798 protein-coding genes, 12 tRNA genes, 1 other RNA gene, 29 pseudogenes and 3 riboswitches (1 of these 843 only partly in view) are annotated in these 922746 nt (G+C 48.2%); of the genes and pseudogenes, 392 read left to right on the top strand and 448 right to left on the bottom strand.

What is annotated here, in order from left to right:
- Positions 1–37: 37 nt before the first annotated feature.
- Together ACV7NC_RS02040 and ACV7NC_RS02045 are read left to right on the top strand one after the other, a co-directional pair.
- Positions 38–787: an ankyrin repeat domain-containing protein gene (locus ACV7NC_RS02040; protein ID WP_458153780.1), complete on the top strand. Its 750-nt coding sequence runs from the start codon at positions 38–40 to the stop codon at positions 785–787.
- A gap of 47 nt (positions 788–834) precedes the next feature.
- Positions 835–1551 (top strand): tetratricopeptide repeat protein, encoded by a 717-nt coding sequence (locus tag ACV7NC_RS02045; RefSeq protein ID WP_458153781.1) that lies wholly within the window; start codon positions 835–837, stop codon positions 1549–1551.
- Positions 1552–1612: 61 nt separating this feature from the next.
- Here the strand turns inward: ACV7NC_RS02045 and ACV7NC_RS02050 are convergent, their stop codons facing one another.
- On the bottom strand, positions 1613–2662 hold the full coding sequence (locus ACV7NC_RS02050; protein ID WP_458153782.1) for a class I fructose-bisphosphate aldolase: 1050 nt from the start codon (positions 2660–2662) through the stop codon (positions 1613–1615).
- Positions 2663–2918: 256 nt separating this feature from the next.
- Between ACV7NC_RS02050 and ACV7NC_RS02055 the strand changes: the two genes are divergently transcribed.
- Positions 2919–5333 (top strand): DNA internalization-related competence protein ComEC/Rec2, encoded by a 2415-nt coding sequence (locus tag ACV7NC_RS02055; protein ID WP_458153783.1) that lies wholly within the window; start codon positions 2919–2921, stop codon positions 5331–5333.
- 34 nt (positions 5334–5367) lie between these two features.
- Complete coding sequence (locus ACV7NC_RS02060; RefSeq protein WP_458153784.1) at positions 5368–5595, top strand: hypothetical protein; 228 nt, start codon at positions 5368–5370, stop codon at positions 5593–5595.
- Positions 5596–5872: 277 nt separating this feature from the next.
- On the opposite strand, the gene ACV7NC_RS02065 is transcribed toward ACV7NC_RS02060, so the two are convergent.
- Both ACV7NC_RS02065 and ACV7NC_RS02070 read right to left on the bottom strand, forming a co-directional pair.
- Entirely contained in the window at positions 5873–6304 is a 432-nt protein-coding gene (locus tag ACV7NC_RS02065; protein ID WP_458153785.1) for a glycine zipper family protein, read from the bottom strand.
- A gap of 113 nt (positions 6305–6417) precedes the next feature.
- The gene (locus tag ACV7NC_RS02070) at positions 6418–9096 is read right to left on the bottom strand and encodes a bifunctional acetate--CoA ligase family protein/GNAT family N-acetyltransferase (RefSeq protein WP_458153787.1); all 2679 of its coding nucleotides are present in this window, start codon (positions 9094–9096) and stop codon (positions 6418–6420) included.
- A 281-nt stretch (positions 9097–9377) separates the two neighbouring features.
- On the opposite strand from ACV7NC_RS02070, the gene ACV7NC_RS02075 reads away from it, so the two are divergent.
- Positions 9378–9929, top strand: coding sequence for a cytochrome c oxidase assembly protein (locus ACV7NC_RS02075; RefSeq protein WP_458153788.1), 552 nt, complete (start codon positions 9378–9380; stop codon positions 9927–9929).
- 62 nt (positions 9930–9991) lie between these two features.
- Here the strand turns inward: ACV7NC_RS02075 and ACV7NC_RS02080 are convergent, their stop codons facing one another.
- The gene (locus ACV7NC_RS02080) at positions 9992–11065 is read right to left on the bottom strand and encodes a cytochrome-c peroxidase (protein ID WP_458153789.1); all 1074 of its coding nucleotides are present in this window, start codon (positions 11063–11065) and stop codon (positions 9992–9994) included.
- 407 nt (positions 11066–11472) lie between these two features.
- Between ACV7NC_RS02080 and ACV7NC_RS02085 the strand changes: the two genes are divergently transcribed.
- From ACV7NC_RS02085 to ACV7NC_RS02095, 3 genes are all read left to right on the top strand, one after another.
- The gene (locus ACV7NC_RS02085; RefSeq protein ID WP_458153790.1) at positions 11473–12186 is read left to right on the top strand and encodes a Spy/CpxP family protein refolding chaperone; all 714 of its coding nucleotides are present in this window, start codon (positions 11473–11475) and stop codon (positions 12184–12186) included.
- Positions 12187–12288: 102 nt separating this feature from the next.
- On the top strand, positions 12289–13026 hold the full coding sequence (locus tag ACV7NC_RS02090) for a ZIP family metal transporter (RefSeq protein WP_458153791.1): 738 nt from the start codon (positions 12289–12291) through the stop codon (positions 13024–13026).
- Between the two features lie 2 nt (positions 13027–13028).
- Positions 13029–13502: a ferritin-like domain-containing protein gene (locus ACV7NC_RS02095; protein WP_458153792.1), complete on the top strand. Its 474-nt coding sequence runs from the start codon at positions 13029–13031 to the stop codon at positions 13500–13502.
- 348 nt (positions 13503–13850) lie between these two features.
- On the opposite strand, the gene ACV7NC_RS02100 is transcribed toward ACV7NC_RS02095, so the two are convergent.
- On the bottom strand, positions 13851–14717 hold the full coding sequence (locus ACV7NC_RS02100; RefSeq protein ID WP_458153793.1) for an MBL fold metallo-hydrolase: 867 nt from the start codon (positions 14715–14717) through the stop codon (positions 13851–13853).
- A 307-nt stretch (positions 14718–15024) separates the two neighbouring features.
- Here ACV7NC_RS02100 and ACV7NC_RS02105 point away from each other — a divergent pair, with 307 nt between their 5' ends.
- The 5 genes from ACV7NC_RS02105 (at position 15025) to ACV7NC_RS02125 (ending at position 20655) form a co-directional block, all read left to right on the top strand.
- Entirely contained in the window at positions 15025–16713 is a 1689-nt protein-coding gene (locus tag ACV7NC_RS02105; RefSeq protein WP_458153794.1) for a TIGR01244 family sulfur transferase, read from the top strand.
- Between the two features lie 8 nt (positions 16714–16721).
- Complete coding sequence (locus tag ACV7NC_RS02110; protein ID WP_458153795.1) at positions 16722–17543, top strand: sulfite exporter TauE/SafE family protein; 822 nt, start codon at positions 16722–16724, stop codon at positions 17541–17543.
- A 203-nt stretch (positions 17544–17746) separates the two neighbouring features.
- Positions 17747–18256: a DUF1269 domain-containing protein gene (locus tag ACV7NC_RS02115; protein ID WP_458153796.1), complete on the top strand. Its 510-nt coding sequence runs from the start codon at positions 17747–17749 to the stop codon at positions 18254–18256.
- Between the two features lie 119 nt (positions 18257–18375).
- A complete protein-coding gene (locus tag ACV7NC_RS02120; RefSeq protein ID WP_458153797.1) occupies positions 18376–19551 on the top strand; it encodes a glutaredoxin family protein in 1176 nt (391 codons plus the stop codon).
- A gap of 87 nt (positions 19552–19638) precedes the next feature.
- Positions 19639–20655, top strand: a complete 1017-nt coding sequence (locus tag ACV7NC_RS02125) for an IS110 family RNA-guided transposase (protein ID WP_458153798.1) — start codon at positions 19639–19641, stop codon at positions 20653–20655.
- An 87-nt stretch (positions 20656–20742) separates the two neighbouring features.
- Here the strand turns inward: ACV7NC_RS02125 and ACV7NC_RS02130 are convergent, their stop codons facing one another.
- The 4 genes from ACV7NC_RS02130 to ACV7NC_RS02145 form a co-directional block, all read right to left on the bottom strand.
- A complete protein-coding gene (locus ACV7NC_RS02130) occupies positions 20743–21111 on the bottom strand; it encodes a hypothetical protein (protein WP_458153799.1) in 369 nt (122 codons plus the stop codon).
- Entirely contained in the window at positions 21108–22496 is a 1389-nt protein-coding gene (locus tag ACV7NC_RS02135; protein ID WP_458153800.1) for a hypothetical protein, read from the bottom strand. Before ACV7NC_RS02135 ends, ACV7NC_RS02130 begins: the two co-directional genes overlap by 4 nt.
- A 37-nt stretch (positions 22497–22533) precedes the next feature.
- Positions 22534–24789 (bottom strand): bifunctional diguanylate cyclase/phosphodiesterase, encoded by a 2256-nt coding sequence (locus ACV7NC_RS02140; protein WP_458153801.1) that lies wholly within the window; start codon positions 24787–24789, stop codon positions 22534–22536.
- A 262-nt stretch (positions 24790–25051) separates the two neighbouring features.
- Positions 25052–25423: a DUF4156 domain-containing protein gene (locus tag ACV7NC_RS02145; RefSeq protein WP_458153802.1), complete on the bottom strand. Its 372-nt coding sequence runs from the start codon at positions 25421–25423 to the stop codon at positions 25052–25054.
- Positions 25424–25616: 193 nt separating this feature from the next.
- On the opposite strand from ACV7NC_RS02145, the gene ACV7NC_RS02150 reads away from it, so the two are divergent.
- Together ACV7NC_RS02150 and ACV7NC_RS02155 are read left to right on the top strand one after the other, a co-directional pair.
- Positions 25617–26189, top strand: coding sequence for a LemA family protein (locus ACV7NC_RS02150; RefSeq protein ID WP_458153803.1), 573 nt, complete (start codon positions 25617–25619; stop codon positions 26187–26189).
- A complete protein-coding gene (locus tag ACV7NC_RS02155; RefSeq protein WP_458153804.1) occupies positions 26189–27133 on the top strand; it encodes a GIDE domain-containing protein in 945 nt (314 codons plus the stop codon). The genes ACV7NC_RS02150 and ACV7NC_RS02155 overlap by 1 nt, the downstream gene beginning before the upstream one ends.
- A gap of 47 nt (positions 27134–27180) precedes the next feature.
- Here the strand turns inward: ACV7NC_RS02155 and ACV7NC_RS02160 are convergent, their stop codons facing one another.
- The 9 genes from ACV7NC_RS02160 to ACV7NC_RS02200 form a co-directional block, all read right to left on the bottom strand.
- A complete protein-coding gene (locus tag ACV7NC_RS02160; RefSeq protein WP_458153805.1) occupies positions 27181–28674 on the bottom strand; it encodes a CYTH and CHAD domain-containing protein in 1494 nt (497 codons plus the stop codon).
- Between the two features lie 38 nt (positions 28675–28712).
- The gene (locus ACV7NC_RS02165; protein WP_458153806.1) at positions 28713–29525 is read right to left on the bottom strand and encodes a polyphosphate kinase 2 family protein; all 813 of its coding nucleotides are present in this window, start codon (positions 29523–29525) and stop codon (positions 28713–28715) included.
- A gap of 303 nt (positions 29526–29828) precedes the next feature.
- Positions 29829–30455, bottom strand: coding sequence for an FxDxF family PEP-CTERM protein (locus tag ACV7NC_RS02170; RefSeq protein ID WP_458153807.1), 627 nt, complete (start codon positions 30453–30455; stop codon positions 29829–29831).
- Positions 30456–30806: 351 nt separating this feature from the next.
- Positions 30807–31661 carry an Hsp33 family molecular chaperone HslO gene (gene hslO / locus ACV7NC_RS02175; RefSeq protein ID WP_458153808.1) on the bottom strand — a complete coding sequence of 285 codons (855 nt, stop codon included), beginning with the start codon at positions 31659–31661 and terminating at the stop codon, positions 30807–30809.
- Positions 31662–31694: 33 nt separating this feature from the next.
- On the bottom strand, positions 31695–32816 hold the full coding sequence (locus ACV7NC_RS02180) for a Kae1-like domain-containing protein (RefSeq protein ID WP_458153809.1): 1122 nt from the start codon (positions 32814–32816) through the stop codon (positions 31695–31697).
- A complete protein-coding gene (hypB, locus tag ACV7NC_RS02185) occupies positions 32803–33717 on the bottom strand; it encodes a hydrogenase nickel incorporation protein HypB (RefSeq protein WP_458153810.1) in 915 nt (304 codons plus the stop codon). The genes ACV7NC_RS02180 and hypB overlap by 14 nt, the downstream gene beginning before the upstream one ends.
- 10 nt (positions 33718–33727) lie before the next feature.
- Positions 33728–34069 carry a hydrogenase maturation nickel metallochaperone HypA gene (gene hypA, locus ACV7NC_RS02190; protein WP_458153811.1) on the bottom strand — a complete coding sequence of 114 codons (342 nt, stop codon included), beginning with the start codon at positions 34067–34069 and terminating at the stop codon, positions 33728–33730.
- A gap of 6 nt (positions 34070–34075) precedes the next feature.
- The gene (locus tag ACV7NC_RS02195) at positions 34076–34678 is read right to left on the bottom strand and encodes a HupE/UreJ family protein (RefSeq protein ID WP_458153812.1); all 603 of its coding nucleotides are present in this window, start codon (positions 34676–34678) and stop codon (positions 34076–34078) included.
- Positions 34666–35115, bottom strand: coding sequence for a hydrogenase maturation protease (locus ACV7NC_RS02200; protein ID WP_458153813.1), 450 nt, complete (start codon positions 35113–35115; stop codon positions 34666–34668). Before ACV7NC_RS02200 ends, ACV7NC_RS02195 begins: the two co-directional genes overlap by 13 nt.
- A 461-nt stretch (positions 35116–35576) precedes the next feature.
- Here ACV7NC_RS02200 and ACV7NC_RS02205 point away from each other — a divergent pair, with 461 nt between their 5' ends.
- Complete coding sequence (locus ACV7NC_RS02205) at positions 35577–35732, top strand: hypothetical protein (RefSeq protein ID WP_458153814.1); 156 nt, start codon at positions 35577–35579, stop codon at positions 35730–35732.
- 55 nt (positions 35733–35787) lie between these two features.
- Here ACV7NC_RS02205 and ACV7NC_RS02210 read toward each other — a convergent pair whose 3' ends face one another.
- Entirely contained in the window at positions 35788–36825 is a 1038-nt protein-coding gene (locus ACV7NC_RS02210) for an IS630 family transposase (protein ID WP_458153815.1), read from the bottom strand.
- A 150-nt stretch (positions 36826–36975) separates the two neighbouring features.
- Here ACV7NC_RS02210 and ACV7NC_RS02215 point away from each other — a divergent pair, with 150 nt between their 5' ends.
- Entirely contained in the window at positions 36976–40182 is a 3207-nt protein-coding gene (locus ACV7NC_RS02215; RefSeq protein WP_458153816.1) for a PEP-CTERM sorting domain-containing protein, read from the top strand.
- Between the two features lie 156 nt (positions 40183–40338).
- Here the strand turns inward: ACV7NC_RS02215 and ACV7NC_RS02220 are convergent, their stop codons facing one another.
- The 3 genes from ACV7NC_RS02220 to ACV7NC_RS02230 all read right to left on the bottom strand — a co-directional run bounded on the left by ACV7NC_RS02220 (position 40339) and on the right by ACV7NC_RS02230 (position 42394).
- Positions 40339–40839, bottom strand: coding sequence for a TPM domain-containing protein (locus tag ACV7NC_RS02220; RefSeq protein ID WP_458153817.1), 501 nt, complete (start codon positions 40837–40839; stop codon positions 40339–40341).
- Positions 40840–41676: a TPM domain-containing protein gene (locus tag ACV7NC_RS02225; protein WP_458153818.1), complete on the bottom strand. Its 837-nt coding sequence runs from the start codon at positions 41674–41676 to the stop codon at positions 40840–40842.
- A gap of 106 nt (positions 41677–41782) precedes the next feature.
- The gene (locus tag ACV7NC_RS02230) at positions 41783–42394 is read right to left on the bottom strand and encodes a LemA family protein (RefSeq protein WP_458153819.1); all 612 of its coding nucleotides are present in this window, start codon (positions 42392–42394) and stop codon (positions 41783–41785) included.
- 385 nt (positions 42395–42779) lie between these two features.
- Between ACV7NC_RS02230 and ACV7NC_RS02235 the strand changes: the two genes are divergently transcribed.
- Positions 42780–43172, top strand: coding sequence for a hypothetical protein (locus ACV7NC_RS02235; protein ID WP_458153820.1), 393 nt, complete (start codon positions 42780–42782; stop codon positions 43170–43172).
- A 111-nt stretch (positions 43173–43283) separates the two neighbouring features.
- Here ACV7NC_RS02235 and ACV7NC_RS02240 read toward each other — a convergent pair whose 3' ends face one another.
- Positions 43284–44747, bottom strand: a complete 1464-nt coding sequence (locus ACV7NC_RS02240; protein WP_458153821.1) for a dynamin family protein — start codon at positions 44745–44747, stop codon at positions 43284–43286.
- A gap of 336 nt (positions 44748–45083) precedes the next feature.
- Here ACV7NC_RS02240 and ACV7NC_RS02245 point away from each other — a divergent pair, with 336 nt between their 5' ends.
- Positions 45084–45788 (top strand): DUF502 domain-containing protein, encoded by a 705-nt coding sequence (locus ACV7NC_RS02245; protein WP_458153822.1) that lies wholly within the window; start codon positions 45084–45086, stop codon positions 45786–45788.
- A 27-nt stretch (positions 45789–45815) separates the two neighbouring features.
- Here ACV7NC_RS02245 and ygfZ read toward each other — a convergent pair whose 3' ends face one another.
- Positions 45816–46829 carry a CAF17-like 4Fe-4S cluster assembly/insertion protein YgfZ gene (gene ygfZ / locus ACV7NC_RS02250; protein WP_458153823.1) on the bottom strand — a complete coding sequence of 338 codons (1014 nt, stop codon included), beginning with the start codon at positions 46827–46829 and terminating at the stop codon, positions 45816–45818.
- Positions 46830–46967: 138 nt separating this feature from the next.
- On the opposite strand from ygfZ, the gene ACV7NC_RS02255 reads away from it, so the two are divergent.
- The gene (locus ACV7NC_RS02255; RefSeq protein ID WP_458153824.1) at positions 46968–47402 is read left to right on the top strand and encodes a protein YgfX; all 435 of its coding nucleotides are present in this window, start codon (positions 46968–46970) and stop codon (positions 47400–47402) included.
- Between the two features lie 146 nt (positions 47403–47548).
- The gene (locus ACV7NC_RS02260; protein WP_458153825.1) at positions 47549–48013 is read left to right on the top strand and encodes a hypothetical protein; all 465 of its coding nucleotides are present in this window, start codon (positions 47549–47551) and stop codon (positions 48011–48013) included.
- Positions 48014–48257: 244 nt separating this feature from the next.
- Here ACV7NC_RS02260 and ACV7NC_RS02265 read toward each other — a convergent pair whose 3' ends face one another.
- The 3 genes from ACV7NC_RS02265 to ACV7NC_RS02275 form a co-directional block, all read right to left on the bottom strand.
- Positions 48258–48620 carry an exosortase system-associated protein, TIGR04073 family gene (locus tag ACV7NC_RS02265; protein WP_458153826.1) on the bottom strand — a complete coding sequence of 121 codons (363 nt, stop codon included), beginning with the start codon at positions 48618–48620 and terminating at the stop codon, positions 48258–48260.
- Positions 48621–48707: 87 nt separating this feature from the next.
- The gene (locus ACV7NC_RS02270) at positions 48708–49232 is read right to left on the bottom strand and encodes a hypothetical protein (protein ID WP_458153827.1); all 525 of its coding nucleotides are present in this window, start codon (positions 49230–49232) and stop codon (positions 48708–48710) included.
- A 213-nt stretch (positions 49233–49445) separates the two neighbouring features.
- Positions 49446–49985, bottom strand: a complete 540-nt coding sequence (locus ACV7NC_RS02275; RefSeq protein WP_458153828.1) for a hypothetical protein — start codon at positions 49983–49985, stop codon at positions 49446–49448.
- Positions 49986–50424: 439 nt separating this feature from the next.
- Here ACV7NC_RS02275 and ACV7NC_RS02280 point away from each other — a divergent pair, with 439 nt between their 5' ends.
- From ACV7NC_RS02280 to ACV7NC_RS02320, 9 genes are all read left to right on the top strand, one after another.
- The gene (locus ACV7NC_RS02280; protein WP_458153829.1) at positions 50425–51294 is read left to right on the top strand and encodes a phosphoribulokinase; all 870 of its coding nucleotides are present in this window, start codon (positions 50425–50427) and stop codon (positions 51292–51294) included.
- Positions 51295–51439: 145 nt separating this feature from the next.
- Positions 51440–53644, top strand: coding sequence for a UvrD-helicase domain-containing protein (locus tag ACV7NC_RS02285; protein WP_458153830.1), 2205 nt, complete (start codon positions 51440–51442; stop codon positions 53642–53644).
- 94 nt (positions 53645–53738) lie between these two features.
- Entirely contained in the window at positions 53739–55001 is a 1263-nt protein-coding gene (locus ACV7NC_RS02290) for an ABC transporter substrate-binding protein (protein ID WP_458153831.1), read from the top strand.
- Positions 55002–55010: 9 nt separating this feature from the next.
- Positions 55011–56879: a sensor histidine kinase gene (locus ACV7NC_RS02295; protein WP_458153832.1), complete on the top strand. Its 1869-nt coding sequence runs from the start codon at positions 55011–55013 to the stop codon at positions 56877–56879.
- Complete coding sequence (locus tag ACV7NC_RS02300; protein WP_458153833.1) at positions 56879–57319, top strand: response regulator; 441 nt, start codon at positions 56879–56881, stop codon at positions 57317–57319. The genes ACV7NC_RS02295 and ACV7NC_RS02300 overlap by 1 nt, the downstream gene beginning before the upstream one ends.
- Before the next feature lie 77 nt (positions 57320–57396).
- Positions 57397–57735 (top strand): cupin domain-containing protein, encoded by a 339-nt coding sequence (locus ACV7NC_RS02305; RefSeq protein WP_458153834.1) that lies wholly within the window; start codon positions 57397–57399, stop codon positions 57733–57735.
- 29 nt (positions 57736–57764) lie between these two features.
- Complete coding sequence (locus tag ACV7NC_RS02310) at positions 57765–58118, top strand: arsenate reductase family protein (RefSeq protein ID WP_458153835.1); 354 nt, start codon at positions 57765–57767, stop codon at positions 58116–58118.
- Positions 58119–58275: 157 nt separating this feature from the next.
- The gene (locus tag ACV7NC_RS02315; RefSeq protein ID WP_458153836.1) at positions 58276–60810 is read left to right on the top strand and encodes a 3-hydroxyacyl-CoA dehydrogenase/enoyl-CoA hydratase family protein; all 2535 of its coding nucleotides are present in this window, start codon (positions 58276–58278) and stop codon (positions 60808–60810) included.
- 22 nt (positions 60811–60832) lie between these two features.
- Complete coding sequence (locus tag ACV7NC_RS02320) at positions 60833–62032, top strand: acetyl-CoA C-acyltransferase (RefSeq protein WP_458153837.1); 1200 nt, start codon at positions 60833–60835, stop codon at positions 62030–62032.
- Here the strand turns inward: ACV7NC_RS02320 and ACV7NC_RS02325 are convergent.
- The 4 genes from ACV7NC_RS02325 to ACV7NC_RS02340 all read right to left on the bottom strand — a co-directional run bounded on the left by ACV7NC_RS02325 (position 61957) and on the right by ACV7NC_RS02340 (position 65290).
- Positions 61957–63039 (bottom strand): BPSS1780 family membrane protein, encoded by a 1083-nt coding sequence (locus ACV7NC_RS02325; RefSeq protein ID WP_458153839.1) that lies wholly within the window; start codon positions 63037–63039, stop codon positions 61957–61959. The genes ACV7NC_RS02320 and ACV7NC_RS02325 overlap by 76 nt on opposite strands.
- Before the next feature lie 47 nt (positions 63040–63086).
- Positions 63087–64037, bottom strand: coding sequence for a homoserine kinase (locus tag ACV7NC_RS02330; protein ID WP_458153840.1), 951 nt, complete (start codon positions 64035–64037; stop codon positions 63087–63089).
- Positions 64038–64110: 73 nt separating this feature from the next.
- The gene (locus ACV7NC_RS02335) at positions 64111–64458 is read right to left on the bottom strand and encodes a DUF2782 domain-containing protein (RefSeq protein ID WP_458153841.1); all 348 of its coding nucleotides are present in this window, start codon (positions 64456–64458) and stop codon (positions 64111–64113) included.
- A gap of 112 nt (positions 64459–64570) precedes the next feature.
- A complete protein-coding gene (locus ACV7NC_RS02340; protein ID WP_458153842.1) occupies positions 64571–65290 on the bottom strand; it encodes an LOG family protein in 720 nt (239 codons plus the stop codon).
- A gap of 15 nt (positions 65291–65305) precedes the next feature.
- Between ACV7NC_RS02340 and polA the strand changes: the two genes are divergently transcribed.
- Positions 65306–68053 carry a DNA polymerase I gene (polA, locus tag ACV7NC_RS02345; protein ID WP_458153843.1) on the top strand — a complete coding sequence of 916 codons (2748 nt, stop codon included), beginning with the start codon at positions 65306–65308 and terminating at the stop codon, positions 68051–68053.
- Between the two features lie 186 nt (positions 68054–68239).
- Here the strand turns inward: polA and ACV7NC_RS02350 are convergent, their stop codons facing one another.
- Positions 68240–70750 carry an Rne/Rng family ribonuclease gene (locus ACV7NC_RS02350; RefSeq protein ID WP_458153844.1) on the bottom strand — a complete coding sequence of 837 codons (2511 nt, stop codon included), beginning with the start codon at positions 70748–70750 and terminating at the stop codon, positions 68240–68242.
- Between the two features lie 457 nt (positions 70751–71207).
- Between ACV7NC_RS02350 and ACV7NC_RS02355 the strand changes: the two genes are divergently transcribed.
- The gene (locus ACV7NC_RS02355; protein WP_458153845.1) at positions 71208–72230 is read left to right on the top strand and encodes an RluA family pseudouridine synthase; all 1023 of its coding nucleotides are present in this window, start codon (positions 71208–71210) and stop codon (positions 72228–72230) included.
- Between the two features lie 38 nt (positions 72231–72268).
- Here ACV7NC_RS02355 and ACV7NC_RS02360 read toward each other — a convergent pair whose 3' ends face one another.
- Positions 72269–72910, bottom strand: coding sequence for an arylesterase (locus tag ACV7NC_RS02360; protein ID WP_458153846.1), 642 nt, complete (start codon positions 72908–72910; stop codon positions 72269–72271).
- Between ACV7NC_RS02360 and ACV7NC_RS02365 the strand changes: the two genes are divergently transcribed.
- The 6 genes and pseudogenes from ACV7NC_RS02365 to ACV7NC_RS02390 all read left to right on the top strand — a co-directional run.
- Entirely contained in the window at positions 72909–73598 is a 690-nt protein-coding gene (locus tag ACV7NC_RS02365) for an ABC transporter ATP-binding protein (RefSeq protein WP_458153847.1), read from the top strand. The genes ACV7NC_RS02360 and ACV7NC_RS02365 overlap by 2 nt on opposite strands.
- 48 nt (positions 73599–73646) lie before the next feature.
- Positions 73647–76157 carry an ABC transporter permease gene (locus ACV7NC_RS02370; protein ID WP_458153848.1) on the top strand — a complete coding sequence of 837 codons (2511 nt, stop codon included), beginning with the start codon at positions 73647–73649 and terminating at the stop codon, positions 76155–76157.
- A 3-nt stretch (positions 76158–76160) separates the two neighbouring features.
- Positions 76161–77354, top strand: coding sequence for a radical SAM family heme chaperone HemW (hemW, locus tag ACV7NC_RS02375; protein WP_458153849.1), 1194 nt, complete (start codon positions 76161–76163; stop codon positions 77352–77354).
- Between the two features lie 45 nt (positions 77355–77399).
- Positions 77400–78197, top strand: a complete 798-nt coding sequence (locus ACV7NC_RS02380) for a formate/nitrite transporter family protein (RefSeq protein ID WP_458153850.1) — start codon at positions 77400–77402, stop codon at positions 78195–78197.
- A gap of 135 nt (positions 78198–78332) precedes the next feature.
- Entirely contained in the window at positions 78333–78611 is a 279-nt protein-coding gene (locus ACV7NC_RS02385) for a transposase (protein WP_458153851.1), read from the top strand.
- Between the two features lie 353 nt (positions 78612–78964).
- A pseudogene (locus ACV7NC_RS02390) lies at positions 78965–79166 on the top strand (transposase); the annotation flags it as partial.
- Between the two features lie 460 nt (positions 79167–79626).
- Here the strand turns inward: ACV7NC_RS02390 and ACV7NC_RS02395 are convergent.
- The 4 genes from ACV7NC_RS02395 to ACV7NC_RS02410 all read right to left on the bottom strand — a co-directional run bounded on the left by ACV7NC_RS02395 (position 79627) and on the right by ACV7NC_RS02410 (position 82885).
- Positions 79627–81075, bottom strand: coding sequence for a sensor histidine kinase (locus tag ACV7NC_RS02395; RefSeq protein ID WP_458153852.1), 1449 nt, complete (start codon positions 81073–81075; stop codon positions 79627–79629).
- Positions 81076–81090: 15 nt separating this feature from the next.
- Positions 81091–81480 carry a response regulator transcription factor gene (locus ACV7NC_RS02400; protein ID WP_458153854.1) on the bottom strand — a complete coding sequence of 130 codons (390 nt, stop codon included), beginning with the start codon at positions 81478–81480 and terminating at the stop codon, positions 81091–81093.
- 208 nt (positions 81481–81688) lie between these two features.
- Complete coding sequence (gene ubiE, locus ACV7NC_RS02405; RefSeq protein WP_458153855.1) at positions 81689–82423, bottom strand: bifunctional demethylmenaquinone methyltransferase/2-methoxy-6-polyprenyl-1,4-benzoquinol methylase UbiE; 735 nt, start codon at positions 82421–82423, stop codon at positions 81689–81691.
- Between the two features lie 66 nt (positions 82424–82489).
- Positions 82490–82885, bottom strand: a complete 396-nt coding sequence (locus tag ACV7NC_RS02410; protein WP_458153856.1) for a gamma-butyrobetaine hydroxylase-like domain-containing protein — start codon at positions 82883–82885, stop codon at positions 82490–82492.
- 90 nt (positions 82886–82975) lie between these two features.
- Between ACV7NC_RS02410 and phoB the strand changes: the two genes are divergently transcribed.
- The 3 genes and pseudogenes from phoB (at position 82976) to ACV7NC_RS02425 (ending at position 86693) form a co-directional block, all read left to right on the top strand.
- Positions 82976–83698 carry a phosphate regulon transcriptional regulator PhoB gene (phoB, locus tag ACV7NC_RS02415; protein ID WP_458153857.1) on the top strand — a complete coding sequence of 241 codons (723 nt, stop codon included), beginning with the start codon at positions 82976–82978 and terminating at the stop codon, positions 83696–83698.
- A gap of 91 nt (positions 83699–83789) precedes the next feature.
- Entirely contained in the window at positions 83790–85106 is a 1317-nt protein-coding gene (gene phoR, locus ACV7NC_RS02420; RefSeq protein ID WP_458153858.1) for a phosphate regulon sensor histidine kinase PhoR, read from the top strand.
- Positions 85107–85551: 445 nt separating this feature from the next.
- Positions 85552–86693: pseudogene (locus ACV7NC_RS02425) on the top strand (IS3 family transposase).
- A 111-nt stretch (positions 86694–86804) separates the two neighbouring features.
- Here ACV7NC_RS02425 and ACV7NC_RS02430 read toward each other — a convergent pair.
- The 4 genes from ACV7NC_RS02430 to ACV7NC_RS02445 all read right to left on the bottom strand — a co-directional run bounded on the left by ACV7NC_RS02430 (position 86805) and on the right by ACV7NC_RS02445 (position 89034).
- The gene (locus tag ACV7NC_RS02430) at positions 86805–87848 is read right to left on the bottom strand and encodes an IS481 family transposase (protein WP_458152119.1); all 1044 of its coding nucleotides are present in this window, start codon (positions 87846–87848) and stop codon (positions 86805–86807) included.
- A 255-nt stretch (positions 87849–88103) separates the two neighbouring features.
- Positions 88104–88256, bottom strand: coding sequence for a hypothetical protein (locus ACV7NC_RS02435; protein WP_458153859.1), 153 nt, complete (start codon positions 88254–88256; stop codon positions 88104–88106).
- Positions 88257–88446: 190 nt separating this feature from the next.
- Positions 88447–88668 carry a hypothetical protein gene (locus ACV7NC_RS02440; protein ID WP_458153860.1) on the bottom strand — a complete coding sequence of 74 codons (222 nt, stop codon included), beginning with the start codon at positions 88666–88668 and terminating at the stop codon, positions 88447–88449.
- 210 nt (positions 88669–88878) lie between these two features.
- On the bottom strand, positions 88879–89034 hold the full coding sequence (locus ACV7NC_RS02445) for a hypothetical protein (RefSeq protein ID WP_458153861.1): 156 nt from the start codon (positions 89032–89034) through the stop codon (positions 88879–88881).
- Between the two features lie 704 nt (positions 89035–89738).
- Here ACV7NC_RS02445 and ACV7NC_RS02450 point away from each other — a divergent pair.
- On the top strand, positions 89739–90932 hold the full coding sequence (locus ACV7NC_RS02450) for a response regulator transcription factor (RefSeq protein ID WP_458153862.1): 1194 nt from the start codon (positions 89739–89741) through the stop codon (positions 90930–90932).
- Positions 90933–91286: 354 nt separating this feature from the next.
- Here the strand turns inward: ACV7NC_RS02450 and ACV7NC_RS02455 are convergent, their stop codons facing one another.
- Positions 91287–92534 (bottom strand): IS256 family transposase, encoded by a 1248-nt coding sequence (locus ACV7NC_RS02455; protein ID WP_458153863.1) that lies wholly within the window; start codon positions 92532–92534, stop codon positions 91287–91289.
- Positions 92535–92609: 75 nt separating this feature from the next.
- A pseudogene (locus ACV7NC_RS02460) lies at positions 92610–93975 on the bottom strand (IS5 family transposase).
- Between the two features lie 296 nt (positions 93976–94271).
- Between ACV7NC_RS02460 and ACV7NC_RS02465 the strand changes: the two are divergent.
- A pseudogene (locus ACV7NC_RS02465) lies at positions 94272–95500 on the top strand (IS256 family transposase).
- A 330-nt stretch (positions 95501–95830) separates the two neighbouring features.
- Here the strand turns inward: ACV7NC_RS02465 and ACV7NC_RS02470 are convergent.
- A pseudogene (locus ACV7NC_RS02470) lies at positions 95831–96610 on the bottom strand (IS30 family transposase); the annotation flags it as partial.
- Between the two features lie 93 nt (positions 96611–96703).
- Between ACV7NC_RS02470 and ACV7NC_RS02475 the strand changes: the two are divergent.
- The 4 genes and pseudogenes from ACV7NC_RS02475 (at position 96704) to istB (ACV7NC_RS02490) (ending at position 99413) form a co-directional block, all read left to right on the top strand.
- Positions 96704–96985, top strand: coding sequence for a transposase (locus tag ACV7NC_RS02475; RefSeq protein WP_458153864.1), 282 nt, complete (start codon positions 96704–96706; stop codon positions 96983–96985).
- Between the two features lie 35 nt (positions 96986–97020).
- A pseudogene (locus ACV7NC_RS02480) lies at positions 97021–97743 on the top strand (IS3 family transposase); the annotation flags it as partial.
- A gap of 2 nt (positions 97744–97745) precedes the next feature.
- A pseudogene (locus ACV7NC_RS02485) lies at positions 97746–98691 on the top strand (Mu transposase domain-containing protein); the annotation flags it as partial.
- A pseudogene (gene istB, locus ACV7NC_RS02490) lies at positions 98603–99413 on the top strand (IS21-like element helper ATPase IstB). The pseudogenes ACV7NC_RS02485 and istB (ACV7NC_RS02490), both read left to right, overlap by 89 nt.
- Before the next feature lie 593 nt (positions 99414–100006).
- On the opposite strand, the gene ACV7NC_RS02495 reads toward istB (ACV7NC_RS02490), so the two are convergent.
- The 7 genes and pseudogenes from ACV7NC_RS02495 to ACV7NC_RS02525 form a co-directional block, all read right to left on the bottom strand.
- Positions 100007–100354: a hypothetical protein gene (locus ACV7NC_RS02495; RefSeq protein ID WP_458153865.1), complete on the bottom strand. Its 348-nt coding sequence runs from the start codon at positions 100352–100354 to the stop codon at positions 100007–100009.
- Complete coding sequence (locus tag ACV7NC_RS02500) at positions 100351–100590, bottom strand: hypothetical protein (protein ID WP_458153866.1); 240 nt, start codon at positions 100588–100590, stop codon at positions 100351–100353. The genes ACV7NC_RS02495 and ACV7NC_RS02500 overlap by 4 nt, the downstream gene beginning before the upstream one ends.
- Complete coding sequence (locus tag ACV7NC_RS02505; RefSeq protein ID WP_458153867.1) at positions 100587–100988, bottom strand: phage/plasmid replication domain-containing protein; 402 nt, start codon at positions 100986–100988, stop codon at positions 100587–100589. The genes ACV7NC_RS02500 and ACV7NC_RS02505 overlap by 4 nt, the downstream gene beginning before the upstream one ends.
- A 163-nt stretch (positions 100989–101151) precedes the next feature.
- Positions 101152–101595 (bottom strand): VC1465 family Xer recombination activation factor, encoded by a 444-nt coding sequence (locus ACV7NC_RS02510; RefSeq protein WP_458153868.1) that lies wholly within the window; start codon positions 101593–101595, stop codon positions 101152–101154.
- Positions 101592–101777 (bottom strand): hypothetical protein, encoded by a 186-nt coding sequence (locus ACV7NC_RS02515; protein WP_458153869.1) that lies wholly within the window; start codon positions 101775–101777, stop codon positions 101592–101594. Before ACV7NC_RS02515 ends, ACV7NC_RS02510 begins: the two co-directional genes overlap by 4 nt.
- A 407-nt stretch (positions 101778–102184) precedes the next feature.
- Complete coding sequence (locus ACV7NC_RS02520) at positions 102185–102814, bottom strand: hypothetical protein (protein ID WP_458153870.1); 630 nt, start codon at positions 102812–102814, stop codon at positions 102185–102187.
- Between the two features lie 918 nt (positions 102815–103732).
- Positions 103733–105103 (bottom strand): annotated as a pseudogene (locus ACV7NC_RS02525) (IS5 family transposase); the annotation flags it as partial.
- Between the two features lie 123 nt (positions 105104–105226).
- Between ACV7NC_RS02525 and ACV7NC_RS02530 the strand changes: the two are divergent.
- Positions 105227–105451 (top strand): annotated as a pseudogene (locus ACV7NC_RS02530) (IS5/IS1182 family transposase); the annotation flags it as partial.
- A 121-nt stretch (positions 105452–105572) separates the two neighbouring features.
- Positions 105573–105765: pseudogene (locus tag ACV7NC_RS02535) on the top strand (IS5/IS1182 family transposase); the annotation flags it as partial.
- A gap of 130 nt (positions 105766–105895) precedes the next feature.
- Here the strand turns inward: ACV7NC_RS02535 and ACV7NC_RS02540 are convergent.
- Complete coding sequence (locus ACV7NC_RS02540) at positions 105896–107086, bottom strand: DesA family fatty acid desaturase (RefSeq protein WP_458153872.1); 1191 nt, start codon at positions 107084–107086, stop codon at positions 105896–105898.
- Between the two features lie 496 nt (positions 107087–107582).
- Between ACV7NC_RS02540 and ACV7NC_RS02545 the strand changes: the two genes are divergently transcribed.
- A complete protein-coding gene (locus tag ACV7NC_RS02545; RefSeq protein ID WP_458153873.1) occupies positions 107583–107798 on the top strand; it encodes a C4-dicarboxylate ABC transporter in 216 nt (71 codons plus the stop codon).
- A 142-nt stretch (positions 107799–107940) separates the two neighbouring features.
- Here ACV7NC_RS02545 and ACV7NC_RS02550 read toward each other — a convergent pair whose 3' ends face one another.
- Together ACV7NC_RS02550 and ACV7NC_RS02555 are read right to left on the bottom strand one after the other, a co-directional pair.
- A complete protein-coding gene (locus ACV7NC_RS02550; protein WP_458153874.1) occupies positions 107941–108822 on the bottom strand; it encodes a DUF6279 family lipoprotein in 882 nt (293 codons plus the stop codon).
- Between the two features lie 147 nt (positions 108823–108969).
- Positions 108970–109404 (bottom strand): transposase, encoded by a 435-nt coding sequence (locus tag ACV7NC_RS02555; RefSeq protein WP_458153875.1) that lies wholly within the window; start codon positions 109402–109404, stop codon positions 108970–108972.
- A 56-nt stretch (positions 109405–109460) separates the two neighbouring features.
- Here ACV7NC_RS02555 and ACV7NC_RS02560 point away from each other — a divergent pair.
- Positions 109461–109579, top strand: a pseudogene (locus ACV7NC_RS02560) (IS30 family transposase); the annotation flags it as partial.
- Positions 109580–109590: 11 nt separating this feature from the next.
- Here ACV7NC_RS02560 and pgsA read toward each other — a convergent pair.
- From pgsA to ACV7NC_RS02640, 16 genes are all read right to left on the bottom strand, one after another.
- Complete coding sequence (gene pgsA, locus ACV7NC_RS02565; RefSeq protein ID WP_458153876.1) at positions 109591–110169, bottom strand: CDP-diacylglycerol--glycerol-3-phosphate 3-phosphatidyltransferase; 579 nt, start codon at positions 110167–110169, stop codon at positions 109591–109593.
- Between the two features lie 30 nt (positions 110170–110199).
- Positions 110200–112017, bottom strand: coding sequence for an excinuclease ABC subunit UvrC (gene uvrC, locus ACV7NC_RS02570; protein ID WP_458153877.1), 1818 nt, complete (start codon positions 112015–112017; stop codon positions 110200–110202).
- Between the two features lie 5 nt (positions 112018–112022).
- Positions 112023–112211, bottom strand: a complete 189-nt coding sequence (locus tag ACV7NC_RS02575) for a tautomerase family protein (RefSeq protein WP_458153878.1) — start codon at positions 112209–112211, stop codon at positions 112023–112025.
- Between the two features lie 28 nt (positions 112212–112239).
- Positions 112240–112884 (bottom strand): uracil-DNA glycosylase, encoded by a 645-nt coding sequence (locus ACV7NC_RS02580; RefSeq protein WP_458153879.1) that lies wholly within the window; start codon positions 112882–112884, stop codon positions 112240–112242.
- A gap of 316 nt (positions 112885–113200) precedes the next feature.
- On the bottom strand, positions 113201–114598 hold the full coding sequence (gene der / locus ACV7NC_RS02585) for a ribosome biogenesis GTPase Der (RefSeq protein WP_458153880.1): 1398 nt from the start codon (positions 114596–114598) through the stop codon (positions 113201–113203).
- A gap of 90 nt (positions 114599–114688) precedes the next feature.
- Positions 114689–115915 (bottom strand): outer membrane protein assembly factor BamB, encoded by a 1227-nt coding sequence (gene bamB, locus ACV7NC_RS02590; protein WP_458153881.1) that lies wholly within the window; start codon positions 115913–115915, stop codon positions 114689–114691.
- 8 nt (positions 115916–115923) lie between these two features.
- Entirely contained in the window at positions 115924–116559 is a 636-nt protein-coding gene (locus ACV7NC_RS02595; protein WP_458153882.1) for a YfgM family protein, read from the bottom strand.
- Positions 116560–116582: 23 nt separating this feature from the next.
- Positions 116583–117854 (bottom strand): histidine--tRNA ligase, encoded by a 1272-nt coding sequence (gene hisS, locus ACV7NC_RS02600; RefSeq protein WP_458153883.1) that lies wholly within the window; start codon positions 117852–117854, stop codon positions 116583–116585.
- The gene (gene ispG, locus ACV7NC_RS02605) at positions 117854–119092 is read right to left on the bottom strand and encodes a flavodoxin-dependent (E)-4-hydroxy-3-methylbut-2-enyl-diphosphate synthase (RefSeq protein WP_458153884.1); all 1239 of its coding nucleotides are present in this window, start codon (positions 119090–119092) and stop codon (positions 117854–117856) included. The genes hisS and ispG overlap by 1 nt, the downstream gene beginning before the upstream one ends.
- A 36-nt stretch (positions 119093–119128) precedes the next feature.
- A complete protein-coding gene (locus tag ACV7NC_RS02610; RefSeq protein ID WP_458153885.1) occupies positions 119129–120292 on the bottom strand; it encodes a helix-turn-helix domain-containing protein in 1164 nt (387 codons plus the stop codon).
- Positions 120289–121074: a type IV pilus biogenesis/stability protein PilW gene (gene pilW / locus ACV7NC_RS02615; RefSeq protein ID WP_458153886.1), complete on the bottom strand. Its 786-nt coding sequence runs from the start codon at positions 121072–121074 to the stop codon at positions 120289–120291. Before pilW ends, ACV7NC_RS02610 begins: the two co-directional genes overlap by 4 nt.
- On the bottom strand, positions 121071–122171 hold the full coding sequence (gene rlmN / locus ACV7NC_RS02620) for a 23S rRNA (adenine(2503)-C(2))-methyltransferase RlmN (RefSeq protein WP_458153887.1): 1101 nt from the start codon (positions 122169–122171) through the stop codon (positions 121071–121073). Before rlmN ends, pilW begins: the two co-directional genes overlap by 4 nt.
- Positions 122172–122199: 28 nt before the next feature.
- Positions 122200–122625, bottom strand: a complete 426-nt coding sequence (ndk, locus tag ACV7NC_RS02625; protein WP_458153888.1) for a nucleoside-diphosphate kinase — start codon at positions 122623–122625, stop codon at positions 122200–122202.
- A 151-nt stretch (positions 122626–122776) separates the two neighbouring features.
- Positions 122777–123217 (bottom strand): rhodanese-like domain-containing protein, encoded by a 441-nt coding sequence (locus ACV7NC_RS02630; protein ID WP_458153889.1) that lies wholly within the window; start codon positions 123215–123217, stop codon positions 122777–122779.
- Between the two features lie 33 nt (positions 123218–123250).
- On the bottom strand, positions 123251–124069 hold the full coding sequence (locus tag ACV7NC_RS02635; protein ID WP_458153890.1) for a DUF3025 domain-containing protein: 819 nt from the start codon (positions 124067–124069) through the stop codon (positions 123251–123253).
- A 20-nt stretch (positions 124070–124089) separates the two neighbouring features.
- Entirely contained in the window at positions 124090–124821 is a 732-nt protein-coding gene (locus tag ACV7NC_RS02640) for an EI24 domain-containing protein (RefSeq protein ID WP_458153891.1), read from the bottom strand.
- A 246-nt stretch (positions 124822–125067) separates the two neighbouring features.
- Between ACV7NC_RS02640 and flgM the strand changes: the two genes are divergently transcribed.
- The gene (gene flgM, locus ACV7NC_RS02645; protein ID WP_458153892.1) at positions 125068–125373 is read left to right on the top strand and encodes a flagellar biosynthesis anti-sigma factor FlgM; all 306 of its coding nucleotides are present in this window, start codon (positions 125068–125070) and stop codon (positions 125371–125373) included.
- Positions 125373–125831 carry a flagella synthesis protein FlgN gene (locus tag ACV7NC_RS02650; RefSeq protein WP_458153894.1) on the top strand — a complete coding sequence of 153 codons (459 nt, stop codon included), beginning with the start codon at positions 125373–125375 and terminating at the stop codon, positions 125829–125831. Before flgM ends, ACV7NC_RS02650 begins: the two co-directional genes overlap by 1 nt.
- A gap of 10 nt (positions 125832–125841) precedes the next feature.
- On the opposite strand, the gene motD is transcribed toward ACV7NC_RS02650, so the two are convergent.
- The 7 genes from motD to flhB are packed head-to-tail and all read right to left on the bottom strand — an operon-like array spanning position 125842 to position 133633.
- On the bottom strand, positions 125842–126639 hold the full coding sequence (gene motD / locus ACV7NC_RS02655; protein WP_458153895.1) for a flagellar motor protein MotD: 798 nt from the start codon (positions 126637–126639) through the stop codon (positions 125842–125844).
- A gap of 29 nt (positions 126640–126668) precedes the next feature.
- Positions 126669–127427, bottom strand: a complete 759-nt coding sequence (locus ACV7NC_RS02660) for a flagellar motor protein (RefSeq protein ID WP_458153896.1) — start codon at positions 127425–127427, stop codon at positions 126669–126671.
- Between the two features lie 46 nt (positions 127428–127473).
- Entirely contained in the window at positions 127474–128190 is a 717-nt protein-coding gene (locus tag ACV7NC_RS02665; RefSeq protein WP_458154818.1) for an RNA polymerase sigma factor FliA, read from the bottom strand.
- A gap of 6 nt (positions 128191–128196) precedes the next feature.
- Complete coding sequence (locus ACV7NC_RS02670; protein ID WP_458153897.1) at positions 128197–129093, bottom strand: MinD/ParA family ATP-binding protein; 897 nt, start codon at positions 129091–129093, stop codon at positions 128197–128199.
- Positions 129086–130372 carry a flagellar biosynthesis protein FlhF gene (gene flhF / locus ACV7NC_RS02675; RefSeq protein WP_458153898.1) on the bottom strand — a complete coding sequence of 429 codons (1287 nt, stop codon included), beginning with the start codon at positions 130370–130372 and terminating at the stop codon, positions 129086–129088. The genes ACV7NC_RS02670 and flhF overlap by 8 nt, the downstream gene beginning before the upstream one ends.
- A complete protein-coding gene (flhA, locus tag ACV7NC_RS02680) occupies positions 130369–132450 on the bottom strand; it encodes a flagellar biosynthesis protein FlhA (protein WP_458153899.1) in 2082 nt (693 codons plus the stop codon). The genes flhF and flhA overlap by 4 nt, the downstream gene beginning before the upstream one ends.
- A gap of 43 nt (positions 132451–132493) precedes the next feature.
- The gene (flhB, locus tag ACV7NC_RS02685; protein ID WP_458153900.1) at positions 132494–133633 is read right to left on the bottom strand and encodes a flagellar biosynthesis protein FlhB; all 1140 of its coding nucleotides are present in this window, start codon (positions 133631–133633) and stop codon (positions 132494–132496) included.
- A 193-nt stretch (positions 133634–133826) separates the two neighbouring features.
- On the opposite strand from flhB, the gene ACV7NC_RS02690 reads away from it, so the two are divergent.
- Positions 133827–136235, top strand: coding sequence for a penicillin acylase family protein (locus tag ACV7NC_RS02690; protein WP_458153901.1), 2409 nt, complete (start codon positions 133827–133829; stop codon positions 136233–136235).
- 89 nt (positions 136236–136324) lie between these two features.
- Here the strand turns inward: ACV7NC_RS02690 and galU are convergent, their stop codons facing one another.
- The gene (galU, locus tag ACV7NC_RS02695) at positions 136325–137221 is read right to left on the bottom strand and encodes a UTP--glucose-1-phosphate uridylyltransferase GalU (protein ID WP_458153902.1); all 897 of its coding nucleotides are present in this window, start codon (positions 137219–137221) and stop codon (positions 136325–136327) included.
- Between the two features lie 191 nt (positions 137222–137412).
- On the bottom strand, positions 137413–138453 hold the full coding sequence (gene galE / locus ACV7NC_RS02700) for a UDP-glucose 4-epimerase GalE (RefSeq protein WP_458153903.1): 1041 nt from the start codon (positions 138451–138453) through the stop codon (positions 137413–137415).
- 892 nt (positions 138454–139345) lie between these two features.
- On the opposite strand from galE, the gene ACV7NC_RS02705 reads away from it, so the two are divergent.
- Both ACV7NC_RS02705 and ACV7NC_RS02710 read left to right on the top strand, forming a co-directional pair.
- A tRNA-Lys gene (locus ACV7NC_RS02705) sits at positions 139346–139421 on the top strand.
- A 122-nt stretch (positions 139422–139543) separates the two neighbouring features.
- The gene (locus ACV7NC_RS02710) at positions 139544–139963 is read left to right on the top strand and encodes an allophanate hydrolase-related protein (RefSeq protein WP_458153904.1); all 420 of its coding nucleotides are present in this window, start codon (positions 139544–139546) and stop codon (positions 139961–139963) included.
- Positions 139964–140147: 184 nt separating this feature from the next.
- On the opposite strand, the gene ACV7NC_RS02715 is transcribed toward ACV7NC_RS02710, so the two are convergent.
- From ACV7NC_RS02715 to purL, 3 genes are read right to left on the bottom strand one after another with little or no spacing between them, the layout of a single operon-like run.
- Entirely contained in the window at positions 140148–142187 is a 2040-nt protein-coding gene (locus ACV7NC_RS02715) for a M1 family metallopeptidase (RefSeq protein ID WP_458153905.1), read from the bottom strand.
- 17 nt (positions 142188–142204) lie between these two features.
- Positions 142205–143434 carry a ChaN family lipoprotein gene (locus ACV7NC_RS02720; RefSeq protein WP_458153906.1) on the bottom strand — a complete coding sequence of 410 codons (1230 nt, stop codon included), beginning with the start codon at positions 143432–143434 and terminating at the stop codon, positions 142205–142207.
- Between the two features lie 42 nt (positions 143435–143476).
- Positions 143477–147466: a phosphoribosylformylglycinamidine synthase gene (gene purL / locus ACV7NC_RS02725; protein WP_458153907.1), complete on the bottom strand. Its 3990-nt coding sequence runs from the start codon at positions 147464–147466 to the stop codon at positions 143477–143479.
- Between the two features lie 89 nt (positions 147467–147555).
- Here purL and ACV7NC_RS02730 point away from each other — a divergent pair, with 89 nt between their 5' ends.
- The 6 genes from ACV7NC_RS02730 (at position 147556) to ACV7NC_RS02755 (ending at position 152276) form a co-directional block, all read left to right on the top strand.
- On the top strand, positions 147556–149091 hold the full coding sequence (locus tag ACV7NC_RS02730) for an NAD(P)H-hydrate dehydratase (protein ID WP_458153908.1): 1536 nt from the start codon (positions 147556–147558) through the stop codon (positions 149089–149091).
- 186 nt (positions 149092–149277) lie between these two features.
- Positions 149278–149688 carry a hypothetical protein gene (locus ACV7NC_RS02735; protein WP_458153909.1) on the top strand — a complete coding sequence of 137 codons (411 nt, stop codon included), beginning with the start codon at positions 149278–149280 and terminating at the stop codon, positions 149686–149688.
- A 215-nt stretch (positions 149689–149903) separates the two neighbouring features.
- Positions 149904–150107, top strand: a complete 204-nt coding sequence (gene thiS / locus ACV7NC_RS02740; protein WP_458153910.1) for a sulfur carrier protein ThiS — start codon at positions 149904–149906, stop codon at positions 150105–150107.
- Positions 150108–150148: 41 nt separating this feature from the next.
- Positions 150149–150964: a thiazole synthase gene (locus tag ACV7NC_RS02745; RefSeq protein WP_458153911.1), complete on the top strand. Its 816-nt coding sequence runs from the start codon at positions 150149–150151 to the stop codon at positions 150962–150964.
- Positions 150965–150998: 34 nt separating this feature from the next.
- A complete protein-coding gene (trmB, locus tag ACV7NC_RS02750; RefSeq protein ID WP_458153912.1) occupies positions 150999–151670 on the top strand; it encodes a tRNA (guanosine(46)-N7)-methyltransferase TrmB in 672 nt (223 codons plus the stop codon).
- A 69-nt stretch (positions 151671–151739) separates the two neighbouring features.
- Positions 151740–152276, top strand: coding sequence for a hypothetical protein (locus ACV7NC_RS02755; protein WP_458153913.1), 537 nt, complete (start codon positions 151740–151742; stop codon positions 152274–152276).
- A 63-nt stretch (positions 152277–152339) separates the two neighbouring features.
- Here ACV7NC_RS02755 and ACV7NC_RS02760 read toward each other — a convergent pair whose 3' ends face one another.
- The gene (locus ACV7NC_RS02760) at positions 152340–155030 is read right to left on the bottom strand and encodes a cation-transporting P-type ATPase (RefSeq protein WP_458153914.1); all 2691 of its coding nucleotides are present in this window, start codon (positions 155028–155030) and stop codon (positions 152340–152342) included.
- A gap of 139 nt (positions 155031–155169) precedes the next feature.
- Between ACV7NC_RS02760 and ACV7NC_RS02765 the strand changes: the two genes are divergently transcribed.
- Both ACV7NC_RS02765 and ACV7NC_RS02770 read left to right on the top strand, forming a co-directional pair.
- Positions 155170–155682 (top strand): beta-lactamase hydrolase domain-containing protein, encoded by a 513-nt coding sequence (locus ACV7NC_RS02765; RefSeq protein WP_458153916.1) that lies wholly within the window; start codon positions 155170–155172, stop codon positions 155680–155682.
- Positions 155683–155787: 105 nt separating this feature from the next.
- Positions 155788–156756: an isoaspartyl peptidase/L-asparaginase family protein gene (locus ACV7NC_RS02770; protein ID WP_458153917.1), complete on the top strand. Its 969-nt coding sequence runs from the start codon at positions 155788–155790 to the stop codon at positions 156754–156756.
- Between the two features lie 204 nt (positions 156757–156960).
- On the opposite strand, the gene ACV7NC_RS02775 is transcribed toward ACV7NC_RS02770, so the two are convergent.
- The 4 genes from ACV7NC_RS02775 to ACV7NC_RS02790 form a co-directional block, all read right to left on the bottom strand.
- Positions 156961–157746, bottom strand: a complete 786-nt coding sequence (locus ACV7NC_RS02775) for an aldolase (RefSeq protein ID WP_458153918.1) — start codon at positions 157744–157746, stop codon at positions 156961–156963.
- Positions 157747–157755: 9 nt separating this feature from the next.
- On the bottom strand, positions 157756–158157 hold the full coding sequence (locus ACV7NC_RS02780) for an RNA-binding S4 domain-containing protein (protein ID WP_458153919.1): 402 nt from the start codon (positions 158155–158157) through the stop codon (positions 157756–157758).
- Between the two features lie 7 nt (positions 158158–158164).
- Positions 158165–159379 carry a bifunctional alpha/beta hydrolase/OsmC family protein gene (locus tag ACV7NC_RS02785; protein WP_458153921.1) on the bottom strand — a complete coding sequence of 405 codons (1215 nt, stop codon included), beginning with the start codon at positions 159377–159379 and terminating at the stop codon, positions 158165–158167.
- Positions 159380–159748: 369 nt separating this feature from the next.
- On the bottom strand, positions 159749–160612 hold the full coding sequence (locus ACV7NC_RS02790) for a hypothetical protein (protein ID WP_458153922.1): 864 nt from the start codon (positions 160610–160612) through the stop codon (positions 159749–159751).
- A gap of 266 nt (positions 160613–160878) precedes the next feature.
- Between ACV7NC_RS02790 and ACV7NC_RS02795 the strand changes: the two genes are divergently transcribed.
- From ACV7NC_RS02795 to ACV7NC_RS02845, 11 genes and pseudogenes are all read left to right on the top strand, one after another.
- A complete protein-coding gene (locus tag ACV7NC_RS02795; protein ID WP_458153923.1) occupies positions 160879–161775 on the top strand; it encodes a hypothetical protein in 897 nt (298 codons plus the stop codon).
- Positions 161776–162235: 460 nt separating this feature from the next.
- On the top strand, positions 162236–163156 hold the full coding sequence (locus tag ACV7NC_RS02800; protein ID WP_458153924.1) for a branched-chain amino acid transaminase: 921 nt from the start codon (positions 162236–162238) through the stop codon (positions 163154–163156).
- A 24-nt stretch (positions 163157–163180) separates the two neighbouring features.
- The gene (locus tag ACV7NC_RS02805; RefSeq protein ID WP_458153925.1) at positions 163181–163384 is read left to right on the top strand and encodes a zinc-finger domain-containing protein; all 204 of its coding nucleotides are present in this window, start codon (positions 163181–163183) and stop codon (positions 163382–163384) included.
- A gap of 95 nt (positions 163385–163479) precedes the next feature.
- The gene (locus ACV7NC_RS02810; protein ID WP_458153926.1) at positions 163480–164856 is read left to right on the top strand and encodes a phosphomannomutase/phosphoglucomutase; all 1377 of its coding nucleotides are present in this window, start codon (positions 163480–163482) and stop codon (positions 164854–164856) included.
- Between the two features lie 106 nt (positions 164857–164962).
- Positions 164963–166474 (top strand): M48 family metalloprotease, encoded by a 1512-nt coding sequence (locus ACV7NC_RS02815; RefSeq protein ID WP_458153928.1) that lies wholly within the window; start codon positions 164963–164965, stop codon positions 166472–166474.
- 195 nt (positions 166475–166669) lie between these two features.
- Positions 166670–167956: a hypothetical protein gene (locus ACV7NC_RS02820; RefSeq protein WP_458153930.1), complete on the top strand. Its 1287-nt coding sequence runs from the start codon at positions 166670–166672 to the stop codon at positions 167954–167956.
- A gap of 460 nt (positions 167957–168416) precedes the next feature.
- On the top strand, positions 168417–169517 hold the full coding sequence (locus ACV7NC_RS02825; protein ID WP_458153931.1) for an efflux RND transporter periplasmic adaptor subunit: 1101 nt from the start codon (positions 168417–168419) through the stop codon (positions 169515–169517).
- Positions 169517–170278, top strand: coding sequence for an ABC transporter ATP-binding protein (locus ACV7NC_RS02830; protein ID WP_458153932.1), 762 nt, complete (start codon positions 169517–169519; stop codon positions 170276–170278). Before ACV7NC_RS02825 ends, ACV7NC_RS02830 begins: the two co-directional genes overlap by 1 nt.
- Positions 170279–170329: 51 nt before the next feature.
- Positions 170330–171553, top strand: a complete 1224-nt coding sequence (locus tag ACV7NC_RS02835) for an ABC transporter permease (protein ID WP_458153933.1) — start codon at positions 170330–170332, stop codon at positions 171551–171553.
- A gap of 46 nt (positions 171554–171599) precedes the next feature.
- The gene (locus ACV7NC_RS02840) at positions 171600–172211 is read left to right on the top strand and encodes an exopolysaccharide biosynthesis protein (RefSeq protein ID WP_458153934.1); all 612 of its coding nucleotides are present in this window, start codon (positions 171600–171602) and stop codon (positions 172209–172211) included.
- 166 nt (positions 172212–172377) lie between these two features.
- A pseudogene (locus ACV7NC_RS02845) lies at positions 172378–173782 on the top strand (IS5 family transposase).
- On the opposite strand, the gene ACV7NC_RS02850 reads toward ACV7NC_RS02845, so the two are convergent.
- Positions 173762–177502 (bottom strand): response regulator, encoded by a 3741-nt coding sequence (locus ACV7NC_RS02850; protein WP_458153935.1) that lies wholly within the window; start codon positions 177500–177502, stop codon positions 173762–173764. The pseudogene ACV7NC_RS02845 and the gene ACV7NC_RS02850 sit on opposite strands and share 21 nt — an antisense overlap.
- Before the next feature lie 458 nt (positions 177503–177960).
- On the opposite strand from ACV7NC_RS02850, the gene epsL reads away from it, so the two are divergent.
- Positions 177961–179232: an XrtB/PEP-CTERM-associated polysaccharide biosynthesis outer membrane protein EpsL gene (epsL, locus tag ACV7NC_RS02855; protein WP_458153936.1), complete on the top strand. Its 1272-nt coding sequence runs from the start codon at positions 177961–177963 to the stop codon at positions 179230–179232.
- A complete protein-coding gene (locus ACV7NC_RS02860) occupies positions 179229–180674 on the top strand; it encodes an undecaprenyl-phosphate glucose phosphotransferase (protein ID WP_458153937.1) in 1446 nt (481 codons plus the stop codon). Before epsL ends, ACV7NC_RS02860 begins: the two co-directional genes overlap by 4 nt.
- A 56-nt stretch (positions 180675–180730) precedes the next feature.
- Here ACV7NC_RS02860 and ACV7NC_RS02865 read toward each other — a convergent pair whose 3' ends face one another.
- Positions 180731–181417: an alpha/beta hydrolase gene (locus ACV7NC_RS02865; RefSeq protein WP_458153938.1), complete on the bottom strand. Its 687-nt coding sequence runs from the start codon at positions 181415–181417 to the stop codon at positions 180731–180733.
- A gap of 86 nt (positions 181418–181503) precedes the next feature.
- Between ACV7NC_RS02865 and ACV7NC_RS02870 the strand changes: the two genes are divergently transcribed.
- From ACV7NC_RS02870 to ACV7NC_RS02885, 4 genes are all read left to right on the top strand, one after another.
- Positions 181504–182613, top strand: a complete 1110-nt coding sequence (locus ACV7NC_RS02870; protein ID WP_458153939.1) for a transglutaminase-like domain-containing protein — start codon at positions 181504–181506, stop codon at positions 182611–182613.
- 166 nt (positions 182614–182779) lie between these two features.
- Entirely contained in the window at positions 182780–183463 is a 684-nt protein-coding gene (locus ACV7NC_RS02875; RefSeq protein ID WP_458153940.1) for a septal ring lytic transglycosylase RlpA family protein, read from the top strand.
- A gap of 41 nt (positions 183464–183504) precedes the next feature.
- Positions 183505–185844, top strand: coding sequence for a hypothetical protein (locus ACV7NC_RS02880; protein ID WP_458153941.1), 2340 nt, complete (start codon positions 183505–183507; stop codon positions 185842–185844).
- A 465-nt stretch (positions 185845–186309) separates the two neighbouring features.
- Entirely contained in the window at positions 186310–187590 is a 1281-nt protein-coding gene (locus ACV7NC_RS02885; protein WP_458153942.1) for a diguanylate cyclase, read from the top strand.
- A gap of 17 nt (positions 187591–187607) precedes the next feature.
- Here the strand turns inward: ACV7NC_RS02885 and ACV7NC_RS02890 are convergent, their stop codons facing one another.
- A complete protein-coding gene (locus tag ACV7NC_RS02890) occupies positions 187608–188969 on the bottom strand; it encodes an esterase (protein ID WP_458153943.1) in 1362 nt (453 codons plus the stop codon).
- A 240-nt stretch (positions 188970–189209) separates the two neighbouring features.
- On the opposite strand from ACV7NC_RS02890, the gene ACV7NC_RS02895 reads away from it, so the two are divergent.
- Genes ACV7NC_RS02895 through ACV7NC_RS02905 form a run of 3 tightly spaced genes read left to right on the top strand, consistent with a single transcriptional unit; the run spans position 189210 to position 193513 of the window.
- Positions 189210–190310, top strand: a complete 1101-nt coding sequence (locus ACV7NC_RS02895) for an ABC transporter substrate-binding protein (RefSeq protein WP_458153944.1) — start codon at positions 189210–189212, stop codon at positions 190308–190310.
- Positions 190307–192487: a cache domain-containing protein gene (locus ACV7NC_RS02900; RefSeq protein ID WP_458153945.1), complete on the top strand. Its 2181-nt coding sequence runs from the start codon at positions 190307–190309 to the stop codon at positions 192485–192487. The genes ACV7NC_RS02895 and ACV7NC_RS02900 overlap by 4 nt, the downstream gene beginning before the upstream one ends.
- A gap of 24 nt (positions 192488–192511) precedes the next feature.
- Positions 192512–193513 carry a hypothetical protein gene (locus tag ACV7NC_RS02905; protein ID WP_458153946.1) on the top strand — a complete coding sequence of 334 codons (1002 nt, stop codon included), beginning with the start codon at positions 192512–192514 and terminating at the stop codon, positions 193511–193513.
- A 19-nt stretch (positions 193514–193532) separates the two neighbouring features.
- On the opposite strand, the gene ftsH is transcribed toward ACV7NC_RS02905, so the two are convergent.
- Complete coding sequence (gene ftsH, locus ACV7NC_RS02910; protein WP_458153947.1) at positions 193533–195386, bottom strand: ATP-dependent zinc metalloprotease FtsH; 1854 nt, start codon at positions 195384–195386, stop codon at positions 193533–193535.
- A gap of 497 nt (positions 195387–195883) precedes the next feature.
- Between ftsH and ACV7NC_RS02915 the strand changes: the two genes are divergently transcribed.
- Positions 195884–198274, top strand: a complete 2391-nt coding sequence (locus ACV7NC_RS02915) for an EAL domain-containing protein (protein WP_458153948.1) — start codon at positions 195884–195886, stop codon at positions 198272–198274.
- Between the two features lie 137 nt (positions 198275–198411).
- Here ACV7NC_RS02915 and ACV7NC_RS02920 read toward each other — a convergent pair whose 3' ends face one another.
- From ACV7NC_RS02920 to ACV7NC_RS02955, 8 genes are all read right to left on the bottom strand, one after another.
- Positions 198412–199209: a carbonic anhydrase gene (locus ACV7NC_RS02920; RefSeq protein ID WP_458153949.1), complete on the bottom strand. Its 798-nt coding sequence runs from the start codon at positions 199207–199209 to the stop codon at positions 198412–198414.
- A gap of 393 nt (positions 199210–199602) precedes the next feature.
- Positions 199603–200127, bottom strand: a complete 525-nt coding sequence (locus tag ACV7NC_RS02925) for a GNAT family N-acetyltransferase (RefSeq protein WP_458153950.1) — start codon at positions 200125–200127, stop codon at positions 199603–199605.
- A 7-nt stretch (positions 200128–200134) separates the two neighbouring features.
- Positions 200135–200518, bottom strand: coding sequence for a SirB2 family protein (locus ACV7NC_RS02930; RefSeq protein ID WP_458153951.1), 384 nt, complete (start codon positions 200516–200518; stop codon positions 200135–200137).
- Positions 200519–200520: 2 nt separating this feature from the next.
- On the bottom strand, positions 200521–201012 hold the full coding sequence (locus tag ACV7NC_RS02935) for a hypothetical protein (RefSeq protein WP_458153952.1): 492 nt from the start codon (positions 201010–201012) through the stop codon (positions 200521–200523).
- A gap of 116 nt (positions 201013–201128) precedes the next feature.
- A complete protein-coding gene (locus tag ACV7NC_RS02940; RefSeq protein WP_458153953.1) occupies positions 201129–201479 on the bottom strand; it encodes an STAS/SEC14 domain-containing protein in 351 nt (116 codons plus the stop codon).
- Between the two features lie 84 nt (positions 201480–201563).
- Positions 201564–202409: a DMT family transporter gene (locus ACV7NC_RS02945; RefSeq protein ID WP_458154820.1), complete on the bottom strand. Its 846-nt coding sequence runs from the start codon at positions 202407–202409 to the stop codon at positions 201564–201566.
- Between the two features lie 54 nt (positions 202410–202463).
- Complete coding sequence (locus ACV7NC_RS02950) at positions 202464–203576, bottom strand: aromatic ring-hydroxylating oxygenase subunit alpha (RefSeq protein WP_458153954.1); 1113 nt, start codon at positions 203574–203576, stop codon at positions 202464–202466.
- 154 nt (positions 203577–203730) lie between these two features.
- The gene (locus tag ACV7NC_RS02955) at positions 203731–203946 is read right to left on the bottom strand and encodes a hypothetical protein (RefSeq protein WP_458153955.1); all 216 of its coding nucleotides are present in this window, start codon (positions 203944–203946) and stop codon (positions 203731–203733) included.
- On the opposite strand from ACV7NC_RS02955, the gene ACV7NC_RS02960 reads away from it, so the two are divergent.
- The 3 genes from ACV7NC_RS02960 to ACV7NC_RS02970 all read left to right on the top strand — a co-directional run bounded on the left by ACV7NC_RS02960 (position 203939) and on the right by ACV7NC_RS02970 (position 208537).
- Positions 203939–205204 (top strand): adhesin, encoded by a 1266-nt coding sequence (locus tag ACV7NC_RS02960; RefSeq protein ID WP_458153956.1) that lies wholly within the window; start codon positions 203939–203941, stop codon positions 205202–205204. The two genes, ACV7NC_RS02955 and ACV7NC_RS02960, sit on opposite strands and share 8 nt — an antisense overlap.
- An 89-nt stretch (positions 205205–205293) precedes the next feature.
- The gene (locus ACV7NC_RS02965) at positions 205294–207480 is read left to right on the top strand and encodes a primosomal protein N' (protein ID WP_458153957.1); all 2187 of its coding nucleotides are present in this window, start codon (positions 205294–205296) and stop codon (positions 207478–207480) included.
- Between the two features lie 61 nt (positions 207481–207541).
- Positions 207542–208537 carry a zinc-binding dehydrogenase gene (locus ACV7NC_RS02970; RefSeq protein ID WP_458153958.1) on the top strand — a complete coding sequence of 332 codons (996 nt, stop codon included), beginning with the start codon at positions 207542–207544 and terminating at the stop codon, positions 208535–208537.
- Between the two features lie 39 nt (positions 208538–208576).
- Here ACV7NC_RS02970 and ACV7NC_RS02975 read toward each other — a convergent pair whose 3' ends face one another.
- The 6 genes from ACV7NC_RS02975 to ACV7NC_RS03000 form a co-directional block, all read right to left on the bottom strand.
- Complete coding sequence (locus ACV7NC_RS02975; protein ID WP_458153959.1) at positions 208577–209647, bottom strand: HlyD family secretion protein; 1071 nt, start codon at positions 209645–209647, stop codon at positions 208577–208579.
- Positions 209631–211805: a TolC family protein gene (locus ACV7NC_RS02980; RefSeq protein WP_458153960.1), complete on the bottom strand. Its 2175-nt coding sequence runs from the start codon at positions 211803–211805 to the stop codon at positions 209631–209633. Before ACV7NC_RS02980 ends, ACV7NC_RS02975 begins: the two co-directional genes overlap by 17 nt.
- On the bottom strand, positions 211802–213127 hold the full coding sequence (locus tag ACV7NC_RS02985) for a glycosyltransferase family 2 protein (protein WP_458153961.1): 1326 nt from the start codon (positions 213125–213127) through the stop codon (positions 211802–211804). The genes ACV7NC_RS02980 and ACV7NC_RS02985 overlap by 4 nt, the downstream gene beginning before the upstream one ends.
- Before the next feature lie 3 nt (positions 213128–213130).
- Positions 213131–214513: a TackOD1 domain-containing metal-binding protein gene (locus ACV7NC_RS02990; protein ID WP_458153962.1), complete on the bottom strand. Its 1383-nt coding sequence runs from the start codon at positions 214511–214513 to the stop codon at positions 213131–213133.
- Between the two features lie 210 nt (positions 214514–214723).
- Positions 214724–214969 (bottom strand): hypothetical protein, encoded by a 246-nt coding sequence (locus ACV7NC_RS02995; protein WP_458153963.1) that lies wholly within the window; start codon positions 214967–214969, stop codon positions 214724–214726.
- Between the two features lie 21 nt (positions 214970–214990).
- On the bottom strand, positions 214991–215569 hold the full coding sequence (locus tag ACV7NC_RS03000) for a DUF2780 domain-containing protein (protein ID WP_458153964.1): 579 nt from the start codon (positions 215567–215569) through the stop codon (positions 214991–214993).
- A 147-nt stretch (positions 215570–215716) separates the two neighbouring features.
- Here ACV7NC_RS03000 and ACV7NC_RS03005 point away from each other — a divergent pair, with 147 nt between their 5' ends.
- Together ACV7NC_RS03005 and corA are read left to right on the top strand one after the other, a co-directional pair.
- Positions 215717–215893 carry a hypothetical protein gene (locus tag ACV7NC_RS03005; protein ID WP_458153965.1) on the top strand — a complete coding sequence of 59 codons (177 nt, stop codon included), beginning with the start codon at positions 215717–215719 and terminating at the stop codon, positions 215891–215893.
- Positions 215894–216048: 155 nt separating this feature from the next.
- Entirely contained in the window at positions 216049–217161 is a 1113-nt protein-coding gene (gene corA / locus ACV7NC_RS03010) for a magnesium/cobalt transporter CorA (RefSeq protein WP_458153966.1), read from the top strand.
- Positions 217162–217235: 74 nt separating this feature from the next.
- On the opposite strand, the gene ACV7NC_RS03015 is transcribed toward corA, so the two are convergent.
- The 7 genes from ACV7NC_RS03015 to ACV7NC_RS03045 all read right to left on the bottom strand — a co-directional run bounded on the left by ACV7NC_RS03015 (position 217236) and on the right by ACV7NC_RS03045 (position 224405).
- On the bottom strand, positions 217236–217811 hold the full coding sequence (locus ACV7NC_RS03015; protein ID WP_458153968.1) for an FxDxF family PEP-CTERM protein: 576 nt from the start codon (positions 217809–217811) through the stop codon (positions 217236–217238).
- A gap of 650 nt (positions 217812–218461) precedes the next feature.
- Positions 218462–219145, bottom strand: coding sequence for a PEP-CTERM sorting domain-containing protein (locus ACV7NC_RS03020; protein WP_458153969.1), 684 nt, complete (start codon positions 219143–219145; stop codon positions 218462–218464).
- A gap of 527 nt (positions 219146–219672) precedes the next feature.
- Complete coding sequence (locus ACV7NC_RS03025) at positions 219673–220302, bottom strand: dienelactone hydrolase family protein (RefSeq protein WP_458153970.1); 630 nt, start codon at positions 220300–220302, stop codon at positions 219673–219675.
- Positions 220299–221396, bottom strand: a complete 1098-nt coding sequence (gene amrS / locus ACV7NC_RS03030) for an AmmeMemoRadiSam system radical SAM enzyme (protein ID WP_458153971.1) — start codon at positions 221394–221396, stop codon at positions 220299–220301. Before amrS ends, ACV7NC_RS03025 begins: the two co-directional genes overlap by 4 nt.
- Positions 221389–221982, bottom strand: coding sequence for an AmmeMemoRadiSam system protein A (gene amrA / locus ACV7NC_RS03035; protein ID WP_458153972.1), 594 nt, complete (start codon positions 221980–221982; stop codon positions 221389–221391). The genes amrS and amrA overlap by 8 nt, the downstream gene beginning before the upstream one ends.
- 11 nt (positions 221983–221993) lie before the next feature.
- On the bottom strand, positions 221994–222770 hold the full coding sequence (gene amrB, locus ACV7NC_RS03040; RefSeq protein WP_458153973.1) for an AmmeMemoRadiSam system protein B: 777 nt from the start codon (positions 222768–222770) through the stop codon (positions 221994–221996).
- 300 nt (positions 222771–223070) lie between these two features.
- Positions 223071–224405 (bottom strand): lipase family protein, encoded by a 1335-nt coding sequence (locus tag ACV7NC_RS03045; protein ID WP_458153974.1) that lies wholly within the window; start codon positions 224403–224405, stop codon positions 223071–223073.
- Between the two features lie 349 nt (positions 224406–224754).
- Here ACV7NC_RS03045 and ACV7NC_RS03050 point away from each other — a divergent pair, with 349 nt between their 5' ends.
- Positions 224755–225201, top strand: a complete 447-nt coding sequence (locus ACV7NC_RS03050) for a hypothetical protein (RefSeq protein ID WP_458153975.1) — start codon at positions 224755–224757, stop codon at positions 225199–225201.
- Positions 225202–225405: 204 nt separating this feature from the next.
- Here the strand turns inward: ACV7NC_RS03050 and lpdA (ACV7NC_RS03055) are convergent, their stop codons facing one another.
- The 14 genes from lpdA (ACV7NC_RS03055) to rpoE form a co-directional block, all read right to left on the bottom strand.
- Positions 225406–226866 (bottom strand): dihydrolipoyl dehydrogenase, encoded by a 1461-nt coding sequence (gene lpdA, locus ACV7NC_RS03055; protein WP_458153976.1) that lies wholly within the window; start codon positions 226864–226866, stop codon positions 225406–225408.
- A gap of 100 nt (positions 226867–226966) precedes the next feature.
- Positions 226967–228016 (bottom strand): beta-N-acetylhexosaminidase, encoded by a 1050-nt coding sequence (nagZ, locus tag ACV7NC_RS03060; RefSeq protein WP_458153977.1) that lies wholly within the window; start codon positions 228014–228016, stop codon positions 226967–226969.
- 2 nt (positions 228017–228018) lie between these two features.
- Positions 228019–228396 carry a holo-ACP synthase gene (gene acpS / locus ACV7NC_RS03065; RefSeq protein ID WP_458153978.1) on the bottom strand — a complete coding sequence of 126 codons (378 nt, stop codon included), beginning with the start codon at positions 228394–228396 and terminating at the stop codon, positions 228019–228021.
- Positions 228393–229118, bottom strand: coding sequence for a pyridoxine 5'-phosphate synthase (gene pdxJ / locus ACV7NC_RS03070; protein WP_458153979.1), 726 nt, complete (start codon positions 229116–229118; stop codon positions 228393–228395). The genes acpS and pdxJ overlap by 4 nt, the downstream gene beginning before the upstream one ends.
- Before the next feature lie 44 nt (positions 229119–229162).
- On the bottom strand, positions 229163–230056 hold the full coding sequence (era, locus tag ACV7NC_RS03075; RefSeq protein ID WP_458153980.1) for a GTPase Era: 894 nt from the start codon (positions 230054–230056) through the stop codon (positions 229163–229165).
- Between the two features lie 46 nt (positions 230057–230102).
- Positions 230103–230804: a ribonuclease III gene (gene rnc / locus ACV7NC_RS03080; protein WP_458153981.1), complete on the bottom strand. Its 702-nt coding sequence runs from the start codon at positions 230802–230804 to the stop codon at positions 230103–230105.
- Between the two features lie 28 nt (positions 230805–230832).
- The gene (locus ACV7NC_RS03085; protein ID WP_458153983.1) at positions 230833–231204 is read right to left on the bottom strand and encodes a DUF4845 domain-containing protein; all 372 of its coding nucleotides are present in this window, start codon (positions 231202–231204) and stop codon (positions 230833–230835) included.
- A gap of 31 nt (positions 231205–231235) precedes the next feature.
- Positions 231236–232039 carry a signal peptidase I gene (lepB, locus tag ACV7NC_RS03090; protein WP_458153984.1) on the bottom strand — a complete coding sequence of 268 codons (804 nt, stop codon included), beginning with the start codon at positions 232037–232039 and terminating at the stop codon, positions 231236–231238.
- Between the two features lie 94 nt (positions 232040–232133).
- Positions 232134–233927, bottom strand: coding sequence for a translation elongation factor 4 (gene lepA, locus ACV7NC_RS03095; RefSeq protein ID WP_458153985.1), 1794 nt, complete (start codon positions 233925–233927; stop codon positions 232134–232136).
- Between the two features lie 99 nt (positions 233928–234026).
- Positions 234027–234296: a glutaredoxin family protein gene (locus tag ACV7NC_RS03100; RefSeq protein WP_458153986.1), complete on the bottom strand. Its 270-nt coding sequence runs from the start codon at positions 234294–234296 to the stop codon at positions 234027–234029.
- Positions 234280–235695 (bottom strand): DegQ family serine endoprotease, encoded by a 1416-nt coding sequence (locus ACV7NC_RS03105; protein WP_458153988.1) that lies wholly within the window; start codon positions 235693–235695, stop codon positions 234280–234282. The genes ACV7NC_RS03100 and ACV7NC_RS03105 overlap by 17 nt, the downstream gene beginning before the upstream one ends.
- Positions 235696–235826: 131 nt before the next feature.
- Entirely contained in the window at positions 235827–236816 is a 990-nt protein-coding gene (locus tag ACV7NC_RS03110) for a MucB/RseB C-terminal domain-containing protein (RefSeq protein WP_458153989.1), read from the bottom strand.
- Entirely contained in the window at positions 236813–237376 is a 564-nt protein-coding gene (locus tag ACV7NC_RS03115) for a sigma-E factor negative regulatory protein (RefSeq protein WP_458153990.1), read from the bottom strand. Before ACV7NC_RS03115 ends, ACV7NC_RS03110 begins: the two co-directional genes overlap by 4 nt.
- Before the next feature lies 1 nt (position 237377).
- A complete protein-coding gene (rpoE, locus tag ACV7NC_RS03120; protein ID WP_292924504.1) occupies positions 237378–237977 on the bottom strand; it encodes an RNA polymerase sigma factor RpoE in 600 nt (199 codons plus the stop codon).
- Positions 237978–238474: 497 nt separating this feature from the next.
- On the opposite strand from rpoE, the gene iscR reads away from it, so the two are divergent.
- From iscR to ACV7NC_RS03160, 8 genes are all read left to right on the top strand, one after another.
- Positions 238475–238927, top strand: coding sequence for a Fe-S cluster assembly transcriptional regulator IscR (gene iscR / locus ACV7NC_RS03125; protein ID WP_458153991.1), 453 nt, complete (start codon positions 238475–238477; stop codon positions 238925–238927).
- 145 nt (positions 238928–239072) lie between these two features.
- Positions 239073–239420, top strand: coding sequence for a HesB/IscA family protein (locus ACV7NC_RS03130; protein ID WP_458153992.1), 348 nt, complete (start codon positions 239073–239075; stop codon positions 239418–239420).
- Positions 239421–239523: 103 nt separating this feature from the next.
- Positions 239524–240960 (top strand): Fe-S cluster assembly protein SufB, encoded by a 1437-nt coding sequence (gene sufB, locus ACV7NC_RS03135; protein ID WP_458153993.1) that lies wholly within the window; start codon positions 239524–239526, stop codon positions 240958–240960.
- Complete coding sequence (sufC, locus tag ACV7NC_RS03140) at positions 240957–241751, top strand: Fe-S cluster assembly ATPase SufC (RefSeq protein ID WP_458153995.1); 795 nt, start codon at positions 240957–240959, stop codon at positions 241749–241751. Before sufB ends, sufC begins: the two co-directional genes overlap by 4 nt.
- Positions 241752–241753: 2 nt before the next feature.
- Positions 241754–243046 (top strand): Fe-S cluster assembly protein SufD, encoded by a 1293-nt coding sequence (gene sufD / locus ACV7NC_RS03145; protein ID WP_458153996.1) that lies wholly within the window; start codon positions 241754–241756, stop codon positions 243044–243046.
- A gap of 2 nt (positions 243047–243048) precedes the next feature.
- On the top strand, positions 243049–244308 hold the full coding sequence (locus ACV7NC_RS03150; protein ID WP_458153998.1) for a cysteine desulfurase: 1260 nt from the start codon (positions 243049–243051) through the stop codon (positions 244306–244308).
- Positions 244308–244790, top strand: coding sequence for a Fe-S cluster assembly sulfur transfer protein SufU (sufU, locus tag ACV7NC_RS03155; RefSeq protein WP_458153999.1), 483 nt, complete (start codon positions 244308–244310; stop codon positions 244788–244790). Before ACV7NC_RS03150 ends, sufU begins: the two co-directional genes overlap by 1 nt.
- A 78-nt stretch (positions 244791–244868) precedes the next feature.
- Positions 244869–245429 (top strand): NifU family protein, encoded by a 561-nt coding sequence (locus ACV7NC_RS03160; RefSeq protein ID WP_458154001.1) that lies wholly within the window; start codon positions 244869–244871, stop codon positions 245427–245429.
- 57 nt (positions 245430–245486) lie between these two features.
- Here the strand turns inward: ACV7NC_RS03160 and ACV7NC_RS03165 are convergent, their stop codons facing one another.
- The 4 genes from ACV7NC_RS03165 to ACV7NC_RS03180 form a co-directional block, all read right to left on the bottom strand.
- Positions 245487–246050, bottom strand: a complete 564-nt coding sequence (locus ACV7NC_RS03165) for an elongation factor P (RefSeq protein ID WP_458154002.1) — start codon at positions 246048–246050, stop codon at positions 245487–245489.
- Positions 246051–246132: 82 nt separating this feature from the next.
- Positions 246133–247269, bottom strand: coding sequence for an elongation factor P maturation arginine rhamnosyltransferase EarP (gene earP, locus ACV7NC_RS03170; RefSeq protein WP_458154003.1), 1137 nt, complete (start codon positions 247267–247269; stop codon positions 246133–246135).
- Positions 247270–247356: 87 nt separating this feature from the next.
- Positions 247357–248139 (bottom strand): DUF4126 family protein, encoded by a 783-nt coding sequence (locus tag ACV7NC_RS03175; RefSeq protein WP_458154004.1) that lies wholly within the window; start codon positions 248137–248139, stop codon positions 247357–247359.
- 90 nt (positions 248140–248229) lie between these two features.
- Entirely contained in the window at positions 248230–248670 is a 441-nt protein-coding gene (locus ACV7NC_RS03180; protein WP_458154005.1) for a universal stress protein, read from the bottom strand.
- Positions 248671–249031: 361 nt separating this feature from the next.
- Between ACV7NC_RS03180 and ACV7NC_RS03185 the strand changes: the two genes are divergently transcribed.
- Positions 249032–249820, top strand: coding sequence for an SH3 domain-containing protein (locus ACV7NC_RS03185; RefSeq protein ID WP_458154006.1), 789 nt, complete (start codon positions 249032–249034; stop codon positions 249818–249820).
- Positions 249821–249951: 131 nt separating this feature from the next.
- Here ACV7NC_RS03185 and ACV7NC_RS03190 read toward each other — a convergent pair whose 3' ends face one another.
- Positions 249952–251622: a sensor domain-containing diguanylate cyclase gene (locus ACV7NC_RS03190; protein ID WP_458154007.1), complete on the bottom strand. Its 1671-nt coding sequence runs from the start codon at positions 251620–251622 to the stop codon at positions 249952–249954.
- A 26-nt stretch (positions 251623–251648) separates the two neighbouring features.
- Entirely contained in the window at positions 251649–252077 is a 429-nt protein-coding gene (locus ACV7NC_RS03195) for a group III truncated hemoglobin (RefSeq protein ID WP_458154008.1), read from the bottom strand.
- A 231-nt stretch (positions 252078–252308) separates the two neighbouring features.
- Here ACV7NC_RS03195 and ACV7NC_RS03200 point away from each other — a divergent pair.
- Positions 252309–253922: pseudogene (locus ACV7NC_RS03200) on the top strand (NAD-dependent malic enzyme); the annotation flags it as partial.
- Positions 253923–253997: 75 nt separating this feature from the next.
- Here the strand turns inward: ACV7NC_RS03200 and serB are convergent.
- Both serB and ACV7NC_RS03210 read right to left on the bottom strand, forming a co-directional pair.
- Complete coding sequence (gene serB / locus ACV7NC_RS03205; RefSeq protein ID WP_458154009.1) at positions 253998–254834, bottom strand: phosphoserine phosphatase SerB; 837 nt, start codon at positions 254832–254834, stop codon at positions 253998–254000.
- A 46-nt stretch (positions 254835–254880) separates the two neighbouring features.
- On the bottom strand, positions 254881–256341 hold the full coding sequence (locus ACV7NC_RS03210) for a sensor domain-containing diguanylate cyclase (RefSeq protein ID WP_458154010.1): 1461 nt from the start codon (positions 256339–256341) through the stop codon (positions 254881–254883).
- Positions 256342–256632: 291 nt separating this feature from the next.
- Here ACV7NC_RS03210 and ACV7NC_RS03215 point away from each other — a divergent pair, with 291 nt between their 5' ends.
- The 4 genes from ACV7NC_RS03215 to ACV7NC_RS03230 all read left to right on the top strand — a co-directional run bounded on the left by ACV7NC_RS03215 (position 256633) and on the right by ACV7NC_RS03230 (position 261946).
- On the top strand, positions 256633–258129 hold the full coding sequence (locus tag ACV7NC_RS03215) for a leucyl aminopeptidase (RefSeq protein ID WP_458154011.1): 1497 nt from the start codon (positions 256633–256635) through the stop codon (positions 258127–258129).
- Between the two features lie 121 nt (positions 258130–258250).
- A complete protein-coding gene (locus ACV7NC_RS03220) occupies positions 258251–258676 on the top strand; it encodes a DNA polymerase III subunit chi (RefSeq protein ID WP_458154012.1) in 426 nt (141 codons plus the stop codon).
- Between the two features lie 11 nt (positions 258677–258687).
- The gene (locus tag ACV7NC_RS03225) at positions 258688–259047 is read left to right on the top strand and encodes a hypothetical protein (protein WP_458154013.1); all 360 of its coding nucleotides are present in this window, start codon (positions 258688–258690) and stop codon (positions 259045–259047) included.
- 139 nt (positions 259048–259186) lie between these two features.
- Positions 259187–261946, top strand: coding sequence for a valine--tRNA ligase (locus ACV7NC_RS03230; RefSeq protein ID WP_458154014.1), 2760 nt, complete (start codon positions 259187–259189; stop codon positions 261944–261946).
- 118 nt (positions 261947–262064) lie between these two features.
- On the opposite strand, the gene ACV7NC_RS03235 is transcribed toward ACV7NC_RS03230, so the two are convergent.
- A complete protein-coding gene (locus ACV7NC_RS03235) occupies positions 262065–262958 on the bottom strand; it encodes an SPFH domain-containing protein (RefSeq protein WP_458154015.1) in 894 nt (297 codons plus the stop codon).
- A 242-nt stretch (positions 262959–263200) separates the two neighbouring features.
- Between ACV7NC_RS03235 and ACV7NC_RS03240 the strand changes: the two are divergent.
- A pseudogene (locus tag ACV7NC_RS03240) lies at positions 263201–264243 on the top strand (IS110 family RNA-guided transposase).
- Positions 264244–264312: 69 nt separating this feature from the next.
- On the opposite strand, the gene ACV7NC_RS03245 reads toward ACV7NC_RS03240, so the two are convergent.
- Positions 264313–265797 (bottom strand): IS5 family transposase, encoded by a 1485-nt coding sequence (locus ACV7NC_RS03245; protein WP_458154016.1) that lies wholly within the window; start codon positions 265795–265797, stop codon positions 264313–264315.
- Between the two features lie 893 nt (positions 265798–266690).
- Here ACV7NC_RS03245 and ACV7NC_RS03250 point away from each other — a divergent pair.
- From ACV7NC_RS03250 to ACV7NC_RS03260, 3 genes are all read left to right on the top strand, one after another.
- Positions 266691–267395 carry an OmpA family protein gene (locus tag ACV7NC_RS03250; protein WP_458154017.1) on the top strand — a complete coding sequence of 235 codons (705 nt, stop codon included), beginning with the start codon at positions 266691–266693 and terminating at the stop codon, positions 267393–267395.
- Complete coding sequence (locus ACV7NC_RS03255; RefSeq protein WP_458154018.1) at positions 267395–268627, top strand: ExeA family protein; 1233 nt, start codon at positions 267395–267397, stop codon at positions 268625–268627. Before ACV7NC_RS03250 ends, ACV7NC_RS03255 begins: the two co-directional genes overlap by 1 nt.
- Before the next feature lie 422 nt (positions 268628–269049).
- Positions 269050–269244, top strand: coding sequence for a C4-dicarboxylate ABC transporter (locus tag ACV7NC_RS03260; protein ID WP_458154019.1), 195 nt, complete (start codon positions 269050–269052; stop codon positions 269242–269244).
- Between the two features lie 416 nt (positions 269245–269660).
- On the opposite strand, the gene ACV7NC_RS03265 is transcribed toward ACV7NC_RS03260, so the two are convergent.
- Together ACV7NC_RS03265 and acs are read right to left on the bottom strand one after the other, a co-directional pair.
- Entirely contained in the window at positions 269661–270626 is a 966-nt protein-coding gene (locus ACV7NC_RS03265) for an MBL fold metallo-hydrolase (protein WP_458154021.1), read from the bottom strand.
- 49 nt (positions 270627–270675) lie between these two features.
- Positions 270676–272646, bottom strand: a complete 1971-nt coding sequence (acs, locus tag ACV7NC_RS03270; protein WP_458154022.1) for an acetate--CoA ligase — start codon at positions 272644–272646, stop codon at positions 270676–270678.
- A 271-nt stretch (positions 272647–272917) separates the two neighbouring features.
- Between acs and rimP the strand changes: the two genes are divergently transcribed.
- From rimP to truB, 5 genes are all read left to right on the top strand, one after another.
- Positions 272918–273346, top strand: a complete 429-nt coding sequence (gene rimP, locus ACV7NC_RS03275; protein WP_458154822.1) for a ribosome maturation factor RimP — start codon at positions 272918–272920, stop codon at positions 273344–273346.
- Between the two features lie 25 nt (positions 273347–273371).
- Positions 273372–274844 carry a transcription termination factor NusA gene (gene nusA, locus ACV7NC_RS03280; RefSeq protein ID WP_458154023.1) on the top strand — a complete coding sequence of 491 codons (1473 nt, stop codon included), beginning with the start codon at positions 273372–273374 and terminating at the stop codon, positions 274842–274844.
- A gap of 78 nt (positions 274845–274922) precedes the next feature.
- Positions 274923–277571, top strand: coding sequence for a translation initiation factor IF-2 (infB, locus tag ACV7NC_RS03285; protein WP_458154024.1), 2649 nt, complete (start codon positions 274923–274925; stop codon positions 277569–277571).
- 27 nt (positions 277572–277598) lie between these two features.
- Positions 277599–277973 carry a 30S ribosome-binding factor RbfA gene (rbfA, locus tag ACV7NC_RS03290; RefSeq protein ID WP_458154025.1) on the top strand — a complete coding sequence of 125 codons (375 nt, stop codon included), beginning with the start codon at positions 277599–277601 and terminating at the stop codon, positions 277971–277973.
- 32 nt (positions 277974–278005) lie between these two features.
- Positions 278006–278926, top strand: coding sequence for a tRNA pseudouridine(55) synthase TruB (truB, locus tag ACV7NC_RS03295; RefSeq protein WP_458154026.1), 921 nt, complete (start codon positions 278006–278008; stop codon positions 278924–278926).
- A 75-nt stretch (positions 278927–279001) separates the two neighbouring features.
- Here truB and rimO read toward each other — a convergent pair whose 3' ends face one another.
- The 4 genes from rimO to ACV7NC_RS03315 all read right to left on the bottom strand — a co-directional run bounded on the left by rimO (position 279002) and on the right by ACV7NC_RS03315 (position 282545).
- The gene (rimO, locus tag ACV7NC_RS03300; RefSeq protein ID WP_458154027.1) at positions 279002–280336 is read right to left on the bottom strand and encodes a 30S ribosomal protein S12 methylthiotransferase RimO; all 1335 of its coding nucleotides are present in this window, start codon (positions 280334–280336) and stop codon (positions 279002–279004) included.
- Between the two features lie 241 nt (positions 280337–280577).
- The gene (locus ACV7NC_RS03305; protein WP_458154028.1) at positions 280578–280802 is read right to left on the bottom strand and encodes a hypothetical protein; all 225 of its coding nucleotides are present in this window, start codon (positions 280800–280802) and stop codon (positions 280578–280580) included.
- A 4-nt stretch (positions 280803–280806) separates the two neighbouring features.
- Positions 280807–281526 (bottom strand): hypothetical protein, encoded by a 720-nt coding sequence (locus tag ACV7NC_RS03310; protein ID WP_458154029.1) that lies wholly within the window; start codon positions 281524–281526, stop codon positions 280807–280809.
- A gap of 107 nt (positions 281527–281633) precedes the next feature.
- Positions 281634–282545, bottom strand: a complete 912-nt coding sequence (locus tag ACV7NC_RS03315; protein ID WP_458154030.1) for a LysR family transcriptional regulator — start codon at positions 282543–282545, stop codon at positions 281634–281636.
- Positions 282546–282780: 235 nt separating this feature from the next.
- Here ACV7NC_RS03315 and ACV7NC_RS03320 point away from each other — a divergent pair, with 235 nt between their 5' ends.
- The 4 genes from ACV7NC_RS03320 to ACV7NC_RS03335 all read left to right on the top strand — a co-directional run bounded on the left by ACV7NC_RS03320 (position 282781) and on the right by ACV7NC_RS03335 (position 287954).
- On the top strand, positions 282781–284202 hold the full coding sequence (locus tag ACV7NC_RS03320; protein WP_458154031.1) for a form I ribulose bisphosphate carboxylase large subunit: 1422 nt from the start codon (positions 282781–282783) through the stop codon (positions 284200–284202).
- Between the two features lie 77 nt (positions 284203–284279).
- Positions 284280–284636, top strand: a complete 357-nt coding sequence (locus tag ACV7NC_RS03325; protein ID WP_013965372.1) for a ribulose bisphosphate carboxylase small subunit — start codon at positions 284280–284282, stop codon at positions 284634–284636.
- 130 nt (positions 284637–284766) lie between these two features.
- Positions 284767–285573, top strand: coding sequence for a CbbQ/NirQ/NorQ domain-containing protein (locus tag ACV7NC_RS03330; protein WP_458154032.1), 807 nt, complete (start codon positions 284767–284769; stop codon positions 285571–285573).
- A 53-nt stretch (positions 285574–285626) separates the two neighbouring features.
- Positions 285627–287954 (top strand): VWA domain-containing protein, encoded by a 2328-nt coding sequence (locus tag ACV7NC_RS03335; protein ID WP_458154033.1) that lies wholly within the window; start codon positions 285627–285629, stop codon positions 287952–287954.
- A gap of 68 nt (positions 287955–288022) precedes the next feature.
- On the opposite strand, the gene ACV7NC_RS03340 is transcribed toward ACV7NC_RS03335, so the two are convergent.
- From ACV7NC_RS03340 to ACV7NC_RS03355, 4 genes are all read right to left on the bottom strand, one after another.
- A complete protein-coding gene (locus ACV7NC_RS03340; protein WP_458154034.1) occupies positions 288023–289222 on the bottom strand; it encodes a hypothetical protein in 1200 nt (399 codons plus the stop codon).
- Positions 289223–289303: 81 nt separating this feature from the next.
- Complete coding sequence (locus ACV7NC_RS03345; protein ID WP_458154035.1) at positions 289304–289645, bottom strand: type II toxin-antitoxin system PemK/MazF family toxin; 342 nt, start codon at positions 289643–289645, stop codon at positions 289304–289306.
- Positions 289638–289868 carry a type II toxin-antitoxin system MazE family antitoxin gene (gene mazE / locus ACV7NC_RS03350; protein WP_458154036.1) on the bottom strand — a complete coding sequence of 77 codons (231 nt, stop codon included), beginning with the start codon at positions 289866–289868 and terminating at the stop codon, positions 289638–289640. Before mazE ends, ACV7NC_RS03345 begins: the two co-directional genes overlap by 8 nt.
- 78 nt (positions 289869–289946) lie before the next feature.
- Positions 289947–291686 carry a dihydroxyacetone kinase family protein gene (locus ACV7NC_RS03355; RefSeq protein WP_458154037.1) on the bottom strand — a complete coding sequence of 580 codons (1740 nt, stop codon included), beginning with the start codon at positions 291684–291686 and terminating at the stop codon, positions 289947–289949.
- A gap of 266 nt (positions 291687–291952) precedes the next feature.
- Between ACV7NC_RS03355 and ACV7NC_RS03360 the strand changes: the two genes are divergently transcribed.
- The 3 genes from ACV7NC_RS03360 to ACV7NC_RS03370 all read left to right on the top strand — a co-directional run bounded on the left by ACV7NC_RS03360 (position 291953) and on the right by ACV7NC_RS03370 (position 296082).
- A complete protein-coding gene (locus ACV7NC_RS03360) occupies positions 291953–293854 on the top strand; it encodes a hypothetical protein (RefSeq protein WP_458154038.1) in 1902 nt (633 codons plus the stop codon).
- Between the two features lie 34 nt (positions 293855–293888).
- Positions 293889–295607 (top strand): YbaL family putative K(+) efflux transporter, encoded by a 1719-nt coding sequence (gene ybaL / locus ACV7NC_RS03365; protein WP_458154039.1) that lies wholly within the window; start codon positions 293889–293891, stop codon positions 295605–295607.
- A gap of 172 nt (positions 295608–295779) precedes the next feature.
- Positions 295780–296082 (top strand): hypothetical protein, encoded by a 303-nt coding sequence (locus tag ACV7NC_RS03370; RefSeq protein ID WP_458154040.1) that lies wholly within the window; start codon positions 295780–295782, stop codon positions 296080–296082.
- A gap of 5 nt (positions 296083–296087) precedes the next feature.
- Here ACV7NC_RS03370 and ACV7NC_RS03375 read toward each other — a convergent pair whose 3' ends face one another.
- Complete coding sequence (locus ACV7NC_RS03375) at positions 296088–296492, bottom strand: hypothetical protein (protein ID WP_458154041.1); 405 nt, start codon at positions 296490–296492, stop codon at positions 296088–296090.
- Positions 296493–296664: 172 nt separating this feature from the next.
- On the opposite strand from ACV7NC_RS03375, the gene ACV7NC_RS03380 reads away from it, so the two are divergent.
- The 5 genes from ACV7NC_RS03380 to ACV7NC_RS03400 all read left to right on the top strand — a co-directional run bounded on the left by ACV7NC_RS03380 (position 296665) and on the right by ACV7NC_RS03400 (position 302582).
- Complete coding sequence (locus tag ACV7NC_RS03380; RefSeq protein ID WP_458154042.1) at positions 296665–297933, top strand: NRAMP family divalent metal transporter; 1269 nt, start codon at positions 296665–296667, stop codon at positions 297931–297933.
- A gap of 22 nt (positions 297934–297955) precedes the next feature.
- Positions 297956–299767, top strand: a complete 1812-nt coding sequence (locus ACV7NC_RS03385; protein ID WP_458154043.1) for an ABCB family ABC transporter ATP-binding protein/permease — start codon at positions 297956–297958, stop codon at positions 299765–299767.
- Positions 299768–299998: 231 nt separating this feature from the next.
- Positions 299999–300859: a flagellar motor stator protein MotA gene (gene motA / locus ACV7NC_RS03390; RefSeq protein ID WP_458154044.1), complete on the top strand. Its 861-nt coding sequence runs from the start codon at positions 299999–300001 to the stop codon at positions 300857–300859.
- A gap of 38 nt (positions 300860–300897) precedes the next feature.
- A complete protein-coding gene (gene motB / locus ACV7NC_RS03395) occupies positions 300898–301812 on the top strand; it encodes a flagellar motor protein MotB (RefSeq protein WP_458154045.1) in 915 nt (304 codons plus the stop codon).
- A 23-nt stretch (positions 301813–301835) separates the two neighbouring features.
- Positions 301836–302582 carry a hypothetical protein gene (locus ACV7NC_RS03400; protein WP_458154047.1) on the top strand — a complete coding sequence of 249 codons (747 nt, stop codon included), beginning with the start codon at positions 301836–301838 and terminating at the stop codon, positions 302580–302582.
- A 160-nt stretch (positions 302583–302742) separates the two neighbouring features.
- On the opposite strand, the gene cysS is transcribed toward ACV7NC_RS03400, so the two are convergent.
- Positions 302743–304125, bottom strand: coding sequence for a cysteine--tRNA ligase (gene cysS, locus ACV7NC_RS03405; RefSeq protein WP_458154048.1), 1383 nt, complete (start codon positions 304123–304125; stop codon positions 302743–302745).
- A 148-nt stretch (positions 304126–304273) separates the two neighbouring features.
- Here cysS and ACV7NC_RS03410 point away from each other — a divergent pair, with 148 nt between their 5' ends.
- On the top strand, positions 304274–304843 hold the full coding sequence (locus tag ACV7NC_RS03410; RefSeq protein WP_458154049.1) for a peptidylprolyl isomerase: 570 nt from the start codon (positions 304274–304276) through the stop codon (positions 304841–304843).
- A gap of 54 nt (positions 304844–304897) precedes the next feature.
- Entirely contained in the window at positions 304898–305389 is a 492-nt protein-coding gene (locus ACV7NC_RS03415; RefSeq protein ID WP_458154050.1) for a peptidylprolyl isomerase, read from the top strand.
- 62 nt (positions 305390–305451) lie between these two features.
- On the opposite strand, the gene ACV7NC_RS03420 is transcribed toward ACV7NC_RS03415, so the two are convergent.
- From ACV7NC_RS03420 to ACV7NC_RS03495, 16 genes are all read right to left on the bottom strand, one after another.
- Entirely contained in the window at positions 305452–306627 is a 1176-nt protein-coding gene (locus ACV7NC_RS03420) for an O-succinylhomoserine sulfhydrylase (RefSeq protein WP_458154051.1), read from the bottom strand.
- Positions 306628–306707: 80 nt separating this feature from the next.
- Entirely contained in the window at positions 306708–308228 is a 1521-nt protein-coding gene (purF, locus tag ACV7NC_RS03425; protein WP_458154052.1) for an amidophosphoribosyltransferase, read from the bottom strand.
- Between the two features lie 121 nt (positions 308229–308349).
- On the bottom strand, positions 308350–308856 hold the full coding sequence (locus ACV7NC_RS03430) for a CvpA family protein (RefSeq protein ID WP_458154053.1): 507 nt from the start codon (positions 308854–308856) through the stop codon (positions 308350–308352).
- A gap of 56 nt (positions 308857–308912) precedes the next feature.
- The gene (locus ACV7NC_RS03435) at positions 308913–309647 is read right to left on the bottom strand and encodes an SPOR domain-containing protein (protein WP_458154054.1); all 735 of its coding nucleotides are present in this window, start codon (positions 309645–309647) and stop codon (positions 308913–308915) included.
- 16 nt (positions 309648–309663) lie between these two features.
- Positions 309664–310968 carry a bifunctional tetrahydrofolate synthase/dihydrofolate synthase gene (folC, locus tag ACV7NC_RS03440; protein ID WP_458154055.1) on the bottom strand — a complete coding sequence of 435 codons (1305 nt, stop codon included), beginning with the start codon at positions 310966–310968 and terminating at the stop codon, positions 309664–309666.
- Between the two features lie 20 nt (positions 310969–310988).
- On the bottom strand, positions 310989–311858 hold the full coding sequence (gene accD / locus ACV7NC_RS03445; RefSeq protein WP_458154057.1) for an acetyl-CoA carboxylase, carboxyltransferase subunit beta: 870 nt from the start codon (positions 311856–311858) through the stop codon (positions 310989–310991).
- Between the two features lie 36 nt (positions 311859–311894).
- Positions 311895–312752, bottom strand: coding sequence for a tryptophan synthase subunit alpha (gene trpA, locus ACV7NC_RS03450; RefSeq protein WP_458154058.1), 858 nt, complete (start codon positions 312750–312752; stop codon positions 311895–311897).
- A gap of 59 nt (positions 312753–312811) precedes the next feature.
- Positions 312812–314011, bottom strand: coding sequence for a tryptophan synthase subunit beta (gene trpB, locus ACV7NC_RS03455; protein WP_458154059.1), 1200 nt, complete (start codon positions 314009–314011; stop codon positions 312812–312814).
- Entirely contained in the window at positions 314008–314622 is a 615-nt protein-coding gene (locus tag ACV7NC_RS03460) for a phosphoribosylanthranilate isomerase (protein ID WP_458154060.1), read from the bottom strand. Before ACV7NC_RS03460 ends, trpB begins: the two co-directional genes overlap by 4 nt.
- A gap of 28 nt (positions 314623–314650) precedes the next feature.
- Complete coding sequence (truA, locus tag ACV7NC_RS03465; protein WP_458154062.1) at positions 314651–315445, bottom strand: tRNA pseudouridine(38-40) synthase TruA; 795 nt, start codon at positions 315443–315445, stop codon at positions 314651–314653.
- A 61-nt stretch (positions 315446–315506) separates the two neighbouring features.
- The gene (locus tag ACV7NC_RS03470) at positions 315507–317963 is read right to left on the bottom strand and encodes a FimV/HubP family polar landmark protein (protein ID WP_458154063.1); all 2457 of its coding nucleotides are present in this window, start codon (positions 317961–317963) and stop codon (positions 315507–315509) included.
- Between the two features lie 185 nt (positions 317964–318148).
- Positions 318149–319261, bottom strand: coding sequence for an aspartate-semialdehyde dehydrogenase (asd, locus tag ACV7NC_RS03475; protein WP_458154064.1), 1113 nt, complete (start codon positions 319259–319261; stop codon positions 318149–318151).
- 138 nt (positions 319262–319399) lie between these two features.
- Entirely contained in the window at positions 319400–320461 is a 1062-nt protein-coding gene (gene leuB / locus ACV7NC_RS03480) for a 3-isopropylmalate dehydrogenase (protein ID WP_458154824.1), read from the bottom strand.
- Between the two features lie 29 nt (positions 320462–320490).
- Positions 320491–321129 (bottom strand): 3-isopropylmalate dehydratase small subunit, encoded by a 639-nt coding sequence (leuD, locus tag ACV7NC_RS03485; RefSeq protein ID WP_458154066.1) that lies wholly within the window; start codon positions 321127–321129, stop codon positions 320491–320493.
- Between the two features lie 30 nt (positions 321130–321159).
- Complete coding sequence (leuC, locus tag ACV7NC_RS03490; protein ID WP_458154067.1) at positions 321160–322569, bottom strand: 3-isopropylmalate dehydratase large subunit; 1410 nt, start codon at positions 322567–322569, stop codon at positions 321160–321162.
- A 79-nt stretch (positions 322570–322648) separates the two neighbouring features.
- Positions 322649–323794 (bottom strand): MFS transporter, encoded by a 1146-nt coding sequence (locus tag ACV7NC_RS03495; RefSeq protein ID WP_458154069.1) that lies wholly within the window; start codon positions 323792–323794, stop codon positions 322649–322651.
- 339 nt (positions 323795–324133) lie between these two features.
- Between ACV7NC_RS03495 and ACV7NC_RS03500 the strand changes: the two genes are divergently transcribed.
- The 4 genes from ACV7NC_RS03500 (at position 324134) to ACV7NC_RS03515 (ending at position 328831) form a co-directional block, all read left to right on the top strand.
- Complete coding sequence (locus tag ACV7NC_RS03500; protein WP_292923753.1) at positions 324134–324553, top strand: rubrerythrin family protein; 420 nt, start codon at positions 324134–324136, stop codon at positions 324551–324553.
- 95 nt (positions 324554–324648) lie between these two features.
- Complete coding sequence (locus ACV7NC_RS03505; protein ID WP_458154070.1) at positions 324649–326634, top strand: DUF3501 family protein; 1986 nt, start codon at positions 324649–324651, stop codon at positions 326632–326634.
- On the top strand, positions 326631–327146 hold the full coding sequence (locus tag ACV7NC_RS03510) for a CNP1-like family protein (RefSeq protein ID WP_458154071.1): 516 nt from the start codon (positions 326631–326633) through the stop codon (positions 327144–327146). The genes ACV7NC_RS03505 and ACV7NC_RS03510 overlap by 4 nt, the downstream gene beginning before the upstream one ends.
- A gap of 314 nt (positions 327147–327460) precedes the next feature.
- Positions 327461–328831, top strand: coding sequence for an ammonium transporter (locus ACV7NC_RS03515; RefSeq protein ID WP_458154072.1), 1371 nt, complete (start codon positions 327461–327463; stop codon positions 328829–328831).
- Between the two features lie 64 nt (positions 328832–328895).
- Here ACV7NC_RS03515 and ACV7NC_RS03520 read toward each other — a convergent pair whose 3' ends face one another.
- Entirely contained in the window at positions 328896–329258 is a 363-nt protein-coding gene (locus tag ACV7NC_RS03520; RefSeq protein WP_458154073.1) for a winged helix-turn-helix transcriptional regulator, read from the bottom strand.
- A 118-nt stretch (positions 329259–329376) separates the two neighbouring features.
- Between ACV7NC_RS03520 and ACV7NC_RS03525 the strand changes: the two genes are divergently transcribed.
- Complete coding sequence (locus tag ACV7NC_RS03525; protein ID WP_458154074.1) at positions 329377–330114, top strand: glutathione S-transferase family protein; 738 nt, start codon at positions 329377–329379, stop codon at positions 330112–330114.
- A gap of 246 nt (positions 330115–330360) precedes the next feature.
- On the top strand, positions 330361–331716 hold the full coding sequence (gene hflX / locus ACV7NC_RS03530; protein ID WP_458154075.1) for a GTPase HflX: 1356 nt from the start codon (positions 330361–330363) through the stop codon (positions 331714–331716).
- 84 nt (positions 331717–331800) lie between these two features.
- On the opposite strand, the gene ACV7NC_RS03535 is transcribed toward hflX, so the two are convergent.
- From ACV7NC_RS03535 to ACV7NC_RS03550, 4 genes are all read right to left on the bottom strand, one after another.
- The gene (locus ACV7NC_RS03535; protein ID WP_458154828.1) at positions 331801–331887 is read right to left on the bottom strand and encodes a hypothetical protein; all 87 of its coding nucleotides are present in this window, start codon (positions 331885–331887) and stop codon (positions 331801–331803) included.
- Between the two features lie 3 nt (positions 331888–331890).
- Positions 331891–332055, bottom strand: coding sequence for a type II toxin-antitoxin system ParD family antitoxin (locus tag ACV7NC_RS03540; RefSeq protein ID WP_458154076.1), 165 nt, complete (start codon positions 332053–332055; stop codon positions 331891–331893).
- Entirely contained in the window at positions 332048–332176 is a 129-nt protein-coding gene (locus ACV7NC_RS03545) for a ribbon-helix-helix domain-containing protein (protein WP_458154077.1), read from the bottom strand. The genes ACV7NC_RS03540 and ACV7NC_RS03545 overlap by 8 nt, the downstream gene beginning before the upstream one ends.
- Before the next feature lie 187 nt (positions 332177–332363).
- On the bottom strand, positions 332364–333077 hold the full coding sequence (locus tag ACV7NC_RS03550) for a hypothetical protein (protein ID WP_458154078.1): 714 nt from the start codon (positions 333075–333077) through the stop codon (positions 332364–332366).
- Positions 333078–333214: 137 nt separating this feature from the next.
- On the opposite strand from ACV7NC_RS03550, the gene ACV7NC_RS03555 reads away from it, so the two are divergent.
- Positions 333215–333454: a hypothetical protein gene (locus ACV7NC_RS03555; protein ID WP_458154080.1), complete on the top strand. Its 240-nt coding sequence runs from the start codon at positions 333215–333217 to the stop codon at positions 333452–333454.
- A gap of 17 nt (positions 333455–333471) precedes the next feature.
- Here ACV7NC_RS03555 and ACV7NC_RS03560 read toward each other — a convergent pair whose 3' ends face one another.
- Positions 333472–334074 (bottom strand): DUF4202 domain-containing protein, encoded by a 603-nt coding sequence (locus tag ACV7NC_RS03560; RefSeq protein ID WP_458154081.1) that lies wholly within the window; start codon positions 334072–334074, stop codon positions 333472–333474.
- A 186-nt stretch (positions 334075–334260) separates the two neighbouring features.
- On the opposite strand from ACV7NC_RS03560, the gene msrB reads away from it, so the two are divergent.
- The gene (msrB, locus tag ACV7NC_RS03565) at positions 334261–334779 is read left to right on the top strand and encodes a peptide-methionine (R)-S-oxide reductase MsrB (RefSeq protein ID WP_458154082.1); all 519 of its coding nucleotides are present in this window, start codon (positions 334261–334263) and stop codon (positions 334777–334779) included.
- On the opposite strand, the gene ACV7NC_RS03570 is transcribed toward msrB, so the two are convergent.
- The 4 genes from ACV7NC_RS03570 to ACV7NC_RS03585 all read right to left on the bottom strand — a co-directional run bounded on the left by ACV7NC_RS03570 (position 334780) and on the right by ACV7NC_RS03585 (position 338362).
- Positions 334780–335748, bottom strand: coding sequence for a class I SAM-dependent methyltransferase (locus tag ACV7NC_RS03570; RefSeq protein ID WP_458154083.1), 969 nt, complete (start codon positions 335746–335748; stop codon positions 334780–334782).
- Between the two features lie 401 nt (positions 335749–336149).
- Entirely contained in the window at positions 336150–337424 is a 1275-nt protein-coding gene (locus tag ACV7NC_RS03575; RefSeq protein WP_458154084.1) for a M10 family metallopeptidase C-terminal domain-containing protein, read from the bottom strand.
- Between the two features lie 198 nt (positions 337425–337622).
- Positions 337623–338042: a hemerythrin domain-containing protein gene (locus ACV7NC_RS03580; protein ID WP_458154085.1), complete on the bottom strand. Its 420-nt coding sequence runs from the start codon at positions 338040–338042 to the stop codon at positions 337623–337625.
- An 11-nt stretch (positions 338043–338053) separates the two neighbouring features.
- Positions 338054–338362 carry a hypothetical protein gene (locus ACV7NC_RS03585; protein ID WP_458154086.1) on the bottom strand — a complete coding sequence of 103 codons (309 nt, stop codon included), beginning with the start codon at positions 338360–338362 and terminating at the stop codon, positions 338054–338056.
- Between the two features lie 243 nt (positions 338363–338605).
- On the opposite strand from ACV7NC_RS03585, the gene ACV7NC_RS03590 reads away from it, so the two are divergent.
- Positions 338606–339274, top strand: coding sequence for an FxDxF family PEP-CTERM protein (locus tag ACV7NC_RS03590; RefSeq protein WP_458154087.1), 669 nt, complete (start codon positions 338606–338608; stop codon positions 339272–339274).
- Between the two features lie 65 nt (positions 339275–339339).
- Here the strand turns inward: ACV7NC_RS03590 and ACV7NC_RS03595 are convergent, their stop codons facing one another.
- From ACV7NC_RS03595 to ACV7NC_RS03610, 4 genes are all read right to left on the bottom strand, one after another.
- A complete protein-coding gene (locus ACV7NC_RS03595; protein WP_458154088.1) occupies positions 339340–340497 on the bottom strand; it encodes an alpha/beta fold hydrolase in 1158 nt (385 codons plus the stop codon).
- A gap of 97 nt (positions 340498–340594) precedes the next feature.
- Positions 340595–341041: an SRPBCC family protein gene (locus ACV7NC_RS03600; RefSeq protein ID WP_458154089.1), complete on the bottom strand. Its 447-nt coding sequence runs from the start codon at positions 341039–341041 to the stop codon at positions 340595–340597.
- A gap of 39 nt (positions 341042–341080) precedes the next feature.
- The gene (locus tag ACV7NC_RS03605) at positions 341081–341404 is read right to left on the bottom strand and encodes a type II toxin-antitoxin system PemK/MazF family toxin (RefSeq protein ID WP_458154090.1); all 324 of its coding nucleotides are present in this window, start codon (positions 341402–341404) and stop codon (positions 341081–341083) included.
- Complete coding sequence (locus ACV7NC_RS03610; protein WP_458154091.1) at positions 341404–341658, bottom strand: AbrB/MazE/SpoVT family DNA-binding domain-containing protein; 255 nt, start codon at positions 341656–341658, stop codon at positions 341404–341406. Before ACV7NC_RS03610 ends, ACV7NC_RS03605 begins: the two co-directional genes overlap by 1 nt.
- 173 nt (positions 341659–341831) lie before the next feature.
- Here ACV7NC_RS03610 and ACV7NC_RS03615 point away from each other — a divergent pair, with 173 nt between their 5' ends.
- Positions 341832–342098, top strand: coding sequence for an AbrB/MazE/SpoVT family DNA-binding domain-containing protein (locus ACV7NC_RS03615; protein WP_458154092.1), 267 nt, complete (start codon positions 341832–341834; stop codon positions 342096–342098).
- Positions 342095–342475: a type II toxin-antitoxin system VapC family toxin gene (locus tag ACV7NC_RS03620; RefSeq protein WP_458154093.1), complete on the top strand. Its 381-nt coding sequence runs from the start codon at positions 342095–342097 to the stop codon at positions 342473–342475. Before ACV7NC_RS03615 ends, ACV7NC_RS03620 begins: the two co-directional genes overlap by 4 nt.
- 79 nt (positions 342476–342554) lie before the next feature.
- Here the strand turns inward: ACV7NC_RS03620 and ACV7NC_RS03625 are convergent, their stop codons facing one another.
- The 8 genes from ACV7NC_RS03625 to ACV7NC_RS03660 all read right to left on the bottom strand — a co-directional run bounded on the left by ACV7NC_RS03625 (position 342555) and on the right by ACV7NC_RS03660 (position 348526).
- Positions 342555–342953 (bottom strand): GFA family protein, encoded by a 399-nt coding sequence (locus tag ACV7NC_RS03625; RefSeq protein ID WP_458154094.1) that lies wholly within the window; start codon positions 342951–342953, stop codon positions 342555–342557.
- Between the two features lie 584 nt (positions 342954–343537).
- Positions 343538–343882 carry a hypothetical protein gene (locus ACV7NC_RS03630; protein WP_458154095.1) on the bottom strand — a complete coding sequence of 115 codons (345 nt, stop codon included), beginning with the start codon at positions 343880–343882 and terminating at the stop codon, positions 343538–343540.
- Positions 343883–344033: 151 nt separating this feature from the next.
- Positions 344034–344288, bottom strand: a complete 255-nt coding sequence (locus ACV7NC_RS03635) for an acyl carrier protein (protein ID WP_458154096.1) — start codon at positions 344286–344288, stop codon at positions 344034–344036.
- Positions 344289–344310: 22 nt separating this feature from the next.
- Positions 344311–345528 (bottom strand): beta-ketoacyl-ACP synthase II, encoded by a 1218-nt coding sequence (fabF, locus tag ACV7NC_RS03640; protein ID WP_458154097.1) that lies wholly within the window; start codon positions 345526–345528, stop codon positions 344311–344313.
- Positions 345529–345746: 218 nt separating this feature from the next.
- Positions 345747–346025 carry a hypothetical protein gene (locus tag ACV7NC_RS03645; protein WP_458154099.1) on the bottom strand — a complete coding sequence of 93 codons (279 nt, stop codon included), beginning with the start codon at positions 346023–346025 and terminating at the stop codon, positions 345747–345749.
- 57 nt (positions 346026–346082) lie between these two features.
- Positions 346083–346919 (bottom strand): diaminopimelate epimerase, encoded by an 837-nt coding sequence (gene dapF / locus ACV7NC_RS03650; RefSeq protein ID WP_458154100.1) that lies wholly within the window; start codon positions 346917–346919, stop codon positions 346083–346085.
- A gap of 55 nt (positions 346920–346974) precedes the next feature.
- Positions 346975–347421: a GNAT family N-acetyltransferase gene (locus ACV7NC_RS03655; protein WP_458154102.1), complete on the bottom strand. Its 447-nt coding sequence runs from the start codon at positions 347419–347421 to the stop codon at positions 346975–346977.
- A gap of 16 nt (positions 347422–347437) precedes the next feature.
- The gene (locus ACV7NC_RS03660; protein WP_458154103.1) at positions 347438–348526 is read right to left on the bottom strand and encodes a D-alanine--D-alanine ligase family protein; all 1089 of its coding nucleotides are present in this window, start codon (positions 348524–348526) and stop codon (positions 347438–347440) included.
- A 362-nt stretch (positions 348527–348888) separates the two neighbouring features.
- On the opposite strand from ACV7NC_RS03660, the gene ACV7NC_RS03665 reads away from it, so the two are divergent.
- Entirely contained in the window at positions 348889–349791 is a 903-nt protein-coding gene (locus ACV7NC_RS03665) for a hypothetical protein (protein WP_458154104.1), read from the top strand.
- A 71-nt stretch (positions 349792–349862) separates the two neighbouring features.
- Here the strand turns inward: ACV7NC_RS03665 and ACV7NC_RS03670 are convergent, their stop codons facing one another.
- A complete protein-coding gene (locus ACV7NC_RS03670) occupies positions 349863–350639 on the bottom strand; it encodes a hypothetical protein (protein WP_458154105.1) in 777 nt (258 codons plus the stop codon).
- Between the two features lie 601 nt (positions 350640–351240).
- Between ACV7NC_RS03670 and ACV7NC_RS03675 the strand changes: the two genes are divergently transcribed.
- From ACV7NC_RS03675 to ppk1, 3 genes are all read left to right on the top strand, one after another.
- Positions 351241–353361 carry a TonB-dependent receptor family protein gene (locus tag ACV7NC_RS03675; RefSeq protein ID WP_458154106.1) on the top strand — a complete coding sequence of 707 codons (2121 nt, stop codon included), beginning with the start codon at positions 351241–351243 and terminating at the stop codon, positions 353359–353361.
- A gap of 76 nt (positions 353362–353437) precedes the next feature.
- Positions 353438–354559 carry a PQQ-dependent sugar dehydrogenase gene (locus ACV7NC_RS03680; protein WP_458154107.1) on the top strand — a complete coding sequence of 374 codons (1122 nt, stop codon included), beginning with the start codon at positions 353438–353440 and terminating at the stop codon, positions 354557–354559.
- A 2-nt stretch (positions 354560–354561) separates the two neighbouring features.
- Positions 354562–356697, top strand: coding sequence for a polyphosphate kinase 1 (ppk1, locus tag ACV7NC_RS03685; RefSeq protein WP_458154829.1), 2136 nt, complete (start codon positions 354562–354564; stop codon positions 356695–356697).
- An 18-nt stretch (positions 356698–356715) separates the two neighbouring features.
- Here ppk1 and ACV7NC_RS03690 read toward each other — a convergent pair whose 3' ends face one another.
- Genes ACV7NC_RS03690 through tadA form a run of 4 tightly spaced genes read right to left on the bottom strand, consistent with a single transcriptional unit; the run spans position 356716 to position 362257 of the window.
- Positions 356716–359595 carry an EAL domain-containing protein gene (locus ACV7NC_RS03690; RefSeq protein ID WP_458154108.1) on the bottom strand — a complete coding sequence of 960 codons (2880 nt, stop codon included), beginning with the start codon at positions 359593–359595 and terminating at the stop codon, positions 356716–356718.
- Entirely contained in the window at positions 359592–361247 is a 1656-nt protein-coding gene (locus ACV7NC_RS03695; protein WP_458154109.1) for a FecR domain-containing protein, read from the bottom strand. Before ACV7NC_RS03695 ends, ACV7NC_RS03690 begins: the two co-directional genes overlap by 4 nt.
- A gap of 58 nt (positions 361248–361305) precedes the next feature.
- The gene (locus tag ACV7NC_RS03700) at positions 361306–361785 is read right to left on the bottom strand and encodes a L,D-transpeptidase family protein (protein ID WP_458154110.1); all 480 of its coding nucleotides are present in this window, start codon (positions 361783–361785) and stop codon (positions 361306–361308) included.
- Positions 361775–362257, bottom strand: a complete 483-nt coding sequence (gene tadA, locus ACV7NC_RS03705; RefSeq protein WP_458154831.1) for a tRNA adenosine(34) deaminase TadA — start codon at positions 362255–362257, stop codon at positions 361775–361777. The genes ACV7NC_RS03700 and tadA overlap by 11 nt, the downstream gene beginning before the upstream one ends.
- Positions 362258–362391: 134 nt before the next feature.
- On the opposite strand from tadA, the gene prmB reads away from it, so the two are divergent.
- The 6 genes from prmB to ACV7NC_RS03735 all read left to right on the top strand — a co-directional run bounded on the left by prmB (position 362392) and on the right by ACV7NC_RS03735 (position 367683).
- Entirely contained in the window at positions 362392–363288 is an 897-nt protein-coding gene (gene prmB, locus ACV7NC_RS03710) for a 50S ribosomal protein L3 N(5)-glutamine methyltransferase (RefSeq protein ID WP_458154112.1), read from the top strand.
- A 116-nt stretch (positions 363289–363404) separates the two neighbouring features.
- Positions 363405–364151, top strand: a complete 747-nt coding sequence (locus tag ACV7NC_RS03715; RefSeq protein ID WP_458154114.1) for a hypothetical protein — start codon at positions 363405–363407, stop codon at positions 364149–364151.
- Between the two features lie 339 nt (positions 364152–364490).
- Positions 364491–365603, top strand: a complete 1113-nt coding sequence (locus ACV7NC_RS03720) for a lytic transglycosylase domain-containing protein (RefSeq protein WP_458154115.1) — start codon at positions 364491–364493, stop codon at positions 365601–365603.
- A 96-nt stretch (positions 365604–365699) separates the two neighbouring features.
- Complete coding sequence (locus ACV7NC_RS03725) at positions 365700–365954, top strand: Rho-binding antiterminator (RefSeq protein ID WP_458154116.1); 255 nt, start codon at positions 365700–365702, stop codon at positions 365952–365954.
- An 18-nt stretch (positions 365955–365972) separates the two neighbouring features.
- The gene (gene mutY / locus ACV7NC_RS03730; protein WP_458154117.1) at positions 365973–367061 is read left to right on the top strand and encodes an A/G-specific adenine glycosylase; all 1089 of its coding nucleotides are present in this window, start codon (positions 365973–365975) and stop codon (positions 367059–367061) included.
- The gene (locus ACV7NC_RS03735) at positions 367054–367683 is read left to right on the top strand and encodes a 5-formyltetrahydrofolate cyclo-ligase (RefSeq protein WP_458154118.1); all 630 of its coding nucleotides are present in this window, start codon (positions 367054–367056) and stop codon (positions 367681–367683) included. The genes mutY and ACV7NC_RS03735 overlap by 8 nt, the downstream gene beginning before the upstream one ends.
- A 2-nt stretch (positions 367684–367685) precedes the next feature.
- Here the strand turns inward: ACV7NC_RS03735 and ACV7NC_RS03740 are convergent, their stop codons facing one another.
- From ACV7NC_RS03740 to lptC, 8 genes are all read right to left on the bottom strand, one after another.
- On the bottom strand, positions 367686–368312 hold the full coding sequence (locus tag ACV7NC_RS03740; RefSeq protein ID WP_458154119.1) for a flavin prenyltransferase UbiX: 627 nt from the start codon (positions 368310–368312) through the stop codon (positions 367686–367688).
- Between the two features lie 48 nt (positions 368313–368360).
- Positions 368361–369320: an HPr(Ser) kinase/phosphatase gene (gene hprK / locus ACV7NC_RS03745; protein ID WP_458154120.1), complete on the bottom strand. Its 960-nt coding sequence runs from the start codon at positions 369318–369320 to the stop codon at positions 368361–368363.
- The gene (locus ACV7NC_RS03750) at positions 369307–369777 is read right to left on the bottom strand and encodes a PTS sugar transporter subunit IIA (protein ID WP_458154121.1); all 471 of its coding nucleotides are present in this window, start codon (positions 369775–369777) and stop codon (positions 369307–369309) included. Before ACV7NC_RS03750 ends, hprK begins: the two co-directional genes overlap by 14 nt.
- Before the next feature lie 118 nt (positions 369778–369895).
- A complete protein-coding gene (gene hpf, locus ACV7NC_RS03755; RefSeq protein WP_292923844.1) occupies positions 369896–370219 on the bottom strand; it encodes a ribosome hibernation-promoting factor, HPF/YfiA family in 324 nt (107 codons plus the stop codon).
- An 18-nt stretch (positions 370220–370237) separates the two neighbouring features.
- Complete coding sequence (locus ACV7NC_RS03760; RefSeq protein WP_458154122.1) at positions 370238–371686, bottom strand: RNA polymerase factor sigma-54; 1449 nt, start codon at positions 371684–371686, stop codon at positions 370238–370240.
- Between the two features lie 54 nt (positions 371687–371740).
- A complete protein-coding gene (gene lptB, locus ACV7NC_RS03765) occupies positions 371741–372463 on the bottom strand; it encodes an LPS export ABC transporter ATP-binding protein (protein WP_458154124.1) in 723 nt (240 codons plus the stop codon).
- A gap of 38 nt (positions 372464–372501) precedes the next feature.
- Positions 372502–373005 carry a lipopolysaccharide transport periplasmic protein LptA gene (gene lptA, locus ACV7NC_RS03770; RefSeq protein ID WP_458154125.1) on the bottom strand — a complete coding sequence of 168 codons (504 nt, stop codon included), beginning with the start codon at positions 373003–373005 and terminating at the stop codon, positions 372502–372504.
- 39 nt (positions 373006–373044) lie between these two features.
- Positions 373045–373671: an LPS export ABC transporter periplasmic protein LptC gene (gene lptC, locus ACV7NC_RS03775; RefSeq protein WP_458154126.1), complete on the bottom strand. Its 627-nt coding sequence runs from the start codon at positions 373669–373671 to the stop codon at positions 373045–373047.
- Positions 373672–373827: 156 nt separating this feature from the next.
- Between lptC and nadA the strand changes: the two genes are divergently transcribed.
- The 5 genes from nadA to smbP (ACV7NC_RS03800) all read left to right on the top strand — a co-directional run bounded on the left by nadA (position 373828) and on the right by smbP (ACV7NC_RS03800) (position 378427).
- Positions 373828–374925 (top strand): quinolinate synthase NadA, encoded by a 1098-nt coding sequence (gene nadA / locus ACV7NC_RS03780; protein WP_458154127.1) that lies wholly within the window; start codon positions 373828–373830, stop codon positions 374923–374925.
- A gap of 65 nt (positions 374926–374990) precedes the next feature.
- Positions 374991–376163 (top strand): cardiolipin synthase ClsB, encoded by a 1173-nt coding sequence (gene clsB / locus ACV7NC_RS03785; RefSeq protein WP_458154128.1) that lies wholly within the window; start codon positions 374991–374993, stop codon positions 376161–376163.
- 54 nt (positions 376164–376217) lie between these two features.
- Complete coding sequence (locus ACV7NC_RS03790; RefSeq protein WP_458154129.1) at positions 376218–377258, top strand: L-threonylcarbamoyladenylate synthase; 1041 nt, start codon at positions 376218–376220, stop codon at positions 377256–377258.
- 3 nt (positions 377259–377261) lie between these two features.
- Positions 377262–378038, top strand: coding sequence for an HAD family hydrolase (locus ACV7NC_RS03795; protein WP_458154130.1), 777 nt, complete (start codon positions 377262–377264; stop codon positions 378036–378038).
- Positions 378039–378070: 32 nt separating this feature from the next.
- Complete coding sequence (smbP, locus tag ACV7NC_RS03800; RefSeq protein WP_458154131.1) at positions 378071–378427, top strand: small metal-binding protein SmbP; 357 nt, start codon at positions 378071–378073, stop codon at positions 378425–378427.
- Between the two features lie 151 nt (positions 378428–378578).
- Here the strand turns inward: smbP (ACV7NC_RS03800) and ACV7NC_RS03805 are convergent, their stop codons facing one another.
- The 23 genes from ACV7NC_RS03805 to ffs all read right to left on the bottom strand — a co-directional run bounded on the left by ACV7NC_RS03805 (position 378579) and on the right by ffs (position 403422).
- Complete coding sequence (locus ACV7NC_RS03805) at positions 378579–379637, bottom strand: peptidoglycan DD-metalloendopeptidase family protein (protein WP_458154132.1); 1059 nt, start codon at positions 379635–379637, stop codon at positions 378579–378581.
- A 32-nt stretch (positions 379638–379669) separates the two neighbouring features.
- The gene (locus tag ACV7NC_RS03810) at positions 379670–380332 is read right to left on the bottom strand and encodes a protein-L-isoaspartate(D-aspartate) O-methyltransferase (protein WP_458154133.1); all 663 of its coding nucleotides are present in this window, start codon (positions 380330–380332) and stop codon (positions 379670–379672) included.
- Positions 380333–380373: 41 nt separating this feature from the next.
- Positions 380374–381117 carry a 5'/3'-nucleotidase SurE gene (gene surE / locus ACV7NC_RS03815; RefSeq protein WP_458154134.1) on the bottom strand — a complete coding sequence of 248 codons (744 nt, stop codon included), beginning with the start codon at positions 381115–381117 and terminating at the stop codon, positions 380374–380376.
- A 91-nt stretch (positions 381118–381208) separates the two neighbouring features.
- Positions 381209–381285, bottom strand: a tRNA-Pro gene (locus tag ACV7NC_RS03820).
- Between the two features lie 72 nt (positions 381286–381357).
- On the bottom strand, positions 381358–381738 hold the full coding sequence (locus ACV7NC_RS03825; RefSeq protein ID WP_458154136.1) for a MerR family transcriptional regulator: 381 nt from the start codon (positions 381736–381738) through the stop codon (positions 381358–381360).
- Entirely contained in the window at positions 381716–382024 is a 309-nt protein-coding gene (locus tag ACV7NC_RS03830; RefSeq protein WP_458154137.1) for an integration host factor subunit alpha, read from the bottom strand. Before ACV7NC_RS03830 ends, ACV7NC_RS03825 begins: the two co-directional genes overlap by 23 nt.
- Before the next feature lie 173 nt (positions 382025–382197).
- Entirely contained in the window at positions 382198–384570 is a 2373-nt protein-coding gene (pheT, locus tag ACV7NC_RS03835; RefSeq protein ID WP_458154138.1) for a phenylalanine--tRNA ligase subunit beta, read from the bottom strand.
- 41 nt (positions 384571–384611) lie between these two features.
- Positions 384612–385631 carry a phenylalanine--tRNA ligase subunit alpha gene (gene pheS / locus ACV7NC_RS03840; RefSeq protein ID WP_458154139.1) on the bottom strand — a complete coding sequence of 340 codons (1020 nt, stop codon included), beginning with the start codon at positions 385629–385631 and terminating at the stop codon, positions 384612–384614.
- Between the two features lie 108 nt (positions 385632–385739).
- The gene (rplT, locus tag ACV7NC_RS03845) at positions 385740–386099 is read right to left on the bottom strand and encodes a 50S ribosomal protein L20 (RefSeq protein ID WP_458154140.1); all 360 of its coding nucleotides are present in this window, start codon (positions 386097–386099) and stop codon (positions 385740–385742) included.
- A 12-nt stretch (positions 386100–386111) separates the two neighbouring features.
- Entirely contained in the window at positions 386112–386309 is a 198-nt protein-coding gene (gene rpmI, locus ACV7NC_RS03850; protein WP_458154141.1) for a 50S ribosomal protein L35, read from the bottom strand.
- A gap of 113 nt (positions 386310–386422) precedes the next feature.
- Positions 386423–386977 carry a translation initiation factor IF-3 gene (infC, locus tag ACV7NC_RS03855; protein WP_458154142.1) on the bottom strand — a complete coding sequence of 185 codons (555 nt, stop codon included), beginning with the start codon at positions 386975–386977 and terminating at the stop codon, positions 386423–386425.
- Positions 386978–387028: 51 nt separating this feature from the next.
- On the bottom strand, positions 387029–388936 hold the full coding sequence (gene thrS / locus ACV7NC_RS03860; RefSeq protein WP_458154143.1) for a threonine--tRNA ligase: 1908 nt from the start codon (positions 388934–388936) through the stop codon (positions 387029–387031).
- A gap of 84 nt (positions 388937–389020) precedes the next feature.
- Positions 389021–389776, bottom strand: a complete 756-nt coding sequence (locus ACV7NC_RS03865) for a hypothetical protein (protein ID WP_458154145.1) — start codon at positions 389774–389776, stop codon at positions 389021–389023.
- 127 nt (positions 389777–389903) lie between these two features.
- Entirely contained in the window at positions 389904–390596 is a 693-nt protein-coding gene (locus ACV7NC_RS03870; RefSeq protein WP_458154146.1) for a NapC/NirT family cytochrome c, read from the bottom strand.
- Positions 390596–391309 (bottom strand): cytochrome c-550 CycA, encoded by a 714-nt coding sequence (gene cycA / locus ACV7NC_RS03875; protein ID WP_458154147.1) that lies wholly within the window; start codon positions 391307–391309, stop codon positions 390596–390598. The genes ACV7NC_RS03870 and cycA overlap by 1 nt, the downstream gene beginning before the upstream one ends.
- Positions 391310–391469: 160 nt before the next feature.
- The gene (gene haoB / locus ACV7NC_RS03880; RefSeq protein ID WP_458154148.1) at positions 391470–392507 is read right to left on the bottom strand and encodes a hydroxylamine oxidation protein HaoB; all 1038 of its coding nucleotides are present in this window, start codon (positions 392505–392507) and stop codon (positions 391470–391472) included.
- Entirely contained in the window at positions 392504–394219 is a 1716-nt protein-coding gene (locus tag ACV7NC_RS03885) for a multiheme c-type cytochrome (RefSeq protein WP_458154150.1), read from the bottom strand. Before ACV7NC_RS03885 ends, haoB begins: the two co-directional genes overlap by 4 nt.
- A gap of 107 nt (positions 394220–394326) precedes the next feature.
- Positions 394327–394590: a 30S ribosomal protein S20 gene (rpsT, locus tag ACV7NC_RS03890; RefSeq protein ID WP_458154151.1), complete on the bottom strand. Its 264-nt coding sequence runs from the start codon at positions 394588–394590 to the stop codon at positions 394327–394329.
- Between the two features lie 95 nt (positions 394591–394685).
- The gene (gene rluB, locus ACV7NC_RS03895; protein WP_458154152.1) at positions 394686–395561 is read right to left on the bottom strand and encodes a 23S rRNA pseudouridine(2605) synthase RluB; all 876 of its coding nucleotides are present in this window, start codon (positions 395559–395561) and stop codon (positions 394686–394688) included.
- Between the two features lie 123 nt (positions 395562–395684).
- Positions 395685–401177, bottom strand: a complete 5493-nt coding sequence (locus ACV7NC_RS03900) for a beta strand repeat-containing protein (RefSeq protein ID WP_458154153.1) — start codon at positions 401175–401177, stop codon at positions 395685–395687.
- Positions 401178–401304: 127 nt separating this feature from the next.
- Complete coding sequence (locus ACV7NC_RS03905; RefSeq protein WP_458154154.1) at positions 401305–401628, bottom strand: YbaB/EbfC family nucleoid-associated protein; 324 nt, start codon at positions 401626–401628, stop codon at positions 401305–401307.
- Positions 401629–401642: 14 nt separating this feature from the next.
- Positions 401643–403250: a DNA polymerase III subunit gamma/tau gene (dnaX, locus tag ACV7NC_RS03910; RefSeq protein ID WP_458154155.1), complete on the bottom strand. Its 1608-nt coding sequence runs from the start codon at positions 403248–403250 to the stop codon at positions 401643–401645.
- A gap of 73 nt (positions 403251–403323) precedes the next feature.
- Positions 403324–403422, bottom strand: an RNA gene (gene ffs, locus ACV7NC_RS03915) — signal recognition particle sRNA small type.
- Positions 403423–403567: 145 nt separating this feature from the next.
- Here ffs and ACV7NC_RS03920 point away from each other — a divergent pair.
- The 3 genes from ACV7NC_RS03920 to ACV7NC_RS03930 all read left to right on the top strand — a co-directional run bounded on the left by ACV7NC_RS03920 (position 403568) and on the right by ACV7NC_RS03930 (position 408407).
- On the top strand, positions 403568–404695 hold the full coding sequence (locus ACV7NC_RS03920) for an HD domain-containing phosphohydrolase (protein ID WP_458154156.1): 1128 nt from the start codon (positions 403568–403570) through the stop codon (positions 404693–404695).
- A gap of 166 nt (positions 404696–404861) precedes the next feature.
- Entirely contained in the window at positions 404862–406850 is a 1989-nt protein-coding gene (locus tag ACV7NC_RS03925; RefSeq protein ID WP_458154157.1) for an alkaline phosphatase D family protein, read from the top strand.
- A gap of 117 nt (positions 406851–406967) precedes the next feature.
- Entirely contained in the window at positions 406968–408407 is a 1440-nt protein-coding gene (locus ACV7NC_RS03930) for a TM0106 family RecB-like putative nuclease (protein ID WP_458154158.1), read from the top strand.
- A gap of 112 nt (positions 408408–408519) precedes the next feature.
- On the opposite strand, the gene ACV7NC_RS03935 is transcribed toward ACV7NC_RS03930, so the two are convergent.
- Positions 408520–408813 (bottom strand): hypothetical protein, encoded by a 294-nt coding sequence (locus tag ACV7NC_RS03935; RefSeq protein ID WP_458154159.1) that lies wholly within the window; start codon positions 408811–408813, stop codon positions 408520–408522.
- Positions 408814–409018: 205 nt separating this feature from the next.
- Between ACV7NC_RS03935 and dapE the strand changes: the two genes are divergently transcribed.
- Complete coding sequence (gene dapE / locus ACV7NC_RS03940; protein ID WP_458154160.1) at positions 409019–410221, top strand: succinyl-diaminopimelate desuccinylase; 1203 nt, start codon at positions 409019–409021, stop codon at positions 410219–410221.
- 22 nt (positions 410222–410243) lie between these two features.
- On the opposite strand, the gene ACV7NC_RS03945 is transcribed toward dapE, so the two are convergent.
- Positions 410244–410858, bottom strand: a complete 615-nt coding sequence (locus ACV7NC_RS03945; protein WP_458154162.1) for a DsbA family protein — start codon at positions 410856–410858, stop codon at positions 410244–410246.
- A gap of 233 nt (positions 410859–411091) precedes the next feature.
- On the opposite strand from ACV7NC_RS03945, the gene ACV7NC_RS03950 reads away from it, so the two are divergent.
- The 3 genes from ACV7NC_RS03950 to ACV7NC_RS03960 all read left to right on the top strand — a co-directional run bounded on the left by ACV7NC_RS03950 (position 411092) and on the right by ACV7NC_RS03960 (position 412844).
- Positions 411092–412321, top strand: coding sequence for an aspartate kinase (locus ACV7NC_RS03950; RefSeq protein WP_458154163.1), 1230 nt, complete (start codon positions 411092–411094; stop codon positions 412319–412321).
- A gap of 40 nt (positions 412322–412361) precedes the next feature.
- Positions 412362–412454, top strand: a tRNA-Ser gene (locus ACV7NC_RS03955).
- A 243-nt stretch (positions 412455–412697) separates the two neighbouring features.
- A complete protein-coding gene (locus tag ACV7NC_RS03960; protein WP_458154164.1) occupies positions 412698–412844 on the top strand; it encodes a hypothetical protein in 147 nt (48 codons plus the stop codon).
- A 191-nt stretch (positions 412845–413035) separates the two neighbouring features.
- Here the strand turns inward: ACV7NC_RS03960 and ACV7NC_RS03965 are convergent, their stop codons facing one another.
- From ACV7NC_RS03965 to ACV7NC_RS04010, 10 genes are all read right to left on the bottom strand, one after another.
- Entirely contained in the window at positions 413036–413398 is a 363-nt protein-coding gene (locus ACV7NC_RS03965) for a hypothetical protein (RefSeq protein ID WP_458154165.1), read from the bottom strand.
- A 137-nt stretch (positions 413399–413535) separates the two neighbouring features.
- Positions 413536–415743, bottom strand: coding sequence for a penicillin acylase family protein (locus tag ACV7NC_RS03970; protein WP_458154166.1), 2208 nt, complete (start codon positions 415741–415743; stop codon positions 413536–413538).
- A gap of 13 nt (positions 415744–415756) precedes the next feature.
- The gene (locus ACV7NC_RS03975; RefSeq protein WP_458154167.1) at positions 415757–417364 is read right to left on the bottom strand and encodes a fatty acid--CoA ligase; all 1608 of its coding nucleotides are present in this window, start codon (positions 417362–417364) and stop codon (positions 415757–415759) included.
- A 24-nt stretch (positions 417365–417388) separates the two neighbouring features.
- Positions 417389–420526: an efflux RND transporter permease subunit gene (locus ACV7NC_RS03980; RefSeq protein WP_458154169.1), complete on the bottom strand. Its 3138-nt coding sequence runs from the start codon at positions 420524–420526 to the stop codon at positions 417389–417391.
- Positions 420523–421695, bottom strand: a complete 1173-nt coding sequence (locus ACV7NC_RS03985) for an efflux RND transporter periplasmic adaptor subunit (protein WP_458154170.1) — start codon at positions 421693–421695, stop codon at positions 420523–420525. The genes ACV7NC_RS03980 and ACV7NC_RS03985 overlap by 4 nt, the downstream gene beginning before the upstream one ends.
- Before the next feature lie 48 nt (positions 421696–421743).
- The gene (locus tag ACV7NC_RS03990) at positions 421744–423111 is read right to left on the bottom strand and encodes an efflux transporter outer membrane subunit (protein WP_458154171.1); all 1368 of its coding nucleotides are present in this window, start codon (positions 423109–423111) and stop codon (positions 421744–421746) included.
- A gap of 39 nt (positions 423112–423150) precedes the next feature.
- Complete coding sequence (locus tag ACV7NC_RS03995) at positions 423151–424128, bottom strand: alpha/beta hydrolase fold domain-containing protein (protein ID WP_458154172.1); 978 nt, start codon at positions 424126–424128, stop codon at positions 423151–423153.
- 56 nt (positions 424129–424184) lie between these two features.
- Positions 424185–426464, bottom strand: coding sequence for a TonB-dependent siderophore receptor (locus ACV7NC_RS04000; protein WP_458154173.1), 2280 nt, complete (start codon positions 426462–426464; stop codon positions 424185–424187).
- Positions 426465–426514: 50 nt separating this feature from the next.
- Complete coding sequence (locus ACV7NC_RS04005; RefSeq protein WP_458154174.1) at positions 426515–427816, bottom strand: lysine N(6)-hydroxylase/L-ornithine N(5)-oxygenase family protein; 1302 nt, start codon at positions 427814–427816, stop codon at positions 426515–426517.
- A gap of 10 nt (positions 427817–427826) precedes the next feature.
- Positions 427827–428930 carry a GNAT family N-acetyltransferase gene (locus ACV7NC_RS04010; RefSeq protein WP_458154175.1) on the bottom strand — a complete coding sequence of 368 codons (1104 nt, stop codon included), beginning with the start codon at positions 428928–428930 and terminating at the stop codon, positions 427827–427829.
- 272 nt (positions 428931–429202) lie between these two features.
- Here ACV7NC_RS04010 and ACV7NC_RS04015 point away from each other — a divergent pair, with 272 nt between their 5' ends.
- Positions 429203–430873 (top strand): cyclic peptide export ABC transporter, encoded by a 1671-nt coding sequence (locus tag ACV7NC_RS04015; RefSeq protein ID WP_458154176.1) that lies wholly within the window; start codon positions 429203–429205, stop codon positions 430871–430873.
- 76 nt (positions 430874–430949) lie between these two features.
- Positions 430950–432140, top strand: a complete 1191-nt coding sequence (locus ACV7NC_RS04020) for a PepSY-associated TM helix domain-containing protein (RefSeq protein ID WP_458154177.1) — start codon at positions 430950–430952, stop codon at positions 432138–432140.
- A 239-nt stretch (positions 432141–432379) separates the two neighbouring features.
- Here the strand turns inward: ACV7NC_RS04020 and ACV7NC_RS04025 are convergent, their stop codons facing one another.
- The 15 genes from ACV7NC_RS04025 to ACV7NC_RS04095 form a co-directional block, all read right to left on the bottom strand.
- Positions 432380–444238 carry an amino acid adenylation domain-containing protein gene (locus ACV7NC_RS04025; protein ID WP_458154178.1) on the bottom strand — a complete coding sequence of 3953 codons (11859 nt, stop codon included), beginning with the start codon at positions 444236–444238 and terminating at the stop codon, positions 432380–432382.
- Positions 444239–447574 (bottom strand): amino acid adenylation domain-containing protein, encoded by a 3336-nt coding sequence (locus ACV7NC_RS04030; protein ID WP_458154180.1) that lies wholly within the window; start codon positions 447572–447574, stop codon positions 444239–444241.
- Complete coding sequence (locus ACV7NC_RS04035; protein WP_458154181.1) at positions 447574–452157, bottom strand: SDR family NAD(P)-dependent oxidoreductase; 4584 nt, start codon at positions 452155–452157, stop codon at positions 447574–447576. The genes ACV7NC_RS04030 and ACV7NC_RS04035 overlap by 1 nt, the downstream gene beginning before the upstream one ends.
- Positions 452157–457457 (bottom strand): amino acid adenylation domain-containing protein, encoded by a 5301-nt coding sequence (locus tag ACV7NC_RS04040; protein ID WP_458154183.1) that lies wholly within the window; start codon positions 457455–457457, stop codon positions 452157–452159. Before ACV7NC_RS04040 ends, ACV7NC_RS04035 begins: the two co-directional genes overlap by 1 nt.
- A gap of 96 nt (positions 457458–457553) precedes the next feature.
- On the bottom strand, positions 457554–458204 hold the full coding sequence (locus ACV7NC_RS04045) for a 4'-phosphopantetheinyl transferase family protein (RefSeq protein ID WP_458154184.1): 651 nt from the start codon (positions 458202–458204) through the stop codon (positions 457554–457556).
- The gene (locus tag ACV7NC_RS04050) at positions 458182–458919 is read right to left on the bottom strand and encodes a thioesterase II family protein (RefSeq protein ID WP_458154185.1); all 738 of its coding nucleotides are present in this window, start codon (positions 458917–458919) and stop codon (positions 458182–458184) included. Before ACV7NC_RS04050 ends, ACV7NC_RS04045 begins: the two co-directional genes overlap by 23 nt.
- A 12-nt stretch (positions 458920–458931) precedes the next feature.
- Entirely contained in the window at positions 458932–459147 is a 216-nt protein-coding gene (locus ACV7NC_RS04055) for an MbtH family protein (protein WP_458154186.1), read from the bottom strand.
- Between the two features lie 126 nt (positions 459148–459273).
- Positions 459274–459795 carry a sigma-70 family RNA polymerase sigma factor gene (locus tag ACV7NC_RS04060; protein ID WP_458154188.1) on the bottom strand — a complete coding sequence of 174 codons (522 nt, stop codon included), beginning with the start codon at positions 459793–459795 and terminating at the stop codon, positions 459274–459276.
- A gap of 518 nt (positions 459796–460313) precedes the next feature.
- Positions 460314–460832: a helix-turn-helix domain-containing protein gene (locus ACV7NC_RS04065; protein ID WP_350134550.1), complete on the bottom strand. Its 519-nt coding sequence runs from the start codon at positions 460830–460832 to the stop codon at positions 460314–460316.
- A 19-nt stretch (positions 460833–460851) separates the two neighbouring features.
- Positions 460852–461187 (bottom strand): hypothetical protein, encoded by a 336-nt coding sequence (locus ACV7NC_RS04070; protein ID WP_458154189.1) that lies wholly within the window; start codon positions 461185–461187, stop codon positions 460852–460854.
- Positions 461184–463112: a DUF927 domain-containing protein gene (locus ACV7NC_RS04075; RefSeq protein ID WP_458154190.1), complete on the bottom strand. Its 1929-nt coding sequence runs from the start codon at positions 463110–463112 to the stop codon at positions 461184–461186. The genes ACV7NC_RS04070 and ACV7NC_RS04075 overlap by 4 nt, the downstream gene beginning before the upstream one ends.
- Positions 463105–463572, bottom strand: coding sequence for a CHC2 zinc finger domain-containing protein (locus tag ACV7NC_RS04080; RefSeq protein ID WP_458154191.1), 468 nt, complete (start codon positions 463570–463572; stop codon positions 463105–463107). The genes ACV7NC_RS04075 and ACV7NC_RS04080 overlap by 8 nt, the downstream gene beginning before the upstream one ends.
- Complete coding sequence (locus tag ACV7NC_RS04085; RefSeq protein ID WP_458154193.1) at positions 463569–463832, bottom strand: helix-turn-helix transcriptional regulator; 264 nt, start codon at positions 463830–463832, stop codon at positions 463569–463571. The genes ACV7NC_RS04080 and ACV7NC_RS04085 overlap by 4 nt, the downstream gene beginning before the upstream one ends.
- Before the next feature lie 185 nt (positions 463833–464017).
- Complete coding sequence (locus ACV7NC_RS04090; RefSeq protein WP_458154195.1) at positions 464018–464320, bottom strand: hypothetical protein; 303 nt, start codon at positions 464318–464320, stop codon at positions 464018–464020.
- 140 nt (positions 464321–464460) lie between these two features.
- The gene (locus ACV7NC_RS04095) at positions 464461–465690 is read right to left on the bottom strand and encodes a tyrosine-type recombinase/integrase (protein WP_458154196.1); all 1230 of its coding nucleotides are present in this window, start codon (positions 465688–465690) and stop codon (positions 464461–464463) included.
- A gap of 407 nt (positions 465691–466097) precedes the next feature.
- Here ACV7NC_RS04095 and ACV7NC_RS04100 point away from each other — a divergent pair.
- The 4 genes and pseudogenes from ACV7NC_RS04100 to ACV7NC_RS04115 all read left to right on the top strand — a co-directional run.
- Positions 466098–467496, top strand: a pseudogene (locus tag ACV7NC_RS04100) (IS5 family transposase); the annotation flags it as partial.
- Positions 467497–468120: 624 nt separating this feature from the next.
- Complete coding sequence (locus tag ACV7NC_RS04105; protein ID WP_458154833.1) at positions 468121–469389, top strand: OmpP1/FadL family transporter; 1269 nt, start codon at positions 468121–468123, stop codon at positions 469387–469389.
- Positions 469390–469466: 77 nt separating this feature from the next.
- Positions 469467–470360 (top strand): ROK family protein, encoded by an 894-nt coding sequence (locus tag ACV7NC_RS04110; protein WP_458154198.1) that lies wholly within the window; start codon positions 469467–469469, stop codon positions 470358–470360.
- 130 nt (positions 470361–470490) lie between these two features.
- Positions 470491–471720, top strand: coding sequence for an ATP-binding protein (locus ACV7NC_RS04115; protein WP_458154200.1), 1230 nt, complete (start codon positions 470491–470493; stop codon positions 471718–471720).
- A gap of 126 nt (positions 471721–471846) precedes the next feature.
- On the opposite strand, the gene ACV7NC_RS04120 is transcribed toward ACV7NC_RS04115, so the two are convergent.
- From ACV7NC_RS04120 to glgB, 3 genes are all read right to left on the bottom strand, one after another.
- Positions 471847–472293: a hypothetical protein gene (locus ACV7NC_RS04120; RefSeq protein ID WP_458154201.1), complete on the bottom strand. Its 447-nt coding sequence runs from the start codon at positions 472291–472293 to the stop codon at positions 471847–471849.
- Between the two features lie 54 nt (positions 472294–472347).
- Positions 472348–472548, bottom strand: a complete 201-nt coding sequence (locus ACV7NC_RS04125) for a hypothetical protein (RefSeq protein WP_458154202.1) — start codon at positions 472546–472548, stop codon at positions 472348–472350.
- 73 nt (positions 472549–472621) lie between these two features.
- Positions 472622–474850: a 1,4-alpha-glucan branching protein GlgB gene (gene glgB, locus ACV7NC_RS04130; RefSeq protein ID WP_458154203.1), complete on the bottom strand. Its 2229-nt coding sequence runs from the start codon at positions 474848–474850 to the stop codon at positions 472622–472624.
- Between the two features lie 139 nt (positions 474851–474989).
- Here glgB and glgC point away from each other — a divergent pair, with 139 nt between their 5' ends.
- The 5 genes from glgC (at position 474990) to glgA (ending at position 483466) form a co-directional block, all read left to right on the top strand.
- Positions 474990–476300 (top strand): glucose-1-phosphate adenylyltransferase, encoded by a 1311-nt coding sequence (gene glgC / locus ACV7NC_RS04135; RefSeq protein ID WP_458154204.1) that lies wholly within the window; start codon positions 474990–474992, stop codon positions 476298–476300.
- Positions 476301–476434: 134 nt separating this feature from the next.
- Positions 476435–478153, top strand: a complete 1719-nt coding sequence (locus ACV7NC_RS04140; protein WP_458154205.1) for a glycoside hydrolase — start codon at positions 476435–476437, stop codon at positions 478151–478153.
- A 127-nt stretch (positions 478154–478280) separates the two neighbouring features.
- Positions 478281–480296, top strand: a complete 2016-nt coding sequence (locus ACV7NC_RS04145) for an alpha-amylase/4-alpha-glucanotransferase domain-containing protein (protein WP_458154206.1) — start codon at positions 478281–478283, stop codon at positions 480294–480296.
- A 54-nt stretch (positions 480297–480350) separates the two neighbouring features.
- Positions 480351–481985 carry a glucose-6-phosphate isomerase gene (gene pgi / locus ACV7NC_RS04150; protein WP_458154207.1) on the top strand — a complete coding sequence of 545 codons (1635 nt, stop codon included), beginning with the start codon at positions 480351–480353 and terminating at the stop codon, positions 481983–481985.
- Between the two features lie 8 nt (positions 481986–481993).
- Complete coding sequence (glgA, locus tag ACV7NC_RS04155; RefSeq protein ID WP_458154208.1) at positions 481994–483466, top strand: glycogen synthase GlgA; 1473 nt, start codon at positions 481994–481996, stop codon at positions 483464–483466.
- A 74-nt stretch (positions 483467–483540) separates the two neighbouring features.
- On the opposite strand, the gene ACV7NC_RS04160 is transcribed toward glgA, so the two are convergent.
- On the bottom strand, positions 483541–484389 hold the full coding sequence (locus tag ACV7NC_RS04160) for an FxDxF family PEP-CTERM protein (protein ID WP_458154209.1): 849 nt from the start codon (positions 484387–484389) through the stop codon (positions 483541–483543).
- A 251-nt stretch (positions 484390–484640) separates the two neighbouring features.
- Positions 484641–488351, bottom strand: a complete 3711-nt coding sequence (gene metH, locus ACV7NC_RS04165) for a methionine synthase (protein WP_458154211.1) — start codon at positions 488349–488351, stop codon at positions 484641–484643.
- Positions 488352–488662: 311 nt separating this feature from the next.
- Here metH and ACV7NC_RS04170 point away from each other — a divergent pair, with 311 nt between their 5' ends.
- The 4 genes from ACV7NC_RS04170 to ACV7NC_RS04185 all read left to right on the top strand — a co-directional run bounded on the left by ACV7NC_RS04170 (position 488663) and on the right by ACV7NC_RS04185 (position 491012).
- Entirely contained in the window at positions 488663–489397 is a 735-nt protein-coding gene (locus ACV7NC_RS04170; RefSeq protein WP_458154212.1) for a PEP-CTERM sorting domain-containing protein, read from the top strand.
- Between the two features lie 319 nt (positions 489398–489716).
- Entirely contained in the window at positions 489717–490247 is a 531-nt protein-coding gene (locus ACV7NC_RS04175; RefSeq protein ID WP_458154214.1) for a hypothetical protein, read from the top strand.
- A gap of 115 nt (positions 490248–490362) precedes the next feature.
- Positions 490363–490644 (top strand): type II toxin-antitoxin system RelE/ParE family toxin, encoded by a 282-nt coding sequence (locus tag ACV7NC_RS04180; RefSeq protein ID WP_458154215.1) that lies wholly within the window; start codon positions 490363–490365, stop codon positions 490642–490644.
- A gap of 14 nt (positions 490645–490658) precedes the next feature.
- Entirely contained in the window at positions 490659–491012 is a 354-nt protein-coding gene (locus ACV7NC_RS04185) for a HigA family addiction module antitoxin (protein ID WP_458154216.1), read from the top strand.
- A gap of 15 nt (positions 491013–491027) precedes the next feature.
- Here the strand turns inward: ACV7NC_RS04185 and ACV7NC_RS04190 are convergent, their stop codons facing one another.
- Complete coding sequence (locus ACV7NC_RS04190) at positions 491028–491741, bottom strand: dienelactone hydrolase family protein (RefSeq protein ID WP_458154217.1); 714 nt, start codon at positions 491739–491741, stop codon at positions 491028–491030.
- 82 nt (positions 491742–491823) lie between these two features.
- Here ACV7NC_RS04190 and ACV7NC_RS04195 point away from each other — a divergent pair, with 82 nt between their 5' ends.
- Positions 491824–492345, top strand: a complete 522-nt coding sequence (locus ACV7NC_RS04195; RefSeq protein ID WP_458154219.1) for a GlcG/HbpS family heme-binding protein — start codon at positions 491824–491826, stop codon at positions 492343–492345.
- On the opposite strand, the gene holB is transcribed toward ACV7NC_RS04195, so the two are convergent.
- Together holB and tmk are read right to left on the bottom strand one after the other, a co-directional pair.
- Entirely contained in the window at positions 492346–493386 is a 1041-nt protein-coding gene (holB, locus tag ACV7NC_RS04200; RefSeq protein WP_458154221.1) for a DNA polymerase III subunit delta', read from the bottom strand.
- Positions 493379–494005, bottom strand: coding sequence for a dTMP kinase (gene tmk, locus ACV7NC_RS04205; RefSeq protein WP_458154222.1), 627 nt, complete (start codon positions 494003–494005; stop codon positions 493379–493381). Before tmk ends, holB begins: the two co-directional genes overlap by 8 nt.
- 72 nt (positions 494006–494077) lie before the next feature.
- Here tmk and ampD point away from each other — a divergent pair, with 72 nt between their 5' ends.
- From ampD to ACV7NC_RS04235, 6 genes are all read left to right on the top strand, one after another.
- Positions 494078–494662, top strand: coding sequence for a 1,6-anhydro-N-acetylmuramyl-L-alanine amidase AmpD (ampD, locus tag ACV7NC_RS04210; RefSeq protein ID WP_458154223.1), 585 nt, complete (start codon positions 494078–494080; stop codon positions 494660–494662).
- A 3-nt stretch (positions 494663–494665) separates the two neighbouring features.
- Positions 494666–494965, top strand: a complete 300-nt coding sequence (locus ACV7NC_RS04215; RefSeq protein ID WP_458154224.1) for an addiction module antidote protein — start codon at positions 494666–494668, stop codon at positions 494963–494965.
- A gap of 33 nt (positions 494966–494998) precedes the next feature.
- A complete protein-coding gene (locus tag ACV7NC_RS04220; protein ID WP_458154225.1) occupies positions 494999–495283 on the top strand; it encodes a hypothetical protein in 285 nt (94 codons plus the stop codon).
- Entirely contained in the window at positions 495280–495534 is a 255-nt protein-coding gene (locus tag ACV7NC_RS04225; protein ID WP_458154226.1) for a hypothetical protein, read from the top strand. Before ACV7NC_RS04220 ends, ACV7NC_RS04225 begins: the two co-directional genes overlap by 4 nt.
- Before the next feature lie 167 nt (positions 495535–495701).
- Positions 495702–495986 carry a BrnA antitoxin family protein gene (locus ACV7NC_RS04230; protein WP_458154228.1) on the top strand — a complete coding sequence of 95 codons (285 nt, stop codon included), beginning with the start codon at positions 495702–495704 and terminating at the stop codon, positions 495984–495986.
- Between the two features lie 336 nt (positions 495987–496322).
- Positions 496323–496793 carry a hypothetical protein gene (locus tag ACV7NC_RS04235; RefSeq protein WP_458154229.1) on the top strand — a complete coding sequence of 157 codons (471 nt, stop codon included), beginning with the start codon at positions 496323–496325 and terminating at the stop codon, positions 496791–496793.
- A 25-nt stretch (positions 496794–496818) separates the two neighbouring features.
- Here ACV7NC_RS04235 and ACV7NC_RS04240 read toward each other — a convergent pair whose 3' ends face one another.
- A complete protein-coding gene (locus ACV7NC_RS04240) occupies positions 496819–497538 on the bottom strand; it encodes a transposase (RefSeq protein WP_458154230.1) in 720 nt (239 codons plus the stop codon).
- Positions 497539–497719: 181 nt separating this feature from the next.
- The gene (locus ACV7NC_RS04245) at positions 497720–498340 is read right to left on the bottom strand and encodes a hypothetical protein (protein ID WP_458154231.1); all 621 of its coding nucleotides are present in this window, start codon (positions 498338–498340) and stop codon (positions 497720–497722) included.
- 83 nt (positions 498341–498423) lie between these two features.
- Here ACV7NC_RS04245 and ACV7NC_RS04250 point away from each other — a divergent pair, with 83 nt between their 5' ends.
- A complete protein-coding gene (locus tag ACV7NC_RS04250; protein WP_458154232.1) occupies positions 498424–499395 on the top strand; it encodes an IS30 family transposase in 972 nt (323 codons plus the stop codon).
- 110 nt (positions 499396–499505) lie between these two features.
- Positions 499506–500549 carry an IS481 family transposase gene (locus ACV7NC_RS04255; protein ID WP_458154233.1) on the top strand — a complete coding sequence of 348 codons (1044 nt, stop codon included), beginning with the start codon at positions 499506–499508 and terminating at the stop codon, positions 500547–500549.
- 75 nt (positions 500550–500624) lie between these two features.
- Here the strand turns inward: ACV7NC_RS04255 and ACV7NC_RS04260 are convergent, their stop codons facing one another.
- The 5 genes from ACV7NC_RS04260 to queG all read right to left on the bottom strand — a co-directional run bounded on the left by ACV7NC_RS04260 (position 500625) and on the right by queG (position 505635).
- Positions 500625–500852, bottom strand: coding sequence for a hypothetical protein (locus tag ACV7NC_RS04260; protein WP_458154234.1), 228 nt, complete (start codon positions 500850–500852; stop codon positions 500625–500627).
- A 284-nt stretch (positions 500853–501136) separates the two neighbouring features.
- Positions 501137–502159, bottom strand: coding sequence for an IS110 family RNA-guided transposase (locus tag ACV7NC_RS04265; protein ID WP_458154235.1), 1023 nt, complete (start codon positions 502157–502159; stop codon positions 501137–501139).
- A 210-nt stretch (positions 502160–502369) separates the two neighbouring features.
- On the bottom strand, positions 502370–503278 hold the full coding sequence (locus ACV7NC_RS04270) for a D-hexose-6-phosphate mutarotase (protein WP_458154236.1): 909 nt from the start codon (positions 503276–503278) through the stop codon (positions 502370–502372).
- Between the two features lie 31 nt (positions 503279–503309).
- Positions 503310–504521: a formate-dependent phosphoribosylglycinamide formyltransferase gene (purT, locus tag ACV7NC_RS04275; RefSeq protein WP_458154237.1), complete on the bottom strand. Its 1212-nt coding sequence runs from the start codon at positions 504519–504521 to the stop codon at positions 503310–503312.
- Between the two features lie 4 nt (positions 504522–504525).
- Entirely contained in the window at positions 504526–505635 is a 1110-nt protein-coding gene (queG, locus tag ACV7NC_RS04280) for a tRNA epoxyqueuosine(34) reductase QueG (RefSeq protein WP_458154238.1), read from the bottom strand.
- Here queG and tsaE point away from each other — a divergent pair.
- The 10 genes from tsaE to hpnA all read left to right on the top strand — a co-directional run bounded on the left by tsaE (position 505630) and on the right by hpnA (position 514824).
- A complete protein-coding gene (gene tsaE, locus ACV7NC_RS04285; RefSeq protein ID WP_458154239.1) occupies positions 505630–506133 on the top strand; it encodes a tRNA (adenosine(37)-N6)-threonylcarbamoyltransferase complex ATPase subunit type 1 TsaE in 504 nt (167 codons plus the stop codon). The genes queG and tsaE overlap by 6 nt on opposite strands.
- Positions 506100–507554 carry an N-acetylmuramoyl-L-alanine amidase gene (locus ACV7NC_RS04290; protein WP_458154240.1) on the top strand — a complete coding sequence of 485 codons (1455 nt, stop codon included), beginning with the start codon at positions 506100–506102 and terminating at the stop codon, positions 507552–507554. The genes tsaE and ACV7NC_RS04290 overlap by 34 nt, the downstream gene beginning before the upstream one ends.
- A gap of 167 nt (positions 507555–507721) precedes the next feature.
- A complete protein-coding gene (locus ACV7NC_RS04295; protein ID WP_458154241.1) occupies positions 507722–508861 on the top strand; it encodes an MlaE family ABC transporter permease in 1140 nt (379 codons plus the stop codon).
- A gap of 4 nt (positions 508862–508865) precedes the next feature.
- Positions 508866–509675 (top strand): ABC transporter ATP-binding protein, encoded by an 810-nt coding sequence (locus tag ACV7NC_RS04300; protein ID WP_458154242.1) that lies wholly within the window; start codon positions 508866–508868, stop codon positions 509673–509675.
- Positions 509648–510547 (top strand): MlaD family protein, encoded by a 900-nt coding sequence (locus ACV7NC_RS04305; RefSeq protein ID WP_458154243.1) that lies wholly within the window; start codon positions 509648–509650, stop codon positions 510545–510547. Before ACV7NC_RS04300 ends, ACV7NC_RS04305 begins: the two co-directional genes overlap by 28 nt.
- Complete coding sequence (locus ACV7NC_RS04310; protein WP_458154244.1) at positions 510544–511179, top strand: ABC-type transport auxiliary lipoprotein family protein; 636 nt, start codon at positions 510544–510546, stop codon at positions 511177–511179. Before ACV7NC_RS04305 ends, ACV7NC_RS04310 begins: the two co-directional genes overlap by 4 nt.
- A 90-nt stretch (positions 511180–511269) precedes the next feature.
- The gene (lptM, locus tag ACV7NC_RS04315; RefSeq protein ID WP_458154245.1) at positions 511270–511398 is read left to right on the top strand and encodes an LPS translocon maturation chaperone LptM; all 129 of its coding nucleotides are present in this window, start codon (positions 511270–511272) and stop codon (positions 511396–511398) included.
- Complete coding sequence (gene lysA, locus ACV7NC_RS04320; RefSeq protein ID WP_458154246.1) at positions 511395–512651, top strand: diaminopimelate decarboxylase; 1257 nt, start codon at positions 511395–511397, stop codon at positions 512649–512651. Before lptM ends, lysA begins: the two co-directional genes overlap by 4 nt.
- A gap of 66 nt (positions 512652–512717) precedes the next feature.
- The gene (locus ACV7NC_RS04325) at positions 512718–513776 is read left to right on the top strand and encodes a phytoene/squalene synthase family protein (RefSeq protein ID WP_458154247.1); all 1059 of its coding nucleotides are present in this window, start codon (positions 512718–512720) and stop codon (positions 513774–513776) included.
- Between the two features lie 58 nt (positions 513777–513834).
- Positions 513835–514824, top strand: a complete 990-nt coding sequence (gene hpnA / locus ACV7NC_RS04330; RefSeq protein WP_458154248.1) for a hopanoid-associated sugar epimerase — start codon at positions 513835–513837, stop codon at positions 514822–514824.
- 75 nt (positions 514825–514899) lie between these two features.
- Here hpnA and ACV7NC_RS04335 read toward each other — a convergent pair whose 3' ends face one another.
- The 3 genes and pseudogenes from ACV7NC_RS04335 to istA form a co-directional block, all read right to left on the bottom strand.
- On the bottom strand, positions 514900–516540 hold the full coding sequence (locus ACV7NC_RS04335; protein WP_458154249.1) for an EAL domain-containing protein: 1641 nt from the start codon (positions 516538–516540) through the stop codon (positions 514900–514902).
- A gap of 505 nt (positions 516541–517045) precedes the next feature.
- Positions 517046–517811, bottom strand: a pseudogene (istB, locus tag ACV7NC_RS04340) (IS21-like element helper ATPase IstB).
- Between the two features lie 39 nt (positions 517812–517850).
- Positions 517851–519346, bottom strand: a pseudogene (gene istA / locus ACV7NC_RS04345) (IS21 family transposase).
- Between the two features lie 80 nt (positions 519347–519426).
- Between istA and ACV7NC_RS04350 the strand changes: the two are divergent.
- Positions 519427–519864, top strand: a pseudogene (locus tag ACV7NC_RS04350) (transposase); the annotation flags it as partial.
- Positions 519865–520055: 191 nt separating this feature from the next.
- Entirely contained in the window at positions 520056–520532 is a 477-nt protein-coding gene (locus ACV7NC_RS04355; protein ID WP_458154250.1) for a hypothetical protein, read from the top strand.
- 223 nt (positions 520533–520755) lie between these two features.
- Here the strand turns inward: ACV7NC_RS04355 and ACV7NC_RS04360 are convergent.
- Positions 520756–520832 (bottom strand) — tRNA-Met (locus ACV7NC_RS04360).
- A 79-nt stretch (positions 520833–520911) separates the two neighbouring features.
- Entirely contained in the window at positions 520912–521778 is an 867-nt protein-coding gene (locus ACV7NC_RS04365; protein WP_458154251.1) for a PA4780 family RIO1-like protein kinase, read from the bottom strand.
- A 344-nt stretch (positions 521779–522122) separates the two neighbouring features.
- On the opposite strand from ACV7NC_RS04365, the gene ACV7NC_RS04370 reads away from it, so the two are divergent.
- Positions 522123–523271 (top strand): HD domain-containing phosphohydrolase, encoded by a 1149-nt coding sequence (locus ACV7NC_RS04370; protein WP_458154252.1) that lies wholly within the window; start codon positions 522123–522125, stop codon positions 523269–523271.
- Positions 523272–523289: 18 nt separating this feature from the next.
- Here the strand turns inward: ACV7NC_RS04370 and ACV7NC_RS04375 are convergent, their stop codons facing one another.
- Positions 523290–524537, bottom strand: a complete 1248-nt coding sequence (locus ACV7NC_RS04375; RefSeq protein WP_458154253.1) for a dicarboxylate/amino acid:cation symporter — start codon at positions 524535–524537, stop codon at positions 523290–523292.
- Positions 524538–524544: 7 nt separating this feature from the next.
- Positions 524545–525441, bottom strand: coding sequence for an oxygen-dependent coproporphyrinogen oxidase (hemF, locus tag ACV7NC_RS04380; protein WP_458154254.1), 897 nt, complete (start codon positions 525439–525441; stop codon positions 524545–524547).
- 226 nt (positions 525442–525667) lie between these two features.
- Between hemF and aroC the strand changes: the two genes are divergently transcribed.
- From aroC to ACV7NC_RS04425, 9 genes and pseudogenes are all read left to right on the top strand, one after another.
- Positions 525668–526837, top strand: coding sequence for a chorismate synthase (aroC, locus tag ACV7NC_RS04385; RefSeq protein ID WP_458154255.1), 1170 nt, complete (start codon positions 525668–525670; stop codon positions 526835–526837).
- A gap of 369 nt (positions 526838–527206) precedes the next feature.
- Positions 527207–527283: transfer RNA gene (locus ACV7NC_RS04390), tRNA-Arg, on the top strand.
- Between the two features lie 62 nt (positions 527284–527345).
- A tRNA-Phe gene (locus ACV7NC_RS04395) sits at positions 527346–527421 on the top strand.
- Between the two features lie 307 nt (positions 527422–527728).
- Complete coding sequence (locus ACV7NC_RS04400; protein WP_458154256.1) at positions 527729–528433, top strand: FxDxF family PEP-CTERM protein; 705 nt, start codon at positions 527729–527731, stop codon at positions 528431–528433.
- A gap of 284 nt (positions 528434–528717) precedes the next feature.
- Positions 528718–528957 carry a hypothetical protein gene (locus ACV7NC_RS04405; RefSeq protein WP_458154257.1) on the top strand — a complete coding sequence of 80 codons (240 nt, stop codon included), beginning with the start codon at positions 528718–528720 and terminating at the stop codon, positions 528955–528957.
- A gap of 159 nt (positions 528958–529116) precedes the next feature.
- Positions 529117–529467, top strand: a pseudogene (locus tag ACV7NC_RS04410) (type I restriction enzyme HsdR N-terminal domain-containing protein); the annotation flags it as partial.
- A gap of 99 nt (positions 529468–529566) precedes the next feature.
- Positions 529567–531663: a DEAD/DEAH box helicase family protein gene (locus ACV7NC_RS04415; RefSeq protein ID WP_458154835.1), complete on the top strand. Its 2097-nt coding sequence runs from the start codon at positions 529567–529569 to the stop codon at positions 531661–531663.
- Between the two features lie 11 nt (positions 531664–531674).
- Positions 531675–534116 carry an N-6 DNA methylase gene (locus ACV7NC_RS04420; protein WP_458154258.1) on the top strand — a complete coding sequence of 814 codons (2442 nt, stop codon included), beginning with the start codon at positions 531675–531677 and terminating at the stop codon, positions 534114–534116.
- Positions 534117–534346: 230 nt separating this feature from the next.
- Positions 534347–535264, top strand: a complete 918-nt coding sequence (locus ACV7NC_RS04425) for a formylglycine-generating enzyme family protein (protein WP_458154259.1) — start codon at positions 534347–534349, stop codon at positions 535262–535264.
- Between the two features lie 157 nt (positions 535265–535421).
- On the opposite strand, the gene ACV7NC_RS04430 is transcribed toward ACV7NC_RS04425, so the two are convergent.
- The 3 genes from ACV7NC_RS04430 to gltX form a co-directional block, all read right to left on the bottom strand.
- Positions 535422–535497 (bottom strand) — tRNA-Glu (locus tag ACV7NC_RS04430).
- Positions 535498–535542: 45 nt separating this feature from the next.
- Positions 535543–535618, bottom strand: a tRNA-Ala gene (locus ACV7NC_RS04435).
- A gap of 53 nt (positions 535619–535671) precedes the next feature.
- Positions 535672–537066: a glutamate--tRNA ligase gene (gene gltX / locus ACV7NC_RS04440; protein ID WP_458154260.1), complete on the bottom strand. Its 1395-nt coding sequence runs from the start codon at positions 537064–537066 to the stop codon at positions 535672–535674.
- A 195-nt stretch (positions 537067–537261) separates the two neighbouring features.
- Between gltX and ACV7NC_RS04445 the strand changes: the two genes are divergently transcribed.
- From ACV7NC_RS04445 to ACV7NC_RS04470, 6 genes are all read left to right on the top strand, one after another.
- A complete protein-coding gene (locus ACV7NC_RS04445) occupies positions 537262–538836 on the top strand; it encodes an acyl-CoA ligase (AMP-forming), exosortase A system-associated (protein WP_458154261.1) in 1575 nt (524 codons plus the stop codon).
- Positions 538833–540071 carry a pyridoxal-dependent decarboxylase, exosortase A system-associated gene (locus tag ACV7NC_RS04450; protein ID WP_458154262.1) on the top strand — a complete coding sequence of 413 codons (1239 nt, stop codon included), beginning with the start codon at positions 538833–538835 and terminating at the stop codon, positions 540069–540071. Before ACV7NC_RS04445 ends, ACV7NC_RS04450 begins: the two co-directional genes overlap by 4 nt.
- 343 nt (positions 540072–540414) lie before the next feature.
- Positions 540415–541185 carry a PEP-CTERM/exosortase system-associated acyltransferase gene (locus ACV7NC_RS04455; RefSeq protein ID WP_458154263.1) on the top strand — a complete coding sequence of 257 codons (771 nt, stop codon included), beginning with the start codon at positions 540415–540417 and terminating at the stop codon, positions 541183–541185.
- A 35-nt stretch (positions 541186–541220) separates the two neighbouring features.
- Positions 541221–541706 (top strand): hypothetical protein, encoded by a 486-nt coding sequence (locus tag ACV7NC_RS04460; protein WP_458154264.1) that lies wholly within the window; start codon positions 541221–541223, stop codon positions 541704–541706.
- Positions 541707–541737: 31 nt separating this feature from the next.
- Positions 541738–543084, top strand: a complete 1347-nt coding sequence (locus ACV7NC_RS04465; RefSeq protein WP_458154265.1) for a hypothetical protein — start codon at positions 541738–541740, stop codon at positions 543082–543084.
- A 420-nt stretch (positions 543085–543504) separates the two neighbouring features.
- Positions 543505–546390 carry an EAL domain-containing protein gene (locus ACV7NC_RS04470; protein ID WP_458154267.1) on the top strand — a complete coding sequence of 962 codons (2886 nt, stop codon included), beginning with the start codon at positions 543505–543507 and terminating at the stop codon, positions 546388–546390.
- Here ACV7NC_RS04470 and ACV7NC_RS04475 read toward each other — a convergent pair.
- The 7 genes from ACV7NC_RS04475 to ACV7NC_RS04505 form a co-directional block, all read right to left on the bottom strand.
- Positions 546380–547774 (bottom strand): MBL fold metallo-hydrolase RNA specificity domain-containing protein, encoded by a 1395-nt coding sequence (locus ACV7NC_RS04475; RefSeq protein ID WP_458154268.1) that lies wholly within the window; start codon positions 547772–547774, stop codon positions 546380–546382. The two genes, ACV7NC_RS04470 and ACV7NC_RS04475, sit on opposite strands and share 11 nt — an antisense overlap.
- 23 nt (positions 547775–547797) lie before the next feature.
- Positions 547798–549135, bottom strand: coding sequence for an adenosylmethionine--8-amino-7-oxononanoate transaminase (gene bioA, locus ACV7NC_RS04480; RefSeq protein WP_458154269.1), 1338 nt, complete (start codon positions 549133–549135; stop codon positions 547798–547800).
- A 23-nt stretch (positions 549136–549158) separates the two neighbouring features.
- Complete coding sequence (locus ACV7NC_RS04485; RefSeq protein WP_458154271.1) at positions 549159–550004, bottom strand: cupin domain-containing protein; 846 nt, start codon at positions 550002–550004, stop codon at positions 549159–549161.
- Positions 550001–550606 (bottom strand): sigma-70 family RNA polymerase sigma factor, encoded by a 606-nt coding sequence (locus tag ACV7NC_RS04490; RefSeq protein ID WP_458154273.1) that lies wholly within the window; start codon positions 550604–550606, stop codon positions 550001–550003. Before ACV7NC_RS04490 ends, ACV7NC_RS04485 begins: the two co-directional genes overlap by 4 nt.
- A gap of 92 nt (positions 550607–550698) precedes the next feature.
- Positions 550699–552051 carry an FAD-binding oxidoreductase gene (locus tag ACV7NC_RS04495; RefSeq protein ID WP_458154275.1) on the bottom strand — a complete coding sequence of 451 codons (1353 nt, stop codon included), beginning with the start codon at positions 552049–552051 and terminating at the stop codon, positions 550699–550701.
- Between the two features lie 28 nt (positions 552052–552079).
- Positions 552080–552382 carry a putative quinol monooxygenase gene (locus tag ACV7NC_RS04500; protein ID WP_458154276.1) on the bottom strand — a complete coding sequence of 101 codons (303 nt, stop codon included), beginning with the start codon at positions 552380–552382 and terminating at the stop codon, positions 552080–552082.
- Between the two features lie 231 nt (positions 552383–552613).
- Positions 552614–553354, bottom strand: coding sequence for a pteridine reductase (locus ACV7NC_RS04505; RefSeq protein ID WP_458154278.1), 741 nt, complete (start codon positions 553352–553354; stop codon positions 552614–552616).
- Between the two features lie 97 nt (positions 553355–553451).
- On the opposite strand from ACV7NC_RS04505, the gene ACV7NC_RS04510 reads away from it, so the two are divergent.
- The 16 genes and pseudogenes from ACV7NC_RS04510 to ACV7NC_RS04585 all read left to right on the top strand — a co-directional run bounded on the left by ACV7NC_RS04510 (position 553452) and on the right by ACV7NC_RS04585 (position 565978).
- A complete protein-coding gene (locus ACV7NC_RS04510) occupies positions 553452–554621 on the top strand; it encodes a class I SAM-dependent methyltransferase (protein WP_458154279.1) in 1170 nt (389 codons plus the stop codon).
- Between the two features lie 163 nt (positions 554622–554784).
- Positions 554785–555669, top strand: a complete 885-nt coding sequence (locus tag ACV7NC_RS04515; RefSeq protein ID WP_458154280.1) for an HDOD domain-containing protein — start codon at positions 554785–554787, stop codon at positions 555667–555669.
- Between the two features lie 91 nt (positions 555670–555760).
- Positions 555761–556846 (top strand): histidinol-phosphate transaminase, encoded by a 1086-nt coding sequence (gene hisC, locus ACV7NC_RS04520; RefSeq protein WP_458154281.1) that lies wholly within the window; start codon positions 555761–555763, stop codon positions 556844–556846.
- A gap of 38 nt (positions 556847–556884) precedes the next feature.
- Positions 556885–557472, top strand: a complete 588-nt coding sequence (hisB, locus tag ACV7NC_RS04525) for an imidazoleglycerol-phosphate dehydratase HisB (RefSeq protein ID WP_458154282.1) — start codon at positions 556885–556887, stop codon at positions 557470–557472.
- Between the two features lie 28 nt (positions 557473–557500).
- The gene (gene hisH, locus ACV7NC_RS04530) at positions 557501–558145 is read left to right on the top strand and encodes an imidazole glycerol phosphate synthase subunit HisH (RefSeq protein ID WP_458154283.1); all 645 of its coding nucleotides are present in this window, start codon (positions 557501–557503) and stop codon (positions 558143–558145) included.
- Between the two features lie 63 nt (positions 558146–558208).
- Positions 558209–558964, top strand: coding sequence for a 1-(5-phosphoribosyl)-5-[(5-phosphoribosylamino)methylideneamino]imidazole-4-carboxamide isomerase (hisA, locus tag ACV7NC_RS04535; RefSeq protein WP_458154285.1), 756 nt, complete (start codon positions 558209–558211; stop codon positions 558962–558964).
- A 69-nt stretch (positions 558965–559033) separates the two neighbouring features.
- A complete protein-coding gene (hisF, locus tag ACV7NC_RS04540) occupies positions 559034–559807 on the top strand; it encodes an imidazole glycerol phosphate synthase subunit HisF (RefSeq protein WP_458154286.1) in 774 nt (257 codons plus the stop codon).
- A gap of 52 nt (positions 559808–559859) precedes the next feature.
- Positions 559860–560252: a phosphoribosyl-AMP cyclohydrolase gene (gene hisI, locus ACV7NC_RS04545; protein ID WP_458154287.1), complete on the top strand. Its 393-nt coding sequence runs from the start codon at positions 559860–559862 to the stop codon at positions 560250–560252.
- The gene (locus ACV7NC_RS04550; protein ID WP_458154288.1) at positions 560249–560575 is read left to right on the top strand and encodes a phosphoribosyl-ATP diphosphatase; all 327 of its coding nucleotides are present in this window, start codon (positions 560249–560251) and stop codon (positions 560573–560575) included. Before hisI ends, ACV7NC_RS04550 begins: the two co-directional genes overlap by 4 nt.
- 3 nt (positions 560576–560578) lie before the next feature.
- A complete protein-coding gene (locus ACV7NC_RS04555) occupies positions 560579–560929 on the top strand; it encodes a histidine triad nucleotide-binding protein (protein ID WP_458154289.1) in 351 nt (116 codons plus the stop codon).
- Positions 560930–560961: 32 nt separating this feature from the next.
- Positions 560962–561135 (top strand): annotated as a pseudogene (gene tatA, locus ACV7NC_RS04560) (Sec-independent protein translocase subunit TatA); the annotation flags it as partial.
- A gap of 226 nt (positions 561136–561361) precedes the next feature.
- Entirely contained in the window at positions 561362–561763 is a 402-nt protein-coding gene (gene tatB / locus ACV7NC_RS04565; RefSeq protein ID WP_458154290.1) for a Sec-independent protein translocase protein TatB, read from the top strand.
- Positions 561764–561784: 21 nt separating this feature from the next.
- On the top strand, positions 561785–562579 hold the full coding sequence (tatC, locus tag ACV7NC_RS04570; RefSeq protein WP_458154291.1) for a twin-arginine translocase subunit TatC: 795 nt from the start codon (positions 561785–561787) through the stop codon (positions 562577–562579).
- 115 nt (positions 562580–562694) lie between these two features.
- Entirely contained in the window at positions 562695–563312 is a 618-nt protein-coding gene (locus ACV7NC_RS04575; RefSeq protein ID WP_458154292.1) for a hypothetical protein, read from the top strand.
- A 40-nt stretch (positions 563313–563352) separates the two neighbouring features.
- Entirely contained in the window at positions 563353–565746 is a 2394-nt protein-coding gene (locus ACV7NC_RS04580) for a heavy metal translocating P-type ATPase (protein WP_458154293.1), read from the top strand.
- 22 nt (positions 565747–565768) lie between these two features.
- Positions 565769–565978, top strand: coding sequence for a heavy-metal-associated domain-containing protein (locus ACV7NC_RS04585; protein WP_458154295.1), 210 nt, complete (start codon positions 565769–565771; stop codon positions 565976–565978).
- Between the two features lie 844 nt (positions 565979–566822).
- Here the strand turns inward: ACV7NC_RS04585 and ACV7NC_RS04590 are convergent.
- The 4 genes from ACV7NC_RS04590 to ACV7NC_RS04605 all read right to left on the bottom strand — a co-directional run bounded on the left by ACV7NC_RS04590 (position 566823) and on the right by ACV7NC_RS04605 (position 571726).
- The gene (locus tag ACV7NC_RS04590) at positions 566823–567917 is read right to left on the bottom strand and encodes a lipocalin-like domain-containing protein (RefSeq protein WP_458154296.1); all 1095 of its coding nucleotides are present in this window, start codon (positions 567915–567917) and stop codon (positions 566823–566825) included.
- Positions 567917–570463, bottom strand: coding sequence for an FtsX-like permease family protein (locus ACV7NC_RS04595; RefSeq protein ID WP_458154297.1), 2547 nt, complete (start codon positions 570461–570463; stop codon positions 567917–567919). Before ACV7NC_RS04595 ends, ACV7NC_RS04590 begins: the two co-directional genes overlap by 1 nt.
- Positions 570460–571125 carry an ABC transporter ATP-binding protein gene (locus tag ACV7NC_RS04600; RefSeq protein ID WP_458154298.1) on the bottom strand — a complete coding sequence of 222 codons (666 nt, stop codon included), beginning with the start codon at positions 571123–571125 and terminating at the stop codon, positions 570460–570462. Before ACV7NC_RS04600 ends, ACV7NC_RS04595 begins: the two co-directional genes overlap by 4 nt.
- Before the next feature lie 295 nt (positions 571126–571420).
- On the bottom strand, positions 571421–571726 hold the full coding sequence (locus tag ACV7NC_RS04605) for a hypothetical protein (protein ID WP_458154299.1): 306 nt from the start codon (positions 571724–571726) through the stop codon (positions 571421–571423).
- Between the two features lie 472 nt (positions 571727–572198).
- Between ACV7NC_RS04605 and ACV7NC_RS04610 the strand changes: the two genes are divergently transcribed.
- The gene (locus ACV7NC_RS04610) at positions 572199–572624 is read left to right on the top strand and encodes a hypothetical protein (protein WP_458154300.1); all 426 of its coding nucleotides are present in this window, start codon (positions 572199–572201) and stop codon (positions 572622–572624) included.
- 145 nt (positions 572625–572769) lie between these two features.
- Here ACV7NC_RS04610 and ACV7NC_RS04615 read toward each other — a convergent pair whose 3' ends face one another.
- Positions 572770–573633 carry a hypothetical protein gene (locus ACV7NC_RS04615; protein ID WP_458154301.1) on the bottom strand — a complete coding sequence of 288 codons (864 nt, stop codon included), beginning with the start codon at positions 573631–573633 and terminating at the stop codon, positions 572770–572772.
- A gap of 373 nt (positions 573634–574006) precedes the next feature.
- Here ACV7NC_RS04615 and ACV7NC_RS04620 point away from each other — a divergent pair, with 373 nt between their 5' ends.
- Complete coding sequence (locus ACV7NC_RS04620) at positions 574007–574606, top strand: glutathione S-transferase family protein (RefSeq protein WP_458154837.1); 600 nt, start codon at positions 574007–574009, stop codon at positions 574604–574606.
- A 214-nt stretch (positions 574607–574820) separates the two neighbouring features.
- Positions 574821–575567 (top strand): hypothetical protein, encoded by a 747-nt coding sequence (locus ACV7NC_RS04625; RefSeq protein WP_458154302.1) that lies wholly within the window; start codon positions 574821–574823, stop codon positions 575565–575567.
- Positions 575568–575658: 91 nt separating this feature from the next.
- On the opposite strand, the gene ACV7NC_RS04630 is transcribed toward ACV7NC_RS04625, so the two are convergent.
- The 3 genes from ACV7NC_RS04630 to ACV7NC_RS04640 all read right to left on the bottom strand — a co-directional run bounded on the left by ACV7NC_RS04630 (position 575659) and on the right by ACV7NC_RS04640 (position 577278).
- Entirely contained in the window at positions 575659–575988 is a 330-nt protein-coding gene (locus ACV7NC_RS04630; protein ID WP_458154303.1) for a helix-turn-helix domain-containing protein, read from the bottom strand.
- A complete protein-coding gene (locus ACV7NC_RS04635; RefSeq protein WP_458154304.1) occupies positions 575972–576307 on the bottom strand; it encodes a type II toxin-antitoxin system RelE family toxin in 336 nt (111 codons plus the stop codon). The genes ACV7NC_RS04630 and ACV7NC_RS04635 overlap by 17 nt, the downstream gene beginning before the upstream one ends.
- A gap of 257 nt (positions 576308–576564) precedes the next feature.
- A complete protein-coding gene (locus tag ACV7NC_RS04640) occupies positions 576565–577278 on the bottom strand; it encodes a hypothetical protein (protein ID WP_458154305.1) in 714 nt (237 codons plus the stop codon).
- Between the two features lie 304 nt (positions 577279–577582).
- Between ACV7NC_RS04640 and ACV7NC_RS04645 the strand changes: the two genes are divergently transcribed.
- From ACV7NC_RS04645 to ACV7NC_RS04685, 9 genes are all read left to right on the top strand, one after another.
- Complete coding sequence (locus ACV7NC_RS04645; protein ID WP_458154306.1) at positions 577583–579187, top strand: ABC-F family ATPase; 1605 nt, start codon at positions 577583–577585, stop codon at positions 579185–579187.
- A 44-nt stretch (positions 579188–579231) separates the two neighbouring features.
- Positions 579232–579765: a YaeQ family protein gene (locus tag ACV7NC_RS04650; RefSeq protein ID WP_458154307.1), complete on the top strand. Its 534-nt coding sequence runs from the start codon at positions 579232–579234 to the stop codon at positions 579763–579765.
- Between the two features lie 382 nt (positions 579766–580147).
- Positions 580148–581743, top strand: coding sequence for an L-aspartate oxidase (gene nadB, locus ACV7NC_RS04655; RefSeq protein WP_458154308.1), 1596 nt, complete (start codon positions 580148–580150; stop codon positions 581741–581743).
- A 74-nt stretch (positions 581744–581817) separates the two neighbouring features.
- Positions 581818–582291 carry an MEKHLA domain-containing protein gene (locus ACV7NC_RS04660; RefSeq protein ID WP_458154309.1) on the top strand — a complete coding sequence of 158 codons (474 nt, stop codon included), beginning with the start codon at positions 581818–581820 and terminating at the stop codon, positions 582289–582291.
- Positions 582292–582371: 80 nt separating this feature from the next.
- Positions 582372–582463: transfer RNA gene (locus ACV7NC_RS04665), tRNA-Ser, on the top strand.
- A 127-nt stretch (positions 582464–582590) separates the two neighbouring features.
- The gene (locus ACV7NC_RS04670) at positions 582591–583157 is read left to right on the top strand and encodes an aminodeoxychorismate/anthranilate synthase component II (protein WP_458154310.1); all 567 of its coding nucleotides are present in this window, start codon (positions 582591–582593) and stop codon (positions 583155–583157) included.
- Positions 583158–583191: 34 nt separating this feature from the next.
- Positions 583192–584217: an anthranilate phosphoribosyltransferase gene (gene trpD / locus ACV7NC_RS04675; RefSeq protein ID WP_458154311.1), complete on the top strand. Its 1026-nt coding sequence runs from the start codon at positions 583192–583194 to the stop codon at positions 584215–584217.
- Between the two features lie 6 nt (positions 584218–584223).
- Positions 584224–585087, top strand: a complete 864-nt coding sequence (gene trpC, locus ACV7NC_RS04680) for an indole-3-glycerol phosphate synthase TrpC (protein ID WP_458154313.1) — start codon at positions 584224–584226, stop codon at positions 585085–585087.
- A 280-nt stretch (positions 585088–585367) separates the two neighbouring features.
- Positions 585368–586270, top strand: coding sequence for a methyltransferase domain-containing protein (locus ACV7NC_RS04685; protein WP_458154314.1), 903 nt, complete (start codon positions 585368–585370; stop codon positions 586268–586270).
- Positions 586271–586346: 76 nt separating this feature from the next.
- Here the strand turns inward: ACV7NC_RS04685 and ACV7NC_RS04690 are convergent, their stop codons facing one another.
- The 6 genes from ACV7NC_RS04690 to ACV7NC_RS04715 form a co-directional block, all read right to left on the bottom strand.
- Positions 586347–588722: a fatty acid cis/trans isomerase gene (locus ACV7NC_RS04690; protein WP_458154316.1), complete on the bottom strand. Its 2376-nt coding sequence runs from the start codon at positions 588720–588722 to the stop codon at positions 586347–586349.
- A 220-nt stretch (positions 588723–588942) separates the two neighbouring features.
- Positions 588943–590184, bottom strand: a complete 1242-nt coding sequence (gene odhB / locus ACV7NC_RS04695) for a 2-oxoglutarate dehydrogenase complex dihydrolipoyllysine-residue succinyltransferase (RefSeq protein ID WP_458154317.1) — start codon at positions 590182–590184, stop codon at positions 588943–588945.
- A gap of 12 nt (positions 590185–590196) precedes the next feature.
- Positions 590197–593037: a 2-oxoglutarate dehydrogenase E1 component gene (locus ACV7NC_RS04700; protein WP_458154318.1), complete on the bottom strand. Its 2841-nt coding sequence runs from the start codon at positions 593035–593037 to the stop codon at positions 590197–590199.
- 30 nt (positions 593038–593067) lie between these two features.
- The gene (gltA, locus tag ACV7NC_RS04705) at positions 593068–594369 is read right to left on the bottom strand and encodes a citrate synthase (protein WP_458154319.1); all 1302 of its coding nucleotides are present in this window, start codon (positions 594367–594369) and stop codon (positions 593068–593070) included.
- Positions 594370–594450: 81 nt separating this feature from the next.
- A complete protein-coding gene (locus tag ACV7NC_RS04710) occupies positions 594451–594684 on the bottom strand; it encodes an FAD assembly factor SdhE (RefSeq protein ID WP_458154320.1) in 234 nt (77 codons plus the stop codon).
- Complete coding sequence (locus ACV7NC_RS04715; RefSeq protein ID WP_458154322.1) at positions 594681–595376, bottom strand: succinate dehydrogenase iron-sulfur subunit; 696 nt, start codon at positions 595374–595376, stop codon at positions 594681–594683. The genes ACV7NC_RS04710 and ACV7NC_RS04715 overlap by 4 nt, the downstream gene beginning before the upstream one ends.
- Positions 595377–595698: 322 nt before the next feature.
- Between ACV7NC_RS04715 and ACV7NC_RS04720 the strand changes: the two genes are divergently transcribed.
- Together ACV7NC_RS04720 and ACV7NC_RS04725 are read left to right on the top strand one after the other, a co-directional pair.
- The gene (locus ACV7NC_RS04720) at positions 595699–596088 is read left to right on the top strand and encodes a hypothetical protein (protein ID WP_458154323.1); all 390 of its coding nucleotides are present in this window, start codon (positions 595699–595701) and stop codon (positions 596086–596088) included.
- Between the two features lie 306 nt (positions 596089–596394).
- Positions 596395–596895, top strand: a complete 501-nt coding sequence (locus ACV7NC_RS04725; protein WP_458154324.1) for a hypothetical protein — start codon at positions 596395–596397, stop codon at positions 596893–596895.
- Between the two features lie 34 nt (positions 596896–596929).
- Here the strand turns inward: ACV7NC_RS04725 and ACV7NC_RS04730 are convergent, their stop codons facing one another.
- Positions 596930–597847 (bottom strand): porin family protein, encoded by a 918-nt coding sequence (locus ACV7NC_RS04730; RefSeq protein ID WP_458154325.1) that lies wholly within the window; start codon positions 597845–597847, stop codon positions 596930–596932.
- A gap of 483 nt (positions 597848–598330) precedes the next feature.
- Between ACV7NC_RS04730 and ACV7NC_RS04735 the strand changes: the two genes are divergently transcribed.
- Positions 598331–600073 carry a peroxidase family protein gene (locus tag ACV7NC_RS04735; protein WP_458154326.1) on the top strand — a complete coding sequence of 581 codons (1743 nt, stop codon included), beginning with the start codon at positions 598331–598333 and terminating at the stop codon, positions 600071–600073.
- Between the two features lie 75 nt (positions 600074–600148).
- Here the strand turns inward: ACV7NC_RS04735 and ACV7NC_RS04740 are convergent, their stop codons facing one another.
- The 4 genes from ACV7NC_RS04740 to mfd all read right to left on the bottom strand — a co-directional run bounded on the left by ACV7NC_RS04740 (position 600149) and on the right by mfd (position 606052).
- The gene (locus tag ACV7NC_RS04740) at positions 600149–601150 is read right to left on the bottom strand and encodes an SRPBCC family protein (protein ID WP_458154327.1); all 1002 of its coding nucleotides are present in this window, start codon (positions 601148–601150) and stop codon (positions 600149–600151) included.
- Between the two features lie 104 nt (positions 601151–601254).
- Positions 601255–601791 (bottom strand): REP-associated tyrosine transposase, encoded by a 537-nt coding sequence (locus ACV7NC_RS04745; protein ID WP_458154328.1) that lies wholly within the window; start codon positions 601789–601791, stop codon positions 601255–601257.
- Between the two features lie 222 nt (positions 601792–602013).
- Positions 602014–602472 (bottom strand): hypothetical protein, encoded by a 459-nt coding sequence (locus ACV7NC_RS04750; protein ID WP_458154330.1) that lies wholly within the window; start codon positions 602470–602472, stop codon positions 602014–602016.
- Between the two features lie 121 nt (positions 602473–602593).
- Entirely contained in the window at positions 602594–606052 is a 3459-nt protein-coding gene (gene mfd, locus ACV7NC_RS04755) for a transcription-repair coupling factor (RefSeq protein WP_458154331.1), read from the bottom strand.
- Between the two features lie 347 nt (positions 606053–606399).
- On the opposite strand from mfd, the gene ACV7NC_RS04760 reads away from it, so the two are divergent.
- The 5 genes and pseudogenes from ACV7NC_RS04760 to ACV7NC_RS04780 all read left to right on the top strand — a co-directional run bounded on the left by ACV7NC_RS04760 (position 606400) and on the right by ACV7NC_RS04780 (position 612651).
- On the top strand, positions 606400–607152 hold the full coding sequence (locus ACV7NC_RS04760) for a TRAP transporter TatT component family protein (RefSeq protein ID WP_458154332.1): 753 nt from the start codon (positions 606400–606402) through the stop codon (positions 607150–607152).
- 116 nt (positions 607153–607268) lie between these two features.
- Positions 607269–607865, top strand: a complete 597-nt coding sequence (locus tag ACV7NC_RS04765; protein WP_458154333.1) for a histidine phosphatase family protein — start codon at positions 607269–607271, stop codon at positions 607863–607865.
- Between the two features lie 298 nt (positions 607866–608163).
- Complete coding sequence (locus tag ACV7NC_RS04770; RefSeq protein WP_458154334.1) at positions 608164–609561, top strand: hypothetical protein; 1398 nt, start codon at positions 608164–608166, stop codon at positions 609559–609561.
- Between the two features lie 119 nt (positions 609562–609680).
- A pseudogene (locus ACV7NC_RS04775) lies at positions 609681–611082 on the top strand (IS5 family transposase).
- A gap of 123 nt (positions 611083–611205) precedes the next feature.
- Complete coding sequence (locus tag ACV7NC_RS04780; protein ID WP_458152483.1) at positions 611206–612651, top strand: IS5 family transposase; 1446 nt, start codon at positions 611206–611208, stop codon at positions 612649–612651.
- A gap of 200 nt (positions 612652–612851) precedes the next feature.
- Here ACV7NC_RS04780 and ACV7NC_RS04785 read toward each other — a convergent pair whose 3' ends face one another.
- The 10 genes from ACV7NC_RS04785 to ccmA form a co-directional block, all read right to left on the bottom strand.
- Positions 612852–613307 carry a peroxiredoxin gene (locus tag ACV7NC_RS04785; protein ID WP_458154335.1) on the bottom strand — a complete coding sequence of 152 codons (456 nt, stop codon included), beginning with the start codon at positions 613305–613307 and terminating at the stop codon, positions 612852–612854.
- 5 nt (positions 613308–613312) lie between these two features.
- Positions 613313–614671 (bottom strand): c-type cytochrome biogenesis protein CcmI, encoded by a 1359-nt coding sequence (gene ccmI / locus ACV7NC_RS04790; protein ID WP_458154336.1) that lies wholly within the window; start codon positions 614669–614671, stop codon positions 613313–613315.
- Positions 614668–615177: a cytochrome c-type biogenesis protein gene (locus ACV7NC_RS04795; RefSeq protein ID WP_458154338.1), complete on the bottom strand. Its 510-nt coding sequence runs from the start codon at positions 615175–615177 to the stop codon at positions 614668–614670. Before ACV7NC_RS04795 ends, ccmI begins: the two co-directional genes overlap by 4 nt.
- A 27-nt stretch (positions 615178–615204) precedes the next feature.
- Positions 615205–615735 carry a DsbE family thiol:disulfide interchange protein gene (locus ACV7NC_RS04800; protein WP_458154339.1) on the bottom strand — a complete coding sequence of 177 codons (531 nt, stop codon included), beginning with the start codon at positions 615733–615735 and terminating at the stop codon, positions 615205–615207.
- Positions 615732–617786 (bottom strand): heme lyase CcmF/NrfE family subunit, encoded by a 2055-nt coding sequence (locus ACV7NC_RS04805; RefSeq protein ID WP_458154340.1) that lies wholly within the window; start codon positions 617784–617786, stop codon positions 615732–615734. Before ACV7NC_RS04805 ends, ACV7NC_RS04800 begins: the two co-directional genes overlap by 4 nt.
- Positions 617787–617857: 71 nt before the next feature.
- Positions 617858–618307 carry a cytochrome c maturation protein CcmE gene (gene ccmE / locus ACV7NC_RS04810; protein WP_458154341.1) on the bottom strand — a complete coding sequence of 150 codons (450 nt, stop codon included), beginning with the start codon at positions 618305–618307 and terminating at the stop codon, positions 617858–617860.
- Complete coding sequence (gene ccmD, locus ACV7NC_RS04815; protein WP_458154342.1) at positions 618291–618488, bottom strand: heme exporter protein CcmD; 198 nt, start codon at positions 618486–618488, stop codon at positions 618291–618293. The genes ccmE and ccmD overlap by 17 nt, the downstream gene beginning before the upstream one ends.
- Positions 618488–619231: a heme ABC transporter permease CcmC gene (ccmC, locus tag ACV7NC_RS04820; RefSeq protein ID WP_458154839.1), complete on the bottom strand. Its 744-nt coding sequence runs from the start codon at positions 619229–619231 to the stop codon at positions 618488–618490. The genes ccmD and ccmC overlap by 1 nt, the downstream gene beginning before the upstream one ends.
- Before the next feature lie 231 nt (positions 619232–619462).
- Positions 619463–620122 (bottom strand): heme exporter protein CcmB, encoded by a 660-nt coding sequence (gene ccmB / locus ACV7NC_RS04825; protein ID WP_458154343.1) that lies wholly within the window; start codon positions 620120–620122, stop codon positions 619463–619465.
- Positions 620123–620129: 7 nt separating this feature from the next.
- Positions 620130–620744: a cytochrome c biogenesis heme-transporting ATPase CcmA gene (gene ccmA, locus ACV7NC_RS04830; protein ID WP_458154841.1), complete on the bottom strand. Its 615-nt coding sequence runs from the start codon at positions 620742–620744 to the stop codon at positions 620130–620132.
- 165 nt (positions 620745–620909) lie between these two features.
- Between ccmA and ACV7NC_RS04835 the strand changes: the two genes are divergently transcribed.
- Both ACV7NC_RS04835 and ACV7NC_RS04840 read left to right on the top strand, forming a co-directional pair.
- Positions 620910–623357: a sensor histidine kinase gene (locus ACV7NC_RS04835; protein WP_458154344.1), complete on the top strand. Its 2448-nt coding sequence runs from the start codon at positions 620910–620912 to the stop codon at positions 623355–623357.
- Between the two features lie 12 nt (positions 623358–623369).
- Positions 623370–624017, top strand: coding sequence for a response regulator (locus ACV7NC_RS04840; protein ID WP_458154345.1), 648 nt, complete (start codon positions 623370–623372; stop codon positions 624015–624017).
- Between the two features lie 233 nt (positions 624018–624250).
- Here the strand turns inward: ACV7NC_RS04840 and ACV7NC_RS04845 are convergent, their stop codons facing one another.
- From ACV7NC_RS04845 to ACV7NC_RS04880, 8 genes are all read right to left on the bottom strand, one after another.
- Complete coding sequence (locus tag ACV7NC_RS04845; RefSeq protein WP_458154346.1) at positions 624251–625156, bottom strand: FAD:protein FMN transferase; 906 nt, start codon at positions 625154–625156, stop codon at positions 624251–624253.
- A gap of 50 nt (positions 625157–625206) precedes the next feature.
- Positions 625207–627930, bottom strand: a complete 2724-nt coding sequence (locus ACV7NC_RS04850; protein WP_458154347.1) for a DUF3570 domain-containing protein — start codon at positions 627928–627930, stop codon at positions 625207–625209.
- A gap of 38 nt (positions 627931–627968) precedes the next feature.
- The gene (locus tag ACV7NC_RS04855) at positions 627969–628214 is read right to left on the bottom strand and encodes a DUF4266 domain-containing protein (RefSeq protein WP_458154349.1); all 246 of its coding nucleotides are present in this window, start codon (positions 628212–628214) and stop codon (positions 627969–627971) included.
- A 7-nt stretch (positions 628215–628221) separates the two neighbouring features.
- Positions 628222–628722 (bottom strand): TlpA disulfide reductase family protein, encoded by a 501-nt coding sequence (locus ACV7NC_RS04860; RefSeq protein WP_458154351.1) that lies wholly within the window; start codon positions 628720–628722, stop codon positions 628222–628224.
- A 56-nt stretch (positions 628723–628778) separates the two neighbouring features.
- The gene (locus ACV7NC_RS04865; protein ID WP_458154352.1) at positions 628779–629237 is read right to left on the bottom strand and encodes a hypothetical protein; all 459 of its coding nucleotides are present in this window, start codon (positions 629235–629237) and stop codon (positions 628779–628781) included.
- Between the two features lie 20 nt (positions 629238–629257).
- A complete protein-coding gene (locus tag ACV7NC_RS04870; RefSeq protein ID WP_458154353.1) occupies positions 629258–629716 on the bottom strand; it encodes a hypothetical protein in 459 nt (152 codons plus the stop codon).
- Between the two features lie 147 nt (positions 629717–629863).
- Positions 629864–630649 carry a hypothetical protein gene (locus tag ACV7NC_RS04875; RefSeq protein ID WP_458154354.1) on the bottom strand — a complete coding sequence of 262 codons (786 nt, stop codon included), beginning with the start codon at positions 630647–630649 and terminating at the stop codon, positions 629864–629866.
- 297 nt (positions 630650–630946) lie between these two features.
- The gene (locus tag ACV7NC_RS04880; protein WP_458154355.1) at positions 630947–631123 is read right to left on the bottom strand and encodes a hypothetical protein; all 177 of its coding nucleotides are present in this window, start codon (positions 631121–631123) and stop codon (positions 630947–630949) included.
- Positions 631124–631217: 94 nt separating this feature from the next.
- Between ACV7NC_RS04880 and ACV7NC_RS04885 the strand changes: the two genes are divergently transcribed.
- Complete coding sequence (locus tag ACV7NC_RS04885) at positions 631218–632765, top strand: fused MFS/spermidine synthase (protein WP_458154356.1); 1548 nt, start codon at positions 631218–631220, stop codon at positions 632763–632765.
- Positions 632766–632780: 15 nt separating this feature from the next.
- Here ACV7NC_RS04885 and recN read toward each other — a convergent pair whose 3' ends face one another.
- Both recN and ACV7NC_RS04895 read right to left on the bottom strand, forming a co-directional pair.
- Positions 632781–634460, bottom strand: coding sequence for a DNA repair protein RecN (gene recN / locus ACV7NC_RS04890; protein WP_458154358.1), 1680 nt, complete (start codon positions 634458–634460; stop codon positions 632781–632783).
- A gap of 22 nt (positions 634461–634482) precedes the next feature.
- Positions 634483–635355, bottom strand: coding sequence for an NAD kinase (locus ACV7NC_RS04895; protein ID WP_458154360.1), 873 nt, complete (start codon positions 635353–635355; stop codon positions 634483–634485).
- 300 nt (positions 635356–635655) lie between these two features.
- On the opposite strand from ACV7NC_RS04895, the gene hrcA reads away from it, so the two are divergent.
- Together hrcA and hemH are read left to right on the top strand one after the other, a co-directional pair.
- On the top strand, positions 635656–636675 hold the full coding sequence (hrcA, locus tag ACV7NC_RS04900) for a heat-inducible transcriptional repressor HrcA (protein WP_458154362.1): 1020 nt from the start codon (positions 635656–635658) through the stop codon (positions 636673–636675).
- Positions 636676–636707: 32 nt separating this feature from the next.
- Entirely contained in the window at positions 636708–637790 is a 1083-nt protein-coding gene (gene hemH, locus ACV7NC_RS04905) for a ferrochelatase (RefSeq protein ID WP_458154364.1), read from the top strand.
- 44 nt (positions 637791–637834) lie between these two features.
- Here hemH and smbP (ACV7NC_RS04910) read toward each other — a convergent pair whose 3' ends face one another.
- Positions 637835–638179: a small metal-binding protein SmbP gene (smbP, locus tag ACV7NC_RS04910; RefSeq protein ID WP_458154366.1), complete on the bottom strand. Its 345-nt coding sequence runs from the start codon at positions 638177–638179 to the stop codon at positions 637835–637837.
- A gap of 514 nt (positions 638180–638693) precedes the next feature.
- Here smbP (ACV7NC_RS04910) and ACV7NC_RS04915 point away from each other — a divergent pair.
- Complete coding sequence (locus ACV7NC_RS04915) at positions 638694–640736, top strand: NAD(+) synthase (RefSeq protein WP_458154367.1); 2043 nt, start codon at positions 638694–638696, stop codon at positions 640734–640736.
- 824 nt (positions 640737–641560) lie between these two features.
- On the top strand, positions 641561–643921 hold the full coding sequence (locus ACV7NC_RS04920; RefSeq protein WP_458154368.1) for a TonB-dependent receptor domain-containing protein: 2361 nt from the start codon (positions 641561–641563) through the stop codon (positions 643919–643921).
- 319 nt (positions 643922–644240) lie between these two features.
- Here the strand turns inward: ACV7NC_RS04920 and ACV7NC_RS04925 are convergent, their stop codons facing one another.
- A complete protein-coding gene (locus ACV7NC_RS04925; RefSeq protein WP_458154369.1) occupies positions 644241–645524 on the bottom strand; it encodes a DUF2130 domain-containing protein in 1284 nt (427 codons plus the stop codon).
- A gap of 178 nt (positions 645525–645702) precedes the next feature.
- Positions 645703–649203 (bottom strand): SNF2-related protein, encoded by a 3501-nt coding sequence (locus ACV7NC_RS04930; RefSeq protein ID WP_458154370.1) that lies wholly within the window; start codon positions 649201–649203, stop codon positions 645703–645705.
- Positions 649204–649492: 289 nt separating this feature from the next.
- On the opposite strand from ACV7NC_RS04930, the gene ACV7NC_RS04935 reads away from it, so the two are divergent.
- The gene (locus ACV7NC_RS04935; protein ID WP_458154371.1) at positions 649493–650458 is read left to right on the top strand and encodes a methyltransferase domain-containing protein; all 966 of its coding nucleotides are present in this window, start codon (positions 649493–649495) and stop codon (positions 650456–650458) included.
- Positions 650459–650653: 195 nt separating this feature from the next.
- On the opposite strand, the gene ACV7NC_RS04940 is transcribed toward ACV7NC_RS04935, so the two are convergent.
- The 4 genes from ACV7NC_RS04940 to ACV7NC_RS04955 all read right to left on the bottom strand — a co-directional run bounded on the left by ACV7NC_RS04940 (position 650654) and on the right by ACV7NC_RS04955 (position 654692).
- Entirely contained in the window at positions 650654–651274 is a 621-nt protein-coding gene (locus tag ACV7NC_RS04940; protein WP_458154372.1) for a PEP-CTERM sorting domain-containing protein, read from the bottom strand.
- 628 nt (positions 651275–651902) lie between these two features.
- Complete coding sequence (locus ACV7NC_RS04945; RefSeq protein WP_458154374.1) at positions 651903–652295, bottom strand: hypothetical protein; 393 nt, start codon at positions 652293–652295, stop codon at positions 651903–651905.
- 172 nt (positions 652296–652467) lie between these two features.
- A complete protein-coding gene (locus ACV7NC_RS04950; RefSeq protein WP_458154375.1) occupies positions 652468–653244 on the bottom strand; it encodes a hypothetical protein in 777 nt (258 codons plus the stop codon).
- A gap of 206 nt (positions 653245–653450) precedes the next feature.
- Positions 653451–654692, bottom strand: coding sequence for a vanadium-dependent haloperoxidase (locus ACV7NC_RS04955; protein WP_458154376.1), 1242 nt, complete (start codon positions 654690–654692; stop codon positions 653451–653453).
- A 236-nt stretch (positions 654693–654928) separates the two neighbouring features.
- Here ACV7NC_RS04955 and ACV7NC_RS04960 point away from each other — a divergent pair, with 236 nt between their 5' ends.
- Positions 654929–655198, top strand: coding sequence for a SemiSWEET family sugar transporter (locus tag ACV7NC_RS04960; protein ID WP_458154377.1), 270 nt, complete (start codon positions 654929–654931; stop codon positions 655196–655198).
- 19 nt (positions 655199–655217) lie between these two features.
- Here the strand turns inward: ACV7NC_RS04960 and ACV7NC_RS04965 are convergent, their stop codons facing one another.
- Both ACV7NC_RS04965 and ACV7NC_RS04970 read right to left on the bottom strand, forming a co-directional pair.
- A complete protein-coding gene (locus tag ACV7NC_RS04965) occupies positions 655218–655520 on the bottom strand; it encodes an RnfH family protein (RefSeq protein WP_458154378.1) in 303 nt (100 codons plus the stop codon).
- Positions 655507–655944, bottom strand: a complete 438-nt coding sequence (locus tag ACV7NC_RS04970) for a type II toxin-antitoxin system RatA family toxin (protein WP_458154379.1) — start codon at positions 655942–655944, stop codon at positions 655507–655509. Before ACV7NC_RS04970 ends, ACV7NC_RS04965 begins: the two co-directional genes overlap by 14 nt.
- Positions 655945–656033: 89 nt before the next feature.
- On the opposite strand from ACV7NC_RS04970, the gene smpB reads away from it, so the two are divergent.
- Both smpB and ACV7NC_RS04980 read left to right on the top strand, forming a co-directional pair.
- Positions 656034–656477, top strand: coding sequence for an SsrA-binding protein SmpB (smpB, locus tag ACV7NC_RS04975; RefSeq protein ID WP_458154380.1), 444 nt, complete (start codon positions 656034–656036; stop codon positions 656475–656477).
- A 52-nt stretch (positions 656478–656529) separates the two neighbouring features.
- Complete coding sequence (locus tag ACV7NC_RS04980) at positions 656530–657549, top strand: COX15/CtaA family protein (RefSeq protein ID WP_458154381.1); 1020 nt, start codon at positions 656530–656532, stop codon at positions 657547–657549.
- Positions 657550–657613: 64 nt separating this feature from the next.
- Here ACV7NC_RS04980 and ACV7NC_RS04985 read toward each other — a convergent pair whose 3' ends face one another.
- The 4 genes from ACV7NC_RS04985 to ispB all read right to left on the bottom strand — a co-directional run bounded on the left by ACV7NC_RS04985 (position 657614) and on the right by ispB (position 662262).
- On the bottom strand, positions 657614–659044 hold the full coding sequence (locus ACV7NC_RS04985) for a sigma-54-dependent transcriptional regulator (protein WP_458154382.1): 1431 nt from the start codon (positions 659042–659044) through the stop codon (positions 657614–657616).
- The gene (locus ACV7NC_RS04990) at positions 659035–660654 is read right to left on the bottom strand and encodes a sensor histidine kinase (protein WP_458154384.1); all 1620 of its coding nucleotides are present in this window, start codon (positions 660652–660654) and stop codon (positions 659035–659037) included. The genes ACV7NC_RS04985 and ACV7NC_RS04990 overlap by 10 nt, the downstream gene beginning before the upstream one ends.
- A gap of 54 nt (positions 660655–660708) precedes the next feature.
- Positions 660709–660936 (bottom strand): PP0621 family protein, encoded by a 228-nt coding sequence (locus ACV7NC_RS04995; RefSeq protein WP_458154385.1) that lies wholly within the window; start codon positions 660934–660936, stop codon positions 660709–660711.
- Positions 660937–661293: 357 nt separating this feature from the next.
- Complete coding sequence (ispB, locus tag ACV7NC_RS05000) at positions 661294–662262, bottom strand: octaprenyl diphosphate synthase (RefSeq protein WP_458154386.1); 969 nt, start codon at positions 662260–662262, stop codon at positions 661294–661296.
- Between the two features lie 143 nt (positions 662263–662405).
- Between ispB and rplU the strand changes: the two genes are divergently transcribed.
- The 9 genes from rplU (at position 662406) to ACV7NC_RS05045 (ending at position 669338) form a co-directional block, all read left to right on the top strand.
- On the top strand, positions 662406–662717 hold the full coding sequence (gene rplU / locus ACV7NC_RS05005) for a 50S ribosomal protein L21 (RefSeq protein WP_458154387.1): 312 nt from the start codon (positions 662406–662408) through the stop codon (positions 662715–662717).
- Positions 662718–662728: 11 nt separating this feature from the next.
- Positions 662729–662986 (top strand): 50S ribosomal protein L27, encoded by a 258-nt coding sequence (gene rpmA / locus ACV7NC_RS05010; protein WP_458154388.1) that lies wholly within the window; start codon positions 662729–662731, stop codon positions 662984–662986.
- 99 nt (positions 662987–663085) lie between these two features.
- Positions 663086–664159 (top strand): Obg family GTPase CgtA, encoded by a 1074-nt coding sequence (cgtA, locus tag ACV7NC_RS05015; protein WP_458154389.1) that lies wholly within the window; start codon positions 663086–663088, stop codon positions 664157–664159.
- Entirely contained in the window at positions 664153–665262 is a 1110-nt protein-coding gene (gene proB, locus ACV7NC_RS05020; protein ID WP_458154390.1) for a glutamate 5-kinase, read from the top strand. Before cgtA ends, proB begins: the two co-directional genes overlap by 7 nt.
- Positions 665263–665294: 32 nt before the next feature.
- Positions 665295–666410 (top strand): DUF1624 domain-containing protein, encoded by a 1116-nt coding sequence (locus ACV7NC_RS05025; RefSeq protein WP_458154391.1) that lies wholly within the window; start codon positions 665295–665297, stop codon positions 666408–666410.
- A 146-nt stretch (positions 666411–666556) separates the two neighbouring features.
- The gene (locus ACV7NC_RS05030) at positions 666557–666877 is read left to right on the top strand and encodes a hypothetical protein (protein ID WP_458154392.1); all 321 of its coding nucleotides are present in this window, start codon (positions 666557–666559) and stop codon (positions 666875–666877) included.
- A 109-nt stretch (positions 666878–666986) separates the two neighbouring features.
- Positions 666987–667256: a PepSY domain-containing protein gene (locus ACV7NC_RS05035; protein ID WP_458154393.1), complete on the top strand. Its 270-nt coding sequence runs from the start codon at positions 666987–666989 to the stop codon at positions 667254–667256.
- Between the two features lie 58 nt (positions 667257–667314).
- Positions 667315–667998 carry a response regulator transcription factor gene (locus ACV7NC_RS05040; RefSeq protein WP_458154394.1) on the top strand — a complete coding sequence of 228 codons (684 nt, stop codon included), beginning with the start codon at positions 667315–667317 and terminating at the stop codon, positions 667996–667998.
- Positions 667998–669338: an ATP-binding protein gene (locus ACV7NC_RS05045; RefSeq protein ID WP_458154395.1), complete on the top strand. Its 1341-nt coding sequence runs from the start codon at positions 667998–668000 to the stop codon at positions 669336–669338. The genes ACV7NC_RS05040 and ACV7NC_RS05045 overlap by 1 nt, the downstream gene beginning before the upstream one ends.
- Positions 669339–669377: 39 nt before the next feature.
- On the opposite strand, the gene ACV7NC_RS05050 is transcribed toward ACV7NC_RS05045, so the two are convergent.
- Positions 669378–669650 (bottom strand): TMEM165/GDT1 family protein, encoded by a 273-nt coding sequence (locus ACV7NC_RS05050; RefSeq protein ID WP_458154396.1) that lies wholly within the window; start codon positions 669648–669650, stop codon positions 669378–669380.
- Positions 669651–669802: 152 nt separating this feature from the next.
- On the opposite strand from ACV7NC_RS05050, the gene ahr reads away from it, so the two are divergent.
- Both ahr and ACV7NC_RS05060 read left to right on the top strand, forming a co-directional pair.
- Positions 669803–670807: an NADPH-dependent aldehyde reductase Ahr gene (gene ahr / locus ACV7NC_RS05055; protein ID WP_458154397.1), complete on the top strand. Its 1005-nt coding sequence runs from the start codon at positions 669803–669805 to the stop codon at positions 670805–670807.
- A 123-nt stretch (positions 670808–670930) separates the two neighbouring features.
- On the top strand, positions 670931–672223 hold the full coding sequence (locus ACV7NC_RS05060; protein ID WP_458154398.1) for an IS5 family transposase: 1293 nt from the start codon (positions 670931–670933) through the stop codon (positions 672221–672223).
- Between the two features lie 489 nt (positions 672224–672712).
- On the opposite strand, the gene rdgB is transcribed toward ACV7NC_RS05060, so the two are convergent.
- The 4 genes from rdgB to ACV7NC_RS05080 all read right to left on the bottom strand — a co-directional run bounded on the left by rdgB (position 672713) and on the right by ACV7NC_RS05080 (position 675537).
- A complete protein-coding gene (gene rdgB, locus ACV7NC_RS05065; RefSeq protein WP_458154399.1) occupies positions 672713–673309 on the bottom strand; it encodes an RdgB/HAM1 family non-canonical purine NTP pyrophosphatase in 597 nt (198 codons plus the stop codon).
- A gap of 2 nt (positions 673310–673311) precedes the next feature.
- Positions 673312–674034 (bottom strand): ribonuclease PH, encoded by a 723-nt coding sequence (rph, locus tag ACV7NC_RS05070; protein WP_458154400.1) that lies wholly within the window; start codon positions 674032–674034, stop codon positions 673312–673314.
- A gap of 20 nt (positions 674035–674054) precedes the next feature.
- Entirely contained in the window at positions 674055–674861 is an 807-nt protein-coding gene (gene map, locus ACV7NC_RS05075) for a type I methionyl aminopeptidase (protein ID WP_458154402.1), read from the bottom strand.
- Positions 674862–674946: 85 nt separating this feature from the next.
- Entirely contained in the window at positions 674947–675537 is a 591-nt protein-coding gene (locus ACV7NC_RS05080; RefSeq protein ID WP_458154404.1) for an SPOR domain-containing protein, read from the bottom strand.
- Positions 675538–675671: 134 nt separating this feature from the next.
- On the opposite strand from ACV7NC_RS05080, the gene ACV7NC_RS05085 reads away from it, so the two are divergent.
- Positions 675672–676331, top strand: coding sequence for a c-type cytochrome (locus ACV7NC_RS05085; RefSeq protein ID WP_458154405.1), 660 nt, complete (start codon positions 675672–675674; stop codon positions 676329–676331).
- Positions 676332–676397: 66 nt separating this feature from the next.
- On the opposite strand, the gene hemL is transcribed toward ACV7NC_RS05085, so the two are convergent.
- The 3 genes from hemL to thiD form a co-directional block, all read right to left on the bottom strand.
- The gene (gene hemL / locus ACV7NC_RS05090; RefSeq protein WP_458154406.1) at positions 676398–677678 is read right to left on the bottom strand and encodes a glutamate-1-semialdehyde 2,1-aminomutase; all 1281 of its coding nucleotides are present in this window, start codon (positions 677676–677678) and stop codon (positions 676398–676400) included.
- A 29-nt stretch (positions 677679–677707) separates the two neighbouring features.
- Positions 677708–678367: a thiamine phosphate synthase gene (gene thiE / locus ACV7NC_RS05095; protein ID WP_458154408.1), complete on the bottom strand. Its 660-nt coding sequence runs from the start codon at positions 678365–678367 to the stop codon at positions 677708–677710.
- A gap of 85 nt (positions 678368–678452) precedes the next feature.
- Positions 678453–679310, bottom strand: coding sequence for a bifunctional hydroxymethylpyrimidine kinase/phosphomethylpyrimidine kinase (gene thiD / locus ACV7NC_RS05100; protein WP_458154410.1), 858 nt, complete (start codon positions 679308–679310; stop codon positions 678453–678455).
- A gap of 52 nt (positions 679311–679362) precedes the next feature.
- Here thiD and ACV7NC_RS05105 point away from each other — a divergent pair, with 52 nt between their 5' ends.
- A complete protein-coding gene (locus tag ACV7NC_RS05105; protein ID WP_292916819.1) occupies positions 679363–679551 on the top strand; it encodes a rubredoxin in 189 nt (62 codons plus the stop codon).
- Entirely contained in the window at positions 679552–679947 is a 396-nt protein-coding gene (gene gloA, locus ACV7NC_RS05110) for a lactoylglutathione lyase (protein WP_458154412.1), read from the top strand.
- A gap of 48 nt (positions 679948–679995) precedes the next feature.
- Here the strand turns inward: gloA and ACV7NC_RS05115 are convergent, their stop codons facing one another.
- Positions 679996–680700 carry an SAM-dependent methyltransferase gene (locus tag ACV7NC_RS05115; protein WP_458154413.1) on the bottom strand — a complete coding sequence of 235 codons (705 nt, stop codon included), beginning with the start codon at positions 680698–680700 and terminating at the stop codon, positions 679996–679998.
- A 58-nt stretch (positions 680701–680758) separates the two neighbouring features.
- Positions 680759–681142 carry a Co2+/Mg2+ efflux protein ApaG gene (apaG, locus tag ACV7NC_RS05120; protein WP_458154415.1) on the bottom strand — a complete coding sequence of 128 codons (384 nt, stop codon included), beginning with the start codon at positions 681140–681142 and terminating at the stop codon, positions 680759–680761.
- A 160-nt stretch (positions 681143–681302) separates the two neighbouring features.
- Between apaG and rpe the strand changes: the two genes are divergently transcribed.
- From rpe to trpE, 3 genes are read left to right on the top strand one after another with little or no spacing between them, the layout of a single operon-like run.
- The gene (rpe, locus tag ACV7NC_RS05125) at positions 681303–681986 is read left to right on the top strand and encodes a ribulose-phosphate 3-epimerase (protein ID WP_458154416.1); all 684 of its coding nucleotides are present in this window, start codon (positions 681303–681305) and stop codon (positions 681984–681986) included.
- Positions 681987–682021: 35 nt separating this feature from the next.
- Positions 682022–682750: a phosphoglycolate phosphatase gene (locus tag ACV7NC_RS05130; protein WP_458154418.1), complete on the top strand. Its 729-nt coding sequence runs from the start codon at positions 682022–682024 to the stop codon at positions 682748–682750.
- 2 nt (positions 682751–682752) lie between these two features.
- Complete coding sequence (gene trpE, locus ACV7NC_RS05135) at positions 682753–684225, top strand: anthranilate synthase component I (RefSeq protein WP_458154420.1); 1473 nt, start codon at positions 682753–682755, stop codon at positions 684223–684225.
- A 105-nt stretch (positions 684226–684330) separates the two neighbouring features.
- Here trpE and ACV7NC_RS05140 read toward each other — a convergent pair whose 3' ends face one another.
- The 7 genes from ACV7NC_RS05140 to ACV7NC_RS05170 form a co-directional block, all read right to left on the bottom strand.
- Complete coding sequence (locus ACV7NC_RS05140; protein WP_458154421.1) at positions 684331–684921, bottom strand: CBS domain-containing protein; 591 nt, start codon at positions 684919–684921, stop codon at positions 684331–684333.
- 124 nt (positions 684922–685045) lie between these two features.
- On the bottom strand, positions 685046–686488 hold the full coding sequence (dacB, locus tag ACV7NC_RS05145) for a D-alanyl-D-alanine carboxypeptidase/D-alanyl-D-alanine endopeptidase (RefSeq protein WP_458154422.1): 1443 nt from the start codon (positions 686486–686488) through the stop codon (positions 685046–685048).
- Positions 686489–686501: 13 nt separating this feature from the next.
- Positions 686502–686813, bottom strand: coding sequence for a hypothetical protein (locus ACV7NC_RS05150; protein WP_458154423.1), 312 nt, complete (start codon positions 686811–686813; stop codon positions 686502–686504).
- A gap of 28 nt (positions 686814–686841) precedes the next feature.
- Positions 686842–687717, bottom strand: coding sequence for a succinate--CoA ligase subunit alpha (sucD, locus tag ACV7NC_RS05155; RefSeq protein ID WP_458154424.1), 876 nt, complete (start codon positions 687715–687717; stop codon positions 686842–686844).
- A gap of 18 nt (positions 687718–687735) precedes the next feature.
- Complete coding sequence (gene sucC, locus ACV7NC_RS05160; protein WP_458154426.1) at positions 687736–688926, bottom strand: ADP-forming succinate--CoA ligase subunit beta; 1191 nt, start codon at positions 688924–688926, stop codon at positions 687736–687738.
- Positions 688923–689522 (bottom strand): hypothetical protein, encoded by a 600-nt coding sequence (locus tag ACV7NC_RS05165; protein WP_458154427.1) that lies wholly within the window; start codon positions 689520–689522, stop codon positions 688923–688925. Before ACV7NC_RS05165 ends, sucC begins: the two co-directional genes overlap by 4 nt.
- Positions 689523–689599: 77 nt before the next feature.
- Entirely contained in the window at positions 689600–690247 is a 648-nt protein-coding gene (locus tag ACV7NC_RS05170) for a SagB/ThcOx family dehydrogenase (protein ID WP_458154429.1), read from the bottom strand.
- 260 nt (positions 690248–690507) lie between these two features.
- Here ACV7NC_RS05170 and ACV7NC_RS05175 point away from each other — a divergent pair, with 260 nt between their 5' ends.
- Together ACV7NC_RS05175 and ACV7NC_RS05180 are read left to right on the top strand one after the other, a co-directional pair.
- Positions 690508–691335 (top strand): hypothetical protein, encoded by an 828-nt coding sequence (locus tag ACV7NC_RS05175; protein WP_458154430.1) that lies wholly within the window; start codon positions 690508–690510, stop codon positions 691333–691335.
- A 66-nt stretch (positions 691336–691401) separates the two neighbouring features.
- Complete coding sequence (locus ACV7NC_RS05180; RefSeq protein ID WP_458154431.1) at positions 691402–692493, top strand: hypothetical protein; 1092 nt, start codon at positions 691402–691404, stop codon at positions 692491–692493.
- Positions 692494–692654: 161 nt separating this feature from the next.
- Here ACV7NC_RS05180 and ACV7NC_RS05185 read toward each other — a convergent pair whose 3' ends face one another.
- Complete coding sequence (locus ACV7NC_RS05185) at positions 692655–694286, bottom strand: MutS-related protein (protein ID WP_458154432.1); 1632 nt, start codon at positions 694284–694286, stop codon at positions 692655–692657.
- Between the two features lie 129 nt (positions 694287–694415).
- Here ACV7NC_RS05185 and ACV7NC_RS05190 point away from each other — a divergent pair, with 129 nt between their 5' ends.
- Genes ACV7NC_RS05190 through ACV7NC_RS05200 form a run of 3 tightly spaced genes read left to right on the top strand, consistent with a single transcriptional unit; the run spans position 694416 to position 697436 of the window.
- Positions 694416–695567, top strand: a complete 1152-nt coding sequence (locus ACV7NC_RS05190) for an efflux RND transporter periplasmic adaptor subunit (RefSeq protein WP_458154433.1) — start codon at positions 694416–694418, stop codon at positions 695565–695567.
- Entirely contained in the window at positions 695564–696247 is a 684-nt protein-coding gene (locus ACV7NC_RS05195) for an ABC transporter ATP-binding protein (RefSeq protein ID WP_458154434.1), read from the top strand. Before ACV7NC_RS05190 ends, ACV7NC_RS05195 begins: the two co-directional genes overlap by 4 nt.
- Positions 696234–697436: an ABC transporter permease gene (locus ACV7NC_RS05200; RefSeq protein ID WP_458154436.1), complete on the top strand. Its 1203-nt coding sequence runs from the start codon at positions 696234–696236 to the stop codon at positions 697434–697436. The genes ACV7NC_RS05195 and ACV7NC_RS05200 overlap by 14 nt, the downstream gene beginning before the upstream one ends.
- 527 nt (positions 697437–697963) lie before the next feature.
- Here ACV7NC_RS05200 and ACV7NC_RS05205 read toward each other — a convergent pair.
- The 3 genes from ACV7NC_RS05205 to ACV7NC_RS05215 all read right to left on the bottom strand — a co-directional run bounded on the left by ACV7NC_RS05205 (position 697964) and on the right by ACV7NC_RS05215 (position 699264).
- On the bottom strand, positions 697964–698248 hold the full coding sequence (locus ACV7NC_RS05205; protein ID WP_458154437.1) for a DUF190 domain-containing protein: 285 nt from the start codon (positions 698246–698248) through the stop codon (positions 697964–697966).
- Positions 698249–698532: 284 nt separating this feature from the next.
- The gene (locus ACV7NC_RS05210; protein ID WP_458154438.1) at positions 698533–698883 is read right to left on the bottom strand and encodes a DUF488 domain-containing protein; all 351 of its coding nucleotides are present in this window, start codon (positions 698881–698883) and stop codon (positions 698533–698535) included.
- 174 nt (positions 698884–699057) lie between these two features.
- Positions 699058–699264 (bottom strand): hypothetical protein, encoded by a 207-nt coding sequence (locus ACV7NC_RS05215; protein ID WP_458154439.1) that lies wholly within the window; start codon positions 699262–699264, stop codon positions 699058–699060.
- Between the two features lie 331 nt (positions 699265–699595).
- Here ACV7NC_RS05215 and ACV7NC_RS05220 point away from each other — a divergent pair, with 331 nt between their 5' ends.
- From ACV7NC_RS05220 to rnk, 3 genes are all read left to right on the top strand, one after another.
- Positions 699596–700507 (top strand): LysR family transcriptional regulator, encoded by a 912-nt coding sequence (locus tag ACV7NC_RS05220; protein WP_458154440.1) that lies wholly within the window; start codon positions 699596–699598, stop codon positions 700505–700507.
- Positions 700508–700901: 394 nt separating this feature from the next.
- Positions 700902–701360 (top strand): hypothetical protein, encoded by a 459-nt coding sequence (locus ACV7NC_RS05225; protein ID WP_458154441.1) that lies wholly within the window; start codon positions 700902–700904, stop codon positions 701358–701360.
- 346 nt (positions 701361–701706) lie between these two features.
- Positions 701707–702120 carry a nucleoside diphosphate kinase regulator gene (rnk, locus tag ACV7NC_RS05230; protein ID WP_458154443.1) on the top strand — a complete coding sequence of 138 codons (414 nt, stop codon included), beginning with the start codon at positions 701707–701709 and terminating at the stop codon, positions 702118–702120.
- 100 nt (positions 702121–702220) lie between these two features.
- Here the strand turns inward: rnk and ACV7NC_RS05235 are convergent, their stop codons facing one another.
- Positions 702221–702415 carry a hypothetical protein gene (locus ACV7NC_RS05235; RefSeq protein WP_458154444.1) on the bottom strand — a complete coding sequence of 65 codons (195 nt, stop codon included), beginning with the start codon at positions 702413–702415 and terminating at the stop codon, positions 702221–702223.
- Between the two features lie 366 nt (positions 702416–702781).
- Here ACV7NC_RS05235 and ACV7NC_RS05240 point away from each other — a divergent pair, with 366 nt between their 5' ends.
- From ACV7NC_RS05240 to ACV7NC_RS05275, 8 genes are all read left to right on the top strand, one after another.
- Entirely contained in the window at positions 702782–704092 is a 1311-nt protein-coding gene (locus tag ACV7NC_RS05240; protein WP_458154446.1) for an OprO/OprP family phosphate-selective porin, read from the top strand.
- Positions 704093–704191: 99 nt separating this feature from the next.
- On the top strand, positions 704192–705391 hold the full coding sequence (locus ACV7NC_RS05245; protein ID WP_458154447.1) for an ABC transporter permease: 1200 nt from the start codon (positions 704192–704194) through the stop codon (positions 705389–705391).
- 384 nt (positions 705392–705775) lie between these two features.
- Positions 705776–707023 carry a hypothetical protein gene (locus tag ACV7NC_RS05250; protein ID WP_458154449.1) on the top strand — a complete coding sequence of 416 codons (1248 nt, stop codon included), beginning with the start codon at positions 705776–705778 and terminating at the stop codon, positions 707021–707023.
- On the top strand, positions 707020–707454 hold the full coding sequence (locus ACV7NC_RS05255; RefSeq protein WP_458154450.1) for a hypothetical protein: 435 nt from the start codon (positions 707020–707022) through the stop codon (positions 707452–707454). The genes ACV7NC_RS05250 and ACV7NC_RS05255 overlap by 4 nt, the downstream gene beginning before the upstream one ends.
- Positions 707444–709021, top strand: coding sequence for a diguanylate cyclase domain-containing protein (locus tag ACV7NC_RS05260; protein WP_458154451.1), 1578 nt, complete (start codon positions 707444–707446; stop codon positions 709019–709021). The genes ACV7NC_RS05255 and ACV7NC_RS05260 overlap by 11 nt, the downstream gene beginning before the upstream one ends.
- Positions 709022–709811: 790 nt before the next feature.
- Positions 709812–711158 (top strand): SulP family inorganic anion transporter, encoded by a 1347-nt coding sequence (locus ACV7NC_RS05265; protein WP_458154452.1) that lies wholly within the window; start codon positions 709812–709814, stop codon positions 711156–711158.
- 90 nt (positions 711159–711248) lie between these two features.
- A complete protein-coding gene (locus ACV7NC_RS05270; protein ID WP_458154453.1) occupies positions 711249–711653 on the top strand; it encodes a universal stress protein in 405 nt (134 codons plus the stop codon).
- A gap of 28 nt (positions 711654–711681) precedes the next feature.
- On the top strand, positions 711682–711906 hold the full coding sequence (locus ACV7NC_RS05275; protein WP_292925132.1) for a hypothetical protein: 225 nt from the start codon (positions 711682–711684) through the stop codon (positions 711904–711906).
- A 186-nt stretch (positions 711907–712092) separates the two neighbouring features.
- On the opposite strand, the gene ACV7NC_RS05280 is transcribed toward ACV7NC_RS05275, so the two are convergent.
- Entirely contained in the window at positions 712093–712743 is a 651-nt protein-coding gene (locus ACV7NC_RS05280; protein ID WP_458154455.1) for a response regulator, read from the bottom strand.
- On the bottom strand, positions 712736–714976 hold the full coding sequence (locus ACV7NC_RS05285) for a sensor histidine kinase (protein WP_458154456.1): 2241 nt from the start codon (positions 714974–714976) through the stop codon (positions 712736–712738). The genes ACV7NC_RS05280 and ACV7NC_RS05285 overlap by 8 nt, the downstream gene beginning before the upstream one ends.
- A gap of 257 nt (positions 714977–715233) precedes the next feature.
- On the opposite strand from ACV7NC_RS05285, the gene ACV7NC_RS05290 reads away from it, so the two are divergent.
- The 8 genes from ACV7NC_RS05290 (at position 715234) to ACV7NC_RS05325 (ending at position 721468) form a co-directional block, all read left to right on the top strand.
- Positions 715234–715776 carry a glutathione peroxidase gene (locus tag ACV7NC_RS05290; protein ID WP_458154457.1) on the top strand — a complete coding sequence of 181 codons (543 nt, stop codon included), beginning with the start codon at positions 715234–715236 and terminating at the stop codon, positions 715774–715776.
- A 4-nt stretch (positions 715777–715780) separates the two neighbouring features.
- A complete protein-coding gene (locus ACV7NC_RS05295; protein WP_458154458.1) occupies positions 715781–716416 on the top strand; it encodes a hypothetical protein in 636 nt (211 codons plus the stop codon).
- 117 nt (positions 716417–716533) lie between these two features.
- Positions 716534–717022 carry a macro domain-containing protein gene (locus ACV7NC_RS05300; RefSeq protein WP_458154459.1) on the top strand — a complete coding sequence of 163 codons (489 nt, stop codon included), beginning with the start codon at positions 716534–716536 and terminating at the stop codon, positions 717020–717022.
- Between the two features lie 18 nt (positions 717023–717040).
- Entirely contained in the window at positions 717041–718465 is a 1425-nt protein-coding gene (locus ACV7NC_RS05305; protein ID WP_458154461.1) for a glutamate--cysteine ligase, read from the top strand.
- Positions 718466–718467: 2 nt separating this feature from the next.
- Positions 718468–719481, top strand: coding sequence for a M14 family metallopeptidase (locus ACV7NC_RS05310; protein ID WP_458154462.1), 1014 nt, complete (start codon positions 718468–718470; stop codon positions 719479–719481).
- Between the two features lie 331 nt (positions 719482–719812).
- The gene (gene hemP / locus ACV7NC_RS05315; protein ID WP_458154463.1) at positions 719813–719998 is read left to right on the top strand and encodes a hemin uptake protein HemP; all 186 of its coding nucleotides are present in this window, start codon (positions 719813–719815) and stop codon (positions 719996–719998) included.
- Positions 719999–720228: 230 nt separating this feature from the next.
- Complete coding sequence (bfr, locus tag ACV7NC_RS05320; RefSeq protein WP_458154464.1) at positions 720229–720693, top strand: bacterioferritin; 465 nt, start codon at positions 720229–720231, stop codon at positions 720691–720693.
- Between the two features lie 124 nt (positions 720694–720817).
- Positions 720818–721468 (top strand): DUF2325 domain-containing protein, encoded by a 651-nt coding sequence (locus tag ACV7NC_RS05325; protein WP_458154465.1) that lies wholly within the window; start codon positions 720818–720820, stop codon positions 721466–721468.
- 106 nt (positions 721469–721574) lie between these two features.
- Here ACV7NC_RS05325 and ACV7NC_RS05330 read toward each other — a convergent pair whose 3' ends face one another.
- Positions 721575–722735 carry a DUF3466 family protein gene (locus tag ACV7NC_RS05330; protein WP_458154466.1) on the bottom strand — a complete coding sequence of 387 codons (1161 nt, stop codon included), beginning with the start codon at positions 722733–722735 and terminating at the stop codon, positions 721575–721577.
- 391 nt (positions 722736–723126) lie between these two features.
- On the opposite strand from ACV7NC_RS05330, the gene ACV7NC_RS05335 reads away from it, so the two are divergent.
- From ACV7NC_RS05335 to ACV7NC_RS05360, 6 genes are all read left to right on the top strand, one after another.
- Positions 723127–724392 (top strand): glutamate-5-semialdehyde dehydrogenase, encoded by a 1266-nt coding sequence (locus ACV7NC_RS05335; protein ID WP_458154467.1) that lies wholly within the window; start codon positions 723127–723129, stop codon positions 724390–724392.
- Between the two features lie 20 nt (positions 724393–724412).
- The gene (lpdA, locus tag ACV7NC_RS05340) at positions 724413–726167 is read left to right on the top strand and encodes a dihydrolipoyl dehydrogenase (RefSeq protein ID WP_458154468.1); all 1755 of its coding nucleotides are present in this window, start codon (positions 724413–724415) and stop codon (positions 726165–726167) included.
- Between the two features lie 65 nt (positions 726168–726232).
- A complete protein-coding gene (locus ACV7NC_RS05345) occupies positions 726233–726643 on the top strand; it encodes a hypothetical protein (protein WP_458154469.1) in 411 nt (136 codons plus the stop codon).
- A gap of 106 nt (positions 726644–726749) precedes the next feature.
- Positions 726750–727514: an ATP-dependent zinc protease family protein gene (locus ACV7NC_RS05350; RefSeq protein ID WP_458154470.1), complete on the top strand. Its 765-nt coding sequence runs from the start codon at positions 726750–726752 to the stop codon at positions 727512–727514.
- Positions 727514–729061, top strand: a complete 1548-nt coding sequence (locus tag ACV7NC_RS05355; protein WP_458154471.1) for an inactive transglutaminase family protein — start codon at positions 727514–727516, stop codon at positions 729059–729061. Before ACV7NC_RS05350 ends, ACV7NC_RS05355 begins: the two co-directional genes overlap by 1 nt.
- Positions 729042–730043, top strand: a complete 1002-nt coding sequence (locus ACV7NC_RS05360; RefSeq protein ID WP_458154472.1) for an alpha-L-glutamate ligase-like protein — start codon at positions 729042–729044, stop codon at positions 730041–730043. The genes ACV7NC_RS05355 and ACV7NC_RS05360 overlap by 20 nt, the downstream gene beginning before the upstream one ends.
- A 114-nt stretch (positions 730044–730157) precedes the next feature.
- On the opposite strand, the gene ACV7NC_RS05365 is transcribed toward ACV7NC_RS05360, so the two are convergent.
- Positions 730158–731819 carry a diguanylate cyclase gene (locus ACV7NC_RS05365; protein WP_458154473.1) on the bottom strand — a complete coding sequence of 554 codons (1662 nt, stop codon included), beginning with the start codon at positions 731817–731819 and terminating at the stop codon, positions 730158–730160.
- A gap of 596 nt (positions 731820–732415) precedes the next feature.
- Between ACV7NC_RS05365 and ACV7NC_RS05370 the strand changes: the two genes are divergently transcribed.
- Together ACV7NC_RS05370 and ACV7NC_RS05375 are read left to right on the top strand one after the other, a co-directional pair.
- The gene (locus ACV7NC_RS05370) at positions 732416–733330 is read left to right on the top strand and encodes an alpha/beta hydrolase (RefSeq protein WP_458154474.1); all 915 of its coding nucleotides are present in this window, start codon (positions 732416–732418) and stop codon (positions 733328–733330) included.
- A gap of 83 nt (positions 733331–733413) precedes the next feature.
- Positions 733414–733854 carry a universal stress protein gene (locus tag ACV7NC_RS05375; protein WP_458154475.1) on the top strand — a complete coding sequence of 147 codons (441 nt, stop codon included), beginning with the start codon at positions 733414–733416 and terminating at the stop codon, positions 733852–733854.
- Between the two features lie 18 nt (positions 733855–733872).
- Here the strand turns inward: ACV7NC_RS05375 and ACV7NC_RS05380 are convergent, their stop codons facing one another.
- Positions 733873–734679, bottom strand: coding sequence for an outer membrane protein assembly factor BamD (locus ACV7NC_RS05380; protein WP_458154476.1), 807 nt, complete (start codon positions 734677–734679; stop codon positions 733873–733875).
- Between ACV7NC_RS05380 and rluD the strand changes: the two genes are divergently transcribed.
- On the top strand, positions 734678–735697 hold the full coding sequence (gene rluD / locus ACV7NC_RS05385; protein ID WP_458154478.1) for a 23S rRNA pseudouridine(1911/1915/1917) synthase RluD: 1020 nt from the start codon (positions 734678–734680) through the stop codon (positions 735695–735697). The two genes, ACV7NC_RS05380 and rluD, sit on opposite strands and share 2 nt — an antisense overlap.
- Before the next feature lie 68 nt (positions 735698–735765).
- Here rluD and ACV7NC_RS05390 read toward each other — a convergent pair whose 3' ends face one another.
- Complete coding sequence (locus ACV7NC_RS05390; RefSeq protein WP_458154479.1) at positions 735766–737163, bottom strand: porin; 1398 nt, start codon at positions 737161–737163, stop codon at positions 735766–735768.
- 399 nt (positions 737164–737562) lie between these two features.
- Here ACV7NC_RS05390 and ACV7NC_RS05395 point away from each other — a divergent pair, with 399 nt between their 5' ends.
- The gene (locus ACV7NC_RS05395; RefSeq protein WP_458154480.1) at positions 737563–738447 is read left to right on the top strand and encodes a flagellar brake protein; all 885 of its coding nucleotides are present in this window, start codon (positions 737563–737565) and stop codon (positions 738445–738447) included.
- Positions 738448–738487: 40 nt separating this feature from the next.
- Here ACV7NC_RS05395 and ACV7NC_RS05400 read toward each other — a convergent pair whose 3' ends face one another.
- On the bottom strand, positions 738488–739153 hold the full coding sequence (locus tag ACV7NC_RS05400) for a CAAX prenyl protease-related protein (RefSeq protein WP_458154481.1): 666 nt from the start codon (positions 739151–739153) through the stop codon (positions 738488–738490).
- Positions 739154–739335: 182 nt separating this feature from the next.
- Complete coding sequence (locus tag ACV7NC_RS05405; RefSeq protein WP_458154482.1) at positions 739336–740517, bottom strand: Y-family DNA polymerase; 1182 nt, start codon at positions 740515–740517, stop codon at positions 739336–739338.
- A gap of 43 nt (positions 740518–740560) precedes the next feature.
- On the opposite strand from ACV7NC_RS05405, the gene ACV7NC_RS05410 reads away from it, so the two are divergent.
- Positions 740561–740968 (top strand): YchJ family protein, encoded by a 408-nt coding sequence (locus tag ACV7NC_RS05410; protein WP_458154843.1) that lies wholly within the window; start codon positions 740561–740563, stop codon positions 740966–740968.
- A 10-nt stretch (positions 740969–740978) separates the two neighbouring features.
- Here ACV7NC_RS05410 and greB read toward each other — a convergent pair whose 3' ends face one another.
- The gene (gene greB, locus ACV7NC_RS05415) at positions 740979–741527 is read right to left on the bottom strand and encodes a transcription elongation factor GreB (protein ID WP_458154483.1); all 549 of its coding nucleotides are present in this window, start codon (positions 741525–741527) and stop codon (positions 740979–740981) included.
- Positions 741528–741667: 140 nt separating this feature from the next.
- Between greB and ACV7NC_RS05420 the strand changes: the two genes are divergently transcribed.
- Positions 741668–742987, top strand: a complete 1320-nt coding sequence (locus ACV7NC_RS05420; RefSeq protein ID WP_458154484.1) for a pyridoxal-dependent decarboxylase — start codon at positions 741668–741670, stop codon at positions 742985–742987.
- A 79-nt stretch (positions 742988–743066) separates the two neighbouring features.
- Here ACV7NC_RS05420 and ACV7NC_RS05425 read toward each other — a convergent pair whose 3' ends face one another.
- The 3 genes from ACV7NC_RS05425 to ACV7NC_RS05435 all read right to left on the bottom strand — a co-directional run bounded on the left by ACV7NC_RS05425 (position 743067) and on the right by ACV7NC_RS05435 (position 745468).
- Complete coding sequence (locus ACV7NC_RS05425) at positions 743067–743402, bottom strand: DMT family transporter (RefSeq protein WP_458154485.1); 336 nt, start codon at positions 743400–743402, stop codon at positions 743067–743069.
- Between the two features lie 233 nt (positions 743403–743635).
- On the bottom strand, positions 743636–744274 hold the full coding sequence (locus ACV7NC_RS05430; RefSeq protein WP_458154486.1) for a PEP-CTERM sorting domain-containing protein: 639 nt from the start codon (positions 744272–744274) through the stop codon (positions 743636–743638).
- 228 nt (positions 744275–744502) lie between these two features.
- Positions 744503–745468: a 2-hydroxyacid dehydrogenase gene (locus ACV7NC_RS05435; protein WP_458154487.1), complete on the bottom strand. Its 966-nt coding sequence runs from the start codon at positions 745466–745468 to the stop codon at positions 744503–744505.
- Between the two features lie 139 nt (positions 745469–745607).
- Here ACV7NC_RS05435 and ACV7NC_RS05440 point away from each other — a divergent pair, with 139 nt between their 5' ends.
- From ACV7NC_RS05440 to ACV7NC_RS05460, 5 genes are all read left to right on the top strand, one after another.
- Positions 745608–746102, top strand: coding sequence for a YbhB/YbcL family Raf kinase inhibitor-like protein (locus ACV7NC_RS05440; protein ID WP_458154845.1), 495 nt, complete (start codon positions 745608–745610; stop codon positions 746100–746102).
- Positions 746103–746136: 34 nt separating this feature from the next.
- Positions 746137–748935 carry a DNA methyltransferase gene (locus tag ACV7NC_RS05445; protein ID WP_458154488.1) on the top strand — a complete coding sequence of 933 codons (2799 nt, stop codon included), beginning with the start codon at positions 746137–746139 and terminating at the stop codon, positions 748933–748935.
- Positions 748919–750001, top strand: a complete 1083-nt coding sequence (locus ACV7NC_RS05450) for a hypothetical protein (RefSeq protein ID WP_458154489.1) — start codon at positions 748919–748921, stop codon at positions 749999–750001. Before ACV7NC_RS05445 ends, ACV7NC_RS05450 begins: the two co-directional genes overlap by 17 nt.
- Positions 749988–750803 carry a nucleotidyltransferase domain-containing protein gene (locus ACV7NC_RS05455; RefSeq protein WP_458154490.1) on the top strand — a complete coding sequence of 272 codons (816 nt, stop codon included), beginning with the start codon at positions 749988–749990 and terminating at the stop codon, positions 750801–750803. Before ACV7NC_RS05450 ends, ACV7NC_RS05455 begins: the two co-directional genes overlap by 14 nt.
- A gap of 283 nt (positions 750804–751086) precedes the next feature.
- Positions 751087–752532, top strand: a complete 1446-nt coding sequence (locus ACV7NC_RS05460; RefSeq protein WP_458154491.1) for a hypothetical protein — start codon at positions 751087–751089, stop codon at positions 752530–752532.
- A 118-nt stretch (positions 752533–752650) separates the two neighbouring features.
- On the opposite strand, the gene ACV7NC_RS05465 is transcribed toward ACV7NC_RS05460, so the two are convergent.
- Together ACV7NC_RS05465 and ACV7NC_RS05470 are read right to left on the bottom strand one after the other, a co-directional pair.
- Positions 752651–754165 (bottom strand): peroxidase family protein, encoded by a 1515-nt coding sequence (locus tag ACV7NC_RS05465; RefSeq protein WP_458154492.1) that lies wholly within the window; start codon positions 754163–754165, stop codon positions 752651–752653.
- A 376-nt stretch (positions 754166–754541) separates the two neighbouring features.
- Complete coding sequence (locus tag ACV7NC_RS05470) at positions 754542–755846, bottom strand: M18 family aminopeptidase (protein WP_458154493.1); 1305 nt, start codon at positions 755844–755846, stop codon at positions 754542–754544.
- Between the two features lie 396 nt (positions 755847–756242).
- Between ACV7NC_RS05470 and ACV7NC_RS05475 the strand changes: the two genes are divergently transcribed.
- A complete protein-coding gene (locus ACV7NC_RS05475; protein WP_458154494.1) occupies positions 756243–757241 on the top strand; it encodes a trypsin-like serine protease in 999 nt (332 codons plus the stop codon).
- Positions 757242–757292: 51 nt separating this feature from the next.
- Positions 757293–757931 carry a PEP-CTERM sorting domain-containing protein gene (locus tag ACV7NC_RS05480; RefSeq protein WP_458154495.1) on the top strand — a complete coding sequence of 213 codons (639 nt, stop codon included), beginning with the start codon at positions 757293–757295 and terminating at the stop codon, positions 757929–757931.
- 137 nt (positions 757932–758068) lie between these two features.
- Here ACV7NC_RS05480 and ACV7NC_RS05485 read toward each other — a convergent pair whose 3' ends face one another.
- Genes ACV7NC_RS05485 through ACV7NC_RS05495 form a run of 3 tightly spaced genes read right to left on the bottom strand, consistent with a single transcriptional unit; the run spans position 758069 to position 760469 of the window.
- Positions 758069–759274, bottom strand: a complete 1206-nt coding sequence (locus ACV7NC_RS05485) for an HD-GYP domain-containing protein (protein ID WP_458154497.1) — start codon at positions 759272–759274, stop codon at positions 758069–758071.
- Between the two features lie 52 nt (positions 759275–759326).
- Complete coding sequence (locus ACV7NC_RS05490; RefSeq protein ID WP_458154498.1) at positions 759327–759923, bottom strand: CDP-alcohol phosphatidyltransferase family protein; 597 nt, start codon at positions 759921–759923, stop codon at positions 759327–759329.
- Positions 759924–759941: 18 nt separating this feature from the next.
- Positions 759942–760469: a CDP-archaeol synthase gene (locus tag ACV7NC_RS05495; RefSeq protein ID WP_458154500.1), complete on the bottom strand. Its 528-nt coding sequence runs from the start codon at positions 760467–760469 to the stop codon at positions 759942–759944.
- 36 nt (positions 760470–760505) lie between these two features.
- Here ACV7NC_RS05495 and ACV7NC_RS05500 point away from each other — a divergent pair, with 36 nt between their 5' ends.
- Entirely contained in the window at positions 760506–761261 is a 756-nt protein-coding gene (locus ACV7NC_RS05500) for an endonuclease/exonuclease/phosphatase family protein (RefSeq protein ID WP_458154501.1), read from the top strand.
- A gap of 25 nt (positions 761262–761286) precedes the next feature.
- Here the strand turns inward: ACV7NC_RS05500 and lon are convergent, their stop codons facing one another.
- The 11 genes from lon to ACV7NC_RS05555 form a co-directional block, all read right to left on the bottom strand.
- Positions 761287–763698 carry an endopeptidase La gene (lon, locus tag ACV7NC_RS05505; RefSeq protein WP_458154502.1) on the bottom strand — a complete coding sequence of 804 codons (2412 nt, stop codon included), beginning with the start codon at positions 763696–763698 and terminating at the stop codon, positions 761287–761289.
- Between the two features lie 182 nt (positions 763699–763880).
- Positions 763881–765155: an ATP-dependent Clp protease ATP-binding subunit ClpX gene (clpX, locus tag ACV7NC_RS05510; RefSeq protein WP_458154503.1), complete on the bottom strand. Its 1275-nt coding sequence runs from the start codon at positions 765153–765155 to the stop codon at positions 763881–763883.
- A 65-nt stretch (positions 765156–765220) separates the two neighbouring features.
- Positions 765221–765859 (bottom strand): ATP-dependent Clp endopeptidase proteolytic subunit ClpP, encoded by a 639-nt coding sequence (gene clpP, locus ACV7NC_RS05515; RefSeq protein ID WP_458154504.1) that lies wholly within the window; start codon positions 765857–765859, stop codon positions 765221–765223.
- Between the two features lies 1 nt (position 765860).
- Positions 765861–767168 carry a trigger factor gene (gene tig / locus ACV7NC_RS05520; protein WP_458154505.1) on the bottom strand — a complete coding sequence of 436 codons (1308 nt, stop codon included), beginning with the start codon at positions 767166–767168 and terminating at the stop codon, positions 765861–765863.
- A gap of 102 nt (positions 767169–767270) precedes the next feature.
- Positions 767271–767355, bottom strand: a tRNA-Leu gene (locus ACV7NC_RS05525).
- Between the two features lie 74 nt (positions 767356–767429).
- Entirely contained in the window at positions 767430–768176 is a 747-nt protein-coding gene (locus ACV7NC_RS05530; RefSeq protein ID WP_458154507.1) for a YciK family oxidoreductase, read from the bottom strand.
- 165 nt (positions 768177–768341) lie between these two features.
- Entirely contained in the window at positions 768342–769991 is a 1650-nt protein-coding gene (groL, locus tag ACV7NC_RS05535) for a chaperonin GroEL (RefSeq protein ID WP_458154508.1), read from the bottom strand.
- A gap of 62 nt (positions 769992–770053) precedes the next feature.
- The gene (gene groES / locus ACV7NC_RS05540) at positions 770054–770344 is read right to left on the bottom strand and encodes a co-chaperone GroES (RefSeq protein WP_458154509.1); all 291 of its coding nucleotides are present in this window, start codon (positions 770342–770344) and stop codon (positions 770054–770056) included.
- Between the two features lie 321 nt (positions 770345–770665).
- The gene (mnmA, locus tag ACV7NC_RS05545; RefSeq protein ID WP_458154510.1) at positions 770666–771760 is read right to left on the bottom strand and encodes a tRNA 2-thiouridine(34) synthase MnmA; all 1095 of its coding nucleotides are present in this window, start codon (positions 771758–771760) and stop codon (positions 770666–770668) included.
- On the bottom strand, positions 771750–772205 hold the full coding sequence (locus tag ACV7NC_RS05550; RefSeq protein ID WP_458154511.1) for an NUDIX hydrolase: 456 nt from the start codon (positions 772203–772205) through the stop codon (positions 771750–771752). Before ACV7NC_RS05550 ends, mnmA begins: the two co-directional genes overlap by 11 nt.
- A gap of 122 nt (positions 772206–772327) precedes the next feature.
- Complete coding sequence (locus tag ACV7NC_RS05555; RefSeq protein WP_458154512.1) at positions 772328–774139, bottom strand: ATP-binding protein; 1812 nt, start codon at positions 774137–774139, stop codon at positions 772328–772330.
- 206 nt (positions 774140–774345) lie between these two features.
- Between ACV7NC_RS05555 and ACV7NC_RS05560 the strand changes: the two genes are divergently transcribed.
- The 8 genes from ACV7NC_RS05560 (at position 774346) to ACV7NC_RS05595 (ending at position 783446) form a co-directional block, all read left to right on the top strand.
- Positions 774346–774436, top strand: a tRNA-Ser gene (locus ACV7NC_RS05560).
- A gap of 439 nt (positions 774437–774875) precedes the next feature.
- The gene (locus tag ACV7NC_RS05565; RefSeq protein WP_458154513.1) at positions 774876–776543 is read left to right on the top strand and encodes an N-6 DNA methylase; all 1668 of its coding nucleotides are present in this window, start codon (positions 774876–774878) and stop codon (positions 776541–776543) included.
- Positions 776536–777702 carry a restriction endonuclease subunit S gene (locus tag ACV7NC_RS05570; protein ID WP_458154514.1) on the top strand — a complete coding sequence of 389 codons (1167 nt, stop codon included), beginning with the start codon at positions 776536–776538 and terminating at the stop codon, positions 777700–777702. Before ACV7NC_RS05565 ends, ACV7NC_RS05570 begins: the two co-directional genes overlap by 8 nt.
- A gap of 66 nt (positions 777703–777768) precedes the next feature.
- Positions 777769–778521 (top strand): transposase, encoded by a 753-nt coding sequence (locus tag ACV7NC_RS05575; protein ID WP_458154515.1) that lies wholly within the window; start codon positions 777769–777771, stop codon positions 778519–778521.
- A 78-nt stretch (positions 778522–778599) separates the two neighbouring features.
- Complete coding sequence (locus tag ACV7NC_RS05580; RefSeq protein ID WP_458154516.1) at positions 778600–778794, top strand: type II toxin-antitoxin system VapB family antitoxin; 195 nt, start codon at positions 778600–778602, stop codon at positions 778792–778794.
- An 8-nt stretch (positions 778795–778802) separates the two neighbouring features.
- Positions 778803–779177: a type II toxin-antitoxin system VapC family toxin gene (locus ACV7NC_RS05585; RefSeq protein ID WP_458154517.1), complete on the top strand. Its 375-nt coding sequence runs from the start codon at positions 778803–778805 to the stop codon at positions 779175–779177.
- Positions 779170–782427, top strand: coding sequence for a type I restriction endonuclease subunit R (locus tag ACV7NC_RS05590; protein ID WP_458154518.1), 3258 nt, complete (start codon positions 779170–779172; stop codon positions 782425–782427). Before ACV7NC_RS05585 ends, ACV7NC_RS05590 begins: the two co-directional genes overlap by 8 nt.
- Positions 782428–782603: 176 nt before the next feature.
- Positions 782604–783446, top strand: a complete 843-nt coding sequence (locus ACV7NC_RS05595) for an HDOD domain-containing protein (RefSeq protein ID WP_458154519.1) — start codon at positions 782604–782606, stop codon at positions 783444–783446.
- Between the two features lie 70 nt (positions 783447–783516).
- Here ACV7NC_RS05595 and ACV7NC_RS05600 read toward each other — a convergent pair whose 3' ends face one another.
- The 13 genes and pseudogenes from ACV7NC_RS05600 to ACV7NC_RS05660 all read right to left on the bottom strand — a co-directional run bounded on the left by ACV7NC_RS05600 (position 783517) and on the right by ACV7NC_RS05660 (position 795240).
- Positions 783517–783717 carry a DUF2905 domain-containing protein gene (locus ACV7NC_RS05600; protein ID WP_458154520.1) on the bottom strand — a complete coding sequence of 67 codons (201 nt, stop codon included), beginning with the start codon at positions 783715–783717 and terminating at the stop codon, positions 783517–783519.
- Positions 783718–783758: 41 nt separating this feature from the next.
- Positions 783759–784274, bottom strand: a complete 516-nt coding sequence (locus ACV7NC_RS05605; RefSeq protein WP_458154521.1) for a lipocalin family protein — start codon at positions 784272–784274, stop codon at positions 783759–783761.
- Between the two features lie 7 nt (positions 784275–784281).
- Positions 784282–785352 (bottom strand): alkene reductase, encoded by a 1071-nt coding sequence (locus ACV7NC_RS05610; RefSeq protein WP_458154523.1) that lies wholly within the window; start codon positions 785350–785352, stop codon positions 784282–784284.
- Positions 785353–785522: 170 nt separating this feature from the next.
- A complete protein-coding gene (locus tag ACV7NC_RS05615; RefSeq protein WP_458154524.1) occupies positions 785523–785840 on the bottom strand; it encodes a DUF4389 domain-containing protein in 318 nt (105 codons plus the stop codon).
- An 80-nt stretch (positions 785841–785920) separates the two neighbouring features.
- Positions 785921–786427, bottom strand: coding sequence for an NlpC/P60 family protein (locus ACV7NC_RS05620; protein ID WP_458154525.1), 507 nt, complete (start codon positions 786425–786427; stop codon positions 785921–785923).
- Positions 786428–786456: 29 nt separating this feature from the next.
- The gene (locus tag ACV7NC_RS05625; protein ID WP_458154527.1) at positions 786457–787536 is read right to left on the bottom strand and encodes a protein-glutamate methylesterase/protein-glutamine glutaminase; all 1080 of its coding nucleotides are present in this window, start codon (positions 787534–787536) and stop codon (positions 786457–786459) included.
- A 37-nt stretch (positions 787537–787573) separates the two neighbouring features.
- A complete protein-coding gene (cheD, locus tag ACV7NC_RS05630) occupies positions 787574–788185 on the bottom strand; it encodes a chemoreceptor glutamine deamidase CheD (RefSeq protein WP_458154529.1) in 612 nt (203 codons plus the stop codon).
- Positions 788186–788192: 7 nt separating this feature from the next.
- Positions 788193–789056: a CheR family methyltransferase gene (locus tag ACV7NC_RS05635; protein ID WP_458154530.1), complete on the bottom strand. Its 864-nt coding sequence runs from the start codon at positions 789054–789056 to the stop codon at positions 788193–788195.
- A gap of 252 nt (positions 789057–789308) precedes the next feature.
- A pseudogene (gene cheA / locus ACV7NC_RS05640) lies at positions 789309–791503 on the bottom strand (chemotaxis protein CheA).
- Between the two features lie 142 nt (positions 791504–791645).
- The gene (locus tag ACV7NC_RS05645; RefSeq protein WP_458154531.1) at positions 791646–792011 is read right to left on the bottom strand and encodes a response regulator; all 366 of its coding nucleotides are present in this window, start codon (positions 792009–792011) and stop codon (positions 791646–791648) included.
- Between the two features lie 59 nt (positions 792012–792070).
- Entirely contained in the window at positions 792071–792655 is a 585-nt protein-coding gene (locus ACV7NC_RS05650) for a hypothetical protein (RefSeq protein WP_458154532.1), read from the bottom strand.
- A gap of 536 nt (positions 792656–793191) precedes the next feature.
- The gene (locus ACV7NC_RS05655; protein ID WP_458154533.1) at positions 793192–794598 is read right to left on the bottom strand and encodes an NAD-dependent succinate-semialdehyde dehydrogenase; all 1407 of its coding nucleotides are present in this window, start codon (positions 794596–794598) and stop codon (positions 793192–793194) included.
- Positions 794599–794760: 162 nt separating this feature from the next.
- Positions 794761–795240, bottom strand: coding sequence for a tautomerase family protein (locus tag ACV7NC_RS05660; protein ID WP_458154534.1), 480 nt, complete (start codon positions 795238–795240; stop codon positions 794761–794763).
- Positions 795241–795536: 296 nt separating this feature from the next.
- Between ACV7NC_RS05660 and ACV7NC_RS05665 the strand changes: the two genes are divergently transcribed.
- Positions 795537–795956 carry a YqaA family protein gene (locus tag ACV7NC_RS05665; RefSeq protein WP_458154535.1) on the top strand — a complete coding sequence of 140 codons (420 nt, stop codon included), beginning with the start codon at positions 795537–795539 and terminating at the stop codon, positions 795954–795956.
- A gap of 64 nt (positions 795957–796020) precedes the next feature.
- Here the strand turns inward: ACV7NC_RS05665 and grxD are convergent, their stop codons facing one another.
- The 6 genes from grxD to ACV7NC_RS05695 form a co-directional block, all read right to left on the bottom strand.
- On the bottom strand, positions 796021–796335 hold the full coding sequence (grxD, locus tag ACV7NC_RS05670; RefSeq protein WP_458154537.1) for a Grx4 family monothiol glutaredoxin: 315 nt from the start codon (positions 796333–796335) through the stop codon (positions 796021–796023).
- Positions 796336–796438: 103 nt separating this feature from the next.
- Positions 796439–797275 carry a peptide chain release factor N(5)-glutamine methyltransferase gene (gene prmC / locus ACV7NC_RS05675; RefSeq protein ID WP_458154538.1) on the bottom strand — a complete coding sequence of 279 codons (837 nt, stop codon included), beginning with the start codon at positions 797273–797275 and terminating at the stop codon, positions 796439–796441.
- Between the two features lie 34 nt (positions 797276–797309).
- The gene (gene prfA / locus ACV7NC_RS05680) at positions 797310–798389 is read right to left on the bottom strand and encodes a peptide chain release factor 1 (protein WP_458154539.1); all 1080 of its coding nucleotides are present in this window, start codon (positions 798387–798389) and stop codon (positions 797310–797312) included.
- On the bottom strand, positions 798386–799639 hold the full coding sequence (hemA, locus tag ACV7NC_RS05685) for a glutamyl-tRNA reductase (protein WP_458154540.1): 1254 nt from the start codon (positions 799637–799639) through the stop codon (positions 798386–798388). The genes prfA and hemA overlap by 4 nt, the downstream gene beginning before the upstream one ends.
- A gap of 117 nt (positions 799640–799756) precedes the next feature.
- A complete protein-coding gene (locus ACV7NC_RS05690) occupies positions 799757–800227 on the bottom strand; it encodes a CreA family protein (RefSeq protein WP_458154541.1) in 471 nt (156 codons plus the stop codon).
- Positions 800228–800580: 353 nt separating this feature from the next.
- Positions 800581–800657 (bottom strand) — tRNA-Val (locus ACV7NC_RS05695).
- A gap of 147 nt (positions 800658–800804) precedes the next feature.
- Positions 800805–801083, top strand: a riboswitch (cobalamin riboswitch).
- 133 nt (positions 801084–801216) lie between these two features.
- On the opposite strand from ACV7NC_RS05695, the gene btuB reads away from it, so the two are divergent.
- Genes btuB through cobC form a run of 10 tightly spaced genes read left to right on the top strand, consistent with a single transcriptional unit; the run spans position 801217 to position 810565 of the window.
- Positions 801217–803064 (top strand): TonB-dependent vitamin B12 receptor, encoded by a 1848-nt coding sequence (gene btuB / locus ACV7NC_RS05700; RefSeq protein WP_458154542.1) that lies wholly within the window; start codon positions 801217–801219, stop codon positions 803062–803064.
- Between the two features lie 14 nt (positions 803065–803078).
- Entirely contained in the window at positions 803079–803657 is a 579-nt protein-coding gene (locus ACV7NC_RS05705) for a hypothetical protein (RefSeq protein WP_458154543.1), read from the top strand.
- A 4-nt stretch (positions 803658–803661) separates the two neighbouring features.
- Positions 803662–804267 carry a cob(I)yrinic acid a,c-diamide adenosyltransferase gene (gene cobO / locus ACV7NC_RS05710; RefSeq protein WP_458154544.1) on the top strand — a complete coding sequence of 202 codons (606 nt, stop codon included), beginning with the start codon at positions 803662–803664 and terminating at the stop codon, positions 804265–804267.
- A gap of 4 nt (positions 804268–804271) precedes the next feature.
- Positions 804272–804937: a 5,6-dimethylbenzimidazole synthase gene (bluB, locus tag ACV7NC_RS05715; protein WP_458154846.1), complete on the top strand. Its 666-nt coding sequence runs from the start codon at positions 804272–804274 to the stop codon at positions 804935–804937.
- Positions 804934–805845: an adenosylcobinamide-phosphate synthase CbiB gene (cbiB, locus tag ACV7NC_RS05720; RefSeq protein WP_458154545.1), complete on the top strand. Its 912-nt coding sequence runs from the start codon at positions 804934–804936 to the stop codon at positions 805843–805845. The genes bluB and cbiB overlap by 4 nt, the downstream gene beginning before the upstream one ends.
- Positions 805823–806869 carry a threonine-phosphate decarboxylase CobD gene (gene cobD, locus ACV7NC_RS05725; RefSeq protein WP_458154546.1) on the top strand — a complete coding sequence of 349 codons (1047 nt, stop codon included), beginning with the start codon at positions 805823–805825 and terminating at the stop codon, positions 806867–806869. Before cbiB ends, cobD begins: the two co-directional genes overlap by 23 nt.
- Positions 806866–808347, top strand: coding sequence for a cobyric acid synthase (locus tag ACV7NC_RS05730; RefSeq protein WP_458154548.1), 1482 nt, complete (start codon positions 806866–806868; stop codon positions 808345–808347). Before cobD ends, ACV7NC_RS05730 begins: the two co-directional genes overlap by 4 nt.
- A complete protein-coding gene (cobU, locus tag ACV7NC_RS05735) occupies positions 808344–808874 on the top strand; it encodes a bifunctional adenosylcobinamide kinase/adenosylcobinamide-phosphate guanylyltransferase (RefSeq protein WP_458154549.1) in 531 nt (176 codons plus the stop codon). The genes ACV7NC_RS05730 and cobU overlap by 4 nt, the downstream gene beginning before the upstream one ends.
- Positions 808871–809944 (top strand): nicotinate-nucleotide--dimethylbenzimidazole phosphoribosyltransferase, encoded by a 1074-nt coding sequence (gene cobT / locus ACV7NC_RS05740; protein ID WP_458154550.1) that lies wholly within the window; start codon positions 808871–808873, stop codon positions 809942–809944. Before cobU ends, cobT begins: the two co-directional genes overlap by 4 nt.
- 3 nt (positions 809945–809947) lie before the next feature.
- Entirely contained in the window at positions 809948–810565 is a 618-nt protein-coding gene (gene cobC, locus ACV7NC_RS05745; protein ID WP_458154551.1) for an alpha-ribazole phosphatase, read from the top strand.
- Positions 810566–810687: 122 nt separating this feature from the next.
- Here the strand turns inward: cobC and ACV7NC_RS05750 are convergent, their stop codons facing one another.
- The 10 genes from ACV7NC_RS05750 to fdxA form a co-directional block, all read right to left on the bottom strand.
- Positions 810688–812712: a CopD family protein gene (locus tag ACV7NC_RS05750; RefSeq protein ID WP_458154552.1), complete on the bottom strand. Its 2025-nt coding sequence runs from the start codon at positions 812710–812712 to the stop codon at positions 810688–810690.
- Between the two features lie 12 nt (positions 812713–812724).
- A complete protein-coding gene (locus tag ACV7NC_RS05755; RefSeq protein WP_458154553.1) occupies positions 812725–813126 on the bottom strand; it encodes a copper resistance CopC family protein in 402 nt (133 codons plus the stop codon).
- Between the two features lie 107 nt (positions 813127–813233).
- Positions 813234–813752, bottom strand: coding sequence for a hypothetical protein (locus ACV7NC_RS05760; RefSeq protein ID WP_458154554.1), 519 nt, complete (start codon positions 813750–813752; stop codon positions 813234–813236).
- Between the two features lie 68 nt (positions 813753–813820).
- Positions 813821–814486: a hypothetical protein gene (locus ACV7NC_RS05765; protein ID WP_458152063.1), complete on the bottom strand. Its 666-nt coding sequence runs from the start codon at positions 814484–814486 to the stop codon at positions 813821–813823.
- 161 nt (positions 814487–814647) lie between these two features.
- Complete coding sequence (locus tag ACV7NC_RS05770) at positions 814648–815910, bottom strand: methane monooxygenase/ammonia monooxygenase subunit B (protein ID WP_458152064.1); 1263 nt, start codon at positions 815908–815910, stop codon at positions 814648–814650.
- Positions 815910–816734, bottom strand: a complete 825-nt coding sequence (locus ACV7NC_RS05775; protein WP_458152065.1) for a methane monooxygenase/ammonia monooxygenase subunit A — start codon at positions 816732–816734, stop codon at positions 815910–815912. Before ACV7NC_RS05775 ends, ACV7NC_RS05770 begins: the two co-directional genes overlap by 1 nt.
- A gap of 163 nt (positions 816735–816897) precedes the next feature.
- A complete protein-coding gene (locus tag ACV7NC_RS05780) occupies positions 816898–817707 on the bottom strand; it encodes a methane monooxygenase/ammonia monooxygenase subunit C (protein ID WP_458152066.1) in 810 nt (269 codons plus the stop codon).
- A 321-nt stretch (positions 817708–818028) separates the two neighbouring features.
- A complete protein-coding gene (locus ACV7NC_RS05785) occupies positions 818029–821508 on the bottom strand; it encodes a UvrD-helicase domain-containing protein (RefSeq protein WP_458154555.1) in 3480 nt (1159 codons plus the stop codon).
- Positions 821509–821510: 2 nt separating this feature from the next.
- Complete coding sequence (locus tag ACV7NC_RS05790; RefSeq protein ID WP_458154556.1) at positions 821511–824267, bottom strand: PD-(D/E)XK nuclease family protein; 2757 nt, start codon at positions 824265–824267, stop codon at positions 821511–821513.
- A 31-nt stretch (positions 824268–824298) separates the two neighbouring features.
- Entirely contained in the window at positions 824299–824622 is a 324-nt protein-coding gene (gene fdxA / locus ACV7NC_RS05795) for a ferredoxin FdxA (RefSeq protein WP_458154557.1), read from the bottom strand.
- A gap of 166 nt (positions 824623–824788) precedes the next feature.
- On the opposite strand from fdxA, the gene ACV7NC_RS05800 reads away from it, so the two are divergent.
- The 5 genes and pseudogenes from ACV7NC_RS05800 to ACV7NC_RS05820 all read left to right on the top strand — a co-directional run bounded on the left by ACV7NC_RS05800 (position 824789) and on the right by ACV7NC_RS05820 (position 830450).
- The gene (locus ACV7NC_RS05800) at positions 824789–825715 is read left to right on the top strand and encodes a peptidylprolyl isomerase (RefSeq protein ID WP_458154558.1); all 927 of its coding nucleotides are present in this window, start codon (positions 824789–824791) and stop codon (positions 825713–825715) included.
- Between the two features lie 710 nt (positions 825716–826425).
- A complete protein-coding gene (locus tag ACV7NC_RS05805) occupies positions 826426–827727 on the top strand; it encodes a hypothetical protein (RefSeq protein WP_458154559.1) in 1302 nt (433 codons plus the stop codon).
- Positions 827728–827826: 99 nt separating this feature from the next.
- A pseudogene (locus tag ACV7NC_RS05810) lies at positions 827827–828785 on the top strand (IS3 family transposase); the annotation flags it as partial.
- A 279-nt stretch (positions 828786–829064) separates the two neighbouring features.
- Positions 829065–830124, top strand: a pseudogene (locus ACV7NC_RS05815) (IS3 family transposase); the annotation flags it as partial.
- A 179-nt stretch (positions 830125–830303) separates the two neighbouring features.
- The gene (locus ACV7NC_RS05820) at positions 830304–830450 is read left to right on the top strand and encodes an integrase core domain-containing protein (protein WP_458154560.1); all 147 of its coding nucleotides are present in this window, start codon (positions 830304–830306) and stop codon (positions 830448–830450) included.
- A 136-nt stretch (positions 830451–830586) separates the two neighbouring features.
- On the opposite strand, the gene ACV7NC_RS05825 is transcribed toward ACV7NC_RS05820, so the two are convergent.
- Together ACV7NC_RS05825 and ACV7NC_RS05830 are read right to left on the bottom strand one after the other, a co-directional pair.
- A complete protein-coding gene (locus ACV7NC_RS05825; RefSeq protein WP_458154562.1) occupies positions 830587–831597 on the bottom strand; it encodes an acyltransferase in 1011 nt (336 codons plus the stop codon).
- Positions 831598–831899: 302 nt separating this feature from the next.
- Positions 831900–832574, bottom strand: a pseudogene (locus ACV7NC_RS05830) (transposase); the annotation flags it as partial.
- A 409-nt stretch (positions 832575–832983) separates the two neighbouring features.
- Positions 832984–833070: riboswitch (cyclic di-GMP riboswitch) on the top strand.
- Between the two features lie 124 nt (positions 833071–833194).
- On the opposite strand from ACV7NC_RS05830, the gene ACV7NC_RS05835 reads away from it, so the two are divergent.
- Positions 833195–834544 (top strand): hypothetical protein, encoded by a 1350-nt coding sequence (locus ACV7NC_RS05835; protein ID WP_458154563.1) that lies wholly within the window; start codon positions 833195–833197, stop codon positions 834542–834544.
- Between the two features lie 81 nt (positions 834545–834625).
- On the opposite strand, the gene ACV7NC_RS05840 is transcribed toward ACV7NC_RS05835, so the two are convergent.
- Positions 834626–834823, bottom strand: coding sequence for a hypothetical protein (locus ACV7NC_RS05840; RefSeq protein ID WP_458154564.1), 198 nt, complete (start codon positions 834821–834823; stop codon positions 834626–834628).
- 106 nt (positions 834824–834929) lie between these two features.
- Here ACV7NC_RS05840 and ACV7NC_RS05845 point away from each other — a divergent pair.
- The 3 genes and pseudogenes from ACV7NC_RS05845 to ACV7NC_RS05855 all read left to right on the top strand — a co-directional run.
- Positions 834930–835589 (top strand): annotated as a pseudogene (locus ACV7NC_RS05845) (transposase); the annotation flags it as partial.
- A 91-nt stretch (positions 835590–835680) separates the two neighbouring features.
- Positions 835681–835962 carry a transposase gene (locus tag ACV7NC_RS05850; RefSeq protein WP_458153864.1) on the top strand — a complete coding sequence of 94 codons (282 nt, stop codon included), beginning with the start codon at positions 835681–835683 and terminating at the stop codon, positions 835960–835962.
- Between the two features lie 112 nt (positions 835963–836074).
- A pseudogene (locus ACV7NC_RS05855) lies at positions 836075–836500 on the top strand (transposase); the annotation flags it as partial.
- A 250-nt stretch (positions 836501–836750) separates the two neighbouring features.
- Here ACV7NC_RS05855 and ACV7NC_RS05860 read toward each other — a convergent pair.
- Complete coding sequence (locus ACV7NC_RS05860; protein ID WP_458154566.1) at positions 836751–837896, bottom strand: aldehyde dehydrogenase family protein; 1146 nt, start codon at positions 837894–837896, stop codon at positions 836751–836753.
- A gap of 191 nt (positions 837897–838087) precedes the next feature.
- Here ACV7NC_RS05860 and ACV7NC_RS05865 point away from each other — a divergent pair, with 191 nt between their 5' ends.
- From ACV7NC_RS05865 to ACV7NC_RS05895, 7 genes are all read left to right on the top strand, one after another.
- Entirely contained in the window at positions 838088–839860 is a 1773-nt protein-coding gene (locus ACV7NC_RS05865) for a hypothetical protein (protein WP_458154567.1), read from the top strand.
- 271 nt (positions 839861–840131) lie between these two features.
- Entirely contained in the window at positions 840132–840422 is a 291-nt protein-coding gene (locus ACV7NC_RS05870; protein WP_458154568.1) for a sll1863 family stress response protein, read from the top strand.
- Positions 840423–840585: 163 nt separating this feature from the next.
- Complete coding sequence (locus ACV7NC_RS05875; protein WP_458154570.1) at positions 840586–841254, top strand: DUF1614 domain-containing protein; 669 nt, start codon at positions 840586–840588, stop codon at positions 841252–841254.
- Positions 841255–841323: 69 nt separating this feature from the next.
- The gene (locus ACV7NC_RS05880; RefSeq protein WP_458154571.1) at positions 841324–843081 is read left to right on the top strand and encodes an NAD(P)H-dependent oxidoreductase subunit E; all 1758 of its coding nucleotides are present in this window, start codon (positions 841324–841326) and stop codon (positions 843079–843081) included.
- Positions 843078–843809: a 2Fe-2S iron-sulfur cluster-binding protein gene (locus ACV7NC_RS05885; RefSeq protein WP_458154572.1), complete on the top strand. Its 732-nt coding sequence runs from the start codon at positions 843078–843080 to the stop codon at positions 843807–843809. Before ACV7NC_RS05880 ends, ACV7NC_RS05885 begins: the two co-directional genes overlap by 4 nt.
- A 72-nt stretch (positions 843810–843881) precedes the next feature.
- On the top strand, positions 843882–844637 hold the full coding sequence (locus ACV7NC_RS05890) for a fused MFS/spermidine synthase (RefSeq protein ID WP_458154573.1): 756 nt from the start codon (positions 843882–843884) through the stop codon (positions 844635–844637).
- Positions 844638–845062: 425 nt separating this feature from the next.
- The gene (locus ACV7NC_RS05895; RefSeq protein WP_458154575.1) at positions 845063–845221 is read left to right on the top strand and encodes a hypothetical protein; all 159 of its coding nucleotides are present in this window, start codon (positions 845063–845065) and stop codon (positions 845219–845221) included.
- 393 nt (positions 845222–845614) lie between these two features.
- Here the strand turns inward: ACV7NC_RS05895 and ACV7NC_RS05900 are convergent, their stop codons facing one another.
- From ACV7NC_RS05900 to purE, 6 genes are all read right to left on the bottom strand, one after another.
- Complete coding sequence (locus ACV7NC_RS05900; protein ID WP_458154576.1) at positions 845615–845881, bottom strand: hypothetical protein; 267 nt, start codon at positions 845879–845881, stop codon at positions 845615–845617.
- Complete coding sequence (locus tag ACV7NC_RS05905) at positions 845853–846143, bottom strand: BrnT family toxin (protein ID WP_458154577.1); 291 nt, start codon at positions 846141–846143, stop codon at positions 845853–845855. Before ACV7NC_RS05905 ends, ACV7NC_RS05900 begins: the two co-directional genes overlap by 29 nt.
- A gap of 313 nt (positions 846144–846456) precedes the next feature.
- On the bottom strand, positions 846457–847449 hold the full coding sequence (locus ACV7NC_RS05910) for a hypothetical protein (RefSeq protein ID WP_458154578.1): 993 nt from the start codon (positions 847447–847449) through the stop codon (positions 846457–846459).
- A 93-nt stretch (positions 847450–847542) separates the two neighbouring features.
- Positions 847543–848436: a phosphoribosylaminoimidazolesuccinocarboxamide synthase gene (locus ACV7NC_RS05915; protein ID WP_458154579.1), complete on the bottom strand. Its 894-nt coding sequence runs from the start codon at positions 848434–848436 to the stop codon at positions 847543–847545.
- Positions 848437–848445: 9 nt separating this feature from the next.
- Positions 848446–849579, bottom strand: coding sequence for a 5-(carboxyamino)imidazole ribonucleotide synthase (locus ACV7NC_RS05920; RefSeq protein ID WP_458154580.1), 1134 nt, complete (start codon positions 849577–849579; stop codon positions 848446–848448).
- Positions 849579–850067: a 5-(carboxyamino)imidazole ribonucleotide mutase gene (gene purE / locus ACV7NC_RS05925; RefSeq protein ID WP_458154581.1), complete on the bottom strand. Its 489-nt coding sequence runs from the start codon at positions 850065–850067 to the stop codon at positions 849579–849581. The genes ACV7NC_RS05920 and purE overlap by 1 nt, the downstream gene beginning before the upstream one ends.
- Before the next feature lie 240 nt (positions 850068–850307).
- On the opposite strand from purE, the gene ACV7NC_RS05930 reads away from it, so the two are divergent.
- The 6 genes from ACV7NC_RS05930 to ACV7NC_RS05955 all read left to right on the top strand — a co-directional run bounded on the left by ACV7NC_RS05930 (position 850308) and on the right by ACV7NC_RS05955 (position 854710).
- The gene (locus tag ACV7NC_RS05930) at positions 850308–850748 is read left to right on the top strand and encodes an ExbD/TolR family protein (RefSeq protein ID WP_458154582.1); all 441 of its coding nucleotides are present in this window, start codon (positions 850308–850310) and stop codon (positions 850746–850748) included.
- A gap of 63 nt (positions 850749–850811) precedes the next feature.
- The gene (locus tag ACV7NC_RS05935) at positions 850812–851453 is read left to right on the top strand and encodes a superoxide dismutase (RefSeq protein WP_458154583.1); all 642 of its coding nucleotides are present in this window, start codon (positions 850812–850814) and stop codon (positions 851451–851453) included.
- Between the two features lie 11 nt (positions 851454–851464).
- Positions 851465–852109, top strand: a complete 645-nt coding sequence (hisG, locus tag ACV7NC_RS05940) for an ATP phosphoribosyltransferase (RefSeq protein WP_458154584.1) — start codon at positions 851465–851467, stop codon at positions 852107–852109.
- A 35-nt stretch (positions 852110–852144) separates the two neighbouring features.
- Positions 852145–853452: a histidinol dehydrogenase gene (gene hisD / locus ACV7NC_RS05945; RefSeq protein WP_458154585.1), complete on the top strand. Its 1308-nt coding sequence runs from the start codon at positions 852145–852147 to the stop codon at positions 853450–853452.
- A gap of 41 nt (positions 853453–853493) precedes the next feature.
- Positions 853494–854330 (top strand): TrmH family RNA methyltransferase, encoded by an 837-nt coding sequence (locus tag ACV7NC_RS05950; RefSeq protein ID WP_458154586.1) that lies wholly within the window; start codon positions 853494–853496, stop codon positions 854328–854330.
- A 35-nt stretch (positions 854331–854365) separates the two neighbouring features.
- Complete coding sequence (locus tag ACV7NC_RS05955) at positions 854366–854710, top strand: hypothetical protein (RefSeq protein ID WP_458154587.1); 345 nt, start codon at positions 854366–854368, stop codon at positions 854708–854710.
- A 4-nt stretch (positions 854711–854714) separates the two neighbouring features.
- Here ACV7NC_RS05955 and uvrB read toward each other — a convergent pair whose 3' ends face one another.
- Entirely contained in the window at positions 854715–856745 is a 2031-nt protein-coding gene (gene uvrB / locus ACV7NC_RS05960) for an excinuclease ABC subunit UvrB (protein ID WP_458154588.1), read from the bottom strand.
- An 82-nt stretch (positions 856746–856827) separates the two neighbouring features.
- On the opposite strand from uvrB, the gene ACV7NC_RS05965 reads away from it, so the two are divergent.
- Positions 856828–858021 (top strand): pyridoxal phosphate-dependent aminotransferase, encoded by a 1194-nt coding sequence (locus ACV7NC_RS05965; protein WP_458154589.1) that lies wholly within the window; start codon positions 856828–856830, stop codon positions 858019–858021.
- A 32-nt stretch (positions 858022–858053) separates the two neighbouring features.
- Here ACV7NC_RS05965 and flhC read toward each other — a convergent pair whose 3' ends face one another.
- A complete protein-coding gene (flhC, locus tag ACV7NC_RS05970) occupies positions 858054–858590 on the bottom strand; it encodes a flagellar transcriptional regulator FlhC (RefSeq protein ID WP_458154590.1) in 537 nt (178 codons plus the stop codon).
- A gap of 28 nt (positions 858591–858618) precedes the next feature.
- On the bottom strand, positions 858619–858936 hold the full coding sequence (gene flhD, locus ACV7NC_RS05975; RefSeq protein WP_458154591.1) for a flagellar transcriptional regulator FlhD: 318 nt from the start codon (positions 858934–858936) through the stop codon (positions 858619–858621).
- Between the two features lie 208 nt (positions 858937–859144).
- Between flhD and ACV7NC_RS05980 the strand changes: the two are divergent.
- Positions 859145–860546: pseudogene (locus tag ACV7NC_RS05980) on the top strand (IS5 family transposase).
- Between the two features lie 114 nt (positions 860547–860660).
- Here ACV7NC_RS05980 and ACV7NC_RS05985 read toward each other — a convergent pair.
- Positions 860661–861992: a putative bifunctional diguanylate cyclase/phosphodiesterase gene (locus ACV7NC_RS05985; protein WP_458154592.1), complete on the bottom strand. Its 1332-nt coding sequence runs from the start codon at positions 861990–861992 to the stop codon at positions 860661–860663.
- A 211-nt stretch (positions 861993–862203) separates the two neighbouring features.
- Here ACV7NC_RS05985 and ACV7NC_RS05990 point away from each other — a divergent pair, with 211 nt between their 5' ends.
- From ACV7NC_RS05990 to ACV7NC_RS06020, 7 genes are all read left to right on the top strand, one after another.
- Positions 862204–862746 (top strand): hypothetical protein, encoded by a 543-nt coding sequence (locus ACV7NC_RS05990; protein WP_458154593.1) that lies wholly within the window; start codon positions 862204–862206, stop codon positions 862744–862746.
- Positions 862747–862920: 174 nt separating this feature from the next.
- A riboswitch (guanidine-I (ykkC/yxkD leader) is annotated at positions 862921–863023 on the top strand.
- Positions 863024–863083: 60 nt separating this feature from the next.
- On the top strand, positions 863084–864517 hold the full coding sequence (locus ACV7NC_RS05995) for an APC family permease (RefSeq protein WP_458154594.1): 1434 nt from the start codon (positions 863084–863086) through the stop codon (positions 864515–864517).
- A complete protein-coding gene (locus tag ACV7NC_RS06000) occupies positions 864514–865236 on the top strand; it encodes an urea amidolyase associated protein UAAP1 (protein WP_458154595.1) in 723 nt (240 codons plus the stop codon). Before ACV7NC_RS05995 ends, ACV7NC_RS06000 begins: the two co-directional genes overlap by 4 nt.
- On the top strand, positions 865233–865892 hold the full coding sequence (locus tag ACV7NC_RS06005) for an urea amidolyase associated protein UAAP2 (RefSeq protein ID WP_458154596.1): 660 nt from the start codon (positions 865233–865235) through the stop codon (positions 865890–865892). The genes ACV7NC_RS06000 and ACV7NC_RS06005 overlap by 4 nt, the downstream gene beginning before the upstream one ends.
- A gap of 169 nt (positions 865893–866061) precedes the next feature.
- On the top strand, positions 866062–869685 hold the full coding sequence (uca, locus tag ACV7NC_RS06010; RefSeq protein WP_458154597.1) for an urea carboxylase: 3624 nt from the start codon (positions 866062–866064) through the stop codon (positions 869683–869685).
- Positions 869686–870119: 434 nt separating this feature from the next.
- Entirely contained in the window at positions 870120–871034 is a 915-nt protein-coding gene (locus ACV7NC_RS06015; protein ID WP_458154599.1) for an HDOD domain-containing protein, read from the top strand.
- Positions 871035–871221: 187 nt separating this feature from the next.
- Complete coding sequence (locus ACV7NC_RS06020; protein ID WP_458154600.1) at positions 871222–871386, top strand: hypothetical protein; 165 nt, start codon at positions 871222–871224, stop codon at positions 871384–871386.
- An 88-nt stretch (positions 871387–871474) separates the two neighbouring features.
- On the opposite strand, the gene ACV7NC_RS06025 is transcribed toward ACV7NC_RS06020, so the two are convergent.
- The 4 genes from ACV7NC_RS06025 to ACV7NC_RS06040 all read right to left on the bottom strand — a co-directional run bounded on the left by ACV7NC_RS06025 (position 871475) and on the right by ACV7NC_RS06040 (position 875210).
- On the bottom strand, positions 871475–872401 hold the full coding sequence (locus tag ACV7NC_RS06025; RefSeq protein ID WP_458154601.1) for a DNA adenine methylase: 927 nt from the start codon (positions 872399–872401) through the stop codon (positions 871475–871477).
- Complete coding sequence (locus ACV7NC_RS06030) at positions 872388–873407, bottom strand: hypothetical protein (protein ID WP_458154602.1); 1020 nt, start codon at positions 873405–873407, stop codon at positions 872388–872390. The genes ACV7NC_RS06025 and ACV7NC_RS06030 overlap by 14 nt, the downstream gene beginning before the upstream one ends.
- Positions 873408–873424: 17 nt before the next feature.
- Positions 873425–874558: a ParB/Srx family N-terminal domain-containing protein gene (locus ACV7NC_RS06035; RefSeq protein WP_458154603.1), complete on the bottom strand. Its 1134-nt coding sequence runs from the start codon at positions 874556–874558 to the stop codon at positions 873425–873427.
- A 286-nt stretch (positions 874559–874844) separates the two neighbouring features.
- Positions 874845–875210, bottom strand: coding sequence for a multidrug ABC transporter permease (locus tag ACV7NC_RS06040; protein ID WP_458154604.1), 366 nt, complete (start codon positions 875208–875210; stop codon positions 874845–874847).
- A 77-nt stretch (positions 875211–875287) separates the two neighbouring features.
- On the opposite strand from ACV7NC_RS06040, the gene ACV7NC_RS06045 reads away from it, so the two are divergent.
- From ACV7NC_RS06045 to ACV7NC_RS06070, 6 genes are all read left to right on the top strand, one after another.
- Complete coding sequence (locus ACV7NC_RS06045; RefSeq protein WP_458154605.1) at positions 875288–876460, top strand: alkaline phosphatase PhoX; 1173 nt, start codon at positions 875288–875290, stop codon at positions 876458–876460.
- 150 nt (positions 876461–876610) lie between these two features.
- On the top strand, positions 876611–877555 hold the full coding sequence (locus ACV7NC_RS06050; RefSeq protein ID WP_458154607.1) for a DnaJ C-terminal domain-containing protein: 945 nt from the start codon (positions 876611–876613) through the stop codon (positions 877553–877555).
- Between the two features lie 3 nt (positions 877556–877558).
- Positions 877559–877876 carry a chaperone modulator CbpM gene (locus ACV7NC_RS06055; protein ID WP_458154608.1) on the top strand — a complete coding sequence of 106 codons (318 nt, stop codon included), beginning with the start codon at positions 877559–877561 and terminating at the stop codon, positions 877874–877876.
- 29 nt (positions 877877–877905) lie between these two features.
- A complete protein-coding gene (gene trxC / locus ACV7NC_RS06060) occupies positions 877906–878337 on the top strand; it encodes a thioredoxin TrxC (protein WP_458154609.1) in 432 nt (143 codons plus the stop codon).
- A gap of 180 nt (positions 878338–878517) precedes the next feature.
- Positions 878518–879675, top strand: coding sequence for a S1C family serine protease (locus ACV7NC_RS06065; RefSeq protein WP_458154611.1), 1158 nt, complete (start codon positions 878518–878520; stop codon positions 879673–879675).
- Positions 879676–879864: 189 nt separating this feature from the next.
- Positions 879865–880530, top strand: coding sequence for a PEP-CTERM sorting domain-containing protein (locus tag ACV7NC_RS06070; RefSeq protein ID WP_458154612.1), 666 nt, complete (start codon positions 879865–879867; stop codon positions 880528–880530).
- 140 nt (positions 880531–880670) lie between these two features.
- Here the strand turns inward: ACV7NC_RS06070 and ACV7NC_RS06075 are convergent, their stop codons facing one another.
- Positions 880671–882230, bottom strand: a complete 1560-nt coding sequence (locus tag ACV7NC_RS06075; RefSeq protein WP_458154613.1) for an adenylyltransferase/cytidyltransferase family protein — start codon at positions 882228–882230, stop codon at positions 880671–880673.
- Between the two features lie 196 nt (positions 882231–882426).
- Here ACV7NC_RS06075 and ACV7NC_RS06080 point away from each other — a divergent pair, with 196 nt between their 5' ends.
- Positions 882427–883047, top strand: coding sequence for a calcium-binding protein (locus ACV7NC_RS06080; RefSeq protein WP_458154614.1), 621 nt, complete (start codon positions 882427–882429; stop codon positions 883045–883047).
- 93 nt (positions 883048–883140) lie between these two features.
- Here ACV7NC_RS06080 and ACV7NC_RS06085 read toward each other — a convergent pair whose 3' ends face one another.
- The 7 genes from ACV7NC_RS06085 to ACV7NC_RS06115 form a co-directional block, all read right to left on the bottom strand.
- A complete protein-coding gene (locus tag ACV7NC_RS06085) occupies positions 883141–884217 on the bottom strand; it encodes a multicopper oxidase domain-containing protein (RefSeq protein ID WP_458154615.1) in 1077 nt (358 codons plus the stop codon).
- Positions 884218–884432: 215 nt separating this feature from the next.
- Positions 884433–886682 (bottom strand): hypothetical protein, encoded by a 2250-nt coding sequence (locus ACV7NC_RS06090; protein ID WP_458154616.1) that lies wholly within the window; start codon positions 886680–886682, stop codon positions 884433–884435.
- A gap of 100 nt (positions 886683–886782) precedes the next feature.
- Positions 886783–889110: a TonB-dependent siderophore receptor gene (locus ACV7NC_RS06095; protein WP_458154618.1), complete on the bottom strand. Its 2328-nt coding sequence runs from the start codon at positions 889108–889110 to the stop codon at positions 886783–886785.
- A gap of 234 nt (positions 889111–889344) precedes the next feature.
- Positions 889345–889572, bottom strand: coding sequence for a bacterioferritin-associated ferredoxin (locus tag ACV7NC_RS06100; RefSeq protein ID WP_458154619.1), 228 nt, complete (start codon positions 889570–889572; stop codon positions 889345–889347).
- Positions 889573–889692: 120 nt separating this feature from the next.
- Positions 889693–890112: an ExbD/TolR family protein gene (locus tag ACV7NC_RS06105; protein WP_458154620.1), complete on the bottom strand. Its 420-nt coding sequence runs from the start codon at positions 890110–890112 to the stop codon at positions 889693–889695.
- Positions 890112–890870: a MotA/TolQ/ExbB proton channel family protein gene (locus tag ACV7NC_RS06110; protein ID WP_458154621.1), complete on the bottom strand. Its 759-nt coding sequence runs from the start codon at positions 890868–890870 to the stop codon at positions 890112–890114. The genes ACV7NC_RS06105 and ACV7NC_RS06110 overlap by 1 nt, the downstream gene beginning before the upstream one ends.
- Positions 890871–890875: 5 nt before the next feature.
- Positions 890876–891583, bottom strand: a complete 708-nt coding sequence (locus ACV7NC_RS06115) for an energy transducer TonB (RefSeq protein WP_458154622.1) — start codon at positions 891581–891583, stop codon at positions 890876–890878.
- A 421-nt stretch (positions 891584–892004) separates the two neighbouring features.
- Here ACV7NC_RS06115 and ACV7NC_RS06120 point away from each other — a divergent pair, with 421 nt between their 5' ends.
- The 7 genes from ACV7NC_RS06120 to ACV7NC_RS06150 all read left to right on the top strand — a co-directional run bounded on the left by ACV7NC_RS06120 (position 892005) and on the right by ACV7NC_RS06150 (position 900166).
- Positions 892005–892421, top strand: coding sequence for an RDD family protein (locus tag ACV7NC_RS06120; RefSeq protein WP_458154624.1), 417 nt, complete (start codon positions 892005–892007; stop codon positions 892419–892421).
- A 182-nt stretch (positions 892422–892603) separates the two neighbouring features.
- Positions 892604–893536 carry a GGDEF domain-containing protein gene (locus tag ACV7NC_RS06125; RefSeq protein WP_458154626.1) on the top strand — a complete coding sequence of 311 codons (933 nt, stop codon included), beginning with the start codon at positions 892604–892606 and terminating at the stop codon, positions 893534–893536.
- A 294-nt stretch (positions 893537–893830) separates the two neighbouring features.
- Entirely contained in the window at positions 893831–896131 is a 2301-nt protein-coding gene (locus tag ACV7NC_RS06130) for a DNA translocase FtsK (RefSeq protein ID WP_458154627.1), read from the top strand.
- A gap of 53 nt (positions 896132–896184) precedes the next feature.
- Positions 896185–896811, top strand: coding sequence for an outer membrane lipoprotein chaperone LolA (gene lolA, locus ACV7NC_RS06135; protein ID WP_458154628.1), 627 nt, complete (start codon positions 896185–896187; stop codon positions 896809–896811).
- Positions 896795–898123: a replication-associated recombination protein A gene (locus tag ACV7NC_RS06140; RefSeq protein ID WP_458154629.1), complete on the top strand. Its 1329-nt coding sequence runs from the start codon at positions 896795–896797 to the stop codon at positions 898121–898123. The genes lolA and ACV7NC_RS06140 overlap by 17 nt, the downstream gene beginning before the upstream one ends.
- Positions 898124–898156: 33 nt before the next feature.
- Entirely contained in the window at positions 898157–899464 is a 1308-nt protein-coding gene (gene serS / locus ACV7NC_RS06145) for a serine--tRNA ligase (RefSeq protein WP_458154630.1), read from the top strand.
- Positions 899465–899503: 39 nt separating this feature from the next.
- Positions 899504–900166 carry a DUF6781 family protein gene (locus tag ACV7NC_RS06150; RefSeq protein WP_458154631.1) on the top strand — a complete coding sequence of 221 codons (663 nt, stop codon included), beginning with the start codon at positions 899504–899506 and terminating at the stop codon, positions 900164–900166.
- 24 nt (positions 900167–900190) lie between these two features.
- Here the strand turns inward: ACV7NC_RS06150 and ACV7NC_RS06155 are convergent, their stop codons facing one another.
- Positions 900191–901228 (bottom strand): IS630 family transposase, encoded by a 1038-nt coding sequence (locus tag ACV7NC_RS06155; protein ID WP_458151853.1) that lies wholly within the window; start codon positions 901226–901228, stop codon positions 900191–900193.
- Positions 901229–901392: 164 nt separating this feature from the next.
- Positions 901393–902280, bottom strand: a complete 888-nt coding sequence (locus ACV7NC_RS06160) for a recombination-associated protein RdgC (protein WP_458154632.1) — start codon at positions 902278–902280, stop codon at positions 901393–901395.
- A 46-nt stretch (positions 902281–902326) separates the two neighbouring features.
- Here ACV7NC_RS06160 and ACV7NC_RS06165 point away from each other — a divergent pair, with 46 nt between their 5' ends.
- Positions 902327–902650, top strand: a complete 324-nt coding sequence (locus ACV7NC_RS06165) for a putative signal transducing protein (RefSeq protein WP_458154633.1) — start codon at positions 902327–902329, stop codon at positions 902648–902650.
- A 140-nt stretch (positions 902651–902790) separates the two neighbouring features.
- On the opposite strand, the gene ACV7NC_RS06170 is transcribed toward ACV7NC_RS06165, so the two are convergent.
- The 4 genes from ACV7NC_RS06170 to ACV7NC_RS06185 all read right to left on the bottom strand — a co-directional run bounded on the left by ACV7NC_RS06170 (position 902791) and on the right by ACV7NC_RS06185 (position 906172).
- The gene (locus ACV7NC_RS06170; protein ID WP_458154634.1) at positions 902791–903147 is read right to left on the bottom strand and encodes a Fic family protein; all 357 of its coding nucleotides are present in this window, start codon (positions 903145–903147) and stop codon (positions 902791–902793) included.
- 12 nt (positions 903148–903159) lie between these two features.
- Positions 903160–904134 (bottom strand): AAA family ATPase, encoded by a 975-nt coding sequence (locus ACV7NC_RS06175; RefSeq protein WP_458154635.1) that lies wholly within the window; start codon positions 904132–904134, stop codon positions 903160–903162.
- Positions 904134–905612 (bottom strand): hypothetical protein, encoded by a 1479-nt coding sequence (locus tag ACV7NC_RS06180; protein WP_458154636.1) that lies wholly within the window; start codon positions 905610–905612, stop codon positions 904134–904136. Before ACV7NC_RS06180 ends, ACV7NC_RS06175 begins: the two co-directional genes overlap by 1 nt.
- Before the next feature lie 227 nt (positions 905613–905839).
- Positions 905840–906172, bottom strand: a complete 333-nt coding sequence (locus tag ACV7NC_RS06185; protein ID WP_458154637.1) for a hypothetical protein — start codon at positions 906170–906172, stop codon at positions 905840–905842.
- A gap of 98 nt (positions 906173–906270) precedes the next feature.
- Here ACV7NC_RS06185 and ACV7NC_RS06190 point away from each other — a divergent pair, with 98 nt between their 5' ends.
- The 6 genes from ACV7NC_RS06190 to ACV7NC_RS06215 all read left to right on the top strand — a co-directional run bounded on the left by ACV7NC_RS06190 (position 906271) and on the right by ACV7NC_RS06215 (position 916499).
- The gene (locus tag ACV7NC_RS06190; protein WP_458154639.1) at positions 906271–906639 is read left to right on the top strand and encodes a hypothetical protein; all 369 of its coding nucleotides are present in this window, start codon (positions 906271–906273) and stop codon (positions 906637–906639) included.
- 180 nt (positions 906640–906819) lie between these two features.
- Positions 906820–908598 (top strand): autotransporter assembly complex protein TamA, encoded by a 1779-nt coding sequence (locus ACV7NC_RS06195; protein ID WP_458154641.1) that lies wholly within the window; start codon positions 906820–906822, stop codon positions 908596–908598.
- A 16-nt stretch (positions 908599–908614) separates the two neighbouring features.
- Entirely contained in the window at positions 908615–912454 is a 3840-nt protein-coding gene (locus tag ACV7NC_RS06200) for a translocation/assembly module TamB domain-containing protein (protein ID WP_458154642.1), read from the top strand.
- A 207-nt stretch (positions 912455–912661) separates the two neighbouring features.
- Complete coding sequence (locus ACV7NC_RS06205) at positions 912662–914887, top strand: Tex family protein (RefSeq protein ID WP_458154643.1); 2226 nt, start codon at positions 912662–912664, stop codon at positions 914885–914887.
- A gap of 42 nt (positions 914888–914929) precedes the next feature.
- Positions 914930–915508, top strand: coding sequence for a YiiX/YebB-like N1pC/P60 family cysteine hydrolase (locus tag ACV7NC_RS06210; protein ID WP_458154644.1), 579 nt, complete (start codon positions 914930–914932; stop codon positions 915506–915508).
- A 265-nt stretch (positions 915509–915773) separates the two neighbouring features.
- Positions 915774–916499, top strand: coding sequence for a PEP-CTERM sorting domain-containing protein (locus tag ACV7NC_RS06215; RefSeq protein ID WP_458154645.1), 726 nt, complete (start codon positions 915774–915776; stop codon positions 916497–916499).
- A 102-nt stretch (positions 916500–916601) separates the two neighbouring features.
- Here the strand turns inward: ACV7NC_RS06215 and ACV7NC_RS06220 are convergent, their stop codons facing one another.
- The 4 genes in view from ACV7NC_RS06220 to ACV7NC_RS06235 are tightly spaced (at most 5 nt apart) and all read right to left on the bottom strand, a layout consistent with a single transcriptional unit that may run on beyond the window.
- A complete protein-coding gene (locus tag ACV7NC_RS06220; protein WP_458154646.1) occupies positions 916602–919793 on the bottom strand; it encodes an efflux RND transporter permease subunit in 3192 nt (1063 codons plus the stop codon).
- Positions 919786–920127, bottom strand: a complete 342-nt coding sequence (locus ACV7NC_RS06225) for a hypothetical protein (protein WP_458154647.1) — start codon at positions 920125–920127, stop codon at positions 919786–919788. The genes ACV7NC_RS06220 and ACV7NC_RS06225 overlap by 8 nt, the downstream gene beginning before the upstream one ends.
- On the bottom strand, positions 920117–921622 hold the full coding sequence (locus tag ACV7NC_RS06230) for an efflux RND transporter periplasmic adaptor subunit (protein ID WP_458154848.1): 1506 nt from the start codon (positions 921620–921622) through the stop codon (positions 920117–920119). The genes ACV7NC_RS06225 and ACV7NC_RS06230 overlap by 11 nt, the downstream gene beginning before the upstream one ends.
- 5 nt (positions 921623–921627) lie before the next feature.
- A protein-coding gene (locus ACV7NC_RS06235) for a TolC family protein (protein ID WP_458154648.1) crosses the window boundary here: on the bottom strand, positions 921628–922746 show its 3' portion. 309 nt of this gene lie beyond the right edge of the window; only the last 1119 of its 1428 coding nucleotides appear in the window; its start codon lies off the right edge, out of view; its stop codon occupies positions 921628–921630.

A 922746-nucleotide genomic window follows, 5' to 3' on the forward strand; every position in this document is an offset into this window, starting at 1 on the left:
GTCGTATATTGTTTCAAAGAGCTAAAAGGGTATTGGTATGTTGAGGTCGCTGAGTTACAAATTGCTGCGTTGTTTGGTCGCTATGATTCTCTTTGCTACAGAGAGTGCTTGGTCGCAAAATCAGGAAACTGAATTGATTAATGCGGTCGATAAATCTAATTTCTCTCGTGTAAAAACAATATTAGAATCTCAAAGTGTTGATAAAGATAAACTAAATCAAACACTTCAGATTGCTGTTAAGAGAGGGAATGCTGAAATTGTTGAGTATATTCTGCAACGGGAAGTGGATATCGAGCAGCAAAACGAGAATAGCTATACGGCTTTACTGCAAGCAGCGAGAGATGGCCGTGAACAAATTTTGCAACTATTGTTAGCCGCAGGGGCTGACGCACATGCCGTATCGGATGATGGCAGTACGGCTTTAATGTTGGCTGCAGAGAAAGACCGGAGAAAGGTGATCGATTTACTGCTGGCAGCAAAGGTTGATGTTAATGCCAGAAGAGATGATGGCATGACGGCGTTGTTGCTAGCAGCGCAAGAAGGACACAAACAAACAATACAAACTTTGGTTAACGCTAACGCGAATGTCAATTATCAACTGGAAAACGGAGCTACGGCGTTAATGATGGCGGCACAACATGGCAATCTAGGTGCTACTTATGCACTCGTGGCGGCGAAAGCGGATTTGAATCTTAAAGCTAACAACGGTGTAACGGCATTGTCACTCGCCAGTCGATATGGGCATCGGGAGATATCGGAACTATTGAAAAAAGCAGGCGCAAGATAATTAATTTAATTAATTCTTAAGATCAATTGGATTACGGGAATAGATAAGTGACACAAAATTTGTCTGAAATTATAAAGGAAAGAATACCCATGAGATTTTCGTTTGTAATAGGGTTGGTGGCAGTAACTACATTAATTGCAGGCTGTGGCGAATCACAGAAGAGTGATAAGCAGGATGCTAGTGAGACTTCGATGCCGCTCAGTGAAATTACCAAGCTTGGTGAAATTCCTTCATTCATGAGCGAAGGATTATCGGAAGAAGAAAAATCAGAATTAAAGCAACAAATCATGCCGCATGGTATTGATGATGTCAGCGTGGCTGAAGAAAAATTCAAAGCGCTTACGGAAAATGCAAAAGCCGGGGATCCGGTTGCGCAGAATAATTTAGGTGTTATGTATTACACCGGAGAAGCGGTATCGAAAACTGCGAGCGGTCAGATTTTGAATAATGATCCTGAGCTTGCTGCAGGATGGTTTTACCGTGCCGCCGAGCAAGGTTATGCCGACGCTCAATTCAATCTGGGATTGATGTATGTGAATGGGGAAGGTGTTTCACAAGATCTTGAACAAGCAGTAGAATTATTTCGTAAAGCTGCCGAACAAGGGCATGTCGATGCTCAAAATAATTTGGGAGCCATGTATTTTATCGGGGAAGGTGTAGAGCGAAATATCAATAAAGCCATTGAATGGTTTGAAAAAGCAGCAGCCCAGGGTAACGAAGAAGCCCGGGCTAATTTGGAAGCGATAAAAGCAGCAGAAAAATAATTTCTTTCTTTATTCTAAGAATCGAATGATATCAATCACCCTGAATCCCGATGTGGAGACTTCAAGCGATAGTTACCTCATCGGAAAGATATACGTCCTGGATGGCATGGAGCAGCTTGACACCTTCAGCAAACGGTTTCTGAAACGCTTTTCGTCCGGAAATCAATCCCATGCCGCCAGCGCGTTTATTTATTACCGCTGTTCTGATAGCCTGATGTAAATCGTCGCTTCCCGACTCACCGCCGGAATTGATCATGCCGATTCTGCCCATGAAGCAATTGGCAACTTGGTAACGGACAAGATCAATGGGGTGCTCCGTCGTAAGATCGGTGTAGACTTTCGGGTGGGTTTTTCCGAATTTGAGCGCGGTATAACCGCCGTTGTTAGTTGCCATTTTTTGCTTAACGATATCGGCGCCGATGGTGACAGCCAAGTGATTTGCTTGTCCTGTCAAATCAGCGCTGACATGAAAATCTTTATCGGCGGTTTTAAATGCGGAATTACGGGTATAAGCCCATAAAATCGTGACCATTCCTAAGTTGTGCGCATGCTCAAATGCTTCCGAAACCTCTAGTATCTGGCGCCGTGATTCATCGGATCCGAAAAAGACCGTAGCGCCAACAGCGCAAGCCCCCATATCAAAAGCTTGGTCGATGCTGGCGAAAAGTGTTTGGTCGAATTTATTCGGATAAGTGAGCAATTCGTTATGATTGATTTTCAGGATCATTGGAATTTTATGCGCGTATCGGCGCGCTATGATTCCTAATACACCCAGTGTCGATGCAACACCATTGCAACCGCCCTCGATAGCGAGTTCGGCAATATTCTTAGGGTCAAAAAACATCGGATTGGGCGCGAAGGAAGCGCCAGCCGAATGTTCTACACCTTGATCGACGGGTAGCAAGGATAAGTAACCGGTGCCCGCCAGCCTGCCGTGATTATAAAGTGCCTGAAGATTACGCAATACGCCGGGTTTCCGGTTGCTCAAGCTCATCACCCGGTCGACGAAATCCGCACCAGGCAGCTCCAAGTCATTTTTAGAGATAGTGTGACAAATATGATTCAGGAGCGTGTCACTTTCATTGCCAAGAATGTCCGTAATGTTTGCCATTGCAACTCCTTCGTTGTGATAAAAGCATGATAGCTGGAGATGAGAAGATATTACGCTAAGTCACTTTGCAAGAAAATAAGAATTTACCTTGATTCGTCAAGTGCCGCTAAGAAAACTGAAATAACCTGAGGCTTTAATTACTAAGTGTCGATATTTTTTTCTTTGAGAGAACTTTATCAATAGATTACCAGAAACCAAGCGGCTCGCATTTGTAATCGGTGTTTGATTCTGATTCAAACAGGGAAGAGGTGACAAGTTGTTTTGGCAATTAAATATTCTTGCATTTGTAGTTGGCACTTCTCTGTTACAGCAACAAGCTGATTTGCCTGCCGCCGATAAAGCTGGGTGGCTGTTACCGGTACTATTGTTACTTGCATTGCTCTGGCGTTCACAGTCTAAGATTGGAATTGCAGTTGTAAGAGCCTTGATCTGGATTCTCATCGGAATAGCCGGTTTTTTCTGGGCAGCCACAGTTGCTCACTGGCGCTTATCCGACCATTTGCCGGAAAGCTGGGAACGGCGTGATATCCAAGTAATTGGTGTAATCGCCAGTGTTCCCAGCCCGAACGAGTTAGGTACGCGCTTTTATCTTGATATTGAAAAAATTATTACAGAAGAGGCAGTCGTGCCTCAACGCGTGGCGCTGACTTGGTATAAGGAATCTTTACAAGCTAATCGACAAGCAGAACATCCAGTGCCTCAGGCCGGTGAAAGGTGGCAATTGACCGTGCGGCTTAAGCGACCCCATGGTAATGCTAATCCACATGGTTTTGATTACGAGGTATGGGCATTGGAACGAAACATCAGAGCCATGGGGTATGTTCGAAAATCCGATGAGAACCACCGTCTGGACAAGCTGGTTTTCAAGCCACGCTATTTGATAGAAAAAGTCCGTGAGACTATTCAGCAGAATCAGATCCATTATCTGGCTGACCGACCCTATGCGGGAATCTTGAGCACATTGGCGACAGGCGACCAGTATCGGATTCCACGTGAACAATGGCAAGTGTTGATACGAACTGGTACGAGTCACTTAATGGCTATTTCTGGTTTACATATCACAATGGTTTCCAGTTTGATTTTTGGATTGGTTTATTGGTTATGGCGCTGGAATTCTTACCTGACGCTGAGAATTCCCGCTAGGCGAGCAGCGGTTCTAGCGGGGTTGATCGCCGCTTTCGGGTATGCGCTGATATCTGGTTTCGCAATTCCGGCACAGCGTGCATTTTGTATGTTGACAGTGATAGCCATCGCTATCTGGAGGGGACGGCAAAATTCTGCAAGCGGGATTCTGGCGTGGGCGTTATTTTGGGTTGTATTACTGGATCCATGGGCGACTATTTCTCCTGGGTTTTGGTTATCATTCGGTGCAGTTGCCATAATTATGCTGGTAACAGTCGGACGACTCGGAAAATTTCATTGGTTGCAAGGGTGGTTACGGATACAGTGGGCGATTACACTCGGTCTGATACCAGTCCTTTTAGCACTGTTTCAGCAAATATCGCTGGTGTCGCCCATTGCGAATGCGATTGCCATACCGTTAATCAGCTTGGCAGTTGTCCCGCTCACGTTAGTTGCTATTATCTTGCCATTCGAGTTTCTGTTGCATGTGGCTCATAGCGCATTAGTTGTTGTGATGAGTTTTCTCAATTTTCTCAGTGAATTCCCGCAGGCGGTATGGTTGCAACACTCCCCTCCGTTTTGGACGATAGTAACTGGTTTTATCGGGGTTCTTTGGATACTGTTGCCAGGCGGCATTGGCGGTTTGGGATGGTTAAGAGGATTTCCTGCCCGTTGGTTAGGCTTCTTGGCCATGTTACCTATGTTCTTGGTGCAATTGCCGAAACCCAAAGCAGGCGAATTATGGCTCACAGTCTTAGATGTTGGACAGGGATTGGCAGTTGTTGCGCGTACCGAACAACATGCTTTACTGTTCGATACTGGCCCGAAACTGGGAGAAACTGATAGCGGCCGACGTATTATTGTGCCTTTTTTGTACAGCGAAGGGATACGGCGATTGGATGTTTTAATGGTATCTCATGCTGATTCAGATCACAGCGGCGGGGCGTTGTCGGTATTGGCAGGAATACCTGTAGAAAAGGTATATTCGTCGCTAGATCCTGATCATCCGATCCGGCAATCCGCCTCCAGCAACTTGTTGTGCCATGTTCCCCAAACTTGGCAGTGGGATGGCGTGCAATTTGAAGTGTTGCATCCATTAAAAAAGGATTATCTAACGTTAAAAGGTAGAAATAATAAAAATAATTGTGTATTAAAAATTACCACTGCACATGGCAGTGTGCTGCTGCCAGCTGATATTGAAAGCATAGACGAACAGGCTATTCTTGCAAGAAGCCCCGATAATTTGGCAGCAACGGCATTGATTGCGCCGCATCATGGCAGCATGACGTCATCGACCGATGCATTTGTTAAGAGCGTAAATCCTGTGGTGACAGTTTTCACAGTTGGCTATCTAAATCGCTACGGCCATCCAAACAACGCGGTTACACAACGTTATCGCCACTTAGGTAGCAAATTAATGAGAAGCGATCGAGATGGCGCTGTTATATTACGTTTTGCAGATCAACAATTAGTGATTGATAGTTGGAGAAATTTATATCGGCGATATTGGCATCAGCGCTTTCCTGAATATGACAAACCTGATATGTGAAAAAAACTATCGATGTTTTTAAGGAAGCGCTTACATGGACACCACCCGATTTGCAAGTGTGCAAAGTGTGCATTGTCCTTGTCTTGTTATTCAGTCCAGTGGGCAGAAAGTGACCGATCCGCAGCGGATAAAAGCCGCATCGAGTGTCATTGAGCATGTCGCATTTATCGAAGTGGAATCAGAGCATTGGATACCACCGGCTACCCAACCGGAGAAATTGTGTCAGTTAATTGATAACCGGGTTCTAAACAAACAAAGTTAAAGTAAGCTAACTATCTAAATGGATACAGGAAATAACTTTGGTTGCCAAAGAAAGTGAATTGCGCTTCACCGGTTATTAAGTGATACTATCGAAACGGTAGATACAAACGGACAAACGCTATGGACGAAGAAACGAAAGCATTGCTGCGCAATATTACGCATCATCTTAAATGGGTCATTGTTTTGCTGATAGGGATATTGGCATTACTGGTAACCGAGAGAGCTGGCGGTTTTTAGGAAAAACCTGCCGTGCTGGAAAAATAACCAGCGCATTTCAGCTATTGCCAGCCGGTTACTTCATATCCCTTTTCTTGCAAACAACGCGATACAAAGTTGATATACGCTTGATTGGGTTTTGAAGTTCTTGAGGAAAAAAATAAAGCTCTGAGGAGTCCTGCGGTGGCACCACTGGCTGCACCGATGAGCGAGCCTTGACCGGCTGCTCCATAAATTGCACCACCTACAGCACCGCTCGCCGCGCCAACACCAGCGCCCATCGCCGTGCCGGTCGCAACATTAGCCAATTGCCCGGTACCTTCCTTGGCTCCCGCCGATTCTGCTAATTCTTTGCAAGCTTCGATATCGCTTTCAGCTGCTTGTTTACCGACCGATAAAAAATGCGAATTCGGGTATATGACCGGACCGGTTGTGGAGCAAGCGGATAAACTCATTATTATCAATATAGGCATCGATATTGTCAGTATTTTCATCGCTGTAATCCTTGGTTTCTTTGAATATGCAGATAATTTTAAGTCAGTATAGCTGGATTTATGAAAATCTATCAAAAAGAATCATGTCATCAAGTGCAGTAACGTAAATTATTTCAAAGCTGTTTGACTATCTGCATGATCGATACATCTTCGGCGCTAACCGTTATTTCAAATCCCAATCGTCGAACGAGTTCCAGCATGGCGTGATTGGCTTCCAGCACTTCGCCTTCCATGACACCGATTCCTTTGGCGCGGGCGGCATCGAACAAGCAGTTCATGAGCTTGTTGCCAATCCCTTTATTCTGCCACTCATCAGCGACTACCAATGCGAACTCGCAAGACTGACCATCGGCGCTGGCAATATAGCGGCATACGCCGAGTTCTTTTTCCCGGCTATCTTGTTGCAACACGGCGATCAGTGCCAGTTCCCGGTCGTAATCGATTTGCGTGAAGCGTACCAGCATGGTCTGCGAGAGCTCCTGCAGTGTATCCATAAAACGGAAATATTTGGATTCCGCAGATAATCCGCGAACAAAATCCTGCTCCATCTCCGCGTCTTCCGGACGGATGGGGCGGATTGTCAGATCGGTGCCATCCGTTAATTGCCAGTGTGTGATCAGGTGGGTTGGATACGGATGGATGGCCATATGTGCATAGCGATCAGCCGATGGTGGCAAATAATCGACGATGGTGCGGGCATCGACTGCACATGCGCCATGCTCATCGACGATTAGCGGATTGATATCCATTTCCTTGATCCAAGGTAATTCACACACCATTTCCGCTACGCGCAGTAGCACATTTTCCAGTGCCGCCATTTCGATGGGCGGCATCTGGCGGAAGTGGCCAAGTAATTTCGCGATGCGCGTGCGTTGTATCATGTCTTTCACCAGAAAACTGTTCAATGGCGGCAGGGCGACAGCGCGATCACCGAGAACTTCCACCAGCACGCCACCGGCCCCGAACGTAATCACCGGACCGAAAACCGTATCGGTCGTAACACCCACCATCAGTTCCCGGCCATTGGGTTTAATCACCATTGGTTCGATGACAATTCCGTCAATGCGTGCGTTAGGGCTGTATCTTTGCACTGATTGAATGATTTCATGGTAAGCCGACCGTACCGCTTGTGCATTACCGACATTGAGGCGGATGCCGCCGGCATCGGATTTATGGGTAATATCGGGGGAATTGATTTTCATCACTACTGGAAAGCCCAACTCTTCAGCTATTATTAGTGCCTCGTTCGGTGATCGGGCGATCAGCGCTTTGGCAATCGGTATGCGAAATGCTGCCAAAATGGCTTTGGATTCGACTTCACTCAAGATTTTCCGATGATCTGCCAATGCGCTTTCAATCAGCAAGCGAGCACCTTCCTCGTCGGGTTCGCTATGATGAGCAAGCGGTCCCGGTGTCTGCAGCAGCAATTGCTGGTTTTGATAATAAGCAGAAATAAACGAGAACACTTCTACAGCAGGCTCAGGCGTTCGGAAATTGGGTATTTTTGCTAGATCAAACGCTTGCCTGCTTTCGGCGACTTGCGCTTCGCCCATCCAGCAAGCAATCAGCGGCTTGTTGAATTTCGCTGCGACATCGATAACTGTGTGAGCCACGGCAAGTGGCTGCGTCATCGCTTGGGGTGTCAGAATGACCAGCACACCGTCGACACCATCGTCTTGCATGCAACAGGTAATCGCATGCTGATAACGCTCAGCGGTCGCGTCGCCGATGATATCGAGCGGATTGGCGTGGGACCATGTATCTGGCAATTGGGTGTTAAGTTGCTTGATCGTTACATCGGAAAGCGTTGCGATTGTTACACCCAGGTCGGTTGCCCGATCCGCTGCCATGACGCCTGGTCCGCCGCCATTGGTTACGATTGCCAATCGATTACCACTAGGATGGAGATGGGTCGAGAGCGTTTTGGCTGCGGAAAATAGTTGTACGATGGTCTCTACCCGTACGACCCCCGCGCGTTGCAGTGCTGCGTCAAACACATCGTCCGATCCGACCAATGCACCGGTATGCGAGAATGCTGCGGCAGAACCGGTTGAGTGGCGCCCCGCTTTGACGATAAAAATCGGCTTAATCCTGGCAGCAGCGCGCAAGGCGCTCATAAAACTTCGGGCGCGCTGAATACCCTCGATATACAGCAAAATACTTTCGGTGTGCCGGTCAGTCGCCAGATAATCGAGTATTTCGCCAAAATCCAAGCTGGCAGCCGCGCCCATCGAAATGATGCAGGAGAAACCGACATCGTTCGGTTTTGCCCAATCCATAATTGCGGTGCAGAAAGCGCCCGATTGCGAAATCAATGCTAGATTTCCCGCTTGAACGCTACCTTTGCTGAACGTGGCATTTAAACCGGATGCCGGACATAAAATGCCGAGGCAATTGGGGCCGATCAGTCGCATGCCGTACCGCCTCGCGTTTTGAATCACCGCGCGCTCCAAAGCAGCTCCCTGCGGCCCGGTTTCGCGGAATCCGGCAGACAATATCAAGGCAAAGCGCACACCGTGTTTGCCGCATGACTCAACAATATCGGGTACTAGAGCGGCGCGGGTGATGATGACTGCCAGATCCACCGGCGTATCAATTTGCTCGATACTGGCATAAGCCCGCTGGCCTTGAATCTCATCGTGATTGGGGTTTACTGCGTAGAGTTTGCCTTGAAAACCATTATCCAACATATTGCGGAACACCACGCCACCGACCGAATTTTCGCGATTGCTGGCGCCGATTACCGCAACCGACTGAGGATGAAACATAGCGTGGAGGTAGTGTCTGTTCACCGGAAAGTCCTTAAGGCAACCCAATGTTTATTCATATAATTAATATGATTATTTCAGATAATTAATATTATTCTTAAATTTATTGGTTTTTATAGAAACTTTGATCATAGCGATTTATCAAATGGGCGTGTATTAGGATTCTAGGCTATTGATGGTTAAAGTGCTTTTCCAGAATGAAGAATCTAAAAATAACACAAAATAGCAGAGTTTCCGGATACAAAAAATGTGGTTGATTCAAATAAATTGTAAGAGTCGTCATAATTTCTGAAAAGGATAACGCAATGAACGCTTGGGATCGTGACACAACGACGGATCATTTCAGTGACGCCAATAGAACGATACGAAAAAAGTTAGTATTTTTTACGTTTGTAATGTTTGGTTTCGGTTATGCGCTTGTTCCGATGTATGAAAAATTTTGTGAAGTAGCGGGAATCAATAATCAGCGCATAACGGCAGTTGTTGAAAATGCGGCTAACATTGACACGTCACGGATAATTGCAATTGAACTGGATACCAATGTTCGCGGTATGCTATGGAAATTTAAGCCGCTACAAACCAAAATTAATACTCATCCTGGCGAACTGGTCGAAGTGATGTATGAAATAAAAAATGAATCCGATCATGAGATCACAGGAAAAGCTGTACCCAGTTACAGCCCACGAAACCTAGACCAATACTTAACAAAGATCGAATGCTTTTGCTTTACCATGCAAACCCTCAAACCGCATGAAGCAAAACAATTGCCGGTTAAGTTTTTTATAAACCCGCGATTACCTGCCGGGATTGATACGGTCACAATTTCTTATACGTTCTTCGCACAGGGTGAGAGCTGAGTGCAAAAAAATACCCCCGCAACAAAGTTTTGCGGGGGTATTTGGTTTTAAGCAAAAATAGCTTACTTAGCTTTGCTGGTTAATGAACCCAGGAAAGCTTTAACATCCTCGACAAATCCAGGGCCGACTTCGCGGCCTAGCTGATGTTCCGCCATCTCTTCAATGGCTTGTTCCAGCGTGGCGACGGAACCGTCATGGAAATAAGGGCCGGTTTTGGCGATGTTTCTCAGGCTTGGTACTTTAAACACCTTTTTATCGGTTTCCAGACCGGTTACCTCGTATCTGCCGAGATCTTTGGTTTCATACGGTTCTACCAGTCCGATTTTTTTGTACGAATTTCCGCCGATGGCTACACCGTTATGGCAATTAGCGCATCCCATGTGGATAAATTTTTGCAAACCGCGTTTCTCGGCGTCATTCAAGGCTTTTTCATCACCTTTGAGATAATCATCGAAGCGTGAAGGTGTTAAGAGCGTGCGCTCGAAAGCACCAATCGCTTTGCCGATATTCTTGTATTGAATCGGATCTTTTTCACCCTTGAAAGCTTCGGCAAACAGGGTTTTGTATTCGTCGATTTTTTTCAGCTTGTTGACCACAGCTTCTTCGCTGGGCATGCCCATTTCGATCGGATTCAGAATCGGACCGAGTGCCTGCTCTTCAACATCCTTGGCGCGCCCATCCCAGAATTGAGCGATATGCAGCGCGGCGTTGAAAGTAGTCGGAGAATTCCTGCCACCGCGTGTGCCGTCATGCCCGGGCGAGGTGGGTTGGCTATCGACGCCGAAGTTGGTCAACTGATGACAGGAATTGCAAGAAATCGTGTCATTGATTGAAAGCCGGGGATCGAGATACAGTTTTTTGCCGAGCGCGATTAAAGCGGCATGTTTCTTCTCATCGATGATCGACGCTGGCAGCGGTTCGAAAAAATGTTTCAGCGTGGCTTTGTCGAGTTTATGGTGCCCGCCATGCATCATCATTCCACCCATGCCACCCATGCCACCCATGCCGTGATGATCGCCGCCGTGCATATCGCCATGCTGATCGCTTTTTTTCTGCGTTTCACCTTCATGATTATGCCCGCCTTGTGCATAACTGTAGGAACTGACTATCAATGCTAAAAATAAGAATACTTTCATAGAGACCTCCAAAAGTTAAACGTTAACACTCCGGTCAACAAAAATGCTTCTTGGCCTAAAACCTTGGGCTGAAGAGAGTTGGCCGACTGTCCAGTATACCCAGATTGTATTTGGTTTAGGTGAAGAGTTACACAATTATGATTAAGTAAGATGAAGATTGAAGGAGCTCCGAGAAATTTGCTGCGTGATTCCCTGGTTACCCGGATAAATGGCTTATTTTCGATTTGACTGCACTTTGGTATAAATTTACAGTCTGATACTGGTGCTTTGTGCAAGCGGTTACGCTGAAAGCAGCAATCACGGCATGGTGGTTTTTGGTTTTATACGAAACTTCCCGACCATTGCCAGCACTTCATCTTCATGATCATCAATCATTGACAGTCTTAATTCTTTAAGGAGGTAACTGCATGTTCAATAAAAAACAATCTATCGTTACTGCGGCGATTTCAGCGCTCTTCATTGCAGGCTATGCGCCTGTTCTTCCAGCGAACGATATCGTTATTGCCCAAGCACATCAGCAAAGTCAAGAAAAAGCAAACGCTCAGCATGGCAGCGGCGAGCACGGGGAAGATCATCAACAAGGTGGCGGGCAGCACCGGCATGGTCGCGGTGGCCATGGTGATGATCACCAAGGAGATGAGAGCAAGGATAAAGGCAGTCACGGCAAAGATAAAAGCAAGAATGATCAACATGGTGATGGCGGGCATGGTCATTCGAAAAAAAGTGAGCATGATTATGCGCATGTGATTATTTCGCATACCGTTGTGCTGAAGTTAACCGACGAGCAATTAGGAAAGATTGTTCGGTTGCACTTAAAAAATAAAGATGCGCACGAAAAGCTCAAACACCGGTTGAAAGAAGGCATGCAAGCCTTTCAGCAAGAAAACATGAATCCGGGCGCGAGTGACGAGCAGTTGCGTAAGTTAGGAAAAAATCATATCAATGATTTCAATGCGATGATCGAACATCACATTAAAGTACGTCAGGCCATCCAAGCGGTTCTATCGGATCAGCAAAAAGCGCTATTGAAATCCATCAAAACAGATCACGATCATGATTCGCATGGTAATGATAAGGGCAAAAGTAAAAGCGGTCATGGCGGCAGCCATGGAAGTCATTAGATTTTAAAAAATTTCATAAAAATTCAACGCGTTAATGGTTGGATCGCTGGCAGTATCACTCAAGTCAAGTGATCAGATCGGCTTGGATTCTTCATTGATGAAATGCTGTCGTTAATCATAATATTCAGTATCATAGGCAGTATCGGGGCAGTCGCCGGTGCTGCCTTGATTCTGCTTCTTCCGGAACGCATACGAACGGTCCTTGTTCCATGTTTGATCAGTTACGCAACCGGCACACTTCTTGGCGCTGCTTTCCTTGGTATGATTCCAGCCAGTTTGAATCAGGCATCTGCTATTCCGGTTATGACGACGGTTTTGGCGGGTATTGTTTCATTTTTTGTATTCGAGAAATTCGCGCTATGGCATCACTGTCATGCAAACCAATGTGAAACGCATGGGCGTGCCGGTCCGCTTATTCTCATCGGTGACGCTTTTCATAACTTCGTGGATGGTATTGTTATTGCCACCGCCTTTCTCACGTCCATACCGCTCGGTATTGCGGCTGCGTTTGCTGTAATTGCGCATGAAGTTCCGCAGGAAATCGGGGATTTTGCGATCTTGCTTAACAACGGCTATGAACAGCGGCAAGCATTGCTGTTAAATAGCTTATCTGCCGCCACGACTGTGCCCGGTGCGTTGCTGGCTTATTTCTGGCACGCGGAAATGCTTGACATCGCACCGTATATCTTAGCGTTCTCAGCGGCTAGCTTTATCTACATCGCCATTGCTGATCTCATTCCGGGACTGCACCTGCAGGGAACGCCCGGTGCCGCGGTACGACAGCTGCTGCTACTGCTCGCAGGAATCGGCACCATTGTTTTTTTTCATTTTGGAGGTTGATCATGAACCAATTGACTCAAACAGACATCCGCGTACTGCACGAAGCACTTGATGATGAATACCGCTCATGGGTAACGTATGATGAAGTGATTGCCGATTTTGGTAATATTAAGCCATTCAGTAATATCCGGGATGCGGAAGCGCGTCATATTGAAGCTCTGTGCAGGCTATTCGTGCACTACGGATTATCCGTTCCAGAAAATCCTTGGCCTGGAAAAGTCGCGCACTATCCTGATCTTCAGGCAGCCTGCGAAGCGGCAGCCGCGGCTGAAATCACAAATGCTGCAATGTATGACCGGTTGCTTTTGGCAACGCAGCAGCCGAAGATATCCGCAGTTCTTCAAAATTTAAAGACTGCTTCGCAGAATCAGCACCTTCCGGCTTTTCAGCAATGCGCGCAATCTTATGGAAATAATCCACGGAGTTCATATGGAAACCGTTATGGCAAGGGCAATTGCCGGAGCGGAAATAAATAATTCCGAAGCTCATGACGTATCATTCATTCTGATAGTCAAAAGAAATAACGAGTTTCAAGAAATTAAATCCTGATCGGACAGAACCCGCATCGAATTTGCTTTGTATATGCTTTAGGGAAACGCTGATTAATTGACAGCACGAGCGAATCACTTCGTTACGCGGTACTCGCATCCTCGCCTATCTTGTTGATATGTCTCGGTTGTTGCGCTCCGTGCGCCTCGTGCTTCCTCTCGTTCGCCGAATTAATCAGCGTTTCCTTAGGTTATTGGCTTGTTTTATATCAGCTTTCCTTAATTGCAGTTTACTCTGACGGTCTTATCAGATTTGATAAGACCGCAGGTTTTACATTATCGTCCGATTACATTGACCGGTATTTTGAAATAAACAATCCCATTATCTTCCGGCGGCGGCATTTGACCTGCCCGGACATTCAATTGAATCGAAGGCAACAGCAGTACCGGCGCTTCCAGTGTCGCGTCTCGCGCGGTGCGCATTGCAAGAAATTCATCTTCGGTAACGCCATCATGTACATGAATATTATGCAATCGTTCTTCGGCGACCGTGCTTTGCCATTGAGCCGGACGATCTTTGGGAGGATAGTCATGGCACATGAATAATCTTGTTTCTGCCGGAAAATCAAGTATTTTACGAATGGATCGGTAAAGCTGGCGGGCATCGCCCCCCGGGAAATCGGCGCGCGCGGTACCGACATCCGGCATGAAAAGCGTGTCACCGATGAAGATCGCATCGTCGAATTGGTACGCCATGTCGGCGGGTGTGTGCCCCGGAGCGGCAATAGCTTTAGCATTGAGTTTACCGACATTGAATAGCTCGCCGTCTGCGAAAAGATGGTCGAATTGACTGCCGTCCGTTGCAAATCCGGTTTCCAGGTTGAATAGCTTCTTGAAAACCTTCTGTACCTCGGGAATATGGCCGCCAATGGCGGTTTTTCCGTCCAGCTTTTCCTTTAAATAGTGCGCTGCGGTAAGATGATCGGCATGTGCGTGTGTTTCCAGCAGCCAACTTACGGTTAAGTGCCGCTCGTTGATGAATGCCATCAATTTATCCGCCGATGTGGTTTTGGTTCTGCCCGATTTTGGATCATAATCAAGAACGGGATCGATAATTGCACAATGTCCCTTGGGTTCATCGTACACAACATAACTGACGGTCCATGTAGCTGGATCAAAAAATGCTTCGATATTGGGTCGCATGCTGATTTCCTTTTTAAAGTTAAATATTCTATTGCAATGATATATTTTATTATGTATTATTATTTTGTCAATAAAGTGGTTTGAATGAATCGCGCAATTTTGACGCGGGAAGATCATTAAGCTCTCGCTTATCGGGTTATGAGTTCGGGATATTGGTTGTTGTTTCTTGCATTACCTTCAAATAATAAAGATGAATGACTAATTTTTAGTATAACAATCAGCCACTGAATCAGTTTTTGTACAAACAGCCGTACCGGAAATACCGGGAGTTGATACGATCTGAATCGACGCATTCTGGAGGAAGAAAATGAATATTATCACTAAGGAACTGGATGGGAAATTGTCGGTGACCGGTCAAATCACGGTTGAAGATTTGGCGGAAATTGCTGCGGCCGGTTATCAATCGGTTATCTGCAACCGACCGGATTACGAGGAAGGAACCACACAACCCGCCAGTGCGGAATTGGAAAAAGCGGCGCAATCGCTCGGCATAAAATTTGTTTATCTACCGGTCGCCATGGGACCGGTTTCCCTGGAAAAGAGTGAAGCATTCAACCGGCTGGTCGCGGAATTGCCGGGACCCGTCCTTGCGTATTGCAACTCCGGTAATCGTTCGCGGAAATTGTACGAATTGAGCAAGCAAATGCAAACCGCCGAAGGCGAAGATGAATCGGTCACGGCGGCTTGCAGTTGGACCGGTGAGGCGCTGGAAACGATTCATATTCCCCACTTGCCAAGCGATCAATCGGCTGCGGCGGCAGCCGCTTGCAACTGGGGTAATGCATTTGACATTGTCGTCATCGGCGGCGGCGCGGCGGGGATCGGTGTCGCAGCCAGCCTTTTGCATCGCCATTCCACGCTTCGCATCGCCATCGTCGAACCGAGCGATAAGCATTATTATCAACCAGCATGGACATTGGTGGGTGGCGGTGCTTACGATATCGAGGAAACGGTGCGGAACATGGCGGATGTCATTCCCCCGAAAGTGGAGTGGATACACGCGGCGGCAGCGGCATTCGATCCCGACAACAATTTGGTTAAACTGGCCGATGGCCGTTTCATCGGTTACCGGCATTTGATTGTTTGCCCGGGCATACGTTTGGCTTGGGAGAAGATCGAAGGTTTGCCGGAAACGCTCGGTAAAAATGGCGTAACTTCCAATTATCAATTCGAGTTAGCGCCTTATACCTGGTCGCTGACAAAAAATCTCAAAAGCGGCAAAGCCCTATTCACGCAGCCCCCGATGCCGATCAAATGCGCCGGCGCGCCGCAAAAAGCCATGTATTTGTCATGCGATTACTGGTTGCGTAACCGGGTGCTGGATAATATCGAGGTCGAGTTCAATACGGCGGGTGCGGTACTGTTTGGCGTCGCCGATTTCGTGCCGCCGCTGATGGAATATGTGAAACGCTATCATGCGCATCTGGTATTCAATTCCACGCTGGTGAAAGTCGACGGCGCCGCAAAAATTGCTTTTTTCGACATTAAGGATAGCGAGGGAAATGTGACGCGCATGGAAAAACCGTTCGATATGTTGCACGTGACGCCGCCTCAAGCAGCGCCGGATTTTATCCGGCAAAGCCCACTGGCCGATGCCGCCGGGTTTTGTGAAGTGAATCCCAAAACGTTGCAGCACGTGCGCTATGCGAATGTTTTTTCTTTAGGGGATGCGTGTTCCTCTCCCAATGCCAAAACCGCAGCGGCGGCCAGAAAGCAGGTCGTCATCGTGGCGGAAAACATTTTGGCTGCGCGAGAAGGGCGGGAATTGCCGGATGTATATGATGGCTACGGCGCTTGCCCTCTGACAGTGGAGAATGGCAAGGTGATCTTGGCCGAATTTGGTTTTGGCGGCAAATTAATGCCGACTTTTCCACTGAATCCGGTAGTGCCCAGGCGATTCGCCTGGTTGCTCAAAACCAAATTGTTTCCCTGGCTGTACTGGAACGGCATGCTGAAAGGCCGTGAATGGCTCACCCGATCAGCCGGCGTCAGCTGAGAAATCTTATGGAAACCTATTTAATCAGCGTACTGCCGGGTTTTCTGACGGGTATCGTGCTGGCATTGACGGGGGCGGGTGGTACCATTATCGCAGTGCCGCTGCTCATGTTCAGTTTGCATCTGACGATCGCGGAAGCCGCTCCCGTCGGATTGCTGGCTGTGAGTTTATCGGCCGGAATTGGCGCAGTGATCGCATTCCGGCAAAAGAAAGTGCGGTACCGCGCTGCCAGCTTGATTGCATTAACGGGCGCGCTGGCTGCCCCGGCAGGACTATGGGCCGCACAACATGTGCCCAATACGCCGTTGACTTTGTTATTCGCCGGCGTATTGATTTATGTTGCGATTCACATGTTCCGTCACAACCGGCTCGACGATGACGGTGATGTCAAAACCTCTGCCGGGCCGCCTTGCCGGATCAACGATATCGACGGGCGTTTGGCTTGGAATTTTCCATGCTTTAGAGTACTGGCCCTGTCAGGTACGATGGCAGGATTCTTATCAGGTTTGCTGGGAGTGGGAGGCGGCTTTGTCGTGGTGCCCGCGCTCAGAAAAGCCACGAATCTCGATATGCCATCAATCATGGCGACATCGCTGGCGATTATCGCCCTGATTTCTTCCGTTGGGGTAATTTCGTCGATATTGATTCATACCCTGCAATGGCCGGTCGCCATTCCGTTTTGCATTGGAACGGTTGCCGGCATGCTGCTGGGTAGAATGTTTGCCGCGCGCTTTGCCGGTCAGCGATTGCAACAAGGTTTTGCGATTTTGGCGATCGTTGTTGCGATTGCCCTGACGATCAAAGTAGCTTGGAATGTTTTTTCTTTTTAGCGCTGCGCGTTATAGCGGCAATTGGTTTTTTTATCAGTTTGTTTCTATGAGGAAATATCCGGGATGGCAACAATTTCCCGGGTTTTGGCAATGATTTAGGCGTAATATTGATCGGCATCAAGTTTTTACATAGGTTTGATTCTGATAATCTGAAAACGTGTAAGGCCTTTGTTGGAAAATTTTTAATCGAATAGGAGGGAATCATGCGTCGTATTTATTTCCTAGTCCCAGACATTACTATCACCAAGAAAATCGTTGATGATGTATTGCTGGCGAAAGTTGAAGAAAAACATATTCATGTGATTGCAAAACGTGGTACCCCGCTGGAAGATTTGCCGGAAGCGAATTTGCTGCAGAAATCCGATTTTATTCCGGCGGTAGAACAGGGATTGGCATTGGGGGGCGCGACCGGTTTGCTTGCCGGTCTGGTTGCGATTGCATTGCCGCCTGCTTCGACGGTAATCGCAGGCGGTGTGCTGCTGGCAACTACATTAGTCGGTGCCGGCGTGGGTTCTTGGCTGGGTGGCATGGTTGGCATGAATGTCGGCAACCGGCGAACCAAAGAATTCGAGGATGCAATCGAAGCCGGCGAACTATTGGTATTAGTCGATGTGCCTGCCGACCGGGTGACGGAGATTGAGACCCGCGTCAAACAGCATTTGCCACAAGTCGAAGTCGAGCAAACAGAACCGCGCGTTCCTGCGTTTCCATAATAATCTATCGAAGCGGAAGCCGGCTAGTAAAGCAGTTGCTGGCTTCCCGAAGCATCCCAAGTATTTTTCTTGAGTTATCCGAGAATGCTATTAGTAAAAATAGTGAATTAATGTTCAACATGCTTAACCAATTCCGGAATTTCCGGTTCCATTGGTCATTCTCGCCGGTTTTTTGCTTCTTCCTGATTTTTGGGGTACTGGCGCAACCGTCCCAAGCTGGTAACAATGATACATTGCCGGTTTTACAGTCATTCGATATTCATTCCAATACGCTTGAAGTTTTTGTCCGGGAAGGTTGTCCGCATTGCGCCAAGGCTAAGGAATTTCTGGCGGTATTGAGCAGCGAACGGCCGCAATTACGCATTGTGTATTTTTATGTCGACCGTGATCCCGGTGCACTGGACAAATTGTCGCGCTATTCACAAGCAGCCGACGTCTGGCCGCCCGGTGTGCCGACTTTCCGATTTAACGATCGTTTGATCGTTGGATTCGATACCGCTGAACGTACCGGTTCCGCTTTATTTTCCATGGTGGATGGAATGGCAACGGGCGTCAACAGGGTGGAATCAGCGCTGTTAGGAACGCTCGACGTGGATGATTTAGGATTGCCGTTGTTTACCTTGGCGATCGGTTTGCTTGATGGTTTCAATCCATGCGCGATGTGGGTATTGTTATTTTTACTGTCTTTATTGATTCATTTGCAAGACCGCAAAAAAATGGCAATGATCGCCGGTACTTTCGTACTGGCCAGCGGAATTGTTTATTACGCATTCATGGCCGCATGGCTCAATATTTTTTTATTGATCGGCTTTACCACGGCGTTGAGATGGGTTTTGGGCGGGGTTGCGCTAATGGTCGGTGGATTGAATGTCAAAGACTTTTTTGCGTGGAAGCAAGGTTTTTCTTTGTCTATTCCGGATTCCGCCAAGCCGGGATTGTATGCGCGGATGCGCGCGGTACTTGCTGCCGACCGCTTATTGCCTGCGGTGACCGCAGTTGCTGCGTTGGCTGTTCTGGTTAATTTTATCGAGCTGTTGTGCACTGCCGGTTTTCCGGCGATTTATACCGCGATTCTGGCACAGCAAGGATTGGATGCTACGGCTTATTATGCGTTTCTCGGTCTTTACATTCTCGGTTATATCGCTGACGATGCGCTGATGGTTTCAATCGCGGTCGTTGCGTTAAGTCATCGCAAACTGACCGAGCGTACCGGGCAATGGTTGAAACTTCTAAGTGGAGCGGTGATGCTGGGATTGGGATTTGCATTGATTCTAAAGCCGGAATGGCTGATTTAGCAGGCCAATGGAATGGACTCCTCCCACTCGACGGCATCGCAATGTGCCAAGCTAAAGATTTTAGCAATCAAAGAGAGGGAGGAGATTATGAATATAGCACGTATCGGAATTGATTTGGCGAAGCAGGTATTCCAGATTCATGGTGTGGATAGAACGGAGAAGGTACTGGTACGCAGGCAATTGCGCCGAACGCAGATGCTGGATTATTTCAGCAAACTGACGCCATGCCTGATTGGCATGGAAGCATGCGGGAGTGGGCATTACTGGGCGCGCGAACTGGGCAAGTTGGGTCATGAAGTTCGATTGATGGCACCGCAGTTTGTGAAACCTTACGTCAAGAGCGGCAAGAACGACGCCAATGATGCAGAGGCAATCTGTGAAGCTGTTGGCCGGCCGAACATGCGTTTTGTTGCGATCAAGACGGCCGAGCAGCAGGTTGTTCAGGCGGAACACCGCATCCGTGCCCGGCTGATCAAATCACGCACGGCGTTAAGCAATGAGATACGGGGTTTACTGGCCGAGTTTGGTATTGTGGTCGAAACATCGATTGGGAGATTGCGAAAGGCGTTGCCTGAGTTATTGGAAGGTAGTGAGAATGGGTTGCCGGGGAGTTTTCGTGTGTTGCTGGCCGGGCTTGGCGAGGAGTTGCGTGCACTGGATGATAGCATTATAGCCTTTGACGCCGGAATTGCCCAGAGAGCCCGTGAGGATGACCGCATCAGGCGGCTGCTTGAAGTAGAAGGGATTGGTCCGATTACTGCCAGTGCGCTGGTCGCGGCAGTGGGCAACGGCACACAGTTTAATAGTGGGCGGGACATGTCCGCATGGCTTGGTTTGACGCCGAGACAATATTCCAGCGGCGGCAAGAACAGGCTCGGCGGAATCAGTAAACGCGGCGACAAATATATGCGCATGCTGCTGATACACGGCGCCCGTGCTGCGCTTAATGCCGCAAAAAATAAAGAGGATGGACGAAGCCGCTGGGTAAAAAGTCTGGCTACGCGGCGCAACAAAAACATTGCAACAGTGGCGTTAGCCAATAAGAACGCACGTATTGCATGGTCGATATTGAGTCGTGGCGAGTCTTATAGGAAGGCAGCGTAGCGTCTTTCATGTAGTACAGCAAGTTTTGTTTAGTAGAGGGGAAAATCACTGGTAATTGCGTAGCAAAATGAAATGATGGCAAACAGGTCAGACCGGCGTAAGTAATTCAGTCTTTTCAACAGGCTCCCTGCCCGACGCATGACAAGGCAAAGCCGCCAGGCCGATTTGAATCTTACGCGCGAAATCCATCATGGCTCGGATAGTAAAGCTATCTAACAAGAAGCCGGATATACGGAAGCAGTTGCACCTTAAAATCATCACAAATTTTGCTTGCAAAACGGGAGGAGTCCATATACGTTGAAAAACTATCTGCGTTGCCGCTACGGTGTTAAAAACAAGCTCAAAATGCTCATTTATACCGTATAAACTGCGCTTTTTCGCCTGTTTTTGCTTTGTATCGGCTGCTTCGAAAACATTTTTCAACGGCCTGTTAGACGGTTCCTGGTGAATCGTCACTTCGAAATAGTAATCGGTAAACCAAGTGACTTCGCATCGGTTACCGTCAAGCGGAACAGAATATACAGTAACTGGAATGCATTGCGATTCCAGTGTGCATTTTCACCGGTGCTATCGACGGCATAGTATTTTCCGTGAGAATAGCTATAGAGCTCGGTGCCATTGCTTAATTGATCGTCGACGATGAGACCTAACGTATGGCTTGGATTTACATTTCGGGTGAGGGGCGGTGTGCGCGGATCCTTTTCGACGGGATATTCCGCTTGTTCACCGAGCGCGTGTCCGAGAAAATTCAAGATGGTGTGAAAGCTCCTTAACCGGAAAGTGCCCCGGATAGGCCACTCGCCGCCTGGATAACCAGGCCTGATGTCAAAGGCAACGTCGTTTTCTATCCAAGGGTTGATCAAGTCATACAATGCCGCCCGTTCCTCGCAACAGAGAATATCCGGATCATAGTTGGTAATCAGAATAGGGCCGGGCAGTTGCTTGCTCAAAGTGTAGTTATTCTTTTCCTCGTCATGGCTTACGATGAAGTCCTTTTCGATGGCTTGAAACAGTCCTTCCGGTGAGATCGCGCTTGCCGGAATTGTCCAGTTTCGTTCGAAAGTCAGCGGTTCCGCATACAGTTGCCTTTGGTTCTGAATGGCCGCAAGGTGCAGTACGATACGCCGGAACATTTCGTAACCCAGTTTATCCGCTGGATTATTGTCATAAACGGATTGATGCAAATGGATCCGCTGGCGGTTACGAAGCCGATGTTCTTGCTCTTTTGTCAATAAAATATCGGGAAGAAACTTGTGATTATTTTTTTGTGCATCAGAATCTATTTCTTGTGAAAGTTCTTTTGATGTTATAGGGTTATGATGCTGTTGGTGCTTATGCTTGTGCTTTTCCTGCGATCTATCGGCGATAGGCTGCCTTACTTCATGCCGGTGTAAGTGTACTTCTTGTGCCATCATCCGCAACAGTAAGTCAATATCGAAATGCTGGCGGAGTAACAGTGTTAACTTGTGCTGACTAAAGGGTGTAAGAATACGTTTGGTAAACTCGTCGCCTGCGATCGGGTCGATGCTGAATGTCGGATTTTCCGCAACACCTGCGCCGAATACCGGTGCCAGTAAACCACCGCTTTCCCCCGTTAATGCGGGAGTTGCGCCTGCATTGGCGCTGAAGTTGAAAGTCGCAGCGATGCTAGAAACGCGGGTAAAATGCAAGGGTTCATGGTGTTGCGCGCGAGCAATATTAGTCAATAGCTGCCGCGATTCGGCGTGGATTGCAGCCTTGTCATAAACTTCAATTGCCCGGTTCAAGGCAATAGGTGAAACACAACCGGTGAGCGTAGCTATAATGAAAAAAATGAAATAACAGCGCGTACAAAGAGTCATTCGGTATCGCCGTTTATTCCGGAAGCCATTGTGAAGCTTATTCACCGCCCTTGCTTTGCAAGAGGGTTTCAAATTTATCGGCTGTCAACGGCTTACTGAAATAATAACCTTGACCGTAGTCGCACCCCATATCCGTTAGTAGTTGTTTCTGCAATTCCGTCTCCACACCTTCAGCAACGACTTTCATGCCAAGCCGATGCGCCATTGTGATAACCGCTTCGCATAAAATGCGGTCATATGATTCACTGTCCAAATTCGCGATGAACGATTGGTCGATTTTAAGATAATCGATATCAAATTTCTTCAAATAAGACAGGGACGAATAGCCGGTCCCGAAATCGTCGATCGCCACTTGCACGCCGGCATCCCGATAGTTCAACAGTTGTTTTACTACCAATTCATGTACATCGAGCAATAAATTTTCGGTAATTTCAACAATGATACTTTTACCGCTGATTTTGCGCTCATACAGATGATTGACCCAATCACTCAGTTTGCTGATAAATTGCTTGGGCGACTTATTGATGCTGATTTGAAAATCCTTGTTGAAATTTGCTTGCCAGTGTGCGACCTGATTCGCCGCTTGCTTAAAAACCCAATCGCCAATGTCGGTGATCAAGTTGATTTCTTCAGCGATGGTAATAAATTCAGTAGGATATACGATGCCTCGTTCGGGGTGCTGCCAGCGGATAAGTGCCTCAGCTTTGTATACCCGGCCCGTCGCGAGCTCGACGATCGGCTGATAGGTCAAGAAGAATTGTTCAGATCGCAACGCATGGCGGAGTTCGTAAGCGGTCCGCGAACGGATTTCAGTCGCAGTGCGCATATTGGATGTAAAGCAACTCCAGCAATTGCGTCCGCTATTCTTGGCTGCGTACATCGCCTGATCGGCGTTTTTCATCAATGATTCGGCATCACTGGCATCATCCGGAAAAAATGTAACACCGATACTTGCAGATACGTAGGCTTGCTTGGAATTTAGATGAAAGGGTTTGGCCAATTCGACAAGGATCATCTGAATAATCATCTCTGCACAACGTTGGTCGCTGATTCCATTCAAGATAATGGTGAATTCATCGCCGCCGAGACGTGCAACGGTATCGGTTTCGCGTACGCAACGATTAAGCCGTTTTGCGGCTTCGGCCAATAAGGCATCGCCAACGCTGTGGCCGAATGAATCGTTGACTTCTTTGAAGCGGTCTAGATCAATGAAGAGAACAGCCAACTTGATACCGGTACGGGAGGCGTTTTTAATTTCATGATCCAGCCGGTCGTGGAACATGTTGCGATTGGGTAATCCGGTTAAAGAATCATAATTGGCTTGCCGCCAAATGATTTCATACGATTTCTTTTTGTCGGTGATATCGGAAAAGTTGATCAGATAGTAGTTGATAACATTGTCCTTACCAAGCACCGGCGTAATGCTGAACCAGGCCGGGTATTCGAGTCCTCGCTTATTTCTTCCCCAGACTTCGCCTTGCCAGTGATTAAACTGCTTTACACTCGACCAGATTGTCTGGAAAAACTTTGTGCCGTGACGTATCGAAGTCACAATCGATACCGGCTTGCCAATCACTTCCTCGGGCGAATATCCGGTAATTTTGCTCAATGCCCGGTTAATGGAGATGATCAACTTGTCGGCATCGGCGATCATAATCGCTTCGGGGCTATTCTCAAAAACTTTACTGGAGAGATTTAATTGCTCATTGATTTTCTGTTGTTCAAGCGCGATGCCGATAATGAATGATCCAATTTCCAACAGCTTGCGGTGAAACGGGCTGGGCAACCGGCGTTCGAAACTGGAAAGCGCAAAAGAACCGATACATTCGCCGCCTTTACTTCGTATCGGCATTGACCAGCACGAGAGAATGTTAAAATCAATGGCTAACTGTCGGATGCTTTGCCAGCGCGGATCGTCGATCGTGCTTTCAATATATACCGGTTCTTGACGGAATACTGCATTGCCGCAGGATCCGGCTTCCGGCCCCGGACGTAAGCCATTCAGTTGTATGATGCATGCTTCTGGAACGCTCGGAGCTGCAAAAACATTCATGCATTGCTTTTCTTTATCCAACAGCATGACAGTTGCAACTGCATTATCCAGCAGCTGTTCCAGCAATAAACAAACGGTTTCGCAGACTTCTTTGCAATCATCCCCTAATACGACCAGCTGGAGAATTTCCTGTTGAAATTGAAGAATTCTTGCTTGTTCGGCTTTAGTCAGATCGAAATAATCAGTCGCAGTGAAATTTTTCTGAAACAGCTCACTGGCAATAGGGATATTGGTATTCATCACTTGTTAGTTAATTATTCTTATGATGTGAATTTCTTAAATAAAGCTGTTAACTTACTGAAATTATCATAATAAATCAATCTGATCTTGTTACCGGCCGTTATTGTCTGTTTTGTATGCCATACTAGCCAGCACAATTTGTGTGTGACTCAATAAAGCTGCAGCTCTGGATTTTTTGTAGCAATAAGTAAAGTTTTGTTTTTGTGCATTAACGGGCAAAGCGAATTACCTGCGCAGATGATTTATTTGCATCTTCCTGATGTTATTTGCATCGATAGGCATTGCCGATATGGATAATTTCTTTTTCCCCGCCGGGAATTTCATATTTTCCGGAGTTATTGGATTGAATGATATGTACGGTATCTCCACCCAGTTTCTGGGTCGCTTCGACCAAGTGATTCCTTGCTTTCATCAAGCGCTCAGTATACGGAACATTCTCAGCTTGAACTTCTCCCTCTTTTGAGGAGCCAACGACTTTACCAAGCAATTCGCAACCGCTTGGGCCTTCAGCACCGACCATGATGATAACGGACTTGCTTTGTTCCGCTAGAGCGAAGCCATTTGCGAAACAAACAAAAGAAAAAATCAATAGAATCTTATAGATCAGTTTTGAATGTGATATTAACACGCCCATGAATGGTTCTCCTGAAAAATTGTATGATGAATTCCAAGGTAGCATAGATAAACACGATATCAGCCGTCAATATACGGGCGACTTCTGACTCTTTAAATTTGAGAAATAAAGCCACTAGCCATATCTTTTTAACCCTGCAGTCAGCAGGTGGTTAAGATATATTTGCTGGGGGTATTTAACAGGAGACAAGACATTGGATATTCTCATTTATAGCACTCTCGCAGGATTGGTGATTGTTTGTGTTTACGGTGTCATGTTGTATAACAGCTTGGTTGATATCAAGCATTCGGTTTCCCAGGCCTGGTCAAATATCGATGTTCTGTTAAAACAGCGTCATGATGAACTGCCTAAACTTGTTGAAACATGCAAGCAGTATATGGGATTTGAGCAGGAAACTTTGAAGCAAATCATATCAGCCCGTTCGCAGGTCGCGGCTGCACGCGAAACCGGTAATATCAGCGCACTTGGCTCAGCAGAAAATATGCTGCGTACTGGATTGGGTAATTTATTTGCCGTTGTGGAAGATTATCCTGAATTAAAAGCCAGTGAGAAGTTTCAGCATCTTCAAGCGCGCATCAGCGGGTTGGAAAATAGTATTGCAGACCGGCGCGAGTACTATAACGAAGCGGTTAAAATCAACAATGTCCGGATTGAACAGTTTCCGGATGTCATCATTGCCAGCTGGTTTAAATTTCAACCGAGGGATTTACTGGTATTTGATGATCACGAAAAGCATGACGTCAATATTGGGAAATTGTTCGGTTAATGCTGGATCTTGTTACGATTATGGCGGCGTTCGAGCTGTCCCCGGAGGAATATCATTTCACCCTGAGTATGTTATTAATGCTTGCAGTATGCAGTTTTTATTTTTTCGCACACAACTGGAAGCGGTTCCGGCTCATCGAAGACACACCGACGGCAAAAATCCGTTCGGCGCATCAAGGTTACATCGAACTCGCCGGTAAAGGCCTATCGATAAGCGATCAACCGATCTATGCACCGCTGTCCAATCACCCCTGCCTTTGGTATCAAAGTCAAATTGAACAACAGGAAACCTATACCGATAACGGCCGCACCCACACACGCTGGAATGTCGTATACAAAATGGTCAGTGACCAACGGTTTAAACTGACCGATGGGGTGTCGACATGCTGGGTCGATCCGCGCGATGCGGAAGTGAATGGACACGAGAAGTTGGTATGGTATGGCAATACCGAGTGGCCGAGCCGGACATTGATATTGGAGAGCCAGTCGATCATAAATGCCATGGCAAACCAATATCGCTACAGCGAATGGCTGATTTTGCCGGGTCAGCCGCTGTATGTGCTTGGGCAATACAAAACCTGGTCTGCGGCGTCGCAACGAAGCGTTCGCGATGTGATGATTCATTTGATCAATGACTGGAAACAGAATCAGCAACAACTGCATGAACGTTTCGATACCAATAAGGACGGTAACATTGACCAAGAGGAATGGGAAGTTGCGCGCGCGGAAGCCCGGTTAGAAGCGCAGAAACGCCACGATCAATTGGCGTTCGAACCGGATGAGAACATCATTGCCAAGCCGGATCGTTCCGATCGTCCGTTTATTATTTCAGTATTTTCGCAAGCGTTGTTGGCGCGGCGATATCGCCGCCAAGCAGCGATTGCCGGGGTTGCTTGGATCGTGATCGTTGGGTATGCGATATGGCTGGTGCATTCACATGGGTAACGCAGCTATTGCGCAACACATAATCGAAATGATGGCTGGATAGCGTATTAACGCCAAAATAATTTGGATGCGGTTAATTCATTCCAGATTGCATGAGATGACCGAACCGTCTGCTTGGTTTGGCATTTCAGTACGCCGGACATTTGTCCAATTGCAAAACCAATCGAAACGGTTCGCTTCGGTAGTTTTAACAACAACTGCTGCGCAATCACGCGATCATTCATAGCCCCCAGCTCATCTTGCAATGCAGTTAAAGCAGCGATGAGCGGATCAGTGTTTTTGGGAGAATATAACGAGGCAAAAATGTCGATGGCATAGCGAAGCTTTTTAGCCGCTATCCGGGTTTTATGGCGATCGGCATCACTCAATTTTGTAAAATTCCGCCCACGCTCGAGTAATTTCTGCCAGCGTGAATCCAGAACTGCTTGCGCCCAAGATTTTGCCTCACGTTGCTGGTTATCGGCGGGATTCGCTAAAAGACTGCGACCCAGTTCCAGCATGAGTTGCGTAAATACCGGTTTCAATAATACTGCTTGCGCCTGTTGACGGGCGTGCGCCGCGGCATGATACAGTCGATCCAGGACGATCTCATCCAACCCGGAATCGCCCGAAGGTGTTTCAAGCGCCGCTAGAATCATTGGTAAAACTTCGTGCTGAAATACATCCCAATCACGCGCCGGATTCAGCGAGTGCATCAGTTGGCGCAGCGGTTGATTAAATTCCGTAAAGGCTTTGCCGAATGGTTTTGCCACAACGCTACCGGTCAGCAGCCGCCGGATGGCAACACGCAATTGGTGTAAATATTCGGAGTCATGCGGCTGTTCCAGAAACCCGGACACATTCGCTGTGAGATGGATCAATGCGGCTTGCATGGTGGCATGCCAGACAGCGCTGGCAGTTGCATTTTTCCCAAAGGCAGGGCGGCTGAATTTGACGGGTGCAGGAGTCAAAGCGCCGCATAAAATATAACCGCGTTCGGCTTTGCTGCGCGGTTCAATCAGCAACGGACTATGACGCAATAATCGCTGTGCTGTTTCAAACAGAAATTCCGGTGCCCCTGACTTGAGCTCGATTTCGACCTCGCTGATAGCCCGGCGGGATTCTCCGGCTCTTATTTCTCCGGCATCGAGCGCGACTTCCGCTTGCGCATGATTATTCCCGATCAGCCAACTGGTTCGTTGAAATTCCGTGATAAATACAGGGGTGATTTGACGAAGTTCGATACCATCGAGTTGCTCCAAAGCTTCTGCCGGCAACGCTGTGAAATCAGGACGGTGACCGTCGGTAACGGTCATTTCCCATTCCGGGCGGCTGGTTAACGCGCCAACCGAGCGTGTTTCGGCTTTTAACGTTTGTATCCAGTTTTCATCCACGCGGCGTAGACGCAAAGCGATACGATGGCGGAATAAAGCAAAATCTGGAGTGTCGAAATAAATGCTATGTAGCATGCGTTGTTGCTGTTGCGTGCTGCGAAGTAGCGGATGCCGCAGGATGCGATCATGATGATCGGGATCAATTGCCAGTTTCAGTTCGATTTCCATAACCGCTATCCCTATTCAGTTTGCCATTGGTGGTCGCATCAATCAATTTGCAATGTGTCGAAATTAATATCAGCAGCGGGGGAAGGCGTGGAAAGTTTCATACGCTCCAGCGCGTGAACGATGCGATCGGCGATGATCAGATTGCGAAACCATTTGCGGTTGGCCGGAACGATATGCCAAGGTGCATGGGAAGTACTGGTTGCACTCAGCATGGTTTCAAACGCGCTTAAGTATTGATTCCAGAATTTACGTTCTTCCAAATCGGCAGCGCTGAATTTCCAGCGCTTTTCCGGATTATTAATGCGCTCTTCCAGGCGCTTCTTCTGTTCATCTTTGGAAATATGTAAAAAGAATTTCAGTATTGTGGTGCCGTTTTCCACTAATAATTCTTCAAATTCGTTGATCTGATTAAAACGCTGCTTGACTACCTTATCCGAGATTAAACCGTGCACCCGGGTAATCAATACATCTTCATAGTGCGAACGGTTGAAAATACCAATTTGACCCTTAGCGGGTGCTTTCTGATGAACGCGCCATAAAAAATCGTGACCGAGTTCTTCCGCCGAAGGGGTTTTGAAAGTAACGACTTTGCAGCCTTGCGGATTGACTCCGGACATTACATGCTTAATCGTGCTGTCCTTGCCGCTGGTGTCCATGCCTTGCAGCACAATCAGCAATGCCCGGCTGTTATTGGCGTAAAGCCGTTCTTGCAACGCACCCAGTTTTTTTACCAGTTTCTTCGTGACTGTCTTGGCTTTATTCTTACTGTTTTTTTGATAATCGCCGGTATTGTCCGGGTCGATTGTTGTTAAGTTCAGCCGGATTCCTGGAGATACAAGATGATCGTGCATTGCTAGTTAACGCTCCGGTGATTACGATAGTCCGGGGATATTAAAGCACGAAAACGCGAATAGGATGCGCGATACCTATCAAAAATAAACCCCGTCGCAGCGGGCGGGGTTTATGGTTATTGCATTAACAGGTCGTTGAAAAACTATCTGCGTTGCCGCTACGGTGTTAAAAACAAGCTCAAAATGCTCATTTATACTGCATAAACTGCGCTTTTCGCCTGTTTTTCCTTGTATCGGCTGCCTCGAAAACGTTTTTCAACGGCCTGTTAAATTGGAACTAAGGAAGCGCTTTTCCCTAATTATTTAGGCAGCTTTATTTTTGCGGCGCATGGTAAAGCCGAGTAAACCAAGTCCCGCTAACAACATCGCGTAGGTTTCAGGCTCCGGAACAGGGGAGATTTCTAATGTAGGCGCGAAAAATTGACCGCCGTAATATCCGGATAAAATACTGGGCGGTAATGTCGCTTCCAAGCGCGCTGCAAAATACTGACCGCTGCCCAGCGATGAATTGACGAGCGCAGTGACGTCCAGACTCCAAGTTTCTCCACCCGAAAAGCTATTAACAGCAACGAAGGAGCCATTAAAACGGTCGTTTACGGAAATGATTCCGTCCGCGTCATTACCGCCATAGAGCGAAATAAATGCTGGACTGGAGCCGCCATATAATGAATTGAAATTCCAAGTGAGCACCGCGCTTCCTACAGAAGACGTTGAACCAAGGTCGAAAATCGCGTAAGGAATATCGATGAATCCGGGGTGGTTTAACGCGTAATTGCCGCCACCTAACGTATCTTCCGCGCCGATGCTGTAGAAAGGATTATAATCGATGATAACTCGGTTATCGATGAGCGGCACCGAAGCAGCCGTCGCGGTGACAGGCAGCAGCGCCGATAACGCAGCGATACCAATCAATTTGTGAATGGTTTTCATGCAAATCTCCTATTTCGTAATAGTTAAAGCAACGAGAAAAATTCGGAATTATCGGAGAAAATTTTTATTAACAATCAATTGAATGTGATGTCACTCAATTGCTCCTGATCCGATTATTATGTTGATACCACGGTTAGTTACTTAGTTGCGAACCTGTGCCGCTTGAAAAGCGTAACCAATTTTTTCTCCCTACCGCAAGTTGGTATTTTTTAAAGCTTTCCAGCGCGCGATCATACCATAATGTTTCATTTCTAACAGTATGATAAATAAACTTCTTTTTATAGTACATTTGTCCTGGTTTTTGGGTGCTTGGATTTTAGAAACAAACGATTGATCAACCACGCACGCCGATTAATGAATCGTAGGTCCGGCATCTTTAAAAACCGCATCGATTGCCAGTGCGTCCAGCCGGTATTCGCGATTGCAAATGTCGTCGTTAATCACAACTTCACCGAATTCCTGCAAAATAGAATCGACTTCCTTACGCCCCAATGAGCGCAGCATTGCGTAAATTTTAGCCGGATTGGCTTGGCAGCCATATTGCACGTTTCTGGCATCAAAGACCCGAACGGTTTCTTGATAAAATAGGCGCATCAAAATTTCCTCAACAGGCAAATCGGACAATTGAAATTCATGGATCGTTGCGGCCAAGGCTTCAGCGCGGGCCCAGCCGTCTGGATCAAGCAAATCGGCGTTAGGAAGTTTTTGCAGTAATAATCCGAAAATCGCGTTGTTGGTGGCGATCAGAAACATGCGAGTTTGTAATTGCTCGGATTGATTGAAATAGTGCTCGAAGATTTCGGCAATGGTGCCGCCGTTAAGGGGTACGATACTTTGATAGGTTTCACGCATGGATACCATATCCAGGGTAAGAATCAGTTGTCCGTGTCCCAGTAATTCCGGTACTGAACGTGTTTCAATGTGATGAGCGCATTTTGCCATGCCCCGCAGTTGTAAATTTTCCGTGCAATCCAGAACCAGCATCGAAACCGGACCATTACCGGTTAATTGAATGGTCAAACGGCCCGTTTGTTTGAGATTCTCACTCAACAGCAGGGTCACTGCGCTCATTTCTCCCAGTAAATGCGTAACAGGATCAGGATAGTTGCGGCCCGATAAAATATCTTGCCAAACCGAATCCAAATGAACGATAGCGCCGCGTATGTCGAGATTTTCCAGCAGAAAGCGCTGTACGTAGTTGCTCATTTCAAAACCTTTGCGTATGTGATTGAGCTGTTATTATAACCCTTTGCTTTGCAGAGCGACCCAAGCTTGCCCCAACGAGATCGCACGATCGTCAGGGGGTAATCGTTGCGGCAATAACACTTCAAGGCCGGTAACGGAGAGTTTCCGTTCAAGACCTTGCCGCAGCACAGCATTATGAAAACAGCCGCCGCCAAGCGCGACGCTGGAAATTTGATAATGTTCCGCCGCTTTCATTACCCACTCGCTCAAGCCATCGACCAAGGTGGCATGAAAAAGAGCGGCTGCAAAAGCTACATCGTCCTGGTTATCACGGCAATCGATCAATGCCGAAAGGGTCGGCGAGAAATCCAATTCGTTATCCGCAGTGAATCGATAGCCCTGAGTCAAGGGGGGAGTGGGCCCAAAGCACTCTGCAAGTTGTTGTAGCTGAACGGCTGCTTGTGCTTCATGGGTTTGAATCAAGTTGATGCCAAGCAAACCCACTGCGGCGTCGAATAACCTGCCCATACTCGAAGTTTGAGAACAATTGAAGTTTTTCAGCAACATGGATGTAACTGTTGCGGCTGCGGGTTGGCCGGCGTAACGCCGCATAATTTCATCGTGCCGGTTCAGCCGGGCAAGGGCGGCGGCTGCCATGCGCCATGGTTCGAGCGCTGCACGATCGCCACCCGGCAGCGCCAAGGTTGAGAGATGACCGAAGCGCTTGAATTGCGCGCCATCGACCCATAGTAATTCACCACCCCAAGGCAGATTATCGGTGCCAAGCCCCACGCCATCTAAAGCTAATCCGAGCACTGGCCGGGTCACCTGATGCTCGGCGCAAATTGCGGCAATATGCGCATGATGGTGCTGCACCGGCAAAATAGGGATCTGCCGTTGCTCGCTAAATGCCTGTGCAAACTGCGTGCTGTAAAAATCCGGGTGAAGATCGTGTGTTATCACATCCGGCAACTCAGGATTGATACGGAGCATGCGTTGCACGGTGTTATCGAATTGCGCCCGGGCTTCGGCTGTGCCTAGATCGCCGATTAGCGATGATACGAAAGCGGTACTGCGGTGCGTCAGGCAAACAGTATTTTTCAGCCAGGCGCCACATGCCAGCACGCTGAGATCGGCGTTCATGAGCGGAATAACGATGTCTTCAGACTGATTCAAGCGGCTTAGAATGGTTGTTAAGAGTTCCGGATACGATAGCCGTGCGGCGGCAATTGGTTTCTATCCATTCACACCATGCTTGCATGCCGCTTCCTTGTGTTGCCGAAATTTGAATCACCGGCAATCCGGGATGAACGCGATGTGCATAGTCAATGGCCAATCCGGTATCGAAACTCAGATAGGGCAATAGATCGCATTTATTCAGCAACATTAGATCGGCCGCATGGAACATATCGGGATATTTCAGCGGTTTATCTTCGCCTTCGGTAACCGATAAGATCACGATTTTGTGCGCTTCGCCAAGATCGAAGCTGGAAGGGCAGACCAGATTGCCGACGTTCTCAATGAACAGCAAGCTGTTATTTTGCAGCGATAACTGCTGGATCGCTTGCGTCACCATGTGCGCATCCAAATGACAGCCTTTACCGGTATTGATTTGAATTGCCGGAACACCCGTGGCGCGGATCCGCGCAGCATCGTGATCGGTTTGCTGGTCGCCTTCAATCACAGCGATTGGAAATTTATCTCGCAACTCTTCAATGGTTTTAACCAGCAGGCTGGTTTTTCCCGAACCGGGACTGGAAACCAGATTCAGCGCAAAAATCCCGCATTCCGCAAATTGCCGGCGGATGTCCGCAGCGTATTGATTATTTTTGTCCAATATATCGCGCTCGATTTTGACCATGCGCGCTTGACTCATTCCGGGAGCATGCATCCCCGCAATACCGGCACCAAAATCAATTTTTTGGGAATTATCGGCAGTTGCCGGTACCGGAGTATCGAGGTGATCATTATGCGCTATGGGACGAAACCGGAGCGGTTTGCCGGAATGCTGCCGCGCTTCAATCGTTTTGCCATTAATGCGTGTTTGACCAATACCGCATCCGCATGTTGTACACATAATTAACTCCTTACTCGACTTCCAGTTCTATAATGCGCATCCCCTCGCCCTGGGTGATTTCATGTGCGTGACTGCCGCAATGCGAACAGGCTTGGTGATACGATGCGATGGGAAAGCATTGCTGGCATTGTGTGCACAGTGCCTGTCCTGCAATTTCAATTATTTCCAGTTTAGCCTGCCGGGCCACGCTATCTTGCGAGACGACTTCAAAATAAAACCGCAACGGTTCCAGTTCGACGCAGGCCAGTTCCCCGATTTCCAGAAAAACCGTTTTGACCTGTGTAAATTGTTGTTCATGCGCGGCATCTTCAATGATCTGTAGCAAATTCTCGGCGAGAGAGAGTTCATGCATCGACTGTTACTGCAACCACAAAAAACCGCCATAGCAAGCGATCATGAGTCCGCTCAATCGCAGCCAGTTGGTATGCGCCAGTTTTTTAAACAATAAACCCAAGGCAATTCCGCACAGATGCAATCCTGACGTGGCCAGCATGAAACCCGCTGCATAGGACCAGAGAGGCATGCCGGGCGGCATCTCGCTGCCATGCGCATAACCATGGCTGAGTGCAAACAAACCGATCAGCATAATACTGATGCTGACCGGCAATTGCATCATGCTGGCAAGCAACAAACCCAGGATCAGCAAAGACAACACGATGCCATGCTCCGCGACGTTAACCGGCATCACGATCATACCCAGTAAACCGCCTAATCCCATTATCGCGACGAAACTCAATGGAATCAACCAAATCATCCGGTCGTGCCGTTGTGCGGCCCATAATCCGACAGCGACCATCGCAAGCACATGATCCAATCCGCTCAGGGGGTGGACGAATCCATGCGTGAAGCCGTTGTGAGGACCATCGCCGGTGTGGCCGAAAGCCAGCGAGGACAGTAGCCAACATATCCCCCCTAAAATCAGCATCAACTGGATTTTGATTGGCAGTATCAAAGCTCGCATTTGCTTCGTACCCATTCCCGGATTGACGCCAAAGCGGCTTGCAGGTTGCTATCGGCCTGGGCGCTTAATCGATCGCCCAACTCGAAAGAATACCCTCGGATGCGCAGTAAAAATGACTGAGGCGGCGGTTGCCGGTAGATTTGCTGAAAAGTGTAGAGCAAAGCTGCCGGTGTCAGCGCATGACTGGTGTAGCTTTCGTCTTTACTGGCAATCACTTCAGAAATTTCAAACGGGTTATCGCATGTCACATCGGCATCGATAAATACCACTTGGTCATACCCGATCAAATCGGCAGTATGTTCGATCATCAGTTGCATATCGACAAGACTTGAGAGATCAGCGAGTTTCAATTGATTGATCCGCTCAATCAATAATGGACCCAGCGCATCGTCTCCGCGACCAGGGTTGCCGTAGCCGATGAATAGAATTTTTTGCATAACATTATTCATTATCCGACAAGATAAATTTCTAGGGAAGCGCTCAATAATTTAAAAAGCAAAAACAGATGTAAAGCGGGTAGTCCGCGAGAAATGATGCAGCTCATCATAAATGAATTTGAACACTACCATTGCAACTGATTGCTTGAAAAGGCAATTATTTATGTGAATAAGCTTAGAAAATAAACACCTAATTTTTTGATCTATATCAATTAATGACAATTATATAGGGAGTATTTTTTTAATATGTAATTTATGAATTTATGGTAAACATCGACAAGTAGATTGCTATAATTTGATTATTAAAATCATATCATTATCGTTAAATTCTAAAAAATTTTCTCGCGATGTTACTTTCATAAATTCGAAGGATAAAAATGCAGGGCTAGCGTCCAGAAAATCCGGGGGATTGATTGGATTTGTTAACCCAATAAGGTTGTAACGAAATGGATTGGAGCACTATGAGTTCAGAAATTTTGTTTAAACGACCTAAGGAAACGCTGATTAATTCGGCGAACGAGATGAAGCACGAGGCGCACGGAACACAGCAACCGACACGTATCAATAAGATAGGCGAGGGAGCGAGTACCACGCAACGAAGTGATTCGCTCGTATAGTCAATTAATCAGCATTTCCCTAAGCTATTGATCCGGTCAGATTAAGTTTGAAGTTTCAAGCGGCATATTTGACCCTCGGATCTTGAAAGAAGCTTTTGACCCGTTCGAGTGATTGTTCAAGTTTAACCATGTGTTCGGTGGCAGCGAGTTTGAGTTTGGCCTTGGTGCGCACCGGCACTTTCGTCCCGATGGCATGCTTGAGGTCGGCATTGAGGCGTTCCTCCGGATTCAGTTCCGGGCTATAGCTGGGCAGGTAGAACAGCTCGATTTTGTCTTGTCGTTCAGCGACCCATGCCTTGACCTGTTTGCTGTGATGAACCCGCAGATTGTCGAGAATCAAGAATACCTTCTTCCCGGCATCCTTGATCAGCGCTTCGAGGAATTCGATCAGCCTGTCGGCGTTGAAGGCCTCGTCGATGATCATCCAGCGTGTTTTGCCCTGATTCGTCACTGCGGCAATCATCGATAGCTTCTGTCGCGCACCACCAGTCGCGTAGGTGACTGGCGTCTTGCCTGCCGGAGCATAGCAACGACCGCGCACATCGGTATTGACCAAGGCAGTTTCATCGCCCCAGTGAATCTCGCCGCCTTCCGCCTTGGCGCGCTTCTCAATTTCCGGGTATTGCTCGTTGAGCCAGGCTTGTACGGCTTCAGGCCGCTGCTCATAGGCCTTCTTGATCGGCTTCTGGGGAGTGAAACCCCAACGTGACAGATAGTTGCCTACGCCGCGCACCGACAGCTTGATGCTGTACTCCCGCTCTATCAGTTGCATGACCGCCGCCCGATTCCACAGCGCAAATTCCATCTTCAGTTGCTCCGGGCGCTTGTCACAAATGATCTTGCGGATGGCTTGTTCCTGTTCCTCTGTCAGTGCCCGCCCTTGACCAGCACGCTTGCCTCGCATCCCTGGCTTCAGGGCGGAAAATCCGCCTTCTTCATACCGATCTATCGCAAACCGAACTGTCGGATACGAAAGCCCACTGAGCTCAACAATTTGCATCACGCCGTAGCCCTTGCGATGCAACCGCACCACTTGCTTGCGCCGTTCATGCAGTTGCTCCAGCGTCGAATATCTTGCGTCGTCTTTTTCCATTTCAACAAGATGGGGGGCGATTCATAAATTTCAAGTATTATTGTGCCGAGTCAATAAGAAGAGAATCTCAATTTATGTTTTAGGTCATTCGCTCCACCTTTTGAAGTATTACAACAGTTGATTTGTTTCATTACTTTTATGGAGGTCCTCGTGAAAAAAAAGATATACGCATTAACACTCTTCATTTTAGTAGTTTCATTAATACAAGCCAGTCCTTCTGTTTTAGCGGCTACCAAAAATTGGGGAAGTAGTGATGGTTTTTGGAACAATCCCAACAATTGGTTTCCATTTGGTATTCCGGGTATTGGTGACGACGTGATCGTCAACCCTTATGGTGGGATGAATACGTATTTGAGGTTCGACAGCTCTACCGGTTCGGCTCGTTCGCTGGTGATCAATTCAGACACGGTAAACACCATCGACTTCTTGCAGACCGGTGGTAGCCTGACAATTACCACCGAGATAGTCGGCTCCACTGGATCCGGCAGTTATACGCTCAGCGGCGGTAGCCATACGGTTGGAAGGCTGATTCTAGGTCAATTGCCAGGAGCGAACGGCAGGTATACCCTGAGTGCAGGCAGCCTATCGGCAGATAGAGAAGCCGTTGGCATTACAGGAGGAACCGGTACTTTTGTCCAAAGTGGCGGTACAAATGCCGCGGTCAGACTCACTATTGGCGAGAATCGGGGGAAAGGCAGTTATGAGCTTAGCGCAGGCAGCCTATTGGCAGATAGTGAAGCCATTGGTACTGGAGGATTCGGTACCTTTGTCCAAAGCGGCGGCATGCATATAGTGAAAGGCGCTCTCATTCTTGGGGATCGGGATGATTTGGGGGTTACCGGTGTCGGTATCTATAATCTGAGCGCCGGAAGTTTATCAACAGGGCAATTGTTCCTTGGCCGATCTTTTGGCGCTGGTAATTTCATTCAGAGCGGCGGTACCAATACGGTGAGAGGTGATTTTGATAACAGCGGCTATTATTATATGAGTGGTGGAAGTTTGCTGGTAACGAATGAGACAATAGGAAGTTACTTTAGAAGTGGTTATTTTGAGCAAAATGGCGGCACGCATATGGTGAAAGGCAATCTTACGCTTGGCTTTTTTGGGGGAGGCGAAGGCATTTATATTTTAAGCGACGGCGACTTGTTTGCTACTGGTGAGACCCTTATTAGCGACTGGGGGAGGAGCATTTTTGATCAGAGCGGCGGTACGAATACGGTGAGCGATGTTCTCATCGTAGGCACTGGAACAGAAGGCCTTTTCGATGAAGGGTCCGCTACATATTATCTTAGTGGCGGCAGCCTATCGGCAGGTAGTGAAGTCATTGGCACTAAAGCCGGTGGGGTCGGTACCTTCATCCAATTCAATGGTGCAAATACCGTGAGTGGCAGGCTCACTATTGGCGAAAACTATGGGAGCGGTAGTTATTATCTCAGTGGCGGCAGCCTGTCGGCAGGTAGTGAAGTCATTGGCACTGGAGGAGGAGGGGGCGGTACCTTTGTCCAAAGCGGCGGCATGCATACAGTGACTGACGCTCTCAATGTTGGGGTTTTTGATGGTCACGGTAGATATAGTCTGAGCGCCGGAAGTTTATCAACAGAGCAATTGAACGTTGCCATCTTTCATGGCGATGGTGAGTTCAGTCAGAGCGGCGGTACCAATACGGTGAGAGGTGATCTTTCCGTTGGTGGTGTTGATGGCTTGGGCAGTTATGACCTGAGTGGCGGAAGTTTGTTGGCAACGAATGTGGCAATCGGCAATGTCAATGGCCATGGTTCATTTACCCAAAGCGGCGGCACGCATACGGTGAAAGGCGAACTTACGCTTGGCGTTTTGGGGTACCTAAATGGTGGCGGTTATTATAGTTTAAGCAACGGCGACTTGTTTGCTACTAGTGAGACCCTTATTAGCGATTGGGCGGGTAGCACTTTTGCTCAGAGCGGCGGTACGAATACGGTGAGCGATGTTCTCATCGTAGGCGCTAGAACACCATTCCCTGAGTTTGTAAAATACGCTACATATAATCTTAGTGGCGGCAGACTGTCGGCAGGTAGTGAAATCATTGGCACTGGAGGAGGAACCGGTATCTTTGTTCAAAGCAATGGTACAAATGCCGTGAGCGGCAGTCTCACTATTGGCACACATGGGAGTAGGGGCAGTTATGAGCTCAGCGGCGGCAGCCTGTCGGCAGATAGTGAAGTCATTGGCACTAAAGGAGGAACCGGTACTTTTGTCCAAAGCGGCGGCACGCATATAGTGAATGGCAATCTCGTCCTTGGCAATGACGCTGGTAGTGGCAGTTATGCGCTAAGTGGCGGCAGCCTGTCGGCAGATAGTGAAGTTATTGGCACTAAAGGAGGAGCCGGTACTTTTGTCCAAAGCGGCGGCACGCATATAGTGAATGGCAATCTCGTCCTTGGCAATGACACTGGTAGTGGCAGTTATGCGCTAAGTGGCGGCAATTTGTCGGCAGGTAATGTGATTATCAGCTCTAACAGTACATTCACTCAGAGCGGCGGTACATACACTTTATCTAACCAGATGATAAACAACGGTATCTACAGCCTTTCGGGTGGCATTCTTGTGATGAACGGCGGTTTGGACAACAGCGGCCAAATATCGTTGGCCGGCGGTACGGCGACGGTTAATGGTAACGTCACCAACGCCGCTAGCGGTAAGATCGAAGTGGCCTATGGCTCGGCACTTTTCACCGGTGATGTTATCAACAATGGCCAGTTCAAGACTACCCAGACCACAGTTACCTTTACCGGCTCTTACACGGAAAACGGCGCGTACATCAGCGATCCGTCGGTTAATAATTTCACTGATCTCATCATCGGTAGCAGCGGTTATCTGGTCGGTGGTGGAGGGGATGAGTGGCGCATCACGAGCAGCTTTATCAATCATAGTTTGCAGAACACATTATGGAAAACTGGGGATGCTGACTTGTTCTTCGATGGAAGCGGCATAAAAGATTTTTATCTGGCAAGCACTGATTATGGTTTAACACCGCTTGGTTTCAATAATAACTTTGCTTTCGGATCGTTGCATCTTGCGGCGGGTGCGGAACTCAATATTTTGGATGGCAATGCGACCCCAGGTGCTGCTTTGTATGTGGAATTGCTGGTCTTAGGAGGTGGATTGAGTCAGCTAAGCGATATTCATAGCGATTACAACATTTACTACGATCCGTATTTACCAGGCAACGCATATTTACAGGGCAATAGGTATGCGCTGGATGGCGGCGGTATTCTCGCACCGGCCATCCCAGAACCTAAAGTCTATGGCATGTTACTTGCCGGGTTGGGAGTATTGGGTTTTGCTATCCGGCGCAGAAAGCAGCTGTATCGTATTTAAGCTGATTTAGTAAGTCAGAAAAACTGTTATTTCGAACATTGAGCAGGAAGTTTCAAAGAGACTTCTTGCCGCGTTCGAATGCTGAATGATAATTTCATAACCCACGTTTTCTATATTCCAAGGTGCTCTGAGTAGTTTGACAGGCTTTACAGAACACTAAAGTAATACCGGTTTATTCGGTAGTTCATTGTTTTCTTTTTTGCAATCCGGCGGAAAGTGTTTTTGCAAATGCGCGCCAATGGCTTGAATACCTTCGATGACGCCACTTTTAAATTGCTGTTGCCGGAATGAGGATTCCATCAATTGACAGATGGATTCCCATGCTTGGCTGGATACTTTTGCATGGATACCGCGATCGGCGATGATTTCAACGTCGCGATCCGCAAGTAGCAGGTAGATCAGCACGCCGTTATTTTTTTCGGTATCCCAGACACGGAGCTGAGAAAAAACCTCGATTGCCCGCTCGCGGGCCGTTTGATTTTTTAGCAAAGCGGCGGTACTCAGCGATGCTTCTACGGCAAAACATATTTCACCGCCATGCTGCTTTTCTGATTGTTGAATGGATTGTTCGATTGCAGCAAGCGTAGCTTCCGGGAATAAGCGCTGTACTGCCAACTGTCCGGTCAGAAAATGTTCAAGAATACGCTGCAAGTTCATCTACCACCTTCCTGATGCACCGCCACCGCCAAAACCGCCGCCGCCTCCACGAAAGCCGCCGCCACCGCCAAATCCACCAGATCCCCAATCATGATTCTGCCAATAACCGCGGCGATTTCGATATATTCCTCCAGCCGGGGTTAGGAAAAGTGTTATTAAAAAACCAAATGCTGCGATCAGCAGGGCAGTCGCCAGTGAGGAAAAAGCGATCCAACTGATGAAACCCAGCCCGATTCCGGTTGCCGCAGCACCAGCTAGCCGCCCTAACATGACTTGTAAAACTCGTCCAAACACAAAAGGCAGAATCAGGAGAAAAGCGATCGTATCGAAAACGGATTCCTGATTTTTCGCAGTGTGATGATCTTTCGGCGGCGGTAATGGTTCGCCTTTGAGGATTCCCATTAGTGCGTCGATACCCGCATTGATGCCTTCGGCAAAGTGACCTTGTTTAAAATGCGGCGTGATGATTTCGGCAATAATGCGCTTAGCGATTGCATCCGGTAATGCGCCTTCGAGACCGTAACCGACTTCCAGGCGAAGTGTCCGGTCGTTCTTCGCAATCAATAACAATACACCGTCATCAATGCCTTTTCGTCCGAGTTTCCAGGTTTCCACAACACGCATGGAATATTGCTCGATGGATTCAGGCTGTGTCGTGGGCAGCATCAAAACTGCAATTTGACTGCCCTTATCTTTCTCGAAAGCTGTTAATTTTTGTTCCAATTGCTTCGCTTCTGCGGCGGTGAGCGTCGCAGTCAAATCGGTAACGCGTGATTTGAGGTCCGGGATTGTAATTTCTGCGGTGCTATGCGCTGAAAAAATGAGCAGAGCAGTCATTATCAGAACATAACGCCAATACCGGATTGCGCAAAAGAATGTCATTTTTTATGAAGATCCGCAGCAGTTATGTCGCACCAAGCGTTGACGTTCAATCATCCGCATTTCATTTTTCCTGTATTTGAGGCGCGTGAAACTCAACACGGGGTGGCGCCGAAATTTCTTGCTCATTTTCCACTGTGAAACTGGGTTTTGTTTGAAAACCAAATACCATGGCAGTGAGATTACTCGGAAAAGACCGAACCACCGTATTATATTCTTGTACCGCTTTAATATATCGATTACGAGCAACCGCGATACGATTTTCCGTTCCTTCCAATTGCGCTTGTAAGTCACGGAAATTTTCATCGGATTTTAATTCCGGATAGTTCTCAACAACCACGAGCAGCTTAGACAGTGCACTCGTTAGATCACCTTGCGCTTGCTGAAACTTAGCAAAAGCATCGGTATCATTGATCAGATCCGGCGATGCTTGAATACTTCCGACTTTAGAACGCGCATTGGTGACGTTTATCAATACTTCTCTTTCTTGGGAAGCGAATCCCTGGACGGTACTCACCAAATTGGGAATCAAGTCGGCGCGGCGCTTATATTGATTCAATACTTCGGCCCAACTGGCTTTAATTTGTTCATCCGTGGATTGCAGCGTATTGTAGCCACAGCCACTCAGCAATAGTGCGCTTAGAATGACCATCCTAAACAGTAGCGTGCGTATCATTATTCCCTCGATAAAATTGAAATTGATCGGTCAATTGCAGTAATGATCTTGCATGTGATAATTGCATATAAATAGGGTTGAATTAATGAAAATCAATGTTTGCATTGCGTGTAGTGATCTGGATGGCGCTAGGGTTAACTGAGTATCTCGTGATAGTCCGTGTATTTTTATAGGAGTTCTGTAAAATAATCAGCCTGAATGCAATGGCTATTATCATATCGGATTTGATTCGATTAACCATGCATTTTGCTGAGTCAGACTATCAGAAACAATGTGTTACATGCTGCGCTATGGGTAATCGAGATATCAGTTCTTCAAAGAGTTTATGAATATGCGTATCGGTCGGTTATTTTATTTTTACTATTTTTTATAAGGGGAAAGATTTATGAGTATGGAAAGTGAGATGAGAATGAGATTTGGAGGATTCTGGAACTCCCTCATTTTACTCATTGTGATTGTTATCTGTTTGCGTTTCTCAAGCCTTGAATATGCGGACGAAAGTTTAATAAAACGGATTTTTTCCGCATTGCACCTATTTTTAGGATGCGTCGCCGCAGGCTTCTTGCTCGGAATTTTTAAAATATTTCTCGCATTTTCCAATCAAACGTATACACGGGCACCCGCATCAGCAAATTTTGTTTTAGGCCTCAAATATGGCATTGTGGCCGGTGGTGTGTTAATTCTGATTGTCGGGATGTTGCAACTGGATAATTTTCTGGGGGTATTCCAACCGATTGTGACCGGTTTAATTGCAAAATTGACCGCGCTTTTTGTATAACCAAATCGGGGCCAGTCGAATACCGGCTGACCCCGATGATTCATAAATTTATGCTTCCGGATCTGCCAAGACTTAACCGTCAGTAAAAATTTCCTTATTCATAGATTTTGCTCAAACCTGAGAATTCTCGCCGTCATTTCCGGAAGGGTTAGTAAATTGATCGTTCAAGGCTTGGATGTAATCGTTGGCTTCATTGATCACTTCATCGATCGTTTGTTGCGTGGTTTCATTCCATCCGGACGGACCTTTCAGACACATCGGACGCACTGCGGCGGTACTTTTATTGAAAGCCTGCATATATTGCTTATAAGTGTCGTGATCGTTCCCTAACTCGTTAGCGAGTTTTTTCAGCAGACTATTAGCAACCCCGCGCCGGATAGAAAAATGTATATACAGTATCGACAGTACCATCAGGGCAGCAATAACGACAGAGGTGGTATCGTGTTGTTGCAGATTTTCCTGAAAGGCTGGCAATAAGCTCCAGGAATCCGTCAAGTGCAAACCGGTTCCAGCTAACACTGCCAATGAACTGAATGCCAAACCATCAAAAAGCATCACTTTGCTTTTCCATTTGTTGAGCATATCGGAAAGTTTGACGACAAAGTGATGCTTGATGCTCTTAGCTGTTTGTTCGAGTTTGCCGACAATACGGTATGACCGTTCAACTTCAATTTGACGAATGCGCGCATTGATATCAGCCATATCCTCTTCGCGTTTTTTCTCGAAACGTTGCCGGATGTTCGGATTGGCGATTGGGACAGCGGCTTTGGGATTATAAATGCGATAAAAACGGCCACTAATCAAACCGACTTCCGCTAAGGAGCGCTGCCATGCTGATACGACTTCTTCGGGATTGTCTTCTTGCGCGGTGACATCGATCTGATTGAGAATATATAAAAATTTATTGGCATCGGCACGGTTCACGCTGGCTGAAACCAAATAAGCCAATGTATCCTGCATAGCCTTCGGTTCCGGGTGGCGAGCGTCGAAAAATACCAGAACCAGATCGGATAAATTGATAATGTGTTGTGTTAAACGCAATGTCGATGCGCGTTGATTATCAGCATCGAAGCCTGGAGAATCGATCAATATTTTTCCGCGGAGGGTTTCCGAAGGACAGGTTTTTAGCTGCAGGTAAGCATCAATCCGTTCTTGTCCGGCTTCTGAAATTTCTTCGATGCTGCGGCTAATCTGAAAAAAAGGAAAACGGGGGTCAGCATCCAAGGCAATGCCCGGAAGAGTTTTCGCTTCATTGTGACGGCTGTAGCAGATCACTGTAAATTTATCATCGACTGCCTGGTTGCCAGTGCGCTGCAACGAAACGTCCAAATACGAATTGATAAAAGTGGATTTGCCGGCGGAAAATGTTCCCAGAACTGCAATCATGGGCCACCATGTCACAAAAGTCGCATAAGATTCATCCCTGCTCAGCAATCCCATGCTATGACCCACATAATCCATTTTCCGGAAGCTTTTGACAGCATTCGCCAGTGTCGGATTATCCGGATGCTCGTCAGTCAGGTGTTTTTGTAAGCTTTTTAAGTACTTGCTAATTTGTGATGAGCTTTGTGACATAACGATCCCTTATTTATCTATATATTTCGTGAACATTTATTAAGTAATGCGGTACGCGTATATATTGTTAAAACCGCTCGGCTGATTTTACTCATAATTAAATATAACGCGCATAGTGGCAAGTCATTGGATAAACAGACACTCAAAAAACCCACGGATTTTATCAAGAACCCAGTTGGGTTGCCAGTCAATGACATTGCAAAGATTTATGATAGCTCGGTGCTTAAAGATATTATCATAGCCAATTTGGGAAGAGCCAGGTTTTGGATAGATGTGCGCGGAAAAAATAAAGCATCAATGTGCGACTAATTCAAAGGATTGCGAAATAGCAGGGCCATGACTGCAACTAATCACCAAGAACGAAATACGGCACGCGCCGCTCACGTTGGGCGGTATATCCTTATTGGTTTCCTGACGGTTGCGCCGCTGTGGGTTACGTGGCTGGTGTTTGATTTTTTATTAAATCTATTGGCGAGAATCGGCGATCCATTGTTGAAAGCGATGGCGCGTGCATTGCGTCCATTTTCCGATACGACTGCAAGCTGGTTGCTGGATTCGAATTTTCAGCATGCTGTTGCGGCATTGCTGACGATCGCGAGCCTCTATGGCATCGGTTTGCTGGCATCTTTTGTCATTGGGAAAAAAGTAATCAGCGTTTACGAATATATCTTGGCAAGATTGCCATTGGTTCAAACAATTTACGGTGCGACCAAACGTTTTTTGCATACCATCAGCCAGCCGCCGGTGTCCGGTCAGCGCGTGGTATTGATCAGTTTCCCGTCGTCGGATATGAAAGCCGTCGGCTTTATTACCAAAGTCATGCTGGATAAAGACACAGGGAAACAACTGGCCGCAGTTTATGTACCGACTTCGCCGAATCCGACATCCGGTTATATTGAAATTCTGCCGATGGAAAGCGTGATAATGACCGATTGGACCACCGAAGAGGCGATGACCTTTGTCGTGACCGGAGGCACCAACGCGCCTGAAAGTTTGCGTTTCTCGCAAAAACCAAAACAGCAAGAACCAGCAGATTCTTAGTGACAGTGTTACCAAAATGACTTTGGCTCAAGCTGGCAGCGGGTAAGGTAACGACCGAAATTCCAGAATCGGTCCTTGCAGTGAATGGCAATGGATGTCATCGGTATTATCGCTGTTGTGTTGCACGACGGCTAAAGCATCTAATCCACCCTGTGGCGATGGCGCCACATTGACGATATTTCCACATGATTGATCGCCTGTTTCTTGGCTATAAAGCGCATCACCGGCTGTGATCGCCGCGTTGGTAGCTATGTGGGCTAATTGCATGCGCCGCTTAAGTTTTCCAAGATATTGCGTACGCGCAACAATTTCCTGCCCCGGATAACATCCTTTCTTGAAGCTGACACCACCGGTTACATCGAGGTTAATCATTTGCGGTAAAAATAATTCTTGGGTTTGCGGCAAGATCGTCGGAATTCCAGCTTGCATCTCCAGCCAATCCCAGCAACGAGCGCCAACCGGCTTGGCATGTTGAATGAGGTGATTCCATAATACTTGTGCATGCGCAAAGGTCGCTATAACCTCTGCGCGGTTTCTCGAATAGTGAATGATGCTGAATTTTTCGGTATGCTGCGTGCGCATCGGACCGGCGAAATCTTCAATCGCATCACCGGTATTTCGTAAAAGCGCGGCCGCATCGGAACCCGCAACGCCAAAACGTATCCATTCGTTACTGCAGTCGGTGACTGTTACCTTGGATCGCAACACATAAAGCGATAACCGTTTTTGAATAGCACTTAACAAGCTAACGGGTAATTGCATAAACAGATCGCCATTGCGTTGCCAGATGACAAAGTTTGCTAGCACTCTACCTTTGGGGGAACAGTAACTGCCATATTTCGCCGAGGTCAGATCAATCTCACGGATATCGCAACTGAGTTGACTTTGCAGGAAAGATTTTGCATCGTCCCCGGAAAACCGGATCAATCCTTGATGAGAAAGATCGCAAATAACAGCGGTTGTAGCTGTTGCTAACAGCTCCGCAGAGCAATTGCCGAAATGCACAATAGAGTTATCGTTGACAACTGCATGATAGTTCATTAAAAAGTTTTGCCATTCGGTATTCATAATCTTGTTGGTTTTCAAATGAACGAAATTATACGACAAGCGCTTTGACTAAAATCAAGCGCTGGCTCTAAAAGAATCCGTTCTATAGCAAATCACGATAGCGATCTCTCCATGATGAATTTGATAATCCGCCGCAAGCCTTCCCATTTGCTAGCAGCGATATTGATAGCCGCACATATGGCTGCTGCTATTTTGATTGGGGTACTGTCACTATCCTTGTTGATTACGAGCGTGATCATCGTCCTGATATTCATCAGCCTCGTTTACTATTTGCGCAAGGATGCCTTCCTGGTTGCTAATGATGCGGTGACTGAATTGGTTTTAACAGATAATAATCAATGCGTGGTAACAACGCGTTCAAATAAGGGGATTGCCTGCAATATTCTAAGCAACAGTTTTGTGTCGCCTTATCTGACCGTATTGATATTGCAACCGGAAGGAAATCTTTTAATCGACAGCATAACCATCTTACCGGATGGGATTGATGCGGAAACATTCAGACAACTGCGTGTGTGGTTGCGGTGGAAATGGAAACCGGATGAATGAGGAATTATTTCATTGATAATTGCAAGCGATACTCCGAATCATTGAACGCCGGTCAAAGGGTTGATGGCGTTACCATCGCGACGATTTAAGGATATTGATTAAAGGTCTCTAAAGGTATTTTAATAATCTGAATACATATTTCGATTATGAGCAAGCTCGTTAAAAGATTTTCTGCAGTGATTTTACTGCTTTGCACTCTGAGTGGCTGCGTTTCGCAAATAACCACCGACCAGAAGCCATTTATCGATGTCAAGTTGGTTGGTGTCTGGACCGGCGAATTCCTGGAGGAAGGAGGGGTACTTAAGCGTTGGACGCAAACACGTAACGCCGATGGTTCTTATACCATTGATTTTAGTTTTACCGATGCAAAAGGTGAGAGCACGTATTTTACCGAATCGGGCCGATGGTGGATCGAAAAAGGGTTGTTTCATGAAATTTCCTTACCGGACATGAAAATCCCCGATAAATATCAATACGCATTTAAACAAAAGGATTGTGTCCGCTTTGACTTAATAGAAAGTGACGGATTGGCCGAAGAACCCGGAAGTTACGTGTTTTCAGAGTGTTTGATTGCTGACTCGCCACCGGCAGTCATTAATAATACTATCTGACCGATCAGCCAACAATTCTGAAAAGCTACTAAAAAGTCTGGAGATATCCCACCACCGGATTTTCTAAGGAAACACTGATTAATTCGCCTGAGCAAGATGATATGCAAGGCGGATGGAGTGCAAGAAACGAGACATATCAATCGGATAGGCGAGTTTATGAGCACCACCCAACGCAGCAAATCGCTTGCGCAAGCAATTAATCAGCGTTTCCCTAACAATAATCGAATGGCGAGAGCAATCTCTATCAGCGCATATGCGATTCAACAAATGCGGTTTCGCGGTTGAAGTCATCCCATATATAGGCGGGTTTAACGAAAGGTGTCGTGGGAATTAAAAAAGTAGCGATATCAAAAGCACCGCTCAGTGAGCGCCCAACAGCGTTCGCAATTCCGGTTAGAAAACCTACCGTCATACCATGGACAACACCATCCCGGTTGCCCACAATAGTAATTGTTTTGGGAATTTCAGCAACACCTGTTACTGCATTGGCAAGACCGTTACCGAGCTTTTCCATAACTTTGTCGGGGTACTGCTCGGCAAGCGCAATTTGCGGCATCGTTAATGAAAGCACGGTTATAGCGATCAGGGTTTGTAGCAATTTAACCATAGTGAGTCCTTATATTTTATAGAGTTAGTAATATTAAATCTTAGCCGGGTGGAAATTTGTTTAATAGTACATGGCTAGTGATGCCGATTATTTTGTATTACCTTGTTGCGCAGTCTGTTTCAAGATCCCAACAATTCGTTCGACCTCGCGCTCAATTTGGTTTTCAGGATAATCCTGCTTTTGTAAATCAGTGCGGATTCGAAAAGCTATTTCGAGCACGAGCAAATCTGCGACATTTTTATCACCACGCTTCATCGCATCGTGAAATTCCACTTGGAAACGGCTGATTGCATCCATCATCGGACCATTATTGATTTTCAGGCTGGATAGAACCGAATCCAATTCGTATTTTAAATTTCCGGAAATAACGGGTTGAACCGTCTGAGTTGCTGATTCAGGCTGATACGATATGTATTTTGGTATCAAAACCGAGATGATGATCAATGCGACGCCCGAGCCAACTGTAGTTACGACGAATTGCCATAGCTTATATTCTTTGCCACGCAGTTGTATGGTTTTGATTCGTTTCGAACCAAGTCGTGTTTGGACAATTATTCCTACGAAAAACAAAATGGCGCCTAATGCCATAATGACGGGTACAATCGGATGCACAGTTCACTCCTAAGTTATTATTTTAGATATATTTATTTAATGTATAGACAATATTTCATTGAATCGCAAATTTTTATATTGGATTCAATGGGGTTATTTTTTTGATTATTTTAGCGCATTATCATACTGTGTTATGCGTTAGTTCAGTACAGGAAGTTATACTCCGCTATGCCTGTGCATGCCTGAATCATTTATGATTGACACGCGGAAGATTTATCGCAACGGCGGCGGTGGAGGGCTTCCAGGCGGCGGTGGCGGCGGAATAAATTCAGCAGGCGGTGACGCCGGGCTTCTGGCACGATTCAATGGCGGTTCTTCAGTGATTCTTCCTGCGATCGGTACGCGATGGCCTTTGGCGTACATGCATTGAATATAACCGATATCATAACGCTGCTGATTAACATACGCAGAACTGCTAGCAGTACCGGAACCGACCAATCCTCCGGCCAATAATCCAGCGCCGGCGCCCACGGCGGCTCCACCCCCCCCAGCAATAGCTGCTCCCGCCGCAGCACCCAGACCAGCGCCAATGGCTGCGCTTTCCAATCCGCTTGATTGCGCTGATTGCCGTGGTGAAGTACCGCCTACTTGCTCGAAAGCATAGCTGCGGCACTCGTAGTCATCCATACGAAACTGTTCAAAGCTTTTTCCGGTTCCCGGCAACGCCATGACACTTGGTCCCGATGGCAAGTGAACACAGGCAGCCAAAAAACACGGGATACAAACGATATAAAACGATTTGACTGCTTTCATAGAAAATTCCCTCTAAATATCATGGTGCAATAGGCTGAGGTGCGATCTATCGCCAGCCACCAGGACATTCGTTGATGGCGGGATAATAGCCTTTTGGATTTTGACAATAATACCAGCAGTGCGTTTTCGGTTCCGCTTTTCGCGATTTCATTTTGCTGTATGTATCACAATCAATGCTACAGGTAATTGATGCCTGGACACCGTCTTGGTATACAATACACACGAAATTTTAGGTAAAGTTTCTGACTGGTATTATTTTTGTAAGTTTCAGTACTTGCATTTTCAATTTTGACGGCTTGATGCCCCGGTTCTGATGGCGCACAAAGCAGGTCATGGCTGCTAACTGTCAACGGAAACAGTATCATAGCGATGCAAAATTTCCATCGAAGGCTAATATGGTCCGGTGATTTTATTATTATATTTTTAGGAGAAAATCAGAATGTCGCAAAAACACCCGGTTATCGCCGTTACCGGATCTTCAGGTGCAGGCACCTCAACGGTAAAAACCAGCTTTGAACACATTTTCCGTCGCGAGAAACTGAATGCGGTGGTGATTGAAGGCGATAGCTTTCATCGCTACGACCGTGAAGCGATGAAGCAAGCTGTAGCAGAATCAGAAAAAGATGGCGGGCGCCCGATCAGCCACTTTGGCCCGGAAGCCAACGAATTTGAAAAACTGGAAGCATTGTTTAAGGAATACGGTGAGAAAGGAACGGGTCAAAAGCGTTTGTACCTTCATAACGAAGAAGAAGCCGCTCCCTGGCAACAAAAACCAGGCACATTTACACCATGGTCATCCATACCACCCGGTTCCGATTTACTGTTTTACGAAGGTCTGCATGGCGGCGCCAAAAGCGATACCGCTGATGTTGCAAAATATGTCGATTTGCTCGTTGGTGTAGTGCCTATCGTCAATTTGGAGTGGATTCAAAAAATTTACCGTGATACCAATGCCCGCGGATACTCTGCTGAAGCGGTGACTCATACTATCTTGCGCCGCATGCATGATTATGTGCATTACATTACCCCGCAATTCTCCCGCACGCATATCAATTTTCAGCGGGTACCGACGGTCGACACGTCTAATCCATTTATAGCTAGAGAAATCCCGACATTGGATGAAAGCTTGGTGGTCATTCGTTTCAGATATCCTGAAATGGCCGATTTCCCTTACTTGTTAAGAATGATTCACGATTCTTTTATGTCTCGTCCGAACACAATTGTTGTTCCAGGCGGAAAAATGGGCATGGCGATTGAATTGATATTGACGCCGCTGATCATGGATATTGTAGCTAAAAGCAGAGCTTAATCGTCTTGACAACCACCCGGTTAATTCACGAATCGCGGGAAGTTGCGGTTTCAATGGAACGCGATTCTGAATTAATCAATGCGGCACAATACAGCATATTTATTTTTCAGATTAATCCTGAGATCAATCGAAATATCCGAGCTGCATGAGTTCCTTACTCGCGGATCTTAATCCACAACAATTGGAAGCGATTACCCTGCCATACCAGTCGGTCTTGGTATTGGCCGGTGCGGGTAGTGGAAAAACACGCGTGCTAACGACGCGAATTGCATATTTGATTCAATCCGGCCAGATCAGCCCTCACGGCATTCTGGCGGTGACTTTTACCAATAAAGCCGCCAAGGAAATGCTGGCGCGTATTTCCGCAATGTTGCCTATTAATCCGCGCGGGATGTGGATTGGAACGTTTCACGGCCTCTGTCACCGCATGTTGCGGACACATTTCCAGGATGCCGGACTGCCGCAAACATTCCAGATCCTTGATTCCGCCGATCAACTGGCGCTGATCAAAAGAATTCTGAGAGATTTGCAAGCTGACGATAAAAAATTCCCGCCACGGCAGGTGCAATGGTTTATCAATAATGCCAAGGAGTCCGGGCTACGGGCAGCGTATGTAACCGTTGAGGATGCTTTTTCCCGGCGCATGCTGGAATTTTATCAAGCTTACGAGCAGCAATGCCAGCGGGAGGGCGCGGTTGATTTTGCGGAATTACTGTTACGCAGCTATGAATTGCTCACGCGCCACGAACCGCTGTGCCAGCATTACCGTGCGCGGTTCCGGCATATACTGATCGATGAGTTCCAAGATACCAATCAATTGCAATACAAGTGGCTGAGACTGCTTGCCGGCGCGGAAACGGATCACGCGGCCGCGGTTTTTGCTGTCGGGGATGACGATCAAAGCATCTATGCTTTTCGCGGCGCATATAGCGGGAATATGAAAGACTTCGAACGCGATTTCGGCATTTCCACCGTAATCAAACTCGAACAAAATTACCGCTCACATGGCTACATTCTCGATGCCGCTAATGCCTTAATTGAACACAACAATGACCGTCTCGGTAAAAATCTCTGGACTAACGAAGGAAAAGGCGAACCCTTAAGGGTATACAACGCACCGAACGATTATGACGAAGCTGCTTTTATCGTCGAAGAAATCAAAGCGTTGCAAGCAGACGGCGTTGCATTATCAGAAATCGCCTTGTTGTATCGTTCCAATGCGCAATCCCGGGTGTTGGAACATAGCTTGTTCAATGCCGGAGTACCCTATCGGGTATATGGCGGGATGCGATTTTTCGATCGCCAGGAAATCAAACACGCACTGGCTTATTTACGCTTAATTGCCAATCCGGATGACGATAGCGCGTTACTGCGGGTGATCAATTTTCCGGCGCGCGGGATTGGCGCCAGGAGTTTAGAGCAGCTGCTGGATGACGCCAAAGTGCAAGGCATCAGCTTATGGCAGGCAGCTCTCAAAAAAGGTGGCGGCGAAGCGTCGATATTACAAAAACCTGCAGAAGCCTTAAAAGGCACGACGAGTTTTGTGCAAAAGATGTTATTGATGCGCCGGGACTGCGCGGCATTGCCGTTGCCGCAGATTATTGAGCACATGCTGACGCATAGCGAATTATCTGCCTATTATGCTAAAGAGCGGGAAAGTGTCGAACGATTGGAAAACTTGCACGAACTGATCAATGCCGCCGCCAGTTTTGTGCACGAAGCGGAAAATGATAGTCTCGCGGAATTTCTGGCGCATGCATCGCTGGAAGCTGGCGAGCATCAAGCGGGTAACGGTCAGAATGCTTTGCAGTTGATGACCATTCACGCCGCCAAAGGGCTGGAATTTCACAGTGTTTTTCTGAGCGGTTTGGAGGAAGGATTATTTCCTCACGAAAATAGTCTTAATGAAATCAATGGCCTTTCCGAAGAAAGGCGTCTGATGTATGTTGCCATGACCCGCGCACGCCGCCGCTTGTATTTGAGTTTTGCACAAAGCCGTTTGTTACATGGTCAAACACGCTACAACATCGCGTCGCGGTTTCTGGATGAAATACCGCAAGCGTTTTTGAAATGGCTAAAACCTCCATTGCAGCAAAATTTCAGCGCTGCTTTGAATACCGCTGGAAATTCTTCAAGAATGCCGTTTTTTCCCGGATCTCCGCGTCAATCTCCAAATAATGTAACCGGTTTGCCTTGGAAAATCGGTCAAAGTGTGCTGCACGATAAATTCGGTTCCGGCGTGATTATCAATTACGAAGGTAGCGGCAGTGATACCCGCGTACAAGTTAAATTTACACAAGTGGGTACAAAATGGCTGCTGATGTCGCTCGCAAAATTGACGGCGCTATGAATTGATTGGATGATCAGTCATTTTCTGGCAGACTGCGCGGTATGCATGCTTAATTTATCGGTCATTATTTGATTAACTGCCTGAGAATTTATCGATGGATCGCCGGACTTTTTTACGACAAAGCGGCGCAATTGCTTCCGCAGCAGTATCCACCCTGGCTTTTCCTAGCATTGCCAAAGCCTATAACCGGAAACCGACGATCAAGGTGCTTGGCACCCATGTGACATTACAGGAAACCATCCGGGTTCAGGCAGAGAAAGATCTTGGCATCAATATTCAGTTCTTCCCAGGCGGTGATGCTGAAGTATTGCTGAAAGCTGCAACCGATCCCCGCGGGTTTGATATCTATGAACAATGGTCCGACAGTATCAAAGTACTCTGGATGGCGGATGCTATTCGCCCCATCCAGATTAACAAGTTGAAATACTGGAACGAAATCAATGAACTCAGTAAAACAGGCCGGTTAACGTCATCCGCATCTATCGGGCTGGGTGATGCGCCGCATAAGATATTGTATTTTCAAGCTGACGGCAGCTTGGGATCAACACCGACGGATTCGATTAGCTTCTTGCCGTATGTGCATAATACCGATTCTTTTGGGTACAACGCCGCGATCATACCCAAAGGCATTCCCTATGAGACCGAAAGCTGGGGGTGGTTACTGGACAATCGTTATGCCGGCAAAGTCGCCATCGTGAATGCGCCCACCATCGGTATTTTCGATCTTGCGCTGGCAGTGCAGGCACAAGGGTTAATGACATTCAACGATATGGGAAATATGAGCCGCTCGGAAATCGATGCGCTTTTTGAGATTGTGATCGCAAAGAAACGGCATGGGCATTTCCGCGGTTTTTGGTCGTCCGTACCCCATTCCGTAGATTGGATGGCAAACGGCGAGGTCGTTATTGCCAGTATGTTCTCACCGGCGGTCAGCGCATTGAACGGTAGAGGCATACCCTGTATTTATGCGGCGCCCAAGGAGGGATACCGGGCTTGGCATGGGGTTATGTGCTTGTCGAGCGAAACACAGGGGGAGCGTGAAGAGGCTGCCTACGCATTTATGAATTGGTGGTTATCCGGGTGGGCAGGAGCTTTCATCGCGAGGCAAGGCTATTACATTTCCAATCCGCAACGTTCCAGAGCTTTCATGTCACGATCGGAATGGGATTATTGGTATGACGGCAAGCCTGCGGCGGAACCGTTGTTAGGGCCGGATAACAAGATTGCCGTCAGGACCGGCGACATACGAACCGGCGGCTCCTACATAAAACGATTCGAAAATGTGGCGATCTGGAACACCGTAATGGCTAACTATGAATATAGCCTGATGAAATGGAACGAATTTCTCTTGGCATGAGTTAATACTTTGATTAAATATCTCATTGACCATTTCAAGTTACGCCAACGCATTAATGCCGGTTATATTTTTGCGGGTATTCTGATTTTTTCTGTAATCTGCATCACTAATTTTACGTTTCATAAAACCACTGAAGATTTCCGCGATTTTGTTTCATTCAGCACAAAAACCCGGATTGATTTGCTACTCACTGCGCAAGTTGCTGAAATGCAGCGTCAAGCGATCATTTATGCGCATTACGGACATCTTTCCGCGGCTGATGAGGTTATCCGTCTTTACGAAATCCTGCTCGATCAGATTGATCAGGATATAGAAACTGATTTACCGGTTAGCAGACCGATTTTAAGTGAAATCAAAGTTCATTTGAAAAATTACCATGCGGCTTTTTTACAAGTGAAGCAACAACGGAACCAGCAACAACAACTGCTCAATGTGGATTTCCGTAGTGATGCGACAAAAGCCGAACGCCTGATTCAAGGACTGATCGCCCTGGAGGAAGAAAACCCGGGATTGCAATTGATATTGAAAAGTGTACTCAATCGCGTATTGCTGATTGAAAAGAATTTATTTCGCTATCTGGATTCTCTCGATTCCAGTTATGTCATAGCGGGGAAACAGAATTTTATCGATGCGCTGAGCTTTTTAAATGCGCTCGATCATGCTGAACTTACTCATTCCAAAATCGATCAGGTAAGAGATCGGCTGGATCGATATCAGCATCGCTACAATGAATCCGTGCAATTGACGCGAAGCTATCTCTACTTGATCAATGTGGTCATGGCAGCAGAAGCCTATGAAATCCTCTATCAATCAAAAAAACTGTCGGTGCTGCTGACAGATGAAATAACATTCATGGAACATGAATTCTTGGCCAATGTGAACAACTCGCTCCATATGTTGTTGATATTGGGAGTTGTTTTATTGCTATTTTTGCTATTGTTCTCTCATGTGATCAGGCAAAGCATCATCCGTCCGATCTCGCGCATCGCGATGACTTTCCGGAATTTGGCGCAGGGCGTTAACAATGCGCCCATTCCAGATTATGTCGTGCGCGACGAGATCGGCGAACTGACTGAAGCTGCTAACGCTTACCGGAATATGAATATACGGACCGAGCAATTGCTGCACGAATCGATGGAATTAACGCGTGCGCTGGAACAAAGCAACAACGATCTGGAACGCTCGAATGACGAACTGGAACAGTTTGTTCATACCGTATCACATGATTTGAAGTCGCCCCTGGTAACCAGCATGGGTTTTATCAGCATCATGCGAAAGCTTGCCGATCAGGGAAACTATCAGTCAGCCATTGAAAAGCTGGAAAAAGTGATCGCTTCGATCACACGCATGGAACAACTGATTAATGATTTATTGGATTTGAGCCGCGTAGGCCGGATCGAAACCGAGATGAATCCGATTGATTTGAATGTTTTGCTGCAGCAGTTTGCCGAGCATCAAAGCGAGGAATTAAAGAAAGCAAATTTTGATTTAATCATCCATCCGGGACTGCCGGTGATCAATGGCAATGAAAGCCGCATACTGCAGGTATTTGAAAATATACTTTCGAATGCAATTAAATATGCGCATAATGCGGAACAGAAGACACGGCTTGAAATTGGCGCGATACTGCAGGATCAGCACTGGTTAATTTTTTGCAGGGATAATGGCGAAGGAATTGACCCGGCATTTCATCAAAAAATTTTTGGCTTGTTTTACCGATTGAGTTCGCAACCGGGTGGCTCGGGAATCGGATTGGCGATTGTTAAAAAAGTCATGAGGTTGCACGGCGGTGACAGTTGGATTGAGTCCTCTCCCGGGAGCGGTGCAACATTCTGGTTGAAATTTCCAGCAGCAAAAGAATCGAGCGGGAGTCCATAATGAAAACCGAACATCGTGGCTTATTGTTGATTGAAGACAGCGATGAACATGCGGAGTTGACCAGTTTTTATATTTCCGAGCATCGTCCTGACATTACCGTGACCCGTGTTGCGGATGGCGGTGCGGCAATGGCTTATTTAGATTCGGTTCGCAATCAGCAACAACCGATGCCGTGGCTTTGCATATTGGATTTGCAGTTACCGAAATACGATGGCCATGAGATCCTTGCTGCAATTAAGACCGATGCGTTGTTGAAAATCCTCCCTGTAGTTGTTTTTACCACTTCGGCGGCTGCCAAAGATATTCGCCGTGCGCTTGAAAATCATGCCAACAGTGTGATTACAAAACCGATGGGCGCAGATCGTTATGAACACGCGATTGAATCGATTTTGAGTTATTGGGAACTCAATCAACATCATTTGGCAATTCCGCGATCGTGATACAGAGAAATATCGATACTAAGATATAAAAATAAATGACTTATAAATGATACTTAAACTGATAAATGAGGTGAATCATGCTGAAAGCGGTATTAACGGATTTGATGCAACGAATTCCTGGAAAAGCCAGCCCCGAATGGCCTGCAGGCGAACCTTTCACGCTGGCTTTTGCGCATGGCACTATGTCGGTTGAAGTTTACGCTCCGAAAGAGACCGATATCCAGACGCCGCATGATCAAGATGAATTGTATTTTATTCATTCCGGTCATGGTGAAATCGTGGTTGCCGGTGAACGTCAGGCATTTGAACCGGGAATGGTTTTTTTTGTGGCGGCGCATGTAGAACATCGCTTTGAGAATTTCTCAGCGGATTTTGTCACTTGGGTTGTGTTTTGGGGCTCCAAAGGTGGTGAATAACTTTAAGAATATATTATAAGTAGATATTTATGTTGAAGTTATATGGTTATAAAAAGTGCGATACTTGCCGCAGAGCCGAACAATTTCTGCAGCAGGCCGGTGTTAAGTACCAATTTATCGATATCACGGAAAATCCCCCGGATGCCGCTGAGCTTGCTGCGATAGCCCGGCATGCGAATGTCGGCATTAACAAACTTTTCAATACCAGCGGAATACAGTATCGTGAGTTAAACATCAAGGACCGATTGCCTGCACTATCCGATCAGCAAAAGATCGATTTGCTGGCAAGTAATGGCCGCTTGATCAAAAGACCGCTAATAACGGATGGGTGCCGTGCCACTGTGGGTTTTTCAACAGAACTGTTTACTGAGATCTGGCGGTGAGGTGGTGATGCAATCTTTGTTGCTTTCTCACCGACTTGAAGCTCACGCATAAGCATCGCTTTCACTGCGGTTACTCATCACGCTTGCGCTTTGGTCTTCATGCTTGTACTCTTCTAGCAAAGCAGGCTAATCAGTAATCAACCGGATTCGGCAGGAGGTGAAATTGAATGATCAGCGTTTCTTAGTGCGGAAAGCCGCGGTACTTGGAGCTGGCGTAATGGGTGCGCAAATCGCAGCACACTTGGTGAATGCGAATATCGAAACACTATTGTTCGAGTTGCCAGGCGAGGCGGACAACCCTAACAGCAATGTGATCAAGGCCGTCGATAAACTCAGAAAGCAAGAGCCTGCGCCATTATCCGTTAAATCTAAAGCATCCTGTATTCAACCGGCGAACTATGATCAGCATCTCGAATTGCTGAGAGATTGCGATCTGGTCATTGAAGCGATTGCAGAACGCATGGACTGGAAACGCGATTTGTATGTGAAAATTGCACCTTTTCTGGGTGAACGCACCGTGTTCGCCAGCAACACTTCGGGATTGTCGATCAATCAACTCGCTGAAGCATTTCCGGAAGCTTTGCGTCACCGGTTTTGCGGCATTCATTTTTTCAATCCGCCGCGCTACATGCATTTGGTTGAGTTGATACCTTGTCAAACCAGCGATACAGCGATGCTGGATCATTTGGAAGAATTTCTTGTAACTTTTCTCGGTAAGGGAGTAATTCGGGCAAAAGATACACCGAATTTCATCGCGAACCGCATTGGCGTATTTTCATTACTGGCGACGATGCATCACGGTCGCTCATTCAATCTCGGCTTTGATCAGGTTGACGCCCTGACCGGCACATTGATCGGCCGACCCAAAAGCGCGACTTTCCGTACCGCGGACGTCGTGGGGTTGGATACTTTGGCGCATGTCATCAACACCATGCGCGATACCTTGCCGGATGATCCTTGGCATCGCTATTTCGAGGTTCCGGATTGGCTGCAAGGATTGATTGAAGTAGGGGCGCTTGGGGAAAAAGTGAAGCACGGCGTCTATCAAAAAATCAAAAATGAAATTCATGTTTTGGATCGGCACACTCGAGAATACCGGTTGTCGGGCGTTGAGGTCGACGAAGATCTCAAACGTTTGCTGAAATATAGTTCTCCTGTTGAAAAATTTGCTGCATTACGCAACAGTTCCCAACCGCAAGCGCAATTTTTGTGGTCGATATTCCGCGATTTATTTCATTACTGTGCGATACAACTCGAAACAATCGCCGACAATGCGCGTGATCTCGATCTAGCGATGCGCTGGGGTTTTGGCTGGAACCAGGGGCCCTTTGAAATTTGGCAGACTGCGGGATGGAAACAAATAGCCGATTGGATACAGGAAGATATTGATGCTGGCAAAAGCATGGCACAAACGCCATTACCTTCCTGGGTGCTGACAATCGCCAATGATACCCCGCCAGCAGTGCATTCCCCAATAGGATCATTCGCCCCCGCCGCCGGTCAATTCCATGCACGGTCACAATTACCCGTTTACCGGCGCCAGCTTTTCCCTGATCGATTAACCGGTGAAGCTGCAACGTATGGCGAAACCATATTTGAAACCGGCGCGGTGAGGTTATGGCACACCGGCGATAAAATCGCCGTGCTTAGCTTTAAAAGTAAAATGCATACGATCGGCATTGATGTACTGGAAGGTATTCAACAGGCGATCAAAGAAGCCGAGCAAAACTGGCAAGCCTTGGTGATTTGGCAGACGGAGCCGCCTTTTTCCGCCGGTGCGAATTTGCAAAAAGCCACGGAAAAACCTAAACCTGAGGTGCAGCAAGGCAATGCTCAGCCAACGCCGCCTCAACCGCCAACAGCATTCCAAATGCTATTGAAAAAATTAAGAAAAACAACGCAAGCCGCGGTGCTTCAGGTTGCTCGCGAATTGGATCTTGCTGATGCCTTAATGGCCAAGAAATTGGCGGAAGTGGAATCGATGATTCAGCAATTTCAACGAACTTCGCAAAGGTTACGTTATTCGATGATTCCGACGGTCGCGGCTGTCGATGGTTTGGCGCTGGGTGGTGGCTGCGAATTTGTCATGCATTGTGATCGCACAGTCGCCACCATGGAAAGCTATATTGGATTGGTGGAAACCGGTGTCGGGTTGTTACCGGCAGGCGGCGGTTGCAAAGAACTAGCCATGCGGGCTGCGCAAAGCGCCAGGGATGGCGATCCATTCCCTCATTTGAAATACTATTTCCAAACGGTTGCAATGGCGGAACTGGCAAAAAGCGCGGAGCAAGCCAAAGAACTCGGTTACTTACGGCAGGCTGATACTGTGGTGATGCACCGATTCGAGTTGCTGCATGCCGCTAAGGCGCAGGCATTAGCCTTGGTGGAAGCCGGTTATCGCCCCACATTGCCGATGCGCGAAATACCGGTTGCTGGCAATACCGGCATTGCAACCATTCAAAGTCAATTGATTAACATGCGCGAAGGCGGATTTATTTCCGAGCATGACAATCTGATTGCAAATAAAGTCGCTTACGTAATGTGCGGCGGCGATCTGACACCCGGCAGCCTGGTTGATGAAGACTGGTTCCTGGAGCTGGAGCGTACCGCTTTCATGGAATTGCTGGCTACTGAAAAAACCCAAGCACGAATCGAATACACGCTTAAAACCGGCAAACCGCTGAGAAACTGATATTACGATTCACGGAGATCCTATGACAAAGCAAACTCAAGAAGCTTACATTGTAGCTGCCGCGCGTACGCCGGTTGGCAAAGCCCCGCGCGGTATGTTTAAAAACGTGCGGCCTGACGACATGCTGGTGCATGTATTGCGGACAGTAATGAAACAATGCGAAGGACTGGATCCCGCCGCGATTGATGATGTGATAGTCGGTTGCGCCATGCCGGAAGCGGAGCAGGGTATCAATGTCGCCCGTGTGGCTTTGCTGCTGGCAGGTTTACCGAATAGCGTCGCCGGCATGACAGTCAATCGTTTCTGCGCGTCCGGCTTGCAATCCGTAGCGTTGGCAGCTGATCGTATCCGCCTGGGCGAAGCAGATGTCATGATTGCCGGAGGAACCGAAAGTATGAGTATGGTACCGATGATGGGTAATAAAGTCGCGATGAATCCAGTGATGTTTCAACACGAAGAAAATGTCGCGATTGCCTATGGCATGGGAATGACGGCTGAAAAAGTCGCTGAGCAGTGGAAAGTATCACGGGAAGATCAGGACGAATTTGCGTTAACCAGTCATCAACGAGCGATCAAGGCAACCGCAAATGGAGAATTCAACGATGAAATTGCACCGTATACCGTCGATGAAAAGCGCCCTGATCTGATGACACATACTATACGGGAAGAAATCGCTGTCAAAGATACTGACGAAGGGCCACGAGCGGATACCAGTTTGGAGGCGCTTGCAAAATTGCGCCCGGTTTTTGCCGCGAAAGGTTCTGTAACTGCTGGAAATAGCTCACAAATGTCGGATGGCGCGGGTGCAGTGGTGCTAATGAGCGAAGCAGCTTTGAAACGTTTCAACCTAGCACCGCTTGGACGCTTCGTGGGGTTCTCGGTGGCCGGCGTGCCGCCGGAAATTATGGGCGTTGGTCCTATTAAAGCGATTCCAAAGGTATTGCAACAAACTGGTATCAAGCAGGATGACTTGGATTGGATTGAATTAAACGAAGCGTTTGCTGCGCAAAGTCTTGCCGTCATCCGCGATTTGAATTTGGATCGCAATAAAGTGAATCCGCTCGGTGGCGCCATTGCACTCGGTCATCCGTTGGGAGCTACCGGTTCTATCCGGGTGGCAACCTTATTGCACGGTCTCCGGCGTCATCACAAAAAGTACGGTATGGTTACCATGTGCATCGGCAGCGGTATGGGAGCTGCCGGTATTTTTGAAGCTTTATAATCGGCTATATACTGCAAGTGTGTATTGAATTCAGTTGATTGTTGTGTTGCTTGATGTTGCTCACGGTGTTTATTGCTGCAATAAAAATGTTCTTTGTCAGTAATCGCTTCGTGGCGTGGGATGCGCAGATGGCACTGCGCGCATTCCACTAGTTCATCCAATTCGTTTAGCGTAGTCTCAACGGAAGCTGCTGTTTCCGTTTTTTTGTGATTGTCATTCGAGCTTGATTCGTCATCGCTGTTACTCCAATTGGCTTTTTGAAAATCCGGTTGATTATTCGTATTTTTAAAGCGAATAGGTTCTTTTAGAAAAATATCTTTGTAACTCACATAAATCGATGCAAAAATTGTAGGAATCAATACAACCAGCCCAACCCCATACGGCATGACGCTGATAATGGTCAAAATGATAAGAACGATGCCATAAATTTGAAATGGAATAATATTTTTCAAACAGGCAAAAAAACTCTTTTGCATTGCAGGAATCGGTTCAATATCATGAAAAACCACCAACAACGGGGAAAACCAGGAAGCCATCATTAATGGAATGGAGAGCGTCAAGGCTAGCAGTATTGATGTCAGGAAACTACTCATAACTCCCATCAATTGGGTTTCGTCAACTCTTTTGCCATATAGCATCATGTCGGTCATCTGAGATCCGCCGATGAGCATGACCAAACCGAGAATCAATACTTGTCCAATGAGATAGATACCCCCGATGGTAATTAATGGCGCTGCATTACGCTTAAATGCCGCAAACAGGTGCGCAATTTCAAGCGTCTTACCTTGTTCCATGTCTTTGCAACCCATCATGATTCCGGCAAGAAAAACTGGTGAAATCAACGTGAAAATGAATTGCCCCAGCATCGGTATCAGCGCAATCGTCATGGCAACCAGCATGAGCGTAAAGCACACAAATACCCAAGCAAGCGGTGCTTTAGCAAAAAGATAGAAGCCGCTTAAAATCCATTGCAGCCCTTGTTTTGCGTTGACTTGGTGAATTTCCATGGATGTGTCTCCAGTTAAATTGCAATGATCAGAATGAATATGAGCAGCTACACCCAAAGCTGCTGTAGTTTCTCGGTATTAGCGATATGGTTTTGTAAGATATCGCGGAAATGTGTTGGATCTTTGGCGTGCGTTAATTCCCCCGCGCGTGGCAAATAATAATCATAAAGCCGTGAAATCCAGAACCGCAACGCACCCGCGCGCAGCATTGCGGGCCAGGATGTGTGCTCTGATGCTGTGAGCGGACGGATAGCGTGATAGGCTTTCATCAGCGGCAGCGTGCGTTGCTCATCCAACACTTTGTCTTCGGTCATGCACCAATCGTTGACGGTAATCGCTAAGTCGTACAAGAAAATATCGTTACAGGCAAAGTAGAAATCAATCACTCCACCGATATGATGATCGATAAACAAGATATTATCGCGAAACAGATCCGCATGAATGACACCGCCCGGTAACAGATTGACTGGCATTTTGCGGTGAAAATCCAACTCACTGGCTAACAAAGATTGATCGGTAGCGGATAAGAACGGCGCAACTTCCGGCGCTCTTGCTTGCCGCCAGCTGGGTCCGCGCGGGTTGTTCATGTGGCCGGTATATGATTGCCCCGTGATATGCATGTTTGCCAGCATGGCGCCAACTTCGGCGCATTGTGCATCGGTTGGCGATAGCACGGATTGTCCGGGTAAACACGTAACAATCGTAGCGGGTTTGCCATTCAATTCACCGAGCAATCTCTGATCCAATCTGGGAATCGGAGCAGGGCACGGGATACCGTGTCGCGCTAAATGTGCCATTAAATTCAGATAATAAGGTAATTCTGCACTGGTTAATTTTTCAAAAAGCGTTAATACGTATTTACCCTCCGTTGTCGTCACGAAGTAGTTGGTATTTTCGATACCGGATGATATGCCTTGTAAATGCACCAGCTGACCGAGCGAGTAATCTTTTAACCAGACTGCAAGTTGGCTATCCGTGACAGGGGTAAAAACAGACATGAATTAGTCGAGTAAAAAAGCGAAGCGATAGAATGAAATCATTTAATACAATTGATTGCTGAATTGTTCTCAACTAGAACTTTAATATCTGCCACATCGGTGGGCTGACATCAATACCCGCCTCGCCGGGATGATTGTGATAGTCTCGCGCGGTATTTTTTTTCAGGTAATACGGTGGGCCTATGCGCGGTATGACTTTAATCATTAGCAACTCTCCATTGACACGATGCTCTTCAATAATATCCTCTCCGCGCTTAATGATGGTCACTTGTGTTTCCAGTTCGGGATCCGCTTGAATATCCGGTAGATGCGGTGGCGGATCTGCCAATTCCGCCGGCAATTCCGGCGGTTCGGGTAAGGGAATTAAGTTTTCCGGATGTGACGGTTTTTTTGCTTGCTTGGGCTGTTCAGACTGCGCCATGACGGGCGTTACAATGCTAAGCAGCAGGATTAGAGTAAGTCGATGCAGGTGCATGTCGGTTGCCGGTAAGTCCAGATATACCGGGTATTTTACCTAAAATTGTTCACCTAAGTTATAAATTGAGCTGAATTTCTTTTTCTGCGGCTGTCAGTTCGAATCCGCTGGTTTCGTAATACTGAAAGATTGCTTTGACTACTTGTTTGGGTTCATCAATCACTTGAATTAAATTCATATCGTCGACCGAAATGAAGCCTTCAGCAATCAATGCTTTTTTAAACCAATCCAGCAATCCGTGCCAAAAATCCGAATATACGAGGATAATCGGCATTTTGCGGGTTTTTCCGGTTTGAACAAGCGTCAATGCTTCCATTAATTCGTCCAAGGTGCCAAAGCCTCCGGGAAGAACAACATAGGCAGTCGCAAATTTGACAAACATATATTTACGCGCAAAAAAGTGCCGGAAAGTTTGACTGATATCTTGGTAGGGATTGCGGTGCTGTTCGTGCGGTAACTGGATATTGAGACCAATACTGGGAGATTTTCCATAAAATGCGCCTTTATTGGCAGCTTCCATGATTCCGGGACCACCGCCTGAAATCACCGCAAATCCGGCATCGGAAAGTTGCTTTGCAATTTGCTCGGCTAATTGATAGTGCGGGTTGTCGGGTCGAGTCCGGGCGCTGCCGAAAATGCTAACTGCCGGTTGAATCGTATCGAGACGCTCTGTGCCTTCGACAAATTCTGCCATAATCCCGAACAATCGCCAGGATTCTTTGGCCGACCAGGGTTTCTCAACGGACATTTGGGTATTCAATTTATCTTGTAGGCTCATAGGAAATTTAGAAGAATGAAAACATTGCTGTTGGTAGACGGTTCATCGTATCTGTATCGCGCATTTCATGCGTTGCCGGATTTGCGTAATCGTCATAATGAACCGACCGGGGCCATTCATGGCGTGCTCAATATGCTGCGGCGCTTGCACAAAGACTATCATGCGGATTATAGCGCGTGTGTATTTGATGCAAAAGGCAAAACCTTCCGCGACGAGCTTTATCCCGAATATAAAGCGCATCGGCCAACCATGCCACATGATTTAGCGGTTCAGATCGAACCGTTGCACGCGTGCATTCGTGCAATGGGTTGGCCGATACTGATCATTGATGGCGTGGAGGCAGATGACGTCATTGGCACCTTGGCACGGCACGCGGTGGAAGCAAACATGCGTTGCATTATTTCAACCGGGGACAAAGATATCGCGCAATTGGTCAATCCCCAGGTTACATTAGTAAATACGATGAACAATGAAGTTCTGGACGAGGCCAACGTGCTGGCAAAATTCGGCGTCCCTCCCGAGCGTATTCTGGATTATTTGATGCTGGTAGGCGATGCCTCCGATAATGTTCCTGGTGTACCAAAAGTGGGGCCTAAAACGGCGGTTAAGTGGCTGGTGCAATATGGGTCGTTAGCGAATTTAATTGCACATGCTGATGAGATCAAAGGAGTGATCGGGGAGAATTTACGCAAAACACTGGATTGGTTTGACACGGCTCGCCAATTAATCACCATCAAATGCGACGTGGAATTGCCGGTTAAAATATCCGAGCTTGCGCCGCAACCCCCAGATACCGAAGCGTTGATCCGGTTATATGAAAAATTGGATATGAAAGCTTCGTTGCGGGAATTGCAACAACAAAGCGGCTCTCATCAAACAAATTCGATTGATTCCAACCATCATTCCAGCGCATTAATAGTCAATGCTAATGGTGATCCTGCGTCGGCGAATTCGAGTAACTGTAACTATCAAACAATTTTATCGGAAACGGACTTTGAAACGTGGCTTAAGCGGCTGGAAGCCGCTTCTCTGGTTGCTCTGGATACCGAAACAACCAGCCTTGATCCGATGCAGGCAAAGCTTGTCGGCATTTCGTTTTCGACGGAAACACACCATGCAGGATATCTGCCGCTAATGCATAACTATGCGGGTGTGCCGGTACAAATACCATTGGATTTTGCGTTGCAGAAACTGAAACCTTGGCTGGAAAGCGATTCTCAGGCCAAACTAGGACAGAATATCAAATATGATAAGCATATTTTTGCAAATCATGGCATCGAATTGAAAGGAATTGCGCACGATACGTTATTGCAATCGTATGTCCTGGAGTCGCACCAACCACATAATATGGATAACCTGGCTATGCGACATCTTGATCTTAAAACAATCAGTTACGATGATGTGACAGGAAAAGGTGTCAATCGCATCGGATTCGATCAAGTCGCTATCGAAAATGCGACACAATATGCCGGCGAAGACGCGGATATTACGCTGCGATTACACCAAACGTTATACCCCACTATCGCACAGGATGATCGACTAAGCGGTATCTATCACAACATCGAAATGCCCATACTGGAGGTGTTGTTTGAGATTGAACGTAATGGCGTATTACTTGATTACCGGTTATTGCAAAAGCAAAGTCATGAATTAGGCGAGAAACTCCATGCATTGGAAATACAAGCGCATGCGTTGACCGAATTGCCTTTTAACCTGAATTCTCCAAAGCAAATTCAGGATGTTTTATTTAACCGGTTGAAGTTGCCGGTTATCAAAAAAACGCCGACCGGCGTACCTTCTACTGATGAAGATGTGCTGCAACAACTGGCGCTCGACTATCCATTGCCAAAATTGCTGCTTAACTATCGCAGTCTTGCCAAATTGAAATCCACTTATACCGATAAATTGCCATTAATGAAAAATCCGGTCACTGGCCGGGTGCATACCAATTATGCACAGGCCGTCGCGGTGACGGGTCGCTTGGCAAGCTCGGATCCGAATTTGCAGAATATTCCGGTTAGGACAGCGGAAGGTCGCAGGATTCGTGAAGCGTTTATAGCTCCAGTTGGTTACAAAATCATTTCCGCTGACTATTCCCAAATCGAATTGCGGATAATGGCGCATATTTCGCAAGACAAAGGCTTACTGAAAGCATTTGCTGCAGGCGAAGACATACACAAAGCAACCGCTGCTGAAGTATTGGGAATATTGCCGGAACAAGTCGATCAGGAGCAACGCCGATATGCGAAAGTCATTAACTTTGGCCTCATTTACGGCATGTCGGAATTTGGATTGGCCGCGCAACTCGGAGTTGAACGTGGTGTGGCTCGAGCTTACATGGAACGTTACTTTGCCCGGTATCCTGCCGTAGAACAATACATGCAACAAACCCGGGAAAAGGCAAGAAAATATGGTTATGTTGAGACGGTATTAGGTCGCCGGTTGTGGTTACCGGAAATCAATCATGCTAACGGAAATCGCCGGCAAAGCGCGGAACGGGCCGCTATCAATGCGCCGATGCAAGGAACAGCGGCTGATATTATCAAGCTTGCAATGATCGCAGTGCACAACTGGCTAGCTCAGCATAATCTGCGTAGTAAGCTTATCATGCAAGTTCATGATGAATTGGTATTCGAGGTACCCGACGAAGAAGTCGAGTTGATACAAAAGATGCTACCGGAGCTGATGGGCGATGTATTGACCCTGACTGTGCCTTTACGCATCGAAGTAGGGGTAGGCGACAACTGGGAACAGGCACATTGATGTGACAATCAGGTTGTGCCTAGTTCTAAGGAAATGCTGATTAATTGACGATACGAGCGAATCACTTCGTTGCGCGGTACTCGCTCCCTCGCCTATCTTGTTGATATGTCTCGGTTGCTGTGTGCCGTGCGCCTCGCACTTCATCTCGTTCGCCGAATTAATCAGTGCTTCCCTAACATTCCCAGATTATTCGCGCGTCTCAATTTGAATCAGCGGCTCTGCTGCTGTTTCGAGGGTGGGCTTGGCTTTTTTTCTCGGTCGTTTAGGAACTACGATTTCTTCAGAAATAATCTCTACTTTTTCAGGTGGAGTTTCGATCATGACAAGCCCGGTTCCAGAAAGGTCCGGCAGCGTTTTACGAGCAACCGGAGCCGCTATAGCTTCTTCAATCGCTTTTGGGACAAGCCGAACCGGAGTAGCGGCAGAAGCTTCAGCGTTTGATTCTTTTCGAACTTTGAAGGATTGAGCTTCTTTTGTCTCAATGGGCAGTGTTTCTTCATTGTCAATGCGCGCAATTTCGATTACAGAATCGACAGCAGGAATTCGGTTACTGGCTAAATTAACCAAATCGTCATTCTCGGAAGTCTTGTTGGTATTTTCCAATTGATCGCGGGGTTTTGCATTCCGGTGCCGTCGTCCGCGTTTGCGATCACCAGATTTAACATTGATATTGTCTGTATCTTCAACTGGTTTTTCAGTTATCAAGTTATCTGCTGGGATATCCTCGGTGCGAGCTCCGTTTCGTTGCCGAGCTGATCTGCGCTGTCCTTTCTGCAGTTCCATGGTATCGTCAGCATTTTCATGCGCTATCACTGTGACATCCGCATTAATCGGATTAGCTTCAGGGTCGGTCGATTCATTTTGCTTGGATTGCCTCGCCCCCGAAGCATCTTTATTGCGATCATTGCGCATGCGCCCGCCGCGGCGGCCTCGTGAACGTCCGCGTTCTGATGAGGCTCTCGGTTTGTCAATTTCAGTCGCTGGTTTTTCTTCTAAATTAACCCTTGTTTCTTCAATATTTGCGGGTTTGAACCAGCTAAAGAATTTATCTAAAAGCGATGTGTCACGCGACCTTTCTTCTCTAATGGGGGCGGGTTGTGCAGGTGTTATACCCTGAACAGCTGCTTGCGGCCGTGCAGGTTTGGTTTTCTGTTCAATTGCAATTGTTTGATTTTCATCCGCATTCCTCTCTACCATCCTGTAGCTGGCAACGGATTCGGTTGCTTTAACATCTTCGTGACGAATACGGGTTACTGTGTAATTGGGAGTCTCAATATGAATATTGGGTATCAAGACAATATTGATTTTTTGTCTTACTTCAATATCGTATATTTCCGGACGCTTTTCATTGAGCAGATAGGTAGCTACATCAACCGGTAACTGTACATGCAGCGCATAGGTGTTCTCTTTCATCGCTTCTTCTTGAATGATTCTGAGTACATGCAATGCGGATGAGTCGGTGCCACGAATAAAACCGGTTCCTTGGCAGCGTGGACACGGAATATAATTGCTTTCTCCTAACGACGGGCGAAGCCGCTGGCGAGAAAGTTCCAGCAACCCGAAACGGGAGATCTTGCCCACCTGGATGCGCGCACGGTCTTGACGTAACGCTTCATGTAATCGAGCTTCAACTTCCCTTTGATTTCGTTGTACATCCATATCAATGAAGTCGATTACGATCAACCCGCCTAAATCGCGTAACCGCAATTGCCGGGCAATTTCATCGGCTGCTTCTAGATTGGTGTTAAGTGCGGTGTGTTCAATGTCTAAACCGCGAATTGCGCGCGCTGAATTAACGTCAACGGATACCAACGCTTCAGTATGATCGATAACGATTGACCCGCCTGACGGAAGCGGCACTTGCCTGGAATAAGCGGTTTCAATCTGATGTTCGATCTGAAAACGTGAGAACAACGGCACATCATCATGATAGAACTTCAACCGATCAACATTTGCCGGCATCACATGTGCCATGAATTGACTAGCTTGTTCGAAAATATCGCGGCTATCAATCAAGATTTCACCGATTTCCTGATTGAAGTAATCACGAATGGCGCGGATTACCAAGCTGCTTTCCTGATAAATCAGGAAAACGCCATCCTGACTATTGGCTGCTTCTTCAATCGCATACCAAAGTTGTGTCAAATAATTCAGATCCCATTGAAGCTCTTCTGTGCTCCGGCCAATACCTGCGGTTCGCGCGATGATACTCATGCCATCTGGTACTTCAAGCTGAGCAATCACTTCGCGCAGGTCATTACGCTCGTCGCCGGTAATGCGCCGGGATACACCACCGCTATTCGGATTATTCGGGATCAACACCAGATAACGGCCAGCAAGTGAGATATACGTGGTGAGCGCCGCACCTTTATTGCCACGCTCATCTTTATCAACTTGAACGATTAATTCTTGCCCTTCTTTCAAAAGATCTTGCATACGACCGGTTGCAGTGCCATTTTCAGCAAAACAGGAGTTAGCAATTTCCTTGAAAGGTAAGAAGCCATGACGTTCACAGCCATAATCTACAAACGCAGCTTCCAGACTTGGTTCGATTCGCGTAATTACAGCTTTGTAAATATTGCTCTTGCGTTGTTCCTTACTGACAGATTCTATATCTAAGTCAACGAGTTGCTGACCATTCACAATTGCAACCCGCAATTCTTCCGGCTGAGTTGCATTAAATAACATTCTTTTCATTTCCAAACCTTACGTGTTCATTTTATTAATTTCCTGATCCCAATTGGATGGGATAGATTTTTTGGTGTACGCGGTTGTGATGACGAGGTCTGGTCTTAATATTTTTATAATAACTTATATTTATCAATTATGTATTTCTTTTTATTAATGTATTTTAGTATCTAAGAGGCGTGCTGCAATTTTAATTAGCTCTGGACATCGGCTATCTTTTCTGATCTTACCGAAAGGTCACGATTAAGGTAACAGATTTTACATAAAGTTCCAAATACAACCTGGTTTTTCTGTAATATTTATGGATTTATTGCTATGTATCTATAAAAAACCAAATTAATCTAGATAAAATTAGTAAAATCTTCAGTAGATAGATTTTTACTCCAGTGTGCTAATTTTCACAGAAAGGAGGCTAAAAAGAAATAAAAAATTTGTCCCGACTTTGCTAATTAATTTTCTAATCATTTTGAACAATCATCGTACGGCAATATTGAATCACAGTCATTCATTCACATCGGTCTGCAAAGAATATATTGAAGAATCAGGAAATGATCAGCGGATTGACAATTTCCTGTTCAAACGGTTAAAAAATATTCCGAAGAGTCATGTTTATCAACTGCTTAGAAGCGGTCAAATTCGCGTCAACGGAAAAAGAATCACCGCCAAATATCGCCTGCAACTGGGCGATCTCTTGCGCATTCCGCCAATAAGCATTGCTGCCAATCAGAGTGTTCTAGCGCCTGCGACTATCAAGCCTGTCAAAAAATTTTCATTTTCCATTTTGTACGAAGATGATGTAATGATGGCTATTAATAAACCCAGCGGTATGGCAGTTCACGGTGGAAGCGGTGTCAGTTCAGGTGTAATCGAGCAGTTAAGAATGCAAAATCCATCCTGGAAATTTTTGGAACTCGTGCATCGGTTGGATCGAGAAACTTCCGGTGTGTTATTGGTCGCAAAAAAAAGAATTGCACTGGTCGAACTTCATCGGCAAATCCGCGAAGGATTGATGAATAAGCATTATTTGGCGATGGTCAAAGGCCAATGGCGCAATAGCAAGCAGCATGTCAAGCTGGCACTCACCAAATATGTGACCGCGAATGGCGAACGGCGCGTGTCCATAGCGTCACTGGGGCAATCAGACAGTAAGCCGGCGCATACGATATTCACGTTGCATGACCGATGGGAATCGTTCAGTTTAGTGAATGCTGAAATTAAAACCGGGCGCACCCATCAAATACGGGTACATTTGGCGCATCTCGGTTTTCCCATTCTTGGTGATGATAAATATGGAGATTTTGAGATTAATAAACAACTGAGCAAAGCAAGTGGGCCGCATAAACTTGCGCGCATGTTTCTGCATGCAATCTTACTGCAAATAACGCACCCGGTTACAGGAATTACTATGAGATTACAGGCACCGTTGCCTGAAGATTTGCAAAAATTTGTCGAGTGCCTAGGTTCGCCGGAGACTACCAGTTGCAAGTAATCAACACGAGAATCAACAATTTTGATAGATCATTCGGATCAATCCGGCTTAACAGCAACTTTTTCGGCATTGAGCATGGTTTGTAATACCTCCCAGACATTTTCTACAATCTTGGCTTGCGCCATTTCATTTGGATGAATTCCATCCGGTTGAAAAAAATCGTGTTTTTCACCAAAACCGGCTAGCATGAACGGTATTAATTTAATTTGATAGTTTTCAGCTAATTGCTGGAAAATAGCTTGGAACTTTTGTGCATAGGTGACACCATAGTTGGGTGGCAACTGCATACCGACAAGCAATACCGAAGCATTGGCTTGTAAACATTTCTCAATGATAGTTGCCAGATTGCCATAAATAGATTTAATGGTTGCGCCGCGCAATCCATCGTTGGCTCCCAACTCGAGGATCACAATCTCGGGTCGATGAGTCTCAAGCGCCTTCACAATCCGATTGCGACCACCCAACGATGTTTCGCCGCTGACACTGGCATTGATAATTTGATAATTTGCATGTTGCGATTGCAGCCGTTGCGATAATAGATTAACCCAACCGGCTTCTACCGGTATACCATAACCGGTTGACAGGCTATCGCCAAAAACCATGACTGTTTTGTTGGCTGCCGCTGCAGGTGCGGCAATCAAGATAACGATAAATAGAATCAACAGGAAATTTTTTTTCATGTTAGTGGATGATAAAAATAAACAATATGTTATTCGTACAGATGCGCTTACTAAACAAGTAACAACCGGTGAACAGCAACTGACCATTTTGCACGATATCAATCTGCAAATCGCAGCCGGTGAAGCCGTAGCCATTATAGGCGCATCCGGATCCGGCAAATCGACTTTGTTAGGTTTGCTGGCGGGATTGGATTTGCCGACATCCGGGAAAGTTCATCTGGACTCGGTCGATATCTTCACACTGGATGAAGACGACCGGGCCGCTCTGCGCGGTAAAGTGATGGGGTTTGTGTTTCAATCGTTTCAACTGTTACCGGCGTTAACCGCATTGGAAAATGTCATGTTACCGCTGGAATTGGCGCGCATCCGTGATGCCGAGACACCGGCAAAACGCTTGCTGGAACGCGTTGGACTGGGACAGCGCTTAACTCATTATCCTAAGCAATTATCCGGAGGGGAACAACAACGAGTGGCGATTGCAAGGGCTTTTGCTACCAGCCCCCGATTATTGTTGGCAGACGAGCCGACTGGCAATCTGGATTCGGCGACGGGTACTCAAATCATTGAATTAATGTTCGAACTCAATCGTGAACATGGCACGACTTTAGTTTTAGTCACTCACGATGAAGCTTTGTCACGACGATGCTCGCGTCAGATCCGGTTAGCCGATGGTCGGGTGATTCACTGATGAACAATCGGCACTGCCATCATCACTACTCAAGTAATCAGCATAGCCATGTTTCAATTTAAATTACCACTACAAATGATGCGCCGGGATTGGCGTGCGGGCGAACTGAATGTGCTGTTATTGGCGTTGATCATCGCGGTAAGCGGTATGGTTACCGTCGGTTTTTTCGCGGAACGGGTTGAATTGGCTCTTGCCCGTGAAAGTAATCAGCTTTTGGGAGCGGATTTACTGCTTATTTCCAGTCAACCGATACCCGAACATTTCACCGAGGAAGCCGATCGATTGGGGCTTCAGGTTTCCTCGCTCATCAAATTTCCGAGCATGATATCCAATGGTGAAGGTAATTTACTGACGCAAATAAAGGCAGTCAATAATGGATATCCATTGCGCGGGCGCGTCTATTTATCCAGTCGATTACCCAGCGGCTCCACGTCACATCCGCAATTGCAAGCTGCTGATGGAATTCCGCCGCGGGGTACGATTTGGATCGATGAAAAAGTCATGACGCAACTTGAGCTGCGGGGCGGAGATGTAGTCGATGTCGGTGATGTGCAGTTGATCGTAACCGAATTGATTGTGCGAGAGCCGGATCATTCGGTTGGGTTTATCAATATGGGTGCGCGTGCCATGATTAACGCCGGTGATCTGGAAGCGACCGGCTTGATCCAGGAAGGCAGCCGTGTTTCTTACCAATTGCTGGTGGCTGGTGATATTGATTCTGTTCAGCAATTTCGGGATTTGGCAAAAAAACGGTTGACCAATTTCCAGCGATTGGAAGGTATTCGCGATGCACGCCCTGAAATTAAAGCGGCCTTGCAGCGTGCAGAAAAATTTCTTAATTTGACCGCGCTTGCCAGTGTAGTACTGGCTGCTGCAGCGATTGCATTGGCGGTACGCCGTTTTACCCAGCGGCATCTCGATGGTTGTGCCGTAATGCGCAGCTTGGGTGCCAGTCAAAATCAATTGCTTTTCTTATATCTGGTTTACTTCATCGGATTGGGTCTAATCGCCAGTACTATCGGTTGCTTCATCGGTTTTGCCGGGCAACAAGCACTCACGCTGTGGTTAACTGGAATTGTCGAAACCGATTTGCCCTGGGCAGGCATGATGCCGGTGCTGCAAGGTCTGCTGATCGGATTGGTCTTGCTGTTAGGTTTCGCCCTGCCTCCGGTGCTGAATTTGCGTAGTGTTCCGGCATTGCGGGTGTTGCGTCGCGATGTCGGTTTATCCAATTTTCATAGTATCGCAGGTTACTTATTAGGTTTGGCGGCTTTGTCGCTGTTGTTTATTTGGAAAGCGCAAGACTTGAAATTGGGTCTTTATGCCGTAGCCGGTTTTGCTGGTGCCATTGCCATATTCGGTTGCCTCGGTTGGATGCTGATCGGTATTCTGGCAAGCGTCAGACACCAAGCCGGCGGTGCCTGGCGTTACGGTTTAGCAAGTATCCGCCGCCGTTCGATCTCCAGTATTTTGCAAGCTGTTGCACTCGGATTAGGATTAATGGCACTGCTGATTTTAACCCTGATTCAAGATGACTTGGTTAAAGATTGGCATGCCAGCTTGCCACCGGAAGCACCAAACCATTTCCTGGTAAATATCCAGGCTGATCAGCTACAACCACTGGAAGAATTCTTTCAGCACCATGCCTTGCAGCAGCCAGCAATGGCACCCATGGTTCGTGGTCGCTTGGTGCAGATAAATGGTAAAAAAGTATCTGTAAAAAATTATGCCGATGATTTACACGCCGAACGCCATATCCGGCGCGAGTTTAATCTATCATGGACGAACGAACTGACACTCGATAACCAGATTGTGCATGGGCTCTGGTGGCAGGATGGCAGCACTGAATCTGAATTATCGATTGAGGAGGGTATCGCCGCGACCATACGTGTCAAATTAGGCGATGTCTTGACATTTGATATCGCAGGCAGCCATTTCACCGCAAAAATCACCAGTATCCGGAAAGTCGACTGGGATACTTTCCGGGTCAATTTCTTTATGTTGGTGCCGCCTGGGCAATTGGAAAATTATCCAGTGAGTTATATCACCAGTTTTTATGTGCCGCCAGCTGATCTTGCGATCATTCATGATCTGGTTAAAACTTTTCCGAATATACTGGTTGTCGATGTTGCGTTAGTAATCCGGCAAGTACAGCAAATGATTCAGCAAGTTTCTCAAGCAATTGAATTTGTTTTCTTGTTTACTGTCCTGGCAGGCTTTGCAGTGTTATATGCTGCGATTGCCGCAACACAGGATGAACGCATTCAAGAAGCAGCTATTTTCCGGGCATTAGGCGCCAAACGTGAACAATTATCGCGGGCCTGGGCAGCGGAATTCGCGATACTCGGTGGCTTGGCGGGATTATTCGCATCCGCCGGCGCGAGCGTAATGGGTTTTGCCATCGGCAAACATATTTTACATCTCGAATATACGTTCAATCCTTGGATCTGGGTGGTAGGTGTTTCAACCGGCATTTTCGGTGTTTTAATCGCTGGCATGCTGGGTACACGCTCCGCGCTGTCAACTCCGCCGTTATTGACGCTTCGAAAACTTGGATAACTCATGACGGCTTTGCCTGCTCCGAAATTCAAGGCGCTTCCACCGCTGAGTCTCTATGTTCACATACCATGGTGTTTAAAAAAATGTCCATACTGCGATTTTAATTCCCATGAAATCCGAGGGCAGGGCAGCCATACGCTCGAAGATGATTATGTGAAGGCGCTGATCAGAGACCTTGAAGCGGCTCTACCCGATATTTGGGGTAGGCGATTAAGTACCATTTTCTTCGGAGGTGGCACTCCCAGCCTTTTCAGCGCTGAGGCAATTGATACTCTGTTAACAACCATACGCACGTTGTTGCCGCTGGAACATTTTGCAGAAATCACGTTGGAAGCCAACCCGAGTACTTTTGAAGCGCAAAAATTCACCGATTTTCGTAAAACTGGCATAAACCGTTTGTCCATCGGCATCCAAAGTTTTAACCGGCAGCATCTGCAAGTGCTCGGGCGCGTGCATGACGATCTGGAAGCGCATCGCGCCGTCGAGATTGCCATGAGCAATTTCGACAACATCAATCTCGATCTGATGTATGCATTACCTCATCAATCTCTGCAGGAAGCGCAACAAGATATTGAAACGGCTTGCAAGTATGGTGTCACGCATATTTCCGCCTATCATCTGACCTTGGAGCCCAATACGCTATTTTACCGCTACCCGCCGAAACTCCCGGATGACGAACAAGCCGCGCAAATGCAAGAAATCGTCGAATTAACTGCTGCCAATCATCATTACCGTCATTATGAAACTTCGGCATTTGCGCAGAACGGCAAGGAATCGCGGCATAATTTGAATTACTGGTTGTTCGGTGATTATCTGGGTATCGGTGCTGGCGCACACAGTAAAATCAGCTTTGCCGGTAAAATCGTGCGCCAGATGCGCTATAAACAGCCCAAAGAATACTTAACCAAAATACATGCCGGTGAATCGCCGGTGCAGTCGCAGCGTGAATTGTCGATTGATGATCGGGGTTTTGAATTCATGATGAATGCGCTCCGGCTATCCAGCGGCTTCGATACAACATTATTTCAAGAACGAACCGGATTACCGGTCACCGTTGTGCAACAGCAGCTTGATGAAGCTGAGCGACGCGGTTTGCTCGTGCACGATCACCTTCGCATCAAGCCGACTGTGCTTGGGCGTCGTTTTCTCAATGACTTGCTGCAGCTTTTTCTGCCTGAAAAAAATCCCGCTGGATAATGCGCTAAAATCGCAACTTCGACTTTTTCTCTGAGGGTAATCATTATGGCGTATATCAAACCCGATGAAATCATTGAAAACATGCTGCAAGCGGGCGCCAAAAAAGCTGGTTTACCGGTCAAGCAATTGTTGATCCGTGGATTTCTGGCCGGCGCTTTCCTGGGCTATGCAACGACCTTGGCGATTCTGGCAGCCACTCAAACCGGCTGGGGAATGGCAGGTGCGATGGTGTTTCCGGTCGGGTTTGTGATGATTGTGCTACTCGGTTTAGAGCTGGCGACCGGTAATTTTGCGTTGATTCCCATCGCTGTCGCAGATCGGCGGACAAGCTTTTCACTGTTGCTCAAAAACTGGTTCTGGGTTTTGATCGGTAATCTTGCCGGCAGCGTTGCTTATGCCTATTTGTATTGCATCGTGGTCACTAAAATGGGTACCATTGATCCGGATACCCTGCCGGCTTTGCAACGAACCATCAGCATTGCTGAAACCAAAACGCTCGAATACGCAAAACTTGGCTTAGACGGAACCATTACCGCGTTTGTCAGCGCCATGCTGTGTAATTGGATGGTCACACTGGGCGCTGTCATGTCTTTCACCTCAACCGCCACCATCGGCAAAATCACCGCTATGTGGCTGCCGATCATGACTTTCTTCGGCCTAGGTTATGAACACGCAATCGTCAACATGTTCGTAATTCCCACCGGTATTCTGCTCGGAGCGGATATTACCATCGCCGATTGGTGGCTATGGAACGGCATCCCGGTAATTGCCGGTAATCTTTTTGGCGGCATGTTATTCACTGGTTTTTTGTTATATTGGAGTTATGGTAAAAGTAGCGGTTAAGCTTATCAATAACGCTTCCAGTGTCAGATTTTATAACTACTTCCACCAGTTTCACTGATTCGTCTGACTGAAGCGGTACTCAAAAACTGGACAGGTTGTTAAGCTCTGGTAAAACAGAAAAGGATTGAAATAACCATGAGTAAGAAACGAATACAATATTCCAGTGAATTCAAAGCAAAAGTTGCATTGACAGCCAATCGAGGAGAAGAAACCGTACCGCAATTGGCATCCCGGTATGGAATCCATCCGACGCAGATTAATAGCTGGAAGCGGCATTTGGTTGAGCAAGCGGCGGAGTTATTTGCCCGTAGTGATGGCGCTAGCAAAGACAAGAGTAGCGTCGATGATTTGCGTCGCGTGATCGAGCAAGTGACGGTAGGACGCGATTTTTTGGCCAGAAAGCTCAATCATTGAGTTCGCAGGAACGTTGAGCGCAATATTCATAGCTCAACCCGATACCAGCATTCCACAAAAGCAGCATGAGGTCTATCTATCCCATCTACTCAAAGGTACTGGTACAATCAAGAACGCTTTCATCAGAGACTCAACAATCAGACACCCGATGAAGTTTATTATCCGAAACTATCGCGTCAGCAAGCCGCCTGGGTTGATAACATCACATGACAGAGCTTAATTTTCTCTCAGGTTGTTCAGTTCAAGGGGCCACTTCACAGTATCGATACTCGATGAGCGGATTGCGGTACTGGAAAGCAGGATCCAGCAATGGCACGTCAGCAATGAGGCGTGTCAGCGTTTATCCTGGTCTGGGGGTTATGACCGCTACCGCGATTACTGCGGCGATAGGTGACGCAAAGGCATTTACCAATGGCCGCCAGCTTGCTGCCTGGCTAGGGCTGGTGCCTCGGCAGTCATCAAGCGGCGGACGGCAACGCTTATTGGGAATCAGTAAACAAGGCGATCGCTATCTGTGCACTTTGATGATCCACGGCGCGCGTGCTGTGATCCGGCATTTACGTACGCGACAGCAAGCCGGTAAACCGCCTGGCAACTCTTGAACAGTTGTCATCCAAACGTTGCGACTGTGGTGCTTGCCAATCACAATGCCCGGGTAGCGTGGGCGTTGCTGGCTAAAAATGAAACATACCATGCTGGATACGTTACCGTAGCATGATATGAGCGAATCATAAAAAACCGGAAGTATCGTTAACAGAAGGATATTCACTCACGATTGCTTGCATTCATGAGATGGGAAAATAGGTCGGACCGCGGCGGCCAAACCCGGGGAAACTCTCGAAGCAAACAGACTTCGCTATTCAGATTAGGACCCGCCGGCGAATACACCATAGGGGCTTCGGGCAAAATGCTCCGATCAAAAGCCGGATGTAAGTGTGCAATCAAACCTCGTATCTCTATACATCAATGCTTGCAAATCGGGTGGTGTTCATGTAAGCGCTTCCTTAGATCTATACTAGACTGGCAAAGAAACAGTATGTATCTCGGGCATTTCAATGTCATTGAAAATGATGGAGAATGATGTTCCCACGCCTGGTTCGCTGGCAACTTTGATTTTCAATTTATTATTTTCAGCAGCAATTTTGACAATCGATAATCCTATACCACTGGTCGCTTTATTATGCATGGCTGCACGTGGGGAATAAAAATACTCATTGAATATATTGGGTAAGTCTTTGCCTTCGATGCCGATGCCATGATCAGTGATGGTGATGTTAGCGATATGATTTGATTCGTCAATATTGGAAGTAATTTCAACACTTGTATTTTCATGAGAATAGGTAATTGCATTGGAAATGATATTTTCCAGCAAAATGGCCAGTTGGTCCGGGATAACATTGCATATAAAATTATTGACTGATAGATTCATTGTCACTTGTTTGGCATTGGCAACAGGCGTTAATTTCTCAATGCATTTTTGCAATACAGTTTGAATTTCAACAGGTTCAAAAACCGCAGTATCAAGACAAGTATCTTTCAATCGCTCTAAACGCAACAGATCGAGAATCAAGCCCGACATATTTTTTGCCCGGACATCCATCTGTTCAAGAGCGGTACTGATCTCTGCTGACGTTTCACCCAAATAACCATCTTTGATCAAATTGATTTTGCTGCGAATCGCATCCAGCGGAGATTTTAATTGATGTGTAATCAACAATGCATATTGATCTTTTTCCACTTGCGCTTGATTGATTTGTTTGTATGCATCTAAAAGATGACGTTCATGGGCGCGCACAATCAATGAAAGCCTAGAGACGACATACCAAACTATAATGAACAGCGTATCAAGAAAAAACATCCACAGCAGCGCACTTTCTGCTCGCTCGGTTTCGAAAGAGAGGTGGCTGCTTATTAACGTAGAAAGGGGAGTTTGAGTAATAAAAAAATTATCAACGAGGATTACGATAGTGTCCATAAAACAGACCAGTATCGTTACATACAAACTTTCCCTTGTTGAGAAGAAAATACACGCAAGCGCGATATGTAGCACATAGAAAAAAGAAATGGGTGTAGTGGTGCTTCCTATATAATGAACCACTACCGACAGGCAGAGCAGATCAACAATAATCTGAAGCCATAAATTGATTGAAGGTGAGTTGTATTTACTGGGGCGGCAATGATCTAAAGCGAACAAATAAAAAATATTAGCAATAATCAACACCACGATAATGGCGATGGGCCATTTTTTTTGTTCACTGATGCCAAACTGCGCCAAAGTGTCGGACGCAGATAGCATCAAGATTTCAAAAAAGACAAGTGTAACAATCAAAATCCAGCGGAATGTAATAAACCAACGAATATTGCTGATTAAAACATCATCACTAAGCTTAAGTTTGTCACCTTTAATTTCTAATAGAATATTCTGATTACTTGGCTTATTCCAGGAAAACTCGGTAATTGCCATTAACTGTGAACCCGTTTATGCAGCATTTTCCGGTTGTTTTAAGCGATCATTGATTGTTGCAAGTAAGCTCGTCGGCTCAACGGGCTTTTCCATAATGCAAACCCATTCATGCGATCCATTTTCAAAATATGGTCTGATCATATCACCCAAAGAGGTCAGGAAAATCGCTTGAATTTTTGGAAATCGCTTGTGGATTGCCGCATAAGTTGTCAAACCCGAGTCCATCGACTCAACCATGACATCTAGGATGGCTAAGTCGGGTCTTTTATTCTCATCTTCCAAGGAGTCGATAAACTCTTGCATGGATAGATAGCTGTCAACATCGTAACCGTTTTTTGTTAATATTCGTTGAACCGATTCTCGGATATCCGCATCGTCATCAACATGTGCAATTCTCGGTGCCATAATTATGAATCTCCTTCGTTTTTGCTTTGCCCCGATTTGAGCGATCTCAATAAACCCCTTATTAATCGGGGTTATTGTACCCAATCATATCGCAGCGTGTGTGAAAAATATGTGAAAAATCGATATCGGCGTTTGATTGGAAAAAAATAGTTGTTTGTAAGGTTCGAGTCATTGCTATTTACAACAAATCAAAGTAAACAACGCACAATTAAAATTTGTATCCACGGTGTAATGCTACGATACCTACTGTTAAGTTGAAAAATTCAACACGATCAAAACCGGATTGTTGCATGAGATCCTGTAATTCGAGTTGGGCTGGATGCATGCGGATAGATTCGGCCAGATAGCGATAACTTTCGGCATCATTGGCGATAACTTTTCCCATCACTGGAAGTATTTTGAAAGAATATGCATCATAAGCGGATTGCAAAGGCTTCCATACTTTTGAGAATTCCAACACGATAACGGCTCCACCCGGTTTGAGAACGCGTAACATTTCTTTCAATGCTACTTCCTTTCGTGTCATATTCCTAAGACCGAAAGCAACGCTGACACAGTTAAAATAATTATCTGGGAAAGGTAATTTTTCCGCATCGCACTGTGCGACAGGAGTTGGTGTGCCGCTGTCAATCATGCGATCTCGGCCGATAGACAGCATGGAATTGTTGATATCGGTTAACCAAACTTCCCCGGAGCTTCCAACTTTCTGCAAAAATAATGAACTTAAGTCACCTGTGCCTCCGGCAATATCCAGTACTTTATCGCCTTTTCTGACGCCACTTGCTTCAATTGCAAATCGTTTCCATAAGCGATGAAGTCCCATTGACATTAGATCATTCATTAAATTATAGCGCTCGGCGACGGAATGAAATACTTCCGCGACTCTACCGGCCTTTTCTTCTTCAGCCACGGTGTTAAAACCAAAATGGGTTGTTTTGCTCATAATTAATTGAATTAAGATATTAAGTGTTGTTGTTTGTTCGAACGACTGATCAACTGATATGGTCGTTTACTCGGAATATTCGCCATTTCCAGGCTCACGACTGGCGCCTATATCCTCTAAGCGCTGCAGATAGCGCTGCCACATTGTATCTTGATTTAATCCGTAGCTATAAAGTAAATCCCAGGAATACAATCCGGTATTATGGCCATCGGTAAAATCAAGCTGTATGGCATAATTGCCAACGGGCGCAATTTTTCTGATACCGATCATTTTTTTACCGGTTTGAAGTACTTCCTGACCGGGGCTATGGCCGCTCACTTCGGCAGAAGGCGAGTGGACACGCAAGAATTCACAGGAGTAGTGAAAAGTTTTTCCATCGGAGAAAGTAATATCCAATATTCTTGATTTTTGATGCAGTTTTATTTCTATAGGGATAGGAGTGTTCTTTGTTAAACCTGCCATATTGAAGTCTTTAAGGATGATCTGATGACTAATGTTCTTTTTATTGTAACAAACTGAGTCAATAATAATGGTTAAAAATCGGAATCTCTCATGGCAGCAAGAATACTGATCGTAGAAGATGAAACGGCTATTCTGGAATTAGTTGTTTTTAATCTGCAGCAAGCGGGTTTTGAAACAATTCGAGCAGAAAATGCCGAACGAGCAATGACTGTAATTAATGATTCGCTTCCGGATTTGATTTTACTGGATTGGATGCTTCCTGGTATGAGCGGAATTGAATTCGCGCGGATGTTGCGGCGTAATGAGCGTACACGTTTGATTCCAATCATCATGTTGACAGCTCGTGTTCAAGAAGGAGACAAAGTTTCCGGATTGGAAATTGGTGCGGATGATTACATTACTAAGCCCTTTTCTCCGCGCGAATTGATTGCGCGAATTAATGCGGTGCTTCGCCGAATGGTTCCGGAAGCATCCGAGGAAGTAATCGAAATAAAAGGACTTCGACTTGATCCGTCGAATCATCGGGTCACTGTAAATAGCCGCGAAATAGAATTGGGCCCGACTGAGTATCGTTTATTGCACTATCTAATGACACATACCGATCGTGTCTATTCCCGCAGTCAATTGTTAGATCGGGTATGGGGTGACCACGTGTTTATTGAGGAGCGAACGGTTGATGTGCATATTCGGCGATTACGTAAAGCACTTCAGTTTACTGGAATGGATAATTGGATACAGACAGTTAGAAGCGCTGGTTATCGATTCTCGACTGTACCCGACATATCGAGCAAAGATTCTGATGAGAGAAGTTAGTTGCCGCACTATGGTCTTGTTAAAATTACTTTTCAAACATTTGATAGGTCTCTTATCTAACCTGTCAGTATCGTTATCTTGGAATAATTAAGTGTCAGATATTTGGCAACGCTCCTCCAATATTCTTTTTATAGTCTTTGTCACCGCGATCATTTGGATGATTTTTGGAGCAGTTAAAGCTTTAGCGTTTTCCAGTTTAATTCTCTTGTGGATGGTGTTTCACCATATCCGGCATCTTGTTATTTTGGAGCGATGGCTGCAACTATCTGATCATACGCCAGGCAGCATTCCTGCCGGCTCTGGCGCTTGGGACGACGTGTTCGCGCATTTAGCTCGCTACGTTCGACAGCATAGCCAAAGTCAGGAATTACTGAGTCATGCCTTGAAGCGTATGCAAAGCGTAACTTCTGCGATGCCGGATGGGATTGTAATTCTGGATGAAAACGATCGAATCGAATGGTGCAATCCGATCGCCGAGCAGCATTTGGGAATCGACTTGTCATTGGATGTGGGCCAACAGATTACTTATCTGGTGAGACAAATACCGTTTGTAGAATATTTAGCGGCACGTCAATATAGTAATCCACTGATTCTGAAACTGACGCGCATGCAAAATTTAATTATTTCATTGCAATTGGTGCCCTACGGTTTTAATCAAAAGCTATTGATTAGCAGGGATATTACGCGATTCGAGAAAATTGAAACCATGCGTCGTGATTTTATCGCCAATGTTTCACATGAGTTACGTACACCACTAACCGTCATTAGCGGTTTTCTTGAAACACTGTCGTCTCATGAGAATATGGATCCGGCATTCAATCAACGTGCATTGGCATTAATGACGGAACAAACTGCGCGAATGCAGCATTTGATCGAGGATTTATTAATCTTGTCGCGACTAGAAAATGAACAAAATAAAATCAAAGATAAAGCTGTGGATGTTGTTCGGTTGCTGCAAGGCATTTTGCAGGATGCTGAATCCATCAGCGCGGGTTGTCATCGTATCAAATTAAATATTGCTACTGAAGATCAACTGCTCGGGAGCGAAGAAGAATTGCGCAGTGCTTTTAGTAATTTAATTAGCAACGCGATTCGTTACACACCGAATGATGGTGAAATTAGCATTAACTGGGAGAAACGTGATGGTCAGGGATTGTTTTTTGTGCAAGACAGCGGTATTGGCATCGAACCAGAACATATCCCGCGATTGACAGAGCGTTTTTATCGAGTAGACAACAGCCGTTCGCGAGAAACCGGTGGCACTGGACTGGGACTCGCGATTGTGAAACATGTATTAAACCGACATGACGCTCATTTGGAGATTACTAGCCAAGTCGGCAAAGGAAGTCGTTTTGCGATCTTGTTTCCTGCAAAACGCTTGATAGTTAGTGATAATGATCCAACTTGATTGTCGACAACTGATGGCAATTGTTTTGGAATAAAGCACCCCGCCGCAAGCAGCGAGGTATTAAAAGCGCTCTTCAGACTGCTGGTTTTCAACCAGCCTTCGCTCCAAGGGGCGAGGAATTAAACCCGGAAGAGATTAAAAAGACAATCACTGATTACCCAGTGGTTGTTTACTTGCTACTTAGTCGCCCCTGAAAAAGTATCAGACAACAGTTGTTGTTCTGGAAAAGCCGCCCGAGGAAACGGCTACCTATCAAAATGCATACCCTTGTAGTTTAAATTTCCATCAAGGAATCCGATAAATTTGCAGTTTTCGCCACGGGAAAAAGAGCCAAAAATGATCAACAGCCACTGAGAAGTGGATCCAGTTAGCTGGACACCAGAGGGTCAAAGTTAAGGAGTTATTTTCTGTATGATTATTTTTATAAATAAGAGGAGTACAGAAAATGAGCAAGAAACGCAGAAATCATTCACCGGAGTTTAAATCAAAAGTTGCACTGGGGGCAATCAAGGGCGACAAGACGCTAATCGAGTTAGCCCAGCAGTATGGCATCAACAGCAATCTGATTGTGAAGTGGAAGAAGCAGCTGATTGATAACAGCAATGAAATATTTGCGTCGGGTAAGGGGCTGGCACCGGATCGGGAGTCAGAGATTCAATCACTGCAAGCCAAGATTGGTCAATTGACCATGGAGAATGATTTTTTGTCCAAAGCGCTCGGTCGCTAGATCGGGCGCGGAGGAAAGATAAGGTTCAGACGGCACATCAGCTCCCCAGGGTGCGGCGTTGCGAATTGTTGGATATACCAAGATCGAGCAGTTATTATCAACCGCAACCGGTAGCAAAAGAAGATCTGTTGCTAATGCAATTGATTGACCGAATTCACATGGATAAACCTTTTCTTGGTTAGTGGCGAATTGTAGATGCGCTGGTAGAACAAGGCCATAAAGCAGATAGAAAACATGTGCGGCGTTTAATGCGACTCATGGGTATACAGGCGATTCATCCTGGTCCGAAGACCTCGAAGCCACATCTGCGGCACAAGGTATACCCATACTTGTTACGAAATCCGGAGATCAACCGGGCCAATCAGGTGTGGTGCAGCGATGTGACCTATCTGCCGATGGCATCCGGTTTTCTTTATCTGACAGTCATTATGGATTGGTATAGCCGCAAGGTGCTGAGTTGGCGTGTATCTAACAGCCTGGATGCCAGCTTCTGTATCGACGCACTTGAGGAAGCGGTTTACCATTATGGAACACCGGATATATTCAACACAGACCGGGGATCACAGTACACCAGCGAAGCTTTCACCAGCGTATTGAAAAACCACGGCATTGATATCAGCATGGATGGCAAGGGTGCTTGGAAAGATAATGTATTTGTCGAACGCCTATGGCGTAGCGTCAAATATGAGGAAGTTTATCTCAATGCTTATGAATCAGCGTCTGAGGCCAAGCAATCATTGGCGAAGTATTTTCACTTTTACAATGAAAACCGGAAGCACCAGACCTTAATGGCTACGCTAGATCAGGTTTATTATGAGTCGGCCAGGCTGCAAAAAGCAGGTTGGTATGTCGGAAAATAACTCCTTAGGAATCTGTCCGAAAAATGGGGTTCACTTCTCTGTTTCAGATGTAGTAATCGCGACCTGATCTGACAGCCCCCCCGATTTGACGATGTGCCTGTTAGATCAAATTCAGTTATTCAATGCGGTGATTTTATCGTTCCATACCTCCTTTGCGTCAATTAAAGTTTGCATTGGCGTGCGTCCGCAGCACATCTTTCCTTGGTGAGTACGCGAACTGTTGTAATACGCCATCCATTCATCCAGATCGTGTTGTAACTCCTCGATCGAGTGGTAGATCTTGCGCCGGAATGCCACTTGGTAGAATTCCTGCAAGATGGTTTTGTGGAAACGCTCGCAAATACCGTTGGTCTGAGGATGATTGGCTTTCGTTTTGGTATGCTCAATCTCGCTCAGTGCCAGATAGAGCTGGTAATCGTGACTCTCCGGTCTGCCGCAATATTCGGTGCCACGGTCGGTCAGGATGCGGATGACGCCCATACCTTGCTCAGCGAAGAACGGCAGTACCCGGTCATTGAGCAAATCAGCCGCTGTGATTGGTGTCTTGGTGGTATACAACTTGGCGGCCGCCCATTTGGAATAGGTGTCGACGAAGGTTTGCTGGTATATCCGCCCCACACCCTTGAGGGTGCCGACATAAAACGTGTCCTGGCTACCGAGATAGCCAGGATGAGCGGTCTCGATCTCACCATGGGCCACATCATCGTCCTGTTTTTTCTCTAGCGCCTGCACCTGCGCCTCAGTCAGCACCGTTCCGGTCTCGGCGACATGCTTTTCCAAAGCCGACAAACGCTTTTTGAACGACTCCAGATTCTGGCGCAGCCACACCGAACGAACACCAGACGGAGAAACAAAGATTCCGCGTTTGCGCAGTTCATTGGAAACTCGGACTTGACCAAAAGCCGGTTGCTCCAGGGCGAAAGCAGTGACCGCCACCTCCGTCGCTTCTTCTACACGGTTCTTGATGTTGGGCTTGCGTCGATTCGCATCGATCAGCGCTTCAACGCCCCCTGCTTCTACCGCTGCTTGATAGCGATAGAAAGTATCGCGGGAAAAACCCATCACCTTACAGGCGCGGGATACATTGCCAAGTTCGGCTGCCAAATTAAGCAGACCAATCTTGTGTTTGATGACTTTCTGTTGAACACTACTCATGGGATTACTCCTTTTCGCTTTCGCGTTTGGTTGATAAAGTTTCGCACCTCTATCAAACCGGGTAATCCCACCTCTTGGCAAGACCCTGCTGTCAGATCAAGTCTGAATTACTACATTTCAGATTCCAGGCTGCAGTAGCCATCAGCAGGTTGATGCGATCACCGGCAACGCCTTTCAGATAGTCCCTGCCATTCGATAATCCGACTTCAGGTGGCCGATAATGGATTCAATCGCGGCAAGCCTCCTGCATTGTTGTCAATTCTTGTCTTTCTGGTACCAGGTATCTTTCTTGGACACCTTTCCGGGCAAAATGATATGGGTTCCATTGACTTCACGTTTGCCGCGGTAGCCGCGATCGCATACGGCTTGCTTGGCTGCTTTCCCGCGCGAAATCTCAACATGATACACAATATCTCCGGCACGTATGAGCGTATGACTGTCATGCAGATTCTGTTCGTGACTGATTCATAAAGCAGAAGGTCCCTTTGATGGCATTCAATCAAACAGTATTGCGGAAGTTCTCTTCTGAGCTCCCGCATCAAAACACCTGCAATGGTTCTGAGTCACTTCAACGCTCGTTTAGTCTTCGCTCTTTTCTTCACGTACCGGTAGTGCCAAGTATCCAAGCCCAATCACTGCACTTCTTTGACAAAAGTACGCCGCTGTGAATACCGTGGGCAGGGCCAATCTTGTTGGGGCGATTTATGATCTTGATCGCCAGTTTGCTATCCGTTGGGTACGTGATGTTCTTCTCATCCACGGTCGTGTCAATATGAACGACATCTTCCATCGCCGATTCCCCATGCAAACCAACGCTCATCTGGAAAATCCGCTCTACGCCTTACGCACCTATATGCTTACGAAAATGCGCCAGCTCCGTGCTATGACAAGGCAACTTCTGCTGGATCTCTCTTATGACGCAAAAAGCCTAGTAATAAGGATTCCACTTCCACTGCAATACTATCGATTCGTCACTCAAATTCTCTAACTGTTTCAGTATCAATATAACCCGGCGATCAAACGGATCGGCTTACTCGGTGCTTCTATCGCCGCTGTGTAATAAACGAAAAGATTCCTCAAATTCTTGCCACGGTATCGTGATGCAAGGATGACCGGGATCAAGCTGCACCAGCAAATCTGTTCCAAACAGATTCGGTTGATGAATCGTACTGCTATTTCTTAGCATTTTTAATCACCATCTCGACCATATCTACGCCGCCATTTTAACATTCTTGGTCATTATGATTGTTAACAAAAAACTAATCTATAAATAATATCAATTGCTTAATGGAATTTGAGGGCCGACTATTTATAGAAGATTACAGATCCGATCGTGATTTTATTGGATATGTGCGTTTTGTCATACCTTCATCACATCTTTCTTGTTAGCATAATTATGAATGAGTGCTTGAATTTATATAAAGCGATATCACTTTGATGGAGAGAAACTTATCAAACTTATTGAACAAAGCCCGCGTGATTCTGAATTTTACTGCGGAAGGTATATCGTCTGAAATTAGATACTTATAGATTCAAAACCCTATTGACCATAAGTCATTTTTTTAATGCGTTTGATACAAGCTTATTTTTATCAAAAAGCAAAAAACTAATAAAAATAATATAGAAAACTGAATAAACGTGAATTTTACTAAAGTTTTACGCATTTATAACCGCAATAAAACTGGAAATACATTAATTAGCAATTATACGGGTAGTATTTAAACCATCAAGTGGTTTAAAACTCTAGATCTCAAATCGAATATGTGCGAAAACATAGATAAAACATAAACTGTAATTTTAAATAAATTATATTTTTCATTGGTTTATTTATCTGATCACAAATAAGATTGTGATAAAATTCAATTGGAAACTGTTTAAAGGTAAAGCTAGATGGCCAACAAAACAGAGCGGATAGTTACTAGAATCTCCCATAATAGTAGATTTGGCGAAACCAAGGTGTTAATTGTCGTTGAAAAATTTATATCTGGGAAAACCTTAATCGATATGCTGGAAGAATGGGAATACAATATTTTAGGGATATGTACCTCTAGTCAAGAAGCTTTAATGAGAGTCAAAAAAGATAAACCCGATCTCATATTGACAGATATGGAATTAAATGATTGCGATGGAATTCATTTAGTTCAACAATTGGATCTACAATCTGATCATTCGCATATTTGCATTTATTTCACTGCTTACGCATCGGATTTGATAATTCAGCGAACTATGACTATCGCAACAGCTTTAGGGCACAACATTTGTAAAACTAAAAGAAAAGATCATTCTGATTTTGAATCTTGCTTCTGCCAATATCATGGCATCGATAGATCTAATAATATAAGCTCACAATTTGCTGTGCAACAGATTAAAGTGCTTATTGTCGATGATCAACAAATAGTTCTCTGGGGATTGGAGAAATTAATAAATAATGAAAAACCGAAGATGGAAGTAATTGGTATTGCAACCAGTATTATTGATGCAAAGAAAATTATTATTGAGAAACAACCCGATATTGTCGTATTAAATATTTTCCTCAATAACGTCGATTGTGTAAGTCATATCCCAGAGTTTGCAAACAACGGAAATACCCGGGTCGTAGTTTTTACTGAAACGCAAGATAAAGAAGTAATTGATAGAGCAGTCCTTAATGGTGCAAGAGGGATATTACATAGAAAAGAATCAATGCAAACGATTCTTCGTGCGATTGAGAAAGTTCACGAGGGTGAACTGTGGTTAGATCGAATAACTACAGGTCGCATTTTGTTACAAAACTCGCGAATACGAGGAAAAATTCCATCAGATTCCAGTAGTGAAAAAATAACCATGCTAACCCGCAAAGAATGTATGATTCTTAGAGCATTTTCTGATGGCACTGGTGGAGAGCAAAATAAGCAAATTGCTGCAAAATTATGTATGAGTGAACATACTTTACGCAATCATTTAACTTCGATTTTTAGTAAGCTTGGAATAAAGAATCGATTTAGTCTTTTTGCTTATGCAAAGCAACATTATCATCAACTAGAATCAACTGTGGGAGATTCATACAAAGGAAGTGGTGGTTTTACAGTAGAAGCACAAAAATAGCATTCATTGATAATCGGGGGGGATTATTATCTTGAAATAATAAAAAAGAAAAAAGTAAGCCAATAAACATTATCAGCATTAGGTTTCAGAGAAATTGACCGGGAATTTGGGTTTGACATTTTGCGAAAAAACGAGACAAAAGACAGAAGAAATGAAACAGAAATGAGACTAGATAGTCGGCCCTGCAAAATTCACATGACCGTGGTGGTAGCTTTGTATACAAGAAAGCTTCGCCCATATATGGTTGTTTTGCGCGGAAGCGGTTGATCAACTGCAGCAAGGCAAAGGGCAACAAAATACCTTTTAGCCCCAAGCGGAGTACTGGAGCTATAGTCAAATCTGGTGTATGGAGAATCAAGCGGCTTGCTGTTTTTGATCTCCTTTTTGTTTAACGCCGTTAACGAACTTGATGCCCTGCACAACGTCCGCTAACAGTTTATAGCCTCTCAGCCGGAACCATTTCTTCTGCGCCGTTTCCATCAGTTTAAACGCCATCGTCAAGGTTGTTGTCCGGCTTCCACAGTTTTTGGTTCTGGCTGTTCTCAGCCGGACAGTTGCAAAAACTGATTCGACTGGATTGGTTGTTCTAATGTGCTGCCAGTTTTCTGCAGGATAATCATAGAAAGCCAGCATGGAATCTTTATCCTTTGCCAGGCATTCCATCGCTTTTGGATATTTCGGACTGAACCGTTCAACACAGTGATCAAACGCTTTATAAGCCTTTTCCCGTGTTTCCGCCTGCCAGATGTTATGCAATGCTTCCTTGACCTTGGGTTGCATGGCTTTGGGCAGCTTTTCCATTACATTTACGGTTTTATGCACCCAGCAGCGCTGTTGACCGGTATCCGGCCAGCATTGAGCTACAGCTTTCCAGAATCCCAATGCGCCGTCACCGACAGCCAATCTGGGAGCGTCTTTGAGGCCACGTTGTTTCAAGTCCATCAATACTTCAGTCCAGCTTGCTTCAGACTCACGATAACCGTCAGACAACGCCAGCAATTCTTTACGTCCCGTTTCATCAGAGCCGATAATCACCAGAAAACATAACCGGTCATCCATTCTCACCGTACTGTAGATACCATCAGCCCAGACGTAAACATACCGTTTGCCAGTCAGATCACGGCGAATCCAGTTTTGATAATCCTGTTCCCAGTTCTGCTTTAAACGGCCAATCGTTGCAGACGACAATCCGGGCGCATCTGCTCCCAGCAGGTGCTTTAACGTCTCTGTGAAATCTCCTGTTGAAACACCTCTCAGATACAACCAGGGCAAAAATTCCTCAATACTGCGCGTTCGTTTCAAGTAGGGAGGAATCAGATTGCTGTTAAATTTGATGCCGGAACCGCTGCGATCGCGTACTTTCGGCACTTTGATCCCAATATCACCAAGACCGGTTTGAATCGAGCGCTCCGGTAGATAACCATTTCTGACTACTACCGATTTTCCTTCGTCAGTTTTTAAACCGCCATGTTGCTTGAGAAAAACAGCCACTTCCGCTTCAATAGCGGTGGCCAGCATCTTACGCGCGCCTTCTCGCAGCACTTCCTGTAACGGATCATTTTGTTCTGGTTTATTCAGATTAAAAACATTACTATCTGTCATGCGGTGTTTTCCTCGTTTTGTTGATTGATCTGCCGAGATCCTCTACAACAGGTTACACCGCTTCCTTCTCCCTTGTCATACACCAGAAATAATCATAGCTCGGAGTACTGCCCTCATCAGCCAGCACAGGTTGTATCCCGCCGCACACAACACAGCATGGAGCGCATCTCCCAACTTGCCCTGCAACCAGCAGCGGTCCATTCGGTGATCCGACTTTAAATGCCCAATCGCAGGTTCCACGGCCTGACGACGTTTGAGCCAGCGCCGCTGCGGCATTGTGAGTGACTTGTACTTGCCACGATGGATGATGTTCACGTCCGGGTTGTCGGTATCCACGCCTCGAAATCCGAGATCGACAATGACCTGCTTCGGTGTTGATCCTGCGTTTTCGAGTAACGTCTGTCTGTGTGAGTTGCTTATGAAGGATATGGCCATCGTAGGGATTGCCGGGGAAGGTTTTTGCACCGACCATCAGGCCGTTCTTGTGCGTGATCGCAATGCTGGCTTTAACGCCGAACTCGTAAGGCTTGCGCGCCTTGCCCTTGCCGATACATTCGACTTCCGGGGCATGCAGTGCGTAGAGTTTGTTTTTGTCTTTCGGTTGCTGCTGGTGAATCCGCTGTACTCGCTCCAGCAGCGTGTTCAGATGTTGGAACGATGCGGAGCACTCCAGTTCTGCCGTCGCCAGTTTCCGATTGATCTCTCGCAGCACGATACCAAGGATCGTGCGTTGGCGTTTAACGGCTTTGCGCATGCGGCGAAATTGCTTGGCATGGGCATAACCACCGGCTTTGCGGCGCAATTCCTTGCCTTCCTTGGCGTAACTCTGCTTCAAGGTGATGCCGCTTCGTTTGGCCGCCTGTACGATTTTGCTGCGCGCAATTTCCAGCAAGCGACTATCCACCGGATGCGCAATCGCTTTTTCCTGTACTGTCGTATCGACGATGACACGTTCGAATTCAGCCGGTTTGACCACCTTCGCTCGCACAGCTGCGTCAATGGTTGCTTGCAGCAGCTTTTCGACACCGGACTCACCAATCGCGGTGCGAAAGCGGCCTATCTGAGTAGCATCACAGGGCAGCTTCGGTGTGTAGTACGCCTGCCCGCTGAAATACTGCCAGACCACATTCTCGGACCAGCGAATCACCAGTTCTTCATCACTCAGATTGAATGCGTGCTTCAGATACAGCAAGGAAGCCATCAACCGGATGGGCAAACGAGGCCGGCCCGCAGCACTCACTCCTGTGCCCGCAGTCGCTAACGTTGTACCGAAAATATCGCTGAACTCTACCATGCGGCCTTGACGATTCTTGCGCTCGAAAGCTGGTGCAAGGGCTGCTTCAATAGCGGGCCACGGTAGTCGATTTGCCAATACCGCCAAGGGATGGTGCAGATCGATCATCTGGTCGAGACGGGCACGAAAAAAATCATCAGTCGGCATTTAAATTTCCCCTAATTCCCACAGGTTTTGATGCCTATATTATAATTTCCCAGGGATTTCAGCGTTTGCTAATTCGCATGAATTCCAATATTTATAGGGTCTCCAAGTGTTTTGCAGGACTGACTAGATAGGGACGATTCTGAGAAAAATGTTTTTTTAAAACTGTCGTAAATTTTTGTTAAGAGAAATAATCGTAATCAATTTGCGATGCGATAGAAAATTTCGGGAGGGAGTGTAAATAATTTTGTGTAAATGGTCATATTGCAGGAAACTGCTTCTATATTTTTGGAGTAAAAATGACCACACCCAAACCCTTGCCGAGCGGCTTAATTGATAACCTGCTGGCCGATTACAAAAAGCCAGAAGATTTAATCGGTGAGCATGGTCTTCTCAAGCAACTCACCAAAGCGTTGATTGAACGCGCCTTGCAAGCAGAAATGGCCGAGCATCTTGGTCACGATAAGCACGAAACGGTAAACAATGCCACTGGCAATACCAGAAATGGTAAAAGCCGTAAGACCCTGAAAGGTGAATTCGGTGAGTTACCCATCGAGATTCCCCGTGACCGTGAAGGCAGTTTCGAGCCTCTGATCATTCCCAAGCATCAGACCCGCTGGGCGGGTTTTGATGACAAGATCCTCTCGCTGTATGCCCGTGGCATGACGACGCGTGAATCCAGCAGCACCTCACTGAAATGTATGGCACAGAAGTATCGCCTACGCTCATTTCTACGGTCACTGACGGCGTACTGGATGAAGTAAAACAGTGGCAATCGCGGCCTCTCGATGCGGTGTATCCTGTGATCTATCTCGATTGTATCCATGCCAAAGTCCGTGACGCTGGTAGCGTTCGTACCAAAGCGATTTACCTGGCAATCGGCATTAACATGGAGGGCCATAAAGAAATACTGGGCTTATGGATTGCTCAGACCGAGGGTGCCAAGTTCTGGCTCAGCGTTGTCACTGAACTCAAGAATCGTGGCGTGCAAGATATCTTTATCGCCTGTGTTGATGGCTTAAAGGGCTTTCCCGAAGCGATTGAAACCGTCTATCCACATGCCATTGTACAACTCTGTATCGTGCACATGGTTCGTAACAGTCTCAACTACGTCGGCTGGAATAAACGCAAGGAAGTGGCTGCTGATTTACGTTTGGTCTACAGCGCCGCCACGATTGACGGGGCTGAGCAAGCGCTAGCAGACTTTGAAGATAAATGGAACAATGCTTATCCACCAATCGCCCGATCTTGGCGCAACAATTGGCAACGCATCATTCCATTCTTCGACTACCCGCATGAGATACGGCGCATTATTTACACCACCAATGCGATTGAGTCAGTCAATATGAGCCTGCGTAAAGTCAGCAAAAACCGCGGATCGTTTCCCAACGATGAGGCCGTGATCAAATTGTTCAATTTGGCTCTCAGCAATATCGCCAAAAAATGGTCTATGCCACTAAGAGATTGGAAACCGGCACTAAACAGGTTTACCATTCAATTTAACGAAAGAATGCCTCGACATTATTAAACACCGTTTACACAAAATCTAGGACACCCCCGAGGTACGTTAAATTTTCGCGTTATTTGGTACTATGTAATGCATCGTTATGTTATTGGATGAATAATGATGCATGGCTTCGATTTGCTGAATATAGCTGAAACCTGAGAGTATCCACTTTGTATATATTGGGCAGGTACCGGGCATCCTTCAAAACTTCATGTTTTTTTATCACTATTCTGACTGGAATCAATTTATTTCGGGATTCCCGCTAAATAACAAAATTCCCCCAGTAATAGCAGCAGGTATGGCAGAGCACAAGCTTTATATTTAATGGGTTGGATTTATGATGAGGCAGATTCAATTTCGAAGTGCAACACCTAATGGTAATTTAGTGTAGCGCACCGTCTTCCCGAAGAATATCTCAAACGGGGTTCTGAATCCAAGCACTTTGCGTGGCCGGTGGTTGAGTCTATCCACCGCCCATTGCACTTGTTCCTGGGTAACCTCAATCAGCTCCATTGCCTTGGGGAAATACTGGCGCAGCAACCCGTTGCTGTTCTCGTTCAAGCCACGCTCCCATGAACGATAGGGACGGGCGAAATAGACATCCGCATCGAGTTTCGCCGAGATGGTTTCATGCTCTGCAAACTCTTTCCCGTTGTCGAACGTCATGGTGTAGCACTTGTCTTTATGGGGACGCAGCAGCCGCGTTATCGCCGCCGTCACACCCGATGCCTGTTTGCCGGGTACTTGGGCTGCCAGCAGGTAACGCGACTTCCGCTCAGCCAATGTGACCAAGGCGCCTCGATGGTTCTTGCCGATCACGGTGTCGCCTTCCCAGTCGCCTATGCGGCTCTTCTGATCGACAATCCCCGGGCGTTCGTCAATACCGATCCGGTTCTTGATCGTGCCCCGGCGCTCTTGACCGCTCGCGTAACGCTTTCTGCGTGGTTTCTGGCAGCGCAAGTGTTGCCACAGGTCGCCACCACGGCGTTTGTCTTCATAAATGTGCACGTAAATCGTCTCATGGCTGATTCTCAACCCGCATTCCAGTGTAAGTCGGCAAGATGCTTGTTCCGGGCTCATGTCCAACCGGATCAACCGTTCAATCTCCGCCCATTCCGGCAATGAGAAACGCAGAAGTGGATCCAGTTAGCTGGACACCAGAGGGTCAAAGTTAAGGAGTTATTTTCTGTATGATTATTTTTATAAATAAGAGGGGTACAGAAAATGAGCAAGAAACGCAGAAATCATTCACCGGAGTTTAAATCAAAAGTTGCACTGGCGGCAATCAAGGGCGACAAGACGCTAATCGAGTTAGCCCAGCAGTATGGCATCAACAGCAATCTGATTGTGAAGTGGAAGAAGCAGCTGATTGATAACAGCAATGAAATATTTGCGTCGGGTAAGGGGCTGGCACCGGATCGGGAGTCAGAGATTCAATCACTGCAAGCCAAGATTGGTCAATTGACCATGGAGAATGATTTTTTGTCCAAAGCGCTCGGTCGCTAGATCGGGCGCGGAGGAAAGATAAGGCTCAGACGGCACATCAGCTCCCCAGGGTGCGGCGTTGCGAATTGTTGGATATACCAAGATCGAGCAGTTATTATCAACCGCAACCGGTAGCTAAAGAAGATCTGTTGCTAATGCAATTGATTGACCGAATTCACATGGATAAACCTTTTCTTGGTTCGCGGCGAATCGTAGATGCGCTGGTAGAACAAGGCCATAAAGCAGATAGAAAACATGTGCGGCGTTTAATGCGACTCATGGGTATACAGGCGATTCATCCTGGTCCGAAGACCTCGAAGCCACATCTGCGGCACAAGGTATACCCATACTTGTTACGAAATCTGGAGATCAACCGGGCCAATCAGGTGTGGTGCAGCGATGTGACCTATCTGCCGATGGCATCCGGTTTTCTTTATCTGACAGTCATTATGGATTGGTATAGCCGCAAGGTGCTGAATTGGCGTGTATCTAACAGCCTGGATGCCAGCTTCTGTCTCGACGCACTTGAGGAAGCGGTTTACCATTATGGAACACCGGATATATTCAACACAGACCAGGGATCACAGTACACCAGCGAAGCTTTCACCAACATATTGAAAAACCACGGCATTGATATCAGCATGGATGGCAAGGGTGCTTGGAAAGATAATGTATTTGTCGAACGCCTATGGCGTAGCGTCAAATATGAGGAAGTTTATCTCAATGCTTATGAATCAGCGTCTGAGGCCAAGCAATCATTGGCAAAGTATGTTATTTGATATTCACTGCCTTTGGCGGTGTGCCGAAACGCGGCATTTACGACAACATGAAGACGGCCGTGGACAAGGTATCCAAAGGTAACGGGCGTGTGGTGAATACGCGTTTCTTTACGATGACGGCGCATTACCTGTTCGATCCTGATTTCTGCAATGTGGCTTCCGGCTGGGAAAAAGGTGTGGTCGAGAAGAATGTTCAGGACATGCGCCGCCGCATATGGAATGAAGCCAAGCAACAACAGTTTGGTTCATTCGATGATTTAAACAGATGGCTTGAAACGCGCTGTCGCGGACTGTGGTCTGAAATCGAGCATCCTGATTATGCGGGCATTACCCTTGCCGATGCACTGGAACAAGAACAACTGTACCTGATGCCGATGCCAGCACCGTTCGATGGCTATATCGAAGTATTGGCGCGCGTATCCAGCACGTGTCTGGTCACATTGCAGCGCAACCGATATTCCGCACCCTGTCGTTTGGCCAATCAGATGGTAGCCGTTCACCAGTATGCCGGTCATCGAGAAGAAACCGGGCGCATTGCGTAACGGCGCACCGTTTTCGGAACTGCCGGCGTCCCTGTTGAAATTACAGACAGCACTGCGGCGTAGAGAACGCCAGCAAGCCGATCGAACCATGTCCAAAGTGCTGAGTCTGGTGCCGATGCATGGATTGGAAGCGGTATTGGTTGCCGTTGATCTGGTACTCGAATCCGACGTGATAAGCGCTGAGCATGTTGCCAATGTATTGGCGCGGCTGAAACACACCGACATGCCGGCGCCTGTGGAAACGACACTTAAACTCAAGGAAGAACCGCAAGCCAATACCGCGCGCTATGACCGCCTGAACCGGCAGGAGGTGTCGCATGTCTGCCATACTGGCGCAACTCAAGGCACTGAAATTACATGGCATGGCTGGCTGTTATGCCGATCTTCAACAACAGATTACGCCTGATATTGCTGCTGAATTCGAGTCATCCGGCAAAATGCTGCGGCAATTACTTCAAGCCGAAGCAATCGAGCGCAACATCCGTTCCATCCGCTATCAGACACAAGCTGCCAGGTTCCCTGTGCGGCGTCATTTACAGGGATTCGACTTCAGTCAATCCAAAGTCGATCAACAATTGATTCGTCAATTGGCCACGCAGGAATTTACTGCTGCCGCACAGAATCTGGTGCTGGTTGGCGGCACCGGTACCGGCAAAACGCATCTGACCATCGCCATCGGTACTTCAGGCATACAGCATCACGATAAGAAGGTGCGATTTGGAAGCCGCCATCGATCTAGCCAATAGCCTGGAACGGGAAAAATCAACCGGCAAGCAAGGCAGGTTTGCCCTAAGCTTGTTGCAGGTTGATCTGGTCATTCTCGACGAACTGGGCTATCTGCCATTCTCACAAGCCGGCGGTGCGTTGCTGTTCCACTTGCTCTCCAGGCTTTATGAACGAACCAGCGTAATCATTACCACCAACCTCGCATTCGCAGAATGGAGCAACATATTCATCGACGCCAAAATGACCACCGCGTTACTGGATAGACTCACGCACCATTGTCACATCATCGAAACCGGTAACGTGTCTTTTCGTTACATACAAAGCGCTGCAAGTGCAAAGATCAGAATACAGCAACGGGAAAAAGAAAAATGTGCATCAGAAGAAAATTCGGTCAATTTGTAGTGATTCACGATTGAATCAAAAACACCAACTGGAGGAAAAACACCAACTCAGTCTGGTCGACTTATCCACAGATGCGTAGTATCCTGCGCTCTGTTCCTCCCTGGTCAAATTTCAACCGCAATGGGGGGTCAATTTTAAACCGGTATCAACAAAAACATTTTTAACTCCCAAAAAGAGCAAAACTGTTCCGCTTTAAATCACAATGCGTATAATTTGTAGGGGGTAAAGCTCAAAAAAGCGGAAAATTTCGCCAAAATTAATTAGATTTTTCTACACAAAACCGGACGCTGAGAAGCGCGGAAACATTTTCACCTCCTTGTTATTACAAAAAACACTTTTATTCCCTGCAAAACAGCTTTTCTGTTCTCTCGCTGTTCCAACGCTCCCGCCCTCGATGCGGCCTTGCGGTAACCTCCCGGTTATGCGCTTGGTTTGGCAAAGGGGCGGGGTTGGTACCGGCAGCGGCCAGCAAGCGGCCGCAGCGCAGGGAACAAACCTTGTAAAACCCATTTAAACCCCTAACCCTTCACGTTCGCCACTGGGGCAGGGGTGCGGAAGGAAACCCGCACCCCAAACCCCAGATGCTCGAACGGTCAAGCTGTCAAGGGTTCGCAAGCCGCTACGCGCCCTTGACAGGGGTTGCTTTTGCGGTAATTGAATGCCCCGGGGTTTATGCCTTCGGCATCCGCTAAAGCTTCGCTTTGAGCGGCTAAAGCGGGCGTGAGCCGCTCCGTCTCCTCCTGCGTCGTCGCCGTTGCGGCCACGCCTTCCAATTCCGCAAGTATGCTAAATGTGCGCGGTGCCGAAACATCTACCCCTAAAACCGATTTAATCGCTTCACAGTGCTTTTTGAATGCTCGGGAAGGGTAAAGGGTGGATAAATCATTTCCACGCAACCAGAGACCGTATGCAATGAAATGATAGGGTTCCAATTGATTCATGATTCACCCTTAATAACTTTCAATTGCCGGGGTTGCAGTTTTCTGACGGCATAGCCGCGAAGATCCGGCCCGCGCTTGCCCGGTTTAATGTTCAAAGGGCAAGTTATGCGCCAGATATTGGAATCGTCTTTGAAACCATCGATGCGCCCCTGAGCGAGCAAAGCACGAACCCGGCGCTCGGAGACTTCAAGAAAGTCCGCGACATCGGAAATAGCCAGGGTTTGAGAAGTATTCATGAACACTCCAAACCGGTAAATCTGCTATAACCGCGAACAGGCGGGGCAACTTTGAGAGGTAAATTAAAAATCAGGTTATTACGGGAATCCCTTGAAAACGGGATGCGGCCACAATATGCCCAACGCTGAATTAAACGAAGCGAAACGCCCAAGCGAGCCGCCAGCTCATGAGATGTCAGATAATCAACAAGCCTAAAAAGGTTGGTTGATTTGTCGTAAGGCTTTGTAATATCGACACCATAGGCCCGGACAATTTTAGCTTGACGGGCAAGGGTGGATTTAGGCACGAAGGCGCTTAAATCCTCCCCAGCAATCCAAGCCGCAACATAAACGCGGGTTTTAGAAGGCAGGCTATCAAGAAACGTTTGCGTGTCCTTGATCTTAAAGTCAGAATCCATTTTTACTCCTATAAAAAAACAAACCATAAAAAAGCATTAAAAAGTATCAAAAAGTCGCAATTTGCGACTGAACGGCGTACTGTTAGTAGCCGATTCAATGAAACTTAAAATTGATCACAATTTATTAATTACTGCCAAAGTGGCAGTAAACGGCGTAGTGTTACTAGCCGATTGATGAATTTTCTTTCCTCCCGTTTTTTGGCCGGACAAAGGGAAGCAAATTCGATCTCTCAGGATGCAATCCGGAATTGCGTTTTTCCTCCCGTTCAAGACGCCATTGTTTGGCCATTGCAAAAGTCAGTGAAAGGTAATTTAAATCGGCTGCAGTGAATTTTTTGCCCTCGGGTGACCATAAGACCTCACCCGAGAACTTCCAGCCCCTCCAAGCGTCGCTAGGAAGCTCGTAACCTGTTAGAATGTGCAGAAGCTTAAAAGCCGCATAAGGCACTTGAACCCGCCCGGATTCCCAATTGTGCAATGTGCGGTAAGTCACTCGAAGCATTTCAGCCGCTTCCTCCTTGCTAAGCCCTGACAAAATGCGGGTTTCGCGTAGCTTTTCATGACTGACGGGTTTGAAGGGTTTGCGCCGATTCCTGCATTTTTTCACCTGATCAACAATTTAACGGGTGGATAAACAACCCATTGCCATAACTCCCGATCAAAGCGAGCACCGGGAATTCTTCCTGATTCACAGTAGCGGATGACTTGGCCAATGCGTAAGCCATGACTTACAGCAAAGCTACGAGCAAGAACAGGGCTACCGGATCGTATTTCATGCGATTTCTTCATTTTGCCGGTTCCTTTGCTCGTCGCAGTGTTCAAGATAATTTTCTAAAGACCCGTGCTTGAATTTCAATTCAAGCAATGCCAGCTTGACCGGAAGCCACAAAAACACATTGACCCAAAAACGATTGAATCCAAGAAATTCGAGCAATTTCACAAAGTGAAACGAATATCGATTTACAAAATAACAAAACATTTTTAACCCCCAAAAAGAGCAAAACTGTTCCGCTTTAAATCACAAAACTATTCCGCAAAAAGTATAAAGCAATTGCGTATAATTTGTATTATGTTAAATACTCTAATCGCAGAAAAAAATACAGAAGAAAATACGATAAATGACAGCGGACAATTACTTTGAAACATCGGGACAAATAATTTGAAACGCAAAAACAATTAATGCAGACGTGAATGCGTTAGTGATTCCGATACATATATTCAATCAAATCACGTATTATTTCTAACAAGCTGCCAATTGGTAAACCATCGAACGGATCACCATGAGCTAGTGAATTTCTAAAGCTCACAAGAGTATCACTTCGTTTTGCACCGTTTTGTTCTTTGTCATCCGAAAAGAGATTAGCAATTACCACACCTTTCGATTTGTTATAAACTGGAAGCACTTCATCGCGAAGACCGTCATATTCAACCATAAATCGTAGGCCGGGCAAGAAGAATGAATTAATTCGCTTCCCTTTCATGTATTCAGGAGCATTTTCTTTAAGTTCTACCTTCTTTTCTTTAAACTCGCACCAATAACGATCTCTAAGTGCCAATTCCAGTGCCGCGAACGCCGCTAATTCACCGGCCTTGATTACATCATCACGAATCCAACCCATTAAGTATAAAGCTTGTGCTCTGCCATACTTTGCGGCTATTACTGAGGGGATTTTATTATTTAGCGGGATTCCCGAAATAAATCGATTCCAGTCAGAATAGTGATGAAAAACATGAAGTTCTGAAGGACATCCGGCACTTGCCCAGTATATGCAAAGTGGATACTCTCGGGTTTCAGCTATATTCAGCAAATCTAAGCCGTGCATCATTATTCATCCAATAACATAGCGATGCATTACATAGTACAAATAACGCGAAAATTTAACGCTAGACACAAATAAAAAAGGAACCGATGCAGCCATTTTTCCCTGATGGCGGTGGACGGTTCCATTTATGGATACGCAATCTGTAACTCTACGACAAAGCACAAATTGCTTCCATAAACCCATGACAAACCATAGAACATTGATCGATAGTAAATGCCGATAAGGAGGCATCTACTATCCCTATCATAAGCTTTTTCTATATCTATGGTTTGTCTATCTCGATATAGAATTTTGCAAATGATAGGAACCAACAAAGCTTCGCTTTGAAGACTTAAAATCTCATTGACTCAATGCATGCAGTTTCTGAACATTTTCGCCTTTTTTATGTTCAAGCTCTTGTATTTTTGCTTTAATCAATTGAATCATTTCACGGCGTTCTTTTAAGCCCGGCCCGATTTCACTTGGCATGATTCTGCTATAGCCAAACTCTTCCGGTGTCATTTTTTCCATGATGCTGCGTATAGTCGGCTCTATCGTCTTGAAAAGCAGCGCAAGGAAAACCCGATCATCGATTTGTGTTTTGTTAGGGGTAAAGATTTGGCAAGCAGGAAAGACTGATAATCCACCAGCAAGAACGTTTTCGACGGTCTTGAATCGCAATGGATTACCATATTCTTGCATCATACCGCCCCAAGGTGTATTGGTAGCCACTCCAGCCAGTGCGGGGCGGATGGCTTCCGCTTCGTAATCTTGAGAACCACGAAATAATATTTCGACGATGCTTTCTTTTAAGTCATCAAGCGGTAAGTAGTCGACCCTGCAAAATTCACATGACCGTAGCGGAGGCTTTGTATACAAGAAAGTTTCGCCAATATATGGTTGTTTTGCGCGGAAGCGGTTGATCAACTGCAGCAAGGCAAAGGGCAACAAAATACCTTTTAGCCCCAAGCGGAGTACTGCCCTCATCAGCCAGCGCAGGTTGTATCCCGCCGCACACAACACAGCATGGAGCGCATCTCCCAACTTGCCCTGCAACCAGCAGCGGTCCATTCGGTGATCCGACTTTAAATGCCCAATCGCAGGTTTCACGGCCTGACGACGTTTGAGCCAGCGCCGCTGCGGCATTGTGAGTGACTTGTACTTGCCACGATGGATGATGTTCACGTCCGGGTTGTCGGTATCCACGCCTCGAAATCCGAGATCGACAATGACCTTCTTCGGCGTTGATCCTGCGTTTTCGAGTAACGTCTGTGTCTGTGTGAGTTGCTTATGAAGGATATGGCCATCGTAGGGATTGCCGGGGAAGGTTTTTGCACCGACCATCAGGCCGTTCTTGTGCGTGATCGCAATGCTGGCTTTAACGCCGAACTCGTAAGGCTTGCGCGCCTTGCCCTTGCCGATACATTCGACTTCCGGGGCATGCAGTGCGTAGAGTTTGTTTTTGTCTTTCGGTTGCTGCTGGTGAATCCGCTGTACTCGCTCCAGCAGCGTGTTCAGATGTTGGAACGATGCGGAGCACTCCAGTTCTGCCGTCGCCAGTTTCCGATTGATCTCTCGCAGCACGATACCAAGGATCGTGCGTTGGCGTTTAACGGCTTTGCGCATGCGGCGAAATTGCTTGGCATGGGCATAACCACCGGCTTTGCGGCGCAATTCCTTGCCTTCCTTGGCGTAACTCTGCTTCAAGGTGATGCCGCTTCGTTTGGCCGCCTGTACGATTTTGCTGCGCGCAATTTCCAGCAAGCGACTATCCACCGGATGCGCAATCGCTTTTTCCTGTACTGTCGTATCGACGATGACACGTTCGAATTCAGCCGGTTTGACCACCTTCGCTCGCACAGCTGCGTCAATGGTTGCTTGCAGCAGCTTTTCGACACCGGACTCACCAATCGCGGTGCGAAAGCGGCCTATCTGAGTAGCATCACAGGGCAGCTTCGGTGTGTAGTACGCCTGCCCGCTGAAATACTGCCAGACCACATTCTCGGACCAGCGAATCACCAGTTCTTCATCACTCAGATTGAATGCGTGCTTCAGATACAGCAAGGAAGCCATCAACCGGATGGGCAAACGAGGCCGGCCCGCAGCACTCACTCCTGTGCCCGCAGTCGCTAACGTTGTACCGAAAATATCGCTGAACTCTACCATGCGGCCTTGACGATTCTTGCGCTCGAAAGCTGGTGCAAGGGCTGCTTCAATAGCGGGCCACGGTAGTCGATTTGCCAATACCGCCAAGGGATGGTGCAGATCGATCATCTGGTCGAGACGGGCACGAAAAAAATCATCAGTCGGCATTTAAATTTCCCCTAATTCCCACAGGTTTTGATGCCTATATTATAATTTCCCAGGGATTTCAGCGTTTGCTAATTCGCATGAATTCCAATATTTATAGGGTCTCCAAGTGTTTTGCAGGACTGACTAGATAGTCGCTTGCTGGAAATTGCGCGCAGCAAAATCGTACAGGCGGCTAAACGAAGTGGCCATCACCTTGAAGCAGAGTTACGACGCCAAGGAAGGTAAGGAATTGCGCCGCAAAGCCGGTGGTTATACCCATGCCAAGCAATACCGGCGCATGAAGGGTGCACTGAAATCCTTGCGTACCCTGGTTGTGGGAGAGTCTGGCGTGACATTGATCGCAAACTGGATCATATCAGGAGGATGAAAAATTCAGGCCGCCAAGGCGGGCCAGTATCTTCGAATGCGCCAAACGGTTGCTGGAGCGGTGTCAATGTTGAGTGAGGTGACGATCTTGTGCAGTGGCCAGAAACGTGGTGTCACACAATCGATCGGGAAAGCCATCCGCCGACGAGTGCCATTGCACCAGCAATTAGTCACATGAAAAACGAAGGTAAATTGCGGCGAAACTGGCTCAAGGGCAATATCGGCGATGCCCTCAATGCTGTCCTATGCGGCGCCGGCACAATCTGCGGATGATCTTGAGAGCCATCCGGCTTTTGCCAAATTGAATCGCCGTGCCCACGCAATAATGATCAGGAGCATATACGCACCATCAAATACGAAATTTCTGATCAACTCAGCTAGACTGGCAGAAGTGCTTTCTACCAGTCCATTGTTTATCAATTAGCACTAGGCATAACAACGAAGCCTTTGAGAGAATGTTTGCAGAACATCAATTCCGCTCTCTTCCGCACGGCAGCACCAGTCTTCCAATTTTTTGACCAGTTCTTCAGTTGAGGCTGACGAACGTTGCCAAATCTCAGCCAGCTCTTCGCGCATGGTATAGACTTTATCGAGGGTTTTGGTATTACTCAGAACTTGATTCAGTTTTTCGCGTTCATGATCTTGCAGCGTTCTAGAATCAGCCAAAATCCAACGTTTCAAAGTGGAATTATCAATTCCATATTGAACAGTCGCTTCTCTTAAATGAATGATTTCTTGTGCAAACGTTGTTTTAAGTGACTTGGTATATTTTGCCAGAACCTCATATCGATGAGATATTACTGCGTGCAAGGTATTCGAGTCACATTCTGTTTTTGCAATATCTATGCGTAGTTTAGGTGCAACTTTCTTGACTTTTGCAAGACCTGCCATTTCCAAGATTCTTATGTAGAGCCAGCCGATATCGAATTCGTACCATTTATTAGACAACCTTGCAGACGTTGCATACGCATGGTGATTGTTATGCAATTCTTCACCGCCAATTAAAATGCCCCAAGGCACAATATTTTTACTAGCATCTTCTGCTTGAAAGTTGCGATAACCCCAATAATGACCGACGCCATTGATGACACCTGCTGCGAATATTGGCGCCCATAACATTTGTACCGCCCAAATCGTAATACCGATAGGTCCGAACAATATAACGTTAATAATCAACATTAATGCCACACCTTTAGCACTATGCTTGCTATATACATTACGTTCTATCCAATCATCCGGCGTTCCGTATCCATAGCGTTTGAGCGTTTCGTTATTCTTCGCTTCCTTGCGATAGAGTTCGGAACCTTCAGCCAGAACCTTTCCAATGCCATAAATAATAGGGCTATGTGGATCATCGTTTGTTTCACATTTCGCATGATGCTTGCGATGTATCGCCGTCCATTCTTTTGTAACCATCCCTGTTGTAAGCCAAAGCCAAAAACGGAAAAAATGACTTGGCAGCGGATGCAATTCCAGAGCACGATGCGCTGAGTGGCGATGTAGATAAATCGTGATAGAAGCAATTGTGATATGAGTTAAAACAAGTGTTACGACCACATATCCCCACCATGGCATATCAATCACACCTGAGATCAATGTGAGAAAATCAGAAATCATATAATTATCATCCTTTAAAGATCTGTAACGAACAGATCAGACAAATAAAAGCAAATTAAATTGCCACCCCTGCGCTATAAAATTCTTAAAACTATATACTTGTTTAATATATCTGGATTTTTTGGCTTAATATTTTCTAACAAAATTCTATACCACACGGCGTGGAAAAGAAATATTAAATCTGACTTAATTACTATTTTGCGCTTAAGAAGTATAAATCCTACTTTTTATTAACTCACAGTGATCATTGCTGAGTTAATTAACAGAAAATTGACCCATGCAAATCATTGATCAATGTGATAGCAAGAACCTATTTCATCATCCTAAGTTATCTTCAATTATTATGATCGCGTATCTAAATAAATTATTTCGATAGTCTTTAATTGTTGATTTGTAACACTCCTCGGAGGATTGTGAATTTATTGTGAAAAAAACATAAATATTTTGTGAACTATGCCGTAAAAAAACAACTATAAACAACATTCAGGAGATGTTCATGAAAAAAACTCAGTTTTTCGTCATTTCGACATTGATTATGTCAGCAATCCTCATTGGTACATTATTCTTCTTCGATTTACAAAGCTCAATTGAAGGTTGGTTTATCTCCGACATCGCATTTGGAGTACTACTTTATCTTAGTTATTTGGCGATTGCGATGAATCATGCCAACTCACAAGTAGTCGACTCCACCGAATTAGCAATTTATTGCTGATATTGCTCGTTTTAGTCAGTTTCTCAGGTTCCTCCAGTCATCTATACTGGAGGAATTTCTCAACTCATAATCATTCTTCTCATGAGATTTTAGTTTGGATTTACTAATCCCGCATCAAATCAGGCAGAGACATAATATTTAATCATTTCGTTTCTACCACAACACTTCGAGTGCGCTCATGAAATAATACGCGCAAATCATCTTCCCAATTTTTTAACTTTTTATGCATGTGCTGACGTTGAGCCAGGTCAGTGCTATTGTGCATTCTAGCAACAAAATCACAAGTAAATGTAGTCACTTCCAATTGATAAGCTCGATAAGTGGGATCGTCCGAACGAATAGTATGTTCGACCGCGTTGCGAAGAACGATAGTAGCATGTTCAATCGAAATCCGCTCTTCAACCAATTGAGTGAATATCCCCAGGATTACTTTTTGCCGACGTTGACGTTCAGCTAACCAGCGATCTGGATTGAATGGTGAAACCTCAACACTGGTCTCGATTAATTTACGCTGAGCTTCGGAAATATACCCGTAAAGATTTTTGATGCGCTTAACAGTTCGCTTAACCGAAGTTTTGTGACGATCACTCAGATCAGGCTCCAGAAAGTCGCTTCGCAACTCATCGTTACTTTTGGCAAAACGCCGTTCGATATGACGCCACTGATCTTTATTAAAATCTAGAACCATCGGCGCACTGAGCTGTACGGCGTAGTCAATGGCTGGGGCAATCAAGTTTTGAAACTCATCAGACCATTGACAAACCTGTGCTGGAGTGACGATTCCATCAGCCTGTTCTCGAACTACGGCTAACCAATCAGCATAACGCAGCAATTGTGTATCACGGTGCCAATCAAACCATTCATGAATTGCTTGTTTGGCAAGCACTGTGTGCTCCCTGCTGAAGCCGACATAATTATCAATCCACCACCACGTCAATTGAGGCCCATTGTTATAACTTAAGCGCAATAGGCTGCAACCACTCAGCAGAGCCAATAAACATAAAAAAAGAATTCTTTTAACCATCAGTTATGCAATACGTTTACCTCGGATCGAAACATCACTTTCATAATCCCTTAAATAAATCGCGAATTTATTCAAAAATGAACAACAGGTTGATGCGATCACCGGCAACGCCTTTCAGATAGTTCCTTACCATTCGATAATCCGACTTCAGGTGGCCGATAATGGGTTCAATCGCGGCACGCCTCCTGCATTGTTTTCGCTTCTTGCCTTTCTGGTACCGGGTATCTTTCTTGGATACCTTTCCGGGCAAAATGATCTGAGTTCCATTGACTTCACGTTTGCCGCGGTAGCCGCGATCGCATACGGCTTGCTTGGCTGCTTTCCCGCGCGAAATCTCAACATGATACACAATATCTCCGGCAGCTCCAGCGCCGATTCCTCATGCAAACCAACGCTCATCCGGAAAATCCGCTCTACGCCTTCCGCATCTATGTGCTTACGAAAATGCACCAGCTCCGTGCTATGACAAGGCAACTTCTGCTGGATCTCTCTTATGCCGCAAAAAGCCTGGTAATAAGGATTCCGCTTCCACTGCAATACTATCGATTCGCCACTCAAATTCTCTAACTGTTTCAGTATCAATATAACCCAGCCATCAAACGGATCGGCTTACTCGGTGCTTTTGTCGCTGCTGAGTGGTGGACAGATTTAACCATCGACCACGCAAAGTGCTTGGATTCAGAACCCCGTTTGAGATATTCTTCGGGAGGACGGTCGTTACACTAAATTACCGTTAGGCGTTGCACTTCGAAATTGAATCCGCGTTCTTTATTTTTCGTGATTCTTGAATACTTGCGGCATTGCGGCTTTTAGGTAATAAAACATTGACCAGAGCGTTAACAACGCCGCAATATAGATCAACCATGTGCCGATTTCTTGCGGATTAAAATGCTCTCCGATATTTTCATGATATAGCAGCAATGGTATCGCAATCATTTGCGATGTGGTTTTGATTTTTCCAAGGAATGAAACAGCAACGCTCTTGGATTGTCCAATTTGTGCCATCCATTCTCGTAATGCTGAAACGGTTATCTCGCGCCCGATAATAATTAAAGCAATCGGTGCATCCAGTCTACCCAGATAAACCAACACGATGAGTGCAGCGGATACCATTAATTTATCCGCAACCGGGTCAAGAAAAGCCCCGAATGCAGAAGTTTGATTCAAAACGCGTGCGAGGTATCCGTCAAGCCAGTCGGTAACTGCTGCCCCAGCAAAAATCAAGGTTGCGACAAGATTTTGTTGGCTGGGTGTTAACCAAGTGTGTGGTACATAATAGATACCGACAAATAATGGAATAGCGAGAATCCTTAACCAAGTCAGCAAATTCGGTAAATTATAAGGCATGAGTTGGAACTTGAAATTGAGTGGATGAAGTCAGTGCAATTCTCGATAGATTTTTTCTGCCAATTTGCGGCTAATGCCATCCGTTTTTTGTAATTCTTCAATACTTGCTGTCAGTACGCCTTTCAATCCTCCGAAACGTCCTAGCAATTTTTGTCGGCGTTTGGCACCAATGCCTTCGATATTTTCCAAACTGGAGTTGGTCCTGGCTTTAGCCCGTCGACCGCGGTGTCCCTGGATCGCGAAGCGGTGCGCTTCATCGCGGATTTGTTGAATCAGATGTAAAGCAGCATGTTCATTCGGTAATTGTAACGGCTTTTCAAATGATGGAGAAATCAATTGTTCCAGACCAGGTTTACGTTCTTCACCTTTGGCGACCCCGACCAGGTTGGCATCGGATACGCCAAGTTCATGTAACGCTTCGAACGCCGCTGAAACCTGGCCTTTACCGCCATCAATCAAAATCAGATCCGGCAATTGCCCTTCACCGTTGACAATCTTTTGATATCGCCTTGTCAACGCTTCGCGCATCGCAGCATAATCGTCACCAGGAGTAATGTTCTCGATATTGTAACGCCGATATTCATTATTGCGCATCGAACAATTGTCATAAACAACACATGAAGCCACTGTCGCTTCTCCCAGCGTGTGGCTGATATCAAAGCACTCGATGCGCTGGATTCCAGGCATTTGCAAAACTTGCTGCAGCGCTTGCAAACGTTTTTCCTGGCTGGCCTGACGGCTTATCGCTTGCTTTAATGCCAATTGTGCATTTTCGGTTGCCATATCGAGCCATGCACGTTTTTCACCGACAGGATTGAACTGTATGACGATTTTATGTCCGCATTGTTCGGTGAGTAACTGCTGCAGCGTATTACGCTCAATATTTTCACTCAGAATAATTACTGGCGGTGCAGTACGATTTAAATAATGTTGCGCGAGGAAAGCTTCAACGACATGACTCGCGGGGTAGTCGTCTGCATTTTGCGGAAAGAAACTCTTATCGCCTAAATGCCGCCCTCCCCGGATCATCGCTAGATTGACACAAACTTTCGCGGATCCATCGGACGATACTGCGCAAGCAACGACATCCGCATCCAGCGCTTTACCATTATCAACAAATTGCTTTTCGCGAATCCGGCGTAACGCTTGAATTTGATCTCTCAGAATCGCCGCTTGCTCAAATTCCATCCGTTCGGACGCTTGTAGCATTTTGTCGTGGATTACTTCCATTACTTCGGTCTGCTTGCCTTGTAAAAATAAAGCGGCGTTTTTGACATCGACTTCATAAGATTGTTGATCAATTTGACCGATGCACGGACCGCTGCAGCGCTTGATTTGAAACAGTAAGCAAGGCCGTGTCCGATTACTGAATACGCTGTCTTCGCAGGTACGCAACCGAAAAATTTTTTGCAATAACTGGATACTTTCACGAACGATCCCAGCATTGGGATAAGGTCCGTAATGCTGATGCGCTTTATCCAGTGCGCCGCGGTAAAAACCAAGGCGAGGAAATTCATGTCCGCTTAGAATGACATACGGGTAAGTTTTATCATCTCGAAAAAGAATGTTGTAACGTGGTTTAAGGCTTTTAATTAGGTTATTTTCTAATAGCAGTGCTTCAGCTTCCGAACGAGTTACGGTCGTTTCAATTGCAGCGACGTTTGATACCATCAACTGCGTTCGAGGTGCGAGGTTGGTTTTTTGAAAATATGAGGAAACGCGCTTTTTGAGACTGATTGCTTTGCCAACGTAAATAACTTCCCCTTTGGCGTTAATCATGCGATAGACGCCTGGCTGCAACGGCAAATTTGCGCAAAATTCTTTGGCGTTAAAGCCAATGCTACTCAAGCTATTTAATCTCCGTTATCCAGCAATTTTCCAGCGACGGCCCAATTTTCATCTGGAAGCTCGTCAAAGCAGATATACGTATAAGACTTCGGTTTTTTTGCGATGCGTTCCAGTGTATCGGTAATTTCTGTCGCAATTTGCTGTTTTTGTTCACGTGTTAACGTTCCAGCCACGCGAATATTGACGTACGGCATCGATAATTCTCCTTCAGATGATGGTAATTTAAAAATCAGCGATAATTCGTGTAAACACTTGCTCAAACATTTCGGTGGTCAAGCGTTTGGTTTGCGTATTGTAGCGGCTGCAGTGATAACTGTCATAAAGACGTAACCCTTTCCCGTTTTGACTGTTTTGACTTAACTGATGCACTGCGCCGTGTGCGAATGGATAATCTTTGGCTTTCAACTGCACCCCCATCAACACCGCTTGATGCGCAATGGTACCCAAAGCCAATACGGCTGTACCGCCGTTGTGCACAAATTGATCTAGCTCGGTTGCGAGATAACGATTGCAACGTTTTATTTCTTCAGGAATTGGTTTATTATCAGGAGGTAAGCATTTGACTGCATTGGTAATTCTGCACCCTATCAATTGCAAATCATCTGTTGCTGCAACTGATTCGGGACGCGTTGCAAATCCGTATTGGTGCAGGGTTTTATATAATAAAATGCCTGCATAATCTCCAGTAAACGGCCGCCCCGTACGATTTGCTCCATGCATCCCGGGCGCCAAGCCGACAATTAACAATTTTGCCGCCGCATCACCGAAAGCGCCAACAGGAAGTGCATGATAATCCGGATATTGGGATTTAACCGATTGCAAAAAATAGGATAGACGTGTGCATTGTTTGCAGTCGCTAATATTCATCGGATAGTGACAACACGGAATTTGTCTGTGTTTCTCTTAACTGAAAATCTGTTGATCTTGCAAAGGAAGCGCTGATTAATTGCCTGCGCAAGCGATTTGCGGCGTTGGCTGGTGCTTAGATGCGCGCCTATCCTGTTGATAGGTCGCGTTTCTTGCGCTCCACCCGCCTTGAATCTCATCTTGTTTGGCAAATTAATCAGCGCTTCACTCAGTTTTTATTAATCCTTGGGCGGTGTTTTTATAGATTAAGAACTCAATCGATATATCTAATAATAAACATTAAATTAATCATTCAATGATATATTTATAAAAGAATTTATCCATATTTTTTGCGGTTACGCCGACGTCGATTGTGCGCACGGCGCAGTTCTTCCGGTGTTGGCGGTGGCGCTTTTTTGTCGGCGTAAGGATTAGCCCCGACTTTGAAATCAACGCGCAATGGGGTTCCATGTAGCTGAAATACCTCGCGGAAAGTGTTCTCCAAATAGCGCCGGTAACTTTCCGGAACATGATTGAGCATACTGCCATGCACAATCACTAAGGGTGGATTGGAACCACCTTGGTGCGCATAGCGCAGTTTTGGCCTCGACATTCCTCCGCGTGGCGGCGGATGCTTTTCAACCGCCGCGATCAATGTACGTGTCAGTTTAGGCGTTGATAAATCTGCCATTGCAGCCGCGTATGCTTTATCAATCGCGGGCATCAATTTTTTGATACCGGTACCATGCAATGCGGAAATATAGTGTAGCTCTGCGAAACTCAAAAATGCCAGTTTACGGTTGATCTCACGCTTAATATTGTCGCGCTGATAATCATCGAGTCCATCCCATTTATTCGCAGCGATAACCAAGGCGCGACCTGTTTCCAGAATAAACCCTGCAATATTGGCATCTTGATCGGAGATTTCCTGACGTGCATCTAGGACCAAAACCACAACATTAGCATCTTCAATCGTTTGCAACGTCTTAATGACTGAGAATTTCTCGACGACTTCATGAACTTGGCCGCGGCGGCGTATTCCGGCCGTATCAATCAGCGTGTATTGCTTGTCTTGATGTGTAAAATCAATATAAATGCTATCGCGCGTTGTGCCGGGCTGATCGAATGCGATAACACGCTCTTCCCCCAGCAAAGAATTGATCAGCGTTGATTTACCGACATTCGGGCGGCCAACAATGGCGATTTTTGGATGTTTATCGTTCGAATGTTCTTCAGTAACATCGGGAAAATCACTCAGCGCAAAATCCGCTAGCTCTTGGATGTGATCCCCATGCATTGCCGATACGGCGCAGGGATCTCCCAACCCTAATTCATAAAACTCGGCAGTCACAACGGCGGTAGCCATGCCTTCAGTTTTATTAACCACCAGCAGTATTTTTTGGCCGGATTTACGTAGTTGCTCGGCAATCATTCGATCATGCGCCGTTACTCCTTGGCGTCCATCGACGATGAACAAGACCTTATCAGCTTCGTCAATTGCTTGCAGTGTTTGCTTCGCCATCGCATGCATAATGCCATCTCTGGCAACAGGCTCCAAACCGCCGGTATCCATGACTAAATACGGCTTGTCGCCTACCCGACCGGTGCCATAATGCCGATCTCGGGTTAAACCTGGAATATCGGCCACAATGGCATCTCGGGTGCGCGTCAGGCGATTGAAAAGTGTTGATTTTCCAACATTGGGACGGCCAACTAAAACAAGTGTAGGTTTCATTATTTATTGCTGTGCGTAAGTTATACGCAACACGGCATAGATTTCATAATTCACAGTGGTGCTGTGAATCAAATTTTTAGCGTTGTTTTCCTAGAATTGCGTACTAAATGCGTGAACGCCGCCTTTAGCTGTCTGAACCACCACACCATCGGGTAACATACCGGCAGCATTATGAATGATGCTGCCATCAGTCGCGGAGCGTGCCACAAGAGCACCGTCATAATTGCGCAAGACATTTACAAAACCTTGGTCATCACTTACTACAATATATTGATCTTTGATGGTTGGTTTGGTCAGTTTTTTACTGCCTAAGCGACTTTGTTTCCACATGCTGGCGCCGCTCAGCAGATCATATGCAGCAACGATCCCTTTATCTTCCGTGACATAGACATAATCATTATCCATGGCCAAGCCGGCACTGCTGGATGATTCCCGTGACCAGATCTGTGTTCCGTCATTAATGGCAAAACATGCTAAGCGGCCTTGATACGCAACCGCACAAACGAGACGATTGTTGACAACAGGGGAACTGGTAATATCCGTCATGCGCTCAAGCTCGGTAACCCCCCGTGGCTGGGAAACGGTTACTTCCCATCCGATATTACCGTTGAACAAGCTCATTGCAATCATTTTTCCGCCGGGAAATCCCGCAAATACGGCACCATGCGCCAGAGTAATCCCCGCTGTACTGCGCACCGTCAGTGGCGGAGTTGCGCCCTGATAGATCCATTTCCGCTTGCCGTCTATCGCATCAAGCCCGAATATGCGGCCATCGACGGTACGGACTACGACAACGTTATTTTGCGCCTGCGGCGGGCTTAAAATCTCACTGGTAACTGCTGACTGCCATAACATATGGCCAGAATCATTATACGCAAGCACCTCGCCTTTGTAGGTTCCTATGAGTATTAATCCTTCACCGATACCAACACCTGCAGAAAATTTATTTTTGGTTTTAATTTGCCAGAGCTGTTTGCCGGTAGCCGCATCATATTTGGTTAACTTGCCATCTTCATCCGCGGTATAAACAGCGCCATTTTCGTAAACCGGATAAAAAGAAGCGATTTCATTTTCACTGACTTTATTTTTCCATTTAGCCGGTATCTTTTCGGTTGCTTTTAAGGCAGCGAGCTCTTCTTTGTCATAAACAATTACCTCATCGGAGACGAACATATCCGATATCCCTGTGCTCATGTCTTCGATAAGTCGGGTATTGAACGGATTGATCATGCTGCTACAACCAGGGAATAATACCGCCAATAATGACCAAAAGATAAATCGTCGCCAGCGTTTAGTGAAATTCAAAGAAGCAGTCACTGTTCTGATTATTCGGAGTCACCCAATTCATCCAGTTTCATTTGCACGATGTTGTAGTAATTATTACTTTTTGCGAGTTTGTCGATCGCAGCTTGATAACTGAGCCGGGCTTCGGAAATTTTCTGAGCGGCCACCTGAATATCGCCCTTTCGATCCAAATAGAGTCCGGCAAATGCTTCACCGTGTCCTGCATTTAGAACTCGCAAGGCTTCGTCATATTTTCCTTCATCCAGTAAAATTCCCGACATTCTGAGGCGCGCCAAGTCATGAAGTTCGGTTTCTTTGGCGTGATCAATCACCCATTGCAGGTTTTTGATGGCGCGCGGATAATTTCCGGCCTGAACATCGGCAAGCGCGGCAATAAGTGCAGCACGGGAAGCATACCCGCTGGAAGAATATCCTTCCATTAGCAATTGAGCGGCATCGTTAATTTTTGTAGCATCTTGTGTTTCCTGCACTTGTTTCAATAATACATATAAATCAGCAGCTTGCTGAGATTGCTGCAGTTTGTAGTAATTCCAAGCTTTGTTGGCACCGGCTGATGCAAGCGCAACAGCTAGGACTATGGTAACTAAGGTGCCGTATTGCCCCCACCATGCTTTAAGTCCTTCGATTCGCTCCTGATCCTCGTGATAAGTTGCCATCTGATTTTCCTGATTATAGGTCGTTAAATTAAATGTTCTTTTCTAATAATTTCGCTAACAACGCCCAATTTGACGCTTGCTTGTTCAATCGGTTCGCGTAATGGCTTGAGAGTCACTTCTTCAGCTTTCAATTCCTCATCACCGATGATGACAGCATAAGATGCACCGGATGAATCCGCTTTTTTCATCTGGGTTTTAAAGCTACCCCCTCCACAGTGCAAGATCACACTAAAGCCTTCATCCCGAAGAAATTCGGCGCATTTCCAAACATAGTTTGTGACTTGTTCACCTTGGTGAACAAGGTATATATCGGGAACAGGCTGATCGATTGGATGATCCGTATCTTGCATTAAAGCAAGCAACCGCTCTACTCCCATGGCGAATCCGCAGGCCGGCGCCGGTTTACCGCCCACTTGCGCAAAAAGCCCATCATAACGTCCACCGGCGCAAACTGTGCCTTGGGCGCCCAACTTGTCGGTAACCCATTCAAATACCGTACGATTATAATAATCAAGTCCTCTCACCAACCGCAAATTGATCTCAAAATTGATACCTTGCTCTCGAAGGATATTTTGTAGAGATTCAAAATGCTCGCAAGACTCAACGTCCAAATCGTCGATCAGCTTCGGTGCACTCTCGATTAACCCTTGCATCATAGGGTTTTTACTGTCTAAAATGCGCAGCGGATTGGTGTGTAAGCGTCTTTTTGAATCCTCATCCAATGCATCATGATGCTGCTCAAAATATTTGATCAGCCGGGAACGGTGCAATGCACGTGTTTCAGCATTTCCCAATGTGCTGATTTCCAGACGCAATCCAGAAATTCCCAGCATCTTCCACAGTCGCGAACACATCACAATTAATTCGGCATCGATATCAGGTCCCGCGAACCCCAGCGCTTCGACACCCACTTGGTGAAATTGCCGGTAGCGTCCTTTTTGCGGGCGTTCATGCCGAAACATTGGTCCCGAGTAATAGAGTCGCTGCGGTCCCGAATATAGCAAATTGTGTTCAATGACAGCCCGCACACAGGAAGCAGTTCCTTCCGGCCGCAGTGTTAAGCTGTCGTTATTAAGTTGATCGACGAACGTATACATTTCCTTTTCGACGATATCGGTGACTTCACCGATTGAACGGATAAACAAATCAGTTTGTTCGACGATCGGGGTGCGGATATTTCGATAGCCGTATGCAGCCAACCATTGCTGCACCTTCAGTTCAAAATGTGACCAAAGATAGGATTCATGCGGCAGGATGTCATTCATCCCGCGGATTGCTTTGATACCATTAGCCATTAGACAGCTTTTCTTGGATATTTCTCGCTGACATATTTATCGACAATTGCGCGGAATTCGTTGGCAATATTGTCGCCTTTTAACGTCACCGTTTTTTGCCCGTCGACAAAAACTGGAGCCACCGGATTCTCACCGGACCCCGGCAGGCTGATACCAATATTCGCGTGTTTGCTTTCTCCGGGACCATTTACTACACATCCCATTACCGCCAATGTCATATTTTCTACGCCATCGTATTGCTCGCGCCAAGTAACCATCTCATCTCGCACGTAAGCTTGAATACTCTCAGCCAATTCCTGAAAGTAGGTACTTGTGGTACGACCACAGCCGGGACATGCCGCGACCAAAGGTACAAATGCACGCAACCCCATTGTTTGCAAAATTTCCTGTGCAACAATCACTTCCCGCGAACGAGTACCGCCGGGTTCCGGCGTCAATGAGATACGAATAGTATCGCCGATCCCCTCCTGTAACAGCACTGCCAATGCTGCTGTCGATGCCACAATGCCTTTGGAGCCCATGCCGGCCTCGGTCAGACCTAAATGCAATGCATAGTCGCAACGCGCAGCCAATTCGCGGTAAACCATGATCAGATCCTGCACACCGCTTACTTTGCAAGAAAGTATGATTTTATTTCGCGCCAAACCGATTTCTTCTGCCTTTGCGGCACTTTCAAGTGCGGATGTGATCAACGCCTCACGCATGACATATTTTGCATCTTGCGGATCGTCCGAAGCAGCATTTTCATCCATGATTCTCGCCAGCATTTCGGGGTCGAGGCTCCCCCAATTGACGCCAATGCGCACCGGTTTTTCATATTTGCACGCTGTTTCAATCAGCGTAGCAAATTGTTCGTCACGCTTCTTACCATGACCGACATTTCCCGGGTTAATGCGGAATTTTGCCAATGCCTTTGCGCATTCCGGATAGCTGGTCAGCAATTTATGGCCATTAAAATGAAAATCACCGACCAATGGCACATGACAGCCCATGTCGTCGAGGCGCATGCGTATTCCCGCGACTGCTTTGGCCGCTTCCATTGAGTTTACGGTAATCCGAACCAACTCGGATCCAGCTCGTGCTAATTGCGCAACTTGCTCGGTAGTTGCAATTTCATCCACGGTATCCGTATTGGTCATGGATTGCACTACGATTGGGGCCCTACCGCCCACCATTATATTACCAACACGCACACCCACACTGGAACGGCGTGTTATTGAAGAACTATTTTCAGGCATATTGGAAAAATGTAATCAGTTTATTATCAACAAGATTTATTCGAGTTTAAACCGCGCTGTGCCATCTTGTTTTTTATATGTCGACATATCAATCGGTTTATCATTATAGGTTAGATTCACACCAGATGCATTGCCAATCACGATAGAGAAAGGTTTTTTACCGCTAACGATTTGCTCGCTCCCCGCTTTCTTGAGTTGCTCCAATAACAACCTGCCCGATCCATCAACCACTTTAACCCACGAATCAGCAGCAAATGTAAAGAGTAAATGGTCTTTGTCACTGGAAAGTAAAGGTTTTTCAGAAACTGGAACCTGAACTGCTGGTTTTGCTTCTGAAATATTGATTGAGGGTGATTTATCCGATTCGATAATAGTTTCCGGTGGATTCACTTGTTCGGTGCTGCTACTATTTGATTCCGCGTTTTGTTTAACTGGAAATGCAGTTGTATTTTTATTGATGGTCGGCAACGAAAGCGGAATCTCAACCGAAGCCGTTTTTGCATCAATTTTAATGTCGCTAGCAACCTCTTTATTACTAGTTTCTTGATTTAGGAAATTGTTCCCAAATAAGAAATAAATACCTGCGATCACTATAAATACAATGCTGATAATTGCTAAGGAATTATTCTTGGAATTTTTTCGCTGGGAAGAAAATGAAATTTGTTTACTTTTGAAAGGAGTATTTTCATGCGTTGAAATGATGCGGGCTGATTCCGGTAGCATTTTCAACAACGGTGCCGGATCGAGTTGAACCAGATTCGCATAGTTCCGGATAAAACCACGCAAGAATGTCCGTCCTGGCAGTTTTTCAAAATCTTCTCTTTCGATAGCATCAATCTGCGGAACAGAAAGCCGTAATTGCCGCGCCACATCTTCAACGCTCAATCTTTTTGCTAACCGGGCATTGCGTAGCATGTGTCCAACGCTATTCAGCGAATTTGAGGGCAAAGTATTTTCATAGCCGGCAGAGGGTGATCGCTGATGATCGGAATCACTGTGCGTTTCCGGCTGATAATGACTAATTTCTAATGGCTTGTTAGGTTCTATTGCTTTGTTCGAATCGGATGATAATGAGTTAACAGTCATTGCTGGTTCTTCCATAAAATTGGCAGATTCATTTCTCTCAGAAGCGAATTGATTTTTTCCGGCTTCAGAAGCATAACTTGATGCATTGAATGTCTCATCTCTAACGCTGGTCATTGTAGCTTACCCTCTCGAATGGCTGCAGCTTCCTTGGATTCTGGAAAATGCTTTTGTAATTGGTAAGAATAGCTATCCGCCGCCAGTTGATTTCCCATTGCGTGTTCAATTTTTATTGCCATTAGCAATATTTCAGGCGTTGGTGCATTACTTTGTAACATCAGCAAAAGCTTCGTTTTTGCTTCATCTAAAAAACCGGATTGTAAATCCAGATCAATTAATCCGATCGCCGCGGGCAGATAACCAGGTTGAAGGGACAATGCCTTATTAAAATAGGATCTTGCCTCATGATAGTTTTGGCGTTTAAGCTCGCAGATTCCCGCATTGCTATAAGACATTTCGGGTGTCAAGTAAAGCGGATCCTTTGCCGCGATCAAGAAATGATTAATGGCTCCGTCCATGCGTGCAGGTATACGCTGACACAGAAACCAACCGAAATTATTATGGATTTCGGAGTTCTTCGGTGAAATCCGTAAGCCTCGTTCAAAACTATCAAGCGCTTTTTTGTCGTCGTTGAGCGTCATATTGATCAAGCCGAGGACATTGTAAGCAGGCGCATAATTTGATTGCGCTTTGAGTGCCTCAGTGATTTCTTCAATCGCAACATCCACTTGACCTCGATAAAAGTATTCAGCTGCAAGCTCTGTATGTATTTTTGCACTTTGAAAAGCTCTGGCTGAGTTATCCTGTACCAGTAAACCGCCTTCAATCGGTTGTTGCACACAACCGCCAAACCAAACAACCAGTAACAGTGAATAAACCCAAGTTGATATATTCCTCACTGAGCTGCCTCAATCATTGATTGAACAGTGCGTTTGGTTTTGTCTTTTACTTGGCCAGCAAGCTGTCCGCAAGCCGCAGCGATATCATCACCACGTGTTTTTCTTATTGTGACTACATAGCCGGCTTGCATCAACACATCCCGGAAACTATTCACCGTTTCTGACGATGAACGTGTGAAACCAGAGCGAGAAAATGAATTAAAGGGGATCAAATTAAACTTGCAGGGTACATCACGCACCAATTTTACCAACTCACGCGCATGAGCAATCGTGTCATTCACGCCATTCAGCATGACATATTCGAAAGTTATAAAATCCCTCGGCGCAGCAGGCAAATAACGCAGACACGCTGCTAGCAACGCTTGTAATGGATATTTTTTGTTGATAGGCACCAACTGATCTCGCAAGGCATCATTCGGTGCATGAAGAGAAATCGCCAGCGCTACCGGGCATCGTTCACGCAATCTGTCTATCGCGGGTACCAATCCCGACGTGCTGACTGTTACCCGGCGTCGCGAAAGTCCGTATGCATGATCATCCAACATCAAATCAAGCGCAGTCACAACATTTTCGAAGTTAGCCAAAGGCTCGCCCATACCCATCATCACTACATTAGTGACAGCTTTATTTTTTGGGGATAAAAAACTGTCATTAGCCGTAGCGAGGGTTTTATTCGCAATCCATAGTTGCCCGATGATCTCGGCTACCGTCAAATTGCGGTTAAAACCTTGCTTGCCAGTCGAGCAAAACGTACAGGCCAGTGCGCATCCTACCTGACTGGAAACGCATAAAGTACCGCGATTTGCTTCCGGAATGAAAACTGTCTCAATGCCATTTTCCGCTCCCACTGACAACAGCCATTTTCGGGTTCCATCTTCTGCGACATGATCCGCAATGATTTGAGGTAATTCAATCGTTGCGATTGTTGACAACTTTTCTCGAAAATTTTTAGCTAAATCGCTCATTACAGCAAAATCGTCCACCCCGAATTGGTGGATCCATCGGAGTAGCTGTTTTGCACGAAACGGTTTCTCACCGATTTTCATACAAAAATCGGCTAAACCATGATTGTTATAGTCTAATAAATTAATTGCCACTACTGACTGATGAATGCAAGAGCAATTCTTAGCGGGAATAAATATTTAAAGCCGGAAAAAAGCACGCAATTTCTACCGCTGCAGTTTCCGGAGCATCCGAACCGTGAACTGCATTGGCATCAATACTATCGGCAAAATCTGCACGGATTGTCCCTTTTTCAGCTTTTTGGGGATCCGTAGCTCCCATCAGATCACGGTTTTTTTTAATGGCATCATCGCCTTCAAGCACCTGCACCATGATTGGTCCGGATATCATGAAGTTGACAAGATCACGAAAAAACGGGCGCTCTTTATGCACTGCATAAAACTGTTCGGCATCGGATTGGGATAAATGTACCATACGAGCAGCTATGATCTTTAAGCCATTGGATTCAAAGCGTGAATATATTTGACCGATAACATTCTTCGCGACTGCATCGGGTTTAATTATCGATAGCGTTCTTTCAATTGCCATTAAATTCTCCAGAAAATTAGTAAATTAAAAGCGCTATTTTAACAAAATCCGCTCCCAATCCGCAAAAACGTGATATTCCTTAGAAATTCTATTCAGTCATTCTTCCACTGAGGCTTGGAGTTAAACTGAAAAACACTGCTCTGGAAATGAACTAAGGTCGTGTTGTATAAATTGGATAACCTTTCTGCCGCCATGCAGGCAGACCTTCCCGGTAATAGAAAATATTGTTCCATCCCCATTCTACAGTTTTTTTTGCCGCTGCTGAGCTACCAAGACACGCAATTCCATTGCAATAAATGACAAGTGGTTGATCCTTTTTCGTAATAGTCAGTAAATTCTGCTCAGAAAAATCACTTTTGACTGAAAGATGGAATGCGCCGGGTATATGCCCAGCGTTAAAGTCTTCCTGCCCTCTCACATCAAGAAAAGAATAGCCTTTATCAAATAACAGTTTTGCTGTAGCAGTGTTGATCGTGCGGGTACCGGCAACGAATTCCGGTGCTTCAGTATTTGCTCGCACAAAATCAGGTTGAATGAGTAGCAGCAGTAATAGGTAAAAAATAAATGGTTCGATTATTGTTTTTTCGCGCATTGATCTGAGAATTGTGCAGTAAATATTGTTTTGCTAAATCGGGATTTTTCGCCGATCGCGAAAATACCTCTTATCATCGTAGTATAACTCGCTTTCATTTTCACGAACCCAACCTGGATAGCCTAATAGCGGGATTGGTGTTAAGTAAGCGCTAGGAAAAGTTTGCGATAAAAAAGATTCGAGCATTATGTCGGCCAGAAGTAGTTGATCAGATAATGTTTTTGAGAAGTAATTGTGTTCAACCTTAAAAACAATTCCTTTCCCTGTCATTCCAGTATAAGGGTTTAAAGCTTTTTCGTATAATCCATGGCCATATACAACAAAAAGCATTGATGACAAAACATTTTCACGATGTTTCCAAAACAATTCTTTCCATTCAAAACTCTCCAGTAACTGAATCAAAGCCTTATTACTGCTGAAAACAATTATCCCCGATTCATCAAATAAAGTAGCAGCGTCTCTTATCGCACTACGATTGTTAATACTGTTTTCTAATTCCGTTAATTGTGTTTGGTAATGAATTTCATTGAGCTTAGATTTTGATCGCGGAAACACTTGCCACACAATGGCATTAAAAAAATCGTGCCAATTATGAGTTCTTGTTTGTATATGTCCAGATAAGTAAATCCTTGATTCATATTTTTCTTCCTGGTTTTTTTTGCCGAGTTGCTGAGGAATGAAATGTACAGATTTTCCGGATCGTGTCACAATGACCTGATTTCTGCGCGTACCTAAGTCATTCAGATCGTTTACTGAAGGCCAATTTGGAGAGTCAATAAAGAATTTATTTAAACAGGAAAAAGGCTCAAATATCGGGGATCGGTTATAAAAATTTGGATCCCAACACTGCATAGCCATTCCTCAATGAGAGCTCAATTAAGCGCTTTATTTCTTTCTGCTCGTAGTAGCCTCAAATGATCTAATCCAAAATGGATAAATGCCAAAGCGGTAAAAATTGGCGCGAGTAAATTTAGAAATGGTATGAATTGTATTAAACCGGTACACAATCCCAAACTCCATAAAGAATATCGATTCTCAGTGCAGAATCTCTTGAATTCCATTTTATTGGCATGTTCAGACAATGCATCATAACGAAATAATTGTTGATTCATAAACGAAGCAGCTAAAAAGGGAACAATAATTCCTGCACCTACCGTCCACAATGGTAATGTTATCAGCCATATAAGAACGAAACCCACACTTGCAATCATAGCATTGACGATACTTCCGCTGATTGTTCCTCCATGTTCACGTTCAAGTTCGGGATAGTAATGTTTACCGACAATTTTAATTAAGGCCGGCATAACAAAAATAGCTGTAATGATTAATGTAGTAATGACAACAAGTGGAATAAATATCAATATGTCGATTACTACCAGAATGAAAGATTCGAGCCAATCTGATTCCAAATTTTTAATCCATTCAAAAATTTTTGTTTCATTCAGAACGACATGAATCCATCCGGAGAAAATATCGTAAAAAAAATATCCGACAAGAAGCCAGAAGAGAATTGAAGTTATAATTGGCCACAAAATGATCCAAGCGATTCTAAATCGCATCAAATCACGAAATGCGCTTACGATTGCTTTTGTTACGAAGGTCATTTCAAATTAATTGAGATTGTTGATGATTTTAATAGTTATGACAATAATATTAAATCAATAACTTACAAAAACTTTGTTAAAGATTCTTAAATTGCTAAATTTAATCGTAATTTTATCGTAAACAACATTATCACGAAAATGATCTCTCTAATTTATCAAAACACATATGGAATTACATTGAATACTAAAGTTCTACATAAAAATGTCGATACAAAATGCAGAAAAAATCGTTATGAGGGTTAAAAAATGAAAATTGATAAATCATTACAGCCAGTTTCAACTGTATCTGTCAGTGATGGAAAAAGACGCACGGACCTCACTCCTAATACTACAGCTGAGCAAGAAAATAATGTGCACTTGAGCCCAAATGTCGCAAAATTGCAAAATATCGATAGCAATTCTGCTTCAGGCTCAATCGTGAATTCTGCACGTGTTCAAGAGATTAAACAAGCAATCAGTGAAGGAAGCTTTCAAATTAATCCTGAAGTTGTTGCTGACCGATTACTTGAAACCGTGAAAGAACTGATTCATTCGAAAAAAGGCGCAGCGTAATGCCTTCGTATCAGGATTCATTTATCTCAGTATCAACTACTTTGTTAGAAGAAATGAAGGCGTTGCGCTCATTCATTGAAATACTCAAAAAAGAAGAGCAAGTGCTAATTGAAGGAAAAATTGAAGAAATTGATTTCTATTCCTCTGAGAAATCTCGATTAATTGAAATACTAACTCAATTTAACGATCAACGCGAAAAATACTTGAAAACGCAAGACATTGATTTAGACAAAAACTGTATGAATAATTTGCTGATTAAACAAAATTCTGATCAGAACAGAATTATAGATATTTGGAACGAACTTTTAGATCTAGCTTGGATTGCTAAAAAACTTAATCAATCCAACGGCCTAATTATTATTGCTCGATATCAGCATCACCAAAGAGCCTTAGCTGCTATTCACAGTGCAGCGGGCAATGTCTCTTGTTATGGACCTAAAGGCCAACCCTGTATTTAATCTTAACGAGTTAATCTTCAACAATCGGAATTTCAATGATTTTATCGGGGTCAGCCGATAAAATCATTATAGCTACTCGTCGATTTCTTTTTCTACCTTCCGGTGTTTCATTACTCTCTAGCGGTCTATTCTCGCCATATCCAATTGCAGTCAATCTATGCGCTTCAACACCATTCTCGATAAATAGTCGGATTACGCTACTGGCACGAGCCGATGACAATTCCCAATTTGAAGGAAAACTTTCGGTATTGATCGGCACATTGTCGGTATGTCCTTCAACATGAATATCGTGTTCGTGTCCTTTGATGACATTCGCAACCGCCTGAAGGGTAAGGCTGGAACTCTCCGCAAGTTTAGCTTGTCCAGGAGAAAACAGAACACTTGCATTAATTTCAACAGTAATTCCCAAGGCACTTTGAGTTACCCTTACTTGACCATCTTCCACTAATGGCTCTAGAGCATTAAGAATGTTTTTAGCCATCCCCTTCATTTTTTCCTGTTTTTTTTCCCTATTGACTCCAGGATGATCGATCAATTTGATTGGAGCGCCGCTATTCGGGTGCTGATTTTGCAAAGCAGAAAATTCATTTGGTTGCGTAGATGTTACTGATGCAGGTGAATTGTTACTTTTAAACGCATTTACGATAGAAGAGCTGAGTACCCGATATTTACCTTCGTTAACTGATGAAACAGCATACATCACTACGAAGAAAGCAAATAAAAGTGTAATAAAATCCGAGTACGACACGAGCCATCGCTCATGATTCTCTTGTGATTCTTCAATTCTGCCGGCTCTTTTTTTTAACATACAATTTTTAACGCTCGAAATTATTCGATTTACACAAAATATCCTTTTAAGCGATTCTCGATAAATCGAGGGTTCTCACCATTGGCAATCGCGACGAAGCCGTCTACCAATAATTCGTGCATGGTTACATGGTCGTTGATGATGCTTTTAAGTTTATTAGCAATTGGCAGGAAAATCAGATTGGCCAGTCCTACGCCATATATCGTCGCCACAAAGGCAACCGCAATGCCTGTTCCTAAAATACTGGGATCAGATAAATTCTCCATCACGTGAATCAGACCCAATACGGCTCCCAATATCCCGATAGTTGGAGCGTAACCGCCTGCAGCTTCCCAAATCTTGGCGGATTGCCGTTGATATGTTTCTAGAGTCAAAATGTCGATTTCCAGAATTTCTCTTAATTTTTCCGGAGTGCTCCCGTCGGCTAATAACTGTAGCCCTTTTTTTGTGAACGGATCTTTGACTGTAGAAACATAGGATTCCAACGCCAACAATCCTTCTTTTCTTGAAATATGCGACCAGTTAACAATCTGCTTTATTAAATTTTGTGGGGAATATTCTGGAGGGTAAATGACCCAAACACTCATTCTGATTCCATTCACAAATACTTTCATCGGGCTTTGCAGCAACACTGCGCCTGCCGTGCCCCCGGCAACGATACAAAAAGCTGCTAGCTGCAGCAGTGAGCCGACATGCCCTCCTTCGAGAATTTGCCCGCCAATGATTGCAATAAACGCTAACGCAATACCGCCGACACTGTTGAAATCCATCTTCGCTTTTTTATTCATTGCGAAATCCAATTAATTCACTGGATAATCGAATCGGCTCAACGACTCAAATATTTCTTAAGCGGCTGCGTAACCTTGCAACAGCCTGAGTATGCAATTGACAAACCCGTGATTCACTCACGCCGAGTACTTCGCCGATTTCCCGTAAATTCATCTCCTGCTCGTAATGCATACCCATAACCTGTTTTTCTCTTGGGGGCAGATTATCAATCGCAGTAATCAAAAGGCTACGAAAATTATCATCCAGCAAAGCGTTGAGGGGATCGCCCTCGGAGTTCACGAATAGCCGATCCAAGAACGGCTCTTCGTCCTCTTGCTGAAAATCCTCATAATAAATTAGTTGAGCGCCGCGGGCACTTTGCAGGGTTTCGTGGTATTCATCCAAAGACATTTCGAGCTCGTTCGCCAGATCTTGCTCGCTGGGTGCGCATCCGTTGCGTTGCTCTAATAAATTCACGGCTGCCTCGATACGCCGCATTTTCTTGCGTATACTTCGAGGTAACCAATCCGCCTCGCGTAATTCATCCAGGATTGATCCACGGATGCGCTGCGCCGCGTAACTTTCAAATTGGCGTCCGTAAGAACCTTCATAGCGGTTAATCGCATCGAGTAATCCGATCATTCCGGCTTGAATAAGGTCGTCGACTTGCACACTTGCAGGAAGTCGAGTCATCATATGATAAGCAATCCGCTTCACCAGAGGTGTAAATTCAACGATAAATTGCTCTTTATCAATCGTTTTGGTTCCAGTCGCAGTATACATAGTCATTCACACCGTAAAATTGTCCATACTTAATAGGCTTGTTCGAATTAACCGTTGCATAAAACCATCAACTCCTCCGTCATACCGATCCGGACACGCCGAACGCAGAATGTTTTGAGCAAGATGTCTAAAACACTCGGCAGCCTGAGAATTTGGGTAAGTTGACAAGATTGATTTGCATAACTGCGTCGAGTAATGCAGCTTGTCATCATTCGGTATGTAACCGACATATTCGAGTGAAGCGGAAAGATATTGCCGGGCGACTTTGTATAAATTCTGGTATATCGCTAAAGACTCGGTTTCGGAATCAACCCGGTTAACTAAGATAAGAAAATGTTGTCTGGAATATTCCTGGCTCATGATTTTGATGAGCGCATAAGCGCCTGTCAGAGACGCAACAGATCCTGAAATCACAATCAGAATCTGTTCCGATGCCAGGCTTAGTGGTAAAACATGCGTTGTTCCTGTCATTGCAGTATCAATTAATACAATGTCAACTGTATCGGCAAGCTCTGAAAAACTCTTGACAAGCCAATTCTGTTCAAGAGGATTCAGTTTGTTTAAAGCCTGAATACCACGCATCGCGGATAGAATGGAGATATTGTCCGGGCCGCGCAAAATCACTTGTTCCAAACGCTTATCGCGATGAATCACATGCAACAAATCAAATCGCGCTTTGATGCCAAAACTCGTGCAAATATTGTTGTGACAGGGATTTTCATCGATTAGGAGCACGCGTTGTCCGTTCTGGGCCAACGCGGAGGCCAGATTCACGATAACGCTGGTTTTACCCACCCGTGCTTTGCCCCCAGCGATAGTAAATACTCGCCCGGATTCCAGCGCTCGAAGAGCGGTAAGCTGACGTAATCCCGCAGCTTGATCTTGAAGAATAAATCTAGTCATATGCCAATCCTGCAACCGATTTATCCACGGATGGCAACGTCTCCGCATCGCCTTTGGTAGCCATAATTAAGGCAAATTCCGCATCTTGCAAAGTGAAAGCGGAATCCTTAGCAGTCGATTTGAATGCGCGATGTACCAAATAGCGTGAATGTGCAGCGTGAATATCTTCCGGAACCTTTTGTCCGTTGGCGACGTAATGCAAGACCAGTTTTCGGCGTATTGCCGCGTCCAATACCACACCCAGGCTTGCGGCTTCATCAACCTTGGTGATAATGCAGCCGGATAACCCTTCCTCTTGGTAAGCAGAAATAATTTCATCCAATGTCTTGCCATTACAAGTAGCGCTCAATATCAGAATGCGCTTTACTTCACTGCCGCAATTCTTGAACATAGACATTTGTTGCACCACCATGCGATCGCGTTGACTCATACCGACGGTATCAATCAATACCATATGCTTGTTTCGCAATTCGGAGAGCGTTAATTGCAAATCCTCTGTATCTTTGATATTGCGAACAGGAATTCCAAGCAGTTGCCCATAAATTCTGAGTTGTTCATGACCACCGATCCGGTAACTGTCGGTAGTGAGAAGCGCGACTTTATCGGCGCCATGCCGGATCACGCAACGGGCTGCGAGTTTTGCGGTAGTCGTGGTTTTACCGACACCGGTCGGTCCGACCAGCGCATAAATGCCGCCCTGTTCAATCATGTCGTCACTCGCTGCTGTTCGAAGATTTGCCGACAAAATTGACATTGCTTGTTTAAGGCTCTGCTCATAATCAAAATTTTCGGACAATTTACCCATCAAATGGCGCGCTAATAATGGACTAAAACCGCAATCCAGAAGTGTTCGTAGCAGTTTTATTTTATCCGGCCGGCGCTGTGTTAAATTCCCCCAAGCGACTGTTGCCATTTGATCTTCCAAAGTACTGCGCATCGCTTGAATCTCGGCAATAATGTCGCGAGCAAATGTTGCGGAAATCGTGTCATTATCATACAGTGATGGTTGCTGCACAGGGCTGTCAGGCACCGGCTTTGAGAAACTCTCTGTGTCGGCGAAATCATTTTGTGATTCATAATATCGGTTCAGAGCAGACAAACCGGGGGGCGGCGCGTCCTGTTGCACTAAATGAGTCATCTCCGCATCGGCTAATGCCATGATTTCCACCCCGTTCCGGATTTTCCGGTTGGATAAAATAACGGCGTCTTCGCCCAACTCTTCCTTAACTTGCCGTAACGCTTCACGCGAAGTCGATGCAATATACCGTTTTACTTTCATTGATTACCTCCAACCAGGGAAGTGATTTTAATTTTCTTGGAATCAGGAATTTCAGAATGCGACAGCACGCGTAACTGCGGGAAAGCGCGGCGTAAAAATTTTGCCATTAGAAAGCGAATACTTCCGGGCACCAGCAAAACCATTGGTAACCCCAGTTTTTCTTGCTGTTGCGCGGCAACGCGAGTCTCATTCAACAGGGTATCCGCTAATCCTGGTTCCATTCCAGGACCTTGGGTGCCATTGCCTTGCATGACTTGAATCAGCAAATTTTCCAATTCATGATGCAAGCTCATGACTTGCACTTCAGACTCCGCTGGGAAGAATTGATCGACAATGGCGCGGCCCAGCGCGGATCTGACTAAGGCAGTCAACTCAATGGAATCCTGGGTTTTTGCCGCATGCTCGGTCAACACATCAATAATGGTGCGCATATCCCGGATATGAACATCCTCTTCGAGTAAGTGATGCAAAACCTTTTGCACCGTCGATAGTGGCAGTAACTTGGGTACCAAATCTTCAATAAGCTTGGGAAACTGCACATTCAAATGATCGAACAGCTTCTGCAATTCCTGCCGTCCTAACAGTTCGGCTGCATGCGCATGGATCAAGTGATTGATATGAGTGGTAACGACCGTACTTGCATCGACAACGGTATAACCATTGAGCTGTGCTTGTTCACGTAATGAAGATTCGATCCACACGGCCGGTAACCCAAAAGCGGGATCGCTTGTAACGGTACCGGGTAATTGCATGGTTACTCTGCCCGGATTTATCGCCAAGAACATGCCGGAGTATGACTCTCCTTGACCAATGACTGAACCTTTCAGGGTGATACGGTAGGCATTGGGCCGCAATTCCAAGTTATCGCGAATATGGATGACTGGTGGCAGAAAACCGATTTCTTGCGCAAATTTTCTACGTATTCCATTAATTCTCTTGAGTAATTCGCCTTGCTGATTTTTGTCGACCAAAGGAATCAAGCGGTAGCCTACCTCAAGCCCTAGCGTATCAATCGGGGTCACATCTTCCCAGCTGGCATCCGAGCGTTCCAATGAAGGAATTTCCGCGGGCACAGGAACAACCGGCTGTACTTCGGTATTTCTTTGTTTTAAGTAAGCCAATGCCCCTAAAATGGCGGCAATAAACAGGAAAACAAAATTCGGCATTCCGGGAATTAACCCCATGATGCCTAGAATTGCAGCGGTAATGATTAAAATGTGAGGTTGATTGAACAGTTGGCTTAAAACTTGTTCGCCCAAATCTTCATCGGTTGTGACGCGGCTTACTACTAAACCCGCAGCGGTTGAAATAACCAGCGATGGGATTTGACCAACCAACCCGTCGCCGATCGTTAATAACGTATAATTTTTTGCAGCGACGCTTAAATCCAGATCATGCTGTAATACTCCGACTATCAGCCCTCCGACGATAGTGATCAGCATAATCAGGACACCAGCGATGGCATCGCCGCGCACAAATTTACTGGCACCATCCATGGAGCCGTAAAAGTCGGCTTCCTTGGAAATGGTTTCTCTGCGTTTTCGTGCTTCGTCTTCACCGATCAGCCCAGCGTTCAAATCAGCATCGATCGCCATTTGCTTTCCGGGCATTGCATCCAAGGTAAAGCGGGCACTAACCTCGGCAATACGACCTGCACCCTTGGTAATCACAACGAAGTTGATAACTACCAGGATAATGAAGACTACCAACCCAACCGCATAATTACCGCCGACCAAGAAATGACCGAATGCTTCAATAACTTTTCCAGCGGCATCCGGGCCGGTATGGCCATCAAGCAATACAACACGTGTCGATGCGATATTCAGCGACAGTCTCAACAATGTGGTAATTAGCAGAATCGTCGGGAAAACTGCAAAATCAAGCGGATTCCGAGTATAGAGACTTACCATCAACACGATAATCGACACTGCAATATTGAACGTGAATAGCAAATCCAGCACGAAAGGCGGCAACGGCAATACCATCATGGCCAGAATCATGATGATCAAGACCGGTCCGGCTAGGGTCTTGAAATTATTAACATTCGCCAACGATGATAATGACACTGCAGCATTCATAATGATTTAAACCAACAAAATAAAATGATCCGAAAAAATACGATTAAACAGTTTGTTGCATTTGATCCAATTCCGGTGGCACGGGCACATCAACCGGCGGATTTGGAGCTTTACCGCCATATTCTTGATAACGCCGCAACTGAAATACATATGCCAGAACCTCAGCGACCGCCGTGTACAGTTTCTCCGGAATTTCACTCTCTAGCTCGGCGTGATGGTATAAAGCCCGCGCCAACGGCGGTGCTTCCAGAATCGGAATGCGATTCTCCTGGGCGATTTCGCGGATCCGTGCGGCCAGCAAATGCACGCCTTTTGCAACCACTTTAGGCGCGCGCATGTTGCTTTGATAACGCAATGCCACGGCATAATGCGTCGGATTGGTCACAATGACATCTGCTTTCGGCACTTCCGCCATCATGCGGCGGCGCGCAGCTTCCCGTTGAATGCTCCGGATGCGAGCCTTAACAAATGGATCCCCTTCGCTTTCTTTGAATTCTTTACGGACTTCCTCTTTGGTCATCCGCAATTGTTTGGCATGTTCCCAAATTTTGTAGGGGATATCGATTGCAACAACCAGAATCATCGCGCCGACGATCACAAGAAAACTCATTGCCAGAAAATCACCGGTGCGGCTGACACCGAGATCGACCGGAAGGGTCATCAAAGCCATCACCGTGTCTTTGTTCGACCAAATGACTAATGCCGCGACGCCACCAATAATCAGTGTCTTAAGAATCGCCTTGATCAGCTCGACCAGGCTATGGACCGAGAAAATCCGGCCAAAGCCTTTGATGGGATCAATGCGGTCAAATTTCGGTATCAATGCCTTAGTGCTGAACATCCAGCCGCTTAACAGCATCGGCGCAAAAAAGGCGACAACCAGCAGCAAAAACAATAGGGGGGCCATCGAAATCAATCCCTCGATGGTAAGGTGATAGAGCCGTACGAGCATCAACTCCGACTGAAATGCCAGCTCTCGCTCAACGACCATGCCCGATTTCATGATTTTCAGCAACTTGTCCATTAATCCGGCGCCCAAAAACAAAATCCCGGCAGCCGCGGCTAATAACACAGTGAATGTCGTCAATTCAAGAGAACGTGCAACCTGGCCCTCCTCACGCGCTTTCTCCAAGCGCCTCGGCGTGGCCTCTTCGGTACGTTCTAAATCACTTTCTTCCGACATGACAAGCTCCAAAATTCTACCAATGCATTATCATTGGGCTGCGTATGATTCAATGGCTGGAATAAAGAAGGAATCATGCCTTTAATTACTAATAGCTTCGAATTCACTCAGTAATTCTTTTAATATCAGATCACTACCGGTTAAATTCACTCGCTTTCATTACCTCAAACTGTATTCTTCACTCAAAATCTCTATGCCTTCCGCTACGCATTCATTGATACGAAAATTTACTGCAAATCCGATTCGCTCCATCTTATTAATAAGCCTGATAATTTCAGCGTTATTCATCATCGTCGCTGGTTTATTGCTGCGCGGCAGTCTGCCGCAATACGATGGCAACGTGATGCTTCCGGGATTGGTTTCACCGGTGGCTGTAGAACGGGATACGCTAGGCAGCACTACTTTAACTGGCCACAGCCGCCTTGATCTTGCAATGGCGATGGGCTTTGTGCATGCGCAAGAACGCTTTTTTGAAATGGATCTGATGAGAAGACAGTCCGCCGGAGAATTAGCCGAATTGTTTGGAATCAAAGCAATCGCGCATGACCGGAAAAACCGTTTGTTGCGGCTGCGCACACGTGCAATTGCAGTTTTGCAGCAACTGCCCGTTGAGCATTTGCAATTGCTTGATGCCTACCGGATGGGTGTCAATCATGGTTTACAGGCGTTGGCAGTGCGTCCATTTCCTTATGTATTCACCCAATCAAGTCCCGTTCCATGGCGTAACGAAGACAGCATATTGGTCATTCTGGCCATGTTTTTGACATTGAATGAAGAAAATTTCAATCGAGAACTGGCGCTTTCCAGCATGCGCGCAGTGCTACCCAAACCATTTTATGAATTTCTTACATCATCGGCTGGAAATTGGGATGCTCCCCTACTTGATGAGCTCGTGCAATTTCCGCAGTTGCCATCGCCGGAAGTAATTGATTTACGAGTAATCAATGGGCAAACGCCTTCGAATGATTTTTTCCTGCTTGAACAATCACCCGGCAGCAACAGCTTTGCTGTGTCGGGAAAACTAACGGGCGGCGCTGCAATTGTTGCAAATGACATGCACTTAAAGTTACGTGTCCCCAATATTTGGTTCCGGCTGCGCCTGGTTTATCCGAATGCGACATCCGATCGATTTCACGATATTACGGGCATCAGTTTGCCAGGTGTTCCGTCCATCGTGATCGGGTCCAACCGGCATATTGCCTGGAGTTTCACCAATAGCCACGGCGATTTCTCTGACTGGGTGCGAGTTAAAATCAACGATACCGATCGCACACAGTATCGCAATTCAGAGGGTTGGCAACCGCTCCAAACGTTTACCGAAACGATTCGGATCAGAGGTGCACCGGATGAGCAGCTCAAAATTTCCGAAACAGAGTGGGGACCGATCATTACACAAGATTATGATCAAACACCGCTTGCATTGAGATGGACAGCATTGCAGCCGGATGCAATCAACTTCAAATTGCTCGAGCTGGAGCAAATCACAACGGCGGCTGAGGCTGCAGATCTTGCACGTCAATTCGGCATTCCGGTGCAAAATTTCATTGTTGGAGATCGTGCGGGCAATATCAGTTGGACACTGGCTGGCCGCATCCCCGACAGATTAACCGATTATGATCCGCAGACACCTGCCGATTGGTCGCTACCTGGTGCCGGATGGCGCGGTTGGCTGGATTATGATTTGTATCCGCTACTCCATAACCCTGACTCAGGACGCTTATGGTCAGCCAATTCCCGTACCGTTTCTGGAGAACAACTCAAATTAATAGGTAACGGTGGTTACGACTTGGGTGCAAGAGCAACGCAAATTCGTAATCGCTTATTCGAGCACGATCAATTTTCCATTGCAGACTTACAGGCTATTCAGTTAGATGATCAAGCATTACTGTTAACCCGATGGTTCGAGTTGTTGCGAAAAACCGTTGAATCACCTGATAACAGTGAAGAGTGGCTGCAACCAATCCAAACCGCATTAGCGGATTGGACCGGTAAGGCATCCATCGATTCCGCCGCATACCATCTTGTCCGTGCATTCCGTTATGAAGTCATAGATACGTTGATGAACGGTTTTGTGTCGCCGATTCGGCAAAACGATGCGGAATTCCGCTTTCCTCGTCTGAGCCAAACAGAATGGGTGGTGTGGCAATTACTCGAGCAACAACCGCCACATTTGCTTCCTGCACCGCACAAAAACAGGAATGATCTCTTGCTGCATTGTCTGCAGGCAATCGCAAAACAAATGAATACTGACGGTCGTGTGACCATCAAAAAGTGGGGCAGCGTCAATTCCGCACGGATCCGGCACCCAATCAGCCAGCAACTCCCAGATTGGGTGACGCGGTGGCTGGATATGCCGAACGATCCTTTGCCCGGCGATCACAATATGCCGAGAGTGCAATCCCCAAACTTTGGCGCTTCGCAACGTTCAGTCATTGCACCCGGCCAGGAAGAATTGAGTTTCTTTGATATGCCCGGAGGACAAAGCGGTCACCCGCTTTCACCCTATTACGGCAAAGGACACACTAACTGGGTTCAAGGAAAACCAACGCCGCTTTTACCCGGCGCAGCTGATAGACAAATGAGACTGCTACCATTCGATTAATTTGTATTGGGCGGATTCACCGCTAAAATGCACAATTCATTTATTGCCGGGTTTTTCCTGCATAGTAGTAATGGCCTTGTTTTGGTGCACTATTGAACTGGATTCTGCACCGTTTTACACATGAGCTCGCGCAAATACCTTTCAAAACCCTCCTTAAGCTCGGGATGTTGCAAGGCAAATTCCACTGTTGCTTGCAGATAGCCGGATTTACTGCCGCAATCGTAACGTTTTCCGGTAAATTCATATCCTAATACCGTTTCATCCTTCAGCAATTTTGCGATTGCATCGGTTAATTGGATTTCATTGCCAGCACCACGCTCAGTTTGTTCCAATAGCTTAAAAATTCTCGGCGTCAGGATGTATCGACCCACAACCGCCTGATTAGATGGTGCCAAGTCAATTGCGGGTTTTTCAACAATGGCGTTCACTTTTGAAAGATTCTTTGCCATCATCGAGCTGTCGATAATTCCATATCGATGAACGGTATCGTGTGGCACTCGCTCGATTCCTAAAATCGAACAATGATGCTGACTATAAACATCGACCATTTGACTTAAACAGCAACGCTCACCAGCTTTAATCAAATCGTCCGCCAGTAACACCGCAAATGGCTCATCGCCGACTACTGATTGCGCGCACAAAACTGCATGACCGAGACCCAAAGCTTCCGCCTGACGGATGTAGATGCAGTCTATGCGGGATGGCAGGATATCTCGAACCACATTCAGCATCTCCCATTTACTGCCTGCTTCCAGCTTGGCTTCCAGTTCGAATGCTTTATCGAAGTGATCCGGAATTGAATTTTTATTTCTACCGATAATAAAAATTAACACATCAATACCAGCAGCAACAGCTTCTTCGGCAGCAAACTGAATCAATGGCTTATCGACAATCGGCAGCATCTCCTTGGGATTTGCTTTAGTAGCGGGCAAGAAACGTGTTCCCAATCCGGCCACAGGAAATACCGCTTTTTTAATCGCTTTCATTGATTGTTCTCCTTAAAAATCAATAAATAGAATATAAAAAATATTTGAACTCACGTTTGGGAAGCGCTGATTAATTCGACGAACGTGATGAAGTGCGAGGCGCACGGAACGCAGTAACCGAGGCATATCAATTAGATAGGCGAAGGAATGAGTACCGCGCAACGAAGCAATTCGCTCGTGCAGTCAATTAATCAGCGCTTCCTTTGATAACCGTTTGGGTTCGCGCTTTGCCAGCGCCAACTATCCTTGCACATGGCTTCTAATCCAAATCTCGCTTTCCAATCAAGAACTTGGTATGCAAACCGAGGATCCGCATAACATGAAGCAATATCACCGGAACGGCGAGGAGCCATCTGGTACGGGATCCGGCATCCACTGACCTTTTCATAAGTACGCAGTACATCCAGTACACTATAACCCTCCCCCGTTCCAAGATTTACGGTCATACAACCGGAAGATTGATCATTTTGTACACTATGCATGCTATTCAATGCCACCAGTGCACGGATATGACCTACAGCCAAATCGACCACGTGAATATAGTCACGTACTCCTGTACCATCGGGCGTTGGGTAATCGTTACCCCAAATATTCAAATGCTCCCTTCGACCCACGGCGACTTGCGCAATGAAAGGCATCAGGTTGTTCGGTATACCTTGCGGGTCTTCGCCGATTAAACCGCTGGCATGGGCTCCCACCGGATTAAAATACCGCAATATACAAATCTTCATTGATGGATCGCTGCGGGAAAGATCGCGCAGAATCTCCTCTATCATCCATTTGCTGCGACCATAAGGATTGGTGGGTGACAACGAATGATCTTCAGTAATGGGCAAACAAACCGGATCGCCATACACTGTAGCGGAAGAGCTAAAAACGATCGTTTGAAGCTGGCATGCCTGCATCGCTTCCAATAAGCGCAATGTACCGGCTACATTATGGTCATAATAAGTGAGCGGTTTAGACACTGACTCGGCGACTGCCTTCAAACCTGCGAAATGAATCACGGCAGTGGCCTGGCTCTGCTGAAGCGCAGCGATCAAGGCATCCCGATCCCGGCAATCGCCATGGATCACTTGTAACTTCCTTCCAGTAATCTGCTGCACCCGAACAAGCGCTTCCGGACTGCTGTTACTGAAATTATCGAAAACAGTTACGTCATAACCCGCATTTAACAATTCAACGCAGGTATGTGATCCGATATATCCTGCTCCGCCTGTGACAAAAATCATAAAAACCCTAATGAAAATGATCAATTATTGCAACCTTAACCGGTCTCGTCGACAAGATTACAGTATGGTAATAATTGCTAAAATGATGCTTAATTATTGTGACAATGCGATGTAATGAACGAAGGAAGATAACCGACCGCCGTAGCAGGTTGTTTTAACGCGCTGCCATCAGCTTTTTAGCTAATAATTTATTTATGAGAGACCTTTTCACGGTGTCATGAGCGGTACGAGAACAAGGCAAAAATTTGCGAAAAAGCGGAGTTTACAACGGGGTAAATGAGCATTTTTCGCGAATTTTTAACGCAATTATCGCGCCGCGTAGTAACCGTGCAAAGGTCTCTATGAATTACAATAAATTATCATTTGCTTGATTATCTCATAAAGTTCCACAAGGCAAAATGCGTAACTGATGCACTTTCTAAGCAGTTATTGTCATTTGACTAACACCTGCCGGGCAGCATCCGCTCATTTTGCTTCATCATCTCTAACCGAAATGTTTTTTCAAGTAAATCATCAGAAATATTCCGTGACGTCGCGACAAATTCATGCGATGCGTGGCGACGATTCAGAACCCTATGGGAACTTAAAATAATCGAGGTTAGTTGTAAATTGGCATGATTATAAAAGACAATGAATAGCGTGATGACACATACACAACACCATTCGATCCAGAAGTATTGCTCGATAAACATAATTCCATTTTATAAACAATGCGATACCTATTTTCGCAATTCTCAATCATGTGTGTTGTTAACATGACTCTATATATTAAAACAATACGTTAGGTTTCATAACTGAGGTATTCACCGTTATAATTTTCTACTTACAATTAATAATTCCCAAGATTAGGTCTTTTATTACCGCAACCGAATCAGGTATAATGCCGCGCTTTGGGTCGTTAGCTCAGCCGGTAGAGCAGCGGACTTTTAATCCGTTGGTCGGCAGTTCGAATCTGCCACGACCTACCAGACAAAACAAGCACTTAGATAGAATTTCCTATGTGCTTGTTTTCACCTTCGCAGTACCCTTGGCAGTCATCAGTAATTACTATCAACATCCACAATGTGAATAGTCTAAGAATCAATTAATTATGCAAATCCAACTGGCTGTTAACGGTACGCTGATGCGAGGCTTAGAGTTAAACCACAATCTGCTTGAATTAGGTGGTGTGTTTGTGAAAGAAACTCATACTGCTCCCAGTTATCGGCTCTGGTCGATTGACGATCGCTATCCGGCAATGCAGCGCTGCTCGAGTGGCGGATCAATTTCTCTAGAGATTTGGAGTTTAGAATCATCTCAATTGGGTGAATTATTGAATCGGGAGCCCGCCGGACTATCACTCGGAAAAATTCTCTTAACTGATAATCATGAGGTATTAGGAATCTTAGGGGAATCTTATCTCTGCGAGGGCAAACAAGAAATAACTCAGTTTGGAGGTTGGCGGGAGTACACAAAATTTCGTCAAGTGCGTGCAGAAAAGCACCTCAAAAGGAGTGCTAGCAGTAATTAGAAATATCCTGCTTTGTAACAAATAAACTGTTCACATTAAAGCGAATGAATTATTGTTTTAATCCATTGTGGCATCGATGACGATCTACCGGGATTCGTAGCTTTAAGTTTTCGATATTAACACAGTTATCGTAACCTACTACTCGTTCATGGCGTTCACTCAGTAACATAAGATCCATGCAGAATTATTCGACAATTTTTCGTTGCGCCTGCATTGGCCAGATGCCTTTCTCGATCATTTGCCGGCCATCAAATGCGAGGTAGCTTTGCCGTCCGTAGTGCGGCAACGGCCGTTGCAGAGCTTCAAGCGCAGCAGTGTCTGTTACGGAGACAATCGCCAGAGTTGCGCCATCTGGTTTTGCGACAGTCCATACTTTTGCGTTGCCTTTTGCCGCGATTGCTTGCGGAATGCCGGGTAACGACAGCGCATCCAGCCAGCGTTCAACATCTGCGTGCAAACCGATGACCAGCCCCGGAGCATCGGTAAGCAACTGGTCATTCGTGAGCAACTTCGGCGTCCGGCGTTGCAGTTTTTCCGCAAGCGCTGCGGCGAGCTGCCGGATATCGTCTTGATCCGACAAAATTAGCGTTTCCGTTGCCGGATGCACCATCACATCGCGCAGGATCGGTGGCGCTTCCTGCGGTGCTAATTTCCGGAACAGACGCAGGTCCGGATCGAGCAACACGGCTTGCGGTTTTCCGGAAAGTTTTAAGGTAAATGTCTGTTGCGTTTGCTGCAAATCGAGCCGATGCGAGACCGGTCCTTGATCGGTTTCAACCACGACCGGCACTGGCAGATGATAAGCCGGTTCCGATTGTGTCAATCTCAGCGTCAATTCATGACCGTTGTCCGTTGCGCTGTTTGCCGCCGCAGCGATTGCGATAGCCGGTGCGCCGGCGCGTTCGAGCCACTGCGAAAAGAATGGCTGTAACGATTGACCGGACACGATTTCGAACATTTTTTGCAGATCGCTCCATGGCGTGATTTTAAACCGGTGCGTAGTCCATAGTCCTTGCAACCCGCGCTGGAACATAGCCGGTCCCAATTGATCGCGAAGCATGAAAAAAACCATTGCCGCCTTGTTATAGCCGACGATTTTTGAAGCATCGTGCGTACGTGAAGTAAATGCGGTGAGCGGTTGATCCTGTCCAAGCTGCAGCGAGGCAAAATCCCGCAGCCACCCCAAGCGCATTTCCCGCGCGGCTTCTTCGCTTTGATCCTCCTGATAAGCGTAATCAGCCATGAACGTGGTCAGACCTTCCGACCAGTTACCGCTGCGATAATCCGGATAGATCCCGTTACCCCACCAATTGTGCAGCACCTCATGACCCAGGGAGGTATGACGGATAAACGGCAGTTTCAATACGTCAATGCCCAGGTAAGTCAAGGTCGGCATACCGAACCCGGTTGGCGTCGGACTCGAAACCACGCTGAATTCTGAGTAAGCATACTCACCGATTTGCGCTTCATAACGCGCCAGATAGTGTTTCACGGCTTCCAGATAATCGGCGCTCAGTTCGCGGATTTCAGGATGGAAATAGGTGCGCAATTGCACCGGTTTTTGTTTGATGTTGTGATAAATTTGTGTCTCGATCACATACGGCCCGGCCATCAAGTCGATGCCTTCGGCAGGTTGTGTAAATTCAAACGATGCACGGTAACCTTGTTCGGTATCGGATTCCTCGACCAAACGGCCGGGCACCAAGCCCTTGTATCCAGGCGGCAGTTCGATTTTAATTTTATACTTGGCCAATTCGCCTGCTATGCGCGGATACCAGTTCGATCCATCCGGCAGAAAAGTACCATCCGCACCGCTGACCGCAAGCGGTTTTCCCAGCGTCTGATGATGATCCAGCGATGTATCAAGTGTATCCAAAGCGCCTTGCCAGCGGATTAGAAACTGGATCTGCTGGCGGAAATGAAAAGGAATATGCCAGATGTGCGGCTGACCGGCCTGCTCGCGGCCTTGTCCTAACGGACCGTCGTTGAATTCCGCCTGCGTGACCTCATACGCCCCGCCCAGCAGCAATTGCAATTCCCGCGGCCGCTCGACGGTAATCATGCTGACGCCTTCAATCGTACGTTTAACGGGATCGATGGTCACCGTCATGTCGTATTCGATCTGATTGAATTGAAACGGCGCCGGGCGCGCCAATACATCGATGCTGACAGCACCCAACAAAATCAGCAACAGACCGGCTCTGAGCAAAAACAATAGTGACATAGAACTAAACTAAAAAATCAGGATTTAATCGGTGGAAATTTTGCAATAACTTCGATGACTTGGTTTTCGCGCTTGAGTCTAATCGGCAACCAAGTTCCCGGCGCTTGCCGTCTGACGATGTTGATCACGTCTTCAGTCGTTTGCAGGGACAGTCCGGCCATCTCCACAATTACGTCGGATTCCATCAACTTGGCAGCTTCGGCAATGCTGTTTTTCTCAACCTGCAAAACGATTGCGCCGCCTCGCCCCATTTCATAGCGGATTCCAAGCCGCTGAAACTGCGGGCGGATCAATTCCGGAACATGCGGTAAAACGCCGAATACCGCATCCGCAACACCGGCCACCAGTTGCTTGCAAGATTTATCGCTATCCCAAGGCAATAGTGCCGAAACGTTTCTGACCCCTAAGTCTTGCAATTGGTGCGGCACACCGAAACCGTGCAGCACGTGGCCGGAACCCATCACACCGACCACCAGCGGTTTGCCCAGCGTGACGGAGCCATTGACAGCTTGCTGCAATACATGCGCCATGGCTCGGTCCCATAGTAATTGACCATCGATAAATTTGCGGAAATCGGGATCATGCTGGGATATTTCCCCTGCCTGTTTGTTTTTCCGGTCATGCTGTTTGTAAATCGGCAATAAATATTCCATATACGCCTGGCTCGGCTCGGCCGGGCGTGTCAAACCTTCGCGATCTTCCACCGGCACACCGTAAAACCCTTTTTCCGCGACCTGTCGGCGCAATTTGGTTTCAATATTCAGCGCCAGCATCGGAATCCGGTTCATGCGGGCAAAATGAAACAGCGGTAAATACAAATTCGGATCGGTATTCCACACATGATTCCAATCGGATGCGCGTAAAAACTCCTGCTCCGTCAATTCGCCCGCAATCCATCGATCCAGCGCCGCTTGCACCCGGCGTGGAAACATCTCAAAGCCGATAACCATATCCGGACGTTGTGCGTGTAACGCCGCCAATGTCTGTAATTGCCAGCGATGATGATCGGCGTTGACATGCGTTTCGCCAAGCAATACCACTTCCGCTTGTGCTGCGCGTGCAATCACTTGCTGCTGCTGGATCTTGCCGGAACCCGGCACCACCCAATCGCCCAACGGCACACACTGATTAGAAACCGGTTTTTTCAATGGGGTCACCACGGCATGCGCCGGATTCAATGTCAGCCCGAATACCAGAACCGCGAGACCTAAAAAACGATTACCATGATGGTCGAGAAAATTTGCCATTTGAATTGTTCTTTTATTTAGTAAGTTAAAAGGTATTACCAATTATCCGATCCATTTGCGCGCATTACGGAACAAGCGCACCCACGGACCGTCCTCAGCGCTGTCGTCGCGCGCATCGGGATGCCAGGAATGCTGCGTAACCCGGAACACTCTTTCCGGATGCGGCATCAATACATTAAAACGGCCATCCGGTGTGGTCAAACCGGTGATTCCTAACATCGACCCATTCGGATTGTACGGATAAATTTCCGTGGTTTGACCGCGATGATCAATGTAGCGCAGTGTCACCAGATTGGTCGTCTGCCGAGAATGTTCTACAGAAGAAAATTCCGCTTTCCCTTCACCATGCGCAACCGTGATCGGCATCCGGCTTCCAGTCATGCCATCGAAAAACAGCGATGGACTCCGCTGCACCTCTACCATGACAAAACGCGCTTCAAATTGTTCCGACACATTGCGTTTAAATCGAGGCCAAACGGCTGCACCCGGGATAATTTCCTGCAAATTGCTCATCATCTGGCAGCCGTTGCACACGCCTAATGCAAAAGTGTCAGTGCGTTGAAAAAATGCTTCGAACTCATCGCGTGCACGCGAATTGAACAAAATCGACTTGGCCCAACCCTCTCCAGCGCCCAGCACATCGCCATACGAAAATCCACCGCACGCGACAAAACCAAGAAAATCCTTCAATGAAACGCGCCCCGCAATAATGTCGCTCATATGCACATCGATCGCATTAAAACCAGCACGGTCGAATGCTGCCGCCATTTCGACATGGCCGTTGACACCTTGTTCGCGCAGGATCGCAACCGGAGGACGCAAACCGGTTTGAATAAACGGCGCTGCGATGTCATCGCTTGCCTCGTAGCTCAGCGCAATTCTCAAGCCAGGATCGGTCGTATCGAGAATACGATCGAACTCCTGCTGCACGCAAACCGGATTGTCGCGCAATTTCTGCATCTGATAACTGGTTTCCGACCAGGCGCGCTGCAAATCCACGCGTTTTTCCGCGAAAACCGGTTTGTTGTTGCGCATCAGGCGGATTTCATCGGATTGATTCAAGTGACCGATGACGAAACTATGATCACGCAAACCGGCATCCTGCAACGCTTGCATGACTTCCGGGCGTCGCGATGCGGCAATTTGTATGACTGCGCCCAATTCTTCATTGAACAATACCGCCAGCAGACGCTCCCGGAAACGTCCGCTCCATTGCTCGGGGCGCATTTCCGAGCCGTCTATGTCGTTGCTATGCGGATCGAAACACAATTGATCCAGATTGACTGTCAATCCGACATGACCGGCAAATGCCATTTCACACAACGTGACCAATAAGCCACCATCGGAACGATCGTGGTACGCCAATAGCATGCCAGCCCGATTCAGACGCTGGATTGCGGAGAAAAAAGCTTTTAACCGGGTAGCGCCGGATTCGCCGTCGATCGTCGGCGCCAGGTTGCCAACTTGCTTGTAAACTTGCGCTAATGCAGAACCGCCAAGGCGGTTCAATCCTTGCCCCAAATCGATCAAGATCAACTCGGACTCGCCGCTGCCGGTGTGCAGTTGCGGCGTCAGCGTCTTACGCACATTGGAAACTGGCGCAAACGCCGAAATAATCAGCGATAACGGAGCAGTTACTTCCTTGCGCCCCCCCGGCTCTTCCCATGCGGTTTTCATCGACATCGAATCTTTTCCGACCGGAATGCTGATACCGAGTTGCGGACATAATTCCATGCCCACGGAATGAACCGCATCGTACAATCCGGCGTCTTCTCCGCGATGACCGGCGGCTGCCATCCAGTTAGCCGATAATTTGATAGCTTCGATACGTTCGATTGCCGCTGCGGCGATATTGGTTATCGCTTCACCAATTGCCATACGCGCCGCCGCTTTCGGGTCGATCAGCGCCAATGGCGTGCGCTCGCCGATCGCAAAAGCTTCACCCAGAACTGTCCGGTACCCCATGCTGGTGACTGCAACGTCAGCGACTGGAACCTGCCAAGGTCCCACCATTTGATCGCGCGCCGACAATCCGCCGACACTGCGATCGCCAATGGTGATTAAAAAAGTTTTGTCGGCAACCGCTGGCAATCGTAAAACACGATAAACCGCCTCGGACAAATTGATACCGGAGCTATCGAACGCCGGCAGCACAAAGCAATCATGCGTCACGTCGCGCGTCATTTTCGGCGGCTTGCCGAGCAAAACCGGCAGCGGCATATCAACTGGCGCCGCCGGTGATTGCGGATCGGTCACTTGCAACAATTCATCGGCAGTGGCTTCTCCCACCACTGCAAACGGACAGCGCTCACGTTCGCAAATGCGTTGAAACAACCCAAGCGATTCCGGTTTGATCGCCAAAACGTAGCGTTCTTGCGCTTCATTGCTCCAGATTTGCATCGGTGACATGCTGGTTTCTTCCGAAGGCACGGCGCGCAAATCGAAACGCCCGCCACGACCGGAGTCATGCACCAGCTCGGGAAATGCATTGGAAAGACCGCCTGCGCCGACGTCATGAATGAACAAAATCGGGTTTTCCACCCCACACCGTTGCAATTGCCAGCAACGATCGATCACTTCTTGCGCGCGCCGCTGCATTTCCGGGTTGCCGCGCTGCACTGAATCGTAATCCAACGCTTCAGTATTTGCACCGGTATCCATGCTGGATGCCGCTCCGCCGCCCAATCCGATGAGCATGCCGGGTCCACCCAATTGAATCAGCAATGCGCCCGGTGGAAATTTTTCCTTGCGCACATGCGCATCCGCGATTTGGCCAATGCCGCCAGCCAGCATGATCGGTTTGTGATAACCGCGCATTTCGCCGCCAACGCGCTCTTCAAAAGTACGGAAATAGCCTGCCAGATTGGGGCGGCCAAATTCATTATTAAAAGCCGCACCGCCGATCGGGCCTTCCAGCATGATTTGCAGCGCCGATGCAATTCTCCCCGGCTTACCGTAGGATCCTTGACCATCAAACTGATCAACTTCCCATGGTTGCACAAAACCTGGAATGTTTAAGTTGGATACCGAGAAACCGCACAAACCGGCTTTCGGTTTTGCGCCCCGCCCGGTTGCGCCTTCGTCGCGAATCTCACCGCCGACACCGGTTGCAGCACCGGGAAACGGGGAAATAGCGGTTGGATGATTATGCGTTTCCACTTTCATCAATAGATGCGTTTTTTCTCGGGAATAACCGTAGACTTGTCCGTTTCCCGGATAAAACCGGTCGATGTCCGCGCCTTCGATGACGCTGGCATTGTCGGCATACGCCACCAAAGTGCCTTGAGGATGCAATTGATGGGTGTTGCGAATCATCGCAAACAACGAGTGATTACGTGGTTTACCGTCGATGATCCAGTCTGCGTTGAAAATTTTGTGCCGGCAATGTTCCGAATTGGCTTGCGCAAACATCATCAATTCGACATCGGTCGGATTGCGTTGCATTTGCTGGAAATGATGCAGCAAATAATCGATTTCATCCGCCGACAACGCCAATCCCATCGTTTGATTCGCTTGCCGCAGCGCATCGATGCCACCGCCGATCACATCAATGGTATTGAGCGGGTTTGGCGGAAAGTGTTGAAACAAGTGTGCTGCATCTTCCAGCGACGCCAGCACAGTCTCAGTCATGCGGTCATGTAGCAATGGCTTTAACCGGGATAACGCGTCAGGGGATATCGGAGATTTGCAACGAATGTAATAGGCGATGCCGCGTTCGATGCGCTCTACTGCCGTCAGCCCGCAATGATGCGCAATATCGGTGGCTTTGCTCGACCACGGCGAAATCGTGCCGGGGCGCGGGACAACTAGAAAAAAATCGCCATTCTGCGGTGTAGCGTTCAGAGATTGTTGATGATTTAACAGCTTGCGCAATGCTGTCACCTCATCGTCTCGTAAATCATGGGTTACCGAGCAAAAATGCCAGTATTCGGTATCAATCTCAGCGACCGGAATATTTAATGCACTGAATTGTTGTCGTAATTTATCCAGCCGGAATGGCGACAACGCACGCCCACCACAAAATTGAAGCATCAAAAGCAATTGTTTAAAGATTAAAAGATTGCAATTTTACACGAGAAGATGTACTTATCGCTGATCATCATCCCATTGGCACGGTCATTATGTTAGCTAACGATCCTGTTTTCTTGACTGCAGAAATCCGCGATATCGAGCAGCAGGCGATGAAAATGCCCAATCCGCCACCGCTGATGGAAAAAGCCGGCCTGGCGGCAGCACAAGCGATTCGCGACCGGTTGCTGAAACGCCCCAACCATTCAATCCTGGTTCTCGCCGGTCCTGGCAATAATGGCGGTGATGCATTTGTCGTAGCGCGTTACCTCAAGGAATGGGGCAATGCCGTGACTGTGGTATTCCAAGGTGACCGCAATCGTGTTCCAATCGATGCGAAACAAGCGCTGCAGGCTTGGCTGGCATGCGGTGGCGATATTCATCACGACATACCGGATGGTGATCGTCACTGGGATATTTTGGTGGATGGTTTATTCGGCATCGGGCTGGATCAATCGAATAATCGGCCCATCGAAGGTCAATACCGGCATTGGATCGAAACCGCCAACCGCATGACAGTGCCGATTGTCGCACTGGATATCCCATCCGGCCTGGGGAGTGATGACGGTTGCATTTACGGTGTTGCCATTCGCGCAACGCTGACAGTTACTTTCATAGGACGCAAACCTGGTTTGTACACTAATTTCGGACCGGAATGCTGCGGCAAGGTGATACTGTGCGATCTGGGCATTCATTTATCAACAGAACCGGAACCGCAAGCTTGGCTGTTGAACCGCTCTTTCATCTCAACGCTGCTGCCACCGCCCCGTTCTGCCAATAGCCATAAAGGTTCATTCGGCAATGTCGCCGTCCTCGGCGGCTCGACCGGTATGACAGGGGCCGCATTACTGGCGGGGCGGGCGGCACTGCACTTGGGCGCCGGCCGGGTATATATCGGATTGCTGGCGGATAATGCACCCGCCGTTGATTTCTCCCAACCGGAACTGATGCTACGCACGCCGTCTGCGTTAGCCGAATTGGAATCGTTGAATTGTCTGATCGTTGGACCCGGCCTAGGTCAATCGGCCCAAGCCTTGGTGTGGCTAGAAACTGTGCTTGACAGCAAACATCCGTTGATTTTCGATGCCGATGCGTTGAATTTGATTGCCCAACATTCGAATTTAGCCAATCAACTCAGCCAACGTACCGCCATCAGCATTCTGACTCCACACCCGGCGGAAGCCTCGCGTCTGCTGAACACCGACAGCACTGCAATACAAAACAATCGCATGAATGCCGCGTTGCAAATCGCACAGAAATTCAACAGCTATGTCGTACTAAAAGGCGCCGGCAGCATCTGCTGTTTTCCGGACGGCAAACGTTATCTCAATACCAGCGGCAATCCTGCGCTCAGTACCGCAGGAACAGGCGATGTGCTGGCGGGCATCATCGGTGCGCTCCTTGCCCAAGGCTTGGATTCCGGCCAAGCATTGCTGCTGGCGGTTTATCTGCATGGCGCTGCAGCGGATCGCTGGGCCCGACAACAGCAAGGAATGCTGGGAATGGTGGCGTCGGAAGTTATCGCGGAAGCGCGCTGGCTATTGAATGAGTGGATTTATCAGCGCGCGCCGCAACCGTTCGAGCGCTAATGCTCAAGGAAACATTGATTAATTCGCCGAGCAACGGCGGTTGGCGTGCAAGCAGCGCCGCTCAGCCCCCAGCAATAATCGGCTCCTGACCGGAAATCATTTCAACGAAAAATCCGCGCACCCCGGCAACAGGATTTATAATTCCGCATTATTTAAAATCTTAATCGATACTTTAAAGGACATCGAATGATCGCTCCATCTAAATTTATTCAATGGGCTTGCTTGCAAACATTGTTAGCATGGCTGATATTGCCACTCCATGCAGTAGCCAACGAGGTGGTTGAATTGCCGCAGGACGCCATTCACAAGCTGCAAATTGACGCCGGTTTCGGCTGGGGAATTTTCAGCGGCACGATCTACAACGGCAACGACAATTACCATATCACCCAGCTCGTCGTCAGCATGACGCCGATTCACGACCATCATCACATGCACATGCATCCGAACATGTCGCATGATCCAAAAGTTCATCAAATCAATCTTGATCTACCGCCGTCGACCAAAGGCGCATTATCGATGGCATTGCCGGACGATGTTGCCGATGTTCATGACTTTAAATGGGAAATTCTCAAGGTAACTGGCTATGCCACGCGATGACAGGCACAGGTTTCAAAGACACCAAACGTTGTACAGGCCAAACTTCTTTTTTCTAAATTTCTATGAAACCACTTCAGTTCATGCTTTGTAAAAATTTTTTATAAACCGATGCTTCAGTGAAATTAATATAATTCGAATCTTCCGCATGATAAAATTTGCAAACCCTTAGTAGATCGTGCTGTCATCTGATAACTACAATTCTAGTTTCATCACCCATGGTACAACTCTCAATTAACGGACAATTGCAGCAATTCGAATCGCCGATCAATGTGACTCAATTAATCGATCACCTTTCGTTAAGAGGTAAGCGTATTGCGATAGAGCGCAATGGTGAAATCGTTCCGCGTAGCCGATTTTCAGAAGAAATGTTGGTCGATGGCGATCACATCGAAGTTGTGGTCGCAGTGGGTGGCGGTTAATAATGGATTCTGCAAGATATTCCGATACACAATAACATGTTATGAACAACCTAGTCATTGCTGGCAAAACCTATTCATCCCGTTTACTTATTGGCACTGGTAAATATAAAGATTTCAGTGAAACCCGCATGGCAGTAGAAGCGAGTGGCGCTGAAATTGTCACTATTGCAATCCGCCGCACAAACATCGGTCAAACTCCAAACGAACCAAACCTGCTGGAAGTGTTACCGCCATCAAAATACACATTGCTACCAAACACTGCCGGTTGCTATACCGTCGATGACGCTGTCCGAACATTGCGTCTGGCGCGGGAATTACTCGATGGTCACAGTTTGGTAAAACTGGAAGTATTAGGTGACCCTAAAACGCTATATCCGAATGTGGTAGATACTGTTCAAGCTGCAAAAATCCTCGTCAAGGAAGGATTTCAGGTCATGGTTTATACCTCTGACGATCCGATCATCGCCAAGCAATTGGAGGAATTAGGGTGTGTCGCCGTGATGCCATTGGCATCGCTGATTGGATCAGGAATGGGCATTCTAAATCCTTGGAATCTGCAAATCATCATCGAGAACGCAAAAATTCCTGTATTGGTCGATGCCGGCGTTGGCACGGCTTCAGATGCTGCAATCGCGATGGAACTCGGTTGCGATGGTGTTTTGATGAATACCGCGATCGCCGCAGCCAACAATCCGATATTAATGGCATCGGCCATGCGCAAGGCGGTAGAAGCCGGACGCGAGGCTTATTTAGCCGGACGCATGGCAAAAAAACTTTATAGCGCCAGCCCAAGCTCACCCGTTGATGGAGTCATCATCAATACCAAAGATTTAGCAAAAAAATCGGCAAACAGCTAGGCTAACTCCTCAATAATAGCCGATTCTTCTTGTCATGCAACTGCAACAATCCATTCGTAGTTTTGTACTTCGCCAAGGCCGATTATCGGATGCGCAACGCCGCGCTTGTGAAAACTTATTTCCTCAATATGGCATCCCCTATCGCGAAAACCTGCTGGATTTAAACCAAATATTTGGCCGACAAGCACCCAAGATTCTTGAGATTGGCTTTGGAATGGGCGAGACCACTGCAATCATCGCCAAAATGCATCCCGCCAATGATTATCTCGGAATCGAAGTTCACACCCCTGGTGTCGGCAGCTTGCTTAAACTCATCCAGCAGAACGAATTGGAAAATATACGCATCATTCAATACGATGCAGTTTCGGTTCTTCAGCACATGCTGCCATCCGAGTGTCTGGATGGCGTCCACATCTTTTTCCCGGATCCTTGGCCGAAAGCCCGTCACCATAAACGCCGGCTCATCCAACCAGAATTTGTCTCGCATTTATGCGAGCGCCTCAAACCCGGAGGTTATATACATGCTGCTACCGATTGGGAAGAGTATGCCGTGCAAATTTTGCAGGTATTCAACGAAGAACAGCTGCTTCGCAATAGCACTAAAGATTTTGCTCCACGCCCTGATTGCCGGCCGATAACCAAGTTTGAACAACGAGGACTGAAAGCTGGTCATGGCGTTTGGGATATCATATTCCTAAAGAAATAACTCACATTTATCCAGTGGTTCAGGAAGTTAAGGACTTACAAAACACATCAACCATTCAGTCCTGTTGTGATGTCGCTCTATGACAGCTGGGCCAGCATTAAGCCGAACAAATCACCCAATAGCGCAAAAAATGCCCGCGCCGCCATCGCACGCGGTCAAACGCTCTTTAATACCAAGCCGATCATGATCAGTGGCGTCAAGGGAATTAACGATGACTTGAACATTAATGTGCTGCCGGGTACTTGCACAACTTGCCACAATACGCCTAATTCAGGGAATCATTCGACACCGATGCCATTGGATATCGGTATCGCAGACGAGTCGCGCCGCACACCCGATATGCCTTTGTATACGCTGAAAAATAAAACAACTAACGATATCATCAAAACAACCGATCCCGGTCGAGCTCTCATCACCGGTAAATGGAAAGATATCGGCCGTTTCAAGGGCCCCGTTCTGCGTTCCGTGGCTTCACGCCCACCCTACTTTCATGATGGTTCTGCGGCCGATCTGCGCGAGGTTGTCGAGTTTTACAATACGCGCTTCAGTATCGGGCTGACCGAAGGCGAAAAAGACGATCTGATCGCGTTTCTCGCAGCTTTATAGAGTCAACGTTTTATCACCCTGAAAAGAGGGGCAATCGCTCGATGGGATCCGGTCGATTGCCTCTCACAATGCTTTGATGCCACGGCAGCGCAATAGATATTTCTCAAGTTCAATAATAAAAAATAGCACCAAGCCGACAAAAATTATCCTTCCCCAAGCTTCGATATCCAGCGCAACTGTTCCAAAAATTAATTGGAAAGCAGGTAAATAAGTAAAAAGCAATTGAAGTAATACCAGTAAACCGGCAGACATTAATACATAGCGATTTCCTAGAAAACCCTCGAGTGACATCACCGAAGTCAGCAAATAGCGGCAGTTAAACAAGTACAGAATTTCGCAAAAGACAAACAAATTCACCAAAACCGTCCGGCTGAATTCTATACTCGAGCCTTGCATTGTTTCCCACATCGTGAGTCCAAGTCCGCCACTGATCATCAATAACGCAACAAAAACAACGCGCCAGACCAAGAAACCGGATAATAAGGGAGCTTCCGGATGGCGTGGAGGTCGCTGCATGACATCCGGTTCCGGCGGCTCAAAGGATAACGCAACAGCCAGTGTTACGGTCGTAACCATGTTGATCCATAAAATTTGCACCGGTGTAATGGGCAGCGTTATACCCAAAAAAATGGCCAGAATGATGAGACCGGCCTCACCGCCATTCGTAGGAAGCACATAGACCATCGTCTTTTTGATATTATCGTAGGCAGTACGCCCCTCCTTCACCGCGTGCACGATTGATACAAAGTTATCATCCGCAAGCACCATTTCTGCGGCTTCTTTGGCTACTTCAGTTCCTTTTTGTCCCATGGCAACACCCACATCAGCCCGTTTTAGAGCTGGCGCATCATTCACGCCGTCACCCGTCATCGCTACGATTTCTCCATTCGCCTGCAATGCAGCGACTAGACGCAGCTTATGCTCAGGATTGGTGCGCGCAAACACATCAATGTTCGTAACCGCTTGCCGCAATGCCTTGTCATTCATCGAATCCAGTGCAACACCGGTTAGCACTGTATGACCATTCCCTAGATTGAGTTTTACGCCAATCGCACTAGCTGTTGCTTGATGGTCTCCGGTAATCATCTTGACGCGAATACCGGCATGATGGCATTGATTCACAGCCGCAATTGCTTCTTCACGCGGTGGATCGGTCATGCCGACCATTCCCAGCAATGTAAAGTTTTCACGAACATCAGAAAACCGGAGCTTCTGCTGATTCCACTCCGCCGCACGCTGTGCGATCGCCAGCATCCGTAGCCCAGAGCAAGTGGCTTTCTGAATAATCTTGTTCCAGTACGGATGATCCAGTGCGCGATCGTTTCCCTGGCTTCGTTGCTGATTGCACAAAGCAAGTATCGTTTCGGGAGCGCCTTTGACAAAAATCACACCTGGGCTGTCATGATCATGGTGATGATGCAAGGTGGCCATTAAGCGGTGTTCGGATTCGAAAGGAATTACATCCTTGCGCGGTAATGTTTCGTTCACATGAGCGGGATTTAACGCTGCTTTCATCGCTGCCGCAATCACGGCGCCTTCCGTCGGATCGCCATCGACAATCCATTGATCATCCTGTAGCTGCAGATTTGCATCACTGCACAATAAACCGGCGCGCAATAGATCCATACAGCCCGGATGATCGGTAATCTGGATTTTCTGTCCGTCCGAACTGAAGCTGCCCTCCGGTACATAACCGGCTCCGCTTACCTGTAACCGTTCATCTGCGGTATAGATTTGCTGCACGGTCATCTCATTCCGCGTTAATGTTCCGGTCTTGTCGGTACATATGACCGTTACCGCTCCAAGCGTTTCGACTGCGGGTAAATGCCGGATAATGGCATTATGACGAGCCATGCGTTGTACACCCAGCGCAAGCGTAATGGTCATAATCGGCGGTAACTCTTCCGGAATAACTGCAACCGCAATACCTACCGCTGCCATAAACAATTCATCGATGCCATAATCGTGCGCCAGCAAACCGTACAGAATTACAACCAGAACCAGCACAAAGGTAACAGCAGCCAATCGAAATCCGAAATCCGCAATTTTTCTAAGCAACGGTGTCGATAGTTTATTGACTTGCTCCAGCATCGTGCTGATACGACCGATTTCGGTGTGATAACCGGTGGCGACCACAACCCCAGCAGCTTGTCCATAAACCACCAGCGTGCCGGAATACGCCATACAAAAACGATCACCGACTGTAACTGATTCCAAAACTGGTTCAATCCCCTTTTCAACGGCTTGTGATTCACCCGTCAAGATTGCTTCATCGACCCGCAAATTCTTACAACTGAGCAGCCGCATGTCGGCAGGCACCTTATCACCTGACTGCAGTAACACAATATCACCTGGCACCAATACTTCTGCTGAAACTTGTCTGCGGTGATTATCTCTCAGTACAGAAGCGTTGATTGACAGCATACTGCGAATACCAGCCAGCGCTTTCTCGGCCTTACCTTCCTGGATCACACCAATCACCGCATTAATAATGACAACTGCCAGAATCACGCAGCTATCAGGCCAGTGCCCGATAAGCGCGGTGACTGCTGAAGCAATTAACAGGATATAGATGAGAATATTATGGAACTGCAGCAGAAATCGAGTGAAAAAACCAGGAGAACTGGGTGATCGCAAGCGATTCACACCATATCGCTCAATGCGTTGCTCCGCTTCCGCTTGCGATAGGCCCGCCTCATTAGTGTCTAACGTCTGTAAAACTTGTTGCGCTGAAAGGCTATGCCAATTAGTCATTGATTAAATGATGTCTGCATTGACCTACAATTTTGTAATCGATTAACCAAGGATTCGAATAATTTGTACTCAGATATTGAGTGCAGCTACAATTCTGAGGAGTAGTGATTTTTTCCTTAACATCACAATGAGGTTTTTCATGAAATACTTTATCACGTTGATGACATTAATTGCCCTGTTGTTTGCCGAAACCACGCTAGCTTCCGGGCGCACGCCTTTTGGTCACCAAGTCAGCGCAGTACAGAATTACAGCCGCATTTCCGATCAAATCGCCATATCCGGACTCATTAGTGAGGGGGGTGTACCAGCATTGGCCGCTACTGGCTTTAAGACCATTATTGATATGCGTACCGCCAATGAAGGAACCGCCGAAGAAAAAGCCTTCGTTGATCGCGCCGGTATGGATTATATTAATATCCCGATGACAGTTGCCGGTATCAGCAAGGAACAACTGGTCGCTTTCACCAAAGCCATCGAAACTGCGCAACGGCCTGTACTCATTCACTGCGGATCCGGCAATCGTGCCAGCGCCATGTGGGCCAGATATCAAATCAGCAAAGGAATGGACCCGGAAGTCGCGATTGAAGCAGCTCGTAAATCGGGATTGCGGCCACCCATGGAGGAAAAGCTTAGAGAGTCCCTGAGTAACTAAAGCACATCGATAGCAACAAATCATTACAACTTTAATAGCAATTGTCCTGCTGCTATTAGCTACTCTATATCGTTGCTTTAACGCTGAATAGACACCGACCATTCCATGACTGCACCGGATAATGTTCCACTGCGACTCGTGATTCATGGCGGTGCTGGAGCCATCAATCGTCGCCGGTTGACTACCGAACGTGAAGTTGCTTACCGTGAGGTTCTAACACAATCGTTAACCGCCGGTTATGCGGTGCTTAGCAGTGGCGGTAGCAGTATCGACGCCGTGATCGCAGCCATTGTGGTTTTGGAAGACTCACCATTTTTTAATGCTGGCAAAGGTTCGGTTTTTAACCATGAAGGGCAAAATGAATTGGAAGCCTCGATCATGGAGGGGGCTACGCGATTAGCAGGCGCCGTCGCTGGCATCTCTAGGGTTCGCAATCCGATACGCGCTGCACATGCGATCATGTTGAAAAGCCCCCATGCTATGCTGATTGGCCCAGGCGCAGAAAAATTCGCGGCTGCACAAGGACTGGAGATTGTCGATCCGGAATATTTTTATACTTCGCATCGCTGGGAGCAATTAAAAAAAGCGCTCGCAAACGAACTAGTGCTGCGAGATCACGATGCCGACTCCAGTATTCCATTTGCTAACAATGATGAAAAGCATGGAACCGTGGGTGCAGTCGCACTGGATCGGCATGGTAATCTTGCCGCAGGCACATCGACCGGCGGTCTGACCAACAAACAACAAGGGCGTGTGGGCGACTCATCAATCATCGGCGCAGGCACGTACGCCGACAATCGCTCGGTTGCAGTATCAGCAACCGGTACCGGAGAAGTGTTCATCCGTGCTGCGGCAGCCTATCAAACAGCCGCACAAGTCAAATTGCTGCAAAAACCGATCAATGAAGCCGCCCACGGTACGCTGAAAGAAATATCGAGTCTCGGCGGTGACGGCGGCTTAATTGTACTGAATGCTAAAGGCGACTTTGTGATGCAATTTAATACCAGCGGCATGTTTCGAGGTACCATCGGTAATGATGGCATGGCATGGACCGGAATCTTCCCCGACGACTGACAGGCTGTGAACCATCAACATACTAACCCTTAGCAGGCCGTTGAAAAACTATCTGCGTTACCGCTACGGTGTTAAAAACAAGCTCAAAATGCGCATTTATACCTCATAAACTGCGCTTTTTCGCCTGTTTTTGCCTTGTATCGGCTGCCTCGAAAACGTTTTTCAACGGCCTGTTAGTGTATCAACGATTCGGTTTGATGCGAATTAATCCAAACACTCAGCGCCTTTGCGCAGAGTACGCCGCGCATAATAGGCAAATGCAACTGCGCTACGCTGACCACGCAAAATCCAGTCGCGTGCTTCCCGTCCAAGGTCAGGATCAATCGGTTGAATAGAGCCTGCGGAAGCCGCCAGCAAATGCATCCTTGCCGCCCGTTCGAATGCAAGCGCCAGAATGCAAGCTTCTTCAATGCTCGAACTGGCAATCAAAAGCCCATGATGAGCCAGCAATAACGCATGCTTATCGCCAATGGCCCTGGAAATCAATTCCCCTTCCTCGTTTCCGACCGGAACACCCGGCCATTTAGGCAAAAAAGCGATATCGTCGTACAGCACGCAATTATCCATATGCGAGATTTCCAAAGGCACCTCAAGCATGCTGAGTGCCGCAGTATGCACTGCATGTGTGTGGATAATGCACTGCACATCCGGTCTGGCACGATAGAGCCACGAGTGGAAGCGATTGGCTGGATTTGCCATGCCATCGCCTTGTAAAACTTCTAGGTCTTCATTTACAAGTAACAGATTACTCGCGCAAATTTCGTCAAAACCGAATCCCAAACGCTGCGTCAAGTAAGTTCCCGGTGTGTCGCCACGTGCAGTGATCTGTCCGGCTAATCCGGAATCGTGGCCATTATCGAACAAAATCCGGCAAGTCAATGCCAGTTTCTGGGCCTTCGAGTAGTGAGCGCTTTGCAAATGTTGATCCATTTGCACAAACGATTGTTGAATCAGCTGTTCTTTGCTTAAATTGAAAGTATCATTGGTCATAATTGTGGATTATTCATTGTGATTGGAAATAAAGCGCTCGATATTACGGCGATCACGCTTGGTCGGCCGGCCTTTGGTATAGAACGACTGCGACTGGGCTTTCAAGCGAGCCGCCTGCAATTCTCGTTGTTTCCGGCTTTCCTCGGTTTCACGATACAGTTGCTGCGCAACCGTTGCGGATCCTCTTATATTGGATAAATCCAACACTTCAATGTCATACTGAAAATTATTAATGCGAATTGTCAATCTATCCCCTATCGCGAGCACTTTCGCCGGCTTGATTCGCTGACCGTTTACGGTCACCCTTCCCCGGTCGATAGCTTCCGCAGCCAGTGAACGTGTTTTAAAAAAACGGGCCGCGAACAGCCATTTATCAACACGATATTTCTCTATAGTATCTGATAGTTGCATGATTTAATTAATCCGATAGATTAGTATTTATTCGGATTTTACCTTGCAGCGTTTTATGGACCGGACACTGATTAGCAATCTCCAGCAGCCGGTTACGTTGCAGATCGGTCAGATTGCCTGTCAGTTGGATCGTGCGTGCTATGACATCAATGAGTGTTTTTTGTTGTTCGCAATCTGCGCAATCATCCGCATGAATCCGGCTGTGATGTAATTCGACGCGAATGTCTTGAAGATCGATTTGCTTGTGATTGGCATACATGCGAAGTGTCATCGAAGTGCAACTGCCCAATGCGGCCAGTAAAAGTTCATATGGATTGAGGCCGAGATCGGAACCACCCAATGCAATGGGTTCGTCACTGATTAAGCGATGGTGATGTGTCTGAATCTCGCGAGCAAATTTTCTATCGCGCTCCCGCACAGCAACCGTGCCTTCAGCGATTGGCTGTTCCTTCAGTAATAAATCGTTTATGAGATAACGTTTAGCCCATGCAGCAATCACCTCAGCAACATAATGCGAGTCATCCGGATTGGACAAAAGATGATCGGCACGATCGAGAGACACAAAACTTTTAGGATGTTTGGCGGCACCGTAAATTCTGGCGGCTTCATCAATTGATACCGTCGTATCGGCTGGTGAATGAAGAATCAGCAATGCTTTTTTTAACGCCCCAATATGTGCTACAGAATTATATTTCTCCAAATCATCAATAAATTGCCGCTTTATATTAAAGCTTCTTCCTGATAATTGAACTGATACAATTGATTTTTTGCTGAATTGTTCGTATGAATCTCCGAACAAATGTTTGATGTGAGCTGCGGTAGCTGGCGCACCGATGGTGATGACGACTTTAATCGAAGCAAGTTCATGTGCAACTGCTAAAGCAGCGGCACCTCCCAAACTATGGCCAATGAGTACTGAAGGCGCACCATAGTTTTTTTCCAGAAAATCTGCAGCCGCAGTTAAATCCTGTAAGTTTGAGGAAAAATTAGAATTAGCGAAATCCCCTTCACTCCCGCCTAAACCGGTAAAATCAAAGCGTAATACTGCAATCCCTTGATCAGCAAGTGCCAGGGCAATTCGTGTCGCAGCAAGATTGTTTTTGGAACAGGTAAAGCAGTGTGCAAACAATGCGTAACATTGCACCGGACCCGAGGGTAATTCCAATGACCCGGAAAGCAATTCGCCTTGTAAGTTTTGAAATTTCGCTTCGATACGCGGCATAGAATTCAGTCAGCAACCAAACACAAAATTAAGGAATATTGGGAATGGTATCAAAAATAATCGATAGCGTATGATTTTCTGGCCTTGCTAAGGAAACGCAGATTAATTGCTTGCGCAAGCGATTTGCTGTGTTGAGTGGTGCTCAAAAACTTGCCTACCGCATTGATATGTCTCGTTTCTTGCGCTCCCCATCCACCTTGCATCTCATCTTGCCCAGGTGAATTAATCAGTGCTTTCCTAACCGAATTGTGAAATATCCGCAGAAAACTGGAGTATGCATGCTTTTAAAAAAACTCTCGGTTAGATGGGCAACCTTTTTAGGTTAGATTCTCAAGAGTTGCGCCGCTGCGCATAACTGGAATCGTCGTCTCAGCCAGCCATTAATTCGGTTGGAGTTGCATTGGAATGCGGCATAGATAATGGATTGTCATCGAGCTTCTTAATCGTTTGATAGAGTTGGAAATCGATCAATGTGGCGGACGAAGTGTTGTTTTTCATTCTCGAGTCAATGATCGACTTGGCTATATCGACGGTATTCCGATCATCTGAAACTGCGGAAAGAATTTCTTGGGTTGTGATGAAATCGATCGAAGTACCCGTCATCTCAATCGAATAATATTTTGAAACCTCTAAACGATTATTGAATAACTTGCAGGCACCACCCCAGACAATGTTATCAGCATCGACATTCGCCACAGTATTGATCGCCCATACGATTGTCTCACCAAGGGTTTTACCACTTACGATTTGCATAATCATATGATCCTTTACGATCGTCCGGTTGTTGGTGGTGAAGGTATCGGCCAACAGGTGTTCCAAAATTTTATTAATGCCATTGATTTGATGTTGAATGACGGCTTGTCCCCAATTGTGATCAGATGTCGGAATTTCGGATAAAGCATGGGTCAATTCAGCAATTAATTGATCTTGCGCTACACCCGCAGCCATTTGATTTACAATAAAATCGCAAATAAACATTTTATTAACATTTGCGACTTGCGCCCCGAACAAATCATCGACGAACTGGCACGCAAACGCCTCAGAATCCAAATGAGCGTAATTCTTGCCAAAAAACAATGCGCTATTAGCTAATTTTTGCGCCAGGTTTGTCAGTGATGGATTACGATGCAAATGCGATGAAAGAATCTTCAAATTATCCGCACCGGGTGATGCTTTAAACATCGCCAGAATGAGCTGAAGAATCGAAATTTGATATCGAGCTAAATGCGGCATTGATTTTTTTCCTTCACGATAATCGGTTCGGCTGGTTCAATAACATTTTGCAGCATGCCTCTATGCACGTAGGTTATCATCATAATGGTAACGATTCTTATTTGCAATGTGGCAAATTGTCGCACATATCATGATCTCATATTTACAATTAGTTACAATTAATTCTTAAACCAGTTTGCTAATTATCTAACAACTGAGCGATAGAATTAAGCAAAATTTTCCATGTGAAAATGCGGTGTTGTCTCCATTTATGCCAATTATATAAAATGTCTATTAATATCTTTATCTTAGGGTATGGAGAAATCGGCCATGCCATGGAATTTCTACTCAAAAATCACCAATCGCTGGCTATTTGGGATAAATACCCGCCCGCTAATCTCGTGCCGATTAAGCTAGAAGACTCAATACCGCGAGCGGATGTCGTGATGTTCTGCTTACCCGTAAATCCTCACCGGGAGATCATTCATCGAATCGCACCGTATCTGCAGAAACATTGCCTATGCATCAGTGTTGCGAAGGGATTGGATGAAACTGGAAAGACCGCTGCGCAAATCTTTTCTGAAAGTTTACCGCCCAGTTGTCCTTATGCATTGTTGTACGGCCCCATGATTGCTGAAGAAATTCTTGCCGGTAATTATGCATTTGCGCAATTTGGATGCCGGGATCCCGAGATTTTTAAGACGATACAAGACTGTTTTGCTGGCGCCAAGTTATATTTGGAACATACGGATGACATCGAAGGAATCAGTTGGGCGGTCATTTTGAAAAATGTCTATGCAATGGTCTTTGGCATGGCGGATGAATTGAAATTGGGTGCAAATGTGCGCGGTTATCTGGTAACCGCAGCGTTGCAAGAATTGCAACAGATCGTCATGCGGATGGGTGGACATCCGGATAGCCCCTACCGATTGTCAGGCTTGGGTGATCTCATTACCACGGCGACCAGCGAGAACTCGCATCATCATGCATTAGGCCGAAAAATAGCCAGAGGAGAAATCAATGACATTTCCGGAGAAGGTCCGCATACATTAAAAATGATTGAGCAACACCAATTATTCCCTATCAAAGACTATGCATTATTAGCATTAATTCATGCAGTGCTGAATCGACCGGTGGATGTGCGGTCTCAGTTTGCGAATTACTTGCAATACCGGAACCGATAATCAGATAACAACCGCTTCCTATTGGATTCCGGTATAAAACCAACACCAAGGTCAATCAGTATCCAAATCACAGCCGCAGATTTCCTAGAAAAGTACTGACGCTATACTGGCAATCGTTTGTGCAGCTTTCAATTATTGGTCCTAAAATTTTGCAAAAAAATTGCCCAGATGACGTGTTAAGTTCGTCTGAGCAATTTGCAGGAGGGAAGCTTGTCGTTTTGTTAATGTCACGTCAATTGTCAGAGAATTTACGGCGATATGCAATGTGACAAATTGCCGCACTTAAGAAATATCCCGCTAGAGAGACATTGAAAGTTATTCAGCAGAAGGAATCTCCTGGTTCCGGATTCGCGGCGGCGACCGGGAAAATTTGCAACACAATCGCAGCCAGGGTAATTCAACGCCGCACAAAAAATAAGTTAGAATATGCGCTTTTAGAACTTTTATCAGGAGTACCTGGATGTCGATGGCCGACCGTGACGGAGTAATCTGGTATGACGGGAAAATGGTTCCCTGGCGGGATGCCAATACGCATGTTTTAACCCATACACTACACTATGGCTTAGGGGTTTTTGAAGGGCTGCGAGCCTACGAAACCGATCAAGGCCCGGCGATTTTCCGCTTGCAAGAGCATACCGACCGTTTGTTCAATTCAGCGCACATTTTCATGATGAAAATGCCTTACGATAAAGCGACGCTCATGCAAGCGCAGTGCGATGTGGTCCAGCAGAACAAACTGGCATCCGGTTATATTCGCCCAATCGCATTCTATGGCGCCGAAGCCATGGGACTCTCAGCAAGAACGCTATCGGTTCATGTAGCCATCGCTGCTTGGCCCTGGGGAACATACCTGGGAGCCGAAGCGCTGGAAAATGGCATACGCGTTAAAACTTCTTCATTCACTCGCCATCATGTCAACATTAATATGTGCCGCGCAAAATCCGTCACAACGTATGCGAATTCCATACTGGCAAATCAGGAAGTTGCGCTCAACGGCTACGACGAAGCGCTATTACTTGATGTAGAAGGTTATGTAGCGGAAGGCTCAGGGGAAAATATCTTCATCGTGAAGCAAGGCAAACTTTATACGCCCGATCTGACTTCCTGCTTGGAAGGCATCACTCGTGCATCCATTATGGAATTGGCAGCAGAATTAGGTATTCCAGTGATCGAAAAACGCATCACCCGCGACGAGATCTATTGTGCCGAAGAGGCATTTTTTACAGGCACGGCCGCCGAGGTAACACCGATTCGAGAGCTGGATAACCGTATGATTGGTGCAGGTAAGCGTGGTCCGATAACTGCAAAAATTCAAACTTTATTTTTCAATTGCGTCAAGGGTAAGGCCAAGAATCATGAAAATTGGCTTACTTTGGTCTAATCATTAAATATGGGAGTAGCAAAGATGAATCAACCAGCGAACCAAAAAACACCGATCATTGAAGTAACGGCAGAGGACTTGCCTTTACATTGCCCCACACCGGCAATGATGCTATGGAATTCGCATCCTCGGGTTTTTCTGCCGATTGAAGCGACCGGTGAGGCGCTGTGCCCGTATTGCGGCACCCAATATATTCTCAAAGGCGGAGCAACAGCTGGGCACCACTGAAGGTGATCAACGATAGTTGCAGCAGTGTACGTTAAGCGAATTTATATTAACAACGATAGAGAATTTATTCATCGTTCCATACCGGATTGCTGATAATGCCAATCATCCCTCACGAAATTTTCAAAGCCTATGATATTCGCGGTATCGTTGGTAAAACGGTTACCGCTGAGAATGTTGAAAAGATTGGCCATGCCATTGGCTCCGAGGCACGAGCTAGAAATCTGACAGCCATCGCCATTGGCCGCGATGGGCGTTTATCCGGACCTGAATTATCGCAAGCCTTGGCGCGAGGTATCCAGAAAAGTGGAATCAATGTCATTGATGTAGGCATGGTTGCGACCCCGATGCTCTACTTCGCAGCCCATGAATTATGCCAATACTCCGGTGTCATGGTGACCGGCAGTCATAACCCACCCGAATATAACGGTTTTAAGATTGTATTGGGCGGCCAAACTTTGGCTGCCGAGACCATTCAGGCATTGCGAATCCGTATCGAGACGAATGATTTAACCCAAGGCTCAGGATCGTACTCCGAGCACAATATCGTTGATGCCTACATAAAACGTATCAGCAGCGACATAAAACTGGCTCGCCCGCTTAAAATCGTTGTTGATTGCGGTAATGGTGTCGCAGGTGCTTTCGCACCTGCACTTTATCGAGGCCTAGGTTGTGAAGTAACCGAATTATTCTGCGATGTCGACGGATCTTTTCCCAACCATCATCCGGATCCATCGGTACCGGATAATTTGAACGATGTCATCCAAGCATTAAAAACTACCGATGCAGAAATCGGTTTGGCTTTTGACGGCGATGGCGACCGTCTTGGCATTGTCACTAAAACTGGCCATATCATCAATGCAGATCGCCAATTGATGCTGTTCGCCGCTGATGTGCTATCGCGCAATCCCGGCGCAAAAATCATTTTTGATGTGAAATGTACCCGGAATTTAGCACCGTGGATCACACAACATGGCGGCACACCGGTGATGTGGAAAACCGGTCATTCTTTCATCAAATCCAAGCTGATCGAAGAAAAGGCTTTATTAGCCGGAGAAATGAGCGGTCATCTATTCTTCAAGGAACGCTGGTACGGGTTTGACGATGGCTTGTATGCGGGTGCGAGGCTGCTTGAATTACTCAGCCGTGAAACCGATATGAACGCGGCGCTGAATAATTTACCCGATAGTCTCAACACTCCCGAACTGCAAGTCCGTACTGCGGAAGGAGAAAATCATACGTTGATCGCACAGTTACAAAAGAATGCAGTGTTTGACAGTCCGCAACAAATTATTACGACCGATGGTTTACGCGTGGAATACCGGGATGGTTTCGGTTTGGCGCGCGCTTCCAATACTACGCCGGTGGTGGTATTGCGATTTGAAGCGGATAATCCGGCTGCACTGAAACGCATTCAGGAGGATTTTCGCCGCAATATTTTGCAAGCGAAACCGGATGCGCACTTACCTTTCTAACTAACCAAGCAAGCAGTTTTATCAGCGCTAAAAAATATTCGAACTAATGAACCATGCCAGACAGGCCTGGCTCTGAATCGATAATTGCGTCAAAATTTGGTTTGTCATGAATTTGCTTCTCTTGATCATCGCGCTGTCGTTTTTATTTCAGAGCAAGCTCTCAGCCCACGAGCTTCCCGACTTGGGCGATGTATCGCAAGTGACCATCACACCTCACCAAGAGCGGCAACTCGGTCTAAAAATCATGCGCCAGATTCGTGCAGATCCGAGTTATATGGACGACCCTGAAATTGCCAGTTATCTCAGCAATCTCGGCCACAAACTCATTAGCAATTCCAATGAAGCCAGTATCGATCAGCTATTTGAGTTCTTTGCCATTCAGGATCCGTCGATTAACGCTTTTGCATTACCTGGCGGATTCATGGGTTTTAACAGCGGTTTGATGATTGCAGCGCAAAGCGAATCCGAATTGGCAGCGGTGATGTCGCACGAAATCGCGCATGTCACGCAAAAACACCTCGCACGCATGATTGCTGCGCAAAAATATGATTGGATTAAATCAATCGCAGCACTTGCGGTCGCAATTATCGCAGCACGCTCCAATCCTCAGGCGAGCCAAGCGGTTTTGGTGGCATCGCAGGCCAGCATGATCCAATCCAAACTGGACTTTACCCGCAATCATGAAAAAGAAGCCGACCGGATCGGCTTGAATATCTTGCTTGATGCGGGATTTGATCCCCAAGGAATGACAACTTTTTTTGAGCGCCTGCAAAAATCCGGCAGATTTCACGAAACCGGTGCGCCGTCGTACTTGCGGACACACCCCATCACGTACGAACGGATAGCCGATATACAGAATCGTATCCGTGACATGCCCTATCGCCAAGTTTCCGATAGCATCGATTTCCTGTTGGTTCGATCCAAGTTACGCGCACTGCAGGGAAAACCGCATGATGCGGTTGCACAATTTAAAACTCGCTTGGATGAGAAACGCTACAGCAACGAAATTGCTGAACGCTATGGTTATATTCAAGCATTGATGCGCAATAAAAAATACAAGCAAGCCAATTTGGAATTAGCTCACTTGTACCAACTCTTGCAGAACGATTCGGCAACGCCGGTGCTGAGCGGTCATCAATTGGGTATGACTGTTCGGATTGAATCAAAGAATGTCATTGCCGGCGCCATGATCGAAACACTCGCCGCCAGCGTAAAACTGGCCAATAAGGAAATTGATGCAGCATTCAAAATTTACCAAAGCGCTTTAAAAATTTATCCGCAACATCGCGCCTTGATGCATGGCTACGCGCAAGCTTTGATTCAGAATAAACAAATTAAAATTGCATTGGAATTTCTCACCCGGCAGTTGCAGCTGATCACAAATGATCCAAAACTGTATGAGCTGCAAGCCCAATGCTACTCCCTGCTGGGCGATAAAATGCTGGAACACCGTGCGCAAGCGGAAGTATATTTTTTGAAAGGTCATTACAAAGCAGCAGCCGATCAATTGAAAACCGCATTGCAAAACGACAATGGCAATTTTTATCAACTTTCAAGCATCGAAGCGCGGTTAAAGCAAGTTCAGACTCAGGTTGATGAAGAAGAAAAAGAAAAATAAATGTAACGCTGGGATTGCTGTTTGCTCACCCAATTAATCCAATCACAGAAAGTTTTCAGCAATAATGGATTAAATTCCATTATTCACATTTGACTTTAACTTGTGTTCGTTTTATATAGCTATGTCAGCTAGCAAAACCCGGCTGCGTACCCTAGCAATGCGAGTTTACCCTACAACCCAAAGGAGAATAACAGCATGTCAGCAACCTCAATTCCACTCTCACGTCTCTTCCGAGCCGATCGAAAAGTTCTCATGTTTCTTCCTGGATCGCTGTTTCTTTTAGCGATTCTAATCACAGGTTGCAGTATTGGTGACAAGATTGAAAAGGCGACTGAAAAAATAACCGATACCGTCAGCGATGTCACCGGCAATACGTTAGCTACCCTTGATGATGCCATTGACGCCTTGGACCGGAATTCCGCCTCCTGGCAATCGGTATTGCAGGACACCACTTCGAAGTTAACCAGCGACGCACAATCCACTGTTCGCAATGAAGTTTCGGACTTATTGAATCGTAGTGTCGCCGCAACCGGTGGTGAATTGCGTTGTAATATGGATTTTGTCGGCGCTCGCGTGCGCCAGGCTTTGGCTAGAATCCGCGCACGCTTGATGCATCAACCCGTGCCTGCTGTTGAACCAGCCTTGTGCCAAGTAACGCCAGCCGCTGTCGACATGGCGCTGGATCCAGGCCGCCGGACAAAATTGGAATTTTTCGGTTACGATTTCGATACCACACCGATCAAGGTCACGCTGCACGAGGGTACGCGCACACGCGACGTATCATCCGAGCTGGATCGCTTGACGCACTATCATATGACCCTTAACCTGGGCGGTAACGGTGTTCCTTTGTCTAAAACCAGTGACCGGCTTACTTTGGAATGGCAAAACCGCCAAATTTCCAGCATCGCAGTTATCCAACCGGCAACCCCGGTATGTAAAGAAGAAGACCATACCGTACTGCCTCAAGCTAAGTTAACTTATACACCGCCGCATACACGGGGCGACAGAGAATTTAACGGTAACGGTCCGGAAGTATGGGCCAATGCAAAATGGATTAATGAAGGGACGCATATTAATTTCCGGCTGTGGATGAAAGCGCAAGAAACTCGTAAAGACTGGACAACCGCAGAAGGCGAACGCATCATACAATATTATACCGCCCCTCCCGGAAAGCGCATTGACCGTATCGTCAGCGGCGCCGAAAGCACAGCACACTATGTAGATACCGATCATAATGACGACCGTCAAGGCGGCGGTCCCAACGGTCCGGTGAAAGAGTTTGTATTTCGGGGCGATCGAAACGGCGATGATGCAGGCAGCTATACCGGTGTGGATGTAACTTTTAACCCGCTGGTTGTCCGTTTGGTCGAAGTGACAAATTGCGCACCGGCCTCCGCCATTAAGTCGATTGAAAGAAAAGACTTAATTTCACCGGCCACGGTTAGACGCTTGCAGCCGATGATGAAAAAACTGCAACCTTAGCAGGCCGTTGAAAAACTATCTGCGTTGCCGCTACGGTGTTAAAAACAAGCTCAAAATGCTCATTTATACCGCATAAACTGCGCTTTTTCGCCTGTTTTTGCCTGGTATCGGCTGCCTCGATAACGTTTTTCAAAAGCCTGTTAGCACTATCAAGCAATCACCAGTTTCGTGCTGGTGATTGTTTTTCCCAGATCCGCAATAGATCCAGCCACTTACGTTTTTTCGAGCTTTACGCCAAACGTTACCACCCGAAAGCCCAATGTTTACCAACGTGCCATACTGGGTCTGGGCAAGCATATTCCGGTACTGCTCTTCCTCAATAAAGTTTAGAATATACCAAGCCTGATATTTTTCCAGGCATACGCGAAAGTAATCGACACAGGCATCACCTCATCATAATTAAAGATATCTCCAGATGTTTAATCAAAATGGCAAACAGATTGTATTAATATTCATATTGATGATTGCCATAATTGCTTATTGGTACAGCACCAATCACAAGGAATCCAGTACAAACCCTTATAAAACCCGGAAAATCGAGCAAGGCGATATTATTCAAACAATTTCGGCCAACGGCACGTTAACACCGCTCATTTTAGTCAATGTCGGCACTCAGATTTCAGGTACCGTGGCCAAGTTATACGCCGACTATAATGACCGCGTTGAAATCGGCCAGGTTTTGGCCGAGCTCGACCCAGCGTTATTGCGTGCACAATTACAACAATCGAAGGCCAATCTCTTAAACGCGCAAACCGCATTAAAAATTGCTGAAAATAAGCTGAAGCGTCATCGATTGTTAATAGAACAAGCATTTATCTCCCCAGAAGCTCTAGAAATCGTAATCCGTGAAACCGAAGCTGCACGTGCACAATTGGCCGTCAGCAAGGCGCAAGTGGAGCGAGATCAAACCAACCTCAATTACAGCGTTATCCGCTCTCCAATTTCGGGGGTTGTAATTGCCCGTGATGTCGATATCGGACAAACCGTGGCGGCTAACTTCCAAACACCGACTTTATTTAAAATCGCTCAAGATTTACGGCAGATGCAAATCAATATCAGCGTCGCTGAGGCTGATATTGGCTTATTGCATATCGGACAATCGATTAATTTTTCTGTCGACGCTTTCCAGAATCGCCAGTTTTCTGGTGCAGTCAAGCAAGTGCGACTGAATCCGACCATCCAGGAAAATGTCGTTACATATAATGTGGTAGCAATCGTTGACAATGATGATGAAAAGTTGCTGCCCGGCATGACCGCCAACATTCACTTTGTCGTAGCACAAAAAAACGATGTGCTGCGAGTTCCGAATGCGGCGCTACGATTCCAACCGAAAGATAATCAGTTGAATGAATCCGGCGGAGACGCATCCAAAACCGCGTCATCAAAACTCTATATCCTGAAGGATAATAAGCCCTCGCTTGTTTACGTGGTTACAGGGATTTCCGATGGAAATTTTACGGAAATTACTGAGGGAGCCATTAATCCTGGAGACCAGGTCATCATTAGTGAAGCGGTCGATAAAAAAGAATCCGAAAGTAAGTTTCGATTAAGGTTTTTTTAATGCACTTGGCACACAATAATCCCCCGGATAAAGCCATCGTTCGAATCGAGAATTTGTGTAAAAGCTATAGCTTACAAGGCGCCGACGGCAAAACCATCATTAATCAGGTGTTATTTGACATCAATATCACCGTGCATCAGGGTGAGTTTGTTGCCATCATGGGACACTCGGGATCTGGAAAATCCACATTAATGAATATCCTGGGTTGTCTGGATACCCCAACCAGCGGATCTTACTGGTTGTCCGGCAAAGATATCTCGACATTGTCTGAAAATGAACTGGCACGCATCCGCAACCAAAGTATTGGTTTCGTATTTCAGGGGTTCAATCTGCTAAAGCGCATGACAGCTTTGGATAACGTTGCGGTTCCATTGCTATATGCCGGAATCAGCCGCTCTAAAAGCCGCCAGCAAGCGCTTGCGTTGTTACGCAGCACTGGTCTGGAAAAATTTGCCATGCACCAACCGAACCAGTTATCGGGCGGACAACAACAACGCGTCGCGATCAGCCGCGCTTTAGTCAATCATCCTCCTCTCATTCTCGCCGATGAGCCCACCGGTAATCTGGATACGCAAACCAGCAAGGAGATTATGCGATTGTTTGAGCAGCTCAATCGCGACCAAGGGATAACCATCGTATTGGTAACGCATGAAGATGACATCGCATCGTATGCCAGACGTTTAATTCGGTTAAAAGACGGGTGTGTCATTTATGACGACAAAACACCCGCTTCAGTGATCACTAAGGCCGACTCCGTTTGATTCAATTCGGTTTAGTCATAACATGTAGCTGTTAAGAATGGGACGAATTCGATGAACATATTCACAATATTCGGTGAAGCATTCCGCGCCTTGCGGCAAAATCGTTTGCGCACGGGGCTTACAATGTTGGGTATGATTATCGGTGTGGCTGCGGTGGTACTGATGCTATCCATTGGACAGGGCGCGCGCACTAAAATCAATGAAACCATCGCGGCGATGGGTAGCAATTTATTCCTCGTGGTACCTGGCGCCACTTCCTCCGGTGGTTTCAGCTTCGGCAGCGGCAGCGTAAGAACGCTGACCATCAATGATGCCTATGCCATCGCAGACTTGGCATCGATTGCAGCAACTTCACCCGTTACATCAGGAACAGTACAACTTAATTATGCTTCTAAGAACTGGAGCACTATCATCACGGGAACCACGCCGGATTATTTCGTGGTCGGAAACTGGAAAATGGAATCCGGCACTGCTTTCACCGAATCCGACTTGCGTTCTGCCGCTCGGGTTGCAGTTTTAGGTTCGATTACCGCGAAGAATCTATTCGGCGATGAAGATCCGGTCGGCAAAACAATACGCATCACCAATCGCCCTTTCCAAGTAGTCGGCGTATTGATGGCTAAGGGGCAGAGTCTGACCGGGCGTGATCAGGACGACAATGTGTATATTCCTATTACCACCAGCGAACGGCAAATCACCGGCAATCAGTTTCCGGGCTCTATCCGCTATATGCTGGTGCAAGGAAAGTCCCCCGAAGATATGGATATTGCGGAAATAGAAATCACCCAGTTATTACGTCAGCGCCACCGAATTCAACAAGGTAAGGAAAACGACTTTACAGTACGCAACCTAACAGCGATCGCTGATGTGGCCACGGATGCGGCAAAAATTATGTCAATTGTGTTAGGCGCCATTGCATCGGTTTCCTTAATGGTGGGTGGCATTGGCATTATGAACATCATGTTGGTTTCGGTCACTGAACGCACGCGCGAAATCGGTATCCGGATGGCTTTGGGCGCTAATCAACGCGCTATCCTTACGCAATTTTTACTGGAAGCGATCATGATTTGTATCTTAGGCGGCAGTATCGGATTGCTGCTAGGAATTGCGGGTGCTTGGGTTGTAAGCCGGTTTGCAGATATGCTGATTGTGATCACGCTTGGAATGATCGGTTTGGCGTTTTTATTTTCGTCCGCCGTCGGGATTTTTTTTGGATTTTATCCAGCGAAAAAAGCCTCTTCGCTCAAACCAGTCGATGCGCTCCGCTATGAATAGGCCACTGTTGCGCCACTTGCCTCGCAATTAAATATAGGAGTTGACGATGACAACTAAAGAGCGCCCTACTTCAGACTTCCTGGCAATCGTTGTAATTGAAAACAAGAAAGAAGCGATGACCGTCGGTGAAATCAAGAATGCGCTGCATGAACGAGGTTTTGGCATTTTAATGGCGATCGGGGCGCTGCCGCTTTGCATACCGATCCCCGTTCCACCAGGATACACGACCCTTTTTTCAATTCCATTATTCATTTTCTCCATTCAGATGATTTTAGGTATGCGGGCTCCATGGCTTCCGGCTTGGATAGAGAAAAAAGTTATTAAAAGAGAAAGCCTGGAAAAAATAGTCACCAAAGCAAATCCTTGGCTGAAAAAAATAGAGAACAGGATGCAGCCCCGTATGACTTATATCAGCGTCCACACATGGGAACGGATAATCGGTATTTTTGCTTTTGTTTTTACCGTATCCATCGCGCTCCCTATCCCTTTGACAAATTTCCCACCCGGCTGGGGAATTCTGATGATGTCCTTAGGACTTCTCAATAGAGACGGCATTACGATTTTGATCGGAATGATCATTGGGACTATCGGAATTGGTATTACGATGATCGTACTCATGATGCTTTGGATGGGAATGTCCATGCCTTCTTTTTATTAAACTCCGCGGAAAATCAATTTTTACTACAGCTTAGTTTCGTTACTTAGTCGGTCCTGAAATATTCCTAAGCACTTGATATTAGTTATAAATACACTGTTCATTAGTGATCATAACGACCTGGAATGTTAAAATAGTGCTGTATTTCTGGTCGAAATGGTGATTAAAAATGCTAAGAAATAGCAGTACGATTCATCAACCGAATCTGTTTGGAACAGATTTACTGATGCAGCTTGATCCCGGTGATCCATTGCTGAAGCTTGCATCAGCGATACCGTGGCAAGGATTTGAGGAATCATTTTCGGTTCATTACACAGCAGCGACAGGAGCACCGAGTAAGCCGATCCGTTTGATGGTTGGGTTATTGATTCTAAAACAGTTAGAGAATTTGAGTGACGAATCGATAGTACTGCAGTGGAAGCGTAATCCTTATTACCAGGCTTTTTGCGGCATGAAAGAGTTCCAGCAGAAGTTGCCTTGTCATAGCACGGAGCTGGTACATTTTCGTAAGCGCATAGGCGCGGAAGGCGTAGAGCGGATTTTCCGGATGAGCGTTGGTTTGCATGGGGAATCGGCGCTGGAAGACGTCATTCATATTGACACGACCGTGCATGAGAAGAACATCACGTACCCAACGGATAGCAAACTGGCGATCAAGATTATCAATCGCCTCAACAAGATTGCCAAATCCCATGGTATTTTACAGCGGCGTACTTTTGTCAAAGAAGTGAAGTCACTGCGCCTGGATATCCGGCACTACCGGCATGTGAAGAAAAGAGCGAAAGCGAAACGAGCGTTGAAGCGACTCAGAACCATTGCAGGTATTCTGATGCGGGAGCTCAGGAGAGAACTGCCGCAATACTGTTTGTTTGAATGCTACCAAAAGGATTTTCTACGGTATGAGGGAGTATTACGGCAGCAACAAAACGATAAAAACAAGATCTACTCATTGCACGAACCGCAAGTGTACTGTGTCGCCAAGGGAAAAGACCACAAACAATATGAATACGGCAGCAAGGCATCGATAGCCAGTACCGCAAAAGGCAATCTGATTGTCGGGGTTGTCAGTCACGAACAGAATCTGCATGACAGCCATACATTACCGGAGATATTGCGACATGTTGAGATTTCGCGAGGGAAAGCTGCCAGGCAGGCCGTATGCGATCGCGGCTACCGCGGCAAACGTGAAGTCAATGGAACCCAGATCATTTTGCCCGGAAAGGCGCTCAAGAAGGATACCCGGTACCAGAAAGACAAGAAGCGAAAACAGTGCAGGAGGCGCGCCGCGATTGAACCCATTATCGGTCACCTGAAGTCGGATTATCGAATGGCAAGGAACTATCTGAAAGGCGCTGTCGGTGATCGCATCAACCTGCTGATGGCTGCTTGCGCCTGGAATCTGAAACAATGGCTGCTGGCCATTTTTTGGCTCTTTTTCCCGTGGCGAGAACGGATTCCTTGATGGAAATTTAAACTACAAGGGTATGCATTTTGATAGGTAGCCGTTTCCTCGGGCGGCTTTTCCAGATCAACAACTGTTGTCTGATACTTTTTCAGGGGCGACTACTTATTAAGTAAGATTTAACTGCCGCCAGATGCGCATTGAATTGCGGCATCAATTCTGACAGTGCTTTAATATCATTGTTTTTTCCGGCTTGTTCAATTTCCGCGCACACATTACCCAACGCTAACGCACCGACCGAGCGCGACGATGATTTGAGTTTATGCGCCAACGATCCAGCCTTAGCAAATTGCCCAGCTTGAAATGCATCTTGCATTTCTGATGCAATCTTATCAGCATCGCTTCGAAATTCCGAAAGTAATTCCTGAATTGTCACCGGATCATCACCGACCAGACTTCTTAATACTTCGAGATCCACAACCGATGCTGTTATGGATGCGCTATCGGCGGATTCAATCATTCCGGCATGCGCCGGTATTTCTGACTCAGACTTGGAAATCGGCAAATACTTTTCCAATAACACTCGTAGATCATCTAGTTGCACCGGTTTACTCAAGTAGTCATCCATGCCGACGCTCAAGCAATGCTCTTTTTCTCCTTTTAACGCATTGGCTGTCAATGCAACAATTGGCAGATGTTTCTTTCCGGCTTCCTCTATTCGAATCGTTTTCGTCAAATCGATTCCATCCATTTCAGGCATATGCAGATCTGTCAGTAGCAACCCGTAATCACATTGCTGCAAGCGCTTCAACGCTTCCACGCCATCGTTCGCAATATCAGCCGCGTAACCGAGCAAATTGAGTTGCTGCCGGATAACTTTCTGATTAATCTCATTGTCTTCCGCAACTAAAATCAACTTACCTTGGCGTAAGGCTTCTTCACGAGACATCGCGACCGGCATTTGCTTAAACGAATCGACTGACGGTGTTTTTTCCTCACGTGCGTCAATTCTTCCGGCAGCAATTGCCATAGCTCGCAGCAACGATTGGCGGTACATCACATCACCGTCAAGCGTAATAATATCGATATCTTCAATGCGCGCTTGCCGGCGGCGGCCGCGCTTGATTACCACGAACCGGGGTTCAATATAGGCGGTTGATGTATCCTCTGCGGTTCTCGCGGCTACTTTAATCTGTTCCGAGCGCTTATTGAATGCGGCTCGAAGTTCGTCAATCGATGGTCCTTGCTGCCCCGCATCGATCACAACAAGCCAAAGCCCTGGCGCCAAACGTTGCATTAACTGATGCAACTGCGAAAAATCAGTCAATTGCACAACTTCCGCGCCTGCGCTTTGTAAATAAGCCGCCAAATCGTTGGTTAAGCCTTCATTATCACCCAAAATCAAGCAATTAAGACCCTCAAGATCTTCAATGGCTTGTAGGGCGCTTGGCTCATCAGGCAAAGAAATAAAAGGCATTTGGATGATAAAAGAAGAACCATGTTGCGGTTCGCTGTGAACGGTGATTTCCGCATCCATCAATTCAGCAAGATGATGGGAAATCGCTAAACCAAGGCCGGTTCCGCCAAATCGCCGGGTTGTCGATGGATCTCCCTGCGAAAAAGATTTGAACAACTTCTCCTGCGTCACTTTATCCATACCGATTCCGTTGTCGGCAATCTGGAACGTCACTACAATTTTTTCCGAGTCGGATTCCGTCAATAGAACCCGTACCGAAACTTTGCCTTGCTTCTCCTGTTTGCTGGAAAATTTGATTGCATTATTGATGATATTAACCAGTACTTGACGCAATCGCAGAGGATCCCCCAACACATTTTTCGGAATGGCAGGATCAATGAACAATGTTAATTCGACTTTCTTGTTAAGAGCCAAATGCGCCAGCATACCGCAAGCATTCTCAACAATGCTGGCGATCGACATTGGAATTTTCTCGATTTCCAGCTTGCCCGCTTCAATCTTGGAAAAATCCAGGATATCCTCAATGATAGCAAGCAATGCATAAGCAGAATCCCTGATCAAATTCGCCATTTCCATTTGATAACCGCTGAGACTGGTTTGCCGCAACACGTCGATCATGCCGATTACGCCGTTCATAGGCGTTCTGATTTCATGGCTCATGGCTGCCAGGAATGCCGATTTGGCCTTATTGGCTTGATCGGCGTCAATCTGGGCTTGTCTTAAGTCTTGCATGATGCGAACGTGCTCGCGTATATCCCGCATCACGCCAGTGAAATGCCTTCTGCCGGACACGAAATATTCGCTAACCGCCAGATAGAGTTCTAACCGTTCTCCATTTTTATTGACGCCCGCTACTTCCCGCCCCAATCCGATCCCATGAGAACCTGAAAGATACGGACGTCCGACATACACCTGACCGTGTCCGGTTCTGCAATAATTTTCCATGTAGCTTTCATGTTTACTGCGGTCAGGTTCGGGCATGATGATCGCAATATTCTGTCCGATCATTTCATCGTGGCTATAACCGAACAATTTCTCCATCACCGGATTCGCAGAAAGAATTGTTCCTCGTTCATCGGTGGTCACAACGCAGTCGACCATATGCTCTACCACGGATCGCATTTCTTCTTCTTTGATCGCCAATGCAATATTGACACGCTGCAAATCGGCCGTCCGGGTCGTTACTCGCTCCTCCAATTCCTGATTCAACTGCAGCAAATTATCTTGGGCTTTGTCGCGTTCCACATTGCTGGCGTTTAACCGTTCCACCATGACATTGAAGGTTTCACCCAATTGCCGCATTTCATCCCAGCCTTCTACCGTAACGCGCTGATGAAAATTACCTGCCGAAATATCCAATGCGCTCTGGTTCAGGTGCTTCAATGGAATCACAACCCGGCGGTTGAATAACACCGCCCCTAACAGCGCAGCCAGCAATGTAATGGCTAACAGCATCAATCCCATATAATGAACCGAATAAACCGAAGCAAATGCTTCATCGACATCGATATGAACGACGATTCCCCATTTCATCCTTGGCAAATAGCGCCATGCCGCAACAACTTCTTTACCCCGGTAGTCTACGGTAATCGCACCGCCGGAATCACCATCCAATGCATGCTGTATCGCTGCTGATGATGGTAAATTGTTGAGAGGAATGGTGCGTTTCAAAGCCGCGGCAGCATCAAATTTCAGCGGCGCCATAATGAGCGCTGTATGCTTATCTTCCAAACGGGCAACCAGCGTTTCACCGCTGTCACCCAATCCCACATTATTGGCAATCACCGCAAAAACCCGCTCGCTGTATATTTGCAATGCCAATACTCCTTTTAATTCCCCGGATACAATGATCGGCATTCCAACAAAAGCGGCTATCGCCCCACGGGAAGGTTCATAATATTCAAAGTCGGAAATGCCGCTTTCTAAATTATCCAGCGCTTGTCGCGTAACTTTTGCAAGACCGGTATCGCGATATGGTCCCGTGAATAAATTCGTTGCAAAATCAGATTCATGCGCATCCGAATAAACAATATCGCCTTTTAACGAAATTAAAAAAAGATCGTAATATTTTGCTTCTTGCACAAAGCGCCGGAAGTTTTCACGGTAGCTGGCGTCCAATCGATGATATTCATCCGAATTAACCCCGCTTTCATAAAATATTCTTGAAAACTCTATCATGGCGTCATAAGTGGTACTTGCATCACGCAGCAAACTCGCGTCAAGCAAACGTTCCTGCAAATAACTATCAATCTGTTCGACTTTTTTGTCAGCAATGGCCGAAACACTACCGATTGCAGTTTTCTTGATTTCGGCCTCAAACGTATGCAACAAACTGTTGCCAATCAACAATATGGGCAATAAAGAAACAAGGGTAAACCAGACGGCGAAACGCTGAGTAAGCGAAGTGAATTTCATCGGTTTCTCCTTGCATCAGTTCAAATTGTTATTTGAAAACACTATCGACCTAGAATTCCAGTACGTCATGAAACAACGCATTATTTCAAAACGATCGTTATCGAAAATCTAACCCATTCCATCGTTTAAATACTGTGCGATATCCCTTCCTATTGCAAATTAAGATTTCATGCTTTCTGTCGTAAAATTTGCCTGAATTTCCCTAAGTGCATTTAAACATGCCAATTAACTCAAAAAGATCATGTTGACAAAGTAACGATGCGAATACAATGAAAAACTGTTGTAAGTAAGACGAAAGGGGTAGATAGAAGGTGCAAAAAGTAATTGTATAAAATAGTTTTATGAGAACATGCAAAGCAAAAGCGGTATTCTCTGTCGAGAATCACTGATATCCGATTACGGAAAGTTCTGAGATCCAATCCATGAGGTACTCATTTATAGAAACCCATTCCAGATTCATGCAACGGTATTTTAGGCGCAGCCCGGTTTGCGCTCTGCGATTCATTGGTTTATGCCTATTGTATTCATCTCTTGTGCTGCTCTCTAGTTCGATGGCCTCTGCTTCTGTGATAGGCCGGGTATTAAAACCTTATGGCAATTACACCTTTACTGCTGATGACAACATGTTGCGTATTCGCGACAGAGTTGATCCCGAGCCATTACTGGGGACGCGCAACCTGTTTGACATATCCCATCGCCTGACCGGCGGGATGATGTTTGAGAAGCAAATCAGCCGGCAGCGCTTAACCGCCAATGCGAATTTCACGCATACGCGCTTTGAACGATTCAGTCAAATAAACAATGATCTGAAAAGTATCAACGGCAACTGGAACTGGTATCTCGGCAACCGGCTGGAAGGTAATATGGGCGCCAGCTATGTGCAATCGTTAGCGCCATTTTTGTTTCAACCGGGGTTAAAAAATATTCGTACCGAACAAACAGCGTTTTTTAATGGCGCATGGCGCTTTCATCCCAGTTGGCGCTTGACTGCCGATTATTTACGCTATGATCTGAGTACGGGGAGCAATAATGCCAGTAACATATTCCGTTTTCTTAATCGGACTGAGGATCGGTTTGAAGGCGGTATCGATTACATAACCGCGCATCGCAATACCGTCGGTATCGACTTTCGTTACGCCATTGGTGATTTCCCGGTATTGGTAAGAGCACCGGACGGTTCCGCCAGAGATAACAGCTATCATCAGAAAGAGATAATGAGCCGGGTGGTCTGGGCGGTTACAGGAAAATCCAATTTCACCTGGCGCGGCGGATGGGTGGAGCGTACCAACGCCAGTTTCTCGGAACGGGATTTCAGCGGCTTTAACGCCCGGCTGGCTTATCAATGGCAGCCAACGGAAAAAATTGGACTGACAGTCAACGGCTGGCGCGAAACCGGCGCTTTGCAAGCACTGACTGCGAGTTATAGCCTTAATACCGGCGTCAGCGTTATCCCTTCGTGGAATATCTCGCGCAAAGTCAGGTTGGAAGGAGATTTCTCTTATGAGACACGGGATTTTAATAATTTTGTGCTTTTAACCGATAGCGCGTTGCCGCTCGGTATTAACAATACCATCCGCAATGCAACCATGCGGCTCACCTACGTGCCTTACCGCGGATTACAACTGACGGCCACGGCTTATCACATGGATTTAAAAACCGATCAGGCGCTGGGCGGGTTTAACGCCAATGGCGCCACCCTCGGTGTGCAATATACTTACGGAAGACAATGACAGTCAACGATTTACCCATCGTCGCTTTTTTCAAGCATTTGCTCGATCCTTTCATTATCTGGAGCATGCTGATATTAACCACCTGGATGTATCACGAAGACTTTACCAGTTACTACCTGGTGCTGGTGATCATCACCTTCTTCGTTTCCACCTATATTTACGAGCGTATTCTGATTTACCGCAATTGGCGCAAAGGGCGGCTGCTTGCGTATGTGCGCGATACCATCATGGGTTGGCTGGTGATTATCGCCATTTTGATATTTCTCGGTTACGCCACCAAGTTTCACAACCAGTTTTCCAAGCAGGTGTTATTGACCTGGTTTGCCGTTACGCCGTTGATGCTGATTATCAGCCATCTGATCGTGCGCAGCATCGTTGCCAATCTCTACAACAAAGGTGAATTACGATCGGCGGTCGTTATCGGCGCTAACGAAACCAGTCTGCAATTCATCAAGCACATCGCGGATCTGCCTTTCTTGCTGATCAGCTATCAAGGCTTCTTTGATGAGCGCAGCAGTTCACGGATCGCCGATATTGCAGGCCCTCAGGCCGATGAAGAAGCGGATTTGCAATCGACCGAGCCGGTTACCCGGCCGGACAGCTTCGGTTCGCGATTAGGCGGATTGACCGATGTCGTGCCCTACGTTCAAAAACACAATATCGAAATGGTGTTCATCAGCCTGCCGATGGCATCGCAACCGCGCATCCAGAAACTGATGGATGAACTGCCGGATACCACCACGTCGATCTATTTTCTGCCGGATATCTATATTTTCGATTTGATGCAAGCGCGCTTCGAATATATCGGCGATCTTCCGGTGGTCGCCATGAACGAGTCACCGTTCACCGGCATCGACGGCGTGGTGAAAAACGCCAGCGATTTCGTGCTGGCGCTGCTGATCCTGATTCTAATATCCCCGGTCATGCTGTGCATTGCCTTGGCGGTGAAATTCACCTCCCCCGGCCCGGTTATCTTTAAGCAACGCCGCTATGGTTTGAATGGCGAAGAAATCATCGTCTACAAATTCCGCTCCATGACCGTCACCGAAGACGGCGCCAACATCCAGCAAGCCAAGCAAAACGACCAGCGACTCACCAGAATCGGCGGTTTTTTGCGGCGCACTTCATTGGACGAATTGCCGCAATTCATTAACGTGCTCGAAGGCAAAATGAGCATCGTCGGTCCCCGCCCCCATGCCGTCGCGCATAACGAACTCTATCGCAAACTCATCAAAGGCTACATGTTGCGCCACAAAGCCAAACCCGGCATCACCGGATGGGCCCAAGTCAACGGCTGGCGCGGTGAAACCGAAACCCTCGAAAAAATGAAAGCCCGCATCGAACACGACCTCTACTACCTCAAAAACTGGTCCATCTGGCTCGACCTCTGGATCATCTTCAAAACCGTCCTCGTCGTCTTCAAAAAAGATAATGCTTATTAGGTATTTTCTATTACTGAAGTCGATTTTAGAACCGCGATCTACAACTTCACATACCCTCACTTAGTCAATCTTCCGTGCAGCCAGCGACTGATATCAGCGACTTCTTCGGCACATACTGAGTGAGCCATTGGATATTCATGCCATTGCAGTGAATATTTTGCGGATAACAATTTTTCCCTGGAAGAAATGGCGAGAGGAAGCGGTACGATTGGATCATAGGTACCATGCATCATCAAAATCGGAATTGTAGCGTTTGCATCGCTTGCTTCCGTATCAAGCATTCCAGCAAGGGGTAAATAACACGACAGCGCGATGATTCCCGCCAATGGAAGATTCTGACGCAATCCGACTTGCAAAGCCATTGCGCCTCCCTGAGAAAATCCCGCCACAATAATATTTTGCGAAGGTATTCCACGCTCGACCTCGCGTTGAATCAAACGATCAATGGCTTTTTGCGATGCACGAATTCCAATTTCATCTTGTTGCCGATCAATTGCGGCATGATAAATATCATACCAAGCACGCATCACATAGCCGTTATTAATGCTGACTGGTCGCTCCGGTGCATGCGGAAAAACAAATCGAATCGATACTTGAGGAGGCACATCCAATTCTCTGACTATTGGCACAAAATCGTTACCATCCGCACCCAATCCGTGCAACCAAATAATCGTATAAGCCGGTTGTGAAAAGCCGGTTTCAATTTCAATAGTCGGTAATAATTGAGTCGGATCAGAGATCATAAAATAAGGTGTTTCGCTTTACATTGACATAAAAAATTGATCGGATAGAATCAGCAGCATTTTAAAACTCAATTCTGAAGGAAGCTATGAAACGCAGGGAATTTATTAAACTCATTGGATCAAGTGCACTTTATTTCCCGGTTTCAACCTCAATGGCTTCGCAGTTGCTCTCATCGGATTTCAGCAACTGGACCAGCTATCGATTAACCTATCAAGTAGATCTCCCCGTTAAAGGAAAATCCGCTCACTTGTGGTTGCCGCTACCCGATACTAATGAATCCGTTTTTCAATTTACGCAAGGCAGCAATTGGCATGGTAATGCCACCAAAGCAACATTTGCAACAGTGGGTGCAAGCCGCTTCCCTGTCTTTAAAGCGGAATGGCACGGAAAACAAAAGGGTGATCAGCGTCACGTCACCGTCAGCTGCATCGTAAAAACATCGCATCACGCGATTGATCCGACTTATTATCACGCCGGTAAGCATGCGGCTTTGCCTGCCAGTATCAGAAATTATATTAATCCGACTCATTTGAAACCGACCAATGGCATTGTGAGAGAAGCTGTTCATGCCATTATCAGGGATAAAAAAGCAAATACACCGTTGGAACAAGCAAGAGCTATTTACGATTGGGTAATTAATAATGCGCAATACGATGAAAGCACGCGCGGTCGAGGTCAAGGCAACGTTAAATCCATGCTGGAAAAAAATGAACTAAGCGGAAAATGCGTGGATATCAATTCATTATTCGCCGCACTTGCAAAAGCTGCCAATATTCCTGCTCGCAACCAGTACGGTATTCGCATTAGCGAATCGAAATTGCACCCTAGTATCGGTGAATATGGCGACATCAGCCACTCGCAGCATTGCCGAGCTGAGTTTTTCTTGGCAGGTCGGGGTTGGATACCGGTTAATCCGGCCGATATTCTGCAAGTCTCAAAACTGGAAGGTATCGCGTTGGATGATCCAAAAATCGCACGATTAAAAGAGCAATTCTTTGGTAGTTGGGAAATGAACTGGCTAACCTACAACCATGCCGACGATTTGACTTTAAGTCCACCGAATGCCGGAAAAATACCTTTCTTTATGTACCCCTACGCCGAGATTGACGGTCAACCTATAGATAGTTTGGATCCCGAAAGTTTTTCATACAAAATTACCTCAGGGGAATTGATTGGAACAGGCGCCAAATTCTAACTAACACCCCTTGATCGACTTCTTTCCATCAGTTTGAATAAGCGCAATTAAGGGATCGTTCTTCTAGCAAATCATATGATTAATTATCAATCTTAATGTAATGTCTTATTGACATATTTCTTTCTGTAAAAACAACGGATTTTCGCTCGCTGCAATAGATGCTAAGATGCGTGTCAGAATTCAGGAAGACATAACGATTGATAAAATGCCGCATAAAAATACATTGCTAACTGCGCTAGCAGGCGGAGTGATGGTCACGACTGAATTAATGGCAGCATCAACCGGATTTAATACAAACGAGCACACGACTCAACCTGTTACAGTAAACATTGCACTGCCATCAGATAGTCAAATTCAAAACCTGAAAACAGCATCCTGGCTTGCAGAAAGCGGCACAGCAACGATATATGCCGCTGAAATGGAAGGACGTTACACTGCCAGCGGTGAACCCTATGATCCAGAGCTATTAACAGCGGCGCATAAAACCATCCCGCTTGGCAGTCTGGTGCGTGTTACAAACCTAAAATCGGACGCTCAAGTCGTTGTCAGAATTAACGATCGCTGGGGTAGCGGCGGCGTTCGAGTGATTAATTTATCCAAGCATGCTGCAATGGAACTTAATTTTGGTTCGGCCGGCACAGCGCCGGTGCGATTGGAAGTTGAGTCACTTACGCACAAGCAAGCTGTCACTGCAGTCAGTCGCGCTGAAACGTTACCGGCGCGTCTCGGAGGAACCGAGTTGAATTACTCAAAAATGCAACTTTGCCAGAACGAAGCGGAAATATTGGGACTCTCCGGTGATTTATTTCATAATCACATTAAGTTGTGCCTGGGGCGAACGCAGCCGTGATTATCAATCCATACTTTTATCAACTCATTGCGTAGATTTTTATGAATTTCTCACATAAATGGCGTTTCTTCCGCTCCGGCGGCTTTGATCAAGTACGGCTGGACACCGCAGCCGATTTGAAAGCACTCGGTGAATTGGATCCCAAGCTATGGGCGGCATTGAGTTGCCCAGTCAACAATCTCGAATTTGACGCCAGAACGCTGCAACTCATTGATACCGATGGTGACGGACACATCCGTGTGCCGGAAATTATCGCAGCCACAAACTGGGCAACCGCTTTGTTGAAAAACCCGGAAGATTTGCTATACGGCCACGCATCCTTGCCGCTCGATGCGATCAACGACGGCACAACTGAAGGTGCAACAATATTGGCGTCTGCCAGGCATATTTTGCAAAGCATCGGGAAAAATGGAGAATCGGTCATCACCATCGAAGACACCGCCGATCTCAGTAAAATTTATGCCAGCACTCAATTCAATGGTGACGGTATCATCCTGGCAAACTCTGCCGATAAAGCCGATGTGCAACAAGTCATTACAGAAATCATACAAAGTGCTGGTTCGGAAATAGATCGTTCTGGTCAGCCCGGCATTTCCGAGCAAAAAATCGAGCAATTTTTTACCGAAGCACGCGCCTACTCCGGTTGGTGGCAAATTGCTGAAAAGAATGCGCAAACCATTTTGCCATTAGGTGAGTCAACTGTAGCCGCAAAAAAACTATTGGATCACTTGCATGCGAAAATTGATGATTACTTTACCCGCTGCCAAATAGCCCAATACGACCAACGTGCCGCAGAATCGCTTAATCCGGCATTGATTGAATATCAGACACTGACAAAAATTGATTTATCGGCTCATTCCGAGCAAATTGCTACACTTCCACTGGCCACCATCGCTGCGAATAAATCACTGCCGCTTGAAAGCGGCATTAACCCCGCCTGGTTCGATGCCATCACGGAATTCAAGACAACGATTGTTGACCCTTTGCTTGGAAATCAAACCACACTTACCTTTGTGCAATGGCGGCAATTGTGCCAGCTATTTTCCGCGCACCAAGCTTGGCTGGAAACCAAGCAAGGCGGACTGGTTGATCCACTCGGCATCAAGCGCGTGCGTGAAATCCTTGGCGGCGGCTACCAGCAGAAGTTGTTGCAATTAATAGAGCAAGACAGATCGCTCGCAGCTACGGTCGATGCCATTTATTCGGTCGAGAAACTCATCCGCTTGCATCGCGATTTATTTCGATTGTTGAATAATTTTGTATCGTTCCGAGATTTTTATACCGCTCAAAATAAAGCCATTTTTCTCGCAGGTTCTTTGTATCTCGACGGCCGTACCTGCGATTTTTGCCTGCGCGTCAGCGACATCAACAAACATAGCAGCATGGCCAATCTCAGTGGCACATACCTCGCTTATTGTGAATGCCAGCGTAAAGGTGGCAGTGAGAAAATCAACATTGTCGCGGCTTTTACCGATGGTGATGCAGACAATCTGATGATCGGACGCAACGGTATTTTTTATGACCGCAATAACCAGGATTGGGATGCCACCATCGTTAAAATCATTGAACACCCGATCAGCGTAAGGCAATCATTCTGGTATCCATTTAAGCGCATCGGCAAAATGATCGGCGAACAATTGGAGAAATTCGCCAGCGCTCGTGAAAAAGCAGTGCAAGATCAAGCAACTGCCGGGATCAGCGGCACCGCACAAGCTGCCGATGCCGGTAAGCCGCCACCAGCGGCGCCATTCGATGTCGGCAAGTTTGCCGGGATTTTTGCCGCCATCGGATTGGCCATCGGCGCCATCGGTACCGCCATTGCATCAATCGTGACAGGTTTCATCAGCCTGACTTGGTGGCAAATGCCGTTGGCCATCCTGGGCATCATTTTAGTGATCTCCGGTCCTTCGATGCTATTGGCATATCTTAAGTTGCGCAAGCGCAATCTGGCGCCATTGCTTGATGGCAACGGCTGGGCGGTTAACACCCGTGCCATTATCAATATCCCATTCGGGGCATCATTAACCAAACTCGCTACCTTGCCACCCGGCGCACAAAGATCGCTGGCTGATCCTTATGCAGAAAAACAGCGTCCCTGGAAGCTCTATCTCATCTTATTGGCGTTGCTGGGAGCGATCACTCTGTTGTGGCAGCATGGCGTTTTCGATCGATTAACACAAGCATTCCCGAAAGGTGTTGATTCTGTCACCGGTCAACCGGCAGAAATGCAATCCAGCCCTGCAACCACAGCTTCGCAACAGGAAGCTATCAAAACTAACGGCACATCAGCCGCTCCAGTAACCGAATCACCTCTGCCACCAACCGAAGTTACATCAAAGCATTCCACACCTACACCTGCTTCCAAGCCGATGGCGCGTTAAAAGTAAAGATTATCGAATCATTGCGACCAATCTTCCGGGTGGAAGCCGTACATCAACACGCAGTGTGTGGCGATTAGCGCATTACTGATAGATATTATCGCCACACTGCCTGTATCTTTCTTAGGAATCGATTTCCATGGGTAGGCCCGGTAAACTCTCTTGGAAATTAGCAATGGATATGGGAAATGCTGATGCCATTGTTCATAAGCCGAGCAATAACTTCATTTCGATGCCATCAACGCAACAGCACCGATCTGCTGCTAAAACACGTACCACATCAAAAGCATGAGTATCGGAACTCATGGGGTTACCTTCATCAAAAAATTGAGACTTAGCAGCTGACTCCGTTTTTTCTAAGAATTTTCTAAAAAAAACAATCGATATGTCGCTATAACACTCCGCTTTACTGATGACATCCTCGATTCATTAACACCTTACCCATTCCAGCAAAAGGAGCGCCAGAATATGGAAGGATTGATTGTTGAGCCTTCAAGAACCTATCAAAAACTTCTAACTTCCGCAATTGAATCTGGGGGGCTCGGAACACAGCAAGTTTCAACCGGCAATGAAGCATTAACACTTCTTAAGCAACGATCCTTTGATCTGGTCTTCATCGCGACCCATCTGCAAGATATGGATGGCGCCATGTTCTCGTCACAGATGCGTGCGGATTCAAGAACCCGGCAAATACCGCTCGTCATGATTACCGCCAATGAAGATAAAAAACTTCTGGATGAAGCATACTCAGCCGGTGTAACGGAAATATTCGCAAAACATGAGCTGGATAAAATCACTAGCTATGCCGCCCAGTTCTCACGGAAGAAATATAACAAAACGATGAGTGGCCGCATTCTGTATCTGGAAGACAATCTTTCAACCGCTAACCCGACATCCAAGTTTCTCAACGATTGCGGCTATACCGTGGATCATTACACCAGCGGCGAAGAAGGATTACAAGCCTTCCAAGACCACTCATACGATTTGGTGCTGACTGATATATTGCTCAAAGGTAAGCTGAACGGTCATAGTGTTATCAAAACCATACGCAACCTGGAGAACGACAAAAAATTTGTACCATTGCTGGTATTTTCAGTGCTTAATGACGCAACGAGTAAAATTGAATTACTGCGCTGCGGTGTCAATGACTATGTTAGCAAGCCTGTCATTCATGAAGAATTATTAACACGAGTTAATAATCTAATTACCAGCAAGAAACTCCTTGATAAAACTATCGATCAGCAACATCAAATGCAGGAATTGGCGCTCAAAGACCAGCTCACCGGACTTTACAATCGCACATTTCTGCTTGAAACCGCGCCATCCAGACTCAGCGAAGCCACTCGACATGGCATCGCATTCAGTCTGATCGTAATCGATATCGATAAATTCAGAACAATCAATGAATTTCATGGTTATGCGCACGGTGATAGCGTGCTCAAGGAAATAGCAGCAACCATCTTGCGAACGATCCGCAAGGAAGATATCGCAGTGCGCTATGGCGAGGACGAATTCGTTCTGCTCCTGTCACATTGTGATATTTCGAATGCCCTGATCATCTCGGAGAAAATACGAAGTTATATTGAAAAAAAACAACCGGCGGGTCTCGATATTTCCACCAGTTTCGGCGTTACTGAATTACGCCAGAACCTTAAGGCGGAATTTTCAGAGTTATTGAATGCTGCTGCCGAAGCTGCTCGTCAAGCGAAATTACGAGGCGGTAATCTTGTAGTTTCGCATTATCTATAGATGACAACTGCTCCGGGCTAATCCGAGACCCTGCTAATGTCTTCTACCGGCAACCGCGCAGCTTCATCTAGCGCTTCATCATGCGCCGCCAGTACCACCAGCAAACGAATGAACTCCTGTACTTCATCTCGCCAGATATCGCCATGATCCGCAATCAGTTCGGTACTGACACGAATATTCAAATACGGATTTCTCGGTTCCGTGCGATTTAAATGTTTTAATGCAGTACGTCCGTAAATTGTCGTTGCGCCAGGAACCTGCAATCCCCACACATTATCAATATTGTCGTATGCCTCGATCGAGAGCGATTCGGCTTTTAGAACCGGTGTCAATTCATGACTGATCAGAGGATCAAAATGCCCCACCGTGGTCCGATCAGCATCGCCTTCATCCAATACCAGTCCGAGTTTGTGCTTTCCGCTGCAAAAAGTACGATCGATGGTGTCATACGATTCAAATAAGGTCGACATATATCGTCCGGCAGGGAAAGACAATTTCGTGGCGTAGTCGGTCTCCGAGGTCAGTATCGCCAATCGCGGACGCTGACTCTCAAAGTAGCTGCAGCGGCTATTGGAAAGATCGTACAACGGTAAATAACGCAATGCTTCAAAAGCCGGATTGAACAATACCACCAAATCGCCAAAACCTTTGGCATCGTCCTGAACGGCTTTGTGTTCGCGGCTATCGATAAAGCGGCTGGCGAGAATTTGAGCCGTTGCCCCATATACAGCCTGACCACCGAAGCTATGCCCCATGAGGATAAGGCGGCTTTTAACCGGCGGACTCCAACTGTTACGGACGTTGCTGATTTCTTCCAGCTTCAAAAACAATTCGGTAATTCCCAAATAGCCAACATCCAATGCGGTACTTTTGCGCTCCCAAAAAGTGAACAAATTGAATCCGGGGATCTCAATCGATTGACCGCGCCATCCGACATAAACCCCGGCGATCTTGCGCGGCGGCCGATTCTGCCGTTTAGCCAGATCCGCTTCCACCAGACCGAGTTTTTTCAAATATCCGGAAAAACTTGCGACGTTCAAATCATCGGGCGATGCATTATGCTGCCAACCATGCACATATACAGTAATCAGCAAACTATCTCGCGCCGCAACCGTGTAATAATGATCCAGAATCGCAGCCATTTGCGCGCGATCGCGCATTTGCCCTTGATCGTTGATTTCGACAAATCCAAGCAAATATTCGTCGTCGTTACCCTTGTTATGCCATTGCACGTTATGCTGATCGCAATGATTGCCGGTATCAACGATACATAATGAATATTCAGTGCGGTAAATTCCATCAGGCGCATGACCAATCACGAGAAGAATTGGTATTACCGCGGCGACGATCAATAAAAATCTGCAACTGGCTGTTCCCATATTTTCCTTTACAAACAGTTTACTTAATAGATCTCTATACTAAAGAACTATAATAAAACCATTTAACTAATTGATCAAAGCATATATCATCTGCTGCGAACGCAATTTCGATGATATCGAAAGACACGATAACAACACTCTTGCCAGTCATAGATTCATAATAACAATCTGATTTTATGGTTAATCTGGAACAATATCATGCATCCTAATCGCTGCCTATGCATAAGCGGTGTCATAGGCATGATCTCGCTGATCTTGGTCAGCTTGGTAAGGGCGGACACCATCGAACTCGGGATGAGCACTACGCTCAGCGGTCCCAATCAATTGCTGGGGCAAGCGATGTATCAGGGAATGAATGCCTTTTTTGACGAGACCAATCGGCGCGGCGGCATCCGGGGACGCAAAATCAATTTGACGGTACTGGATGATGGCTATGAACCCGATAATGTCCGCACCAATACCTTGCAATTGATCGATCAACAAAAAGTCATTGCAATCGTCGGCAATGCCGGGACTCCGACCGCAGCAATATCCGCACCTTTGGCAAATTCGCGCGGAGTAGTTTTCTATGGTGCTTTTACTGGCGCCGATCTGCTTCGCAAAACACCACCGGATCCCTATATATTCAACTTTCGCGCCAGCTACCGGCAGGAAATGGAAGTGATTGTGCGTGATATTGTCAGCCGAGGCATTGCCCCCCAGCGGATCGCGCTTTTCCTGCAAGATGACTCTCTCGGACAAACGGGTTTTGAAATTACCAAAGCCGCACTGGAGAAACTCGGTTTTAACCACAGTGATCAATTGCTGGTAACTCGTTACCCTCGGAATACTTTGGCCATCCAGCGTGCGATCGAAGCGCTGGTTCAGGCCAAACCGGAACCTGAAGCCATCATCATCGTGGGCGCTTATCAGCCGATTGCCCAATTTATTCGCTTCACACATCGGATTTTACCCAATACCCGTTTTTATAATTTGTCGTTTGCCGGCGCTTCATTACTGTCCGATGCGCTTGGCGGCATTTACGGCCGAATTTATATGACCCAAGTTGTTCCTCCAGCAACAAAGCCGGCTATGGAGGATAACAACACCGCGGGTTTTATATGGCGAGAAGGTTATTTCTCGGCGCAGGTACTGGTAAAAGCAATGGAAAAAATCGATGGCGAAATAACCAGTGAGGAATTAAAAACCGCACTCCATGCATTGGACACTTTTTACCTGGAAGATTTCGGCATGTTGTCGTTTGATGTCACGGATCATCAGGCCAGTGATCTCATTTGGTTAACACACTTAGATCATTCGAGAAAGTGGCAAGAAGTCCGCTCAAACGGAGCAAATCATTGAACGATCTTGAGCATTTCGCCCGCACTTTCCCTTTTAGCAGGGACACAAGCACGTGGCTGAGAATCCTGCTGGGTGCCGGAACAGTGATCGTTTTTTGCGTGTTTATCTGGTCCAGCCTCGACCTAATGCAAAAATCCCGCAACACCTTGTATATGTCCGAGCAGCAGGCCATTTTAACGACAGAGAAGATTGCGTACTCGTTACATAATCATTTGAATGAGCTCATTGTTGCTGCGGATACACTGGCAGTAAATTTGACCGAAGTGCTTCTTGATCAAGAAACGATTGAATTAACACTAAGAAAATCTGCGCTTAACCATACCGGCTTCCATGCGCTGGGCGTCGCATTTGATCTTTACCAAATCAGTCCACAGTTGCGTCTGTTTGCACCGTTTCTCCGCCAAACTGCAACAAGCTATCAACTGGACCGCCTTGATCAGTACTATGACTATACGGGTAAAGCCACATACGGCAATCACGATTCCAACACACAAAGCTGGTTTCAACATGCATCCACTGGAAGAAGTGGATGGCTTAGGCCCTATTATGACATGGCTTATCAACAGATTACTGTAAAGTATGTGATACCGTTACGTTCACAGGCACAATCGGATCATTTAAAAAAGGGCGTCGTATTCCTGGATATCGGACTCGAGTGGTTCCGGCACCATATTGAAAATCATGATTTAGGTGATAACGGCTATGCCATGATAGTCAACGATAACGGACAAGTTATTTATCATGGCCTTAAAGGACCTAAAAAAACAATTCGCGAGCTAGAGCAACCCATTTCATCATCCTATCTAGCAAACTTTTCCACGGGTTCACCCGGAATCAATGAATTGACCGGACGATCCGCATGGCTACATAAATTTCCAATCGGTGAAACCGGCTGGTACGTGCTCACCGTCATGAATACCGAGCTCAGCAAAAAGAATTTGTTTCATAACCAACCAGACCATCCGATCATCCATAAATCCGATATTCATTACTGGATACTGACGACAGTGGTTCTGCTACTGATGATTTACAGCTGGATAGCGCTGGTCAACCATCAACGCACGGTTACACATTTATTGCGTCATGCTTTCGTCTTTTCCCTTTTGCTGACGCTGGGTATTATCGCGATCTGGATCAATGAATATTACGCCGCGCCCCCCGTACAATACAACTCGATGACTTTATCCAACCGGGCAATCGTTGAGCAATTTCAAAATGATTATTCCATTAGCACGCTCAATGAATCCAAGCACCCGCCTTTTTTTGTACCGACCGGCCTATTCATTCAATCCATCGAATTTTTGAATGCCAGCAATACTGCCGTATCCGGCTATGTCTGGCAACGTTACCCCAAGAACTATGAAGAACCCATTGACCATGGTGTCATTTTTCCTGAAGCCATCGAATCCACGATTACCGAAGCCTATACCCATGAAGAAAATCACGAGATCGTCAAGGGTTGGTATTTCGAAGCAACCTTAAGAGAAACCTTCGACTATCGAGGCTATCCTTTTGACAGGCAATTCCTCTGGATCCGTTTATGGCATAAAGAATTCACCAAAAACATTATTCTCGTGCCCGACTTTAAAGCATTTGACAGTCTTAATCCAAGCACCTTGCCTGGAATTGAGCAAGATTTCGTTTTATCGGAATGGAATTTATCGCGCGCCTATTTCGACATCCGCATCAACAAATATAACAGCAATTTTGGCAATACCCGTTTTACCAGCCACGATAAGATGCCGGAACTCTATTTCAATATCGAGATTTCCCGTAATATTTTAAATCCATTCATTGCGCATTTATTTCCCCTGGCGGTTGTATTGTTGATGCTCTATGGAATTGTGCTGACGATATCAAAACAAGAATCCAACTTAACGATCACCGGTTTTAACGTATCTGCGGTGATCGCAGCCTGTTCAGCGCTTTTCTTCATTTTATTGATCATGCATGTCCAATTAAGAGATGAACTGGCTGTCAATACTATCGTGTACCTTGAATATTTTTATCTGGTTTCCTATGTCACGATCTTAATGGTCACTGTCAACACGGTATTATTCTCTTATGATCCACCTTTGCGGATATTGGCATTCAAGGATAATTTCATCCCCAAATTGATTTATTGGCCGGTTTTGTTGTTATGGATTTTTTTGATTACCGCCATTCTCTTTTCTTAATTCCACAGGAAGCTGGGAGCACGCATGGAAGATTCGAAATCGTTCGATCCTTATAAGCAAAATAATATCCGCTATCAACTGTACCGGGAAGCTCGTGCAATGGCGGAATACGCGTTAGCGAATGGCAAAACAGTCCCGGAATCGGTAATACGGACGATCGATGCATTCACGATTCAACAGGAACAGGGGTTAAACGACCCTATCAACATACGCCTCGATTTGGATATTGGCGAGCTACTGGCAGCGCATTGCGCGCTGGCTAAAATTGTCGAGCCAGCAAAGCCCAAAACGATTTTATTGCTGGATATCGAACAAGGCGTTGCGGGCTTCTTAAAATTCCTGGGACCGGTATCACTGATCCGCCAGATGATGATCGCGGCAATCGTTTCGTTAATTTTGTTCATTGGACTTTCACTAACCGAAGAAGTCAGTCACGACAGCGGTAACATCATGATGCAAGACGGCTATGAGTTATTGCTGAATTTGATGTTTTATCTTTCCGCCGCCGGCTTGGGAGCTTCTTTTGCCGCGCTTTATAAAGCCAACACCTATATCGCGAATGGAACCTTCGATCCGACCTATCACGCTTCTTATTGGATACAATTTTTTTTAGGTTTAATCGCCGGTCTGATTCTTGCCATTATGGTTTCCGAAGCATATTTCAGTAAGCATTTAAGCGAGACCCCTTTTCTGGAGAAGGGCATCATCAGGCCATTGCTCGCAATGCTGGGAGGGTTCTCAGCAGATTTGACGCATACGGTATTAAGCCGGATCGTTGAAACCGTCCGTTCGCTCTTCACTGGCAGCCCGCGGGATCAAATGACCAATAAGAAAAAGGCATTACAAAACGATTTTACCGCGCAACACAATCAGGAAAAAATGCACATGGCATCCAACCTGGTTACACTTCAACAAATTATCAATAGCGGAGCAACGACAGAAGAACTCAGCCAAAAAATTGACCTGATTTTGAAAGATACGCTACCCGTCACCGAAATTCAGCGAAAACCGATCGATGAAGAATAAAATCGGAGCTAGTTGTCCATCATCCTGCCGGGTTACCGGATACGCGATGTGGCTGCGCGTTGACCGCAATAGCCTGTTTTAGCTTGATAAGCTCCGGTTGATTGAGCGTTTCCGTTTTTAATAATTCTTCGGCTGTCCGCTCAAGTAAGCTTCGATTATTTTGAAGAATGCCAATGGCGCGCTCCAAGGCCTGATCAACCAACATTCTTACTGCAATATCGATTTTATTGGCTGTTTCCTCGCTATAGTTCCGGTTTTGCGGAAACGAAATACTTGGTTGCAAAAAAGCGGATTGTTCCCGATCGTAGGCCACGTTGCCCAATGCTTCACTCATGCCATAACGTAACACCATCGCACGGGCGATATCGGTTGCGCGAACCAGGTCATCTGCCGCGCCCGTCGAGACCTCATGACACACGACCTGCTCGGCTGCACGGCCGCCAAGTAGTACTGCCATTTTGTTCAACAATTCCATTCGCGTCATTAAATAGCGATCTTCCGTCGGGCGTTGTATGGTGTAACCCAACGCCCCAACGCCTCGGGGTATGATCGACACCTTATGGACTTCACCGCTGCCAGGCAACGCTAAAGCTACCATCGCGTGTCCCAATTCGTGAAACGCTACGACACGCCGCTCATCGGGATTCAATAGCCGGTTCCGCTTCTCGAGACCGGCAACAATCCGCTCAATCGCATTATTAAAATCCGCCATCGTAACCGCCGGCGCCGCGCGACGAGTCGCAAGCAATGCTGCTTCGTTAACCAGATTCGCCAAGTCAGCGCCGGTAAAACCCGGAGTTAACGCGGCTATCTGTTCGGTTTTGACATCGTTATACAGTTTTATCTTTTTGATATGTACCGCAAGAATTTGCTCGCGCCCGGTTTTATCCGGACGATCCACCAATACCTGCCGGTCAAACCGCCCTGCCCGCAGCAATGCCGGATCCAGAATTTCCGGACGATTGGTCGCTGCCAGCAATACAATACCGCTACTCGAATCAAAACCATCCAGTTCCGCCAGCAATTGATTCAATGTCTGTTCTTTTTCGTCATGCCCGCCACCTAACCCTCCATAAGCACCACGGGCTCGACCCAAAGCATCCAGCTCGTCAATAAATATGATGGCTGGCGCCATTTGCCGCGCTTGTTCAAACAAATCGCGCACCCTGGCGGCACCGACACCGACAAACATTTCCACAAATTCTGAACCGGAAATAGAAAAAAACGGTACACCTGCTTCGCCTGCAACAGCTCGCGCCAATAACGTTTTACCGGTACCCGGCGGCCCTACCAATAAAATACCTTTCGGCACCCGCCCTCCCAAGCGCCCATAATCTATAGGATTCTTGAGGAAATTAATGATTTCCACCAGTTCATCTTTTGCTTCATCCACTCCGGCAACATCGTCAAATGTCACTTTGGTTTCTTTCTCGACAAAAACCTTGGCGCGGCTTTTACCGATCGACATCAGACCGCTGCCCATGCCACTCCCCATCCGGCGAATAAAAAACAACCAAATCCCAATAAATATCGCAGTCGGGACAATCCAGGAAAGCAAATCCCGTAACCAGGTACTTTGTACAACGCCGGTATATACGACGTGATACTTATCCAGCATTTCGGCAAATTCAGGATCGACTCTGGTTGTTACAAATTCTTTAAAGCCATCGGCATTTTTTTCCTTGAGCGTACCAATGATTTGATTCTCAGTGATGGCAATTTCCGCAATTTGGCCTTGTTCCAACAAATGCTGGAAGCGGCTATAAGGTATTGGTTCAATCTGTGTATAGCGTTGATAAAAATTTTGAATCATCAACAAGCTCAATAATGCCACGATGACGAACCAGAAGTTAAGATGCGTTTTTTTGTCCATAAATCTCCCTCCAATTATGATCTATGCGCACTAAATACATACGATTAACCAATTCTCTCTATTCAAGATGGTTTTACTTAAAAAGAATATTAAGTATAATTTTCGTCCAATAAATAGGAATTTTCTTACAACCCAAAAAAACCGGATTTTTGCTCATAATAAAACAGAATAAGCATACTCTGAAGGCGGCAGCTTAGCGACTTCAACAACCAAAAGGATCTTAATTGTTCGATTGATTCATATGATATACGGTTTGGGATTGTTTTCCTGAGTTTAACAGGCCTTTGAAAAACGTTTTCGAGGCAGCCGATACAAGGCAAAAACAGGCGAAAAAGCGCAGGTTATGCGGTATAAATGAGCATTTTGAGCTTGTTTTTAACACCGTAGCGGCAACGCAGATAGTTTTTCAATGACCTGTTAACTGTTTATGCCTAAACAACTTGCATGTTCATCCGTATTAATCAAATCACAAACCATTTAACCCCGATAACAATAATGTGAATTCCCATCCGCCTCCATCCAATCAGTCTTATGCGCTATTAACCGAACAAGTTAAACTGCTTTACCAGCAAGCTCCTAAAGCATTGGTTGTTACCTTAATCGTTGCGACTGCATCAGCGTATGTCTACTGGAATTATGTTGCCAAAGAATGGCTGCTCATCTGGCTCTCAGCTATTTACCTGCTCACTTCAGCCAGATTTCTACTCATCCGGTCATATTTTCGAATTAAACCGCGAATAACGGATGCGGCCCGCTGGGGACGATGGTTCATGATCGGTGTAGGACTGTCGGGTTTGCTTTGGGGAACTGCCGGTGGTATTTTTTTTGTAAGCGACAGTGAAACGCATCAATTCTTCTTAGCGTATTTGTTGGCCGGAATGATTGCAGGCGCAATGGCTACCCTCTCATACTATAAGGGCGCATTCTTGATTTTCTCGGTGCCGGTTGTGTTGCCATTTTCTTACCAAGTCATGACGCATGAAACTGAAACCCAGATGGTCGTTGCACTGACATTTCTGCTGTTCGTCGCTGCGATGGGCAGTATCTCCTATCGCTTGTATCAAACGATGGTCGATTCATTGAAACTTCGCTTTGATAATTTCGATCTACTGAAACGCCTGATTCAGACCAAGAATGATTTGGAACACCGCGTAACCGAGCGTACCGAAGCGCTTACCACCGCCAATAATATCCTGCATCAGGAAAAGGAATTGTTTCAGGTCACTTTGGCAAGCATTGGAGACGCGGTTATTACAACAGATTCTGCCGGAAAAATCACTTTCTTAAATCCTATAGCCGAAATTTTTACCGGCTGGAGTCATCAAGACGCACAAAACGCTTCATTGCAACAAGTACTAAATATTGTAAATCCAGTTACACGGGAGCCGGTTGCTGATCCACTGGACGAACATTTCAATGGAACTGGAAATGCAGCTATCCATCACGAATGTCTGCTGATCCGCCGAGACCAAAAAGAGTGGATCATCGATTATGCCGTAGCGCCGATCCGCAATAACGAAAATCAAATTATCGGCACGGTTTTAACGTTTCGCGACGTAACGGAACAGCGCAAGCTGACTCAAAAGCTTGCTTATCAAGCAGCACATGACTCTCTGACCGGTTTGCTCAACCGCAAAGAATTCGAAACCCGGCTTAGTAAGATATTAAAATCGACCCGCAAAAATGATACGCACGCGTTACTGTATCTGGATCTGGATCAATTCAAAATTATCAATGATACCTGCGGGCATAGCGCCGGTGACGAATTATTGCGTCAAATCAAGGCGTTACTCCACGCAAAATTACGGACGCGGGATACCCTCGCGCGCTTAGGCGGAGATGAATTCGGCATCATTCTGGAGCACTGTCCGCAACACGAAGCCTTGCAAGTCGCGAACATACTACGGGAATTGGTGCAGAATTTTCGCTTTCAGTGGCAAGGACAGACATTCACCATCGGTGTCAGCATTGGGCTATTTCCGATCACATCGTCTAATCAGGGATTGACGCAGGCATTGAATGCTGCGGATAGCGCCTGCTATGCAGCCAAAGAGCAAGGACGCAACCGTGTACATGTGTATCAGGCAAGCGAATCGCAGCAGGAATCCAGTGAATCACAATGGGTTCCACGCATTCAGCAAGCGCTCGCGGAGCAGCGCTTCTGTCTTTTTTATCAACCGATCCGGTTAATAACTACGAATGGAGATCACGAACAACATGGCGAAATATTGCTGCGGTTAAAAGATGAACATGGTCAATTCCTAGTTCCTGGAGCATTCCTTCCAGCTGCTGACCGTCACGACCAGATGCTGCTGATTGATCGCTGGGTCGTAAAACAATCACTGCAATTGATTAAGAGGCATACTGCCGTTCAATCCAACACCGTTTATACCATCAATATCTCAGCGCGTGCCCTTGAAGATGCAGAGTTTCTGGATTTCACCATCCGCACTATCAAAACCAGCCAAGTCAATTCAGCGTGCATCTGTTTTGAGGTTAGCGAGCAGGCTGCATTAACCGATATCAATCATGTAGTACGGTTCGTCACCGCTTTGAAGGATTTAGGATGCCGTTTTTCCATCGACGATTTTAGCGGCAACCTTTCATCGTTCAATCTGTTAAAGAATATTCCATTAGACTACCTGAAAATTGACGGGCGATTAATCAAGAACATCACGACAGATCCGGTTAACCAAGCCATGGTGGAATCGATCCATCACATCGGTCATGTGATGCGTCTCAAGACTATCGCTGTTTGGGTCGAAAACGGTCAAACACTGCAGGCCTTGGAAAATATCGGTGTTGATTACGCGCAGGGTTATTGGGTTGCGGAACCAAGTGCGTTTAACACCAACACACCAATATCAGATGATCGGAGATCGATCTGACCCATTCACGTAATTCCGTTTTAATTAATTGCATCGGCAAGATAGAAAAGGTTATCGGGATTTCACTATCAAAACATGCGCCGGTCACGCTTACGCCATCATCAGCTAAGCGTGGGTTATACCGGATCGTTTAAAAATCATTTAGTTGAAGAAACAACTCGACCATTCAGATTCTGAGGCTCTCTTGCATTGCCGGTATAGAATCCTTTTAACTGCTCCAGTTGTGCCGCAGAAATTGATATTGGATCCATCATCAGATACCACTGCACCCCTTCGCTACAAGGCGGTGTTGTCAAAGAACCCGCTAACGACAAGTAATCAAATGACTGGTGATGTATCGAGGGCAGCAGCGATGCCGGATCTATCTGAATGCCGCCAGTATTGGGATTCTGTTCCCCCCCGGTCGCCGGCATATTGCTCAAGATCGTTTGCATGGTTGGATTTTCTTCACCAACGTTTATCGCAACTCCCAGAACAACCAGTCTACCATCCTGACCGACATGTACAAAATGCAATTCGGCTGGAAACTTTACTCCTCCCACCGCATGTTCACTGGGCTCATGAAAATGAAGCTGAATCAAAGGAAAAGATTCTTCACCGATTTTCAATTCGCCCTTATAGTCAGGCGAAGTATTTACCTGAATCGCATGTCCGGTATTATAAAAAACCGGTTTATCGACATCATACCAAACCTCAAGATCATTTAACTTCCTTGTGTTATCAATTCTCGCTTCAGCAAAATCAACGGGGGATTGATGCGCGCCGATACTGCATTCCGCATAAGGATAATTTAGAGGAATAACGGTTTGAGATGGATCTTCAATTGCTCCCCATTTTTCTTGTTCTTCGTGATCCCAATGAGGTGCAGCAACAACCACCGTTACATAACAAGTAACCATCATCGCGATCAGACGGCCGTATGTTTTATTTATCATCGATTAGCTCCTATCCTAGTTAGATCATTCGTAAATCAACAGGTATGTTTCTTACAATAATCGACCATTGAGGGTTTTTTATCCGAACCTACTGCCGGTAAAGATCTAGAACTTTCCTTGGGAGTTGATGTACCTGGCGGAGGAGTCGCTACTGTAGATTTTTCATCGGTGGGTAATTTCGTTTTATTACTACCTGCTTCGCCGAAACAGGACATGCTGAGACTTAAAATTGCGACTAAAATAATTTTCAAAAGCATGGCATCCTCATCAAAAATTGATCATCCCTTAAACATTTCGAGCAATTGAAAAATTACTCAGCAGGATTCTAACTAAAAATTGAAAGAATGATATACGTGTAAATACTTATACAGATCAATTGGCAATCTTGATTAGTTAAACAATTTTCTCAAGAAATTCAATGGTTAAATCTGCAATTTTCGGGATACCGAGAAACGACGGGTAAGCTTCGACCCGGCCAGTGCTGCGATAACCGCGGCGGTGATAAAACGCAATCAGCTCAGGACGCTGCGATATGACAAACATCACTAACTTCTGCACTCCCCGAGAACGGCAAGCGAACGCTTCTGCCTGTGCAAGCATGAATTTTCCGAGCCCTTGTTGTTGAAGACTCGGATGTACTGCAAAAAAACCGATAAAAGCGTGTTCCTTTTCCCGTGCGACGTAAATACAGGAAGCCAATCGCTGGGAAAATTGCACGATGAGAAAACAGGCATCCGGATTACGAAGCGCTGCTTCGATTTCCTGCCGATTGGTACGATCGCCTTGGATAATCGCCGCTTCTGTAGTCCAGCCATCGGTGCCGCGATACGTCAAATTGATTAAATCACTGATTGCTTGTGCATGATGAAATGCGGCTTTTTCCACTCGAAGGGTGGCTAGATCGAGACTAACTTTCAAGTTGTCGCTAACCGATTCCTAATGCCGGGCTTTTGGTCAATGCAACCAATACGATGTAGGCAAATACACATTGCGCGCTTACCCAGGCGAGAATTCTGATTTTCCGGGTTTTTCCAAAGCGCATGGTGATCATTCCCAACCCGATGTACAACAACAATCCCGCAACTTTGGCAGTCAGCCAGCCATGTTCGAGCGGGTTTTGCTGAATAGTTACTGCCAGCAAGATCGCACTGGCTAATAACACGGTATCAATGATATGCGGTAGGATTTTTACCCAACGTTGACGAAGATTCTCCGAATCCCGAATCAACCAAATACCGCGCAGGAAAAACAGTGAGAAACTTAAAATTACGCTACTGACATGAATCATTTTCAGGAGTGCGTAATCCATGATCAAAATCCGATCAACCAGCCATGACTGCCCGCCACAGCACCGGCAATGGTCAACAAGCTCACAATCAACAAAAACAAATGCTTACGTTGAATTCTTACAAATACGTCAGAACTCACCTCTGTCCGTTCCGGAAGCTGTGATGAAGCAGTTGCCTGACGGCGACTGCGCGGTTCCATAACAAACAACATTACACTGAAAAACAGCCAAACCAGCACCATCGCATGCATCCACCAGTACTGCCATTGCGTAAACCTTTGCCAGATATCCAGAGCATAAATCATGTAGAAACCGCTAATTCCGACAAGCAGCGTGGAGATTCGCGCTTGCGCTGCAAACCGCTGACGGAATCTGGAAAAAAATTTCACCGCCTCGGCAACGGATTGCATACCCGCGAGTGTCGGCAACAGCACCGTTGTCACCATTGCAACACCACCTATCCAAAAAACGACACCCAGCACATGCACTGCTCTGGCAATAACCAATTCATCCATAAGATTTACTTGCTGTTTTTCCCAACTTCAGGATTATCCCAAAACGAATGATCCGCTCAATCAAAAGCTATAATGGATTTTTGTGTGACTATCGTGCATTGCAATGCTCGCTAGCGCTATTCGCTAGAAGCAACCCACGCCTCAGCTTCATCATAGTCATGGAATGCTGCCACATTGGCATTGACAAACAGATTAAACACCCAAGCCCCCCAAGTTTGCCACTCATCATCCGTCACGACCGCAACCCGGTTAAATTCACTGCCGTGATCGCGCATGAATTTAACCTCTTCCCAAGCAACATCGACTGTGTAACTGAGCATGTCGCGCCAGTCAAATAATAGGTTCGCTTTGCCGTCAAAGTGCGATTTATATAATACTTGTTGTTCGAATTCGTGATAGTCAGTCAGCGTAAATTCACCGATAATCGCAACAATGACGAGATTGTCCTTCTTCTGAATCGTAATCATGGCTCCCCCTTTCGTGATAACAGCTTCATCATAGGCAATTCGGCAGTTTGGTGCAAATTTCGCAATGCAGAAGCGGTATCAAAGTTACTTCTGCGCAACAACCGGCAGTTGTCTGAATCCTAAGATCCCGCTTAGCAATCCGCCTAGAATGATCAACCCCATTCCAAGCCATGCAATGGGTGGCAAAATTTCATTCCATAGTAAAATTCCCCAAATACACGCAAACAACACGGTGCTGTATCCAAGCGAGGATACCACCAGCGTAGCACCCCGATGATACGCGCGTGTCATGGCTAACTGCGCCAGTGTAGCAGTGACACCGGTACCAAGTAGCAACAAAAAACCATCCCAAGAAATCGGACTGAAATTGGTGAACAACAACCATACGCCGGTAATCAAGGTACTGATCAAGGTAAAGTAAAACACCACATGCCATTCGGACTCTCCCAGGCGCCCCAGCTGCTTCACGTGCATATAAGCCAATGCGCCAAAAAAACCGGAAGCAATACCCATTAAACCGGCAAACCATTGATCTTCGGGCAAACTAGGCCGCAGTAGCAAAATGACACCGACAAAACCCAACAATACTGCCCAAACCAGAGACCAGTGAAAATGTTCTTTCAGAACAAACGTCGATAAGAATGCCGCAAAAAGGGGCCAGGTGTAATTAAGCGAAATAGCGGTTGCCAGCGGCAGTTGCGTTAAACAATAAAAAAACATGAGCAAACTGACCAAACCCGTAATACTGCGGCGAAAATGCATCCGCCAATGAGGCGTGCGCACCGATAATCGATAATACCGGATGATCCAGTAAGTTATCCAAACGCCGAACGCCGAGCGATAAAAAACCAGCTCGATACTGGAAAAATAAGAAGCGCTTAATTTAACAAGCACTCCCATACCGGCGAACATGAATGCTGCTACCAGCATCCACATGGAAGCATACTGAGTTTGTTTTAAATGCAAAATTATTGTTAACCGGGATCAAATATGCGACCCGATTTCACGCCGCAAAAATTGATGAAAATGCTCCATTCCAGTTTCCATCGGAATCTGGTAAGGCCCTGTTTCATTGAGATGCTGATGATATAAAGCACGCCGGCCTGCAGTCATCAGCCGGCAAATTTCATCGTCTTCACGCGCTGTTTCCTTGTAAGCTGCTTGTTCCGCCTCTACAAATTCGCGCTCGAACAGCACGATGTCTTCCGGATAGTAAAATTCAACAACATTCATGCAACTTTCAACACCCGTCGGTAATATCGTACTGATGACCAGCGTTTGCGGATACCATTCCAGCATAATATTGGGATAATACAGAAACCATATCGCACCATGCGGCGGCATCGCGCCTTCCGTTTGCTGCAATACCTGCTGATGCCATGCCGCATAAACCGGACTCCCTGGTTTTTGCAAGCGTGCGTCATCGATCGCAATGGTTTGTACACTATACCAATCGCCGAATTCCCATTTGAGTTCCTTGGTATTCACGAAATGACCCAATCCCGGATGAAACGGATCCACGTGGTAGTCTTCCAAGTACACTTCGATGAACGTTTTCCAGTTACATGGATATTGATCGACCTTGACGCGATCCAATACATAACCGGAAAAATCAAAATCCCTGAGCACAAGCGGACTCAGATTCGACAAATCTTTATCGACATTGCGTTTGCCGTTAAACAACAACCCATTCCAGCGTTGTAACGGAGTTTTGTCCAGATTTAAACAAGGATTGCGATCAAAATGCGGCGCTCCGAGCAATTTTCCATCAAGCGCATAAGTCCAGCGGTGAATTGGACATACAATATTCCGGGTATTGCTTCTTCCTTTCAACAATAACGCTTGCCGGTGACGGCAAATATTGGAAAGCAGCTCTATTCCCTGTTCATTATGTACCAGCACTTTCGCGCTATTCATCCATTCCGGTACATAATAATCCCCAACATTGGGTACCATCACTTCATGCCCCACGTAACCCGGTCCCTGATCGAACAGCCAACGTTTTTCAATCTCCAGAATTTTAGGATCCAAGTACCATTCAATGGGAAGCTGGGCTGACATTTCTGTCAGTTGTGAGATCTCAGCCATGTTAGACATAAAAAATACCTTATATCCCTCCAATAAAATTTAGCGGCGAAAATACACGAAAAGACAAAAATTTAAAACCTATTTTTATAAGAACAGAACGAAAATCGTAATGCTTGGCTATAATAGCAGTCTTGATAGTAGAATATAAATTTCCAAGAATACACTATACCAATTTATCAATTTCAAGAAATTGAATATCAATAAAAGAGAGCCGCTTAATGAAATCTATAAACCGATTAAGAAAAAAATCAGGATTAGTTTTATTTTCCACAGCATTCATTGTTGGCCTGACGGCTTGCGATAGCGGTGGCGAAAAATCAGTCGAAACATCGTCATCGTCACAAAATTCAGCAGTAACCGCAAAGCGGATAATGCCCACAGGTCCGGCAACCGGTATCCTGGTTGATTCCCCCGTAGCCGGTGTCAATTTTAATGCTTCTTCCGGAAAATCGGGCATCACCGACGAAAAGGGTCTTTTTAACTTCAATCATGGCGATAAAATTGAATTCAAACTCGGCAGTTTGACACTCGCAAACATTCCAGGTTCTCAAATCGTAACGCCGATTGAGCTTGCTGGCGATAGCAGCAACAAATTGCACAACCTATTGATCCTGCTGCAATCACTGGATTCTGACAGTGATCTTTCGAATGGTATTTCCATTTCCTCCGAGACAGCTGCCGCTGTGAAAAACTCTATGGATCTCGAAACCAATCCGGATAGTTTTGCTGAAACTGCCAAATTAAAAGATATCATGGAAGCAGGAGGCATCACCGGTGATGTCAAAACCGTTGAAGAAGCCCGGAATCACTTCATGTCCCAAGGTGTTGCGCTGCTCAGTGCTCAAATCTGGGTTAGTTACAGCAATCAAACCGCCAGTGTATTGAGAGTAGCTTCTGACAACTCTGGCGAATATTTGAACGGTGAAGCCAGACCGGATGATTCTTGCGACGAAAACCGGGTTTGCGGCGGCAGAACAGTTTTCCAAGCCGGTGTTGAATACGGTGTCGCTAAAGCGGTTGATTTTGATAACCGCGGATTCAAGTTGGTCGGAACACCGTCTGTGGATACCAATATCAAAGCTGGACTTTCAAATCCGGGTCCAACCCGGCGCTTGCGTACCGATGGCTTTGAATTGATTCATTCCGATATCGTGACGGTGCAAAGAGCGCGTGAACAAAGCAGTGTATTCGGTGAGCTGTTTCATATCGCCAAACCGATCCAATTAAGCGATGAAAATGAAGTCGCCGAGAAAGAGATCAAAGAAACCCGTTATGCAAAAATTGATAATGAAAACGATGGCATTGTCGGTGCATGGGCTTACGATAGTGAAGCAATCAACACTCCTACGTTGGTATTTTTCCCGAATGGTAAATTCCTGATGATTGATCCTACCGGCGAAACACAGCGGGAAGATCAGGCAAAATGCAGTAAACCGGGGGTTGAGTTTTCATCCTATACCTTTAACAAAGGCGGCAATAGCTTGAAACTCTCAAGTTTCACCTATAACACTAACGGTTGTGCCGGTTTCTCTGATGTTGACGGTAATATCGGTTTCTCGATCAGCTCTGATGGCACTACTGCGAAACTCGACAAACCAGGCGAAGCTTCGGCCACACTGTACCGTGTTTCGAAATAACTTATTGCTTGTTTCCTGAACCATTACTCACCGGTATTTAAGCGGATTCCGGTGAGTAGCAACCCCCAATCCGTTCTCTGCAACCGCTGATGTCCATCATTCGTGTCGCAATCAATGTGCCGGTCGACACGCTGTTTGATTATCAAGCCGACGATGCCGAACCAAACGATATCGGTTTACGCGTCAGCGTACCCTTCGGCAATAAAAAAACGATCGGCGTCATCATAGCGATCAGCGCTTCTACACAAATCGATCCCCGAAAGCTCAAACCGGCATATTGCATCTTTAGAGAAACCAAACCGTTACCCGCCAGCTTGCTGGAATTATTTCAATTTTGCAGTCAGTATTATCATCACCCCCTCGGCATGGTAATTCTGAATAGCCTGCCCGCCAAAATGCGCCACAATAAAGCCATTCAACTGAAAAAGCCGGCAAGCCGCGAACACTTCGAACTCACGCCCATTGGAAAGCAAATCGATGTATCGAGCATTCCGGCACGGAATCGCATCGCCCGGCGCTTGTTCAGCGCTTTTTTAGAATCTACGGCACTGACTGATGCCCAAATTAAACAAATCTCTCCACGTGCACACCAATGGCTGCCGGAGTGGCTACAGCGCGGATGGATCACGGCAAAAGCAGCCCCGGCAGCACCTGGGAATGCCGCCGGGCCGATTCCAATCCTGACCGCGGAACAAGCGGCGGCTGTCAATGCGATTACTGCCGATCTCGGGCAATTCAATTGCTGGATGCTGCACGGCGTAACCGGGAGCGGCAAGACCGAAGTCTATTTGCGCACGATTGAATCGGTGCTGATGCAAGGCAAGCAAACCCTGGTGCTGATACCGGAAATAAATTTAACGCCACAACTGGAGAAAATTTTTCGCTCGCGTTTTACCGCAACGACAATCGTGAGTTTGCATAGCGGATTAAACGATAGCGAACGGCTATCGGGCTGGATGCTGGCGCAAAGCGGCACTGCCAAAATTATCCTTGGCACGCGATTGGCCGTGTTTACGCCGCTTTCCGACCTTGGGCTAATTATTGTCGACGAGGAACAAGACAGCTCGTTCAAGCAGCAGGATGGATTACGCTATTCCGCTCGCGATATGGCGATTTTCCGGGCCCGGCAACATTCGATTCCGGTCATATTGGGTTCCGCGACGCCATCGCTGGAAAGTTATTACAATGCGCTCAATGGCCGCTACCGGAGGTTACGCTTGCAATCCCGGGCTAGTCATAATGCCGTGTTGCCGCGCATTCATCTGATCGATACTCGCATTCACAAAATGCAGGATGGTTTAACCGAACCCCTGGTTAAAGCGATCGATCAATGCTTGATCGAAAAAAACCAGAGTTTGATTTTTATCAACCGGCGCGGCTATGCACCAGTGCTGCTATGTAAATCCTGCGGCTGGTCGGCCGCTTGCCAGCGTTGTTCAAGCCGGCTGGTCGTTCATTTGCGCGACAAACAGCTTAGCTGCCATCATTGCGGTCATCAGGAATCGTTTCCGCGCGCTTGCCCGGACTGCGGCAACCAAGATTTGGCACCATTCGGACAAGGGACGCAACGTGTCGAAGAAGCTATCGCAAGCTCGTTCCCGTCCGCACGGATTTTGCGGATCGATCGTGATAGCACGCGACGAAAGTTCGCTTGGCGAGACATGTTGCAGGCCATTCATAAACAACAAGTCGATATCCTGATCGGCACTCAATTGCTTGCCAAGGGACATGATTTCCCGAATCTGTCGCTGGTCGGAATCCTGAATGCCGATAATTCGCTGTTTAGTACCGATTACCGGGCGAGTGAACGTTTGTTCGCGCAATTGATGCAAGTAGCCGGACGTGCCGGACGCGCCCAAATCCCAGGTACCGTGCTGATTCAAACAGAATTTCCCAATCACCCGCTCTATCAAGCGCTACAGCATCACGATTACGATGGTTTAGCGCACATCTTGCTGACAGAACGAAAGACTGCAGGATTTCCGCCCTATGTTTTTCAAGCATTGTTGCGGGGAGAAGCGCATCAACGCGATCTGGTATTGGATTTTCTGCACCAAGCAATCAAGCTGGCAAAACCGCCCAAGACCGTTGAACTATTCGATCCGGTCCCGGCACAGATGCATCGCCTGAAAGGTTTGGAACGTGCGCAGTTATTGATACAATCCACTTCTCGCAAGCAGTTGCAGGCATTCTTGACGGAATGGTGCGTGCAAATTCATACCTTAACGAACCATAAAGTACGATGGATCTTGGATGTCGATCCAGTGGAATTTTAGCGGTCAAGTGACAATAGGGTATTTGACGCTTTTACAAAAATGAGAACTACTGGAGATAATTATGAAAGCTGTATTTTTTCATAAAGGTGGCGAAGCCGATGTTCTGCAATACGGAGATATAGCCTCGCCAGGTGATTGCAACGAGGATCAGGTGCTAGTTCGCATCAAGGCAATCGGCATCAATCCGATCGATTGCAAAATCCGCACAGCACCGGAGCGTTTTCCGGTCACATTTCCGGTCATACCCGGTTGCGATGGCACCGGTGTCGTGGAAAAGGTCGGCGCCAAAGTTGATAAATTTAAACCGGGCGATGAAGTTTATTTTTCGCAGCCCGGGTTTAACAATCGCCAAGGCACTTACGCCGACTATGGGCTGATAGATGCCAGCTTACTGGCATTAAAACCGCAATCCTTGTCATTTGAACAGGCGGCCGCGGCCCCTTTGGTTTTCATTACGGCTTGGGAAGCATTGCATGATCGCGCGCGTATCGCCCGGGATCAAATGGTATTAATTCATGCCGGTGCCGGCGGCGTCGGCCATGCGGCTATCCAGTTAGCCAAACACGCCGGCGCACAAGTCATCACCACCGTCAGCAGCGAAAAAAAAGCGCAATTTGTCAAAGACCTGGGTGCGGATTGCATCATTAATTATTGTACCCAGGATATCGTCGCAGAAGTGCTGCGATGGACTGGCGGAAAAGGCGTGGACATCGCACTTGACACAGTCGGTCCAGCCGTCTTGCAAAGCTGTTTCCGCTGCGTTAAACCGTACGGCGATGTAGTCACCATACTGCAAGCCACGGCAGAGATCGACTGGAGTGAAGCGCGTAAACGTAACCTACGTTTCAGTCACGAACTGATGCTGTCACCGGTATTACTCGAACTTCAGGAAGCCAAACACCACCAAGCAGATATATTGCAACAATGCGCGGCTCTGTTTGACAGCAAGCAACTGCGCGTAGCCATTGCACAGAGTTTCCCATTGGCGCAAGCGGCGGCTGCACAGCGCTATTTGGAACAGCAACATCCGCTTGGAAAACTGGTATTGGTTGCCTAGTTTGCGGAAACGGCTCGCTCGCCAGCAAGCTGGAACGAATCAGTCAAAATAAAGGGTAACCGGCATGCCGTTGATCAACCGAGTATCGACGGTATCGACAAATTCCATTTGCGCCAGAATCGCGGATCGCACCACTTCCAACGGATTGATTTCAGCGGCTGAAGTTCTTTGCATGACACCCGGTACCGCAATAATTCTGGCCTTCGCGGTATCGCCATTAGGAAATTTCACCCGCACCATTTGTCCCACTTCGGCGTAATCCTGATACTTGGGCGGAATAAAGGCATCGATCATTACTTGCCCGGGAAAAATCATTTCCAACAATGCTTGCCCGCGCGACAGATATTCTCCCGGTTGCACATACAACTCATTGATCATTCCTTCGGCAGAAGCAAACAAATTCAATTGCCTCAACTGATCCTGGGTTTTCTCAAATTCAAGTGTCAATTGACCGATTTGATTGGTGATCTGACGCATTTCCGGTGCTATTCCGAGTTCCATGTTGCGTACCTTTTCAAATTCCAGACGCTCGGTTTTTTCCAGCACCGCCAGATTCTCCAGCGCTGACCGGTAAAGACTGCGAACCGTCGCAATTTCCGCCTGAGTGGCTGCTCCTTGCTCAAACAGTTTTTCGTATTGGCGCATGCGTTGATGCGTAAAATCTTTTTGTTCCTGGGCGTATTTCAATAATTGCAAGGAACTGGCGCGCGATTGTGCGGCCTGTGTCATCAACTTCTGTTTCTCAGTTTTCAGCAAATCAATTTCAATGCCGATGCGATCGTGGCTGTCTTGAATCGCTACATTCACCATCTGCGCCAATTGCGCTCCGGCAGGAATCATTTCCAACGGTTTAAAGAATACCTGTTGTACATAACCCTCCACCGGGGCGCGCACGATAAAATTGGTGACTTTGATCCGCCCATGGGCCTCAACGCCAAAGCTTTCCCACACAATCTTGCCAATTAAATACACCAACGGCAAACTGGCGATAGCCAGAATCAAATACCAGCGCCACGGTCTCCCTGGACGTTTGGCGTCGCTATATTGGATCCTTAGCCCCCGATCATCATTGGGGATTTTATTTTCGGGCTGATTAAAGCGAATTTTCATAGAGATAATTTTCCCAATCTTGCCATGATTGAATGATAAGACCACCAAAATTGGACCGTTGCAGTTGATCCTGGAGTTGCTGCATCGCGTCACTGAAAATTCTTCTCGGCTTATGGGCGTAGCTGTTTTCGGGTCCCAATTCGCGTTCCAGGCTTTGCGCAAGACTGAAAACAAGCGCTGGATATTGTTGCATAGCCGATTGTAAAGCCGACACAATCGCCTGGATATTCATTGAATAATACATGACAGCAATTTCTTTGACGTCAAACTCTTTCAGTTTGCAGGGAATACATACCCCATACGATGATTCTTGCTGCAAATAACGCGGATGAATACTGACACCCACCGGCCAAGGCGATATCGCCGTCACCTGCCGGATGGTTTCGAGCATTTCCGTGAGACGTTTTTCACCCGTCAGTTCCGACTCAAGCTGATCGGGTTCGATATCCAGATGCAAACCATCAAATTCGAACTGCTTTAGCACGCGAATGTGATTGAGCAAATGAGCGCGAAATTGCGGCAGAATCCAATCGGGGTCACCTAATAACAATTCCACTTTTTTCTTACGCTGACGCGCATCACGGATAAAACCTGCCAATCGAGCGGGATTCGCGGATACCGCTGAAATTTCCTGCGCGTTTAGCGAAATTAGCACACGATTAATCGCATTCGATTGTTTTTTACCCCAGAAATCGGTGCGATTGATCAGCTGCTCAAAATTCCAAACGTAAACCGCAAACTGACTGGAAACGATCTCCGGGTAAACGGGTTCAGCCGGTTTAGCTGCTTTCACCGGGACAAGTTTTGCGTCTTTATTCCCTAGAAAATCACTGGCCAAGTGCAACGGTTCAAGCAGCATAACTACATCGGTTTCCGGGTAATGATCTCTTCCTTGGTTTTCCGCGACGGCCAGAAATTGGCGTAAACGAATGTGCAGTTTCCAGTGTTCCGATTCCGCTTCGACGTTCTCGATGGCAACGCGGTAATAAGCATTGATCGCCTTGAAATATTTTTCGATCACATCACCGTCCATAACCCGCAGTCGAAGCCCGCTCTCACGGATCAATTCCCGTGCGGCATCCAATCGTGTCCGCTGAAACTTGATTTGCTGCACCAATTGCTGATAACTATTCAATAACGCATGAAATTCGTGTTGCAACTCCTGATCCCGTCGCGTGAAATCCGCGCGCAAGCTGATCAATTGACTGTTCAAGCGCGACTGTTCATTTTTCCGGTAACTGATGATTTCAAGCGGCATTCTGAAGTTAAGACCCACTGCGCCGCCATAACCCCACTGCATGCCGTCACCGGGCGGACTCGGGTGCGGAATCGCCGGGCCTCCGAAAGCAGTCATCGAAACGTCCGAGTCGATGCCTTGCCAATTTTCAATTTCACGGATATTTTGGAGATTATCAATCTGTGCTTGCAATATCCGGAGATCCGGCTGATCGATATCTTGAGCAACCGTATTCTGAATTTCCGCCAAAGGCGGTTTAACTGCTTCGAAAGGCAACACCACGGAATTGGTCAAATGCGCCAGCCGCATCAACGCTTGACTCTTGTTGTTACTGAACTCAATATGAGTGCGCTCGGCCCGGTCGAACGCTGATAAAAATTCAAAATAATCCGACTTGAAGAGTAATCCCGCCTCCTGTCTTTTAAGCAATAACCGGTCAACTCCGTCATTTCGCAAGCGCGTATAGGCATCGGTCAGCGCCAGCATTTTCTGGGCGCTCCAGTAGGCCGCATAGTTCTCTTCGATGAACAACGCCGCCAAACGTTTGCTCCAATCCAGCCGGATGCCTTCAATCCGTACTTGCGTCGCCGCGTCTTCCACGGCGCGTTGTCTTCTTTCGGCGCTGCCTAGCAACGGATAACGCACACCAATCCGGGCCATGGGATCGAAGAAATGTCCGAACGGTTCTCTTGCAAAAGGACTGCGTTGATAACCTCCTGACACGCTACCGAATACTTCCCAGCCTTTAAGCGCTTCTTGTGCAAGCAAATTGGAGCGTTGCGCTTCCAAATCCGCTTGTGCTTTTAATACCGATGCCGCCTGGTCCAGATGCGCGTTGAACTCAGAAAGCAATCTGACGCCGGCGGCAGCACTTTTGGTTAATGGCGCTATCAGTAGCAGCAAGAATAGCAATATTTTCACTGTTTACCCTTTTTTAGCACCCACAAAGGCGCCATCGCAGAATCCAAGTGCCCTTTGTTAAATATCTGATTAGCAATAGCAAAAGCGCTCCATACGCGAGCGATAAACTGAAAAAACGGATAAAACGGAAGCACCAGGAAAGCACTGCAATCCTGCCATTTCCTATCGGAAATGATCGTCAGAAACAGGATGTACTGGATTAGCACTAAACATACATAGAAAACATAAACCAGTATCATGCTTAGCAAAAAGATATGCAGCGGCAGCACGATCGCCATATAAACCGTGTAAATCACAATGGCAAAAGGCATGATGATCTGAAATAAAATTCCGTACCACAGCAAAAAGATAAAATTCCTCCAACCCATGGTGGCAGCGGAAATGCCGAATTTATGCTTATTCGAATAGATGTACCAAAGATCGCCGTCCCACCGCAACCGTTGCTTCAGGAAATCTTTCAGTGTTTCGGGGACATCGGTATGCGATACCGCAAGTGGTTCAAAATCAATTTGCAAGTGCGGATAACGCGTGTGATATTTTTTGATGCGTAATGTTAAATCCAGATCTTCAGCGGTACCGGTATTCCAGCCTCCGATTTTTTGGAGAAAGGCTCGTCTAAAAATTCCGAACGCGCCTGGTACATTATTAATCACATTTAACTTTGCAAATCCCAGCTTACCAACCTGCATGGTGAGCATATACTCGAGGTCTTGCATCCTGGTTATCAGCGATTTCTTGGCATTGCGAACACGCATCGGACTGGTAACTGCGACCACATTTGGATTCTGGAAGTGCAAAACAGCCGAATGAATCATTTGATTATCAAACGAGGTATCGCCATCCAGTGCCAGAAAAATTTCACCCCGGGCCCGGCTCAATCCGGCATTCAATGACGATACCCTGCCTCCACGCTGAATTTTCGGAATGATCGTGAGAGACCGTTTGTTATACCTTGGAAGAATCGCATACAGTTCTTTCAACGCCTGATATGTTGCAATATTTTTCTGAACGCCATCGACCATTGCAATCACTTCAATATGCCCTGGGTATAGCTGTTCCAGCAATGAAATCACGGTATTCTGCACCGCTTTCCCTTCCGCATAACAGGTAATCGCACAAGTCACTCGAGGATAATAAGGAGGGGCCAGCGGCGCTTCCACAGCTTCTTTGATGACGAAGCGGAAAACACCCATCCAATTGATGAAATAAAGCGGTAATTCAAAAAATAATACGAATGGAATCAGCATGAGCACATATTGCACATCCGGATAGTGTGTAAATGTGACGCGAAAAACGTACCAAGCCTGGATTAACGATTCCATCGGTTATAACAATTCACCAAAAAGACGAGCCAACAAAAGCTCTGCATTCTCCTTATTTGATAATTTCTGAGAATTAACGCTGATAAAACGGAAATCCAGTTTGTATTCGCTTTCTTCTAACAGCTTATCCATACTTTTTTCGATACGTTTTTGAAAACCTATTAACCCTTGTTCGTCGGTATTCGGCAGTAATAACCACAGCATATTTTCGGCCGTGCGTGTGGAAAGGTCGGGGGTTCGCAACAAATTTCTCAATCGCTGCGCAAACGATTCGAGCATCTGCAATAAGCGCGCGTGATTGAACAGTTCCACCAAATCCGGCAGGTTAGCGAAATAAATTCCAAATAAACCAAAATTGATATTCGGATAACGCCGCGCCATGACCATCAACCAATCCAAATCATGAATAAACAATTCCTTGGAAATAAAATCAATCTGATCAAATCCGGATGACAGGTCGAACACTTCACCGCGGAATGCAATCGTTCTTCCCTTATCACTCAGCCGCCACGTACGAATCTCATTCATAATGAGTTCATTCGGATTCATATCTTTTTCACAGATTGCGCAACGCACCAGCACATCTCCTTCAACAAATGAGTGGTGACATACCTGGCAGGAGTAATTCTCCAGAGGACGGTCATAGTCGCTGCCAATGTGCCGCAAATGGGTGTGGCACTTAGGGCAGACCAGCGTACCGCTGTGCATGAATTTGTCTTGCGCATCGACGCAACCGCAGGTGAAACAGTGCAAAGATGGTTGTAATTTGATATCAATGGCGGAGCAATTGGGGCAGATATCGATGAAACTTAAATGCGCCGACCGGCAATACATGCATTCGCGCTGCCGGTCCATGAGTGTCACCGGTTCCAAAATTTTGGCGTTGGCCAGGTTTCTCAGCCATTCAAAGGCATCTGATTGGTCCAAGCTCATAGCTTCCAATAGCGGATAACGATGAAAACGCGGATTTGTCCATTCATGGCAAGGCTGCACAATATAATTGGGACGCAGCCACAGGTAATTGATCAATCGCCCCTGGGGTGTCAGGTAGTTGTCTTTTCCCTTGAGCGATCTCGATAAATCATGCGCGGCATCAATTTGTTTTTGCAGCTCTGAAGGCGGTGGCAGCAAACCGTCGAATAAACTGTTTTCGGAGCAAGTTAGCAAACGAGTCGAGAAACAGAGCGATGCAAAAACTTCGCTATCTCTACGGATTTTTCCAAGAATGGAAGATGCGTAACGGTTGTCGCTCCCTTCGATAACAAATGCCGATGGCAGGATTCTGTCCTTTTCCCACTCGGAAAAATCGCTCAGTTGTTGAATATCAAAAGCAATCTTATATTGATCTAAGAAATCGCTGGTTTCTTGTGAAAAGAATATAAGCATACAGTTATAACTAAGCTCGTTCCCAAAAATTGGTTGAAGACTGTATCAATTGGATTAATTTCGTGTCAATAAATTATATCTATTTAGGTGGTTATGTGTAGAAATTAATTTTTTTAATTAATGTGCGATAAGAACTATACTACAAAATCGATTGGAGTTATCTGACAAAGCGTTCATCAGGTATCGAAAGATAATCAAGAAATCGGCATATTAACCGCAGCCGGATCGGTGAGTCCTTTTTTTGGCTTGGGCAATCGCAATGTGGATAGCTTGGCCTTCGTCCACCCCCTTTTCAAGCAGCGCATTGGCAATCTCGATTGCTTTCAGGCGCACCGGATACCATAAATTTTGCATCGCTGGGGGAAAATGTGTTGATGTCCAAGGCATACAGCATTTGACAGAGCAAAATTTTGAACCGGCCCGTGGAGCTGAACCGAGTGCATCGGTTTGCTCCATCAGGCCGTTATCGGTTGTCCGCTAGCGTGCGGTCAGTGCAGTTTGCAGCAAGTTAGCAGTCATTTGACCGCTGGTCTGACTGACATAATTGGTAATGATCGGAATGAATTGACCGACCAGATCCGGGGACAGGTTTAATTGTTGAAACGAGGCGGCGAGCGCTGCCATGTTACCCAAAGTACTGTTGCCGCTCCCCATCAGCGATGACAATCCGCTTGCCATTGGCGACGCCGGTGCAGCATTCAACATGGTATTCATGCCCGGAATCGATTGCGACAAGGTAGCAAATGCTTGTGGATTCATGCTTCCCTGAGCGACTTGGAAAATCGCGCCAGCTCCGCCCAGCGCTTGCTGTTGCGATACGCCAAGCTGGCGCACCAGAATGTCGACCAATCCGATCTGGTTCGTCGATACCGTATTGGCAGCAGCCGTACCGGCATCAATCATTTGCCTGCCGCTTTGCGCGGTGCTCTCAATGGTTGATAAACCTTGACCAACCGTATCAAGCGGGTTTTGCTGCGGCGTTGTACCGGCACAACCGGCGATCAATGCTGCTGCCAAGATACAATGAATTTTCAGGCATTGGGTCTTATCCATCATTTTCTCCTTAAACAAAAGTTTTTTACCAGACTGTCGCCTTCAATCATACACGCATTGCGATAGCGAGCGGAATTCATATTATCACTGTCATAAAATCTTCATATTGCATCGGTATGCTAAACATAACGATCAATAAAGGAGAAAAATATGCAATGCGTGATTAAAGAATGGCCGAACAAAATGGCCACGTTAATGACCGAAGATGGCGTCGTTCTTTGGACTTTCAACAACGTTGAGGAAGCACGCAAGGTCTGGCAGGATTGGCGCTCTCTGCACAACAAGCAATCAGCGATCCCCATGGGCGAGCTTAACGAAGCTGTTTAGCCACCGCAAAAAACCTCAGGCATCACTCCTGTCACGCGGCCAATCCGCTTTTTTCCAGCTCGTTGCAATAATACAACAATTATCCATTCGCTTACCCCCCTAAATTTCAGCAAAACTTTTAGAATAAACAGCTTCTATCACGCCAGGAAGCTTTTATGAATGGATTCAGATCTGCGCCTCGCCAAAACCAGTCACTTACCGATAAAGCGCAATATACCAGTCCGGCGGACAAATCCGGGCTTCCGCCCGGAACATTGGTGCATATCGGGGAAAAACTCGAATCGCGTTGCCGAATTACAGTGACTCAGTACAACACCGACACTTTAATACGCCGCGAAATCAATTCAGTCACGGAACTGCAGCAACTCAAAAACAACGAGCTGATTACCTGGGTGAACGTGGACGGACTCAGCGATATCAAAATCATTGAAAGCATCGGCCAGGAACTGAACATCCATCCGTTGGTTCTGGAGGATATTTTGAGTACCCACCAGCGCCCTAAGCTGGAGGAATACGATAATTATCTTTATATAGTCATTAAAGGTATCAGCCTCGATTACGAAAAAAGCTTCTGTTTACAGTACGAACAAATCAGCATTTTGTTATTAGCCAATTACGTAGTAACTTTCAAAGAAAAGGCCGATGACATATTTGATCCGATATATAACTTTTTACAGAATCATAATGGCCGTTTGCGTCAATTCGGCAGCGATTACCTGGCATACGTTATCCTCGATACCATTGTTGACGAATATTTTGTCGTAGAAGACAATCTCGACGATGTCATGGATCCGCTGGAAGATAGTATTTTGTTTAATTCCGATAAAGAAATGCTGCAGACGGTGCAGCAAATTCGCCGTGGTTTGATATCGATGAAACGCAATATTTCGCCATTACGCGAATTACTCGCCACCATTCAACGGATTGATTCACCCCTGCTGCAACAAAGAACATTACGCTATTACGCTGACGTCTACGATCATGTCTTGCGCGTAAGCGATGCACTCGACTCTTACCGGGAGAGAATTTCCGCTATGCACGATCTCTATTTATCGAGTATCAGCAACAAAATGAACGAAACCATAAAATTTCTAACCATTTTTGCGACCATTTTCATCCCGTTGACATTTATCGCCGGTATTTATGGAATGAATTTTGAAAACATGCCGGAATTAAAATGGCGCTGGGGCTATCCAGCGATCTGGGTGGTTTTTATCGCGATCGGTGCCGGATTGCTGATTTATTTCAGAAAGAAAAAGTGGATGTAAAAAAGAGGAATTCTGTTTAAAACAGAATTCCTCTTTGAGCGTTTTCTTACTAAAAAAGCAAGAAAAAAGTTTTATTATGCTTTTTTGTTACGCAGTGAAAAACCTAACAATCCTAAACCAGCCAGTAACATGGCGTAGGTTTCTGGTTCTGGTACTGGTGTGATATACCAAGCAGAATCAGGTGAGTAACTGGTGCCTTGAACATGCAATGCTAATTGCCCATCAACTGGCAACACACTTCCTAATCCAAACGCATTCCATGATACTGATTCGCCATCTACCAGCTTATCGCTTCCCTTACCAAACACATATCTAAAGTCAAAATCGCCGCCTGGTCCACCACCTGGATTTAAATCTACATCAGCAACTCCACCTCCTGGAACAGTGGTTACCGAGCTGGGTTCGGTGCCATCAACTGCCATTGAACCAATAAATGCGCTAGAACCAAAAGCACTGAGATCAATGTTGTACAAAGTAAAAGACCATTCACCGCCGCCCAGATCGTTGATATCCAAATCAGCAAAATGAATGCTTGCAGGCCCGCCACCGGATAGTAATTGACCAAACTGATACGTTGCTGCTTGAGCACTGCTGCCAATCGCCAGAAGACCAGCGGCAGCTAATGATATTGATAGTTTTTTTAAGTTCATTATGTCCCTCCAATTAAATAGTTTTTCTAGGAAAAACTTTTTTATGACGTGGCATTATGAGAAAACCTAATGCTGTATTAAAGTTAACAATTACAGAAATTAAATACAATAGCTCACGATGCCTGATTTATTAGTACGATTGCCCTATCTTATTTTATGTGTGCAATCGCCTAATAGCACACGTTCGAAAATCATTTACTTACGTGCCTTTCTATTGTAACGCATTTCTTTTCTTTTAATTTTTATTTTTTTCCTAAGTACTTAATGTTATTTATTATTTTCACTCGATATCCGAATGATTATAAAAAATAAATTATCTTAAAAAAATATATTGACAATCAACTATCAGTTTGCCTCGCCATTGATACAATCATCAATTCTAGCAACACCTCGGCTTCGTGTTTCAAATAACGTAAGGTTCATAGATAAACTATAAGTGCGAATTGCGCGTGATATAGTTGAATACTGACAGATTTACTGCTAGAGCAAATCGCTTGATTGTGCGAAACACGCCGTTAAAAAGATTTCACGCCGATATTATCAGCATTAATTTTGGTAAAATTTAGTAAATGAAAAAAGAGGTTCGATTTTTTAGAATCGAACCTCTTTGTGTATATATCACTCACTAAAAAAGTGAGAAAAAGGTTTTACTATGCTTGTTTGTTACGCAAACTAAAACCTAACAATCCCAAACCAACCAATAACATGGCATAAGTTTCTGGTTCTGGAACTGCCGATGTAACCCAATTAGATGGTGTTGGATGCGGATCTGTTAAAGAGTATGGATCCACAGAAATGATACCGAAAATTGGATCCGGTTTGCCAGCGGTATGGTGCGCTAAGGTACCGGTGAAATCGGTAATATCGACTCCTGTGCCAGATATTGTCCAGATACTGTTTGCATAATCACCGTCAAATCGTTCAGCATCTTTTGGCTTAAACCAATCGATCGAAATATACTGATCGTCGGATTTATAGCCGCTGTCCATATTTGGATTGGTGTGATATGTAAATGTTTTAATATCCGCGCCGTGAACTAATGGCTGTGCAAATGTTGGTGAAGCTGGTCCTTGATATACAAATTCAAGGTGATTCACTGTTGATTTGGCTGGATCGGCAAAACCGGGGGATGCCCAATTGGGTATTAACTCAAAAGTAACAACACCACTGGCTGTCTCTGTCAGTTTAAGTTCTGCAACTGTAGGATATCCCGAACTAAATGATGCAGTCGCGGGTAAATCAAACTTAAAGGTCACTGTATCACCGATACCGGCGAATGCAGATGCAGTACTGACACTCATTAACAAGGCCGTAACAACTGCTATTTTTTTCATTCTTAGCTCCTTTGTATTGAGAATTTGATGAGATTAGAAAAATTCTAATTTCCAGCGTAAGCGTCGCTGTTAAGCATTACGCAACTCATCGCAAGTATCGATGCTGATGATTTTCTTAATCCCATAATTTTCTACAATTAATTGGTTTCATTTAAAAACTTCTATGACGTGGCATTACGAGAAAGTCTGCTGCTTTTTTAAATTAACAATTACAGCGATCGGACACAATAGCTCATGATGCCTGAATTATTAGTACAATTGCCCTGTATATGAAGACCCGTTGCAAGCAGTGAATCAATTGCATGCTCTTCCAGCAGCCGGCTTTCAGCCAGCCTACACCCCAAAGGGCGAGAATTAGATTTGTGAGATTGAGGCAATTAGTCTAATACACGCATAATAAATTCTTATTCTACGCGCACGTGAATTATAGCGCATTTTCAATCTATCTTTCTGTTTTTTTTGATAATTTCTTAGTGTTCTTTATAAATTTATAACGATATCCAAATGAAAATAAATGATAAATCTATTTAAGTTAGATATGAAGAAAACCAAGTGGACGCATGCCTTGCCGCTTGTTCCAGGGTGCCAGGCTCTTCAAACAAGTGCGTAGCACCAGCGATAAGTGTCAGCTTCTTCTCGCATTTCAGTAATGCATAAGCCTGCTCGTTCAATTCGATGACACCAAAATCCTCGCTACCCACTATTAATAATGTCGGAGCAATCACATTAATCAAGGCCGTTCTTCCCGCTAAATCGGGCCGCCCGCCGCGAGACACGACAGCAGCGATAGCAGCGCCCATTTGCGCAGCCGCTTGCAAAGCAGCCGCCGCACCGGTACTGGCGCCAAAATAGCCATATTTAAGCGATTTTGTTGCAGGATTATTTTGTAACCAGCGGGTAGCAGCCAGCAACCGCTCTGTCAGCAGGTCGATATCGAACCTGCGGTCATAATTCTGATCTTCTGCGCGTGTCAGCAAATCAAACAACAGCGTCGCAATGCCATGTTGCTGCAACACGTTTGCGACATAAGTATTACGCGGACTGAAACGGCTGCTGCCGCTGCCATGCGCAAACAGCACAATCCCCTTGGCTCCCTGCGGCAAAATTAGCTCTCCGCTGAGCTCAATGGAACCTGCTGGAATCTTAACTGAAGTCATGCGGATGCTCCGATTCGAACCGGAATGCGCTGTCTGCCAAATTGACCGGTAAATGGCCCGTAGCGGCCGGCAATGCTAGCATTGCAATGATTGCAATGCCCATCCGCAGTTAAATGATAGTGCTTGATCTCATACCAGTCTCGCACAATTAATTCGCTCCCGCATGAAGGGCAATAAGTCGTATCACCTTCCACGTGATGTACATTACCGGTGTAAACGTAATGCAGACCGGCATCCAATGCGATTTTGCGGGCCCGGATCAAGGTTTCAACGGGTGTTGACGGTATATCGGTCAGCTTATAATCCGGATGAAAAGCACTAAAATGCAAAGGCACATCCGGACCGAGCTCCTTGATGATCCAATCGCTCATCGCGCTGATTTCCTGACTGGAATCGTTCAAACCCGGAATTAACAGCGTCGTTAATTCGAGCCAAACATCAGTTTCATGTTTCAAGTAACTTAAAGTATCAAGTACGGGCTGCAAATGCGAACCGGTTTGCTTGACATAGAATTCTTCAGTAAATGCTTTGAGGTCGACATTGGCTGCATCCATCTTGGCGAAAAACTCGCGCCGCGGCTCTGCATGAATATAACCCGCCGTTACCGCAACCGTTTTCAGGCCGTGCACATGGCAAGCATCCGCCACATCCATCGCATACTCGGCAAATATCACCGGGTCGTTGTAGGTAAACGCCACGCTTTTACATCCATACATTTTTGCAGTACGCACGATCGCTTCCGGACTGGCTTGATCCATCAACTTATCGAAACTGCGGGATTTGGAAATGTCCCAGTTTTGGCAAAACTTGCAAGCCAGATTGCAACCCGCCGTACCAAACGACAGGACGCTGCTGCCGGGATAGAATTGGTTAAGCGGTTTCTTTTCAATCGGGTCAACACAAAAACCGGACGAACGCCCATACGTCGTCAACACCATGGTATCCCCCACCCGGCCACGGACAAAGCAAGCGCCACGCTGACCGTCATGCAATTTGCAATCGCGCGGGCACAAATCGCATTGTATCCGGCCATCGTCAAGTTTATGCCAGTACTTTGCCGGATGCCGCTGGGCGGCGCTAATCGGTTCATCCATACGTAGTCTCCTGCAAAAAATCAGCCTCACGCCACTTGCTCACGGTATAACGGGATAACTGGATACCTTCCATCCAGAAATCTTCCGGCAACCTGGCTTTTAATTTCAATTGAGCAAGAAACTGCTTTGGTTGCGGCAGGCTTTCCCATACTTGGGGCAAGAATGTGCTGCGATAAGACCCATATTCAAACACCACACCGTCGATTTCCGGACGCAATTGCTGCAGAGCATCATCTTCCGTGGAGAACAGCAGCGGTTGCAACTCGGATAGTAATGAAACTTCAATTTCGACCGTCGAGAGCTCATCGGCAGTTAGCGGCAAGAACCGCGGATCACGCAGCGCCGCCGACACAGCATTATTACTCACATCGTCAATCAAAGGCTCATTCGCTTGTAGCGATCCAATGCAGCCACGCAATGCGCCGCGCTGCATCAATGTGACAAAGGTCGCTCCTGGTTTGGAAAGCCAAGCGATGTGGCGCTCGACTGCGGCCGATTCACAAGGCACCCGCAATGAACGTGCAATGGCGGCGCGGGCTATTTTCAACAGAACTTTTCCCTGTTCATTTTTTTCAATCACTGCCATGTTGCCCTCCATCAGCTAAACGCAATGGCTGCATAACCAACCACTTGATCCCGCGATCCTGCGGTATCCCCGGAATTTCTCAAATCCAATAGTTGCGGCTTCAAATGATATTTCTGCGCCGTCAGGATCAAACCATTTATTGCGATATTGCCACACGCCTGCGCTTGCTCAATGGGTTGCCTGAATTGCAGAATCGACTGAACCGTTTCATAATCCACTTGCTGCGCCTGGACATAAGGCAAATAATGCGACAAATCGGAACTGATAACGATCAATGTTTCATCGCCGCCCCACACTTGCTCCAGCACTTCAGCCACCGCTTCCGCCGATGTCATACCGACTGCCAGCGGCAATAGAACGAATTCACCCAGCACGCTTTGCAAAAAAGGCAATTGCACCTCCAGAGAATGCTCCAGCGCATGCGCCGCATCACTCACCGATACTTGCGGTAAGTGCGCAATCTCTTGAATCAATTTGGTGTCGAGCTGCACACGGCCTAATGGCGTCGCAAAAACATCCACACTGGGCAGCGCCAGGCCGTAAATCGCGACCCGATGGGCCGGTCCGAGCAATACAACTCGTTGAATCCGATCCGCAATTGCTTTCAAGCTAGCGTAAGCCGTCGCCGCGATAGCTCCGGAATACATATACCCTGCGTGGGGAACAATCAATGCTTTAGGTTTAGTGCCGTGAAATCTTGCGTGTGATAGGAATTGCTGCACATCATGCTGCAATTCCTGAATATCTGCGGGATAAAACAAACCTGCAACAGCAGGTGAACGAATCATTGCCATTGAACCTCCACATAACTCAAATTCGGAATAAAACCTTCACGTACCAAGATTCGCAATTTTTTCGAGTCGTATTGGTACTGAAACATGCCTCGTTTTATTAGAAACTTTGATTGTTGAGGCCCCTTACAATAATTTACTTAATATGGGCGTAATATATAAAAATCAAGAAGTAGATTGCTCCATTTAATCGATCCTCGAATTAGCAGTTAAAAATACGGAAAATTGTCCTAGAAACAGTTCATGTTGGGCCGTCTTTGCCGATACCGGCATCGGATGTTCAGTCGCGATCCCAGTTCACCAACCATCCCGGTACAAATTCATCAGTGTCATAGCATTATTAGCCAGCCGCGTAATGCTGTGCCGGTCGAAGCGTAAATCTTCCAGATCCACTTTGCGGCTCGTCAGCATTTCCTTCAAATCGAAATTGAATTGAATCAGGGGTGTCACATGATGGGAATCCAGATAGATATCCCCGGTTTCATTGGTATTCGATACCGGATCATGTACATCCGCGATTACGTAAATCAAATCCTCCAGTTCTTCGTAAGGCAGGGTGATTCTGTAAGTATCGAAAAAATGATCCGGAACCGGCGAAGAGTTAAATGCAAACGTCTCCAGACCCAATGTCGCACCCACCGCTTGCGCCAATCCACCGCCTAATGAATGACCGGCTACGGTAAATTTAGCGCCCGGATATTTCCGAATCATGCTTTGTGCAAAATTAAAGGCATCCTTAAATTGGTCACTGACCCTGCCAATTCCTATCGCGGCATCCGCCAAGGCATCGCGGGCAGTATCTTCCAGTTCTTTAAATGAACAAGGAAAATTGCACGTCTCAGTCCCCCGGAATACCAATGCCAATTCATTGGTATCGCGATTCCTGAAAACACCTGCGTCCATTCCGGAGCTTTTACCGATGGATTCAATCAATTCCCAAGAACCCACCTTGACGTTATCAAAATCATAGATCGCATCAGCGAGCTGCGCGAATGGTACTGACCTGACTATCAAATCTACCGCACGCCGTTCGCTTGAGAGCAGCATCCCATAAGGCTTCCAAGTGACATTTGGGACATATTCAGGATTGTTATACAGTGCGACGGTTACTAGTTCAAATGCTGAAACCACGTCATCATCCGCTTCCTTTATCCAATTCAGGCTAACGTCAAAACGTTCGGTTCCATACAACTTAGGCACGTCAATTCTAGGCAATCTCAGCACACCGTTAACCATTGAAAAGGTTGGATTATTCGTACCCGGGCCTTCATCAAATGCGACGCTGAGCAGCTTAAACTGCTTGGGATTTTCAGCACCCAGCCACTGCAATGCAGCTTTATAGAATTGCTCACCCGATGCGTCCGTTACTTTGATGTTTTGTAAACAAACCAGTCCGTTGGATTCAAAAAAAGCCGCAGTCGCGGTTGAATTTTTGCAATCTTCCGGCATGGCTCGTACAGTCGCGGTTGTAAACAGGAAAAATGCAAAAAATATGAATCGTAATGAATATAAACGCCAATTTCTCATAAACGTACCCGCGATAAAAGCTTTAAGTGACAGCATCCAGACTTTATTGCCGCGACTGGAGAGTAATAAACTGTTGATACCGAAAGTATACCAAATCAACCTCATAAGCATGCCAAATTCAATAATCTATTCATTATTTTGATAACCTAGAGTCGATCAGATCAATCACAACATCAGCAGTTATTAAACATCCATGAAGTCCGCCCATTTTTAATTACGCCTAAAGCATTCGATATATTTTTTTGGGAAAAAATCTGATCATAGTTCGCGCACCCTGCCCTCGATTCCGCATATTCGTGCAACGATATCTTATTTGCTCAAATTCTAGCCATAATGTCCAAAATCGGATTTTCGAGTATACTGCGCGGCTGTCAGCGTTATCCAGGTTAAAGAACAACTTTGGAATACAACACACTGAAATAAAGAAATTAATTGAAAACCATCAGGAGAACTTATGCGTAAACTAGTAATCAGCATGTTTTTTATCGCTATCTTCACGCTACCATGCAGCATCTCAGCGCATGAAGGCGAAGATCATGATCACGATGCGGCTGCGGAAGATACATCAGCCACGAAACAGGAGAGCGGCATCGGATGGCAACTCATCCGTAGTCTTGAAATGGGCAATTCCGGAAAATTTGTACACATGGTGCTCGTTGATCATGCCGTCTACACCGACAAAACCGTTTACAGCGCCGCAATCAACAGACTCTGCCGCCCTGACGATGATTTTTGCCGGATCCGGTTTTGGAGTCAGGAAAAATATATTCCTGAAAAAGCTTCATTGACGACCGAGCAAAATAAACACCTAAGAGCCGATTACTTAGTCAATAAATCTGCGGGCATGCATCATCTGCGTTGGTCTTGCAGCGTTGATCACGATAAAGCCAAATGTTTCTAAGCTAAGAACATCGATCGATACGGCGAGTAGAAGCGCGAAACGCCCGGAACACCGCAACCTAATCATATCAATCCGATAAATAAGGATGCGAGTTCCGCGCAAATAAAGCAATCCGCTCGCGCAGCCAATTAACCAGGCATTTCACTGAGCAAACCAGCATCATTAAGCTCAGACAAGCACGTGCAAGATTTGCCCGGTGTTACCTTAAATGTGCAAAGAGCGTTTATCCACGCCAAGGGCTGCTTCGTGAAAGACCTCGGATAACGATGGATGTGCGTGCACAATACAAGCAATGTCTTGGCTGCTGGCCGAGAATTTCATTGCGACTACCGCTTCAGTAATCAGTTCTGAAACATGCGGACCAATCATATGAACCCCCAAAATTCGATCCGTTTGCTCATCCGCCAATATTTTGATAAAACCAACCGCCTCACCCATCGCCCGGGCTCGGCCATTGGCCATAAAAGGAAACTGACCGGCTTTATAAGCAATACCCGCTGCTTTTAGTTCTTGCTCATTCTTACCTACCCAGGCTATTTCCGGCGCGGTATATATCACCCAAGGAATGGTATTAAAATCGACTGTTTCGTGCGGATTTGCATGTCCTTGTTCAATCTGATGAATCATTTCCGCGACGGCCACACCTTCTTCAGATGCCTTATGCGCCAGCATCGGTCCGCGCACCACATCGCCCACTGCATACACGTGCGTCAAGCTGGTGCGGCAATAATCGTCGACGACGATAAACCCGCGATCATCCAGAGCCAAGCCCGTTTCTTTAGCACCTAAACCCGAGGTATTCGGAATCCGGCCAATCGCGATAATTAATTTATCAACTTCCAGATGCTGTTCCTGATTGTTGGCATCGCTATAGCTCACCACAACGGAATCCCCTGAAAGCTTGACCGAATTGATATTGACGCCGGTGTTAATTTGCAACCCTGGTTCTTTAGCAAACAAGCTCTTGGCTTCCTTGGCGATTTGTTCATCCGCTGCCATCAGAAAACCCGGCATGGCTTCCAGAATTGTCACTTCCGAGCCAAGACGACGCCACACGCTGCCCATTTCCAAACCAATTACTCCCGCACCGATGACACCCAATCGCTTGGGCACTTCCGTTAACGCGAGCGCGCCGGCGTTATCCAGCACCATGGTATTGTCGATGGGCGCAAAAGGCAGCGGCCTCGGTGTCGAGCCGGTAGCCACGATCACGTGTTTCGCCTGAATCGTTTCCACCGAGCCATTGTCATCAACCTTAATCGACCAGAGATTAGCCGATGCGTCACGCTTCAGTAGCGTTCCGCGTCCATGCATAGATCTCACTTTATTCTTTTTGAAGAGCGATCCGATACCGGTTGTAAACGTGGTAACGATCTTGTCTTTGCGCGCGATCATCACGGGAATATCCGCTGTAACCTGCTGAGCGGTGATCCCATGCGCGGAAACTTTATGCTGGATCTGAAAAAACTTTTCCGACGATTCCAATAGTGCTTTGGAAGGAATGCAACCAACATTCAGGCAAGTGCCGCCAAGACTTGGCTTCCCTTTTGAATTCTTCCATTCATCAATGCAAATTGTATTCAATCCAAGCTGCGCAGCCCTAATAGCTGCAACATAACCACCAGGGCCTGCGCCAATAACCGCGACATCAAATGTTTCTGACATAATTCATCCTACGTAAATTTCATAAAAAAGGTAATTCTAAAGCAAAAAGAATGCGGTTACAGAGCGGCTGTTTCATTTATGGTTTTTTGCTGAAGTCCTACTACAAGGGTAAATCACCTGGTTCGCATCCGATGGCGCTGATTTCCCGAACTGCTTGCACATAATCCCCTCGTTCTCGCAGCTTCGTCATGGAGCTGGTTTGGTTTTTTGCATGCAAACGCGCCAACCGAGCCAAACTAGCTGCTGGCATCTCCCAGCACAACCCGTTCAGTACTTCGTCGGCGCCCGTCGGGTTATTGCACACCAATATCATGTCGCATCCTGCAGTCAAAGCGGTCTGCGCTCGTAACAGCATCGAATCGAGAGACACTCCTGCTCCACGCATATTGAGATCGTCACTAAAAATGCATCCGTCAAATCCCAATGTCGTTCGTAATATTTTTTGTAGCCAGATTTTAGAAAACCCGGCTGGATTGGGATCGATTTCCGTATAAATTACATGAGCCGACATGATGCCGGCAATGCCGCTATCGATCAGATGTTGAAACGGGATCAAATCATTTGCTTCGATCTCGCTATAACAACGCTGATCCACTGCTTTTTCGAGATGAGTGTCGGCGTGAATATAACCATGTCCCGGAAAATGCTTGCCGATTGCCAACATGCCGCCTTGCTTAAGTCCCAGCATCAATTGATGCGCCAAGTCCGACACGGCATGCGGATTACTGTGAAAGGAACGATCTCCGATCACACTGCTCTGACCGTGATCGATATCCAATACCGGTGTAAAACTGAAATCGACACCGCAAGCATTCAGCTCAGCGGCTAGTACATAACCAACTTGCCGAGCAAGATGCCGGGCTCTGGCAGGTTGTTTATCCCACACTTTTCCGAGCTCGCGCATAGCCGGTAATTGCGTAAAATCTCGTTGAAAACGCTGCACCCGTCCGCCTTCGTGATCAACCGCAATCAGCAGATGAGGATTGCGTAAGGTATGAATTTGCCGGGTTAATTCGGTCAGCTGCCGATGATCGACGAAATTGCGCGTAAAAAGAATAACGCCGCCGGTGAGCGGATGAGTCAGCCTTCTGATGTCATCCTCGGTCAATTCCGTACCGGCAACATCCAGCATGACGGGTCCGAGCGCCACGATTACTTCTCCAGCACTACAAATGCGCAAACCAGATTGATTTCGTCACTAATCGAAAGATGATGATGGGTAATGCCCTTAGTACAAATCAATTGATTGAGTTCTGGATGAAATTGAAAAAAAGGTTTACCTAAATCATCATGACTAATCGTGATGTAGGTCAGACTGACCGGATGGCGAAGTCCGGTTCCCATTGCTTTGGATAAGGCTTCCTTGGCGGCGAACCGGCTGGCCAGAAATGAGATCGGTTTGTTGCTGCTATGGTATTCCTGCCACTCACTATCCGTTAATATGCGCCGGGCAAAACGATCGCCATAACGTTCCAGCGATTGAGCAATCCGGACAGATTCGACAATATCTGTCCCAATGCCATAGATCATCGCCGCGCCTCGATCATCAATTGTTTCATTTCCTCAACGGCCTGCTTGAAACCGGTAAAAATCGCCCGAGCCACAATGGCGTGACCGATATTTAATTCGGAAATCCCGGAAATCGCAGCGATCGCTTGCACATTCTCATAGTGCAATCCATGACCGGCATTGACTTTTAAGCCCAAATCAAGTCCTAACGCCACTGCCTTTCGCACTGCAGCAAATTGCAGTTGCTGCAGCTCAGCCGTAGGCGCATCGGCATAACTACCTGTGTGAATTTCAATAGCCGGCGCGCCCGCACGGGCGGCCGCCTCGATCTGTTGCGCATCCGCATTGATAAATAACGAAACCCGTATCCCCGCATTCCCTAATTGCAGACAAGCCCGTCTAATTTGATCGAAATGCCGGATCACATCAAGACCGCCTTCTGTCGTTAACTCTTCGCGCCTTTCCGGAACCAGACAAATATCATGAGGTTTTATTCTTAACGCTATGCCGATCATTTCATCGGTAACAGCACTTTCCAGATTCATCCGGGTTGTTAATCGATCTCGTAATATCTCCACATCGCGATCCTGAATATGCCGCCGATCTTCGCGTAAATGCAATGTAATAGCATCCGCACCAGCAGCTTCAGCAATCAACGCCGCTGCGATCGGATCCGGATATGTGGTTCCACGCGCTTGCCGCAATGTTGCGACATGGTCAATATTGACGCCCAGTTCAATCATGGTTTTGCATTTTCCGAGTTGCCTGTGATAACACTCTTATTTCCTCATTCGTACCCGAGACTTTTTAGCACGGCTTCACTATCAGCCCAACCGTGTCTAACTTTTACCCAAATTTCCAAATACACCTTTTCATTGAACAATTGTTCCATATCTTGGCGCGCTTCCGTCGCAATTTGTTTTAATTTTTCACCCTTCTTTCCAATCAATATTGCCTTCTGATTAGCTTTATCGACAAGAATTGTGGCGTAAATTTTGTACAGATGATTTTCTACTGTAAATTGATCGATCACTACGCTGGTTGAATAAGGAATTTCATCGCCAACCAAGCGAAACAGCTTTTCGCGGATAAACTCACTGGCCAGGAATCGCTCGCTGCGATCGGTTATGTCATCTTTTTCATAAATAGCCTGTTTTTCCGGCAAGTACCCGCGAATCGTATTAAGCAATTCCGGTAATTGAATTTTATGCACGGCACTGATGGGTATGATGGTGGAAAAATTAAAAGTTCCTGCCATACTGTTTAGAAAAGGCAACAACTGATTCTTATCCGAGACCTTATCGATCTTATTAATCACAAGTATAACCGGAATATTATCAGGCAAAATTTTGAGCGCATCACGGTCTCTTTGATCAAAGCGCATTGCTTCAATAACGAAGAGTATCACATCAACATTTTGCACACTTTGTGTCACCACCCGGTTCATGAATGTATTCAATCGATTAGTATACTGAGTCTGAAAACCTGGCGTATCGACAAAAATAAACTGTGTTTGTTGATCCGTTAGAATTCCATGAATTCGGAAACGTGTGGTTTGCGCTTTTCTGGATGTGATGCTGATTTTCTGGTGCAATAACTTGTTCAACAAAGTTGACTTGCCAACATTCGGCCTGCCTATGATTGCGATGTAACCAGCACGAAACTCTGTATCGTTAGTCATTTGAGAACAATTTTTTCAATGTGCAGTATTACAAAACTGCAACGCCTCACAATTGGCTTTCATGCGGCAAGCAAATTTTTTCATACGCTAACTTGGCTGCCGCTTGCTCCGCGCCTCGTCGGCTTGCACCTTCTCCAATCGTTCTGATATTAAACGAGGGGATCATACATTCCACTTGAAATTTTTGTTTGTGCGCTTTACCAGTTGTTGATACCACGCTGTATTCCGGTAACGCCAATTTGCGGCTTTGGAGATGCTCTTGCAGTAATGTTTTGGGGTCTTTACCCTGTGATTTCAGATCAATATTCTGGAAAAGCGGCAAATACAGCATGCTAATAACTTGTTCCGCTTGCTCGAAACCGCTATCCAGATAGATAGCACCTAAGACGGCTTCAAATGCATTCGCAAGAATCGAAGGACGATGCGCTCCACCGCTTCTTAACTCACCCTCACCCAGTTTAATCAGCTTATCGATTTGCAGATTAAGTGCAATATTGGAGAGTGCCGCTTGATTGACGAAATTTGCACGTAACCGTGACAAATGCCCTTCCGGCAAATCCGGAAAACTTTTATAGATCAAGCCAGCAATCGCGCAATTCAATATCGCGTCACCTAAAAACTCAAGCCGTTCATTATGAGGAGCACTGTGACTTCGATGGGTTAATGCTGCTTGCAATAATTTTGAATCCCCAAAAGCGTAACCAAGTCGATTGCAAAATGCTACTAAAAATTGATTATCCGTCTGCATGACTCCATGGGGCATGGTGTTTCCAGAATCAGTCACTCTCAGCCTGAAAATCAATGTGTAATGAAATATTAGCCACGAGTGGCATTTTAGCGGTGTATTTCGCGCTCAGGATAATTCGTCCGTTTTCTTTCTTCATCTGAATATCTTGAGCGCTTATGGATTTAATATTATCGACCGTAGCACGCTTCGCAAAGGACATTCTGATTTGTTGCAATTCCGGTGCTTGCGGATCAGTTTCTTTCATAATGGCCGAGAGATTTCTTTTAATCGAGTAATACTCAAAATAAGCAGGTGCGACTCTCAAAGCGGAGATTGCGAGTACTACAATGACCACGCTCCACAGCAGCAGGTCTGATAAGCTCATACCGCTCTGCTTTCGAAGTGTAGCGTAATACTCCATGCGTTATCCTTTTTAATGAAAAACCAAAGTATTAGTTGATAGACAATCCAATGCGACTTAGATCGCTAAAATTCCACCAAATCATGAAAGCTTTCCCGACGATATTTTCTTCTGGAACAAAACCCCAATAGCGGCTATCGCTGCTGCTATCACGATTGTCTCCAAGCGTAAAATAACTTCCGGGAGGCACTTCGCAAGTGAATCCGGAGCGCCGGTATTTGCAATTATCACGAAACTCGAATTGCCTCACATTTGCAAACTGGATTCCTTTTACATCCTGGTTAATCAGGATGGAGTGACTTTTTTCAGAGAGGTATTCCGTAAACCGATCGGCATAGATATACCCCAATCCCGATTCGATATATTTATAATCCGCTTCATACTCCAGCTTAACGAGCTCACCATTAATAATTAACTGCTTATTGTGATATGTAATGGTATCTCCGGGAATACCGATCACTCGCTTGATATAATCAATCGATGGGTCTTCTGGATACCGGAAAACCAAGACATCTCCGCGTTGCGGCTCGTTGACATCGATAATTTTCTTATTGATCACTGGAAGTCTGATTCCATAGGTGTATTTATTGACCAAGATAAAATCACCGACCAGCAGTGTGGGAATCATGGAGCCGGATGGAATTTTAAACGGCTCAATCACAAACGACCGTAAACTGAAAACGATCAGAATAATCGGAAAAAAACTTTTCGGATATTCGATCCACCAAGGTTCGCTATCCCCCTCAGCGCGCGTCTTACTCCAGAATAAATAATCCAATAAGTAAATAATGCCCGTCACAACAAGCAATACAAACAAAATCAGGGGAAAATTCATAGCAAATCCCTTGATTTCAAAGGTCTCAGTAACTCATCTGCGCGCACCAGTCTTAACTCAGCACTGGAAATCGATTCAACACTATTGATCAACATTATTTATTATCAACCTGCAAAATTGCTAGAAATGCTTCTTGAGGAATTTCCACATTACCTACCCGTTTCATTCTCTTTTTACCTGCTTTTTGTTTCTCCAGCAACTTTCGTTTACGGGTTATGTCGCCACCGTAACATTTTGCCAACACATTCTTGCGCAATGCTTTAACTGTCTCGCGCGCAATGATGTGAGCTCCGATTGCAGCCTGCACGGCAATATCGAACATCTGACGCGGAATTAATTCGCGCATTTTTTGCACCAGTTCACGACCCCGATATTGGCTATTACTGCGATGGATAATCAGTGACAACGCATCCACTTTATCCCCATTAATCAATACATCGAGCTTTACAAGATCAGAAGCACGAAATTCCTTAAATTCATAATCCAATGATGCATAACCGCGGCTTGTGGATTTCAGTCGATCAAAGAAATCCATAACCACTTCATTCAACGGCATTTCATAAGTCAGCATCACCTGCTTTCCCATATATTGCATGTTGGTTTGGTTGCCGCGCTTACTGACGCACAATTTAATCACGGCGCCGACGTACTCTTCCGGTACGATAATGGTCGAAGTAATGATCGGTTCACGTATTTCAGAGATTTTTGAAAGATCCGGAATTTTAGACGGGTTTTCGATCTCAATGATTGATCCGTCCCGCATCAGCACTTGATAAATCACCGTCGGCGCTGTGGTGATCAAATCCATATCGTATTCCCGTTCCAGCCGTTCCTGCACGATATCCATATGCAACAAACCCAGAAATCCGCAGCGAAAACCAAAACCCAGCGCCTGCGAAACTTCCGGTTCAAAATGCAGCGATGAATCATTCAGTTTCAGTTTCTCAAGCGCGGAACGCAACGCATCGTATTGATTAGATTCGACCGGATAGAGGCCGGCAAACACTTGCGGTTTGATTTCTTTGAAGCCCTGCAGCGGTTTATCTGCCGGACGGGTAGCAGAAGTAATGGTGTCGCCCACTTTTGCTGCATCAAGTTCTTTAATACCGGAAATAATAAATCCCACTTCTCCCGCGCTAAGAGATTCGCGTTGCACGGATTTCGGTACAAATACGCCCACTTGTTCGCACAAATGTTCCGCTTTTGTCGCCATCAACAACATCTTCTCACCCGGTTTCAGAGTACCTTCCATCACCCTGACCAACACCACGACACCGACATAATTATCAAACCAGGAATCGATAATCAGCGCCTTTAGCGGCGCAGCCGGATCACCGGACGGCCCGGGAATCTTTGCAATCAAAGCCTCCAGGACATCTTCAACCCCCTGTCCGGTCTTCGCACTGACCCGCACCGCATCTTTTGCATCAATCCCGATGACTTCTTCAATGTTTTGAATCACGCGTTCGGGATCTGCAGCCGGCAAATCGATTTTATTCAGCACTGGAATAACTTCGACGCCCTGCTCAATTGCGGTATAGCAATTTGCAACCGTCTGCGCTTCCACACCTTGCGATGCATCGACTACCAGCAATGCACCTTCGCAAGCTGCCAGCGATCGTGAAACTTCATAAGAAAAATCGACATGCCCGGGTGTATCGATCAGATTTAATAAATAAACCTGACCATCCCTTGCTTTATATTGCAATGCCGCAGTCTGGGCTTTGATGGTAATCCCTCGCTCACGTTCCAGATCCATCGAATCCAGAACTTGCTCTTCCATCTCGCGATCTGAAAGACCACCGCATAAATGTATAATACGGTCTGCCAAGGTTGATTTGCCATGATCGATATGGGCAATGATGGAAAAATTGCGAATATGCTGCATCGGGATATGAAATTTTTTATATCAACTTCCAGAACAAACCGACAAGGCACGTTATCCGGAAATTAAAATATTGTATCAATAGATAAAAGAGGCAGCATTCTAACGAAATTTAGCAAGATAATCATCTAAAGCTGCTAAATTCAGAAAGTGGTGGCAGATTTCCTGATTGGTAGCCGGTGACATCAACACCGGAACTTTCTCCCCATACAAAGCAGCCAATGCCGGATCGCTATCAATATCAATGACTTGAAAATCAAACGATACTTGCGTTTGCAGCTCTCGTAACGCAAGTATCATGTCCTGACAAAGATGACATTCCTCACGGCCGTATAATATCAATGCCTTCATAGGCTCACTGTTTGTTGTCATCGTCTGTGAGTTTCATTGTAATAAAAGTTGTCATTTCGCCGCGTTTAACCAATAAGGCGATATTTTTGCCGCTTTTCACTTGACTTAGCAGCTCGTTAAACTGTTCAGTGGTTTTAACATCTTTACTATTCAAACCCATAATAATGTCTCCAATGCGTATTCCTGAGCGGCTGGCAACTCCTTGTTGCATATCCTCAACCAGTAATCCATTCGCAATTTCCAGTTGTTTCTTTTGTGTTACTGTAATTTCACTGAGTATTAATCCCAAGCGATTCGGACGTTCTGTCTTTGTATCGGTTTTTTGTTTTGCTTTTACCGCAACTTTGTCGGAGGGCGTGTCACCAACTTCGATCTTAATTTTTTTTAAAGAACTATCGCGCCAAACTTGCAGGAAAACTTTTGAGCCTGGCTTAGTGTCTCCGACTATCCGCGGCAAATCGGAAGAAGTCGCGACTTGTTTTTCATCAAACAATAAAATAATGTCGCGTGCTTTTATGCCAGCCCGGTCTGCAGGACTGCCTTTTTCAACGGTGACTACTAAAGCGCCTTTACTTTCCGACAAACCGAATGACTCCGCCAATTCTTTTGTAACTTCTTGAATCATTACACCGATTCTACCCCTGCTTACTTTGCCGCTGACTTTTAATTGATCAGCGATCTCAGTCGCGACATTGATCGGTATGGCAAACGACAATCCCATAAATCCGCCTGTTCGGCTATAAATCTGGGAATTAATCCCAACCACTTCGCCTTTCATGTTAAACAGAGGGCCTCCTGAGTTACCGGGGTTAATAGCGACATCGGTTTGAATAAAAGGAACATAATTTTCTTGCGCCAAAGAGCGCCCTTTCGCACTTACAATTCCTGCCGTCACGCTATGTTCAAAACCAAATGGTGAACCGATGGCAATCACCCATTCACCAACTTTTAAATTCTCCGGGTTACCTTGTGTTACCTCAGGCAGATCGGCCGCATTAATTTTGATTAGTGCGATATCGGTTTTCCGGTCAGTGCCAATAATCTCAGCAGCATACTCACGCTTATTATTCAGTTTTACGGTAATTTCGTCGGCTGTTTCAATTACGTGCGCATTGGTCAGGATGTAGCCATCAGAACTAATAATGAACCCTGATCCTAACGATTTCGGTTCCGATTTTCGCGGCCCTGAAAATGGCTGCATGTGCCGTCTAAAAAAATCATAAAAAGGAGAATTTTCCGGAATATCTGGAAACTCTGGGGTTGTCTGATTATTTAAAGTACTCGCATTTTGTATCGTGCTAATGTTAACAACCGCGGCGCCATGTTTTTCGACCAGCTCTGTAAAATCAGGAAGTCCATTGGTTTGTGCATTAACAAATGTTGAAAATATTAGGAGTGGAAATAAAAGAAACTGAAGCATGGTGTTGATCCTTGCGGTATGGTGCACGAAATTATTTGATGGACAGAGATAGTCGAGGCGTTAATTGAACGATCTATTCGATTTTTTTGAAAAGGAAGTATTAGATCAGCCGCTTCTAACTACTGCCGAATTTATCTTTCTAGCTTAACAACAGCGTCGCCAATTAATTTAATTGTTTCCGGCGGCACTTCACCAACAGTGGTTATCTTGTTATTTTCAACTGTTCTCACATAAATATTGATAGCACCGCGGCTTGAAAAAAAACCTGCTACCGGTGATTCATTCTTATCAATCGATTCAATAAAAATTGAAACTGTCGCCAAACCATCGGTTAATGCAACATGATCAACTAGTGTTGACTTCTCAGTGAGTTTTCGTTTCATTTCTACTAATTTTCTGAAACCGGCTGGAAAACTGGAAATCTCCCACTTCAGCTCCCCCTCGTGTAGCAGAGATGCAGTCAGATTGGTAATCTTCCACCCATCCGAAACCATGTATGCATCATTAGGTATTACTTGATCGGGAGAAATATTTGCATTAATCTCCAATTGTACAAATACAAACTGTTCAATGATTTCATTGCCATGCGTCACAGCTACTTTCAGAAGCAGGCCTGTTTCAATATCGATCCAAAATTGATGCCCATACCGCAAGGAATCCCTTGGAATTAGAGATAAAACTTGACTTTCCCGATCAGCTACACGTTCCTTCCTGACTTCAGTTACATAATAGTATTCATCAATATCATCAGATGGGTGTGGAATGTAATCAGGAAAATATTTCCGTAACCATCGCTTCTCCGTGTAAACCCTTTTACTCTCCGGCAAATAACATTGCATCTCATCATTATGACGAAAAACAATTCGGGGCGTCCCATCCAAAACATCGATTCTTTCATGTTCACCCGACTGATCAATTTTGTGAACAATACGCGAAGCCTCTATCTGATGATCTGCAGAATAAACAAATGTACCTGTGAAATTATTTTGGCGAGGAGCACTGTTCATTTTTTTTAGCCAGACCAAAGCACCTCCTGAAGAAGGTGGCAATCCTTGTGCCCATGCTGAATTTAAACTGACAGTAAAAAACAGAAACAGCGTTACGATTCTACAACTCATCATCTCCCGTATCTTTCGTGATATTCGGTCGCACTGTTCACATTCGTTACGTGTCCTCTCAGAGTCACTCCGGGAGAGAATTCCCGATGAACAAACAGATAATCATTCATTTCAATGGGAGGGTGAGAAAAATTATGGTTCGGGGGTGGAGTTGAAATCATGACGGGTGCTACATTGGAATTACTTTCACGATTAATTTGTTCAGCAACCACTATTGTTCTTGGTTCGTATATGTTTTGCATCACCATCCACCCAGTAACCATGGCAATAACAGAAGCTGCAATTGAAAAGGCAAATACCTTATAACTTTGTTTTCTGGTATTGCTTTGAGAGGTCGTTGAAACAATTGGAGAGAGGATAGTGGGTTCGGATTTTAATTTCTGACTAACGCCAGGAGAAATATTCATCGATAATCGTGATGATTGCCGCATGGCATCTCCGATTAAATGATAAATTCTCCATTCCTCATGCAATTCATCTTCTTTTTTGATTGCAGCAATAACTTTGGAAATATCCTCATGTTCAAGTTCACCATCCATAAACGAAGATAATTTATTTTTCACATCACCACCTCTTGTCTTTACTTGTCCCCAGCAAAGGACGCAATTGTTCAGATATCGCTTCACGTGCACGAAAAATGCGTGAACGTACGGTCCCAATAGGACAATTCATAATATTTGCAATTTCTTCATAACTTAATCCGTCAATCTCTCTTAATACAATCGCAGTTCTTAATTCCTCAGGCAATGAATCCAACGTCTGATTAACTGTTTGAGCAATTTGCTGACTCATCAGTTCACTTTCAGGCGTATTCATTTCTTTTAATAAACCACTATCCTCAAAGTCATCACCATCCTCATTTTCAAAACCTTGCAAAGTTGGCAATTTACGACCTTGAGATACCAGAAAATTCTTGGCGGTGTTAATGCCAATCCGATACAACCAGGTATAAAAAGCACTATCTCCACGAAATGAAGGTAGTGCCCTATAAGCCTTAATAAAAGCTTCCTGCGTAACGTCCTCAACTTCGGCCGAATCACGTATAAATTGCGATAATAAACGTGCCAGCTTACGTTGATATTTAATGACTAGTAGATCAAATGCATGCTTATCTCCGGCTTGAACTCTCTCTACTAACTGTTGATCGATCTCCCGATCACCCATACAACTTGGTCCCTGAGCTTTTTGAATGAATTTTAATTTTATACTTGTTGCATTACAGGTCACATAATGACACAACAGATCAAGTATACCTATCCTATTCGATCTCGGGAACTAGGTTAATTCACGTCATTCGTAGCAGTGACAATTAACCCTACTGATAAGTTCACAATTAATCGCTCTTGGTACGCATAAATTTATTCTCAAGTTTGATAAGAAAATCCAACAAACTCTCGATATATCGCATTGGCTGGTAGCAATTTCAGCAGTGATATTTACACCTGTTACTAGGCGTAGCTTTCTATCTATCATGCAATATGCATATACCCCCAAGAAAATTATTATCTTTTTTCATGATCTATTGATTAAGTTACTCTTTTCAATTTTAAAAAACAAAGTTGACTAAATTAATCGGGTATTGTATAGTTGAGTAAATCAATCGGGTATTCTCATATAAGCAGCATTTTCTCAAACCCGTTCGTTTTTTATAGGAGTCAATCATGAGATTAACAACGAAAGGCAGATTTGCAGTAACAGCACTTTTAGATCTAGCTTTGCAACAAAGCAATCACCCTGTAACTTTGGCTGACATCAGTCAACGGCAGAAAATTTCACTCTCGTACCTGGAGCAATTATTCGCAAAATTGCGTCAATCTGAGCTTGTTGATAGTGTTCGTGGACCTGGCGGCGGTTATTGCCTCGCCAAAGACTTAGATAAAGTCTCAGTTGCGGATATTATCCTTGCAGTTGATGAGCCAATCGATGCAACACAATGTGGTGGAAAGGAAAACTGCCATAATGATGGAAAATGCATGACGCATGACCTATGGGCTAAATTGAATGATCTGATTTTTGATTACCTTGGTGCCGTAACGCTTAAAGAATTGGTTGACAATCAAATTAATCAAAAAAAACGAGACGATTATTCCACTTCTGGATATGCGCGAATCTAGCGCTGCTTAAATAGTGAAATATTCATTATCCATTTGAATTATTTTAACTTTTATATTTTTTATAAAATATAATTACTGAACAAAAATATTCTATCAATGTCAAATTTGGTAGTGTTTATATGAATTAGTTTATCGGAAAAATCATATGTCAATTACATTAACAGATAACGCCGCAAAACATATTCAGCAACAACTTGCAAAACACAGCAGAGGTTTGGCTTTTCGCGTAGGAGTAAAAAAATCCGGGTGTTCTGGTTTTTCCTATACTTTCGATTTTGCTGATCAGATTAATTCGCATGATCAATTATTTGAATCCAATAACATCATGATAGCTGTCGATCGTAATAGTCTTCCATATATTGACGGTTCTCAAATTGATTTTATAAAAGATGGACTTAATAGTTCATTTAAATTCATTAACCCGAATATCGATAATACCTGTGGATGTGGAGAAAGTTTCAGCGTTAAAGATTCGAATGCAATTACTTTATAATTAAAAATTAGTTTTTACTTCTCATCATAAAATCATAAAAAAACTATCTGGCAATTTATGCTTCCTTATGAAGGCATAAATAATAAATAAAGGAAGAAACCAAATGAGTGCAGTACTGCAAAGTCTGGTTAATCAACCATATAAGCATGGCTTCGTTACCGAGATTGAATCTGATATTGCCCCTAAAGGGTTAAACGAAGATATTATCCGGTTAATTTCGGCCAAAAAAAATGAACCGGAATGGCTTTTAACATTTCGATTAGATGCCTATAAAAAATGGCTAACAATGGCCGAGCCTAAATGGCAGAATGTCCATTATCCACCGATCGATTTTCAGGATATCAGCTATTATTCAGCTCCCAAGCCTAAAAAAAAGCTATCCAGCATGGATGAGGTTGATCCTGAGTTACTGAGAACGTTCGAGAAACTCGGAGTACCGATGCATGAACGTGCGGCATTGGCTGGAGTTGCAGTGGATGTTATTTTCGACAGCGTATCGGTCGCAACCACGTATAAGCAAAAACTTGCTGATGTAGGCATTATTTTTTGTTCCATATCGGAAGCGGTGCACAATCATCCAGAGCTAATCCAAAAATACCTTGGATCGGTGGTTCCTGTTGGAGATAACTTCTTTGCTGCATTGAACTCCGCAGTATTTACGGATGGCTCATTTTGTTTTATCCCGAAAGGGGTGAAATGCCCAATGGATCTATCGACCTACTTCCGTATAAATACCGAAGGATCCGGGCAGTTTGAACGAACCTTGATCATTGCAGAAGAAGGCGCATCTGTTTCATACCTGGAAGGTTGCACTGCGCCCAGATTCGATACCAATCAATTGCACGCCGCAGTGGTTGAGCTCATTGCTTTGGATGATGCAGATATCAAATATTCAACAGTACAAAACTGGTATGCAGGCGATGAGAAAGGGATCGGCGGCATATACAATTTTGTTACAAAGCGTGGATTAGCTAAAGGCAAAAATTCCCGAATCTCTTGGACCCAAGTTGAAACAGGTTCCGCAATAACCTGGAAATATCCCTCTTGCATCTTGCGTGGCGAGAACTCTGTAGGTGAATTCTATTCGGTAGCTGTTACCAATAATTTTCAGCAGGCTGATACAGGCACAAAAATGATACATCTGGGCAAAAATACCCGTAGCACGATAGTCAGCAAAGGTATTTCAGCCGGACACTCCAATAGCAGCTATCGTGGTTTAGTCAGAATCGCTCCGACTGCAGAAGGTGCACGTAACTATTCGCAGTGTGATTCGATGTTGATAGGTGATCAATGCGGCGCTCACACATTTCCCTATATCCAAGTACACAATAATACCGCCAAAGTTGAACATGAAGCCTCTACGTCAAAAATCGGTGAAGATCAGCTTTTTTACTTTTCCCAGCGAGGTATCGGCGCAGAAGAGGCTGTTTCTATGATTATCAATGGCTTCTGCAAGGATGTATTTCAACAATTGCCCATGGAGTTTGCTGTTGAAGCTACGAAACTTCTCAGCTTTAAACTGGAAGGAAGCGTAGGATGATTATTAATAATAGCAAGACCATTCTCGCCGTCCAAGGATTGCATGCCAGCATCAATGGTAAGGAAATTCTAAAAGGAATCGATCTGACGGTTAAGCGTGGTGAAATCCATGCCATTATGGGTTTAAATGGCTCAGGCAAAAGTACATTCGCCAAAGTATTAGCAGGTCATTCAGCGTATGAAATTACCGCAGGCTCCATTTATTTTGAAGATAAAAATTTGCTCGAATTGCCCCCCGAAGAACGCGCGCGTGCAGGATTGTTTTTAGCATTCCAATATCCCGTTGAAATTCCGGGTGTTGCAAATATACAGTTTCTGCGTCTCGCTTATAACACCATCCAATCCCAACGTGGAAAAGAAGAACTCGATCCGCTTGAATTTGATGACTTCGTTCGTGAAAAAATGAAGCTTTTGAATATGAAACCAGATTTTCTGGATCGCAGCGTGAACGAAGGCTTTTCTGGTGGTGAAAAAAAACGAAATGAAATTCTGCAAATGGCGTTACTGGAGCCTCGCTTGAGTATTTTAGATGAAATGGATTCCGGACTTGATATCGATGCGCTCAAAACAGTGGCTAACGGTGTAAATCAAATTACAAGTAAAGACAATGCCACCATCTTAGTGACGCACTATCAACGCTTACTGAATTATATCGTGCCGGACTTTGTTCATGTCATGCATGCAGGTCGCATCGTTTTGACAGGAGGAAAAGAACTTGCGCAAGAGCTTGAAACACGAGGTTATGATTGGGTAACCGATCAGGGCGGATCCACTAACAAGTTAATTGCCTGATTATGATTATTAATAATGTCTATCTGGAACGTTCCCTGGAATCATGGCCGTTCACAAAAACCAAGCCCTCGACGTGGCTTAGTCAATTACGTGCCAATGCAATCGATCTGGCCAGTATGATGAGATTCCCTACTAAGCGTGACGAAGAATGGCGATTTACTGATATTTCAGCATTAACGCATCTCCCATTCCGGGCTTCACAACCCGAGAACAGCATTCATATCAGGGACGTTGAACATTTATTTCTATCAGAAGCAAAAATTCGATTGGTATTTATTGACGGGCATTTCTCTTCGAATCTGTCAATCTTTGACCCGACTTCACTCACAGTTGGCAATTTACCAATGTTTTTATCTTCTAACTCTGCTTATCTCGAGTCTCATCTCGGCAAGCTTGCCCAATTTGACGATAATGTTTTTGCAGCGCTAAACACGGCGTTTCTCAGTGACGCAGCAATCATTTCCATTCCAAAAAACGCCACTGTCCGAGACCCCATTCATTTATTGTTTATCGCAACACAGAGCGAAGTCACTAACTACCCGCGCTGCCTCTTGGTTTGCGAAGAAGGAAGCAACATTAGTCTCGTGGAAGAATACATTGCGCTTAGCAATACCAAATACATTACTAATTCCGTAAGTGAATTTTTTCTTGCGCCTCAAGCAAATGTGAAGCACATCAGGATTCAGCGGGAAAATATGGATGCTTTTCACTTTGCTAACTGTGCGGTTTCACTGGAACGAGCGAGTCATTATCAATCGATCGGTATTACTACAGGAGCGCGGATTTCCCGTCATAATCTGAATGTTTACTTAAAAGATGAAGCGGCAGAATGCACAATTGATGGACTCACCATGATTTCAAATCAGCAACTTGCGGATACACATTCATGCATTGATCACATCAAACCCCATGGAACGAGCCGTCAACAGCATAAATGCATAGTGAGTGGGCAAGCGCACGCTGTCTTTAACGGAAACATCATTGTTCGACCTCAGGCCCAGCAAACCAATTCTTCACAATCCAGCCGTAATCTCTTGCTGAGTAAAACTGCGCAAATCGATACCAAGCCGCAACTGGAAATTTTTGCGGACGATGTGAAATGTGCGCATGGTGCAACAGTTGGTCAATTGGATGAAGAAGAATTGTTCTATCTTGAAAGCCGCGGTTTAACCCCTGCCGCTGCGCGAAGTCTATTAACTTATGCTTTTGCTGCTGAGATTATCAATCGCGTCACGGTAGTGTCGCTTCGGCAGCGACTGGAACAAGCTATCCTTTCCCAGAATTGCGAGTCATGAAAATGAATGCCACTCAAGCATCGCTGAAGTCTGATATGTTCAGCAGCCCAGATTGGGAAAAAATCCGAACGGATTTCCCCATACTTAAACTCAAAATCGATGGAAAACCACTGGTTTATTTCGATAATGCGGCATCCAGTCAAATGCCGCAAGCTGTCATTGATCGCCTGGTTCGCTACCAAACTACGCAGCACGCCAATATCAATCGTGCGGTTCATTATCTATCGGAAGTTGCTACGATGGAATTCCATCAAGCGCGATGTAAGTTGCAACGGTTTATCAATGCTCGTGAAGACCGCGAAGTTATTTTTACCAGCGGCACCACCGACTCAATCAACCTTGTCATGCATGGATATGGCCGTAAGTATATCAAGGCGGGCGATGAAATCATTCTCACAACTATGGAACACCATTCGAATATTGTTCCATGGCAAATGCTGGCTAAAGAGAAAGGCGCAAAAATTCGAGTCGTACCCATCACCGATACCGGTGAACTGGAAATAGACGAATTTGAAAAGCTATTTAATGAACACACTAAATTTGTCGGTTTGATTCATGTCTCCAATGCGCTTGGCACCATCAATCCGATCAAGCAGATGATCGAGTTTGCTCATCAGCATGATGTTCCAGTATTGATTGATGGCGCGCAAGCTGCACCTCATCTTGCGATTGATGTACAAGCGCTCGATTGTGATTTTTACACTTTTTCAGCGCATAAATTGTGCGGTCCGACAGGTGTCGGGATACTTTATGGGAAAGCAGCGCTGCTCGAATCCATGCAACCATTTAAAGGTGGCGGCGACATGATCGCTTCAGTTACTTTTGAAGAAACTCTTTACAATACCATTCCCCATAAATTTGAGGCTGGCACACCACCCATTGCCGCCGCAATTGGATTTGGCGCCGCGATTGATTATTTAACTGCAATCGGTATCGATCACATCGCATCGTATGAATCTTCATTGCTTGACTATGCAACCGAATGCCTCAGTGAAATCCCCGGTGTCAGAATTATCGGTACAGCACCCCACAAAACCGCGGTCATTTCGTTCACTATTGACGGTATCCATCCACATGATATCGGTACTATTCTGAACCAGGATGGTATTGCCGTGCGAACCGGTCATCATTGCGCTCAACCAGTTATGCAGCGATTTAATGTTCCCGCTACTTCGCGCGCTTCTTTTGCTTTTTACAATAAAAAATCTGAAATTGATGCTTTGGCGACTGGCATCAGAACTGTTCAAAAGGTTTTTTTATAATGCATTCCAATTCACTGTATCAAGAAGTCATTTTAGATCACAATCGGAAACCGAGAAATTACGGAAAATTAAATCCAGCCAGTCACCACGCAATTGGCCACAACCCTTTATGCGGCGACCGCCTCGACATCACCTTGCAAGTTGAAGATGAACACATCAGTGCCATTGCATTTGAAGGGGAGTCATGCGCTATCTGTAAAGCTTCCGCTTCGATGATGACAACAGCAATCAAAGGAAAAACGCGATCGGATGCGGAAATGTTGATCGCTGAATTTCGAGATCTGGCCACTGGAAAATTAGATCTCAACCAACCTCATCACTTGGGGCGATTGACAGTTTTCTCAGGAATCCGGGATTTACCAACACGAGTTAAATGCGCGATTTTGCCGTGGCACACCCTGCATGCAGCGCTCAATTCAGTTAATAATGTTTCAACTGAAGATGCAGCAAACAATCTTCAGACAGCAACCAACCAATCCTAGCCGCATCCGAGTTTTATCAACATTTGAGCCTGCAATGCGGAGACTCTTATTTAATTTTTCATTTTTCCTGATAAGAAAATGCCAAAAATAGCTGATATTGAAGGAACCCCTAATAAGAATGCTTTGAAATTCATTCTTAAAGAACCGCTCACGTGGGGAATTGCCCGCTCCTACGACAATGCCGAATCTGCAAAAGATGATCCATTGGCGTCGGCGTTGTTCGATATTGATCATGTCACCAATGTTTTTTATATCGATCATTGGATTACTGTGACTCAAGATGGTGATGCAAATTGGCAGGATTTAGCCCGAGAGATTGCTGATCCAATCCGTGCGGCCCCTGCCGCTTCAGCGCAGTCAGCCGAAGCTGTTGCCAATGCACATCAGGCATTTGCCGATTTGTCACCGGAAGACCAATTGCGGTTGGAAAAAATCAATATACTGCTGGACGAAGAAGTCAGACCTTATCTACAACACGATGGAGGGGACTTGCATATACTGGGACTTGAGGGGAACATTCTTCGCATTCACTATCAAGGGGCCTGCGGCACTTGTCCCAGTTCAATTTCAGGCACACTCAGAGGTATTGAAAATATGCTGAAAACCATCGAGCCCGACATCCAAGTAATCGCGAGTTAACAGTCAAAAAAAAAGGTGGCTGCGCCACCTATTTTTTTGATTCAGCTGATTTTAATATCAGACACGTTTCTTAAACTCATGATTGTGCGGGTCAATCTCAATTTTGTCGCCAATTCCAACAAAAGCCGCTACCTGAATTTCAAAACCGGTTCCTGCCAATCGTGCTGGCTTCATGATTTTCCCTGTCGTATCACCGCGAACTGCAGGTTCGGTATATTCGACTTCGCGCACAATCGTAGATGGTAATTCAACCGAAATGGCTTTACCGTCATAGAAAGTCACCTGACAAACATCTTCCATACCGTCGATCAGATAGTGTAATACATCGGACATATTTTCCGCTTCCACTTCGATCTGATTATAGTCCGCATCCATAAAAACGTAGAGCGGATCGGCAAAATAGCTGTACGTGCAGTCTTTCCTATCCAATACTACCAGATCAAATTTCTCATCCGCTTTATAAACCGTTTCAGTAGTTGTTGCGGAAAACAAATTTTTTAGTTTCATCTTAACCACAGATGCGTTACGGCCAGATTTGGTAAATTCCGCCCGCTGTACGACCATGGGATCATTACCAATCAAAATGACATTACCTGAGCGTAGTTCCATTGCGGTCTTCATATTTCAAGTTCCAAAATAATAACGTTATAAACAAAATTGATGCGATACTCAATCAATCGACTTAAGTAATAAAGGTTGCGGATTATAGCTGATTTTCAACAAATTGCACCAGGTTAGTTACCAAATCCTGTTGCATCATCAGCTGATTAGCCCAGCTTTCATTATGCTGCATCAATGACTCGCGAAATGCCAAGAAGTTCACCCAGGCTTCAACACTAAATGCCTTTTGTCCGTTCCAACAACTCCACATTTCCCTTACCGTGGCGGCCAACGGAATTGTCATATTCTCCGTATAGCGCTCAAGGAACGCATCCAATTTTTTAAAATGGGCTTGCTCCTGCTGTGGGTAAATATTCCAGACAAATAATTTTGCTGCCCATTGTGCGCGCACAAATGAATCTTCACCTCGTACAAAATTGATATCGCAACACCATAACAAACGATCATAATCGGTCTGCTCCAGAAACGGAATAATCCGAACGCATAACTGCTTATGTACTAGCAATGACGCACTTAAGCCATATAAATCTTCAAGAATAGTCAAAACACGGCGAGCCACAGTTCCTTCTGGTACGATTAACAAAATTGGCTCTGCGGATTCTGCTAATGCATGCAGCCATTGCTCTACAGGCGCATCCGCATAACAAAACAGTGAAACCCATAAACAATCAGGCTTCTTATCATCTAAACCGATTCGCTTTATAAAGCTTTGTTGAAGCGTATCATCAAATTCGTTTCTTAGTTTCATCAATGCCTGTTCACGTAATAATCCTCCAGTACCATTCACAAAGCCCGGGAAAAAAAAGAATTTGGTAAGGGGAAGCCGTGGATGCGGTGAAGGTAATAAATGATATTCGACAACCCATTGTTCAGCACTCAGATACTCCAAATTGATCCACAGAGGGGGTTGTTTATGCTGGAGCATCGCCGAGATATAAACATCCGGCAAATCACACGCAAATGCTTCGATCACTACATCTGCACAAATAATCCCCATTTGTATTTGTTGCCAACTGCATATTTCCACACCTTGAGCTTTTTGAATCAAGCGCTTGCAATCCAGTCCCGGTGTAAAGGAACTTAGAGTATCCAGATCATCAATCCAGAGCCGCACTTCCTGATCAAAATCACCCGCTAATTGCCTGGCAAGCCGCCAGCAAACCCCAGCATCGCCAAAGTTGTCGATAACTTTGCAAAAAATATCCCAGCGATAGCGCATACATTATTATGGGAGTAAAAAGATCTTCGGCCTTGTGTGTTGTTGTTAACTCTCAGTTAATAGTGTCGCCCAATTCTACTAAGCTCTTCAATGGGAATCTTTTTTCAGGATGATGCTTTTCTGGCGTTCAAACTCATGTTCCGTGAGTGCACCCTTCTCTTTCAATTGATGCAAACGTTCCAGCGCCGCTAACGGATCTTGACTCTGCGAATCCGTTGCGGCACTGGCCATTTCTGTTTCAACAGAATTTTCCGCAGGTGACTTTACCACTCCGAAGAAATTAAGTAGTTTGGTTAGCAACCGTTTTATTAAGTACCAGAGTTTCGGTAGTAACCAAATGGCAATAACGAGAAAAACAACCATTAACGCAAGAAAAACCGCCGGGTAATTTAAGGCGGTCCATAATCCCGAGAGTACCAGCAGATCCCCGGAAATGGAAGCTGACCAATTTGTAATGGGTTCCGGCGAAGTATTAATCAGCAACCGGGTGCCCGTCTTGGTTGCATGGGTGGTCGCAGCCAAACTGCCCCCCAGGATGCCTGCAGCTATTTCAAGCGCGGGCGTGACATCCCCTACTGCGCTTGCCGCCAGCATTGCACCGGCAGGAATTCGAATAAATGTTTGAATGGAATCCCATACGGAATCCACCCCTGGTATCTTATCCATGAAAAATTCAATGAAATACATAACCCCAGCCGCCATAATTACCAGCGGATCTTCCAGGGCCGACAGTTCAGCAGGCAAATCGATATGCCCGGTCGACCCTCCTAATCCCAGCACTAATAAAACGGCATACAAATTGATGCCGCTTGCCCACGATGCACCCATCGTTAAAGCAATTGTCGCCAGCAGCGCTTCATAATTTTCCATGCTTCAATCCACTTGATCTAGAAAACGCATCATTGATATCACAACCGTTGGGTTCATTGAGCCATTGTTAGCGAATTAATCAGCGAATTCCTAACTACCACGAATCAAAAGGATCGGAATATGTGATGTCCGCGCCAGTCCCTCCGCAACACTGCCAAGCAAAATACGGCTAAAGCCAGTTCGGCCATGTGTTCCCGTAATAATCAAATCCGCCGATTGGTTCTTGGCTTCATTGATAATAACGTCTACAACTCTCTGTCCCTGCGCAATCAATAGCTTGGTTTCATGTTCAATTCCGGTTTGACGTATTTTGTTGTGTGCACGCGCAAGAATTTTTTCCCCGTTAGCGCGAAGCGCATGCACCAGTTCGGCATAATTAATGTAATCATCATTTTCAGAAAACAATACATCTTCAATGACATGCAAAACCGTGATATGCGCCTTTTGTTGTTGCGCAAATTTAATTGCCTCATCCAGCGCGTACTCAGAAGTCGTACTGCCGTCTATCGGTACTAGAATTCGCTGATACATGGTGCCCTCCCCCAAGAATATTTCCGGCAATAATTCTGCCGCTGCTATAGAATCTCCCTATTTTTTCATGATTGTTGAACACAAAGTAACAATCGAAACAGTCTATTTACCGCGGTTCATTATCTAATTTAATTTTTGATATGGTTATATCCAGGTAAAATGTCAAGAAACCATCAATTTCTTAGCCGGGATGCCACTTGATTTCTCAAAGTATAAAAGATTAAATAGCCATTCATTGCAATTTTTCAGTTCGTTCGGTTCATATTAATAAAAAATTTGCGCTGACTGTCATCCAAACTATTACAAATTTTTACATGTTTCAAAATTCACAATGCAGTTTTTTTCGGAATAAAGGAACACTATGATAAGAATTTTGTTACAAGCAGAATTATCCGATACTTTAAAGGCCGATCAAGGACGAATACGAAAACAGCTCTTAGCACTCTTCATACTATTCAATCTCATCAGTTGCGCAACTCAAGAACCCATTCCCGCGCCGATCATCGAACAAGCGCCTGTCATTCCTTCTCAAGATGAAAAGCTACGCCAGGAAATTGCACAACTCAAAAAACTATTAGCAGAAAAAGACGCATTGATTAAGAATCAGCAAATTCAGCAGCAGAATCAGGCACGAGTGCTACAGGAAGTTAATAAGGAAGCTACGCGTGCGCAAGTAAAATTACATCGGTTAGCCACAAAACCAAGCACGGCCTCCGCAATTGCCGAAACCGAAGTAGCACTGGCGCATTTGAAACAAGTTAAAATCCCTGCTGCGAATCAAATTTTATTGACCCAAGCGCAGCAATTGACTGAAACAGCCTCGGCACTTTACTTAAGCGATCAATATGCGTCCGCAATGAATTATGTTGCTCAAGCAAAGCATCTAATCGAATTGATTACAAATCCGAATCGCAAAAAAGAATCCAATGGTCATAGTTTGTTACTTGAATTCCATACACCTATCAAATTGCATACTAAAGCCAACGTGAATTTACGCAATGCGCCTAACACACAATCTAAAATCATCAGTACGTTAAAAAATTCTACTGAGGTCACAGCCAATGCAAGTCAGGGTTCCTGGTTACGTGTGCAAGTCAATCAAACCCAAGGTTGGATCCTGAATACAGGGCTTGAAGCGGGGAAAAATTAATGACAGCGACCGTTAAAGGTCACTGATAAACGTTTTCGAAGAAAAATGATACAAGGCAAACACAGGAAAATGAACATTTTAAAGCTGTTTAAATCGACCTAGCGCCAACGCAGAAAGTTTCAATAAGCCTTTTAAGACACAACAGCATCCGGTTTGTTAGAAGATAAGCAATAAACTTGATCCCTGCCGGCACGTTTTGCTTCATACAACGCACTGTCGACCCGGGATAGCAAGATCGTTAACGAAATATCATTGGGCTCACTTTGGATCACGCCGATGCTCAAAGTTACATGCAGATCCTGATTGATAGAGTCACAATGGATATTTGCCACTTGACTCCTAATCCGCTCTGCAGTTTTCTCTGCTTCATCAACAGTTGTCTCGGCCAGAATAATAATGAATTCGTCCCCGCCAAATCGTGCAGCAAAATCCACATTCCGGATCGATTGTGAAATTCTTTTCGCAACTGCCGCTAAAATTTCATCACCCACTACATGACCCAGGCTATCGTTTAAAGTTTTAAAATAATCAACATCGATCATCAGTACGGCAAAAGGCCGCTTGTTTCTCACGAAGCGGGCCAATTGATCACTGATAATGGCGTTGAGTTTATTGCGATTGTAAAGCCCAGTGAGATTATCAGTCACAGAAAGCGTCTCAAGGAGCTGGTTCTTTTGTTGCATTGCGATCGCTGCTGCATGAATTTCAGCTTGATTCTGGCGCAATTTGTCGGCCATTTGGTTAAACCGATGCGTTAATTGACCAATTTCATCCCGTTGGCCATTTACCAAATTAACATCCAAATCACCTCTGACAATTTTCTCGGTTGCATCAATTAATCGTTGCAGCGGTTTCACGATGGCATGGCTTAGACGGAAAGCGATCGCGGTAACAATCAATATAATGATACTAACCAAACCAATGAACATATTCCGTTGCTGCTCCCATGCGGAATAAATAAGTTGGTAGTCTCGGTTTGCAATGACGGTAATGGGCATTTTTTCCGATAAATAGGCCAAACCGGCAACTTTCTTTTGCTGCGGTCCAATAAAAACATCATATTCACCAGGATTGCTGCGCAAGCGGGATAACACATCCGGTTCGGATGAAAGCGGCGGATTTAAGAGTGTAGTGTCACTCGCAAGCATTACATGTCCTTCTTTATCCAGCAACAACACATCGCCCGGGGGAGGTCTGATCTTAGCTTTTAAAAGCGGCTGCAAGCTTTGCATATCGAACGTCACGATCAGCGCACCCAGAATATAATCGTCAATGGACAATATCGGCACTGCAATGCTTACGATCGCTGTGCCATAGCGCTCACTCCACTGCGGAGAAACCACGACATCGCCTTGAATAGATGCATTTTCTGGCCAGTTCTGAGCCAACGATACTGGAAATGGTTCGTCCACGTTACTAGCAATAATTTCGCCTTCCACACCGACAATCGTTAACTCCAGCACAGTTTCCAATCGCTTATGCACCGATTTCAGATAAAGTTCCGTCGACTTCGCCTGATTGATGGATTTGCTCTTAGGTAACTGATTTTCCAGCGATAAGCCTTCAATAAGAATCTTCGATGTCGAAATGGATGCTGCCAGGTCTCTGACTGAAAGAATCTGCTCTTTAATCCACAAATCCAATTCCCGGCTCGCGCGATTAGCCATCGTGCGCAGCTCACGTGTCAAATTCTCCGCGATCATCTCTTCATTCCGGTAAAACGAAGAAATGCCTAATCCCAGAGACGGAATCAGAGTCGCCAAAATAGAAAAAACAATGATTTTGCTTTTAATGCTTTTCAAAATAATTTCCGGCTAGATCGGCATGACTAGGCTAATCGAAGCGCAACCGGGCGCCGGTCTGGATAATTACTCATTTGATAGCCTTGCCACAAACGCCCTGCAATAAAGTTTGCGACCGCATTAGCATGTTGCTCCAGTTGCGGATTTCCGAGCTCATTGGTCGTCTGATGAAAAAGCTGAACCCAGCGTTCAAATAACTCGGCTGATAGTTCTGGCAAGGCGATATGTTTCGGCATCGGAGCACCTCGAAACCGGCTGGTACCCCGAAGTTGGGCTGACCAGAAATTAATCATTTGTACAAAATGGGCATCCCAGTCGATTACATGCGCCTCAAAAATGGGTCCTAAACCGGGGTCTTTCCTGGCCTTCGCGTAAAACGTATGCACCAACTGAGCAATTTCTTCTTCGCTATAAAGATCTGGATCGGGTATAGGAAAAGGTGATGATTGATTCATAATTTTTTAGAATTCTCACAAAAAACAATACAGGTTATCAAAGAGTTTATTAATATAGCTTAAAGCCTACGTGCTTGCACCTATACTACACACATTCAATATTGAAAATCTATTGATAGAAAAACTAAGTTTATCGCCGCTAAGTGAGATTGTCCAATCGCTTAAACAGTTCACGCATCAAAGTTTTGGTGCTTACCAAAGGTTTTCTTTTCCAACGTAAGTAAAAAGGTTTATATGAAAAACTTATATGGCAAATCATTACTCGCCGATCCGGGATTGACGAAATCAACCGCATTCTCGCGCGAAGAACGTGAGCGCTACGGCTTAAGAGGTTTATTACCCTATGAAGTTTCCAGCATTGAGAAACAAACCACTCGCGTTTTAGACAGTTTGCGCCGAAAAACCAGCGCCATTGAAAAATATATCTTTTTGAATGGGTTGCTTGAGAGCAATCAAAGGCTCTTTTACCGGACACTGATCGATCACATTGAAGAAATATTGCCCCTGGTTTACACCCCGACTGTTGGTGAGGCATGCAAGGAATTCGCGCATATATTCAGAAAGCCTCAAGGATTCTATATCACACCGGACGATCGCGGAGACATAGCAACCATTCTAAATAATTGGCCTGAAAAGGACATTAGAGTCATCGTGGTAACGGATGGAGAGCGGATTCTGGGTTTGGGAGATCTGGGTGCCAATGGCATGGGAATTCCCATTGGAAAAGTTGCTTTATATGTAGCTTGTGCCGGAATACATCCGGCACAGTGCATGCCGGTCATGCTGGATGTCGGCACCAACAACGTCGCTTTGCGTGAAGATCCGCTCTATCTCGGTTACCCTTTTCCCCGCATCGACGGAGACAGCTACCGTTCCATTGTTGATGAATTCATCAATTCAGTTCAAATACGCTACCCGGATGCGCTCATCCAGTTTGAGGATTTCCTGACACCTCATGCATTTGAATTCTTAGAACGCTACCGCCATCGAATCCGTTGCTTTAATGACGACATCCAAGGAACAGCGGCTGTAACGTTAGCGGGAATCTATTCGTCATGCCGTATCACCGGAAAAAAATTTTCCGATCTTAATATTATGTTTCTAGGAACCGGTTCTGCTGCGGGCGGAACAGCTGAATTAGTGGTTGATGCGCTCTGCGCGGATGGATTGAGTCGTCCTCAAGCCCAACAGCGGTTATGGTTCATTGACCGAGCGGGTCTCGTGACCGCAGCCAGTGCAAATGTTAAACCGCGTATTCAGCCCTATGCTCATCGGCATGATGCATTGAGCTTTGCCGATGCCATCAGCGCGATCAAACCTGATGTCTTGATTGGCGCCACCGGAGTCGCTGGGACATTTACTGAAACCATCATACGACGGATGGCAGCCGTCAATGAGCGGCCAGTGATTATTGCATTGTCAAACCCGACATCACACACCGAGTGTTCTGCCGAGCAAGCCTATGAGTGGAGTGACGGGCGGGCAATATTTGCCAGTGGCAGCCCATTTAACGCCGTGCAGTACGGCACTCAGCGTTATAAGCCAGCTCAGGGTAATAACGCTTATATTTTCCCCGGTGTTGGATTGGGCGTTTACGCTAGCTCCGCACGCTTGGTGACTCAAAGCATGTTCTTAGCCGCTGCCAGAGAATTGGCGCGTATCGTTACCGATCAGGAATTGCGCGACGGCGCAGTATACCCCAACCTTACGCGCGTGCGGGAAGTGTCCCATGCCATTGCTCTCGCTGTAAGCCGGGTAGCCATTGAAGAAGGATTAGCCGATGCTAGCTTACCTCAGGATTTAAGCAGTTATATTAAATCGCTGATGTATGAACCGAATTACTAGAGAAGATCCTGGAAAGATTACAAATTATCCACAGATGGGATTAAGTTTCGACAACGCATGATTTGCCGCAATGTGTTAGTGCTGCTGGAATAAGTTCGTCACACCATCCAATCCTACATAATTAATTGAATAGGTTGCATGATTTTGAACGATCGGCTTCGCGTGATAAGCAATACTGACACCGGATTCGGACATCATATCCAAATCGTTGGCGCCATCGCCGATGGTGATCACTTGCTCGCGCTTTAACCCCAATGCTTCGCACACCTGCCTGAGAACTTGCGCTTTGCCTTGCCTTCCGATGATTTCCCCTTGCACTTTACCAGTCAATTGATGGTCTTTAATATCAAGCACATTAGCAGCGGCAAAATCCAGTCCCAGCTTTGCTTTAATGCGTTCCGTAAAGAACGTGAATCCCCCGGAGATCACCATCGTTTTTAATCCGGCAAGTTTGGCCTTTTGCAACATGATTTCGGCACCAGGACTAAGTTTTACACGCTCGTCGTACACTCGCTGCAGCGCATCTTGATGTAGGCCCTGCAACAATGCGGTGCGCCGCACCAAGCTTTCTTCAAAATCAATTTTACCTTGCATGGATTGCTGCGTGATTTCCGCAACTTGAGCTTTGATGTTCAACATACCGGCAATTTCGTCAATGGATTCGATCGCTAATAATGTCGAATCCATATCCATCGCAATCAACTTAAAATCCGACAGCTTTAGATCCGGATTTACAAATGCAAAATCCAATTCTGCGGCTGCGCAATGTGCAGAAACATCCTCAGAGTCACTGGCTCTCGTCAAACGAAAAGCCTGCCCGGTTATCCGTTCAATGCCATCCGCCTGTGATAACTTTGCCAATGCACGCAAATCACTGTTATTAATCTCCAAACCCTGAATAATCAGATTCATTATCACTAAAATTACGATATCAATGAAACGGCAATTATAAGACTTCTCACACGCACCATTCGACTATTTGATTCCGGCCCGCATTCTTGGCGGCATAGAGCGCGGAATCGGCTGCTTTGATCATGTCTTTGGGTTCAAAAAAATTAACGTCACCCTCGCGATAGGCTGCCACGCCGATTGATGCGGTAACACGAATTGTGGTTGCACCATCGAATTTATAGGCTATAGAAGCAATTGCATCCTTTAATCGTGAAATCAAATTTCGAGCGGCAATCAGTGAAGTTCCCGGGAGAATTAATGCGAATTCTTCCCCGCCGTAACGGCTCAGCGTATCATCTTGCCGGATCTGATCGAAAATTGTTTTGACTACAGCCGCCAGTATGGAATCTCCGGCAATATGGCCATAAGTATCGTTGACATTCTTGAAATGATCGAGATCGATAATGGCGATAGTTAATGGCAAATGATATTGCGTCGCCAGATAAAATTCCCGTTGCAATGTTTCATCGAAATAAGTTCGATTATAAGCCCCTGTTAGCCCATCACGCTGCGATTTGTCTTCCAGATCTTTCATCCGGGACAGACTATATATCAGCAATAATTCCTTGGCTTCAGCCAAAATTCCGGTGACTTGCGATGGATGATGGATCTTCAGTTCAAACAATTCTTCCACTGCGCTTAAGCCAACTTCCATGATTTTAATGACTTCGATCAATGCATTGGCGTCAAAACCAAGCCAATTCTGCGCCACCTCGTTCAACGCGGTCATTTTCTCCGCTTCTTGCGGATAAATAAAATAATCGGCCAAATACCGGGAAACGGCCAGACACGATTGTAAAGTGGGACCCAGATGCTTGGGCTCCGGCTGGCCATGACTGTTAATGCACGATAATGCAATATAATCCGGTATATGCCACTTCTTTAGCAAGGCATAACCCAGCTCATCGTGGCCGCAACCGAACGTTTCACGTTCGGATTTCAGCAACGTATCGTGATCGGTCGTTGCGATAAAAATTTTTTCATACGCTTCCGGCATTAAAGCCCAAAAAGCAATGATTCCGATTTCTTGAATCAAACCTGCTAAAAACAAGTCGTCCAAATAGCTCAACCCAAGCTTTTCACCCAGCGCTCTGCAAGCAAGCGCGGAGGCGATCGACCGGCGCCAAAACACATAACCATCGAACACGCTGTTTTGCGGAGACAGCGATGCTTTCATTAATGAATGCGACAGTGAAAAAGATAAAGCAATGACAAGAACAGTATGCGTACCAAGAATACTAACCGCTTGACGGATATTGGTCGCGATCCGCCGGGATTTATATAAAGGCGTATTTGCAGCCCGCAGTAATTTTGCAGACAACACCGGATCCATAGAAATATATTGACAAATAGTCCCTATATCCGCATTCGGGTCGTTTGCCAATTCGATTATCTTTACAGCAACCGCGGGTAAAGTCGGTAACGTCTCGCAAACATTTAATCGACTTCTCAGTGAATCATCAATCACTTATTATCCTTATTCTCATGTAACATCTATATATTACCGAATAATATACTGATTAATTTCCGATAATATTAAGATAACATATTAACTTGAATGTGTAGGCGGTATTTATGGATTAACGCTGGTTTTGATACCGATATATCGGATTTCACGATCATCATCCACTTTCTCAAGCAAACTGCTACTATTCGGTATTATTTTTTCTTTCATTTTTTTGACAGAGCCTGCTATTTATAAAAGCAAGTCATGGAATATTTCGTATCTAATGAATCTCATGAAATAAAGGAGCTGGATGTGGATTTCACAATTAAAGTAGGAACACCGGACAAACAACGTGGCGCCTGTGTGGTTGCCGGCATTTTTGAATCCAGAAAAATGTCGGAAACGGCAAAAATTCTTGACAAAATCACTCAAGGCTATCTCAAAAGTATCCTTGCTTCGGGAGACATGGAAGGAAAGGCGAATACCTCATTGCTGTTGCATAATGTACCCAATACACAATTCAAAAGAATCCTGCTGATCGGTCTGGGGAAGGAACAGGAATTTAAGGAAAAAACGTTCTTGACGGCGATCAGTTCGATTTTGAGTGTGCTCCAAAAAACCGCAGTAACCGACGTTACACTATCCTTATCCGATTTTCCGCTCAAACAAAAAAATCATGATTGGAAAGTTACACAAACCGCCATCGCGGTATCGAGTAGCCTGTACCGCTTCGATCAACTCAAAAGCAAACCTGAGAATGATGGCGGTCAGTTACGAAAGATTGTTCTATGCATTGACGATCGTGCCGCGCTAGCAAGCTGCGAAAGTGCTTTGCAGCAAGGCCTGGCAATTGCGCATGGCATGAGTTTAACGAAAGATTTGGGAAATCTAGCACCCAATATTTGCACGCCGACCTATCTTGCCAAGCAAGCCAAAGATTTGGCAAAAGCACATAAGCTTAAAGCGACCGTGCTTGACGAAAAAGATATGGAAAAGCTTGGCATGGGTTCCTTGCTGGCCGTGGCCCGCGGCAGTGAGCAACCAGCCAAGCTAATTGTGCTGGAATATCAAGGATTAACGAAGAAAGACAACCCGGTAGTCTTAGTTGGTAAAGGCGTTACTTTTGATACCGGGGGGATTTCACTGAAGCCAGCTGCCGAAATGGATGAGATGAAATTTGACATGAGCGGCGCTGCCAGTGTGTTAGGAACTATGTTGGCGACGGCCGAGTTGAAATTGCCCATTAACTTGATTGGAATCATCCCGGCAACTGAAAATATGCCCAGTGGCAAAGCCACCAAACCCGGCGATGTTGTCACCAGCATGTCCGGACAAACCATTGAAATCCTGAACACTGACGCGGAAGGCCGGTTGATTCTGTGCGATGCGTTAACCTATGCCGAGCGTTACAATCCGAAACTGGTTATCGATATTGCAACCTTGACAGGCGCATGCGTGATTGCGCTCGGAAATTTTACAACCGGATTATTGAGCAATGATGAGCAGCTCGCGCAAGAAATACTCGCGGCCGGTGAACAAGCGGCTGATAAAGCATGGCAACTGCCGCTCGGGGATGATTATCAAGAACTGTTGAAAAGTAACTTCGCCGATATCGCCAATATCGGCGGAAGAGCCGCAGGCACTATTACCGCAGCCTGCTTTCTTTCCCGTTTCACCCAGAAATATCGTTGGGCCCACCTGGATATCGCCGGGACAGCCTGGAAATCAGGGAAAGATAAAGGATCCACCGGCCGGCCTGTCCCATTATTGATGCAATTCCTGATCAATCAGGCGAAAACAGTTAGCTGAGCCCGCTGCCAGATGTTCACCGATTCAATGAGGAATTTGATAACAATGTCTGTCATTGGGGTTTTCACCGCAGACTGGCGGCGGAATGCAGCACAGTCAGTGAAATAGGATGGAAAGGAATGTGGCGCAAATTTTTTTCTATTCCGGAGCTGGCGATAAGCTCATCACTGCTTGCCGCTTGTGTGCCAAAGCAGTTCAACAACAAATGAAAGTCCTCGTCTATGCGTTGGACGAATCGTTAATTGAACAATTTGATGAATTGCTTTGGACGTTCTCTTCCATTAGCTTTATTCCGCATTGCAACCTGCGCGATGAGCCGGATTTGGTGGATGTGACACCGGTAATTCTATGCAACCGCATCCCTGCTGATGCGCATTTCGATGTATTACTCAATCTGGATCGGCAGCATCCGCCTGCGATCGGTGAATTTAAACGGATTATCGAGATTGTGGATAATGCTCCGGACGAAAAAGCGGATGCCCGCGTCCGATACCGTTTTTATAAAGAAGCCGGCTATCAAATACAACATTTTCAGCTTAATGAATAGGCCGGCAACCTATGAATGAAAATAATTCTTCTACAGACCTCGATGATTCTGAAATACTGGAGAAATTTCGTAAACTGCTGAGTAAATATCAGCATCAAGGAAAAATAATTTCAACCAGCGATTTTTCACCTGCGGCCCCGCCACTTCCACCCGGCAATCCTCCAAAGACTGATAAATCCAATGAAATCCCACTATTGACTGATGTCGTGATACTGCATCCAACCGTCATTCATCCGCAACCCGCCCGATTGACACCGATCCGCCAAATACTGGATTCGGCATTGACAGAATGCCTGATCGAAATGAATGCCACGGATCGTAAAGCACTCGCAAACGCACTGGAAATCCGCTTGGCCCGTCTTCTAAAATAATCCCGGTTGTTTTGCTGCGGTTATATTTCTGACTAATAACCGGTTATCCGGCATAACGGCGTATCGGACTTGTTATGCGGGTCAAATGCCTTCCGCTATAATGGCTGTTTTTGCATCTTCCAACTAAAACATAAACTCCATGGAACTCGATAAAAGTTTTGATCCTAAAACGATTGAAAGCCGTTGGTATTCCGTCTGGGAATCAAATGGATATTTCAAGCCTGCAATCTCCAGCGAACAGCCTGCTTATTGCATCATGTTGCCGCCACCCAACGTCACAGGCACGTTGCATATGGGGCACGCGTTTCAACACACCCTGATGGATGCTTTGACGCGATATCACCGCATGCTTGGCGACGATACCTTATGGCAACCGGGTACCGACCATGCCGGCATTGCAACCCAGATCGTGGTTGAACGGCAGTTGGATCAGCAGCAATTGAATCGCAGGGAAATGGGCCGCGAAGCCTTTTTACAGCGTGTTTGGCAATGGAAAGAAGAATCCGGCTCCACCATCACCCGACAAATGCGGCGATTGGGTTCCTCTTGCGACTGGACACGCGAGCGCTTTACCATGGATGCGGAATTATCACGGGCAGTTACCGAAGTGTTTGTCCGGCTCTATCGAGAAGGATTAATCTATCGTGGTAAACGGCTGGTAAATTGGGATCCCGTGCTGCAAACTGCGGTTTCCGATCTGGAAGTAGTTTCCACTGAAGAAAATGGTTCCTTATGGCACATCCGCTATCCACTCGAGCCAGCGAATGGTATTTCCGAACAAGAAGCCTTGATCGTTGCCACGACACGCCCGGAAACCATGCTGGGTGACGCAGCGGTCGCTGTTCATCCGGAAGATCCACGTTATCAGCATCTGATCGGACGGCATGTCCGATTGCCATTATGCGAGCGCACAATCCCCATTATTGCGGATACTTATGTCGATCGGGAATTTGGAACCGGGTGCGTCAAAATCACGCCTGCTCACGATTTTAATGATTACCAAGTAGGCCAGCGGCATCAGTTGATTGCCATCAATATCTTCACTTTGGATGGCAAAATCAACGATCTAGCGCCATTGAATTATCAAGGCATGGATCGTTTTGAAGCTCGGAAAAAGATCGTTTCAGACCTCGAAAACCAAGGGTTCCTGGTCGAAACAAAACCGCACAAATTGATGGCTCCGCGCGGCGATCGCACCAATACCATCATCGAACCAATGCTAACCGATCAATGGTATGTTGCCATGGAAGGACTCGCCAAGCGTGGGTTGCAAGTTGTTGCCGATGGCGAGATTACTTTTACGCCGGACAACTGGACTCATGTTTATAACCAATGGTTGGAGAACATTCAGGATTGGTGTATCTCCCGGCAATTGTGGTGGGGGCATCGCATTCCGGCTTGGTATGACGAGGATGGAAATGTCACGGTTGCGCATGACCTGGCTGAAGCGCAGCAACTATCAGGCAAAACCGATCTTATCCAAGATGAAGATGTGCTCGATACCTGGTTCTCCTCGGCGCTTTGGCCATTCTCCACACTCGGCTGGCCGAATGACACCGCAGAACTCAAAACTTTTCTGCCAACTTCGGTGCTCATCACCGGTTTTGACATCATTTTCTTCTGGGTTGCGCGCATGGTGATGATGTCGTTACATTTCACCGGCAAAGTACCATTCAAGGAAGTTTATATTACCGGACTGATCCGCGATTCCGAGGGGCAAAAGATGAGCAAATCCAAAGGCAATGTGCTCGATCCGCTGGATCTGATCGACGGCATTGCCTTGCCCGATCTGATTGCGAAGCGCACCACCGGATTGATGAATCCCAAGCAAGCCGATGCGATTGAAAAAACCACCCGCAAGCATTTCCCTGAGGGCATCCCTGCCTTTGGAACCGATGCCTTGCGCTTTACCTTTGCCAGCCTGGCGTCACATGGCCGCGATATTAAATTCGATATGCAGCGCTGCGAAGGCTACCGCAACTTCTGTAACAAACTGTGGAATGCAACACGCTATGTGCTGATGAATTGCGAGAGCAAAGATACCGGTATAGACGAATCCGTGCCACTGACTTACTCCGCTGCCGATCTGTGGATCATCAGCCGTTTACAGCAAGCGGAACTGGCGGTTGCCCAGGCATTCGGCAATTACCGCTTTGATTTGGCTGCGCGGGAAGTCTACGAATTGGTCTGGGATGAATATTGTGACTGGTACGTGGAACTGGCGAAAATACAGCTCGGCTCCGATCAGGATGCGATCCAACGGGCAACGCGCCGGACTTTGGTACGCGTGCTGGAAGCAATGCTGCGGCTTGCTCACCCGATCATTCCATTCATTACCGAGGAATTGTGGCAAAAAGTAGCGCCTTTGGCTGGAAAATCGGGTGCCAGCATCATGTGCCAGCCATACCCAGTTGCGAATCAGAGCAAGATTGATCAGCAAGCGACTGAAAATATCTTGCTGCTCAAAGAATTAGTCAATGCCTGTCGAACCTTGCGCGGTGAAATGAATATTTCTCCCGCGCTCAAAGTTCCGTTGCTCGCGGCCGGTAATGTATCTTTATTGGAAAAGTACAAACCTTACCTATTATCGCTTGCGAAGCTATCCGCGGTCGATATTCAGCTGAATGAGTTACCCGATGCCGATGCACCGGTTGCAATCGTCCGTAACTTTAAATTGATGCTGAAAATCGAGATCGATGTTGCTGCGGAACGGGAACGTTTAGGTAAAGAAATCAGCCGTATAGAAGCAGAGATTGCGAAAGCTGATGGCAAACTCTCAAATCCCAGTTTTGTTGAACGCGCCCCGTCGCAAGTCGTCGAACAGGAGCAAACACGTTTGGCGGGGTTTAAAGCAAAGCTTGAGACTCTTAAAGAACAATTACGTAAATTGAACGGATAAGTTCTGTCCGCAGGTTTTGCCAACCCCAATCAATCAATTACATTCGCAAACCATTTATTTAACAAAAAAATCGACAACCTGCACCCACCGATACCAACCAGTGGGTGCAATACAAATGTCATTGGGTGGATTGCGCCATCTGGATTACCGGCTGTGCGCCCGATTCCGATAACAATACCGTCATCATATTGGTTACCAACACCGCACGCTGATCCGGCGTTAGTGACACAATCTGCTGATCCTCCAATCTTTTTAACGCCACCTCGACCATTCCGACCGCACCATCCACTAGCTTTTGGCGTGCCATTACAACCGCTTCCGCTTGTTGACGCCGCAGCATCGCATTAGCGATTTCTGGCGCATAAGCAAGATGTGCGATTTTAGCTTCCTCGATCACAATACCCGCCACATCCACATGCTGCTGAATCGATTCACGTAACACCGCCGCAATTGCTTCCAGATCGGTCCGCAAGCTCTTACGTTGCCCCCCTTCGGCATCGTCATAGGCATGACTGCTGGCCACTTGACGAACAGCGGATTCACTCTGAATTTGCAAATAATTCATTGCACTTTCCACATCAAAAACCGCCCGAGCGGTATCTTGAATTCGCCAAGCAATGACCGCAGCAATTTCGATAGGACTGCCGCGTTCATCATTGACTTTTAGCACCGGAGTATTCCAGTTATTGATGCGTAGCGATACTTTTGTCCGGTTATAAAATGGATTAACCCAGAAGAAACCGCTGGTATTAACGGTGCCGACATATCTGCCAAAAAAGACCATTACCGCAGCCTGATTCGGTTCTAAGGTGAATAAACCTTTGCATAAAAACAAGGTGATGGTCAGTAGCACGCCACCAAAAATATTCTTGACCGGTATCCCCGGTGTCGCCACAAGAAAGATCCCCACTAGCATTGCAGCGATCAACAGCATCAGCATCAACCATCCGTTGGCGCCCGGAATAATTTGTTCATCGGTTCCAATTGCATTGCTGCCAGATCTATTATCCAAGTTAATTCCTCCTGTAAGAAAGCGCTGATTAATTGACTGCACGAGCGAATTGCTTCGTTGCACGGTACTCGCTCCCTCGCCTATCTTGTTGATATGTCTCGGTCGCTGTGTGCTGTGCGCCTCGTGCTTCATCTCGTTCGCCGAATTAATCAGATGGAATGGACACCGCCCTCCTGACAACGGCATCGCAATGTGCCACAGTTGGCTTTCAATCATCAACTCAAAATTGGAGGGCGGCATCCATGGATAAGATTAGCGTAGTTGGTTTGGATTTGGCAAAGAATGTTTTTCAGGTACATGCTGTTAATGCGCAAGGACGGGTGGTGGAGCGCAAGCAATTGAGGCGAAGCGAGGTACTGTCGTGGTTTGCAAAGATCGAACCTTGCCGGATTGGGCTGGAAGCCTGTGGCGGCATGCATTACTGGGCACGCAAGCTGAGCGAGCTGGGGCATACGGTGCGGCCGATGGCGGCAAGATTCATCAAACCCTATTTGAAGTCGAACAAATCGGATATGCTCGATGCGGAAGCCATTTGTGAAGCAGTGCAACGCCCGGGGATGCGCTTTGTTTCGGTTAAGTCGGCGCAGCAACAGGCGGTATTGCACTTGCATCATAGCCGGCGGTTATTGGTTGAACAGCGTACCGCGCTAATCAACCACATACGTGGAATGCTGCTGGAGTTTGGTATAGTGATTGCCGTAGGCCCCAGTGCGCTCAGGAAACGACTGCCGGAACTATTGGAAGATACTGGCGATGAGTTACCGCCGATGTGCCGGGATTTGGCTGCTGTGTTGCGGGATCAATTATCGGCACTCGATGAGCGGATTGCGCTACTGGAGCACAAGATTCAGCAATGGCACGTCAGCAATGAAGCGAGTCAACGCTTGGCCGGGATTCCTGGTGTGGGCGTCATAAGCGCTACCGCGATTGCTGCAGCGATAGGTGATGCAAGGGCATTTACCAATGAACGGCAATTTGCCGCTTGGCTAGGACTGGTGCCGCGCCAGGCATCGAGCGGCGGGCGGCAACGTCTGCTGGGAATCAGCAAACGAGGTGATCGTTATCTGCGCACTTTGATGATCCACGGTGCGCGTGCTGTAATCCGGCATTTACGTGCCGGCAACAAGCCGGTAAGCCGCCCGGCAATGCCTGGATTGCGCAATTGCTGGCGCGGTGTCATCCCAATGTCGCAGCAGTGGCGCTGGCTAATCACAATGCCCGGGTAGCTTGGGCATTGCTGGCTAAAAATGAAACCTATCGTGCTGGATACGCTGCTGAAGCATGATGATATGAGCGATTCATAAAAAACAGAAGCATCGTTAACAGGAGGATATTCATTCACGATTGCTTGCATTTAGTCGGCCCTGCAAAATTCACATGACCGTGGTGGTAGCTTTGTATACAAGAAAGCTTCGCCCATATATGGTTGTTTTGCGCGGAAGCGGTTGATCAACTGCAGCAAGGCAAAGGGCAACAAAATACCTTTTAGCCCCAAGCGGAGTACTGCCCTCATCAGCCAGCGCAGGTTGTATCCCGCCGCACACAACACAGCATGGAGCGCATCTCCCAACTTGCCCTGCAACCAGCAGCGGTCCATTCGGTGATCCGACTTTAAATGCCCAATCGCAGGTTCCACGGCCTGACGACGTTTGAGCCAGCGCCGCTGCGGCGTTGTGAGTGACTTGTACTTGCCACGATGGATGATGTTCACGTCCGGGTTGTCGGCATCCACGCCTCGAAATCCGAGATCGACAATGACCTGCTTCGGCGTTGATCCTGCGTTTTCGAGTAACGTCTGTGTCTGTGTGAGTTGCTTATGAAGGATATGGCCATCGTAGGGATTGCCGGGGAAGGTTTTTGCACCGACCATCAGGCCGTTCTTGTGCGTGATCGCAATGCTGGCTTTAACGCCGAACTCGTAAGGCTTGCGCGCCTTGCCCTTGCCGATACATTCGACTTCCGGGGCATGCAGTGCGTAGAGTTTGTTTTTGTCTTTCGGTTGCTGCTGGTGAATCCGCTGTACTCGCTCCAGCAGCGTGTTCAGATGTTGGAACGATGCGGAGCACTCCAGTTCTGCCGTCGCCAGTTTCCGATTGATCTCTCGCAGCACGATACCAAGGATCGTGCGTTGGCGTTTAACGGCTTTGCGCATGCGGCGAAATTGCTTGGCATGGGCATAACCACCGGCTTTGCGGCGCAATTCCTTGCCTTCCTTGGCGTAACTCTGCTTCAAGGTGATGCCGCTTCGTTTGGCCGCCTGTACGATTTTGCTGCGCGCAATTTCCAGCAAGCGACTATCCACCGGATGCGCAATCGCTTTTTCCTGTACTGTCGTATCGACGATGACACGTTCGAATTCAGCCGGTTTGACCACCTTCGCTCGCACAGCTGCGTCAATGGTTGCTTGCAGCAGCTTTTCGACACCGGACTCACCAATCGCGGTGCGAAAGCGGCCTATCTGAGTAGCATCACAGGGCAGCTTCGGTGTGTAGTACGCCTGCCCGCTGAAATACTGCCAGACCACATTCTCGGACCAGCGAATCACCAGTTCTTCATCACTCAGATTGAATGCGTGCTTCAGATACAGCAAGGAAGCCATCAACCGGATGGGCAAACGAGGCCGGCCCGCAGCACTCACTCCTGTGCCCGCAGTCGCTAACGTTGTACCGAAAATATCGCTGAACTCTACCATGCGGCCTTGACGATTCTTGCGCTCGAAAGCTGGTGCAAGGGCTGCTTCAATAGCGGGCCACGGTAGTCGATTTGCCAATACCGCCAAGGGATGGTGCAGATCGATCATCTGGTCGAGACGGGCACGAAAAAAATCATCAGTCGGCATTTAAATTTCCCCTAATTCCCACAGGTTTTGATGCCTATATTATAATTTCCCAGGGATTTCAGCGTTTGCTAATTCGCATGAATTCCAATATTTATAGGGTCTCCAAGTGTTTTGCAGGACTGACCATTTATGTGATGGAAAAACAGGTCGGACCGCGGCGGCCAAACCCGGGGAAGCTCTCGAAGCAAACAGACTTCGCCATTCAGATTGGGACCCGCCGGCGAATACACCATAGGGGCTCTGAGCTAAACGCTCTTATCAAAAGCCGAATGTAAGTGTGCAATCGAACCTTGTGTTTCTATACATCAGTGCTTGCAAAACGGGCGGTGTCCATGTAAGCGCTTCCGTAATGTACCGCGATTTTAGTTACGTAAAAGGTAGCGGCTAGAAAAAATACTGTCAAACCGAATAAGCAGCCGCAAAATCGCTTATTTCCTCGTTAGCCTATTGAAAAAAAGAATTATCATTCAGATATTCCGTTATTGAGTTCCTATTTCCTCTCATGCGAGATGTGAGGTATGCAACTAAAATCAGCAAGCTGATTGATAATCAAACAAGAATTCAGAACCCCATGATATTGTTCTACTTAAGATTTATAGACTAAACTCATTTTTCTAAAAAGAAATTCAAGAAATTGAACTATCGGTATGAAAATAAATATTTATAATAATAAGGTACGCGGTGAATTAACTGGCGATGATACAGCGCGACTGTCTCATAGATCTGTTTCTTCTTCTCGCCCTCCATTGTTCGTGCATTTCGATTATTGGCAGGCACTATCCGTCTTTCGTGATCGTTTCGAAGCACAAATAACAAAGCCGGTTTGAGTAAGCTAGGATATGTGCTATTGAGTTCGTAAATAACCACTTCCGTAATTCTATGTCGAGTAAATTATGATACGCTCAATTTTTTATGGTCTTTCAGTGATATTTTTCTCACTGACAATCTTAATAATCTACAAAGCTGTTAAAAATCCCGAGAATCATTCTTCGTCCATCAGTTTGCCAGCGGAAATCGCTCTGACGCCGGGACCTGCCTATTCACCGCCAGCTGCGCCAACGCCGTCTCCACCACTCCCAAATTTTACGGATCATGAAACACCTTTTCAGGATCATCGTTCACCCTCACCGGTTGAAGAAACCAGAATCACGATTGCTCAACAGGAAGCTCAATCCAACGTTCTGGAACACATGCCGCAAGATGTAATCAACAGCAAGGCAGAATCGCAATCTCGAACGCTGATCGTGTTCGGTGGTAAAATATTCCGCTCCGGACAAGATGTTATCCAAGACGTCGCTTATTCCACAATCGAAAACCTTGTTAAGGAAATCAACGCATCACCGGGAAGTTTGATCCTTATTGAGGGTCATACCGACAATATCCCGACAGGAAAAGTTGGCAGTGATAATCTGGAGTTATCGTCCCGCCGCGCTAAAGCCATCGCCAATATCCTGATGCTTCATGGTATTCCACCGCAAAGAATCTCCATTAAGGGTTATGGAGATACCCGGCCGATCGAATCCAATAGCACTGAAGAAGGCCGCGCGAAAAACCGTAGAGTCGAAGTAAAACTCATACCCAAGGAGGGAAACATTTAATGCACATGTACGTTCAACATTTCAACCTTAACTTACTTCCCTTCGAGAATGTGCCGGACCCACTGTTCTTTTATGATCAAGGTGACCACGCACGCATCCGCAAGCAGATATCCGGTTCATTGCAAAGCGGACGAGGTCTCATCGTCGTAACCGGCCCCATCGGTTCCGGAAAAACTACGCTGAGCCAAATGATTAAGGCGGATTTCCCTGATAATATCAAACTCATTTGGATGGCCGAACCGCCTGCGACTAGTTCGGATCTTTACCTGTTTTTGGCTCAGGAACTTGGCTTACAACCGTCCTCATCCGAAAAAACTTTCGTTATGCGTGATATCAGAAATGCGCTTTTACGAATCAATGCGGAAGGAAAAAAATGCCTGGTCATTGTCGACGAATCCCACTTGATGACCGAGGATGTTATCAATGGCATCCGGTTATTGAACAACCTTGAAGAAGGATCCTTGAAACTCATTCAGTTATTATTGCTGGGTCAGGATGAGTTAATGGAAAAAATCAACCGCCCGGAAATGGCGCCATTTAAACAACGCATCGCCGCCCTTGAAACGCTCGGCAAAATGAATGTAGACGGCGTCTTGAGGTACATAAAGCATCGCATTCACATTGCAGGCGGTTCGCCCAATCTGATTTCAAATACCGGCTGGGAGGCGCTATCGATCGCATTCGGTGGCGGTGGAACTCCGCGGACTATCAATTCTTTGTGCGACCGGTCATTTAACGTTGCTTACGAGCGCAATAAACCTGTTGTCGATGCTCAGGATATTTATGAAGCAACCCAACGAATGGGATTGGTTACCGATGTATTTCATTACATCATTATGCTCAACAATCAAGAGCGTAAGCGGCAAGAATCGCAGCTTGAAAATTCCGATCCCGCTTCAGAAACAGCGGTGACGGCAGCTGCACCGGCAACTGTGTCTGCGACCGTTGAAGATCAACCATCCGCGCTCGCCGCTAGAAAAATTGAACATAAAAGCCAGGTAATCCAGGATGTTATGCAAGATATTTCTGCGGTGAGAGTCGACACATCGGAAAAATCGTTCGAAGAGATCGCCAGTACAATCAAAGCCAAATATGAGCAGAAAAGCTTAAAAATCCCTGCAATCGTGCTGGTTTCATCGATGATCGCGTTTATTTCAAGTATTTTTTTCTTCTGTCATCGCTCCGATGCAACCGGATTGCTCGGATGTCTCATGGAATTAGTGAGTATCTGACCAACTCTTGCGCTCACTCATGGCTCTTGGCTTGTAGACATTACTTGCAGTCAAGGGCCTCATTCAATCGACCCATGTCTTTACGTTTTCTACGTCAAGCACGGGTTATTTTTGTGATGCTCTTCTCGTAAAAAATTTGGTCTTCTGATTTACTAGCGCTTCTCTTTTTTCCATTCTGAAATAAAACTACTGACTCAAACTTGCATTACTTCTCGCGAAAGCGCTTCCGGCTCGCTTCATTTTGATCCCAAAACTCCCGTATTACCGCAGGATACTCATTTGCATAATGGATTGACTATGCACAGCAATTCAAAAATGTAAATTAAATGTGAAATAAGTGTGAACTTTTTGTGAAGACTCATATCAAAATGAGTGTTAAAAAATTCTTTATCAATTTATTAAACTTTTTGAAGGAGTCAATCATGTCCACCAATCATATCTTCATTATTTCAGCGTTAATAATCAGCGGAGTATTCTTTGGAATCTTATCGATGTTTGGATTGCCGCAAACAATTATTGAGTGGGTTATTACCGATGGCGCGCTCGCGGTTATCCTTTATATCAGCTATTTGATCATAGCTTCGACGAAAGGAATCTCTAAACCGAGAATGCGCTGATTCATATTAGCAACAGAGAATGCACTAGCACCAAATTTAAATTAAAAATTACTCACACAGTAAAAAGGATTTACTATGAAAACGAATCAAATGGTTATAACAACCCTATTACTCATCAGCGGTATATTTTTCGCAGTATTATCGCTATTTGACTTACCTTCATCGTTAATGTCATGGATCATTTCTGATGTTATTTTGGGAGCGATTCTGTACGTCAGCTATTTAGTGATCGCTTTTGCCCATAGTTCATCGAAGCAATCCGGATATCGTTCCAATAAAAGGATATATGCTTAAAACTTTCCATTATTAATCTAGCCGCTAGGAGTAGGGGTAAAGGTAAATAAAGTTGTAGCCTTTACCCCTTTTTCTATGAATGACCTCTAATCGCAGTATTATCAGAAATTTCAATGATCATTTCATAATTGTTTAAAACGCTCTGTTGGTTGATCGAGCCAATGAATCAAACCTTGCGTATTTAGGCGAATATCGGAATGCAAAAGTTCTTTGATCTCAGTCTGTGGTAAACGGCAACCGTGCTTAGTTAATCGATCAAGCAGTACTTCATTTAAAGCATTGGAAATCTCAATAGCTCGATCATGATGCTCCCTTGCCCGTTGTGCAATTGCAACATGCGCTTCAATTAAATCATGCATAGTTTCTGCATGATGAGTTAGATGACTGATCCGGCTAAAGTGTGTCAAGAAAGCATGGCGAGGTTGATAGCTCATGATGCGATCAATGGAATGATGTGCAGCGGTTGGATCAAACTGCACCGGTGATGTGGTTGGAAAAACAAATTCCATTCCATCGACATCCAATTCCCGGTATGAAACGCCAAAAGTATCACCGGTAAAAAAGGATTGACTGCGTGCATCAAAAATACAATGATGGTGGCGCGCATGTCCAGGGGTATCAATGAACAATAAGGGACGCCCATTGAGCGCAATGGTACTGTTGTCTGCAGCCTCGATGATCCTGTTTGCTTCAATCGGATTGATTTCACCGTACACACGCTTAAATTCTGTTTCTCCGTATACGGCTATAGCGCCAGCCACAAGTCGAACCGGATTGGCCATATGGCTTGCAGCGCGTGGATGAACAACCAGCTTCGCATTTGGAAATAAGCGCATACATGCACTCGCTCCGCCCGCATGATCCAAATGGATATGCGTGAGTATGATGTATTCAACCGCTTCTAATGCAATGGATTTCTGTTTAAGCGTTGCGACCACACCAGGGATAGAAAAATTCGTTCCGGTGTCGATTAACGCCGCGCTGCCATTCTCGACAATCAAATGGATGGCAGCACGCCGAGGACGATGAAATTGAGCATCAATCGCACAAATTCCATCTTCATAATCTATTACAATTGGTAAAGTCATATTTCTCCAATCTGACCCGCGTTACGTCCGCTATATAGCCCATTCATAATCAAAGTGCAGATTTCTTTAATTGCTCCAGGATAGCCGGATTTTCCAATGTGGAAGTATCCTGGGTAATTTCTTCACCTTTGGCCAGGGCTCGTAATAACCGTCGCATAATCTTCCCTGATCGGGTTTTTGGTAAATTCTCGCCGAAGCGGATTTCTTCTGGTTTTGCGATGGGGCCGATTTCTTTCGCCACCCACTCCCGTAATGTATGAACAATGTCTGCAATCTCTTCGGCTTGCGGATAGCGACCTTTTAGAACCACAAATGCGATTACAGCTTCTCCTTTAACTTCATGGGGTTTACCCACCACTGCCGCCTCGGCCACTAACGGGTGCGCCACCAACGCCGATTCTATTTCCATCGTCCCTAACCGATGTCCCGATACATTCAAAACATCATCGATGCGCCCCATAATCCAGAAATAATCATCCATGTCACGATAAGCGGAATCACCGGCAAGATAATACAAACCATGCCCGATATCTTCTGGAAAATAAGTTTTTTTAAAGCGCTCCGGATCACCCCATAACGTCCTGATTTGTGAAGGAAAGGGTTTCTTAATTACCAGAAATCCCCCTTTTCCTTTTTCAACATCATGTCCCGCTTCATCAACGATTGCAGCATAAATTCCAGGCAAGGGAAACGTGCACGAACCTGGTTTAAGTGCAACCGCCCCAGGAGCCGGTGCAATCATATGGCAACCGGTTTCGGTTTGCCACCAAGTGTCGACCACTGGACAGCGCGACCGTCCAATTTTTTCATAAAACCAAATCCAAGCTTCCGGATTAATTGGCTCTCCCACCGAACCCAATAAACGTAAGGATGACAAATCATATTGAGCTGGCAAATCGGCGCCTAGTTTAATTAATGAACGAATTGCCGTAGGTGCGGTATAAAAAGTAGTTACCCGATGTTTCTGAATAATCTCCCAGAAACGCCCGGCATGGGGATAAGTCGGAATGCCCTCGAAAATTACCTGCGTAGCACCCATCGCCAGCGGACCATAGCACACGTAACTATGGCCGGTTATCCAGCCGACATCCGCGGTGCACCAGAAAATGTCATTCGGTTTAAAATCAAAAATCCACAACATGGATAGTTTTGTGCCCAGCAAGTATCCGGCACTAGAATGCTGAACGCCTTTTGGTTTTCCGGTTGATCCTGAAGTATAAAGCGTAAACAATGGATGCTCGGCATTGACCCACTCCGGCTCACAGCTTACGCTGGCGGCTTCGGTAATATCATGCCACCACACGTCACGATCGGCATTGAAAGGTACTGGGGTTCCGGTGCGCTGATAGACCACCACACGTTTGACTGTTAATGTATCGTCAGCACGTAGTGCCTCATCTACTGTTTCCTTAAGTGGATGATGTTTGCCGCCACGAATCTGCTCGTCAGCGGTGATAACAGCCACGGCACCGGCATCGACAATGCGCTCATGCAAGCTTTTCGAAGAAAAACCACCGAAAACTACCGAGTGGATTGCACCAATCCGGGCGCATGCTTGCATCGCAACGACCGCTTCGATTCCCATCGGCAAATAAATGATTACCCGGTCACCTTTTTTGATTTCGAGCGATTTCAATGCATTCGCAAACCTGCATACTCTTTGATGCAGATCCCGATAAGTGGATCGGATTACCGTACCGTCATCAGCTTCAAATATGATCGCGACTTTGTCAGCTTGGGTTGCCAAGTGCCGGTCAAGACAGTTATAAGATACGTTCAATTCTCCGTCACCAAACCACCGGTAAAACGGCGGTGTTTGATCATCAAAAATTTGAGTAAAGGGCTTATGCCATACAATTTGTTCGGTCGCGTGATTTCCCCAAAACTTCAAATAATCTTTTTCCGCCTCGTCACAAAGCGTTTGATAAGATTGCATACCGGAAATATTGGCTTGTCGGGTGAATGCTTCTGATGGCGGAAAAACGCGCGTCTCATGCAATACTGTTTCGATGGTTGTCATGCAAAAATTCTCCGATTTCCATGTAATCTTCAATCGATAAATTGTATCATCCGCACCAATTGCCATAAGCACTTCTTTGCATACGATTGCGATAGATAACCACAGTCAAATTAACATCACATCACTTTGAAACTGGGAGAACTACCTCAAGAAACGCTACAACAGCGGCGTTGCCTAAAAGTTTATATTCCATAATCCATAAATATTTGTTAAAATGGATACAATAATTTCGATGGGCTTTGGCAGCCCATTTTTTATTTGTGGCGGAGCTATGGCACTTGAAGAATTGTTAGAATCAACTCTAAACGAGATGGGCTATGAGTTGGTCGAAGTGGAGCGGCACGCACATAACAAGTTACTCAGGATTTTTGTAGATAAACCTGACGGCATCACTATTGATGATTGTGTCTTGATCAGCAATCACTTGAGCCGTTTGTTTGCTGTTGAAAATATAGACTATGGCCGGCTCGAAGTTTCTTCACCGGGACTTGATCGGCCATTGCGAAAAGAAGCTGATTTTTCTCGCTTTATTGGAGAAATGATCAAATTGAAACTCTATGTTCCTGTTCAGGGGCAAAAAAACTTTACTGGGATTTTGCGAGAAGTAAATAATGGCATAATTAAGCTTGAGATTGAGGGAAAAGTGCTAGACCTTGAATTGAGTAATCTTGGAAAAGCTCGTTTGGTACCAAAATTGTAAGTCATACAGAATAGGCTGGAGGGTTATGAGCCGCGAAATTTTACTGTTGGTTGATGCGTTGGCACGAGAAAAAGCGGTCGAAAAAGAAATCGTCTTTACGGCGCTCGAGCTTGCCTTGGCATCTGCAACTAAAAAACGGTTTCAAGAAGACATCGATACACGTGTTTCTATCGACAGAGTGACAGGGGACCATCAATCCTTCCGCCGCTGGCTGGTGGTGGAAGATGGTGCTGTCGATGATCCCGCACGCCAGGTATCCTTAAGTGATGCGTTAAAATCTGATTCGACAATCCAGCTCGGCGCGCATTTGGAAAAACCTTTGGAACCAATTGAGTTTGGTCGTATTGGCGCACAAGCAGCCAAGCAGGTTATTTTCCAGAAAATTCGCGATGCTGAACGCGAGCAAACGCTGAATGACTTTCTTGAAAGAGGTGATTATTTAGTTACCGGTACCATCAAAAGAATTGAGCGCGGCAATGCGATCATCGAATCAGGAAAGATTGAAGCGGAGTTGCCTCGTGATCAAATGATTCCCAAAGAAAATCTGCGTATTGGTGATCGCGTTCGTGCCTATTTATACAAAGTTGATCGCTCAACGAGAGGTCCGCAATTAAAGCTCTCGCGAATTTCTCCGGAATTTTTGATGAAATTGTTCGAACTGGAAGTTCCTGAGATTGAAGAAGGTCTGCTAGAAATCAAAGCTGCGGCACGAGATCCTGGATCCCGTGCAAAAATTGCAGTCAAATCGAATGATCAACGTATTGATCCTATCGGCACTTGTGTCGGTATGCGCGGCTCCCGAGTACAAGCGGTTATCAGCGAACTCGCCGGTGAGCGGGTGGATATTGTGCTGTGGTCTGAAGATCCTGCAACTTTTATCATTAACGCCCTGGCCCCGGCCGAAATCAGCAGTATCATGGTGGATGAAGAAAAACACAGCATGGATATTGTGGTGGACGATGATAATCTTGCGCAAGCGATCGGCCGCGGCGGGCAGAATGTCCGTTTGGCTTCGGATTTGACAGGATGGGAACTCAATATCTTGACTGTCGAAGAATCCAAGGCTAAACATGAACAAGAATCGTCGCAAATCTGCCAGCTTTTCATGCAAAAACTGGATGTCGATGAAGAAATTGCCAAAATATTATTACAAGAAGGTTTCGTGACACTGGAAGAAGTCGCTTATGTTCCACTTAATGAAATGTTGGAAATAGAATCATTGGATGAAGAGACCGTCAATGAAATAAGAAATCGTGCTCGCAATGCTTTATTAACGGATGCCATAGCCAACGAAGAAAAAGTTGAGCACGTCGCTGAGGATTTACTCTCGATCGAAGGAATGGATATCAATATAGTCAGGGAACTTGCATCTCGCGGCATTAACACGCAAGAAGATTTAGCCGACCTGGCCGCTGATGATCTAGTCGAAATGACCGGTATCGATATTGAACGTGCCAATCGATTAATTATCAAAGCGCGTGAACCATGGTTTACTTGATTTAATGGCATGCGAGAAATGGATTAACTTGGGTTTTACAAGATTCAGCTTGAAGTACGGATTGGTGAAGGGTTATAAATGGCTCAGATGAGTGTGGAACAATTTGCAAATGAATTGGGTTTGTTGCCGACAGTGTTGCTCGAGCAACTGAAGGCCGCGGGCGTTAAAAAGATGCTGGTGGAAGACAGTTTAACTGAGCAGGACAAAGCGCAATTGCTGGATTATCTTAGAAAAACCCATGGAGCCACTGATACCAAAAGTAAAGTTACCCTTACCCGCCGCCAAACTTCTGAAATTCGCAAATCCGATAGTACTGGCCGGGCACGGACTATCCAAGTCGAAGTCAGAAAAAGGAGAGTCCTGTCAAAACCGTGTATCTCCGGAGAAATCGAGTCCGCACCAACAAAACCTGTGACTCCGGAAGTTACGAATCGACCCGCCAATCAGCCGATTATTGATGAAGAACAATTGGCATTGCGCAATGAAGAAGCCAGAAAGCAGGCCGAATTAATTGCACGTCAAGCTGAAGAAATTCGGCAAAAGAAAGCTCGTAAAAAAGCCGAAGAAATTGAAAAATCACAAGGCATCACTGCTGAAACAAAAACTTCCGCCGAGCAAACACCCCCTACGATCCAAACACCACCTCTCGCATCGCCAGAAACCGCTTCTCAATCACCATCGGATGCCAAAAGCAAAGTTGAAACTGCGCAACCAGGTGTTGAAGCGCATGCTAGTGCCACGGAAGGAACATTACATAAACCAGCTATAAAAGCTGAAGAAAAAACTGATAAGAAAAAGAAACAGTTAAAACAGCAAGTCGTATGGAAAGATGAAAGTATCAAAAAACGATCTGTAAAAACCCGTGGCGATATTTCAAACGGCCAAGGCTGGCGTACACGCAGAGAAAAACATAGCAAGCCCCACCCCGTCGAAGAACAAAACATCCATGGTTTTTCTGCGCCCACTGAACCCATCGTGCGCGAGATACTTGTTCCTGAAACCATTTCAGTAAGCGCTTTGGCTCAAAAAATGTCGGTAAAAGCTGCCGATGTGATTAAAGTGCTGATGAAAATGGGCAGCATGGTAACAATCAATCAAATGCTTGATCAGGATACGGCTATGATCGTGGTTGAAGAGATGGGGCATATTGCAAAATATGCCGAGATGGACAATCCCGAGAGCTTTCTAACCGATCAGGAATCATCGATCACAACGGCTGAGATGGTTTCCAGAGCACCTGTGGTTACGGTCATGGGGCATGTCGACCATGGCAAAACCTCACTGCTTGATTATATCCGGCGCACCCGGGTTGCAGGCGGCGAAGCCGGCGGCATCACTCAGCACATCGGTGCTTATCACGTCGAAACTGACCACGGTATGGTTACATTCCTCGACACCCCAGGTCACGAAGCATTTACTGCCATGCGCGCGCGCGGAACAAAAATTACCGATATCGTCATTCTCGTCGTAGCTGCAGACGATGGCGTTATGCCCCAAACCATCGAAGCGGTTCATCATGCCAAAGCTGCAAAAATTCCAATCATTGTTGCAGTCAACAAGATTGACAAACCGGAGGCCAACGCAGAAAGAATCCGGCACGAATTGGTCAATCATGAAGTCGTACCTGAAGATTGGGGTGGCGATACCATGTTCGTGGAAGTATCGGCCAAAACCGGTCAAGGTATTGACGCGCTGCTGGAAAGCATCTTATTGCAAGCGGAAGTGCTTGAACTCAAAGCACCAATCAACACTCCCGCGAAAGGCGTTGTTATCGAATCACGCTTGGACAAAGGCCGCGGCCCGGTAGCGACTATTTTAGTTCAATCGGGCACTTTGAACCGCGGAGACGTGTTGTTGGCGGGCGCGGTTTATGGCAAAGTTCGCGCCATGAACGATGAAAACGGCAAAGCTATTAAGCATGCAGGAACATCGATTCCAGTTGAGATACAAGGCTTATCCGAGGTTCCCGAAGCCGGTGAAACCGTACTGGTGCTGGATGATGAACGCAAAGCCCGGGAAATTGCACTCTTCAGACAGGGTAAATACCGCGATGTAAAACTGGCCAAACAGCAAGCCGCAAAACTGGAAAACGTTTTCGATCAACAGGAAGACGTTAAGGTTTTGTCACTCATTATCAAAGCCGATGTGCAAGGCTCATGTGAAGCATTGGCTTACGCTTTGCAAAAAATCTCTACTGACGAAGTAAAAGTCAACATCATTCACAGCGGCGTCGGAGCCATTATTGAATCGGATGTCAATCTATCCCTGGCATCAAAAGCCGTCATTATTGGTTTTAATGTCCGCGCTGATGCCAGCGCCCGTAAACTGATCGCTTCGACTGGTGTCGATGTTCGTTATTACAACATCATTTACGAAGCGGTTGATGAAATCAAGGCGGCTCTTTCCGGAATGATGGCACCCGACCGCAAAGAACACATTATCGGCTTAGTTGATATCCGCGAAATTTACCGCATCCCTAAGGTCGGGGTAGTCGCTGGATGTTATGTATTAGATGGTATCGTCAAGCGGAATTCACTCGCCCGGGTGTTACGCGATGGCTTAGTGATCCACAGCTGCGAATTGGATTCATTGAAACGCTTTAAAGATGATGTCAAAGAAGTAAGAGAAGGTTTTGAATGCGGGTTATCGCTGAAGAACTTCAATGAAATTCAAGTAGGCGATCAGTTGGAAATCTACGAAATTGTTGAAACAGCCCGATCTTTATAATTACTACTGGATTATTGACAAGATTTCATGCCAAAAGAATACTCCCGCACACTCCGGGTCGCCGATCAGATACAGCGGGAATTAGCCGATTTACTGCAAAATGAAATCAAAGATCCGCGAGTGAAACAAATCACGATTACCGCTGTTGAAGTAACGCGCGATTACAGCCACGCCAAAATCTTTTATACCGCGCTTGGTAATTCTGATGAACATAGTCTGGTTGAAAAAGGCTTGGAACACGCCAAAGGTTTTTTGCGCACCCACCTGTCTCATCGGATGAAGTTAAGAGTCATCCCGCAGCTGCATTTTGTATATGACGAATCAATTGAACGCGGCATACGTCTGTCGAAATTGATTGATGAAGCGATCGCACTGGATAAAGCCAGTCATCAGCCGGATTGATAAAAGTAACTATCTGCAGCGCTCTACCCAACTTGTCTAAGCCGGAAAAACGTAAAATCAGCGGTATATTGCTGTTGGACAAACCGCGTGGCGCCTCGTCCAATAACGCATTACAAAAAGTTAAAAGAATTTTTTCGGCGGCCAAATGCGGCCATACCGGAACGTTGGATCCAATGGCCACCGGATTACTTCCAATCTGTTTTGGCGAAGCCACAAAATTCTCATCATTTTTGCTGGGTGCCAAAAAATCCTATATTGCCACGTTAAAACTAGGATTCTTGAGTACCACCGGCGATGTGGAAGGGGAAATTCACCGGCTGGAAATATCAGAATACCCGACACAGGCAAAATGCGAACAAATACTCTCACAATTTATCGGGGTTACTCAGCAAATCCCGCCGATGTACAGTGCGCTTAAGCATCAAGGTAAACCGCTGTATCAATATGCCAGAACTGGCAACATCATTGCACGGCCACCGCGCGAAATAACTATTGATGCGATGCATATGCTATCGTTGCAGCAAAATGAGTTACGCATCAGCATCCGCTGCAGCTCCGGCACTTATATCAGAGTGTTAGCGGAAGATATTGGCAAGGCGCTTGGATGTGGCGGCGCTTACCTCACCGATTTGCGCCGGACCGCGACTGGACAATTTGACGTTGCTCAAGCACAGACGCTGGAAGCGATTGAGAATCTGGATGAAGACGAGCGACAGCGCTTCTTATTATCGATCGACTGTATGCTGCAAGAATATCCCATGATCCAATTGGATGAACTGACGGCAAAACACATCCTGCAAGGAAGAATCGTTTCATCTCCAGCCGATTGTGGTGATTTAACCGTAAATGTAACTACGCGGCTTTATAATGAGCGGCAGCAATTCCTGGGGCTCGGTGTCATAACTGCCGAGCGCACGATAGCAGCCAAGCGGCTCTTATCCGATATCCAATAACTGGCTGCAGGCCTGTTTCAACTTGTTAAAACTGAGTTTTTGCAATTCATTGCGATGATTCACTGTTTGGGAATTTCAAACCCGTGCAACCGCAAATAAATCATGCGTATCGGAACCCGTGATTTCCACTTGCAGGAAGTCCCCTGGCTGAACTTTCCCGGCATTCTCAACATATACCAATCCGTCGATTTCCGGTGCATCAGCACTGCTTCGGGCAATCACCCGCTCTTCAGTTAATTGATCCACCATTACCGTAATTTTTTGCCCGATTTTTTTCGCTAATCGTTGTCGGCTAATATCTTCCTGTAACTGCATGAAGCGTACGCGACGTTCTTCCTTGACCTCTTCCGGTACATGCCCCGGTAGCTGATTGGCTGCAGCGCCTTCAACCGGTGAATACGTAAAGCAACCGACACGGTCCAATTGCGCTTCCTTTAAAAACTCCAGAAGCTCTTCAAATTCTTTGCCGGTCTCGCCAGGAAAACCTACGATAAACGTACTGCGTAACGTAATATCAGGGCATACCTGCCGCCACTGCTGGATTCTTTCCAAATTATTCTCTGCACTCGCCGGCCGTTTCATCGCCTTCAAAATCCTTGCGCTCGCATGTTGAAAAGGAACATCGAGGTACGGCAGGATTTTACCTTCCGCCATTAATGGAATGATCTCATCGACATGCGGATATGGATAAACATAATGCAATCGCACCCACACGCCTAACGAACCCAATGCGGTTGCCAATTCCGTCAAACGGGTTTTAATTGGGCGCCCCTGCCAAAAACCGGTACGGTGTTTCACATCCACCCCATAAGCGCTGGTATCCTGGGATATGATCAATAACTCTTTAACACCCGCATCAACTAAATGCTCGGCTTCTTGCATGACTTGATGAATCGGCCGGCTGACTAAATCTCCGCGCATCGATGGAATAATGCAAAAGGTGCAACGATGATTACAGCCCTCGGAGATTTTGATATAGGCATAATGCTTAGGCGTTAACCGGATTCCTTGCGGCGGTATCAAACTGGTAAATGGATCGTGTGGTTGCGGTAAATGTGCATGAATCGCCGACATCACCTCCGGCAATGCATGCGGCCCGGTTACCGCTAGAACCTGCGGATGCGCCCTCTTCACCACGTCACCATCCTCTTTCGCCCCCAAACAACCGGTTACGATGACTTTACCGTTCTCGGCTAAAGCCTCTCCGATAGCATCCAGCGATTCTTCAATCGCGCTATCAATAAACCCGCAGGTGTTAACTACCACCAGATCGGCATCATCGTAAGATGGAGAGATTTCGTACCCTTCGGCACGCAGTTGCGTTAGTATTTGCTCCGAATCGACCAATGCTTTCGGGCAACCTAATGAAATAAAACCAACTCTGTTTGGAATTTGTTTGGATGAAGACATAATTTACCGGTTCGGATCAGAAAGAGTACTGCTATAAGAAAAGCAAATGCGGGATTTTAGCTGATAACCACGGTAATTTTTTTAAAAATAATCCGCTTCGATCTTTCAATCGTATCGGTTATTTAAAAATTTTTACCCTGAAAACGCCCCGACCGTCCTTGAAAAGGCAATCTCGCTAACGGTGGAAGTTTTGAGAAACGTCAAAATAGCAACGTTTGCTACTTATAAACCTGAATGGTCCTTATGCCGGTCCGCTAAACCGCGCGGCATCAATGATCGACCAAAGATGCAAAATTCCCGCAATCACAGCCGGAATAATCAGCACCCAGAAAAAATAACCCAATCCTGTCAATACAAAAAATAGCAAAGCCGAGAGCAAGCGCCCCTGCACTAACTGACCAAGCCCTGGAATAAAAAAACTACAAACCGCTGCCAGTACATTACCGCCGGATCCCTGCCCTGTCACCCTGCTACCTCCTTGCGCTGAATTTGCGTGCAAGTTTATCATGAGTACGATGATCAGCCATACTCGTTGCTGCAGCAGCATACTCAATACCCACTACATTCCCTGCCATTCTCTTCTCACGAACCTCTTCCAAATTGGTTAAATTATTGATGCGCTGCGATGTATCTTGAATGATGGCTTCGAGTGTATGCAGCGACTCGTTGCTCAGGGTTTTATTGTGAATGATCTCGAGCTTAAGAATCAGCAAATTATTCAAAAAGTTTCCTATAATGCCTTGTACCGTGTACATTGTTGCTTTTAATACTTTTAACTTCTCTTCCTGGATCTCGGCTATTTTTTTCGATTGTAGATGCTCTAACCGTTCTTGATGCAATTGTTGGATACTATTGCGTTGCCATAAAGTCAATATCGTGGTTACCCAAATTGCCAGCACGCTTAAAAAACGATTGATATACACAACTTCGATACTGACCTCGTTTTGCGTTGACCCCAGATAGCCGACCCACACCAAAAGCGTGCAAATCAACGCTGTAACAATGGTGAAACGATTATTGGATGACTTCAGAGAAATCAGTATGACCGCGATATACAAAACCCCCGTGGCGACCCCGAGCGGTATTCTCAAGTCAATGAACAAAATGAATAATGCACATAAGCAGCAAGCTGCAAAAGTACCATACATTGCCACATTGCTTGCTGGATTGGTATTTGGGTCAGGATTCACGGAATTATTCATAGCACCAAAATACAAATATTAAAGCAAGAATATTCTCACATATAATCTTCAAATGTTAATTGATTAATACCAGCGGTATTCTTGCCTTATTCTCTTTATTTCGAGATCGGTATCAACTTCTCGGCTTCTTTTAGCAGAAATTCCTTAAAAGCATTGGCAACACTCGACAAGCGCTTGTTCTTGCGATTCACGACATGCCAATAGCGAACGATAGGAAAACCTTGTACATCGAGTATTTTCAGGCGCTTGGTTTCCAATTCCAATTCAACCGTATGCCGCGACATGATTCCCAAGCCCATTCCAGCTTGCACCGCTTGCTTGATCGCTTCGGTAGTATCGGTTTCCATGCCTTTATTGATTTTGATCTCATGCGCGGCAAAAAAACGTTCCATCGCACTCCGTGTGCCAGACCCCGATTCCCGCACGAGAAACGTTTCAGTGGCTAACCGTTTGACCGGAATATCGCGCTCCTTGCACAACGGATGATCGGGTGGCGCGACAACCACCAGTGGATTCTCCATGAAGGATTCGCTGTCGATGTCGAGATTCTCGGGTGGTTGCCCCATGATCGCAAGATCAATCAAATTATCCGCTAATTGTTTTAGCACCGTTTCCCGGTTGGATACGTTCAAACTGACCGTCACACCGCTATAACGCTGACAAAATTTCGCCAGCAAGTGCGGCGCAAAATAATTCGCCGTCGTAACCACCGCGATGTTTAATTTGCCACGCTCCATTCCTTTCAACTCATCCAGTGCCACTTCCATATCGGATAATTGCTGCGCAATGGCACGGCTGTACTGATAAAGCTCGTGTCCAGCATCCGTCAAATAAATTCGTTTACCCAATTGTTCGAATAGCGGTAAACTTATGTTGTCTTCCAATTGCTTTATTTGCATGGAAACAGCGGGTTGGGTCAGGTGCAATTCATCGGCAGCACGGGAATAGCTCAAGTGTCTGGCGACTGACTCAAATACTTTTAGTTGTCTCAACGTTACATGAAACATGGTTTAGTCCATCAATTTTTGATAAGTAATACCTTATCATAAATATTAGAATAATTGATTTGTTCTTATAATCTTATCGCGCTATAGTGCAATCTAATAATTTGAGCTATTTCAAGTAGTCGTGTAGTCGTAAAAAGCAGGCCTAAGCAATCACTTAGGCAGTTATTTTGTAATGCAACCTACTAATTTTCATAGCATTCGTGAAAATTAAAGGGAATTAACTGGAGAAAATATTATGGCAGTAAAAATATATAATGCTGGTGTAAAGGAATATCGACAAACTTACTGGACCCCTGATTACACACCACTGGATACAGACATTCTGGCATGTTTTAAAATCACACCACAACCCGGCGTACCTCGTGAAGAAGTAGCAGCTGCAGTAGCCGCAGAATCTTCTACAGGAACCTGGACCACCGTGTGGACCGATTTGCTAACCGATTTGGATTACTACAAAGGACGTGCATACAAAATCGAAGACGTCCCTGGAGATGATACTTGTTTCTATGCTTTCGTAGCTTACCCGATTGATCTATTTGAAGAAGGATCCGTGGTTAACGTACTGACCTCATTGGTTGGTAACGTATTTGGATTTAAAGCGCTGCGTGCACTGCGTTTGGAAGATGTTCGCTTCCCGATTGCCTACGTCAAAACCTGTGGTGGACCTCCAGCCGGTATTCAAGTGGAACGTGACCGTTTGAACAAATATGGCCGTGCATTACTCGGTTGCACCATTAAACCAAAATTGGGCTTGTCGGCTAAAAACTATGGCCGTGCAGTGTATGAATGTCTGCGTGGCGGTCTGGATCTGACCAAAGACGATGAAAACGTTAACAGCCAACCGTTCATGCGCTGGCGCGATCGTTTCGAATTCGTGATGGAAGCCGTGCATAAAGCAGAACGTGAAACCGGTGAACGCAAAGGCCACTATCTGAATGTTACCGCGCCAACCCCGGAAGAAATGTACAAACGCGCCGAGTTTGCTAAGGAATTAAATGCACCGATTATTATGCATGATTACTTGACAGGCGGTCTAACAGCCAACACCGGGTTAGCGAACTGGTGCCGTAATAACGGAATTCTGTTGCACATTCACCGCGCTATGCATGCTGTACTCGATCGCAACCCGCACCATGGCATTCATTTCCGCGTATTAACTAAGGTACTCCGTTTATCGGGTGGCGATCACCTGCATTCCGGTACCGTAGTCGGTAAATTGGAAGGCGATCGTGCAGCAACCCTCGGCTGGATTGATACCATGCGCGATGAATTCATTAAAGAAGACCGTAGCCGTGGCTTGTTCTTCGATCAAGATTGGGGTTCTATGCCGGGTGTGTTCCCAGTTGCTTCGGGTGGTATTCACGTATGGCACATGCCAGCCCTAGTCTCGATTTTTGGTGATGATGCTTGCTTGCAATTCGGTGGCGGTACTTTAGGTCACCCTTGGGGTAACGCAGCCGGTGCAGCCGCAAACCGCGTAGCATTGGAAGCCTGTGTAGAAGCGCGTAACCAAGGTGTTGAAATCGAGAAAGAAGGCAAAGCGATTCTTACGAAGGCAGCTAAGAGCAGCCCAGAACTCAAAATCGCCATGGAAACATGGAAAGAGATTAAGTTCGAGTTTGATACCGTTGATAAGCTCGACATAGCCCACAAGTAAGCAATTTTGACTAAAGAAGAAAAGCGAATAGTTTTAGAGCTTTTCTTCTTCATCTCCCTAAAAATGAGGAATAAATAATGAGCGAAGTAATAGATTACAAATCACGTGTCAGTGATCCGGCAAGTCGTAAGTTTGAAACATTTTCCTACCTGCCTGCAATGTCTGACAAAGATATCAAAAAGCAAGTGCAGTATTTAATTAGCAAAGGCTGGAATCCAGCCATCGAACATACAGAACCTGAGTATGTAATGGATTCCTACTGGTATATGTGGAAACTGCCTATGTTTGGTGAAACTGATGTAGACCGCGTGCTGGCAGAAGCTGCTGCGTGTCATAAAGCGAATCCGAATAATCATGTTCGTTTGATTGGTTACAACAATTTTAACCAATCACAAGGTACCGCCATGGTGATTTACCGCGGCAAGACTGTTTAAGTAACAACGGGGTTCGAACCCGCAAGACCCCCTTCTCCCTTAAACAGGGCAGGGGGTTTTTTTTCACCGGAATTTCGATTGCAATTACTCGAGAGCATCTCGATAAAGACTGTTTCTAAAGGAGTCTGTCATGAGCACTATCATTGATCAATATCGCATCAAAAAAGAACCTTATTATCATCCCGTCGCGGATGAAGTGAAACTCTACGAAGCCGCCTATTCGGTACGCATGCCGATGATGCTGAAAGGTCCGACCGGCTGCGGCAAAACACGTTTTGTCGAATACATGGCGTGGAAACTGAAAAAACCGCTGATCACCGTCGCTTGTAACGAAGACATGACCGCTTCTGATCTGGTTGGGCGTTTTCTGCTAGATGCCAACGGCACCCGCTGGCAAGATGGTCCGCTCGCAGTAGCCGCGCGTTACGGCGCCATCTGCTATCTCGACGAAGTCGTGGAAGCTCGCCAGGATACCACTGTGGTCATCCATCCGTTGACCGATAACCGCCGCGTATTGCCACTGGAGAAAAAAGGCGAGTTGATTCAAGCGCATGCGGACTTTCAAATCGTCATTTCATACAACCCCGGCTATCAAAGCTTAATGAAGGATCTGAAGCAGTCGACCAAGCAACGTTTCGGCGCGCTCGACTTCAATTACCCAAGCCACGATATCGAGAGCGAAATCGTCGCGCACGAATCCGGCGTATCGACCGACGTCGCAGATAAACTGGTATCGATCGCCGAACGCGCGCGTAACCTCAAGGGGCATGGATTGGATGAGGGTATTTCAACACGGATGTTGATTTACGCCGGCAGCCTGATCGCCAAGAAAGTCGACGCGCATGCCGCTTGTCGCGTAGCCTTGGTACGGCCGATCACCGACGATCCGGATATGCGCGACGCGCTGGATGCGGCTGTCAGCACGTTCTTTAATTAAAAGCTTCTATCAGCGAATAGGCTGATTGTTCTAAAACGTAAATAGGTGCTGCCATGAGTATCAATCTGGACGATTATAAAGAATTGCTCGAGGATCTGGAGCCGGAATCGATTGAGCTGCTCCATCATGCTTGGCCTGAAGCGACTAAAACTTTTTCAGCGCGGGGACTCGATAACTATCTGAAAGGTGCATCGGCGATCCGCGGATTAGGGCGCGGACGCAGTTTAGTGGATTGCTGGATTGACGAAACGCCATTAGTCGCTAAGGAAATCGGTGAAGATATTATCAGTGATCTGGCGACCACCGTGCTTTCGCTCGCCTCAAGGACGTCGGGCGCTGTGATCGAACTGGTGTTAGCTACTGCCCCGACTGCCGCCAAACGGCTAGGCGATACACAGTTGTTCCAGAATTACCTGCAATTCCTGAATACGTTGATTGCCCAGGCGCCGCGGGGTATGCGTCCCATGCTCAGCAAACTGGATATCCTGTTCGGGCAACTAACCCTTGGCGGCTTACGCCGCTGGGCAATGTGGGGCGCGCACGCGCATCGCACCGATTATGAAGAGCAAATCCGCTATTTCGGACTGGAATCGAAGGAATCGCTGGCAGTATTGCAAAAAGAACGTAAAGGCACGCTGTTTGTGGATGTGCAACGTCGCATCAATATGTATCTGCGTGCACTGTGGGCGCGTGATTTTTTCATGAAACCCACTTCCGGCGACTTTGAAACACGCGAAGGCTACAAACCGTTCATTGAAAACTATTTTATTCACCTGCCCGATGCCTACGATGCGTTCGGCGATGTGCCGGCGACCGAAGTCTACCGCGCCGCTGCCGCACATGCCGCCGCGCATCTGGTCGAAACCAAGCAGCCGATTTCCGCGGAAAGTTTGAACCCGCTGCAAATGGCGGTGATTTCCGTGATCGAGGATGCACGCGTTGAAGAATTGTCGATCCGCCGCTTTCCCGGATTACGTCACACCTGGTCGGTGCTACACAGCGCCACGCCGGACATGAATGCGTCAATGGGTGATTACCTCAACCGCCTGGCGCGCGCTCTGCTCGACCCGGATTATAAAGACAAAGATCCGTGGATCGTCGAAGGCCGCAAACTCTTTAAAGCCGCGAAAGACCAGCTTGATAGCCACAAGACCTCTTGGAATATCGGCGTGCAGCTCGCGCACAGCTTCATGGACAAAAAAATTCCGTATAACCCGCGCACCGACATACTCACCGCGCCGTACCGCGACGACAACCGCTATTTCTGGGAATTCGAGGAATTCGACTTCAACAAATCACTGTCCGCCGGTTACGATGCGCCGAAACAAGTGCGCAAATACGTCAATGTGATGGAATTCGCCAACGAACTAGACGTTGAAACCGCCGGTGACGACGCAGAGGAAATCTGGGTGATGGGGACCGAATTCTTCCCATACGAAGACATGGGTGTGTCGTACAACGATATGGAAGGCAAGGAACCGGTATCGGCGCCCTACCACTATTCCGAATGGGATTACCAAATCCAATTGGAACGCCCGGATTGGGCGACGGTGCAGGAAAAATGCGCCAAATTGGGCGACATGCAATGCATCGACGACATTGCCAACCAATACAAACGCGAAATCGCGCGCATGAAATTCCTGCTCGACGCGATGCAGCCGCAAGGCACGCGCCGCATCCGCAAACTCGAGGATGGCGACGAGATCGATATCAATGCCGCGATCCGCTCGATGATCGACATCCGCATGGGCATGCAACCCGACCCGCGCATCATGATGCGTTCGGTGCGCAAAGTGCGCGACATTTCCGTGCTGGTATTGCTCGATTTGTCGGAATCGACCAACGACAAAGTCGCCGGACACGACTACTCGGTGCTCGACCTGACACGGCAAGCGACGGTATTGCTCGCCAACGCCATCAACAAAATCGGCGACCCGTTCGCGATCCACGGCTTCTGCTCCGACGGACGCCACGACGTCGAATACTTCCGCTTCAAGGACTTCGACCAACCCTACGATGAAATTCCCAAAGCCAAACTCGCCGGCATGACCGGGCAACTATCAACCCGCATGGGTGCGGCAATGCGCCACGCCACGCATTACCTGAAACTGCAAAAATCGGCAAAAAAACTGCTGCTGGTCATCACCGACGGCGAACCCGCCGATGTCGACGTACGCGACCCGCAATACCTGCGCCACGACACCAAAAAAGCCGTCGAAGAAGCCGGCCGCTCCGGCATCCTCACCTACTGTATGAGCTTGGATCCGCGCGCAGATCAGTACGTGTCACGCATTTTCGGTGAACGCAATTATCTAGTGGTCGATCATGTGGAACGGCTGCCGGAGAAATTGCCGGTGTTGTATGCGGGGTTGACGAGGTAAGTTTATTAATGAATCGCTAGCTTAATGGCAGATAACACTAATAATTATTACACACCAGTTTATCTGCCTTACTGAACCAGTAACTCATCTAGCCAAATTTCAAATTTATCGTAATTGCTTTTTGAAAAAATTTTGCATGGAAACTGTTTTAATTCATTGGATACAAGTTTACTTTCACAAAGATTTCGCATGCTGTTATCGGTCGTTAACACATCAACATAAGGTACAAATGTTGAAATGTGGTCAATATCATTTTGACGGGATAATCCCAAATTACGGTGAAATTTTCTTGAATTATCGGTGATTTTCCCTGCTTTCAATTCCCAAAGTAATGTTGCTTCAAGAGTGCTTCTGATTTTAATGAAAGCACATAATCTGTTTGAATCTCCTTCTAACAATTCTAACCAATGCTGGAACGCAGATTCTTCATCAAATCCTTGAACCACTTCAGTGACCACCCGGCGAAATGGCGACGGTTCTTCCCATGCAGGTATTTCGGGAATTCTTCCTGATTCGAGTTCTCTGATGGCTTGCTCCATTGTCCGATTTAATTCGCGCTGTTTACGCCTTGAAGCAATTCCTTGTCGAATATCTTTGCACCAGAGCTCTCGAACATAGTTAAGACAATCATTAGCATTCCCAGAAATTGGCATACTTTCTAGTTGTTTGCTAAAAATGTTTTTTAATTCATCGTTCACTATATTGAAATCCCAATTAGTACTACGATGCAATCTTTGTCTCCCAAAATTTTTGGATTGAATCTTCACACCAATTTGTAGCTGATGCGGATTAGTAAGCCCGATATCAGTGGCAGGTAAAGGATAAGAATCATTTTGACAGGCAAGTATTCTTCGCCATTGAGCCACAAAGATTTCGTCCCAATCACATGCAATACTTCCATCAGCTAAATCATTCTGAAATTCCCAAAGTTTATTTCTATTTTCAGCATAATTATCAGCGATTGCCGAAGTTTCACGACTATGAATATCTGAAACAATCACAAAAACTCTTTGCCGTCTTTTCAATTCCATAAGCTTGGAATGAATGCGTACTTCATTCTGGGAACTAGTTTTCTCAGCTTCAAGGCATGCAGCTGATAAGAATGACTGATCCAGATAAATTATTTGTTTTCGGATCGACGAAAGTGAGATGAAAGTCCATTCTCTGCATTGCAAACAAAATCCCTTAGCCTTTCCTGTTCTTCTATCTTGTAAGATATTCGCGATAGGTAATATTTCATTACAGTAAGAACACTTAATCGGGTTCATTTAATTTTCGGCGTGATAGACTGACGCGCTTTACTGAACGTCATCGGAAAAAACCCTTGCACCCCCCACACATTTCTGCATCTACCAATCAAACACAATGGCTAAGGCATTCTTGATCGCCGGAAGATAGCTTTTGTCCAACTTTCCTTGCAGTTTACCGATCCGGGAAACATCCACGGCACGCAGTTGTTTGAGATTGATATGACGGCCTTTGTCCAATCCATTGTCCGAATTGGGTTCCAGATTCACCGCGAAAGGCCAGGGTTTATGATTGGGCAGCAAGGGCGCAACGATCAGTGTTTTCGATTGATTATTGACCAGATCGCCTTGAATGACGACGCAGGGTCTTAATTTCTTGGTTTCCGCGCCTCTGGCCGGTTCCAAGTCGACCCAGTAGATATCGAGCTGCTTGAAATCAGCCATTCGCTAAACCGTCGGATAACGTATTCTCCCAGGCTTTCAATTCCTCCTGATAACCCAAATCATCCGCTTCTTCTTGATTGGCTTTAATTAATGCCTGTTTAAGAAAATTCTTGCGCTCCTGTTTCAACAATTCATTGATATACGCGCTGCGGTTATCGCCCGCGATATCGTTCAGGAACAGATAGGCTTCATCATCCAATGTGATAGTCGTTCGATGTGTCATGAATTACCTCATACTTATGAGGTGTCAATTTTATCACACCAATCAGTATGAATATTACTTAGTACAATAGAAAACGATTCAAACACAATGTTTTCTAATAATTTTACCCACCGCATCAATAATCAGCGCCATCGAAACCGCACCTGGATCAGGGATTCCGACACTTTTCTCTGCGTGTGGACGTGCACGGCCGATTTTGGGCGTGAGCCTTTTGGTTGCTTCGGCGGATTGCTTGGCCACTTCCGCGGCGGCTGTCCAGGCTTCCGCGATTGAAAGTCCTTGCGTCGCGCTTTTTGTCAACGCGAAGGAAAATGGGTAGAGCACATCGACCAGCGTTTTGTCGTTGAGTTGCGCCTTGCCGGCGGCGATCACGACTTGCAATGCCACTGAGATGCCGGTTGCAATCGTTGCAATATCCGGCTTGGCTTCATCACCGACGGAACTACCAAGGTTACGCAGAATGACACCCCACAGCATACCCGAGGTGCCACCGGCGCGATCCGACCAGGCATCGCCCGCAGCCATTAACACCGTCCCTGCCCCGGCTTGGGCAGCGATGCCCGCCTTGGCTGCTTCGACGGCAGCCGTCAACCCGCGGTGCATGCCGATGCCGTGATCACCGTCACCGGCAATCGCATCCAACCGGCCCAGTTCGTCTTGTTGCGTTTCTATTACGCGCAACACAGCTTCCAAGGCTGCCAATACAATCTTGGCGGTTGCTTGCGAGTCCTTAGAACCTGGCTTGATTGAAGACTTGGTTTGCGAATCTACCTGCCTGGCGATATTGTCGATCAGCGAACCGGTAGCGCTGATCACACCCCGATGAAACGCCGGTGTATCGGCGGCGGCCAGCCAGCTTTGCTCAAGTTCCTCATCGAGCCAGAATAACGTCAACGACACGCCCGCCATGTCGAAGCTGGTGATCAGCTCATCCACGACCGGCGCGACGATGGTCAATCCGCGCTCTGTCAGCAACTGCTCGATCTTGCGGTACACCACGAATAATTCTTCGTATTTCACCGCACCGAGACCATTCAGAATGACACCGATGCGCGCACCCTGAACTGTTTCAACAGTTTCAGGTATTTCAGCCAGCAACTTGCTGACCAGCATCTCCGCCAGACCATCGGCACTCGGCGTTTTGATCCGATCTAAACCAGGCTCTCCATGAATACCCATGCCGACTTCCATGACGCCGGGCGCAACTTCAAATAAGGGTTTAGCCGCGCCGGGCAGTGTGCAACCGGAAAATGCGACGCCCAACGTGTGCACCCGATCATTGGCTATCGTTGCGATGCGCACGACTTCATCCAGCGGCTTCCCAGCATCTGCAACGACGGCTGCCGCTTTAAACACCGCCAGCGTGCCGGCGATGCCGCGGCGTTTGTACCGTTCATTTACCGAACCGGATGCGATATCGTCGGTCACTACTACCGACCGCACGTCGATACCTTGTGCGCAGAGCTGTGTTTGCGCTTGCTCAAAATTGAGCACATCACCGGCGTAGTTGGCATAACAAAACAGAATACCGCCGCCCGCATCCACTGCTCGCGCCACATTACAAATCTGCTGCGCTGATGGTGCAGCAAACACATTGCCGAGCGCGGCGCCATGCGCCAATCCTTGTCCGACAAAACCGCCGAATGCGGGATAATGCCCGGAACCGCCGCCGATCACCATCACCACTTGACCGGGTTTCGCCTTGTGACGGCGGATAACGCCCCCTTCGACGCGCAGGATTTTGTCGCGATACGCAGCGGCATATCCATCGGCCAGCTCGGCGGCAAATTGCGCCGGATCATTAAATAAATAGGTCATTGTTAATTCCTGATCTCATTAGAAAAAACACATTGGCTCGTAACGGGATTATAAGCTGCCGCTCAAAAAAATCGCAGCCATGCCACATCAACACGGTAAATTTGCCGAGCAATGCTGATCAAATTTTGGCTTTAATCCACGCACGAACCATTATCTCGCCACCCCGTAGTCTGATAAAATCCAAGGCTGCAAATCACGCTGATGTGCGAATCAGCCTGCTACCCGATTAAATCACTCCGTCCGTCGATCACAAAGGAATCATTGCATTGTTTTCCACGTTTCAAAATTTGAGTTTCACTCGAATCCTGGTGTTTTTGGCGCTTTCCGCGGGTTGGCTGGGTTTCGCATTCTATTTTGGAAAATTGATCCCGGATAAGCAGTTGTGGTTTGCGTTAATGGTTACTCTGCTGTTTGGTTTGCCAATTTATTTTGCCGCGATTTATGCGGTGACGATTGAAAGAATTTACCGCACCAGCCAGTTTAAGAAACTGGGCATTTTGCACTGGCTGCTGACCCGGCGGATACTGGCGTATATCGGTTGGTTGCTGTGGTCCGTGGTGTTTTCGTTCATATTACTGTTTTATCTAGGTTCCGCCGACAAGCAGGAATGGATCTTTTTTTTCGCCGCCATTCCGGCGTTTGCAGTTATTTTCACGCTTTTCTCACCCATTGCAGCGCGGGAATACAAGCCCTATATTGCCATGCATAAAACCCTAAGCTGGTCACGCTGGGTCACGGCGCTGACGATGGCGGTGCTTTTTGTCGTTTTTGTCAATCACGCCGATGCCAGTCGCCAGTATGCATCATTGGCTGAGGCCGTCACGGCGGAAAGCAAAAAACTCGATGGAACGACCAATAGTATTTTGATTCTCGAAACCAACCGGTTGCTGGGCTTTATCGAAGGCATGAAGCGCTACGCGCTGGGCAGCTTGCATTCTTTGAGCGACGCGCTCTACCTCGGCTGCGTATTCGCCGGCAGCTTGGTGTTTTTCTATAACGTCATGCTCGGAATCTCCAGTTTCATGGTGCCTTTGCCGGAATACCGACGGGTATTTGCCCCCATGCAGGACAGCGATGAGCCGCCTGCGGTATCGCCTTGGGCTTGGGCGATTACTTCAGCCTTCACGACTTTTTTTGTGTTCTTTATTTATGTGCCATCGACGGTCTATGTGGATGCCTGGTTGCGTTCGAATCCTGAAACTGTCGAGGAAATCCGCGCTTCGCAACAAAAGGTCGTGCAAACCGTGGAAATGATCGGGGACGATTATTACAAACCGGGCACTGCGGAACAAATTGAGCAGGCTTACCTCGACACCCTCGGCAAGATGGAAGCCTCGCTGGAAAAACTACGGGAAACCACGGGGGTCGGTTTTCAGCAAATGGTCGATAACGTCGATGCTTATCTCGATTGGTACTATAGCTTGCCGGGCGAGTATGAACGGATTCTGGCGCTGGCCACCGGCGTTCTGGAAAACTGGATGAGCGAAAAACTGCAAAACTATTTGATGCGAGGCAATGCGTTTGGTCCAGTACAACTATCCATCGAAGAAGTATTGCAAAACAACCAGCAATTGCGCACCGAACATCTGCAACAAGTAGAGCGGATTCTGGCTGACAATCGCGTTGAACCGATCAGCGAAGCGCAACTGGAAATTGTCCGGCATGCTTCTTTGAATGCTCTCAAGGAACCGCCTGCGCACAGTGTCATCGTTAATCTGGAAAACCGCATGTTGATTTCGGGTGGTATCGGCACCGCTGGCGCGATTACCGGCGCCATCGCCGGCAAGATCACTGCCAAAGTAGCTGGTAAAGGTATCATCAAGCTCGGCGCTCAGGCATTGATCAAAGTAACCGCCGGAAAAGCGGTCAGCGCTTTAGGTGGCGCCGCCGCCGGCGCTGCAACGGGAGCCGCATTGGGGTCGTTCATTCCCGGCATTGGAACGGCGATCGGCGCAGTGATCGGTGGTATCATTGGCGGCATCACGATCGGTTTGACCGTCGAAAAACTATTGCTAATGTTGGAAGAAGCATTTTCACGCGACGAATTCAAGCGCCAGATCTTGGAAGCCATCGAAGAAGAACGCCTTGAATTCGAGAGATTCTTAACGACACCCGCATTGTCGGAAAGCCGTTCGGCTGATACCGGATCGGCTGAAGAAGCACCCTGAAATGCAAACCCTGTATCACTAACCCCGGAATCTTATGGACCATAACATTACACTGATCACGACAATTGCAGCCGGTTTTGGCTTGGCTCTGATTTTTGGTTTTATCGCGGAACGGCTGAAAACACCGGCGCTGGTCGGGTACCTGCTGGCCGGCATCGCCATCAGTCCATCCACGCCAGGGTTTGTTGCGGATGTCGGCATTGCGTCGCAGTTATCCGAAATTGGCGTTATGTTGCTGATGTTCGGCGTCGGTTTGCATTTTTCACTGGATGATCTACTGTCAGTCAAGCGCGTTGCAGTACCTGGCGCGATTGTGCAAATGGCGGTTGCCACCGCTTTAGGCATGACTTTGGCATCCTCATGGGAATGGAGTACTGGCGCCGGATTGGTGCTCGGCTTGTCGTTATCATGCGCCAGCACCGTGGTGCTGCTGAAAGCCCTCGAATCGCGCGGTGTGCTGGAATCCATGAACGGCCGTATCGCAGTCGGCTGGCTCATCGTGGAGGATTTAGTGACCGTTCTGATTCTGGTGTTGCTGCCATCGTTCGCGACCATGCTGGGAGGCGCCAATGAAACCGGCAACCCGGCTGATCCGCTGTGGTACACCATCGGTATTACATTATTGCTGGTTTCAGCATTTATCGCATTGATGCTGATCGTTGGCCGCCGGGTGCTGCCGTGGCTGCTTTGGCAAGTTGCTCGCACCGGTTCGCGTGAAATGTTCACATTGGCAGTCGTTGCGGTCGCTATTTGCATCGCCTACGGCGCAGCTGCATTGTTCAATGTTTCGTTCGCATTGGGTGCGTTTTTTGCCGGCATGGTAATGCGTGAATCCAAGTTCAGCCACCGCGCCGCCGAAGAATCGCTGCCATTACGCGATGCATTCGCCGTGCTGTTTTTTGTTTCAGTCGGCATGCTGTTCGACCCGACCGTATTAATCGAGGAACCGATGCGGGTTTTAGCCGTAGCGGCGATCATTATCGTCGGCAAATCCATGGCCGCGATGTTACTGGTGTTGATCATGCGTTATCCGCTCAATACTTCACTGACGGTCGCCGCCAGCCTCGGACAGATTGGAGAATTTTCTTTTATTCTGGCAGGATTAGGGTTGTCGCTTGGCTTGATGCCAGCCGAAGGCATGAGTCTGGTGCTCGCCGGAGCGCTGATTTCCATCGCTTTCAATCCGATTGCATTCGCAGCGATTACGCCATTTAGAAACTTGATTCTGAAACATTCCGCTTTGGCGCGAAAATATGAAAATCGGGACGATCCTTACGCGGAATTACCAATGAGCACCGAGCGAAAATTTCTGGAAGGCCAAGTGGTGCTGGTCGGTTATGGCCATGTTGGAGAACGTATTGCGCACGCGCTCAGTGAAAGAAACATTCCTTATATCGTAGCGGAACAAAACCGCGAATTGGTGCAAGATTTGCGCAAGCAAGGAGCAAATGCGGTGTCCGGCGACGCCACCGAGCCTTCGGTGCTGATTCAAGCGCATATTACCGATGCCGCGATGCTGGTGATCGCTACAGCGGATCCGGTCAATGTACGGCACATGATCGATACCGCGCGCACCTTAAACCCCGATATCGAAATCGTATTGCGCACCCGTAGCGAAGACGAAACAAAATTATTGCGTAAAGATAATCTGGGTACGGTATTCTTTGGCGAAGAAGAACTGGCTAAAAGCATGACACATCATATTTTGGACCGGTTTGATGCCAAAAAGGAATCCCGGCACAAGAACACTTAATCCTTAGCAGGCCGTTAAAAAACGTTTTCAAGGCAAAAAACAGGCGAAAAAGCGCAGTTTATGCGGTATTAAATGAGCATTTTGAGCTTGTTTTTAACACCGTAGCGGCAACGCAGATAGTTTTTCAACGGCCTGTTAAAAACTATTCACTTATTATCAAGAGAGATTATCCATGACAGAACAGAATTATGTCGGCATTCACGATGATATCAACGGCGGACTGACGCACCTTGGGCGCATCGTGCGAGATGCCTGGGTATTCGGTATTTTGCCTGAAACGGAAACTTGCGCGGGCTGGAGCACTTCGCAAATGCAGGTTTTATATGAAAAAGTTCATGAAGCTTGGGAGCCTTATGCGCATCTGCCAAGCCGATTACCGGACGAACTCCGCGAACGGCATATCGCGATTTACGATGAAGCGATCAAATATGCAAAAAGCAAAGGCTGGAGCGCCGAATTGGACGATGATGATTAAGCCGGTTAAGTTTTCGCAGGAAAATGAATGATCCGCGCCGCTCCCTCCAGCTTGGATTTGCTTTCCAGCAGTTGTAGCGCCAGCGGAAATTCTCGCTGTAATCGCAACATAACTTCCGGCATATGATCGCGATAATAAATAGCATCATAAGCAACCGGCTCATTCAGTGTATTCCGGTCATGCCGTTTAAAATTGCACCAGGCAATGTCGATCCAGCATTTGCGCTCCCCGTCGATAAACACGAATTCATCATGCTCGATAATCGCCATATATTGCATGCTGCGAATCGGCACAAACAAATGCCGTGTTGGACATCTGGACAGCAAGGTAATGGCCAGATTATATGATTTTGCCGGTAAAAAGCGCGCTTCCCTACCTATTTCGGGATCACGGTAACAGGTAATTTCCATTTCCAACCTCCGCGAAACATAGTGATAATGGCATATGATGAATCGTATTCGGTATTCGATCAAGTCATGCGGAAAACATAAAATCGGCCATGAATTACCTTACCGGTAAGATCCGCCGGTAACATAATGAAATATCAAGGATGACTAACTTCAAAAGAAAAATAAGGGACCAATGACACTGATTAATCATTTTCTTTCACGCCTGGGACCGGGCTTATTGTATGCGGGCGCGGCTGTCGGTGTTTCTCATTTGGTGCAGTCAACACAAGCCGGCGGCATGTTCGGCTTTGAATTGATTATCGCCATTATCATTATTCATGCCATCAAATATCCTTTCTTTGAATTCGGTCCACGCTATACGGCGGCAACCGGTCAACACATCCTGCATGGTTATCTGAAGCTCGGTAAATGGGCGGTATGGCTCTATCTGCTAATGGCAATCGCCACGATGTTTATCGTGCAAGCGGCTATTACCGTCGTTACCGCCGGCCTGATTACCAATGTATTCGGACTCGAGGGTCTGGGGGGGCACGATCCCCAAACAGTTGCGTTCATCTTAGGCAGCCTCTTGCTGCTATTCTCTTTCACGCTGCTGGTCAGCGGCCACTATGTGTTGCTCGACAAGTTGATGAAAGTCATTATCTTGATACTCACGATTACTTCGATAGCCGCCGTCATCATGCTGCTATTCGATAATCCTGGACATCATAAGACTGCGACTGTCTTCTTCACCTTCACCGATACCGCGCATTTGATATTTTTAGCGACATTCCTGGGATGGATGCCGGCTCCTCTGGATCTGTCAATTTGGCATTCGATCTGGTCTAAAACTAAAAACGACAGCGAAGGCAAAATTACCACGATGCAAGAAACGTTGTTCGATTTTCGTGTGGGCTTTATCGGAACAGCGTTTCTGGCTATTTGTTTTCTATTGCTTGGCGCTTTGGTAATGTACGGCAGCGGCGTTCCTTTCGCTGCCGGGGGTGCCGCATTTGCCGGGCAATTGCTCGATATGTACCAGCAAGCCTTGGGAGACTGGGCTTATCCGCTTGTAGCGATTGCTGCGATTGCTACCATGTTCAGTACCACCTTGACCGTGCTGGACGCATTTCCACGCTCAATCAGCGCTTCGCTAGAATTACTGTTCCCCGACCGGGTTCGACAACGGAATCAGCGCGTCACCTATATGGCCGGCTTAGTAATATTAATTGCAGGCACGCTATTTATCTTGTTTTTTTATCTGACCTCCATGCGCGAAATGGTTAAAATCGCCACCGTCATTTCATTCGTCGCTGCGCCAATAATCGCGATATTGAACATGCAGGCAGTCTTCAGCCGTCACATGCCCGACCAATACCGTCCTGGCAAATTCATGTGGATTTGGTGTTGGTTCGGAGTCGCCGCGCTATCCGCCTGTTCGATCTTTTATCTATTACTGTAGGCGACGTTCCAGGAAGTCTGTAATGCGCCCTACCCGCTTGGAAAAACCTGCAGCCACGAGAAATAATCTGAAGACTATCGCAGCACTGTTGCCGTATCTATGGGAGTTCAAGGTCAGGGTCATTGCGGCGCTCGCGCTGCTGGTATTGGCAAAGCTCGCGAATGTTTCGGTACCACTGGTACTCAAAGAAATTGTCGACGCTCTGGATCAACCCCGCGCCGAGCTGGTGCTCCCGGCATTTCTGCTGATCGGCTACGGTGTTTTGCGGCTATGCAGTACACTATTCGGGGAATTGCGTGATGCCATATTCGCCAAAGTGACGCAACGCGCAATCCGGCGCGTTGCCAATAAGGTTTTTTTGCATCTTCATTCATTATCGCTACGATTCCATCTGGAACGTCAAACCGGCGGGGTTTCCCGTGATATCGAACGCGGCACGCGAGGTATTTCCTTCCTGCTTAATTTTATGCTGTTCAATATTTTGCCGACTCTGCTCGAAATTGGCTTGGTATTGGCCATCTTGATCGGTAAATACGATATCCGGTTCGCCGTCATCATCGCTGCAACCTTACTCGCGTATATCGCACTCACACTGATCGTGACCGAATGGCGCATGATCTTCCGCCGCACCATGAACAACATGGACTCAAAAGCCAATACCCAGGCAATTGACAGTTTACTGAATTATGAAACGGTTAAATATTTTGCCAATGAAAACTGGGAAGCACGGCGCTATGACGAGCATCTGCAAGCTTGGGAGAAAGCCGCGGTGCGTAACCAGACATCGCTTGCCACGTTGAATGCCGGTCAAAGCGCCATCATCGCTATCGGCGTTACGTTACTAATGTTTCTTGCCGCCGATCATGTGATTTCCGGCAATATGACGCTGGGTGACCTGGTTTTAATCAACGCATTCATGCTGCAACTCTACATGCCGCTACATTTTCTCGGTTTTGTTTACCGCGAAATCAAGCATTCGCTGGCGGATATGGAACGGATGTTCACGCTGCTCGACGAAAACCGGGAAATAATGGATAAGCCAAATGCGCGAGTGCTCGACGCAAATCACGCGGCCATCCGGTTTGATCATGTGAATTTTTCTTATGAATCGAATCGTCAGATCTTATACGACGTAACCTTTGACATCCCCGCCGGACAGAATGTCGCGGTGGTTGGCCATAGCGGTTCCGGCAAATCGACGCTGGCGCGGTTGCTGTTCCGTTTCTATGATGTGCAATCGGGCGGTATTCTGATCAATGGACAGGATATCCGCGACATCACGCAGCAAAGTTTACGCGCAGCCATTGGTATCGTGCCGCAGGATACAGTGCTATTCAATGACAGTATTTATTACAACATCGCCTATGGACGGCCCGATGCAACCGCGGATGAAATTTTCGAAGCAGCACGCGCAGCCCATATTCATGACTTTATTGAACAGTTACCGCTAAAATACGACACGGTTGTCGGCGAACGCGGCTTAAAATTATCCGGCGGTGAAAAGCAGCGGGTAGCGATTGCACGCACAATCCTGAAAAACCCTGCAATCCTGATTTTTGACGAAGCTACATCGGCGCTGGATTCGGAATCGGAAAAGCGCATTCAAGCCGAATTAAAACGAATCGCGATCGATCGCACCACGCTAACGATCGCACACCGGTTATCGACGATCGCCGATGCCGACGAAATTCTTGTCATGGAGCAAGGCCGGATCATAGAGTGCGGCAAGCATCAGCAATTGCTCGCAGCCAACGGACTTTACGCCCGTATGTGGGAATTACAACAGCAGGAAGAAACCGCACAGGCAAAGCAAACATCCATCGCTGTGCATTGACCGTCGGCTTAACTCAGTTCCAGTTTCCTCCAACCATCACCTTAGTAACTGATTGAAAGCTATTTCCGGCACCGTAGCGGTACTTTGTTCCCAAAGAAAATAAAAAAACCTGAAAATACCGGGAAAAAACTGACCTTATCCCTACGAATGAATGTTAGGTGAATGTGTTAATTTCTCACTCCAGAATTTGCCATCAACAATTGCGTAATTACATTCTAGGGAGTCATCGCAATGCTCGTATCTGTTGGTTATCTCATTATTATTGTTTCTGTTTTCGGCGGCTTTGCTCTAGCCGGAGGTCACTTGGCTTCGCTGTGGCAGCCTGTGGAGCTTCTCATGATTGGCGGAGGCGCTATCGGAGCATTCGTTGTCGGTAACTCGAATAAAGCATTAAAGGCCACCATGAAAGCGCTACCGACTGTGTTCAAGAGTTCGAAGCTCAATAAAGCATTGTATATGGACTTAATGACATTGTTGTACGAAATACTCAGTAAAGTCCGCAAAGAAGGCTTGATGTCAATCGAAGGCGATGTCGATGATCCTTCGAATAGCCCGATTTTCACGAAATATCCTGATATCCTGGCCGATCACCATATCACTGAGTTTATTACGGATTACTTACGTCTGATGGTGGGCGGCAATTTGAATTCGCTGGAGATCGAAAGCTTGATGGATAGCGAACTGGAAACACATCATCAAGAAGGTGAGGTTCCGATCCATGTGATATCAAAACTCGGCGACGGATTACCCGCATTCGGGATCGTAGCTGCGGTAATGGGTGTGGTGCATACCATGGAATCGGTGCATCTGCCGCCCAGCGAATTGGGAATTTTGATTGCGGCGGCGCTAGTCGGTACCTTCCTCGGAATTTTGCTGGCTTACGGTTTCGTCAGTCCATTGGCGGGTAAGCTGGAACATAATCTCCATGAATCCAGTAAGATGTTCGAATGCATCAAAATCACCTTGCTCGCCAATCTAAACGGTTATTCGCCGGTTTTGGCAGTCGAGTTCGGCAGGAAAGTACTATTTACGACCGAAAGACCGTCTTTCATGGAATTGGAAGAACACGTCAAACAAAGCAAGTCCAAATAACGATTAATTTCTTTTCCCTCTGAACGACAGGAATAATTATGGCTGACGATCTTGCACAGCGCCCGATAGTTATCAAAAGAATCAAGAAGGTTGCAGGTGGTCATCATGGCGGCGCCTGGAAAATTGCCTATGCCGACTTCGTAACGGCAATGATGGCATTCTTTCTATTGATGTGGTTGCTAGGGTCGTCAACCAAGAGCCAATTGGAAGGCATCTCGGAATATTTCAAAACGCCCCTGAAAGTCGCTTTGATGGGCGGCTCATCGATTGGCGAGAGCAATAGCGTGCTTAAAGGCGGTGGCACCGACTTAACCCGCCAGCATGGTGAAGTCAAGAAAGGCGCAATCAAAGACGACGATGCCCAAACCAAAAAAATCATCCGGGAACGAGCAGAACGCGTAAAGCTGGAAGGATTGAAGCAAAAGATCGAAGAAGCGATTGAAAACAATCCTGCACTCATGAAATTCGCTAATCAACTGCTATTGGATATCACTTCCGATGGTTTAAGAATTCAAATCGTCGATGAACAGAATCGTCCGATGTTTGCGCTGGGACGAGCGGAGTTACAACCCTATACCAAGACCATATTGCGTGAAATCGGCAAAATGCTGAACGATGTCGACAACAAGATCAGTCTTTCCGGACATACGGATGGCAAGCCATTCCCTTCGGGCGATAAAGGTTACAGCAATTGGGAGCTATCGGCGGATCGCGCCAATGCCTCAAGGCGAGAACTGGTTGCCGGCGGTATGGATACCAATAAAATCCTGCAAGTCATCGGATTGTCTTCGGCCGTTCTTTTTGACAAGGATGATCCGCTCAACCCGATCAACCGCCGCATCAGTATCGTAGTTATGAACGAGCGGGCCGAGAAAGCGGTGACGATGGACAATCCGACCATCGATATCGATCTGCAAGATCAACCAGACACCGAAATGCTGCAAAATCCCTAAAAACATACGAGGACTGCATTAACATGCTAAAACGTTTTCATCCGAGCATCGCTGCATTGTCGATCCAGGTTACAGCAACTGTGACCGCCGGGGCTCTATTAGCAGTACTCTCCGATAGCGCCGGTCTATTGGAATGGGTGATTTTGCAGGGATTGCTAGCCAGCTTACTGAGTTTTGTTGCAAGACTGCCGGTATGGTGGATACCCATGCATCTCTTATTTATGCCGCTGGTCCTCGTCGCTTTGACATGGAATATTTCATCAACTTGGTATTTATTACTGTTCCTTGGATTGTTGTTAATCTATGGTAAATCGTTCGTGACACAAGTACCTTTGTATCTCTCCAGCGAAAATGTCAATCAAGCACTCGAGACTTTATTACCCCAACAACAACAATTTTCATTTATTGACCTAGGCAGCGGTTGTGGCGGATTATTAAAAAATCTTGCCGATACTCATGATAACGGCTCTTTTCATGGCATCGAATCGGCGCCGGTACCTTATGTCATCAGCAAATTAAGAAGCCTGCTTGGCTCCGGGTATGATGTGTGTTGGGGAGATTTCTGGAAACAGGATTTTTCACACTATGACGTGGTTTACGCCTATTTATCACCGGTTCCGATGCACTCGTTGTGGCAAAAAGCAAAAAAAGAAATGCGCCCGGGAAGTCTGTTAATCAGCAATACTTTCGTTATTCCTGGTGTTGCGCCGGATAAAAGCATCCAGTTGAACGATTTTTCTAATTCAACGCTTTATCTCTGGCGTTTATGACAATCACATTTGATTGATTTGGCTGGTTGTTTAGAAACGTTCCCGAAGCAGTCGATAAAGGCATAAACAGGTACGAATTGTGGTTTATTCCTAATAAATAAACAACTTGAGTTTGTTTTTAACACGGTAGCGGCAACGCAGATAGTTTTTCAACAGTCTGCTAGGCGCGCCGCCAGGTAGTGCCCTGTGGACCATCTTCCAAAATAACGCCTTGCTGCTGGAGGTCTTTTCGGATTTCATCCGCTTCCGAATAACGCCCCGCTTTACGGGCTTCGATACGCTGCTGAATCAAGGTTTCGATCTGTTCAGGTGCCAGTGAAGCAGCGCTAACGGTAACAGAAGCGCTTTGCAAGTAATCAACCGGATCTTGTTGTAGCAAGCCTAATAATCCACCCAGAGCTTTCAACAAGGCAGCGCTATCCTTTGCACCGGTTTTATTGATCTCACTCGCCAGCTCGAACAAGACGGCGATGGCGTCCGGTGTATTGAAATCATCTTCCATGGCCGCTTTAAATTTTCGTGCCTGAAGGTGATTCCAGTCAATGGCTTGTATCTCGAGCGAACCGGCATCCTTTAGTGCGATATACAGCCGGTCGAGCGCCAGCTTGGTATCTTTCAGATGTTGATCGGAATAATTGAGCGGACTGCGATAATGAGCTCGCAATATAAAAAACCGCACAACTTCCGGCTGGTATAACTTAAGAATTTCCCGCACAGTAAAGAAATTCCCAAGCGATTTCGACATCTTTTCATTGTCAACGCGCACGAAACCGTTGTGCATCCAGTAATTCACGAAAACATGATCATGCGCACCTTCACTTTGGGCGATTTCATTTTCGTGATGCGGAAATTGCAAATCCTGACCGCCTCCATGGATATCAAAATGAATACCCAACAACTGCTCGCTCATGGCCGAGCATTCGATATGCCATCCTGGGCGCCCATTGCCCCATGGAGATTCCCAAAAGGGCTCTCCGGCCTTTGCGGATTTCCACAATACGAAATCCAGCGGATCCTTTTTACTGGAATCAATTTCAACCCGCTCGCCGGCACGAAGGTCGCTTAACGATTTACCCGACAATTTTCCATAACCGGGGAAATTATGAACAGAGAAATACACATCGCCATTACCGGCTTGATACGCCAGATTCTTTTTAACCAACGTATCGATCATAGCGATCATATGGCTCACATAGCCAGTGGCTCGCGGCTCTTGGCTGGGCGGCACCACACCGAGAGCCGCAGCATCTTCATCCATTGCTTGAATAAAACGAGCGGTTAAATCCCCGATCGGTTCCTTGTTCTGTTGCGCACGAAGAATAATCTTATCGTCGATATCGGTAATATTCCGAACATAGATTACTTCAAAACCACTTTCCCTGAGCCACCGGACTACCATATCAAAAACCACCAGAACCCGTGCATGTCCCAAATGGCAATAATCATAAACTGTCATGCCACAAACATAGATTTTTACTTTCCCGGGTATGATAGGAACGAATTCTTGTTTTTCGCGAGCGATTGAGTTATAAATTTTTAGCATATGATTAACGAATCAAATTGTAATCCAGCCTATCTTATTGATAGAATCTCGGAAACTGTTGTTACCTGCGCCCAAAATAAACAGCCGCAGAGTATAACATAGTGTTTATACGAAACTCTTACCATCCATTACCACAGGTTCAATATCGATGCGACGCTACCAAATTCTTCTGCTCCTTATTCTAATTTCAATTCATTTGAACGTCTTCGCGGCATCTATCAAGGTTGAAATGAGGACGAACGTTGGTAACATCGTTCTGGAACTGTATCCTGACAAGGCTCCCAAAACCGTTGAAAACTTCCTGGGATATGTCGAAGATGGTTTCTACAAAAATACGATATTCCATCGCGTCATTGCCGGATTTATGATTCAGGGCGGCGGTTTCGATCCGGCGTTTAACCAAAAACCAACCCGCGCTCCGATTCGCAATGAAGCCGCCAATGAACTTAAAAATGAAATCGGAACGATTGCGATGGCCCGAACTTCGGATCCGCATTCCGCATCGGCGCAATTTTTTATCAACGTCGCCAATAATAAATTTCTGGATTTTAAAGCGCCAAATCAAAGCGGTTATGGGTATGCAGTATTTGGAAAAGTTGTGAGCGGGATGGATGTTGTAAACAAAATTGCTGCGACCCCAACTGGCCCAGCCGGGCCGTTTCCGACCGATGTACCGAAAAATAAGGTGATTATTGAGGATATTGTAAAACTGCCCTAGCCGTAAGAACGACAGTACTCAATAATACGATTCATTAATCAATTTAGGACTGATATGGTCAAACTGCAAACTAATTTTGGCACGATAATACTCGATCTCGACAGTGAAAAAGCGCCAGAAACCGTACAAAATTTTCTGAACTATGTTTCGAGCGGATTTTACGATAATACATTGTTTCATCGCGTTATTGACGATTTCATGATCCAAGGTGGAGGCTTTACGCCCGGAATGAAACAAAAACCAACCCAGCCGCCTATTCACAACGAGGCTGCCAATGGCCTGAGAAATGATGCCTATACGATTGCAATGGCACGAACAGCGGATGTCCATTCGGCGACCGCACAATTCTTTATCAATGTGACCAGCAACGGTTTTCTGAACTATAAATCGCCATCACCACAAGGCTATGGCTATTGTGTTTTTGGAAAAGTCGTCGAAGGGCAAGATGTCGTCGATAAAATCAAAAAAGTCAAAACCGGGGATTTTGCCGGTCATCAGAATGTACCACTGGAAGATGTCGTCATTGAGAAAGCCGAAGTCATTTAGTTACGAAGCAGCAAAACGAGCTTTTTCGCTTACCGGACTGTCACTGGCCGGTAGCTAGAGGCTCAGGTCAAACCCCGCGCCAGATCGGCTTGCAAATCCTGAACGGATTCCAATCCAACCGCGATCCTTAGCAATCCATCGGTGATTCCGGCAGCATCACGAGCTTCCTGACTAATCCGTGCATGCGTTGTGGTTGCTGGATGTGTCAGTGTGGTTTTTGCATCCCCCAGATTTGCGGTGATCGAAATCAATCGAGTCGAATCAATCACGCGCCATGCAGCCTCTCTGCCGCCTTTAACTTCGAACGTAACTATCCCTCCCCCTGATTTTTGTTGATGTTTTGCCAAATCGTGCTGGGGATGGGATTCCAGTCCAGGATAAAAAATGCGCGTCACATTCGGTTGCTTCTCCAGCCATTGCGCCATCCTCAGAGCATTTTCGGAATGTGCTTCGACACGGATTTTGAGTGTTTCCAATCCTTTCAAAATGACCCAAGCGTTAAAAGCGCTCAGCGTCGGACCGGCGGTTCGCAAAAAACCGAACACACCGCCATCCATCAGCAGCTCCCGTTTTCCGAGTACTGCACCGCCCAGGACTCTTCCTTGACCATCCAAATATTTGGTCGCGGAATGAATCACAATATCCGCCCCCAGTTCCAGCGGTTTTTGTAAAATCGGCGTACAGAAACAATTATCTACAACCAGCCATGTACCGGTGGCTTTCGCAATCCGGGCCAAAGCCTCAATATCAGAAATCTCAGTTAATGGATTGGAAGGTGTTTCCAGAAAAAAAAGCTTGGTGTTAGGTCGCACTGCGCTTTGCCATGCACTAGCATCGGTTGCCGACACAAAAGTCGTATCAATATTGAATTTCTTCAGAATGTTGTTAAATAAATTAACGGTCGCACCAAATAAGCTTTGCGAAGCGACGATATGGTCTCCTGCTGACAGTAACCCCATGGTACAGGCTAAAATCGCCGACATTCCGGAAGCTGTCGCGATGCATGTTTCCGCTCCTTCCAGCACCGCTAGACGTTCTTCAAATGCAGTGACGGTTGGATTGGTAAATCGCGCGTAGATATTGCCGGGTTCGCTGCCTGAAAAACGGGCAGCCGCTTGCGCAGCGCTATCAAACACAAAACTGGAAGTCAAATACATTGCTTCAGAATGCTCATTGAACTGACTGCGATGAATACCGGTGTGTAGCGCGAGCGTTTCTGGTTGCAAATTATCGGACATAAGAAAATAAAACGAAAAGTGAGTTAGATGGTTACGTTCGTTCGATGAAATACGGGTTCTCGATCGCGATTACAATGAATTCAATCGGAAAAAACCAAACTCAAATCCAGTTGCGTTTTCGACTGTGCAGACGAAAGCGGTTGGTTAGAGTTTCTTTGTAATTCCAATGTGTTGAGATACTCATGCGTCACGTCACCGGTGATATAAACACCATTGAAACAGGATGTTTCAAAGTTTTGTACCACAGGTGATACCTTGGATACCGCATGAGTCAGCGCCTCCAGATCCTGGAATATCAGATAATCCGCTCCGATCTCTTCACAAATTTCTTCCACAGTCCGATCGGTAGCGATCAGCTCTTGCCGGGTCGGCATGTCGATTCCGTAAACATTTGGAAATCTTACCGGGGGAGCAGCCGAAGCAAAAAATATCTTATTGGCGCCGGCTTCACGAGCCATTTGAACAATTTCACGGCTGGTGGTGCCTCGCACAATCGAATCGTCGACCAATAGTACATTCTTCCCGCGGAATTCAATGTTCATGGCATTGAGCTTTTGCCGCACGGATTTACGTCTTTGTTGCTGTCCCGGCATGATGAATGTACGCCCAACGTATCGATTTTTGATAAATCCTTCCCGGAATTCGATGCCTAGGTGATTGGCAAGTTGCAGCGCACTGGGGCGACTGGAGTCTGGGATTGGAATTACAACATCAATATCCAAATGATGCATTGTTTTCTTAATTTTTTCCGCAAGCTGTTCCCCCATATTCAAACGGGTCTCATAAACGGAAATACCGTCAATGACGGAATCAGGGCGAGCCAAATAAACATACTCAAAAATACATGGATTCAGAGAAACTTGGGTTGCGCACTGCTTATTATAAAAATTACCGTCTTCGTCGATAAAAATCGCTTCTCCCGGTGCGACATCACGGATCAATTTGAAACCTAGTGTATCCAGTGCCACGCTTTCCGAAGCGACGAGATATTCATCGCCCAGCTCATTCTCCGCAGTTCCGAAGACCAACGGGCGAATGCCATAAGGATCGCGAAAAGCCAATAATCCATAGCCAGCGATCATGGCTATCACGGCATAGGCGCCTTTGCATCGTTTATGCACGCCAGCAACCGCCGAGAAAATTGCCGCTGGATCAAGCTGACAATTTTTGGTGCTCTTTTGCAGTTCGTGCGCAAGGACATTTAGCAACACTTCCGAATCCGAGTTAGTATTGACATGCCTCAGGTCGGTTTTAAAAAGCTCTTGGTTGAGCTGTTCGGCATTGGTCAAATTACCATTGTGACTTAATACGATTCCAAAGGGAGAATTGACATAAAACGGCTGCGCTTCAGCGGGTGAATTAGCGGACCCTGCGGTCGGATAACGCACATGGCCGGTGCCAATATTCCCGGATAGCGCGCGCATATTTCTGGTACGAAACACATCCCGGACTAAACCAAGGCCTTTGTGCATATGAAAGGTATTGCCTTGCGCAGTCACAATGCCGCTTGCATCTTGTCCTCGATGTTGCAACATCAACAATCCGTCATACAGCAGCTGATTCGCTGGAGATTTTGCAACGATACCGAGAATTCCGCACATAGAAAGCTCCGTTGGTTTTGCCTTATTTAATCAGAATTAAATTTGGAGTTAATTTACTCAATTACCGCGCTGCTGTTGCTTTTCAAAAAACAAAAAAACCAGTCATTACGCTCTTTGCCACTTAAAAATTATCTTTTCTTTCAAAGCTAATGCGTTTTGACAAATCATCGGGCAGCCATGGCAGCACTTGGGTCGCGATTGACTCCAAAGGTCCGCTTAATAAAGCTTGATTCCAGAAAACTTGATTCGGGATGGTGGTCAGTCCCGCCATCAAAACCAGTAAAATCACGATTACCAGCGCCCGGATAAACCCAAAAACAGAACCGAGCAACCGGTCGATAAATCCTAAACCAATGCCCTTTATCAAAGCGGATAGTAACATCGTTGCGAGCGCCGTTATCAGTAACACCGCAAGAAATGTCACAACAAAAGCAATGGCATAACGCAGGGTTTCACCGACAATCTCACCCGGCAAAAATTGCTCCGTTAACGACGAATAGGAGCTAGCTACAATAAAAGCGACAATCCACCCTGCAATGGACAATCCTTCACGGACAAATCCGCGCAGAATACTCAGCACAATCGAGACTAAGAAAATAGCAGAAACAACGTAATCAAAAGCAGTCATCAGTTGTGATCGATACTTTTTGTTAAATGATTAGCAAGAATAATCGCGATATCAACTTATCTCGGTACCACTACGCCATCCAGACCAAGCGCTTTTAATTTTTTTATTTCACCATCCGCAGCACTTCGAGTCGGAAATGGGCCTGTGCGAACCCGTGTTACTTGATTACCATTGATAACCAATGACTCGGTATAAGCCTTAAAACCGTTCGATAGCAGCAGCGCTTGCTGCAGCTTGGCTTTCTCTGAATCAGAAAAAGCGCCTAATTGAACGACAAATCCTTTTCCTGCATCAGGCGCTTGAACTGGCGCATTAACAACTGGTGGTACGCTTGGAGCATTTGGTGGCGGCGCACTCGGTGTCACTGCATTGGTATTAGGGGCGATTGCTGCCACTGGCGGCGCCACTTTGGCCGGAGTCACTTGCCGTTCGAATTTTGGTTTAATACCGGGAATCGGGATACGTTTCTGAGAATTTGGCGATTCGTTATTCTCATCCCTATTTTGCATAGCTATCGCGGATTTCTCTTGTACTTCCGCTGGATCGAACGCATTCAATGATTCTGTACTTATTGAAGAATCTTCTTTTGGTAACGATACCGCTTTGCTTGCATTTCTATTCGCTTCCGGCAAATTGATTGCAATTTCATGTTTCTCCGTTTCCGGCTTGGGTTCATCGAAAATTGCAGGCAAAACAATAATAGAAATCAGAACCAGAACGATAGCGCCGACCAGCCGCCTTCTCGCACGTTTACGTAGTAATAATTCCTCTTCGCTGATATTTTTATTCATTTGAAATATCCGGTTACTACTCTAGGGAAGACATGTGCAAATGATTCAGCACATCGCCAACCGTATAGAAAGATCCAAATATGCAAATTCTATCATTTTTGGATGCTTGTTCACAGGCAAAAGCAAAAGCTTCAATGCCATCAGAAAAACGACATATCGACTGGTTTATGTCTGAAAAGCCCGCATTTCCAATTTCTTCGGCGATATGCCCGACAGTTGCAGCACGCGGCGATTGAATGGGAAATAGCAACCAGACATCGATTTCGTCTTTAAGCTTTTGCACGACACCCTGGGTATCCTTATCCTGCAGCATCGAAAATACTGCATAAGTCCGCCCCGCGCACGGGGTCGCGGCTAAGTTTTGTGCTAAAACCGCAGCAGCCGCAGGGTTGTGCGCGACATCCAGGATAATCATCGGCTGGGTTGAAATAACTTGGAATCTACCGGGCACGGCTGCTTTGAGCAATCCTTGACGAATATCACTCATGCTAACCGGCAATAATTCATGTACTGTATCCAGAGCGGCCAGGCATGCACTGGCGTTTTGCAGTTGCTTATTGCCCCGTAAAGATGGATTAGGCAATGAATAACGCCATCCCTTCGGTCCCCAAAAATCCCACTGCTTGTCTTTTGATTGGAAACCAAACTCTCTCGAGAATCTATGGAATTGCGCGCCAATTTTAGTTGCGTGCTGATACACCGAATCCGGCACATCGGTATCCGCGCAAATGGCTGGCTTGCCATGCCGGAAAATCGCAGCTTTCTCGAATCCGATTTTTTCTCTCGTATCTCCCAGATATTCGATGTGATCCAGATCGATGCTGGTTAGAATGGCACAATCCGGATCAAAAATGTTAACCGCGTCAAGACGTCCGCCCAGGCCAATCTCAAGAATCGCCACATCGACGCGTGCTTCAATAAACAAATACATCGCAGCGAGAGTTCCAAATTCAAAGAAAGTTAACGATGTGTGACAATTGCGCCGCGCAACTTCCACCTGTGCAAAAGCCTGACAAAGTTTTGTGTCTTCAACATCTTTTCCATCGATTCGAATCCGTTCGTTGAAGCGAAGTAAGTGCGGAGAAGTGTAGCATCCTGCTTGATAGCCCGCGCTTTGCAGGATTGCTTCAAGCATTGCACAAACGGAACCTTTTCCATTGGTGCCGCCTACTGTAATGACCGGAAATCGAGGAATTAGCCCTAGCTCGGATCGAACATTGGCAACCCGTTCCAATCCCATTTCGATGGCGCTCGGATGCAACGATTCGAGGTAATGTAACCAATCTGCAAGTGAATCCGCTGTCAGACCCGGTACATCCATGTGTAGAATCCAGGCGAAAATTATGTTAACGGAGCGGGAATACGCATCAACTGGGTACAGAGATTAACGAGCTTATCGCGCATTTGGCGGCGATCGACAATCATGTCGACTGCCCCGTGCTGCAGCAAAAATTCAGCACGCTGAAAACCATCGGGAAGTGTTTGCCGCACTGTCTGCTCAATCACGCGCGGCCCCGCAAATCCGATTAATGCACCCGGCTCGGCGATCACGACATCTCCGATAAAGGCAAAACTGGCGGATACACCGCCCATGGTCGGATCGGTCAATACCGAAATAAACGGCAATTTGTTATGACTGAGACGCGTTAAAGCAGCCGTTGTTTTCGCCATTTGCATCAGGGAAAACAGCCCCTCCTGCATTCGCGCACCGCCGCTGGCACTGAAACAAATAAAAGGAATATGGTGATCTATACAGGTTTTGACACCACGCACGAAACGTTCACCCACAACCGATCCCATGGAACCGCCCATAAAACCGAATTCGAATACCGCAGCAACAACCGGAATAGTTTTGATCGTACCTTGCATGACCACTAAAGAGTCATTTTCATCCGTACTTTCCTGAGCTTGCGCCAGCCGATCGACATAACGCTTACTGTCTTTGAATTTTAAAACATCCGTTGCAACCACTTCCGCGCCGATTTCACGCCGCCCTTCCGGATCCAGCAAAAAATCCAGCCTATCCCTTGCTGAGATGCGATTATGATAATCACACTTGGGGCAAACATTCAGATTTTTGGCCAAATCGGTATAGTACAAAACCGCTTCACAATTATTACACTTACTCCACAATCCCTCAGGTACAAATTTCTTCTCACCGGCCTCTTTTCTTTTGATTTTTGGAGGGATAATATTTTGGAACCAGCTCATAACGAATGTATCCTAAAGCGTGCGTTTCTGATTACTTCAATTCTCATCAATTGCTTTGCGCAGCGAATTTAACAGATAACCGGTTTTGTCCAATATTTCGGCTTCTGCTGATTGCTCAATTTCCTCGATAATCCGGCTGCCGACCACGACGGCATCAGCCAAGCCTGCAACTGCCTTTGCGGTAGCACCATCGCGAATACCAAACCCTACCCCGATCGGTATTGAGATGTATTGCCGCAGTGTTGCCAGCATCTTGCCGACATCTTGCAGATCAAGGTGCGATGCACCGGTGACACCCTTTAATGAAACATAATAGACATATCCGCGAGCCATTTTTGCCACTTGTTCGATACGCTGTTGCGGCGTGGTCGGAGATAGCAGAAAGATCGCGTCGATTCCTTGCTGGTCGAGACAGGCCACCCATTTTGCCGATTCTTCCGGAGGATAATCCACGATCAGAATGCCATCGACGCCACACTGCTTGGCTTTTGCGGCAAATGTCTCGTAACCCATTGCCTCCACCGGATTTGCATATCCCATCAAGACAACCGGTGTATCCGAATTCGTCTGCCTGAATTCACTGACCATGCTTAGAACGGCATCTAAACTGACATGGTGCTTCAGTGCACGCTCTGATGATCTCTGAATAGTAGGTCCATCGGCCATTGGATCCGAAAAAGGAATGCCTAATTCAATGATATCCGCGCCGGATTGAACTAACCGGTGCATAAGCGGCACCGTTACTTGCGGATTGGGATCGCCCGCTGTAACAAATGGAATCAGCGCCTTACGGTTTTGTCTTTTTAAGGTATTGAATGTTTGAGCGATGCGATTTGACTTCTCGGTATCGCTACTGCCATTAAAATAACTCAGTAAGCTTTTAATAAAACTCATTTAGTAATCCGATTGGAACTCTTTCCAGAAGATTAAAATTGAAAATAAGAGTGGCTTCATCAAAGTGTCAAGCCTGACATTTGCGCAACAGTCGCCATGTCCTTATCGCCCCGTCCCGAGAGATTAACCAGCAATAATTTATCCTTGGATAGCGTGGGTGCGTATTTGGCGGCATAAGCCAATGCATGACTTGATTCCAGCGCCGGCATAATGCCTTCGTAGCGGCATAGGGTATGAAATGCTTCCAGAGCTTCGTCATCAGTAATCGCAACATATTCGGCACGGCCACAATCCTTAAGCCATGCATGTTCCGGCCCCACGCCAGGATAATCCAAACCGGCTGAAATCGAATGCGTTTCGATAATCTGACCATTCTCATCTTGGATCAAGTAGGTGCGATTGCCATGCAATACACCGGGTTTACCGGTCGACAACGTCGCTGCATGTTGGTTTGTTTCAATGCCTTTTCCGGCTGCTTCGACACCGATCAAACGAACGTTAGCATCATCAATATAAGGATAAAACAAACCGATTGCGTTCGAGCCGCCGCCAACACACGCTATCAACGCATCCGGCTGACGTTGAAACTCTTCCTGCATCTGCGCTTTTGCCTCTGTCCCAATCACAGCTTGGAAATCCCTGACCATCATCGGATACGGATGCGGTCCGGCGACGGTACCGATAATATAAAAGGTGTTTTCAACATTGGTGACCCAATCCCGCATCGCTTCATTCAATGCATCTTTCAAGGTCCGAGACCCGGATTCGACCGGCACCACGGTCGCACCCAACAATTTCATGCGGTACACATTCGTCGCTTGCCGCTTGACATCTTCGGAGCCCATGTACACCACACACTCCATGCCATAACGCGCCGCCACAGTGGCACTGGCTACGCCATGCTGACCTGCGCCAGTCTCGGCGATAACGCGTTTCTTACCCATGCGCCGGGCTAGAAGCGCCTGCCCGATGGTATTGTTAATTTTATGCGCTCCCGTATGATTCAAGTCTTCGCGCTTCAACAAGATCTGTGCGCCCCCCAGGTGCTCGGACCAGCGCTTTGCATGATAGATCGGACTCGGGCGCCCTACATAATGCTTTAGTTCATAAGCAAACTCTGCCTGAAAATCGGGATCGTCACGGTAAAATTCGTACTGTTTCCGCAAATCCTCCAATGCCGAAATGAGCGTTTCAGCAACAAAGATGCCTCCATACGGACCAAAATGACCATCTTTACTAGGAAGATCATAAGCATTCACAGTTTTACTCCTTGCATGAAAGCAATAATTTTATTCTTATCTTTGATACCTTTGGCGGCTTCAACGCCACTTGAGACATCCACCGCCCAAGGTTTCGTTTGCTTAATCGCCATTGCAACATTATCTGGATTCAAACCACCGGACAAAATGAACGGAACGGGCAGATTCTTTGGAATTAAGTGCCAATCAAACACGTGGCCTGTACCACCCGGCACGCCTTCGGTAAAGGTGTCCAGCAGCAACCCTTTTGCAGTGCGGTAACGTTCTGCGTATTGTAGCAAATCTGTGTCTGATTTGACTCGAATTGCTTTGATATAGGGATGAGAAAATTGATTGCAAAAATCCGGCGATTCGTTGCCGTGAAATTGCAACAGATTAAGTTTGGCTGCCCGGGCAGTTTCTATGACCCAAGCCGCATCCGGATCGACATATACGCCAACAGTACATATGAAGGGTGGTATCGTTGCGCTAATCTGCGCGGCCAAATCAGGGTTAATATTGCGTGGGCTTTTCGGCCAGAAAACAAAGCCAATTGCATCCGCTCCCGATTGAATCGCTGCCTGAGCATCTTCAATTCGGGTTATTCCACATACTTTTACACGTACTGACATGAAAATAAAAAGTTATTTTTAATTAATGCTACCGGATCACGCCATTAGAAATGATTGGGAATTCGGAAAATTCCGGAATCAGCCAGCTCGGATCGTATTTTACACCCGCCAAATACAAACCGGCTGCGGAAAAAGTTGGCGCTGCAAACGTCCGGTTTTTGTGTTTAAGAAGCTCGTCAATCCAATCGGCAGAATATTTTCCTTTGCCGATATAAACAAGGCAGCCGATAATATTTCGTACCATATGGTGAAGGAAAGAATTCGCGCGCAAATCAAAAATCACAAGATTTCCTTGGCGAGCAATGTTCAGATGTGTAATCGTTCTCACCGGTGATTTTGCTTGGCACTCGGCAGCCCGGAAAGATGAAAAATCATGCTCCCCGATTAAGAATTTCCCCGCTGCTTGCATTTTCTCCAATTCCAGCGGCACATGAAACCAGCCTACCTTGTTGTAATGAATCCCAGGTCTGGCTGATTGATTCAACAAAAAATACAAATATCGCCTTTCAACCGCACTATAGCGTGCGTGGAAATCGTCAGAAACTTCGCCAGCCCACAAAATAGAAATATCATTAGGCAGGAAAGCGTTAACACCACGCACCCAAGCACTCATGGGACGACAGACCAATGTATCAAAATGCACGACTTGATAAAACGCGTGAACACCGGCATCCGTCCTTCCTGCCGTCACAATCCGAATGTTTTCCTTCGCTATTTCAGACAGCGCCTTCTCTACTGCGTCTTGAATTGCGCAAGACTCTGATTGACTCTGCCAGCCACAATAGTTGCTGCCGTCATATTCCAAGACTAATACGATACGCACAATTGAAATATTTTTCTCGCCAATTGGTTACGATCCGTGATCAGCCTTTTTAATGATAACCCTACAAGCTCTTCAACATTTTTTTGGCAATTTTTATTTGTTTCGCATCACCATCGCGAATGACTTCTTCCAGCATTTCTCGAGCGCCTTCTTTGTCATCCATTTCTTGGTAAGCTTTTGCCAGATCGAGTTTTGTCTCAACCTCCTGCCATTGCTCGCTATTGGTTTCCAGATCGGCCGCTTCTTCCACTTGATCGGCTTGGCCAGATTCTTCGAGATTTAAATTGATATCTGCCAAGTCGATAGCCGGAACCTCAGGAGAAGAATCAAGCGTGGTCTCTTCAGGTTGATCAAAATCAATTGCAGGACTCAAGGAATCGGATTCATCGCTCAGCACCAGCTCATCTTTCTGGGTTGTGGATTTATCATCTTCCAAATCCATGTTCGCAGAATCGAATTCCAATACGATTTCATCCTGATCAGTATCTGCACCCTTTGTTGCTGCAGTACTTCTTGAATCTTCAGCTTCTGTATCGGCAGCAACATCCAGTGAATAGTCCAAACTCCCGTCATCTGCAATCAATTGACTGATTTCATCATCCTCCGGCAATTGCGCTGATGTCCGTTTTGTTTCTTCTTCAGACCCGGTATCAAGATCAAAATCGATTTCATTGGAGAAAGCCGCTGCTGAATCATTTGAAGCGGATTCAACCGGTTGTTCGACGCTATCCTCAAGGTTCTCTTCGAGATATGCTGAGTCCAGCGGTTGTTCCGTTTGCATCGTTACGGTATCGGATTCGGCATCAGCCACGGCGACGATGGATTCCGATCCTTCATCGAGAACGTCATCATGCTCTGTAAAATCGGTCCCGCCATGATCGAATTCATCTTCTCGATCGGCTGGTTCCGAATAAGAATGGGTATCTTCATAAGTAGATTCTTCGTCCCCCGTATCGGAAGAAGCCGGCGATTCATCATCATCCACAGCCGCTGCTGCAGTGGCTGCAGACGCGCCTGCCATTGCCGCCATTCTGGAACGCATGGCGGAAGAAAAACCTTCTTTATTAATTTCTTCCTCGTCATCGCCTTCCAGTTGTTTTCTGCGTCTTCTGATAATCAAGAACACCAGTAGCAGCGCCAATATCGACGCACCCGCAACATATTCAATATTTTCGAAGAGTAATTCGATCAAACCCGGCGATTGCTCATCTTCCGCTGGAAGCGGTGCAGGGCTAGCTGCAGGTAATGGCTCCTGGTCAGGTTGTATTGCGGCACTATGCTCTGCTTCCGCTGGCAAAGATTGTATTTCAGGTTCCGTCATTGCTCCGGCAGGTACGTCAATCACAGCGGGGGCCTGCGTTTCGGGTTTTATCGACTGCGTGACCGATTCAGCGTTAACTTGGGCTTGCGCCAGAACCGAATCTTTCAATTCCAGCAGATGCTTAAGATTCGCTATGCTTTTTTCAAGCATGGCAACACGTTCGTTAGCTTCCTTCAACGCCAGATTTCTTGCGATCGCATCTTCTTCCATCATCCGCAAACGATCAACCAGGCTCGAATCAGCAACCTGACCATCCTTATCCGGTAATTGCATACCGCTCGACAATTTCAATACTTCCTTGGGTGCATCGGCGGCCATTGATTTCTTATCAATAGTCGTCGTAATTTGCCCTTGATCCGATTGGCTGATGGCATGCGTTTTTGAGGATTCTCTGCTGGCGGTTGCCAATTTTGATTGATATTGCCGCCAATCATTAGTCTGCATCTTGACTTCGGCGCTTGCTGTGGTGGTGTCAATCGAAGCGATTTCAGCTTCATCAGGAATATTCAGAATCGCGCCGGCCTTAAGCAAATTCATGTTGTTGGCAATGAATGCATCGCGATTGGCGCGGTGGAGCGCCACCAGCATTTGGTTCAGATTGACTCCTGGCGGCAATACCCGGCGCGCTATCGACGATAGCGTATCTCCACGGCTAACCGGTCCATACGTTCTGGCGCCTTGCTTGGTTCCACCACTATCTCGCGCTCTTGTCCGTGTGTTTGATTTTAGATTGCTTCCACTTTCCTGTATGTCATCGGACTCCAATCGGGAAGTAGCAATCTGCGGCGACTGGCTTGTCGATGCCGCAGCGAAATTCTGGGTAGTCGATTCAACCGGATCAAGCAATACGGTATATTCACGCAGAATCTTGCCGGATGACCAGCTCAATTCAATTAGAACCATTAAAAAAGGATCATTGACAGCTTGTGGAGAGGTCAACTTGACATAAGGATTGCCATTTACCCTTGACTCCACTGACACTTTGACAGTCGATAAGACGGATTCGTAGCTTATGCCCGCTTGAGCAAACGCCTCTCGGGTTGCGATACTGGCTTTTAGAGTGGGGACCTCATCACTGCTGGTAGAGACAATATCAATCTCAGCATTTAAAGGTTGCCCCAATGCTGAATTAAGCGTCAGCTTGCCCAGCCCTGCGGCATAAATGGCAGCCGGTAGCATCAGAATGATTACAAACAAGCTTACTCTAAAAGATGTTTTATACACTGAAGTACCCTCTCAAGTTTTTGAAAATTAATATCGGAAGGCTAGCATTGTGGCGTAATCATACAAGCCGGAATTATGCATTAAATAATAGGCTAATTTCTTTTATAAAGACTCTGATAGTTATTCAAAATACAAGGATTATCAACTGACTACGGAAATTAATGTTCGATCAATATCCGCAACATTCTTCGTAGCGGCTCGGCAGCACCCCACAATAATTGGTCACCGACCGTAAACACTGATAAATATTCGTCGCCCATCGCTAATTTACGCAAGCGGCCAACCGGTATGGATAGCGTGCCTGTCACCGCAGCAGGGGTTAAATTTGCTGTCGTTGCTTCGCGCTCATTGGGTACGACATGCACCCAGTCGTTGGATTTAGCGATGATGTCTTCGACCTCATCCAAAGGCACATCCTGTTTTAACTTGATTGTTAATGCTTGACTATGGCAGCGCATCGCACCAACCCGTACACAGATCCCATCGACTGGAATCTGACGGTTGCTTCTTCCAAGAATCTTGTTGGTTTCAGCTTGCCCTTTCCATTCTTCACGGCTTTGGCCGTTGGCAACTTCTTTATCAATCCAGGGTATCAAGCTTCCGGCTAATGGCACCCCAAAATTTTCTTTGGGGAAATTTTTATCGCGCAAGGTCCCGGCAACTTCACGATCAATATCCAGAATACTGGAAGCAGGATTTTCCAGCAAATCCTTTGCCACACGATGCGCTTCACCCATTTGCTGCAGCAACTCACGCATATTTTTTGCGCCGGCTCCGGAAGCGGCTTGATAGGTCATCGCGCTCATCCATTCCACCATGCCTTTTTCGAAAAGGCCGCCGACGGCCATCAGCATCAGACTAACCGTGCAATTTCCACCGATGTAATTTTTTACGCCATCATGAAGCGCCTGCTCGATCACTGGCTTATTGACCGGATCCAAAATAATCACAGCGTCTTTTTCCATCCGCAACGCCGATGCTGCATCGATCCAGTATCCTTGCCAACCCGCTTGGCGCAACTGTTTAAAGACTTGATTGGTATAATCGCCGCCCTGGCAAGAAATGATGATATCCATCGCTCGCAATTGATCGATATCGAACGCATCTTTCAGCGCGGGTATATCCTTGCCAATATCCGGACCCGCGCCACCTTTCTGCGAAGTTGTAAAAAACACGGGATCGATCAGAGAAAAATCCTCTTCTTCGCGCATTCTCTGCATTAATACCGAGCCCACCATTCCACGCCAACCGACAAAACCGACCTGTTTCATTGCAAATCTCTTATCCCAAAAAATATAACCTATTAAATACGGCTATCATATTAACAATACTAGCTTACTTTGCTAATAGATAACAAATAATTAGCGCACCAATTTCACTTCAATTATTGAATTACCGCAAAAAAAGCCTCACATCGACTGCAATACCGCATTGCCCATCGCTTGGGTGCCAACAGACTTCATTCCAGGCTCATCGATATCTTTTGTCCGGTAACCGGATGCCAGCACCTTTTTCACCGCATTTTCGATTCGTTGCGCGGCCTCTTCATGATTGAAGGTATAGCGCAACATCATCGCGACCGACAAAATCGTCGCCAATGGGTTAGCTAAGTCTTTACCCGCAAGATCCGGCGCCGATCCGTGAATCGGTTCATACAATCCTTTATTATTTTCATCGAGCGAAGCCGAGGGCAACATGCCAATCGAACCGGTCAGCATCGATGCTTCGTCAGATAAAATGTCGCCAAACATGTTACCGGTAACGATCACATCGAATTGTTTGGGATTGCGCACCAGCTGCATCGCAGCATTATCAACCAGCATATGGGATAGGGTCACTTGCGGGTATTGTTGCGCCACTTCTGACACAACATCACGCCATAACTGTGTGCATTCGAGTACATTCATTTTATCCACCGAGCATAATTTCCTTTGCCGTTTGGCCGCTGCTTGGAATGCCACATGCGCAATTCTTCTAATCTCCGATTCATTATAAATCATCGTGTTAAACCCGACACGTTGGCCATCCCGCGTATCAATGCCGCGCGGCTCGCCAAAATAAATATCACCAGTCAGTTCGCGTACAATCATGATATCGAGCCCGGCAACCACGTCATATTTCAGACTCGAAGCATTGGCAAGTTCCGGATATAAAATGGCCGGTCGCAGGTTTGCAAACAAATTAAGCGCTTTGCGGATTGCCAGCAATCCTCTCTCAGGGCGCTGATGGCGCGGCAATGCATCGTATTGCGGACCTCCTACAGCACCCAGCAGCACTGCATCCGCTTCGCTTGCCAGACGGTGTGTCGCTTCTGGATAAGGTTCTCCGGTTGCATCCACCGCACAACCGCCGATCAAGCCATGCTCCAACTCGATCTCAAGCCCATCGTTTTTAAGGCGATTCAGAACTCGTACCGCTTGCGCTACTATTTCAGGCCCGATTCCATCGCCTGCCAGAACTGCAATTTTCATCATGTTCTAATTATTTGAAAAATTGATACTTACAAAAATAACCAGGGCTGTTGTTCACGCCGCTTTTGCTCAAATTGCTTTATTTTTTCAGCGTGCTGCAGGGTCAAACCGATCTCATCCAGTCCATTCAGCAAACAATGCTTGCGAAACGGATCAATGTCAAACGGATACACTTCGTGACCGGGGGTCGATACATTCTGCTTCTGCAGATCAACCGTCAATTGATAACCAACGGTCGATTTAACTTCCTCAAACAACCGATCCAGCGCCGACTCGCTTAAAATAATCGGTAACAGACCTATCTTAAAGCAATTATTAAAAAAAATATCCGCGAAGCTGGGCGCGATAATCACTCGAAATCCATAATCCTGCAGTGCCCAAGGCGCATGCTCGCGACTCGACCCGCAGCCAAAATTTGCCCGGGCCAGCAAAATCTGCGCACCCTGATAGCGCGGTTGATTCAGCACGAAATCCGGGTTGGGCTGGCGCTTCGCGGGATCCATGCCGGGTTCGCCATGATCAAGAAATCGCCATTCGTCAAATAGATTCTGGCCGAAACCAGAGCGCTTGATCGATTTCAAAAATTGCTTGGGAATAATCGCGTCAGTATCGACATTGGCCCGGTCCATCGGAGCAACCAAACCGGTCAACGTATGAAATTTTTCCATTGATTTTTATATGAATAGAACAGGTTATTCTTACTGAAGCTGGCGTACATCGACAAAATGCCCTGCCACCGCTGCAGCTGCAGCCATCGCCGGACTCACTAAATGCGTCCGGCCGCCGGGACCTTGCCGGCCTTCAAAATTCCGATTGGAAGTCGAAGCACACCGCTCGCCGGGTAACAATCGGTCATCGTTCATGGCCAAGCACATCGAACAACCCGGTTCGCGCCATTCAAAACCGGCGGCTTTGAAAATTTGATCCAAACCTTCTTGTTCCGCCTGTTGCTTAACCAGGCCAGAACCAGGAACCACCAGCGCTTGCTTAATGTTTGCTGCGATCCGCTTGCCTTTCACGATATGCGCTGCGGCTCGCAAATCTTCGATGCGTGAATTGGTGCACGACCCGATAAATACCTTATCGATCATAATCTGCTGAATCGGCGTATTGGCAACCAACCCCATATACTTAAGCGCTTGTTGCATATCGTGGCGTTTCACGTCATCGCCGATGAGCATCGGATCTGGCACTACGCCATCAATGGTAGTCACCATCTCCGGCGATGTGCCCCAAGTCACCTGCGGCTTAATTTGCGCAGCATCCAGTCTGACCGTCTTATCAAACTGCGCGCCTTCATCGCTATGAAGCGTACGCCAATACTGAACGGCATTATCCCAGAGCCCACCTTGCGGCGCGAACGGGCGTCCTTTGATGTAATTGATAGTGGTATCATCAACCGCCACCATGCCGGCGCGTGCGCCTGCCTCGATCGCCATATTACAAAGCGTCATGCGGCCTTCCATCGACAACGCACGAATCGCGCTGCCGCTGAACTCGATGGCATACCCGGTGCCACCAGCGGTGCCAATTTCACCGATAATCGCCAAGGCAATGTCTTTCGCGGTTACCCCAAAGCCCAAAACACCTTCCACGGAGATACGCATGGTCTTCGATTTTTTCATTAGCAAACACTGCGTCGCCAACACATGCTCAACCTCCGATGTGCCGATACCGAACGCCAAACAGCCGAATGCACCATGCGTGCTGGTATGCGAGTCCCCGCAAACAACTGTCATACCGGGCAGCGTCGCGCCTTGTTCCGGGCCGATCACATGGACGATACCCTGACGCAGATCATTCATTTTAAATTCGGTAATACCCAATTCGTCGCAATTGTGATCCAGTGTCTCTACTTGCAAACGCGAAATCGGATCGTGAATACCCTGTGTGCGATCAGTCGTCGGAACATTGTGATCCGCTACCGCAAGAATCGAATTCAACCGCCAAGGCTTCCGCCCCGCCAATTTCAAACTTTCAAACGCCTGCGGGCTGGTCACCTCATGCACGAGATGACGATCGATATAAATCAGCGCCATACTATGCGGGTCTGCAGATTCGGTATGAACCACATGCTGGTTCCAAAGCTTGTCGTATAACGTTTGCATCTGGTAAAAGAAAAAACAATTAATTGATAATTATCCCATAAAGTTTACCGATTCAACAAATTGAGCAATGTGTCAGCAGCTAATGATTAAACGAATGCATCTTCCACGCAATTATCAGCAACCCTAATAAAGCCGTAACTGCACTGATAAAAAAGGTGATCTCCGCTCCCAGCCAATCCCAAGTATAACCACTCGAAACCGCCCCCAAGGCGCCGCCCAGACCATACGCAATGCTGGTATATAGCGCTTGTCCTTTTGCCTGATTGCGCCCTTTAAAAAAATAATGGATCACCATCATTGCCGCCACATGATGCGCACCGTATGTTGCCGCATGTAATACTTGCGCCATAATTAATACGACCGGCCAATCAACCCAACTGCCGATCAGCACAAACCGGAGCACGGCGCAAGCAAAACTGAACATCAAAATCTGCTTGAGACGGAAATGCCGCATCAACCAAGGCATGATGAAAAAAATGCCGATTTCACAAATTACGCCAATCGCCCATAGCCACCCAACAAATCCTTTGTCATAGCCATGCTCAACCAAATAAATCGAGAAAAAAGTGTAATAGGCACCATGCGCAAACAGCATTAACAGGCTGGAACATAAAAAGGCCATAACTTCATGACGCATGCAAATTTGCCGGATCGAATGAAATCCACTGGCATGGCTGATAATCTCTTTCTCCGGGATCTGATACGAAAATAAAGCGATACCTGCTTTCAGACCCAGCACGACCCAAAGCAACCAAATAATATCAACAACTTCCAGCAAATAACCAACGCCAACCACTGCCACCACAAATCCTATCGAACCCCAGGAACGGATCCGCCCGTAGCGATCGGTCGAATCGCCCAGATGTGACAAGGTGATAGCTTCCATCAAAGGCAGCGAAGCGCTCCAAAAGAAACTCATCAACAGCATGACTAAGAAAACCCAGGCAAACGATTCACCCCAGAAAAACCCGCCATAACTGATTAAGCCGCTGACAGCGGCCAATTGCACGACCCGTACCCGCTTTCCGGTATGATCCGCCAGCCACCCCCAGGCGGCGGGAGAAAATATCCGTGTCACCAGCAATAAAGACATAAGCACACCGATTTGCAGCGCATTAAAATTCAGCGATTGCAAATACAGACTCCAGTACGGCGAGAAAGCGCCAATAAAAGCAAAATAGAAAAAATAAAACCCGGATAAACGCCAGTAGGGAAGTGTCGGCATAAGTGTCAGTGAAAGCTGATAACGACGCGATTTAGATAAAATTACCCGACACGATGCCGGCAATAAATTTTGGAAACGACCTACTGCAATCGAAGTAAGTCTGGTTTCTTGAAATCGAGGATTTTACAAGAATTCGGATTACCGTTCAGCGATATACCATGATCTTGCGGCCATATCGTTTTACCGACCAATGACTGAATACACATCGATTGATGCGAATGATCCTGTTTCCCCGAAACCCGCTCCACGCCGTTAATAGTTGACAATCCATAAACCCTTCGATAGTCTCATTGATCTAAATCAACGATAATAATTCGTCAATAATCTAAGGAGAGCATGATGGAACTTAAAGGATCAAAAACCGAAGGAAATCTGAAAGCCGCGTTTGCCGGAGAGTCGCAAGCCAATCGCCGCTATCTGTATTTCGCTGCAAAAGCGGATGTGGAAGGCCAAAATGACGTAGCGGCCGTATTCCGTTCAACCGCCGAAGGCGAAACCGGTCATGCCCACGGCCATCTTGAATATCTGGAAAAATGCGGCGACCCCGCGACTGGCATGCCTTTTGGTGGGTCACGCGACAATTTGAAAACCGCGATTGCCGGTGAAACACATGAATACACCGATATGTACCCCGGCATGGCAAAAACGGCGCGCGACGAAGGTTTCGATGAAATCGCCGATTGGTTCGAAACGCTTGCCAAAGCGGAACGTTCGCACGCCAATCGTTTCCAGCGCGCATTAGATGGCCTAGCCGATTAATCGCGTTCAATCGCACCCTGAAACACCGGGGTTTATTCAATCATCGGATAAACCCCATCGCAATTACCCATCGTCTCTATAAAGCACATTGATCTATGGCCACTCGCGAAGGTAGTCTCGAAGCACCTACTCGTCATCCCATTGATTGGAAGAATCCGGATTTTTATGATGAAACCGGTTTAAACCAAGAACTGGAGCGAGTTTTTGACATCTGTCACGGCTGCCGGCGTTGCGTTAACTTGTGCACAGCTTTTCCGCGTTTATTCGATTTGATCGATGAAAGCACCACCGGCGAACTGGATGGCGTCGATAAAAAACAATTCTGGGAAGTGGTCGATCGCTGTTACTTATGCGATATGTGTTTCATGACAAAGTGCCCTTACGTGCCGCCGCATGAATGGAATATTGATTTTCCACATTTGATGCTACGTGCCAAAGCGGTGAAGTATAAACAGCAAGGCGCCAGCTTCCGCGATGAATTGCTTTCCAATACCGATTTGATGGGCAAGATTGCTACCATTCCGGTAGTCGTGCAAACCGTTAATGCACTGACTAACGCACCAGTAGCCCGTAAATTGCTGGATAGCACGCTTGGAATCCATGCCGAGCGAAAACTGCCGGAATACGCGGCCACAAAATTCCGCTCGAGCGCCAGACCCAACGATTCGTTTCCGGTCAGAAACGGTGCCCGCACCCCTGGTAAGGTCGCGATATACGCCACCTGCTACATTAATTATAACGAACCCGGCATCGGCCACGACTTGTTGTACATTCTGGAGCACAATGAAATTCCGGTCCGTCTGGTTGAGAAGGAAGCATGCTGCGGTATGCCGAAGCTGGAACTGGGCGATCTGGAAACCGTCGAGACGCTGAAAGATAAAAATATTCCGTATTTATTCCAACTGGCGCAAGACGGGTATGCCATTCTCTCCGCAGTGCCATCTTGCACGCTGATGTATAAACAGGAATTACCGCTGTTATTCCCGGATGATGAAGCGGTTCAGGCCGTTGCCGCCGCCATGTTTGATCCGTTCGAATACTTGGCGTTACGAAATCAGGATAATTTACTCAAAACCGATTTCAAGCAAGCGCTTGGAAAAATTTCCTACCATATTCCATGCCATCAGCGCGTACAAAATTTCGGAAAAAAAACCAAAGACATCCTGGAATTAGTTCCGGACACCAGTCTTAATGTTGTAGAGCGCTGCTCCGGCCATGATGGCACCTGGGGCGTGAAAACCGAGCATTTTGCCGATTCGATGAAAATCGGCCGCCCTGTTTTTAAACAAATGGCCGCCACCGAACCGGATTACATTAGCTCGGATTGCGCCATTGCAGCCCGTCATATCGCACAAGGAATCGGTGACAGCAAAGCGCAGAAACTGCATCCATTGACCTTGCTGCGGATGGCTTACGGTGCAGACACGGATTCGACGCCAGCTCCAACCCCCGAGCCAGCGGCTGCACACTCTCCCTCTACCAAGGATCGAACGATGCCGACTATTACCCGTGACAGCTTAATGACGCTCGAAGCTTATTCCAAAGTACGCAACGATTTCCGCGCCAAAGTCATGGCGCATAAAAAAACACGCAAGATCCATCTCGGCGATCATGTCACGCTCGTATTTGAAGACGAATTGACCATTCGCTATCAAGTCCAGGAAATGTTACGCGTCGAGCGAATTTTCCAGGAAGAGGAAATCGTTCACGAATTAGAAACGTATACGCCGTTGATACCGGACGGACATAACTGGAAAGCTACGATGATGATCGAGTATCCCGATCCCAACGAACGCGCAGCGCGATTGGCGACAATGATCGGTATCGAAGACAAGATCTGGGTCAAGGTAGCAGATCACCCGCCGGTTTACGCCATTGCCGATGAAGATCTGGAACGGGAAAATAGCGAAAAGACCGCTTCCGTTCATTTTCTGCGGTTCGAGCTGACCATTGAGATGATCCGGGCGCTGCGGCAAGGTGCGATTTTGAGCATGGGAATCGATCATCCGGCTTATCAAGCAACTGTTGAAGCCGTGGCTGCCGACATTCGCGCATCGCTGTTAAATGATCTAACCGAATGAAATCGCTCATTCTCATTGCCATCATTTGTATCTTGGCGCTATCGTCCTGCGCCAAACCTCCTTTTAAGGACGAATTCGAAAGCGACAAGCCGTGGGTTGAACAAGCAGCGCAATTACCTCCCTACCCCGAAGAGAACAATCTGCTCGAATTTAATGCCGGGGAGGCTACCAGCAACCGTTATTTCGTCGATGCCACATCGATCAAAATCGGTGAGGACGGCGTGGTACGGTTTGCACTTGTAATCAAATCATCCGCCGGCGCTAGCAATGTCAGCTTTGAAGGTATCCGCTGCGCCACCAATGAAAGAAAATTATATGCGCTTGGCAGGAACGACAGAACCTGGGCGCAACCCCGTGTCGCGGAATGGCAGCAGATCGATCTGGTCAGGCAATTTTATGCACAGCGCGAACTCTCCAGAAGTATCTTCTGCCCGTTCCGGCAAGCGCCCGGCAGCACCGAAGAAGCTGTTCAAGCACTCAAAGCGGGTGTGCATCGCAGTATCTATCGTTAAAGAAACAAAAAAATAGCAAAAGAACAACCAAAGAAAACGAAATCACGCGATAACGCGCGTAACACTATTTCGAAATTTTTCTAATCCGGTCTCCGTTTCTCCAAAACTCACCCCATGCAGCAAATCGTTTATACAAACGACTATTCAGTATTTTTCAAATAGTTTTCTAGCATCACCGATTGAAATTTCCCTATTGTGTTTAAGGGAATTAAAGCTCACACTCCGGGTAGGGGTAATTGCCTCATCGGATTCCCTCTACCAGCAGAACTCGTCATAAATTAACCCGAATCATTATTAACTTAAGGAAACATAACATGAATAAACGTTTTTGCCTGACACTGCAATGCGCAGTCAGTCTGTTTCTCCTGGGTTTTAGCAGTTGGGTAAGCGCCGAAGCCCCTGCGGCTTTGAGCGAAGCTCGCGTCGTAGCGCAATATAACTACATCATTCATATTCTCGCCATGCTATTGATTGGTTTCGGCTTCTTAATGGTATTCGTCCGCCGCTATGGATTTGGCGCTGTCACAGGTACCTATCTGGTTGTCGCTGTAGGTCTGCCGCTTTATATTCTGCTCCGCGCCAATGGCATTTTCGGGCACCAATTATCTCCCCATACCCTCGATGCCTTGCTTTATGCGGAACTGTCCGTTGCCACCGCACTGATCGCGATGGGCGCGGTACTGGGACGATTACGCGTTTTTCAATATGCCCTGCTGGCGCTCCTGGTAGTGCCGCTCTATTTATTGAATGAATGGCTGGTGCTCGATGACGCCATCGGATACACCACCGGATTCCAGGATTCTGCGGGATCGATTGTCATCCATGCATTCGGTGCGTATTTCGGACTCAGCATGTCGATCGTACTAACCACCGCTTATCAACGCAGCAAACCGATTGAATCGGATCATACTTCCGATCGTTTCGCGATGCTCGGTTCCATGGTGCTGTGGCTATTCTGGCCGAGTTTTGCAACCGCCTTGGTGCCCCTGGAAAATATGCCACAAACCGTTGCCAATACCTTGCTGGCTCTTTCCGGCGCAACCATTGCCACCTATTTCCTAAGCTCCAAGCTGCACGGCGGCAAAACATCCATGGTCGATATGGCGAATGCCGCATTGGCCGGCGGTGTCGCCATCGGTTCGGTATGCGATGTGGTTTCCCCTGGCGGCGCTTTCGGTATCGGTTTACTGGCGGGCGTTGTCTCCGTGCTCGGTTATGTCTTCTTGCAACCCGTGTTGGAATCCCGGTTCAAGCTCGTCGACACCTGTGGCGTGCATAATTTACATGGCATGCCAGGCTTGCTGGGCGGCATGAGCGCATTTTTGATTGTGCCGGATATCGCCATCGCGCAATTCAACGGTATCGTAATCACCCTGTTCATCGCGATTACCGGCGGCCTGCTGGCGGGCGTTATCATTAAAGCGACGGGCACCACGCGCGAACCCTATGAAGACAGCGTGGAGTTCACGCATCTTGAAGGCCCCGAAGCGGAAGATCTGCCGCAGCAATTGCAGACTCGCGTAGAAGTTCTGGAAACGCGCGTTGCCGCACCGAAACCGCAAGCTCCGGTTGAATCGCCGGACACAAGAGCGTTGATTGCGCGGCTGGAATCCCGCGTCATGATTTTGGAAAGTAATGCAGCCGCGGCGCAAAGCCATCGCGTTGACGATAATCCTCAATCATAGCTTCGATTTTCTGCAACTCAGCACCTCGCCAGGCCGAGGTGCTGTTTTATTTTTGACGAATCGATTATCGCTTAACCGCTTCAAACACCTTGCTGCCCGGGTAATAGGTTTTACCCCACGCCACCAATGCCTGCAATACCGGCGACAGATCTTCCCCTTTTTGCGTCAGCTGGTATTCGTAGCGCACCGGGTTTTGCTGATAGGCCTGCTGCGTCACAAATCCATCCGCTTCCAATTTCTTTAGCCGGTCAGCCAAAATATTGGTCGCGATGCGCTCGGGCGATGCCAGGAACTCCTGGTAACGTTTCTTACCCAGCAACAAATCGCGGATAATCAACAATGTCCATTTATCCCCAAGCTGATCCAGCGCGCAAGCAATCGGGCAACAAGATCGGTCAAAATTTGATTTATCGAATTCGTCGGTCATCGGTCAGTACATCTCATAAAGTAATTGTGTTTACTGTAAACCATCTACTTGCAACTCGCAAGCAAACAAGGTAAAGTCACTTGCACTAAACAAGCAATTATTAAAGAGGATCGCAAGCATGCTCACACTCTATCAATTCAGACGCACCTGGGGCATTCCGAATTTAAGCCCGTTTTGCTGCAAAGTTGAAACCTACTTGCGCATGGCCGGCATCCCCTACGATCTCAAGCCATCGCTGCCGCTCGGCGCACCCAAAGGCAAGCTTCCTTATATCGAAGATAATGGCGCCGCGATTGCTGATTCGCGCTTTATCGTCGACTATCTGAAAACCCATTACACCGATCTGGATCGGGAGCTAACCACTGCCGAGCTGGCTTTATCAACCGCGTTGCAGCGCTTATTGGAAGAACATTTGTTTTGGGCAGCGCTGTATTCGCGCTGGCAATACACCGAAGAAAACTGGCAAATCAACAAGCAAGCGATATTCGGATCATTACCGCCGATCATTCGCGATATCGCCGCCAGCCGCACGCGCAAAAAAATCCAGCGGCAAATTTACGGACACGGCACCGGCCGCCACCAACCGCAAGAAATTTTCGCGCTCGGCAAACAAGACATCGACGCATTGGCGATAGCGCTGGGCGATCAGCCCTATTTCTTCGGCAGCAAACCCGCCACCCTCGATGCTTCGGCATTCGGATTGCTGATCAACATCATCGGCTGCCCGATCGAATCGCCGCTCAAAGAACACGGCCTTGCCAAACAAAATCTCGTGCAATATGTCGAGCGGATCAAACAACGCTATTTTGGCAGCGACCAACAGCAGGAAACCTCTGAATTAAGCAGCGAGCAATGATCGAGATTTGATTCACATTCCGGTTGTGCTTATACAAATAAGCATTTTGAACTTGTTTTTAACGCCGTAGCGCAGCACAGATAGTTTTTTCAACGGCTTGAGAATCCAGATCGATCGAATCCCGCTAAGATCCTGTAAAATGGGATCTTAGTTTCTGTCTTTCCAATCCGCCCCAGTTCCGGTGCAAGCAACAGCAGCTTTTTACGACAATATTCATTCCCACTATCCAGGAAGCGAAATTTTCCAATGTCCATAGAAATCAAAGAGAAACCAAAATTCGCTATCGCCGCGGCGGTTCAATTGCCGAATGTCAGCGATGTCGAATTCGAATCGTCGCTGACCGAGCTGCGCGAACTCGCAAAGACACTGGGTTACACGGTCGTCAACACGTTCGTGCAAAAACGCGCCAGCTTCGACACAACCGCATACCTGGGCGTTGGCAAGCGCGAGGAAATCCGCTGCTACGTGAACCACGATTCTGGATCGGATGCGTCCGAGGAAATCGCCATCGAGTCAAATGGCCATGACATCAGCGCCCTCTTGGTCGATCACGAAATCTCACCGTCGCAGGCACGCAACCTTGAAAACGAGGTCGGCTGCGAAGTGATGGACCGCACCATGGTCATTCTTGAAATATTTCACCGCAATGCTCGCTCCCGTGCGGCGCGCGCCCAGGTGGAAATCGCGCGTCTCGGCTACATGGCGCCGCGCCTGCGCGAAGCCGCCAAGCTTGCCGGGCCGCAAGGACGGCAACGCAGCGGCACCGGCGGCCGGGGCGCCGGCGAATCGCACACCGAATTGGACCGGCGCAAAATCCGCGACCGAATCGCCGAACTCCAGCAGGAAATAGTCGCGATGGAAGCCGAACGCAAAATACAGCGCGCACGGCGGCAAGAACGCCAAGGACTCGCCAGCGTGGCGCTGGTCGGTTATACCAATGCCGGCAAATCCACCTTGATGAGGGCGCTCACCGGCAGCGAAGTACTGGTCGCCAACAAGCTGTTCGCCACGCTCGATACCACGGTGCGGGCGCTGCACCCGGAAAGCGTGCCGCGCGTGCTCGTCAGCGACACGGTCGGCTTCATCAAAAACCTGCCGCACGGTCTGGTCGCCTCGTTCAAATCCACGCTCGACGAAGCGCTCGATGCATCGTTGCTGCTCCACGTCATCGACGCCAGCGACCCCGGATTTGAGCGCCAGCTCGAAGTCACCCAGCACGTGCTTGAAGAAATTGGTGCGGACGACGTGCCGCGCATCCGCGTATTCAACAAGATCGACCATGTCGGTGATGTAGCGGCACAAGCCGAATGCGAAACAGATTTACGCACCCGGTATCCGGATTGCATCGTGATGAGCGCACGCAGACCCGACGATGTCGCGAAACTGCGCCTGAAAATCCTCGAATTCTTCCAGCAGCAACTGATCGAAACCGAGCTTTTCCTGCCTTGGACAGCCCAGCAACTCCGCGGACAAATCTTCACGAATTGTCAGGTACTGGAAGAACGCTCGGACAATGAAGGCACCCTCTTCCGGGTACGTAGCGAACCCAGCGCTATCGAGAGCTTACGCGAACAACTCAACCCGGTGGACGGTGTTCGATAGTTACCGGTAAGTGTAAGGTGTAAGAATTGGGGACAAGCCATCAAGATCGATGGATGGTGAATTTCTTAATCAAAATCAATGATTTTATAAATGCTGCTGAATATCCATGCGGCTATGCAGGACACGAACAATTTCAATTTGATCTTCTCCATTATGGCGATAAAAAATCAAATGCTATAAATTCTTATCTATTAGATGAAGGTTGAATGATCCTAATTGATCGCCATCTTCCAATTCGTCGAAAATGCCTTGTAAAGAATAATCAGACGCGCCGCTTTGCTCCCCTTCAATCAAGGCATGGCACAATGCTTCCAGCTTGGTTTCACGCTCCTCAAACAAATGCAACCCCGCCCGTAGTGGCTTCGCTGGCCGAGGCATAGTGCTCGGTTTCAACCCGGCACACCAGAAATTTCTCAAAATGCTCACCCAGCGTCACACTGGAATTTTTCTGTATTAGCATAAGAATTTCCATCAGATACTTCTCAATATCAAGTTGTACTTAATATTTATTGGTATTCCAAAACACAATTAATATCAGCGATAGTCAACTATGAACATCAAACTAATCAAACACACGAACAGATCGGATAGCTGATCAATATTGCTGAGATTTGATGATAATTCCCTTAAATAGCTTGTTGAAGCCATTATTTCTGAGTTAATGGTTGCGGTGTTGGTAAAGGTTTAGGCTTTGGTACTGGAATATCACCTCTTACACTTCTCGGTGGCGGAGGAGGCGGTGGTGCTGGTGGTTTGTTTGCTGTCATTTGCAACATCTCCTGTGTCGGCAATTTAAGAATTTCTATTTGCAATGGTTTTGAGTGATTGTTTTTATCAAGGCCATTTAGTTGATATAGAAAGAATGCTGTAAATGAGAGTACAGTAGTAACTGTCAATGCGACAGTCATTTTATATAAATTGTATGCTCTGGAATCATTATTGATTGTATTAATTGATGAAAATTCCACATAGTAATTATACAAATAATTGCGCATCCCTTCTTTGACTAAATCATCTTTGTCTTCGTATTCTGAGTAAAATTGAATTAACTCATTCCGATATGCCTCACTCTGCTTCGCTGTCGGAAGGAGTTTATCTGTATGACCGAACCATGATTTACTGAAAAAGAAAATTGCGAATGCGGTTGAGACACTAGCAAGAGAATAAAGTAACCAGAAACCCACTATCGCCACCCCTTCTGCATCACGAGATAGGTTTTGAAGCATAAAACCTAGAAATCCAAGAATAGCCACTAGTATGGCCAATGGGATCTGCAAACGTGAGTTCAGTTTATCTCTAGCTTCAATCTCATGGTAATACAGCTTTTCATAGAGATTAAATAATTGTTGTGAATCCATCATGCTTATCCTTGACAGGCTCTAATTCGTAGTTATATGAAGTATCGTTGAACATCTAGCCCTGTTTAATTAGCTCGGGGAACTACAGATACAGTATTAATAAATCAACGTATCATAAAGCACTTAAAAACATCAAGATAGTGACATGCCATCCTTGCCTTGCCCACGAAGAGTTTTCTCCTCAAATTTCTCCAGAAATTCCGATCGCGCTTCGCAAAATTGCCGAACCCGAGGGACGACCAATACAAACAATAGTTGATGAAGCTTTGCGGGAATACATTGAGCGTAAAGAAAAGGGGTTGCCTCATCACCCTACATTAGATGCTTTTGTGCAAAGTCTTAGCGAATTTGATCAGCTTTATCGCAAGTTAGCCAAATAACATCAGAAATTATCCTATTATTCAGCAACCGCTTTCCTAACCAGCGCAATCATCGAATCCGGCAACGCAATATGCCCATCCATTACAAATCGCCGAGCCTGAGCCGACATCTTGTTCCAGATTTTACGAATGATATCGATCCATTTCTGTTCGTCATATGCGGGGTGCTTGCTTGCCAAGTCGAGCAGGTAGTGTTCGAGAAAAACCAGCGCGGCGATGTCTTCCAATAGCTGGGTATCGGGGTTGGTTTTCAGCGATTTTTTGCCGACGGTTTGCGCTACGCGCGTGATGAATGCCTCGTCATACCCGGCTTTTGCCAGCAAACCGGCCACGGTATCGGCATGAAATTGGTTCAACGCGGCACGCCATTGGTGGTAGCCCTTACGATCCATCGGATAATCGCTGCGCGGTGATTTCCAGCGCCGGATATGTTGCGCGCGCACCGCCAGTTTCATCGCGTCATCGGCATCGGGCGCATAGCGTTCGAGCATGTCCGACATGCGGTGCGAATACAGCAGTTCTTTCGGCCAGTCTTTGCCCTCGCAGGTTTCCCGGTTCGGGTCTTCACGATTCGCCGCATCAATCAGGGCGATTGCTTGGTCAAAACGGTGTTGGGTCATTGCGTTGGCCGGTTGAGTTGAGAATTGCCGAAGAAGCATTGTTGATGTCATTATAATGGCAATCAGCAAATCCTACTGTTACGATCGAATGCAGCGCGGAAGCCAGCCCGTGGCATTTATCGATGATGCCCGATACCGCTTGATTGAGCCGCTAACGGCCATCCCCGGAAATTTGGAGAAGATTTTATGAAACGACGCACCGTGTTACAAACGCTTGCCATCGCAGCAACATTACCGCTGATTCCGGCTTGTTTTCGCGACAATGTGGTCGGCGAAGCCGCCAGTCCGATTACGCCGCTTAACAAGCCCCATGAAGAATGGCGCAAATTGCTCTCACCCAGAGCGTATGAAATCCTGTTTGAAGAAGCCACCGAACGCCCGGAATCCAGCAATCTGGTGTATGAGGACCGGGAAGGCACGTTCATTTGCGCCGCTTGTTATCTGCCGTTATTCGATAGTGCGCATAAATATGAAAGCTGGACCGGCTGGCCCAGTTTTACCCAGCCGATTCCCGGCCATATCGCCACCAAGCTTGATTTCAAATTGATCAAACCGCGCACGGAATACCACTGCGCGCGCTGCGGCGGCCATCAAGGCCATGTGTTCAAAGATGGCCCGCCACCCCGCGGCGAACGCTGGTGCAACAACGGTTATGCGCTCAATTTTGTACCCAAAGACGAGCCGTTGCCTGCGCTCAGAAGCTGATCATGAGAGTGAACGCAGCCAAAAAGCATCGCCATGCCGTTCGACTTCGGCAAATTCCTCCCCTTCCCAGATCGATGCAACTTTAGCGGCCAATACCGGCCGTCTGCTTGCAGCCCATGCTGGCAGAATAATTTCCATACCGGCATGGCCGCCGAGAAGGAACATGGCGAGCAGGTATTGTTCGTTGTAATACCGCCCTGCCCATTCCGGTGGATAATCATCCGGCAGAAAAATGTCATGAAAGCCGATCACCACATCCGGCGGCAATGCCGGGAGCAATTCCAGCATCGCAACCGTCACATCGCTATTCTGGAACGCGCGATGAGAACAGTCGATAAAGCACACATCGCCGGAACAGATACGGGCCTGCAGCAATGCGCAAATATCTTCCAGCGGCGCACGCAACACTTCGTCACAAAGCCGGTCAATTTCCGCCCGCGGCGACGGATCGATCGAAACAATACGAGTCGGCAAATTACCATCCACAATCGCCCGCTTTACAAAGCGGGTCGAATTGCCGGATCCGACTTCCCAATAAACCGCCGGGCGGCGTTCCCGCACCAGCGCATACAAAGCGGCGCCGTCCAATCCCGGCAACCAGCCGTTGATCCAGCGCGGGGTATCGTGATCTTCCGGCGCACGGGCGGGAATGTTACGTAAATCCTCGCGATAACTCGCAATCGTTTCGAGGGTCGCGATGATGGATTTGTCGTTGCGCCAAATGATTCTTTCCAAGGCATCATGCGCCGGCAATCCCCAGGCATTTCCCCATCGCGCCCGCGGGTGGACCGGATAATCCAGCGATATCACCGTATCAGGCAGGGGTGGCGGCGCGGGTTGCGAAGCGGCGGTTGGAATTAAGCCGGCTTGAAGCCGCGCGGCAATGCGATGCGCCAGCGCATCCAGCAACCGCCGGACCAGTTTGACAAGCGGTGCTTTGAACCAATTCAGTAAGTTATCGGAAGCCATAAACAGCGATAAGAGACCAGTTGAAAATGATGCACTGAAAAAGCCAATACAGTGGTAATTGATACATGTATTTGCTTGGAAATAAACGTGCAGCAGCAAGCGGTCTGAATGTACTGAATGTGCCATTCGATGTCAAACCGGCCAATGCAATAATCAGCGATCCGGGAATTTATCAGCGTCGACTGACACGGTAATTTTATTACACCGGCAATTAATTGCCGATGCCTTTGGAAAACTCTGAGAACTTTTGCATTCGGCGAAATTGCATCAGCATCCGACTCAAAATGTTCACTGATGCTTTAATACCGCAACTACCGGGTAGTTGCGGTATCAGTTTTGATTCACGCCATGTTTTAACTACAAACCGGGAAACTCGATTTTATCCATTTCACGCTCATTCGTTATAAAGCGGTAAAGATCACGTCATTGACCGATAATGCGGTCGATTGCAGTAACACACCGGTAAATGTGATGCTGGCAATATCGTCGACAAAATGCACGACCACATCATTTCCGCTCGTTTCAATGCTGGTAATGAACGGTGCCAATTGACCAAAATTATTAAGACCCAGTTGTGTAGCGAAAGCCACCTTATCCACGCCGGGCACAAAATCCTGAAACTGATAATGACCGACGTTAGCCAGCCCAAAAATATCGAATCCATTGCCGCCCGACAAGACATCGTTACCCAATTGCCCGACCAGCGTATCGTTGCCATTGTTACCGGTTAAGGTGTTATCGCTGCTGTTGCCAATCAACTTATCGTCATTTAAGCCGCCAATGGCGTTTTCAATCGCCGAATTCAGGCCTATCGACAGATTATCCTGCGCCGGTTCATTGCCTGGTGTAACTCCAACAGAACTCAGCGTGCCAGGGGCCGCAACGTTCAGATTTAACGTAACGGGGACGGTAACGTTGGATGCATTGAGCGTATCGGTTCCGCCATCGTCATAGATGGTTTGAACGAAGTGGCCGCTCTGATTCGTCAATGTGTAAGTATCGTCGCCGGTATTCACTAGTTTTGCATTGTATAAATACGACAAAGCCGCATAATCATAGGGTCCCAGATTGATACGCTCCAACCCCTGGCTCTGCGTCGTGTACGACATGATGCTGTACAACTCGGAATCTTCCACACCCGTTAGATAAGGCCCTTCAGTCGTGCCCGGATCATCGGGCGACGAAGTCGCGTTGTAATTGCCGGGATGTTTTAATCCGAGAGTATGGCCGATTTCGTGAATCAAAGTCGAATAGGCATTGGTGCCTTTGGTCACATTCGCCGTTTGTGCGGCATCCGCTCCATTATTGATGTAGAGATCGCCAGCGGTATCACCGGTGGATTGATCCGGATAATATGCGTAACCGACCGATTCCGTTTGCAGATTATTTCCAAAGCGTAGCTGGCCATAAGTTGACGCGGTATCGGTAACTTCGGTAAAAACGAGATTAAAATGCGAAGCAAGCGTCGTTAAAATTTCGCGCACCGCAACTTTCTGATCATTGGTCATTACGCTGAAGTTATTGCCATCTACTGCAGGGTCAGCGTAGCTCGGCAAAGCCGACATAAAACTGTACGTCACCGTCACCGTCGATCCGCCCGGTGTGGTAGGATTCCAGCGAATATCGCTGCCGGCAAGCACTGCGTCAACGCGATAATCATTGGTAATATTCGGCATATCGTTCTCCTTCGGTAAAAATATCAAATTGCGATCCAATTTCGAGAGAATTTAATTTTAATGGAGGCTTATTCCGGTCATTTGAATGGATATCGCTGTTTAATAGGCTTAATTCAAAGCTTGGGAAGCAAAAAGAGCGGTCGCTGGCGCAAAAATCTTTGTAAAACCTACTGCGATACAGGGTCAACGGCTGTCGACTCAACATTGTTCGGGCGGCTCGATACTCTCAGTTGATGCGTCAAGAATCGGCTGCAGTTGCGGAAACAGCACGCGTTCCTCAAAGCGAACGTGCAGCGCCAGCAAATCACCCAATTGCTGCAACCGCGTCAGCGGTTCTCTCGTGCTGGACTCAGCGATCAAATCACGTATCAGGGCATGGTCGCTCAGAATCCGCTCAACGGTTTCCATTGCCAATTGATTTTTCATAGCCCCGAGCAATTGTTCCTCCTGTTCGAAATGACTCGCCATCACGAGCCGCCAATGTTCTTTGATTCTAGCCAGAACCTGTTCACATGCGGCTTGATCAGTGCTCTCAACCGCTTTGCGCGCGGCTCGCGCCAGCACCAGGGCGGTGTGGTGATCGCGCGAAAGTGATAATAAAACGCCAGTACGAGACATATTTAAACGGATTAATACAGTGCTTGAAGGCCGATTTTCACATAAGCGGGAAGGTTTTTCTGGCTTGCGATGCGAGCGAGAAAATCCGGATCGTCAACCACCGTCAGCGGATCGAGTTTCAAAGGTTGCACGATTGCCGAAAGCGGCGCGGCGGCCCGCCAGGGATGATGGGGACTTCTTCGAATCCCGCAGGACTCACAGCCGAATTTCGGCACGGTAATCGTAATATTCCGCCGCTTGGCGGTCAGATCCTTCCCAATCCGGCGCACCCAATTAGCGGATTCTCGCATCCAATCGAAATGAGCACCACAAAAAATCATTACCTTGTTGATGAATTCACAAGAAACCAGTACATTTGTCCTACCTTAATAAGGATCATCTTACTACAGAATTAATTCTTGCCAGCAGTTAAGATACAGAGTCCTTGCTAAACATATCAATCAGATAGACATGGGAGCGAGTACCGCGCAACGATACAACTCGTCTATGCAGTCAATCAATCTGTATTTTCTTAAGTTTGGCAAGCGAAGGTTTTTTATTCACACATTCAGAAGGTGAACATTATGAATCGTTTATTACCACTTGCATTGGGATCTTTGATCACCGCTTTCGCATCCACTTCCGCTTTTGCTGTCCCCGTATCATGGACGGATTGGACTTCTTCCACCGACTCATTTTCTGCAAGCGGCAGCTTATCGGTCGGATCGGAGACGGTCAGCGTTGGATATTCCGCCACCGGCGCGCACGCATTTGTTACCACCGGCCCTGGAACCAACTATTGGACAGGAACCGCTTATACCAACGGTACCGTTGATAACGCACCGCCGGCATCTGACATTATCGCACTGAGCCAAGGCGGTACCGTCACCATTACTTTTTCGCAAACCGTGATCGATCCCTATATCGCTCTTGCGAGCTGGAACGGCAACACCGTGGATTTTGGCGTGCCAATCGAGATCGACAGTTTCGGTCCGGGATATTGGGGTAACGGCACACCGACCCTGAATCCGGGTGGCACTGGCTTCTTCGGTTCCGGTGAAGTCCACGGCATTATCAGACTGCCCGGTTCGTTCGATTCCGTCACGTTTACCCACACCAGTGAAAACTGGCACGGTTTCACCGTCGGCGTTGCCGGTATCGCACCGGTTCCGGAACCTGAAACCTACGCGATGTTGCTGGCAGGACTGGGTTTACTCGGCTTTGCAGCGCGCCGCAGACAACAAGCTGCTTAATATCCGGTTTTCATTCCCGGCAAATCCCGCTCACGCAGCGGGATTTGTTTTTGTAATTACGAAAATTACGGTTGCACGTGCGATTGACGCTGAATCCATTGCGTTATCGAATCCAGCAATTCCGTACGCAGCGGTTCTTTCAGAAATACCTGCTGGTGGTAAACCAAACCCGGCAGTTTCCAAACCTTGTTAGCAGGGTTGTGCTTCAACGTTGCTTCTGCAAAGTCTTCGTTCCCCCAGGCCGGGGTGATCGGATCCAATTCCGCATAAATCAGGTAGTACGGGATCGAGAAATCCGCCATTTGGCGGCGGAAATTCACGACTTCCTGCTCAATCCCTTTGACGTAACGCAGCAGACTGCGACGCACAATCCAATGATCGGCGCGCAAACGGGCTTTTTCTAGGTCGCTGTCGGTCAGATAATCTGTTACCCAGACCGGTGAAACCGGTGTAAAGATGTTGCGCAATCCCGGCAAGGAAAACACTTCGAACATCCCATCCAGGACCGGCACCGTCACCAGCGAAAACACTTGATTGAACAGCAATAAAGGCAGCGGCTCATGCTGCGGCTGCAGAAAATGCGTTTCGGCGTGAAACGATAGCTTGATCAGCGGATTGGCCACCCAGCCGCGCCAGCCTGGCGGTTCGCTCACGGCAAACGCGGGTGCTAAAAAGACCACGCCTTGCAGCCGCTGGCGTAAACCCGATTCGTCGAAATGCTTCAGCAAATACGATGCCGCCACCAAACCGCCCAAACTGTGCGCCACGATGAATACCGGACGCTGCGAACCACCTTGTGCATCGCATTGCGTCATGAAGGCATTGAACGCCCGGCCAAACGTCTGCCGCAACGGTTCCAGATCGTACAAAGCCGATTGCGCCAGATACGCCCCGCCAACATCGACTCGCTCAACTCCCTCCGCCAGCGCCTGATCCGCACGGCGCAACTCCGGATTGGAAAGGCCATGCGCATAATGATCGAAGCCCGCGACGAAGAAATGCCGGGAAAAATAGCGCGCCACTTCACCATAGCGCCCGATATGCTCGTTCATGCCGTGCACCAGCAGGATGCAGGCGGTTGATTGATCCGGTTGTTCCGGTAACAGCGTACGCAAAATCAGCGGCGCTTCACCGTCCTGACCGACCGCGGTTTCTTCACCCCAACGCGGATAGGGAGCGGTAACAAACGGATGATGAGCACATCCGGAAAGCGTTACCAGCATGAGAGAAAATGCAAATAAAGCTGTTAAATGAGATTTGTAAAGCATAACCACGATGCAATTACCCCGCCCAAACATGCGGAATTAATACAGTGCCAGATTAGTCCGGAATTTCGGCTTCGACAAGCAGGGCAAGCAAACCAAGCGATTCCTGCCAACCAAGATAGCAGGCTTCGGCGGGAATCACCGCCGGTATGCCTTCCTGCACGATGTTCAGCTCGGTGCCGCAGGAAACCTGTTTCAGCGATATCGTCACCTGCATTTCTCCCGGCAAATTGGGATCATCGAACTTATCGGTATAGCGGATGCGCTCATGCGGCAGCAATTCCAGGTACTCACCGCCGAATGCATGGCTATGCCCGGTGCTGAAGTTTGTGAAAGACATTTTAAAACTGCCGCCGACTCTTGCATCGCTATGATGAACCTTCGCGGTAAAACCGTTCGGCGGCAACCATTTAACCAACGCATCGGCATCCAGAAAAGCACGGTAAATTCTTTCAGGCGGCGCGCGCAGCACGCGATGAAGACGGACGGTATGGGTCGACATGATTATTTTCCCCTCTCTGGCAGATTATTCAACAAGCTGTTAATACGCAAACAACACCTGCAATCGTCGGCACAACTCCATTTGCGCCGCCTCGTCAATGACGCCAAGTTTGCTAACCAAGCGCGATTTATCGACAGCACGGATTTGATCGAGCAAAATCAACCCCTGTTTCTCCTTAAAAGTACAAGTAACCCGGCACGGAAATTCAAAACCGCGGCTTGTCATCGGCGCCATCAACACGGTGGATAACGCAGAAAGCTCATCCGGAGAAATAACAACACACGGTCTTGTTTTATTGATTTCCGCGCCTTGCGTCGGGTCGAGTTGCACCAGCCAAACCTGGAACCTCGAAACTTTCGGCATCACCAGTCCCAATCGTCATCGGTAGACAGCGGTGCATTCAACCACTCCTGATCCAGCGGCTCCGCGCCGTGAGTCTTCAATGTAGCTTCGATGGATTCCCGCCAACCTTCACGCGCCGGTTTCATAGGTGAAATCAACAAACCGCCCTCGACGACTTGCAATTGCAAATCCTTGCCTTTCAAGTCGGCTTGTTCAATGAGCGGCTTGGGAATACGAATGCCTTGGGAGTTACCTATTTTAATGAGATGGGTCATGAGCAATACGCATGAGTTATGATAGCGGGACCACTATAATGTAATTACTTTGAGCACACAAGCAATCCTGTGGAATTCCTTTTTTCCATTGGCTTACAACTGGTCGCAGCATATGCGGCACAAACAATCAGAAATGGCATTATTATTTTTGACGTGCCATAATACTAAACATTATGCCAAAGTTAATGACACAAACCGAAGTACAACTCGATCCTCAAGGGCGATTGGTTATTCCTGCGCCGCTCAGACGCTCACTGGGATTTGAATCCGGCGACAGTTTGATCGCACGCATGGAAGATGGCCGCTTGATTTTGGAAAAAGCCGGAACGGTCAAGCAAAGACTCAAAAATCGCTTTGCGCATTTACCGTCAACCACCAGTCTGGCCGAGGAATTGATTGCCGATCGCCGGGAAGAAGCAAAACGGGAAGCCGGCGAATGACAGCCGTTCTGGATGCTTCCGCCTTGCTGGCTTTTCTGCAAAACGAACCGGGTTGCGATCAGGTTGAAGCAGTTTTGCCGGAAGCCGTCATTTCCAGCGTCAATTGGGCCGAAGTGATGCAAAAATCAATCGCGGCGGCTGTCGACGTCAACGGCATGCGCGGAGATCTGGAAGCGCTGGGGTTGCGCATTGTGCCATTCAGCACCGAGGAAGCGGAGATTTCCGCGCAACTCTGGCAACAAACCCGTCCAATCGGTTTATCGCTGGGAGACCGCGCTTGCCTGAGCACGGGCATCCGGATGGATGCGATGGTACTGACTGCCGATCAAATCTGGGTTACGTTGAATTTTCCAGTGACGGTGCGTTGCATTCGTTAAGGAAGCGCGCAACGATGCAATTCGCTCGTGTAGTCAATTAATCAGCGATTCCCTAAGCGGGTTGCGCGAAAACCTCGATCTACGACGGATATCGCTTGAACTCGGGAAGCTCGTGAACATGCTGCATCCAGTGGAGCCGCTCAGCTACCTGGACTTGCACTGTGGGCGGGAGCGCACCGGGATCATCCAGCGTAGCCGTTTGCACATCCACCAGTCCGGGAAGAATTGCGGCATTGCGGTAGAACAAGCCGCTCCCGCAGTCGGCGCAGAAACTGCGCATCGCGGTACCCGATGAGTTGATAGTTTTCGGCTGCCCTTTTGTCACTGTCAGAGCCGATTCGGGAAACATTGCCCAAGCCACCATCGGAGCGCCTGCGCTCCGCCGGCAATCGCTGCAATGACATAAAGCGACAACCTTCGGTTCACCCGCCAGTTGATAGCGGATCGCACCGCATAAGCATTGTCCAGAGTAATTCATAGTAAAACCTCCTAAGCTTGACAGGATGGATACACGAAAAGTGATCCGTCAAATCAAAACCAGCATTCAATCTCATCGTCACTTGCACTCGAAGGAATCATTCTGACGGGTGATTGGGACGAAACGCTTTCAGCTTCCGCATTACGTGGATTTAACCTGATCTACTACAACCCCAAAATATTTATCGGTTTTGATAATCGTTATATGGGCGCATAGTGTCGGTGTTGAGCCCTCTTGCCCTATCGCGGTCTAACGCTTTTCCACCATCAGGACCAATTGATTGACCGCCACCCGGGCCAATGGATTGGCCACCCCCCTGCCCAATTGACAAGCCACCTCCAGGCCCAATTGATAGACCTCCACCGGGACCAATTGACTGACCACCCCCAGGTCCAATTGAATCGCACCCGCCTGGCCCTATAGAATTTGGAACACAATCGCGCCAGGCTTGAGCATTAACGGCACTACAAAACATCAAAAGGGCAACGCATACAATTTTTTTCATGTCCTTCTCCTTAAAAAATACACGACCAAAGCGACAGCTTCAGCGGCGGACACAACTCGAGGAGCGGAGCAAAGCCAAGTTAGTGCGATGGTTTTACTTCAGACTCATCTTTTAACGAACCAACCTCTCCGATGCAACATCTTTCAATTCTGATAATCTCTCGAAGACATGGGGAAAATATTTCGGATATTTCTTCAAAACAAGTGTTCGCCGGTTTGTCTCCGACAATTTTCACAAGTTCTTTTATCTCGTTCAACGAGACTTGGAAAATATAGTTATGTGTAGAGCCTGAAGTGAAATCCTTGATTCCTGTTTGCCGAATTTCCACCATTTTTTCCCTTTCGTTCCATGAAAACCTAGGTTTATCAATTTCAATTGATTTTGCTCCATGATCTGAGCCCGAACCCCTTCTCGTAATTTTCATAAACTTCGTTCTCCAAGTTAGGTATATATAACGTGCCGTAGAATTGATCGATTGCACTGCCATCATCTCAGATCTACTTAGATCCACTAATCAATTTGAATCCAATATTATCTGCCCGAACAGTCAGTTCGCCATAAACGCTTGGAATTCCCTAAGCCTTCCCTTCCGGCGGGTGCGCACTAATATAAGTAATAATATCCCCGACGCTACGCAGGGTTTTGACTTCCTCGCCGTCGAAAGTAACACCAAAGGTATCCTCGGCGTCGAACAGCAGTTGAATGGTGTCCATCGAGTCGAGTCCGAGTTCGTCGAATTTGGAGGCGATGGTGATCGTCGAGGCATCGACATTGTCGACTTTCGACGCGATGAATTCGATCACTTTTGCTTCGAGTTCTGCTGTATCCATGGTTAGGGCACCTATTGTGAGTTTAACGGGTTGTATAAATGAGGCTGGCGTTGTTGCCGCCGAAGCCGAAGGCATTGCACAGCACGGTGCGCACGTTCTTTTGCACGGCGGTGTTGGGCGTATAGTCGAGATCGCATTCGGGATCGGCTTCGAGCAGGTTGATGGTCGGATGGATGGTGCCGGTTTGCAAGGTCATAATCGCGGCGATGCTGCCGATCGCGGCGGAAGCGCCGATACTGTGGCCGATCATCGATTTGGTGGCGCTGATCGGAATCTCTTTGGCGCGTTCGCCGAATAACTGCTTGATCGCCTTGGTTTCGACGACATCGCCGATCGGCGTCGAAGTGGCGTGAGCGTTGATGTAATCGATCTTGTCCGGGGTCAATCCGGCATCGTCGAGCGCGGCTTGCATTGCCGCGACTTGCCCGTCCATATCCGGCGCAACGATGTGCGTCGCGTCGCAGGCGCAGCCGTAACCGGCCAATTCCGCATAAATTTTGGCACCGCGTTGCTGCGCGGCTTCTTCGCACTCCAGAATCAAAATCCCCGCACCCTCGCCCATCACAAAACCATCGCGGCCTTTGGCGAACGGCCGTGAGGCATGCGCCGGATCGTTATTGAAACCGGTGGACAATGCAAACAACGCTTCGAAACCGGACATCGTCAGCGGCAATACACAGGCTTCCGCGCCGCCGGTCACTACGGCATCGGCTCTGCCGCTGCGCAGCAGATCAAGCGCCATGCCGATGGCGTTCGCGCCGGATGAGCAAGCGGTGCTGCAGGTTAAATTGCTGCCCTTCAAACCGTATTGCGTGGCAATCCAGGCACCTGCCGAGTTAGCCATGATGCGCGGCACAGAAAATGGCGGAATCGATTTACTTTGCAGTTTGCGCGCTGCGGAGTATTCAAAGGTTGAAAATCCACCCATGCCGGACCCCAGGCATACCGCCAGCCGCCGCGGTTCATAACTTTCAAGACTGCCGGCATCCGTTATCGCTTGATTGGCGGCATGCAGCGCCAATTGCGTGAAACGGTCGGTTTGTTCGATTTGCTTGGCGGTTAAAAACGTTGCGGGATCGAAACCGGCAATCTCACCGGCGATCCGGGAGCACTGCTTGGCAGCATCAAAACTTTGAATACCGGCAATGCCGTTGACACCGGTTACTGCATTTTCCCAGAATTTTTCAACACCGGTACCGATCGGTGAAACAATCCCCATTCCAGTTACTACGATACGCATAAGAAATCAGACAGAGAATATTAAGGCAGGAGCTTTTGAAAACAAGTCATAACACTGTTCTTTGGAATATACTGAAAGCGGAAAGTGCTGTCAAACCAACAGCCCGAGCGCGGGATGCCCGGATCATTGCAAAACACCAGTTGATCAAGCCATTACGTCTTCGAGGGAAATGATTTTTGCATGACTTGCCACGATACCCTCGTAGCTTTTATAACCGGTTATCCGGATTTTTCACGGCTCTCGGTTTTCTTTTTCCAGGCGATCGTTCCGTAGGTACCGGCATAGGCACCAAGAAACGCAGCAGCGATGTAGATTTTGTTCTCGACATAATTGGTGACGGTAAAAGCAGTCACCAGAATAATCATCGCCGACCAGAATGCCGCCGCGTGCGCTCTTCTCTCCTCCACGTCAATGAAGTAAAGCGTCCAGCACACATCCGCGAGCGCCATCGCGGCCATGATTAAAAAGAAAGTTACCCACGAGAACTCATAATCCATATTAGGCCTAATAACAACAATCGGAACATAAAAACCAAGCAGATGGCAGTGTCAAAATTATAATCCTTGCCACGCATAATTGTGCGTCCAGAAATCAAACGGCATAACCGGTTTCGCGTACGTGGCGGCGGCAAAACCGGTCACTTTCCCTTGATAGCGAGTGGGACCGCAAATCGCCAATCCGCCTTTATCTTCGCGGACCCGCAAGCTGCCGCCGAGCGAATGGGTGTGAATCGGCAACGCCGTTCCAAACACTCTGGAAGCCACATAAGCACTGGCGGCGCTGCCGGTTCCGCAACTTAGCGTCAGATCTTCAACGCCCACTTCAAACGTACGCACAGCGATGCCATCATCCACGCGCCAGATGCAGTTAACATTGACACCTTCCGGGTGACCGAGATACTCGCACAATGATTGATCTTCACGCAAGGCTTTACCAAGCGATCTGGCCGATTCCAAATCTAATTCGGAACCGATCACGACGACATGGGGCACACCGGTATAGGCATAGTGGATATGGTTGTCGATTTGCCGGTAATCTCTTACTTGACCCAGATTCACCTCAACCAACTCCTGCTCCACCACGACTTCTTTCGCGCCATCGCCGGTTATGATCGTAAATACATCGCTGGTAACATAACGATCACGGAAATAACGTGTAGCGCAGCGTAAGCCATTGCCGCACATGGTCTCTTCCGTGCCATCGCGGTCAAAGATTTTCATCGTCAGCGCGCCCTGCATGCGGTCAACATACAGAATACCGTCGGTTTCTTGCTGCGTTGCCAATGCCGATGAAATCTGAGCACGATCAAAGCCTTCGAGTGGCGTTTGCATCTCATCGATGACTAAAAAAGAATTGCCGCATCCATCCATCTTTGTCGCTTTGATTCTCATATCGGTATCCTCAAATTTGTATCGAAAGTAGAAAAATTAGTCATTAAGTATTGGATCAGGGATTGAATCCCATCCGTTTGGTCAAGTGAGCTTGCGCCACGCCCGAGATAAATTCGTCTTGTACGATGCCGGTCAAGACAAAACCGTTTTTAAGATAAAAACGCAAACTGTCATTGGCATCGGCATCGGTAATCACGTTCAGAATCCTGCCGCCTTGCCTCTGAATTTCAGTAAAGATCGCGTCCACCAGCAAAGTGCCGTAGCCTTTGTTGCGATAATCTTTGTCGATCGCGATTACCATCAGTTGATACGTATTGACCGTTCTTTTGGCAATCACATAGCCGACTGGCTTGTCATTTTCTATCGCACAAAATCCAAAATATTTACCGTTTCCGATACCATCCAGCTCTTCCCGGATATCCGGCTGATACATTGCGCCAATATCCTGCATGGCAATCTTTTCAAGCTCCGGGCATATATCTTTAGTAATTGCAGTAATCATATTTCTAATCGACTCATTAATTTCCAAGTAAGTTATAAACACGATCCTGGTGCGTCATCACACCTTTTTTTGCAGCTTTTGCAAAAGCAGCCGCCGACAATTCTTCCAAAACTTCAGTTTTCCCATCGAATCGGCCGGGGAAGCGTTTCCTGAGCCGTTGAATCGCAGCATCGACAATTAAGGCGATCATGTCATTGTGCGGAATGCCGGCATGACGGCACATATTGGTCAAATCCGCTTCGGTAGGATGCAAGCCTGGAATGACGTTGGCCTCGAGAAAATACAATTCGCCATCGCGTTCGCGGAAATCCATGCGGTTGTAGTCACGCACTTCCAGCGATTCATGCGCGGTAATGGCGAGTTTTGCAAAGTGGATTGCCTTGTCACTCCATGCAAGTCGGGTAACGTAAGGATTTTCTATATTTTTCACATGGGGGTCCCGAATCTGCGGTTGTCCGGGAATTTTTGCAAAATCAAACTCCAAAATCGGTAAAACATTATTGCCAATGATGCCGATGGTATATTCAAGCCCCGGCAGAAACTCTTCTACCAATGCCGGTTGGTTGAACTGCTGGTAAATGGCATCCAGCGCTTCGTTGAGCTCCGTCACGCTATGGACCTTACTATTCTGGTTGATACCAATGCTGGTGCCTTCGCTGTAAGGTTTCACCATCAGTGGAAACGACAAGTTTCGCAACCGGTCGCCAGGCATCATCAACTGAAATTTCGCCGTGAGCACGCCATCGTAAGCAACAATCCGCTTCGCAACTGCTTTATCCATCTTGTTGATGAAGGTTTTCGGGCTACTGCCGGAATACGGAATGTGCAGATGTTCGCAAAAAAATGGCACGATAGCTTCGCGCAATTCCTGTTCGTCCAATCCTTCGGTGTTGTTGAACACCAGATCAATCGTATCTCTCCTTCTCTCAAGCTGATGATAAATGTCAGGCCCGACATCAATCAGCTCGACATTCGCCCCGGCTCGCTCCAGTGCGGCAGTAATTGCGGCAATGGTTGAAGGGCTTTCAAATTCGCCATACCGCGGATCTTCCATGTCCGGCCTTCTGACATTGCAGGTATAAGCGATATTGAGCTTATTCATCATTAAACTGCGATAACATCCAGCAGTGTCATGCTTTTAGAAGTCATAAGCTTGCATTGTTGATCGTTTGATAAATCGAAGCCCTTGCAGTCAATCATTTCTTGGAATCCTGTAAAAGGTTGCCTAATAACGATGACTCCGTGGAATGGTTTACAAAGACAAGCTAATGGTTTGAACCGGCGTGATTATTTCGTTATCGACTATCCGTCGTTAGAAATTTTTCGCACAAAGATCTGTTCTCAGTTCAATTGAATTCAGGCTGTGATAAAAGTCACAGCGGTTTAAAGCCGGATTGGCAGTAAAATATCGCTACAGGAAAAAATCGCTGCGACTCAAACTTCCGCCAATATCCGAATGGAGAATTCATGATGTTTTACCGATCGCAATTTATCGTTGCCATTCTCGCAGTCGCCATGACTATTGGATGCAGTACCGATAGCAGTCTCAAAGTGAACACACCAGGAACGGGAAATAATCAATCAACCGATACTGGATCAACGAAAAATGGTGAATCTATGAAATTCTCTCCCAATCCTCCCGAAGGCTGGCTGTGGTCACACGATATCAACCCGAAGTACGTCAGCGACGCTGATGTTCCGGAAATGCACCTGACTCGAATCTCTGCTTACGGTGAAAACGATCTTCGACGCTTCGCCGCTATCATCTATCGCGTTGCAAATACGGAAAGTATTACGCTACCGGAACTGACCGCTGCCGGGATTGAACCTGGAATCGCCGCCAGCGGCGCTCGCCCGGTTTCTATAACCGTCGGCAGTGTTAACGGCGAGACTCGCTTCTCGCTGGTGCTGCACAAAGGTCCCGGGCCGCAATCAAAGGTGTGGATCGATCTTGATGAAACAACTTTGAAACAACTATCAACCGATTCAAATCGCATTGCCGACTTCGCTACCTATGCGATTAACGGTGTCCGTAAATACGCGGCAATTGTCGAAGAACGCCCCGGACCTTCGACGGTGTTTACCCACTTAACCGCCAAGGAACTGGATGCGCAGTTGCGTAAGCATAAAGCTACTCCGGTTCGCATCCGTGGCTATTATGAAGGAGAGACGCGATACTTCTCGGCAGTCGCAGAGCGGCTGAATGTCGGTGAGTGGAATTGGTACGACGAAATTAACGCCGATAAGGTTGCCAAAAAACTTGATTCTCATCATGGCTACCCCTTTGATCTGGATGCTTATCGCCAACCAGGCACCGAGTATGGCGTGTATTACACGGTCGTCATGTACCGCGACCGGGATGATTATTAGAGACCTTTGCACGGTTTCGCGAATTTTTAACGCAATTACCGTGCCGCGTAGTAACCGTGCAAAGGTCTCTATTAATATTTAAAAACTTTCGATCCATTCAGCATTAATCCGCTGGGTTGCGGGCAAATAAATTCCCGCCCCAGAATTGTTTTGTATGCGAATGTCGCCCGCCGTTTCCAGAACAACAAAGGTGTTCGTTCGTAATCGGATTCCGGTTCATGATCCGCAACAGTGAATCCATTCAAAACCTCGCGGTAATAGTTTGCCCTTCGCGCAAATTTCACATGAATGCCATCAACACCAAACCAGCAGGGTTGCTGTTCAATCAACGTAAATCGATAACGCGCAGCCATTTCCATTAATCCGGCATGGATCGCTTGCGCACGATCGATTGCTTCAATTCTCGATAACCGGCAACAAGGATAAAAAAAATTGCGAAAAAAAGTGTAACGCGATTCGGTTAAGCGTTCGATCGACGCCATCGGTAAGCCGGTCACGACGATCTGCGCCGAATGGCTCTGTAACTGCTTAATGCACCATTCCACCGCCAGCAAAACTTTCTCTGGCGGCAATTCATACATAATATCGTTACCAATATCAGTCAACAGCGCATATACCGGCTGTGTATCTGACGTATCCAGCTGCCGCCACAGTCCGCAATCCGCGATACCCGGCAAGCCGCGCAACAGCATTTCGCTGAAGCAACCGTACGCCCGGCCATGTCCGGTTGCCGCAAAAACTTCACTCGCTCCTCCAATCCGCTGCTGCATCGAATCGATGACCAAGCGCAACGATAATGTCAGATTACTGGCGCCGAGCAAGATAATCCGGTTCTTTTGCCTATTCATTTGTTCGTTAGAAATTATTCTTCCACTTGCATAACTGCGGCATAGGGCAAAATCAGGACAAAGAGACTACGGAATCAGGCATGATAGGCTATTGTATTGAAAAGGATAAATCATTAATTTACCACTTACCGGAAAAACAAATTTTTGTACTGGCAGTTTCAGTTCAAAAAATATTTTCTAACTAGTTGCAATATTATTTATCCAATAACAGGCTTGACCGTGGAAAAATTTGAAACCAATATCACGATTACACTTAATCTGCATCGCTTTAGCAACAATGTTTTTGTCAGCTTGCTCGACACTCCCTGAAGCACATCATGCTAATGCCGACGGGTCGATGTATCAATGCAAATTCGATAAAAATGGAAACCCTATCGCTTTTCGCATCAAAGAATCTGCAATACGTTAGAAACAAAAATAATAACAATAGTCAGTAGCTTAGATAACAAACGGCAAATCACTCCTAGTAATGCCGTTTGTTTTTTTCTTCGCTCGGTGAGCGACACCATCCGATAAAGACATGAGACACGGTTTCAGTTCCTCCAATCACAAATCATAATCCTGATTTCATGCGGTAAAGTGGAATGATACACTTGCTGCCATGTTGTCGATATCCATAGCCGAACCTCAAAATCCCAGTTGCAACACCCGGGTAAGCAACTCGTTTTTTTATCGAGTGCCGTTCATTGGTTTGATGTTATTCTCAGCACCCGCTTTCGCACAAGACCAAACCAACGGGATCGCTGCGATACTGAACCCGATCAACATCACCGCCACGCGCAGCGAGCGTTCGCCGGAGCAGATTCCGAACAGCATCACGCAAATCAAGCGCGATGCGCAACATGGTTATCAGCCCGGCGCAACGCTGGATGAATTTGCGCGTGGCACGCCGGGGGTATTTTTCCAGAATCAATTCAATTTCACCCAGGATTTGAAGATCTCGATTCGCGGCTTTGGCGCACGCTCGCCGTTTGGCGTGCGCGGTATGCAGTTGCGGGTCGACGGTATTCCGGCCACCTTGCCGGACGGACAAACGCAACTCGATTCGATCGATCCGTCGCTGATCGAGCGTATGGATATCGTTCGTGGTCCGTCGGCGGCGTTGTACGGCAATGCATCCGGAGGACTGATCGACATCACCACGCGAGAAGCTCCGAATGAGAAATTCATCATCATGCCGCGCCAAGTTTTTGGAGAATATGGTTATACGAAATCCGAGCTATTCATGGGTGGGCGGCAAGGCGGCTTCGGCTATAGTCTTTACGGCTCGCATCTTCAGCAGAATGGCTGGCGCGATCACAGCGCGATGCAGAATACTTTTTCGCAAGCCAAGCTCAACTTCCAGACCAGCGCAAACTCGGATTTGATGCTGGTATTCCGTGAGTTTTATTCACCGCTCTCGAAAGATCCCGGGGGGCTGACTTATGCGGAAATGCAGGCGAATCCACGGCAGGCATCGGCCCGCAACGTACAGTACAACGCCGGTGAGGAAATCCGTCAGGAAGAAATGGGCATGCGCTTCCGCCAGCGCCCCGCCGCCGGTAAGGAATTCACCCTGACCACGCATATGCTGCACCGCGATTTTCAAAGCCGCCAACCATTTTTCGACGGCGGGCAAGTGCAATTCGACCGCCTGGTCGGCGGTGTGATGGCGCAATTTGTGAATGATCATCAATTGCTCAACCGCCCCAACCGCTTTTTGATCGGCGTTGATTATGGCGTTCAGAACGACGACCGGCAGCGCTTTAATAACAATCTGGGCAAACGCGGTTCGTTAAATCTTAACCAGATCGAACGCGTGCATAGCATCGGGCCGTTTGTTCGCAACGAGTGGAACATCGCCGATAAACTGGATGTGGTGATAGGCGGACGCTGGGATTGGCTGCACTATCAAGTCAAAGACCAATTCAAAAACGACGGCAACGACACCGGCTCGCGCACGGTCTCGCAAGGCAGCGGCTCCGCCGGGCTGGTGTATCACGTTACCAGCCAGCAGCAACTGTACGCGCATACCGCAACCGTGTTCGAAGCACCGACCACCACCGAATTGCTCAACAATCCGGCCGGACGCGGCGGATTCAATCCTAATCTGAATCCACAAACCTCGCTCAGCAACGAACTCGGCTTTCGTGGTAACAGCGCCGGGTTTCAATACGATACCGCGGTTTTCTTCATAAAAACCTGGGATGAAATTACCCCGTTTGAGCTGCCGTCCTCGCCCGGCCGGGCATTTTTCCGTAATGCCGGCCAGTCACGCCGTATCGGTGTCGAAACGCGATTGGCGACACCGGAATGGAAAGGATTACGCGGCGAAGTCAGCTATACCTACTCCGATTTTGAATTTGAAAAATACACCGTCAACACCGCTGATCTGAAAGGCAACATTTTTCCGGGAATCCCCCGCCATCGTTGGGAAGGATTGCTGCGTTACTCGCATCCGCTCGGTTTTTTCGGGCAACTGCATGTGCACCGCGTCGGCCAGTTTTATGTCAACGATCACAATACCGCCGTCAACCCGGCGTATACCCTCGGGCAACTGCTGGCAGGATGGGAATTACGGCGCAACAACTTTGAAAGTTCGATTTTCTTCGGCGTCAATAATCTCTTCGATGCCGACTACAATGCCAACACTCGCATCAATGCCGCACTGGGCCGCTACTACGAACCCGGTCCGCCACTCAATCTGTTCGGCGGCATGCGGGTGCGGATTGTGGTGTTTTAAGCCCAGTATGTATTGAGACCGTCAAATAGGAATGATACAGTTGATTCCTCGAATATACTTCCAATCGATTATAACTATGCGGCTTCAATTAAATTTCATCGCTTTTTCTTTCATTGTCAGCAGTTTCTTTTCACCCGCCGCTCACGCTCAGCGCATTCAAACCGAGTTTGATGTCCGTTTGGTTGCCGAGGGTTTGCAATTCCCGTGGGGTATGGCGTTCATGCCGGATGGTCATGTGCTGGTCACTGAAAAAGTCGGACGCTTGCGGGTGATTTCGCCGGATGGACGAATCTCGGAGCCGGTCAAAGGCGTACCGGAAGTATTCGCGCACCAACAAGGCGGGTTACTGGATGTAGCACTGGATCCCGAATTTGCAAAAAACCGCATGATTTATCTGTCATATGCTGAACCGGAAGGCTTTAAAGCCAGCACCGCGGTCGCTCGTGCGGAATTGAAGGACGGTCGTCTGGAAAATATACAAGTAATCTTCAGACAATTACCTAAAACCGAAGGCGGCGTGCATTTCGGTTCACGTCTGGCATTTGCTCCCGACGGCAATTTGTTCATTACCTTGGGCGACCGCGGCAATTATCTGGAGGAAGCGCAACAAACCGATAACTATTTCGGCAAAATCATCCGCATCCGCCCGGATGGTTCGGTGCCTGCCGACAACCCATTTGCCAACAATCCCAAAGCAAAACCTGAGATCTGGTCATATGGTCACCGTAGCGTGCAAGGGGCTGCGATTAATCCCAGAACCGGCGAGTTATGGATCCACGAACACGGCCCTAAAGGCGGCGATGAAATCAACATTCCCCAGCCCGGTAAGAATTACGGCTGGCCGAAAGCCAGTTACGGCGTGCACTATGACTTAACACCGATCAAAGACGAACACGCCGAGCAAGGTTTTGAGGAGCCGATCCATCATTGGACACCGTCGATCGCGCCTTCCGGCATGGCGTTTTACAATGGCAACCTGTTTCCGGGATGGCGCGGCAGTTTATTTGCCGGTGCGCTGGTTGGCCGGCATATCACCCGGCTGACATTAGACGGCAATAAAATCCGTAACGAAGAAAAATTACTGATGAATACCGTACGCTTCCGCGATGTTGCGCAAGGCCCCGACGGTGCGTTGTATCTGCTGACCGACGAAGAAAACGGCAAACTGCTCAAACTGACTCCGAAGCAATCACAATGACAATGCGGACCCCGGAAATTCCTTTCACAACACAATCCGAGCAGCAATCAACATCCATGGAAATCCTCGATTTAAAGAATGCATCGCTGTATATCAACCGCGAGCTCAGTCTGCTGGAATTCAACCGCCGCGTCATCGAACAAGCAAAAGACGAGAGCCTGCCGTTACTCGAACGATTGCGCTTCCTATGCATCGCCAGCACCAATCTGGATGAGTTCTTTGAAATCCGCGTGGCCGGGTTGAAGCAGCAAGTCAAATACGGTTCAATCCAAACCGGCGCCGACAATCTGTCACCCTCGGAAGTTTTGGCGCGTGTCAGCGAAACTGCACATCATTTTGTCGAAGAACAGTACAGCGTGTGGAACAATTTGATCATCCCTGCATTGGCCAAGGACAATATCCGGTTGTTGCGCCGCTCGCAATGGAAGCTTCCAACGAGCCGGTGGATACACCGCTACTTCAAGGACGAAGTGCTGCCGGTGCTGAGTCCGATCGGTCTTGATCCGGCGCATCCGTTCCCTCGCGTTCTGAATAAGAATCTCTATTTCATCATCTCATTGGAAGGTAAAGACGCCTTCGGCCGGGATTCCGGCATGGCCATCGTGCAAGCGCCACGCTCGTTGCCGCGAATCATTCATCTTCCCGCGAAGGTCAGCGGCGGCGGTCATGATTTTGTGATGCTGTCATCGATCATTCATGCGCATGTCCGTGATTTGTTTCCGGGCATGAATGTCACCGGTTGCTATCAATTCAAAGTCACGCGCGACAGCGACTTGTTTATCGACGATGAAGAAATCGACGATTTACTGCGCGCCCTCGAAGGCGAACTGCCATCACGCCGGTTCAGCGATGCGGTGCGGTTGGAAGTTGCCGACAATTGCCCGGCTAATCTGAGTCAATTCCTGCTGCAAAAATTCGATTTACAGCCGAGCGATCTCTATCAAGTCACGGGGCCGGTTAACTTGGGGCGATTGCTCGCCATCTGCGATCTGGTCGACCGCCCGGAATTAAAATTCCCCGGCTTCACCCCGGACATACCGAGACGCCTGTTAAAAAACAACAACATCTTCGATGTCTTGCATAACGGCGATATCCTGCTGCATCACCCGTTCCAATCGTTTGCGCCGGTGATTGATTTTCTGCGCCAGGCCGCTGCCGACCCCAATGTGCTGTCGATTAAGCAAACGCTTTACCGCACCGGCGCCGACTCGGCGATTGTGGAAATCCTGAAGGGCGCCGCCCGTGCCGGCAAGGAAGTGACCGTCGTGGTGGAATTGCGGGCGCGTTTCGATGAAGAAGCCAATATCGAACTCGCCAGCGAATTGCAGCAAGCCGGCGCACACGTGGTTTACGGGGTGGTCAACTATAAAACCCATGCCAAAATGATTTTGGTAGTCCGGCGTGAAGGCCGGCTGTTGCGCCGTTATGTGCATCTGGGCACCGGCAATTATCATGCGCGCACTGCCCGTATCTATACCGATTACGGCTTGTTAACCTGCGACAAGGCAATCGGAGAAGACGTCAATAAATTGTTTCATCAATTGACCGGTTTAGGGCGCGCCGGCAAGCTAAAGAAATTGTTGCAGTCGCCATTCACTTTGCATAAAGGCATCCTCACCTTTATTGAGAAAGAAATCAGCGCAGCCAATGAAGGCAAAAAAGCCTGGATCATTGCCAAAATGAATGCGCTGGTCGACCCGGAAATCATCGCTGCGTTGTATAAGGCATCGCAAGCCAACGTCAAAATCGACTTGATCATTCGCGGCGTTTGCTGCCTGCGTCCCGGCATTAAAGGCATCTCTGAAAATATTACCGTCCGTTCCATCGTCGGTCGGTTCCTGGAACATACCCGCGTCTACTATTTTCACAACAGCGGCGAGGAATTGGTCTTTTGCTCCAGCGCCGACTGGATGACGCGCAACCTGCATTACCGCGTGGAAGTCTGTTTTCCTATCGAAGAAAAACGCACCAGCGACACGGTGCTGGATTATGGCTTATTAAATTATTTGTCAGATAACACGCAAGCCTGGATGTTGCAAAGCGACGGTTCGTATAAGCGTTTGAAGCCCGGTACTTCAAAACCGCGATCGGCGCAGCAACTCCTTCTGGAGCATTATTGCGATGTCACGCCTTCGTGACAGATCAATGAATTGAAGTTACTGCTTTATCTCTAGTAAGCCGCAAAGTCGCTCAATCGAAACCGGATTGGATTGATCCGCTTCGCCCAGTAATTGTACCACCGCGTCAAACGGTATCGGGCGGCTGAAATAATAACCTTGCTGCAAATGACAGCGATTGTCCAGTAATATCCGCACCTGCCTTTCCGATTCGACGCCCTCAGCGATTATCGCCAATCCCAGATTGCCTCCCAGACCGATGATCGCTTGTACAATCGTTAAGTCATTGAGATTCTGGTCCAAAGCCCGGATAAACGATTTATCGATTTTAAGAATATCGATCGGCAATTCCCGCAGCAGCGTCAATGAGGAATACCCGGTACCGAAATCATCGAGCGCGATCAAAACACCCAGCGCCCGGATCCGCGCTAAGATTTCAGACGCTCGCCCCAAATCACAGACGACGGCGGTTTCGGTCACTTCGAGAATCAGCGAAGCCGGCGGCAATTTCGTTTCCAGCAACACCTGTGACAGGGTATGCACAAAATTACCGTGGAGTAATTGATGCGGATGCACATTGACAGAAACATGAACGGTGCGCCCATCGGAAAATAATTGCCGGGCATCCCGGCACGCCGTGCGCAGCACTTCCTCTCCCAATTGCCCCATCAATCCGACACTTTCCGCCAATGGAACAAACTCGCTCGGGGACAATTCTCCCCGGCTCCGGTGCGGCCATCGCACCAGCGCTTCCAAACGCACAATGCGCCGCTGATACACATCGACAATCGGTTGATAGAGCACCAGCAATCCATCCTGATTTAACGCCAGCCGCAACTCCTTCTCCAGTTCCAACCGGTCCCGCGTCCATGCCACTGAAGATTCGCTTGAATAAAACCCGAAATTGTCGCCCCCCTCATTTTTTACGCGGTGAATCGCGGTACTGGCACGCTCCAGAACTTCTTCGCAATTGATGCCATTGTCAGGGAAAAGGCTGATGCCGATGCTCACAGTCACGAATATATCCTGATCGAGCAAATGAAATTGATGCCGGATTGCAGTCAGAATTTTCTGCGCCAACTGGAGCGTGTCTTCCTCTTTATTTAATGTTTTGAACAATAGAACGAACTCATCGCCCCCCCAGCGCGCAACGATGGAGTCCGGTCCCGCGGTTTCGACAAGCCGCTGTGAAACCATTTTCAATAATTCGTCGCCGGCGCGATGACCTAAAGCATCGTTAATCTTCTTAAAACTGTCGAGCGCCACAAAAAAAACGGCTATCGTTTGCGGAGTCGGGGTCGCCGTTATTTCTTCGAATCGCGCCATCAATAAGGCCCGGTTGGGCAATTTGGTCAAACTGTCATAACTTGCCTGATAAGCCACTTGCCGGGTTAGCTCTACAGTATCGGTAATATCCGCCAGTGCCACCACATAACCGATCAGAGTATTCTGCTCATCGCGCAGCGCATGCCGGGTAATGCGCACCGCACGCTTCTCACTGTCAGCCGTATTGATATAACACTGCATTGCTGCATCATTCGAAGCGGAAAGGGTCAATTCAAAACCATCCGGTTCGGCTGAACCGCTATCGCGCATTTGACTCAGCCTGATCAGCTTGGTCAGTAAAACACCTTGAACCATATTTAATGGCAACCCGAGAATTCTTTCCGCTCCTTTATTCATATAAATAATATGATCATTGGCATCGGTAGTAATGACACCATCTCCAACCGACTCCAATGCCGCACTGGATTGAGCTTTGGTTTGAAACAGCGAATGCATGAACTCGTTGATTCGTTTCCAATTCAACAATGGATAAATTGCAATGGTGCCTAGCATGGCTGCTGCTGGAGGAAACCAAATGCGTCCATGACTCAATAGCAACCATGTCAGCATTAATCCGAACATCAACACTGCTAATAAAGCGTGTATGGAAATGTTGCGCCAATAAACAACGGCCACGAGCAGCATCATCAATACCCATGTGGCTGAAGCGATGCTCGCGATAAAACTGGGTAGCGGCGTGATTGCACGGTCATGCAACAACATATTGACGACATTGGCATGCCATTCGATGCCGCTCATGGGTTGCCGGTTAATCGGGGAAACCGGCGTCGCAAGCCTTGTCCCCATACCCGTGGCTGTCATGCCAATCAGCACGATTTTATCGTTTAATTTGGCCAACACCTGATCATCAGACAAAACCTGCACATACGAAAACTGCTGAAAGCTGCCGGATGAACCGGCATAAGGTATCAACACCTCTTGCGTCCGGGCCCAGCGCCCGGCAGCAGGGTAATTGTGATCGGCTAAAGGCTGGTGATCAAGGGTTTCCGCCCGGTTTTTTGCATGATTCGTGACTGCCAGCCCCAGAGCCGGCCAGACCGGTTGATCGATTCCTGCTTTCAGATAAATACGGCGGGCAATACCGTCGCTATCCAACTCAATATCGGTATGCCCTAGAATCGCGTATCGCTGGAAAATGTTCAGCGGTTCAACCAGGAAAATTTGTTCTAAACCGTTTTCACCCGGAGCTACCGGCAAAATAACCTTGCCATGCCGGGCCATTGCGGATGCAAGAAGCTCATCCGCATAACGATCATTTTCCTGCGGTTCCGCAAACAATAAATCAAGGACTATCACTTGGCTTCCGGCGCGATGGAGCCGTTGAACGATCTCAGCGTGCACGCTGCGTGACCAGGGCCAGCGGCCTAAAGCTTGCAAACTGCCTTCATCAATGGCCACGATGACAATACGATCATCAGGCACGTCATGCTGAACAGCCGTAAGCCGATCATAAAAAACCGCATCGATCCGTTCCAGCACATCGAAATAAGACAGCACAACGATCCCGGAGAGCAACAAAAATGCGCGCAGCAGAAAAGCGCTGCGATAAATCCTGTGTAACCGCCCGGTCATAATAAGAGATCAACGAGCGGCGCGAACGGCAATATCATCCAATAGGGATTGTCATAAGGTATTTCGATGGCTTGCGGCGGCCCCCAGGGTCCTTCAAAGCCATCGGATTCAATGGTTTTGGTACGAAGATAATAGGTGCCGCCGTCGGGCCGCTGCACGGTCAGACGGGTTGCAGAAGTTTGTTCATCATGAAGGATTTGCTGAAATTCCGCGTCACGCGCCAGTTGAAAATGAAAGCGTTGACCTTCGCCGCCAGCGCGCCATCCGAATGTCATTTGCGACTTATCGAACTTGGTTTCTTCCATCGCTGGACCGGGATAAGGCATCCTGAAAGGGATGGCATCGGTAAATGGACCCATACCCTCGGTCGCGGAAACCGATGCAATCCGCCAGAAGTAGTGGCCTGGTTCCAATGGATCGGCCAGATGGAATTTGTTGGTTCTGACTTGTGTATCTTGCACGATCAGATCGGAGAAACCGGCATCCCTGCTCACCATCACAATATAGTGCGAGGCTTCCGGTTGCACGGCCCATTGGAATTCCCGGGTTATCGGATCTGCCGCGCCATCCGGCAGCGGCGCCAGAATGAAAGGCGGCTCCGGTCGAGCGTTCAATGTAAAAGCCATCACTGCGTCATAACCTTCAATGCCGTTCGCATCAATGCCACGAACGCGCAGCCAGTAATCACCGTCGGGAATATCGCCATCGCGGAACGGCAATTTACCGGTGGTGAATTCGGTTCTTAAATTCTCAAATTTTTGATCGCTGGCGATCTGCGCCCGGTAAGCCACCGCACCAGCCAGAGGAGTTAATGTAATGACCAGTGGTAATTGTTCATACAACGACGGCGTACCGATTAGATCCGGCGGCGGCAGTAACTTGACCGGCGCACTCGGTGGCAATCCCTGTGCGGTGACAGTCCCATAACCGGCAGGAACACCGATTTCTTTTGTCTCAGCACTCACTTGCACCAATCCGCTTAAAACTTCGCTGCTGGTGCTTTCGCTTGCAGCTGTAATGCCGACACGAAAATCCGTACCGCGCACGGAACTCACCGCAGAAGGAGTTTTAATGCGAAACCGCGTACCGGTCTCGGATTTTTTCGGCACGGCATTTTCCGTTCGGCCTTGTTGCAAATCAATCAAAGTATCGACCAAGCCGAAATCGCCGAAGATTTTCATCGCATTAATGCGAATCAAACTGCCGTCCTGTAAGCGCAGAATCGATTGATCGGTAAATTCGATGGTTACAAAACCGTCGTTTTCGCTGCGGATTTCATCGCCGGCAAAAAGCTGCATCCCCAACTCGATGGGTATATTATTTTCTGAATCAAATCGCTTCAACAGCGCCGTCCCTTGCACATTGATCACGCGGGCACTGACACCATCGGAGATCTGCTTTGACCAAGCCACCGGTATTCTGATTTTGGTTCCTGGCGGGATCGCGTAAGGATTGATAATTTTATTGAGCTGCTGCAACTGATGAACGTAACGCATGCTGCTCAGATGCCGCTCGGTGAGATTCCACAAGTTATCGCCGGGGCGTACGGTATAAACCCATTCTTCGGCAACTGCAAGATTGGGAACAACAAGCAAACCGGAGAGCAGCCATAACCATCTGATGAAAAATTTCCTTAACTTGAGAAGTCCCATGTCATTCTCCGGTTCCGGTTAAACAGATTTGAATTTTAAGGGAAATTCGTGTAATTATCTATGCAATTATGTCAACCGGTGTGCCGGCATCGACGAAATCAAACAATTCCAGTAAATCGCTATTACGCATGCGGATACAGCCGATCGATCCAGGTGTGCCCATTTCCACACTGTCCGGTGTGCCGTGGATATAGATATAGCGGCGCATGGTATCGACCGGGCCCAAACGGTTGAATCCAGGCTCGCAACCGGACAACCAGAGAATGCGGGTCAGAATCCAGTCACGCTTGGGAAACTGCTTCGCCAATTGCGGTGAGTATATTTCGCCGGTTGGGCGGCGCCGCACAAAAACGGTGTTAGCCGGCTGGCCGGCACCAATCTTGGCGCGGATAATATGCTTACCGAGCGGCGTACAGAAACTGCCATTTTCTTGACCGGTACCGTTCTTGGCCGATGAAATGCGATATCGCCGGATAATTTGCCCTTGCCCATCGAATAATTCGAGTTCTTGAGCAGCAATGCGGATGTTAATGTTCATGATCGCATGGCTCTGCTGATTTGCGCCGTTGCGCAAAAAATTGTTTAAGCAATTCGCTGGCCTCTGGCGCAAGCACGCCGCCGGTTACTTGCAAATGATGATTCAGGCGGCTTTCCATCGGCAGATCAATGACGCTGCCGCAGGCGCCGGTCTTGGGATCGGCCGCGGCAAAAACCAGGCGTTGAATGCGCGCATGAAAAATCGCACCGATGCACATCGTGCACGGCTCCAAAGTAACATACAAGGTACAATCGAGCAAACGGTAGTTGCGCAAATGCTTGCCGGCGTCACGCAGCGCCATGATTTCGGCGTGTGCTGTCGGATCGGCGGCGGAAATCGGACGGTTGTGGCCACGTCCGACAATGATGCCGCGTTGCACCACGACTGCACCCACCGGCACTTCGCCGCACCCCTGCGCTTGTTGTGCGAGCGTCAAGGCCGCTTGCATAAACTGAATATCCGGGTCCGTCATCAATTATCTTACATTCGGAATGACAAAATTAGGTAAAGGAATGATTATTTATGCTACATTGCTGCACGTAGCAGCGGGCACCGCCGGTTCTTGTTGCTTATCAACGTTGATTAAACCCGCCGATTAATGACACCATGTTTTCCGAAGCGCACACACAACTTCATACTGTCCGCGACCTATTACGTTTTGCCGTCAGCCAATTTAACAAAGCCGGATTGCATTTCGGCCACGGCTCCGCCAGCGCCTACGATGAAGCTGCATATCTTATTCTGAAAACACTTTATTTGCCAATCGAACAACTCGAGCCGTTTCTCGATGCCCGCATCACCGCAACCGAATGCAAACATGTTCTCGACATCCTCGAGCGCCGCGTTCATGAACGCATCCCTGCGGCCTATCTGACACATGAAGCCTGGCTCGGCGAATTCAATTTTTATGTCGACGAACGCGTCATCATCCCGCGTTCGTTCATTGCCGAATTGCTGCAAACACAATTGTCGCCGTGGATCGCCGACCCCGATCACATCACGGCGGCACTCGATCTCTGCACCGGTTCCGGATGTCTTGCGATTCTGATGGCGCATGCTTTTGCAAATGCGCAGATCGATGCCGCTGATCTTTCCGGAAATGCACTCGCCGTCGCGCATAAAAACGTGGAGGATTACGGGTTGGAACACCGAATCGAGCTGATCGAATCCGACTTATTCTCAGCGCTGCAAGGAAAACGCTACGATCTGATCATCAGCAACCCGCCGTACGTCAACGCCGCATCGATGGCGCAACTGCCGCAGGAATACCGTCACGAACCTGACAGCGCCCTCGCGAGCGGTGAAGACGGCCTCGACGCCACCCGGAAAATCCTGCGGCATGCCGCCCGGCATTTAACCGAAAACGGTATCCTCATCGTCGAAATCGGCCACAACCGCGATGCCTTGGAACAAGCCTATCCGCAATTACCGTTTACCTGGCTGGAAACCAGCGGCGGTGATGAATTTGTATTTTTGCTGCAGCGAGAGCAGTTAATACCATAGTCGGGAATCGAACGGATCATTTTGTGCATACGTACCAAAATACCAGTGTAAAATCGATTCTAGTAATAAGTTCCGCCATTCACCGCAAAGCAACTGTGCAGGATAAGGAGAAAACCATGGCCCCCAAAAACAGCAGATACTCAAAGTATTCAATTCACTCGAAATATTGGGCAATTTTCTTGGTTGCGGGCGCGTTGGCAGGTTGCGGCACGACCAATCAAACCCCGGACAACCTTGTTCCTTTTCCCAATGCATGCACTCCCGATCCGCAAGGCATCAATTCGGGATTAAACTTAAATCTAACTATTCCGGACAAAGCCCCCGATCTGCTCACAATCGGTGATCGGCAATTTTGTGTGGGATATCAGTTAAAAGAACAGCAATTGTCAGGCACTTCGGGTATTACAATTTTTCCGGGTGGAGAGGATAACACCCTCACGGCTTGTGTTCCTAGCGATACGCGTTACAACGCCAACGCCCATGCAGTAGCATTGCAACCACCTCCATTGAATCCAACTATTGTTCCGCCCCCGCCGCCGCAATGCGTCACATCCGGCCGCATCGATTTCCCTGTTGAATTGCGTTTTTCGCTTAATTACAGAGCCGTTTGGGCGCCCAATCTCATCGGATCCGGCTTATGCATTTTCCGCTCCCGGGTAGATTACAGTCAGTTCGATGTTACCAATTTCGACCGCATCGACACGGTGCTTCAAGATAGAGTCCGTGAGGACATTCACCGTCAAATCGACTTGAGCGCGGCGAATGAGATTAATTTACGCACGATTCTTTCCGGTGCAACCGGTCGGAGACTTGCCGAAGGATCTGATCCGCGTTGCTCCGATTGGCAAGAATTGAATCGTTGAAGAGTGCTAATGATAATGCCTTGAGTAAGCTTTTTCGCACCACTCAACGCAGTAAAATACATACATAGGCATTTCAAGTGTTTTGCTAAAACTTTGCACTTTGCAATAGCATCAAGTTTAATGGTATCGCTGTAATGCACTACAAAATCACGTCTATAATTAACAGGCCATTGAGAAACGTTTTCGAGGCAGCCGATACAAGGCAAAAACAGGCGAAAAAGCGCAGGTTATGCGGTATAAATGAGCATTTTGAGCTTGTTTTTAACACCGTAGCGGCAACGCAGATAGTTTTTCAACGGCCTGTTAAAGAAAAATACATTCTCTTTAATCCGTATCCTCGTGAACAACCCCACCCGCATCAACAATTCCCTGTCAAAACCGGCCAGACCTAAGCTGAAGCGTCGTCGCAACGCAGTGATACGCAGCGACCGCAAGGTATCAAGAACCAGTAAACGCGCCAATAACAATCTGTTCGATGGATTTCAGCGAAAAATGCTGCTCACCGGTATTGAAATCACTGCGTTGAGCGCCATCGCGGCATGCGCCATTATTCTGCTGCTCGGCTATACGGCTAACCGGTTTTCCGGCACCAGTTTTTTCGCCAACTTGTTACCGTTTACTGCAGGAATCTTGGCATTCATACTGATGGCCAGTTTTTTTCTGATCGGATGGTGGAAGTTGCGGCAATGGTTGCGATCACACTCGGAATATTGGATACCAGTTATTTCCGTAGCGCTTGCACTGCAGATCATGTGGTTTGTCTCGTATGACCAATTCACTGTGGCATACGGTCATTTTCGCACGCTGCTTGGCGGCAAGGAAGAAGCTGGGCGCGTCACGATTGCGCACCAAGTGTATGCCGCGTACCGGCGGCAGGATGCGGCACAGTTACAAAAAATGCTCAATCGCTCCCAAGAATACCGTCAAGCGATTGAAGAGGCAGCACGGGTATTTAGAATCGATGCCCAGTTACTGCACGGTCTCGCAGCCACCGAATCGTCATTCATTCCGCGCACCAGCAATGATGGCGGACGAGGTTTGTTCCAGATCACCCGAGTACCGGATGCAGCGGTCAATCAGGCACGGCGGTACTTAGGCGTGGATAAAATTTTATTGGATGATTCCCGCCACAATGCCTTTGTCGCTGCGGCGACGCTCAAGCATTACCTGGCGGAGATGAACGGCGATCTGTTCCTGGGGTTGCTGGCGTATAACATCGGCCCGGCAAACGGCGGTCTGCGTTTTATCATGCAACAATATGGCGCGACCGACTTCACTACGATACAACCGTATCTGCAAACTTTACCGCGCGATTATCCGATCCGGGTGCTAAGCTATTCGCTGGCGTTCCGGCTATGGCGCCAAGAAGGGAGGCTGCTGGCATATGAAGAAAGCAACAATGCCATTCAGATTCAACGCATCGGCATACCGGGATTGCATGGTGGTTTGTAATTGCCGTATTGATGCAATGGACACGCCACCTTGCTCCGGAAGGTTTTGCGTGTATAGTATGTATTCGGTTTTCACCTTATGGAAGGATTTAAAACGATGTCAAATACTGTTATTGACTGCGAATTGCACGACTTTGTCGAAGTCGCGTGTATGTACCGCTATCAATTGAGGCTCATTTTAAAAGACGGTCAAGTGATCGAAGGCAAAGCCGTCGATATCGCCAGCACTTCCGACAAGCGCGAGTGCCTGATCATTGAAAACGATGCGCAGCAGCAAGTCGACTTGATGTCGCTCGCCAAAATGGAAGTTTTGACGCCTAACGCCAAGTTTAGCGAAGTCGTGTTCGATTAATCGTCCGTATACTTGCCGATGTCGTTTCTTGCCGAGAGCCTGATCCGTTGGCACCCGCTGAACGGCCGTCACGATCTGCCGTGGCAACAGAACCGCAATCCGTATGCAATCTGGATATCGGAAATCATGTTGCAACAAACCCAGGTCAGCACGGTTATTCCCTATTATCAGCGCTTCCTGCAGACTTTCCCGGCTGTTGATCGCTTGGCAAACGCACCGCTCGACGACGTGCTCGCTTTATGGAGCGGCTTGGGCTATTACTCGCGCGCGCGTAATTTACACTTAGCCGCACACCGCATCGTGCACGAATATCAAGGGCAGTTCCCAGAGCTTCGCGAACTCATCCAGCAACTTCCAGGCGTTGGCCGTTCGACCGCCGCTGCCATTGCAGTTTTTGCGTTTGGTCAGCGTGAAGCGATACTCGACGGCAATGTGAAACGGATATTTGCACGCTTCTTTGGTATCGAGGGCCATCCTGGCCAATCAAAGATTCAGAAGCTGTTATGGCAGAAAGCCGAGGCAGCGCTTCCTGACGATCACCGTGGCGGCAGCATCGAAACTTATACCCAGGCTTTGATGGACTTGGGTTCCACTGTCTGCACCCGCGACAAACCTCAATGCGGCAGCTGCCCATTGCAATCGAAATGCATCGCTTGGCAACAGCAGCGTGTCATGCAACTACCTGCTGCCAAACCGCGCCAGCCCCTACCTCGAAAAGAGACTGTATTGCTGCTGCTACAGCATCATCAACGGTTGCTGCTCGAAAAAAGACCATCGGATGGTATTTGGGGTGGCTTATGGTGTCTGCCGGAAATGACAATGGACATGGATATCGTGAACTATTGCCAGCAACAATGGGGAATCTCTGTTCAACCCCCGGTTGAATTGCCGGCTTTGGATCATCAATTTACCCATTATAAATTACGCATATATCCGCAGTTACTACAGGTAACACCGAACAATCCTGCCGCCCGCCCGGATTGTATCTGGTTAACGCCGCTGGAAGCGCTTGATTATGGAATCCCGGCACCAGTGCGTGCATTACTGAAGCAAAACTTCCTAACCGGTCAGTCATCTTTTTCTCCTTGTAGCGAATACCATGGATAACCTGGCCGATTGGAAAAAACAACAGCGTCAACAATTGATTGCCGCACGCGAAGCAATTACGGCGCATCTGCACCGGCAATGGAGTGAAGCGATTTCGGCTTTCCTTAAACAGGGATTAACGCAACCGCACCGCATGACGATCGGAATCTACTGGCCTTTCCGTGGTGAATACGATCCACGTCCGGCAGCATCGTATTTTCTGCAACAGGGGGCAACGCTGGCTTTACCGGAAGTTATCGAAAAAAACCAGCCATTGCATTTTCGCGAATGGTCGCCGGATATACCCATGAAGACCGGTGCTTACGGTATCCCGGTGCCGGACAACAGCCCGATTGTCAGACTCGATGCGGTAATCATTCCAATGGTCGGTTTTGATTCGCAAGGTTACCGTCTTGGCTACGGCAGCGGTTACTATGATCGCACGCTTGCGACTTACGAACATCAACCGTTAACTATCGGAGTCGCTTTCGAATTGCAGCGGCTTCCCGACATTTTCCCACAAGCTCATGATATTTCTATGCATTTCGTAGTCACCGAGGCCGGTATTTTTAAAACCCGGGAACACCGCTTATTCCCCGCAGCTACGCTGAAAAATTCAGAATCACTTGCAGAAAAGCAGTAGCATCAGTCCTTCTCGCCCCAGCGCGGCATCAGGTCGTGGTTGACATGCAAATGATCGAGTACGCGCGCAACCACGAAATCCACTAGATCTTGCACAGTTTGCGGGTGATGATAAAACCCCGGATTGGCGGGCAGGATGACAGCGCCGCTTCGCACCAGCTTCAGCATATTTTCCAGGTGAATCGCGGAAAACGGTGTTTCCCGCGGCACGATAATGAGCGGACGGTTCTCCTTCAGCATCACGTCAGCTGCACGTTCGATTAGATTCTGGCTCATGCCGGCAGAAATGGCTGCCAAAGTCCCCATGGTACAGGGACAAATCACCATGGCGTCGGCGGGATTGGAACCGGAGGCTACCGGCGCAAACCATTCCTCACGTCCGAATACCCTTAACTGTCCGTTTGTGATGCCGTAGCGGTCACGCAAGAAAGCTTCGGCTTCCTTAGCGCTGGACGGTAATGCCAAGACCATTTCCTGTTGTGCAACGATCTGCGCGACTTTGGAATACAACAGATACACTTGCTTACCTTGCTGCAACAACACTTCAAGCAGACGTATGCCGTATGGCATCCCGGATGCGCCGGTAAACGCCAAGGTAATCGTTGCAGGATGGTCAATGTTCGTTCGCATTATCTTGGGGCGCTCCGCAGGAGAAGGAATAAGCGAAACCGGCGGGTGTCAGTATTGATACTTATCGGCAGATCCATCAATCATTGCACGCTCATGGCGTTCAATGAATTCCTTGGTGCCATCGATACCGCGCAACTGCAATACATAATTTCTGACCGCTGCCTCGACCAATACCGCCAGATTGCGACCCGGCGCCACCGGAATAATCACTTTGCGGATATCGACATTTATAATGTTCTCAGTCAAGTCGCTGATCGGCAGCCGTTCCAGTACACCGGCACCGGTTACGGCGATATTTTGCAAATGCACGATCAGTTTCATATTCTTGCGCCGACGCACCGCAGTTTCACCGAAAATGGTACGGATATTCAGCATGCCAAGGCCGCGTACTTCCAGATAATCCCTTAACATCGGCGGACAACGGCCTTCGAGTGTTTCCGGAGCGATACGGCGCAACTCTACAACATCATCCGCAACCAATCCATGACCGCGGCTGATTAATTCCAAAGCCAGTTCGCTTTTACCGACACCGCTCTCGCCGGTAATCATCACGCCCATACCCAACACGTCCAGCATGACACCGTGCAAACTGACCGATGGCGCCAGGATACCGCTCAGATAAGTTCTTATCAGCCAAATCACTTCCAGACCGGGATACGGCGAATGCAACAAAGGAATATTATGAGCATTGGCCATATCGAGAATCGCTGCGGGAACCTCCGCATCATCCGCAACAATGATGCAGGCCAGATTGCTCTGCGTCAGTTGATTGATTTTCTTCTCTAAAGAAGCGGCTTCCTGTTTGTTCAGATAGTGAATTTCATCGCTGCTGATAACCTGTATGCGATCCGGATGGATAAAATTCAAATGACCGATCATGCCTTGGCCCGAATGAGAAATTTCGTCTTCACTCAGCTCAATCGAGCTACCGCTTTGGCCTGCAATCCAGCTTAGCTTGAGCTTTTCCTTCTTATCTTCAAACAATTGTGCAATGCTAATTCGGGACACTGGGAGACTCCCAATCAACAATCAGTTTGTGAATCGCGGCAGCATCCTTGCACTGCAGGATGTTTTCGCGAAACTGTTTATCGCTGAACATCTGCGCTAACTCGCTAAGAATTTGGAGATGTTTGTCAGTGGCTTTTTCCGGGACTAATAAAATGCAGGCAATATTGACCGGCTGACCATCCGGCGCATCGAATGGAATGCCTTCCTTCATTGTCACCAACGCGGCAACCGCTTCACGCAAACCTTTGATCCGGCCATGCGGAATCGCAACACCCTGTCCCAATCCTGTCGAGCCCAGCTTCTCACGCGCAAACAAGCTATCAAAAACCTGGCTCCGCGCAATATGATTGGTATTCTCAAATAACAACCCGGCTTGCTCGAAAACACGTTTCTTACTGGTCACGTCCAGATCGACAATGACATTGGAGAGTGGTAACAATTGCGAAATCTGATTCATGAAAAATAGATTTTATATACAGAGAATTAAGTTGAAACTTTTTGACCGCGACACAGCATTTTCAAAAAATCTCGGATATCGATAAAAAATAAAGCGAACAACGGCTTTATTGTAATGATCACTCCAATTCTTGATCTTTTAAGGCGCCGTGATTACGACGTTCCAGGTTTTTTTCCTTGTGCTTGAGTATCTGCCGGTCCAGTTTATCAACCAGGCTGTCGATGGATGCGTACATATCTTCGCTATCGGTCTCGACAAAAATATCTTTGCCGCGGATATGAACGTTAGCTTCAGCTTTTTGCTTGAGTTTCTCTACCGATAGAATGACGCTGACATCAATGACATGATCAAAATGCCGGGTAATTTTCCCGATTTTTGAAGTGACATAATCTCGCATTGCATCAGTGATTTCTACATGGTTACCGGTAAGTTTTAAGTTCATTATTATTCCCTTATTCTGTTAAATGGATTTACGAAGATTGGCTGCAGGAATCTGTAACGATTCCCGGTATTTTGCAATAGTGCGACGAGCAACAACGATTCCTTGTTGTTCAAGAATGCTGGAAATTTTATTATCGCTGAGTGGTTTCCTTGGGTTTTCTTCCTGTACCAACTGCTTGATTAATGCACGGATGGCCGTTGCAGAACAAGCACCTCCTGAATCGGTCGCCACATGGCTACCAAAAAAATATTTCAGTTCAAAAATGCCCCGCGGAGTATACATAAATTTTTGCGTAGTGACGCGGGACACGGTTGATTCATGAAGATTTAACACTTCCGCGATCTCCCGCAGCACCAACGGACGCATGGCAACATCCCCATGCTCAAAAAATTGCTGTTGCCGTTCCACGATGACGCTGGCTACTTTAAGGATCGTGCTTGAGCGTTGTTGAATATTTTTAATCAACCATTTAGCTTCATTCAATTGGTTCATCAAGCCACGTTCCGCATGATGCGCCTGCTTCAATATATTAGCATAGAGATGATTGATATTGAGACGCGGAATTGCAGCCCGGTTCAGGCTCGCTACCCAGGTTCCGTCTTTTTTGGTCACTGTAATATCCGGAACGATATAACGTTCGCTAGTTGAATTAAACTGCGCGCCCGGTTTTGGATTCAAGTTAGTAATGAGTTTTTGGATAGCTCGCAAGCTATGATCGTTACATCCCAATAATTTCTTGATTTGTATGAAATCATGGGATGCCAGAATTTCCAGATATTCCTGCACGACTTTAATGGCTTGCTCCCGGTAACATACTTCTCCGGGTAGCGCTTGTAACTGTAATACCAGGCATTCTTTAAGATTGCGTGCGCCGACACCGGCTGGATCATAATGTTGCAAACAATCGAGCGCGCCTTCCAGGTCATTTTGCTCAACCCCCAATTCTTCCGGCAACATTTCCTGCAATTCTCTGAGATCCTGCCACAGATAACCGTCTTCATCCAGGCTATCGATCAGCAAACGCACCAAACTCTTCTGGGGTTCTGAAATATGACTTAAAGAGGTTTGAAAATATAAATGGTCTCGCAAACTGAGCGGCTTGGCCGGTAACTGCAATGAATCACGATCGTCGTCTTCGTAACCACTCGCAGCCGGAACTTGATCCTGCGGCCATTCAGTACCGGAATCGTAATTATCTTCGGCGATATCCTCATTTGACGATGTGTTGTCTTCCGTGGAAGCTTCATCAAAATTGTCGGCGTTGGAAGCTTCGGCAGTTTCAAAGGTATTGTCTGAAGCCGAAACATTCCACTCTTCATACACTTCGAGCAATGGGTTTTCCTGCACAATCCGCTCGATCTCCTGGTTAAGCTCGAGCGTCGATAACTGCAGCAACCGGATAGACTGCTGCAACTGAGGTGTCAGCCGCAATTGTTGCGATAGTTTGAGTTGAAGTATTGGCTTCATGATTCAGAAAAAACAACGATTACTGAAAATACCGATTCAAGCCGTTTCACAAAACTACATCCGGAAGTGTTCACCCAAATAAACTTCTCTGACTTTCTCATTATCAATAATTTCTTCCGATCGGCCTTGAGCCAATACATGTCCGTCGCTGATGATATAGGCACGATCACAAATTCCTAATGTTTCACGAACATTATGATCAGTAATCAGAACCCCTATTTCCCGTTCCCGCAAAAAAGCAATGACTCTCTGAATATCCAGTACAGCAATTGGATCAACTCCCGCAAAAGGTTCGTCTAATAAAATAAATCGTGGCTGCGAGGCCAGCGCGCGTGCTATTTCAACACGGCGACGCTCCCCTCCGGATAAGCTGATAGCGGGATTATCCCGCAAATGGCTGATGTGCAAATCATGTAATAAATCGTCTAAATACCGCTGTTTCGTATCTTCATCCAAATTCTGCAGCTCTAATACCGCCAGAATATTTTCTTCCACAGTCAAACGCCGGAAAATCGATGCTTCTTGCGGCAAATAACTCAACCCTAATTTTGCTCTTTGATGTATCGGCAATTGACTTAAGTCTTGGTCATCCAGAAAAACTCCGCCGCTATCCAGCGGAATCAATCCAACGATCATGTAAAAGCAAGTTGTTTTGCCGGCGCCGTTAGGTCCCAGCAATCCGATAACTTCTCCACTCCCAAGCGAGAAAGAAACATCCTGCACGACTGTGCGCGATTTATATCGCTTTTTTAAATTGTTTGCTCTTAACTCGCTCATCTGCTGGCACAACTTTAAAATAATTGGAGATTAAGGGTCTATTCAGATTTATTTTTAGGCTGAATAGTTATTCGCACACGCTTGTCGGGGCCCGATTCCACGCCGCGTTCCTTGCTGCCTTTTACCTGAAAAAACTCGCTATTCATATCGTAGGAAATATAATCACCTTGAACTTCATCGGTGCCGCGTTTCAACCGGGCTTGCCGGAACAATTCAATCTTGTCGGTTTTGCTATCGTATTCAGCCCGCTCGCTCCAGCCTTCTACATATTCATCAAGCCCATCCCGCTTCTGCCGGAAAGTTACGAGATCACCCATCGCGGTAGCATGGCGGAACCCTTGCACATCTTCTTTCATAATCATTTTATCGGCAGTGATCCGCAAAGTTCCTTGGGTCAAAATCACATTACCGGTAAACACGCTGACCCGGCTGCCTTCTTTGCGGTTGACATCCTCAACGGTCGCACGGTCAGCTTCCAGATAAATTGGCTTTTTCCGATCACCCCGTTCGGCATTGGCCGTATGCACAAGCAGTAAACTCAACAAACTTATAGCGAAAATTATTTTCATCATATGTCCAAATTACTTCGTATTGACTGCTCTTACACTGGATAGTAGTTGTATCATGCCAACGCGATTATCAAACTCCAAACCGGTTGCCTTGATGGTGGTATCAAATCTGGAAATAGTGACCGGTTGATCCGTTTTCACCAAATTTTCTTTAGGAATCAAATGCAAGAAATCAGTCACCAAAGTGATATTGCTGTTATCCTCATCAGTGCCTCGCACCGCAGTCACATTCCCGGTTAGATAAACATCTTCCCCTTTGTTGATAACTTCAGCGCGATTCGCATAGAGACGCATCAGGGGATTTTTGGGATCGGCATTTGTGAAACTCACTTGTTCCAGTTGAGTCACTTCCGAGTCCAAAAAATGAAAAAGTTTATGAGCGGTAAATTTGCGTTGTATCTGATATTCATAATCCATTCGAAAACCGGATAGCTCTTCAACAATATAATCGGGATTTAAACTCAAATTTTCGTCTTGGACATATTCTGGTGGGCGAGTCATATAATCCAGCCAAAATGTCACTAATGCCAGAATTAAAAGTAGAATTAGCGGTGAACTAATAAACGGGCGCTTGATCATTAGGAAATTGCTCGGAACTTTTTTCGTATTTACACTTGACTCAAATATAACCTTCTTCATTCATATGGTGAATTATAACAGAACACTTATAGCCATTTACCAATCATCCATATTGCCGGATTCGTTGCAAGTCTTTAAATATCGAAACTTGCAATCATATCTTGGAATAAAATAGACTGATATTTTTGACGAACCATTAGGAACACACCCATTATAATGCTCCAGGAAGCCATTGATTTTGAGAGATATGAGCAGTTACAGGATGATGCCTGTGCACAACGCATCATCGAGGCCAAAAAAGCGCTCGGCCGACGCGCTGTTATTCTGGCGCACCATTATCAACGTGCGGATGTTTACCGGCATGCGGATCTAACCGGTGATTCTCTAAAACTTTCTTTTCTGGCAGCGCAAACCGATGCTGATTTCTTGGTTTTTTGCGGCGTGCACTTCATGGCTGAAGTTGCGGATATGCTCTCCAGCTCCAGACAAATCGCTATTTTACCGGATATGGCTGCCGGCTGCTCAATGGCGGATATGGCCAGCTTATCGAATGTTGAACGCGCCTGGCGTGAGCTTGCTGAGGTGCTTGACCCCGATGAGGTAATTACACCAGTAACCTATATTAATTCCTCCGCCGATTTAAAAGCCTTTTGCGGTGAACATGGCGGTATCGTCTGCACTTCCAGCAATGCTGGCAAAGTCCTGCAATGGTCGTTCAAGCAACGGGAAAAAGTATTATTCTTCCCTGATCAGCATCTTGGGCGCTGGAGCGGCCATCAGTTAGGCATTTCACTGGACGATATGCCGGTTTGGAATTTTGACGAGCCGATGGGGGGATTGACGCGGGAACAAATCAAGAACGCCAAGATATTGCTTTGGAAAGGTCACTGCTCGGTGCATCAGATGTTTCAACCACAACACATTATCCGTTTTCGCAATCAATATCCGAATGGCATCGTCATTTCGCATCCCGAATGCAGCTTTGAGGTCTGCAAAGCATCCGATTACGTCGGTTCCACCGAATACATCATAAAAACCATCGCGGCCGCAGAAAGCGGAACCCATTGGCTGGTCGGCACGGAACTGAATCTCGTAAGCCGGATTACCGAAGAATTCAAAGCGCAAGGAAAAATCATACAGTTCATGTCACCAATGGTTTGCATGTGTTCCACGATGGCTCGGATAGATCCGCAGCATTTAGCCTGGACATTGGAAAATCTTGTAAATGGTAATGTCGTAAATCAAATCAAGGTTCCAGAGACTGAAGCCGGATTAGCCAGAATTGCATTGGATAGAATGCTGAAGATCTCATAATTCATTTTGTTACGGCAACGACGAGAATGCCGCAATCACGAACCGCTAACAACTACCAGCAGTCAATGTCAAAGTTTCATTATGTTGAAGGCAATCAGATCTCGTTACTGCATAACGGTGAGGAGTACTTTCCAGTACTCGAAGCCGCTATCGAAGCAGCTCAATTTGAAATACATATCGAGACGTATATTTTTGAATTGGATGTAACTGGTATCCGAATAGCCGCCGCGATGAAACGCGCCGTGCAGCGCGGCGTTGCCGTTCACCTGCTTCTGGATGGATTCGGTTCGCAAAATTTATCCAGAGAAGCCATTGACAGTATGTTGCAAGCAGGCATCAAGATCCTGATTTTCAGACCGGAATTTCTTTTTGCGAGACCTGGTCGCTATCGTTTGCGGCGAATGCATCGGAAATTGGCAATGATCGACGCTCGCACCGCATTCGTCGGCGGAATTAATATCATTGATGACGAAGACAATCCGGAGCATCTGACACCCCGTTTCGACTATGCAGTTGCTATCACGGGACCGCTACTCTTACAAATACATCGTGCAATTAAACACTTATGGATGCTGGTTGCTTGGGCTCATTTGAAAAAACGCTGGGTTACACCCCATGTAGTAAAACCAATGAACATTCACTGTGGAAATCATAAAGCAGCTTTTGTAATTCGTGATAATTGGCGCCACCGTCATGATATTGAGCATGCCTACCTGGAAGCCATCAATCAGGCAAAAACTGAAATTATCATCGCCAATGCTTATTTTCTGCCAGGAAGAAAATTCAGCAATGCTTTAAAGAGTGCAGTGAAACGAGGGGTGAGTGTTGAACTGTTATTACAAGGAAAAATTGAATACCGCTTGCAATATCATGCAACTCAGGCGCTTTACGAAAATTTATTGAAATCGGGAATAAAAATTTATGAATATAATCGCAGCTATTTACATGCCAAGGTCGCTGTGATCGATCAATTTTGGGTCACCGTGGGTTCTTCCAACATTGATCCGTTTAGCTTGCTGTTAGCGCGAGAAGCCAATGTGCTTATTGAAAACCACGACATCGCATCGGAATTAAGAGCCAGTTTAAAAACCGCGATATCGCAGGAATCTGTTGCAGTAACGCCGGCAGACAATAAATTTTTCTCCTGGCGCAACTATCTGATTAATTGGCTATGTTTTTATTTTGTCCGCACCATGCAAGGCGTGCTTGGCTACGACTGGTATGATAATCAGCAATAAATGATCAGTGTAACGTATGCCTTTAACTTCGACTGATGAACGAGAAATATTGATATGTATCCGCTTCAGGATCTAAAACAATCCAATCAATTTCCCGATCAGCCGGAACAAATTGCCGCTGCTGCCCGAATCATTCGTGAAGGCGGCACCGTCGCATTTCCCACCGAAACCGTGTACGGTCTCGGTGCGGATACCACCAATCCCGCAGCCATTCGTAAGATTTACGAAATCAAGCAACGTCCCTGCGATCACCCATTGATCGTGCATATTGCATCAGTCTCAGATCTTGCTCATTGGGCAGAAACGGTACCGGCAACTGCCTACGATTTGGCCAATCATTTCTGGCCGGGCCCATTAACCCTCATTTTACAACGTAGCCACCGCATTTCTGATTGTATTACAGGTGGACAAAACACCGTAGGGTTACGGGTACCAGCGCATCCAACCGCATTAGCTTTGCTGGAAGCACTCGGACCTGAAAAAGCATTGGCTGCGCCGTCAGCCAATCGATTTGGACGTATCAGCCCGACTTCCGCGATGCATGTCCACCAGGAGCTGGGAAGCAGTGTCGATATGATTCTCGATGGCGGTAACTGCGAAGTTGGTCTGGAGAGCACGATCGTCAGCTTTCATGCACAAGAGCCATTAATTTTGCGGCCAGGAAAAATTACACCTGCCGAGCTTGAGAATGTACTTGGAAGATCAATTGCTGTCTCCACTCGCAGCACTATCCGTTCATCCGGGTCATTACCCTCACACTACGCCCCTTCAACCCCGCTAGGATTATTCCCGGCAACAGAGCTATGGCAAAAAGCAATCGCACTATCCGCTCAAAATTTCCGGGTATTGGTACTCACGTGGTCAGATACCGGAAGACCGCAAGCCGCGAATCGCTCAATCGAACAATTCGGTATGCCTGCGGATCCCATTCAATATGGTAAACAACTGTATGCAACGTTACACCGATTCGATCAGGCATCGTTTGATTATTTCCTGGTTGAAACACCCCCCAATCATGTTCAATGGCTTGCAATTTCCGACCGGCTGCAGCGGGCAAGCTTTCATTTTACTGACGATCAAGGAGAGAAACTTTAACCGATGAATACAACTAAAAAACTTCAAGCCGTGCTTTTTGACGTGGACGGCACACTCGCCGATACCGAACAAGATGGCCATCGCATCGCATTTAACGCTGCATTTGAGCAATTTGAACTCGATTGGAATTGGGATATCCGTCTTTATGGAGAATTATTGCAGGTTACCGGCGGTAAAGAACGAATTCGTCACTATATCGAACGGTACGCGCCGACTTTTCTCGATAAAAAAGATTTAGGTGAGTGGATCGCAAGTTTGCACAAAACCAAAACCAAGTACTTCGAATCTCTAATGGAAGCAGGAAGTATTCCGCTACGACCTGGTGTAGCAAGATTAATTCAGGAATTGCGGCATGAACAAGTAAAACTGGCCATTGCAACGACGACTACAATGGAAAATGTCACCGCCTTGCTTAAGTCGACTTTAGGAGAAGAATCAATCGACTGGTTCGATATCATTGGTGCGGGCGACATTGTGCCCTTAAAAAAACCGGCACCGGATATTTATCAGTGGGTACTTGAGCAGTTGAATTTACCTGCGCACCAATGCATCGCGATAGAAGATTCCGAGAATGGATTGAAATCCGCATTAGCCGCGGATCTTCCCACACTCATTACAGTCAGTGGTTATACCCATTCGCAAAACTTCGAAGGGGCAATGGCGGTCGTATCAGACTTGGGAGAACCGACTCAGCCATTCAAACTAATCGCTGGCAACAATCTAGATAGCGGATGGGTTGATTACCAAGCTCTCAATGAATTGGTTTCTCATGCGGCGTAACGCTTTTGATAGCAGAATTGAGGAGAATTAGAATGAAAATTATTGAATTGATGTTGTTAATATGGATTAGCATGCCTGCAGTCGCTAATGAGCCTGATGCAACGACTATAGAAATCACTTCAACAATAACCGAAGCGATTGACCAAGCCGAAACTGCTCAAATACACGGTAAGGCAGGTCACACCAGCACACTGCTGGAGTATGCGCAAGAAAGTCTTACGCATGCACAAGCTGCGGAAAAGAAACTGACAAATAAATCACCCCATTTGGATGAATCCATCAAACACCTTAACGCAGCGATTGAAAACGCCAAACGAGATCAACCGAAAACCGCAACTCGACACATGGAAAAAGCGATAGAACACATGCGTCTTTCAATCAGGAAATAAAAAGGGACAGTTATGGGGAAACATTATCGGTAACGCAGATTGTTCAATTTTTTTAGAGCAACGCTGATAATTGCCTGTGCAAGGAATATGTCTTGTTCCTAGATCTCTTTCTTTCGCTTTGCAGCTGTCTTGCACAGAGATCAGCATTTCCTTAGGATTGATTGGGTAAGTACTCCAGCGGATCAACAGGCTTCCCGTTCTTGCGAATTTCAAAATGCAACTGTATCGTATCCGTATCGGTATTGCCCATTTCGGCGATCTTCTGACCTTTAACGACTGCTTCGCCTTCTTTAACCAATAGCTTGCTATTGTGAGCGTAGGCACTCAGGTAGGTGTTATCGTGTTTAATAATGATTAAATTCCCGTAACCACGTAGCCCATGGCCGCTATAAACCACTTCGCCGGCTGCCGAAGCGAGAATCGGCTGTCCTGCTTGCCCCGATATTTTTACACCTTTAGAATTTTTTGAAAAAGACGCCAGCAGCTTTCCGCTTGTCGGCCATATCCAATCAGCTACCGAAGCATCTGTTGCCTTGTCGGAATTCAACGGTTCCGGAGATGGTGGCGCCACCTCGATTTTTGCATTGTTCTCAGGTGTCACTGCAGCTGCAGCGGGAGATGGCGCTATTACCGGTGGATTATTGCCAGGATACTGAAGCCGAGCCACATTTTGTTCTGAATACGGTAATTTAAACGCTTTAGGACTTGTTTTTATCTTTTGAGTGCCCGCAACATCCGCGCGGACATCGTCATGCGGCGTCACTACAGGCTCAGCTGCGACTGCCGCCGGTTCTATAGTCGTTGTAACTGGTTGTTGAGGAAGTGCAAACAATACCGGTTGAGCCCCCTTTTCAGGCATCGATAGCCGGATTTTCTGGCCGGGCTGCAACGATCTTGGATCAACGATTTCGTTCCATTCCACTAATTTCTTAAAATCAATGCCATGCTTAAGGGCAATGCCATACAATGTATCCCCTCGTTGCACGGTGTATATCTGACCATCCATGGCAGCCGGTTCAGTGGGTCTTAACGGCCCCGATGCATTAATCTTTTCACGATCAACAACTGGGACCGGGGGCTGGGTGGTACTACATCCAACCAGAATCAAGCCCGTAAAAAATAGTAGATACCGCAATAGCATTTGCTTACCTAACGAAGAAACAAATCTGAGAGGGCAATGATAAATATCGAAACTGTTTGGTTTTTTCATGACATTTGTCTCATTCTAATATTCCTGCACCACTATTTTTTAATGACCCCGGCTAACAGAGGTACAAAATTAACTTCTTCGAGCACAGTTTCGGTAAAACCTTGCGAATTCCGTTCAATAACACAGAGATTCTGCTTCTGTGTTCCTTTTGGAAAAACCATTCGACCGCCGATCTCCAGTTGATCCAGCAATGATGCGGGTACATGCGTGGTAACCGCTGTCATGATGATACCATCGAATGGCCCTGCTTCAGCCAGCCCTAATAACCCATCGGCATGTTTTAGATAAATATTCCGGATCTGCAGTTCCTGCAAACGAATACGCGTTCGAGTCAGAAGCGGGCCAATCCGCTCGATTGAATAAACCTTCTGCGCAATTTGCGCAAGTACCGCAGTTTGGTAACCGCACCCTGTACCAATTTCTAATACTTTTCCTAAATTGGAATTTGCTCTTAGCAACTCGGTCATTCGAGCGACAATCCAGGGACTGGAAATGGTTTGTCCATAATTAATCGGTAAGGCAACGTCTTCATAAGCCCTGCTTGCCAGAGCTTCTTCAACAAAAATATGACGCGGGATCGTGCCCATCACAGACAACACCACTTCATCAGCAATACCTTGTGCACGCAGCCGCTCAATCATGCGCATGCGTGTACGCTGAGAGGTCATACCAATTCCAGAATGACGAACATTCACCTATCAGCACCTATAAAATATTTCCCTAACATAACAAGCGCTTAATTATTGATCCATCTTGTTAGCAGACTGATTTGATCATAATGAGTAAGGTCGATTTGCAACGGGGTTATCGAAACCCGGTTGTGCTGAACTGCATAAAAATCAGTGCCTTCTCCGGCATCTTGTGCAGGACCTGCCGCTCCAACCCAATATAGAATCTCTCCACGAGGATTTTGTGACTTAATTACTGGTTCCGCTTTATGACGCCGCCCCAGCCTTGTAATCTCAATGCCCTGAAGATGATGGTATTCGATATCAGGTACATTGATATTCAATAACACCGGGCTTCGTATTTCATTCTCGCTAAAGCGTTTTACCATATCAGCCGCAACGCGTGCAGCTGTCATATAGTTTCCATTCGATGAGCTCACCAAAGATACTGCCAGCGAAGGAATTCCTAGCAAAAAGCCCTCTGTCGCGGCAGCAACTGTTCCGGAATAAATCGTGTCGTCTCCCATGTTAGCGCCATGATTTACCCCGGATACAATCATATCCGGCATCACTTCCAGCATCCCTGTCACTGCCAGGTGGACACAATCGGTTGGGGTACCGTTGACATAAAAAAAACCATTGTGGGATTTGTGAAGACTGAGTGGGCGATCCAGAGTCAAGGAATTGCTTGAGCCGCTGCGATCTCTTTCGGGTGCCACGACAATGATCTCAGCAATTTTTGAGAGTAACTCCGCAAGACAGGCTAAGCCAGGTGCAAAATAACCGTCATCGTTACTGAGCAATATGCGCATCTTAGAAATTTATAATTGCAACCAGATAATCAAACGGAATATTCCAACTTATCAAGTTAAGTACAAAACAGATTGGCAAAAGTATCACAAATGGTCGGGGCGAGAGGATTCGAACCTCCGACCACTTGCACCCCATGCAAGTACGCTACCAGACTGCGCTACGCCCCGAATGGAGGATTATAACAAACAAACAGCTTAGACCATAAAAACGCAGGCTAAGACATCGGCTAACACCGGCAGCTATGAGCGTAATTGCGACACTATGTTATTGATCTCCTGCCTGATATGGCCCAAGTTTGAAACTGGAAATAAAGAAGCATCCATATTTCCATTGCTCAATACAGATTTACTTTCGTTTTGTTCCAAGTGATTCCTCGCACCATTGATGGTAAAACCCTGTTCATACAGCAATTCTCTGATGCGATGAATTAACAATACTTCTTGTTGTTGATAATAACGGCGATTGCCTCTTCGTTTGACGGGCCTCAACTGCGTAAATTCTTGCTCCCAATAGCGTAATACATGAGGTTTTACACCACATAAAGTACCTACTTCACCAATCGTAAAATAGCGTTTGGTGGGAATTGGAAGCAATGTATTAATTATTTTTTTGTTTTCCATGATAATTTTTCTCAACTAATGCTTTTAACTTCTGACTGGCATGAAAAGTCACAACTCTTCGTGCCGTAATCGGTATTTCTTCGCCGGTTTTCGGGTTTCTGCCAGGGCGCTGCGGCTTAGCTCGTAATTGAAAATTGCCGAAGCCAGAAAGTTTTACTCCTTCTCCACTTTGCAAGGCGGCACGCACTTCTTCATAAAATGATTCAACCATATCTTTAGCTTCGCGTTTGTTCAACCCGACATTTTCAAACAACATATCCGCTAACTCAGCTTTTGTTAATGCCATATTTCACTCCCTATAGTTCTTTATTATTCGCTTATAACATCAGCATTTAGATTTCTTACACATTTGTGTAACCAAAATGATCAATGACTCCGTATCTTGAGAGAGGTTCACCGGTTCTCTCAAATTCAAACGCAAACTCAATGACCTAAATATTATTCATTATTTGGCGTCAATCAATTCCTTAAGGTTGCGCCATACTTACTTTTCAAAATTTCAATTAACTGGGCTATCGCCGAATCTGCTTCCGCATCAGTTAATGTTTTCTCAGTATCTTGTAACAACACACGGAATGCAAGACTTTTTTTGGCATCGTCCATGTCTTTTCCACGGTAAATATCAAATACCGAAATATCAGTAACAATTGCTGATTTTTCCGCATGCATGCTATCGAGAAGCGTCTGGACATTGATATCATAATCCACCACAACGGCCACATCTCGCCGGACAGGTGGAAATTTAGAAACTTCAGTGACCGCTGGTATCGATCTAGGTAGCAAACTATTCAAGTCGATTTCAAACAGAATCGCATTTTTCTGCAAACCATATTTCTTCTGCCAATGCGGATGTAACTCACCGAGCCAGCCTACTGGCTGAGCACCGATCATGATTTGAGCCGATTTCCCTGGATGCAATGCGGGATGAGAAAACTTACTGAAATGCACGTCTTTCCCTTTACAAAGCACCTCAACATCGGCTTTAACATCATAAAAGTCGACAGATTTTGCCGGCATTCCCCATTGTTCTGTAACAACATCGCCATAACTGATTCCCGCAAGCTTCTCAAGTTGAGAGTAATTGTTTTGTTCCGTTCTGTCGAAACAACAACCAATCTCAAACAAACGCACCCTGGTTTGTTTCCGATTCAAATTGAATTGCAAATTAGAAATCAATCCACCGATCAACGTACTTCGCATGACGTTCATTTGACTCGCAATCGGATTCTTTAATGCGACAGGATGATTGTTACCAGCTAATTCTCTTTCCCAAATTTCATCCACAAAAGCGTAATTAACAACCTCGTGATAATCGCGAGCGGTTAACAATCGCTTTATCTCGATAGTCGTAAGCGTTTTCTCGGAAGCAGGCAGCATCGCCATATTGGCATGCGGATTAAAACTTGGAATACGATCGTACCCATAGATACGCGCCAATTCTTCAATAAAATCTTCTTCTATTGTCAAATCAAAACGATAACTAGGTGGCGTCACAACAAAAATACTTTCTTTCTCGATATATTTAAAGCCTAACCGCTCAAAGAAATCCGCAACCTGCTGCTTATCTATATCAATACCCAATACTTTTTTGATACGATCAATGCGAACACTGACGGTTCCCCGCTGCGGCAATGCGTGCTTAACTTCTGTGATTGGACCCGCGCGACCGCCACAAATGGATTGTATGAGATAAGTGGCGCGTTCCAACGCAGCCTTGGTTGCTGAAAAATCAACCCCGCGTTCAAACCGATACGCGGAATCCGAACTAAATCCAAGAACAAATGATTTGCCGCTAATCACACTCGGACTAAAAAAAGCGCTTTCTAGAAAAATATCAGACGTGCCTTGCATCACACCACTATCCCCCCCCCCCATAATACCTGCCAGCGCCAACGGCTTGTTATTATCCGCAATAATCAGCATTTCAGGATTCAAGTCAATCTGATTACCATTAAGCAGTTGTACTTTCTCGTGTGAGCGGGCGAATCGTACTTGAATAGTATTTGATATCTTAGCAAGATCAAAAGCGTGCATGGGCTGTCCGGTTTCCAACAAAACGTAGTTGGTTATATCTACAACAACATTAATCAACCGTATGCCGCTTCGTTCCAATCTTTGAGCCATCCACAACGGCGTGGCTACGTCGAGACTTATTCCTCGCACGACTCGTCCGCAATACAACGGGCAGGCATCAGATGCTTCCACTTGCACTGTTAAAGTATCTTCAATTTCAGTGTCTACACGGCCCCGCTCTAATTCGCTCAAGTTTAGTTTCGTATTGGTAATCGCAGCAACTTCCCGCGCCACACCCATCACACCTAGGCAATCAGCACGGTTGGGAGTTAGTTTTAATTCAAATATATGATCGTCAAGCCCGTAATAATCCCTGAAATTAATACCTACCGGCGCATCATCAGGGAGCAAGAGTAGGCCTTCAGCGGCATCACTGATTCCCAATTCCTTCGCGGAGCACAGCATACCGAAAGAATCTATTCCACGTAATTTTGTTTGTTTGATGCTAAAACCCGGCAGAATTGCACCTTCCAACGCACAAGGAACTTTAACCCCGACAGCTACATTAGGCGCACCACATACAATTTGCAAAGAATCTTCAGCGGCATTACCAGTCTGGACACGGCAAACTTTAAGGCGGTCTGCAGTCGGGTGTTTCTCGACCGAGAGAACTTCGGCGACCACGACGCTACTAAATGCTGCTGCAACAGGTTCAATGCTTTCAATTTCAATCCCTGCCATCGTGAGGGCATGAGCCAATTCGGCACTGCTATACGGCGGGTTTACAAAACTGCGCAACCAGTTTTCAGAAAATTTCATAAGACTTTTCGATTAAATATCAATATTGGATTTAAAATCAGTTAATCAAACTGTTTCAGAAAACGTAAATCGTTTTCAAAAAACAGTCTTAAATCATTGACGCCGTATCTGAGCATTGTTAAGCGCTCGACACCCATCCCGAATGCAAATCCAATATATTGTTCACTATCAATCCCAACATGTTTTAATACGTTCGGATGTACCATACCGCAACCAAGCACCTCCAGCCATCCGGTATGACTACAGACACGACAGCCTTTTCCATTGCATATGACACAGCCGATATCCATTTCAGCTGATGGTTCGGTAAACGGAAAAAAGGATGGTCTGAATCTTACGGGTAAATCTTCTTGTTCGAAAAAATGCGCCATAAAATCAGCCAAAACTCCTTTTAAAGACGAGAAATTTGCATTTTCATCAATCCATAAACCTTCCACTTGATGAAACATCGGAGTATGCGTGACATCGGAATCACATCGATACACTCTTCCTGGTGCAATAACCTTAATTGGCGGCTTGTTGTTCTGCATATAGTGAATCTGTACTGGAGAAGTATGGGTACGCAATAAATCACCATTCTCGATGTAGAACGTGTCGTGCATAGCTCTTGCAGGATGATTCTCAGGAATATTGAGCGCTGTAAAATTGTAAAAATCAGTTTCTATTTCTGGACCTGAGGCAACATCAAATCCAATCGAATGAAACAATGTCTCAATTCGCAATAATGTCTGTGTAACAGGGTGCAAACTGCCAACGCCGCTTCCTCTTCCTGGCAAAGTAACATCCAAAGCTTCTTCGGTAAGCTTTGCTTCCAGCGCTTTGGCTTGAATTGCCTCACGTCTCAATTTAAGCGTAGTTTCTAACCGATTCTTGGCTTCGTTGATTAAACTCCCCATCATAGGGCGCTGTTCTGCCGGTATTTTACCCAGACCTTTTAGTAAGTCGGTCAAGATGCCGCTCTTGCCCAGATAACGCGCTTTGACATTCTCCAGCTCAACCGCGTCTTCAATACTATTCATCAAATTTGATGCTTCTGTGATTATTTCTTCGAGATTATCCATAGCAATCCGGTATAAGGAGCAATTGCACAGAGTTTCATTCTGCTCCACAATAAAAAGGGAGGCTCAGGTTTTACCCGGCCTCCCAAGTTCAATATAATTTCAGATCACTTAAGCAGCCAGACTGGCTTTTGCTTGCTGCACAATTTTCTCAAATGCGCTTTTGTCAAATACTGCCAAATCTGCGAGAACTTTTCTATCAACTTCAATACTCGCTTTTTTCAGACCATTCATAAACACACTGTAGGAAAGTCCAAATTCTCGGGCAGCAGCATTGATCCGCGCGATCCAAAGCGCCCGGAATTGCCTTTTCCGTTGTCGGCGATCCCGATAGGCATACTGACCCGCTTTCATGACCGCTTGCTTTGCTATCCGGTATACATTTTTACGTCGGCCGCGATAACCTTTGGCCAAATCCAAAATTTTCTTATGGCGCGCATGCGCTGTAACACCACGTTTAACTCTAGGCATGATCGCTCCTTGTTATGCGTAAGGCATCATTGCGCGGATTGAAGCATCATTCGTTGCATGCACAGGTGCTATTCCACGCAGTTGGCGTTTGTTTTTGGTTGTTTTCTTTGTCAATATATGACGCTTAAAAGCTTGCGCGCGTTTAATACTCCCGTTAGCTCTAAACTTGAAGCGCTTTGCTGCGCCACTTTTGGTTTTCATTTTAGGCATACATTCTCCTCATTTAACATGATTATAGGTGTTTCATTATTGAAAACTTTCCAAACCTAAAAATCACTTATTATTAAAAAAATTTACAACAGATTTAGCAACAAAAAGCGGAATTATGAAATGCTGGGTGAATCATTTACAATGGATTTCGGTTTATCAGTCCGTGCATCTTTGCGTTTCGGTGACAATACCATAACCATTTGCCGGCCTTCCATTTTAGGGAATTGTTCGACTACAGCGAAAGATTCCAAATCTTGCTTAACTCTTTCTAAAAGACGCATCCCAAACTCCTGATGCGCCATTTCCCGTCCCCGAAAACGCAAAGTCACTTTAACTTTATCACCATCATTTAGAAAGTTTATTAAATTTCTTAATTTGATGTTGTAATCACCTTCGTCAGTATTCGGTCTAAATTTTATTTCTTTAATCTGTACCTGTTTCTGCTTTATTTTTGCATCGTGCTTTTTTTTACTTTCTTGATAGCGAAACTTGCCATAATCCATCAAGCGACAAACAGGAGGTTGTGCAGTTGGTGCAATTTCAACAAGATCCACCCCCGCTTCTTCCGCCATTGCATTCGCAACGGCAAGCTTAACAATACCAACTTGTTCCCCGTCGACTCCAATTAACCGTACTTCGGGCACATCAATCTCTTCATTGATGCGCACTGATTTTTCCTGAACTATGGCAAATTCTCCAAGATAATTCTGTTAAACAATTCAGCTCTTTAATGAAATTTCTTTCTTAAGTTGCTCAAGCAATGAATCAACAGTCATTTGACCCAAATTCTCCCCTCCTCGGTTTCGAACGGAGATTAAATTTGCTTGAACTTCTTCATCCCCTACAATAATTTGATAAGGAAGTTTCTGTAAGCTATGCTCGCGGATTTTATAGGTTATCTTCTCATTTCTCAAGTCTAAGCTTGCACGAATACCATGTTGTCTCAAATGTTCAGCGACTTTTTCAGCAAAATCCATTTGTGAACGAGAAATATTCATTACAACCACCTGTTCCGGCGATAACCATAATGGAAGCGCTCCAGCATAATTCTCAATTAAAATACCAATGAATCTTTCCATGGAACCGAGTATGGCTCTATGCAGCATAACAGGTATTCTGCGCGAATTATCTTCGGCAACATATTCTGCCCCTAACCGATCCGGCATCGAAAAATCAAGTTGAAGTGTTCCACATTGCCACACTCGTCCAATACAATCCTTGAGCGAGAACTCAATTTTGGGACCATAAAAAGCGCCTTCACCCGGCTGCAATTCCCAATCAAGCTTTGCTTCAGCTAATGCAGCTTTGAGTGCGGATTCTGATTTGTCCCACTGATCGTCTGAACCAACTCTCTTAAGTGGCCGGGTTGACAGTTTGACCATAATATCTCGAAAGCCAAAATCTGCATAAACAGTTTTCAATAAATCAATAAACCGAACTACTTCTTCTTGAATTTGATCTTCGGTGCAAAAAATATGTGCATCATCTTGTGTAAATGCTCTGACTCGCATAATCCCATGCAATGCGCCAGAAGCTTCATTTCGATGACAGGAGCCAAATTCTGATAATCGAATCGGGAGTTCCCGGTAGCTTCGCAAACCTTGATTAAAAACTTGCACGTGACCAGGGCAATTCATTGGTTTAATAGCAAAATCCCGCTCATCCGAGTTCGTTGTAAACATATTTTCACGGAAATTTTCCCAATGTCCGGATTTAACCCAGAGTTCTTTATCCAAGATCTGTGGGGTACGAATCTCCTGATAGCCATTCTGGTTCAGGATATTTCTCATATACTGCTCAATCTGTTGCCATAAAATCCAACCTTTAGGATGCCAAAATACCATCCCAGGCGCTTCATCTTGCGTATGAAACAAATCGAGCAATTTTCCGATTCTCCGGTGATCTCTTTTCTCGGCTTCTTCAAGCCGGTGCAGATAATCCTTTTGATCTTCTTTATTGGTCCATGCAGTTCCGTAAATACGCTGCAACATTTCGTTGCGTGAATCACCGCGCCAATATGCGCCAGCAACTTTCATCAGTTTAAAAATTTTAACTTTAGAAGTCGCTGGAACATGCGGTCCGCGGCAGAGATCCGTGAAATCACCTTGCGAATAGAGAGATAACTGCTCGTTTCCGGGAATTGATTCAATGATTTGCGCTTTATAATGTTCGCCCTGCTGTTTAAAGAAATTAATGGCTTCGGTACGCTCCATTATTTTTCTTTCAATCTTTAAATCGCGTTTGCTGATTTCCGACATCCGTTTCTCAATTGCCGCAAGATCGTCGGGAGTGAATGGCCGCTTATATGAGAAATCATAATAAAAACCATCATCAATGACCGGACCTATAGTTACTTGCGCTTCAGGAAATAACTCTTTCACTGCATGCGCAAGTAAATGCGCACAAGAATGGCGGATGATTTCGATTCCTTCAGGATCTTTTTCTGTAATTATCGCAAGTTCGCAATTTCCATTAATTCGACTGGAAACATCAACCAATTTCCCATCAACTTTTGCGGCAATTGCTGCTCTGGCGAGCCCTGTGCCTATTGATGTTGCCACATCCATTATGGTTACGGGCTCTTCATAAGTACGTTCTGATCCATCAGGTAAACGAACAACAGTCACGGCTAATCCTTCCAATACATTTACAAAAATTATTTAACAGTTCTATATCAGATGCATTTTTATCAAAAAAGCTTGTTCATACGACTATTTGATCAAGGATGTTTTATACCAGTTATTCATTTTTTGGAAAGCAGCTAGAATTTTAGGAGCGAATCCGATCGCAACAGCATCAACCAAACAATACCAGGCCGCAACTCCACTGGGGGGATTTCCCTGTGTCCAATTAAACACCGGTTCAATTGAAGCCCATTTCCATGTGCCCGCTGCGGTACCAATAATCTCAAGCCATGTGCAAATAAAAAAAGCTCCCAGATAAACCATCGGTGATCGGCCTTTAAAAAGGCAAATTACAAAAATACAAAATAAAAAAGCACCGACTTGATCTCCTTGATCCGGTATACCGCTAATACCCCATAACGACCATAACCCACCAGCAATAATTACAAAAATAGCGAGCTTTCTGGCATTTATCAAGAAAAAACGCGAACGGGAAAGTGCCACAGCCGTTAAATATACCATACCATGCCCGGGTGGAACGTACAGAGGAACATTACCAAACCGATAGGTATAACCTCCCATATAAATAGAAGCGAAATGCTCGCCTGCAGTTGCAAATGCCACGGCCACAACAACTTGCATCCTCACTTCTCTATTCTCACCGATCAATAAACCAGCCAGAAAAATCCAAGCAATTACGCCAAGCAAATTTTGAATCTCGTAACTAGCACTACCATCAATCACCAAACTGACCGCGACACAGAAGAAAGTAAATGCAGCAATAAAATAATCTCTATTTCTATGTGGATAATTAGCATCAGGTTTTGGAAAATGATCCAGCATTCAAACAACCTCACTCTAACAAAAAGCCCGCCATAGGCGGGCTATTAAATTCTTGCAAATAACAACAGTTTTAAAATCTTTGCTTAACAACAATAAAAAAGCCAAGACCTAGAAGGCAGAGTGCCACTTACTCCTCATCTTCCTCATCTTCTTCATCACCTTGGGATTCAGCTTCGCTTGCACCCGCTCCAGCCTCTCCCTCGTCTTCATCTTCTTCGTCTTCCTCGTCCCCACCTTCATCACTGTCTTCGTCTTTCATCAGTACCATCTTGCCCGCAGCTAAACTCGCATTTAAGTCCGTCTTCGCCACTTCTTCATGCACTAAATTCTGATGACAGTCTATGCACGTCGCGCCTTCCGTCTTCAACTTCTTGTGCGCTTCCTGTGCATCCGCTCCCGGTGGATTCGGATCTCTATGACAATCCCTGCATGTCACGCTGTCCCATTTCTTCAGATTCATCCGCGCATCATGCGCCATGATCAATCGCCGTTCGTTAAACTTCTCCAGCGTCGAGTAGTCGTTGATCAGTTCCAAGTACAGTTCCCGCGCGCCATCCACCGCATGGGTGTACAACGCTAAGTGGAAGTTCTTGAACCCTTGCGGTATGTGACAGTCTTTACAGCTAGGATTCACGCCCAACGCACCATAGTGCGTCGATTGCTTCAGTTCCGTCTGTGTGTAGGTCATCGAGTGACAGCTGGTACAGAATTCTTCGGTCGAGAGCGCTGCTTCTCCACCAAATACCACCGCTACCAGCAATATCCCGAGTAACCCGCCTGTCAGTAGCGTGCCTATCGCTCCTTTTTGTATCCCTGTCATTACTCTTTCCCTTTACCTTTTTTGTCTGCTGTCTTTTCTTTGGCGCTCGCTTGGAATTCATCGTGATACTTGAACTTCGGTTCGCCTACGAAGGTGCCGTCTAGCTTATAGTGTTCGTGCATCGCTTTGACGTCTTTGACCATCTTGTCAAAGTCAAATTTGTATTTCGCGTCTACTTCCGGTGTGAACGGTGTATACGGGGCTTTCGCGCCTTTCCACGGTGAACCTTCGTAGTTTAAGTGACAGGCTGCGCAGGCTTCTTCAAAATGAAAGTCTTGTCCTTTGTCTGCAACCACTTTACGCTGTGTGGTGGTGCCTTTGCTTTCAAATGCCTGGCCTGCTTTGCGGTGATCGCCACGGTAGTTCTTGCCGCCGCCATGACAGGATTCACAGCCAACTGCCGCGAGTGGCTTTTTCGCCGCTTCAATGGTGTAGCCGCCTTTCTTGCCCCAGCCGTCAACGTGACAGCCTACGCAGTCTTTATCTTGGGTGTAGTCTTTGTCCGGATCCAATTTCGCTTTGATCTTGGCTTCTTTGCGGGTGCCAGGCTTTAATGATTCCATCGCCTTGGCGTGTGCGGTGTCTTTCCATGATTTCGCTTGCGATTTGTGGCAGGAGCTGCATTTGGTGCGTCCTTCAAAATCAGCCAATGCCGCGCTGGAAAAAAATACCGCTGCCATTATTGACAGTATGTATACGATCGGGTGTTTCATCCTTCCTCCTTTATGCTTTTTTAATCCAATTCCGATGGCTTCGTATTGTACGCTATCGTCCGTTTGTGTAAATGACTATGTGGCTGCTTTGCGCCTTTTTGTTGTGCCTGTGTTGCACTTTCTTTGAGTCCTTCCGGCTTCTTCGAGTTCTTTATTCTTTCTACGGCAGCTTGTATACCCAGTAGCCGCCTTGTTGGTAGATCAGTTGCGCCAGTTCCAGTTCTGTCGGTGCCTGCTTGTCTACAAACGGCAGCATTCTGGCCAGTAGCGTTTGGCTGCTCTTTTCGTCGCTCAGGAAGAATACTCTGATTTCATTGTCCGACACCGATTGCAGGGTGTAGGTGTCAAAGTTGTTTTCCTTTACTTGCACTTTCATTTGATTGATCAGGCCGTGCATGTTGCCTGTCATCGGGAAGTTTTGATAGGCTACCCCTATTTCGTCCGGGTACATGAGTCCCAGTTTGTAGAGGTCGGTTACGTGCACTATCAGGTAGGTTTCCCGGTCCGATCCTATCAGTTGCCGCAGTTGTTTGATGCCTTCTTCCGCAGGTGACGCCAGGGCATGGCTGAATCGTTTGAAACTTTCCAGTTCTTTGGCGTCGGGTTTGCTTTCCCAGAATTGCTTTTCATACGCGCGTATCGCTTCACTTTGTTCCAGCCATGGAACCGGTATCATCAGCGGTTCGTTCAGGTGGTTGGTAAAGAAAGTGTCGCGTCCGGTGAGCAGTTTGATTTGCCGCGAGGTGTCCCACCAGGAGAGTATCAGTGCGTCTTTCGGTGCATATTTGTTGATCGCGGTCGCCAGTATCGTTAGTTCCGATGGCTTGCGGTCAAAGTTATAGAGTACTTCGTTGGTGCTGTTCTTCCAGTAAATCAATACTGGCGGTCCATCGCTTTGTTTGGCTACGATAAATTCCGCGATCGGTTTGTCTACGCCTTCCGCTTTGACTTTGTATTCGCTGAGCTTCAGCCCGGACCAGTCATCCAGTCCCATTTTGCTGAATTTCTGTGTCTGCGCGTCGCTTTCTTCTACCAGTTGGTATTGATAGGGGGCCGGAATCGGTTTAAACCAAAGATACGCAAACCAGCCCAGTAAAAGCAAACCTCCCGTCACCAGGAGTATCCCTAATGACGGGAGCAGCTTGTCTCCCGATCGCACTACCCCGGTAGTGCGATCTGTCGTATCAGCGCCTATCAAGCTTCGCTTTGCTTACGTCTGCGCCAGCCTGCTAATGCCAGTGTTCCGGCTAGTAGCATGCCACCACCTAAACCGCCCAGAGAGATTTTCTCTGCTGTGCCGTCCAAGTCGAGTAAGCTGGTTTTCTTGGTTTCAAGATTTTTAACACGTTCTTGCAGTGCAACCATTTCACGGATGCGGGTGTTTTCGTCTTGAATTTCAACGTAGGCACGGTTGATCGGACCCCAGCCTTCGGTGTAAGTCCAGCCGCCCGGGTTAACGTGTGCTAAGCCTACGTGCATTTTAGCCAGGTCGTTTTCGTGCATTTCCAGTACTTTCAGCTCGATCGCTGCCGGGCTGTTGCCTTTCGACCAGAACAGTTGCGCAAAGTAGGCATAGCCTTCTTTTTCCGGTGCTGGTGGTGCAGGACGGTTGGTTTTTTGTCCTGTCAACAGGCCTTCTTTATACAGTTGATGTACGATTGCGTTGGCTTCTTGATATTTCGCCAGTCCTTCCAGGGTGCCTTTGTCCATCAGTTCCAGGTAAGAACGTGCAAAACGCTCGGAGTGGCATTGGGTACAGGTAACTACCCATGAGTCCAAACGCGCTTCCGACCATTCGCTTCTGATGTTTTCCGCAATACCGGGTACAAACGGGTAGTTCGCCCAGCGGATCTTTCTCACCATGTTATGGCTGTATTCGCCTTCGTATTCCATGTGACAGCCCGCACAGGTCGGTGCGTTTTGTCCACCTACTGCGTAGGCGTCTTTCAGCGGCGCTTCCCAGTTCCATTTGTCGCCCAGCATCGATACCATCTTGCCGTGCTTGGACATTGAGTACGCTTCCCAGTTGTTGTGGTCTACACCGCTGTGGCAGGTAGCACAGGCTTCCGGTTTGCGGGATTCCGCTGCCGAGAATTCGTGACGGGTATGGCAGGAGTCGCATTTGTTTTGGTTGGTGTGGCACATCGAGCAGCCTTCCGCTACTTCACGTTGTGGCATCGCCGCCCATACCGTGGTTTCTACGTTGGCTTTGTAGTCCAGCGCGTGCGATGGACGTCCATCCGGCCATTGTCCGTGCGGCCATATCATCGTGTCTCTTTCCGATTCACGTTCGACAAATTCCGCCAAGTGACAGGTTCCGCATACGTCGGCTGTCGGCATGATGATGTCTTTGGTGTGATCCGCTTTTTTCTTCGCGTTCGGTTCTACGTGGCAGTCAATACACCCTACTTCTTTCAGGTTCTCGCCTTCCGCCAGTTTGCCCATCGAGCGCAAGTTCTTTTCTACTTCTTCTAACTTCGCTTTCTTGTAAAATGTCGGGTCGCTCGGTTTTAAATTACGTACCTTGTCCAAATTCGCATGGGTGCTGCGCTTCCATGCTTGTACCCATACCGGCGATTCGTCCGTGTGACATTCTACGCATTCCTTGCGGCTCGCTATCTCTTTGTTCGTGGTCGGCGATTTGTAAAATGTCGCTGGGTCCAAATAGATTCCATACGGTATCGGTTCCCAGTATTGCGCCAGTGTCCCGCGCCCAGCCCCTTGCTCAGGATCCTTGTAACGCTTCACTACCGCTTCATATAATTCCTTCGGCGATACCTTCTCACGATCCAGCTTCAGCGCTTCGTAAAGCTCGTTCGGCACCGTCGGTATGTTACCCGCTTGTAATCCCCCTCCTAGCAGAAGCCCTAACATCAAAGCCCCACCCTTCAGCCATCTCTTGGCATTCATCTCTCTCTCCTTTGGTTTTCCATTAAACTTATTGTCCTTTTAATTTCTTCTTTGAAGAATCTGATTTAATTTTCCAATTCTCATCGAAGAAGATTATAAGTTTTTAATTAATTCATCAGCTTAATCGCTGAAGACAATCGGCTTTTGTAACGTGATGCTTTATTTTTATGAATAATACCTCTACCAGCTATTGAATCAATCGTTCCCACTGAATTAATAAATACGCTTTTAGCCGCTTCTTTATCTCCCAGTCCGATTGCTTTTCTGACCGATTTAATAGCAGTACGTAACTGTGATCGCAAATGAACATTATGCGCTCTTCTCTTGATAGCTTGTCTAGCACGCTTTCTCGCTTGTGCGCTGTTAGCCATTAATACCCCCCAAACCTCTTCGAAAAAGAACGAATGTTACTTTCTTTTCTTTTCCAGCGCAACTTGTAAGTACCCTGTGTTTAACTGTGTTGTTTTTACATTACATCTCGTTTTATCAGTGATAATAATCGCCGCGTTTCTTTTTCATCCAGTTCTAACCATTGCCCGCGTTTGATACGGGGCGGCAAATTAACCGGACCGAAACGAACACGCATCAAACGGCTAACCGTAACACCAACGGCTTCAAACATGCGTCGCACTTCGCGGTTTTTACCTTCTTTAAGGATGACGCGGTACCAACGGTTGGCTCCCTCACCACCTTCCTCTGCCAGATACGTGAATGCTGCCTGACCATCGTCGAGCGTTATGCCAGTGGTCAGTTGCTTCATCTGTTCTTCGGTGAGTTCACCGAGGATCCGTACCGCATACTCACGTTCCATTTCGAAGCGCGGGTGCATCAGACGGTTAGCCAGAACACCATCATTGGTAAAAATCAACAAGCCGCTGGTATTAAAATCGAGGCGCCCGACCGCAATCCACTTCGATGACCGTAAATGCGGTAATTTGTCGAACACCGATGGACGTCCTTGCGGATCGTCCCGGCTGACGATTTCCCCTTCGGGTTTGTGATACAGCAACACTTTCGGCAATTCTTCCTCGACATGCACACGAATCGTGCGCCTGCCGATCCGAATCACATCTCCCGTCCCAGCACGATCACCCAATTGAGCAACCTGGTTGTTCAAAGTGACTTTCCCGGCAGCAATCAACTCTTCCATTTCCCGTCGCGACCCGAGCCCTTTTTGCGCCAGCAGCTTTTGCAACTTAAAAGTTGCAATCGGTCGCTTAGCAAGCGGCACTGATGTTTCTGGTGAATGCTTTGCGGGTGGCGTTGCCGTTGTCTTAGCGGAAACACGTGTGGATGCCGGTGTTTTTTTCCTCGGGGGACGGAATGGTTTGTTGACTTTCATGGATGGCTAATTCGCGATGAATGCTGCTGAAGCAATCAAAAATGGCTAATTCTAAACTATTAAGCAGACTAACTGTTGCCGCCATCGCCAAGCAAGCACCATGAAGGCACAATCAGTGAGTGCTTAAAATGTCAGATTGCCAGCCACTAGGCCGGTACCATCATTGTGTGTCACAATCCCCATCACCTGCAGGTCGGTAGCGACAATGGCATCATCTCCGCCGGTACCCGCCGTATACAACACTACTGCTGATTGCGTTGTGGAAAAATTGAGAATAAACAAGTGCTCCTCGCCTGTAGCGATGTTGCTGAAATCAATTTCTTCGTTCAACTCGGTTATGACACTGGCCAATCCGGGTGTCGTGAACGCCGACAATGCAATTTCGATTTCGGCATCCGCCAATACCGTCGCTTCCTGATCGGTGCCACCCGCGATGACTTGATTGCCGCCATCAGAACCGTCAGCGGTTGAATAATCGAGACTATTATCACTATCATCATCGAGCAGCGTCTTTAATGTCGCAGTGATTTGAATCAAATCGTCGGTGGCGTCATTAGCATTCGCATCGAATTGAGTAATCGAATCGGCACCGCTGCTTGCTCCGGCAGCGGCACCATCCGCTGCGGCACTATAAATAAACGTCTGCAAAGTATTATCGTTGGCACTACTGCCCAGTGTAACGCTGTCGGCGCCACCATTCCCGGTAATACTGTCATTGCCGGCACCACTAGTGATCGAATCATTCCCGCCCCCGCCCACCAGGGTATCATTGCCGGTTCCGCCACTGAGCGTGTCACTTCCCGCACCGCCGGTAATACTATCGTTGCCGGTGCCGCCGCTAATGCTGAAAGCACCGTCGGTTTCCGCACTGCCATTGAATGTCAAAGCACCCGAGTTGGCCGCATTCGATAAGGTTAATGTAGCGCTCGCAGAAACCAATGCATCTTTAGTGATAATGGATACCTCGGTATTGGTATTCGCTAAAGAAATGGCTTCGATATTTTTGACGGCATCAAAATCATTACTAGCGGTGAATGCCGTATTCCCAGTCAGTGTCACAGTATCCGTACCCGAACCGCCATCGACGCTGTCAGCGCTGGTTAAGCCGGTAACCGCCGCGAATGAAAAAATATCGTTGCCGGAACCGCTGGTCACTGTGTCATTACCCAAGCCGGGCGTGACATTGTTACTACCCGCACCGCCGTCGAGCGTGTCGTTGCCGGATCCGCCCTTGATGGTATCTCCAGCGCTTCCACCGGTAATGATAAAAGCGCCATCGATTTCCGCACTGCCGTCAAACGTCAAAACGCCGCTGGTCAGCGTTGTCGCTTGCAATGTCAGCGTGGCACCCGCGGCAACCAGCGCATCCTTGGAGGTAATCGCCACCGCCGTCGTGGTGTTCGCCACGGTAATCACTTCGATATTGCTGACCTTGTCGAAATTGGTCGCTGCAACCGCAGTGGTTCCGGTCAATGCGACGGTATCGATACCGTTGCCGCCATCCACAGTATCCGCGGTGGTTAACCCCGTGCCTGCTGCAAACGTGATGGTATCGTCGCCACCACCACCTGCTATGGAATCCGTGCCGGTACCACACGTAATGCTATCGGCATCGCTTCCGCCCGTAATCGTGTCATTGGAGGCACCGCTGCTGGTGATGCTGAAAGCGCCGTCGGTTTCCGCTGCACCGTTAAATGTCAGACCACCGGTATTGGAAGTGGAAAGCGTCAACGTTGCACCAGCAGCCACTAAGGTATCTTTGGTCGTAATGGAAACGGCAGTATTGGTATTGGCCAGGGTAATGGTTTCGATATTGCTGACATTGTCAAAGTCATTGCTGGCGGTGAACGCCGTGTTACCGGTCAATGCCACCGTGTCGCTGCCCGCGCCGCCGTCGATAACATCCGCTTGCGTCAAACCACTCACCGCAGCCAGCGTAAACGTATCGTTACCCAATTCCCCCGACAGCGTATCGCTGCCGGTACCGGCGGTTATGCTATCGGTGCCGCTGCCACCGGTAAGAATATCGTTACCGGAACCACCGGTAATCGTATCATTACCGGAGCCACCGGTAATTTTAAAATGCCCGTCGGTTTCGGCGGCGCCGTTAAACGTCAATACCCCGGCATTAGCCGCATTCGATAGCGTCAACGTGGCGCCGGAGGCAACCAACGCATTGACGGTGGTAATCGCAACCGTGGTATTCACCATATCCTGCAGCGTAATCACTTCGATATTGCTGACGTTGTTAAAATGTGTTGCTGTCACTGCGGTCGTGCCGGTCAGCGCCACCGTGTCGGTTCCCGTGCCGCCGTTGACCGTATCGGTCGTTAAACCAGTCCCGGCGACGAATGTAAAAGTATCGTCACCGGCGCCGCCAGTAATGTTATCGACCCCTGTACCGCCTGTAATCTTGAAATGCCCGTTGGTCTCAGCGCTGCCGATGAAGGTCAGAATGCCCGAATTGGCCGCATTTGACAGAGTTAACGTCGCACCAGCCGCTACCAGCGTATCCTGCGTGGTAATCGCTACGGCGGTATTGGTGTTGGCAACTGTGATGACTTCGATATTCTTAACGTTGTTGAAATTAGTGGCAGCAACCGCGGTATTGCTGGTCAACGCAACCGTATCCGAACCGGTGCCGCCATCGACGGTATCCGCACTGGTTAATCCGGTTCCGGCGACAAATGTGAAGGTATCATCACCGGCGCCGGTAGTAATGCTGCTGCTGCCGGTACCGGCGGTAATGTTGAATTTGCCGGTGGTGCCGCTGATTGCGCCGGTCAAGGTCGAGCCGGTAAAACCTGACACCGTCACGGTATCGCCGTCGGCGACACCGGTAATCGCAAGGTTGGCCGCTGCCGCAGTAATCGCAATGCCGTCATCGGCCGTGTTATCCGTAACAGCCACCCCAATCGTACCGCTGGTAGGATTCGACACCACCAGATTGCCGCTCAAACCGGTAATATTGACAGTGCCTGCGGCGGCGCCACCGGAAGTAACGGTGAGACTGGTATTGTTAGCCAAAGCCGTCGCGTCGATACTGACCGTATCGGACGCCGCGCCGGCAGCCACATTGATCGAAGCCGCCGCCGAACCGGTCGTGATGCTGATGCCGTTATCGGCGGCGTTTGCGGTGGTCACTGTTAACGCGCCGGTCAATTTGGTTGCGACCAGATCGCCCACCAGGCTGCTGACGGTCAACGCCGAAGCGCTGGTATCAGTGATGGTTAATGCCGTATTCTGCGCCAGAGATGCCGCATTGACGGTCACCGTGTCGCTGGCTTGATTGGCAATCAAATTCAGCGCCGCCGAGCCAGTGGTTAGCGTACGCGCATTGGTGCTGTCGTCGCCCAGCTCGTAGGTCTCAATGTTGGATAACGCAGTTACCATGCCATCGCCGGTGACGATGATTTTTTCTCCACTCGCACCGCTACCCGGCGCCGTGGCAGTACCGGTGAATGCCTGATTTTGACTGGCTTTCATCGTCACTGCAGCACCGGATGCCAACGTCAGCACTTCGATGCTGGTGATCGTAGCGCCACTGATATCAGCACCGTTACTTACGCTCAACACATCGTCAACCGTTGCATCGCCTGTGAGCGTGCCTGTGATCGCCAAGGCGCCGGCATTGAAGGTCACGGCATCGTTCGATGCATCGGCGGTAACGGTGGTAGCCGCCTGACTGATGGTGACCGTCCGCGCATTGGTGGAATCGTCGCCGATGCTGTATTGTTCCACGCCGGATAACGTAGTAACCGCACCGTCGCCGGTAATGATGATTTTTTCACTGTTGGCGCCGCTACCGGCGGCCGTGATCGTGCCTGTGAACTGCTGGTTTTGCGACGCCGACATAGTGACATCATGCGTACCGGCCACACCGGTTGCATCAAAACTCAAATTGGAAAAATTGACGACCAATGCAGCGGCAATGCTCGAACTGTCCTGAACGCTCAGGGTATTGCTACCGCCACCGCCATCCAATAACACCGACGTCATTACCAGCGGCGTCCACGCCGCCGCCGTTGAAATCGACAGCACATCGTTCGACCCGGATCCGCTGAATGCCGTCGCATTGGTTGCCAAATACCAGGTTGAAGCAGTGGTGGGTGTCGACGGTGCAGCGCCGCCACTCGATGGAATGACGGAAGGCGACAGCGGATCAGCCTTACCATCACCGGTGACATCGCCAACCAATGCACCTGCCGCCTCAATCGCACTGGTCAACGCAGTGCCTTCGGCCAAGGCTGTCGCACTGCGAATACTCTCTTGCGCCGCCCCCGTCTGTAACAAATTTTCGATGTTCTCGGACACGATCTGAATCGCGGCCATATTGGCAAGGATCTGCGTTATTTTGGTATTGTTCACGACCGCATGATCAACTGCCCGATTCAGATACGCAATTGCGGTAGCCACTTCATCCAGCATCGCGCCAACTTTAAACAGCATCGCATTGCCAGCGCCGGCCAGCACCGTGGCATCCTGAATCACTTGAGCAATGAAAGCGCTGGCAGTTAATTCAACCGGTTCAGCAGTCTTGGCAAGGTTCGCCGCCAATGCCGCATAAGCCAAATCGATGATCTGCGCCTCGTCTGCCAGCACACCGGCGCCGCTCAAAAAAGCGGCTGTTTGACTTACCAAAATATTGATCTGAGAAATTGTTGCCTGCACCGCCACCGCTTCCGCAATCGCAGCGGCCGATGTATCGGTGCGGTTTGCTTCATAAATCGGATCGTAGTGCAGCGGCTGAAAACCGGATGGCAGTCCAAGTGCCGCCGAAAGTTTGGCTGATGCATCCTCTGCAACTGTGGCATCAGCCTGCAGCAACTTGACAAGCAGCGTCGTCAGCGGATTGATGACCGTGGCGCCGGGCGGTGCGAACATGCGCCCTTCAAACGGTTTTCCGGTGGCGATATCGATCCCGCCCGACATAATCAATTGACCAAATGCGCTGACTCCCGGCAGCGTGAAACCACCCAACGCATCGGTTGTGACCGAGAGCTCCCCGGCACTTTTGCTGCCATTGCCGTCCAAATCCGCAAAGACCACAGCATCTTTGATATAGCCGTCGATGGCTTTTCCGGTGACGCCCGATTCAATCCGGTTTTTAGCTGAATCGACTGTGGCCGGATCATCGGTCACCTGGGCCAGAACCTCTTGCAGAATCGCAAGACTGGTCGCTGTTCCCTTAAGTTCGACGGAATAATAAGCCGCCACTTCGGTTTTATGATGCAACTGCCGGGCAGCCGCTCCCCATGCCGCATTGGCCGGATCGACCGCCGCCAGCGCCGAAGCTGCCCAATGAATCACGCCGCCACGGCTCTCTCCGGCATTCAGCAGCTTGTCGATTTCTGCGATTGCCCAGGATTTATGTTCCCTAGCTACCAGCGAACCGGCGATATTTTCCACGAACTGCCGGGCGAAAAGATTGTTGGATAGCGTGTCGGAATAATAGAAATTTTTGAAAACGTCGGTGGCTGCGAGCGCATCAGCCAGCGCTTTCACCCCTCCGGCATTGCTGGCGAAAACTTCAAATTCTGTTAAATACCGCGCACCGGGGGCCGCATCGAACATCGCGACCACGGTTCGGATCGTTTCTATTTGCCTGTCATTCATGAGTCATTACGCTCTAATCAAATAAGTGTCTAAAAAAACACCATTCTTTCGATTGTACTCAGAACCAGGGTAAATAGATTACCCGAATAAACTCAATAAATTACGCTATATTAGTTTTTTACTGACATTAGAAAGGCAGCTTGAATCCCGGCGGCAGCCCCATGCCGCTGGTCAACGCCGCCATTTTTTCCTGCGTGGTCACTTCGACTTTGCGCACGGCGTCGTTGAACGCTGCGGCTACCAGGTCTTCCAGCATTTCCTTGTCGTCGCCGATCAGGCTGCTATCGATGTCGACGCGTTTGACGTCGTGGCGGCAGGTCATGGTCACTTTCACCATGCCGGCGCCGGATTGGCCTTCGACTTCGATGCTGGCCAGATTTTCCTGCATTTTACGCATGTTTTCCTGCATCATCTGAGCCTGCTTCATCATGTTACCCAGATTTCCTCTCATGTTGACGTTCTCCTTTATTTTTCGATTGGTTTGATGGTTGAAATAACTAATTTTGCATCGAATTGCTCGATCAACTCTTGCACCACCGGATCTTGCTCGATCGCGGCGATGGCATCCGCCTGTTTTTGTTGTTCTTCGCGTTGCTGCAGCGCCGCGGGTGTTAACCCGGAAAGCGTGCCTAGCGTGAAGCTCAGTCTAACAGGTTTGCCAAAATATGTATCCAGCGCTGCCTGGATTTTCTCTTGATACTTCTTATCCAACAGGTGCTTATGCACTTCCGGCACATGCAATTCAATATTGTCCGCCGACAGCACTTTGGCTTCGCTGTGTTGCGCCAGCATTTTTGCCATGCCGGTCAGTTTCAGTTGCTGACTCAGTTGCGGCCAATCGAGATTGGATGCAGGGGCATTTCGGGTATTCTCAACCGGCACCGTCGCTACCTGCGCGGGTTTAACCGGCGATGGAGGCTTTTGCGACTGCGCGATCGCCGCTGCCGGTTGCGCAGCGGGTTGCGCTGGCCGGTCAACCGTCTTGTCATCCGGCATGAAGGTCAGCATGCGCAGCAGGGTCATGGTGAAACCGGCGTACTCGTCGGGCGCCAGGCTCAAATCGCTGCGGCCGTGCAACGCGATTTGATAAAACAATTGAATGTCCTCGGGCGGTAACAGCCGCGCCAGTTCGATAATACGCGCATACTCCGGCGTATCTTCGCCGATCGCTTGCGGCACGGTCTGCGCCAATGCGATGCGATGCAGCAAAGCGGCCAATTCTTGCAAGGCGGTATCGAACGACAGGCATTGCGCTTCCATTTCGTCCGCCAGTGTCAATAATTGCACGCCATTTTTTTGCGCCAACGCTTCCAGCAGGTCGAACAAATAACCCTGATCGATGATCCCAAGCATGTCGCGCACGCCGGTTTCGGCAATTTTCCCTTCGCCGAAAGCAATCGCCTGATCCAGCAAACTGAGCGCATCGCGCATACTGCCCTGCGCGGCGCGGGCGATTAATTGCAACGAAATTTCATCGAACGGGAAGTTTTCCTGCTGTAATATGTGCTTAAGATGCGCGGCTATTTGCGTTTGCGGAATTTGTTTCAGATTGAATTGCAAGCAACGGGACAGCACCGTCACCGGAATTTTCTGCGGATCGGTGGTTGCCAGAACAAACTTGACATGCGCCGGCGGTTCTTCCAGCGTTTTCAGCATGGCATTGAACGCCGATTTGGACAGCATGTGCACTTCGTCGATGATGTAGATCTTGTAGCGGCCGCTGGTCGGCGCATACAGGGCGTTTTCCAGCAGTTCGCGCATGTTATCGACTTGCGTGTTGGAGGCGGCATCCAGTTCGATCAGATCAATGAAACTGCCGCTGTCGATTTGACGGCATGCCGGGCAAGCGCCGCACGGCGATGCGGTAACGCCGGTTTCACAATTGAGCGACTTGGCTAGAATACGAGCGATGGTGGTTTTGCCGACCCCACGGGTGCCGGTAAACAAATAGGCGTGATGTAAACGGTTTTGCTCAAACGCGTTGGTCAAAGCTTTGACCACATGCTCCTGCCCTGTCAATTCGGAGAACTTTTTGGGGCGCCACTTACGCGCAAGGACTTGTGTTTGCGACACGTTATCGTATGAAAAAGCGAAAGATCCTGTAAAACCAGCAAAAAACCGGAATAATTGATCTCTGTTAGCATTGGGTGGCGAGCCAGATCCCCGGCACTCGCGATAAATAGCTGTGGCTGCTTCCTTCCGGACCTGACCAGGTTCACTACCTCACGATGCGGGGTGGCCCGCCATAAACTTCTAAAGTGGCGGAAGTATACCAGCAGATAAACGATTACTCCAATTTAATGGGTATACTCTCCGCGGTCGCTCAGCAAAAAATTCAAATTCAAATTGGATCAAACCGTTATAGGGTTATTTTCACGGAAACCGCTGCCATGTTTCATCACCACGATTTACTCACCGATCTTGACAAGCCGTTGCCGGTCAAAGATAAAATCATCAGCGCGCATCGTTCCATCCAACAACGCTTTGCATTTATCTCCCGGATCGCGATTGCGCTGTACGATCCGGAAACACGAATTCTCAAAACTTATCTGGATAGCAGCGGCAACGATAAACCGCTCGCCCACTACCAAGCACCGCTCGATGAAGCGCCTTCTCTCAAAGAAATATTGGCTAAAGGACTGCCTCGCGTTGTCAATAACCTGGTTACTTTTGAAAATGGAACGCACGAACACACGAAAAGGATTGGCCGTCACGGTTATGCGGCCAGCTACACGATGCCGATTTTTCATGCCGGAGAATTCGTCGGATTCTTATTCTTTAATTCACACGAAAGCGATGTTTTCACCGAAAATGTCTTAAGTATTCTGGATATTTACGGGCATTTAATCGCATTAATGGTTATAAACGAATTGACCACGCTTAAAGTCATGGGCGCCGCGTTAAAAACCACCAGCGGCATTACCCATGTGCGTGATCCCGAAACCGGCAGCCACTTGGACCGGATGTCGCGCTACAGCCGTCTGATAGCTGCCGAGCTTGCGGAACAATATGATTTGGACGATGCATACATCGAACATATTTTTATGTTCTCTCCGTTGCACGATATCGGAAAAATATCCATACCCGACAGCATCTTATTAAAACCCGGTCAACTTAATCCACACGAGCGATCGATCATGAATACGCATGCGCAAAAAGGCAGAAGCATGATCGATGATATTGTGATGAACTTTGGGTTTGATAGTATCGATCACATTAATATCCTGAGAAATATCGCTGAATTCCACCATGAAGCAGTGAATGGCAGCGGTTATCCTACAGGGAAAAAAGGACAAGAAATTCCTTTGGAAGCACGTATTGTTGCCGTCGCCGATGTTTTTGACGCGCTCACTTCGCAGCGCCCGTATAAAGCGGCATGGAGCAATCAAAAAGCGTTTGAAATGTTAAAACAAATGGCAGGAACAAAACTGGATTCCGATTGCGTCAATGCATTGATTAACAATGAGAAGATTATTGAAACGATTCAGCAGCAATTCAAGGAAAACATCTATGGCTGATCCAATGAAAGCAGTAACCTTGCTGCCGTCATTCTCCCGATAACTCTTCCCGTCTACTTCTTTACTTCAAAGCGTTGTTTCTCTATATAATCGGCGAGCATTCCGTTTTATTCGATGCGATAAATCAAGCAGTTCACTGCTTATAACGCTGACTCAGGAGACACCGATGACATCTACGTTGCTGGCAGGCCCAATCGTTCGCCGAGTTACTAAAAATCGCGTGTGTGTATGGCTGGCAACAAGCCGGCCGGTTATTCTCAAATTGGAAATTTTGAATGAAGACCGGCAGATTCTCGCTTTCAGCAATCCGGCCGATTTGAAATCGCAATCCTTAGCAGCCGGAAAAAACCTGCATATCTATCTTCTGCAAGCACGACCGATTGAAAATACCTTTCCCGTCGATCGTTTACTGAGTTACCGGATCGTAGAATTGGAAGGCGATACGGAGCAGAACTGGGATCTCCGTGCATTAGAATTGACTTATGGCGATGATGAATACCCCACTTTTTTTATCCCTGATCAATTATCACAAGTGCTTTATGGCAGTTGCCGGAAACCACACCATTACCGTAAACCCCGCGATGCTGAGCACCCCGATGCTTTGAGTTTCGCGGATGACTTATTAAACGAGCACCATCGCGATTTGCGTCAGCGTCCGGGTGTCTTGCTGCTTGGCGGCGATCAGATTTATGCCGACGACGTCGGAATCTCGTTGTTTGCCATGCTGCGCCAGGAAGCAACCAAGTTAACCGGTCAACCTGAACGATTGCCATTATCCGACGGTACCACACTGGATCCAACTGGAATCTCCATCGGAAATCGCAAGTCTGTTCTAAAAAAGTACAACACCGGCTTTACTTCCGATCTATCTTATAACCATCTTCTGAGTTTCGGCGAGTTTGCCGCGATGTATCTCTATGTTTTCGGCAACCATGATAGTTGGAAACCGGTTCTGGATTGGAATACGCTTAAGTCGTTGGGACTCGATAACAAAGAAAAAGCACGTGATATTTTCAGCCATGAGCGTGAATCCCTGCAGCGCTTTCACGATAGCTTGCCCAAAATCAGACGGCTCCTGGCAAACATCTCGACATATATGATCTTCGATGATCACGAGGTAACCGATGATTGGAATATCACCGGTGCTTGGCATGAGAAAGTAAGAGATTCGGTGTTGGGACGGCGAATTGTCAGCAATGCGCTGGCAGCCTACTGGTTATTCCAGGGATGGGGAAATGATCCGGACAATTTCGATAAGGATTTTATTTATTTCATTTCGAAGCATCTCAGTAATGGACAAGGCCGAACCGATGACGCCGACCGTTTCGATCTTTTTACCTGGAAACACCGTCACTGGGGGTTTTCCGTACCGACCAACCCGCCCATTATTGCTATTGACTGCCGCACCCAACGGCAGCCGGATCATGGTGATCATGATCATCACCCACCCCGGTTAATGGATCGATACGCGCTGGACTGGTTACGCGTCGAGTGGATCAAACTGAAAGCCGATCTGAATTTAGCACCGGATGTCTGCCCGATTATCATGACGGCGATACCGATAATGGGATTCACTTCAGTTGCATCCGCTAAGCAACTGGCAGTTTGGTTGGCCGGCCTGCTCGAAGGCTGGCAACCGATATACCTTATTGAGAAACTGTTGAAGAAAGAAGGGGCTATTACCGGATGGATCGTCACAAAATTGGATGTGGAAGCCAACAACAAAGATGGCTACGCCGCTTTTCTAAGCACATTAGCCGATGCGATGAATATTCGGCGATGTGTATTCTTATCCGGTGATGTGCATCACTCATTCGCGGCTACCGGTTGGTTTAAGCTGTCGGGCAAACGCCTGGATTGTTACCAATTTACCAGTTCCGCGCTGTGCAATAAATTACACGACCAAGGCGAAAAGCTGCTGGAGATCGGTAATAAGCAAACCAAGCCTTTTAGCCGGCGCGGCTTTATCAAATGGTCTTACTGGCGTTCCGAAATGAAATTGCTAGTGGCGCAAAACCGGGCATGCCGCGTGACCGCCCAATGTAATGTCGGATTGATCACATTTCGCGATAACATCCCGGAAAAAAATACGCTGCTCACTGGCGATACCACGCCACCCATTTATGTGCTGCCAAAAATTCCATTATCCGATTAATTAATTACAGGAAAAGCCTGCTCTGCTCCGGATATCGCCTGCCAATAAATGACTTCGTAAAACCCAGAATCCGTTTAAAAAGAAGACAGTCACGAACCGGTCTGCCAGAAACCCCCAATGATGCGTAATCGCAAAACAACCTTACCCGCTTTAATCAGACCAAGTGATGCATCGGCATGGGTGGCCTGCACCAGGCGGGTTTGGTTTGATCAACATCAACCGGTCGCGTACGAGCCCGATGATTTTAATCGCATGCTTAGCGACATTGGTCTGGAACATGAAGCGACAATCCTCGCCAAACTGGAAAGCCAGTACCCAGTGAGCACGGCAACTTCCGTTGAACATACGCACGCTTTAATTCAGCAAGGTGTGCCAGTCATTTATCAAGGGCAATTAAAAAGTGAACAACTAGGCTTGGTCGGATATCCTGATTTTCTGATACGGCATGAAAGCGGTCACTATCAACCCGCCGATGCCAAGCTATCTTCCAGCGAGAACAAGAAGGCCATTCAAATTCAGCTCGGCATTTATCGGCGATTATTGTCGAATAAGTTACCGGCGCTGGTTTTTCTGGGTGACGGACGCACGGCAATGCTTGGCGACGAGGTTGATGCAGTGGTCGATGAATTCATTGTCAGTATGCGCGCAATCCTTGACTTACCGCAACCGCCACTGGTTCGATACAGTCATAGCAAGTGCCGTATTTGCCCGTATTTTAATGACTGCCTCCCGGAATTTGAAACATCGGAAGACATTTCCTTACTGTATGGCATTCATGGAAAAGCAGCGGATCATCTGGCCGAATCAGGGATTAAGACCATTTCCCAGCTCGCAGCTTGTTCGGTCGAATCGCTTCCCGATGCACCTTATCTCAAAGGCACCAAACGAAAACATCGCGCTATTTTGCAGGCCAATTCCTATCTTACCGGAAAAGTTTTCCAGCTCGAGCGAACCGCGCTTCCTGATGGTACTTGGATCCATTTCGATATCGAAGATAATCCGTTAACACCCGACCGCGAACGTCATGTCTATCTTTGGGGTTTTCTGCTGCCGGACTACGATACTGGATGTTTTGAGTATGTATGGACTGATCATGAAGCCAATGATTTTGAAGGTTGGCTGGGTTTCTTGAATAAAATTGAAGAATATCGAACTCGTTATCCGTCACTCATACTCACTCACTATTCGAATCATGAAAAAGCCACCATCCGCAAATATGCCGAACGATATGCGATGGAAAAACATGCTACGGTTGCCTGGTTGCTCGGCCCGAATAGCCCATTATTCGATATACAGAATCCGGTATTGGATTGTTTGGTATTACCGCTGCAAGGGTACGGACTTAAGGATATTTGCAAACATTCGGCCTTGGTAAATTTTCAATGGCAGAATGAAGAATCGGGATCTCAGTGGTCAGTGGTGCAATTCAACCGCTTTCGTACAGAAAAAAACAATGCTGAGCGGCAGCGGTTAAAAGCTGAAATTTTGAGCTATAACCGCGATGATGTAATGGCAACCAGAAAACTTGAAGAATGGCTTAGGAACTTGTTTCGTTAATTGATTGCGGGAGGCCAAATCACCATTGCCGTAGCCTTGGCGCCGCAATCAACTCGATAATGTATGATCATTCAGTCGAATCAACCTATTCCGCATCGGACGCTGATCATGGTTACCTGAATGATGCCATTTCCAGACCATTACTTTTTACTGGACTTTGTAGATGAGGGAAAGCTTTTTCATGAATTTCTTGTAAGGTATAGATCTCTTGCAGAACATCCAATGGAAATCCCTGCCTGCTTTGATCACGCTCCACAACAAGTAACTTACTGATGTAAGAGTAAAATTCTTTATATCCCCAATGCAATTCAATCATATCAGCAACTCTCTGATATCGAGTATCCAATAATGAATCTTTGTCACCTAAGTGTTCTTTAAATTCTTTGATAGTTTTTTTTAGCGCCATTTTAATCTTCCTTCCTTATAACTAGTACAATATGCCAACTCTTTAGTTGCCAGAAAATTCTGACATATTTATTTATTTTTTATATTACGGATGGATTGCAATAAAATTCAATCATTCTCTTATTCGAATTTAATTAAAACGATAGATAAACTGCGTTATTCTCTTCGATATAACCTTAAATCACTTTTTAAAATCAAACATTGCTATGTCAAATGATACTTTAGCCTTCGCCCAAACACTGATTGCCTGTAAATCTCTCACACCGTCTGATGACGGTTGCCAGGAGATCTTGATCGAACGACTCGAAAAGCTTGATTTCCACGTTGAAAAAATGCGTTTCGGTGAAGTCGACAATTTTTGGGCTCGGCGTGGCAAAAGCTCACCAGTTTTATGCTTTGCCGGGCATACGGATGTTGTTCCAACGGGTCCATTAGAAGAGTGGGACAGCGATCCATTCACACCTGTGATCAGAGACAACCGGCTATACGGTCGAGGTGCGGCGGATATGAAATCATCGCTAGCGGCATTTATCACGGCCATTGAGGCTTTCGTGCAGCAGCATGCTGATCATAATGGCTCGATTGCATTGTTGATCACCTCGGATGAAGAAGGAATCGCGATCGATGGCACAGTGAAAGTTGTCGAGACCTTAAAAGCGCGAGGAGAACTGATTGATTACTGTATCGTCGGTGAGCCGACTTGTACCGACAAACTTGGAGACACCATTAAAAATGGCCGACGCGGATCTTTATCCGGTAATCTGACAGTGATGGGTATTCAAGGTCATATCGCTTACCCACATTTAGCCAAAAACCCTATCCATCTTGTCGCTCCGGCGATTGCCGAATTAGCGCAAACTGAATGGGATCAAGGCAACGAATACTTTCCGCCGACCACCTGGCATATTTCCAACATCCATGCCGGTACCGGTGCAACCAATGTGATACCGGGTACATTGAATTTATTATTTAATTTTCGATTCTCGACCGCCAGTACCGTTGATTCTTTAAAAACCAAAGTGCATCAAATTCTTGACAAGCATGGCCTCAATTATGAATTGCAATGGGAATTGTCGGGAAAACCGTTTTTGACAGAGAAAGCCGAGCTAGCGAATGCAATGCACGCAGCCATTTCGTCAGTTACCACTCTTGAACCGCAACTCTCTACATCCGGCGGCACCTCGGACGGCCGGTTCATCGCCGATATCTGCCAACAAGTCGTCGAATTCGGCCCCTGCAATGCCACGATTCATAAACTGAATGAGAACGTTGAAGTCGACGATCTGGATAAACTTTCCAAGATATATCAATTAACCATGGAAAATTTACTGATCGACAAGAATTCTCAGTCACAAACCGTTGAGGCAAATGGATTCTGGGAGAAATTAAGAAAAACTTTCTTTGACTAAAAAAGCGCAGCCGATAGGTGTATTAAAGATAATTATTAATCTCATCGAGCATGCTGCGATAATTCCGGTAGTCGATTGCGATTGGGTATATCGTTTCTCTATGCACTAATCGTAAGGATGGATAAGAATAAACATCCATGCTTCTGGACAATTGTATCTGCCGCTGCAATTCGTTCTCGACATCTATACTTTCCAGATCAACCTTGAAAGTATTCGTATCAAGACCGATCGCTTCGGCGCATTCCACTAATACTTCCAACAATGCAGGATTTTTTGCCTTTTGGTAATAGCCATCTTGAATGGCGCGGATCATCCTCAGTCCCGTTTCTTGGTTTTGCCTTGTTGCTGCGATAACTGCCCGGCAAGCCGGGTAGGTTGAACGGATCGGTTGATTGCGCGTCCAGAATTCCCAATTAAACCGGATACCCGGTATCGTCTGTTCGATTCTTTGCCAAGCTTGTTGAATATTCTGTTGTACTGTGAGCGGCATCGGCGCCGTGGTATCGGGAGCCAAACCGCCTAATAAATGAACGATATCAACTTCACTTGATAAATTGTTCTGAAATAGCAACCATGCTTCACTAAATGCATAGCACCAACTACACATCGGATCATGAATATAGTACAAATGGGCCATCGTGTTGTACGAGTTGTCAACGTAAGGTAGTTTTCAAAGATGCTTGCGTGGTCGATTAGATTGCCTTTTCTAAGAGTATTATGCAGCAAAGCATGAATACCAGCAGCTTGAATTCATCTGTTTGCAAACACTTAGTCGCAAGCTACCTACAGTTCAATTACTAGTTTTCTATATGAGAAATGTGTAGAATTATGCGCTTTTTCCATTCCATAATTTAATGGATTTTTAATTTCGTGGCTTTTTACGTACAAAAATATGGCGGCACTTCAGTCGGAAGTACTGAAAGAATAAAAAATGTTGCGCGCCGGGTAGCAAAATTCCATGCACAAGGCCATCGCCTTGTTATCGTCGTTTCGGCAATGAGTGGTGAAACCAACCGATTGATTGCTTTAGCGCATGAAGTACAAGAAAATCCCAGTCCGCGTGAATTGGATGTGATGATCTCAACAGGAGAGCAAGTTTCAATTGCACTCTTGGCAATGGCATTGATGGAACTGAATGTTAAAGCGAAAAGTTACACAGGTTCCCAAGTCAGGATCTTAACCGATAGCACATATACCAAAGCACGCATCTTAAGCATCGATGAAGACAAGATTCGAGCGGATTTGGAGGCTGGATATGTCGTTGTTGTTGCCGGATTCCAAGGTGTCGATGAAAAAGGCAGCATTACCACCTTAGGTCGCGGTGGTTCGGACACGACGGGTGTCGCACTCGCCGCTGCGCTGAAAGCCGATGAATGTCAAATTTATACCGACGTAGATGGAATTTATACGACCGACCCCCGTGTAGTCGCTGAAGCCAGACGATTAAATACCATAACTTTTGAAGAAATGCTCGAAATGGCAAGCCTGGGTTCCAAAGTATTACAACTCAGATCCGTTGAGTTTGCCGGAAAATATAAAGTCAAGCTCAGAGTTCTATCCAGTTTCGAAGAAGATGGCCAAGGCACGCTGATCACATTTGAGGAAGATGAAAATATGGAACAAGCGGTTATTTCAGGTATCGCATTCAATCGTGATGAAGCGAAAATTACTGTATTAGGTGTTCCGGACCATCCTGGTATCGCTTATCAGATACTTGGGCCCGTCGCTGATGCCAATATTGATGTCGACATGATTATCCAGAATGTCGGACACGATGGCTTAACGGATTTCTCCTTTACCGTTCATCGAAATGAATTTAAAAATACGATGAATATTCTAAAAGAACAGATCCAGCCACATATTGGCGCCCGCGATGTACTGGGTGGTGATAGAATTGCAAAAGTATCGGTCGTTGGTGTCGGAATGCGATCTCACGCTGGAATTGCCAGCAAAATGTTCCGGGTGTTAGCGGAAGAAGGCATCAACATACAAATGATCGCAACATCTGAAATAAAAATCTCAGTTGTGGTCGATGAGAAATATATGGAATTGGCTGTCAGAGTGTTACACAAAGCTTTTGATCTCGAACAAGCACTCTAAACCCACGCATTCAACTTTAAAAACTGCAACACTGATAACCGGAGAGATGGCCGAGTGGTCGAAGGCGCTCCCCTGCTAAGGGAGTATAGGCTCAAAAAGCTTATCGAGGGTTCGAATCCCTCTCTCTCCGCCAAACATCACATATAATCAATTGAATTATAATAATAATTATATCTTTTATTATAATATACACATCTTTTTACCCATCTTTTGTAACTGGTTAGTAGCGGATACTGCCGGATAAATCTGGAGCAAGCATTGTTGTTGACCCAGTCCTAATTGACCATAAAAACCTGAAATATCAGGGTTGTTTACACAGAAGTTGATTGAAATAAGCGTTGAGTATTTCATAAGGGGCTGCATTATTCAAACTCTTATGCAGTTTTACAGTATTGTAGAAGTTAATGAAACGGAAAAGCTGAATGCAGCGATCGGTGCTGTCTTTAAAGCAAGTTTCGCTGTGCCACATATCTATCAGGGACGGATGACTCGTTCGCTTTGCCGTTGGTTTGAGGGCGATTAATGCGGGTAAACTTCTGCCTAATACCGTATTGCCTGCAAGCTTTGACGAAAGTAAGAGCGTTAGTTCCTTTAAATTCCTTGCCGTTATCGGAATAAGCGTAGTCGATCTGGTAAAGACATTGAGCAGCAGTACTTAGAAGGAAGCAAGCGGCGCGGCGCTGTGTTGGGTTTTATCAGGAAAGATCTCAGCATTCAGAGCTCCCTGGAGAAATCATCGATAGCCACAAACAGACATTCGCGAGGTTCACTGGCAGATTGCCCTTTCAACAAGGAAAACCGCTTGGTATCGAAGTGAACAAGTTCGCCCGGGTAGGACTTATTATAGCGCTTGGTTTCTCGCTCGAGACCGTACTGCAATGTTTTAAACCGCTGGTTAGTGCTGTCGCGCGGAGTAAATTCCTGTAGTCTCGCGCGTTTCAGCACGTCATAAATCCTTGGACTGCTGACATAGGAGCATTCCGCCAAATGCGCTACCTTCCACAGCCGGGTTTGATATAGCCGCCAGATCTCCTGGCGATCCAATAAAGTTAATCGTGTACGTTTATGTATGTTCATCTACAGTATTCTCCTGAATACTGTAAACAACGCTAGAAATTCTTACAACTAAGTAATCAAAGTCTGCTTATCGGACTTAGTGTCAATCTAGCTATTCAATAATAGCTTTTCAGGTAAATTCAAGCTGCAAAAACTGACTATCGTGTTCTATTTTCATAAATACCCAGCGTATCGTAAGACAGAAATTCACGGAATTGCACATTACTTTCAATTTCATTTCGACTGCTCCAGACAGGTCGTAATTGCTGTTTGGCGGCCAGATCTAATTGGTTATACGTTTCAAAAAATGGGGATTGTGTTGCATTGCCGTAGGTCATCAGTACTTGTGCACGCACCGGTTTGGAAAATTCAATGACCGCAATGAAAGAATCTCCATAAGATGATCTCAGTTTTCCATCGACATCCGGTTCATAGACAATTTCTCTGAAAACCCCCAAGTCCGTGTCGGCGCCATTGCCAGGCAAATCGATTCTATCCCGGCGCAAGCGGGCGACTTCTCCCCAGGTAATATCAAGCTTTCCGGTCTCTGCAAGCAGTTGGGCTATGGCTTCACGTAAAGCATTCAGTGCGAGCGGCTTGTCGGCTAAACCGCGAGGCGTCATCAACGGTTTGGAAGAATCAAACGGCTGCCAATAAAAAAGACTGCCCAGTAACTGATCAGGGGTAAAAACATAATTGGGATTTATCTCCGTTGCTTTAGCGATTGTCAGTTCAGCCCATTTCTCGAACCAAAGACTAAAAAGTCTTGCGCCACGGCTTTCCGCCAGAAATTGCCGGTCCCATTGACTCATTACCGCGGCGGCTTGATGCAATAGCGGATCGTCACTGGCAAGCGCAGCCAGCAACAATTCATCCAGCAACTGATCGGCCGCCAGCGAATGCGTCGAATGCTTGGCCGCAACCAATTCCTCAAAACTCATTTCCGGCTGCGCCGCCAGCATTCGCAAACTTTGTAATTCGCGATTATTGGTGACATCCAAGGTCATATTTTCCGGATACTGTTTTTTGTCCAGCACGGGCAAGGTCATATACCATGGAGCGCCATTACTGTTTTGCACCCAGCCGGCATCCGGATTAATGACTTTGGGTAAATCCCGGTAATGGTGGAACTGCTTCCAGATCAACCGGGAATCATCGCCGGCCACGGGTTTTCGCCAAAAAATCGCGTCACCGGCAGTACGCTGCGGGATAATTCCGTTAAATGCGAGCATCACTTGCTTATCGGCATCGGCGTATATCACGTTAAACAAAGGCAAATGGCCGCCCGCCAGAACTTCCTGAAATCTCTCCAGATCGGCCGCCCGCCCCATTTCCCACCATTGTTGATTCATCCCGGCCAATTGCTGCGTTGCCAGCAATGCTAAGCGAATCGACAGAATTTCTCCGGCATGTTCGATCACAGGTCCCTGCAATGCACGGCGAATCATCAACGCTTCGCTATCCATGCGGTCGCCGTCCCGGCGAATCAATATAGTTTCGCTGCTTACCTCGAATGCATTTACCGCACCATCGAGCCAGTAACCCTCATCCAAATGGTCACCCGCCAGCCTTAGCCGGTATAAATCACAACCGTCCATGGGATTGACCGTATGCGTCCACCCCAGATGATCGTTAAACGCAATCTGCAGAACAGGCGATCCAACCAGGGCTGCGCCATAGAGATTCAGACCGGGTAACAGAATATGGGCTTCAAACAGTGTTTCCATGCCGTGCCAGCTCAAATGGGGATTGGCGAGCAGCATCGCATTGCCACTGCTGGAAAACTTGGCGCCCAATGCCCAGCCATTTGATCCCGGAGGCTGGCTATTAAAATCAAATCCCGGTAGCACGGCGCCGCATTCCGAAATGCCGGCGGCAAAAACGGTCATTATTCTCGTAGTATGTGCAATGATATCTTGCGGCGTTACCGGCAGAACGGTTTTTACTTGACCGGAAATCACCTCGGGATGGCGGCGGGCAAATTCATTGATGCCAGCGGCAAATGCCGCCAAATTGTCTTTGAACCCGGGTTCCTGCTGCTGATACCACTGCTCGGCCAATGACGGAATGCCGAGCAGCCGGATCGAGCGATCGGCAGCCAGATAATCTTCGCCAAAATATTCAGCGCCGCGTCCGCGTGCTATGGCGTAGAGTTTGAGCAGCAAATCGGCGTGACTGCGCATCTGCGCCCAGCCAAACGCATAAAAAGCGTCGCGATCATGAGCGGCAACGATGTGCGGAACACCCCAGGTATCCCACAGAATCTCGGTATTCTCAGACTCGCGGGGCAGCTGCCCGGCCAGCTGGCACGCATTGAGCGCAAAAACGGCCAACAACACATAAACAAAGGTAACCGGTTTCAGCATTTTTCCAGATTCGCTATGACGCGGCGCCGTGTTCGGCCCGTAACACATTTTTATCAACCTTGCCGACACTGGTTTTGGCAATTACCTTCACCTGTTTGAACCGGGTCAGCAATGCATGTTTCGAAATCAAACCTTGCGAAACGCATGAGCGGATCTGCTGCTGCGCCGCTGATTCGTCGAATAGCAGCGGATCCGCCGCCACTAAAGCCAGCGGCCGTTCTCCCCAGCGTAAATCCGGTATGCCGATCACCGCAACTTCCTTGACACCAGCAACGGAAGCCAGGGCATTCTCCACTTCCAGCGATGACACCCATTCCCCCGCCACTTTGATCACATCCTTAAGCCGGTCGGTAATACGCAGATAACCATCCGAATCGATCACGCCGATATCCTGAGTGTGCAAATATCCCCCCTGCCAAAGCGCCGCGCTGGCGCCAGCATTATTCAAATATCCCTGCGTCAGCCATGGCGAACGTACAACGATCTCGCCGCTGCTGTTACCATCCCGTGCCTGCGGTTGCATCGCTTCACCGGCAATTTTCAAATCCACCAGCGGGATCGCGCGCCCGGCGCTGCAGCGGCGTTTAATCATCGACGAATCGTCAGAATGGCCGGTCAACTGCGCCAATGTCAGAATCGGCGCGGTTTCAGACAAGCCGTAACCGGAAAAGCAATCGATCCCCATCGCCAATGCTTGTTCTGCCAGTGTTTGCGGCAACGCCGAACCGCCCACCACCACTTTCCAGCCGCGCAAATCCGCGCCGGCCGTTTGCGCCGCTGTCAGCACCATTCTCAATAACGTCGGCACGCAATGCGAGAAAGTCACGCGTTCTCCGGTAATCAAACGCAGCAACGATTCAGCGCTATAGCGCCCCGGGTAGACCTGCCTGACGCCCAGCAGCGTGGCAACATACGGAATTCCCCAGGCATGCACGTGAAACATCGGGGTCAGCGGCATATAAACATCGCCCGCATGAAACCGCTGTTGTTCCGCCGGCGCCGTCAACGCCATTCCGGCCGCCAGCGTATGCAGCACCAATTGCTTGTGGGTATAAAAAACTCCCTTCGGCAATCCGGTCGTTCCGGTCGTGTAAAAAACCGTGGCCAGCGTATTTTCATCGAAATCGGCAAAACCGAAATGATCGGGCCGGTCTTTCAACCAAGTTTCGTATTCGTCATCCAAGTTCAGCGCGGTAGACGGTAATGCATCGTCATCGGTCAGCACGATGATGCGCCATATCCCGGTTAATTGTTTCCGGATGCTTTCGATCACCGGTATGAAATCGGTATGCAGCAACAGCAATGAGGCTTGCGAATGATTCAAAGTGTAGGCGATCTGGTCCGGTGTCAGACGGCTATTGACGGTCATCATGACCGCGCCGTACATCGGGATCGCAAAATAACACTCAAGATAGCGATGGCTATCGTGATCCATCACCGCGATCACATCGCCAAGCGCAACACCCGATGCGGCCAGAGCGCCGGCAAACCGGTTGACGCGCGCGTAAACTTCGCGATAACTCATGCGCCGCCGGTCGCGGTAAATGATTTGCTGATCCGGCGCGTTTGCCAATGGCGTATGCCAGATTTGCTTAATAAGTAATGGATAGTTCGATGTCATTTTTTGATGAAATACAGGTAAAAATCAGGATGCTTCTCTGGCTTGCGCCGGAGCCGTCAATCGCTCCGGCCATTCTCGCAGCACCGCGCAACTGACCGGCACCAATACCAAAGTAACCAATACCGAAAATAGTATGCCGAACGCCAGAGTGACCGCCATCGGCAGGATTTTTTCAGCATCCGAGCTCTGCACATTAATGAACGGCAGCAGTCCTACAAACGTAGTCGTGCTGGTCAGGAAAATTGCACGGAATCGCGCCTTGCAGGCCCCAATCACCGCTTGATAGCGGGTGAGATTTCTTTGTGCGGCTTTGTTGATTTGATCGACTAATAGCAAGCTGTCGTTGATGACGATTCCTCCGACGGCAAATAACGCCACATAAGATTCCAGCGACAGCGGAATCGCCAACAGCAAGTGCCCCGCAATCGCTCCGATAAAACCGAAGGGAACCGCGAGCATGATCATCAAAGGCTGGGTATAGGATCTGAGGGGAATTGCCAGCAGTGCGTAGATGCCGAGCAACGCCAGCATGCCATAACGCCACAGATCGGACATCGCGGCTTCCTGTTTCTGCCGGGCTTGCCCCGATTCGATCTTTATTCCCGGAAACTGCGCTTCCAATGCGGGAATCACATGGGTATGCAAATCGGCAAGGATCGTTTCAACACTGGCTTGTTCCTTATACACTTCCGCGCTGATCAACTGAACACGTTCCCGGTTCTGCCGGACAATACTAACAAACCCCGGCACAAGTTCGGCTTCCGCTACTGCTGCAAAAGGCACGATATGACCATTGGGCAACTTGACCGGCAGGCGATGAATATCATCCAAAGAGCGGCGATGCTCGAACGGCAAGCGTACCATCACCCGGATCTCGTCCCGATCCAGAAAGAACCGCTGCACTTCCAATCCGAGAAAACCGTTGCGCACCTGCTCCCCCAGATTTTGCACGGTCAAGCCTTGCAATGCGGCTTCCGGCTTGAGTTTGAGATTCAACTCGGGCTTACCGGTTTGCATCGCTCCAGTGACGCTATGCACACCGGTGTATGCAGCCAGCTTGGCTTTGAGTATCTCGCTGACAGCGCTCTGCTGTGCAATATCCGGAGAAATCAGCTTTAGCTCAATCGCTTTGGCCGATTGCGTTGTGGCGACCCCCAGGTTTCTTGGCCAGAAGGTTTGAAACGACAGTGTAGCTCCGGCAGGCAATTCGCCGAGCCGTTCTTCCCATTGCTGCTTGATGAAATCCATGCGCGAACGGATCCGTTCATCGATGGCGATTTCAATATCCACAAACGCGGCGTTATCCTCACTCACCGAAATGATATGTTGAAAACTATCCTGCAGCCTATCCGCAGCGCCCAATCCGAGTCCGGTATTCAATTCCACCCGGATGTCATTGGCAGCGCGCTCCAAGCGCAACACATAGTCATTGACCTCCTCGAACGGCGCCCCCGGAACGAATTGCAGAAAGGCAAACAAATAATAATCATTGACCGGCGCATCCATCACGCTTTGAATCCGTCCAGATGAGACGAGTGCAACGGCGACCATCAAGACAATCGCAAAAACCGATAGCGTGATGTAACGGAAGTACAGCAAGCGCTTCAGTACCGGCACGTACACACGGTTCATCAGCCACTGTAACGCAACATCCACTTTTTTCTGAGCGCTTTCCAAGGTGATCGCCAACCGGTTTTTTTCCGGCACCGGCCGGTCGCACGCCGATAAATGGGAAGGCAAAATCAGCAATGACTCAAGCAGCGAGAAGGTCAGTGCCAGAATGACCACGGCGGAGATGTTGTACATCAAGTGGCCGCTGAGTCCCGGCAAAAACAAACCGGGGATGAAGGCGATCATGGTCGACAACACCATCATAACGATCAACGGCGCAACTTCCCGGGTGCCGCTGACGGCACCCTGCAAGCCGGGTTTTCCGCGCTGCTGGTGGGTATGAATGTTCTCACCGACAACGATTGCATCGTCGGCCAGAATACCGATAATCAGAATCAGCGCAGCGATCGAGTATGTATTGAGCGAGATCCCCAGCGCCGGCATCATCCATAACGCGCCCAGCAGTGAAATCAAAATGCCGCTGCTAACCCACACCGCCAGACGGAATCGCAATGTAAACATTAATATCAGGAAGACCAGGAAAAAGCCTGAAATGGCGTTTTCCTTTAACATCGTCATGTTTTCGGCGTAATATTTCGACCAATCGTCCCAGGTCGAAATACCGACGCCATCCGGCAATCCGGGACGGAATGCGCCGATCACTTCATTGACGGCTTCGACGGTCGCCGGAATCCGGTCTTTGGACATGACAAAGATTTGCACCGCCGGTTTACCGTCAATTCTCGACAATACATCTCTTTCATTGACCGTCTCACGGATTTGTGCAACATCGCCAAGCAACAAACGTGCGCCATTCTCATTCGATCGAAGCACGATCGCTGCGTAATCCGCGGCAGTCATCGCTTGATGCTTGCTCCGTAACAGTAACTTACCATCCGGTTTCTTGAGTTCTCCGGCTGGAATATTATTCGACGCCGCCTGGATTGCCGCGGCAATTTCCTCAAAATCCAGATCGTACCGCCGAAGTTCCGGCTCACTGATTTCTATGGAAATTTCATAGGGAAGTTCGGGCCATGGCGATAATCTCCCGATATCTGGATGCCGGCTTAACATCGCTTGCAGTTGATCACGCTGACGCATCAAAGTCAGCATGTCGACGTCACCGTGCACCATCACTGTTACTGCGGTAGTACCGGTTTTTAATTCTTTGATTTTTACTTTCTCGGCATCTTTCGGAAAAGCCGTGATGCGATCAATGCGCGCCTGAATATTTGCCTGAAAGCGCGCTACGTCGATTTTTGGATCAAATTCAACGATGACTTCACATTGCGCCTGATAGGCGGTTGCATTGATTTGCTGTATTCCCTCCAGATCATGCACCGCTGTTTCAATTGGAACGCAGAGCGCTTGTTCGACTTCCGCCGGGCTGGCGCCGGGATACTCAATCTCGATTTGCAGCTGATTCTGCGGCGCCGGCGGAATCGTATAGCGTTTCGCCATTGTCAGTCCTAAGATCCCGCCAGCGATGATGAGCAGCATTAAAAGATTGGCTGCAACCGGGTTTTTGGCAAACCAGATAATCAGTCTCACGGCCCGGCCTTCGGCGCTACGAATATCCCGTCGACCGGGTGCTGCACACCGGAAACCATGATGCGGTCACCTGGTATCAATCCTTCTCTCAGAATAACTTGCTCGCGCTCTCTTCTAAGAACGTCGACATGACGTAGCCGCAAGCGATTGTCCTGATCGACGATCGCCACTCGATCGTTTTTCAGCAATGCAGCGGCAGGCAACACAAACACATCTTCCAGCCAACGGCCTTCGATATCCGCTTCGACGTATAAACCTACCGGCAAAATGGCAACCGGGAAGTCCGGCTTAACTGTCCGCAATCCGAATGGATCGTTAACTTGCGCAACGATCATCACCATGCCGGTTTTTTCATCGATAGCACCTTCGCTACGTACGATACGGCCCTGCCAGGTTTGCAATGCCCCCTGGTAGAAAGCTGTGAGCGTCACTTGGGTATCTTTGGCCTCGGTTGATTTCACCAGCCATTGCGGCACATCAATCCAAGCCAATTCCTGTGTGCTCAGCGGCAAACGTACTTCCGCCAGATCACTGCTGTAAATACGGCCCAGCACGTCGCCTGTATTGAGGTACTGCCCCATCCCGATGGTTTTGTTGCGCACTCGGCCATTAAAGGGCGCCCGTATTTCCGTCCGCTGCCGCAGCAATCGGGCATTTTTCAACTCTTCCCGCTCCGCCGCGAGCTTTGCCTTCTTCTCTTTCAGCTGAGGGATTCTCAGGTTTAACGGACTGGGATCGCCTTCTCCCAGTTGCTGCCACTCTTGCCGCGCCTGCTCCGCTTCCGCTTCTTCGCGGGTCAATTGATATTGCGCTTCCATCATCCGTGCTTGCGCTTGCGCCACGCGCAAATCGTATTCAGCCGGATCGATGGAAACCAGCAAATCCCCTTTTTTGAAAAAACCGCCGCTCACAAATGCCGGTGAGACATGGGTAATATTGCCGGAAACACCGGTTATCAATTCGATCTCGGTTTGCGCCTGGACACGTCCTTGTGTGCGGACATTCATTTGTATCCGCTGCGGTTGCACGGTAACGATTTGCACCTGCAGCGGTTCATCGGTTTGCGGCTGCTGATCGGCTTGGGGCGGTGTGCTGACGATGATCAGAGCGGCAAATGCACCAGCCAGCATCACTGACAACGCAATCAGTATTTGTGTGCGCGTCTTCATCGATTAGCGGAAGCCGTCGCAAGTGAAAACAGAATGGTAACGCATCGGTCAGGCATCGCCTCCCAGCGCCAGATAGAGATTGATGCGATTACTCAACAACTGCCGGGTCACGGAAAGATACGCCGTTTGCGCATTCAAGGTACTGCGATAGCTATCCAGCAATGTCAGAATTTCAATGATGCCATTCCGGTAAGAGTAAACCGCCAGTTTCTGACTGGATTCGGTATGTTCAACCGCTTTGCGCAGCGCCGTTTCTTGTTGCCACAACCATTCCTCGGCTGCAAGCGCTTGTTCAACCTCACGAAACGCATTTAGCGCGGTATTTTTGTATTGATTCAATGCTTCCTCGGCACGTGCCTGATTGCGGAAAATTTCACCTTGGATGCGCCAGCCGGTAAACAAAGGTTGCACCAATCCTGCAAACACATTCCAGGCTGCGGCCCTGGGATCAATCAGCTCGGTCAGATCGACACTGCGAGATCCGCCCGTTGCAGTCAATGTGATTCGCGGCAACCGCAATTTTTGCGCGCTGACGGTGCGCAAATCGGCTGCCTGCAAGCGGTTGAACGCAGCCACCAGATCGGGCCTGCGCGCCAGCAATTCCGCAGGCAATCCTGCCGGGACAGCCGGTGGCAAGGATGGCAATTGAGTGATGGTCCATACTTTGTCTTTCGGGTAATTGCCCAACAATATCTCCAGTCGTTTCGAAATTTGCTGTGCGCGATTACGCGTTTGTTTCAACTGTGCCTCGGCGTTCGCCAGATCATTCAATGCCAAGCGCACATCCAAACCGCGCACCAGACCACGGTGAAAACGGCCGCGCACCAGACCGACGATTACCCGCCGGTCCAAAATCGACCGCTCAATGATAGCCGACTGCAATTCGGCTTCGGCTAATTCGAAATAGCTCTGCGCAACACGCGCTGCCAGCGATAATCGCGCGCCATGAAAATCCGCTTGCACTGCCGTTGCCTCCGTCACCGCCGCCAAATGCGAATCGCGAATACGGCCCCATACATCCACTTCCCAGCTGACACCGAATAAAGCTTCAAAAACACTGAAGCGGGCGGAACCGAAACCGGCTTCCCTGATTTTTACTTCTTCATAATCCGCTGAGAAAAAAACCTGCGGCCAACGAGGAGATCCATCGATACGCGCTTGAGCGGCAGCAGCTTCCACCCGCGCTGCCGCCGCTTTCAATTCATAATTATTTTTCAGCGCAGTATCGATGAGTTTCGTCAACACTTCATCCTGAAATGTTTGTACCCAGCTAACCGCCACCGGCTGTTCTATCGATTGCCCTTCCCATTGTTGGGGAATATCCGCGCCCGCATCGCTTGCGCGGCGCTCGGGCAATGTGCCGCATGCGCTTACAGCCAGCAAGAGCAGCAAGCAACCTATACGTAATGGTCTCATACCGGAAAAGTAACGAATAACATGCGGGGTCTTATAATTTCACCTGCGATCGCCGTCAGCATAAAAAACGCCCGCTAGAATCTTCGCAAGATCCTGGCGAACCCGATCTGTTTCTTCAACAATGTTTCCCAGCCGTGCAAAATCATGCACCATGCCCGGATAAACTGTAGCCTGCGCAGCTACGCCGCTTGCTTGCAGGCGCTCTGCGTAAGCGATGCCTTCGTCCAGCAGCGGATCGTATTCGGCCAACGCAAAATAGGCCGGTGCCAGTTCCGACAAATCCGGTGTCTCCAGCGGCGCGAAGCGCCAATCGGTCCGGTCGGCATCGCCGCGAAGATAAAGCTTGAACATCCATTGCAAGGTATCCGCTTCCAGTAAATACCCTGTGGCAAGGCGCTGATGGGATCCGCTAGTCTGCCATGCGCTGGTGCATGGATACAGCAGAATCTGGCAAATCGGCGGTTGCCGGCTCTCATCCCGGGCCATGATCGTAATCCCGGTTGCCAATGTACCTCCGGCACTATCACCGCCAACGGCTATCCGCTTTGTGTCGAGACCGTGGGCGGATCCTTGCGCCAGCAGCCATCGATAGGCATCGTGCGCGTCATGTACCGCACCGGGAAAACGATGCTCCGGTGCCAGCCGGTAAGCAACATGCAATACGTGGCAGGGTGTCGATGCGGCCAGCGAACGGCACAACGAATCATGCGAATCCAAACTGCCCAGGCAATAACCGCCGCCATGAAAATATAACAATACCGGTTGCGGACCGGAAATCTCCATGAATTCCAAAGGTTTGTAAAGTCTGGCATTGATCGGATATCCATCGCGGCTCTCAATGGTGAGTTGCTGCACACTCGCCACCAGTGGCCCCGGAACATCCAGTATATGTGTTGCAGCTTCGTATTCGCGACGCGCCAAATCCGGTGTTAACGTGTGCATCGGCGGTCTGTCGCCGCTTGCCACTGCTTCCGTTGCCAGATCGAGAAATGCCGCCAAATCGTCATTTATTGGCATGCCGCTACTCCAGCCATCAGCTGCGTATCGCAAAGAATCGTCATAGCAGTCACTGGCTAAAACCGGAATGTCAAGGTACCGATCACGGTGCGTTCCGTTCCCAGATAGTGCCTGCCGAAGAATGTCGAAGCGATATAGCGGTTGTCAAAAATGTTGCTGGCGTTGATGTTGAACAACATGGGGCCTCTTTCATAGCGCAATGTGGCGTCGAACAGGGTAAACGATGGCGTGGTGCTGGTATTGCTTTCCTCGTTGAATACCTTGCCGACATAGCGGACACCGCCGCCCAGCCCGAAACCTCGCAGCCATTCGTAACCCAATGCGCCAAACGAATAGTCTAGCCAGCCCGACGCCATGGTATTAGGTACCTGCACCGGTCTTTTACCTTTGAAGTCGGTATCTCGCAAATTTTCCACGTCATGATAAGTGAAAGTACCGATGGCATTCAGTCCGCGAAGCAGTTCCGCGCGTCCTTCCAGTTCGACACCGCGTGATCTGACTTCGCCGGTTTGCATGAAGCGGAATCCGGTTTCGTCATTCGGATCCCTTGTCAGCGTGTTCGATTTGGTCAAATCAAAAAACGCTACGGTATACAGCGCACTCGTACCAGTTGGTTGAAACTTGATACCTGCCTCAAATTGCGAACCACGCGTCGGATCGAACGGCTTGTCACTGGAATCGAAGCCGGCTTGCGGCATGAACGATTGCGCATAACTGAAATACGGCGCAATACCATTCGAGAACAAGTAGGTTAAACCTGCCCTGCCGGTAAACGCGCTATCCTTGTTCCGGGTGGTGGACATATTCAGCAGATCGTTATCTTTGGTATGAATCCTGTCAAAACGCCCGCTTAACGTCATGATCCAATTTTCATATTTGAGCTGATCCTGAATATAAAAACCCAATTGATCGATACGCTGTTTTGCATTGGTAAACAGCATATCCGGTCTTGGAATCGATTGCGCATAAACCGGATTGGCTATATCGATGGCAGGCACCAAATAACCGTTGGTATAGCCTTCAAAATAACGCAAGGATGCATTAGTCTGGTTCCAATCCGCTCCCAGCAGCATGGTATGGTTAACCGGACCGGTGTTGATTTTCGCTTGCAAATGGGTGTCGAGTACGGTCTGGCGCAGGCGTTCATTGGTGGCATAGGCTTCGCGATCGACCAAAGTCGGCTGTTCGACGGTGTTATAACCTAGCGAGAACAGATCCTGGAAAGTACCTTTCTGGAACGCATGACGGAAATTCTGCCGCACGGTCAACATTTCGTTGAAGTGGTGTTCCAATTGGTAACTAAAAGATCCCTGATTGGTTGCGTAACGGGCGAACTTCGGATCACTTTGCAGCACATTGGTAAACCGTCCGTCCGGCGCGGCAATATAAAATGGTGAGGAGCCGCTGCGATTATTAAGCACATCACCCATCAAGGTAATGGTGGTCGCGGCAGTCGGTTTGAAAGTAATGGATGGTGCGATATAAAACCGCTCATTTTGCGCCCGGTCGCCACCGGTATTGGGGTATCTGACTTGCGTATCGCTCTCGAGCGCGGTCATCACCAGCCGGAACATAATCGTGCCTTCCTTATTTGAAGCGCCAATATCCGCAGCGATCCGCTTCCGGTCAAAATTGCCGTATTGAAATTCGATTTCGCGGATCGGCGCGGCAGTCGGCCGCTTGGTCACCCGGTTAACAATACCGCCGGCATCACCGCGTCCGAACATGACCGACGATGGTCCGCGCAGAACATCGACCCGTTCCAGACCATAGGTGTCGGTAATGAATCCGCCGAAAAATAAACCCTGGGCTGCATTACTCAATCCATCGCGGAAATTGGCAGTCGTCAAGGCATTGAATCCCCGCATCAACAAATATTCAAAACCGCGTCCATCGAATCCGAATTGATCGACTGTGACCCCAGGCACATAACGCAACGCTTCGGTAAAATTTTGCACACTACGCATATCCATTTCATTGCGGGTCACCACGGAAATCGATTGCGGTATTTCAATAATCGGCGTATCTGTCTTGGTTGCCGTAATGCTCCGCTTCGCGACATTTCCTGCCACTTCGCCGGTATTCTGCGCCTCTACGACAACTGCCGGAAAAACCGCAGCATTCGGCTGTGTTGCATCCGGTTTATTGCCATCCGTCTTAGCAGATGCTTGTTGTTGACTGCTATCATCCGCAGATTGTTTGGCTTCGGGTTGTTTCGATTGCGCGAAGCTATTGACTGGTACCGCTAATACAATCAGCGACGAAAGCGCTGTTATCATCAACTGTTTTAGTGCTTTTGACGGTTTTGGTTTTATTATTACCTTGGATATGATCATGATTAAATATGCTATTGATTCATAAAGTTGATACAAAAAATCAGGACTCATCAGACAGTCACGGAAGAAATCGTACGTGCAGCCGGTGAATGTTTTATTTGACCAAGCTCGTGGATCAATGCCTGAGTAATCTCACTGGCGCGAATCGCAGTGACCGACAGCAAGGTGTCGCTCAGTCCATGACTGGATTCGCAGGCTCCTTGCAAAAAAATGGCCGGCTTGAATTGCGAAGTGGCACTCAGCCGGTAATTGCGGTCCACCGACAAAGTTTTGAAAAAAGGCATTAGCGGTAACAACAGGGCTTGAAAATGGTCACGGTGATACCCGGTCGCGAGCACGACGGCATCGTAGGTTGTGGAAAAATCGCAATCATCGTTCAAATTGTGCAGCGTGAACTGAATTCCTTGTGGTAATGAGTCCGCTCGTCTCACTTCGTGTCTGCGTAAAAACCGGTGTCGTTTCGCACCCGCTACCTTCTGCTGGTAGAACACATTGAATATCTGCTCGATCAGCACCAGATCCGGTGCGGCATAATTGGTGTGCCAGAATTCTCCAAGCAGGCTACTGCGCTCTTGTTCTGTGCTATTGAAAACAAAATCGGTGAAATCGGCATTGAAGATTTCATTGACAAAAGGGCTGTCATCGGAAGGTCTGATCGAGCGGGCACGCATGATCAAATCAATTTCTGCGCGATCGAAACAGCCGTGTAAATCCATGAAGATCTCCGCAGCACTCTGTCCGCCCCCCACGACAGCAATTTTTTCGGCATTTGAGAATTCCTTGATTCTTCTCAGATAATCGTTGGAATGAAAAATCCGGTTGTCGTCCTTCAACGCCAAGAAACAGTCCGGAATTCTCGGTTTTCCGCCGATACCCACCGCCAGGCTGCGCGTCAATCGTTCATGTACGATGTTATTCCGGTCGCGGGACCTGACGCGCAAATACATTACTTCATTGCCGATTTTTTCCGGCAAGACCTCGATCACCTCCTCTCCGTATGCGCAACTGTCATCGAAATGCGAGGCAGCCCATGCCAAATAATCATTAAACTCGTGGCGGCTAGGGAAAAAGGTCTTCAAATTGATGAAATCCTGCAACCGGTTTTTCTGATGCAGATAATTGATAAACGTGAAGTAGCTGGCAGGATTACGCAGCGTAGCCAAATCTTTGAGAAATGAAACCTGCATGTGGGCGTTGTCCAGCATCATATTGGCATGCCACGCGAACTCCGGTTGTTTCTCGATAAAAAAGGCGTCGATGTGATAGCCGGCTTGCTTTTTTTCTTCCAGTGTTATGGCCAGGGCGATATTCGATGGACCAAAACCAATACCAATCAAATCATAAATTTGCATGACGTAACCCTCAGGATTGCGATAAGGAATGTGCGATGACGGTACTGCGCGGCACCCACAGTTGCTCGGAAAAGAAACGCTCGCGCAGCAGCATGTGCAGTGCGGCACGTTTATGCGGAAAGTCGAATTCCTTGAGATTAGCGTAGCCACCATATGCGAGATTCCGCATCATCTTGAGATTATCGATGCGAGGTTCGATGACGATGCGCTGCGTCCGGCAATCATCCAGGAACAAGTAATGCGAAATCGACGGCAACCAGGCTGTCACGAAAGGTTTGCCGCGCATTTGCGGCTCGCCGATCAGCACATGCCAGCCGCGATCAAAGTCACGCGCGTCGTAAAATGGTGCGATGCGATCTTCTTTTGCCCAATAAACCTCGAAGTAGCCGAATGGCTCATCGTCCAGACACGCAATGAGATTCAGCATGTGCGGATCCGTATCGATCATTTCGAGATAAGCCCGATGTTTTTGCATGTCCCCGGTTTCCTGCCAGAAAGCAGCAACCACAGGGTCATTCATCCAGCGGTTGAAACGCTGTAGATCGTTATCAATGACCACCCGGCGAAAATTCAATGTGCATCCGAGCCAAGGAATATAGCGACGGTAAACCAGGCCGGAAGGTTTGGGCGGGCGCAACGGATGGCGCCGTCCTTGACTGAACTCATAGCGGATGGGATAAGGTACGTCACTGCCGCGTTGATGCCATAGTCTGGGCAGTTGCCAGAATGCTTCAGCATAAACGATCACCCGGTTGCCATCGGCAGTCAAAACCCCTGCCGCAAACAACTCGGAAAACCGCGATTGCGCAACAGTCAGCGTCACTTCCTTTTGTGCCGGGTAGCAAAGCAGAGCGGCTTCGATAACCGCCAACAGTTCCGTTGCGGACGGCTGTTGGCTGATTGCATCGATTAGTCCCAAAGTCAGTTGCCCATCGGCATTTCGCAATGACCAAACCGATGGTTGTTCATTGTCGCGATACCAAACGTATAGCTTTTGATCATCATGGCTGATGGTGCAGCAAACCCGATCGGGATACGACAGCAGGCTCACTTGTGCAACCATGCTTTCGTCGATCAGAACCACGGATGGATCACTGAGCAGATTCGATTTCATTTATCTCCAACGCAATTTTATTTTTGCAATATACTTTCTAAACACTGAAGACGAATGAGAATTATTTTTATTTATAAATAATCATTATTCCCGATAATGTGTGATTCAATTAATTAAGATCAACAAAATGATTATTAATGTTTTTATTTTACAGATAGCGATTAAAACAACTTCTTCAATCGATATTGCCGCGACACGATTCAGCGATAACTCTGTAAATAATTCCTATTGCCATTCGTCTCAAAGTTGTATCGAAATGAATCAGGTGGGGCATGCTGAAATTTCTTGTTAAACAATCAAAATCCTTATTGCTTGGCGCATCGCTTGCAAGCGTCCTGCATGGCATCGGCAGTGTAATGTTATTGGCGCAGATCAATTCCGCGTTAACCTCGGAAAATACGGAGCGTGAGCAGATGGCATGGTTATTTGCCGTTACCGCACTCGGTGTGATGTTCACATATGTCATCGCAGCCATTCTTTTCGAACGGCTCGGTCAACAGGCGCATGCCGAGTTGCGCAGCTTTGTAGCAAAGCGCGTTATAGGCGCGGACTACCGGCAACTGGAAGTTCTAGGTGCAGCCCGGGTGCAATCCGCCTTATCCGACCACTGTAGCCGGGTTGCCGAATTTTTCGTCAGCTTCCCGGTCATTCTGACCAATGCCGTGGTCGTAATCGGTTGTCTGGCTTATATGGCTTTCCTATCCTGGCAAGTGTTTTTGCTGGCCGTTCTCATTATTGGCTTAGGATGCATCGGCTATCATCTTGCTCATTTACGCGCAATCCGGCATCTCGATGCAGCCGCACAGGAACAAGACCAATTGTTCGGGCACTTCCGTTCCTTGACGGATGGCGCCAAAGAATTGCGCCTTAATCATGACAAACGGATTATTTTTTTTGACGATGTATTGCGGCGCTCAATTGAGAAAGTACGCAAGGAACGCACCTTCGGCATGTCGGTCTTTGTCGCATCCGCAGGATGGGCAAACTTTCTGATTTATGCCTTCATCGGCCTGGTGCTATTCGTTCTGGTTGGTGATGTGCCTGACCGCACCTTGATCATGACCGGCTACGCACTGATTTTCGTTTACATGGTGGGACCGTTGGAAGCATTGCTACTGAATATTCCCCGCGCCAACCTGGCGCAAGTTTCCGCGGACAGGATCGAGGAAATAACGCAAGCCATGGCTTCCACGGAACAGCCGGTCACCAACACGGCGATACCGCCGTTACAGTCGATCGTGCTTAAAGATGTGTTTCATCGCTACTATCATGAACAAAAAGATGAAATATTCACACTCGGTCCGGTCGACTTATCGTTCCGTCCGGGTGAAATCACTTTTCTGGTGGGCGGCAACGGCAGCGGCAAAACCACGCTGGCAAAGCTGCTCGTCGGCTTGTATCCGCCGGAAACCGGTACTATTACGCTGAATCAGATCCCGATCACAGACCTCAATCGCGATTATTACCGTCAATTCTTTACGACCGTCTTTTCTGATTTTCATCTTTTCGACCGGATGTTGGAAACCGGTCACAACATCGATTTGGATCAAAAGGGAAATCAGCTGCTGGCGAAGCTGCATTTACAGCACAAGGTGAAGGTACGCAATGGCGCCTTCACTACCTTGTCGTTATCGCAAGGGCAACGCAAACGGCTTGCACTGGTGGTGGCTTATCTCGAGAGCCGCCCGTTTCTGGTATTTGACGAATGGGCCGCCGATCAGGATCCGTTATTCAAAGATATTTTTTACCACGAGCTGCTGCCGGAATTGCGCGCAATGGGTAAAACCGTGCTAGTGATTTCGCACGATGATCGTTACTTTCATTTGGCCGACCGCTTACTGCGCATGGACAACGGCCGCTTGACGGTCGATCAAGACCAAGACCGTTCCAATCAATCCAAACCGGCTTCAGCCCCACTGCTTGCTCTCAATAGCATCACCTGACATCATGAAAAAGCCTCTCGCCACGAAATTGTTCGATCAGCCTCAAGAATCCGTCAAAAACATTACAAAAACTAGAATGACACGTCACGTCCTGACTTTACTGCATCGCTGGGCAGGGCTTTTACTCGCCGTTTTCTTATTTATCGCCGGATTCACCGGCGCCATCATTTCCTGGGATCACGAACTTGATGAATGGCTGAATCCGCATTTGTACGAAAGACAAAGTCAAGGAGAAGAATTATCTCCGCTTGAGCTTGCGAATTATCTGGAAAATACCGATCCGCGTATCCTGATCACCTGGCTGCCATTGGCTATCGAACCCGGCCACAACCTTGGATTGGCTGTTACTGGGCGGCTGGATCCGCATACAGGAAAAGCGATCAATCTCGGTGTGAATCAGATCGCGCTTGATCCGGTTACTACAGAAATCCGCGGTTCACGCATGTGGGGCGATATTGCGCTGACACGCGAAAATTTCGTGCCGTTTCTGTATAAACTGCACTACAGCCTGCATATTCCCGATTTTTTCGATATTGAATTCGGCATCTGGTTTATGGGATTGCTGGCCATTGTCTGGACCATTGATTGCTTTGTGGCGTTATTGCTTTCTTTTCCCAATTGGCAAGCATGGCGTAAATCGTTTGCTTTCCGCTGGCAACAAGGCGGCTATAAATTGAATTTCGATTTACATCGTTCCGGCGGTGTATGGTTATGGGGGCTATTATTACTATTGGCGGTAACGGCCGTATCGATGAATCTGAAACTGGAAGTAATGCGCCCTATTGTTTCGATGTTTTCCACGCTGAACCCCGATCCTTTCGCATTGCGCACGCCCAATCCGCATGACGAGCCGATCGAGCCCGGCATTAACCGGCAAGCGATTGTCAGTCTGGCGCAAGCTGAAGCACATAAGCGCGGTTGGCATATTCCATTGGGCGGGATGTTTTACGATCCGGAATATAGCATCTACGGCGTGACGTTTCATGAACTCGGGAAAGATCATGCCGACGGCGGATTGGGTAATCCCTGGCTATACTTCGATGGTCAGGACGGCCGTCTTCTGGGAGATAAAATCCCCGGCAGCGGCAGTGCCGGGGACATTTTCCTGGACGCGCAATTTCCGTTGCATTCCGGGCGCATTCTGGGACTGCCAGGCCGCATTATGGTCTCAATGCTCGGTTTATTGGTTGCGATCTTATCAATTACCGGTGTCATCATTTGGTACCGCAAACGCAAAGCCCGGGCTACCCTCAATTATTCAGACTGAGGCGGCGCGAGCCAAATGAACAGATTTTCTCAATTCTGAAGCGCATAGCCTGGCTATGCAACGAGCGATAGATTAGCTTTAAGTTCCGGCAGATTCCTCGAGAAGCGCTGATTAATTGACAGTGTGACCAAATCACTTCGTTGCGCAGCGCTCGCGCCCTTGCCTATATGTCTCGGTTGCCGCATTCTTCATTTCTTCCTCCTCTCAAATCATTTTATCTCCGGAAAACCCGAGGCGATTCAGTGTGTGATTTGCATCAATACAGCGTTAATGTCTTTTGACAAGGAATCATTCCGCACGATCGCGAAATGATCGGCATCAATTTCAATCGAATGGATTCCGGCGGGAGCAATTTGCTGTTCGAGCGCCGCTCGATGACCAGGCTCGCGATCCGACGCCCACCAGCACACGGGATTTGCGCGCAGCGCTCCCAGTTTCGCTGTCTGTATCGACAAAATTTTCAATCGCCGCGCCACTAAAAAGACTTGCGCCAATTCATCCGTTCCCATCGCGGCGTAGCCGGAGGCCTTACAAACACCCGCCGCGCTTTCAAAAAGAGACGCGAGAACCATGGCTGCCGTTTGCACGATTTCATGTTCTTCCGCTGATGGGGATGATACAGCCAGTAATACATCATCGAGAGTTGCACCGGGAGCGATAACAGCCACAAAATTTGCCAGATCCCGCCGCCAGTCATTCGCTTGCGGCGATTCCACACCAGGGACATACGGATCGATCAATCCCAGAAAAGCAACGGATTGACCATCGGCCTCGAATAATTCCGTCATCAGTGCCGCCAAAGTCCCTCCCAACGACCAACCGGCAAGATGTACCGGCCCTTCCGGTTGAATGGTACGAATCATGGCGCAATAATCTTGCGCCATTTGACGCAACGACGTATCCCGATGCGCCGGATCCGCCAGCATGCGGCAAGGCAAACCATACACCGTGCGTATCCCTTGCAACTGCCTCGCCAGCGGCTGATAGTCGAACACCGTACCCAACCCGGCATGGATACAAAACAAGGGCGGTTTACCGGGATCGTCAATCGCTTGATTCAGCAACAGCAAACCGCTTGCAACCGTGTTATCCAATCCCAGCAGATCGGCAATGGTGGGTTTCTGCATCAAATCCCGCAGCTTAAAATTCAGATTCAGTTGTTTCTGATTGCGGATACGGGCAATGACCTTGAGGCTGGATAACGAATCGCCTCCCAATGCGAAGAAATTGTCCGTTTCACCGACCCGCTCCACACTCAGTACTTCCTGCCATATCTCTGCTAGCGCCCGCGCTTGCGGATTCGATGGCACGCGATAACTATCGCCGGTCGCTTCCGGCTCTGGCAACCGCTTACGATCCAGCTTGCCGCTCAGCAGCCGGGGCAACTCGCTCACAGTAATCCAATGTGATGGCATCATGTATTCTGGTAGCTGTTGCGCCAGTACTTGTTTCAATCGGGTCAGCACTGACTGTTCCATCGATCCGTTCATTGGCAGAATGTAAGCCGCCAGTTGCGCACCGCTTGCACCCGCATGCACAACCACAGCGACATCGGCCACACCGTCCGCCGCGCGGATGCGCGCCTCGATTTCGCCCAATTCGATACGAAATCCGCGTATCTTCACTTGATCATCGACACGGCCGACATACTCGATGTTGCCGTCATCCAACCAGCGCACCAAATCGCCGGTACGATACAAACGCCCTCCGGCAGGATCGAACGGATCGGCCACAAACCGTTCCGCGGTCAGTCCTGTGCGTCCCAGATAACCTCTAGCCAACCCATACCCGCCAATATACAACTCGCCCACAACACCAAACGGCACCGGCTGCATATCGGTATCCAGAATATACACCGTGCGATCTCCAACCGGACGGCCAATGGGTGCATAAGCGCAATCAAAGCTCCCAGTGGCATCGGTTTTCCAGATCAGTGGTGTCACCACGGTTTCGGTCGGTCCATAACCGTTGATCAGTCTGTCCGGTTGTAACGTCTGACGGATCAGATCATACGAGGTCTTCGGCATCGCTTCGCCGCCGAAAACATACAATTCGACCGGCGGCGGGTCGGTCCGGGACGATGCCCATTCAGCAATCTGGCCCAGATACGCCGGTGGAAAGGCGGCATTGGTGATGCGGTAATGCCGCAAAGAATCGTAGGTCTGCTCCGCCGTCCATAATTCCTGATCGCGCACCGCCAGTCCAGCGCCGACCGTCAACGCAGTCAACCAACGTTCGTGCGCACCGTCGAAGGAAAATGACATGAACAGCAACTCGCAAGAACCGGGATGCATTTCGTATATTCTTGCAGTCGCCTGGCAATGCATCGACAATGGGCCGTGAGTAACGCCGACGCCTTTGGGAAGACCGGTTGATCCGGAAGTGTAGATGACGTATGCCAATTGCTGTTGATGCACTGCAACTGCCGGGTTTCCCGTGTGTTCAAAATCCCGGTCGATGTCGTCCAGCACAAGTTGTGGCACGCCACTATCAAAAATGTGTTTGATCAGAACCGCCTGCTGCGTGATCAATAGTGACAGGCCGCTGTCCTTGATCATGAATTGCAGCCGTTCGGTCGGATAATCGATATCCAACGGCACATAAGCAGCGCCTGTTTTTAAAATAGCCAAAAAGGTCACGATGACATCAAGCGATCGCTCTACAGCAACGCCAATGCAGGTTTCAGGTGTAGCACCCAACCGCATCAGTTTGTGCGCAAAACTATTGGCCCTTGAATTCAGTTCGGCATACGACATCTCCTGTTCGCCCATCAACAGTGCAATTGCATCGGGTCGAGCCGCCGCATTGTGCTCGATCAAGCGGTGCACCGGCTGATAAATTCTGGTTTCTGGTGAAAAATCGGCGGTGCTGCACAGCGACAGCAACCTGGCATGTTCTTGCTGACCGACCCACGGCAATTCCCCGACGGGACGAAGCGCATCGATCATCATTTCACGCATCAATGATTCCATGTGCAAGCGCAAGTTTTGCACAAAGTTTTCGGTGAAATCATTGCAACTATAGGCATACTCGATTTCCAACGTGGCGCCGGCGACGACTTGCAAATCCATTGCATAGCCTGTCATACCCTTGCTTTGGATAGCACCGAATTGCAAACCATCGCTTTCCGAATCGTGTAGTGCAGCATCAACCGGATAATTTTCAAAAACGACAATGCTATCGAACAGCGGTTGACCGGAATAACCAGCCCATCGCTGAATATTCGCCAATGCGGTGTGCTCGAAATCGCGCAAACGCACGTTTAATTCTTGCATTGTCCGCAGATATTCTGCAACAGCCAGGTGGTTACGTCGCTGCACTGGCACTGGGATGGTATTAATGAACAAACCGACCATCTCGTCCGAGCGCGCGATACCCATCGGACGTCCCGCTACCGTAGCGCCGAACACGATGGTTTCCTTGCCGCAATAGCGTTGCAACAACAAGGCCCAGGCAGCTTGAACGAAGGTATTGAGCGTGACGTGCTGACGCTGCACAAAATCCTGCAAGCGACTGGTTTCTTCTGCGTCCCAGCGAGTATACAGCAGCGCAAAATCCGCTGATTTATCCCTAGGTGTTGCTTGCCTGACGGCTTGTGCCAGCAGCGTCGGTCCTTCCAACTGTGCTAGCTCAGTTTGCCAGAATTGCTGGGCCACCTGGCTTGGCTGTTTTTCCAGCCAGCGCAGGTAAAGCCGGTAGTCCGGACCGGTCTGGCGTAACGACTTGCCGTAATAATTATCCAGCCAGTCCCGAATCAGCAGGGTATGGCTCCAGCCGTCGAACAAAATATGATGATGCGTCCAGATCAATTGGTGGCGGTTTTCCCCGGTTCGAATCAGGCACAAGCGCGCCAATGGCGGACGGAGGAAATCGAATTCCCGCTTCAATTCGGTTTCAGCATACGCTGCGATCCACCGTTGCAGATCGTGTTTGTCTTGCCAATCCAGTTGTACAACCTCGGCAACGGCGCTTCTAAACACCATCTGCAATGGCCGCGACAGGCCCGAACGCCATAAAAAACCGGTACGCAATACCGCATGCCGGTCTAACATGTGCTGCCAGGCTTGCGCCATACGATCGGCATCGAGACCGTCAACCGTCACACTGATCTGATTGACATACAATCCCGTGCCCGGCGCTTCTAACGTATGAAACAACATGCCTTCCTGGGTGGGCGACAACGCATATACATCGTCGACCCGATCCAGTTCGATTCCCAGTGAAGCGATCGTTTCTGCATCGAGACAATCATCCAACCGGACGCGTTCCACTTCCATTTCGACTATCTCTGCTGATCCGGCAGACTCCGCCACCAGCGCCAGTGCCGCCACGGTCTGCTGTTCGAACAGCTGTCGTGGCGTAATTTTCCATCCAGCTTGCTGCGCTTTCGAAACAATCTGCAAACTCAGAATCGAATCACCCCCCAGTTCAAAGAAATTATCATGCCGGCCTACGGCTACAACACCCAGCACTTCCTGCCAGATTTTGGTTAGCATTGCTTCGACTTCTCCCTGCGCCGCCTCGTAACCGGATGCGCCGGAAAATTCCGCTTTGGGCAACTGTTTACGATCAATCTTGCCGTTGGCATCCAACGGCAGCTGATCCAGTATGACAAACGCCGCCGGTATCATATAGTCGGGCAAGGTGGATAGCAGTTCCGCACGAATTTCCGCAGTGGTGACCAGCTCGTCCGGAAGCAACGTAAGATATGCCACCAATCGCGCACCGCTGGACGCAGTTTGTGCCAGCACGACTGCCTGACGAATTTGTGGAAGCGACAGCAAGTGCGTTTCGATCTCGCCCAATTCAACCCGATAGCCGCGGATTTTGACTTGATGATCCAGCCGTCCCAGGTATTCGATTTGACCATCCTCGCGCCAGCGCGCCAAATCACCGGTGCGGTAGAGCCTGCCGCCGTCTCCTTCGAAAGGATCGGCGATAAAACGCATTGCGGTTAATCCCGGTTGCTCCAGATAACCTCGTGCCAGTAATTCTCCGCCAATACACAACTCCCCGGTTTGTCCGCAACCGACCGGGAGCAGATCGTCATCCAACAAGTAAATCCGGCGTGCAGGCAACGGTTTTCCGATGGCGACCGGTTGCCATTGCTGCTGTCCGTCATGCCGGTAATCGCTGCAATCGAACGCGGTAGCGGTGACCACCGCTTCGGTAGGTCCATACACATTGAACAGCCTGATGCGACCCAAACCGGCGGCATGCCATTTTTGCAACGATTCCGGCTGCATGCTTTCACCGCCGACATTGATATGTCGCAATGCAGAATAACGCTCGTGCCGGAGCTGATCGCACTGATTGAGCAGAACAGACCAGTAAGCCGTAGTCAGATCGGCAATGGTGATGCACTGGTCGTGCAGTTCACGATAGAAAGTAGCCACGTCCCACAATTGCGAATCGCGCAACACGACCGCTGCTCCGCTGCATAATGCAGGAAAGAGTTGATCGATAAACGCATCGAAATTGATGGTGGAAAACTGCAGCATGCGATCGTTGCGTTGCAAGCCGTAACTGCATGCCGCAACCTGGGCATGTTCGGCAAGCGCATGATGCGCCACCCCGACACCCTTCGGTTTCCCGGTCGAACCGGAGGTATAGATGATATACGCCAAATGTTGAGCGTGTAACGCCATATTCGGATCGTGTGCCGGCAAGCCGCTCAAATCCGATGCATCCATTTCCACGAGCGGACAAGTCACTGCCTGTGCAACTTTTGTGCGTATCCGTGCGTGTGTCAATACCACGGCAATACCGCTATCTTGCGCGATATGCATCAAGCGTTCGCGCGGATAATCCGGATCCAGGGGCACATAAGCCGCACCGGCTTTCAACGCGGCCAGCAGGGCGATAATCATTTCAAACGAGCGATCCAACGCGATACCGACTCGCTGTTCAGGCCTGATTCCCAGCGCGATCAGATGATGCGCCAAGCGGTTTGCCGCCACATTCAGTTCCCGATAGCTGAGTTCCCGGGCGCCCAGAACCAGCGCCGTTGCATCCGGATGCAATGCAGCTTGCCGTTCGATCAGCCGATGCACCGGGTGCGTCGCATCATGGCGTTGTGCATTGACACCCCAGCCAAGCAGCTGCTGCCATTCCGCATCGCTTAACAACGTCAATTCGCTTAGACGCGAGTTTGCATCCGTAATCAACTTGCCCAGCAATTGTTCAATCTTTGCAGCGATATCGGTTACGGTCCGGAGTTCAAATTCCGCGCGCGCATAGCCGAAATGCAGAACCAATCCATCGTTTTCCAGCACCGACACCGTCAGCGGATAATGGGTCGTTTCATAAACCTTGACAGCGGAAAAAGTCAACCCCCCTGGGGCATGCTGTTGCAGTGTTGCATCAACCGGATAATTTTCGAAAACCACGATGCTGTCGAACAATCCTTCGCGTTGATAACCGCCCCAGCGTTGAATCTCGTACAGCGCAGCATGTTCGTACTCGCGCGAAGCAAGGTTTTGCAGTTGCAAATCGTGCAGCCACTCTCCGATAGTCCATTCGGGCCTGAAAGCGACCACGACCGGCAGCGTGTTGATAAACAAGCCGAGAATCTGGTCGGCGCCGGGTAATTCCGCCGGTCTGCCTGCTACCGTAACACCGAAGGTCACCTGCGATTGTCCGGTACGCTGCTTCAACACCAGCGCCCAGACAGCCTGCATGAGGGTATTCAGGGTGACGCGCTGCTCCATCGCGAATTGCGATGCAGCCGATACCAATTCGGAATCGAGCACATGGGTGTATTCTTCAAAACCGGAATCAGCGTGCATCTTGCCGCTGGATGAAACCAGCCGGGTAGGTTCGGTTACCGCTTGCAGCAGCGTCTTCCAGTAATGTTCCGCCGCAACTGCATCACGATTGGAAAGCCAGTCAATGAAATCGCGGTAGCGGCTAACCGGCAATGCAGGTTCTTCCTTGCTATAAATCCGCAACACTTCACCTAACAGTTGCGAAGTACTCCATCCATCCAACAGAAGATGATGAAGCGTCAGGATCAAGTGCGATGGCTGCCGGGAACAATGCACGAGAGCGATTTTAATCAACGGCGGTTGATCCAACCGGAATCCCGTCACTAATTCGGATTGCGCCAGCGCATCGAGTGCCTGTTCCCTATCATGCTGCGAGGTAAAGTCCCGGCGGCGCCAGTCGTACTCAGCAAACGGCAAGGTCGCAGTCTTTGCCACCCACTGCAACGGCACCCGCCCGTCCGGCAAAAAACCAGTTCGCAAAATCGAATGCCGGTCCACCACGGCTTGCCAGGCTGTTCTGAATCGCGCAGCCGAAAGCTGCGCGATGTTCACGCGCAACTGATTCACATAAGCTCGGCTGTCGGTTTGAAAAACACTGTGAAACAAAATACCAGTTTGTAGCGGTGATAGCGGATACAAATCCTCAATCCGTTCGGCTGTAACCGGCAAGCCATCCAATTCCTCCTGGGAAATGTGCGTCAGCGGAAAATCGGAAGGTGTAACGGCACTGACTCCGCTGGTGCAATGATCAATGATCGCGCCGAGTTCCGTCAGCAGATGCTGGCCCAATGCGGTCATGGTGGCATGCGTATAGCGCGCCGAACTGAAGCTGATATCGATACACAGTTCGCCACGGGCAACATGACAGTTGATGGCCAGCTCGTGGGTCTGCGGCATGCCCGGATCGATCAGATCGCCGACCGGTTCATCGGCAAGTTGCCACAGCGAATCCGCCGTGAAACTGGCATCCAGTTGTCCGAGATAATTGAATACCACCTGCGCTTGCGGCAGCGCGGCGATGACCTGCCGTTGCTGCAACGAGCCATGATGCTTGAACAGACCGTATCCTATCCCTTTATTCGGTATTTGCCGCAATTGTTCCTTGATTTGCTTGATGCGCTGCGGCAAGTCACCGCCAGCATCCAGCATCACCGGGAATACCGTCGTATGCCAGCCAACCGAGCGCGACAAATCGATGTCCGGAAAAAGATCTTCACGTCCGTGGCCTTCCAGATCAATGACCATGCCCTGCTGTCCGAACCCATCGCGTAACGCCCCAGCCAACGCGGTTAGCAGCAGGTCGTTTACCTGGGTACGGTAAGCGGACGGCGCATCCTTGAGTAATGCTCGGGTTTGCTGTTGATCCAGCGTTACCGTGATACTGGTGCGATTCGCTGCATCGTTGGCGCCCTGCGGAAAATCGCACGGTGGTGCAACTGGCATGCCTTTCAGGTTTTGCCAATAATCAAACTCGCTTTCATGCTGCAACGGGTACTGTATCAAGCGCCGCGACCACACGGCATAATCGGTGGTCACACCGGGCAGATCGATATCCTGCTGCTGTACAGCCTGACGGTAAGCGATTTCGAGATCTTCCACCACGATGCGCCAGGACATGCCATCGACCACGGCGTGGTGAATCACCAGCAATAAACGCTGCGTATCATTGATCCAATCGATCAGCACCGCGCGCAGCAGTAATCCTTGCCGCACGTTCAGGCTGCGCTGGGCGGCGTTGCAGATGGCCAGAAACTGCGCTTCATCCGACGCTTGCCGGACCCACAGGTAATCCTGTTGAGGTGCAGTGCTGGCCGTTTGCTGCCACAAACCGTGCGCATCTTCGTCGAAACGGAAGCGCAGCGCACGATGCTGTTGCACCAAGGCGGCTATGGCCTGCCGTAACCGGTCGGCCTGCAATCTTTCCCGGCATTTCAGCAGCACCGCCTGATTCCAGTGCGATCGCACCGGTATCGATTGTGCGAAAAAATCCTGTTGCACCGGCAACAGCGGAATCGGCGTCAAATCATCGATCCGGTTGAATTGCAAAGCGCCCGGATCACTCGTCTCCACAGGCGAGGCTTTCTGCGCCAGGGCTGACACAGTCTGGCATTCGAACAGTTGCCGCGGCGTGATTTTCCATCCGGCACGGCGGGTTTTGGTGACAATCTGCAAACTCAGGATCGAGTCTCCGCCTATTTCAAAAAAATTGTCATGACGCCCGACACGGGGAAGATCCAGCACCTGCGCCCAGATATCCGCCAAAATGGTTTCAATTCCGGCTTGCGGCGCCGCGTATCCCTTGTCGTGCGCAAACTCCGGTTGCGGCAGGCGATCGCGATCGACCTTGCCGTTGGCATTCAGCGGCAAGCTTTGCAGAATCATGATCGCGGACGGCAGCATATAATCCGGTAATACGCAGGCCAATGATTCGCGCAATGTGCCTCCATCTTCTGTTCGATCGTCTTGCAGTACGACATAGGCGATCAACCTGGCACCCTGCGGACCCTCCTTGATCGCGGCAACAGCTTCCCGCACCATCGCTAACCGCAACAATTGCGCTTCAATTTCGCCAAGCTCGATACGATAACCGCGAATCTTGATCTGATGATCCAGACGCCCAAGATATTCGACTTGTCCGTCGCGCCGCCAGCGCGCCAGATCGCCGGTGCGATACAACCGCTCGCCGTGTTGACCGAACGGATCGGCGACAAAGCGCTCGGCGGTCAGACCGGGACGATTCAGGTAACCGCGCGCCAATCCAACTCCACCCAAGTACAATTCGCCCGGCACACCGACCGGAACCGGATTCATCTCGGCATCGACGATATAGGCGGTACGATCGCCCACCGGCGAACCGATCGGCAAATAACTCGAATCGAACCGGGTATCCGGATAGGCTTTGAAAATGAGCGGCGTGATGACGGTTTCGGTCGGACCGTAACCGTTGATGATGCGCGGCGGCTGCAAGGTTTGCTGCACAAATTCGAAAGCACTGCGGCTCATGGCCTCACCACCCGCCGTATACGAACGGATCGGCAAATTGCGCCCGGCGCTGCCGGTGAATTCGGCCAACTGCTGCAAGTAACCCGGGGTAAAACAGGCAATGGTGATGCCGTGCTTGGCGATCTCGCCGGCGGCCCGGTCGGCAGCCCATAATTCATTATCCCGCGGCATCAAAGCCGCACCAAAAACCAGCGGCACCAGCCAGCGTTCGTGCGCACCGTCAAAATTGATCGAAGCGAACTGTAATTCCCGGTCCGCCGGCGTCATGCCGTACAACTCGCCGATCGATTGCACATGCATCGCCAATGGCCCGTGCGCCACCGCCACGCCCTTCGGTTTACCGGTGGAACCGGAAGTATAGATGATATACGCAAGGTGCTCGGGATGCAGTACCACGTCCGGATTGTTCTCCGGGCAATCGGCAAAGGTTTCGGTATCCAGCTCCAGCACCGGACAATGTTCCGGACACGGTATCCTTGCCCTGGTATGACTTTGCGTCAGCAGCAGTTCGATGGCACTGTCGGCGATCATGTGTTGCAGCCGTTCCGCAGGATAGTCCGGATCGAGCGGTACATAGGCGCCACCTGCCTTCAATACCGCCAGCAGCCCCACCACCATGTCGATCGAACGTTCTAGCGCAATGCCGACTCGGCTTTCCGGTCTGACACCCAGGGCGATCAGGCGGTGCGCCAGTTGATTGGCGCGTTGATTCAGTTGCGCATAACTCAGTTCATGATCCTGAAAGATCAACGCCACCGCGTCCGGCTGTTTCTTGGTGCGCCGCTCGATTAGGCGGTGTACCGGTTCGACATCGACGTAGCGCCGTTCGTTGACACCCCAGCTCAGTAGCTGATGCCATTCCGCTACGCTTAATAGATTCACATCGCCCAGGCATTGCTGCGCATCGTCCGCCAGTTGCTGCAGCAGGTACAGGTAATGTTCGCTCAGGCGTTGTATCGTGTCCGCTTCGAACAGTTCCGCGGCATACGTGAAACGTGCCGCGATTTTTCCGTCCGGATTCTCCACTGTATCCAGCACCAGCTCGAACTGTGCGCTGCGCTCACTCAGCTCGAATTCGCTCACCGTCAGTCCGGGTAATTGATACAGTGCGCGATAATCTTCGCGCAGGTGGTTGAACATCACCTGGAACAGCGGATTCTGGTGCAGACTGCGTTCCGGTTGCAGCGCTTCGACCAGTTGTTCGAACGGTAAATCCTGATGCGCCTGCGCACCGAGTGCGGCATCGCGGACTTGATCGAGGATCGCCGCCAGCGTCATGCGGCTATCGATGCGGTTGCACAGTACTTGCGTGTTGACGAACAAGCCGACGATGCGTTCGGCTTCCGTGCGGTGCCGGTTGGCGACCGGCACGCCGACGCGGATATCGTTTTGTCCGCTGTAACGATATAACAGCATCTGAAAACCGCACAACAGCGCCATGAACAGCGTGACACCACGTTCCTGCGTCAGGTGCCGCAACCCGGATGCCAGCGGTGCCGGCAATTGAAAGCTTGCATGCGCGGCGCGGTAATTGTCGACCGGCAATCGTGCATGATCCACCGGCAATTGCAGAATCTTGTGCGTGTCGCCCAGTTGCGCGCGCCAATACGCCAATTGACGCTCTTTCTCTCCGGCTTCGAGCCAGTTGCGCTGCCAGATCGCATAATCGGCATACTGCACTGGCAATGCCGGCAACTGCGGCGGTTGCCCTGCCAGGCATGCCCGGTAGCATAACGCCAATTCATCGATGATGATGCGATTGGACCAGGCATCGGAAATGATGTGATGCATCGCCACGATCAAGTGGTGTTCGTGCTCATCGATGCGGATCACCACCACGCGCAGTAGCGGCCCTTGCGTCAAATTGAACGGCGTCGCGACGATGTACTTTGCTTCCTGCGTCGCGCGTTGCTGCCGCGAATCCGGCGGCAATTCGCTCAGATCGATCGTTTGCAACGCAAAATCGCCAACCGCTTCGATCACCTGTTCCGCCTGTCCATGCGCATTGACACGGCACACCGTGCGCAGCGATTCGTGCCGCTGCACCAGTATGCGTAAACTCGCCTGCAACGCCGCAACGTCCAGTTCGCCTGTCAGCCGCAACGCCGCGCTCAGGTGATACGCCGTACTCTGCGGATCCAGTTGCCATAAAAACCAGTGCCGTTGTTGCCCGTAGGACAAGGGAATTGAATCCGTGTCCGGTTGACGGATGATCGGTAGCTGTGAAAAATCGATGCCCCGTTCATTCAGTGCCTTGAGAAATACTTTTTGCTTGTCGGCAGCGAGTGCCGCAAACCGCTCGGCGATTGCGTACTTATCCGGTTCCAATCAATTCTCCAACATATCCAATAATCCCGCCATTTGACTCAACCCACCCGATACACCGGTGCTTTTGCTTAGCTCGACGCGTACCGCAAAAGCCATGTCTTTAAGCACCGGATGCTCAAACAGCAATCGCAGGGAAAGCGACACGGGATGCGTGGATTGCAATCTTTGCTGCACCTGCAGGATCATTAGCGAGTGCCCGCCCAATCTGAAAAAATGATCATTCCTGCTGATCCGGCCGATGCCCAGCACTTCCTGCCAAATTCCGGCCAGCAATTGTTCGGTTTCATCTTGCGGCGGCGCATCGCTGTCAACGGAGGTAAACTCCGGTACCGGCAAGCGGTTGCGGTCGATCTTGCCATTGGCATTCAGCGGCACATGATCCAGAACCATGATCAGCGATGGCAGCATATAATCCGGCAGAACCTTGCGCAGTGATTCGTTCAGTGCTGCCGTATCCAATGCCATCGCACCGTTCTGCAATGCGACATACGCTACCAGCCGGGCATCTTGACCGGCGGTATATACGCTCACCGCCGCTTCGCGAATTTCAGGCTGTTGCAGTAACTGCGCTTCGATTTCACCGAGCTCAATACGAAAACCGCGAATCTTGACCTGATGGTCCAGACGTCCGAGATATTCGATTTGTCCGTCGCGACGCCAGCGCGCCAGATCGCCGGTGCGATACAACCGCTCGCCGTGCTGACCGAACGGATCGGCGACAAAGCGCTCGGCGGTCAGACCGGGGCGGTTCAGATAACCGCGCGCCAATCCGATCCCGCCCAGATATAACTCTCCGGCAACGCCTGATGGCACCGGATTGAGGTTGCTGTCCAGTATGTAGGTTTGCGTGGAACTAATCGGTTGACCAATCGGAATATTGCTCGACGATTCCGAGCGGCAAACCCAGTGCGTCACATCGATCGCCGCTTCCGTCGGTCCGTAAAGATTGTGCAGCTTAACCGCCGGAAGACGGTCGAACACCGCCTGCTGCATCTCCGGTTGCAACGCTTCGCCGCTGCAAATGATACATTTAAGATGGATACAGGCCGCGGCTTGCGCATCAGCCATAAAGGCACGCAACATCGACGGTACGAAATGCAGCAGCGTCACATTGTGCCGCCGGATTAATCCGATTAACCGCCCGGCGTCCCGATGATCGCCGGGATTGGCAATGACCAGCCGCGCACCATACATCAGCGGCCAGAAAAACTCCCACACCGACACATCGAAACTGAACGGTGTCTTCTGCAAAACCGCATCACCGGAATCGATCGGAAAGGCTTCCTGCATCCACATCAGGCGATTATGCAGCGCACCGTGACGATTCATCGCGCCCTTCGGTTTACCGGTGGAACCGGAAGTATAGATGATATACGCAAGGTGCTCGGGATGCAGTACCACGTCCGGATTGTTCTCCGGGCAATCGGCAAAGGTTTCGGTATCCAGCTCCAGCATCGGACAATGTTCCGGACACGGTATCCTTGCCCTGGTATGACTTTGCGTCAGCAGCAGTTCGATGGCACTGTCGGCGATCATGTGTTGCAGCCGTTCCGCAGGATAGTCCGGATCGAGCGGTACATAGGCGCCACCTGCCTTCAATACCGCCAGCAGCCCCACCACCATGTCGATCGAACGTTCTAGCGCAATGCCGACTCGGCTTTCCGGTCTGACACCCAGGGCGATCAGGCGGTGCGCCAGTTGATTGGCGCGTTGATTCAGTTGCGCATAACTCAGTTCATGATCCTGAAAGATCAACGCCACCGCGTCCGGCTGTTTCTTGGTGCGCCGCTCGATTAGGCGGTGTACCGGTTCGACATCGACGTAGCGCCGTTCGTTGACACCCCAGCTCAGTAGCTGATGCCATTCCGCTACGCTTAATAGATTCACATCGCCCAGGCATTGCTGCGCATCGTCCGCCAGTTGCTGCAGCAGGTACAGGTAATGTTCGCTCAGGCGTTGTATCGTGTCCGCTTCGAACAGTTCCGCGGCATACGTGAAACGTGCCGCGATTTTTCCGTCCGGATTCTCCACTGTATCCAGCACCAGCTCGAACTGTGCGCTGCGCTCACTCAGCTCGAATTCGCTCACCGTCAGTCCGGGTAATTGATACAGTGCGCGATAATCTTCGCGCAGGTGGTTGAACATCACCTGGAACAGCGGATTCTGGTGCAGACTGCGTTCCGGTTGCAGCGCTTCGACCAGTTGTTCGAACGGTAAATCCTGATGCGCCTGCGCACCGAGTGCGGCATCGCGGACTTGATCGAGGATCGCCGCCAGCGTCATGCGGCTATCGATGCGGTTGCACAGTACTTGCGTGTTGACGAACAAGCCGACGATGCGTTCGGCTTCCGTGCGGTGCCGGTTGGCGACCGGCACGCCGACGCGGATATCGTTTTGTCCGCTGTAACGATATAACAGCATCTGAAAACCGCACAACAGCGCCATGAACAGCGTGACACCACGTTCCTGCGTCAGGCGCCGCAACCCGGATGCCAGCGGTGCCGGCAATTGAAAGCTTGCATGCGCGGCGCGGTAATTGTCGACCGGCAATCGTGCATGATCCACCGGCAATTGCAGAATCTTGTGCGTGTCGCCCAGTTGCGCGCGCCAATACGCCAATTGACGCTCTTTCTCTCCGGCTTCGAGCCAGTTGCGCTGCCAGATCGCATAATCGGCATACTGCACTGGCAATGCCGGCAACTGCGGCGGTTGCCCTGCCAGGCATGCCCGGTAGCATAACGCCAATTCATCGATGATGATGCGGTTGGACCAGGCGTCGGAAATGATGTGATGCATCGCCACGATCAAGTGGTGTTCGTGCGCATCGATGCGGATCACCACCACGCGCAGTAGCGGCCCTTGCGTCAAATTGAACGGCGTCGCGACGATGTACTTTGCTTCCTGCGTCGCGCGTTGCTGCCGCGAATCCGGCGGTAATTCGCTCAGATCGATCGTTTGCAACGCAAAATCGCCAACCGCTTCGATCACCTGTTCCGCCTGTCCATGCGCATTGACACGGCACACCGTGCGCAGCGATTCGTGCCGCTGCACCAGTATGCGTAAACTCGCCTGCAACGCCGCAACGTCCAGTTCGCCTGTCAGCCGCAACGCCGCGCTCAGGTGATACGCCGTACTCTGCGGATCCAGTTGCCATAAAAACCAGTGCCGTTGTTGCCCGTAGGACAAGGGAATTGAATCCGTGTCCGGTTGACGCACAATCTGCGCCTGTTGTTGCGCCGTTTGATCACCAGTTTGAATTCTTTGTGCCAGGCGTTGGCGCTGCTCGGGCGTCAGACGCGCACGCCGCTGTTCCAGTTCATGCTGCTTATTCATCATCAGGAACACTCGATTTCATCAAGCAGTCTGGTTTCCACCAGTGCGGCCAAACCGGCAATGGTGGGTGCCCTGAAAAAATCGGCGGGATGCAAATCAATTGCAAAACCGGCTCGCACCCTGGCCAGTAGTTGTACCCCCAGCAACGAATCGCCACCCAGTTCGAACAAATTATCATCGATGCCCACGGTATCGATACCGAGCAGGCTCTGCCAGATTTCCGCGATTTTGCTTTCCAGATCATTGGCCGGCGGATTGAAAGGGGTTTGCAGCTCGGGTCTGGGAAACCGATTGCTCTTCATTTTATCAGCGGGTACCAGAGCCAGCGGTTGCGTCAGTAGATCGTGCGGCGATTGACGCAACCGTGCGAACAAATCGCTGGTCGATACGATAATCTGCGGAATATTCGGGCCATTCACGATCAGCTCGAACAATTCCGCACCTTCCCCGGGTGCAATCCCGATGCCTTCCGGCATGTCCATATCGGCGGCCATGCCGACTTCGCGCCAACTGTCCCAGTTGATAGAAATGACCGGGTAACGGCCTTCCCGGTAAGCGACTTGTGCACTCGCATCCAGGTAGGCATTGGCTGCGCAGTAATCGATCTTGCTCAACCCTCCGGCGATCGTCGCCAAGGACGAACACAGCACCATGAAATCCAGCGCCTCATCTCGGAAAACCGCTTGCAGCGCCTGCATGCCCTGTACTTTGGGCGCCAATACGCGCGCGATGGTTGCATCGGTTTTGGTCGTCATCAAACCGGAACTGACTTCCCCGGCGGCATGGATGACGCCATCGATCCTACCGAAATAGGCGCGTGCGGTTACCGCCGCTGCCTGTAACTGTCCGGCATCGGCGACATCGGCCTGTAACGGCAGAACCTTGGCGCCCATTGCCTCCAATTGCTGAATTGCCGCAATCTTTTGCCGTAACGACGGATTCATTTCGTCCTGCAGGCCACCCTGCCAGGTTGCTCTTTCAGGTAGACCGGTACGTCCCAGCAAAACAAGTCGCGCGTGATAGTTTTGCGCCAGATGGCGTGCCAGCGTCAATCCGATTCCGCCCAGACCGCCGGTAATGAAATACACGCCTTCCTGCTTGAAACGTCTTTTCACCGTTGCAAGCGGACCGGTCGGTAGATAATTTTGAGTCCAACGGTACGGACCGCGATACGCCACCAAGGTATCGCCGCTATCCATTTGCGACTCGGCAATCAGTTGCCGGCTCAACCTCATCGGCATATCACCCGTCGCATGTTGTAACTCGATATCGATAATCCGGCAACCGAGATTGGCATATTCCTGCGGAATCACTTTGCCAGGACCGATCAGCAGCGATTTCAGCGGATGCAGTGTTTCGCTGCCGGTCAAATCCGCCACCCCGCTGGTAATCAGATTGATGGTGATTTTCTTGCCTGGTGATACAGCGGCTTGCACGGTTTCCAGTGCTTTCACCAAATTCAATACGCTATAGAAATTTCTGCTGATGCCTTCTTTCAGCGACTGAATGCATTCGGCATCACTCACACTCCACAAATGAAAAATTTGCCAATCCCGGATGTTCGTGTCATCGAACCTGTTCAGCAATTGCACAAAATCATCCGGTCTGTCCGGATTGATCGTATAGTCGGTGTCGGCGGTTTGCCGGAACGCTTCTCCAACAGTAACCACGACGGGATGTGCACCCTGATGGATCAGCGCGGTCACGAGCGCGATCGAAATGACATCTTCATTACCGAAAATCAAATAGTGATTATCCTGTTTCAGTGCCGGTACTTTCTCCGTACCAGCAGCCGTACGTTGCCACGACGGAACGTACAACCAATCCTGAATCGAACCGGTGTGCTTCGGCACGGATTGGGATTGCCGGTTATGCGCGGCAACCGGTTGCGAGACCTGTTGATCCGCTTCGATCCAATATGATCGCCGCTCGAACGGATACGTCGGCAAGGAAACGCGGCAGCGGCGTTCCTGCGCATAAAAACCCGCCCAGTCGATATCGACACCGTGCAACCAGAGTTTCCCCAACGTTCGATAAAAATGCAGTGGCGTGGACTGAATCTGACTCGGGTGCGGCAACGATGACACGATCAATTGCTGCGGTTGCAAGGAAGGATGCCGCTGCGCCAGCCGGGTCAGTGTTTCTCCCGGTCCCACTTCCAGCAATATCGTGTCGGACTGATTCAGCAATTGCTGCAAGCTATCGTTGAAACGTACCGTGGCGCGCAAATGCCTTGCCCAGTACTGCGGATCGGTGGCTTGCTGCGGCGCAATCCAGTCACCGCTGACATTGGAAAAGAAACGGATGGCCGGTGGATTCAACTTGAGTTTGGCAACACGCTCAACAAATACCGGCAGCAACTCATCCGTCATAGCGGAATGAAAAGCATGCGAAACATGCAGTCGCCGGCAAAATATACCCCGCTCGTTCAGGTTCTGTTCGATCGTATTGATCGCCGCAACAGTTCCGGACAACACGCACAATTCCGGTCCATTGACTGCCGCCAAATCGCAACCTTCGATCAGATAAGGCGCGAGTTCGGATTCGGACAGCGAAACCGCCAGCATGGCACCGGACTCCATTTGTTGTAACAGAGAACCGCGCATCGCCACCAGCCCCAATGCATCCTCCAGCGTGAACACCCCCGCCAGACAAGCAGCCACGTATTCGCCGATGCTATGACCGATTATTGCTGCCGGTTGAACACCCCATGCCATCCACAACCGCGCCAGTGCATACTCGATCACGAACAGCGCCGGTTGCGTCACTTCGGTCTGTTCAAGTCGCGTGGTAGCAATCGACCGTTCCTCGTCGTTTTGCGGCAGGAGCAGCGCGTGCAAATCATAATCCAGATACGGTTGCAATAAGCGCAAACAACGATCCAATTCGGCTTTGAAAACCGGTTCGCGCTGATACAAATCTTGCGCCATACCGACATGCTGCGCCCCTTGACCGGGAAACATAAAAGTGACCGGATGGTGTCTGTCAACCGATCCTTGCAAGAGAAAACGCGTGCTATCGCGGTCGTACAGCAGCGACACGGCATCATCATGATCCCGGCACAGTGCAATGGCGCGATGGGCAAAATGTTTCCTGCCGAGCTGCAGGGTGTAAGCGACATCAGCCAGCGCCAGTTGCGGGTGTGCGGTCAAATAATGCTGTAGATTCGCCACAGCTTGTTCCAGTGCAGCGGAACTGCGCGCCGCGATTGTCAGCAATTGCCAATCGCGCGATGAAGCGGATGGTTTTTGCGTTGGCGCTTGTTCCACGATCACGTGCACATTGGTGCCGCCGATGCCGAACGAACTGACTCCCGCGCGGCGCGGCAGTGCGCCACCCGGCCAGGCTTTGCAGCGCGTATTGACATAAAACGGACTGCTGCTGAAATCGATCTGCGGATTGGGTTGTTCAAAGTGCAAGCTGGGCGGCAGCATTTCGTTTTTCAGCGACAACACGGTTTTGATCAGACCCGCCACACCGGCTGCAGCATCCAAGTGTCCGACATTGGTTTTGACCGATCCGATTGCGCAAAAACTGCGTTGCTCGGTAGTTTCCCGGAAAGCCTGCGTCAATGCGGCGATTTCGATCGGATCACCGATCGTCGTACCGGTGCCGTGCGTTTCGACGTAGCTGACGGTATCCGCGGAGATGCCTGCAATCGCCTGCGCCGCCAGAATCACTTCCGTCTGCCCTTCGACACTGGGTGCGGTATAACCAGCCTTGGCCGAGCCATCGTTATTGACAGCCGAACCTTTGATCACGGCATGAATGGTATCACCATCCGCCAATGCATCGGCCAACCGCTTTAACACCACGATGCCTGCACCGCTGCCGATCACGGTACCGGCCGCCTTGGCGTCGAATGCCCGGCAATGCCCGTCCGGCGACAAAATCGCACCGGGTTGATAGTAATACCCTTTGTCGTGCAACAAATTAACCCAGGAGCCGCCGGCGAGCGCCATATCCGTTTCGTAATTCAACAGACCGCGGCAGGCCACATGCACCGCCGCCAGCGAGGTCGAACAAGCTGTCTGTACGGTGATTCCCGGTCCGCGTAAATTGAGTTTGTAGGCAACCGTGGTGGTCATGGAATCCTTATTGTTGCCGTTCATCAGACCCTGCAGCGCGGAAATATCCCGCTTGTCCGTCATACGATCGCTGGCCAGCAGATTAAGCATCATATAAGTGTTGACTCCGCAGCCGGCATATACGCCGATCTGCTGAGCATAGCGGCTCGCGTCGTAACCTGCGTCTTCCAGCGCCTGCCAGGCCACTTCAAGGAAAAGCCGATGCTGCGGATCAGTCTCCGCCGCCTCTCGCGGGGTATAGCCAAAAAAAGCGGCATCGAAGCCATCGACCCCGGTTATCTCCGCACTGGCTTTGATGTAATGCGGATCGGCCAATGCTTCCGCAGACACACCCCGTTCGAGCAATTCCTGATCGGTAAAAAACCGGATCGACTCGACGCCATCCCGCAAATTGCGCCAAAACGATTCGGCATCGTCCGCCCCTGGGAACCGGCACGCCATACCGATCACTGCAATATCGATGGACGCAGCATCGGTTAATTGTTCGGAAGTATCCATTAATTTATTTTCTCCAATTTCTGTTTTCTTGACAGGAAAGCACTGCGTTGCCGCTGTGCCCGTTGTAAATGACGCGGCAAAGATGAAACCGGATGTATTCCATCTTGTCCGAGAAATTTGGCCAGACTGGCTACCGTGGTGTATTTGAACAAATCGACAATGGCCACCGGCACGTGCAGTTCGGCTTCCAGACTTTGCTTGACCTTGATCAGCAACAGCGAATGACCGCCTAAATCAAAAAAATTATTATGCAGACCCACTTGCGGGATGTGCAGTAACGCCGCCCAGATTCCGGCAATCTTCGCCTCCAGATCGTTTATCGGCAGATCGTAATCAGACGCGTCCGGAAGACCCGGTGCAGGCAGCGCCTGCCGGTCGATCTTGCCGTTCGGTGTGAGCGGCAACGTATCGAGAAAAACGATCACCCCCGGCACCATATAATCCGGCAATACCACCGCCAATGCTGCTTTCAACGCCGGCGCATTCCTGTGTCCGGTATCCGGCATACCGACGTAGGCAACCAGGCGCAAACCGTGCGGACCGTTCTGCGCAATCACGGCAGCCTCTCGCACATGATCCAGTGCCAGCAATTGCGCTTCGATTTCACCCAGTTCAACGCGAAAACCGCGCAGCTTGATTTGCTGATCGGCACGCCCCCAGTATTCCAGTTGGCCGTCGCCACGCCAACGCACCAGATCGCCGGTACGGTACAGTCGCCCTCCTCGCGGATCGAACGGGTCGGCGACGAAACGTTCGGCGGTCAAACCCGATCGGTCGAGATAGCCGCGCGCCAAACCTGTACCACCTATATAAAGTTCCCCGATAGCACCGGAGGGCGCGAGATTCAATTCCGCATCCAGCACATAGACACAGCGCTTGCCCACCGGTTGGCCGATCGACATGAATTCGCCATCCAGTAGCGCTGACAACTCCTGCCCGGCATCACCGACCCAGGCGGTTGGTGTGATAACTGTCTCGGTCGGACCGTAGGCATTAACCAGCCGTGCTTGCCGGAATCGCGCGCGCGTTGCGACAACGTCGGCGGTATGCCAGGCTTCGCCACCGACAATACAAACCCGAACCGGATAGTCAGCCCCTTCCAGCAATGGCAGGAGCATGCGCAAATAGGCCGGCGGCAGATGCAAACGATTGATTTGCTGCGTCGCGATGAGCTCGGCAAATCCCTCGCCTGCCAGTTGTTCGGGGGAAGACAACACCAGAGCGGCGCCCGCCATCAGTGGTGTCATCCATTGCTCCGCCGCAGCGTCGAAGTTGATGGAGAAAAACATCAATTCCCGGTCATCGGCGCGCACGTCATAAACCGGTTCGATTGCAGCCAAATGCATGGCCAGAGCGCCATGCGTCACGACCACTCCCTTCGGCCTGCCAGTCGATCCCGAGGTATAAATGACGTACGCCAGATTTTCCGGATGAAGTACGACAGCGGGATTGTTCTCGTTGCCTGGCCCGGTAATCGCATGATCGAGCTCGATCACGGTCAGACCCTCCGGTAGCGGCAACTTTCCGAGAAATTGCGATTGGGTCAGCAGCAAGCGAATGCCGCTATCCTTTATCATGTAGTCCAGCCGCTCCTGCGGATACTCGGGATCAAGCGGTACATAGCAGCCACCCGCTTTCAGTATGGCCAGCAATCCGACCGGCAAAGCGATTGCATCGCGCGCCACGGCAATTCCCACACGCATCTCCGGTTGCACGCCCTGATCGATCAAGCGGTGAGCCAACCGGTTGGCATGATTATTCAGCTCGGCATAACTGAGTTGTAGCGACCGGGTAACGATGGCAATCGCATCCGGATGTTTCTCGGCCTGCGCCTCGAAACGCTGCTGAACCAATGAGCAGTGCGTGAAATTTGTATCCGGTTTTCCCTGTGTGTACAGTAACCGGACTTCGGCTTCATCCAGTAATGAAATCTCGCCAATGGCTATTTCAGGATTCATGGCGATTGCCTGCACAATGCGCAAATACTGACACGCCATCCGCTCCACCGTAGCCTGATTGAACAAATCGGCGGCATAAATGAAGTGACCGCTGAGATGTCCATCGGGTGATTCGACTGTTTCCAGCCGTAGTTCCAGTTGTCCGTCGGATTCAGGCAACGCATACTCGCTTGCCTGCAATCCCGTGCATTGCTGCAACAAGCGGTAGTCCAGTTGCAAATGATTCAATGTAACTTGAAACAAAGGACTGTGCCGCAAATCCCGTTGCGGGTGGAGTGCTTCCACCAGTTGTTCGAACGGCAAGTCCTGATGGAGCTGAGCGTTGATTGCATCTTCCCGCACTTTCTGCAGTAATTCATTGAGCGTCATGCGTCCATGCAAGCTCCCGCGCACGACCTGGGTATTGACGAAGAATCCAATCAGAGGAGCCGTCTCGATCCGGTTACGATTGGCAACCGGCACGCCAATCCGGATATCCGGTTGCCCCGTGTGACGATACAGCAGCACCTGCAAAGCGGCTAGCAATGCCATAAACACGGTGATTTCCTGCGCCGCCGCCAACCGCCGCAACGATTGCACGGCATCATCCGGAAAATCGAACCGGTGGCGCGCAGCGCGATAATGTGTCACCGGTTTTCTGGCATGATCGACCGGCAGGCGCAGCACTTCGTGTTCCGTTCCTAGGTAGCTTTTCCAGTAAGCCAGCTGGCGGTCTTTTTCGCCCGCTTCCAGCCAACGCAATTGCCATTGCGCGTAGTCCGCGTATTGCACCGGTAGTGCCGGTAGATTGAGCGGCCGTTGCTGCACCTGTGCCTGATAACCAGCGGCCAATTCATCCAGCAGAATTTGCAGCGAGGCAGCGTCGGAAACGATGTGATGCATCACGATCACCAGAATCTGCTCGTGACTGCTCAACCGAATCACCGCGACCCGCAGCAAGGGATCGCGGGTCAAGTCAAACGGCTGCAACAGCAAGCTCGTGACTTCCATCTGAATGCGCCGGTCGTGTTGCGATTGCGGTATCGCTGTCAAATCGATCACCGGTAACGGCAATTGCAGCGACGGCGCAATCATCTGTTCCACGATACCGGTAGCGCCAATGGCATAATTCGTACGCAGCGCTTCATGCCGCCCGATTAACTCACTCAAGCTGACATGGAGCGCATGCAGATTTAGCTCACCCATCAGGCGAACCGCGTGCTGAACATGGAAAGCGGTGCTGTTTGGGTCGAGCTGCCATAAGAACCATAACCGCTGCTGGCCGTAAGACAAGGGTAACGCACCGGTACGCTCACATTTCGTGATCTTGTGCCCAGCACTGGTTTGTCCGCTTTGCACTCCCTGATTTGCGGTCAGTTGGCGGATAACTGCCGCACATTCATGCAATCGCGGGTTTTGAAACAAGTGGCGCGAGGTAAAAGTAATTTGCCAGCGATCACAAATCCGGGCTACCGCCTGAATCGCTTTGAGTGAATTGCCACCGGCGGCAAAAAAATGATCGTCGCGTCCTAATCCGGTGCGATCCAGCAACGTTTCCCAGATCACTGCAACATCACGTTCGGTATCATCCTGTAACGATTGCTCTGCCCGGTTGCCGCCACCGCGCACAAAACGGCCGTATTCATAGATCGCGTAAGCATCCAGCGAACGATCGATCCACCCTTGCCGGCACGCGGCGCGTTGTAACTTTCCACTTGAGGTTTTGGGCAATGCGCCGGGATTTAGCAGTACGGCAACCGACAGAGGTTCATGACAACCGGCGCTGACAGCTTCTGCAAGCACTTTTACCAAGGTTTCCGCACTGATCAGTTTTTGCATATTGCGCGATATTTCGGCGGCGACACCAATGCCTTCACCTTCTTCGCTCTCCACGGAAAACACTGCGACCCGGCCTTTGCGCACTGCGTCGACTTCATTTTCGATGATCAGTTCGATATCCTGCGGATAAATGTTTTGTCCGCGGATGATGATCAAATCCTTGAGTCTTCCCATGAGATAAAGCTGCCGCTCGTGTACGAAGCCCAAATCGCCGGTGCGTAGCCAGTTTGATCCATCATGCTGCACAAATGCTTCCGCGGTTTCTTGCTGGCGCTGCCAGTATCCTCGCGCCAGACTGTCACCACTGGTCCAGATCTCGCCAACATGATCGTCCGGCAATGCAGCACCAGTCTCCGGGTCGACGATTCGGACGGCATGGCTGGATGCCGGGAAACCGCAAGCAACGACCGGAACGCCTTGTTCAGCCCGCTCCGCCTTGCCTTGCGCCAGCAATTCGGGTGAAAATTCCTGCGCTTTCATGCCTTCACCGCGCCCCCCGCCAGCTACAAACAAAGTTGCTTCCGCCAACCCATAGCAGGGATACATTGTTCCCGCATGAAAACCGGCAGGCTCGAAGCGCTCAATAAACGCGCGCATGGTGTCTCGCCGCACCGGCTCAGCACCACAGAAAGCAACTCGCCAGCAGGATAAATCCAATGTTTGCAACTGCGAATTTCTGACTCGATCGGCGCATAACTGAAAGGCAAAATTCGGTGCGCCGCTGACGGTGGCGCGATAGCGTGAAATGACTTCCAGCCAGCGCACCGGGCGCTCGACAAAAAACTTCGGCGTCATCAGAATTACCGGCACACCGCGGTGCAACGGCTGCAACAATCCGCCGATCAATCCCATGTCGTGATACAGCGGCAACCAGCTGACAAAAATATCGTCGGCGGCAATCGACATGCCTTCTTCAAACGCCCGGGCATTAACCATCAGGTTATGATGACTGACCATGACACCTTTTGGAACGGCGGTTGAACCTGAGGTGTACTGTAAAAAAGCGATATCTTCCGCTTGAGGCTCAAACGCCTGCCAATTCCATGAACAATCGCCGTCGACGGTATCGACGGTCACTACCGGAATATCGCCGAGTTGCAGCGCACCGGCGTCATGCAGCAAGGATAGGCCGTCACCGGTGGTCACGATGCACTGTGCCCGGGCATCCGCAGCGATTGCCAGCAATCTAGCCATATGCTGTTCCTTTACCGTTTCCGGCGGAAATACCGGCACTGCGATTGCTCCGGCATATAGGCATGCAAGGAAACCGATCACATAATGCTCGTCGTTTTCCATCAGCAACAGCACACGTCCGCCCGGCAACACATGGCTCTGCAATTCTGCCGCGAAAGCTTTGACACGTTGATCAAGCTGCCTGTAACTAAAGCGCTTTTCTTGCCAGCCGCCATTCACTTCGGATACGGTGATGAGCGCCGTATCCTCGGGTCTTGCTAAAGCTAATTCTTGCAGGTGTGTTACCAGATTCACCGGGAAATCACGATTCGGAATCAATCTTGTGTTCATAACAATTTTTCTGGAGTTGCCCTATTGATAGGAAATGGTCCATATCTTCGAATATGGAGATGTTAGAAGCGCCTTGTTTTATAGTTGCCATGCGGATTAGTGAATCAAAGCCAGCGCCGCAGCGTAATCTTTCGGAGCTTCGATTGGCCAGGCTCGAATGATTCCCCAATCCGGATGTTCATGCGCGATGCGATAATGACTGCCAGATACCGGCAACACGGAAATATCTTGCAGGTTTTCCGCAATTCCCAGTCCCAGAGCCTTCAATACCGCTTCCTTTGCTACCCACAGATCGATGAATCGCTTTTCCGGCCAACATGCCCGGGCGTGCTCAAGCGGAGACAGCACATAATGAATTAGCCCGGTGACATCGCGATCGCACCGTTCGATGTCAATTCCGATCTTGCCCGCTGACGACATGGCAATCAGCGCAAAACTGCCGGCATGAGAAAGATTGAATTGAATTTCAGCATGCTGCGCCAGATATGGCTTACCGGACGCAGTGATTGAGATGTTTAACCGATCAGGCGAGGCTCCGACACGCTCGGCCAGCAAACGCTTCAATGCCGCACGCGCTGATACGAAGCGGATCTGGTCTTGATAGTGATAAAAACCTCGCGCCCGGGATTGTTCCTTTGCGCTAAGAATTGGCCAATCGTGCGCCAATTGTGTTGAGGTAAATGCGAATTCGAGCAACCATGCATCGATATTCTCCGGCACCGCTTCAAGCCGTTGCAACGATGTCACACATCACCCCTTTTTGGCTTTCAAGCAATCGTTTTTTTAGCACATGGATGAACCACTCTTCCGATTGCCGCAGAAAGAAATGTCCGCCGTCGAACCAATCGAGTGTAAACATTCGACCGCCTTCCTGCTGCCATAAGCTTAGGTTGTCCGCGCCGATCGTATCCGATCTGCCGCCGAAACAATGAATCGGAACAGGAAGAGGATCATGCCCCGTGTACTGAAAACTACCGCATACGCGGTAATCGATCCGCAGCAATTGCAATGTCATGGCCAGCAATTCCGGACTGTTGAATACTGCTTCAGGTGTTCCGCCTTGCTTACTCAAGTCTGCGATCAACGTCGCTTCCGTGCAGATTTTGTGATAACGCTGACTATCCTGCCGTGCCGGAGCCGCGCAACCGGATACCATCAGCGCGTCAGGCAAGCGAGCCTTCAGTCGATGCAATTCCCGCGTGATTCCATGAGCCAGCAACGCCCCCATGCTATGACCGAAAAGCGCGTAGCTTTCTGGTAGCGTTAATGCAATTTCCTGACTCAGGATGTCCACCAGCACGCGGTAATTTTCCTGCGGGCTCTCACCCAAACGGCTACCGCGGCCCGGTAATTCCACTGGAATTACTTCTATCCATGAAGGCAACAATCTTTTCCAACGCAGGTACATCGTGGCGCTGGCACCTGCACACGGCAAACAATAGAGCACAAAATGGCGAGACATGCCGATACCCACCTATGACGCATTGTCCATGAATTGCCTCAGACTGAGCGGACGCATGTCGGTCCAAACATCTTCAATATGACTCAAGCAGGTTTTTTTATCGCCCAGAAAACCGGTGTCCCGCCAACCACCTGGAATCGCTTTCCATTCCGGCCACAGTGAATATTGTTCCTCGTGATTGACCAATACCCGGAACACACCATCGTCGCGATCAAAACAACTCGTCATTGCTATTTCCTTATCAATTAGATTCAATCATTACATCAATGAGAATAAGAATGCTTCTTATTTCACTAGACGAACCAATTTAGGAAAAATCCAAGAAATCTATAAAACTTTTAAGTTTGGTGCGGCTTATGACCTACTGGACAAAGCTTCTTTGCAATGACGAATAGCGGTATGGATCAGAATGTTTACTAAAGAAACAGATATATGGAGTTCTTCCGCAATCATGCGCTGCGTGTAACCTTCAATTCGATATAGCTCAAAAACCCTTCGGGTTCTATCAGGAAGCTTATTTAACGCTTTCATTACCAGATTCAAATCCTGGTAGTGCATTAGATAGGCCTCTGGAGTTCGCAGCTTATCAGGCACTAACAAGCCTTCTTCCTCGTTATCAAATAAATCTAGTTCGAATATATAGCGACGGTATTGATCAATCGCCATATTCCGCACAATCCGAAATAAATAGGCAATCGGTTGCTTTACCTCCACTTTATTATCGGAACACTCACGAATCTTGAGATAGGCGTCGTGAACAACATCATCGGCTTGATCCCAGTCGCGCAAAATCTTGAATGCAGCTCGACGCAATTGCGCTTGATGCGCAATAAATAAGGCATCCATTTGCAAAACCCACTCACCTTCTAAATTCATAATAAAGAATCAGTGAATTTGGAATTAACGCGGAAACAATTTGAAGTGATTTAAAGTTACTGCGAGAGTGAATCGAATGAACGGCGTGATCATGATGATTCGCGATATTAGCTTTCGCGCATCAATAAAGATTAACCAATAACGCAACATTAAGGTTAACCAATTAAATTTATTTGATTTATTTTTTACAACCATTGCGCTATCTCCAAATATATTATGTGATAGCTGGCTGACAATTAAGTAGGATTTTGTTGGCTGGCTAGAAAATTATTTTTTGCATTAAACAAAGGTATCAAATTTTCGTCGCATTACAATAATGCTCGCTTAGTGAGATTATCTGAATAATTCTTAAATCTGATTTTGGTAATGATAATTATTATCATCTATCTTGTAAAGTATTGGTATTGAGAATATCTTAATTCCCAAAATAAATAGCCCCGTTGCAAGTAGCGGGGTTATTTATTCCAACTTTTCTTTGCACACAAATTCGCTTGGAATTTACTTACTACTTAGACTTACTATTTTCCCCATTTTTCGGGTTGCCGGTTTCTAAGCCAAAAAATACAAGCTTTAACATTTGGTGGATAGTGTTTTGTGGTTTCAGTGATTGTTATTTTTCCACGGGAATTAGTGACGCGTACATCAGGGTATGAGTAGCCAATAGCAAGCTTATATAAACATTCGGCTACTTTGGCATCCATTATCAGCTTACCCCTATTTATGGACTCAAAAAATTCAGGATGATTCTTCTTCCAGTTGTTGATGGTTTGTTCGGATACGCCAAAGAAATCAGCTAAGTCTTTATCTGTAGCACCAAGCAAACATAATTTATACGCCTGTTTTATATATATTTCTCTATACGATGTAGGACGACCTACATTCCGTTTCGTAAATGCACTGATGGTATCCAATTCGAAGGTTTCGTAAACCTTCACATAATTTTTTTCGGAAACCTTGTCATGGTTTCTCTGAGAAATCTTGGATACCTTGCCAAATAAACCTGACTCTTCGCATTTCTGAACCACTTTTGCTTTCACTATCATTTTTGTAATTAGATTATTCTTTATCGTTGTTAGTCAGCCCCAAATAATAGGCGATTAAATTTGGATCACTCTTGCACTTATCCAGCACTAAATAATGATCTTCCTCAGGTTCACCAGTTTGAAATAACAAGACCCGGACTTTCTCGAAGTCCGAATCAGTTTGCCCACTCAAATTATCGGATATCACTTCTTTTATGGGAACATTGGGGACAATGGGAGCAGATTGCTGTAGGCCTTTATTCATCATGGTTCCGCTATACTTATTTCGTCTCCCATTACGTTTAGGAAGCTGGGGATAAATGGGAACAGCTTTCTCAAGAACTTTATTTATCCAGTCTGAAGCAATCAAAATTCGTCCCCCTCAATGGCTTTACTATCTATAGCGTAAACTCTCACTGTTTTGCCAAGTGCCTTCACTCGTGGTTTTTGTTGCGGTCTGTCACTACCCGGAATCAACCAGCCTTTCTTGATCAGCGCTTTAGTTGCCCACTTTAAATTGAATCCCTTGCAAAGCTCATTGCGAAATGCACCTGATTCAATGAGATATTGAAGTTCTCCTGCTTCGATTCTGGTAAAACCGGAACGACATTGAACCTTAGCGAGATCGTCAGGGTGAGTGTCGCAATTGGGAAAGCGGCTTCCACCGTAGGTTTGCAGGTATGTTGAAATCTGATACAACAGGTTTTGTTCGTCATACCCAACACTACCATCGGATTGCGCCCACCATGCATTAAAGCACCGCTGTGCAGCAAATAATGACGCTCCAGGCTTCCAACCTGTTACGCCGTATTCTGTAGCTAATTCTCCTGCATAAGCCACTAACGCGAAGCGTTCAGCAACGCGCCCAACCTCTGGCGGGTGACCAGATGAAAGATTAAATATTTTAACAATGTCGCTGATGGATGTTTTGATATCGGCTTCTATCGTCGGATAGTTACCAACCAGCTTTTCAAGAAACGCTACCCCAGCTGATCCGTAATATAGTCGTGCCGATCCTTTAATCTTTCCAGAAAATTCCTTACCATCATTACAACCATGAAGATCTTCAATGGTATACCAGCCTGACCCCGTGTCAGCTGGAATGCTCGGCAATCGCACAACCTGACCACCTCTAGCTTTCATACCCGCACTCTCAATATGCTGTGATAGATCAACTTCACCGGACGACAACAGCAGTGTTCTCCAAGTGATTGGTGGCCTTGCGGATGCATCTTTCGTCATACGCACTTTGCCTTGTCCGTTTGCGATCAAATAGGCAGCTTGCCCAGCTTCGGATGGTTCGATCTGCCCAAGATCATCAAGAATAAGAATATTGTGATTTCTCGTTTGGCAAAGCGCTTCCAAACCGTTCGTTGTCGTTCGCCATTTTTTAGCAAATAAATCAGGGTACCCCCAAACACTAGCAGCAGGATCAATTAAGGTAGAGGTTTTGCCTTTCGATGTTTCACCAGTGAACTGAAATCCGCCACCTGTTTCACCTGCAATCTCAGTTAATACACCAGCAAATGAACAAGATATTGCAAAAGTGATTCGACTATTATCAATTGCCAGAGCCGCGACATTCTTCTTCCAGTCTTCCGGCGTTCCATTTGTTGCAAAATCTGCGGATACCGGCCCTTGGTAAACGATAGAATCCTTATGATCTTCACTACCGATTATTTGCGAATTAAGCACATATCTACCGTCACTCCAGCCGATCCGATCAACACACCTGGCTTTTTTATCTGTCCTATATGTCAGAACATAATCACACAAAAGCCTCCTTGCTTTTTGGTTAACGGAGATGATTAATCCACCATTTGCAAGAATCTTTCTAAATTCACTCTGGTCGCTAGCTTGCAGTAATTCAGCGGGACACACCCATACATGCTCATGATTATCGTTATCATGCCAGGACAGAAGCTTTCCCCAATTGTTTTGGGTATGGTTTCGTGTATCTGCCAACACATGCAGTGGGCTACATAACCACAGCTTGTAAGGGCTGCCATCATTCTTTTCAGTACAATGATAAACACCATCTCGATAGCCTTCCCTGGACTTAATTACCTCAAATAGCGGTTTGTTCCCAATTGTCCCCACATTATCTTTATCACTTGGAGATAAATTTTGATATTTGGAGGCCTCGTCATTGATTGATTCTTCAGTTTTGTCCCCATTATCCCCATTAAAAACGATGCTATTTGTATTCTTTTTATCAGCTTCCCTCGCAGGAATATGTAACTTACCATCATCGTCGTAATAAGCTGCTTCTGCTTGTTCCTGCAGACTAGTCATTTCGTCTGCCCTCCAGATATTGCAAAGCTACGTTGATTCGGACACAAACATCCTTCAAGTAATCAACATCTGATTGGCATGGCCGTTCGCTTCCGATAAGATAGCGGTTAGCTGCGATTAAAACGACAAGTAGATCACGCTCAAGGGCATGCAAAAGCTGCCAGGCGCTAAAGCCTTGCTTAATTTGTTTTTCATAACGCGGATTATCGGATGAGGGAAACAAAGCAGCAGGAGCAATACCCAAAGCATTACATATATCCAGACCGGAAGCGCCACAGCCAAAGCAATGAATCAGTGTGACGCCATCAGGCTTTAGCGTAACAGCTAGTGAAGGAGTTTTGTCATTGTGGCATGGGCATAGGGCAACGTATCTACTTTCGCTAATACGTTTAACTTTTTGCAAGTGTGGCAAAATTTTACTTTCAGCAGCTGTGAAACTGGAGGTGCTCCAATTCATCATATACAGCACCCCGCAGTACGGGCGATAATCAAATCAGTAACTATCTTCCGTATTTGGTCTTCAGTCTTGCCAGCGATGCGCGCGGAATTAATTGCCGCCACTTCGTGTGCTGGCCATGCAGATGCGCGCGTACCAATCTTTATTGGTGGAGTAAAAAGCCCTTTTTGAATATCTTCGTAGTGTTGCGATTTGCCTATACCACGCAAAACCAGAACATCTGTCAAACGCAACAGTGTAGGAATTGATGTCGTAATTTTCATATGGACCTCCATAAATGTCGCCGGACATCGGCGAACTGAGGTGCATATAGTGGACGACGGCGAAAGCGGTTTTTGGGCCGTTTTCCTTGTTTTTATCTCGCTTTTTATAAGCAGTTGTTTTTCAGAAACATTGTTTTTTATACAAGAAAACAAAAATATTATATGCGATTGATATATATGCGGTATCAACTAGAAATTTTTTTAGCTTTCCGCAATATTCTTTGAACACGATCCTTAGTTAAACCCAAAGCAATTGCCAGATGGTTCAAAACGGAGCCATCTTCAGGTGGATTCGGACCAAGTCCAATACTCTTAAGAAATTTGATGGCGCTTATCTCGTCATCTTTAGACAAAAACGCCCCTGTTAAGCGTTTGTAAGCCAGAATAAGCTTTGCATCCCTGGGAATGGTTTTCTTCCAGCGCGCTTTTGCGCTCGCACTTCCAGCCCTGCGAGCGCGTTCTACCAGACCCTTTTTATCAAGTGGCATATTAATTGCCCGTTGAAGAGATTACTTTAAAGAAGAGAAATCAGCCTGGCAGTTGATATAGCTCCGCCTTTTACATTACGGATCCAGTCTTGGTAAAACGGCTTCAGGATTACGTAATTACGTATTGAGACGTGATTTCATCAACCTGTTTTGCGGATTGGAATAATGTCCGAGTCAGTTTCGATTGCTGTATCGCAAAATTTTTGCCAATCGTCCATCATGCGCCGCCGTTTTTCCAGCATATCACCACGCCGATAGGCGGCTTCGGCTTTGTCCTTGATCGTATGTGCCAGCGCCATTTCGCATAGATCTCGCGGGTAATTGGTACATTCGCCGGCCCAATCACGGAACGCTGATCGAAAGCCATGCACCGTGCATTCATAACGCATTGTGACTTGCAATAGTTTATCCATAGCGGCATTTGATAGACCTTTGTTAGCTCTGCCTCCAGGAAAAATGAAATCAGATTGACGCATAATTGCTGATTGATTCAAGATTTCAATGCAGCGGTTTGATAATGGAATGCGGTGTTCCTTTTCGGCTTTCATGCGATTGACGGGAATCGTCCAGATCATTTCGTTGAGATTGATTTCATCCCATGTTGCTGCAATTACTTCATTTGTTCGGGCAGCTGTTAACACGAGGAATTCCAACGCCAATGCAGAAATATTGTCATGCTGCCGCAACGCCTGCATGAACGTGTGCATCTGGATGTAAGGCAAGGCGGCATGATGTTCCACCTTTTTGACTTTCGATGGTTTCGGTAACAGATTCTCAAGGTGCCCTTTCCATCGCGCTGGATTGTCACCACTGCGATAACCACGTGTTGTTGCCCAGTCCAGCACGTTTTCAAGACGTGAGCGAATACGGGAGGCTGTTTCGGTTTTAGTCGTCCAAATCGGTTCCAGTATTCGCAACACAAGCGCAGTGTCCACATTTTTGATCGGCATTCCACCAACGACCGGATAGGCGTATTGGGTAAGGGTATTCGTCCATTGTTGCGCGTGTTTGGTATTCTTCCAGCCATGACGGTGTGCTTCGATGTACTTTTCAGCACAAAAAGGAAAAGTGACGATATTCATGCGCTCGGTGCGTTTTGCGGTATGCTCAGCTTTGCGCGCTTCAATTGGATCAGTACCGTTTCGAGCCATCCGGCGGAATGATTCGGCCAGCATACGTGCATCGGCTAAAGTAACGTCCTTACATGAACCCAAACCCATTTCGCGACGTTTGCCGTCGAATGTGAAACGAAATACCCAACTTTTAGTTTGCCACTTGCTCACTTGCAACCATAAACCGCCACCATCTCCGTAGTTACCTGTCTTGCTCAATGCATCAACTTTTTTTACAGAAAGCTTATTGATTGCCATCGCTATTCACCTTTCTACTACACATCTTTCTACCCATTATAAAGTATCAGATTTTAGTATATCTTAGCGGATATCAGTGGACAAATAATTTTTAATAACTTGATAAAAAATCATACAAAAAATACTTTCCTGGAGGTTACCGGAGTTTAGTTAGGCGGACTCTCTCTCCGCCAGAATATTTCTAGCATCACCCATAAAACACCAACAAGCTCTGTGTAAATACTAAGTTTATGCAGATTTTGTTATCTATAGCCAATCATTAAGAACGTAATTCTCATAATTAATTAGTCGGTCCTGAAATATTCCTAAGCACTTGATATTAGTTATAAATACACTGTTCATTAGTGATCATAACGACCTGGAATGTTAAAATAGTGCTGTATTTCTGGTCGAAATGGTGATTAAAAATGCTAAGAAATAGCAGTACGATTCATCAACCGAATCTGTTTGGAACAGATTTACTGATGCAGCTTGATCCCGGTGATCCATTGCTGAAGCTTGCATCAGCGATACCGTGGCAAGGATTTGAGGAATCATTTTCGGTTCATTACACAGCAGCGACAGGAGCACCGAGTAAGCCGATCCGTTTGATGGTTGGGTTATTGATTCTAAAACAGTTAGAGAATTTGAGTGACGAATCGATAGTACTGCAGTGGAAGCGTAATCCTTATTACCAGGCTTTTTGCGGCATGAAAGAGTTCCAGCAGAAGTTGCCTTGTCATAGCACGGAGCTGGTACATTTTCGTAAGCGCATAGGCGCGGAAGGCGTAGAGCGGATTTTCCGGATGAGCGTTGGTTTGCATGGGGAATCGGCGCTGGAAGACGTCATTCATATTGACACGACCGTGCATGAGAAGAACATCACGTACCCAACGGATAGCAAACTGGCGATCAAGATTATCAATCGCCTCAACAAGATTGCCAAATCCCATGGTATTTTACAGCGGCGTACTTTTGTCAAAGAAGTGAAGTCACTGCGCCTGGATATCCGGCACTACCGGCATGTGAAGAAAAGAGCGAAAGCGAAACGAGCGTTGAAGCGACTCAGAACCATTGCAGGTATTCTGATGCGGGAGCTCAGGAGAGAACTGCCGCAATACTGTTTGTTTGAATGCTACCAAAAGGATTTTCTACGGTATGAGGGAGTATTACGGCAGCGACAAAACGATAAAAACAAGATCTACTCATTGCACGAACCGCAAGTGTACTGTGTCGCCAAGGGAAAAGACCACAAACAATATGAATACGGCAGCAAGGCATCGATAGCCAGTACCGCAAAAGGCAATCTGATTGTCGGGGTTGTCAGTCACGAACAGAATCTGCATGACAGCCATACATTACCGGAGATATTGCGACATGTTGAGATTTCGCGAGGGAAAGCTGCCAGGCAGGCCGTATGCGATCGCGGCTACCGCGGCAAACGTGAAGTCAATGGAACCCAGATCATTTTGCCCGGAAAGGCGCTCAAGAAGGATACCCGGTACCAGAAAGACAGGAAGCGAAAACAGTGCAGGAGGCGCGCCGCGATTGAACCCATTATCGGTCACCTGAAGTCGGATTATCGAATGGCAAGGAACTATCTGAAAGGCGCTGTCGGTGATCGCATCAACCTGCTGATGGCTGCTTGCGCCTGGAATCTGAAACAATGGCTGCTGGCCATTTTTTGGCTCTTTTTCCCGTGGCGAGAACGGATTCCTTGATGGAAATTTAAACTACAAGGGTATGCATTTTGATAGGTAGCCGTTTCCTCGGGCGGCTTTTCCAGATCAACAACTGTTGTCTGATACTTTTTCAGGGGCGACTAATTATGAGAAAGTTAAATTACTGAAATTGATCCGACAAGCTGAACAGTCAATAAGTAAAATTGATGAGTCATTTTCTGTGCGATTATTTTTATAAATAAAAATAATACAGAGAATAAGCAAGAAACATAATCATCATCCCCTGAACTCAAAGCCAAGGTATTCCGGCGGCGATTCAAGGAGATGCAACGATACCATGCGGGCAACGCATTATGGAATTCGCCCGACTTAGATTACCAGCCATAAATGTCTATTAATGCATTAAATTGACTGATCAATCATGACCGAAACACAATTTCATGACAGGAAGCACTGGTAATTCCACCACTGCAAAAGTTGGAAAAAAAAGTTTTTCAGCTTACTATATCCACAGGTCTCTCAAAAAGTATCAAACAATATTAAAATTAACAACATAGAAAATTTATCTAAACACCCTATATAACCTCATTATTTAAAGTCATGTAGTTCATGTGCCACTTCAGGGAGAGCAAAAATATTATCCATATTTTTGATTTTTAACTGTAAAAAATGGCTTGAGCGACCCATTCTTCTAACAGTCGCTGGTGTTTGTTATCGCCAAAGCATTTTTCTAGCGAGTTGTGTTTTATTGCAATACTCGGCTGCGGCAATGGGTGCCGGGATTGCGATTATGGAACAGAGCGTCAAGGAATTAGGCCAGGCTTTTTCCGGCGCGCCCACCAACGTCAGCGACGGCAGCATGATATTTTTTAACCCGGCGGCAATGAGCCGGGTACAAAGCAGGCTGATCACTTCAGCGGGCTATCTGTTAATACCGTTTGCGGAATTTCATAATCAATCGTCCACGACTGTGTCGGGCGCACCGCTTCGCGGTGGTGACGGCGGCAATTTTGTGGACCCTTCGATGATTCCGAATTTTTATTATGTGCACCCGCTCACTAACCGCATTACCTTCGGCATGGGCTTCAATGTGCCATTTGCGGCACACAATAGTTACCATTCCGACTGGAAAGGCCGCTATCAAGCCATTGATTCCGAGGTCGCCGCATTCAATTTCAATCCATCTCTATCGCTGAAAGTTACCGAAAAACTATCCCTGGGCGCCGGTTTCAACATCCAATACCTGACTTCCAAATTCACCAACGCCATTGATCTCGGCACAGCCTGCGTAGGAGGACTTGGAGCTTCGGTCTGCGCCCCCCAAGGCCTGTTGCCGCAACAAGCGGATGGACATCTCTCTCTCAAGAGCGATAACGTCGGTTTTGGCTATAATGTAGGCGCATTCTATGCTTTGAATCCCAAAATTCAGCTTGGCGCCAGCTACCGCTCCAGGGTCACGCACCACCTCGACGGTCAGGCGAATTTCAGCGTACCCGGTAACGCCATGATACTGACGCGAAGAAACTCATTCGTCGACACCGATACGCAAACATCGGTAACCCTGCCCGATAGCGTCTTATTCGGTTTTTCCTATCGCATCCACCCGCGCTGGGCGTTTTCGGCGGATGCCTTATGGACGCACTGGAGCCTGATCCGCGAACTGAGAACCGATTTTAAATCCAGCCAAGCCGATGATGTGCAACCGATGAACTGGCGGGATACCTGGCGTTACGCCGGTGGCGTGAATTATTTTACTGACAACGGCAAATGGATATTCCGCACCGGTTTCGCCTACGATGAAACACCCATCCCGAATCCGGAAAACCGCTCAGCACGCCTCCCTGATAGCAATCGTTACTGGCTGACTGCGGGCGTTACCTACGCAATCCGGAAAAATATCAGCATTCACGGCGCTTATGCGCATCTGTTTTTCGAAGACCCCACCATCAACCGGCGCGGCACCACCGGTGAAATGCTGCGGGGCCGATATACCGAACAAGTCAACATCCTCGGCTTACAATTGGATTGGCGATTCTGATCCCAATCTCCGGCCGCTTTGCAAAAGCATTCACATTCCCGCAAAATATTCTCCCTGATTCTGATTAAAGCTTACCCATGCGCATCGGTATTGATTTAGGCGGCACCAAAATCGAAGGCGTGGTGTTGGATGACCACGGCGCCGAATTGCGGCGGATGCGCGTCGACACGCCCCAATCCGAAGGTTATCAAGCCATTCTGCATGCCATCGCCCGTCTGGTGGCATCGCTCGAAACCGAAGCCGGGCGGCGCTGCCCGGTTGGCATCGGCACGCCCGGTGCGATTTCGGCGGTAACCGGCAAGATGAAAAACTCCAATACCGTTTGCCTGAACGATCAACCGCTGCTGGAAGACTTACAGGAATTACTGCAACGGCCGCTGCGTATCGCCAACGACGCCAATTGTTTTGCATTGAGCGAAGCGCTCGATGGCGCGGGAAAAGATTACGGCGTGGTGTTTGGCGTGATTATGGGCACCGGTGTCGGCGGTGGCATCGTAATTAACGGTCAATTACACCCGGGGCGCCAACATATCGGCGGCGAGTGGGGTCACAATATTCTCGAATGGAACGGACCGGAATGCTACTGCGGGCAGAAAGGCTGTGTCGAAACGCTGATTTCCGGTCCCGGCCTAGCCGCCGATTATCACCGTCACGGCGGCAATCGTTCAATCACAGCCAACGATATCGTCAAACTGGCCATGCAAGGCGATGAGCAGGCGGAAGCTGCGATGCAGCGTTTTTTCGAGCGCTTTGGCCGCGCGCTGGCGATGGTGATCAACATCCTCGACCCCGACGCCATCGTCCTCGGCGGTGGATTATCGAATATTGATCGGCTCTACACCGAAGGCCGCGAACGGGTCGCGCATTACGTGTTTAACGATCAACTCACCACCCCGATCTTGAAAAACATCCTCGGCGACAGCTCCGGCGTGCGTGGCGCGGCACAGTTGTGGCGGTGCGATGAGATTTGAATGAATTACAGTTTGGATAAGCCAAAGCGCCATTATTCCAGCAGACCAAGATAATTCACCATTCCTCATTCGGATTGACATCAGATACTTCTCCGACTATTCTGAAGTATGACTTTGGATTAGCCAGAATATGGATAAAAATATCTCACGCACCCTCGGGAAATCGATTCTGGAAGCGAGCTCCCGCTTTAAGGTCATTTTACTTACCGGCCCGCGCCAGGTTGGCAAAACCACGCTATTGCAAGATATCCGGGAACCAGCGCGCACTTATATCACGCTGGATGATCTTTCCCTGCGCATGGCCGCGCAGCAAGACCCGGCAAGCTTCCTGGACAGACTCAGTCTTCCAGTCCTGATTGACGAAGTGCAGTATGCGCCGGACCTGTTTCCTTACATCAAAATGACGGTCGATAAAACCAAACAAAACGGGCTGTTTTGGCTCACCGGATCGCAGCAATTCGACATGATGAAGAATGTCACGGAATCGCTGGCGGGACGCGTTGCGCTGCTGCAACTGCAAGGTATTTCATTAGCGGAAGAACAGGGCCGTAGCGATGACTCGCCATTTCTGCCCGATCTGGCGCAACTCAAATCCCGCCAGAAAACCGCAAAACCGCTCACCGTGCCGGAGGCTTATCACAAGATATGGCGCGGCTCGTACCCGGACATGGTGGCGCATCATAGTGATCAGCACTGGGAACAATTCTACAGCTCCTACGTTTCCACCTACATCCAGCGCGATGTGCGGGAGTATCTGAATATCAACGACACCGCCGCTTTTCACAAATTCATGCAAATCGCCGCCGCGCGCACCGGTCAGCTCATCAATTATGCGGATATGGCGCGGGATACCGGTGTCAGCGAGGTAACGATTAAAACGTGGCTGAATGTGCTGCACGCCTCCGGCATTGTGTATTTACTCCAGCCCTATTTTAACAACCGCACCAAGCGGCTGGTCAAAACGCCCAAGCTGTATTTCATGGATACCGGTCTGTGCGCCTATTTGACCGGCTGGTTGAATGCCGATGTTCTGGAGCGCGGCGCAATGTCCGGCGCGATATTGGAAACCTGGGTTGTCGCGGAAATCATCAAATCCTACCTGCATCATAGCCGCACTCCTCGAATCTATTTTTACCGCGACAAGGAAAAGCGGGAAGTCGATCTGCTCATTGAAGAAAACGGAACACTCTACCCGATCGAAATCAAGAAATCGGCGGCTATTCACGCTATGAAATTCAAAGGATTTAGCATGCTCGAGAACCTCGACACTCCGGTCGGTCATGGTGGAGTAATTTGTTTTGCGAATACTCTGATACCCCTATCCGACCACGTAGATGCGATACCGGTGGGGTATTTGTGATCAATCTGAAAAACGGATATATCACCCAAAATAATTCAAATCGGCGTAACTATATTGCAGGTTTTAGAAGATGATCCATCAATAATGCCAAGACTTGCCTATCTTTTCTGGTCTTCAAACTCACCCTTAATGAGCAATCAAAATTGGTTTAGAAATACTGTTTGCAATTTCGATAATTTTGTCAAACAAGCTTGAGGCTCGAACCGATCCACTGATCGGCATCGTGCCCGCGTCTAGTACCTCGAAATAAAAGCCGCTAACAGTCTTTCCGTTTTGGTCAATTCCTTTTGCAGGAATCATCCTCGCCGTAAAATCCTGAGAATCCAACAGAAATCGCCGAGTAACAAAATATCCTTTATATGGCAACTCTACTCGTACAATGGAAGCATCAGAAAATTGATACTTCATTGCTTCAGTGAGAATCTTGTCTGCCTGTTCCGCAGTCATTGGATACATATATTGGGTCGAAACATCTGCTGAAGCATACTGTGCTGTGCTTCTGGATGTAGCACATCCAACTGTTGAAATTGCAGTAGCGGCAAGGATTATTGCTAAAACAATAGTATGAATCATCTTAACTTTTTCTTCTATGAGTGCTGGTCTATTCGGTGTAACACACTAACAAAGTTATGGCTTCACAATTTTTGAAACAAGCTTTGCTATTTCTTTTCCCACAACCTGTCCTTTCTCTCTACTTTCATTATGTCCTTCCGGTGTATGAAGCCATTCCGATCTCGCAGATTCTAAAAGAGCATCGGCAATTCCTTTCTTGAAAGATGCACCGTGTCCGTGAGGTAGTTCGTCTGGTATCGTTAATTTGATTTTCATTGTCTTCTCCTGAGCTTAACTAAAATTAGCCATATAGCTTAAAAAGTGAACCATTTCCATAAAGCTGCTTATTTTAATGACTTGCTAAACCACCGATACCGTCAGGCGCACCACTATTATTCAACGCAAACACCACCCCCGCCAGCGGCGGTAACGTAATCGCGATCGAGTCGGCAAATCCCATCCACGGCATGGGGACGCTGGCGATACTGCCGAGATTACCGAGGTTGCTGCCGCCGTAATACGCCGAATCGCTGTTAAAAACTTCCTGATATGCGCCGCTGGCGGGTACGCCGATGCGATAACCGATACGCGGCACCGGGGTGAAGTTGAGCACGACCACGGCAAATGAGCCGTCTTTGGCGCGCCGCAGGTAGCTGATGACCGATTGTTCGACATCCTGGCAATCGATCCATTGAAAACCATCGGCGATAAACTCCAGTTGATGCAACGCCGGAATCGTTTTGTAACAGCGGTTCAAATCGCGCACCGCCTTTTGCACACCGGTATGCAGCGGCTGCTGCAATAATCCCCAGTCGAGTTCGCCGTTGACGCGCCATTCCTGCCGCTGCGCGAATTCATTGCCCATGAAATTGAGTTTCTTGCCCGGCCAGGTCATTTGAAACGTCAGCAGCAGCCGCACGTTGGCGAATTTCTGCCAATCGTCGCCGGGCATTTTGTTAAGCAGCGAGCCTTTGCCGTGCACCACTTCGTCGTGCGAAAACGGCAGTACGAAATTTTCGCTGTACGCGTACAGTTGGCTGAACGTCAGTTGATCGTGATGATAGCGGCGGAAGATCGGGTCTTGGTGCAGGTACGATAAAGTGTCGTGCATCCAGCCCATGTTCCATTTCATCGAGAACCCTAGCCCGCCGGTATACGTTGGCCGCGACACGCCCGGCCAAGCGGTGGATTCTTCCGCCAGCGTCAATGCGCCTGGAAATTCCGCGTGCACCATTACATTGAGTTCGCGCAGGAAGTCGATCGCCGCCAGATTCTCCCGCCCGCCGTATTGATTCGGCAACCATTCGCCCTCTTTGCGCGAATAATCGAGGTACAGCATCGACGCCACCGCATCGACGCGCAAGCCGTCGAGATGAAATTCCGACAGCCAGAAATGCGCGCTCGACAACAAAAACGATTTCACTTCGTTACGGCCGAAATTGAAAATATACGTGCCCCAATCGTGATGAAAACCCAGGCGCGGGTCTTCATGTTCGTATAAAGCCGTGCCGTCGAATCGCGCCAATGCGAAACGATCTTGCGGAAAATGCGCCGGCACCCAATCGAGAATCACGCCGATTCCCGCTTGATGGCACGCATCGACGAAAAAGCGGAAATCATCCGGCGTACCGTAGCGGCTGGTCACGGCAAAGTACCCGGTAGTCTGATAGCCCCACGATTCATCGAGCGGATGCTCGGACACCGGCAGTAATTCGATGTGGGTGTAACCCATGTCGAGAACGTAGGGCAGTAAATGCTCGGCCAGTTCGCGGTAAGAATAAAAACGCCCGCCGGGATGGCGCTTCCACGAACCGGCATGCAGTTCAAGTATGTTCAGCGGCGCATGCAGCCAATCCCAGTGATTGCGCTGACTGATCCAGCCAGCATCTTGCCAATTGTAAGCGCTATCGGCGGTTGTCAGCGCCGCGGTGTGCGGACGTAACTCGCAACGCCGTGCGTACGGATCGGTTTTGATCATAATCGCGCCGCTGTCACGGTTGCGGATTTCAAATTTGTACAGCGAATCGGGCGGCAATTCCGGGATGAACAATTCCCAAACGCCACTGGCATGATGCACTTTCATCGGATGCACCCGGCCATCCCAGCGGTTGAAATCGCCAATCACGCTCACCCGCTCGGCATTCGGCGCCCACACCGCGAAGCGCGTGCCGGTAATTCCGGCATTGCTGACCTGGTGCGCGCCGAGCGTGCGATATGCTTGCCACAGCTTGCCTTCGTTGAACAGATACAAATCGTGATCGGAAATTTGCGGCGCGAACGCATACGGATCGTAGGCTTCATAAACAATGGCTGTGTTTCCATTTTGTTCGGCGCGCAATCGATACGGCATGACCGGCATCGACTCACCCGACCATTCGAAAATTCCATCAGGATGAACGCGCTGCATCGGCTCGAAGCCTATCGCCGTCTTGATCCAGACATTGGCATCCGTGGGACGGAATACGCGTACCACCGTTTGCCCATGCTCGCGATGCAATCCCAGATAACTGAAAGGATCGTGAAGCCGCGCATGCAGCAATGCGGTTTGTAAAGAATGGGTTTTGGGTTGAGCTTTCACGACGTCATCAGCCTGTAAAAAATGTGATGAATTATAGCTTGTCTGTTTCCTTACAATGGACAATTAAAGCGGAAGAAATCGCTCAGGAAGCGCTAAATGCGATACCATATTACTGTGAATCCAAATAGGTATTATTGCTATGGATAGTCAGCAAAGATCACCCATCGATGAATTTCAAGCCGAGTACAAAGTCAGCGCTTATAATCATGTAACTCATGACACCTTGGCATTGATATTGGCCGGTGGCCGCGGCAGCCGTTTGCACCAGCTAACCGATTGGCGCGCCAAACCGGCGGTGCCGTTTGGCGGTAAATTCCGCATTATCGATTTCCCATTATCCAATTGCGTCAATTCCGGCGTGCGCCGCATCGGTGTCGTGACGCAATATAAAGCCCAGAGTTTGATCCGTCATATCCAGCACGGCTGGAGCTTCCTCGATGGCCGCTTCAAGGAATTCGTCGAGTTACTGCCCGCGCAACAACGCACCGCCGATGAAACCTGGTATCAGGGTACCGCCGACGCGGTTTTCCAGAACGTCGACATCATGCGGCGTCACAATGCGAAATATGTGCTGATTCTGGGCGGCGATCACATCTATAAAATGGATTACAGCAAGCTGCTGGCCGAGCACGTAGAAAAACGGGCGGACATGACGGTAGCTTGCCTCGAAGTTCCGCTGGAAGAAGCAAAGGCTTTTGGCGTCATGGGTGTTAATGACGCCTGGCAAGTCACGACTTTCGCCGAGAAACCGGCGCATCCCGCCGCTATTCCCGGGCAACCGGACAAGGCACTGGCGAGCATGGGAATTTATGTATTTAACGCCGGATTTCTTTACGAGCAGTTAATCCGTGACCACAACACGCAGGATTCATCGCACGATTTCGGCAAGGATATCATCCCTTATTTGGTACCCCGTTACCGTGTTTTTGCGCACCGCTTTCAAAGCAGTTGCGTCAACATGGCGTCGGGAATTCCTTATTGGCGCGATGTCGGTACCATTGATGCTTATTGGGAAGCCAATATCGACCTGGTCAGTGTGACGCCGCAACTAAATTTGTACGATGCCGATTGGCCGATCTGGACGCACCAGGAACAATTACCACCGGCGAAATTCGTATTCGATGACGAAGACCGCCGCGGTCAGGCACTGGATTCATCGGTATCGGGCGGTTGCATTATCAGCGGCGCAACCGTGCGCCGCTCGCTGTTGTTTTCCAATGTCAAAGTCAACAGTTTCAGCAGCATCGAGGATTCGGTGATTCTTCCCGATGTCGTCGTCGGCAGGCACGCGAAGTTGCGTCGGGTCGTGGTTGAGAAAAAGTGTAAAATCCCGGAAGGTTTGGTTGTAGGTTTTGATCCGGAAGCGGATCGCAAGCAATTCCACGTAACTGATAAAGGCATCACATTAATCACGCCGGAGATGCTGGGACAGGAAATCCATAAGGTTTAAGCATCAATGATGGATACAGGCGTTGAAGGGACATGCGGAATATCTGTCAATTGTCTCCTGCAATACCCGCCTTAACAGTCACGCAACCCATTCCGATAATAATAATAATTTTAAAAGGGCAGCTTCACTTCGTTATGAAACAACTGAATCTCATCCTGTTATGGCATATGCATCAACCCGACTACCGGGATTATGTCACCAATGAATTTGTTTTGCCGTGGGTATATCTGCATGCCATTAAAGATTATACCGACATGGCCTACCATCTGGAGATGCACCCTCAAACCAAAGCCGTGGTTAATTTTGTACCCGTACTGCTGGATCAGCTCGAAGACTTCGAGGAGCAATTCCGCACCGGTGAAATACGCTGTCCGCTGTTACGTCTGCTGGCCATGCCCGATCTCAATCACATCACCCTGCAAGATCGGCTCTACGTGTTTGATAGCTGTTTTCTCAGCAATCACGAGACCATGCTGAATCCCTATCCGGCGTATAAGCGTTTGCACGAACTTTACGATACTTTCAGCAAGCGCGGTGACCGCGAGTTGACATACTTTTCCGGGCAGTATCTTGGGGATTTGCTGGTCTGGTACCACCTTGCGTGGATGGGTGAAAGTGTGCGGCGCAATAACGAATTCATGATGCGTTTGATGGCGCAAAGTCAGGAATTCAGCTATGAAGACCGGTTGCAATTGTTCAAGCTGATCGGCGATTTAATCAGTGGCTTGATCCCACGTTACCGCAAACTCATGGAAACCGGGCAAATCGAATTATCCACCACGCCGCATTATCATCCCCTCGCACCGCTGCTGATCGACTTCTCCTCGGCGCGGGACAGCCAGCCTGAGATCGGACTGCCGGAACATCAGTGTTACCCCGGCGGCCGCAGCCGCGTGACATTTCACATGACGTCGGCAATCACCAGCCACGCCCGGCGTTTCAATGAAAAACCGACTGGTATCTGGCCGGCGGAAGGTGCCATATCGACCGCATTTCTTAAAATTCTGACCGAGCAGCAATGTCAATGGAGCGCCAGCGGCGAAGGCGTATTGGCGAATAGCCTGCGTGCCTCTCATCCGGGTGCACCGTTACCGGATCGCAATCACTATTTGTACCGACCTTACCGGGTCGCGGGAGAAACCGAATCCGTAACTTGTTTTTTCCGCGATGATCAATTATCGGATTTGATCGGTTTTGAGTATGCCAAATGGTTCGGACGCGATGCCGCGGAAAATTTTATTCAATCGCTGGAACGGATTTACCACCACACGCCGGCCGATGAAAATCCGGTGGTCAGCGTCATCCTGGATGGTGAAAATGCCTGGGAATCTTACCCTTACAACGGCTTTTACTTTCTCGAAGATCTGTACAGCTTACTCGACAACCATCCCACCATCCGCACCACCACTTACCGCGATTATCTTGCCGATCCGGACAATCATCGCAACATCAAAACACTGCCGGCATTGGCAGCCGGTAGCTGGGTGTATGGAACGTTTTCCACCTGGATTGGCGACCGCGAAAAAAACAATGCATGGGATATGCTCTGTGCGGCTAAGCATAGTTATGATCTGGTGATACAAAGCGACCGGCTGACCGATGACAAAAAAACGCAAGCCAGCCGGCAATTGGCATCGTGCGAAAGCTCCGATTGGTTTTGGTGGTTCGGAGATTACAATCCGGCGCATTCGGTCGCCAGTTTCGATCAATTATTCAGAAAAAATTTAATGAATCTCTATCACTTGCTAAAATTGCCTTTACCCCCGGCGATACTTGAACCGGTCAGTAAAGGCAATGCGCAAACCGACACCAGCGGAGCAATGCGGCGTTCTTTTCAGGAAAACACTGATTAATTGCTTGCGCAAGCGATTGCAGCAGGTATCGAGTTTTTTGGTTGCATGGGCCCTCGGGAAAGCTCTGAAAGAGGTAACGAGCACAGCAGTATTTCAGAACTTTCTTAACGATTACCGGAGTTACTGAATGTCACAACCCGTTTCACTGCTTTTTGGCGTGCACGCACACCAGCCAGTCGGCAATTTCCCCGAAGTCCTGAGAGACGCGCATCTGCGCTGTTATAAACCGTTTCTGGAAGTACTTTATCGCTACCCAGAATTCCGCTTTTCCGTGCATTTCTCCGGCTGGCTGCTCGATTATCTGCTGCAAAATTTCCCGGATGACATGGCGCTGCTGCATGAAATGGTGACACGCCGGCAAGTCGAGCTGTTTGGCGCGGGCGATACCGAACCGGTGTTGGCTGTGATCCCTCAGCGCGACCGTATTGGACAGATTGAAACATTTTCCGCGAAACTTGCGGAAAAAATGGGGCAACGTCCGCAAGGCGCCTGGTTAACCGAACGTGTGTGGGAATCAACAGTCGTTCCGGCGCTGGCGGATTGCGGCATCCGCTATGTCATCGTCGATGACTATCATTTTCTGTGCGCCGGAAAAGCCGCTGATGAATTAAACGGTTATTTCACCACCGAGGAAGAAGGCCGCAAACTGGATCTGTTTCCGATTTCAGAGACCTTGCGCTACAAAATCCCCTTCGCCCCGGTCGAGGACACCATCGCTTATCTGGAATCGCTGACTACTCTGCCGGCATCGAATACTGCGGCTGCGGCGGTTTATTTCGACGATATCGAGAAATTCGGGATTTGGCCGGAAACTTATCAATGGGTCTACGAGAAAGGCTGGCTTGAACGTTTTATCCAAGGCGTGCTGGCTTCCCCTAAAATTCTTCCGCAGCATTACAGCGAATATCACGCCGCTGAAAAAACCCGTGGCGTGATCTATTTGCCGACGGTTTCATACATCGAGATGAATGAATGGACATTGCCGGCACATGCCGCCAACACCTACGCCGATCTGGTTCAGCAAGCCAAAACCAGTAGCTGGTACGAGTCGAAAAAAGCATTCTTGCGCGGCGGTATCTGGAAAAATTTCTTTTCCCGCTATCCGGAATCCAATTGGATGCATAAGCGCATGCTGTCCCTTTCCGCACGCTTGGCGGCGCTGCCGGAAAAACAACGGACCGGTCAAATGCGCCAGAAACTTTATGAGGCGCAGGCTAACGATGCTTATTGGCACGGTCTATTCGGCGGTCTCTACCTGCCGCATTTGCGGCGTGCGGTGTACAACGCCATGGTGGAGTTGGAAGCGTTGCTCGATCGTTGTGTACCGCGTCCGTCTTGCCATACCGAAGATACCGACTTGGATGGCGTTGACGAAGCGTATTTGCAAAATGGCATCCTGCAAGCGGTATTGAAAATGGATCGCTTCGCCAGCATTTGTGAATTGGATATGTACCCGTTAAAACACAATTTCGGTGATACCTTACGCAGCCAGGTCGAGCATTATCACCAGAAAATCCAACCCGGCGGACCCCGGAATACAAATCATAGCGGCAGCGGTATTGCCTCGGCCCATGACCGGATCAGTTATAAGCATGAGATTAGCGCTGCGGATATTCAAGCCGACGATTATCCCCGCGGCTTGTTTATCGATCGCTTGGACGGCATGTTTATCGTTTATCGCTCTCTAACTTCGGCGCTCGAGAATAATCACTTCCAGTCGGAAAATACCGCGTATCCGATTCATAAGCTGATCATGTTGGACGATAACCGGTTGCAAGTCACTTACCATTTCACTGCCAAGTTTTCACACGCATTCAGCACCGAAATCAACCTGGCGATGCCAAGCTGCGATGGCATGGGCGGCCGGTATATTTATCAGGGTAAAATTCCCGGCGGTTTTGGTCAATTGCTGGAACTGACCGCAATCACCGAACTGACACTCGACGACGATACCTTAGGCGGCAGTGTCACGCTGACGACATCTCATCCGGTCACTTTACGGGCACGCCCGCATTTTTCAGTTTCGCAATCTGAAAGCGGTTTTGAGAAAATCATGCAAGCCGTCACGCTGCTGCTCGAGTGGCCGGTTTCAGGACCGGAATTGATCGTTACTTTGGAAATCAAGTCACGCGCAACCCATTAAAATTCTTCGGCCATATTATTAACACGTTGCAAGACACAAATACGTAAATACGATATGTCAGCACTTACACACTCACCCGCCTGGCTTGCATTAAAAGCGCACCATTCCGTCATGACGGCTCGGCACTTGCGCCAATTGTTCCATGACGATCCAACCCGCTTCGAGAAATTCTCCTTGCAATTTAAAGACATATTGATGGATTGCTCGAAACAGCCAATTACAACTGAAACTGTCGGCTTGTTGCTGGCTTTGGCGCATCAACAGCAATTGCAAAATTGGATCGACCGCATGTTCTCCGGCGATAAAATCAATTCCACCGAACAACGCGCTGCCTTGCACATCGCATTGCGCGGCGACCAACCGGTTTATTGCGATGGCGTGAATGTGCTGCCCGATGTGAAACGTGTGCTCAAACAGATGGAACGTTTTGCCATCGCGATTCAAAGCGGCGCGCGCCGGGGCTATAGCGGCAAGATCTTTACCGATATCGTCAATATCGGCATTGGCGGCTCGGATCTCGGCCCGGTGATGGTCACCGAGGCGCTGAAGCCCTATTGGGTGAACGGCATCAAGCCGCACTTCATTTCCAATATCGACGGCGCGCAATTGACCGACACTCTGCGGCATCTCAACCCGGAAACGACGTTACTCATTATCGCGTCGAAAACTTTTACCACGCAGGAAACATTAACCAATGCCCACTCCGCGCGCCAATGGTTTCTGGCAAACGGCGGCAGTGAACAAGCGATCGCGCAGCATTTTGTCGCAGTCTCGACCAGCCGTGCCGCAGTGACACAATTCGGTATCGACCCGGATAACATGTTCGAATTCTGGGATTGGGTCGGCGGCCGCTACTCGCTATGGTCGGCGATCGGCTTGCCGATCGCGTTGACTACCGGCATGGATCATTTCTATGCATTGCTCGCAGGTGCCCGTGACATGGACCGGCATTTCGCCACCGCGCCTTTGCAACAAAATCTGCCGGTAATGCTGGGGTTGCTGGGCATCTGGCAAATCAATTTTTATGGCACCGCCAGTCATGCGGTATTACCGTACGATCAATCGCTGCACCGTTTTCCTGCGTATTTGCAGCAATTGGAGATGGAAAGCAACGGCAAACGCATCACGCGAGACGGCCAAGCCGTCGATTATGCTACTGGCGCAGTGGTTTGGGGTGAACCCGGCACCAACGGGCAGCATGCCTTTTATCAATTGTTGCACCAAGGCACGCAAACCGTCTCCGCCGATTTTCTGGCGCCGTGCCAGAGTCAGTTTCCGGTAGGCGATCATCACCACATGCTGCTGGCTAATTTTTTTGCGCAAACCGAAGCGCTGATGACCGGAAAAGACGAGGGAGAAGTCCGTGCCGAACTGCAAAAACAAGGGGTGAGCAATCAAGCAATCGAACAACTCTTACCGCACAAGGTGTTTCCCGGCAATCGCCCGACTACGTCGATTCTTTTCAAGAAACTCGACCCTCAAACGCTCGGTGCGTTGATTGCGCTGTACGAACATAAGGTGTTTGTGCAAAGCGTGATCTGGAATATCAACCCGTTCGATCAATGGGGCGTGGAACTGGGTAAACAGTTGGCCGGAAAGATTCTCGGGGAATTGGCGGACGATCATTCTGTAACTTCACATGATGCATCCACCAATGGCCTGATTCAGTATTTCAAAGCACACCGGTAACGCCCCCCATGCCGTCGCTACAATCGCTTCGTGTGCTTTTTATCACTTCGGAAGTCTATCCGTTGTGCAAAACCGGCGGTCTGGGCGATGTCAGCGCCGCGCTGCCTGCTGCTTTACGGGCGCTGCAAACCGATGTCAGGCTGTTGTTGCCGGGTTACCCGCAAGTGCTGGCCGGGGTGAAATACAAATCCAAGATCGCTGATTTTTCATCATTGGCGCATTTTCCTCCCGCATCCTTGCTGTCGGCGCGGTTATCGCTGAACAAAGCGGAACACATTCCGGTATTTGTGATTGATTGCCCCGGCCTCTATTGCCGTGATGGCGGACCTTATATGGACGAATACGGCCGCGACTGGCCGGATAACGCATTGCGCTTCGGCTTGTTGTCAAAAATCGGCGCAATATTGAGCAGCGATAGCAGCCCAATTGCCTGGCGCCCGCACATCGCGCATTGCAATGATTGGCAAAGCGGGCTCACCCCCGCTTACCTGCATTTCCACAACGGCAATAAAGCGGCTACTGTCATCACCATCCATAACCTCGCCTTTCAAGGTTGCTTCCCGCCCGGAACTGTCGTGCAATTGGGTTTGCCGCCCGAGAGTTTCGACATTCACGGCGTCGAATATTACGGCAATCTATCGTTTCTCAAAGCCGGGCTTTATTATGCCGACCACCTTACTACCGTCAGCCCGAATTACGCCAAAGAGATACAAACGGAACCGCTGGGGTTCGGTCTGCAAGGCCTGCTCGCCACGCGCAGCAATCAACTGAGCGGTATCGTCAACGGTATCGATACCCGGGAATGGGATCCCGCAACCGATCCACACCTGGCACAACACTACAACCGTCAAAAGCTTTCCGGCAAGGCTGCCAACAAAAGCGCTTTGCAGCAGCGCATGGATTTGACTGTCGATGCCAATATCCCGCTGTTCGGCATGGTCAGCCGCTTGAGTTACCAAAAAGGAACCGATCTATTAATACAGATCGCGCCGCAACTGATAAATATTCCCGCGCAACTGGTGGTGCTCGGCAGCGATCAAGCACAGCTCGAGCACCTTCTGGTAATGCTGGCGCACAGCCACCCGGGCAGCATCGCAGTGCGCATCGGCTATAACGAAACCCTATCGCATTTGATCGAAGCCGGCGCCGATTGCTTTCTGATGCCGTCCCGCTTTGAGCCGTGCGGACTGAATCAAATGTACAGCCAGCATTACGGCACACCGCCGATCGTGCATGCCACCGGCGGCCTGGTCGATACGGTGGTTGATTGCACCCCGGAAACGCTTGCCAACAATAGCGCCAGCGGTTTCCTGTTCGATACCATGTCCGCCGATAGCTTGCTTCACGCCATTCAACGCGCTGCAGCTACTTATCACGATAAAAAAACCTGGCAGCGATTACAAAAAAACGGCATGGCCAAGGATTTTAGCTGGCAAACCAGCGCATCGGCTTATCTGAAAATTTACCGGTCATTGCTGTAAGTTTGATCATGCGGATACAAAAACAGGAGCCTAAGCTCCTGTTTTTGTATAAAACATTACGATTATTAAACTGCTTAAACTGCGGCTGCTTTTCTGCGGCGAGCTAAGAAACCCACCAGCCCCAAACCGGCCAGCAACATGGCATATGTTTCAGGTTCCGGAACCGGGGTGACTTCGAATCCGGCGTAACGCACATTGGATTGCGAATTGTTATAGAAACCGAATTGTCCCGAGGCAAACGTGGTGTCGTTCACGGTCACGTTCCACAGCTCGATAGCACCTTGACTAATCACGATATGAATGTCACCGGGCGTCAGGTTGTATTCCAGATGGAAGGTGTATTCGACATTATCAACCCAGCCTTTGGTGCTGGAATGATTGGTGGCGAGCACGCTCATATCGCCGAAATCGACCTGATTCTCCCAGAATTCTTCCAATGATAAATCCACCAGACCATCGCCGGTCGCTCCTTCAAATTTTTTGAGGGTCATCCCTTCTGCCGCGGTGCGACCCACATAGCCTTGCGACGCTTGTTTCCAGTCGAACAGATAAAAATTGCTGGAATTTTGATAACCGAAAACAAATCCCATGTAATCGTCGTCGCCGGATGTTTTAACCTTCCAGGTGCCGTCGACGGTATAACTGCTCAGGTTTTGATTGTTCAAAAAGAACGACGGATCGGCATTGATTACCTGCTCAACAGCGGTATTACCGGGTTCCAGTACCCAGTTGCCCGGGCCTTGACCGCCCGGGTAATTCAGGGTCAGTTCCGTCCAACCTGATAAATCAACCGGCGCCGCATGAACGGCAAGCGGTGTTAGTGAAAACAATCCGGCGATTGCCAGAGTGCGCATATTTTTTTTCATCATAATGAATTCCTCTACTAAAATTTTTATTTTTACAAGGCATGCCTCCATTAGCATAAACTTATTATTATCAATAAATTACCTTGCTCTCTTACGGTGGAAATTTAACTATAATTAAATTCACCACCCTCGATATTAAACCTTTCAATTAAGAAACTGAATAAGTATTTTGCTTGTTTTCTGAAAAATATGGAAAAAATAGCAACAAATAAAGACACCGATGCCCCGTGACACGCCTTTCAGGAGCGGATGTTAAAACTCTCGTCTTCCCAAACAATTTTTTGGCGGTATCTTAAAATGCTGCGGAATTACCGTTCATACGCCAGCACCGGCGCCAACCAGCGTTCCGCCTCTTCCACAGTCCAGCCTTTACGTTTGGCGTAATCTTCCACTTGATCCTTGCCGATCTTGCCGACCGCAAAGAAGGACGATTCCGGATGCGAGAAGTAGAAGCCGGAAACTGCCGCGGTTGGCACCATGGCAAACGACTCGGTGATAATGATGCCGGTATTTTCAGTGGCGTTCAGCGTCGCGAACAACGGTCCTTTTTCAGTGTGATCAGGACAGGCGGGATAACCCGGCGCAGGACGGATGCCAAGGTATTCTTCATTGATCAATTGTTCATTAGTCAATTTTTCATCCTTGACATACCCCCAGAACTCGCGGCGCACGCGCATGTGCATATGCTCGGCAAATGCCTCCGCCAGCCGGTCGGCCAGGGCTTTCAATACAATCGCGCTGTAATCGTCATTTGCCGCTTCAAACGCTTTGATACGATCGTCGATGCCGAACCCGGCACCGACCGCAAACAAACCGATGGTATCCTTGATGCCAGTTTCTTTCGGTGCAATATAGTCGGCCAAGCAGCGGTTGGGCTTACCCGAGGGCTTTTGATCCTGTTGCCGCAAACAGTGGTAAACCATCGCGATTTTGCTGCGCGAAGCATCGGTATAGATCTCGATATCGTCACCGACCGCATTCGCCGGAAATAAACCGATGACCGCATTGGCGCTCAGCCATTTTTGCTCGACGATTTTTTTCAGCATGGTTTGGGCGTCGCGGAACAAATGGCTGGCTGTTTCACCGACTACTTCATCGGTAAGAATATCGGGATAACGCCCGGCCAGTTCCCACGCCTGGAAGAACGGCGTCCAATCGATGAACGGCACAATTTTTTCCAGCGGATAATTGTTCAGCGTGCGCACCCCGGTTAGCTCCGGTTGATACGGCTGATAATTCGACCAATCGGTCTTGAACGCATTGGCGCGCGCTTCCGCCAGCGTCAATAACTTCGACGGTCCCTTCTTGTTCTTATGCTGGGTGCGGACTTTTTCGTATTCTTCCTTAATTTCACGCATATAGTTGTCGCGCAAATCTTCCGACAGCAAATTGCTGCACACGCCCACTGCGCGGCTGGCATCCGGCACCCATACGGTCGGACCATCGTAATGCGGTGCGATTTTGACGGCGGTATGCACCCGCGACGTCGTCGCGCCACCGATCAACAAAGGAATCGTGAACCCCTCACGCTGCATTTCCTTGGCGACATGCGCCATTTCTTCCAGCGACGGCGTAATCAACCCGGACAGACCGATGATATCGGCGTTTCCACGCCGCGCCGTTTCCAGAATTTGAGCGCTCGGCACCATCACGCCCATGTTGATGACTTCGTAATTGTTACATTGCAACACTACCGCCACGATGTTTTTGCCGATATCGTGCACGTCGCCCTTGACGGTAGCGACGACGATCTTGCCTTTGGGCTTATCATCGCCGAGCAATTTCTTCTCCGCTTCGATGTACGGCAGCAGATACGCCACGGCTTGCTTCATCACGCGGGCGGATTTGACCACTTGCGGCAAGAACATCTTTCCGGCGCCGAATAAATCGCCTACTACGCTCATACCGTCCATCAACGGACCTTCGATAACCTGAATCGGACGGCCGCCTTTGCGCTCGATCTCAGCGCGCGCTTCCTCGGTATCCACTTCGATATAAGTCGAAATACCCTTCACCAGCGCATGCGTCAACCGTTGCTGCAGCGGCTCGTCGCGCCACGCCAAATCTTCGACTTGCTCTTTCTTTTGTCCTTTAAACTGTTCGGCAAATTCGACTAAACGCTCGGTCGCATCGGGACGGCGGTTCAGCAGCACATCCTCGACTCTCTCCAGCAATTCCGGCGGAATATCCGAATACACACCCAATTGCCCGGCGTTCACGATCCCCATCGTCATGCCGGCCTTGATCGCATGGTACAAAAAGGCCGTGTGAATCGCTTCACGAATCGGCTCGTTGCCACGGAAAGAAAACGATACGTTGGATACCCCGCCGCTCACTTTGGCGTATGGCAAGGTTTGCTTGATCATGCGGGTGGCTTCGATAAAATCCACACCATAGTTATTATGTTCTTCGATACCGGTGGCAATCGCGAAAATATTCGGATCAAAAATAATGTCTTCCGGCGGAAACCCAACCTGATCGACCAGAATCCGGTAACTACGCGTGCAAATCTCGACCTTACGCTGCAGGGTATCGGCCTGGCCTTTCTCATCGAACGCCATCACGATCACCGCCGCACCATAGCGGCGCGCCAATTTGGCATGATGAATGAACTCTTCTTCACCTTCCTTCATGCTGATCGAGTTGATGATCGACTTCCCTTGAATGCATTTCAATCCGGCTTCGATCACCGACCATTTGCTCGAATCGAGCATGATCGGCACGCGGCAGATGTCCGGTTCAGCAGCGATCAGATTCAGGAAAGTCACCATGGCTTTTTGCGAATCGAGCATCGCCTCGTCCATGTTGATGTCGATAATCTGCGCACCGTTTTCCACCTGGCTGCGCGCCACACTGAGCGCTTCCGCATAATTATCGTTCAGAATCAAGCGGGCGAATGCGCGCGAACCGGTCACGTTAGTCCGTTCCCCGACGTTGACGAACAACGAATCGTCGCCGATATTCAGCGGCTCCAATCCGGACAAGCGTAATTTCTTCGGTATTTCGGGAATCTTGCGGGGTGGAATGGTGCTCACTGCGCCAGCAATCGCTTTGATATGCGCCGGCGTGGTGCCGCAGCAGCCGCCGACGATATTGACAAAGCCATCTTGGGCAAAACCTTTAATCTGGTTGGCGGTATATTCCGGTGTTTCATCGTAACCGGTTTCGGACAGCGGATTCGGCAACCCGGCGTTGGGATGCACGCTAATATACACATCCGCAACACCCGATAACTCCTCGATATAGGGCCGCATCAACTCAGCGCCCAACGCGCAATTGATACCGACCGACAATGGCCGGGTATGGCTAATCGAATTCCAGAATGCTTCCGGTGTTTGCCCGGACAACGTGCGTCCGGAGGCATCGGTAATCGTTACCGAAATCATGATCGGCAAGCGGATATTATGCTTCTCGAAAAATTGATCGATTGCAAACAACGCCGCTTTGGCGTTCAGCGAATCGAAAATGGTTTCCACCAGCAAAATATCCACGCCGCCATCGACCAATCCGCGGATCGATTCGGTATAGTCGACCACCAATTGATCGAAGGTAATATTGCGAAACCCCGGATCGTTGACATCGGGCGAAATCGACGCGGTTTTGGTCGTCGGGCCGATGACGCCGGCAACAAAGCGCGGCTTATCCGGCGTTTTCGCTTCATAAGCTTGTGCCGCCTCGCGCGCCAGCTTTGCCGAAGCAGCATTCAATTCATACACCAGATCCTGCATGTGATAATCCGCCATCGACGCAGCATTGGAATTGAACGTATTGGTTTCGAGAATATCCGCACCCGCCTCCAGATAACCGTTATGAATCGAACGGATAATGTCTGGCTGCGTCAGGGTCAGCAAATCGTTATTGCCTTTCAGATCATGCGGAAAATCGGCGAAGCGCTGTCCGCGAAAATCCGCCTCGGTTAACTTAAACGTCTGAATCATCGTACCCATCGCGCCATCCAGGATCAGGATGCGCTGGGGAAATAAACTTTCCAATAAGGCTGTGCGGGATTCTCTCGTCATAGATCGGATAATAATTTCAAAAAAAAGATTTTGGCATTATACCTGAGCTGGTTGTTTCCATTCGCCGGGTAAACGGCGGGAATGGCGGTTTTTTCGTAACTGCAGGAGAAAAGCATTGAAAGGATTCACACCAAACGCTATAAAACAACTTCAGATCGGCAAAAATGGCAAAAAACAGGACAAATGTACTAGTTAATAAGGACAGGCCAGTAATAGAAATAAGATTCCACTTCGAATAAAATCCCAGACGGAACAATCGCATTCCAAATTAATATTTTCTCTTGGGTTCAGATTCACAGTTGGAGACAGTAATGAAAAAAATCTATAAATATATTGCAGGTGCGTTGCTTGCAGCCCCTATGCTTGCATCCGCTGCTACAAGTTACAATCTGTCGAATGATTTCAGTTACAGCAATAATCCCAATGGTGCATGGTCGTTTTTGTATGGCGCCGCTTTGCTGACACCGCAGGTTCCATTGAATAACGGTAATCCGCTTTATCCGGCGGTGCTCCCCGGTTATTGGAGCACCGGCCCGGATTTAAACACAAACACGCCTGATGTCATTAAAACTGCGGTTAATGGCAGTAGCGCCGGAGAAACCGACGCGGATTTCCTGGCTGGCGACGTGATTGTCCACAGCCCTAATGCCGGTGATCCATTATTCATCGTATGGACCGCACCGGAAGCAGGAACCATTGATTTCACAAGCGATATTTGGTATGCGCATTCCGTTGTTAATCGTTCAAATGATGTTTTTGCTTCATTAGGCGGGTCTTCTCTCGGATCAGCCACCATTTCAAACGCATCGTATGGCGATAGATCTAATACTTGGCATTTAAGCGGTAATGATTTATCCGTGATCGCCGGAGATACGCTGGTATTCGCATTTACCAAAAGCGCTGGACAGTCATTCGGCTCATTGGATGGAATCAATGTGGATGTCACATTTGTCAGCGCGGTACCGGAACCGGAAACATACGCAACGATGCTAATGGGAATTGGGTTGTTGGGATTCTTTGCACGTAATAAAAAACAAGCTGCCTAATTAATTCAACCCAAAAACTGCCCGATTTCCAGGGCAATTCTATTACCAAACATATGGAAATAAAAGTAGCTCCGAAAGATAATCGGAGCTACTAGCTATCAAGAAATTCTATTCAGCTGTTCGTGCGCAGAACAAGAACGGGCCTGGTGGACAGTAGTACCCTTTCGATTCGAGATACTATTTGATTATGGCATTAGGCACCATCCGTTTAGCCATGTCCAGTGCTTTACTCCATACTACAGAAGATTGAGAACTAGATCGAGGCTTTCTTTTGCTCAATCTATCTGCACCTGTTTGATTTTCAAAGATTACTTTTCTTATGACCGACGAATCACCACTGGTGTTTGCAATTAAAAATTCTGAAGATATACTAGCACCACTTAAGAAAGCTTCACTTAATCAACGTATCGAATCCAAAACTGAACTACTGAATTCGCGGATCATATTGTTCTTAGCTGCTTATCTGGCAGTGATTTTAGTAGAAGGGCTTAAGTACTTCGGTTTCTCTATTGCTGATCTTGCCTTATCCATTTATGGTGGTTCTCTCGCTTTATTTCCCTTAATCATGGCTGCGTTATTCAGTAACAGAGAAAGGCTGCATCGCCTTTCAAATTATGCGAGCCTAGCGGTTATTGCGGGATTTTTGTACGGTTGGGGAATTGCAATTCTAGGTAAGATTATTGGTAATTCGAATTTGATATTTTTATCGCCAACGGTGGGAATCTCAGTTTCAACTATAATTCTTTGTTCAGGCTGGTATCTCACTCGTTATGAGCCAAAATATAATGTATCAATTTCACTGCCTCTCACTAAATATCTGATAATACTATCGTATCTGACTGTGACATGACAACTGCAACAGCAAACAAGTGATCCATTAGGCCGAAAGCTGAAAATTTGAGTACATGATTTTTAGGTCATATATATCGATTGATATTTAACGTATTGCGTTATATTATTTCCACATGATTAGAACATTCGCCACCAAAGAAACCGCTGCGGTGTTTGCTAATGAAAGAGTACGGCGCTTACCACCCAATATTCTTCAGGTTGCTCGTAGAAAATTGGTGCAGCTGCACAATATTGCCTCCATTGAGGAACTTCGCGTGCCACCTGGTAATAGAGTGGAAAAATTATCGGGTGATCGTGATGGGCTTTGGAGCATTCGGGTTAATGATCAGTGGCGGATTTGCTTCAGATTTGAAGCCGGCAACGCGTACGATGTTGAGATAGTTGATTATCATTGAAGAGGTTTTCGATAATGACGATTCGAGTTGAAGATATACACGACCTGGATTTCAGCGATGTTGCTACTGGCGATAAATTGTCGCCGATTCATCCGGGGGAAATTCTGCGCGAAGAGTTTCTTATTCCGTTGAAGCTTACGCCGCATGCACTGTCACTCGCCTTGCAGGTCCCCGCACCGCGCATCAACGATATCGTACGAGAGCGCCGTGCGATCACGGTTGACACTGCGCTTCGGTTAGCGCGGTTTTTCGGTACCCGCGCGGAGTTCTGGATGGGATTGCAAACCGATTACGATATGGCAATTACGCGGGCCAGCTTAGGCGATGCACTAAACCGGATTCAACGCTTTGAGCCGGTTCAGTCATGAGCCGCTTTTCGCGATTTAGCTAAACACTTCGCCTAAAAAATTCTCAATCGAGCGGTACGCGCGGTTTGCTGCGATTTCCTTGTAGACAGTGCCGAAGCTTGGGTTGTTGGCTTTCGGGTTGGTGAAGGCGTGCATGGTGCCGCCGTAGACGTGGACTTGCCAATCAACGTTGCCGCGGGTCATTTCGGTTTCGAACGCAAGCACTTGTTCGGGCGGCACCATCGGGTCGTCGTGACCGTGCAGGCACAGCACCTTAGCCGTGACGACTTCATTGGGCACATCGCCCGGCGCAAAAATACCGTGGATGCTGACCACGCCTTTGACATCCGCGCCGGAGCGCGCTAATTCGAGGACGCATAGGCCGCCGAAGCAATAACCCATCGCCGCGACTTTGGTCGCATCGACTTGCGGCAGTTGCCGCACGGCTTGTACGGCAGCGTTGATGCGGCGGCGCAGCAATGCCCGGTCTTGCGCGAATGGCGCCATCAAGGCACCGTTGCGATCGGCATCGCCATCGGCGCCGAAAATGCCTTTGCCGTACATATCCAGCGCAAAACCGACATAGCCCATATCCGCAACGCGCTCCGCGCCTTTGCACGCAAGTTCGCGCCGCCCGCTCCAGTCGTGCGACACCAGCACCGCAGGCTTCGGTGTACCGGTGTCGTGATACGCCAGATAACCTTCCAGAATCGTGCTGCCGTCGTGATAATCGATCGTTTGTGTAATCATGTTGTCACCTTTCGTTGTTAGCCGTGATAATCTCACTTTGTAGCTATTATTTTGATTTCATGAAACCAAAGGAGTCATACCCATGAACCATTCACGCAAATCAGTTACCAGCGTAGTTGCGGCGCTATCGCTATGGGCATTGTCCAGCCACGTTTCCGCGCAGGATTTCCCGGCGCAAAAAGTGTTACCGTTGGAATTATCAACCCAGGCGGCGATGGCGGCAATCAAAAAATGTCAGGACGACGGTTTTAAAGTCAGCGTGGCGATCGTCGATCAGTCCGGGTTGCTCAAGGTGCAACTGAAAGCCGACGGCGCCGGGCCGCACACGTTGGATAGCAGCCGCCGCAAAGCTTACACTGCCAACAGCCTGCGCGATTCGACGCATAAATACGCGGTATTGGTCACGCAAAAGCCGGAGTTGCAAAGCCTGACGCGTCTGAACGACAACATCTTGCTGCTGGGCGGCGGATTTCCGATCAAAGTCGGCGGTGAAGTGGTCGGCGGCATTGGCGTCGGCGGCGCACCGGGCATCGAGTTTGACGAAGTTTGCGCGAGCGCGGCGCTGAAGGTTTTGAAAGCGGACGATACTTTCGAACGCAAGTAATCAGCGCGGCTGCGCCAGTGCGGCGTAAGCGATAAACAAATCTTCCAGAAACAGGCGCGGATTCAATGGATGATGCGCCAGTTTCTGCTTATTGTTCAGTTCCCGGAAAAATGCGCCACAGGCGAGCGGATCGAGTTGACTGCTCAGCGCCTGGATCGCCGGTAATTGCGTCAGAAAATAACGGACTTTGCCGGTGACGCGGTAACTGACCAAGTCATAACACCATTTCTGCAGCCAAGTGACGACGACCGGCAAGCTGTTTTGCTGCAACACTTCGGCCAGTAGCAACGGATCGAGCCGTTTGGGATCGGCGACCTGGCGGATGAATTGTTCAAACGATTGCGCGTCGTCGCCTTTCGCGAGCTGCAGCGCTAACAGCGGCGAATAACCGGCGGCGGCGAGATATTGCTCCGCATCGTTAATCCCTTGCTGCCGTAACCACGCGAGCGACGCCGTTATATCCGGCGCCGGCATCGTTAATTGCTGGCACCGGCTGCGGATGGTCGGCAGCAAATGTTGCGCCTGATGCGTGACCAATAGGAACAACACGTTCGGCGGCGGTTCTTCGAGTTTTTTCAGCAACGCGTTGGCGGCGGCGGTATTCATCGCTTCTGCCGGATAGATCAAAATGATCTTATAGCCGCTTTGATGGCCGGTCAGATACACAAAATCGTTCAGCTTGCGGATTTGCTCGATGCTGATTTGCTGGCTGGCGCTTTTCTTGGTTGTCTTATCGGCGGATGAATCATCGCTCTCGCTTTTAGCGGCACTGCCTTCCGTAACGGCGGTCAACGCTTCCGGCAACACCGCGTGGAAATTCGGGTGACCGTTTTGCTCGAACCAACCGCAGCTAACACACTGGCCGCACGCTTGCCGGTTGCTTGTCGGTGCGGTGCACAGCAACGACTGAGCCAATAGGCGGGCAAAATCGTACTTACCGGTGCCTTTTTTGCCTTTGAGCAGCAACGCATGCCCCCAAAGCGAGCGGCTTTGCAGCAACTTCTGCCAGATTGCTTGTTGCCAGGGATAAATGTCAGACATGTTGCAACAACCGTTGAATGGCTTGCTCGACTGCCGCTTTCACGTCTGCCAGATCACGGCTGCTGTCGATGATTTGAATACGCTGGGGAAATTGCCGCGCGCGATCAAGGTAAGCATTTCGCACGCGCTGAAAAAAACCCGCTTGCTCCTGCTCGAAACGATCGGCATCCTTGATGCGATTAACACGCTGTTGCCCAACTTCGACCGACACATCGAAGTACAACGTCAAATCCGGCTGCAAAGCATCCTGCACCCATTGCTCGAGAATACCGAGCTTGGCCTGATCCAGTCCCCGTCCGCCGCCTTGATAGGCAAAACTGGCGTCGGTGAAACGGTCGGAAATCACCCATTGCCCCTGCACCAGCGCCGGTAGAATGACTTTGTCCAGATGCTCACGCCGCGCAGCAAACATCAACAGCGCTTCGGTCTCGGCGTGCATCGCCATCGATTTGTCCAGCAACAATTCCCGCAAGCGTTCACCCAGTGGCGTGCCGCCCGGTTCGCGCGTCACCACCGGTTGCAATCCAGCATTCTGCAACAGCTCGACGATCCACGCCAATTGCGTCGATTTCCCTGCGCCGTCGATGCCTTCCAGCGTAATGAATTGGCCTTGCTTCATGCGATTCCGATTTTCAAGTGTTGTTAAGGTAAGCTACCATGCATGGACATTTAGTTATCAGTCAATTCTAACATGCACATTGATGCTACCGGTTTGCTCGATACTGCTCAATTCATCGCCTCGCCGAATTGCGACGAGCGCCCGCCGGGTATCGACATCAATTTATTGGTCATCCACAACATCAGCTTGCCGCCCGATGAGTTCGGCGGCGACGGCGTGATCGAACTGTTCACCAATCGGATCGACCCGCAGGCGCATCCTTATTATCAATCGCTACAGGGCTTGAAAGTCTCGGCGCATATTTTCATCCGCCGCGATGGCAGCTTGATTCAGTTCGTGCCATGCAACCAGCGCGCCTGGCACGCCGGTGTTTCGAACTGGCAGGGCCGCGAGCGCTGCAATGATTTCTCGGTCGGCGTCGAACTCGAAGGCAGCGACACCACGTCGTTTACCGATGCGCAATATGACGTATTGATCGCTTTGACCGAATGCTTATGCCACCGGTATCCGATTCAGCACATCGCCGGCCATTCCGACATCGCCCCCGGCCGCAAAACCGATCCGGGGCCTTACTTTGATTGGCAGCGCTATACTGCCGGAATAAGTCATGGCGATTTAGAAACAGCACTTGAATTGGCGCGCAAAATTAAGGAATAACCCATGGATAAAATCAAATTGCGGCGCTGGGATAGTGCCGAGCACCTCAAAACCGAGGAAGACATCGCACTTTACCTTGAAGCCTGCCTGGAAGAGGCTGGCGATGATGCCGCTTTTATCGCCAAAGCGCTGGGAAACATAGCCCGTGCGCGCGGCATGACACAGCTTGCGCACGATACCGGGCTTGGCAGAGAAAGTCTTTATAAAGCTTTGTCCGGAGACGGCAACCCCAGCTTCTCCACGATCCTGAAAGTCATTAAGGCGCTCGGATTGAAGCTGCATGTTGAAACACCCAGGCACTGAGTTTGTTTGTAAATTGAATTCGCGATACTCTTCATGCCAGAATTCGGAAAACTCCTCAAAAAACTCGAAGACCTAACCACCAGCGCCAACGCATCCTGTAAAGAATTCACCAATCTATTAATTGCTCTGGGATTCCAAATTGAAAACTGCGGCAGCGCTGGCCATAAAATCGCACGGCATCCGGCCGTATCATTAATTGAGTATCCTAACTATAATTGTGGTCATAATAAGGGTGAAGCCGTTAAACGCCCGTATATCAAAAAGCTATACAAATTTGTCAAACAACACGAAAACGCAATCAAGGAGCACATGAAATGAAATTTGATCCTGAAGCCTATTCGATTACGATACGTAAAGAAGAAATCGACGATGAAATTCTATACGTGGGCAGGGTAGCTGAATTTCCCAATATCAGCGTGTATGAAGAAGACTTTGCAACTGCCCGGAACTTGGTGATCGATGCAATTCAAACCCTGAAAAAGATCGCCGACGAAAATCATCAAGAATTTCCACCTCCCTACCTTGCAACGTCAACCGAATTTCTGGATCGAGCATCCGCATTTCAATGAAAAGAAACTATTGATTTGCAGGCAATGAATTCTTTCATCGTAATAATTATCGAAGCTCCATAGCGGAACTATCCATATTCCTCAAAATTAAGATTATCTGAACCGCTCCCCCACTTGGCTCGTTACGATTGCTTAACTCCGACAGACTCCTGAAGAGGTTAAACGCTATGTATCTCAAGACTAAATCAGGCAAAAAAGTGTATTTGCCGACACCGGAAGAAGATGCTGCCATCACCGCAGCCGCATTGTCCGATCCGGATGCTTTGCCACTGACCGATGCCGAGTTTGTGAAATTGAAGCGCGTAGGACGTCCGCGCGCCGCTGTAACCAAAGAACGAATCACCATCCGCTTATCACGCGAAGTAGTCGATGCATTCCGCGCTACCGGCAGCGGCTGGCAAACACGCATGGATGAAGCGCTCATGGAGTGGCTACGGGAGCATCGTTCATAACCGGTAGGCGAATGAGAAACGTTTTCGAGGAAGCAAAAAATTGCAGTTTATGTGCGCATCTAAGCCTATTTTTGACACCGCAATCAATTGTCTATTGCGGAAAAATCGCACGTGCGGTTTGATGAGGAAGGTCTAATGAGGTTAGTTATGGAATGGCAAGGCACCGTCAATCGGAAAGGACCTGGATGGACAGCAATTCCTGTTGTTGACTGGTAATCAGTTCTTTTCTCTATCTCTGCGTTGAAGTTCCTGTTGTCACTCCAACCTATCACGCTTATTTGATTGATGAATTTTTCGTGGAAAGTGGCATACTACTAATTTTTATGATTATGTTTTATGACTAAATTTAATGAATTTGATGATCAGAAAAAAGAAATATTGAAGGAAATAATGATTCTTGAGCTTGAGAATAAAGTTAAAGATGACCGTGAATATATTGGCCACATTATGCGATTTCTTATTATTAGTAATGGATCTGGGATTATCCTTCTTGCAACATTTATGGGAGCAATCGCTGCGAGTGGTCACCCTATTTCGCAACTTGTTTCACCATTATGGAAATTTTTATTCGGCGCGATAATCGGTTCTCTGATCTATGGAATACTTGCAATTGTTGCGAATCAAGCACTTAATTTCCATTCTGAGCAGGCCATCCGATTTATAAAAAATGAGATTGATCTTGAAGAAAAACAAAACTGGGGCTTAACTAAACGCGGGATTATTAGTTGTTGGGTTCTTATGTCTATTTCATTTATTCTGTTTTTATGGGGTGTATATAATTGCATATCTATATTAAGTTCGCTTTAATTCTCTCACTCTAAAAACAATGGGGTTAGACTCCTTTGATACCTCTTTCTTGAGCCCTTTTAGATCTTTTATCGCCTCCCCGTGGTTTTGGTTGAGTCTGTCTTTGTGTCAAATCTGCAATTTGTTGAAGAAATCGCTCATTTCCTAATGCCCAGGCTTTATTGGTTGCAGCCCTGATTTCATCCATCGTTCGTTCCGGAATTTGATGCTCGAATAAAGCGCGATAAGCCGATTGACGGCTAGAAGCATCGTGTCCAAGCGCAGTGTAAATTGTGTGCGCCTTGATCAGGGAATTACTCACGCCCAATGCATTAAAATGATAACTGGACCAAGGATAATCTGCCGGATGTTTAACCATGTCGGCACGCACCGGATTCAACTCAATATAACGACTACAGCTTAATAAATATTGCTCACTATCCAGCACCGTTGCTTTATAACGCCCCTCCCACAGGGTGCCCGTTCTGTTGTACTGAAAATTAAAATACTGAACATAATACCTCCCCAGCATTTGCATCACTTTACCAATACCACCCTTCAAATGTGGAGTCATCAACAAATGCACATGGTTGGTCATGAGCACATAAGCATGCAAGTCACACTGATATTTCTTGCAAGCATCGCCCAATTTATTCAAATAAAACACATAATCTTCTTCACCCGCAAAAATAACACTGCGATTATTACCGCGCTGAATGACATGCTGCGTATAACCGGGAACATCAAATCTGGGCAGTCGTGCCATAACTTATCTTTTTAATTTACTTGAGCGACAAAAGTATAGCGCAAATTATAATAACAATCGAGTCTGACCCCATTGATTCCCCATTGATTGTTGATTGATTTCATAACCGTTATGTCAAGACGTGACCCCTGGCTTGTGACCCCTGGCTTGCTCGCAGTGCTAGTGCGCAGTGATGCTTTTTCTAGCTATCCTTATTGCGATTGATTGGCACAGTGGTTAGATGTTTTTCTAAGCCTAAACTAATCGGCCTACGTCCATGTTGAATATTGTCGAGCATATCAAGTGCGAAATTATGGCGCTTCTCCAGTTCTGCTGCTTCCTTTTGAAATGTAAAACGAATATCTTGAACCGATTCAGATGTGTTAGCTGCTAATTGATTCGATGTAGTCATCTGTCCTTTAAGAGTTTCTAAAGCTGTACTTAGTGATGTGGACATTTCTGAAACCTGCCACCCAAGTGCATCTATCGAATCTGAAATTCTCTGACTCATCCCATCCAGTGCTTGGGCTAAATTTGTAAACCCAGCAATAAGAATCTGATTGGTCTTCCTTTGTTCGTATATCGAAGCAAATTGAAAATTTCGTTGTGCTTGCCGCACTATTGCCTTCATCCGATCAGTCGTCGTATTTCCAGCAATCATTCCTTTTACCGAATCAGCATTTATTAGAAAACGTGGTGGTTTATCTTCATAAAGCTTAGTTAATTCCTGATATCTCTTAACGTCCTTGTTTATAGAAACAACACCGCCATCGAAATGACCCAGATAAGTTGCTGCTCGTTCAATAGAAGGCGGATTCAACATTGAAGTGCAACTTTTGTAAGGAAGTTTATAGGCAAGCTGCGGTAGTATCGGAGCTGCTTAAACACCAAGTAAAAGGAGCACAGATGAAGCACTACAAGCAGCTCACCCGAGAGCAACGATACCAGATTTCCGGTTTGAAGAAAGCGGGATTGAACCAAAAGCAAATTGCGGATGAAGTGGGCGTAGACAAGTCGACGATATCCCGGGAATTCGGGCGGAACAAAGACCGGCGTGGCTGGCGTCCAAAGCAGGCGCAGGAATTGCGGGATGAGCGTCGAAAGAAATGCGTCAATGCCCAGCGTTTCTCATTGCCAGAATGGGCGGAGATTGAACGGTTGATCCGGCTGGACATGAGCCCGGAACAAGCATCTTGCCGGCTTACACTGGAATGCGGGTTGAGAATCAGCCATGAGACGATTTACGTGCACATTTATGAAGACAAACGCCGTGGTGGCGACCTGTGGCAACATTTGCGCTGCCAGAAACCACGCAGAAAACGTTACGCGAGCGGTCAAGAGCGCCGGGGCACGATCAAGAACCGGATCGGCAGTGACGAACGCCCGGGGATTGTCGATCAGAAGAGCCGCATAGGCGACTGGGAAGGCGACACCGTGATCGGCAAGAACCATCGAGGCGCCTTGGTCACATTGGCTGAGCGGAAATCGCGCTACATACTGGCAGCCCAAGTACCCGGCAAACAGGCATCGGGTGTGACGGCGGCGATAACGCGGCTGCTGCACCCCCATAAAGACAAGTGCTACACCATGACGTTCGACAACGGGAAAGAGTTTGCAGAGCATGAAACCATCGCGGCGGAACTGGATGCGGATGTCTATTTCGCCCGTCCCTACCGTTCATGGGAGCGTGGTTTGAACGAGAACAGCAACGGGTTGCTGCGCCAGTATTTCCCCAAGGCAATGGAGCTGATTGAGGTTACCCAGGAACAAGTGCAATGGGCAGTGGATAGACTCAACCACCGGCCACGCAAAGTGCTTGGATTCAGAACCCCGTTTGAGATATTCTTCGGGAAGACGGTGCGTTACACTAAATTGTAGTAATTCAGACTTGATCTGACAGCAGGGTCTTGCCAAGAGGTGGGATTACCCGGTTTGATAGAGGTGCGAAACTTTATCAACCAAACGCGAAAGCGAAAAGGAGTAATCCCATGAGTAGTGTTCAACAGAAAGTCATCAAACACAAGATTGGTCTGCTTAATTTGGCAGCCGAACTTGGCAATGTATCCCGCGCCTGCAAGGTGATGGGTTTTTCACGCGATACTTTCTATCGCTATCAGGCAGCGGTAGAAGCAGGGGGCGTTGAAGCGCTGATCGATGCGAATCGACGCAAGCCCAACATCAAGAACCGTGTAGAAGAAGCGACGGAGGTGGCGGTCACTGCTTTCGCCCTGGAGCAACCGGCTTTTGGTCAAGTCCGAGTTTCCAATGAACTGCGCAAACGCGGAATCTTTGTTTCTCCGTCTGGTGTTCGTTCGGTGTGGCTGCGCCAGAATCTGGAGTCGTTCAAAAAGCGTTTGTCGGCTTTGGAAAAGCATGTCGCCGAGACCGGAACGGTGCTGACTGAGGCGCAGGTGCAGGCGCTAGAGAAAAAACAGGACGATGATGTGGCCCATGGTGAGATCGAGACCGCTCATCCTGGCTATCTCGGTAGCCAGGACACGTTTTATGTCGGCACCCTCAAGGGTGTGGGGCGGATATACCAGCAAACCTTCGTCGACACCTATTCCAAATGGGCGGCCGCCAAGTTGTATACCACCAAGACACCAATCACAGCGGCTGATTTGCTCAATGACCGGGTACTGCCGTTCTTCGCTGAGCAAGGTATGGGCGTCATCCGCATCCTGACCGACCGTGGCACCGAATATTGCGGCAGACCGGAGAGTCACGATTACCAGCTCTATCTGGCACTGAGCGAGATTGAGCATACCAAAACGAAAGCCAATCATCCTCAGACCAACGGTATTTGCGAGCGTTTCCACAAAACCATCTTGCAGGAATTCTACCAAGTGGCATTCCGGCGTAAGATCTACCACTCGATCGAGCAGTTACAACACGATCTGGATGAATGGATGGCGTATTACAACAATTCGCGTACTCACCAAGGAAAGATGTGCTGCGGACGCACGCCAATGCAAACTTTAATTGACGCAAAGGAGGTATGGAACGATAAAATCACCGCATTGAATAACTGAATTTGATCTAACAGGCACATCGTCAAATCGGGGGGGCTGTCAGATCAGGTCGCGATTACTACAACTAAATTACCATTAGGTGTTGCACTTCGAAATTGAATCCGTCTGAGCTAAAACTCGCGCTTCTTCTTCTCTTTGATATTGCTTTTGTTTTTCATCAGCAATCTTCGCTTTCTTCATTTGATCCAGTATGAACCATATGAAACCAATGATTGGTATTACTAATAAGAGGTATTCCCAATAATCTCTAACAACAAGGTAAACAAAAAAAAGAAAAATAGCTAATCCGATGAGTCCTTCCATTTCTCCCCCTTATATGGACACCTCCCGGTTTGGCAAGCAATATTTCGTGTTTTGGTAAAAAGGAAATCGGCTGCAGTCTTATATCCGGCCTTATTGCAGATTGGATTTCTGTCTGCGGGCCCTAATGGAATTCGCCAAGAACGCCCTCATCTCCTCGTCGTGCTCGAAGCACTGGTAAAAATTCAGGTTTACGTTCTTGCGGTCCGACCTGTTTCGCCATCACACGGATTTATCTACCTGCACAACCTATCAGCATTCCACTCCTTTTCAGTGGTTGTTCTTTGTTATGTGAGCACTTGGCTCACATAACCCTTTTGGTACTCTCGATCATGCGCTAAAATCGCCCACGCCGTTCGCGCCATCTTGTTGGCCATCGCAACAATGGCCACATTCGTCGGGCGCCTCTGGAGCAGTGCTTCACTCCACGCGCCTTTATCTTTGGCGTTGAACATGACGGCCCTGGTGCCATGGATCAGCAAGGTGCGTAAATACGTGTCGCCCCGTTTGCTGATACCTAACAGCTTGATCTTGCCGCCCGTGCCGCTCTGCCTTGGAACAAGCCCCACAAAGGCAGCAAATTCCCGCCCAGATTTAAAGCTATCTGCTTCACCCATCGTGGCGACAAGGGCAGTTGCCGTCAGCATTCCCACACTGGGGATCTCAGCAATCTTCCTGCATGCAGCCTGCTGTTTCTGCCAATCTTTGATTCTGCGTTCAATGTTCTTCACGTCCGCTTCGATTTCATCGAGCCGATTCAATTGCTCCTTGACTGCTTCAAACAGCACACCAGGTACGATTCCTTCCAGTTCAGTCATGCGCTGCTGTATTTCTGACAGACCTGCTTGTCTGCCGCCCTTCAACGTAACACCAAATTCGTAGAGCAAGCCGCGCAGCTGGTTCACTTGCATGGTACGGAACTTGATTAGCGATAATCTCATCCGGTGCAGTGCCAGCAGCGCTTGTTGATCTTCTGTTTTACCCGCAACCATGCGCATCCCCGGTTGCCATACCGCCGTCCAGATTGCCTTGGCATCCGCCGCATCGGTCTTGTTGCCTTGCACAAAGGGCCGGACAAACTTGGCGTGAATCAGTTTAACCTCATGTCCCAGTGCCATCAGTTTGCGTCGCCACCAGTGCGCGCTTCCGCATGCCTCAATTGCAATCAGTCCGGCTTCACGTTGCGCAAAAAATTCCAGCAATTCCTGCTTGCCAAACTTGCGGTTGTGTATCTCGCCGCTCTCGTGTGTCACCCAGTACAGTTGAAAAACTCGCTTTGCGATATCCAACCCATAGGTTGCAAAATTCATTTTAGCCCCTCCGTCCGTTTGTGGAAAGATTCTATTATCTCCACCTTGGCACGTAGATGCCGTCAGGTCCGCGAGGGGCTCTAACTCAATTCCTATTGCTTACCCCGACTCCCCGGTGGGGAGGGAGGCGTCCATGCCATCTCCTCACACTTATCTTTAAGCAACGAACCCTAAGTAAATACATAGCTAACATCATTCATTTGCCACTCATCACCCCCTCACCACCCGATAATCAGCCACCAACCGGCACTCCCCACCCGGCGCAACCTCCCGAACATCGTCCGCCGCATTAGTGGTTTCGACGCACAATAAACGTTTGTAGTCGTCATCTTCCAAATCCGCCATGTCTTTGGCGATTTTTTCCCACGGGTTCCATACCACGGCGGTTTTGCTGCCTTGCGAGGTGATTTGGATGCGGCGGCTGAGGGCTGTGTCGTCGATGGTCAGGGTATTGCCGACGTTCAGATAGATGCGGTCGACTTCGGCGTCGATGGTGACGTCACCGGTTTGATGTTTTTGCGTGTTGCCGCCGCCGGCTTTGTCGAGATAGTCGCAACCGGCGAGTCCCGCTATTTTTGCGCGGGTGATGTCACCGACTTTGAAGTAAGTGTGAAATGCCTGGGTAATGTTAAATTTTTCCTTACCGGTGTTGCGCGTGATTAACGATAGATTCAAGGTGTCACCGACAACGATTTCCTGCCGCAGACTGAACGCATGTGGCCAAATAGCTTGCGTTTCCGGCGTATCGTCGAGTCCGACAGTGACTTTGATATCGCCATTCGCCAATGCTTCGGTGGCGATCACATTCCAGCCGCGGTTACGCACAAAACCGTGCCCCGGACGACCTTTACCTTCCGGATCGGCACCGAACCACGGCCAGCAAACCGGCGCGCCGCCTTTGATCGCTTTGCCGTCTTGGTAATACGCTTTCTCACTTAAAAATAGCACGTCGTCCGCTTCGCCGGCCGGTTGATACGACAGCACTTGCCCGGCATGCAGCGAGATCACTGCTTTGGCTTTGGCGGTTTTAACCTGAATCATCGGCAATCCGCCGTTACCCGCGATAAATTCCACTTTACCTGCGATGCCGAATTGCGTGTTGAGTTGTTCGATTGTCATAATATTTTCCTTTGTTATTAATTGATTGAGATTAGTTTTGGGTCGGTATCACCCGGCTGGCCGCAAGTTTAGCACGGCTCCGAGCTTCGTCTGTATTGATACCGTTCGCCAGCGCTACCCCCATGCGGCGCCGCTTGAACGATTCCGGTTTGCCGAACAGACGGATATCGCTTTGCGGCACGCTGAGCGCTTCGGCGATGCCGGTAAATGCAATGCCTTTGGCTTCCAGTTGTCCGTAAATCACCGCGCTGGCGCCCGGCACCAGCAACGCCGTATCCACCGGCAACCCCAAGATGGCCCGCGCGTGCAGATCGAATTCGCTTTGCTTCTGGCTGCACATGGTCACCATGCCGGTGTCGTGCGGGCGCGGACTGACTTCGCTGAACCACACGTCGTCACCTTTGACGAACAATTCCACACCGAAAATACCCAGCCCGCCTAAATCATCGGTGATGATTTTGGCGATTTCGCGTGCACGCTGCAGCGCTACCGGCGACATTGCTTGCGGCTGCCAGCTTTCGACGTAATCGCCATGCACCTGCACATGCCCGACCGGTTCGCAGAAATGGGTTTTGACGCTGCCACCGGCTTCGAGCGCCCGCACCGTCAGTTGCGTGATTTCGTAGTCGAAATGGATCACGCCCTCGACGATCACCCGTCCTTGATCGACACGGCTGCCGCTGGCGGCATAATTCCAAGCCGCTGCCACTTCTCCGGCGTTGTCGACGCGCGATTGCCCTTTGCCGGACGACGACATCACCGGTTTGACGATGCACGGATAACCGATCTTGCTGTCGATCACCGCTTGCAGTTCCGCCAGGCTATTGGCGAAAGCATACGGCGATGTCGGCAACCCCAGCGTTTCCGCCGCCAGGCAGCGGATGCCTTCACGGTTCATCGTCAATTTGGCGGCGCGCGCGGTCGGAATCACCGTCGCGATACCGGCTTGCTCGACTTCGATCAGCATATCGGTCGCAATCGCTTCGATTTCCGGCACGATAATGTCGGGCCGCTCCTGTTCGATCAGTGCGCGTAACGCTTGCCCGTCGGCCATGTTGATCACATGCGCGCGATGCGCGACTTGATGGCCCGGTGCATTGGCGTAGCGATCGACCGCGATGGTTTCGACGCCGAGGCGTTGCAATGCGATGATGACTTCCTTGCCGAGCTCGCCGCTGCCAAGCAGCATGACTTTGGTCGCCGACGGACTCAGCGGCGTACCGATGACCGATGTTGTTTTCATGTTTTTATGTCTCCCGAGTAGCAGTTCGTTTTTGATGTTGTTGCTGCAATGCCCACTGCACATGCTCACGCACCATCTCCGACGGATCGTCTGCGCGCGCTTGCAACGCCTGTACAATTTCTGTTGAATGCGGCGCATTGCCCAAACCAACGGCAATATTGCGCAACCATTGCGGATAGCCGATGCGGCGAATCGCGCTGCCGGCCAGCTTAACTTCGAATGTCGCTTGATCCCAACCGAACAATTCGATCAACGATACATCGTCCAGGCCGTTGCGCACGTGAAAATCGTTTTCGTTGGTGATTTTGGCGTACTTATTCCACGGACAGACCAATTGGCAATCGTCGCAACCATAGATGCGGTTGCCGATCAGCGGCCGCAGCGGTTCCGGGATGCTGTCTTTGAGTTCGATGGTTAAATAAGAAATGCAACGCCGTGCATCGACCTGGTAAGGCGCGACAATGGCTTGCGTCGGACAAATGTCGATACAGCGGGTGCAACTGCCGCAATAGCTCGGAGTTTCTTCGTCCACCGGCAGCGGCAAATCGACATACATTTCTCCCAGAAAAAACATCGATCCCGCCTGACGATTCAATAATAACGTGTGCTTACCGCGCCAGCCGAGACCGGCTTTCTGCGCCCATGCCACTTCCATCACCGGGGCGCTATCGGAAAACACCCGGTAATTGAACGACCCCGTTGCCTCTGTAATCTGGTCGGCGAGCTTTTGCAACCGGGTGCGGATCACTTTATGGTAATCGCGGCCTAACGCGTAGCGTGAGATAAACGCCCGTTCACCGGATCGAATCACTTCCCAGCTATTTTTGACGGCAGGCGGCGCATAATTCATGCATACCGAAATGATGCGTTGCGTGCCCGGTTCCAATTCCGCGGGCCGGGTACGTTTGGTGCCATGTTTCGCCATATAATCCATGGTGCCGTGATATCCTTGTTCCAGCCAATGGAACAAACCGGATTCGACCGTGGACATATCAGCATGCGCGTCGGCAATGCGGACATCGTGAAAACCCAATGCTTTGCCCCAGGTTTTGATCGCTGTTGCTAAAACCGCATAATCAGGATTTTTTTTGGGATTTGAGAGATTTACTTGCATAACACTCATTCAAACAATGCCGGATCATCTGAATGCTTCTCGCATTTTTTAGCCGACGACACAGAAACCATAAAATTTGGTGAAAAATTAGTTAGTTATATAAAACCTGGCATGACAATTCATTTGACCGGCAACTTGGGTTCCGGCAAAACGGCCCTGACCAGAGGCATGCTACGCGGGCTTGGATACACGCATTCCGTCAAAAGCCCGACCTACAATTTAGTTGAAATCTACAAAATCTCTGGGTTATACTTCTATCACTTTGATTTTTATCGGTTCAATGACTACCTTGAATGGGAAGAAGCAGGTTTCCGCGAATATTTTAATTCAGATTCGATTTGCGTGGTTGAATGGCCTGAAAAAGCAGGTGATTTATTGCCACCACCGGATCTGCGATGCATTCTTGATATTCTCGATACTGGCCGGCAAATCGAAATTCAGGCTTGCACCGAAACAGGAAAACAATGTTTAACACATTGGAAAACAAACAATCGATAATTCCTCACCTCAGTAGCACACACGACGCGTCCGCAAGAAGCTATCTGCAATTCTTTCAATTAATCGTTGTATTGTTCTGCGTGTTGGCGTTACAACCGGCAGCCGCCGCAAATGCAACGATAAAATCCGCTCGTGTCGGACTCACGCCCGATTACACGCGCATCACTTTGGAATCGAATCAGCCGTTGGATTACGAGCTGAGCATGCTGAGCAATCCCCATCGCGTTGTCATTGATCTCAATCAAATCAAGATTACACCGGCGCTCGCGGCATTACCCGATAAAGTCGATGCGATCGATCCCTATGTGCAGAAAATCCGTGTCGGACAGTTTAAACCGGATGTAATCCGGCTGGTTTTCGACCTGAAGTCGAATGTCGTGCCGCGCGCTTTTGTGATGGAACCGAAAGATAACTTCGCGCATCGTTTGATATTGGATATTCATCACCCGGACAAAGCAACCAAAACCGCGGCAACTCCCAACGTCACCGATAACCTCCCCGGTGATTTTGCAACCGATGCGTTGGATGAACTGGTCGCGACACTGATCCAAAGCGGAACCGAAAAAAAAGCGAGTCCGGTGCAATTGATTTTCCCGCACGGGCCGAAACCGCAACTGACAGCAACTGTGACACCGGCCAAGCAACCCGACAGTATCGCTGCGACGCAGAATCGCAAACCAGAAAAAGTTAAAGTCCCGCGAATCTTAATCGTGGCGATCGATCCTGGACACGGCGGTAAGGATCCCGGTGCGGTGGGTCAGCAAGGCACCTATGAAAAAGATGTCACGCTTGCGATTGCGCGGAAACTGAGAGAGCGCATCAACAAAGAACCGAATATGCGCGCTGTTCTCACTCGTGACGGGGATTACTATATTTCATTGCCGCAACGGCGCATCAATGCCCGCCGCGCCAATGCCGACTTGTTCATATCCATCCATGCCGACGCCAATCCCAAATCACATGCGCACGGCTCTTCGGTCTTCACACTTTCGGAACATGGCGCGACTTCGACAACCGCCAGTTGGCTTGCGAATAAAGAAAACAGTGTCGACAACGATTTGATGGGCGGTATCGATATCACCTCAAAATCCAAGGATATTAAGGAGCTACTGCTGGATTTATCACTCAATGCGACAATTAACGACAGCGTTAAACTGGCGGAATACGTGTTGAAACAGCTTGGCGGCATTAATCATCTCCACAAACGCAATGTTGAACAAGCGGGCTTTGCCGTGCTCAAGTCGCCGGATATTCCGTCGATTCTGGTCGAAACCGCCTTCTTGAGTAACCCCAAGGAAGAAATAAAATTGCGCAGCACGCAATATCAAGACAGAATGGCGGATGCCATGTTCTTAGGCATCAAAAAATACTTTGCGGATAATCCGGCATTAGCGCGCTCTGAAATGGCTCAAGTCAAATAGGCTTCGTTCCCTCCCGCGGACACTCCCATCGATTCTGCGGTTTTTTTTTTGCATAAGTTGTCAATGATAGATCGCAATGTATTTTCATTAATTTTGAACCAGCTACACGCAATCTAATCTATTGCATCAAATAATTTTAAGCAACACACACCAATCCGCATCCATGTATGCCATCTGAACTTAATCGCACATCGCTCAATTCCTGGTACCAGCTCAGCACCACTGATGGTTCGACGCAAATTGTGCTGACAGGACATTACACGTTGGTCGCTTTGGGACCCAGCCTGGAATCGTTATCCCATGAACTTGCGCAACTAGCTCAGAATCTGGATCTACACTGGGATTTGACCGGCATTCAACAGCTTGACACGGCGGGGACAACGATACTTTGGCGCGCATGGAAGGGGCAACGCCCGAAGCATCTGCAGTTACGCCCGGAACATGAAAAGATGCTTGCCCGGCTTGAACATGTTCCACTGCTCCAGATAACCGCTCGCTACCGGGATCTGGCTTGGCCTGTTACAACCCTTGGCCGGCTGGCGTTGCTGTTATGGAACAATACGCTCGGATTGGTGATGCTAATCGGTCAGTTAATGCTGGATGTGTTGTATTTGATACGGCATCCTGTTTTGATCCCTTGGCGCGAAATTTCCGCAAACTTATACCGCACCGGTGCGCAGGCTCTCGGGATTACGGCATTGGTCGGTTTTCTGATCGGTATCGTATTAAGCTATTTGTCTTCTAAACAGTTACAGATATTCGGTGCGGATATCTTTATCATCAATATCCTTGGAATCAGCATTATTCGCGAATTAGGCCCCATGCTGGCCGCTATTCTTGTCGCCGGACGTTCCGGTTCGTCGATGACAGCGCAATTAGGCGTGATGCGCGTAACGCAGGAATTGGACGCGTTAACCGTCATGGGCATCTCGCATAGCCAGCGCCTCATCTTACCCAAAGTTTTAGGTCTCGGTATCGCCATGCCCTTATTGGTGCTTTGGACCAGCGCCATCGCATTAATCGGCGGAATGGTTGCGGCTGAGTTACAATTAGGACTGAGTCATCATCATTTCTTGCGGTCATTGCCGGACACTGTGCCAATCGCAAATTTATGGCTCGGTCTGGGAAAGGGAGTCGTGTGCGGTATGGTTATCGCGCTGATTGCTTGTCATTTCGGATTAAGAATCAAACCTAACACAGAGAGTCTGGGAGAAGGCACCACCACTTCCGTGGTTACCGCAATCACAATGGTGATTATTATCGATGCAATTTTTGCTGTCATGTTTTCAGATGTAGGAATCTCCTAGCACCATGCTGAATCCCGAATGTGTCATTGAGATCGAGTCTCTCCATACCCGTTTTGGTGACCATGTGGTCCATCGCGGCATTAACCTATGCGTGTATCGCGGCGAAATTCTCACACTCATCGGCGGCTCCGGCAGCGGAAAAACTACCTTATTGCGCCAAATGCTGGGCTTGGAGCAGCCATCCCAAGGCAGCGTCAAGATTTTTGGCCAGCCCCGGGATGATATGCTTCGCAATCATCTGAAAAGTAATATCCGTAACCGCTCCGGCGTCCTGTTTCAGCAAGGTGCGTTATTCAGCGCACTGACTGTCTTTGATAATGTCGCTCTGCCATTACGAGAACTTCACTCGTTGAGCGAAGATCTAATTCGTGAATTGGTAATGGTTAAACTGGATATGGTCGCCATCGGCGCGGAACATGCCGATAAAATGCCGGCAGCTTTATCCGGTGGCATGATCAAACGCGTCGCGTTAGCACGTGCGTTAGCGCTCGATCCCGAACTGCTTTTTCTGGATGAACCGACCGCCGGTTTGGATCCAGAACTTAGCGAAAGCTTTGTTGAATTGATCCTTTCGCTGCGCAGGGAATTGAATCTCACCATTGTGATGGTGACGCATGATCTGGATACGCTGGTGGCGCTGTCCGATCGTATTGCCGTACTTGCGGATCAGAAAGTGATTATCGCCGACACGCTGGAACAGATATGCCGGTTCCAGCATCCGTTTATCACCAGCTATTTCAAAAGTATTCGACACAAAATTGAACAAAACTCACACTCGGAGCATCCATGGAAAACCGCGCCCATGCCCTTGTAGCCGGCATCTTTGTCATTCTCCTCAGCATCGCTGTCGGACTGGTTGCAACTTGGTTTAGCGGCGACAACATCCAGCGCGTTTCCTATCTGGTTGTTACCAAAGAATCGGTCAGCGGACTTAATCCGCAATCTTCCGTGCATTACCGCGGGGTACTCATCGGCAAAGTTGAAAATATTGAATTTGATCCGGAAGATTCACAGCAAATCCTGGTACAGATTTCGGTAAATGAAAACGTCAATTTGCAAAATACCGTGTATGCCCAGCTTGGTTACCAGGGAGTAACCGGTCTTGCCTATATCCAATTGAATGATGACGGCATCGGTACCGGCAAGCTGCCGAGTCATGCGCGCATCCCGATGCGCCGCTCACTATTCGATGAAGTCACGGTTTCCGGTCAGCACTTGTTGACTAACGTCAACAAATTAGTCCTTAAAATGAACCACCTGCTTAACGATGACAATCAAACGCATATTGCTCAAATTTTGCAAAATATCGATAAAGCCACCAAAAATTTTGACGGTATCGCCAGTCACTTACAGCCGGTATTAGAGTCGTTCACGGAATTGACAACCGAGTCGGGGTTCTTGGTAAAACGGCTCGATCAACTGCTGGGAGAGATTAATCTGGCGATGAATAAAGCCAACCAGAAAGAAGGTATTTTTGACAGCTTGGCGGAAAGCGCCCAAGAACTCGCCGTTACCATTCCGGAATTGAGAAAATTGAGTAACAACATTGCACGCAACTCAAGCAATTTTGACCGGGTGTTACAGCAATTGGAAGAAAATCCGCAAAGCCTGATTTTTGGACGCCCATCGACGCAACCCGGACCGGGAGAGGAAGGATTTGTGCTACCCAAAGGAATTCAGCAATGATCAGAACGCTGCTAACGATATTGTTTTTTTCATTAATCGCAAGTTGTACACCGCTGCAAAAAGCACCCGGCGGGATATCGACTTATGATTTTGGAGTCCTTTACCCTTCCACCAAGGAAACGGCGACAACGCAAACACCGCAATCCCAGCAGGACAAAAAAAGCCTGTTGATAGCCGATGTGACATCCCCCGCATGGCTCGACAACACTGGGATTCATTACCGCTTGATGTATCATAATCCCGCGCAAACCTTCACGTATGGTAACAGCCGCTGGATAGCATCACCTGCCGCGCTGTTTACCCAGCAACTGCGCAATCAAATCGTTTTCCAGTTGAATGAATACGTCATTAAAGACAGCAGCACCGCGAAAACCGATCGGACGTTGGACATCGAATTGAAAGAGCTAGTGCATGTTTTTGAAACTGCGACTGACAGCCATGTGGTATTTGGGTTGCGTGCCAGTTTGATCGAGCGTAACTCACGTAAACTGTTGGCGCAGAAAGATTTTAGTATTTCGGAGAAAGCACCCTCGGCCGATGCTGCCGGCGCTGTCTCTGCAATCAATACCGCCAGTAACCGGCTCATTGGCGAACTGGTTAATTGGTTGAATTCGGTATCGCTTGGCAACTAGCAGTATCATCGACTTGTTATAGTCACGCGCGTTTATAACATTGGTATTTGTTATGTTAGTATCTTATCAACTTTAAAATAATAGATTCTCATGCGTTTATTTGTTATCTTGCTTGTTTCTGCTTTCCTGTTAAGCGCCTGTGGTCATAAAGGCGCTCTGTATCTACCCAAAACCGATACGGAAAATCCTGTAATTTCCAACGACACTGAAAAGAAATGAGCGGCTTTCCCGAATTTAATTACCGTGATAACGAGCTTTTTGTGGAATCCGTTCCGCTGCGGAAAATTGCTGAAACGTACGGAACGCCTTGTTATGTCTATTCACGATCTGCGCTGACCAAAGCTTATCAAGAATTTGAAACAGCTTTTGCAGGTCGCGACCACTTGATCTGCTATGCGGTAAAAGCTAATTCCAATATCGCTATCCTGAATCTCTTCGCACGGCTTGGCAGCGGCTTTGATATTGTGTCAGGCGGAGAACTGCAGCGTGTGCTTCAAGCTGGCGGCGATCCTGGAAAAACTGTCTTTTCAGGTGTCGGAAAGAGCCGTGCTGAAATACAACTGGCGCTTGCCGCCAATATCCTGTGTTTTAACGTGGAATCTGAAGCTGAATTAATCACCTTAAACCAAGTGGCGCGAGCAATGGACAAAATTGCCCCGGTTAGCCTGCGCGTTAATCCGGATGTCGATGCCAAAACACATCCGTACATTTCTACCGGTCTCAAGGAAAACAAATTCGGCATCCCGGCCAGTACCGCTGAAAGCATCTATCAATCCGCGCAGAAGTATTCAAATATCCGTTTTACAGGTCTTGACTGCCATATCGGTTCGCAATTAACGGAGCTCGGACCCTTCATGCAGGCAAGCGAGAAAATGCTTCAATTGCTTAGTAAACTACAATCTCAGGGGTTGAAGATCGAACATCTGGATCTGGGCGGCGGTTTGGGCATACGCTACACGCATGAGACGCCACCGACCATTAAAAATTACGTCTCTTCACTCTGCGCCGGCACTCAGCACATTCAGCAGCGCTTATTGATAGAACCTGGACGCTCGCTGGTTGGAAATTCCGGTATTCTGCTCACTCGTATTGAATACCTTAAACACACATCCGCCCGAAATTTTGCCATTGTCGATGCAGCGATGAACGATCTGATGCGCCCGGCATTGTATGACGCGTATCATGAAATCCTTCCGGTATTTAACAGTCGCGCAGAAGCCAAAAGGTATGAAGTCGTCGGTCCAGTATGCGAAACCGGCGATTTTATCGGCCATGATCGTGAGCTTGCCGTGGAAACCGGCGATTTACTGTCTGTCATGTCAGCCGGCGCTTATGGCATGAGTATGAGTTCCAATTACAATACCCGGCCACGCGCCGCCGAGATCATGGTCGATCAGGATAAGACTTACGTTATCCGGCAACGTGAAACCATCGATCAACTCATTGCATCCGAGCAAACGTTACCACAATAAATAATCTGCATTTGGAGATACGCTCAATTATAGTAAGATGCGTTATCGCCATATGATGAATTTGTAATGACAAGCCAACCCAGTATTGACGATGAACTTTATCAGGACCATATCCTGCAAGGGGTTTCACGTACTTTTGCATTGACCATTCCGCAATTGCCGGAAGCTTTGCGCCGCGTGATCGGCAATGCCTACCTGCTATGCCGCATTACCGATACCATCGAAGACGATAATGCGCTTTCATCCGAGCAAACCAGAGAACTGTCGGATATGTTTGCGGATGTCGTCTGCGGCAGCGCATCTGCGGAGGAATTTGCACAAAAGCTTTACCCTCTCTTATCCAACCATACCATCCCGGCCGAACATGATTTAATCAAAAATACGCCGGCTGTCATCCGCGTTACTCACAGTTTCAATGCTGCGCAACGAAAAGCACTGGAGCGGTGCGTACGTATTATGGCGAAAGGCATGGCCGACTACCAGGAGACAGAGTCTTTGGATGGCCTGAAGGATTTGCCCGCAATGAATCAATACTGTTATTACGTTGCCGGTGTTGTGGGTGAAATGCTGACCGAATTATTTTGCGATTATTCGGAAGAAATTAATCTGCATAGGTCAACACTGATGAAACTGTCCGTCTCTTTCGGTCAGGGATTGCAAATGACCAACATCCTCAAAGACATCTGGGATGATCGTAAACGCGGCGCCTGCTGGTTGCCACAAGACATCTTTCTTAAATACGGCTTTTATCTCACTGATATGCGACCGGGTATGAAAGATGCTAAATTCCAAGCAGGTTTGGCAGAGTTATTGGGAATAGCCAAAGGACATTTGCAGAATGCGTTAATTTATACCAGTCTGATCCCGCTCCACGAAAAAGGAATTCGGCGTTTTTGCCTCTGGGCGATTGGCATGGCCATTCTTACTTTGAATAAAATCAATAAACATCGGGATTTTTCTGAAGGCGCGCAAGTAAAAATCAGCCGTAACAGCGTCAAGACAACCATTGCACTAACGAGTTTATTTGCCAGTAACGATTGGATATTGGAGTTATTATTCAAATTAACGTCACGAAACCTTCCCGTCGCAGAACTCCACAGTGAAGTACTTTCAGGCACTCCGTAAGTAATCGACTAATGTGCATTCCGGGCATTCCAACCATCTATTTCGACTCAAAGGCACCATGAAATCATTAGTTACCGGTGCTACCGGGTTTCTCGGTTCGGCCGTCATGCGTTGTCTGCTCACTGCCGGACATGAAGTTCGCGTTTTGGCCAGACCCGGTAGCGACCGCCGGAACCTCGAAAACTATCCAATTGAAATCGTCGAAGGCGATCTGAGGGATTCTGAATCACTCAAACGCGCGGTTCAAGGATGCGATAATCTTTTTCACGTCGCAGCCGACTACCGCCTTTGGGTTCCGGACCCGGGAACCATGTATGAAACTAATGTCGCCGGTACGCGCGCGCTCATTATAGCCGCTCATCAAGCAGGCTTGAAACGGATTGTGTATACCAGCAGCGTCGCCACGCTGGGTTTAAACCCGGATGGAACACCCGCAAATGAAGAAACACCAAGCGACCCAGCAGCTATCAACGGTCACTACAAGCATTCGAAATATCAGGCCGAGCAGTTAGTCAGACAATTGACCGTTGATCACCAATTGCCTTTGATCATCGTAAATCCGTCGACACCGATTGGCCCGAATGATATCCGCCCGACTCCGACCGGGCGTATCGTCCTGGATACAATCGTTGGCCGCATGCCGGCCTATGTAAATACCGGTCTCAATATCGCACATGTGGATGATATTGCCTATGGGCATTTACTCGCCTACCTCTATGGCAAACCGCAAGAACGCTATATTCTGGGTGGCGACAACATGACGCTGCTGCAAATCCTGGAAACCATCGATGAGATTAATAGCGCCCGGCATTACCGCGTCAGTATCCCGATCAACGTTATGCTTCCGATAGCCTGGTGCATGGAGAAAATTGCTCTCATGACGCAAGCGGAGCCTCGCGCCACATTGGATAGCATTCGTATGGCAAAAAAGATGATGTACTTTTCCAGCGCCAAAGCCGAACGCGATTTAGGTTACCGCTATCGCCCTGCTGCCGAAGCGCTCAAAGATGCGGTTAAATGGTTTAAAGACAATGGTTATTGCAATTGAGTTATGAATAAACACGAGGAATTGATTTGATTCTGATTTCAAAGCGATACAGTTTGCTGAGTGAAACCAGGATAGTCATACGATGTGTTGCTCTTTAAAGGACTCGGCATTAATCGGCCTACCAGTTAGATACCCTTGAATCAGATCGCAGCCTTCCTCCCTCAGAAAGCCCAACTGAGCATCAGTTTCGACACCTTCCGCCACTACCTGCAAATTCAGGCCATCGGCCAAGCTAAGGATGGCACCGATAATGGCCATATCTTCCAGACTATTGACCACATCATCCACAAATGTCTTATCAATCTTCAAAACCGATAAGGGAAAATTTTTCAAATAAGCCAACGAAGAATAGCCGGTACCAAAATCATCAATTGCAATTTTGATTCCAACTGCATGTAATTTAGCCAAAATATCTTTTGATTTCTGATGGTTATCCATTAAAATGGTTTCTGTAATTTCCAGTACCAGACACGATGGCAACAAACCCGATTCATGCAGTGTTCTGTTGATTAGCTCTAGAAAATCATCTTGAACAAACTGGTGCGGCGATACATTTACGGAGATATAAAATTCTCTAAGCCCCGCATCTTGCCATTGCTTCGCTTGGAGACACGCGCTACGCAATGCCCAAGCACCAAGAATCTTTATCAAACCGCTACTTTCTGCCAGTGGGATAAATTTCATGGGTGAGATAAATCCTTGCTTTGGGTTCAACCATCGCATCAGAGCCTCAGCGCCTTTCAATTGACCAGTTCGCGCACAAAATATCGGCTGATAGTGCAGCATGAACTCACCCTTCTCAATACCCTGATACATCGCAGATTCAAGAGACAAATCGCTTCTTTCGATGTCACTGATCTGATCGCAGTAGATACTCCAGTGATTTTTTCCTGACGAACTTGAACGATACATCGCAGTCTCCGCATTACGGAACAACTGCAGGAAATTCTCACCATGCGCAGGATAGATCGAGATCCCGAGATTCGTGCGGATATGCAATGTATGTTCTTGGATACGGAATGTTCGCTGCATGGCGGCCATAATCTTTTTCGCGATCATCTCGATATTATCTTGACCAACACCCATCATGATCATCGCAAACTCATCCTCGCTGACACGCGCCACGGTATCGCTGCGACGTACGCAGATCTGAAGGCGCTCAGCTACAGCTTTGATCAATTCACTACCGACAGCATGACCCAGCAAGTCGTTAATCTTTCTATACCCATCCAAACTCAATACGATTAACGACAAAAATTGTTTTTCCCGACGCGCCATTTCAATATTCATAGTAACGCGATCATCTAGCAGTACCTTCCCAGGCAAACCCGTCAATGCATCATGAGTCGATAAATAAATTAACCGATCCTCATTTTCTTTCCAATGCATGGCATCAAACGCTGCGATGAGAAATGAATCGTCAGGCAAATAAAACAAATAGCAATTGACCCAAACCGGTAGAACACTTTGGCGTAATAACCGACACACAAAAACTTGTTTTTCACCACTTTTTTTTGCGTTCTTGCGAGCTTCGGTGAGGAGTACCAAATCCTCCGGCTGTACAAACCTTTCAATTGATTCTTGTAATAATTCTTTCGATACTTGAAGAAATGTATGCGAGGTTGTGGATGCTCGTTTAATTCTGCCTTGTGGATCAATACAAACAAGGAAATCGCTGATCGTTGAGAGCAAGCCAAATGGACCATTCTGCTTCACAAGAAAAGGCCTCCAAAGTAATCCGATAATTTATTTATGACAATGACAATATTGGATTCGATCAATCGCGTACCAAAATCCTTAAAATTTAATTATTCTTTTGTATTTACCCAAAAATCTTCATTTTCAGGAGATTGATAACTACGGAAGATCGATAGGTTTACTTGAGAAGCGGTTTCCACCTCATTGAATCACTGCTTTATTGATTTCTTGAGACCTTTGCACGGTTACTACGCGGCACGATAATTGCGTTAAAAATTCGCGGAAAATGCTCATTTACCTCATGTAAACTCCGCTTTTTCGCAAATTTTTGCCTTATTCTCGTACCGCTCATGACACCGTGCAAAGGTCTCTTGTTGATACCGGTTTAAAATTGACCACCCATTACGGTTGAAATTTGACCAGGGAGGAACAGAGCACAGGATACCCTGCATCTGTGGATAAGTCGACCAGACTGAGTTGGTGTTTTTCCTCCAGTTGGTGTTTTTGATTCAATCGTGAATCACTACAAATTGACCGAATTTTCTTCTGATGCACATTTTTCTTTTTCCCGTTGCTGTATTCTGATCTTTGCACTTGCAGCGCTTTGTATGTAACGAAAAGACACGTTACCGGTTTCGATGATGTGACAATGGTGCGTGAGTCTATCCAGTAACGCGGTGGTCATTTTGGCGTCGATGAATATGTTGCTCCATTCTGCGAATGCGAGGTTGGTGGTAATGATTACGCTGGTTCGTTCATAAAGCCTGGAGAGCAAGTGGAACAGCAACGCACCGCCGGCTTGTGAGAATGGCAGATAGCCCAGTTCGTCGAGAATGACCAGATCAACCTGCAACAAGCTTAGGGCAAACCTGCCTTGCTTGCCGGTTGATTTTTCCCGTTCCAGGCTATTGGCTAGATCGATGGCGGCTTCCAAATCGCACCTTCTTATCGTGATGCTGTATGCCTGAAGTACCGATGGCGATGGTCAGATGCGCTTTGCCGGTACCGGTGCCGCCAACCAGCACGAGATTCTGTGCGGCAGCAGTAAATTCCTGCGTGGCCAATTGACGAATCAATTGTTGATCGACTTTGGATTGACTGAAGTCGAATCCCTGTAAATGACGCCGCACAGGGAACCTGGCAGCTTGTGTCTGATAGCGGATGGAACGGATGTTGCGCTCGATTGCTTCGGCTTGAAGTAATTGCCGCAGCATTTTGCCGGATGACTCGAATTCAGCAGCAATATCAGGCGTAATCTGTTGTTGAAGATCGGCATAACAGCCAGCCATGCCATGTAATTTCAGTGCCTTGAGTTTTGCGCCAGTATGTCAGACATGCGACACCTCCTGCCGGTTCAGGCGGTCATAGCGCGCGGTATTGGCTTGCGGTTCTTCCTTGAGTTTAAGCGTCGTTTCCACAGGCGCCGGCATGTCGGTGTGTTTCAGCCGCGCCAATACATTGGCAACATGCTCAGCGCTTATCACGTCGGATTCGAGCACCAGATCAACGGCAACCAATACCGCTTCCAATCCATGCATTGGCACCAGACTCAGCACTTTGGACATGGTTCGATCGGCTTGCTGTCGTTCTCTACGCCGCAGTGCTGTCTGTAATTTCAACAGGGACGCTGGCAGTTCCGCAAACGGTGCGCCGTTACGCAATGCGCCCGGTTTCTTCTCGATGACCGGAATATAATGTTGCCAGTCATAGCTGACCTGATCGCTATCCAACAACCGGACATGACGTGCAGCAATCGCATTGTCATGAACGATTTCGATATGACCGGCATACTGGTGAACGGCTACCATCTGGTTGGCCAGGCGGCAAGGTACGGAATAACGATTACGCTGCAATGTAACCAGACAGGTACTGGACACTCGCGCCAATACTTCGATATAGCCATCGAACGGCACTGGCATCGGCATCAGGTACAATTGTTCCTGTTCCAGTGCATCGGCAAGGGTGATGCCCGCATAATCCGGATGCTCGATTTCAGACCACAGTGTGCGACAGCGCGAAGCCATCGGTTTAAGTCATCGAATGAGCCAAACTGTTGTTGTTTGGCTTCATTCCATATGCGGCGGCGCATGTCCTGAACATTCTTCTCGACAACACCTTTTTCCCAGCCGGAAGCCACATTGCAAAAATCAGGATCGAACAGGTAATGCGCCGTCATCGCAAAGAAACGCGTATTCACCACACGCCCGTTACCTTTGGACACCTTGTCCACGGCCGTCTTCATGTTGTCGTAAATGCCGCGTTTCGGCACGCCGCCAAAGGCAGTGAATGCACGGGTATGGGCATCAAATAACATCTCGTGGCTTTGTGACGGATAACCCGATAACATGAAGGCGCGACTGGCGCATAGCTTGGTATGTGCTGCCAATACCTTGCGGTGAATGCCGCCGATCACCAGCCATTCCTCGCTCCAGTCAAACTGAAACGCTTCGCCCAGCGCGAACTTCAGTGGCACATACGCCGTTTTACTTTGTCCGCCTTGATTGCGCCAGTTACGAACAAAATCGCACACAATCGTATAACCGCCTGTATAACCTGCGTTCAATATCTCTTTGAACAGCATCAACGCCGTGCGCCGATCCTTCTTCGGACGACGTGCATCCGCTTCCAGCGCCAGCAATAACCTGGATTGAAACGCTGTCAGCTTGCCAAGCTTCTTCGCTCTTTGATATTTCATTGCGCTATCGCTTGGCGCTTTCAACCACTTCTTGATCGTGTTCCGCGACAAACTCGTGCGGCGCTGAATTTCATTAATCGACAGATGTTCTCGATAAAACATCCGTCGTATCTTTCCATACATAACCATGGTAATCACCTCTTAAATTCTCCTGCCTAAAATTTAGGCAAAATACGTGAATTACCTGGTCAATTTTCGTCCGGTGTCAACAAGCCAGCATTGCGATCACGCATAAGAACGGCCTGATGGTCGGTGCAAAAACCTTCCCCGGCAATCCCTACGATGGCCATATCCTTCATAAGCAACTCACACAGACACAGACGTTACTCGAAAACGCAGGATCAACGCCGAAGCAGGTCATTGTCGATCTCGGATTTCTAGGCGTGGATGCCGACAACCCGGACGTGAACATCATCCATCGTGGCAAGTACAAGTCACTCACAACGCCGCAGCGGCGCTGGCTCAAACGTCGTCAGGCCGTGGAACCTGCGATTGGGCATTTAAAGTCGGGTCACCGAATGGACCGCTGCTGGTTGCAGGGCAAGTTGGGAGATGCGCTCCATGCTGTGTTGTGTGCGGCGGGATACAACTTGCGCTGGCTGATGAGGGCAGTACTCCGGTTGGGGCTAAAAGGTATTTTGTTGCCCTTTGCCTTGCTGCAGTTGATCAAACGCTTCCGCGCAAAACAACCATATATTGGCGAAGCTTTCTTGTATACAAAGTCTCCGCTACGGTCATGTGAATTTTGCAGGGCCGACTATCAAGGGTAATTCGAACCCCGTCTAAATTCTAGCCCAGCAATTTTTTAAGTGGGTTTCTTTTATAAACAAGGTATTAAATGAAAACTTCAGAATTATCGAAACAATTAGGCATTAGTCAGCAAATGTGCAACAGGCTGAAGAAGCGCGGAATGCCTGGCGATTCATTGCAAAGCGCGATTGAATGGCGCAAGCGTAACCTTGACCAAACGCAAACTAAATCATGGCGGATTGACGGAAACCAATGTATGAAACCGGTTCCCAATAAAACCACGGGAGATACTCGCACATTGGAAGAGTTACAAGCCGTGCTAAACAATTCCGCGCAGCTTGACCTTGAAACAACCGACGCGGATAAGCTTTACAGAAACGCCCGCGCATTAAAAGAAAAAGCATTGGCACTTCAGGCTTCAGTCGAATATGAAAAGCTTACTGGTTCATTAGTTGAAAAAGCTGTCATTGAAAAAATATTGTTTGAACGTGCTAGACAATTTCGCGATGGAGTTACAGCAACAAGCAAGAGAATCGCGCCACTTGTGTCGAGAAAGAATCGTTGAAAAAAATTGAATCGTTGATTGACTCAGAGTTGAGTTATATGCTTGATCAATTTTCTAAATTGCCTGTGATAGAAAGTTGACTCTTTATCGTTAACGACATGAACCCGCTTCGGCGGGTTTTTTATTGCTTGGCGCTTACCCAATTTTCTTACACTAGCCTTACACGATGCCTGAAAAACAAAAAAACACTTAGGATTTTATTCTCTAAGTGTTTTTTTTTATTTGGTTGCGGGGGCAGGATTTGAACCTACGACCTTCGGGTTATGAGCCCGACGAGCTGCCAGACTGCTCCACCCCGCGTCAGAATTGGGATTATAGCATAAGCCTGCATGCTCAGGTCAATGAACTTGCTGGGCGGGGTGATAATGTGTTTCCGATCTCAGTAGTATGCTGAATATCCGTTCAATTTTGCATGTTTGTGCCGCTGCCAAGCAAGCTCTTTCCGGTTTGCACTGTCAATAGCTTGTAAAATGCTGCCCACATTCACTGGTTTATTGTGGGATTTAACCATCCCGGTTAGATGTGCTTGCGGCAATTTACCCCGCTGGTAGTAGCTCCAAATTTCGGATGCATAGTCGGATTGCGCAAGATCCGGAGCAAACCGGCTAAAAAAACTTGTCAGATTATCAATGTCACGCTTGATCATCATGCGGGCTTGTTGATTTCCCGCTGCATTTACGGCTTGAGGTAAATCGATAATCACCGGCCCTTGACCATCCACCAGAACGTTGTAAGGTGACAGATCACCGTGCACTATCCCCATGCACAGCATCTGCACCACATGGTTAATCAAAGTCTTGTGATAAGCTCGCGCCTGTTTCGGTGAGAGGGGTAGATCGTTCAATCGTGGCGCAACATTTCCTTCGGCATCGGTGATCAACTCCATCAATAAAACACCGGAAAAAAAACTATAGAATTTCGGCACCCGGATTCCGGCCATGCCAAGCCGGCATAACATGTCAACTTCAGTATTTTGCCAACCCTCCTCTCGCGCGATACGGCCATAATGACTCCCTTTCTCGATCGCCCGGGCACGCCGGCTGTTTTTGATACGGCGTCCTTCGGTATAGCTTGCAATATGGTGGAAGTTGCGTTTATTGCTCTCTTTATACACCTTCGCACATAACGCATGTTGGCCACTGCGAACCATATACACCATTGCTTCTTTACCGCTCATGAGCTGGCATATAACGCTGTCGATCAATCCTTCTTCAAATAATGGCTCAAGTCTTGTTGGTATCTTCATAAGTTTTATGCGTACGAACCCGATTGTCCGTTCATCATCCTCCGTTAGCGTTACTATTCATTTGGGCTTGCCGTGATAATCCCAGACTGCTCTGACTCGATTGATTCACGTTGCAAAAATTGTAAGAAGAATGATTCCATTTGGGAATGTGACAAATTGTCGCGCGGCAAATTGTCACATCGCGATATTGCCGCCTGAATGGATTGATAAGCCTGCATGCCGAGACAGCGACAAATCGTTTAAAATGTAAAAATTAAGCAGTCGTCTGAAATAAATGCGGCGCGCAGTCAAGTTCGTTGAGAAACCGCTTGTTGCTATCACCGGAATTTTCCCAAAGGAATTTTATGCAATCAGAAGAAGATCTTTTTACGCACCAGGATACCCTGGCTAATTTGCATGAAAATATACCTTTAACAGAAAAATTGCGTTTCTTGCACCAAATTATCCGCCAGGATTTTCCCTTCATCGATCGATTGGCGATCGCCCTATATGATGAAAAAACGCAAATGCTCAAAACCTATACCCACAGCACGGAAGGCTGCGACAGCCCGGTAACTACCTACGAAGCGCCATTGAGTGCAGCGCCATCGCTACATGCCATAATCGAACACCGTCGTCCGCGCTTAGTGCAGGATCTCAACATTTTTGCGAAAGGCACTCACGAACACACCCAACGCGTCGCAGCCAAAGGTTACAAGTCCAGCTATACCATGCCGCTGTATCAAAGCGGTATTTTTATTGGCTTTTTGTTTTTTAATTCGCTGCAAGAACACCCGTTTGACCCAAGGGCATTGCGGCAAATTGACATCTACGGCCACTTGATCGCGCTGATGGTCATCAACGAATTGGCCGCGATTCGAACCTTGCTGGCGGCAGTTCGAGCCGCCCGCAGCATGACGCATTACCGCGACCTTGAAACCGGATCACATATCGACCGTACCGCGCACTACGCGCGGCTAATCGCGCGTGAACTGGCGGCCAGTTATGGCATCAGCGACGAACAGATTGAACATATTTTCCTGTTTTCGCCGATGCACGATGTCGGCAAAATCGGCATTCCGGATAACATTCTGCGCAAACCAAGCAAGCTCGACGACACCGAATTCGATGTCATGAAAACGCATCCGATCAAAGGCCGTGAAATTATCGACTCGGTATTGCAAGATTTTGGCTTGGGTGCGCTAGGTCATACCAACATCCTGCGCAATATCGCCGAGTTTCACCATGAAGCGGTTGACGGCAGCGGTTACCCGAGTGGCCTGAAAGGCGACGAAATCCCCATTGAAGCGCGCATCAGCGCCGTTGCCGACGTGTTCGACGCGCTGACATCACGGCGCTCGTATAAAGCGGCATGGAGTAATGAACAAGCTTTTGCGTTGCTCCGGCAAATGTCCAATTCCAAACTGGACCGTGATTGCGTCGAAGCTTTAATCAATAACGCCGGAAAAGTATTGGAAATCCAGCAACGCTTCCGAGATAACGATCTGATTTAAGATAGAATCTTACAAGTCTTATACACCCGGACCATCACTCCGGGTCCAGTACTGCACGACCAGGCTTCCCACCAGATCACCTTCGACATTGACCGTCGTGCGAAATGTATCGAGCAGACGGTCGACCGGTAATAAAATTGCGATGGCTTCCACCGGCAACCCAACCGACTGCAATACCACGACCATCGTCACCATGCCGGCACTGGGAATACCTGGCGCACCAATGGCGGCCAGCATAGCGGTCATGAATACAATCAATTGCTGCGTCAAACTGAGTTCAATCCCCACCAAATTAGCAATGAATAAAGCAGCCACGGCTTCATAAAGCGCCGTGCCATCCATATTCATGGTTGCACCGACCGGAATGACAAAACCGGCCACATCACGTTTGACATGCAGGTGTTGTTCGGCGCAACGAAGCGTCACCGGCAGGGTCGCAGCACTCGAACTGGTTGCAAAGGCGGTCATTAATGCCTCGCGTGCACCCATCCAAAACCGGATAGGCGTCATGCCGGTCATCAGGAATAAAATCAGCGGCAACACCACCAACCCATGCAGCAATGTGGTTCCTATGACGATCCCTACGAATTTAATCAGCGTTGACAACAACCCGGCATCTTGTGAAGCCACCAACTGCAATACCAATGCCATAATCCCGAGCGGCGCCAAGCGCATAATCCAGCCGACCAGCATCAGGATCAATTCCAGAAATTCCTGCATCAATACCAGGATATTGCGGTAGCGTTCACCGCCAATAACCAAGGCGATGCCCAGCAACAAAGCGAAAATCACCACTGCCAGCACATTGCCTTGCGCCAGCGCCGCGACCGGATTCTGAAACAGCGAACGCATGAACTGCGCGAAGAAATCGGCGAGTGACATTTGCGTCGCCTGGAAACCTTGCATTGCATCCTGAAACATTGCGATCTGCAAGCCACCGCCTGGCTGCAATACATTGGCAGCCGTCAAACCCAGCACCACCGCAACAGCCATCGTCGACACAAAAAAAACCAGTGTCACTTGCCAAACACGATTCATTTGCTGGTGCGAACGCAGATTGGCTACTCCAACCACGATCGATGTAAACACCAGCGGAATCAGAACCATCCGCAGCAGATCGGTGAATAAAGAACCGATCAGCTTTGCTGCATATAATCCACTTTGCGCAATTCCGGATTCTTGCTCCAGTCCCGCCAGCCAGAAACCAAGGATCCCACCGGATACCACTCCCAGCAAGATCTGGCTATTGAGCGATACTTTGTTCACCGGACAGTCACACCCAATCCTTACCGACCAAGAAATCCGTATACAATTTCGACTCCGCAGTACCCTCTGCAGGTTTCCAGTCGTAGCGCCATTTTACAATGGGCGGCAAAGACATCAGTATCGATTCGGTGCGCCCGCCGGTTTGCAAGCCGAACAATGTGCCGCGATCCCAGACCAAATTAAACTCAACGTAACGCCCGCGGCGGTATGCCTGAAAATCGCGCTCGCGCTCGCCATAGGTTTCATCCTTGCGACGCTCCAAAATCGGCCGGTAGGCATTCAAGAAATTTTCACCGACGTTACGTGTTAACTGAAAACATGTCTCAAAATCCGGCTGATTCAAATCGTCAAAAAACACACCGCCAATACCGCGCGGCTCTTTGCGATGTTTCAAATAGAAGTAGTCATCGCACCATTTTTTCAATCGCGGATAACAATCATCACCGAAAGGCTTCAGCGCATCCTTGCAAGTCTGATGAAAATGTACTGCGTCTTCGGCATAACCGTAATAAGGGGTCAGATCCATGCCGCCGCCGAACCACCATACCGGCTCCGCGTCCTCTTTGCGTGCCTCAAAGTAGCGTACGTTCATATGCACGGTCGGCGCGTAAGGATTACGCGGATGCAGCACCAGCGACACGCCCATCGCTTCAAACGAACGTCCGGCCAATTCAGGCCGTGCAGCGGTCGCCGACGCCGGCAGACCGGGGCCGAATACATGCGAAAAATTAACGCCGCCGCGCTCCAGCACGTTCCCCTCTTCGATCACGCTGCTCATCCCGCCGCCACCTTCCGGGCGATCCCATTGATCGCGCCTGAAGGTTTTGCCGTCGACCTGCTCCAGCCCCTTAACAATGCTATTTTGCAAGTTCAAAAGAAACTCTTTAACTCGTGGTGTACTCATGCAAACTCCTGGGATTAATTTTTTATGACAAAGGTCCCAAATTTCAAGACCAATCTGCAATACCTCGCATTTTAGCGCAGGTATAACACGATGACCGAATTTGATTGTTGATGTGTCTCAATCTTTGACCGCTTGACCGGTATGGCGAGGCAATATTCACGCTGTCGAAAACCCGGGTGCGTATGATAGACTCTTGCATCATAAACTCATCCGTAAATGCATCTGTATGTCTGGAAATACACTTGGAACGCTTTTTACCGTCACCTCATTTGGCGAATCGCATGGCCCCGCCATCGGTTGCATTATTGACGGCTGCCCGCCAGGGCTGGCAATCAGCGCCGAAGATATTCAGCTCGAACTGGACCGGCGCAAACCCGGCACATCGCGGCATGTCACACAGCGGCGCGAATCCGACACTGTCGAAATTCTATCCGGTGTATTTGAAGGACAAACCACCGGCACACCGATTGCCCTGTTAATCCGCAATGAAGATCAGCGCAGCAAGGATTACAGCAAAATCATGGATGTTTTTCGTCCGGGCCACGCCGATTACACTTATTGGCAAAAATACGGTATCCGCGATTACCGGGGCGGTGGACGCTCTTCAGCGCGCGAGACGGCAGTTCGCGTTGCCGCCGGCGCCATTGCCAAAAAATGGCTTCAGGAAAAATACGGCATCGTCATCCGCGGCTTCCTCGCGCAACTCGGCCCGATCCCGGTACCATTCAAACGCTGGGAAGACATCAATACCAACCCGTTTTTCGTCGCCGACAACAACGCTGTCGAGCAATTGGAAAAATTCATGGATCAACTGCGTAAATCCGGTGATTCGGTCGGCGCCAGGATCAGTGCGGTTGCCCAAGGTGTGCCGGTGGGTTGGGGCGAACCGGTTTATGACCGCCTGGACGCCGAAATCGCCTATGCCATGATGAACATCAACGCCGTTAAAGGTGTTGAGATCGGCGCCGGATTCGCCAGCGTGTCGCAGCGCGGCACGGAACATTCCGATGAAATGACACCGGAAGGGTTCTTGAGCAACAATGCCGGCGGCATTCTGGGCGGCATCTCGACCGGCCAGGACATCACCGTTAATGTAGCCATCAAGCCGACTTCCAGCATCCGTCTGGAAAGACGATCGATCGATAAAGACGGTAACGCTGCCATTGTCGAAACACATGGCCGCCATGATCCGTGCGTCGGTATTCGCGCAACACCGATTGTCGAGGCGATGCTGGCCCTCGTACTGATCGATCACGCTTTGCGGCATCGCGCACAAAATGCCGATGTGATTTGCAGAACACCGAAAATACCCGGAAAAATCAATGCACCGCACAGCTCAGGGATAACCGCACCGATACCGCATAAAGAAGACCCGGAACCAGAAGAAGACGTCTAAAGTGAACAAACCGATGGTAGTTAAGAACATGATGATTAATTCGCCGGACAAGACGAAATGCAAGCCGGATGGCGCAAGAAACGAGATATATCATAATGATAGGCAAGTTTTTAAGCACTGCCGCACGCAGTAAATCGCCTGCGCAGGCAATCAATCAGTGTTTCCTTAGCCTTGACAAGATCGGCTAAATCGACCATTATCGCCCCCGCAAAATAAATGTGATGGTTGGCAATTCGAGTCGACTTGGTCGATTACAGTTTGAAGAGATCGAATACCGTAACAAAAGCGTAACTTCGAATCCCGCATTAGCTTCAATCTGATATAATCCCCCGGTTGCTTAACAAGCTGCTAGTAAAGAGATTGTACTTTGCGCCCGTAGCTCAGTTGGATAGAGTACTTGGCTACGAACCAAGGGGTCGTGGGTTCGAATCCTGCCGGGCGCGCCACTTCACCGAATAATCTTTTTTCTGCAATTTGACGGATTGTTCGTTTATCTCAGTTTCAAAATGGCCAAGTAGCTCAGTCGGTAGAGCAGAGGACTGAAAATCCTTGTGTCGGTGGTTCGATTCCGCCCTTGGCCACCATTCCAAAATCCGGATTTAAGCTGTTCTCAGCGATTTCTGAATCCACACCCGCTTTTGTTGCGAAATTTTCAAGCATGTCGCGGGATTGAATCACTCCAACGACCCGCGGCTTCAGTGATTCGGACGCAATCATTCATCATCAATATCAATGGCACGAAGTGGGAATGCGACGACCATTTCCCTTCGGCACACACGGATTGTGGATGGTGATTTCACGTTTAATTTATAGAAGAAAAAAATATTGATAGGCTGAATGTCCGCACTTAACTATAATCATGATTGCAATTTCCACAACAGGAGTAAAACCATGAAAGTCATGCATAACTTTGAAAAATCAGCCAGTCAACAATTACGATCTTTGCTGGTTCTGGCTGTCGCGGTACCGTCTTTCGGATGGATGCTGCCAGCAACCGCCGCAACTGTCGTTTACGATAACGGCAGCGCTGATGGCAGCAGGGGTTGGTGGAGCGATTTTGACGGCGCGCTGCAACCATTTCAGCAAATGGCCGATAACTTTGTGCTCGGCGCGGGAAGCAATACATTCACCGGCGTTAGCTGGAGCGGTTCGTATTATGCATCCAATAACCCTACCGCCGCGGATAATTTCGTAATCAGAATATTTAGCGATTTAGGAGGCATTCCCGACACCAATCCGATTTATTCTTTCAATGTAGGCAATGCGGTTAACCGGATCGATAGCGGCATTGATGACGCAACCTGGAACATCGACATCTACAACTATTCAGCCTCCGTACCATCGACCACACTCACGGCGGGAACGACGTATTGGCTGTCGGTGGTCAATGACACCAGTGGCCACACGGACGATTGGCTTTGGGAAAATTCGCAAACATCCGGCAGCAGCGCTTTTCGTTTGGGTGAAGGTAATGGCTGGAATCCTCACGGCACGGAATTAGCCTTTCAGATATCCGCCGTTCCGGAACCTGAAACTTACGCGATGCTACTGGCAGGACTCGGTTTGCTGGGATTTGCCGCACGCCGCAAAAAATAATTGAATCTACATCATGCAGCGGCAGCTTAGGCAATGACAAAAGCCTAAGCTGCCGAAAAAACTCATCGCTCATCGCTTTAATTCCGGCATCAATAATTTTTCGATGCCACGCTGCCCCCCTCTTCCACTGCTTGCGCCCTTATCCCGCAACGAATTCCAGCGAGCAAATCAATCTGCGCTTTCTCGGAGTTTCATGAAAACAGTATTCGAACAGCTTGTAAATATTGTATAAAGTATCCTTTCCAGATTGACACACAATTAATCCCTGAACGAAAGGACAAACAATGATCGAGCTATTAGGATGGATCTGCCTGATCGTTTCGCTGACATTGATGATCTACCATCATTACATGCACTCAAACTACGACCGCGTCTATCAGTTTATCCGCAAAAAATATGGCCAGCAGACACCCGACATAAAATTCCCGTCGAAGGAAGACCACGCCAAGGATGCGCAAAAATTCTCGTACTACACCGCTTTCTTTGCAGTTTTGCTGATCGTGCTGAATTTACTCTCAAGATAATGGTGTTTTAGTCTGCTGCAAGTCAGAGCAAAATTTTTAGCTATTAATCATCGAGTAGCAATTGATTGGATTACGCTAGGTTTTACGGTACATTACAATATGCGATTGTAAGCACCAGCAAAACGCCTCTCAGCATGTCAATAGGATTGCTCATTTTTTATGGCCGCTAAAGAAGCCAAGGCACGAATCAAGATCAATAAGCTACTCGAAGAATCCGGTTGGCGTTTTTTTGATGATGCCTCTGGCAACGCCAACATTGTGTTGGAACCCAACGTCAAGCTGACCACGGTTAAATGCGATGCCTTGGGAGAAAATTTTGAAACTTCCCGCCAGGGTTTTGTTGATTTCTTACTGCTGGATGAACACGGTCATCCCTTCGTCGTACTTGAAGCCAAAGCCGAGGATAAGAATCCGCTGATCGGCAAGGAACAAGCACGTAGCTATGCCCAATCGCAGCGTTGCCGCTTCGTGATTCTTTCGAATGGCAACCTGCATTATTTCTGGGATCTGGAACAAGGCAATCCGCATGTCATTACGCGCTTTCCTAGCCCGGATTCAATCAAGGGATGCCAGCGCTTCCAGCCGGACCCGCAGCGGCTGATTACCGAAATGGTCTCAAAAGACTATATCGCGCTAACGCAAATGCCGGGCTATGCGAATGAAGCAGGCTGGAAAAATGAAGGCGAACGCACCGGTTTCATCGCCAAAAACCGGCTGCGGTTTCTGCGCGATTATCAAAAGCGCGCCGTCCAAGCGATACAAGACGCGGTGGCGGAAGGAAAAAGCCGTTTTCTGTTCGAAATGGCGACTGGTACCGGCAAAACACTGACTGCCGCCGCAGTCATCAAGCTTTTCCTGCGCACCGGCAACGCGCACCGCGTGTTGTTTCTGGTGGACAGGCTGGAACTGGAAGATCAGGCCAACAAAGCATTCGTCGCCTATTTGAAGAACGATTACACTTCGGTCATATACAAAGAACGTCGAGACGAATGGCGCAACGCCGAGATCGTTGTCACCACGGTGCAGTCCCTGCTATTTAACGGCAAATACCAGCGTTTGTTTTCGCCAACGGACTTCGATCTGGTGATTTCCGATGAAGCGCATCGTTCCATCGGCGGCAATGCACGTGCGGTATTCGAGTATTTTGTCGGTTATAAACTGGGATTGACTGCAACGCCAAAGGATTATCTGAAACAATTCGACAAGAGCAAATCCAATACGCGCGATCCGCGCGAGTTGGAGCGGCGTCTGTTGCTCGATACCTACCGCACTTTCGGCTGCGAATCCGCCGAGCCGACTTTCCGCTACTCGCTGCTCGACGGCGTGCGCGAAGGATTTCTCATCAATCCGCTGGTCGTGGATGCGCGCAGCGACATTACCACCCAACTGTTATCCGACAAAGGCTATGCGATTGCCGTGGCGGACGGCGACGGCAATGAAGCAACCGAAAATTTTTATCAAAAAGACTTCGAGAAAAATTTTTTCTCCGAAGCCACCAATCGCTTATTTTGTGAAACATTCATGCGCAATGCGCTACGCGACCCCATCAGCGGCGAAACCGGCAAAAGCATCGTGTTTGCCGTCAGTCAAAATCATGCCGCCAAGCTGACGCAAATTCTCAACGAACTGGCCGATGCCTATTTCCCCGGCAAATATCAATCCGACTTCGCCGTGCAAGTGACCTCGCTGATCCCCGAAGCGCAGCAATTTACCCTCAACTTCGCCAACAATAATTTGCTCGGCTCGGCCAATTTCGAAGAAAACTATCGCACCAGCAAAGCGCGCATTTGCGTCACCGTCGGCATGATGACCACCGGCTACGATTGCCCGGATATATTGAATCTGGCGATGATGCGTCCGATTTTCTCGCCGCAAGATTTCGTGCAAATCAAAGGACGCGGCACGCGCAAGCATGATTTTCTGGAACAGCTTTTCGATCCGGCACTGAAACAGCAACTCGGAACACGAGAAAAAACCCGCTTCAAGCTATTCGATTTCTTTGCCAATTGCGAATACTTCGAGGAAAAATTCGATTACAACGAAAAGTTGCAATTACCCCGATCGCAGCAAAACGGCGGACAATCGGAAATATCACCGCCCCCGTCGCCACCGGGTTCGTTCCGATACGGCGGTGCGGATACCCTTACCGCGCTCGGGGAGCATCAAATCGGCGAGCACGGCATGAAAATCGACCGCATGTTTTTCAACAAATTTGAAGAGAAAGCCCAAGGCGATAGCACGCTGAAAACCCTGGTTGAAAATGCGCAATGGGATCAAGCCACCGATTACGTGCATCGCCATTTATTCAACAAACCGAAAGAATTTTTCTCTCTGGAAACCTTGCGCCGCGCGGCTGGCATGGATCGTCACCTGGGGTTCCGGGAACTGCTGGAAAAAGTGTTTGGACTGATTCCCGGATTCAAGTCGAAGGATGAATTATTGGAAGACGAATTTCAGAAACTTTTGCTTGATTTGTCGCCGGAAGAATTGGAATTGCACGCGGATGCCATCCTCGCACTGAAGAACTATTTTAAGGCGTATGCCACCGATGGCCATCTGCGTTACATCATCGAAAATGGCCGCCTGACTGAACTGAACGTAAATCCAAGTTTTAATATGGCTGATTTCACGGCTGTACCCGTGGCATGGCGCAACCGCATCCCGGAATACATCAACCAGTACGTTCCACTCGACCCATTCAAGTAACCCGATAACCCATGCTGGATTCCGAAACCAAACGCCGCATCGATTCCTGCCGTGACATCCTGGTCGGCAAAGTACCCGATCCCAAATCGCAAGTCGAACAGATCACCATCGCGCTGATCTATAAGTTCATGGACGACATGGACGCAGAAGCCGAAGACCTGGGCGGCAAACGCAGCTTTTTTACCGGTGAATTTGCCAAATACGGTTGGTCCAACTTGATGGCGCCGGGCATGGGCGGCTTCGATATGTTGAACCTTTATTCCGAAGCCATCGGCAAAATGAACGAAAACCCGGGGGTGCCCGCGCTGTTCCGCGATATTTTCAAGAACGCCTATTTGCCATACCGCGATCCGGAAACGCTGCGCAGCTTTCTGAAGGAAATTAACGGTTTCACTTACGATCATTCCGAACGGCTGGGCGACGCCTTTGAATACCTGTTGTCGGTGCTGGGCAGCCAGGGTGATGCCGGGCAATTCCGCACGCCGCGCCATATCATCGATTTCATGGTGGAGCTCATCGACCCGAAAAAGGACGAATCGATCCTCGATCCGGCCTGCGGCACGGCGGGTTTCTTAATTTCGTCGTACAAACATATCCTCAAGCACAATACGAAAGGCTACAAGACGCAGCAAGACCGCGAAGCTTTTGACGAAACCGGCGTGCCGCTGGAAGCGCTGACGCTCGACAGCCCGCTGCATTACAAGGGCGATCTGCTCACGCTGGACGATAAAAACCGCCTCGCCGCTAATATCCGCGGCTACGACATTTCACCCGACATGGTGCGCCTGTCGCTGGTGAATATGTATCTGCACGGCTTTGTCAGCCCGCATATCGACGAATACGACACCCTCACCAGCGACGAGAAATGGAACGAACTCGCCGACGTGATCCTCGCCAATCCGCCGTTCATGTCACCGAAAGGCGGCATCAAGCCGCATAAACGGTTTTCCGTGGCCGCGACACGCTCGGAAGTCTTGTTCGTCGACTATATCGCCGAACACCTCACGCCTAATGGCCGCGCCGCCGTGATTGTGCCCGAAGGCATCATTTTCCAAAGCGGCAATGCCTACAAACAACTGCGCGAAATGCTGGTAAAACAATATCTGGTCGCGGTGATTTCGCTGCCCGCCGGGGTATTCAATCCCTACAGTGGCGTCAAGACTTCGATCCTGGTCATGGACAAGCGCCTGGCGAAAAAGACCGATGCAATTTTATTCGCCAAAATCGGCAGCGACGGCTATCACCTCGGCGCACAACGCCGCCCGGTCAATCATAACGATTTACCGGCAACGGTGCGAGCTATCAAAGGATGGCTGGATGGCGTGCGTAATGGTGCGGTGTTTAATGTTGAGTCAATTGCCAATCTGAGTCTCGTGGCTAAGGAGAAAATTGGCGGGAATGGCGAGTGGAATTTGAGTGGTGAGCGATATCAAGAAGGGAGTGTTCACTCAACCGACTACCCTTTGATTAAGATTGGTGAATTCGTTAAAACCATTACACCACCTATCAAGATTCAAAAAACAGAATTTGGTTTATTCGGTCAGTTTCCAATTATCGATCAATCGCAAAATCAAATTGCGGGATGGATAAATGATGGATCGTCATTAATCTATCCGCAAAAGCCTCTGGTAATTTTTGGTGATCACACATGCGTCGTGAAGCTCATTGATTCTCCTTTCGCGCAAGGCGCAGATGGCATTAAGATTCTTCAAACGAAAGATGTGCTCGATCCGTGCTATCTATTTCATGTTCTGCGACTCAAACCATTAGAAACAGCTGGTTATCAACGCCACTTCAGTAAGCTGAAAGAATACGAAATACCTCTCCCGCCGCTTGAAGTGCAAAAAGAGATCGTCGCGGAGATCGAGGGGTATCAAAAAATCATCGACGGCGCCCGCCAAGTTGTTGAAAACTACCTGCCCCGTATTTCGATTGATCCCGATTGGCCAATGATAGAGTTAAGTAAATTAATTAAGCTCTCAAGTGGTCAATTTCTTTCTAATGTGATGAAGAGCGACGGACCATACCCAGTGTATGGCGGCAACGGAATCAACGGTTATCATTCTGATTATTTTCTTGAAGATTCAACGATCGTTATAGGTAGAGTCGGTGCATACTGTGGTGCGATACATGTAACGCAACCTAAGTCATGGATAACTGATAATGGTTTATATGTGAAGGAATTTTTTAAAGAATCAGATCTGTTGTTCCTGGCATTATTACTTTCACATCTCAAATTGAATCAGTATGCAAAAGTTGGTGGCCAACCTTCAATTTCTCAAGCAATAGTATTGGAAAGAATGGTTCCATTTCCCGATCTTGATACTCAACGCGCCATTGTCGCCCAAATCGAAGCCGAGCAGCGCCTGGTCAACGCCAACAAGGAATTGATCCGGCTCTTCGAAGACAAAATCAAAGTTGTCATCAACCGTGTCTGGGGAGAAACCGCATGAGCAAAGATCTGACCAACTCGCCCGTCGACCGGCAGAATATTCTCAATAGCCTCTTATCCGACAATTGAAGAAAAACTAGCGCATTTGCTTTATAGCGCGTGTAAGTTTCATAGTTTTCAGATTTATAACTTTTGCATAAAAATTAAGCTGTTTTTTATCGATATGCGAATGAATTTTACCCTTTGATCAACAAAAGCCATACCGTGTAAAAAATATAGGTTCAATAAATTTTGAGAAAAGATCGCCAACATATTTTATTACTCCGCAGATTTTTGTGGATTACGGTTATTGCGATTCTGGCAATCATGAGTATTCCTTTTATTCGGTCAATCTATGACATGTTCATTCGGAATCAAATCGACTCTGGCATTAATCTAATGCAATCCGGTGAAATCATTTTTCCCGAACTAGTATTGATACCGGCTGGTTCTTTTGAAATGGGTGAGCAGGACGTCGTATTTATAGAAGAGCTTGGAGCGGAAGAAAAAAAGTACTTCGGTATTCCAGGTAAACATATCCAGATTGATCAGCCTTTTTACATCAGCAAATACGAAATCACCAATGAGCAGTATGATAGCTACATACGGGCAAAGAAATTTAGAAACCAAGCAGAAAAAGGTTTATATACCCAGTCAACTGACAAAGAAAATACCACGGGAAAATTGCCCGCAGTAAAGATTAATTGGCACGGGGCAATGGCCTTTGCAATCTGGCTAGGGGAACAGAAACGACTTAGCTGCCGTTTGCCGACCGAAGCGGAATGGGAATACGCCGCACGAGCGGGACTGAAAACCGCTTATCCGTGGGGTAATGAAGTTGGGATAAATAATGCCAATTGTAGTCAATGCGGGAGTCAATGGGACAATCATGAAGCGGCTCCAGTAGGACAATTTAAAGCAAATCTTTACGGGCTATACGATACATCTGGAAACGTCTGGGAATGGACTTGTTCGGCATGGCAGGATCAATACAATGGACAGGAGCAGCAATGCGCTCGCATGGATGAATTCGGCTCACGTGCAGTGCGTGGAGGTTCCTGGGCCTATGATTCTAAGTATATACGTTCATCTGTCCGCGGCGAGTTTGATGCTGGTACTCGATACAAAGGTTTTGGATTTCGCGTAATGTGTAATTTTTCTGTCAAATAGCGGATCTTATTCAGGTTGAGTTACTGCCTACTATAGATCGATTGAGTAGAAAAATTGTATGCCGCAGTAATGATGATATTTTTGTTTTCATACATTACGCGCAGAATAAGCATTTAAAGCAGAACAGGTTGTAATTTTTTATAACCTGTTGTTCTATTGGCGTCCCCAAGGGGATTCGAACCCCTGTTACCGCCGTGAAAGGGCGATGTCCTAGGCCTCTAGACGATGGGGACAATGTGATATGTCGTTACAGCGTCGCTTAATCCACAGTAAGAAACTGGTGGAGATAAGCGGGATCGAACCGCTGACCTCTTGCATGCCATGCAAGCGCTCTCCCAGCTGAGCTATACCCCCTGATCAAAGGAACGTGGATTATACTGATGCGATGATGGCTTGTAAAGCAAAGATCAACCGGGGAAATTGCCGAGTTGATTGTTCATGCGAGCCAGTGTTTCATCGCGTCCAAGCAATGCCAGTACCGCGTCGATCGAAGGCGTATGCACTTCGCCGGTGACCATCACCCGCAATGGCATCGCGATTTTCGGCAATTTGACGTCGTGCGCTTTGGCGGCGTTTTTTATTTCCTGATGGATGACTTCGCGCGTCCATTCGATTTGTTTGAAGGTTTCCATCAAACCGGTCACGATCGGTTTGGCGTCCGCAGTTAAATGCTGCGCTTTCAGTTCCTCGGCGGGTTCCAGCGGACGGTAAAAATACACGGCGGCATCGGCCAGTTCTTCGATGGTATTGACCCTTTCTTTAAGCAAATCGACGACTTGCGCCAGATCGGGGCCGCCATTCAGCGGGCAGTTATCCTTAGCGAGGAAAGGCACCACCAGATCAGCCAAACGCGCATTATCGGTAGTTTTGAGATATTGCTGATTGATCCAATGCAGTTTCTCCGGATTGAACTTGGCCGGAGAGCGGCTGATCGCGGATAAATCAAACCATTCAACCAGTTGCTCGCGGCTGAAAATCTCTTCGTCGCCGTGCGACCAACCGAGCCGTGCCAGATAATTCAATAACGCTTCGGGCAAATAACCATCGTCGCGATACTGTATCACCGACACCGCGCCATGCCGTTTCGATAAACGCTCGCCGTTGGCGCCGAGGATCATCGGCACGTGCGCATATTCCGGTAAAGTAGCACCCAAGGCTTTAAGGATATTGATCTGGCGCGGGGTATTGTTGACGTGATCGTCGCCGCGGATCACATGGGTGATGTTCATATCGAGATCGTCAATCACCACGCTGAAGTTATATGTGGGGACGCCATCGCCGCGCAACAGCACCAGATCATCGAGTTCATTGTTGGCGACGGTGATTTTTCCTTTGATCTGATCGTTAAACGACACATAGCCATCCAGCGGATTTTTGAAACGAATCACCGGTTTCACACCAGCGGGCGGAGTTTTCTTGCTATCGCGCCAGCGACCGTCGTAGCGCGGCTTCAAACCCGCGGCCAATTGCTGTTCACGCATTTGCTCCAATTCTTCTTTGCTGGCGTAGCAATAATATGCCTGGTTATTTTGCAATAATCGTTCGGCAACCTCATGGTAGCGCGCTAACCGCTGCATTTGGTAAAACGGCCCTTCGTCGTAATCCAGCCCTAACCATTCCATGCCATCCAGAATTGCTTGGATGGATTGTTGCGTTGAGCGCTCCAGATCGGTGTCTTCAATGCGCAAGATGAAATCCCCGCCATGTTTACGGGCGTAAGCCCAGGAAAAAAGCGCGGTGCGTGCGCCGCCGATGTGGAGATAACCGGTGGGGCTGGGGGCAAAACGTGTGCGTACCTTCATGATTGTTGAACCGATTGTTTAGTAGCGAATAAATACAGGGGGCATAGTTTACGCGATTCTATAAAAGCCGTGTTCTCTTTGCCCGGCTCTGGACTGCTGGCGATAGGTTATTCGAAGCAGACACTAAACATGATTATAATGCGAGCAATTTAACCCAATGTTCATTTTTGAACATCACGATGAAGCAATCGACCCATGACCGATTTAATCCATGACTTGATTTTTTCAGCCGCTGACCGCTCACCGGATGCTGCTGCATTGTCCTATCAAAATCAATGGATGCACTATCAAACCCTGGCCACGGAAGTCGCAACCAAAGCAAACGGATTTCAGGCGCTCGGCTTAGCGCGCGGCGAACGAGTTGCTGTTTATCTTGAAAAGCGTTTCGAGGCGGTGATCGCATTATTTGCGGCATCCGCCGCCGGGGGTGTTTTTGTGCCGGTCAATCCGGTATTGAAACCGGAGCAAGTCCGCTATATTTTTGCCGATTGCAATGTGCGAGTATTGGTCACTTCATTGGAACGGCTTAAGCTGCTGCAGAAGGAATTAGCGTCATGCCACAACTTGCACACCATTGCAGTGATCGATAGCAAAGGCGAATCTCCGGTTATTCCAGGCATTACTGTTGTCAACTGGGATGAAGTCAATGGCGCTCAGTCCGCCTTGACAAGCATCGACAGCGACATGGCCGCGATCATTTATACATCCGGCAGCACCGGTAAACCCAAAGGCGTGGTGCTATCGCATCGCAATCTCATGGCGGGCGCAAAAAGTGTCACGCAATACCTGCAAAATCGGCCCGGCGACCGGATCTTAACCATACTGCCATTAAGTTTCGATTACGGACTCAGTCAATTGACAACCGCATTTTATGCCGGAGCCGCCAACATTCTGATGAATTACCTGCTGCCGCGTGACATTATCCGCATCGTTGACGAACAGCAGGTTACCGGTATTGCCGCAGTCCCGCCGCTATGGACGCAACTGGCGCAATTGGATTGGGGCGCGACACCTTCGTTGCGCTACATCACCAGCTCCGGCGGCGCCCTGCCCCGTCCGGCATTGGATCGCTTGCGCACCGCTCTGCCAAACACAAAAATCTTTTTGATGTACGGATTCACCGAAGCTTTCCGCTCCACCTACCTGGAGCCGCAAGAACTTGACCGGCGCCCTGATTCGATCGGCAAAGCGATCCCGAATGCCGAAGTATTGGTGCTGCGCGAAGATGGATCTCATTGCGCACCCGGCGAACCTGGAGAACTGGTTCATCGCGGCGCGCTGGTCGCAATGGGCTACTGGAATGACGCCGAAAAAACGGCCGCCTGCTTTAAGCCGCTCAAGCCGCAGCACAGCGGTTTGACGATTCCGGAAATTGCCGCCTGGTCGGGTGATACCGTGCGCATGGATCCGGATGGGTATCTGTATTTCATCGAGCGCCGTGATGAAATGATCAAGACATCCGGTTATCGCGTCAGTCCGACGGAAATCGAAGAAGTGATTTATGCCACCGGATACGTCGTGGAAGCGATTGCCTGCGGAATACCCCACCCTACCTTGGGTCAAGCAATCGCGGTGATTGTCACCCTCAAGGAAGATATACAAATCGATGCGGACGCGCTGTTTAACGCCTGCAAGCAACACTTACCCGCTTATATGGTACCCAGTCATATTGAGATCCGCGCGCACTGCTTGCCCAAAAATCCAAACGGCAAAATCGATCGCAAATATTTGTCGCAGCAATTGCAACGGTTGTTTGACGGTCTCCCATGATGAACCGTCAACTTCCGCAACATGCGCCACTGACCCAATTTGCCGTGCGAGACGATTGTTTGCAAATTGGTGGCATGCCGCTGACCCGTCTGGCGCAGCGTATCGGCTCCACGCCGTTTTATGCCTACGACCGCCAAGCAATCACCGAGCGAGTGGCCCTGCTGCGCCAGCATCTGCCGCCGGAGATCCTGCTGCATTACGCCGTTAAGGCAAACCCGATGCCGGCGGTCGTACAACATTTGGCAGGCTTGGTCGATGGTTTGGATGTCGCATCGAACGGGGAAATGAAAATTGCGCTGGATACGGGTATCGATTCCGGCAGCATCAGTTTTGCCGGACCCGGTAAAAAAGAATACGAGCTACGGTGTGCTATCGCAGCGGGTGTTGTGATCAATGCCGAATCCCGGCAAGAATTGGAAACCATCGCGCGGCAAGCGATGGCAATTGGCGTCACTCCCAGCGTTGCAATCCGGGTGAACCCGGATTTTGAGCTCAAATCCGCCGGTATGAAAATGGGCGGCGGCCCCAAACCATTTGGAATCGACGCCGAGCAAGTCCCCGGCGTACTCAAGGAAATCAGTTCGCTAAACTTGGATTTCGTTGGTTTCCATATTTTCAGCGGTTCACAGAACTTAAACGCCGCCGCCATTCAACAGGCACAAGAACAAGCGATTCAACTAGCGATCGAACTGGCCCGGCATGCGCCCTCGCCTGTCCGGTTGCTGAATATCGGTGGCGGCTTCGGTGTGCCCTATTTTCCGGGAGAACAGCCCCTGGATATTGCCGCTATCGGCGATCATCTACATATCCTGATGCAGCAGATCCGGAGACAATTACCGCAAGCTGCGGTGGCATTGGAGCTGGGGCGCTATCTGGTCGCCGAAGCGGGGATTTACGTGTGCCGCGTGCTTGAAAGAAAGCTATCGCGCGGACAAGTCTTCCTCATAACGGATGGCGGAATGCACCATCATCTGGCCGCTTCCGGTAACTTCGGCCAGGTTATCCGCAAAAATTACCCAGTATTGATCGGTAATAAAGTGTACGGCAGTGAGCGAGAGATTGTTTCGGTTACCGGTCCGCTGTGTACGCCATTGGATGTATTGGCCGAACAATTACCCATGGCGAGAGCGTCGGCGGGTGATCTGGTGGTCGTGTTGCAATCCGGCGCTTATGGATTGAGCGCCAGTCCCGCTGCTTTCCTGGGACATCCCGAATCGGTCGAAGTATTGGTTTGATCCCCCTGCGTTTTGTCAGTCACTGTGCAAATGTTGTTTATTGTGCACAAGCCTTTAAGTTTGTTGCGATTTCCTAGCTAAATTATAAAGATCAGTTGAATATTCGCTTTAAATATACTTAAATGATTGATAGATCCAGTAGATATTACTTATTGAATGAAAAAGCTTTGTTTCGCATAACCGGAAAATAGGAAATGCACCGTAGATTCTGTGCTTTTCCGCTGATGATATATCGTAGCGGCAGTTTACTATTTTTACTTTGACTTCCGATCGGCACGGATCAATTTTTTCCTTGAGTGAAATAGTATGACAGACTTATTGACTAGTTTAATTAGGTGATTCTATGAACGATTTGTATCAAAATTTTCAAAAATTCTTTGAAATCGTAATTGCAGATACAGCCGAATTACTTGAGCATGTTTACAGAATCCGCTATCAGGTATTATGCATCGAACAGCGGTTACCGGGATTTGACCCTTCGCATTGCCCGGGTGAGAAAGAAAAAGACAGTTATGATAGCCATTCCTGTCATGTGCTGTTACGTTATCGCCCTACCGGGGAATTCATCGGTACCGTGCGATTGATTCTTCCGGATAACCGACAACCCGCAAAACTGCTGCCGGTTGAATTGTACGGACAGACAGATCCGATGCTTTGCGACATCAAAGCATTGCCTCGCCAGCAAACTGCTGAAATTTCACGTTTCCTGGTCATGAGTCAATTTGACCGCCGTAGAGACGAACGACGCCGGGAGGATCGCCGTAAAGAAACAGCCGAAACCGACAGCGAAAAAAGGACTTCGCAAGACCGACGGGCGTCGGATCGCCGTTCCGGATTAAGCATAGGATTGGTACTGATGGCCGGGGTTATGCGCATGTCGGTTAAATACAATATCCGGCATTGGTTGTCCGTTGCGGATCCTGCACTGAATAAGCTGATGGGATTTTACGGTTTGAATTTCAATCCGATCGGCCCGCCGGTCAATTATCACGGCATCCGTCGTCCTTATTACGTCCGCGTGGAAGATGCCCTCGAAAAAATGTACAACGAGCATCGCGATGCATGGGAAGTCGTAACCGATTGCGGTGCTTATAGCTTAATGCGTGTTAACTAATTTAATGGAATAACTCTGAACCGGGAATCTGTTTCTTGAATTTATTTCATTCATCGATACAAAGGCAACTATCCAGTCATTATTGGTTAAAAGTTAAAGCAAGCTTATGCTTGGCTTTGACTGTATCCCTTTGGTGCATAGATACTGGTGTCAGAGCGGAAAATTCATACGAAATTGTCGCCAATCCCGGCGTAAACGAAAAAATCCTCACGGTTAATTCACTGCGCTCGATTTTCAGCATGCGCTTAAAAACCTGGCCGGACGGCACCAAGATCCGGGTTTTTGTGCTATCCGACGATGACGAATTACACCAGATCTTCTCCAAGGAAAAATTAAACGTTTTTCCCTACCAATTGAGATCCACCTGGGATCGATTGGTTTTCTCAGGCACTGGCCAAGCTCCGACAAAAGTCAGCTCAAACGAGGAAATGCTCGCCAAAATTGCCAGTACCCCCGGAGCAATCGGTTATTTATGGAAAGCAAATATCAATGAAAATGTTAATGTGCTCGAAATTAAGTAACCGTTTTATCGGTTCAGGACTCCGGCTAATCATGCAAGCGGTAACACTGTCATTGTTTTTCTGTTTTCCGGTGCAAGCGCAGGATAGTGCGAATTCGAAATCACCGCCGGAAGCAAATAATCCGCCTGCCAGAAAATTCCTCGCGATGGAATTACCTGTGGTCACTCCACAAGCCGAAACAACGGAGAAAAAACCGGGATTTATAAGGTCGACCATCGACCGTTTTCGTAACAATGATCTTCCCGGTGATTTGCAGATTCACGGCTTTGTTAGCCAAGCGTATATTTCCACGTCGGATAACAATGTTTTTGGAAATAGCGATAACGGCGGCAGTTTCGGTCTTACCGAAGCGGGTTTGAATGCCTCCATCAGGCCGTTGCCGCGCTTGCAGTTATCGGCGCAAGTGCTGTCCCGGCGCGCCGGCGAAGGCAATAGCGGCATGCCGCGGCTCGATTATGCGGTATTGGATTATCGCTTATATTCCCAAGAGACCAATCAGCTCGGCATCCGCGTTGGCCGGATTAAAAATCCATTTGGTTTTTACAACGAAACCCGGGATGTCGCATTTACACGCCCCAGTATCTTGCTGCCACAGTCGATCTATTTTGACCGCACCCGCAATTTGGGGCTTTCCAGCGATTCCGTACAGGTTTACAACGATCTGGCGGTATCAAATTGGGGCACGCTATCGACCCAGTTTGGCGTAACCTTACCCGTCGTTGGCGACAAAGACACTGAAAGCTCTTTACTAGGCATTGTGCGTCCGGGAGAATTGAATCGGGATGTGTCCTACATCGGACGGGGAATTTTTGAAACGAATGATAAGCGGCTTCGTTTAGGTATCAGCGGCATATGGTTGAACACGAGCTACGATCCCAATAGCCTGTTACGTGATCCGCTGGGACCGGGCGCGCTCCAATTCACCCCTGTCATTTTCTCGGCCCAATATAACGCGGAGCGATGGACATTAACATCCGAATATGCGATCCGGCCATTCAAATATGACAACAATTTCAGGAATCCGGGGCTAAACGGCCTGGATTTCGTGGGTGAAAGCTATTATTTCCAGGGTGAATATCGTTTTACCCCGAAAATTGAAGGAATTTTGCGGTATGATGCACTCTTTCTCGATAGATCGGATCGCAACGGCAATCAATGGGCTGCTCAAAGTCCACTGCGCCAAGGGCTGGAACACAGTCGTTTTGCCAGAGATATTACCGTCGGCGTACGCTGGAATGTCACACCGGAATTCATGCTACGGGCCGAATTCCATCATGTGAACGGAACCGGTTGGCTGTCGCGGCTGGATAATCCAGTGGCAAGAGACACGGAAGAAAACTGGAATCTGTACGCGATTCAAGCATCTTATCGATTTTAGGTAACGTTGTACCACTCTTAGGGAAACGCTGATTAATTCGGCGAACGCGATGGAGCACGAGGCGCACGGCACGCGTATAGTCAATTAATCAGCATTTCCTTAGCAGGCCATTGAAAAACGTTTTCGAGGCAGCCGATACAAGGCGAAAACAGGCGAAAAAACGCAGTTTATGCGGTATAAATGAGCATTTTGAGCTTGTTTTTAACACCATAGTGGCAACGCAGATAGTTTTTCAACGGCCTGTTAGAGCACAATAAAAACACAGCTGGTGGCAATCAGAAAATGAGACATAGCTTAGCGTTGATCAAAGCTCCGAGCACCTTCCAATATGACTGTTCACTGGCGAAAACGATTATTCCGTGTTTTCCGGATTAAGCAAAAGCGCTGTCGCACAACAGTTCCGGGTTTAAATTGAATAACATGCCTATTGACTCACAACCGAAGAGACGTAAATTCCGTAGCTTACGATGGAAAATCTCGCTCGGAAGCAGCTTGATTTTACTCGCGGTTGTCTCGCTGTTTTGTTTTGTCAGCTACCTCGGATTAATGACCAACTTTGCCAATCAGCAAGAAGTCGAGCACCGGAGATATTCGCTCGAGATCAACAGCCTGGTCACCAATACCACGCGGAACTTACATCAACTCGCCGAAATGATTCCATTCCTGGATGGAATGAAGAAAGCTTTGTTATTGAACGATGGCGAAAGCATCAGTCAGGTTTTCGACGCGCATTGGGCATTACTGCAATTCCACAATGGCGTCGAATTCATTCACTTTTATAATTCTTCCAATCAGTTAAACGCCAGTTGGGACAGTCTTGATGTCACCATTGACGACAATCAGTTACTGTCCAAATGGGTCAGCCATGTCAATCAATCGGAGCACCCCATCAATCCGCTGCTCTGCCGCGAAAGTTGCATCCAATACCTGATCGCCCCCATTCTGGTGGAAGGCAGGAAAGTAGGTGTCGTGGCTATGGGAACTTCCTTGGTGGATGTATTTCTGGCCTTTAAACGGATTTCCGGCGCGGATATCGGATTGTTGATCTCCACCAAAAATATCCACCCGTCACATCATGACACCGAAATTTCCAGCTGGAATGTTCAAATCTCCGCGTTAACCGGCAAAGAACGCAATTACGAGATCCTGAATCAGGTCAATCAATTGTACCCGGACATGAGCAAACTCAACGACGGTATCCAGATTCGCTGGAATAACCAGTACGTACAGATGAAATTATTTCCTTTGGATTCTTATGAACCGGGTAAAGCGCATTTAATTATCATCACGGATGTTACCGCCGCCGTAGAAAATATTCATGATTCGATCTGGAAAATCGCTGTAATCGGCTTGCTGGGACTTATTTTCTCGGAAGTATTGTTATTTTTCATATTCACCCGATTGCTGGCAAAACTGCGAGATGTCGTGTTCGTGCTGCCGCTCCTGGCAAACGGACAGTTTGAAAAATTCCGCGCATCGCTCGCATTAACCGATCGGGCGCAACATGTCAGAGACGAAGTCGATACGCTATCGGAAGCGGCGATATCCCTCTCATTGCAGTTAGAAAAACTGGAACAAGAAGTATCGACGCGGACAAAAATGCTGGTTGAACAAAAAAATGCGCTCGGTAAGGAACGGGATTTCATTCAAAACCTGCTGGATACCGCACAAGCCATTGTGCTGACGCAAAGTTCCGAAGGCCGGATTATGTCATTGAATAATTACGGTGAAATGCTGACGCATTACACCGAAGTCGAGTTAAAGGACAAATCTTTTTTGCAGACGTTGATTCCTGAGTATGAATCGCAAGATTTGCTTTTCCGCTTTAAAGAAATTCACAGCGGCGAAAGAATTCAACTGCGTCATGAAGCCATTACCCATTGCAAGGATGGCACGACCCGCCATGTCGCTTGGCTGCATTCGCACCTGGATAAGCAATCCGAAGACGACCCGTCGATTTTGTCGGTCGGTCTCGACGTTACCGAATATAAACGCGTCGAAGGGCATCTTGCGTGGCTGGCCGATCATGATCCGCTCACCAATATGTTCAACCGGCGCCGTTTCAGCGAGGAACTGGAACAGGTGTTGAGCCGCGCGGAACGCTACCGGCACCCGGGGGCTTTGCTATTCTTCGACCTGGATCGTTTTAAATACATCAACGATACCAGCGGTCACCAAGCCGGTGACGCATTGCTTAAAATGGTCGCCAACATGCTTGCCCAGACCATTCGCGCCGATGATATTACCGGCCGTTTAGGCGGTGATGAATTCGCCATCATCTTGCCGGAGATCAATGCCAGCGGCGCCATCGAGGTCGCCAAGAAAGTTCTGACCCAGTTAGGTCTGGCGCAACTGACGATCAACAACCGCACACACAAAATTTCTGCCAGTATCGGCATCGCGTTATTCCCGGAACACGGCGCCAATATTCACGATCTGCTCGCAGCCGCAGATCTCGCGATGTACCAGGCAAAAGCCAAAGGACGAAATGCCTGGTATTTGTTCTCCGATCAGGACCGCAGCCGCGAACGGATACATACGCTGGTTTATTGGAAAGAAAAAATCGAGTATTCGCATTTGCATGACAATTTCGTGCTGTATCTGCAACCGATCATGCATGTCAAAACGAAAGTAACCTCGCACTACGAAGTATTATTGCGCATGAGAGATAATGACGGTTCGATGCTGTCACCCGCCGACTTCATACCGGCAGCAGAACATACCGGATTGATTCACGCCATTGATCACATGGTATTGCGCAAAGCCATCTCGCAGATTGCCCAAATCTATAAAAACGGTTTTCACGCTACGTTCTCGATCAACTTATCGGCGCATGCGTTTAACGATCCTGAATTGTTGCCCATTCTCAAACAGGAATTGGTGTCGAATCAAATGAATCCAGCCAGCTTGATGTTTGAGATTACCGAAACCGCCGCTTTGGAAGATTTACCCGGCGCGCGTGGCTTGATGATAGAGATCAAAGAGCTTGGTTGCGGCTTTGTACTGGATGATTTCGGCGTCGGTTTCTCGTCGTTTTATTACTTACGCGAACTGCCGGTCGATGTTGTCAAGATTGACGGTTCGTTCATCCGCAATCTTTCGGCGAACAGTGACGATTTGATTCTGGTCAATGCCTTATGCAGCGTTGCAAGGGGATTCGGCAAACGCACTACGGCCGAGTTTGTGGAAAATGCCGAGGTCCTGGCGCTCATTGAGAAATTAGACATTGATTACGCACAAGGCTATCACATCGGCAAGCCGGCGCCTGCTACCACTTTTTTCCAAGACCCGGAATCTACAAACTGACCGTCGCCAAAAACTCCGGTATTTCGGCGTTCCACTTCAAATCCTTACCAATGGCCGCGGCTAACGCCACCGAATTGCTGTATTCGCCGTGTACCACAAAAACTTTTTCCGGCTTGTTCACGAAATGGCGCAGCCAATTAAGCAGGTCCGCCTGATCGGCGTGCGCCGAGAGTCCGCCGATGGTGTAAATCGCCGCCCGGACCCGGACATCCTGACCAAAGATCTTCACCTGCCTGACGCCGTCAACCAGCCGCCTGCCCAGAGTCCGCTCAGCCTGAAAACCGGTAATCAAAATGCTGCATTCCGGCCGGTCGAGGTTATATTTCAGGTGATGCTTGATCCGCCCGGCATCACACATGCCGCTGGCGGAGATGATGATGCCGTGTTTCATGCTATTGAGCTGCATCGATTCTTCAATATCCTGCACGAAGTGTATACGGGGTTTTTTGACATTATCGTTCATCCATTTCAGCGCGTCGGTCGATTCCTTATCGAGCAATGCGATATGCTTCAACGTGATTTCCGTAGCCGCCCGCGCCATCGGCGAATCCACGTAAATATCCATTTCCCCGAGTTTTCCCTGGCGGTACAAGTCGATCAACAAGAACAATAAATCCTGCGTCCTGCCGACGGTAAACGCCGGAATGATGACGTTACCACCTTTCTTGATCAACGTATCGTTGATGGCCAACACCAGTTCATCCAACGTATCCGCCATGCTGCGATGCAAGCGGTTACCATAGGTGGATTCGATCAGCAATACATCCGCTTGCCGGATAATCGCCGGGTCGCGCACCACCGGATGCCCCGGTTTTCCCAGATCCCCGGAAAATACGATTTTTTTGCTGGCCGCTTGCTGCTTCACCCATAGTTCAATGATCGCCGAACCCAGAATATGCCCGGCATCACGGAAGCAACAGCGTATTGCCGGATGCGGATTGACTTCAGTGTCGTAATCCACCCGCACCAATTGCTTCAGCAGCGCTTCCGCTTGCGCAACGGTGTAGAGCGGCGCCAGATCCTGAATGGAATGGCCGTGGCGGCGCGATTGATTGCGCCATTCGGTTTCCTTTTCCTGAATATAGGCGCTATCCTTCAACATCACTTGCAGCAGATCCGCTGTCGCAGCCGTGCAATACACCGGCCCGCGGAATCCCCAAGCGTTAAGACGCGGCAATAACCCGGAATGATCGATATGCGCATGCGTCAGCAGCACAAAATCAATCGCCCGCGGATCAAACTTGAATGCCGTGCGGTTTTTCCGGTCGGCTTCGCGGCCGCCTTGGAACATACCGCAATCCACCAGAAACCGTACCGATCCGGTTTCGATCAAATAGCTGGAGCCGGTTACTTCACCGGCAGCGCCCAGGAAAGTCAGTTGCATGGCAATATGTTCCTTTCTGATAGTTACATCGAATCCAGCACACGCAATGTACCGCTGATCAAAAGATCGATCTCCGCTTCGGTAATGATATACGGCGGCATGAAATAGATTGTTTTTCCTAAAGGCCGCAAAATCAGTTGTTGCTGCAATCCGGCCTGAAAGCATTTGGCGGCAAAATCCCGATCCTCTGACTCTACTTCAAACGCCCAGATCATGCCGCAGTTGCGGAAATTACTGACTTTCGGATGAGCAGCCAGCGATGCGGCTTGCGCATTGAGATAAGCCGTTTTTTTCTGATTTGCTGTAATCACATGATCTTTTTCGAAAATATCCAGTGTCGCCAATGCCGCGCGGCAAGCCAGTGCATTACCGGTGTGCGAATGCGAGTGCAGAAACGCGCAGGCAGTTGAGTCGTCATAAAACGCCTGGTAGATCGCATCGGTCGTCATCACCACCGATAACGGCAGATAACCGCCGCTCAGCCCTTTGGCCAAACATAAAAAATCCGGTGCAATCGCGGCTTGATTGCACGCAAATAAGGTACCGGTGCGGCCAAAGCCGACGGCGATTTCATCGGCAATCAGATGCACCTGATAGCGGTCGCAGATTTCCCTGGCACGTTGCAAATACACCGGATGGTACATGCCCATGCCGGTAGCGCCCTGCACCAGCGGCTCCAGAATCAGTGCTGCTATCTCTTCATGATGTTTCGCCAAATGGTTTTCCAGCGCAACGGCAGCACGCAGCGCATAATCGTGCGCTGATTCACCACGTTCGGCGTAGCGCCAGTCCGGGGTCGGCACATGCGTGCACGGCCGCAACAACGGCGCGTAGGTTTCCTTGAAAATCGCCACATCGGTCACCGACAAGGCACCTAGTGTCTCGCCGTGGTAATCGTTCTGCAGGCTGACAAACCGGTTTTTCCGAGGTTTACCGCACAACAGCCAATAATGAAAGCTCATTTTTAACGCGATCTCGGTTGCCGATGCACCGTCACTGGCGTAAAAACAATGTCCGAGCGAACCGGGCGCGATTCTTTTGAGCCGCTCCGATAGCGCAACCACCGGCTCGTGAGTGAAGCCTGCCAGCATCACATGTTCTATCTTCTCCAGTTGATCCTGGATGGCAGCGTTAATGAGCGGATTGGCATGTCCGAATAAATTGACCCACCAGGAACTGATCGCATCTAAATAGCGCTTCCCATCGGCGTCGTAAAGCCATACCCCTTGCCCGCGTACCACCGGCACCAGCGGATAGCTTTCGTGCTGCTTCATTTGTGTGCAAGGATGCCATACCGCTTGCAGGCTTCGCTGCCGCATGTGTTCTAAAGTGGTGTTGACGTTTGGAACGCTACCTGACATAAAATCCTTGCATTAAATTGATATTACCCAATACTAAACCGGCTGCTCGCGCTGCGCATGAAAAACAACGCGCCGCTGTCGGTCGAAACCGGCCGTGAACTCACGCCTGCCGGAGCCAGCTGCCAATCGCCGGAACGCAGCAGGGTATCGCCGAAAAACGCGTCGCCTTCAAGTAATAAACACTCTTCTTCCTGCGCCAGCATCGGCACAGGCGGTTTCCATGACGAATCGGGAGCAATGCGCACCATCGACGAGTAGCTTTTGCCGTCATCATACAGCGGCTTACTCGCTACGCCTGGCGCCAGATCGGTCCATTCGCCTTCGTGCGCGTGGATTGTAATCAGCTCACTGCCATCGCCGGATAAAAAAGCTGTCAATAGATCGCGGGCAACTTCTGCGGTATGACCGACCGGGATTCCTCTCAAATAGAGCAAAGCGCCGGTTTCGGAATAGATCCGGCCATGACGGCTGCTGGAACGCGCCATATGGTAATCACCGGCATTGACTTTGAATTCTCCCAGACTAGCCGATCCCCGCAGCACGACGCATTCTTCGTCTTCGTGATGGCGGTGCATCGGCAAACTGGCGCCGGGCTCGAGATCCAGTAAAAATGCGCGAATATCCGGATCCAGCGTTTTGGCGCGCACACCCGAGCGAATTTGCCGCCAATTGCCTTGATCGCTGCGGATCGTGATACGGGATGATTCAGCGGTTACGCTGGCTTGCACTCGCTGCAACAGCCGCTGACGAACATTAACGCGCTGTTCCTTGCTGGGCTGCAATGGCTCCAGTCCCTTCAACAAGGCCGTTTCGACGTTCTCGGCGCGTTGCGGATCATCCGGGTCCAAGGAGTAGCGTTTTTTCATCATTCAAAGCCTTTCAGTAAATCGTCTTCAAGCACTTCTTGCAACTGCTTGAGCGCCCGGCGAATATGCGATTTTACCGTGCCCAGCGCCATACCCGTACAGGACGTAATCTCATCGTGCGTCAAACCGCGAAAAAAAGCCAATGCGACTAACTGCCGTTGTACCGGTTCTAATTGCTCTAATGCTTGATTCAACAGGCGGTTATGCTGCGTCGCGATCAGCAAATCTTGCGGATCGCTATCCCGCGCTGGCTCATCACTTAATAGAAGCGCCGGTTCTTCGCAAAGTTCAACGTCGTCTTGTTTCCGCAAATAGTCCAATGCCCGGCTGCGTGCCATCATCAGCAACCAAGCGATGACATTGCCGCGTTGCGCATCGAAGCGCGGCGCTTCGCGCCATACCTGCCAATATACATCCTCGCTGACTTCTTCAGCCGCTTGCGGGTTGCGCGTAATCCGCAACGCCACACCATACACCCGTGTCAGTGTCGCCTCGTACAAATTTTCCAGCGCCTGCTCATCGTGCATTGCGATCGCCGCAACCCAGGTCTGCATCTGTGCAGCTTCAGCACTGCAGCCGCTGCTATTGCTGTCACTTGCCGTCACTACCGGTCATATCCTAGCCATATTGAACCACTGTACCTATTCCATGCACTGAAATATATCACCAGATACGCCGCCACAGTATATTTCCCGAATTACATCAGAAATTGTTCATAATAAGGCGTCGTGAAACGTTCGCGCGCGAGCTTTCGCGGAATGCAAATATCGCCTGGCTGCAGCCATTGGGTCTGGATGGGCGAGGGATTCCCCCTCAATTGATCGATCGCGACACGGTTGTATTCTTTTGCAAACCGTTGCCACAAGGGATCGTTAGGGTTACTGTAAAGCGGATCGAACGAACACGAAATACCGCTGCCACCGGAATAAATGCCAAAAGGTTTTCGTTCTTTTTCCGGACGATGCACAAAATAGGTAGCCCAGCCCGTAGGCACAAATCCGGTATCATGCTCAAACGATTTGGTGAAGCGATAGGATTCATTGATTACACGCTCCAGCATCCCAATATCGTGCTCATAGTATTGGAAATCCAGGCGATTCTCTGTCTCAGCGGGACGCCAGTATTCATTGACAAAATCGCTTCGCGAAAAAACAATCCCCTGTGGCCGGGGCAAATCACCACCGTCGAAGCCATGTTGTATCGCCAAGCGTTTAGCAAGGCGATATTGCTCGCAATGCGGCTGCGAACTATCCGGTGTCATGTTACCCGCGCCCGCTTGGTACCGTTGTTCTGCGAAACAAACGAGCTGATGCAATATCACCACCGCCAGCAAAGCATCGCACTGCTCGCGCAATTGCAATATTCCTTCCGCCAATGCCTGAGGGCTTTGATAAGCGTATAAGGCGACATTCGCCCGGCATAGACTGGCTGGACGAACTTCTATCAAACATTCCACAACGATTCCGCTCAATCCGAAACTGCATTTAAATTCATAAAAAGCCGCGCCATCCTGCTGATCCGAGAGTATGCACAAGTTGCCAAATTCATTGATATATAGCACAGCGACAACATGGCTGGAAAAATATCCCGGCCCGTCGAGTGATGACTCTTTGGTATCCCCTACTGTGACCGAACCCACTGTCGCTTCGCCGATTTCTGCCTGAAAAGGGATTTCCCATCCTTGCTGTTGTAACCAAACATTCAATTTTTTCAACCGGCATCCGGCCTGAACTCGAACGACCTGCCGGCCGCAGCCGTCGGTTTCCAAACCAAGAATGGCGTCCAGTTTGCGCGTGCATAACAGAGTACCACCATCATTGCAGACTGTTTCAGTAACCGACAGCATGGAACCGATTGGACGCACCGGCGTGGGAAACTGCGCAGTATCGCGCACTACCGCTTGCACGTCGGCGTAACTGACCGGTTCAACATACACGGCCGGATGAGTGGAACGGCTGAGCCCCCAATTCGAGAATTCCCGTCCGTCGTTAATGCAAAGACCATGCACAAATTGTGTCATGATTTCGAGTTCTTCCGAGTTAATATTCATTTTTCGCTCCATGTGGCATGCGGATTCATTATTCGCACTCAGCAAGATAGGTATATTTTTGAATATTCGGCGCCTTAGCCAAGAACGGTATCGCTTGATTCAAGGCTTCTTGGATATGCGGTGTATTGAAATGAGCCTCGATAGATTTTTCGTCGGTCCATTCTTCAATAAACAAAAATTCCGTTCCATGATGGTTTTTTCGAAACAGTTGATAACTCAAACAACCGTTTTCCTGGCATGTCGGCGCGATAATTTTTTTTAGAATCATTTCCACTTCAGTGACTTTATCAACACGCGCCGTTATCTCTGCGATTACTCGAACAGTTCCCATCGTTTTCTCCTCTTTTCGTCATTAAAATGCGCTCGTTGCAACTGGGTTTCTTGATAAACCCTTTACAAAGCACGAGCTCCTATTAACTGATACGAAAAAAAGCTGCATCCGGATGCAAGTAAAACCGCTTTTTTAGTCCGAATAACAGAATCTGAAGAAAGAAATAAGTAAGGAAGCCGGTTTCAGGTCATCCATGAACACGGCAAGTGAGATCAGGCGGGAATTGGTTTTCTATAAAGAAATGCTGCGCCCGCCATCTACTGCAATGACTTGTCCGGTGATATAAGGCGCATCCGCGATTAGAAATTGCACGGTTTTAGCGATGTCGTCAGGTTCTCCGCAACGTTGAAGCAAGGTGCTGGCAATAATCTGCTGACGCGCCGCATCATCGGACCACTCTCCAGCTTCTGGCCATAGAATCGGTCCCGGCGACACCCCATTCACGCGCACTTCAGGCGCCATTTCAACAGCCAGGGATTTAGTCAATGCCAGCAACCCGCCTTTGGCAGCATTGTAGATCACATAATTTTTCAAAGGCCGCTCGGTATGAATATCAATAATATTGACTACGCACCCATGCCTTTCCTTAAGATAGGATGCAGCTGCTTTTGTTAGAAACAAAGGCGCCTGCAGATTGCTGCCGACAAGATCTTTCCAATCTTCTAACGTACTTTGCTGCAACAGTGTCGGAAAAAAGCTGGAGGCGTTATTGATGAGCACATCCAGATGCCCGAAACGTTTAATGGCCTTTTCAACCAGATTCGGCAGTAAATCGGTATCTAACAGATCGGCTTGTGCCAACGCCACAGACTCCGGCCGTTGCCGGTTTAACTCGTCGGATAGCGCTTTCGCTTCATCGAGTGACGACCGGTAATGCACAATCAAATAAGCGCCTTGCGCATGCAGTCGCCTGCAGATCGCCGCTCCAACCCGCTTTGCCCCGCCGGTCACCAGTATTACTTTCCCTTGCACAGACGCCTCCATCAAAGAACTGCTACACTATGGCCCAGTCGAAGTAAAAACCTTACAATCCACTTTAAGAATATCCGTCACATCATTGATTATAAATATGCTACCTCCAAGTGAAATAGCTTTGGCACACAGCCAATTGGTACAAGCCATGATTCGAGAGAAGATTCTCGCGGCAAACCAATGGATTTCCTTCGAACAGTACATGAATCTCGTATTGTACGCACCTGGATTGGGTTATTACAGTAGCGGTGCAACCAAATTGGGCAGCGCAGGTGATTTTGTCACGGCCCCGGAAGTTTCCCCGTTATTTGGTCGCACATTGGCCCAACAGTTAAAACAAATCTTGCCATCTCTGGCACAAACAATCATTCTCGAATTTGGTGCGGGAACTGGAAAACTGGCGCGCGATATCTTGCTGGAGCTGGAGCAATCCAATGCGCTGCCGGAGAAATATTTAATTCTGGAAGTAAGCGCCGAACTGCGCCAACGTCAACAAATGCTGATCTCACATGAAATTCCGCACTTGACGCAAATAGTTGAATGGATCGACCAATTACCCGACCAATTGACTGGCGTCGTCATCGCTAATGAAGTAATGGATGCGATGCCGGTGCATATCATTAAATGGCAAGAAAATATGGTACTGGAGCGCGGGGTTTCTCTGGAAGAAAATCAATTTACCTGGCAGGACCGTCCGATCAGTCACCCACAGTTACATGCCATTGCTAAAGAATTATTACCTGAGATCAATCCACGCAAACTTCCCGGCTTTGAGTATCTCAGCGAAGTTAATCTTGCCGCCTCCGGCTTCATGAGTACTCTTGCGGAACGGTTCCGGCAAGGCGTTATCCTGTTGATAGACTATGGCTTTGGTCGGCATGAATATTATCACCCGCAACGAAATCAAGGCACGCTGATGTGTCATTATCGCCACCATGCTCATGGCGATCCTTTTTATCTGCCTGGTTTACAAGATATTACCAGTCATGTCGATTTCAGCGCGATCGCAAGTGCTGCAGTGAATGCCGGGCTACAGTTTATGGGTTATACAACGCAGGCACATTTCCTCATTAATTGCGGTATCACGAGTATTCTGGCCCAAACTTCCGCTGAAGATACGATTCATTACTTACCACAATCCAAGCAACTGCAAAAATTAGTCAGCCCTGCTGAAATGGGTGAGTTATTCAAAGTCATTGCTTTTGGAAAAAATTTTAACGACCCGCTTACCGGTTTTTGTTCCGGCGACATGAGCCGCCTCTTATGAAAACTATAAAGAAAAGAAAATGTGTGTCGTAAACTTACAGGGAAATTCTAATCCACAATTATGATTCTGTTTCATAACAATTATTTCAAAATAATACCAGCGCCTCCCAGTATTACTATGGACTTAGCATCCGCCCCTATATCAACACCTTGAGACGGAGTTCATGTTGTTTCTTAATAAATTGGAATTTAGCCAGAACTTCCGCAGTATCCTGCAACAAGCCGGACAGATACCGCCGCTTCCGGATACAGCACGTTCACTGCTTAGGCTCCGCAACAATCCTGATGCCAATCTTGATCAGCTTGCAGGATTAATCGAACAAGACCCAGGTTTGTCCGTTTTCATCATGCGATACGCGCGTATGTCCGTTTTCGGTTACGGCAACAAGATTCACTCGGTATATCACGCTATCTCCCTGGTTATAGGCTTTAATACCGCACTTAATTTATCAATGAGCATCGTCTCTTCCGGCTGCTTAAAAATGCCGAATCATGGCGCGCTAGGCCGCAACCTCATCTGGAATCAAACCCTGGAATGCGCCATCCTCTGCCGCGAACTTTGCAATATCATCCCAAATAATCAAATTATTGATCGCGATTTAATGTATTTAAGCGGGTTATTCCATAATTTCGGCTATTTTTTATTTGCGCATCTGTATCCCCGAGAATTTGCCTATCTGAATGATTTAATTTCACGCTATCCGAAACAAGACATCCGTTCCATTCAGATGCAGGTTTTTGGTATTACACATGATACGATCGGCATGTACCTGATTAAAGCCTGGAATTTACCGGAAGAAGTTGCCATTACGGTTGCTGAGCAGCACTTTCCTGATTATTCAGGAAAACATGCTTTGTATGTAAAACTGATTGCCATTGCTAACCGGCTACTCCACGATCACACAACCGTTGATGGATGTCCTTACATAGAAACTTCTGTATTAATGGAGTCTCTGGGAATCAATGAAACCGAAGCGGTTGCAACCAGCGAAAAAGTGCAAAGCTGCCGAAATGAGATTACCCTGCTAGCTGATGAACTGGCAGCATAAAACTTTATCTACCTGCACCGTTTAAAGCCCAATCAAGATCCTCAACAACAAATTAAACGGCAAATACACTATTGAGTTAAAATACGCAGCTATGCCAAGCACTGTACACCCAGAACTAATTTTCCGGCCTGAAATTCTTGCGATTTCCGCCTATCATGTACCGCCCGCAACCGGCATGATCAAGCTGGATGCGATGGAGAACCCTTATCCGTTACCTCTTGCACTGCGCGAAGAAATCGCCAGTCTGATGGAACAAGCGCCTATCAACCGCTATCCGGATGCCAGTGCTGCTTCACTTAAATCATCATTACGCCGGGCTCTTGCCATTCCAGATGACATGAGCATTTTGCTTGGCAATGGATCCGATGAGATCATACAGATTATCGCCATGGCAGCGGCTAAGCCCAGTGCCGTGCTGATGAGTGTCGAACCGGCTTTTGTGATGTTCCGGATGATCGCCACGTTTACCAATATCCGGTACGTAGGAGTCCCTTTAAAGCAAGATTTCTCGCTGGATTTGGATTTGATGCTCAGTGCCATAGCGAAACACAAACCGGCAGTAATTTTCCTGGCTTATCCTAATAACCCAACCGGCAATCTATTCGATCCCGAAGCAATAAAACAAATAATCGCAGCAACTCCCGGTATCGTGGTTGTCGACGAAGCTTATCAAGCATTTGCGGATAACAGTTTTATCGATGAATTGTCTGAATATCCCAATCTTTTATTGATGCGTACACTTTCTAAGTCAGGCTTAGCTGGCTTGCGATTGGGATTACTAATTGGAAGACCGGAGTGGCTGGAACAACTTGAAAAATTGCGTTTACCGTATAATATTGGCATTATGACGCAATTAATCGCAGAAAAAGTATTACAACATACCGCAATATTATCTGAACAAGCCGAAGCTATTAAATCAGAACGTGCAAAAATGAACGCTTTTTTTGCTACCATGAAAAATGTTGAAGCATATCCTTCTAAAGCCAATTTTATATTGTTTCGTGTAAATAAAGCCGGTCAAATCTTTCAGGCGCTTAAGCAGCGAAAAATATTAATCAAAAACCTCGACGGCACGCATCCGCTATTAGAAAATTGTTTACGTGTCACGATCGGTACGCCTGAAGAAAATTCGCAGTTTTGCATGGCATTGCAATCCCTATTGAGTAAAACCGCTTAAAACCAGCTAAACCCTGTTCAATCCATCCAAGCTTTTCTATGCGTCAAGCACAAATCATTCGAAACACATTGGAAACCCAAATCAGTATCCATCTCAATCTGGATGGAACGGGTAAGTCAGTTTTGGAAACCGGTGTCCCTTTTTTGGATCACATGCTCGATCAAATTTCGCGGCATGGCATGATTGATCTTAAAGTAGCCGCAAAAGGTGATCTCCATATCGATGCGCATCACACGGTCGAGGACATTGGTATTACTTTGGGCCAGGCGCTGATTCAAGCAGCAGGAGACAAAAAAGGCCTGCGCCGCTATGGACATGCCTATGTCCCTCTGGATGAAGCATTATCGCGTGTTGTCATAGACCTATCCGGACGTCCGGGATTGGTCTTTAATGTCGAATTTACCAGAGCGCGGATCGGTGAATTTGACGTGGATCTCATTCATGAATTCTTCCAAGGACTTACCAATCACGCGCTAATAACTTTACATATCGATAATTTATCTGGAAGAAATGCCCATCATCAGGCAGAAACTATATTTAAAGCATTTGGACGCGCGCTGCGAATGGCAATAGAACATGATCCGGCGGCTGTCGGCATTATTCCATCTACTAAAGGCTCGTTATAAGCATCCGAGTTCCACCACACCACATTGTATGATTGATATTGCAATTGTTGATTACGGCATGGGAAATTTGCGTTCCGTGCAAAAAGCGTTTGAACATGTTGCGCCGTCCGCGTCGATTACAGTCACCAGCGATCCGCATGAGGTCTCTAAAGCTGATCGGATCGTCGTTCCGGGCCAGGGGTCGATGCGCAACTGTATCCATGAACTGGAGACGCGGGGACTGCGAGAAGCCGTCATTGAAGCTGCGACTCACAAACCTTATCTTGGCATTTGCCTGGGCTTACAAATGCTGTTTGAAGAAAGCGAAGAAGGAAACGTCAAAGGTCTCAATATTTTGCCGGGAAAAGTTGTGCATTTTCCTGTATCCAAAATGAAAAATGCCGATGGTCAGAAACTTAAGGTCCCTCATATGGGTTGGAATCAAGTTCATCAAATACATAAACATCCGCTTTGGCAGGGCATTGGCGAAGATTCACGTTTTTATTTTGTACATAGCTATTACGTTGAAACTACCGACCCAACATCGATTGCCGCACAGAGCCAGTATCCTTTCCCATTTACTTGCGCCATTGCAAAAGATAATATTTTCGCGGTACAGTTTCATCCAGAAAAAAGCCAAATAGCAGGATTAACTTTATTGAGTAATTTTGCAAAATGGATACCGCACGGCTAAAAGAAAACAACATACTGTTTTTTTATCACTTAACTTTCATCAATTATTATTCATGATTAAGCTATGCTGATTATTCCTGCAATAGATCTTAAAGATGGGCATTGTGTCCGCCTCAAACAGGGTGTCATGGAGGATGCCACGGTATTTTCTGAAAAACCTGGAGAAATGGCGGCCCATTGGCTCAGTCAAGGCGCACGTAGACTTCATCTGGTTGATTTAAATGGCGCATTCGCTGGAAAACCGAGAAATGAAGCGGCCATTCTTGAAATTGTGGAAGCCTTGGGAGGTCAAATTCCAATTCAATTGGGCGGAGGGATCCGTGATCTCGATACCATTGAACGTTACCTGGATGACGGTATTTCCTACATCATCATCGGCACAGCCGCAATTAAAATCCCAGGTTTCCTGCAAGACGCCTGCAATGCCTTCCCGGGTCAAATCATTGTCGGATTAGATGCAAAAGAAGGAAAAGTCGCTGTTGATGGTTGGTCCAAAGTGACCGGGCATGACGTCATTGACCTGGCCAAGAAATTTGAAGGCTACGGAGTGGAAGCTATCGTATATACGGATATCGGCAGAGATGGCATGCTTAGCGGCGTCAACATTGAAGCAACTGTTGAATTGGCCAGGGAACTCACCATACCTGTCATCGCCAGCGGCGGCATTACCAACATTCAAGATGTGCATAAATTATGTGAGGTTGAGTATGAAGGTATTATGGGTGCAATCACCGGGCGTGCAATTTATGAAGGTTCGCTGAACTTTAAAGAAGCCCAGATATTGGCCGACAAGCTCAGCAGCGAACATAATATCCCTTAATCAAAAAGCCAGTTTTCAGTCTTACTCATCTCATCCCTTCTTTTTTCAATTCCGGCTTTAAATAATCAAATGAGCCTCGCTAAACGTATTATTCCTTGTCTGGATGTGACTAATGGGCGTGTCGTCAAAGGCATTAATTTTGTAGAGTTGCGCGATGCGGGCGATCCAGTGGAAATTTCCCGCCGCTATGACGAACAAGGTGCGGATGAATTGACTTTTCTTGACATCACCGCCAGCTCCGACAATCGCGACCTGATTCTTCACATAATTGAAGAGGTTGCAGCACAGGTTTTCATCCCGCTAACGGTTGGTGGTGGCGTACGTCAAGTCGATGATGTCCGGCGCCTGCTTAATGCTGGCGCAGACAAAGTAAGCATTAACACATCGGCGGTACTGAATCCGCAATTGGTGGCGGATGCATCCGATCATTACGGTTCGCAATGTATAGTAGTAGCGATTGACGCCAAACAAGTCAATTCGCCGAATGACCCACCGCGTTGGGAAGTCTTCACGCATGGCGGACGCAAAGCAACCGGTATTGACGCTATCGAGTGGGCCCAGAAAATGCAATCATTGGGTGCTGGCGAAATATTGCTTACCAGCATGGATAGAGACGGCACGCGAAATGGTTTTGATATTGCCTTGACACGCGCGATCGCTGACGCCATTGACATCCCGGTCATCGCCAGCGGCGGGGTCGGCAATCTGGACCATCTCGTCGATGGCATCTTGCAAGGCCATGCCGATGCTGTGTTAGCAGCCAGCATCTTCCACTACGGAGAATTTACGATCCAGCAAGCAAAGCAGCATATGGCACAACACGGTATTGAAGTGCGTTTATAATGCTAAAATTATTGGAAATTCATGTTTTTCAACACCCGACACTGTCTATAAAATGCAATCTGACACCTGGCTCAACAAAATTAACTGGTCGGAAGATGGGCTAATACCCGTCATCACGCAAGAAATCGGTAGCGGTAAAATTCTAATGTTCGCCTGGATGAACCGCGACGCGCTTAAAATGACCGTTGAAAAAGGCGAAGCGGTGTATTGGTCGCGTTCTCGTAAAAAACTTTGGCATAAAGGGGAGGAATCCGGGCACACCCAAAAAGTCAAAGAGATTTATTTGGATTGCGACGAAGATGTTTTACTCCTGATGGTTGAGCAAATCGGCGGCATCGCCTGCCACACCGGCCGGCATAACTGTTTCTTTCAGAAACTCGAAGGCACCGAGTGGGTGATCACAGCACCTGTCATCAAAGATCCGGAAAAAATTTATTCGAAATGACCAACACCACCATTCTTCATCGCCTGGCAGAAACGATCGAGTCACGCAAATCCGCAGATGCCGATAGTTCCTATGTCGCCAAGCTTCTTCACGGCGGACACGACAAAATCCTTAAGAAAATTGCAGAAGAATCCGCCGAGACTTTGATGGCGTCGAAGGATGGTAATCTGGAGCAAGTCATCTATGAAACCGCCGATCTCTGGTTTCATTGCTTGGTTTTGCTCGCCCATCACGGACTCACTCCGGATGATGTGTTAAAAGAACTTGAAAGACGGGAAGGTGTCTCCGGAATTACGGAGAAAGCATCACGCAAAAAGGAGTAATGCATGGACAATTGTATTTTCTGCAAAATCGCAAGAAGAGAAATCCCTTCACACAGAATTTACGAAGATGAAGATATTCTTGCATTCAATGACATTCATCCGGTTGCTCCCGTTCATTTCCTGTTGATTCCCAAACTGCATATCGAATCTCTTGCTGACGTGCAAGAGTGTCATCAAGCGTTAATTGGAAAAATGCTACTATTGGCACCTAAACTTGCTAAAGAGCAAGGGTGCGATGATGGTTTCCGTACCATTATCAATACCGGCCGGATCGGCGGGCAAGAAGTGTTTCATTTACATTTTCATATCATCGGCGGACGTGAACGATTACCGGGTATGATTCACCACGGTTGATCCATCAAACCCATGAGTAAAAGGAGAAAATAATGGGTACATTCAGTATTTGGCATTGGATTATTGTACTAATCATTGTTGCTCTGGTATTCGGTACCAAAAAATTGCGTAATCTTGGCAGCGATCTCGGAAGCGCCATCAGAGGATTCAAAGACGGCATGAAAGAGTCAGAAACCGAAAAATCTTCTCAGCCGGAACAAGCAGTCATTGAAGTCGCGGCCATGAAAGATGCTACCTTCCATACTCCTAAAGAAAACAATACCGGAACAGTATCCGGGAAAAATGCATCGCAACAGACTCCTGGCTCTGTAACTGACACCGATATCAGAGATACAACCAATTCCAAAACCTAGTGGCTGATCGGGATTGAAATCAAATTTCGCATACCCGAACCGACTGCTTTACTCGTCATAATCCTGTTTAAGAAAAAGCATGTTTGACATCAGTTTCATGGAGTTGCTGGTTATCTCAATGGTGGCGCTGATTGTGATCGGACCGGAACGATTACCAGCCGTGGCGCGTACCCTCGGTCACTTATATGGCCGCTGCCGCAGCTTTGTGTACAGCATCAGAACGGATATTCATAACGAAATGCGCATGGAAGAATTGAAAGAAATGCATCACTCCATGCAGGAAACGGCTCATACCATTGAAGATTCCGTACAGCAACATGCCGATCACTTTAAAACGGCCATTGATGATGGCGCAAACGGACCGAAATCAGCCACTGATCAAACCATCATACAAGATGCGGCGATCGAATCTTCCCGGTCACAACCCGATCACGCTTCTCCTTCTTCAATTAACTCGGGCGAGAGTAACAAAAACAATTGAACTCTTCCGATTGCAATCGCCATGCTTGAAGGCTCATTCCTATCACACTTAGTCGAATTACGTGCCAGAATAATACGCATCCTGGGTGTGTTGCTGATCGGTTTTTTGCCGTGCGCTTTTTTTGCACGCGAACTTTATACCCTATTGGCGCAACCATTACTCGAGAAACTGCCGCAAGGCGGTCAAATGATCGCTACCGATGTCGCAACGCCTTTCTTCGTGCCGATGCAAGTTGCGATGATGCTGGCATTCGTAATTACGCTACCGCATACCTTGTTCCAAATCTGGGCTTTCGTTGCACCCGGGCTCTATACGCATGAAAAACGCTTGGCGCTGCCGATTGTGATTGGCAGCAGCTTATTATTTTTTTTGGGAATGGCGTTTGCTTACTTTGCCGCACTACCGGTGGTCTTTGAATTCATAACTTATTTTGCGCCGGACGGCGTTGCTGTAATGACCGATATCAGTAAATATCTCAGCTTCGTACTATCGATGTTTATGGCCTTCGGCGTCACATTTGAAGTTCCGATCTTTGTCATCGTGCTTGTCCGGACGGGCGTTATCACAGTTGAAAAACTGAAGGAAATACGGCCTTATGTCATCGTCGGCGCATTTGTTATCGCTGCAATTTTCACGCCTCCGGATGTAATCTCACAATTCATGCTGGCCGTGCCTTTATGTCTTCTCTATGAACTGGGCATCATGATCGCCATTATGTTGGCTCAACAACAATCTCAACAGATTCCCACAGAACCAGAACCGCAACCGGAGAAGAACTCACTCGACAACGAAGACACATCCCAGAAAAAAGATTGAAACTTAACCCAGTCAAGTCAACCACTAGCAACCGGTAGACGCCGTTATATTGAAACCATCGGTGCACTAGCGTATCCAATGGGAGGTACAGGCTGTCACAAAAGGGGAATTAATAATGCCGATTATCACTAATGCAATGGTTGTCACCAAAAAAACGGTGATAACGTTGATTTTCATGATCGCGGTTACTGCCATTGCGGTAGCGCAACAACCGGCTAGTGAATCGAACCATCAATTAACCACACAGCCACAAAACCCGATGCTGCACCCGGTAACACCACCCGGCGTGGATAAACCGCCCAGAACGGTTCATCGCATCGGAACAGCCATTGGTGCGCCACGTAACAGCATCAGCATTAAAAGTACCGATGCTGGCAGCAGCCAGCGGCAAGCACCGCAAGCCAGGTGCAGCAACTGCGGCATCGTCGATTTTGTGAATAAACTCGGGCAAGGACCGGGGCTCAACGCCATCGCCAGCGGAGTCGTAGCCGGTACTATTGCGCGTGAAGTGCTGCAACAATCGCATTCCCATCCAGGGATCAATCACCCGGAAATCAGGGACTCTAATCAGCATAGCCACGGTGGAAATATCGTTTACCCCGGCAGCCTGTATCAAATCGGAATTACCATGAATGACGGCAGACAAGCGATTATCAATCTACCGGATGCGGCCAATTTTCATCAAGGTGATCGGGTAAGATGGGTTGATGGCGGCCTGGTCCTTGACCGCTGATCCAATTTTTCTTATTCAGGATTTAATTTTTGGAGAAACTGTGAACTCACCGGCTCTTAAACGCATTGAACTACCCATCGAGGGCATGACATGTGCTGCTTGTGCTTCGCGTATCGAAAAGAATTTAAACAAACTTTCAAGTGTTCATGCGGCTGTGAATTTCGCCAATGAGAAAGCGCTAGTCAATTATGATGAGAATCTGGTCAATGCTGAAAAACTGATTCAGGCGATCGAAAAATCCGGATTTCATGTCACGCCACGTTCGGTCCAACTGCAAATCCATCACATGACATGCGCTGCTTGCGCCGATCATATTGAAAAAGCGCTTAATACGCTGCCAAGCGTTACCGCCACAGTTAACGTAGCCACAGAAATCGCCCGGGTTAATTTCATGCCGGGTGTCGTGACGGTGCAGCAATTAATCGGCACGATCGTAAAAGCAGGTTATGACGCCAACGAAATCAGCGAAAATACTCACGCAGAGCAAAAAGCCAAGCGCGCAGCTGCTTATCAAGCAGAGTTGCGTTTATTCAAGATCTCGGCAATCCTCACATTGCCGCTGGTATTGCAAATGGGAGCAATGTTCACTGGCCATGAAATGGATTTATTGCCGCAATGGCTGCAGTGGCTACTGGCCACCCCAGTGCAATTCTGGATCGGCCGCCGATTTTATATCGGCGGCTGGCATTCTCTGCGAGGCGGTAGTGCCAATATGGATGTACTGATCGCGTTGGGTACCAGCATGGCTTATTTTTTCAGTGCCGCAGTCACAGCGTTCGGATTGAATCAGCATGTTTATTTCGAAGCCAGCGCAGCTATCATCACATTAGTTTTACTAGGGAAATTGATGGAAGCACGCGCCAAGGGCAAAACTTCTGAAGCCATCGAGGCATTGATCAGACTGCAACCCAAAACTGCTCGCGTCGAACGCCATGGGGAAATCATCGAGGTACCGGCCAGCAGTTTACAAGTCGATGATATTTTCTTGGTACGCGCAGGAGAAAATTTTCCAGTCGACGGAATCGTCATTGAAGGATCATCCAACGTTAATGAATCGATGCTCACGGGTGAAAGCTTACCCGTCAGCAAAGAAATCGGCGCTAAGGTTTTCGCTGCCACGCAAAATCAACAGGGATTTCTAAAGTGCCGCGCCACCAGTATCGGCATGCAAACGCAATTGGCGGCCATTATTCATTTAGTCGAAGAAGCGCAAGGTTCCAAAGCACCGATTCAACGCATGGCAGATACCATCTCGGGAATATTTGTGCCGATTGTCGTGATCATCAGTTTCTTGACTTTTGTAATCACTGGCTGGATCACCGACGATTTTGTAACCGCACTCATTAATGCGGTTTCAGTTCTTGTTATCGCCTGTCCTTGCGCACTGGGACTCGCTACACCGACCGCTATCATGGTAGGTACCGGCCGTGGCGCACAAATCGGTGTGCTGGTTAAGAATGCCGCAGCATTGGAGCATGCCGAAAAAATTCAAACCGTCATCGTTGATAAAACCGGCACATTGACCGAAGGCAGGCCGGAAGTTACAGATATTATCCCCTCAGATTCTCACAGTTCATTGGGCTTGTTGCGCATTACGGCTTCCCTTGAGCAAGGATCGGAACACCCTTTGGCTCGCGCAATCCTCGAACATGCCAAGCAAATGCAACTCACGTTGCAATCGATTCAAGATTTCACAGCAATTACAGGTGGCGGTATTACTGCGCAGATCGACGGCACTCACTATTTGGTCGGTTCACCCAAATTACTTAAACAGCATGGAATTCATTTGGATGAGCAGCAAATCAATCGTTTACAATCGGAAGGAAAGACTGTAATCGGTATCGCCGAAATTTTCAATAACACTGGCAAAATTCACGGTTATCTCGCGATAGCTGATCGCATGCGTGCTACTTCCCGGCATGCCGTGGAGCGATTGCAATCGTTGGGAATCGAGGTCATCATGTTAACCGGAGATAACGCCGTGACTGCAGCTGCGATTGCTCAGCAAGCCGGTATTACGCATTTTCAGGCTGAAGTATTGCCAGCCGACAAAGCCGCAGCCGTAAAAAAAATAAAAGCTAGCAACCGGTTCACAGCCATGGTAGGCGACGGCATTAACGACGCACCCGCGCTGGCTGCTGCAGACGTCGGCTTTGCCATCGGCGCCGGCTCAGATGTCGCAATTGAAGCCGCTGATATCACGTTGGTGCGCAATGACCTGATGAGCGTGGCTGATGCCATTTCCCTGTCACGCGCTACGTTAAAAAAAATCCGCCAAAATCTTTTCTTCGCATTTGTATACAATACGCTGGGAATTCCATTAGCGGCTATCGGTATGCTCAATCCCGTTATCGCGGGTGCCGCCATGGCCATGAGTTCGGTATCAGTCATCAGCAATTCATTACTACTGAAACGTTGGCAAATGCAACGTTAGAAATTCTAGGAAAATTATAATTATGGAAATAGCTACCATTAAAATCAAAGGCATGACCTGCATGGGCTGCGTCAACAGCATAAGAAACGTCCTTTTGAACGTTCCGGGCGTTGCTCAGATTGAAGCAACGCTCGAGCCTCCTCAAGCAACAATTCATTTCAACTCAGCGGTAACAAAACTCGAGGAACTTAAAGAAGCGATTATTGATGCTGGATTCGAAGTTGTTGATTGACAGCAACGAACCTGCCTGACTATTCCGAAGCTTTTTCTAAACTCTGAGTCGATCGTTATTGATCCAAATGAGTTAAAAAAATAAATGGATCAACAATCTGGAAAAATTAATCAATTCAGGAAAGGCCGTTTGATTTTTTTAGGAGCAAACTTCACCAGAAGAAGCTTGTATAGAAGATTAGCCGTTTAATCGAATCAGGGTAATGTCGGCTGAAAAATGAAATGCCCAATTATCAGAAATAAATTTACTGATAATTGAGCATTTTAATTATTATTTTTAAAAACATTTGACTGATTCAGCCCTGTTTTTTTCATTTATATCAGGTAGCAATCGTTTTAACTGCGTGACACAACATAAAACTTAACTACCTAAGGGCACTGAAAATATTTCAGTCTATAAAACAAAGTAAACTACGGCACCAATAGCGACAAAAGCTGCGGTAGAAATGAAGAACAATCTCAGAACTTGTGCATCTGTTTCTCTTCTATTTACTTCGGCCATTCTAATCTCCTTATTTACGATTCCATTAACAAAACTAATGCCGATGAATTCATCAGCTCCCTTCTTGCACGATCATAAAATTATGATTGTGAATCCAATCTCTGTTCCCCAGACTTACTATTAAAGCAAATTCTGCAACTAGAACCGAGTAATTTATCCGCAATCATCCAGTATTCCAGATCACTGCGTCCGTCGATTCTAACTCACATTTAACAACAATGAAAGTGTTGAAATTGTGGATATCCCGAAAATTCGCAAAAAACTAATGTCATCCTATTTTCTTTCATCTGAAATGCTCTTGTTAGACTTCCTATTTCCCAACACCAAAGATGTGCAAGAGGTCTTACAGTGATAAGGCTTTCGCATAGCCGGTCAGTTCCAAATAACCGCGCCCTACCGGCTGCTCGTCTTTAAATAAAGTTACTGCTCCTTCCCAATAGACTGTCGCGGTTGATTGACGAGAATCCAATTCCTGATCGTCGATCAGCGGCTTCAAATGCCATTCGATGTCGCCGGTACGAACACGCATCTCAACCGGATACACCCCTTCAGTAAGTGTCGATTGCCAGGTGCGTACCGGCGTGAAATCGACTTGTTCCGGGTCAAATAGCTTCATATTACCGGCTGCATCGCGCAAAGCCGCGTACGCCCAGACTTTTCCGCCTTGCTTGGCGCGAATTTGAAACGCCATCAACGCCGAACCGTCATCGAGATTGGCACCGACCCAATCCCAGCCATCGGCATCTGGGTCAAGATATGCGGTTGACCATTCGTGATCCAGCCAGGCACTGCCTTTAACCGCAACCGGTTTACCATCGCGAAGCACCGTGCCGCTTACACTCAAATGCGGTTCGCTGTAGTAATAACTGGCTTGCTCGGGTTTCGGTCCTTTGCGCGAAAAACCATTCTGATCTTGCAGCATCGGGCTTTGTGTCGGGATCAGCGACAGCCGTAAACCGAATCCCTCATCCTGCATATCGACGACATACTGGCCATCGGCTTGACGCACCAGCGTCCAATCATCGAGCTTCACATCGGTATCGCCCGGCTTGCTGTAAGCAAATCCAAAACCTTCACGCACCGTCCGTTCGCGATGCATCAGCTTGCCAACCGCTGGATCGGACAGCGCCAAATGCGCGATAATCAGATACTTGGCGGCGAAGCGGCTGGGGTTGTCATGATTCACATCCGTCGCATAACGGAAAAAAGTCACTTGAAACCCAAGCGGCTTGCGGTCTTCCGTTTCCAGCCAACCGGTGATATACCACCATTCGATGCGAAAATCTTCATGCGCACCTAAATCATGCGGAAACCTAAGCTGACAATCGGGCGTAACCGGCTTCAACCGGCTCGATTGAGCAAGCGCATCCAGCCCGATCACATTAAGAACAAGCAGCAACAACGCAATCCATGGACTGATCGTTTTTTTGCGTATCATCACCAATCCTCCCGTACTGCACGAATCACTTGCGCCGAAACCGCCCGTCGCCCTGACACTACCGCAGTCAAAGCAGCGGAAATCAGCAAAATCACGGCAACCGAAAACAGCCACGGCCATGGCATATGAATCGCCATGGTCCAATGAAAGGATTGCGGATTTACAATAAACACCAGAATCAAACTAATCGCCCAGCCCAGTAAAAAACCCAGCACGATACCGAGTGACGACAACAACCCGCCTTCCACAGCCAATAACATTAAAACCTGCCGCCGCAGCACACCGATATGCCGCAACATCCCGAATTCCTTAATACGCGCTAGAATTTGCGCGGAAAAACTTGCGGCGACGCCGAGCAAGCCGATTACCACCGCGATCATTTCCAGCAAATAGGTCACCGCGAAACTGCGGTCAAAAATCTCCAGGCTCAATGCACGCATGTCACTCGAACTCGAAATTTCCAAAGCAGAGCCGAACGGCAGTTGGCGCAATGCCGCGATGGCTTGATCGGCGGTAACGCCAGGCTGTAACCAGGCCGCCACGGTATTGACGCTTACATCACCGGTCAGCGCCTGATAATCGGTCAGCAGCATTTGCACCGCACCGAATTGGCGGCCATAGTCCCGCCAAATCCCAGCCACCAGAAACTCGTTGAGCGATTCGCCCACCGGTAACCGGATACGATCGCCGGTTTTATAACCATACAAATCCACCATCGCTTCCGAAACCCAAACCGGCATGACGTCATCCGGAATCGTTCCCGGTGTCAGCATATCGTCGGTCATCGGCAGCGTATTGCGCGGATCCACGCGATCCACCGGACGGGCAAACAAGGTAATATCCGGCCGGTTTGGATCCAGTGTCAATTGCCGGGTGCGAAACAAATCGACACGCTGAAAACCAGGCATCGTTTTAATCTGCTGTTGCACATCGGTTGGGAATCCGCCCTGATCACCGCTTACCGCGGTACGCACGTATAAATCCGCCGGCAACACTTGTTCCAGCCAATGGTCGATTGAAGTGCGGAAACTCGCAACCATAATCGCCATAGCCACCATCAAGCTAAAGCTCGCCAGAATGCCGCCGAGCGCGACAGCCGCTTGATTGGGCGCATTGGCAAGCCGTGCAATCGCCAGCATACCGACCACCCCCGGTTTATCCGGTTGATACCGCAGCAAGCGCAAAAACACTTGGCCGGTCAAGTATGGCATCAGTGCAATGCCACCAATCAGCAGCAGCGAAATGGCCAGATATCCGAAAATCGGCAGTTCAAAAATGGATGGCAATTGCGTAAACAGTAATGCAACTGCCAAGCAAGCCAGCGCATACCACGGTACCGATAATGCCGCCATTGCTATATCCTCACTGCCGGAACGCAGTGCCAATGCCGGTCTGGCGCGCGATGCTTCCAATGCCGGCAAGATATTGCCCAGCAACGTCACGGTCACGCCGACACCGAAAAACAACAATGCCAGCAGCGGATCCAAATATATGCTCGGTTTTACACCGGGAAAAAAGTTGGTGCCCAAGTCACCGCCGAGCATTCGAATCGCCGATACTGCCACGCCATAACCCAGCAGCAACCCCAACCCTGAGCCAATCACCCCAAGCAGCAGTCCTTCGGTAATTACCTGCCGCAACAACTGCCGGCGAGTCAACCCCAGCACCCGCAACAATGCAAATTGCTGGCGCCGCCGCACCACCGACAGCGCTTGTGTAGAAAATACCAGGAATGTACCGGTAAACAGCGCCACCAGGGCCAGCATGTTCAAATTAACGCGATAAGCGCGCGACATATTGGCAATGCGTTTTTCCTGATCGGTTTGTTCGGTAACGACGAACGCTTCGCCCAGCTCATCGGCCAACCTTGCCTTAAATGCTGCATGATTGACGCCATTTTCCAGCTTCAATTCTATGCGCGACAACACACCCAGTTGCTGAAAACGCCACTGCATCGCACCGATATCCATCACTGCGAGACGCTGCCCGGCCCGCGCTCGTACCAAACCACCGGCCACGCGCAGCGTAATCGTTTCCAGCCCAGCATGCAGTTCTAAGTATTCATGCTGCTTTACTTGCAACCACTCCATCGCTGCCGGTGACAGAAAAATGGTATCGCTGGCCAACCGGTCCAACGACTTACCCTCTTCCGGTAATCCGATTAAATCCGGCGCAATCGCCATCGCCCGCAGCATATCGATACCGATGATTTTCAAGCGGTGATCGTTGCGGCTCTGCTGCTTGCCGGGCACCGTCACATCCAACTCCAGCACCGGATTGGCCAACTGCACCCCGGGATAACCGGCGAGCCGCGGATACAGCATTTCATCGAAAAAACCGCTACGGCTTTGCACTTGCAAATCGGATTGCCCGGACAAGCTTTTGCTGGCTGCGGAAAATTCGTTGAACGCGGCGGTATTGATCAAATGAATCGAAAACGCCATCGCCACGCCGATGCCGATCGCGGTCAGCGCCACCAAAAATTGCAACCAGTGCGAGCGCCACTCGCCCCACAGCAACCAGCGCGATATCGTCGCCGTGCTCATGCCTCGTTTCCTGATCTAGCCGGCTGCAAACCCTCTTTGGTCAATTGCAGTACCCGATCCGCCGTCGCCGCGGCTGCATGCGAGTGCGTTACCAGTATGCCCATCGCGCCGTTGGCTTTGATCTCGTTGCGGATCAAATGCAAAATTTCATGTGCCGTATCCGGGTCGAGGTTGCCGGTCGGCTCGTCCGCCAGCACCAGCTTGGGCCGGTGTATCAACGCCCGCGCAATCGCCACACGCTGCAGTTCACCACCCGACAACTGCCGCGGAAAATCGCCGCCACGACCTTGCAAACCGACTTGCTTCAGCATCGGTTCAACACGCTCCGTGGTGTCGCCGTTCAACAGCAGCGGCAACGCGATATTCTGCGCCAGCGTCAGATGCGGCAACACATGAAACGCCTGAAAAACAAACCCAAACTGCTCACGCCGCAATCGCGTCGCCGCATCGTCATCAAGGGACGAAATCGCCGTGCCATTGATCACAATCTCACCCGAATCCGGCGTGTCCAGACCGGCGATCAGATTCAACAACGTCGACTTGCCCACCCCCGATTCGCCCATGACGGCAACATACTCGCCTGCGTTCAGCGTGTAGCTCAAATTGGTCAGCACCTTCCGGCCTTGGGCATAACCCTTGGTAATATTACGTAATTCCAGCATAATTTATTGGCTTTGAAACATCATATTAATAATAAAAACTGACTAAGAAAAAATGCAGAATTAATGTAACAAAGCTATCTTTTCAAAGAAATTAAAACATCGCGACAACCGACTGAAGCTGTCATTTTTATCAATTGTATTGTACGAGAATTTTTACTGAGGGCTGATTGATAATTTTAAGCTGGCTTTGACACCACACTATCAAAATCTAGATTCAGAATTAGTTACAAATCAGAAGCCTCTAAAAAAATAAACCCGCCAGAATTAGCGGGCTTATTTGAGAAAAAGCATAGCTTCACCAACGATGCCCTCGATGCCCCCTGCCGTGACCGCCGTGATGCTTGTGTCCGCCCCAATGCCGGTGTCCGCCGATGCCATGTTTGTGGCCGCCGTGCAGATGAATGCGGCCGCCGATGGTGTAATTCGGCACGCCGTAACGCGGAATACTCCGGTAGCCATAAGCCGCATAAGGCTGATAACCATAACCGTGGGCGGTGGTACGATAGTAGCCAGCGCCGCCGTAGTATGGCGTGGCAACGCATCCGCCAAGCAAAAACATGCCGATGACTGCGGCGATGATCAGTATCTTTCTGGTGTTCATGGTGTTTCTCCTCAAAAATCTTTTTTCGCTCAATTTCTTTGCTATTCCCGTCAGCCGATGTCCAATCGTTCTGATGTTGTGGATGATTCTGTTCCCCATGAACTGAATCGAGACTGAATGTAGATACTCTCTCTTTTGCAATTGATTTTTAAGAAGCCATGCTGTTTCCATACGGAAAAACATACGGCCGTCGAAAGGCTGTTTGCCGCGTAACAGACCGTAAATTGCATGCAGTATTTTGCGCATAACTGCGCATAATGCTTGGATTTTCAGTAACCCGCGTTTTTCCTGTAAATGTTTGTAATAAGCAGCAACATGAGATATCACACTCATTCGGCGGAATGCTTTCAGCTTCCGCCTTTCGCGGGTTTACTGGCGGGATTGAAAGAGCGGCTGGATCACATCTGCTTTCCGAAACAACGCACCGATGCCGTAGGCGAAACACCGCGCCGCCGACATCAAGGATGTTTACATGCTGCTGGAACGCAGCCAGTTAACGGATTTCGAATTCCTGGCGGGCTATCGCTACAGCATTTCCTACCTGAATCACCTGGAAATCTACAGTATCGAAGACCAAAGCGGCCTCGGCGCGGACGAAATTCACCTCACGATGACCGCCGACGACATGGCCACCAACTTCCTCGACTTCACCGACGAAGATTTCGACGACGACGAACGGCGGATGCTCAACTCCTACTACCCGAAAAACACCGCATTCAACGACCGGCTCAACATTACCGTGTTCGAACTGGATAGCGGCGATGACGACGACGGCCCCTTCACCGCCACGATTCCGGCGTTGAAGAAAGGCGAAAACAGCCGGGAATCGTCGCTCATCATCGAAGCGGAAGGCGCTGAGTATCAGATCAGTTACAAGCTGAGCCGGAATCCAAACTGATAAGGAAGCAATGCATTTATCGTTTTGGCAGCTTGTTTTCAGCTTGTAGGACAGATGTCCGGAGGGCGATCCGTCAAATAAAACCAGTGCCAACCTATCATTCAATAGCATCATCACACTCATTCAGCGGAATCATGCGGTCCGTTCAGTTCAATCCTTTACGTAAGACAAAAAAATTATTGTGGTTTTTATCGTAGATACCAAGATCTGAGAAATTTAACATCCACTCAAATTTTAAATTTGATGGAACTTCAGTTTCAAGATCAAGACCTCTATACAACTCTCGCAAAAACTCTGGTTCATTAATCTTTGGATCGACTTCGAGAATTACCCTGTAATATTCCTGAGCCAATTTGACCAAATGAAGCGGGTGACCAGAAGCGGCTATGGGTGGCGACATAAAAATTGAACCTTCAGGAACTCCTTGACTTGTATGCTCATCGAAGATTTCCCAAAGTCGTTTTCTTTCATCATTCATTCCATTATCTATTGATTCAAAAACGGAGTGATCAAAGATGCCAATTGCAGTAAATTTTTCACGATTAACTCGGGCAAATAGCACATCATCTGTTCTCTCGATGTGCCCTGCGCTCTCTAGTTTCGTACCCAAATGAAAATGATGAAACCCCATTACGTTCAGTAGAAAATCTTTATCTACCCATGAATCAACAGTGGAAGCAAGTATTGATGTTTTTGGACTGTATCCCCTTGAATGAGGTTGAATCGAGAGGTATGGCGTCAAATCTTCACCAGAGCGGGCTTTTTCCAAAACAATTTCAACTTGATGCTTGAGTAAACTCCAACGCTGATCATTTGTTACAGCTGATTCTATAATTACTTTTCTGGGTTTTATAGAGACATAACGACTTATCCAATTTAGATAGTGAACGAATAAAGTTACCAGCGGCATATTTTCAAGTATTTCCTTCGTTTTCCTGTCATTGGGAAATTTAGGAATTTCATTGATTATCTGGTTACGGAATCTTTTTATGCGTTTTGATTCATTCAAATTTTTTCTCCCAAGAAACTCCACCACAAGTAACGAAATTTTAATTTCAGCTCATCAAGCTACTAATTACTAATCAACTTACCTCTCAAGAAGAGATTGAGGAGCCAATCAAAACTGAAAGAATTAAACATCCGAAATGACGCGATATACTATTTGTCTTAAAAGTAGCATTAAGTAATATCAAAATTCGCTAGATTCATTTTTTCCTAATTTTTATATTGCCAAAAACTATGCTTGCAAAGCATATCCCCCAACTTCCGCCCGTGCAATGGATCATCGAATCTGCGAATCAACATCCACCATAACAACCCCGCTAAAATGCAATAATCAGTCCGTGATGCAATAAGGTGAAAACATTATTACTCTCTATGGCATTGAATGGTCACGCGCGAAATATGGTTTGTTCACGCTGACGGAGCTTGGCCTGGATTTTCAGCATGTCAGGATCAACCCATTCGAGAAAGAGAAAAATTCGCCCGAGTATTTAAAGCTGAATCCGCTGACGCAGGTGCCCACGCTGGTCGATGGCGATCTGGTGCTGACCGAAGCGGTGGCGATTAATTTTTATCTGGCGAGAAAATACGGCGCGGGGAAGCTGTGGGCGGACCGGCTGGAAGACGAAGCGCTGATCTACAAGTGGAGCCTGTTTGCCGTCACTCAAATGGAAACTGCCTGCGTGGATCTTATTGTGCACCGCAAGGTTATTGATGCGAAAGCTAGAAACCCGGACATCATCCAGGCGGCTGAGAAGAAACTGAAAAAACCGCTTGAAGTATTGAACAACCATCTCGCCGGTAAAGACTTCCTGGTGACCGACAAATTTACCGTCGCAGATATCAATATGGCGGGTGTTTTGTCCTATGCGCTGGGCGGCGAATTCGATTTTTCGCCCTATCGCGAGGTGGCGCGGTACTTGGATTCTATTTTATCGAGACCGGCGTGCAAGAAAGCGGGAATCATTCCCCGCACCTAAGGAAACGCTGATTCGTTGCCTGCGCAAGCGATTTGCTGCGTTGGGTGACGCTCAGAAACTTTTATATCTTAATTGAATTTCTTAATTTGCCTGCGACCTGTTCCTGGTGTTCTCAATACGTTTATCTAACCGGTCAAGCTCCGATATTCAGCTACAATGCGGTACTGAAAAACGTTATCGCGATTAAGCTGATGAAGCCATAGTCCATTCGCACATGCCGATTCCCTTCGAATTCTGGGTGCATCACGCCATTTTCTACGCGTTACTGTTTTTGATTCATTATGCGTGCGGATTACTGGTCATCCATTGCAATGTTAAAGTTAACTACACGCGCAAAGTTAACCATTTCGCATTCTTCTTTCTGCCTTCGTTACTGTCATTAATCATTGAATACCCGTACAGCCCGGCAACATTTCTCATCGATTTAATCTGCGCATTTGTTTTCCTGACATGCTTCATCAAACCCTTGCGAAATAACTTCCGGGTGCTTTCGGTCATGTTCAGCTCGTTTGATCGACCGGAAGACCGGCCATTCACCTTGATCTGGTTATACACCCAGTTTATTGCCAGTTACCTGGTACTGATCCCGTTGCTGGTTTATTTCGAAAGCCGTGAAATGCTGCCGCTCGTGATGATCATCATCATTGCCAACGGCGTCGGCGATGGGCTTGCGGAACCGGTCGGCATACGATTCGGCAAGAAAAAATATAGCACTTATGCGCTTTTTACCCAGCAAAGGTATGTGCGAAGCTATCTCGGCAGCGCTTGCGTTTTTGTGACAACGATGATTGCAATACTGGCGTTTCAACAATATTTCAGTGCGACTCAGCTTGTTGCCGCGCTGCTGGTCATGCCGATCCTGATTACGCTAGCCGAGGCATTTTCTCCCCACACCTGGGATAGCCCGCTCATCTATGCGGCTGGCGGAGTTTCATTGATGGGTGTTTTTCATTATTTGTAAGACTCTAGACTAACAGACGTAATCTGTTAGTCTACAATCAAAAGGGTCAGGCCCTTTTGATTCAATCTACCTCTACCGCGCCGTAGCCCCCTCAATACGCCAACTGTTCCAGTGTAATACCCATAGCAGCGGCGGCTTTTTCGAGCGTTGCCTTACGCGGGCGCTTGGCGGCTTCGATCTGGGCATAACCGGCTTGCGTGATACTCATGCGCTGCGCCATTTCTTCTTGTGTCAGCATCAAGTATTCGCGCCAAGCGGCGAGCATGCTCATGCCGTCAATGGCTTTACTGACGACCGCATGCGGCACACCATCTTTGGGCACATAGGCTTGGGAATGAACAAAATCCGCGTAAGGGATTACAACAAAAGCCGGACGACCTTTCGAATCATTGATTGTTTGATAATTAGTAAGTGGTTTCATCGCGTTTTTTCACCTCTTCAATGCTGACGATATGAATTTCCCCATCGAAATCAAAGAAAACTCTATGATTCCCGATGCGAAGGCGATATTGAAATTGATGATTGGTCAGTTTCTTGACACCTGTGCAATCAGGAAAAACAGAGAGTTTTTCTTCGATCACATCGCGAATGATTTGCGCCGTTTGCCGCTGCAGTTTCAGCACTTGCTTGATCGCCTTCGTTTTCCAGATGATCGCATTCATGAGCACTATTATAAGTCTTGCATAAGAATTATCAATAAGTTCATATAAGCATCTGTGGCGAAACATCAGCCAACTCAAAATTCTAGAAGTATTGCATGTTGTTGATTCCTTAAACCTGATATTCAACTGGGGTTCTCGGATTCGATTCAATCCATCTGCTGATCTTGGCAAAATGTGTTAATGCAAGACCCGGTACCTGGTTCTGTTATCACGCTCATTCGGCGGAACACTTTCGGCTGGGTTAAAGACTTCACCAGCTGCATCGTTACAATCATTAACCCTTGGATGGATTCACCAACGTAAGATAATCACTGGAGTCCGATTTCATTGATTATTCAGACCTCAACTGCGCGCCGATAATCTCGGGGATCAAGTAACACGATCCTGTCGAAGCGGTGAGGGATTCTTGGCATAACTTCCGATCGGAAGACGGATCGATCTTTATCTTCCATTGCGTAGTCGATGTAATCAGGCAGAACAAGCCACCAAGCCGAGTAATTGGAACGGTAAGGTTCGATCTTCTTTTCCTTCTCGGCGATGCATAGCCGCAGGTTGCGCTCGATCTCTGCCATAATCCAGCCTCCCGAATCATCGTCACTACTAGCACCGAGCAAGAAGAAGGTGCCATGATCCTTACTCGAACGAATGAGGTCGAGGTTCAAATTTGATGTCACATGAAGCGTCGTCTGCTCCCGCAATGGTTGGGACATAAATGCGCGCAACTGCGATCGCAGCAAAGGTTCTAGTGTCTTCCATTTCTCCAACGGACGGCGAAAATCCAAACCAACATACCAGCACTCGCCATTCAGTGATGGTCCAAGCAACGGCAGAAATGACTTGAATCTGTTCCACAGCGGAATTTCAAGCTGTTCCAATCCTTGTCGCGACCCATCGTCGAACTCGAAATTCTGATTAAGGCGACGCACCTCGACGGCGATGCGTCCACCGACGGCGAAATCAGGCGGAATGTTGCCATCAGGCTCGTAGATAACGGTTCCGATGTTTAGCGAACGAAGGTACTGCTGGGCGAGTTGCTCTGATTTATCCATTTGATACATAGTTACAACTGAACATCCAAGATGATGCAATAAATTACATTAGTTGTAATACTCAAACCCATAAAACACATTCTATCTTATTATTTTTTATAAAATCACCATCGTTTTAAATTTCATCGCAAGATCTTGCTAGAAGGTATTAGATTCATTCTAAAAATTCCATACTTGCAAAGCATAACCCTCAATCATTGTTTCATACAATTGATATCAACACCCGCCATACCCCAGCAATCCCCTCGAAAAACGTTTAGAATGTGCGCCCCTTTCTTGTAACCATCATCCGCAGGTACTCGTTTTGATCACAACCGCCAATATCACCATGCAATTCGGCGCCAAGCCGTTGTTTGAAAATGTTTCCGTCAAATTTGGCGGGGGTAATCGCTATGGGTTGATCGGTGCGAACGGTTGCGGTAAGTCGACGTTCATGAAGATTCTCGGCGGGGATCTGGAGCCGACGGCCGGGAATGTTTCGGTCGATAGCGGCGAACGGGTGGGCAAGCTGCGGCAGGATCAGTTCGCGTTTGAAGAGTATCTGGTGATCGACACGGTGATGATGGGACACGCGGAGCTATGGCGCATCAAGCAGGAGCGCGACGCCATTTACGCCAATCCGGACGCCACCGAAGACGATTATATGCACGCTGCCGGGCTGGAATCCGAGTTTGCCGAGCTCGACGGTTATTCGGCGGAAGCGCGTGCCGGGGAGCTGTTGCTTGGCGTCGGCATCCCCTCTTCTCAGCATCAGGATTTGATGAGCGCCATTGCGCCGGGTTACAAGTTGCGCGTGTTATTGGCGCAGGCGTTGTTTTCCAATCCCGATATTCTGCTGCTCGACGAGCCAACCAATAACCTCGATATCAATACCATCCGCTGGTTGGAAGATGTGATCAACGACAGCAAGAACACCATTATCATCATTTCCCACGACCGGCATTTTTTGAACAGCGTGTGCACGCACATGGCCGATCTGGATTACGGCGAATTACGCATTTATCCCGGCAACTACGACGATTACATGACCGCTTCGACTCAGGTGCGCGAACGCATGCTGGCCGATAACGCCAAGAAGAAAGCGCAGATTGCCGATTTGCAATCGTTTGTCAGCCGTTTTTCCGCCAATGCGTCGAAAGCCCGGCAAGCCACCAGCCGCGCGCGGCAGATAGAGAAAATCAAGCTGGAAGACGTCAAACCGTCCAGCCGCCAGTATCCGTTCATCCGCTTTGAATATCACGAAAAGGAAAAATTGCATCGCCTGGCGGTTTCCATCCAAGCCATTAGCAAAGCTTTCCCCGGCATGGATAAACCGCTGTTCGAGGATTTCAGCCTGAATATCGAGGCCGGTGAGAAAGTTGCGATCATCGGTCCGAACGGTATCGGCAAGACCACGCTGCTGCGCTGCCTAGCAGGTGATTTGATACCGGATAGTGGCGAGATCAAATGGACCGATAAAGCAAATCCCGGCTATTTCCCGCAAGACCATGCGGCGGATTTCGCCGAAGACATGTCGCTGACCGAATGGATGGACCAGTGGCGAAAAGGTAGCGACGACGATCAAACGATTCGCGGTACGCTGGGGCGGTTATTGTTCTCCGGCGACGATGTGAAAAAATCCACGCGCGTGATTTCCGGCGGCGAACAAGGCCGCATGTTGTTCGGCAAGCTGATCCTGCAGAAACCGAATGTGTTGCTAATGGACGAACCGACCAACCATTTGGACATGGAGTCGATTGAATCGCTAAACAGCGCATTGGAGAAATATACCGGCACGCTGATTTTCATCTCCCACGACCGCGAATTCGTCTCCTCGCTGGCCACGCGCATCCTCGAAATGACACCGGATGGTATCAAAGACTTCAAGGGCAATTACGAGGATTATTTGAGATCACAAGGGATTGAATGATCCGCAACAATAAGTGGCTGAATTAATCACGCTTCGGTGAACCTGTGGCCTTAAAACCGACCATTTATAAATTCAAAATTGCGCTGACCGATCTCAATCGCAATTATTACGACACGCTCAGCCTGACCGTTGCCCAACACCCGTCCGAAACGATTGAGCGCATGATGGTGCGCATGCTCGCGTTTTGCATCAATGCCGAGGAATCGCTGTTATTCACCAAAGGCTTGAGTACCGCGGAAGAACCCGATCTATGGACTCATACTGCGGATGGTCGGATCGGCGTGTGGATCGACGTCGGCGAACCCGACCCGGATCGCATCAAGAAAGCCACCCGCATCGCACAAACGGTCAAAGTGTACAGTTTCAATTCCAAATCGAATGTCTGGTGGATGCAAGAACAAGCAAAATTCGCTCCACTGACCGCCGCCATTTTCCAGTTTCAATGGTCTCAGATCCAGATACTCGCAACACTGGCACAACGAACGATGGATATTTCCGTCACGATCACCGAGGAATCGGCCTTTGTAGCAACAGAATCGGGAGAATGCGAGGTAAGCTGGGTAACATTGCAAGCTTGATTTTGTATCTCACACTCCCAGCTTTGTCGCGATCGGATTTCACACGAACGATTGCAGCCGTAATGCATTGTGAATCAAGGCATATAAGGCTATTAAATAGCGCAACTCCATCTCGGTTTTATACCAGCTTTCATCCACTCTGAACCGGTCTTATTCCCCATGCCTGCGGGTTTACGTGTTACGATTGCGTTACGATGCTTCGCTGGCGGCACAGCAATCAGATTTGCTGAATTCTAGCTGCAATCATCACGGAGCTTACTATTTCTGAACAGCTTTTTTTGACTCACCGGTCACAGCCGCCTGCCCGGAGTTTTAGCAATCTGGGATTTTAATCCCTCGGCACGGTCAAAAGTGACTTAATTACTTAAAATTAATCGGTTGAATGTCTAACAACTATTTCGATACGCTCATTATCGGCAGCGGACTGGCTGGTTTTTCCCTGGCCTTGCACCTGGCGAAACAGCAAAAAGTCTGCATCGTCACCAAGCAAACAGCCGATTCCGGCGCTAGTTCGTGGGCGCAAGGCGGCATTGCAGCCGCGCTATCCCACGAGGATTCCCCCGCACAGCATGTGCACGACACTTTGATTGCCGGAGCCGGTTTATGCGATGAAGCCATCACCCGGTTTGTTGCCGAACATGCAGCGGCTGCAATCCATTGGTTGATCGGTGAGGGGGTTGTTTTTACTGCCGATCCAAGCAACGGGACTGGATACCACCTCACCCAGGAAGGCGGTCACAGCACCCGGCGAATTATCCATAGCGGCGATGCCACCGGTAAGGCCGTGCAGCAAGCGTTGATCGAACGAATCCGGATACATCCGAATATCTGCATTCTGGAACATCATATCGCGATCGACCTGATTACCAGCGATAAACTGCCGGATTATAAGAACGCTGAACAGAAACGCTGTTTCGGCGCTTATGTGCTCGACAAGAACAAAGATAAAGTGCGCACCTTTACTGCCCAAAACACGGTATTGGCGACCGGGGGCGCGAATAAAGTTTATCTCTACACCACTAACCCGGATACCGCCACCGGTGACGGCATTGCAATGGGTTGGCGGGCCGGTTGCAGAATCGCCAATATGGAATTCATTCAATTCCATCCGACTTGCCTGTACCATCCGCATGCCAAGTCTTTTTTAATCAGTGAAGCTGTCCGTGGAGAAGGCGGATTATTGAAACTGCCCAATGGCGATCGTTTTATGCCCCGCCATGATGAGCGCGCAGAGCTCGCGCCGCGAGACATCGTCGCACGCGCGATCGACTTTGAAATGAAGAAACGCGGTTTGGATTGCGTGTATCTGGACATTTCGCATAAACCGGCGGATTTTCTGAAAAAACATTTTCCGACGATTTATGCCCGTTGTCTGGAGTTGGGTATCGACATCACCCAAGAGCCGATACCGGTTGTTCCCGCTGCGCACTACACCTGCGGCGGCGTTGTAACCGACCGGCAAGGCCGGACCGATTTGAGCAATCTTTACGCCATCGGCGAAACCGCGCATACCGGCTTGCATGGCGCAAATCGCCTGGCCAGCAATTCATTGCTCGAATGCGTGGTTCTGGCGCAAGCTGCAAGTGAAGACATAATCAGTCAATCCGCGAATGGATTGCCGCCGCTCCCCGACTGGGATGAAAGCCGAGTCACCGATGCCGACGAGGAAATTGTCATTGCGCACAACTGGGATGAATTGCGCCGCTTCATGTGGAATTATGTCGGCATCGTGCGCACCACGAAACGGCTGCAGCGCGCGCAACGCAGAATCGAGTTACTACGCGAAGAAATCAATGAATATTATACGAATTTCCGTGTTACCAGCGATTTGCTCGAGTTACGCAATCTGGTCGACAGTGCCGATCTGATCGTGCGTTGCGCGATGCTGCGTCATGAAAGCCGCGGTTTGCACTTTAGCAAAGACTACCCTAGGACTTTACCGGCCGCTCACAACACCATTCTCAGAAAAAGCAATTAGAAAATCATGTATCGCACGGCTATCATCGCGCCATTCACCACATTCTCCCGAAACCAGTCATAGTTTAAGCGGCCATGAAAAATGATTGGAATGATCCCCCGGTCGTGCAATGGTGCCAATACCTGCTTGACAGCTACTCTCATTGGCTCCGGCATGAACTCATCGACCGCAGCGGCACACCGCTGGAGCAAGCACAACGGCTGTTTCACTGCCCGTTTGTCGTCGCATCGCATGGCACCGAAGCGGACCCGGTGCTGAATTACGGTAATCAGACAGCGCTGGAGCTATGGGAAATGAATTGGCAGCAATTCACGCAAACACCGTCACGCCTCACCGCCGAACCGCCTAACCGCGAAGAACGCGCCCGCATGCTGGAACAAGCAAAAACCCAAGGCTATATCCCGGATTATCGCGGCATCCGGATTTCCAGCAGCGGCAAACGTTTTCTGGTCGAACAAGCAACCATTTGGACGATTCATAAGCCAGACGGCACCACCATCGGCCAAGGCGCGACTTTCTCATCCTGGAAATTTCTCGAAGAACAATAACGAGCGCCGCCCGCTGCGAAAACAAATTTGCCCGAAAATGATATCTGGTTTATTCTTGGCCCCCAATTGCATGACAGCCTGGAGAAATGACCGAGTGGTTGAAGGTGCACGCCTGGAAAGCGTGTGTACGGCTCAAACCGTACCGCGGGTTCGAATCCCGCTTTCTCCGCCAAATAAACACGCTTGTAAAGACCTTCCAATCATCATTACTGGCTTTCATGCTGGTAAAATCAGCGAGATAATCTTATTTCGTCATTTGGTATAATCCATAAATTATTTATATTGTACGCCGGCTCAAAATGCTGTTAATGATCGATAACTACGATTCTTTTACCTACAACCTGGTGCAGTATCTTTCGGAGCTGGGTGAAGACGTCGTGGTCTATAGAAACGACGAAATTACACTGGATACCATCTTGAAATTAAAGCCCGACCGGATAGTAATCTCCCCCGGGCCTTGTACACCGAATGAAGCTGGTATTTCATTATCCGTGATCAAAAAATTCAGTGAAGATATTCCTGTCTTAGGGGTATGTCTGGGACATCAAAGCATCGGACAAGCATTCGGCGGGCACATTGTTCATGCGAAACAATTAATGCATGGCAAGACATCGCCGATTTTTCACAAAAATGTTGGAATTTTCCGCAACTTGCCAAACCCGTTTATTGCCACTCGCTACCACTCGCTCGTGATCGAACGATCGACATTACCCGATTGCCTTGAAGTTACTGCTTGGACCGAAGATGATGAAATTATGGGCGTTCGCCATAAAACCCTCGCGATCGAAGGCATCCAGTTTCATCCGGAATCAATCCTGAGCGAGCATGGACATCAAATGCTCGAAAATTTTCTTAAACGTGCCTAGTGCTGTCAATACTGTAATTTCATAAGGCAATCCAATGAATCCACAAGAAGCGCTTCAGCGACTGATTGAGCACCAGGAAATCATGCACGATGACATGACTTCCTTAATGCGTCAAATCATGCAAGGTGAGGTTTCTCCTGTTTTAATCGCGGCCATTATCACCGGCCTGCGCGTAAAAAAAGAAACTGTTGGTGAAATTACGGCTGCAGCCCAAGTGATGCGGGAATTTGCGGCCAAAGTCGATGTTCAGAACAGCGCATATCTGGTTGATACGTGCGGCACCGGCGGTGATTCCGCGCATACTTTCAATATCTCAACAGCCTCGGCATTTGTCGCCGCCGCCGCCGGTGCTCGTGTCGCGAAACATGGCGGCCGGTCGGTCTCCAGCAAATCCGGCAGCGCAGATGTTTTAGAAGCATTGGGTGTTAATCTTAATCAAACGCCATTGCAAGTTGCGGAAAGCATCCGTGAAATCGGCGTGGGATTTATGTTTGCACCCAATTATCATGCCGCGATGAAACATGCCGCACCGGTACGCCGCGAATTGGGCATCAAAACATTATTCAATATCCTTGGGCCGCTAACCAATCCGGCTAATGCGAAAAGGCAAGTACTAGGCGTGTTTTCCGATGAGCTGGTCGAGCCTTTGGCGCAAGTTCTGCAGCGTTTGGGAAGCGAACACGTGTTGATTGCCCATGGTAAGGATGGACTGGATGAAATCACGATTACTGGCGAAACCAGAATCGGGGAGATGAAAAATAATCGGATTACTGTGTTCTCAGTCCGACCCGAAGACTTTAATCTCAAAACTGCTGTAATTGACGCGATTCGCGTCACGGACAATGAACAGGCCAAAAGAATGCTACTTTCGGTATTGGAAAACACTGCCGGACCTGCACGGGATATCGTTTTAATGAACGCTGGCGCGGCAATTTACACAGCCGGAATTACCGACTCGCTTGAATTAGGCATAACAGCGGCGCTACGGGCAATCGAAAGTGGAGCTGCGCTGAAGAAACTTCACGATCTCGTTGAATTTACCAACCGGAATCCCGTTTAAGATACCATGTCCGATATTTTAAAAAAAATATTGATCGTTAAAAAGCAAGAAATTGCTGCTGCCGAGGCGCTAAAACCCTATACGGCGTTACTCAAGGAAGTTCAATCCACACCGCCGCCACGAGATTTTATTGGTGCGATCCAAAACAAAATTAAAGCGGGGCAATCAGCGGTAATCGCAGAGATTAAACAAGCCAGTCCCAGCAAAGGCGTTTTACGCGGATCAGCATCCGGTGGTGCGCAAGCACTCGAATTCATACCCGATGAGATTGCTAGAACTTATGCCAAGCATGGCGCGGCGTGCCTTTCGGTATTGACGGATAAGCAATTTTTCATGGGAGCCCCCGAATATCTGCAAGCAGCGCGCGCAGCTTGTTCATTACCGGTGTTGCGTAAAGATTTTATTCTTAAAGAATATCAAATCGCGGAAGCGCGCGCGATGAATGCTGATTGTATTTTACTGATTGTCAGCGCTTTCTTGCTCGAGACTGAAAACGGCCACGCCTCGGCTAATTCAAAAACTGCTCCGATCGCTCGTATGTTAAAACTTGAGCAATTAGCCCAGTCACTGGGTATGGCGGTTCTGGTTGAGGTTCATGATGCCGCCGAACTTGAAATGGCGCTTCAGCTATCAACTCCGCTGATTGGAATTAACAACCGGAATTTAAGGACATTTGAAACGACTCTAGACACCACGTTGGGATTATTAAGCAAAATTCCATCCGGTAAAATTGTCGTCACTGAAAGTGGCATTCATACACCTGCCGATGTTGCACTGATGCGTGCTCATCAAGTAAATGCGTTCCTTGTTGGCGAAGCTTTTATGCGAGCCGCAGATCCCGGCGTTGAGCTTGCTCGATTATTTTTCTAGACCATGAAGTAACACCGAAAAACTGATATCGAATGACCAGTAAATTAACCGGTGTTTCCTTAGTTCGCTGGTTCAGCTGATAATCAAGAACGCTTTCTCAGGAATCAACAATCAAACACCCGATAAGGTGTATTATCACAATCGCATCTACAAGTCGCCTGACCTCGATAACATCACAAAGCTTAATTTCTTTCAGGTTGTTTCGTTAAAGTGATCTTCTTCAGAATTACAGTATTCCCAATATCTATTTTTGTTAAGAAACTTCTATAGGGAGAAATTCGTGAGCAATAAAATCTCAAATAATGTTTGGAAAATCATCGCTTGCCCACAGTGTGGAACATCTCTTCAAGAATCACATCAGAATGTAACCTGTAGCAGTTGTCAAACAAAGTATGAATTTAACAAATCGGGTGCTATTGATTTGAGGCTGCAGCAAGAAAAAAAATATCGATATGATTTTTCGTTAGGAACGCAGTTGATACCTGAATCAGGGTTTGATTTTTCCACACTACCAGAGAAAAATAATCCAGAAGTAGATTTTTCTAAACAAGATGCTCCATTTCACCTTACAAGAGAAACTCTAAGTTATTTTCCAAAAGCAAAAGATAAAACCAGTTTAATGCTTGATCTTGGTTGCGGAACCGGCTTACATAAAGAAGTCTGTGAATATGCTGGATTTGAGTATGTAGGCTTGGATTACGATTCAAACGAAGCTTCCATACTTGGTGATGCGCATGCTCTGCCTTTTAAAGATGATAGTTTTGATTTCATACTTTCGATAGCTGTTCTTGAACATATCAGATTTCCTTTTGTTTCAATGAAAGAAGCCTATAGAGTATTAAAACCTGACGGCATCTTTATAGGAACAGTAGCTTTTCTTGAGCCATTTCATGGCGATAGTTATTATCATCACACACACTTGGGAACTTATAATTCCTTGCAACAAGGTGGGTTCAAAATTGAAAAAATTTGCCCCAGCGATAAATGGACGGTATTGATGGCGCAAGCGAATATGGCATTATTTCCCAAGTTACCTCCTATACTTTCAAAATCATTAGTAATGCCTTTACAAATCCTGCACAAAAGCTGGTGGAAATTAGGCTCTTTTTTCTCGAATAAAGCCTCTGAAGCAATTCGTGTAAGGAATACCACTGGAGCATTCACCTTCATTGCCCGGAAATAATCATAGCTCTCGTCAATTCATTAAATGGTAAAGTAAAAAAATTACCCAATGAAACATAATCCTGAAATTCTTACAGTTAATAGTTTTCATAACGGTTGACATCAAAAATACCGGCTATCAGAGGTTCTCGTTCTGTTTGCCAAGCAGTGATGTCATGCAGAATTTCCCAGAAATGCGGGTGCGTGCGCCGCACCCCCCAGGTGTTCACAATATGCTCAAAACGGGTTTCATTTTTTGCCGCACCGAGCAGCAGCGCAAACTCCTCGATATCCGTACTCGGTACATCAAAAATGAAATTCGGATAGCTGCCGGCAATGCCGGGGTATACCGTTAGGCGGTCTTTTTCGGGCTGATACCTGAATTCTTCACCCAATATAAAAGCCACATTGGTATGCGCACGGTCCCGCAATAAGGTATAGACCGTGCGTTTATCCTCACCGTGTTTGACTCTCACGAAAGTCACTTCCGGTAACTGGTTGATGCCAACCAGATCACTCGCCGTGCGGGCGGCAATAGTAGACAAGGCACGATCCGATTTTTGGATCCAGAGTGGCTGATCCGGGCGCACACAGTCCGTCTCCCGGCAACGATTGATCGGGTCATCGGCCATTGCATTCACCGCCTCAAACCGGTCAAGAATCCGAAAAGCGAGTTCCTGCTTCGGATCCGCGGTTGCGAAGCGTTCTGCTGAGGGCGACACATCGTCAATATTTTCGTAAAAGATCCCGAATTTAAGTTTGCCTGCTTGTTGATACCAATCGTGCAGTATGTTTGTGCGTTGACCATCGGGTATCAAGCGCAAAAAGTTATGTTCCGAGCTATTGCGAATCAGATCGAAATACAATCTGGTCAGAAGTTGATGGGCGACATTGCCGAATACGTTGTAATTCACCACCAGTATGTAATAGGTGCGCTCAAGCAGAGGATAATCCATGAGCCACAATGTCTGCGGAACATCTCCGATCAATCCGCGGGCAACCGAAGCGCTATCGTAGTGACGGGTAATGGTCAACAAGGCATCTTGATTCCGCTGATCACCATCCCATAGATGATCCAGCGAAGCGCCTTGCGGATATTGCAAAAAATACTGACTGCGGCGCTGCGCCAGATAGTCATTATGATGACCGAGATACCAAAGCCATTCCTCGCCCATCGCCAGCAAATCATCGTTTTGTCCGGGCATTTCCAGTAATGGAATAGCCTGGCGTTGATACGCGTCATTCGTAGTGAACAGATCGGACTCCGGATTCTGGAATAAAACCCAGAAACGATCGCGTATCACGTCGGTTGCAATCTGACCGCGGCACACCGGTCCATGAATGACATTCCGGATATAGTATTCGGCGTCGTCCAGCATAAACCGGTAACGCGCATACGCCGGGATCGCGGCAAAGGTTGCGAATGGATTGACCCGCTCCGCATAACTGTATCCTGGCAAATTGTCCAGCGGCCACTCATCAGAGAAAAATAGCTCGTTGATCCGCTGCTGCTTGGATGCGTTAAGCGGATAAGGAATCCGGCGTTTGTGCAGAATGCTGCCGTTAATCGGACGGATACGGTAGAAAAACGGTTGTTCGGGATCGTCATTGGGAAATACGGTGGGGATCGGGATGATATCCTTGCCAGGTGCCGTTGTAGACCGGATTAACTCAAAAAAACGTAACTCTCCATTCAGATCCGGAAAATACAGCGTCGCCATAAACCAGTGCTCATACAACCAGCGCGCCACCAGTTTGCCACGATTATCATCACGATTGAGTAGCGATTCCCATTGCCGCAGCGACTCTCTCTCGCCATCGGTCAATATCACCGGTTCATCGGTAATCACTGCGCCCTGCCTGACCCACCCGGCCAGCAGCGCATATTCCTGATCACTCAGTCCGGTAACAGCAAACGGCATGCCGCTGAGGGGATAGTCCCGCGCATAACCGGGAAATTTCTCACCGGTGACACACTGGTTTTTCCGGGTAATGCTCAGGTCAATCGAATCCGGAAGCTTGCTGTTCGGCGGGAATGGATACTGCTTCGCCAGAGATATCATTGCTGCAATCAGCGGTTCGGATCGTGTGTCGTGAGGTTGCAGAACAGAATGAAAACCGCGTTCCCGCCATCCCGAAACAGTCAACTCATCGATCCCGAGCCGGGTCGGCGCCAGAGCCTCAGCCCGCGCACCAACATAAATGGATTCGCGAAAAGCCCCGCGCAACAATCCCTCCGTGTTCTCCAGCTTAAGCTGGCACGGTGCATCGTAACAACTGTGACAGGATAGACATTTGGCTTCGAGAATCGGACGAATCTCTTCATGATACGAAACCGGTCTTTCTATCGCGGGCGGCAACGCGACTGGCACCGGTGCTTGTTGGCGCGCAATTATCGGATTATTGTCGCCTTGGCAGGCGGATAACAAAAAGAAGAAACAATAGAAGAGTCTGAATGTGTGGAATAACTTCATGAAGATCCTTGGAACATGGATTCAAAATGCGCTCTCATCGCTTATCGCGGCAGGAATCGCCGAGCTCACCGGCGTATCTTGACAAATCCAGCATCCGGATTCACGCAGTTGATTTCACTGAAACGCAGTCAATACAACAATAGTTGAGAAGAATGAAATTCTGATTACTTTAACCTTGAAAAATAACCATCTGAAACAAGGAATCAATCCTTGTTTATTTTCACTTCTCCAGCAACGGACTCATCGGATATTCCAGCGCTTCTTTCATCGCCACCAGCGACAATACCGCTTCGCGTCCGTCGATAATTCGATGATCATACGATAACGCCAGGTAATTCATCGGGCGAATCACAATCTGGCCATTTTCTACGACCGGACGCTCCTTGGTGGCATGGATACCAAGAATGGCGCTTTGCGGCGGATTGATGATCGGGGTCGACAGCATCGAGCCGAACACGCCGCCGTTGGTGATCGAGAATGTACCGCCGCTGAGTTCGTCGATACCGAGTTTACCGTCTTGGGCGCGCTTGGCGAAATCGGCAATCTGCAGTTCAATCTCAGCCATCGACAGCTTGTCAGCGTCGCGAATGATAGGCACTACCAGCCCGCGCGGACTGCCGACCGCAATACCGATATCGTAATAATCGTGATAGACAATTTCATTACCTTCCACCGATGCATTGACGATCGGATATTTTTTCAGCGCCGCAACCGCGGCTTTGACGAAGAACGACATGAACCCAAGTTTCACGCCATGCTCTTTCTCGAATTCGGTTTTGTAACGCGTGCGCAAATCCATGATCGCTTGCATATTGACTTCGTTAAACGTCGTCAGGATGGCAGCTGTAGATTGCGACTGCACCAGCCGTTCCGCGATGCGCTGGCGTAGCCGTGACATCGCTACCCGGCGTTCCGTGCGCGCTCCGGCAGCAACCGCTCCGGAAGAAACAGGCTTGCTATCCGCCCGTGCAATCGGACGGGATTTGCCATCTACGTAGGCTTGCACATCTTCCTTGGTAATCCGGCCGCCGAGACCGGTACCCTTGATTGCGCTTGTTTCCGTCGCTTTCAGATCGTTTTCTTCCGCCAGCTTCCGCGCTGCCGGCATCAGCATGGGAATAGCCGCATCGGTTGCTTCCACACTGGCTTTTTCAGCGCTCTTACCGGTAGCAATGACTGTTTCTTTTTCAGCCACCGCCGCTTGCTTTTCGCTGGGCACGACGGCTTCGGTATCAATCATTGCAATGACTTCGCCGCTAACTACTGTCGCACCATCCTGCTTCAGGATTTTACTCAACACGCCGGCGCTGGGCGCAGGCAATTCCAGCACCACCTTATCGGTCTCGATGTCGATCAGATTTTCTGACCGGTTCACGGTATCCCCTGCTTTCTTATGCCAAGCGATCAGCGTGGCTTCAGCAACGGATTCAGATAATACGGGAACTTTGACTTCAATTAGCATGGCGCCCTCTTACTAAATTTTTTCTCGGAATGCCGCAACGATCAACTCGTTTTGCGTAAATTTGTGTCTAGCCGTGTAACCGACCGCCGGGGAAGCCGACGACGCTCGCAATGCATAAGCCAACGCTTGATTCGGTTTCATGTGACGCAATAAATAATGCTGAATGCGGTGCCACGCGCCTTGATTGCCCGGTTCTTCCTGGCACCACACCACTTCTTTGGCATTCACGAAACGATCGATTTCCGCCTGAAATTCCTCATGCGGAAATGGATACAATTGCTCCAGACGAATGATCGCCATATCGCCGATGCGCTGCTCTTTTCGGTAAGCCAGCAATTCATAATAAATTTTTCCGCTGCAAACAATGAGCCGTTTAATAGTGCGTGGATCCAGATTGTCGGTCTCAGAAATGACCGGGTAAAAATAACCATGCGCCAATTCATCCAAACTCGATACCGACTCCTTATGCCGCAACAGGCTTTTCGGACTCATGATGATCAACGGCTTACGGATCGGGCGAATCATTTGCCTGCGCAGCAAATGGAACATCTGCGCTGGTGTCGATGGGACGCACACTTGAATATTGTAATCGGCGCACAACTGCAAATAGCGTTCCAGCCGCGCCGAAGAATGCTCCGGTCCTTGTCCTTCGTAACCATGCGGCAACATCATGACCAAGCCGCACAACCGCCCCCACTTGGCCTCTCCGGAAGCAATGAACTGATCGATAACCACTTGAGCGCCGTTGGCAAAATCACCGAACTGAGCTTCCCAGATCACCAGCTCATTCGGCTGTGTGGTGGCATAGCCGTATTCAAAACCCAATACCGCTTCTTCCGACAACATCGAATTGATCACGACGAAATCAGGTTGTTCCGGATAAAGATGGCGCAACGGCACATAAATCCGCTCGTTCTGATCCGCGGCTACTTGATCGTGCAATTCCGCATGGCGATGAAAAAAAGTCCCGCGCCCCGAATCCTGGCCCGATAATCTGACCGGATAACCCTCCTTCAGCAAGGCGGCGTAGGCCAGATTCTCGGCCATCCCCCAATCCAGCGGTAATTCGCCTTTACCCATTAACCGCCGGTCGGCCATTATCTTTTCCACACGGGGGTGCAACTTGAACCCCTCGGGAATATCCGTAAGCCGTAGAGAAAGTTGCTTGAGCATCTGCAATGAAACACCGGTTTTAACTTTTTTGTTCCACTTGAACGGCCGGATAAACGGCTCCCAGTTAATCGCATACGGCGACCTGTAGTCGTAACAGACGGCTTTATTCGGATTGACGCCTTCATCCATCGCTTCCCGGTATGACTGCATGAGCAAATCCGCGTCCTGCGGCTGAATCACTTTCTCCGCGACCAGCCGGTCGGCGTACAACTGACGGGTGCCAGGATGCCGGCTGATCACTTGATACATTTTCGGCTGCGTCACCATCGGTTCATCTTGTTCATTGTGCCCCAGCTTGCGGAAACACACCAAATCAACCACCACATCTTTGTGAAACCGCATGCGGAAATCAAACGCCAATTCCGCCGCCATCACCACCGCTTCCGGATCATCGCTATTGACATGAAAAATCGGCGCTTCAATCATCTTGGCAACATCGGTGCAATACAATGTCGAACGGCTATCGCGCGGATCCGAGGTAGTAAACCCGATTTGGTTATTGATAATGATATGCACCGTGCCACCGGTACCATAGCCACGCGTTTGCGATAAATTCAGCGTTTCCATTACCACGCCTTGACCGGCAAAAGCGGCGTCCCCGTGAATTAACAGCGGCAACACCCGGTCGCCTAATTTATCGTTGAGCAAATGCTGGCGCGCGCGCACCGAGCCTTCAACGACCGGATTGACAATCTCCAAATGCGAAGGATTAAACGCCAATGCCAAACGCACGATACCATCGGCGGTTTTGATCGCCGACGAAAATCCTTGATGATATTTCACATCGCCGGAAGGTAGGTGTTGCGGCTGTTTTTCTTCAAATTCCCGGAACAAATCACCGGGCATTTTCCCCAACGTATTAACCAATACGTTAAGCCGGGCGCGATGCGCCATACCCATAACAATCTGCTGCACACCGGTTTTTCCGGCTCGATGAATAATACTGTCGAGCAGCGGAATCAGACTTTCGTTACCTTCCCCGGAAAATCGTTTCTGTCCGACGTAACGGGTATGCAGATACTTTTCCAATCCCTCCGCCGCAACCAATCGCTCCAGAATATGCCGCTTATAGTCGGGGGAAAAATCCGGGTTGGAACGTTGACCTTCCAAGCGCGCCTGAATCCAGCGTTTTTGTTCGACCGAAGAAATATACATATATTCAGCGCCGATCGAACCGCAATAGGTTTCCCGCAAAATTTGCAGGATCTCGCGCAAAGAAGCGCGTTCGGGACCAACCAGCGAACCGGTATTGAATACTTTGTCCATATCCACTTCGGTAAATCCGAAGTGGGCAGGATTCAGTTCGGGAATGTCTGTTTGCTGTTTGAGTCCGAGCGGATCGAGTTTTGCTTGATTAAGACCGAGATACCGGTGCATGTTTATCAGTTGCAGCACAGCAACTTGCTTACGGTCATCGGTATCCGCCATTACCACTTCGGGTAACGCGGCTTGCGTCTCAATGCCGAGAGGTTTCGCAGCACTGCCACCCGGCACGCTGGTTGCAGGAATTTGCGAAGGTTTGACCTCAACGATATCCGGCTGCTTCGCTAAACGATCAAAATATTCCCGCCATGCCGAACTGACCGAATTGGGATTATGCAGATATTCATCATACACTGCCTCGATAAACGCGGCATTCGCAGCAGCCAGCAGGGGATCGTCCAACAACGGTTTATTCATGGGATGGGTAGCCCTCAAATGGATAAACGTTTATTTCTTGATATACGAATCGGGTACGTCGCGCATCGTTGTACCTGTATAGAGCTGACGGGGACGTCCGATTTTATGTTCCGGATCGGATACCATCTCACTCCATTGCGCGACCCAGCCGACTGTCCGGGCCATCGCGAAAATGGCGGTAAACATACTGGTCGGAATCCCCAGCGCGCGCTGCACGATACCGGAGTAAAAATCGACATTCGGATAGAGCTTGCGCGAAATGAAATAATCGTCTTCCAAGGCAATCTTTTCGAGCTGCAACGCCAGCTTAAACAAGCGGTCATTTTGCAAACCCAATTCATTCAAAACCTCATGACAGGTTTCGCGCATCAGTTTTGCGCGCGGATCCATGTTTTTATAGACACGATGCCCAAAACCCATTAACCGGTAATTGTCTTCTTTGTTTTTAGCACGCCGGATAAATTCATCGATGCGCGACACATCGCCGATTTCCTCCAGCATCCGTAAACATGCCTCGTTAGCTCCGCCATGCGCAGGCCCCCACAAACAAGAAATACCCGCGGAAACACAGGCAAATGGATTGGCGCCGCTGGAGCCGGCCAAGCGGACAGTCGATGTCGAAGCGTTTTGTTCGTGATCGGCATGCAAAATCAGAATACGGTCTAAGGCGCGCACAATCACCGGATTGGCTTCATATTTTTCCGTCGGTACGGAAAACATCATATGCAGGAAATTTTCCGCGTAACTCAGGCTGTTTTGCGGGTAAACATAAGGTTGTCCGATGTTGTATTTATAAGCCATCGCGGTAATCGTCGGCAATTTTGCAATCAAGCGAAACGCGGATTGCTCACGATGCGCCGGATCGGAGATATTCAACGAATCATGATAAAACGCCGACAATGCGCCAACCACGCCGACCATCACTGCCATCGGATGCGCATCGCGGCGGAAGCCGCTGTAAAACCGCACCAATTGTTCGTGCAGCATCGAATGGCTTTTGATCGCCGCATCAAAGGTTTTTTTCTGATCCGGGGCCGGCAATTCTCCATGCAGCAATAAATAGCAGACATCCACAAAATCGCAATGCAATGCCAGCTGCTCGATCGGATAACCGCGATAGAGCAATATTCCTTTATCACCATCAATAAAAGTAATCGTAGAACTATTACTGGCTGTCGACAGAAAACCGGGATCATAAGTAAACAAGCCGCTTTGCGCGTGCAGTTTACGGATATCGATGACATCCGGGCCCATGGTTCCGGATAGCACCGGCAGCTCGATCGGTGCGCTGCCATTATTCAGATTCAGAGTCGCTGTGCCTTTTTGTGCCATAATTACTTCTCCACTTGATGCGTATCGTTACTAGTATGCGCTGTTTCCATACAGACGCACTGCCAGAATACCACTAGAAATCTAACTCTTTTGCAACAATTCCAAGATTGGCAACCATTGCCGATTGGTATTCGCCTTCCGGCCAGTGATTAAATCCCACAAATCGTTATCCGCTAACGACAACAATCGCTCAAATTGCGCCAATCCCTGCGCATCCAAGTCTGCGTAATAACGATGCATGAAACGTTGCAATACGATATCCAATTCGAGCATCCCGCGCCGGCAGCGCCAACACGCCCGTTCGAATTCCTTCATACCATTCGTTTAACCATCATGTCTTTGATTTTGCCGATTGCCTCGGTTGGATTCAAGCCCTTCGGACAGGCATCGGCGCAATTCATGATGGAATGGCAGCGGAATAACCGGTATGGATCTTCTAAATTATCCAGCCGTTCAGCGGTTGCCTGATCGCGGCTATCCGCCAGAAACCGGTACGCTTGCAACAATCCGGCCGGACCGACGAACTTATCCGGATTCCACCAGAACGACGGACACGAAGTTGAACAACACGCGCATAAAATGCATTCGTATACACCATCCAGCGCCGCCCGTTCTTCCGGTGATTGCAGTCTTTCGGTTTCAGGCGGCGGGTCGTTGTTGATCAAATAAGGTTTGATCGAATGATACTGCTGAAAAAATTGCGTCATATCGACGATCAAATCACGGATCACCGGCAAGCCCGGCAACGGGCGGATCTCAACCGGCTCGGTCAAACCGCTGAGAGGCGTGATGCACGATAATCCATTACGACCATTGATATTCATCGCATCCGATCCACAGACCCCCTCGCGGCAAGAGCGTCGCAAACTCAAACTATCATCGACCGTTTTGATTCGCAGTAACGCATCCAGCAGCATCTTATCGGTCGGCGCCAGCTGGATATCATAATCCTGCATATAAGGCTGTTCATCTTTATCGGGATCGTAGCGGTAAATCGAAAATTTCATAGACTGGCTCCGGCTGGTTGATGGATGGATTCAAGTCAGAAAATAACTTCGAAAGTCTTGCAGTATACAGATTTGAAATCAAATCCGCATAGTTCGCGTGCTTAAATTACCGCAAACCATAAATGGATTGCAAACCGCACAGCCCGGAATAACTAGATCAGATCGATCGATCCGGTCCCTGCAGAGTTTACTTCATTGAAATCAAAACAGAATCATCTAATGGTTTCCCTTATACAAAAACCAGGGTTTCCCCAATATACGTTGTCTTTTGCCTTCGCTAAGATGGCAACACTTAAGAATTTTAACGATGGAGGAAATTAAAATGAAAGCATTGAAAATAAGCGCTATTTTGTCTGTCCTCGCATTCGGTTTGATGACAGCTTCCGCATTTGCCGAAGTGCCCGCATTGCCGAGTAACATCAATCCCAATGACCATGTAGCCGCAGCTACCTATTACGAAAACCTGGCGAAAGAAGAAGCTGCGATTGTGGAAAAATACCGGCAAGATCTGGAAGAGCATGAAGATCACGCGTATGTCTACGGCCGCAGAGGACAAGATGATGTATCGCATTTGCGTGCCAATATTCGTGAGCATGAGCATCAGCTTGAAGAGGATCTGGCACAAGCAGAATTACACAAAAATATGTTAACCGTTGATCAACAAGCTAAGAGCACCAACAGTAACAGCATGAATGCAGCAGCCGTACAGTAATTAGTTAAGCAGTACTTTCATATCCCTTTTGTACAGTCAGTTGAGAATCGTTGCTACATTTGTTCATCCTCCGGCCCTGACGCCGGAGGCTTTTTTTGATCTCTCAAAAAAACTGTTCACTCACTCCACCAAAGTAATAAAAGTATAACTATGCCGCTAGCTGTGCGATCTTAGCGGTCAAATCCCTCGCCTGAGCACATTAGATGATTGCCAAAGGCTTGTTTGAGCAATTCCCGGAACAGCAGCATGCGGCATACTGGCGCGAGTAGGGTGCAATAACCGCAGGGCTTTGCACCATTTTTCCGATTGATACGCCTCCTTACAGTCGGCACATCCTACTGTGCTGCGATTCTCGCGACCAAAGGCAATGAGGATTGTCATATCATTTTACGTGGCGGTCGCAAACCGAATTTTGACGAAGCCAACGTTAAATCGACTGAAGTAGAATTGGTTAAGGCGAATCTGGTACCTCATTTGATGATCGATTTCATTCATGCGAACAGTCATAAGGATTATCGTCGCCAATCGGAAGTTGCGGTTGTTGTCGCAGGACAAATCGCTGCCGGGTCGCGCGCGATCTTTGGCGTCATGATCGAAAGTCATTTGGTGGAAGGCAATCAAAGAATCGATGGCAAGAAACGTGAAGAATTGGTTTATGGACAGAGCATTACCGATGGTTGCATCGGTTTTGATACAGCCGAAAAGATACTGCATCAACTTGCTGAGGCGGTAGAAAAACGTAGGAAAATTAAGGAAATGGAATGGATCGGTGGCGCTCCAAATCAGGATATCGCTAGGACATCCTGATTTTGTGAGCGCCACCTGCTTTCATTGCACTTCTTTAGAAACCGATGCCGAGATAACCGCCGGCAGTTAAACCATCAACATCAATACCGTCTTTTTTACCGCCGGTGATATGGTAGCGAGCATCTATACCCGCGTAGAAATCCTTCCACAAGCGATATTCCGCACCGCCGCCGAATACCACTCCGGGAATAAAGAATGATGCCGATTCGCCAGGCGGACTGATGATATGCATGCCAAAACCGGCTGGAATCAACCAAGGTCTGAATCGAGAACCTTCCATGAATTTGATTTTGGGTGAAGCATAGATCGACAATTGGCTGGCCGTTACGCTATGAGGATTTGTTGCTCCGCCTACGAGTTGGGTCGGCATATTGGCCAGTGCATTACCTTGCACGTGCGAACTGAATTGTTTGTACTCAAGCATAAATTCTGCAAGGACTTGCGTTTTGGGCACCATACCCCAGGTATTTTTGGTTAAATTCCAATCAAAGCCGGCACCGAAATACCAGGCGTTTTTATCAGGGCGATCCTGAGCGCCGGCAGGAACGACGTCGCTATGAAATACTAAACCGTCACGATGTTGCGAGCTATGGGCGAAACCGCCGCGGAAAAATACCATGTTGGCTTTGCTGCCTTCTTGCTCCATTTCGCCGGATGGTTTATGAGCAGTTTGATGTACTGTTTCGCGTGCAGCTTCTTTTTGCTGAATAGCTTCGACTTTTTGTGTAACTTGTGTGGATTGCGTTCTGAGCTTTTCCAATTCGTTATGCATTGATTGCATATTGCTTTGCATCATCTGCATGCCTTTCTGCATTTCCAGTAATCGTGTTTCCAATTCTTTGATTCTCAGTGCCGCAGCGTCTTGAGCCTGTGCTTGCGGTGCAATAGTGATACTTAAAACAATCAGAGCGGCCCGCAGGGTAGAGCTAGCCGGTTCAAAAAATTTCATCATTTATATATCCTTTCGTTTTTAATAAATTGAGTGCTTCGATCCGATGATTGCACTAATGAAGATATTTCAAATTCAATTAATAAGATTATGTAATATTTGCTATTTTCCGGATCGAGGCGCAAGTTTATAAGCAGGCTTGTTAATTATTTGTAAAACTCGTTGCGTTAGACGGTACTCGAAAATTCACCTATCTGATGAGGGTGCAATAACCGCAGGGCATTGCACCTTTTTTCCGATTGATGCTGACTGCACTGTCTCGGTCCTTCGTTCCGTACGCCCCACCCTTCATCACGTTCGTCGAATTAATCAACACCTCCCTGAAAATCCGGCTGAATCAATGGCCTCTTTGAATAATTGCTTGTCAAGTTGGAATTATGCTCAGTAAACTGCGCGGATCCATTAAGGAAGCGCGGTGATTTTTCAGAGCTTCTTCAGCAAAGTAATGGCACTGATTGATTTTTTATCTTTACGGGAGCTGTGATTATGTTTGATCGACCCTGGTACAAGTTACCCCTGCCGCTGGCCCTATTGAAATTGGTTCAATTCCGTAACAAATTGCGCAAGGAAAACCTGCACGATACGTCGGCATTGCCGAATCGTGGCGATTTGCCCAAACCTTGGCCCGATCAGAAAGGTGTTTATCATTATTGGCGCACTGCGGATGGCAGCTTTAACGATTTAAAACAACCGGAAATGGGCATGGCGGGGACCCGTTTCGGGCGTAACGTCCCCTTAAGCGATGTCAACGCCGATGAACAATCGCTGCATCGCCCCAGCACCCGGAAAGTCAGCCAGGCTTTGCTGACGCGGGAGAAATTCGTTCCAGCGACGATTTTGAACGTCCATGCAGCATCGTGGATTCAATTTCAAACACATGACTGGTTCTCGCATGGCACCAACCAGCCAGGCAATCAATGGGAAGTTCCGGTCGAAGCGGATGATTCGTGGCCGCAAGACCAACGCCCGATGAAAGTCGACAAAACACTGGCGGATCGCAGCCGCCCTGCCACTGCCACCCCGCCGACTTTTATCAACACCGAGACGCATTGGTGGGATGCTTCGCAGATTTATGGCAGCAGTCAGGAAATGATCGACAAATTGCGTTCGCACAGCGACGGTAAAATGCGCATTGAAGCCGATGGTTATTTGCCGCTTGAGAAAGGCATCGATCTGGTGGCATTTCCCGGCACCTGGTGGTTCGGCCTGAGCATGCTGCATACGCTGTTCGTGAAGGAACACAACAGCATTTGCGATCACCTCAAGCAAGCTTATCCGCAGTGGGATGACGAGCAATTGTTCAACCATGCGCGGCTGATTAATGCCGCATTGATCGCTAAAATCCATACCGTCGAATGGACACCGGCGATTCTGCCGCACCCGGCGACCGCCTTGGCGATGCGTATTAACTGGTGGGGGATTCTCGGCCAGCGCTTCAAGAAAATGTTTGGCCGCGTCGGCACCGGCGAAGTGCTCAGCGGCATCATCGGTTCGACGCCGGAGCATCATGCCGCGCCGTATTACCTGACCGAAGAATTCGTGTCGGTTTACCGCATGCACCCGCTGGTGCCGGACCAGTTTGACTTTTATTCGCATCAAACCGGCGAGCCGATCGCCAGCAAACCCTTCATGGAAGGATTCGATAAAAAAACCCGCTCGATGATGCAGGAAATCGGCATGGAGAATCTGTTCTATTCGTTTGGTATCAACCACCCCGGCGCGTTGACGTTGCACAATTATCCGAATTTTCTGCGCAAGCTGGTGAAGGAAAACGGCGAAGCCTTCGATCTGGCCGCCGTCGATATTCTGCGCGACAGAGAACGCGGTGTGCCCCGCTATAACCGTTTTCGCGAGCTGGTCGGGCGCGGGCGCGTGCAATCATTCGAAGAAATCACCAGCAACCCGCAGTGGGCCGAAGAGCTGCGCAAGGTTTACGATAACGATATCAACCAAGTCGACTTGATGGTCGGGCTTTACGCGGAGGACATACCCGAAGGCTTCGGCTTCAGCGAAACCGCATTCCGGGTGTTCATCCTGATGGCGTCGCGCCGCCTCAAGAGCGACCGCTTCTTTACCAAGGATTACCGCGCCGAAGTGTATACACAGCAAGGTTTGGATTGGATTGAAGACAATACTATGCTGACCGTGCTGCGCCGCCATCACCCCGGATTATCTCCGGCGCTTGACGGAATCCAAAACGCATTCGCGCCGTGGCGGCGGATTAAGTAAGTCTTTGCTGATATTTCTTCGATGAAACTGGGTTCATAACAATCCAGTTTCATCGTTCTATTATTGGCGTTGTAACTAGGGATACGGACGGCCATCCTTATGAAAGAAATGCCATGAGCCGTCGGCAAACCGGGCGACAAGATCATCATCCGGATAGCTGACTTCATCGCCGGGTGTCCGATCGCCGACTTCCAAATACACCGCATCTCCCGAAGTTTCGTTGACAAGATGATGCGCATTGCCGGTACCTGCTTTGAACCCGGCGCACATACCCACATGCAGTTCCGTGCGGCCTGCGCCGGAATAAAGTGCAAGCATACCGGATACGACGTAGACGAACTCGTCTTGCTTGCTGTGCGTATGACGCAGCGCCGACATCGCTCCGGGCGCAAGCACGGTAATATTCACGCCAAAATTGGTAAGCCCGAACAAATCACCCAGCGGTAGCTTCACGCGCCCGTTCATCATTGAGCGGAACGGCTCCGGATAGCTGGAAGGCGTCGTTCGTGGCGCTGCATCAAGCGCGGTAATTGAATGAATTTTTGTGTTCACGGTGGGGGAGCGTAAGTCGATGTCAGGTTTAACGTCTAAGCTGACCGGGCTCGCGTTTTGACCGTATTCTGCATCGTGTCGATTCCGATCCAATTCTTGGCTGAGGTTTTGCAGAACTAACTGCATTGATCGTGAATGAATCTGTGCAAGATTAAGTACCTTGCCAAGTAGCACAGCTATCCAGCCATGTGCCTTGACGTCGAGTTTGTAGATCACGTGCGTTTCTTGGCCTAGTGACTCCAATCGCCACTCGCCGAAGCCTTCGATGAAGCCGCCGAGATATCGCATCTGTATGTGCTTCGGTTCATCCACCGATTCGACCCGGCAGCGAAAAGGCTGCCCGCCGGCGGGACGTATTTCCACCTCCGTACCCAGCAGCGGCGCACCACCCGAAAGGACGCGTATTTCGAGAGACTTCGGCCACCACCGGGGATACCCTGCTATGTCAGCCAGCACCGGCCATATTTCGGTTGATGGGAAGGGGATCGTAATCTCGTCGGTAGCATGTATCGGTGTACTGTTCATCGTCTTTTCAGGCTCTTGGCGCGGACAGTGGGAGCCGCGTAACGTTTCAGTTTAGGTCGTAGGTCGTAGGACGTAGGTTGGGGTGAGCTTGCGAACCCCAACTTTTAATTTCGCTCACCATAACTGCCTTCATTACTGTTATCAATGTATCCGCCCCAATCATTCGAAATGATCCCAGCCTTGATATACCGGTGAATGCTCGAATAAGGCCATTCGCTTGCCTGGTGAACGTATACATGTTTTACCGGATTGTAATGAATGTAATCGACATGCCGCTCAAAATCATTTTCGTCACGAATCAAATGCTCCCAATACCGGCGTTGCCAAATTCCACGCTCGCCTTTGGAAATCCGGCTGGCATTGCGGTGTTCGTTCATGGCGATTTTTCGTGAGAAGCCCGATTTGATCAGCATCCATCGAGTTGCAAAATCTGCATCGTCAGGCGGTAAAGTCCATATCGCATGCAGATGATCCGGCAACACGACGAACGCATCGATGTGAAAGGGATGCCGTTGCTTCACCACTTTGACAGCCAAGCGCAAAATTTCCACATGATCCAATAACAAGCGCAGGTGAGGTTGCGCAAGATTGACCGTGAAGAAATAGGTTCCGCCTTTTACATCAGCGCGCCGGTATCGCATGGTTGATCATTTCCTCATACCAATATTTGATGTTGGGGTTCGCGGGCTTACCCCAACCTACCGGGCTACACATATGCCTTCTCCTTTTCTCGCCTCAAGACCAAGAGACCACAAGACCTCGCTGAGCACACTTGAGACAACCGCATGCGCGACATTCAGTGCTTGATTTGCCTCGGTGCGATCGGCATGAAAGCCTTGATGGACAACCTTGTTTCTTTTCTCTTACAGTGCTTCAATTTCTTTTAGTAGAGTGCTTGATTCGCCCTCTCGTTTTATTTCCTCAAGTTTCGACTCGGTAAGGTGGTTAAAAAGTTTCCCGAGCAGTTTGTGATAGCGCTTAAGGCCTGATTGACTGAGCGTTTCATTGACAATGACTTCGGCAACAGCTTCGCTATGAATTAGCCCGTAAATGACGGGTTTCAGTAGTGTAGCTTTTAGAAAAAGCTCAATTGACGAAACAGCAAACACAAGCGCTGCTTCGTGTTGCTGAAGCTGGAAAAGCTGCTCCGCATTGCGGAGCATGAACACGGCTGGTTTGGCTACATTTGGATTTGCCAGATAGTAGGAGCGGAGCCGATCAACAGCAAATTCTTGAACGGCTTGTTCTTTGTGCTCAGGATACAGTTCATCTGCAAGACGAGCGTACATTTCTTCGCGAGCGATATCGAACTCGTCATCCATGTGATGAGATTCCTAACTAGAATTAGACGTCCAGAATGACGCAATAGAATACGTCATTTCAAATTTCAATATAACAAACATTTCTAAATTCATAAACTCGCGGAAAAATATCTTCGACTAATCACCCCAACTTCTGCATCAACTCCTTAATCCGCATGACCCGCTTATTCACGTCCTCAATCTTCACCAGAATTTTCAGTCGGTCCTGGCCGGATAGTGAGTATTCGCGGCTGCTTTGAATCAGTTGGATGATTTTGAGCGGGTCGATGGGTGGGTTGGGGATGAATTGCACTTGGATGCTGTCGGCGCTGGCGTCGATGCGGGTGATGCCGAGCGGTTTGGCGGCGATGCGCAGGCGGTGGCAGTCGATCAGGGCGCGGGTGGGATTCGGCAACAATCCGAAGCGGTCGATCAGTTCGCGTTGCATGTCGTCGAGCTGGTCGTTGTCGGCGCAGTTGGCCATGCGCTTGTACAGCACCAGGCGTTCGTGGATGTCGTGGCAGTAGTCGTCCGGCAATAGCGCAGGCACGTGCAGGTTGATTTCGGTGGCGACACCGAGCGGATGTTGCATGTCGGGTTCCTTGCCTTGCTTGAGCGATTGGATTGCGGTGTCGAGCATAGCGCTGTAGAGGCTAAAACCGACTTCCTGCATTTCGCCGCTTTGCGATTCGGAGAGCACTGCGCCGGCGCCGCGGATTTCCAGGTCGTGCATCGCCAGGTAAAAGCCGGAACCGAGCTCTTCCATCGCCTGGATCGCTTCCAGACGCTTTTTCGCTTGCGCGCCGAGTGCCGCTTCCGGCGGTGTCAGCAAATACGCGTAAGCCTGGTGGTGCGAACGTCCGACCCGGCCGCGCAGTTGATGCAATTGCGCCAGACCGAATTTGTGCGCTTCGTTGATGATGATGGTGTTGGCACTGGGAATGTCGATACCGGTTTCGATGATCGTGGTGCACAGCAGGATATTGAAGCGCTGCTGGTAGAAATCGCGCATCACGTGTTCCAGTTCGCGTTCCGGCATTTGGCCGTGGGCGACGTTGATGCGCGCCTCCGGCAGCAATCCGCTGAGTTTTTCGTACATCAATTGGATGCTACTGACTTCGTTGTGCAGGAAGTAAATCTGCCCGCCGCGTTTCAGTTCGCGCAGGCACGCTTCGCGGATGATGCCCATCGAGAAACTGGTGACGAAAGTGCGGATTGCCAGGCGACGCTGCGGCGCGGTGGCGATGATGGAGAAATCACGCAGACCTTCGAGTGACATCGCCAGCGTGCGCGGGATCGGTGTTGCAGTGAGCGTCAGCACGTCGACCTCGGCGCGCAGTTTCTTCAGTTGTTCTTTTTGTCGCACGCCGAAACGGTGTTCCTCGTCGATGATCACCAGTCCCAGATTCTTGAAATGTACGTCTTTCTGGATCAGTTTGTGCGTGCCGATGATGATGTCGATTTCGCCTTTGGCCAGACCGGCGATCGCTTGCGTTTGCTCCTTGGCGGAGCGGAAGCGCGACAATTCGGCGATTTTGACTGGCCATTGATCGGCGATCAGGCCGAAGCGGTCGGAGAAATTCTGGAAATGCTGTTCCGCCAGTAGCGTGGTTGGCACCAGCACTGCGACTTGCTTGCCGTCGGCGATGGCGATAAACGCGGCGCGCAACGCTACCTCAGTTTTGCCGAAGCCGACGTCGCCGCAAATCAACCGGTCCATCGGCTTGCCGGAGGTTAAATCCTCGATTACGGCTTTGATCGCAGCCGCTTGGTCGGGGGTTTCCTCGAAACCGAAACCTTCGGAAAACGCATCGTAATCGTGCTGCTGCAGCGAGAACTTATGGCCTTCGCGTGCGGCGCGCTGGGCGTATAGATTCAGCAATTCCGCCGCGGTGTCGCGCACTTGTTGCATCGCTTTGCGTTTGGCTTTGTCCCACTGGCTGCTCCCGAGCTTGTGCAATGGCGCCGATTCCGGCGCGCCGCCGCTGTAGCGTCCGATTAAATACAGTTGCGACACCGGCACGTACAATTTGTCGCCGCCGTCGTATTCCAACGCCAAAAATTCGCTCAATTCACCGGGTTCGCCTTCGCCGACGTCCATGCTGACCAAGCCGAGATAGCGGCCGATGCCGTGCTGTTCGTGCACCACCGGGTCGCCGGGTTTGATTTCCGACAAATCGCGCAGGATGTTGTCGGTCGATGTGGCCGATTTGCGCGATTCGCGCTCACGGCGGCCGTGCAGGTGCGTGGCGTACAGTTCGCTTTCGGTAATGAAAGCGATTTTCGCGGAGCCGTCGATAAAACCGGTATGCAGCGGCGCGACGCCGAGCATGAACGGTTCCTGGCTGTCCAAGAACGCGGCGAAATCCTGACAAACCACCGGATGCAGATCGTATTGCTGCAAATACTCGGCGACCAATTCGCGCCGCCCCAAGCTTTCCGCCAGTAGCAGCACCCGCCCGCCAGTCATCTTGAACTGTGCGATAAAACCCGCCAGTTTTTCCAATGGATTTTCCGCGTGCCGGTTGACTTGCACCGATGGCAGCGGCTGGCTGGTTTTGACATCAGTGACTTTAACGTCCTGCGGATTCACCAATAATTCAATGCGCGCATATGGTTTGATCGAACCGAAGAACTGATCGCTGGTTAAGAACAGCTCGGTTGGCGGCAACAACGGCCGATCGCTGTCGCCGCGCAGTAATTGATAGCGCGATTGGGTATCGCGCCAAAATTCGTCGATCACCGGGCGGACATCGTGGTGCAAGCAGAGCCGGGTGTTTTCCGGCAAATAATCGAACAGCGTCGCGGTTTGCTCGAAAAACAGCGGCAAATAGTATTCGATACCGGCGGGTGTACCGCCCTTGCTGATGTCTTTGTAAATCTGCTTCTTCGACGGATCGCCTTCGAATTGCTCGCGGAATTTACCGCGGAAAAACGTGCGCCCGGCTTCATCGAGCGGAAACTCGCGCGCGGGTAACAGCCGGATTTCCTTGACCGGATAGATACTGCGCTGCGTGTCGACATCGAAGGTGCGGATGGTGTCGATGTCGTTGTCCAGCAGGTCGATACGGTACGGCAGCGGACTGCCCATCGGAAACAAATCGATCAAGCCGCCGCGCACGCTGTATTCACCCGGTGAAAACACTTGCGTGACATGTGAATAACCCGCCAGGGTCAATTGGCTGCGCAACCCGGCAACATCGAGCGTTTCACCTTGCTTGAGGAAAAACGTATGTGCAGCCAAGTATTCTCGTGGCAACATGCGATACAGCGCAGTGGTCAACGGCGCGATCAGCACATCGCAAGCGCCGGTCATCACTTGATAGAGCGCCGCGAGCCGCTCGGATACCAAATCATGATGCGGCGAAAAGGTATCGTACGGCAGCGTTTCCCAGTCCGGCAACAGATGCGTTTTCAGTTCCGGTGCAAAATAAGGAATTTCTTCCAGCAAGCGCTGTGCGTCGAGTGCATTGGCGGTAATGATCGCCACGGGTTTTGCTTGTTGCGCGAGCTGCGCCAGAAATAGCGCATCGCTGGAACCGGCAAAATCGGCGTAACGGAGAACAGCGCCCGGCTCGGGTAAAATCGGTTTTTGATGCATTTAATAAAATGGTCGTATTGTTGTGCTAAAAGCTATAGGCGGCAAGGCAAACAGTAATCAAAAACCGCCTATTATATGCGAGTTCTGAGCTGCCTTAATGAATGTAAGTGCTGCTTGAGGACGATGGATTGGCTATGAACAATGCGCGAATTTCCGTGTTATTTCTAGTTTTAAATTGTCCGGAATAGCGCTATTCTAATCAACAGTCACTTAACTGCCTGTATTTGGATTAGAATAGACATACATTTTCTGAAAGAATAAACATGAGTGCTATCATGAAAATGAACTTATCGCACCTAGAACCAAAAATGATTCGATTGACTTGCAAGTTGATTGCATTAGCTTGTATGTCAACGCCGTTTTTTGCACAAAATTATGCAAATGCTGCGGTATTAACCGAAGAAAATCAGCAAAAAATTGAATGGGCGGTGTGGCGATACGCTGTCGATACGCCCTTACTGGTACAAACCATCGATTGGTTTCGCGGTTTGACGAAGGATACCCGCGAATCGGCTGCGATCGCCGAGCTTTCCCGTCTGAAATTCATGCGAGCGCAACTGGAACTCGACAAGAATCACCGGGTACAGCTATTTGAACGCTGCATTACTACAGCGGACCGTGCTTTGATGATCAATCCCAACGATGTCCGAGGGCTTTTCTGGAAAGCTGCTGCGATGGGAAAAATGGCGGAAGACAGCGGTATCTTGAATGCGCTGAGAATGCTGCGGCCGATGGAAGAATTGCTGCTGAAAGTAGTCGAATTGGACGAAAGATACGAAAATGCCGGCGCGCACCGGGCGCTGGGCCGGATGTATCATAAGCTGCCGGGTTTCCCAATCAGTTTTGGCAGTAACCAGAAAGCGTTGGCACACCTCAAACGCGCGCACGAACTTTTCCCTGAAGATGTCATTACCCGCGCGTTTTATGCTGAGCTGTTGTATGACATCGGCAAAAAGGATGAAGCACGCAAGCACGCGGATTTCGTGTTAGCTGCTCCGATTGCCGAGGAAGACGCGTTGGAATTCTCAGAATATGTCGACATTGCGCTCGGAGTCGTCAAGAAAACCGGCGGGGCAAATATCCGTTTGGGAAATTATTAGCATCCCGATCAAAATCTCATCAACTGCAACAGCCGTTTTTTTGATTTAACTCAGGTTGAACGCCGCTTAAATCGGATAAACTAGCAATAATTCCGATTTATCTTATCTAAGTTTTTATGGCAGAAACGGTTATTGATTTAATCCGTCACGGTGAACCGGCGGGTGGGAGCCGCTATCGCGGTCATGGTGTGGACGATCCGCTTACGGAAAGAGGATGGACGCAAATGTGGAGCGCAATTGGCGATTATCGGCAATGGAACCAGATTATCAGCTCGCCGTTGCTGCGTTGCCATACCTTCGCAACGGCACTTGGGGAACGTTACGGAATTCCTCTTGCTGTCGAATCGCGCTTCAGGGAAGTCGGTTTCGGCGTGTGGGAAGGACTCAGTCACGATGACATCAAGATCGGGCGGATGGCCGAGTACCAAGCGTTTTTGCGGGATCCGGTGAATTGCCGCCCGCATGACGCGGAGCCGCTCGACGATTTTATGCAACGTGTCAGCGCAGCATACGATGAAGTGATCGCACGACATACCGGCAGACGGATTCTGATCGTTGCGCATGCCGGCGTAATGCGTGCGATTATCGCCAAAACTGTCCATGCCTCGCCGACCGGTCTTTATCGCATCAAAATCAGTAACGGCGGCGTGACCCGTATCCGCCATTCGTCCGAAGGCGGCGTACTGGAGTTTTTGAACGGTAAACTGGCTTAAAACTATCGCCTTTAGCAGCATGGCGAGAGAAACAATTTCAAAATTCACATCACCTTAGAGCCTAATCATCCATTGTGATGAATAGAATCTATCGCTTAATGCGAATCCTAGCACATTAAATTTTCCAGAATCTCATGTTGCAGTGCTTGATTCATGATTTTCTTGAGAGAGTTTAATTCATTGAATTACAATTATTTTCAAGCAATCACCTACCCTTGATACACATCAAATACGTCTTGGTTAATATAATTTAGTATTGAGCATAGTCCTCAATTTCTTAATTTTGCGGGAGGCGCCAGTGTTCAATTTAAGTTTTTTGTCCGGATTGGCTCGATTTGCCAACGTCCCTGCATTCCTCCCATACAAACTGCTGTGCTTTATCCTGTTGAGTTCAATGGCGATGAGCGTGCAATCCGAATGCCTGCCGGTCAGCAACTGGTCTAACACCGACGCCACTGCACTTGGAGGCGATCCGCTGGGATTTATGACCGTTGATAACACGCCGCGTTTGCAATTGCTGAATGGTATAAATACCAGCGTTCCGGTTACCTGGTTCGGTTCACCGGCCATCCATCCCGATGCCAATTGGTCAGTGCGGGTGAACATCGCGTCTTACCCGAGCAAAACGAGTGCCGTTACCGATTTTAATAATCCAATCCGATTGAATTCATTTTCAGAAACAACGACAGCGCGTTATTTATTAAAAGAAACCGATCGATGGTTGTTTGGCACGTTCAGGACCAGTGCGCAAACAGCGCTCTTCAATTTTAAAGGCTATGCTCTATATGAAGGAAATATTATCGAAATCACTGGTGGAACCGCACCTGGCAACGAAACCGGTAAAGATGTCGCGATTGAAATTTTTCTGAACCTTATCGCAAAAGCAAAGACTTTGATTAACAATAAATGCGGAATTTCGGAGGGCAATGAATCACCGACCATTCAATTCTTCAATGATAACGACACACCCTTTATCTCGGGTGCGGTTAACAACCCGATCGTCACTTGGGGTATCGTATTTGAAGATAGGGATGGTATCTCGGATATCGATTTTGCGACGCTAAAAATCGAGAAGAAATTAATCGATCAAGACTATGAAGATGTATCAGGGGTCTTCATGGTCAAATTCATGGAGCTGCTCAATAACGGCAACGTCACTATGGAACGTACAGACACCCGTTTATCCGTCACATTTAACACCAGCTATCAGCAGCTGCGCGAGCTGATTTTCGAAGCCGATGGCCCCCCCTATCCTTATGGTTATGCCTACGAAATGAAATTTACGGTCAGTGACACAAAAGGTGGCTCAGGCGTGGCTGTGGCACCTCTCTGGCTTGGCCGATCTCCCGTTATTTGGTTTTCGCTTAAGGGCGATTCCCCGTTTAGTACGGAAGATAAATACATTCTGGAGATTTATGACTGGGACAGAAAGGCCGATCTCCACTGGGACACATTCAAGATGACGTTAGACGGAATCGACTTTACCGGTCTATTTTTAGACCGGGTAACGAAGTACATGACACTTTCAATCATAAAGCTGGAACCCACAGACCTTGGCCTAAATGTTATTTTTGATTTTGATTCTAAGGAACTGCTCTGCGAATTCTTTTTCGGCGCGTCCGGTAAATTGGGCTTTCATATCACCGATTACCACGGCTATTCCGATAGTTTCGAGTACTCATTGAATTGTAAATAGTCGGTCCTGAAATATTCCTAAGCACTTGATATTAGTTATAAATACACTGTTCATTAGTGATCATAACGACCTGGAATGTTAAAATAGTGCTGTATTTCTGGTCGAAATGGTGATTAAAAATGCTAAGAAATAGCAGTACGATTCATCAACCGAATCTGTTTGGAACAGATTTACTGATGCAGCTTGATCCCGGTGATCCATTGCTGAAGCTTGCATCAGCGATACCGTGGCAAGGATTTGAGGAATCATTTTCGGTTCATTACACAGCAGCGACAGGAGCACCGAGTAAGCCGATCCGTTTGATGGTTGGGTTATTGATTCTAAAACAGTTAGAGAATTTGAGTGACGAATCGATAGTACTGCAGTGGAAGCGTAATCCTTATTACCAGGCTTTTTGCGGCATGAAAGAGTTCCAGCAGAAGTTGCCTTGTCATAGCACGGAGCTGGTACATTTTCGTAAGCGCATAGGCGCGGAAGGCGTAGAGCGGATTTTCCGGATGAGCGTTGGTTTGCATGGGGAATCGGCGCTGGAAGACGTCATTCATATTGACACGACCGTGCATGAGAAGAACATCACGTACCCAACGGATAGCAAACTGGCGATCAAAATTATCAATCGCCTCAACAAGATTGCCAAATCCCATGGTATTTTACAGCGGCGTACTTTTGTCAAAGAAGTGAAGTCACTGCGCCTGGATATCCGGCACTACCGGCATGTGAAGAAAAGAGCGAAAGCGAAACGAGCGTTGAAGCGACTCAGAACCATTGCAGGTATTCTGATGCGGGAGCTCAGGAGAGAACTGCCGCAATACTGTTTGTTTGAATGCTACCAAAAGGATTTTCTACGGTATGAGGGAGTATTACGGCAGCAACAAAACGATAAAAACAAGATCTACTCATTGCACGAACCGCAAGTGTACTGTGTCGCCAAGGGAAAAGACCACAAACAATATGAATACGGCAGCAAGGCATCGATAGCCAGTACCGCAAAAGGCAATCTGATTGTCGGGGTTGTCAGTCACGAACAGAATCTGCATGACAGCCATACATTACCGGAGATATTGCGACATGTTGAGATTTCGCGAGGGAAAGCTGCCAGGCAGGCCGTATGCGATCGCGGCTACCGCGGCAAACGTGAAGTCAATGGAACCCAGATCATTTTGCCCGGAAAGGCGCTCAAGAAGGATACCCGGTACCAGAAAGACAGGAAGCGAAAACAGTGCAGGAGGCGCGCCGCGATTGAACCCATTATCGGTCACCTGAAGTCGGATTATCGAATGGCAAGGAACTATCTGAAAGGCGCTGTCGGTGATCGCATCAACCTGCTGATGGCTGCTTGCGCCTGGAATCTGAAACAATGGCTGCTGGCCATTTTTTGGCTCTTTTTCCCGTGGCGAGAACGGATTCCTTGATGGAAATTTAAACTACAAGGGTATGCATTTTGATAGGTAGCCGTTTCCTCGGGCGGCTTTTCCAGATCAACAACTGTTGTCTGATACTTTTTCAGGGGCGACTAAATAGTCAGTCCTGCAAAACACTTGGAGACCCTATAAATATTGGAATTCATGCGAATTAGCAAACGCTGAAATCCCTGGGAAATTATAATATAGGCATCAAAACCTGAGGGAATTAGAGGAAATTTAAATGCCGACTGATGATTTTTTTCGTGCACGTCTCGACCAGATGATCGATCTGCACCATCCCTTGGCGGTATTGGCAAATCGACTACCGTGGCCCGCTATTGAAGCAGCCCTTGCACCAGCTTTCGAGCGCAAGAATCGTCAAGGCCGCATGGTAGAGTTCAGCGATATTTTCGGTACAACGTTAGCGACTGCGGGCACAGGAGTGAGTGCTGCGGGCCGGCCTCGTTTGCCCATCCGGTTGATGGCTTCCTTGCTGTATCTGAAGCACGCATTCAATCTGAGTGATGAAGAACTGGTGATTCGCTGGTCCGAGAATGTGGTCTGGCAGTATTTCAGCGGGCAGGCGTACTACACACCGAAGCTGCCCTGTGATGCTACTCAGATAGGCCGCTTTCGCACCGCGATTGGTGAGTCCGGTGTCGAAAAGCTGCTGCAAGCAACCATTGACGCAGCTGTGCGAGCGAAGGTGGTCAAACCGGCTGAATTCGAACGTGTCATCGTCGATACGACAGTACAGGAAAAAGCGATTGCGCATCCGGTGGATAGTCGCTTGCTGGAAATTGCGCGCAGCAAAATCGTACAGGCGGCCAAACGAAGCGGCATCACCTTGAAGCAGAGTTACGCCAAGGAAGGCAAGGAATTGCGCCGCATGCGCAAAGCCGTTAAACGCCAACGCACGATCCTTGGTATCGTGCTGCGAGAGATCAATCGGAAACTGGCGACGGCAGAACTGGAGTGCTCCGCATCGTTCCAACATCTGAACACGCTGCTGGAGCGAGTACAGCGGATTCACCAGCAGCAACCGAAAGACAAAAACAAACTCTACGCACTGCATGCCCCGGAAGTCGAATGTATCGGCAAGGGCAAGGCGCGCAAGCCTTACGAGTTCGGCGTTAAAGCCAGCATTGCGATCACGCACAAGAACGGCCTGATGGTCGGTGCAAAAACCTTCCCCGGCAATCCCTACGATGGCCATATCCTTCATAAGCAACTCACACAGACACAGACGTTACTCGAAAACGCAGGATCAACGCCGAAGAAGGTCATTGTCGATCTCGGATTTCGAGGCGTGGATACCGACAACCCGGACGTGAACATCATCCATCGTGGCAAGTACAAGTCACTCACAATGCCGCAGCGGCGCTGGCTCAAACGTCGTCAGGCCGTGGAACCTGCGATTGGGCATTTAAAGTCGAATCACCGAATGGACCGCTGCTGGTTGCAGGGCAAGTTGGGAGATGCGCTCCATGCTGTGTTGTGTGCGGCGGGATACAACCTGCGCTGGCTGATGAGGGCAGTACTCCGCTTGGGGCTAAAAGGTATTTTGTTGCCCTTTGCCTTGCTGCAGTTGATCAACCGCTTCCGCGCAAAACAACCATATATGGGCGAAGCTTTCTTGTATACAAAGCTACCACCACGGTCATGTGAATTTTGCAGGGCCGACTAAATAATCTAGAAGCGTGGAATACCAGCACTTTCCTGGACTATCGCTGATAAGAAGCACCTTAACCCACTGAATCACCTCATCACACGACAGGTTCTTGAATTTAAAGTTATGCTTCCCTAAGATACCTCCAGGCAATTGCTTGATGAGCATCGGAAATATTGATAGGGAGTTTTACTTGAATCCGCTTTCGTTTCAATCCGCTATGTTATAGAAGCCAGAACTTTTAGGACATGCCCGGGTACTTTAACGGCGCGCCACTCTTTTCTTAAAACTCCCTGAGCATCGATAATGAATGTACTGCGCTCAATCCCACGAACTTGTTTACCGTACATATTTTTCATCTTCATGACATCAAACAAATTACAGACAATTTCATCGCTGTCACTTAATAGTTCGAAAGGAAATTGCATTTTGGTTTTAAAACTTTCGTGTGATTTGATGCTATCGCGTGAAATGCCAACAATCACAGAATTTTTTTGATTAAAAGCTTCCCAATTGTCCCGGAAGTCTTGTCCCTCGGTTGTACATCCAGGAGTATCATCTTTAGGATAAAAATAAATGATGACATTCTTACCCAGATAATCAGACAAGTTGAAATCTCCCCCGCTTGTCGAGGGTAAGGTAAAGTTTTCAACGCTCTGGCCAATTTTTACCATCGTGATTACGGAATCTGAGTATCTATGACTATTGCAATGTTATTGTAGCCCAGCTGAACGGGTTCACTAAACCCCTGAAGATCGCCACTTGAAGGAACAGCCTGGCCGGATTTTGAAATTCTCGCTTCTATTATGACTTCAGGAAAACTCGACATCCGCATGGCAGGCGTCATTGCCATATCGTCTGTCAAAGTAAATGTTGCTGGTAGGTCACTCGCTTTAAGACGAAGAATCGCAAGCGGCATTTTGGGTCCGGTTTTGGCGCGAGCAAAAATGAACAGCGTATCGTTTGGCGAAGCTTTTGCAGCCAATTCAGATCGTATTGTTACCTGACCGGATACAGAAACCGAGCCTGACGATGCTGCTTTGTTTGTTGCTTCGTTGTTGTCAGCAATTTTGTCTGGTTGAGCAGTGACAACATCTTTTTGTTCTACCTTCTCAACCGGTTGTTCTGATTGCTCATGCGCTCCTGCTTTTCCACCAAGAGAGAGCAGCTTGGCTTCAGCGATACTATCTTTAACAGATTTAGCTAGCGGAGAATCCGGAGGAATGGTTGTTAACAACTTTTCCCAATATCCAGATGCGTCCTGATATTTTTCCTGTTCAAATTCGGCATGACCAGCCAATGCCAGTGCTGGGGGAAACAGCGGATCAATTTTTAGCGCTTCATGGAGCAGTTCAGTTGGCTTCCCTGCTAAAGTGCCTTGATTTTTTAGTGCCAAGGCCCGAGCATAATCGCTCAGTATTTGAGGGTTATTAGGAACCAGTTCGTTTAATTTAGCGAAGGTGCTGCTTGCTTCATTATAGCGTTCCATTGCTGTATAGGTACGCGCTAGCATCACCCAACCTTCAATATCTTCAGGATTACTGCTTAACCTAGCTATAAGATTCTCCAATGCAGCGGAAAAATCATGCCCGCCCATCTCGGAAGGACCATTGCCACCTCCACCGCGATTCATATTAGTTACGCTGGCAAGCTGAGCCTGCGGTAACAATCCACGAGTATCGCCAATGTTTAAATACAAATACACAGCTGCTAAGGGGAATCCAAGCGCAATAAAGATTGAAACGAGTATATTTTGATATTTTTTGTTTTTTTGAGGAATAAGTTTTTCTTGTTCAACAACGTCCTGTAACATTCGCTGCTGCAGCTCAAGCTTGCTTTTATCGTATTGCTCTTGGCTTAAAATATCGTTCTGTAAATCCCTATCGAGTTCGGCAATTTGATCCCGGTATACCGTAATATTAACAGCATCATGCTCAATATCTCTTGCGAGGTTCTTTTTATTTCTTAATAGCGTTGGGATAACGAACAACAACGCTGTAACAATAAAAATTCCAGAAATAGTCCAGAAAGCAGTCATTCGTCTTTACCTTTATTATCTTCTTTTAGCAGTGCTTCCGCTTTCTCACGTTGTTCTTGTGACAGTGATATTTCTTCAATTTGAACTCGACGTCGTCTCAAATAAAATACTAATGAGCCGAGGCTGATCAAAAAAAGTATGACCGGACCAAACCATAATAATATTGTGGTCGGCTTCATGGGAGGATTGTAAAGAATAAAATCTCCATATCGATCGACCAGAAATTGGATTATCTCGTCATCGGTTTTATTGGCTTTGATTTGTTCACGGATTTCACGTCGGATGTCGTTTGAAAATTCAGCGCGTGAATCTGAAATGGGTTCGTTTTGACAAACTAAGCATCGCAAATCCATCGTGAGTGCCAGCATGCGCTTTTCAATTTCCGGATCTTCCGCAACGGGTATAGCTTCCTTTGCCCAGCTGACGAATGGAGTCAAAAAAATTATCAAAAACAACAAAAAAACAAAGCTTTTTGTTATTAACTTGCAAGGTACATAATGTGTCATTGTTAAAACAATTCCTTCTCAAATTATTTATACTTGATTTTGCAATTCTTTTATGAGAGGAAGGATTGTTTTTTCCAAAGAATCGACAGTTACAGGGCCAATGTGTTTGTGTCTAATAATTCCTTTCTTATCGATTACATAAGTTTCTGGAACGCCATAAACACCGTAATCAATCCCTACTTTGCCATCGGAATCAACAATACTGATCTGATAAGGATCGCCGTAGCGTTTTAACCATTGCAACGCAGTATCACGGTCATCCTTATAATTCAAACCATAAATCGGCACAATACCAACATTGGCCAACTGCACCAATAGCGGATGCTCATCACGACAGGCGACACACCAGGAAGCCCAGACATTCAACATCCAGACCTTCCCAAGATTATCATCGGATGACATGACTTTAGCGGAATCATGAAGCTGATTGAGTTGAAATTTTGGTGCTGGTTTATCTATCAGCGGCGATGGCACTTGCCGCGGATTTAATGTTAGACCAATCATCAAAAAAACCGCCAGCACCATAAACGCAAACAGCGGAATCAAATAACGCATCATACTTTGCTTGACTCCGTTACCAGACTGACTTTACTTGCAGACGGTACAGCAACAGATGAACCTTCTTCTACTGATTTTTCAGCTTCTTCATCTTTAGTGGCCACCTGATTCTTTTTAGTTATTTTCAGACGATAACGCCGGTCTGTAATGGAAGTAACTCCTCCAATTGCCATTAACAAACATCCAAGCCATATCCAATCGACAAATGGCTTATGATAAGCGCGGACAACCCAGGCTCCATTCGTAAGCGGTTCACCCAAGGCAACATACAGATCCCGGAATAATCCTGTGTCAATCGCTGCTTCAGTCATGGCCATACCGGATGCATTATAAGTACGTTTTTCGGGATACAAGTTGCGGATAAATTGATCGTTTTTGATAACAGCGATATCCCCGCGTACTGCCTTATAGTTGGGACCCACAACATCACTGGTACCGTTGAACTGGAAGGTATAACCCCCAACTGTTACTTTACTTCCAATCTCCATCCGCACATCTTTTTCAGTCTCGTAACCATTGACCAATGTCACGCCAATAATAAATACCGCAACCCCTAAATGCGCCAGGTGCATTCCATAAAAACTCCGCGATTGCTTCACTAATCTAACTAGTAAGTTACCTTCACTGCTATTGCTGACCCGGTGTTTGATACTTACAAATATACAAACAATAATCCAAAACGCTAACAATAACCCGAAGCTGATCATTGGCTTCCATTCACCCATAAAGTAGGGAGCGGTCAATGCAGAAACAACACTCACCGCAAATGCCCAACGTAAACGCACAGCCAAAGTCGGCAGACTCATTTGCTTCCATCTTGAAATGGGACCGACACCAATGAGAAATATTGCGGGCGCCATGACCGGAACAAAAACAGCTTCAAAATAAGGAGGCCCCACCGATAATTTACCCAAACCAAGCGCATCGATAATGAGCGGATATAGCGTTCCCAAAAATACACTGGCCGCGGCAACCAATAACAATATGTTATTTGTCAACAGCATTGATTCCCGGGACAGCAAGTCGAATTTACCGCCCAAGCCGACTTTAGGAGCGCGCCAGGCGAACAGTACCAGTGAGCAGCTAACCACAATAACCAGGAAAGCCAGAATAAAAATGCCGCGTGCTGGATCAGTAGCAAATGCATGCACAGATGTCAACACGCCCGAGCGCACCAAGAAGGTCCCTAATAAGCTAAGCGCAAACGCACTGATAGCTAACAAAACCGTCCAGCTTTTGAAACTTCCGCGCTTTTCTGTTACCGCCAATGAATGAACCAAGGCAGTCCCGACTAACCATGGCATAAATGAAGCATTTTCAACCGGATCCCAGAACCACCAACCGCCCCAACCCAGTTCATAATAAGCCCACCAGCTTCCCAGCATGATACCAAATGTCAAAAACACCCAAGCTACAATCGTCCAAGGACGAGACCATCTAGCCCATGCAGCATCTAATTTCCCACTTAATAGAGCTGCGATCGCAAACGCAAATGCAATTGAAAAGCCGACATATCCCATATATAACATGGGTGGATGAACCACCATGCCAACATCCTGCAGTAGAGGATTCAAATCACTTCCTTCAAGTGCTGCGGGCAACAAACGATCAAAAGGATTGGATGTAAATAACATAAATACATAAAAACCAATCGCAACAAGCCCTAGCACCCCAAGTACTCGCGCCACTACTTCATCCGGCAATTGCTTGCTGAAAATACTGACGGCAACAGACCAGCTGGCCAACATTAACACCCAAAGCAATAAAGAACCTTCGTGCGACCCCCAAGTAGCCGCAATCCTGAAATGAAGTGGTAATTCCGTATTTGAATTCTTCGCGACATTCAATACTGAAAAGTCACTGCTAACAAATGAATAAGCCAAGCATAAGAACGCAATCAAAACGAACACAAATTGCCCTTGCACAACGGGTCTGGCGAGAGCAATCCAGGAAGGAATGCCTCGTGTCGCACCAATTAAAGGAAGTGTTCCTTGTATAGTGGCTAACAAAAGAGCGAGAATTAATGAAAAGTTACCTATTTCTGGAATCATGATTTTGTACCAATTGAAAATCTTTCAGGATTAAAAAATAAATTTCCAAAGGCTTAGCTACCTTGAAAAAATTATTGCATGAGAGATGCTTTTTGAGCTTTAGCTGCTTTTTCTAAAGCTTCAGCAGCTTCAGGGGGCATATAGTTCTCATCATGTTTTGCGAGAACTTCATCTGCAAGAAATACACCTTGATCCGATATTTTCCCTTGTGCAACGACTCCCTTACCTTCCTTAAACAGATCGGGCAAAATTCCGGTGTACACGACCGGTATTGTTTCCGCAGTATCGGTAATTGCAAAATGCACCGTTGTTGAACCATCTTCGCGTTTCACACTGCCATCCGCAACCAGACCACCGATACGAAAACTTTTACCTATTGGCGCTTCCTTAGCAACAACTTGTGTCGGGCTGAAGAAAAAGACCAAGTTACTTTGGAATGCATTTAATACTAAAACTGCTGAAAATCCCAATGCAGTTACACTAGAGGCGATAATTACAAGCTTTTTATGACGGGGTTTCATTTTTAGTCTCTGTTATATTTAAGTCGTGAATGTGACCATATTGTTTTTCCAAAGTTCTACGCCGATTTGAAATTAACAATACCTCGGCAACGATACAAACAAATGTCACCGCATAGGAACCCCAGACATACAATCCGTACCCACCCATTGAAAAAAATTCCGACCAGCTTGACCAATTCATTAAATTGCTCCCTTCTTTTGCAGTTCCATTACCCAAGCTGAATGGCCTTCTCTCTCCAGGATAATTACGCGCACTCTCTTTAATATGACTGCAATGGAATACATCCAGCTTGCAAGCACCATAATCAACATCCCGGTTAACATCGTTGTTGCCATCGCAGGCGCTTGATTGATACTGACCGATGCTCCTTGATGCAGGGTGTTCCACCATTGAACCGAGAAATAAATAATTGGAATATTAACCACACCGACAATCGCAATGATCGCACCTGCTTTATCAGCCCGACGCGGATCGTCAATTGCCGCTTGCAGAGACATGAAACCAATATATAGAAAAAACAGGATCAATTCTGAAGTTAATCGAGCGTCCCATACCCACCACGTGCCCCACATGGGTTTACCCCACAAAGCACCCGTCCATAGTGCAAGGAAAGTGAACATGGCACCGGTGGGTGCGATTGCAGTCGCAAACATGGAAGACAGTCGCGTGTTAAAAGCCAAGCCTATTGCAGCCCAGAAAGCCATTACCACATATAGAAACATTGACATCCAAGCAGCCGGAACATGGATAAATATAATCCGATAAGCTTCACCTTGCTGAAAATCTGTCGGTGCCACAAAAAAACCGATATAAAGCCCCGCTACTAAAAAAATCACCGCAGCTATGACAAATATTGGGATCATTTTTCCCGCAAGCGTATAAAAACTGGCAGGAGACGAATATTTGAACCAATTAATCGCCATTTTATATATTAACAACCTTCATAATAAATTTTAATGATGTCTATTACTTACCCGATTTGTGCAGCGGCTAATTCTATACCAAAAAGTAAAAATCAAAAATTGCTTTCTTTACTTACAAACATCGCAACAAAGCAAATGATCAAGAAAAAATACTGCAAAAAATGAAGAATGCATACCGAATAAGAACACAAATCTCTGGCAAGTCAATCAATCGAATTGATCGTTTTCACGCTATTCTAAAGAAACACGTAGCGACGAAGCCGCCGCCCAGGGGGCAAAAACAAGTGATGCCAACAGGAACGCACCGATTAACGAAAGGTGCGCATCAAATGCAATACCCGCCATGTTAGCTTCAACTGCACCCGCTCCAAAAATCAAGATTGGAATATACAAAGGCAGCACCAGAAGAGATACCAATACACCGCCGCCTCTCAATCCAAGCGTTAATGCCGCGCCGATGGCCCCTATCAAACTTAGCACAGGCGTTCCCAGCAATAAAGCTCCTGTTAATACCAGCAATGCATCAACCGGTAAATCATATTGAATACCCAGCACAGGTGCCATCAGCACGAGCGGAACACCTGACACCAGCCAATGCGCAAATGCTTTACCAAGCACAAGAATTGACAAAGATTGTGGGGATAACAGCATTTGCTCCAATGTACCATCCAAGTAATCGTTAGAGAACATTCTGCCAAGCGATAGCATAGATGCCAACAAAGCTGCTACCCACACAACACCGGGGGCCATTGTCCGGAGCAAATTCATCTCCGGTCCGACACTGAGCGGAAATAAGCTCACTACAATTATGAAGAAAAATAGCGTTACGAACACATCGGATTGCCGCCGTACCGCCAACAATAGGTCACGCTTAATGATCCAAATAAACATATAATTACTAAGCCAGATGCAATTGCATTTTAGAAGAAGCCTCGATATCGATTTCCTGATGAGTCGTCATCACTACAACGCCACCCTGCTGCAAATGCCGCTCCAATATTTCTTTTATTAACTGAACAGCTGTTACATCCAATGCAACCAGCGGTTCGTCCAAAATCCATAAAGTAGTTTTACAAACCAGCAAGCGCGCCAATGCTACGCGCCGCCGCTGGCCTTGCGATAACACTTTAACCGGCAAATTATTTCTGCCACCTAATCCCAGAAAAGCAAGCGCTTCCGCAGCTTGTGAAATACTGATTTCAACTCCCGCCAAAACGCTTGCTATGCGCAAATTCTCATTGACAGTAAGATCATCTTTCGTACCGCTTAGATGTCCGATATAAGTCATATCTGCAAAAAATTCATTTTCCAGCGTTCGAATGGGCGCATTACGCCAGAGAATCTCACCTGCGGCCGGATTGGATAACCCGCAAAGCATCCGGAGCAAACTGGTTTTACCGCTGCCATTAGGACCACTGACTTGCATTAGGCAACCTGCTTCAACAGAAAAATTTATATCCCTAAACAACTCACGGTCCCCGCGAACACAAGCGAGGTTAATCCCTTGCAACATGATTTTATCAGTCAACGAAATAAAAGATTATTATACCGTATCGATGCTGCGCATAGCACTGAAGATCAAGAAGCTGTTTGCCAAATCGCTAATTAATGGCTTTATTTTTTCACTTAGCGTAATGTATGAAACCATTGATTAAGACCGGAACATCAGGGAGGAATCTTGCTATTCATTCGCGATAACCGCAAGATCAGTATTATTGGCGGCTTATTATTGCTGGGACTTACGCTCACGACAGGCATCGCAGTTTATAGCGCGATGCGGCAGCAAATTGAATCGGTGCTAGGCCGTGGATTGAGCGTTGCCTTACAAGGCAAAGCATTGTTGATCGAAAATCAAATCCAAAAAGGACTTGAGAATACTCATGCATTGACACTTCGGCCATTCCTGATCCAATCTATCCAACAGCTTAATGCGCAGTCAAAAAATAGCCAGGCATCACACGATCTTGAACGCAATGTTAATGCACTGCCCGAAGCCGGTTTCTCCGCAGTCTCGGTACATGATCAGCATGGCAACGTACTATCACAAGTTGGCCGTTTTTCCGAGCGGCATATCCAATCCATTCCGCTCAATAAGTTTCCAAACACCAACATCATCTGGGATGAGCAGTTCATTTTACGCACCACAATGGATTTCTTTGATCAGGAAAAACAGCGGATCGGCAGTATTACTACCGAAATAAAATTACCGCAACTAACCCGAAGATTCAGTGAGATAAGATCCATCGGAAAAACCGGTGAATTTATTTTATGCGCTCCTCCAGTACCTGGTAAACGTGAAATGGCCTGTTTGATCAGCCAGATCGATGGTGTAAATTTTGCATATTTAATGCATAGCACCGAAGCCGGCACGCTACCCATCAGCCTTGCCTTCGATGGGAAAAGCGGTGTTATTGCAGTTCAGGATTACCGTAATGTACCTGTTATCGAAGCCTATGCACCATTGCGCCAGATCGGTCTCGGCATGATCTTAAAACTGGATGAGGAAGAATTATTTAAACCCATCAATGAACAGCTAAAAATTATCATTCTTTATCTTGCCGGACTGATTATCGCTGAAATTCTGTTGTTGAATTGGTTTGTTCAGAAGTTGATCAAGTCCGAGCGCGAGGCACGAAACGCCAAAGAGATCGCCGAGCAAATTTCACTTGAACTCAGCCAGAAAGAGATAGAGCTTCGCGAACGCCTGAAAGAAATAACTTGTCTCTATGAGATTCGGCGCGCTTTCACGCTGGATTTATCGGAAGAAAAGGTTTGTCAGCAGATTATCGAACATCTGATCCCGGCCATGCAATATCCGGAACATACGGCTATCATCATCGAGCTAAATGGCAAACGAATTGTTTCGCATGCTCAGACTCAAAATTTCACTCAAGGATTAGAATCGAAAATTTGGGTCATCGGTAAAGTATGCGGTCAACTGACTGTTTTATCCTCGAATGACAAACCAGTATTCCATCAGGAAGAACAAAAATTAATCGACGCCATTACCACCGACCTTTCCAGATGGCTGGAACGAAAACAGGTGGACGAATTATTGCGCGAACGCCTGAAAGAGATCACATGCCTGTATGAAATACGCCGGGGTATCGGAATGGAGTCTTCGATTGATAATGTTTGTCATAGCATTTTTGAACACTTGATCCCTGCTTTGCAATTCCCGGAAATTGCGAGCGCTGTGATCGAGCTTGATGGCTGGCGATTTTTCTCTGGAACTTTTGATCAGGCAACGCACCGGCAATTTCCGGCAAAAACTAAAATTGTCAGTAGAAAACAGGGTTCTTGGCGCGCAGAGCGGGACCCCGCTTGTACCTGCTGGTCCTCAATCACTGTCAATGGCAACATTCGCGGTCAATTGCGAGTATTCTATCCGGGCGACAAACCTTTTCTCATGCTGGAAGAGCAAAAACTCGTCAACGCGATTGCCAATGATCTGGAAAGCTGGCTTGAACGCAAACGACTGGAACAAGCGATCGTGCTGATCGCTGAAGAACAGTCACATACCATCGGACAAGAATTGCATGACAATCTTGGTCAACAAATCGCCGCAATCAGTTATCAAGCAAGAGCCTTGGAAAAACAGATTGCAACCATCGGAAATTTGAACATGGCGGAGGTTGCTGCAACCATTGCTGCGCAGGCGCAGATCTCAGTCATTCAAATTAAACAGCTCGCGCAAGGATTGCTGCCGTTTGAATTAGAAACCAACGGCTTGATCTCCGCGCTGCAGAAACTTGCAAACCGGATCTCCACAACCTATGGAATCATATGCAATTTCACAAGTCAAAATGATCCCAATGTTAATGATGAAATTATCGCGCTTAATCTCTATCGGATTGCGCAAGAAGCGACCAATAACGCAATTCGCCACGGGAAAGCGCAACATATCGAAATATCATTAACGCTTGATGGCGGCGTACTAAGGCTGTCAATTGCGGACGACGGCAGCGGCTTCCCGGTAGAGAATCTCACCCCCGATGCAATTTCGACCTCAGGGATGGGAATAAAAATCATGCAATATCGAGCAAGACAATTGGGCGCTAAGCTGGACTTCCTTTCTCGCACCGGAGGCGGCACGGAAGTTCGTTTGGAAATGCAAATAGGATAATCAACCACGTCTATGAAAGCAAAAGTAATGTTAGTCGATGACCATGCCATGCTCCGTCACGGTATGGCGATGATGATCAATATGGAACCGGATCTCGAAGTATTTGCCGAAGCCGGCGATGGCGATGAGGCGATGCGGATACTCAAGAAGTCCGGACCTGCGGATATTGTTCTGTTGGATGTCACGCTTAAAACCGTTTCCGGCTTTGAAGTGATTAAAAGCATGCATGCTTTGATCCCGGCACTTCCTGTGCTTTTCGTATCGATGCACGATGAATCGGTATACGCGGAACGTGCATTACGTGCCGGAGCGCGTGGCTACGTAATGAAACAAGAACCGGGTGAAATATTGCTGACCGCTATCCGTGAAGTTCTTAAAGGAAACATTTACTTAAGCAAAAACATGCAGGAAAAACTGCTAAAGAAAATTGCATCCGGCGGCTCCGAGCCCGAGCAACTGATCAATTCGCTGACTCCGAGCGAATTTGAAGTGCTTCATTTGATCGGACAAGGACATAGCAGTCAAGAAATCGCAAAATTACTGTGCCGCAGTATAAAAACGATAGAAACGCACCGTTTTAACATTCGCACCAAACTAAATTTAAAGGATGGCGCGGATCTAATCCGTTATGCAACACGCTGGGTTTCAGAAGAACATTAAAATTTACATAAAACTGCGACCGGTTTAGCAGGCCGTTGAAAAACGTTTTCGAGGCAGCCGATACAAGGCAAAAACAGGCGAAAAAGCGCAGTTTATGCGGTATAAATGAGCATTTTGAGCTTGTTTTTAACACCGTAGCGGCAACGCAGATAGTTTTTCAACGGCCTGTCAGGAGTGATAGTCTGCTTATATATCATGCTCGAAGCGATTCCGATATTCTGAATCGAAGCTTTTTATTCCATCAAAGAACCACCCGATTCTCCCGACACGTTCACCCATAAGTGCGGTAAACCAAGCGCTTGTAACCAAGCAGGTCCTTCTTCCTCCTTCAGCATACCAATGGTCGATGCGCTGCCGGCAACCACACAAAACTCTCCAATAACGCTCACTGCTGCCATATAACGTACCGGCCAACCGGTTTTAGGATTGAGCACATGACCGTAGCGGATACCATTGAGCGTAATACACCGTTCATAGTCGCCGCTACTCGCCAGTGCACCGGAATGCAGCAATAGCGTTTGTAAAATACTGCCGGGGCTGCGCGGATGCCGTATGGCAACACGCCAAGGTGTACCGTCCACATGCGGACCGATTACTTTAATGTCTCCACCCAGATTCACAATACCGTGACGAATGCCGATTTCATGGCACAGCGAAGCCGCACGATCGACCGCGTATTCCTTGACGACACCGCCAAAATCGATTTCCATTCCGGGGACAGTAAATGATAACAACGGCCGCCGCCAAACAACTTTATTCCAGCCCACCGAGTTCAATAGCGCTTGAATAGCTTGCGGCTCCGGTATTTTTCCGGACTTAAAATTCCAAACGCGCCGCAGAATTCCCGAAGTGACATCAAACAAACCATCGCTTTGCTGGTAACAGGTCGATGCATAATCCAGCAGCCCCGCAGTCTCATCGTCGGCCGAAAGCTCCCCGCCATTAGCGGCAATACGATTGATTGTGGATAAATAACTATCTTCCCGGTAACGGGAGTATTTTGCTTCCAGCCGGTAGACATCTCCCATTGCGATCTTGGCGGCATGCTGTGCAGCTTTATCATTGCGCGCATAAAACTGAATCGAGCATGGCGAACCCATTGCATGAAAGTCATAATGAAAATAATCGAGACGCGCCATGCAATTCCGGCTTCAAAGCTTCCTGAATGTGAAATGCTTCCTATCCTAACCTAAAACTGGTAACTCCAGGTTGCCGCCAATGCACCTTTGCGGTCCAGTTGGTACCCATTGAAATCGTTTCCAACCGGCTGTATCCACTCGAATCCGAAGCGATTACCGGCAAAACGTCCGCGCGGGATTACAGCATTTAAACCAAACCCGACATCCCAGAATTGTCCGCCATAATTGGCTGGAAAATCCATCGGGCCGATGCGAGCGTTAAACTGGTTGAAATCCCGGTGGATGGCATCTTGCCAGGTGTACGCACCTCGTACCGAAGCAGTCAGCCAACGGTTAACATCAAAACCACCCCAGGTGGTCGCTTGAATAACATCTCCCAAGCGGTAACCCGACTCATTCTGTTTCTCCATCCGTTTGACGCCACTGACTTGCGCGCCCCAAGACCAGCGATTGTATTCGCCAGCATACGTCAGGCTCGGCGTAAAATCCCAAGTGCCGCTACCCTGCTGCATGCCGAAATGAATCAATCCGCCGTCGATTCTGAACATGCGCCGCAGTTCGATATCCACCCGTCCAGTCGGTGCGCTGAATCCAAGATTGGCATGGACGCGATGACCGGGAATATCGAGCAGTTTAACCATCGATGAAAAGTAAGTATCTCCAATTGCGCCCGTTTCGTGACCGGCGATACCGCTGTGCTCATGCGTGCCCGGTACCGGAGGGGGGCGCCCAGTCAGTTGCCGCAGATTCATATCCATGGTCATAAACGTCGGCATCAGCATGACATTCAGCCACTTTGTCGGTGCATACATAAGATCGAGCATATGCATGCTCATGTTCATAAAGGTGGGAGCAAAACGGCATTGCGCGGTGTCGCTGCATCCTTGCGCAACGACCGTTTGGTCGCTCACTTTATGATCGCCATGCATCATGCTGCCGTTCGTCCAATTGTGCATATACCGGTACCCCGCCATAAAATCACCGGGCTTGTCGAGCATATGGCCGAACATGATGCCTGCCGGAGGAATCTTGTGATGATGCGTTGCTGAGTGATGCTGATGAGACGAGGAAGAAGCACCGGGTAACGGCAAATTCGAGGGTTCCATATCGAACTTGAGCGCCGCATTGGCCACATAATAATCAAAATCGGCAAAACTGTTATTGCCGCTGCCAATTTGCATCGAACTGGCGCGGGTATAGTATTCAAACCCTGCTTCCAGTGCGATACCCCTGCCGATCAGCTTGCTCAGCGTCACACCGCCGCTTAATGCGCCAAAACCGGCCAGCCGATGATCGCTGGAGAAATTATCGGGCAATTTATTGGCATCGAACGCAATCGTTCTAGGGATTGGATTCGCTGAAATGGCATCAACAGGATTGCCGTTCCGGTCAACCAGATTAAAGATTGAATCACCAAAATATCGCTGCGACGAATTATTTGCGTCCGTCCACACCTTCCGTCCTGATGCATCGAGTTCCTGCCGGGAATAATTCTGCAGTGAAAACAAGTAGGGGCGATAGAAACTCGCAGCATCTTGCGAGTAATAACGGATGCGTGGTGTCAGCATCCAGCCGCTGCCAAGAGGTTGCACCCAGTTTGCATCAAAGGTATGCGTGTTGATACCCCAATCGTCCGACGATACCCGGTACCCCAGATGCAATGCCGCATCGAACCGATTGATGTAGTGCACATACTTGGCATTGAAAGCAAATTGATTCCGTTCGTTAGGTCGTTGTTCCAGCAGCGCACGCACGTCTCCGGTGATCAATGATTTCTGATTATTATTCAAATCTGCAGTATCAACGAAAATCACCGTTGTCACTTTATAAGGATTTTCTAAATAGCCATCACTACGGGTATAACTGAAATTAGAGTCCAGCAGCGAGTTTTTAGTCAAAACTTGCGTCAAGCCCAGGTTGGCAATCCAATCATCGCGTTTTCCTCTCAATATCTCAGATCCATCGCGCCTTTCGATATGATCGGCAAAAGCATTTTTGGTAATGTAAGGTGAGGCGTCGTGATCCAGTATCGCCCGGACACCGCTGTCGGTATAACCCGCGCCATATTTGAAGGTTGTCAGCTTCTGATTGAAATCAACCCGCCCGTTGACGTTACCGAAACTTGATTGATAATCTCTTTCGCTGGAAAAACCGCCCGAAATACTGAGCGATGCTTCATTCCATTCACGGTTCAAGCCAAAATTAGCTTGATTGCGTGTTTCCGGAGATGCGGAAGACATTACCATCACCGATCGACTATCGATACCCAATGGTTGCCCGCTAAGCGGATCGCGCCGGATCGGATTCAAATCGTGATCCAGTAGCAGAAATTTGCTGTTAATCAAAGGAGAAGCTCCGACAATCACAGAGCCGGAATCGGTATTGCGGAAAATCGGATTATTGCTATTGGCTGCCAATGGAGCGATGGTTACCGGCGTTGCGCCGGACCAGGTATCTTGCGTATAACCGAAAGTGAAGCGGGTACGATCCGTAAGCGAGAAAATGCCGCTGCCATGCAAAACATCGGCAGTAATCGGTTTTAAACTTTGTGGAACGCCATACAGATTGCGTTCGCCTTCCTGATAGCGGCTGTATTGGAAATTAATCCGGTCCGGGCCGGCCGCATGTCCCGATGACATCAACAGACCCGGCAATACCAATGCGGCTGAAGTCAGTGCGTGTAGAGCGGTACTGCACGGCTTAGCTGATAGTGAATCAGGATGGGCGGATCGATAATGACTGGTTTGGTTTTTAGGTTTTTTTTTTCGCTGCAAATTGATTGCCTTTAAATCAATCTCGGCCCCTGTTCAATTCAATAACAACCACAACCACCTCCGCCTGAAGATGATTTATGACTGGGCGCCGCCTCGCGGCTACTGTAATTGTGGGCTTGTATCTCGCTTTGTAATGGAAATGGATCAATATCCATTTGAGGTTTCGCGAGAATACCACGCTCCCAAGGAGCGACGTGAACACAACCGGTTAATAAAACCAACGCTACAATGAATAAAATCAATAAAGGATTCTGAACGAAATTCTTTGCAACCATACGTAACATCGCAATACTAGGGATGTTCACTGGCCAATTGCGTTACTAGCGCACGTAACTCTTCGGTTTCTCCAGGGCGGAAACCTTGGTGCACATGACGAATATTCCCTTTCTTATCAATGATGAAAGAAGTTGGCATGGCCATCACTTCAAATACTTTAGCGCACTCTTTACTCGGATCGACAACTATCGAAAAGTTGGCCGGATACTTAGCGAGAAACTCTTGCGCATCTTTTACTTTTTCATCGAGATTAACGCCGATAACATGTACGTCCTGACCTTTCATCTCCTGCTCAAGTTGATTCAGAAACGCAAATGATTTGACGCAAGGCGGACACCAAGAGGCCCAGAAGTCCATATACACCACTTTTCCCTTCAGCTCTTGCAGTTCCAGTGCCGGCTTGCCATCGAGCGTGGTTAAGCCACAGGCAGCAGAAACCTGGTCTAAATGTTCTGCGAATAAGCTACTGCTACAAAATAACAATATCGCTGCCCACAAAAATTTTATTTTTCTCATTTTACGTTCCAATTATCCAGTTTAATGCATTATCGCAAAAATAGATTCTTTGATCATTACTCAAATTGCTGAACTGCTATATCCGTTCCGGTATGGGCATTGCTCGCTGTCATGCAATGATAGGAAACTGAAAATGACCGAGCCCCTGCTTTGGTTTTATTTACAAGCAATAAATAAGTGCCATTCCCACCCTGAACTTTAACTTCAGGACTGAAGTTCGCATCCCCCGAAATCGGATCAGTCGTGCTAATCGCTCGGTTACCTTTGATGATTTGCAGATTGACCAATAACCCATCTTGTGGCCGGGACAAATCTTTTACACTGGCCCTCAAATGATCCGCTGGACCATTGCCATTATCATAACAACTCACCAACGCATAACCCGTAAAGCCCTCCACTGAGCCACTAGGATCCATGACAGTCCCGGCATCATGCGCACTGCATAAACCGGCATAACCCACCAACATCGTGCAAAAAATTTTTGTTTTTATTTTCTTCAAGAAAGATTCAAACATAATTTGCACCCCTGCCATCATTACTCAAATTGATTAACCACGATATCCGTTCCGGTATGCAGATTATTCGCCGTCATGCAATGATACGAAACAGCAAACGACCGTGCTCCGGCTTTTGTTTTGTTGACCAGCAATAGATAGGTGCCATTTCCACCTCGCACTTTAACTTCAGGACTATAGCTGGCATCGCCCGAAACCGGATCAGTGGTGCTAATCGCACGGTTACCTTTGATAATCTGTAAATTAACCAGCAATTTGTCTTGAGGTGGCGATAAATCCTTGATGCTGGCGAGCAGATGATCCGCTGGACCGTTGCCGTCATCAGAGCACGTAACCAGCGCATAACCGGTAAAAGCCGCCACTGTCCCGTTCGGATCCATCGTTGCGCCGGCGTCATGCGCACTGCCTAAACCGGCGTAACCAAGCATCGCTGCAAAGATCATGCTCGCGAGTGTATTTTTTAAGAAAATGTGAAACATAATCAGAATCCTTGCATAATAACGCGACAATTATTGTTGCCGCCACAAAACAGTTTCTTTCAGTTGACTGCTCAGAAAAGGCAAGCGGATTCATCCATAAATGCAGATGAATCCGCCACCTTCACCACGTCAAAACAAAATTCTTCATCATTTTGGCCAAATCTGCGTGCTGTCTAATTTAATTCGCAAATCACGATTCAATTGCGCAGCCGAAGGCTTCACAAACACGTCCACGCCATCACCGCATGATGAAGGCAATGGTGCAATCGAGCGGGTAACTTTCAGGGTCGCTGGAGAATTATAGCCATGCAACCCTACGCCATCATAGATAGAGCCGACTGCAGGGGTCCATAACTGCACTGTCGCATTACTGAATCCACTCGGATCAGTAATTTCGCAAATATCCGCTATTGCAACCACAAAGGTCACACTTTTAGCGCAAGAAGTTGGTTCAATCACTACCCCTGCTGTTGTAAATGGAAATACTCCGCGATAACCCGCCTTTAATACTTTACCGCCACCTGTCCAGAACCCCAGCTTGTTGCCAAGAGAATCTTTAATATATTCCTGATGCGAAAAAACGCTGCTATCTTGAATAATTGTCACAGGACTGCCCCAATTGGTGACGAAATCCGACAAGGTGCCGGTATGCACAGTACCATCAACGGTTCCAGTGGTTATGATGGAATCCTTGCCATCTGGAAACACAACCACAGTGCCCAAGGTGTCGATTGTTGAAGCGCCGTCGGTGGTATTTTGACAGCCGTGCCCGATCACCACATCATTATAATTGCTGCCATGATTCGCTGCATTTTCCTGGATGACCGGTGTTTTCAAGCGGGTATGCGCATGCGCGGATTGCCAAGCACCGGTCAATCCAATGATTCCCATTAAAGCGATTGCACGATAATTCAAAATTGCTGACTTATACATCTACTGAGACTCCCTTTTCATTCTTAAGTATTAATTGTTAATTAAGCCTCACCCGGAAAAGCAGGAGGAATGGGCGAGGTTTTGAGAAATACACATCTTTAGCATTCACTACGTCCGCATACTGTAAAACCCGGTTAACTCATTACTTCATCATTAGCGATGACCAAAAGCTTACTGCCGCCGCTATTCATGCAATATAAGTACTAACAGCCGTTGATTCTTGTAATAGTCTTGTCTTTATAGTTGAAAACATCCCATGCAATTTGAGCAAGCAAGAAACGAAAGTATTCCGACTAATCAAATTGGACATTCATTCATTGTTTTACGGATTCGATCATATTTCTGAATCATCGCGATGACAATGCGACAAATTGTCGCACCCTCAAAAGCTAATCTATTTAAACTTTGAAGATCCGCATCCAGCCTACTTTCCAGAAGCAATGCTGCAATGTTGAGTGCGACAATTTGTCGCATTTCTTAATCGAGTGGCTATCTTTAGAATATTCGCTGAACAGTGCTGCACAAATCATGTGCACCAAAACTTTCCTCATCATTAGAAAATAAAAAAATGAAATCAACTATTCCTCCGAAATTACTAAACCGGATTTGGCTGTACTGCACCGTTTTTCTAACCGGCGCTGCCGTCATGGTGGTCGAACTGTTAGGAACGCGTCTGATAGCGCCTTTTTATGGAGCCAGCCTTTATGTTTGGACCTCATTGATTTCCGTCACGCTGATTGCGCTCGCATTAGGGTATTACTGGGGCGGTATTTGGGCTGACCGGTCTCGTTCCGGTTTATCGTTTATTATTGCGGCAGCCGGTTTATTGACGCTCATTATTCCCTGGCTCACCGGACCGGTCCTGTTGGCCACGGATTCTTTAGGACTGCGGCTTGGCAGCTTCCTGAGCACATTAATCTTGTTTTCCCCCAGCCTGATTATGCTTGGTATGGTCGGACCATTCGCCGTCAAGTTATCGACGACGACGCTTGCCAGCGTCGGCGCCAGTACCGGTTCGATTTATGCGGTGAGTACCGTTGGCAGTGTTATAGGAACATTGTTTTTGGGTTTTTATTTATTTCCATTGATCGGCTCCCGTGAAATCTTCATCGGACTGGGAATAGCCTTATTGGTTCTGGCAATGATCGTTGCAGTGATCGAACGGAAATATCAGAAATCCACCCTTGCCTTAGCGCCTACAACACTGCTGGTAATTATCGGCCTGGCGTTGTATCCGCAGATCGCCAGTTCCGGCAAATCGGAATCCGCCGAAGCTTTTCAAACCATATTTGAACGCGAAAGCCTGTACGGTTGGGTTCGCGTCATCGATCAACCTCATGAGAATATACGGTTGCTAACCGTCGATGCTTCGACAATCGGAGCAGCCAGTCTCAGTCACGGCGAGAATCTTTTAACCTATCAAAAAATTGTGACGATGATCCCGGCGTTAGCGCCATCGCTGAATAAAGCCTTGTTGATCGGACAAGGCGCCGGTCACATGGTCGCAACCTTGAAAGAATTCGGTATCGAAACGGATACGCTGGAAATTGATCCAGCCGTCGCCGAAGCCGCCAGCGAACACTTCGGATTTGTCCCGACCGGCCGGCGGATTATCGGCGATGCGCGCTACGAAATCCGTCAACTGAAAGGCCCCTATGATTTAATCATTCTGGATGTTTTCACCGGTGGATCGGAACCGACGCATCTGCTGACGGTTGAGGCTATCGCTCAGCTACAGGGATTACTGGCAAATCAAGGAATTCTGGCGCTCAACTTTGTCGCATTTTACGACAATGGGCAGAATCCTGCGTTGGCATCGGTCGCAAAAACACTGGCGCAAGTTTTTCCGCATCAGCGGGTGTTCATTTCCGACCCCAACGAAAATTTCAATGATTTTATTTTCCTCGCAACTAATCACGCGCTTGATTTGAACGATGATTCAATTCCGCAAATGCAACGCGCTTGGCTTAATGAACGTCTGTTGGCAATCGATCAATCGAATGGCATGATCATGACCGACAACCTCAGCAATCTCGAATTGCTGCAAATACGCAAATCCGAAACCTACCGGCGCATGATCGTCGATATGGTGGGAACTCGTCACTTCATCCGTTAAGAAAGCTCTGCACCATCATGATCGCCCGGTTCCGCCCTGCAGCATTTCCGCAGCGTGCTGCCGCGTGGTTTCGGTGATATGCGCACCCCCCAGCATCCGCGCGATTTCTTCGATGCGTTGCTGCGGATCCAGGATAGAGATATGACTCGAGACCTGCACACTTTCTCCGGCGCCTACAGTTTTAACCACTTGCCATTGCTGATCGCCAGCAGCGGCTACTTGCGGCAAATGCGTAACACACAGCACTTGCCGCTCCTGCCCTAATTTTTTCAATAGCCGCCCCACGATTTCAGCAACCTTCCCGCCAATACCGACATCGACCTCATCAAAAACCAGCGTCGATACAACCCCGGCTTTGCTGGTTATCACTTGAATAGCCAGGCTGATTCTCGATAATTCACCACCCGATGCAACTTTAGCCAGCGGCCTAAGCGGCAGCCCTTGATGCGCAGCCACCTGAAATTCGATGTGCTCCAAGCCATCGGCATTGCCTTGCTCCAAAGCAGTCAATGTAACCGAAAACTGACCGCCTTCCATCGCCAGCGTTTGCATCATCTCAGTCACCTGCTGCGATAACGCTCGTCCGGCTTGTTCACGGATGGCCGTCAGCTCGGTAGCCTGCTGGAAATAAGCAGACCAGGCAGCCGCTTCATGCGCCTGCAACCGGTCGATATCAGTACTGGAACCAAGTGCTTCCAATTGCTGCGATAGTGAGTCCATCAGCCCAGGCAGTTGTAACGGATCCACGCGAAATTTCCTGGCGGTTGTATGAATCGCCGACATTCGCTGCTCAATCTCCTGCAATACTTGCGGATCCAGCTCCAAGTTTTGACGATAGTGTTTCAATTCGTATAAACCTTCGCGCACTTGAATATGCCCCGATTCGAGCAAGTCGGCGATGGGTTGCAATTGCCGGTCATACTCCTGCATATTTTGCAGTTGTGTAATCACGGTATTCAACTGCCCCAGCACCGGCGATTCGCTGTCGGACAGCGCATTGATTGCCAGTTCCGCCGTTTCCATCAACGCCGCCAAATGCGACAAGCGGCTATGATCAGCTTGCAACTGCTGCCACTCGTCCAAGGAGAAATTTAACGCGGACAACTCTTCCAGTTGCCATTCAAGCTGTGCTCGCTTATCAAGCATTTCAGCCGAACGCTCCTGCATGCTGATTCTAAGCTGCTGACAGTTTTTCCAGTGTTGGTAGGCCGATTTAACCGCTCTAGCAAGCTCGCCGCAGCCCGCGAATGCATCCAGCAGTTCCCGCTGCGCATCTTTTTGTAACAGTAATTGATGCGCATGCTGGCTATGGATCGCAATCAGGTAATCGCCTGCAATGCGCATTTGTTGTAAGGTCGCGGCGTGTCCATTGATATAGTTGCGAGAACGTCCGTTGCTTTCAATAATCCGGCGCATCAAACAACTTTCCGCTTCTCCCTGCAAATCGTTGTCATTCATCCATTGCACCAATGACGGCAAGCGGCTGATGTCGAAAGTAACGCTGATCTCGGCCCGTTCGCATCCTAATCGGATCAGGCTGGTGTCGCCGCGTTCCCCCAGAATCAGTGTCAGCGCATCGATCAATATCGATTTTCCGGCCCCGGTTTCACCGGTCAGCACCGTGAAACCTGGCAAAACATCGAGATCGATTTGATCAACGATGACAAATTTTCTGATGCTTATCTGTCTCAACATAGCGGCGCAATGTCCAGTGCAATCACGGCAGTTCGCTCCAGCCCAATTTCTCTCTCAGCATGCGGTAATAACTGTGATGCACGGAATGAAGCAACCGGACCGTTTGGGGGAAACGCCGAACCAGGATCTTATCGGTTGGCTCCAAATCGAAGCCGGAATGACTGTCGCAATTTATCCTGACCTGCTGGCAACTGATCATCCGAATCTCGACGACGGCATCCGGGCCGATCACGATCGGGCGATTACTGAGGGTATGCGGACAAACCGGTACCAGTGAAATTAAATCTAAATTGGGATGCAAAATCGGACCACCGGAAGACAATGCGTATGCGGTGGATCCCGTCGGCGTGTTCACAATCAATCCGTCGGAGCGCAAGGTATTTACATATTCGTCGTTAACCTTAACCTCAAATTCAATCATGCCGCTACTCATGCCCCGGTACAACACCACATCGTTAAATGCCAGGCTATTAAATACATTGATCTCAGCGCGAAAGATTTCCGTATACAACAACATGCGCTTTTCCGTGATATATTTTCCCGCCAGTATTTCATCCAACGTTTCAAACATGGTTTCGATGGATAAATCGGTCAGAAAACCCAATCTGCCTTGATTGATGCCGATTAGCGGCACATCGTAGGCGACCAGCATACGTGCAATGTTTAACATGGTGCCATCGCCACCCATCACTACCGCCAAATCCGCCTGCGTGCCAATCTCTTCCAACGACAACGCCGGGTACAGATCAGAACCAATATTCGTGGCGGTGAGTCGATCAAATAACACCTTATATTTCCGGGCAGTTAAATATTCAGCCAGATTGAGCAGCGGAATTGCGATCTCGGGGTTCTTATGCTTACCGATCAAGGCAATGGTGGAAAATGATGAGTTCATGACTGGAAATTATGATTTACTTTATCACGCTGAGCCGGAATTAAATATTAGTGCCTGATTTACCGTTAAAATAAAGCAAGTTAGTCAATAATGTCCATTGTAGCGTTGTAAAATCTCAGCTTGACCATATATACGCGGAAAAAAACAGATTCCTGAGAAAAAACCCAAGTTTTTAGCGGACTCAATACCTCGCATTGATTGGTGAAACTTGAGTACCGTCGAAGTTTAGCATACACAAAAATGGACAAATGATTACTTGCATTCAAATATAAAATCAGCTGACTCGTGTAGAATAAAACCATGTTAAACGAACGTGCCCAAATATTATTAAAAACCCTGGTCGAACGTTATATCCACGAAGGGCAACCGGTGGGTTCCCGCGCACTATCCAAGTTTTCCGGCTTGGATTTGAGTCCGGCCACGATCCGTAATGTCATGGCGGATCTTGAGGAAATGGGATTGGTCGCAAGTCCGCACACTTCCGCCGGAAGAGTTCCAACACCGATGGGTTATCGACTTTTTGTGGATACACTACTGGTTGTTAAAAAGCTGGATCAAACCGAACTCCATCATCTGGAAAATCAGTTACATCCCGATAATCCATCACGTCTAATCAATGCGGCTTCGCAGTTACTGTCGGAGTTAACCCGTTTCGCCGGCGTGGTAGTAACACCGAAACGCAAGGGCGCGGTCTTCCGCTATGTCGAGTTCATGGCGCTTTCGGAAAAACGCATTCTATTGATCATCGTTACGCCTGAAGGGGATGTGCAAAACCGTATCATCTTCACCGATACGCCCTACAATCAATCCGATCTGATCGAGGCAGGCAATTTTATCAATCAGCATTACGCAGGATGCACCCTGGATGAAATTCGAAGCCGCCTGAACACCGAATTAAAACAACTGCGCAGCGAGATGGTTAATCTTATGAACGCCGCCATCGAAGTCGGCAGTAATGCCATCCATGAAAGCAGCGAAGCAGTGGTTCTCGCCGGCGAGCATAATCTGTTGCAGATCGACGATCTCTCCGAAAATCTGACAGGCTTGAAGAATTTATTCGAATTGTTCGAGCGCAAAACCAAACTTTTGCAGTTGCTCGAGCTAAGCCGGCAAGCACATGGCGTAAAAATATTTATCGGTGGTGAATCCGAAGTCGCCTCGCTGGAAGAATTCAGCGTAATAACCGCACCGTATGAAATAGAAGGAGAAGTAGTCGGTACCGTTGGTGTCATCGGTCCTCGACGCATGGCTTACGAGCGCGTGATTCCGATCGTTGACATTACCGCGAAACTGCTTTCCAATGGCTTGTCACAGCAATAATCTATCATCCCATTTCAACAATAACTGATCGCATGGCTTCCAAATCAAACTATCAGCATGGCTCGCCTAGCCGAACGGGCGTATTGCTCATCAATTTAGGCACCCCTGATGCGCCAACCGCACAGGCATTACATCCTTATCTCAAGGAATTCCTAAGCAACCGCCGCGTCATCGAAGTGCCGCGGCTAATCTGGTGGCCCATTTTGCATGGCTTTATCCTGCCTTTCCGGCCCAAGGAATCGGCCGGGAAATACGCAAAAATCTGGATGCCGGAAGGCTCACCGCTTAAAGTGCATACCGAACGACAAACCAGGCTGCTGCGCGAAGCGTTGCAATCCCGGTTTAACAATGCCCCGGTTGTCGAATACGCAATGAATATCGGCAAACCATCAGTCGCCACGGTAATGACCAACATGCAAGCGCAAGGGTGCGACCGGATTCTGGTTATTCCGCTGTTTCCTCAATATGCCGCCAGTAGTACGGCGGCAGCCATGGATAATGTTTTCGATGTCCTTGGAACCATGCGTAATCAGCCTGCAATCCGTACCGTCAAGCACTATCACGATCATCCAGGTTATATCGCTGCCCTAGCACAAAATGTGCGTGACTATTGGGCAACGCATGGGCAACCCGACAAGCTGATCATCAGTTTTCACGGTACTCCTCGCGCGAGCCTCGACAAGGGTGACCCCTATCATTGTTACTGCCAAAAAACCGGGCGCTTGCTGGCTGAAGCATTGGCATTGCAGACCGAGCAATACGCCGTATGCTTTCAATCGCGTTTCGGCAAAGCGCAATGGCTGACACCGTATACAGCGGTCACACTGGAACAATTGGGTAAGGAACAAACACGTCGCGTGGATATCGTTTGTCCCGGTTTCGTTGCAGATTGCCTGGAAACACTGGAAGAAATTGCGATTGAAGCCAAACATACATTCATTCAGGCTGGCGGTAAGGAATTTCACTACATTCCTTGCCTCAATGAACGTCATGATTGGATTGAAGCATTAGCCGATATTGCCAGCGCAAATTTGCAAGGATGGCTGGATCAAGAAGTTTCTGAGGAAGCAGCGCAGCAAACGAAAAAGCGCGCACTAACATTAGGCGCGCAGTAATAATACTTACTCCCCCTCATCCTGAGGGGGAAAGATTGAAACTATTAATGACCGGATTGGCGCATATGTTTCATCGCTTCTTCCGAATGTTTAGCGGCTTCAGGGCCGTGTCCCATTTCAGCATGTTTGATTGCTTCTTCCAGGTGTTTGATCGCTTCATCCATATGTTTATGCGACGCAGCATGATCGTCCCTAGCCGCTTTAGCATGTGCCAAACTATCTTTCGCATGCTCCAGCGATTCTTTAGCATGTCCCATTTCACCATGCGCTTGCGCTTTTCCGGCATGTTCCATGGCTTCGGATGTATGCCCCGCATCGGCTGCCCACACTTGGGTATTCATGATTAATGCCAATGCACTGATTGCAACTGCAGTTGATAGTACTCTCATGATGATTTCTCCTGTTTGAATGTTATTAAAAAACACAATGTGACTTCTGAAAAATCTCAGTGGCTGGATAACAACAGATGAAGAAGATTTCTATTTGCTCTTCCTCACATACCAACACAAATTCAGTATATACCTAAACTTCCCAACATTGCATGCGCATCACGATCTGAATCGTATTATTTGCAACTTCACACACTTACATCTATTTGATTATAAAACATAAATCTGATAATGCCATTTTCTACTATCCAATGGACATTATCATTTCAATCGCGCGATTCATCTTGATCCTCATCAATCATTCTCTATTGACGCCGGTGGTCATTATTGATGATCTATAGCAGATATTACAATGCGACAAAATGTCGCACTATAGTAAGTCTCAATCAAGCCCCGCCCAGTCACCTAAAAATCCACTAGAGGCTTGATCTTTTGCCAGACTTATCCTGATACGTGTAACATTTGCTTTATTATTCACGCATCTGACTGGAATAGCGATATCACGGAGATATTCTTGAAAAACTTCCACTCGATTTACTCGCACCACTTTATCAGGGTATCGGCCTGTATCCCACAGCTCAAAGTAGCCGATCCTGCATTTAACGTCGAGCGTATTCTCGAACTCGCAACGCATGCATCTGAGCTCAAATCAACCATCGCGCTTTTTCCGGAACTGAGCATCTCGTCCTACTCCGCTGATGACCTGTTTCACCAGCAAGCCCTGCTCGATGCGGTAAATGCTGGTATCGTTCGTATCATTGAAGCCAGCCAGGAACTCACACCGATTCTGCTAGTTGGCGCGCCATTGCAATTGGAAGGCAAGCTATTCAATTGCGCTGTGATGATTTATCGCGGGCGTATTCTCGGTATCGTGCCAAAAACCTATTTGCCCAATTACCGGGAATTTTATGAGAAACGGCAGTTTACATCAGCGCATGCAGCACTCGCTAGCAACATAAGTTTCCTCGGGAACAACGTTCCATTTGGCAACAATCTGATTTTCACCGCGACTAATGTTGAGCATTTTTCCTTGCATACCGAAATTTGCGAGGACCTATGGACACCGCTGCCGCCGAGCAGCTTCGCCGCACTGGCTGGCGCCACCGTCCTAACCAATTTATCCGCCAGCAATATCACTATTGGTAAAGCCGATTACCGGCGCCATCTCTGCGCCATGCAATCGAGCAAGTGTTTAGCAGCTTATGCTTACACCGCCGCCGGCCCTGGAGAATCGACCACTGATTTGGCATGGGACGGCCATGCGATGATTTATGAGAACCATCAACTGTTGGCAGAATCCGAACGATTCTCGGATCAGCAACAAATCATCACCACCGATATCGATCTCGAACGGCTGATACAAGAACGCCAGCGCACCACCAGTTTTAATGACGCGATTCAATACCATCGCGAACAACTCGGCAATATTCGCCGGATTGAATTCAACTTTGTGATTCCGGAAGATAGCGCATCGTTACTTCGCCCGGTGGCACGCTTTCCTTATGTTCCAGACAATCCGGCAAAACGTGATGAACATTGCTATGAAGCGTATCAGATACAGGTGCATGGATTATTGAAACGGTTGGCGTTCAGCAAAACCGAACGTGTTGTGATCGGTGTCTCCGGCGGTTTGGATTCGGCGCACGCGCTGATCGTCGCGGCGCATACGATGGATCGGTTAGGATTGCCGCGCACCCATATTCTGGCTTATACCCTACCGGGATTCGCCACAAGCGAAGGCACGAAAGCCAATGCCCACCGCTTGATGACTGCGCTCGGTGTCACCAGTCAGGAAATCGATATCTGTCCGTCATGCCTGCAAATGCTGAAAGATATCGAACATCCGTTTATCGACGGTACACCGCAATACGATATTACGTTTGAAAACGTGCAAGCGGGCGAACGGACTTCACACCTGTTCCGCCTCGCCAATTTGCATCACGCATTGGTACTGGGAACCGGCGATCTCAGTGAACTCGCGCTCGGCTGGTGTACTTATGGCGTTGGCGATCATATGTCGCATTACAGCGTTAATGCTTCGGTCCCTAAAACACTGATACAGCATTTGATCCGCTGGACCATCGATACCCGGCAATTCAATGACGCCACCAACGAAGCGCTGACCGCCATACTGAACACCGAAATTTCACCCGAGCTGATTCCCGTTCAGTCACCGGGTAAGCCGCTGCAAAGCACACAGCAAATCATCGGCCCTTATGAGCTGCAAGACTTTAACCTGTATTACATTACCCGTTTCGGTTTTCGCCCCAGCAAAATCGCATTTCTTGCACACCATGCCTGGAGAAACCGCCTATCGGGACAATGGCCGACCAGTATTCCCGAGCAAGCCAGAAACGAATACGATCTCGCCACCATCAAGCATTGGCTCGGTGTTTTTCTGATACGTTTTTTCCAAACCAGCCAATTCAAACGCTCGTGTATTCCCAATGCCCCGAAAGTCGGTTCCGGCGGCTCATTATCGCCACGCGGTGACTGGCGCGCACCGTCGGATGCGGAAGCGAGAGTCTGGCTGGACGAGTTAAAACTGATTCCGTAATACACCATAACACACCTAAACGCACTTGGATTGCTTCCTGCCGCGATCAACAGGCGGAAGCAAGCAAGAAATAACGGCAAAATTATTTCATAAATAACTTTTAAAATCAATATGATACTTATTGTTTCAGCTACTGCCGCAGTCTGACAGTAATTTGTGCCATGATCAAGAATTTTGATGGGGAATTCGATCCACCACGACCAAAAGCATGTCGACACCGGATAATCGATCAGAAATCCACTGATATCGAGCTTTTTTCTACGTGATCACCCTCTGGACTGGGAAAACCCACCGCTACTTTGGCGGAAAAAAGCAACAGCGTCGACGCTCGTTGATCGCTGGTATGAAAAATTCATCCACTTCGGTCATAACCAAGTCATTTCTTTAATGTTCATCTTTCTGTTCTCCTGTAGTCAGTCTGTCCGTCTCATCTGAATCTTCCTCGAACTCCATATAAAACCGGACAGATCATTTGTTACAAATCCGGACCATTTATATGCTCGCTCCATCGGGTTTAGCAAGTTGACAGCATCCAGGAATGAAACTACTTTTATTTCATTTGGTAAAAAAACTGTATGATTCAATCCTGCGAATGAACCGGAGCGGTCAATTATTCAACGGCATCATGCCAGTTCCGCCCATCCGGTCAGAACGTGCTATCTCGTTCATCAAAAGCCATAATACTCAGGTCGTGCATAGTGATTGCGCCGCTACCGGCTGTATTTTCCAGTTTCACGGAACTTGGCAATCTGGCTAGAGTGTCAATCTGACTATTCCGAGTGTGGAGGCGGCGATTTTCTATCCTGCTTCACATTAGCATACTGATGGAGCGCGGAATCCCCTTCGAAACTTCCGTCAACATGGCTATTATTTTACTGTTCACTTTTTTTCATGGTTATGTGCACGGACATAAAATTTCCGCAGCGACTAGGCTAGTTTCTTCATACACGGTCGGTTTCGAGTTCGCGACATTACTGCTGCAGGGTGCCGGCATTTTGATTTCGCAGCTGCTTTTGCTGGTAATCACCTTTCTTGTCAGCACCAGTCTGAGCGCTCAGGGTAAAGATTTGCCGTTCCATCTTCATAACGCTAGGCCAAATGGGCATGCTGGCAAGTTGGCGCATGCAGTTTTAAATGAAATACCCGTCCACGGCCGCGCGGACAAATTAACCGGTATCGCCGACTCAGCTTCACAAGGTAAAGTCGGACAGGATCAGCTTCGATACCGACCAATTAGCCGTCCCGGAGAAATTCTGGAAACGGTGCCAGGTTTAATTGCGACTCAACACAGTGGCGAAGGTAAAGCCAATCAATTTTTTCTGCGTGGATTCAATCTCGATCATGGTACCGATTTCCTAACGCAAATCGAAGGTGTGCCGGTCAATCAACTGTCGCATGCTCACGGCCAAGGTTGGACGGATGTCAATTTCCTGATCCCGGAATTGGTCGAATCGATCGAATTTAGAAAAGGAAATTATTTTGCCGATACCGGGGATTTCTCGAGCGCGGGATCGGCCAATATCCGCTATTCCAATCGCTTGCCACAGAATATGTTGCGCTTCACCGGCGGCAGCTTTGATTATTATCGAGGACTGATCGCCGGATCGGGCCAGCTATCAAAAGGTAATCTGTTGTATGCCGGTGAGATCGTACATAACGACGGTCCGTGGGCCGTCGGAAATAATTATCTGAAGTTCAACGGTGTGATTCGATACAGTGGCAGCAATGGTAATCAAGATTGGCGTATTACGGCAATGGGAACGCATTCGGATTGGCGTGCGACCGATCAAATACCAAGGCGAGCTATCGGCACGGACACTATCCGCCGGTTCGACGCGGTTGATCCCACCGATGGCGGAAAGAGTCATCGTTACAGCCTGGCGGGTGAATGGAATCGGCGCTCGGAAAACAGCTTAACGTCGGTCATGGCCTACGGTATTTACTCCAAACTAGACCTTTATTCGAATTTCTCTTTTCTACTGGATAATAATGAAACGACCAACCCGCTGGGATGCTCGGGGTTGAACGGCTTACAGTCCGCTAACCGGATTTCCACGAGCATATTCCAGACCTGCGGCGATCAGTTCGGTCAGCCCGACGACCGTTGGACAACCGGCCTAGCGGCCAGCCACACGGTATTTCATAAATTCGGCCGATTTGACTCCGAAACAACACTGGGAATACAAGTACGTAACGATAATATTCAGAATGCCCTGACAAAAGCCCATGCGCAGCGGGTATACGGTATTACCCGTCAAGACTCCATCTGGGTCACCAGTGTCAGTCCTTTTCTGCAAAATAAAACACAGTGGCAGAGCTGGCTACGTACCAGTGTGGGAGTACGATTCGATGGATTCCGCTTTGCCGTCAATCAGAGCAATCTCCAGCAAAACAATGGCACACGTTATGACGGATTGGTCAGCCCGAAATTGGGTATCGTCTTCGGTCCTTGGGCGAATACCGAGCTTTACCTGAATGGCGGATTTGGCTTTCACAGCAATGATGCCCGCGGAATCAACACCCGCATCGATCCTGTCAGCGGCAGCCCTGTGGAACGTGCCGATCCTCTTGCCCGTACCTACAGCGCCGAAACAGGCATCCGCTCAACCTGGGTTCTCGGCTTGCAAAGCACACTATCTGTCTGGTGGATGGATCTTCAGTCGGAACTGGTTTTTGTCGGGGATGCAGGTACGACCGAAGCAAGCCGCCCCAGCCGCCGCTACGGAATCGAATTCGCCAACTATTACCAGCCAGTGCATTGGCTGACGTTTGACGTGGATTTCAGTTTCTCGCATGCACGCTTTCGCAACTTCGTACCGGATGAAGGCAATCATGTACCCAACGCCGTGGAAGCGGTAATTGCTTCAGGTGCAACATTCCATGATGTTTTCGGTGGTTTCTACGGTGGTCCGAGACTACGGTATCTTGGGCCACGTGCTATGAATGAAGACAACTCCAAGCGTTCGGATGGCACAATTTTGTTATCCGCAATGCTGGGATATGAATTTAACCGGTCGTTCCGCATCCAGGCCGAAGTGTTCAACATGCTCGACCGCAAGGATGATGCAATCACCTATTTCTATACATCACGCCTGCCGGGAGAACCCCTCACGGGCGTGAACGACTTTCACTTCCACCCTGTCGAGCCAGTGAGCTTCCGGGTTGGGTTTGTTCTTAATTATTAATCGATTGAAAGCAAGCAAATCAGTTTTTCGATAGGAAATAGGGATATATATTAGAAAAATTATGCAATCACATTAAAGACTGCTGGTTTCTTCGCTGTTGATAGCCGGGCTTGTAATGCCGGTACCCGCATTGGTCCAGCGGAGGTGTCTCTGACACGTTTTTTCCAAACCAATCAATTCAAACGCTCGCGTATTCCCAACACACCGAAAGTCAGCTTCGGCGGTTTCTAATCGCCGTGCGGCGGTTGGCGCGCACCGTCGGATGCAGAAGCAAAAGTTTGGCTGAATGCGTTGAAGTTGATTCCATGATCAGTCCGGTTTATGGCTGCTCATTCTTGTCTTCCAGTAGGGATAACTCCAAGCCCTCAATTTCCTGTAGCGATTTTCCGGCAATGCCTTGTAAATCGCCGTACATGCCGACCGTTGCACTCATTACACGCTCAATTTGTTCCTCGCGCTTGGCCCATTGTTTCATGATCGCTTTGCGTTCTTTATCGAGGTCTTCCTGCATGGTGGAGAACGCTTCGACTATTGCTTCGACGCGCTGACGGAAGCGCGGCCCGGTGAGGTATTGGTAGACCATTTCGGTTTTGCTTTGTTGACCTTCGGAGGATTGCCGCGCCAGTGCAATCTCCAGCAACGATTGCCGCAGAATCATCGCGACCGGTAACGCGGCGCGCGGGTGAGTGACCCAGACACCTTCGATCAATTCAAAGGTTTCCACGCCTTTCGGCAAGGTATGGCTGACAATGACCGCCACTTCCGCTTTGGCGGCACGTTGATCGTCGCGCAGTTTCACCAGCCAGGCATCGCTCCAGTTTTTGGTGCGTTTGAATTCCCATAACAAGGTACCGCCAATTTGACCGCCCGATCCGATTACGCGATGCAATACATCGCCGCCGAATTCGCCTTTCGGCACCGGTTCGATGGCATCAAACGGAAATTTCAGTCGCAGCAGGTTCTCCAGTTCGAGCTCCTGCACTTCCCCTTGCAGTTGCTGCGAACCTTGCTCGGCGCGGCGTTTCAGGTCTTCGATCTGTTTCTGCATCGCAGCGATGGTTTGCTCCTTTTCCAGCACTTTCAGTTTCTGCTCGTCTTCGGCTTCCTTTCTGGCCAATTGCCGCGCTTCCGTCAATCCGTCCTGCACCCGCTTGGCGACCGTCAGTTCCAATTCGCGCTTGGCATCGTCGAGTTCGCGCTGTTTCTTGATCAATTCGGCTTGCGCCTGCTGCGCTTGCGCCAGTTTCTCGTCACGGGATTTGAGGACTTCGTGCAACTCGGCCAGTTCCCGCGCCTTGTTTTCCAACTCGGCGGCGCTGGCCTGCTTCGCTTTACGCGATTCTTCCGCGATTACCCGCACGCGCTCCGCTTTCATCAGCTCGGATACTTGCAGAGCCACTTGATCGTCGAGCTTGCGCTTTTCCTCCGCCAACAACTTTTCCTTGTCGCGCATTGCTTGTTCGCGTTGTTGAATTTCACTGTCTTTCTGCGCTAGGCGCTGCTCGAATTGCTTGCGGGTCGACTCGATCAAAGGCGCCGCCAGCGATTCAGTCAGCTTGATTTCGGTTTTGCAATTCGGACAAGTAATCGTCGGCTCTGTCATAACACTGTTTCTCCAGTTGATAGCATGAGATTGCGCGATGCATTAATAAGGCGGCTTTGAAAACCCCGCATTTGTCATTCAGAACGTGGCGAAAAGACTTTGACAATCAACATTATGAATTTCCCGCTGTGCTCGAAATGACGATCATTCAGAGGCTTTTCAAATATTGAAGTAAAGTTTACCTTAAACTAAAGATATCTTTCAGTTCGCTATTGCTCAGATTCCCGATCCATTTTTCCCCGGTACCCACAGTCATATCAGCCAGATTCCGTTTGGATTGAATCATGTCATTGATGCGTTCCTCGAAGGTGGCGCGGGTAATCAGGCGATGCACTTGTACGTTATGCTGCTGGCCGATACGGTAGGCCCGATCAGTCGCTTGCGCTTCAACCGCCGGATTCCACCACAAATCAAAGTGGATCACATTTGCGGCGGCTGTCAGATTGAGACCGGTGCCCCCTGCTTTGAGCGACAACAAAAATATGCGTTCGGTGCGGTCGTTCTGAAAACGATCCACCATGTCATCGCGTATTTTTCGTGCAACACCGCCGTGCAGAAATTGCGGCTCCCGTCCGAATCGTTCTTTGATCCAACCCGACAGCAATTCCCCCGCTTCGCGGAATTGCGTAAATACCAGCACCTTCTCATGCGCGGCCAGCAAAGGTTCAAGCAGATCAAGAAACAATCCGGCTTTGCCCGATAAGTTAGCGCTGGAGTCTCCTTTTTTGAGGTATTGCGCCGGATGATTACAGATTTGCTTCAAGGCCATGATCATTTGCAGCACCAATCCTTGGCGTTTCAATGTATCGGATTCACCGTTGATCACCTGCAGCGCTTCACGCACGATGGATTCATACAATGCCGCTTGTTTTTCTGTCAGTTCGCAATATTGATTCTGCTCAATCTTATCGGGCAAATCGTTGATAATGCTTTTATCCGACTTAAGCCGCCGCAGCAAGAACGGACTGGTGATGCGCTTAAAACGATTCGCCGCGTACTGATCATGGTGGCTTTGTATCGGTACTGCAAACTCCTTGGTAAAACCGGTGAGATTCCCCAGAAAACCGCGATTGGCAAAATCCATGATGCTCCAATATTCGGATAACCGGTTTTCAACCGGCGTTCCGGTCAAGGCAACGAAACTTGCCGCCGGGATCGCCTTGACCGCTTTAGTTTGATCAGCAGCCGGGTTTTTGATGTTCTGCGCTTCATCGGCGACGACGATATGCCAGGATAATTTCTTGAGCTTGGACAGGTCAGATCGCGCCACGCCGTAGGTCGTCAGCAACAGATCAGGTCGTTCTATTTCCAGCACACGCTCCGCACCATGAAAAACACTCACCTTCAGCGTTGGCGCAAAGCGTGCAATCTCTTTTACCCAGTTGGTCAGCAAGCTGGTTGGCACGATCACGAGCGCTTTCGCCTCTTCCAGCCTTCCTTCCTCTTTGAGTCTCAGCAAAGTGACAATCACCTGGAGTGTCTTACCCAGACCCATGTCGTCGGCAATCACACTGCCAAATCCAATACGGATATTGCGGTACAACCAGGCATAGCCGCGTTCCTGGTATGGCCGCAAAGTTGCATTCAGTCCTACCGGCAGTGGCACATTATTAACTTCGATGAATTCACGAATAATGGCTTGCGCTCGCGCATCCAGCGTTACCGGCGTGCCCAGATACTCCCCGGTCAAAGCAATACGCAGCAGTTCTGCCTGCGTAGTGTGCGGTGGTTTTTCCAGTTGCAGGCGCAACCGCTCAATTTCGGCAGGATCCAGATAAACATATTCGCCTCTGAAACGTATGATCCCGTGAGCGGTTTTGACCAACTCCTCGAACTCCTTTTGCGTGAGCTGGTTATGCCCAACCGCCACCGTCCAGTCGAAACCAAAAATATCATTCGCATTGAGGTAACCGGAACTCCCGACATTCTTGCCGGATAATTTCATCGACAAACGTGGCCGCAGCACGCGGTCCAGCGCTTTGGGCAGCAACGCGCGTATCCCAAGCAACCGGATCACCGGCAGCACATCAAACAAAAATGCCGGAAGTGCTTCAGGACTCAGCGCTATCGGCGTTGCTGCACCGGCACTGATATAACTGTTAAAGTCCGGGAAGAATTCCGCCAATAATGCCACCGTTTTCAGCACGCTATAGCGGCTTTCCTGCCATGCCGCATCGGTCAACAGTTTCGCAAATGAGACCGGTTCTTGCAGCAGGTCATTACGTGCCGACACGCCCAGTGATAGGTTGAATCCGGTACTTTCTTCCTCTAACTGCAATACCGGCACATAGGTTTGATGGCCTATATGAAAGCGCGCCAACCATAATTGCAACCCGCTGCCCGCTTCGCCTTCTCCGGGGTCGTCAAACCGCGCGTAGCCGTGGCCGAAAAACAGATCGATCAGTTTGTTACCTTGCGGCTTTTCAGCACCGGCCTCACTCCAACGGCGTATAAACTCGCTCAAAAATAAACTGCATAGCGCTACGGCTTGGACTTCTCCCGAAAGGTTAACCACTTGCTTGTCACCGTGGAAAGTCAGCAATCCCGATGGCAGACGCGCTGCCAGCTGGCCAATCAAAGTATTCACCGTTTCATCCAGCATCGCCGGTAACCACCGTAACCCCACACCCAATTGATCCGCATTGAATACCTGTGGCAAGACCGCGCCCTTTGCCAGCAAATGCAAGCTGGCCATACGCACATGAAAAATTGCCGCCACTTCTGGCTGGAGATCCGGCAAATCAGCTTCGGCAATCCATTGCAGATCGGACATCCAATCAGACCAGCTCAATGATGCGGCGGATCCGGCAAGGGTCGGGTGATAGCCAGTATCGAGAGTTAAGTGCGGTTTATCCGCAGCGGTGATTACGGATTGCGCCTTAGCGGTTTCTACAACGGCGCTGAGTGCAAACCGTGCCTGCTTGATCACCCGCTTCATCACTTTCTCATAGGTGGCACGAAAATCACCCTGTGGAAAGAAAGCAGGTTCCGCAGGTAATACGTTCACCAAAGAGGTGGTAAGATCGGGCAAAGTGGAGTAATCCAACCTGCTATAGTCCGCAGCATCAGCGGCATCCGGTACCATCATTACATGTTGATGCGATTGATTCAGCAAATCCTCTACCGCCGGCAGCGCTGCCTTGGCTTCGCTTTCAATCGAAATATGGCGGGCTTTCAGTTCCTGGATGAGATCGACCCCCTTCAACGAAAACACCATAAAAGGGTTGCCGTCAATTTCCCGGCTGATCAGATAAATCACTGCAGCCAAGTGCTTGCAAGGCACGGCCCAATCCGGACAAGAACAGTACATGGAAAGATCCGACCAACGCGCCGGGAAGATATCGATTTTCAGCAATCTGGCGCGCTCCAGAACAATAGGATCCAGCTCGCGATTGAGCATTTTCGAGATGACCACTGGATCGCTTGCCAGCGCATCGAGTAAAACCCCGGCCTGTGGCTTTGGCATGGCTGGAACTTCGATTCTCACGGTATACGGCTGCGAGCGGGAACCTTTGACTTTTGCTTGTATATTTCCCAGCTGAGCCTCAATTTTCGTTACCGAACCTTTATTGGCATAACTGCGCCCTCGCGGTAACCTATTGTCATAGTCGATTTGCGACAAGGAATTGAGCCATTGCTCTCCCCACCAAGTTTGTCCGTAATTTTTATGTACCGGCATGCTGCAAAGAATTGAAAAGAATGAATTAGCACTGCATCAGGATCAGCGATTCGTTGAGTTTGATTTCGCACTTACAGTCCGGGCAAGTAATCGTCGGTTCTGTCATTACAATTTTTCCCTTTTAATGCGGCAACATTTGCCGGTCTTGCCGGCAATGCGTCTCTAAAAACCCGTCTTAGAAGCGTCAAGTCCCGTCACTATTCGCTTGCCGCCGGCTGGCATGATCATTGCTGTCAACTTTGAAAGCAATTCATTATAAACCGGCAGTATTCAACCTTCAGGAGTCCCTATGAAAAATAAATATGAAAGTTTGGAACTCGGTCAATTCATACCGCTGCACTATCATCACAACATGTTAAATGATACCGTGCGCATGCAAGGATTTAAGGATGCGATTGATTTAGTGGTCAAACCCGGCGCCAAAGTGCTGGAACTCGGTGGCGGCACCGGCGTGCAATCATTTTTTGCCGCGCAAAAAGCGCAAAAAGTGTATTGTGTCGAGCGCAACCCGGAATTGATTAGCGCCGCGCGCACTCTGCTGGCGCAAAATCACAATGGCGACAAAGTCGAAATTATCCAGGCCGACGCCATGCATTACCTGCCGCCGGAACCGGTCGATGTGGTAATTTGTGAGATGCTGCATACCGGCCTGTTACGTGAAAAGCAGATGCCTGTCATCGATTCCTTTAAAAAACGATACTGGGAAAAGTTTGGCGGCCCGCTACCCATCTTTGTACCAGAAGCCAGTATCCAGGCGATTCAACCGATAGAACATAACTTTAATTTCGCAGGTTTTTACGCGCCAACGATTCAATTCCAAGACCCCTACTTTATACAGGAACGAAGCAAAGGCTTGGGTAACCCCGAAGTATTTCAATTACTGGCTTACGCCGAGCCTTATAGCCAAACCTGCGAATGCAAAGAAGAAATCCTTATTACCGAAGATGGTCAGTTTAATGCTTTGCGGCTGATCACCAAAAATTTACTGGCCATCAATGTGACAACGTGCAGCACCATCGACTGGCACACGCAATACATCGTTTTCCCGTTATCAAAACCAATCAAGGTTTCCAAAGGCGATCATGTTTCAATTCGCTTCAGTTACCAAGGTGGCGCACCCCTGAATGCATTCTCTGACTCACTGCAGGTCCGTCTAATCAGCAAGCAAACACCGGTCTTGGAACTGGCGCTGGAAGCGTTGAGTCAATCAACGAAATCCCCGTCAGAACTGACAGAAAATGCCGGGATAATGTAAACACCGGCAAGCTAACAATAATTACCCGCCATCATAAGGCGGGTAATTAGCTAACCGACCGAGACTGTGGCCTGTAACGATAACTAGACAATTATCGCTGGAAATAAGATGGAATACGGTGAAGCAATGTCATGTTTCGGGTTTAAATGAAAATTCCGCCAGATGACGGGATTGCCAGGATAGTGTTGAAGCCGGTCAGCAGCTACGTTGCTTTTGGTAACGCACCATAGAAGCCAGCAGGATTAAACCAACCAGCAGCATCGCATAGGTTTGCGGTTCCGGAATGGCGGCAATCGGCGTGTTAAACGCGGCGCCACCAAAAATCGCAACATCGCCTTTCGTTGAATTGGGATTGTGTTCTCCAAGCTGAACGATTTTCAAGGTATGCGCCATGAAATCCAATCCAGTGACCGCCAATAACCTATTGCCACTGCGATACATGTCAAAAGTGCCGACATCGACACCATCGACAAAGAATTGGGCAAAGCCGTCATTATGATCACCCGCCATCACAAAGCCAACCGCATTGCTGATGACGGAAAACGTTGTGGTTGCCTGGCTGGTTCCCGGGATACCGGCCGCCGAATCGTCAAACAGCCACAATTCCCGTATTCCGCGTCCACCGGTCGGGCCATCGCCGGTAACCACCCAGTCGATACCGCCTTTTCCGGCGTTTTTATATTCCAGAACCGGATTGCCTTGAATGCTTAACGGGTTACCGTTTTTCTCGGTAGTTACCAAGGGCAGCCATTCTATCGAGAACGCCAATGCGTTCGGACTAATCAAAAATAATACAATTACCAGTAGTCGTGCCATTTTATGCTCCCGTTACAAGTTGTTTCGCCAAACCGATTATGCTATTGAAAGAAATTATATTAATTAGAGATATATGTATTCTAGGCCCGCTCACCGGTTACTACCATAGTCAATCATTCCTGCTTTAGAACTAGGACAATTGTGATCGTTTATCAAAACGATAGCTGAGATTATTCACGGGATGGTTTAGTTCAATCGTCAGAATAAGGAGGGATTTCTGCCTTATTTCCGATGATCAATCGAATTTCTAGCCGAGTTGGGCGTTGCAATGAATTCACGGTTTCTATATAAATTGACAACGCAGTGGTATGAATCCTACAAAATTGAATTGCCCCGTCTGACCGGAACCTTCTGCTTCGTAATATGCCCAAATAATTCAATGAAGCGTCGTTGAACCTTTGACTCATAAACTTTTATTTTCTATTGATCAATGAAAATCGTTCTGGAATTAATTATCTTCATCGTTGTTCTAAATATCTTTTTCAAATTATTCATTTGGATTCTTAACGATATCATTAAAGGCGGTATCTAGCGCTGGCGCCAATAGTACAACCCAGAATCCGAACCCGATCGGATTGCCGTCCACCGGACCAGCGGTTAAGCAACACTTGTTAGAGACGGTTCATCGTTACTTACGCCTTTCCAGTGTTTCGATCATAGCTGCAATCAGGCTGCCCGCAAGCGCACCGGTAAAAGCACAAGCAAAACCAACCGGTAGTACGACAGCAATTTCAAAAGGCCACAAATTGTGCGAGCTGGGATCCGTGAAACCGTCCCAGACAACGCGTGCAAACACTGCCGCCGGTACCGATGCCGTGATCACTTTAATGACTTGCCAAAAGGTCGCTGTTGTTTGCAATCGCAACATCATCGCAACACCGCCTACAACTATCAAGCCAAAAACCGGCAAGGCTTCAGGCAAGTTGACGGTATTGTATGGAATTCGCCAGTAAGGAATACCGACGGTAAAAAAACTCATAAAAAATGCGATGATCAAATGTTTTTTTGTGGCGCTATCCATGACGGCTTCCATAGTAAATAATCGATTCAAGCTCTACGGATAGTTACAAGTGCGACTTGATCGCAATTCATATCGGAGTGGATAGCAATCTGCTACTACGTTCGCCGTACAGTTGAAGGACCGCGAACGTAGTTCATTTATCCTAAACTTGGGTTATTTCATTGATAAATTCCTAATCCGACAGCTCCACCTTGCGGCAATCCAAAGCAACGCCGGTAATGATTCTGCGGCCACCGTTTCCTTCTCGGTGATTCAGGCGCATCCCGGTTGCAACCGTTTGATCGGGACAATAGGCGGCTTCTTCCCAATCACTGTCTGGGCCGTTGTTGCTGCCCTGGCAATTTGTACGTTCATAGTGAACGGATAAAGACGAGGAGCTGGAATTACAAGACAGTGTTTGATAATTCGGTTGATCGGTATCGCACAACCGGTACTCAATTCCCGATGATTTGAATACCTGTGAGCAAGGTGCAGGCGAAACGTAAACTTTCTCCTCACCGAGCAAACAAGCGCCATAACGCCCAATGAGCTGAATACCTTTCATTTTGTCTTGCTCGCTGTTCATACAAATCCGAACGCCGGTAACAAATCCGCCCGATGGCATCGCCAAAGTGCGGAGGCTATCGTCGGTGCCTTCATTATTGTTATTGTCATCGCATTCTGCAAAGCGCACATTCGCGCCATCACCCCCATTTGCGATATTACGGTATCTTGCTCGCAAGAAACACGGATCATCGGAGCGCTCAGCAATATCTACACCGATTAGCGCTTCATTCGATGTCGATGATGGCGCGAGTGTCCTTTTTTCCGCGGCTTTCTTCCCGGAATAATCGGTGGTTGAAGTCGATCCGGTGATTTGTGTTGAAGTAGTAGCGGCGACCGATAAGGTACTTATTCCACAGGACAATCCTAGAATGGAAATCAAGAATAATTGCAGTAAGGTTTTCATGTGCTGACTCCTATTTAACAATGTTAACAAACATGATGCCAAGCATTCTGCAACCCATTGAATCAGATTGCAGTTTCTCTTGGAACCAGTGTTCTGTCAGAGTAAACTACTGTCAAAGACGAGTCAGTGAGAAAAATCACAAGAAAACAATTTTGATTATCATGAAAAATGTTAGCTGCCACCGGCACGCCTACCGGTTAGCGGAATTATTTTTGATCCAACCGGTACTTCCCGATTGCAAGCTTAGCGACCTGCTTGCCCATGTCAGCGCCCACTTCACCCGAATTTCGGTAATGCACACCGTCATAAATTCGTGCATTGATTACTTCTTGCATAAATGCATGAACGCTGGTCCAGCTCCGGGATACGTCACCTGCCGCTTTACTCACTGTGGTTAAAATCGGTGCAGCGCCATCTCCAATTTCCGCTTGCAACACGGTGCCGACGGTTGCCGACACGATGCAATGTGCGCATGGATACTCCGGATGCATTGGTGTATTGATGAATGGCCGCCATGATGGATCTCGTTCGGTAGCATCGTTACCGTCGATATCTCCGTTGCGGATTGCGGTCAATGGGCGCCAGAAACCATATTGATATTTTGCGTCAAAAACAGCGATGAGCGCATCATCGGATGCTTGCGTCACCGCAGCAAACAAACGAGCATTTTGCGTAATTTCCCTGCCTGGCTGCGTGGCCACTGAACGCACAATACCGTGATAAATCGGCGGCATCACCTCTTCCCAGAACCGGGCGATTTCAGTTTGTTCCGCTGTTCGTACCTGGCTATCGTAGCGCCCGAGCGCTTTTACTTCGTTAAAATCACGCACCCATCGTTCGCTATTCAATGGCGGTGGCGGCGCCGGTCTAAACTGCGCGGCACTGGTCATCAACCAAGGTTTGCGCGTGACCCATTGCGGCGCTTCCGGAATAACCGTCGGGATATACACGCCGGCATTGGTAACCGGCCGGTAAGTTTCCTGATCGAATGCGCCGTCATTCGCGCGCATTGTCAAAATCTGCTGCGCCGCTTGTTCGCCTACCGCAATACCGGCTTTCCTGGCTTCCTCGTTACCGACGGCAGCGATTGCCGCTTGATAAGCTATATCAATTGCAGCTTTTTGATTGGGAATCAGTTGCATTAACGCAACCTGGTTAGCAGCCGCAATCGCCGCTTCTACGGATGCATTTGGTGCAGGGTCGAGCTTCAGATCGCTCACCGGATAGCGTTGAGTAATTGCATTGACCGCTTCATAAACCGCTGCATGCACGATTGCCAAAGCGCGTTCGGCTGGTAACGGACCAATTCCTGCTGCCACGACGATATCACCCGCCTGCTTGTTCCAATCAGTGACGGCATCGGCTTTAACCGCCACAGTATGTGCAACCAGAAAAACAAACAATGGAAGCACTAGCTTATCGATTGCCAAGAAATTTTTTATCGCCATACTTTTCCTCACGAATAATGATTTATTGTTCCTAGCAGGCCGCACCTCGCGGGTAGCTTGTCAATAAACACACTTATAGCCATTGATTAAAATCAACACAACATCATAAAAACACAATTCATAGCGAACGAGGTTATGTTTCTGGGACAGCATCTCCCAGCAATTATCTTATACTTAATTGCGGCTATAGATGTTTACGCGCAATTCTAAAGTCACTCACATGAGGAAATCCATGAATGGAAAGTCATGAAATCATCGGATTCATAGCGGGATTCGGCACCACCTTTGCTGCCGCCCCGGATTTATATGCGATGCTGAAACGCAAGAGCGCTGCTGGCATGAACCCGACCATGGCCGGCATGATGGGTACGTTTCAGATTGTCTGGGTTTACTACGGTATTCTGATTGATTCAATGCCGGTAGTAGTTTGGAATATCATCGCTGTGGCGATCAATTCCCTGATGGTTGCTGCGTTTTTTTATTTTTCCCGTACCGCAGAAGGATGAAAACTTATCCGATCAATCCCTATCGCCGATTGTTTCCTGATTTAACGCGCTTTCTTCTCGCCTCTTTGGGATCAATTATGAGGGACCGATAAATTTCAATCCGGTCATGGGGCTGCAAAATATCATCAAGTTGCACGAATTTGCCAAAAATTCCAATTCTGGTGCGAGCCAAATCGATTTCAGGATAATCGTTCAATAATCCTGAACTTAATAACGCTTGCCCGACAGTGCATCCTTCCGTTACGTTTAATTGCTTTAACACTTGGTTTTGAGGTAACGCATAAGCCACCTCTACTTGAAAAATGTTCTCAGCGCTTGCCATAAATAGTTTCGGCTCTTTCAATGAAAGACTCGACGAAACTGTTTGCGATCATATGAAATACCGGCCCTACCAGTTTTTCAAGAATTTTGTGCGAGAAGGTGTAATGCAGCCGGAATTTTATCTTGCAAGCATGCTCTGACAGGGCAATGAATTGCCAGTAGCCATCCAAGTGTTCAAACGGTCCATCCAGCAGGCTCATTTCGATTAAATCCGGCGGGAAGCGTTTGTTGATCGTCGTGAAGCTGTGTTGGATATGATGGTAGTTGATTTTAACTGTTGCATGCGTCGTAATTTCATCTTGCGGATCAACCGAAGTGCCTCCGCACCATGGAAGAAAATTTGGGTATTCCTCAACATTATCGACTAACGCAAACATCTGACTTGCCGAATATTCGACCAAAACCGATTTTTCTATTTCTGCCATAAAGGTAATTCACCCCACATCAATGGAGTAATGCTGAAAAACTGATAAAATACACGAAAATTAGTGATTCCCACCTATTTCATTCCTGCATGAGTATAGTACAAAATAAAAAAGCCTTTCACGATTATTTTATCGAAGAAAAATATGAAACGGGCATTATGCTGGAAGGTTGGGAAGTCAAAGCCATTCGTGATGGCCGCATTCAGTTAAAAGAAGCATATGTTATCATTCGCAATGGCGAAATTTTCCTTATCGGTTGTCATATCAGTCCGCTCAAAACCGCTTCGACGCACATCAATCCCGATCCCGTAAGAACGCGCAAATTGTTATTGCACGCCGAGGAAATCAAGCGATTGATCGGTAAAGTGGAACGCGCCGGTTATACGCTGATTCCTATCGACATGCATTATAAATCTGGCAGAATTAAAGTCGAAATTGGCTTGGCAAAAGGAAAAAAACAATATGACAAACGTGAATCAGAAAAACAAAAAGAATGGGAACGCACCAAGCAACGGCTGATGCGCGCGAAATAACATTATAAAATAACCCCTTGTATTGATTTATCATTAATATTTACAAACAACTATGCAGAAACCTATTGCAATCTGGCTATTAATTTGTTGTGCCCTGGTATTTGCCATGATAGTCGTCGGAGGCGTCACGCGCTTGACCGATTCCGGCCTTTCAATTGTGGAATGGCAACCGATCGTCGGTACCATGCCGCCTATCACTCAACAAGATTGGGACGTGTTATTGGAAAAATACCGCGCAACGCCGCAGTATCAACAAGTCAATAAAGGCATGAGTGTCGACGAATTCAAGAGTATTTTCTGGTGGGAATATTTTCATCGGCTACTCGGACGATTGATCGGTTTGGTATTTTTTATTCCGTTTGTCTATTTCCTGATAAAAAAACAAATCGACCGTCCCCTCGGAATCAAGCTGACGGGGATATTCGTGCTGGGTGGTTTACAAGGTTTTATGGGGTGGTACATGGTCATGAGCGGCTTGGTCAATGATCCTCATGTCAGCCAGTACCGGCTCACCGCACATTTGGGATTGGCATTTATTATTTTTGCTGCGATGTTCTGGGTAGCCATGGGGCTGCTGTCACCTCAGCCTGTCTCGCAACAAGCCGATGAAAAAATTCAAGGGTTAAGAAAGTTCTCTTTCGGTCTTAGCCTATTAATTTTTATCATGATTTTATCCGGTGGATTTGTCGCCGGCATTCGTGCCGGCATGGCTTACAATACCTTTCCGTTGATGAACGGGCATCTGATTCCACCCGATCTGTTCATTCTCGAACCGTGGTACCGGAATTTCTTCGATAACATTACCACCGTGCAATTTGATCATCGTTTGATCGCATGGACATTGGCTTTTCTGGTCCCGCTGTTCTGGTTCAAGTCGCGCAAGGTGGAGTTACCGGGCACAACCCGGCTTGCCTGCAACCTCTTTTTACTGATGCTGATCATACAAATTAGTTTAGGAATCGCGACACTTCTCCATGTAGTGCCGATTCCGCTGGCTGCTTCGCATCAAGGTGGCGCAGTATTGCTATTTGCGGCATCGCTTTGGGTTAACCACCGCTTGCGATCGCATTAGAACCACTTGAACTGAATCCCGAAAATAGCCCAATCGCTTTTTCGGGTTATCGTTGCTGACAGGTTTATGTGTTTTCGTTAAGCCCCAGCCGCTCCATCCGGTAGCGTAACGATCTCACGGTTATCCCAAGTGTTTTTGCTGCTTTAGTCCGGTTATAGCGGCTAAGACTTAATGCCTTGATAATGGAATCTTTTTCAAGTTGATCGAGATAATCCTGTAGCGGCAGTCCGGAATCGGGATCGGGCAAAACAAAATTAATGTTCTCCGGAATTGATGGTTTCGCTTCTTTTGTTGTTGCGGGTAACTGCAGTTCCGCCTCGCCGATTTGCACTTCTCCGGACAGCGCAAGCGTTCGTTCCAGAATATTTTCCAATTCGCGCACATTTCCAGGATAGTCATAATTTACCAGCTTGGCTAATGCGCCTTTGGTAAAACTGCTGACAGGCCGCGCGGCATCGCGGCATAATTTTTCCAGTACCGCCGTAGCTATCAATGGAATATCCTCGCGCATCTCACGCAACGCCGGCATGTTCAGCTCTATGACATTCAGCCGGTAATACAAATCCTGACGAAATTGCCCGGTTTCCACGCATTGATTGAGTCTTTTATGGGTTGCACTAATGATACGCACGTCCACGTTTTTTTCTTGCGATTCGCCGATTCTTCGTACCTGTTTCTCCTGGATGACCCTTAGTAACTTGACTTGCATGGCCAGAGGCAAATCCGCTACTTCATCAAGAAACAAGGTTCCGCCATTGGCCGCCAGAAAAAATCCGTCGTGATCTTTTTCAGCGCCGGTGAAAGCGCCTTTTTTGTAACCGAAAAACTCGCTTTCCATCAGATTTTCAGGAATAGCACCACAATTAACCGCAACAAGCGGTTGTTGATGGCGTGCGCTTCTTTCATGAATCATCCGCGCCGCCAATTCCTTACCGCTGCCGGATTCACCGCTGATATAGACGGCGGCTTGACTGCGGGAAAGTTTATCGATAGTGGCGCGAAGCTGACGCATCGGTTGCGATTCGCCCAGCAATACGCGCCGGTTCGATTGCGATGAAGCCGCCGGTACGGCGTGCGCCGCCATTGGCGGTAAATTGAGCGCGGATTTAACCAGATCGCGCAATTGCTTCAGTGAAACCGGCTTCGCCAAGTAATCAAAGGCACCCGCTTTGAGCGCCGCAACTGCGTTTTCTGCCGTGCCGTGAGCGGTAATGACAGCTACCGGGAGGTCCGCACAAAATTGCGCGATGAATTTAACCAAATCAAGCCCCTCTCCATCGGCAAGCCGCATGTCGGTCAGGCATAACTGAAATCGCTTGGATTGCAACAACTGTTTCGCTTCACCCAGCGATCTTGCGCTCACCACATTCATCCCCATGCGCGCCAACGTCAATTCCAGCAGTTCAATAATATCGGGTTCGTCATCGACGATCAGAATATTGGGGGAAGGATTTTTTCGCGATGAAACAGCATCGCGTCCACTAACTATTGACATAATTCTTTCATTTTGCAAATGATTCTAAAGAGCCCCGAAGCCGATCCCTCGACATAATCTAAGGATGCCTGGTTGTCTTCACATAACTCGCGCGCAATAAACAAGCCCAAACCAGTGCCGCCGGATGCCGTAGTAAAAAAGGGCTCAAAGAGTTGCTTGGTTTGCTGCGGATCGACCCCCGCCCCGTCATCAATGATATCGATGCAAAGATCGCTCCCATTGATAGCTTTCTCCAAGTGAATGCGAACACTTCCAGCTTGTTGACGGCAGTGACGCCAAGCATTCCGGCATAAATTCCACAATACCCGGTTGAAGTGATCCCGATCAAAACAAATGCGTAGATCCTTAGAATCACTCAAAACAACAAATACACCTTTATCTATCTTTTCAGTATCGCAAAATCCTTCGAGAAATTTCCGGATATAATCCTGAGCATCAAACACCTCCGGTTTTGCCACATTGCTCCGGTTCAATTGCAGCACATCATTTACAATCTTGTTTAATCGTTGGGTATTCTCACAAATGATACGCACCAGCCGAGGATCCAAATTCGCTTCAAGCTGCTCCTCCTCGAGTAATTCAGCCGCGTGATTGATCGCTGACAATGGATTGCGGATTTCATGCGCGATATTGACCGTTAAACGACCTAACGCAGCCAGTTTGAGTTGCTGTAGCTGCGCCTGCACACGCCCCATATCTTCAAGGAAGATAACAACACCGTTGCGTAAATCCGATTGAATCGGGACAAAACGCGTACGCACCAGCGCGTTGCTATGGGCTAACCGCAACAAATCGAACTGAATATTGCTGTTGCCTTGCCAGCTCGCCAACCGATCGGCTATTTCCGGTACCGAATCCGATAACTTAAGCCGTTCCGTGTCACCAGACAGCGGTGTAATATCCAGCAATTTTTCAGCATAACCATTGCGCTGCCGGATAAAGCCATTGTTATCGATGACCAAAATCCCTTCTTGCAAGTCTTGTATCACCAACTGATTGACTTGCGCCATATTGGCCAGATCGATACCACGCTCTTGCGCCAATCGTTCACTGGCGATTGTGTGTTTTGCCAGCCGGAAGGCCAGCCAGGCAACCGCGAAATAAGCCATGCTCATAAGCCCGGCCTGCGAGTATTGCGCCTGATAGGATTGAATTGTCAGCAAGGAAAAGGTTTCGAGCAACAGCAGACTAATAGTCGCAACAGCGGCAAAAAATAGCGCCAAACGACCCCGGCTGATCAACCCCGCCCCTGCCAACGTTACCAAGAGCACTACTCCCAAGCCGCTTTGCAAGCCGCCACTGGCATAGAGCATTAAAGAGAAAAAAACAATATCGCTGAATACTTGAAGGGCCAATTGCCAGTCAAAAGCAGGCATCCGCCACTTGATCAACAGCATGGAGATACCGCTGCTAATAAAATGGCCATAGCAGGCATACAAAAACAGCGTGTACTGATGCGTTCCGAAGTCGATAAAACCTGCTTTCAATGTGACTATAAGCAGACTGACTCCAATTAACAGACGGTAAATATTAAAATAAATCAATGAACGCCAGTACGCATTCGAACGCGCGTTGCCGGCATCGCTGAAGGGCTCAGCAGATTGGTTCAACAGCGGTAGCTGAGTAGAAGTTGTTGAATTAGCAAGAGTTGACACTATAAAAAATTAAGATAATGGCTTTATGTGATTATCGCGATGTTCTTGACAACAAAAGAATTGGTTCTGACAGCTAATCGCTTCCTTTTTCGGCAAATAAACACCGCAATGATTGCAAACGACAGTATCTTCTGCGGTATCCATAAAAGATTCGCTATTCTTTTGTTTTGGCCGACGATGATTAATCAACCAATAAATCAGCAACGCGATGAATAAGTAAAAAATTATTTTTCCCATTGTATTTATGCAGCTTATAGAATGACATAGACACTATGATTTCCATTATGGCTCGAATTTTCAAGCCTTAATTGAAGCTATCGATGGATGGTTTTTGCCATTGCTATACAAACTTAGCTTAGCAATTTTTTATGTTGGCAAATGCTGGATTAATCGTAGTTTTTGTGCTTATCATTAGCAATTCAAAATAACAAGCAAGCCAAATTTACGTAACTTCAGGAAGATATTCGAAAAAGATCAGCTAAAAGATAACAATTCTCTTATAACCATCAGAAATACAGCTAAAATTCTGTAATTCCTTAAGCAGGAATTTCTGAAATGGCTGGATTGGATTCCGATTGAGAACAACCAGTTACTTCAATAATTACGCGTGACAGAAAAATGTGCCAATTGCAGCAAACATTCTTTGTTTTTCGATTCCGGTAAAGCAGCAATTGCCGCAGTTGCCGTTGCGACTTCAGCTTGCGCGCATTGCCTGGCGTAATCCAGAGCCGCTGTTTCACGAATGACGTTTAAAACCGGTTGAAACCCATCCTTACCGCCATCTTCAATTGCTTTACGGATGATGCCGGCTTGTTCCGGATTCCCGACTCGCATCGCATAAATGAGTGGTAACGTAGGTTTCCCTTCCGCCAGATCGTCACCCAGATTTTTACCGATGTCGTGATTATTTCCAGTGTAATCAAGCATGTCATCGATCAGTTGGAATGCAGTACCTAAGTGCATTCCATAAATTGACATTGCATTTTCCTCCGCTGGCGATGCATTTCCCAAAATCGCGCCCAACCGGCTGGCTGCCTCGAATAGCTTGGCGGTTTTATAGCGAATCACTTGCAGGTAATTTTCTTCGGTCACCTGCGGATCCCCGCAATTCAGCAGTTGCAATACTTCGCCTTCGGCAATGGTATTGGTCGCGTCGGCCAACACTTGCATCACGCGCATATTGTCGACTTCCACCATCATCTGAAACGCCCGGGAGTAGAGAAAATCACCGACCAGCACACTGGCGGCGTTGCCAAACAGCGCGTTCGCGGTTTCTCTATTTCGACGCAACTCGGACTCGTCGACCACGTCATCATGCAATAACGTTGCGGTATGAATGAACTCAACGATAGCCGCGAGATTATAATGAAATTTTCCTGAATAGCCGAAAGCACCGGCTGCTAGAATTACCAACGCCGGACGTAATCGTTTACCTCCACTATTGATAATATATTCACTGACTTGGCGAATCAATGCAACATGAGAATGCAACTTTTCCCGGATGACATCATCGACGATCTCCATATCCCGGGCGATATAACTTCTTATATTTTCGATTGACACAATTTTACCTTCAAGAAAACGCTATGTTAGGAATGACGATACCCGCATGTCAAGCACAATGATCGTAATACAAAATTTCCTCCACAATCAAAGGCTATTTATGTATAATTCGCCGTTCTCAAAAGGAAGCATGGAGTCAAAATATGTATGCGGTCATAAAAACCGGTGGTAAGCAATATCGGATACAAGTCGGTGAAAAACTGAAAGTGGAGCAGCTGGATGTAGAAAACGGCAGCGCGTTGGTGATTGATCAAGTGTTGATGGTTGCGGATGGCGACAAAGTTTCGGTGGGAACACCGCTTGTCAGTGGCGCGAAAGTCAGTGCAACGGTGCTTGGCCAGGGACGCCATGACAAAATCCGCATCTTCAAAATGCGTCGCCGCAAACACTACCAGAAACACCAAGGTCACCGGCAGAATTACACTGAAATACAAATTACCGGTATTTCGGCTTAAGGAGTTGATAGATGGCACATAAGAAAGCAGGCGGAAGTTCCAGAAACGGACGCGATTCACACTCAAAGCGGCTTGGGGTTAAAAGCTACGGCGGTGAACTGATCCCAGCAGGATCGATCATTATTCGTCAACGGGGCACAAGAATTCATCCCGGTGAAAATGTCGGCATGGGTAAAGACCATACGTTATTTGCAAAAGTGACAGGAAAAGTCAATTTCAGTATTAAAGGCCCTTTTAATCGTAAAGTAGCCAGTGTTATTCCAGTATAACAACGATATTATCTTTTTCCTTAAAAAAGCCCTGTCTACCTACGATGGGGCTTTTTTGTTTACGGTGCGCCCCATTAGCCTAAATCGTGATATCAAATTATGAAGTTTATTGATGAAGCGATCATCCAGGTGTATGCCGGTAAAGGTGGCGATGGTGTCGCAAGTTTCCGGCGGGAAAAGTACATCCCCAGAGGCGGGCCGAATGGCGGTGACGGCGGGCGCGGTGGCAGTATTTATGCTATTGCGGATCGTAACGTCAATACGCTGATCGATTATCGCTTTGCGCGCATGCACCGCGCCAAAAATGGCCAGAACGGTCAGGGTTCCGACCGTTACGGCAAAAGCGCAGAAGATATTGTATTGCGCATGCCTGTTGGCACCCTGATTAAGGACTTTAACAGCGGCGAAACAATTGCAGATTTAGTGCATGATCAACAGCAAGTGCTGCTGGCCAAGGGCGGCGCCGGAGGTTTAGGCAATTTGCACTTTAAATCCAGCACCAACCGGGCCCCCCGCCAGTTCACCTTTGGTGAACCGGGACAAGAACTCGAATTGAAACTAGAGCTAAAAATACTCGCGGATGTCGGTTTGCTGGGTATGCCGAATGCCGGCAAATCCACTTTAATCCGCGCCGTATCTGCGGCGCGGCCTAAAGTCGCCGATTATCCGTTCACCACGCTACATCCCAATCTGGGTGTGGTTCGCGTCGATCATAATCGCAGCTTTGTCATGGCAGATATCCCCGGATTGATCGAAGGCGCTGCCGAAGGAGTCGGGCTCGGACATCGCTTCCTCAAGCATTTAACCCGCACCCGGTTGTTATTGCATGTTGTCGATATGTCGCCGCTGAATGCCGATACCGATTTAGTTCATGAAGCACGTGCGCTGGTTGAAGAATTGAAAAAATACGATCAGTCTCTGTATCAAAAACCGCGCTGGCTGGTATTGAATAAAACCGATATGATACCGGCTGACCAGCGCGACCGGATCTGCTTGGAATTCATCCAAAAAATGGAATGGCAGAATAAATACTTCATCATTTCAGCGCTAACCGGCGAAGGTTGCCAACAACTTACCTACGCCATCATGGGCTATCTGGAGCATCATTTGCTACCGCAACCAGAGCCGCAAAACCCCAAGAATTCTGATAATGAATTATTGAACTCATGCTGAAGCAAGCACGCCGTGTCATCATCAAAGTAGGCAGCAGCCTGGTCACCAATCAAGGTAAAGGACTCGACCATTCCGCTTTAGCAGGCTGGGCAGCGCAAATTGCTGCCCTCAAACAAGCTGGCAAGGACATCATCCTCGTCTCCTCCGGTGCTATCGCCGAGGGCATGCAGCGATTAAATTGGGACACCCGTCCAACCGCTTTATACGAACTGCAGGCCGCAGCGGCTGTCGGTCAGATGGGATTGGCGCAAGCCTACGCATCAAGTTTCTCGCAATATGGTTTACAAACCGCGCAAGTGCTGTTGACCCACGAGGATCTATCGAATCGCAAACGCTATCTGAATGCACGCTCGACGCTGACAACGTTGCTCAAACTCGACATTATCCCGATCATCAATGAAAACGATACCGTCGCCACCGACGAGATCCGATTCGGCGATAACGACACACTCGCGGCGCTAGTCACCAATCTGGTCGAGGCCGATGTGCTGGTGATCCTGACCGATCAAGCCGGTTTATATACGAGCGATCCGCGTAAAGATCCAACGGCAACATTATTAAATGAAGTACACGCCGGTGATCCGGCGCTGGAAAAAATGGCCGGCGGTGTCGGCAGTAGTATCAGCCGCGGCGGCATGCAAACCAAAGTCATTGCAGCCAAGCGCGCAGCGCGTAGTGGCGCGAACACGATTGTCGCTTCCGGTCATGAACAGAACGTGCTGGTCCGTCTAAGCCAAGATGAGATCATCGGTACTCGTTTCATCGCCAAATTGCCGGTTCTGGCCGCACGCAAACAATGGCTCGCCGATTATTTGCAAGTACGAGGTTATGTCACGCTCGACCATGGCGCGGTTAAGGCATTGACGGGGGACGGTAAAAGCTTGTTGCCTATTGGCGTGATCGCTGTCGAAGGCGAGTTCGAGCGCGGTGAGACGGTTTCCTGCCTCGACCCGGACGGACGCGAAATCGCACGCGGATTGATTAACTACAGCGCGGTGGAAACGCAAAAAATCCTGAAACAACCCAGCAGTGAAATTGAAACAATTCTGGGCTATGTGGATGAACCGGAACTCATTCACAGGAACAATCTGGTTTTACTCTAGCATGTCATTGGGTATGGTTCCTGGAGACTCACATGACGCCGCCATACGATAAAAATATACAGCGTATTGCTGCCATCGATTGGTTGCGTGGACTTGTCATGATGCTGATGGCGCTCGATCACACTTCCTGGTTTTTCAACGAACAGCGTCTATTCGCTGATTCCGTATTGTTGTATGAACCAGGCATTCAGTTCGCCACCGATCAATTCCTGACACGCTGGATCACCCATATCTGCGCACCCACATTCATTTTTCTAGCGGGCGCATCCATCGCTATCAGCAATCTGCAACGGCAACGGCTTGGCATGGACACTGCTGACATCGATCGTGAATTGCTGCTGCGCGGCGCTTTTATCGCATTATTGGATTTAGTTGTATTCTCATTGTTTGGCGGCAAACCGATTTTGCAAGTGCTGTATGCTATCGGTATCAGCATGATGTTGATGGTCTATTTGCAACGCCTCAGCGCTAGTACGATATTCTGGCTGGCCATTTTGATAATCTGCGGCGGGGAGTTTCTGCTCATGCTCCTATGGCAACCAGGCGGCGATGTACCGATTTGGTTAGCGATTACGTTTGCACCGGACTTCAACGACAACTACACGGTGCTCTATCCCGCTTTACCGTGGCTCGGCATGATGATGCTCGGCTGGGTTTTCGGCCAGTGGCTCATCACCAGACCATCCGGTTCTGAAACGCCGCATCGGCTATTATTAACTTGCGGCTGGTTAGCACTGACATTATTCGTCATCGTTCGTGGTCTCGACGGCTATGGCAATCTGTTTATGCACCTGGAAGGCAACACGCTGACGCACTGGTTGCATGTGAGCAAATATCCACCCAGTTTGGCTTACACGCTGCTGGAACTAGGATTGATGGCAATCATACTATCGCTATTGATGCGCTTCGAATCACTGAGTAAAACCATTCGCTTTAATGGCCCCGTGCTGGTATTCGGCCAAACTGCGTTATTTTTCTACCTCGCACACTTTGTGGTATTGAGAATGATGGAATTTTTTTTCGAACGTGGCAGTTTGGCGCAAACTTATCTTATCGCATTGCTCGTGCTTGTCATTCTGTACCCGCTCTGTCGCGCCTACCGTACCTTAAAGTGGCGGTATCCGCAGAGCCTGTTACGCTTCTTATAGTCAATTTATGTCATTCGATTTATATCGAATGACACAACTTCGCTAAATCGTAGCGACATTTTCCATTCAGTTTTTGTTCATCCAGTTTTGCGTAGATTGATGCCATCAGGAATCGTCAACGACAAACAACGAAAAGGAGAAACATCATGAACATCTGGACAAAAAAACTGATCAGTTTGATTTTAATGATTCTTTTGGCGCCCATATTGGCAACACCGACCCTGGCTGAAGCAGGCAGAGGTCATCGCGGCCATGGCCATCACCACGGACATCACCATCATAAACACCACCATCATGGCAGTTATGGTTATGTGTATAGCCAGCCTTGGGGTTATTACCAACCTCACTACCCGCAACCGCGCTATAACTATTACAACAGCTATTACCCTGCTCCGGTATATGTTCCTGCGCCGCAACTGATGATGGGGATCGGATCCGGAAATATGGATTTTATGATACGCTTCTGACATCGCAGGCTGGCAACAGACCGCGCTTTAACTGTGGCCAGCCTGATTTCTACCTTTAACCAAGGAGTGACCGGTTATGAACAGACGGTGGAAAATATTAGTCATCATAATGATCATGACTAGCTCGATCTTACAAGCAACAGCAGATACGCAAAACCCGATGGTCAAACAATCCATCGACACCGGCCCGACCAAAGGTATTACCGAGCAAAAAGCGATTACTATTGCGCAACAGCAGGTCAATGGCCGCGTACTGGCAATCAATCAAACAAATCAGACTTACCGGGTAAAAATTCTCAGCAGCCAAGGCAGGATTCACATCGTTTTAATTGATGTACAAGATGGTTCGGTGATTTCCACACATTGGCGATTAAAATAATTCCTGCTACCCGAAGATAGTCAATTCTATTTAAATATCAGCACCACAGGAGACAAACATGCGCATCCTGGTCATTGAGGATGAATTCCGATTACAAAATCAGATCCGCCAGCAATTGGAAGCAGAAGGTTATATGGTCGATACTTGCGGCGATGGCGATGAAGGGTTATTTCTTGCGACTGAATATCCGATCGATGCAGCCATCATCGATATTGGCCTGCCTGGTAAATCCGGCCTGGAAATCATCAAAGCACTTCGAGAACGCGGCAGTTTGCTGCCGATCTTGATTCTGACTGCACGCAGCAGCTGGCAGGACAAAGTGCAAGGTTTGGAAATGGGAGCAGACGACTACCTCACGAAGCCATTTCAAATGGAAGAATTGCAAGCCCGGGTCAAAGCTTTGCTCAGGCGTGCCACCGGCATTCCGCAAACGCAGTTAAAGTGTGGCCCCATCACGGTTGATGTAACTTCGCAAGTTGTGACAGTCGACGGTAATATCATCGAATTGACCTCGTTCGAATACCGCCTTTTAGAAGAATTAGTCCGCCATCATGGCGAGGTGCTTTCCAAACATACCTTATCCGATTATCTCTATCCGCACGATGAAGATCGCGACAGTAATGTGCTCGAAGTCATGGTCGGCCGGTTGCGCCGCAAACTGGATCCAACCGGTACGCTGAATCCGATTGAAACCATGCGAGGCCGCGGTTACCGGTTCAATTTGGAATGCAATAAATCGTGATGATGTCCCTCAATCAGCGAGTCCTTCTCAGCGCCACACTCGTGCTATTGATTTTCATCGTGGGGATCGCGTGGATGCTGGATCGCGCTTTCTATGACAGCGCGCGCTTGGGCGTTAAAGACCGTTTGTTTGCAAAAGTACTGATGTTGATGGGCGATGCCGAAGTGGAAGAATCGGGAGAGCTTGACGTTCCCACCAACTTACTCGATGCGGAGCTCGGCCACGTCAATTCCGATACGTATGCTTTTATCGTTGGCCCCAGCAATCGAATTGTTTGGCGTTCTACTTCTTCGTTGAACAAACCGGTTCCAGATATTTCCCTAGCGGAAAAAGGCAAGAAAGAATTCGCGCAGATTCAGATTAACGATCTGCCCTACTTTATTTACCGGTACGGTGTCGCTTGGGAAACCCCCGTCGGGGACTACCCATTAACCTTTTATGTGATCACCGATGCGGTGTTATTCGACGCACAGATCGAACAATACCGTGAGGATTTGTGGGGCTTACTCGGTGTCATGGCAGTGTTCTTGCTGGCTACGCAAATGCTGGTGCTGCGCTGGGGGCTGCAACCTCTCCGCAGAGTGTCAACCGAACTAGCCGCGATCGAATCCGGGCAGCAAGAAAGTTTAAAAGGCGCTTACCCCAGCGAATTACAATTATTAACCGACAACATCAACTCGTTAATCGCTCACGAACACAAACAGCAAAAGCGTTACCGCAACGGTCTGGCGGATTTGGCGCATAGTCTCAAAACGCCCTTGGCTGTCCTGCAGGGCGCTCTTCACAGTGACGATGATGAAATCAATCGGGCAAAGGCGATACAGGAACAGATTGACCGCATCGACAATATTATTCAATACCAGCTCCGCCGCGCCGCCACTGCTGGCAGCTCGCCCGGTATGGTCATGATCGCCCTTCGTCCGCTGGCCGACCGGATCGTCACTACCGTTGCCAAGGCCTATCGGGATAAACAACCCGAAATAGTAGTTCAGATTGACGACAGTATCGGACTGCGCATTGATGAGGGCGATTTAATGGAATTGCTCGGCAATCTGGTCGACAATGCCTTTAAATGGTGCAGGCAACACATTCAACTATCGGCCGACTATCAAGATAGTCAAGTCGTCATTCAGATAACAGACGACGGCCCCGGTATTCAGCCGGATCAAATCGCCAGAATACTGGAACGAGGCGTGCGCGCTGACCAATCCACACCCGGTCACGGCATTGGATTAGCCATTGTGCGTGATATTGTCCAGGTCTACGGCGGTGAATTATCAATTGAGAATCATCCGGATGGAGGAGCTTGCATTACGCTACGCTTGGGAAAATCCAAATAGAAGTTAGTGAACAGTGTTGCTCTTCAATGAAAAGATCGATCAAGCTTTAATCAACGTCCAGGTCCCGATAACAATAAACCCCGCACCGGCGAGATAATGCAAATATTTCGCACTGACATGCTCGGAAATGAAGCCACCCGCCAGCACACCGATTGCCGAGGTGGCAATGAGAGCCAGCGACGCGCCAACAAATACCGTCAACTTGCTGACTTCCTTATCGGCAGCAAATAGCAGCGTAGCCAACTGCGTCTTATCGCCAAGTTCCGCGATAAAAACTGTGACAAATACCGTTAATAAAATCTTATATTCCATGAAAATACCTAAAGATTGGTTGCATCGATCAAAGTGAATCCGCTGAAATCATGCCAGGTTCTGTGGCCGCCATGAAGATATCATGCACCCAATTACAAAAACAGTGATAATGAATAATTAAGTTATTGGAAAGCACGATAGAAGGAGCAATCATGATTAAAGCGTATGCAGCATTTGAACCAGGCGGAAAACTACAGCCGTTTGAATACGATCCGGGACCGCTCGGTGATCACGACGTTGAAATTGCCGTGGAGCATTGCGGCATCTGCCACAGCGATCTCAGCATGCTGCATAACGATTGGGGAATCACGCAATACCCATTTGTTCCGGGTCACGAAATCATCGGTACGATAGCCGCCAAAGGCAGTCATGTGCATAACTTGTCAATCGGTCAGCGCGTCGGTTTAGGCTGGCATGCCGGCTATTGCATGACTTGCCACAGTTGCCTATCCGGCGATCATAATTTGTGTGCGCAATCAGAATCCACCATCGTTGGACGCCACGGCGGATTCTCCGAAAAGGTTCGCGCAAAAGCGGCCAGTGTGGTTGCGCTACCGGACAATCTCAACGCTCAAACTGCCGGCCCTTTATTCTGTGGCGGCATCACTGTTTTTAATCCGCTCGTGCAATATCACATTCCACCGACTGCAAAAGTAGCTGTCATCGGCATCGGTGGTTTGGGTCACCTTGCACTGCAATTTGCCAAAGCCTGGGGTTGCCACGTCACTGCTTTTACTTCCAGTGAAAGTAAACAAAAAGAAGCAATGTCTTTAGGAGCGCACGCGGTGCTGAATACGAGAAACCCGGAAGAACTGGCTGCCGTTGCCAATCACTTTGACCTGATCCTGGCAACCGTGAATGTGAAACTGGATTGGAACGCTTATCTTGCCACTTTGCGTCCGAAAGGCCGGCTGCATTTTCTCGGTGTCCCGCTGCAACCGCTGGACATCAATGTTTTTCCGATGATTGCCAACCAGTGCGACGTATCCGGCTCCCCCGTCGGCAGCCCTGCCACCATTGCCACCATGCTGCAATTCGCAGAACAACACAAAATCGAACCCATCGTCGAAAGTTTCCCCATGGATCAAGTGAACGATGCGCTTGCCAAGCTTGCAAATGGCTCAGTCAAATACAGAATTGTTTTGAGTAATCAATAGTTAGTCGGTCCTGAAATATTCCTAAGCACTTGATATTAGTTATAAATACACTGTTTATTAGTGATCATAACGACCTGGAATGTTAAAATAGTGCTGTATTTCTGGTCGAAATGGTGATTAAAAATGCTAAGAAATAGCAGTACGATTCATCAACCGAATCTGTTTGGAACAGATTTACTGATGCAGCTTGATCCCGGTGATCCATTGCTGAAGCTTGCATCAGCGATACCGTGGCAAGGATTTGAGGAATCATTTTCGGTTCATTACACAGCAGCGACAGGAGCACCGAGTAAGCCGATCCGTTTGATGGTTGGGTTATTGATTCTAAAACAGTTAGAGAATTTGAGTGACGAATCGATAGTACTGCAGTGGAAGCGTAATCCTTATTACCAGGCTTTTTGCGGCATGAAAGAGTTCCAGCAGAAGTTGCCTTGTCATAGCACGGAGCTGGTACATTTTCGTAAGCGCATAGGCGCGGAAGGCGTAGAGCGGATTTTCCGGATGAGCGTTGGTTTGCATGGGGAATCGGCGCTGGAAGACGTCATTCATATTGACACGACCGTGCATGAGAAGAACATCACGTACCCAACGGATAGCAAACTGGCGATCAAAATTATCAATCGCCTCAACAAGATTGCCAAATCCCATGGTATTTTACAGCGGCGTACTTTTGTCAAAGAAGTGAAGTCACTGCGCCTGGATATCCGGCACTACCGGCATGTGAAGAAAAGAGCGAAAGCGAAACGAGCGTTGAAGCGACTCAGAACCATTGCAGGTATTCTGATGCGGGAGCTCAGGAGAGAACTGCCGCAATACTGTTTGTTTGAATGCTACCAAAAGGATTTTCTACGGTATGAGGGAGTATTACGGCAGCAACAAAACGATAAAAACAAGATCTACTCATTGCACGAACCGCAAGTGTACTGTGTCGCCAAGGGAAAAGACCACAAACAATATGAATACGGCAGCAAGGCATCGATAGCCAGTACCGCAAAAGGCAATCTGATTGTCGGGGTTGTCAGTCACGAACAGAATCTGCATGACAGCCATACATTACCGGAGATATTGCGACATGTTGAGATTTCGCGAGGGAAAGCTGCCAGGCAGGCCGTATGCGATCGCGGCTACCGCGGCAAACGTGAAGTCAATGGAACCCAGATCATTTTGCCCGGAAAGGCGCTCAAGAAGGATACCCGGTACCAGAAAGACAGGAAGCGAAAACAGTGCAGGAGGCGCGCCGCGATTGAACCCATTATCGGTCACCTGAAGTCGGATTATCGAATGGCAAGGAGCTATCTGAAAGGCGCTGTCGGTGATCGCATCAACCTGCTGATGGCTGCTTGCGCCTGGAATCTGAAACAATGGCTGCTGGCCATTTTTTGGCTCTTTTTCCCGTGGCGAGAACGGATTCCTTGATGGAAATTTAAACTACAAGGGTATGCATTTTGATAGGTAGCCGTTTTCTCGGGCGGCTTTTCCAGAACAACAACTGTTGTCTGATACTTTTTCAGGGGCGACTAGTTACTCACGAAACTTACCAGGAACCAAAGAACGACTGATACGATTAGGAAAACCTGATTCGCCGCTCAAGCCGAGATTAATGTAAGGCGGCTAGAGCACTAAAAACGAGATCTATCAATATGATAGGTGAGTTTTTGAGCGCACCCCAATGCAGCGAATCAAGTGACATCTATTCTGAATTAGCACTCGCCGCATTGATCGAGGGATTGATCGTGCTATGTATGAAGAATACACCTGCATGGAAGCCGGTCTTCACATTGCCGTCATTGCCATGCTGATCTTGCTGCGCTGCGCATCGTATCGATCCGTTTTTCCCAAACACCATCGATTAACTTACGGCTCCCGAAAAAAAAATCGCCGGAAATCCAGATCAAAATCCTCTGGCTAAAACTTCCCGGAACGCAATATATCCACCAGCTTCGACAGCGCCTGGCCGCGATGACTGAGACGATTTTTCTGCTCGGATGTTAATTCTGCGGATGTTTTACCGAATTCGGGCACCCAAAAATAGGGATCGTAGCCAAATCCACCGGCGCCGCGCGGTTGATCGACGATTTCACCATGCCACGCGCCATCGACAATGATCGGCTGCGGATCTTCGGCATGCCGGAGCAGCACGATCACACAGTAATAATAGGCACGGCGATCCGTTTGATCTTTTAACGCCGAAATTAGTTTTTGATTGTTACGTTCATCGGATCTGGGTTCGCCGGCATATCGGGCGGAATTCACGCCGGGAGAACCGCCCAGTGCGCTAACACAAATGCCTGAGTCATCCGCCAGTGCGGGTAATCCGGCACAACGGCTCGCGTGACGGGCTTTAATCAAGGCATTTTCGACAAACGTCGGATGCGGCTCGTCAACTTCACCGGCAGCAAATTGCGATTGCGGGATAACTTCAATTGTCAGCGGCGCAAGTAATTCTCCGATTTCCCGTAATTTACCGGAATTATTGCTGGCGATGACCAATTTTTCCAGCATGCTCACGATTGACCCAACACCGCTTTTTGAATCGCAATCAATTCCTGGATGCCATGTTGCGCCATATCGAGCATGGTGTTCAATTCTTCGCGGCTGAAAGCAACACCTTCGGCGGTTCCTTGCACTTCGATCAAGTGCAAACGCCCGGTCATGACGACGTTCATATCGGTATCACACGCGGAATCCTCCGCATAATCCAAATCCAGTACCGGTGTGCCTTCAAAAATACCCACCGACACCGCTGCGACGTGATCGAGAATCGGTGAAGATCCGATGCGTTGTTGATCGAGCAACTTTTGAGCAGCATCATGCAAGGCGACATAGGCGCCGGTAATGCTGGCGGTACGGGTGCCGCCATCCGCCTGGATGACGTCGCAATCGATCTGGATAGTGCGCTCGCCGAGTTTCTTCAAATCGACCGCAGCGCGGAGCGCTCTGCCGATTAACCGCTGAATTTCCATAGTACGCCCGGTCTGTTTGCCTTTAGCAGCTTCTCGCTGCATACGCGAATGCGTCGATCCGGGCAGCATGCCATATTCGGCGGTCAACCACCCTTGCCCCTGCCCCTTCAAAAAGGATGGCACTTGTTCGGCAATTGTCGCAGTGCAGACAACCTTAGTGTCGCCGCATTCGATCAGCACTGAGCCGTCGGCATGTTTGATGTAATGGCGTGTGATTTTGACAGGACGGATTTGCGTCGGTGTGCGTTGATAACTGCGTGTCATAGAATTCTGTGGTAATGAGATTAAGATGCGAAACGATACTCTGGTTTTGCAGGAGCGCCCGCCGACAGGGTCAACACTTCATGACCGTTTTCAGTCACCAGAATGGTATGTTCCCATTGCGCGGACAAACTGCCGTCTTTGGTGGTGACCGTCCACCCGTCCGGCAAATGGCGGATAGCGGCCTTCCCGGCATTGATCATCGGTTCCACGGTAAAAATCATGCCGGACTTGAGTTCCAATCCGGTACCGGGACGCCCGTAATGCAACACTTGCGGGTCTTCGTGAAATTTTGCACCGATACCGTGACCGCAGAATTCTCTGACCACGCTGTAACCGACACCTTCCGCTAATTTCTGAATGGCATGACCGATATCGCCTAAATGCTTACCCGGTGCAATTTGATCAATACCCCGCCACATGGCTTCATAAGTCACTTCGCACAAGCGTTTGGCTTGAATCGATGGTTCGCCGACGTAAAACATCCGACTGGTATCGCCGTGATAGCCTTCGTAGATAACGGTGATGTCAATATTAATGATGTCACCGTTTTTAAGTATCTTTTTGCCGGGAACGCCATGACATATTTGGTTATTGACCGATGTGCAAATCGATTTCGGATAGGGTGCATGCCCAGATGGCGCATAATTGAGCGGTGCTGGAATGGTTTTTTGCACGTTCACCATGTAATCATGGCACAGCCTGTCCAACTCTTCCGTTGTAATACCGGCCACAACATGAGGGGAAATAAAATCCAAAACCTCCGAGGCCAATCGCCCCGCAATGCGCATTTTTTCAATTTCTTGCGGTGTTTTAATGGTTACCTTCATAAATTTTTATTCGGATAGGATTTATCCCGGATTATCAGCGTTCCAAAATGCCACTATCCATTCATTATTAATGAGATTATCAAAATTAACGTTCGCATTCGCCGGAGTTCAGCTGCGTATCGTCAAATTGTTCTACCAGCTTTTGCATCGAATCTTTAGTGGTCTGCGTCGATTCTCGAACTACAATTTTTTTTAAGAGAACCGTGCGATGATCGATTTTTGCAATGACAATTCCTTTCTTTTCCACTTCACGCAGCTGCTTGAGCGCATCGTTCTGATCATAAAACATCCCTAACGAGATGGCATTCTCCCACTGGCTGCCGTCTTTTACACGAAAACTCACAATGCCAAGATTCCTGAGTTTGTTGATCTCACGATTAGCGAGATCTTTATTGGGATAAGGCGGGATATAAAGCCAGTATAGGTTAGTATCGCCGGCTTCCTCCAAGCTATAGGCTAAATCGGGTAACAATTCAGCCAATACCGATGTCGCATATTGTATTTGTTCTTCATAAAAATTGCCCCATATTAAACAATTTGCATGAGCCGGCACCAGAATAATTTTCTCCGGATTTACCGGTAGCGGAGTGTTTTGATTTCGTTCATCCGAGTGAAGCCACGCATTGGCAAAAAATGCAACGTTCACTATTAGCAGGATAATAAAGATTATTCTCATTGAAAAATAGAATATTAAATAACAACAACCCTATTAATTTTGTTGTTAACGCGCTTTTGCCTTGCTAAAATACGCCGTTATTTCACAAACAGACCAACCCACTTTTAGATGCCTTTAAAAACGGAATAAGAAACATGAAAATTTTCAAGCATATGGTTTTATTCGCAGCATTATTAGCCGCTGCACCGATTTCAGCCGAAACAACTTCTGAATCCGACTCCACTGCACCAGCGCCTGCCGCACCGGCCACAGTTGAAGAGATTGCCGCTGGCACTTGCGCTGGCTGCCACAACGCTGACGGCAATAGCGTCATTCCGATGAATCCGATTTTGGCCGGACAACATGCGGAGTATATCACCAAGCAGTTGATGGATTTTAAGGCAAATGGCGAAGAACCACCTAAACGCAACAGTCCTGTGATGTCAGCCATGGTAGCGGCATTGTCGCAGGAGGATATGAAAGCGTTAGGCGAATACTACGCCAAACAAAAGGCTAACCCAAGCCAAGCACCGGTCGATGAAAATATGCTTGAAGCTGGCAAAATTCTTTACCACGGCGGCAATATTGAAAATGGCATTCCTGCTTGCGCAAGCTGCCACGGTCCGGACGGTTCCGGCATTCCGCCGCATTATCCTGCGGTTGGCGGACAACATGCGGAATACACGCTGTCGCAGCTCGACCAATTTAACAAAGGCGACCGCACCAATGACAATGCTGTCATGCAACAAGTTGTTAGCCGTATGAGCGCAAATGAAAAAAGAGCGGTTTCTGCATACATCGCAACGATTCGCTAACAAACAATCCTCGCGTAAACAAAAAAGGCGATCTTAAGATCGCCTTTTTTTGTTATCTACTGTTTGCTACCAATTCTTAAATATTTTATCGGCTGCTGACAGGGTCTTATCAAGCTCTTGATCGCCATGCGCTGACGATACAAATCCGGCCTCAAACGCGGATGGTGCGAAATAAACGCCTTCTTCAAGCATTGCATGAAAGAATCGATTAAAAGCCGCCTTGTCGCATTGCATGACTTCGGCAAAACTGGTGGGAATATCCTTGCTGAAATAAAATCCGAACATACCGCCGACCGATTGCGCGCAAAAATCAATGCCGTATGTCTTTGCTGCTGCGCTGATACCTTCGACAAGCTGCCGGGTTCTGCTGGATAACTTATCGTAGAAACCTGGTACTTGAATCAGTTTCAACGTCGCCATGCCTGCCGCAACCGCCACCGGATTTCCAGAAAGCGTACCTGCTTGATAAACCGGCCCGAGTGGCGCCAAACATTGCATAATGTCACGCCGCCCGCCGAATGCAGCCATCGGCATGCCACCGCCGATCACTTTACCCAATGCCGTCAGATCCGGTTTGATTTGATAAAGCCCTTGCGCACATCCCAATCCAACGCGGAAGCCCGTCATCACTTCATCAAAGATCAATACGGTGCCGTTTTGCGTGCACAATGCACGCAATCGCGCCAGAAAATCCGCCTTTGGAGCGATCAGATTCATGTTGCCCGCAACCGGCTCAACAATCACCGCCGCAATTTCTTTGCCCCATTTGCTGAAGGCTTCTTCGATGCCGGCCAGATCGTTGTAATCCAGAACAATCGTATGTCCCGCTGTCTCCGCCGGAACACCGGCAGAGCTTGGATTTCCAAAAGTAAGCGCACCCGAGCCCGCTTTAACCAGCAAGGAATCGTCGTGACCGTGATAACAACCTTCAAATTTAATGATCTTACTTCTGCCAGTAAAACCACGTGCCAACCGAATGACGCTCATACCCGCTTCCGTGCCGGAACTTACCAACCGGACTTGTTCAATGGAAGGCACCATTTGGCAAATCAGCTTGGCGATTTCCAGTTCCGCTTCAGTGGGTGCCCCAAAGGTCAAACCATTCTGTGCCGCAGTCTGCACGGCTTTAACCACTTCCGGATGGGCATGACCAAGAATCAGCGGTCCCCATGAACCCACATAATCAATATACGATTTACCGTCCGCATCCCAAAAATACGCGCCTTCACCACGTTTAAAAAAAACCGGCTCCCCGCCCACCGATTTGAAAGCACGAACAGGGGAATTCACACCGCCGGGTATATATTGCTGAGATTGTTCAAATAGTTGATGATTACGTGAAGTCATTTGATTACTCTTTTAAAATTAGTTGGTTGTTAGTAAGTTTGATACTCTGCAAATAATTGCGTGAATCGTATGGCTTGCGTCGTGACATTGTCATTCCTGAACAAATTACCACACACCGCAACTGCGGCACAGCCGCTTGCAATAACTTGCCTTGCATTGTTCAGCTGGATACCGCCGATCCCCACAATAGGAATTGAAATTTTTTGTTTCGCTTGTCCCATCAGATATTCGGAAACGGAGACAGCATCAGGCTTTGTCGCTGAAGCAAAGAATGCGCCAAAAGCCACATAGTCGGCACCCTCTTGCTCTGCTCGCTGCGCCCGTTCCAGATCGTTATAACACGATGCCCCGACGATCTTATTTTTCCCGAGGTGCTTTCGCGCTTCGACGACACCCGCATCCTCCCGACCCACGTGTACGCCATCCGCATCAACTGCGATTACCAAATCGATGTGATCATTGATAATCAATGGTACCCGGAATTCATTGCAGAGTTGCCGCATTAATCCGGCTTGCTCCCTCAACAAAACGCTATTAGCCGATTTGTTCCGGTACTGCACCAGACGAGTCCCACCAGTCAAAGCTTGCCGCGTCTTTTCGAGCAATTCACCGGTATCGTTCAAATCCGGCGTAATCGCGTATAGCCCGCCAATCATGGAGAGCCCCTGATTCATTGATTGCACGGACATATCGCTCTGGGGAAATTTCGGCTATCGGGTCGAGATGTTGCCACTGTTGCGCTTCATTACGTTCATTGGATTAATCAGCGATTCTTCAGTTTTTTTCGATAATAGACGAGCCTATTTCATTGTCGTCATCATCATTTTCCCTCACCCAAAAAAGCCGGTTGGGAATATATTGCCCCATCCCGGGACGAAAACCTGCCTGTAATGTATGCCAAGTGTAATCCTGTGCCTCCTGCACGCTCTCTGTGATGGGCAATCCGTTGGCTAAATAAGCTGCGATCGCGGATGCCAAAGTGCAACCCGAGCCATGATAGGTATTGGCAAGCCGCTCCCAGTGATCGGATCGCACAATACCGTCGCTTGCAAATAAAGTATTGGTCACCTGAACGGTGTTTTCGTGAGTACCGGTGATCAACACATATTCGCATCCGAGATCCAGCAACCGCTCCGCGCACAGACTTAAATCCAGCTTAGTCACATGACTGTCGTTTTCCAGTTGCGCCAGATGCCGCGCTTCCAGGCTATTGGGCGTTAAAATCGTCACCTGCGGCAATAATAACTCGCGCATGGCATCAATCATTTCCTCGCTTGCCAGCTCATCCCCTCGACCTGAAGTCAGAACAGGATCCATCACCAAGGGAATCTGCGGATAGTCGGAAATCACCTCTGCAATCGTAGCGATAATTTCAACGCTGCCTAATAATCCGATTTTAAAAGCTTGAATTGGCATATCTTCAAGGACCGCTCTGGCTTGATCGGCAACCCATTCGGGATCAAGCGGCATGACATCTTCAACGCCGGCGGTATCCTGAACGGTAATCGCTGTCATCACCGACAACGGATGGCAACCCAGACTTGCTATAGTCAGCAAGTCCGCTTGAAGACCTGCTCCACCAGTGGGATCATTGGCTGCGAAAGAAAGTACAATTGGGGGTGGCTGTAACATGCATTAATACCGTAAAATATCATTTTAACCTAAAAGGAAGTTGCTATCTATCATGCCAACCGATGAGAATCGTGAGTACAATCGCTATATGTGCTTAATTTGCGGCTATATTTATGATGAAGCCGCTGGAGCTCCGGATGAAGGTATCGCACCGGGCACGCGCTGGGAAGATGTGCCGATCAACTGGACTTGCCCGGAATGCGGCGCGCGTAAAGATGATTTTGAAATGGTAAAAATATAAATGCGCATTCTGCATACCATGCTGCGTGTCGGCAATCTTGAAAAATCCCTAGCTTTTTACACCCAAGTGTTAGGGATGAAGCTATTGCGCCGCAAAGAGTATCCCGAAGGCAGGTTCACGCTTGCTTTCGTTGGTTTTCAGGATGAAGCCAGCGGCGCTGTTCTGGAATTGACGCACAATTGGGATACTGCCTCGTATAATCTGGGAGAAGGCTACGGCCATATCGCCATTGAAGTCGATGATGCTTACCAAGCATGCGAGAACACTAAAAAACTGGGCGGCAAGGTTACCCGTGAAGCCGGGCCGATGAAGCATGGCACAACAGTGATTGCGTTTATCGAAGACCCGGATGGCTACAAGATAGAATTTATCCAGAAAAAACTCCCGGCTCAGTAATCCTTATTTCGAATAACCGGCTACAGCCAGCAAAAACCCTGGCACCTCCTAGCCGTACAATAAAAAAATGGCCGGTATTTTGTTGATATCCGGCAGGTGCTTACGCCACTCCCTGATCGGCTTGGTCGCAATCAACTCGCTGGAAAACGTAAGATGACTGGCGATGCATAAATCGGTCGTATCGCGGCATACATTCACCAATTGTTCCAGTAATTTCTGATTACGGTACGGCGCTTCGATAAAAATTTGCGTCTGCTGCAAGCTAATGGATAATTTTTCTAACTCCACAATCCTGCTTGCCCGCGCAACGCTTTCAACCGGCAAATACCCATGAAAAGCAAATCGCTGACCATTCAAGCCCGATGCCATCAGTGCCAGTATAATAGAGGAAGGTCCGACCAAAGGGGACACGGTAATGTTACTTCCATGCGCCAGGCGGATTAATTCCGCCCCAGGATCGGCTACTGCCGGGCACCCGGCTTCTGATAATAGCCCCACATCGTTGCCTGCCAATAATGGCTTAAGAAGCCCCGGCAAATCTTTACTGGATGTATGTTCATTAAGTATTTGCATCTGCAATGCCTGTAATGGCTGCTTGCAACCAATTTGCTTGAGAAATTGCCGCGCAGTTTTGGGATGCTCCACGATAAAATGGCTCAATCCGGCCACGCATTGTTGCACGGCCGCCGGCAACACCCAAGCGATACTTTCCTGGCTAATGGGTGATGGGATTAGATAGAGCGTGCCGGTCATGGAAGCAACTATGCAATGCAGTCATTAAACCCAGAATCAAAACCAGCCATTGAGCGTTTTAATGTAACGTCCTGGGCACACTCAATATGAATTCCGGGATGGCCACATCAAAATGCACGCCATCTTCCGCAGCCATCTGATAACTGCCTTTCATCGAGCCAACCGATGTTGAAATCACTGTTCCGCTGGTGTATTCAAAGCTGTCGCCGGGCTTAAGCAGCGGTTGCTCGCCGACGACACCCAATCCCCGCACTTCCTGTGTTGTGCCATCGCCATTATTGATGATCCAATGCCGACTGATTAATTGTGTGGCGACCGTGCCATTATTGGCAATCGTGATGGTGTAAGCGAACACATGCCGATCGGCTTCCTCATCCGATTGGTCAGGTAAATAGGCGGTTCGAACAGTAATATCTATTTCGTATTTCTTATCATCGGACATATGTTTATCCCTGCTATTAGCGCGTTCTTTTAAATAGTGTACCAAGAAAAGCTAAAAAACGGATTAACCGGATGAAATTCATATCCACTTGCACTCTTTCACGCGCAACCGGCCAATTAAGGTTAAAATAAACAATTTGATTTCAATTGAGAGGTTTTTCATGTTTCGCTTAGCACCCAGCATTCTGTCCGCCAATTTTGCCAAACTCGGTCAGGAAATCACCGATGTTATCGCTTCAGGCGCAGATATTGTCCATTTTGATGTGATGGACAACCACTATGTACCCAATTTGACGATTGGCCCTTTGGTATGCGAAGCCATTCGCCCCGTCACCGATGCCATCATCGACGTACACTTGATGGTTGAACCGGTTGATCGCATTATCCCCGATTTTGCCAAAGCCGGCGCCAACATTATCTCCTTTCACCCGGAAGCATCCAACCATATTGACCGCACCATTGGTCTGATCAAGGAACAAGGTTGTAAAGCCGGTTTGGTATTTAATCCGGCAACACCGCTATCTTATTTGGATCATGTGCTCGACAAACTGGATTTGATTCTGATCATGTCGGTCAATCCCGGTTTTGGCGGTCAAAAATTCATTCCAGAAGCGTTAAACAAATTACGCGCTGTCAGAAAACGGTTGGATGACAGCGGCAATAACAACATCATGCTGGAAATTGATGGTGGTGTGAAAGTTGACAATATCGCAGAAATTGCACGTGCCGGCGCCGACACATTTGTAGCCGGATCGGCTATTTATCAGGCTGGTAAAGACTCGGATCCACATCGCTACGATAGCATTGTGGCTGCGTTTCGCGCTGAGTTAGCCAAAGTCAAATAAAACCTTTCGTATCAATTGCCACTATTTACACGTTCATGAATCAAAGTTTTTCTTTCAACACTGCGGCTTCATCCAAGAAAACCGATTTCCCGATTGCGGTCAAGGTAATCATGATCGATCTGGACGGTACTTTGCTGAACACCGCGGATGACCTCGCATTGTCCGCCAACCTGATGCTCAAGGATTTGGGAATGCCGGAACAATCGACTGAAACCATCCGTTCCTATATCGGTAAGGGCATACAGAAACTGGTCAAGCGTACCTTGACTGGCGAACTCGACGGTGAACCCGATGCTAATCTATTTGAAAAAGCGTTACCGATTTATGAAAAACATTATGCGGAGAATTTAAGTTTAAATACTCGCCCCTATCCGGGGGTGGTTGAAGGCGTTAAAGTCTTGCAGCAAGCCGGTTTCAGGTTAGCTTGCATCACCAATAAGGCAGAAGCATTTACCATTCCGCTGCTACGGGCGACCGGGCTGTACGATCAATTTGAAATCGTTCTATCCGGCGACAGCTTGCCGAAAAAGAAGCCCGATCCGATGCCGCTCACGCACATTTGCAAGTTTTTTGACGCACAGCCCAACGAAGCACTGTTGATCGGCGACTCGTTAAATGATGCGATCGCAGCCAGAGCCGCCGGTTGCCATGTGTTTTGTGTAACCTATGGTTACAATGAAGGACGCAATGTTTATGAACTGGATTGCGATGCAATAGTGGAATCCATCGTGGATGCGGCGAAATTGATTAAAAAATCATCCTAGAAATGACCGAAGCCGAATTTGATGAACTCGCGCGGCAAGGATTTAACCGTATTCCGGTTATTCTTGAAACATTCGCCGATCTCGACACGCCTTTATCGATCTATCTGAAACTGGCCAATCAGCCCTATTCGTACCTGCTGGAGTCGGTGCAAGGCGGCGAGCGGTTCGGCCGCTTCTCAATCATCGGTCTGCCGGCAACAACTCGCATTGAAGCCCGCGACAATCAAATTACCACGATTCACCAGAATCTATCGGAAACGGTTGCAGCAACCGATCCTCTGGCTTTTGTTGAATCTTATTTGGCACGTTTCAAAGCGGCACCATGCCCCGCCGGAAAATCACGCTTTCGTGGCGGACTGGCCGGTTACTTCTCCTACGACACTGTGCGTTATATCGAGCACAAGCTTAAAGGGCATGCCAAGCCGGATTGCTTGAACACGCCGGATATGCTGCTGCTGCTTTCCGAAGAATTAGCCGTCGTCGACAATCTTTCCGGCAAATTGTATCTGATCGTGTACGTCGATCCAGCAAATGCAAACGCATACCAGGCTGGCCGCGACCGTTTGAAAGCATTACTCGCACAATTACGCCAACCGGTCACTATTCCCTCTGAAGAAACGGCTGAGTCAGCCACTGCGGTCTCCGAATTTCCGGAAGCGGAATTTAAGGCTGCCGTCGAACGGGCTAAACGCTACATCTATGACGGCGACATCATGCAAGTGGTACTGTCGCAACGCACCAGTAAACCGTATCGCGCTTCGCCGCTGGCGTTGTACCGTTCCTTGCGCAGCCTCAACCCATCGCCTTACATGTTTTTCTATCATTTCAACGATTTTCATGTCGTCGGCGCTTCTCCGGAAATTTTGGTGCGCCTGGAAAGCGATACCGTCACTGTCCGGCCAATTGCCGGCACCCGTCCACGCGGAAAAAATCCGCAGGAAGATGCCGAACTGGCAGCCGATTTATTGGCGGATCCGAAAGAAATTGCAGAACATGTGATGTTGATGGATCTGGGACGCAACGACATTGGTCGTGTCGCGCAAACCGGGACAGTCAAAGTGACTGAAAAAATGCAAATTGAAAACTACTCGCATGTCATGCACATCGTTTCGAATGTCGAAGGCAAGCTGAAACCCGGATTAAGCGCCATCGACGTATTACGCGCCACCTTTCCGGCTGGCACCGTCAGCGGCGCTCCCAAAGTCCGCGCCATGGAAATCATCGACGAACTGGAAGTCTCCAAGCGCGGGGTCTACGCTGGCGCCGTGGGATATCTGGGATTTAATGGCGACATGGATTTAGCGATCGCTATCCGCACCGGCGTCATCAAAGACGGTATGCTGCATGTGCAGGCAGGTGCGGGCATTGTCGCCGATTCAGTGCCGCAAAACGAATGGGTGGAAACACAGAACAAAGCCAAAGCGGTGTTACGCGCCGCAGAACTTGCCGAGAACGGTCTCGACAGTAAAATCTAATAGACTATAACTGAGTCAGCGGCTGCCGTCCGCATCAGTGTCTTTAGAAAGCCAGTCCAAAGTCAAACCATGAACTGGCTTAATAATAGGTTTTCGCATCCCTTATCAACTTGCTATCAATGTTGATTCAATTTCGGCGAAACTCTTCGCAACATTGTTTTGTGGAATCATCATGCCAAGCTGCTTTTCAATTTGAGTCCAGGAAAAGATGCCACAGATCCTCGGTAGACCGATGGTATAGTCATCGATCACCAATGCATGCAACCGTCCGCTTTCGCGCAAACTGGCAACCACATTGCCAACTCGAGCATGCATCACTTCCTCCAGGGAAATCGCTTCCAGTTTATCCAGCGGTGTCATGATATCCACCACCAGAATTTCATTGTGCTTCACGCCGCGTTCCTGAATAAAACGCATCGGTTTCTCACCTAAAATATCGGTTGCAGTAATGATTCCGGCCAGCGTATTGTCATTGCTCATGACCAGCAATGTCCGCACACCGCGCTGCATCATGTAGGTATTGGCAATTTCCATCGGAGTGCTTGGCGCAATGACCGCTGCGTGGATCGAGCGCAAATCGGTCATTACTTCCGTTGCGGGAGAATCAAACGTCACCGGATTGGGTGGTAAGGGGCGGGAAATATGGACAGTTCCGGACAGATATTGCACGGCGAGGGATTTATATTCATTCATCATTTTGTGTACTCCTCAAGCTGAGATTGAAGGGATTCACCTGATTTCAAAATAGATCATCTACCTTGAGCATGCACTCTACGCCGAAAAGAAATTGGAATCAATAGGCCTGTTAGTCTCAGGGACATTAAGATCGGCTGTAAAGCCATTGCACCAAAGCATCCATGGCGATTCGGGATTGCCCGGCCTGCTCATGATTCACGATAAACACGACGACGAAGCGTCGTCCGGCTTGATCCAGCACATACCCCGCCAACGCACGCACATTATTGAGCGCACCGGTTTTCATATGCGCCAGACCTTTTACCGCTGTTCCGGTGAACCGGTTTCTCAAGGTGCCATCGACCGCCGCAATCGGCATCGATGACATAAATTCCGGCATCACCGGGCTATTGAAAGCAACCAACAGCAATTGCCCCATATGCCGGGTGCTGATACGCTCCCTGCGCGATAGTCCGGAGCCGTTTTCAACCACAAGCTCCGGAAAATTTAACTGTTTACGCGCCAGCCACTGCCGGATGGCTTCATCCGATTTCGTCAACGTCGCAGGAGAATTAAGCGCCACGGCATCGCCCGTACCCAACGCCAAATACAGTTGCCGCGCAGCAATGTTATTGCTGAATTTGTTGATACCGCGAACAATCTCCGCCAGTGGCGGCGACTGATAAATTTTTAGCAGCGTTAACCCGGATGGCGCCCTTTCGACTCTTACATCGCCGTGAAACAAGCCGCCTTGCTGCGCCCACAAGCGTTTAAACAAATCGCGCGTATAAATCGCACTTTTCTGCAAACTCAGCATGTACGATTGCTTGCCGCAGTGACGGGAAAAATTGCCTTTCAGCACCACGGTAAAATTGTTGTCATTATTCTTATCGGCCAACACGTCGATCGTCATCGCATTTTGCCAGTCGCCGCATGCGCCCTGGGTCAATTTCAAATGATTCTGAACCTGGATCGAATCCGGCAACGGATCAATGACCACTCGCACCGCATTTTTCTCGGGTTGCGGAAACAAATGAATGGTCGATGTACGGTAATTGACCAGCAAAGCCTCCGGAATGATGTTGTAGGTGCGGTAAGGCTGTCCGTCAAAATCACCCGGATCGTCGTTTGGGATCGCGTAATGGCTGTTATCCAGCACCAGATTCCCTTTAATCTCGTGTAATCCGGTTTGGCGCAGGCGATGAATCAGCAACCAGAAATTCTCCAGATCCAGCTTCGGATCGCCATAGCCTTTGATGATCAGATCACCGTGCAATACACCGTCAATGATCGGACCATCGGCGTACAACATCGTCGGCCAGGTATACGCCGGTCCCAACAGCTCCAATCCGGCATACGTCGTCAGCAATTTCATTACCGATGCCGGATTCATGGCAGTATCGGCATTGACCGCCAATAGCGGCTCGCGCGCGCCGATCTCGTGTACATAAACACCGATCGCCGCTTCGGGAATAGCCAGTTGCTGCAGCTTTTGTTTGACAGTAAGCGGTAAATCAGCAGCAGCAACCGGTGTCGCTGAAATAATCAACCACGCCAGTAAACCCAAATGCCAATTAACGCCAATCATTGGAATGTAATAGTTATTTCTTGCCCTTGCACATCATGAAACCATCTTCCCAACCCATGCGGTATTGATCGTCTTTATCGTAACGGTTGAGATCCTTGAATGCCCAGCTGGTGTTTTTGGCGGTTTCGCAACCATCGATATAACCTTGTTGCACCTCCGCCGGGTAGCCGGTCAGGTTGTATTTGGGCTTGGCGCTTTGCGGCAGCGGACCGGCAGGCCGTTCCGGTTTCTTACCGGGTAGCGGTAGTTGTTTTCCAGGTATGGTGCTACACGCGGAAACTATGATTGCGAGAGAAATAATTGCAAACGATAAGCGAAAACGCATAAAAAATACCTTTGAATAATTGAAGAAACTATAAAACCGACTTCAGCAATTGTCCCATTTCAGCGGGGTTACGGGTGACTTTGATACCACAGGCTTCCATCACTTCGAGCTTTTCCTGCGCCGTGCCCTTGCCGCCGGAAATAATCGCCCCGGCATGCCCCATGCGTTTACCAGGCGGCGCAGTCACACCGGCGATAAAGCCGACCACCGGCTTGCGCATGTTGTCCTTGATCCAGCGCGCGCAATCCTCTTCGTCGCTGCCACCGATCTCGCCGACCATCAGCACGGCATCGGTTTCGTCGTCATCGTTGAATAATTGCATCACATCGAGATGTTTCAAGCCATTCACCGGGTCACCGCCGATCCCGATGCAAGTCGATTGCCCAAGACCCAGCGCCATCAATTGCGCCACCGCTTCGTAGGTCAACGTGCCGGAACGCGACACCACGCCAATGCGGCCTTTTTTATGGATGTAACCGGGCATGATGCCGATCTTGAGTTCGTCCGGGGTGATAATGCCGGGACAGTTCGGGCCGATCAGCCGGGTTTTCTTGCCCTGCATGTTGTAACGCGTGCGAATCATGTCGCGCACCGGAATGCCTTCGGTGATGCAAATCACCAGATCCAGCTCGGCTTCGACCGCTTCGTCGATCGCTACGGCGGCAAACGGTGGCGGCACGTAAACCACCGATACATTCGCGCCGGTTTGCTGCTTCGCTTCCTTGACAGTGGCAAACACCGGAATACCCTCGAAATCCTCGCCGGGTTTGCGCGGATTGACCCCGGCCACGAAACATTCCTTGCCATTGGCATAGTCGCGGCACATGCGGGTATGAAATTGCCCGGTCTTGCCGGTGATGCCTTGGGTGAGAACACGGCTGTTGCGATTGATCAGAATAGACATGTTGCGCTCCTGTAATGATTAACTCTGACAACCGCACGAAGACGGTTTCGATTGCGCCGCGTTCACCGCCTTCTGCGCCGCATCGGCCATATCCGTTGCCGAAATGATCGGCAAACCGGAATCGGCCAGAATTTTCTTGCCGAGATCGACATTGGTGCCTTCCAGCCGCACCACCAGCGGCACCGTCAATTGCACCTCGCGCGCTGCGGCGACCACGCCTTCGGCGATCACGTCGCATTTCATGATGCCGCCGAAAATATTCACCAGAATCGCCTGCAATTTGGGATTGCGCAGCATCAGCTTGAACGCTTCGGTCACCTTCTCGGTTGTCGCCCCACCGCCGACATCGAGAAAATTGGCCGGATTGCCACCGTACAGTTTGATGATATCCATCGTCGCCATCGCCAAGCCGGCACCATTCACCAAGCAGCCGATAGTGCCGTCGAGTGGAATGTATGACAACTCATGCTTCGCCGCCTCGATTTCAACCGGATCTTCTTCGTCCAAATCGCGTAGCGCGACAACTTCGGCATGCCGGTACAGCGCATTGTCGTCGAAATTCATCTTGGCATCGAGCGCCATCACCTGATCGCCATTCACCAGCCCGAGCGGATTGATCTCCAGCAACGATGCATCGGTTTCGTCGAACGCCCGGTACAAGCCTTGCAACAGACTCACTGCCTGCGGCACGCACTGCGATGGGACACCGATTTTCTGCGCGATGTCTTGCGCCTGCTCCGACGTCAAGCCCGCAACCGGATCGATAAACACTTTGTGAATCTTATCCGGCGTCTCCGCCGCGACTTTTTCAATGTCCATCCCGCCTTCAGAGCTCGCCATCAAACACACGCGTTGCTGGCGCCGGTCGACCACCATGCCGGCATAGTATTCCTTGTCGATCTTCACCCCCTGCTCAATGAACAAGCGGTGCACGATTCGTCCCTCCGGCCCGGTTTGATGCGTCACCAGCCGCATTCCCAAAATCTCTCCGGCACGCTGCCGCACCTCATCCAGCGACTTCGCCACTTTCACCCCGCCGCCCTTGCCGCGCCCGCCGGCATAAATCTGCGCTTTCACCGCCCAAACATCGCCGCCCAATTGCTTCGCCGCGCTCACCGCTTCATCAACGCTAAAACAGGCAATGCCTTGCGGCGTCGCCACACCGTATTGGCGTAAAATTTCCTTGGCTTGGTATTCGTGGATTTTCATGAGGTCACTCCAGTGGATGGCTTTTGGTCTTCGAAATATTGAATTAGGCCAGAATAAAATTGCAACAAAATTCCTTTAATCTGCCGTAACCCGTAGTACTCACCTTTATATTCGACATATAAATCTGGAAATCTCGAGGTAAAGGTCCATTGGTACCAATTTCTTATTAATGGCTTCTTTTCAATTGTAGTAATACTCCGCCTATCATTCCAGTGAAAATGCTTGCTGGCATTTGCAGTATGCATACAAATCGAAAGTACATTTTCAATATGACGGCAGACATCCACATGAGGATTGGGAAGATAACTTGTGTCTCTAATCCACAAAGCCGCTTTACTTGGTATCAGCCAATTTTCTTGAGATATATTTTGACCCTTTTTCTTTGTCTTTGCAGGTGCAGCAAATGGGTCGGAATCCGAATTAGAAGAATAAGCTTGTTGTATCCATTCAGCAAGTACAGCGGCAGTAACAATGAAATTAAACACATCGTATGCATGAGGCGAGTCACCAAGTTTGTCTGCGTCCCACCTTAACTTTTCGAGAAGATCAGATGGTTGCTTTAAACCGTACGATAAATGTTGCATCGTTTTTCTCATTCGAATCAACGAACTCCTTCTTCACTAATTTCTTGATTAGAACATTTTACTATCCATAAAACCATCTCTGTTGTGGGTCATGTAATCTTCGAATATCCCACCGTCTGCGACAGCAACACCTGTTGATCGTGCGTCAACCCCAGCGCCTCGGCAATCGCCGTGCGGTCGATCCAGGCGCGTAGTACGGTGGCAAGGTTGTGACTCGCAGCGAACAAATACACATTTTGCGCGATGGCCCCTGCTGCCACCGAGGCATACGATTCGCGCTGGCTAAACGGCACCCGGCTCAGACGCGTGTAGTCGGCGACATACACTAAATCCAGCGGCGCGTCGTCGACAAAATCCTGATAACCGGTAATCCGCCGCACATCGCTGGCGGCTACCAGTTGCAGGCAATTGGCCGCCGCGTCGTAGCGATAGGCACCCGACGGCAGCGCCGCGTAAATATCGATTTCCTGCGCGTTGAGCGCAGAAGGCGCGGTCCGTCCGCCATCTTCACGGTTGATGCCATACGCCGCCCACAGCAAAGTCGATAGCAACGGTAAAGACAGCGGTTCGGGTGAAAATTCGCGCGACGAGTGGCGCATAAGCAATGCTTCCATCAGTGGCAGTCCGCCCTGTTTTTCGGGAGACGGCAGGGAAATCGACATAGCTGAATCGCCGACAGCCGGTTTGGCGCGCAATTGCCCCATCAACCCGAGTACGAATTTACCAATGGTATGCATGATTTTTCCCCTCCACTACACTCTCTCAGTACAAGCATACCTGATTTCTCAAATCTCCAAGAAAACTACTTTCAATGACCGCGCCTCCATTCAACTAGCCTTTTCCTCCAAGAGCTTAGCTGCAAAACGCCGTGTCCTGTGTGTTTTCTCACAGACTGCTCGAGCAAAAAGTCCTATCTTTGCGTGGCAGTTTCGATTTTGCCGGGTTTGCTGAAAATTCGGCGCAACAATGTAGTAACTAACCACGTAAGAGGAGATAAATGATGAAAGTAACAACATTAGCCGCAGCAATATTAACTTTAGGTTTGGCGATTGCAATTCCGCAGTCGCACGCATCGCATGCAGACGGCACCAATACTTCGGATTTGGTGCATAAAGCCGACCTGATTTTTGAAGGCAAGGTCGTCGAGGTCGACTATCGTACATCGGACGTTCTGCAAGCGGGCGACGTTGCCATGCCGCATACCTACGTAACCTACGAGATCAGCCGGAGCTTTAAGGGCCGTTCGAGCCAGGACAAGCTGATCACCCTGCGTTTCCGCGGCGGTCCGGATGACGCCGGCAATACCTTGATTATTCCAGGCGTACCGTTGTTCCAGGTGGGCGATCAGGACATCGTATTTGTGCGTGGCAACGGCGTGGAAATTTCACCGGTGGTCGGCGGTAATTTTGGCCGTTTCCGCATCAGCAAGGACACCGTGCATTCCGATGCCTGGCAAGAAATCTGGTTGCGCAGCAATGGTCAGCTCGATCAAGGCAATTTTAACGAAGACAAGAAAAGCGTGACGTTGCGTATCGGCATCAAAGAATTTACTTTTGAAACCGAAACCAAAGCCGAGTGGACACCACCCGCCGACGCGACCAAGCTGACGCCGGTGCAATTCCGCAAATTCCTCAGCGATAGCGTCAATCAGCACTATACCCCGCAAGCGCTCAGTTCGCTCAAACCTGTCCAAAGCGTACAAATGCATGAACAGTTTGCAGTAGGCAGAGCAAAACCGGCTGCTGCTCCGGCAGTACCTCCGGTTCTCAAAAAACTCGATCTGGAAGCGCCACGTCACGAAGAAATGACCATCCACAGAAATTAGAACGGTTCTTCGTACTGAATTTACCCCGATTATTTGAGATTTGAATCAATTACAAGGAGATATACAATGAAATTCTCGCGATTAAATCAATTGCTCGCCACGATGTTTCTGGCAACCGTCACACAACATGCATTCGCTTACACCACCATCAAATGCGGCGGCAACGCAACCAAATGGAGCAGCAACAGTTACACAGCCCGCGCATCATCCGTCGGCTTCCCGGCGGGTCCGTGGCGCGATGCATTATCTTCCGTGATTACGCATTGGAACGGTAATCCCAGCAACCTGAGCTTCGCTGTGGTCTGGAACGAACCCGGAGTCGCCGCCAATAACAACGAGAACGAAGTCTGGTGGGAAGCGAGCGGCGGCCCGAACATCGGCACCTTTCCGGCGGTTGCCTATGTATGGTTTAAAGGCGATTGCACGTTGAAGGAAGCGGATGTGATTTTCAATAACAGCGTGTCGTATCACTACACCACCAACAAAGCCAGCTTGTCGCCTTATGGCGGTGCATTCCGTCCATTCCAAACCACGGCCATGCACGAATTCGGCCATGCCGCGGGATTGGCGCATACCGCCAATGTTTATAACATCATGGGCTCTGACCCCACACACATCCATGCCAACGGCACAACCGCCACTGCATACAGCGGTGAGGATGCCAACAACGGCTTGGTCGCGGTGTACGGCTTGTGGGCCGGCGGTCCGAATGATTTGGCTGTTTCACACTGGCGGCATACCGGCAGCAGCGGCGAATACAGCACGCATGGCCGCACCCGCATTTTCAACACTTCGAATGTAGAACTGACCAAAGTAGCGGGTACCACCGAACCGGTATACCGCGTCAACAAAGGACAAACCATCAAGCTCGAGATGACCTATGAAAACCTCGGCAAAACCAGTCCGCTGACGGCCAAAGTCGGTTATTACCTCTCGACCAATGACACCATCACGACCGGCGACCGGTTCCTTGGCGAAGGCACGGTGACCCTGTATCGCGGTTTTCCGGATACCACCAACAACACCTTCCTGGTCATTCCTTCCGATCTGGTCAGCGGCCAGAATTACTGGATCGGCGCGATCATCGACTACAACGGCGCATTTACCGAGCGTAGCGAAGCCAACAACGCCACTTACATCGGCATCCGCGTGAATTAAGCCTGTTAGGATTCACCGCGTCACCAGCAAACTTCTTCGTTCGCACCAGCCAGTGCGGGCGAAGAAGTTTTCTTTGAATGAGATTATTCCAAAGCCATAGCATCACCCCAATGTGATAGCCGCTGGAATTGGCAGAGCATCAGAATTAACAAATAACGTTATTACATCCCACCACCCTGCTTCTCCAAATGCGCCTCCACATCTTTCCGGCTAAACCCAATCGCACTGGCGACACGATCGGCATGACTGACTTTGGAAATGCCGGCGATCAGCCGGTGGGTCGGGCCTTGCAGGAATTCGACTTGCAGGTAGCGGCCAATCCCATCTTGCTGCAGCAGTTCGCACAGTTCGTGGTTGTGCGTGACCAGCAGCGTGCTGGCGCCGAGTTTATGGAAGCCTTTCAGGATATATTCCGAGATGGTCATTTTTTCTTCGAACGTGGTGCCTTCGGATAACTCGTCGAGCACCACCAGACTGCGCGGTGTGGAGTTGAAGAAGATTTCGCGTGTACGTTGCAGTTCGTGACCGAAACGTCCCATTGCCGCGCTGAGCTGGCCGGGGTCAGGCACTTGATAGTAAAGATGTTCCGCTGGCACCAATTGCCCTTGCGCCGCAGGAATATAGCAACCGATCTGCCCGAGCAGTTGAATCTGCACTACGGTTTTGCAGTAAGCCGTTTTGCCGCCGCTGTTCGGTCCGGTAATGATCAGCACCCGGCCCGCCGTGTCGAGCTCGATATCGTTCGGCACATAATCCGGAATTGTCTGAATCAATAACGGGTTCCGTGCCTGGCTGACGATCAGCCGGTGCTGCTTGTCAGCAACGATAGCCGGTAGTGTTTTTGCACCGGGCAACGTCTGGCCATAGCGGTTAAGCGACAACAATTCATCGATCATACCGAATGCTTCAAACGCTTTCGCCAGTTCCGAGCTTTCGCGAAAATGTTTGCGCAATGGATAAATAATCGTATCGCGGTCGGATACGCCCATCGCCAACAAGATGATCGGAAACACCGGCGCAGTCAGCGCCAAAATGCCGTAGCCGATATAGGACGCACTAAACTGCGGCATGAAATTTTCAAAGAAAAACAACACACCGTACGATGCTGCAAAAAACAGAACCGTTGGCATGATTTTGAACAGCGACGGACGGAAGCGCGCAAACAAATCGAACGGCTTTTTTTCTTTTTTGGTTTTCAATTTGCCGCCCGACGAATACACCGGCCCTTTCATCAAGGCATAGATGCGCGACTGGCCGAAATCGCGGATGGCGTCGAGCAAAGCCCTTAAATATAACGACTGCGGTTGGCGGATTTGCGCGGCGCCTTCCACCAGTTCAATGGCAAATTGCGTGCCGTCCTGATATTGCCGGTAGCCGTAACCGCCGAATTCCAGCTTATCGCTTCGGCTGGCTGGTTCCTCGGTCGTCAAACCGCCGGTAAATTCCCCATACAGCAAGTATTTTAACGATTTCTCCAATGACGCCGTTTTGTCGACATATTTCGCCAACACATCGAACAGCGCCGGATTTTCCGCAATTTCCCGCAACGCATCTTGCTTTTGCTGCAACACCGCCGCGTCATGCACCGGACGGGCCAACGCGCGGTACAATGTCAGCCGCCCGGCTTCGGTTTGCGTGCGATCAATCGCATGAAACAAAGCTTGCGCTTCGATAGCATCGAAGGTTTTCGGGTCAAGCGCTTCGTAATCCGCGTCAGAAGGCCGGATGTCTTCCAGGGTTGCAGGGCGGTCGGAATCGGACAGGATGAATTTTTTTCGCCAAATATCAATCATAGCAATCGTTTGTCAGGGTTTATCGTGATACGTCGGCAAGCCGTGTAAATGAACGTGTAAAATACGCATATTTGCCAGGAAACACAACTCGATGCCCGTCCATTTTTATCCGTCACACCGTTTCTCATCATGCCACTTACCAAGAAACCGCTCCACGCTATCGGCTTGATCGCTCTTGCGGGTGGATTGGCCGTCACCACATGGTATTACACGCGCCCCAAGCCACTGGAAGTCGATGTGGCCGTCATCGCCACCGGCAGCGTCGAGGCGACAGTGGTCAACACCCGTGCCGGTACAATCAAATCCTGCCAGCGCTCCAACCTGGCGCCGATTACCGGCGGCCAGATCGCTAAAATCAGGGTGAAAGAAGGCGACCATGTGCAACAAGGTCAAGTACTGCTGGAGCTTTGGAATCAGGATCTTCTGGCGCAGCGTGAGCTGGCGCAACGGCAATTGGCGATGGCGCAAGAGCGCCGCCGCGAAACCTGCATTTTGGCCGAGAATGCGCGGCGCGAATCGGTTCGTACGCAACAACTGGTCGAGCAAGGCTTTGTCAGTTCGCAACGCGCCGACGATGTCAACGCCAATGCCCGTTCACGCCAGGCCAGTTGCGAAGCGGCGATTTCCGATATCAAGCGTGCCGAAGCGCAGGTCCGCGTCTCGCAAGCGGGCATTGAACGCACCATCATCACCGCACCGTTTTCCGGCGTTATCGGCAAAATCTCCGGTGAGCTGGGTGAATTCACTACACCGTCGCCACCGGGTATTCCAACACCGCCAACCATCGATTTGATCGACGATCGTTGTTTATACGTCACCGCACCGATGGATGAAGTGGATGCGCCTAAAATCAAAGTGGGGCAGGAAGCGCGCATTACACTGGACGCCATGCCCAATTCCATTTTCCCCGGCAAAGTCCGGCGTATCGCACCCTATGTCACAGAAATCGAAAAACAAGCGCGCACCGTCGATATCGAAGTGGATTTTCAGCACATTCCGGCGGATATTCCATTGCTCGTCGGCTACAGCGCGGATGTCGAAGTCATTCTGGAACGCAAGGACGATGTATTACGTATCCCGACGCAAGCCATCCGCCAGGAAAATAAGGTCTGGCTGGTGGACGCTCAGAATAAACTGGTCGAACAATCGGTGGAGGCTGGCCTCAGTAACTGGAGTTTCACCGAAATCCGCAGCGGTTTAAAGGCGGGCGATCAAGTATTGATTTCCTTCGATCAGGATGGCATCGGAGCCGGCGTGACCATCCAACGCAAACAACCATGATCCGTCTGACCGGCATTAACCGGACTTTTCAGATGGGCGATCAAGCAGTCCATGCTTTAAACCATATCGATTTGCGTATTGCTTCCGGTGAATACGTTTCTGTGATGGGGCCTTCCGGTTCCGGAAAATCAACCTTGCTCAATATCATCGGATTGCTGGATAGACCCGATAGCGGCCGTTACGAGCTGGATAACCGGTTAATTACCGACTTGTCCGAGAATGAGCTGGCGCAAATCCGCCGGGAAAAAATCGGTTTCGTGTTTCAATCGTTTCATCTGATTCCGCGCCTAACCGCGGCGGAGAATATCGAATTGCCGCTTATTTTAAGCGGTATCCCGCCGGATCAGCGGCAAATGCGCGTCAACGAGGCTTTGCAAGCATTCGAACTGCAGCAACGTGCCCGTCACCGCCCCGCTGAACTTTCCGGCGGTCAGCGTCAACGCGTGGCGATTGCGCGCGCAACCATCATGCAACCGAGTGTCATCCTGGCTGACGAACCGACCGGCAACCTGGATCATCAAATCGGCGCGGAGGTCATGCTGCTTCTGGAAGCGTTGCATCACCGCGGGACCACGCTGATCGTTGTCACGCATGATCGCGAACTGGGCGCTCGCGCGCATCGCCAGATCGGCATGCGCGATGGCCGGATACTGACGGACCAAGGCGATGACGTTCTCTGACACGCTGCAAACCTCATTTAAAACAGTCGTAAGCTACCGCGTGCGCTCGTTGCTGATCATTCTGGCAATGGCGCTCGGAGTTGCTGCCGTGGTGGTGTTGACTGCGATCGGCGACGGCGCGCGCAACTATGTCATCAATCAGTTTTCTTCGATTGGCACCAACTTGCTGGTGGTATTGCCGGGGCGCGCGGAAACTTCCGGTTCGTTTCTCGGCGCAGTGCTTGGTCAAACACCACGCGACTTAACATTGAAAGACGCGCAATTGATCGGTCGCTTGCCGCAAGTACGCCGTTATGCGCCGCTTAACGTCGGCGAAGCGGAGCTGTCCGCAGCCAATCGCTTACGCGAAGTAACCGTACTTGGCAGTAATGCTAACCTGATCCCAATCCGCCATATGAAACTGGCGCAAGGCAGTTTCATGGCATCCGGTACCGAAAACAGCGCTCAGATTGTTTTAGGCGCCAAAATCGCACGGGAATTCTTTCCTCGCGCGCAAGCGATCGGACAGCGCGTGCGCCTGGGCGACAGCCGCTTTCTAGTGTCCGGCGTCCTGGCGGGGCAAGGAGAAACGATGGGTTTTAATACCGATGAAATTGTCATCATCCCGATCGATTTTGCTCAATCCATGTTTAACACCACCTCGCTGTTCCGGATTCTGATCGAAGCCAAAAGTCACAGCGACATCGAGCCCGCCAAGCGGGCAGTGCTGGCAACCCTGAAACAAAGTCATGATGGCGAAGAAGATACGACCGTGATTACGCAGGATGCCATCCTGGCGACCTTCGATAAAATTCTGCAAGCATTGACTTTGGCGGTTGCCGGCATCGCCGCGATCAGTCTGATCGTCGCCGGTATTCTAGTAATGAATGTGATGCTGGTAGCGGTCAGCCAGCGCACTGCGGAAATTGGGCTATTGAAAGCCGTCGGCGCGACTTCCGGTGACATCCGCCGGTTGTTCTTCGCCGAAGCCGTCTGGTTATCGCTGGTAGGCGCCATCCTGGGATTCTTGCTCGGACAATTCGGCAGTCTGCTGCTGCGATTAACGTTCCCGCAGCTTCCCGCGTGGGCGCCTGCTTGGGCCTCCATTGCGGGCATCTTGGTCGCGCTGGCGACCGGCGTTCTGGCCAGCCTTTTCCCCGCCAACCGCGCAGCGCGGCTCGATGCGGTGAAAGCGCTGGGTAAGAAATAAGCGATCATCCAACGCTATCGCCTACTCATGCAGGAATACATAAACGCCCTGCCTGCCAGTGCGCATTTGTCTCTTTGTGACGCTTGATATGAATAACCATCCGTCGCGCAGCTGGTCAGACCCAAGATAATCAACAATAAGATCACAATTTTTTTTACAAGCATTACTCATTTCCACACGATAGATCAACGTCGCTTCTTGAAATAGTCAGCTACAATTTCGCAACGCGAATACAAGTATCCTAGCTTGGTCAAGACATTGATATGTATTGGGGAATTACTTATTTATTACACGGAGTGAACGTAATGCAGAAAAGGGAGCACTGATCGATTGTCTACGCGAACAATTCGCGGTATTGGGAGTTCATAGCAATCCTCCTTGCATGTCATCTTGCCCGGCGAATCAATCATCGTTTCCAATGTATGATTCAAAGCAGCACTACTCCGGCAACTTCCGGTAGCAGGAATTCTATTATTTAATAAATGCTCTTCCCAGATTGTTGCCGGATACCTTTTGGGCACCACCCATTAATGAATATGTGCATGACAATTTGAAATCAAACACATACCATTCAATCCCTCCATCGCGGGCCGTAATTCATTTAGCATTTTCTGCGCTTGATCTTCCTTGCAGGCAAGAATTATCACGGCATTCTCATCGGAAATCAGAAGATCGTCCGGATTTCGCACGCCTCGTGAACCGAAGCCCCCTGCCTTTTTGATGACGGTATATCCTCGCACTTCGGATCTTTCTAACAATTCTATTAATTGATTGAGATGTTCAATTCCGACAACGATTTCAAATCTTTTCATTAATATCATCTACTTACCCCCCTAAAAGCCAAATAACCGTCAGATAGAAATCTGAGATGCTTTTGCATATCACCTGTATTCATTCTTATCCTTGCAACTTCTTGTGCTTTCCTGATAATTCTTTTCAGATACCAGAAAACAAAACCATCTTAGTTTAGTTAATAGTGAGTTGTACATTAAGGAAACCATGGTTTCTTCCTACAGGAAACTATTAGAAAGTGCTACTTCAGTAGGTAAACCTGAACTGTAAAAATATCCATCATAGGGTGTTAAACCGATACCATCTAAATTGATTCCATAAATTCTTTTAAGATGACAGCATGATTAATTTCCTCACTCTTGGCTGCATATACCAAGGTTACAATTTTATGTTTGGCTAATAAGCTTGAGACTATTGCTATCGCAGGATTTTTTGAAAGCTCTTCAATATAGCGGGTGCGAAATTCAACAAATTTTTCTGGGTCATGCCCAAACCACTTGCGCAATTCTGACGAGGGCGCGATCTCTTTAAACCACACATCAATTGCTGCCCGTTCTCTAGTCAATCCCCGGGGCCACAATCTATCTACCAAGATCCTGTACCCATCTTCGGTGTCAGTCTTTTCGTATACTCGTTTGATTTTGATGGCGCTCATGTTATTTTCAAGCAACGATTTTCAGTTCAATCTACTTTATTCCTCTAAGTTTATCGAAAACAAAATTCTTTCTTCACATATGCATTGCTTTCCCAATCGGATTTTAGGCGCCCCTGATGATGCCTTGCATAATTAGCTTAATCGCAAGCATGAGAGGCGCCATCCCTATAAGTTTTAACCTAAATTGTAGTTCTGTCCTACATGAGAATGACCGGGGTTATTTGTTTCTAGCTCGGCAACCTGATGCATGCCTTGCTGTCCCCATATTCCATCAGTAGACGGTGCCACAACTGCTGCTAAAGAGAACATGATTGTATAGAGGATAGCAATTGCATAAACCACAAATAATTGAGGTGCCTTCAATAACTCTTTGGTTTCCATAATTTATTCTCCTTATGATGCATTTATTGGCTATTTATTCAAGTAGCAGGAAATGACAAACTCGTATAAATAACCATACTGACAATACGCTCTATCAGGTTGACAATAAAATCATCAATCGATCAACCTAAAATTCATCACTCCAAGTGATTTAGAGCGAACCAATTAAGGTTGGATGAATATTAGTTATTAAATTACAATAACAACCATCATTACTTTATGGGATATAATATAATTACCCAACCTTGAAAGAGATAATATAGACAGAAAACATTAAATAAAAGTACCAGAAAACGAAACATTTTGTTTCCTTAATGGATACAATAGCGAAATGCAGGATCTTAATCTTTTCACTATTTTTGCACGAGTCGTGGAAGCGGGTAGTTTTGCGGAAGCGGCACGGCGTATGGATATTTCGCGTGCAGCAGTTAGCAAAGCTGTCGCCAAACTCGAGAAGGACCTGAGTACACGATTACTCCTTCGAAGTACTCGGCATCTTAGCTTGACGGAGACAGGTATCGCGCTGTCTGAACATGCCGCGCGCATCCTGGCAGAAGCTGAGCATGCTGAACAAGTTGTAAATAGCCTTCATGCAGAGCCGCTCGGAACATTAAAAGTGAGTGTGCCGAGTTCTTTTGGAACGCGCCATGTCGCTCCTGCACTTCCTTGCTTTCTGGCTCGTTACCCAAAAATAAAAGTGGATTTGACTATTACCGATCGGCCAGGTGATTTGATTGAAGAAGGATACGACGTGCAAATTCGTGTGACAAACGAGCCTGACCCCAATCTAGTGGCTCGTAAGATTGCGCCTGTAAGACGCATATTATGTGCAACTCCGCAATACTTTCAGCAATGGGGCATGCCGCAAACGCCAGAAGATCTTGAAAAACACAATTGTCTCGATTGCACGCTCTCAACTGAACAAAGCTACTGGCACTTTACCGGACCCGAAGGAAAGATCAAGGTTCCAGTATCAGGGACCTTACGTATCAATGATAATGATGCACTTGCCCAAGCGGCTCTTCACGGATTAGGGATCGCTTTGTTGCCCACCTATACCATTGGCATGGAAATACAAAAGGGTCGGCTTCAGGCGGCGCTTCCAGAGTACCTATCGGTAGAGCGCCATATTTATGCTTGTTACCTTCCCAGTAGGCATCTACCGAAAAAGATAAGCTCTTTTGTTAATTTCTTGTCCGAGCACGTCGGAGAGATGCCTTATTGGGATCAATCTTCAAAATAATTTGATTCCAACCAAATAATATTATGGATCGATGATTATTAAACAGAATCGGCCATTACCTTATATGAACAATCCACCCGCGCCTTCTAAGAAAGAAAAAGCGCTGATTAATTCGGGGAACAAGACAAGATGCAAAGTGAATGGAACGTGAAAAACGTGACATATCAGTACGATAATCGAATTTTCTGAGCACCGCTCAACGTAGTAAATCACTTGCACAGGCAATTAATCAGTATTTTCCTCATGGATAGCCAAACCGGATGTAACTTAATAGTTTTCCTTAGTAGAGAACCATAGTCTCCCTTAGCAAAGAACAATAGTTTCCCCAATATTCGCACTGTATCGACTCAGGTAGTATGCCTCCCTATCGTTTGTTTTACCAGGAGTCACTATCATGAGCAAGAATCTACGAAAATACCTGACAGTTCTACCGTTGCTTTCTCTGCTGGTTGCTTGTGCGCAACTGAGTCCGCTCGAAGTGCAAGACACTGAGATCAATAAGCTTTCACAGCACGCAAGCACGCATAGCGATCATGAAAAATTGGCGAATTACTATGACGATGTAGCGAACGAAATGAGCAAGAAAGTTGTAGAAAAAAGAGAAGCCTTACAACACTATGAAGACAAAAGCCACTACTATGGAAGACGTGGACAAGATTTTCACTCACATACAACAGCCAATTTACGTTATTACGAACAAGCGACGCAAAAAGCACAAAAACAGGCTCATTTTCACCGCAAGATCGCAGCAGAATTGCTACAACGCGAACATGCCAAGCCTGTTGCAGCACCAAACCAGCACAATGATCGTGCGAATAAAGCAGAGCTGGATTCCGATCCTGACAAGTTATAAGCGCCCCAAAACTCAAGGTAAAGAGTCGCAGCAGGAATAGCCGATCGAAGCCGAACATTTTCTGAACGCCCAGAGCAATAAGAGAACTCTGGGCGTTTGGTTTTCTTAAGTCGCTCAAATCTGATCTTTTATCTCTATGCTGACGAAAAATTCAATCGAACCAAAGATCAGATAGCTGATTTATTCCATGATGTAACTGCTTTCGATTCCAATCGACCCGCCATTTTCATCGCTTTTTTCTCATTTTTAGCCATCAGACAGTGTCTGATACCGACCAGAGTGACATCATTGCATTGTTTATCCCAAGCCAATTCAGACAATTTATAACAACCCCGATTTAGGAAATATGACAAAAAAACCCAAAATTATAATTTCGTCGCTTGATGTGATAAGACTCGAAAATCTTATAGAATCATTGTCCGATTCAGAATTTCCGGACAAAGGCAATCTGGAAGCCGAACTTGCTCGCGCGCAAGTGGTAGATCCTACAAAAATTCCATTCACTGTAGTAACAATGAATTCGACCGTAAAATTCAAAATCGAATCCACTGGCCGGGATTTTTATTTAACTCTGGTCTATCCCAAAGATGTTGATGCGCAAGGTGGCACAATCTCTATACTTGCACCCGTCGGCATTGCACTGCTTGGCCTTTCACAAGGAGATGAAATTGAGTGGCCGAAGCCAGGCGGAGGAATGTTGCAAGTGCGTATTGAAGAAATTACATACCAACCCGAACGTTCTGGTGAGTATCTGCGTTAGCCTTTTCGTGCAAGCGGTGGTTAATATGTAGTAATCGCGACCTGATCTGACAGTCACCCGATTTGATGAAGTGTCTGTTAGAGCTGGTCGCGATTACACATTACTGTTTGCCATCAATCGGCTTGTTATCAGCATCTGAAGCTTTTGTATCATGCCTGGTAATATCATCCGGTCCATAGGCAGACATTTTAGGCCGATCCATCAAATGCCCATCGGGAGTCCTTCTCGGTTCATTACATGCCGTGAACAACCCTATCGAAATTAGTACCGCTACAAAAATAAACCTTTTCGCCATGATTCGTCTCCTTTGCTTATTGTGAATTGATCAAAGTAATCTTTTTGAGTGGTATACCAGTTGATCTATATCAACCATGCTCGGTGACCAGTGTCATCCGCTTTAATTATTAGGGAAATGCTGATTAATTGACTATACGAGCGAATCACTTCGTTGCGCGGCACTCGCTCCCTTGCCTATCATATTGTTGATAAGCCTCGTTTCTCGCGCTCCATCCGCCTTGAATCTCATCTTGCTCGGCGAATTAATCAGCATTTTCTTAATTTATGCGGATTGTTTATCTAAGAAAATCAAAGGCAAGCACGAAACGAAATCCTGAACTGCTGATATATAATCGTTCTTCTTTCATTCGCATGCAGGTGCCGTGTGTCAGTATTCCGAAGCCTGAAAATATCGTTCAAATTTTTAAGCCTGGTGGCATTGATCCATATCGGCAACGCCTATGGTCAGGCGACTAATATCAGCTATAAAAACGGCCCCCGGATCAAATCCGGCGATGGTAATTTTGAATTGGGTCTTAATGGCCGGGGGCACTTTGATACGCATTGGCTGTATCCGGATCAGGCGAATCCTGACTATCCGGCATTTGGCAGCCAGTTGCTGCACGGCGATGCGCGAGAAGGTTTCAATTGGCGCAGAACCTATGCCACGGTCACTGGAAAAATTCATCGCGTCAATTTCAAGTTCGAGAACGATTTCGCTATCAACGCCACGATTCCATTCCCGCATAGTCTGCGAGAGGCATGGGTGGCAACTCAATTAGGACGGGGGCAACTCACCGTCGGTCAATTCAAACCCTACCGGGGATTGGAGGAAATCACCAGTTCTAATGATCTCACTGTGATGGAACGGCCTTCGACATCATCAACCGGCATATACGGCGGCCGCCAGTTCCTGACCGGCATCGGTTACCGGGGATTAATCCGGGACGATCTGGGATTCGGACTCTATGTCATGAGCTTGTCGCACTTCGGTTTGCCAGTAGAGGGCATCAGCTATGGCGGGCGCATGGTTTGGCTACCGCTTGATCGAGAGGGACAGCTTGTTCATCTGGGTGTTTCGATCAGCCGCGATACCGCCAATCGGGATTCGCTATCAGCCAGAGTCACCGATGTTTATGGCGGACGGCAAGGCATCAGCCAATCCTTAGGCATTGCCGGCGCCAGTCCCGGCGCACCGGATCATAACAGTCAGTCGACATTCGCCGCCGAAATCGCGTATGCGACCGGTCCGTTGACACTGCAAGGCGAATACGCTCTCGCCCGCCTCGACAATACCCACCTGATCAGCAGCCATCCTCATGATTCCACGATTCAGGCATTTTATGCGCAAGCCAGCTGGTTTCTTACCGGCGAAACTGCTGTTTATAGAAAGGACCGCGGTGCTTTCGGCAAACCGCAACCGATTAGCAAATGGGGCGCGCTGGAGCTTGCGGGGCGCTATGATCTGGCGGAAAATTTTTCGCAAAGCCTCAGCGCCAATCCTTGCAAAACCGGAACTTCCAAATGCCAGGTTCAGATCATTACGCTGGGAGTCAACTGGTACCCGTATCCCAATATCCGCTTGATGCTGAATTATTATCTTACCGATGCGAAGCTCGGCCATTCAGGTCATGGCACCATGGCGCGCACCGATCATTTCTCGGTGCTATCTTTCCGCACTCAAATCAGTTTTTGATTTCCGCCGCGGGTTACAATCAAGGTTTTGGTTTCGCCGAATGCAACAGACCATCGCTGGTTAATCCATAAAAATTTTTAAACGCTGCCTAATCATGCAATGAACACCTCCGATACTTTCCAATTTGCCTTCCGCTCACTCTCGGCACACCGCTTGCGCACCGTGCTATCGGCTTCCGGAATTGCCATCGGTATCGCAGCGGTCATTTTGTTAACGGCGATCGGCGACGGCATACAGCGTTTTGTGCTAGCGGAATTTACCCAATTCGGCACCAACATCGTCACCATCACCCCCGGAAAAATCAATACACACGGCGGTTCTCTCGGTGCTATCGGCAGCGCACGGTTAATGACCATCGAAGATGCCATGGCGCTCAAACAAAGCCGCTATGCGCAATTTACCAATGCCAGCGTGGTCGGTAATGCCGAAATCCGCGCGCAAGGCCGCAGCCGCCGAGTGACCGCCTATGGTCAAGGGCCGGATTTTGCCAAGGCTTTTAATATGCAAATCGAAACCGGGCAATTTCTGCCCGACGACGACCCGCGCAATCCGCGTGCCTACGTGGTGCTTGGCGCGAAAGTCCGTACTGAATTATTCGGCGACGCCAATCCTTTGGGCGCTTTGCTGCAAGTCGGGGGATCGCGTTTCCGCGTTATCGGCGTGATGGCCTCCAAAGGGCAAGTGCTCGGTTTCGATCTGGACGACACGGTTTTCATGCCGACCACCCGGGCGCTGGAAGTTTTTAACCGGCAAGGGGTCATGGAAATTCAGTTTTCTTATCTGCCCGATGCGCCGGTACAAGCGGTGGTCGATGACATTCGCCGCATTTTGATTGCCCGTCATGGCCGCGAAGACTTCACTGTCAAACCGCAACAGCAAATGCTGAGTACGTTATCAACCGTTCTAAGCGTTTTAAAATTCGCGGTGGCAGCTTTGGGCGGCATTTCCCTGATCGTGGGCGGTGTCGGCATGGTGACGCTGATGCATATCGCGGTCTCCGAGCGGATTTCCGAAATCGGCTTACTCACAGCCCTGGGCGCCACCCGCGCACGCATCCGCACATTGTTCTTGCTGGAATCCATGGCGCTTTCGACATTCGGCGGTTTGGCCGGATTGATCATCGGTTCCGGCATCGCGTGGCTGCTTAAACTGCTGGCCAGCGGATTGCCGGTCCATATCCCATGGAATTTCGTATTGGGTGCGCTGGGTTTGTCGATGCTGATCGGATTGGCGGCTGGCGTGGTGCCTGCGATGCGGGCAGCCAAATTAAACCCGGTCGATGCATTGCGAACCGAGTGATTGATACGCTTTCGGCAAGCGCTGAAATAGGCATTCTTGCGAATCTGCACACTTCACTGGAGACCTCTGCACGGCGTCATGAGCGGTGCGAGAATAAGGTAAAAATTTGCGAAAAAGCGGAGTTTACACGGAGTAAATGAGCATTTTCCGCGAATTTTTAACGCGATTATCGAGTCGCGTAGTAGCTGTGCAAAGGTCTCCACTGATGAACGATCGTTAAATCAGTCGATCCGTAATCGCTACTCCATAATGGATTTTTTCTCTCGCAAATAAACGGCTGTTTTACCGTCCATTTCTATAAAACATTGATTCTCATTTGTATTACTATTAGCGCATACTCTCAAGCGGGTTTCTCCCAATGCTCATTCAGGTCTTGCAGGTGCGATGCGAAGGTTTATTTCGATTTCATTGATCGGCTTCGCTTGGTTGTGCAGCACCGGTGAACTGGCGGCACAGGAATCAAAAGAACCGCGCTTCCGCTTAAGCGGATTCGGCACTTTGGATGTAACGGCCGCCGGCACCAAGCAAATCGGCTACCACAACGAATTCAGCCATGCCCCGCAATATGGCGGCGTCTCAATCTTTTCCGGTTCAGTCGGCGGTTTACAACTGGATGCGGATCTTCTGCCCAAATTAAGCGCCACGGTTCAAGGCGTTGTAAAAGAAAGAAGCAAGCAAGACTTGTTCAATTTCCTCGATTGGGCTTTCTTGCGCTATCAAGTAACGCCGAATACCACCATCCGCGCCGGTCGCATGGGAATCGATCTGTTTATGCTTTCCGAGTACCGGAATGTCGGTTTCGCCTATCTTTGGGCGCGGCCGGTCCTGGAATTCTATATGCCGATTTCATTAAGCCATTTTGATGGATTCGACATTAAATATTCCCGCCGTATCGCACCCGGTTTTTTTGAAATCAAGGCCTACGGCGGTCAAACCGGCTCCGACATCACCGTCAGCAGGGGCGATTTGAGTTTAAGGGAGCGGCCTTTCTTCGGCGCTAACGCTTCCTTGGAAACCGACCACTGGAAGTTCCGCCTGACGTTTGCATCCGCGGAAGTGCATGCAATTCGCAACCAGCCTTATCACCAGCTGCAAAACGCGCTCAACAATGTTCCTCCCGCATTTTGGCCGCAAGCGGCGGAAGTAGCTGATCATGTATCCGCGGAAGGTAAGCAAAGCAGTTATTACTCAGCGGGCATCGCGTATGACAAAAATGCTTGGGTGGTTCAATCCGAGTTTGCTTGGTACGACTCGAAGTGGCCGAGCGTTAATTTAACCAATGGCTATCTGAGCGTTGGCCGCCGGTTCGGACCGGTCACCTGGTACAGCATCGGCTCCTATGCGAAATCACTGAATTCCCCGCTTAATCTCCTGACAGATCCTGCTGCGCCGGCGAGTATCGCAAGACTTCAGGACATCACCGAAACCGCATTTAACCGGACGCTCATCGATCAAAATACCTTCTCTCTCGGCGCTCGCTGGGATCTGAATCATCAAACCGCGTTGAAAGCCCAGTGGGACCATACCTGGGTCCGGAAAAACGGCGGAGGGTTTTTGATTACCCAGGAACCGCTGGCGCATGACACTTCAATCGATACGTTCAGTGTCAATCTCAATTTCATTTTCAAATGATGAAATATTGGATTGCCATCATCGTATTACTGCTGCTGATATCCACGCAAACCCGAGCGGATATTGTGGTCGTAGTGCATCCATCGAGCCGGCTGAAACATTTAACGCAACAGCAAGTCATTGATATTTATATGGGCCGTATTCATTCCGTTGGCGATATCGATCCGGTCATTCCTTACGATCAGCCACAAGACTCGGAAATCCGGGAAGATTTTTACCAATTTTTGATGGGAAGACCGATTGCGTTCATTAATGCGTATTGGGCAAGGTTATTGTTCACCGGACGCGCTTCCCCGCCCAGGCAAGTTACTGATAATATGAGCATCATAGACATTGTTGAGAAAAATCCAAATGCCATTGGTTACATCAATGAAAGGAATCTGAATGATCGCGTCAGTGTTGTCTTTAGAGTCGTAACCCATGCGCAATAAACTTCACTTTCGTGTCTCCCGCATCGTGACATTGGGCGCCATCGTGTTCGCCCTAGCGGCTTCCATCATCTCCTACGTCCGCACGCAGTCTGATGAATTCGAGTTGATGAAGAAAGCGCTTGAGCAGTTATTTTCCACAGTACAACGCAATGCGGAAATCGCGGCTTATCTGGACAGCAAAGACCTTGCCGAAGAAGTTGTCGAGAGCTTATCCAGAAACGATATCGTTGCCGGTGTCATGCTGTCCAGTGTTACCGGCATGGTAATCACATCGTCGTGGGAAGATTCTGATGCGGAAGCATTACGCTTTCCGCTCTATACGCCTTTCCCCGATTTTGTACAAATCGGTGAAGTAAAAATGCAATTGAATGCAGCGTTGCTGAATTCACGCGTGCTGAAATCGGCGTTTGAGCAGATGCTCATTTTAATCGTTCTGATCGCGGTCATTTCGATTTTAATTCTGGTTTTAGTTTTACGGGTACTAACCTACCCCGTCCAGTCAATCGCAGCGAACTTGCACCGTATTGTTCCCGGCGACGAAAACAGCTTGCACTGCCCTAAAGGGCACGAGGAAGACGAAATCGGTAATCTGGTCAACGATATCAATAAGCTACTGCAATCTGCGCGGCAAACGATTCAGCAAGAACAATATTTGCGCAGCCGGGTGGAAAATCTGGAGAAACATTTCCGCTTGATTTTCGAACGCGCCAGCGCCGGCATCTTTCTGTTGGACCAGCATTTTTATCTCGACTCCATCAACCAGGCGTTTAAAGATATTGCCGGTATCGCGCTGAAAGAACGGCGCGCGGATAAACTGAAAATTTATTTTCCGGATTTATTTTATGACGTAGCCGTCGTGCGAAATCTATTGGAAGAAGTACTAAAATCCGGCAAGCAAGCAGCTTGCGATTTACGGCTGGCCACATTAACAACTGGCGGAGAACGTTGGTTGCACTGTTTATTTTCAGTTGTCAAAAACGATGAGGGAGACAGTCTGATCGAAGGTTTGGTGATTGATGTCACTGAGCGGACCTTCGAAATGGAACGGATACTGTTCGAGTCGCAGCACGATGCACTAACGCAGCTGTTGAACCGACGCGCCGGCGAGCAACGACTCGATGACATGATACGCAACGCCAGCCGCTCCAGCAGTCAAATTTTGTTAATGCTTATCGATCTGGACGGCTTCAAAGGCATCAACGACAACTATGGCCACGATGCCGGCGACAAGGTATTGGTAGAAGTATCACGTCGCATGCAATCGGTCATCCGTAAGGAAGATATCTTGATCCGGTTGGGAGGGGATGAATTTGTGATCGGATTCCCGATTAAAGACGGTGGTACTGATGAAAGTGAGCAAGTGATCAATAAATTACAGCAGCAATTAACCACCGAAATTGTATTGGGTGATGGTCTGCCGGTAGCGATAGGTGCGAGCATCGGCACCGCTTTATATCCCAGAGACGGCGCTGATCTGGATTCATTGATGACTCATGCAGATAGCGCAATGTATCAAATGAAAAAGCAAAGAAAAAAACCCGTTAGAAAATTGCTATTATTACCTTAGAAATATAAATCAAACGTTCAAATGTGATTTTTCTGTGAATTAAATGTGATTTTTCTGTGAAGAATATGCTATCATTAAAACCGGATTGTGATTCTTTATGAATATTAAAGAAGCCATATGGCATTCAGCAATATGTATCTATTGATCATAGCGGTATCCAGCATTTTTCTGGTTGCCAATGTTGTGATGCCAAATACCAGCGTTGCTTTATCAGATCTTATTGTAATTCTTTACTTGAGTTACCTCATCAAAACTCTGTTTATTGGGCCGGTAAACTCTAAGTCTAAGGAGGAGAAAACTTCCGACAAGGAAGAAGAATCCTCCAAGAAATGAGCGTTCCAAAATTTTGGAAAGCTGCTTTATGGAGGCATTACTTAGAAAATAGTAATCGAACAAATTTAATATTTAACCATTCATTCCAATCGGAGTTTTCCGAAAACAATAATAGGGGCTTGTTTTCCTGCAACAATTTCATTTTTTATCCGCTTCAGCCCTCACCGAATCTAATACAATCACTTAGATAACCTAAGTAAAAGTTGAGTATTGCCTAAGCAATACCCCTATCTATATTAATACTTTCCCCAATATACAGCGGCTCACACACAGCGCTACTATTTCCTCGTCTTGCACTAGCATGATTCTCAAACTTTAGAATTTTATTTACCGATTGATTTCATTGAACAAAAAGAAATCACTTGATAGATAAAGCTCCTGAAGAAAAGCATACAAGGGTTAAATTTGTTCGGATTTAACGTGGCTCCTAGCAGAATACTTTATAGGAAATGAAACTATGGCAACGCATATAGACAATGAGTTAACAGGAAAAAAACAGAATCTTAAAGAAATCGACATGAAGCAGTACGGATCGGCAGCTTTCCAAGCGCAATATTTTTTCCGTGATACTGCCGCCGGTTTAATTACCGGTGCAATGGCTATTCCGTTATCTATCGGGATCGCAATTATGTCCGACTATCCAATCAAAGTAGGTCTCGCGACCGTGGCCTTTGCTTCATTGATTGGCTGGTTATTTGCCTGGTTCAGACCGGGTAATTTCATTGGATCACCGGGAATTGCCGCTGGGTTAGCCCCCGTATTGGCGCTTGGCGTCGCTTCTTTCGGCTGGGAAAACATGGCATTTTGCATTTTCATGACTGCAGTCATGCAGGCGATCATATGGAAATTCAACTGGCAGCGCTATCTGCTGGTGGCGGTGCCGGTATATCTGGTGGAAGGCTTGCTCGCGGGCGTAGGTTTAAAGATTTTCATGAAATTCTTTGAATTTACCTACGAAATTCCGGAAGAAATGGTTACCGAGACTTTCTTGAACGAAGCACGCATACAAATGATAGCAATCTCAGCTGCAGGAGTTGCGCTTTTCCTCTATCTCTTTTCCAAATTTAAAGACAAGCAACCGGCAGTTCCCTATTTCGCCCTCATTCTAGGAGGAGTCATTCTGGCGCAATTCGTCAGTGTTCCGATGATCCATGTTGAGGATGTCGATCTTCATTTCAAATTACCTTTACCGTCAGAAGATGTCACGGTCATGATGCTCGTTTACATGATCCTCTTTTGCGCCATGCTGGCGATTGTCGACGTGATTGAGCAAGTCATGAGCAATGCCGCGATTGAAAAAATCGATCCACTGAAACGCAAAACTAGCAGCAACAATAGCTTGCTGGCCATCTGGGTTGCCAATCTCGGGTCCAGTTTCTTCCATGGTATGACCAACCTGGATGGACTCGCAAAAAGCACGACCAACAAACTGGCGGGTGCAATGACGAAATTCTCGGTATTAGTCATTGGCGCAGTGGTGTGCTTCTTTATGTTTAATGTGCAGTATCTTGATTTTCTACCGAAATTTGCATTAGCCGCAATCATGCTCTTCACAGGATACAAAATGATTGCCGGACTGGTGCACGTTACCCACTACGGAACCTATGCATTGATTCTGGCAGTTGTAACAGCGGGGCTGGTATTCAAGGTAGGCATTTTCGAGGGACTGCTGGTTGCAATGGTTATTCACGGTGCGATCCATTATCTGGTGTACACCAATCATGACCAAATGCCTGGAAAGGATGTAGTCAAGCGATATCTCAACAATCTCAGAAACAGCGATAACAACTCTAACTTGAATTAAGCAGTGAGTACTAAGTAGTGAGCCAGCAGCAGCAACCAGTCGAGTTGCTGCTGCTAAGAAGATAAATACCAATTAATAGATACATTAATCATGTACAAAAAAATTTATATCGCAGTCGATGAAAGCGAATTCTCCAAGCAAGCACTGGCAGTCGCCACCAAGATGGCCCAGATTTTTAATAGCACCTTATGCATTGCACATTGCATCAGTAACGATGACTCATCCGGCCAGGAAGCAGGCCGTGGCGTATTGGAGAATGCAAAAGCCAGTATCAATGGCATAACCGTCGAAACAAAACTTCTTGTCGCAGATGAGCAATATGGCCTGAATGGCATCAGCTTAGCCATCGCCGAATCAGCCACGGAATGGAAAGCCGATCTGCTCGTCGTCGGCACTTCAAACCGTAAGGGACTTGATCGATTCTTCTCCGGCTCCGTAGCAGAAGAACTGGTGAAGAAAGTCGATTGCTCCATCATGTTGGTAAGAATCAATTGATCAGATAATTTTTACAGGAGGTAATAATATGACAACAACCAAAGTTTTTATTTTTTCTATGATGTCAATGCTAATAACCTTCCTAGCGTTGTATATCAATACAAAGAGTCCGCAATTTAGCGGCAGTATTGCATTGAGTGACGATGTGTGGGTAGGGATCGCTTTGTTTATCATTTACTTGCTTTTGTCTCTTGTCTATCCATCCAAATCCCCTCATCGTCTCTTGCCGTTCCAATTAAAATCCGGCAAGTAGAATGTGACAAATAAGTCATAAAAAAACCGGCCAGTAGCGGGTAACCGCATACTAGCCGGTTTTCAACACAAGAGCGCCGACTCTTGAATTGTTTTTTTCTTTACTAGCTCCTTTATGGCTAACGCCCCTAACTAGCAGAATTCTCCACATTCCGTGAACCCCTTCCTGCTAGTTAGGTTTTTTTCTTTATTTCTGATCAGTAAACCATTTGGTAGCGTAGCGTATCAGCTCCCCTGTATCTTTCAGTTTGAGTTTTGTACGGATATTAAAACGATGGGTTTCTATGGTTTTGATACTGCGAGATAGCAGGTTTGATATTTCATGGGTGTTATAGCCCAACCCGATCAAATGAAAAATCTCAAATTCGCTGGGAGTCAGCGCGCTTACAGTCGCTTCTTGCTCATAACCTCTTGTTGCAATGCGCTTCAATACATTTTCCTGAATACTCTTACTAATATAGATATTGCCCTTCAGTACTTCCCGGATTGCAGCAATCAATATATTTCTCGGTTCCTGTTTCATCACATACCCACGCGCACCAGACCTTAAAGCCCGCTCGGCATACACGGATTCATCGTGCATGGAGATGAATAATACCGGCAATAGCGGATACATCGACCGGATTGTTTTAATGATCTCAAGCCCGGATACCGTCTTGAGCGAAACATCCAGTAGCAAAATATCGATCGGAGCGTTCTTCTGGAGAATTTCGATCGCCTCCGGTCCATCTCCGGCTTCACAAGAAACCTCCATATCAGCTTCCATGTTAATCAGCATCGCCATGCCGTGCCTGATCATGGCGTGATCGTCTACGATCATCACTTTCGATTTATGCATTTTCAGCCTGATCCAGCGGAACGATAAAATGCACTTCGATGCCACTCTCGTTGCGTTTAAGGATGGTCAATTTCCCGTTCAATTGTTTTGCGCGGTAATGCATGATTTTTATCCCCATACCTGAGAAGAAATTGTTCTTGATGTGCGATTCATCAAATCCGTAACCATCATCACGAATCATGAGATGGATCAATTTTTTTTCGGCTTCATTGGCCATTAAAGAAATTAAAACATGCTCCGCTTTGCCATGCGTTATCGCATTGTTAATCGCTTCCTGAGCCACTCTATACAGATTGAGCGCAATCACGCTGCCCAGATCTTCCTCGCCAAGATTACTTTCAAACCGGCATTCAACATTATAAGTTGCGCTGACGCCGGTTGCGAGTGTCTGCAGCGCGGTAATCAATCCGTTAGCTTCCAGTTCGAACGGTAATAAAACCTTTGAAAGCTGTTTAATATTGACCACGAGGCTTTGCGTTTGCTGTACGATCGAGGCCGCTAATTCGGTCAACTGAGCACGCGGAACCTGGGTATCGCTGACTTGCAATTCCAATGCGCCAGCCTGAAATGCAACTGCGGCGATCTGCTGACCGATATTGTCATGTAACTCCTGCCCGATTTTATGCACTTGGCCTTCGGCCACTGATACCAAAGCCTCTTCCAATTTCCTGAATTCAATCCAGCTTTCCAAATCGCTTGCGATCGCATCGATGAGTTTCTGTTCTTCAACGCGAGAATCCAGTACATCCCGTTCATAGTAAATCCGGATATAGCCCTTATTTTCATGATCAATGAAGATATCGGATTGAATAAACGCATTGAATATCGCTCTTCTTTCGGATTGCCTGGCCGGTTTAAAAATTTCTATAATATTGGAAGAATCCGCTTCAATCAGCCGCTTTTTATTATAATCTTCAGAAACATAACGTTTATCATTAATCACAATCTCGCTTGCGCTGGTATCGGGGGATTGCAAAGCCGCATTCAAATACTTCAGGATTTTCTGACAGACGCCATCGATCGACACTTCCAATTCCATGGCGCGCCGTATCTCATAAAGACACGTCATTTCCTTTAATCTTTCACGCAGCTCTTTTTCCTTTTTAGTTAACTCAGTGGAATATTCTTCAGCTTTAATTTTTGCCTGCCTTGCTTGTTTCTCCGAGTTAATCAGCTTCCTGATGAACCAATTCAACAGCAGGATCTCAGCGGAAATCATGGCCACCAGATAAAGAATAATATCTTTCAATTTATCGTTAACTGGCAAAAACAATTCTTCCTGATTCAACTTCAGAGTCATTAATATTCCCAGTGTCGGTAATGACGTAAACGCTTCGATCACTGGCACATTACGATAGTCAAGCGCCGATGCCACGCCGCTTCTACCCGAGAGCGCCATCTCTTTTGGAGAAATATGATCTCTGTCCATATTCGTGCTGATGTGGGTAAAACGCACCGTGCTCGAATCTCTGATAAGGCAGGCAAGCGTCCGGTAATTCTGCGGTAATTTTGCGCAAATCAATAATTCCGCGCTGCTGCCAGCCGATTTAATTTCCATGAAACTTCTGGTCAGATTCGGCAATTTCATCTCGGATGAGATTCTCCCAATCTTGTGACCTTGATTAAAAACATCGACTGTTGTTTGCAACACGAAAGAATTATCCCAAATAAGCTTCACATTGCCTTCCGCATCCAAAGGGATCACAGGATTTTCGTAGGAGCTGAAGGTTCCGACTTGAGATAACACATTATTATTGCGGTCATAGATTACTACAGCGCTAAAGCCTATCTGGGTAAGGGAATTGACATTACGGGTAAGATTATTGCGCGCCGTCTCATTCTCAAGATTTTCATTTAATTCCACCATAAATTGAACGATAAATGGCCGCAAAGATAGTGCGCGGGTATCTTCAACGCCTTTTTCTATTCTCGTTTCAAATAGCAGCGCCTTACCATCCAATGCTCCGGTTAATCCCCTGCCCAGAACCGTTTCAATTTGCTGCCGCATTGCGTTATAAACTGTAATCCCGGTGGTCAGTGTCAATCCCAACAATAATAAAGCACCAATAATGCTGATTTTGCGATCATCTGTCGTTAAAAACACATTCCCCTCCCATAAAATATAATCAAATACAATCGTCACGATCCCGGTCGATGTAAAAATCCATGGTCCAACTACTTCAAATTGATACGGTAAGACCACCGGGGTGACTTGCACCCATTCAACAAACAAATTTGAAAATTATTTTCTTGTTGCAAGAGTTATAAGTTTTAATGACACGCCACTTGCCTTCATACTCTTTCTACGTTTCATAGCAACGCTCAAATAACTCATCAAATATACAGCATTCGATAGTCTGATTTCGCGCGTTTTCTCGATACTGAGATCAGTCCGATAATACGATAAAATAGGCAAACAGCGCGTTCGCCAGTTGGTGCATTCGAAGCTATTTTTGTAAATTCATCCAAAGAATAATTAAGGAGTCAATCATGCGTATTTTGTTCTTACTAATCATGATGTTTACCTTCAACCCAGCTTATGCCGCCTGCAAAAGCTCGCTGCTCGATCAAAATTTCCGCAAACTTGCGGGAACGGAATCGGTGAATTTATGCGAAGCCTATGCCGGCAAAGTATTACTCATCGTCAATACCGCCAGTAAATGCGGCTACACTCCCCAGTATGAAGGATTGGAACAGCTCTACGAAAAATACCGGCAACAAGGATTGGTAGTGCTCGGTTTTCCGTCGAATGATTTCATGGGCCAGGAACCTGGTACGGAAGAGCAAATTCGCGATTTTTGTCATCTCACCTACGATGTAAAATTCCCGATGTTTGAAAAAACCTTGGTAAAAAAAGAGCATGCGCATCCTTTCTATGTGAAACTGGCTGAGTTGTCGGGCACTTATCCAACCTGGAATTTCCAGAAATATCTGATTGGACGCGATGGCCAGCTGATTACTCATTTCAGTCCGCACACCCAGCCTCTCGATCCGGGTGTTATAACCGCTATCGAACAAGCACTGCAGCCATAAGCGGATGACCCATCAGCCGCCTTCTGATCGCAATCCCGAGGGCGACAAAAAGCCGGAAATCAGCCTTTTGTCGCTCCTGATTTTATCCTTTTTTATCGGATTGATCGTGGGTGCCGGGATCGACAAATCGCTTATCCTTCCCGTTACGCTGGTTACTGCGATTATTTTCTATATCAAGCGTGACAAAATTGCCATCGCCGATATTCAAACGCCATCAAGCGCAAAATCAACAAAACATAACCACTCGATCGAGAACACCTATCATTGGCCGGATTTGGGGCAATTCAGTTGCGCCATCCATGCGGAACCGTATCAAAAAACGATACAGCAACTAGTGCAGGAAAATACTGCTGCTTCTGATCAGTCACCGTCGGCGCAATCACTCATTTTTACAGCACAATTGATTCCGGATCTGAGCAACCCCTTTGACACCGATATTATCCGGGTGGAGATTCACCAGCAAACGGTCGGTCATCTGTATGGAGAACCGGCGCGAAGTTTCCGTGATCAACTGAAGGAAAAACAACTGGCGGATCAAGTTACCTTTTGTAAGGCATTGATCATCATCGTCAACTCTGACGAGAGCAAACCGCTTCACTATCGTGTTATGCTGGATTTGACACTGCCGGATTGCCATTAAAGCTCGTTGGTGCCAATCCTTATAATCAGTGCTCCCTTGCGATTGACGCTTCCTGCATCTTTCTGTACAGTCGGAATGAGGTCAGCGAGCTTTTTTCAACTTTTATTCCTAAACCAAATGATCCATCAGGTTAGCGGCGATATTCTTCTTTCCAAGGCACATGCCATTGCACACGGCGTTGCGCCGAATGATCCATTTTCTTCCGGCTTGGCGTTGAGCTTGAGGGAGCAATGGCCGGCGATGTATAAGGATTTCCGGCATTTCTGCCAAACCACACACCCGAAAACCGGCAGTGCCTGGGTATGGGGCGGCGCTGAAGGAGCGCGTATCATCAATTTGTTTACGCAAGATGCCGCGCCTGATCATGCTTCCAAGCCGGGGAAAGCAACTGTCGAGCATGTGAATCACGCGTTGCGGGAATTGCGCCGGTTAATGGAGGCAGAAAAATTTCACAGCCTCGCGCTACCTCGCCTCGCTACCGGGGTCGGCGGATTGAGCTGGGAGGAAGTCAGTCCCCTGATCGCTAAGCATTTAGGCGATCTGCAAGTCCCGGTGTACGTCTATGCCACCTTCCACAAGGGCATCGCTGCCAGCGAGCCTGCATGATGGTTCCGAGCACTTGCGATGGGTCAGGAAATCAACCAGACGCAATTCGATGATCAAATTTTCGGGGAATATCGGCGTCGTCTATTCCGGGAAATTGAATTACTAGAGGAACAGCTTTCACAAGGTATTTTTTCAACGATCGGTGAAATCGGTGGCTATGAGCTTGAATCCTGGCTGGTGGATCACAATTATTTTCCATCACCGATCAATCAAGCCTTCCTGACGCGTCTCAACAATCCTCTGGTGGTGCACGAACTGTCACGTTTTAATGTCGAGCTCAACGGCGCACCGGTGCCACTGAAAGGTAACGCACTGTCAGCCATGGCATCCGAGCTCGGTCAGAATTGGCACGAATGCCAGGAAGTTGCACATCAGATGGATAGCGTGCTGATGATGATCGGCATTTTGCCGACTGTGCGGCAATCCGATTTATGTCTGGCGAATATGTCAGAACTCAAACGTTACCGCGCGCTGAACGAACAAGTGTTCAAGCGCCGTTGCGGACGTCCCTTGCATGTCTGCATCGATGGGCGCGAGCGTCTCGATATCGCTCATCCGGACGTGATGCTGGAAGCTGCTACCACATCGTTCCAAGTGCATTTGCAGAGCGCGCAGCATAATGCCGTGCGCTATTTTAACGCATCCATCATCGCAGCCGGACCATTGATGGCAGCGTCAGGCAATTCGCCGTTGTTATTCGATACCGATCTCTGGGATGAAACACGCATTCCGCTGTTTGAACAATCGGTTGAAATTAACGACCAATCCCAACTTGGGAACCACCGCGTCAGTTTTGGCTGTGGTTATGTACGCGATTCCCTGTTCGAATGTTTTGCAGAAAATCTTGCACATCATGATGTATTGTTGCCTATTTTAATGGACAGCGCGCCACAGCAGTTTGCACACCTCCGATTGCACAATGGCACGATTTGGCGCTGGGTTCGGCCGCTGATCGGTTTTGACCCCGACGGCACGCCGCATTTGCGCATCGAGCAGCGCGTGCTACCTGCCGGTCCTACGATTGCCGATATGATCGCCAATGCCGCCTTGTCTTTTGGTCTGACGCATTATCTTGCCACCATGCGCGAGGCGCCGGAAGCTGCTTTCAGTTTTAACCTGGCCCGTGATAATTTTTATGTCGCCGCACGCCATGGGCTTCAGGCCGAACTAGCCTGGCTGGATGGCTGCACCAGCGAAGCGCGCATTCTATTACTCGAGGACATTCTGCCGATGGCGCGCCAAGGGCTGGTAGCGCTTGGTATCGACAAGACCGACATCGATCGCAATCTTGGCATTCTGGAATCCCGCATTAAAAGCGGTCAAACCGGCGCTGCATGGCAGCGCGCATATCGCGAGAAATACCAGGCAGACAGCTTGCATTTGGTTGCCACTTATCTGGAACGGCAACGAAGCGGCGCGCCGGTGCATGAATGGGCATTGTAAACATGCTGACGGAATTAGATTACTTGCCGGATGGACTGTTGCAGGTGGAAGCGACCGGATTACATACGGTATTGCCAGGCCCTACCCTGATTCACCTGCCCGGCAGGCGCGAAGCACCGTTGTTTGTATCGATCCTGCTGCACGGCAACGAAGACACCGGTTTGAAATCCCTGCAGCTGGTTTTGAAGAAATATCAAAACCAGCTGCTGCCACGCGCCCTGTCGCTGTATATCGGCAACGTTACCGCCGCCCGTGCGGGAGTTCGCCGCTTAGAAAATCAGTTGGACTACAATCGCGTTTGGTCGCTCGAAAATGGTGCGGTCGTTACCGAAGAACACCGCATGATGCGGCAAATCATCAACATCATGGCGCAACGCAAGGTGTTTGCCAGCATCGACATTCATAACAATACCGGCTTGAATCCGCATTACGCCTGCGTCAACCGCCTGGACGATGCCTTTTTGCATTTGGCCACGATGTTTTCGCGCATCGTCGTGTATTTCACCCACCCCAAAGGCGTTCAATCCGAAGCATTTGCCAGGCTCTGCCCAGCAGTTACGGTGGAATGCGGCAAACCGGGCGGGATCGGCGGCATCGAACACGCGGCTTGTTTTGTCGAGGGCGCGTTGCATTTATCTGCGTTCCCGGCGCATCCCGTGGCCAGCCAGGATCTGGAATTGTTTCAATCGGTCGCGGTTGTCACGGTTCCCGAAACAGTCAGCCTGAGCATCGGCGATCCGGGAACGGATTTATGCTTGATTGAAAATATTGATTATTACAATTTCCGTTTGCTCGATCCCGGCACGCATCTGGCAGTGGTGGCGCCCGGATGCGCCCAGCCTTTACACGTGCGCAATGGCCTGGGTTGCGACATGAGCGAGCATTACTTCGAAAACCGTGACGGCAATTTATTGACACGGCAGTTAGTAATGCCTGCGATGCTGACGCGCGATACCCGCATCATCCGCCAGGATTGTTTATGCTATTTGATGGAGCGTCTGGATCGGAAACCCTGATAGATGATCGTTTTAACCGATCGATCCGGTTAAAGATCCACCATCTGTTTAAAGCTATGATAAATCAGAACCCAGTTTTTTCTTAAAATTAAGGAAACGCTGATTAATTCGGCGAACGAGATGAAGCACGAGGCGCACGGAACACAGCAACCGAGACATATCAACAAGATAGGCAAGGGAGCGAGTACCGCGCAACGAAGTGATTCGCTCGTATAGTCAATTAATCAGTATTTCCTTAATATTAATCCGGCAACATCACAAGAAGAGCTTGCACTTTATTTGAAAATGAATATAATGAGAATCATTCTCATTTGATTCGGAAAAACACATCATGAATATTTTAAGTTCTCAACCAGTCAGCGCAAGAAACTTACCGCAATCCGGAATAGCGGAAATCAACAAACTCATCGATAGCGATGCCTTGTTCAGACATGGCGACGTCGTGATCATCCTGCACAAAGGTGAACAATATGCATTGCGCCGTACGCGAAATGGCAAGCTGATTCTGAACAAATAGTGGATAAAAAGCGCATATCCTGTATATTTATGCTTGTAAGTTGTTAGCGGTATCGTACTTCGTAAAGCCAGCTAAAACCTGATTTACGGATGCATGATAAGGACTCATGCAAGGTATGCTGATCGGCACAATACAAGCAATTGAATTGAGAATGCAGATAATACAGTACCAGTGCGATATCTTTCCGATACTGCCGTAGATGTGCAAAAGACTTGTCTGAGGAGATAAAAATGAAAGGTAACGTAGAAATTATCCGCTGGTTAAATCTGCAACTGCAACATGAATTAACTGCCATTAATCAATATTTCCTCCACGCGCGCATGTATAAGAACTGGGGATTCAACAGCCTTGGAGACCATGAATTTAAAGAATCCTGCGAGGAAATGAAACATGCGGACAGTTTGATCGAAAGAATCCTTCTGTTGGAAGGCCTTCCCAATCTGCAGGATCTGGGCAAGCTGATGATCGGAGAAACCGCGGAAGAATGTGTCGCATGCGACCTGAAGCTCGAATATATCTCGCGGGATACATTGCTCGCCGCAATCGCCGCTTGTGAATCCGTGCAAGACTTCGTGTCGCGGGAGATATTCGAACAGATTCTAGAAGATACTGAAGAACATATCGATTGGCTGGAAACCCAATTGAATGTCATGGAAAAAGTCGGCATCCACAATTGGCTGCAAAGCCAGATGTAATTTGTTTTGCCATCGCCGCTGGAGTTTCTCTTCCTTATCCAGCGGCTTATTTAGCCAGCCAGCCCTTCTCCCGGGTCAGCCAGCCGTTTTTTTTAGTTGCTGATGATTTGCAGGAGACTCGGACATGAAACTCATCAAGAAACCGCTTATGGCTGCATCCTTGTGCGTCATTCCAAATTGTCATACTTCCGCTTCAACGAATGCAGACAGCTTTCTGTCCCATCGCAGCGAAAATGTGCTAAAGCTATTAGCGATGTTAAAACGCTGGCGCAATCGTATCTGCCGGATATTTGCAACCAGAATCAATGCCGAACTAACTTTTAATAAAACTTCGGCTGTTACCGGCTGGGCGCCGCTGGTCAAAGCCACCTCGCACAGTGAAACAGCGAATCCTGCTAACCCAGACAGTCCGCAGCATTCACATCGCGACGCCGCTTATTTGAAAAACCGGTCCATACTCTGTGTCGGTGGGCGCCTCACGCTGTATGCGGATTACGAGCGGTTAGTTGCAAACTGCGGCGGTTGTTTTCTGGCATTTCACGGCGACGCCGATGATTCACTGGATCGCTTGCCGCTATTGCTGGAAATGACCGATATGATCATATGCCCGGTCGATTGCGTCAATCACGAAGCATTCTTGATGGTCAAACGCTTTTGCAAGCACACACAAAAACCTTGCGTGCTTCTAGACCGTTCCGAAGTCAGAACTTTCAATGCGGGTATTCATGCGCTAGCTAAAGCCGGTGATGAAATGAGCGGCAACAGGAATCCGTAATTTCCAGGAAATTTCACCCCCAAATGAGCCAAGCCGTCGTTGACAACCGCAGCCCACTGAGTAATTTTGTTGCAAAGCGATTATGCTGCGATCATCGTTGGCAGGATCATTGTTTCTTCTCCTCTCGCCGCCAGGCAATACCTAACAGCCCCAATCCGGCCAGTAACATCAAGTAAGCCCCGGGTTCCGGTACGGCAACAACCGGGGATAACAAAAATGCCCTGGAACCGCCCCCGGGCGATCCGGCCAATTCCCCCCAGCCGACGATTTGCCCGCGATTGTTAATGCCAACGGCGGTCAATTCACTCCACCCAGCCGCGACAACCGGCTCCAGTAATGAAAGATCGGTCACTGTCCCATCACTGTAGAGAAATGAACTTCGCGTGCAATCGTCACAGTAATGATTCAATCCGCCGACCACTTGCCCCAGATCGTTGATGGCATCGGCGCGGCTATCCAGCGCGATGTTCAAACCGTCCATACTGGAGCCGGTAGTATCCGTAATAAAGGCTTTCACCGAAGAATAGCCGAAGAAGTCGTCGTAAAGCCCGGAAAATCCCACAATCTTTCCCGAGTTATTAATATCCCAGGCAATGCTGTGAGTCGATCCGCTGAGTGTATCCAAATCGATCATGCCCGTCCCGCCCGCACCCGTGACAAAGGCATGCTGGGTCAAACCATCCGCAATCGTGGAAGCACCTGCCACCTCCCCTGAGTTGTTAATACTGTAGGCAATACTGTAATCTCCCCCCAAGGTACCCAAGTCGGTCATCCCCACGCCGCCAGGGCCGGTAATGAACGCATGATAGGCGGCATTCCCTGCTGTCGAAGATACACCGACTACCTGCCCCAAGTCGTTGATACCATATGCGATACTATAATCCCCTCCGAGCGTCCCCAGATCCGTCATTCCCATCCCGTTTACGTCAGTAATATAAGCATGAAGCTGCCCGTCAGCAGTCATCGAGTACCCCACGACTTGCCCGGAATTATTGATATCCAGCGCAAAGCTTCGAGCCCCGCCCAAAGTATCCAAGTAGCTTATTCCAACACCGTCCGGACCGGTAATAAATGCGCGATCGGAGCCATTACCATTACCCACCACTTGTCCGGCATCGTTAACCGCGCGAGCCACACTGTAGGTTCCGCCATGCATTCTTAAATCTACGATCGACCAGCCGGCATTGACAACTACCGGCACTAAAAATGTCAATATTCCGCCAAGCAAGATCGCAATTCGATTTAGATTGAAAAATTGATAACTCATTTTTTCCTCGCTGAGATAGAGTGGATTAATTTTTGCCCTGCCGAATAATAAGGTCGGTATTAATTTTGATAATTCAGAATAACGCTCTTTTTACCGGCCATTTCCGGATTTACAAGCAGCTATTGGCAAAAATACGCACTCATTTCCATGAATTAACAGCAATTTACGCTGCTATTCTCAGAATTAAAAAATTTCTGAAACAGAACAATCTTTGGTGTTTTTCGAATCGCACACCATCCGATCAACTTCTAATAATCACAATGCAATTCGATCCTGGGGAAGCACTTATACAAGCATATCGCGGTATGCAATAAAGTCTGTAACTTGTACTATAATCTTGGATTAACTCGCATTTAACCAAACTGCAATTACTCCTTATTGAGTCACCCCCATGGATACTTCTGATATCAAAAGTTATATGCAAGCTGTCGGCCAGAATGCACGCGCAGCGTCACGCCTGGTCGCAAAAGCCGAAACAGCGGCAAAGAATCAAGCTTTAACAGCGATGGCTAACGCCATCCGGCGCGATGAACCGGTTTTGATTGCTGCGAATGCAAAGGATCTGGAAAATGCACGCGCCAAAGGTTTGGAAGCTTCGATGATCGATCGGTTAACTCTGTCATCCAAAAGCATCGAAACGATGGCAGAAGGATTGCAACAAATCGCCGCTCTGGCAGATCCGGTCGGTGAAATTAGCGGATTAAATTACCGCCCCTCCGGAATTCAGGTTGGAAAAATGCGCGTTCCGTTGGGGGTGATCGGCATTATTTACGAGGCTCGTCCGAATGTAACCGCCGACGCTGCAGGGTTATGTTTAAAAGCCGGTAATGCAGCGATTTTACGCGGCGGATCGGAAGCGATTCACAGTAATCAGGCAATCGCAGCGTGTGTCAAAGAGGGACTACGGTTTGCCGGATTGCCGGAAACCGCCGTCCAGGTGATCGAAACTACCGATCGGGCAGCAGTCGGGGAATTGATCACGATGAAGGAATTTGTCGATGTGATTGTGCCACGCGGCGGCAAGAGCTTGATCGAACGCATCGCCAACGAAGCGCGGATCCCGGTCATCAAGCACTTGGATGGCGTTTGTCATGTCTATATTGACGATCAGGCAGATTTCGACAAAGCGATCAAAATCGCCGATCACGCCAAAACGCAACGCTACGGTACCTGCAATACCATGGAAACATTGCTGATTCACGCCGGCATGGCACCTGAAATTCTGCCGCCGCTCAGTAAAATCTACTTCGATAAAGGCGTTGAATTACGCGGTGACGAAACAGCTTGCCGCATTATTCCGCAAATGAAAGCAGCCACCGAAGCCGATTGGTACGAGGAATACCTGGGACCGATTCTGAGTATCCGAATCGTAGAAAATCTGGATCAAGCAATTGATCACATTACTCGATACGGTTCGCAACATACCGATGCCATCGTCACCGAAAACTATACCAGAGCCCGCCGCTTTCTCCGAGAAGTGGATTCCAGTTCGGTGATGGTCAACACCACCACCCGCTTCGCGGACGGTTTTGAATATGGCTTGGGTGCCGAAATCGGTATTTCCACTGATAAAATTCATGCGCGGGGACCGGTGGGTCTCGAAGGCCTGACCAGTCAAAAATTCATCGTGCTGGGTGACGGTCAGTTAAGAAAATAAACAATCCAATAAAGATCGCCATGGCACAAATTATTGAAGTGAAAATTCCCGACATCGGTGATTTCAAAGATGTGCCGGTCATCGAAGTGCTGGTATCGCCGGGCGATACCGTTGAGAAAGAAACATCCCTGATCACATTGGAAACTGACAAAGCCTCGATGGAAGTGCCATCGCCGCAGGCCGGTACCGTGCGGGATATTCGTATTCGCGTTGGCGATAAAGTCTCGGAAGGCACAGTGATTTTGACTTTATCAGTCGCTCAGCCAGTGGAATCCATCCAAGCCGGATCAATTCGCGATGTGCCTCAACCCACTCCAGTTCCGTCGCCATCAACGCCATCAAGATCTGAACAAGCAAGCATGCAAGGTGATCTGCATGCCGATGTCGTGGTGCTCGGCGCCGGTCCTGGCGGTTACACCGCAGCCTTCCGTGCCGCCGATCTCGGCAAGAAAGTGGTGTTAATCGAGCGTTATCAGACGCTTGGCGGGGTATGTCTGAATGTCGGCTGTATCCCTTCGAAAGCGCTGTTGCATGCAGCCAAGGTCATCACCGAAACCGAGGAACTGTCGCATCACGGTCTCTTATTCAGTAAACCTCAAGTCGATCTGGATAAACTGCGCACCTGGAAAGAGTCGGTCATAACCAAGCTGACCAAAGGTCTGAAGGCATTGGCAAAGCAGCGCAAAGTCGAAATTGTTCACGGCGTTGGTAAATTTGCCTCAACCCATTTGCTGGAAGTGGCCACCGCCGATGGCCGTAAAACAATTTCTTTCGGCCACTGCATCATTGCCGCCGGCTCCAGCGTTGCCCGCATTCCTGGTTTTCCATACCACGATCCGCGCTTGATGGATTCCACCGATGCTTTGAATCTGCAAGACATCCCGCAACGATTGCTGATCATTGGCGGTGGCATTATCGGTTTGGAAATGGCAACCGTTTATGATGCATTGGGAAGTAAAATCAGCGTGGTTGAATCAATGGATCAATTGATTCCCGGCGCCGATGCGGATCTGGTCAAACCGTTATTCCGCCGTATCAAGAAACGCTATGAAGCGATCTATCTCAATACCAAAGTAAACCGGATTGAACCATCAATGGCCGGATTAGATGTCACCTTTGAAGGTGAGAATGCACCGGCGCAACAGACTTATGACCGGATTCTGATAGCAGTCGGCCGCCGCCCGAATGGACACACCATTGGCGCCAATGAAATCGGCATACGCGTGAATGACCGTGGATTTATCCCGGTAGATGCACAAATGCGCACCAATTTGCCGCATATCTTCGCAATCGGCGATATCGTTGGCGAACCGATGCTGGCGCACAAAGCAACCTACGAGGGAAAGCTGGCTGCCGAGATTATTGCCGGGCATAAAGCGCAGTTCGATGCACGCACAATTCCCTCGGTGGCTTATACCGACCCTGAAATCGCCTGGATGGGTTTGACTGAAAAAGAAGCCATCAAGCAAGGCGTTGACTATGAGAAAAGCAGTTTTCCTTGGGCGGCCAGCGGACGCGCCATTTCGATGACACGTGACGAGGGATACACACAGTTGATTTTCGATAAAAAGACACAACGGATACTCGGCGCCGGCATCACCGGTATCAATGCCGGTGAACTCATCGCCGAAACCGTGTTAGCGCTGGAGATGGGGGCTGATATGCAAGATCTCGGTTTGACCATCCACCCGCACCCCACATTATCGGAAACAGTTTTGTTCGCGGCTGAGATGGCAACCGGAACTATCACTGATCTCTACTTACCAAAGAAATGACTTCCTTGATTAATTCTTCATCGTGACCAACTGACGATTAAGCTATTCTTTTACTGATTACAACAATGATGATGGCCTCAAAAAAAACTTCAATTTTTGCATTTTCGGTTTTGCTTTTTTTATTCGGCGGCTTATCCAGCTCATGGGCAACTCATATTTCACAACCGATTCTTATCAATCCTAAAACACAATATATCATCGGCGAATCCGTCACTCTTCACGGCTGGGTGAATTACAATGATCAAGCGGCAGCCGATGTTTTACTGAATTTCAGAGTAATCCGGCCAGATGGCTCCACCTTGGTGGATCAATCCTATCCCAGTAACGCGGAAGGGCAATTTGAATTCAAGTTTGACACCAAAAGCGAAGCGCCCGGTAACTATCAGATTACTATCACGTCTCATTGCTTGGAAATACATCGGTATGCATGTACCTATAAAAGCCAATCGCTGGTCATTCAGCTTAAGAACCCATAGCGCAATTACTACCGCCTAGCAAATGGTTGCTTGAATCATTATTACTTGCACAACAGTCAGCTTACCTGACATTACTAACTAACAATCCCACGATGCAATTCCACTTATGAGTATTTCTCATTTATCCATCAGCAAACATTGCTTGAACCGCTTGCTCGCCGTTCTTACGATAGCAATTCTCAGCGCTTGCAATCAGCGGGACGATCAATTATCGGAAAGAGAAGCGATGATCCAAGCCCGCGAATCGGAGCTGGTTAACCTATTCGCGGAACTGGTTGAAACCAGGAAATTTCTGGAAAAAAACCAGCCGGATAATATAGCAAGCAAAAAAGAGGTTACTATTCCAACTAAAACCGATCATCAGTGTTCTTGCGATAACACCAATACCGTTCCACCCAAACCGGAATCTCCTGGAAAAATGGATGGCAAGACACTGCTCGGCGGCATTGAAAATGTCTACCTCGATCCGCCTGGTCTGGAATTCAGCGCTCGAATTGACACGGGTGCACGAACTTCTTCGTTGAATGCAATGGATATCGTGGAACTTGAAAGGGATGGAAAACCGTTTGTGAAATTCAAGCTGACACACCCTGAAACCGGCGAAATCCTGGAAATCACCCGGCGCTTGCGCCGCCATGTCCGGGTCAAGGAACGCGGTGATAGGGAAGCGCAGCGGCGGCCTGTGGTCAGAATGAGGGTGATCCTTGCTGATATCAACGAACAAATCGATTTCACACTGGAAAATCGCAGCAAGTTTAAATATCAGGTCCTAATCGGCAGGAATTTGCTCAACGATTTGGCGATTGTAGATGTCAGCAAAAATTTCACTGCGGTCAAAACTGAAATTCCCGAAAATGGCGATATGAAGTAATGCACACAAAATTAAGATTATATTTTATCGTCATACTCCTGCTAGGCATGGGGATCGGCTTGATTCTCTATAAACACTTCGCGCTAGGATTTCCATTATCACCCGACGACAAAAAGCCGGTCTGGACCATCGAAGCCAAAATTGACTTCGTCGCACGCGGTGCCCCCATTATCGTTTCATTCGCTCTGCCGCCAAAGACCTCGGACATTGCAATTGTCGAAGAAGATTTCGCGTCTCCCGATTACGGATTTAGCGAGTTGGTATCTCCAACCGGCCGCCGCGCGCAATGGAGCAAAAGAACTGCAACCGGCTCACAAACAGCTTATTACCGGCTCAGTATGCATGAAACCGAAACCACTACCGAGGCTGACGTTGCGGATCTTCCTCCAGAACCGGAAAAACCGGAATTTGACGAAGTGCTTAAAACGGCAGCGACCACGCTTTTGGATCAGGTCCGTAACCGGTCGGCCAATACTGAAACTTTCACCCGCGAACTGATCGCCACGCTCAATTCGAACGCCCCCAGCCAAAATCAGAGCTTGTTGCTGAACGAGCATTCCACCGAAGAATACAAAACACACTTGATTATCAACTTACTGGCGCTGGAAGGTATCAGTTCACGCATTGTCCGCGGACTCTATTTGAAGGACGGGCGCCGCAGACAAACATTGACTAATTTTATCGAGGTATACATCGGCGGACAGTGGTTGCTATTCAATCAAAACTCCGGTGAAATCGGCAAACCGAAGAACTTTCTGATATGGCAGCGTGGCGATCAGTCCTTACTCGATGTTGTCGGCGGCAAAAATTCTCAGATATCTTTTTCAATTATCAAGAACGTTCATTCAACCCGTGATCTCGTGGTTCGCGATGGTATGAACAAACAAGCGGGCATCATTGACTTTTCGATCTACAGTTTACCGATCGAACAGCAAAATGCCTTCAAAATGATCTTGCTGCTGCCGATCGGCGCATTAATTGTCGTTATTATGCGGCTATTGGTTGGCATCCGCACTTCCGGCACTTTTATGCCAATTTTGATTGCACTCGCATTAATACAAACCACTTTGCTGACCGGAATCCTTATCTTTCTGACCGTAGTCGGTACCGGACTGCTGATTCGTTCCTACTTGTCACGACTCAATCTGTTATTTGTCGCACGGATCTCGGCGGTGATCATCGTCGTTATTGCGATCATGGCCAGTATCAGCATTATCAGCAACAAGCTCGGGCTTGATCAGGCTCTGACAGTTACTTTCTTCCCGATGATCATCCTGTCGTGGACCATTGAGCGGATGTCGGTACTATGGGAAGAAGACGGTCCTCGTGAAGTATTCATTCAAGGTGGCGGCAGTTTACTGACTGCGGTCATTGCCTATCTATTCATGACAAACCGCACCATCGAGTATCTGACGTTCAACTTTCCTGAGTTGATGCTGGTCAATCTGGCGTTTATTTTGATTCTCGGACAATATACCGGGTACCGGCTATCCGAGCTTTATCGTTTTCACGCACTGGAGCGGCGCAATGTTCCTGGCCAGCGCTAAGAAACTTAGAAGCTTCGGCATCATCGGCATGAATCAGCGGAATTTCGGGCTGATTGCCCGCTATAACCCGCGCCGTCTGTACCCGCTGGTTGACGACAAGTTAAAAACCAAGTTACTGGCCCAGCAAGCTGGAATTACTGTTCCGAAGTTGCTGGGGACTGTGCAATACCAGCATGATGTCAAATTGTTGAAAGAAATATTAGATCCGCATGCCCAGTTTGTTATAAAGCCAGTCAAAGGCAGCGGCGGCAAAGGCATTCTGGTGATCACCGAACATGAACATAATCTCTACTTCAAGCCGAGTGGCGATGCTCTGCAACTGCGTGACATCGAACGGCATGTCTCGAATATTTTAAGCGGCCTGCATAGCCTCGGCGGAAAACCCGATATGGTAATGATCGAATCACTGATCCAACTGGATCCGGTTTTTGCGGATTACAGCTATGAAGGCATCCCGGATTTGCGCATTATCGTTTTTCGCGGCTATCCCATTATGGCAATGCTCCGTCTTACCACGCATGCTTCCGATGGTAAAGCCAATTTGCATCAGGGCGCCGTGGGAGTTGGAATTGATATGGGAAGCGGCAGCGCATTACATGCCGTTCAGTACGGTGAACCGGTATTGTTTCATCCGGATACGCGAAAAACATTCTCGCAACTCGTGATTCCTCATTGGGACAAGTTACTGCAACTGGCAGCGGCTTGCTATGAAATGACCGGTCTGGGATATCTGGGAGCCGATATCGTGCTGGACCGTGATCATGGTCCGATGATTATTGAACTCAATGCACGCCCGGGACTTTCCATCCAGGTTGCCAACGCTGCAGGATTGGCGCCGCGGGTGGCAATTATTGAATCCATCCAGGAAATTGATCCTGATCCACAGTCGCGTGCTGCTTTCAGTAAGCAACAATTTGCAATTGATCTGACTAGCGAGTCACCGCGTGAATCGCGAACCCGGCGTGACGATTGCAGTATGTGATGTCATGCGCGTTCGCATAGGTTGCGAGGAAGGTCTAACAAGGCACTGAACAGCATTTTCGAGGCTATTATTAACACCATGCGGCAACGCAGATAGTCTTTCAACCACCTGCGCTTAATCCCCGCTGTTCACCACCACTTTGTTACGCCCGCGCTGTTTGGCATGAAACAGCGCTTGTTCAGCCGCTTCACTCAATTTCGCAGCATCCGGAAAATGTTCGAGATCCGCAATCCCGCAACTGAAGCTGACTGAAAACTCCTCATCCTGACTTAAATGCAGTAACCGGGAGAAAACATGCCGGATTTCGTCGATGACCTTGGCAGCCGAAGTTGCATCCGTATCATTCATAATCACGGCAAATTCTTCTCCGCCATAGCGACCGACGGTATCGGTACCACGTAACCGCTGCTTCAACAACCTTGCCAAACTTTTAATCACGCGATCTCCCGCCGCATGCCCATGAAGGTCATTCACTTTCTTGATAAAGTCTATATCCACCAAGGCATACGACAGCGGTGTATTCAATCGATCGGAACGTACCACTTCGCGCACCAATTCTTCTTTAATCGCCGCATGATTAAGCAAGCCGGTCAAACCATCATGCACCATGAGCGCACGTAAAGATCGCGCGCGCATTACCCGTAATGTCACCGCCGAAATCAATTGCCGGGAAAAAACTGGTTTGACGAGAAAATCGTCTCCCCCCAGACTCATGGCTTCACGTTGCGTGTTGAAATCATTTTCAGATGATAGATAAACAATCGGGATCGCAATAAAGCCTTCCATTTGCCGGATCACTTTTGCCAGTTCGATACCGTTACAACCAGGCATATAGAGGTCCATCAAAATCAAATCCGGGTTAAAGCCATTCAGCGTTTCGAGGAGTTGTGCGGGTCCGGTTACGGCTTTGACCGTCATGCCGGCTCGCTCCAGGACCGCGGCATTATAGGCCAGGATCGTCGGATTATCGTCGACCAGCAAAATGCGAAAAGAATCCTGGATTTGCGAGGCCGTAATCAAATCGAGCTGGCTGATTAATTCAACCGGATTAAACGGTTTGGTAAAATATGCCAAGCCACCCGCCCGTACCGCACCCAGCCGGTAATCCAAACCGTCGTGAACCGATATAAAAATCACTTGAGCCGGTTGCGTCAATTCTCGCTGAATCTCTTCCATTACCCGGATTCCGGCCATTTCATCGTCCGGAAACTCAATTTCCATCAATACTATGGCATTGGGTATCTGCAAGATAGCAGCGCGGAATTTATCCAATTGATTGAATACTTCCACCTCATAACCATAGTACCGTAGCTGCAATGCCAATTCTTCAGCAGCTTCGGCATCGGCATTTACCACAAAAATCAAATCGGAAGGTTGCGGAATCGTGAAAAAAGCTTCTTTGTTAGCAATTGTTTGCCGGATGAAAATCGGATTGGATTCATTATCTTCCGATATCTTTTTCAACTCCAGGATTTGCTGAGAAATCCGGTTGGCTTGAAAGGCATCGGCAGGAATTTGCTGCAGCAGTAAATTCTTAAAAATCTGTTCCAAGACCCTCGCCTCGATGCTCAATTCCGAGAATCCGAATGTTTTACTGCTGCCCGCCAGGTTATTAACGGCGCGATGAATTTCCTGGAGCATATCCGATTCCCACTCACCCAAGAGTTTGCTCCACAACACTTCGATTTCATTTATTTTGTCCGGCAGCTCTTCGATAAACGTCGTAGCCAGCGAGCATAATCTTTCCTGAAATTCATCGTGTAATTTATTTTCCATAGTCATGCACCCAAAAAATATCCAACCTCAACAACATGTTTGAAATCAAATGGTTTCTTAACAACAGCAACAATACCAATCGTCATCTCAGTTTTCACTTGCCCAATTGCACTTTAAAAGCAACCAATATAGCATTTTTATCAATGAGTTGTAACATGTATCAACATCTTACGGGATTTTTTCACTTTATTGCGTCCCCCTCCCAAAAAACTATCCCGCCATAAAAAGAATCAATCAATTCATTTTATCCGTGGCACATACTGAACTCTGTTTTGCGACTTGCAACACCCATAAAGTACTTGTAGGTTCGGGATAAGCGGTTATAGCTGGGTTTCCCCGATACACCCCTTTTCAACTTTCGCCTATTGTAAGTAACAATACAATTTTTAAATGCTGGAACTGACACTGAAAAACCTGTCAGTTATATCTTTTATTATCATGTTTCTGCTGTCCATTTCTTGAACCCAAATCGCAATGGAAACGGTATCTGACTATTCCTTTGTTAAAATAAATCCCCATTCCACCCTATTGCGACGGTAAAATTTGATGAGAAGACAAAACAAGAATTTTCCCCGGCGGCTGCCGGTGATCCATCAATGAATACCGTGCATTTTCTAAATTTCGGTGTACTCGTTATGCGCTCCTCGATCATTCTCAAATTACTCTTAACAATCCTTGTAACACTTGTACTTTTATTTGCGATTGGTACGGTTCTGACATCACCGGCACCCACCACCGTTTCCGCGCTTTCTGCAGATTTCCCGGTTGAGTCGGTACAAATCCCAAGCCGGGAACAAGTCATTGTTCATGGCTGGTTAGTTCACGGGGAACCGGGCGGAGGCATTGTACTTCTGGCGCATTCGATGCGAAGCAACCGCGTAGAGATGTTAAGCCGGGCACGGTTTCTTAGAAACAAAGGTTATAGCGTGTTACTTATTGATCTGCAAGGGCACGGCGAAACCATCGGCGATAAAATCACCTTTGGCTTGAAAGAAGCCGAAAATATTGAAGCATCCGTCGATTTTCTGAGACAGCGTTTCCCGCATGAACGCATCGGGGCAATCGGCACTTCGTTGGGGGCCGCAGCGATTGTTCTTGCCAAAAAAAATCTAAAATTAGACGCAGTGATTCTCGAATCGCTCCATCCTACCCTGGAAGAAGCTGTTGAGAATCGCTTAAAGCTCCATTTTGGAGACTACGGCCGCGTGTTACTGCCACTGATGCTCTGGCAGTTATCACTGAATCTGGATATCGCGATTGATGAACTCAATCCGATTACGCGAATTGATCGGATTAACGCTCCCATTCTGCTCATTTCAGGAACCCATGATGCACATACCACCCAATCGGAAACAGAACGTTTATACGCTGCGGCTAGGGCTCCAAAAGAACTGTGGATCGTTCCAGGCGCCAAACATTTCAATATGCATACCTATGCCGGAAGAGAATACGAATATCGCGTGGATGAATTTTTATCGCACTATCTCAAGCGATACGAGGAAGATGATTAGCTGGTTGCAATGTGCGACGCAATCGCTCGCAGGATATGCTAAAGTGCGCCTCAATTATTTTTCAAGCGTTTTAAAACTCGAATATGCTTAACTATCAAAACATCTTACTTACCGTCGATTTTTCTGAACACGATCAAATCGTCGCCCAAAAAGCGAAAGCATTGGCCGAACAATTTCATGCGACTCTCCATATTCTGCACGTATTGGATAACATCCCGATGCCCGATACTCCATATGGAACAGTCATTTCGTTGACGGAAGCTTCAGCCTATGAATTGCTGGAAAATGAAAAAAACAAATTAGCGCGCATTAGCGATCAACTTAATATCACTTCAGCCCGCCGCTGGCTGATCTGGGGCGAGCCGCAGCAAGAGATCACGCAACTGGCGCTAAAACAACAAATAGACCTGATTATTGTCGGTTCTCATGACCGGCATGGTTTCGCGATGCTAACCGGGTCTACGGCCAAGGATGTGCTATATCACGCCGAATGTGATGTTCTGGCAGTACACATCAAAAAATAGGCGTAACATCCAGCATTATTAATTTTTCCAGAATTGCCACCAGGCTTTTCCGCCCACCTCGGGTAATTCCGCAAGGAAAATACTGTCAGGAAAGTTGATGCGCATGACACGCTCCGCATCGTCGCGCAGGTCGTACATCTCCAGCGCCTCATAAGCTCTGATCATGATATACAGTGCTTCCTCGGTTGCCGGTGTACGCGGATATTCCTTAACAGCGTTCTGCGCCCGGTTGGCAGCCGCGACATAAGCTTTACGCTTCATATAATAACGCGCCACATGAATCTCACTCATTGCCAAGGAATTCAGCAAATAGGCCATCCGTTGCCTGGCGTCGGCGGCGTACTTGCTCTCCGGAAAGCGGGTCACCAGTTCCTTAAAAATTTCAAACGATTCATACGAGGCTTTGGGATCACGCTCGCTCATATCCTGTTTCAGCGGTCCTTTCATCAAAAACGCGATCATTCCCCAGCTATCGTTAAAATTCGCCAATCCTTTGATATAATATGCATAATCAACATGTTGGTGATTCGGATGCAGCTTAATAAATCGATCCGCCGCAGCAATCGCAGAAGCCGGTTCTTCATTTTTATAATGCGCATAGGCAATTTCCAGTTGCGCTTGTTGCGCAATCCGGCCGTATGGATAACGGGATTCCAGCGACTCATAGAGCTTGATCGCCGCAGGATAACTACCATCATTCAATTTCGCCTTTGCTTCTGAATAAAACTTATTGGCGGACCAGTCTTGCTGATCTTCCGTACGATCCGGCAGCATACCGCAACCCGATAGCCCCATAACCAGAATTAAAGCTAAACTACGTAACATGACAAGTTCCATTAATAGCAGTGATCGATCCGCGAATTATAGCGCAAAGCCGGAGCCGCTCACACAAAGCGATCTGGAATATACAGCGCTAGATTTAATCATTCCTGCCGATTGCGCCGGTTTGCGATTGGACCAAGCACTCGCGAAATTATTGCCACATTGGTCACGCAGCCGTTTACAGTCCTGGATTATCGAGAACCGGATACTGCTTGATGATCAAACCACCACGGTAAAACATAAGGTCTGGGGAAATGAGCGTGTGCGGATCCTACCGCGCGAGATGCCTCACGAAACGGCATTCAAACCCGAAAGCATCGCCATCGACATCATTTATGAAGACGATGCGCTAATTGTTCTCGACAAACCGGCGGGATTGGTCACCCACCCAGGAAATGGAAACTGGCAGGGAACATTGCTGAACGCATTACTACACCATGCGCCGCAATTGGAACATGTTCCCCGTGCCGGGATTGTACATCGCCTCGACAAAAATACCACTGGCTTATTAGTGGTTGCGAAAACCTTGGAGGCGCAAACAAGTCTCGTGCGGCAGCTGCAGCAGCGTACCGTAAAACGAGATTATCTGGCATTGGTATTGGGAGAAATCAAGCAAGCCGGCCATGTCGATGCACCCATCGGACGCCATTCGACACAGCGCACCAAAATGACAGTCACGGCAACCGGGAAACCTGCGCGCACGCACTACCGGGTAATTGAAATTTACGCTGACTGCACCCTGCTGCAATGCAGTCTTGAAACAGGCCGAACGCATCAAATCCGGGTTCATATGCAGGCCATCGGTCATGCGCTGGTTGGTGATCCGGTTTACAACGGAAACCCGTCACACTTGGAACCAGCAGCCGCGCAACTATTATCGGATTTCCCGCGGCAAGCACTGCATGCGCAACGATTAACGCTGGTGCACCCGCGAACTGAACAGATTTGTCAGTGGGAAGCTCCCGTTCCACAAGATTTCTCGACGTTGTTGCAAGACCTTCGTCAACTTACGAAAACTTGAGTCAGAATATAAAAAATGCGCCCTAAGGCGCATTTTTTATATTCCATGACAACTAAAATCCTCAATGCTTAGAAAGGTAAAACAGCATCCAATGAGAAGAGTATCTGATCTTTATTTCCGCCGAACGGCCGATAAGCGGAAGCCTGCAATGACTCGTGCAATGCATCTACGCGATCATAGCGGATGTTCGGACGAAGATTGAAGTTCTTCAAGCCTTTCCAAGGCACATTCAAGGTTCTAGCTGCTTTCCAGTTCGCACCGATGGTTACGGCATAATAATCGGCGGGCGTGCTGGTGCCGAGCAAACCAATGTTACTGGCATAACTAACCCCCAGATGATTGGTTGCCGCAGTCACCCGGCCTGGTGCGAACACCCGAAAACCATCGCGATCACGAAACCACTCGGCACGGACACCGACCGAAACATTGGGCGTCGCATCATAGTAAAAATGCGAGTTAACGCCATACCATTCTGCGTCTTTGACAACACCGGAGTATACGTTATTAAATAACATTACGTTATCCGCGAAACCATGATCATGTTGTAAGACTAAATGGGTTCTATCGGTGAATTTGTGCTGCAAAACGATACTGTACATCCCCCAGAAACTACTGTTACGGGTGGAAGTCGTGCTGCCGGTACCGCTGACATTAAATGAGGTTTTATTGTCATTACTGTTCCAAGTAACGCCACCGATACCGCCCCAGTTTTCCATTTGCTTGTCGAAATTTCCATCCCAGCCGCCGGTTCCGCTGCCGCCGATGGTGCCGAACATTGCTACGATATTTTTATTGACATTGTAATTACCCAATACACCGGTATGCGTGAAGGGTTCGCCATACTGCATGGTATAAGCATGGGAATAGAAGAAGTTATTAGGCGCGGGAACGGTTTCATAACCGATCGGTGTATAAAAGTGGCCCACTTTAACATTCAAGCCATTGCCAACCGGCGCATAAATTTCTGCAAACGCCTGAGGGATTGCAATACCGTAGGTACGGCTGGAATTACAACAGATCTCCAAATCCCAGTTGCCGCGATCCGCCAACGGTCTGCCGTTATTCACATCAAAAGCCGGATTACCGTACGCTTGGGTGAAAATAGCATCGGTACCAAACATGAAATCAGCCCGGAAACCAATATCCCAGCCCTTGCCTTCAGTTTTTACACCCCGCTCTATGAAGAAATTCAACTGATTCAATTGAAACCGGTTCGCCTGATCCGAAAAAGTAACAGGTCCATTAAAACCATGGGTTTGGCTCGGATTAAACGTTGCACCGCCTTGCACCCAGCCACCGAATTCAATACCGCTGTTTTTGATTGCTCTAGCAAAAGGATTATCGCTCAACCCATTACTGCTCATCGAACTGTTCGCATAAACACCAGACGAACTCATACCGAGTAGCAGCAATCCTCCAGCTACGGTACGGATCATCTGGCACTTATATTTTGTTTTATATTCCATTACTCCCCTCCCTCAGAAAGATTGTGAAAAAAGATGCAGATACGTTGAAAACAAAGACCCTGATAACTGCATGGTAAGAACTCTAACACTGAATTATGTAAAGGGTCAACGCAAATACACGAAATAAATGAACCGGTTGATTTAAATTACAACACGCTTGCAGGTGCAACTATCAAATTCACAACAGAAACCATTTTCTTATCTTTAATAACACTTGGGAACTTTTAAATTAATCCGCACCATGCAATGGCAACTCCGGTGTAATTCTCTAAAGTTTCGATGAGTGAACACCGTAAAAAATCAAACTAGTTGTTGTAAGAAGATGAGCAGGCATATTTAACAAGTAATCAAACCAACATTAAGTTAATTAACTTATTAATAATTAATAATAATTCAGTTATGAACATGATACCGATACAAACTTCCGACTTGATTGTAGGACAACCGCTGCCGTGGGATTTATTTGATGAATCGCAAAAGCCGATTCAAAAACGTGGCTATGTTATCAAAACCGCTGATGAACTCAGAGAATTGGAAGAATTGTCGGTGTTTCGCATGCAAGCGCCAGCATCAAAACAAGCTGAAGCTGACAAAAAAGCACCGGATCAGATCGGCTTTGAAGATATGCAAATTAAAGTGGGACAAAAAATGTACCTCACGTTGGCGGCTTATTCAAAATTAAGAAAATCATGCGAACTCTCGGAGAACTCATACTCGGTATCGATGATCGGTTATGTACCGAATAGCACGCTAATTGTTACCATGCCGATCACCGATCAAATCGTCGGAGACCCCTTAATTGAAGGTGATCAGCTGAATATCCGCTTGGTCACCGGCCAGTATGCTTATAAGTTTTCGGCCTTTGTCGACAAAGTAATCAAAGCCCCGTTCAAATATTTACACCTGTCGTTTCCTAAAGTCGTGCAAGGTCAAAGCATCCGGAAGTCTCGCAGAATTAAATGCAATATGGATGCAACAGTCGCTGAAAAAGCAATCCCGATCGCCATTACCGACCTGAGTATCTGTGGCGCCGGAATTAGCTCAAAGCTGCCTTTGGGAACGCTCGGTTCAACCGTCACATTATCGTTTAGCATCACCATTCTTGACAGAGAATTGCATTTATCGATTAAAGCGATTATTCGATCAGCCAAGCAAATAACCAAAAACAATCAAAAATTCATTGTTACCGGCGTAGAATTTACCGACATCAAGCCGGATCAGGTATTTACATTACATCACCTGATCTATCACGAAATTGTCGAACACCCTGAAAACATTATTTAATGGATGGTGTAAGTTCACCATCTCATTCCATCCCTTCCCTTTACCAGAAACCCCAATTCCCGGTAACAACAATCCAGATACCCAGTATGCCGTTGGTCACGGCATGCGCCAGTATTGGCGACCATAGCGTCCCGCTCCGCGTATACAGCAAACTGTAGACAAATCCGGCGAACAGGCCGGCAAACCACAAACTGTGCGCAAGTGCAAACAATACTGCGGCGATGGTCAACGCTTTGATACCAACTTGGGCAGGATTCACACTCAAAAAATCGGGATGATGAATCCAGCGCATCAGAAACGAGCGCCAAAAAAGCTCCTCCATCACCGGCACTACCAGAGCCGCACCGGCAATCCGCACGGCGACAAAAATCCAATCGATTTCATCCTCATTGCGCGGATCAAAACCGACCGATTCCCCCATCACCATCCAATCCGCCGTCATGTTGATCCAAGCAACAAACACCACGATACCGGCAATAATCGCAGCAACCCAAGTGCGGAAACCAGCGGCGCTGGGCCAGCGCAATTCACTGTACGCGCTACGCATGGCCCACAACAGTGCAACCACGGCGGTTATTTTCACCGCATACAGCCAGCGCAAGTCGTTGGCTTCCCAGCCAAACTTCAAGAGCACATCCTCCAGGATCATGAAAAAAACATACGCAGCGAAAGGTGCTATCCGGTAAAGATTTGTCCGATCAACCATTCATCATTTCCTTCTGAAATTTTTCTTGTTTTACACGATTGCAGACAATCCGCGAACGTTGCACCCACGTTTGTCATTGTCGCAAGTGTATAAGAAGCCAGAGGTTTTTTTAATGCGTAATAACAGGGTTTATAGGGCTTTGATTGAAATTTAGGGAAACGCTCGCGAACACACCACAGCATTCAGGGAATCAGCGGCAACTCTCTCTGCCGGCATGCACCGACGGCGGAAATTGAAGAGGCCGCGCACAACGCGCTGACTTTAACGCCCAGTAACCGGATTTTCTTAACCAATTGCACCCGCCGCAAACATTCCCCTGCGGCGCGGCGGATGCGTACCGCGTCGGCGGTAGGCTCGTTCAGGGAGCAATCGCGCGTCACGGTCTGAAAATTCTCAAACCGCAATTTAATGCTGATAGTGCGACCGGCATAACCTTTGCGTTGTAAATCACCGGCTACTTGCTCACACAGCGCCGTAAACGCCGCTGACAAAACTGGCCGGTCCAGACGCGCATCCAGATCGCGCTCGAACGTCGTTTCACGGCTCATCGACTTAGGTTCCGCATCCACGATCACCGGGCGGTGGTCGATGCCGCGCGATACTTCGAACAGCCAGACCGAATAGCTGCGTCCGAAATGATGACGAAGCAACCCCAGGTCGGTTTGCGCTAACCCGGCAATCGTAGTGATACCCAGCGATGCCAGCCTCTCCGCAGCCTTGGGGCCGATACCATTGATTTTTATCACAGAAAGAGGCCAGATCCGCGCCGGGATATCCGCCATCGCAAGGATCGTCAATCCATCCGGCTTCTCCAGATCCGAGCAAATTTTTGCCAGCAATTTGTTCGGCGCGATGCCGATCGAACAGGAAAGCCCGGTTGCATCCTTAACCGCTTGCTTGAGCCGCATCGCCAACGCGTGCGTCTCATCCGGCAGATCACTGAGATCCAGATAGATTTCATCAATACCGGAATCCTCGATCTTTGTGACAATGCCGGCAATCGCCGCTTTGAATAACCGCGAATAATGCCGGTAAGCGGTGAAATCAACCGGCAGCAGAATCGCATCCGGCGCCAGTTTCGCCGCCTTCATCACACCCATCGCGGAATGCACGCCCAGTGCCCTGGCTTCATACGTCGCGGTGGTAATGACGCCACGTCCGGCATAATCGCGTAAACGGAAGAAATGCCGCTGACCGCCGGCTTGAATCACCGGCTGATGTTCATCCCGTCCGGCGATCACCACCGGCAATCCACGCAATTCCGGATAGCGCAGCAACTCGACTGATGCGTAAAAGGCATCCATGTCGAGGTGCGCAATACGGCGCGGCGAAGCATTGGCGGATTCGGTCGGAGCAACGGTCATGCGGTCTGTGTTACATTACGCGGACAAACAAATTGCATTGTATATGAATACATCGGCCAATCCGAAATCCTCTCCCTGCCCGTGCGGCAGCGGCCAGCCTTACCGCGATTGCTGCGGACATTATCTGGATCACGGCGAATCCGCAGTCACCGCGGAACAATTGATGCGTTCGCGCTACACCGCCTACACCCAGCGCCGCGAGGATTATCTGCTGGCAACCTGGCACCCGGATACGCGTCCGGCGTCGCTGGAATTGGCCGGACAAGCGGCGCAGCAATGGATCGGATTAACCATCAGACGCCACGAGCAAACCGCTGCGGATCAAGCCATCGTGGAATTCGTCGCGCGTTACAAAATCAACGGAAGGGCGCATCGTTTGCACGAAATCAGTAGCTTTGTACGAAAAGACGGTGTGTGGTTATATGTCGATGGAGACATTCTGCGAAATTGAATTCTTCAATTCACAACGCCTCGTAACGGATTGCCACCACTTCCAGTTCTTCCAGCCCGCCCGGCGTATGCAGCGACACCATGTCGCCTTCTCGCGCTTTGAGCAGTGCTTTGGCCAGCGGAGAAATCCAACTAATGCGGCCTCGGCTTGGCTCGGCTTCGTCCATGCCGACAATGCTGTACGTGTGTTCTTCGCCTTGGCTATTGCACACAGTCACGGTGGCGCCGAAAAACACTTGATCGCAGTCGCCGCGTTGCGCCGGATCGACCACCTCGGCGTTATCCAGGCGTTTCGATAAAAAACGCAAGCGCCGGTCGATTTCGCGCAAACGGCGCTTGCCGTAGATATAATCACCATTTTCCGAGCGGTCGCCGTTCGATGCTGCCCAAGTAATGGTCTTGACCAATTCCGGGCGTTCCACCTTCCATAGCTGATCGAATTCATCCTTGAGCCGCTGATGGCCGCTTGGCGTGATATAGTTCTTCACTCCTGTTGGCAATTGCGGCGTGCCGTCCAGGTCTTCGTCGTCTTCGCTTTCCTTAGTAAATGCTTTGCTCATAGCCGCACATATAAAATGATCAGATTGTTAAGATAGCGGTCTTCGGCCATCAATTCAAGACGGCCCCGGTTTATAGCACTGCAAGAAACCTTGTGAACGGCGTAAAATCTAATGATTATATTGTTCAGGAGGCCATTATCATGACCATCAACCGGCGCCATTTTCTGAGCATGACAGGCGCAACGGCCTTAGTAGCCGTATGCTCACCGCAAGCATTATCAACTTCGACGCGCGTGCAACAACCGTCGAAAAGAGTATCGTCTGCAATAAAAAATATTCAGAAGCTCGCTCGCCAGAAAGAACGCTTTCTCGGTTACCCGATCAACATGAACACGCCGCCGGAAGAATTTTTTGCTTGGCGCAACGAACTCGCCGCTTCGGGTTTCAATCAATTCGCCTTCAATAATGTCGGCAACCCCTACGAACACAGCCACATCCCGTTTAATTGCCATCTGTTCGAACGTGAATTGATCGACCGCTTCGGCGCGCTCTACGGTTTTCCCAGCGGCAACATCTGGGGCTTTCTCAGCAACAGCGGTACCGATAGCAATCTGCACGGACTGTACATGGGACGGACGATTCTGCATAACCGCACCGGTGTGATGCCAAAGATTTACTTTACCAAGGAAGCGCATTATTCGATTCAGATTCTGCGCGATGTCCTGCAACTCGAGTCGGTCATCGTCGGCACCAACCCGGATGGAGCGATGGATGCCGGCGATTTGGCGCGGCAATTGAACATTCATCGCAACCATCCTGCGCTGGTGGTTGCAACGATCGGCACCACTTTCAAAGGCGCGATCGATCCGGTCGATGCGATCCAGGAAAAGCTGAGAAACCGCGATGCTTATCTGCATCTCGATGCGGCGCTGTTCGGCGGTTTTCTGCCGCACACGCCGTTTGCCGCCGAACTCAAGCAGCAAGCGCGGGATCCGCTCAGCGGCAGCATGATGAATCGTTACGATTCCATCGCGGTATCGTGCCATAAATTCTTCGGCTTTCCGTCACCTGCAGGGCTGTTCATTACCACGGAAGCGAATTTTGATCTGTTCCGCGAACCCTTCAGCCGCATCCACGACCCGGAATATATCAAGCAAGTGCCTGGAACCATTTCTTGCTCGCGCGATGCCGTCAAGCCTGCCGAATTTTATTTTTTCAGTTCGGAAAAAGCGTTGGCGCGGCAAGCCGCCGACGCCAAGGCGATCCTGGATAACACCGATTACTTGTTGAAAGAAATGAATACTCACTATAGCTTCCTGCGGCCGGTACGCGCCAACGGACATTCGAATATCGTTTACTTCATCACGCCGCTTAAAATGGTCGTCAACCGTTATTCGCTCGCGACCATGCGGCTCGACATCGACGGCGTTCCGACACCGTGCGCGCACATTGTGGTGATGCCGCACGCTAAAAAAGAAACGTTGGACCGGTTCTTGACCGATCTACGCACGACCGGATAACTGAGGACAGTTCAAAAACGTTTTGTAGCGGCAGCGCAGATAGTTTTTCAATAGCCTAACCATGCGTGACTTCAATAGCCTAACCATGCGTGACTGTCCGGGAAAATACATTGATCACCATCACGCCCGCCACGATCATCGTCAAACCGATGAGTGCGGGCGTATCCAGCGTTTGCCCGAGAAATAGCCAGCCGCTCAGCGCGATCAGAACAATGCCAACGCCCGACCAAATCGCATACGCCACTCCGACCGGGATCGTTTTCAACGTCAACGACAACAAGTAAAACGCCAGCAGATAGCCCAGCACGACAATCAGCGATGGCCAAAACCGGGTAAACCCTTCGGCTGCTTTGAGAAACGACGTCGCGATCACTTCGCTGACAATCGCGATAGCCAGATAAATCCATTGTTGCATGGGTATCACTCCCTGTATCTTGATGGCCCAATGCACCGGTTTCGACCGGAGGCATTGGAATAATCTTGCTATCTTACCAAAACAAGATGAAATTAAATCGAATCGCAGCAAGAGCTGCTGCATCATGGTGATGAACGTGACGGCTGAATACTATCAGTTCGATGGAATAAAAAACCGGCGCTGGGGTTATTCCTAAGCGCCGGTTCTTTTAGAACGTTTAAACAATCTTACAATCAGACTGCGGCAGCTTGCTTACGGCGAGAGCCGACAAAACCGAGCAATCCAAGCCCTGCCAACAGCATCGCGTAGGTTTCAGGTTCCGGAACCGGAACCAGGTTAGCAGCAACGTCATGACCGACGATGCCCATTGTTCCTGAGTATGTTAAGAGCTCGCCCCCATCAAAACGAACAGATGCGGTGATCACGGTACCAGCCAGTTCGGCGACAACTGCACCGTAACCGCCATTACTGGCAACATCCGGATCCCAGGAAAATGCGAATACATTCAGGGGATCGAAACCGGTGAAATCAAAACCGAATACAGTCGAACCCACTGCGCCAAATAATGACGATGTGCCATTGGCTTCCGGATCATAGATAAAGTTTCCGCCGCCCGAACCGCCGAACACCAGTGATTCGCCTAGTATACAACTTCCGCCATCCGTGCAATGCGTTCCGGACAGATCGAACGTGAGTTTCTCGATTTGACCGCTGGTGCCGTCAAAAGCGGCGGTATTGATGCTGAATGAACCCAGCGGGCCAGGGTTCGTCACTGTGATCGAGCCAGATGGCGATGCATAGCTAACGCCACTCAATAGCACAGAAAACCCGAGCGCGGCAGCAACTTGCGTAGCGCTTTTCATGATTTTCATTATTTTTCTCCTTATTTAAAAAACAACCCAATTGATACTTTTTAAACAAATAACCCGTTAATCCCATTTTGCATCTCAACCGTTTGCAGCAGTCATCAGATCTGATTAATGTCAGCGGGTTACCCTCGAAAAAACCTTTTCTTCGTTGCAGGCATTTTCATTTGCGATTTTACTGATTTTTTGTTTCCTGATTACTGATTCTTATACTACTTAACTCCTGATTTTGTACTAATTCAGCGCATCGGTAATCTGATTAAAGGGTTTGTGCTGGAAAAAGTTCTCAATATTGCCCGCCAGTTGATCGAGCAACCGCTGGCGGGATTCGCGGCTGGCCCAGGCGATATGCGGCGTAATGATCAAATTGGGTAGTTGTTGCCGCAATAACGGTTGATCATGATCCGGCGGTTCGCCCTGAACAACATCGGTGGCAGCACCGGCAATACCGCCGCTGGTTAAACAGGCCAGCAAATCGGCCTCGTTCACCAACCCGCCGCGTGCGGTATTGATCAAATACGCCGACGGTTTCATCAATTCCAGTTCGCGGCGGCTAATCAGGTGCTGGGTATCGGGCAATAAAGGACAATGCAAGGTAATAAAATCCGCCTGCCGCAATACGTCGTCGAACCCCAGCCGTCCTGGGCGCGGCGCTTGCCCTTTATGGTCTGCAATCAATACCTGCATACCAAATGCCTGCGCCACTTGCGCCACGGCATGGCCGAGTTCGCCATAACCAATAATGCCGAGCGTTTTCCCGGACAATTCCATGATCGGGTAATCGAGCGGGCAGAAAAACCGGCTTTGTTGCCAGCCGCCGCGTTTGACCAGTGCCTGATAATCGGAGAAATGCCGCGCCATGTTCAGCATCAACATGAACACATGCTGCACCACCGACGGCGTGGCATAACCGCGCACATTACACACCGGTACGTTGCAGCCCGCCGCTGCGGCCAAGTCGACATTGTTATAGCCAGTCGCCGCCACGCAAATCAGCTTCAATCGTTTGGCCGCGGCAATCGCTTCACGCCCGATAAACACTTTGTTGCTGACCACTACTTCGGCTTCGCGAATCCGCTCCAACACCTCCGCTTCGGTGGAATCATGATGATATTGCCACGGCGAAATCGCCCGCTCCAGCGCGGCACAATCCATGTCGCCGCGAGTGACCGAACCGAAATCAAAAAATACCGCCCGCATCAGTTACCCCCGTTGTTATTTGATGTGATAATTGAATTCATATAAAAATGATCGCAAAAGAAAAGCGAAAGAGCGAGTATCACCCAACGCAGCAATTTGCTTGCGCGGTCGATTAATCAATATTTCCAAAGGAGCAATGATGTCTGCTTTGATGATGACCCTATTCACTCTTATTTCAGCTTCATTTTCGCATAATGCCGCGATCCCGTCGCGCCACACCTGCGACGGCGCGGATAGCTCACCGGCGCTGTCGTGGAGCGGATTGCCGGAAGGCACGCAAAGCCTGGTGCTGATTGTCGACGATCCGGATGCGCCCGACCCCGCCGCGCCGAAAATGACCTGGGTGCATTGGGTGCTCTACAATATTCCCCCTGCCGCAACCGGCTTAGCCGAAGGCATTCAGGAAAAAGATCTGCCGCCCGGCGCTCTGCAAGGACTCAACGATTGGAAACGCACCGGCTATGGCGGCCCGTGCCCGCCCATCGGTACGCACCGTTATTTTCACAAACTTTACGCTTTAGACACGGTGCTGCCGGATCTGCATCACCCCACCAAAGCGAAACTCGAACAAGCGATGCACGGCCATATCCTGGCGCAAACGGAATTGATCGGCCGATATCAGCGGCAGCGTTGAAGATTTTAACTCGCAACAAAGCACCGGAGACTGCATGGCCCTAGCCTGGAACGAAATCAAAGACCGCGCGCTGGCGTTTTCCCGCGAATGGGCCAAAGCGGAATCCGAAGACGCCGACGCCAAACCGTTCTGGATCGAGTTTTTCAATGTGTTCGGCATCACCTCGCGGCGCATCGGCAGCTTTGAGCAGAAGGTCAAAAAACTCGGCGACCGCGACGGTTACATCGACTGGCTGTGGAAAGGCAATCTGCTGATCGAGCACAAATCGCGCGGTAAAGATCTGGATCGCGCCTACCAGCAAGCCATCGACTATTTCCCCGGACTGAAGGAACACGAATTGCCGCGTTTCGTGCTGGTCAGCGACTTTGCCCGCTTCCGCCTGTACGACATGGTGGAAGGCACGCAGACCGAATTCCTGCTCAAGGAACTGTACAAAAACGTCAAGCTATTCTGGTTCATCGCCGGTTACCAGCCGCAAAAAATTTCACCGGAAAGCCCGGTCAACGCCAAGGCGGTGCAGCGCATGGCGAAGCTGCACGACCAATTGAAACAGATCGGTTATGGCAAGGCCAAGCCGCGCGACTTGGAAGTGTATCTGGTGCGGCTGCTGTTTTGCCTGTTCGCCGAGGACACCGGCATTTTCGAGCGCACGCAGTTCACTGAATTCATCAGTCAGCAAACGCGCGAAGATGGCAGCGACCTGGCGTCGCAACTGGCGCAATTGTTCGACATTCTGAACACACCGGAACACGCGCGGCTGAAAAACCTCGACGACACGCTGGCCCGGTTTCCGTACGTCAACGGGAAATTGTTTGAAGAGCGCCTGCCGTTCGCCAGTTTCGACCGCGACATGCGCGCCGCGTTGCTGGTTTGCTGCGCGCTCGACTGGAGCGGCATCTCCCCGGCGATTTTCGGTTCGCTGTTCCAGAACATCATGGACGAAACGCCGAACGCACGGCGAAACCTCGGCGCGCATTACACCACCGAGGAAAACATCCTCAAGCTGATCCGTCCGCTGTTTCTCGATGAACTGCACGCCGAATTTGAAAAAATCCGCCAGACCGTCAAAGGCCGCACACAAAACCTGCAAACGTTTCACAGCAAACTCGCCAGCCTCAAATTTTTAGACCCGGCGTGCGGCTGCGGCAATTTCCTGGTGATCGCGTACCGCGAACTGCGCCGTCTGGAATTGGAAGTATTGCGCGCACTCTATGGCGGCGGGCAGTTAGTGCTCGATATATCCAATATTGTCCGGGTTAATGTCGATCAATTCCACGGCATCGAAATCGAGGAATTCCCGGTGCAAATCGCGCAAGTCGCGCTGTGGCTCACCGATCACCAAATGAACGCGCAAGTGTCGGAAGAGTTCGGCCAAAACTACACCCGCCTGCCGCTGACCAAATCCGCGCATATCGTGCACGGCAACGCGCTGCGGCTGAATTGGAATGAAGTGATTCCTGCGGAGCAATGCCATTACGTGATGGGGAATCCGCCATTTATTGGCGCAAAATTCATGAACGACGCGCAACGCACCGATGTCGCCGCGATTTTTCACGATACCAAAAATGCCGGATTGCTCGATTACGTCAGTTGCTGGTACCGCAAAGCTACCGATTATATCGCCACCCATCCGGCGATCCTTGTCGCGTTTGTCTCCACCAATTCGATCACGCAAGGCGAACAGGTTGGCGTATTGTGGCCGGATTTATTGCGGCGTGGCGTGCATATCCATTTCGCCCACCGCACCTTCCAGTGGAGCAGCGAAGCCAGTGGTAAGGCAGCGGTGCATTGCGTCATTATTGGTTTCGGTTTACAAGAAGCCGCGCAGAAAACCATTTTTGAGTATGTGAATATCCAAGGCGAACCGCATGCGATTTCTGTCAAAAACATCAATCCATATCTAGTAGATGCACCCAATATCACGTTGACCAATCGCGAGAAACCGATTTGTAATGTACCTGCCATTGGTATCGGCAATAAACCAATTGACGGTGGCAATTATCTGTTTACAACAGAAGAAAAAACTGAATTTATCGCTCGTGAACCGCAAGCTGCTAAATGGTTCCGTCGTTGGATTGGTGCCGATGAATTTTTGAACAGCTACGAGCGCTGGTGCTTATGGCTTGGCGACTGTCCGCCAAATGAACTTCGCCAGATGCCGGAAGCGATGAAACGTGTGGAAGCTGTACGTCAGCTTCGATTGAAAAGCAAAAGCATTCCCACACAAAAGATTGCTGCCACACCAACACGTTTCCATGTAGAAAATATACCCGATTCGTCTTATTTGGTTATCCCTGAAGTTTCCTCCGAACGCCGGACTTTTATACCTATTGGGTTTGAACAACCAGAAACTCTGAGCAGTAACAAATTAAGAATTTTTCGCAATGCTAATGCGTACCACTTTGGCATTTTATCTTCAGCCATGCACAATGCCTGGGTTCGTTCTGTTACAGGCCGATTGAAAAGTGATTATCAATATTCTGTAACAATCGTCTACAACAACTTCCCGTGGCCGGAACCCACTGAAACGCAACGCCATGCCATCGAAACCGCCGCGCAAGCCGTGCTCGACGCCCGTGCGCAGTTTCCAGATGCGACACTGGCCGATTTGTACGACCCGCTGACCATGCCGCCGCAACTGGTGCGCTCGCATCAGGCGCTGGACCGTGCCGTCGATGCGGCGTACGGCAAAAAATCGTTCGCTTCCGAAGCCGAACGCGTGGCGTTTTTGTTCGAACGCTACCAAGCAATCACCAGCCTGCTGCCCGCCGTTTCCGCCAAGAAAACCGGCAAAAAAACAGCGCAACCGCCAAACCATGACCGGCTTTCTTGACGGCGAAACCCGTCCCGCGCTCACGCTGCCCAGCCGGATCGGCGGGCAAATCCACTACAGCGAGATTATTTTTGACGATCCGCCACATTTGATACTGCAAGCAGTTCCCGATTTTGCAGGCAGCGGCAACGATTTGGCCGGACGCGGCATCGTTTGGGATGTATTTGCATTAATCGATTCGATCAAGCGCCCCGGCGGGCACCAAGTGCTGACCGCTGATTGCGGTTATGCGCCGGATGTCTACCTTGAAGAACGAGTGCTGATCAGCCATCCGGATAGCAACACCGTGGTTTGGGAACTGGATATTGTTGGTCTGCACCCGGCATTGGACAAAACACTGACCGGCGATCGCGTGGGCTACGTGCGTCTGGAATTTGCGCGCGAACAATACGAGGCCGATATCCGGGCGCTAGTAAAGGCTTTGCAACAAGCGGGCCGCGGCCCGGTGTCCGTCACTGCGCTGGATTCCCGCACGCATGGTTTGAATCATCTGCTCGCCGATTATCCGGCATGCGATTCATTGCCTGTTGACGAACTGGAGCCCAATGTCGAAGGCGGCATGGCACTGGAGCGTCTGCTCGAACTCGACGCCGACGAACCTTGGCCGCGCACACCGCTGTGGCCCGCCGGAGCGCGGATCGAATTCGGCTTTTTTCCGGGCAAGAGCGGCCATGAATTGATGCGGATCAACGGCGAATACTCCGGATGCCGCTGGCCCAGCCACTATTTCACTAGCTGGAAAGTAATCATTGCTTTTAGATCCTGGCTTTCGTATGCACACCGCGCCTATGTATTTGACCCTGATCGCAAACTTCCTTTCGCAACCAGCCTGCCGCGAACAGGCCCCATTACCCACGGCACCGACATCGACCCGAACGACTTCGTCTTGTTGCATGCTTCGGATCGGCAGCGCTGCCACGACGCGGGTAGACGCTTCGCAGCAATGTTCCAGGCCAGCCTGCAAGAAGGCGAAACCGCGCCGGATGTGACGGTACGCTATTGCGAGAATTTTCTGCATGCCGCCGATGACGGACCATTACCGGCAGGAGACAATGCCGATCATTGAGGACGATCACCCGATCGATTCCGGTGTTCGCACCGAAATCGAATCCCGTCTCGCGGCCATTGAAGCGGACTATGGCGTGCGCGTCCTTTATGCGTGCGAATCCGGCAGCCGTGGTTGGGGTTTCGCCTCGCCCGACAGCGATTACGATGTGCGCTTCCTGTACGTGCATCCATTACCCTGGTATTTGCAAGTCACGCCGCAGCGCAACGTGATCGAATTGCCGGTTGCGGACGAACTCGACATCGGCGGCTGGGAATTGCGCAAGGCATTGGGTTTGCTGAAAAAAGGCAATGCCACGCTGATCGAGTGGCTGGATTCGCCGGTGGTATATCGCGCTGATACCGTTTTCTTGCATGCCGTGCGAGAGGCCGCGCAGATAACGCATCAACCGGAGCGCGCATTCCATCATTACATTCACATGGCGAGCGGAAACTATCGCGAATATCTCACCGGCACTACAGTGCGGCTGAAAAAATACCTCTATGTGTTGCGCCCGCTGCTGGCGGCGCGCTGGATCGAGCAAGGACGAGGCACAACGCCGATGCGGTTTGAGGAATTGGTAGCTGCCATGATAACCGATCCGGCGATGCGCCGGGCTATCGAAGAATTGCTGGCGATCAAGCGAGCAGCGCAGGAGTCGGAATACGGTCCGCCGATGCCGGTCATCGATGCATTCATCGCTGCGGAATTGAAGCGGCTGGAATCAGTATCCCCGCCCGCATTTCGTGAAATCGATTTTTCCGTGCTGGACCGGTTGTTAATGGAGACCGTTCTGCGGTTTGATGCCTTAAGAACCCCCTGACGCCACAACTTCTCGCGGCCTGGAGCCGTCATATTCCCCTTTGACGAAGGAGAAAGCGCATAGCACGGAAGAACTTTTGCAATCGAACCGGATGCATGTTGTTCTCGTTCGAGTGCTACCAGGCGATCACCAGTCCCTGACCGATAGTTTGCGCTGCGGTGTCAACAAAACCATGTGTTCGCTGTCTTAATATTAAATCCGACCGGCTACCAGGGCCGGTCAGCAATAAAAAAATCAAACCGCGGCGCTGCGCGCGCCTTTATCTATCAGAGGGCTGACATTCATGAACGATCTGATTTGCTTCGACCGGATCATCGTCGAGAAACCCGTCGTTACCAAGCACGGTTTTCATACCCGCTATATTCTGGAGAAAGACGGCAAGCGCATGTCATGCGAATTGCGCAACAAATACGAGGACAGCATCGAAGGCGATAACGCGCAGCGCTTCGCCAATCTGACGTGCGGTCTTTCGGCGGTCAATTACGGGTTGTACACCCGGGAAATCGTGTTCGAATTCGATCTTGGGCCGCAGGAATTCCGTTTTTTCGACGACATGCTGAAGAAAATGAGCATCGAGATTTTCGTCAGCCGGTTTCATCAAGATCCGCTGTTCATCAAGCCGCAATACGCCGTGGCGGAACTCGATGTCACGCTGGCGAATGCGTCGTGCAAGGCTACATTGATTGCCGGCAGCGGACGCGATCTGACCGGTTTCGATGCCGATCCGAACAAAATGGTGGTTCTGTCGTCCGGCGGCAAGGAAAGTTTGCTGTGCTACGGTTTGCTCAAGGAAGCCGGCATGAATGTGTACCCGGTGTATATCAACGTGTCCGGCGGGCATTGGCGCACCGCGATGACCGCTTACCGTGCATTCAAGCAAAACGATATCAATACCCGCCGCATCTGGACCAATGCCGACCGGCTGTGGGCGTTCATGGTGAGGCATTCGCCGCTGGTCGAAACCAATATCCGCGGCATCAAGTCGATCACCGATCCGCTGCATTTCTTTACTTTCGCGTATTTCATTTTTTCGTCGTTGCCGCTGATGGAGCAGGAAAAAATCGGTAATGTCTGCGTCGGCAACGAATATATCGAACCGACCAAGATTCTCGACGGCCGCAACCGCATCAACGATGTCGATTTCTTCCCGGGAATTTACGATCAAAGCCAGGAATACGACCGCTACATGACCCGCTGGTTTGGCGATGCCGGGTACGGCATCCGCCAATGGGCGCCGATCCGTTCGATTACCGGCTATCAGGTGCAAAAAACGCTGGCCAAGCAATATCCGGCGCTATTCGAGTTGCAGGTGTCGTGCCATCACGCGCATAAAGGCAACGACAGAATCCTGCCGTGCGGCACTTGCCAGAAATGCATGCGCATTCTGTCGTTCTGCCTTGCCAATCAGCTCGATTATTCCAAGATCGGTTATGGCCAACCTAACGTCGACTGGCTGAAGGCGAATAGTCACAAGCTGGTTTTGGCAGGAGACGAGGAACTGGAACACACGTTTCATCATTTGAGCAAACACGGTTTCCCGGTCAACGGCCGCTATCACAGCCATATCGAGAAATTGCATTTCGATCCGCATTCATCCGATACCGCGAATATACCCGCCGAAGTCCGGCATAAAATTTATCCGCTGTTGTTACGCGAGGCAACCGGCGCTGTGCGGATGACGGCTGAAAGGCATTGGGAGCCGGTCGATGTTCTTGCGCCGTCGAAATAAAAGTGGCGGATTCAACTTTGAAGCGCAATTTTTGTAGCGTCATCCACCCGTATTCATGAGGTTACCATGATTTTTTGAGGATGACGTGCCACATATTAACCCGGTACTAAAGCATTACTCATAATCTCGCGACAACACCGGCGAACTTCAGTAAGTCAGTCATTTTAAAATTATCTGCAACCGCGCTTGGTAACGTGGGTGTCCATTCCGGATCTTGCTTCAGGTATGACATCGAATCGCCCTGCAACAAGCCAATAAAAACCTCGGCAACAATGCGTCCACCAACCGGCCCGAGCCGCTCTCCGTTTTGCTTCACTTCAGCTTCACGCAAAATATAAAACCAAAGCGGCGTCCGTAGGTGCAATTTGAGATCAACAAGATCGGCAAGGTCCGTCGCATCCAGAACAGGCAAATTCATGGCTTTGGCTACACTTTGGCCGGAAGGTAAGCTGAAAGTCAGACCCCGTAGTAAATTAAGCTGCGCCAGGGATTGAAACTCGCCCCGCACACCTGGCAAATCAAATAACACGGTCGACAGTTTCGTATCAATTTTCTTATTCGGCCGGACATTGCCATCACCAAAATCAAAAAATGTTTGCCAATCAATAAAGCGGGATGGGGCTCGCTTTCCACCTCGCAAATCATCCGGATCGGGACCATCGGGCAAACCGTCATTAAAAATCAGTTTGAAGACATGCGAATTCACATCTGACGGTGTTGACCCAAAGTTGGAGCGATAAGACGGACGCACCTGTGAATGCCCGAATCGATAGGCGGCTGCCGAAAATTCAACTGGAATATAGGGTTGATTGCGCCATTTATAAAACTTGCGTCCATTGTTCAAAATATCATCAACCAATGGTTTACCGACTGTTTTCTCCAAAAATTCGTGCACGATAATCCACTGGTAATGCCATCGAACCAAACGCTGCGCCTCTGCAAAAATTTCGTCAGGATTGCTAAGGCCAAACTCAGCTTTCACATAATCGACAACCGCATTGTGAAACCGCAACATCGCCAGATGCAACTGAGAAACAATCAAATTCTCATCATTGCGTGGATCACCCAACAGTGCAGTTCCTTGGTTGTTGCGCGGCAAATCGAAACGTGTGGATCCATCCGCAGAAACTGCCCCGGAACCGGGAATTTCTTCAAGATAAAACTTGATACCTTCCCCGGCTGGGCTTTGGTCGTACAAATGCGGCGATGCACCCGGTCCCGACCCATACATGCTGTCCAATTCAAACAGCGGTGTCCGGAAATTCTGAATGGATTCAGGATCCGATTGCCGTTCCAAACTCGATGTCGGATCGAATGTAATGTCATGGTCAAGAAATTGACCAAGAAAAGTCATACCGGCGGAAAGATTGGGGTTATTCGGATTATTGGTATTTAATGCGGGATTCACGATCAAATCGCGAGCAAGATTTGGATTCGCCATAACATCCATACTTTCCATTGCATCCATGATGCCGCCTTTCCTGCCCAATTCTTTTAGCGCATCTTTTATTTGTTTGTTATCCGTAGCAAAAGGCGGCAATGACGGAAACATCCGGCCAAATTTACCTTGCTCGTAATAAGTCGACTTGGGAGGATTATCACCGCCTAATTTATAAGAACCGTGTCGTGTCATTTCTTTCTCCAATTGATTTATCTATATGGCACAAGCAGATCATGCCGTTACGTCTGTTAAGAAGCTTCCGGTTCAACAAAACTCCAAAATACAAGAAAGTAGCATTATTGTTCGATACGCGGAAACCCTACCTCGCTAAAAATTGCCGGTCAAAAACTCCTATTCATGCATGAATTCTTAAAATCGTTTCAAGATACATTGCAAGTCACGAAGTATAGCCACAAAAATCGTGTGACTCTGTGATAAAACCCACAAGTCCGTACCGCATATGAAATAGGTTTTCTCAACCTATTCGATAGAACATTCGCAAAATTATGTTGGAAACCTGAAAATTAAAAGAAACCTTGTAGAAAATCACATCATTCAAAAGGCGAACTCAATCGCCAAAAAACCGTTTCAACACCCGGATCATGTAATCATGGTCAGCCACCCCGGCGCTTTCGCGCACACTGTGCATCGCCCACATCGGGCAACCGACATCGACGCTGCGGATACCGAGTTTCGCTGAAGCAATCGGCCCGATGGTGCTGCCGCATGGCAGGTCGCTGCGATGTGAGTAGCGCTGATAGGGCACTTCGGCGTCTTCGCACCAACGGATGAATTGCGCGGCGGAAACGCTTTCGGTGCTGTAACGGCGATTGGCGTTGGATTTAATCACCGGTCCTTGATTGACGAACACGCGGTGGTCGGCGTCGTACGAAGCTGGAAAATTCGGATGATAACCGTGCGCCATGTCGGCGCTGATCAGAAAGCTGTTCGCCAAGGCACGCGCGGTATCTTCGCGATCCATCGCGGTGGCGATGCAAATCCGCTGCAAAGTATCGGCGAGAAAACTGCCGGCGGCGCCGACATGACTCTCGCTGCCGATTTCCTCGTGATCGAAAAACGCGCACACCAGCGTACTGCGCGCATCGTTCAGAACCGTATCTTCTAGCAGCGCTTGCAAACCGGCGTGGCACGACGCCAGATTGTCGATCTGGCTGTCGGCGTAAAATTCGCGGTTCGCGCCCCACACCGCGCCTTTTTGCGTGTCATACACCGCCAGATCCCACGACAGGATTTGCGCGGCGTCAATACCGCTGGCTTGCTCCAGCAGCGCCAGAAAATACGGTTGCGGCAATTGTTCGCCGGTCAGTTGCGCGAACAGCGGCGGCAATTCGTTTTGTTTATGCAGCTTTAAACCGTCTTCGTTGACGCCGCGATTCATGTGAATCGCCAGATTCGGCAAGCGCAACAGCGGTTGATCGAAGCGCACTAGCCGATAAGACAGTTTGCCATGTTCGTCGAGATAACTGATGCGGCCCGCGAGGCTTAAATCGCGATCGGTAAATGTCGCCAGGATCGGTCCGCCGTAAATCTCGACTCCCAACCGGACAAAGCCGTTGCTCACGGTAGCGGCATGCGGCCGGATGCGGAATCCCGGCGAGTCGGTATGCGCGCCGACAATTTTAAACCCCGCATCGGATGGCGCTTGATTGCCCAGCACGAACAGCACGATCGACGAATCGTCGCGCTTCACGTAATAACGCCCGCCTGCTTGCAGTTGCCATTTGGCGGTTTCGTCGAGTTTGACGAATTGAAAGGCTTGAACGGCGGCCTCGACCGAAGCGGCGGCATGCCACGGACTCGGGCTGCGGTCGATGAAGTCAAGTAAATCTTGAATCGGGTTATCAGGGGTCATTTGCGTTGCCACGGTCAGTTATGAATCCAGTTTATTCAGGATTGCTGAAAATAGATCAATTCGATCGATCCGGCAACCCGGATAGACACAATTTTTTAATCATCCATTTCATTCATGCAATGATGGGTTTTCATTTTCCAGAAATTCGTTATAATGCCTTCTGTTGAAGTGAGCGAATTGAAAAATCAATCACTTAGATAATAATAAAAACAATTTATGTATCGGATTAAGTATGCGCGCTATCGCAATGATACGATAGACTAACCAGCATCTTTCCGCAGTGAAAAAATTCCGGTCCGGTTGTTAAAATGATCATTTCTTAGCGCAGCTCTTTTTGATTAACCGATTTTTTTTACCCAATTAATGCATATGCCCCTTAAAACATAGGATAAGAATATGAATAATAAATTACATCACTTTTTGATATTGTCGATTGCCGCAGGGCTATCGGTTTCGGCTCACGCCACAACGCTGCCGGTGATTGATCTCGACGCCGCCAAAGAATACATGCCTTTGATGGTTGCCAGCGATGATCCTGATAACTGGATCGCGCCGCTGGGCTTGCCATTTGACGGCGTAGCCAAGCTGTCGTTGAGCCGCAGCGACGGTAATTTCGGTTGCAGCGGCTCGCTGCTGGACGGCGGCGCTTTCTTGATGACCGCCGCGCATTGTGTCACCGATGATGACGGCAATAATCTGCTCAATTCCGCCACGATTTCTTTCCAGGGCGGCGCGATCACCACAACTTCCACCGAGGCTTTTGTCTTCCCAACCTGGGATGGTCATTCGCTCGGAAACAATGACGACATCGCAATTCTCAAGCTGGATACACCAATCAATTCCATTCCCGGTTTTGGGCTTGCAACCGGCAGCCCGGTTCTTCAACCGGTATTACACGCCGGTTACGGTTTGATCGGCACTGGTTTAACCGGCGCCATCCCCGGTACTTTTGGCACGTTGCATTACGGTTATAACGTTTACGACGCTGTCTGGAGTGGCGGCAGTCTGGCGTATGATTTTGATAACGGCACCGCAGCGAATGATGTATTTTGTATCATCGCCGGAACCTGTAACACGGGTTTGCCATTTCCTAACGAAGCCATGATTGCATCCGGCGATTCCGGCGGTCCCAGCTTTGTTCTCGAGGGTGGTGTATTCAAGCTAGTAGGCGTACATTCATTCGGTGCCACCTTCGGTTTGGGATTCGGTGACATTGACGATGATTTGAATTCTACTTTTGGCGAAGTTGCCGGTGACACGTATTTGCTGCCACATGCCGCCTGGATTGCAAGCATTACGGCAGTGCCCGAGCCTCAAACTTATCTGATGTTGCTGGCCGGCTTATTCGGTATTGGCATGTTTGTGCAACGCCGTAGCAATCATCATCAGGCATAACGGCTAATGATGATTTTTTGTTCTAAATCTTTTACGAACAGGAGAATTATTATGAAAACATTCACTTATGTATCTATTATCGGTGCAGCTTCATTTGTTTTATCAGGGGTGACACATGCCGCCACCATCACTTTTGACGATCTCGCGCCTACCGGTAACAGCGTTTCTACTGCCGTCACTTCGGATGGTTTTAATTTCGCTGGCGATCATTTTCATATCATTGATACCTTCGATTCGAGACTCGTTTCGAGCGGATCGAATTATCTTTCAGCCGAAGCAGCCTCTGCTTTAGGAAAAGCGGTAACAATGACACACGCAGGCGGCAGCCTTTTCAATCTGGTTGGACTTGAAGTGGCTGAACTATGGCTGCCTGGTGAATCTCTCAACGATTTCTCTGACGTCATCATCACCGGCAATCAATCCGGCGGCGGCGTACTCAGCACCAGCATTACGCTTGATGGAATACGCGATGGCGTAGGCGGTGTCAATGATTTTCAATGGGCGGCCATCGGCTGGACAAACCTGATCTCAGTGACTATCACTGGCGCCAATAGTACCGGCGCTTTCGGAGATTATTCAATTGATAATATCAATGTCTCATTGGTACCGGAACCTGAAACCTATGCTCTTTTGCTGGCCGGATTAGGTATTGTCGGTGCATATGCGCGCCGTCGTGCGATCAATGGCTAAACTTCTGAAAATCTGAAGTTACAAATCGCTATCGGCTGCAAACCGGTGACTGGATGAAAAAAAGCCCCGCATAATTTGCGGGGCTTTTTTTATTGGCCGCTTAGTTGCCGTCTTTCTGCTACTTTCCCATTTTTTCGTTAAATGCCTTGCAGCTTGTTGATATCGAATTGCCATTTGAGCGGATCTTCAATATTCACAATGCTATCCGCGCCTTTCGATAAATCCAGAATTTCCGCCTGAATGTAAGCATTGGCGCGCGTTGAGAAGAACACTTTGATGATGGGCGCTGTCAGGCTTTTTTTGGATTGTTCAAGGATGACACCCAGCCGACCGGATTTGAGCTTGACCAGTGTGCCGTTAGGATAAATTCCGATGGTTTTTACAAATGCATGGAATACTTTCTCGTCGAAATGTCCATCTTTCCAAGACGCCATTTTATGAATGGATTCTGATGGCGACCAAGCTTTTTTGTAGCAACGTTCCGAACTGATGGCGTCATACACATCACAAACTGCACCCATGCGGGCAAAAAGCGTCAATTGATCACCTGATAGTTTCTCTGGATAACCCTGTCCATCCATCCGCTCATGGTGATGTAAACATACATCCAGAGCAGATTCTTGCACTTGATAACAGGATTTGAGAATTTCCCATCCGCGCCGGGGATGGCTTCTCATGATCGAAAATTCTTCATCGGTTAATTTCCCGGGTTTTTCTAATACCTCATTAGGAACCGCCATCTTACCGACATCGTGCAGCAACCCGGCGACGCCCGCTTGCCTGAGTTGCTCTCCTTGCAATCCCATTTGCCTTCCAAGCGCCACCATCAGCATGCAAACTGCGACGGAATGCAAATAGGTATATTCATTGGCGGTTTTCAATCGCACCAGACTCAACAACGCATTGGGATTGCGCTCCATGGATTGGTTAATTTCATCCACCAGCACGGTTGCTTCTTCGATCTCCAGCGCTTTACCCATGCGAACTTCAGAAAACATGCTGGTAACCGCTTCTTTGGCTTTGCTATGAATTTTTTTAGCCGCATCCATTTCTTCATCCACCGAAACCGGGAGCTGTGGCTTTTTAGCCGGTTTTGGAATTTCAACGCTGGGTTTGTTGGAATATGGATTAATTTTGATGGCGGATTGCAGATTTTTGACATCCAATCCTTTATCGGTGTCTATCCATATCTCGTCGAAACTGCAACCGAGCAGTTTATCCAGATCCTTTTGCTGATCCAGCTTAAATGATTTTCTCCAGAATGGATGCTCGAGCCAATTTCCCCGCAACTCATGAATATACATGCCTAATCGAACTTCATTAGCCTGAACTTTTTTTATCATATAAAAATACACATGGAAATAATCTACCGACAGAACTCACTTTGAGCCGGCTTCAGGGTTTACGGTACTGGTTGTTCCTTTTATATCGTATCGCTTGCCAAACGGTCCGGACATCAACAAGCTCATGCCGGATCAGCAACGTAATTGCGATTTCTTCGATAGCGGCATACAAACAAAAAATAGCAGCTACTCGAATCGGCCAATCCAGCAATCCCGTAAATAACAAAACATAGCTTACTACGGTAATTGCCACTGCAAGCTTTACACTCCAGGTGTGATAACTACTAATGGTATGAAACTTAATGAGGCTAATTACAACAGGCAGTGTAAAACTTAACACGATGATCAACCAGTACAGCTTTTCCCGGATGATAATTTCCGGCCATAGAATCCAAGCGCAAATTGCCATCGTGCTATAGATAAAAAAATCTCCCCAGCTATCGAGCCGTGAACCCACTGCAGTTATTTGATTGAGCCATCGAGCCAAAAAACCGTCCAAGATGTCGGTGAATACCGCGAACAACAACACACCTATGAACCAGTTGGGCTGATCTGTAAGCGCGAAATAAAACAGAAGCGGCGTCGCCAGTAAGCGAATCAAACTGACCAGATTGGGAATATTTATTATCTGATTCTTTGTACGATTCATGACGGAACTCCTTGTTAGTTAAGGTTTCTTCTTTAGAATCCTCCAGTGATAAAGCATATATGTCATCACAAGATCGACGATCAAGAAAACAAAAACCAGCAATGAAATATCGGATACTCCGAGATGAAAATTCTGCATCACTATCAGCGCCGGCATCAACGATTCCGGTACCTGATCGAGCAAGAATGCCTTGCTGCTTGGCGCCATCCCCAAGCGGCGCTTAATGAAACTCGAAAACAAATCACCGAGAACCGCAAATAATGCAATGTGCCATCCTGTTTCGAAAGAATACCCCAGTACACTCGCTGCAATGGGGGTTACCAGCAATGCTGCGATTATTCCTCGCCAGGTTTTCGAAGACCCGAAGATACGATTGTTGTCCGCGAAGTTTCTACCGAAATCGACTGCAAGGTCTAAATGGTCCTTCAATAGCAGCCGTACCAATACTGGTGCGCCATTTGCGATTATAATTAAAAGCAACAGATGTAAAAATTCGATCGACAATGTCAATATTCCATCTTCAAAGGTATTTTTTTGCTCGGTCATTATGACCGGTTTGGAAGCTAATAATTCGGAAACCGTATGGCCGACCTATCATTAAAAGTACTCACCTATAATATTCATAAAGGATTCAGTGCAAGTAATCTTCGTTTCATCCTTCATGAGATCAAGAACTCATTACGACAGATCAATGCTGATATCGTTTTTCTGCAGGAAGTGCATGGCGAGCGGAATATTTCCAACAATCGCTTTGATGACTGGCCGAATAACCAGCAATTCGAATTTCTGGCCGACCAAGTTTGGCAGCATTACGCCTATGGCAAGAATGCCATTTATAAGTCAGGCCATCATGGCAACGCCATTCTCAGTAAATATCCGTTTATTGAATGGGATAACATCAACGTGTCGTTGTTTCGGTCTGCCAGCCGTAGTTTGTTGCACGGAGCCATTCAAATCCCCGGTATTAACCGCAAAATTCATATTATTTGTGTTCATTTGGGTTTATTCGGACTGGAAAGGGATCGTCAACTCTCCACATTGGTAAGGCGCATCAATTCGCATGTGCCATTTGAAGAACCATTGGTAATCGCAGGGGACTTTAACGACTGGCGCGGGCGCGCTGAACACTATCTACATCGTGATTTGGGTGTAAAAGAAGTTTTCAAAACCACCCACGGAACTTATGCTCGTACATTTCCTGCTTGGCTCCCCGTATTATCAATGGATCGCATTTACTTCCGGGGCCTTGATGTTGTCGATTGCAACTTCTTACATGGCCAGCCATGGCATCGCATGTCTGACCATATTCCATTAATCGCCGAATTTAAACTGAGATAGCACTAAATTGCATTGATTGGCGCATTCAATGCTTAATGACAGTTTCAATAATCTGCTCTTCAGAACCTGATGATAATGGCGGTTGTGGAATCGGTGCTGGAAGCAATTCCGGTTTATGTTCCAATGCCAAATCAAGTACTTGATCGATCCACTTAACTGGATGAATCGTTAGTTGATTTTTTACATTCGCTGGAATATCAGCCAGATCCTTAACATTTTGTTCAGGAATAATAACGACCTTGATACCACCACGATGCGCCGCCAGTAATTTTTCCTTCAATCCCCCGATAGGAAGCACTTCGCCCCTCAGAGTGATCTCACCAGTCATTGCCACGTCAGCACGCACAGCGATATTTGTCAGCACCGATACCATCGCAACACAGATCCCAATTCCGGCGCTTGGACCGTCTTTCGGCGTTGCACCTTCCGGCAGGTGGATATGAATATCGTTCTTTTGATAGAAATCTTCCGCTAATCCAAAAATATGAGCACGACTCCGAACTACTGATAATGCCGCTTGTATGGATTCCTGCATGACTTCACCCAACTTGCCGGTTGTAATGGTTTTGCCTTTGCCTGGCAGCACCACTGCTTCAATCGTTAACAACTCACCCCCGACTTCTGTCCAGGCCAGACCGGTAACTTGTCCGATTTGATTTTTTTCTTCGGCAATACCGTAGGTATAGCGACGCACCCCCAGGAATTTATCGAGATTCTTCGATGTCACCGCCACTTTGCCTTTTTCTTTCTTGAGCAATAAGGCCTTTACAGCTTTCCGGCAGATTTTTGAAATCTCCCGTTCCATTGCCCGCACTCCTGCTTCTCTTGTGTAATAACGCGCAATATCCCTAAGCGCGGATTCTGAGACGGTCAATTCACTTTCTTTAAGCCCATGATTACGCATCTGTTTGGTTAGCAGATAACGAGTAGCAATATTTAATTTCTCGTCTTCCGTATAACCGGATAATTTAATCACTTCCATACGATCAAGAAGCGCAGGCGGGATATTCAAAGTATTGGCAGTCGCCACAAACATTACATCTGAAAGATCGTATTCCACTTCGACATAGTGATCCACAAAAGTATTATTCTGCTCTGGATCGAGTACCTCAAGCAACGCAGAAGATGGATCACCTCGAAAGTCCATTCCCATTTTATCCACTTCATCAAGCAGAAATAACGGGTTCTTGACCGCAACCTTGCTCATATTCTGCAAAATTTTACCCGGCATGGATCCGATATAAGTCCGCCGATGTCCGCGTATTTCCGCCTCATCTCGCACCCCGCCAAGCGACATGCGCACAAATTTGCGGTTCGTTGCATGTGCAATCGATTGCCCCAGTGAGGTTTTACCTACACCCGGAGGACCAACCAAGCAAAGAATCGGAGCTTTCATTTTGTTAACACGTTGCTGAACTGCCAGATACTCTACAATCCGCTCTTTGACTTTTTCCAAACCGTAATGATCTTTTTCCAGCGCATCCTCGGCTGCTTTTAAATCCTGGTTAATCTTGCTTTTTTTCTTCCAAGGTAACGCAACCAATGCATCAATATAGTTACGCACTACCGTGGCTTCAGCTGACATTGGTGACATCAACCGCAGTTTCTTTAACTCGGATTCCGCTTTGGCAAGGGCATCTTTAGGCATTTGGGCGGATTTAATTTTTCTCTCAATTTCTTCAATATCCGCACCATCTTCGCCTTCGCCTAATTCCTTTTGAATAGCTTTTACCTGTTCATTCAGGTAATAATCACGTTGGCTTTTCTCCATTTGCCGCTTAACTCTACCGCGGATTCTTTTTTCCACTTGCAGGATATCAAGTTCAGTCTCAAGCAAACCAAGCAGATGTTCCAGCCGTTTTGGAACATCAAATATCTCAAGAACTTCCTGCTTCTGCTCCAGTTTAAGCGGAAGATATGCTGCAATTGTGTCAACTAAGCGCCCGGCATCATCAATACCTCCCATTGATGTAATGATTTCAGGAGGTATCTTTTTATTGAGTTTTACATATTGATCGAATTGCGTCAGGATAGCGCGCCGCATTGCCTCTGCTTCCGGATTATCAGCAACATTAATTTCAATTTGCGAGGCTCTTCCTGAATAATGCGTTTCGGAGTCAATCAACTCATGAATCCGAGCACGATAATTACCTTCCACTAAAACTTTGACGGTTCCGTCAGGAAGCTTGAGCATCTGCAGCAAGCTGGCAATACTGCATACTTCATAGAGATCTTCAGGGGCAGGATCATCCTTTGATGCGATTTTTTGGGCCACAAGAAGTATATTTTTATTTGACTCCATAGCCAACTCGAGCGCTTTAATCGACTTTTGTCTCCCAACAAACAGTGGAATGACCATATGTGGAAAAACCACCACATCCCGCAAAGGAAGCAACGGTAGTATTAATTGTTCGGAGTGTTCTAATAAAGAATTCATATCGGCTTATAAAAAAAACGTAACTATTGGATGAACTATATGCGCAACCCGGGGAAACTCGGGATCTACAAAATACACAGACTACACTAGCACAGAAGAACCTGCTTTAATCCAGTAATTAGACGTGAAAATACACAATTATTACCCACTCTCAGCGTTCCTTCAGTTACACTAACAGACTTTTATTTAGAACGCTTTGCAACTTTAGGTTGATCTGAATAAATTAAAATCGGTTTAATGTCACCATTTGAAGAACTGTAATCAATTACAACCTTCGATACATTATCAAGTGATGGCAAATCGTACATGATATCCAGCAATATCTCTTCCAGAATGGAGCGTAGACCGCGAGCACCAGTTTTCCGGGTTAAAGCACTTTTTGCTATGGCCTTTAAGGCTGGTTCTCTAAATTCCAGATCCACCCCTTCCATGTTGAACATCTTCCAATATTGTTTAACCAATGCATTCTTTGGTTCTGTAAGAATTTGAATTAACGCTGCTTCATTGAGTTCTTCGAGTGTAGCGACAACCGGCAAACGTCCAACGAATTCAGGTATCAATCCAAACTTCACAAGATCTTCCGGTTCAACTTGTTGCAAAACTTTGTTCACATTACTACTTGCAGAATTTTTTACTTCAACGCCAAACCCGATTCCGCCTTTCTCGGTACGTGCCCTGATCACTTTATCCAATCCATCAAACGCACCACCGCAAATAAACAGAATGTTGGTTGTATCGACTTGAATAAACTCTTGATTAGGATGTTTCCGACCTCCTTGAGGGGGAACCATAGCAATTGTTCCCTCAATCAATTTCAACAATGCTTGTTGTACACCTTCACCGGAAACATCGCGAGTTATTGAAGGGTTATCGGACTTACGGGAAATTTTATCTATCTCGTCAATGTATACAATACCTCGTTGCGCTTTCTCCGCATCATAATTACATTTTTGCAGCAACTTTTGAATAATGTTTTCTACATCTTCGCCAACATAGCCCGCCTCTGTTAGTGCCGTTGCATCGGCCATGATAAATGGAACATCTAACAGCCGAGCCAGCGTTTGGGCAAGCAATGTCTTACCTGATCCCGTAGGTCCAACCAGCAAAATATTACTTTTGGACAATTCGATGTCGTCACCGTCTTCCGATTTAACGACGTTCCTTAAACGCTTGTAATGATTATAGACTGCGACAGAAAGTATCTTTTTTGCCGACTCTTGTCCTATTACATATTGATCGAGTATCTGACAGATTTCACGCGGAACGGGTAAATTGGATTTAACCAGCTTTGTAGCTTCGTCACCTTGCATTTCTTCACGGATAATGTCATTGCAAAGATCAATACATTCATCACAAATAAATACAGAAGGACCTGCAATGAGTTTTCGTACCTCATGCTGACTCTTGCCGCAAAAAGAACAATAAAGAAGCTTTTCACCACTCGTTTTGTCTGGCATATTCTTTTCCCACCCTAATCGAGTTTAACAATTCTTATTTTAAAAAATAAGCAATATCCCGCTAATTAAGCACTTTCGTCTCTATGAGATAACACTGCATCAACCAAACCATAACTAACTGATTCAGTTGCACTCATAAAGTTATCACGATCTGTATCCTTTTCAATTTCTGAAACAGATCGACCCGTATGTTTAGCTAGGATTTCGTTTAGACGCGCTTTGAGATATAAAATTTCCCGTGCATGTATTTCAATATCTGATGCCTGCCCTTGAAAACCTCCCAGCGGTTGATGAATCATGACACGCGAATTGGGCAAGCAGTATCTTTTTCCTTTCGCACCGGCGGTTAATAACAATGATCCCATGCTGGCAGCCTGCCCGATGCATAAGGTACTAACATCCGGTTTGATATATTGCATAGTGTCATATATTGCCATGCCCGCAGACACCATTCCCCCGGGAGAATTAATATATAAATAAATATCTTTCTCGGAATTCTCCGACTCAAGAAATAATAACTGCGCAACTATCAGATTTGCACTTGATTCCGTAACCGGCCCCACGAGAAATATGACTCTCTCTTTTAATAATCGTGAATAGATATCATACGCACGCTCACCTCTTCCGCTCGACTCAATGACCATTGGGATTAATCCCAGATTCATTGGTTCTATATTTCTCACATCATTATTTAATTGAATCATTTCAGGAGATTCCCATGAGCTCATCAAAAGATACTGATTTGTCGATCTGTTTAATTTTTCCCAAAGCCCAACTTACAACATTTTCTTCTAATGCAAGCGCTTCGGCTTCTTTCAAACGATCTGGAGAAGCGTAGTGCCATTTTACAACTTGTTCAGGATTTTCATAACTCTGGGCTACATCCTCGATAATACTGCGCACCTGCTCGGATGTAGCTTTAAGCCCATGTTCTTTAACAAGTTCCGATAGAATAAGACCCAGCTTAATGCGATACTCCGCTTTTCCTTTAAACAGATCTGCTGACAGGGGAATTTCTTTGGATTTCATTCCACGTGCTTCAAGATCGTTCTTAGCATCCTGCATTAACCGTTCAATCTCTTGGTTAACTAAAATATTCGGTACTTCCAGCGGCGTACTATCCAGTAAAACCTGCATAACTTGCTCTTTCAACCTGGTTCTGATTCTCCTTGAAACTTCACGCTCAAGATCTTTTTGTATTCCCTCGCGCAATTTTCTCAAATCCCCATCATCAATACCCAGCGACTTGGCAAGATTTTCGTCAACTATTGGTATTACAGGCTCTTCAAGCGAAATAAGTTTTACTTCGAAGGTAACGGTTTTTCCCGCAAGATCTTTATTATGATAATCTTCCGGAAAAACGACATCAAACGATTTATCGTCTCCTGGTTTCATGCCAGTTAATGAATTCTCAAAATCCTTGAGAAATTTTCCATCACCTAGTATCAACTGCACATCATTGGCTGAACCGCCATCGAAATCCTTGCCAGCAATCATACCACGATAATTTATCTTGACCCGGTCACCCGCTTTAGCCGGCCTTTCAACAGATTCATAGGTTGTGCGCTGTTTACAAATCATCTCTAGAGTTTTATCAATATCCGCCTCTGATACTTGAACTTCCGGGCGTTCGATGTTGTGCTTGCTCAAATCGCCTAAGACAATTTCGGGATAAATTTCAAACGTGGCGCTGACAGTATATATAGCGGCGGCATCACCATCTGATAACTTTTCCTCAAAACGTGGATAGCCCACAACTTGCAAATTATGTTCTTTGACCGCTTCCTTAAATTCTTTATGCACGGCATCATTCAATACATCTTGCTGTACCTGCAATCCGTACATTTGTGTAACTATTTTCAAAGGAACTTTTCCTGGCCGGAAACCATGCAGTTTTGTTGTTTTTGCAATCCGCTTCAATCGATTATCTATCTCGTTCTGCAAATTTTCACGAGAAACCGTGATATCAAAACGGCGCTCCAAAGCACCCAGATTTTCTACATTTGATCCCATTAAAATTCCTGACTGATTAACTATTTTTAGAAATATTCAGTGATAAAGCTGACAACTGTTCATCTCAAACTCATAAATCGGGTTCTCAGCACTGATCCCATTTGGTGCGAAAGGGGGGACTCGAACCCCCACACCTCTCGGCGCCAGAACCTAAATCTGGTGCGTCTACCAATTCCGCCACTTTCGCATTCCCTGATATTCCAGGCGATTATACCTATTAATCCCACCAACCGCAGCCAGATCGTTTAATTGAAAGAGCCGCTAGCAATAAAAAGTCTTACCACTGATACCTTTACTATCAGGCCCCATCAAGTACAAGTAATTGTTCATTAAGTCATCGGGTTGCCGCATGGTTCTTTTGAGCTCCCCGGGGTGGGTTTTTATTCGCTGCGGCGAATTCACGACACCTGGCACAATGCTATTGATGCGGAGATTAGGCAGCGCTTCCCATTCATCGGCTTGAATCTTTACCAACGCATCGACACCGGCCTTAGCCACTGCAAAACCTCCCCAATAGGCGGCTGGCTGATTGCCTTGTGTGCTGGAAGTCATGATAACGCTCGCATCGGGTGAAGCTTTAAGTAAGGGAAGGCATGCTTTCGTTACTGCAAAGGGTGCTATTAGATTGATTTGGAACATCGCTCGCCATTGAGCAGCCGTTTGATACTCCAAAGGACTCAAGTCATACAGAAAAGCTGCATTATGCAAGATTCCATCGAGCCGCCCCAGCTGCTCCCCGATTGCTTGAGTTAACAGAGCATAATCCTTTTCTTCGGCACGCTCGAAGTCCAATGGAAAAATTAATGCCTGAGCTTTACCGATTGCTTCAATCTCATCATAAACAGCCTCTAACTTCTTAACCTTACGTCCGTGAAGTATCACCGTTGCTCCATAACGCGCAAAAGCAAGCGCAGCCGCACGGCCCAGACCTTGTCCCGCACCTGTAACAAGAATTACCCGATCCTTAAGCAAATCTGCAGACGCGGAATAGTTTTCCAATGTATTCATAACTCAGAATTTATCATGTTAAATTATTTTTTAATCGAAAATTACAGTTAAAAAGTCACCGATATTCCTCCATTCGACAGATGATCTCCATAAAAAAACAGACCCCAAAGAATCGGGGTCTGTTTAGTATCATGAACTTGGACTCTGCAGTTATGAGCTATGCAATTACATATCCATACCACCCATACCACCCATACCGCCCATACCACCCATACCGCCGCCCGGTGCAGCTTCTTCCTTAGGCAATTCAGCAACCATCGCATCCGTGGTCAACATCAAACTTGCAACTGATGCTGCATTTTGTAAAGCCGAGCGAGTTACTTTGGTCGGATCAAGCACACCCATTGCGACTAAATCACCATATTCACCGGTAGCCGCATTGTAACCAAAATTGCCTTGCCCTTCAGTGACTTTATTGACTACAACCGACGGTTCATCGCCACAATTGGTCACGATCTGGCGTAACGGTTCTTCCAGAGAACGCAATACAATTTTAATACCGGCATCTTGATCGTGATTATCGCCTTTCAGTTTCTTGACAATCGGGACCGTGCGCAACAAAGCGACGCCGCCTCCGGGAATCACGCCTTCTTCAACTGCCGCGCGTGTCGCATGCAATGCATCTTCAACACGGGCTTTTTTCTCTTTCATTTCAACTTCGGTTGCGGCACCGACTTTAATCAAAGCAACACCGCCAGCAAGCTTAGCCACGCGCTCTTGCAGTTTTTCCCGATCATAGTCGCTGGTTGCTTCTTCGATTTGCGTACGAATCTGCTTGACGCGGCCCTCGATATTGGCGGCATTACCGGCACCGTCAATAATCGTGGTATTTTCTTTACCCACTTCAACCCGCTTGGCTTGACCCAAGTCGTTCAAAGTTGCTTTTTCCAAGGTTAAGCCAACTTCTTCAGCGATCACGGTACCGCCGGTAAGAATCGCGATATCTTCGAGCATGGCTTTACGACGATCACCGAATCCTGGTGCTTTAACTGCACAGGTTTTGAGAATGCCGCGTATGTTATTCACAACCAGCGTAGCCAGTGCTTCGCCATCAACATCTTCAGCAATAATCAACAACGGTTTTCCGGCTTTGGCAACTTGTTCCAGCACTGGCAACAAATCACGGATGTTGGAAATCTTTTTATCGTGCAACAGAATGAACGGATTATCCAGCAATGCGATTTGTTTTTCCGCGCTGCTAACGAAATAAGGCGACAAGTAACCGCGATCAAATTGCATACCTTCCACCACTTCCAATTCGTTCTGCAACCCGGAACCGTCTTCCACTGTGATTACGCCTTCCTTGCCGACTTTATCCATGGCATCGGCAATGATCTTACCGATCTCGGTATCGGAGTTAGCGGAAATACTGCCAACTTGCGCAATTTCTTTTGCCGTTGCACATGGCTTGGACAGTTTTTTTAATTCTTCAACTGCCGCGCTGACCGCTTTATCAATTCCGCGTTTCAGATCCATTGGATTCATGCCGGCGGCCACAAACTTCATGCCTTCTTTAACAATCGCTTGCGCCAATACAGTCGCCGTTGTCGTTCCATCACCTGCCACATCGGAGGTTTTGCTGGCAACTTCTTTCAGCATTTGCGCGCCCATATTTTCGAACTTATCTTTCAGTTCGATTTCTTTGGCAACCGAAACCCCGTCTTTTGTAATGGTTGGAGCGCCGTATGAGCGTTCCAGCACCACATTGCGTCCTTTAGGACCTAGTGTGACTTTAACTGCATCAGCCAGAACATTGACACCAACCACCATTTTATGCCGTGCTGAATCATGAAATTTCACTTCTTTTGCTGACATAACTTTTCTCTCCTAATCTCTCAACAATACATTATCTATAGCAAGTCACCGAACCGACGCAATTACCCTTCAATCACACCCATAATATCTTCTTCTCTCATGACTAATAGCTCTTCGCCATGAACCTTAACCGTCTGACCGGCATATTTTCCGAACAATACTTTATCGCCCACTTTAACTTCCATCGGACGCAGTTTTCCATCGTCACCGACTTTTCCTTTGCCAACAGCCAATATTTCACCTTGATCCGGTTTTTCAGCCGCAGAATCGGGAATAACAATCCCAGAAGCGGTCTTACGTTCATCTTCCAATCGCTTGACAATCACACGATCATGCAAAGGACGAATTTTCATACTGTTTTCTCCTGTAAAAATAATGGATCCACTCTTAGATGCCGCCGCGCAGCAGCACATTTTTCTTGAAATCACCAAAAAGTCAGGGTGCCAATTTAGATAAATGTTAGCACTCTCAAACTATGAGTGCTGATAATAGGGATTGTGCTTCAGAATTTCAAGGGCCGGTAGCAAAAAAAATCATAACCTATTAAATTTATGATTTATTTCAAATGAGCAATGATTAGAATGCCGCAGGTTAATGTTAGTTACAACTTGCAAGATTTAAGCGGCGAGTGCGGACAATTGACTAAACGTTCAGAGCTAAAAAGTCAAATCGCTCTAGCCGGTAATGATTCCGCCACCCAAACACACTTTGCTTTCGTAAATCACAACCGATTGACCGGGCGTCACGGCCCATTGGTTTTGCGCAAAATCAACTTGGCAACGGTCCGGCGTCAAAGTGCTGATTGTGCACGGCGCATCGGCTTGGCGATAACGAGTCTTGGCGGCATAGACCCAATTACAATGAGGCGCTTTTCCGCTTATCCAGGTTAAATCCGTGGCGCTGAGGGATGGTTTAAATAAATCCGGATGATCATGGCCCTGAACGACTATAAGAACATTCCGCGCCATATCTTTGGCGGATACGAACCACGGCTCATCGGTACCGCTGCGTGTGCCGCCGATACCTAATCCTTGCCGCTGCCCGATAGTGTAGTACATCAATCCGAGATGCCGGCCAACCACTTGACCATCGGGTGTTTGGATCTCTCCCGGTTCATGCGGCAAATAGCGATTGAGAAATTCGCGAAACGGACGCTCCCCGATAAAGCAAATACCGGTACTGTCTTTCTTCGAGAAATTCGGCAGATTCGCCTCTTTTGCGATGGCGCGCACCTCACGTTTGTACAGATGCCCGATTGGAAAAAGTGTGTTCGCCAATTGCACTTGATTCAAACGATACAGGAAATAGCTTTGATCTTTGCTGCCATCTTCGCCTTTCAGCAACTGAAAAGACTTGTCGATCTTGCGCACCTGCGCATAGTGTCCGGTCGCAATATAATCCGCTCCCAGTTCATTCGCGTGATCCAGAAAAGCTTTGAATTTAATTTCGGCGTTGCATAGCACATCGGGATTCGGTGTTCGCCCGGCTTGATATTCCGCGAGAAAATGTGAAAACACCCGGTCTTTATACTCCGCAGAAAAATTCACGACTTCAATCGGGATATCAAGCACATCCGCAACCGATACCGCATCCAGAAAATCCTGGCGGGAAGAGCAATATTCATCAGTATCGTCATCTTCCCAGTTCTTCATGAACAAACCCGCCACATCGTAGCCCTGCCGCTTCAGCAAATAAGCGGCCACGGAAGAATCAACGCCGCCGGACATCCCCACCACAACCCGGTATTTTTTTGTCGAATCAGGATTCATAATGCGTCAGCAATTCCAAGGGATAGCGCTTACCGGCACGATGATCCTGGATGCATTGCATGACCAGCGGACTGCGATGCCGGTAGCTCTCGCGCAGGATCTCATCAAAACTCAGCCAAACCGCCCGGACAATACCGGTATCAAGCACCCGCAACGGATCGTGATGCGTCACCCGGCCAGCGAACGCGAACCGGATATAAGTAATTCCGGCACGCTGCGAATGCCATTGGTAAATACCCAATAAATAATCCGGCGCAAAGGTATACGCAGTCTCCTCGAGGGTTTCCCGGATAGCGCCCTGAATAATCGACTCGCCGGGGTCCAGATGTCCCGCCGGTTGATTGAAAAACAAACCGAGTCCGGCTTCGGGTTCTTCCTCGACCAATAAATATTTTCCATCTTGTTCCACGACAGTCGCAACTGTCACACTGGGTTTCCAAATCATAGCTTCTAGCGAAATGAAAAAAGGGATGCGCCCCGCGCTTCATTGCAGCACATAAGCAAACGCAATCACAATTATCGCATTGATACGCTATTTCCGGTTACGATTAATTGAGGCTACGGCGATTAATCCAATGCAGGCGATTGAGCCGAGACATATTGCTGCAGTAATTTTTTCAGTTGTTCATAACTGAAAGGTTTGCTGAGATGCGCATTCATTCCCGCATCGAAACATTCATTGCGGATGTGCTCGTAGGCATGTGCTGTCAGCGCCACGATGGGAATCGGCGGCTTGTTTTGTTGTTGTTCCAAGCGTCGTATCTGCCGCGTTGCTTCAAATCCATCCATCACCGGCATATTGCAATCCATCAAAATCAAATTGAAAGGCTGCGCCTGATAGGCTCGCACCGCTTCAGCGCCATCACAAGTCATCACCACTTCACATTGCATCCGCTCCAGCATCGCTTTGCTGATCATTTGATTGACTTGGTTATCTTCCACCACCAATACCCGCGGACGATATTCGCCGATAACCTGAGACTCGGTTCCAACCGGATCGCCCTGCCATGCCGATGTTGCTTCGACCGGCGCATATTTCAGCGGAATCCGCGCACGAAATTGAGATCCCTTGCCGATTTCGCTGGTCAGCGAGATCTCCCCGCCCATCAATGTCAGCAAATTACGGGTGATTGCCAAACCCAAACCGGTCCCTTGGACATGCCGGGTGGTTTCGCCTACTTGCGTGAATTCCTGGAACAACTGCGTTTGATGCTCGGCGGAAATACCGATGCCGGTATCCGCTACTGTTAATTCCAATTCCACACCATCCTGCCCGGAAACCGGCTTACACTGCACCGATAGCTTAACCTCCCCCTGTTGCGTAAACTTAAACGCGTTTCCGAGCAAGTTAAATAGAATTTGTTTAATCCGGTCCGGATCGCCGGTCAATTGGTTCCGGCTTATACCATCGCGAGTCACGATGAAATTTAACGATGTCTCCTTGGCTTTCTGGCGGAACAACAATTCAACCTCGCCGATCAGAATATTCAGATCAAAGGTGCGATCAATAATCGTCAGCTTGTGGGCTTCTATTTTCGCAAAATCCAGAATGTCATCGATCACACGCAGTAGTGTCCGTCCCGAATCGCGAATGACATTCAAATAATTTCTCTGTTCAGGATTTAAAGCCGTCATTGCCAATATCTCGGTCATTCCCAGCACGCCATTCATCGGTGTTCGGATCTCATGGCTCATCGCCGCCAAAAAGGCCGATTTGGCTTTATTGGCATTTTCCGCTTGCACGCGCGCTTGTTCCAAATCGGCCGCTTGCTGCTGCAATAAAACCGCCTGCCCCCTTGCAATCCAATAATTCTGATGCTGCAACTTGCCATTGTGAATCAGAAAAATAAAATAAGCCGAGCCGATCGTCATCAGTACCCAACGGCCTTCATCGGGGATAAATACCGCCAGGCCGATAAGGCTTGGTAAATAAATCAATACGGCAAAAACCAGCATCAGCCGGATGCGCGGCGCTGTCGCCGCAATGCCGCCCGCGACGAATCCCACTGTGGCGATAACCGCCAATGCAGCACCGGTATCAATTGTTTTAATGGAAAAGAAAATCCAAACCAGCAAACTCCCCCAAGTTAAAGCCGTTGCCACGTAAATTGCAGCAATCGCGAATTCCAGCAATACTTGCTTTTCATGACTGAATTTTGCTGCATACCGGTAAATCAACAGCCGTAAAATTGCCAATACGATAAAAAAAACTTCAAAACCCCAAATGTAGGGCTGGGCGGTTAGTTCCGGAGACATCAAGAGCGAAGCACTGCAACACAGCACATAAAATAAACCGCCCAACCGCATCCGCTGCACCATATCGTGGTTAGTGCTCATCCGTACCGCTGCAAGGCGCGCCACCTCGGGATCCAACCACATACCATTTCCTTTTGGAATAAGTTCTTATTCCATGAAATTGTATCTGAAGAACCGGGATAACCGGTAACAGGCTAATTACCCGCACTACAAAGAATCGAATAATTTTTCTGGAATCGCAGAGTCGCTCGGTTTAAGCGCATAAATTACGCTTGAAGCAACTAGCCAAAAGCAGCGCTAAAAGGTATGATTCGCAACTGACGTAACCGGGAGGTGTGGCCGAGCTGGTTTAAGGCAGCAGTCTTGAAAACTGCCGTAGGGGTGACTCTACCGTGAGTTCGAATCTCACCGCCTCCGCCAGAATTTTTAATATCAACAACTTAGATAATAAAAATTCTATTACCCATCTATTAACGAATTTTGCTGGTTTATCGAGCAGCGGCATATCCCCTTTTCCGGCTTCGATTTTTTGGCGATGAAAGCTTTTTCACAACTTCTCAAGCCATTTGCGTAACCTCTTAGTTATTTTTCCACTTTTTCTTCAAAGTTAAGTCAATTATTCGCGCACCAGGCGATCCAAGTTACACCGTCATATCGCTACTTTATAGGTGCCAGTTTGCCGACAAAAAATAGATGACTCTTTCATCAAGATATTTCTATGCATGAATATTGTCAGGCTATCCTATTTTGACCTTTCTTAAATGTTCTGCTATTGATAGCTTGTTGATGCTGTAGGGTCGCAATCCAATTCAAGCATCGTGATGTCTATACCCATAACCAAAGGAAAGAATAAAAAACCATGGCTAAACCGAAAGCAACCAAAGAAGAGCCATTGGAGAAACAACTGTGGAGAGCCGCCGACAAATTGCGCAAAAACATCGACGCGGCGGAATACAAGCATGTGGTGCTGGGGCTGATATTCCTGAAATACATTTCCGATGCGTTCGAAGAATTATATGACCGGCTGGCAAAAGGCGAAGGCGATCTGGTCGGCGCCGATCCGGAAGACAAGGACGAATACCAAGCGGAAAACGTGTTCTTCGTTCCCGCCGAAGCGCGCTGGTCGCATCTGGTCGCGCACGCCAAGCAACCCGACATCGGCATGCATGTAGACGCGGCGATGGATGCGATCGAGCAGGAAAATCCCTCGCTCAAAGGCGTGCTGCCGAAAGTCTACGCACGGCAAAACCTCGATCCCACGTCCTTGGGTGAATTGATCGACCTGATCGGCAATATCGCGCTCGGCAATGCCAAAGCGCGCAGCCGCGACGTGCTCGGTCATGTGTTTGAATACTTCCTCGGCGAATTCGCTTTGGCCGAAGGCAAGCAAGGCGGCCAGTTCTACACCCCGCGCAGCATCGTCGAATTGCTGGTGAATATGCTCGAACCGTACAAAGGGCGAGTATTCGATCCATGCTGCGGCTCCGGCGGCATGTTCGTACAATCGGAAAAATTCGTCGAAGAACACCAAGGCCGCATCGACGATATCTCCATCTATGGCCAGGAAAGCAATCAGACCACCTGGCGGCTGGCGAAAATGAACCTCGCCATCCGCGGCATCGACAGCTCACAAGTGAAATGGAACAACGAAGGTTCGTTCCTGAACGACGCGCACAAAGACCTAAAAGCCGATTTCATCATCGCCAACCCGCCGTTCAACGTCAGCGACTGGAGCGGCGAACAACTGCGCGGCGACGCGCGCTGGCAATACGGCACGCCACCACCCGGCAACGCCAACTTCGCCTGGTTGCAGCATTTCGTTTATCACCTGTCACCCACCGGCATCGCCGGCGTGGTCCTGGCTAAAGGCGCCCTCACCTCCAAAACCTCCGGAGAAGGCGACATCCGCAAAAATCTGATCGCCGAGGGTAATCTGATCGACTGCATCGTCAATCTGCCCGCCAAATTGTTTCTGAATACGCAAATTCCGGCGGCGCTGTGGTTTCTGAACCGCGCCCGCAACAACGGCCATCCGCGCAGCAATGAAATTCTGTTCATCGACGCCCGCAACCTCGGCCACCTGATCAACCGCCGCACGCGCGAATTGTCGCACGACGACATCCAGAAAATTGCCGACACCTACCACACCTGGCGCACGAGCGATCCATCCCCACCCGTAGGGGCGCGTTGCACGCGCCCTGATGATGCAACAGGGGCGCATGCAATCGGGGCGACGGATGCAATTCGGGTGGATGCAATTGGGGCGGATGCAATGCGGGCGGATGCAATCCGCCCCTACGGGGATGTGCGGGGGTTTTGCGCGTCGGTGCCGATTTCGCGCGTCGCCGAACTGGATTACGTGCTGACACCGGGCCGTTACGTCGGTCTGCCGGACGAAGAAGACGATTTTAATTTCCCCGAACGTTTTGCCGCGTTGAAGGCGGAATTCGAGGCGCAGTTGCAGGAAGAAGCGGCATTGAACAAAGCAATTGTTGAAAGTTTGGCGAGAATTGTTATTAATGAGTAGAAATTTTGTACCTATCGGCAAAGTCGTTAAATCAGCTAACACAGGGCTAGATGCGATAAAACGCGCGCCTATCGTCGAGAGAGATACTGGTATTAAATGTCTACGTATACAAGACGTATCGCAGAGAAAAAAATACGATGATTGGGGTAACACTGAAGTTGAGAAAAGAAACTTTGAAAAATTTCAATTAAGAGCGAATGACATTATTGTTGCCAGAACAGGCGCATCAATTGGTGTAAATTTAATAATTAAAGAGAATCTAAATGCTGTGCTGAATAATGGCCTCATTCGAATAAGAGTTGATTGTGAAAAATGTCATTCAGATTACTTGTATTACAACTTCAGATCATCCACCTATAATGATTTTATAGAATCTATTTCTGGTGGAACATCAACACAACCAAATATGCAGATAAATGCATTGTTGAGTTATAAAATTAATTTACCTCCACTTGAAGAACAAAAAGCCATTGCGTCCGTCCTCAGCAGCCTTGACGACAAAATCGACCTGCTGCACCGCCAGAACAAAACCCTCGAAGCCATGGCTGAAACGCTGTTCAGGCAGTGGTTTGTGGAGGAAAGAGCAAATTTCAAAGAAGGCTGTTTAGCGGATATTGCGTTTAATATTAAAGAAACCGTGAAAACATCTGATTTAAAATCAGAATCAAAATATATTGGTTTAGAGCACATTGACCAAAGAAATATTTCACTGAAACAATATGGTTTCGGTTCTGAAGTTAATAGTAATAAGTATGCATTTCAGAAATACGATGTCTTATTTGGCAAATTACGCCCATATTTTCATAAAGTTTGTTTCGCACCATTTTCAGGAATTTGCTCAACAGATATTTTGGTAATTAGGCCTATAAAATCAGAAATGTTTGCTTTTTGTCTTTTCGCATTTTTCCAGAGTGATGTAGTTGAATACGCAAACTTGGGTTCTGGAGGTACGCGAATGCCAAGAACTGATTGGACAACACTAAAGAATTATCCAATAGCTATTCCAGATTCTTATTCTATTGAACGCTTTAATGAAGTTGTTTTTTCTTCATTGAATAAGATTTGTTCTAATTTAGAGCAAATTGCAAATCTCGAAACCCTGCGCGACACCCTGCTCCCCAAACTGATGAGCGGCGAGGTGCGGGTCGATTATTCGTAGGGGCGCATTGCATGCGCCCCTAAATGCGCACCCAAAATACGCCCCCAATGCACCTCGAATGCACGGATGGTTTGCAACCAGGCCGCAGCCGCGACAACCAGGGCGCGTGCAACGCGCCCCTACGGTGGGGACGTTGTTCGCCGGTTTGAATTGCCGGTTAATCAATGTAAATGGTTCAATGCGAAATTTCCCCCAGATACCATGACCTACAACCCAACCATTCATCGTCGCAAATCGATTCGCTTGCAGGGTTATGATTATTCCCAGGCCGGTTTGTATTTCATTACCATCTGCACGCACGATCGATTGCCGTTGTTTGGGAAAATCGTTGACGGCGAGATGCAATTGAATGAATGGGGGATGGTCGCGGATGAAGAATGGCGCAAAACCGAACGTATCCGTTCCCACATCGTATTGCACGAATTTGTCATCATGCCCAATCACGTCCACGGCATCATCCAGCTCGTAGGGGCGCATGGCATGCGCCCGGATTACATCCGTCCCGATGGCACGCACCCGCATGAATCTGCGGACTCGGATGAACAACCAGGGCGCGTGCAACCAGGGCGCGTGCAACGCGCCCCTACAGCACCACCCACATCAACGGTGCAACGCGCCCCAACGGTGGGGGATGTTGTGCGGGGATTTAAATCGTCGGTGACCAAACGGCTTAATGCGATAACGGGCACCTCCGGCCAACGGTTCTGGCAGCGCAATTATTACGAGCACATTATCCGCAATGAGGTTGCTTACCTGGCAATCGCGGACTATATTCAAACCAATCCGCAGCGCTGGGAAACGGATACCTATCATGTTTAAGGGCCAATGATTATTGGCTCCTACTTGCCTTCATGCACAACAAAGCGCATCATTCGATGATCTATCTGGAGGTAAAGCATGAGAACCACCATCGTATTGGATGACGAATTACTGAAAAAAGCGCAAGCGTTGACCCAAGTACAGGAAAAATCCGCGTTGGTTAAAGAAGCCTTGAAAGCGCTGATCGAGCGCGAAAGCGCTAAGAGGCTGGCCAATTTGGGCGCCACCGAACCGCAACTGGAAGCCATTCCTCGCCGGCAAACCCGCGAATAACTGCCGCAATGATTCTGGTCGATACCTCGGTCTGGATTAACCATCTACGCAATAACGATCCGCAGTTAGTCCGCCTGCTGACCGGGAACAGCGTATTAAGCCATCCCTTTGTCCGCGGCGAACTGGCACTGGGCAATTTGCGCCAGCGTGAAGTCATTCTGTCTGCGCTGGATAACTTGCCGCAGGCTCCCGTTGCTTTTACCGATGAAGTGAATGTTTTCATCGAGAAACATGCTTTATATGGCTTGGGCATCGGACTGATCGATGCGCATTTGCTGGCTTCGGCACGGTTATCCGGCAATACCCGGTTGTGGACATTGGATAAGCGGCTTCTGGCAGCCGCCAACCGGCTTAATTTGGCGGCGCCGGTTCACCATGACTAAACTCACCGAATCGGCCATCGAAGCATTGGCGATCAAACTGTTTCAGCAGCTTGGTTACAGTCATATCTACGCGCCTGATATTTCCCCCGATGGCGATCATCCCGAACGCAGACGCTACGACGAAATACTGCTCACCGGACGGCTGGAGAAAGCATTGCAGCGCATTAATCTGGGTATCACCGGCGCGGCATTGCAGGCAGCCTTGAAAGAAGTGGAGCGCATTCACTCCCCTGAATTACTGATCAATAATGAAACCTTCCATCGCCTGCTGACCGAGGGTGTCAAAGTCAGCACCCAGCACGAAGGCCATGAGCGCGGCGATATCGTCTGGCTGATTGATTTCGAGATCCCCGGCAATAACGAATTTATCGTGGCCAATCAGTTCACCGTGATCGAGAATAACCAGAACAAGCGCCCCGATCTGGTGCTGTTTGTGAATGGCATACCGCTGGTGGTGATCGAGCTGAAAAATGCCGCCGATGAAAACGCCAGCATCCAATCCGCATTCCGGCAACTGGAAACCTACAAACGCAGCATCCCCGGTTTGTTTACTTATAACGCCTTGTTAGTGATTTCAGACGGACTGGAAGCCAAAGCCGGTTCGTTGTCAGCGGGCTTCAGCCGCTTCATGACCTGGAAAATTCCCGATGACGTACGGGCGCATTGCATGCGCCCTCGTGGGTATGATGAAAACCATCAGGGCGCATGCAATGCGCCCCCACGGCCGGAATTGGAAACGTTGATCAATGGGATGCTGAATAAAAAAACCTTGCTCGATCTGGTGCGGCATTTTGTGGTATTCGAGCAATCCAAGAAGGAAGATCCGCACACCGGTGTGATCAGCATCCATACGGTGAAAAAGATTGCCGCCTATCACCAATACTACGCGGTGAATGCCGCCGTGGCTTCAACCTTGCGTGCAGCAGATATCGGTTTGAGTTCAAAAGTCATGCAAAGCCCGGCCCGCTATGGATTGCCAGATGTCGCGCAGCAACCCAAGGGCGATAAAAAGGCCGGTGTGGTGTGGCATACGCAAGGCAGCGGCAAATCGCTGTCGATGGTGTTTTATACCGGCAAGATCGTACTGGCGCTGAATAATCCGACGATTGTGGTGATTACCGACCGCAACGACTTGGACGATCAGCTATTCGATACTTTTGCCGCGTGCAAACAACTGCTGCGGCAGGAGCCGAAACAAGTCGAAAACCGCCAACAACTCAAAGAACTGCTGCGCGTAGCTTCCGGCGGCGTGATTTTCACCACGATTCAGAAATTCCAGCCGGACCAAGGTAACGTGTATGAAGCGCTTTCGGATCGCCGCAACATCGTGGTCATTGCCGACGAAGCGCACCGCACGCAATATGGATTCTCGGCCAAAACGGTGGACGATAAGAATGCCGACGGCGAAGTGATCGGCAAGAAAGTAGTGTACGGTTTTGCCAAGTATCTGCGCGATGCATTGCCGAATGCCACTTATCTCGGTTTTACCGGCACACCGATTGAAAAAACCGACGTCAACACCCCGGCGGTATTCGGCAGCTATGTGGATATTTACGATATTGCGCAAGCGGTGGAAGACGGCGCGACGGTGCGCATCTACTATGAAAGCCGCTTGGCAAAAGTCGCGCTGAGCGAGGAAGGCAGAAAGCTGATCAAAGAGCTGGATGATGAGCTGGATCAGGACGAACTGACCGATACGCAAAAAGCCAAAACCAAGTGGACGCAGATGGAAGCGCTGATCGGCAGCGAGCGACGCATCCAAAACATCGCGCAGGATATCGTCAACCATTTTGATGCACGGCAGGAAGTGTTTGCCGGCAAGGGCATGATCGTGTGCATGTCGCGCCGCATTGCGGCCGATCTGTACAGTGAGATCGTCAAGCTGCGGCCGCAATGGCATTCCGATGACCTGAACAAAGGCGCGATCAAGGTGGTGATGACGGCGGCATCGTCCGATGGCCCGGTCATGGCGAAGCACCACACCACCAAGCAACAGCGCAAGCTACTGGCCGAGCGCATGAAGGATAACAGCGATGAACTGAAGCTGGTGATCGTGCGCGACATGTGGCTGACCGGATTTGATGCGCCCGCCATGCACACGCTCTATATCGACAAACCGATGAAAGGTCACAACCTGATGCAAGCCATTGCACGGGTGAACCGTGTGTATGGCGATAAACCCGGCGGGTTGGTGGTGGATTATCTCGGCATCGCTTCGGATTTGAGAGAAGCATTGTCATTTTATTCCGATGCCGGCGGCAAAGGCGATCCGACCTTGATGCAGGAGCAAGCGGTACAGCTCATGCAGGAAAAACTCGAAGTGGTAGCGGCGATGTACCATGGTTTTGCGTATCAGGATTACTTTGCAGCCGACACTTCGCAAAAACTGGCACTCATTCTGGCGGCTGAAGATCATATTCTGGGCTTGGACGACGGCAAGAGACGTTATATCAATGAAGTCGCCGCGATTTCTCAGGCTTTTGCCATCGCTATTCCGCATGAACAAGCACTGGACGTAAAGGATGAAGTGGCTTTCTTTCAGGCGGTGAAAGCGCGTTTGGCCAAATTCGACAGCAGCGGCGGCGGCAACACCGATGAAGCGATCGAAACCACGATCCGGCAGGTCATCGACCGGGCGCTGGTATCGGAACAAGTCATCGATATCTTCGATGCCGCTGGACTCAAGAAACCCGACATTTCGATTCTATCCGACGATTTCCTGGAAGAACTGAGAGGCCACCAGCATAAGAATGTGGCGATGGAAGTCTTGCGGAAATTGCTCAACGATGAATTGACGGTGCGCGCCAAAACCAATCTGACGCACAGCAGAACCTTGATGGAAATGCTCGAGAATACCATCAATAAATACCACAACAAGGTTTTAACCGCTGCCGAAGTGATTGAAGAATTGATCAAGATCAGCAAGGAGATCATCGCCTCGGACAAGGAAGCCGAGAAACTGCATTTGTCGAATTACGAATATGCGTTTTATACCGCCGTCGCCAGCAACGATAGCGCCCGCGAATTGATGCAAAACGACCAATTACGTGAACTGGCCATCGTTTTAACCCAGCGTGTCCGTCAGAATGCCTCGATCGACTGGACCATCAAAGAAAGCGTCAGAGCCAAGCTGAAAGTCATTGTCAAACGAACGCTGAAGCAATACGGTTATCCGCCGGATATGCAATTATTGGCAACGGAAATGGTGATAGAACAGGCAGAGAAAATTGCTGCTGAATTGGCAGCTTAATGACTTCCGTAATGACTAAAACGAGGCGATCAGATCCTCGTTGCTGCGGGGGGATATCCATTCAAACCTCAGCACTGCTTGAACAACAAAATATTATTGGTAGATTATTGTTTCCTAAAGATTTATACAGAAATGTCGTAAAAAAATCCTTGCAACAATAAACCAGGGGTTCAGAAATGCTACAACAAAATAAAAGAAAATTAACGGATTGGGTTACTTTTCTTACAACAGCAGAAATTCCTGTTCTCAAACAAACCGCACGAAACCTCGAAATCCTCAAACAGGATGAAAATAACCTGAATGCGCGCAGCTACGCAAATATTGTAAAAAATGATCCACTCATGACAGTAAAACTAATGCGCTATATGCAAAAGCATAAGCATCGCTGCCAGGAGCATGATGTGATGGAAGTCGAGCAAATTGTTTTGATGCTCGGACTTGAAAATACAATTCGGCTGATACCCGCCACTCCCTTGGTTGAAGATATTCTTGGGCAAAATAATCGAAGCGCACTCGTTTATTTGTTAAAAACTTCACATCGGGCCAATCTGGCTGCTTCCTATGCGTTTGATTGGGCGATTCGTTTGCATGATCTGCACTTTGCCGATATCCGGCTTGCTGCTTTATTACATGACATAGCAGAAATCCTGATGTGGTGTTTCGCACCTGGAGAGATGCTACAAATCAAGCAATTACAAAAAAAGGACAAAACGTTAAGAAGCGCCGCTGTGCAAGAGAAGGTATTCGGTTTCCCATTGAATCAGTTGCAGCATGAACTTGCAATTAAATGGAGACTCCCGGAATTATTAATTACCCTCATGGATGACAACTGTTCTGGCTTTCAGCGTGTCCGCAATGTGATACTTGCAGTAAATTTAGCTAGACATTCAGCCAATGGATGGGATGATGCAGCTTTACCGGATGATTACGAGGAAATTGCCAAACTATTACATTTGCAAGCTGGCGATATTATGACCATCGTTGGTGCGAATAAACACCATGAAAATACTGAAAGTTGATCTATGGGCGGATTCAACTTTGAAGTGCAGACTTCTGTAAGAGCGTATTCCGAATTTGCGAAACCATTTCTCACTTCCGCAACCACCATAGTATCAACGTCAGCACGACGGAGATTACCAAACCTGTCATGAGTGGAAAATGAAAGCTGAAATTCTCGCGCTCGATATGAATATCACCGGGCAGGCGGCCAAATGGCAGTTGTGATAGCCACGGCCACAGCAGGCCGAGGATGAGAATAACGATTCCTAAGGTAATGAGTATTTGTTGCATGCACGTCCATTCCACTAAAACTATCCGATCATGGTAGTGACTTAATCTTGCTTTGGATAGATCAACTTGTCAGTTCCAAAACCGAGTTCATTTGATCGTTCCACAAAGCGGGTAATTAATTCTTCGCTAACTTGCGGGGTTCTTGCCAGCAGCCACAGGAAGGATTTATCGTAGCTGGTGACGAAAGCGTATTGGTAATTTTCCTTATCGAGTTCAAATATGATATATGCACCGTAGAATGGGCCAAAAAAAGATACCTTCAAATAGCCTTGCTGCGGATCTTCGACAAAATAAGCTTTGCCTTCGGCTTCTTTCCACTTGCTATCCGCCGCCGAGAAACCTTTGTTGATGACTTTGACGCCACCATCCTCGTGAAGAGAGTATTCCGCCGTCACGTTGTCGAGTCCGCGTTCAAACGAATGGTCAAGACGGGCGATTTCGTACCAAGTACCAAGATAGCGGTTCAATTTGAAACCATCAACCGGTACGACATTTTGCGGAAGCGAGAGGCAACCGCTAAGCGAACAGAATACAGCAATAATCACTAGCAGCCGCATGGTTGTGTCACGAAGAATGAAGATAGGGATAATCGGTATATCCTTTGGCGCCGTCGGTATAAAAGGTCGCGGGATCGGGTTCGTTGAATGCTGCACCTGCGCGGATGCGCGCCGGTAAATCGGGGTTGGCTAAAAAAAACCGGCCAAATGCCACGGCATCAATCTTACCTTCAGCGATGTCTTGATCCGCCTCTTCCGGCGCATACTCGAAGTTGCCAATCAGCACGCCTTGATAGTGCTTGCGGATTGGCGTCATCACGTCACCGTTTTGCTGTTGATAAACATCTCCGCGCAGAACGTGCAAGTACGCCAGACAGTATTCGTTGAGCCGATTGGCAAGCCAGGTGGATAACCCTACCGGGTCGCTGTCGATCATGCTGTTGTAACTGCTCAGCGGCGAAATCCGCAAACCGACCCGGTCGCTCCCCCACACGGTACTGACCGCTTCCAGTACTTCCAAGATCAGTCGCGCGCGATTCTCAATCGAACCACCATATGGACCGCTACGTTTGTTCGAGCCGTCGCGCAGAAACTCATCGAGCAAATAACCGTTGGCACCGTGAATTTCTATACCGTCGAATCCGGCGGTCTTGGCATTTTGCGCGGCTTGTTTGAATCCGGAAACAATCCCGGGCAATTCGCCATCACGCAATTCACGAGGTACGGCATAAGGTTTTTTCCCTTCCGGCGTACGCACTTCATCGGCAATGGCGATAGCACTGGGTGCGACCGGTTGCGAACCATGATTGAGCAATGGGTGACATGCCCGTCCACCATGCCAGATCTGCAAAAAAATTCTGCCGCCAGCGTCATGAACAGCAGTGGTTACTTGCTGCCATGCGACAATTTGTTCTGCCGAGTAAATGCCGGGTTCCTTCCAGAACGCTGAATTCCCTTCCATCGCCATCGTCGCTTCGGCGATAATCAAACCTGCACAGGCGCGCTGCTTGTAGTATTCCACCATTAAATCATTCGGGATATGCGCCTCCCCTGCTCGGCAACGCGTCAACGGCGCCATAAAAACCCGGTTCGGTACCATGAGTGAACCAATTGCCAGAGGCGTAAACAACGTGGTCATACAAATGTATCCAAAAGAGTCTTAATTGCTGGGGAAGTGTTCCGAAACTTCATTGCATCGGATATTAAACCATTTCAGGTTACGACTGGTGTTTCCCGCTGCAAATGAATTGTGAGAAGCAAGAAAAAAGAAAAACGTCTAACTTCTAGAGCATGGGAAGCAATGACGTATTATTCGCTCGTATTGGAATCTTTGGTGAGTTGTTCAGTACTGCCATCGCCTGGCCATGCGCTGAATGGAAACGGCAGATAATCGGTATTCAATGCCATGTACGAAATAATTTGACGTATATACGCACCAAGGCTTTGGCTGAAGTTCAGCAGCAATGCATTGGGTTGTCCAGTTATGATCAAAGTAGCAAATTGAAAAAAGAATATACAGATAATCAAAAAGTTACAAAAACCATATATTCCCATATAAAGCACCATGAAAAAACCACGTTGCCATATTTTATTATTCTGAAGCCGTTGCTTGATTTCTTCATCCATAACGCATTTCGCAAAGAATGATGGTGTGATACGAGAAACTGCAGTTAATTGAAATGGCAAATACTTATGCCTGTGGGTTTCTAAACGCGAACCGATTTCCAGTAATTAGTTTTCCAGTATACGTGATCCAGTCTAGAAATGATAACGCCTTTCTTTTGCGATGCATGGAGAAACTTATTGTTTTCTAGATAAATGCCGACATGATTTGAAGTTGGTCCCGTTCTGAAAAAAATTAAGTCACCTGCTCTCAATTCTTCTCTGCGAATTTCTTTTCCAACTCGAGATTGCAGATGGGTTGTCCTGGGCAAATGCAGACCCAATTTCGATTTGAACGTGATATGCACGAAACCCGAACAATCGACTCCACGCTGACTAAGACCACCGCGTTGATAGCGTACACCTTGCCACTCATTATATTGAGAATAGAGAGCTTTTTTGACTTGATGATAATCTGCCGGTTTTTTAATTGCAGGACCAGATTTAAATACGGGTCTTTCCTGCACTGTGCTACAACTAACCAGAAAACAGATACCAATTAAAATAGCAATTCGAGAGATAAGCTTTTTCATTGACGATGTAGTTTGCATAACTTCATATCCAAAAAAGTTAATACCAACTATACGCGATTACCATGAGATCCCATGCTGGATATTTTTGACAGAACACATCTGGCCATATCTTTTAAAGGAACGATTTCATTAACACCACCTGCTGCAATCGCTTCTTTCGGCATACCAAACACTACACAGCTACTTTCATCCTGCGCAAAATTATACGAGCCTGCCTTGTGCATTTCCAGCATTCCCGCCGCACCGTCTTTTCCCATGCCAGTCAGAATCACGCCAATCGCATTTTTACCTGCATAATTCGCTGCAGATCTAAATAGTACATCAACCGACGGGCGATGTCGACAAACCGGCTCTCCATGGTTTAATTCAGTCATATAATTCGCGCCGCTACGTTTCAGCAACAGGTGAGAGTGGCCTGGTGCGATATATGCATGACCAGGCAAAACCCGCTCTCCTCCTTGCGCTTCAATAACAGAAATTTTACAAAGAGAATTCAATCGATTCGCGAATGATTTGGTAAAACCTTCAGGCATATGTTGAGTGATCAGTATTCCAGGTGAATCCGGCGGCATTCTAATTAAAAATTCCTTTATAGCTTCCGTACCGCCAGTAGAGGCACCAACTATTATCAATTTCTCGGTCGATGCGATGCGATTTGACACCGAAGGCAATACCGCATCCGCTGTGGCACTCTTTGTTACAGCTATGTTTGCTGATTTTTTGAGTCGCGCAGATTTAGCAATACGAATTTTGTTTGCAATCTCGCCACCATATTCTTTTAAGCCAGCAGCGATATCAATTTTAGGTTTAGAAACAAAATCAATAGCACCCAGTTCGAGCGCACGAAAAGTAATGTCTGAGCCCTTTTCCGTTAACGTTGATACCATCACGACAGGCATTGGTCGTAATCTCATTAATTTCTCGAGAAAATCCAGTCCGTCCATCTTGGGCATTTCAACATCCAGCGTCAGCACATCAGGATTCATCTCACGTATCATTTCTCTCGCCACCAGAGGATCCGGAGCTGATCCTATGGCTTCCATATCGGGCTGGCTATTTATAACCTCGCTTAATATACGTCGAATTAGCGCTGAGTCATCAATAATCAGAACTCTAGTCTTATTCATCTTCAACTCTCAATTTTGGTTAATAAGTCAACTTATTCTATGAAAACAGTTCAACATCACCACCGGAATCCACTCGATGTAGGCGTTGCCTGTAGTCGCTTTCCCGCTGAGAAAGTGTCGTGTTGCGCACATTGCGTAACTTCTTAACCATCACTCGACTACTTTTTGGGAAAAAGTAAACTTTACGCGGGAATACATCGACTAGATCTTGAGCAACCACTCGAATCTTTTCTGTCTGCAAAAACTTCAATACGAAATCTGCATTCCTCTGCCCTACATTCGCAACCGTCAAACCATCAAGAACATTTCCACCACCGAAAACCTTAGCTTCCAAATTGCTGCGACGAGCACCCAGTTTCAGCAGTTGATTGATCAATATCTCCATCGCGTATGTTCCATACCTGGCTGAAGCATTTAATGGGCTTCCTGCATCACCGCCACCATCAGGAAGCATAAAATGGTTCATTCCTCCAATGCCGCTATAGCTATCGCGTATACAGGCGGCTACACAAGATCCGAGAACAGTTACCAGCAAGATATCTTTATCAGTCACGTAATATTCACCCGGCAACAACTTAACTGCCTGACTATTAAAATTTTTATCAAAATAAAAATTAGTAGCAAGTTGCTCATCAATGATCTTAGTCATGCGATTATTACCTCGTTCTACTTGCTAATTCGTACACAGTTTTTTCTCGCAACTTAAATAAATCAACCGCATGTTGGAAACTCTCGGAATGCCCAGCAAACAATAAGCCATCCGGAGCAAGCAAAGGAGCAAATTTCTTCAGGATTTTATATTGTGTTGGCTTATCAAAATAAATCATTACATTACGACAAAATATGGCATCAAAAGGACCTCGAATTGGCCAATTGTCATCAAGTAAATTTAGTTGACGGAAAGTAATCATGTTACGCAACTCGGGTCTAACCCGTGCCGAACCTTCATGATGCCCCTTACCCTTAAGGAAAAATTGTCTCAATTTTTCCTTCGGAAGTTTTTCCAGCTTATCTAATGAATAAATACCTAGCTGCGCTTTTGCTAGGACATTGGTATCTAAGTCCGTCGCCAAGATATGAACAGGGGGAGTTAAAGTATTGAATGCTTGTACCATCGCCATGGCCATTGAATAAGGTTCCTCGCCGGTAGATGAAGCACTGCACCAGAGCTGAATTTTGTTTTGGTTCTTGCGTTTTTCGACATGTTTCTCGAGAATGGGAAAATGATGCTGTTCACGAAAAAAAGCGGTTAGATTTGTTGTTAGTGCATTCGTAAAAGCTTCCCATTCTTCAGAGTTTCCACGTTCAAGGTAATTTAAATATTCGTGAAAGCTATTAATACCTGTCGCTCGCAAACGGCGAGCCAAGCGACTGTACACCATATTTTGCTTACCCGATGACAATGAAATACCAGCATGCTTATAGATCAGCTTTCTAACTCGTTCAAAGTCCTCTTGAGTAAAGACATATTCGCGAGTTTTGTCATTAGAGTTCTCATCAAAGTTCGAAATTATTCCCATGCTAGTCCCATTCCAGTTAGCAAAGATCTATTCTTAAGCAGATTTATCAGCTGTAATAAACTAAAAAAATTTCTTACAGTCTTTTAATTACTTATCAGTAGTTATATTGAAGGGTTTTAGAACTAATCGATCTTTGAAATTAAAAACCATAACACACTGTTATTAAGCATATAATCAACACTTCACATGGGCATACTTAAGCATTGATAATAAACATACCGATTATCCCAACATCCGCTTGCGCAACTGGATTTATACGATCTCCTGTTGCGAAGCCATTACTAAAGCAGCAGTATCAAGGATAAGTGCAACCTTACCATCACCCATGATTGTCGCCCCGGATACACCTTGCACTCTTCGATAGTTACTTTCCAGACTCTTAATGACAACTTGATGCTGTCCTACGAGATCGTCCACAAATAGGGCAGCTTTGTGACCCTCAGCTTCAAGAATTACAAGAATCCCTTCGTTAACAGCCGTAACTTTTGGACGCAAATTGAAGATTTCATGTAATGCAACCACAGGCAAATATTCACCACGCACCTGTACCACACGCCCTTGACCACTGACTGTTTTGATATCAGCAGCTGCAGGCTGTAACGACTCGGTAATGTAATTAAGTGGAACAATAAACATTTCTTCACCGACAGTTACGGATAGCCCATCAAGAATGGCAAGCGTTAAAGGCAAACGTATCGAAATACGTGTACCGGCACCTAACGCTGAATCGATATCAATCCGCCCTCCCATACTCTGGATATTTCGCTTGACAACATCCATACCGACACCGCGCCCTGATACATCCGTGACTTTCTCGGCTGTCGAAAAACCAGCTTCAAATATCAATGCCCAAACTTCTTGATCTGTCATACCATCATGCACAGGCAGTCCACGTTCTCTTGCTTTTGCAAGTATCTTTCCTCGATTCAAGCCAGCTCCATCATCACTAACTTCGATTACGATACTGCCACCTTGATGAAAGGCTCGCAAAGTTATAGTACCGTGGGCTGGCTTACCGGCAGCAACTCGTTTCTCGGCAACTTCAATTCCATGATCCAAGCTATTCCTCACCAAATGAGTCAACGGATCAGCAATTTTTTCTATCAGACCTTTATCAAGCTCCGTATTTTCACCCACGGTTTTTAGCTCAACTCGTTTGTTCAACTTTGCGGCCAAATCACGAACAACTCGAGGATAACGGCTAAATACAAAACTAATTGGCATCATGCGAATCGACATTACAGATTCTTGCAAATCACGCGTATTTCTTTCCAGTTGGCTCATTCCGCTATGTAATTTTTCAAAAAGCACCGGATCATATTGTGAAACGGTCTGAGCTAGCATTGCCTGTGTAATCACCAATTCACCGACCAGGTTGATCATTTGATCAACCTTTTCAATACTGACACGTATTGAAGAAGTCTCATTGGTTGAAGAAGAACTAGCAGCGGTGGTTTTACTCGGAGCTTTATTTAAACCACTTGATGAGTCATTTTTACCAGAAACAGTATTGGGCTGTTGTTTATTACTTGGACTCGTTTCTGCTTCATCACAATCAATGGGCGCAGCCGGCGCTCCTGGGAAAAACCGTACCCTGGGGCTGGCGGCAAATCAGTCATTGCAAACTCATCATCACTTTCACCAGGTAATACTTCTACTTCTGTGTTCTCAATAGTTCCTTTTGCAGAGCAAAGGACTGCTGCATCTGCTTCAGAATGGTCATGCGCCACTGTCTCAATTTTGAGATTTACCGGATCAACAACAAAAGCCAATGTTTCCCAAACATCTTCTTCACAATTAGATGTCGCAAGCTTTAACTTAAAACCGTCATTCACATCAGCAGGAGTCAAATTTTCCAAAAACCCGAGGCGTTTTAAGTTTTCAAACAAATGATCAACGGTCGCAGTACTTATACCGCTACCCGAAAATTCAATACTAAAAATATTTTTTGCTGTAGCTTCTGGGGCTAATTCTGTGATCTCAGGCTCGGTTTGAATAATTTCTGAATTTTCTTCGGGTTCTTCCTTAGCTGCAGCTTCAGGAGACGATACCTGCTGTGTTCCGTCACTGAGTCTTTTTAATTCTTCACAAACGGCTGCCGCAACCTCTGGATCAGCTTGACCCTCCCCACGATGGCCTGCTAACTGATCTTTTATGACATCCCCTGCCTTAAGAAAGGCATCAATCATCTCGCTACATACCTTGAGTTCGCCCTTACGCAATTTATCCAGCAATGTTTCCAACATATGAGTCATCTCCGTCATATCCGTAAAACCAAATGTACCAGCCCCCCCTTTGATAGAGTGAGCTGCACGAAAAATAGCGTTTAAATCTTCCAAGTCTGGAGAATTGATATCCAACCTTAAAAGGCATGTTTCCATTTCAGCCAATAATTCAGAAGATTCTTCAAAGAAAATTTCGTAAAACTGTTCGAGATCTGTACTCATCGATAACCCTATTTCATGTGGATACTATTCAAGGCTAACACTCTAATAAAACCGGCAAATTAAGAAACAGATTAATAAAAATCATTTAATCTTTAAAATTCGAGAAACCCTTCCAATTTACTAATCTACAGCGAAGTATTTATTAGCCTATAACTTTTCCAATGACTTCTAACAGCCTCTTGGGGTCAAAGGGTTTTACTAGCCATCCGGTTGCTCCGGCCGCTCTGCCTTTAGTCTTTATTTCATCACCAGACTCAGTCGTTAAGATTAATATGGGAATGTTTTTATAATTCGCCAATTTTCTTAGCAATTCCAGTAGCTTTAATCCATCCATTCTTGGCATGTTGATGTCTGTCAAGACTAAATTCACTTGATGAAGATTTGCTTTATCTAGTGCATCCTGACCATCAACAGCTTGAATGACCTCATACCCAGCACCTTTAAGCGTAAAAGTAACCATCTGCCTTATTGATGCCGAATCGTCCACTGCAAGAATTGTCTTTGCCATTTACCTTACCTCTCTTTCATTTTTGATCATTCACCTTGGAAACATACAATCTAACTTGATTAGAAAAGCTCAATATCACCCATCTGCATACCCTGCTGTACAACCGGTTTTCTCTTGCTATTGCTCTTTGTCAATGCCACCGCCTCGGATATACCTTCATGAATTCTATTCAAAGTTTTTTTGTTACTTTTTTTATCCCAACTACTCTGCCGATCAATTCGCTGCAACTCAATACTTAATAATTCCACTTGATGAGTAGTATGCGCGAGTAATTGTGTTACCAAATCTCCAAACTGTAATGAGGTTATCGCCATTTCTAATTCTTGTTCAATCTTGTCCGCAACAACCATTTGTTTCTCAAGAAGATCGAGAATAGGTTTACTGCCTTCAGGAGCCGCCAATTTCTCAATAGCCGAAACCATCTCGTGATGGGATTTGGTCAGCTTGCTAATAAATTTAAAATTAATGACCAGATTATTAACCGCATCACTAACTAATCTATCGACTTGATTAAGCTCTCCCTTAATATTTAGAAAAAATTCATCGGCTTCTGCATTGCGCAAAACGCTATCTGTGCGATCCAGCCTTGTTTTATTTTCCAAATTTCTATTTTTTTTGGTGCCGGTTAATAGCGTTTCTGACATAACTACTCTCCTCGTTATGTATTTAGATCAAGGCGATATATTTTGTTAAAAACCGATCGACTTCTTTCTTTATATGTTATATGTTGATTTTTAGATTATCGAGAGTTCTTAAGTGATTGTTGTGAATCAAGACAAATAAACACGAATATCTCAGCTCACTCTGCAAATCTTTTTTTCTACAAGCTATCGGTCTAATTCGTAATAACTTTAGCCATAAAGCCACATTAGATTGTTGACACCGGACGAAAATTGACCAAAAAAGACTAGCTGTACCGGTTGAAAATTGACTAGTGAATTCGGACTATGATTATTTCTGGTGTATGGCAAGGGAGAAGAAAGCGATGTAACCTGTTGTAGAGGATCTCGGCAGATCAACCAACAAAACAAGGAAAACACCGCGTGACAGATAGTAATGTTTTTAATCTGAATAAACCAGAACACTGGGTTCTCTGATCCGATGCGATAACTGCCATCTTAAGGCAGACAATATCAAGTTGTTCATCCGTTGCCGTGGCTCGCCAATTCGTGGGTGTCTCTCAACCAAAGCTAACCTTTCCCCAAGCTGGAGAGCCTGAAGGCGCTGCGTGAATCAATTTTTGGTTGACGAATTCTCCAAATCCCAGCTCTGATAATTCGCGTCCATAACCTGAATTTTTGACGCCACCGAACGGTAGTTCAGGTGCTGTCCACACGGGCTGATTGACAAAAACCATACCGCTCTCGATTTTCTCTGCCAGCTTTCGACCATGCGCTACATCGGCGGTAAAAATTGAGGCCCCTAAACCGAAGGGGGTGGCATTCGCCAATTGAATGGCTTCTTCTTCATTATTGACGCAATAAAACGATACGACCGGACCGAATAACTCCTGTATATAAATAGGGTTGTCCTGCTCGATACCGGTTAGCACCGTTGGTTCTAAATAAAAACCGGGCCGGTCAATTCTTTTACCACCCGTCACGACTTTACCGCCATGCCGCTTAGCCAGTGCTATCTGGCCGAGTAACAGGTTCAGTGTTTTTTCCGATGATAGTGGCCCTAACGTGGTGCCGGGATCCTGGGGATCTCCGGCTTTGAGAGCCGACATCCGTTGCACGAATCCATCAAGAAATTCTTTTCCGCGCTGTTTTCCAACGACTATGATGCGCTTTATGCCCACGCAGCATTGGCCGGTCGCGAACATTCGTCCGAATAAGGCGCTATCCAGCGTCGTTTCTAATGACGCGTCTTCAAGCACGATCAGCGGATCGCTGCCGCCCATTTCCAATACGGATTTTTTCAGATTGCGCCCTGCCCGCTCAGCAACTGCCGCACCCGCACGTTCACTGCCTGTGAGCGTAACGCCACGCACGCGCGGGTCTTCTATAACTCCTCCAATCTGTTCGATACTCGCAAAAAGATTGGTATAAACCCCAGGTGGGGCACCTGCTTCTTCAATAAGCCGGGCAAATGCCAAGGCGGATTGGGGCACATTTTCCGCATGCTTTAACAAAAGCACATTGCCTACCATCAACTGTGGTCCTGCTATCCGGGCTATTTGATAATAAGGAAAATTCCAGGGAGTAATCCCGAGCAGAATGCCAATCGGTTCCAGGTGCAGTTCCGCTCCAGGAGACTCTGAAAGCTTGCGCGGCTGCAGATAGTGACCGGCGTTTCGAGCATAGTAGTCCAGTATATCCGCAGAGAGATTGACTTCTGCCTGTGCTTCATTAGTAAGTTTTCCCATTTCCAATGTCAAATAGCTTGCATATTCCTTGCTCTTTTTGCGCAACAGATTTGCTGCAGTTGCGATTATATTGGCACGATCGGCGATCGAGCATTCGCGCCAAGTTGATTTAAAGGCCAAGTGAGCTTGATCAAGCGCTACACTCAAGTCCCTATCTGAGATATTTGCGTAAGTTGCAACCAACTTGCCCGTCGCTGGATTAATCGTTTGATAAGTCATTCTATCCTCCATGAATTCAAGAATTTCCTGATCCGGTTATTGCGTTTTTACTGAGTGCAGCAACCAAAGAAATGCGCTCGTAGCGTTCAATGCGGCTCGCAAAATAAGATCTAGCCGAATCAGGAAAAAAACTGACCTCAATTGAGATCGGTCAAATCAAAATTAACGATCCATGATTCCCGGAGCGAGAGCAAGATTTGCTGGCAGCTTTTCCGCATAGGAATAAGAACTTGCTCTGTTGTCTCTGACCCACCGTTTTTCAGCCACTGATTCAAACGGAGGGGGAATCTCTCCTTGCAGCGACCATAGATCAAAAGGGGTTTCGTCAATCGAAATCTCCCAGTCATAGCCCTTGTCCCTGACATAAGGCGCTATGACTGCATCAAGCGTTCTAACCCACCATTCGCGAATGACCGGCCCCGGAAGAGTCCGAGCAATCTGATCGACCTTAAAGCGGATAAATTTGTTGTGTGACTCTCCGCCGACAAAGCAGGAATCATTTGCAATCTCCTCAAAAATGACCACTACATAAAATTTTGGCAAAGGGATGCTCGCATAAACACCGGTAATCTTTTCCGATAATTTCTTTTTGTCGTCGGCAGTCAATGATCCCGCAGGGTGATAAATTTTCCACAATGGCATGATGCTTCTCCTTTCAATAATTATTCGATTCATTTACTTGCAATTTGCAAGTAAATATAGTGTAGTAAGTTAACTTGCAAAATGCAAGCATTAATTACAACTTCTATTTACTCGGGATTTCAATAATTATTGGTGTTGTATTTGACCGAGAAACGAATGGCACGAATGACAGCTTCGCTGACTTAGCCTCGACTTCTGTTTAAAAATGCTTGTGTCGAATCACCGGACTCGCGGACTGATTCTCCTGATTCGGGTTAAACTAAGACTTTTGAACAACTCACTACCCGCAAGACCTCATGGACGAACAATCAAGCTTAATTGCCTTATTCACTAGCAGCTTCTTAGCCGCGACATTGCTACCCGGCGGATCGGAGGCGGTGCTGGTGGGTGTTTTGCTGGCCTATCCTGATTTACATTGGCCGGCGCTGACTTTGGCGACCATCGGCAATACCTTGGGCGGGATGAGTTCGTATCTCATTGGCCGTCTGTTGCCGGATGAAAATGCACTGTATAAAAAATTGGGTGGAAAAACACACGGGCTGGAGTGGGTGCGTCAACATGGCACCCCGATTCTACTGCTATCGTGGGCGCCGCTGATCGGCGATATCTTATGCGTGGCGGCTGGGTGGTTACGCGCCAATTGGCTGTGGGCGTTGCTATTTATTGCTGTGGGGAAATTTGCCCGTTATTGGGTAATTGCTGTTGCGGTAAATTAAGAGGTTCTTCGATCCGGCTGATTCATTTTGCACCGAATAAACCGGATCGATGCCGATGATTGGATTATTCCTGATTATCAAACAGTTTTTGCAATTCACCGCTTTGATACATTTCGGTAACGATATCCGAGCCACCGATGAATTCGCCATTGACGTATAACTGCGGGATCGTCGGCCAGTTCGAATAGTCTTTGATCCCCTGGCGGATTTCAGGGTCTTCCAACACATTGACTGCAAAAATATTATCAATACCGCACGCCTTCAGAATATTCACTGCGTTTGCGGAAAAACCACATTGCGGTTGGTCCGGCGTGCCTTTCATATACAGCACAACCGGATGTGTGGTTACTTGTTGTTCGATTAAATCTTCAACATTCATAGTGTTAATCTCTCCAATAGATCGTTCCAAAAAATTTTTACAGATACCAAGTTCAGAATTTCCCAAGCGCCATTCGTTGTTGCATTGATATGCTACATATAGGTCACACTGAAAAATTCAACTGACCGCCGCTGACGCGCATTATGCCAGCCAAGTCCGGCTTGGAACAAATATTATTAAAGCCCGCTTGCTGGAGCAATCCTCTGCACGCTTCCGCTTGATCATATCCGTGTTCCAGCAGCAACCATCCATTGGCAGCCAGATGGCCGGGTGCGGCTGCAATGATATGATCAATACAAGCCAGGCCATCACCGCCAGCCGATAATGCCATTTCCGGTTCAAACCGCAAATCACCTTGTTGCAAGTGCGGATCGTGTTCAGCGACATAAGGCGGATTTGAAACAATCAGATCAAATTTTTCTGCGGGAAGTTCATCAAACCAATTTCCGGCGATCAGCTTCAGATGAGTTATTCCCAGCGCTTCGGCGTTTCGTCGCGCGACGGCAAGGGCATCCGGTGATAAATCAACCGCAGTGACATGGGCTCGGGGCCGATGCTTGGCAATGGTAATAGCGATCGCGCCGCTGCCGGTTCCCAGGTCCAGAATCCGCTTCGATCGATCCGCAGGAATCAGCTGCAGCGCCCACTCGACCAGTAACTCGGTTTCAGGCCGTGGAATGAGAACCGCGTTTGTGACCTGAAAAGTCAAATCATAAAACGGCCTTTCGCCGGTCAAGTAGGCCACCGGCAGTCCCTTGGCGCGTTCTTGAATCAATTGCGAGAATGTTGCCGATTGTTGTTCGGTCAACCGATGTTCCGGGTGTGTCAGCAAAAAGGCGTGCTTGGCATGCAGCACATATTCCAGCAATAGCCGCGCATCCACCGGGTCAACCGACCGGCAGGCGATGGCTAATACTTGCGCAATGGTTTCGGGTTGCATCGAAGGATGAATCGGATCGGCTAGCAGGCAGCAATTACTCCTGCACCGACGCCGCCAGTAATTCCGCTTGATGTTCTGCCACTAAGGCTGAGCATAGTTCATCGATATCGCCATCCATGATCTGATCCATTTTATAAAGCGTCAGATTGATGCGATGATCGGTAATCCGGCCTTGCGGAAAATTGTAGGTGCGAATCCGCTCCGACCGCTCACCGGTTCCCACCAGCGACTTCCGTGTCGCCGCCTGTTCCGCATGTTGTTCGCGCATTTGCTTGTCGTGAATCCGCGCAGCCAGCACGCTCAACGCTTGCGCTTTGTTTTTGTGTTGCGAGCGGCCATCCTGGCACTCCACCACAATGCCGGTCGGCAAATGCGTTACGCGCACGGCAGAGTCGGTTTTATTGATGTGCTGGCCACCCGCACCCGAAGCACGGAAGGTATCGATGCGTAATTCGGCGGGATTCAACACCACTTCGCTGACTTCATCGGCTTCCGGCATCACTGCCACGGTACAGGTTGAGGTATGCACACGCCCTTGCGTTTCGGTCACAGGAACCCGTTGCACGCGATGACCGCCGGATTCAAATTTCAATCGGGAATACGCGCCATGACCAATGATTTTGGCGATAATTTCTTTATAACCACCGATATCCGACAAACTTTGCGAGATAATTTCCACTTGCCAGCCTCTTCTCTCCGCATAGCGTGAGTACATCCGAAACAAGTTACCGGCAAACAAAGCCGATTCATCGCCGCCGGTTCCAGCGCGGATTTCCAGAAAAATATTACGCTCATCGTTGGGATCTTTCGGCAGTAGCTGTTTTTGAATTTCAGCTTCCAGTTTAGCGAGCTTCTCTTTCCCGGCCTGGATTTCGGTTTCGGCAAATGCCCGCATTTCAAGATCGGCATGCATTTCCCGCGCCGTTTGTATGTCCTGCTCGCATTGTTGATACTCGCGATACAACTCCACGATTGGAACGATTTCTGAATGCTCGCGGGTCAATTTGCGATAGTTGTCCAGATCCGCAGTCGCAGACTCGCTACTCAATACCTGGTTTAATTCGTCCAAGCGCACACTCAAACGAGTGAGCCGGTCCGTGATGTTTTTGTTCATTGCGGGCGATGCAGTTGGTATAGCCGGTTAATCAAACCGACTAATTCCTCTCGTTCATCTGTCGTGGCGTGATTCAGCACACTGGAAGGCATGTGCAAGAATTTATTGGTAAGACTGTTACTTAAAGCTTCGATAACCTTATCGGGATCCTCCCCCTTTTCAAGCAATCTTTTGGCGCGAGCCAGTTCATGTCGGCGATATCGCTCACCCTGATCACGCAGCGCGCGAATCGTCGGCACAACTTCGCGGGTAGCGAACCAACGCATGAAATCGACCACATTCGAATCAATGATCGTTTCCGCTTGAGCGACGGCATTCTGGCGCGAATCCAATCCTTCTTTGACGATCTCGGCCAAATCATCCACATAATATAGAAACACGTCGTCCAACTCGGCTACTTCGGTTTCCACATCACGTGGCACTGCGAGATCCACAATGAAAATCGGTCGATGCTTACGGATTTTAATGGCGCGCTCGACCATGCCTTTACCCAGAATCGGTAATGGGCTTGCCGTACAGGTTACGACAATATCATGGAGCGCCAATTGCTCCGGTAAATCACTGAGCGTAATAGCTTGCGCATTAAAACGGCTGGCCAATGCGTCGGCACGCTCCTTAGTACGGTTGGCTACGGTTATTTTTCTAGGACTCCTCGCGGCGAAATGATTGGCGCATAACTCGATCATTTCGCCCGCACCGATAAATAACACACGTTGCTCATTGATCTCGCCGAAAATCCGCTCGGCCAGACGCGCTGCCGCTGCAGCCATTGACACCGAATTGGCGCCAATCTCGGTAGAAGTCCGAACTTCCTTGGCGACATAAAAGGTGCGCTGAAATAGCTTGTGCAGCAACAAACCCAATGTGCCGGCATGCTCCGCGGATTTCACCGCGCTTTTCAACTGTCCGAGTATTTGCGGCTCGCCCAACACCATGGAATCCAAGCCGCTGGCTACGCGGAAGGCGTGCTTAACAGCCTGTTCCCGCGGCAACTTGTACAAGTAAGGATCCAGATCGCGTGTCGGCAAATGATGAAAGTCGGCCAGCCAAACAACCGCTTCCTCCGGTTTATCGGTGCAACAATAAACTTCCGTGCGGTTACAGGTGGAGACGATCGCAGCTTCTTTGATCGGATTGCGTCCGACGAGATCGCGCAACGCATGCTCCATCGTATTTTCGGGAAATGTTACCTGCTCGCGCACATCTAGCGGCGCAGTGTTGTGATTAATACCGAAAGCAAATAACTGCATGAATGTTAATGTTAACTATCGAGAGCTAATGGTAAGAAATAACCGCTAATTATAATAGTAGGAATTTTTTATTACCATCGTTCAGAAAAATTATTTAACGCCAACAATACCGGAACATTAATGCCAAGGCGTAACCGGAATAATGGAAATGCTGTTTTTGGGCGACCCTTCAATAATTCTGTCGCTATATGTCAAATAAACCAATACATTACGTTTGGGATCGTAAAACCGGACTACTTGCAGCGTTTTAAATAACAGCGATGTGTTTTTCTTAAACACTTCCTTACCATCCTCGTTGCCATTTTTTACTTTTTCCGGCAGAGAGATCGGGCCAATCTGGCGACATGCGATGGATGCATCCGATGTATCTTCGGCTACTCCCACGGTTCCGCTAATTCCACCCGTTTTCGCCCGGCTGAGATAACAGGTTGCACCGGGTATCTGCGGATCATCGAAGGCTTCGATCACAATTTTATCGTTGGCGCCGAGCATTTTAAACTTGGTTGAAACACTCCCGATTTCTTCCGCCCATGAGAAATTGAATAACATCATTGCAATCAAAAAGGACAGAAACTTCAAAGAACGCATTTTTTCCTCCATTAAAGCACAGTGATAGATTCTCAATGTAGCTTTAGAAATTTTTAATAAGGGATTGGTTTAAACTAATAATCCCGGTTAGTGCCTATTGACTAAAATTACCTTGATGCCATTGAGTCTCAGCAAACCAGTAAGTTTCATAACGAATCCTACAACAATACAAGGCTCTTTGGAATGTAATTTATAAATCAACAACTTTAATTTTATTTGGAGATTAACAACTACTGGTATTAAATATCGCCATTCGCCATGAAAAGACGATTGCCAAGGCATGATCAAGCAATCATTCCAGCTAACAGATACTGCCACAAGGCAGCAAGAAAGGAAGTAACCGAGTATCAGGGTGGTAGGCGCGATTGGATTCGAACCAACGACCCCCACCATGTCAAGGTGATGCTCTAACCAACTGAGCTACGCGCCTAAGAAAGGCGGATTCTAACTGAAATAGATAGGCGCCACAAATAATATTGCAAATGAGTCAGAAAACAATTCTTCCGTATTCAACGACAAGCGCGCAGCACTGATTGGGTTATTCCCAACTTGACACTCCACTCTCATTTCTGTAGCCTTCGCCACACTTACCTCAGGTGCCTTCGGTATTTTTTATTGAAGGTTAAACGGGAAGCTGGTGCGTACCGATTAGATGACCGGACAAAGCCAGCACTGCCCCCGCAACGGTAAATGAGCAGAGGTTTGCTTGTTACAAGTTTTTTCAAAACACCGTAAAACGCTATCTCAAGCCACCTCGCATATCTGCAAGATGCCACTGTGTTTGACACGGGAAGGCGCAGATAGGGAAACAATTCCGCTCATCAGTCCGGAGACCGGCCCGAAGTAACCTACAGCGGTATTGCGGAGGGCAATATACGGCAGTTGAGCGGTTCTTATTCTTGCACCGTCCATTTGTCCCATGCCGGTTTCCTTCTGCATTCCAATTTCAGAATTCATTAACGCGCGGGTGTGCGCGAAGGAATCAGATCATGCAGAAAAGCCGTTTGACGGCGATATCAATATTATGGTTAAGCACCATCTGCCATAGTGCTGCCGCCAATATCGAACATCAGGAAAAACCAGTCATCGTTACTGCTTCACGGACAGCACAAACAGCGGACACAGCGTTGGCTTCGGTAACCGTTATTTCTCGCAAAGACATCGAACAACAACAAGCGCGTTCGGTACAAGACTTACTGCGCGGCGTTGCGGGAATCAGCATTTCGAATAACGGCGGCATGGGTAAAACTTCGTCAGTTTTTATGCGCGGCACCGAATCCGATCATGTATTGGTAATGATCGACAACATTAAAGTCGGCTCAGCCACATCCGGCACCACCGCGTTTGAAAACATCCCCATTGATCAAATCGAGCGCATTGAAATTGTACGCGGCCCCCGTTCCAGTCTGTACGGTTCCGAAGCGATCGGCGGCGTGATTCATATCATCACACGTAAAGGCACCGGTAGCGGCTTTCGGCAGCACCTGAATTTCGGCGGCGGCAGCTTCGGCACGTATGAGGGTGCAACCGGTATGTCGTATAATGGCGCGCAAGGCTGGCTCAATCTGACTGCGAGTGGCATTGGCACCCAAGGCTTCAACGCTTGTAACGGCACCAGCAACGCCGGGTGTTTTGTCGATTCATCCGATCCTACGCTGTTCGATCGCGACGGATATCGCAACGTTGCCGGTAGCATGCGCGGCGGTTATCGTTTTCAGAACGGGCTGGAAATCGAAACCAACTTCATGCAATCCGCCGGAAAAACACACTATGATGGTAGTTTCGTCAATAAAGCCGTGCTGATGCAGCAAGTTGTCGGCGGTGTTATCCGCTATGCGCCCACCGCATACTGGAACTTCAATCTGATCGCGGGTAGCAGCCGCGAAGATAGCGACAATTTCCTGGGCAACGCTTTCCAGACCCGATTTAACACCACCCGTGATAACGTGTCGGTATTGAATACTTTCACAGTCGCCAAAGACCAGCAACTTACGATCGGCATGGATTATCAGCGCGACCACGTCAAAAGCACCGAGGCCTACTCAATAACGTCACGTAACAATTGGGGGGTATTCGCGCAGCATCAAGCCAATATCGCTTCACACAACCTGCAATTTTCGATCCGGCATGATGACAACCAGCAGTTCGGCAGCCGCGTCACCGGCAATGCCGGATGGAGTTATCCGTTATCGGACAAGTTCTTGTTGGTTGCCAATTTCGGTAGTGCTTTCAAGGCACCAACGTTTAATGAATTGTATTTCCCCGGCTTCGGCAACGCTAATCTCAAACCAGAAGATTCGCGTAGCTTTGAGTTCGGCACTCGCGGCCATGCTCACTGGGGAAACTGGTCGATCAATGCATACGAGACCCATATCGACAATTTGATTACGTTCGATTCGAGAATTTTTGCGCCAAGCAATATTGGCCAAGCGCGCATCCGCGGTATCGAAGGTATTGTGTCTGCACAAATTATGGAATGGCAGATTAATACCAATTTAACGCTAATGGAGCCTGTCGATCGTGGGCCAGGATCCGGCCGCGGCAATATTTTGCCAAGGCGTGCTGAACAATCATTCAGGTTAGATTTGAATCGCCAATACGGCAAGTATGCGGTCGGTAGCATGTTACTGGTGGAAGGCGAGCGCTACGACGATTTGGCTAATACACGTAAGCTGGATGCATACGCCAAATTGGATTTGCGCGCAGAATATCTGTTCGCACCGAAGTGGCGCTTGCAAGGCCGCATCGACAACGTATCCGACGAACACTACGAAACCGCATCGTTTTATAATCAGCCCGGGCGAAGCTTTTTTGCCATGGTTCGTTATCAACCCTAGAAGGAGAAATACCTATGCTGACATTATCCACTCGCAACCAGATCGCTATCGGACTGTTACTCGCCGCGCTGATGATAGCCACACGCAGTCATCATTTCGCCACCATCCATAACCTAGCCGATGCATCCTGGGTGATTTTCTTCTTAGCCGGAATCTATTTACGATCTGCTTGGACATTACCGGCGTTCTTTGCGTTGGGCTGGGGCTTAGATATTTCTGCCACGACCTGGGGCGGAGTCAGTGATTATTGCATGACGCCCGCCTATCTATTCATGCTGCCGGCCTATGCTTCATTATGGTTGGCCGGACGCTGGTACGCTCGCCGTTACGAATTTTCCTGGAATACGGTAAAACCTCTGTTAATCAGTGGATCTGCCGGGTTAGTGCTATGTGAATTATTTTCTTCTGGCGGATTTTATTTCTTCTCCGGACGTATCGCAGAAACCAGTTTTGCGGAATTCGGCGAGCAATTGCTGAAATATTTCCCGTTGTATCTCGAAACTTTTGTTTTCTATTCTGCAATAGCCATTGGAATACACGTATTATTCACAGTAGTTCATCAGCTTAATTCGCGCAATACCACAACCGGTTAAACCAATGACTGATTCCGAACGTGCAGAACGTTATCGCGCACGCATGCAACGCAAAAAAGAGGTCATCGATGCCGCCATCGCACGCGCCGATCGCAAGCAGGGACTGCTGCTGGTGCTCACCGGTAACGGTAAAGGTAAATCCAGTTCGGCATTCGGCATGATGGCGCGTGCATTGGGCTATGGTATGCGCGTGGGTGTCGCGCAGTTCATCAAAGGCCGTTCAGATACCGGTGAAGAAGCGTTTTTCCGCAAACAGGAAAACGTGGTTTGGCATGTCCTGGGAGAGGGATTCACTTGGGATACGCAAAATCTCGAGCGCGACACCGAAACCGCGCGCCGTGGCTGGGAAGTAGCGCAAACCCTGTTACGCGATCCGTCATTTGACCTGATCGTGCTCGATGAATTGACTTACCCGCTCAAATTCGGCTGGCTCGATCTGCAACAAGTGCTGGAAGATCTGAAAAACCGTCCACCCATGCAGCATGCCGTCATCACCGGCCGCGGCGCACCCGAAATGCTATGCGATGCCGCCGACACCGTCACCGAAATGACCGACGTCAAGCATGCCTACCGCGCCGGTATTCAAGCGCAGCCAGGTATCGATTTATAGCAACATGAGCGAACGTCACCGCTATAGCGATGCCGAATGCGCTGCAGTGTATCGCGTGATCGCCGAGCGCCGCGACATGCGGCATTTTCTCCCCGATCCGGTCGAACCCGCCATGCTCGAGCGTCTGCTCACCGCCGCGCACCAAGCGCCCAGCGTCGGCCTGACGCAACCCTGGCGCTTCATTCGCATCACCGATCGTCAATTACGCAACAACATCTCAGCACTTGTCGAGACCGAGCGCCACCGCACTGCCGATGCGCTGAATGAGCGCCGCGACGATTTTTTACGCCTGAAAGTCGAAGGCATACGGGAATGCGGCGAACTTCTGGTGGCTGCGCTAATGGATCACCGCGAACAACATATCTTTGGCCGCCGCACGCTACCGGAAATGGATCTGGCTTCAGTCGCTTGCGCCATCCAAAATCTCTGGCTCGCGGCACGCGCCGAAGGACTGGGTATGGGTTGGGTATCGCTGTTCGATCCGAAGACGCTGGCAAACCTGCTCGCCATGCCGGACGGCAGCAAACCGGTTGCCATTATTTGCCTGGGCCATGTCGCGGCTTTTTATCCGGCGCCGATGTTGAAATTGCAAGCCTGGACGCAACCACGCCCGCTGCAGGATTTGGTTTTTATCAACCGCTGGGATAATGTTGGTGAACCCCTCGAATGACCGTCACACTGACTATTTCCACCGCTTTATTACTGGATGCCTGGCTGGGTGAGCCGCGCCGCTTTCATCCGCTGGTCGGATTCGGACACTGGGCGCAAGCCTTGGAACGGGGCTGCTATGCGGATTCGCGGCTTAATGGCTGCATTGCGCTGACGCTAGCGATCGTTCCGGTAACCGGAGCGGTCGCGTATATCGCCGCATGGTCGTGGCATTGGCTGCTGGATGCGTTTTTGCTGTACCTTACCATTGGTTGGAGCAGCCTGAATCTGCATGCGAAAAATGTTAAACATGCACTGCTATCGAACGAGCTTACCAACGCCCGCGAGCAAGTCAGCCTTATCGTCAGCCGCGACACATCGCAACTCGACTCAAACGGTGTTTCCCGCGCAACCGTCGAATCGGTACTGGAAAACGGCAACGACGCGATTTTCGGCACGATATTCTGGTTTGCGGTTGCCGGGGCGCCGGGTGCTGTCACGTATCGGCTGGTCAACACCTTGGATGCGATGTGGGGCTACCGCAACGCCCGCTACTTTCATTTTGGCTGGTCTGCCGCACGCCTGGATGATGTGTTGAATTACATTCCTGCGCGGCTTACTGCATTCAGCTATGCGCTTTGTGGTAACGTTCGCAAAGCGCTCATTTGCTGGAATACACAAGGCATTCTTTGGAAAAGCCCTAATGCGGGGCCTGTCATGGCGGCAGGTGCAGGCAGTCTGGGTCTTGTGCTCGGAGGCCCTGCCCGCTACCACGGCCAGCTAGAATCACGCCCACTTCTGGGAATGGGGCGTACCCCGGAAACTCAGGATATTGATCAGGCGCTACGGCTCATACGCCGTTCATTGTTACTCTGGTTAATTGCGATTGGCATGGGAGAATGGTTCTTTGAGCACGTTAGCACACTTTGATAACACCGGTTTATTGCCGCATGGTGGCCGTTTGAAAGCCGCCGCAATTCACTTTAGCATTCCCCTGGAGCAATGGTTGGATCTTTCCACCGGCATCAATACCAATGGCTGGCCGGCGAAAAATCTACCAGCCTCTGTGTGGATACGATTACCCGAGGACGATGATGGTTTGGATGCAATGGCTAGCCGATATTATGGAGCAGATTACCTGTTGCCAGTTGCTGGCTCACAAGCTGCCATTCAGGCGCTACCTCATTTGCGAGCTTTTTCTCGAGTCAGCGTGTTGCACCCCGGTTACGCTGAGCACGTTCATGCCTGGCGGCGTAACCACCATGCCGTATCGGTTGTAACTCCCGAGCAAATCGATGAAGCGCTGCTGAACACCGATGTATTAATTTTGATTCATCCGAATAATCCGACAGGTGCTGTTTTTTCTGTGGCAAAGCTGCTCAGTTGGCATGCGCAATTAACCGAACGTGACGGTTGGCTTATTGTCGATGAAGCTTTTATGGATGCCACACCGGAATTCAGTTTGTCTGCCCATGCATCGAAACCTGGATTAATTGTACTGCGTTCTTTGGGAAAATTTTTTGGTTTGGCAGGCGCCCGCATCGGTTTTGTTTGTGCACAACTCGAACTTCTGAAACAGCTTCATCATCTGCTTGGTCCTTGGACTGTCAATACACCTGGACGTTGGGTAGCTATTCAAGCGCTACAGGATGTCGCGTGGCAGGAGAAAACACGGAGCGGCCTTTTACTCGCTTGCAATCGCTTGCATGCCATGCTGACAAAACAGCATCTACCTCCAGCGGGTGGTTGTGCATTTTTCCAGTGGGTTGTCACACGCCATGCTAATGACCTCTATGCTGCACTGGCTTCGCAAGGTATTCTGGTACGCTATATCAATGATCCACCCAGCTTGCGCTTTGGCCTGCCTGCGCAGGAACCGGATTGGCAGCGCCTGGAACAGGCGTTGACTCGCATTCGGCATCAATTCCCTAGTTTAGTTGAATATTCACCATGAACACGCAAACACTAATGATCCAGGGCACCACCTCGGACGCCGGCAAAAGTATGCTGGTTACGGCATTGTGCCGTTGGCTGGCACGCCAGGGTGTTCGTGTCGCACCGTTCAAACCGCAAAATATGGCGCTCAACAGTGTCGTCACTGCCGACGGCGGGGAAATCGGCCGGGCGCAGGCAGTGCAAGCCTTGGCTGCCGGATTGGCGCCGCATACCGACATGAACCCGGTTTTGCTGAAACCCAATACGGATAAGAATGCGCAAATCATCATTCACGGCCATGCTCTCAAAAACATGGATGCGGACGGTTTTCATAACTACAAATCGGTCGCAATGAAAGCAGTGTTCGAATCACACGCGCGGCTTTGCAGTCAATACCAAAAAATCATCGCTGAAGGCGCGGGTTCACCTGCAGAAATCAATCTGCGCGCCAATGATATAGCGAATATGGGTTTTGCCGAAGCGGTCAATTGTCCGGTCGTTCTCATTGCCGATATCGATCGCGGTGGTGTTTTCGCACATTTGGCGGGTACATTGGCATTATTGAGCGAAAGCGAACAGGCGCGTATTCAAGGCTTTGTCATCAACCGCTTTCGTGGCGATAAAGCATTGCTTGATCCCGGATTGGATTGGCTGGAGCAATATACCGGCAAACCGATGTTGGGTGTTATTCCTTACTTGCAGGGTTTACACCTTGAAGCCGAAGATGCTTTGCCCCACCCCGATGCTTCTACTGTATCGACGGAACAGAAACACTTCCGGGTTATTGTCCCGGCATTGCCGCGTATCAGCAATCATACCGACTTCGATCCGCTGCGTTTGCAGCCGCATGTTGATTTGCAATTTATCGGTCCCGGCGACACCATCCCACCCGCGGACTTGATCATTCTGCCGGGTTCTAAAAGCGTCCGCGCAGATCTCGACTGGTTGCGCCAACAAGGTTGGGAGCCAGCCATCCATCGCCACTTGCGTTATGGCGGAAAATTGATAGGCATTTGCGGTGGTTTTCAAATGCTTGGCAAATTGATTCATGATCCTGGTGGCTTTGAAGGTGATGCAGGCAGCGCAGCAGGGTTCGCCTTCTTTGATATGGAGACAACGCTGAAAGCCGATAAAATTCTCCGCAACATTCAGGGAAGATTCGCTGCTAGCGACGTTGCCATGACTGGCTACGAGATTCATGCGGGGGTCTCCGCGTTTCATACGCATTATCAACCGGCATTCCACCTACCGCATGGAGATGATGGCGCTATCAGCGATGATGGATTGATACTGGGAACCTATCTGCATGGCATTTTTGAATCACCCCTTGCCTGTGATGAACTATTAAGCTGGGCCGGTTTTAAGAATACATGCATTGCTTTTGATTACCACGCGGTACGCGATGCTCAGATAAATCGATTAGCGGATTGTGTGGATCAATATTTGGATACCGCGCGTTTGTACCGTATGCTCAACTTGCCTCCGTATACCCAATGAGCGCGAAAAAAACATTGATTCTCGGTGGTGTGCGGTCGGGAAAAAGCCGCTTGGCAGAGCGTTTGGCAACAGAAAGCGGATTGCCAGTCACTTATATCGCAACTGCGACTGCCGGAGATGACGAAATGCGCGCAAGAATTGCCGCGCACCGGGCGCGGCGGCCAGATCACTGGCAGGTCGTGGAAGAACCACTGCAACTCGCCTCGGTATTGACTCAACACGCAACTGAAACGCGCTGTCTATTAATCGATTGCCTGACACTCTGGACGACGAATCTGCTGATCCATCCGGATCCGTCACGGTTCGGTATTGAGCGCAGTGCTTTTCTGGATGTACTCGGCCGCATATCGGGGCCGCTTATTTTAGTCAGCAACGAAACCAACATGGGAGTCACACCTTTGGGTGAATTAAGCCGGCGCTATTGCGATGAAGCAGGCCGGCTGCACCAGGATTTGGCAGAAATCTGCGATCAGGTAATTCTGACTGTCGCCGGTCTGCCGCTGGTTTTGAAAGGAAAACCGTTATGAATCGGCTGCTCACACCCGCATGGCTGCGGGAATCCGTCTGCTCTCTCAACGAAACAACATGCCATCAAGCGCTACAGCGTCAGATGCAACTCACCAAGCCGCCCGGTGCGTTGGGTCTTCTGGAAACTGCGGCAATTCAGCTTGCTGCCATGCAGCATACCGCCGAACCCTGCGCCGATCGCGTGCATATCAGTATTTTCGCTGCCGATCACGGTATTGCTAACGAAGGCGTCTCGGCATTCCCGCAAGCGGTAACTGGTGAAATGATCCGCAATTTCGCACGTGGTGGTGCAGCCATCAGCGTGCTCGCAAATGCAATCGATGCAACATTGGAGATTATCAATCTTGGTACAGTTAGCGACATCGAAACATTGCCAGGCGTGATTGAATACCGGCTTGGTCCAGGGACCGCCAACTTTCTGCACACCCCTGCAATGACGGAGCAGCAACTAGGAGAAGCTCTGACTTGCGGTTATGACGCAATCGAGCGGGCACGGCAACGCCAGACCCATATTTTCATCGGTGGCGAAATGGGCATCGGCAACACCACCAGTGCAACCGCACTGGCCTGTTCTATATTAAATCGCGATCCCGGTGCGCTAGCCGGTGCAGGGACTGGCCTTACCGCCGAACAAATTGCGCATAAAGCCGTCATCATTGAACAAGCGTTGTCACATCATCAGCCGCAACTCGATTCACCGCTAAATGTATTGCGTTGCTTAGGCGGCTTTGAAATCGCTGCGTTAACCGGCGCCTATATCCACGGAGCGCAAATAGGTCTGCCGCTGCTGATTGACGGCTTTATCAGCTCGGTCGCTGCTTTGGTAGCGGAATCGATTGTTCCGGGTTGCAAAGACTGGTTTATTTTCTCACACCAATCCGCCGAAACTGGTCACCGCATCGTGCTTGACGCATTCAATGCTACACCGTTGCTTGCTATGAAAATGCGCCTGGGCGAAGCCAGCGGTGCAGCAGTAGCCCTACCCTTGCTGCGCCTCGCTTGCGAGCTGCACAACGGTATGGCGACTTTTGCGGAAGCACAGATATCGGGGCAGCACTCAGCGGAATAACAGATGCCGACGCAGATTGATTTGCTCAGACACGGCGCAACCATTAGCAGCGATCGCTATTGTGGCAGTACCGACCATCCGCTCACGCAGCAAGGATGGCTCCAAATGTGGCAAAGCTTGGAAAATCGCTCGATCGAATGGCAACAAATTGTCACCTCGCCTCTTGCGCGGTGCGCGGACTTTGCCGGAGCGATCGGGCAACGCTACGCCATTCCCGTCACAAGCGATGCGCGCATTCAGGAAATCCACTTTGGCGACTGGGAAGATCGATCATCCGCAGAATTAATGCAAACCGATGCCGAAGCTTTGTCGCGCTTCTGGCGGGATCCGCTCAACCATCCGCCGCCTAATGGTGAGCATTTACGAAGTTTCGAAGATCGTGTGTTATCGGCTTGGTATGCAATTCAGCAGCAATTTGACGGAAAAAGAATTTTGCTCGTTACCCACGGCGGCGTTATCCGAGCCATCATCTGCCATGTTCTGCAGTTGCCGCTCGAACACATGCTAGAACTGGATGTCGGGCATGCCAGCTTCAAGCAAATTCGAATCAGGTCAGATCAACTACCCCATGCGATACTGATTCCCGATCTGCAATTACAATCGAAACATTACCTAAAATAGTAGATAATTACGGAAATTATGATCTTCCCGCTTTAAGAACGGATACCGATTAATACTGCTAGAGTTGCGTATGGCAAATGCGGTGAAAACTATTGCTACATCCGAAAACTGTAATCTCCGAACTAGCGAACAGTGTCTTCCGGAAATGGCATCGCCACCTGCTCTCGCTGCAACAGATTCACTTGCTGAATCAAGACATCGAGATCCGACCAACCGGATTTGTCGATAGATGGAATCCAACGTGCACGTAAATACCCATTGCGGTCGATCAAAAACTCCAGGTGATCCGGAACAATGCCTCGCCCGATAATATCCGGAGTGCTCAAAGTTCTGCGCCAGAGTGCGTAGCTCTTTGCAATCTCTTCCGCGCCTTGGCTAACAACGGGAAATGGCAAGCTGTCCGCTACTTGCGCCAGTTCTTCAGTTGTAAGTTCTTTGGTTGGTACTGCCAATACCGCGATATTTTGTTCTTTTAATTTGTCGTAAAAATGCTTGAGGTGCTCTATCCGCTGTTTCGATTGTGGCCACGAAAAATTAACTAATAATACCGGTTGGTGGCCACGAAAATCCTGCAATGCGCCATGACTGCCATCCTGGGTTGTGTAAGAAAAGACAGGAGGCTTTGCAAATGCTTTCTCAGGTACAATTTCCGGTGTCAGAATACGTGCTTGATAGCCTCTCGATAATGCATGAACAAAGTTAATCAAATCCCAGCGGCCATCTTCTGGAATTTGATCGGCATAGCCCGGCATATCCGTATTCACCATCCCGTAGCTTATCCAATGATAAAAATCTCCCGGCGTATGATCATTAACGTGAAGCTCCATCAACAAATCAGGTAGCTTAGTTGATAATGTCCTTGATTTGATGCCATTACCTTTTCCCTGAGCGCCATGACAATCAACACAATGCTGACTATAAAGTGTAGCGCCATTTGCTATCGAGACCGTATCAAATGGGATTGGTGATTTGCGATAAGTCTCAGGGTGAGCCTTGATCGTCAGGGGGGGCAACATCACTGAGAATCCCGATGTCAGGAGCACTGTTGCAATAATCACCAAAGTTTTGCCGCTCCAGTTCCGGAATTGCCCCCACTTAATCAAGACAAAAGCCAGCATCACAATTGCAATGCCAATCCAAACCTGTGATGCAACACCGGGCTGATTCCAAGTTGCGTCAATCGAGAATCGAAACGGAAAAGGCCAGTTGTCAATGGGCGCGTGCTTTGCTGGCGTTGTATGCGAAATGATTGTAGCCAGCAATATCAAAACAAGCGCCAGGATAAACTCAATTCTCACCCATTTTGAAATTTTATTCTGGCCGCCGGCTAAACCACCGCTTGTATCTTCACTACTCAGTACCGGTAGCCAATGCGACCGGACACGCCACGCAATCGCAAGTATAATTCCAAGCAAAACCAGTTTCGAACTGAGCAACCATCCGTATTGTGTAGCAACCAAGGCGGCATACTGTCCTTCGAATATGCGATCGCTTACAACAAGCCCGGTTAAGATAATTAATATCATAATCGGTAACGCTATGGCAGAAAAACGTTTAACTGTATTAGCAGTTAAATTATGCACATTTGTATTAGCGTGTCGTTTCGACGCATGAAATAGAAGTAATAGCGCTGGCAAAGCTCCAAACCATACGCCTGCAAAAACCTGATGAAAAGCGTAAGGTGCAATAGTTGAGATTGACAACCCCTCAACAGCACTATGACTGATGAATGAACTTATAATAAGCGGTAATGCCGCAATCAAAGCACCAGCGGCATAGTGCCATCGTAAACGTGTTACCTTGCGAAGATATAATACGAATATAAGAAGTAGTGTTGCGAAAGCAAGACGTCCGATCCAGATTTGCCCGACTCTGGTTTCACTCAAAAAACTCCACCATGTGTTAAGTTGTCCTAATTTTGCTGCGCCACCAGTAACTTGTATGACGGTTGCAGATAAAATGCACGATAAGCCTATCAAGATCGTGACTGCAAGCCAAGGAAATAAACGCTCTACTTTTTCAAGCCATTTTGTTGTGATTGCTGACTTGTCTGCGCTTAGTATGAATAGAAAAACACTACTACCTAATAAGATCAGATTTGCCGCAAGTTGAATCCAGCGTGCAATTGTGGCAATGATTTCAAGCATTTTTGCTACATATTATTTTTTTACATTAAAATCAAAATTAGATTCAATGACATGCCCGTCAACTGACATAACACGATAATGCACCGTATATTTTCCAGCCTCTAATTGAGGTAAACCTAGCACAATAGATTTAGGATCATCTGCTACAGTTTCGGGACTATTGGTTGTGACTATATTTTGCTGCGCATCCTTAACTGTGACTGAAGCATAAGCCCCTTCAATTTTTTCGTTGAACCAGAGTTGAATGTGTTTAGGTGATACGGCGAGTGCCGCTCGGCGCGGAGGGTCGGATTTAACTAATGCTGCGTGTGCGAATACGGAATTAACTTGAAACAATACAGAAAGGAAACACATAAATACCATAAGAGCAGCAACTCTCTTAATATTGAAATGCCATGATTTTTTGTTTTGCACAATTTCCCTCAATACAGGTTATTCATTCGAATTAATTCGATTCTCTTGATAAGGATGAGTTCAATACCTCATCCTTATCTACTATCAGAACACCACTTATTGCTATCTTACGCAGGATTGGCGTCTTCGGATTTACGTTTGCGCATCATGAAGAAGGCAGCTGCACCGGCGACCACCAGCAGAATCGGTCCAATGATCACGATTTTAGGCGTTGGCCTTCCTTCCCCGACTGAGAACGGAAACCGTGATACATACTCTTGCGGTCCGCCCGACACTGTTACCAATCCCACAAACTTTCCCTTCTCCGGAAAGGTATGGTCTATCGTAATCGAGGCTGTCGGGTATACTTTTGGCGGCAAATGAAATACTGTGATCTCGTCAAGATTCGCTTCCGAACCGGTGTCACGAATTATCCTTACTTCCGTTTTCAATGGTCTCAGTTCTTCTTGTATATAATCCAGCGCTATCACGGTCTTGCCGATTTCCGGTATGTCTTCGCAAAATTCCTCTTCTTGCGACAGTGGCTGGTAGCCGGTAAAGTGCATCCGGTAAGGTCCTACCGTCAATACACACATATCCTCAGCCAGCGCCAGTCCGCCGTGCGCTTGTGCTTGTGAGGTAAACATGATGCTTGCTGCCACAAGGGCTGTTATTACTATTTGCTTTATTGCTGTGCTTCTTTCTACTAACATCGCTAGGATTCCCCGTCTTTAGTTTGTTTGTTGATTGATGTTTTTTCTTCCCCGACTGCCGGTGTCTTTTCTCCGCTATCGACTTTTTCAGTTCCTTTCGAGCTGCGTGAGGCTATCCAATCCCTGAATCGTCTTGAGCGGATGAGTTTATACCCAAGTATGGCTGTCAGCAATAGACCCACCACCGGCCCGATCGATGCTCTGAATACTTCCGCATAATTGATCATTTCAACTCGCAGATGATATTCATAGTGCAGGGGTGGCACGCCTTCGGCTGTGACTTGTATCAGGTATTTACCTTGTTCCAGCTCTTTCTGCATGCTGATCACTCCGTCCTGATATACCGCCGGACGCAAATCCGTGACAGTTTCTCCTTCTACCCGATCACCTCTGATTATCTTCAGCCCAATCGGCATTTCTCTTAGTGCAGGATCCACTAAGTCTATGACCATGATCGTACTTCCAATCTTGGGTATGTCAGTGCAGTAGTGCCCTGCTTTATCCACTTGAGGCTGATAGGTGCTCAGGTGGATTATGTTCTCGCCTATCCGGCGCATGCAACTGTCATCTTCCATGTCTACCTTGCCATGGGCGCCGGCTGTGCCTGTGTAAAATGTCATAATAAGCATAAAGGCCGCAATCCCTGCTCGTGCTATTTGCCTGACCACGACAAATCCTCCTCTCGCGTTAGTGCCTCTATTTTTGCCAGTTCTTTTGTCTGCATTCTTTTGTTGCATCTTAAGTTTTCTTTGTTCTCTACCCATATAAAAAAACCGGTACACCGGCTGTCTTGCGACAGTGGTGTACCGGTGTTTTGACTCGCCCTAGCTTATAGCTTGGTAAAGACTGGAATTACCGCGCCAGCAATACTGTTAATATAACGATTGCCTTCGTCATCCCATGTCATTAACAACCCGCCAAAACGGCTTTCAGGGTCACCCAACAGCGCCATCAAACGTTGTACTTCCCACAACGCGTCTTTGGCTTCCATCTTAACTTCACGGGTTTCTCCTGGTTCAATACCTCTTTCATCTTCCATCGTCAAACCTGTTGCTACCAGTTCGCGTGGATAGTCAGGATCCAGGTATTTACGTCCCAAGTCGTTTACAAAACGAACACCCGCTGTCGTGAACTCGCCAATGTTAACTGTCGAGTCACCGTTGTTGGTGATTTCCATCGTCACACGCAGTGCACGTCCAGGTACGTCGTAGTTAGCATGCGTTACCTTGATCGCAACCGGATTCGGTGCAATCGGCATCGGTTCTACTTTCGATTCACCCGCTTGGATCGGTACTGTGTATGGATGTACGCTTTCGGTATAACGATAGCCACCCCATACCAGTGCACAGGTCAGAATCGCTACTGCCATGCCTACTTTACGGTCCATTGGATCCAGCAGCAGTTCGTCACCGTACGCTAACAATACACGGCTACGTGGCAGGAACATCGGACGTGCTACATAGTAGCCAATCCAGAAACAGCCCAGACCTAACCATACCAAGTGCCAGAATACGCCATTGCTGAAGTTGAATGTTTCCAGATCAATGGTTTTACCTGTCAGGGTGGTCACCGGATTGGTGAAGTCATCCCAGTTGCCTGAAATGTTCATCCAAGATGCAGGGCCAGCAATCGGGCCTGCTTCTTTGACGTTCACCATTGCGTGCATGTGATGACGTCCTGGAATCCTTGCTTTCAGTCTGACTTCGAATTCATAGTCACGACCAATTTGCAGCGGTCCAGAAATGAACGTCGGTTCGCCGTTCAGTTTGGTGCTTAAACGTACAAACACCGGGCTCGGGCTACCAATGTTGAAAAATGCGCGTTCCGGTTTACCTACCGCACGTGGCCAATCTTCCGCCAGGTGAAATTTACCAGTGATCGTCGCAATGTCGTTCACTTTGGTGACTTTCGGTTGCCATTTCAGGTCGTACCATTGAATCGTACGCATACGGAGAAACGGTTCTTGTGAACGTTCACCGTGCGCTGCCGCTGTCTTGACATCTACCGTCAGCGTCAGTGCCAGTGAGGCCGCTCCAATCGCCGCTCCATACAGGCCTAATACGCCCAGCTTAAATATGCTTCTTATATTCATTATCTAATCCCCTGTGCAAAGCCTTTTTCACCAAATGCGGTTACGTCGTTCTTCATAGAGATGCGTCCTCTTTCTCCTTTAACATAGAAGAATGCGGTGCAGTAGATCTTGCCAAAGTACCACCATACGCAGTACATCAACATCGATACAAACGCTGCGAAGAATGCCGCGATTACCGTGGTGTGACCACCAAAGGTACGCAGTGAGCCTTGTTCAATCAGGCGTACATATTCCGGTGTACCGGTACGTACATATAAGAAGCCTGTGTAGTCAGCTACTGATAACAGTACGCCTTCTACTACCAGCGGTAAGTGGGTTGGTCCAAAAATCGGCCAGTTGCCAGGATAGAAGAATAATCCCCAGAATCCACCGCCTAACAGAGCTGTGATCAGCCAGTTACCCGTCAACAACAGAACGGTGTCCAGCATCAATGCGCCTGGTATCATCGTTGATGGCAGTACAAAATTCAACGGGTAGTGTGACCACCAGTAGAATCCCCAGTAACGGGTCAGCCATTCGCCTACTAACAGGCATACGATACACAGTGTCGCTCCGTACGATAAACGATAGTTTACCCACAGGTAATATTGCAGTGCTGCACAATACATTACACCTACGATCGGTGTTACTACCGGCCACCATTGACGGTCTTTCCAGTCAAGCCAGAAATCCCAGTCACCTGCCAACAACATAAAGTGCATGTGGAATGTACCTACCAACAAGATGCACAGAATCGGAAAATATACCGCGTCGATATATCTGGACATCCGGATCGCTTCCGGCGGCATCTTTGCCGCTGCTAAAATTTCGTCTGTTCTACTCACTAGACCCTCCCTTCTTCATTTCGTGTGATATTAAATATGAAAACTCGACGATTCCTTTTACTTCCCTTTTTATCGCCTGCCTTAGCTCGTTTCCATCAATTCTCTTTACAGCCATTTCCACTGCCACACCTCTACTACAGGTGTGGCAGTCTTCATTCAGAAATTAAGGAACAATTCTGTTGTTCAGAATTTCGCGGCTGGCGCCGTTCCAGGTTACGTCTGTCAGGTTAGAGTAACGGGTGATAATTTGTGCTGCGATACCACCTGAGAATAAACCTGCCCAACCCAGAATCACAAAGCCCCAGTGCAATGGCGCGCTAAACAGCTCTTCCATGAACCAGAATGCATGACCCCATTCGTTCAATCCTACGTTCGGCAGAATCATCAATGGGCCAGCAATTGCCATTACCAGCGGGAATGATGTGCCGCGGCTGTACAGTGGCAGACGGGTCATCGCGTACAGGTATGAAGCTACGCCACATACGATGTACATCGGGAATGAGCCATAAAACACCACTACGTGACTTGGCGTAAAGCTCGTGTCACGAATAATCACTTGGTGCCAGCTTGCATCTTGTTCGGTGAAGAAGCTGCCGCCCCAGTAAACACCAAACAGGTATACACCCAGCCACATCATCCAGTAGAAATAGCGTTTGATCTCTAACTTGGTATCCAGGTTGTCTAATTGTTCTTTGGTGTCACGGGTTTTTAAAATCCAACCCCAGGTGACCAATGCAAACAATGGCATCAGGGTCATGTGTACGCGCCACAGTCCCATCCACACTTTGTCAAATTCCGGTTCCATCGAGTCCATTCCGTGGGAATACGCAAATGTCCTTTGAAACCAGATCCAAAATATCGCTACCAGTAGCATGGTGCCCATGCCCAGTTTGTAGTACTTCGAGTCGTACCACAGCGACATGTCATAGCTCGCGCTCGACGCGCTACTCGTTGTGCCATACGTTGTTGCCATCTTTCTACCTCCTATCTGTTAATCAAAACTACTTCTCTTTTCTTCTACTGCTTCTAATACTAATTAATTAGTACTGCTTAAAATTTCGGCAGCTAAATTAAACTCCTTTTCCCTTCTAATTTAACTACGCCTCTCAGGCTAGTCGACCTTGGGGTCCAAAGTCAAGTCATTTGTCATAAAATTACCCCCTCAACAGCAAGGATTCCTCCATCGTTTCCCCCTTTTTCCCTTTGATCACAATGACTAATACATACACAATTTCAATTATAAAAATAATGTATGCTTAAATAAAATCGATAGCATTTTCTCGAATAAAATTACTCAAAAAAACTCCCACTCGCACCAACCGCTTACCAGTGGAAAATAAATACCTAACTTTATTCGCTTTGAATCAACCTGTTGCATAATCCTGGCATAATTATGCAATTGATTTTGATAGCGAAATCTCTCACGATCAAGAAACTCTTGCAAATCGGATCCTTCGTGACTACTGATTTTATAGTCGATAATCCACCGGGTATTATTCGAATCGCAAAATGTACGATCAATCACCCAATTAGTGAGCTTGTTGTCTAAAATTGATGTGATTTTCAACTCATTCTGGGCATATCGATGTGGCCCCAAGATCCAACGCCCACGATCATCCGTGATGACGCTTGTCAAACTCAGTATGATACGTTCAACCGCGGCTTCCATTTGATCACCATCACTCATTCCGCACACTAACAAATTGTGTTTAAATTGATTCCGCAATTCCTGTATCCGCTTCACGGTCCATATTGAAAGCCCCTCTTCCGCAATTTGTTGCAACCATCGATGCACAACGCTTCCGACATATCGCGCCATATCACTTACCCAGAAGAAATCAATTGCTTCGTTTACTGGATTATTCTCACACATCTTTTGCAATTTGATTGATTCAGGAGCATCCGGCAAAACCCATTCTGAATCAAGCCGATTGATTTCCTGATTGATTTTTTTTCTAACCGAGCTACCATGATCAGTATCTACAGCGTAATTCTTCCTAAGCACTTGATTCGCATCTGCAACCTTCAGAAAATCTCGTTCTACGGCAGGCCAAAGCCTCTCAAGCAACGAGCCTCGTTTCGGTTTTTTCATTTCACTTCGATCATTGCTCTCGGTGGACAACTCTGTATGTCCCAGCAAATGCAAAAATTTCTTAGCACGTGTTGCTGCAACATACAGCAATCTATCCGCTTCCAGTTGCCCCTTATCCCAATCAAGTTTTTCCAACCAAGAATAAATCGGATCAATTTCAGTACCTGTTTTTCGAACAGGCGCCAGTAACAAATCCGAAGTTTGAACACCATGTTCGTAATAAAACTGATTACGGGGTTGTTCAATCCATTGCAGCAGTTGCTTTTCATTGCTGCGAGGGATGTTACCAAGACCCGGCACGATAACAGTATCAAACTCAAGTCCTTTGGCTTTATGAATTGTCATAATCTGTAATGAATCATCGGCGGACAAATCCGGGACAGCATAAAGCACGTTCAAACCACTTTGGAATCGCGCGATATCCAGAAGATTGCCAGCCACTTCTTGCTCCTCAAGATAATTCAGATATCTTGCAGCATCATCCAAATGCTTCACGATGCTTTTTTTATCCTGAGACTTAGGTTTGACGCAACCTGGGCCACCTAGTGCATTCCAAACAGCTTCCACTGTCATGCGTAGTGATTGGCGCCGGCGATGTATCATGCAGGGCTTAAGAACTTCGCGCAACCTGCGTATCCGATTTCTTCCGTCACCGGAAATTTTTTTCATCCGGATTTCGTTACAAATTAATTCCCATACAATCCGTTTAGAGACAGAAGCTTGGGAAGAGTTATCTTGCTGATCAATGCTCATCAGCGCAGTGATATCTTGCAATGATAATCCACACCATGGCGCACGTAACAAAGTAAGCCACGCAAGCCGGTCAGCCGGATTGATTAATGCACGAGTCAGCGCCAGCAAATCTTGTATGACCGGCTTAGTCGCCAGTGTTTCAATATCGACTGCACGAAAGCGCACATCATTTTTTTGCAATTGTTTTACGATTTCATGCAAGTGATTACGATTCCTCACCAAAATTGCAATCGTATCCGTTGGATATTGCTGCCGGGTGAATTGGATAATTTCAATGACCTTCGCGGCTTCTGCGTCTGGATCTCGTACAAATGCAGGATGTACGTTCACAGCATCTCGTTCCAGCAGCGGATGCGTTGCAACTGAGGGAGAAAATGTTATCGCACCGGTTACGCTATCCTCTTGATCCGGCATGATCTGTGCAAAAGCCCGATTCACCCAATCGACAATCCCCTGCTGGGACCGGAAATTAGCTCTCAGAGTTATTGGCCAAAGCTTTCGATTATTAATTCCAATATTGCGAGCCCGTAAAAACAACCCAACTTCCGCTTCACGGAAACGATAGATGGATTGCATCGGATCTCCCACTACATACAGACTGCGACCATCGCCTTCTTCCCAACCGGCAACAAGTTTCTCAATCAATTCGAATTGGCTGATCGAAGTATCCTGAAATTCATCGATTAGTAAATGCTTGATTTGGAAATCCAGTGCCAACGCCAAGTCTGTCGGCGCCTGCGAATCACCCAGCGCCAATATTGCCCGTTGTGCAACTTCAGAAAAATCAACGCAACCGTTCTCCTGAAAAATAACCTGTAGCTGCGCTACCGCATAAGGTAGCAATCGCATGATCGCCCCAAGAATTTCCCATTGCTGCTCGGTATAGCTAGGAGGCGGAAGTTGACGCATTATCGGCAACGCTAACTGAAAATCCTTTATCTGACTCAACTGAGCAATGAGCGATTCAAATCGATCTTTCCAGGATTTGGCTGCGTCTTTTTCGATTTTGGTATTCCCTATGGGAAAACCTTCCTTTCTTGAAATTCTTCTCCGCCAGGTATCATCTTTAGTTAACAGTAATTCCGCAATCCCCTGCCACTGCTCGATTGTTGCCATTGATATTGTTTCAAGATCGGCACAGCGCGTAATATCCGATGCGCTACCTTCCGCGATAAGATTAGCAGCCGCATATTGCAGTAACTGCAGCAATTCACGATGCAGGACCTCAGGCAATAGCTGAAATGTCTTCAGTTGGGCATTACGGCGGGAATTTTGCAACGCACATTCCAATTCCTCTCGGGTTCTTGCATGCAAATGGCGCAGCCAGTGATCGCGGCGTGCAAGCATATCGGCAAGCAATGTTTCTGTTCGTGCATAGTCGTTGTCTAGATGTTCAAGTAATCGCTCAACATCGTTGGCAATCTCCGAATCTTGTTCAATCAATCTTAAAGTCGCACGAGCAGCCGCCACATAAAAATGGGCTGCGTCTTCAATCGTTTCAGGCTGTGCGCCGAATTTTGACAGAACGGGCATTTGCCGGGTCAAGGCAGCGCACAAAGAATCGATAGTTTGTATTCTTAATCGATCAGGATTTTCCGAGATCTGCCAACCAAATTGACGATCTCGTTGCAAAACCATTTCTGCCAATTCCAGGTTTAACTTTTCATTAGGGGATGTATCATCCTCCGCCAATTGATTTATCTGTAAAGCCGCTAAAACACGCGAGCGCATTTCCGCAGCGGCTTTTCGCGTAAATGTGATTGCGACAATCTCTTCGGGCGCATCAACACAAGCGAGTAATCTAAGATACCGCTGGATCAAAATCGTGGTTTTGCCCGATCCCGCCGGCGCTTGCACAATAAATGATTGGGAAGGATTTAATGCAAGAATGCGATCATCAGCATCAGGAACAATAGGAACTCTCGGCATTTTTATTGCTCCTCTTCATCAATAGCGTCACTTACTCGTTCATAAATTCTGCAAAACATATGCATATCGCAAAATTTACAGGTTGCTGGAAATTCTTTGGGATCCACGCTGGCTTCACCGCTGCAGAACCCAATCGCAAGATTTGTCAGATTCTGCCGGAATGCGTCAATCACGTCCTGCCAGCTTTCAAAAGACTTACCTCCGCCTAATTGGGAATAACCTTTTATTCCGGGCAACAAGCCAGGATTACTCATTAATGCAACAAATCCAACGGCGCCTGACCTCACAATTCCAAATGCAATTCCCGCAATTACCCCCTCTTGATCGGGCATCGCCATATACAGCGGTAATTGCGGTTCATCCGGCCGTTCCCCGATCAACGATTGAACCGATTGCATGCTTGTTTTGTAGTCGATAATAATCCGCTGTCCATCCGCCAATTCATCCATCCGATCCAGCCGCACGCCTAATTTTAGCCCACCCAATTGAACGCTGAATTTTTCCTCAATCGCGATCACGGTAAAGCAATCGCGATTTTTTTCTTGATTCAGCCATTCATGAATCAATCGAACCAAACGCCTCTGTTCGACTTGCAATAATCGATCAGGTAACAATGCAGGACGGATTCGCCGCAATGCAGAAATCGCATCGTCAACGATTTCCGTGATCAACCGGTCAAGATCTTTCGCGCAGACCTCGTCCAATGCTTGTTTGGTAGTCAGCTTTCGCCAAACGTCAGCTAATGCCTGATGAACCAGCAACCCTCTTTCCCTGGCATCCAAACCGACATGTGGTTCTTCGATAGTTTCAATATTTAAGCGGTGCTTTGCCCAAGCGCGAAATGGGCAAGCGGCAAAATCCTTGATAACCGATGTACCGCCTTGAACACCTTGCCGCGCGATTTCTTCCGGCAACGGTAATGTCTGGCTATCTTCAATCCGCAACATCTCACAAGACTGGATAATCAAGTCACGATGCGATAGCCACTCGGGCACCACAAAATCTTCAATGGGTACTGATCGAATCAGCGCGCTGGGCAATAATTCTTGTTGATTATCACCGTCCCGATACTTGGGTGAACTGACAATCACTTCTTCAGCATGCGTAAACCATCCTTGCATCAAGCGCCGGCAAAAGGCCGAAGATTCTTCAATTGAACCTAACGTTAACTTGGCTTTGCGTTGTAGCCCAACTGGTAAAAAGGGATTAGGGCGGGCACGGAGTGGCCATTGGTCATCCGAGAGAGCCATCACCCACAGATAGTCAAATGTCATCCCTGCGGCTTCCAGCACACCCAAAATCTGTATAGGGGCTTCCGGTGATTCAGGCTGGAACACAGTATCGTTCGCCATCCATTTCAAACGGCTGATTGCCTGGTAATAGGTAATTCTTGATAAAATTTGATCCAATCTGGCAAACTCTACAAGCAGCGTTTGCCATTTCTCAACGGTCTGGTATTCTTCGGAATTCAGACTACGCTCACCCGGAAATCCACAAAGCTGCAATATTTCCGCAACAACCTTGACGTAATCCGTGTGACTCCCGCTACTTGGCAATTTTGCCTGGCGGTATGCATCGATTTCGGTTAGGAAAGCAAATAAAACAGGACAATCTTTATGACCATTCACGCGCCTGACCAGCTCTAACAGTTGCGACAATGAAATCATCGGCGCGGCAAACCGCCGGATCGCGGTATCGAGCAATGCACGTTGGCCCATCTCGGTTTCAGCGCCTTTTAGAAACGGTGAACGTAACCAATGACTGAGTTGATGGAACTCAACTTCTTGATCGATCAGAGCTAAAGTGATGAACGCAGTTTCAATGACCGGATAGGTTGCGAGCGCTAAACCCAGCGAAATATTATAGAACGCTACTGAATGATCGGCACCCGGCAATGCTGACCTGACATCTGGTTGCAAAACCGCATTAAATGTCCGGATTAAAGCATTTCGATAACTTGCTAATGCCGGAACCACGATACCGACACGAACCGCAGCATCAGCCTTTTCAATTTTGGACCGCGCCCACAGCGCTGTATGATAAATCTCATCGGTGCTATTCAAGTATTCCACGCGCCGAACATTTTCCGGCGGCACCCGCTGCTGCGATAGAGAATCAACCGCGGTAATCTCGCAACCCAAAACTCGCAGTTTTTCGAAGAAATTATTTTGCTGTGGCGTTATTACATCAAAACCGAAGCAAATTAGTGATGCATATTGCTTTATTTCAAGCGTGTCATAGCATTCTGTAATGAGATCACAGATCCGTGCTTGATCAGTCGATCCCTGACTTGCCGTGATACACCGGTACGACTCGACCCAATCCAAGAACGCTCTTCCATCTTCATTGGGTAAATAGCCGCTCAGTTGTGGAATTAATCGCCAGACATGCGCGAGCCGCCAAGCTTCGCGTGCCAATTGAGCTGTTTGTGAAACCCTCAGTAATGTTGTACCAACTTCGGATTGTTGAATAACCGATTCCCACAGTACTTGTTCCTGCGCGTCCGTCAATAGCAAAGGTAAGGATAAGGAATCCCCTGAATAAAGCGCATCGTAATATATGCGTTCGATAAAAGCATCGAATGGCAGGATATCGGCAGAATGCCAGACCACCCTCTTTTGATCAATTTGGTGCTGATTAAATTTTTCTTTAAGCGCTAAAGCAAGCCTTCGGTTAGGTGTGATAACCGTTCCGCCGGCATGTAAGCGCTTAAATACTTCTTTAAGGGGGATTTGCGGATATTGCGAAGAATCAAACATGCGGGTAGTTAAACTACTAACCGCCGGGAGTTTAACGTTTCAGTTGATCCAGTTTGTCTTTAACGCTTGCCCATTCATCAGCATCTGGCAGCGGGTCTTTTTTCTCGATAATTGGCCGCCACTTTTTAGATAAATCAGCATTCAATTCGATAAAATGCAATTGCTCATCCGGCACATCGTCCTCAGCGTAAATCGCTTCCACCGGGCATTCGGCAACACATAATGTACAATCGATACACTCATCAGGGTCAATCACCAAAAAATTTGGCCCTTCACGAAAGCAATCCACCGGACATACATCCACACAATCCGTGTACTTACACTTAATGCAATTTTCAGTTACAACATAAGCCATGTCAACTCTTCCTTGCTTGTTTCTTGAATTTAATTTTTTATTTTAACAGAATTCCAATCACTAACGCCATCACTCAGCATCAGTCGATTTTTTCGCATAAAAAGATTGCTGCACATTGATTTTCATCAGTAAAATGTTTTATCTAAACTCAATTTGTCTGAATATCATGAACTGCAAACAAAAATTTAAATTTGCACTGGCTTTTACCCTGCTATTTCTACCTCCTTTTTCCCAAGCAAATCCAGTAGCCTGCTTCAATACCAACGCTGGAGAATTTTGTATGGAGCTGTTTGAAACACACACACCTATTACAACTGACAACTTTCTTAATTATGTCAATAGTGGCGCTTACACAAACGGGATTTTTCACCGTAGCGTGCCTGGTTTTGTGATTCAAGGCGGTGGCTATAAGATCAATGAGAATGCCAGTGGAAAAATTCTCTCGGCAGTAAACACATTCCCACCCATTACGAATGAATTTAAGATTTCAAATACGCGAGGAACAGTTGCCATGGCTAAAATTGGCGGCAACCCCAACAGCGCTACGAGCCAATGGTTTATCAATCTTGCCGACAATTCCGGTCCACCAAGTCAATTAGATACACAAAATGGAGGCTTCACCGTGTTTGGGCGGATTATATTCGATGGGATGAACATCATCGACGCGATTGAAGATCTTCCGGTTTCCAACATCAACCTTGGCAGCAACCGTTCGCCGGCGCCAATTATTGGCTCCGACGGATCAGCGATCACGATCGAAAATCTTGTAACAATCAATCAAGTAACTATCACACCTGTCGCCGGTATATTTAGCCAGGAAATTTTGAGCTTTGCCGTTGATATTGGAACCAGTACCGCATTAGATGTCAATTTGCGGTTAATCGAAACGAGTCCATCCCTTATGTTCGAGCTTGAACCAGCAAGTATCAAATCGCTTGCAAATAAACCGGCGAATATTGCGACGTACTCAAGTTCAAGCGGCCAGCTTCACATTCCATCCGTGATGATTAACGCCAAGACTATTGTCAACAATGTCACCATGCAACTTATCGATTTAGCAACTTATAGATTCCAATTAATCAGCTATGATTAACTATTAAATACCGACATTTATATTTCAATTTCAAACAACCCATCGTTCGAAATTAATAACATTTGCATAAAAAATATTTTCTTAAGTAGAAAGTTTGAAGTATATTTAATAATAAGTCTCATTTATGAATAAGAGTAACCGGGTTAAATTCGATGGTTACATTCATGAGATAAATTTAAAAAATTCTTTGAAGAAACGGGATTTACATATACCTGTTTAACGCATCGTCTATAAACAGTATCTTCTAAAGTCGCTTTGACATTTTTTGCCAACATGCTACAGAAAATGTCATTCTTTTTTTGATTAAAAGCAAAAATCTGCGGTTATTCCCGGTTTTATCCTCAAATTTATAGATTAATATTTTTAATGCATAAGATAAGTTCTACTTCATATGCTAATTCATTAATTTCATGGAGATTGACAACCTAACTTAATAATTTCAATTATGTTGCTCGGTTTCATAACTTAATCAGAGCGGCATTTCCTCACCACCAACATGCGACATGAAGCAGACGAATCCCTCTATGAGAGAAATCACAAGCTTCACTCAGTTCTGATCTCGCCTTAAGGGCAGTAGACTCAAGATAATCAGGTTGCTCGATAACCGCATCTTTTACGTTAAAGCGTAATCGTGATGCAACTTAAGACAATTACCATTTGTTTATAAGTGTATCAACGCAAAACTTTTCATATTAGAAGGAGAAATCGATATGAATTTCGATAACCCAGCGTTACAAATAAAACGGCCTCTAACCATCAAAACCGCTCGTTCCCGTCGATTCAAGCAATTATTCACAATACTATTACTATGTATCATTGCGACAATTGCTACTCACACCCAAGCAGCCAAGATAATATTCCGGTCAAATTTTAGTTCTGGAATTACCCTAAGCGCGCCCTACGGTTTCTATTCGACAGGTGCATGGCAACAATTCACCGGTATTGATAAAGATACAGGTCATAGCTGGCCTATTCGAGCATTGGGAGCTAGATTTTCAGGTCTGCAACTGATAACAATTGATCCAATTGAGCCATCAACCATCGGATCTTACATTTCAAATTCTATAAGAACCGTTACCGGACCTTTTGGAACGGTTAATGAACTGTTCCAAAATATTAAGATAAAAGGTGATGTGGGTGAAGGTGGTTCACAATCACCGTTTGTGATGATCAGACCCTCGACAATTGGTGATGTAAAGAATTTATATGTTTCCTACTGGTTTAAGTATCCAGCCGATTTAGCTTCAAAGCTGGATAGTCGTGTCTCATCCGGAAACTGGCGTACACAATTTGAATTTAAAACAGGTGGATACGGCGGCAACGATGGCAGAGGTGATTACCGAATTATTACAAATGTCATGAAGGATACAAGTGGTTCACTCTATTGGTTAACAGCCGGTGATAATATTGCAAATGGCCCCGCCTCAAATATTAGATACTGGGCCGTAGCAAATCACACTGTTCCTGTTCCTTTAGATAAATGGTTTAAATTTGAAGTATACTGGAATCGCTCCAGTGGCAGTGACGGTCGTTTCTGGGCTGCTGTCGACGGACAAGAAATTGTTGATTACAGAGGCCCAATTATGGGAATTGATAATCTTCCAATCACGCGAATTATGTTCCATAACGCATACAGCGGTGGCTACGGCCCCGTAGAATCGCATGTTACGGGATTTGAAATATGGGATGGATTTCCTTGTGGAGATGGCGTCTCATGCTACGACTTCGATAAAACACCCCCGACTACACCGACTTCGTTAACCGGAAAGCTCGCAAAATATTCAAGTTTTGCATCTATCACACTGGCTTGGTTGCCTTCCACAGATAATGTCGCGGTATCGAACTATATAATTTACAGAAACGGCGCAAGAATTGGGGTAAGTATAACACCCAATTTTATTGATACGATTTCCGGAAGCCCCACAGGGAGGTTATACAGCTATACAGTACGCGCCCTTGATGCCACTGGAAACTATACCCCTATGAGTTCAGCAGTGCCAATAGTTTATTAGCGTATACACTAAATGGTCGGCCCTGCAAAATTCACATGATGTGGTCCAATAGACCTGTACACTCCAGTTAAGAGAATATAGTCTTAATTGGAGGAAGAAATGGAACCGAGGAAACACTATACAAAGAAATTTAAGCTGTGGATACAATCAGCTTAAGGATTAACAATAGCAGAAGCTGCCAGAAGCCTGGGAATTAGGGCTAACATGCTTGGGCGCTGGGTCAAGGAGAGCCAGGCGGATACTAATGGTCAGGCATTTCGCGGCAATGGGAAACTGACGCCGGAACAGGAAGAAATCCGGCGACATAGGATAGAAAACAAACAATTAAAGCTGGAGCGGCAAATATTAAAGGAGGCGGCGGTCTTCTTCGCGCAAGAAACGAAGTGAAATATTCGTTCATCACCCAAAAGAAGAAGACCTACCCGGTCGGTCTAATGTGCCGGCTATTGGGTGTGAGCCGTAGTGCTTACTATGACTATGATCAGTACCGTAGAGACCAGTCTGGTGATTTGTATCATCAACAGCTGCTTGATGCTGTGCAGAATGTTTCGAAATCATGCGATTACACTATGGCAGCCGCCGGGTGAAACGAGCACTGAATGCCTTGGGCTATCGGGTTAGTCGCTGGAAGGCAAGAAGACTAATGCAGGAAGCCGGAATGCAAATGAGACACCGGAAGAAATACAAGGTGACGACGAACAGCAATCACCCGTTGACAGTGTTTGAGAACCATTTGAATCGACAATTTACGGTTGCCAAACCGGATCAAGTCTATTTTTGCGACATTACCTACATTTGGACTCAGGAAGGCTGGCTGTATCTGGCGGTTGTCATCGATTTATTCTCCAGAAAAGTAGTCGGTTGGAGCATGAGTTCAAGGATGAAAGCAACACTGGTTTGTGATGCATTGCGAATGGCGATCTGGCTACGCCGGCCATCACCTGGTTTGATTGTGCAGCAGGACTCGCGGGGCGCAGTATGCCGGCAAAGCATACCGCAATCTACTGAAAGCATATGGCTTTGTTGGCAGCATGAGTCGTCTGGGAAATTGCTGGGATACTCAGTTTAATATGATACGGAATGCCTGACTTGATCTGACCCGTGCTGGGATTGGCGAAATGCCTTTGCGTTGACCTGTCGATCTGGTCCAGGTATTCCCCAAGCGTTACCAGGCCCAATACTCGTGACCTAATAGGAGCCTTGAATTGCACCGTGAGTGTCCTGTCCGGTAAGTGGGGTTGGTAAAGAAGTGGATCCAGTTAGTTGGACACCAGAGGGTCAAAGTTAAGGAGTTATTTTCTGTATGATTATTTTTATAAATAAGAGGAGTACAGAAAATGAGCAAGAAACGCAGAAATCATTCACCGGAGTTTAAATCAAAAGTTGCACTGGCGGCAATCAAGGGCGACAAGACGCTAATCGAGTTAGCCCAGCAGTATGGCATCAACAGCAATCTGATTGTGAAGTGGAAGAAGCAGCTGATTGATAACAGCAATGAAATATTTGCGTCGGGTAAGGGGCTGGGGCACCGGATCGGGAGTCAGAGATTCAATCACTGCAAGCCAAGATTGGTCAATTGACCATGGAGAATGATTTTTTGTCCAAAGCGCTCGGTCGCTAGATCGGGCGCGGCGTTGCGAATTGTTGGATATACCAAGATCGAGCAGTTATTATCAACCGCAACCGGTAGCTAAAGAAGATCTGTTGCTAATGCAATTGATTGACCGAATTCACATGGATAAACCTTTTCTTGGTTCGCGGCGAATCGTAGATGCGCTGGTAGAACAAGGCCATAAAGCAGATAGAAAACATGTGCGGCGTTTAATGCGACTCATGGGTATACAGGCGATTCATCCTGGTCCGAAGACCTCGAAGCCACATCTGCGGCACAAGGTATACCCATACTTGTTACGAAATCTGGAGATCAACCGGGCCAATCAGGTGTGGTGCAGCGATGTGACCTATCTGCCGATGGCATCCGGTTTTCTTTATCTGACAGTCATTATGGATTGGTATAGCCGCAAGGTGCTGAGTTGGCGTGTATCTAACAACCTGGGTGCCAGCTTCTGTCTCGACGCACTTGAGGAAGCGGTTTACCATTATGGAACACCGGATATATTCAACACAGACCAGGGATCACAGTACACCAGCGAAGCTTTCACCAGCGTATTGAAAAACCACGGCATTGATATCAGCATGGATGGCAAGGGTGCTTGGAAAGATAATGTATTTGTCGAACGCCTATGGCGTAGCGTCAAATATGAGGAAGTTTATCTGAATGCTTATGAATCAGCGTCTGAGGCCAAGCAATCATTGGCAAAGTATTTTCACTTTTACAATGAAAACCGGAAGCACCAGACCTTAATGGCTACGCCAGATCAGGTTTATTATGAGTCGGCCAGGCTGCAAAAGCAGGTTGGTATGTCGAAAAATAACTCCTTAGGAATCTGTCCGAAAATGGGGTCCACTGCTTCCCGCGTTGTCCAGACATTGAATGAGCTCATTGAGATTTATGGTAAGCCAGAGCGCTTACGTGTCGATAATGGCCCTGAATTTATCAGCAAATTACTGGCTGATTGAGCAGCGCATCATGGCATCGACTTACGATTCACTCAACCCGGAAAGCCTACATCGAAAGGTTTAATCGCACTTATCGTAACGAGGTGCTGGACTGCTACGTTTTTGAAACACTTAATGGGGTGCGCCGCATGACCGAGGAGTAGCGGTATCGCTACAACCATGAACGCCCCCATAAGTCACTTGGCAGACTCCCACCTATCCAGTCCGCTATGGCAAAACCCCAATAACCCCTACTTTTGATTGGGTCGAAAATTCGGGGAGACTACACGGCCGAGTTTTTTATATAATCCTCCTCATGTATGGAATTGCATTGATTACCCAAACCATGCCTAGAGACAAACAAAAAACAACAACGGAAGCGATAGGGATTGATATCATTGAATTGTACGATAGAGGCCCATACCCCGTGTATTGAATTATCTCAAGGAAAATTGGGTGTATTAGATAAATCCCTAATGTTAGGGAAGAAATTTTATTGGTTAATTGCACATTATATATTGGTTTTGTCCAATTTTTCAGTAGGCAGAATATAGCAATTGACATAGGAATAACAGTGATACTCAGATAGTGGTAAAAATATAGACCAGCATCCAATCCCTGGTTCTTTGTGACAAAGTAACATCCCATCGCTGTTGAGAAAACTGATACGGTGAATACTATCCACAAAATAGGTTTGCTGAAATGAGTCTGGCCCGTTCTAATAAAATTTCCGAGAAAGAAATATGGGATGTATGTAAGAAACCAATTAATAAACAGACTTGATTGAGATGATTCAAACTTTGCTGCAAAAGCATTTAGCGCAGAAATAGTGAATGAAAACAGAATTAGTACTAAGATCTCAAAGCGCGATGAATTTGAAATAATTTTTTGAAAAAAAGGTGTAAACAAGTAGAGAAAAAAGATCATATATAAAAACCATAAATGGAAGTATGGTGCACCAGACAAGAGTCGATTTGTTAAATCTCCCGCTTCAATAATTTCCCCTTTTAATGATTTTTTTAAAACCACCCATAACAAAAAGAAAACAGTCCAAAACATAATAGGGATCATGATTTTAGAAAGACGCTTAATATAGAATGACTTTAAGTCTTCCATCTTAGTTGTATCAAGCAGCAATGCTCCGCTAATCATTACAAAAACAGGAACACACCATCGAGTAAGAGAGTCGTATATGTTGCCTAACCACCAATTTTCTGTTCCAATTGGACTATAAAGGACTACAAGTCCAGCAGAATGCAGGAATACGACTGCAAACATTGCGACTATTCTAGAATTATTCAACCAAATCATAGTTTTCTTCCTGAACCTGCCATCCTACTTGAGGTTTGTACATTTTTCTGGGATTAATTGTAGTCTCCTCGGGAATTTGATCCAACTTAAAGTAGATTTTTCTTAAACAAAAGGTGCGCTATGATGAAGAAATCGGTAATCCTCCCCTGAATTAAAAGTTATTGTCAAAATGGTGCTCAGAGATTTAATCAGTCGGCCCTGCAAAATTCACATGACCGTGGTGGTAGCTTTGTATACAAGAAAGCTTCGCCCATATATGGTTGTTTTGCGCGGAAGCGGTTGATCAACTGCAGCAAGGCAAAGGGCAACAAAATACCTTTTAGCCCCAAGCGGAGTACTGCCCTCATCAGCCAGCGCAGGTTGTATCCCGCCGCACACAACACAGCATGGAGCGCATCTCCCAACTTGCCCTGCAACCAGCAGCGGTCCATTCGGTGATCCGACTTTAAATGCCCAATCGCAGGTTCCACGGCCTGACGACGTTTGAGCCAGCGCCGCTGCGGCATTGTGAGTGACTTGTACTTGCCACGATGGATGATGTTCACGTCCGGGTTGTCGGTATCCACGCCTCGAAATCCGAGATCGGCAATGACCTGCTTCGGCGTTGATCCTGCGTTTTCGAGTAACGTCTGTGTCTGTGTGAGTTGCTTATGAAGGATATGGCCATCGTAGGGATTGCCGGGGGAGGTTTTTGCACCGACCATCAGGCCGTTCTTGTGCGTGATCGCAATGCTGGCTTTAACGCCGAACTCGTAAGGCTTGCGCGCCTTGCCCTTGCCGATACATTCGACTTCCGGGGCATGCAGTGCGTAGAGTTTGTTTTTGTCTTTCGGTTGCTGCTGGTAAATCCGCTGTACTCGCTCCAGCAGCGTGTTCAGATGTTGGAACGATGCGAAGCACTCCAGTTCTGCCGTCGCCAGTTTCCGCTTGATCTCTCGCAGCACAATAGAAAGCTGGTGCAAGGACTGCTTCAATAGCGGGCCACGGTAGTCGATTTGCCAATACCGCCAAGGGATGGTGCAGATCGATCATCTGGTCGAGACGTGCACGAAAAAAATCATCAGTCGGCATTTAAATTTCCCCTAATTCCCTCAGGTTTTGATGCCAATATTATAATTTCCCAGGGATCTCAGCGTTTACTAATTCGCATGAATTCCAATATTTATAGGGTCTCCAAGCGTTTTGCAGGACTGACTTTTTACCGTGAACTTCACGAAGCTAGATTAAGCAAGATTAACACTTATCCGATTATCCGATTTGTGAGCACACTTTCGTTTGGCAGAGCTTAGCAACCTGTTCAGTCGTGTAGTACCACTTCACTGTGTATTGTCTCAATAAAAAATTGACACGAATAGTTGGCACGAATAATGCTTTCAGATAATCGTAGTACGAAAAGGGCAAACTCTGCGAAAGCAGAGGACGCAAAGTCACTGATCTAAAGGGCAAATACCCCAAGATGGCAGGACTGCCACAGATAGCGCTGTTCGTTTTAGTAAACATCTACGCAACCATTCCATGGTTACGCAGTAATTCAAGCAATCTAATTCGAAGTGTATCTCTGCAGTTCCGTCCTTGAAACTTTGAGGAGGAATCGAAAATGAACATCGATCATCGTGTAGTAACTGTAACAAAATCACCATTAATGGTTGATAGAGCACTTCAACCAAAAACAACCGCTGTTAAGAGTAACAACACTTCTACGTTGTTCCGAATAGGAAAACTCGTCGCGATGATGCTCATCATCGCCATGGTTTCTTCCCATACACACGCAGCCAAAATGCTTTTCAGGTCGAATTTTGGCTCTGGCGTAACTCTTAGCGCACCTTATGCTTTTTATACCAACGGTAAAGGAGCGTGGCAACAATTCACTGGAATAGATAAAGAAACTGGCTATAGCTGGCCTCTTAATGTGCTTGGCTCGAGATTCTCGGGCATTCAGCTCATTACAATCGATCCCGTTACTTCTACAACAATCAATGATTATGTTACTAATCAAATTCGATCTGTCAGCGGACCCAAAGGAAAGACTGTTAATGAAATCTTTCAGAATGTAAAAATTATTGGCAATCCAGGTCAAGCTGGTTCTCAGTCACCATTTTTATTTGTAAGGCCCTATACGGCTGGCGATGTCAAGAATTTGTATATGACATACTGGATTAAATATCCGGCTGACCTGGCGGATAAATTGGATGCAACAATCTCCTCTGCAAATTGGCGCGTTCAATTTGAATTTAAAACGGGAGGTTATGGCGGCAATGACGGTTCTGGCGATTATCGAATCATCACAAACATAATGAAAGGTGCCGATGGCAAATTGTATTGGCTAACAGTTGGAGACAATAATGCCAACGGCCCCGATCCGAAAACCACCTACTGGGTTGAAGTAAACCGCGCCGTACCAATCCCAGTTGGTGAATGGTTTAAATTCGAAGTTTACTGGAATCGTTCGAGCGGTAGCGATGGACGTTTCTGGGCTGCAGTGAATGGCCAAGAAATTGTCGACCACTATGGCTCGAACATGGGAGATTACAATCTACCAATCACCCGGATTATGCCGCATAACACATACAGCGGTGGTTATGGCCCCGTCGAATCTCATATTACCGGATTCGAAATATGGGATGACTTTCCATGTGGTGGCGGTGTTTCATGCTATAACTTTGATACGATTGCACCAACAATTCCAGCCTCTCCAAAAAGCACATATAGAAAATACTCTACATTTGCTTCAGTCGCGTTATCTTGGGCTGCTTCAACCGATGCAGTCGGTGTTGCAGGGTACGCGATTTATAGAAATGGGGTAAAAATTGGAGTAAGCACTACAACTAGTTATACAGATACGATATCCGGCAGCGCTAAAGGTACACTCTATAGTTACACTGTAAAGGCTTTCGATGCTGCTGAAAACTTTTCTAACTCTAGTTCAGCGGTTGCCGTAACTCACTAATATAATTAGTATCCTCACAGTCAAATCACTCCCGGCAAAGCTAGGGGGTGATTTGGTAATCTGCAGCCTCCAGCAAGCCGCTTAATTCTCCATACACCAGATTTGACTATAGCTCCCGATCACCCGATGCAAATCATCGACGCTGCTCTTGTCTTTGCCAGCGCCATCACTACGGGCAAATAACTCCGAAGCTTGCTCAACCAAATGCCGCTTCCAGCTATTGATCTGCGTCGGATGGATTCCATGCCGGGATGCTAATTGGTCAGTCCTGCAAAACACTTGGAGACCCTATAAATATTGGAATTCATGCGAATTAGTAAACGCTGAGATCCCTCGGAAATTATAATATAGGCATCAAAACCTGAGGAAATTAGGGGAAATTTAAATGCCGACTGATGATTTTTTCCGTGCCCGTCTCGACCAGATGATCGATCTGCACCATCCCTCGGCGGTATTGGCAAGTCGACTACCGTGGCCTGCTATTGAAGCAGCCCTTGCACCAGCTTTCGAGCGCAAGAATCGTCAAGGCCACATGGTAGAGTTCAGCGATATTTTCGGTACAACGTTAGCGACTGCGGGCACAGGAGTGAGTGCTGCGGGCCGGCCTCGTTTGCCCATCCGGTTGATGGCTTCCTTGCTGTATCTGAAGCACGCATTCAATCTGAGTGATGAAGAACTGGTGATTCGCTGGTCCGAGAATGTGGTCTGGCAGTATTTCAGCGGGCAGGCGTACTACACACCGAAGCTGCCCTGTGATGCTACTCAGATAGGCCGCTTTCGCACTGCGATTGGTGAGTCCGGTGTCGAAAAGCTGCTGCAAGCAACCATTGACGCAGCTGTGCAAGCGAAGGTAGTCAAACCGGCTGAATTCGAACGTGTCATCGTCGATACGACAGTACAGGAAAAAGCGATTGCGCATCCGGTGGATAGTCGCTTGCTGGAAATTGCGCGCAGCAAAATCGTACAGGCGGCCAAACGAAGCGGCATCACCTTGAAGCAGAGCTACGCCAAGGAAGGCAAGGAATTGCGCCGCAAGACCGGTGGAGAAGTGGATCCAGTTAGCTGGACACCAGAGGGTCAAAGTTAAGGAGTTATTTTCTGTATGATTATTTTTATAAATAAGAGGAGTACAGAAAATGAGCAAGAAACGCAGAAATCATTCACCGGAGTTTAAATCAAAAGTTGCACTGGCGGCAATCAAGGGCGACAAGACGCTAATCGAGTTAGCCCAGCAGTATGGCATCAACAGCAATCTGATTGTGAAGTGGAAGAAACAGCTGATTGATAACAGCAATGAAATATTTGCGTCGGGTAAGGGGCTGGCACCGGATCGGGAGTCAGAGATTCAATCACTGCAAGCCAAGATTGGTCAATTGACCATGGAGAATGATTTTTTGTCCAAAGCGCTCGGTCGCTAGATCGGGCGCGGAGGAAAGATAAGGTTCAGACGGCACATCAGCTCCCCAGGGTGCGGCGTTGCGAATTGTTGGATATACCAAGATCGAGCAGTTATTATCAACCGCGAGCTATGATTATTTCTGGTGTATGACAAGGGAGAAGGAAGCGGTTTACCATTATGGAACACCGGATATATTCAACACAGACCAGGGATCACAGTACACCAGCGAAGCTTTCACCAACATATTGAAAAACCACGGCATTGATATCAGCATGGATGGCAAGGGTGCTTGGAAAGATAATGTATTTGTCGAACGCCCATGGCGTAGCGTCAAATATGAGGAAGTTTATCTCAATGCTTATGAATCAGCGTCTGAGGCCAAGCAATCATTGGCAAAGTATTTTCACTTTTACAATGAAAACCGGAAGCACCAGACCTTAATGGCTACGCCAGATCAGGTTTATTATGAGTCGGTCAGGCTGCAAAAGCAGGTTGGTATGTCGGAAAATAACTCCTTAGGAATCTGTCCGAAAAATGGGGTCCACTTCTATTCTTAGAGTTACCGCTTTTTTTCGACCAGAGACCGATCCCGTCGAATCTGAATCTTTTTCGATGCACATCTCTGTTCAAAAAAGCTTACTTCCATCACATTATATCAATATAATAGGCTTTATGAAGCATCTGCAGTTTTGATTAATGTTTCAAATAAATCAGAATTTCCTTGGCATTTCCGTTCGGCATGCTCAGCTCATGCAAATATATTTTTAAGATATCATAGACTTATGGATATTTCAGCATAAAGTATCTCTATAGAACTTGATTGATCGCTTCTTCGGAATTTTTGACGCGCACGATGGCAGCCACAGGGCCGAACAGCTCCTCGTCAAATGCCGGCATGCCTGGCTGCACATGATCCAAAATCGCCGGTGAATAATAGGCACCCTGTGTACCAATAGGAAAGCCGCCTGTTACTAGTTGCGCGCCTAATGCTTGGCTCCGCTCTACTTGCGCATGCAAGTCAGAACGCAAATCCATACGCGCCAGGGGTGCAATAGTGGTCTCGGCATTCTTTGGGTCGCCGCTTTGCAACTGGCTGATAAGCGTTTGCAACCGCTCCACAAACGCATCGGCGATAGTATCCAGCAAAATAAAGCGCTTTGCTGCAACGCAGCTTTGCCCCATATTTTGCAGCCGGGCGATCAGCGCCTGCTGCGCGGTCCATTCGACATCGGCATCGTCCAGCACGATAAACGGATCCGATCCGCCCAATTCTAGCACGCATTTTTTCAAATGCTGCCCGGCAAGCGCCGCGACTTTACGCCCAGCGGCGCTACTGCCCGTCAACGTCACGGCGGCAATGCGGCGATCGGCGATCACACGTTCGGCTTGTTCAGCGCTGATCATGAACGTGCGGAAGATATTTTCCGGAAAACCAGCTTGCTGAAATGCTTGTTCCAGCGCCAATGCACAGCGCGGCACATTTGATGCGTGTTTCAGCACCACCGCATTACCCGCCATCAACGCCGGTGCGGCGGCGCGGATTAATTGCCAAAATGGAAAATTCCACGGCATGATGCACAAAATGACACCGAGCGGTTGATAAACGACTACGCTGCGGCTGGCATCAGAGGCGATAATCTCGTCCTTTAAGTACATTGCCGCATACTCGGCGTAATGTTCGCAACCGATCGCGCATTTTTCAATTTCCGCACGCGCTTCTTTGAGCAGTTTACCCATTTCTTCGGTGATCATATGCGCATAGGTTTCACTGTTCTGGCGGAATACCTGCGCCAAATTCCGCATGCACCGGGCGCGCTGCTCGAAATCGAGCATTGCCCAGCCAGCTTGCGCCGACTCCACTTGAGCCAATGTAGTATCGATTTGATCAGCCTGCCATAACGGAAAGGATTGCATGATTTGGCCCGTGGCCGGATTGATCGATTGCATCTGCATAATAAAACTCCATAAATCAGATAGTTATTCGCCATCACACTCAGTGCTTGCACCAAGTACTACAAATGACATAATAGTGTTCGCATTTAATCAATGCAATCACCCGCCGAATAGCAATTGCGCATACGGATTACAGTGCTCTTCATCAGTGCATTAAGGGTTTCCGGGCAACCAATATACCGAGGTCATCCATGAATTTTCTGCGATTGATTAGTTGGACCGTCTGTCTGTGGACATATCTTCAAATACCAATAGTGTCGGCCAACGATATCGCATGCGAACAAACCGGTACGACACATATCTGGATTTCGCCGTTGTCACCTCAGGCCGGACAACCGGTCAAAATCATGGCTGTGTCAACTGACAGTCCGTTATCGGAGCTGATTCTGATGAATGCACAAGATCAGCCAATAACGCTACCAATCCGTCAGCGCGGCGGGCCACCCTGGAGTTTGATCGCAAACTTGGAAAACCTTGATGACGGCCTCTATCGAGTCATCGCAACCAGAAATCATCAACAAGCAGGATGCCTTTCGATGGGCATTGGAAAATCAGCCATTCAACAAAAACCGGAAACATGGAATCTAGCTACTGAAGCCTTTTATTCAGCCTGGATCGAGGAATTGTTCGGCGCACCGCACGAGGAAAACCTCAGCTTCAATTCGCTGGAACCTGTGTTGCGTAACAGCGAGCGCAATTTTCTGCATAATTATCTGGGTCTTAACGAAGATAGCAATCTGCCGCTGACACCGGATTGCGCGGATTTGCCCTACACGTTGCGCGCTTATTTCGCCTGGAAGATCGGCCTGCCGATGGCCTTTCGAGCGTGCGGTCGCGGCTCGGCCAAAGCGCCGCCGAGTTGCGGCGCGCCTACCATCGTCAGCGAGTTTACTCGGGGCATACAAACACAAACCAATTTCCGCAAGCGCTACCGGCAACTGGCGGACACCGTACATTCCGGTTCGGTGCGAACCGGTCTTGCCGCAGATAATACCGATTGGTACCCGATTCCCCTCAGCCGCGAGACGTTATGGCCGGGTACCGTGTATGCCGATCCCTACGGCCATATTCTGGTAGTAGCAGAGTGGGTGCCACAAACAACCGGCCGTCCCGGCATGTTGCTGGCAGTCGACGCCCAACCCGATAACTCCGTAGCACGCAAGCGCGTATGGGAAGGCACGATGTTGTTTGCCAACACGGCAAATGCCGGTCCCGGCTTTAAAGCATTCCGTCCGGTCGTGTTGTCCTCATCGGGCGCGGGGCGCATGTTGTCGAATCAGGAATTGAGCGAGCATACGGATTTTATGCCCTATTCGTTGGAACAGGATTATCTCACCCCCGATGATTTCTACGCGCGGTTAACGCAGCTGATCAATCCGCACGGATTGGATCCATTGCAAGCGTACGAAGCCATGCTGTCGGCGCTGATCGAACAAGTGGAAACCCGCGTCAATTCGGTGCAAAACGGTGAAACGTATTTCCGAAAAAATCCGCGCAGCACAATCGCGATGCCCAGCGGCGCAGCAATTTTTCAGACTGTCGGTCCTTGGGAGGACTATTCCACGCCATCGCGAGATATGCGTTTGATCATTGCGATCAATGTGTTGAACGGTCTTCCGAAAAAAATTTCGCACCATCCGGAATTATTCGTGCTGAATGGCCAAAGCCCGGAACAAGCCAAGACCATGATCGAGCAGCATCACGCCAAGCGCATCCAGGAAAGCAGCATCCGCTATATCCGTTCGGACGGCAGCGAATGGGAATTGACGATCGCTGAGGTGCTGGCGCGCAAACCCGGATTCGAGATCGCCTATAACCCCAATGACTGCGCCGAAATACGCTGGGGTGCGCAACCGGATACCGAAGAATATGCGACCTGCCGCCGTCAGGCGCCGGCGGAACAACGCGCCCGCATGGCGCAATACCGCGTATGGTTTCAGGAAACGCGCAGGCCGGTACCTTAACAGGCCGTTGAAAAACATTTTCGAGGCAGCCGATACAAGGCAAAAACAGGCGAAAAAGCGCAGTTTATGCGGTATAAATAAGCATTTTGAGCTTGTTTTTAACACCGTAGCGGCAACGCAGATAGTTTTTCAACGGCCTGTTAAAAACGACCGCGCATCCGATATCAAACATTATCTCGATCCATTGATCAATAACAATACATGCAGTATTTTTGCTGGTACTATGGCACAGTACTAGATATCCGATTTACATCAACAAGGAGATAATAAAATGGCTGACAAATCCATTCCCGAAAAACTGCAAGAAGAGCTATCCAATCTGCAATCGGTCGTTGACGAGGTCAAACTGCAAATGCATCTGGGAACCAAGGAACTACAAGATAAATTACAACCGCATTTGGATGAGCTCGAACAGGAATTAAGCCAAGCCAAGGAAAAATGGGAAGCGTTTGAAAGTAGCTCCGAAAGCGCGTGGGAGGATATTCAAACTGGCTTGAGGAAATCGTTCAAATCGATGGAACAAGCGTTCGAAAGAGCGAAACAGCACTTCCCGCCCAAATGAAAGTTCTAGCGCAATACCTTTACCCACTCACGCAGCAAACCGCTGCGTGAGTGGGTAAATCCGGCAATTCTTCATTGCGCGTCCGTTGTTTTTGCGGTTATAGCGCACTCCTTTGACAGCCACACGCTAAAATTCCGGCATCGGCTATGTTTCTCAGGCATCAATGAAAAATTTTTATTCCCCGGTACACCTGCTGTTCTTTGTTTTTCTGCTCGGCGCTTTAATGGTGCTGATTCAACTGGAATTATTGTCATATGCGTTTGAAAAACTGGGACTGCCACCGGAATTAGGTTTGATCGTACTGTTTCTCTCACTGTTCGGCAGCGCGATCAATTTACCGGTCACGCGGATTAAGAGCGAGGTACCGGTACAGGAATTAATGCCGCAGGCTTACTGGGGGCTACTCCGAATGCCTGTGCAACCCTTCCGCAACGAAACGCTGATTTGCATCAACCTTGGCGGCTGCTTAATCCCCGTCACCTTGTCCGTGTTTTTATTTTCCCATAGTACACTGAATGTATTTCCAGCACTGCTCGGCATTAGCATCATCAGCATCATCAGTTATTTATTCAGCCGTCCGATTCCGCGGCTTGGCATCGCCATGCCGATATTGGTCGCCCCAGTCAGTGCTGCGCTCGTAGGCATACTCATCAGTCCCGAGCAAAGCGCCCCGCTGGCTTACATCAGCGGTACCTTAGGCGTGCTGATCGGCGCCGACCTATTGCGCATCAAAGATATTTCCCGGCTCGGCACACCGTTCGCTTCGATCGGCGGCGCGGGTACGTTCGACGGCATTTTCATTACCGGCATAGTTGCAGCGCTGCTTGCCTAGCTCCTGATTTCTCGAATCATTACCTGCCATTGCTACCGGTCTGGCGGCAATCCGGCTATACTCGTTGTTATGATGAATCGCACCAATTCATTCACGCCCGAACATCTGCTGCATCGTTTGCACGCGATCCAGCAGCAATACCGTTATATTTCGCCGCCAGCAATGCAGCAGATCGCAGTCGAATACGATATACCGCTCAGCCAGGTCGCCACGACCGTCGCGTTTTATTCGTTCTTTTCGACGCAACCGCGCGGCCGTTTCGATATTCTGTTCAGCAATTGCACCAGTTGCGGTTATCTTGCCGATGGCGAAAACCTGCTCCAGCTACTGTGTCAGCAATTGCAAGTTAACCCCGGAACAACACGCGCGGACGGCTTGGTCAGTATCGGTGAAACGTCGTGCACCGGCATGTGCGATCAGGGCCCGTCCATGCTGGTCAATGGCACTCCCGTGATTGGCCTGAACGCGGGCAAACTGCCGCAAATCGCACAACTCATACAAGACCAAATTCCGGTTCCGCAATGGCCCTCCGCATGGTTTGAAATATCCGATACCGTGCATCGCCGCGATTTGCTGCTGAGCAACCCGCTAATACCCGGCAACGCGCTGCAACAGGCCTTTCAGCAAGGCATCAGTGAAATCTTGGCGGTTATTCAGCAATCCGGTTTGCGCGGCCGCGGTGGCGCGGGATTCGATACCGGCAAGAAATGGCAATTCTGCCGCGAAGCACCGGGCGATACGCGTTACGTTGTCTGCAACGCCGACGAAGGCGAACCCGGCACGTTCAAGGATCGGTATTTGCTGCGCGAATACGCCGATGCTTTGTTCGAGGGCATGACGCTGTGCGCATTTGTCATTGGCGCACAACAAGGATTTATTTATTTGCGCGGCGAATATCGCTATTTGCTGCCGCACCTGCAAGCCGGGCTGGATCATCGCCGCCAGTTGGGTCTGTTAGGCGTAAACATCCTGGGACAACGCGGATTTGATTTCGACATTGCAGTCGTCGTCGGCGCCGGTGCCTATATTTGCGGTGAGGAATCGGCATTGATCGAATCGCTCGAAGGCAAACCCGGGATTCCGCGCATCCGTCCGCCGTTTCCGGTGACGCATGGCTATTTGGGGCAGCCGACTGTGGTCAACAACGTCGAAACCTTCATCGCCGCCGCGCAAATCGCCGTGCACGGCGCCGGTTGGTTCAAAGCCTCCGGCACCCCCACTTCAGCAGGCACGAAACTCCTCAGCATCAGCGGCGATTGCCGCAAACCGGGGATTTATGAATACCCGTTTGGTGTGACCATCCGGCAAATACTGCACGATTGCGGTGCGCAAGATGCGCAAACGGTACAGATCGGCGGCCCTGCCGGCGCCTTAATCGGCGTTGCGGAATTCGACCGCGCCATTGCATTTGATGATGTATCCACCGGCGGATCGGTGCTGATATTCGGGCAATCACGCGACTTGCTCGCGATCCACCGGAATTTCGCGCATTTCTTCGCGCACGAAAGCTGCGGTTTTTGCGCACCGTGCCGCGTCGGTACGCAGTTATTGAAAAATGCTCTGGATACGATCGCTGCAGGCCGTGGCTCGACTTTTGATTGTGATGAACTGCAAAAACTTGGACAGATCGTGAAACACCAATCGCATTGCGGGCTGGGTCACACCGCCGCCAATCACGTGCTGGACGGATTGCGGCAGTTTCCGCAAGCATTTTCCAGTCGCTTGCAATCCCAATTCACTGCGCGTTTTGATCTCGACCAGGCATTGGCCAGCGCACGGCAAATCACCCGCCGCGATGATGCTGCCGCGCATTTGGATAATGAATGATGACAGCCAATGACACTATCCGCATCGACGGCGTAGAGATTCCGTTCACTCCGGGACAAACCATTATGGAGGCGGCACTGGCAGCCGGCCAGTATATTCCGCACTTATGTCATTATCCCGGTTTGCCGCCGAGCGGCAATTGCCGCTTGTGCGTAGTCGAAACCGGCAACCGCAGCGTCGCCGCATGCACCACTCCGGCTGTGGCCGGTCAGCAGATCCGCAGCGATACGCCGGAATTGAACGAAGCACGTAAAGCGATCACGCAAATGCTGTTTGTGGAGGGTAACCACATTTGCCCGTCGTGCGAGAAAACCGGCAACTGCAAACTGCAAGCAATGGCTTATCACCTCGGCATGCTCGATGATCATTTTCCGCAGTTTTATCAACGCCGCGAAATCGATGCATCCCACCCCGATATCCTGCTGGATCGCAGCCGCTGCATTCTGTGTGATTTATGCGTACGCGCCAGCCGCGATGTCGATCAAAAAAATGTGTTTGCCATTGCCGGACGCGGCACGGATGCTCATTTGATCGTCAATTCGGCGAGCGGTAAACTCGCTGACACGACCATGGCCATAACCGACCTTGCTGCGCAAATTTGCCCGGTCGGTGCGATTCTGATCAAGGAACAAGGCTACCAAGTACCGATCGGGCAACGTATTTACGACCAAAATACGATCCGTGAAATTGGCTTGCAGGAACAGATCGCCAAGCCGCCTCAAGAATAATTCCGGTTGCGCATAATACACAATGCTAAGACATTGTATCCGCATACAGAAACCTTTTATTTCTGGCACATTATGAGTTTTCCCATTGAAATTCGCGAACAAGCCGGGGTACGCAGTTTGCATTTCGGTTCCGATTCAATCCAGGGCGCGATGCGCATCGCGCGGCCTTGGCATCTGGAACTCGACTACACACGGGAAATGATGACAAGCCTGCTATTACGGGACGATACGCTTTTTCCGCGTAACGTACTATTGATCGGCTTGGGTGCGGCATCGCTGACCAAATTCCTCTATCGTCATTACCCGCAAACGAAACTGACCGTAATTGAAATCGAGCCGCGCGTGGTCGCTGCCGCAAGGCAATTTTTCAAACTGCCGGACGATCCGCTGCGCCTGAATATTGTCATCGCGGACGGCGCCCGCTATATCGCCGAGCATGATAAAGCTTACGACATGATTCTGGTTGACGGTTTCGATGCGACTGATCGCTCCGGTGAACTGAGTACACTGCCTTTTTACCAGTTGTGCCGGGCGCGATTAAGCAATCGCGGTTTGTTGGTTGCAAACCTGCTGGGCCGCAGCCGCGGCTATCAAGCCAATCTGGAGCGCATCAAAACGGCATTCGATCAACGTGCATTGGCTTTCCCTTCCTGCGACAGCGGCAATGTCATCGCACTGGCAGCCAGCGGAGAATCGATACGGATCACGCTTTGCGAGCTTAAAGAGCGGATGCTCGAATTGAAAAAACAAACCGGACTCAATTTGCTATCGACGCTGATGCGTTTGGAACAGGCAAAATCTTGCCCGCGCGGTATCCTGATAATTTAGAAATAATTGAAAGCACCCCCGTGCGCCCATCGCTCAACTTCAGCAGATGAAACCGGCCTAGTCGCTTCGCAAACCGGCAATATCGAGCAATGAACAAGTGTACGATGTTCAGTGATTCAAAATTTATGTGCCGCTGAAATTACGCCGAAAGTCGTTATTCTGCTGAGACAACAGGTAGAACATGTTATAGTGTCCATGTGACAGTCAGTATTAAGAATCACTCATTCTTTCACTGCACGAGAAAATCGCTTTTTTGCACGTTACTCACTTCCCTGTCTATCCTATGGATATGCCTCGGTTGCTGTGTTTCGTGCGCCTTGCGTTTTATCACGTTCATCGAATTAATCAGCGCTTCACTAGCACACATTGGGTGTCACGAAAAAAATTAGCTGTATTTTTTCAAATTTTTAAGGACATTTTCATAAATGAAACTTTCAACAATTTTTGTTGCAACATTTTTCGCATTAGCCTTAGTTGCATGTGGCAAACCTACAGCGCCGGAAAGCGCAAGTTCCGAGGGTTACGGTACAACGCATGAAGGCAAACCGGCTGAAGGCCGTAACGAGCTTCCATCTGACAAGTAGTTTTGTATTATCTTTATCGTTCAATGTCGTAAGACTGAGATGATACCTTGCAGGAACAATATTTAAGTATATCGAGCCTGCAGGGCCTTTAGTTTGAGTCACTTTCCCCGCACAATTCGCTGATTAGTTCTCTTAAATCAGAAATTCGACAGCCGCAAACAATCCAAATCTGGCTAAAAAATGTGAACCCTGATGTCAATTTGCTCCGGCATCGCGCAATGCTCGATCTGTGCATATTGTTTGGCTTGATTGACAAGATTCTCCGTTCACATTGACAGACATAGCCGAAGATCTCCACTGCTGACTGAAACAGCCAATTAGCCCATTACAGTTCCGCGAAAAACCCTTTTATCCCGGATGACGCGAGCTAATCCGGATCATTTACTAACGAACTCATTCTTGCTCGGTTAAAGCGGAATCCGATACCCGAGGTTTGTCGTAAGCATCGACATAGCTATCAATCAGATTTCGAATCATGCGCTGATATGGCGTATGGTGTTTCGCCGCTTCAGCCTTGAAGAATTCAACGCTTTTCTTGCTGAGCGCAATCGTTACCTTCACTCCCTCCTCCCGGAAAGCAAGCTGCTCTGGCGTTGGCAGAAAATCTTCAATGACTCTGGCTTCAATCGGTTCATCCTGATATTTGATTTTTTTGCTCATAAATTATCTTTCCTTTTCGCCAATAACCGGCGCCGAATATACGAATCACTCCGCCCCGATAGGTGAATCGAACGGTAAGAATGCCGCCTTCAACCGCACCAAAACAAAAATAGCGCTTTTCCGTTTCGCTATGTGCAATATCCTCGGCGATAACACGGTTAGGATCCGCGAAGGCATATTGCGCCACGGAAAAAGCAACACCGTGTTTCTTTTGATTATCGGCATCCTTATCCGCATTCCACTCAAACCGGCCTTTCTTCATGGAATCAGCTTAGCATATTGATATATCAGGTTCCACATAAAAATATGGCTATCAATGGAATCATGATTTGTAGGAATTTGGCAAAAGCGGATTAATGCATGCGTAGCGCTAATCGTATAACACAAAATTCGTTTACAAGATAACGCACTATGACCAATGACCTGGAGTATTACGCCCTACTGCGCTTTCGTTCGGTGTAATTGCTCAGCAGTTGATTGGGAGTGGAACGCTTTTTAGCTTTTAGCTTCCACCATAAACTGGTTGAGGAAAATTTCTATCCTGGATGGCGCAGGCTTATCCAGGCTACTTGCTATCACCATCTTTCAGTAACAGCCACATTGGTGAGTCCTTTGATTGTAGATTTCGCAAAACCACCTATCCTATTTGAACCGAAAAGTAAACCACCCTCTTGCAATCTGCCGGAACAAATCCATGTGTTTTTGCATTCTACTTTATATACCATCCCTTCGATTTTAATTGCAGCCATTAAATCCTCGACGATAAGAGGAGCACTATTGCGATCCATTCCTTTGGTTACTCTTGCCTCATAGCTAGCCTCAGCATAAACAAGATACCATTTTCGTTTCACTTCGATGTGAAGAACATATCCATTTTCAAGAATAGATTTTTGCTCATGCAAAATCTTCAGTTGCTCAAGCAAACTCTGCATTTTCTGCTTGGTTCCTTGAAGAGAAAGGTAATATTCACCAATTGTTGGCGGAACAAAATCTTCAATTGAAGTGAAAATATTTTTTTTGCTCTGAACAACCCAGCGACCTTTACATATCTCAACTGTTTGATCTCTAACGTCATCGTTTAAAAAATCACTATTCCCAAAGACTCCTCTTGTCTCAGTCGTGACTAACCACATTGGCAAATATTCTCCAATTGGCAAGCCTCTTTGACTTAATAATAAGCATTGAGTAATTTCATCAGATCTTAGGTCAACTGGAATATAACGTTCTTTTGAAGGTTTGATTCCACCAAAGACATTTAAGTTATCTAAAATCTCTTTTTTTCCATAACAATCATTCGGCGCTCCATCCCAGAGAGGAGTATCTGAGCAGAAATATTTTCCGATTAAATCTGCTTTTATTTCTAAAACTTCTTGAGGTTTCAGTATGTAAACATCTCCCGCTAAGCGGTCAGATGCTGGAAGCAAAAAATCCGCTTCTGGATCGACAATAGAAAATCTACAGAAAAATGGTGAATCCAAGGGTTCTTCGCATCTAAATTTCGGTTCAGCAATTACCAGTGAGCTATTAAATCCAATAAAAATTAATAAAAAATAATAAAAGCTTTTCATAGGAATCTCCATAGTGAAAAATAATACTTATGTGTACTCAGAACTATTACATATTGTTAAATAAGAAACTTTATCTAAAATTTAACTCATGACTCAGATTAGAACGACCAACAACCGCACTGCCTCCCGATACTTCTCCACCGTCCGTAGCAAAATTTCTTCCGGCAATTCCGGCGCAGGCGCTTTTTTATTCCAATCCTGCGTTTCCAGCCAGTCGCGCACGAATTGTTTATCAAAGCTCGGCGGGTTTTGGCCGGGTTGGTATTGGTCGGCGGGCCAGAAGCGGGAGGAGTCGGGAGTCAGCACTTCGTCGATCAGGTACAGCTCGCCTTGCTCATCCAGGCCGAATTCGAATTTGGTGTCGGCGATGATGATGCCGCGTTGCAGTGCGTAATCGGCGGCTTCGGAATAGAGCTGGATGGCTTTGGCGCTGACTTTGACGGTCAGTTTACGGCCTAATAGTTTTTCCACTTCGGCGACGGCGATGTTTTCATCGTGCGCACCGGCGGCGGCTTTGGTCGATGGTGTGAAAATCGCGCCGCCCGGTAGTTTGTCAGCGAGTTTCAATCCGGCAGGCAACGGAATGCCGCAAATCGCGCCGGTCTGCTGGTAATCCTTCCAGCCGGAGCCGACGACGTAGCCGCGCACGATGGCTTCGATTGGCAGCGGTTTCAGGCGGCGGATCACGAATGCGCGCCCTGCCACTTGATCGCGCTCGCCGTCGGCGACGACCGATTCCGGCGCGATGCCGGTGAGGTGGTTCGGCAGGATGTGCGCAAGTTTGTCGAACCAGAATTGCGACAGCGCGGTGAGGATTTTGCCCTTTCCGGGCACGGCAGTCGGCAGGATCACGTCGAACGCCGACAAGCGGTCGGTTTGCACGATCAACAGTTTGTCGTCACCGACAGCGTAGATATCGCGGACTTTGCCGCGGTGTAAAAACGGCAGGCTTTTAATCGAAGTTTCAAACAATGCGGTTTCAGTCATGATGTCGGTTCAGTGAGATTCAAGTTGTTGTTTGATGCGCAGCGCTTCGTTTAAGGCAGTTTCGGTGTCGCTGCCCAACACGGTAAAATGCCCCATCTTGCGCCCTGGCCGTGCTTCGGTTTTGCCGTATAAGTGCAATTTGGCCGCTGGGTGTTGCAGCACGATATTCCAGTCGGGATCGCCGTTGCGCCACACGTCGCCGAGCAAATTGATCATCACTGCAGGGCTGAGCTGCGTAGTCGAACCCAGCGGCAAACCGCACAGCGTGCGCACTTGCTGTTCGAATTGCGAGGTGATACAGGCATCCATCGAATAATGTCCGCTGTTATGCGGGCGCGGCGCGATTTCGTTGATCAGCAACGCGTCGTCGTGTAACACGAAAAACTCCACGCATAGCACGCCCTGGTAATTGAGTTTCTCAGCGACCTGACAGGCGATGTCCTGCGCGCGCTCGGCTAACAACGGCGAAATCCGGGCGGGCACGATGCTGACATCGAGGATGCCGTTGACATGCTGGTTTTCGGATACCGGGAATGTCACCACTTCACCATTGCCGCCACGCGCGACCACCACCGAGACTTCGCTTTTCAACGGCATGAATTTTTCCAGCACGCACACGGCATGATTCAATTGCTCGTAGGCTGCTTGCAATTCCGCCCCATTGGATACCTTGATCTGGCCTTTGCCGTCGTAACCGAATTGGCTGACTTTCAGAATACCCGGCAGAAACTGCGTGACATCCTGCGTGGCAAGGTCTTGCGGTTGTGTAATGACTGCAAACGATGCCACGGCAAAACCGCTATCGACCAGAAATTGTTTTTCGCGCACGCGGTTTTGCGCGATCGACACACTATGTGCATCCGGGCTAACCACGCAATCGCGAGTCAGTGCGCGCAACGATCCGGCGGGAATGTTTTCGAATTCGGTGGTAACCGCAGCGCATTGCTGTCCTATCTTTTCCAATGCTGTTGGGTCATCATAATCAGCACAAATAAAGACATCGGCAACACGCCCAGCCGGACTGCTGCGGTCGGGATCCAACACCGTCACTTGGTAGCCCATTTGCTGCGCGGCTTGCACGAACATGCGCCCGAGCTGCCCGCCGCCGAGCACACCGAGCATCGCACCGGGCATCACTGGCATTATTGCGGCAGCTCGGCGTTCAAAACCGACTCGGTTTGCTTGCGCCGGTATTCGCTCAATTGCGCACTGAGTTCGCTGTTATTAACTGCCAGCAGCGCCACCGCGAACAAACCGGCATTCGCCGCACCAGCTTCGCCGATGGCAAACGTTGCAACCGGAATGCCTTTCGGCATTTGCACGATCGACAGCAACGAATCCAATCCTTTCAGGTATTTGGAATTGACCGGCACGCCCAGCACCGGCACGGTGGTTTTGGCCGCGATCATGCCCGGCAAATGCGCCGCGCCGCCAGCGCCAGCGATGATGCACTGGATGCCGCGCGATTTGGCTTCTTCAGCGAATTGAAACAATAAATCCGGGGTGCGGTGCGCGGACACCACTTGGGCTTCATGCGGCACATCAAATTCTTTCAATACAGCAACTGCATGCTGCATCACGGTCCAATCACTGGTGCTGCCCATCACAACGCTCACTATGGGTTTACTCATTTCACTCCAAACGGCAAAATTAAACAGTCACGATCAACAGAATGTTGTACTATCACGCCATCAAAATCACGGCTGGCTATTTTATTAGCCTATGCAATAATTGTGTCATGTATTTCGATGGCTTCGCCAATCGGCGCAACTGATAGTATTATATAACCTCATGACACATTGCTCTTCTTCATTGATTTTATTATCAATGCGCCTTGAGCAGAAACAGCCGGAATCACAAATTTTAACGGAATGAATTTTCAACGCGGAAAACAAAACGACGAGCCGGAAATCAACCTGGTGCCGATGATCGATGTACTGCTGGTGATCCTGATTTTTCTGGTGGTAACCACGACGTATTCCAAGTTCGCCGAGCTTGAATTGACGTTACCGCAAACCAGCGCAGAGCAAGTCGATCAAAATATCGAGAAGCCCAATCGCATCGATATCACCGTGTCGGCGCTTGGTGAATACACCATCAATCTGGTGCCGGTGAAATCTTCCAGTATCGAGAGCCTGCGCGATGCATTACAAGCGGCCGCGAGTAATCAGGAAGATCCGTTCATTACCATCAATGCCGATGCCAAAGCGACGCACCAGTCGGTGATTACGGTCATGGAAGCCGCGCGGCTGGCGGGCTACAGTAAAATTACATTTACCACCGAAACGAACAATACGCAACAATCCCAATAAAGGGGTGACCGAATGTTTGAATTGCTTAAAAGTTATTTCAATAAACCAACGAAGGAGAACACTATGTCTGTTGTCAATGTCGATAATTTTTCCAAGGCGGCGCAAGCCGGTTCGCAATACGTGCTGGCGCCGCTGCCGTACGCCAACAATGCATTGGAACCGGTGATCACAGCCAATACCTTAAGCTTCCACTATGGCAAACATCACAAAACCTATGTGGACAACTTGAACAACCTGGTAGCCAATACCGCGCTGGCCGGTCAATCGCTGGAAGACATTATCCGCGCTTCTGCCGGACAAGCCGACAAAGTGGCGATTTTCAACAACGCCGCACAAGTTTGGAATCACATGTTCTACTGGCATAGCCTGAAACCGAACGGCGGCGGCGAGCCGTCCGGAGCGTTGAAACAGAAAATCGAAGAAGCGTTCGGCAGCGTCGAAGCCTGCAAAAAAGAATTTGCGCAAGCCGCCTTGACGCAATTCGGCAGCGGCTGGGCATGGCTGGTGGTCGACGGCGGCAAGATCGCCATCGTAAAAACCGGCAACGCGGAAACACCGATCACCAAAAACGTGCGGCCACTGCTGACCATCGACGTGTGGGAACATGCCTATTATCTGGATTACCAAAACCGCCGCGCCGATTACGCCAATGCCATTCTGGATAAATTGATCAACTGGGATTTTGCCGCTGCCAATCTCGGATAACTTCCGCAGTCATGACCGATATTACGATCGCCCTGTCCAAAGGGCGGATTTTTGAAGACACGGTGCCGCTGCTCAGGGCCGCCGGTATTGAAGTACTGGATGACCCTGATGCATCGCGTAAACTGATACTCGCCACCAACCGCGATCATGTGCGGTTGATTATCGTGCGCGCGTCAGACGTGCCGACTTACGTGCAGTACGGCGCCGCCGATCTGGGTATCGCCGGCAAGGATGTGCTGCTGGAGCACGGCGGTGACGGTTTGTATCAACCGCTCGATTTGAATATCGCGCGCTGCCGCATGATGGTCGCCACCCCTGAAGGGTTCGATTACGAATCGGCTGTGCGGCAAGGCGCGCGACTGCGCATCGCCACCAAGTACGTGCAAACCGCGCGTGAACATTTCGCCGCCAAAGGCGTGCACGTGGATTTGATCAAATTGTACGGTTCGATGGAACTGGCGCCACTGGTCGGCTTGGCCGACGCCATTGTCGATCTGGTTTCGAGCGGCAATACGCTAAAAGCGAATCATCTCAAGGCCGTGGAAGAGATCATGCCGATTTCGTCCCGGCTAATCATCAATCAAGCAGCATTAAAACTGAAACGAGAGGTCATACAGCCGGTGCTGGATGCGTTTTCCGCGGCCGTCAAGCAGTAACCTCGAAGTTTTTTCATCGAATATTTATCGAAATCATGGTTCAAATCAAACGCTTCAGTTCTACCGACCCCGATTTCAACGCCAAACTCGATAAACTGCTGGCGTTTGAAAATGCGCAAGACGACGCCATCGATGCCACCGTCGCCAATATTCTGGTCGATATCCGCAGACGAAAAGATGCGGCATTGATCGAATACACCAACCGCTTCGACCGTTTGGCGGTCACTTCGGCCAGCCAACTGGAGCTAGCGCCGCAACAGTTGCAGCAATCTCTGAATACCTTACCGATAGTGGAACGAACGGCGCTCGAGCAGGCTGCCGAGCGGGTGCGCAGCTATCACGAAAAACAACCGTTGAGTTCCTGGCAATATACCGATGCCGATGGCACGCTGCTGGGACAAAAAGTCACGCCGCTGGATCGCGTCGGCTTGTACGTGCCCGGCGGCAAAGCATCGTACCCTTCGTCGGTGCTGATGAACGCGATTCCGGCGAAAGTAGCCGGAGTGCCGGAATTGATCATGGTGGTGCCGACGCCTAACGGTGAACGAAACGAATTGGTGCTGGCTGCTGCGGCCATCAGCAAGGTCGATCGGGTATTTACCATCGGCGGTGCGCAAGCGGTCGGTGCTTTGGCATACGGCACCGAAACTGTGCCGCCCGTCGATAAAATCGTCGGTCCCGGCAATGCTTACGTGGCTGCCGCCAAACGCCGCGTTTTCGGAATTGTCGGCATCGACATGGTGGCGGGGCCTTCCGAAATTCTGGTCATCTGCGACGGCACTACCGACCCGGATTGGATCGCGATGGACTTGTTCTCGCAAGCCGAACATGACGAGCTGGCCCAGGCTATTTTGCTATCTCCGGATGCGGCGTTTCTGGATCAAGTGCAACAAAGCATCACACGGCAATTATCTGCCATGCCGCGCCAGGCGGTTATCCGCGCTTCATTGGAAAATCGCGGTGCGCTCATCCAGGTTAGAAACTTGGATGAAGCATGTGAAATCGCCAACCGTATCGCTCCCGAGCACTTGGAATTATCGATTGAGAACCCGGATAAATGGGTGGACAAAATCCGTCACGCCGGTGCTATTTTCCTCGGTCGCCATGCGTGTGAAGCGCTGGGCGATTATTGCGCCGGACCCAACCATGTATTGCCAACTTCCCGCACCGCCCGTTTTTCTTCACCGTTGGGGGTGTATGATTTCCAGAAACGCAGTAGCTTAATCCAAGTCTCGCAGCAGGGCGCGGCCAAACTCGGCGAGATCGCATCGGTTCTAGCCAACGGGGAAGGTTTACAGGCGCACGCAAAATCGGCGGAATATCGCTATCTGAAGCACCAGTAACTGATAGCGTGAACTGATCTCTCAAAGCGGATTTGCTTATCATGCCGGTCATTACTTCACGCAATCATCCGCTCGTCAAACAACTGATCAAGTTAGAAGGATCGTCGCAATATCGGGAGAAAACCGGCTTAACGCTGCTCGACGGCATTCATTTGATTCAGATATATTGCTCGGTATTGGGCAACCCGGAAAACCTGATCGTCAGCCAATCGTATATGGAAAACACCGGGAATGAGCATTTCCTGACCATCCTCTGCGGCCATACCCCGCCGAAAATGTCCGTTGTCAGCGATGCCTTGTTTCGGGCCATTTCACCGGTTAAAACACCCACCGGGATTCTGGCGCTGATTACGATTCCTCCATTGCAAAAAGAAACCGGACGCGGCCGGGAAGTTTTCAGCGTGATGCTGGAAGCAATCCAGGATCCCGGCAACCTTGGCTCAATCCTGCGTTCCGCCGCGGCCGCTAATGTCCGCGATATCTATCTATCGCAGCACTGCGCGGACGCCTGGTCGCCTAAAACCTTGCGGGCGGCAATGGGCGCCCATTTCTTTTTGCGCATCCACGTGAATTGCGATTTATTGCAAATTTCCCGCGACTTTCCGGGAACGGTGATCGCCACTTCGATTCAAGCCGCCAAGAATCTCTTCGACATTTCTCTGGCTGGTCCGGTGGCCTTTCTTTTCGGCAATGAAGGCGCCGGGCTATCCAAAGAACTCATTCAAACTGCACGGGAAAACATCATCATTCCAATGCCGGGAAAAACCGAATCGCTCAATGCCGCGGCCGCCGCAGCGATATGTTTTTTCGAGAAAGTCCGTCAAGACAGAGCCGCAGCGCCATCCAACATTGGAACAAAACAAAGCGGCGGTGTATGATACGGCTCCCTTTAGATGGAGCACTTCTGAAAATTATGAAACGATCTTTTTTATCCCTTATCGCTTTGATTGGCTGTCTGTTTTTTCAACCTCTCAATAGCATGGCGCAGCCCAATGCTGCACAAGGAACCGCATCACCGGAAAAAATGGCGGACAATGAGGGCATTGTCGTCGACTTTATGGATGCCGGCGGTTATACCTATATGGAATTGCAAAACAGCGGACACAAATTCTGGATTGCCGCACCGACCACTCAAGTCAACAAAGGCGATCACATCCGTTTCGGTCAGAGTATGGTCATGACCAATTTCACCAGCAAAACCCTGAATCGCACGTTCGGCACCATCATTTTCGTGTCTTCCACGGAAGTAAAGAAATAACCGCTCAGGTAACATCGGTAAAACCGATCAGCAGCTTGTTCTTCAGGTTTTTGAGTTCGTCGCGGTAAATGGCGGCTTGCTCGAATTCCAGGTTCTTCGCGGCGTTGAGCATTTTCTTCTCGACCCGCTGGATTTCCTTGGCAAGCTGTGCTTCATTCATGGCATCGTAGCGCGCTTGCACCTGCGCCGCTTTGTATTGCAGCTGCGCGGATTCATAGTTGTAGACACCGTCGATCAAGTCTTTGATGCGTTTATGCACTGATCGCGGCGTAATTTGATGTTGTTCATTATATTGAATTTGCTTCTGACGCCGCCGATTGGTCTCGTCGATTGCAACTCGCATCGATTTGGTGATGGTATCGGCGTATAAAATCGCCGTACCGTTGATATGCCGCGCGGCACGGCCAATGGTTTGTATCAGCGATCGTTCCGAACGTAAAAAGCCTTCCTTGTCCGCATCCAGTATCGCAACCAGCGACACTTCCGGGATATCCAATCCTTCGCGCAGCAGGTTAATGCCGACCAGCACGTCGAATTGACCGAGCCGCAAATCGCGGATGATCTCAACGCGTTCGACGGTATCGATGTCCGAATGCAAGTAGCGCACTTTGATTTGATGATCGGAAAAATAATCCGTCAAATCCTCTGCCATGCGCTTGGTTAATGTGGTTACCAGCACCCGTTCATTTTTGGCGGTGCGCAAGGTTACTTCGGACATTAAGTCATCCACCTGGGTTGCTACCGGGCGCACTTCGATGATCGGATCGACCAGACCGGTTGGCCGCACGACTTGCTCAACCACCTGACCGCTATGCTGGCTCTCATAATTGGCGGGTGTGGCCGATACGAAAACGGTTTGCGGCATGCGTTTTTCAAACTCTTCAAAGCGCAACGGCCGGTTATCCAATGCCGAAGGCAGGCGAAACCCATAATTCACCAGATTTTCCTTGCGCGAGCGGTCGCCTTTATACATGCCGCCGATTTGCGGGACGGTCACGTGACTTTCATCGATGATCATCAAGGCATTATTCGGAAGATAATCAAGCAGTGTCGGCGGTGGCTCTCCCGGTTTTTTACCGGACAAGTGGCGTGAATAATTTTCGATACCTTTGCAAAAACCCAATTCATTGAGCATCTCCAGATCGAAGCGGGTGCGCTGCTCCAGCCGCTGCGCTTCGACCAGGCGGTTTTCCTTATAGAAATATTCCAACCGCTCTCGCAATTCGGTTTTGATGGTTTCCATTGCCCGCAGCGTGGTGCTTCGCGGCGTAACATAATGACTTGAAGGATATACGGTAAAGCGTGCGATTTTTGACAAGATACGCCCGGTGAGCGGATCGAACAGCGCCAGGCTGTCCACTTCATCGTCAAACAATGTGATACGCACTGCCGCTTCCGAGTTTTCCGCCGGGAATACATCGACGACATCGCCGCGTACGCGGAAAACCCCGCGTTTGAATTCCAGTTCATTACGCGCGTATTGCATCTCCGTTAAACGCTTAATGATGTCGCGTTGCGACATTTTTTCTCCGTTACGCAAGTGCAGAATCATGCCGTGATAATCGACCGGATCGCCTATACCGTAGATGCACGAGACCGTCGCGACGATAATCGAATCGTCGCGCTCGAGCAGCGACTTGGTCGCAGACAAGCGCATCTGTTCGATATGATCGTTAATACTGGAATCTTTTTCGATATACAAATCGCGCGACGGCACATACGCTTCCGGCTGATAATAATCGTAGTAGGAAACGAAGTACTCGATGGCATTTTCCGGGAAGAATTCGCGCATCTCCGCGTACAATTGCGCCGCCAATGTTTTGTTCGGCGCGATGACGATCGCGGGTCGACCCAAACGCGCGATCATGTTGGCAATGGTGTAGGTCTTGCCGGAACCGGTCACGCCCAATAGCGTTTGATACGCAAGCCCATCGTTAATACCCTCGGTCAATTGCGCAATTGCAGCAGGCTGATCACCGGCAGGCGCAAATGCTTGATGTAATTTATAGGGGCTATTGGGGAAGGTTACGATCACGGGTATAATTCCGGCATTGAATTGTTTCTTTCTATCATTCTAACATGCCGGTCTGTCTATTTTTTTAGTGTGAGGATTTTCTGTGGAGCTCTCTAGCCGCGTTCAAACCATCAAACCATCCCCTACCCTTGCGGTTACCGCCCGGGCTGCGAAACTGAAAGCCGAGGGTAAAGACATTATTGGATTAGGTGCAGGCGAACCCGATTTTGACACGCCGCAGCACATCAAAGATGCTGCGATCGCCGCCATTAACAAGGGATTTACCAAATATACCCCGGTCGGCGGCACGCCCGGATTGAAAAATGCGATCGTGGCAAAGTTCAAACGGGAAAACAATTTCGTTTTCGAACCTAAACAAATTCTGGTTTCTTGCGGCGGCAAACAAAGTTTTTTTAATCTGGCGCTAGCGGTCATCAACCCCGGCGATGAAGTGATCATTCCGGCGCCTTACTGGGTTTCTTATCCGGATATCGTATTGATCGCGGAAGGCAAACCGGTGTTTATCGATACCGGAATCGAGCAACATTTCAAGATTTCACCGCAGCAGTTGGAAACTGCGATTACACCGAAAACCAAAATGTTCGTCATCAATAGTCCGAGCAATCCTTCCGGCTCCGTTTACACGCTTGAAGAATTGAAAGCTTTGGGTGAAGTATTATTGAAACATCCGCAGATCCTCGTCGCCACGGATGATATGTACGAACATATCCTGTTAAACGGTCAGAGATTCGTCAATATCGTCAACGCTTGTCCGGCGCTATTTCCACGGGCGGTTATTCTGAACGGCGTGTCCAAGGCTTATTCGATGACCGGCTGGCGGATCGGCTATTGCGGCGGACCGGCTGCTATCATTACGGCGATGGAAAATATTCAATCGCAAAGCACTTCCAATCCCAGTTCTATTTCCCAAGTTGCTGCCGAAGTCGCGTTAAATGGCGATCAATCCTGCATGAATCCAATGATTGCGGCATTCAAGGAACGAAATCTTTTTGTTACGGAACAACTCAACAAAATCAATGGTGTGTGCTGTTTGGCTTCGGAAGGGGCGTTTTATGCGTTCGCCGACGTTCGTGAATCGATCGGCAATTTGTACCATAACAAACTGATCAATGCACAAAACGATCTCGCATTCAGCGAATATCTTCTGGAAAAAGCCGGTGTTGCTGTTGTCCCAGGTTCGGCATTCGGTTGTGAAGGCTACATGCGCTTATCGTTTGCCACGTCGATGGACAATTTGCAGCAGGCATTGGCGCGCATTCAAAATCTGCTGAAATGATCAAGCAAGCCTTCTAAACCATTCATTCTTATCTAGTGCAAATGTAGCGCCGCAGCTTTCTTGGTTTTTCCTGCTCGCGAAGGAATATTGCACAAACCGCAGACATGATTGGAATGAATTTCCAGCGAATGGACTACAAATTTCCCATGACAGTTCACGCAAGGAGCGATGCACAATACGCCGCTTTCCACAAAACGCACCAAAGTCCAAGCGCGCGTCAGGCTTAATACCTTTTCCAATTGATTGACTTTGACATGTTCGAGATAAAGCCGGTAGCTCTTTACCAATGCATCAATCCCCTCGGCATCCGAATTGGTTGTCACGTAATTATAGATATTCATGAATAACGTTGAGTGCATGTTGGGTTGCCAGCTCATAAACCAATCTTCCGAGTAGGGCAGCATGCCTTTGGGAGGCGATACACCTCTGATTTCTTTGTACAGCTTGACCAGTCGTTCACGGCTGAGATTAGTGTTCATTTCTAAAACCTGGAGCCGGGCGCCTAATTGAATCAATTCCGTGGCAAGCTGGATTTGTTTGGCTTCGGTTATGATGCTTCGGTTGCGCATTTTATACTCCTCATTCAAGCAATTATAATTACGCGACAGCTTCGGCTGGTTTTCCGGCCATCAAAATCGCTGCATGGGATTTAGTAACTGCTTGGTCGCGGCTATCGTTGGAGAGCATCTCGGCAATCAAGCGGTCATCGAAACGGAAACGGCAGAGCAGCATGTTGGTTGCGGCCATTTTGATTAACTGCGCAGAACTCAGCCTGTCGATAATGTCCGCGAGATCCTGGTTGATTCCTAAACGGTAAATTGCGGATACTTTGTCTTCGCGCAGCATCTGTTTAGCAAGCAATAAATAACTTAAATTGATATCCCTGATTTCATCGAGTATTTGATTAGCTTCCATTTCAACTCCCCTTACGATTAAGAATGTTTAAATCAACAAAGACAATTTCGTGCAGGTGAAATTGTCGGCGATGGCAGGGGTGTAAGTAGTCGGTCCTGAAATATTCCTAAGCACTTGATATTAGTTATAAATACACTGTTCATTAGTGATCATAACGACCTGGAATGTTAAAATAGTGCTGTATTTCTGGTCGAAATGGTGATTAAAAATGCTAAGAAATAGCAGTACGATTCATCAACCGAATCTGTTTGGAACAGATTTACTGATGCAGCTTGATCCCGGTGATCCATTGCTGAAGCTTGCATCAGCGATACCGTGGCAAGGATTTGAGGAATCATTTTCGGTTCATTACACAGCAGCGACAGGAGCACCGAGTAAGCCGATCCGTTTGATGGTTGGGTTATTGATTCTAAAACAGTTAGAGAATTTGAGTGACGAATCGATAGTACTGCAGTGGAAGCGTAATCCTTATTACCAGGCTTTTTGCGGCATGAAAGAGTTCCAGCAGAAGTTGCCTTGTCATAGCACGGAGCTGGTACATTTTCGTAAGCGCATAGGCGCGGAAGGCGTAGAGCGGATTTTCCGGATGAGCGTTGGTTTGCATGGGGAATCGGCGCTGGAAGACGTCATTCATATTGACACGACCGTGCATGAGAAGAACATCACGTACCCAACGGATAGCAAACTGGCGATCAAAATTATCAATCGCCTCAACAAGATTGCCAAATCCCATGGTATTTTACAGCGGCGTACTTTTGTCAAAGAAGTGAAGTCACTGCGCCTGGATATCCGGCACTACCGGCATGTGAAGAAAAGAGCGAAAGCGAAACGAGCGTTGAAGCGACTCAGAACCATTGCAGGTATTCTGATGCGGGAGCTCAGGAGAGAACTGCCGCAATACTGTTTGTTTGAATGCTACCAAAAGGATTTTCTACGGTATGAGGGAGTATTACGGCAGCAACAAAACGATAAAAACAAGATCTACTCATTGCACGAACCGCAAGTGTACTGTGTCGCCAAGGGAAAAGACCACAAACAATATGAATACGGCAGCAAGGCATCGATAGCCAGTACCGCAAAAGGCAATCTGATTGTCGGGGTTGTCAGTCACGAACAGAATCTGCATGACAGCCATACATTACCGGAGATATTGCGACATGTTGAGATTTCGCGAGGGAAAGCTGCCAGGCAGGCCGTATGCGATCGCGGCTACCGCGGCAAACGTGAAGTCAATGGAACCCAGATCATTTTGCCCGGAAAGGCGCTCAAGAAGGATACCCGGTACCAGAAAGACAAGAAGCGAAAACAGTGCAGGAGGCGCGCCGCGATTGAACCCATTATCGGTCACCTGAAGTCGGATTATCGAATGGCAAGGAACTATCTGAAAGGCGCTGTCGGTGATCGCATCAACCTGCTGATGGCTGCTTGCGCCTGGAATCTGAAACAATGGTTGCTGGCCATTTTTTGGCTCTTTTTCCCGTGGCGAGAACGGATTCCTTGATGGAAATTTAAACTACAAGGGTATGCATTTTGATAGGTAGCCGTTTCCTCGGGCGGCTTTTCCAGAACAACAACTGTTGTCTGATACTTTTTCAGGGGCGACTAAGTAAATGGAAGTTGCGCTTAAATGAAGTTAGGTAATTCTCTTATCGCGATGTAGGAATTTTGCCTACACCGGCCACACCTTGTTATTTATGGAATTATCAGTTTGATGAATCCTGAGACTAAGCCAGCGTCCCGGTTTTACGTTGTACTAACAATTGCATCACATCCTGCGCGAAGATCGGCTTGCTGAACAAATAGCCTTGCGCCCGATGACATCCTGAATGCAGCAAACAATCGAACTGCTCCTTGGTCTCAACACCTACGGCTTGAACCGGCAAACCCAGGTTTTTTGCGAGTCCGATGATGGATGAAATAATCATCAAACCATCAGGATCCGCAATCATATCATGCGTTAAGGACCTGTCGATCTTCAGAATATCCACAGAAAAATGCTTTATATAGCGTGCTGACGAATAACCGCTTCCAAAATTATCCATCACAATTTTCACACCCAGGCTCTTTAGTGAGCGTATGGTCTGGAGACTCGTTTCCGCATGCCGCATCAACGTCGACTCGGCGATATCCAGCTCCAGCAGCGCCGGCGATATACCCGTCTCAGCGAGTACTTGCGAGATCGTACTTATCCATTGCGCTTGATCAAATTCTACCGCAGAAACATTGACCGAGACCGACAAAGAAGTGTATCCGGCTTTATGCCAGCTTTGAAGCTGTCCACAGGCCTGCCGCAACACCCATCGACCGAGTTCGATCACCATTCCGGTTGTTTTGGCCAACGGAATAAAATCTTCGGGCAGCAGCATTCCCAATTCAGGGTGGTTCCAACGTACCAGCGCTTCAACGCCGGTCAAATCACCCGATTGCAAATCCACCACCGGTTGGTAAAGCAGTACGAGTTCTTTTTTTCGAATCGCGGATTGCAGCGATTTTCCGAGCGCTGCTTGTCTGGTTGATGCTTCGGCGATCTCCTTGGAATAGTAGCAACAATGGCCGCTCCATACACTGCGATTGCTTGATAACGCTGCCGATGCATTCGAAATTAATAAAGGTAACGCATCTTCTTCGTCCTGCCGGTAAATACTGACTCCTACTTCAATCGCTATGCGAAACTGCAAATGGCCGATGCTGATCGGTGCAGTGACCGTTTTTGCAAGTGCAGCGGCAAACAATCGCACTTGCTCGTCATCAGCGAAATCTGCTTTGAAGATTGCAAACTGATCGTCTTCCATGCCCGACATCAGGGTATATTCGTTAACATGGAGGGATAACCGGCTCGATAACTGCCGCGAAAGCTGTTCAACTAAATCCGAACCGTAAATCTCTTTAACTTGTTTCCAACGATTCAAGCGGATCCGGAACATTGCAGCGGCAGTCTGCAACCGAGATCGTTGCGCCAGCAATTCATTGCATTGCTGCATAAAATCGCAGCGGGAATCAGCGGTTCCAGCCACACAAGGCATTGTTTTTTCGGTTTTCAATTGTTTACTGGGCATATTCAGACAATCGGCATCTTACGTCCGGATTGTTACGACTCAGTGGACACAAAGCTTTACTCGAAATACCCGTACTTTACCTCGGTATTTTTATCAACAATTTCGAATACAGCCTGGCATCAATTTGAAAATCAGCTTTTGCGGAAGTAATCGAAAAATCAACCGCCAGTTATTTGATAAAATACCAATCAGTTAACAAACCACACATCTCATGAATACTTCTCTAACAATCACAGCAGTGTTTACCCTGGCAGTGGCGATCCTATTAACCGCTTGTACGATGCCCCTCACTCGTGAAGCATTACTGGCTCAGAAAGTTATTTATAGCCGCATTAGCGACAAACACTATTTGGCGATTGCGGAGTGCTTGCAAACCAAAGATAGTTTTCCGTTGCCTGAATGGCATCGCCAGAGCGTCCGTGATCTCAACACTTATTTCATTTATCACGAATCCATGCAGGTGAATGGATATCCGCACTTTCATGACGAAACTGCAAAAACTTATTACATCACCGAGATTCATGGCACCGATTCGTCGCAGCAAACCGGCACACCAATCACGCATGGTAATAGCAACTGGATAATGACCATCAAAGACATGAGCGCCGCTCAAAAGACTCGATCAGACATCGAAATTCGCAGCAACGCAAACCCACTACATGACTATCCGCCGGATTCGTATACCCCGGACCCTAACGCATCACTGTCTCAACGCTTATTCAAAGCTGAAACAATTGACCGCTGTTTTGATTGATGTTTGTTTCAAATAGCAACCGTGGCTGAATTAAACCGGAATACCAACTATTTTTTTCATCCACTTTTTATCCCTCATTGCTTTTTTCTAAAAGTATCCATAAAATTCCGCTTGCACTTGCTTTTTACATTTTTTACATTTGTCGGTGTTTGAATTGCATAAAAAAGCGATGTTTCGCATGGGAACTAGGGTTCCGGTCAAGTTCATTTGACGACAGGTCCGAGAGTTTCCGGTCTCTTAAAACGAGACTTCACGGAGGGATAAAAGCCCGGGAGATCAAGTCATGTATCGTTGATACATGGGTCTTTCGGTAATATTCTGAAAATGGAGGCTCGCTATGTCGGAAGTATCAAAATCACTTAATTCATCCATGGCGTCGGAAGCGCGTTCGTTGCGTGCCAGCATGACCATCTGGAACAGCTTTACGCTGGGATTTGCTGTGGTATCGCCAATCGTCGGCTTATACGCGATCATCGGCGTACAAACGACGGTCACTGGCGGCGGCTGGTTTGCAGCATTAGTCATTTGCCTGTTGATGCAATTGCTGGTGGCGACAGTCTACGCCGAATTGTCATCGCAATTCCCAATTGCCGGTGGCGCTTACAAGTGGGCGCGTCAGTTCTTCGGCATCACTGCCGGTCACTATGCCGGTGTCATTTACATCAGTTCAACCATCGCTATGCTGACCACGACCGCGTATGCAGGGGGTATCTGGTTTGCCGGTTTTTTCGGATCTTCCGGCGACAGCGGCACAGAAAAAGTAATGTGGGCAGTGGTATTTCTGGCTTTGTGCACATTGCTGAATCTGGTGCACGTCAATGTCTTCAAGTTGACGATCAAGCTCGGTGTCTATGCCGAAGTGGTCGGCTCACTCGGAATCGCCATCTTGCTGTTTTTGTTCTTTCGCCAGCATTCTTTCTTCGAGCTATTTCAACATTTAGGCACTGGCACCGCCCCGAACCAGACTGCTGCATTTTTAGCGGCGCTTGCCACTGCCGGTTGGGCATTCATCGGTTTCGACGCCTGCTCGACGACTGCGGAGGAAACGCACGAGCCAAAGCGGGCAGTCCCGCGCGCAATTTTTTTCTCCCTGTGCACCGTCGGTACCGTCGTGGTGTTCAATTCGGCTTCACTGATGTTGGCGTTTGATCGTGAAACACTGATCCACAGCAGCATCACGGCCGATCCGATCACGCCGCTGATTACCAGCCACTTTGGCGAGTGGATCGAAAAACCATTTCTGGCAATCGTGATGGTTGCGTTTCTCGCGTGCGGCGCATCGGTCGTCAAATATACCTCGCGCATCGTGTTTTCGATGGCGCGCGAAGGCAACATGCCAACTGTACTCAGTAAAGTTACTGCCAGTCAGATGCCGCGCAACGCCGTACTGTTTACCGTATCGCTAGCTGCTTGCGGGTTGATTTTCGGACTCAACGACGATGCTGTCGCAACCATCATCGCGTTCGGCACGGGTGGCCTATACGCAATGTTTGCCTTCACCACCGGAATCGCACTGTTTGCGCGCTTGTCCGGCCGTTGGAATCCGGCATTAGGTCAACTGAAGCTGGGCAAATGGGGATTAATCATCAACACCTTGGCGTTTATGTGGGCCTTGTTTGAACTGATCAACATCGCCTGGCCACGCCCATACGCCATTTCCGCCGATGCGCCGTGGTGGCAGCTTTGGGCGACACCGCTGGTGCTCGGGAGTATTTTAGCGATCACCACCCTCTATCTTTTTATCAGCAAACTAACAAGGAGCCGGTCATGAAACAGCACACGATTATCTGGAAACAAGCCATTCCAGGCGGCTGCCATTGGTCCGGCGTTATCCGCCGCGGCACGACATTACGTTTGACCGATGCCGATGGCAGCGCAAACGCAGCCGTCCTGTTTTTCAATCAAGAAGAAAAACTGGAGCGCTACAACATGGCCGATACACTGAAGTCGCAGCACACCTTTCGTTTGACCAAAGGTCATGCATGCCACTCCGACATGGGCCGGATTTTTTGCTGCATCACTGCCGATACTGCCGGCTGGCACGATACCGTCTGCGGTTTGAGCGACGATGAACTGATCCGGCGCAAATACGGTGAAGCGCGCTACCAGGAACACCGCAATCAAATGTACCGCAGCGGCCTGAGCGGTATGCTGGTCGAATTGGGCAAATGGGGATTGGGTATGCGCGATGTCGTAGCGAACATCAATTTTTTTAGCAAAGTCACCACCAATGCCTTTGGCGAATTGACCTATCACCCCGATCATAGCAAGGCGGGCGACTTTGTCGACTTGAGTTTTGTCATGAACACGCTGGTGGTGTTGTCGGCTGCGCCGCACCCGCTCGATACCCAAAAAACCTACCAGCCCGGCGCAATCTTGCTGGAGGTTTTCGATACGCCACCGGATGCCATCAAGGAATGCTTGCACATCAACGAAAATACCCGCGCACTGCAAAACGCACAAAATTTTTATGCGGAGGGGACGCTATGAATACCGCAAAATTACCTATCAGCCAACTCGATCCGGCACAGGCTATCGTCGATGAAATCTGCCCGGCGGGTGAACCGTGGGTACATCTCATTAGACAGGGGCAAATTTTTCGTATCGTTGATCTGGAAGGCAATCAGGCAGTCGATACCCTGTTCTACAATGCTCACGATGCGCTGGAACGTTACAGCGCCACCGATACCATCAACCGCCAGGGACAACTGTACCTGACCACCGGCAGCAAACTGTACTCCAATCTCGGACAAGTCATGCTGACCATTGTCGCCGATACCTGCGGCCGCCACGATACCCTGGGCGGTGCATGCGCCGCCGAGAGCAATACCGTGCGCTACGCGCTGGAAAAATTTCCGATGCACAGTTGCCGCGATAATTTTTTGCATGCCTTGGCGCATCATCCGCTGTGCCAGAAACTCAATATGAGCAAGCGCGACCTGCCGAGCAACATCAACTTTTTCATGAATGTACCGGTCACCGAGACCGGCGGATTGGAGTTTGCCGATGGCGTTTCCGCACCCGGCAAATATGTCGAAATGCGTGCAGAAATGGATGTCGTGGTATTGATCTCGAATTGTCCGCAATTGAACAATCCATGCAATGCCTATAACCCGACACCGATCCGCTTGCTGATCTGGGATTAGCTCGCGAAGGAGACGCTGATTAATTCTACTAACGAGATGAAGCACGAGGCGCACGGAACGCAGCAACCGAGACATATCAACGAGATAGGCAAGGGAGCGAGTACCGCGCAACGAAGTGATTCGCTCGTATAGTCAATTAAGCAGCGTTTCCTCTAACGGAGGAACAAATATGTTCAACAAAGTACTGATCGCCAATCGCGGTGCGATCGCGTGCCGCATCATCCGCACGCTGCGCCGGTTGAAAGTAACCAGTGTCGCGGTATACACCGAAGCCGACGCATTGTCGCAGCATACCGCTGCTGCCGATGAAGCCTATTGCATCGGCGGCGGCCTTGCCGCTGAAAGCTATCTGAATGCCGGCAAGATTCTTGAAATCGCACAAAAAACCGGCGCTGCAGCCATCCACCCCGGTTACGGTTTTCTGAGCGAGAAAGCGGATTTTGCCGAACAATGCGAGGCGCATGGAATTCGCTTCATCGGTCCGACGCCGCGACAGATGCGCGATTTCGGTTTGAAACACACCGCTCGGTCGCTGGCAATGGAAAACCAGGTGCCGCTGCTGCCGGGCACCGGTTTGCTGGCCAATTTGGACGAAGCGCTACACCAAGCGAAACATATCGGTTATCCGGTGATGCTGAAAAGCACCGCTGGCGGCGGCGGCATCGGCATGCGCTTGTGCTGGAATGCGGATGAATTGAGCGGCGCCTACGAAGCGGTAAAAACGTTAGCGCAAAACAATTTCAAAGATGCCGGTTTGTTTCTGGAGAAATACGTCGACCGCGCAAGGCATATCGAAGTACAGATTTTCGGTGACGGCCGGGGACAAGTTGTAGCACTGGGCGAGCGCGATTGTTCGATGCAAAGGCGCAACCAAAAAGTCATCGAGGAGACACCTGCGCCGAATTTATCACCTTCCCTGCGCCAGGCATTGCTCGATACGGCAGTGCGCCTCGGCAAAGCGGTGCGCTATCAATCCGCCGGCACCGTTGAATTCATCGTCGATGCCGTCAGCGGCGAGTTTTATTTTCTTGAAGTGAATACCCGTTTGCAAGTCGAACACGGCGTGACCGAAGAAGTCACCGGCATCGATCTGGTCGAATGGATGGTGCGGCAAGCCGCCGGCGATCTGCCGCCGCTCGATTCTTTCAACATCAGCCCTCAAGGTGCCGCGATTCAGGCACGCCTTTACGCCGAAAATCCGGCCAGGGATTTTCAGCCGTCGAGCGGCACGTTGACCGCCGTAGATTTCCCGACAATGGCGCGCATCGAAACTTGGGTTGAGCGTGGCATCGACGTATCGGCGTATTACGATCCGATGCTGGCAAAAATTATCGTGCATGCACCAGATCGGGAAACCGCCAGAACCAAACTGTTGACGGCATTGCAGCAAACCGCATTGCACGGTATAGAAACCAATCTCGATTACTTGCAACAAATCCTGCAAAGCACGGCCTTCTGCAACGGTGAATCGACCACGCAGTTTCTCAACGGTTTTCATTACCGCACGCACACCATCGACATTCTGAACCCTGGCGTACAAACCACGATTCAAGACTATCCGGGACGGATCGGTTACTGGAATGTCGGCGTACCGCCGTCCGGGCCGATGGACAGTCTGGCTTTCCGCTTGGCCAACCGGTTGGTGAACAACCTCGACGACTGTACCGGACTGGAAATCACGATTTCCGGTCCGACATTGCGGTTTAATTGCGACAGTATCATTGCCGTTTGCGGCGCACCGATGGATGTACTGCTCGACGGTGAGCCGCTGGCGCAATGGCAAGCACATTCGGTCAAAGCGGATGCAGTCCTGCAGCTCGGCAAAATCCGGCAAGCCGGCAGCCGGGCTTATCTGGCAGTACACGGCGGTTTCGAAGTGCCGGATTACCTCGGCAGCAAAGCTACGTTTACGCTCGGACAATTCGGCGGTCACGCCGGCCGCGCGCTGCGCGCTGGCGATGTGTTGCACGTCCCGCCGCTACCAAAGTCGTGCTCAACAATGCTGCAACGGATGCCGGGTGATTCGATTCCTCACTACAGCAATCACTGGGAAATTGCAGTGTTGTACGGCCCGCACGGCGCGCCGGACTTCTTTACCGAATCCGATATCGAGCAATTCTTTGCCGCGGAATGGAAAGTGCACCACAATTCGAGCCGTACCGGCGCACGCCTGATCGGGCCGAAACCACAGTGGGCGCGAACCGACGGCGGTGAGGCTGGATTGCATCCTTCCAATATCCACGACAATGCATACGCCATCGGCGCGGTGGATTTCACCGGCGATATGCCGATCATCCTCGGCCCGGATGGCCCCAGTCTCGGCGGCTTCGTTTGTCCGGTAACAGTGGCGCATGCGGAACTATGGAAAATCGGACAACTCCGCCCAGGCGACAGCCTCCGCTTCTACCCGGTGTCGATTGAACATGCCAGTCGGCTGGAGCAGCAGCAAAATCAATTGATCGAACAACTCGGCAACAATTTCCGGAAAATGCTTCCGCCCGCCAACCGGCAACTGGAACACCCGGTATTGCATCGCATTGCCGCTAGCGATCACGAGTTGGAAGTGGTGTATCGTCAATCCGGCGACAAATATTTGTTGATCGAATACGGCCCGCCGGTTCTCGATCTGAATCTGCGTTTCCGCGTGCATGCGTTGATGAATTGGCTGCAACAACACATTGACGTACATGAATTGCACGGTATCGTCGATCTGACCCCCGGCATCCGCTCGTTGCAGATTCATTTCGATTCAACCCGGCTGCCGCGCGATGCGCTGCTGCAACAATTGATTGCCGCCGAAAAGCAATTACCCGCGATTGCCGAGATGGAAGTACCTTCGCGCATTATCCACCTGCCATTATCGTGGGACGACGCCGCGACGCGGCTGGCAATCGACAAATACATGCAATCGGTGCGGCGCGATGCGCCCTGGTGTCCGAGCAATATCGAATTCATCCGACGCATCAATGGCTTGGATAGTATTGACGAAGTCCGTGATATCGTGTTCTCCGCCAGTTATCTGGTGATGGGATTGGGCGATGTGTATCTCGGCGCGCCGGTTGCTACGCCCCTCGACCCACGCCATCGGCTGGTCACCACCAAGTACAATCCGGCGCGCACCTGGACACCGGAAAATGCCGTCGGCATCGGTGGCGCGTATCTGTGCGTGTACGGCATGGAAGGTCCGGGTGGTTATCAATTTGTCGGACGCACCGTGCAAATGTGGAACCGTTACCGCCAAACCGCTGACTTCAAGGATGATAAACCCTGGTTATTACGCTTCTTTGATCAAATCCGCTTTTATCCGGTCAGCGAAAGTGAATTGTTGCAGTTGCGCAAAGATTTCATCAGCGGACATTTCAAACTGCACACCGAAGACACCGTACTGGATCTGAAGCAGTACAACAGCTTCCTGCAGCAGCACGCCGACAGCATCCGTGCATTCAGGATCAAACAAAAAGCCGCGTTTGAAGCCGAGCGTCAACGCTGGGCTGAAAACCAGCAAGCATCGACGGTCAACGAGGATGTCCTGGAAGAAGCCGACAGCCAAAGCGAACTGGATTTGCCGGATGGCGCCCACCTCATCAGTTCTCAAGTGACCGGCACTGTCTGGAAACTGTTAGTGAAGGAAAATGAATCGATCGAAGCAGGAAAGCCGCTGGCGATCATCGAATCAATGAAAATGGAATTTATGGTTGAATCCCCCGTTAGCGGACAGATCCGCCAAATTTTTTGCCAGCAAGGTAGTTACATCGCCGCCGGCCAAACGCTCATGATCGTGCAGGAAGCTTAGGGAAGAGCTGATTCATTGACTATACGAGCGAATCACTTCTTTGCACGGTGCTCGCTCCCTCGCCTATCTTGTTGATAGGCCTTGGTTGCTGCGTTCCGTGCGCCTTGTGCTTCATCTCAGCCGACGAATTAATTCGCGTTTCCTTCACGTCCATTTCCGGACTCCGCACTGTTTTTCCCGAGTAAAAAACGTCTCGCGCAGCGGTAACCGGCGTAATTGAATCATTCTAAAAAAAGATAACCTTTTACAGCGTTATTCAGCCATTCCGGGCCACCGATACTTCCTATAATGGGTAGCGTGATCATAGTCTCTCGAAACGTGATGAGTCGTCCGGAGGAGTATTACAACCAGCCCTGAACAACGACGGTTTCATCATGATGGACCATCCGCAACGGATTACGTTTATTGGTTATCTTTTTAAATAGGTTTTCAAAATGAGTGAAATCGCATTGACCGAAGTGAATAATTCGCCGAATGGGCGCACACTTTCCAACAGCTCAGACTTGCAAAAATCTCTGGAGCGGATTCATGAACTCCCTGCGATGCCGGCCATCGCCAGAAAAATGCTGGCATTACCGCTCAATACCGATGAAGGTGAAGCGCAATTGTTGAAATTGATCGCACAGGATCCGCAAATCTCGGCGCGCATCATCGGCTTATCCAATGCTTCCTTATTCGGTGCCCCGGGCATGATTTCCTCCATCAGCGATGCGGCGATGCGCCTTGGATTAACGCAGATTAAAGCGGTTGCAATTGGCATGGCCACGATCGCGGCATTTTCCAAAACGGCGGAAGGAAAATTCAAAACAGCGGATCTTTGGGCGCATAGCCTTGCCATCGCTTCCGCGATGCGCACCATCGCCCGGTATATGCCGGCACGGCAGCGCCCGATGGAAGATCAGATATTCCTGGCCGGATTGCTGCATGACATTGGCTACAATGTTCTCAGTTTTATCGCCAAAGACCTCAGCAACGTTCTATACGAGAAACTGAATACGCCAGGCGAGGCCTCATTGCTTGAAATCGAGCGGGAACTGCTCGGCACGCATCACGGAGAAATCGGCGCGCAACTCGGCGCGCACTGGGGATTACCGACAGAAATCATCACCGTAATCCGCTATCATCATACCCCGGACCACCCCGATGCTGCCGATGTTCAGCCGTTAGTCAAACTCGCCTATATTGCCGAAAAATTGCTGCCGGATTTTGCTTTCGCAGAACATGCGGTTCACGAAGTTACCGAACAGGAATGGAATCAACTCGGTATAGACCCGGGTAAAACTGGCAAAATCCTGGAAGAAATCGGAGCTGTTGCGGCGCAAGCAAAGCAGCTTGCCAATGCGGCCTAATTGTTCCAACTGAACAGATTCTAAAATTCAATCGATTTGTTTTTCCGAAATCAGTCACTGCATTCACTTGCATCAGTACAGGTTAATCAATCACTCATCAGGAAACAACCCAATGAAAAAAAGCAGTCAGCGGATATCTGTTATGCAAATCCTTTTTTTTGTTTTCCTCGTTACGGCCACCGCTCTGATGACTACGCCAATTCACGCGGCATCGTTGCAAATGCCGGTATCAGCCAGTTCGGGCGCCACAAAATCCTTAAGCGTGCAGTTAGATGTCGATTTTGGCACTTATACGCTTTCCGGCCCCTCACCAACAGCGTTAAACGGCCCCAGCGAAAATATTGACAGATAAAAACCCTTACATTCAGCAAGTACAAGATTTAGAGATTAATATGGAATAAATTACAAACAAAAGCTTTCTGAAAGAACTTGAGCTTCTATTACTTCAAACTTGCCAAGTTAACAATATTGCTAGATTCACAAGAGTTTCGATCTAATATCACTTTCAATTGATCATCTTCTTTTGCTGAAAAAGACGACATGTTTGTAATCACTAATTCATTTTCATTCTTGGGTATTTTCGACGTATATCTAAAACTCTGATGAATTCTAATGAAATCATCATAAAGCAGCTCGATAAATTCATGTTTGTCGTAACTTAAGATCCAAGGAAAATTAGCATTCTTTAAGACATCAGCAAGTCTCTTGTGATCAACAATCTTATAGTTATAGCGATATAGCTTACGCCCTTGTTTGAAATATGGTGGATCGACATAAAAAAAACAATTTCGGTTATTCTCAGCATTTGATGCATGTAAATATTGAAGTGCATCACCGAATTCGACCGAAATTGAGTGTCTCAGTAATGATATTTTTTGTATCCTTGAAATAATTGCTTTCTTATTAAAACGGCAATCAATCTTATACTTAGAACTCTGATCTCGACCACCAACAGGACCACTATGCAAAATACCTGAGAAATTTGTTCTATTTAGAAAAAGACAAGCTAAAGCTAGATCAGGTATATATTGATCATTTGGGTAATCATATTTGAGATACTCTTTCAACTGATGCCATGTATCGATATTCACGCTGACATTTTCAATTAAAGAACTCAAAGTATCAGTATGTTCAAAAACAGACTTCCAGAAAGCATAGATTAATGGATCTCGTTCAATCAGAATTGCTTTCTTTATAATACCGGCTGACACCAAGGATAGCGAGACAATACCGCTACCTGCATAAGGCTCCACGATTTCTTTCTCACGCAAGTTGTGAGTTTCGATAAATCTCAACACAACATTAAGAAATGTTGCTTTACTACCTGGATAGCGTAACGGACTTTCTATTTGATTAGGAGTAGACACAGGATTTCCTGAAATTATCAATGACTCCTCTAACCCATTCAGAAATTTTACTAATTTCTGTTGCCCTCTCAACAACTAAACTTTGTTTGGCATGGCTAATCTCAAGCCCCTTTTTTGCAATAAGAGGTATGCGATATCTATAAAATATAGTTCCATATCGAGGTGTTAAAAAAGAAATCTTCTCTTGAAGAGTTTCTTCTTTTGTGGGAATGATATTGAATGGAATAAACATCGCGGGTGATGGATTGCTAGCTGGCAATATTTCAAACCAATTTCGATGAAAAGCGTAAATAGCGCCCGTGATGCTTTTAGCTTCCCAGTTCTCTCCCGATGCAACTTGACCGAGGAGATAATATGTTCCTGGTGCCCCGTCTTTTCGAGGGCACCACGCAATAATATCAATTTCCTCATCTTTAGGATTAATAGATGCTCCAGGGAGGGGAGAATTTCTAACCTTTCCATCAGAAAAGTGTTGGTAAATAGCTCTGAGCTTTACTAGAAAGCCAGAATGATCAGCTCGAGGAAAACCAAATGAATATGCATGACCATCAACTTCACCCGCTGCTGCCCAAGTAGCACATGCTTGAAACAAATCTCTTATTTTATTATCAATCTCAAAAAAAGAATCATCATCAAAAATATCGGTTCTATTTTTATTGGATAAAAACAAGCAAAAGAGATAAATAATGGAACCAGTATTCAAATTATCTTTGTCATAGATCAATTCTTCGTCGCTCTCGCTAAATTTGAATGGATAACAGTCTTCAAGAAACAGCATCCTTTCGCGGATAATTTGATTTACCTCTTCCAGGAAAAGATCTTCTTGCATACTTTCTGAATCTTCAAAATCAGTATCTTCAGAATTTCTGCGTTTGTCCCATATGCGGGCTAGTTCTGAGAAACTTGCACAATGATATTCAGAAGATAAAACGTGAAATTCAAACCAATCGCAAATTTCTTGAAAGCTACGATCCAAGGGAAGGATTGCAAGAGGAGTTTCAATCAATTTTGCATCCTTATACTCTATTCGGTTTTTCCGAGATTTTTTGCGTGTTTTCGCTGCATTGTGATCAGTAATGTCTCAGATTTCTCATGAATCTCTTTGGCTATCTCGAGTAAAGAAGAAGAACCATCGTATTTTGCAAGTAAACCGATAGTTGTATCAATTTTCAGACTCACTTGAACCAAAGCTTCACTAAATACAGCTCCAGGCTCACGTACTTCGCTATATGCAACAGAAAGTTCTGCCCCACCACGAAGCTTCTCCAAAGCAACTGGACGCACCAGAACCTCGCCCACATACTTTAGATCAGGATTTTGGCTTTTTATTTTGGGTTGCAAATTTTCTTGCTTTGACCCATAAAGATAGACAAGAACTTCTTTTAACTCTGGAATCTGATTCTGATCAATAGGTTGTTCGCTTGGATTTATATTCCATCCTTTGGGTAATCTAAGAAATTCTTGATACTCTTTTCTACCTAATGCGGTATAGAGATGTGAAAAAGCAAATCGTCCACGATTAAAGCGATCCTTAATATCGAAAATGCCTTCGTTTTCGGCCTGGTCCAGTATTAGAATAGCCCCTACATAAGCTCGTATAGTATCGTGGTCATCCCCAAGTTGTCTGGCTATTGAATCGATTGTCAATCCACTGCTTTTATCTTTCTTATACCAATCTGCAACAAAACGGGCTTTTGCATAAGCATCCCAACGATGGGGACCATTGATATGCTTGAAGCCAATAAAAGCTTGTGCATCAGTACGCTCCGCCACACGCCAAACGCTTACTTTTTGTATCGATTCAATAACATTCTGACGAATATTCTCTGGAAGAGATACCTTGCATTCTCTAGCCAAGCTTTTATCTTTAATAAGCTTTATCGCAGCTAGGCGCCGGTTCCCTTCTAAAACAGTAAAGGGACCGGATTCTTCGCCCAATACTATTAGCGGTTCAAGATTTAAGTATTTATTTGTACAAATGGACTGAATCAGTTCATCTAATGCCGCTATATCACGCAATGCACAGATGATGCTTTTATCATCACGCGTACTTAACTCATCACCAGTTGTTAAGCGAGGATTGTCATAGTCAAAATTCAATAATGATGTCGGGCAATCAGCTGTAGGTTCGCCTATTTTGGCACGGAATTCTGACACTTTTTTATAAATACCAGTCGATATTGAATAATTAATAATTGAAAATAAATACTAATTCTTTTTCTGAGAAACGCTTCCTAGATTTTCATTAACATTGTAATGCATACATGATTAAAAAATAACAAATCAATTGAATAAAGCACTTCACCGCAAACAACGAGGTACTACTGCGTTTCTCAATCTACTGGGTTTCAACCAGCTTTCGCTCTAAGGAGTGGGAAATTGTACCCACAGAGATTAATTCTTATTCCTCTATCAAAATCTACCATCCTTATCTTTCCTACTTTCACTTAGAAGCATACACATACCCCCCAATCGCCCCGACAATTACACCCAATGGCGCGGCAATAAAGATTCCGATCATCGGTCCCTGGCTGGTATCCTTAGCGACAACCATGGGACCCAAAAATCCCACGGTAAAGAACAAGCCACCCAATAGTAACGCGCCACCGGCAATCGCCACCAGCGTGCCGGTTTTTTTACCAGAGATCAGTATCCAGGCAAACCACGCCGCCAGCCCGGCGCAACTCGATGAAACAGTCACGCTCAGCCAGGGTGCAAAACTGGCGGTTATCGTTAACATGGTATGGATAAAAAACAATACCGTTAGAAACATCAGCAGGGATACAATCGGTTTTAGAATTTGAAACATTGTCGGATGCTTTTCTCAAAGGAATTATTAACAGCATCGCATTGTAAACTATCTGCATATCGCCCAGGAGTTCCGGCATGAATACCTTCAATACAGATCGACGCACCTTGTTGCAATACGGCTTCCTGAGCTTGGGTGCTTTTTTCGGTAACGCACTGTTGCCATCGTTAGGCAACGCGGCGGCGTTAAACGCGCTGTTGACTTCGCAACCCGAGCTGTTGCCGCCGGATCAGAACGGCGTGCGCTTACCCGCAGGATTTACATCGCGCATCGTAGCCCGTTCCAGTCAAAAGATATTTCACTATACCTGGCACGCTGCGCCCGATGGCGGCGCTACTTTTGCGACCGAGGACGGCGGCTGGATTTATGTTTCCAATAGCGAGCTGGATAATCAAGCCGGTGGTGCAGGCGCGCTGCGCTTCAATGCCGCCGGTGACATTGTCGATTCCTACCCGATCCTGCAGCATACCACCCGCAATTGCGCCGGTGGCCATACTCCGTGGCAAACCTGGTTGTCGTGCGAGGAGACCGATAACGGCCAGGTCTGGGAATGCGATCCGTTTGGCAGCAATGCGGCGCAAGTCAGAAGCGCATTGGGAGTTTTCAAGCATGAAGCGGTTGCGGTCGACAACCAAAATAAGCAGCTCTACCTGACTGAAGATCAAACTGACGGCTGTCTGTATCGGTATACCGCCCATTCTTTTGATCGTGCGGGCCATCCCAATCTCGATGACGGATTTCTGGAAGTCGCCGAAGTAATCGACGGACGGGTTGGCTCAATCCACTGGCACACGCTTCCCGATCCTTTGGCGATCAAGATGCCGACACGCCGGCAAGTTTCCCGCAGCACCCGATTTAATGGCGGTGAAGGCATCTGGTATCACCAAGGCGTTGTTTACTTTACAACCAAAGGCGACAACCGGGTATGGTCGTACGATGTTCAACAAAACCGGATTTCCGTGCTGTATAACGCATCGCTCTATCTGTCACCGGTGTTAACCGGTGTCGACAATATCACCGGTAATGCTGCGGGGGAATTGTTAGTCGCCGAGGACGGCGGTGATATGCAAATCGTGGTTTTAACTGGCGGCAAGGTATTACCGTTGCTGCAATTGGTTGGACATGACCGTTCGGAGATCACCGGTCCGGCGTTTAGCCCCGACGGCTCACGGTTATATTTCAGCTCGCAGCGCGGCACCAGCGGAAAAGCTGACGGCGGCATGACATTCGAAATCACCGGACCGTTCTAATGGGATTTTTGTTGGTTTTCCCGGCTCTTGATAAATCCAGGTCATGAACCCATGTAGCAATCGTCTTGTACGAAGGAAACGCTATCAAACGCTATCATCAAGCAGCAGCAATTGACATAGAATAACGGCGGTATAAACGGGAGTATCGATTTGGAATTCAAAGATTACTATCAAACACTCGGCGTTCCGCGCGACGCCTCGGCGGATGACATCAAGAAAGCGTTCCGCCGTCTGGCGCGCAAATATCATCCCGATGTTTCCAAAGAAGCTGACGCCGAGCACAAAATGAAAGAAGTCAACGAAGCCTACACAGTGCTGTCCGATCCTGAGAAGCGTGCGGCTTATGATCAATTGGGCCAGCGCGGTTTTCAGGCTGGCAGCGATTTCCAGCCGCCACCCGGCTGGGATGCGAATTTCGAGTTCAGCGGGCGCGGTTTCAGCGGCGCACAAGCAGCGGATTTCAGTGACTTTTTTGCGGAATTGTTCGGTCACGGTATGGGTAGCGGTTCACGTCATGCGCATCAGCGCATGCGCGGTGAAGATCATCACGCCAAGATCATGCTTGACTTGGAAGACAGTTATCACGGTGCGACCCGCAGCATCGCCTTGCGCCTGCCGAAACTCGATAACCAAGGACGGCCGGTACTTTCCGACCATACATTGAATGTCCGCATTCCCAAAGGCGTGCATGCCGGTCAGGTAATCCGGCTGGCCGGGCAAGGCGGCCCCGGACATGCCGGCGAACCAGCCGGCGACTTGTTCCTGGAAGTTCAGTTCAAGCCGCATAACCGCTACCGCATCGAAGGCAAGGATATCCATGTCACCCTGCCGGTTACACCTTGGGAAGCGGCATTGGGTGCAACCGTCAAAGTGCCGGTGCCGGACGGCCTGGTCGAAGTGCGTATCCCGGAAAACTCGCAAAGCGGCCGCAAACTCCGCTTAAAAGGCCGCGGCATCCCCGCCGCTACGCCGGGCGATCTCTATTTGATACTGGAAGTGGTGCTGCCGCCTGCCGCAACGGAAAAAGCACGTGAATTTTACCAAAACATGGCACGGGAACTTGCGTTTGATCCGCGCCAGCATCTGGGAGTTTAAGCTATGTCACGTGAGATTGATGCCCTATTACTGGAAGAAGCGATGCTCAATCTGGATGAACTGGCCCGCAGTTGCCGCGTAAGCCGGGAATGGATCATCGAGCATATCCAATGGGGCTTGTTGCCGGATAGCGAACGGCTTCAAGCCGATCCGGATTCGTGGATTTTCGACAGCCGCAGTCTGATACGGGTCAAACGCATCATCGCGATCGAACGCGATTTCGACAGCAATCCGGAGCTCGCCGGCCTGGTCGCCGATTTAATCGAGGAAATCGAAACGTTACGCGCACGCTTGAAAACTTCGGGTTTGGACGAATATTAAAAATCACCCGTCTCGCAAGGAAATCAATCATGCCTTTACATATTGTCTGTCCGCACTGCCATGCCACCAATCGCGTCCCTGATGACCGCTTAGGCGCTTCACCCAACTGCGGCTCGTGTCATCAGCCGCTTTTCACGGCTCAGCCGGTGGAATTGACGGAAACGCTTTTCAATAAGCATATTGCCAACAACGACATTCCCGTGCTGGTCGATTTCTGGGCGCCTTGGTGCGGCCCGTGCCGCATGATGGCACCCGCGTTCGTGCAAGCGGCCGCCGCCTTGGAACCCGCCGTGCGGTTAGCGAAAGTCAATACCGAAGAACAGCAAGGTTTGGCCGCTCGTTATCACATCCGCAGCATTCCAACACTGGTATTATTTAAGGAAGGCCGGGAAATTGCCCGGCAATCAGGTGCCATGAGCGAGCGCGATATCGTGCGCTGGGCGCAGGCCAATCGCCAATAATGAGGGAAGTGCTGATTAATTCGCCGAACGAGATGAGATGCAAGGCGGATGGAGCGCAAGAAACGAGACATATCAATAGGATAGACGAGTTTCTGAGCACCACCCAACGCCGCAGATCGCTTGCGCAGGCAATTAATCAGCGCTTCCTGAGAAAAACAATCCATCAAGGAGTCCCAATTCATGCCCACTAACGGCAATCTTCCCCGTCTGATACTGTTCACGCTGGCAGGCGTATTGCTGGTGCTGTTCCTTCATAGTTTCCTGTATCACTATTTCCCGGACATATTGCAACCAGGCTATTTTTCCGCGGATGAGAAACGCGAAGGCGCCGAACCGCGAGCTATTCAGGCACGCGGCAATCTTGCAGAAGATGAAAAAAGCACGATCGAACTGTTTGAAAACTCGCGCGATTCGGTGGTGTTCATCACCACCCGCCAACGCGTGATGGATGCCTGGACACGCAATATTTTCTCGGTCCCGAGCGGCACCGGTTCCGGATTTATCTGGGACGATCATGGCCATATCATTACCAACTTGCACGTTATTAAAGGCGCCAGCGAAGCCACTGTGCGTCTGGCGGATGGACGCGATTATAAAGCCTCGCTGGTCGGCGCTAGTCCGGCGCACGACATTGCCGTATTGCGAATCGGCATTGGCTTCCAGCGGCCTGCGCCGGTGCCGATCGGCAGCAGCCACGATCTGAAAGTCGGGCAGAAAGTCTTCGCCATCGGCAATCCGTTCGGTCTGGACTGGACACTCACCACCGGCATTGTTTCCGCATTGGATCGCTCGTTGCCGGGCGGCGACGGACGCACCATCGACAATCTGATTCAAACCGATGCCGCGATTAACCCGGGTAATTCCGGCGGACCGCTGCTCGATTCCGCCGGCCGTTTGATCGGCATCAACACCGCGATTTACAGCCCCAGCGGCGCCAGCGCCGGTATCGGTTTTGCCGTGCCGGTCGACACCGTCAACCGCGTGGTGCCGCAAATCATCAGCCGCGGCAAGTACATCCGCCCGGCGATGGGCATTACCGTCGATAGCAAGCTGAACAACCGCTTGACGCAATTCCTGAAAGTCAGCGGCGTCGTCATCCTCAGCATCAGCCCCGGCTCAGCCGCCGATGAAGCCGGACTGCGCGGCGCGACGCTGACACCGGAAGGCAACATCATCGCCAACGACATCATCATCGCCGTCGACGGCAAACCGGTCGATTCCGTGGAAAAATTGCTCGCCCGCGTGGATGCTTATAAAGTCGGCGAAACTATCACGCTGACTGTCCTGCGCAAGGGCGAACCGTTTGAAATACCGGTGACGCTGCAACCGGGAGAATGATACCGGCAATTGATTTTGAAATACCTATTATAATGAATTGCTTACAGAAGGTCTTGAAGTGCCACCCCCACTCGAGTATCATCTAATCGGACGGTTAGAATCGCCTGATACTACCGCCGATGCCACTGAATCCCACTCAATTCCGGCATCGCTTTAATTCATATCTGATTCAAGAGATAGGAGTCAATCATGAAAAATCTCATGTATAAATTTATAACAATCATTGGTATCACTGCGGCTTTAACCAGTATTTCCGCAAAAGCGGATACCGTGATCACGTTCGATGATCCGGCAAGTAATGCGGAAGTAGGCCTTCTATTTGATTCTGCAATACCTGGTAGAGGTTTTTCTCACTCTGTTGATGGCTTTACTTTTACAAATCACGGTGGTTTTATGGTTATAGAAGATAGCTCCATACCAAACAGCAATGGAACCAACAGCCTGACTTTCTCACCCTTTGGGCCACCTGTAGTTGAAGGTTCGATTGGTCCACATGTTGAAATTACAAGGACCGGAGGCGGCGTGTTCGATTTGATCAGCATCGACATGACAATTTCTACCTGCGGCTGGAACGGCTGCGATGCAACTGAAAAAATTTTCATCAATGGATCACCGATTGTGATCACACAGGGAATGCAAACTTTTACGCTTGGCTTAACCGGTGTATCTATAGTTAAGATTTTCGGCACTGTTATTGCCGATAGTACCTATTGGGCGCTGGACAATGTAGTTGTCGCCACGCCTGTACCTGAACCGGAAACTTACATCATGCTATTGATAGGTTTGAGCTTAATGTCTTTTACAATGCGACTGCAACGCAAAAATTCAACTGCATCCGTTGCCGCTCGTATCTGAAAAGAAATTAACAGAAAATTATTAACCTGCCTTTGGAAATTTAAGGATTCTGTTTCTGAAGGCAGTTTTTCTCCTTCCCCCTGAGCAATATCATTCCCGAAGCGGCAATATCATATACGAAAAAGGGAAGACGGTCGTTATTATTTCTTGCCCGATATTGAGAGTGCTCTACCGTCCGATCTATCCAGCACCCGCATCACCAAATCCGACGTGGATATACCAGTCGTATAAGGCAATTCCTGAATCATCTCAGCCGGGAGCGATGTGCAGAGCTTGCGTTTTTCCTGGCGTTCCTGTTCCGAGGCACAGGCGAAGGTGTAAATATCAAAGCCATGCTGCTGCATGTATTCCAGCGTGACGCTGGCCGGGGTTTCGGTCAAGACTGCATCGACATGTTTACAGGCGGCCACGACCGCGGCGCGCTCGGCCTGGTTCATGACCGGCAATTTGCCTTTATTTTCAACCACGCGTTGATCCGATACCACGCATACCGTGAGATGCGTACCCAACTCGCGCGCGGCTTTTAAGAAGTTTGCATGACCTTCGTGAAACAGATCGGCGACCATGCGCGTGTATACGCGCTTTTGTTTTTGATTTTCCGGCCAATCGGGGATCGGGCGGTTTAGCCGGTTGAGCGCGCGCTCAATCCACTGCCGGCTACGCAATGCAATCGTGTCGTCGGGATCTTTTAGAACAATCTGGTGGGCATAGCTCCAGGCTTTTGATAAATCACCTAATAACCAGTTTTGCGCCAGCCGGTGATAGGCATAACACCGTACCAACAATGAGAAATTCTGCAAATTTTGCGCGGAGATAACGGTGTCCCAATGGGGATTCGGTGTGCGCCAATCACCGTAAAAAGCGCTCAGGATTATTTCGGGTTGCCGGGGATGCCAGCATGGGCCAAAAGCTGTTTCACGCTGGATCAGATCAAACGGCGGAAAGACCGAGATCCTTTGATATTCAGGCGGATAATCCGGCAACTCAAATCCGCCGGTGATGCGCTGACTGCCTTCTCTCTGCAAACCGCACACATCGAGCGTGATGCCCAATTCCGGATGAATATAGTCGCGGTAATTGGCGTAGTCGATGCGCATGGACGAACGCACCCACCCTGCACTTTCCAGTTCCGCGCAGCAGGCCTCCCAGGATTCCATCCACACTGCGATATCCAGATCCTTATCGAATTCCAGCAATCGCCCGCTGCGCGTCAGACCTAACAACGTGCCGGCGTAAGGAAAGGCAGGGATGTTTTGTTTGGCTAGCTGCGCGCAGGTTGACCAGAGCAATGATTCCGCTTCTCCGGAAAGAAAAATATTATTATCCGCCCGCCGTGATTTGGCTTCTCTTTTCTGCGGCGGGACTTTGCCGGATTTTGCCAGCGCCATCAGATGATTCAGTGAACGGCTGAAATGTGATTGCGCCGAGGGTAGATCCAGCAATACGAAACTCGCGGTACCCAGCACATGCGCCCAATGCGCCTTATAAAAATCACCATTTACATGCGCATAAATTTGGGCGGCATAACCAAGCGCTTCAACCGTACGGTTTGTACGCATCGCCACGGAACACCATAACCTTGCCACATCCTGCGATAGCGGCTGCTCGCTTTTCAAGGGCTCCAGAATGGCGTCCGCGTCATTTAATTTGCCTGCGGCAATTAAATCCCGCGCTTTTAACAACAGTCCATCCACAGTCATAACGAAATATCACTTATTGTTTTGTTAAGTTTACCTAATCTAATGCATTGTGAAGACAATCAATTAGAAAAACAATTAATAAAAAGTATTGCATTTTAATCACTTCTTAATATAATAGGAATCATTCTCATTTTTATTTCCACAAATATGATGAGAGCAATTGATTTTTTAACGCATCATCGCAGGAGACAACATTATGGCAATATCAAGAGAACCGCGCCCGAATTTAGGTTCCGGCGCTATCAAGTTCATTGATGGCATTTCTTTTTTTGGACTGGGTTCCGCAGGTTTTGGAGAGAATGATTTACTCATCATCGGCGACGAGGCGGATAACATTCTGACCGGCGGCACCGGTCATGACGAAATCCGCGGCGAAGGCGGCAACGACGTTATCCGGGGTGGCGATGGCAACGGTATTTTAATTGGCGGGGAAGGAAACGATGATCTCGACGGCCAAGCCGGCACCGAGAAACTCTTTGGTGAAGCGGGGAACGACATACTGCGCGCGGGCGGTTCTACGACCGATTATGACCGGATGAACGGCGGTACCGGCAATGACACTTTCGGCTTTTATGGCGCGGGGCAATTTGAGATTTCCGATTTTACCATCGGCCAGGACCGGTTATTTTTTGACTCGCAAACACTCGGCATCGACTCAGTACCGGAATTGCTTTCATTTATTACTAACATCAAACCGCCCAGCGGCACTAATGGCCATGTAGTTGAATTTTTGGGAGGCGTTGCCACTATCGAGTTGATCATCATCGGCGGAGATCTTAATTCGATCACTGCCGATATGATCGTTTTTAATCTGTAGTTTCATTTCTTCCTTCTTCTCTTTTAGTTTCTCCTCTCTGAGAAAACCAATCTTGATCTCCCAAGATTGGTTTTCTCAACATAAAAATCAATATCAATAAACGATGAAATTTGTCATCATTCCGGCATTGATGTGATCATTGACATGGCAGTGATACATCCAGCGGCCACGGACGTCGGGCTGCATATCGAGCGTTTTAGTCGCGGCGGGCAGTACCTCGGTCACATCCAGTCGGTTGCCGTTATGCAATAGCGTGGCGCCGTGCCAATGCGGGGAATGCAGATCGACTTCCGTCCCCATCCCCAGAATGTACCAGCGTACGCGCTCGCCTTTGCGCATGGCATAACCATGATTGTTACCGTAAACCAAGCCGTTGATACCATGCATCAAATTGCTTTCCTGAAATTCATCATCATCCGGATCGCACAATCCGGTGCAGGCCGTCAGATTGCTTTGCAAATGTAAGCTGGCGTTTTCATCGAACACGGTAAACAAGGAAATGAATTCACGATCGACATCGACCGGCGTACGGTCCGCATCCTCGAACCCTTTTTTGGTGATGATAATCGCGCCGATCAAGCCGGCATTGGTATCGGCAGTTTCATCGACATGGCTATGGTAAATCCAGGCGATCGACGAAGGATCGTTCGGGCCTGGCCCGGCACGCTCGGGCACATCCCAGGCATAGGTATATTCTCCGCCTGGCGCCACGACGCCATCCGGTTTATGCTCGTTACCGGCTGCCCGCGAATGCGGCGCACCTTCATGCGCCATGGTGTAGGACACTCCATGCGGATGGATGCTGGCGGGATAACGGGTATTGTTCTTAAAGTGGACGATAATTTTATCGCCCACTGCTGCACGAATCACCGGTCCAAGAATGCCAAGATGTTGCTCTTCGGCTAAGCGGGGTTTCAGCGCGCGGAATCCTTCGGTGTATTCGCGATAAACCGATTTCTGATAACGCCGCCCTATTCCCTGCTCTACGAATACACGTTGATCTGCGGTAAATTCCTTGCCGGTCATCGGATTCATCGGAAATGCCGGGGCATAATCCCATTGAACTTCATCGGCGGCAATCCAATATTCCCGGGCTGCAAAAGCGGAATTAACGAACCAGCCAAGCCAGATGATCGCGAAAGCCGTGCAGTAAATCTTCTTCTGCCACATTGATTATTCTCTCCTATTTTTACAAACATTCGCTCACTGCACGAATAACAATCGTTATTCGTGCAATCGCGATGGAGCACCAAAAATGCTCGCGTTATGCTGGCTCGCTACCGGAAAGGAAAAACCGTGGCTGGCTGGGGGAACTTATTAGACACATCCTTGAATGGAGCGAGCCTCGCAGAAGGGCTTTGACTGCGAGGCTCTGATACGTGCTCCTAACTTAACTTGCTTTCATACTCGGTAATCACCTGCATCAGAATGGATCGCAACGCAACCGCGCGATCGGCATCTCCGGCCAGAACCGCTTCCCGAAGATCTCTGATCGCATTTTCCAATTTAGCGCGTTGCAGCGCATTCAAACGAAGCTGAAGATCCGCAGCGAAGATCCCGGCATAAAGCGATATCCGTTCTATCGCCAGCAAAGCCTGATTCTTGTCAGCCAGGAAGTTTGCTTCTACCTGATTCATATTTCTTTTAATTTGACCCAGAATCCCCTTGCTGATGTCACTGACAATGCTATCGGCAACGACACTGTTCAGATCACCGGTAAATTGCGCATGGATACGGCCGCTGCCTGTAGGGTTATCAGGCGAGATGAAGGCATCGACCGTGCGGAAGAAAAATTCACCCTCGACCTGTTGCTCCCTGGCTTTATCGGTATCCGAACCCCGGTTGGTGATAATGCCTTCGACTTCGCGCAACACGCCGATCAGGAAGCTTCTCACCAATGGAACGACGATATTCTCGCGTGCCAGCATCAAAGCCAAACGATCATCGGTGTTTTCTTTGTTAAGCGCTTGTTTGCCTTGAACGAATGCGGACACGATTTGATAATCCAAATCCGGATCTGCGCCGGAAACGATGGATTTCTTGTCCGCTGACAGTACTTTTTCCGGCCGGTTTGCCGTTCCGGCAATCGCGGTATACGCCGCATAGGCCCGGTCCCATTCAAGCGCCAGCGCATCCGTTGATAAATCCACAAATTGTTCGGCTACCAGCGTCACGCGGTTATAAACCACCAGCGCGAATACGCGTTGCAACGATTTATCTATCTTTTGCAAAGCCTGAGCGAGCTCACTGCCGCTTTTAGCTTGATTGATGGCATTTGAAACATCCTGATCGATCGTTGTGCCATAGATTTGATCGACGATTTTTGTCAGTTGTTGTAAGTCGCCCGCGTAGTTCGCAGCAATCGCATCGACATCGATCGGGGCTACACCGCGTAACTTGCCAATCTGCAGAAAGTTGGCAACGGCGTTATCAACGAGCGCGGTATGATGCACCATTTCATACTTGGCGCGATTGAGTTGATTCTCATATTTCGTCAAGATTGCGGTAATTGCATCGCGCGCTTCCTTGGATTTGGTTGCGCTTAACTCGTCGCTGGCAACCAGAAGATTCTCCAATTGTTGTTCCAGATTAGTACGCTCCGCAGCGCCTATCCGCAACTCCAGATCCGGTAAAAAAATCCTGGCATAATATTTAGCGCCTGCAGCTTCCGCCAGCGCTACCGCGCGATCGCCCGATGTGATCGCACGCTCTTGTCCGGTCAGCTCCGCAATGGCCCGAGGGATAAAGCCTTTACCTAATTCACTCACAATCTCATCGGCAGCAACTTTAGAAAAATCCCCGGTCAATTGTTTCTTAATAATCAAACTACCGGCAGGATTTCCTCGCGCCACCAACGGTTCAATAATACGATAAAAAATTTCCCCTTCCTTTTGCGCAATGCGTGCTTCATCCGGGTCCAGCGTGCGATTATTCAGGATCCCGGCGACTTCGCGCAGCACACCGATGTAATAAGCACGTGTGAGCGACAAGCGGATGCCATAGCGGGCAATTTGCACGGTATTGAAATCTTGGTCGGGATTGCTTTTGTTCAATGCCGTTCTGACTTGCGTGAAGAAATTATTCACATCGACATCCAGACCCGGCTTGCTGCCCGCTACGAGTCCTTGCCGATCCGCCGTCAATACTTGATTTTCTCTGGCGACTGTCGATGAGATGGCTTGAAATGCCGCCACGGACTCATCCAGCATGGCAATCAACTCCGCAGACGTCGCGGTTTTAAATTGATCCCGGATCGCGGCAATGCGGTTCCAAATGCCTTGATAAAACACCCGCTGCAGGGTTTTATCGATGGTTTGCGCCGCCAGGCTCGGTTCACGATCATGAATGAGATCGTCTATCGCTGCCAAAGTATCGCTATCCAAAGTCAATGAATTGGCGGTATCGATCTCCTGGGTCAGTGTTTGCAAAGCCCCGGCATACGCCGCCGCAATTGCTTCTCCGTTAATCGGAAATTCTCTGCGCAATGTTCCGATTGTCTTGAAAGCGGTCACGGCCGATTCGATCGTGGCAACATTCGCTGCTGCCGTGGCTTGACTGATATACACTGAAAACAAACACAAACTCACAATCATTGATTGAATCAATGACCGACCGAGTTTCTTCAACTTAAACATTATAAAACTCCTTTTTATTGATAAACACTAACGCTAATACTAATGATAATGATTCTTATTAATTAATACAAATAAAATTTTTCCAGTCGTTTTATATTCCTTAGAAATTCGCGATCAAACTGGCCCTGACGGCGATGGGAGAACCTGGGGTTATATTAAAATCGTTATGCGCTGAGGCGAAATACTTCGTATCAAACAAATTTTCAATGTTTAGCTGACCCCGGAAACTCTTGGAAAATTGCGCAAAAAGCGCGGCATCAACGCGGGTGAAATCCGGCAAAACGACGCGATTGGTCAGGGAAGCGTACATATTGTCGCGATGTATCACGCCAAACGCAGCACCGATACGGGGCGTAATATCGTAGCGGCTCCACACTGAAAAGGTGTGTTTAGGTAACTCCGCGACGGTCGCCCCTTTTCTCGCGATCCCCAAGATATCACTGCTGATTTCTCCAACTTGGTAGGCATAACCGCCCATCACACTCCAATTCGAAGTCAGTTGACCTGCCAGACTGATTTCAACACCCTCGGTACGTTGCCCTTTGGTTAAAAATGTCTGCCCCCCGACCACGGAATTAATGACATTGGTGCGATCCAGTTGATAGACTGCGGCGGTGAATGCCAAATCCGGACGGATATCCCATTTCACACCGGTTTCAAGCGTCGTAAATTTTTCCGGTTTCAATGTTTCCACGGTAACATTCAATGCGGTCAACTGATCACCCGCGCGAGGCACAAAAGCTTGGCTATAACTGCCATAGAATGAAAGCGGTTCAATCGGCTTATAAATCACGCCAAAACGCGGTGCAATCAAATCGTCCCGTGTCTTTAGATGATCTCTCGGACCGTTCTTTTGCTGGAAATCGACTTCGAACAAATCATAACGGACCCCTGCGATCACCTGAAGTTGCGGCAATATCTCAATCTGATCCTGAATATACAGCGAAGTGACATTCACGATGCTGCGATTCAGCGCGTCCAGATCACCGCCAGCGTCCCGATTACGGAAAGTGATCGGTAAATTGGTGATCGGATTGCTGATCGGTACGAAAATGTTGGTACTGGAAACGCTATTATTAAACAACCCGGTTTCACGGCGATTATGGGTTTCCTGCCGCCCGACCTCGACCCCGGCCAGAAGCGTGTGCGCTATCGGACCGGTATTGAGCGAATAAAGTAAATTGGTTTGATTGAAAACATTATCGCGAGCTGTGGTGTTGTTATAGGCGCCGACCGGCAGCAATCCCGTCAGCGGGTTAAGTCCACCGCTGGCAAAGACATTTTGATAAAACTTGTCGTAGGTCGTGTAAAGCGTGCGGTTCTGCAGTGTAAATCCCGAATCGAATTTGTGTTCAATGAAGGAACCGAATGATAATACGTCGATATTCGCGTTACTGCGCCGCGGATCTCCGAAAAACTGCGAACGCCCCACATCGACCGGACCGGTGACTTGCCCGGTTCTTCCCACGACCGATGTGATCCCGCGATCGGCGGTACGGTCGTCATGAAAACGTTCCATATTCAGAACCACTTTCGTGCGGTTGGTCGGCTTGACGGTTACGGTAGGAGCAATCCCCAGCCGTTCCATATCGACGCCATCGCGAAAACTGCCGGCGTCTTCATATATAGCGTTCAAACGGATGGCGGCGACATCGTTGATGACATAACCGACATCTCCGGTCATTCTCTTCTGGTTGAAAGAGCCGCCCTGGAATGAAAATTCTCTGACCGGATTCCAGTTGGCTTCCTTGGTGACGCGATTCACCACACCGCCCGAGCCACCCCGCCCAAAGATCATGCCATTGGCGCCTTTGAGCACTTCCACACGTTCGATGTTATAGAGATCGCGATAAAACTCGGCATCGTCACGAATGCCATCAATAAAAAAATCTCCAGTCGAGCGATTACCGCGAAATACCAATGCATCCCGATTTCCCTCGCCTTGTGAAACACCGACACCGGGAACATACCGGACCGCGTCAGCAAGACTCCGGATGGATTGATCTTTGATTAAATCACTCGTAATCACCGTGATGGATTGCGGTACATCGCGCAACAGCGTGTTGGTTTTCGTCGCGGTGCTGGTACTGGCAGCAGCATAACGATTGGTATTAGTAGCCGAAATCTGTATCGAAGGCAATGTCACCACCTGTTCCGCACCGTTTGCAGCGGGAATCGGAGTGATCGCAAAGCTCTCCCCCAGCCGGGCTACTTGTAAGCCGGAGTTCTCAAGCAAACGATCAAGCGCTTGTTTCATTTCAAAGTCACCTTCCAACCCAAAGGTCACTTTGCCCTGTAACAAGGCCGGATCGAAAGCAAGCTTAATTCCTGCTTGCTCGGCGAATTGCTTAAGCGCATCTTCCAAAAGACCGGCTTGGATATTATAAGAGCGTACTGGAGATACCGTTGCAGACGAAGATTCTGCCAAGCTGCGATGATGGGGAAAAAGAAAGGTGCTGGCTAAACTGGTTAAGATTACAAAACAAATCCTCCCGATCGGGATTTGGATTTTATTAAAGCGCTGAAACATTTTTTATAATTCTTAACCAGGCTTGAAGAAGAATATTTTATTATGAGCTATCGGATAGGAAAATAATCGCTAATAGTTAGATCGAAATAAAATTTGGCGTATGTTACAGCAAATAACCCAGAACCTCACTCATTATGCCGGCGTTTCGCACATGCATGCCGATGCGGAGAGAAAATTATTCATTTGCGGCGGCCGCTCCCGCAAGGTCTCATCAAGAATTTGTTTTGCGTGACACGCGCAGATTCCGCATTGCTCAGTAACGCCGAGACACTCTTTCAAATCCCTCATCCGGTCTGCGCCGTCATAAACCGCTTCCCGAATAGCTTTTTCCGTTACTCCCCTGCATATACATACGTACATATCGACACCTTAAAACGAATAGCGATGCGCTCTTTGACTAAAATGAATCAGTTATTACTAATGAGAATGATTCGCAATTATACCTGGAAACTGGAAAAATGCAACAAATTTATGAATTGTTCAGTTCTCAGAGGGGTCTGTAATAAAACCGATTTTTGTCATGCCTGCTTTCGCGGCTATGCTCATCACACGCGCAACATGCTCATAGTGCGCCAGCTTGTCGGCTCGAATATGCAATTCGGTTGCAGGCTCTTCAGCGACCTTAGCGGAAAAGCGTCCTGAGAGTTGCTCCAATATCACCGGTTCGCCATTCCAGAATAATTCGCCGCCGGCACGTATCGCCAATTCGACATGCTCCGGTTGTGTAATATTGGGTGTATTTTCCGCCTTCGGCAGATCAATTTTGACGGAATGCGTCAGAAGCGGCGCGGTAATGATAAAAATGATCAGCAAAACCAGCATCACATCGACTAATGGCACGACGTTGATTTCTGCCATGGGAGCCTGACGCCCGCTATCTTGCATGCTTCCGAATGCCATTATTGCGCCCTCTCAACAATGTTACCAGTGCCGGCAGGATATGATTGCGCCGCTTCGGATGCTGAGATAGAACCTTGATGATTCTCATCGCCTACGGTAACTAATGTAAATAAATCATGGGCAAAAGCTTCCAATCGGGCAAGCCATATCCGGTTCCGGCGCACAAATGCGTTATAAGCAAGTACGGCCGGGATAGCCACCGCAAGGCCAAGCGCGGTCATGATCAGCGCCTCACCGACCGGACCCGCAACTTTATCCAAGGTGCCTTGACCGGACAAACCAATCTGGATCAACGCATGATAAATCCCCCACACCGTTCCAAACAAGCCGATATAAGGCGCGGCAGAGCCTGCCGATGCGATCAATGTCAATCCATTTTCTATGCGATTTGCTTCTTGATCGATACCGTTTCGCAAAGTCCGAGTCAGGAACTCGCTGGTGCCACCCGCGGCTGCCAATTTATGAGAACTGTGGATCTTAGTATCTGCAGCTGCGTCGATCGCCAATTTTGCAAGCTCGGCAAAAGCATTGTTCGGCGGTGTATTTTTCAATTCATCGCTAACAACCTGTAAAGAATCAACATTCCAGAAATGCTTTAAAAAAGCCTCGGCGCGGCGCGTAGCGATAAGATTCGCGATGCTTTTTGTGATGATCAGATACCAGCTTGCCACGGACAGCGACAGCAATAGCACCAGCACACTGATACCGACGCTGTCGATCTGATCGAGAAAATGGGAAAAACCGAGACCTTGTTCCATGTTAATTAATTTCCTTGCAATACAAAATTAAAAGGCTGTAAAGCAACAGCCCGGACCGGCTGGCCGTTACGCAACGAAGGGTTGCACTGCCAGTCTCTGACTGCCGTCAATGCAGCAGTATCCAACCGCTCGTAACCGCTGCTGTTTATAACTTTCGCATCATCAATACGTCCTCTTTCATCCAACTCTACACGCAGCACCAGTTTGCCTTCCTCGCCCATGCGCCTGGAAATTGCCGGATAGGTGGGCGGAGTCAGCTTGGGGCATGAAACCGATAATTCCGAAGTTAAAGTAACCGGACTGGACGATACCGGAGCCGGCGATGCTTCCGCCGTCATCGCTGATTCTTTCACTGGCTCGGCTACCGGAGCGGGAACCGGTTGCGGCGCAGGTTCAACATACTCTTGTTTGGGTGTGACAGGGGATTTTGCAACCAGCTTTTCCTGCTTAGGTTGGATGACCGGTTTTTTTGCGGGCTGCAATTTAACCGGAGCCGGTTCGGGCGGAGCTGGCGGAGCGATTGCCGGTATTGGCGGTGTGATCAATTCAGCAAATAACGTTAACGCCTGATCAGGTGCCGGGATAAGCTTCTGATTCCATAAAAAATAAAACAACCCGGCATGAAGCATCAATACAAAAACCAAACCGGGTAATGAGATGAACGGCCGCCGCTGCTCTAAATACTCAAAATTTTTCCGGGATATAGATTGCATTTCAGAATAACAGGCCTAAACAAACTTTTAGCTAACTGGATTTATGGAAACGCTGATTAATTGACTGCACGGGCGAATCACTTCGTTGAGCGGCGCTCGCATCCTCGCCTATCTTATTGATAGGCCTCGGTGTTGCGTTCCGTGCGCCTCGTGCTTTCTCCCGTTCGCCGAATTAATCAGCATTTCCTTATAAACCGGAGATCCTTAATTTCTTTACAGAGAAAAACTGCAAAGATTGCGTTTTGATATAGAATCCGCAACTAATAAAATCATTTCCGATTACTTACGTATAATAACGCAAACGATAATAATTATCAATTTCCAAAGACATCCAGAGACCCCGGAACCCAGCATTTTATCGATTCTTATTTCCACTACCAATCAATAGCTTAATCAGATAAAACATCAGTCCACTGCTATCATGACATACTCCACACCCGGTTTCTGGCGACGAACCGTTTGCTTAATTTATGAGCTGCTGCTGTTATTGGCCGTATTGTTTATGGCCAGCTTTCTGTTTCATTTCATTTTCAGAGATACGCAAGCTGCTTATTTCAAACCGCTGTTTCAATTCTACTTGCTCGCGATAATGGGATACTACTTCACCTGGTTCTGGACTCATGGCGGTCAAACGTTGGCAATGCAAACTTGGAAAATGCGCGTGGTGACAGCCGACGGTAAAATCCTGAATCACAAACAAGCAATTACGCGTTTCTTACTGGCTGTCGTGGGCATTTTCTTATTCGGCATCGGAATTATCTGGGCATTGTTCGATCGCGACCATCAATACTTGCACGATCGCATCGCCGGAACCCGCATTATCAGACTGGAAAACTGAACCTAAACAACCCCGCGATTCCGGATGAAAGCTGAAGAAATTTAGTACTGCTATCAGAGATGTGTAATAATAATCCGGCTCTGGGTTTAATGTTACCGTTCAGTTTTTAACTGACTAAAATTGAACTCCTGATCCGTACAAATGAATGGGTATTGGTTTTACTTTGGTAGGACACACTAACGATGCGTGATCATTTATTTGCTTCAACAGCCGCAGCAAAAGTCTTGTTTCGGGAATGGGCCGGACATGCGAACAGTTTAATTATTGTCGCCGCCACGTTTTTTATTTTCATTATCGATCTGCATTTACCGCTCGGAGTCGCTGCCGGCACACCTTATGTCTTGGTGATTTTTGCCAGTCTGTGGGTCAGCAGTATCGGATACTCCTACCTTATCGCCACTCTCAGTCTTGTTTTTACTATTTCCGGCTTGTATCTCTCTCCGGGTATTGAAGCGCCTATGCATATCGTACTGATCAATCGCGGGCTCACTGTGTTATTGATCATCGCTACGGCTATTATGGTCACTCGAATCAAGCGTGCCAACATCGATATTTCCTCGCTAGCGAATCAAGTAGCAACAGATCCTCTCACCGGGTATAGAAACCGGCAATCTTTTGAGACGGAATTGGAAACCGAGATTTTGCGTTGCAAGCGGTATCATCATCACTTATCGGTTGCCATCATCGATATTGATTTGTTTAAGTTATTCAATGATAACTATAACTACCGCAACAACAATGATTACATTCAACGGATCTCCAACGATATCCGTATCAATATCAGAGCCACTGATTTCTTCTATCGCATTGATAACAATGTATTCGCAATCCTGTTCCCTGAAACCGAACTGGCAGAAGCTAAGAAAGTATGCGAATCGGTACGAAAAAAAATAGTGGCACGAATGGGTAAACACGCTGAAAACAAGGTTCTTCTGAGCATCGGCATCGCCACTCTGGAAGAAACCGATGATCAAATGCATTTATGCAAGCGCGCGGAGGATGCGTTATTCATTTCGAAACGCAACGGCGGCAACCAGGTTTCAACGTTACCTTCCGTATCCTACAAGGATAAACCGTCGGTTGCCGCTATCCTGTCGCGATCACGAATTGATTAGGAAAACATCGAATAATCCTCAGCCCGAACGAATCACTTCATTGCACAACGTGCGGGTTCGCTTTCACCTATTGGATTGATATAAATCGTTTATCGCATCTCCTGCATTTGCATTTCTTCATGTTCTTCGCAGCAACCGAGACAAATCAACAGGATAGGCAATAGAAAGAGTAGCGCGCAACGAAGTGATTCGTTCAAGCAGGCAATTAATCATTGTCTGCTTAAAGTAATTACTTTCAATTCTCTTATATAATCCGGTGTATCGATCAGACACCTCTTCGTTGCTGAGATACTCATGAGTTTATTGAACAAGCCTATGGCCAAAAAATCAACCGGCCGCAATTTCTCCCCCAGAGTCGCCCGATTGCTGCGCGAATCCGGTTTACTGGTTCTGATGGGGGCTGCCCTCTATCTGATTATGATTTTTGCCAGTTACGACCGTGGCGATGCCGGCTGGTCGCATAGCGGCGAAACCGATCAGATCCAAAATGCCGGTGGCCACGTCGGCGCATGGGTAGCCGACTTGTTATTGTTTTTATTCGGCGCATCGGCCTGGTGGTGGGTCGCTTTCTTTTTGTCGGCGATCGCCTGGAGCTATCGCCGGATCGATACCGCCGGAATCTTTGATCGCCATTCGATGCTGCTATCGATGGGAGGCTTCTTACTGCTGTTAACCGCCAGCAGCGGGCTGGAATCGTTACGGTTTTATTCACTCAGTCTGTCGTTACCGCTCTTACCCGGCGGCATGCTCGGCAACACCATCAGCCATTATCTGTCGCAGATCCTCGGTTTTACTGGTGCAACACTGACATTATTGATCCTGATCGCAATCGGATTCAGTCAATTTACCGGCTTGTCATGGGTCCGTTTCGTGGAAAAGATCGGTGAAAGCGTCGAAAATCTATTGATTCTTATAAAAAATGCCTGGGAAACCCGGCAAGACAAATTCATCGGCGTCATTGCCGCACATGTGCGCGAAAGATCCGTAGAAACCGAAAAAAAACGTATCGAAAGCACTCCGCATCTGCACATCGAACCGCCCGCAACCACCATCGTCAAATCGCAGCGCATCGTCAAGGAAAAGCAGCCGTCGCTGTTTTCCGACCTGCCGGATTCCCCGCTGCCGCCGTTGCATTTGCTCGATGAACCGGAAAAAAACTTTGAAATATTATCCAAGGAAACGCTGGAATTCACTTCGCGCCTGATCGAACGCAAACTCAAGGAATTCGGCGTCGATGTCAAAGTCGTCGCGGCTTTCCCGGGACCGGTCATTACCCGCTATGAAATCGAACCGGCCGTCGGCGTCAAAGGCAATCAGGTCATCAATCTGGTCAAAGATCTGGCGCGGGCGTTATCCGTCGCCAGTATCCGCGTGGTCGAAACCATCCCGGGAAAAACCAGCATGGGTCTCGAAATCCCCAATCCCAAACGCGAAATTGTAAGACTCCAGGAAATTTTGAGCTCGCAAGTCTACGCCGACTCGACGTCGCCTTTAACCATCGCGCTGGGTAAGGACATCAGCGGCCGTCCGATGGTTTCCGATTTGGCGAAAATGCCGCATGCGCTAGTCGCAGGCACCACCGGCTCGGGAAAATCGGTCGCCATCAATGCGGTAATCCTGAGCCTCGTATACAAAGCCACGCCGGAGCAAATCCGCTTGATCTTGATCGATCCCAAAATGCTCGAGTTGTCGGTCTACGAGGGCATTCCGCATTTACTGACGCCAGTGGTCACCGATATGCGCGAAGCCGCCAGTGCGCTGCGCTGGTGTGTCAATGAAATGGAGCGGCGTTACAAACTGATGTCGGCGTTGGGCGTGCGTAATCTCGCGGGTTACAACCAGAAAATCCGCGACGCCGCAAAAACCGAGGAACCGGTGGTCAATCCGCTGCTGCCGCCGGAACAAGAACCGGAATACTTGCAAGAACTGCCGCTGATCGTGGTAGTCATCGACGAATTGGCCGATCTGATGATGGTTGCGGGAAAGAAAGTCGAACAACTGATCGCCCGCCTTGCGCAAAAAGCCCGCGCCTCCGGCATTCACCTGCTGCTCGCGACGCAACGGCCATCGGTCGATGTCATCACCGGTTTGATCAAAGCCAATATTCCGACGCGGGTTGCGTTCCAGGTGTCGAGCAAAATCGATTCGCGCACTATCCTTGACCAGATGGGCGCAGAAGCGCTGCTGGGCCAGGGCGATATGCTGTATTTGCCGCCTGGCAGCGGTTATCCGCAGCGTATACACGGTGCGTTTGTTGCCGATCACGAAGTCCATAAAGTGGTCGAATACCTCAAACAGCACGGCGAACCGGATTACATCGAAGAAATTGTGCAATCCAGCGACGAAGAAACTGACGCCAATGGCGCAACCGATCTTAAAAAACCATCCAACGGCGAATCCGATCCGCTGTATGACGAAGCCGTTGCCATTGTTGTCAAAACCCGCCGCGCTTCGATCTCGCTGGTGCAAAGAAACTTGCGCATCGGCTATAATCGCGCAGCGCGCCTGATCGAGGACATGGAACGCGCCGGGCTGGTATCCGCGATGCAAAGCAACGGCAATCGCGAAGTTCTGGCGCCGTCGCGCAATGAATGATCATGCGCATTCCGATGCCACTCCTTTTTCAATCATTTCACAGTAGGCACACTATGGCCCGTTCACGTTGTTCCGTTTTGCTGCTTTTGCTGGGCTGCTTGCTGCCCGTTTTTGCGCAAGCGACCGCAATCGAAAGCCTAAAAACATTCATCCGGGAAACGCGCACCGTCCGTGCTGACTTTTCCCAAACGCTCTATGATCAGAGCGCCCGGGTCGTCCAGGAATCCAAAGGCACGATGCAGTTCGAACGCCCGGAGAAATTTCGCTGGGTCTATGAAAAGCCCTACGAGCAAATGATCGTCGGCGATGGCACGCAAGTCTGGTTTTACGATCCCGATCTCAATCAAGTCACCGTGCGGCAATTCAGCATCGCCATCGGCAGCAGCCCGGCGGCGCTGCTCGCGGGCAGCAGCACCATCGAGGAAAATTTCGAGCTGGTCGAGCTGGGGGTGCAAAACGATCTGGAGTGGCTAGAAGCGATTCCGAAAAGCAAAGAAAGCGCGTTTGAGTTCATTCAAATGGCGTTCTCCCGGGACGGCGAGTTAAAAATCATGGCATTGCGGGATAATTTCGGCCAAACCACACTGCTGTCGTTTGCCGGTTGGAACAAGAATCCTGCGCTATCCGCCGACTTGTTCAAATTCGTACCGCCCGACAACGCCGATGTCATCAGTGAATGATCCCAGTCTGTTTGCCAGTCACGCACCCCAGGCCCCACTCGCGGAACAACTGCGCCCCAAGCATCTGAGCGATGTCATCGGCCAGGAACATCTGTTAGGCGCGGGTAAACCGCTGCGGCTGGCGTTCGAAGCCGGCAAACCGCATTCGATGATCCTGTGGGGCCCGCCGGGAACCGGCAAAACCACGCTGGCGCGGTTGATGTCGACCGAATTTCAATGCGAATTCATCGCGCTTTCCGCCGTGCTATCAGGCACCAAGGATATCCGCAACGCAGTCGAACAAGCACAACTCACTTTGCAACAAAGTGGACGCCATACCATTTTGTTCGTCGACGAAGTACACCGCTTTAACAAATCGCAACAGGATGCTTTTTTGCCGTATGTCGAACAAGGACTGATCACCTTTGTCGGCGCCACCACCGAGAACCCGTCGTTTGAAGTCAATCACGCGTTGCTGTCGCGCGCCCAGGTTTACATTTTGACCGCGCTGTCCGAGCAGGAATTAGCGCAACTGTTCGATCGCGCGCATCAATTGGCGATGCCGCAGTTGCAATTTTCCGCAGACGCCCGGCGATTGTTGATCGAATTTGCCGACGGCGATGCCCGGCGCTTACTGAACTTGCTGGAACAGATTCAAACCGCAACCACCACCGAAGCCGTCACACAGGTCGACCAGGATCTGGTCACTAATGCGTTATCGCGCAATACCCGCGTATTCGACAAAAGCGGCGATGCGTTTTACGATCAAATTTCCGCGCTGCACAAATCGGTGCGCGGCTCGTCGCCCGATGCCGCGCTTTACTGGCTGTGCCGCATGCTCGATGGCGGCGCCGATCCGCTCTACATCGGGCGCCGCCTGATCCGCATGGCGGTCGAGGATATCGGTCTGGCCGATCCGCGCGCGTTGCGTTTGGCGCTCGATGCCTGCGAAACCTTCGAACGGCTCGGCAGTCCCGAAGGCGAATTGGCATTGGCGCAAGCGGCGCTGTATTTGGCCAGCGCGCCGAAAAGCAACGCCGCGTACATGGCATACAACCAGGCGCGCGCTTTCATCGCCCGCGACAAATCGCGCAACGTGCCGCTGCACCTGCGCAATGCGCCGACCAAACTGATGAAAGACATCGGCTACGGCAAAGCCTACCGCTACGCGCACGATTGTCCGAACGCCTACGCCGCCGGCGAGAATTATTTTCCGGATGACATGCCCGACGTCAGTTTCTATCAACCCACCGCTTACGGCCTGGAGCAAAAAATCCGGGAAAAATTGGCTTATTTGCATAGCTTGGATGAGCAAGCCAAGCATAAAATATAACTTTTCAACGATACCGGCTATTTTGGAGTTCGCATGCTAGAGATTCAGCAACTACGCACCGATTTGGACAACGTCACCCGTCAGCTCGCCAAGCGCGGCTTCGCTTTTCCCGTAGAAGCGTTCAACGCCCTGGAAGCAGAGCGGAAAATCATTCAAACCCAGACGCAAGAGTTGCAAGCGCAGCGCAACGCCGCATCGAAGAAAATCGGCCAAGCCAAGAGCAAAGGCGAAGACGTTTCGGCGATCATGGCGGAAGTTGCCAATCTGGGCGATGCATTGAAACAAGCGGAAGATCATCTCGAACGAATCCAGCAGCAACTGCAGAAAATCTTGCTGGAAGTACCGAACCTGCCGCACGCCAGCGTACCGGAAGGCAGCGACGAAACCGGCAACGTGCAAATCCGCCGTTGGGGTGAGCCGCGCCAGTTCGATTTCGACATCAAGGATCACGTCAGCATCGGCGAAGGGCTGGAGCTGCTGGACTTTGAAACCGCCGCCAAGCTCAGCGGCGCGCGCTTCAGTTTGATGAAAGGCGGTCTCGCCCGCCTGCACCGCGCACTGGCGCAATTCATGCTGGATACGCATACGCAGGAACACGGTTATGTCGAAACCTACGTGCCCTATCTGGTCAGCCGCGACAGTCTGCGCGGCACCGGGCAATTACCAAAATTCGAGCAGGATTTGTTCGCCGTTCATGCCGGTGGCGTAGATTCAACCGGTACGCCGGAGTATCACCTGATTCCGACCGCCGAAGTTCCGATCACCAACATGGTGCGCGACGAAATCGTGCCGCTGCAAGCATTGCCGCTGAAATACGTGTCGCATACCCCGTGTTTCCGCTCCGAAGCCGGCAGCTATGGCCGCGACACCCGCGGATTGATCCGCCAGCATCAATTCGACAAAGTCGAGCTGGTGCATATCGTGCATCCCGAACAATCGTACGATGCGCTGGAGCAACTGGTGGGCCACGCCGAGAAAATCCTGCAGAAACTCGAACTGCCGTACCGCGTGATGGTGCTATGCACCGGCGATATGGGCTTTTCCGCGGCAAAAACCTACGACATCGAAGTTTGGCTGCCGGCGCAAAACACCTACCGCGAAATTTCCTCGTGCAGTAATTGCGAAGCGTTCCAGGCGCGCCGCATGCAAGCCCGCTACCGCAACGAAAACGGCAAGCCGGTGCTGCTGCACACGTTAAACGGCTCCGGCCTGGCGGTCGGCCGCACGCTGGTGGCAGTGCTGGAAAACTATCAAAACGCTGACGGCAGCGTCACCATCCCGGAGGTCTTGCGTCCCTACATGAATGGTCTTGACCGTCTGGCGATCAACGGAGGAAAATGAGTTCCGTACTCATTCTTCACTGAAAAAGGATACACCCCGATGAACAATGACCCTATCACCGATATCGATAATTTAGCCGCCGATGTGCGCGAAGCGCTCGCGAGCGGCGAACATGTTCAGGAAACGGTGCATCGTTTGACACTCAAAGCGATGCACGCCCGCCACGTCGATCCTGAATCGCTGCGGCGCATCATTGCAGCCGTCGTGCAAGGCGTCCACGACGGCGCATCGCAGCAATTGGTACACACCGCCAATCAGGCGCAAGCGGCCAAAGCCCAAATCACCGCTGCCATTGCCGGACTCGATACCGCATTGGCCGGTTTCGCGCAAGCGTCCAAACTGGCGATCGAAGAAGCCGCCGGTCAGGCGCGCAAATACTCGGACACCGAATTATCGCGCACGCGCTCGGATCTGGAAGGTTTGGAAAATCTGTTTCTCGATACCCTGCACCACACCGCATCCTCGGCGCAAGGCTTGATCGCCGACATCCTGCACGATCTCGGCAAGCACGCGCGCAATAACGGTACGCAGGTCGGTTCGCAATTGAAAGAAACCCTGGCGACGCTGGCGCAACAAGTCGCCGCGGTCGGCCATGCGCAACTGGAAAGCGGCGTCACCCTGGCGCAAAAAACCGCCGAATTCGTCGGCAAATTTGCCAGCGGCGTGTTATCCGGCATCAAGGATCGCAATCATCACTATTGATCCGGCCAGATTAAGTTTGAAGTTTCAAGCGGCATATTTGACCCTCGGATCTTGAAAGAAGCTTTTGACCCGTTCGGGTGATTGTTCAAGTTTAACCATGTGTTCGGTGGCAGCGAGTTTGAGTTTGGCCTTGGTGCGCACCGGCACTTTCGTCCCGATGGCATGCTTGAGGTCGGCATTGAGGCGTTCCTCCGGATTCAGTTCCGGGCTATAGCTGGGCAGGTAGAACAGCTCGATTTTGTCTTGTCGTTCAGCGACCCATGCCTTGACCTGTTTGCTGTGATGAACCCGCAGATTGTCGAGAATCAAGAATACCTTCTTCCCGGCATCCTTGATCAGCGCTTCGAGGAATTCGATCAGCCTGTCGGCGTTGAAGGCCTCGTCGATGATCATCCAGCGTGTTTTGCCCTGATTCGTCACTGCGGCAATCATCGATAGCTTCTGTCGCGCACCACCAGTCGCGTAGGTGACTGGCGTCTTGCCTGCCGGAGCATAGCAACGACCGCGCACATCGGTATTGACCAAGGCAGTTTCATCGCCCCAGTGAATCTCGCCGCCTTCCGCCTTGGCGCGCTTCTCAATTTCCGGGTATTGCTCGTTGAGCCAGGCTTGTACGGCTTCAGGCCGCTGCTCATAGGCCTTCTTGATCGGCTTCTGGGGAGTGAAACCCCAACGTGACAGATAGTTGCCTACGCCGCGCACCGACAGCTTGATGCTGTACTCCCTCTCTATCAGTTGCATGACCGCCGCCCGATTCCACAGCGCAAATTCCATCTTCAGTTGCTCCGGGCGCTTGTCACAAATGATCTTGCGGATGGCTTGTTCCTGTTCCTCTGTCAGTGCCCGCCCTTGACCAGCACGCTTGCCTCGCATCCCTGGCTTCAGGGCGGAAAATCCGCCTTCTTCATACCGATCTATCGCAAACCGAACTGTCGGATACGAAAGCCCACTGAGCTCAACAATTTGCATCACGCCGTAGCCCTTGCGATGCAACCGCACCACTTGCTTGCGCCGTTCATGCAGTTGCTCCAGCGTCGAATATCTTGCGTCGTCTTTTTCCATTTCAACAAGATGGGGGGCGATTCATAAATTTCAAGTATTATTGTGCCGAGTCAATAAGAAAGCTGACCCGGTGTCATTTCGAGCAGCGCGAGAAATCTATTACTTTGATAATTAAAGATTCCTCATCGTGTTCGGAATGACAAGATGAATTTCCCGGTATTTCCCTAATCGCGATCCTCGCCGCCCAACGCCTCAACCAGCTCATTAATGAGCTGACTCAATTCGCCGGTCATGATGGCGAAATCGCTGATGAACAATTCCTCCGCGCTTTCGGCGGATTCCTTCAGAATATCCTGCGGCGCGATCCGGCGCAGTTGCAAGGTGTCGTGCAATACAAACGAGATTTTGCTATCCCAGGTCATCGCCAGCTTGATCACTTTCTTACCGGCGCGGATATGCCGCCCGGTCTCTTCCGCGTCCAGGCGATGATGCGAATACTTGATGATTTCCTTCTCATCGGTCATGCCCTGCAATTCGCAATCGCGGTCGATGGTGAACGCAGTCGATAAATCGTCGCCGGACAGCCAGCGCGTCATCATCGTCGACGGTGAAAATTTCGTCTCCAGCGGCGCCAGCGTCAGCCCGTGCACCGATTTGATCAGACACTCGACAAATTCTTCCGCCTTGCTGGGACTGGAGGTATCGATGATCAGGCGGTTGCTGACGCCGTCGATCCAGGCATAAGTCTTTTGCCGTTGCGAAAACGCGCGTGGCATTAACTCGATCAACGTCGCTTCCTTGATGTCGCGGACTTGTTTCTTGCCCGGCTTGTAGCCCTGCATTTCGGCGATTTTCGTCAGCCGGTCCTTGGCGTGCTGATTCACCACCGACGCCGGCAGCAATTTCTTGTCGACCGCAAACGCGATCAGCCACTGTTGACCGAACGCGTGCACGAAATTATCCTGTTCGTCGCGCGGCGGCAGCCAGCCGCGGCTTTGCAGCTCCATTTGGGTGCAGGGCTGCAATGCATGTTGCTGCAACGCCTCTTCCAGGTTATTCAATATTATATTGCCGCTGGTGATACGATAGGCTTGTAAGTTTTTGAACCACATAGTTTTGCTCGATTAACTGTTTGATTTCTCTTTAATTCGCTTTGGCATGAAAAAAATCTACTCCGCCAGCAATTTGATGGAAGCGCAGATAGTACTGGATCTGCTCGAACACGCCTACATTCCGGCGAAAATTTTTAACCAGTACGCGCAAGGCATGGCCGGAGAAATACCGGTTCACCACGCCCGCCCGGAAGTCTGGATCACCCGCGAAGACGACTTTGAACGCGCCAAGCGGGTCATCGACACCTACGAAAACACCCCGGTCAACACCGCCAACGTGCAATGCCCATCCTGCGGCGAAGACAACCCGGCGAATTTTCAATTATGCTGGAAATGCGGCGGCGGGTTGGAGGTTGTTGGGGGGGCATAATACTTAAAAACAATGGACAACTCGCATTTGTCATTCCGAATACAATGAGGAATCTTTAACAATTACTGCAATAGATTTCTCTCGCTTGCTCGAAATGACACCGGCTCGGGATTTCCTTAAGTCGATTAAGGGCTCCGGCTTCATGCATGCCGTTGCAGCCATTGCCCCCCCTTATGAGTCAATCGATAACGTTGCGTAGGGCTTCGCGGCGAATCGGGTTGGGTGCGTTCGACCCAACCGTCTGTTAGCGCCGGATTAAGGTAATTTTCCCGGAAAGTCGGACGATGAATGAGTCCCAGAGCCTGCATTAATTCGCTGCTGTTCAATTCACCGGCGCCGATTGCTTGGACAAGCGTTGCTACTTGGTCGGTTACTTGGTCGGTTACTTGATCGGTTACTTGGTCGGTGATTGTTGCTTCATTGATGGCCTCATGCAATGCGCTCAGCATAAAATCGATAAACGGCGCAGCATTCGCTTGCGCATCGGCTGTCGCCAACCCTCTATGTGTTCATCGCGTTTTTTTGTTCCTAATACAACTAATTTTTCTAAATAGATGAACAGTCGATCTTGAGTTTGCTTCGTTATCAATAATAAATAAGTCTTTCTTAAGTTCCTTGGAAATAAGTTTTGCATGCTTTTCTTCTTCCTTCTGAAATTCTGCCACAAAAGTCGGATTCCACTCCTTCCCATCCCTTATCGCCAAACGCCTTGAAGTCTCTTCCGGATCTCCCTTAATGAGAATTAGTTGGGTTGGGTTTATTCTCTTGAAAACACTTAGATCAATTGGCTCGATATATCCTTGGCTATCGATCAGCGTAAAATGTCCGTCGAGGAGGAATCGACAATGCTTCTTTTTTTCCAACGCTAACTGTTCGATAAGCGCCGTCTGGTTGTCATAGATATCGTTAACTTGCTTATTTTTATTGATTCTACGTCCATAGGCGGAAATCAAAAAACTGGCTGACTTGCAATAATATCCAAAAGGGGCAAATGCCTTTAGGCATAATGTAGTTTTACCTACTCCATGAATGCCGCCAACAAAAATTAGCGAAGACGGTGTAGATGGAATAGGGGACGCTTGTTCAAGAATCTGACTTATGTCACGAGCATTCAGGTAACAAAACGACTGGGGTGGAGCCTTGCAACTGGATAGTTTTTCAAGCTTCAATGGTTCAAGTAATTTATAAACATTCCCCAGCGTAATAAAACCGGCACTGCTTTTTCCAGAGAAATAGTCGCGGAAAAACTTTCGGGTTATGCCGGCTCCGTATACTGTATCGGCCCAAACCCGAGATGGAGGCCCCACTTGACAACCAATAACTTCTACTATCGCTATAATCCTTTTCACAGGGGCTGTACAGTACAAAACCAAATATGAAATATCTTGTGTCGGCATGATCTTGCGATACTCAAATACCTTCGTACCAGAAAGAATGTTGGCAACATGCTCGGGATGAATCGAAATTAATATGGCTCTACCCATTAAATCTGGTTCCTTACAAAGCAATGCAAATATTGCTCGTGTGAAATTTTTCGAATGCTCTGAATTTTCCCCTTTATACCAGCCTCAACAAGAGCACACTTACTGATTGGGGAAAAATTACGAATAAAACGAAAGAGGATTACCAAGGTGTCTTTCTGGAGCCATTCTTCGAGCTCTTTTTTCGAAAAGACCGTACGTTTGGACACCAGCGGTAATATGCTATCAATGTTATTTTCGCGATAGGTTTGTTCGACGACACCTACGCATTCGATGCTTTTCCGGTCATTTGTCCTGTAAAAAAGTAAAAGATCACCGGACTGAATCTGTGTCGTTTTCGCATGACAAATATAGGCTTTTTTTATCGTGTTCGACTGTGGACTATACTGACTTGAGTCATTTGCAAACAGGCTATTTGCAGTATCGCTGGTATCAGCGAATAGATCATTGTGGTACTCAGGCTGAATCGGAACGATAAACTTGCCAACAGCATCTATATCCAAGTAATGCGGATAATAGGTAATTGCGTAGGTTAAGGGGGACATCCCTACCGGAACTAAATCCGGAGCCGACATTTTCTTTATATAAACATCATCTCGTTTTTTGTATTTCCCTGCGAGCTCAAACCCGTAGTCCTGACATAGCGATACCAACATCTCCTGTTCTTTGCCATAGGTGTGCAAATACACATATGGAATACTGTGTTCGATAGCATATTTGAATGCTGAAAAAAGAAGCCGCTCACCAAGTTTCCGGCCACGTACACTTTCGCCTACCTTAAAGGTACACAGCTTTAATGCAATCCCTTCCAGCGGGATTCCACCGTCTATGATTACTGGATGATCTTCCTCCTTGTAAATGCAAATGGCATGCAAGATTTCGCCATCAGTAATGCACCAGGCTTTACGATGATTTCCTGCCGATTTCAAATACCATTCATCGAATCCACTATATCCCTCTCGTAATGAATCAAAGAAAGTTTGGTGTATGTCAAATTCGTGAAGATAGCGACCTTGAATGCCAAACGGCGGCGGTTGCTCTGCTGCGGATTGCAGCTTCAGAAACGCGAGAAATTGGTCAAGACGATGGACTTGCTCCTGAACATGAGATGCTCTTGCTTTCTTATGGATATCCTCGTCGTTTGTAACAAGAAAGTGAATCGCCCCTCGGCACAAAGCATGAAGGAGCAGATTATCGATCCGGTCATTTTCGCTGGTTTGCCTCCAGCCATATTGTTTCAATGTTTCTTCAGGCAGAAATGGTGGTGAAGGAATTGACTGATATTGATTCAACCGGGAAAGAACGATGTCTCGCCTACTTTCATTCCGGTCACGGCGGATATCTTCCACCTGAATTGGATGAATAAATAAGACATGACCGCACTGTTCCGACAGTCTGCGCATTTCCGCCAGAGAAGGATCAAGCTTGCGAGCAGTATCTTCCATCGGGATCAAAATATTTGTATCAATCAGAACATTCATGTATTCACTTGGGAATTGTTTTTTTGTTGATCGCGGTGAAATCAGAGGGTGTCGTTATTCCCTGTCGGAATTTGCGGTCTGACTATTCATGTTGTTACCCCCTTCATTGACCAGAAAAACGTCAAGACTACTCTCGCCGCCCCTATATCAAACATCTTTCCAATGCAAGATCATCGCTTGCTGCCGAATCGTCTTGATCGTTCCGGAAAATTATTCAGATTGACGAATCACGGCCACTGAACATTTCCAGCTTCCTGGATTAATTGCAATAAACCGGGAGATACATTCCATTGATGGCCGTCGTCGGTAATCACGCTGACGGTTTTCTTGTTGAGGCGCAGCACCGTGCCTTCGATCTTGCGGCCATCCGAGGCTTGAAAACCGACCCGATCACCCTTGGTAAAGCTGACCATCAGCGTGGTAGCGCGGGCCTGAGAAATGAGTTTGAGTCGCTCGACGATCATGCGATTGAGGAAGCGCAAATCCTCCTCGTTCAATCGCTTGATGGCTTCGACAGCGGATATACGGTCGATGATTTTGATGTCTCCGGGTTTCATCATTTTTCCTCGTTTTTCATCAGTTTATTTCAAAAATTCTCATCAGCTTTGTTTGCTGGAAGCGGACGATTCAAAATATCCGAATATGACCTGCGGCGTCAATGCTGTGCAACGTGACCGATTGCGAATCTGTAGCCGTTGGTTTACCATCCTTCCCTGCATTTCAACCGCCGATACTTAAGCGCATCTGCGCCTTCATACGGCAAACGGAAGAAATCAAACTGATCGTTATCGCACCGCGCTGGTTTTCCCGGCTGATCACAGCCTCGAATACAAAATTACCATTGGGTGAAGCGGCATGGGGTAATGCAACCTGGATCGAAATAATGCAACCCGGTCCGGCGGTAAAAAATCACGGTTTGAATCTGTTAACAGGCGAAACCGTAACGATCACCGAAATCAATGGCACGGTTGCATTGGCAGCGTCCGACGCATTGCGATCATTTCCGGTCGCGTTGGTGCGAATTTGACCTCCGGTGATTGGATCCGGTTGCGGCAACCAAGCGATTTGCGTGTTACCAGGCTTATACCGGGGTTCTTCGTTTGCACCATGGAACCCGTCGGCTGCTATCCATCTCAATACCATACATCCATTTGCAAAATAGCGGCAGGTTTTTTCATCACCGGAAAATCATCGCTCTAATTCTCAATTGCCGACTACTTATCTGAAATACCGGTTTTATTGGATTGCGCTGCTCATACTGGCCAGCGTCCTTCCCCTTCCGGCCATGGCCCAGGAAACATCCGGATCACCCGGCAGTCCGGCGGTCGTCACGTTGTCGGCACCAGCGCCGGTCAAAGAAATGCTGCAAAAATATATTCAACTCCCCACGGAACCGTTCGCCAGTGACTACGATGAATTACTTTTTCTGCACCGCGTGCAAAAGGAAATCCGCGAAATCCTGGCAACCGAAGGTTATTTCGATCCGGTAGTGTCCATCGCGCAGCAACCGGCGCCAGCCTTAACCAAGACCGCCGGAATCACTGTCGATCCCGGCGAATTGACGCGCGTCGGCTCGGTCACGATTGAATTTTCCGGCGACATTGCCAATGGCGATGCAGCACACCGTGAGCGCATCGAACAGCTGCGCGCCGCCTGGCCGCTTACTACCGGGCAACCGTTCCGCTCCGCCATTTGGGAGCAGGCAAAATCGGCGCTGATCGATGAACTGACGCAACAGGCATTCGCCGCGGCGGCGCTCACCGCCAGCCAGGCCAGTGTCGACCCCGGCGAGGCGCGTGCGGATCTGGTGATTACTGTCGATTCCGGACCGATGTTCTACTTCGGCGATATCCGGATCACCGGCTTGCAACGCTACGACGCAACACTGGTTACCCGGCTCGCGCCGTTCAAGGCGGGCGATGTGTACCGGCGCGATTTGCTGCATCAATATCAAATCGCACTGCAGAAAGCGCCACAATTCAGCACCGTGTCGGTCAACATTTCGCCGGATATCGCGCTGCATCAAGCAGCACCGGTTCAAGTCATGCTGACGGAAGCGCAGACGCAGCGTTTTGCTTTCGGCGCCGGTTACAGCTCGAACAATGGCGCGCGCGGCGAAGTCAATTACCGCCATCATAACTTCCTCGACCGCGCCTGGAATCTCACCAGTTTGCTGCGCCTCGAGCAAAAGCGGCAAACGTTTCTGGCGGGAATCGATACCCTGCCCGATCAAAATCACGTCAATTATTCGCTCGGCGCCAGCCTGCAAATGACCGATATCGAAGGCCTGAAAACCGTCGAACAGAAAGCCGGTATTTCGCGCAATTACCAGACACCGTCGATATTCATGCAATTCGCTTTGAATTGGCAACGCGAACATAAAAAACCCGACGGCGCAATCAATCAAATCAACGAAGCGCTGGTGCTGGATTGGCGCTGGCGGCGGCAAGTGATCGACGATCCGGTCAATATCCGGCGCGGCGATATCACCGAGGTGCGCATCGGTGGCGGCAGCCAGCAATTGTTGTCGGATCAGGACTTCATCCGCACGTACGCTAAGCATCAAAGCTGGTGGCCGGTGGGATCGCGCGATGTGTTTTTCCTGCGGGCGGAAGCCGGTTATACATTGGCATCGTCGCGTTTCGGCATTCCGCAGGAATATCTGTTCCGCGCCGGTGGTATCCAATCGCTGCGCGGTTACGATTTTAAAGGCATCGGTGTCCAGGAAGGCAATGCCATCGTCGGTGGCCGGGTGATGGCAACCGGTACCGCCGAGTATACTCATTGGCTGACTCAGCAATGGGGTGCAGCGGCGTTTGCCGACATCGGCAGCGCGGCTGACCGCTGGGAAGACATGCAAATGTTTCTCGCATACGGCGCCGGTGTCCGCTGGCGCAGCCCGGCGGGGCCGGTCGCGCTCGATCTGGCGCGCGGGCACGAAACCGGTTCGCTGCGAGTGCATTTTTCCATGGCTGTCGCTTTCTAATGAGGTGAAACCGCTTATGACCGTCCAACACGGCGGAAACCCGCTTCCCCCCAAAACCGCGCGGCGATATCGCAAGCTGGCGATCGGCCTATTACTTTTGTTGACGCTGCCGGGCGCTGCCGGTTATTGGCTGCTGTACAGCGCATCCGGATTGCAATCGGCCGCTGCTGCTGCTAACCGTTGGGGCGGCGGCACGGTCCGGTTGGCCGGCGTACACGGCACGCTGCAAGACCTGCACGTTGAAACTATTCATTTCAACAACGCTGAGCTGGCGTTGACGCTGCAGAATCTCCACATGCACTGGAATCCTGCACAAATGTTTTACCGGCGGATCAGCATCCAGCGGCTGGCGCTTGAATCGATCCACTTTGATCAGCACGCGGCTGAAACCGCACCTGCCGCTTCGCAACCGCCGAACAGTTTACTATTGCCGTTCGGATTATCGATTGCGGAAATGACGGTCGATACCATTCATCTCAATGCGGCATCGCGGGAAAATGCCATGCCGGCAATCACCGGTCTGGCACTGGCGCTAGAAAGCGACGGCCAGCATCACCAGCTCACGCAATTGAATTTCACCACACCTTGGGCAACCATTGAATCGCAAGCGGAACTTGACGGCAATGCGCCGTTTGCATTGAATGCGCGCATTGGCGCCACCGCCGCCGGTTTATGGGGCGGCATCGACACAACCATCACCGGCACTCTGGAACAGCTTACGATTCAATCCGCCAGCCTCCCGTCCGCAGCCAATATGACACTGCACGCGCAGTTGCAGCCGTTTGCCGCGAACCCGGTTGCGCAACTGCGCGCCATCCTGCAACAGTGGAATCCGGGTGATTTTGCGGCCAATGCGCCGCAAGCGAAGCTGTCGGTATCGGCACAGTTGACGCAAAATGAGGCCGGGCAATTGACAGGTAATATCGACATCGAAAATCATGCGCCCGCACCGCTCGATCAAGGCGGCATTCCGCTGTCGGCTATCCATGCCCGCGCACTGATCTCTCCTCAATTGCTGACGCTGCCGGAGGTTCTCGCGCACTCCGGAAAGGATGGGGTTGTGCGCGGACAGTTGGCCTGGGATTGGAACCAGCACACCCTCACGGCGGATTTGGCGGTCGAGCTGATCGATCTGCAGCAATTGGATACCCGCCTGCAAAGCGCCGCCATCTCGGGCAAGATCGAACTCGCCGGCGATGCGAAAAAGCAATCCGCCCGCGTCGATCTGCACGACCGGTCGCTGCGCTTGACCGCCGACATTACTCATGACGCCGGTCAACTCGTGCTTGATCAGTTCAATTTGCAACGCAACCGCTCGCGCTTGACCGGTCAATGCAAACTGCAATTGACCGGGGAACAAATATTTGACGTGTCGGCAGCGTTGATCGATTTCAACAGCGCGGATTTTATTCAAACCGTCGATTCCAGCCTGAATGCCACCTTACAGGTATCCGGTCAATTACTGCCGGCGGTTACCGGTACTTTAAACTATGCCATTCAAAAAAGCCGCCTGGCGAAATCAACGGTCAGCGGTTCGGGCGAAATCGCATTCACCGGTACCGGCCGCTTCAGCGGCAAGGCTGAATTGCTGGCGGGTTCAAACCGGCTGCTCGCGCACGGCCGCATGGATGGCGGACGGCACGATATCCAGCTGACAGTGAATGCCCCGGCATTGGCGCAACTGGGTTTGGGTATATCGGGCGACTTGCAGACGCAGCTTAATTTCCGCGGCACGATGCAAGCACCCGATCTCGATTGGAAACTTACCAGCAAGCAACTGGAATTACCCGGCAAACAACAACTCTCGGGCATCTCCGCCAATGCGCGATGGCATCAAAAAGACACTATTGCGCTGAACCTTGCCGTGGAAACTTACCGTGCGCACGAACAAGCAACGATCCAGCAATTATCCGCCATCCTCGACGGCAAAACCGCCGGTCACCGCCTGATGATCAACGCCAGCATCAATGAGGACACCTCCGTGCAATTGGCGGCAAGCGGCGGTTTGAGTCCTGCAAAACCGGGGCTGCCGCTGCGCTGGCAGGGTCAGTTGATCGAGCTTTCCGCCACCGGGGACATGCCGGTCCGCCTGCTGGGACCGGCGGCGCTCGCGGCCAGCACCACTTCGTTTTCGCTGAGCGATGTGGCGCTGTCGATTTCCAGCGGATCGGTCCGTATCGAGCAATTGCACTGGACACCGAGCAACTGGAAAACCCGCGGTGATTTCACCGGCATTGCACTGCTGCCCGGCACACCGGCGCACCCAAAAGACGCTCCGCTGCAATTGGGCGGGCGCTGGCAGTTCGATGCCGCCGCGCAACTGACCGGCGAATTGCACATTCAACGCGAGCGCGGCGACTGGTATTTGCCCGGCGATGTGCCGCAACCGTTGGGACTGCAGCAACTGCAACTGCAAGCAACCGCGCAGCAAGGAAACCTATCCGGACAATTCGCGCTGAATAGCGAAGCGCTGGGCAGCGCTCGGGCGGAAGTGACGCTGCCGCTGCCGCCAGCGAAAACACTGTGGCCCATTGTCAAAGAATCGCCGCTGCAGGGTAACATTCACGCCACCCTTGCCAGCTTGAAATGGCTCAACGCGTCCGGCAGCAACCTGCATGCCGATGGCGAATTGCGGATTCAGGCCGGTATCCACGGTACCTTGCAGCAGCCCGATATCAGCGGCACGGCTTCCGGCACGAACCTAAGCCTGGCGTTACTGGAACAGGGAATCCGCCTGCAACAAGGCACCCTGGCCGCTCGTTTCCTGCAAGCGGATCTGCACATCGACCGGCTGCACTTCGCCAGCCCTCATGCAGCACCGCCGGACAGCCGCTTGTTCCGCGATCTGGCGCTGCAAGATACGGCCGGTTCGCTGACTGTCAGTGGCAAGATCGAACTAGCCGGCACTTCGGGCCAACTCGATTTCTCTCTCGACCGGCTGCCGCTCGCGCACAAAACCGATTACTGGATCGTCACTTCCGGTCAGGGCGCCGCCCGTTTGCAAAACAATCATCTGAGCATCTCCGGTGATTTACGGGCCGACGCGGGATTGATCATGCAACCGCCGGGAAACCGCCCGGCACTGCCGGACGATATCGTGCTGGTAAATGTCCCGTCAGCGCAGCATCCGCAAAAGCTGGCGCTGGATCTGGACATGAACCTTAATTTAGGTGAGAAGTTTTATATCCGCGCTTCCGGACTGGAGGGCCGTCTGACCGGACAACTGCAAGCCCGCAGCAGCGGCAATCAGCCGCTTAAGCTCACCGGTGCCATCGCCGCCGAGGATGCCGCGTTCAAGGCATACGGCCAGGACCTGACGGTCAGACGCGGCATCGTCAGCTTTCAAGGCCCGCTCGACGATCCGAACTTGAATGTGCTGGCGGTGCGGGAGGGTCTGGCGGTCGAAGCCGGTGTCGAAATCGCCGGATCGGTACGCCACCCGCGCGTAAAACTGGTGTCGACACCGGAGGTTCCCGACACCGAAAAGTTGTCCTGGATCGTGCTGGGCCGGAAACCCGACACCAGCGGCCTCGATACGTCGGTATTGCTATCGGCGGCCGGCTCGATACTCGGCGGTCAATCCGGCGGCGGTCTCACCGACCGGATTACCCAGGCACTCGGTGTCGACGAGATTTCGTTCAAGCAAGCCGGCACCGGCAGTTCTTTAAGCGGGCAGATCGGCGTGATCGGCAAACGCATTTCATCGCGCGCGTACTTGAGTTACGAACGCGGCCTGACCGCCACCACCATGGGAATCACCAAGCTGACCTACACCTTGACGCCCAAAGTGACCGTTGTCACCCAAGCAGGCGAAGACAGCGCGGTGGATCTTTTCTATACGATTCAATTTGATTGACAACGCAGAATACTCATCGATGGATAAGATGTAGCAGTGCAATTTCTACCGGTTGCTCATCACAACAACTATTGGATTATCATTGAATAAAGCGGCATGAAGTAACGCAATCGGGATCGCACAATTCCGCTCGATAGTAAGATATTGCGACCCCACCGCCTCTTGGTTTACCATCCCTACCCACTTCAATCACCGAAACACAATCTCATGCTGCCTTCCATCGAACAACGCCTCGCCACCGAGCTGTCGGTAAAACCATCGCAAGTCCAGGCCACCGTCGAATTGCTCGACGACGGGGCGACGGTGCCGTTTATCGCGCGTTACCGCAAGGAAGCCACCGGCGGGTTGGACGATGTGCAGTTGCGCCAACTGGCGGAGCGGTTGCACAGTTTGCGCGAGCTGGAGAAGCGGCGCGCGGCAATCATCGCGGCGATTGAGAAGCTCGGCAAGATGACGCCGCCATTGCTCGATGCGTTGACACACGCGACGGATAAAGCGCATCTGGAGGATTTGTACCTGCCGTACCGCAAGAAGCGCCGCACCAAGGCGCAGATTGCGCTGGAAGCGGGATTGCAGCCGCTGGCGGATACGCTGCTGAACGATCCGCGGCTTGATCCGCTCGTTGAGGCGGCCAAGTATCTGAGAGCGCCGTTCACCACCGAAGAAGGCGACAATCCCGGCGTAGCGGATGCCGCTGCCGCGCTGGAAGGCGCACAGCATATTTTGATCGAGCGTTTTGCCGAGCATGCGCCGCTGTTGCAAACCTTGCGCGATTATTTGCGCATGCATGGCGTGCTGACCGCCAAAGCCGTCAAGGACAAGAAAGACAGCGACACCAAATACACCGATTATCACGAATACAGCGAAGCCATCGCGAAAATCCCGTCGCATCGCGCGTTGGCGTTGTTGCGCGGCGAGCGCGAAGGGGTGTTGAAGCTCAAGTTGCTGCTCGATTCCGAACTGGAAGACAAATCCCGCGATGCGGCATTGAATCCGTGTGAAGTGCAGATCGCGCGGCAATTCAACATCCGCGATCAGAAGTGTGCGGCGGATGGTTGGCTGATCGATACCGTGCGTGCCGCGTGGCGCAGCAAAATCTTTCCGCACCTGGAAACCGAATTGATGGGCAGCTTGCAAGAGCGCGCGGAAACCGAGGCGATCGGGGTATTCGCGCAAAATCTCAAAGCGTTGCTGTTGGCGCCGCCCGCCGGAACGCGCGTGACCATCGGACTCGATCCCGGTTTGCGCACCGGCGTAAAGGTAGCGGTGGTCAGCGCCACCGGCAAAGTGCTGGAAACAACGACGATTTATCCGCATGCGCCGAAAAACGATTGGGACGGCGCGTTACATACCTTGCAACAACTGGCGCAACGGCACCAGGCTTCGCTGATTGCCATCGGCAACGGCACCGCATCGCGCGAAACCGATCAATTGGCAAAGGATCTGATCAAACGTTATCCACAGCTTAAACTGACATCGATCATGGTGTCGGAAGCCGGCGCTTCGGTGTATTCCGCATCCGAATTGGCATCCGCAGAACTGCCGGAGCTGGATGTGTCACTGCGCGGCGCGGTATCGATCGCACGACGCTTGCAAGATCCGCTCGCCGAACTGGTCAAGATCGACCCGAAATCGATCGGCGTCGGCCAGTATCAGCATGACGTCAATCAAAACCAACTGGCACAATCGCTCGACGCGGTGGTGGAAGACAGCGTCAACGCCGTCGGTGTCGACGTCAACACCGCCTCCCCTGCTTTGTTACGTTACGTCGCCGGACTGAACAGCAAAATCGCGCACAACATCGTGACTTACCGCGACAATAAAGGCCGGATTGCGAAACGCGCTGAATTGCTCAAAGTACCGGGATTGGGCGAGAAAACCTTCGAACAAGCCGCCGGATTCTTGCGTATCCCCAATGGCGATAACCCGCTCGACGCCTCCGCGGTACACCCGGAATCGTACCCGCTGGTCGAGCAAATCCTAAAAGACGTAAAGCTCAACGTCGCCGCATTGATCGGCAACACCGCGGTGCTGAAAACCATCCGTCCGGAACGCTACGCCACCGGCCAATTCGGCCTGCCAACCGTAAAAGACATCCTGCACGAACTGGAAAAACCCGGCCGAGACCCACGCGCAACGTTTAAAACCGCGACGTTCAAGGAAGGCGTCGAAACGCTGCAAGACCTGCACCCCGGCATGGTGCTCGAAGGCGTGGTCACCAACGTCGCCGCGTTCGGCGCATTCGTCGACATCGGCGTGCATCAGGACGGACTGGTGCATATCTCGGCGCTGGCGGATAAATTCGTCAAGGATCCGCACAGCGTCGTGAAAGTGGGGCAAGTCGTCACCGTCAAGGTGGTGGAGGTGGATGAGAAACGGAAACGGATTGCATTGACGATGCGGCTGGGCGATGGTGCGGAAGCAAGACATTAGTCCACAGCCGCAGAAATTCATCACATCAAAAGGAGATACTTCATGGGAACAAAAAAATTTGAAGGCCTGGAACGTAAAGCTTATCTGCAAATCCGCAACAGTATTCAAACCGGCGATATTTTCTTTGCTTCCGGGAATTATCCGGTCAGCCGCATCATCGAGCATTTCTCCGATTCGATGTTCAGCCACGTCGGCTTTGTGTTCACCTGGAATGAACGCGTGCTGTTGCTCGAAAGCGTCGAAGACGACGGTGTGCGCATGGTGCCGCTCAGTCATTATTTGAGCGATTACGAAAATTCCGGCGAACCCTACAACGGCCGGCTCTTTCTTGGCCGGTACAATGCTGCGTTCGATGCAGCAAACATCAACCGTATGCTCGGCAAAGCTGCCGATACGTTGAACAAGAAATACGATAAAGACGAAATCTCCAAAATCATCGCCCGGATCACCATCGGACTCGGTAAGCATGGCGATAACGATGCCTATATTTGTTCCGAATTCGTCGACATCTGCTTCCGCGAAATCGGCATCGTCTTTCCTCGTGATTCCAGGGGCTTCATTTTCCCCGAACACATTGCAGCAGATGCGAATGTGCAGCCTTTGTATGAAATCGTGGCTTGAAGCACCTCATAACAATTAACCGGCATGCAAGAAAGCTGCATGGCTGGGAAAAGCAGGACAACATTAGTACATTTGCACCAAAAGATCAGGAAAGTTGTTCTATTTACAAAAAAAATGACATTTATACAATGAAGTTGGATATAATCCCGCACGCACAGAACTCGTAACTATATGATAAATAAATACAATATTTATAAAATTTTTCTGTGAATAAAAAATTGAGAATCAACAACTAAAGAACAACTCTTAAAGGACTTTAATAAAAATGCGTATTTTTTCAGCTTTAACATTGCTTGCTTTGACAAGCGCACCGGTTGCTGCGGCACCAACCGTGGTTTTCGACTTTGCCAATCTCAAGTATAGCGGTGGCGTTAACACCGGATTCCTGCCGACCGATGGCGTTGCATGCAGCGGCGGCGATCTGTGCAGTTCCAACATCGCATCGTCATTAAGCGGCGACTTAACCTTTTCAAATGGCGGTTTAACCGTTCACGCCAAAGGTTCATATGATGGCAGCGCTTATGGCTCAGGAGCGGCGGTCGTTCAAGATCACGATAATGGCTACAATGGCAAACTCTCGGGAGTAGATGCGATTGGGGCCGGTCTGGGTGTTTATCATAAGAAAAGCGATACCAGCGACGATAACATCACTTCAAAAGAAGCCATCTGGTTGCATTTTGACCAAGTGGTCGACTTGTCGTCAGTTGGTTTCCGCGCTGAAGGACATAACACCACTGGTTGGATTTCTAATGCAACTTTTAAATACAGTTTCGACAATTCAACTTGGTTCACAGGATTACTGCCTAAAAACGTAGGTCAATTTGCCTTGGATCACACCGGCCAGGATTTCTACTTTAAATTCGGCGGCGCCCATGCGGATCAGTTTTATATCAGCTCGATGACGGTATCGGCTGTTCCTGAACCGGAAACATACGCGATGCTGCTGGCAGGCTTAGGTCTGGTTGGATTCAGCTTACGCCGCAAAAAATAATCCAACTTGTGCCTTACGGCACATCGGAATCACCTCATTTCCTCGTTGCAGCGCAAAAATATGCAACGAGGAAACAAGACTATTCAAGCATCTAACCGACGGTTATTTCCCAGCGCTGTTACGATGCACCAGCAAATACAACACCGGCACCACCAATAACGACAGTAACGATTGCGACAATGTGCTGCCGATCATCACGGTCGCCAATGTGCGCTGCACTTCGGCACCGGTAGTGGTACTGAGCGCCATCGGCAAGAAACCAAGTGATTCGACCCAAGTGGTAATGAGCACCGGACGCAGCCGCAGCAAAGAACCGGTACGAATCGCTTCTTGCAGCGGCAATCCCTGTTGCCGCAGGTCACGAATGAATGACAGCAACACCAAGCCGTCAAGCACCGCGACACCAGACATGGCGATAAAACCGACGCCGGCGGAAATCGACAAAGGAATATCACGCAGCCAGAGTGCGATAATGCCGCCGGTAATTGCCAACGGCACCGCGCTAAACACCAGCAGGCTATCGCGCATGCTGCCAAGCATGGTATAGAGCAGAAAAAATACCAATCCGAGTGCCAAAGGAATCACGATTTTCAAACGATCCGCCGCCATCAGCAATTGTTCGAACTGTCCGCCCCACGACAACCAATACCCCGGTGGAATTTTTACTTGCTGTTCAATTTTCTTCTCTGCTTCCATCACGAACGAGCCAATGTCGCGGCCCCGCACGTTAGCGGTAACCACCACGCGGCGCTTGCCGTTTTCGCGGCTGACTTGATTAGGGCCTTTGGCAATGTATAAGTCAGCCACTTCGCCCAAAGCGACATAAACCGGCAATGGCGCAGCTTGAATATTTTGCCCATCAGCCAACATTGGATTCATCGGCATATTCTGCGCACCCGGCATGACAAGTGCCGGAAGTTTGATCGGCAGCCGTTTAAGCGCCTCGATATCACTGCGGATCTGTTCCGGCAGCCGCACTTGCAATTCGAAACGCCGGTCACCTTCAAAAATCAAACCGGTGGTTCTACCGCCGATGGCGATATTGATGGCATCCTGCACGTCACTGCCATTGAGGCCGTAGCGCGCCATTTTTTCCCGGTTCATTTGCACCGACAACACCGGCAAACCGGTAATTTGCTCAATGCGCACATCCGCCGCGCCGGGTACCGCTTTGACGATTTTTTCGATCTGCTCGGCTAACGTCAACATCACATCCAGGTCGTCGCCGAATACTTTTATCCCGACATCTGCACGCACCCCTGAAATTAGCTCGTTAAACCGCATTTCGATCGGTTGTGTGAATTCAAAGTTGTTTCCCGGAATCTTACGCACCGCTTGATCCAATGCAGCGATCAACTCTTCCTTGTTGCGATACTTGCCCGACCATTCGGATTGCGGCTTGATGATGATGAAGATATCGGCAACGCTTGGCGGCATCGGGTCGGTAGCAATTTCCGCTGTGCCGATCTTGGAGAATACCCGGCTGACTTCGGTAAATTGCTTGATGGTATGTTCCAGCTCGTTCTGCATGTCGATCGCAGTACTCAAACTGGTGCCGGGGATGCGCAGCGCATGTAACGCAATGTCTTCTTCATCGAGACTGGGAATGAATTCACTGCCCATGCGCGTGGTGAGTAGCAATGAAAGAATCACGATAACCACTGCGACAGTGACTGTCAGTCCCTTGTTATTCAGCGAAAAATCCAGTGCAGGCGCGTAAATGGTTTTGGCCCATTGCACCGCAGCACCTTCTTTTTCCATCATTTTGCCGGATAAAAACATCGCCACCGCCGCCGGCACGAACGTCACCGACAAAAACACCGCGCCCAGCAGCGCCAGCAATACCGTGAATGCCATCGGGTGAAACATCTTGCCTTCAACGCCGGACAACGCAAACACCGGCAGGTACACCACCATGATGATTATTTGCCCGAACAGCAACGCCCGCCGCACTTCCTTGGAAGCATCGAAGACGATCTCGAAACGCTCGTCCGGCGTCAATTGCCGTTGCAGCTTTTGCTGCTCCAGCGACAGACGGCGGATGCAATTCTCGACAATAATGACGGCGCCATCAACGATGATGCCGAAATCGAGCGCCCCCAAACTCAACAAGTTTGCGCTGACATTACTGGCGACCATGCCGCTGATGGTAAACAGCATCGACAGCGGAATAATCAATGCGGTAATCAAAGCCGCGCGCAGATTTCCGAGCGAAATGAACAGCACCACGATCACCAGCGCGGCGCCTTCCAGCAAGTTATTGGAAACCGTGCTGATGGTCTTGTCGACCAGTGTAGTTCGATCATAAACGGCCGTCGCCGAAACGCCGGCTGGCAAGCTGCGATTGATCTCGATCAGTTTCTCGGCGGCCGCTTGCGATACGACGCGGCTGTTTTCACCCATCAGCATGAATGCCGTACCCAGCACCACTTCGTGGCCGTTCTGGGTAGCGGCGCCGGTGCGCAATTCCTTGCCGATCAATACGTCGGCGACGTTTTTCACGCGAATCGGCACGCCTTGATTGCTACCGAGTATGATTTCGCCGATCTCGATCAGATTCGCCACCTGCCCCGGCACTCTGACCAGATACTGTTCACCGCTTTTTTCGATATAACCAGCTCCGACGTTGAGATTATTGCGCTCCAGCGCCAGTATCAAATCTTGCAGCGTCAAGCCGACCGCGAGCAATTTTTCCGGGTATGGCGCTACGTGATATTGTTTAACATACCCGCCGACTGAATTGACTTCGGTCACGCCCTTCACCATACGCATGCGCGGCTTAATGACCCAGTCCTGCAATTCGCGCAAATCCATCGATGTATAAGGCGTACCGTCGGGCTTACGCGCACCGGGCTCGGCATCGACGGTCCACATGAAAATTTCACCCAAACCGGTGGAAATCGGTCCCATTGTCGGTACGATTCCGACCGGCAGACGGCTTCTGACTTCCTGTATGCGCTGGCTGACAAGTTGCCGCACCAAGTAAATATCAGTGCCGTCTTTAAAAATTACCGTCACTTGCGACAAGCCATAACGCGACAAAGAGCGGGTATATTCGAGATTGGGCAAGCCGGACATCGCCATTTCGATCGGGAAGGTGATGCGCTGCTCCGCTTCAAGCGGGGTATAGCCCGGTGCGTTGGTATTGATTTGCACTTGCACGTTAGTGATATCGGGCACGGCATCGATCGGCAACTTCAGATAGTTGTATATACCGAACCCGGCCATTACCGCAACCGCTACCAGTATTAATCCGCGCTGATAGATGGATAGCTTCAGCAAGCGCTCAAACATGGCAGCTCCTCCTTGTGCAATCTATTGATCGCTTAGGGAAGCGCTGATTAATTGACTGCACGAGCGAATTGTTTCGTTGCGCGGTACTCACTCCCTCGCCTATCAGATTGATATGTCTCGGTTGTTGCGTTCCGTGCGCCTCGCCCTTCATCACGTTCGTTGAATTAATCAGCGCTTCCTTAGCAGACCGTTGAGAAACTATCTGCGTTGCCGCTACGGTGTTAAAAACAAGCTCAAAATACTCATTTATACCGCATAAACTGCGCTTTCTCGCCTGTTTTTGCCTTGTATCGGCTGCCTCGAAAACGTTTTTCAACGGCTTGTTAGTGATCATGGCTGGCTCCCGCTTTGTCCATGTCGGCTTTGATCGCGAAACTGTTGCCGGATGCATAATGCTCCCCTGCTGCAATTCCCTTCAACACTTCCACCATGCGCCCGTCGCTGCGCCCCAATTCCAGCGGGCGCGCTTCAAAATAATTGCCGTAACGGCCAAATACCACAGTCCAGTCGCGATACGTTTGCACTGCCTGCGCTGCCACGGCAACCGGCACTTCGATTTCGTCGGATATCAATTCGACATTGACAAACATACCCGGATGCCAGCGACCGTCCGGATTATCTAAAATCACCCGGGCAGTGGCGGTTCGCGTTTGACCGCCGATCAATGTAGTAATGTAGGTAACAACACCATCACCTTCAACATCGTAAGCCGTCGCTTTCACGTGCGCCTTCTGCCCGGTTCTGACAATACTCAGATCCTTCGGATAGACCGTCACGGCAGTCCAGACAGTGGACATATCCGCCACAGTAAAGATAGGCGCGTCGTCCTTATAGACCGCACCCAACGCGACTGTTTTTGACAAAATCAATCCGGAAATCGGCGCACGCACCTCATAGCGTGTCAGATCCTTAGCATGCAAGCTCGGCTCAGGCCGCACCCCCAAAGCACGCAGCTTTTCCGCAGCCAGATCGGATGCAATCCGGGCTTCGCTGAATACCAGCTCTGCCGCCAAATAATCCTGCTTGGCGGAAATTTTTTCTTGCCACAACTGTTTTTCGCGTTCGTACACGGTTTTAGCCAGCGCTAAGCGGCGTTGCGCCGCCAGGTACTGGCTTTGCAAATCCGCCAGCATCTGGCTTTCGATCACCGCCAACACATCACCCTTTTTCACCGATTGTCCGGCTTCGAAATTCACTGCGGCCACGACGCCCGGCAACCTCGGCACGACTTGCACGACGCTATTCGGGTTGACCACGATTTCGCCCGGCAATTTCAACGTCGAATGAATCACCGCAGGACCTGCCGTCAGTATTTCCACACCGATTGTACGAAGTGTGTCATCGGTCATTTCCAGTCGTGCTTCGACTTGACTGTGGCCCCAGCGAAACGTTTGGCCATCTCTTTCGGCGGTAATCGCCAGATCAAACGAGTGCGGTTCTTCCACGACTTGATCGCCGAGCAGGTAATCCGCTTCGGGAGAAAACTTGAAAAACTGAACGGGCGCGCCAAGCCGTGTCATGCTGATGGCTACGTTGGCAGCAGCCGGCGGCAGCGGCTTCCCTTTGTCATACAAATAGACCCGGAATTGCGGTGGCACCCCTTTTTCGAAAATCGTTAATTCAATAGCAAAACCGTTTTCAGCAAACAATTTACCGCCTCTCGGCCCGGTTTCTTGAACAGTTCCGGCTGATTCTCTATGGCTATCAATATTTCCCTCTGTCACTGCCGACGGTTTCTCCAACGTCAGAATCAATATTGCCAATACCAAACCAACCACGATTACGATCAACATTGGCATCCATCGTGCTTTATTCATCATGTCGCCCATTTTCATCACGGTAACTCCAGTAATTGTTGCTTGACTTTGCCTCCCGGCTTAACACTTTCGATCGGAGCCGCTATCAATCGCTCGATATCATTGACCAAGCGTTGATAATTCGCCAAGGCACGCACATAAAGCACTTGATTCTGAAACAGCACCCGTTGCGCATCGAGTAACTCCAGTAAGCCAAATTTGCCAAGTTCATAACCTCTGCGCATGACATCAAAAGCACTTTTGGCACCTGGCAAAATCTCATCTCGCAGGATATTGATTTCATTCCACGCGGCCGACATCGCTTCATACGACAGCGCCAGCTCTGTTCTCAAGCGCAACTCCATCGCTTGCTGCTCATCCTCGGCTTTGCTGACCCGATGATAAGCATCTTTCAAATTACCTTGGTTTCGATCAAATAACGGCAATGGAATCATCACGCTTGCCACAGCGGTTGTGCCTCCCAATTGGGCGTGATGCACTGCACCGGCATTCAAGGTTAGATTAGGGATACGGCGTGTTTCTTCGACCTTGAGCAAGGCTTTGCGGTGTTCGATATTCTTCAATGCGCGCAGCGCCAATGGATTGTCCAAGACACGCTGTTGTAGTAACTCAAAATCTGGCGGCGGGATTGCAATTTCCAGGACACCCAGTGCTTTATCAAATTGAGGCGTGACGCTATCCCACATCAACGCTAAACGCTTGCGGGCCGAAGTCAAATCCCGGTAAGCTTGCTCGTATTCAATGTTGGTCGCCGACAAACCAACCTTGGCGCGGGTTTCTTCGATCGGCGGCACTTTGCCTGCTTGCACTCTGCGAACCACCGCATCAAAGACTGTTTGTGCCAACTGCCGGGTTTCCTCAGCCAATCGGAGCCTCTCCTGACCAGCCAGCACATCGGTAAACAAATTGGCAACCCGAGCCATGATTTCGATGCGCCTCGATTCGTAATCCTTCGCAGCCAACTCCTCTCCCAGCAGTGCAGCATTGACCCGGGCGGCACGCTTACCGCCGAGCTCAATTAACTGGCCGATCCGAATGGTCGTGAGCTGTTGAACGACCTCCTGCGCAACTGAATCAGGCGAATTGATATCACCGCTCAGCTTCTGTATGTTTCCAGGGTTTTCTACATTTGCTGT

It is taken from the genome of Nitrosomonas limosa, assembly GCF_054188085.1.

Bases quoted from the DNA above. Each gene is read 5' to 3' on its own strand.
- ccmD (WP_458154342.1), bottom strand. From the start codon at position 618,488: ATGAATTGGTCAAGCTGGTCGGAATTTTTTTCAATGGGTGGGTACGGA.
- ACV7NC_RS03460 (WP_458154060.1), bottom strand. From the start codon at position 314,622: ATGTCAGTACGTGTAAAAGTATGTGGAATAACCCGAATTGAAGATGCT.
- ACV7NC_RS04750 (WP_458154330.1), bottom strand. From the start codon at position 602,472: ATGGATGACGAGTTCGATATCGCTCGCGAAGAAATGTACGCTCGTCTT.
- ACV7NC_RS05460 (WP_458154491.1), top strand. From the start codon at position 751,087: ATGAACGATCTGATTTGCTTCGACCGGATCATCGTCGAGAAACCCGTC.
- ACV7NC_RS02365 (WP_458153847.1), top strand. From the start codon at position 72,909: ATGTTAGTGGATGATAAAAATAAACAATATGTTATTCGTACAGATGCG.
- hemF (WP_458154254.1), bottom strand. From the start codon at position 525,441: ATGAGTACACCACGAGTTAAAGAGTTTCTTTTGAACTTGCAAAATAGC.
- ACV7NC_RS02870 (WP_458153939.1), top strand. From the start codon at position 181,504: ATGAAACGCAGGGAATTTATTAAACTCATTGGATCAAGTGCACTTTAT.
- ACV7NC_RS04780 (WP_458152483.1), top strand. From the start codon at position 611,206: ATGCCGACTGATGATTTTTTTCGTGCACGTCTCGACCAGATGATCGAT.
- ACV7NC_RS06190 (WP_458154639.1), top strand. From the start codon at position 906,271: ATGCTGTGCAACGTGACCGATTGCGAATCTGTAGCCGTTGGTTTACCA.
- ACV7NC_RS03615 (WP_458154092.1), top strand. From the start codon at position 341,832: ATGCCAAAGTTAATGACACAAACCGAAGTACAACTCGATCCTCAAGGG.
- ACV7NC_RS06165 (WP_458154633.1), top strand. From the start codon at position 902,327: ATGAAAAAAATCTACTCCGCCAGCAATTTGATGGAAGCGCAGATAGTA.
- ACV7NC_RS02965 (WP_458153957.1), top strand. From the start codon at position 205,294: ATGTCCATCATTCGTGTCGCAATCAATGTGCCGGTCGACACGCTGTTT.
- ACV7NC_RS03995 (WP_458154172.1), bottom strand. From the start codon at position 424,128: ATGCCAATAAATGACGATTTGGCGGCATTTCTCGATCTGGCAACGGAA.
- ACV7NC_RS05335 (WP_458154467.1), top strand. From the start codon at position 723,127: ATGGATACTTCTGATATCAAAAGTTATATGCAAGCTGTCGGCCAGAAT.
- ACV7NC_RS03230 (WP_458154014.1), top strand. From the start codon at position 259,187: ATGGAACTCGATAAAAGTTTTGATCCTAAAACGATTGAAAGCCGTTGG.
- mutY (WP_458154117.1), top strand. From the start codon at position 365,973: ATGTCGTTTCTTGCCGAGAGCCTGATCCGTTGGCACCCGCTGAACGGC.
- ACV7NC_RS06150 (WP_458154631.1), top strand. From the start codon at position 899,504: ATGAACAATGACCCTATCACCGATATCGATAATTTAGCCGCCGATGTG.
- ACV7NC_RS02120 (WP_458153797.1), top strand. From the start codon at position 18,376: ATGCTTAACCAATTCCGGAATTTCCGGTTCCATTGGTCATTCTCGCCG.
- ACV7NC_RS04745 (WP_458154328.1), bottom strand. From the start codon at position 601,791: ATGCGATACCGGCGCGCTGATGTAAAAGGCGGAACCTATTTCTTCACG.
- ACV7NC_RS05150 (WP_458154423.1), bottom strand. From the start codon at position 686,813: ATGCGTTTTCGCTTATCGTTTGCAATTATTTCTCTCGCAATCATAGTT.
- ACV7NC_RS05260 (WP_458154451.1), top strand. From the start codon at position 707,444: ATGCGCAATAAACTTCACTTTCGTGTCTCCCGCATCGTGACATTGGGC.
- ACV7NC_RS05350 (WP_458154470.1), top strand. From the start codon at position 726,750: ATGAGTATTTCTCATTTATCCATCAGCAAACATTGCTTGAACCGCTTG.
- ACV7NC_RS05985 (WP_458154592.1), bottom strand. From the start codon at position 861,992: ATGCCCAGTAAACAATTGAAAACCGAAAAAACAATGCCTTGTGTGGCT.
- ACV7NC_RS03645 (WP_458154099.1), bottom strand. From the start codon at position 346,025: ATGGATTATGAGTTCTCGTGGGTAACTTTCTTTTTAATCATGGCCGCG.
- ACV7NC_RS03830 (WP_458154137.1), bottom strand. From the start codon at position 382,024: ATGGCATTAACAAAAGCTGAGTTAGCGGATATGTTGTTTGAAAATGTC.
- hisI (WP_458154287.1), top strand. From the start codon at position 559,860: ATGCAATCTGACACCTGGCTCAACAAAATTAACTGGTCGGAAGATGGG.
- ndk (WP_458153888.1), bottom strand. From the start codon at position 122,625: ATGGCAATTGAAAGAACGCTATCGATAATTAAACCCGATGCAGTCGCG.
- ACV7NC_RS03715 (WP_458154114.1), top strand. From the start codon at position 363,405: ATGGCCCCCAAAAACAGCAGATACTCAAAGTATTCAATTCACTCGAAA.
- ACV7NC_RS03410 (WP_458154049.1), top strand. From the start codon at position 304,274: ATGCGACGCTACCAAATTCTTCTGCTCCTTATTCTAATTTCAATTCAT.
- ACV7NC_RS05290 (WP_458154457.1), top strand. From the start codon at position 715,234: ATGCGTATTTTGTTCTTACTAATCATGATGTTTACCTTCAACCCAGCT.
- ACV7NC_RS03385 (WP_458154043.1), top strand. From the start codon at position 297,956: ATGCGCCCTACCCGCTTGGAAAAACCTGCAGCCACGAGAAATAATCTG.
- clsB (WP_458154128.1), top strand. From the start codon at position 374,991: ATGTCAAAGTTTCATTATGTTGAAGGCAATCAGATCTCGTTACTGCAT.
- ACV7NC_RS03375 (WP_458154041.1), bottom strand. From the start codon at position 296,492: ATGGAAATTACCTGTTACCGTGATCCCGAAATAGGTAGGGAAGCGCGC.
- ACV7NC_RS06000 (WP_458154595.1), top strand. From the start codon at position 864,514: ATGAAACAGCACACGATTATCTGGAAACAAGCCATTCCAGGCGGCTGC.
- cobO (WP_458154544.1), top strand. From the start codon at position 803,662: ATGACTGATTCCGAACGTGCAGAACGTTATCGCGCACGCATGCAACGC.
- ACV7NC_RS04095 (WP_458154196.1), bottom strand. From the start codon at position 465,690: ATGGCAATCAATAAGCTTTCTGTAAAAAAAGTTGATGCATTGAGCAAG.
- ACV7NC_RS04785 (WP_458154335.1), bottom strand. From the start codon at position 613,307: ATGGTAAAAATTGGCCAGAGCGTTGAAAACTTTACCTTACCCTCGACA.
- leuC (WP_458154067.1), bottom strand. From the start codon at position 322,569: ATGCAAACGTTATACGACAAGCTTTGGAACCAGCATGTGGTTCATACC.
- ACV7NC_RS05470 (WP_458154493.1), bottom strand. From the start codon at position 755,846: ATGACCCCTGATAACCCGATTCAAGATTTACTTGACTTCATCGACCGC.
- sufB (WP_458153993.1), top strand. From the start codon at position 239,524: ATGAGTGCAGTACTGCAAAGTCTGGTTAATCAACCATATAAGCATGGC.
- ACV7NC_RS03805 (WP_458154132.1), bottom strand. From the start codon at position 379,637: ATGAAAAAACCAAACAGTTTCGATATTTATCATTGCCCTCTCAGATTT.
- ACV7NC_RS04930 (WP_458154370.1), bottom strand. From the start codon at position 649,203: ATGCCGGTACATAAAAATTACGGACAAACTTGGTGGGGAGAGCAATGG.
- ACV7NC_RS04740 (WP_458154327.1), bottom strand. From the start codon at position 601,150: ATGAACAGTACACCGATACATGCTACCGACGAGATTACGATCCCCTTC.
- ACV7NC_RS04855 (WP_458154349.1), bottom strand. From the start codon at position 628,214: ATGTTACGTATGGTTGCAAAGAATTTCGTTCAGAATCCTTTATTGATT.
- ACV7NC_RS05605 (WP_458154521.1), bottom strand. From the start codon at position 784,274: ATGCGGCTGCTAGTGATTATTGCTGTATTCTGTTCGCTTAGCGGTTGC.
- corA (WP_458153966.1), top strand. From the start codon at position 216,049: ATGAATGGATTCAGATCTGCGCCTCGCCAAAACCAGTCACTTACCGAT.
- glgA (WP_458154208.1), top strand. From the start codon at position 481,994: ATGCCGTCGCTACAATCGCTTCGTGTGCTTTTTATCACTTCGGAAGTC.
- lepA (WP_458153985.1), bottom strand. From the start codon at position 233,927: ATGCAGCATATTCGCAATTTTTCCATCATTGCCCATATCGATCATGGC.
- ACV7NC_RS03610 (WP_458154091.1), bottom strand. From the start codon at position 341,658: ATGACCCATCTCATTAAAATAGGTAACTCCCAAGGCATTCGTATTCCC.
- ACV7NC_RS03100 (WP_458153986.1), bottom strand. From the start codon at position 234,296: ATGACAACAAACAGTGAGCCTATGAAGGCATTGATATTATACGGCCGT.
- ampD (WP_458154223.1), top strand. From the start codon at position 494,078: ATGCACATTGATGCTACCGGTTTGCTCGATACTGCTCAATTCATCGCC.
- ACV7NC_RS04950 (WP_458154375.1), bottom strand. From the start codon at position 653,244: ATGAAAACCTTACTGCAATTATTCTTGATTTCCATTCTAGGATTGTCC.
- accD (WP_458154057.1), bottom strand. From the start codon at position 311,858: ATGAGCTGGTTCCAAAATATTATCCCTCCAAAAATCAAAAGAAAAGAG.
- ybaL (WP_458154039.1), top strand. From the start codon at position 293,889: ATGGACCATAACATTACACTGATCACGACAATTGCAGCCGGTTTTGGC.
- ACV7NC_RS06120 (WP_458154624.1), top strand. From the start codon at position 892,005: ATGACATACTCCACACCCGGTTTCTGGCGACGAACCGTTTGCTTAATT.
- ACV7NC_RS04300 (WP_458154242.1), top strand. From the start codon at position 508,866: ATGCTGAATCCCGAATGTGTCATTGAGATCGAGTCTCTCCATACCCGT.
- ACV7NC_RS04865 (WP_458154352.1), bottom strand. From the start codon at position 629,237: ATGTTTGAATCTTTCTTGAAGAAAATAAAAACAAAAATTTTTTGCACG.
- greB (WP_458154483.1), bottom strand. From the start codon at position 741,527: ATGAGCAAAGCATTTACTAAGGAAAGCGAAGACGACGAAGACCTGGAC.
- ACV7NC_RS05890 (WP_458154573.1), top strand. From the start codon at position 843,882: ATGAGTTTTCCCATTGAAATTCGCGAACAAGCCGGGGTACGCAGTTTG.
- ACV7NC_RS04600 (WP_458154298.1), bottom strand. From the start codon at position 571,125: ATGCTGGAATTACGTAATATTACCAAGGGTTATGCCCAAGGCCGGAAG.
- ACV7NC_RS02940 (WP_458153953.1), bottom strand. From the start codon at position 201,479: ATGATTACGATTCAGAAGAAGGACAATCTCGTCATTGTTGCGATTATC.
- ACV7NC_RS03975 (WP_458154167.1), bottom strand. From the start codon at position 417,364: ATGACATCGAACTATCCATTACTTATTAAGCAAATCTGGCATACGCCA.
- ACV7NC_RS05615 (WP_458154524.1), bottom strand. From the start codon at position 785,840: ATGGATGAAGAAATCAAGCAACGGCTTCAGAATAATAAAATATGGCAA.
- ACV7NC_RS02495 (WP_458153865.1), bottom strand. From the start codon at position 100,354: ATGAATCAATTGGAACCCTATCATTTCATTGCATACGGTCTCTGGTTG.
- ACV7NC_RS06115 (WP_458154622.1), bottom strand. From the start codon at position 891,583: ATGCAATCTATATCCCGGAAAAATTTTGAGTATTTAGAGCAGCGGCGG.
- ACV7NC_RS04195 (WP_458154219.1), top strand. From the start codon at position 491,824: ATGAACCATTCACGCAAATCAGTTACCAGCGTAGTTGCGGCGCTATCG.
- ACV7NC_RS03655 (WP_458154102.1), bottom strand. From the start codon at position 347,421: ATGATTACTGCAATTACTAAAGATATATGCCCGGAGCTTGAAAAGATT.
- ACV7NC_RS02095 (WP_458153792.1), top strand. From the start codon at position 13,029: ATGAACCAATTGACTCAAACAGACATCCGCGTACTGCACGAAGCACTT.
- ACV7NC_RS02970 (WP_458153958.1), top strand. From the start codon at position 207,542: ATGAAAGCTGTATTTTTTCATAAAGGTGGCGAAGCCGATGTTCTGCAA.
- ACV7NC_RS03590 (WP_458154087.1), top strand. From the start codon at position 338,606: ATGAATCGTTTATTACCACTTGCATTGGGATCTTTGATCACCGCTTTC.
- flhB (WP_458153900.1), bottom strand. From the start codon at position 133,633: ATGTCGGAAGAAAGTGATTTAGAACGTACCGAAGAGGCCACGCCGAGG.
- ACV7NC_RS02835 (WP_458153933.1), top strand. From the start codon at position 170,330: ATGAACATATTCACAATATTCGGTGAAGCATTCCGCGCCTTGCGGCAA.
- ACV7NC_RS05395 (WP_458154480.1), top strand. From the start codon at position 737,563: ATGAACATGATACCGATACAAACTTCCGACTTGATTGTAGGACAACCG.
- ACV7NC_RS05080 (WP_458154404.1), bottom strand. From the start codon at position 675,537: ATGAGAATAATCTTTATTATCCTGCTAATAGTGAACGTTGCATTTTTT.
- ACV7NC_RS03160 (WP_458154001.1), top strand. From the start codon at position 244,869: ATGCCAAAAATAGCTGATATTGAAGGAACCCCTAATAAGAATGCTTTG.
- rluB (WP_458154152.1), bottom strand. From the start codon at position 395,561: ATGAAAGTCAACAAACCATTCCGTCCCCCGAGGAAAAAAACACCGGCA.
- ACV7NC_RS05310 (WP_458154462.1), top strand. From the start codon at position 718,468: ATGCTGACGGAATTAGATTACTTGCCGGATGGACTGTTGCAGGTGGAA.
- ACV7NC_RS03930 (WP_458154158.1), top strand. From the start codon at position 406,968: ATGATGCGTAATCGCAAAACAACCTTACCCGCTTTAATCAGACCAAGT.
- ccmB (WP_458154343.1), bottom strand. From the start codon at position 620,122: ATGTTTATTTGGATCATTAAGCGTGACCTATTGTTGGCGGTACGGCGG.
- hemP (WP_458154463.1), top strand. From the start codon at position 719,813: ATGAATATTTTAAGTTCTCAACCAGTCAGCGCAAGAAACTTACCGCAA.
- ACV7NC_RS04710 (WP_458154320.1), bottom strand. From the start codon at position 594,684: ATGAAGGAATTCGAACGGGCGTGTTGGCGCTGCCGGCGCGGGATGCTC.
- lolA (WP_458154628.1), top strand. From the start codon at position 896,185: ATGGCCCGTTCACGTTGTTCCGTTTTGCTGCTTTTGCTGGGCTGCTTG.
- ACV7NC_RS05555 (WP_458154512.1), bottom strand. From the start codon at position 774,139: ATGTGGTTGGATCCCGAGGTGGCGCGCCTTGCAGCGGTACGGATGAGC.
- ACV7NC_RS05920 (WP_458154580.1), bottom strand. From the start codon at position 849,579: ATGCCAGTGATGCCCGGTGCGATGCTCGGTGTGCTCGGCGGCGGGCAG.
- ACV7NC_RS03665 (WP_458154104.1), top strand. From the start codon at position 348,889: ATGATGTTTTACCGATCGCAATTTATCGTTGCCATTCTCGCAGTCGCC.
- ACV7NC_RS02935 (WP_458153952.1), bottom strand. From the start codon at position 201,012: ATGGATGAATTGGTTATTGCCAGAGCAGTGCATGTGCTGGGTGTCGTT.
- ACV7NC_RS03675 (WP_458154106.1), top strand. From the start codon at position 351,241: ATGTTGTCGATATCCATAGCCGAACCTCAAAATCCCAGTTGCAACACC.
- ACV7NC_RS04870 (WP_458154353.1), bottom strand. From the start codon at position 629,716: ATGTTTCACATTTTCTTAAAAAATACACTCGCGAGCATGATCTTTGCA.
- ACV7NC_RS03110 (WP_458153989.1), bottom strand. From the start codon at position 236,816: ATGATGAGTTGTAGAATCGTAACGCTGTTTCTGTTTTTTACTGTCAGT.
- ACV7NC_RS05280 (WP_458154455.1), bottom strand. From the start codon at position 712,743: ATGCATAAATCGAAAGTGATGATCGTAGACGATCACGCCATGATCAGG.
- ACV7NC_RS04805 (WP_458154340.1), bottom strand. From the start codon at position 617,786: ATGATTCCAGAAATAGGTAACTTTTCATTAATTCTCGCTCTTTTGTTA.
- sufC (WP_458153995.1), top strand. From the start codon at position 240,957: ATGATTATTAATAATAGCAAGACCATTCTCGCCGTCCAAGGATTGCAT.
- ACV7NC_RS02285 (WP_458153830.1), top strand. From the start codon at position 51,440: ATGAGTTCCTTACTCGCGGATCTTAATCCACAACAATTGGAAGCGATT.
- ACV7NC_RS02255 (WP_458153824.1), top strand. From the start codon at position 46,968: ATGATGAATTTGATAATCCGCCGCAAGCCTTCCCATTTGCTAGCAGCG.
- hisB (WP_458154282.1), top strand. From the start codon at position 556,885: ATGCGTCAAGCACAAATCATTCGAAACACATTGGAAACCCAAATCAGT.
- ACV7NC_RS05800 (WP_458154558.1), top strand. From the start codon at position 824,789: ATGAACTGCAAACAAAAATTTAAATTTGCACTGGCTTTTACCCTGCTA.
- ACV7NC_RS04085 (WP_458154193.1), bottom strand. From the start codon at position 463,832: ATGAAAATTACGACATCAATTCCTACACTGTTGCGTTTGACAGATGTT.
- btuB (WP_458154542.1), top strand. From the start codon at position 801,217: ATGCAGAAAAGCCGTTTGACGGCGATATCAATATTATGGTTAAGCACC.
- ACV7NC_RS05355 (WP_458154471.1), top strand. From the start codon at position 727,514: ATGCACACAAAATTAAGATTATATTTTATCGTCATACTCCTGCTAGGC.
- ACV7NC_RS05705 (WP_458154543.1), top strand. From the start codon at position 803,079: ATGCTGACATTATCCACTCGCAACCAGATCGCTATCGGACTGTTACTC.
- ACV7NC_RS04000 (WP_458154173.1), bottom strand. From the start codon at position 426,464: ATGATCATATCCAAGGTAATAATAAAACCAAAACCGTCAAAAGCACTA.
- ACV7NC_RS05205 (WP_458154437.1), bottom strand. From the start codon at position 698,248: ATGAAAAGATTTGAAATCGTTGTCGGAATTGAACATCTCAATCAATTA.
- ACV7NC_RS04760 (WP_458154332.1), top strand. From the start codon at position 606,400: ATGTCAACGCCGTTTTTTGCACAAAATTATGCAAATGCTGCGGTATTA.
- hemL (WP_458154406.1), bottom strand. From the start codon at position 677,678: ATGACTTCACGTAATCATCAACTATTTGAACAATCTCAGCAATATATA.
- ACV7NC_RS03520 (WP_458154073.1), bottom strand. From the start codon at position 329,258: ATGACCGACGAATTCGATAAATCAAATTTTGACCGATCTTGTTGCCCG.
- ACV7NC_RS02865 (WP_458153938.1), bottom strand. From the start codon at position 181,417: ATGATCTCTGATCCGACTCAATTATTACCGACTATTGAAATTGAAACC.
- ACV7NC_RS04625 (WP_458154302.1), top strand. From the start codon at position 574,821: ATGCCGATTCCCTTCGAATTCTGGGTGCATCACGCCATTTTCTACGCG.
- ACV7NC_RS03005 (WP_458153965.1), top strand. From the start codon at position 215,717: ATGCAATGCGTGATTAAAGAATGGCCGAACAAAATGGCCACGTTAATG.
- ACV7NC_RS03185 (WP_458154006.1), top strand. From the start codon at position 249,032: ATGATAAGAATTTTGTTACAAGCAGAATTATCCGATACTTTAAAGGCC.
- ACV7NC_RS05760 (WP_458154554.1), bottom strand. From the start codon at position 813,752: ATGTTTACCTCACAAGCACAAGCGCACGGCGGACTGGCGCTGGCTGAG.
- ACV7NC_RS03935 (WP_458154159.1), bottom strand. From the start codon at position 408,813: ATGGCGCTAAAAAAAACTATCAAAGAATTTAAAGAACACTTAGGTGAC.
- ACV7NC_RS05625 (WP_458154527.1), bottom strand. From the start codon at position 787,536: ATGAATAAGACTAGAGTTCTGATTATTGATGACTCAGCGCTAATTCGA.
- ACV7NC_RS05030 (WP_458154392.1), top strand. From the start codon at position 666,557: ATGAACATCTGGACAAAAAAACTGATCAGTTTGATTTTAATGATTCTT.
- ACV7NC_RS05910 (WP_458154578.1), bottom strand. From the start codon at position 847,449: ATGAAAAGCTTTTATTATTTTTTATTAATTTTTATTGGATTTAATAGC.
- ACV7NC_RS04590 (WP_458154296.1), bottom strand. From the start codon at position 567,917: ATGATACGCAAAAAAACGATCAGTCCATGGATTGCGTTGTTGCTGCTT.
- ACV7NC_RS02410 (WP_458153856.1), bottom strand. From the start codon at position 82,885: ATGGCAGGTTTAACAAAGAACACTCCTATCCCTATAGAAATAAAACTG.
- map (WP_458154402.1), bottom strand. From the start codon at position 674,861: ATGAAGGTAACCATTAAAACACCGCAAGAAATTGAAAAAATGCGCATT.
- bfr (WP_458154464.1), top strand. From the start codon at position 720,229: ATGAAAGGTAACGTAGAAATTATCCGCTGGTTAAATCTGCAACTGCAA.
- hisH (WP_458154283.1), top strand. From the start codon at position 557,501: ATGATTGATATTGCAATTGTTGATTACGGCATGGGAAATTTGCGTTCC.
- ACV7NC_RS05915 (WP_458154579.1), bottom strand. From the start codon at position 848,436: ATGACTGAAACCGCATTGTTTGAAACTTCGATTAAAAGCCTGCCGTTT.
- ACV7NC_RS05955 (WP_458154587.1), top strand. From the start codon at position 854,366: ATGAAACGATCTTTTTTATCCCTTATCGCTTTGATTGGCTGTCTGTTT.
- ACV7NC_RS04920 (WP_458154368.1), top strand. From the start codon at position 641,561: ATGGAGCGCGGAATCCCCTTCGAAACTTCCGTCAACATGGCTATTATT.
- ACV7NC_RS05250 (WP_458154449.1), top strand. From the start codon at position 705,776: ATGCGAAGGTTTATTTCGATTTCATTGATCGGCTTCGCTTGGTTGTGC.
- cysS (WP_458154048.1), bottom strand. From the start codon at position 304,125: ATGCTAAAAATTTATAACTCAATCGCTCGCGAAAAACAAGAATTCGTT.
- ACV7NC_RS02165 (WP_458153806.1), bottom strand. From the start codon at position 29,525: ATGCACGATCATCTTGTATCTCCAGGAATCCGGCTGAACTTAACAACA.
- ACV7NC_RS02325 (WP_458153839.1), bottom strand. From the start codon at position 63,039: ATGGAAATTCACCAAGTCAACGCAAAACAAGGGCTGCAATGGATTTTA.
- ACV7NC_RS05165 (WP_458154427.1), bottom strand. From the start codon at position 689,522: ATGAGAAAAACGATGCAACATTTATCGTACGGTTTAAAGCAACCATCT.
- ACV7NC_RS02200 (WP_458153813.1), bottom strand. From the start codon at position 35,115: ATGCAAAAAATTCTATTCATCGGCTACGGCAACCCTGGTCGCGGAGAC.
- rpoE (WP_292924504.1), bottom strand. From the start codon at position 237,977: ATGGGTGATCGGGAGATCGATCAACAGTTAGTAGAGAGAGTTCAAGCC.
- ACV7NC_RS05140 (WP_458154421.1), bottom strand. From the start codon at position 684,921: ATGATGAATGAATATAAATCCCTCGCCGTGCAATATCTGTCCGGAACT.
- ACV7NC_RS02115 (WP_458153796.1), top strand. From the start codon at position 17,747: ATGCGTCGTATTTATTTCCTAGTCCCAGACATTACTATCACCAAGAAA.
- ACV7NC_RS02840 (WP_458153934.1), top strand. From the start codon at position 171,600: ATGACAACTAAAGAGCGCCCTACTTCAGACTTCCTGGCAATCGTTGTA.
- ACV7NC_RS03990 (WP_458154171.1), bottom strand. From the start codon at position 423,111: ATGAGACCATTACGTATAGGTTGCTTGCTGCTCTTGCTGGCTGTAAGC.
- ACV7NC_RS06185 (WP_458154637.1), bottom strand. From the start codon at position 906,172: ATGATGAAACCCGGAGACATCAAAATCATCGACCGTATATCCGCTGTC.
- amrA (WP_458153972.1), bottom strand. From the start codon at position 221,982: ATGGCAGTGATTGAAAAAAATGAACAGGGAAAAGTTCTGTTGAAAATA.
- dapE (WP_458154160.1), top strand. From the start codon at position 409,019: ATGTCAAATGATACTTTAGCCTTCGCCCAAACACTGATTGCCTGTAAA.
- ACV7NC_RS03195 (WP_458154008.1), bottom strand. From the start codon at position 252,077: ATGAATCAATCATCACCTTTTCCTATACCCGATCCAGATCTTTATAGC.
- ACV7NC_RS02595 (WP_458153882.1), bottom strand. From the start codon at position 116,559: ATGGCAACTTATCACGAGGATCAGGAGCGAATCGAAGGACTTAAAGCA.
- sufD (WP_458153996.1), top strand. From the start codon at position 241,754: ATGATTATTAATAATGTCTATCTGGAACGTTCCCTGGAATCATGGCCG.
- ACV7NC_RS03265 (WP_458154021.1), bottom strand. From the start codon at position 270,626: ATGACTTTACCAATTGTAATAGATTATGAAGATGGAATTTGTGCGATT.
- fabF (WP_458154097.1), bottom strand. From the start codon at position 345,528: ATGCGTATCGTAGTAACTGGAATGGGGATTGTTTCACCGATCGGTACC.
- ACV7NC_RS02300 (WP_458153833.1), top strand. From the start codon at position 56,879: ATGAAAACCGAACATCGTGGCTTATTGTTGATTGAAGACAGCGATGAA.
- ubiE (WP_458153855.1), bottom strand. From the start codon at position 82,423: ATGAGCAAAACAACCCATTTTGGTTTTAACACCGTGGCTGAAGAAGAA.
- ACV7NC_RS02800 (WP_458153924.1), top strand. From the start codon at position 162,236: ATGTCGATGGCCGACCGTGACGGAGTAATCTGGTATGACGGGAAAATG.
- ACV7NC_RS04605 (WP_458154299.1), bottom strand. From the start codon at position 571,726: ATGAACACCAGAAAGATACTGATCATCGCCGCAGTCATCGGCATGTTT.
- ACV7NC_RS05025 (WP_458154391.1), top strand. From the start codon at position 665,295: ATGACGCCGCCATACGATAAAAATATACAGCGTATTGCTGCCATCGAT.
- ACV7NC_RS02225 (WP_458153818.1), bottom strand. From the start codon at position 41,676: ATGACTGCTCTGCTCATTTTTTCAGCGCATAGCACCGCAGAAATTACA.
- ACV7NC_RS04860 (WP_458154351.1), bottom strand. From the start codon at position 628,722: ATGAGAAAAATAAAATTTTTGTGGGCAGCGATATTGTTATTTTGTAGC.
- thiE (WP_458154408.1), bottom strand. From the start codon at position 678,367: ATGTCCGTGCAATCAATGAATCAGGGGCTCTCCATGATTGGCGGGCTA.
- ACV7NC_RS02400 (WP_458153854.1), bottom strand. From the start codon at position 81,480: ATGGCACCGAGAATTGCACATGTTGATGACGATGCGGATATCCGAGAA.
- ACV7NC_RS06230 (WP_458154848.1), bottom strand. From the start codon at position 921,622: ATGGGCGACATGATGAATAAAGCACGATGGATGCCAATGTTGATCGTA.
- ACV7NC_RS03695 (WP_458154109.1), bottom strand. From the start codon at position 361,247: ATGGGACTTCTCAAGTTAAGGAAATTTTTCATCAGATGGTTATGGCTG.
- ACV7NC_RS03225 (WP_458154013.1), top strand. From the start codon at position 258,688: ATGAATGAAAATAATTCTTCTACAGACCTCGATGATTCTGAAATACTG.
- smbP (WP_458154131.1), top strand. From the start codon at position 378,071: ATGAAAATTATTGAATTGATGTTGTTAATATGGATTAGCATGCCTGCA.
- ACV7NC_RS06045 (WP_458154605.1), top strand. From the start codon at position 875,288: ATGAATACCTTCAATACAGATCGACGCACCTTGTTGCAATACGGCTTC.
- ACV7NC_RS05180 (WP_458154431.1), top strand. From the start codon at position 691,402: ATGAAATTCTCGCGATTAAATCAATTGCTCGCCACGATGTTTCTGGCA.
- ACV7NC_RS05170 (WP_458154429.1), bottom strand. From the start codon at position 690,247: ATGCATACCATTGGTAAATTCGTACTCGGGTTGATGGGGCAATTGCGC.
- ACV7NC_RS03670 (WP_458154105.1), bottom strand. From the start codon at position 350,639: ATGAATAGGCAAAAGAACCGGATTATCTTGCTCGGCGCCAGTAATCTG.
- ACV7NC_RS05780 (WP_458152066.1), bottom strand. From the start codon at position 817,707: ATGGCAACAACGTATGGCACAACGAGTAGCGCGTCGAGCGCGAGCTAT.
- trpC (WP_458154313.1), top strand. From the start codon at position 584,224: ATGTCCGATATTTTAAAAAAAATATTGATCGTTAAAAAGCAAGAAATT.
- hemH (WP_458154364.1), top strand. From the start codon at position 636,708: ATGGCTTCCAAATCAAACTATCAGCATGGCTCGCCTAGCCGAACGGGC.
- ACV7NC_RS05215 (WP_458154439.1), bottom strand. From the start codon at position 699,264: ATGGAAACCAAAGAGTTATTGAAGGCACCTCAATTATTTGTGGTTTAT.
- ACV7NC_RS04260 (WP_458154234.1), bottom strand. From the start codon at position 500,852: ATGGAAGGACTCATCGGATTAGCTATTTTTCTTTTTTTTGTTTACCTT.
- ACV7NC_RS02610 (WP_458153885.1), bottom strand. From the start codon at position 120,292: ATGACCAGCGTTAGAGATGAGACATTCAATGCATCAAGTTATGCTTCT.
- ACV7NC_RS05870 (WP_458154568.1), top strand. From the start codon at position 840,132: ATGGCTGACAAATCCATTCCCGAAAAACTGCAAGAAGAGCTATCCAAT.
- ACV7NC_RS04405 (WP_458154257.1), top strand. From the start codon at position 528,718: ATGATCGAGCTATTAGGATGGATCTGCCTGATCGTTTCGCTGACATTG.
- polA (WP_458153843.1), top strand. From the start codon at position 65,306: ATGAAAACATTGCTGTTGGTAGACGGTTCATCGTATCTGTATCGCGCA.
- ACV7NC_RS05595 (WP_458154519.1), top strand. From the start codon at position 782,604: ATGCTACAACAAAATAAAAGAAAATTAACGGATTGGGTTACTTTTCTT.
- ACV7NC_RS04255 (WP_458154233.1), top strand. From the start codon at position 499,506: ATGAGTAGTGTTCAACAGAAAGTCATCAAACACAAGATTGGTCTGCTT.
- ACV7NC_RS04845 (WP_458154346.1), bottom strand. From the start codon at position 625,156: ATGGCGCGTCTCGATTATTTTCATTATGACTTTCATGCAATGGGTTCG.
- flhC (WP_458154590.1), bottom strand. From the start codon at position 858,590: ATGCGCAACCGAAGCATCATAACCGAAGCCAAACAAATCCAGCTTGCC.
- ACV7NC_RS06020 (WP_458154600.1), top strand. From the start codon at position 871,222: ATGACTACGCCAATTCACGCGGCATCGTTGCAAATGCCGGTATCAGCC.
- ACV7NC_RS02920 (WP_458153949.1), bottom strand. From the start codon at position 199,209: ATGATAAATAAAACATACGGCCGTCTGATCGCGATGATGGTTACTTGT.
- ACV7NC_RS03505 (WP_458154070.1), top strand. From the start codon at position 324,649: ATGGCCACTCGCGAAGGTAGTCTCGAAGCACCTACTCGTCATCCCATT.
- ACV7NC_RS04550 (WP_458154288.1), top strand. From the start codon at position 560,249: ATGACCAACACCACCATTCTTCATCGCCTGGCAGAAACGATCGAGTCA.
- ACV7NC_RS02450 (WP_458153862.1), top strand. From the start codon at position 89,739: ATGGCCAACAAAACAGAGCGGATAGTTACTAGAATCTCCCATAATAGT.
- tatB (WP_458154290.1), top strand. From the start codon at position 561,362: ATGTTTGACATCAGTTTCATGGAGTTGCTGGTTATCTCAATGGTGGCG.
- ACV7NC_RS05420 (WP_458154484.1), top strand. From the start codon at position 741,668: ATGACCATCAACCGGCGCCATTTTCTGAGCATGACAGGCGCAACGGCC.
- ACV7NC_RS05220 (WP_458154440.1), top strand. From the start codon at position 699,596: ATGCAGGATCTTAATCTTTTCACTATTTTTGCACGAGTCGTGGAAGCG.
- ACV7NC_RS05440 (WP_458154845.1), top strand. From the start codon at position 745,608: ATGTCTGCTTTGATGATGACCCTATTCACTCTTATTTCAGCTTCATTT.
- pgi (WP_458154207.1), top strand. From the start codon at position 480,351: ATGTCAGCACTTACACACTCACCCGCCTGGCTTGCATTAAAAGCGCAC.
- ACV7NC_RS05275 (WP_292925132.1), top strand. From the start codon at position 711,682: ATGACAACAACCAAAGTTTTTATTTTTTCTATGATGTCAATGCTAATA.
- ACV7NC_RS02735 (WP_458153909.1), top strand. From the start codon at position 149,278: ATGATCGCTCCATCTAAATTTATTCAATGGGCTTGCTTGCAAACATTG.
- folC (WP_458154055.1), bottom strand. From the start codon at position 310,968: ATGGATGTACCGGGTCTGACAGCGGATTCACTTGCAGATTGGTTACAT.
- ACV7NC_RS04010 (WP_458154175.1), bottom strand. From the start codon at position 428,930: ATGAAATCGAATCTGCTCAGTGATCCATCCGTGGTTCTGATCGACGAA.
- ACV7NC_RS02730 (WP_458153908.1), top strand. From the start codon at position 147,556: ATGTTAGCTAACGATCCTGTTTTCTTGACTGCAGAAATCCGCGATATC.
- ACV7NC_RS04980 (WP_458154381.1), top strand. From the start codon at position 656,530: ATGCAGAAACCTATTGCAATCTGGCTATTAATTTGTTGTGCCCTGGTA.
- motD (WP_458153895.1), bottom strand. From the start codon at position 126,639: ATGTTAAAAAAAAGAGCCGGCAGAATTGAAGAATCACAAGAGAATCAT.
- ACV7NC_RS02895 (WP_458153944.1), top strand. From the start codon at position 189,210: ATGATCTCGCTGATCTTGGTCAGCTTGGTAAGGGCGGACACCATCGAA.
- ACV7NC_RS03175 (WP_458154004.1), bottom strand. From the start codon at position 248,139: ATGGAAAATTATGAAGCGCTGCTGGCGACAATTGCTTTAACGATGGGT.
- ACV7NC_RS06070 (WP_458154612.1), top strand. From the start codon at position 879,865: ATGAAAAATCTCATGTATAAATTTATAACAATCATTGGTATCACTGCG.
- ACV7NC_RS04400 (WP_458154256.1), top strand. From the start codon at position 527,729: ATGAAAGTCATGCATAACTTTGAAAAATCAGCCAGTCAACAATTACGA.
- ACV7NC_RS04140 (WP_458154205.1), top strand. From the start codon at position 476,435: ATGAAACAACTGAATCTCATCCTGTTATGGCATATGCATCAACCCGAC.
- ACV7NC_RS05660 (WP_458154534.1), bottom strand. From the start codon at position 795,240: ATGCCATTGTGGAAAATTTATCACCCTGCGGGATCATTGACTGCCGAC.
- ACV7NC_RS02205 (WP_458153814.1), top strand. From the start codon at position 35,577: ATGAGTTCAGAAATTTTGTTTAAACGACCTAAGGAAACGCTGATTAAT.
- ACV7NC_RS03680 (WP_458154107.1), top strand. From the start codon at position 353,438: ATGCGGCTTCAATTAAATTTCATCGCTTTTTCTTTCATTGTCAGCAGT.
- ACV7NC_RS04885 (WP_458154356.1), top strand. From the start codon at position 631,218: ATGAAATCAACTATTCCTCCGAAATTACTAAACCGGATTTGGCTGTAC.
- amrS (WP_458153971.1), bottom strand. From the start codon at position 221,396: ATGGATGAACCGATTAGCGCCGCCCAGCGGCATCCGGCAAAGTACTGG.
- ACV7NC_RS02335 (WP_458153841.1), bottom strand. From the start codon at position 64,458: ATGGCGCAGTCTGAACAGCCCAAGCAAGCAAAAAAACCGTCACATCCG.
- ACV7NC_RS04420 (WP_458154258.1), top strand. From the start codon at position 531,675: ATGCTGGATTCCGAAACCAAACGCCGCATCGATTCCTGCCGTGACATC.
- hslO (WP_458153808.1), bottom strand. From the start codon at position 31,661: ATGAGCAACTACGTACAGCGCTTTCTGCTGGAAAATCTCGACATACGC.
- ACV7NC_RS04670 (WP_458154310.1), top strand. From the start codon at position 582,591: ATGCTGTTAATGATCGATAACTACGATTCTTTTACCTACAACCTGGTG.
- ACV7NC_RS04290 (WP_458154240.1), top strand. From the start codon at position 506,100: ATGTTTAACACATTGGAAAACAAACAATCGATAATTCCTCACCTCAGT.
- ACV7NC_RS02305 (WP_458153834.1), top strand. From the start codon at position 57,397: ATGCTGAAAGCGGTATTAACGGATTTGATGCAACGAATTCCTGGAAAA.
- ACV7NC_RS03415 (WP_458154050.1), top strand. From the start codon at position 304,898: ATGGTCAAACTGCAAACTAATTTTGGCACGATAATACTCGATCTCGAC.
- ACV7NC_RS02220 (WP_458153817.1), bottom strand. From the start codon at position 40,839: ATGAACTTGCAGCGTATTCTTGAACATTTTCTGACCGGACAGTTGGCA.
- ACV7NC_RS03905 (WP_458154154.1), bottom strand. From the start codon at position 401,628: ATGAGAGGAAATCTGGGTAACATGATGAAGCAGGCTCAGATGATGCAG.
- ACV7NC_RS03545 (WP_458154077.1), bottom strand. From the start codon at position 332,176: ATGCTAATACAGAAAAATTCCAGTGTGACGCTGGGTGAGCATTTTGAG.
- ACV7NC_RS06015 (WP_458154599.1), top strand. From the start codon at position 870,120: ATGAGTGAAATCGCATTGACCGAAGTGAATAATTCGCCGAATGGGCGC.
- purE (WP_458154581.1), bottom strand. From the start codon at position 850,067: ATGAGTAAACCCATAGTGAGCGTTGTGATGGGCAGCACCAGTGATTGG.
- fdxA (WP_458154557.1), bottom strand. From the start codon at position 824,622: ATGGCTTATGTTGTAACTGAAAATTGCATTAAGTGTAAGTACACGGAT.
- prfA (WP_458154539.1), bottom strand. From the start codon at position 798,389: ATGAACAAAAACATCACGGACCGGCTCACTCGTTTGAGTGTGCGCTTG.
- groL (WP_458154508.1), bottom strand. From the start codon at position 769,991: ATGTCAGCAAAAGAAGTGAAATTTCATGATTCAGCACGGCATAAAATG.
- ACV7NC_RS02785 (WP_458153921.1), bottom strand. From the start codon at position 159,379: ATGCCGCGTATCGAAGCGAAATTTCAAAACTTACAAGGCGAATTGCTT.
- ACV7NC_RS02635 (WP_458153890.1), bottom strand. From the start codon at position 124,069: ATGCAGTGTTGGGATCCAAATTTTTATAACCGATCCCCGATATTTGAG.
- ACV7NC_RS03605 (WP_458154090.1), bottom strand. From the start codon at position 341,404: ATGCCGAAAGTTTCGAGGTTCCAGGTTTGGCTGGTGCAACTCGACCCG.
- ACV7NC_RS03435 (WP_458154054.1), bottom strand. From the start codon at position 309,647: ATGAATAAAAATATCAGCGAAGAGGAATTATTACTACGTAAACGTGCG.
- ACV7NC_RS04005 (WP_458154174.1), bottom strand. From the start codon at position 427,816: ATGCAAATTTATGATTTGATTGGTATTGGTTTTGGTCCATCGAATATC.
- ACV7NC_RS02755 (WP_458153913.1), top strand. From the start codon at position 151,740: ATGTCGCTCTATGACAGCTGGGCCAGCATTAAGCCGAACAAATCACCC.
- ACV7NC_RS03635 (WP_458154096.1), bottom strand. From the start codon at position 344,288: ATGGATACAGCAGAACTCGAAGCAAAAGTGATCGAATTCATCGCGTCG.
- nadA (WP_458154127.1), top strand. From the start codon at position 373,828: ATGCTCCAGGAAGCCATTGATTTTGAGAGATATGAGCAGTTACAGGAT.
- ACV7NC_RS04055 (WP_458154186.1), bottom strand. From the start codon at position 459,147: ATGACGAGTTGTTTTGATCGCGACGATGGTGTGTTCCGGGTATTGGTC.
- msrB (WP_458154082.1), top strand. From the start codon at position 334,261: ATGAAACGACGCACCGTGTTACAAACGCTTGCCATCGCAGCAACATTA.
- ACV7NC_RS02885 (WP_458153942.1), top strand. From the start codon at position 186,310: ATGGAAGGATTGATTGTTGAGCCTTCAAGAACCTATCAAAAACTTCTA.
- ACV7NC_RS03325 (WP_013965372.1), top strand. From the start codon at position 284,280: ATGAGCGAAGTAATAGATTACAAATCACGTGTCAGTGATCCGGCAAGT.
- bioA (WP_458154269.1), bottom strand. From the start codon at position 549,135: ATGTCAGGTAGCGTTCCAAACGTCAACACCACTTTAGAACACATGCGG.
- ACV7NC_RS06075 (WP_458154613.1), bottom strand. From the start codon at position 882,230: ATGACTGTGGATGGACTGTTGTTAAAAGCGCGGGATTTAATTGCCGCA.
- ACV7NC_RS02825 (WP_458153931.1), top strand. From the start codon at position 168,417: ATGATTGCCATAATTGCTTATTGGTACAGCACCAATCACAAGGAATCC.
- ACV7NC_RS02950 (WP_458153954.1), bottom strand. From the start codon at position 203,576: ATGTCTAACATGGCTGAGATCTCACAACTGACAGAAATGTCAGCCCAG.
- ACV7NC_RS02075 (WP_458153788.1), top strand. From the start codon at position 9,378: ATGAACGCTTGGGATCGTGACACAACGACGGATCATTTCAGTGACGCC.
- ACV7NC_RS04840 (WP_458154345.1), top strand. From the start codon at position 623,370: ATGAAAGCAAAAGTAATGTTAGTCGATGACCATGCCATGCTCCGTCAC.
- ACV7NC_RS02445 (WP_458153861.1), bottom strand. From the start codon at position 89,034: ATGCTAAGAAATAGCAGTACGATTCATCAACCGAATCTGTTTGGAACA.
- hisD (WP_458154585.1), top strand. From the start codon at position 852,145: ATGGTTCAAATCAAACGCTTCAGTTCTACCGACCCCGATTTCAACGCC.
- purL (WP_458153907.1), bottom strand. From the start codon at position 147,466: ATGCTTCAATTTTGTGGTGGGCGTGCGTTGTCGCCATTCCGGCTGGAT.
- cobC (WP_458154551.1), top strand. From the start codon at position 809,948: ATGCCGACGCAGATTGATTTGCTCAGACACGGCGCAACCATTAGCAGC.
- surE (WP_458154134.1), bottom strand. From the start codon at position 381,117: ATGCGCATATTGCTCAGTAACGATGACGGTTATTTTGCACCTGGCTTA.
- ACV7NC_RS02860 (WP_458153937.1), top strand. From the start codon at position 179,229: ATGACAGTCAACGATTTACCCATCGTCGCTTTTTTCAAGCATTTGCTC.
- ACV7NC_RS02990 (WP_458153962.1), bottom strand. From the start codon at position 214,513: ATGCTTATATTCTTTTCACAAGAAACCAGCGATTTCTTAGATCAATAT.
- ACV7NC_RS03020 (WP_458153969.1), bottom strand. From the start codon at position 219,145: ATGAAAAAAATAGCAGTTGTTACGGCCTTGTTAATGAGTGTCAGTACT.
- ACV7NC_RS05785 (WP_458154555.1), bottom strand. From the start codon at position 821,508: ATGCCGAGAGTTCCTATTGTTCCTGATGCTGATGATCGCATTCTTGCA.
- ACV7NC_RS04555 (WP_458154289.1), top strand. From the start codon at position 560,579: ATGGACAATTGTATTTTCTGCAAAATCGCAAGAAGAGAAATCCCTTCA.
- ACV7NC_RS02290 (WP_458153831.1), top strand. From the start codon at position 53,739: ATGGATCGCCGGACTTTTTTACGACAAAGCGGCGCAATTGCTTCCGCA.
- ACV7NC_RS04180 (WP_458154215.1), top strand. From the start codon at position 490,363: ATGATTAGAACATTCGCCACCAAAGAAACCGCTGCGGTGTTTGCTAAT.
- cobT (WP_458154550.1), top strand. From the start codon at position 808,871: ATGAATCGGCTGCTCACACCCGCATGGCTGCGGGAATCCGTCTGCTCT.
- ACV7NC_RS02105 (WP_458153794.1), top strand. From the start codon at position 15,025: ATGAATATTATCACTAAGGAACTGGATGGGAAATTGTCGGTGACCGGT.
- ACV7NC_RS06160 (WP_458154632.1), bottom strand. From the start codon at position 902,280: ATGTGGTTCAAAAACTTACAAGCCTATCGTATCACCAGCGGCAATATA.
- ACV7NC_RS03580 (WP_458154085.1), bottom strand. From the start codon at position 338,042: ATGTCTCGTACTGGCGTTTTATTATCACTTTCGCGCGATCACCACACC.
- der (WP_458153880.1), bottom strand. From the start codon at position 114,598: ATGAAACCTACACTTGTTTTAGTTGGCCGTCCCAATGTTGGAAAATCA.
- ACV7NC_RS02160 (WP_458153805.1), bottom strand. From the start codon at position 28,674: ATGGAAATCGAACTGAAACTGGCAATTGATCCCGATCATCATGATCGC.
- ACV7NC_RS03900 (WP_458154153.1), bottom strand. From the start codon at position 401,177: ATGAATGACAGGCAAATAGAAACGATCCGAACCGTGGTCGCGATGTTC.
- hemA (WP_458154540.1), bottom strand. From the start codon at position 799,639: ATGCAGTTATTTGCTTTCGGTATTAATCACAACACTGCGCCGCTAGAT.
- ACV7NC_RS04270 (WP_458154236.1), bottom strand. From the start codon at position 503,278: ATGACAATCGAACAACTCAACACGCAATTCGGCATCGCAGGTAAAGTG.
- ACV7NC_RS05485 (WP_458154497.1), bottom strand. From the start codon at position 759,274: ATGATAAAAAAAGTTCAGGCTAATGAAGTTCGATTAGGCATGTATATT.
- ACV7NC_RS02790 (WP_458153922.1), bottom strand. From the start codon at position 160,612: ATGCCGCATTTAGCTCGATATCAAATTTCGATTCTTCAGCTCATTCTG.
- dapF (WP_458154100.1), bottom strand. From the start codon at position 346,919: ATGAGAATCAAAGCGACAAAGATGGATGGATGCGGCAATTCTTTTTTA.
- ACV7NC_RS03945 (WP_458154162.1), bottom strand. From the start codon at position 410,858: ATGGCCCATTTGTACTATATTCATGATCCGATGTGTAGTTGGTGCTAT.
- ACV7NC_RS05750 (WP_458154552.1), bottom strand. From the start codon at position 812,712: ATGCTTGAAATCATTGCCACAATTGCACGCTGGATTCAACTTGCGGCA.
- ACV7NC_RS04475 (WP_458154268.1), bottom strand. From the start codon at position 547,774: ATGCAACTGACTTTCCTGGGCGCTGCCGGTGAAGTAACCGGCTCCAGC.
- bluB (WP_458154846.1), top strand. From the start codon at position 804,272: ATGAGCGAACGTCACCGCTATAGCGATGCCGAATGCGCTGCAGTGTAT.
- cheD (WP_458154529.1), bottom strand. From the start codon at position 788,185: ATGACTAAGATCATTGATGAGCAACTTGCTACTAATTTTTATTTTGAT.
- ACV7NC_RS05325 (WP_458154465.1), top strand. From the start codon at position 720,818: ATGAAACTCATCAAGAAACCGCTTATGGCTGCATCCTTGTGCGTCATT.
- ACV7NC_RS03510 (WP_458154071.1), top strand. From the start codon at position 326,631: ATGAAATCGCTCATTCTCATTGCCATCATTTGTATCTTGGCGCTATCG.
- ACV7NC_RS02630 (WP_458153889.1), bottom strand. From the start codon at position 123,217: ATGCGCGAAAAAACAATAATCGAACCATTTATTTTTTACCTATTACTG.
- ACV7NC_RS03965 (WP_458154165.1), bottom strand. From the start codon at position 413,398: ATGAACATACATAAACGTACACGATTAACTTTATTGGATCGCCAGGAG.
- rluD (WP_458154478.1), top strand. From the start codon at position 734,678: ATGACAAGTTCCATTAATAGCAGTGATCGATCCGCGAATTATAGCGCA.
- ACV7NC_RS04470 (WP_458154267.1), top strand. From the start codon at position 543,505: ATGCCTATTGACTCACAACCGAAGAGACGTAAATTCCGTAGCTTACGA.
- ACV7NC_RS02745 (WP_458153911.1), top strand. From the start codon at position 150,149: ATGAACAACCTAGTCATTGCTGGCAAAACCTATTCATCCCGTTTACTT.
- ACV7NC_RS03735 (WP_458154118.1), top strand. From the start codon at position 367,054: ATGGATAACCTGGCCGATTGGAAAAAACAACAGCGTCAACAATTGATT.
- ACV7NC_RS05665 (WP_458154535.1), top strand. From the start codon at position 795,537: ATGGACGAACAATCAAGCTTAATTGCCTTATTCACTAGCAGCTTCTTA.
- ACV7NC_RS04145 (WP_458154206.1), top strand. From the start codon at position 478,281: ATGTCACAACCCGTTTCACTGCTTTTTGGCGTGCACGCACACCAGCCA.
- ACV7NC_RS02500 (WP_458153866.1), bottom strand. From the start codon at position 100,590: ATGAATACTTCTCAAACCCTGGCTATTTCCGATGTCGCGGACTTTCTT.
- ACV7NC_RS03575 (WP_458154084.1), bottom strand. From the start codon at position 337,424: ATGCCGAATATTACCAATGATTATCGCGTTGACGCAGTGCTTGCCGGC.
- rph (WP_458154400.1), bottom strand. From the start codon at position 674,034: ATGACACGCAGTTATCAACGCACACCGACGCAAATCCGTCCTGTCAAA.
- nadB (WP_458154308.1), top strand. From the start codon at position 580,148: ATGTCTAACAACTATTTCGATACGCTCATTATCGGCAGCGGACTGGCT.
- ACV7NC_RS03885 (WP_458154150.1), bottom strand. From the start codon at position 394,219: ATGAATGCCAAGAGATGGCTGAAGGGTGGGGCTTTGATGTTAGGGCTT.
- groES (WP_458154509.1), bottom strand. From the start codon at position 770,344: ATGAAAATTCGTCCTTTGCATGATCGTGTGATTGTCAAGCGATTGGAA.
- ACV7NC_RS05255 (WP_458154450.1), top strand. From the start codon at position 707,020: ATGATGAAATATTGGATTGCCATCATCGTATTACTGCTGCTGATATCC.
- hrcA (WP_458154362.1), top strand. From the start codon at position 635,656: ATGTTAAACGAACGTGCCCAAATATTATTAAAAACCCTGGTCGAACGT.
- ACV7NC_RS05730 (WP_458154548.1), top strand. From the start codon at position 806,866: ATGAACACGCAAACACTAATGATCCAGGGCACCACCTCGGACGCCGGC.
- ACV7NC_RS06180 (WP_458154636.1), bottom strand. From the start codon at position 905,612: ATGAATGTTCTGATTGATACAAATATTTTGATCCCGATGGAAGATACT.
- tig (WP_458154505.1), bottom strand. From the start codon at position 767,168: ATGGGATCAAATGTAGAAAATCTGGGTGCTTTGGAGCGCCGTTTTGAT.
- ACV7NC_RS02235 (WP_458153820.1), top strand. From the start codon at position 42,780: ATGAGTATGGAAAGTGAGATGAGAATGAGATTTGGAGGATTCTGGAAC.
- rimO (WP_458154027.1), bottom strand. From the start codon at position 280,336: ATGTCTTCATCCAAACAAATTCCAAACAGAGTTGGTTTTATTTCATTA.
- serS (WP_458154630.1), top strand. From the start codon at position 898,157: ATGCTAGAGATTCAGCAACTACGCACCGATTTGGACAACGTCACCCGT.
- ACV7NC_RS02945 (WP_458154820.1), bottom strand. From the start codon at position 202,409: ATGCTGGTAGCAGCATTCATGTTCGCCGGTATGGGAGTGCTTGTTAAA.
- ACV7NC_RS02170 (WP_458153807.1), bottom strand. From the start codon at position 30,455: ATGAAAACCATTCACAAATTGATTGGTATCGCTGCGTTATCGGCGCTG.
- lptB (WP_458154124.1), bottom strand. From the start codon at position 372,463: ATGAGCGAGTTAAGAGCAAACAATTTAAAAAAGCGATATAAATCGCGC.
- ACV7NC_RS03150 (WP_458153998.1), top strand. From the start codon at position 243,049: ATGAATGCCACTCAAGCATCGCTGAAGTCTGATATGTTCAGCAGCCCA.
- ACV7NC_RS02100 (WP_458153793.1), bottom strand. From the start codon at position 14,717: ATGCGACCCAATATCGAAGCATTTTTTGATCCAGCTACATGGACCGTC.
- ACV7NC_RS06125 (WP_458154626.1), top strand. From the start codon at position 892,604: ATGCGTGATCATTTATTTGCTTCAACAGCCGCAGCAAAAGTCTTGTTT.
- hisG (WP_458154584.1), top strand. From the start codon at position 851,465: ATGACCGATATTACGATCGCCCTGTCCAAAGGGCGGATTTTTGAAGAC.
- ACV7NC_RS04030 (WP_458154180.1), bottom strand. From the start codon at position 447,574: ATGATGAATAAGCAGCATGAACTGGAACAGCGGCGTGCGCGTCTGACG.
- ACV7NC_RS04660 (WP_458154309.1), top strand. From the start codon at position 581,818: ATGAAAAATGATTGGAATGATCCCCCGGTCGTGCAATGGTGCCAATAC.
- ACV7NC_RS03495 (WP_458154069.1), bottom strand. From the start codon at position 323,794: ATGCCGACACTTCCCTACTGGCGTTTATCCGGGTTTTATTTTTTCTAT.
- ACV7NC_RS04190 (WP_458154217.1), bottom strand. From the start codon at position 491,741: ATGATTACACAAACGATCGATTATCACGACGGCAGCACGATTCTGGAA.
- thiS (WP_458153910.1), top strand. From the start codon at position 149,904: ATGGTACAACTCTCAATTAACGGACAATTGCAGCAATTCGAATCGCCG.
- ACV7NC_RS03620 (WP_458154093.1), top strand. From the start codon at position 342,095: ATGACAGCCGTTCTGGATGCTTCCGCCTTGCTGGCTTTTCTGCAAAAC.
- ACV7NC_RS02930 (WP_458153951.1), bottom strand. From the start codon at position 200,518: ATGGATTACGCACTCCTGAAAATGATTCATGTCAGTAGCGTAATTTTA.
- ACV7NC_RS05115 (WP_458154413.1), bottom strand. From the start codon at position 680,700: ATGACCGGCACGCTCTATCTAATCCCATCACCCATTAGCCAGGAAAGT.
- ACV7NC_RS05585 (WP_458154517.1), top strand. From the start codon at position 778,803: ATGATTCTGGTCGATACCTCGGTCTGGATTAACCATCTACGCAATAAC.
- ACV7NC_RS04225 (WP_458154226.1), top strand. From the start codon at position 495,280: ATGAAATTTGATCCTGAAGCCTATTCGATTACGATACGTAAAGAAGAA.
- ACV7NC_RS04090 (WP_458154195.1), bottom strand. From the start codon at position 464,320: ATGCCACTTGATAAAAAGGGTCTGGTAGAACGCGCTCGCAGGGCTGGA.
- smbP (WP_458154366.1), bottom strand. From the start codon at position 638,179: ATGAGAGTACTATCAACTGCAGTTGCAATCAGTGCATTGGCATTAATC.
- ACV7NC_RS06140 (WP_458154629.1), top strand. From the start codon at position 896,795: ATGTCATCAGTGAATGATCCCAGTCTGTTTGCCAGTCACGCACCCCAG.
- ACV7NC_RS05045 (WP_458154395.1), top strand. From the start codon at position 667,998: ATGATGTCCCTCAATCAGCGAGTCCTTCTCAGCGCCACACTCGTGCTA.
- ACV7NC_RS04945 (WP_458154374.1), bottom strand. From the start codon at position 652,295: ATGGATAGCGCCACAAAAAAACATTTGATCATCGCATTTTTTATGAGT.
- ACV7NC_RS02275 (WP_458153828.1), bottom strand. From the start codon at position 49,985: ATGAAAGCAGTCAAATCGTTTTATATCGTTTGTATCCCGTGTTTTTTG.
- ACV7NC_RS03920 (WP_458154156.1), top strand. From the start codon at position 403,568: ATGTTTCATCACCACGATTTACTCACCGATCTTGACAAGCCGTTGCCG.
- ACV7NC_RS04120 (WP_458154201.1), bottom strand. From the start codon at position 472,293: ATGATTCATACTATTGTTTTAGCAATAATCCTTGCCGCTACTGCAATT.
- ACV7NC_RS04965 (WP_458154378.1), bottom strand. From the start codon at position 655,520: ATGGCAAGCGCTGAGAACATTTTTCAAGTAGAGGTGGCTTATGCGTTA.
- ACV7NC_RS02640 (WP_458153891.1), bottom strand. From the start codon at position 124,821: ATGACCTTCGTAACAAAAGCAATCGTAAGCGCATTTCGTGATTTGATG.
- ACV7NC_RS06175 (WP_458154635.1), bottom strand. From the start codon at position 904,134: ATGGGTAGAGCCATATTAATTTCGATTCATCCCGAGCATGTTGCCAAC.
- ACV7NC_RS04875 (WP_458154354.1), bottom strand. From the start codon at position 630,649: ATGTATAAGTCAGCAATTTTGAATTATCGTGCAATCGCTTTAATGGGA.
- ftsH (WP_458153947.1), bottom strand. From the start codon at position 195,386: ATGGACAAAAAAACGCATCTTAACTTCTGGTTCGTCATCGTGGCATTA.
- ACV7NC_RS05235 (WP_458154444.1), bottom strand. From the start codon at position 702,415: ATGGCGAAAAGGTTTATTTTTGTAGCGGTACTAATTTCGATAGGGTTG.
- rnk (WP_458154443.1), top strand. From the start codon at position 701,707: ATGACAAAAAAACCCAAAATTATAATTTCGTCGCTTGATGTGATAAGA.
- ACV7NC_RS02975 (WP_458153959.1), bottom strand. From the start codon at position 209,647: ATGAAAATTCGCTTTAATCAGCCCGAAAATAAAATCCCCAATGATGAT.
- ACV7NC_RS02665 (WP_458154818.1), bottom strand. From the start codon at position 128,190: ATGTATACTGCGACTGGAACCAAAACGATTGATAAAGAGCAATTTATC.
- ACV7NC_RS04970 (WP_458154379.1), bottom strand. From the start codon at position 655,944: ATGGCAGAAATAGAAAAATCGGTTTTGGTCGAATATTCGGCAAGTCAG.
- grxD (WP_458154537.1), bottom strand. From the start codon at position 796,335: ATGAATGTTGAAGATTTAATCGAACAACAAGTAACCACACATCCGGTT.
- ACV7NC_RS06080 (WP_458154614.1), top strand. From the start codon at position 882,427: ATGGCAATATCAAGAGAACCGCGCCCGAATTTAGGTTCCGGCGCTATC.
- ACV7NC_RS04310 (WP_458154244.1), top strand. From the start codon at position 510,544: ATGATCAGAACGCTGCTAACGATATTGTTTTTTTCATTAATCGCAAGT.
- ACV7NC_RS05990 (WP_458154593.1), top strand. From the start codon at position 862,204: ATGAATACTTCTCTAACAATCACAGCAGTGTTTACCCTGGCAGTGGCG.
- ACV7NC_RS04690 (WP_458154316.1), bottom strand. From the start codon at position 588,722: ATGAAGTTATTCCACACATTCAGACTCTTCTATTGTTTCTTCTTTTTG.
- ACV7NC_RS03045 (WP_458153974.1), bottom strand. From the start codon at position 224,405: ATGAGGTTGATTTGGTATACTTTCGGTATCAACAGTTTATTACTCTCC.
- ACV7NC_RS05995 (WP_458154594.1), top strand. From the start codon at position 863,084: ATGTCGGAAGTATCAAAATCACTTAATTCATCCATGGCGTCGGAAGCG.
- ACV7NC_RS02650 (WP_458153894.1), top strand. From the start codon at position 125,373: ATGCCTTCGTATCAGGATTCATTTATCTCAGTATCAACTACTTTGTTA.
- ACV7NC_RS05865 (WP_458154567.1), top strand. From the start codon at position 838,088: ATGAATTTTCTGCGATTGATTAGTTGGACCGTCTGTCTGTGGACATAT.
- ACV7NC_RS03700 (WP_458154110.1), bottom strand. From the start codon at position 361,785: ATGAACATTAACATCCGCATTGCTGCTCAAGAACTCGAATTATTCGAT.
- ACV7NC_RS05770 (WP_458152064.1), bottom strand. From the start codon at position 815,910: ATGAATATAAGAAGCATATTTAAGCTGGGCGTATTAGGCCTGTATGGA.
- ACV7NC_RS04610 (WP_458154300.1), top strand. From the start codon at position 572,199: ATGCTGCTGGAACGCAGCCAGTTAACGGATTTCGAATTCCTGGCGGGC.
- ACV7NC_RS05860 (WP_458154566.1), bottom strand. From the start codon at position 837,896: ATGCAGATGCAATCGATCAATCCGGCCACGGGCCAAATCATGCAATCC.
- ACV7NC_RS05040 (WP_458154394.1), top strand. From the start codon at position 667,315: ATGCGCATCCTGGTCATTGAGGATGAATTCCGATTACAAAATCAGATC.
- ACV7NC_RS02795 (WP_458153923.1), top strand. From the start codon at position 160,879: ATGTCTATTAATATCTTTATCTTAGGGTATGGAGAAATCGGCCATGCC.
- ACV7NC_RS06215 (WP_458154645.1), top strand. From the start codon at position 915,774: ATGCGTATTTTTTCAGCTTTAACATTGCTTGCTTTGACAAGCGCACCG.
- epsL (WP_458153936.1), top strand. From the start codon at position 177,961: ATGCAACGGTATTTTAGGCGCAGCCCGGTTTGCGCTCTGCGATTCATT.
- ACV7NC_RS02370 (WP_458153848.1), top strand. From the start codon at position 73,647: ATGTTTCAATTTAAATTACCACTACAAATGATGCGCCGGGATTGGCGT.
- ACV7NC_RS05300 (WP_458154459.1), top strand. From the start codon at position 716,534: ATGATCCATCAGGTTAGCGGCGATATTCTTCTTTCCAAGGCACATGCC.
- ACV7NC_RS04105 (WP_458154833.1), top strand. From the start codon at position 468,121: ATGGGTGCCGGGATTGCGATTATGGAACAGAGCGTCAAGGAATTAGGC.
- ACV7NC_RS04630 (WP_458154303.1), bottom strand. From the start codon at position 575,988: ATGAAACCACTTACTAATTATCAAACAATCAATGATTCGAAAGGTCGT.
- ACV7NC_RS04160 (WP_458154209.1), bottom strand. From the start codon at position 484,389: ATGCTAATGGAGGCATGCCTTGTAAAAATAAAAATTTTAGTAGAGGAA.
- hflX (WP_458154075.1), top strand. From the start codon at position 330,361: ATGTCCATAGAAATCAAAGAGAAACCAAAATTCGCTATCGCCGCGGCG.
- pgsA (WP_458153876.1), bottom strand. From the start codon at position 110,169: ATGCCTTATAATTTACCGAATTTGCTGACTTGGTTAAGGATTCTCGCT.
- cycA (WP_458154147.1), bottom strand. From the start codon at position 391,309: ATGAAACACCCGATCGTATACATACTGTCAATAATGGCAGCGGTATTT.
- ACV7NC_RS05035 (WP_458154393.1), top strand. From the start codon at position 666,987: ATGATCATGACTAGCTCGATCTTACAAGCAACAGCAGATACGCAAAAC.
- ACV7NC_RS02720 (WP_458153906.1), bottom strand. From the start codon at position 143,434: ATGGCAAATTTTCTCGACCATCATGGTAATCGTTTTTTAGGTCTCGCG.
- ACV7NC_RS05210 (WP_458154438.1), bottom strand. From the start codon at position 698,883: ATGAGCGCCATCAAAATCAAACGAGTATACGAAAAGACTGACACCGAA.
- hisS (WP_458153883.1), bottom strand. From the start codon at position 117,854: ATGGCTAATGGTATCAAAGCAATCCGCGGGATGAATGACATCCTGCCG.
- ACV7NC_RS05185 (WP_458154432.1), bottom strand. From the start codon at position 694,286: ATGATTGATATTTGGCGAAAAAAATTCATCCTGTCCGATTCCGACCGC.
- ACV7NC_RS02080 (WP_458153789.1), bottom strand. From the start codon at position 11,065: ATGAAAGTATTCTTATTTTTAGCATTGATAGTCAGTTCCTACAGTTAT.
- ACV7NC_RS03960 (WP_458154164.1), top strand. From the start codon at position 412,698: ATGCAGTTTTACAGTATTGTAGAAGTTAATGAAACGGAAAAGCTGAAT.
- ACV7NC_RS05565 (WP_458154513.1), top strand. From the start codon at position 774,876: ATGGCTAAACCGAAAGCAACCAAAGAAGAGCCATTGGAGAAACAACTG.
- ACV7NC_RS06200 (WP_458154642.1), top strand. From the start codon at position 908,615: ATGACCGTCCAACACGGCGGAAACCCGCTTCCCCCCAAAACCGCGCGG.
- purF (WP_458154052.1), bottom strand. From the start codon at position 308,228: ATGTGCGGAATTCTCGGTATCGTTGCAAAATCTCCAGCGAATCAGCTG.
- acpS (WP_458153978.1), bottom strand. From the start codon at position 228,396: ATGATCTATGGCATTGGGACAGATATTGTCGAATCTGTCCGGATTGCT.
- ACV7NC_RS02760 (WP_458153914.1), bottom strand. From the start codon at position 155,030: ATGACTAATTGGCATAGCCTTTCAGCGCAACAAGTTTTACAGACGTTA.
- ACV7NC_RS05655 (WP_458154533.1), bottom strand. From the start codon at position 794,598: ATGACTTATCAAACGATTAATCCAGCGACGGGCAAGTTGGTTGCAACT.
- ACV7NC_RS04110 (WP_458154198.1), top strand. From the start codon at position 469,467: ATGCGCATCGGTATTGATTTAGGCGGCACCAAAATCGAAGGCGTGGTG.
- ACV7NC_RS02135 (WP_458153800.1), bottom strand. From the start codon at position 22,496: ATGACTCTTTGTACGCGCTGTTATTTCATTTTTTTCATTATAGCTACG.
- ACV7NC_RS05455 (WP_458154490.1), top strand. From the start codon at position 749,988: ATGCCGATCATTGAGGACGATCACCCGATCGATTCCGGTGTTCGCACC.
- ccmE (WP_458154341.1), bottom strand. From the start codon at position 618,307: ATGAAACCCCGTCATAAAAAGCTTGTAATTATCGCCTCTAGTGTAACT.
- ACV7NC_RS04985 (WP_458154382.1), bottom strand. From the start codon at position 659,044: ATGTCAATAGTTAGTGGACGCGATGCTGTTTCATCGCGAAAAAATCCT.
- ACV7NC_RS02780 (WP_458153919.1), bottom strand. From the start codon at position 158,157: ATGCAACTATCAGATACTATAGAGAAATATCGTGTTGATAAATGGCTG.
- ACV7NC_RS04220 (WP_458154225.1), top strand. From the start codon at position 494,999: ATGCCAGAATTCGGAAAACTCCTCAAAAAACTCGAAGACCTAACCACC.
- ACV7NC_RS05085 (WP_458154405.1), top strand. From the start codon at position 675,672: ATGAAAATTTTCAAGCATATGGTTTTATTCGCAGCATTATTAGCCGCT.
- thiD (WP_458154410.1), bottom strand. From the start codon at position 679,310: ATGTTACAGCCACCCCCAATTGTACTTTCTTTCGCAGCCAATGATCCC.
- tmk (WP_458154222.1), bottom strand. From the start codon at position 494,005: ATGAAGCAAGGCCAATTCATTACGCTGGAAGGCATCGACGGCGCAGGG.
- ccmA (WP_458154841.1), bottom strand. From the start codon at position 620,744: ATGTTGCAAGGGATTAACCTCGCTTGTGTTCGCGGGGACCGTGAGTTG.
- ACV7NC_RS04125 (WP_458154202.1), bottom strand. From the start codon at position 472,548: ATGAAAATCAAATTAACGATACCAGACGAACTACCTCACGGACACGGT.
- rnc (WP_458153981.1), bottom strand. From the start codon at position 230,804: ATGCAGACGGATAATCAATTTTTAGTAGCATTTTGCAATCGACTTGGT.
- hpf (WP_292923844.1), bottom strand. From the start codon at position 370,219: ATGAACTTAAAACTTACCGGTAACCATGTAGAAATCACTGATGCAATG.
- ACV7NC_RS05475 (WP_458154494.1), top strand. From the start codon at position 756,243: ATGAATAATAAATTACATCACTTTTTGATATTGTCGATTGCCGCAGGG.
- tadA (WP_458154831.1), bottom strand. From the start codon at position 362,257: ATGACGGACCCGGATATTCAGTTTATGCAAGCGGCCTTGACGCTCGCA.
- serB (WP_458154009.1), bottom strand. From the start codon at position 254,834: ATGAATCTGATTATTCAGGGTTTGGAGATTAATAACAGTGATTTGCGT.
- sufU (WP_458153999.1), top strand. From the start codon at position 244,308: ATGCATTCCAATTCACTGTATCAAGAAGTCATTTTAGATCACAATCGG.
- ACV7NC_RS05880 (WP_458154571.1), top strand. From the start codon at position 841,324: ATGATGAATCGCACCAATTCATTCACGCCCGAACATCTGCTGCATCGT.
- ACV7NC_RS06225 (WP_458154647.1), bottom strand. From the start codon at position 920,127: ATGATCACTAACAAGCCGTTGAAAAACGTTTTCGAGGCAGCCGATACA.
- ACV7NC_RS04880 (WP_458154355.1), bottom strand. From the start codon at position 631,123: ATGCGACAAATTGTCGCACTCAACATTGCAGCATTGCTTCTGGAAAGT.
- ACV7NC_RS04575 (WP_458154292.1), top strand. From the start codon at position 562,695: ATGCCGATTATCACTAATGCAATGGTTGTCACCAAAAAAACGGTGATA.
- ACV7NC_RS02360 (WP_458153846.1), bottom strand. From the start codon at position 72,910: ATGAAAAAAAATTTCCTGTTGATTCTATTTATCGTTATCTTGATTGCC.
- ACV7NC_RS03420 (WP_458154051.1), bottom strand. From the start codon at position 306,627: ATGTCCGATAATTTGCAACCAGAAACGCTCGCGCTACACACCGGTATT.
- ACV7NC_RS06085 (WP_458154615.1), bottom strand. From the start codon at position 884,217: ATGTGGCAGAAGAAGATTTACTGCACGGCTTTCGCGATCATCTGGCTT.
- ACV7NC_RS04115 (WP_458154200.1), top strand. From the start codon at position 470,491: ATGGATAAAAATATCTCACGCACCCTCGGGAAATCGATTCTGGAAGCG.
- ACV7NC_RS02240 (WP_458153821.1), bottom strand. From the start codon at position 44,747: ATGTCACAAAGCTCATCACAAATTAGCAAGTACTTAAAAAGCTTACAA.
- ACV7NC_RS05645 (WP_458154531.1), bottom strand. From the start codon at position 792,011: ATGGCAAAGACAATTCTTGCAGTGGACGATTCGGCATCAATAAGGCAG.
- rplT (WP_458154140.1), bottom strand. From the start codon at position 386,099: ATGCCTAGAGTTAAACGTGGTGTTACAGCGCATGCGCGCCATAAGAAA.
- hisF (WP_458154286.1), top strand. From the start codon at position 559,034: ATGAGCCTCGCTAAACGTATTATTCCTTGTCTGGATGTGACTAATGGG.
- ACV7NC_RS05850 (WP_458153864.1), top strand. From the start codon at position 835,681: ATGAGCAAGAAACGCAGAAATCATTCACCGGAGTTTAAATCAAAAGTT.
- ACV7NC_RS02040 (WP_458153780.1), top strand. From the start codon at position 38: ATGTTGAGGTCGCTGAGTTACAAATTGCTGCGTTGTTTGGTCGCTATG.
- motB (WP_458154045.1), top strand. From the start codon at position 300,898: ATGGCTGACGATCTTGCACAGCGCCCGATAGTTATCAAAAGAATCAAG.
- ACV7NC_RS05450 (WP_458154489.1), top strand. From the start codon at position 748,919: ATGACCGGCTTTCTTGACGGCGAAACCCGTCCCGCGCTCACGCTGCCC.
- ACV7NC_RS04230 (WP_458154228.1), top strand. From the start codon at position 495,702: ATGTATCTCAAGACTAAATCAGGCAAAAAAGTGTATTTGCCGACACCG.
- ACV7NC_RS03625 (WP_458154094.1), bottom strand. From the start codon at position 342,953: ATGAATTACTCTGGACAATGCTTATGCGGTGCGATCCGCTATCAACTG.
- ACV7NC_RS05600 (WP_458154520.1), bottom strand. From the start codon at position 783,717: ATGCAACAAATACTCATTACCTTAGGAATCGTTATTCTCATCCTCGGC.
- ACV7NC_RS05570 (WP_458154514.1), top strand. From the start codon at position 776,536: ATGAGTAGAAATTTTGTACCTATCGGCAAAGTCGTTAAATCAGCTAAC.
- trpE (WP_458154420.1), top strand. From the start codon at position 682,753: ATGACCGAAGCCGAATTTGATGAACTCGCGCGGCAAGGATTTAACCGT.
- ACV7NC_RS02085 (WP_458153790.1), top strand. From the start codon at position 11,473: ATGTTCAATAAAAAACAATCTATCGTTACTGCGGCGATTTCAGCGCTC.
- ACV7NC_RS05930 (WP_458154582.1), top strand. From the start codon at position 850,308: ATGAATTTTCAACGCGGAAAACAAAACGACGAGCCGGAAATCAACCTG.
- ACV7NC_RS04510 (WP_458154279.1), top strand. From the start codon at position 553,452: ATGCTACCTCCAAGTGAAATAGCTTTGGCACACAGCCAATTGGTACAA.
- ACV7NC_RS02770 (WP_458153917.1), top strand. From the start codon at position 155,788: ATGACTGCACCGGATAATGTTCCACTGCGACTCGTGATTCATGGCGGT.
- ACV7NC_RS03865 (WP_458154145.1), bottom strand. From the start codon at position 389,776: ATGCTGGATCATTTTCCAAAACCTGATGCTAATTATCCACATAGAAAT.
- ACV7NC_RS03790 (WP_458154129.1), top strand. From the start codon at position 376,218: ATGTATCCGCTTCAGGATCTAAAACAATCCAATCAATTTCCCGATCAG.
- ACV7NC_RS02265 (WP_458153826.1), bottom strand. From the start codon at position 48,620: ATGGTTAAATTGCTACAAACCCTGATCGCTATAACCGTGCTTTCATTA.
- ACV7NC_RS03250 (WP_458154017.1), top strand. From the start codon at position 266,691: ATGATACGCTCAATTTTTTATGGTCTTTCAGTGATATTTTTCTCACTG.
- ACV7NC_RS02280 (WP_458153829.1), top strand. From the start codon at position 50,425: ATGTCGCAAAAACACCCGGTTATCGCCGTTACCGGATCTTCAGGTGCA.
- ACV7NC_RS03585 (WP_458154086.1), bottom strand. From the start codon at position 338,362: ATGATTTTTTGTGGTGCTCATTTCGATTGGATGCGAGAATCCGCTAAT.
- ACV7NC_RS02155 (WP_458153804.1), top strand. From the start codon at position 26,189: ATGCTGGATCTTGTTACGATTATGGCGGCGTTCGAGCTGTCCCCGGAG.
- ACV7NC_RS05805 (WP_458154559.1), top strand. From the start codon at position 826,426: ATGAATTTCGATAACCCAGCGTTACAAATAAAACGGCCTCTAACCATC.
- ACV7NC_RS03355 (WP_458154037.1), bottom strand. From the start codon at position 291,686: ATGACCTATTTATTTAATGATCCGGCGCAATTTGCCGCCGAGCTGGCC.
- galU (WP_458153902.1), bottom strand. From the start codon at position 137,221: ATGAAAGCGATTAAAAAAGCGGTATTTCCTGTGGCCGGATTGGGAACA.
- ACV7NC_RS02715 (WP_458153905.1), bottom strand. From the start codon at position 142,187: ATGTCACTATTGTTTTTGCTCAGAGCCGGTCTGTTGCTGATTTTGTTG.
- ACV7NC_RS06205 (WP_458154643.1), top strand. From the start codon at position 912,662: ATGCTGCCTTCCATCGAACAACGCCTCGCCACCGAGCTGTCGGTAAAA.
- ACV7NC_RS03925 (WP_458154157.1), top strand. From the start codon at position 404,862: ATGACATCTACGTTGCTGGCAGGCCCAATCGTTCGCCGAGTTACTAAA.
- smpB (WP_458154380.1), top strand. From the start codon at position 656,034: ATGAGTATAGTACAAAATAAAAAAGCCTTTCACGATTATTTTATCGAA.
- motA (WP_458154044.1), top strand. From the start codon at position 299,999: ATGCTCGTATCTGTTGGTTATCTCATTATTATTGTTTCTGTTTTCGGC.
- ACV7NC_RS05635 (WP_458154530.1), bottom strand. From the start codon at position 789,056: ATGGGAATAATTTCGAACTTTGATGAGAACTCTAATGACAAAACTCGC.
- rpe (WP_458154416.1), top strand. From the start codon at position 681,303: ATGTTTCGCTTAGCACCCAGCATTCTGTCCGCCAATTTTGCCAAACTC.
- ACV7NC_RS05060 (WP_458154398.1), top strand. From the start codon at position 670,931: ATGCTAAGAAATAGCAGTACGATTCATCAACCGAATCTGTTTGGAACA.
- ACV7NC_RS03560 (WP_458154081.1), bottom strand. From the start codon at position 334,074: ATGACCCAACACCGTTTTGACCAAGCAATCGCCCTGATTGATGCGGCG.
- ACV7NC_RS05835 (WP_458154563.1), top strand. From the start codon at position 833,195: ATGAACATCGATCATCGTGTAGTAACTGTAACAAAATCACCATTAATG.
- ACV7NC_RS05305 (WP_458154461.1), top strand. From the start codon at position 717,041: ATGGGTCAGGAAATCAACCAGACGCAATTCGATGATCAAATTTTCGGG.
- ACV7NC_RS06210 (WP_458154644.1), top strand. From the start codon at position 914,930: ATGGGAACAAAAAAATTTGAAGGCCTGGAACGTAAAGCTTATCTGCAA.
- ACV7NC_RS03500 (WP_292923753.1), top strand. From the start codon at position 324,134: ATGGAACTTAAAGGATCAAAAACCGAAGGAAATCTGAAAGCCGCGTTT.
- ACV7NC_RS05190 (WP_458154433.1), top strand. From the start codon at position 694,416: ATGCCACTTACCAAGAAACCGCTCCACGCTATCGGCTTGATCGCTCTT.
- lptM (WP_458154245.1), top strand. From the start codon at position 511,270: ATGCGTTTATTTGTTATCTTGCTTGTTTCTGCTTTCCTGTTAAGCGCC.
- ACV7NC_RS04245 (WP_458154231.1), bottom strand. From the start codon at position 498,340: ATGTTGAATCCGCCTTCTATTGAACGAGCAGCAACTTATCTGGGTCAT.
- ACV7NC_RS02890 (WP_458153943.1), bottom strand. From the start codon at position 188,969: ATGGGAACAGCCAGTTGCAGATTTTTATTGATCGTCGCCGCGGTAATA.
- tatC (WP_458154291.1), top strand. From the start codon at position 561,785: ATGCTTGAAGGCTCATTCCTATCACACTTAGTCGAATTACGTGCCAGA.
- trxC (WP_458154609.1), top strand. From the start codon at position 877,906: ATGCCTTTACATATTGTCTGTCCGCACTGCCATGCCACCAATCGCGTC.
- ACV7NC_RS02775 (WP_458153918.1), bottom strand. From the start codon at position 157,746: ATGACCAATGATACTTTCAATTTAAGCAAAGAACAGCTGATTCAACAA.
- ACV7NC_RS02395 (WP_458153852.1), bottom strand. From the start codon at position 81,075: ATGGCAATTACCGAGTTTTCCTGGAATAAGCCAAGTAATCAGAATATT.
- ACV7NC_RS05390 (WP_458154479.1), bottom strand. From the start codon at position 737,163: ATGGAATATAAAACAAAATATAAGTGCCAGATGATCCGTACCGTAGCT.
- ACV7NC_RS02710 (WP_458153904.1), top strand. From the start codon at position 139,544: ATGCAAATCCAACTGGCTGTTAACGGTACGCTGATGCGAGGCTTAGAG.
- ACV7NC_RS02995 (WP_458153963.1), bottom strand. From the start codon at position 214,969: ATGGAGCAAACCGATGCACTCGGTTCAGCTCCACGGGCCGGTTCAAAA.
- ACV7NC_RS05435 (WP_458154487.1), bottom strand. From the start codon at position 745,468: ATGCGGGCGGTATTTTTTGATTTCGGTTCGGTCACTCGCGGCGACATG.
- mnmA (WP_458154510.1), bottom strand. From the start codon at position 771,760: ATGAATCCTGATTCGACAAAAAAATACCGGGTTGTGGTGGGGATGTCC.
- ACV7NC_RS03985 (WP_458154170.1), bottom strand. From the start codon at position 421,695: ATGAAGACGCGCACACAAATACTGATTGCGTTGTCAGTGATGCTGGCT.
- ACV7NC_RS05790 (WP_458154556.1), bottom strand. From the start codon at position 824,267: ATGTTTGATTCTTCGCAATATCCGCAAATCCCCCTTAAAGAAGTATTT.
- ACV7NC_RS05580 (WP_458154516.1), top strand. From the start codon at position 778,600: ATGAGAACCACCATCGTATTGGATGACGAATTACTGAAAAAAGCGCAA.
- ACV7NC_RS06065 (WP_458154611.1), top strand. From the start codon at position 878,518: ATGCCCACTAACGGCAATCTTCCCCGTCTGATACTGTTCACGCTGGCA.
- ACV7NC_RS04040 (WP_458154183.1), bottom strand. From the start codon at position 457,457: ATGAACACAAGATTGATTCCGAATCGTGATTTCCCGGTGAATCTGGTA.
- ACV7NC_RS04585 (WP_458154295.1), top strand. From the start codon at position 565,769: ATGGAAATAGCTACCATTAAAATCAAAGGCATGACCTGCATGGGCTGC.
- ACV7NC_RS03750 (WP_458154121.1), bottom strand. From the start codon at position 369,777: ATGAATCAGATTTCGCAATTGTTACCACTCTCCAATGTCATTGTCGAT.
- ACV7NC_RS03525 (WP_458154074.1), top strand. From the start codon at position 329,377: ATGCTCACACTCTATCAATTCAGACGCACCTGGGGCATTCCGAATTTA.
- ACV7NC_RS04735 (WP_458154326.1), top strand. From the start codon at position 598,331: ATGTTTGATCGACCCTGGTACAAGTTACCCCTGCCGCTGGCCCTATTG.
- ACV7NC_RS02670 (WP_458153897.1), bottom strand. From the start codon at position 129,093: ATGACTAGATTTATTCTTCAAGATCAAGCTGCGGGATTACGTCAGCTT.
- pheT (WP_458154138.1), bottom strand. From the start codon at position 384,570: ATGAAATTTTCTGAAAACTGGTTGCGCAGTTTTGTAAACCCGCCGTAT.
- ACV7NC_RS04595 (WP_458154297.1), bottom strand. From the start codon at position 570,463: ATGAGCACGGCGACGATATCGCGCTGGTTGCTGTGGGGCGAGTGGCGC.
- ACV7NC_RS02810 (WP_458153926.1), top strand. From the start codon at position 163,480: ATGCCAATCATCCCTCACGAAATTTTCAAAGCCTATGATATTCGCGGT.
- ACV7NC_RS04365 (WP_458154251.1), bottom strand. From the start codon at position 521,778: ATGAAGATACCAACAAGACTTGAGCCATTATTTGAAGAAGGATTGATC.
- trpA (WP_458154058.1), bottom strand. From the start codon at position 312,752: ATGAGTTTTATTAAAAGCTTACTGAGTTATTTTAATGGCAGTAGCGAT.
- ACV7NC_RS02520 (WP_458153870.1), bottom strand. From the start codon at position 102,814: ATGATGCACGGCTTAGATTTGCTGAATATAGCTGAAACCCGAGAGTAT.
- recN (WP_458154358.1), bottom strand. From the start codon at position 634,460: ATGTTGAGACAGATAAGCATCAGAAAATTTGTCATCGTTGATCAAATC.
- ACV7NC_RS04925 (WP_458154369.1), bottom strand. From the start codon at position 645,524: ATGACAGAGCCGACGATTACTTGTCCGAATTGCAAAACCGAAATCAAG.
- ACV7NC_RS02110 (WP_458153795.1), top strand. From the start codon at position 16,722: ATGGAAACCTATTTAATCAGCGTACTGCCGGGTTTTCTGACGGGTATC.
- lpdA (WP_458153976.1), bottom strand. From the start codon at position 226,866: ATGTCAGAAACATTTGATGTCGCGGTTATTGGCGCAGGCCCTGGTGGT.
- ACV7NC_RS05480 (WP_458154495.1), top strand. From the start codon at position 757,293: ATGAAAACATTCACTTATGTATCTATTATCGGTGCAGCTTCATTTGTT.
- ACV7NC_RS02145 (WP_458153802.1), bottom strand. From the start codon at position 25,423: ATGGGCGTGTTAATATCACATTCAAAACTGATCTATAAGATTCTATTG.
- ACV7NC_RS04185 (WP_458154216.1), top strand. From the start codon at position 490,659: ATGACGATTCGAGTTGAAGATATACACGACCTGGATTTCAGCGATGTT.
- ACV7NC_RS02125 (WP_458153798.1), top strand. From the start codon at position 19,639: ATGAATATAGCACGTATCGGAATTGATTTGGCGAAGCAGGTATTCCAG.
- ACV7NC_RS05500 (WP_458154501.1), top strand. From the start codon at position 760,506: ATGGCCGACCTATCATTAAAAGTACTCACCTATAATATTCATAAAGGA.
- ACV7NC_RS02545 (WP_458153873.1), top strand. From the start codon at position 107,583: ATGAAAAAAACTCAGTTTTTCGTCATTTCGACATTGATTATGTCAGCA.
- ACV7NC_RS03255 (WP_458154018.1), top strand. From the start codon at position 267,395: ATGCACATGTACGTTCAACATTTCAACCTTAACTTACTTCCCTTCGAG.
- ACV7NC_RS06155 (WP_458151853.1), bottom strand. From the start codon at position 901,228: ATGGAAAAAGACGACGCAAGATATTCGACGCTGGAGCAACTGCATGAA.
- ACV7NC_RS02245 (WP_458153822.1), top strand. From the start codon at position 45,084: ATGACTGCAACTAATCACCAAGAACGAAATACGGCACGCGCCGCTCAC.
- ACV7NC_RS04720 (WP_458154323.1), top strand. From the start codon at position 595,699: ATGAAAGCATTGAAAATAAGCGCTATTTTGTCTGTCCTCGCATTCGGT.
- rpmA (WP_458154388.1), top strand. From the start codon at position 662,729: ATGGCACATAAGAAAGCAGGCGGAAGTTCCAGAAACGGACGCGATTCA.
- ACV7NC_RS03970 (WP_458154166.1), bottom strand. From the start codon at position 415,743: ATGCTGAAACCGGTTACCTTTGTTTATGTGTTGTTGGCCGTTTTTGCG.
- ACV7NC_RS05265 (WP_458154452.1), top strand. From the start codon at position 709,812: ATGGCAACGCATATAGACAATGAGTTAACAGGAAAAAAACAGAATCTT.
- ACV7NC_RS04060 (WP_458154188.1), bottom strand. From the start codon at position 459,795: ATGAATTTAGAAGGTGAGTGGGTTTTGCAAATGGATGCCTTATTTATT.
- ACV7NC_RS04265 (WP_458154235.1), bottom strand. From the start codon at position 502,159: ATGAATTTTGCAACCTATGGGTTGGATATCGCAAAGCGAGTTTTTCAA.
- ACV7NC_RS05330 (WP_458154466.1), bottom strand. From the start codon at position 722,735: ATGAGTTATCAATTTTTCAATCTAAATCGAATTGCGATCTTGCTTGGC.
- ACV7NC_RS05225 (WP_458154441.1), top strand. From the start codon at position 700,902: ATGAGCAAGAATCTACGAAAATACCTGACAGTTCTACCGTTGCTTTCT.
- ACV7NC_RS03330 (WP_458154032.1), top strand. From the start codon at position 284,767: ATGAGCACTATCATTGATCAATATCGCATCAAAAAAGAACCTTATTAT.
- ACV7NC_RS04175 (WP_458154214.1), top strand. From the start codon at position 489,717: ATGACCGACGAATCACCACTGGTGTTTGCAATTAAAAATTCTGAAGAT.
- ACV7NC_RS02050 (WP_458153782.1), bottom strand. From the start codon at position 2,662: ATGGCAAACATTACGGACATTCTTGGCAATGAAAGTGACACGCTCCTG.
- ACV7NC_RS04250 (WP_458154232.1), top strand. From the start codon at position 498,424: ATGAAGCACTACAAGCAGCTCACCCGAGAGCAACGATACCAGATTTCC.
- ACV7NC_RS02985 (WP_458153961.1), bottom strand. From the start codon at position 213,127: ATGGAATCGTTAATCCAGGCTTGGTACGTTTTTCGCGTCACATTTACA.
- ACV7NC_RS05410 (WP_458154843.1), top strand. From the start codon at position 740,561: ATGAATACATCGGCCAATCCGAAATCCTCTCCCTGCCCGTGCGGCAGC.
- ACV7NC_RS04640 (WP_458154305.1), bottom strand. From the start codon at position 577,278: ATGGATAAATCAGAGCAACTCGCCCAGCAGTACCTTCGTTCGCTAAAC.
- ACV7NC_RS03430 (WP_458154053.1), bottom strand. From the start codon at position 308,856: ATGACTGCTTTTGATTACGTTGTTTCTGCTATTTTCTTAGTCTCGATT.
- ACV7NC_RS03795 (WP_458154130.1), top strand. From the start codon at position 377,262: ATGAATACAACTAAAAAACTTCAAGCCGTGCTTTTTGACGTGGACGGC.
- ACV7NC_RS02765 (WP_458153916.1), top strand. From the start codon at position 155,170: ATGAAATACTTTATCACGTTGATGACATTAATTGCCCTGTTGTTTGCC.
- ACV7NC_RS02230 (WP_458153819.1), bottom strand. From the start codon at position 42,394: ATGATACGCACGCTACTGTTTAGGATGGTCATTCTAAGCGCACTATTG.
- ACV7NC_RS04895 (WP_458154360.1), bottom strand. From the start codon at position 635,355: ATGAACTCATCATTTTCCACCATTGCCTTGATCGGTAAGCATAAGAAC.
- ACV7NC_RS05105 (WP_292916819.1), top strand. From the start codon at position 679,363: ATGCCAACCGATGAGAATCGTGAGTACAATCGCTATATGTGCTTAATT.
- rpsT (WP_458154151.1), bottom strand. From the start codon at position 394,590: ATGGCTAACAGCGCACAAGCGAGAAAGCGTGCTAGACAAGCTATCAAG.
- ACV7NC_RS02330 (WP_458153840.1), bottom strand. From the start codon at position 64,037: ATGTCTGTTTTTACCCCTGTCACGGATAGCCAACTTGCAGTCTGGTTA.
- ACV7NC_RS05825 (WP_458154562.1), bottom strand. From the start codon at position 831,597: ATGATTTGGTTGAATAATTCTAGAATAGTCGCAATGTTTGCAGTCGTA.
- ACV7NC_RS03380 (WP_458154042.1), top strand. From the start codon at position 296,665: ATGACACTGATTAATCATTTTCTTTCACGCCTGGGACCGGGCTTATTG.
- hisA (WP_458154285.1), top strand. From the start codon at position 558,209: ATGCTGATTATTCCTGCAATAGATCTTAAAGATGGGCATTGTGTCCGC.
- leuB (WP_458154824.1), bottom strand. From the start codon at position 320,461: ATGAAAATTGCAGTTCTGGCAGGCGATGGAATCGGGCCTGAAATAGTA.
- ACV7NC_RS05490 (WP_458154498.1), bottom strand. From the start codon at position 759,923: ATGAATCGTACAAAGAATCAGATAATAAATATTCCCAATCTGGTCAGT.
- ACV7NC_RS04515 (WP_458154280.1), top strand. From the start codon at position 554,785: ATGTTGTTTCTTAATAAATTGGAATTTAGCCAGAACTTCCGCAGTATC.
- ACV7NC_RS04940 (WP_458154372.1), bottom strand. From the start codon at position 651,274: ATGGCACGACTACTGGTAATTGTATTATTTTTGATTAGTCCGAACGCA.
- ACV7NC_RS04800 (WP_458154339.1), bottom strand. From the start codon at position 615,735: ATGATGCGTTATTTGATTCCGCTGTTTGCGTTTATGGTGCTGGCGGTT.
- ACV7NC_RS05270 (WP_458154453.1), top strand. From the start codon at position 711,249: ATGTACAAAAAAATTTATATCGCAGTCGATGAAAGCGAATTCTCCAAG.
- ACV7NC_RS05650 (WP_458154532.1), bottom strand. From the start codon at position 792,655: ATGTCAGAAACGCTATTAACCGGCACCAAAAAAAATAGAAATTTGGAA.
- hemW (WP_458153849.1), top strand. From the start codon at position 76,161: ATGACGGCTTTGCCTGCTCCGAAATTCAAGGCGCTTCCACCGCTGAGT.
- ACV7NC_RS06130 (WP_458154627.1), top strand. From the start codon at position 893,831: ATGAGTTTATTGAACAAGCCTATGGCCAAAAAATCAACCGGCCGCAAT.
- ACV7NC_RS03050 (WP_458153975.1), top strand. From the start codon at position 224,755: ATGCGTAAACTAGTAATCAGCATGTTTTTTATCGCTATCTTCACGCTA.
- gloA (WP_458154412.1), top strand. From the start codon at position 679,552: ATGCGCATTCTGCATACCATGCTGCGTGTCGGCAATCTTGAAAAATCC.
- ACV7NC_RS02140 (WP_458153801.1), bottom strand. From the start codon at position 24,789: ATGAATACCAATATCCCTATTGCCAGTGAGCTGTTTCAGAAAAATTTC.
- trmB (WP_458153912.1), top strand. From the start codon at position 150,999: ATGCAACTGCAACAATCCATTCGTAGTTTTGTACTTCGCCAAGGCCGA.
- ACV7NC_RS04355 (WP_458154250.1), top strand. From the start codon at position 520,056: ATGAAAACTTCAGAATTATCGAAACAATTAGGCATTAGTCAGCAAATG.
- ACV7NC_RS03760 (WP_458154122.1), bottom strand. From the start codon at position 371,686: ATGAAGCCAATACTTCAACTCAAACTATCGCAACAATTGCGGCTGACA.
- odhB (WP_458154317.1), bottom strand. From the start codon at position 590,184: ATGCTAATTGAAGTCAAAGTTCCCGTATTATCTGAATCCGTTGCTGAA.
- rbfA (WP_458154025.1), top strand. From the start codon at position 277,599: ATGCCAAAAGAATACTCCCGCACACTCCGGGTCGCCGATCAGATACAG.
- rplU (WP_458154387.1), top strand. From the start codon at position 662,406: ATGTATGCGGTCATAAAAACCGGTGGTAAGCAATATCGGATACAAGTC.
- leuD (WP_458154066.1), bottom strand. From the start codon at position 321,129: ATGGAAAAATTTCATACGTTGACCGGTTTGGTTGCTCCGATGGACCGG.
- ACV7NC_RS06220 (WP_458154646.1), bottom strand. From the start codon at position 919,793: ATGTTTGAGCGCTTGCTGAAGCTATCCATCTATCAGCGCGGATTAATA.
- ACV7NC_RS04215 (WP_458154224.1), top strand. From the start codon at position 494,666: ATGGATAAAATCAAATTGCGGCGCTGGGATAGTGCCGAGCACCTCAAA.
- era (WP_458153980.1), bottom strand. From the start codon at position 230,056: ATGACTAACGATACAGAGTTTCGTGCTGGTTACATCGCAATCATAGGC.
- hypA (WP_458153811.1), bottom strand. From the start codon at position 34,069: ATGCATGAACTCTCTCTCGCCGAGAATTTGCTACAGATCATTGAAGAT.
- clpP (WP_458154504.1), bottom strand. From the start codon at position 765,859: ATGATTCAATTAAATAATGATGTGAGAAATATAGAACCAATGAATCTG.
- mfd (WP_458154331.1), bottom strand. From the start codon at position 606,052: ATGCATCAAAAACCGATTTTACCCGAGCCGGGCGCTGTTCTCCGTTAC.
- asd (WP_458154064.1), bottom strand. From the start codon at position 319,261: ATGAAACAGGTCGGTTTTGTCGGTTGGCGTGGAATGGTGGGCTCGGTA.
- ACV7NC_RS06105 (WP_458154620.1), bottom strand. From the start codon at position 890,112: ATGGCATTCGGAAGCATGCAAGATAGCGGGCGTCAGGCTCCCATGGCA.
- lysA (WP_458154246.1), top strand. From the start codon at position 511,395: ATGAGCGGCTTTCCCGAATTTAATTACCGTGATAACGAGCTTTTTGTG.
- ACV7NC_RS02575 (WP_458153878.1), bottom strand. From the start codon at position 112,211: ATGCCGTACGTCAATATTCGCGTGGCTGGAACGTTAACACGTGAACAA.
- ACV7NC_RS02960 (WP_458153956.1), top strand. From the start codon at position 203,939: ATGCCCACAGGTCCGGCAACCGGTATCCTGGTTGATTCCCCCGTAGCC.
- ACV7NC_RS03660 (WP_458154103.1), bottom strand. From the start codon at position 348,526: ATGATGAATAAGCTCAATATCGCTTATACCTGCAATGTCAGAAGGCCG.
- ACV7NC_RS03725 (WP_458154116.1), top strand. From the start codon at position 365,700: ATGTCAAATACTGTTATTGACTGCGAATTGCACGACTTTGTCGAAGTC.
- ACV7NC_RS05360 (WP_458154472.1), top strand. From the start codon at position 729,042: ATGTTCCTGGCCAGCGCTAAGAAACTTAGAAGCTTCGGCATCATCGGC.
- ACV7NC_RS03320 (WP_458154031.1), top strand. From the start codon at position 282,781: ATGGCAGTAAAAATATATAATGCTGGTGTAAAGGAATATCGACAAACT.
- ACV7NC_RS05875 (WP_458154570.1), top strand. From the start codon at position 840,586: ATGAAAAATTTTTATTCCCCGGTACACCTGCTGTTCTTTGTTTTTCTG.
- ACV7NC_RS03315 (WP_458154030.1), bottom strand. From the start codon at position 282,545: ATGTTTCATGTAACGTTGAGACAACTAAAAGTATTTGAGTCAGTCGCC.
- ACV7NC_RS02195 (WP_458153812.1), bottom strand. From the start codon at position 34,678: ATGCGAGCTTTGATACTGCCAATCAAAATCCAGTTGATGCTGATTTTA.
- ACV7NC_RS04795 (WP_458154338.1), bottom strand. From the start codon at position 615,177: ATGACACATTATGTACCTTGCAAGTTAATAACAAAAAGCTTTGTTTTT.
- ACV7NC_RS05610 (WP_458154523.1), bottom strand. From the start codon at position 785,352: ATGACCACGTTGTTTACGCCTCTGGCAATTGGTTCACTCATGGTACCG.
- ACV7NC_RS04050 (WP_458154185.1), bottom strand. From the start codon at position 458,919: ATGTCTCGCCATTTTGTGCTCTATTGTTTGCCGTGTGCAGGTGCCAGC.
- ACV7NC_RS02385 (WP_458153851.1), top strand. From the start codon at position 78,333: ATGAGTAAGAAACGAATACAATATTCCAGTGAATTCAAAGCAAAAGTT.
- ACV7NC_RS02515 (WP_458153869.1), bottom strand. From the start codon at position 101,777: ATGAAGAAATCGCATGAAATACGATCCGGTAGCCCTGTTCTTGCTCGT.
- rimP (WP_458154822.1), top strand. From the start codon at position 272,918: ATGGCACTTGAAGAATTGTTAGAATCAACTCTAAACGAGATGGGCTAT.
- ACV7NC_RS02805 (WP_458153925.1), top strand. From the start codon at position 163,181: ATGAATCAACCAGCGAACCAAAAAACACCGATCATTGAAGTAACGGCA.
- ispG (WP_458153884.1), bottom strand. From the start codon at position 119,092: ATGCCTGAAAATAGTTCTTCAATAACACGCCGTTCCAGTGTGGGTGTG.
- ACV7NC_RS05885 (WP_458154572.1), top strand. From the start codon at position 843,078: ATGATGACAGCCAATGACACTATCCGCATCGACGGCGTAGAGATTCCG.
- ACV7NC_RS05905 (WP_458154577.1), bottom strand. From the start codon at position 846,143: ATGAAGAAAGGCCGGTTTGAGTGGAATGCGGATAAGGATGCCGATAAT.
- ACV7NC_RS05375 (WP_458154475.1), top strand. From the start codon at position 733,414: ATGCTTAACTATCAAAACATCTTACTTACCGTCGATTTTTCTGAACAC.
- ACV7NC_RS02090 (WP_458153791.1), top strand. From the start codon at position 12,289: ATGCTGTCGTTAATCATAATATTCAGTATCATAGGCAGTATCGGGGCA.
- ACV7NC_RS03130 (WP_458153992.1), top strand. From the start codon at position 239,073: ATGTCAATTACATTAACAGATAACGCCGCAAAACATATTCAGCAACAA.
- ACV7NC_RS02440 (WP_458153860.1), bottom strand. From the start codon at position 88,668: ATGAGCGTTGGTTTGCATGGGGAATCGGCGATGGAAGATGTCGTTCAT.
- ACV7NC_RS04295 (WP_458154241.1), top strand. From the start codon at position 507,722: ATGCCATCTGAACTTAATCGCACATCGCTCAATTCCTGGTACCAGCTC.
- ACV7NC_RS02455 (WP_458153863.1), bottom strand. From the start codon at position 92,534: ATGACAGATAGTAATGTTTTTAATCTGAATAAACCAGAACAAAATGAT.
- ACV7NC_RS02260 (WP_458153825.1), top strand. From the start codon at position 47,549: ATGAGCAAGCTCGTTAAAAGATTTTCTGCAGTGATTTTACTGCTTTGC.
- ACV7NC_RS03015 (WP_458153968.1), bottom strand. From the start codon at position 217,811: ATGAACTTAAAAAAACTATCAATATCATTAGCTGCCGCTGGTCTTCTG.
- ACV7NC_RS03000 (WP_458153964.1), bottom strand. From the start codon at position 215,569: ATGATGGATAAGACCCAATGCCTGAAAATTCATTGTATCTTGGCAGCA.
- ACV7NC_RS02660 (WP_458153896.1), bottom strand. From the start codon at position 127,427: ATGAATAAAAAAGCGAAGATGGATTTCAACAGTGTCGGCGGTATTGCG.
- aroC (WP_458154255.1), top strand. From the start codon at position 525,668: ATGTCTGGAAATACACTTGGAACGCTTTTTACCGTCACCTCATTTGGC.
- ACV7NC_RS02475 (WP_458153864.1), top strand. From the start codon at position 96,704: ATGAGCAAGAAACGCAGAAATCATTCACCGGAGTTTAAATCAAAAGTT.
- ACV7NC_RS05530 (WP_458154507.1), bottom strand. From the start codon at position 768,176: ATGAATACATTGGAAAACTATTCCGCGTCTGCAGATTTGCTTAAGGAT.
- flgM (WP_458153892.1), top strand. From the start codon at position 125,068: ATGAAAATTGATAAATCATTACAGCCAGTTTCAACTGTATCTGTCAGT.
- uca (WP_458154597.1), top strand. From the start codon at position 866,062: ATGTTCAACAAAGTACTGATCGCCAATCGCGGTGCGATCGCGTGCCGC.
- ACV7NC_RS04700 (WP_458154318.1), bottom strand. From the start codon at position 593,037: ATGAATAAACCGTTGTTGGACGATCCCCTGCTGGCTGCTGCGAATGCC.
- ACV7NC_RS03600 (WP_458154089.1), bottom strand. From the start codon at position 341,041: ATGTCGACCCATACCGTCCGTCTTCATCGCGTGCTGCGCGCGCCGCCT.
- ACV7NC_RS06055 (WP_458154608.1), top strand. From the start codon at position 877,559: ATGTCACGTGAGATTGATGCCCTATTACTGGAAGAAGCGATGCTCAAT.
- proB (WP_458154390.1), top strand. From the start codon at position 664,153: ATGCTGAAGCAAGCACGCCGTGTCATCATCAAAGTAGGCAGCAGCCTG.
- ACV7NC_RS02820 (WP_458153930.1), top strand. From the start codon at position 166,670: ATGTCAGCAACCTCAATTCCACTCTCACGTCTCTTCCGAGCCGATCGA.
- ACV7NC_RS04455 (WP_458154263.1), top strand. From the start codon at position 540,415: ATGAACGATTTGTATCAAAATTTTCAAAAATTCTTTGAAATCGTAATT.
- ACV7NC_RS05380 (WP_458154476.1), bottom strand. From the start codon at position 734,679: ATGTTACGTAGTTTAGCTTTAATTCTGGTTATGGGGCTATCGGGTTGC.
- ACV7NC_RS04240 (WP_458154230.1), bottom strand. From the start codon at position 497,538: ATGGCACGACTGCCCAGATTTGATGTTCCCGGTTATACGCAGCATGTC.
- ACV7NC_RS05900 (WP_458154576.1), bottom strand. From the start codon at position 845,881: ATGAGCAAAAAAATCAAATATCAGGATGAACCGATTGAAGCCAGAGTC.
- ACV7NC_RS03825 (WP_458154136.1), bottom strand. From the start codon at position 381,738: ATGGAAAACAAAAAAATAATTAATACATTGCTTCCAATTCCCACCAAA.
- ACV7NC_RS05935 (WP_458154583.1), top strand. From the start codon at position 850,812: ATGTCTGTTGTCAATGTCGATAATTTTTCCAAGGCGGCGCAAGCCGGT.
- ACV7NC_RS05200 (WP_458154436.1), top strand. From the start codon at position 696,234: ATGACGTTCTCTGACACGCTGCAAACCTCATTTAAAACAGTCGTAAGC.
- ACV7NC_RS02380 (WP_458153850.1), top strand. From the start codon at position 77,400: ATGGCGTATATCAAACCCGATGAAATCATTGAAAACATGCTGCAAGCG.
- ACV7NC_RS05430 (WP_458154486.1), bottom strand. From the start codon at position 744,274: ATGAAAATCATGAAAAGCGCTACGCAAGTTGCTGCCGCGCTCGGGTTT.
- ACV7NC_RS05365 (WP_458154473.1), bottom strand. From the start codon at position 731,819: ATGGAAAATAAATTACACGATGAATTTCAGGAAAGATTATGCTCGCTG.
- clpX (WP_458154503.1), bottom strand. From the start codon at position 765,155: ATGCCAGACAAAACGAGTGGTGAAAAGCTTCTTTATTGTTCTTTTTGC.
- ccmC (WP_458154839.1), bottom strand. From the start codon at position 619,231: ATGGCGATTAATTGGTTCAAATATTCGTCTCCTGCCAGTTTTTATACG.
- ACV7NC_RS04015 (WP_458154176.1), top strand. From the start codon at position 429,203: ATGCTGAAATTTCTTGTTAAACAATCAAAATCCTTATTGCTTGGCGCA.
- ACV7NC_RS02905 (WP_458153946.1), top strand. From the start codon at position 192,512: ATGGAAGATTCGAAATCGTTCGATCCTTATAAGCAAAATAATATCCGC.
- ACV7NC_RS04465 (WP_458154265.1), top strand. From the start codon at position 541,738: ATGCAAGCGGTAACACTGTCATTGTTTTTCTGTTTTCCGGTGCAAGCG.
- apaG (WP_458154415.1), bottom strand. From the start codon at position 681,142: ATGTCCGATGATAAGAAATACGAAATAGATATTACTGTTCGAACCGCC.
- ACV7NC_RS04485 (WP_458154271.1), bottom strand. From the start codon at position 550,004: ATGATGAAAAAACGCTACTCCTTGGACCCGGATGATCCGCAACGCGCC.
- ACV7NC_RS03165 (WP_458154002.1), bottom strand. From the start codon at position 246,050: ATGAAGACCGCAATGGAACTACGCTCAGGTAATGTCATTTTGATTGGT.
- flhD (WP_458154591.1), bottom strand. From the start codon at position 858,936: ATGGAAGCTAATCAAATACTCGATGAAATCAGGGATATCAATTTAAGT.
- ACV7NC_RS03740 (WP_458154119.1), bottom strand. From the start codon at position 368,312: ATGCGAACGAACATTGACCATCCTGCAACGATTACCTTGGCGTTTACC.
- ACV7NC_RS03260 (WP_458154019.1), top strand. From the start codon at position 269,050: ATGTCCACCAATCATATCTTCATTATTTCAGCGTTAATAATCAGCGGA.
- ACV7NC_RS02320 (WP_458153837.1), top strand. From the start codon at position 60,833: ATGACAAAGCAAACTCAAGAAGCTTACATTGTAGCTGCCGCGCGTACG.
- ACV7NC_RS02540 (WP_458153872.1), bottom strand. From the start codon at position 107,086: ATGATTTCTGATTTTCTCACATTGATCTCAGGTGTGATTGATATGCCA.
- ACV7NC_RS04035 (WP_458154181.1), bottom strand. From the start codon at position 452,157: ATGGATACTTCCGAACAATTAACCGATGCTGCGTCCATCGATATTGCA.
- ACV7NC_RS05445 (WP_458154488.1), top strand. From the start codon at position 746,137: ATGGCCCTAGCCTGGAACGAAATCAAAGACCGCGCGCTGGCGTTTTCC.
- ACV7NC_RS05175 (WP_458154430.1), top strand. From the start codon at position 690,508: ATGATGAAAGTAACAACATTAGCCGCAGCAATATTAACTTTAGGTTTG.
- ACV7NC_RS04500 (WP_458154276.1), bottom strand. From the start codon at position 552,382: ATGGGAACTGTTCGAGTAATCGCAGAGATAACGGCGCGTGTTGATAAA.
- hypB (WP_458153810.1), bottom strand. From the start codon at position 33,717: ATGTGTACAACATGCGGATGCGGTATTGGTCAAACACGCATTAATGGC.
- ACV7NC_RS03630 (WP_458154095.1), bottom strand. From the start codon at position 343,882: ATGAAAATTACGAGAAGGGGTTCGGGCTCAGATCATGGAGCAAAATCA.
- flhF (WP_458153898.1), bottom strand. From the start codon at position 130,372: ATGAAAGTAAAACGGTATATTGCATCGACTTCGCGTGAAGCGTTACGG.
- ygfZ (WP_458153823.1), bottom strand. From the start codon at position 46,829: ATGAACTATCATGCAGTTGTCAACGATAACTCTATTGTGCATTTCGGC.
- iscR (WP_458153991.1), top strand. From the start codon at position 238,475: ATGAGATTAACAACGAAAGGCAGATTTGCAGTAACAGCACTTTTAGAT.
- ACV7NC_RS03245 (WP_458154016.1), bottom strand. From the start codon at position 265,797: ATGCCGACTGATGATTTTTTTCGTGCCCGTCTCGACCAGATGATCGAT.
- ACV7NC_RS05575 (WP_458154515.1), top strand. From the start codon at position 777,769: ATGGTTTGCAACCAGGCCGCAGCCGCGACAACCAGGGCGCGTGCAACG.
- pdxJ (WP_458153979.1), bottom strand. From the start codon at position 229,118: ATGATTGAACTGGGCGTCAATATTGACCATGTCGCAACATTGCGGCAA.
- ACV7NC_RS04495 (WP_458154275.1), bottom strand. From the start codon at position 552,051: ATGAATATTAACTCGGAAGAACTCGAAATCATGACACAATTTGTGCAT.
- ACV7NC_RS04995 (WP_458154385.1), bottom strand. From the start codon at position 660,936: ATGGGAAAAATAATTTTTTACTTATTCATCGCGTTGCTGATTTATTGG.
- ACV7NC_RS04935 (WP_458154371.1), top strand. From the start codon at position 649,493: ATGAAAAATAAATATGAAAGTTTGGAACTCGGTCAATTCATACCGCTG.
- ACV7NC_RS05590 (WP_458154518.1), top strand. From the start codon at position 779,170: ATGACTAAACTCACCGAATCGGCCATCGAAGCATTGGCGATCAAACTG.
- ahr (WP_458154397.1), top strand. From the start codon at position 669,803: ATGATTAAAGCGTATGCAGCATTTGAACCAGGCGGAAAACTACAGCCG.
- ACV7NC_RS02060 (WP_458153784.1), top strand. From the start codon at position 5,368: ATGGACACCACCCGATTTGCAAGTGTGCAAAGTGTGCATTGTCCTTGT.
- ACV7NC_RS02850 (WP_458153935.1), bottom strand. From the start codon at position 177,502: ATGAAATTCACTTCGCTTACTCAGCGTTTCGCCGTCTGGTTTACCCTT.
- ACV7NC_RS04080 (WP_458154191.1), bottom strand. From the start codon at position 463,572: ATGATGAATTGGAGCACCTCCAGTTTCACAGCTGCTGAAAGTAAAATT.
- cgtA (WP_458154389.1), top strand. From the start codon at position 663,086: ATGAAGTTTATTGATGAAGCGATCATCCAGGTGTATGCCGGTAAAGGT.
- ACV7NC_RS04170 (WP_458154212.1), top strand. From the start codon at position 488,663: ATGAAAAAAATCTATAAATATATTGCAGGTGCGTTGCTTGCAGCCCCT.
- ACV7NC_RS05195 (WP_458154434.1), top strand. From the start codon at position 695,564: ATGATCCGTCTGACCGGCATTAACCGGACTTTTCAGATGGGCGATCAA.
- glgC (WP_458154204.1), top strand. From the start codon at position 474,990: ATGGATAGTCAGCAAAGATCACCCATCGATGAATTTCAAGCCGAGTAC.
- ACV7NC_RS02875 (WP_458153940.1), top strand. From the start codon at position 182,780: ATGCGTGTCAGAATTCAGGAAGACATAACGATTGATAAAATGCCGCAT.
- ACV7NC_RS05620 (WP_458154525.1), bottom strand. From the start codon at position 786,427: ATGCAAACTACATCGTCAATGAAAAAGCTTATCTCTCGAATTGCTATT.
- ACV7NC_RS04715 (WP_458154322.1), bottom strand. From the start codon at position 595,376: ATGAAATTTTCGATTTACCGCTACGATCCCGATAAAGATGAACAGCCT.
- ACV7NC_RS06040 (WP_458154604.1), bottom strand. From the start codon at position 875,210: ATGTTTCAAATTCTAAAACCGATTGTATCCCTGCTGATGTTTCTAACG.
- ACV7NC_RS06005 (WP_458154596.1), top strand. From the start codon at position 865,233: ATGAATACCGCAAAATTACCTATCAGCCAACTCGATCCGGCACAGGCT.
- ACV7NC_RS03370 (WP_458154040.1), top strand. From the start codon at position 295,780: ATGACAGAACAGAATTATGTCGGCATTCACGATGATATCAACGGCGGA.
- pheS (WP_458154139.1), bottom strand. From the start codon at position 385,631: ATGGATAATCTCGAAGAAATAATCACAGAAGCATCAAATTTGATGAAT.
- ACV7NC_RS03085 (WP_458153983.1), bottom strand. From the start codon at position 231,204: ATGGAGTATTACGCTACACTTCGAAAGCAGAGCGGTATGAGCTTATCA.
- galE (WP_458153903.1), bottom strand. From the start codon at position 138,453: ATGATTTTTGTCACAGGCGGAGCAGGATATATCGGATCACATACCTGC.
- earP (WP_458154003.1), bottom strand. From the start codon at position 247,269: ATGCGCTATCGCTGGGATATTTTTTGCAAAGTTATCGACAACTTTGGC.
- amrB (WP_458153973.1), bottom strand. From the start codon at position 222,770: ATGATTCGTTCACCTGCTGTTGCAGGTTTGTTTTATCCCGCAGATATT.
- ACV7NC_RS04305 (WP_458154243.1), top strand. From the start codon at position 509,648: ATGGAAAACCGCGCCCATGCCCTTGTAGCCGGCATCTTTGTCATTCTC.
- ACV7NC_RS04445 (WP_458154261.1), top strand. From the start codon at position 537,262: ATGACCGATTTAATCCATGACTTGATTTTTTCAGCCGCTGACCGCTCA.
- ACV7NC_RS05400 (WP_458154481.1), bottom strand. From the start codon at position 739,153: ATGGTTGATCGGACAAATCTTTACCGGATAGCACCTTTCGCTGCGTAT.
- ACV7NC_RS02350 (WP_458153844.1), bottom strand. From the start codon at position 70,750: ATGAAAAGAATGTTATTTAATGCAACTCAGCCGGAAGAATTGCGGGTT.
- ACV7NC_RS05465 (WP_458154492.1), bottom strand. From the start codon at position 754,165: ATGACACGACACGGTTCTTATAAATTAGGCGGTGATAATCCTCCCAAG.
- ACV7NC_RS05895 (WP_458154575.1), top strand. From the start codon at position 845,063: ATGAAACTTTCAACAATTTTTGTTGCAACATTTTTCGCATTAGCCTTA.
- ACV7NC_RS05425 (WP_458154485.1), bottom strand. From the start codon at position 743,402: ATGCAACAATGGATTTATCTGGCTATCGCGATTGTCAGCGAAGTGATC.
- phoB (WP_458153857.1), top strand. From the start codon at position 82,976: ATGGCAGCAAGAATACTGATCGTAGAAGATGAAACGGCTATTCTGGAA.
- ACV7NC_RS02340 (WP_458153842.1), bottom strand. From the start codon at position 65,290: ATGAGCCTACAAGATAAATTGAATACCCAAATGTCCGTTGAGAAACCC.
- ACV7NC_RS05245 (WP_458154447.1), top strand. From the start codon at position 704,192: ATGAACACCTCCGATACTTTCCAATTTGCCTTCCGCTCACTCTCGGCA.
- ACV7NC_RS03550 (WP_458154078.1), bottom strand. From the start codon at position 333,077: ATGATGGATTCACAACAATTATTTAATCTCTATGAAAAGCTGTATTAC.
- ACV7NC_RS03340 (WP_458154034.1), bottom strand. From the start codon at position 289,222: ATGAACCCGATTAAGTGTTCTTACTGTAATGAAATATTACCTATCGCG.
- ACV7NC_RS05405 (WP_458154482.1), bottom strand. From the start codon at position 740,517: ATGACCGTTGCTCCGACCGAATCCGCCAATGCTTCGCCGCGCCGTATT.
- ACV7NC_RS05690 (WP_458154541.1), bottom strand. From the start codon at position 800,227: ATGCGTTCTTTGAAGTTTCTGTCCTTTTTGATTGCAATGATGTTATTC.
- ACV7NC_RS06090 (WP_458154616.1), bottom strand. From the start codon at position 886,682: ATGTTTAAGTTGAAGAAACTCGGTCGGTCATTGATTCAATCAATGATT.
- lptC (WP_458154126.1), bottom strand. From the start codon at position 373,671: ATGAAGAAGGTTATATTTGAGTCAAGTGTAAATACGAAAAAAGTTCCG.
- ACV7NC_RS02550 (WP_458153874.1), bottom strand. From the start codon at position 108,822: ATGGTTAAAAGAATTCTTTTTTTATGTTTATTGGCTCTGCTGAGTGGT.
- nusA (WP_458154023.1), top strand. From the start codon at position 273,372: ATGAGCCGCGAAATTTTACTGTTGGTTGATGCGTTGGCACGAGAAAAA.
- ACV7NC_RS05050 (WP_458154396.1), bottom strand. From the start codon at position 669,650: ATGGAATATAAGATTTTATTAACGGTATTTGTCACAGTTTTTATCGCG.
- ACV7NC_RS02065 (WP_458153785.1), bottom strand. From the start codon at position 6,304: ATGAAAATACTGACAATATCGATGCCTATATTGATAATAATGAGTTTA.
- cobU (WP_458154549.1), top strand. From the start codon at position 808,344: ATGAGCGCGAAAAAAACATTGATTCTCGGTGGTGTGCGGTCGGGAAAA.
- ACV7NC_RS03570 (WP_458154083.1), bottom strand. From the start codon at position 335,748: ATGGCTTCCGATAACTTACTGAATTGGTTCAAAGCACCGCTTGTCAAA.
- ACV7NC_RS02210 (WP_458153815.1), bottom strand. From the start codon at position 36,825: ATGGAAAAAGACGACGCAAGATATTCGACGCTGGAGCAACTGCATGAA.
- prmB (WP_458154112.1), top strand. From the start codon at position 362,392: ATGTTTTCCGAAGCGCACACACAACTTCATACTGTCCGCGACCTATTA.
- ACV7NC_RS03595 (WP_458154088.1), bottom strand. From the start codon at position 340,497: ATGCTGGTAACGCTTTCCGGATGTGCTCATCATCCGTTTGTTACCGCT.
- ppk1 (WP_458154829.1), top strand. From the start codon at position 354,562: ATGCGGACCCCGGAAATTCCTTTCACAACACAATCCGAGCAGCAATCA.
- rdgB (WP_458154399.1), bottom strand. From the start codon at position 673,309: ATGCTGGAAAAATTGGTCATCGCCAGCAATAATTCCGGTAAATTACGG.
- ACV7NC_RS02580 (WP_458153879.1), bottom strand. From the start codon at position 112,884: ATGAATATTAGCGACTGCAAACAATGCACACGTCTATCCTATTTTTTG.
- ACV7NC_RS02830 (WP_458153932.1), top strand. From the start codon at position 169,517: ATGCACTTGGCACACAATAATCCCCCGGATAAAGCCATCGTTCGAATC.
- ACV7NC_RS03400 (WP_458154047.1), top strand. From the start codon at position 301,836: ATGCTAAAACGTTTTCATCCGAGCATCGCTGCATTGTCGATCCAGGTT.
- ACV7NC_RS05370 (WP_458154474.1), top strand. From the start codon at position 732,416: ATGAATACCGTGCATTTTCTAAATTTCGGTGTACTCGTTATGCGCTCC.
- ACV7NC_RS02430 (WP_458152119.1), bottom strand. From the start codon at position 87,848: ATGAGTAGTGTTCAACAGAAAGTCATCAAACACAAGATTGGTCTGCTT.
- rpmI (WP_458154141.1), bottom strand. From the start codon at position 386,309: ATGCCTAAAATGAAAACCAAAAGTGGCGCAGCAAAGCGCTTCAAGTTT.
- ACV7NC_RS02815 (WP_458153928.1), top strand. From the start codon at position 164,963: ATGAATTTGCTTCTCTTGATCATCGCGCTGTCGTTTTTATTTCAGAGC.
- acs (WP_458154022.1), bottom strand. From the start codon at position 272,646: ATGACAACCATCGAAACAGTATTGCATGAGACGCGCGTTTTTCCGCCA.
- ACV7NC_RS03690 (WP_458154108.1), bottom strand. From the start codon at position 359,595: ATGACCGGGCGGTTACACAGGATTTATCGCAGCGCTTTTCTGCTGCGC.
- ACV7NC_RS03870 (WP_458154146.1), bottom strand. From the start codon at position 390,596: ATGACAGGGATACAAAAAGGAGCGATAGGCACGCTACTGACAGGCGGG.
- flhA (WP_458153899.1), bottom strand. From the start codon at position 132,450: ATGAATGCTGCAGTGTCATTATCATCGTTGGCGAATGTTAATAATTTC.
- sucD (WP_458154424.1), bottom strand. From the start codon at position 687,717: ATGTCTATTCTGATCAATCGCAACAGCCGTGTTCTCACCCAAGGCATC.
- ACV7NC_RS06100 (WP_458154619.1), bottom strand. From the start codon at position 889,572: ATGTACGTATGTATATGCAGGGGAGTAACGGAAAAAGCTATTCGGGAA.
- ACV7NC_RS04075 (WP_458154190.1), bottom strand. From the start codon at position 463,112: ATGACTAGTCTGCAGGAACAAGCAGAAGCAGCTTATTACGACGATGAT.
- hpnA (WP_458154248.1), top strand. From the start codon at position 513,835: ATGAAATCATTAGTTACCGGTGCTACCGGGTTTCTCGGTTCGGCCGTC.
- ACV7NC_RS03180 (WP_458154005.1), bottom strand. From the start codon at position 248,670: ATGTATCAGCGAATTCTAGTACCGATAGACGGCAGTACGACTTCTGAG.
- ACV7NC_RS03335 (WP_458154033.1), top strand. From the start codon at position 285,627: ATGAGTATCAATCTGGACGATTATAAAGAATTGCTCGAGGATCTGGAG.
- gltA (WP_458154319.1), bottom strand. From the start codon at position 594,369: ATGGCACAAAAAGGCACAGCGACTCTGAATCTGAATAATGGCAGCGCA.
- ACV7NC_RS02310 (WP_458153835.1), top strand. From the start codon at position 57,765: ATGTTGAAGTTATATGGTTATAAAAAGTGCGATACTTGCCGCAGAGCC.
- metH (WP_458154211.1), bottom strand. From the start codon at position 488,351: ATGACGAGAGAATCCCGCACAGCCTTATTGGAAAGTTTATTTCCCCAG.
- ACV7NC_RS04325 (WP_458154247.1), top strand. From the start codon at position 512,718: ATGACAAGCCAACCCAGTATTGACGATGAACTTTATCAGGACCATATC.
- ACV7NC_RS02690 (WP_458153901.1), top strand. From the start codon at position 133,827: ATGCCTTCCGCTACGCATTCATTGATACGAAAATTTACTGCAAATCCG.
- ACV7NC_RS05345 (WP_458154469.1), top strand. From the start codon at position 726,233: ATGATGATGGCCTCAAAAAAAACTTCAATTTTTGCATTTTCGGTTTTG.
- ACV7NC_RS05295 (WP_458154458.1), top strand. From the start codon at position 715,781: ATGACCCATCAGCCGCCTTCTGATCGCAATCCCGAGGGCGACAAAAAG.
- sucC (WP_458154426.1), bottom strand. From the start codon at position 688,926: ATGAAAATCCACGAATACCAAGCCAAGGAAATTTTACGCCAATACGGT.
- ACV7NC_RS04730 (WP_458154325.1), bottom strand. From the start codon at position 597,847: ATGATGAAATTTTTTGAACCGGCTAGCTCTACCCTGCGGGCCGCTCTG.
- prmC (WP_458154538.1), bottom strand. From the start codon at position 797,275: ATGCAACCCGAAACCATTGCGCAAGTATTAGCCATCGCCTGCCGGTCG.
- lpdA (WP_458154468.1), top strand. From the start codon at position 724,413: ATGGCACAAATTATTGAAGTGAAAATTCCCGACATCGGTGATTTCAAA.
- ACV7NC_RS04955 (WP_458154376.1), bottom strand. From the start codon at position 654,692: ATGGCGATAAAAAATTTCTTGGCAATCGATAAGCTAGTGCTTCCATTG.
- lon (WP_458154502.1), bottom strand. From the start codon at position 763,698: ATGAATTCTTTATTAGAACACTCCGAACAATTAATACTACCGTTGCTT.
- holB (WP_458154221.1), bottom strand. From the start codon at position 493,386: ATGTCTGACATTTATCCCTGGCAACAAGCAATCTGGCAGAAGTTGCTG.
- hisC (WP_458154281.1), top strand. From the start codon at position 555,761: ATGCCAAGCACTGTACACCCAGAACTAATTTTCCGGCCTGAAATTCTT.
- ACV7NC_RS03025 (WP_458153970.1), bottom strand. From the start codon at position 220,302: ATGACTTCAGTTAAGATTCCAGCAGGTTCCATTGAGCTCAGCGGAGAG.
- ACV7NC_RS03515 (WP_458154072.1), top strand. From the start codon at position 327,461: ATGAATAAACGTTTTTGCCTGACACTGCAATGCGCAGTCAGTCTGTTT.
- ACV7NC_RS02505 (WP_458153867.1), bottom strand. From the start codon at position 100,988: ATGGATTCTGACTTTAAGATCAAGGACACGCAAACGTTTCTTGATAGC.
- purT (WP_458154237.1), bottom strand. From the start codon at position 504,521: ATGAAAACAACATCGGTCATCGGTACGCCGCTGAGTCCGTCGGCGACC.
- ACV7NC_RS04960 (WP_458154377.1), top strand. From the start codon at position 654,929: ATGGAAAGTCATGAAATCATCGGATTCATAGCGGGATTCGGCACCACC.
- queG (WP_458154238.1), bottom strand. From the start codon at position 505,635: ATGCAAGTAAATCTCTCAAATCCCAAAAAAAATCCTGATTATGCGGTT.
- mazE (WP_458154036.1), bottom strand. From the start codon at position 289,868: ATGACACATCGAACGACTATCACATTGGATGATGAAGCCTATCTGTTC.
- ACV7NC_RS04765 (WP_458154333.1), top strand. From the start codon at position 607,269: ATGGCAGAAACGGTTATTGATTTAATCCGTCACGGTGAACCGGCGGGT.
- ACV7NC_RS04370 (WP_458154252.1), top strand. From the start codon at position 522,123: ATGCAATCAGAAGAAGATCTTTTTACGCACCAGGATACCCTGGCTAAT.
- cbiB (WP_458154545.1), top strand. From the start codon at position 804,934: ATGACCGTCACACTGACTATTTCCACCGCTTTATTACTGGATGCCTGG.
- ACV7NC_RS03345 (WP_458154035.1), bottom strand. From the start codon at position 289,645: ATGGCTGATTTCAAGCAGCTCGATATCTACTGGGTCGACTTGGAACCG.
- ACV7NC_RS04415 (WP_458154835.1), top strand. From the start codon at position 529,567: ATGGTCTCAAAAGACTATATCGCGCTAACGCAAATGCCGGGCTATGCG.
- ACV7NC_RS03105 (WP_458153988.1), bottom strand. From the start codon at position 235,695: ATGCTTCAGTTTCTTTTATTTCCACTCCTAATATTTTCAACATTTGTT.
- ACV7NC_RS02880 (WP_458153941.1), top strand. From the start codon at position 183,505: ATGAATTTCTCACATAAATGGCGTTTCTTCCGCTCCGGCGGCTTTGAT.
- ACV7NC_RS05495 (WP_458154500.1), bottom strand. From the start codon at position 760,469: ATGACCGAGCAAAAAAATACCTTTGAAGATGGAATATTGACATTGTCG.
- ACV7NC_RS04235 (WP_458154229.1), top strand. From the start codon at position 496,323: ATGACTAAATTTAATGAATTTGATGATCAGAAAAAAGAAATATTGAAG.
- ACV7NC_RS05550 (WP_458154511.1), bottom strand. From the start codon at position 772,205: ATGATTTGGAAACCCAGTGTGACAGTTGCGACTGTCGTGGAACAAGAT.
- ACV7NC_RS05130 (WP_458154418.1), top strand. From the start codon at position 682,022: ATGAATCAAAGTTTTTCTTTCAACACTGCGGCTTCATCCAAGAAAACC.
- dacB (WP_458154422.1), bottom strand. From the start codon at position 686,488: ATGATTGGCGTTAATTGGCATTTGGGTTTACTGGCGTGGTTGATTATT.
- ACV7NC_RS04450 (WP_458154262.1), top strand. From the start codon at position 538,833: ATGATGAACCGTCAACTTCCGCAACATGCGCCACTGACCCAATTTGCC.
- ccmI (WP_458154336.1), bottom strand. From the start codon at position 614,671: ATGACTGCTTTCTGGACTATTTCTGGAATTTTTATTGTTACAGCGTTG.
- lepB (WP_458153984.1), bottom strand. From the start codon at position 232,039: ATGAATTTTCCCCTGATTTTGTTTGTATTGCTTGTTGTGACGGGCATT.
- ACV7NC_RS06110 (WP_458154621.1), bottom strand. From the start codon at position 890,870: ATGGAACAAGGTCTCGGTTTTTCCCATTTTCTCGATCAGATCGACAGC.
- trpD (WP_458154311.1), top strand. From the start codon at position 583,192: ATGAATCCACAAGAAGCGCTTCAGCGACTGATTGAGCACCAGGAAATC.
- gltX (WP_458154260.1), bottom strand. From the start codon at position 537,066: ATGAAGGTACGCACACGTTTTGCCCCCAGCCCCACCGGTTATCTCCAC.
- ACV7NC_RS05950 (WP_458154586.1), top strand. From the start codon at position 853,494: ATGCCGGTCATTACTTCACGCAATCATCCGCTCGTCAAACAACTGATC.
- ACV7NC_RS04020 (WP_458154177.1), top strand. From the start codon at position 430,950: ATGACACGTCACGTCCTGACTTTACTGCATCGCTGGGCAGGGCTTTTA.
- infB (WP_458154024.1), top strand. From the start codon at position 274,923: ATGGCTCAGATGAGTGTGGAACAATTTGCAAATGAATTGGGTTTGTTG.